We start from the raw sequence: 913,054 nt of genomic DNA, 5'->3' as shown, positions 1-913,054 counted from the left end.
GCCGTCGCGGCGGACACCCCGCCGGAGGGTGACCGCTGGTCCACCTGGGGTGACGCCGACCAGGGCCCGAAGCCGCACCCGGAGTGGCTGGTCACGGACCTGTCCGCGGTGGACCGCGAGCTGGGGGTCGTCAAGACCGGCAAGGAGGCGGACGTCTTCCTGCTGGAACGCGCGATGCCCGGCACCGACCGGTCGTGCCTGCTGGCCGCGAAGCGGTACCGCAGCAACGACCACCGGCTGTTCCACCGGGACGCGGGCTACCTCGAAGGCAGGCGCATGCGGCGGTCGCGCGAGATGCGCGCGATGGCGAACCGCAGCGCGTTCGGCCGCAACCTCATCGCCGAGCGGTGGGCGGTGGCCGAGTTCGCCGCGCTGGCGACGCTGTGGCAGCGCGGCGCGCCCGTGCCGTACCCGGTGCAGCGCGACGGCACCGAGCTGCTGCTGGAGTTCGTCGGCACGGACGGCGCCGCGGCGCCCCGGCTGGCGCAGCTGCGGCCGGAGCCCGAGGAGCTGCTGGGCCTGTGGCGGCAGCTGGTGGACGCGTTGAGCGTGATGGCGTCCGCCGGGCTGGCGCACGGCGACCTGTCGGCGTTCAACCTCATGGTGCACGACGGCCGGCTGGTCGTGATCGACCTGCCGCAGGTCGTGGACCTGGCGGCGAACCCGCGCGGGCCCGAGTTCCTGGAGCGGGACGTCCGCAACGTGGCCGGCTGGTTCACCGCGCGCGGCCTGCCGCCGGAGCTGGCGGAGCCGCGCGAGGCCACCGAGATGCTGCTGGACGTGGCCGGCCTGCGCTGACCGGCGGGTCGTGGACGAGCTCCGGGCCGGTGCCGGCCCGGAGCTCGCACCTACGGGAGGTCGAACGCGCGGGGCGGTCACCGCGCCGATCGCCGTTGCTCCGTTCAGTTGGTGGGTGCTCCGTCGACCCGACCGGGTGACAATCGCGGCGCACCCCCTCCCAAGTGCTCTTTTGCGCTTCACGGTGATCGTCGGCGGGGCACTCGGGATCAGCCGGCCCACCACCCGTGTGCGCGAGAACACCGCCGGGATGACGAACCACGGCCCGTGATCAGCTAGACTGAGTGGTGCACCGCCCGGTGGCGCCACAGAGCGCCCCAGGCCGCCAGAGTGGCCGGTGGTGCTTCCCAACCACTATCGGCGCGATCCGCGCGCCGGGCCCGTCCCCGCGATCGCGCCTGCTCAAGCAGAGCAATCCTCGAGACGTGCCGTGTCCCGGAGGTTTGTTTTGCCGACAATGTCCCAAGGCCGTTCCGAGCGCCCGCAGTTCCGCAAGCCCCGCAGCAACAGGCGCCCTGGCCAGGGCAACCGTCGTCCCGCTCCCGCCGTGGAGCAGGCGACCACCATTCCCGAACACGTCGAGAGCACCGTGCCCGAGGGCCCGCTGCCCTCGTTCGCCGAGCTGGGCCTGTCCGACGAGCTGCTCCGCGCGCTCGAGCAGGCCGGCATCACCGAGCCGTTCCCGATCCAGGCCGCCACGCTGCCCGACGCCATGGCCGGCCGCGACATCCTCGGCCGCGGCCAGACGGGCTCCGGCAAGACGCTGGCGTTCGGCCTGGCGCTGCTGTCCCGCCTGACCGGTGGCCGGGCCAAGCCGCTCAAGCCGCGCGCGCTCGTGCTCGTGCCCACCCGTGAGCTGGCGATGCAGGTCGAGGAAGCCCTCAGCCCGTTCGCCCGGTCGCTGGGCCTGTGGTGCCGCACGGTCGTCGGCGGCACGTCGTTCCCGCGCCAGGTCGACGCGCTGCGCCGCGGCGTCGACCTGCTGATCGCCACGCCCGGTCGGCTGTCCGACCACGTGCGGCAGGGCACGGCCGACCTGTCCGAGGTCATGTTCACCGCGCTGGACGAGGCCGACCAGATGGCGGACATGGGCTTCATGCCCCAGGTCCGGGCCATCCTCGACCTCACCCCGCAGAACGGCCAGCGCCTGCTGTTCTCCGCGACGCTGGACGGCGACGTGGACAAGCTGGTCCGCCAGTACCTGCACGACCCGGTCGTCCACTCGGTCTCGCCGCCCACCGGCAGCGTCACCACCATGGACCACCACCTGCTGTTCGTGTCCGCCGAGGACAAGCAGAACGTGGTCACCGAGGTCGCCGCGCGCGAGGGCCGCACGATCATGTTCGTGCGCACCAAGCACCACGTGGACCGGTTGGCCAAGAAGCTGCGGTCGATGGGCGTGCACGCGGGCGCGTTGCACGGCGGCAAGGCGCAGAGCGCGCGCACGCGCGTCCTGACCCAGTTCCGCGAGGGCACCATGCCGGTGCTGATCGCCACCGACGTGGCGGCGCGCGGCATCCACGTGGACGACGTGAGCCTCGTGGTGCACGTCGACCCGCCGGCCGACCCGAAGGACTACCTGCACCGCGCCGGCCGCACGGCGCGCGCCGGGCAGTCCGGCACGGTCGTCACCCTGGTCACGCACGACCAGCGGCGCACCGTGCAGGGCCTGACCGCGCGGGCGGGCGTCCGACCGACCTCGACCAAGGTCCGTCCCGGTGACGAGGAGCTGGTCCGCATCACGGGCGCTCGCGTGCCGAGCGGCATCCCGGTGGTCGAGCCGGAGGTCCCCGTGCGCGCTCGTCGCGGCGGTGGCGGTGGGCCTCGTCGCAGTGGCGGCGCCGGGGGTGGCTTCGGCGGGTTCCGCGGTGGCCGGTCCGACCGCGACCGGAGCGGCTCCGGCCGTCCGCGCCGGGTGGCGCAGCACTAGTTCTCCGATGTGACAACGGCACCCCGTCCGGTTGGGCGGGGTGCCGTTGTCGTGCGCGGGTCAGTGCAGGCCGTTGGACACCTGGCGGACGGTCTTGTGGGGGAAGCGCTTGCGGACGTGGGCCTCGGCGGGGGAGCCGGGGACCACGTAGACCGGTTCTTCCTTGTCCTGCAGGGGTTTGACGACGTCGGCGAGGAAGGCCCTGCGGTCGTCCAGGAACGGCCCGATGACGTCCTCCCCCGCCGGGCACGCGGCCATGCAGTAGGCCGCCTTGTAGTTCGGGCGGAACGCCAGGCTCTGCCACATCGACGCGGACTCCGACGGTGACACGCGGCGGCGGTAGTCCTCGCGGTCGGTGCTGTCGGCGACGTTCTCCACCCAGTCGGTGAAGCCGCTCATGAACTCGCGGTAGTTGTGGGTGTAGCAGTCGAGGACGTTGAAGGCGCCGTCCTTGGAGATCGCGCCGACCGGGCACGCCGCCACGCACAGCTTGCACTCCAGGCACGGGTTGAAGTCGAGCGGCGTCGAGTGCTCGTCCACCTCGAAGTCCACCACGACGGTGCCGAGGAGGACGAAGTTGCCGAACTTCGGGTGGATCAGGTTGCGGTGGATGCCGATCCGACCCAGCCCGGCCGCCTGGGCGACGAGCTTGTGCGAGATCACCCAGCCGCGACCGGGGAAGTCGTCCATCTCCTGGGGGAAGGCGGAGGCCGGGTGCACGGCCCGGTGGCCGGCTTGCTGGAGCGCCTTGGCGAGCCGGTGACCGACCGCGTCGGCGTCGTCCAGGGTGTGGTGGAACTCGGTGTTGGCGATGCTGCGCAGGGGGCTGCGGACGTTGTCGCGGTTCATCCGGACGCAGAACGCGATGTAGGTGCGGGCGTTGGGCAGGGCCGTTCGGGCGTGGTCGCGGTCGACGGCCAGCTCGGGGAGGTCCACGGGGACGAAACCGACGTCGTCGGCGCCGGCTCGCCGGGCCAGGTCGCGCAGCCAGGCGGTGGTCGGCGGTGGTGTCGGGGTGCCGGGGTTGGCCCGGACTCGGCGCGCGGTCGGGTGGTCTTCGATTCGCATGACTGCCCCTTGGCTGAGTTTCTATCGTGAACTTAGCGTGGCTGGGTTTCGATTGACAACCCTGCGGTAGGGTCGGGGTATGGGAGTCGTCATCGAGAACGACCGGTGCTCGATCGCGCGGGCGCTGGTGCTGCTCGGGGAGCGGTGGTCGTTGCAGATCGTGCGGGACGTCTCGAACGGGGTGCGGCGGTTCGAGGAGCTGCGGGAGCACCTGGGGGTGGCGCGGAACGTGCTCAGCAGTCGGCTGTCGTCGTTGGTGGACGCCGGGCTGCTGGAGCGGGTGGCCTACCGGGAGTTCGGGGCGCGGCAGCGGTACGAGTACGCGTTGACGGCCGCGGGGCGTGAGCTGTGGCCGGTGTTGATGGCGTTGATGGCGTGGGGTGACCGGCACCTGGCCGACGGGCCGCCTCCGGTGGAGCCGGAGCACGTGGGGTGCGGGGGGAAGGTGTCGCTGGTGCCGGTGTGCGAGCACGGGCACGTGGTGGAGGCGGGCCGTGAGCTCGGGCTTCGGCTCGGCGGGGGTGGCGTGGGGAGTTGAGACCCCGGACGGTCCGGTGCCGGCACTCGATCGGGGGAAGCGTGCAACCCCTGACAACCCGAACCGCATTTCTCACGTTAGCCGGAGAAAACGGCCGGCCCGGCGGCGAGGAGGCGTGGGCGCGGACAGCGGGGAGCGGGTGGCGGGGCCGTCACGGGGGCGACGTGGCCCGGTCGGAACCGGGTGGCGCGCTCACGACGGGGCGGTACGGGACGGGCAGCCGGAGCGGGCTGGGTGGCCCGCGATAGCGGGACGGTGCGGCCAGGGCGGGATGGTGATGGCGCGGTCGTGGCGGGAGCGGTGGCGGGTGGTCAGGTGATGAGGGCGTCGGCGCGGGTGGTGCGCATGTGGAGGACGTGGCGGCCCTCGCGGCGGGTGGTGATCAGGCGGGCGGCGCGCAGGACGGCGATGTGTTGGGAGACCGCGCCGGCGGTGACGCCCAGGGCGGTGGCCAGGTCGGTGGTGCTCTTCGGGGCCTCGAGCAGGATCAGCAGGTGCGCGCGGGTGCGGCCGATCAGGGCGGCCAGGTCCTTCGGGGTGTCGCGGTCCTCCCAGAGGGTGCCGATGCCGCGCGCCGGGTAGCGCAGGACGCCTTGGCCCACCGGGTCCAGGGCGATCCAGGCCTTCGGCCAGCAGAAGACGCTGGGGCACAGCACCAGGCCGTGCTCGGTCAGGTCGACCCGGTGTTCGGGCTTGCGGTGCAGGATCAGTTCGCCGTCGGACCAGGTGACCTCCGGGTGGAGGTCGTGGAGGACGGCTTCGACGCCCTTGTCGGCCAGGGTGGCGGCGCGGGTGGCGATGTCGGCTTCCAGGACCGCCGTGATGCGCTGCCAGTGGGGTGCGATGAGCCGGTCGTGGCAGTGGCGCAGGGTGGTCGCTTCCGGTTCCGGGACGTGGCGCAGTTCGGTGTCCAGGTCGGGCATGCGGGCGTCCGGCACGGGCATCAGGTCGGCGGGTTTCACCCGGCCGTCGAGCCGGTCCAGCAAGCGGTCCAGGTCGGGGATGTCGGCGAGGCGTTCCCGGGCCCAGCGCACCCAGGGCAGGTGGACGGCGTGGGCGCCGGGGGTGCGCAGGCCGTCGACGGCCATCACGGTCTCGAACACCGGCGAGTAGGCGAACCTCAGCCTGGCCAGTCCCACTCCGGCGAGCCGCACCCACACCGCCACGACGTCCTCCCGCGACCATTGTCCCATCCGGACTGCGGCGCCCCCCACCTCCCACGGGCGTCTTCCCCACCTCCCGCGGTGGCCTGCCCCACCTCTCGCGGCGGCCTGCCCCACCTCGCATGGCCGGGTTGGCACCAGTGATCCCGGGCGGGCGCCCGACCAGGCTTTGCGGCATGACGAAGACCTGGCACCGGCCCACCCTGTGGTTGGCCGTGGTGATGGCGGTGGGCGCGGTGGGGTGCGCGGTGGCGATGGTGCTCGACGGGAGGGTGCTCCAGGGATCACCGTTGTGGGCCAAGCCGTTCAAGTTCGCCGTGTCGTTGGCGGTCTACTCGGCGACGCTGTCGTGGATGCTCTCCCTGCCGCACCGGGCGCGGCGGTGGACGTCGGGGGCGGCGACGGTGATCGCGGTGATCATGTTCGTGGAGGTCGGGCTCATCGCCTTGCAGGCCGGGCGGGGCATGTTCACGCACTACAACAGCTCCGACGACCCGTTGAACCGGTTCGTGCAGCTCACGTTCGGCACGGCGATCCCGGCGATGTTCCTGACCAACGTGGTGCTGGCGCTGGTGCTGTCGTTCCAGCGGTTCGCGCGGCCGGACGTGCGGTTGGCCGTGCGCAGCGGGCTCTGGCTGGCGATCCTGGGCATGGCGTCGGGGTACCTGATGGTGGGGCCGCACGAGCGCGTCCCGGCGGTGGACGCCGGTGGCCGCGAGGTGGAGCTGGTGGGCGGGCACAGCGTCGGCGTGGCCGACGGCGGCCCGGGGCTGCCGCTCACGGGCTGGAGCACGACCGGCGGTGACCTGCGGGTGCCGCACTTCTTCGGGATGCACGGGTTGCAGGTGATGGTGCTGCTGGTGCTGGGCCTGGCGGCGTCGGGCCTGGCGGAACGGGTGCGCACCCGGGTGGTGGCGGTGGCCGCGCTGGGCTGCACCGGGCTGTTCGCGCTGCTGGTCTGGCAGGCGTTGCGCGGTGAGCCGCTGGTCCACCCCGGCGGCACGACGTGGGCGGCCCTGGGTGGGCTGGTGGTGGTCGTGGCCGCCGGGGTGGGCTTGGCGCTCAGGAGCGGAAGGGCAGTTCCGCCGCCAGCGCGGCAACCGGTCCCACAACGATGATCGCGGGCGGGCGGATGCCGTGCTCGGCGATGTCGTCGGCGAGGGACGCGAGCGTGGACCGCACGACCTTCTGCGTGCGGGTGCTGCCCTCCTGGATCACCGAGACCGCGGTGTCGCCCGGCCGGCCCGTCATGAGTGCTTGCGCGAACGCCGCCGCCCGCTCCACACCCATGAGGATCACGACCGTGCCGGACAGCCGGGCCAACGCCGACCAGTCGACCAGGGATCGCTCGTCGTCGGGTGCGACGTGCCCGGACACGACCACGACCTCGTGCGCGACGCCCCGGTGCGTCACCGGCACGTCGGCCAGGGCCGGCACGCCGAAAGCGCTGGTCACGCCGGGTACCACGGTGACGGGCACGCCTGCCTCGGCGCACGCGATGAGCTCCTCGAAGCCGCGCCCGAACACGTACGGGTCGCCGCCCTTGAGGCGGACCACGAACCGGCCGGCCTTGGCGTGGTCGACCAGCGTGGTGTTGATGAAGTCCTGCGTCGCGGCGCGCCCGTAGGGGATCTTGGCCGCGTCCACGACCTCGACGTGCGGTGGCAGCTCGTCCAGCAGCTCGCGCGGCGCGAGCCGGTCGGCGACCACGACGTCGGCCCTGGCCAGGAGCCTGCGGCCGCGCACGGTGATGAGGTCGGGGTCGCCGGGTCCGCCGCCGACGAGGGCGACGCCGGCGGGCTGGTCGTGGTGGTCGGCGATCGAGCCGTCGCGCAGCGCGGTGAGCAGGCCGTCGCGGACGCCCGCGGAGCGGCGGTGCAGGCCGCCGGCGAGGACGCCGACGAGCAGGCCGTCGTGCTCGCCGACCGCCGGTGTCACGGCGGTGCCCTTCACGGCCACGTCGGCGCGCACGCAGAACACGCGGCGTTCTTCGGCGTCGGCGGTGATGCGGGCGTTGACCTCGGGTGACGACGTGCAGGCCAGCACGTACCAGGCGCCGTCGAGGTCGCCGTCGGCGTACTCGCGGGCGTGCCAGACGGCTTCGCCGCCGTCGACGATGCCCTGGACCGCCGGGGTCACGTCGGGGGAGATGACCTCCACCCTGGCGCCCGCCGCGACGAGCCTGGGCAGCCTGCGCTGGGCGACCGTGCCGCCGCCCACGACGACGACCCGCCGGCCGGTCAGGTCCAGGCCCACGAGGTAGTGCTGTTCACCGTGCATGGGTAGAAGCATCCACACCAGGCATGTCCTGTCCAACCCGGGTGCTTCACATCACGAGAACCTCGAAGGTGGTGGCGAGGCCGCCGCCCGACCGGAGGCCCGCCCGTTCGGCCTCGCGGCGCAGGAACGGCTCCGGTTCGGCCATCTCGCCGCTCAACGCCGCCAGGTACGCGCGGTGCTCGCGCAGGGACGCCACGCCGAGTGCGAACGTGTCGGTGATGTCGACGGCGTGCCCGGCCCGGGGTGAGCCGCTGACCGCGACGAACCGGACGCCGTTCCAGGGTTCCAGGTCCAGGTCGCGGAACACCCACCGGTTGGCGGCGTCGCGGACGGCGTCGATGACGGCCTGGCCGACGACCCGGTGGTCGGCCATGTTGAGGAACCCGCCGGGGAACGTGTCGTGGTGGTTGCCGGTGATGACGACGTCGGGTCGGTGCCGGCGGATGGCGGCGGCGATGTCGCGGCGCAGCGGCAGGCCGGGTTCGACCACGCCGTCGGCGTGGTCGAGGAACTCGACGTGGTCCACGCCCACGACGGCGGCGGCCGCGACCTGTTCGCGGACCCGCAGCGGACCGGCTCGGTCGGGTGGCAGGGTGTCGATGCCGGCTTCACCGCGGGTGGCCAGGACGTAGGCGACGTGCTTGCCCTGGGCGGTCCAGCGGGCGATCGCGCCGGACGCGCCGTACTCCAGGTCGTCGGGGTGGGCGACGACGGCGAGCGCCCGTTCCCAGTCTTCCGGCACCGGTTCGAGGTCGGCCATGGTGCGACGCTACCGCTGTTCGATCCAGGCGTTGGTGGCGGTGGAGCGGCAGCGGATCCTGGTCCGGCCGGTGCCGTTGCTGATGGACAGCCACGAGCTGTCGACGGTCGTGCCGTCGGCGCAGGAGGCGAGCAGGCGGAACGTGCCGCGGCCTTCGCAGCGTCCGGTCGCGGACGTGCCGTCGACCGCCGTGGAGCACGAGTGCAGTCCTTCGGCGGCGGTGGCGACGCCCGGTGCGGCGAGCAGCAGGAGCAGCATCACGAGTAGTTGGCGCATGGTGCGGATCGAACACGCCGGACGTGCCCACGGCCGGGAGGACACCCGGTCGTGGGCACGTCGCGGGTGGTTACAGCTGCGCGGTGATCACGGAGTAGTAGGAGGCGATCCGCGCGTACACGCCCGGGTAGCCCGCGAGCGCGCAGCCGCGGCCGAACGAGGTGGCGCCGATCAGCTTGCCGCCCGCGACGAGCGGGCCGCCGGAGTCGCCCTGGCAGGTGTCGGTGCCGCCCTGCGGGTAGCCGGCGCAGACCATCGAGGTCGGGCTGTAGTTGGAGTAGGCGGTGCGGCAGGTCGAGTCGGACGTGACCGGCACGGTCGCGCCGAGCAGGTACCGCGACGCCGAGCCGCCGGAGGACGTGGTGCCCCAGCCGTAGATGCGGGCGCTGGTGCCGGCCGCGTACAGGGCGGTGTCGCTCGGGGTGGCCAGCGGCAGGTAGGTGGAGTTGATGTTGGTGCCGAGGGTCAGCACGGCGACGTCGTAGCCGGAGCTGGCGGTCCGGTAGCTGGGGTGGACCCAGATCCGGCTCACCGTGGCCACGGTGCCGGCCGTGCTCTGCTTGTCGTCGCGGCCGTGCACCACGCGGGTGCTCGACGCGCTGCGGCCGCTGACGCAGTGCGCGGCCGTGACGACCTTGTTGGCCTTGACGAGCGTGCCGCCGCAGAACTGGCCGCCGGTGCTGGTGGCCAGGTACACCACCCACGGGTAGGTGCTGGTGGACACGCGGGAGCCGCCGACGATGAACGGCGACACGCCGGTGTCGGACGAGGTCTCGGCCGAGGCGGGCGCGGTGGTCATGAGACCGACCGCGGCCACGGTCGCGGCCAGGACGGTGAACAGGCGACGCAGGGTTTTCGCCATGTCGATCCTTCCGGTGCAGGGGCGCCCGGTGCGGGCGCTCCTCCAGCTAGGACCAAGACGACGGAAGCGACAACCGCCTTTCGACGGTCCGTCGGAACTTCACAGTTGACGAGCGACTCCGGTCACGCGGACGACATCCGCGCGAATCGGCCCGGAAACAACCGGCCCGGCACCGGCCTCGACGAAGGCCACGGCCGCGCCCTCCTCGGCCAGCCGGACCGCGCCGTCGGCGGCGACCCGCGTGCCCGGCCGCAGCAGGTGCCGCACCTGGTCCACGCACTCGGCGCGGCCGACCACGACCGACGCGCGCCTCAGCTCGGCCTCGGCGCGCGGCGTGCGCTCGTCCGCGTCACCCGGTCCGAGGCCGACCAGCGCGAGCCGGCCGCGGGGCAGGACGCGGGCGGCGGCGACGGTCACGCCGGCGCCCTTCACCTTCTCCGCCGCGATCTCCACCCGTCCTCCGGCGGACAGCTCCATCGCGCCGCGCAGCGCCGCCGCCTCGGCCACGCTGGGGATGTCGATGGCCAGCTCCGCCGGGTTCGGCACGGGGATCACGGCCAGTTCCTCGCCGGGGTAGGCGAGCAGCGGCGCGGTGGTCGAGTCGTGCCAGAAGCCCCAGTCCTCCAGCGCGTCGGCGATGCCCTGTTCGGCGACCTTGCGGTCGAGCGTGGCGAACGCGCGGACGGCGCGCAGGTCGAGCCCGCGCTTCTCCTCCAGTTGCGCCAGCGCGGCCGACACCGCCGAGGCCGGCACGCCGGTGCTCGACCCGACGCCCACGACGAGCGTGCGCGGCACGACCCGCACCACGCGGTCGTCGGCCGGTCCTTTGGGCACGCGGTCGTCCACGAGCACGGTCCACGCGGTCTCGTGGCCGGATCCGACGACGTTGTCCGGCAGCGCGGGCAGGGGGAAGCCGAGCGGGTTGGCCAGCAGCACGGGCTCGCCGAGCCGGATCGCCTCGCCGCACGCGGCCAGGTCGCCCTCGACCGTGGCGTCCAGCAGCTCGACGAGTTCGTCGAGCGGTGAGCCGGCCGACGCGGACGTGGTCACGGCGTGGGCGCCGAGCACGTCGGCGACCCGTTCGGCCAGGGTGTCCGCGCCGCCGAGCAGCGCCACGGCGAAGCCGCCGTCGACGCACACCACGCCGGGGTCGGCCCGTTCGTCGCGCAGCAGCGGCGCGACCAGCCGCACGGTCGGTTCCGTGCCGAGGAAGAGCACCGCGGAGCCCAGCCGGGGCCACAGGGCGCGCAGCGCGGGTCCGATCGGTCCGTCGGGCACGACCGCGTCGGGGCCGAGGAAGCCGGCCAGTTCGACCGCGGCGCGTCGGTTGCGCTCGCCGGCGGCGAACACGCCGATCACGCCTTCTTCACCCCCCACAGCACGGTCACCGGGTTGGTGGCGAGCAGCGTGCCGCCGGTGAGCCGCGCGGCGGACACCTGGCTGCCCTCGACCTCGTACCCGGCTTCCAGCAGGGCGTCCCGGGCGGGCAGCACGCGGTCCAGGTCGGGGGTCGCCACGACGACCCGCCGCGCGCCGGAGCGCACGCTCTGCCGCACCACGTCCGCGCCGCCGCCGCCGACGAACACCGCGTCGGGTCGGGGCAGTTCGCCCGCCTGGCCCAGTTCGGCCTCGACCACGCGCACGTCCACGCCGTGCGCGGAGGCGTTGGCGATGATGCGCACGCACTGGACCGGGTCGCGTTCCACCGCGACGACGGCCGCGCCGAGCCGGGCGCACTCGACGCCGATCGCGCCGGGTCCCGCGCCGACGTCCCAGACCAGCACGCCGGGGCGCGGCGCGAGCCGGGCCAGCACGAGTGCCCGCACCTCGGCGACGGCGGTCATGCCGTCGCGCTGGGCGAAGTCGCCGTCGGGCAGGGCCCAGCCCTCGCCGGTCGGCGCGAAGGTCTGCTCGGCCAGGCACAGGACCGCGCCGGGCTCGGTCCACCGGCGCGTGACCGCGTCCGCCGGGTCCACAGTGGACAGTCCGGCGGCCGAGGCGACCACCAGGGATCGCCGCCACCCGGCCAGGTCCCGGGCCAGTTCGGCCGGGTCGGCGCCGGAGACGACGACGGCGGGCCGGGCCCGGCACACGTTCACCGCGTGCCGCAGGCCCAACGCCCCGGCGTCCACCACGGTGACGTCGTCCCAGGACCGACCGGCCTGCTCGACGAAGCGGTGCAGCGCGACGACGTCCATGTCAGTTCACGCGCTTGTTCTTCTTGGCCCGCGTCCCGGACGGCTTGCGGGGTGTCGTGCTCGCCCGCACGGTGGTGGGAGTGCGCTTCGCGGCGGCGGCCACCACGGGCTTGGTCTTCGGCTTGGCCTCGTCGTCCGCCGGCTGCTCGGCCCCCTCCGGCAGGTCCTGGTCCGTGACGAGGTGGAGCATCGGCTCGCCGACCGGTTCGGGCTTCGGTCGGGCCGCCGAGCGCTTGGTGCGCGCCGTTTCCTGCCAGTCGTGCACGGCCGACCACGCCGCCGCCGACGGCGACTCGCCCGGCTTCGCCGCCGGCCTGCCCGCCCGCTTGGCCCACTTCGACGGCCGGGCGCGGCGCACCGGCTCGTCGCCCTCGACCACGGCGACGCGGCGGCGGGACGCGGGCGGCGCGAGCACCTCGCCGACCAGGAACAGCGTGGTGCGGTAGAGCTTGTGCTCCTTCACGCACGCCTCCAGCTCGCCCACGGTGGTCTGCGCGACCGTCTCGTCGGGCAGGGAAACCTTGTACGCCACCACGACCGGGGTGTCGTCGGCGTAACCGCCCGCGCGCAGCCGTTCGACCAGCAGGCCGGCCCGGGCGCCGGACGCGGAGATCGCCATCGTGGTGCCGTGCGCGGCGAACTCCTCGACGTGCTCGGCGCTCTCCGGGCCGACCAGCAGCAACGACTGGGCGACGTCCGAAGTGGTCAGCTCGCGGCCGACCGCCGCCGCCGCGGCGGACACCTGTGACACGCCCGGCACGACGTCGGTCTCCAAGCCGAGGCGGCGGCACGCGTCCTGCTGGTCGCGCAACCCGCCCCACAGCGACGGGTCGCCCGCGTGCAGCCGCACGACCTTGAGCTTGCCCACCGACGCGCGCCGGTACACCTCGACCACGTCGGCGTCGGTGACGCGGGAGAAGTCGACCAGTTCGGCGTCGGGGCGGGCGTGCTCGCGCACGCACTCGACCTCGATCACGCTCGGGGCCCACAGCACGACGTCGGCCTCGGCTATCCGCTTCGCGCCGCGCACGGTGATGAGATCGGCGGCACCGGGACCGGCGCCCACGAAGGAGACCCGACCAGTCATCACAACTGCTCCCCACGACGTGTTCGGCTTGGTGGGCAAGGACCGTACCGCGCGAGCGCGATCCACTAACGAGTGGCCTCGGAGCGCACGGACTCGCTCGCGCAGGCCCGGACGAACCGCGTCACGGCCTCCGGCGCGGACGCCGGGTGCGTGTGCAGGTACGACGCGTGCACCCGGCCGAGGACGAATCCCTCGGCCACCGGGCGCAGGTCGTGGCCGCGCCACCGCCAGGCCGGTTTCACGCCGTGCGGCACGCTCAGCGCGGTGCGGTGGAACTCGTGCCCGGTGATCCGGGAGCCCGCGCGGGCCAGCACCGAGTCCTGCGGCGCGACGGCGTCGCGGTAGCCGAGGGTGAGCCGGGGTGTCATCGCGCCTTCGGCGTCGATCACGCCGCACATGGGCGCGCCGTCGAGGGAGTTCGCCAGGTACAGCAGGCCGCCGCACTCGGCGTGCACGGGCCCGCCGCCGCGGGCCAGTGCGGCGACGGCGGCGCGCAGCCCCTCGTTGGCGGACAGCTCGGCGGCGTGCTGCTCGGGAAACCCGCCGGGCAGCACGAGTCCCGCCGTGCCGTCGGGCAGGGTCTCGTCGCGCAGCGGGTCGACCACGACGACGTCCGCGCCCGCCGCGGCGAGCAACTCGACCTGCTCGGCGTAGCCGAACGTGAACGCCGCGCCGCCCGCGACCGCGATCGTGGGCGTGCCGGCGACCGGTTCGACCTCGGCGCGCGGGTCCCACGTGGGCACGGCCATCGCGGGCGCCTCGGCGGCGAGGCGGCGCACGGCGTCCAGGTCGACGTGGCGTGCGACGGCGTCGGCGATGGCGGACACGGCGGCGGTGGCGGCCGGTCCGTGCTCGGCGGCGGTGACCAGGCCGAGGTGCCGGGACGGCAGGGCGAACCGGTCGTCGCGCGGCAGCACGCCGAGCACTTCCAGGCCGACCTCGGCGCACGCGCCGCGCAGCACGTGCTCGTGCCGCGCGGAGCCGACCTGGTTGAGCACCACGCCGCCGAGCCGCACGGTCGGGTCGTAGCCCCGGAAGCCGTGCAGCAGGGCGGCGAGGCTGCGGCTCTGACCCCGCGCGTCGACCACGAACAGCACGGGCGCGGACAGCAGCTTGGCGACGTGCGCGGTGGACCCGACGCCCTCGGTGTCCACCCGCCCGTCGAACAGGCCCATCACGCCTTCCACCACGGCCAGGTCGCAGCCGCGGGCGCCGTGCGCGAACAGCGACGCCACCCGGTGCTCGCCGACCATGACCGGGTCGAGGTTGCGGCCCGGTCGGCCGGTGGCCACCGAGTGGTAGCCGGGGTCGATGTAGTCCGGGCCGACCTTGAACGGCGCGACCCGGTCGCCCGCGCGCCGCAGCGCCGCCATCAGGCCGGTGGCCACGGTGGTCTTGCCGCTGCCCGAGGCGGGTGCGGCGACCACCAGCCGGTTCACCACTCGATCCCCTTCTGCCCCTTCTGGCCCGCGTCCATGGGGTGCTTGACCTTGGTCATCTCCACGACCAGGTCGGCGGCGTCGACGAGCTTGTCGGGCGCGTACCGGCCGGTGATGACGACGTGCTGGTGCCCGGGCCGGCCGGTCAGCGCCTCGACCACCTCGTCCACGTCGATCCAGCCCCAGTGCATCGGGTAGGTGAACTCGTCGAGCACGTACAGGCCGTGCCGCCCGGCGGCCAGCCGGCGGCGGATCTCCTGCCAGCCCTCGCGGGCGGCGGCGGCGTGGTCGTCCTCGGTGCCCTGCTTGCGGGTCCAGGACCAGCCCTCGCCCATCTTGTGCCACTCGACCGGTCCGCCTTCGCCGGTCTGCTCGTGCAGCCGGCCGAGCGCGCGGAACGCCGACTCCTCGCCGACCTTCCACTTGGCCGACTTCACGAACTGGAAGACGCCGATGGACCAGCCCTGGTTCCAGCCGCGCAGCGCGAGGCCGAACGCGGCGGTGGACTTGCCCTTCATCTCGCCGGTGTGCAGCACGACCAGCGGCCGGTTGCGGCGCTGGCGGGTGCTCAGGCCGTCGTCGGGGACGACGGAAGGTCGACCTTGGGGCATCTCGGCGCTCCTACGCGGCTCGGGCCGCGCGCACGACGCCGGCCACCTGGTCTGCGGACAGTTCCTCAAGGCGCACGCACGCCGCGTCCAGCGCGCCCGCGACCCGTGCGGCCAGGCCGAGCCGGACCGGGCCGTGCTCGCAGTCGACCACGACCGACGCCACCCGGTCGGCGGCCAGCAGGCCGGCGGCCCGCAGCGCGTCGCGCAGGGGGTCGCCGCCCGTGCCGGCGGCCGTGGCGCGGCCGTCGGTGAGCAGTACGAGCAGCGGTCGGCGGCGCGGGTCGCGGACCCGTTCGGCGGCCAGCACCCGGTGGGCGCGCAGCAGGCCGTCGGCCAGCGGCGTGCGGCCGCCGGTGCGCAGGGAGCGCAGCCGGGCCGCCGCGGCGTCCACCGAGTTCGTCGGCGGCAGGGCGACCTGCGCCTCACGGCCGCGGAACGTGACCACGCCGACCTTGTCCCGCCGCTGGTAGGCGTCGCGGAGCAGGGAGACCACGGCGCCGCTGACCGCGGACATCCGCTGCCGGGCGGCCATCGAGCCGGACGCGTCGACCACGAACAGCACGAGGTTGCCCTCCTTGCCCTCCCGCACGGAGAGCCGCAGGTCCTCGCCGCGCAACCGCAGGCCGGGACCGCTGCGCCCCCGGGCGGCCTGGTGCGGCGCCGCGGCGGCGAGCGTGCCGACGAGGTGCAGCCCCGATCCATCCGCAGTGGACGGTCGGACCACCCGCCCGGTGCGGGCACGGGCCCGGGAGCGCTTGCCCGGCGCGCCTTCGCCGACCCCCGGCACCTGCAACAACCGGGCGCGGAACGCGGGGGCGGGGGCGGGGGCCGGCGCGGGCGGGCGCTCGGCCGCACCGCCGCCGGCACCCGCACCGGAATCGTCCGGAGTGGACTCCGATGGCTCGTCGGGCAGCGACGAGCCGCCGCCGTCGTCGTCCGGGCCCTCGGGCTCGCCGTCCTGCGCGGCTTCGGCGCCCTGGCGGAGGGCGTCGTCCAGCTGCTCCTCCTCCAGGCCGGGCTCGTCGAACGGGTCGCGGCGCTTGCGGTGCGGCAACGCCAGCCGCACGGCCGCCTCCACGTCCTCCTCGGCCACCTCGACGGCTCCGCGCCAGGCGGCGTGCGCGGTCGCCGTGCGGGCCACCACGAGGTCCGCGCGCATCCCGTCCACCTCGAACGCGGCGCAGATCGCGGCGATGCGGCGCAGCTCGGCGTCCGGCAGCACGACGTCCGCGAGCCGCTCGCGCGCGGCCACGATCCGCCGGGCCAGCTCCCGGTCCGCCTCGGCCCACCGGGCGGCGAACCCCTCGGGGTCCGCTTCGTAGGCCAACCGCCGCCGCACGACCTCGGTCCGCGTCGGCACGTCCCGCGACGCGCGCACCGCGACCGTGAGGCCGAAGCGGTCCAGCAGCTGTGGCCGCAACTCGCCCTCCTCCGGGTTCATGGTGCCCACCAGGAGGAACGACGCGGCGTGCGAGACGGATACGCCTTCGCGCTCGACGTGCGCGCGGCCCATGGCGGCGGCGTCGAGCAGCAGGTCCACGAGGTGGTCGTGCAGGAGGTTCACCTCGTCCACGTACAGCACGCCCCGGTGGGCGGCGGCCAGCAGACCCGGCTGGTAGGCGCGCACCCCCTCGGTCAAGGCGCGTTCCAGGTCGAGCGAGCCGATCAGCCGGTCCTCCGTCGCGCCGACCGGCAGCTCGACCAGGCGCGCGGGGCGGCGTTCGGCGACGTCGCCGTGCGGCCCGTCCGGGCAGTCGGTCGGCACGGCCGGGTCGCAGCCGAACCGGCAGCCGGGCACCACGTCCAACGCGGGGAGCAGCGCGGCGAGCGCGCGGACCACGGTCGACTTCGCGGTGCCCTTCTCCCCTCGCACGAGCACCCCGCCGATACCGGGGTGCACGGCGTTGAGCAGCAGGGCCGTGCGGAGGTCGTCGTGGCCGACGACAGCGGAAAAGGGGAAACGCGCGCCCATGCGGCGGTGTCCTTCCTCGGGTGTCCACGCCCGTGTCCGGTCGATGAGTCGGGGGTCGAGTTCCTGACTCCCGGCTCCTCGGTCCGGTCACAGTGGCGGGACCGTGCCGGATTCGCACCGGCTTCCTCGCGCACCCCTCTGCAGCCTGGGCATCGTCGCACCTCGAGCCGGCAGGTCCAAGCTCCGGGCGGGCGAGGACGATCACACCGGCGGCGTGGCCGCCCACCCGGCGGTCAGCACGTCCCGCGCGAGCGACAGCACGCCGGCGCGCACGCGGGGCACGCCCAGGCCGCACTCGTGGACCAGGTGGCGCAGCACGTCGGCGCGGAGCTGGGCCAGCAGGGCGTGGGCCAGGTACTCGGCGTCCGCACCCGGCCTCACCTGGGCGATCAAGGCGACCAGGCGCTGGTGGGTGAGGTCGGAGCCCGAGTCGCAGGCGATGCTGCGCGAGGACACCCGTTCCAGCGCGGTCACCAGGGGCAGCGCGGCCAGCACGTGGTCAAACAGGGTGGCCACGAACGTGATCACCCTTTCCTGCGCCGGGACGTCCGACGCTTCCAGCAGCGCCGCGGACTCGGCACGCCAGGTCTGCGACGTCTCGTCCACGACGGCCCGCACGAGCCCGTCGCGGTCGCCGAACCGGCGGAACACCGTGCCCTTGCCCACCCCCGCGGCGGCGGCCACGTCCTCCATGGAGAACCCGTCGGGGCCGTGGTCGGCGATCAGGCGCGCGGCGGTGGCCAGGATCGCGGCGCGGTTGCGCTCGGCGTCCTTCCGCATCGCCGTCCTCCCGGAGCTTGACAAAAGTGGACCGGCGGTCCGTATCGTAGCGGACATGAAGCGGACCGGCGGTCCGCTTGAGCTCACGGGAGGCGTTGTGCGAGCGGTGCGGTTCCACGGGTTCGGTCCGGCGGACGTGCTCGGCGTCGAGGAGGTGCCCGAGCCGGTCCCGGGCCCGGGCCAGGTGCTGGTCCGCGTCACGGCGATCGGCGTGAACTACGGCGAGACGCTCATCCGGTCGGGCAAGGCCACGGAGGTCGTGCCCTGGTACGACCTGGCGCCCGGCGCGCTCGGCGGCGAGGTGGTCGGCGTGACCGAGGACGGCAGGCGGCTGATCGGGTTCGCCCTGGGCGAGGGCTACGCGGAGCTGGCCGTGCTGCCCGAGGACGCCGTCGAGGTGCCCGACGACCTGTCCGACCACGAGGCGCTGGCGCTGTACCTCCAGGGCGCGACGGCCATCGCGGCGGTGGACGCGGTCCGGCTCGCCGCGGGCGAACGGGCGCTGGTCGAGGCGGCGGCCGGTGGTGTCGGCAGCCTGCTCGTGCAGGTCGCGGCACGGGCGGGCGCGACCGTCGTGGCCGCCGCACGGGGTGAGCGGAAGCTGGCGCTGGCCCGGGACCTGGGCGCGCACGAGGTGGTCGACTACGGCGAGCCGGACTGGCCGGCCCTGGTCGAGCCGGTCGACGTGGCGTTCTCCTCGGTCGGCGGCGCGGCCGGCCGGCAGTCGTTCGAGCTGTTGCGGGACGGCGTCGGCCGGATGGCCGTGTTCGGCTTCGCGAGCGGCGAGCCGCTGGACGTGACGGCGGCCGACGTGTTCCGCAAGGGCGTCGCGCTGGTCGGGTTCGGCATCCCCATCACCCCGGCCAACGTGCGGCGGGCGTTCACGTCCGGGCTGCGCCCGGTGCTGGGCGAGGCGCTACCGCTGGCCGACGCCGCCCGCGCCCACGAACTGCTGGAAGGCCGCGCCACCACCGGCAAGGTCGTCCTGGTCCCCTAGCTCGACCACCACGCTCACCGGCGCGCGGAACGACAGCAGCCCCAGCATCGGCGGCCGGTCCGCCGAGGCCAGGCGCAGGCGCGGGAACCGCCGCGCGGTCTCCCGCAGCACCACCTCCGCCTCCAACCGGGCCAGCCCCGCGCCGAGGCAGAAGTGCCGGCCGAAGCCGAACGCCAGGTGCCTGCGGGCGTGCGGCCGGGCCGGGCAGAACCGCTCGGGCTCGGCGAACACGGCCGGGTCCGAGCCGCTGCCCGCCAGCATCAGCAGCAGCGGCGCGCCCGCCGGGACCGCCACCCCGGAGAGCGTGACCGGCTCGGCGGCGACCCGCCGCCACGTGCTCACCGGCGGGTCCCGCCGCAGCACCTCCTCGACGCACCCGGCGGCCACGCCCGGCTCGCCCAGCCGCGACCACAGCCCGTCCTCGCGCAGCACCGCGTGGAACGCCGCGCACAGCAGTTGCGTCGTCGTCTCCTGCCCCGCGATGAGCAGGAAGTAGCACAGCCCCGCCGCGTCCCGGATCGGCACGTCCTGCGCGCGCAACGCCGCGAACAGGTCGTCGCCGCCCGGGTCGGCGGCCTTGATCCGGGCCGTCAGCCACTGGTGGAACGCGGCGGCGGGCCGCGCCAGCTCGTGCTGCCGCTCCGGCGTGACGTCACCCCAGAACAGCTCCAACGACGCCGTGCTCCACGCCTTGAGCGCGTCGACGTCCACGTCCCGGATGCCCATGACCTCCAGCAGCACGGTCGCGGGCAGGTCGCGGGCCAGCGCCGGGTGCAGGTCGACCCGCCCGCTCAGCCGGTCCAGCCGCTCCGCCGCCAGCTCGGCGATCCGCGGCCCCACCGCCGCCACCCGCGCCGGGGTGAGGAACCGGGCCACCAGCCGCCGCAGGTCGGCGTGCGTCGCGGTGCCGTTGTTGGCCAGCGTCGGCGGCAGCGAGAACCCGGCGCGGGCCAGCACCCGCAGCACCGGCCGCGGGATCGGCACCACCGCGGTCAACGCGTTGTCCGGGTGGAAGCGGCGCGGATCGGCCAGCACCGCGCGCACGTCGTCGTAGCGGCTGACCAGCCACATTCCGGTGCGCTCGTCGCGGTGGACCGGCGCGTCCTCCCGCAACGAGCGCAGGTCGGCAGGCTCCGGCTGGAAGAGGTCCACGCCGGCACGGTAGCCGCCGGATGCGACACTGCCGGCGTGAGTGTGCGCACAGGTGACTCGGTGTTCGACTGGATCGACACGCGTGCCGAAGCCCGCGCGAAGGCGGGCCTGGCCCGCCGGGTCCGACCCCGACCGGCCGACTCGACCGACCTCGACCTGGCGTCGAACGACTACCTCGGCCTGGCCCGCGACAAGCGGGTGACGGGCGCCGCCGCCGCGGCCTCGCTGCGCTGGGGCGCGGGCTCCACCGGGTCGCGGCTGGTCACCGGCTCCACCGAGCTGCACACCGAGCTGGAGTACGAACTCGCGAACTTCTGCGGCGCGCAGTCCGCGCTGGTGTTCTCCTCCGGCTACGCGGCGAACCTGGGCGCGCTGACCGCGTTGTCCGGTCCCGGCACGGCGATCGTGGCCGACCAGCACATCCACGCGTCCCTGATCGACGGCACCCGGCTGTCCAAGGCGGACGTCGTGGTCGCCGGGCACTGCGACGTCGGCCAGGTCACCCACGCCCTGGCCACCCGCGGCAAGCGGCGGGCGCTCGTGGTGACCGACTCGGTGTTCTCCGTGGACGGCGACCTCGCGCCGCTGGCCGAGCTGGCCGCCGCCTGCCGCGAGCACGACGCGGCACTGGTAGTGGACGACGCGCACGGCCTCGGCGTGATCGGCGAGGGCGGGCGCGGCGCGGTGCACGCGGCCGGGCTGGCCAAGGCGCCCGACGTGGTGACCACCGTGACGCTGTCGAAGTCGCTGGGCGCCCAGGGCGGCGCGGTGCTCGGGCCGAGCCGGGTGATCAAGCACCTGGTGGACACCGCGCGCACGTTCATCTTCGACACCGGGCTCGCGCCGGCCAGCGCGGCGGCGGCGCTGGCCGCGCTGAAGGTGCTGCGCGAGGAGCCGGACCGGCCGGCGCGGGCCCTCGACGTCGCCCAGGACCTGGCGTTCCGGCTGAAGGAGAAGGGGCTGCGGGTCAGCTCGCCCACCGCGGCCGTCGTGTCCGTGCAGGCGCCGTCGCCCGAGGCGGCGTTCGACTGGGCCGAGGCGTGCCGGGCGCAGGGCGTGGTCGTCGGCTGCTTCCGGCCACCGTCGGTGCCCGACCGGATCTCCCGGCTGCGCCTCACCGCCCGCGCCGACCTGTCCGAGGGCGACGTCGAGCGGGCCGTGCGGGTGATCACGGAGACCGGCGCATCCGCAGGTGCGGTATCCCGTCCTCGATGAACTCCGCGCCCTGCGGCTCGAACCCGAACGACGCGTAGAAGTCCGCCACGTAGGTCTGCGCGTCCAGCACGCACGCCACCGGCCCCACCTCGGCGAGCGCCGCCTCCACCAACCGGCGGCTGTACCCGCGGCCCCGGGCGGCGCGGGCCGTGCAGACCCGGCCGATGCGGAACGTGCCGCCGGGCTCCTCCAGCAGCCTCAGGTAGGCCTGCGGGCCGGGTGAGTCGTCGGCCTCCAGCCAGAAGTGCCGGGTGCCCGGCTCCAGGTCACGCCCGTCCAGCTCCGGGTAGACGCAGTTCTGCTCCACCACGAACACGTCGGAGCGCAGCTTGAGCACGGCGTAGAGCTGGTCGGGCGTCAGGTCGGCCGACCACTGCCGGCGCAAGGTCGCCGGGTACGGGTGTGAGCGCACCCCACTGTGGTACCACAGTCTCAGATTCGGTCGGCGTACCGGCTCAGCCGCGTGTAGACGCCCGGCTGGCCGGGCCGGGCGCAGCCGCGACCGTAGGACACGACGCCGACCAGCTCGCCCGCCACCGTGAGCGGTCCGCCCGAGTCGCCCTCGCAGGCGTCCTTGCCGCCCTCCGGGTAGCCCGCGCACAGCATGCCGTCCGGCCGGTAGTCGGGCACGTCGGCGGAGCACTCGGCGTCCGACCGGATCGGCACGTCCACCTCCCGCAGCCGCCGGCTCGGCGCGTCCAGCTCGCCGGTCCGGCCCCAGCCGTGGACCCGGGCCAGCCCCGACGTGGCGGCCGCGACGCGGATCGGCCGGTACGGCAGCGCGGTGGCGAGGGTGAGGGTGGCCACGTCGTCGCCCCGGGACACCGCGGTGAACGCCGGGTGCCGCCACAGCGCGGCGACCTTCACCGCCCGGCCTTCCGCCGTGTCGAGGTCCGCGCGGCCGGCGACGACGGTCAGGTCCGCCGGGCGTCGGTCACGGGTGCCGAGCGCGCTGCGGGACAGCGTGCAGTGGGCGGCCGTGACGACCTTGTCCGGCGCGACCAGCGCTCCCCCGCAGAAGAACGTGCCGCCGTCGTACAGCGCGACCGCCCACGGCGTGGACGGCGCTTCCCGGCCGCCCACGACCGCGTCGGCGGGCAACGCGGACAGGACCAGCACGAGGACGGCGAAGATCGGCGCGCTGATGCGCATGGACCACCCCTCTACGACATGTGGTCGAACGGGCACCGACGGTAGCGGACTGCCGCAGACTGCGACAGCGGGGTATGAGATCCGGAAAATCTGTTGTTAGAGTGCTGTAGCGCCGAAGATTCAACGGCCAGTGAGGCAGATCACGAAGGTCTGTCCGGAACATGAGGGAGGTTTCCATGCACTTGGACTTCACCCAGCTGCCCGCGTTCCTGCTCGCCTGCGCGGTGGTCGTGCTGACCCCGGGCGTGGACGCCTTCCTGCTGCTGCGCACCTCGATGCGGTCCGGCACCCGCGCCGGGCTGCTCGCGCTCGCGGGCATCCACACCGCGGCCTTCGTCCAGGTCGCGCTGGTCATCTCCGGCCTGGGCGTGGTGATCGCCCGCTACCCCGCCGTGCTGACCGGGCTGCGCTGGATCGGCGCGGCGTACCTGCTCTACCTGGCCGTGACGATCACCCGCGGGTTGCTGCGGCGCGCGGACGGCGAGGTGGCGGTGGCCGCCGCGCCCCGACCGTTCCGGCAGGGGTTCCTGACCAACATCACCAACCCCAAGATGCTGCTGTTCTCGCTGGCGTTCCTGCCGCAGTTCATCGGCGCGGGCGACCCGGCGTTCCAGCTCGGGATGCTCGCCGCGGTGTTCCTCGGCCTGGCCGCGCTGTGGGAGCTGACCATCGTGGTGGCCGCCGCGCGCGTCGCCGGATCGCTGCGGCGGCCCGGCGTGACCACGGCGCTGGACGCGGTGTGCGCGGCGGTGTTCCTCACCATGTCGGTCGGGCTCGTGCTGTAGGCCGACCACGAGCCGGCGTGCGGACCCCCGCGACCCGGGGGCCCGCACGCCGCCCGGTCAGATCCGCAGCTGCGCCTCGATGTCCTCGGCGTACCGCTTGACCTCGCTGTAGACGCCGGGCTTGCCCTCACGGGCGCACCCCTCACCCCATGAGGTGATGCCGATCAGCCTCCCGCCGGCCACGTACGGACCGCCCGAGTCGCCCTGACAGGTGTCCACACCGCCCTCGGGGTAACCGGCGCAGGTCATCTCGTCCGGGTCGAACTGGGGGTAGGCGTTCTCGCAGTGCCCGTCGTCCATCACCGGCACCGTCGCGCCCATCAGGTACCGCGACGACGAGCCCTGCTCGCTGGTCCGGCCCCAGCCCAGCACCAGGCCGCTCGTGCCCGGCTCGTACAGCTCCTCGTCGGTCGCCCGGGCCAGCGGCAGCGACGTGAAGCCCACCGCGTCGCGCAACGTCAGCACGGCGACGTCCGAACCCTGGTCGGCGCTCACGTAGTCCGGGTGCACCCAGATGTCGGTGAGCCGGGCGACCACGCCCGCGGAGCTCTGGCGGTCCTCGCGCCCCAGCACCACCCGCGTGTTGCGCGGCGTCCGCATGGCCGCGCAGTGGGCGGCCGTGACCACCTTGGTCGGCGAGACCAGCGTGCCGCCGCAGAACTGGTTGCCGCTCGCGTCGGTCACGTAGACCACCCACGGGTGGTCGTCGATCGACACCCGTTCACCACCCACCACGCGCACGTCCACCGCCGTGGCGGTACCCGCGAAGACCACCATCAACGTCATCAACAACCCGGCTAGCCGCATCGGCCCCTCCTCCTGATCAAAGGCGTCAGGAGGAGGTTAGCCAGAACAGCGCAGCCCGCTGGGCCAAGCAGACTAGTCCGCCCCGGTGAACTTGTCGCGCACCCGGCCCGCCGCACCCGCCAGCACGTCACCGACCTCGTTGAACACCTTCATCAACGGGTCCTCGGACTGGGCCGCGGACTCCTTGTACGACCGGGCCGCCGACTTGATGTCCTCGGTGAACGAGCTCGTCGGCCGGTCGTCCTCGCGGCGGGCGTACGCGCCGGTCAGGATGGCCCGGTACTCCTCGCCCGCCGCCCACTTCTGCAGCTCCGCGGCGCGGACCACGGCCATCGGGTGCGTCAGCGGCCACGTGCGGATCAGCTTGAGCACGCTGTCGCGCACGTCCTCGACCTGCTCGTACTCCTTGGCCTGCTTGAGGAACTCGGCCGTGTCGACCTGGCTGAGGTCCATGCCGCCCGCCATGGCCACGTGCACGCGCAGCGCCGCCGACGGGTCCTGCACGCACAGCAGCCCTGCCCGGTCGCAGGACAGCTCGGTCTTGCGGTACCACTCGCGCAGCGCCGCGATGATCGCGGTGATCGCCCAGTAGCCGCCCGGCATCCAGCCCAGGCCGTGCTGCAACTGCATCAGCCGCTGCAGGATCGTCTGGTACAGCGCGTGCCCGGACAGCACGTGCCCCATCTCGTGCCCGATGGCGAACCGCAGGCCCTCCGCGTCCAGCAGCTCGATCAAGCCCGTCGTGAGCACGATGAACGGCTTGTCGATACCCAGCGTCAGCGCGTTGGGCACCGGGTCGCGGCGGACGAACAGCTCCGGCACCGGGTCGATGTCCAGCGTCGCCGCCGCCTCCAACCGGAGCCGGTCCAGCTCCGGGTACTGCTTCGGGCCGACCCGGATGCTCGACGCCAGGTACCCCAACCGCTCGCCGCGCTCGGTGAACGCGCCCGCCACCGCCTGCAGCACCGGGCCGATGCCCGGCACCGCGCGCAAGACCGCCAACGCCCCCCGGTCGACCGGGTGCTCGTACGCCCGCGGGCTGATGCCCGGGAACCGCACACGCGCGCTCGACCGCTCGATCTCCTCGCTGCTCATGCCCCCACAGTGCCACGACCCGAGCCTCGCCTGTCCCCGATCGAGCGAATCGGCGTGCACACTGACCGGGTGAACGCAGACGTGCTCGGCACCGACTACGAGACCCGCGCGCTGCCCCTGGGCGGCGGCGACGCCACCGCCACCCTGGTCCGGCGGCGCGCGCAGCCGGCCCTGCGCGGCGCGGTGCTGTACGTGCACGGGTTCGCGGACTACTTCTTCCAGCGGCACGTCGCCGAGCACTTCACCGCCCGTGGCTTCGACTTCTACGCCCTCGACCTGCGCGCGTACGGGCGGTCGCTGCGGCCGGGGCAGGTGGCGAACTTCGTCACCGACCTGGCCGAGCACTTCGAGGAGATCGACGCCGCGGCGCGGGTGATCCGGGAGGAGGACGGCCACCGGCACCTCGTCGTGATGGGGCACTCGACCGGTGGGCTGATCACGAGCCTGTGGGCGCACGAGCGGCGCTCGGACGACGTGCTGGACGCGTTGGTGCTCAACAGCCCGTGGCTGGACCTGGCCGAACCGTGGCTGCTGCGGACGGTCGGCACGGCGGCGATCCGCGGCATCGGCCGGGTCGCGCCGAAGCTGGTGCTCAAGCCCGGCCTGGGCCCGGTGTACGGCGAGAGCATCCACCGCGACCACCACGGCGAGTGGGACTTCGACACGACGTGGAAGCCGATCGAGGCGTTCCCGGTGCACGCGGGGTGGCTGCGCGCGGTCCGCCGCGGGCACGCCCGGCTGCACCGCGGGCTGGACGTGCGGGTGCCCGTGCTGCTGCTGCGGTCGGCCCGCAGCCACCTGCACGCGAAGCGGTGGACGCCCGAGGCGATGACCGCGGACACCGTGCTGGACGTCGAGCACATGCGGGTCTGGGGGCCGAAGATCGGCGGCCGGGTGCGGATCGTGCCGGTGGACGGCGGCATGCACGACCTGTTCCTGTCCGCCGAACCGGTGCGTCGGCGCGCGCTGGCCGAGGTGGACGAGTTCCTGGACGGGATCTGACCGCGGCGGTCACTCCGGCGGGGTGAGGCGGAGGTCCGGGTCGATCGGCGGCTCGCCGTCGAACGGGCCGTCGGGCACCGCGCCCAGGGCGTCGAGGGTGAGGCCGACCTCGCGCGCGTGCGGGTCCGTGCCGGTCGGCGGGGTGGCGAACCAGGCGTGCAGGTCCTCGGGGATCCGGTAGCGGGCGGTCAGGTCGCGGTAGAAGGCGGCGCGCTCGTCGGACTGCCCGGCCAGCTGCCGGTACTCCCGCATGGCCAGCCGCATCCGGATCCAGCGGTAGCGGTCGGTCTTGGTGGCGTCGTCCTCGGTGAACCGGGTGCGCAGCAGGCGGCCGGCCTCGGCGCCGCGCTCGGCCAGGGCGAGGATCGTCTCGGGGCGCATGAACAGGTTCGTGCCGCCCTCCAACGCGCCGACGCGGACGTGCGCGATCCGGCCCCGGTAACCCGGCAGCGCCGACTGCATGGTGTCGCGCCAGTCCAGCATCGTGTTCAGGATCGCCGAGACGAACTGCCCCGCCAGGCCGATGCCGCGCCACGGCGTGCCGGCGGTGGACGCGTCCTGCTCGGGCAGCCACACGTCCCGGTCGTCGCCGGGCGGGTAGGACTGGAGGCTGAGCCCGAACGTCGGCCAGCGCGGCAGCAGGTGGTCGAAGAAGTGGATCGGGAAGTTGCTCGTGATGCCGCCGTCGGAGAACCAGTGCACGCGCGGCTCCGGCTCGGCGCGCACCAGCGGCACCGCGGCGATCAGGCCCGGCAACGGCATGCTCATCCGCACGGCCAACGCCACCGGCAGGTTCTCCGGCAGCACGTGCACGGTCTCGTCGGGGTGCAGCGGGCAGCGGTGGGCGGTGGCGTCGTGGCCGAGCTTGTCCACTGTGCGCCGCGGCAGCACGGTGAGCAGGCACGTGCGGCAGTACAGCCACTCGGCGCGCGGTGCGGTGAACGGCAGGCGGTAGGGGCGGCCCTCGGACAGGTCCGTCGTCATCAGGACCAGGTTGGTGGTCAGGTCGCCGAACGTGAGGTCGGTCGTGCCGGACAGGTCGTCCAGCACGTCGGCGACCCAGTCGCTCAGCGGCGGCACGCCCGTCGACGCGGGCACGCCGCAGCGCCGGTCCCAGAAGTTCGGCCGGAACCCGCCGGTGCCGGGCACGAGTCCGAAGTGGATGGTGGTGGCCATCCGGTCGAGGAACCGCTTGGCACCCAGCCCGTACGTGACCGCGACCGCGCTGACCAACGCGAACCCGAGCACCAGCCACCACACCGCCGCCGTGGCCGCGCTCGCCAGGTCCGGTGCCGTCCACCGCGTGCTCAGGGCGACGGGGATCAGTGGGACCACCACCAGCAGTCCGGTGCCGACGCGGCGCAACCAGGCGTCCCGCCCCCTCGGCAGGACCTTCAGCACGATCCCGGGGACGGCGACCAGCACGACGACCGCGAGGCCGACGAGCACCCACGTCGGCGTCGAGCCCCATTCGACGGCGCGGAACCACAGGGTGGGGCCGACGAGCCACAACGCCAGTGCCAGCGCGAGGAACACCCTGGCGCGCCACCCGATCGCGCTGACGAGCGCGAACAGCAGGCAGGTGAGCGGGCTGCGGCCGGTGGAGTCGCGGCGCTGCATGGAGGCCGCCACGATCCGGTAGAGCTTGCGGGTGTGCTCGCCGGGCTGGAAGAGCTGCGCCAGCCGCCACCCCGGCGCGGCGAACCAGTCGACGACCTCCTTGAGCTTGCGGAAGCCGCCCTGGTCGCGTCCCTTCTCCGCGGCGGCGGTGAACGCGGCCCCGATCGCACCGGCCGACGCCCCGCCCAACGACCGGAACCGGTAGTGCTCGGCCAACTCCACCACGGCCCACGGGTAGACCACGCCACTGGCCGCGCCGCCCCGCATGGTCAGGTCGCAGTACCGGTTGAAGTCCTCGGCCATGGCGAACCTCCCGCCACCATGATCCCCCGCGTCCGCCCGGCGTGGCGCTAGACCAATCGGCTTCTCCCGCGTGTCGAACCTTCAGGACCCGCGTGTCGAACCTTCAGGACCCGCGTGTCGAACCTTCAGGCCCCGCGTGTCGAACCTTCAGGCCCCGCGTGTCGAACCTCCAGGACCCTTGAATTCCACGTTCACGACCCCCGCGCGGGGACCTGAACGTCGAACTCGGGGGTCCTGAGCGTTCGACACGCGGGACCTGAGCGTTCGACACGCGGGACCTGGGGGTTCGACTCACGGGGTGAGGTGGTTCGAGCGGGCGATGTGCTCGATCTCGGCCGGGGTGCCGGACATGATGGTGCGGACGTGCTCGGTGATCAGGTCGATCGGCCAGTCCCACCACCTGGCGCGCAGCAGCCGGGCCACGTCCTCGTCGCCGAACCGCCGCTTCACCGGCCGAGCGGGGTTGCCGCCCACCACCGCGTACGGCGGCACATCCGACGTCACGACCGCGCCGGTGGCGACGATCGCGCCGTCGCCGATCGTGACGCCCGGCATGACGAGCGAGTTGTAGCCGAACCAGACGTCGTTGCCGACCACCGTGTCGCCGCGCGTCCCCATGTTCGTGATCAGGTCCATCGTCCGCTCGGCCCACGTGCCGCCGAAGATCGTGAACGGGAACGTGGACACGCCGGTGGTGAGGTGGTTCGCCCCGGCCATGATGAACGTCGTGCCGGTGGCCAGCGCGCAGAACCTGCCGATCACCAGCTTCTCCGCGCCGTACCCGTAGAGCACGTTGCGCGTCTCGAACTCCAGCGCGTGCTCCGGGTCGTCGTAGTAGGTGTACTCGCCGACCTCGATCGTCGGCGACGTCACCAACGGCTTGAGCTGGACGACGCGGTCGGCGTGCGGCAGCGGGTGGAGGACGGTGGGGTCGGGGATCAACGCGGACGGCTCCTAACGCGACTTGTGTTGCGTTAGAGTGGCATATCTCGCCCACTAACGCAACTGGAGTTGCATTTGACGTCCCGACCCGGCGGTCGCTCGGCCCGCGTCCGCGAAGCCGTCCTCCACGCCGTGCACACCGAGCTGGTCGAACGCGGCTACCCCGGCCTCACGGTGGAGCAGGTCGCCGAACGCGCCGGCGTGCACAAGACCACCGTCTACCGCCGCTGGGGCACGGTCGACGTGCTCATCGCCGACGCGCTCGACCACACCCGCGAGACCGAGTGGCCCGTCCCCGACACCGGCACCGTCGAAGGCGACCTGATCGCCATCGCCACCGAGGTCGCGGACACCTTCGCCGACCCCGCCCGCCACCCCCTGCCGGTCGCGATCGTCGTCGCCGCCCTCCAGTCACCCCGCGCGCGGGAAGCGAAGCGCGCCTTCTACGCCGCCCGCCACACCGAAGCGGCCAAGGTCGTCACCCGCGCCATCGACCGCGGTGAACTGCCACCGCACACCGACCCGGTCGAGCTGATCCGCCTGACCTGCGCCCCGCTCTACTACCGGGTCTTCGTCACCGGCGAACCGGTCGACCGCACCACCGCCGAACGCGCCGCCCGCGCCGCCCTCACCGCCGCCCGCGCCGGCCTGCTCTGAGCACCGGTCGGCTCACAGGTCGTACCAGCGCAGGACCTCCGGGTCGAGCACGCGGGCCGCCAGGCCGATCCGCCGTGCCGTCGCGGTCAGCTCGGCCGCCGCGGCGGGGTTGCCGCGCGGCGGCAGGGCCGGGTCGTCCAACTGGGTCACCATGTCGTCGTGGTGGCTCGGGATCAGCAGTTCGGGCCGGGTCGCCCGCAACGCCCGCGCGGTGTAGTCGAAGACGTTGGCGTGGCCGCTCATGCCGAGCACGAGGACGTCCGGCCGCAGGCCCGCGATCTCCCGCTCGACGTAGTTGGCCGTGCCCGACAGGAACAGCACCGAGAAGCCCCGCGCGGTCACCATGTACGCCAGCGAGCCGCCTTCCACGAGGTCGCTGATGGTGGTCGGCCGGGGCGGCGGCGCGGTCAGGCTGCCCGGCGCGAAGTAGCCGTACGAGCCGAACTGGCTGTGCAGGCTGCGGAACACCTGGACGGTGAAGCCGTGGAAGTCGAGGTGCTCGCCGCCGGACGCCACGACCACGGCGTCACCCGGCACGCCCTGCGCCGTCAGCAGGTGCCGGTGGGTTTCCGTGCCGATGACCCGCGACCCGTGCTTCTCCACCACGTACGGGACCTCCAGCAGGTGGTCGTAGTGCCCGTGCGTGGCCAGCACGAGTTCCGACTTCTCGCCGAGGTGCCGGTCCACCAGGTCCTCCCGCACCGTCAACGGGTGGTCCGGGATGAACTGCCCGCCCTCGTCGAACACCGGCAACCGGCTCAGGTACGGGTCGACCAGCACCCGCCGACCGTCGACCAGCAGCTCCCACCCGGCCACGCCCAGCCAGCGCAGGCTCACCCCGCTGCGCCCCGACGCGAACGCCACCCCCGGCGACGCCGCGCCCGCCACCGCGACGGCCGCCGATCCGATCAACACCTGTCGTCTGCTCACGCACATGCCACCGACAAGATCAGCACCCGACCACACGTGTCCAAGTCCGATATCACCACGCCTGCGATATCCGAACGGCTATCCTCCCAGCTCGTGGACCTCCTGCGGCACCTGCGGTACTTCCTGGCCGTGGCCGAGGAGCTGCACTTCGGCCGGGCCGCGGCCCGCCTGCACATGTCCCAGCCACCGCTGTCGCAGAGCATCCAACGCCTGGAACGCGAGCTCGGCGTGCGCCTGTTCGACCGCGACGCCCGGCACGTCGCCCTGACCGACGCGGGACGGCAGATCCTCGCCGAGGCGCGCGCCCTGCTGTCCGGCGAGGACAGGCTGCGCGCGCTGGCCGGGCGGTTCCGGCACGGCGAGGTCGGGTCGCTGCGCGCGGGCGTGCCGCCGGACCTCGGCGGACGGGCGGTGGCCGCGCTGCTGCCCGCGTTCCGCCGCCGCAGCGCCGTCGAGCTCAAGCTGCGGGAGATCGGCACCGCCGAGCAACTGCGCGCGCTGGCCGACCGGAGCCTGGACGTCGGCGTGCTGCGGTTCCCGTTCGACGTCTCGTGGCTCACCCTCGGCCCGGTGCTGACCAGCCCGTTGGGCGTGCTGCTGCCGCGCGACCACCCGCTGACCACCGCTCCGGACGTCCGGCTGGCCGACCTGAACGGCCTGGCGCTCGTGCTGTTCCCGCGCGCCACCGCGCCCGCGTTGCACGACGAGGTGCTGACCACGTGCGCGCGGCACGGCTACACACCCGTCGAGGTCCACCAGGCGGGCAACCCGGAGTTCGCGCTGGGACTGGTCCTCGCCGGCGGTGCCGTCGCGTTGCACGACGGCGTCGCACCCCCACCGGACGCGGTCTGGCGCCCCCTGCGCGGCACGCCCCTGCTCTGGCGGACGTCGGCCGCCTGGCCGCGCGGCCGGCAGACCCCGGCCGTCACCGCCTTCGCCGACGCCGTCACGGAAGTCCTGACCGCGCAGGGGATGCGGCACGCCGAGGGCACGCTCCCGCGCTACCCCCGCCCGGCCGCGGAGTACCTGTCATGACCGCCGCACGGGTCCGCGCCGCGTTCGCCGACGCGGGCGTCACCGGGCACCTCCACGCCGTCGACCTCGACGACCCCACCCGCGACCTGTCCGTCGGCGCGGACGACCCCGTGGTCCTGGCCAGCGTCTTCAAGATCCCCTTGCTGGTCGCCCTGCACCACAGCGCACACGACCTGACCCGCCGCATCACCCTCGACCGGGACCGCAGCACCGGCCCCACCGGCATCGGGGGCATGCTCGACCCGGTCACCATGTCCCTGCGCGACCTCGCCTACCTGGCCGTCACCGTCTCCGACAACGCCGCCGCGGACGCCCTGGTCGACCTGATCGGCCTGGACGCGGTCAACGACACCCTCGACGGGCTCCACCTCCGGCACACCCTGGTCGTCCACCGGGCGAGGGACTTCATGCGCGCCCTGGCCGAGGACGCCGCCCCCGACGAACCGCCGGCCGCGTTCACCGACCCCGTCGTGCTGTCCCGGCTCCGCGCCCTGGACCCGGACCACACCAACCGCGGCACGGCGCGGGACCTGACCACCCTCCTGCGCCACGTGTGGCGGCACGACGACTGCGCCCCGATCCGCCACGCCATGGCCCGCCAGGTCTGGCCGCACCGCCTGGCGTCCGGCTTCCCGTTCGACGACGTGCGCGTGGCCGGCAAGACGGGCACCCTGCCGACCGTCCGCAACGAGATCGGCGTGGTCGAGTACCCCGACGGCGGCCGTTACGCGGTGGCCGTCTTCACCCGCAGCGCGAGCACCGCGTTCACCCTCCCGAAAGCGGACGCGGTGATCGGCACGGCCGCCAGGCTGGCGGTCGAGCACCTCAGGCTTTCCGGCCGACCCCCGCGTACGCGCTGATGTAGGCGTCGTCCGAGTCCGGCCGCCACTCGCTCAACGGCACCACACCGGGCTCCACGACCTCCAAGCCGGTGAAGAACGCCGCGATCTCCGCGCCCGTGCGCAGCACCAACGGGCTGTCCGTGCGGCGGTAGATGGCGTTGACCTGCTCGCCGCTCTCCCGGCCCTCCTGCGACACGCCGTCCCAGCTCGCGTGCGAGATCGCCACGTGGCTGCCCGGCGCGAGCACCTCCCGGTACCGGGCGATCGCCTCCTGCGGCACGTCCGAATCGGGCACGAAGTGCAGCACGGCCACCATCAGCAACCCGATCGGCCGGTCGAAGTCGAGCACGGACCGCACTTCCTCGTTGCCCAGCACCGAGTCCGGGTCGCGCAGGTCCGCCTGGATCGCGCTGGCCAGCGGGTTGTTCGCCAACAACGCCGTGCTGTGCGCGACGGCGACCGGCTCGACGTCCGCGTAGACCACCCGCGCACCCGGGTTGGTCTGCTGCGCGATCTCGTGCACGTTGCCGACCGTCGGGATGCCCGACCCCAGGTCCAGGAACTGGTCGATGCCCTGCGACAGCAGGTACCGCACGGCCCGCCGCAGGAACGACCGGTTGGCCCGCGCCGCGCCGGACATGCCGGGGAAGATCTGCTCCACCGACTTGGCCGCCTCGCGGTCGACCGCGAAGTTGTGCGACCCGCCCAGGAAGTAGTCGTACATCCGGGCCGCGCTCGGCCGGTCCAGGTCCACCGACGACGGGACCCAGCTCGCCTGCTCCATGCGCCATCTCCTCGTGAGTCGACCGCGTGATCGTGTCGGCGCCGCACACCGGGCACAACCCCCGAATGGACGCTCGCTCTGGGCGAACACCTACCGGAAACAATCCCGGGCTCATCTTGGTTGAGCCAGTCAGACTCAACTTTGGAGGGACTCATGGGCGAGACGTTGGCGCTGCCGGTGCTGCCGCTGGACGACGTGGTCGTGCTGCCGGGCATGGTCGTGCCGATCCGGATCAGCGGCTCGGACGCCACCGCCGAGGCCCGCGCCGCGATCGAAGCCGCGACGGCCGCGGGTGGTCGGCAGCAGGTCCTGCTGGTGCCCCGGCTGGACGGCAAGTACGCGAAGGTCGGCACGCTGGCGCTGATCGAGCAGGTCGGCAGGCTGTCCGGCGGCGAGCGCGCGGCCGTCGTGCGCGGCACGGAGCGGGTCCGCATCGGCACCGGCACCACGGGGCCCGGCGCGGCCCTGTGGGTCGAGGCCACCATCACCGACGAAGCACCGATCGACGACCGCACCCGCGAACTGGCCCGCGAGTACCGCGCGCTGGTCACCACGATCCTCCAGCAGCGCGGCGCGTGGCAGGTGGTCGACTCGGTCCAGCAGGTGGACGACCCGTCCGCCCTGGCCGACCTGGCCGGCTACGCCTCGTACCTCAGCGACGAGCAGAAGGTGTGGCTGCTGGAGACCAGCGACGTCACCGAGCGGCTCGGGAAGCTCCTGGAATGGGGCCGCGAGTACCTGACCGAGCTGGACGTCGCCGAGACCATCCGCAAGGACGTCAAGGAAGGTGTCGAGAAGCAGCAGCGCGAGTTCCTGCTGCGCCAGCAACTGGCCGCGATCCGCAAGGAACTGGCCGAGCTCGACGGCAAACCCGCCACCGAGGAACAGGACTACCGGGCCCGCGTCGAAGGCGCGGACCTCCCCGACAACGTCCGCGAGGCCGCCCTCGCCGAGGTCGACAAGCTGGAACGCACCGCCGAGCAGTCCCCCGAGGTCGGCTGGATCCGCACCTGGCTGGACACCGTCCTCGACATGCCGTGGAACGAGCGCACCGAGGACGCCTACGACATCGCGGGCGCCCGTGCCGTCCTCGACGCCGACCACGCCGGCCTGGACGACGTCAAGGAGCGCATCACCGAGTACCTGGCCGTGCGCCGCCGCCGCGCCGACCGCGGCCTGGGCGTCGTGGGCGGTCGCCGTTCCGGCGCGGTCCTGGCCCTCGTCGGCCCTCCCGGCGTCGGCAAGACGTCCCTGGGCGAGTCCGTCGCCCGCGCCATGGGCCGCGAGTTCGTCCGCGTCGCCCTGGGCGGCGTCCGCGACGAAGCCGAGATCCGCGGCCACCGCCGCACCTACGTCGGCGCACTCCCCGGCCGGATCGTCCGCGCCATCTCCGAAGCCGGCTCGATGAACCCGGTCGTCCTCCTCGACGAGATCGACAAGGTGGGCGCCGACTACCGCGGCGACCCCACCGCCGCCCTCCTCGAAGTCCTCGACCCGGCCCAGAACCACACGTTCCGCGACCACTACCTCGAAGTCGAGCTGGACCTCTCCGACGTCGTCTTCCTGGCCACCGCGAACGTCCTGGAATCCATCCCGGGTCCCCTGCTGGACCGCATGGAACTGGTCCGGCTCGACGGCTACACGGAGGACGAGAAGGTCACCATCGCCCGCGACCACCTCCTGCCGCGCCAGGTCGAACGAGCCGGCCTGACGCCCGACGACGTCACGATCACCGAAGCCTCCCTGCGCAAGCTGGCCGGCGAGTACACCCGCGAGGCAGGCGTCCGCCAACTGGAACGCTCCCTGGCCCGGATCCTGCGCAAGGTCACCGCCCGCGTCGCCCTCGACCACACCGCACTGCCGGTCGCCGTCGACGTCCCCGACCTCCGCACCTACCTGGGCTCGCCCAAGCACACCCCGGAGTCCGCCGAGCGCACCGCCGTCCCCGGCGTCGCGACCGGCCTGGCCGTCACCGGCGCCGGCGGCGACGTCCTCTTCGTCGAAGCGTCCCTGGCCCCCGCCGAAACCGGGGCCCCGGGCGTCACCCTGACCGGCCAACTGGGCGACGTGATGAAGGAATCGGCCCAGATCGCCCTGTCCTACCTGCGCTCCCACGACGACCGGGCCGAAGCGCTGGCCAACCGCAACGTCCACATCCACGTCCCCGCCGGCGCGGTCCCCAAGGACGGCCCCTCCGCCGGCGTCACCATGACCACGGCCCTCGCCTCCCTGCTCTCCAACCGCCCGGTCCGCTCCGACGTCGCCATGACCGGCGAAGTCTCCCTGACCGGCCGCGTCCTGCCGATCGGCGGCGTCAAGCAGAAACTCCTCGCCGCCCACCGCGCCGGCATCACCACCGTCCTCATCCCCCAACGCAACGAACCCGACCTGGACGAGGTCCCCGAGTCGGTCCGCGGCGAACTGACCATCCACCTGGTCTCCGACGTCCGACAAGTACTGGAACTGGCCCTGGAACCGACTTCCGCCGCAACCACCGCTGCCGCCTGACCACCACAACGGACCCGCAGCCGCCCACGAGGCTCGGCTCGACGTGGGTTCGGGTGCTCCGGCCCGCCTGGAGTGCCCGAACCCACGTCACATCGAGCCGAACCCGACCACCGAGCCGCACCGGACCGGACGACCTGCCCTCACCTCAGGTTGCACAAGTCCACCGGCACCCGATCCGCCGACAGACACGGCAGGTACCCCGCGTCCTTCATCCGCACCCGAGCCCCGTCGTGCTCCCGCACGTACCCCACGAACCGCCCCACCAACGACTCGCCCGCCGGCTCGGACCGCGTGTACAGGTACTCCACCGTCCAGAACGGGTAACCCGCCTCCACCCCCGCCGCCGCGTCGAACACCTTGCCGTCCAACGCCAACGCGGTCAGCGCGTTCGTCTTGCGCGCCTCCGCCACCGAAGGCGCGTCCGCATACCCGATCGCGCCCTCGACCGCGCCGACCTCCCGCACCACATCGGCGTTCTCGTCCCTCTCGCACCGGATCACCGGCGCCTCCGGAGCCCGGTCCTTCACCCGGCAGTCGTTGGACGACAACGCGCTCTCGCTCCCGCCCAGCACCCGCCGCTCGAACAGCTCCCGCGTCCCCGACTCGCCACCCCGCCCCACGATCCGGATCGGCAACGACGCCCCGCCCCGCAACTGGCTCCAATCCGTGTACGCGCCCGCGTAGATCCCGCGCAACTGCTCCACCGTGATGGCGTCGAGCCCGACCGAGCTGTGCACGACCACGTGGTAGACCACGATCGCCACCTGCTGGGCGAACACGCCCCGCACCTCCTGCTTGCCGTCGGACAACGCCACCACCGCCTCCCCCTCCTTCCCACCCGCCACCTCGCGCACGCCCTGGATGCTCCCCGTGGCGGTCGTCGTGATCTCCGCACCGGGGCACGCCCGCTCGTACTGCTCCGCGATGGCGGCCATCGTCGGCATGAACACGCTCGACCCCTCCACCCGCACCTTCCCCGTCGCGCACGCCACCGTCGCGTCCGTCGAACCGGGCGGCCACGCCAGCACCAGCACCAGGACCGCCGCCAGCAACGCGGCCAGCCCACCGGTCAGCCTGGACAGGGTGACCAGCCGCTCCGGGCGCTCGTCGTGCACGATCCCCGTGCCGCCCAGGCTCCCGACGACCTTCACGTCCTTGCCGAGCTCACCGTCCCGGTTGGTGTCCGGCTCGCGCAGCACCACCAGCAGCTTGAACTTCTGCTTGCGCCGCAGCACCAGCTTCTCCAACCGCACGCCGTGCCACACCGGCTCACCCGGCGGCTCCACGGGCACCGCCAACCCACCCCACCTGGCCACCCGCTGCGCCATCCGCTCCCGCACCGTCGGCAGCGACGCCTTCGCCGGCCCGACCTCCGCACCCGCGCCCGAGCCCGAGTCGGAGCCGAAGAACTGCAGGCTCCGCCGGATCTCGGCCTTCATCTCCTCCGAACCCGCCTCGGACACCCTCGCGTTCCAGACCACCCGGTCGCCGAAGGTGAACGTCAGCGGCTTGTCGAAGTCCTCGGCGTCGATGTCGTAGCTGCCGGTGTTGCGGACCCGGACCACCACGATGCTCATCCGGTCCAGCACCCGCACCAGCTCCCGCAGCTGCGGCGAGTTCGGCTCGGTGCCGTCGTGCAACCGCTCCGGCCCGAGCCCGATCTTGGAGTTGTAGAGCACCCGGAACCCGAGCCTCTTGCGGCGCACGAACAGCCGGTCGATGACCGGCGTCGCGAACAGCAGCCCGATCGCGAGCAGCACCGGACCGGGACCACCGAGGAAGTCCAACGCGGACCGCAGCACCTGCACACCGGATTCTCGGTCGGCGAACCGACCGAGAACCGGGGTGATCACCGGGTGTTCACGGTGACTTCATCCCGACGCCACCGCCACCCGTCGAGCGGGGTTTCAGTGACCGGCGTCGATCACCACCCGCGTCGGCGAGTCGAGCAGGAACACGCGGTGCCAGGACTCGCGCCGCATGCCGAGCCCGACCGTCAGGTTGGCCTCGAAGTCACCGGTGACGGCGACCGCTCGCACGTTCGTCAACGCGGGCGTGTCGAACTGCCGGGGACCGGTGTAGGTCGGGTTCCCGCTGTCGTCGTGCGCGGCGGCCGGCGCGAGCCGCACCTCCAGGAAGTACGCGCCGGGCAACGGGACCGGCTCGCCGGACCCGTCGTAGTGGAGCTGGTCGACGCACCGGACGAAGAACTCCGGCCGGTGCCCGGCGAGGTCGAGCACGACGCGGTCGAAGTCCACGTGCCTGCCGGTGCGGATGCCGGTCAGCACCGGCGTCTGCGTCATCGAGGACGCCGACGACGCGGCCGGGACCACGACCCCGACCGCGGCCAGGACGAACACGAGCAGGGCGAGTCTTCTGAGACGACTGTTCATGGCGGCCCTCCAAAGGGGCTTCCAGGGCTCCGGCACGTGGCTCGCGCCGGTACACCCGAACAGACGTGTCGCACGTCACACGGTTGCCTTCGGATCCGCCAGGAAGTCGTCGAGCACCACCGGCGTCAGCCCGTCGGCCTTGCACCGCTCCAGGAACGCCAGGAAGTCCTCCACGAACGTGTGCCGGAAGTGCATGAGCACGATGTCACCGGCGTTGAGCCGAGCACCCGCCTGGAACTGCACCACCCCGTCGTTGACCGCCGCCGTCCACATCACCAGCGCCGTGAACCCGCAGTCGGCCGCCGCCCGCCGCGTGGTGAGGTCGAAGTTGCCGAACGGCGGGCGGAACAGCTTCGGCCGCGCCCCGAGCCGCGTGCGGAGCAGCTCGGCGTTGCCGCAGATCTCCTGGCGCTGGAACTCGTACGGCGTGCCGGTCAGGTCCGGGTGCGTCGCCGTGTGCGCGTGCACCGGGGCCAGCCCGTCGAACCCCTTCCAGTACTCCGCGTACCCGTCCACGTGCTTGGAGTTGAGGAACAGGCTCGGCTCGACGCCGCTCTTGCGCATCAGCTCGGCCGCGGCCGGGTGCCGGACCGCGCCGTCGTCGACCGTGATGAACACGTACGGGCGGTCGGTCTCGATCCGCCGGACGACGGGCACCATCCCGTCCACGATCGGCGGCGCCTGCCGCTGGGGCGTGCCGAACGCGTAGGGCTGCTGGAACACGGGAATGGTGGTCCCGCCGGGCCCCGGCACGGCCGTGGGCGGCGCGGTGGTCGTTGTCGCCGTCGTGGTCGTCGCGGCGGCGCTCACCGGCGCCGGCGGCTCCTGCCGAGCCTCCGGCCGCGACGAACAGCCGCCCACCACCGCGACGACGGCGACCAGAACCGCCACTCCCCTGGGTCTCATCCCGGACTCCCCCTCGACCAGGCGTCACCCACTCGGGTGACGCTCGCTCGACGTGAGACGCCAGGACGATCACTCAGGTTGCTCGCACCTCCACACCGACCCACCACACCACCCCTCTGCGTTCCCCGCACGCCGGCGATAGGGTCGTCCGGGTCTGTCCCGCAAGATCACGTGTGGAGGACCCGATGAGCCTCGAACGCCCCGTAGCGCCCGACCCGTACCCGCTGCTCCCGCAGGTGGCGTCGTTCACGGTCAGCTCGACCGACGTGTCCGACGGCCAACCGCTGGCGGACGCGCACGTGTTCGAGGCGGGCAACACCTCCCCGCAGCTGAGCTGGACCGGGTTCCCGCCGGAGACCAAGAGCTTCGTGGTCACCTGCTTCGACCCGGACGCGCCCACCCCGTCGGGCTTCTGGCACTGGGTCGTCGTCAACCTCCCGGCGTCCGTGACCTCGCTCGACACCGGCGCGGGCGCGTCGGACGACACGCTGCCCGGCGGCGCGTTCCACGTCCGCAGCGACTTCGGCACCCGCGCGTTCGGCGGTGCCGCCCCGCCGCCCGGCGACCAGGTGCACCGCTACTTCTTCGTCGTGCACGCGGTGGACGTCGAAGAGCTGGACGTCGACGGTGACGCGTCCCCCGCCGTGGTGAGCTTCAACCTGGCGTTCCACACCCTGGCCCGCGCGATCATCGCCCCGACCTACGCCCACTGATGACCCCCGCACCCCACCGGGAACACCATCGGGCACGCCCTCGGGCGGACCAGCGGGAACAAGTGCCTCACCTCACGGGTTGCAGCACGACGTGAGGCACTTCGACCTGGTCATCATCGGCACCGGTTCCGGCAACTCCATCGCGGACGAGCGGTTCGCCGGCTGGAACATCGCGATCGTCGAGAAGGGCGTCTTCGGCGGCACGTGCCTGAACGTCGGGTGCATCCCCACCAAGATGTTCGTGCACACCGCCGACGTCGCCGCCGCACCCGCCTCGGGCGCGCGGCTGGGCGTGGACGCCCACCTGGACGGCGTGCGGTGGACCGACGTGCGGGACCGCATCTTCGGGCGCATCGACCCGATCTCCGCGGGTGGCCGCCACTGGCGGGCCGAGGAGAACGCCAACGTCACCGTCTACGAGGGCACGGCCCGGTTCACCGGGCCGAAGACCCTGGACACCGGCACCGGCGAGGTGATCACCGCGGACCGGTTCGTGCTGGCCGCGGGCAGCCGCCCGGTGGTCCCGGACGTGGCCGACCTCGACTCCACCGGCTACCACACCAGCGACACGATCATGCGGCTCGACGCCCTGCCCCGTCGCCTCACCATCCTGGGCAGCGGTTTCGTGGCGGCGGAGTTCGCGCACGTGTTCTCGTCGTTCGGCGTGGAGGTGACCGTCGTCGGGCGGTCCGACCTGCTGCTGCGCCACGAGGACCGCGAGGTCGCGACCCGGTTCACGCAGGTCGCGTCGGAGAAGTGGGACGTGCGGCTCAAGCGCAAGGCGGTGCGGGCCGAGCGGGTCGACGGCTTCGTGCGGCTGCACCTGGAGGGCCCGGACGGCGCGGAGGTCGTGGAGTCCGACGAGCTGCTGGTCGCGGTCGGCCGCACGCCGAACTCGGACCTGCTCGACCTGGCCGCCACCGGCGTGGACGTGCACCCCGACGGGCGCGTGGTCGTCGACTCCCATCAGCGCACGTCCGTCGAGGGCGTCTACGCGATGGGCGACGTCAGCTCCGAGTACCAGCTCAAGCACGTGGCCAACCACGAGGCGCGGGTCGTGCAGCACAACCTGCTGCACCCGGACGAGCCGATCGAGTCCGACCACCGGTTCGTCCCGGCCGCCGTGTTCTCGTCGCCGCAGATCGCCTCGGTCGGGCTGACCGAGCAGCAGGCCGTCGAGCGCGGCGTGCGGTACGTGGCCGCGTCGCAGGCCTACGCGTCGATCGCGTACGGCTGGGCGATGGAGGACGACACGGGGTTCGCGAAGGTCCTGGCGGACCCGGACACCGGCCTCATCCTCGGCGCGCACGTGATCGGGCCGCAGGCGTCGAGCGTGATCCAGCCCGTCATCCAGGCGATGAGCTTCGGCCTGGACGCCCGGACGATGGCCCGCGGCCAGTACTGGATCCACCCGGCGATGCCCGAGGTCATCGAGAACGCGCTGCTCAACCTGCCGTTGGCGCACTGAGCGGCACGCCCGTCACGGACCGATCAGCGGGAGACCCGGTCGTACCCCTCGTGCGACCGGGTCTCCCGTTCGTGTCCGTAACCGACACATCGCACGGCGAAGACGAGGCGTTATCAGCTACCGGGTCCGGCGGCGCCGGCCACCGGGCCCGGGGCACCGGCTACAGGGTCCGCGGTCGACCCGCCACCCACCCCAACGCCGTCAGCGCGACCAGCAGACCCACCAGGACCAGCATCGACAGCGTCCACGTCCCGGTCGCGCCGCGCAGCACGCCGAACGCGAACGGCCCGGCGGCCGAGATCAGGTACCCGATGCTCTGCGCCATCGCGGACAGCCGCGCGGTGTCCGCGCCGGACGACGTCCGCAGCGAGATCATGACCAGCGCGAGCGGGAACATGCCCATCCCGACGCCGATCAGCACGATCCACAGCCCGGGTGCCGCCGCGGGTGCGAGGGCCAGGCCCAGCACACCCAGCACCGACAGCACGCCCAGCGCCAGCACCAGCCACGACTGCCCGGCCCACCGCGTCGCCAGCGGCGGCACGACCAGGCTCACCGGCACGCCCAGCACCATCGTGATGGCCAGCAGCAGCCCGGCGGTCGTCCGGTCCACCCCGGAGTCGACCAGGATCTGCGGCAACCAGCCCATCACCGTGTAGGCCAGCAGCGACTGCAACCCGAAGAACACCGTGATCACCCAGGCCAGCGGGCTGCGGAGCAACGACCGGCCCGCCTTCACCGACCGCGTCACCGGCCGCGCCGACAAGCCGTGCCGCGCGCCCGCCAGCCACACCAGCAGCGCCGCCAGCGACAGGAACGCCCACGCGCCGACCGCCGGCCGCCACGACCCGAACACCGACTCCAGCCCCGGCGTGAAGGCCGCGCCGACCGCCGCCCCGGCCGCCAGCGCGGCCGTGTAGACGCCGGTCACGAGCCCCACCCGCCCCGGGAACGACTCCTTCACGACCACCGGGATCAGCACGTTGCACACCGCGATCCCGGCACACGCGACGAACGTGCCGCCGAGCACCGCCGCCGGGCCGTCCACGATCCGCAGCACCAGGCCGACCGTCAGCACCAGCAACGACAGCGCGACCGCGCGCGCCATCCCGAACCGCCGACCCAACCACGGTGCGAGGAACGCGGCGAAGCCGAAGCAGAGCGTCGGCACGGCGGTCAGCAGGCTGGTCCACGCGGTCGACACGCCCAGTGACGCGCGCACGTCGCCCAGCACGGAGGCCAGGCTCGTGACGGCCGGGCGGAGGTTCGCGGCGGCCAGCGCTACGCCGATCGCCAACAGGGTGCTGCCGACCAGGGCAACTTGGCGGTTCCGCCGCACCACACCGGCAGCAGTGCGGCCAGGATGGTCGGCGATCGTCGCATTGGCACCGCCATCGGTGGCAGTGTGGGCAGTCGACGGTGACCAGTCTGGCCGGGTCTGCTGGATTGGCACCCGGCTACTATCGCAGACATGGGATGTTCGGATGAAAGGATGACGCTGTGCCGTTGGCCACTACTCGGCGGGCCGGGCTCGTCGACCAGGTGATCGACCAGATGAGGGGGGCGATCACCGCCGGTGAATGGCCGGTCGGCCGGCGCATCCCGCCGGAGCCGGAGCTGGTCACCGCCCTGGGCGTGGGTCGCAACACCGTGCGGGAGGCGGTGCGCGCGTTGTCCCACGCCGGGCTGCTGGAGGTCCGCCAGGGCGACGGCACGTTCGTCCGCGCGACCAGCGAGCTGTCCGGCGCGGTCCGCCGGCTGTGCGGCAGCGAGCTGCGCGAGGTCCTGCAGGTGCGCCGGACGCTGGAGGTCGAGGGCGCGCGCCTGGCCGCGACCCACCGCACCGACGACGAGGTCCGCCGGCTCGAGGAGCTGCTGGCCGAGCGGGACGAGGCGCTGGCCGCCAAGGACTGGGCGCGGCTGGTCGAGCGGGACACCGCGTTCCACGTGCTGCTCGTGCAGTGCTCGCACAACACCCTGCTGGCCGAGCTGTACCAAGGGCTCACCGAAGCGGTCCGGGCCAGCATCACGGCCACGGTGGAGAACGACCACGAGGACGACCACGTGTCGCACACCGGCCTGCTCGACGCCGTGCGCGACCGCGACGCGGCCCGTGCCACCGCCGAGGCGGGCGGCTTCCTGGAGGACCTGCTGGAGCGGCACAAGGACCAGGCCTGACCGCGCGGAGTCGCACCAACCCCGCGACCGGGGCCATCACGCCGTTCCGGGTCGAGATCCCGCAGGTCGACGTCGACGACCTGCGGGCACGCCTGGCCGGCGCGCGCTGACCGACCGACGCGACCGGCGCGGGCTGGGACTACGGCGTGCCGGTGGCGCACCTGCGGGAGCTGGCCGACCACTGGCTGCACCGCTACGACTGGCGCGCCCGGGAGGCGAAGCTCGACGCCCACGGGACCTGCCGCTGACCAACGTGTCGGTCCACTGGTTCACCGGCACCGCCGGGTCGTCCGCCCGGCTGTACAAGGAAGCCGCGGCCACCTGGGGCCGGCCGCGCCCGTCGACCACGCCCACCGCCGTCGCCGTGTTCCCGCACGAGACAACGCTCCCGGTGCGGTAAGGGCTTCCACGTCGGGGCGGAGACCTCCCGCGGCGGCGGATTTCCGCAGGAGGCCTCCTGGTGAGTGGCTTGACCGGGCCGAAGCACCCGCTGCCCCCGACGACCCACACCCGATAGTCGTCGCTTTCCGGCCCGCCGCAACCACGGGATGCCCGATCGTTACCTCACGCGGTCTCCCGTTGCTCCCAACAGTCGCGCAACGCCGCCAAAGTGGCGGTCACGGCGGGACGACGACCGGCCTGCGTGCGCCACACCGCGAACACGCGACGGGTGGGCGTCGGCCGGAACGGCACCGCGCGCACGGAGTCCGGCAGCGCGCCGCGGCCGAGCCGGGGCAGCAGCGCCACCCCGATCCCCTTGCCCAGCAACGCCAACTGCGTCTCGTACTCGGCGATCCGGTACGCCAGGTCGGGTTCCATGCCCGCGCCGCGGAAGGTGTTCACCAGCCAGTCGTGGCAGATCGTGCCCTCCGGCTGGCAGATCCACCGCTCGCCCGCCAGGTCCTCCGGCACCACGTGGTCCCGGTCCGCCAGCGGGTGCGAGACCGGCAGCAGCACGTCCGCGACGTCCTCGCCGAGCCGCGCCCGCGACACCGGCTCGGGCACGGCCAGCGGCGCGTTCACCCAGTCGTGCGTGACAGCCAGGTCCAGCTCGCCGCGCGCCACCGCCTCCAGGCAGTCCGGCGGGTCGAGCTCGACCAGCCGCACGTCCAGCTGCGGGTGGCGCTCGGCCAGTCGCACCACGGTCGCGGGCAGCAGGCCGCGCGCGGCGGTGGCGAACGCGCCGACCCGCAACTGCCCGACGGCCGCGCCGCGCTGCTCCTCCAGCGCCACCTCGGCGTGCTCGACCAGCGCGAGCACCTGCTTGGCCGTGGCCGACAGCAGGTGCGCCGCGTCGGTCAGCACGACGCCGCGGCCCCGGCGTTCCAGCAGCCTCGTGCGCGTTTCGCGTTCCAGCTTGGCGATCTGCTGCGACACCGCGGACGGCGTGTAGCCCAACGCCGTGGCCGCCGCGCCGACCGAGCCGTGCTGCGCGACCGCGTGCAGGGCGCGGAGGCGTCCGAGATCCAGCATGTAGCGATCCTAAACCGAAAACTTCAGAACTCGTCGCTGGTGCTAAACGATGTTGCCGCTGAGACTCGGAGGTGTGAAACCACGCCACGTCGCGATCGCGGTGCTCGTCGCCACCATCTGGGGGGTCAACTTCGTCGTCATCAAGGTGGGGCTGCGCGATTTCCCGCCGCTGTTCTTCTCCGCGCTGCGGTTCCTCGCCGCCGCCGTGCCCGCGCTGTGGTTCGTCGGCAAGCCCAAGGTGGCGTGGAAGTGGGTCGTCGCGGTCGCGCTGGCGCTCGGCGTGGCCAAGTTCGGGTTGCTGTTCGTCGGGATGGCGGCCGGGATGCCCGCCGGGTTGTCGTCGCTGGTGCTCCAGAGCCAGGTGTTCTTCACCGTGCTGTTCGCGGCCGTGCTGCTGCGGGAACGACCGCGGGCCGTGCAGCTCGCCGGCATGGGCGTGGCGGCGGCGGGGATCGTGCTGATCGCGGTCGACTACGGCGTGGGCAGCCCGATCACGGCCTTCCTGCTGGTGGTCCTCGGCGCGGTGGCGTGGGGCCTGGCCAACGTCGCCACCCGGTACGCCCGGCCGCCGGACCCGATCAACTTCATCGTGTGGGTCAGCGCGGTCGCCGTGCTGCCGCTGTTCGCCCTGTCGCTGGTGTTCGAGGGCGCGGCCGCGGACCTGGCCGCGTTGCGCGGCCTGAGCTGGACCGGCGTCGGCTCGATCCTGTTCATCGCGTGGGTGTCCACCCTGCTCGGCTTCGGCCTGTGGAACCTGCTGCTGCGGACCTACGAGGCCGGCACCGTCGTCCCGTTCGCCCTGCTGGTCCCGGTGGCCGGGATGCTGTCCGGTTGGCTGCTGCTCGACGAGGCGATCACCACCGTGCGCCTGGGCGCCGCCGCACTGGTGATCATCGGCATGGCCGCGACCACGTTGAAGCGCCGGGAACGCCGCGTGGCAGAACCGGAGCTGGTCGGCTCAGCGGCGGCGTGACTCCGCCAACCGCTTGCGCACGCCGCGCACCATGTCGTCCTGCCCGAGCTCCTCGTAGCGCCCGATCGCGTCGAGCCACCAGCATCGCGCCGGCTCGTGGTCCCGCACCCGGCGGACCGGGATGCCGCGGGCCACCCGCGCCTCGGGCAGCCGGTCGCCGTGCTCTGAGCTCGTGCAGCACCCGGCAGTGGTCCCGGTGCCGCCGGTGGAACAGGAAGCCCGTGAGCGGGAACGCCCGGCCTCCCAACCGCCCGCATCGGTGATTGACGGCCCGCCGGCGGTGCGTTGGGCTGGAGGCCGTGGAGCACCGCGTGCTGTCGGCCAGGACGATCGTGTTCTGGGCGGTCGGGTTGGGTGGCGTGGCGGCGGGGTCCGTGGTGCTCCTGCTGGTCACGCTGGGGACCGGTGAGCCGCAGGACGGGGTTCGGCTGGACGTGGTCCGCACCGCTTCCAGCATCGTGCTCGGCACGGGCGGTGCGGCGGCGTTGCTGCTCACCGCGCGCCGCCAGCGGTACGCGGAGCTGGACCTGGTGCAGAAGGACCACGACGCGACCGAGCGCCGGGTCACCGAGCTGTACGGCAAGGCCGCCGACCAGTTGGGCAGCGACAAGGCTCCGGTGCGGCTGGCCGGGCTGTACGCGCTGGAACGGCTGGCGCAGGGCAACCCGGCGCACCGGCAGACGATCGTGCACCTGATCTGCGCCTACCTGCGGATGCCGTTCACCCCGCCACCCGAGGCGAGGGTGCGGACTCGGGTCGGGCCGCGGGACGCGCACCGGTTCCAGGAGCTGGAGGTCCGCCAGACCGCGACCGCGCTGCTGGCCACCCACCTGCGCCCGGACCGGCCCGAGGCGTTCTGGCCCGACATCTCGCTCGACCTGTCCCACGCGACGCTGGTCAAGCTGACCCTGACGCACGCCCGGATCAGGTCGGCGTCGTTCGCCGGCACCACGTTCGTCGGCGCGACGGCGTTCCGCGGCACCGCGTTCACCGGGACCGCCGACTTCCGCGACACGCGCTTCCGCGACGTGGCCGACTTCCGGCGGGTGGAGTTCGGCGACTCGGTGTTCCGCGGCGCGGAGTTCGAGGGCGGCACGGACTTCGGCGTGCGCACCGCGGCCAAGCTGGCCGGAGCCCGGACGCGGACCCGTGACGTGCGGCGGAAGTGGCCGGCGGGGTGGGTGGAGCGGGCGGCGGAGGCCGACTGGGCCGTGCTCACGGCCGTCCGCGACGCACCCTGATCCGACGGGCGACGTATCCCCCGGCACACCGCCCGCACCTTCACTGTGTGACTACCCGTGAGCGGAGGTGTGACATGTGCGCCTTCTTCCGCCTGTCCCTCCGCGGTAGCGCGGACAAGTGAGCGGACGTCCACTCGGACCACGCCGACTTCCCCACGCACGGATGCGACCGCACGGTCCTCGACGGGCCGACGCGGGCAGGTCCGCCCGGCTTGCAGGTCGAGCTGCCGCCCGCTGACCGTCGAGGAACCCGGTCGTCGACACGGCTCCCGCCCACCAGTGGCACCACCGCGCGGCTTGCCGGTCGCGCGCGCCCCGGGGTCGGAGGTCGTCAGGCGACAGGCGGAGCACCCGCCGGGGGGATCACCGGCAGTCCCGGTGGCGCACCCCGTTCCAGCAACGCCCACACCGCGTCGGTGTCGAGGTGGTCGGCGACCAGGTCGCCGAGCAGGTCGAGCTGCGCGGCCCGCCGCCCGGCGAAGTCCACGTCCGGGGCGGGGGTGAAGCCGTCCCGGCCCGCGTGGCCGGCGGCCCAGCGCAGCAGCGCGCGGCGGAAGGAGTCGTTCTCCAGCAACCCGTGCCAGTGCGTGCCGGCGACCCGGCCGCGCACCGCGCCCTCCGGCGTGCCGTCGGGCAGCGTGACCAGGCCGGACTCCGCGTTGCGGGTCACCACGCCGTGGTGGATCTCGTAACCCGTCACCGGTTCGCCGAACGCGTCGCCGGCCGGCCGGCGCAACGTCTTGTCCGGCTCGAACCGCACGTCCAGGTCGAGCAGGCCCAGCCCCGCGACCACGCCCGCGCGCGACTCCACCGCGTCCTCGATCCTCCGGCCGAGCATCTGGAACCCGCCGCAGATGCCGAGCACCGGCCCGTCGTGCGCGGCGATCGCGTCGGCCAGGCCGGTGTCGCGCAGCCACCGCAGGTCCGCCACGGTCGCCTTCGAACCCGGCACGACCACGAGGTCCGCGTCGGCCAACCGGGACGGCTCGGTCACGAACCGCACCGACACGCCCGGCTCGCACGCCAGCGCCTCCACGTCCGTGGCGTTGGAGATCCGCGGCAACCGCACCACGGCCACCCGCAGCCACTGGTCGCCGTGCGGCGGCTCCGGCCGGCCGATCACGCCGTCCGCCGCGTAGGACAGCGAGTCCTCCGCGTCCAGCCACAGCTCCTCCCGCCACGGCAGCACGCCCAGCACGGGCCGCCCGGTGAGGGCGTCGAGCTGCCGCAGGCCGGGTTCGAGCAACGCCGGGTCGCCGCGGAACTTGTTCACCACGAACCCGCCGACCAGCGCCTGGTCGGCCGGGTCGAGCAGCGCCAACGTGCCGAACAGGTGCGCGAACACCCCGCCCCGGTCGATGTCGCCGACCACCAGCACCGGCAGGTCGGCCGCCCGCGCCAGGCCCATGTTCGCGATGTCGTTCGCCCGGAGGTTGATCTCCGCGGGAGACCCGGCGCCCTCGCAGACCACCACCTCGAAGTCGTCACGCAGGCCGTCCAGGGTCTCCAGGACGGTGGCGAACAGCTCGGCCTTGCGCTCGCGGTAGGACAGCGCGGACACCTCGCCCACGGCCCGCCCGAGCACCACGACCTGCGAGCTGCGGTCACCGCCCGGCTTGAGCAGCACCGGGTTGAACCGCACGCTCGGCGCCAACCCGCACGCGGCGGCCTGCAACGCCTGCGCCCGACCGATCTCGCCGCCGTCCGGCGTCACGACCGAGTTGTTGGACATGTTCTGCGCCTTGAACGGCGCCGTCCTCACCCCGCGCCGGGTGAGCCACCTGCACAGACCCGCCGCCAGCACGCTCTTCCCGGCGTCCGAGGTCGTACCGGCCACCAGCAACGCACTGCGCACAATGTCCCCTAGCTGTCGGTCCCGGCTGACATCATCCACGGCATGGTCGACGTCCCCGCCACGGCGGTCCTGGTGCACAGCCCCTACCTCGGGCCCGCGAGCCTGCGCCCGCTCGCCGGTGCGCTGGCCGCGCTCGGCCACCCCGTCGTGCTGCTGGACCTGCGGGTCACGGTCAACGCCGCGCCCGTGCACCAGCGGCTGCTCGGCGTGTTCGCCGACGCCGTCGAGGACGCCCTGGTGGAGGGCGACCTGGTGCTCGTGGGGCACAGCGGCGCGGGACCGCTGCTGCCCGCGTTCGCCGACGCGTTGGAGACGCCCGTGCGCGGGCTGGTGTTCCTCGACGCCGACCTGCCCACCCCGGGGCGCAGCTGGCGCGACGACGCGCCCGCCGAGCGGATGGCCCACCTCAAGGCCATCTCGCGCGACGGGCTGATGCCGCGCTGGGACCTGTGGTTCGCGCCCGAGGCGCTGTCGGCGATGGTGCCCGACGTGCGGCTGCTGGAGGAGATCGTGTCGGAGGCGCCCGAGGTGCCGCTGGCGTTCCTGAAGGAGCCCCGGCCCACCGTGGCGTGGACCGGGCCGTGCGCGTACCTGAGGCTCAGCCCCTCCTACGACACCGCCGCCGCGGCGGCACGGGAGCTGGGCTGGCCGGTGGTGGAGCTGGACAGCCACCACCTGGGCGCCGTGACGTCACCCGAAGAGGTGGCCACCGCGCTGGTGCCGCTGCTCAGCAGACGGTGAGGATCTCCGCGCCGTCCGCGGTGACCACGATCGTGTGCTCGAACTGGGCGGTCCAGCTCTTGTCGCGGGTGGTGACCGTCCAACCGTCGTCCCACAGGTCGTGGTCGATGCCACCGAGGGTGATCATCGGCTCGATGGTGAACGTCATGCCCTCCTCGATGATCGTGGGCACGTGCGGCGCGTCGTAGTGCAGCACGACCAGGCCGCTGTGGAACGTGCGGCCGATGCCGTGACCGGTGAAGTCGCGGACCACTCCGTACCCGAAGCGGTTGGCGTAGGACTCGATGACGCGGCCGACCACGTTGAGCTGCCGTCCCGGCTTGACCGCCTTGATGGCGCGCATGGTGGCCTCGTGGGTGCGCTCGACCAGGAGGCGAACCTCCTCGCTCACGTCGCCCGCGAGGAACGTGGCGTTGGTGTCGCCGTGCACGCCGCCGATGTAGGCGGTCACGTCGACGTTGACGATGTCACCGTCCTCGACCACGGTCGAGTCGGGGATGCCGTGGCAGATGACCTCGTTCAGCGAGGTGCAGCAGGACTTGGGGAAACCGCGGTAGCCGAGCGTGGACGGGTACGCGCCGTTGTCGCACAGGAACTCGTGCGCGACCGCGTCGATCTCGTCGGTGGTCACCCCGGGCACGATCACCTTGCCCGCTTCCTGCAACGCCTGCGCCGCCAGTCGACCCGCGACCCGCATCGCCTCGATCACCTCGGGTGGCTGCACCCAGGGATCGGTGTTGCGCTGGGGTTCGGGCCGGTCGACGTACTCGGGGCGCTCGATGTGGGCGGGCACGGGACGGCGCGGGGACAGCACACCTGGCTGGAGGACGGCACGCACGGACATGCCCTCCAGGTTACGGCTCAGCGTGATGAGGCATGCGCCACGTGTCCCCTACGCGGTCGCTTCGCTCGTTCCGGGGGAGGCGATCGGCAGCCCCATCTCATCGGCGGCGGTGAGGAGCCGCTTGTCGTAGGCCACGAACGCGTCGAGGTCCACGCGCAGCCGCAAGGCCGACGCGAGGTGGATGGCGTCGAGGCTGCGCAACTCGGCCGACAGGGTGCCTGCCTCGCCGAGGAGGTCGAACGTCATGGGGATCATGTCGACCCCTGACAACACCCGACGTGCCTTGTCCGCCAGTCGGGTCGAGTCGCGCCGGACCGCGCGGAGCACCTCGGTGCGGGCGAGGGCGCTGCTGGCCACGGGAGCGGTGGATGACCCGAGCCAGTCGTGGAGCGCGGCGCTTTCGGCCTCGGCGCGGACGAGCTTCACCAGGGCCGACGAGTCGAAGTAGATCAAAACCGGTCCTCTCGCTGCCACTGCAGCTCTGCCGACACGTCGAGGTCCGACTGGACGGGCGGCTCGAGGAGCACGTTCCGACCGGCGTCCGCCGGGATCAGCTCACCGCTGATCCTGAGACGCTCCCGGAGGGTCACCTCCGGCGGAGGCGGACTGATCACCGCGACCGGCACACCGTGGTCCGTCACGGTGATCGACTCCCCCGCCGCGACCCGACGCAGGTACACGCTGGCGTTCTGCCGCAGCTCGCGCACACCGATCGATTCCATGTGCTACATGGTAGCACATTGCTCCGTTCAGCCCAACGCGGCCAGGAAGCGGGCCGAGGCGTCGACCGCCGGTGCCGAGCTGTTCGTGCCGAGCAGCAGGGTCGCGAAGGCCACGTCGCCGCGGTAGCCCACGAACCAGCCGTGGGAGTTCGTGCCGTCGCCGAACTGGGCCGTGCCGGTCTTCCCCCGCACGTCGCCGTAGGGCTTGAGCTGCGGCGCGGTGCCGGTCTGGACGACTTCCCGCATCATCGCCCGCAACGGCTCCAGCACGGCGGGCGCCGGCGGTGGCGGGGTGCGGTCGACCTTCGTCTCCCGGCCCTTCAGCAGCGTCGGGACCGGCATCTCGCCCGTCGCCGTCGTCGCCGCCACCACCGCCATGCCGAACGGGCTGGCCAGCAGCTTGCCCTGGCCGAAGCCGTCCTCCGCCCGCTCCACCACGTCGGTCGCGGGCGGCACGGAACCGGTGATCGTGGTGATCGCCGGGATCTCGAAGTCGACGCCCAGGCCGAACCCCTCCGCCGCCGCGGGCAGCGCGTCCGGCGCCATCCCGGCGGCGAGCTGCGCGAACGTCGTGTTGCACGAGAACGCGAACGCCGAGTGCAGCGGGATCGTGCCCTTGTCGAACTCGTGGTCGTTCGGCACGACCCGCCGCCCGTCGATGACCGCCTTGCCCGGGCACGGCAGCGGGGTGTCCGCGGTGACCTGCCCGGACGCCAGGGCCGCCGCCGCCGTCACGATCTTGAACGTGGACCCCGGCGGGTAGCGGCCGGTCAACGCCACCGCGCCCTCCGCGTCGGCCGGGCCGTTCTGCGCCACGGCCAGCACCTCGCCGGTCGACGCCTGCAACGCGACCAGCATCGCCGCCTGCGGCACGGGCTCCAGCGCGTCCTCCGCGGCCGCCTGCACGGTCCGGCTCAACGCGGTCGAGATCGCCTGCGCGGGCTCGGGCGCCTGCTCGTGCAGGGTCTCCACCTCGTCACCGGCCGCGTTCACCGTGTACACGCGCAGCCCCGCCTTGCCGGCGATCTCCTCCTCCACCGCCTCGCGCACGGCGGGCAGCACCTGGGAGCCGAACGTGCGCGACGGCGCGAGCAGGTTCGTCTGCGTCGTGAACCGCACCCCGGGCAGCTCGTAGATCACGGGCTTCACGGTCTGGTAGTCCGCGTCGCGCAGCGCCGCCACCTGGTAGACCTGCCCGGCGGGCACCTTCGACACCCCGTCCAGGATCGACGCCTGCGTGATCGCGGCGTCGATCGGGGTGAGCGCGGCGGCCAGCGCGGCGGCCACCGCGCCCACGTCGCCGGCCTCCTTGGCGTCGAGCAGGATCGACACGACCTGCTCGGGCGCGAGCAGCGGCGTGCCGTCGCGGTCCAGCACCGGCGCGAGCGCGGGCTTGACCTCGGCCACGCCCAGCGTCTGCTGCACGGCGAGCTTGGGGTGCACGACCGAAGGGGCCCAGTGCACCTTCCAGTCGTCCTCCGCGCGCCGCAGGTCGAACCTGGTCTGGTAGCTCCACGCGTGGTCGTGCCCGAGGTTCCAGTCGAGCTGCGCGGTCGCGTCGGCGTTGGACGACTCGCCCGTCGAGCGCACCTGCTCGACCCGGGCCGTCAGCCCCTCGGGCTTGAGCACCTCGCGGACCTTGCCCAGCACGTCCTTGGCGCCGCCCGGGTCGTCGGTCAGGCCGGCGGCCCCGTCGACGTCGCCCGCGGCGATCCTGGCCAGGAAGTCGCCCGCCACCTGGTCGGGCCCGGGGCGGGAGGAGAACAGGCCGCAGCCGCTGACGAGCAGCAGGACCACCCCGGGAAGAACCACCCTGGCGAGGGCCACCTTGCGCGCGATCACGGCGCCGAGTATGCCGTGCGGTCCCGACGCTCAGAACAGCACGGTGGCGTACTGGCCGACCTGGGAGAACCCGATCTTGCGGTACGCCGCCTTGGCCACGTCGTTGTAGGAGTTCACGTACAGCGACGCGGTCCGGCCCAGGCCGCGGACCAGGCGTTCGGCCACCGCCGCGGTGCCCGCCGCGCCGATGCCGCGACCCCGGCGGTCCGGCCGCACCCACACGCCCTGGATCTGGCCGACCCGCGCCGACATGGCCCCGATCTCGGCCTTGAACACCACGTCGCCGCCCTCGAACCGGGCGAACGCGCGACCGCCCGCGATCAGCTCGGCGACCCGGGCCCGGTAGGACACGCCGCCGTCCTCGGCGCACGGGTCGACGCCGACCTCCTCGATGAACATCGCGATCGCGGCGGGCAGGTACCGGTCCAGCTCATCCGGGCGCACGGGCCGGACCAGCGGGTCCAGCGGGATCGACGGGCTGCCGCCCAGCGCCATCAACGGCTGGTCGGCGCGCACCTCGCGGGCCGGGCCCCAGTCCGGGGCCAGCTCGTCCCACAGACCGAGCACCTGCTCGGCGGGTCCGACCAGCGACGAGCACATGCGGCCGCGGCGACGGGCCCGGTCGGCGAAGCCGCGCAGCGCGGTCGCGTTGCCGCGCAGCGGGATCAGGTTGGGCCCGGCGAAGCACAGCGCGTCGACCCGGCCGCCGCGCAGCGACCGGTGGTCGTACGCCCACACCTCACCGCCGAGCCGCCACGGGTCCAGGCCCGCGACCTCGACCCGGGCGGCGACCATGCAGGACGCCACCGGGTCGGCCGCCAGCACCGCGAGAACCTCGGACAGGTCCCGCTCGTCGAGCAAGCGCGCGCCAGCCAACCTCAGCACGCCGTCAAGCCTGCCAGATGGACACCGTTACCCGCGCGTCTGCCACCCGCTCAGCCGACTCCGGGGCCGTTCAGCCGACGGTGACGACGGGCTCGCCGCCCTCGACGGTCTCGCCCATGTCCTCGGCGATGCGCATGGCCTCCTCGATCAGCGTCTCCACGATCTGGTGCTCGGGCACGGTCTTGATGACCTTGCCCTTGACGAAGATCTGGCCCTTGCCGTTGCCGGACGCGACACCCAGGTCAGCTTCGCGCGCCTCACCGGGGCCGTTGACGACGCACCCCATCACGGCGACCCGCAGCGGCACCTCCATGCCCTCCAGACCGGCCGTGACCTGCTCGGCCAACGTGTAGACGTCGACCTGGGCACGCCCGCAGGACGGGCACGAGACGATCTCCAGCTTGCGCGGGCGCAGGTTGAGCGACTGCAGGATCTGGTGCCCGACCTTCACCTCCTCCACCGGCGGCGCCGACAACGACACCCGGATCGTGTCCCCGATGCCCTGCCGCAACAACGCCCCGAACGCCACCGCGGACTTGATCGTGCCCTGGAACGCCGGACCCGCCTCCGTCACACCCAGGTGCAACGGGTAGTCGCACTGCTCGGCCAACAGCTCGTAGGCCCGGATCATCACCACCGGGTCGTTGTGCTTCACGCTGATCTTCAGGTCGTGGAAGTCGTGCTCGGCGAACAACGACGCCTCCCACAACGCCGACTCCGCCAACGCCTCCGGCGTGGCCTTGCCGTACTTCGCCATCAACCGCGGGTCCAACGAGCCCGCGTTGACCCCGATCCGGATCGGCGTGTCGTGGTCCCGGGCCGCCTGCGCGATCTCCTTGACCTTGTCGTCGAACTTCTTGATGTTGCCCGGGTTCACCCGCACCGCCGCGCACCCGGCCTCGATCGCCGCGAACACGTACTTCGGCTGGAAGTGGATGTCCGCGATCACCGGGATCTGCGACTTGCGCGCGATCGCCGCCAACGCGTCCGCGTCGTCCTGCGACGGACACGCCACCCGCACGATGTCGCACCCCGCCGCCGTCAGCTCCGCGATCTGCTGCAACGTCGCGTTCACGTCCGCCGTCACGGTCGTGGTCATCGACTGCACCGACACGGGGAACTCGCTGCCGACACCGACCGACCCCACCATGAGCTGGCGGGTCTTGCGCCGCTCCGACAACACCGGAGGAGGCATCGCCGGAAGACCGAGCATGACGCCGTCACTCATGAACTGGCACCTCTCACGTTGATCACTGGAAGAGCTTGATGGGGTTGACGATGTCCGCGGTGATCGTCAGCAGCGTGACCGAACCGCCGATGAAGATCACGAAGTAGGTCAGCGGCAGCAGCCGCAGGTAGTTGACCGGCGCTCCCTCGGGCAGGCCGCGGAGCTTCCGGATCCAGTTTCGCACCCGTTCGTACAGGTTGACGGCGATGTGACCACCGTCAAGCGGCAGCAGCGGCAGGAGGTTGAACACACCCACGAAGAAGTTCAGCCCCGCCAGCATCAGCCAGAACAGCTGCCACAGGCCCCGGTCGACGGCCTCGCCGCCGAGCCTGCTCGCGCCCACCACGCTGACCGGGCTGTCGACGTCGCGCTCCCCGCCGCCGATGGCCTCGATCACGGCGGGGATCTTCTGCGGGAACCGCAGCAGGCCCTGCCAGGTGTTCTCGAACATCACGCCGGTGAACTTGGTCGCCCCGCCGACCGCGGTGAGCGCGTTGTACTCGAAGACGCGCTGCTGGACGACGCCGATCGCGCCGACCTCGGACGTGTAGCGCGTGCCGTCCTTGCGCTGCATCTCGCGCTCGACCCGGGCGACGTCGGCGGTGAGGGTCAGCTCCTCGCCGTCGCGCAGCACCCTGAACTCGGTCGGGCCGGCCTGCTCGCGCGTCTTGGTCAGCACGTCACCCCAGGTGGGGGTGGTCACGCCGGCCACGGCCACGATCTCGTCGCCGACCCGGAAGCCCGCGTCCTTGGCCGGTGCGGGCGCACCGGGCGCGCACTCGGCGTCGGTGCTGCTCTGCACGCACGGGGTCACCTCGGCGACCAGCGCGCTGTCGCGCAGGTTCGGGATGCCCATGGTGAAGGCCATGAAGTACAGGATGATGAAGCCCACGATGAAGTGGGTGATGGAGCCCGCGGAGAGCACCACCACGCGCTTCCAGGTCTTCTGCCGGTTGAACGCGCGGTGCCGGTCTTCCGGCGCGACGTCCTCCAGCGCGGTCATGCCGGTGATCTCGCAGAAGCCGCCCGCGGGGATCGCCTTGAGGCCGTACTCGGTCTCACCGCGGCGGAAGGACCAGATCTTCGGCCCGAACCCGATGAAGTACCGGGTCACCTTCATCCCGAACATCTTCGCCGTGGCCAGGTGGCCGAGCTCGTGCAGCGCGATCGAGATGCCGATGAGCAGGGCGAACAGCAGGATGCCCAGAAAAACGAGCACGTCAGTCCCTTCCAGACCCCACCGAAGTGGCCACGAGTTCCCGCGCCCGCGCCCGGGCCCATTGCTCCGCCGCGAGGACTTCGTCGACGTCGACCGGCTCGTGCGCCCAGCCGTCCGCCTCCGCGAGCACCCGTTCGACAGTGTCCACGATGGAGGTGAACGACGTGCCGCCGTCGAGGAAGACCGCGACCGCTTCCTCGTTCGCCGCGTTGTAGACCGCCGGCAGGCAGCCGCCGCCGGAGCCCGCCTGCCTGGCCAGTCGCACCGCCGGGAACGTCTCGTCGTCCAGCGGCTCGAACGTCCACGCCGTCGCGACGTCGAAAGTACACGCGGCGGCGGCGTCCGGGACGCGGTCGGGCCAGCCCAGGGCCAGGGCGATGGGCAGCTTCATGTCCGGCGGGCTGGCCTGGGCGAGCGTGGAGCCGTCGGTGAAGGTGACCATCGAGTGCACGATCGACTGGGGGTGCACGACCACGTCGATGCGGTCGTAGGGCACGCCGAACAGCAGTTGCGCCTCGATCAGCTCCAGGCCCTTGTTGACCAGGGTGGCCGAGTTGACGGTGATGACCGGGCCCATCGACCACGTGGGGTGGGCCATGGCCTCACGCGCCGTGACGCCGTCGAGCTCGGCGCGGGCGCGGCCGCGGAACGGGCCGCCGGAGGCGGTGAGGACGAGCCTGGCGACCTCGTCGGCCCGACCGCCGCGCAGGCACTGGGCCAGCGCGGAGTGCTCGGAGTCGACCGGCACGAGCTGGCCGGGCCGGGCCGCCTTGAGCACCAGCGGGCCGCCCGCGATCAGGGACTCCTTGTTCGCCAGGGCGAGCGTGGCGCCGGTCTTGAGCGCGTGCAGCGTCGGCGCCAGGCCGATGGAGCCGGTGATGCCGTTGAGCACCACGTCGGCGGGCGTGGAGTCGACCAGGTCGGTCATCGCGGTCGGGCCGGCGAGGATGCGGGGCAGCTCGAAGGCGCCCTCGGCGTAGCCGCGCTTCTGCGCCTCGGCGTAGAGGGCGAGCGTGACGTCCTCGACCGCGGTGGCGCGCGCGACGGCCACGGCCCGGACCCCGAAGTCGACCGCCTGGGAGGCGAGGGCGGCCGGGTCGGCGCCGCCCGCGGCCAGGCCGACCACGGTGAACCGGTCGCGGTTGGCGGCGATGACGTCGAGGGCCTGGGTGCCGACCGACCCGGTTGACCCGAGGACCAGGACCGTGCGTGGTGTGCTCATCACCCACCATTGTGGCCGAGCCGACCTGATAGGCCGCACAGCGGTACTTCGATAACAGAACGGTAACGGAGGCGTGGTCTCACTCGAACGTGGGCATTCCTCGATCAAGCGCCCGACGGATCCGCCCGTCGCGGCCATCAGGAAGGAGAGCCCCCGTGGGCATCTTGGGTTGGATCGTCCTCGGCCTCATCGCGGGTGCCATCGCCAAGGCCATCATGCCAGGTCGCGACCCGGGCGGCATCATCATCACGATGTTGCTCGGCATCGTCGGCGCCATCATCGGCGGTTTCGTCGGCCGCGCGATCTTCGGGACCGACATCAACACGTTCTTCGACCTGAGCACCTGGCTGCTCGCCATCCTCGGCTCGCTGATCGTCCTCGGCATCTACCGCATGGTGACCGGCAACCGGGGCAACCGCGCCCGGGCATGACGCTCGGAGCTGATGACCACTTCGGGTGTGCCCCGTCGAGACATCGACGGGGCACACCCCTTTGCACGGCCTAGTTGGCCAGGCCGGCGTCACGCGCGAGCAGGGCCGCCTGCACCCGGTTGGTGAGCCCGAGCTTGGCCAACAGCCTGCTCACGTAGGTCTTCACGGTCGCTTCGCTCATGTGCAGCGTCTGCCCCACGTCCGCGTTGGACATCCCCTGACCGAGCAGGGACAGCACCTCGACCTCGCGCTCGGTCAGCCCTTCCACCTGGCGCATGGCCTCCTGCCGGCGCGGCTGGCCGACCTGCGCCACCATGCCCACCACCCGGCTCGTCACCATGGGTGACAAATATGCCTCGCCCGAGTGAACCGCGCGCACAGCGCGCAACAACTCCTCCGGCGCCGAGTCCTTCAGCAGGAACCCGGCCGCGCCGTCGGACAGCGCCCGGACGATGTTGTCGTCCTCGCCGAACGTGGTGAGCATCACCACCCGCACGGACGGCGCCGCGGTGCGCAGCTCGCGCGCCGCGGCCAGGCCGTCCAGGCGGGGCATCCGGATGTCGAGCACGGCGACGTCCACCCGCCGTTCCAGGGCGATCCGGACGGCTTCGCGCCCGTCACCGGCCTCGGCGACCAGCTCGATGTCGTCGGCGGTGCCGAGGATGGCCTTGATGCCCGCGCGCATCAGCGGCTCGTCGTCGGCGATGAGGACCCGGATCAACGCTCACATCCCCTGCAGGTGGGTTTTCTTCTCGACGAGCTTGCCGCCCGCGAAGCAGAACCGCACGATCTTCGTCCCCCGCGAGGAGTAGGTCTGCACGTCGGCCACGCGGTACTGGCACGTCGCCCCGGCCGGTTCGGGCTCGGAGTCGGACTTGATGTCGCCCAGCGGCGGCTCGGCGCCGCCCGGCAGCTTCGCCATCACCTCGGCCTCCGGCTGCCCGACCGCCACCGAGTCGTACAGCTCCTCCGACACCACCTTGGTGATGGGCTGCGACCCTATCCACGTGTAGCCGCCGACGACCACGAGCACCACGATCCCGGCGAGCACGATGGAGCCGACGCCCGCCCACTTGCGGATCCCGGTCGGCTTGGCCGGCGCCTCCACGTCCACCGGATCGTCGGACGGCTCGTCGCCCGCCGCGGCGGTGTCCTCGTAGGGCAGCACGGCCGCGATCCGGAACCCGCCCGCCGGCAGCTCGCCGACGTGCAGCATCCCGCCCGCCAGCCGCACCCGCTCGCCGAGCCCGACCAGCCCGAACCCACCGCCGCTCGGCAGCTTCGCGCGGGGCGGGTTGTTGCGCACCTCCACCACCAGCGCGTCCGGCTCGTACTTCACCGTCACCTGCACGCTCGCGCCCGGCGCGTGCTTGTTGGCGTTGGTCAGGCCCTCCTGGGCGATGCGGTAGGCGGCGTGGCTGACCTTCACGGGCAGCGGCACGGGCTGGCCGCCGCGGACCAGGCTGACCCGCACGCCGGCCCGCCGCGCGCCGTCGACCAGCTCGTCGATCGCGTCCACCGTGCGACGCACCTGGTCCTCTTCCGGCTCCTCGTCGCGCCGGAGCACGCCGATGACGCCGCGCAGCTCCTCCATCGCGGTGAGGGCCGCGCTGCGCAGCACCCGCACCGCCTCGCGCTGGCGCTCGCCGAGGCCGGTGTCCAGGGCCAACGCGCCCGCGTGCACCGAGATGAGGCTGAGCCGGTGGCCGAGGCTGTCGTGCATGTCCTGGGCGATCCGGTTGCGCTCGCGCAGCCGCACCTGCCGCGACACCATCCGCCGCTCGCGCACCACCCGTTCCTCGCGCTCCTGCAGGGCCGCGACCAGCGCGTTGCGCTGCGCCGCGTACCGGCCGACCAGGAACGGCAGCGCCACCACCATGCAGTAGACGGTCAGCATCACCCACTGGCCGAACGGCCCCGAGAGGCCGGGCGTGGACACGCCCCACGCGAACATGTGCAGGGCGAGGGCGAGGACGGCGGTGAGCAGCGACCGCTGCCACGGTGCGATCCGGTAACCGGCGGCGTAGGACAGCATCACCACCAGCGCGATCCCGCCGTGCTCCGCGCTGAAGACGACCCACGTGGCCGTCAGCAGGGCCAGCGCCGGGAACAGCAGCCGGGTCAGGTAGATCAGCACGTACCCGGCGCCCAGGGCCATCGTCATCCAGCCGGACGCCCGCCAGTCGCCCGAGATCCAGCCGGGGAACACGTCCAGGCCGAGGAACACCAGGATGGCCAGCACCTCGCGCCCCACCCGCCACGGCGTGACCTGGCCGAGGCGTTCGGCGTGGTCGCGGAGGAACGCGGCGGGCGCCTCCCGGAGGTCCGGCAGGTCGGGCCGGAGCCGCTGAACGACAGACGTCACAGGACACCACGGTAGGAGACCTACCCTCCCGCGTGCCGCGTTCCTTGGTCTCGACCACCGCCGACGAAAGTTGACGCAGGTGACGCGCGCCGTGCCCGCCAGGCGACCACGAGCACGCCCGCGACCAGCAGGGCCGCGCTCACCGCCACCATCGCCGTGGACAGCGCGACGATCTCCGGCGACACGCCCCGGCGACCGGCCTGCGCGTAGACGAACACCGGCAGCGTGGTCGAGCCGACGCCGGTCGGGTAGCTCGACGCCACCACGTCGTCGAACGACAGCAGGAACGCGAACGCCGCGCCGGCCGCCACCGCGGGCGCCACCAGCGGCAGGCTGAGCAGCACCGTCCACGCGTTCCGGCCGGGGAAGGCGCGGCGCAGGCCGAACGCGGCGAGCGTGCCGATGACCGTGGCGACGACCGCGCTCGCCGCCGCCAGCCGCAGGCTCAGCCCGAGCGCGTCGAGCACGCGCGAGTCGCGCACCAGCTCGGCGTACCAGCGCAGCGACAGTTCCGTCACCCGGCTCAGCGACCGCGAGTCGTTGAACGACACCAGCGCGAGCCACGCGATCGGCGCGTAGAGGAACGCGAACACCAGCGCGGCGACCGCGCCCAGCGCCCACGGTCGGCGGTTCACAGCACGTCCTCCCCGCGCCGGCCGCGTGCCAGGAGCACGACCGCCACCAGGACCAGCAGCACCACCGCCATCGCCGACCCCAGCGGCCAGTTGTTGCCGCCGCGGAACTGGTCGTCGATCACGCTGCCGAACGTCGACTGGTCCACCCCGCCCAGCAGCTTCGGCGTGACGAAATCACCCGCCGACGGCACGAACACCAGCAGCGACCCGGCCAGCACGCCCGGGAACACGCCCGGCTGTTCGGTCAACCTCGTCGCCCTTCTGGGCAGTCGGGCTGCCCGGTCCGGCCTGGCGGGGTGCGGCGAACACGCGGCGAACACGCGCGAGGGCCGAGGGTGGACGCCACGGCGGTGCCGCGCACCTCACGTCCCGGGTGGCGCGGCGGTGTGGGACGATGACGCCGACAGCGAACCTGATGGGGTTGAACGTGATCGGGCAGGAAGGTCGTGCGGCTGTGTCTTCGTCCTCGGAACTGGACAAGCGTCCGTCGGTCGACCCCCACGAGGAGCCTTCGGCCGAGTGGGGTTGGCACGGCACGTTCCCCAAGGGCATCAAGATCGCGGGCTGGCTGTCCACCCTGGGCGTGTTCGCCCTGCTGATCGGCAACCACCACGGCCGCACCGAGAACATCTGGGTGATCGCCACGGGCGTCACCATGGCCGCCCTGCTGATCTGGGACCAGGTCCGCAGCCGCACCTCCTGGCGCCGCTAGGCCCTCACCGCCGCCGGGTCGTCCTGACCCCGGGATACGGCATCCGCGGCGAGGCGCCTGACCCGCTTCACGCCTCGGCGGCATCGTGCCGAGTCCTGTGCCACTCGGTACCCGTGCCACACCTCGTCGAGGCCGCGAACGAGGAGCCGACCTCCCTGACCCCGACCGACGTCGTTCAGCCGGTCCGGATCAACACCATTCGAAACTTCGGACATGGGTTGCGGCTCCTACCGGGATCCACCGCGCGACAGCCCGGTGTCACGCCACTCGTGCTCGTGTTCGCCCATGTACCGCAGTACCGCCTCCCCCTCGGCGGGCAACCGGCCCGGCCGTGCCGGGCAGTCGACGACCAGTTGGCTCAGCGCCACGGGCAACACGCCTCCGACGTACCGCCGGCCGGTGAAGACGACATCGTCGTGCTCGCGCAGCAGTCCCCGCGTCCGGCGAGCCAGTCAGGGAGCGAGCACCAGCAGGTTCGGGCCGGAAAGCTGTTCGATGAGTACCGAACGCGGTAGCGGCTGGTCCTCCACCCGGCGTGGGGTCGACTTCGTCTTCGCTCCGACCGCCGACTGTGCCGGAGCACCACCGTGCGATGGCAGCAGATCAATGACCGCGTCCACACCGCCGTCCCGTACGGGCCACTTTCCGGTCAGAAGAAAGAGGCACTACCAGGAGAGTTGTCGCCCAGAAGGAAGTTTCCAGGCACACGAAACCACTCGATCGAGGAAACTCAGCCCTCGGCGGCGAGCTGGCCGCAGGCCGCGGCGATCTCCTGGCCCCTCGTGTCACGCACCGTGCACGCGACGCCCTGGTCGTTGACCCGGCGCACGAACTCCCGCTCCACCGGCTTCGGCGACGCGTCCCACTTCGAGCCCGGCGTCGGGTTCAGCGGGATGACGTTGACGTGGACCAGTTGGCCCAGGTGGCGGCGCAGCAGCTTGCCCAGCATGTCCGCGCGCCACGGCTGGTCGTTGACGTCGCGGATCAGGGCGTACTCGATCGACACCCGGCGGCCCGTGCGGTCGGCGTAGCCGCGGGCGGCTTCCAGGACCTCGGCGACCTTCCACCGCGTGTTGACCGGCACCAGCGTGTCCCGCAGCTCGTCGTCCGGCGTGTGCAGCGACACGGCCAGCCGGACCTGGAGGTTCTCCTCGGTCAGCTTGCGGATCGCGGGCACCAGGCCCACCGTCGACACGGTCACCGAGCGCTGCGAGATCCCCAGGCCGTCCGGCGCAGGGTCGCAGATCCGGTGCACCGCCTCGACCACGCGCTTGTAGTTGGCCAGCGGCTCGCCCATGCCCATGAACACGATGTTGGACAGCCGGCCGGGACCACCGGGCAGCTCGCCGTCGCGCATGGCCACCGCGCCCCGCCGCACCTGGTCCACGATCTCCGCCGTGGACAGGTTCCGGGTCAGCCCACCCTGGCCGGTCGCGCAGAACGGGCACGCCATGCCGCAGCCCGCCTGCGACGAGATGCACAACGTCGCACGGTCGGGATAGCGCATGAGGACGCTCTCGACCAACGTGCCGTCATGGGCGCGCAGCAACGTCTTGCGGGTCGTGCCGCCGTCCGCCTCGACGCTGCGCAGCTCCGTCCACAACGGCGGCATCAGGTCGCCGACGAGGCGTTCCCGGGCCGCGGCGGGGATGTCGGTCATCGCGTCGGGGTCGACGGTCAACCGGCCGAAGTAGTGGTTCGACAACTGCGCGGCGCGGAACGGCTTCTCACCGAGCGCGGCGACCGCCTCTCGACGCTGGTCGGCGGAGAGGTCGGCGAGGTGGCGCGGCGGCAGGCCGCGCTTGGGCGCGTCGAAGACGAGGGGGAGGGCAGTCATAGCGCCCTCCAGTGTCCCACGTGCGCGGAGTGCGCAGGACCACGCAGGCTGCGACCGCCATCACCGTTGCATCGCGATAGCTTCCGATATATCGTCGACACGTCGCAACCGATCGATACAAGGAGCATGACGATGCGTTTCCACGGACACGGACACCGGCACCACGACCACCGGCTCCACCGCGAGCACGGCTTCGGCGACCCACGACGGGGGTTCGGCGGCGGCGGCTTCGACCGGGGCGGCCCGTTCCCCGGCCCGCCCCTCCCGCCCGAACCGCCCGGCTTCGGCGGTCACGGCCGGGGTCGGGGGCGCGGCGGCAGGCAGCGCAGGGGCAACGTCCGCGCGGCGGTCCTCACGCTGCTCGCCGAACGCCCCATGCACGGCTACGAGATGATCCAGGAGATCGGCCGCCGCACCGACGGCCTCTGGCGGCCCAGCCCCGGCTCGGTCTACCCGACCCTGCAACTGCTGGCCGACGAAGGCCTCGTCGCCTCCACCGAGGAGGCGGGCGGCAAGAAGCTGTTCACGCTGACCGGGACCGGTCGGGACGAGGTCGCCAAGCTCGACGGCGCGCCGCCGTGGCAGCAGGTCAACGACGACCTCGACGCGCACGCCGCGAAGCTGCGCATGGCCGCGCGCCACCTGGGCGCGGCCATGCAGCAGATGGCGCACGCGGGCACGCGCGAGCAGCAGGCCCGCGCCGTCGAAGTCCTCGGCGAGGCCCGCCGCAAGCTGTACGCGATCCTCGGCGAGCTCGACGTCGAGGAGGACGGCCCGGAGGAGTGACCTACCAGCGGTCGTGGACCAGCGGCCGGATCAGCGAGTCGTACACCGCGCGCACCTCGTCCAGCGCCTCCGCCGGCAGCGGCGCGAGGTCGGCGGCGGCCGAGTTGGCCCGCGCCTGCTCGGCGTTGCGCGCACCCGGGATGACCACGGTGACACCGGGCTGGTCCACGATCCACCGCAGCGCGAACTGCGCCATGGTGGCGCCGGCGGGCACGTGGGGCCGCAGCCGCTCCACCGCCTCCAGGCCCACCTCGAACGGCACGCCGGAGAACGTCTCGCCGACGTCGAACGCGTCACCGTTGCGGTTGTAGTTGCGGTGGTCGTCGGCCGAGAACGTGGTCGACGCCGTGTACTTGCCGGACAGCAGGCCCGAGGCGAGCGGGACGCGGGCGATGATCGCCACGCCCGCTTCCGCCGCCGCGGGCAGCACCCGCTCCAGCGGCTTGAGCCGCAGCGCGTTCAGGATGATCTGGACGCTGGCGACACCCGGCCGGGCGATCGCGGTCAGCGCCTCCTCGACGGTCTCCACGCTGACGCCGTACGCGGCGATCCGCTTGGCCTCGACCATCTCGTCGAGCGCGTCGAACACCTCGTCGGTCGAGTAGACCGGGGTCGGCGGGCAGTGCAGCTGGACCAGGTCGAGCGTGTCCACGCCGAGGTTGGCGCGCGACCGGTCGTTCCAGGCCAGGAAGTTCTCGCGGGTGTAGTTCTCCGGCACCTGGTCGACGCGGCGGCCCATCTTGGTGGCCACCGTGATGCCCGCGTCGCCGCGCTCGCGGAGGAACTCGCCGATCAGCGTCTCGCTGCGACCGTCGCCGTAGACGTCGGCGGTGTCGAAGAAGTTCACGCCGGTGTCGGCGGCCGCGTGCAGCACGGCCAGCGCGTCAGACTCCTCGACCTGGCCCCAGTCCGCGCCGAGCTGCCAGCAGCCCAGACCCACGACGCCGACCTGCCGACCCAACCTGACCGCGTTCCTGTTCTCCACGGTCCGAATCCTATGTGAGCGCTATCAGGGCAGCACGATGCCGGTGGGCTTGCGCCGCACGTGCACGCGGTAGCCGACCTCGAACGACAGGCCGGGTGTGTGTGCGATGGCCTTCTCCGCGACCCCCTCGGAGAACTCGATGCGCAACACGGCCTCCAGGTCCGCACGGCGTTCGAACCGCCACAGCGCGCGCACGCGGCGCAACGAGAACCCCTGGTCGGCGAAGAACCGCTCGACGTCCACCGGGTTGTAGCGCGGCTCGTCGGCGCACAGCCACGGCCCGTACGGCTCGGCGAGGCCGTCGAGGTCCACGATCGCCAGCGCGCCACCGGGCCGCAGCACCCGGTCCGCCTCGCGCAGGCCCGGCTCGCAGCCCGGGCCGAAGAAGTACGCCGTCCGCGCGTGCACCAGGTCCGCGGTCGCGTCACGCAGCGGCAGGCGCTGCGCGGGTCCGGCCACCGCCTCGGCGTTCGGCACGTCCGCCACCCGCGCCCGAGCCCGCTGCACCAGCGGGGGGTGCGGTTCGACGCCGATCACCGACCGCGCCTCCCGCGCGAACACCGGCAGGTGGAACCCGTCGCCGCACCCGACGTCGACCACGTCCCGCCCGGTCCAGTCGCACTGCTCCCGCAGCGCGCTCCAGATGGCGCCGTCCACGTCCTGGGCGCGGTTCTCGACCTCGTAGACCTCGGGCCAGTGCCAGATGTTCGGGCTCGGCAGGACGTCGACGGGCCGGACAGCGGCCAAAGCGGCGCGGACGAATCCCTTCACGGGACGACTCTAGAGCCGTAGCGTGATCGAATACTCGGCTCGCAGGAGGTACGTGGTGTCGATCGTCCCCAATTCTCCCGCCCTGGCCGAGCTCCACCACGGCGCGCCGTGCTGGGTCGACCTCGCGACCACGGACCTCCGGGCCACGACCGACTTCTACTCGGGGCTGTTCGGCTGGACCTTCGCCGACGCGCCGGGCAACGCGATCGCGCTGGTCGACGGCGTGCCGGTGGCCGAAGTGGTGGTCGCCGCCCAGCCGAGCGCGTGGACGCTGTACCTCAACACGCCCCACGCCCGCGCCACCGCCGAGAAGGCGTTCGCGCTGGGAGGCGAGGTGCTCGGCGAACCTTCGGACACGGTCACGGTGGTCGCCGACCCGACCGGCGCGGTGATCGGCTTCCGGCACGTTCCACCCGATTGGGTGTTCGGCACGGACGGCCACGGCGCGTACGCGTGGGCCGAGCTGAACACGCGTGACGGGCAGGTGGCGGACGAGTTCTTCGGCGAGCTGTGCGGGTATGAGATCACCCAGATCGGTGACGGTCAGGCGGTGGACTACACGCTGTGGGGCGTGCAGGGGCACACCGTGCTGGGCCGCCAGCGGATGGGCCGCGCGTTCGCGCCGGGCACCCCCGCGCACTGGATGGTGTACTTCACCGCCGCACCGGAGATCGGCACCGACTCCGCCGCCACCCGGGTGCTGGAGCTGGGCGGGCGCGTCACCGTGGAGCCGTACGACACGCCGTTCGGCCGGATCACGGTCGTCGCCGACCACACCGGCGCGGTCTTCTCCGTGATCGACCCGTCCCGGACCACCCCCCTGCCGGAGGAAGACGCCACCGAGACGCGCGTGGACGACCCGTACGACGACTAGCCGGGCACGAACACATGCAGCAGCAGCCAGGCGACCACGGCGGACGGCAGCAGCGAGTCCATCCGGTCCATCAGGCCGCCGTGACCGGGCAGCAGCGTGCCCATGTCCTTGATCCCGAGGTCGCGCTTGATCAGCGACTCGACCAGGTCGCCCGCGGTCGCGGTGACGACGAGGGCCGCGCCGAACAGCACGCCCTGCCACCAGTGGCCGTCGAGCATCAGGCCGACGGTGAGCGCGCCGCCGACCATGCCCGCCACCATCGAGCCCGCGAAACCCTCCCAGGACTTCTTCGGGCTGATGGTGGGGGCCATCGGGTGCTTGCCGAACAACACGCCGGCCACGTAGCCGCCGGTGTCGGACAGGACCACGCCGATCAGGAACGCCAGGACGCGGAACACACCGTCGTCCGGCACGACCAGCATCACCGCGAAGGCCGCGAACACGGCCACGTAGGCGACCGTGAAGATCGACGCGGTGACGTCGCGCAGGTAGCCGTCCGCGCCGTCCTTCAGCCGCCAGATCAGGCACACCAGGATCGTCACCACGAACGCGCCGAGCACGCCGCCGCGCTCGTACGGCCAGGCCAGCCACACCACGGCCTGACCGCCCAGCAGCACGGGCACCAGGCCGACGCGGATGCCCGCGCCCCGCCGCAACGCGCCCGCCAGCTCGTACGTCGACACCGCGACGGCGATCGCGACGACGCCGACGAACAGCTCGCGCACCGTCAGCAGCGCGACGAGGATGACCGCGCCCAAGCCGACGCCCACGGCGATGGCCGCGGGCAGGTTGCGCCCAGCGCGTGACGCGCCCTTCTCCGGCGCGCCCTGGTCACCGCCGCCTGACACCTGTTGTGCTCCCATCACGGCCGTCCACCGACCGAAGCGCGCGGACTGCTGACCCGACCCGTCGACCCCGACGTGATCACCTAGACCTCGAGCAGCTCGGCTTCCTTGTGCTTGACCAGCTCGTCGATCTGGGCGACGTAGCGGTGCGTGACGTTCTCCAGTTCCTTTTCGGCCCTGGTGCCCTCGTCCTCACCGACCTCGCCGTCCTTGACCAGGCGGTCCAGCTCTTCCTTGGCCTTGCGGCGGATGTTGCGGACGGACACCTTGGCGTCCTCGCCCTTGCCCTTGGCGACCTTCACCATCTCCCGGCGGCGCTCCTCGGACAGCTGGGGGATCACCACGCGGATGATCGAGCCGTCGTTGCTGGGGTTCACGCCCAGGTCGGAGTCGCGGATGGCCTTCTCGACGGCGTTGAGCTGGCTGGCGTCGTAGGGCTTGATCACCGCCATGCGCGCTTCCGGGATGGCGACGCTGGCCAACTGGTTGAGCGGGGTGGGCGAACCGTAGTACTCGACCACGATGCGGGAGAACATCGAGGGGTTGGCACGGCCGGTGCGCACCGCGGCCAGGTCCTCCTTCGCCACGGACACCGCTTTTTCCATCTTCTCCTCGGCGTCGAGGAGGGTCTCGTCGATCACGGCTGACTCCCTTGGTGTGCGCAGTTCGGCTCGAATCCCAGCAGGTCTAGAAGGACGGGCGACCACCGGGGGTGCTCACCAGCGTGCCGATCTTCTCACCACGCACGGCTCGCGCGATGTTCCCCTCGGTGAGCAGGTTGAAGACCATGATCGGCATGTTGTTGTCCATGCACAGGCTGAACGCGGTCGCGTCCGCGACGTTCAGGCCGCGTTCGAGCACTTCCCGGTGGGTGATGTTGTCGAACATCAGCGCGTCGGGGTCGATCTTGGGGTCCGCGGTGTAGACGCCGTCCACGGCCTTCGCCATCAGCACGACCTCGCACCCGATCTCCAGCGCGCGCTGCGCGGCCGTCGTGTCGGTGGAGAAGTACGGCATGCCCGCGCCGCCGCCGAAGATCACCACGCGCCCCTTGTCGAGGTGCCGCATGGCCCGGCGGGGGATGTAGGACTCGGCGATCTGGCCCATCGTGATGGCGGTCTGCACGCGGGTCTCGATGCCGTGCTCGCGCTCCAGGAAGTCCTGCAGGGCGAGGCAGTTCATGACGGTGCCGAGCATGCCCATGTAGTCGGCGCGGCTGCGGTCCATGCCGCGCTGCTGCAGCTCCGCGCCGCGGAAGAAGTTGCCGCCGCCGATGACGACCGCGACCTGGACCCCGGTCCGCACGACCGCGGCGATCTGGCGGGAGACGGTCTGCACGACGTCGGGGTCGACGCCGACACCGCCGCCGCCGAACATCTCGCCGCCCAGCTTGAGCATCACCCGGCGGTAGCCGTGGACGGGCTGCTCGTCGGCGTGATCCGCTTTCGGGTGGTCTACCTCTGCGCTCACAGGTGCTCCTCTGGACACGGCAAGGGCGGGGTCGCGACGCCTGCGCGCAACCCCGCCCTCACGCGGATCAAGCCTGGCCGACCTCGAACCGGGCGAAGCGGGTCACGGTGACCCCGGCCTCGTCCAGGACAGCCTTGACGGTCTTCTTGGACTCCGTCACGGAAGCCTGCTCCAGGAGCACGACGTCCTTGAAGAAGCCGTTCACGCGACCCTCGACGATCTTGGACAGCGCCGCTTCCGGCTTGCCCTCCTCGCGAGCGGTCTCCTCGGCGATGCGGCGCTCGTTGGCCACGACGTCCGCGGGGACCTCGTCACGGGTGAGGTAGCGGGGACGCATCGCGGCGATCTGCATCGCGGCGCCGCGGGCGGCGTCCTCGTTGTCGCCGGTGTACTCGACCACCACGCCGACGGCGGGCGGCAGGTCGGCGGCACGGCGGTGCAGGTAGGTGGTCACGGTGCCGTCGAAGACGGCGACCTTGGCCAGCTCCAGCTTCTCGCCGATCTTGGCGGAGAACTCCTGGACGACCGCGTCGACGGCCTTGCCGTCGAGGTCGGTGGCCTTGAGGACGTCGACGTCCGCCGGGCGGGTGGCCTTGGCGACCGCGACGATCCGGGAGGCCAGCTCCTGGAAGTCGGCGTTCTTGGCGACGAAGTCCGTCTCGCAGCGCAGCTCGATCATCACGCCGTCCTCGGCCACGACCAGGCCGTTGGAGGTCGTGCGCTCGGCGCGCTTGCCGACGTCCTTCGCGCCCTTGATGCGCAGGATCTCGACCGCCTTGTCGAAGTCGCCTTCGGCTTCCTCGAGCGCCTTCTTGCAGTCCATCATGCCTGCGGCGGTGAGCTCGCGCAGGCGCTTCACGTCAGCGGCGGTGTAGTTCGCCATCGTGCTGAATCCGTTCCTTCTGCGTATTCGCGCGGGTGTCTGGGCGCGTGCCGCGCCCACCCCGTCGAGGTGGGCGCGGCACGCGTCGGATCAGGACTGAGGAGCGGCCTCGGTGCCCTCGGCCGGCGCGGCGGGCGCCTCGGCGGGGGCGGCAGCGGCGGGCGCGTCGGCGCCGACCAGCAGCTCCTGCTCCCACTCGGCCAGCGGCTCGTCGGTGCCGACGCCCGGCTCGGGTTTGTCGGCGCCGTCGGCGGCCTGGGTGCGCGCGCCGGAGCGCTGCATCAGACCGGCGGCGGCGGCCTCGGCCACGACCTTGGTCAGCAGCGCGGCGGACCGGATGGCGTCGTCGTTGCCCGGGATCGGGTAGTCGACCTCGTCCGGGTCGCAGTTCGTGTCGAGGATCGCCACGATCGGGATGTTCAGCTTGCGCGCCTCGCCGACGGCGATGTGCTCCTTCTTGGTGTCCACGATCCACACGGCGCTGGGCACCTTGGACATGTCGCGGATACCGCCGAGCGTGCGCTCCAGCTTGTCCTTCTCGCGGTTCATCATCAGGATTTCCTTCTTGGTGAAACCCTGGAAACCGCCGGTCTGCTCCATCGACTCCAGCTCCTTGAGCCGCTGGAGGCGCTTGTGCACCGTGGAGAAGTTGGTGAGCATGCCGCCCAGCCAGCGCTGGTTCACGAAGGGCATGCCGACGCGGAGGGCCTCGTTGGCGATGGCCTCCTGCGCCTGCTTCTTGGTGCCGATGAACAGGATCGACCCGCCGTGCGCGACCGTTTCCTTGACGAACTCGTAAGCCCGGTCGATGTAGGTCAGCGTCTGCTGCAGGTCGATGATGTAGATGCCGTTGCGCTCGGTGAAGATGTAGCGCTTCATCTTCGGGTTCCAGCGACGGGTCTGGTGCCCGAAGTGCACGCCGCTGTCGAGCAGCTGCTTCATGGTGACGACGGCCATGGCCGGGTTCGCACCTCTTCGTTCAGGCGCGCCTGGCGGTGGGCCGGCGCGCGTTCCGGTTGATCGCGGCGGACCGGGTCGGACCGCCGCCCTGGTGCCCCTGCCGCCGTCCGAACCGGAGGCAGCTCACCTCAGGACCGCCGGACGCCGTGACTCGACCACGCCGAAACTCGGTCGGATCTGCATTGGCACGCGAAGTCGCCCCGCACTCACACGGGCCGCGGATCGAGTGTACGCCGGTGGACCGGAGAACCACGAACCGGGCCCGCGAGTTGTCCACAGGCCTCCGAGTTGTCCACAGGTAGCCCGAAGCCACTGGTAGCCACGGGTGCGCCAGGCGACCCTGGGCCCATGACTCCCACCATGCGAACACTGCTGGTCCTGGCCTTGACAGCCACCGTCACGCTACCCCTGGCCCCGCAGGTCCAGGCCTCCCGCCCACCCCGCTTCGCCTGGCCACTGGCCCCACCGCACCGGGTCGTCCGCCCGTTCGATCCCCCGGCCACCGAGTACGCCCCAGGCCACCGGGGCGTCGACCTGGCCGCCGCACCGGGCAGCCCGGTCCTGGCCGCCGCCGACGCCGTGGTCGTGCACGCCGGCCCGGTGGCCGATCGCGCGGTCGTCTCCCTGCTCCACCCGGGCGGCCTGCGCACCACCTACGAACCACTGCACCCCACCGTCCACCGCGGCCAACGCGTCCGCCGGGGCACCCCGATCGGCACCCTCGACCGGGGCCACGAGGGTTGCCCGGCCGAAGCCTGCCTGCACTGGGGCGCCTTCCGCCCCACCCCACCCCGCTCCCACACCTACCTCGACCCCCTGCACCTGCTGACCAACGGCCGAGTCCGCCTCCTCCCCCACCCCACCCGCCCCCGCCCGGCTCAACCAGCCACCCACCGCGCCCAGCCACCCACCGCGCCGAGCCGCGTGGTGCCGCCATCCGCCCCTCGCGTCGCACCATCGCGCCCGCCCGACCAACCTCCAACCACCACCTCACCAGCTTCCCGCCGCCTGCTCACCCCACCTCTTCAGCCCAGCCCGTTCACGCCCAACCGGTCACCGATGGCCTGCCACCTTCCCCAGCCGGCTCGCTTACCGACTGGCTCCCGCCGTGGCCGGCCCAGCCAGTGCCGCGACCCACTCACCGCGACTGCTCGACACCAACCCGAGCCCCGCGCACGCACGCCGCGCCACGCCGCCCGAGGCCGACCGTGCGGCCCGCCGATCTACTCGCGCGTCGAGGCGCCGACCGGGTTCCGCACTCGCCACATCCGGTCATCCACCGGGCCGGGCCCGCCAGCTCGCGGCGCGCGTCACCGGACCGTGCGGCGCCATCGTGCCGGGAGTCGACCGACGCCGGTGGCGGTCGGGGGTCAGGACTCCAGCTGCTCGTTCAACTTGGTGCGCAGCCGCAGCACCGCCCGGGTGTGCAGTTGGCACACGCGGGACTCCGTGACGCCCAGGACCTTGCCGATCTCGGCCAGCGTCAGGTTCTCGAAGTAGTACAGGGTGACCACGACGCGGTCCCGCTCGGCGAGCTGGGCGATCGCGTCGGCGAGCTGGCGGCGGCTGTCCTGGTCGACCAGGGTGGCGATCGGGTCCTCCGCGCCCTCGTCGGGCAGGGACTCGGCCAGCGACGATCCCGCGCCACCGGTGCTGCGGCCGGCGGCGATCAGCTCGTCGAGGGCGACCACGCTGGTCAGTTGGAGCTGCGCGTAGAGCTCGCGCAGCTCACCCAGGCCGATCTTCAGCTCGGCGGCGAGCTCGCGGTCCGTCGGGGTGCGCTGGAGGCGACCACCGAGGCGTTCCAGGGCGCGTTCGACGTCACGGGCGCGGCTGCGGACCGAGCGCGGCACCCAGTCCTGTGAGCGCAGGTCGTCGAGGATCGCGCCGCGGATGCGCTGCATCGCGTAGGTCTCGAACTTCAGGCCGCGCTCGGGCTCGAACTTCTCGATCGCGTCGACCAGGCCGAAGATGCCCGACTGGATCAGGTCGGCCACGTCGACGTGCGCGGGCAGGCCGGTGCCGACCCGGCCGGCGACGTACTTGACCAGCGGCGCGTAGTGCAGCACCAGGCGGTCGCGCAGGGCTTGCCGGCGGGATTCGCCGTAGGTGTGCCACAGCGCGATGATCCCGGCTTCCACGTCATCGGCGGTGCGCGATTCGGATGCGGCGTGCGCCGGTCTGCCCGGCACCGCGGGCAGGGCGTGCCCGTTCGTGCGCAGCGGCTCGTCGTCGACGTGGTGACCGTTCGTCCCGGTCGGGGTGCGCGCCGCCGACGACGTCCCGACGTGCGCGGCGGAGGGAGAGGTCACGGTTGCGGTCCGCGAACCTCCCCCTGCGACGTCAGGAGCGGGGGTGGGTTCGGTCATGGATCGCCTTCAGCCGTTCGACGGTGACGTGTGTGTAGAGCTGAGTCGTTGCGAGCGTAGCGTGACCAAGAAGCTCTTGGACGGTGCGCAGGTCCGCTCCCCCTTCCAGCAGGTGCGTGGCCGCGGAGTGGCGCAGGCCGTGGGGCCCGGTGTCGGCCGTGCCGGGAACCGCACCCACTACATCGTGGACAACTCGCCTGGCGGTACGCGGGTCGAGCCGACCGCCTCGCGCACCGAGCAGCAGCGCGCGTGGTGAACGGTCGGTGACCAGGGCGGATCGGCCGTGCTCCACCCAGCGCCGTACTGCCCGTTCGGCCGGAACGCCGAACGGCACGGTGCGTTCGCGACTGCCCTTGCCCAGAACCCGAATCACCCTTTGGGAGTAGTCCACGTCGTCGAGGTCGAGACCGCACAACTCGGCGACCCGGACACCTGTTGCGTACAGCAACTCCACCACGGCTCGGTCACGCAGCGCAACCGGATCGCCCTGTTCCGCGCCTACTCCGGCAACTGCCATGGCGGCGTCGGCCTGCTCCGGCCGCAACACGGCGGGAAGCGTCCGATGGGGTCGGGGTGCGGAGAGCCGCGGGCCGGGATCGGCGGCGAGCAGACCGTCGCGGGCGGCCCAGGCGGTGAACGTGCGGGCGGACGCGGCGCGCCTGGCCATCGTCGTCCGGCTCGCGCCGGCGGAGTGCTGGGAAGCCAGCCACGACCGCAGCCCGGCCAGGTCGATCGCTTCCACGGTGGCGTTGTCGGGCGTGTCCCCGGCTAAGTGGACCAGCAGGGCGACCACGTCGCCGAGGTACGCGCGCACCGTGTGCGGCGAGAGGCCGCGTTCCATCGCGAGGTGGCGCTCGTAGCGGTCCAGAGCCGTCGCGACGTCCCCGGGCAGCGCGCGACGCAGGCGAACCAGGTCGACACGACGTGTCCGAGCGGGCGGCGGCGGGGACATAGCCCCTGACGCTGCGCCCTCGAGCGCTCTTGGTCAAGTATCGCCACGCCAACTCCCGTCCTGGGAGCGCTTCCAACCGCTTTCCGTGCGCTCGGCGAGACTGGCCAGTTCCAGTTGGGGCAACAAAGCGCGCACCCGAGCCAGTTCCACTCCGGACTCCACGGAGATCGCCTCCGGGCTGTGCCCGAACGTCAGCCCGAGCGCTTCGAAGACCCGCATCGCGTCACCCTGCGGCGGTCCGGTGTCGGTGTTCCTGGTGGCCTCGACCAGGTCGACGCCGAGCCGCCCGGTCGACTCGATGATCTCGGCGGCGCTGGTCAGCGGCAGCGCGACCCCGGCTCGCAGCAGTTCGTTGCAGCCGGACGAGCTGATCGACGTGATCGGTCCGGGGACGGCCATGAGCACGCGACCGAGCGCCGTCGTGGACGCCGCCGTGTTCTTCGCACCACTGCGCCGCCCGGCTTCCACCACCACCGTGCCCTCGGCCAGAGCGGCGATGAGGCGGTTCCGCGTCAGGAACCGATGACGTGCGGGCGTGTGCGTCGGCGGGTACTCGCTCACCACCAGGCCTTGGCTCGGGATGCGGTCCAGCAGGGCGCGGTGGGCCGCGGGGTACGCGACGTCGATGCCGCAGGCCAGCACGGCGATCGTCAGGCCGCCCGCCACGATCGCGCCCCGGTGGGCGGCACCGTCGATACCGAGGGCGGCACCGGACACCACCGTGACCCCGGCCTCGGCCAACCCGAACCCGAACTCGCCCGCGACGTGCTGCCCGTACCCGGAAGCCGCCCGACTGCCCACCACCGCGACCGCGCGTTCGGTGATCGCGGCCAGACTGGCGTCGCCGCGGACCCACAGCGCCAACGGCTCCACCCCACAGCGCAGCCCGTTGGCGGCGGCGATGGCCAAGGCGTTGAAGGGCCAGCGGGGCCACTCGTCGTCTTCGGGGATCAGCAGACGCCCACCGATCTCCGCCGCCGCCTCCAGGTCCTGCTCGGCCTGGTCCAACGCCCGCCGCGCCGACGTCTGGCTGTCGACCCCGGGAGGCACCTCACCGGCCCGGACCATCTCCGCCGCCCGCACCGGACCGACCTCCGCGACGAACCGCGCCAACGCCGCCGCCGGCGGTTCCGCCACCCGCGACAGGTAGGCACGCGCCAACCGGACCTCGTCATCGCTCACGACCACCGCCACCACTCGTCCCGACCGGGGCGGGCCGCCGGATCCGCCTTGGTTCCGGGAGGGCCGGGCTCGAGATCTCCCCGCACTGCGGAGGACGGGGAGCAGGACGAGTCGAAGGACGGCGGCGATGCGGGGGGCCGTGAGGTGGAGGGTGGCCGGCCGGGAGCTGAGGCGGTGCAGGGTGGCGACGGGGGAAGCGATGTGGTGGAGGTGGGCGCCGGGGCGGTGGAGGCGGTGGAGGCGGTGGCGAGGATCGGGGGTGCTGCGGTGGAGGCCGGAGGGGTCGAGGTCCGACTGGGAGGTGAGGCGAGGGCGCGGCTGGTGCGGGCAGGTGGGGTTGAGTGCTGAGAGGTGGTGGGTGGGGTGAGGGGTCGGGGTGGTGAGGTCGGTTCGGTGGTCATGACTTCCTGCGCTCTCGGAATTCCAGGGCGGCGGCCACGTGGTCGGCGGTCGGGCGGTCGGCTTCGGCCAGGTCGGCCAGGGTCCAGGCGACGCGGAGGCAGCGGTCGGCGCCGCGGCCGGTCAGGGCGCCCGTGGTCAGGGCTCGGTCCAGGACGGCGGTGACCGGGCGGGGCAGGGCGTACTCGCGGCGCAGGGCCGGGCCCGGAACCTCGGCGTTGGTCAGCCAGCCGTGGGCGGACCAGCGTTCGGTGGCCCTGGTGCGGGCTTTGTGGACCCGTTCGCGGACGGTGGCGGTCGGTTCCGGTGGGGAGACCTCGATGCCGCTCATGGCGGTGAGGGGCCGCATCACGACGCGCAGGTCCACCCGGTCCAGCAGGGGGCCGGAGAGCTTGCTCTGGTAGCGCCTGCGGGCCGCGGGGAGGCAGACGCAGTCGATGTCCTTCGGCGGCGCGCACGGGCACGGGTTGGTCGCCAGCACGAGCTGGAACCGGGCCGGGTAGCGGACGATGCCGTCCCGCCGGGCCAACCGGACCTCGCCCTCCTCCAGCGCGGTGCGCAGTGCCTCCAGCTTGGCCGCGCCGAACTCCCTCGCCTCGTCCAGGAACAGCACGCCCCGGTGGGCTCGGCTCATCGCGCCGGGTTTCGCCATGCCGGTGCCGCCGCCGATCAGCGCCGCGGTGGACGTCGAGTGGTGCAGCGAGATGAACGGGGGCGTGGTGACCAGCGGGGACTCCGGGGTCAGCAACCCGGCGACGGAGTGCACCGCCGTCACGCCCAGCGCCTCCTCCTGCGACAACGGCGGCAGCAGGCCAGCCAGGCGTTGGGCCAGCATCGTCTTGCCCGTCCCCGGCGGGCCGGTGAGCAGGATGTGGTGCCCGCCCGCCGCGGCGACCTCCAGGGCCCACCTCGCCTCCGGCTGGCCGATGACGTCCGCCAGGTCCGGGCCGTCCCGTGGCGGGGCCGGGGCGGGCGGGGTGGTGCGGTGGAGGCCGTGCTCGCCGGTCAGCCACGACAGGACCTCGGTCAGGGTCGCGGCCCCGCGCACCGTCATGCCCTCGACCAGCGCGGCTTCGCGGAGCACGTCCGCCGGGACGACCGCCTCGGTCAGGCCCGCCCGCCGCGCCGCCAGCAACGCCGGCAGCACACCCCGGACGGCACGCACCCGGCCGTCGAGGGCCAACTCGCCCAGCAGGACCGTGCCGGCCAGGCGCTCACCGGGGATCGTCTTCGCCGCGGCCAGCACGGCGCACGCGATGGCCAGGTCGTAGCCGGAACCGTTCTTCGGCAGCGTGGCCGGCGACAGGCCGAGCGTCACGCGCTGGGACGGCCAGTCGTGCCCGCTGTTGCGCACGGCCGCCTTCACCCGGTCCTTCGACTCGTGCAGCGCGGCGTCCGGCAGGCCCAGGAGCTGCGTCTTCACCGTCCCGACGCCGACATCGGCCTCGATCTCCACCGGAACGCCGTCCACCCCGGACAACGCCACCGACCACGTCCGCGCGAGCGCCATCACACGCCCCGCAGGTGGTGCAGCCGGACCCTGCCCTCGGGCGGCCACTCGATCGCGATCACGTCGAACCGGATCTCCACCCGGCCGACCCGGTGGGCGCTCAGCCAGCGCAACGCCGCCCGGCGGACCCGCTCCAGCTGCTCCGGCGTCACGGCCTCCAGCGGCGTGCCCCGCGAGGTGCCCGAACGGCACTTCACCTCGACCACCACCAGCCGCGCGCCGTCGGTCGCCACGACGTCCAACTCGCCGTCGTCGCACCGCCAGTTGCGCGCCAGGATCGACAACCCCTGGTGCTCCAGGTAACGGCACGCCGCGTCCTCGCCGCGCCGGCCCAACTCGGTCGCCGTGCTCATGTCCCGCTCCTCCGCGTTCGGTCCTGGTGTCGACCTTGCCGAGCGGGAGGGGGGCCGGCGACGGGGAGTTCGCCGGCTGTGGACAACTTCAGGGGCTGTGGACAGCGCGCGGAGAATCGTCGGTATCGCGTGCTATGGGCGAAAGACGCAAAGGGGCCCGCCCCCTTCGGGCGGGCCCCTGCGACTTTGCGGGTGTCAGGAGTTGAACGGACCGTCCTCGGGCAGCCTCAGCTCGGGTTTGTCCAGCTCCTCGACGTTGACGTCCTTGAAGGTGATCACCCGGACGTTCTTCACGAACCGGGCGGGGCGGTACATGTCCCACACCCACGCGTCGGACATCCGCACCTCGAAGTAGACCTCGCCGTCCGCGTTGCGGACCTGCACGTCCACCGAGTTGGCCAGGTAGAACCGCCGCTCGGTCTCCACGACGAACGAGAACTGGCTGACGATGTCGCGGTACTCCTTGTACAGCGACAGCTCCATCTCGGTCTCGTACTTCTCGAGATCCTCTGCACTCATTACGCCTCCGCGCGGGTAATCATCGAATCCGCGCCCCTCCTCGTCGCGAGCCTGCCACCGCTGGTCTGCGGGGTTGTCCCATTCTGGACCACGGCGGCGGCGACCACGCCGCGCGCCACCCGGTGCGGCGGTTCCAGCCCGTGCCGTTGCGCCGCGGCGGCCACGTTCGCATACGACCAGCGGTGTTGCGCACTCGGGCCGTGCTCCGCCAGCGCCGCCGCGTGCTCGGGGGTGCTGTAGCCCTTGTGCACGTCGAACCCGTAGACGGGCAGTTCCTCGTGCAACCCGGCCATGATCCGGTCCCGCGTGACCTTGGCCAGCACGGACGCCGCCGCGACGCACGCGGCCACCCGGTCGCCCTTGACCACCGGCATGTTCGGCGCGGTGAGACCCGGCACCGGGAAGCCGTCCGTCAAGACGTACCCAGGATGTGCACCCAATCGTGCGACGGCGCGCCGCATGCCCTCGATGTTCGCCACGTGCACGCCGATCAGGTCGACCTCGGCGGCCGGGACCACGATCACCGCGTAGTCCCGCGCCCGCTTGAGCACCAGGTCGTACATCCGGTCCCGCGCGGCGGCGGTGAGCAGCTTCGAGTCGGTGAGCCCGTCGAACTTCGCCGCGTCACCCGGCTTGAGCACGCACGACGCCACCACCAGCGGCCCCGCGCACGCGCCCCGACCGGCCTCGTCCACGCCGGCCACCGGGCCGAACCCGCGCCGGTCCAGCGCGGCCTCGAACGCCCAGATGCCCGCGGTCTGCCGAACCTGGACACGAGGCGGCTTGCGGATCACCTGTCGACCTTATCCCAGCCGCGAACCCCGGAACCGCGCCCTCACCCGCTTGCCCAGCAGCAGCACGGGCCACGCCGCGGCGAGACCGGCACCGGCCGGCAGGGCGTCCTGCCACGCGGGCGCGCCGATGGCCACGGCCTGCGGGTTGTGGTCCCCGATGCCCTGCCAGCGCGACGGCGGCAGCACGATCAGCCTGGCCTTGCCCACCACGTTGTCCACCGGCACGAGACCGCCCTCGCGGCCGTCGCCCTGGCACCGCGAGTCGCACGAGTCGTTGCGGTTGTCACCCAGCACGAACAGGTAGCCCTCGGGGATCTTCAGCTCGCCGAACGACTCCTGCACGGTGCTGCGGCCCGGCGCCCAGTACACGTACGGCTCGTCCAGCGGCTTGCCGTCGACCAGCACCCGGTTGCGGTCGTCGCAGCACTGCACGGTCTGCCCGCCGACCGCGATGACCCGCTTGACGAAGTCCTCCTCGTTCGCCGAGGGGAACCCCAGCAGCGAACCGAGCCCCTGCACCGCCTTGACCACCGGGTTCGTCGGCTCGGCGGCGACGAAGTCCTGGTTGATCCAGCTGTCCGGGCCGTGGAAGACCACCACGTCACCGGGCTCGGGCTCGGTGAAGTCGTAGGTCAGCTTGTCGACCAGCACCCGGTCGCCGAAGCAGCTGCCGGAGCAGCCGTGCAGCGTCTGCTCCATCGACTCCGACGGGATCATGTAGACCTTCGCCAGGAACGACTGGATCAGCACCGCGAGCACCACCGCGACACCGATCAGGATCGGCAGCTCTTTCCAGAACGAACCCTTGCGCTTGGTCGTCTTGCGCGCACGGGCACGCCACTGCTCGACCTTCTCCTCGTGCTCCGGGTCCCCCTCGTCGGAGGACCCGCGCGACGATGCGACGTCTACCACCCGGTCAGCGTACCGATCAGGGCTGTGAGGCCCTGGTCAACCGCCTCCGGACCTTGCGGCCGAAGAACACCAGCGGCCACGCCGCGGCCAGGCCGGCGCCCGCCGGGATGGCGCCCTGCCACGCGGGCGCGCCCAGCGCGACGGCCTGCGGGTTGTGGTCCCCGATGCCCTGCCAGCGCGACGGCGGCAGCACGATGACCCGGGCCTTGCCGATGACGTTCTCCTCGGGCACGGTGCCCGCCAGGCCGCCACCGCCCTGCTTGCGCGAGTCGGTGGAGTTGGTGCGGTTGTCGCCCATCACCCAGAGGTGGCCCTCGGGGACCTTGACCGGCTCGAACGGGTCGTGGTTCTCCGGCGAGGTGCCCGGCTGCCAGTAGATGTACGGCTCGTCCAGCGGCTTGCCGTCGACCTTCACGCGGTGCTGCTCGTCACAGCACTCGACGGTCTGCCCGCCGACCGCGATGACCCGCTTGACGAAGTCCCGCTCGTCCGGCGGCGCGAGCCCGACCAGCGAGGCGACCGACTGGATGCCCGCCACGATCGGGTTGTCCGACCGGTTCGACGTGAAGTCGTTGTTGCCCCAGGTCTCGGGGCCGCGGAAGACCACGACCTCGCCCGGCTCGATGTCGGTGAAGTCGTAGACCAGCTTGTCGACCAGCACGCGGTCGTTGTTGCACCCCGGGCAGCCGTGGAGGGTCTCCTCCATCGACTGCGACGGGATCACGTACACCCGCGCGAGGAACGTCTGGATCAGGATGGTGAGGACCAGGGCCGTGGCCCCGAGCACGAGCAACTCGCGCCAGAGCGGGGGCTTCTTCTTGTCCTTCTTCGACCTGCCACCCGCAGCCGAGTCCGGAGTGGACTCGACTGCGGGATCCTGACCGTCTTCGTCAGCGGAGCGGTGCACGGGATCTGCCACGTGGGCAGGCTACTGCTTCCGCGTGTGCCCGGCGTCAGGAGGCCGGCTTGGCCTCGCGCTTCTCCTTGATCTTCGCGGCCTTGCCGCGCAGGTCGCGGAGGTAGTACAGCTTCGCCCGGCGGACGTCACCGCGGGAGGCGACCTCGATCTCGGCGATGTTCGGGGAGTGCACCGGGAAGGTGCGCTCGACGCCGACACCGAACGAGACCTTGCGGACGGTGAAGGTCTCACGGATCCCGCCGCCCTGGCGGCGGATCACGACGCCCTGGAACACCTGGACCCGCTCGCGGGAGCCCTCGATGACGCGGACGTGGACCTTCAGCGTGTCGCCCGGCCGGAAGCTGGGGATGTCGGAGCGCAGCGACTGGGCGTCAAGAGCGTCCAGGGTGTTCATCGGTGGTCCGTCCTCGTCCTCACGTGTATTGCGTACTCCCCCAGGGCGCGGAACATCTCAAGTTACACACGCGCACGGGGGCGGGCCTAGCGCACGCCGGATGAGTTGAACCGGGTGCAGCAACCTGTCCAGTGTGCCAGACGAGGGGCGGCGGGGAGAAATCGCCCCTAGTCGAGCCCGTCCAGCAGCTTGCGGTCGTGCTTGTCGAGCGCCCCCTCGGGCAGCGCGTCGAGCAGGTCGGGGCGGCGCTCGCGGGTTCGGCGCAGCGACTGGTCGCGCCGCCACCGGTCGATCGCCTTGTGGTTGCCCGAGCGCAGCACGTCGGGCACGGCCAGCTCGCGCCACACCTCGGGCCGGGTGTAGCTGGGGCCCTCCAGCAGGCCGTCGGAGAACGAGTCCTCGGCGGCCGACTTCGGGTTGCCGAGCACGCCGGGCAGTAGCCGGACCACGGCCTCGACCACGACCAGCACCGCCACCTCGCCACCGACGAGCACGTAGTCGCCGATGGAGACCTCGTCCACGCGCATCCGGCGCGACGCGTCGTCCACCACCCGCTGGTCGATGCCCTCGTACCGGCCGCAGGCGAACACCAGGTGCTCCTCGGCGGCCAGGTCGTGCGCCACCCGCTGGGTGAACGGCCGGCCGGCGGGCGTGGGCACGATCAGACGGGTGGCCGGGGTGCAGACCGCGTCCAGCGCCTCGCCCCACACCTGGGGCTTCATCACCATGCCGGGTCCACCGCCGTACGGGCTGTCGTCCACGGCCTTGTGCACGTCGTGCGTCCAGTCGCGCAGGTCGTGCACGCCGACGCTGATCAGACCCTTGTCGATCGCCTTGCCCAGCAGGGCGGCGCGGAGCGGGTCCAGGTACTCCGGGAAGATCGTGACGACGTCAATCCGCATCGAGCAGGCCCTCGGGCGGGTCCAGCACCACGCGCTTGCCCGCGATGTCCACCGTCGGCACGATCTCGCGCACGAACGGCACGAGGGTCTCGTCACCGTTCTCGCGCTTGACCACCAGCAGCTCGCCGCCCGGCCCGTGCACGACCTCCAGCACGGTGCCGACCCTGGTGCCGTCCACCAGCTCGGCGGTCAGCCCTTCGAGCTCGTGGTCGTAGAACTCGTCCGGGTCGCCGGTCGGCGGCAGGTCCTCGGTGCTGCCGAGCAGCACCGTGCCCCGCAACGTCTCGGCGACGTCGCGCGTCAGCACTTCCTCGAAACGCACCAGCAGCCGCCCGGAGTGGTTCCGGGCGGCTGCGACGGTGAGGTTGCGGGACGTGCCGTCGCGCAGCTTGGCGGCCAACACCGAGCCCTTCGCGAACCGGGTCTCGGGCGAATCCGTGCGCACGTCGACGGCGAGCTCGCCGCTGATCCCGTGCGCCTTGGCCACTCGGCCGACGACGACGTCCATGTGCGCGTTCAGCGGTCGGTGTCGACCACGTCGACGCGCACGCCACGACCACCGATACCGGCCATCACGGTGCGCAGGGCGGTCGCGGTGCGACCGCTGCGGCCGATCACCTTGCCGAGGTCGTCCGGGTGGACGTGGACCTCCAGCGTGCGACCGCGGCGGGTCGTGACCAGGTTCACCCGGACGTCGTCCGGGTGGTCGACGATGCCCCGAACGAGGTGTTCGAGGGCGTCAGCCAACAAGCTCACGCCTCGTCCTTGGCAGCCTCGGGAGCGGCCTCGGCGTCGGCCTTCTTGGCGTCGTCCTTCTTCGCCGACTTCTTCTTCGGCGTGGTCGCCTCGGTGGACGGCGCGTCGCCCGCGGCGGCCAGCGCGGCGGCGAACAGGTCCGCCTTGCTCGGCTTGGGCTCCTTGACCTTCAGCGTGCCCTCGGCGCCCGGCAGGCCCTTGAACTTCTGCCAGTCACCGGTGATCTCCAGCAGGCGCTGGACCGACTCGGTCGGCTGCGCGCCGACGCCCAGCCAGTACTGCGCGCGGTCGCTGTCCACCGCGATGAACGACGGCTCTTCCTTCGGGTGGTACTTGCCGATCGTCTCGATGGCCTTGCCGTTGCGGCGGGTGCGGGCATCGGCGACGACGATCCGGTAGTACGGCTGACGGATCTTGCCAAGCCGCTGAAGCTTGATCTTGACGGCCACGGGTGTGGGTGCTCCTCGTGCTCTCGTGTGCTCAGGTGCGGGCAGTCCTCACCCGAGTGGGGCACGGGTGGTGAAAGCCCAGGTGTCTGGGGCGCCATGGCACGGTGAGAGGGACCGACCTCGGCGAACAACCAACCATTCTGCCAGACCGGTCTACCGGACCACGAATCGGGCCACGGGGACGCCCGCCGCCTCCAGCGCGGCGCGGACCTCGCGCGCGTGCTCGACCGCGCCGGGGGTGTCGCCGTGCAGGCAGACGGAGTCGACCTCGGCCTCCAGCACGGTGCCGTCGGCGGCGACGAGCTCACCGCGTTCGGCGAGCCTGAGCACCTGCGCGAGCACGGCGTCCGTGCCGGTCAGGACGGCGCCGGGCGCGGTGCGCGGCACGAGCGTGCCCTGCGGGGTGTACGCGCGGTCGGCGAACGCCTCCCGCACCGGGCGCAGGCCCGCCCGTTCGGCGTGGTCGAGCAGGCGCGAGCCGGGCAGGCCGAGGACGGGCAGGTCGCCGAACGCCCGCACGCCGTCCACCACGGCCTGCGCCTGCCGGTCGTGGTGGACGGTGGCGTTGTAGAGCGCGCCGTGCGGCTTCACGTACTCGACCCGCGTCCCGGCGGCCTTGGCGCACGCGTCCAGCGCACCGATCTGGTAGAGCACCTCGTCGGCCAGCTCGGCGGGGTCCGCGTCGATGAACCGGCGGCCGAAGCCCGCCAGGTCCCGGTAGGACACCTGGGCGCCCACCGCGACGCCCGCGGCGGCGGCCTGGCGGCACACCCGGCGCATGGTCGACGGGTCACCCGCGTGGAAGCCGCAGGCCACGTTGGCGCTGGTCACGATGCCGAGCAGGGATTCGTCGTCACCCAGTCGCCAGATGCCGAAGCCCTCGCCGAGGTCGCTGTTGAGATCGATCGCGCGGGCGGTCACGCGGGCATCACCCCGATCGAGACGAGCAGGAGGGTCAGGCCGGGCAGGAAGTTGTTGATGACGTGCGCCACCACGCTCGCGGTGAGCCTGCGCGTGATGAGGCGGGCGATGCCGATGGGCAGCGCGATGACGATGAGCAACGACGTCCGCAGCGGTTCGAGGTGGCTGGCCGCGAAGATCAGCGTGGTCAGCACGAACGCCGCCCACCGGCTCCAGCGCTGCCGCTCGATCGCGCCCCACAGCAGGCCGCGGTAGATGACCTCCTCGCACACCGGGCCGAGGAAGCACACGTAGACGAACATCGCGACGGCCGCGGCGACGGGCAGCCCCGCGCCGTCCACGAGCTCGCCGATCGCGGAGGTGGCGTTGCTGTCGCCGACGACGCGCGACCAGATCACCGCGGCCACGTAGGTGAGCACCAGGCCGAGCGCGCCCAGCTTGAGGCCGATCTTGACGTCCGCCCAGTCCCAGGCCAGCCGCAGGTCCCGGAACGGGCCGTTGCCGCGCAGGTAGGTGATGGTGACGGCGACCGCCGCGGCCAGGACCGTCGGGACCATCGAGCCGACCAGGACGAACGTGACCGAGGTGGCGATGTCCGTGCCGGACGTGCGGGCCACCGCGGTGATGAACACCGCGGTGAGGATGAAGACGGCTTCCACCAGCAGGAACGCGCCGAAGCCCCAGCGCTGCCCGGCGTGCACCGCTTCCGGCTCCCGTCCGACCGCGCGGACGCTGGCGATCAGGCTCGGCGGAGGTTCATCCGGTCGTGTCACAGCCATCCACCCTAGTCAGCCGATGTACAGGTAGACGGCGGGCAGCAGGTTGTTCGTGGCGTGCGCCACCACGCTGGAGGCCACCCGGCCGGTGATCATGCGGGCCGCGCCGATGGCGAGCCCCTGGGCGAACAGGCTCAGCATGCGCCAGCTCTCCTCGTGCAGGAACGCGAAGACGACGGCGGTGAGGGCCAGGATCGCGAGCTTGGGGATGCGGTAGTGCGCCAACGCCTGCCACAGGGCACCCCGGGTGAGCAGCTCCTCGGTCAGCGGCGCGCCGAGGAACACGAACAGCGCCGCCGCGGCCAGCCAGATCGTGCGGCCGCCGGAGAGCGCTTCGATCTCGTCCAGCGACCCGGACCGGTCCGGGTTGATGCTCAGCAGCAGCGCGCCCAGCAGCCAGGCGGCCAGCAGCGCCGCGCCGCCGGCGGCCAGGCCGACCTTCAGGTCCCGGGCGGTCGGCCACAGGCCGAAGTCCCTGCCCGGCCCGTCGCCCCGGTACCACGAGATGACGACCGGGCCGAGGCCGAGCAGGACGTTGGGCAGGAAGACCAGCAGCAGGAGCGGGCCGAGCACCGGCGGGTCGGTGATGTCGACCTCGGCGAAGCGGTCGGCCGTGGCGGCGGTGAAACCCAGGATCGCCAGGTGGTAGCCGCCCAGGCCGGTGAAGAACGCCAGGAAGCCCCAGTGCGCCCGGCCGGTGTCCCGGTCCTGCTGTTCCTCCACTCGTCCGAACGTAGTGGTCCGGTGGGGCGGAGTGCTGCCCGAGGCCGTTCAAGATCACCCTGACGGCCGCAGAACTCACTTCGGGTGGCGGAAGAACTCCACGTCAGACGCTCCGATCGAGGATTTCCCACCACCACCGCGGTCAGGCGTGGATGCGGCCGCGCAGCATGACCAGCCTGGGGTGGCGCAGTGCCTCCAGGTCCTCGCGGGGATCCCCGTCGTAGACCACGACGTCGGCCGCCGCGCCCTCGGTGAGCGAGGGGAAACCCAACCACTCGCGCGCGGCCCACGAGGCGGCGCCCAGTGCCTGGATCGGGGTCATGCCGACGCCGTGCAGCGCCTTGATCTCGTCCACGATCCGGCCGTGCCGGATGCCGCCGCCCGCGTCGGTGCCCGCGAACACCGGCACGCCCGCCTCGACGGCCTTGGCGATGGTCGCGGTGTTGCGCGCGTACAGGTCCCGCATGTGGCTCTGGTAGCCCGGGTACTTGTCCGCGCCCGCCGCGATGGCCGGGAAGTTCTCGATGTTGATCAACGTCGGCACGAGCGCGGTCCCGTTGCGGGCCATCTGCGCGATCGTGTCGTCGGTCAGGCCGGTGCCGTGCTCGATGCAGTCGATGCCCGCGTTGAGCAGGGCGGGCAGGGCGTCCTCGCCGAAGACGTGCGCCGTGACCCTGGCCTTGCCCTCGTGGGCGACCTTGATCGCCTCGGTGAGCACGTCCTCGGTCCACAGCGGCGCGAGGTCGCCGGTGCCGCGGTCGATCCAGTCGCCGACCAGCTTCACCCAGCCGTCGCCGTTCTCCACCTGCTCGGCCACCGCGGCAGGCAGGTCGGCCGGGTCCTCGACCTCCACGCCCAGGTACTTGATGTAGCGCTTGGGCCGGGCCAGGTGCCTGCCCGCGCGGATGAGCCGCGGCAGGTCCAGGCGCTCCTGCAACGGGCGCGTGTCCAGCGGCGAGCCGCAGTCGCGGATCAGCAGCGCGCCCGCCCGCCGGTCGGCGAGCGCCTGCTCCACCGCCTCGGGCAGGTCGACCGCGCCCTGGGCGCCCAGGCCGACGTGGCAGTGCGCGTCGACCAGGCCGGGCACCAGGTAGCCGCCGGTGCTGACGGTGGTCGCACCGGGCACCGGGTTCGTGCGGATGCGCCCGTTGACCACCCACACGTCCCGCGGGTCGCCGCCCTCGGGGAGGACGACGCCCCGCAGGTGCAGGCCGCTCACTTGTCGAACTTCAGCTTCGACGGGTCGAAGCCGGGCGGGAGCTGGTCGAAGCCGCCCAGCCCCGGCGGCAGCGCGGGGCCGCCGCCCTGGGTCGGCATGCCGGGCATCCCGGGGGGCAGCATGCCGGGCATGCCGGGGAACCCGCCGCGCACCTTCGGCGGCGTGGGGCCGCGGCCCTTGCCCTTCTTGCCCTTCTTCCCCTTGCCCTTGCGGTTGTTCTTGCCGCCCGCACCGGGCAGGCCGAACCGGCCGGCCATCTGGCTCATCATCTTGCGGGCTTCGAAGAAGCGGTTGACCAGGTCGTTCACGTCGCTGACCCGGACGCCCGAACCGTTGGCGATGCGCAGCCGGCGCGAGGCGTTGATGATCTTCGGGTCGTCGCGCTCGGCCGGGGTCATGCCGCGGATGATCGCCTGCACCCGGTCCAGGTGCTTCTCGTCGAGGTTGGCCAGTTGGTCCTTCATCTGGCCCGCGCCGGGCAGCATGCCCAGCAGGTTCGCGATGGGCCCCATCTTGCGCAGGGCCAGCATCTGCTCCAGGAAGTCCTCCAGCGTGAGCTGGCCGGAGCCCATCTTGACCGCGGCGGCCTCGGCCTGCTCGGCGTCGAACGCCTGCTCCGCCTGCTCGATCAGGGTGAGCATGTCGCCCATGCCCAGGATCCGGCTCGCCATCCGGTCCGGGTGGAAGACGTCGAAGTCCTCCAGCTTCTCCCCGTTCGAGGCGAACAGGATGGGCTGCCCGGTGATCTCGCGGACGCTGAGCGCCGCGCCACCGCGGGCGTCGCCGTCGAGCTTGGTGAGCACCACGCCCGTGAAGCCGACGCCGTCGCGGAACGCCGTGGCGGTGTTCACCGCGTCCTGGCCGATCATCGCGTCGACCACGAACAGCACTTCATCGGGGCGGATCGCGGTCCTGATGTCCACGGCCTGGCGCATCATCTCCTCGTCGACGCCGAGGCGGCCCGCGGTGTCGACCACGACGATGTCGTGCTGCGCCCGCTTGGCCTCCTCGATGCCCTTGCGGGCCACGTCGACCGGGTCGCCGACGCCGTTGCCCGGCTCGGGGGCGAACACGGGCACGCCCGCGCGCTCGCCGACCACCTGGAGCTGGGTCACCGCGTTGGGGCGCTGGAGGTCGCACGCCACCAGCATCGGGGTGTGGCCCTGGCCCTTGAGCCACTTGGCGAGCTTGCCCGCCAGGGTGGTCTTACCGGCGCCCTGGAGACCCGCGAGCATGATCACGCTCGGCGGGTTCTTGGCCAGGTTGAGCCTGCGGGTCTCCCCGCCGAGGATGCCGACCAGCTCCTCGTTGACGATCTTGACGACCTGCTGGGCCGGGTTCAGCGCCTGGCTGACCTCGGCGCCCTTGGCGCGCTCCTTGACCTTCGCGATGAACGTGCGCACCACGGGCAGCGCGACGTCGGCCTCCAGCAGCGCGACCCGGATCTCGCGCGCGGTCGCGTCGATGTCGGCCTCGGACAGCCGCCCCTTGCCCCGCAGGTTCTGCAGGACCGAGGTGAGCCGGTCGGAAAGGGTGTTGAACACGATGCCGCCAGACCTCGCACGTCGTCGGTGGGTTCCTCGCACTCAGGGTAGCCGTTCACGCCGGCGTCACCGACAGGCGCAGGTGGTCACGCCGGGTCAGCAGGGTCAGGCCCTGCCAGCCGCGCGGCGGCACGCCCGCGGCGAACCGGGGCCGCAGCCTGCCCGCGCGGCGCACGTGCCGGGCGAACGAGCGCGACCGGATCAGCCGGCCCCGCTCGACCTGGCCGGACAGCGCCTCCTCGGGGCTCGCGTCCAGCCACAGGAAGTGCCTCGGCCGGTTGGTGAGCACGCCGACGGCGACCAGGCCGGCGCGGGTCGTCGGCCTGGTCGACGGTTCGTGCACCAGCAGCAGTCCGCCGGCGGTGGCCGCGAACCAGACGATGCGCAACCGGTGCACGAGGTGCACCAGCGGGCGGTAGAACCGGTACGGCAGGGCTTCGGGGACCAGCGCGCGGAGCCTGGTCCGCACCTGGTCGGAGTCCAGCACGACGGCGGGCGCGCCATCGGTGTCGGCGGCGGCGAGCAGCGTCGACTTACCCGCTCCCGGCAGTCCGGCCAGCACGACCAGCGAGCGCGGCCTCACGGCGACAGCGGTCATCGCATCCATACTAAAGAGACGTTTCGGACGTCCACGAGTTCCGCCGTGATCGGGGGCGGCCCGACCCCTCGACAGGCCGCTCCCGACCACGTGGTGGCGCGTCCCCCGCCCGTGCACCCGGCGGTCCCCCCGCGCCACGGGAGAAGCTTCTCCCGGCACGGGGGTCCTCCGGCAGCGTGAGCCCCCTTGGTCGGTTGTGCGTAGACCTACGCAACCTCAGCGCGCGGCCAGCAGCACGGCCCGTTCGATCTTGCGGCGCCGGTCGGCGTCCACGCCGGTCGGCACGGTGATGGCGAACGAGTCGACCACCGTGGAGCCCAGCGTGGACACCCGCGCCCACACGATGTCCACACCGGACTGCTCCAACGCGTCCGCGACGTGGTGGAGCAGTCCGATCCGGTCCGCCGCCCGCAGTTCCAGCACCACCGCGCCGGTCGACTCGTCGTCGAACCAGAGCACCTTCGGCGGCGGCGGGTCCAGCGGCGGGCCGCCGTAGTCGCGCTCCTTCGCGGCGAGCTTGTCGGCCAGCGCGAGGGAGCCGTCCAGCGCCCGGCTGAGCTGTTCGCGCAACAGGGTCACGTCCGGCAGCGAGCCGAACCGGGGTGACACGGTGAACACGTCGACCGCCGCGGCCCCGGAAGACGCATCGCCGTGGGAACGCAGCGTCGCGGCGTGCACCTCCAGGGAGTTGAGCGCGAGCACGCCCGCGGCCCGGGAGAGCGTGCCCGGCCGGTCGGGCGCCACCACCGTGACGGTGGCCGCGTGGTCGCCCGGGTCGATCAGCACGTCCGGCTTGCCGCTGTCCAGCACGGCCCGCGCCAGGTCCTGCTGGCGCTGGTCCAACGGCTCCGGTTCCGGCAGCGGGTCGCCCGCCATCGCCGTGCGGCAGCGCGCGACCAGGTCGCTGACCAGCGAGGCCTTCCAGTCCGACCACACGCCCGGTCCGGTGGCCACGGCGTCGGCCTCGGCCAGCGCGTGGAGCAGCTCCAGCAGCACCGGGTCGCCGCCGAGGGTGTCCACCACGCGGCGCACGGTGGCCTCGTCCTCCACGTCGCGGCGGGTCGCCGTGTGCGGGAGCAGGAGGTGGTGGCGCACCAGGGCGGTGAGCGTGACCACGTCCTGCGGCCACAGGCCGAGCCGTTCGGCGATCTGCGTGGTGAGCGCCGCGCCGACCTCGGAGTGGTCGGCCTGCCTGCCCTTGCCGATGTCGTGCACCAGCGTGCCGAGCAGCAGCAGGTCCGGCCGGGACACCCTGGTGACCAGGCGGGCCGCGTGCGCGGTGGCCTGCACCAGGTGCCGGTCCACGGTCCAGGTGTGCGCGGCGTCGCGGGGAGGCAGGTCGCGCACCGCGCCCCACTCGGGGAAGAGCCTGCCCCACAGGCCGGTGCGGTCCAGCGCCTCGACCACGTCGATCAGGCCCGTGCCGGTGCCCAGCAGGGCCAGCAGCTCCTCGCGCGCCTCCCGGGGCCACGGCTGGCGCAGCTCCGGGGCCGAGTCGGCGAGCTTGGCCAACGTGCCCGGCGCGATCGGGTGCTTGCTGCGGGCGGCGGCCGTGGCCACGCGGAGCAGCAGCGCCGGGTCGCGGCTGGGCACGGCGTCACGCGCCAGCGCCACCTCCGAGCCGTGCAGCACGACGCCCTCGTCCAGCGGACGTCGGGCCGGTGCGCGCCGGAGCGGGGAACGGGCGAACACGCCCAGTCCGCGCTTGGGCACCGCGGCGCGCGCCGTGCGCATGGCCACGTCCACGGCGTAGACGATCGTGCGTGCCGCCGACGACATCGAACGGGCCAGCGCGAAGCGGTCCTGCAGGCCCAACGCGGTCGCGACCTCGTCGCCGTCCTGCGCGCGGAGCACGTCACGCGGCTTGCGCGCCACCCGCCGCAGCTCGGTGCGCACGTCCAGCAGCAGCTTGCGCGCCTCGTTGACCTCGGCGGACGGCCGGTCGGTCAGCTGCGCCGCGCTCAACGCGTCGAGCAGCGTGACGTCGCGCAGCCCGCCCCGGCCGTGCTTGAGGTCGGGTTCCACGCGGTGCGCGATCTCGCCGCTGCGCGCCCAGCGGCGCGACGCCGACTCGGCCATCTCGTCCAGCCGGGTGCGCACCCCGCTGCGCCACGCCTGCCGGGCGCTGTCGGTCAGCCGCCCGCTGATCTCCTGGTCGCCCGCGATGTGGCGGATGTCCAGCAGCCCCAGCGCGGTGCGCAGGTCACCGGCGGCGACGCGCAGCGCCTCGCCGACCGTGCGCACCGAGTGGTCCAGGCCGATGCCGGAGTTCCACAGCGGGTACCAGAGCTTCTCGGCGATCCCGTCCACGCCCTTGTGCCCGTTGTGCACCAGGAGCAGGTCGAGATCCGAATAGGGCACCAGCTCGCGCCTGCCCAAACCCCCCACGGCGACCAGCGCGACCCCGCTGCCCGGTCCGCCGACGCCCGCCTGCGAGGCGTGCGCGGTGAGCCAGAACTCGTGCAGGTCCACCAGCGCCTCGCGCAGCGACTCCCCCGTCAAACGGCGCCGACCTGGCGCGAGCAGCCGATCGCGTGCTCGCACCAGGTCGTCAGCCGTGACGACGGCCGTCTCGGTGTTGTCCATCCGGCCGTCTCCCCTGCCTACTCCGGACCCCTATAGGGCATCCGAGCCGCGCTCCCCGGTGCGGACCCGGATGACCGTGTCGACCGGCGTCACCCAGACCTTCCCGTCACCGATCTTGCCGGTGCGCGCGGCCTCCACGACGGCGTCGAGGACCTTCTCCACGGCGGCGTCGTCGATCAGGACCTCGATGCGCAGCTTGGGCACGAAGTCCACGGCGTACTCGGCGCCGCGGTAGACCTCGGTGTGGCCCTTCTGCCTGCCGTACCCCTGGACCTCGCTGACGGTCATGCCCAGCACGCCCAACTGCTCCAGGGACGCCTTCACGTCGTCCAGGGTGAAGGGCTTGATGATCGCGGTGACCAACTTCATGACTTGTTGCTCCCCTCGAGGACCGCAGTGGCGCCGGCGGCGACACTGGGCTTGCTGCCGCTACGGGTGCCGATGCCGCTGCCGAACTCGTACGCGGTCTCCGCGTGCTCGGCCTCGTCGATGCCACCGACCTCGGCCTCCTCGTCGGCGCGGAAGCCGACGGTGAGCTTGACCAGGTAGCCCAGGACCAGGCTGAGCACGAAGGAGTACACGAGCACGGCGAGCGCGCCCACGACCTGCCGCCACAGCTGGTCCACGCCGCCACCGTAGAAGAGGCCGTCGATGCCCGCCGGGGCGGAGGAGCTGGCGAAGAAGCCGATCAGGATGGTGCCGGACAGACCGCCGACCAGGTGCACGCCGACCACGTCGAGCGAGTCGTCGAAGCCGAAGCGGTACTTCAGGCTCACCGCCAGGGCGCACAGGGCGCCGGTGATCGCGCCGATCGCGATGGCGCCCACCGGGGTGACCGAGGAGCAGGCCGGGGTGATGGCGACCAGGCCCGCGACGATGCCGGACGCGGCGCCGAGGGTGGTGGCGTTGCCGTCGCGGACGCGTTCCACGAGCAGCCAGCCGAGCATCGCGGCGGAGGTGGCGACCAGGGTGTTGACGAAGGCGACGCCCGCGGTGCCGTTGGCGGCGACCGCCGAGCCCGCGTTGAAGCCGAACCAGCCGAACCACAGCAGGCCCGCGCCCAGCACGACCAGCGGCAGGCTGTGCGGCTTCATCCGGTCCTTCGGCCAACCGACGCGCTTGCCGAGGACCAGCGCCAGCGCGAGACCCGCCGCACCGGCGTTGATGTGGACCGCCGTGCCGCCCGCGAAGTCGATGGCCATCAGCTTGTTGGCGATCCAGCCGCCCGGGTCGACCACGTTGCCGTCGGCGTCCTTGCCGTCGAAGTCGAACACCCAGTGCGCGACCGGGAAGTAGACCAGCAGCGACCACAGGGCGGCGAACAGCAGCCACGGCCCGAAGCGGGCGCGGTCGGCGATCGCGCCGGAGATCAGCGCCACCGTGATGATGGCGAACATCGCCTGGAACCCGACGAACACGGTCGTCGGGATGGTCCCGAACGCCGACTCCTTGCCGAGCAGGCCGTCCAGGCCGAAGAACTCGAACGGCTTGCCGAGCAGGCCCGCGCCCACGTCGGTGCCGAACGCCGTGGAATAGCCGACCAACACCCAGAGCACACCGACCACGGCGATTGCGCCCAGGCTCATCATCATCATGTTGAGCACACTCTTCGACCGGACCATGCCCCCGTAGAAGAAGGCAAGTCCCGGCGTCATCAACAGCACCAGTGCGGCACTGGTGAGCACCCAGGCGGTGTCCCCTGTATCCACGTCGACCTCCACTGCACGTCGGTTGCAGGGAGCATCGGTATGGCCTGTTTCGCGCGATTGCGCCCGAGGTTTCGCGCAGGTGAACTGTCCGGCCCCTGGTGTTACGGGCGCGTTTCGCGGGCTTGAAGCGGGCCGTTCCGCCCGCGATCAGTCCGCGTCACCGCGGAATTCGCGGTGACGGACCGTGCGAGCCGAACTCGCCTTCGCGGTGGTTCGTGTGATCCCGCGCAGGCCCCGGCGACGCTCGGTCACCGGCTGTCGGACGCGGGCCGGGCCGCCCCACCCCGTGGTCGGGGGACGGCCCGGCTCCAGGGTTACCTCAGCCAACCCGGGATGGCCTGGGTCGGCCCCGCCGGCCGCGGTGCGGCGTCCGGGGACGCGACCGACTGCGGCGCGGGCTCGACCGCCGCGCAGCGCGCTCCGGGACGCGGCGTCTTCAGGTTGATCAGGTAGTCGTCCGTCGCGCCGCGGGTGCAGTCGCTGCGGTCGTAGACGCCGTGGCCCCAGCCCTCGTAGGTCAGCAGGACCGTGGTGTCGCGGCTCTGCCGGTGGGCGTTGACCGCCCACTCGTACCCGGTGGCGGGGTCGTGCAGCGCGTTCAGCATCAGGATCTTCGGCGCGTCCTCGATCTCCAGCCGGTGCTGCGGGTTGTTCACCCGCTCGGGCAGGCCGACGCAGCCCGCCATCGCGGTGTGCCCGAGCGCCGAGCCGCGCATGTGCGGCGCGAGCTGCCGCGCCCGGTCGACCAGGGCGGAGAACTGGCGGTGGTCCTTGACGCGGATCGCCCAGTCCTGGCAGAACACGGCCGGGAACGGGTTGCGCGCGGTCTCCTCGGCGGCGAAGGACTTCGCGGGCGTGCCCGCGCCGAGCTCGACCAGGAAGTCGGAGAGCTGCTGCCACTCCGGCCCGTAGAACGCGCCGAACGCGACGCCGATGACGTCGTCGGCGGTCACTTGGCGGGTCGGGTCGAACGGGTCGGTGATCTCGCCCCGGTCCGCGCGGGCCAGCAGGTCGTCCCAGGCCTTGGCCACGTCCTGGCCGTGCAGCGCGCACGACTCGGTGCGGTCGCACCACTTCACGAACTCGCGGAACGAGTCCTCGGCGGTCTCGGCCTCGGTCTCGGTGAACCGCCACGTGCCCAGGCTGTGGTCCATGTTCGAGTCGATCACCATGGCGCGGATGTGGCGGCCGAACCGCTCGGCGTACTGCTGGCCGATGAGCGTGCCGTAGGACAGGCCGTAGTAGTTGATCTTGCGCTCGCCGAGGGCCTTGCGCAGCGCGTCGACGTCCCTGATGACCGCGCCGGTGTCGGCGTGGTCGTAGATCGGGCCGCTGTGCTCGCGGCAGTCGGCGGCCAGCTCGCGGTTGTACGCGGCGAGCGCGTCGAACTCCCGCTGGTCGGTCGGGTGGACCGACGGCTGGGCGCGCAGCACCTCGACCGAGCACCGGACGGGTTGGCTGCGGGCGACGCCACGCGGGTCGAACCCGATGATGTCGAAGCGCTGCCGCACCTCGGGGCTGAAGTAGCCGTCCGCCCCCAGGGCGAAGTTCACGCCGGAGCCGCCCGGACCACCCGGGTTGACGACCATGACCCCGATCCGCTCGGCCGGGTCGGTGGCCTTGCGGCGGGCCACGGCGAGGTCGAACCGCTCGCCGCGCGGGTTCGCCCAGTCGATCGGCAGGCTCAGCGTGCCGCACTCCACCTCGGCCAGTTCCGGGCACGGCCGCCAGTCGATCCGACCCGCCCCCAGCGCCTCCGGCTCCGTCTCGGCCGACGCCACCGACGTCGTGCCCGCTGCGAGCGCCAGCGCGGTCGCCACACCGCCGAGCGCCCTCATGATCGGTCGCACAGGTTCCTCCCTAGTTCCTGTTCACCCAATCGGGTTTCCGCAGGCTTCCAGGGCGGTCGAACGCGCCACAACCGACTGAAGTCGCACCTGTGATCAGCCCAAGGGCTGACAACCTCGCCGCCCGGTCAACGCACGTCCTGGTAGCGCTCGGTGATCACCCTGAGGCCGTCCGGGGTCAAGCCACCGAACAGCCGCAGCCGTGCCATCCCGCCGTCCGGGTAGATGTCGAGCCGCGCGTGCGTGGCCTCGGGGACGTGCTCGAGTCGGAAGCGGTGGCGGGTGTCGGGCTGCAACCGGGTGCGCGGCAGCACGTCGAACTCCGCACCCGTCCGCGCGTCACGGCCCCGCACGGACGCCCAGCCCGGCGCGTTGCCCTTGAAGTGGCTGGTGTCCAGCTCGGCCAGCCGGATGACGCCCGGCGCGGCCAGCTCCACCTCGACCCAGTCGTTGCCGTCGTCACGGCGGCGCGCGGTCTCCCAACCCTCGCCCATCACGGTCGCCTGGCCGGGCGCGATGAGGTTGCCCGGCGCGCCGTAGAACATGTCGCTGCACCCGGTGACCCGCGCGCCGTGCTCCAGCGCGGCCAGGTCCAGCGCGTCCGGCAGGATCAGGTCGGGGTCGGCGACCGGGCTCCCGTGCACCCGCAGCCTGGCCACCCCGCCGTCCGGGTAGATGGTCAGCCGCACGTGCGTGTAGCGGCGGCGCGCGGACACCGCGAAGTAGTGCTTGCGGTCGCCGCCCAGCGGCGACTTGGGCACCACGGTCTCCCAGCCGGACAGCTCGTCGGGCGCCGGGTGACCCGACGCGGAGGTCGCCTCGACCGAGGCGAACGGCGGGAAGTTGCCGGTGAAGAACGCGGTGTCGACCACGACACCGTCGATCACGCCGGCCATGCCCAGCCGGACGACCGCCCGGTCCTCGCCGCTCTCCCGCCTGCGGCGCGTCTCCCAGCCGTCGTAGACCTGGCCCTTGTGCCCGAACGTGTAGGTCCGGAACCCCGGCTCGGGCCTGCGGATCAGGTTCTCGCGCTCGGCGAACGACTCGTCGTTGGCCCACACCACGCTGCCGCCCACCGTCCGGCACGCCAGGTCGGGCAGTCGGGTCCAGCCGGGGACTTCCGTCATGCGTCTCCTCTGTCCTGGTTCCGGGTCAGCAACCGGCCGCGCGGCCGGCCGTCGACGGGCCGACCGCGCAGCCACGTCTGCCGCACCACGCCCGCCAGCGGCCGGCCGTGGTACGGCGTCACGGGGTTGCGGTGGCGCAGCGCGGCGCGGTCGACCACGAACGCCTCGTCCGGGGCGAAGACGCAGAAGTCGGCGTCCGCGCCCGGCGCGATGCGGCCCTTCGCGGTCAGGCCGACCAGGTCGGCCGGGTTGGCCGCCATCCACCGGACCACGTCGGTCAGCGCGTGGCCGCGCTGCCTGGCCTGCGTCCACACCGCGGGCAGGCCGAGCTGGAGGCTCGCGATGCCGCCCCACGCGGTGGCGAAGTCGCCCCGCTTCAGCTCCGGGGTGCACGGCGAGTGGTCGGTGACGACGAGGTCGATCAGGCCCTCGCGCAACGCGTGCCAGAGCTGCTCGCGGTTGGCCGCGTCGCGGATCGGGGGGCAGCACTTGAACTCCGTCGCCGTGTCGCCGATCTCCTCCGCCACGAACGTCAGGTAGTGCGGGCACGTCTCGGCGGTCACCCGCAGCCCCAGCTCCTTGGCGGTGCGCACCTGCCGCAGGGCCTCTCCGCTGGACAGGTGCAGCACGTGCAGCCTGGCCCCGGTCTCGTTGGCCAGGTCCACCACGGTGGTGACGGCGTGCGTCTCGGCGCGGTGCGGCCGGGAGTCGAGGAACGCGCGGTAGCCGGGGCCGGGCTCGGTGACCTCGTGCGGGTCCTCCGCGTGCACGATCGTCAGCGCGTCACGGGACCGCAGCCTGCTCAGCGCGGTCCGCAGCTCGTCCTCGGTGACGTGCGGGAACTCGTCCACGCCCGAGTGGACCAGGAAGCACTTGAAGCCGAACACGCCCGCGTCGTGCAGCGCCTCCAGGTCGTCCGGGTTGGTCGGCACGATGCCGCCCCAGAAGCCGACGTCGACGTGCACGCGACCGCGGGCCGCGTCCTGCTTGGCCCGCAACGCCTCGACCGTGGTCGTGGGCGGCAGGCTGTTGAGCGGCATGTCGACGATCGTGGTGACGCCACCGGCAGCCGCCGCCCCGGTGGCGGTCTCGAAGCCCTCCCACTCGTCCCGGCCCGGGTCGTTGACGTGGACGTGCGTGTCGACCAGGCCGGGGAGCAGGACCTCGTCGTCGGCGAGCACCACGACCGTCTCCGCGTCCAGGTGGTCGGCGACGGCGACGATCCGGCCGTCCGCGACGCCGACGTCGGCGCGGCGTTCACCGTCGGGCGTGACGACTCGGGCAGCGCGCAGCACCAGCTCCATGCCGGTCACTCTCCCAGCCGGTCGACGGCGATGCGACCGCCCGGACGGCGCAGGGGCAGCGGCGTCGCGGCCGAGGTCGGCGTGCGCGGGCAGCTCTCGGATGGTGGCGCGAGACTTGTTGACAGGCTCGGAGGGCACTCGTACCGTCCCTCCTTGCGGAAATGGGATTCCGCGATACAGAAAAGGGAGCCTCGGTGCCCGATCTGGAAGGGTTCAACTCCGCGCCCCCGGCCGAGCTCCGGCCCCTGCTCACCGCATGCCTCGCCGTGCCCCGCTGGGTCGACGCGCTGCTGGCCGGCCGGCCCTACGCCGACGTGGACGAGCTGCTCGCCGCCTCCGACCGCCACGCCGAGCTGACCGACGACGAGGTGCGCGCCGCCATCGCGGGCCACCCCCGCATCGGCGAGCGGGCCGCGGGCAGCGGGGTGTCGGCGAAGTGGTCGGCCGACGAGCAGTCCGGTGTCGACACGTCGCTCGCCGACCGGCTGCACGCCGCCAACGCCGCCTACGAGGACCGGTTCGGGCACATCTACCTGGTGTGCGCGACGGGGATGAGCGGCGAGCGGGTGCTGGCCGACGTCACGTCCCGGATGGCCAACCCGCCGGACGTGGAGCTGCGCGTGGTCAACCGGGAGCTGGCCGGGATCGCGGCGCTGAGGTTGAGGAAGGTGCTGGCATGACGACGCTGTCCACCCACGTGCTGGACGCCGAGGCGGGCCGCCCGCGCGTCGCCGTCCCGGTCCGGTTGGAGCGCGACGGCGAGGTGCTGGCCGAGGGCGTCACCGACGACGACGGCCGGCTGCGGTTCGCGCGGGACCTGGCGCCCGGCGTGCACCGGCTGGTGTTCGAGGTCGACACGCCGTTCTACCCGGAGGTCACCGTCGCGTTCCGGGTCACCGGCGACCCGCCGCACCTGCACGTGCCGATCCTGCTGAGCCCGTTCGCGTTCACGACCTACCGAGGGAGCTGACCGATGGCCATCGTCCTGGGGCCCAACCAGTACGGGAAGGCGGAGAACCGCCTCGTCACCGTCACCCGCGACGGCGCCGTGCACGCGATCAAGGACCTCACGGTCAGCACCTCGTTGCGCGGCGACCTGGCGGACACCCACCTGACCGGCGACAACTCGAAGGTGCTGGCGACCGACACGCAGAAGAACACCGTGTACGCGTTCGCCAAGCAGGCGCCGGTCGGCGAGATCGAGGACTTCGCGCTGCGACTGGGCCGCCACTTCGTCTCGACGCAGGAGGCGATCACGGGCGCGCGAGTGCTCGTCGACGAGCACTCCTGGCAGCGGATCGAGGGCCACGACCACTCGTTCGTCCAGGGGGGCAACGAGAAGCGCACGACCGCCGTGACGGTCGACGGTGAACGCGCGTGGGTGGTGTCGGGCGTGCAGGACGTGGTCGTGCTCAAGTCGACGGGTTCGGAGTTCCACGGCTTCCCGCGCGACGAGTACACGACGCTGCAGGAGACCGACGACCGCATCCTGGCCACGTCGGTCACGGCGCGGTGGCGCTACCAGGGCTCCGACATCGACTGGGCGGCGAGCTTCACCGAGATCCGGCGGCTGCTGCTGGCGACGTTCGCGGCCAAGCACAGCCTGTCGTTGCAGCAGACCCTGTACGCGATGGGCGAGGCGGTGCTGCGGGCCCGGCCGGAGGTGGCGGAGGTGCGGCTGTCGATGCCGAACAAGCACCACTTCGCGGTGGACCTGTCGCCGTTCGGGCTGGAGAACGACAACGAGGTGTTCTACGCCGCCGACCGGCCGTACGGGCTGATCGAGGGCTCCGTGCTGCGCGACGACGCGGAGGACGCCGGTTCCGCCTGGTACTCGCTGCCGACGTTCTGAGCGGTCACTTCTTGTGCAGCGCCATGCGTTGCAGCCGCCACGCGTGGAACAGGTCGGCCTCCTCGTACCAGTCCACGATCGTCGGCCGGCGGGCGGTGAACATGAACTCCAGCAGGATCTCCCGGTACGTCGTCAGCGGCACGCCCACGCCCGGCGGGAAGTCGGTGTACGTCTCGTCCACGTACGGCGCGTCCGGCTCGCCCTTCGGCCAGCCGGTGAACTCGTCGTCCACGTAGTTGAGGTAGCCCCACCGGCCGCGCACGGCGAGCACGAGGTTGTGGTCGCTCTCCCCTTCCGCGTCGGGCGCGCGGGCGAAGTGCTCCAGCATCCCGTCATTGCACTCGGGCCGCGCCAAGGCGGCGATGAGCACGTCCACGTCCGCCGCGCACGCCACCACCTGGTAGCGGAACTCGGCCCGCTCCAAGTCCGGCAGCCCGGTCCACAACCCGGCCCGCATGGTCATGAACACACACTGGCCGGTGCCGCCGGTTTCGGCCTTTCGCTGATCCGAGAATCACCCCATCAAGCGATGCCAAGATCACTCTCTTCTGGCTAGAGCCCGCAATTCGGTCACGGTGAGTCCCGTCGCACGGCCGATTTCATCCTCGTCCAGGGCACCGCAGTCCAAGGCGCGCAGGAACGACATCGACAACGCCTGGGCCGTCGCGGGCTCGTCCAGCACGGAACCGCCCGCCCGCGACGCGTACGCCCGCAGCCGGCGGGCGTCGGCCTCCACGCCTTCGAGGTGGAACGCGTGCACGGCCGCGTACCGCGTCACGAGCTGCGCCGGGTGCAGGTCCCAGCCCTGGTGGAAGCCGTGCGCCAACGACCGCCGCACCAGCCGGTAGTGCGTGCGCCAACCCCCGTGCACGTCCTCGCCCACCGGCAGCACGTTCGTGGAACCGTCGGACAGCGCGACGCCCGTGCCCGCCGCGGACACCTGCATGACGTTGCGGGCGAAGTCGCACGCGCCGTGCGCGAGGTGCTGGTGCGCCGCGCCCAGGCCGCAGCCCGCCGTGTAGTCGTACGTGCCGAAGTGCAGCCCCGTCACCCGGCCGCGGCCCGCCTCGATGAACCGCGGCAGCGCCAGCCTGCCCTCGGTGTCCACGATCGACCGCGTCGTCTCCACCTGGATCTCGAACCGCAGCGGCAGCCCGAACAGGTCCAGCACGTCACCCAGCACCTCGACCTGCGCGACCGACGTGACCTTCGGGAACGTGATCACGAAACCCCCGGGCGCCCCGCCCAGCGCGGTGAGGAACACGTCCAGCGTCCGGATGCCGCGCTCCCGCAGGGCCCTGGTGTCGAACGACTTCATCCGCAGCCCGAACCGCGGCGGTGCGGTGCCGTCGCGCAGCCAGTCCCGCACCACCAGCGCGGTGCGTTCGGCGTCACCGTCCTCCTCCGCGTCGGACCGGACGCCGTAGCCGTCCTCGAAGTCGATCCGCAGGTCCTCCACGGGTTCGGCGGCCAGCTTCGCCCGCACCCGCTCGTCCACGGCCCGCGCGACCTCCGGCGCGAGGCCGAGCACGTCACCCAGGCCGTCCGGCGCGTGCTCGGCCAGTGCCGCAAGCGCTTGCGCGCCCCACGCGGCGGGCGTGGACGCGCTCACGCGGTCGGCCGGCACGTAGCACGTGTGCACGGGCTGGCGGCCCTCCGGCGCGCGCAGCTCCACATCGGACAGCCGCGCGGTGACCGCCCGCACCGCCTCGGCCGACAACGACGTCCGCGGCACGTCAGCCGATCCGCTCGTAGGCGGGCAGGGTCAGGAAGTCCACGAACTCGTCGGCGAGCGCGACCTGCTCGAACAGCTCCACGGCCAGGTCCAGGTGCTCGCCGTCCAGCTCCTCCCGCACCTGCGCCAGCACTCCGCGCACCAGTTCGGCGGTGACCGGCGTGCCATCCTCCAGCACGACGCCGTTGTGCACCCACTGCCACAGCTGCGACCGGGAGATCTCGGCGGTCGCGGCGTCCTCCATCAGGTTGTGGATGGCCGCCGCGCCGTTGCCTCCCAACCACGACAGCAGGTACCGCACGCCGACGTCCACCGCCGACTCCACACCCGCCCGGGTCGCGCCGCCGCCCGCCGACGTGAAGTCCAGCAACTGCTCCGCCGTGACGGACACCTCCGGCCGCAACTCGTCGAGCTGGTTGGGCTTGTCCCAGAGCTTCTGGTCGAAGATCTCGGCGCACACCGGCACCAGGTCCGGGTGTGCCACCCAGGAGCCGTCGAAGCCGTCGCCCGCCTCGCGGCGCTTGTCGTCACGCACCTTCGCCAGCGCGTTGCGGGTCACCTCGGGGTCGCGCCGGTTGGGGATGAACGCGGCCATGCCGCCGATCGCGAACGCGCCGCGCTTGTGGCACGTGCGCACCAAGAGCTCGGTGTAGGCGCGCATGAACGGCACGGTCATCGTGATGGCGTTGCGGTCGGGCAGCACGGCGTCCGGACCCGCGTCGCGGAAGTACTTGATGATGCTGAACAGGTAGTCCCAGCGGCCCGCGTTCAGGCCGGACGCGTGGTCGCGCAGCTCGTAGAGGATCTCGTCCATCTCGAACGCGGCCGGGATCGTCTCGATCAGCACCGTCGCGCGGATCGTGCCGTGCGGCACGCCGAGCCGTTGCTGCGCCGCGGTGAAGACGTCGTTCCAGAGCCGCGCTTCGAGGTGGCTCTCCATCTTCGGCAGGTAGTAGTAGGGCCGGCCCAGCTCGGCGTTGTGGAAGAAGTGCAGGCCGAAGTCGACCAACGCGCCCACGGCGGGCTTGCCGTCGATCTCGAGGTGCCGCTCGGGCAGGTGCCAGCCGCGCGGCCGGACCACGATCGCCGGGCGGGCCACGTCGTCGCGCAGGGCGTAGCGCTTGCCCTCCGGGGAGGTGTGCTCGATCGTGCCGCGGGCCGCGTCATAGAGGTTGACCTGACCGGAGACGACGTTGCGCCAGTGCGGGGTGTTGGCGTCCTCCAGGTCGGCCAGCCACACCTTCGCGCCCGAGTTCAGCGCGTTGATCGTCATCTTGCGCTCGGTGGGCCCGGTGATCTCCACCCGCCGGTCGCGCAGCGGCTCGGGCGCTTCGGCGACCCGCCAGTCGCCGTCGCGCACCGCTCGCGTCCCGGGCAGGAAGCCGAGCGGGCGGCGGTGCGCGCGTCGGGCGACCAGGTCGTCCCGGGTGGCGGCGAAGTCGCGGTGCAGGCCCGCCACGAACTCCAGCGCGTCCGGCGTGAGGATCTCGTCGCCGCGTTCCACTTCGCCCCCGAGGACGCGAACACCGGACATGGAAGCCCACCTCGTTCCGAGTCGGTTTTCTACTTCGCGGACTATAGTTTTCACCAGACGGAACGGCAACGAAGGAGTGGTGTCGGTGGCACGGGAGTCCACGGGCGGCGTCCAGTCGCTCCAACGCGCCTTCGACCTGCTCGAACGCCTGGCCGACGCGGGTGGCGAGGCGAGCCTGTCCGAGCTGGCCGCCGTCTCCGGGCTGCCGCTGCCGACCATCCACCGGCTGATCCGCACCCTCGTCACGCTGGGGTACGTGCGGCAGAACAGCAACCGCCGCTACACGCTCGGGTCCCGGCTGATCCGGCTCGGCGAGAGCGCGTCGCGGCAGTTCGGCACGTGGGCGCGACCGTTCCTGGCGCGGTTGGTGGACCAGGTGGAGGAGACCGCGAACCTGGCCGTGCTGGACGGTGACGAGGTGGTGTACGTGGCGCAGGTGCCGTCACGGCACTCGATGCGGATGTTCACCGAGGTGGGTCGCCGGCTGCTGCCGCACGGCACGGGCGTGGGCAAGGCGATGCTGTCCCAGCTGCCGCGCGACGAGGTGCGCGCCCTGCTGGCCCGCACGGGCATGCCCGCCTACACCCCGAACACCATCACCGACCCGGACGAGTTCGTGGCGTCACTGGACCGGATCGCCGAGCGGGGTTACGCCCTCGACGAGAGCGAGCAGGAGCTGGGCGTCCGCTGCGTCGCCGTGCCGCTGCACGGCGCGCCGACCCTGGCCGCCATCTCCGTGTCGGGCCCGGACAGCCGCCTGACCACGGACTCGCTGTCCCGCATCGTCCCCGCCGTCCTCGCCACCGCCACCCGCCTCACCACCTCCACCCCCGCGTGAGTCGAACGCTCAGGTCCCGCGTGTCGAACGCTCAGGACCCCCGAGTTCCACGTCCAGGTCACACGAGTGCGTACCTGAGCGTTGAATTCGGGGGTCCTGAAGGTTCGACTCTCGGGACCTGAGCGTTCGACTCTCGGGTCAGGAGAGGAGGGCGTCGACGAAGGCGGTCGGTTCGAAGGGGGCCAGGTGGTCGGCGCCCTCGCCCAGGCCGACCAGCTTCACGGGGACGCCCAGCTCGCGTTGGACCTGGAACACGATGCCGCCCTTGGCGGTGCCGTCCAGCTTGGTCAGCACGATGCCGGTCACGTCGACGACCTCGGCGAACACCCGCGCCTGGGTCAGGCCGTTCTGCCCGGTGGTGGCGTCGAGCACGAGGAGCACCTCGTCCACCTCCGCCTGCTTCTCCACCACGCGCTTGACCTTGCCCAGCTCGTCCATCAGGCCGGTCTTGGTGTGCAGCCGGCCCGCGGTGTCGATCAGCACGGTGTCCACGCCGGCCGCGACGCCCTGCTTCACCGCCTCGAACGCCACCGACGCCGGGTCGGCGCCCTCGGCACCGCGCACGGTCGACGCGCCGACCCGCGAGCCCCACGTCTCCAACTGGTCGGCCGCCGCCGCGCGGAACGTGTCCGCCGCACCCAGCAGCACGGTCCGGCCGTCGGCCACCAGCACGCGCGCCAGCTTGCCCGTCGTCGTGGTCTTGCCGACGCCGTTCACCCCGACCACCAGCACGACGGCCGGCTTCACGCCGCCGGAGCCGTTGACGTGCGGCAGCGCGTTCACCGCGCGGGCCATCTCCGGGTGCAGCGCGTCGACCAGCACGTCCCGCAGCAACGCCCGCGCGTCGTCGGACGTGCGCACACCGCGCGCCACGATCTGCTCCCGCAGCGCCGCGACGATCTGGTCCGTGATCGCCGCACCCAGGTCGGCCATCAGCAACGTGTCCTCGATGTCGGTCCACGAGTCCTCGTCGAGGTCACCCGCGCCGAGCAGCCCCAGCAGGCCCTGCCCGAACGTCGAGCGCGACCGCGACAGCCGCCCGCGCAGCCGCTCCAACCGCCCGGAGGTCGGCTCGATCTCCTCGATCTCGGAGGCTTCCTCGGGCAGGTCGACCTCGACGAACCCGCGCTTGACCGAGTCGCGCGGCACGGCCGCGTCGTCGCCGACGCCCGGCTGCCCGTCGACCTCGGTGCGGTCCGCGACCGGGTGCTCGACGGGTTCGACCGGCGCCGGAGCGGGTGACGCCCCGGCGCGCTCCACCGGCTCGGCCGGTCTGGTCGGTTCGGCCACCGGCGGCGCGGGCGCGTTGAACGTGATCGCACCACCGGCCTGGTACCCCTTGGCGGGCTTGTCCTGCTCGGGCTCGGTGAGGCTGATCCGCCGGCGTCGCGCCAGCACGACGCCCGTCACGAGGGCGACCGCGAGCAGTGCCGCGACGACGACGATGATCCAGATCAGGGACGTGGTGGACACGGCGCAATCCTCGCACGCCACCCAATGTTGACGATCGACGAACCAGATTGATTTCCGGCAACTTTCCAACGAACACTCTTGCGCAGGCGTTCAGTGTGGAATAGACCACAGGGCGTGAGGGTGATCGGGCTCATCTCCGGCACGTCGATGGACGCCATCGACGTGGCCGTGGCCGACCTGTCCATCGACGGCCGGACCGTCGTGCTGACCCCCGTGGAGCACGCCGAGCACCCGTTCCCCGAGGACCTGCGCAGGCCACCGACCAGCGCGGCCGAGCTGTGCGCGCTCGACACCCGGCTCGGCCGGGCGTTCGCCGAGGTCGCCTCCCGCTACCGGGGTGACCTGGTCTCGTCGCTCGGCCAGACCGTGCACCACTGGGTCGAGGACGGCCGCTGCTTGGGCACGCTCCAGCTCGGCCAGCCCGCGTGGATAGCCGAAGCCACCGGCCTGCCGGTGGTGGCCGACCTGCGGGTCCGCGACGTCGCCGCGGGTGGTCACGGCGCGCCGCTGGCGAGCACGCTGGACGCCCTCTGGCTGGCCGACTTCGACGGACCGGCCACCGCGCTGAACATCGGCGGCATCGCCAACGTCACCAAGGTCTCACCCGGAGGTGTGGTCGCCTACGACACCGGACCGGGCAACGCGCTCATGGACGCCGCGATGACCGTGCTGTCCGGCGGGCTGCGCAACCAGGACACCGACGGCGAGTTCGCCCGCCGCGGCCGGGTGCGCGCGGACCTGCTCGACCGCCTGCTGGCCGACCCGTACTACGCGCTGCCCGCACCGAAGTCCACCGGCAAGGAGCACTTCAACAGCGCCTACCTGGACCGCGTCACCGAGGGCCTCACGATGCCCGCCGAAGACCTGCTGGCCACGCTCACCGAGCTGACCGCGCGCACGATCGCCGCCGAGTGCGAGGGCACCGTGATCGGCTCGGGCGGCGGCATGCGCAACCCCGCGCTGGTCGAATCGCTGAGCCGCCGCGTGGACCTGCGCACCAGCGACGAACTGGGACTGCCCGCCGCGGGCAAGGAGGCGTACCTCGCCGCCCTGCTGGGCTTCCTGACCTGGCACGGCCTGCCCGCGAACGTGCCGTCCGCCACCGGTGCCGCCGGTCCGCGCCCGCTGGGGTCGATCACCCCCGGCCGCTACCCGCTGCGCCTGCCCGAGCCCGTGATCACCGCCGTGACGGGATTGACGATCGGCCGCCGTGAGAGGCAGTCAGGCCAACGGTGCCGGGAAGATGGGAGAGGCCATGCGCGCACTTGACGTCGGCATCATCGTGCTGTTCCTGGTGGGCATGCCGCTGCTGGGCGTGTGGATCGCCGGGCGGCAGCGCTCCGCCACCGACTACTTCGTCAGCGAGCGCCGCATCTCGTGGTGGGTCGTGTGCGTGTCCGTGGTGTCGGCGGAGACGTCCACGCTCACCGTGCTGAGCGTGCCGACGGTCGCCTACCTGGGCACGATGACGTTCCTGTCGCTGGCCATCGGCTACCTGATCGGCCGGATCGTGGTGTCGTTCGTGCTGCTGCCGAAGTACATCGCGGGCGAGCTGATCACCGCGTACGGGTTCCTCGGCAAGCGGTTCGGGCGCAACATCCGGAGCACGGCGTCGGTGACGTTCCTCGTCACGCGGCTGCTCGCGGACGGCCTGCGGCTGTTCGCCACCGCCATCCCGATCAAGGTCGTGCTCGTCGCGTACGGCGTGGACGTGTCGTACTGGGTGATCGTGGCGGCGCTGGGCGTCGCGATGGTCGTCTACAGCTTCCTCGGCGGCGTGCGGGCCGTGGTGTGGGTCGACGCGATCCAGATGCTCTGGTACGTCGTCGGCGCGTTCGCGGTGATCCTGGTGCTCAACGGCAAGCTGCCCGACGGGTGGTTCGCGGGTGCCGCCGAGGCGGGCAAGTTCCAGGTCCTCGACTTCAGCGCCAGCCCGCTCACCTCGCCGTACGCGATCGTCGTCGCGTTCGTCGGCGGCGCGGTGCTGTCCATGGCCTCGCACGGCGCGGACCAGTTGATCGTGCAGCGGCTGATGGCCACGAAGGACGTGCGCTCGGCGCAGAAGGCGCTGATCGCCAGCGGTGTGGTGGTGTTCCTCCAGTTCGCGCTGTTCCTGTTCATCGGCGTGATGCTGTGGGCGTTCTACGAGGCGGCCAACCCGGTCAAGGACCTCGGGCTCAACAACAACGACGAGCTGTTCGCCAACTTCATCGTCAACGACATGCCGTCCGGGCTGTCCGGGTTCGTGATCGCGGGCATCCTGGCGGCGGCGCTGTCGTCGTCGTTGGGCGCGCTGGCGTCCTCGACCGTCACGGACGTCGTGCAGCGCGTGGTGCGGCGGCCGATGAGCGAGGCCGAGGTGTTCAAGCAGGGTCGGATCTGGACGGTGGTGTGGGCCGGCCTGCTGATCGTGTGCGCCGGGCTGTTCGCCACGCTGACCCGGCGCGGCAACCCGATCGTCGAGCAGGGCCTGTCGATCGCCGGGTTCACCTACGGCGCGCTGCTCGGCGCGTTCCTGCTCGGCCTGGTGTTCCGCAAGGCCAAGGAACTCGACGCGATCGTGGCGTTCGCCGTCACGGTGGTCGTGATGGCCTTCGTGATCCTGGGCGTGAAGTTCGTCGGTCCGGACGCGAGCCTGGCGATCGACTTCTCACCGGCCGCGCCGGCCCAGAAGATCGTGTCCCTGGCCTACCCGTGGTACACGGTGCTGGGTGTGGTGGTCACGCTGGTCGTCGGCGGGTTGATGTCGTTGCGGCACAAGGGCTACCAGCCGCCGGACGTGCAGGACGACGCGGTGTCGGCCAAGGCGGCGTAACGCGGTCAGGCGGCGTTGGCGCGGTAGGCCACCAGTTCGAGGTGGAGCCGGAAGCCGAGCCGGTCGAAGAGCCGTTGGGAGGAGCGGTTGCCGGCCAGTATCGCGGCGGCGGCCTGGGGTCGTGCCCCGGACTTCTCGGCGAGCTTCCAGACCAGCTCGGTGACCAGCGCCCCGCCGACGCCCTGCCCCCGCACGTCCGGTTCCACGGCCACGAAGTCGAGGTAGAACTCGCCCGGTTCGGCCTTGCCCGAGGCGTAGCCGAGGACCCGGTCGCCGTCCATGGCGACCACCACGGTGTGGTCCCGGCTGCCGTCCACGAGCCTGCGCCCGGACAGGTGGGTCTTGGGGAAGCACCGCTCGTGCAGCACGGCCACCGCCTCGTGCACGGCCGGGTCGGTCGGCAGGACCCGCATCTCGCGGGCCGGCCCGGTCCGGGGGCAGCTCGCCTCGCGCAGCAGCAGGCCGCGCAGGCCGTCGCCGTCGAGGACGTGGATGCCGCACGCGCGTGCGGCGGCGAAGCGGTGCCGTTCGGCGAACGCGGCCAGCCGCCGGTGCCCGGTGTGGCCCAGCAGCTCGCGGTCGGTGACGCCGTCGAGCAGCGGCGCCGCGGCGGCGTAGAGGGCGTCGGCGGTCTGGTCCCAGATCCGGCTGCCCGCCGGGTGGTTGACCGGCACGTCGACGAACGGACCGTGCAGGTAGGCGCGGTGGGACTCGGGGTCGACCTCGACGCTGAGCGCGCCGCAGACCCAACCCGAGTCGTCGGTGGCGACCAGCGTGCACGAGGCCCAGTCGGGCTCGAACTCGGCCAGCTCCGCGGAGATGTCACCGAGCGTCTCGCCGAGGTAGCCGATGTGGTGCGCGTCGTCGGCCTGCAGCCGCAGCACCAACGCGAGCACGGCGTCCAGGTCGTCCTGGGCGGCGGGACGGATGTCGTACATGTCTGGAATGGTCGCCCGCGAGGTCGGTGAACGCGAGGGAGTTTTCGGTGGCGGCCGGACGGGACGTGCGTGGACCGCCGCCCACGCGCGGACTGCCCGTGGCGCGCTCCGCTCTGGGCGAACGTCCGCGTCGCGCTCGACGGCCCGCCGAAGCGCACCGGATGGCGCTGGCACCGCGCTCCCCCGGACTCCTAGCGTCGGGGGCATGACGGACGACGTCCTGGACATCCCCTTCGCCGACGCCTTCGCGTTCGACCCGTCGCCCACGTGGGCGCGGCTGAGGGAGGAGCGGCCGGTGGTCCGGGTCCGCACGCTCGCGGGCGCGCAGGTGTGGTTGGTCACGCGCTACGACGACGTGAAGCTGGTGCTGGCCGACCCCCGGTTCTCCCGGGCGGGCGTGGTGGCGGCGGGCGCGCCGCGCGTCGGCGTGTCCCGGCCGCTGCCCGGCACCCTGCCGACCACCGACCCGCCCGAGCACACCCGGCTGCGCAAGCTGGTGTCCGGCGCGTTCTCGCACCGGCGGATCTCGGCAACCCGGCCGTGGGTGCGGGAGCTGTGCGAGCGGTTGGCGGACGACGTGGTGGACGGCGCGGACCTGCGGCAGGTGTACGCGCTGCCGCTGCCGATCCAGGTCATCTGCACGCTGCTGGGCGTGCCGTACGACGACCGCGAGCGGTTCCGCGAGTGGGTCGAGCTCGCCTACAGCCTGGAGATGTCCGAGCAGCCGCGCGTCGAGGCGGCGATGGCGAGCCTGCTGGAGTACATGGGCGGGCTGGTCGCGGCGAAGCGGCGCGACCCGCGGCCCGGCGACCTGCTCGACGAGCTGTGCGCGACGCCGCTGACGCACGACGAGCTGGTCGCGTTCGCGTTGAACCTGCTGGTCGCGGGGCACGAGACGTCGGCCAACCAGATCACCAGCTTCGTCGCCACCCTGCTGCGCGAGCGGTCGCAGTGGGACCGCCTGGTGGGTGATCGGTCACTGCTGCCCGGCGCGGTGGAGGAGCTGATGCGGTTCACAAGGCTCAGCGAGGTCGGGCAGCTGCGGGTGGCGCTGGAGGACGTCGAGGTGGCGGGTGTCGTCGTCCGGGCGGGCGAGGGTGTGATGGCCGCCATAGGCTCGGCCAACCGCGACCCGCGCGCGTTCGAGTCGCCGGACTCGTTGGACCTCGCGCGCACGCCCAACCAGCACCTCGCGCTCGGCATCGGGCCGCACTTCTGCCTCGGGGCCCAGTTGGCGCGCATCGAGTTGCAGGAGGCGCTGGGCGTGCTGCTGGCGCGGTTCCCCCGGCTGCGGGCGGCGCGTCCGGTCGAGGAGCTGGCCTGGCGGAGGGTCCTGGTCAGCGGTTTGGCCGAGTTGCCGGTCAGCCTCGGATGACCGACATCTCTTGCCGCGCGTTTCGCGTTGGGGAACCCTGGGAGGGTGAGCGAGGAAACGATCCAACTCGAACTCAACGACAGCGGGGTGGCGGTAGACCTACCGATGCCTGCCAACCAGCGGGACCAGGTGCAGGAGGTCCCCTATCGGCCGGTCGAGTTCCGTGACGACGACCTGCCCAACGCGTTGGAGCGCGCAGCCTCCTGGCTGCGGCAGACGCAGGAGTGGCTCGGTGAAGCGGTCGACGTGATCGCGGTCCACCTGGACTACGACGACACCAAGGGTTCGCCGTATTACGCCCTGAAGCTGCTGTGCAATGAGGAGGACCTGGCGGGCGTTCCGCGCGTGGTGCGCGAGCACGATCGCACTACCGACGAGTAACGTACGCTGGGGTTCATGCCAGATCGCGTGTACCCGCCGGTGATCGCCGCGGCCAAGCTGATGTTCCGCGTGCTCGACATGCGGATCACCGTGGAGGGCGCGGAGCACGTGCCGACCACCGGCGGGGCCGTGCTGGCCTCGAACCACGTCTCCTACCTCGATTTCATCTTCGCCGGTTACGGCGCGCTGCCCGCGCGCAGGCTGGTCCGGTTCATGGCCAAGCACGAGGTGTTCCGGCACCGCGTGTCCGGCCCGCTCATGCGCGGGATGCACCACATCCCGGTGGACCGGGCCGCCGGGCAGGCGTCCTACCAGCAGGCCCTGGACGCGCTGCGGTCCGGGGAGGTCGTCGGGATCTTCCCGGAGGCCACGATCAGCCGGTCGTTCACGGTCAAGGACGTGAAGAGCGGTGCCGTGCGGCTGGCCGCCGAGGCCGGCGTGCCGCTGCTGCCGACCGCGGTGTGGGGCACGCAACGGCTGTGGACGAAGGGCAGGCCGAAGTCGCTGACCCAGCGCCACGTGCCGATCACGATCATCGTCGGCGAGCCGATCGAGCCGACCACGGACGCCGCGCTGCGCGAGCGGATGCAGGAGCTGCTGGACGACGCCCAGGCCCGGTACCCGGAGTCGGGCGAGGGCCGGTGGTGGCAACCGGCGCACCTGGGCGGCACCGCGCCCACGCCGGAGGAGGCCAAGCGCCTCGACGACCGCTGAGGTCCTAGGCGGACGGCTCCGGGTCGCCGCCGGTCTCGGGAACGGCCGGGGCGGCGGCGGCCGGGGCGGGCACGGCGGCCTTGGCGCGCTTCGGCTTGTCCTCGCCGCGCAGTCGCTGCGAGATCACCTGGCTGATGCCGTCACCCCGCATCGACACGCCGTACAGCGCGTCCGCGATCTCCATGGTCGGCTTCTGGTGCGTGATGATCAGCAGCTGCGAGTGCTCCCGCAACTGCTCGAACAGGCCGATGAGCCGGTGCAGGTTGGTGTCGTCCAACGCCGCCTCGACCTCGTCCATCACGTAGAACGGCGACGGGCGGGCGCGGAAGATGGCGACCAGCATGGCCACGGCGGCCAGGGACTTCTCGCCACCGGACAGCAACGACAGCCGCTTGACCTTCTTGCCCGGCGGCCGGGCCTCCAACTCGATGCCGGTGGTCAGCATGTCGTCCGGCTCGGTCAGCACGAGCCGCCCCTCGCCACCGGGGAACAGCACCTTGAACACGACCTCGAACTCGCGGGCGACGTCCTCGTAGGCCGACGTGAAGACCTCCAGGATCTTGTCGTCGACCTCCTTCACCACGGTCAGCAGGTCGCGCCGGGTCGCCTTGATGTCCTCCAGCTGGTTGGACAGGAACTTGTACCGCTCCTCCAGCGCCGCGAACTCCTCCAGCGCCAGCGGGTTGACCTTCCCCAGCAGCGACAGGTCCCGCTCGGCCCGCTTGGCCCGCCGCGCCTGCGTGTCCCGGTCGTAGGGCATCGGCTGCGGCGCCGTCACCGGCTCGCCGCGCTCCTTGGCCGCCTCGTACTCGGCGACCTCCTGCGGCGACGGCGGGATGAACACGTCCGGGCCGTACTCGGCGACCAGGTCCTCCAGGCCGATGCCGAACTCCTCGGCGACCTTGGTCTCCAGCTGCTCGATGCGCATCCGCTGCTCGGCCCGCAGCACCTCGTCGCGGTGCACGGCGTCGGTCAGCTTCTCCAGCTCCACCGACATCTCGCGGACCAGGTTGCGCACCTGCGCCAGGAACGTCTCGCGCTGCGACTTCCGCTCCTGCGCCGCGTCGCGCTCGCGTGCCGCCCGCGCCAACGACGCGGCGATCCTCTCCAGCGCGAGCTCACCGCCGCGCACCACGGCCTTCGCCACGACGGCACCGCGGGCACGGGCCGCGTGCGCGCGCTGCGCACGTTCCCGCGCCTCGCGCTCGGCCCGCGCCGCCCGCCGCAACCCCTCCGCCTTGCCCTGCAACGCGCGGGCCCGTTCCTCGGCGGTCCGCAGCGCCAGCCGGGCGTCCACCTCGCCCTGCCGGGCGGCGGCCAGCTCGGCGGCCATCTCGTCGCGGTGCGCGGTGTCCGGCTCGTCGTCCAGCGGCTGCTCCTGCGCCACCAGCAGGCGTTCTTCCAGCTCGGCCAGCTTGAGCAGGTTCTCCTCGCGGGCCGCCTCGACCTTCTCCCGCTGCGCCCGCGCCCGGTCCACCTCGGCCTCGGCCGAGCGCACCGCCGCGGCCAGCCGGTTGAGCCGTTCCGACGACCGGGCGCGCCGCACCTTGGCCTCGTTGAGCTGCTCCTTCACCGCGGCGACCTCGGCCCGCCGCGCCTGCTGCTCGGCCCGTGCGCCTTCGAGAGCCGCCGCGGACCGCTCCAGCGCGCGCTCCGCCAGCGCCAGTTCCTCCGACGCCTCGTCCACCGCGGCCTGGACCTCGATCACGCTCTGGCTGCGCCCGGACCCGCCGACCGCCCAGTCCGCGCCCAGCACGTCGCCGTCGCGGGTCACCGCGCGCACCGACGGGTGCTCGTCCACCAGGCTCCGCGCGGTGGCCAGCGAGTCCACCACGACGACCGCGTCCAACGCCCGGTGCAGCGCGGGCCGCAGCGGCTCCGGCGCCTGCACCAGGTCCACGGCCCAGCGCGCGTCCGCCGGCAGCGACGGCCACCCGGACCGGTCGACGGTCACCGGCGCGCCGCCCACCAGCACGCCCGCCCGGCCGGTGTCCTGCTCCTTCAACAGCTCCAGCGCCGCGACCGCGTCCGCGCCCGACGCCACCGCGACCGCGTCCGCGATCGGGCCCAGGGCCGCCGCCAGCGCGACCTCCGCGCCCGGCTCCACGGTCAGCAACGCGGCCACCGAACCCAGCAGCCCCGGCAACCTCGACGCCAGCAACGCGCCCGCGCCGTCCTTGCGGGTCAAGCCCAACGACAGCGCGTCGACCCGCGCCTTCCACGACGCGATGTCGCGCTCGGCCGTCCGCTCGGCCTTGACCAGCTCCTCGACCCGGCGGCGCGCGGCGTCGTCCGCCTCGACGGCCAGCCGGTGCCGCTCGTCCAGCCCGACGTCGTCCTCGTCCTCGGTCCCGGTCACCTCACGGGCCTCGGCCAGCTCCTGCTGCACGACCTCGGACCGCTCGACCGCCTCGGCCAGCGCGACCGACATCCGCTCGATCTCCTCGGCGGTCGCGCTCGTCTTCGACCGCAGCGCCTCCACCTGGCCGGACAGCCGGGCCAGTCCCTCGCGCCGGTCGGCGATCGCCCGCACCGCGGCCAGGTGCGCCTTCTCCGCCGCGGACACCATGCGCTCCAGCTCGGCGCGGGTCTCCACGGCCTCGGCCAGCCCGACGCGCGCCTCGGTCACGCCGTCCTGGAGCTCCTGCTCCAGCATCGCGGTCTGCTCGGCCTCGGCCTCCAGCTCGTCGGGGTCACGGCCGCCGCGCGGCGCGTCCACCGCCGCCGACAGGTGCCGCTCCCGTTCCACGGCCAACCGGACCGTGCCGCGCAGCCGCTCCTCCAGCGCCGACAGCCGGTACCAGGTGTCCTGGGCCTGCTGGAGCTTCGGCGCGTCCGCCGCGACCTGGTCCTCCAGCTCGTTCTGCTGCACCTGCGCCTGCTGCAGCGACTTCTCCACCTCGGCGCGGCGGGCGCGGGCGGCGGCCTCGTCCTGCTCCTCGCGCGCCAACGCCTCGCGCTGCGTCACCAGGTCGTCGGCCAGCAGGCGCATCCGGGCGTCGCGCAGCTCGGACTGCACCACCTGCGCGCGCCGGGCGATCTCGGCCTGCTTGCCCAGCGGCTTGAGCTGGCGGCGCAGCTCGGCGGTGAGGTCGGTGAGGCGGGTCAGGTTCGCCTGCATCGCCTCCAGCTTCCGCAGCGCCTTCTCCTTGCGCTTGCGGTGCTTGAGGACGCCCGCGGCCTCCTCGACGAACGCGCGCCGCTCCTCGGGCTTGGACTCCAGGATCGCGGCGAGCTGGCCCTGGCCCACGATCACGTGCATCTCGCGGCCGATGCCGGAGTCGCTGAGCAGCTCCTGGATGTCCATCAGCCGGCACGAGTTGCCGTTGATCTCGTACTCGGTGGCGCCCTCGCGGAACATCCGGCGGGTGATCGACACCTCGACGTAGTCGATCGGCAGCGCGCCGTCGGAGTTGTCGATGGTCAGCGTCACCTCGGCGCGGCCCAGCGGCGCGCGGCCGGAGGTGCCGGCGAAGATGACGTCCTCCATCTTGCCGCCGCGCAGGTCCTTCGCACCCTGCGTGCCCATCACCCAGCGCAGCGCGTCGAGCACGTTCGACTTGCCGGACCCGTTCGGACCGACGACGCACGTGATGCCCGGCTCGAAGCGCAGCGTGGTAGCCGAGGCGAAGGACTTGAAGCCCTTCAGCGTCAGGCTCTTGAGGTGCACGCCGGGCAGCGTACCCGTGCGGTCCCCGCACCCGTCGTCGGCACGCTGACCAGCGCGATCACGGCCGCACCGAGACCAGGACCGTCATGTCGACCACGACGTCGAGCCGTTCGATGTCCTCCACCGGGAACGACGTGGAGCCGGGGATGCGCTCGTCCGCCGCGTGGTCGGTGCCCCACCAGCCGCCGACCTCGGTCCGCCCGGCCCGGTCGTGGACGATCAGCTTGCACCTCGTGCCCCTCGGCACGTTCTCCGTGCTCACCCACAGCTCGGTGCCCCACGACCTGCGGACCAGGTCCGCGCTGGCCACCACGCCGGACGACGCGTCGGCGGCGTGCCACGTCACGGCGTCGTCGGGGACCAGGTGCGGCACGACCACCGCGCCCAGCGCCACGAGCACGACCAGCACACCGGCACCGAGCAGGACCGGCCACCTCCGTCGGCGGGTCGGCACCGGCTCGGGCACGGGCTCCGGCGCGGGTGGCAGCGGCCGCAGGTCGGGGTCGGGCGCGGGGTCGTCGAACGGCAGCTCCAGGTCCGACAGCCGCACCTGGCCCAGCAGCCCGGGCAGCGGCGCCAACCGCACCATCTCCCGCCGGCAGGCGGCGCACCCGTCGACGTGCCGCTCGAACGACGACCGCTCCGCCGGGTCGAGCGAACCGAGCAGGTAGGCGCCGAGCGCCACGGTCCGGCCACAACTCATGACTGCGTGACCCCCCGCTCCTCCAACGCGTCGCGCAGCGCGCGCAGGGCGTAGAAGCAGCGCGACTTGACCGTGCCGGGCGGGATGCCCAGCACCACCGCCGCCTCCGCCACCGAACGCCGCCGGTAGTACAGCTCGACCACCACGTTGCGGTGGTCGGCGCTCAACGCGCGCAACGCCTCCGCGACCTGCCAGCTCTGCAGGACGTGCTCGACCTCGTCGGCCACCGGGGGCAGGTCGCCCGGTTCGATCGGCACCTCGCTGTTGCGGCCGCCGCGCTTGCGGAAGCCGGAGATGACCAGGTTCCGGGCCACGGTGTAGAGCCACGGCCCCGCGTCGGCGGGGGTCAGCTCGTCGACGTGCCGCCAGGCCCGCAGCAGCGTCTCCTGGACGACGTCCTCGGCCTGCTGGTGGTCACCGCCGACCATGCGCAGGACGTAGCCGTGCAGCGGGCCGCGCCAACGGCCGTACAGCTGCCTGACGACATCTTCGCCACGGTCCACATCGATGTACTACGCCACCGGGCCACTCGGCGTTCAACGCTCCACGAAACCGGTGAGACCGCCGCGCGCCTCCGACCAGCGCTCCACGATCGAGTCCACCTGACCGGGGGTGTCACCCGAACGCAGCGCAGTCAGCAGGGCGCGGCACGAGGATTCCGGACCTTCGGCGTTCACCTCGACCCGACCGTCACGCAGGTTGGACGCCGAACCGACAAGGCCCAGCTCAAGTGCCCTGGCTCGGGTCCACCACCGAAAACCGACACCCTGCACGCGCCCCCGCACCCAGGCGGTCAGGCGCACGGCCCGCTCTACTCCAGCCACAAGAGCCATCCTGTCATTTCACCCATTAGTGGTACGGTGCGCGACCGTGACAGCACGGCGCGGTAACCGATCCGTGATCGGCGCACTCGTCGGCCTGCTCCTCGGCGCGGCCGGTGCGACCGGCGTCGCCTTCGCCAACCCGGAGCAGCTCGCCCCGTTCGTCGGGGAAAGCGCAGCACAGCGCGCCGGTTCCGACAACACCGGCGTCGGCGGGGTCGGGGGCGTGGGCGGGCCGGCGCAGAGCCGTGCGCCGGAGGTCGTGCCGACCACCGCGGAGACGTCACCGTCCAGCCGGACCACCACCGCGACGACGACCACCACCGGCGAGACCACCACGACGACGGAGACGACGACCACGACGACGTCCGAGCCGTCCCCCGTCACCACGACGACCACCACGCCCGCCGACCTGCCGCAGGCGGAGCAGGTCGTCGCCCTGGTGAACGAGGCCCGCGACCTCGCCGGCTGCAAGCCGCTCAAGGTGGACGAACGGGTGCTCAGGGCCGCGCAGGGCCACAGCACCGACATGGCGCAGCGCGACTACTTCTCGCACACCACGCCGGAGGGCGTCGACTTCGCGCAGCGCATGCGCACCGCGGGCTACCCGAACCCCGGCGGGGAGAACATCGCCATGGGCCAGCGCTCCGCCGAGCAGGTCATGAAGGCCTGGATGAACTCCGACGGGCACCGCCGCAACATCCTGAACTGCGGGTTCACCACCATCGGCGTGGGCCTGGACACCCGCGGCTGGTACTGGACCCAGAACTTCGGCTGGTAGAGCAGACGTCCGACAGACCTTGGGAGAACCGTTGTACGAGACCCCGGAGCCCGAGCGCACCCGCCCGCGCGTGTCGCCCCACGTGCTGCTGGCCGCGTCCGGTGTCGCCGTGTCGACGATCTTCGCCACCATCGCGTCCCTGGCGGGCGCGTCACCGGACGCCGCACCGGCCAACCAGCTGCCGCGCGAGGACGTCGTGTCCCGCAGCACCCTCACCACGGCCCCGCGCACGTCGTCGTCCTCCTCGGTCAGCCTGACCACCACCGCGGAGTCGACCACCACGACGACCGAGGCCACCACGACCACCACCACCTCGCGCCGCACCCGCGTGACCACGGTGACCAGGCCGGACGGCACCACCACGACCACCGTGGTGGACGAGCCGGGGCCGCAGCCCCAGCCGACGACCACCACTGCGCCGCCGGTGATCACGACCACGGTCCAGACGACGACCACCACGCAGCCGCCGACGACCACCGCGGCTCCGACGACCACCACGACGACGGCCGCCGCGACCACGCCGTAACGAGATCATCGGCCGCAGGTGACGGTCCTCCACACCATCGGGTGGAGGACCGCGGCAACGATGCGGCCCGCGACCGGATCCGCCGATAACCCGAACACTGACCATCCGTCCGGATCCCCCACAGGGAGATGGTGTGTTCGAGGAAGATCGACAAGCGCCGCCGAAGAAGAAGCTCTCCTCGGTGGCGCTGCTCGCCGCGGGCGGCGCGGCCGTCGCCACCGTGATCGCCACCCTCGCGTCGGTGCTGGCCGGCGGCGGGTCCACGGCCGCGCCACCGCCCGAGCCGCCGGCCGACGTGCTGACCACGGCGAACACGCCGGCGACCGCCGCGCCGGGCGCGGGCACGGCCACGCTGGTGGTCACGGTGTCCAAGCGCGGGGGCGCGCAGCAGCCGCGCGAGGAGGAGGGCTCGAAGCCGGACGAGCGGTCCGGCCCGACGCCGGAGTCCGTCGCCGCGACGTCGCCGTCCGAGCCGCGGCTCACCAGCCAGCCGCCGAGCAACCCGCCGTCGTCCTTCAGCCCGCCGTCACCCTCGTCCTCCGCGTCCTCGACCACCACCACCGCGCCGACGACCGAGGACGACGAGGGGACGCCGTAGCTACCAGACGTCGCCGTCGCGCCAGTCACAGGTGAGGTCGCCCGCCAGGTCGAGCGGCACGACCGGCAGGACGAAGATCCCGTCGTCCTCCTCCTCGGTGCGCTCGACCCCGGCGGGCGTCATCGCGAACGTCCGCCCGCGCCACCGCTGCCACCCCCGCGCCGCGTAGAACGCCAGGGCGTCCTCCGACGCGCTGAGGGCACCGAGGGGGTACGCGCCGCGCACCACGTCCTCCAAAGCCGCCATCACGGCCCCGCCGACCCCTTGGCGCCGGCGGTCCGCCCGCACCGCGACGCCTTCCACGTACCCGGCCCGCAGCGCGCGCCCGTCGTGCACCAACCGCCGCTGCACGACCGCGCCGTGGCCGATCAGCTCGTCGCCGTCCCACACCAGCGCGTGCACGCCGCCGAGGCTGTGCTCCCAGTCCTCCTCGCCGAAGTCGCCGTCGAACGCCTCGTCCACCAGCTCGCGGACGACGACGAGCGTCGCCTCGGGCAGTTGCCAGGTGTGCAGCACGGATACGGGTGGCACGCCTCACACCCTATGCCGTCACACCTCACGCCCCCGTCCCGCTCCTCTCATGACGAAAGGACTCCGGACATGGCAGAGCACATCGTGGTGGTCGGTGCGGGTTACGCGGGCTTGGCCGCGGCCAAGCTGGCGGCGAAGTGGACCGACTCCCGGGTCACCCTGGTCAACGCGCGGGACCGGTTCGTGGAGCGGGTCCTGCTGCACCAGCTCGCGGTCGGGCAGCGGATGCGCGACGTCCCCCTCGCCGACGTCCTCAAGGGCACCGGCGTCGAGCTGGTCGTCGACCGGGTGACCGAGATCGACCCGGAGGCGCGCGAGGTCGGGCTCACCGACGGCGCGCTGGCCTACGACCGGCTGATCTACGCCCTGGGCAGCTACTCGGACCTGAGCGGCGTCCCGGGCGCGACCGGGCACGCCCACACCGTCTCGACCCGCGAGGACGCCGAGGAGCTGGCCGTGGCGCTCGAGGGCGCCCGCGCGGTCGCCGTGGTGGGAGGTGGGTTGACGGGCATCGAGGCCGCCTCGGAGCTGGCCGAGTCGCGCCCGGACCTGGAGGTGCTGCTGGTCACCGGTGGCGGGTTCGGCGACGACCTGTCGGACAAGGGCAGGCGGCACCTGCGCGGGGTGTTCGACCGGCTCGGCGTCCGGGTGCGCGACCACGCGCACGTCACCGGGGTCCGCGCCGACGGCCTGGTGCTCGACGACGGCGAGCTGGTCGGCGCCGACACGGTCGTGTGGACGGCCGGGTTCGCCGTGCCGGACCTGGCGGCGCGGGCCGGGTTCGCGGTGGACGGCCGCGGCCGCATGCTGGTCGACCAGACGTTGACGTCGATCTCGCACCCGGAGGTGCAGGGCATCGGCGACGCCGCCGCGATGAAGCGCCACGACGGCCTCGAACTGCGCATGGCGTGCGCGACCGGCCTGCCCACGACGCAGCAGGCCGTGCGGGCGCTGGCGAAGCGCGTGGGCGGCGGGGAGCCCGCCGACCGGCTCGACTTCCGCTACCACGTCCGGTGCGTCAGCCTCGGCCGCCGGGACGGCCTGATCCAGTTCGTGGACGCCGACGACACCCCGAAGGAGCGCGTGCTGACCGGCCGGGTGGCGGCGGTGGCCAAGGAGCTCGTGGTGCGCGGCGCGTTGCTGTTCCAGAGCCACCCCACCATGCCGGCGGGGTGAGCGGCCGGTGGGCCGGTTCGGGCCCGGCTAGGGCTCGAACCGGTAGCCCATGCCGGGCTCCGTCACCAGGTGCCGCGGGCGCGAGGGCTCCGGTTCCAGCTTGCGGCGCAACTGGGCCAGGTAGACGCGCAGGTAGTGGGTCTCCTTCGCGTAGGCCGGGCCCCACACCTCCTGCAGGAGCTGCTTCTGCGCGACCAACCGGCCCCGGTTGCGGGCCAGGATCTCCAGCAGGCCCCACTCGGTCGGCGTCAGGTGCACCTCGACGCCGTCGCGGCGCACCTTCCGCGCCGCCAGGTCCACCGTGAACGACGCCGTCTCCACGACCGCGTCCTCACCCTCGGCCAGCGCCGAGCGCCGCACCGCCGCCCGCAACCGCGCCAGCAGCTCGTCCATCCCGAACGGCTTGGTCACGTAGTCGTCGGCACCCGCGTCCAGCGCCTCAACCTTGTCGGCCGAGTCGACCCGGGCGGACAGCACGATGATCGGCACGGTCGTCCAGCCGCGCAGCCCCGCGATCACCTCGGTGCCGTCCACGTCCGGCAGCCCCAGGTCGAGCACCACCACGTCCGGCCTGCCCTCGGCCGCCGCCTTGAGGGCCTCCGTGCCGTCGTGGGCGGTCAGGACCGAGTAGCCGCGGGCCGACAGGTTGATCCGCAACGCCCGCACGATCTGCGGCTCGTCATCGACCACCAGCACTTTTGTCACGCTCAGACACTACGCCCGGACCCGGCCGCGCGGCCCCGCCCGACTACTTTCGGCGAAGTCCCTGACGAAGCCTTGATGCGCGCCTGTTCACCCTTTATGCCGTTTTGACGCTTCCTTCTCCGCATCGGTGCGGAAAGGGTGAGTACATCCGGGTGCGAATGAAACCGTTCTCTGGACAGCAGTACTGCGAAAGTGCGAATGTCCTGTCCGAATTTGGACACGTGCTCACTCACGGTGAGCCACGAGGAGGTCTGATGACCACCAGTGTGACTAATCAGGACGCGTTACAACTCGTGGTCGCCGTGCACCGGCTGATCCGCAGCCTGCGCCAGTCCGCGTCGGTCCGGCGCCTGCAACCCACGCAGTTGCTGGTGCTCGCGGAACTCGCGTCACAAGGGCCGATGCGGATCGGCGAGATCGCGGTGCGGGCGCTGTGCTCGCAGCCCACGGCGACCACGGTGGTGACCGGTTTGGAATCCTCGGGCCTGGTGCGCCGCGAATCCGATCCGGCCGACGGGCGGGCCACCATCGTGGAGCTGACCGGTCTCGGGCGGGACACCATCCTGTCCCTCGCGCACGGCGAGGCGGAGTTGTTGTCCGAACGGATTTCCCGGCTCGAACCGGAGGAACGCGACGCGCTGAGATCGGTCACGCCGCTGTTGCGCAGGCTCGCCGACCCGGCGCGGTGAGCGTCAACCCCTCGGTCGCGGTTGGCAGCGCGGGCACGAGTAGGACGAGCGGTTCATGAACGGCTCGCGCCTGACCGCCGTCCCGCACCGCCGGCACGGCTCGTTCTCCCGCCCGTAGACGGCCAGGGACCGGTCGAAGTAGCCCGACTGGCCGTTCACGTTCACGTACAGCGCGTCGAACGACGTGCCGCCCTCGCCCAGCGCCTCCTGCATCACCTGCGTGGCGTGCGCGAGCAGCTCGGCGGCCTTCGCCCTGGTCAGCTTGTCCGCGGGCCGCACCCCGTGCAGCCTGGCCCGCCACAGCGCCTCGTCGGCGTAGATGTTGCCCACCCCGGAGACCAGCGTCTGGTCGAGCAACGCGCGCTTGATCTCCGTGCGCCGCCTGCGCAGGGCCGCGACCGCCGCGTCCGGGTCGAACGCCGGGTCCATCGGGTCGCGCGCGATGTGCGCCACCGGCTGGGGCAACCGGGTGCCGTCCACCTCGACGATCTCCGCCAGCGCCAGCCCGCCGAACGTGCGCTGGTCGACGAAGCGCAGCTCCGGGCCGCCGTCGGCGAACCGGACCCGCACCCGCAGGTGCTTCTCGTCCGGCGCGCCGACCGGCTGGACCAGCATCTGACCGGACATGCCGAGGTGCGCGAGCATGGCGTCGCCGCCCGACAGGTCGACCCACAGGTACTTGCCGCGACGGCGCGCGGCCTCCAGGCGCCGGCCGGTCAGGCGCACGGCGAAATCCGCCGCACCGGGCAGGTGGCGGCGGATCGCACGGGGGTGCAGGACTTCGACCGCGTCGACGGTCCTGCCCGCGACGTGCTCGTGCAGACCTCGGCGTACGACCTCGACCTCGGGCAGCTCGGGCACGGGTGGGCGGTCAGTCCTCGGTGTTGTCGCGCTCGGCGGCAGCCGCGGCGGCCTCGGCCTGCTCCAGCTCTTCGAGCATCTCGTACGCGGCGGCCTGGGGCTTGGTCGGCTTGAGCATCCAGCCGCCCGCCTGGGCGGTGTCGCGCACGAGTACGAGGCCCTGGATGCCGCCGTTGCGGCTCGCGTTCAGCGGGCGGGACGGACGCGCGTGGCGCGCGCGCCGGGTCCGGACGTTCGTGGCATACATTTCGGCGTCAGTCTTCCTGGGTAGGTGCAGCCTGAGGTGAAGCCTGGGGTGATGCCTGCGCGGCCGAGCCGGGTGCGTGGCCGTTCCCGGACGCGCCGGTCTCCTGCTCGGCGCGGACCCGTTCGTGCAGCACGCGGTAGGCGGCCTCGGCCGCCTTCTGCTCGGCTTCCTTCTTCGTGCGCCCGTCGCCGGTGCCGTGGGCCTGGCCACCGACGAGCACCGTGGCGGTGAACTCCTTGCGGTGGTCCGGGCCCTGGTCGTCCACCCGGTACTCGGGGACGCCCAGCCCCGCGGACGCGGTCAGCTCCTGGAGACTCGTCTTCCAGTCCAGTCCAGCACCTCGCAGCGGCGCTTCGGCCAACAGCGGGTCGAACAGGTGGTGAACGAGTTGACGCGCGGTGTCTATGCCGAACTGCAGGTAGACCGCGCCGATGACGGCTTCGAGGCCGTCGGCGAGGATGCTCGCCTTGTCCCTGCCCCCGGTCAGCTCCTCGCCGCGACCGAGCAGGAGGTGCCCGCCGAGGCCGTCGTCGCCGAGCCCCCGGGCCACGCCCGCGAGGGCGTGCATGTTGACCACGCTCGCGCGCAGCTTGGCGAGCTGCCCCTCGGGCAGCTCGGGGTGCGTGCGGTACAGGTGGTCGGTGACGACCAGCCCGAGCACCGCGTCACCGAGGAACTCCAGTCGCTCGTTCGGCGGCAGGCCGCCGTTCTCGTACGCGTACGACCGGTGCGTCAGCGCGAGCGTCAGCAGCTCGGCGTCCAGTGGGACGCCGAGCGCTTCGAGCAACGGGGCGCGGTCGGCGGACCGACCGCGCGACGACCTACCCCCCACGATTCGCCGCTACCTTCGCCAGAGGGGTGATCAGGCCGGCTGGACGACCTGGCGGCCGTCGTACTGGCCACAGGCCGGGCAGGCGACGTGCTGCGGCTTCGGCTGGCGGCAGGCCTTGTTCTGGCAGGCCACCAGGTGCACGGCAGCGGTCTTCCACTGAGCGCGGCGCGAGCGCGTGTTCGAGCGCGACATCTTCCGCTTCGGGACGGCCACGACTAGTTCTCCTCTGGATTGTCACGATTCCCGTCGAACCGCTCCTGGAGAGCAGCCCACCGGGGGTCAATCGTCTCATGCCCGTGGTCGGGGCCGAGATCAGCCAGCTTGCCGCCGCAGTCGACGCACAGCCCGAGGCAGTCCGGCGAGCACAGCGGCACCTGTGGCAGCGCGAGCACGATGGCGTCGCGCACCACGGGTTCGAGGTCGATCAGGTCGTCGTGCAGACGGCTGATCTCATCCTCTTCGGTGGTCTCGTCGGTGGTGCTGTCCGGGTACGCGTACAGCTCGGTCAGCTCCACCTCGACCTCCGCGGACAGCGGCTCCAGGCAGCGCGAGCACTCGCCTTCGACCACCGTCGCGGCCGTGCCCGTCACGAGCACGCCTTCGACCACCGACTCCAGCAGGAGGTCGAGTTCGACGTTGCCCCCCGCCGGCACCGCGATCACACCGAGGAGGCCGACGCCCTCCGCGGGCACCGTCCGGCGCACACCGCGGCTGGAGCCCGCACGACGCCCGAGGTCCCTGGTGTCGATGACCCAGGGCCCGGTCGCTGTGGGACGCGCGGAGGCGTGACGATGCTCAGACATGATGTTTGGTGTTGCCGTCGGGGACTTACCACGACCAGCCGGTCAAGGGTACGGGACAACGGGCGTCCGCGTGAAATCGGCTGGTCGGGGCCTCGTCCGGTCGGGTTACTCGTGATAGTCGAACGGCGCCGCCGCGCTGGCGACGGCCGGCCCGCGCAGGTGCGAGCGCCCCTTGCCGACGCTGCGCAGCGTGTGCGCGAGCAGGTCCTCGAAGTCGGCCAGCTTGCCGTCCACGTACGCGTCGCACTCGCTGCGCAGCCGGATGGCCTCCGTCTGCGCCGCCTCCAGCACGCGCGCCGCCTCGGCGTGCGCGGCCTGCACCACCTCGGTGCCGTCGACCAGGCGCGCCTGCTCCGCCCGGCCCTCCTCGATCGCGCGCTCGTAGTTGGCCCGCCCGGCCTGGACCATCCGGTCGGCCTCGGCGTGCGCCCGACCCACCAGGTCCTCGTACTCCTGGCGGCCGGCCGCGACGGTCCGCTGCGCCTGGTCCTCGGCCTCGGCGAGGGTCCGCTCGGCCCGCGCCCGCGCCTCGGACAGCATCCGCTCGGCCTCGTGCTGCGCCTCGGCGACCATCCGCTCGGCGTCCGACCGGGCCTTGCTCACCGCCTGGTCCGCGTCGTGCTGCGCCTTGCCGACCAGCTCGTCGCGGTGGTCGAGCACGTCCTGGGCGTCGTCCAGCTCCGCCGGGATCGCGTCGCGCACGTCGTCGAGGAGTTCGAGCACGTCGCCGCGCGGCACGACGCACCCGGAGGTCATCGGCACGCCACGCGCTTCCTCGACGATCGTGACCAGCTCGTCGAGGGCCTCGAACACCCGGTACACGTCACACTCCTCGCGCCCACAGCAGTACCCGTCCTAGTGTGCCCTGCCGATCTCGTCGCCGCCGGGAGATCGGCAGGGCGTGTCCGGCTAACGGGTGATGTCACCAGGACGCAGCTCGCGCAGTGGTCGGCCGTGGGAAGTACGGCTCCGGGGTGGCGTTGCCGGTCGCCACCCGCCGCGCGCCGCGCGTGGAGACGCCGGGCGCCTTGACCGTGCACTCCCTGCAGGAGCCGGTCGAGCAGGCCGGGAGGACGCCCTCGCGGTCGTCGGAGGTCCGGTTGTCCCGCGGGCACGGGTGCGGACCGCCCCGCCGGACCGGGCGCGCGGTGTCCGCCCCCTGGCTCGGCGGAACGGACGGGGCCACGCACCTTCACGGTGCGCGATGTGATCTCGCTCATGCCGGTGAACGCTCACCACACCGGGCGACCACAGTCCATCCGGAAGTTGACCGGGCGTGACGGCTCAGCGACCCTCGGCGAGCCGCGCGGCGAGCCGGTCCTTGATCGACGGCGGCAGCAGGCTGGTCACGTCGCCGCCGTAGGTGGCCACGTCCTTGACCAGGGAGCTGGCCAGGAAGCTGTAGATCGGGTTGGTCGGCATGAACAGCGTCTCGACCCCGGTGAGCTGGTGGTTCATCTGCGCCATCTGCAGCTCGTAGTCGTAGTCGCTGACCGCGCGCAGGCCCTTGACGATGGCCTTGATGTCGTTCTCCAGGCAGTAGTCGACCAGGAGGCCGTGCCAGGCGTCGACGCGGACGTTCGGCCACTGCGCGGTGACCTCGCGCAGCATCTCCGTGCGCTCCTCGACGGAGAACAGGGTCTTCTTGTTCTTGTTGATGAGCACGGCGACGACGACCTCGTCGAAGAGCTTCGCCGCTCTGCCGATGATGTCCAGGTGTCCGTTGGTGGCCGGGTCGTAGGAGCCGGGGCACACGGCACGCGTCATGGTTTCGGACGGTAGCACCCGATCGGACGCATCCACTCAGGTGCGTGGTCGGCATCACCCGGAGGCGTCAACGTGTTCGGCCCAATGCAGCGCCGTGTCGCCGTATCGCTTGCTGCGCAACGATTCCACGGCAGGTGGCCAGATCGGTTCAGCGCTGCGCGCGTCGCGTTCCACCACGACCAGCGACCCCGGTTTCGTCCAACCGTTCGTGACCAGCGACGCGAGCACCCGGTTGAGCTGATCGTCACCCACCGCGTACGGCGGATCGGCGAACACGACGTCGCACGCCACGTCCGCCGCGCCGCCCACCACCGACTCCGCGGTGCGGTTGAGCACCGTCGCCCCGGGCAGCGCGACCACCTTGGCGTTGCTCTTCAAGACTTCGGCAGCCCGCTTGTCCGACTCCACGAACGTGGCCCGCGCCGCACCCCGCGACATCGCCTCGAACCCCAGCGCGCCCGACCCCGCGTAGAGGTCCAGCACCACCGCGCCGTCGAGGTCGACCAACGTCTCCAACGAGCTGAACAACGCCTCGCGGACCCGGTCGGAAGTAGGGCGGGTGCCGCGCGGCGGCACCTGCAATCGGCGGCCACCCGCGACACCCGAGACAATCCTGGTCACCCGGTCATCGTCCCACCGAGAGCGCCTGCCACCACCCGTCGACCGCCGGCGGCCGCGCCACGTCGATCCGCTCACCGGGCCGCGGCACCGCCAACGGCACCTCGTGCGCCTCCGCCTCGCGCCACACCCGCTCCACCGGCTCGGACCAGTCGTGGAACGCCAGGTTGAAGGTCGCCCAGTGCACGGGCACCAGCAGCCCGCCGCGCACGTCCCGGTGCGCCGCGACACCCTCCTCGGGCGTCATGTGGATGTCCGGCCACCCCGGCCCGTACGCCCCGATCTGGATCAACGAGGCGTCGAACGGCCCGTGCTCCTCGCCGATCCGCTTGTACCCGTCGAAGTAACCGGTGTCACCGCTGTAGTAGACCCGGTGCTCCGGCCCCTTCAGCACCCACGACGCCCACAGCGTCGTGTCGCGCTGGAACCCCCGCCCGGAGAAGTGCTGCGCCGCCGTCGCCACCAACGTGACGCCGGCCACCTCGTGCGACTCGTCCCAGTCCAGCTCCACGATCCGCTCCTCGGGCACCCACCACTTCCGCAGGTGCGCCCCGATCCCCAGCGGCACCACGAACACCGCGTCCGTGTCGCGCGTCAGCGCCCGCACCGTCGGCAGGTCCAGGTGGTCGTAGTGGTCGTGCGAGATCACCACCGCGTCCACCGCCCCGACCTCGTGCAACGCGTGCGGCACGGGGTGCAGCCGCCGCGGACCGACCACAGGGGACGGTGAGCACCGGTCGCTCCACACGGGGTCGATCAACACCCGCGCCCCGTCGATCTCGACCAACGTCGACGCGTGCCCGTACCAAGTGATGTGCAACCCGTCCGACGACGCCCCCACCACGGGCGGCACCAACGGCACCTCACCCACCGGCCGCCGCTGCTGCCCGCCGAAGAACATCTCCCGCACGGTCCCCGCAGCCCCGTCGGGCATGGTCCGCGTCGACGCCGCGTTGTGGAACTTCCCCTCGCGGTACCGCGGCGACCTCCGCACCCGCTCACCGTCCGGCTTCCCCCCGAACGCCAACGGCACATCCCGCGCCGCCCACGCGACAGCACCGGCCGTGAGGGCGAACAACGCAGCGGCAACCTTCTTCATGCCACCCCAACGCCACCCCGGACGACCCGGTTCCCCCAACCGCCGGATGTGGCCACAACCACTCGACCCCTCACCCCACCAGCACCACCACCAGCCCACAAGGCTCGATGTGACACGGGTACGGGTGCTTCAGCCCGCCTGAAGCACCCGTGAGGGGCCCATGTCACATCGAGCCGGACCGGACCTCCGAGCCGCCCCTACCCCAGCCCGGACCCACCCCCACTCCCCGTCACTCCAGCACGATCAGCAGATCCCCACCCTCGACCTGCTGCACCCCGCGCACCGCCAGCCGCTTCACCCGCCCGGCCTTGGGCGCGGTGATCGCCGCCTCCATCTTCATCGCCTCGATGGTCGCGATCGTCTGCCCGACCTCGACCACGTCGTCCTCCGCCACGCTCGGCGTGACGACCCCCGCGAACGGCGCCGCGACGTGACCGGGGTTGCCCCGATCCGCCTTCTCCGCCACGGGCACCTCGGCCGCGATCGACCGGTCACGCACCTGGATCGGCCGCAGCTGCCCGTTCAACGTCGCCATCACCGTGCGGATGCCGCGCTCGTCGGCCTCGCCGATGGCCTCCAACCCGATCAGCAACCGCACGCCGGGCTCCAGGTCGACCTGGTACTCCTCGCCGGGCTTGAGCCCGTAGAAGAAGTCCTTGCTGCCCAGCACGCTGGTGTCGCCGTATGCCTCGCGGTGCGCCAGGTACTCCTTGGTCGGCGCGGGGAACAGCAACCGGTTCAACGTGGCGCGCCGGTCGGTCTCCAGCCCCTTCACGTCGTCCTCGGTCAGCTCCGCCACGCCCTTGGGCGCGGCCCGGCCCTGCAACGCCTTGCTCCGGAACGGCTCCGGCCACCCGCCGGGCGGGTCGCCCAGCTCGCCGTGCAGGAAGCCGATCACCGACGCCGGGATGTCGAACCGGCCGGGGTCCGCCTCGAACTCCTCCGGCTTCACGCCCGCGCCGACGAGGTGCAGCGCGAGGTCGCCCACGACCTTGGACGACGGCGTCACCTTCACCAGCCGGCCGAGCATCCGGTCGGCCGCCGCGTACATGGCCTCGATCTCCTCGAACTTCTGCCCGAGCCCGAGCGCGACCGCCTGCGTGCGCAGGTTCGACAGCTGCCCGCCGGGGATCTCGTGCGAGTACACCCGGCCCGTCGGCCCGGGGATGCCCGACTCGAACGGCGCGTAGACCTTGCGCACCGACTCCCAGTAGGGCTCCAGGTCGCACACCGCCCGCAGGTCGAGCCCCGTGGCGTGCTCCGTGTAGTCGGTCGCCGCCACGATCGCCGACAGCGGCGGCTGCGAGGTCGTGCCCGCCATGGACGCCACCGCGCCGTCCACCGCGTCCACACCGGACTGGATGGCCGCCAGGTACGTCGCCAGCTGCCCGCCCGCCGTGTCGTGCGTGTGCAGGTGCACCGGCAGGTCGAACTCCTTGCGCAGCGCCGTCACCAACCGCGCCGCCGCCGGCGGGCGCAGCAGGCCGGCCATGTCCTTGATGGCCAGCACGTGCGCGCCCGCGCCGACGATCTGCTCGGCCAGCTTCAGGTAGTAGTCCAGCGTGTAGAGCCGCTCGTCCGGGTTCGACAGGTCGGACGTGTAGCAGAGGCACACCTCGGCCAGGGCCGTGCCGGTCTCCCGCACCGCCTCGATCGCCGGGCGCATCTGCTCGACGTCGTTCAACGCGTCGAAGATCCGGAAGACGTCGATGCCGGTCTTCGTCGCTTCCTCGACGAACGCGCTGGTCACCGCCTCGGGGTACGGGGTGTAGCCCACCGTGTTGCGGCCGCGCAGCAGCATCTGCAGGGTGATGTTCGGCACCGCTTCCCGCAGGGCGGCGAGCCGTTCCCACGGGTCCTCGGCCAGGAACCGCAGCGCCACGTCGTACGTCGCGCCGCCCCACGCCTCCAGCGACAGCAGTTGCGGCGTCATCCGCGCCACGTGCGGCGCGACGGCCAGCAGGTCCTTCGTCCGCACGCGCGTCGCCAGCAGCGACTGGTGGGCGTCGCGGAACGTGGTGTCCGTGACGGCCAGCGCCTTGCTCTCGCGCAGCCACCGGGCGAAGCCCTCGGGCCCCAGCTCCACCAGCTTCTGCTTCGACCCGGCCGGCGGTTCGGCGTTCAGGTCGACCACCGGCAGCTTGACCCTGGGGTCCACGACGGACGGGCGGGGGCCGTTCGGCTTGTTCACCGTGACGTCGGCCAGGTAGGTGAGCATGCGCGTGCCGCGGTCGGCGGAGTGCCGCGCGGTCAGCAGGTGGGGGCGCTTCTCGATGAACGACGTCGTGACGCGGCCCTCGTAGAAGTCCGGGTCGTCCAGCACCGCCTGGATGAACGGGATGTTCGTGGACACGCCCCGGATGCGGAACTCCGCCACCGCGCGCCGCGCCCGCGCCACCGCCGCGCCGAACGTCCGGCCGCGGCAGCTCAGCTTGACCAGCATGGAGTCGAAGTGCGCGCCGATGACGGTGCCCGCGCCGGTCGTGCCGCCGTCCAGCCGGATGCCCGAGCCGCCCGGCGAGCGGTAGGCGCTGATCATGCCGGTGTCGGGGCGGAAGCCGTTGGCGGGGTCCTCGGTCGTGATGCGGCACTGCAGGGCCGCGCCGCGCAGCTGCACGGTCTCCTGGCTCAGGCCGAGGTCGTCCAGGGTCTCGCCGCTCGCGATGCGCATCTGCGACTGCACCAGGTCCACGTCGGTGACCTCTTCGGTGACCGTGTGCTCGACCTGGATGCGGGGGTTCATCTCGATGAAGACGTAGTTGCCGTTCGGGTCGAGCAGGAACTCGACGGTGCCGGCGTTGCGGTAGCCGATGTGCCGGGCGAACCGCACCGCGTCGGCGCAGATCCGGTCGCGCAGCTCGGGCGCGAGGTTCGGCGCGGGCGCGATCTCGATGACCTTCTGGTGGCGCCGCTGCACCGAGCAGTCGCGCTCGAACAGGTGCATCACGTTGCCCTCGCCGTCGGCGAGGATCTGCACCTCGATGTGCCGCGGTTCGACCACGGCCTGCTCCAGGAACACGGTCGGGTCGCCGAAGGCCGACTCGGCCTCGCGTGACGCGGCTTCCAGCGCCTCCCGCAGCGCACCCGGTTCCTCTACGCGCCGCATGCCGCGCCCACCACCGCCGGCGACGGCCTTCACGAACACCGGGAACGCGATGTCCTCGGCCGCGCGCACGAGGGCGTCGATGTCGCTGGACGGCTCGCTCGACTTCAGCACCGGGAGGCCGGCCTCGCGCGCCGCGGCGATGGCGCGCGCCTTGTTGCCGGTCAGCTCGAGCACGTCCGACGGAGGCCCGACGAACGTGATGCCCGCCTCCGCGCACGCCCGCGCGAGCTCGGGGTTCTCCGACAGGAAGCCGTAGCCGGGGTAGACCGCGTCCGCGCCCGCCTTGCGGGCCGCTTTGATGATCTCCTCGACGGACAGGTAGGCCCGGACGGGGTGGCCGGGCTCACCGATCTCGTACGACTCGTCGGCCTTCAGGCGGTGCAGGGAGTTGCGGTCCTCATGGGGGAAGACGGCAACCGTGCCGGCGCCCAGCTCGTAGGCAGCGCGAAAGGCCCGGATCGCGATCTCGCCGCGGTTGGCGACAAGAACCTTGCGGAACATGCGGCGTTCCCTCCCGGTTACTCGGCGAGTCCCGCCCCAGCCGGGGCGGGACTCGATGAATCAAGGCACGCTACCGTGCGCTTCCCGCCCCTCGGGAGTTCCATCTCACGTGACGGACGTCATCGTGATCGTTCACTCATCCGGTCAAGGCGGGCGCGACCTGGGATCACGCTCCGGGATTCTCCCTTGTGAACCGGTCGAGCGCAGCCCCCGACCGGCGCGGCGCGGCGAGCGCGGGCCCGCGCGGCCCTTGGCGCACGGCCTGCCGGGCGCCCCTCACCCCACACGGTGGATCACCGACTCGTCACGGTGCGTTCGCTGCATCGGGTGACTGCACCGGGCGACTTCTCGGTAGGGTTGGCCCATGGCCGGGGCTGAAGGGACTGGGCAGCCTGCTGCCCGCACCCATTTCGACGTCGTACTGCGCGGGTACAACCAGCGCCAGGTGAACGAACGGGTGACGCGACTCGAGTTCGACCTGAAGAACTCGAACCGGGCCCGGGAGGCCGCATCGGCGCAGGTCGCGGAGTTGAGCAAGCTGCTCGGGTCCACCCGGGCCGAGCTCGACAAGGTCAAGTCCCAGCTCGGCAAGCTGGCCACCAGCCCGGCCAGCGCGTCCAACGTCACCGAGCGCGTGCGCGTGATGATGACGTTGGCGGAGGAGGAGATCGCCGACATCCGCAAGGCCGCGCTGGACCAGGCGAACGCGACCCGCGCCGAGGCCGAGCGGGCGGCGGCCGAGGGCAAGGCGGCGCACCAGCGGGCGATGGGCGAGCTGGAGGAGCGGCGCCGGCAGTTGGAGGCGGCCCACCAGCAGCGGACGACGGAGCTGGAGCGGCAGTACGACGAGCGGCGCGCCGAGCTCGAGCGCTCGCACGAGGAGCTGCGGGCCAAGCTGACCGCCGAGCACGAGGCGCTGATGGCCGAGACCCGCGCCGACCGGGAGAAGCTGACCGCGGAGTTCGAGGCGAAGACCGCGGAGCTGGAGGCGAAGCGGGTCGAGCTGGAGCAGAAGTACAAGGGCTACCACGACGACCTCGACAAGGAGTACGACGAGCTGCGCACCACGCTCCGCAAGGAGCACGAGGTGCACGTGGTCGAGGCCAAGGCCGAGGCCGCGAAGCTGCTCGAAGCCGCCCGGACCGAGGCGGCGGAGCTGCGCGCGGACACCGAGAAGCAGGTCGCCGAGCTGGAGTCCGAGGCGCTGGCCAAGGCCGAGCAGACGATCAGCGAGGCCACCGCGCGGGCCGAGCAGACCATCGCCGAGGCCGACGCCCGCGCCGAGAAGACCGTCACCGAAGCGGACGCGCACGCCGACCGCCGCACCACGGCGGCCGACGAGAAGCTGGCCGAGCTGCACCGCGTGCACCGCGCGTTGAGCGAGCAGTTCGCCGCCGCCCAGGAAGCGGTGTCCCGCGCGGTGGCGACCCTCGCCCCGCTGGACGACGAGGCCACCGCCGACAAGGCAGCCGAGGACGAGGCAACCGACGCCGAACCCTCCCCCGCCGCCGGGACCCCGGCCGCTGCCGACGCCCCCACGACACCGGCCACCGCCAAGCCCGCGCCCGCGAAACCGGCGGCCAAACCGGCCACCAAGCCCGCCCCGGCGAAGGCCAAGGCCGTCGACCCGTCCGAGCAGCCGACCGCCCAGCTACCGGTCCCGAAGGGCAGGCAGTCCAAGTAGCCGGCCGGTCCGGGCGGCGCCGGCTACTGGGGCAGCTGGTCGGCCGGCACGACCTCGGCCTGCGCGGGCACGGTGATCGCGACCGGCTCGCCCCACGCGCGGAACCGGGTCGTGGACCGCTTGACGACCTTGCCGTCCAGCTCGAACCGGTACTCCGCCTGCACGGGCGCGCTCGTGCCGTCCACCCACACCGCCGCCGAGATCTTCACCCCGTACTCGGCGAGCTGGGTGTGCTGCAACTGGATGTCCTTGTCCTCGATGACCTTGGCCATCTTCAGCGCGTCCACCACCAGGTCGAACCGCGTCACCGGCACCCCGTCGAGCTGCTCGGCCGACTTGCCCAGGATCAACGCCGCCCGCGGCTGCACGTAGTCCAGCTCCGCGCCGACCGTCGCGCTCGGCCCGAAGCCGCGCAGCAGCGCGGCCACCTCGCCGCCGCCGTCCGCCGGGTAGAAGCCCCACTTCTTGCCCGCGGGCATCGGCGCGCCTTCGACCTGCACGTACGTGCCGTCGCGGACGACCACCAGCGCGATCTTCTTCGGCTGCCCGCCGGTGGACACGTCCATCGTCATCGACCCGGTCACACCGTCGCCGTCCTGCCGCACCACGCCGTCCACGACGTTGCGGACCTCGGTCGACTGCCCGTCGGAGGCGAACCCCTCGGTGTGGAACGCCGCCGTGCCCAGCTCCGCCCGCCGCTGCTCGATGCGCTCGGCGAGCACCGCCAGATCGCCCTTGGGCAGCGACGACGTGGTGGGAGCCGGATCACCGGCGGGCGCGGCCGTGCACGCGGCGAGCAGCAGCGGAACCAGGGCGATCGGCAATCGGCGCACAAGCCAGGGTAACCGGGTGCCGGCTACGCCTTCTCCAGGTACTCCGCGCGCTCCTCGTCCAGCAGCCCGGCCACCAGCCCGGCCAGCCCCGGGTGCCCGGTCAGCTCCGGGTCCGCCTCCACGACCTCCTGCGCCACCACCCGCGCCTCGGCGATCACGTCCTCGTCGCGCAGCAGCGACAACATCCTCAACCCCGACCGCGTGCCCGACTGCGCCGCGCCCAGGATGTCGCCCTCGCGCCGCAGCTCCAGGTCCAGCTGGGCCAGCTCGAAGCCGTCCAGGGTGGACTCGACGGCCCGCAGCCGCTCCATCGTCGACGTGCCGTCGGGCATCTCGGTCACCAGCAGGCACAGCCCCGGCGCGCTGCCCCGGCCGACCCGGCCGCGCAACTGGTGCAGCTGGCTCACCCCGAAGCGGTCCGCGTCCATGATCACCATGACCGTGGCGTTGGGCACGTTCACGCCCACCTCGACCACGGTCGTGGCCACGAGCACCTGCACCTCGTTGGCCGCGAACGCCCGCATCACCGCGTCCTTGTCGTCCGGCGCCATCCGGCCGTGCAGGACGTCGATCCGCAACCCGCGCAACGGCCCCTCGGCCAACCGGTTCGCCACGTCCACCACCGCCAGCGGCGGCCTGCGGTCCGCACCGTCGCCCTTGCCCGAGTCCTCCTTCGGCGGCGTGTCGGCGTCGTCCTCCGCCGCCCCGTCGCCGATGCGCGGGCACACCACGTACACCTGGTGCCCCTTGCCGACCTCCTCGTGGATCCGCTGCCACGCCCGGTCGAGCCACCCCGGCTTGGACGCCACCGGCACCACGGACGTGCTGATCGGCGAACGGCCCCCGGGCAGCTCGCGCAACGCGGACACCTCGAGGTCGCCGTACACCGTCATCGCCACCGTGCGCGGGATCGGCGTGGCCGTCATCACCAGCACGTGCGGCGTCGACCCACCCGCGCGCCCGCTCAACGCGGCCCGCTGCTCCACGCCGAACCGGTGCTGCTCGTCCACCACGACCAGCCCCAGGTCGGCGAACTCCACCTTGTCCTGGATCAACGCGTGCGTGCCGACCACGATCCCGGCCTCACCGGACACGATCTCCAACAACGCCCGCTTCCGCGCCGCCGCGCCCATCGACCCGGTCAGCAGCGTCACCCGCGTGGCGTGCTCCGCCCCACCCAGCTCCCCGGCCTGCCCGAGATCACCCAACAACTCCCGCAACGACCGCGCGTGCTGCGCCGCCAGCACCTCGGTCGGCGCGAGCATCGCCGCCTGCCGCCCCGCGTCCACGACCTGCAACATCGCCCGCAACGCGACCATCGTCTTGCCCGAACCGACTTCCCCCTGGAGCAGCCGGTTCATCGGGTGCTCGCCGGACAGGTCGCGGGCGATCTGCTCGCCCACCTCGCGCTGGCCCGCCGTCAGCTCGAACGGCAGCCGCGCGTCGAACGCGTCGCGCACCAGGCCGTCCCGGGGCGGGCACGCGGGCGCGGGGCGGGCGGTGGCGGAGCGGCGGCGCTGGGCCAGCGCCAGCTGCACGGCCATGGCCTCGTCCCACTTCAACCGCTGCTGCGCGACCGCGATCGCCGCCCAGCCGTCCGGCCGGTGGATGTCGCGCAACGCCTTCTCCAAGCCGACCAGACCCCGTTCGGCGCGCAACGACCCCGGCAGCGGGTCCTCGGCCACGCCGTCCCACACCGCGAGCACCTGCTCGACGCAGTTGGACACGTTCCACGACTGGATGCCCTGCGCCGCCGGGTACACCGGGATGAGCGCGCCCGCGAAGTCCGCCGCCGCGGCGCCCTCGCCGTCGAGCACCTGGTAGTCGGGGTGGGCGAGCTGGAGCTTGCCGTTGAACATGCCGACCTTGCCCGCGAACATCGCCTCACGGCCGGGCAGCAGCTCCCGCTCGACCTTGCGCGACCCGCGCCCGAAGAACACCAGGTGCAGGTCGCTGCTGCCGTCGGTGATCACGGCCTCCAGCAGCTCGCCGCTGCGCGACTTCATCCGCCGCTGCCGCGCGCTCTTCACCCGCGCCTGCACGGTGACGTGCTCACCCAGCTCCAGCCCGGCGATCTCGGTCAGCTTGCCGCGCTCGTCGTAGCGGCGCGGGTAGTGGCGCAGCAGCTCGCCGACGGTGGTCAGGCCGAGACCGGCCTCCAGCGCGTCGGCGCTCTTCTTGCCGAGCACCGACACCAGCTTCTCGTCGAAGGTCGTCATCCCGGCCCATTCAACTACTCGACACCGACAACCAGCAGGGCGTCGCGCTGCCCGCCCGGGTAGGCGGCCAGCTCCACCTCGGGGTGCGCGACGCGCAGGTGATCCTCCAGCACCCGCTCGACCCCGTCCGGGGCAGCCCGGCCCAGCAGCACGGTGACCAGCTCACCGCCGCTGGCGAGCATCCGGTCGACGAGCCGGCACGCCACCGCGCCCACGTCCGCGCCACCGGGCTCGATGACCACGACCTCGCCGTCCACCATGCCGAGCAGGTCGCCGGGACGGCACCGGCCGACCCAGGTGATCGCCTCCCGGTCCGACACGGCCACCTCACCGCGCCGGGTCGCCGCCGCGGCCTCGGCCATCGCGACCACGTCGTCACCCGCGCGCCGGGACGGCGAGTGCACGGCCAGCGCGGCCAGCGCCTGCACCGGGGAGAACGTCGGCACGACCACGACGTCCTGACCCGCGGCGACGGCTTGCGCGACGGCGTCGTCCAGCGGCTCGCGCCAGGTCGGGTCGCCCGGCAGCACGGTCACCTGCCGCGCCCGCGTGCTCACCACCACGGCCAGCAGGTCGGCCGCCGTCACCCGCTCGCCCGGCTCGAACACCACCGCGCCCTCGGACCGGAACAGCTCGGCCACGCCCTCGCCCTCGACCAGCACGACGATGGCCCGGTCGCGCACGAACCGGGGCGCCTGGGCGGCGATCTGGTCGGCGAACCGGGCGACCGTGACGCGGTGCGGCCGGCCCGCCCGGATGCCCGCCTCGACCGCCGCGCCGATGTCGTTGCAGTGCACGTGCACGGTCCACAGGCCCGCGCCGTCGCCGACCACGGACACGCAGTCGCCGATGGCCATCAGCTCGTCCTTGAGCACGTCCACGTCCGGCGAGCCGTCCAGCAGGTACATGACCTCGTACTCGAACTCCGACGACCCGGCCTCGCGGGCGGTGGTGAGCGAGTCGCGCGGCACGGTGCGGACCGCCGCGACCTCCTCGACCGCCCGTCCGGTGATCACCGCCGCCAACGTGTCCAGCAGCACGACCAGTCCGCGCCCGCCCGCGTCGACCACACCGGCCCGGGCCAGCACGGCCAGGTGGCGGGGCGTGTCGGCCAGCGCCTCGGCCCCGGCCTTCGCCGCGACCGTGACGACCTCGTCCAGCTCGTCGGACGGGCAGTCGCGGGCCGCCTCGGCCGCCGCGCGCAGCACGGACAGCACCGTGCCGGGCACCGGCTCCGACACCGCGGCGGTGGCCAGTTCGTCGGCGCGCCACAACGCCCGCCGCAGCGACGCGCCGGTCGCCGTGGAGGCGCCGTGCGCCGCCTCCGCCAGGCCGCGCAGCACCTGGGAGAGGATCACCCCGGAGTTGCCGCGCGCACCCGCCAGCGCGCCGCGCGCGAGCGCGCCCAACGCCGCCCCGACGGTGTCCACGGGTGTCCTGAGCAGCGCGTCCAGCGCCGAGCGCATCGTCTGGAGGAGGTTGGTCCCGGTGTCGCCGTCGGGCACGGGGAACACGTTGATGCGGTCGATGTCCTCGCGGTTCGCGTCCAGGGACCGGACACAGGCGTCCGCCCACTGGCGCACCGCGACCGCATCGAGAGCCTGCATGCCGGCGAGGGTATTCGACCCGGTTTGGTGGCCGAACGCGCCACCGGCTACCCTGTCCAGGTTGCCATGCCCGGCTGAGGCTTGTGCACGCTTGCGCGCCCGCCGGGGCGTGAGTACCGCTGAAGAAACCTTAAGGAGTGGCTGACGTGGCTGCCGTGTGCGACGTCTGTGGCAAGGGGCCGGGCTTCGGCAAGTCGGTCTCGCACTCCCACCGGCGCACCAACCGCCGGTGGAACCCGAACATTCAGACCGTGCGCGCGAAGGTTTCCTCTTCGACGCGGCAGCGGCTGAACGTGTGCACCTCGTGCCTGAAGGCGGGCAAGGTGGTGCGCGGCTGATAGCCCCGCGCCTGAGCTTGTCGAAAGGCCCCCGGGACTCGTCCCGGGGGCCTTTCGGCGTCTGGATCTCGTGCGGCCGGCCGTTCGCAGCGCGACCGGAGGTGACTAGGGCAGCTTCCAGTCGATCGGCTCGGCGCCCTGCTTCACCAGCAGCTCGTTGGCCTTGCTGAACGGCCGGGAGCCGAAGAAGCCGCCCGCCGCGGACAGCGGGCTCGGGTGGACCGACTCGACGCAGCGGTCGGCGCCCAGCAGCGGCTTGAGGGCGCGCGCCTGGCTGCCCCACAGGATCGCGACCAGCGGCGCGTCCCGCTCGGCCAGCGCCTTGATCGCCTGCTCGGTCACCGGCTCCCAGCCCTTGTTGCGGTGGGAGTTCGACTTGCCCGGCTGGACCGTCAGCGCGCGGTTGAGCAGCAGCACGCCCCGTTCGGTCCACGGGGTCAGGTCGCCGGTGGACGGCTTGGGGTGCCCGAGGTCGGACGCGTACTCGGTGTAGATGTTGACGAGGCTCTTCGGGATCGGCCGCGTCTCCGGCGAGACGGAGAAGCTCAACCCGACCGCGTGCCCCGGCGTGGGGTAGGGGTCCTGGCCGACGATCAGCACCCGGACCGAGTGGAACGGCTGCTGGAACGCCCGCAGCACGTTCTCCCCGGCGGGCAGGTAGGTGCGCCCGGCGGCGACCTCCGCCCGCAGGAACTCGCCCATCGCGGCGATGCGATCGGCCACGGGCGCGAGTGCCGCGGCCCAGCCGGCTTCCATGATCTCCTCAAGCGGACGTGCCACGGCGGGACCCTACCTCAGTCCAGTCGCCGCAGTTCCTTGCGGTACAGCAAGATGTTGTTCACGTACTTGTCCACCGCGAACTGCCACGCGCCGTCCGGCACGACGTAGCCCTCGCGCACGCGGGCGGGCACGCCGAGCGCCATCGACCGCGCCGGCACGTGCCCCTCGAACGACACCACCGCGCCCGCGCCGACGATCGCGCCGGTCTCGACCACGGACCCGTTGAGCACCACCGATCCCGAGGCGATCAGGCACCGGTCGGCGATGGTCGCGCCCTCGATGTGCACGTTGTGCCCGACGACGCATTCCGCGCCGATGAGCGTCGGGTGCACCTCGGTGCAGTGCACGACCGTGCCGTCCTGGATCGACGTCCGCTCGCCGACCTCGATGCGCCCGTAGTCGCCGCGCAGCACGGCCTGCGGCCACACCGAGGCGTGCGCGTCGATCCGCACGTCGCCGATCACCGTCGCGTCGGGGTGCACGTAGGCGTCCGGGTGGATCACCGGCTCGAAGTCGCCCAACGCGTAGATCGCCACCGCGGTCCCTCCCGGCCTCAGAGATCCTTCGCGAAGCAAAGGCTTTCCGGATGATGCCGGTAGACGCCGAAGTTGTCGATGCGCGCGTATCCATTGGACCGGTAGAGCCCGATGGCCTCCGGTTGGCGCAACCCGGTCTCCAGCACCATCCGCTTGCGCCCGGCCGCGCGCGCCGCCGTCTCCAGCGACGCCAGCACGACCCGCGCGAGCCCGCCGCCGCGCATGGCCTCCACCACGTACATGCGCTTGATCTCGGCGTCGCCGGGGCGCAACGAGTGCTCGGCCACGTCGTGGGCGCGCCACCCGCCGCACGCCACGGGACCGCCGTCGACGTAGCCGACCACGAAGTGCCCCAGCGGCGCGGCGAACTCCGCCGGGTCGACCGGCGTGACGTCGACCTCGCCGTAGCGGTCCACGTAGACCTGCTGGAGGTCGGCGATCAGCTTCACCGAGTCTGGATGGTCATACGCGAGCGTGCATAGTTCCACACTCCCCAGGCTACCTACCGCCAGTGCTCCCAGCCAGGGGGTTTCTCGTACGCGCGCCCGTCGACGGTCACACCGCTGCCGTGCCGGACCGTGCCGATGGTGCGCCACCCCTCGGGCACGGCCCCCGGCTCCGGGAACGTGGCCGCCAGCGCGTGGTCCTCGCCACCGGTCAGCGCCCAGTGCCGGGCGTCCGCACCGAGCGCCGCGGCCACGTCGATCAGCCGCGGGTGCACCTCCAGCAGCTCGGTGCGGATGTCGATGCCGATGCCGGACTCGTCCGCGATGTGGCCGAGGTCGGCCAGCAGGCCGTCCGACACGTCGATCATCGCCGTGGCGCCCGCCGCCGCGGCTTGCGGCCCGGCGGCGTAAGGGGGTTCGGGGTTCCGCTGCGCGCCGACGACCGCCACCGGCGACCGGAAACCGCGCTGCAGCACGGCCAGTCCGCCCGCTGCCCAGCCGAGCCGGCCGCACACCGCGACGACATCACCCACTTGAGCACCTGAACGGGTGATGGGCTCCAGTCCGCCCATGTCCCCCATGGCCGTAACGGAGATCACCAGTGTCGCGGACGACACCATGTCGCCACCCACCACGCCGGCCCCCGCGACGGTCGCCTCCTGCCACAGCCCGGCGGTGATCCCCTCGACCACGGCGGAGGGGGTGTCGGACGGGCACGCGAGGCCGATCAGCAGGGCCGTCGGCATCGCGCCCATGGCCACCACGTCGGCCAGGTTCACGGCCGCCGCCTTGCGCCCCACCTGCTCGGGAGACGACCAGTCGAGTCTGAAGTGGACACCCTCGACCAGCACGTCGGTGGACACCACCACGCGACCGTCGGGCGCCGCGACGACAGCCGCGTCGTCACCCGGCCCGAGCAGGGTGGTGGGCGGCTGCGTCCGACCTGCCGTCACCCGGCGGATGAGACCGAACTCACCCACCTCAGCGACCGTGTCCGCGTTGCGCGGCGGCTCCGGACGCAAGATTGCCTCCCGTTCTGAGCATTCGGAACCCCAACTGGGGTACGTTGCTGTGCACGTTCCTACCCCGACCTAACCTGTCGCGACGAAGGGGCACGCCGTGGTGCACGCATACATCCTCATCCAGACCGAGGTCGGGAAGGCAGCCGCCGTTGCGGCGGAGATCTCCGGCATCCCCGGTGTGGCCACCGCGGAGGACGTCACCGGCCCGTACGACGTCATCGTCCGCGCCGAGGCCGACACCGTCGACCAGTTGGGCCAACTCGTGGTCGCCCGCATCCAGAACGTCGAGGGCATCACCCGAACGCTGACCTGCCCGGTGGTCCACCTGTAGGTCCGTGCTGTCATAACGGGGTGGCACCGCAACCGTCACCCGCCCCGCCGCTGCCCCGACCGCTGCTGATCGTGGCCGTCGGGCTCACCGCGCTGCTCGTGGCGGGCGTGGTGGCCGCGGGTCTGCTCGCCGGCGGCGAGGAACCGCCGGCCGCCGACACCCGGCCCGTGGCGCTCGTGCCGGTGCCCGCGCCGGAGGCCGGGTCGGACGAGTGCGGGGCGCTGCTGGGCGGGCTGCCCGCGCAACTGGTGTCCAACGGCTCCCCGTTGCCGCGCCGCGAGCTCGCCGCGCCCGCTCCCGCCGGGGCGGTGGCGTGGAGCGACGGGCTGCGCGAACCCGTCGTGCTGCGGTGCGGGCTGGACCGTCCGCGTGACCTCACCCCGACCTCCCAGCTGCGGGTGATCTCGGACGTGCAGTGGCTGGAGGTGTCCGAGGGCGGTTCGGCCACCTGGTACGTGGTGGACCGGCCGGTGTACGTGGCGCTGACCGTGCCGTCGGACGCGGGCACGGGGCCCCTGCAGGACGTCTCCGCCGCGGTGCGGGACAGGCTCGCCAAGGGCCCCGTGGACACCACGGGCTAGGTCGGCGCAGGTCGGATCAGCGCAGGCCCGTGCCGCGGGCCAGCGCGGTCTCGATCAGCGTGGTCAGCAGCGCCGGGTAGGCCACGCCCGTCTCGGCCCACATCCGCGGGTACATCGAGATCGGCGTGAAGCCGGGCATCGTGTTGACCTCGTTGACCACGAGCTCGTCGTAGTCGGTGACGAAGAAGTCGACCCGGGCCAGGCCCTGGCAGTCCAGCGCGCGGAACGCGGCGACGGCCATCTCGCGCAGGTCGCGCGTGACGTGCTCGTCCAGCTTGGCGGGGATGTCGAACTCGCAGACGTCGTCGAGGTACTTGGCGTCGAAGTCGTACCAGTCGACCTCGCCGCCGACGATGCGCAGCTCGGCGGGCAGCGACGCCTCCACGCGGCCGTCGGGGAACTCCAGCACGCCGCACTCGACCTCGCGGCCGGAGACGGCGGCCTCGACGATGACCTTCGGGTCGGTCTTGCGGGCCAACGCGATCGCGCTGTCCAGGTGGGCCCAGTCCACGACCTTCGAGATGCCCACGGACGAGCCGGCGCGGGCGGGCTTGACGAAGACGGGCAGCCCCAGGCGTTCCCGGTCGGCCTCGGTCAGCGTCTCCTGGTCGCGCCGCAGCACGGCGAACTCGCCGACCGGCAGGCCCGCGCCCTGGAGCAGGCGCTTGGTGAACTCCTTGTCCATGGCCACCGCGCTGGCCAGCACGCCCGGTCCCACGTACGGGATGTCGGCGAGCTCCAGCAGGCCCTGGATGGTGCCGTCCTCGCCCCACGCGCCGTGCAGCACGGGGAACACGACCTCCACGTCGGCCAGCACCTCGGTGGGTGCCACCGGCACCAGTTCGTTGCCGGACACCGGGACCAGCGCGTTGACGGTGGGCAGCTGCCGGTCCCGCACTTCGAGCGCCTTGGTGTCGTCGGCGCCGATCACCCACGCGCCCGTTTCCGTGATGCCCACCGGCACGACGTCGAACCGGTCCCGGTCCAGGTGGGGCAGGACACTGCCGGCGGACAGGCAGGAGACCATGTGCTCGCTGCTGCGCCCGCCGAACACCACGGCGACCTTGGTCTTGCGCTGTGTCATGGCTCGGACCCTACCCGGATGGCGTAACCCCTCGTCCCGAGCGTTGAACTCGGGGGTCCCGAGCGTTCGACACTCGGGACCTGAGCGTTCGACACTCGGGACCTGAGCGTTCGACACACGCGAGTGTCGAACGCCCGGGCGGGGGAGTTCGACGGTCAGGACGGGTGGAGGAGGCGCAGCAGGGTGGGGATGGCGGCGGTCAGCTGGTCACGCGAGCAGGCGCTGTAGCCGATCGCGGCGCCGTGCACCTTCGGCCGGCCGGCGTGGTGGCGGGCCAGGCCGTCCAGGCGCAGCCCGAGGTCGAGCGCCTCGGCCAGCACGTCCCGCTCCGCCTGCGCGGACGGCAGCGGCACGACGATGTGCGCGCCCGCGTCGTCGCCGAGCACCGGGATGCCCGCCTCGCCGAACGCCGCCGACAGCAGGGCGCGGCGCTCCGACAGCTCACGCCGCAGCTTGCGCAGGTGCCGGCCGAGGTCGCCGTTGCGCGCCAGCTCCACCAGCACCCGCTGCCCCGCCGCGGACGGGCTGGTGCCGGTCCGGTCGCGGTGCGCCATCACCTCCGCCGCGATCGGCTCGGGCGCGACCATCCACCCCGCGCCGAGCGTCGGCGTGAGGATCTTGCTCGTGGTGCCCAGGTGCACCACCACGTCCGGCGCCAACGCCGCCAGCAACGGCAGCGGCGCGACGTCGTACCGCAGCTCGCCGTCGTAGTCGTCCTCGACGACCAGCCACCCCTCCGCGCGCGCCCGCTCCACCAGCGCCACCCGCCGCGCCGCCGACATCCGCCCGCCCATCGGGTACTGGTGCGCCGGCGAGCAGTACACCCCGCGCACGCCCGGCGGCACGGCCTCCACCAGCAGCCCCTCGGCGTCCACGGGCGCCTGCACGACCTTCACCCCGGCCGACCGCAACGCCCACACCGCCCGCTGGTACCCCGGCTCCTCCACCGCCACGGCGTCACCGGGCCGCAGCACGGCCGACCCCAGCTCCACCAACGCCGCCGTCGTCCCCCCGGTCGCCAGCACCAGCTCCTCGCGCAACCCGCCCCGCACCGCCAGCCCGCGGTGCCGCAACAGGTGCTCGGCCACCACCGCCCGGTACTCCGGCAACCCGCCCCGGGCCGGCCGGAACATCGGCTGCACGTCCGCCGCCGCGCGCCACGCCCGCCGCCACGCCGCCCGGTCCAACCCCTCGGCCCACGGCGCGCCGGGCGCGAGGTCCACCACGTCCACCGGCGTCACGGGAGCCGCCGCACGCCGGGTCCGCGCCTTCAACGCACCCGGAGGGGTCGTCGTCACGTACGTCCCGGAACCGTGCCGTCCCGCGATCCAGCCCTCGGCGTGCAGCTGCTCGTATGCTGCCGCTGTCACGGTCCGGCTCACGCCGAGCCGTTCGGCCAGCGCCCGGGTCGAGGGCAGCCGGTCACCGCTGCGCAGCCGGCCGTCGGCCGCCGCCGCGCGCAGGGCGTCCGCGAGCTGCACGGCCAGCGGTTCGGCCGACTCGCGGTCCAACACCACCGCCAACGCCGTCTCCGCCACAAGTGGCCTCCTCAAATCACCGAGAATTGGCACTTGAAGAAGGCCACTTTACCGGACAGGCTCGGCCCATGACGCTGTCACCGACGGACCGCAGCACCATCAAGCGGGGCCGCAACCGGGCCGTGACCGAACGCGAGGCGCTGCACGCGGTCCTCGACGCCGCCCTCGTCTGCCACCTGGCGGTCGTCGTGGACGGCGCGCCGCTCGTGCTGCCCACGGGCTACGGGCGCGACGGCGACACGCTCTACCTGCACGGCTCCACCGGCGCGCGCAGCCTCCGCGAAGCCGCGACCGGCGTGCCCGTGTGCGTCGGCGTCACGCTCGTGGACGGCGTCGTCTACGCCCGCTCGGTGTTCGACCACTCGATGAACTACCGCGCCGCCGTCATCCACGGCACCGCCGTCCCCGTCACCGACCCCGACGCCAAGCGGCACGCCCTGCGCGTGCTCACCGAGCACATCGCGCCCGGCTCGTGGGACTACGCCCGACCGCCCACGCCCAAGGAGCTGGCCGCCACCGCCGTGCTCTCCCTCGACCTCGCCGAGGCGTCGGTGAAGATCCGCAGCGGCCCGCCCGGCGACGAGCCCGAGGACGTCGAGGCCAACGCGAAGTGGGCGGGCGTGCTGCCCCTGCGCACGGTGTGGGGCGAGCCCGAGCCGGACCCGGCGCTGGTCGGCGACTGGGACGTGCCGCCGCACGTCACCGCGCGGACGTAGTCCCGGACAGCGGGTCGAACCGCACCGGCCGCACGGTGCGCCCGCCGTCGCGGAACACGTGGATCGTGACGGCGGGATCGCTCCCGTCGTTGCGCACCTGGTGGGCGTAGCCCGGCCCGAACACCCGCGACTGCCCCGCCACGAGGTGGTGCAGCACCTGGGTCGGGCCGGGCGCGACGACCTCGGTCAGCGAGCCGCTGACCACGGTGAACGCGCCGCTGGTCACGCCGTGGTCGTGCAGGTCGGCGTGCTGGCCGGGCAACCAGCTCATCAGCCACACCTCCTGCTCGGGCGTGGCGTCGACCAGCGCGGCGAAGCGGGTCTCGGGGTCGTAGCGGAGCAGGTGTGCCCAGCGCTCACGCCGTGCCGCCGTGTCGAGCGCGATCCGCACCGGGTGCAGCGCGGCGTGCGACTGGGGCAGGGCGATGGTGTTCTCCGGAACGGCGAACATGGTTCCTTCTCGGGACTCGGTGAGTGGCGGGCCTCAGGGGCCCGCGGGACGCGAGACGATCACCGGGAAGGACAGAGCGCGCTGGCGACCAGGCGGAGGTCGATGTGACCCCGCCCGTCGGTCATGGCGCGAAAAGACATGGTGACGAGGGTGGCAGCCGGTTCGCCGCCACGCAACCCCTCCCACGCAGTGGACCCGTCAGAGTGACCGGAGCACGTCCTCGACCAGGTCGGCGGTGTCCTCGCACCCCGCGGACAGCCGCACCAGGCCCTCGGGCACCGGGTCGCCCCACTGCGCCCGCCGGTCCAGGCTGGTGTGCAGGCCGCCGAAGCTCGTGCTCGCGAACACCAACGTCGACCGGTCCAGGAACGACGCCACCGCGTCCGCGTCCGCCAACTCGAACGTCAGCACCCCGCCGAACCGCCGCATCTGCTTCGCCGCGACCTCGTGCGCGGGGTCCTCCGGCGCGCCCGGCCACCGCAGCCCGGTCACCGCCGGGTGGTCCTTCAGCACCTCGTACAACGCCGCCGCGTTCGCCGCCTGCCGGCTCAGCCGCAGGTCCAGCGTGCCCAGCCCGCGGTGCGCCAACCACGCCTCGAACGGGCCGGGGATCGCCCCGCCGGTGGTCCGCGCGGCCCGCACCCGTTCCGCCAGGTCCGCGTCCGCCGTCGTCACGTGCCCCAGCAGCACGTCGCTGTGCCCGGCCACGGCCTTCGTGTCGCTGCTCACGACCACGTCCGCGCCCAGCGCCAGCGGCTGCTGCCCCAACGGCGTCGCGGTCGTGTTGTCCACCGCGACCAACGCACCCGCCGCGTGCGCCGCCGACACCAGCGCCGTGATGTCGCACACGTCGAGGCCCGGGTTGGACGGCGACTCCAGCAGCACCAGCCGCACGCCCTCGAACGACGGGTACGGCCCGGCCGTCGGCGTCTCCACCACCTCCACCGGCATCTGGGCGACCAGCGTGCGGGTCAGGTAGTAGCCGTCGCCCGGCAGCACCACCACGTCACCGGGCTCGAGCACCACCCGCAGGAACGTCGAGATCGCCGCCATGCCGGACGGGAACAGCACGGCCGTGCCGCCGTCCAGCTCGCCCAGCGCCGACTCCAACGCCCGCCACGTCGGGTTGTGCGCCCGCCCGTAGGTGTCCGCGCCACCCAGGTGGTACGCCGAGGCGAACACCGGCCCCGCCAGGAACGGCTCACCGGGCACCGCGCCCGTCGTGTGCACGACGCGCGTGCCGTCACCCCACGTCACTGCCGTTCCGCCTTCCGCTCGCGCCCGAGCAGCGCCGCCGTCAGCACGCGCGGGTCCAACCCTTCGTGGCACACCTGGTGCACGCCGTCGGTGATCGGCACGTCCACCCCGACGCGCGCCGCCAGCTCGCGGATCGACGAGCACGACTTCACGCCCTCGGCGACCTGCCCGTGCGCGGCCTCCTGCGCCTGCGCCAACGACTCACCGCGCCCCAACCGCTCGCCGAACGACCGGTTGCGCGACAACGGCGAAGCGCACGTGGCCACCAGGTCGCCCAACCCGGCCAACCCGGCGAACGTCAACGGGTCCGCGCCCAGCGCCGCGCCCAGCCGCGCCGTCTCCGCGAGCCCCCGCGTGATGATCGAGGCCATCGTGTTGTCCCCGAACCCCATGCCCGCCGCCATGCCGCACGCCAGCGCGATCACGTTCTTGCACGCGCCACCCAGCTCGCAGCCCACCACGTCGACGTTCGTGTACGGCCGGAAGTACGAGTTCGAGCACGCGTGCTGCAACTCCACCGCCCGGTCGTGGTCGGTGCACGCGATGACCGTCGCGGTCGGCTGCTCGGCCGCGATCTCCTTGGCCAGGTTCGGCCCGGACACCACCGCGACCTGGTCCTCCGGCACCCCGGCGACCTCGCGGACCACCTCGCTCATCCGCTTCAACGTGCCCAGCTCCACGCCCTTGGCCAGGCTGACCAGCGTCGCGCCCGACGGCAACCACGGCCGCCACCCGGCCAGGTTCTCCCGCAACGTCTGGCTGGGCACCGCCAGCACCACGGCCTGCGCGCCGGCCAACGCCTTCTCCGCGTCGGACGTGGCGGTCAGGTTCGCGGGCAGCGCCACGCCCGGCAGGTAGTCGGCGTTGACCCGGTCCGCCGAGATGGCGTCGGCCACGTCGGCACGCCGCGCCCACAGCACCACGTCCGTGCCGGAGTCGGCGAGCACCTTGGCGAAAGCGGTGCCCCACGACCCGGCGCCCAGCACCGCGACCCGGTCCACGTCAGGCCTTCTTCGTGTAGAAGCCGTCGGGCGCCTGCTCCTCGCGGATGTCCGCGAGCAGGTCCTTGACCTCGTTCATCAGCACGTCGGTCACCTCGCGCAGCAACGCCAGGCTCTGCGGCTTGTCCCGGTAGGCGCCCAGGTCGACCGGCGGACCGACCTTCGTCACCACGGTCTTGCGCGGGAACGGCCGGAACTTCTTCCGGTAGTGGTCGTAGAGGTCCCGCGTCCCCCACCGCGCCGCCGGCAGCACCGGCACGTCGTGCTCCAGCGCGAGCCGGGCCACGCCGGTGCGCGAGGCCATCGGCCAGCCGTCCGGGTCGCGGGTGATCGTGCCCTCGGGGTAGATGATGACCACGAGCCCCTTCTCCAAGGCCTCGTGCGCCGCGCGCAGGCTCTGCTGGGCGTCCGCGGTGCCGCGGTAGACGGGGATCTGCCGGGCGCCCTTCACCACCGTGCCGACGAACGGGACGTTCCACAGGCTGTGCTTGGCGAGGAAGTGCGGCACACGCCCTTGCTTGTGCGTGAAGACGGCGTCGTAGACGGGGTCCAGGTGCGACACGTGGTTCATCACGATGAGCGCCCCACCGGTCCTGGGCACCCTCTCTCCCCCGTCGTTGCGCCGCCGCGCCATCACCGCGGTGGCGGGGTAGAAGACCGCCGCGGCGAGCCCGACCCAGAAGCCGCCCTTCTCCTTGGCCACGTGCACTCCCTCTTCGTCGTGGACCTGGAGTCTTCCTCGGAGCCCCTGGCCAGGTCCAGCCGGCATCCGGGAGTATGGCGGGGTGGGAGCCGACGTGGACCTGGTGGTGCCGGTCAAGACGCTGGAGCGGGCCAAGTCACGCCTGGTGGGCGCCCGCCTGGACCGCCCCGCGCTGGCCCTGGCGTTCGCCTTGGACACCATCTCCGCCGCGTTGCCGGCCGTCCGCCACGTGCTGGCCATCACCGACGACCCGGCCGTCATCGCGGAACTCCGCACCCTCGGCGTCGAGTCCGCCCCGGGCCCCGAGGGCCTCAACGAGTCCCTCCGCTTCGGCTTCGGCCTCCTCCGCGCCCGCGACCCGGACTCCGTCGTGGGCGCCCTCCAAGCCGACCTGCCCGCACTGCGCACGGCGGACCTGGTGGCGGCGTTGGCCACCGCCCGGGTCCGCTCGTTCTGCCCGGACCGCCAGGGCACGGGCACCACGCTCCTGCTCTCCGCCCCGGGCGGCGACCTCGCCCCCGCCTTCGGCCCCGGCTCCGCGGCGGCTCACACCGCCTCCGGAGCCGCCCCCCTGCTGGGCCCCTGGCCGACCCTGCGCCACGACGTCGACACCGCCGACGACCTCCGCCTGGCCGCGGACCTGGGCCTGGGCCCTCGCACCGCCGCCACCGCGGCCCCCGTCGCCGGCTGACCGGCTCTCAGCAACAGGCCTGCCCCGGCACGCACCTGCCGACCAACATCGGGCACGCGAACCCGTAATCGGGATCCGGCGCCAGCGGCAACCTCCGCCGCGGGCTCTCCACCGGCCGGTACGACGCTCCCACCGGCCCCGTCGTCAGCGTCACCTTGGTGTGCGACGCCTGCGCCTCGTACGCCGCCGCCGTGAGCTTCACCACTTCCACCCCGCGGGAGAGGTCCGCCACGAACACGCGCCCCCGGTGCCAGTACGGCGCGAACGACACCGCGCCCTCGGGCCGCCAGTACGCCACCTGGATCGGGTTCGCCGGGTCGCTGATGTCCAGGAACCGCGTCCCCTGCTCGTACCAGGAGTACGCCACGATCCGCTCGTGCACGTCGAAGTAGTGCGCCGAGCAGAACGTGTCCGGCCCCGGCAGCGTGCCCTCCTGGTCGTCCGGCGACCACACGCCCACCGTCCTCAGGTGGAACGGCCGCTCGGGCGTCGCCCGCCACGACTCGCCACCCGTCGAGCCCTCCAGCGACGAGATCACGAACCGCCCCTGGTCCTCGCACGTCGCCGACCCGAACGCCTCCTCGGTGTGCAGCAGCAAGCTGCCCGCCGGGTGCTCCCGCGACGGCTTGGGCCCGTCCTTCAGGGTCCGCCCGACCGGTCGGAACGAGTTGTGCGAGAACGACGTCGGCATGTCCAGCTTCGGCGCCGCGCCACCCGCGTACGGGACCGGGTCCACCGGTGTCGCCTCGCGCACCCGCCCGCTCAACGGATCGCGGTGCCAACCGCGCGTGTGGTAGCCGCGAGTGCCGCCCGTTCCGGCCACCCACGCCACACCCGCCGCGTCCACCTGGACGTCGTGCGTCATGTGCGTCTCGCCCTGGTTGCGGTTGAGGTCCACGTACGTGCTCAGAGTCTTCGGGTTGCGCGGGTCGCGGATGTCGGTGACGAACACCTTGCCCGAACGCCGGTAGGTGTCCGGGTCGGTGGACGGCGTGCCGTCGTAGCCGGTCGTCCACAGGTACGTGCAGTCGTTGACGCACGACGTGATGTGGCCCGTGCCCATCGGCGCGAAACTCAGCAGCTCCAGCCGGGCCGGGTCCACCGCCGACACGAAGTACACACCCGTCGGCCGGTCCGCGCCCGCCTGGCGGCCGAACGCGCTGCGCTCCCGCGCCAGGAACACCAGCTTGCGGTTCGGGTCGACGGTGACGTCCTCGTTCTCCCAGAACCGCTGCTCGGGGTCGTCACCCGGCAGCGCCAGCTCATGCTTGGTCAGGTGGTCGAGCAGCCTCGGCCGGTCGACGTCGGTCACGTCGTAGGTCTTCAGCCCGAACGTGCCGCTGAGGAACATCACGTCGCGGTGCCGGTACTGCATGAAGTTGATGGAGACGGCTCCCTCGGTCTCCGGGATCGCCGCGCGCAGCTCCACGTTCTTCGCCGCCGCCTGCGGCCCTCCCCCCTGCCCGGCGACCGCCTCCGCGCCCGGAACCGCCTGAGCGGACGCCGTCCCCTGGCCCGCGGTGACCACACCGCCGACCAGCAACGCGGTCAACACCCCTGCCACAACCCTCATGCCGACTCCTTCCGGTGATGGGTCCGATGCGGAGCGTCGCAGCGCCACCCGACCGCCCACCACCCGCCAATCGGCTAGCTTTGGCCCGTGACCGAACACCCGCGCGAGCAGGCGACGGTGAGCGCGCATCACCCGGACGGCTCAGCGACCGTGCTGCGCGACGACGGCGTGCTGGTCGACGTGCCCGCCGCGGCCGTCGCCGAGGGCGGCTGGCGCTCGCTGCGCCCCGGCCAGCGGGTCACCCTCGTGCGGGATGCCGCCGGTGACGTCCGAGGCGTCCTGCGCCCGGTGTGACGCGGAGTTCACTTCCTGGTCGGCTCCGCTCAGCGCGCTGTCGCCCATATTGGGGAACAATGCTGATCGTGAGCACGGACAACACTCCCGAGCAGCCCGCGCCCAAGCGACGGACGAGGACGCCGCGGGCCACCCCGGCGGCGAGCACCCCCCGGCGCGGACCGCGCCCGGCCATCCGCCGCGGCAGCACCCGTGCCACGCCGCTGCAGGACGTCGAGGCGCCGACGCGGTCGTTCCCCGGCTCACCGCCCGCCGTCACCGCCACCGAGGCGCAGGCCGACCTGCCCGACGACCGGTACTTCAACCGGGAGCTGTCCTGGTTGGACTTCAACGCCCGGGTGCTCGCGCTGGCCGAGGACGCCTCCCAGCCGCTGCTGGAGCGGGCGAAGTTCCTGGCCATCTTCGCCTCGAACCTCGACGAGTTCTACATGGTGCGCGTCGCCGGCCTGAAGCGCCGCGACGAGACGGGCCTGTCGGTGCGCAGCGCGGACGGCCTGACCCCGCGCGAGCAGCTGTCCAACATCTCCAAGCGCACCCAGGAGCTGGTCGAGCAGCACGCCAGGGCGTTCCTCGACCACATCCAGCCGGAGCTCGAGAAGCACAGCATCAGCATCGTCAACTGGGCGCAGTTGACCGACTTCGAGAAGCTGCGGCTGTCGAACTACTTCACCGACCAGGTGTTCCCGGTGCTCACGCCGCTGGCCGTGGACGCCGCGCACCCATTCCCCTACATCTCCGGCCTGTCGCTGAACCTGGCCGTCACCGTCCGCGACCCGGAAGGCGGCGCGGAGCGGTTCGCGCGCATCAAGGTGCCGGACAACGTGCCGCGCCTGGTCCGCGTGGAGAGCGACCGGACCAGCCCGACGGCGACGTTCCTCCCCCTGGAGGAGCTCATCGCGGCGCACCTGGGCGAGCTGTTCGCGGGCATGCAGGTGATCGAGTGCCACGCGTTCCGGGTCACCCGCAACGCCGACCTGGAGGTCGAGGAGGACCAGGACGAGGACCTGCTCAAGTCGTTGGAGCGGGAGCTGGCGCGCCGCCGGTTCGGGCCGCCGGTGCGGCTGGAGATCGCCGACGACATGACCGAGCACATGCTGGAACGGCTGCTGCGCGAGCTGGAGGTCGACCCGCACGACGTCGTCCAGGTGCCCGGCCTGCTCGACCTCTCGTGCCTGTGGCAGCTCTACAGCGTGGACCGCAAGCAGCTCAAGGACGCCCCGTTCGTCCCCGCGACGCACTCGGCGTTCGGCGAGCGGGAGACGCCGAAGAGCATCTTCGCCACCCTGCGCGAGGGCGACGTGCTCGTGCACCACCCGTACGACTCGTTCTCCACGTCCGTGCAGCGGTTCATCGAGCAGGCCGCGGCCGACCCGCGCGTGCTGGCCATCAAGCAGACCCTGTACCGGACCTCCGGCGACTCCCCGATCGTGGACGCGCTGATCGACGCGGCCGAGGCGGGCAAGCAGGTCGTGGCGCTGGTCGAGATCAAGGCGAGGTTCGACGAGCAGGCGAACATCAAGTGGGCTCGCGCGCTGGAGAAGGCCGGCGTGCACGTCGTCTACGGCCTGATGGGGCTCAAGACGCACTGCAAGACGGCGTTGGTCGTCCGCCAGGAGGGCTCGCGGATCCAGCGCTACTGCCACATCGGCACCGGCAACTACAACCCGAAGACGGCCCGGCTGTACGAGGACATCGGCATCCTCACCGCCGAGCCGACCATCGGCGCGGACCTCACCGACCTGTTCAACGTGCTGACCGGGTACGCCCGGCAGGACCACTACCGCAGCCTGCTCGTCGCGCCCTACGGCGTGCGGCGGGGGATCGTGGAGCGCATCGAGCGGGAGATCGAGCACGCCCGCGCCGGTGCGCCCGCCGGGGTGCGCATCAAGGTGAACTCGCTGGTGGACGAGCAGGTCATCGACTCGCTGTACCGGGCGTCCCAGGCCGGCGTGCGGGTGGACGTGGTCGTGCGGGGTGTGTGCGCGCTCAAGCCGGGTATCAAGGGCTTGTCGGAGAACATCCACGTCCGGTCCATCCTCGGCCGGTTCCTGGAGCACTCGCGGGTGTTCCACTTCGTCGGCTGCGGCGAGCACTGGATCGGCAGCGCAGACATGATGCACCGCAACCTGGACCGGCGGGTGGAGGTTCAGGTCCGGGTGACCGACCCGAAGCTCACCGCGCAGCTGGACGCGATGATGGACTCGGCGCTGGAGCCGACCACGCGGTGCTGGGTGCTGCAACCGGACGGCGAGTGGGAGGCGTCGCCGGCGGACGGCACCAGGGTGCGCGACCACCAGACCGAGATGCTGCGCAACCACCGCGCGCTGGGGTGACGCGGGTGATCCGGGCAGCAGGCGCCGTGCTGTGGCGCGAGGGTTCCGTGGCGGTCGTGCACCGGCCGCGTTACGACGACTGGTCGTTGCCCAAGGGCAAGCTGGACGACGGCGAGACCGTGCCCGCGGCGGCGGTGCGGGAGGTGCTGGAGGAGACCGGGTTCCGGGCCGTCCTCGGCCGCTACCTGTGCCAGGTGTCGTACCGGGCTTTCGGCAGGCCGAAGGTCGTGGACTACTTCAGCGCGCGGGTCGAGTCGGGCGCGTTCGCGCCGAACGACGAGGTGGACGAGCTGCGGTGGGTGCCGGTCGCCGAGGCGTCCGCGCTGGTGACGTCGGACACCGACCGCTCGGTGCTGGCGGCGTTCGCGGCGGAGCCCGCGGACCTGGCGACGCTGCTGCTGGTGCGGCACGCGAAGGCGGGCAAGCGGGACAACTGGCCGGGTGACGACGACCTGCGGCCGTTGAGCTCGGCGGGGTGGCGGCAGGCGGGCGGGCTGCGGTCGATGCTGCCGCTGTGGGGTCCGACGCGGGTGCACTCCGCGCCGCGCGTGCGGTGCGTGGAGACCGTCCAGGGGGTGGCGGAGGACCTGGGCGTGGGCGTGCTGCTGGAGCCGCGGCTGTCCGAGGAGGGGTACTGGCCGGACCGCGAGGCCGGGTTGGTGCGGCTGCTGGAGATCGCGGACGGGGCGGGCACGCCCGTCGTGTGCAGCCAGGGCGGCGTGATCCCGGACATCGTGGCCACCCTCGCCGACCTGGGCGGCGTGTCGTTGAGCGGCACGCCGTGCAAGAAGGGCAGCGCGTGGCTGCTGGCGTTCCGCCGGGCCGAGCCGGGCTGGTCCACTTCGGACTCGCACACCTCCTGGCCGCGGCTGGTCTCGGCGCACTACTTCCCCACCGCCCTGCCGAAGCCCACCACGTGACCTGAATCGGCCACTCGGGTCACGTCCGGCGTCCGTTCGGGCACGGTCGGTTCCCGGTTTCTCCCGGTTCCAACCGCGTCCTGAGCGTTGGGTCCGGGGGTCCTGGGCGGAGGACTCCCGCTTCGGGGTTCCGGAGGGCTCAGAGCCGCTGTAAGGGGCCGGAGCGGTGTGGCGGGGGTAGAGAGCGCTCAGGGCCCGGTGCGCGTCCGCACCGGGCCCTGAGCGTGTGTTGCGTGCCTGGCCGGTGATCACCCGGCCCGGCTTCACTTCTTCTTGGCCGGGGCCTTCTTGGCCGCGGGCTTCGCGGCGGCGGCCGTGGTGGCCTTCGCCGTCGTCGCCTTCGGCGTGGTGGCCGCCTTCTTGGCCGCCGCCGGCTTGGCCGCCGTGGTCGCCTTGGCCGCGGTCGACTTCGCGGCGGTGGCCTTGGTCGCGGCGCTCTTGGCGGGCGCGGCCTTGGTGGCGGTGGCGGCGGGCTTCGCGGCCGCGGCGGTCCGGCGGGTCGCCGGCGCCTTCGTGGCCGCCGCTGCGGCACGCGTCGCGGTGCCGGTGCTGCGCGTCGCGCGCGCGGTGGTGGCGCGCGCGGTGGTGGCGCGGGTCGCCGGCGCCTTCGTCGCGGCGGCCGGCTTGGCCGCCGCGGCTGCGGCGGGCTTGGCGGCCGTGACGCGCGGCAGCTTCTTCGTGCCGCTGATGACGTCCTTGAACGTCGAACCCGCGCGGAACGCGGGAACGTTGGTCTTCTTGACCTTCACGGTCTCACCGGTGCGCGGGTTGCGAGCGGTGCGGGCCGCACGGGCACGCTTCTCGAAGACACCGAAGCCGGTGATGTTGACCTTCTCGCCCTTGTGGACGCTGCGGACGATGACGTCGACGAGCCCGTCGACAGCGGCAGCGGCGTTCTTCTTGTCGCCAAGGCGCTCGGCGAGCGCCTCGATGAGCTGGGCCTTGTTCACCTTCAGTCCCTCCCAGGACGCTCACGGCCCTAGTCGGGCCGACTGATTGCCCACGGTAAGCCCATATGCAAGGAAATACCAATCGCCACGCCAGATTTCTTGTTGTGGCGTGGGCAATTACGACCTGTCGAGGGACACCCCGGCGGCCCGGGGAGGGATCGAAGGGGCCGGATTCCCGCTGTTGGGGAGGGAATCCGACCCCTTCGGCGTCACCTCGCGGGCAGCGGATCGGTAGTCGGCAACCAACCCTGCCTGCGCTGCTCGAACTCGGTGATGTCATCGGCGTGCCGCAGGGTCAGGGCGATGTCGTCCAATCCCTCCAGCAGCCGCCAGCGGGTGTACTCGTCGATGGTGAAGGGGGCGGTGAAGTCCTTCGCCACAACCGTGTTCGCGGTCAGGTCGACGGTCACCTCGGTGCCGGGCTCGTTCTCCAGCAGCTTCCACAGCAATTCGACATCGGACTGCTCGCACTGGGCGGCCACGAGGCCCTGCTTGCCCGCGTTGCCCCGGAAGATGTCGGCGAACCGGGAGGAGATGACCACCCGGAAGCCGTAATCCATGAGCGCCCAGACGGCGTGCTCCCGGGACGACCCGGTGCCGAAATCGGGCCCGGCGACGAGCACGCTGCCGGCCCGGAACGGCTCCTGGTTCAGCACGAACTGCTCGTCACCGCGCCAGGCGGCGAACAGGCCGTCCTCGAAGCCCGTGCGGGTCACGCGCTTGAGGTAGACGGCCGGGATGATCTGGTCGGTGTCCACGTTGGACCTGCGCAGCGGAACGCCGACCCCGGTGTGCGTGGTGAACGCTTCCATGTTCGTAGAACCTCTCAGACCAGGTCGGCGGGCGACGACAGGGTGCCGCGCACGGCGGTGGCGGCGGCCACGAGTGGCGAGACCAGGTGGGTGCGCCCACCCTTGCCCTGCCTGCCCTCGAAGTTGCGGTTGGAGGTCGACGCGCTGCGCTCGCCCGGCTTGAGCTGGTCCGGGTTCATGCCCAGGCACATCGAGCACCCGGCCTGGCGCCACTCCGCGCCGGCCGCCAGGAACACCTCGTGCAGACCTTCGGACTCGGCCTGCGCGCGCACCCGCATGGACCCGGGCACGACGAGCATCCGCACGCCGTCGGCCACCTTGTGGCCGCGCAGGACGTCGGCCGCCGCGCGCAGGTCCTCGATGCGGCCGTTGGTGCACGAGCCGAGGAACACCGTGTCGACGTGGATGTCGCGCAGCGGGGTGCCCGGCTCCAACCCCATGTAGGTCAGCGCCTTCTCCGCGGCCACGCGCTCGTTCTCGTCGACGATGGCCTCGGGGTCGGGCACGGTCGCGCTCAGCGGCAGGCCCTGGCCGGGGTTGGTGCCCCAGGTGACGAACGGGGTGAGCTCGTCGGCGTCGAGGCGGACCTCGGCGTCGAACTCGGCGTCGTCGTCGGTGCGCAGGGTCTTCCAGTACTCCACCGCGGCGTCCCAGTCCGCGCCGGACGGGGCGTGCGGGCGGCCCTGGATGTAGTCGAACGTGACCTGGTCCGGCGCGATCATGCCCGCGCGGGCGCCCGCCTCGATCGACATGTTGCACACGGTCATGCGGGCTTCCATGGACAGCGCCTCGATCGCGCTGCCCCGGTACTCCAGGACGTAGCCCTGGCCGCCGCCGGTGCCGATCTTCGCGATCACCGCGAGGATGATGTCCTTCGCCGTGACGCCGGGCCTGAGCTCGCCGTCGACCGTGATGGCCATGGTCTTGAACGGCCGCAGCGGCAGCGTCTGGGTGGCCATCACGTGCTCGACCTCGGACGTGCCGATGCCGAACGCCAGCGCGCCGAACGCGCCGTGCGTGGACGTGTGGCTGTCACCGCAGACGACGGTCATGCCGGGCTGGGTCAGGCCCAGCTGCGGGCCCACCACGTGGACGATGCCCTGCTCGGCGTCGCCCATCGGGTGCAGCCGCACGCCGAACTCCGCGCAGTTCTTGCGCAGCGTCTCGACCTGGGTCCGCGAGACCGGGTCGGCGATGGGGAGCTCGATGTCGACCGTCGGGACGTTGTGGTCCTCGGTGGCGATCGTGAGGTCCGGTCGGCGGATCCGCCGACCGGCGAGGCGCAGGCCGTCGAACGCCTGCGGGCTGGTCACTTCGTGCAGCAGGTGGAGGTCGATGTAGAGCAGGTCCGGCTCCGCGCCACTGCCGTGGCGCACGACGTGTGCTTCCCACACCTTCTCCGCGAGCGTGCGGCTCATCGCAACTCTCCCAAGATCTGGACAGTCGATAGATCTGGACTTCCCAGACAGTGGGAAGTTAGTATCGGCTTGTGGGACAGCATAGCGGGATCGGCGTGCTGGACAAGGCAGTGGCTGTCTTGAACGCCGTCGCAAAGGATCCGTGTGGGCTCGCCGAGTTGTGCAACCGGACGGGCTTGCCGAGGGCTACCGCGCACCGGTTGGCGGTCGGGCTCGAGGTGCACCGGTTGCTGCGACGGGGTTCCGACGGCCGCTGGCGTCCGGGCGCGGCACTGGCGGAGTTGGCGGGCGGGGCCACCGACCCGCTGCTCGACGCGGCGTCCTCGGTGTTGCCGAGGTTGCGCGACATCACGGGCGAGAGCGTCCAGTTGTACCGGCGGGACGGGATGCAGCGGATCTGCGTGTCCTCGGCCGAACCGCCGAGTGGTTTGCGCGACACCGTGCCGATCGGCGCGCGTTTGCCGATGACCGCCGGTTCGGGCGCGAAGGTATTGGCGGCGTGGGCGGATCCGGGCACTCAACGTTCCGTTCTGGCCGACGCGGTTTACGGCGAGCGCACATTGTTGGAAGTGCGCCGGCGCGGCTGGGCGCAATCGGTAGCGGAACGCGAACCGGGCGTAGCTTCGGTTTCCGCCCCGGTGCGCGACAGCACGGGTTCCGTCGTGGCCGCCGTCTCCGTTTCGGGCCCGATCGACCGCATGGGCCGCCGCCCGGGCGCCCGCTGGGCCGCCGACCTCCTCGCCGCCGCCGAAGCCCTCCAATCCCGCCTCTGAGAGCCCTGGTCACCGCTACCGGCCTGACCAGCCCTTGCTCGACCCTGGGCAGGCCCCCGCCTTCAACAATCCGGCGGGGGCCTGCCCACTCTCGTCGCTGCCCGGCCGCGCCGGGGGTGCAGGGGGCGAAGCCCTCCTGCGCGGGGTCCGGGGGTCGCACCCCCGGTGTAAATGCGAAAGATCCCCGTTTCGCGTAAGCGAAACGGGGATCTCCCGATCTGTAGCCCCGATGGGATTCGAACCCACGCTACCGCCTTGAGAGGGCGGCGTCCTAGGCCGCTAGACGACGGGGCCAGGATCTTACCGGCGATATTTACTTTATCATGTCTTGCTGTCCTGCGTTGCCCGGGTAGTCTAGCACATCTTTCTTTCCACCCGTGCAGCTGGGGTACCAGGACTCGAACCTAGACTAACTGAACCAGAATCAGTCGTGCTGCCAATTACACCATACCCCATTGGGTTCCCGGCCCGACTCCCCCCGGTCTTGCTCGGTGGGGGCCACTCCGTTCCGCCGGAAGGAATACTAGACCACGGGCCCGGCGGAACGGAAATCGGGGTCACGCCGAGGCGTGCGACAGCTCGCAGACCAGGAGTTCCGGCAGCTCAGCGAGGCTGCTGATGGCGGAGATGCCCGCGGGCAGCCCACCCTCGCGCGGGCCCTGGCGGTTCAGCCACACGCCCTTCATCCCCGCGTCGCGCGCGCCGATCGCGTCGGCGTGCAGGCGGTCGCCGATGTGGACCGTGTCGCCCAACTCCACGCCGAGGTCGGCGCACGCGGTGTCGAAGATCACCCGGTCCGGCTTGGCCGCACCGACCTCACCCGCGATCAGGACCGTGTCGAAGTACTGGGCCAGTCCCAGCGTGGCGATCTTCACGCGCTGGTGCCGCCCTGAGGCGTTGCTCACGGCCGCCATGGGCAGACCGGTGGCCCGCAGCCACTCCAGGCACGGCACCACGTCCGGGAACAGCCGCCAGCCGGACGCGAGGACCTCCTGCCGGTGCAGTTCCCGGCGGGTCGCCTCCTCCTCGTCCAGCTCCTCGCCCAGCGCCGCGAAGAACGCGCGGGTGCGGATGTTGCGCATGGTCTCGTACTCGAGCTCGCCCGCGAGCAGGCGTTCGCAGTGCTCATCGGTGATGCGCTGCCACAGCGGCCACGCGTCGGCGTTGCCGACCATCGCGGCCAGGGCGGCCCGGGACGAGGTGCTGTAGTCGACGAGGGTGTCGTCCACGTCGAGGCACACGGCCCGGATCTCGCCGGTTCTCCGAGGGGTGAAGGTCGGGGCTGCGGTTGTCACCCCGTGAGGCTAGGTGCGGTCGACCCCCGTCCGACTCGACCAGAGAGGTGATATCTAGGGGTTCTTGCACGGTCAAGCACCGCTGAACCGCCCGAAGGAACCAGTCAGATTGCCCCGAGCGCGCGGCGCAATCGCCCGATCGAGCGACTCCGACCCAGTAGTTCCATGGATTCGTACAGTGGCGGCGAGACGGTACGGCCCGTCACGGCGACCCGCACCGGCGCGTAGGCCGTGCGCGGCCTGAGGCCCAATCCGTCCACAAGAGACGTTTTCAGCGCGCCCTCGATCGCGGCGGCCGTCCACTCGGGAAGCGGCTCCAGAGCCGCCACCGCCGCCTCCAGCACGGGGCGCGCGTCCTCGCCGAGCACCGCCGCCACGGCGTCCGCCTCGGGCGCGAAGTCCGGCTCCGGCACGAACAGGAACCGGACCATCCCGGACGCTTCGGACAGCACCACGAGCCGCTCCTGCACCAGCGGCGCGACGCCGGAGAGCACGGCCACCTGCTCCGGACTCGGGTCGGCCGGCAGCACGCCGTCCTTCACCAGGTGGGGCAGCACGCGGTCGACGAAGTCCTCGACGGGCAGGGCGCGCAGGTGCGCGGCGTTGATCGCCTCGGCCTTCTTCAGGTCGAAGCGGGCCGGGTTGGCGCTGACCCGCTCCAGCTCGAACGCCTCGACCAGTTCGGCGACGGAGAGGACGTCGCGGTCGTCGGCGGTGGACCAGCCGAGCAGCGCCAGGTAGTTCAGCAGGCCCTCGGGCACGAAACCGCGGTCGCGGTAGTGGAACAGGTCCGACCGCGGGTCGCGCTTGGAGAGCTTCCGGTTGCCCTCGCCCAGCACGGTCGGCAGGTGGCCGAACCGGGGCACGGACGACGTCACGCCGATCCGCGCCAACGCCCGGTGCAGCGCGATCTGGCGCGGCGTCGACGGGAGCAGGTCCTCGCCGCGCAGCACGTGCGTGATGCCCATCAGGGCGTCGTCCACCGGGCTCACGAACGGGCGGAGCGGGTCGCCGTTGGCGCGCACCAGCACCGGGTCGGGCGTGCTGCCCGCCTGGAACGTGACCTCGCCGCGCACCAGGTCGACCCACGTGATGTCCTCGTCGGGCATCTTCAGGCGCAGCACCGGTTCCCGGCCCTCGGCGCGCAACGCGGACCGCTGCTCCCCGGTGAGGCCGCGGTCGTGGCCGTCGTAGCCGAGCTTGGGGTCCTGGCCCGCGGCCTCGCGGCGCGCCTGCGCCTCCTCGGCGGTGGAGAACGACTCGTACAGCTCGCCCGCCTCGAGCAGGCGCCGGGCGATGTCGTCGTAGAGGTGGCGGCGCAGGCTCTGCCGGTACGGCGCGTGCGGCCCGCCGACCTCCGGGCCCTCGTCCCAGTCCAGCCCGAGCCACCGCAGGGCCGCCGGCAGTCGGAGGTACGACTCCTCGGAGTCGCGGGCCGCGTCGGTGTCCTCGATCCGGAAGACCACGGTGCCACCGGCGTGGCGGGCGTAGGCCCAGTTGAACAGGGCGGTGCGGACGAGACCCACGTGCGGCGTGCCGGTGGGCGAGGGGCTGAAGCGGACGCGGACCGCCGCGTCGGCTCCGGTGGGCGGAGCTGCTGGTGCGCTCATGACCCGATCAGCGTATCCGGCTTGACCGGGGCCGCACTTCGGAGCATCCTGACCTTATTCAACTGGCGTTGAAAAGTGAGGGGTGGATCATGGAGAGGACCGGTGTCGCGGTCGTCGGAGGCGGACCGGCGGGCATGGTGGCCGCGTTGCTGCTGGCCAGGGCCGGTGTCGAGGTGACAGTGCTGGAGAAGCACGGCGACTTCCTGCGCGACTTCCGCGGTGACACGGTGCACGCGTCGACGTTGACGCTGCTGGACGAGCTCGGCCTCGGTCCGTCGTTCGCCGAGGTGCCGCACCAGCTCGTGGACAGGGTGCAGGTGCTGCTGGACAGCGGCCCGCAGACGATGGGCGACCTCACCCGGCTCCCCGGACCGCACAAGCACATCGCGTTCGTGCCCCAGTGGGACTTCCTGGACCTGCTCGCCGACGCGGGCAAGCGCGAGCCGACGTTCACGCTGCGGATGAACACCGAGTTCACCGGGCTCGTCAAGGACGGCGGCAAGGTGACCGGCGTCCGCTACCGCACGCCCGACGGCGGGACCGGCGAGCTGGCGGCCGACCTGGTCATCGCGGCCGACGGGCGACGTTCGCTCGTGCGGGAGCAGCTCGGGCTGCCGGTGCACGAGTTCGGCGCCCCGATGGACGTGTGGTGGTTCCGGCTGCCGCGCGACCCCGGCGAGCTCAGCGGCGCCACCGGGCGGTTCACGCAGGGCCAGGCGATGGTGCTCATCCCCCGCGGCGACTACTTCCAGTGCGCGTACCTCATCCGCAAGGGCACCGACGAGCTGCTGCGGGCGGAGGGGATCGCCGCGTTCCGGCAGCGGGTGGTGGAGCTGGTGCCGTGGCTGGCGGAGCGGATGGAGACCGTCGAGTCGCTGGACGACGTGAAGCTGCTGGACGTCAAGCTCGACCGCCTGCGGCGCTGGCACGTCGACGGCGCGCTGTGCATCGGTGACGCGGCGCACGCCATGTCGCCCATCGGCGGCGTCGGCATCAACCTGGCGGTGCAGGACGCGGTCGCCGCCGCGGCGCTCGTCGCCGCACCGCTGCGCCGCGGCCGGCCGGGCCCGGACGTGCTGGCGAAGGTGCGGCGCAGGCGGTGGCTGCCCACGGCGGTGACCCAGGCCGTCCAGCGGCGGATCCAGGACTCGTTCCTCAAGCCGACGCTCACCGGCTCGGCGAGCGCCGCGCCGGGGCGTCCGCCGCTGCCGGTCCGGCTGATGGCGCGGTTCCCGTGGCTGCAAGGGGTGCCCGCGTACCTGGTCGCCATCGGCCTGCGGCCCGAGCACGCGCCGGAGTTCGCCCGGCGCGCGCCCGAGCGGATCGAGCGGAGTTGAGGCTCAGCGGTTGGCGACCGTGTTCGTCAGCGTGCCCAGGCCCTCGACGGTCACCGAGACGGTCTGCCCGGCGGTCAGCGGGCCGACGCCCGCCGGGGTGCCGGTGAGGATCACGTCGAGCGGTCGCAGGGTCATCACCGAGGAGATGTACTCGATCAGCTCGGGGATGCCGTGCAGCAGCAGCGAGGTGCGCGAGTCCTGCTTGACCTCGCCGTCCACCTCGGTGCGGATGGCCACGTCGGACGGGTCGAACTCGGTCTCCACCCAGGGGCCGAGCGGGCAGAACGTGTCGAAGCCCTTGGCCCGCGTCCACTGGCCGTCGCTCTTCTGCAGGTCGCGCGCGGTGACGTCGTTGGCGATCGTGTAGCCGAGGATGGACTGGCGGGCGCGGGACGCGGGGATGTCCCGACCGCCGACGCCGACGACGACGGCCAGCTCGCCCTCGAAGTCCACCCGCTCCGACACGGCGGGCAGCTTGATGTCGGCGTTCGGACCGATCACGGCGGTGTTGGGCTTGAGGAACATCAGCGGTTCCGCGGGCACCTCGTTGCCGAACTCGGCCGCGTGCTCGGCGTAGTTGCGGCCGATGGCCACGATCTTCGGCGGCAGGAACGGCGCCAGCAGGCGGACGTCGGCCAGCGGCCGGCGGCGGCCGGTGAACGTCGGGTTGGCGAACGGGTCGTCGGCGATCTCGACCGCGGTGAGGTCGTCGCCTTCGCCTTCGATCGCGGCGAAGGCCAGGCCGTCGGGTTGGGCGATTCGGGCAATGCGCACGGCAATCACCCTAACCGGCGGCTGGAAACGCCACCGTGCGTGCCTAGCGTCATAGGGATGCGAACCCTGCTGATCGTGCTGACCCTGCTCGTCGCCGCGGCCGCGCGGGCCGCGGCCACCCCGGAAGAGGTCGGTGCCGCGCTGCCGACCCCGCTCGAAGCCGGCACCAGCCTGTACCCGTCGTCCGGCGGACGCTGCGCCAACGGCTTCAACGCCCGCGGCCACCTCATCGTGCCGACCTCCTGCGGGGCGCTCGGCACGGTGGTCCGCGGGCCCGACCTGGTCGAGATAGGCCCGATCGTGGCGGTCCGGTCGACCTACTCGATCGTCCGGATCACCAACACCGCCGCGTGGGTCCAGCGGCCCACCATCGCCGGGCGGTCCGGCACCATCACCGGCTCGGCCGAGACGCCCGTCGGCGGCCAGGTGTGCGCGGCGGGCCGCACCACCGGGTTGCGGTGCGGCACCGTGCAGGCGAAGAACGTGACCGTGAACTACCCGGGCGGCATCGTCCACGGCCTCACCCGGACCAGCGTGTGCACCGAACCCGGCGACCAGTGGGCCCCGGTCTTCACCGGGTCCCAGGCCCAGGGGCACTCGCTCGGCGGCAGCGGCAACTGCTCCACCGGCGGCGCGTCCTACTTCGAGCCGCTCAACCGCATCCTGGCCGGTGAGGGGCTCACGCTGGTGACGGGCTGACCCGCATCGCCTTGTGCACCAGCGCGTCGCACAGGGCGAGCCAACTGGCCTCGACGATGTTGCCGTGCACGCCCACGGTGGTCCACTCGCGCTCGCCGTCGGTGGACTCCACGAGCACGCGGGTGACGGCGTCGGTGCCGTGCTGATCGGTCAGGATGCGCACCTTGTAGTCGTTCAGCTCCACCGCGTCCAACCACGACAGGTGGGGCAGGAGCGCCTTGCGCAACGCGGCGTCCAGCGCGTGCACCGGGCCGTTGCCCTCGGCGGTGGCGATGACCCGCTCACCGGCCACGTGCACCTTCACCGTGGCCTCGGACACGATCGCGCCGTCCTGGTGGTGGTCGAGCACCACGCGGTACGACTCGAGCGCGAACGGCGGCGCGTCCAGGTCGGACATCTCCGCCCGGAGCAGCAGCTCCAGGGAGGCGTCGGCGGCCTCGAACGACCAGCCGCCCGCCTCCAGGTCCTTCACCTTGCGCACCACGGTGGTGAGCGCGTCGGGCCGGCGGGTCAGGTCGATCCCGAACTCACGTCCCTTGAGTTCGAGACTGGCCCGACCCGCCATCTCGGTGACCAGCACCCGCATGTCGTTGCCGACGGTGTCCGGGTCGATGTGGTTGTACAACTCCGGATCCACCTTGATCGCGCTCGCGTGCAGCCCCGCCTTGTGGGCGAAGGCCGACGACCCGACGTAGGCCTGGTGGGTGTCGGGTGCGATGTTCGCGATCTCGGCCAGCGCATGGGAGACCCGGGTGAGCTCGGCCAGCGATTCGGTGGGTAGCACCCGCAGGCCGAGTTTGGTCACGAGGTTCCCGACGACGGCGAACAGGTCCGCGTTGCCCGCTCGCTCGCCGTAGCCGTTCGCGGTGCACTGGACGTGGGTCGCCCCCGCCTGCACCGCGGCGATGGTGTTGGCCACCGCGCAGGACGTGTCGTCCTGGCAGTGGATGCCGACCCGGAAGCCCGTGCGGGCGACCACGTCGGCGACGGTCTCGGCCAGGCCCAGGGGCAGCTGGCCGCCGTTGGTGTCGCACAGCACGACGACGTCCGCGCCACCCTCCACTGCGGACTCCAGCACGCGCAGCGCGGTGTCGGGGTCGAAGGCGAAGCCGTCGAAGAAGTGCTCGGCGTCGAGGAACACCCGGCGGCCCTCGCCGACCAGGTGCGCGACGGTGTCGCGGACCATCGCGCAGTTCTCCGCCACGTCCGTGCGCAGCGCCCGTTCGATGTGCCTGCGGTCGGACTTCGCGACCAGCGTCACGACCGGCGTCTGCGCCTCCAGCAGGGCCCTGACCTGCGCGTCCTCGTGCACCTTGACGCCCGCCTTGCGGGTCGAGCCGAACGCGACGAGCTGCGCGTGCTTGAGCGCGAGCTCCCCCGCGGCCGCCCTGGCGAAGAACTCGGTGTCCTTCGGCATGGCGCCCGGCCAGCCACCCTCGATGAAACCGACGCCGAGCGAGTCGAGCAGGCGGGCCACGGCCAGCTTGTCGTTGACCGAGTAGGAGATGCCCTCGCGCTGGGCACCGTCCCGCAAGGTCGTGTCGAAGACGTGGAATGAATCGCCGAGGGGGGTCACGATGGGGCTCCTGTGAGTCTAGGAAAACAAAAAGACCCCCCGCAGGATGCGAGAGGTCGGCGCGCCGGGTGCTTCGAGGCAGCACTACCCGGCGCGCTGGGAAATAATGATCACGGTGTGGAGAGCCACGTCCGCGATGGTGCCACAACCCGTCCGCGGATACCAAGCCGCGGACGGGTCGTCCCACACTATGGGTGGAAGCTATCGGCCAAGAACCTGGCGAACGCCTCGATGGCGGCCGGGTTGCGCGGGCTCTCCACCAGGGCCGCGTAGGGCAGCACGAAGAACCGCCCGTGCCGGATGGCGGGCACGTCGGCCAGCGGCGGGTAGGACTCCAGGAACGCCCGCTTCTCGTCCGGGGTGGTCGCCTCGCCGTCGGCGTAGTCGTTGATCAGCACCACGTCCGGGGCGCGGTCCACGACGGCCTCCCAGCCGACCGTGGTCCAGCTGTCGTCGAGGTCGCCGAAGATGTTGTCACCGCCCGCCTTGCCGATGATGTCGTGCGGCGCGGCGTTGCGGCCCGAGGTGAACGGCTGGTCGAGCCCGCTGTCGTAGAGGAACACCTTCGGGCGGTTCTGCTTGACGAGCTTCGCGGCGTTGGAGACCTGCTCCTGGTAGCCCGCGATCAGCTCCTCGGCCTTCGCCTCCACGCCGAACACGCGGCCCAGGTTGCGCAGGTCGGTGTAGAGGGCGTCCAGCGGCGGCATGATGCCGCGCTGCCTGCCCACGCCGTTCCGGCACGCCTCGGTGAGCTGGTAGGTGGCGATGCCGAGGTCGTCGAGGGCGTCCGGGGTGAAGCCGGTGGCCTCGGAGAAGCCGTAGTTCCAGCCCGCGAACACGAGGTCCGCCTTCGCGCCCTGGACGAGCTCCTTGGTGATCTGCTCGCCGAGGTTCGGCACGCGGTCGAAGTCGGCCTTCCAGGGCGAGGAGGCGACGTCACCGGCCTGGCCGCCGCCGATGACGTACCCGGCCATCCGGTCACCGAGGCCGAGCGCGAACATGATCTCGGCGATGCCGGTGTCGTTGGTGACCACACGGGACGGTTTCGCGTACGCGACCTGCTGCCCGCAGTTCGTGACGGTGACCGTCTCGGTGGCGGCGGCGGGCGCGATCCGCGCACCGCAGCCCGTGGTGAGGGCGATCAGGGCGAGGGCGACGAGCTTCTTCACGCGGTGGACTCCCTGTGGTCGAACAGCAGTTGGGGCACGCCGCTGGTGGGGTGGCGCACGACGTGGGCGCGGACGTCGAACACCTCGTGCAGCACCTCGGGGGTGAGCACCTCCTCCGGCGTGCCGCTGCGCACCACCCGACCACCGTCGAGCACGTGCAGGCGGTCGCAGTAGGCGGCGGCGAGGTTGAGGTCGTGCAGGACCGCGAGGACGGTCACGCCCAGGCCGCGGACCAGCGAGAGGACCGCGAGCTGGTGGCTGATGTCGAGGTGGTTGGTCGGCTCGTCCAGCACGAGCACCCGCGGCTGCTGGGCCAGGGCGCGGGCGATCAGGACGCGCTGCCGCTCGCCGCCGGAGAGGGTCAGGAAGCCGCGGTGGGCGAGGTGGGCGGCGTCCACTCGCGACAGGGCCCCGGCGACCACCTCGGCGTCGTGCCCGGGGGTCGTCCGGTGCGGGAGGCGTCCCATCGCGACGACCTCGGTGACGGTGAAGTCGAACTCGACGTGGCTGTCCTGGGTGAGCGCGGCCAGGTGCTCGGCGGTGTCGCGGACCTTGCCCGCCGCGACGTCCCGGCCGCCGAGCAGGACCACTCCCCCGGACGGCCTCAGCGCCCGGTACACGCAGCGCAGCGTGGTCGACTTGCCGCTGCCGTTCGGGCCGACGATGCCGTGCACCTCGTGGTCGCGCGCGTGCAGGTCGATGCCGCGCAGGATGCCGTCGACGGTGACGCCTTCGAGTCGCACGTCCATCAGCGACCGCCGAACACGTAGCCGCGGCGGCGCATCAGCAGGACGAAGCACGGCACGCCCAGCGCGGCCGTGATGACGCCCAGCGGCAGCTCCTCGGGGGCGGCGAGCAGGCGTGCGGCGACGTCCACCCAGATCAGGAAGCACGCGCCCGCGAGCGGGGCCACGCCGAGCACCTTGCGGTGGTCGGCGCCGACCGTGAGGCGGACCAGGTGCGGCAGCATCAGGCCGACGAACCCGACCGCGCCGCTGACCGCGACCAGCACGCCGGTCATGGCGGCCGTGACGGCGAACAGCGCCTTGCGGGTGCGGGAGACGTCGATGCCGAGGGTGGTGGCCGTCTCGTCGCCCATGGACAGCGCGTTGAGGTGCTTGGCGCGGGTCAGCAGGTAGGCGGTGCCCGCCGCGGTGACGGCGGCGGCGATCGGCAGCGACGTCCACGTGACGCCGCCGAGGCTGCCGAGCAGCCAGAACATCGCGGCGCGGGCCGCCTCGCCGCGTGGCGACTGGAACACCAGCAGCATGGCGACGGCGGAGAAGCCGTAGGCCATGGCCGTGCCGGTGAGGACCAGGCGCAGCGGGGTGAGGTCACGGCCCGTGACGACGTAGACCAGGGCCATGGCGGCCAGGGCGGCGATGAAGGCGGCCGTGGACAGCGCGTAGATGCCCAGGGAGGCGAACAGGCCGGTGGTCACGACGGCGGTGGCGCCGACGCTCGCGCCGGAGGAGATGCCCAGCACGTACGGGTCGGCGAGGGCGTTGCGGACCATGGCCTGGATGGCGACGCCGACCACGGACAGGCCCGCGCCGACCACGGCGGCGAGCAGGACGCGGGGCAGGCGGATGTCCCACACGATCCGGTAGGGGCCCGCCTCGGCGGCGTCGACCGTGCCGCCGGTGAGGGCCGCGGCGAGGAAGCGCAGGACGTCGTCGAACGGGATGCGCACCGGTCCGAGCGCGACGCCGGCGACGACCGAGGCGGCGAGCACGGCGGCGAGGGCCAGGCACAGGCCCGCGGTGGGCGGGCGGCGGAGGGCCTGGGCACGCGCCTGGCTGCTGGTGGGGGTCACCGGTCGCCTTCCGGACGGGTGGCCCGGACCGGCCACCCGCACCCGCACGCGGCAGGCCGGCGCACCCGTCCCGCAGACCACGGCAGGAGGTGGAGCTTCTTCCCACCGCCCACGGGTGATCGGGCTCGCCGAGCGTGCTGCTCGGCCTACCGTTGCGGGTCAGCGCCGGACTTCGACCGGACTTCCCCCACGGGCGGCTCCGGCGACCTTACGGCTCGCGACACGGTCAGGGCCACCACGACACCGCCGTGGTGGCCCCAATCACCATCCCGAGAGTCGAACACTCAGGTCCCGAGTGTCGAACGCTCAGGTCCCGAGTGTCGAACGCTCAGGTCCCGAGTGTCGAACGCTCGCGTCCCCCGAGTTCAACGCTCAGGTTCGGCCGGCCGGGACCTGAGCGTTGAACTCAGGGGTCCTGAGCGTTCGACACTCGGGTCCTCGAGGTTCGACACTCGCGGTTAGGCGGTGCGGACGTTGGAGGAGACGAGGGCCGCCAGGCGGTCGCCCACGGCGTAGGTCGCGCCCGGCGACGAGTGGTCGCGGGTGGCCAGGTCGAACGCCACCGACGCCTCGATCCGCCGAGCCGCCTCGGACTCGCCCAGGTGGTCGAGCATGAGGGCGACGGACAGCACCGCCGCGGTCGGGTCGGCGATGCCCTGGCCCGCGATGTCCGGCGCGCTGCCGTGCACCGGCTCGAACATGCTCGGGTTGCGCCGCGTCACGTCCAGGTTGCCCGACGCCGCCAGCCCGATGCCGCCGGTCACGGCCGCCGCCAGGTCGGTCAGGATGTCGCCGAACAGGTTGTCCGTCACGATCACGTCGTACCGGCCCGGGTCGGTGACCAGGTGGATCGTCGCCGCGTCGACGTGCTGGTACGCCACCGTCACGTCCGGGTGCTGCAACGACACCTCCTCCACCACCCGCGACCACAACGACCCGGCGTGCGTGAGCACGTTGGTCTTGTGCACGAGCGTGAGGTGCTTGCGCGGCCGGTTCGCGGCACGGGCGAACGCGTCGCGCACCACCCGCTCCACGCCGAACGAGGTGTTGATCGACACCTCGGTCGCGATCTCGTGCGGCGTGTCCTTGCGCAGGAGCCCGCCGTTGCCCGCGTACAGGCCTTCCGTGCCCTCCCGCACCACCACCATGTCGATCTCCGGCGGGTCGGCGATCGGGCTGCGCACACCGGGGTACAGCCGGGCCGGGCGCAGGTTCACGTGGTGGTCGAGCTCGAACCGGAGCCGCAGCAGCAGGCCACGCTCCAGGATTCCGCTCGGCACCGACGGGTCGCCCACGGCGCCGAGCAGGATCGCGTCGTGCTGGCGGAGTTCCCCGAGCACGGACTCCGGCAGCAACTCACCTGTGGCGTGCCAGCGCGCCGCGCCGAGGTCGTAGCGGGTGATCTCAGCCGCTGGAACGACCTCACCGAGCACCTTCAGTGCCTCGGCGACGACCTCGGGCCCGATCCCGTCTCCTGGGATCACTGCGAGCCGCATCCACACACCTCCCAGGTATCAGTCCCATTGCACGGGACTAGTTTCCTTTGCGAAAGGCTACCGGTCCGAAGCGGTGAAACCGCACTCGGAACACCCCTCCGTGGCCATATCTCCCGGACTGCGGGACACCCGAACGGTTCAGTGCCCCCGTTCGGGCGTCACCCGATGCGCGTAAACGGCTCTGGCCGGCCGGGGCAGTCCCCGACCGGCCAGAGCGGTGCAACGACGATCAGGCCACTACGCGCGCGGCCGGGCTCGTCCGCGGGGCCTTCACCTTGACCACGTCCGCCTTGTCACCGGTGGCGTTGTGGTGGTGCAGGACCAGCAGGCTGTTCGCGCCGTCGGCCGCGGCCGCCGCCGCGTCGTGGTTGACGACCAGGGCGGTCGCCGGGCGGGCCTGGTAGGACAGCGCCGGGTCACCGCCGCCCTGCACCCACACGCCCGGCTTGAGCGGGTCGAACGACAGCGCGTCCGGGATCGAGTCGATCAGGCCGTTGGACGTGCCCGGTGCGACGTAGAACCCGGCCACACCGACCTGGTAGGAGATCCGCGAGGTGTCCGCCGACGGGTCGATGCCGAGCGCCGACAGCAGCACCGGCAGGACCACCACGTTCGTGTCGAACACGTTCGTGTCGACGTCGCCGAACTGGCCGTTGACGCCCTGCAGGTCGACCGTGGCGCCGGTGCTCAGGTCCACCGTGGCCGCGACCAGCAGGTCGGTGTCGGTCAGCTTGGTCGCGTAGACCTCGTAGTCGAACGCGCCGTCACCGTTGGTGTCGATGTCGATGAACGGGATGGTGTTGCTGCCCAGGTTGTACCAGTTGCCCCAGGTCGCGACACCGAACGCGAGCATCGCGTCCTGCGGGTTGCCCTGCGCCTTGGCCAGCGGAGCGGTCGAGGCCGCGCCGACGTAGCGCAGGTCGCCGCCCTTGGCGGTGTTGTTCAGCACGCAGTTCGTGGTGACGTTGCGGCGGCACTCGGGCAGCCGCGGCGAGGACGCCTGCAGCTCCAGCACGCTCACCAGGGACTGGTAGGCGCCCTGGTTGACGGCCCGGCCGGTCAGGTTCAGCACGCCCTGGCCCTTGCCGTTGATCCGCACGTTGCCCGCGACGTTGATGTCGGCCACCGGCTTCGGCGCCGAGTACACCGGCACCCGCAGGGCCACCGGCGAGCCGGACTTGGGCGTGAGCACGACCCGGCCCGACGCATCGGCCAGGTACTGGCGCGGCACGTCGAGGTGGTTGGCCTCGACGGTCGGGTCGACCGTCTTGCGCAGCGCCTTCGGGTCATCGATCTTCAGCGTCACGGCGACCCGGGCGATGCCGCGCGGGCTGAGCCGCACGGTGCTCGTGGACAGCTCGTAGCGCACGCCCGGGATCTGCGTCAGCGCCTCGTAGCCCACCGCGTAGTCCACCCACTTGGTGGACTTGTTGACCACCTTGATGGTCTTGGTGAGGCTGACCGGACCGGACACCTCGACCGTGCCGAACGACGCGGACACGGCGCCCGGGTCGTCCTGCACGTAGGCGAGGACCTGGTTCTCGACCGCGGCCTTGCCGTCGACGCGGCCGGCGCCGACGCGGTTGGGCGCGTAGGTCTTGCCGTCGGCCTTCACGTCGTGGCCCGCGGTGTTCATGACCGCGGCCTTGACCTCTTCCGGCGTCCAGTCCGGGTGGACCTGGCGCACCAGCGCCGCGATGCCGGTGATGTGCGGCGCGGCCATCGAGGTGCCCGAGTTGACCATCGTCTTGTTGCCGGAGCCGACCAGCGCGGAGGCGATGGTGTCACCGGGCGCCGCCACGTCCGGCTTCACGACCGGGCCGCGCACGCCGCGCGAGGTGAACGAGCTCGGGGTGTCGCTGATCGACTGGTCGTACGTGGCCAGCGAGGTGCGCAGGTCGCCCGACTGGCGGACGGTCAGCGTGCCCGCGGCCAGCGCCGGGCGCAGCGCGGCGGTGGCGGAACCGGTCAGCTGGAACACCGGGATCGCCGCGTTGCCGGAGATGCCCGCGTTGAAGTGCTCCAGGTTCGAGGTGAACAGCGCGCCGACGGCGCCCGCGGCGGTGGCGTTGTTGGTCCGGCCGACCGAGCCGCAGCGACGCGTGGCGTCGTTGTCGTCCCACTCCAGCCACACCGTCTTGCCCGCGACCGCGGCCTTGTCCGCGGCCGAGAACGGCAGGCAGCCGTCCTTGTTGGCCGCGTCGCTCATCGCCACGACCGGCGCGGTGAGCTCCAGGCCCTCGTAGTCGAACGCCACGCTGTACTGGCCGGGCTTCTTGCCGGCCGCGCCACCGGGCGCGGTGACCTCGACCGCGTCGCGCAGCACGTACGCGTCACGGGTGCTGGCCACGGTCAGCGCCTCGGGGGTGCTGCCCGGCGAGCCGCCGATGTCGTACAGGTCGCCGCCGTTGCCCGCGGAGAACACCGTGAGCACGCCGGAGGCGTTCAGCTTGCGCACGAACAGGCTGTCGGGGTCGTCCGGGGCGCCGTAGTCGGAGCCGAGCGACAGGTTGACCACGTCGAGGTGGTCGGAGAAGTCGCCGTCACCGTCGGGGTCGAGCGCCCAGTCCAGCGCCTGCGCGGTGACGTTGGTCGAACCGTCGCAGCCGAACACCTTGAGCGCGTACAGCAGCGCCTTCGGCGCGGTGCCGGGGCCGATGCGCATCGCGTCCAGCGCCTCGGGGGTGAGCTTGGTGTAGTCGCCCTTGAAGGTGGAGCCGTCGGCGTTGACGCCGAAGCCCGCCGCGGTGCCGGCGACGTGCGAGCCGTGGCCGTTGCAGTCGAGCGGGTTCGGGTCCGGCTTCGGGGTGTTGATCGCCGGGTCGTCGCTCTCGCCGTCGTAGGCGTTGCCGACGAAGTCGTAGCCGCCGACCACCTTGGCGGTCGGGAAGTACGAGGCGTCGACCTTGGTCTCGTCGATCGCCTTGAACGCCTCGATGGTGCCGGGGCCCGCGAAGTCGCTGTGGGTGTAGTCGATGCCCGTGTCGATGATGCCGATGCGGGTGTCGTCACCGAGCTTGCCGTACTGCTGCCACGCCTTGAGCGTGTTGGTCAGCTGCACGGCGGTGGAGTTCTGGCGCGACTTCGGCACCACGGTGCGCACGGACTTCACGTCCGCGCGCTGGGCCAGCTCGCGCACCTTGGCGGCGTCGGCCTGGACGACCACGCCGGGCACGCCGTTGGCGGTCCGGAACAGCTCCTTGGTGGCGGAGTCCTTGCCCTTCAAGGCGCCCACGACCTGGTCGGTGATCCGACCGGCGTCGTTCTTCGTCGCCCTGGCGGCGTCCTTGGCCTGCTGCTTGGTCGCGCCCTGGCCGGTCTTCTCGGCGAACGTGTCGACGGCCGGCTTGGCCTCGAGCTCCACGAACGCGGTGACCCTGCCCTGGGCGGCCGACAGCCGGTCGGACACCTTCAACTGCAACTTGCCCGCATCCAGCCCGCGCGCGTTCGCGACGGACGGCGCCAGTGGATCTTCCGCGGCCAGCGCGGTACCGGCGGTGGACCCGGCGACGAGTATCGCGGCCAGCACCGGTACGGCAGATCTGGCGACAACGCGAGATCGGCTCACAACGTGCCCCAAGCGAGGTCGGATACGACCGGGCAGGCAGCGTCGTCCAGTGAGGGAAGGGAACTGCCCGCGTGGTGCCGTGCCCTCTACGGCACCGGGTCAACCTCGTGGGAGGGAACCTAATCGCTAGGTCGAGCTGATCAGTTAACCCATACGAGTGATGGCACCCACAGTTTTGACGACTAACGGTTAACTGTGACACCGCCGAGACCTGCGGCGATAGACAACGACAGGTCCCGGCGGCGTTACTCCGTTACGGCGACGCTTCGGTCAGTCGAAGTTGACCGAGCGCACCGTGCGCGCGCCCACGGCCGCGCCGATCGGGTCGAGCACCGCGGTGTCCACCGGGCGGTCGACGCGCAGCAGCATGAACGCGTCCGCGCCGTCCTTGGTCTGGCTGATCTGGGCGGCCTCGACGTTCACGCCCGCTTCGCCGAGCAGCGTGCCGACGGTGCCCATGACGCCCGGCCGGTCCGGGTACTCCAGCAGCAGCACGTTGCCCTCCGCGCGCAGGTCGAAGCCCCGGCCGTTGATGCCGACCAGCTTCTCGACCTGGTCCAGGCCCGTGAGCGTGCCGGACACCGTGATGACCGCGCCGTCGGCCTGCACCGCGCGCACCGTGACCAGGCTGCGGTGGTTGGCGCTCTCCGGCTCCTTGGCCAGGTCGACGCTCACGCCGAGCGACGCCGCCAGCGCCGGGGCGTTGACGAAGGTGACCTGCTCCTCGACCACGCTGGAGAACACGCCGCGCAGCGCGGCCAGCGGCAGCACCGAGACGTCCTCGTTGGACAGCTCGCCGCGCACCTCGAGGGTGACCGACGTCGGCGCCTTCGCGCTCAGGGCGGCGACGACCGCGCCCAGCTTCTGCACCAGCGGCAGGTACGGGCGGACCTCCTCGCCGACCACGCCGCCGCCCTGCACGTTCACCGCGTCCGGCACGAAGTCGCCCGCCAGGGCCAGCAGCACCGACTTGGCCACGTCCGTGCCCGCCCGGTCCTGCGCCTCGGTGGTCGACGCGCCCAGGTGCGGCGTCACCACGACGTTCGGCAACCCGAACAGCGGGCTCTCGGTGGTGGGCTCGGTGGAGAACACGTCGATGCCCGCGCCGCCGACCTGGCCCTCCTTCACGGCCTCGGCCAGCGCCTCCTCGTCGACCAGGCCGCCGCGGGCGGCGTTGACGATGATCACGCCGCGCTTGGCCTTGGCCAGCTGCTCGGCGCCGATCAGGCCCTTGGTCTCCGGCGTCTTCGGCAGGTGGATCGAGATGAAGTCGGCGCGCTCCAGCAGCTCCTCCAGCGTCACCAGCTCGATGCCGAGCTGCGCGGCGCGGGCGGCGCTGACGTACGGGTCGTAGGCGATGAGCGTGGTGCCGAAGGCGGCGATGCGCGCCGCGAACAGCTGGCCGATCTTGCCCAGGCCGACCACGCCGACCGTCTTGCCCTGCACCTCGACGCCGTTGAACTTGCTGCGCTTCCACTCGTGGTTCTGCAGCGTGGCGTGCGCGGCCGGGATCTGGCGCGCGGTGGCCAGCAGCAGGGCAACCGCGTGCTCGGCGGCGCTGACGATGTTCGAGGTGGGCGCGTTGACCACCATCACCCCGCGCTCGGTGGCGGCGGGCACCTCGACGTTGTCGAGCCCGACGCCCGCGCGGGCGACGACCTTGAGCTTGGTGGTGGCCTTGAAGACCTCGGCGTCCACCTTGGTGGCGGAGCGGACCAGGAGGGCGTCGGCGTCGGCGACGGCTTCGAGCAGCGCGGGACGGTCGGTGCCGTCGACGTGGCGCACCTCGATGCCATCACCGAAGACGTCGAGAACGGACGGTGCGAGCTTCTCGGCGATGAGGACAACGGGCTTGGTCACGGACGTCGCTCCCGGTGGTGTGAACGGGTGGGGAGCGCGGGGCCGTCGAGCAGGTCGTCACCCGCGCCGGCCGGCCACGGCAATGTGTCCGGGTTGTTAACGAGCATAGTCAGCGCCCACCCGGCGCTCATCACCCGGGTGCCCCGTTTCACCTGCTGGAACCCGGTACGCGCGTCCCACATGGACCCCGTCGGCGCGGCGGTGGTCACCAGGGTTCGTCGAACTCGCCGTCCTTCACGCCGAGGATGAACGCCTCCCACTCGGCGGGGGTGAAGACCAGGACCGGGCCGTCCGGGTGGGCCGAGTTCCGCATCGCCGTGTACGTCACGCCGTCGGTGTGCTCGACGAACGCGATCTCGACGTGCTCCTCCTCGTCCTCGGCGCCCTCGTCGCTGCGGATCCACTCGGCTCCGCTGAGGTCGAGGTTGCCCCGGACGTGGGCCTTGTCGTCGTAGATCGGCGCGCTGTCGGTCATGGGGCCTAGGTATACCGGGGCCCGCGGTCGAAACCGCGGGCCCCGGTGAAAAAACCGCTGATCTTACGCCGTTTCGGTGATGGGGCGGTCGACCCAGGACATGAGGCCGCGCAGCTTCTTGCCGACCTCCTCGATCGGGTGCTGCTCGCCCTCCTGCTGCAACTTCTTGTAGTTGCCGCGGCCGGCGTCGTCCTCGTTCACCCACTCGGTGGCGAACGTGCCGTCCTGGATCTCGCCCAGGATCTTGCGCATCTCCTCCTTGACGGCGGGCGTCACCACGCGCGGGCCGCGGGTGAGGTCGCCGTACTCGGCGGTGTCGGAGATCGAGTAGCGCATGCGGGCGATGCCGCCCTCGTACATGAGGTCCACGATGAGCTTGAGCTCGTGCAGGCACTCGAAGTAGGCGACCTCGGGCGCGTAACCGGCCTCGGTCAGCACCTCGAAACCGGCCTGCACCAGCGCGGAAGCGCCACCGCAGAGCACCGCCTGCTCACCGAACAGGTCGGTCTCCGTCTCCTCCTTGAACGTGGTCTTGATGACGCCCGCGCGCGTGCCGCCGATGCCCTTGGCGTAGGACAGCGCCAGCGCCTGCGCGTTGCCGGAGGCGTCCTGCTCGACCGCGATCAGCGCGGGCACGCCCTTGCCGTCGACGAACTGGCGGCGCACCAGGTGGCCGGGGCCCTTCGGCGCGACCATCGCGACATCCACATTGGACGGCACGGTGATCAGGCCGTAGCGGATGTTGAAGCCGTGGCCGAAGAAGACGGCGTCACCGTCGTTCAGGTTCGGGGCGATGTCGTTGGCGTAGATGTGCCGCTGCGCGGTGTCCGGCGCCAGGATCATGATCAGGTCGGCCTCGGCCGCCGCCTCGGCGTTGGACAGGACCCGCAGGCCCTCCTCCTCCGCCTTGGCCGCGGACTTGGAACCCTCGCGGAGGCCGATCCGGACGTCGACGCCGGAGTCGCGCAGGCTCAGCGCGTGCGCGTGGCCCTGGCTGCCGTAGCCGATGACCGCGACCTTGCGCCCCTGGATGATGCTCAGGTCGGCATCGTCGTCGTAGAAGATCTCGACGCTCACTGGTGGTACTTCCTTCCTCGGAACTGGAAAATCAGCGCACCGCGGTCGCGGTGATGGAGCGGGCGCCACGGCCGATGGCGACCATGCCGGACTGGACGATCTCGCGGAGCCCGTAGGGCTCCAGCATCCGCAGCAGCGCGTCGAGCTTCTCAGACGTGCCGGTGGCCTCGACGGTGACCGCCTCCGGGGAGACGTCGACGACCTTCGCGCGGAACAGCTGCACCGTCTCGAGCACCTGGCTGCGCACCGTGGCGTCGGCGCGCACCTTGACGAGCAGGAGCTGGCGCTGGACGGACGCGGCCGGCTCCAGCTCGACGATCTTGATGACGTTGATGAGCTTGTTGAGCTGCTTGGTGACCTGCTCCAGCGGCAGCTCCTCGACCGAGACGACGATGGTCATCCGGGAGATGTCCGGGTGCTCGGTGCGGCCGACGGCCAGCGACTCGATGTTGAAGCCGCGGCGCGAGAACAGGCCCGCCACACGCGCGAGGACACCGGGCTTGTCCTCGACCAGAACGCTCAGGGTGTGCCTAGTCATCTCGTCACTCGTCCTCGTCGAACAGCGGGCGGATGCCGCGCGCGGCCATGATCTCGCTGTTGCCGGTGCCGGCGGCCACCATGGGCCACACCTGGGCGTCCTTGCCGACCACGAAGTCGATGACGACCGGCCGGTCGTTGATCTCCATGGCCTGCTGGATCACCGCGTCGACCTCCTCGCGCGACTCCGCGCGCAGGCCGGCGCAGCCCATCGCCTCGGCGAGCAGCTTGAAGTCGGGGATGCGGTGCTTGTGCGTGCCCAGGTCGGTGCTGGAGTAGCGCTCGCCGTAGAACAGGGTCTGCCACTGGCGGACCATGCCCAGGTTGCCGTTGTTGATGACGGCGACCTTGATCGGGATGCCCTCGATGGCGCAGGTGGCCAGCTCCTGGTTGGTCATCTGGAAGCAGCCGTCGCCGTCGATCGCCCAGACCTGGACGTCCGGCACGCCGGCCTTCGCGCCCATCGCGGCGGGCACCGCGTAGCCCATCGTGCCCAGGCCGCCGGAGTTGATCCACGTGCGCGGGCGCTCGTACTTGACGAACTGCGCGGCCCACATCTGGTGCTGGCCGACGCCCGCGGTGAACAGGGTGTCCGGCGGGGTCAGCGCGCCGATCCGCTCGATCACGTACTGCGGCGACAGCGTGCCGTCCTCGGGCCAGTCGTAGCCCAGCGGGAACGTCTCGCGCAGCGCGTTGAGCTGGTCCCACCAGGGCGCGAGGTCGACCGTGCGGGACGTGTTCTCCTTCTCCGCGCGCACCGCCTCGACCAGCTCGCTGATGATCTCCTTGCAGTCGCCCACGATCGGCACGTCCGCGCGGCGGTTCTTGGAGATCTCCGCCGGGTCGATGTCGGCGTGCACGACCTGCGCGTCCGGCGCGAACGTGGACAGCTGGCCGGTGACCCGGTCGTCGAACCGCGCGCCCAGCGCGATCAGCAGGTCCGACTTCTGCATCGCGGCGACCGCCGACACCGTGCCGTGCATGCCCGGCATGCCCAGGTGCAGGGGGTGCGAGTCGGGGAACGCGCCGCGCGCCATCAGCGTGGTCACCACCGGGATGCCGGTGGACTCGGCCAGCTCCAGCAGCTCGGCCGACGCCTCGGCCTTGATCACGCCGCCGCCGACGTAGAGGACCGGGCGACGGGCCGCGGCGATCAGCTTCGCGGCCTCGCGCACCTGCTTGCCGTGCGGCCGGGTCGTCGGCCGGTAACCGGGCAGGCGCAGCTCCGGCGGCCAGGAGAACGAGGTCATCTCCTGCAGCACGTCCTTGGGGATGTCCACCAGGACGGGGCCGGGTCGGCCGGTGGCGGCCAGGTGGAACGCCTCGGCGATCGCGCGCGGGATGTCCGCGGCGTCGGTGATGAGGAAGTTGTGCTTGGTGATCGGCATGGTGATGCCGCAGATGTCGGCTTCCTGGAACGCGTCGGTGCCGATCAGCGGACGGGACTGCTGACCGGTGATGGCGACCACCGGGACGGAGTCCATGTTGGCGTCCGCGAGGGGCGTGACGAGGTTCGTGGCGCCGGGACCGGAGGTCGCCATGCAGACGCCGACCTTGCCGGTGGCCTGGGCGTACCCGGTGGCGGCGTGGCCCGCGCCCTGCTCGTGGCGGACCAGGATGTGACGCACCTTGGTGGAGTCGAGGAGGGGGTCGTAGGCAGGCAGGATCGTGCCGCCGGGAATGCCGAAGACCACCTCGCAGCCCACTGCCTCCAGCGAGCGGACGAGGGACTGGGCACCGGTCACGCGGATGGGAGCGCCGCTCGGCGGGGCCGGTTTCGGCCGCGGTCCAGGGCGGGGCGACGACGACTCTCCGGGAGCCGGTCGCGAGGTTGCGCTGGTCATCTGTCTGCCTCGTGGGTAAGGAGAATGCACGGTCCGGGCACGAAAAAACCCTCGCCAACCCGAACGGGTCGCACGAGGGTCGCGCGTCGACGCAAGCTCGAATGCCTAGGCGTCGACGCGCCTGGGAAGTACGAGAACGAGGTTGCGCTGCATGGCGCTGACGTTAACCGTCAAGCGGGCGGAGCGTCAACTGTGCGGGACGGCACTCCCGGATGGTGGAAGCCCCCACGTGCGTGGACGCGGGCCGGCGTCACCCGCTCGGACGAGGTCGGACCGGGAGTGACAGCATCTCGGACCGTGCCGAAAGTCGTGTTCCGCATCCCCACCCCGGCCCTGTTCGCCGCCCTGGCCGCCGCCGTCTGCGCGACGCCCGTCGCCTGGGCCGCACCCGGCTTGCAGGCCATCTACCTGCTGCCGGCCGCGTTCGCGTGGTGGGTGCTGCGCAACCGGACGACCGTGGACGGCGAGCGCATCGTGGCGCGCGGCACGTTCGGCGGGCGGGTCGTGCCGTGGTCGGACGTGAAGGCGATCAAGGTGGTCCCGAAGGGGTGGTTGTCGGCGGTGCTGACCGACGACTCGCTGGTGCGGCTGCCCGCCGTCCGCGCCGCGCACCTGCCGATGTTGTCGCAGGTCAGCGGTGGTCGGGTGGCCGATCCGACGGCGGTTTCCGCGACTGCGGAGGCCGAGGAGGAGCCGGCCGGGCCTGACCGGGACGAAACGCCGCCGCCCGTAAAGTCCGAGGAGTGAGTTCTCGCACACAGTGGGTGCCCGCGGTCAGCCTGGCGCTGTCGGTGGCGGGCCTCGCGGTCTCGGCCTACCTCACCGTCGCGCACTTCAGCGCGGGCGCGCTGCTGTGCGCCGAGGGCGAGGTGATCGACTGCGGCACGGTCACCACCAGCGAGCAGTCCGAGCTGCTCGGCGTCCCGGTCGCGGTGCTCGGCCTCGCGTTCTTCGCGTTCCTGACCGTCGCGTGCCTGCCGTTCGCGTGGCGCAGCCCGGCGCTGCACTGGGCGCGGCTGGCGTCGGTCGGCGTGGGCGTGCTGTTCGTGGTGTACCTGGTGGCGGCCGAGTTCCTGCTGATCGGGAAGATCTGCCTGTGGTGCACGGCTGTGCACGTCATCACGCTCGCGCTGGCCGCCGTGCTGGTCACCGGGGCGTTGCGGCGGAGTAACCTCTGAGGCACCGCACCGCCCTTCCCGCGCCCTCACCCCCGCGCGCGCCGCTCGCGAATCTCTTTTAGGCAAAGACTTCTGGAGGAGCCGTGCCACCGCTCCGTTCCCGCACCACCACCCACGGCCGCAACGCCGCGGGCGCACGCGCGCTGTGGCGCGCGACCGGCATGACCGACAGCGACTTCGGCAAGCCGATCGTGGCCATCGCCAACTCCTACACGCAGTTCGTGCCGGGGCACGTGCACCTGCGCGACCTCGGGGACATCGTGGCCGAGGCGGTCCGCGAGGCGGGCGGGGTGCCGCGCGAGTTCCACACGATCGCGGTGGACGACGGCATCGCGATGGGACACGGCGGGATGCTCTACTCGCTGCCCTCGCGCGAGATCATCGCCGACTCGGTCGAGTACATGGTCAACGCGCACCAGGCCGACGCGATCGTGTGCATCTCCAACTGCGACAAGATCACGCCGGGCATGCTCAACGCGGCGATGCGGCTCAACATCCCGGTCGTGTTCGTCTCGGGCGGGCCGATGGAGGCGGGCAAGGCGGTCGTGGTGGACGGCGTCGCCGTCGCGCCGACCGACCTGATCACCGCGATCTCGGCGTCCGCCTCGCCGGAGGTGGACGAGGCCGGGTTGGCCGAGGTCGAGCGGTCGGCGTGCCCGACCTGCGGCTCGTGCTCGGGCATGTTCACCGCGAACTCGATGAACTGCCTCACCGAGGCGCTGGGCCTCGCGCTGCCGGGCAACGGCTCCACGCTGGCCACGCACGCCGCGCGCCGGGAGCTGTTCGCCGAGGCCGGCCGGACCGTCGTGGACCTGTGCGAGCGGTACTACGAGCAGGACGACGAGTCGGTGCTGCCGCGCTCGATCGCGAACCGCAAGGCGTTCGAGAACGCCATGGCGCTGGACATGGCGATGGGCGGCTCCACGAACACCGTGCTGCACATCCTCGCCGCCGCGCAGGAGGGCGAGATCGACTTCACGCTGGCCGACATCGACGCGCTGAGCCGCCGGGTGCCGTGCCTGGCGAAGGTGTCGCCCAACTCGGACTACCACATGGAGGACGTGCACCGGGCCGGCGGCATCCCGGCGCTGCTGGGCGAGCTGTGGCGGGCCGGGCTGCTCAACGAGGACGTGCACACCGTGCACAGCCCGGACATCGCGTCGTGGCTCGGCGAGTGGGACGTGCGCGCCCCGTCGCCGTCCCGGCGGGCCGTCGAGCTGTTCCACGCGGCCCCGGGCGGTGTGCGCACGACCGAGGCGTTCTCCACCTCCAACCGGTGGTCGAAGCTGGACACGGACGCGGCGGGCGGTTGCATCCGCGACGTCGAGCACGCGTACACCAAGGACGGCGGGCTGGCCGTGCTGCGCGGCAACCTGGCCGAGCGCGGCGCGGTGATCAAGGCGGCGGGCGTCGACGAGGACCTGTGGCGCTTCGAGGGCCCGGCGCGGGTGGTGGAGTCCCAGGAGGAGGCCGTCTCGGCGATCCTGAAGAAGGAGATCCAGCCGGGTGACGTCCTCGTGGTCCGCTACGAGGGGCCCGCGGGCGGGCCGGGCATGCAGGAGATGCTGCACCCGACCGCGTTCCTCAAGGGCGCGGGCCTGGGCAAGAAGTGCGCGCTGATCACCGACGGGCGGTTCTCCGGCGGCACGTCGGGGCTGTCCATCGGCCACGTCTCGCCGGAGGCGGCGGGCGGCGGCGTGATCGGCCTGGTCCAGGACGGCGACCGGATCCTGATCGACGTCCACGAGCGGCGGCTGGAACTGCTGGTCGACGAGACCGTGCTGGCCGAGCGGCGGGCCAAGGTGGAGGCGTCGGAGCGGCCGTGGCAACCGGTCGACCGGGTCCGCCCGGTGACGGCGGCGCTGCGCGCCTACGCCCGGATGGCGACCGACGCGTCCACGGGCGCGGTGCGGGACGTGGACAAGCGGTAGCACGGCGGGAACCGGCCGACGGCTGCCGTCGGCCGGTTCCCGCTGTTCAGGGGCTCAACCGGACACCAACGCCAGGACCAGGGCGGCGAGGAACACCGCCCAGCCGGCCAGCGGTCCGACGGCGGGGCGGCGCGCCCTGCCGACGAGCACCCCGCCCACGACGAGCCCGGCCAGCAGCCCCACCGGCGGCAGGAGCGAGCGCGCGGTGAGGCCGACGGGGAAGGCGATCAGGTAGACGACCGGCACCCCGACCACCACGAGCGCGAGCTGCGCACCCGCCGCCACGACCCGCTGGTTCACGACACCTCCGGTCGGCCGTCACGGCGGAGCACCCGGGTGAGCAGGTCGTCGTTCAACCGCTGCGACGCGTGGACGGCGGGTTCGCCGAAGAAGCACAGGCTCCGCTCCCACGGGTGGCCGAACACGCCGAACGACAGGTCCTTGGCCACGAAGGTCGTGTAGTCCCCGTTCGGGATGAGCGTGACGTCCCACCCGTCCAGGTCGGTCACGTCCACCACCCGGTGTGGTCGGTAGAGCACCGACGGGTGCACCCAGTCGTGCGCCACCACGGACTCCCAGTACTCGGTGCACTCACGCAGCACGTCGCACACGAGCTGGGCCAGCGGTTGAGCGGACTCGCCGAACGCGTCGTACAGCGGCGCGAGGTCCCACGTCACCGACGGCGCGGGCTCGCGGATCGCCGGGTAGTCCTCCGGGCGCACGCCGAACCGGAAGCCGAACTCCTCGACGAAGTCGGCCCGGAGCAGCTCCTGGAACCCGCGGTCCAGCTCGACCCAGGCGTCTTCCTCCACGGCCGGCACGCTAGTGCGCGACCCGCCGGGGGTCATCCGGGATCACCGGAAGACGTAGAGGGTGGCCGCGGTGGCGCCGGCCGCGATCACCAGGCACAGGAAGCCGGACAGCAGCGGGTGGCGGAACCAGCTCCGGTTGTAGTCGAGGGCGGCCCGGCCGGGTCCCGCGAACAGGGCCGCGAACGCCATCGCCGCGTACGCCACCTCCAGCTCGACGCCGTTGGGCGCGAAGAAACCGCCCCGGTACTTCAGCGCGATGACGTTCGCCATGACGCCGAGCACGCCGGCCGCCGCCAGCGGCGTGAACAGGCCCAGGACCAGCAGCGCGCCGCCGCCCAGCTCGGTCACGCCGGTGACCCACGCCAGGATGCGCGCCTCGCGGAACCCGGCGTTCTGCAGGTACTGGGCGAACCCGTCGATGCCCGGCCCGCCGAACAGGCCGAACACCTTCTGCAGCCCGTGCACGACGAACGCGCCGCCGAGCGCCAGCCGCAGCACGAGCAGGCCGATGTCGGCGCCGGCGGTCCAGCCGAACGGCCTGCGCTCGTCGTCGTCCTCGAACGTGTCGTGGTGGGAGGCGGGCTTGTCGTCCAGGTCCGCGATCGGCGTGTAGCCCGAGGTGTCGAACGCCGAGGTGTCCTTGCCGAACGCGCCGCCCTCGATCGTGCGCGTGCCGTCGTCGAAGTGGTGAACTCCTCCGCCCGCGCCGCTCGTCGAGTAGAACCCGTCGTCGGAGTAGCCGCCCGATGCCCTCGAACGGTCGTCGTGAGTAGCCACGCACCCGCACGTTAGGAGGTTCGGACGACCTCCGCGAGCGTCCGTTTCGCCGCCCGAGTTCACCCGAACGGGCTAATAATCGCCCCTGACCAGGTTCCGGGGCTCCTCGCCGCGGGCGAACCGGGCGACCTCCGCGGCCACCACGTCGTACGCGCGCTCGGCGTGACCCGTGCAGCTGCCGGCCACGTGCGGGGTGAGGAACAGGCCCGGCGCGGTCCACAGTGGATGGTCCGACGGCAGCGGCTCCGGCTCGGTCACGTCCAGCGCCGCGCGCAGCCGCCCCGACGTCAGCTCGGCCAGCAGCGCGTCGGTGTCGACCACCGCGCCGCGCGCCGCGTTGACCAGGATCGCGCCGTCCTTCATCCGGGCCAGGAACTCCGCGTCCACCATCCCGGTGGTCTCCTCGGTCAGCGGCACCACGACCAGCACCGCGTCGAACCCGCCGAGCAGCTCGGGCAGCTCGTCCACGCCGTGCACGCCGGGCCGGGCCGTGCGGCCGACCAGGGTCGCGGTCGCGTCGAACGGCTCGAGCCTGCGCCGGAACTGCTCGCCCAGGTCGCCCGCGCCGACCACGAGCACCTTCTTGCCCTGCACCGTGTCGGTGAGGTGGTAGTCCCACCGGCGTTCCCGCCGGGCCCGCTCGAACACCGGGAAGTCGCGGTAGATCGCGAGCAGCGCGCCGATCGCCCACTCGGCCGTGCTGCCGCCGTGCGCGCCGCGGCACGTCGACAGCATCACCCCTTCGGGTACGACGCCGATGAACCGCTCGGCGCCCGCCGACAGCAACTGCACCAGCTTCAGCGACGGCAACCGGTCGAACACGTCCCGAGGGTCCGTGCCCAGCAGGAACTTCGGTACCAGGACCTCCGCGTCCGCCGCCTCGGCGGGCAGCGGCCGCCCCGGTTCGTAGCGGACGGGTCGCACACCCTCCACCTCGGACAGGACGCGGACACCCAGCTCGTCGGGGACCAGAACGGTGAGGCTCACGGGTCCGCACGTTACGGCACACTGGCCGCCATGCGGGAGCACGACGTCTTCTCCGCCGACGGGACGCGGATCAGGTTGTGGCGCACCGACGCCGACGGACCGGACGTGCTGCTCAGCCCCGGGCTCGGCGCGGTGCCCGAGCTGTGGCCGGACCTGCCGTCGGCCCGCGTGCACAGCTGGCACCACCGCGGCACGCTGGACTCCGACCGGCCCGCCGACCCGGCCCGCGTCGAGCCGGCCGACCACGTCGCCGACGCGCTGGCCGTGCTGGACGACGGCGGCGTCGAGCGGTGCGTGGTGGTGGGCTGGTCGATGGGCGTCACGGTGGCCGCCGAGCTGGCGTTGCGCCACCCCGACCGGGTCAGCGGCCTGATGCTGGTCACGGGTGCGCCGGGGGACGCGTTCGCGGGCGCGCTGGGCTTCCCCGGCGTGCCGGCGCCGGTGCGGCGGCTGATCGGCGTGGGCGGGGTGACGGCGTTGAAGGCGGCCGGGCCGCTGCTGGACGCCGTGCTGCACCGCGTGCCGGTGCCGGACGTCGGCGGGGTGCTCGGCTCGCTGCGCCGCTGCCTGCGGCACGACTGGGGCTGGTACTTCACGCTCGCGCTGGCCCTGGGCCGCGCGCCCCGGCTCGACCTGGCCGGCGTGACGTGCCCCACCACCGTGCTCGCGGGCCGCTACGACTTCCTCGCCCGCTCGGACGACGTGCTGGGCCCGGTCGCGGCGCTGCCGCAGGCCAGGGTGCGGGTGCTGCCGAACACGCACTTCCTGCCGTTGGAGGACCCGAGGGTGGTGGTCGAGGAGCTGGAGCTGCTGCTCGACCGCGCGGACGCCGTGCGCCGGGCCGTGCACGAGGACGTGGAAGGGCCGCTCACCCCGCGTTCACGGCCGCGCGCCTAACCTGGAACCCGTGTCACGACTGCGTGGAGTGCTGATCGGCTCGGCCCTCGGCCTGCTGGCCGCGGGCTGCGCGAGCTTCCCCGAGCAGCCGCCACCGGCCGGGTGGAGCGCGGCCCAGCAGCTGACCCCGCAGGCCGGGCCGGTGCCCGAGCTGCCCGGTGAGCTGCCCAAGGGCCCCGCGCAGGGCCAGCAGCCCGGCCAGCAGCCGACGCCCGTGCCGCCGCCGCAGGGCTGCAAGGACTTCAACCCGGCCGTGGTCGGCACGTGCCTGAACCCGATCTCCGGCGTGGCGCTGACCGACGTCAACCAGACCACCGGCGCGGTGACGGCGCTGGCCACCGAGCGCGCCACCGGGCGGTTGCTGCGGGTGACCAAGGACGTCGACCCGGTCGAGGTGGCGAAGTTCGACGTCGACCCCGCCGGTGACGGCGGGCTCACCGGGCTGACCCTGTCGCCGACCTACGCCGAGGACCAGTTGGTCTTCGTGTACGTGACCACGGCGACGGACAACCGGGTGCTGCGGCTCGCGCCGGGTGACGTGCCGAAGCCGGTGCTCACCGGCATCCCGAAGGGCCCGACCGGCAACCGGGGCGTGCTGGCGTACGACCGCACCGGCGCGCTGCTGGTGGCCACCGGTGACGGCGGCAACCCGGCCGCGGCGGCCGACCAGGGCTCGTTGGCCGGGAAGGTGCTGCGGATCGACGCCAACGGCCAGCCGGCGCCGGGCAACCCCGCGGCGGGCTCGCGGGTGCTGGCGAGCGGCCTGAAGTCGCCCGCCGGGTTGTGCGTGTCCGGCGACGGCGCGAAGACGTGGGTGACGGACGCGGGCGCGACCACCGACCTGCTGTACCGGGTGGAGGCGGGCAAGGCGCTGGGCGATCCGGCCTGGTCGTGGCCCGAGCGGCCGGGTGTGGCGGGCTGCGCGTCGTTCTCGAACCAGGTGATGGTGGCCACGAGCGCCACCCCCGGCGTGCTCAACCTGCCGATGAACCCGGACGGCAGCTTCACCGGCAAGCCCGAGGCGGGCATGACCGGCGAGGAGGGCTTCGGCCGGATCGGCCCGCTGGTGATGCTGGACGACACGACCGCGCTGGCCGGCACGGTGAACAAGGACCCGGGCGGCGCGCCGGTGTCCAGCGACGACCGCGTGGTGATCATCGTGCGCGACGCGGGCAACGTGGGCGGCAAGGACTGACCGGTTGACGGCCGTGCGACTCTTTGTGTCAAGGGGATGACACAAAGGGGGCGGTGTCGTGGCGACGGTGCTCGGGTGGGGCTTGGCCGGTCTCGTCGTGCTGGCCGTGCTGTGGCCGACCGCGGCCTCCGGGCGGCGGTTCCTGCGGCGCTGGGGCGTGCCGGAGCCGGATGACGCGCAGGTCGCCCGCGCGGTCGGGTACCTGCGGGACCGGCGGTTGCTCTACCCGGTGCTGTTCCTGCTCGTGCCGGTCGCGGCCCGCGCGCTCGACGTCGCGCGCGACGGCTCCCCCGCGCTGCACCACCTCGCGGCGCTGCTCCTCGCGTTGGCCGTGGCCGAGGCCGCGGCGGCGCTGCGTCCCGCGCGCGGCACGCGGACCGCGACCCTGACCCGCCGGCACTGGCGCGACCTGGTGCCGGCCGGGGCGCTCGGGGCCCTGCTGGCACTGGGCGGGGTGGCCGCCGCGCTGGCCGCCGCGGGTCTGGCCGCCCAACCGTGGGCGGCACGGGTCGCCGCCGCCGTACCGGACGGCGGGGTGTGGCGCTCGCCGGACGGCCGGGTGGTGGCGACCGTGTCGGAGCAGCACTACGCGCAGGTGCACCGGCCGGTGAGCCTGCTCGTCCTGGTCGGCGTGGCGGCCGGCCTGGTCGCCGTGCTGGGCGTGGTGCGGCTCGCGGTGCGCCGCCGGTCGGTGCCCGACCCGCCGGTGGACCTCGCGCTGCGCCGGCGCAGCGCCCGGGTCGCGGTGGGCATCGGCCTCGCCTGGATGGCGTCGATGGTGCTGGTGGCGAACAACCGGCTCGCGTTCCTGCGCGCCGTCGACCTCCCGTGGGCCGCGTCGCCGCCGGTGCCGCCGTGGCTGGAGCACACCTCGACCGCCGGGTTCGTCGGGCTCGTGGCGCTCCTCGTGGGCGCGGTCGGCTGGGTGCTGGTGGCGAACCCGCCCCGCCGGTGGTCGGCCGCGTGACCCGGGTCCTGGTCGACCCCGACAGCGGCGTGGCCCCGTGGCGCCAGGTGCGGGACCAGCTCGTGCACCTGATCCGGGTCGGCGAGCTGGCGGTCGGCGCGCCGCTGCCGTCGATCCGGCAGCTCGCGCGGGACCTGGGGTTGTCCGTGGGCACGGTGGCGCGGGTGTACCGCGAGCTGGAAGCCGCCGGGGTGCTGCGCACGGCCCGCCGCAACGGCACGGTCGTCGCGGCGGTGCCCAGCGGCGGCGGGAGCGCCGCCACCGCGCTCGCCGAGGCCGCCGCCGGGTACGTCGCGTCCGCCAGGGCGCTCGGCGCCGACCCGCACGACGCCGTGCAGGCCGTGCTGCGCGCCTACCGCGACGAGGAGCCGGCGGTGCGGTAGATGGCGTCCGCCACCTGCGCGTACAAGCCCTTCGGGTGGTCGCGGAACAGCGGTTCGGTGCCGAACAGGACCGCCCGCGCGCCCCGCGGCGACGTGCCCGCCACGACCGCCGCCTGCCCGACCGCCTCCGCGCCGCCGCCGGTCCCGTCGGGGCGGGTCGACCAGTGCCCGGCGACCAGGCCCTGGTAGCGCTGCCGCGCCGTCACGCCCGGCCCGAGGTCGGTGAACCAGTACGGCGCGTACACGAACGAGTGGTCGACCACACCCGCCTCGTCCACCACCGACACGACGCCGTTCGCGTCCTCCCGGCCCGCCACCGCGCGCACCGGCAGCAGCCCGGTGTCGGCGTTGAACCGCGCGCCCGTCGCGCCGCGCGTCACCACGCCGCCGCGCGCCAGGAACGCGTCCACCCCGGCCCTGGCCGGCGCGCCGAGCTGGTCGTAGCGCAGCCCCGACGACACCAGCAGCACGTCCACCTCGGCCAGGTCGAACCCGGCGTCCACCGTTGCCGTCGACACCGGCCGCACGTCGAAACCCATGTCCCGCAACGCCTTCAGCTCGTCCGCCGCGACCGCGCCCGCCACCGTCGGCCGCCGCAGCGGCACGCCGCCCGGCTTCGCCGCGGTGAACCGCGCCCCGTACCGGTCCGCCACCTCCTCGGCCGCCGAGCGCGCCGACGCGGGCGCCACGATCGTGCCGTCGTCCTGCCTGCGCAGCTCGACGCCCCGGGCGAGCAGGTCGTTCACCGCCGCCGCGTCCTTGCCGTCGGCTAGCACGAGCGCCAGGTCGCTGCCCACCGGCGCGTCCAGCGACCCGGTGGGCGACGCCGCCGCCACGGCACGCCCGCGCACGTCCACCCGCCCGTGCCGCACCACGTCCACCGAAGCGCCCCACAGCAGCCGGTGGCTCCAGCCGCTGATGTCGTACATGACCGGCACCCGGTCGGAGATGTCCCGGCCCGCCTCCAGCATCACGTTCGCCAGGGCCCGCTTCGGCTGGTGCATGTCCACCACGTACGACCCGGCCGGGTACGCGCGGCCACCCAGCGCGAACGCCCGGTCGGCCCGCTTCACCCGCACGTCGTGCGCCACCAGGTGGTCGACCAGCCGCGCGGCGGCCTGCCCGGACCGCTGCCCGTCACCCACCGGTATGACGTAGGCGCGCGGGAACTCGGTGGTGTAGCGGTCCTCGGGGCCGAAGCCCGGCACGAAGCCGTCCGGCACGAACCGCTGCGGCTCGCCCGCGAGGCCCCGGCGGAACATCTCGATCTGGTTGTCCACCATCGCGGCCCGGTGCTCGTCCACGTACGCGAGCGCGCTGCGGATCGTCGCCTCGACCACGTCGGTGTTGATCGCCGAACGCCGCCGCAACTCCGTCACCGGCTGTGTCGTGTAGTCGCCCCGGTTCACGCGCATGGGGATCTCGATCGTGTAGGACACCGCGCCGTGGTACATCGAGTACTGGGCGGTGTAGATCGGCGCCCAGCCGTCCCACACGCCCGGCTCGTAGTCGCGGAACGGGATCTCCGGCGTGGCCGCCTCCGGGTGGCCGAGCCCCCGCACGGCCTCCTCCATCCGCAGGCCGCCCGCGTAGCCGTGCTCGACGTAGAGGTCGAAGTCGTAGTTCTGGCCGTGCGGCGGGGTGGTCGGCTCGATCAGCGTGTTGGCCACGTACCCGTGCTCGTCGAGCACCAGCAGCGGCTGGGTGCGCCGGACCACGTCCCGCATCGCCCGCGACTCCGGCTGCGACGAGGTGACGAAGTCGCGGTTGAGGTCGAACCCGGCCGCGTTGGCGCGGGTGCCGGCCACCCGCCCGTCCGGGTTCGCGGTCAGGTTCACGTACACCCGGTGCCGGCGCAGGAAGTCCCGCGCGCCCGGGTCGAAGGCCAGGTCCTCGATCACGCGCAACGCGCCGTCGGTGCCCTCCCACTCGTCGCCGTGGATGTTGGCGTTGATCCACACCGGCGCCTTGTAGCCGCTGCGCAGGAACACGTCCCGGGCGGCGGAGACCGGGTCGTTCTCGATCTCGTCCCGCCACGCCTCCTGCCTGCGGGTCTCGGCCGGGCTCTCCGGCGCGGTGAGCGTGACCAGGTAGAGGTCGCGGCCCGCCGTGGAGCGGCCGACGACCTCGACCGACACCCGGTCGCTGCGCCGTTGCAGGTCGTTCAGGCGCGGCGCGAGCGCGTGGTAGGGCGCGAGGCCGAGCTTGATCGCCCGGTCGGACGGGTCCTCCGGGTAGGCGCGCAGCACGGTGCGACGCGGGTAGCCGGGGTTGGCGTCGGGCCAGTTGTCGCCGCGCGCCGCGGTGGCCAGGGGCGGCGGGTCGACGGCCGCGATCTGGTTGCGCTCCGGGCCGTTGCCCGGCTCGTGCGCCCGGCCGACCGCGGGCGCGGCGGTCGCGGGGGTGGTCATCGTGGCCAACAACAACACCGTGAGCGTCAACCAGCGCACCGGGCCCCCCAGGGGTGATCGCCGAAGAACTCCTCCACCCTGACTAGTGGGTGCGGGCGATCCCGGTCAACCGGTCGAACGGCTGGTCAGGACGTCATCCCGAACCCAGGCACACGAACGGGCGACGCAGCGGGTCCACCGCGACCGCCTCGGCCAACGCCACGGCGGGCGACGCGCCGCCCGCGAGGTTGCGGTGGAAGTCGGCCATCGCCGCAGCCGACGGCTCGTCGCCCACCCGGCTGGACGCGGCGATCACCGTCCGCGCGCCGCCGGCCAGCAGCGCGCCCGCGAACCCCAGCGGCTCGTCACCGGGTCGCACCCGGTTGAGCGCCAGTTCGCACGCGGCCAGCACGACCCGGTGCGGTGGCCGGCGCACCCGGCCGACCTCGTGCGCGAACATCGCGCCGTCCACCAGCTCCAGCCGGGAGAACAGCGCGTTCTCCGGCTCGTGCTCGCCGTGCGCGGCGATGTGCGCCAGCTCCACCCCGTCCAACGCCTCCAGCACCGCGCCGACCTTGGCCTCGCCCACACCGAGCAGCTTCGCGTCGCCGTGGTAGCCCGCGAGCCGGTCGATCTCGCCCTGCGCGGCCTGCAACCCCGGGCCGCGCACCAGCAGCACGCCGTCGACCCCGTCGCGTTCCCGCCCGATCGCCGACACCCAGGCGGTGGCCGACGGCACCGCCGTCGTGGGCCGGTTCGCGCAGGTCGGCAGCACACCCCACGGCACCACGTACAGCGCGCCGGTCGGCACCACGACCAGCGAACGGTCGCCGATCATCGGGGCCAGCGGGCGCAGCAGCAACCGGTCCAGCTTCTCCGCCTCGCGGCGGGCGGACGCCGAGATGACCCCCGACAGCGCGGGCGGCAGGTGGTCGGGCGCGAGCGCGTTCAGGTCGGCGTGCAGCCGGCGGGCACCCTCGGTGGCCTCGCTCGCCGAGCCGAGGCGCACCATGCGCACCCGGTCGCCCGCGAACACCACGGCGATCAGCTCGTCACCGGACACGGCGAAGCTCACCAGCGCGCGGCCGGCCAGCCTGGCCAGCACCTCGTCCGGCGTGACGACCGGGCGCGGGGTGCCCCACGGGCTGGCGCTCCAGCCCATCCGCGTCGCGGCGCGCTGGCTCGCCTTGAGCCGCGACTCCAGCTCCCCGGTCGGCAGCCCGTCGAGCCGGGCCCGCAGCAGCGCGCGGCTCAACGTGCGCACCTCGGCGATCCGCTCGCCCAGCTCCGAGTCCACAGCGGACTCCGCCGGGTCGTACCGGTACAACTGGGCCCTCGTGCGCTCCAGCCAGGTGAACAGCCGCTTGGCGTTGGCCGCCGAGTCACGGCCGTCCAGCACCAGCCGCACGGCGAGTTCGCCCAGCTCACGGCCGTGCACGGCGGTGCCGGACACCAGTTCCAGCCCGCCGAGCCGGTCCCGCATCCGGCCGAGCTCGGCGAGGCCCGCCTTCGCCTGCGCCAACGCCACCCGCTGGTTGCCGCGGGCCAGCGCCAGCTCCGCCCGGCACAGCCGCAGCAGCATCCGGTGGTCGATCGGGGCGATCCGGCGCGACTTGGGCACGGACCGCAGCAGCTCCGCGCCGCGGTCCGGGTCGCCGCGGCGGATCTCCAGCCGGGCGGCCAGGACCAGCGCGAACGCGGCCTGGTCCAGCAGCTTCAGCCCGGCCAGCTCGGCGGCCAGCTCGACCGCGCGCCGCACCACCGCGGCGATCGGCCGCCGGGAGTCGAGCACGCGCACCGCGTCCACCCGCAGCGCGATCAGCCCCGCCACCGCCGCCCACGCCGGGCTGCCTCGCCGCACCAGCTTGCGCTGCGCCGAGGTCGCCATCCGCCGGGCCAGCGAGAGGTCGCCGTCCTGCAACGCGGCCGCCGCGCGGAACAGCTCGGCCTCGGCGACGTCCTGCCCGATGCGCTGGCGGCGCAGCTCCGGCAGCACCTCGTCCAGCAGCCGGCCCGCCTCGTCGGCCAGGCCGACGCTGATCATCGCCTCGGCCTGGTCGATGCGCAGCCGCAGCAGCAGACCGGGTTCGAGGTCCTGGAACGCCCGGTTGGCCTCGTGGTAGTGGCGCAGGGCGGCCGGGATGTCGCCCGCCCGCTGCACCGCGTTGCCCAGCGCGTGCTTGGCGATCGCGGCGCGCAGCGGCAGGTCGTGGGCGTCGGCCAGCTCGACCGCGCGGTTCAGGTCGCGCACGGCCTTGTCCTGGCGGTGCACCTCGCCGTACGCGTTGCCCCGGTTGGACAGGGCCAGCGCGAGCAGGTCGACGGCTTCGGGGTCGGCGTGCGCGGGCAGCCGCCGCTCGCTGCGCTCGATCTCCCGGTCCAGTTGGGCGATGCCCTCGTCGATGCGGCCGACCCGGCACAGCAGGGCGGCGCGGTTGAGGTTGACCAGGGTGGACAGGTGGGCCCGCAGCGCCTCGTCGCGCAGGCCGGCGAGCTCGGCGTCGACGCCCGCGAGCTGGGTGAGGCCGTCGTCCACCTTGCCGGTCTCGGCGAGGCAGAACGCCAGCGTGTTGCGCAGCCGGGTGCGGACCTCGAGCCGTTCCTGCGGGTTGATGCCCGGGGTCTCCAGCAGCGCCAGGCCCCGGCGCATCAGCCGGATCGCGGCCGGGTGGCGGTCGGCGGTGGCCGCGTCGCGGGCGCTGCGGTGCAACTGCCGGGCCAGTCTGACCGCGTGATCCGGTCCGGCGGGACCACGCGTTTCGCCAGGCACGCTCATATGAGATCACAAGCGGAAGCGAAATGCCGCCGACCCGGGGGCCGGCGGCATTCGGCGTGACGTCACCGTGATTATCGGCGACCGTATTACTTCGTCTGGGTGACGGCGACCGGCTCGTCCGTGGTCGGCTTGTACGGGCCGCCGTTCGTCTCCGGGTCGCTGGTCGGCTTGTAGGGGCCGCCCATCGGCTTCAGCAGCCGCTCCACCTCGGGGTCGTCGGTGGTCGGCTTGTACGGGCCGCCGGTCGGCTCCACCCCGCCGAGGTCGACCAGGTCGGTGCTGGTCTGGCCGGTGTCGACGATGTCGTCGGCGACCGTGCCGTCGACGGTGCCGAACCGGGTGCCGAGCTTCGGGTCAGTGCGGGTCATGGCGTTGCCTCCCCTACAACGGGCCCCCTGAACGGGGCATTCGGGTGGTGGTCCAAGTCGCTTCGGTGGCCCCCCGGCCCTACCGAACGGCCCAAGCCTGACACAGATGGACGTACGTGGGGAGGAGTAAATTTACCCAGAGCTACGAAGGGGCTGGTCGCAGGCTTCGCTGACCAGCGCGGGAGGCGCGCTCCCGGAAGTGTTACCACTCGAATGGGCGAACGTGTTAACAGGCTGGAGGCACTCCGGGTCCGCAATAGGGCCGGTTCGCGCGGTCCGCCCGACGTGGAATCACCGCCCGACCATTTCCCGTTCGGCCACGGCCCGTCCCGAATTGGTGACCAACGGTGTCCGAAAGGGACCGGTCGGGAATGGACCGCACGCCCGGGGACGCACCGCCCGGGGAACGCCGGTGGGGCGGCACCGGCACGCGGCACCGCCCCACCGTCGAACGACCGCTACGAGCAGCGGGCGATGATCAGCTCGCGCACGCGCTTCGCGTCCGCCTGACCCTGCGTCGCCTTCATCACCGCGCCGACGATCGCGCCCGCCGCCGCCACCTTGCCGTCGCGGATCTTCGCCGCCACGTCCGGCTGCGCCGCCAGCGCCTCGTCCACCGCCTTCTCCAGCGCGGAGTCGTCCGAGACGACCTTCAACCCCCGCGCCTCGACCACGGCCTCCGGCTCGCCCTCGCCCTCCAGCACGCCGGTGACGACCTCGCGGGCGAGCTTGTTGGTCAGCTCACCGGCGTTCACCAGCGCGATGACCCGCGCGATCTGCGCCGGCGTGATGCCGAGCTCGGCCAGCTCGACACCGCGGGAGTTGGCCTCCTTGGTCAGGTACGCCACCCACCACGACCGGGCCTCGGCGGGCGTCGCGCCCGCGTCCACCGTGGCCGCCACCAGGTCCACCGCACCCGCGTTCACCAGGTCGCGCAGCTCGGCGTCGGTCAGCGACCACTCCTGCTGCACCCGCTTGCGGCGCTCCCACGGCAGCTCCGGCAGCGTGCCGCGCAGCTCCTCGACCCACTCGCGCGACGGCGCGATCGGGACCAGGTCGGGCTCCGGGAAGTACCGGTAATCCTCTGCGGTCTCCTTCGTCCGGCCCGACGAGGTGGACCCCGTCGACTCGTCGAAGTGCCGCGTCTCCTGCGTGATCGACCCGCCCGCCGCCAGCAGCGCCGCCTGGCGGGTCATCTCGAACCGCACCGCCCGCTCGACGCTGCGCAGCGAGTTCACGTTCTTGGTCTCGGTGCGCGTGCCGAACTCCGCCGCGCCCTTCGCCATCAGCGACACGTTCGCGTCGCAGCGCAGCGAACCCTGGTCCATCCGCACGTCCGACACGTCGAGCGCCTTCAGCAGGTCCCGCAGCGCCGTCACGTACGCCCGCGCCACCTCGGGCGCCCGCTCACCGGTGCCCGTGATCGGCTTGGTGACGATCTCGATCAGCGGCACGCCCGCGCGGTTGTAGTCCAGCAGCGAGTGCTCCGCGCCGTGGATGCGGCCGGTCGAGCCGCCGACGTGCAGCGACTTGCCGGTGTCCTCCTCCATGTGCGCGCGCTCGATCTCGACCCGGAACAGCGAGCCGTCGTCCAGCGTCACGTCGAGGAAGCCGTTGAACGCGATCGGCTCGTCGTACTGCGAGGTCTGGAAGTTCTTCGGCATGTCCGGGTAGAAGTAGTTCTTCCGGGCGAACCGGCACCACTCGGCGATCTCGCAGTTGAGCGCCAACCCGATCCGGATCGCCGACTCCACCGCCTTGCCGTTCACCGCGGGCAGCGCGCCCGGCATGCCCAGGCAGACCGGGCAGACCTGCGTGTTCGGCTCGCCGCCGAAGACGTTCGCGCACCCGCAGAACATCTTGGTGTTGGTGTGCAGCTCGACGTGCACCTCCAACCCCAGCACCGGGTCGAAGCGCTCGATGACCTCGGCGTAGTCCATCAGCTCGTGCACCGACGTCATGCCTTCCCGTCCTTCCGCAGACCCCGCACGGCCAGCGCCGCGCCGGTGATCGCCACCAGGGTGCTCGCCGCCGCGTTGACCAGGGCGAGCTTGTCCTTCTTCCCGCGAGCCGACTTCAACGTGGAGAACGCGCTGGTGGCCGCACCCGCGGCCCCGACCAGCGCGAGGACCGTCCGCGCCTTCCCCATCGGGCCGTTCTTCACCGGGAAGCACCCGCCAACTGCGGCACGCCGCTGATCACCGGCGCGCCCAGGGCGGCGTCGCGCGCCACCTCGTACGCCGCCGCCACCCGGTACATCCGGTGGTCCTGCAACGCGGGCGCCATGATCTGCAGACCCACGGGCAGGCCGTCCTCGTCGGACAGTCCGCTCGGCACGCTCATCGCGGCGTTGCCGGCCAGATTGGCCGGGATCGTGCACAGGTCGGCCTTGTACATCGCGATCGGGTCGTCCGTGCGCTCGCCGATCCGGAACGCCGTGGTCGGCGTGGTCGGCGAGACCAGCACGTCCACGGTCGCGAACGCGGCCTCGAACTCCCGGCTGATCAGCGTGCGCACCTTCTGCGCCGAGCCGTAGTACGCGTCGTAGTAGCCCGACGACAGCGCGTACGTGCCGATCATGATCCGGCGCTTGACCTCGGGGCCGAAACCGGCCTCGCGGGTCAGCGACATGACCTCCTCGGCGCTGCGGGTGCCGTCGTCGCCCACCCGGATGCCGTAGCGCATCGCGTCGAACCGGGCCAGGTTGGACGACGCCTCGCTCGGCGCGATCAGGTAGTACGCGGGCAGCGCGTAGTCGAAGCTCGGGCACGACACCTCGACGACCTCCGCGCCCAGCTGCTTGAGCTGCGCCACGGCCGCCTCGAAGCTGCGCAGCACGCCCGGCTGGTAGCCCTCGCCGCTGAACTGCGTGACCACGCCGACCCGCACGCCCGACAGGTCGCCGTTCGCGCCCTCGCGCGCCGCCGCCACCACGGGCGGGACCGGCGCGTTGATCGAGGTCGAGTCCATCGGGTCGTACCCGGCGATGACCTCGTGCAGCAGGGCCGCGTCCAGCACGGTCCGCGCGCACGGGCCCGCCTGGTCCAGCGACGACGAGAACGCCACCAGGCCGTACCGCGACACACCGCCGTAGGTCGGCTTCACGCCGACCGTGCCGGTGACCGCGCCGGGCTGGCGGATCGAGCCGCCGGTGTCCGTGCCGATCGACAGCGGCGCCTCGAACGCGGCCAGCGCCGCCGCCGAGCCACCACCCGAACCACCGGGGATGCGGTCCAGGTCCCACGGGTTGCGGGTCGGGCCGTACGCCGAGTTCTCGGTGGAGGAGCCCATCGCGAACTCGTCCATGTTGGTCTTGCCGAGGATCACCACGCCGGCTTCCTTCAGCCGGCGCGTGACCGTCGCGTCGTAGGGCGGGATCCAGCCCTCGAGGATCTTCGAGCCGACCGTGGTCGGCACGCCCTCGGTGGTGAGCACGTCCTTGAGCGCGATCGGCACGCCGGCCAGCGGGCCCACGTGGGCGCCGGCGGCGATGTCGTCGTCCACCCTGCGGGCCGCCTCCAGGGCGCCCTCGGTGTCGACGTGCAGGAACGCGTTGACCGCGCCGTCGACCTCGCCGATCCGGTCGAGGTGGGCCTGCGCGACCTCCACCGCGGAGACCTCGCGGTTCGCGATCTTGGCCGCCAGCTCGGCGGCGGTGTCGCGGATCAGGTCGGTCATGCTTCCTCCCCCAGGATGCGGGGCACGCGGAAGCGGCCGTCCTCGGCGGCGGGGGCGCCCGCGAGCGCCTGCTGCTGACCGAGGCTGGGACGCACCACGTCCTCGCGGAACACGTTGGTCAGCGGAACGGCGTGCGAAGTGGGCGGGATGTCCGCGGTGGCGATGTCGCCCACCGTGGCCACCGACTGCAGGATCACGTCCAACTGGCCGGCGAACAGGTCCAGCTCGTCGTCGGTGACGGCGAGCCTCGCCAAGCGGGCCAGGTGCGCGACCTCGTCGCGGGAGATGCTGGGCACCTCGTCAACCCCCGTGGGTCGGTTTTCGGATTTTGGACCTGCCGAGTCTATTGGCTGGTCAGGCCGACCTCCGACCGGGTTACCCGCGCTCGCGCGCGTGGGTGCGCGATTTTACCCGCGCGCAACGCGGCCGGTGGGTCGGAAAGCGAAGCTGCGTCTGCGAGAATCATCGACCGGCGAGTTTCCACCCCGCCGCTCCACCACAGCCTTTGGAGGCGTGCACCGTGTCCTTCCTGATCCGGGTCCAGCTCCCGGACCGTCCCGGCACCCTGGGCGCGGTCGCCTCCGCGCTCGGAGAGATCGGGGCCGACATCCTCAGCGTGGACGTGGTGGAGCGCGGGGCCGGCCTGGCCATCGACGACCTGGTGGTCGAGCTGCCCTCGGGGCGGCTGCCGGACGTGCTGATCACGGCCGCCGAGTCCATCGAGGGCGTCGAGGTGGACGCGGTCCGGCCGTACGCCGGCGTGCTGGACACCCACCGCGAGCTGGAGCTGGTGGAGGAGGTCGCCGAGGAGCCCGCGCACGGGCTCGCGGTGTTCACCGAGGGCGTGCCGAAGATCATCCGTGCCGGGTGGGCGGTGGTCGTGTCGTGGGACGGCAGCACCGTGCACCGCCTGACCTCGTCCTCGGCCGCGCCCGAGACCAAGCTCCAGACCCCGCCGTGGCTGCCGCTGGCCCGTGCCACCGTGCTGGACGGTGAGGACTCCTGGGTGCCCGAGACCTGGCAGGAGCTGGGCACCGAACTGGCCGCCACCCCGCTCGGCAAGCCGGACCGGGTCCTGCTGGTGGGCCGTCCGGGCGGCCCGATGTTCCGCGCCGCCGAGGTCGCCCGCCTGGCCCACCTGGCCGGCATCGTCTCCGTCGTCCTCCCCGACTGACCCGAGAGTCCTGGGTTCGCGCCGCGGGAGTCCCACGTTCGCGCACCTGAGCGTACGACTCGGGCATACCGGCGGGTATGCCCGAGCGTTGAACTCAGGGGTCCTGAACGTAGGACTCTAGTCAAGTTGTGACTTCAGCACACTCCGGCATCAGAGCCGTTCCCGCAGTTCAGAACCGGTACCGCGCACGTCGTTACCCTCGGTCGGGACTGGCTTTGCCCGGCACAGATGCTACCGAATGCGGGTCGGACTGCTGGTGTCAGCCGTGAGTTCCGGTCCTGTTGGGCAGCGGCTGTGTCGTCGAGTCCGAAGACGAGGACTGGGCTGGAGGTCATCCCTCCAGCCCGGATCCGCCCTTACGGTCAGTGCCGCTCAACCATTGCGTCGAGTACTTCTGAAGCGCTGTCGACCAGGACCTCGAGCGCGGGCTCGGCGAGGATGATCTCTAGTGCGCCGTCGGCGAAGGTCAACACCGCATCGTCGCCGACGAGTTGACACGTGACGGATCCGGAGGATCCGATGCGTGCCTTGGTGACGATGTGGGCACCGATGGAAATCTGAACTTCGTCGTCCTGCATTGCGTTGACACATCTCCCTGTGAGTTGACTTGTTGGGTTGGGTCCACAGGCGCAGCCAGAGCTGGCCTCCCGTGGCTGACAGCGGTGAACCACTCACGGCAAGTTCGGCCCGAGTCGAGAGACGCCCGCTGCGACATCTCGTAACCGCCGGGCCGTTGCGTCGTCCACCCCGACGACCGGTGCAAGAGCGCGGTTGAGTGCACGGTCGGCGGCATGATGGTTGCCGAGAAGTCGGTGTGCGCGGCTGAGCAGGGCGTGGGCCTGAGCCGCAGACACGACGTGGCCCAACTGCCTGTACGTGGTGGCCGCGCGCGTCAGGTGTTTGACGGCTGCGTCGCACCGATCGACCTCGATCATCAGGCCGCCCAGCTCATTCAGCATGCGGGCGAACCCAACGCTGTCATCGCACAGGCCGTATGTCTCCAAGGCCTCGTCCAGGCAGCCGATCACTCTGTGCATGCGCCCCTCGGCGCGGTACGTCGCGGCCAAGTCCAACAGTGCCGAGGCGATCGCATCAGGATCGTTGTCCTGAAGGCGGTGAACAGCGAGTTCGAACATCCCTTGGGCCGCGGCGAGCCGGTACAGTCCGCGGTGCCGCAACACGCCAGCGCCCAGCCGACAGGCTCGAGCCACCAGCAGCGACGTGGGCAGCACCGAGGCCACGAAGACACCGCACTCGTGCAGGCGCCGCAGCACGAGTTCGTCGACCTCGGCGGGAACCAGCGGCCAGAGTTCCACCAGCAGTTCGCACGCGTGCTCCGCACGCCCTTCCAGAGCCTGGGCGTGCACGAGGTCCAACAACTGCGTGGGTTCGTTGGCGATCCACTCGGGCAGACGTCGCGTGTTCCGGATGTCACGCAGCAGGTCGGCTACCGTGTGCTGCACGCTTCGCATCGTCATCCACACCCAGGTTCTGGTTGGATCGCACAACTTCGAACAAGTCGTCGAACTGCATCGGAGTGAGGGCCTTCAAGGCACCCGCGATGAACACCGGTCCGGGATTCAGCTCACCTGAGAGCACGCGTGCGACGGTTGACCGGTTGATCTCCATCTTCTTCGAAAGCGAGTAGTCCGATGGAAAACCTGCGAGCTTGACTGCTTTGGTAAAGACGTCATTCTTGAGTCGAACGGTGAACGGCATCGCTACCTCGCACAGTCACTGGGCGACAGCCCACGGTCGGCCTGATACACAACGTCAACCAATCTTCGGCCCTTTCCCTCTCGCCAACCGTGGAGCCAGCCGCGAACTCGGCTGCGGCAGCAACAGCAACTCCTGGACCACCTCGGCAAGCGCACCGGCGTACTCCCAGGTGATCGCATGCTCGCCGTCCAGTCGGAGCCCCAACGCATCGCCCGAGTCCTTGATTCGGATCGCGTCCGTCCACCCGGCCGGCCACTTCCGGAAGCCGTCAATCTGGCTACGACCCGGCTCGATCGGCAGGAAACGCCATCCGCCGTGGCGCAGATCCAACAAATGCTGTAGTTCTGGGTATGCGGCTACGATGGCCGCGTCAATATCACCAGGCACGATCAGGTTCACGATGTCCTCCATCGGTTTCCTGATGGTGCCGACCATGTTGCACCGGCTGACTACACAGCCGATCCGGTCGGCGGTGGGCAGCGAGAGTTTTCCTCGATCAAACCGTCGCGCCGCAATACACCGAATAGGACATCGAAGGTCCCGTACAGCGGCAGGTAAGCAGACAGTCTGACGCTGGCGCGGCGTTAACGTCACAGACGTCGGTCGAGAACGTGGGTGGCACCCCACGACAGCTTGAGCGAGAACCACGCTGGGACGCTCTCACGCCCCAGAGGTCAATCGTTCACAACGTGTGAACGTACTCCAAGCCTGTTCCCCAACGACCTTAGTTCCCATGACTGCCGGTCGGCGCGGTGATCCAACGTCATCAGCAGCTCGCGGGCCACGGGGTCGTGCCGGATGCGCTGAGGCGCGATCCGGTCGGCGGTGTCGAGGTGCCGCAAGGCGGCGGGATCCCGCGCGCCCCCTGCTTGGGCATAGGCGCGGGCCAGGTCGAAGTGCAGAGCCGCGCGCCGGTCCGCGGCGGCCAGGTCATCCGCGTAGCCGGGAGTGCTCTCGATCCGTTCGGCCTCAGCCGGACCGTCACCCGACTCGACCGCCACCGAGAGCTTCCACGCGCGGACGTTTCCTGGACCAAAGCTGAACCACAGGGTGTTGCGCTCACCGGTGCGCTCCGCCAACGCGGCAGCCTCTGCCAAGTGCGCGGACGCATCGTCCAGCCGCCCGGACTTCGCGGACATCTGCGCCACGGACAAGTGCAGCATGCCCGCAGCTTCTGCGGTAGCGGTGTCTGGTGTGGTCGGATCCGCGACGTCGACCAACTCATCCAACGCCGCCTCGGCAACCCGCTGCGCACGGTTCCTGGCACCCAACCGGCTCAGAGCACCGGTGCTCGTCATCGCGGTGAACCCCATCAGAGCTGGGGAATTGAGCCGCCGAGCCACCTCCTCGGCGCGTCCGGCTGCCGTCACCGCCAAGTCCATGTTGCCGAGACTGCGCGCAACCCCGCACGCCGCCAGACACGCTTCCGCGAGCGCTGCTTGCGCTGTTCGTCGATCAGCGCCAGTGGCGGTGACTGCGTGTACGTGCAAGTCGGTGAGCAGCGCACCAAGGCCGCGTCCGGCAGCGGCGTATCGACTGTGCGCGGTGTGCTCGTTGGCTTGCCCGGCCCAGGCCACGAGTTCGCGCAGCGGGCGAGCAGGCACATCCGGCACATCGTCCAGCGTGGCGTCGTAGAGGGCCACCGAGATGGAAGGCAACGTGGCCAGGGCCTCGGCGCTGGCACGATCCCTCGGCAAGTAGGGCTGTCCGGTGAGGTCTGCGACGGAGCAGCTCAGTGCTTGGGCGATGTCCTCCAGCAGCCCGCGCCGCTCGAACTGACGTTGTCCGTTCTCGAGCATGGACAGGTAGCTCTTGCTGATCCCGACGTGTCCGGCGACGACTTCGAGCGAAAGGCCGCGCCGCCTCCGGATCATCCGAGCGCGCGCACCGATCTCGACCGGACTGGGCTCCAGCCACCGACGGTTCATTTCGTCCATCTGGTGCACCTCCCTGCTGCTCCGAGAGTAGTCAGGTCGCGTCGTCGCACAGTCTTGGCATCACCACGGTACGCCGGACCTCGGTGCCGAGCTGATGGTCGGTCGACCTCTCACCAGGGACCAAGCGTCATCAACCAGTAGGGCAGGCCACCAACGATCAACCCGAGAACGCTGCCTGCGGTGATCTGCGCCGTGGTGTGATCTCCGAGTTCGACTCGGGACCAGCCGACCAGCACCACCGCAACGGCGACGAGCGCGAGCCAGGGGCCGTAGGCGACGGTGAGGATCACGGCAGATCCGGCGGCGACAGCGGCGTGCATGGAGATCTTCCACCCTCGGGTGCCGTTGACCGGCAGGGCGAAGGTGATGGCGACGCTGGCCACCAGCGTCGCGAACATCGCCAGCGCGAGAGCGAGCATCTGATTCGGAGCACTGCCGAGCACGAGGATGGCGATACCGAGGCCGAGCGAGGCGATGCAGGCGATGAACGGGACGACCCGGCCTTCACGGTTCGTGACGTGGTGGCTGTCCCACTTGCCGCGCCGTGCCCCTCGGACGATGACGATCATGGGGATGACCGAGCCAGTGATGCCAACGATCAGACCCCACAGCAGGGCACCGGTCACGCTGCCGGTGGCGTGCCAGCCGATCGCCAGGGGCAGGCCGAGCACCCACACCCAGGGTGCGAGTACCTCGGTGGCAAGTCGAGCCATTCGCCGGGAGGCGGTCGTGCCGGTGCTGTCAGTGGGCGTGGTCATGCTGGCTCCGGAACTCCTTGACGGTGTCGGCGACGATAGGCGAGTCGGCGAAGGCGTCGGCGATGAGGACGAGTTGGGCGACGTCGTCGGCTTCTCCGATCACGACGGGCATGGCGGTGATCGGTGGCAGGTCTCGACGCTTGGCTTCAAGGGCCACGGCGATCGTCGCGGCTTCGGCGACGGCCCGTGCTTCGGGTTCTGGCAGGCCGAGTCGTGCGGCCTGCTTCCCGGCATTGGTTGCGACCTGCGGGTCGAGGTAGGCGTGCAATGGCCCGATCAGGATGTCGCGCATCTCGGTGACGCGGATGCGCAGCCGGTCTCCACGTCTGTGGCTCGGGCTGTAGACGAGTTCGGGCGCTACCGACGTCAGCTCCGCCCAGAGTGGCTGCAATCGTGCGTGGAACCTCCGTGCCTCCCAGCGAGCACCCAGGGGTGGAACCAGGACACCCGCCATCAACAACGTGATCGCGGAGGTCACGAGCACCGTCGACTCGCTCCAGCCGTTGGCGTCCGGTTCCACTGGCACGCCGAACGCTGCGACGATTCCGAAGCCGATCCTGTGCACCACGTAGAGCAGTCCGCCGACGCTTCCCGCACCGAGCAGGCGGAGACCGACGCGGAGGTGGCGCCGGTCGATGTGACGGGCAAAGCGGGACATCAGTAGAACGTCGAGCATCGCCCAGGCGAAGTAGGCGGAGTAGACGGCGAGGTACGGGGCGACCCACCGCTGGTTGCCGTAAGCGGAGTGGACCTCGGTCAACCCCGCCTGCCACGGGCCGAGCAGGTAGAAGGTGGTCAGCGCGACGAGGGCAACCGCCAGGACGACCCGGCGACGGCGGGCTTTGGCGGCAACTCGTTCGGGGGCAGCGGTGAGGTGCAGGCAGAACATCTTGAGGTAGAACGCGGCGCCCAGGACGGCAACGTGCTGTACGAGCTGGAGCGGCAGCATGGCGAGGACTGGGTGCCACGTTCGGCCGACGACGTTCAAGTACCCGACAAGCATGCCCACGTCCAGGAGTAAGAGCGCCATGCACATGGCGCGGACTCCTGCGTTGCGGGTCTGCCGGTAGGAGGACGCCCAGAACCCGAGGGCGGTCGTCACCACGAGGACAACCGGTATGACGAAGCTAAGCACCACTCACCCCTCGAGGATCGAGCCGTAGCGCTCGATGGTGTCGGTCAACGGGCCGTCTTCTTGGCGTTCGCCTTGTTGCGCACGTAGAGGGCCGAGCCTGCGTTCGAACTCGTAGGCGAACGTCTCGGCTGCCTTCTCCTTGGCGTCGTCGTAGGTGCTGCGAAGCAGCGTGCGGACGTCTGAGTCGGCGTTCGGCGTGACGTGTCGGCACAACAGGTGGCCGACCTCGTGCAGGATCGAGTGCCGTTGGTGGCTCTCGGTCGTGTCCGTTCGGTACAGCACGTGCACGCGGGACGCAGTCGCGATGCACAAGGCCGCGGGCAACGCCTCGCCGAGCTGCCGAGCCTCGACGGCGGTCTGCGGCGGATAGGGCGCCAAGTGCACCGGAAGTCCGACGATCTCGGACACCTCTGCCACCAGGGCATCGAGGTCGAACGGGTCGGTGATCGGCAGGTTCCGAGCGATCCGGACGACCTCGCGGGGCTTTAACACGGGTCGACGGGATCGGGCGGCCCGTCTCCTGCGGAACACGGCTCGCAGCCGATGGACAGGCCCTCTTGGCTCACGACTGCGGTGTGTCGCGCACATGGTTCTGGTTCTTCTCCCACTCCGCCACCTGATCCACCACACCGGCTATCAGCGCGAGGCCGGCCTGGGTCAGGCCGTCGACACGGCGCATCAGCACGCGGGCCTGCGCCTCCTGAGTCGGGATCGCCAGGTCGCCTTCGCCCGACTTCGGAAGCGTTCCGAGTTGGGCTTCGGTGTCCCAGTACACGTCCGCGTCGAGGAAGTAAGCCGGTCGGTAGCCGAAGAACTCCGCGATGGCCTTGAGGTGGCTCACCCGTGGGTCGACCGCCTTGGACACCTGGCGGAGGTTCCACACGTGCGTCTGTGACATCTCCACGCCACGAGCGGTGCACCAGTCCGCGACCTCTTGGTTGCTGTACGGCCGACCGAGCCGCTTGCTGCCTGCCGGCACAGGCTTGCGGTGACGGTCGAACAGCGCTTCCAGGATCTCGGCCACGCTCGGCATGGTCCGGCGGTCATCCTGCGACATCGCACCCCCAAATCTTCACGAGCGTGAAGATACACGCGGAGTTCTTCATTCTGGTTGACGAATCCCCCTGATTCGACCCTATGCTCGGGCTTGATCGCAACGCCTGTGACCAAGGATCTTCACACAGGTGAAGATCCTGACCGATGGGAGGCGGTTGTCCATCAGCGCCCAATCCGCAAAATCGCGGCTTCGAAGCAGAGTGTTACACGTCGTGTGCTTAGCGTGGCGCAGATCGCACATCGCGATGTTGTCGAAGTGGCTCGCGAGCTTAGGCAGCGCCCGGACGTCGTCCGGGCTGCCAAGCCATGTCCCGAGTACGGCTGGTCGTCGAGGGGGCGGCCAACTTGATGTCGAAGACCACCACCACTCCCGCCGCGACCTCGGTCCCGGTGGACGACCTGGCAGCCCAGATCGACTGGTTGCGCTGGGTGGAAGACCAGCTCGATGAGCTGAAGAGGGTTCGAGCCGACCTGCACCGCGCGATCAAGGATCGGCTCGGTGACATGGAGGTCGGCACGGTGAACGGGATACCGGCCGTCACCTACCGCCGAGCACTACGGGTCACGTTGAGCCCGCGCCTCGTCCGCGAGCTCCACCCCGAGGTCGTGCGCAGGTGCGAGGAGATCAGCGAGGTCCGGACCTTTCTCCTGGTAGACGCGGCATGAGCGGTGCAACGCGGTCCGACCGGTCTCGGGGGGCCGGCCGGACCCGTTCCCGCCGCCGCGATCCGCAGGCGGTCGGGGATCTGACCTCCGAGATCACGAAGCACCTGGTCGGGCTGCCGCTGGACTACGGCGGCACCGTCGACCGCATCTCCGCCCTGCTTGACGCCGAGCCGCGCACAGCCGAGCACCTCGCCGCCGTGGTTGGGGTGATCGTGCAGGACGCGATGGGCGATCCGTTCCGCGAGACCAACGCCAACCGCTGGCGCGAGCACCTGCCGTCGTGGCTTCGGCCGCCGATGGTCGGCGCGACCGTGCGGCGCCTGCTGTCGGCGGGGCTGCTCGTCGGCACCGGGCGGTACGTGCGCTCCACCGACGCCCGTGGGGGCAACGGCAACAAGATGATGCCGGTCTACTCGCTCAATCTCACGGTGCTCATCGAGCACCAGGCCACTGTGCCCGATCAGGCCGCGACCGCCTGACCCACCACCAGTTGCCGTGCACTGACGCGCGGCCATGTCGTGCTGTCCACAAGACACGTTCGTTCTGTTGGGGGATGACTTTCCGTGGCGCGTGATCACGCCCGTCTGTACGTGCACATCTGGACCGACCCGGACTTCATCGAACTGTCCGCCGTCGCCAAGCTGATCTACCTCCAGTTGTTCTCGCAGCCCAAGCTGGCCTACTCCGGGGTGCTCGACCTGGCGGCCAAGCGGTGGGCGCGGGCGCACCCGGACCTGGACCTGGCGGCCGTGCGGTCGGCACTGGCCGAGCTGGATGCCGCGCGGTTCATCGTGGTCGACCAGGAGACCGAAGAAGTCCTCGTCCGGTCGTTCATCCGCCGTGACGAGCTGTGGAAGCAGCCCAACGTCCTGCGCGGGGCGCTGCGGGTGGCGTTCGAGATCGTCTCGCCGATCCTGCGCGTCGCGCTGGCCCGCGAGCTGCGCCGCCTGCCGGTGGAGGTGACCGGTCCGGCCCCGCTGGTGGCGGCCGACGAGTTGGAGGCCGGGGCGCGGGAGCTGCCCGCGTCGGTGATGGCCGCGATGGACACCCGCACGGCCCGCAAGCCGGCCACCGGCCGCGCGCCCCGCCGGGAACCGGTCGCGGACACCACGGCGAACTCCTCGGCGAACCCTTCCGGCACCCCTTCGGCGATGGGCCTGGGAGAAGGGAGTGGGGAGCGGGAGACCGGAGTAAGCCCTCTTGCGTTGAGAGATCAGAAAGTGGGTGACCCCGCGCGCACCAGCGCCCATCCCCGCCCGCGTGAGGACGAGCCCGCGGGCACCGACGCCCAGGACGCAGGGACGGAGTCCGGCTCGGCTCGGCAGGCTCGGCGCGCGGAGGCCGAGCGGCTGGTGACGGTGCACTGCCCCGCCCAGCCCCAGCGGGTGGTGGCGGCGTTGCGCGGGCAGGTGATCGGCCTGTTGCGCGAGGGCATCGAGCCCGCCGTGATCGCGGCGGGGCTGCGGGTGTGGGCGGGCAAGAGCCTGCCTCCGAGGTGGCTGCCCGAGCTGGTGGGCGAGCTGATGCGTGCCCGCCGGGTGCCCGGTGACACCGCGTCACGCCACCGGGAGCTGGCCCGTGAGTTGGCGACGGCGCAGACGTTCGAGCAGATCCGCGCCGATGCGGTGGCTGAGGATGACTGCTCGCCGCTGGGCCTGGCCGTGCGCGGGGAGCTGCCCGCGCACGCCGACGCCGCCACCCTGCAGCGGCTGCTCGACCAGGCGTTGGCCGCGACGGTCGGCACCGACACGGGCCAGTGCGCTGAGGAGGAGCACGTGGTCGGGGTGGCCGCGTGACCACCCGCCCTGCCCTGACCCGTTCGGAGGTCCGCGCGCTGCTGTGGCACTACCGCATCGCCGGGGAAGGCCAACCGATCGCCGAGGAGGTGGTGACCGCCTGGTGGCGGGAGCTGCGCGCCCACACGGCCGCGCAGTGCCACGCCGCGCTGGCCTCGATCAACCCGCAGCGGGTCCGCCACACCACCCCGGCCGAGGTGGCGACGCTCGCCGCGTCCGCCCCGGTCGACGGCGCGCCCAGCACCGCCCGCCCGCCGCTGCCCCGCACCCCGTCCGACGTGGCGCGGGAGCGGGCTCGGTTCGCCAAGGCGGGGCAGCGTGGCATCCGCGCCGTGTACGCGGCGATGGGCTGGCAACGGCACCCGGACACCGACCTCGCGGGGACGGTGGTCTGCCCGTTCTGCCGCGCCCAGACCGGCCAGGTGTGCCGGCCGCTGGTGCGCACCCGCGACGGCAAGCGCGAACAGCGTGACCCGATCACTCGGATGCACCCTTCCCGTCTCGCCAAGGCCCGCGCCGACAAGGCCGCGGGCACGACCACCCGCGGCGGGGCGAACCCGCCTGCGTCGCAAGGAGTCTCCGCATGATCGCCGCACTCGACCATGACGACCACGACCCGCACGGCGTCGCCTACGACGGGGTTGTCCCCAGGTTCGTCCACAACGGGGACAACCCCGGCCAGGAGGAGCCGCCCGCTCCGCCGACGCGGGACCAGGCCGCCGCCGCGCGCCTGGCGTGGGAGGTCGCCGTCGACCAGCTCGTGAGACCCGGCCTGTTCGTGCTGCACCGGCAGGACGACGGCCAGGAGGTGGCCGAGGTGCTGCCGCTGCTCGCCCAGGTCCACGAGGCCGTGACACCGGGCAGCAAGCGGGCGGGCGCGACCGGCAAGCTCGGCAGCCGGCCCCCGGCGAGCCTGGGCGCGCTGGAGCTGCTGGCCGAGATCCGCCACGAGGTCCGCCGCGCGTGCGTCGGCCACCGCCACCCCTACCGCACCACCAGCCTGTTGGAGGTCGTGCAGACCTGGGGTGAGCACGCCGAGGACTGGCAGCACTCCGAACCGGACTACGTGCTGTGGGCGGCCGACATCGCGAACGGCTGGGTGCGCTCGGCGCGGCTGCTGCTGGACCCGGTGCCGCGCTACCCGTTGCGCGGGCGCGCGTGCCCGGCCTGCGGGGTCGCCACGGTGCAGGTGTGGTCCGACGAGGAGATGGACTTCCTGCGCCGTCCGGCGTTGAGCATCGACGCCGAGGAGGTGGAGGCGGTGTGCGCCGGGTGCGGGCAGCGCTGGCCGTTGGACGTGTGGGCGCAGCTCGCCCAGACCCTGGACGAGCAGCTCCGCCAGGAGACCTTGGCGTGACCGGTGTCACGTGCTGGTGACGTCTGATCGGTTGACCTTCAATGGCTTCAGCGCGCATGATGGTCGGACTGGGTACACGTGTGCCCAAAAGTTTCCGTCGACGGCCCGCCCTGCACCTCGTGCGCGGCGGGTCTTTCGGCATCTCCGGGCGTCGACGGCGCCCACACCCACAGACCGGGCGTCGAGCCCTCGCGGTCGCTCCCCTCGACCGCGAGTGCTCCGCCCACCCACGTTCAGAACGGCGGTTCGGTCTCGCCGTTGCGGCGTTCGGTGATTGCCGCGCCGGGGACCAGCTGCCGCACCGGGATGGAGCCGAAGCCGAACCACGGCACGGCGAACTCCACCAGCCCGAGCCACCCACCGCGAACGCTGCGCACCCAGGCGTGCAGCTCACCCTGCACGGTGCCCGACACGGTCAGCCCCCGGTTGCGCACCTGGGCGGCGGGCGGCTTCTCCGGGCGCACCTCGTCCCGGTGGGCGTGGGCCAGGTCCACCCACACCGGCCGTGCGGGCCGGTAGGCGCGCAGCAGCTCCGGGTTGTCCTGGGCAGCCTGGTCGAACACGGGTTCGATACTGCATCCGGGTGGCCGGCAAGGGCAAACCGCCACGGTGCCCGTGAGGCTGGTACCGGCCCGTACAGCCGGTGCAACCCCCTGCCGTGCAGCCCGTGAGAGCCGCTGTCCGGCCCTGTGAGCCGTTCTCCGGGGCCGGACAAGCAAGAGGGGTGCCGGTGTGGTCACCGGCACCCCTCAACTCAGGTGGTCAACGCGCCAAGGTCAGAGCCCTGGGAACTGGCCGTGATGGTGCTCCAGGTAGCCGGTATCCGGCAGGTCGTCGGGAGCGTCCGAGTCCCCGTTGCGCCACCAGGACACTGCCCGGTCGGTCACCGCCCGGTCGCGTTCCTCCTCGGTGTCGAAGGCGGACACCTCCATGTCGCCCTCCTCGTAGATGACCAGCGCCCAGACCCGCGCCTCCTCGTTCGAGTAGAGGCCGATCATCGTCAACGGCCACCGGCCCAGGTCGAACCCGTGTGCACCCCACAGCAGGGGCACGGTCCAGCCGAACTCGCGTACCGCGTAGGTCCAGTCGTCGCCGTCGTAGAAGTCGGCGTCCTTCACCGGCAGCTTCGGCAGTTCGACCGAGTCCACGTCGAGCTTCGCCATGATCAGACCTCCCAGCCGAACAGGGTCGTGGCCACGTGCATGACCGCGTCGTGGTGCCTGCCGTTGCGCACCCGGTAGGGCGTGACGGCGATCCACTCGTTGCCCTCGAACCCGAAGTAGGTCTCGCCGATCGGGTCGTCCGCGTCGAGTCCGGCGGCCACGACCGCCCGGTCCTCCTCGCTGTCGGGAGCCAGGGTGCGCAGGGTCGTGATCACCTCGGCGCGAAGGTGGGAACGCCACGCGCTGTCGGCCAGGGTGTCGACGTACTGGCTGTGCCGGTCCTCATCGAGCAGCCCGACCACGCGTAGGCGTTCCAACTCCTTGGTCAGTCGGTCCAACGCGCTGTTGTCGGCATCGTCGCCGGGCAGCGGCCGGCACACCGGCAGGCCGATGCCGCGTGCGCCGTCGCGGTCGTCGCGCAGGTGGACGAACACCTTCGCGCCGAACGTCTCGATCAGGTACTGCTGGTTGACCACGTCGAGGTCGCTGCCGTGGGAGTCGGAGTAGCGCACCGGCAGTTCCACCAGGTCCGCTGTCCAGTCCACCGTGCGCAGGTCGTCGTAGTCGACCGTGTCGCCGTGGTCGGCGGTGACGTGCTCGCCCAGCCCTTCGCGCAGGCGCAGGAAGCGGCAGCCGTGCAGCCGCAGTACCAGGAACTCCGCGTGCAACATGCGGTCGTCGTGCTCGTGCCCGGCGTGGGCGGGGTTGACCGGTTCGGTCATCGTGTCGTGCCTTTCTGGAAGGGCCGCTCCCGGTGTTGCCACACCGGGGCGGCGGTGATCAGAACTCAGCCGTCCAGCCCGTTGACCACGGCCCACATGGGCGCGTACTCGGGCAGGTCGCGCAGCGGCGAGACGAAGTCCCGCCATCGGGTCAGGGCCTCGTGCCCGTAGGAGGTGAGCACCGGGCACCCGGTCCGCTCGTCGGTGACCACGTAGCCGTTGGCGCGGGCGACGTTCAGGACGTCGGGGTTCGCGACGCGGTGGATCGCCTCGGTCCAGCCGTAGCCCACCGACAGCGCGTGCAGTGCGCGCATCTCCGGTGCGGCCTCGGACAGGTGCTCGTGCCACGTGGCGGCCTGTGGGCTCGGTCGCGTGGCAAAGCCGGTCAGCGTCTTGGCGAACTCCTCGCGCGCGGTCTCCAGCGCGCCGTGCGCCAGGAGCGCCGCGTGCTCGTCGGGGTTGCTAGTGTGCGGCGTGTCGGGACTCATCTTGACCTTTCTGGGGTTCCGACAGCGCGCCCCTGGGATGGTGTTGCCACACCGTTTGACCAGGGGCGTCGCTGCATCCAGGGATGTTCAGTCGCAGGCGACCGGCAGGTACGGCCGGAAGCGCCGGCCCAGCAGTCGGCCCAGCCAGCGCCGGTAGACCCGCACCTCCGCCGACCGGCCGCCGCGTGCGCGTTCCTCGGCCTCGGTGCACAGGAAGACCGCGCCGCCGCCGAACCTCCGGTCCGCCGGGTCGGTCGGGCTTGACCAGTTGTACTGGGCCACCAGGTCTTCCAACTCCACGCGCAGCCGCGCGCACCACTTCGGGTCGCGCAGGTGGGCGTCGACCATGCCGTACACCTCGAAGTCGATGTTGTCGCCGGACCGGGTCCGGTACACCCACGCGTTGATGCCGAACGGCCGATCCGGGTCCAGCGGCGCGTGCGTCACGCCGTACTCGCGCTCCAGGTCCAGCACGATCCGTCGGGCCAGCTCCACCGCGCGCTCGATACCCGCGGTGCGGGCCACCCGTGCGCCGTGCCTGCGCCCGACCGGAATGTGCCGCTCTGTCCGGGGCTCGCGGTATTCAAGTTCCAATCCCATTGACATTCCCTTTCTGGTGTCGCCTGTCCGGGTGTTGCCACACCCGAACAGGGCTATTCTGCACAATTGCAGTCCTCTTATGGCCGGACAATGAAGCCCGAAAAGACCACCCGAATGGAGCAGCATTCCACCGCCGGATGCTGTGAATGACTCCGAGGAATCCGCGCTCCGTCTGCGGATGCGATCCAATGACGCGACACCGCCTTACTGCTGGCGACGTTCTCGCAGGTGGAACGGCTGTGCTCGACACGGTTGGGGACGGTGCGGCAGGATGATCGACGTCCCTAGGGTTTGGGTGACGTCAGATCCGACGAGGACGGGAAGGGTTCGCGGACACCGTTCGCGGACCCTTTTCCCATCTCGCGGAGCCACGCCGAAGATCATCCGGCAATGCGTTAGGCCGATCGTTGTCACTTTGTCCGGAGATTCCCCGGAGAGCTTGAAAGGGGTTGTGTCACCGGTAATGTCTGGGATGTCACCCAAACAACCGCCAAGCACCCGTCAGTGAGTGCTGGCCGTTTCCTAGGGAATCCTCATGACCGAACCGAACACCCCTGCCGTGACCTCTGCCCCGGTGGAGACTCCGCAGGAACCCGTCAAGCCCGCACCGGCCAAGGCACCGGCCAAGCCCGCACCCGCCAAGGCAGAGGGCAAGGCACCGGCCAAGACCACCAAGGCACCCGCCAAGGCCGCACCCGAGGGTGAGGCCAAGCCCGCCAAGGCCAAGGCACCGGCCAAGGTGGAGGAGCCGGCTCCGGTCCGGCCAGACCGGGACGCCTGGACGGTGCTGGCGACGGCCAACAACAGCTCCCGGACCGTGACCGAGCTGCTGAAGAAAGCCAAGGTGTCCGGGTGGAATGTGACCCGTCAGCCGATGGCCGCTCTTGTGCCCTCCGGGAAGTGCACCGAGTGTGACCAGCCGGTGGGTAAGAAGCACACCGCCGGGTGCCTCATGCTGGCCGAGCTGCCCAGTGAGAAGGGCTTGGTGGAGGCCGATCACACCACCGTGCCGGTGGAGGCTCCGGGGGTGTGGTCCCTGGTGAGGACCGATCCGGAGGCCGAGTTTGGGTTCCGGCACCTGGGGACCACCACCCGTGAGGCCAACCCGGTCCCGGTGGAAATCCGGGCCGCCATCCTGTCCGAGATCCAGAAGTCCGTTCCCGGTGCCAAGACCGGTCCGGCCGGTCCGCTGTGGGATGAGACGGCGGCGTTCGCGACCGTGCGCGTGCCCGAGCTGGTGTCCGTGGGCAAGGTGGACAAGGTGGAGATGAGGGCCGTTCTGGTCAACTCCCTGGTGGGTAAGTCCGTGGTCCGGGTGATGCCGGTGCACACCGGCACCAACACCGTGTTGCCGGTGACCCTGCCGAAGCTGCCGGACCGGGTGGAGCTGACCCCGGACAATGACCAGGATGCCCGGACCACCGAGGCCAGTGAAGCCCTGGACCTGTTCCACCGGTTCACCGAGGAGTTCAGCCAGGTGGCCAACCGGCTGCTCCGCAAGAAGATGACCGCCAAGGAGTTCGAGACGTTCGCGGACACGGTGCTCAAGGACAAGCCGATGCCATCCGGGGGTGCTGCCCCGTACCGGGCCTATGAGGTCCGCACCGGGGCTGTGGGTGCCCTGTTCAGGGGTGAGGTGGACCTCACCGAGAAGGTCAAGAACACCCGATGGGCCGCACTGCTGGCCGTGACCTGCTGGGCACAGAACCTCAAGCCCGCCAAGGTGGCCGGTGACCGGGGCTTGCAGGACCGGGCCTACTCCGCCGTGTTCCCCGCCCGAGAGAGCCTGAACACCGCCCAGACCGCCCTGAACCTCCTGCTGGAAGGGGCCTGATCATGGATCCGGATGAGTTGCTGAGGGAGATCCGGGAGAGCTTCAACCAGCACTCCCAGTGCAACCCGGTGGACCTGGACCGGTTGGCCCAGGTCTGGGAAGACCTGGACACCTGGTTGGTCCGGGGAGGCTTCCCGCCCGCCCCCTGGCACCGGAGCTGACCTCACCCCTACCAACTGCCCCCGGCATCCCGATGCCGGGGGCAGTCCCGTGCACGGAGGTCGACGCCGTTGCCTGCCCGTGCCTCCCGCCCCTGCACCCGCCCCGGTTGCCCGAACCGCACCACCACCGGGGGCATGTGCCCCGACTGCCGCACCCGTGCCCGCCGTGCCCACGGCACGAGCGCCCAGCGCGGCTACACCGCCGGACACCGGTCCCGCTTCCGTCCGGGAGTGCTCTCCCGCCCCGATGACCGGGTGTGCCGCTGCAACCTCACCGACTGCCCCGACCATCCGGGGGTCAGCTGTAGCTCACCGTCCACTGTGGCCGACCACTGGCCGCTGACACGGCGCGAACTGGTAGCCGCTGGGCTTGACCCTGACCACCCGGACCGGGGAAGGGGTCTGTGTGGACCGTGCCATGCCCGGATCACCGCCAGGGACCACCGCACCCGAGGAGGGTGGAACAGCCCGTGAGCCGCCCGCCCGCGCGCGCCGAGCGCGGCCCTGCGCGACACCGGCCGCCCACCCCAGGGGGGTGACCCTTGAGCCACGCGGAAGGGCACAAGCCACTGAGGCCCGATTCCGTCCCGCCAGGTTTCCGGCAACGCCGAACCCACGTCCGCCGACCAGTGCCCGAGGACAGCGAAGCCGGGCGCGAACTGGCCGCCGTGCTGGAGCGACTGGCGCTCGCGGCCGACCAGGTTCACGCCTGGGTGGACGAGCACGAATCCCTTGTGCGCCAAGCCTACGAACTGGGCGCGACGCAACACGGGATCGCCCCGCATGCCCAGGTCGCGCAGTCCACGGTGAGCCGGATGCTCTCCCGCGACACCACACCCTGAACCACCCCGTCCGGTGATGCACCGTGCATCACCGATGCGCCACGCATCACGACTACCGGAGGTGCGCCGTACCCATCGTTGTCGACGGGATCACCCCGTCCGAGCAGATCCGCGCCGAACTCGCGGCCGAGGGGAAACCGGTTTTGCTCGGCTTCAGCCGGGGCAAGGACAGCCTTGCCGCGTGGCTGGCGATGCGGGAAGCCGGTATCGAGGTGGTGCCCTACCACTTGTACCTGGTGCCGGGTCTGCGGTTCATCGAGGACTCGTTGAAGTTCTACGAGGACTTCTTCGGCACGCCCATCCTGAACCTGCCGCACTCGACGCTGTTTCGTTGGCTCAACACGCTGATGTTCCAGCCCCCGGAGCGCGCGGCGGTCATCGAGGCCGCCCAGCTCCCGGAACCGACGTATGAGGAGCTGGCCGATCTCATCCGCACAGACGTCGACCTGCCCGCGGCCTGGAACGCCGACGGCGTGCGCGCGGCCGACTCGCCGAACCGGCGGATGGCGATGGTCACCCACGGGCCGAAGCGGGAGCACCTGCGCAAGGTCAGCATCGTGTGGGACTGGCGCATCGCCGACGTGCGCGAAGCCCTCGCGCGCCACAACTGCCCGCTGCCCCCGGAGTACGAGTGGTTCGGACGCAGCTTCGACGGGCTGGACTTCCGGTTCCTCGACCCGATCCGGCGCCACGCCCCGGACGACTACGAGCGGATCTTGTCCTGGTTCCCGCTCGCCGACCTGGAGGTGTTCCGCCGTGACCTCGCCCGCTGACCCCAACGCCGACCTCCTGGCCCAACTCCAGGCCACCGCCGCCATCGGCGGGCCGACCTCGAACGCCGACCTGCTGGCCCAGCTCAACGCCGACCCCGAACCCGACCCGCTGACAGATGTCACCTACACCGGCGACCTGGCCACCGACTCCACCGCGGAACTCGACGCCCTGGCCCGCGGCTTCCGGGAGCGCACCGCGCGGGAGGACGAGCGGTTCCGCCTCGCCACGGACTCGGAGTTCTGGTTCGTCCTGTGCTTCAAGTCGCGCGAGGAGAAGGACGCCTTCCTGTTCGCCGCGCGGCTGCTCCACCTCGGGGACAAGTACCTCGACGGCCGCGCCGCCGCGGCGACGCTGGGCGTCGACCTGCCCGAACCTGACACCGGAGAGGAGGAGTAACGATCATGCGAGGCCGACTTGGCCGCCTCGTCGCAGGTGCCCGCCGTGCGCTGTCCCGGCGCGCGGCCAGCCCGTCCCGAGGTCGCAGCTCCGGTAGCTGACGACTATGCAGGCATGTACTGAGAGTTACGGCGGATAACGCAAGTGACGGTTGATCAACCTCAACCAAGTCCTCTTCAACTCGTGAAGTTGGTAAGGTTGGAATGCTCGATCGTCGAGCATCGTGGTGTGAGGCCGGGTGGCGCACCTCGCGATGCGCCACCCGATCGTGCTACTTGAACAGGTCGATGATCGGGCCGATCAACGCTACGACCTGCACAAGGACACCCAGAAGGGCGTTGGCCTGGTCGGAGCGCCAACTCCGATCAGGCTTACGTTCGCGCTCTGGGCCGTCGCCCGTCTCGCGATCTTCTTGGGCCAATCTGCGCCTCCGTTCGATCACCTCGTGACGAGGTGAGCCAGCTTGCCCGGCTCACGTGTTGCCGGTAAGCCCGGAGGCACTGCTGATCCTACGGAGGCCGTTTAGAGGCGCCTCCTCCTGAAGAGACTGTGTCGCCGCTCCGCCTCCCATTGTTGCGGACGAAACCGGCAAAATCAGGAGTGTCACGGGGCGGGCACTCAGAGTGCCGGTACGCCACAACGGGTGATTCGGGAACTATCGCAGCAGTTCAGAGCCTTATGATCATCGCGGCGCACAGGGTACGAGAGGCTCGAAGATGTACTTCCGTGTCGTCACGGAACAAGGCTTCCACCCGAAAGGTCCAGCCGCCGGGAGATGACTCCGTCGTAGAACTTCACCTCCACGGTTCACCATCCGGCTGGTCGAAGCCGCCGGCAGGAGGTGCCCTGATGGGAAAAAGGGGGCCAGCCGCTAAGCCGACCCAGCTTCGCGTCCTGCATGGCGACCGAACCGATCGGATCAACGACCGGGAACCGGTACCGCCCGTGGGTGTGATCGTGTGCCCAGACTGGGCCTCGGACGGTGCGCGGGAGATCTGGGCGCGGCTCGCGCCCGAGCTGGAGAAGCGCAAGGTGCTGACCACGTGGGATGTGGACGCCTTCCTGATCCTGTGCGAGGCGCTGGCTCGCTACCGCAACGCCACTGCCCTGGTGAACGGCTCCGCGCTGCTGGTGCAGGGCGGCTCGGGCCTGATGAAGAACCCGGCGTTGCAGGTGCAGGCCGAGGCCGAACGCACGTTCCTGACCTACGCCGCCCGGTTCGGGCTGACGCCGTCGGACCGCCAGTCCATCAAGGTGGAGGTGGGCGGCGACCAGGACCACCAGGGCGGACCGGGCCGCCTCCTCAGCTAAGCCCCGCGCTAACCCGGCGCGCACCAAGACCGGCTCGCGCACCGACACCGCTACGCCCCGAACAACCACGAAGACCACCAATCGCGGGGCGCGGTTGCCGGTGTGCGGGCGCACCTTCGACGGCCACACCTGTCGCAAGCGCGGTGATCACCTCTGCAAGCCCCGCGCCGACCACGCGCAGGCGTTCGCGGAGGAGATCTGCGTCCACACCAAGGACCGGTGGGCGCGGCGGCCGTTCATCCTCGCCGACTGGCAGCGCGACGACATCGTGCGTCCGCTGTTCGGCGAGGTCCGCTGGGACGACGAAGCCGAGTGCTATGTCCGCCGGTTCCGGATCGCGTGGATCGAGCTGGCCCGCAAGAACGGCAAGTCCGAGCTGCTGGCCTTCGTCGCCCTGTACTTGCTGGTCGGGGATGGCGTGGAGTCGGCCGAGGTCTACGGCTGCGCCCGCGACACCGACCAGGCCAAGCTGGTGTTCAACGTCGCCGCGCGCATGGTCCGGCTGTCCCCGGTGCTGTCCAAGCGGCTGCGGGTCATCGAGCACTCGGCGCGCATCGTGGACGAGAAGACCAACTCCGTCTACGCCGTGGTGCCCGCCGACGCGCTGGGCAATCTGGGTTCCAACCCGAGCTGCGTCATCTTCGATGAGGTCCTGACCCAGCCCAACGGCGACTTCTGGAACGCCATGCGCACCGGCATGGGCACGAGGCTGGAGCCGTTGCTGATCGCGGCCACGACCGCGGGCAACGATCCCGCCTCCTTCGCCAAGGGTGAGCACGACGAGTTCGTCAAGATCGCCGAGGACCCGGCGCGGGCGCCGCACCGGTTCGTCTACCTGCGCAACACCCCCGCCGACGCCGACCCGTGGGACGAGGCGAACTGGTACCACGCCAACCCGGCCCTGGGGGACTTCCTCAGCCTGGCCGCGCTGCGGGAAGAAGCACTCGAAGCCCGCAACGACCCGCTCAAGGAGAACGCCTTCCGGCAGTTCCGCCTCAACCAGTGGGTCAACCAGGCGTCGCGGTGGATGCCGATGCACCTGTACGCGGCGTGCACCGGCAGCACCCGCGACGAACCCGCACAGCTGCGCCGGGAGCTGGCCCGCCGGCCCGCCTGGGGCGGGCTGGACCTGGCCTCGAAGCTCGACCTGACCGCGTGGTGCCTGGTCGTGCCGGACGGCATCGACGGCCACCCTTCCGCGCTGTGGCGGTTCTGGCTGCCCGAAGCCGGTGTGACGTTCCTGGACGAACGCACCGACGGCCGCGTGTCGAGATGGGTCGACCAGGGCTGGATCACCGTCACCGACGGTGAGGTCATCGACTACGACAAGGTCGAAGCCGACATCGTCGCCGACACCGGCCTGCTGCGCGTCGCGGACATCTCCTACGACGAGTGGTCCGGCGAACCGGTCCGCCAACGCCTGGAGAAGCGCACGGGCGTGCCCATGTTCCCGGTCGCCCAGACCTACAAGGGCATGACGGCCGGGATGACCGAACTCATGGCCCTGACCCGCTCACGCGGCTGGTCCCACCACGGCAACCCCGTCGCCGAGTTCTGCTTCGACTCCGTCGAGGTCCGCCACCCGCCCGGTGAACCCGACCTCATCCGCCCGGACAAGCCTGAGCGCGGCAAGACCGGCAAGCGCATCGACGCCGTGCCCACGGCCGCGATGGCCGTGGGCGGCTGGAAGCTGCGCGGCTCCAAGCCCAAGAAGTCGAGTCGCATGGTGGTGATGGGCTGACCTTGATCTCCACGAAGAACACCCTCACCCCCACCCGGTGGGTAGCCCGGTTGGCGCGGCTGCACAACGCCCAGCTCCCCGAGCTGGAGTTGCTGGACTCCTACTACGAGGGCGAACAGTCCCTCAGCTACATGCACCCGGAGCTGATCCGCCGCCTGGACGGCCGCGTCCGCCAGGTAGTGATCAACTGGGCACAGCTCGTCGTGGACTCCTTGGACGAGCGCCTGGACCTGACCGGGTTCCGACTCGGCGGCCAACAGGCCGCCGACGCCGACCTGTGGCGCATCTGGCAGGCCAACAGGCTGGACCTGCACGCCGAGCAGGCCCACGTCGACGCGTTGGCCCTGGGCCGTGCGTTCGCGATCGTGGGTACCGACGAGGACCGGCCGAACACCCCGCTGGTCACCGTCGAGTCGCCGTTGGACGTGCACGTCGACCTGGACCCGCGCACCCGCCGCGTGCGCGCCGCGCTCAAACGGCAATTCAGCGACGATGCCGAGGACGGCTCCACCGAAGCGTGGGCCACGCTCTACCTGCCTGATGAGACGATCTGGTACTCGTCGGAGGACGGCGGCGGTACCTGGACCGAGGATCAGCGCGACGAGCACGGCATGGGCGCGGTGCCGGTGGTGCCGATCGTCAACCGGCCGCGCACCCGACGCCGCCGCTCTGCTCCGCCGCGGCTCGGGCGCTCGGAGCTGGCGGCCGTGCTGCCGCTGTCGGACGCCGCGTCGAAGATCGCCACGGACATGATGATCTCGGCGGAGTTCCACGCGATGCCGCGCCGCTACGCGTTGGGCTTCGACAAAGAGGACTTCGTGGACGCCAACGGCCGGCCGCTGTCGCCGTGGGAGGCGGTGGCCGGTGTCCTGTGGGCCTCGCCCAAGAGCCCGAAGGACGACGGCGTCTCGGTCGGTCAGTTCCCCGAAGCCGACCTCGCGAACTTCCACGCCACCCTCAACGCCCTGGCGCGCCTCGTCGCCAGCCTCACGGGGTTGCCGCCGCACTTCCTCGGCTACGCCACCGAGAACCCCGCCTCGGCGGACGGCATCCGCTCCTCGGAGTCCCGGCACATCAAGCGGGCCGAACGGCGTCAACGCAGCTTCGGTGACGGCTGGGAGGAGGTCATGCGCACGGTGCTGCGGGTGCGTGACGGGCGGGTGCCGGACGAGGCGCTGCGCATGGAAGCGCAGTGGGTGGACGCGGCCACGCCGACGTTCGCCGCGCAGGCCGATGGGGTGGTGAAGCTGTTCTCGGCGGACCGGTTGCTGCCGCGTCGCGCGTCACGTCGCGCTCTCGGCTACTCCGACACCCAGATCCGGGAGATGGAGGCCGAGGACGCCGAGGCGTACTCGCGCGCCGTGGGCGACCAGGCCGAGGACTTCGGTCCCAAGCCGCTGCCCGTCCCGTTCGACCAAGCCGACGACGAACCCGACGAGCCAGGGTTCGGGCGGGTGCCCGCGCCGCGCCGCCGCGCCCCGGTCCAACTAGGCCCGGCCGCGACCGTGCCGCCGCTGGCGGTGCAGTTCCGGGAACCCGCGCTCGCCGGGAGGTGACCGCCCTGAGTGCTCCTGCGGAAACGTCGATCGGCACCGAAGCCGACTACTACCGGGCCCAGCAGCGCATCGTCCGCGCGGCCGTCGACCAGGCCCAGACCGCTTGGCGACAGCTCGATCCCCGAACCCCGTCCGTCTCCTGGGTGGAGGAGGTCCGGCCGCAGGTCGTGACGGCGGTGGAGCAGGCACAGCAGGAGTCGGCGGCGCTGGCGCCGCTCTACCTCGCGGGCACGCTGCTGGCCGCGGGCGCGGTGTCGGCTCCGCTCGCGCTGCTGGCGGCGTCGGCGTTCGTCGGCCTGGCAGCCAACGGCCTGGTGCTGTCGGCGTTGATGGACTTCGCGTTCGGCTACTACCGCCGCGCCCGCGCCGCCGACGTGCCCGAGACCGACGCCCGCGCCCTCGGCTTGGCCAAGCTGCTGACCTACGTGGCCACCGAGACCAACGACACCGCCCGCCTCGCCGTGCACGTCGGGTCGGTGGTCGAACCGGAGATCGCCGGGTACGAGCGGGTGGTGACGTTGCCCGCGTGCGGGCGTTGCATCCTGCTGTCGGGCCGGTTGTACCGGTACTCGACCGGGTTCCTGCGGCACCCGCGCTGCGACTGCTCCATGCGCCCGGTCACCAGCGAGCAGTGGCGCGAGGGCGGCAACTCCCGCAGCCCTCGCGCCCTGTTCGACGGCATGACCCGCGCCCAGCAGGACAAGGCATTCGGCAAGGGCGAGGCCGCAGCGATCCGGGCCGGTGCCGACATCGGCCGCGTGGTCAACGCCCGCCGGGCCGGTCAGGTGTACGTCGCCGGCGGGTACGAGTTCACCCGCGAGGCGATCACCAGCCGGGGCATCGGGTGGCAGCTCGGCGGCCTGGCCAAGCGCGGCGGCCGGTACCGCCGAAGCCAGGTTTCCCGACCGACCGCCGCCCAGCTCGTCAACGCGGCGGGCGCAGACCAGCAGGAGCTGATCCGGCAGCTGCGCCGATTCGGATACCTACGCGACTTGCGCCAGTGAACAGTGACGGAAGTGGATGTCGCTTTCGAAGTGCCGTTGCCCGATCGCGTTGTCCGACACTCCAACGAGATGGCCAGCGTTGGCCTGGTCTATCACACCGCGCTCGGAGGCGGAGTCGATCAGAAATACCGGATCGTGGTAAGGCCCGTGCTGTGGGAGAAGATCGCGGACGTTTGGATCGGGCCAAAAACCTTCACGTCCTTCCGCATCGCCTCCAACCGAATCGTCTTCCGCCCCCTCACATCGATCTCCACGCTGATCGGCACGGTGTCGTTGTTGGACACCTTGACAGGTTCCGGGTTATTGGTCGGGTCATCGTCCGAGTCGGTGACGCAGATTTCGGTGACGAGTCGCTCGCTGTCCTGTATCACCTGTCCGGTCTCGACATGAACCAGCCGCGCGCTGATGAACGAGCAGACCGGCGTCACGGCGGTCAGGCCTCCTCGGACGTTCGCGTCGACGATGTACGTTTGATTTCCTGTCAGCGGGACGTCCATGACGCCCACCCAGCTGGTGCCCACGTTCACCTCCGAAGAGGGCATGGTGACGACTTGAAGGGTCCTCGACACGGGAGAGGATGCACCTGTGTCGCTCTTGGCGTACACCGTTGCCGTGCCAAGCACAAGAACGGCAGCGCTGACCACAGCCACGAATGCAAAACTTCGCTTCATCGATGCCCCCTCCTAATGGGGTTTCTCAAAGGTTTCCACAGCGCTTGCGGCGACCATCTTGGTGGCGTCACAAAGCAGCCCGACGACATGCTTCCCTGGCGTCGCCATAAATCACGTCGCCTTCGGTCAGGATGTCCCAGCATCGATACGTGAGTCCGACTTCGCCGTAACTGCAGCCGTCCCATATGGCGTAGGTGATCGGGTAGCCCAAGGACCGGAGGTAATTCTCGCAGTCGATGGCTGTCGCCTGTGCGGTACCGGTGGACAGCAGAGTTGCACCAGCGGCGAAGAACGCGGCAGCGGTTGCGGCCAGCGCGCGCGAAATAGATTTCACGTTGCCTCCATCTCCTCAGGATGATCTCGGGATTCGATCATCTTTCGATGACGATCGAGCGCAGAGCACGCCGGACACAACTATCGACCATCTCTCGGCGAAAATCGTCGGCAGTCACCTCAAAGTGTCCGACCGACTCTTTCGGACTCCAGCATTTGGCAGCGGACGGTCACCATTGGACGGTCGTCGACACCGTGAAGGGTGTAGCACTGCGACCGTCGAGCGGTATCCGCATTCCAAGTGACATTGACTCGACTCACACGAAAGGGGGTTTCCGCCCTGTCCGACAACCCGACCACCCCACCCACCGAACCGCCCGCCCAGCCACCCACCAGCCCGCCACCGACCCCCGAACCACCCGCCCCGACCCCACCCGCCGAGGGCACCGGCAAGGCCGCCGAACCGGACTACCGGGCGTTGTACGCGGAGATCCGCACCAAGCTGACTCACGCAGAGCAGACCGCACGGGAGCACAAGGCCAAGGCGTCCAAGCTGGACGAGATCGAGGCCGCGAACAAGACCGACGCGGAGAAGGCCGCCGAGCGCGCCACCGCCGCCGAAGCCCAGCTCGCCGCGCTGCGCCGCGTGGCGGTGGACGCGGAGATCCGCGCCGCCGCCTCCGGCTGGGCCGACCCCACCGACGCGCCGCGCTACCTGGACGACCGGGACCGCTACCTGTCCGAGGACGGCACGCTCGACACCGCCGCCATCGCCGCCGACCTCGCCGCGGTGCTCACCGCGCGCCCGCACCTGGCCCGCGTCGACGGGCCGCGCCGCCCCGCCCCGGACCCCTCGCAGGGCCAGCGGCAGGGCGGGCCGTCCGGTGTCGCCGAGCAGATCCGCGAGGCCGAGTCGCGCGGTGACTGGGCCACCGCGATCAGCCTGAAGAACCGGATCGTCGCCGAGCAGGCACGCGCAGCGGCACCCCGAACCCCCTGACACGTAAGGAGAATCCTTGCCCGGTATCGCCGCTATCGCCAACACCTACAACAGCCCCAACTACGTCGGCGAACTGTTCGGCCTCACCCCGACCGACACGCCGTTCCTGTCCGCGATCGGCGGTCTGACCGGCGGGCGGCGCGCGAACGCCGTGGTCCACACCTGGACCGTGTACGACCTGCGCCCGCCGGACCCCAACCGCCAGCGCCTGGAGGGCGCGGACGCCCCGCCCGCCGAGACCCGCGTGAGGGGGCAGGACCGCAACGTCCTGGAGATCCACCAGGAGACCGTGGGCGTCACCTACACCCGGCAGTCCACGCAGGACATGTTCGCCGGGACCGGCGCGGCCAACCCGAACGCCGCCGCCATCGGCGGCACCAACGCCGTCCCGAACGAGATGGACTGGCAGACCCGCCAGGCGCTCGTGCAGATCGCCCGCGACGTCGAGTTGACGTTCCTGGTCGGCCGCTACCAGGAGCCCACCGACAGCTCCACGGTGCGCAGGACCAGGGGCATCCTGGAGGCCACCCGCACCAACGTGATCACCAACGCCACCCCGACGCCCCTCACCGAGCGCATGGTGATCGACCTGTTGCAGAAGGTGTGGGAGAACGGCGGCATCCAGGTGTCGGAGACGGCCACGCTGATGTGCAACGCCTGGCAGAAGCGGCAGCTCACCGACGAGTTCGTCATCAAGAAGAACTACCGCGAGGAGACCCGCAACGTCGGCGGTGTCGCGGTGACCACGATCGAGACCGACTTCGGCCGGTTGTCGATCATGCTCAACCGGTACATGCCGACCGACACGGTCCAGGTAGTCAGCCTCGACCAGTGCGCGCCGGTGCTGCTGGAGAAGCCGGGGCAGGGGTTCCTGTTCTCGGAGCCGCTGGCCAAGACCGGCAGTTCCGATCGGGCGCAGATCTACGGCGAGATCTCCTTGGAGTACGGGCCGGAGATCGCGCACGGCAAGATCACCGGTCTGACCACCGGCCCGACCGGGGGTGGTGCGTGAAGTTCACCAGCACCCGCTACAAGCAGCTCGTGATCCACGACCTGGGCGTCACCTTCACCGACGGCGAGGCCGAGGTGACCGACAAGGCAGTGATCGAGGCCCTGCGCGGGCTGCCCGCCGAGTTGGGCGTCCGTGCGGCGGGTGGACGTCCGCCCAAGGACCCGACGCAGGACTGAACCCGGTGCGTGAGGTGGTGATTGGGCGCGGTGCGGGGCTCGGGCGGTTTGCCGTGAGCCCGCACCGCGCGACCGGACCGGCGCGGGCGCTGGCTGCTTAACGCCTCGGCGTCGAGACTGGCCAGGACCGGACGGCCCCCCGTCGCGTCCGTGCCGCAGACACCAACACGACAAGTGACGGATACACCGCGCGAACGTGATCAAACGTCCTGCGGCTCGACCTCGACCGGTGAGGGCTGGGGCGTCGTGGTCGTCACGGCGGCCACGGCCTGGGCGACGTCGGGGTACAGGTCGAACACCTCGTCCAGATTGGTGACCTGGATCGGGCGCAGCACTTCCCGGTGACCGGCGGCCAGCACGAACCGCACCCCGCACCGGTCGGCGTGCGCGGCGGCCTCTATCAGCAGCGCCAGGCCACTGGACCCCATGAACGTCACCCCGGTCAGGTCGATCACCACCTGCTCGGGGGCGCTGTCCAGCCAGATCAGCAGCTCGGCCCGCACCGTGTCCAGGGCGGTCATGTCCAGCTCGCCCACCACCCGCAGCACCGGCACGCCGTCCACCGTGACGGCCTGCGCCGAGGCCGCCGCCGCGCTGTCCTCGCCCATCCGCTCAACACCCCTTGCATTCCCCGTCACCAGGCGTCGTGGGCTGCGGTTCCAACCCCGAGCAGGTCAGGTCGACCACCGAGAACGGTAGTCGCGGCCCGCCGCCCGCACAGCGCCTGTGCCCCTGATGGAGCGGCACCGATCAGTGCAGCTCACACGGTGTGACCGGGAGGTGGGAACATGGCCGCTGCCGACCTGGCCACCGTCGTCGACGTGCAGTCCCGCGCCGAGGCACAGCTGACCCCGGAGCAGCAGGCCCGCGCGGCGGTGCTGGTCGGCGACGCCTCGGCGATCATCCGCGCCCGCGTGCCGGACCTGTCCGACCCGCCGCCCGCGACCGCGCCCGGTGTGATCGCCACGGCGGTGCTGCGGGCGTTGGCGTCACCGCCGGACGGCAACAAGTCCGAGACGGTGGGCGGGCACTCGCGCACGGCCGCGCACGAGGGCGGCGGGCTCTACCTCACCGACGACGAGTTGGACCTGCTCCGGCCACCCGCTCCCGCGCCGCGCGGCGCGTTCTCCATCTGGACCGCCTGACCTCGGGGGAAACGGGCACCGGGGGTCGGGGGGCGTCCCCCGGTGCCTGCCCCTCTATCGCCGCGCGCTTACCCGGCGAAACAGAATCACCACCCGATCACCCATTCGCCCTACTCCGAAGGGAGCAGCGCCGTTCAGCTACCTCACCGCTTCCTCGTCGTCACCCCCACACCGGTCACCGACGAGTACGACAACCCCACCCCGGACCTCGACTACGGGCCGGACGCCCCGCGTCGCGTGATGTGGGGCCTGCTCCAGCCGGTCACCTCGGCCGAACCCGCCGAACCCGGCCGCCGCCCCGTGACCACGGCGTGGCGGCTGTTCGGCATCGAGCGTCTGGTCGCCCGCGAGCGCATCGAGTGGCGCGAGCGGGTGTTGGAGGTCGACGGCGAACCCGACTGCTGGGAACCCCGGTTCGGCCACGTCCACTACGAGACCCGACTCCGACACGTGGAGGGCTGAAGATGGACGCATTCCACGGCTTCCGCCTCGACCGGGACGGCGTGCGCCAGTTGCTGAACTCGGACGGCTTCCGGGACGTGGTGCAGGCCGCGGCCGATCAGGTCGGCACGGCGGCACGCGGCGCCGGTCACCGCGTCACCAGCGGCGAGCCGCTGCCGGTCGAGGTCTTCGACGATCCCCGCCGCGACCGGGTGGGCGTCACCGTCGCGGTGCGACATCCCGCCGGGGTCGGCATGGAGGCGCGTTACGGCCTGCTCAAACGCGCGGCCGAAGCCGCAGGGCTGGAAGTCGACGGCCTGGACGCGGACAGGCAGCCGTGACGCTGCCGGTCCCCGTCGACGTGGCCGAACTGGTCGTCCGCGCACTCAGGCCGCAGCTGGCCGCCCGACCCGAACCAGTGCTCGCGGGCATCAAGGTGTCCACCCAGGTGGGCACCGGCCCGGACGGCGGTCCGCCGTCGTTGCCGTGGCTGCTGGTCGCCGAGGACGGCCACACCTGGCAGTGGCCCGCGCTTCAGCGCGTAGTGATCCGGCTGACCTGCTGGCACCGCTCCGAGCACGCCGCCAAGGCCGCCGTGGGCCTGGCGCTGGCGCAGCTGTGCGCCCCGCGACCGGCACCCGGCCTGACCGGCGGCGAACCCGTCACCGGCCCACTCGCAGGGCTCGACCCGCACACCGACCGCCCCTTGGCCACCGCCGCCGTCGCGGTGCGCGCCCGCTCCACCGTCCGCTGAACCCTCGTACCCGTCTCGGGAGGCTGCCCGCCTCCAAGCACCACCAGGAGAGCAGCCCTCCCGCGTTCCTCCTGGAGGTCGTCCGCTTGGCCCCGAGTCCCACCCTCGTCCGCGTCCCCGGCACCGGGGAACTCTCCCTCGCCCCACCGGGCACACCCGAACCACCCGACCCCGGCACGCCCCTGCCTGCCGCGTGGAGCGGGCTGGGCCTGTCGACCGAGGACGGGGTGACCATCCGCCGCGCGGTGGAGAAGTCCGGCACCACGCACTGGCAGCAGGTCACCCCCGCGCGCTACATCTACACCAGCCAGGAGTTCGGCGTCTCCAGCGTCTTCCAGGAGACCAAGGGCATCGTGCTGGGCGCGTACTTCGGCGGGATGGTGTTCGCCGAGACCTCCGCCGGGTCGAAGAAGTACCGCGCCGAGATCAGCAGCGTGCCCAAGGGTGACGAACGCGCCCTGTGCGTGGACTGGGTCGACCAGATCTCCGCCACCGAGATCTACCACCACCGGCTCTACGTCCCGCGCGCCGAGGTCTCCGAAACCCAGGACGCCCAGTGGACCCGAACCCAGGAAGCCCGCTGGGGCCTGACCTTCGCCGCACTCGCCCCCGCTACCGGCACCACGCTGGCCGTGTGGCTCACCGACGACCCCGCCGTCCTGCTCGCCCCGCCCAGCGGCGGCGGCACGCTCGCCATCGAGGAGAACACGAAGTGAGCCGATCCCAGCGCCGCGAGGCCACCAACCGCCCAGCCGCGCGCAGCGAGCACGCGGTGATGTGGCGCGGCAAGCGCTTCACCCTGCCGTCCGCCTCGGAGTTCCCGTTGGCCGCGATCGAGGCCGAGGAGGAGGGCAAGGTCCTGCTGTCGCTGCGGCTGATCCTCGGTGACGAGCAGTACACGACGTGGCGCGGCCTGGCGACCACCGCCGCCGACGCGGAGCACTTCTCGCAGACGATCATGCGGGAGCTGGGGCGGGGAAACCCCTGATCGTCGCCCGCCTCCTGGCGGACGACACCACCGCCCACGCCCTCGAAGTCGACTTCCTGCGGCTGGGCCTGGACCTGTTGGACCTCTACCGGGGCCGGTTGTCGTTCCGGCGGGTGTGCGCCGTGGTCGCGCACCTCCCGGACGACGCCGCCGTGTGGCGCGCGACCGGACCCGACGCCGGATGGACCCGGCCCGAAGTCCTGCTCGCCGCACTCGAACGCCGCGTGACCCTGCTGTGGGCCACCGTCGCCACCGCCCTGGGCGGCAAGGTCACCGACGCCGACATCGCCGCGCCGTTGGACCTCGGCGACACCGCCCCTCCCGCACCGGCAGGGGGTGAACCCCAGGCCGAGACGAAGTCACTGCGCGAGATCGCGTTCTGGATGCGGGGAGCGTGAGCGCTCCTGGCAACCGTCGGCCACGCCTACCTCACCATCCTGCCCAGCCTCCAGGGCCTCGGGCGGCACGTCCGCGAGCAGATCAACCAGGCCCAGCGCGGCGCACCCGACATCACCCTGGGCGCGCAGATCCAGACCGCGCTGGTGCGCGCCCAGCTCGCAGAGCTGGCCCGCGCGGGCGACCGGACCGCGATGCGGCTGCTGGCCGAACTGGACTCCGCACCGGCCCGTGACGAGTTCGCCGACCTCAAGCGCCGGTTGTCCGGGCACACCGTCACCGTCCGCACGGTCCTGGACCGCAGCGTGGGCGCGAGCGTGCGTGGGCTGGCCCAGTTGGATCGGGGCGTCACCGGGCTGACGGGCAGCGTCACCGCCCACACCGCCACCGTGGGCGCGGCGACGCTGAAGTACGCCGCGCTGGCCGGTGGCATCGCCCAGGTACTCGGGCTGATGGGCGGGCTGGGCGCGGCGGCGGGGACCGCGGCCGGTTCGCTGCTGATCGTCCCGGCGGTCGGCATCGCCGCCGCCGCCGTGGGCGCGCTGCGCCTGGGCGTCGACGGTCTCAACGACGCCCTCAGCGCGGAGACGCCCGCCGAGTACGCCAAGGCGGTCAAGGACTTCCCGCCCGCAATGCGGGAGACCACCGACGCCGTCCGCGCCCTGCGCCCCCAGCTCGACGGCCTCAAGCTCGACGTCCAGGCGGCGCTGTTCGCCGGACTCGGCAGCGAAGTCGAACGCCTGGGGGACCGGTACCTGCCGGTCCTGCGTGACGGTCTGGTCGGCATCGCCGAGGGCTACAACCAGGCCGCCCGGCAGGCGGCGGGGTTCGCGGGCGAGGCGCGCACGGTCGATGACGTCCGGCTGATTCTGGACAACACCGGCCAATCCGTCCGCGCGCTGGCGGGCGGTGTGGCGCCGCTGCTGCGCGCCATCCGCGACATCGCCGCCGTGGGCTCGGACTTCCTGCCCGGCTTCGCCTCCGGGCTCGGGGAGAGCACGCAGCGGTTCGCGCAGTTCATCGCCACCGCCCGCGAGACCGGGCAGCTACGCGAGTGGCTGTCCGCCGGCCTGTCCGCGCTGGGCGACCTGGCGAACATCCTGGGCAACCTGGCCCGGATCGTGTTCACGATCCTGTCGGCCGCCAACACCCAGGGCGCGGGCCTGCTGACCACCCTGCACGCGCTGACCGACGGGATGTTGGCCTACCTCCGCTCGGCGGAGGGCGCACGCGCGCTCAACCAGATCTTCAGCGGGCTGGGCGCGGTGGCCTCGGCGCTGCTGCCCCTGCTCACCGAACTCGCACGCGTGGCCGGAGCGGTCCTCGCCCCGGCCGTCGCCCAGCTCGGGCCGATGGTCGCCGCTGGGCTGGGCGTGCTCGTGGGCGCGGTCGAGCCCGCGGGCCGCGTCCTGGCCTCCCTCGCACCCCTGGCCGGGGTCGCGGCCCAGGCGCTGGCGTCGCTGCTGGTCCCGGCGGTCGAGCTGCTGGCCGGTGTCACCGCCGAGCTGGCCCCTGCGGTCTCGCTGCTGGTCGGCGAACTCGTCGGCGGCGCGCTGGCCGACGGGGTGCGCACGCTGGCCCCGGCCCTGATCGGCTTGGCACGCGCCGCCGCACCGCTGATTGTCCAACTCGGCCAGTTGCTCGTGCAGGCCGTGAACATCGCCGCCCCGGCGCTCGCGAATCTGCTTCGCGTTCTGACGCCGATCGCGGCGCAGATCGGCGGCGCGCTGCTCACGGCCTTGGCGGCGGTACTGCCGCTGGTCGGCCAACTGGCCGACGTCTGGGCTCAAGTCCTGCTCGCCGGGCTCACGGCGGCGCTGCCCGTGCTGCCGGTGATCGTCTCGACGGTCCAGCGACTGGCCGAGGTCCTGTCGGTCGGGCTCGCCGCAGCAACGCCGACTCTGGTCCAGATTGGACAGTTGCTCGGCGAGACGCTGGCCGTTGGGCTGCAAGGACTGCTGCCGCTGTTGCCGCCGCTTGTCGAGGGCCTGTTGCGGATCACGACCGAAGGTCTGCTCCCGCTGACGCCGGTCCTGCTCCAGCTCGTCTCGGAGCTGCTGCCGCCGCTGCTCCAGCTCGTCGCGCTCCTGGTGCCGGTGATCGTGCAGGCCACCGGGGTGCTCGCGACCTGGACGGCCATGTTCGCCGCCGTCGCCGCCGAGGTCACGTCCAAGCTGATCCCGACCCTGCGGTTCTTGATCGACAACGTCGTCGCGCCGATCTTCGCGCGCATCGTGGACACCGTCTCGGGCGCGCTCACGTTCCTCCAGGGCCTGTTGGACCTGGTCATGGGCGTGATCACCGGCGACTGGTCGCGGGCCTGGTCGGGCGTGCGGGACATCGTCACGAGAGCCTGGCAGGCCATCCGCAACGGCGTCGACCTCGCCACGGGCGGCCTGGTCTCGTTCGTCGCGGGCATCCCCTCGCGGCTGCTCGGCGCGCTCGGCGACCTCGGATCACTGCTGGTCGAGGCCGGAAAGAACCTGATCCGGGGCCTGCTGCGCGGCATCGAGTCCATGATCAACTCGCTGCGCGACAAGCTCGGGCAGGTGACCAACCTCCTGCCGAACTGGAAGGGACCGCCCGAACGTGACCGCGTCCTGCTGCGCGGCAACGGCCGGTTGATCATGCGCGGTCTGCTCTCCGGGTTCGAGGCCGAGGAACCCGCCGTCCGGGCCTACCTGTCCGACCTGACGGCCAGCATCCCACGCATGGCCACGCCCGAAGACGCACGCGGTCGGACCGCACCGGATCGGGTGATCATTCGCAGCACCAACGCTTCCGAGGCCGCCGGGACGGCACCGCCGGACCTGGGCGAACTGGTGGACGCCGTGCGGGAGCTGGCCGCGCGGCCGGTGGTGGTGCAGGTCGGCGCAACCGAGATCGCCCGCGCCACCGCAGACGGCGAACGCATCCTGTCCAGGAGGTGAGCGCCCATGCGTTCACTGTGGATCGGCCCGCCCGGTGCGCTGCGGGAAATCCCCGACACCGCAACGGAGTTCGACCGTTCCGTCGCGCTCGGGGTGCAGGAGTTCTCCTCGCTGGCGGGCGGGGTGACCACCACCCGGTTGGCCACCCCGCCCCGCCGCCTGTCCCTGTCCTGGTCGGTGCTGCTGACCGAGCATGCCCGCTGGCTCGACGCCCTGGCCCGCCGCGCCCACGGCCCCGGCCCGCTGGCCGTGCTCGACCCTGCCAGCGACAACCTGTTGGAGGCCGGTCAATCCCTCGGGCGCACACCGCGCCGGATTCAGCTGGTCGGGTGGGGCACTCTGGCCGAACGTGCGGACGGCGTACTCACCATCACCGCCACCCAGGCCAACAGCAGCCAGCTCTACTACACGCCGCCGTACTGGCTGGGGTGGCCGGTACTGCCCGATGTGCCGGTCTCGTTCACCAGCCACCTGACCCGCTCCCTGGAAGGCTCGGTGTGCCGGTTGGAGTTCTGGGACGCAGGCGGGGTGTTCGTCGGCTCCGCCGAACCGGCCGCACCGGTCCTGACCGCCGTCCCACCCGCCGAGGCCGCGTTCGTCCTGCCCAAGGTCGACCTGCCCGCCCTCACTACGCCCACCGCAGTAGGCGGCGCCCTGCTGCGCCTCGGCGAACCCGTCACCGCCGCCGAACCCATCCCGGTCGGCGACGGCTGCCCGGCCATGACCATCACCGCCTACGCCGACCGCCCGCGGCTCCCACACCGAGACCTGTCGATGACCCTCGTAGAGGTGCGGCGTGCTCAGAGCTGAGCCACCCGCCCGAATCACGAATTCTTCCCTCGGCCACTGAACGAGCGGCGCATCGCACGCGACCTTCCGGCCGCTCGGACATACCCCGTCAATGCCCTGATGATTGCGGGACGTTCCGAAGGTGACGATCCACGCAACGCAATGACCAGGGCTAATACAGGCACGCTGGCCGTCGCAACGGCCAGTAACAACACTACGATCCCCACCGGCAATCCCTCCATGAACCGATTTTGCGTCCATCGAGGGCTGTTGTGTCAGATTTATACCTCAATCAGCCGAAATTAGACGAGTTGCCACCTCATCGGCGTAACGGAAGTCGTCTAATCGCCGTGAACGGCTTGGTAGGTGCACCGTGCTCGAAGCTGACCCCGCGCTCACTGCCGCGCTCGGCGAACCCGAACGGGTCCACACCAGCCTCACGCGCCTGGGCGGCAAGGACCTCACCGAGCAGGTCACCTCCTGGTCGCTGGATCGCGCCTACGACTCCGACCTGCCCGCCCCGATGCGCGCCACCAACGGCAGTGCGTCGGCCGAACTGCGCCTCACGCTCACCGGCACCGGGGAGCAGACCGCCGCCCAGCTCTACAGCCCCTACGCCCCACACACCACCGCCGACATCGCCCGACCCCGCCAATCGGTCCTGCACGGCTGGGGCCTGGCCGACGACGCCCTACCCGCGTTCCGCGGCCTGGTCCGCGACCGCGTCGCCGACTCCGCCACCGGCCGGGTCGAGCTGTCGGCGCTGGACGGCGCAGAGCGGCTGCGCGGCGCGGCCCGCCTTCCGGCGGCGGTGTCGGTCAACACCGTCCCGATCGCGTCGGGCACGTGGGTGGTGGACAACCTGTTGCGGGACGCGGGCATCCACACCGCCCCGCCTCCACGCACGGAGTGCATCCTCTACGCCTCGATGCACGGCGGCATCGCGCCCGATGTGGGCTTCTACCGCACCCACTCGGGTTCGATCGGCTACACCCGCAGCCGCGCGCCGTGGGAGATGGCCGCGCTGCCGGGCTCGACCACGACGAGCTTCACCGTCCGCTGGGATCCGCGCACCCGGACCACCGTTCCCGGCCGGTCGCTGTTCGTGGAGTGCTGGGTGGACACCAGCACCATCGGCCCCGACACCGGGGCGGTCGCGCTGTCGTGCTTCTACCAGGCAGACGGCGCGACCAACTCCGTCGAGTTCGGCGTGAACTTCAGATCCGACCCGCAAACCGCCTCCGCCAGCTCGGACGGGCAGCTCGCCAGCCAGTTGTTCCTCACCCCGCTGCCGGTCGGACGCTGGCACCTCGGCTGTTTCTGGACGTTCAACGGCACCCAGCCTTCAGCGCGGATCTTCATGTCCGGGCCGGACGGCTACTACAACGAGTTCAACCCCGGCACGCTGGGCGGAATGCCCGCCGGAGGCACCCAGCTCAACTACATCGCCCTGACCTCCGGCCTGCCGGTCGAAGCCGTCCAGGTCTCGCTGACGCTGACCCAGCCCACCCGCGCCGACTTCGAGGGACCGACCTGGCAGCGCGGCGCGGTGCTGGACAACCTCACCAGCACCCTGACCGCGATCCCGCCCACCCAGGGCTCGGCGTGGGAGGTGATCAGCGCCGTGGCCCGCGCCGAGCAGGCCACCGCCTCGTTCGACGAACACGGCATCTTCCGCTACCGCAACAACACCCGCTTCACCTCGCCTGGAACCCCTGTGCTCACCGCGACCAGCGCACGGGAGATCGCGGGCCTGCGGGTGACGGAAGCGATCGACTCCGTCCGCAACGTCATCGACGTCCCGTACTCCGTCTACACGATCGGCTCCACGCGGGAGCGGTTCACCGAGACCACCCGACGCAGCATCCCCGCCTTCTCCACCCTGACCCTGACCTACGACTACGACGTCACCGAATACGACTCCCCACCCCCCATCGCCTACGTCGCCACCACGCCCGCCTCCACCTCGCGGGTGCGCTGGTCGACGGCCAGCGACGGCAGCACCGGGGTCCACGGGCGGGTGGAATCCACCACCGAACGCGACGGCGCGACCCTGCGCGTCACCTTCCGCAACACCGGACCGAGCACCGTCTACATGCTCACCACGGGCAACGTCCCATCGCTGTCGATCTACTCCGTCGAACTGGCCGTTAACGGACCGTCCCGCAAGCTGCTGCGGCGCATCGACACCACGAGCGTCACCCGCTACGGCGCGCAGGTCTACCAGGTACCGCCCACGCCGTGGTTGCAGACCTCGGCCGCGGCCTCGGCGGTCGCGTCCTACCTGCTCGCCGTCGCCGCCTCCCCGCTGCCCGTGCTCGGGGACGTGGAGATCCTGCCCGACCCGCGCATCCAGCTCGGCGACCTCGTCCGCATCACCGACACCGTCGGCGCGGCCCTGACCACCCCTGCGTGGGTGGTCGGCATCCGCACCAGCGGCGACGACCAAGGCCGCGTCCGTCAGGTGCTCACTCTGCGCGCCACCTTCAGCCCCGGACCACCCACCGACGCCAACCTGTACCCCGACCCGCCTATCGACCCGGATGCCCGCGTCGTCCTCGCCCGCGAGGGCGTGCGCGTTCCATAGACTTCTGGCCGCGCAGAGAGTCGCCGCTCAATTGCGGAGGCGACGTCGAGTTGTCGCGATTGGCGTCCACAGGGGTCAGCTCCAACGACATGGCGACGCGGCGACCGGCTCTGAACTCAGCGCGAACTTGCGTTGACTGCCGAGCCCGCTCGTAGGTCCTCAGCACCATCCACGCGATCAAGACCAGCGCCGTCAACAAGACGACAAGCACCAGTACAACCCACGGACCCACGACACACTCCAGCTCCGGCTATCAGGTCGAGCGCCCGACTGCCCGCTGGCCGTCGTGCGTGGTCATGCCGTGTCAGTTCCGCCTCTGTCGTCCGGCTCGATTGACCCAGCCACTGGCCAACGGAACGACAGCTCACAAGTCCAACGCACCTGGTATGGAGGTGCGCCCGCCCGGCAAAGGAACTGACCTGCGAAGCGTAGCAGCGGGTTAGGCGCACCGCGCCAAGACGTACCAGAGCCATGCGGCTCCGACATCTATGCCGTGCGATGAGCAAAGCCTTGTATCACTCGCTGAAGGGCGGATTCCTGGACCTGTCGTTCCTGCCCAACTTCGGCGTAGCCGGAGCGCTGGTGCTGATCATCGGCTACCTGCTCTCGGCCAATCACCGGCTCATGACTGCCAACCGGTCCGACCGCGCCGAGTACCTGGCGGCGCTCGCAGCACGCGAGACCGCGCACGCCGCCGAGATCACCGCCATGCGCACCGCCCACGCGGCCGAACTGGCCGCCCTGCGGACTCGTATCGGCAAGCTCGAACGCCGCCTCGCCGGACTCGAAGGCGAACTCGACGCCGAACGCGACCGCCGCCGCCGCGCCGAGGACGAAGCCGCCGTCGCCCGACGCGGCGAACTCCCACCCACCTGACCCATCCACCCCTGCGAGCCGACACCGCCCGGTGCTCGGCCGCTTTGCCACGCCCGAAAACCGGAAGGAACACGTGGACTACGGCATCGACATCAGCTCCTGGCAGGGCTCCTCGATCGGCTGGCCCGCCGTCAAGGGCAACAACATCTCGTTCGCCTCGGTGAAGGTCACCGAGGCCACCGGCTACGTCAACCCGCACGTCACCGCCCAGGTCGACGGCGCCCGCTCCGTCGGCATCCACGCGGGCGGCTACCACTACGCCCATCCCGGCGACGTCGCCGGACAGGTCCGGCACTTCGTCGCCAACCTCAACGCCCGCGGGCTGCTCGGCTCCGGGTCGCTGTGGCCGATGCTCGACATGGAGCACCACACCTTCATCGGCGACCCCAACGGGTTCATCGCGGAGTTCATCCGCGAGTTCCGCGCCCAGAGCGGGCGGCGTGAGCTGCTGGTGTACGCCAACCAGCACTGGTTCACCCGCCGCCTGCGCCCCGACGAGTGGGCCGACGACGGCGTGATCCTGTGGTGCGCCCAGTACAACAGCAACCCCGGACACGTCGACTACAGCCACCCCCGCCTGGCGATCCACCAGCACTCCCAGGAGGGCATCGTCCCCGGCTTCACCGGGTTCGTGGACCGCAACGCCACCATCGGCGACTGGCGCGTCGGCTCGTTCGTCCTCGACGGCGCACCCGCCCCGGCACCGCAACCCTCGCCCGCCCCAGCGCCCTCGGGCTGGGTGCCCTACGTCATCCAGCCCGGCGACACCCTGTCCGGCATCGCCGCCCGCACCGGCACCACCGTCGCCGAGCTGGCCTCCCGCAACGGCATCGCCGACCCGGACCGGATCTATGCGGGCAAGACCATCCTGATCCCCGGCGGTGCTGGTGGGGGCAGTGGTGGTGAGCGTTACCAGATCCGGCCCGGCGACACCCTGTCCGCGCTGGCCGTGCGCTGGGGAACCACCGTCGCGGCCATCGCCGCCAGGAACGGCATCACCAACCCGGACTACATCCGCACCGGGGACTGGCTGACCCGCCCATGACCCACGAGCCCGCCGCCGGGATCGAACCCGGCGGGGGCTCGCTCGTGCTCTCCCTCGCCCTGCTGCTCTGGCTACTCGGCAAAGCCTGTGTGCGCTTCGTCCTGTGGTTCGAGCGGCACGAGGGCAACCAACCCAACCGCACCCAGGAGGAACACTTCGTGACCGATCCCCGCCCCCGCCCGCTGCGCGTCGCGGGCTCCATCGTCGGCGGCCTCACCGCCCTGGTCACCGGCCTGGTCGGCTCCGGCCTGCTCACCCCCGGCCAGGGCGACGGCATCACCGGCCTGATCACCGCCGCCCTCGTACTGCTCGGCACCTTCGGCGTCGTCGTCAGCACCGAACACCGCGTCACCCCGCTGGTCGACCCGCGCGACACCGACGGCCGCCCCCTGGCCCCCACCGACGACACCGACTGACGAGGAGCGCTCCACCACGACCACGACCACCAGGCGCAGGCCCGAACGGCTGATCACTCAGAACTCGGGCCTGCGCGGTCACGGCATCTTCAACTTCACCCTGCCCGCCCTGGCCGGACGCCTCCCGGACGGCCGGACCTACCTCACCTGTCCGGCCGTCGGGGTGTGCGCGCCGCCGCATCGGCGAACGCACCTTCCGTGAGTGGCAGGCAGCCAAACAGCACCGAGGCCGGGACATCACGCGCGGCCAATCACACCGTTGACCCGCCCCTCACCCCAGCCAGGGAGGGAAACCCGTGTCCGAACCTCTCAGCCCCGAGCAGGCACCCGCCAAGGTGACTACCCAGGGTCCGCCGTCCCCCGAGGTACCGACCGCCGGCCGCGCGGCGCTCCTCGGTCCGGCCGAACTGGCGGCGGCGCGTGCCGCAGCCGCAGCCGCCCCGCCGCTGTCCACTCGACAGCGCGACGTCCTGGCCGGAATCTTCGGTCCACACCTGCGGGAACTGCACCACCAGCGCGCGCACGTCTGAACGACCGTGGCCCGGACCCCACCGGGGCCCGGGCCACGTCTGTATGTCGCGGGCCGTCAGCCCGTCTGCCCCATGTCCGGCACCTCGGGCCGGTCGGTCAGCCAGACCATCCGGATGGCGTCGGGGTCGAATCCCGGTCCCTTCCTGGTCGACCGGCACAACCGGGGCCGCACGATCGTCCGCAGCACTTCACGCTGCTGCACGATCGACAACCGCGCCCACGCCTCCCGCGCACCGGGACCGACGAGCCCGGCCACCGTCGGAGCGATCGTGACCTGCCGTGCACGGCTCTCCGCCGCCTCGATCTTCGGCAGGAGCTTCGCCTCGATCCGCGCCAACCGCTCCGGCGACAACTCGCCCTCGGCCGCCTTGTCGGTGAACCCGTCCAACCGGGCCCGCAACTCCCTGGCCTCGGTCAACGCCCTGGTCGCATCCTCCATCGCGTCGACCTCCACCCGGAACAGCTCCTCCGCGTCCGGGCGTTCCAGCCGGGTCAGGACCGCCTCGATCACGAACGCCTCGGTGCGCTCCTTCTGCCTGCTCACGTGCCCTCCTTGCACACAACGGTAGAAACGGCGGGTGACCGGCCGCCCGTTCTTGGTTGTGTCGAACACGACGCCGTAGACCGGCACGTTGCACACGTCGCACAGCATCACCCCCGACAGCACGTGCTTGACCCGGTCGCCGTCCTTCTTCCCTGCCCTGGTCGGATCGCCCAGCATGGCCGCGAGCCGGTAGTGCTGCGCCGGGGTGATGACGCCCGTCCAGGTTCCCTTGCCGATGATCTCGCCCTGGTACAGGCGCAACCCTGCCAACGCGGGATTGGACGCCACCGCCCGCACCTTCGCCCCCGACCAGCGGCCGGGGAACACGTGCGCGTACCGGCCCTCCCGCAACCAGCGGGCCACAGTCTGTGGCGACTCCTTCTCCTTCAACCACACCAGCGCCTGCACCGCCGCGTCCACCTGCTCGGGTGACAACTTCGCGGTCAGCCTCGCCCACGACTCCGCATCGCGGGACAGCTGGTACAGCTTCTCCACGTGCAGCGAGATCCACTTCAGTTCGTGCGGGCACGAGATCTCCCGACGGTTGAAGTCGTTGGCGATCACCGTCCCGTTCTCGCCCCCGAGCAGACGCTGCACCGCCTCCTTCGCCACCGGACCCTGCACCGGGTCGCGCTCGATCCTGACGATCTCGCCCGTCCGCTCGTCGTAGACCTTGCGGTGCCCGTACCAGTCGTTGCCGTGGTGCAACCCCGCGAAGGCCCGCGACTCGACACCACGACGCACCCGTTTACGGAGCTTCTCCGTTTCCTTCTCCGCGTCCACCGCGTCCTCGGCGGTGTCCATACGGTCGTCCGGATCGTTCATGTCGTAGATGCGCTCGTCGTAGGCGAAATAGCCGCCCACCTCGATCAGGATCGAACGGAGTTGGACGAACACGTCCAACTCGCGGGTGGCCCGTGAACTCTCCCACGTCCACAACAGATTCGCCTCACCCGTCACGAGCAGACGAAGCGCCTCCTTGTATTCCTGCCGCTCCGCCCGCGCGTACCGCGACGCCGACATGTGGTTGTCCACCAGTACGGCCACCACCACGATGTTGTGCTGCTTGAAGAACCTGTGACCCACGGCGACCTGCGACTTCACCGACACCGCACGACCCCTGCGATCCTTCGAAGCCCGCGCGTAGATGATTCCCCGCAACGGCGGCAGCTCGCCCGCGACCGAGCGCGAAACCCGCCTGTTCAATGCCTTCGTCACAGCCAACCCCCCGACGTCACAATGAACGCAGCGCACACAAGAACCGCTGGCGCGCCCATTCCGATCCTAGACGAGACGCTCACAAAAAGCGGCGAGTTCGCCTGCGATTTGAAAGGGTCGCGTTGCGTCCAGGCGGACATGTTGCGACCAAGGGTGCAGCATGTCCGCCTGGACAGTGACGTCCGACGTGGTGCAACAGGCGCACTACCATGTGTAAGTAACTTGACCATGGCAATGCAACCTAAGTGGCAAAATCACTCTCGCGGCGCGAACGTACGACTCACGGAACCTGAGTGTTCGACTCACGCGGCGAGCCGGGGTTTCACTCCTTGCGGCCGGTGGCGGCGATGGTCACGCCCAGGCCGATCATGGTCAGGCCGCCGGCGCCGCCCACCACGGCCAGGCGGCGGGGCGAACGGGCGAACCAGGAGCGGGCGGTGGCGGCGACCAGGCCCCAGACGCTGTCCGACGCGAGCGCGATGAGGTTGAACACCAGGCCCAGCAGGAGCATCTGGGCGGCCACGTGACCCTGCGCGCGGTCCACGAACTGCGGCAGCACGGCGGCGAAGAACACGATCGTCTTGGGGTTCGCCACCCCGACCGCGAAGCCCTCCCACAACGTGCGCAGCCCGCCGTGCGCCGGTCCGCCCGCGGTGAACGACGCGTGCAGCGACCCGCGCTGCCGCACGGCCTTCACCCCCAGGTACACCAGGTACGCCGCCCCGACCAGCTTCACCGTCGTGAACACGATCGCCGAACGCTCCACCACCGCCCCGACGCCGAACGCGACGGCCACGACGAGGGTGTACGCGCCGAGGGTGTTGCCCAGCACCGTGATCAGCGCGGCCCGACGACCCTGCGCCAACGCACGTCCCACGACGAACAGCACGCTGGGCCCGGGGATGACGATCAACAGGAACGACATGGCCGCGAAGGCGAGGAGCCGGTCGGTGGACACCATGGCGCAACGAAACCACGCCCGGCACCCGCGCTACCAGTGCTTTTCCCGCTTCAGCGGGCGAGGCGGACCAGGTGCGCGTTGTCGACCGCGGCGGTGCCGTCACGGGCGGTGAGCGTGTCCTCCAGGCCGATCCGCGCGTCCAGGCCGCGTGACACGGCGTAGTCCAGCACCGGCCACGCGCTGTCGTCCTCGCCGTGCAGCAGGATCGGCTCCCCCAGCGGCACCAGCAGGTCCAGCAGCCGTCCCGCGTCCCGCTCGGTCTTCCCCGGCTGGACCTCGGCCAGCACCCGGACCGTCCCGTCGGGCACGCCGACGTCCAGCAACGTCCGCGCCGCCTCGACGTGGAACACGCCCAGCTCGATCCCGATGCCCGCGTCGCGCAACGCGGCCGCGACGCCGAGCCAGCCGTCCTCGTGCACGTTGACCGACGCGAAGTCGGGGCGTCCGGCGGCCAGCCCCGCCCACCCGCGCACCAGCTCCGCCCGCCGCACGGGGTCCGGCACGATCCAGGCACCGGTCGTCACACCGATCTCCGCCCGCGGCACCGCGGCCCGCACCACCGACACCGAGGTCGCGACCTCGGGCCCGGCCAGCACCTCCAGCCCCACCACGTCCCGCGGGTGCAGGTGGAACGACGTGACGCCCAGCTCGGCGCACGCGGAAGCGTCGACCGCCAGCTCCTGCGGGGTGATCGGCACACTAGGGTGGCTGCCCGGCTCACGGGCACCGTTCAGACAAGCCTGGAGCACGAAAGCCACCGAACCACAAGGTGTTGGATACCGCCATGCCGACGCTGACCCCAGCCCTGCTGCGCCACCACGCGGGCGCCAAGTCGTACTGGCGCGGGCTGACCTACCGGGACTCCGTGGTCGAGTTGGCCGTCCGGTCGCGGCACGTGGAAGGTGTCGTGGTCGGCGCGGCCGAGTACCGGGTGACGTTGGAGTGGGAGGACACCCGCCTGGTCGGGGCGTGCACGTGCCCGTACGGGTCGCAGGGGTTCTTCTGCAAGCACTGCGTCGCGGTCGGATTGGTGCTGCTGGAGCGCGACCTGACCGTGCCGCCGCCGGACGCGGAGGACGAGGAGCTGCGCCTGAGGCTCGCCGAACTGGACCACGCGACCCTGGTGGAGCTGCTCTACGACCGGGCGGCACGGGACCGTTCGCTGCGTGACGAGGTCATGCGAGTTCGAGGCTGAACCCGAGCGCGGTGATGTCCACGCCGGGCACGGGCCGCCAGTCGCGGTCGGGCTGCCGCCGGAACCCGAGCCGCTGGTAGAGCCGGTGCGCCGGGGTCATCTGCTCGGAACTGCTCATCACCAACCTGCGCGCCCCGAGCTCCCGCGCCCGCACGATCACCGCGCGCACCAACGCCTCCCCCACCCCCCGGCCGCGGGCGGACGGGCTCACCGCGAGCATCCGGAACTCCACCTCGCCGTCCTTGCTGACCTCGGCGTACGGGGTGCCGGGCCGGACCACGGTGACGGTGCCGAGCACGGTGTTCTCGGCGTCCACCGCGACCAACAACTCCGCCTCCCGCGCCCGGGTCCGCGCGTCAACGAGCGTGTCGGCGTACCCGCCGGTGTGGCTGTCGATGTGCCGGTCGGCCTGGTAGGCGGCAACAGTGATCGCCCCCGCTGTCGCCCACTCGTCTTCCCTGGCGGGCCTCACCACGATGTCGGCCATCTGCGTTCCCCTCTGCGTCAGCGGACCGTCCTCGATTGTCGTCCAGCCAACTGCGCCGGCGGGCGTTCGATCAAGTTCCGGGCGGGGGGTGGGGCGGGTGGTGGGCTGAGCTGCGGCCCGGTTGGCAGGGGCCGGTCGGCAGAGCCGGCCTTGAGCCGGACTCGCCGCCCGGCCCGCCGAACATCCCTCGCCCACCCGCCATTCCGCCTGCTCCCCCTACCGAACGTCCTCACCCGGCCTGCCCGATCTCGCTTCCCTGCCTGCCGGTTCCCCTCACCTGCCTGCCGGTTCCCTCACCTGCCCGCCAACTCCCCTGCCTCGGAATCCCCTGGACGGCCTCCCGAATGCTCCCCCGCCCGGCCTCCCGTCCACCCGCAAGACTGCGGGCGCGATGATGTGGGTCATGAGCCTTCCCGGTGCGATCGAACTACCCGACGGCGCTCTCGTCCGCGGTCGCGGCCTGCGAAACCCGACCCCCGAGGGCACCCCCGACTACGGGCTGTACCTCGGTTCCCCCCGGATGCGACGGTCCGTGATGGCACGTCCGGACGCCCCCTCGTGGCCGCACGAGTGGCTCGAGTGGCCGGACTTCCGGCTGCCCAAGTCGCCCGAACAGGCCGTGACGCTGATCCGCGACCTGCACGCACGGGCCGCTGCGGGTGAGGCGGTCGAGGTGGCGTGCGGCGGCGGCATCGGACGAACCGGCACCGTGATCGCTTGCCTGGCCGTGCTGGCGGGTGTCCCCTCGGGCGAGGCCGTGGCTTGGGTGCGAGCCAACTTCAACCGGCGCGCGGTGGAGACGCCGTGGCAGAAGCGCTGGGTCGCGCGCTTCCCTCACGTGACGTCAGCGCGTTAGCCGTTCACCCGCGGATGCCGGCGGATGCCGGCGGGCATCGGTGCCGGTGAGGGTGAGGCTGACGCGGTGGAGTGTGACGGATGCTCCGGTGGTGGCGACGGGAAGCCGCAGCGTTCCCGATGGCGGCATCCGGTTGCCGGATGGCGGCATCCGGTTGCCGATGGCGGCCCGTGGCTGGTGGGCACCGTGGCTGATGGCGGCGCGGCTGACGGGCGGCGGGGTTGCCGATGGCGGGATGCGGACCGGTTCACTCGCGTCGGGCCGGCGGAGCGCCGGACCTGTGGGAGTGGGGGTGTGAGGTGATGGGAGTGGGGTTGGTTGGCGGCCTCGTTGTTTCAACCGACGTTCGAGGGGGTGAATAACAGCGTTTCAAGTTGGTCACCCGATCAGGTTCACCCGGTCGTGGTGGCGGTAGTCGGAGGAAGTGCTGGTCAGGGGGTGGTTGGTGGGGTCGGGTCTTCGGAAGTGGTGGCTACCCTGGTGGCGGCTTCGGGGCCTTCGGCCAGGAGGAGGCGGAAGCCGGCTTCGTTCAGGACCGGGACCTTCAGTTGCAGTGCCTTGTCGGCTTTGGAGCCCGGGGATTCGCCCACGACGACGAAGGCCGTCTTCTTCGACACCGAGCCGGCCGCCTTGCCGCCGCGCGACAGGATCGCTTCCTTGGCCTCGTCACGCGAGAACGTCTCCAGCGAACCCGTCACCACGATCGACAACCCCTCGAGGTTGCGGGGGATTGACGTGTCGCGCTCCTCCGCCGTGCGGACGCCGGCGGCTCGCCACTTGCGCACGACCTCCTGACGCCACGGTGTCTCGACCCACTCGCGCACGGCCGCGGCGATGGTCGGGCCCACGCCCTCGGCGGCGGCCAGCTCCTCCTCGGTGGCCGAGACGATGCGCTCGAGGGAGCCGAACTCCTGGGCCAGGGCGCGGGCCGCCGTGGGGCCCACGTGACGGATCGAGAGGGCGACCAGGACTCTCCACAGTGGACGCTCTTTGACCGTTTCCAGGTTGTCCAGCAACTTGAGCGCGTTCGCGGTCAGGTCGCCGTCCTTGGTGCGGAACAGGTCGATCTCCGCCAGTCTGTCCGCGTCCAACGCGAACAGGTCGCCCTCGTCGCCGTACACCGCGGACTCGACCAGGGCCGCCGCCGCCTCGAAGCCGAGCACCTCGATGTCCAGCGCCGAGCGCGACGCCAGGTACGCCAGCCGCTCCCGCAACTGCCCCGGGCACCCCGCCGCGTTGGGGCACCGGATGTCCACGTCGCCCTCCTTCATCGGGCGCAACGCGTGACCGCACTCCGGGCACGTCAACGGCATCTCGAACTCGTACGCGCCGTCGGGCCGCGCGTCGATCACGGGCCCGAGCACCTCGGGGATCACGTCACCGGCCTTGCGGATCACGATGCGGTCGCCGATGAGCACGCCCTTGCGCTTGACCTCGCTCGCGTTGTGCAACGTGGCCCGCGCGACCGTGGACCCGGCGACCTTCACCGGCTCCATCACGGCGAACGGCGTCACGCGGCCGGTGCGGCCGACGTGGACCTTGATGTCCAGCAACGTGGTGGTGGCCTCCTCCGGCGGGTACTTGAACGCGATCGCCCACCGCGGTGCGCGGGACGTGCTGCCCAGGCGCCGTTGCAGCGACACCTCGTCGACCTTGATGACGACGCCGTCGATCTCGTGCACGGCGTCGTGCCGGTGCGCGCCCCAGTGCGAGACGTGCTCGCCGACCTCCTCGACCGCGCTCAGCACGACCGTGTGCGACGACACCGGCAGCCCCCACGCGCGCAGCGCCTCGTAGGCCTCGGACTGCCTGGTCGGCTCGAACCCCTCCCGCTTGCCCAGCCCGTGGCAGATCATCCGCAGCCGGCGGGACGCGGTGACCTTCGGGTCCTTCTGCCGCAACGACCCGGCGGCGGTGTTGCGGGGGTTCGCGAACGGCGGTCTGCCCGCTTCCACGAGCCGCGCGTTGAGCTCCAGGAAGTCCTCCACCGCGAAGAACACCTCGCCGCGCACCTCGACCAGCGCCGGCACGGGGTGGGCGTCGGTGCCGGTCAGCGTCTCCGGCACGTCTGGCAGGGTGCGCACGTTGAGCGTGACGTCCTCGCCGGTCCGCCCGTCGCCGCGGGTCAGCGCCCGGACCAGCCGGCCGTGCTCGTAGAGCAGGTTGACGGCCAGCCCGTCGATCTTGAGCTCGCACAGGAAGTGCGCGTCCTCCCCGACTTCCTTGCGCACCCGCTCGAACCAGCCCGCCAGCTCGTCCCGGGAGAACACGTTGTCCAGGCTGAGCATCCGCTCCAGGTGGTCGACGGCCTTGAACTCGGTCGAGAACGTGCCGCCGACGAGCTGGGTGGGCGAGTCGGGCGTGGCGAGGCCGGGGTGCTCCCGCTCCAGCGCCTCCAGCTCCCGGAGCAACGCGTCGAACTCACCGTCACTGACCGTCGGCGAGTCGAGGACGTAGTAGCGGAACTGGTGCCCGCGCACCACCTCGGCCAGCGCGGCGTGCCGCTCGCGCACGGCGGCGGGCACGTCCTCGACGCCCTCGGCGGGGGCCTGGGTGGGGTTCAACGGGTCGTCGCTGGTCACGGCATGACTGTAACCAGCGGGTCCGACAATTTCAGGACTGATCCTCACCTATCGCGCGAACCAGGTCGCGCAGTTCCAGCAGGCCGATCGTGCCCTCCGGTTCGGCGGACGCGGTTTCCACCCGGCCGAGTCGTTCACCCGCCAGGCGCTCACCGAGCGTGACGTCCAGGGGCAGGAACGTCATGGTCTGCCGGGCCGCGGGTTCCAGGTTCGCGAACTCGGGGTGGTAGACGGCGACGTCCACCAGCCCGTCCGAGACCTGGGCGACCACGCGCACGTCGGCGAGGCGGATGCGGCGGGGTCCGAGGTTGACGGTGACCTGGGTGGGGTCGGGCACGGCGGGCACGGAGTCGTGGTACTCCCAGATCATGTCCTCGGATGGCGCGGCCTCGATCCACGCGTCGGTGTAGGGCCGCAGCTTCGGGTCCTCGCGGCTGGTGATCACCAGGGCGTAGATGGCGCGGTGGCCGCGTTCGAGGGAGAACTCCAGGTCGGGGTGCATGGCGGCGACCATCGCGCCGAGCTCGCCCTCCACCCGGTACGGCTCGCCGTCGCCCAGCGCCGCGCTGACGTGCGGCAGCAGCTCGAACCACGCCTGCCAGAACGCGACGGCGGCCTCGTCCGGGTTGGGCAGGTGGACGGGTTCGGGCTCGGGTTCGGTGCGTCGGCGAAACCAGCTCATGGCTCCATTGAACTACGCCGGGTGGCCACCGCGAGGAGTTCCGCGGCAGGTCCGACGAGCTTGCGGCCGGCGGGCCACACGGCGCGGAGGACGCGGCGCAGGTCGAGGTCGACGGGCACCTCGACCAGGCGTCCTTCGGCGAGGTCGACGGCCACCGCGAGCACGCTGAGCACCGCGGGGGCGACGCCGGCGACGACCGCGCCGCGCACGGCCGTGGTGGAGCCGAGTTCCAGCGCGGGCGGGCAGGCGTCGGGCAGTGCCCGGTCGAGGGTGTCGCGGGTGCCGGAGCCGCGTTCCCGCATGACGAGCGGTGTCGCGGCCAGCTCGGGCGGGGTGAGCGGTCGGCGTCGGCGGGACCACGGGTGTCCCGGGGCGACGACGAGCGCGAGCCGGTCCGCGGCCGCTCCGCGGGACGAGAGCCCTGGTGGCGGGGGTCCTGGGGCTTCGACGAAGCCGATGTCGACGGCGCCGTCGCGGACGAGCGCCCCGACCGTTTCCGAGTTCGTCACGCGCAGGCCCACGCGCAGGTCGGGCCGGGTGCGGCGCAGTTCGCCGATCCAGCCCGGCGCGAGGTGTTCGGCGACGGTCATGCTGGCGGCGACCCGCAGCTCGGCTTCCTGCGCCGACCGCAGTGCGCGGGCGCCCTCGACCAGGCCGGCGACCTCGTTGAGCACGCGCCGCGCCCGCTCGGTCACGACCACGCCGGCGGGTGTGAGCACGGAGCCGCGCCGGCCCCGGTCGACCAGCACGACGCCGAGCCTGCGTTCCAGTGTGGACAGCCGCTTGCTCGCGGACGGCTGCGCGACGCCGAGTGCCGCGGCGGCCCGGCCGAGGCTGCCCAGCTCCCCGACCAGCACCAGCAGGCGCAGCGACTCGAGGTCCGGGGTCATAGCTCCAGGGTATGACCCCAGACCTGATGGCCGCCTACCGGAAGCGCGCGCGGGCGCGGAGGGTGGACGGTGTGCTGATCGTCGCGTTGGTCCTGGGTGTGGTGGTGGGTGGACGCCTGCCGGACCTGACCGGCGTCACGCGTCGGCTCTTGCGCACCGGAGTGGTCCTGCTGGGACTGCAACTGTCCGTTGCGCGACTCCTCGGTCTGGGACCGGGCGTCCTGCTCGCGGTGTTGGTCACGGTCTCGGTCACGTTCTTCGGCACGCTGTGGCTCGGCCGCCTGCTGCGCCTGCCGCGCGGTTTGTGCGTGCTGGTGGCCAGCGGGTTCTCGATCTGCGGCGCGTCGGCCATCGCGGCCGTCGAGGGCCGGGTGGACCGGGAGGACGAGCACGTGGCCACGAGCGTCGCGCTCGTCACGCTCTACGGCACGCTGGCGATGGTCGCGTTGCCGCTGGTGAACGCGTCGCCGCAGTGGATCGGGCTGAGCGTGCACGAGGTCGCGCAGGTGGCCGCCGCCGCACCGGCCGGCGGGCTGGCGACGGCCATGGCGGTGAAGCTGGGCCGGGTGGCGCTGCTGGCCCCGATCGTGGCCGGATTGGGCGGGCGGGGTGCGCCGCCGGTGCCCGCGTTCCTGCTGGGTTTCCTGGTGTTGATGCTGGTCAGCCCGCTGGTGCCGGCCGTCGTGCTGGACGTGGCCACGACGGCGACGACGGTCGTGCTGGCCGCCGCGCTGTTCGGCCTGGGCACGTCGGTACGCCCCATGGCGCTGCTGCGGACCAGCCCCGGGGCGCTCCTCCTGGGGCTGCTCTCCACGCTGCTGGTGTGCGGGACGGGTTACCTGTCGCTGCGGGTGGTGTGAGCGCGGAGCAGGTCGGCGTTCAGGCGGGCGATCGTGGTCAGCGGGATGCCCTTGGGGCACGCGGCCGTGCACTCGCCGGTGTTGGTGCAGCCGCCGAAGCCCGCCGCGTCGTGCTCGGCGACCATGTCCCGCGCCCGCGAGTACCGCTCCGGCTGCCCCTGCGGCAGCACGCCCAGGTGCGTGGTCTTCGCCGCGGTGAACAGCATCGCCGACCCGTTGGGGCACGCGGCCACGCACGCGCCGCAGCCGATGCACGCCGCCGCTTCGAACGCCGTGTCGGCGTCCGGTTTGGGCACGGGTGTCGCGTGCGCGTCCGGCGCGGACCCCGTCGGCACGCTGATGTACCCGCCCGCCGCCACGATCCGGTCGAGCGCCGACCGGTCCACCACCAGGTCCCGCACCACCGGGAACGGCTCGGCGCGCCACGGCTCCACGGTCACCACGTCGCCGTCGCGGAAGTGCCGCAGGTGCAGTTGGCACGCCGTGGTGGCCTTCTCCGGCCCGTGCGCCATCCCGTTGATCATCATCCCGCACATGCCGCAGATGCCCTCGCGGCAGTCGTGGTCGAACGCCACCGGCTCCTGCCCGGCGGTGATCAACCGCTCGTTGAGCACGTCGAGCGCCTCCAGGAACGACATGTCCGGCGACAGGTCGTCCACCGGGTACTCGACCAGCCGCCCGGTGGCGCCGCTCTGCCGCCAGATCCGCAGGGTCAGTTTCACCGGTAGCTCCGGGTGCTCGGCGTGACGTGTTCGAAGACCAGTTCTTCCTTGTGCAGCACGGGCGGTCGGCCCACGCCCGTGTACTCCCAGGCCGCGACGTAGGAGTAGTCGGCGTCGTTCCGCAACGCCTCGCCGTCCGGTGTCCGGCTCTCCGACCGGAAGTGGCCGCCGCACGACTCGGCGCGGTGCAGGGCGTCGACGCACATCAGCTCGGCCAGCTCGAGGAAGTCGGCGACCCGGCCGGCCTTCTCCAGCTCCTGGTTCAACCGCTCGCCGGTGCCGGGCACCCGCACCCGCTGCCAGAACTCCTCGCGAAGCTCCGGGATGCGCTCCAACGCCTTGCGCAACCCGGCCTCGTCGCGCTCCATGCCGCACTCGTCCCACATCAGCCGGCCCAGCTCGCGGTGGAACGACTCGACCGTGCGGTCGCCGTTCACGGCCAGCAGCGTCTTCACCCGGCCGCGCACCTCGGACATCGTGTCCGCCACGACCGGGTGGTGGTCGTCGACCGGCTCGAACGGCGCGTCGGCCAGGTAGTCCCCGATCACGCCCGGCAGCACGAAGTAGCCGTCCGCCAGGCCCTGCATCAACGCCGACGCGCCGAGCCGGTTCGCGCCGTGGTCGGAGAAGTTCGCCTCGCCGATCACGTACAGGCCGGGAATGGTGGACCGCAGGTCGTAGTCCACCCACAGCCCGCCCATGGTGTAGTGCACGGCCGGGTAGATGCGCATCGGCGTCTTGTAGGGGTCGTCGCCGGTGATGCGCTGGTACATCTCGAACAGGTTCCCGTAGCGCTGTTCGACGGCGAGCGCGCCGAGGCGTTCGATGGCGTCGGCGAAGTCCAGGTACACGCCGCGCTTCTCGTCGGAAATGTTCTTCGCCGCGCGGGACGCGATGTCGCGCGGCACGAGGTTGCCGAAGCTCGGGTACATGCGCTCCAGGAAGTAGTCCCGGTCGGCCTCGGGGATGTCGTTGGCCGCACGGGTGTCGTGCGGGTCGCGCGGCACCCACACGCGGCCGTCGTTGCGCAGCGACTCGCTCATCAGGGTGAGCTTGGACTGGTGGTCGCCGCTGATCGGGATGCACGTCGGGTGGATCTGGGTGAAGCACGGGTTCGCGAACAGCGCGCCCCGCCGGTGGGCCCGCCAGATCGCGGTGGCGTTGCAGCCCTTGGCGTTGGTGGACAGGTGGAACACGTTGCCGTACCCGCCGGTCGCGAGCACCACGGCGTCCGCGTAGTGGGTGGACACCGCGCCGCTGACCAGGTCGCGCACGACGATCCCGCGCGCCCGGCCGTCCACCACGACCAGGTCGAGCATCTCGGTGCGCGGGTGCACCTCGACGCGGCCGGCCGCGACCTGGCGTTCCAGCGCCTGGTAGGCGCCCAGCAGGAGCTGCTGCCCGGTCTGGCCGCGGGCGTAGAACGTGCGCGAGACCTGCGCGCCGCCGAACGAGCGGGTGTCCAGCAGGCCGCCGTACTCGCGGGCGAACGGCACGCCCTGCGCCACGCACTGGTCGATGATCTCGACGCTGATCTGCGCCAACCGGTGCACGTTCGACTCGCGGGCGCGGAAGTCGCCGCCCTTCACGGTGTCGTGGAACAGGCGGTGCACGCTGTCGCCGTCGTTGCGGTAGTTCTTGGCCGCGTTGATGCCGCCCTGCGCGGCGATGCTGTGCGCGCGGCGCGGGCTGTCCTGGTAGCAGAACGACGTGACCCGGTAGCCGAGCTCGGCGAGCGTCGCCGCCGCCGAGCCGCCGGCGAGGCCGGTGCCGACCACGATCACGCTGCGGCTGCGCCGGTTCGCGGGGTTGACCAGGCGGGCGGAGAACCGGCGCCGGTCCCAGCGGGTCTCGATCGGGCCGGACGGCACGCGCTGGTCGGCGATCGGGGAACCTTCTGTGTAGAGCATGTCAGCTCACCCATCCGGTGAAGACGGCGAAGGGAACGGAGAGGAACCCGGCGCAGATCACCACGGCGACGCCGAGGCCGATCACGCGCGAGGTGGTGACGCCGAGGGTCTGGGTGGCGCTCCACACCCCGTGGCGGATGTGGAAGCCGAGGGCGAGCACGGCGACGGTGTAGGCCAGCACCACGTACCAGTGCTGGAAGTCGGCGACCACGTTCGCGTGGATCTCGCCGGGCACGCCGTTCGGGTTGAGCCACCCGGCGGTGAGGTCGAGCAGGTGGTAGACCACGAACAGGGCGATGATCACGCCGCCCCAGCGCATCGTGCGGGCCGCGTAGCCGCCCTGGACGCGTCGCCGGTGCTCGTACCGGCCCTTGGCCCTGCGTGCCTTCGCGGTCAGCTGGTAGGCGGCGAGGAAGTGCAGCGCCACGCAGGCGAGCAGCGCTATCCGGGTGGGCCACACCAGGCCGATCTCGCGCAGCCGGCGGCCGTAGCCGTCGATCGCGTCCGCGCCGGAGAAGACGGTCAGGTTGCCGAGCATGTGCACGACGACGTACAGCAGCAGTCCGGCGCCGGTGACCGCCATGACGGCTTTCTTGCCGACGGTGGTGCGGTAGAGCCCGATCGTGTCCACGTCGCTGACGCTAGGAACGGGCGTGACGAGTCGTCCAATACATCGTGAGCTGCTTGACGATAGCCTGGGGCTATGACGCTGCAGCAGCTCGCATACTTCCTGGCAGTGGCCCGGACGCGGCACTTCACCCGCGCCGCCGCCGAGGTGCGTGTGGCGCAGCCCTCACTGTCCAAGCAGATCCACGCGTTGGAGAAGGAGCTGGGGGCGGAGCTGTTCAGCCGGGCCCGCGGCAACGTGGCGCTGACCCCGGCGGGTGAGGCGCTGGTGCCGGTGGCCGCGCGGATCCTGTCCGACGTGGACACGGCCCGGCTGGAGGTGGCCGAGCTGGTGGGGCTGCGGCGGGGGCGGGTGCGGGTGGGCGCGACGCCGAGCCTGTGCGGCAGCCTGTTCGCGGACGTGATCAAGCGGTACCACGACACCTACCCCGGCATCCAGGTGTCGGTGACCGAGGGCGGGTCGCGCGACCTCGTGGCGGCGTTGGAGGCGGGGCAGCTCGACCTGGCGCTGGTGATCGTGTCGCCCGCGGACGCCGACCGGGCGTTGACGGTGGTGCCGGTGCTGCGGGAGGAGCTGGTGGTGGCGTCGGCGGCACCGCTGGGCGTGCCCCGGATGCGGTTGACGGACCTGCGCGATCACCCGTTGGTGATGTTCCGGCCGGGGTACGACCTGCGGGAGACGACGTTGGCGGCGTGCCGGCAGGCCGGGTTCGAGCCGCGGTTCGCGGTGGAGGGCGGCGAGATGGACGCCGTGCTGCGGTTCGTGGAGGTCGGGTTGGGCGTGGCGATCGTGCCCAGCACGGTGCTGGCCGCGCGGTCGCTGCACGGGACGCCGTTGACGCCCGCCACCACCCGGACCGTGGCGCTGGCGCACCGGACGGACGTGGCGCCGACGTCGGCGGGGCGGGCGTTCCAGAGCGTGCTGCTGGCGTTCCTGCGCGGCGCGGAAATGCCTTCGGGGGTTCACCTGGTCGGGCCGTAGGGTGCTGTGCCGTGCTGATCCGACGCGAGACCGCCGCCGACACCCAGGTCATCCACGACGTGACGGAGGCCGCGTTCGCCGCCAGACCGGGCGGTGAAGCGCGGCTGGTGGGCGAACTGCGGGCCGATCCGGGCTGGATCCCGGCCCTGTCGCTGGTGGCCGAGGTGGACGGCGTGGTGGTCGGGCACGTCGTGTGCACGCGTGGCGCGGTCGGTGACGCGCCGGCGCTCGGCCTCGGCCCGCTCAGCGTGCTGCCGTCCCACCAGCGCTCGGGCGTCGGCAAAGCCCTGATGCACACCGTGCTGGGTGCGGCGGACGCCCTCGACGAACCGCTGGTGATCCTGCTGGGCGACCCGGCCTACTACTCCCGCTTCGGCTTCGTGCCGGCGTCGACCTACGGCATCACCCCGCCGGACCCGGGCTGGACCCCCTACTTCCAGGCCCGCGCCCTGTCCACCCACACGCCCGCCCTCACCGGCCCGTTCACCTACGCCGCGCCCTTCAACGCGCTCTGAGCCCCGCCGTCACCAGCCCTCGGGCGGCTCCACGAACGCCTTGCCCACGTCCCGGGTCAGCGCCAGCGCCCGCCGCGCCCAGGTCGCGCTCGCGCCGGCCATGCCGCACGTCGGCGTCGGCACCGCGTGCGTGCCCAGGATCGACCGAGGGAAGCCGAGCCGGTCCACCAGGTCCAGTGCGGGCTTGGCCAGCGACTTCAGGCTCTGCGGCGTGCCGGGGTCGGTGCTCGGGGCCAGGCCGAGGAACAGCTGGGTCTTCTCCTCCCACGCCTCGCCGAGCTCGTCCCACATCGTGTCGTCGAGGATGGTGAGGTCGAACGAGACGGCCCGCGCGCCGGCCCGGCGGATCAGCGCGACGGGCGGGGCGGGCGCGCAGCAGTGCACGACCACGTCCGCGTCGAGGCCGTCGATCACCGCCTGGAGCACGGCACGCGCCTCCGGCTCGGGGACGGCGGGGACCGTGCCCAGCTTGGACGGCGTGGGCAGCAGGCCCTTGAGCACGGCGGGCAGCGCGGGTTCGTCCAGCTGCACGAGTACTCGCGCGCCGGTGCGCTTGGCGACCTCGGCGACGTGCCGGTTGAGCCCTTCGACCAGCGATTGGGTGAACTCGCGCAGCGCGCCCTTGTCGGTGAGCACGCGGTGGCCGCGCAGCAGCTCGACGCTCGCGGTGAGCGTCCACGGCCCGGCGGCCTGCACCTTGACCACCGGTGGCGGCGCGGGGTCCGCGGCCTCCTCGAAGGCGTCGAGGTCGCGGCGCACCAGGTCCACCGCGCGCCGGTGGTCCCTACCGGGGTGCGCGGTGGTCCGCCAGCCGGACGGGACCACCTCGACGGGCAGGTCGACCAGCAGCGCGGCGGTGCGGCCGATCATGTCCGCGCCGACGCCCCGGGCGGGCAGTTCGGGCAGGTGGGGCAGGTCGGGGAGTTCGCCGAGAACGATCCTGGCGGCCTCCAGCGGGTCGGTTCCGGGTAGCGAGCCGATGCCGGTCGCGGCACCGGCGGTCCAGGGGAGGGCATCCACCCGCACAGTCTCCCACCGCCGCCGCCGGACCGTTCGAGCGCGAAAAGGTCTAGACCCATTGACGAAGTGGTCTAGGCCACCTACGGTCACCTTGTCGGTGCCGACAGTGGTCGAGGGCACCGCCACGACGTGGTGTGGGGGCGTGCCGCGCCCCACGCTCCCGCACCACTCCCACCCCGTTCCCCCCTGCACGGGAGTAGGTTCCGATGTCCTCGAAGCGCAAGAGCCTGGCCGCGTTGGCGGCGGGCGTCACCGCGGTCCTGACCGCCGGTCTGCTGCTGGCCGCCCCCGCGGGCGCCGCGCCGACCCCGACGGCCGTGTTCAGCCAGGACTCCACCTGGAGCTCCGGCTACCAGGGCAAGTTCACCGTCACGGCCGGGTCGAGCGCCGTGTCCGGCTGGAAGGTCGAGTTCGACCTGCCCGCCGGCAGCACGCCCGGTTCGTACTGGGACGCCACGCTGAGCAGCAGCGGCTCGCACCACACCTTCACCAACCGCGAGTACAACGGGAGCCTGGCGGCCGGCGCGTCCACGTCGTTCGGGTTCCTGGTGAACGGCACGGGCGTGCCCGCCAACTGCAAGCTCAACGGCCAGCCGTGCACCGGCGGCACGACGACCACCACCACCTCCACCACCACGTCCACCACGACCACGACTTCGGACCAGCCACCGCTGCCCGGCAGCCTGAAGTCCGCGCCGTACGTGGACATCACGATGCCGACGCCGTCGCTGGAGTCGGTCGCCCGGGCCACCGGCCAGAAGGTGTTCACGCTGGCGTTCGCGCTCGCGGACAGCAGCGGCTGCAACCCGTCGTGGGGCGGCACCATCCCGTTGCACGACAGCCGGATCATCAACGACGTCCGGGCGCTGAAGGCGCTGGGCGGTGACGTGATCGTGGCGACCGGCGGCGCGGCCGGACCGTACCTGGAGTACTCGTGCTCCACCGCCGACGCCCTGCTGGCCGCGTACAAGAAGGTCCTCGACGCCGTCGGCAGCAACCACCTGGACGTGGACGTCGAAGCCTCCATCCCGCACGACATGGTGAACACCGCGTTGAAGCGCCTGCAGACCGAGCGCGGCACGTCGATCAGCTACACGATGCGCGTGCAGGGCGACGACTACGGCATGGACCCCTACTCGGTGCAGATCCTGCAGAACGCCGCCGCCAAGGGCCTCACCGTGCTCGTCAACCCCATGACCATGGAGTTCGGCTCGTCCCGCGCCGACTGGGGCGACGCCGTCATCGCCGCCGCCGAGAGCAGCCTGCGCCAGATGAAGCAGATCTGGCCCGCCAAGTCGGACGCGGAGCTGAAGCGTCTGCTCGGCGTCACCCCGATGATCGGCCGCAACTTCAACGGCAAGGTCTTCACCCAAGCCCACGCCCGCAAGCTCGTGACGTGGGCCAACACGAACCGCATCGGCCTGCTGGGCTTCTGGTCGGTGGGCCGCGACAACGGCGGCTGCCCCGGTGGCGGGATCTCGCCGACGTGCAGCAGCATCAGCCAGTCGCAGTACGAGTTCACGAACATCTTCAAAGGCTTCACAGCCTGACCTGCACAAACGCTAGTTATTGATCTTGTCAGGCCGTCATCAGGCCGTCCGGGGTTCACTGGCCCGCTGCGGACGGAACACCCGATCCACCGCCGACCAAGCACGACCGTAGCTCGACGGCAGGAGATGGGTGTACGTCCGCAGCCTCGACCGCAGGCGCACAACTCGTTTCCCAACCCCAGATGCATTGAGATGAAAATCATTCAAAAGCCTGTCGATACGCCTCGAGCAAATCGAGGTCTAGACCTTTTGCATCGACTGCATAGCTACCGAAGTACTCGCGAATCACTTCCTCTCGCACATCTGGATCAGCCCCGGCCATAAGCAGATAAGTCAATTGCAGGAGACAGATACCTACGCTTACCTTCCTATGCCTAACAGGAAGCTCCGGCGGCTGCAGATGCGAATCAAAGATGGGAAAAAGTTTCTCGACGAACGGTAGAATTTTGCTGCCGTCGCGCTCGAAAGCCGCATCGAGGTCCCCGACGGTTCGAATTCCGAAGTGCGACACCAGTGGGGCGAGCTGCTGCATCGCATACTTCGGATCTACGAACATTTCGGACGAACCAAGAAATTCTGCAAGTTTCACATCCAGGTGAATCGCCATCGGCGACCGCTCAAGAAAAGTCATAAGCGTTGCCTGATTCAGCACCAAGTCGGAACTCGAATCAGGAATAGAATCGCTTACCGCATGCTCGTAGGAAGCGATATGGTCGCGAAGTGACTGGAACTCACTGTCAGCGATCTCCAGCAAGCCAGCAAGCCTAGAGAACCTTCGTTTCACCTCTGACGGCAACTGGAAAGTCGACTTGTAACCTAAGTCATGCTCAATCTCGGCCCATGCATGCTGCAATATTGAGCGAACTTGGACTTCAAACTTTATACCGCCGTACCGGGCATACTCTGCCAACCCCCTTCGCGCTTGATTCAACTGGAGAATATAGTGTAGCGAGAGATAGCCGAAACGGTCGGAGTCCAGTACCAGGCGCTTATCGATCGAATTATCCTCATCGATAGTGAACTCGCCTTGCAATATACTGCCAACCACATCCACTTCATCGGCGAAGTTAGTTATCACTCGCACACCCAAGAAATCCGTCAGCGATAGATAATCGGAATACTTTTGTGGATTGTTCGACATCTTACGATCAGCGCTAGACTTTTCCTTCACGCGAAAAGTGATATTGTGCGCACGAATGCCTCTCTCAACCAGAAGTGCACCAATTAGACGGGTGGCAACTTGGCCAAGTTCCTCAAGTCTACCCTTATTCTCATCATAACCGGAGCGACTACCGCGACCCTCTGCCATAGTCCAACACTAGCCGATACACCGACCAACGGCTTGAAAATAATTTACCAATCCGGATCGGTAGCGTGGACGACGCCCACAGCTGCGCATCGAACCAGACTGGTTCCGATCACCTGCGCTCAGCACAGGCTAACCGGGTCATGCAATTTGAGACGTTCCCACCCGCTGCGGACGGAACACCCGATCCACCGCCGACCGAGCACGTCCGTAGCTCGACGGCAGCAGATGGGTGTACGTCCGCAGCGTGAACCCCGGATCGGCGTGACCCAGGAACTCCGCCAGCTCCTTGATCGAGACGCCTTGGCCGAGCAGCGTCGAGGCGTAGAAGTGCCTCAGCGCGTGCATCCCGTCCCCCTTGGTCGTGTAGGTCAGCCCGGCCCACTTGAAGGCCGGCTTCCAGACCACCTCGTTGAACGCGCTCCCCGAGTACGGGACACCTTGGTTGCCCACCATCAGCAGCCGGACCGTCACCGGTCGCCCGGACGGTTGGAGCCACGGCAGGGTAACGGCTACGGGCTCGAAGTTCTGCGCGTAGGAGTCCAGGCCCTCCAGGACGCCACTCGACAGAGGGACCACCCGCGTCTTGTCGCCCTTCGGCGGCGCGAAGACCAACTGCTTATCAATCACTCTGATCTGTCGGGTGACGTTGATCAGCATGTCGTCACGGTTCACGTCGTCCATCGAGAACCCGAGGATTTCGCCCTGCCGCATCCCACAGCCCGCGCCGAGCTGGGCAGTCGGCTTGAACCGCGCCGGTAGGGCGAGCTGGACCGCCCGAAGCCTGGCTTCCGGCCACGGGACGATCTTGCGCGTGCTGGGCTTGGGCTTCTTGACGCTCTGCGCCTTGCACGGGTTGACCCGGATCTTCCGGTCCTCGACGGCCGCGTTGAGGATGGACGACAGGATGTCGAAGTACACCGCCTGGGTAGACACCTCCAGGTTGCGTTCCCGCAGCCAGGCGAGCCAGTTACGGACCACTTCGGAGTTGACCGAGCCGACGTTGCGCGTCTCGAAGAACGGGTAGAGCTGGCTCTTGAGCCGACTCCGCAGCGTCTGCTGGGTGGCAGCGTCCTGCGACTGGCCCTTGAGCCAGTTCTCGGCGTAGGTCTTGAAGTTGACCTTCCCCGCGTCCTGGTCGATGTAGGTGCCCGACAAGACGTCGTGCTGCATCTTGGTCAGGAACGCCTGCGCCTTGCGGAGCTGCTTGTCCGGGAACGACTCCGACTTCTCGTTGCCGTCCGGGTCGTAGTACCGGACCTTGTACCGGTCGCCCTTACCCCACCGCTCCGGGTCGCGTTCCTTGGTCCGACTGCCCTTGGCGTCGAGTACTGGTGCGCCGTTCTCGTCGCGCTTGACGCGCATCCATCGATCTTGGATGTGACCTGCCATGTCGCCTTCCTCCTAGGCCGCAGCCGGGTCGGTTTCCTGCTCGTCCAGCCAGTCCCGGACGTCCTCCGGGCGGTAGCGGACGTGCTTGCCGAGGCGCACGAACCGAGGGCCGTAGCCCTTGTGCCGCCACTGGCGCAACGTGGTCTCCGGAAGGCCCAGGAAGTCCGCGAGGTCGGTCGGCTTCCAGAGCACTTCGATGACGATGTGACGCGGTCGATCGGACATGACTCCCCCAATTCCCCCTGGTCAGGCGGCTATGGACCCAGTTGCCGAAACATCTGCGCCGGGTGGCGAGCCCGAAGCGGCCAACATCGCGCGGTCGTACTCGGCCTTCCACCGGGTCCGCTCCGCGATGGCGTGCATGAGCTGGTGTGCCCGTGGTGGCACGTTCGGGTCGCCGGGCCGGACCTTGTGCCAGACGAGCTGGAAGGTGTCGGGTTCCGGCTTCTCGATCCCGACGGCCTTGAGCGCATCCAGGACGAACCGCTTCCGGTCGGCCCGGTGGTCGGCCAGCGTCTTGCCCGACCACTTCCGCGATACCAGCACCCGCCGACCAGGCAGGCCGAGCGTGGTCCGCCGATGTGCCCGCCCCTTGCAGTGGCCCGGAGTGGTCCGGGAGCCGACGCCGCGCGGTTGGACGCCGTAGAGGAGCCAGACCGGGCAGCGGTCCGAGCACGGCGTCACGGCCAGCTCGTCCGCCAAGCGGTCCGCGTGCCGTCGTTGCCGTTCGGTGGTCTGCTCGACCACTTCACCAATGGACTTGGTGAGGTACTTGGTCAGGTAGCCGATGTGGCGTCCGGCCTCTTCCGAGCCGCCCAGGATGCCCTTGGAGTGCACCTGGCGGCCGAAGGTCACCACGTGAGCCGGTTCGTCCACGGCCTCGAGCGCGTCCGCCCAGGCCGTCAGCGGCTGCCGGGTGTCCGGCTCGACGAACGCTTCCGCCCGCGCGTCCCAGACCGGCAGATGGTCACCGCCGTAGACCCGTTCGTCATGGTTGGGCCACCACACCTGGTGATATGTAGCCGCCGTGACCAAGCGGATGGTCTCGTGCGGGATTGAACCGCGGATTGCCGCATGGAGGTGTGGCGCCGCTCGACGCTGTGGTTCGACAGTGGCGAAATACTGCACATCCCAGCCGACGACCCGCCGCAGGTTCTGCCACCACCGGTCCACCAGCGACGCGAAGTGCACCGCGTCCCGAGCCGCCCGCCGGTAGTCGTAGGTGTCCGGGTCGACCGGTGTTCCGTCGTCGCGCACCCGTCCGTAGGTGTCGAGGGTGAGCGTGACGAACATCGAGGGTCGGAACCCTCCCGCGTACTCCCGGCCCACCGTGTGCTTCTCCACGCGCCGCCGAGGCAGGTTCGGTGCGTCCTGCCGGCGCTTGGTCGACCGCTTCACCGGCCGCCTGCCCGGTGCGTCAGGGGAGGGGAAGCGGCCCCGGACGCCGAGTTGCCGAAGTTCCGCGTCGACGCTGTGGATCTCCTCCCGCAGCTCGTCCGCGTCACCGGCCGTCCCGGCGTTGACCGCCTCCCGGTACGCCTTGACCAGGTCGGCCCGGAACGTCAACAAGCCCTTCTGGTCCTCGGAGGGTGGCTCGGGGGTGAAGTCGGGCTCCTCAGCCATGTGCCAGCCCTCACGGCACTGGACCATCCGGAGCGCCTTGGCCTTCCGGGCACACGGCGCACAGACGCTCTCGACCGTCGACCCACAGGGCACCGCGACGTAGCGCACTTCGTAGGTCGCCCGGTCCTCGACCTCCATCGTGAACGGCCGCACGCACACGCCGTACTTCTCGGCCGCAGCCTTGGCGACGTCCAGTGCGATGGGTTGACGCATCCGCTCAGCGCGAGTCTCACCGCTCATGCCGCCGTCCTCCCCTCGTTGCCATTGGGCCTGGTCGGGAAGTCGTGCACCTCCGCGTCAGCCAGGAACACGCTTAGTTCGACCAGGTCGGCGTCAGTGACGTGGAAGGCCCGAGCCCGTTCCGGCTCCCGCTGCCCGTCCTCTTTGACCCATGCGACACCGGGCGTGTTCTCGCTGATCTCGTGAGCCGCCGCGCCGCGCTGCCTGACACCGTCACCAAGCACCATGTCGACCTGCTGTGGCTCGTCCAGGCGCAGGGCAACACGGGTGCTGAACAGGTGTCGGAAGGAGACGACTTCCTTGCGCGGGTCTTGCACCAGGCCCACGACCGCGTAGCCAGGCGCACGCCCCTGGGAGGTAATCGTCTGGATAGCCCGCACCGCTCGTTCCCGGAGCTGCTTGTCCGGCTGGTAGGCGATCAGGTCCGCCAGCTCGTCCACCACCAGGACCGTGAACGGCTCACCGGTCGACCGCGCCCACAGCCGCCGCACACCCCGGTACCGCGTCGCCCGCTCCTTGACCTCAGCGGCGATTTCCTCAAGCAGCGCAACGGCTTCCGACCCGTTGTCGTACACGACACGATCGAAGGCATCGGGGCACTGCCCGAGTTCCATCCCGCCCTTCGGATCGATCCCGACCAGCCGCACCAGGCCCGCACGGACGGCCGGGGCGAGCTGCCACACCAGCGACCACAACACCGAGCCCTTGCCCGCACCGGGCACGCCGACCACGAGCACCTGAGCCCCGAGCAGCCGCAGCCGCCACGGCTTGCCGGTTTCCGTCCGGCCGACGACCACCCGCTTGAGATCCACCTCGGCATCAGTCAGCGCTGGGACGGCCAGGGGACGCAGCAGCGGGTCACGGTGGACGAAGTCCAGCTCGATCACCCGAGGCCGCAGCACCCGCACTCGACACGAGCGAGCGCCGAACGAGTGCGCCAGGCCGTCCCGCCGCAGCTCCCATGCCTCCGGCGACTGGGCAGGCACCATCCGCACACGGACGCGATCCCGCCAGCCCTCAGAGCGGACCCGGCGCAGCTTCGGCCGGTACTCACGGCCACGGTCCCGCTTGGCGAGGTCCGACAGCCGCATCGCCGAGCGCCACTTCGGCACGTACACCGTCAACCGGCTCCACTCGGTGACCAGCCGGTACCAGCCGTGCCGCAGGAACGACGCATGATCCAGGCCAGCCCAGATGAGCAACGCCGCGACCAGCGACAACAGGGCCAGCACGAGCGGCGAGAGCCCGAACCGCCACCAGCACCAGGCCGCCGACACTGGCACCAGCGTGACCACCGGGTACCGAACCACAATGAGCACCAGGCGCACGACGCCAACCACGACCAGCCACACGGCGACCACCAGCAAGGCCAGCCACTTCGCCTTACCGGGCACCAACGCCCACCACGGCACCCGAGGCCGGACACCCTCGAACGGAGCCGGGTCCACCCACTTGCCGCCCATCACGCACGCCCCACCGGGGCGAAGATCAGCGGCAGCCACCCCAGGCACGAGCAGCAGACGAGCTGGTTGGGCGCATAGACTCCGAACCGCTTGCACGCCCCGCAGGGGCGACCGTTGGACAGCTTCCACACAGACGGGGCACCGCGCCGACTTGACGCGGACACCCCACGTACCGATAGCCTTGACATGACCGGAACCCCTTGTGTGTCAACAAAAGCGCGCGAGAAGACCGGTCGATGCGTCGTCGGTGAACTGCTCCAGGCCCGCCAAGACTTGAGGTCCGTTCACCGACGACCACGACCGACAGGTCAGTGATCGTCTTCAGTTGTCACCCGACCGTGTGGGCGGACACCGCCGCATCCGATGCCCGCCCACACCACCGGCTATCTAGTAGTCGAGCGGGTCAGGCATCCAGCGCAACCAGGCCGCGAGGCCGCCGAGGGTGATCCGAAACCGCGTCTCCTGACGGCCCTCCCCGCCGTTCTCCCGCCACTCCTGCGCCGTGGCCTGACCAGCCGCAACCAAGTCCAGGCAGGCCAGCCGCACCATGGCCTCATCCGCACCAGCCGCCGTCACCAGGTCCTCAACCGTCCACGCCCGCGATGGGACGAGCACCAGCGCATCCGCCACCCGGTACAGCACCGGGAACGAGTAGCCCGCCAGCTCACCACGCGCCCGGTCCTCGTCCGACAGGCGCGATCCCATCACCGGGGCCAGACGGGGATGACGCCACATGTCCGCATCTCGCAACCAATCGTGCGCCACGACCGGCCCGCCCCAGTAGGCGAGCCCTTCGGCCGATAGCCGATGCCGCTTCACGGACAGCGCTCCCTGCAACGTCTCCTGGTCGACGGTCACGTGGCCCAGCTCCACCAGGTCGTTGCAGATGTGGCGCACCACCGAGTACGGCACATCCGCGGACCGCGCCAAGGACCGCAACGACCAGTCCTCGTGCGGGTAGCCGACGAGCTGGCGCATCACCGCCTCGAACATGAACGGCGTGTACCCAGCCCCGGACAACTCGGCCAACGGCAACCCTCCCCGCACCACATGTGCCAGACCCGCACCGTCACCACTGGACCGACGACGAGTCCGCTCCACAGCCTGATCAACGCTCATCCGACTCAACCCCCTCAGCCTTGGCACGCTCGCGCTTGGCCCAATACAGCGCCTCGTGGTGGTGACCTCGATCAACTTCCGCGACCCGCGCGTACACATCGGCCGACCGCAGGTAGAACTCCCGCCACACGTCCGGCGGTGCGTCGGGACTGGGCATGAGATGCGTCAACGCCTCGTGGGCGTCCTTGAGTGACGTCACCGTGTACGCCGACGCCCACGGGTCAGGCTTGGTCTTCGCCACGACCGCTCACCCCCTCGACCGGCACGTGCAGGCGATGACCACCGGCCTGCCGATCGCCGCCGGCAACCCGCTCGTTGACGTCGGCCTGGTGGTCGAACGTCTCGGCCGCGTGCAGCGCCGCCGCCTTGGCCCACCACGGCGTGCTCTCCAACGCCGCGAGCTGCCGCCACAACCACGCCACCCGCCGATAGGTCGGCGCGATCCGAGCCGCAGCCGCCGGATCATCGGCAGCGACGTACCGGTTCGCCTCATGCGCCTCCGTGTAGGCCCGGTACGCCGCCTGCCACTGCACGGTCAGTTGCTGAAGATCCGACACGGCTCATGCCGCCTTGGCCTCAGCGCTGCCACCGCTCGCCTTGCCACCGGCCGGAGCCGAGCCAGCCGCCTTACCCACCGCCCGGAACCCGGTCGCCCGGAACAGGAACGACTGGTACTTGAACTCCCCGTTGCCCGCCACGCGCGGCTCAGCCGTCAGCCCCTCCAACTCCACCGGCCGCATCCCCGGCAACACCTCACCCGTGGTCGGCACCGGCTGAACGTCCGCCAGCAACGTGATCTCGAAGCTCTTGCGCTTGGCGTTGGGCTCGTGCGGGTCGGTGACCGTGACCTTCCACTGCCGTTTACCGGTCGCCTCGTCCACCCGCTGACGCACCGGCCGACCGGCCGCCCTCTCGTCACGGGTCTGGTACTCCGTGTCCGGCATGACCTCCCCGACCATCACCAGGCCCTGAGGGAACGCGTCATCGAACGCGACGGGGAACCGGTACCCCTTGCTGATCGCCATCGGCTTCACTCCTCTGACTGGTGCCGCTGTGTCGCGGCTTGCCCATTCAGATTCGTTGGCCAATGGTCCCGTCCCAGGTCCGCAGCGGTCTCACCTGCCGCGCCCAGGCCGCGTGTCGATCTCAACGAGTCTCGTCTTGGTCTCGTCTGAGTGCTAGCCTCGGCCTACCGGCATCACGTGGGGGGAGACCACATGGCCACAGAGTCCACTCTCTTGAGAGTCCTGCTCAGGCAACGCCACATGCAGGGCTACCGCACCTTCTGCAAGGAGTACGACCGCGTCGCCAAGCAACTCGACACCGACCTGATCGGCCGCTACCCCAGTAAGGCCCAGTTCTACCGCTGGCTCTCCGGCGACCTACTCGGCCTGCCCTACGCCGACCACTGCCGCATCCTCGAAAAGATGTTCCCCGGCTGGACCGCCGAACAACTCCTCACCCCACACGAGGGCGACACGGACAGCCTCATCACCCCACCCCAACGAACCGCGGCCACCACCCACCCCGTACCGCGCCCGGTCCAGATGCCCCAACAGGCCCGCCTGGCCGACGTCACCGCCGTCTACCCCAGCCGCACCGAGTTCCTGCACAACGTCACCCCACGCGACCTCTTCGAAGGCGCGAAGACCATCGACATCGCAGGCCTGTCCCTCAACGTCCTGTGCCAGCAGTACTCCGACAAAGCCCTACTCGACTCCATCGAAACCGGCACCACCATCAAGGCCCTCTTCCTCGACCCCAACGGCCACAACATCACCGCCCGCGAACACGAAGAGGGCCTACCCGAAGGCCACCTCTCCATGCTCACCCGCCTCAACATCGAAGCCCTACGCCGAGTCGGAGCCAAAGTCTCGCCCCACGCACGCGGCCAGCTCCACATCCGCGTCTACGACGAACCACTCCGCTACAACATCCTCATCACCGACCAGACCAAGTGCGTGGTCCAGCCCTACTTGCCCGACGCCCGAGGAGTTGAATCCCCTACCCTCGTGATCGAGAAGGACGACGCAGTACCGGGATTGTTTGCCACCTTCTCTCAAGTGTTCGACTCAATGTGGGAGCGCGCCGAGGAGGGCTCATGAAGCGATCATTAGACCAATTGGCCGAAATTGCACGAGAAGCTATCAGAATAGGATCTAACACGATCAAAAACACGCGCCCAGAATCTGTAACGCAAAAGAGTGACCGAGACAGCTTTACCGACGTAGACCTTAAGATCGAACGTAGCATACGTAACTACCTATCCGAAATTACACCAGAAATCCGATTCGCTGGTGAAGAGGAGGGAGAAGTCGGCGAACAGCGTTCCGGTAGATTCATGTGGACGCTGGACCCTATCGACGGGACCGCAAATTTCGTGCACGGCATCCCTCTATGTGCCGTACAGATCGCCCTCATGCATAACGGCGAGGCGCTTGTCGCAGCAATCGAATTGCCTTACATGGGAATGCACTATTGGGCCGCCAAAGAACACGGGGCGTACGCGAACGAAAGTCGCATCCAATGCAGCACGACCGACGATCTCTCTAAATCGATAGTGTCAATTGGCGATTACGCTACTGGAGAGCATGCAGAACAAAAAAACCTATACCGCATCTCGAAAACAGCGGCACTAGCTAACCGCGTGGAACGTATACGGATGTTTGGGTCGGCCGCTCACGACCTCGCGTGGGTTGCAGAAGGCCGGATTGACGCAGCGGTAATCATGTCAAACAAAGTACACGATATAGCTGGCGGCGTGCTTATCGCCAGAGAAGCAGGTGCATGCGTCACCGACACCAAAGGAAGTAGTCATACACCTGAGTCGCTCGATACAGTCGCCTCGTCACCAAGGATTCTTAACGATCTCCTCAATCTCCTTTAGGGCTGCAAGTTTAGCTTCCACACAGGACTAAATGATCACATGCAGACCTCTCACTATCTGCTCGATCGATGTAGCAACACTCAGTGCATCAACGTCAGATAACGGCCTGACTTGCCCAGGGTTCACTGGGTCTGCGTCGCAACTGTGAACAATCTGGTTCCTCCGACCGACCGCCACACTAAGCGCAGATTTCATGGACTCAGCGTTCTGACCGAAAGCTAGAGTCCAGACTTTCCGAACGCCTACCATCGCAAACGCTTTGCCGATGTCATCAGGCTTCTGAAAGGTTTCTTTACCGAGCCGCTCAGCAACGTGCACACGTGCGCGCAACTCGAGATCGGTCGGAGTCGGTGCACCAATCATGTCGCTCACCGCGCCGAAATGCAAACCAATCTGTGTAGCGCTACCCGCTTGACGTCGCCCGGACAAAATGTCCACCGCATAATCGAGCACTACGCCATGGACATAAGCATCAATCGCCGCTACTGATTGCACAAGGCCAGCTCGGAACATATCCGTAGCATCCACACCGCCTACGGTTATTCCAACTAAAGACTGGCCTAAGCCCACCAACTCTCGTGCTCTACCGATATTTGTCTCGAATTGCTGGAGACGGTGGCCACTCACCCTTATTTCCCATCATGCGTCAGTTTACTAATCTTGGTTGCCAACTCTTCAAAGGTGCGGCGGAAGTTGGCGATGCTTGCTTGAGTGTTCCCCCACAAACGTCCTTGCCTTCCCACGTCTTCTTGCGTGAGGGTGAAAACAGGCTTCCGCGTTCGCTGCGAGTGTGCGATAAGCGTGTTAAAGTCCGAAATCTCCGCGAGCACATAGTGACTGTCCATACCCGCATCCGTATAGGTAGCGGCGTCAAGCATAATCCCGGCCCTACTGAGCGCGGGGGCAAGTGTTTGAACAACCGCTGCGTTCAGCTTATTGAAATAATCCTGAAAAGCTCGAGTGGGTTTCCCGCTCTTCAAACGAAAGCGTTGTACGAGCACTCCAAGAAACTTCAAGTCCGGAGCCGGGAACGGGTAATCCGCTTCGGTAAGAACCTCAAGCTTCGCAGCCCTATTTGCCCACTCGGTCCAGCGAGGCACGACACGTGACAGCGAATCCACGGCCATCACAGAGAACACGTCAGGGCTACAGGGAACTAGGAAGTAGTCAGCGGTGGCGACTAGGTTTTGATTGATCGCACCCAACCCAGGGCTTAGATCGAGTAGAATCACGTCCGCATCGTATTTCTCTGCAGTGATTCGAAAGAGGTGCGCAAAACTTCCAGGAAGATTACGAAGACCTTGAAGAGATTCAGACAACTGCTGGGCAATGCCGAGAGAGGTTTCATCCTCAGCCAGAGCAACATGTCCAGGGATCAGGAATAGACCGTCACGATTCGGAACTTCCACACAGTCGACTGCCCGAAGCGGCACCGGCCTTGATTTGAATGCAGGCTCCAATGCCTCCTTCAAGTTCCGTCCCGGGTTTTCCCGGTAGAAATCTTCCAAAGCATCTTCACCGCTCAGATCCAGAACCATGCCAGTAAGGTTGCACTGAGGATCTGCATCAACCATAATCACGCGCTTGCCTTGCTCGGCAAGCATCCATCCAAGATTGAAGCAAGTCGTGGTTTTACTTACGCCACCCTTGTTATTGAACAACGCAATTTTAATTGCCACGACTCACCATTCCATCCAATAATGCTGATAAGGCTTATTGCTATGCATGATATTCGCCTTGCAGTGGGAAAACGTTACAGTCCCACCTAGGCCAATCGGGTGAAGATCACGTGGACGAGGGCGTCTGCAGGGTTACGGCGCACTGCCGAATCTAGCTCTATGGGATCAAGGCGCGCCGCTTGCGGCGGCGCGCGGTACGGGTCGACGCACGTTGGCACCGACTCCCCGCATCCCGGCACGCCGGGCTCCCGCTTCGCTCCGCCCGTCGGCCGTGCGCGGAGTCGGTGCACGTGGTCGAGTGGCGGCGCGCCATGACGGACGCCAGGACGATGAGCTCCCAGCGGCACCGGTCGGGACGATCGCGCGGTCACGGGGCTTGGTCGAGCTGGGCACGGCGATCGGCTGCCGCGACGGCTTCGCCGTCTTGCCATCGAGAAAGTCGACCGGCGACGAGGGCCAGGACCACGGAAGCGCAAACGGGCGTCACCTCGGCTGGCCATGGTGAGGCTCAGTCGGGGTGACGCCCGTTGGTCGCTGATCAACTATCAGGCCGTCTGTGGGCCGTGGGACGTTGAGGAAGGTCGAAACGCGACAGAACGCAACCGGACACGTCCGGCCAGGTCAGAGGCGAACTAGAGCGCTTCGCCGCAGGTCCGGTCAGGACAGGTGGGAGAACACGAACATCTTCAAGGGCTTCACGGCCTAGCTGTGCGGAGTGCAGAGCGCTTCCCCGTGCGGCTGGGTGTCTAGACACCCAGCAGGATCAGGACGCCGATCAGGATCAGCACGACCGGGAGCACCACGTGGCCCCAGCGGGTCAGGGCGTGGGCGATGGCGGGGCGGGTCGCGAAGTAGCGGCCCGCTCCGCACCACACCGCCACCAGGACGAGGAAGACGATCACGTACCCGGTGATGCCGGTGGTGGCGAAGACCGGGACGTAGACGCCGATGTTGTCGCCGCCGTTGGCGAACGTCACGGCGGCCACGCCGAGCGCGCCCGTGGCCACCGGCGACGGGTCGTCACCCCCGCGCCACGCCTGCCACGCCGCCTTCACGCCCAGCGCCAGCGGGAGGAGGCCGAGCCACGGGAGCACCGACGGCGGCAGCAGGGTCGCGCCGAGGGCGGCGGCGACGGCGACCGCCAGGATGCCGGCGAAGCCCAGGTACTGGCCCAGCACGACCCGCCACGGGGGTACGCCCCGCGCGAAGAACAACGCCAGCAGCACGATGTCGTCCACGTTCGTCACCGCGAACAGCCCGACCGCACGGATGATGTCCAGCACCCGCGAACCTTAAGGTGCAGGCATGAACGGACCCGCGGAGATGCTCGCCAACGACGCCGCGTCGACCGCGCTCGGCATCCGGGCGCTCGAGCTCGGCGACGGCACGGCCAAGCTGGTCATGACCGTCACCGACCGGATGGTCAACGGCCACGGCATCGGGCACGGCGGGTACGTGTTCCTGCTCGCCGACACCGCCTTCGCCTGCGCGTGCAACCGCCACGGCTCGGTGACCGTGGCGGCGCAGGCGGAGATCGACTTCATCGCCCCCGTGCACGAGGGGGACGAGCTGGTGGCCGAGGCGGTGGAGCGGGCGCGGTTCGGGCGCAGCGGGATCTACGACATCACCGTGCGCCGGGGCGAGGAGGTGGTGGCCGAGTTCCGCGGCCGGAGCCGGACCCTCAGGCCGAACGGCGCAGACCCAGCACCTGGAGGGTGATGAACCCCAGCACCGCGACCGCCTGGGCGACGATCAGGAGAACACCCAGGCCGGTCACCGGGAACCACCCGGCGAACGCGGTGAGGAAGCTGTCCAGCACCCACACCGAATTGCCGATCACCACGACCGCGACCAGCGGTCGGATGGGCCGCAGACCCAAGAGGAAAACGCCCACGCCGTAGGCGACGAGGAATGCGCCGAGCCCGACCACGAGACCGCGCGGCAATCCGGTCGGGAGGTCGAGGAGCAGGGCCAGCAGGCCCAGCCCGCCCGAGGCTACACCGTCGAGCTTGAGGGCGAAGCGGAGCAGACCGTCATTGCGAACCTGAGTTGTCGTCATGGCTCGGAAGCTAGGGCGGCCGGCACTGCCGGCGGAACGCCGAACACTGCCAACGCCTGCCAGTCACGACGCCGCGACCTGCGCGGACAAGTCCTCGGCCACCAGCTTCGCCCCCGCGTTCTGCCAGTTGTGCAGGGTCCGCTCCGGCACCTGGTTGACGAACCACGCCAGCGCCCGCCGCGCGTCCGGGTCGAGGTCCTCGCGCTTGGTCCGCCTGCTGTACGGCCGGATGCCCACCACGTAGTAGAAGTACAGCGCGTTGTAGTGCCGCCATTCGTCGCTGGTGCCGAAATCGCCGTCCCGCGGTTTGAGCCGGGAAATGCTCTCCAGCAACAACGACTTCAGCTCGGCCGCGCGTTCCAGCGGTTGGTCGGACGCGCCCCGCGCGGCGAGCCGGGCGTCGATCACCGGCAATTCCGTCAACGGGCTCGCGACCAACTTCCCCAGGTCGCCGTAATGGCTCAACGCCCGCCGGGTCAGCTTCACGAACTCGGCCTGGTCGAGCGGGGCGCGGCGGGGCAGCGCCTCGACCGCGTCACGCAGCTCAGCCCGTTCCGCCGCCACCTCGGGCACCGCGACCCGGTCCACCAGCAGCGCCAGCGGGTTGGCCAGCACCTGCACCGCGATGGCGGCGGCGACCGTGCCGTACAGCAGCGGCACCAGCCGGTCGTCCAGGAACAACGCCACCTGCCCGCCGAACACCGCCGCCAGCCCGGCCGACGTGAGCAGCGAGCGCACCATGTCCGCGCGGATCGCCTCACCCTCGTCGAACGCGTCCGCCACCGCCACGACCAGGCCGAACACGAGCAGGTCGAACCCGGCCGACGCGATCACCAGCGGCTCGGGCAGCACGTCGACCAGCAGCAACGCGCAGCTCAGCCCGAACAGGACCGTCGCGGCCCCCAGCAACGCCCGCCGCACGCGCAGGCAGAGCACCAGCGCCGCCGCCAACGGGACCAGCACCACCACGGGCGCGAAGTAGGCCGCCACCAGCAACGGCAGCGCGCTGTAGCGCCACCACCGGTCGTAGCGCACGGGCAGCCAGCACACCACCACCCCGGTCCACGCCACCGCGGGCACCGCCATCGCCATCGCCGGCAGCGGCAGGACGATCACCAGGGCGTACGCGACCAACCCGACCGACGCGCGCTGGAGCAAGCGCTTGCGGGGGTCGCGCACGAGCAGGTACAACCCCAGCCACCAGGCCAGGCCGAACGTCACCACCGATACCGCGATCACCCGGAAATCCTACGGTTGCCCGTACTGGGACGATGTGATCCATGCCGCTCGAGCTGACGCTCCGCAAGGCCGCCGAAGAGGTCGAACGCGGTGACCTGGCCAGTGTCCTGCGGGCCCGGCAGCGCCTGGTAAGGCTGGTCGCCAGCTACCCCGACCGGCTCGACCTGCGCGAGCGCCTCGCCGAGGTGTACCGGGTGCTCGGCGACGCGGCGCAGGCCGGGCGGTGGACCTACCTGTCCGGGTCGCGCGACGAGGCGGAGGTGGCGGCGTTCGAGCGCGCCTACCGCACGCCGCTGGCGCGGCTGGAGGCGATGAACTGGGTCAGCGGTGAGGCGGGTGCGCCGACCCGCACCGCGCGGGAACGGCTGGTGGCGTTGCGGGAGGCGGCCAACGACCAGCTGCGAGCCGAGCTGTCGGTGGCCGACGACCGCGACTCGTCGTGGCGCGCCAACGCGCTGGTCCTGGTGGGCCTGGTCGTCGTCCTGCTGTGCTTCGTGGTCGGCGCGGTGACGCTCGTCATGTGGGCCTACAGGTGGTTCGCCGGGTGAGCGCATGCTGGGTGCATGACCCCCGACGTCGCCGCCGCCGCTGACCGCATCCGCCCGCACGCCCGCCGCACCCCGTTGTGGCGCACGGAGGTCGACGGCAGGCCGATCGCGTTCAAGCTGGAGCACCTCCAGCTCACCGGCTCGTTCAAGCTGCGCGGCGCGCTGAACACCCTCATCGCCGCCGGGTCACCGGACCGCGTGGTCACCGCGTCGGGCGGCAACCACGGCCTCGGCGTGGCGAAGGCCGCCCACCTGCTCGGGCTGCACGCCACCGTGTTCGTGCCGGTGAGCGCGCCCGAGGGCAAGGTGCGCCGGATCGAGGCGGCGGGCGCGAAGCTCATCCGGCACGGCGACACGTACGCCGAGGCGGTGCTGGCCGCCCGCGAGACGCCCGGCTGCTACGTCGAGGCCTACGATGATCTGCCCGTCGTCGCAGGTCAGGGCACGGTCGCGAGCGAGATCGTCGAGGACGCGCCGGACGTGGACGCCATCGCCGTCGCGGTCGGCGGCGGCGGGCTGGCCGCGGGCACGGCGCTGGCCTCCGGTCGGCTCACGGTCGCGGTGGAGCCGGAGCGGTGCTGCGCCCTGCACCACGCGCTGGCGGCGGGCGAGCCGGTCGACGCCGAGGTGGACTCGGTCGCCGCGTCGGCGTTGGGCGCCACGCGCGTGGGCGACGTGCCGTTCGGCATCCTCAGCACGCACCCGGTGACGTCCGTGCTCGTGTCCGAGGCCGAGATCCTGGCCGCCCGGGACCGGCTGTGGGAGGAGTTCCGGCTGGCCGTGGAACCGGCCGCGGCCGTCCCGTTCGCCGCGTGGCTCGCCGGTCGGGTCCCGGGCGAGCCGGCCTGCGTCGTCCTGTGCGGCGCGAACACCGACTGGACGCCGTAGGGGCCCGTCCGGGTCGAGGCCGACCCCCCCGATCGGCCGGCCCGTGCCCCGTTGCGCGACGACCCGGTCCGGGACGAGCGCTCCCGGACCGGCGCGCCCCACCCGCTGCTTACAACGCGCTGGTCCGACCGTTCAGCGGCACTCGATCACCCGCTCGGCCGAGCCCCGGTCCGCCCCGATCCGCGCCGCCCCGGTCCGGCGACACGCGGCCTTGCGACGCGCCCGCCTGCGACGGCACCTCGACCTCCAGGGCGAGCGCCGGGTCGAGCCGCTCCACCCGTTCCACCATGGTCTCCACCTGCGAGATCAGCTCGGCCCACTCGGGCCGGTGCAGCCGCTCCCGGACCACCCAGCGCAGCGTGCGGACCTCCGCGCGCAGCCGTTCGAACTGCTCCGCGTCGAGACGTTGCGCGGACGGGTGGTCGAGCTTGCTCGAAAGCACCCTCACCCGGGTCCCGATGTCCACCAGCGACCTCCGGCGTCGTGCGTTGTCATACGGCACGCACGCAGTGTCGCAGGCGACACCGACAAAACACCAAGCCGGACCTCAACGAGTCGTGCTGATCGTCGCGCTGGCGAGCACCAGGTCGCCCGCCGCCGCGTCCTCCCGGTAGACCGCGACCGCCTGACCAGGGGCGACGCCGCTCAACGGCTCGCGGAGGCGCACCAACAGCTCGCCGTCGACGACTTCGGCCACCGCAGGCGCCAACCCGCCGTGCGCGCGCACCTGCGCCACGCACTCCACCGGGCCGTCGAACGCCACCCGCGTCACGGGCCGCCGGGCGACGATCTCGGTGACCTTCAGCTTCTCCGCCGCGCCGACCCGGACCGTGCCGCTCACCGGCTCCAGCGACAGCACGTACCGGGGTCGGCCGTCGGGCGCGGGCGCGTCGATGCCCAGGCCCTTGCGCTGGCCGACGGTGAACTCGTGCACGCCCACGTGCCGCCCGAGCACCGCGCCGGTCTCGTCGTCCACCAGCACGCCGGGCTGCTCGCCCAGCTTGCGGGTCAGGAAGCCGCGGGTGTCGCCGTCGGGGATGAAGCAGATGTCGTGGCTGTCGGGCTTCGCGGCGACCTGGAGCCCGCGCTCGGCGGCCTCGGCCCGGACCTGCGCCTTGGTCGAGTCGCCCAGCGGGAACATCGCGTGGGCCAGCTGCTCGTGCGTCAACGACGCCAGCACGTAGGACTGGTCCTTGCCGTCGTCGGCCGAGCGGCGGAGCTGCGGCACACCGTCCACAGTGGCCAGTCGGGCGTAGTGGCCGGTGCACACCGCGTCGAAGCCGAGCCCGATCGCCTTGTCCAGCAACGCCTCGAACTTGATCTTCTCGTTGCACCGCAGGCACGGGTTGGGCGTGCGGCCGGCCGCGTACTCGGCCACGAACTCGTCCACGACCTCCTCGGTGAACCGCTCCGCGAAGTCCCAGACGTAGAACGGGATGCCGAGCACGTCCGCCGCGCGCCGCGCGTCCCGGGCGTCCTCGATCGTGCAGCAGCCACGCGCGCCGGTGCGCAACGTGCCGGGCTTGGCCGACAGCGCCAGGTGCACGCCGGTCACCTCGTGGCCCGCCGCCACCGCCCGCGCCGCAGCCACGGCGGAATCCACCCCGCCGCTCATCGCCGCCAGCACCCGCATGCCCGTCACACCTCCGCCGTCGCCTGGCCCGCAAGCCGCTTCAACCCCGCGATGCCCGCCGTGCGGGCGCGTTCGACCACCGGGCCGATCACCTCGGCCAGTTCCCGCACGTCGGCCGCCGTGGAGGTGTGGCCCAGGGAGAACCGCAGCGAGCCGCGCGCCGACACCGGGTCCACGCCCATGGCCAGCAGCACGTGGCTGGGCTGCGCCACGCCCGCCGTGCAGGCCGAGCCGGTGGAGCACTCGATGCCCTTGGCGTCCAGCAGCATCAGCAGGCTGTCGCCCTCGCAACCGGGGAACGTCAGGTGCGCGTTGCCGGGCAGCCGGTGCGCCGGGTCGCCGTTCACCGCCACGTCCGGCACGACCCGCCGCACGGACTCGACCAGCTCGTCGCGCAGCGCGGCCACCGCGGCGGCCGTCTCGGCGCGGTGGTCCACCGCGTGCCGCACCGCCACCGCGAGGGCGGCGATCGACGGCACGTCCAGCGTGCCGGACCGCACTTCCCGCTCCTGGCCGCCGCCGTGCAGCACGGGCGTCGTGGCCACGTCACGGCCCAGCAGCAGCACGCCAACGCCGTACGGCCCGCCGATCTTGTGCCCGGTGAGGGTCAGCGCCGACGCGCCGGACTCGGCGAAGTCGACCGGCACCGAGCCGACGGCCTGCACCGCGTCGGTGTGGAACGGCACCGCCCGCTCGGCCGCCAGCGCGGCCAGCTCGCGCACCGGGTTGATCGTGCCGACCTCGTTGTTCGCCCACATCGCGGTGACCAGGGCGACGTCGTCGTCCAACGCGTCGCGCAGCACCTCGGGCCGGATCCGGCCGAGCCCGTCGGGCGGGAGCCAGGTGACCTCGGCGCCCTCGTGCTCGACCAGCCACTGCACCGCGTCCAGCACGGCGTGGTGCTCCACCGACGAGGCCACCACGCGCCGGCGGCGGGACGTGCGGCGGGACCAGTACACGCCCTTGACCGCGAGGTTGTCGCTCTCCGTGCCGCCGCTGGTGAAGATCACCTCGGAGGGTCGCGCGCCGAGGGCGTCCGCGATGTCCTCCCGCGCCTCCTCGACCAGCCGCCGGGCCCGCCGGCCCGAGGTGTGCAACGACGAGGCGTTGCCCGTGGTGGACAACGCCCGAGTCATCGCCTCGATCGCCTCGGGGAGCATGGGGGTCGTGGCGGCGTGGTCGAAGTAGGCCATCAGCTTTCCAGGGTAGCCCGGCCCAGCCGTCCGGCGAGCACCGCACCGAGCACCGCGACCCCCGCCATCAGCAGGTCGAACGGCACGACGGCGGCCGTCGGGGCGGCGGCCGAGGCGAACGTGGTGACGAGCACACCACCCAGGCCGACCAGCAGCGCCGAGCCGAGCATGTCCGAGATCTGCAGGGCGGAGGAGTTGAACCCCCGGTCGACCTCGGACGACGCGCCGAGGGTGAGCACGCTCAAGCTCGACATGGCCATCCCCATCCCGGCTCCGGCGACCGCCCAGAGGACCGGTGTGGCCCACGCCGGACCCCACGACGGTGCGATGAGCGTCACCCCGGAGATACCCGCGGCGTTGAGCACGAACCCCCAGCGCACCAGCTTCGCGCGCGGGATGTCCGGCTTGCGGGACTGCCACCACGCGGCGGCGGACCAGCCCAACGCGCTCAGCGTGAGCGGGATGCCCGCGGCGATGGCCGAGTAGCCGTGCACGGAGGTCAGCGTCAGCGGGATGAACGCCTCGGCGGCGAAGAACGAGCCCGCCAGCAGCGCGCGGGCCAGGATCGTGGTCGGCAGGCCGGGACGCGCGGTGAGCGTGCCCCGGGGCAGCAGCACGCGCAGCGAGGGCACCAGCGCGACCAACCCGGCCACCCCGATCAGCAGGTTCACCCCGCGCGGGTGCTGCGCGGCCCAGCTCAGCGCCGCGACGCCGAACCCGGCGCCGAGCGCGGCCATCGGCAACCCGCGCCGGGTGTTCCGGTCGGGCGTGTGCGGCGGCAGGTTCCGCAGCACGGGCACCAGCAGCAGCACGCCGAGCAGCACGAACGGGGCGAGCCCGAGGAACACCCAGCGCCAGCTCAGCGCCTCGGTCAGCCACCCGGCCAGCGCCGGGCCGACCAACGACGGCACCACCCACGCCGAGGCGAGCAGCCCGAACACCGCGGGCCGGTCCCGCTCGGGGTAGACCAGGCCGATCAGCACGTACACCGCGACGACCTGCGCGCCGCCGCCGATGCCCTGCAGCACGCGGCCCAGGAGCAGCAGGGACATGTCCTGCGCCACCCCGGCGACGATCAGCCCGACCAGGAACAGCGCGGGCCCGACCAACAACGACGGCCGCGGCCCGCGCAGGTCGCTGAGCCGGCCGGACAGCACCGTGGCGACCACGCTCGCGGCCAGGAACGCCAGGAACGGCCACGCGTACAGGTCGTTGCCGTCGAGGTCGGCGACCATGCGCGGCATCGCCGTGCTGACGCCCATGTTCTCGAACGCGAGCAACGTGACGAGCAGGATGATCCCGACCGTCGGGCCCCGCCGTTCAGGTGTCCAGAGGCTGCTCTTGGCGGGCGTACCGGTCGTCGTCGTCACGGGTCAATGGTTCAACCTCCACCGGGGTCGAGGTCAAGGCAATATGACGCAGTTCAGACCGGGTTTCCCCGGTGCGCGGACGCCCGTCGGCGGCACCGCGGGCGGGTTGCTCCGACGGGTGAATCGCGGGACGGCGCGTATCCCGACCGGCCCGCCGCGATCCCTCCTGCCGGGTGGCACCACCGCCACCGCTGCCATCCGACTCATGGGGGGGGACCATGCGACGCACCGTCCTGCTCGCCTTGCTCACCTGCGCGCTCACCGCGCTCCCGATCGCCCCGGCCACCGCCGCGGCGACGGACGAACCGGCCGACCGCCTCGTCCCGCTGGCGGGGCTGACCTTCGTCGGCGGCACCGACGTCGAGTTCGCCCGCGGCGCGGAGACCGGCGACTTCGTCCTGCGCCAGTGGGGTGAGGACGGCGTCAACGCGCCCGTGGTGCCGCGGGGCGTGACGAGCCTGCTCGACGCCTACCTGAAGATCACCCCGGTGGACCTGCCCGTGCCCGCGGCACTGCTGGACACCGCCGACACCGCCCCGCCCGGCCTGGCCGAGCGGCGGGTGGTCGACGATCCGGTCACCGCGACCGACCTGGCCGTCCCCGAGGGCGCCGCGGCGGTCCGGGCCGCCTGCTGGAAGGACCACTTCGCCACCCCCACGTGGTCGGAGAGCTACCAGGGCATGGCACCCCGGGAGTACCGGTCGACCGACTACGGCGGCAGGTTCCGCTTCGCGGGGAGCGCCATCCTGAACTGCACGCCCAAGGGCTCCCCGTCCGACCTGTGGGCCAAGCACCGCATGTACCGCAGCAACGCGGCGGGCATCACCGGCATCCGGCTGGTCAACACCGCCGTCCCGCCCGGAGGGTGGAACGACGAGGTGATCCAGGGGTTCCTCGCGGGCCGCTTCTTCACCGTCCGCTACAACGACGGGTGGAACTCCTCGCCCAACTGCACGTGCCAGTACCACCGCCAAGGCGTCTTCACCGACCACCACCCGTGACGGCGACCGGCTGGTGTGGTGCGAACGACCCACGGCACAGCGCCTGGCACGGGTGTCGACTTCCGGTGATCAACCCGCGCCACAAGGAGACACCCGTGCGCCAACGCGCCATCACCGCCCTCGCCTCGCTGCTGCTCGCCCTCGGCGGCCTCGCCGTCACCGCGGGTCCGGCGTCGGCCGAGAGCTACGGCTACATCACCTGGACCAACAACTGCGGCAAGCCGTGGCTGTACTCGATCATCCATGCCGGCGGGTCGAAGGCGGGCACGCTCGTGGTGCAGGAGAGCGACGTCGCCGTCGGCGGGAAGCGCAGCCAGCGGGTCCAGTCCGGCTACACCTACAACGTGACCAGGAGCGGTGGCTGGGGCAAGGTCACCATCTACAACATCTCCGGGAAGGTCCACTCCGCGGCGGTGACGGCCTGCTGAGCGCGGGCTAGGCGACCCGGGTGGCGTGCGGGCGCGGCGAGGGCACCTCGACCGACCCGTACGCCACCCGCTCCGCTTCCCGCTGCACCAGCGCCGCCAGCTCGCGGCGCGTCCCCGCCCGGCCGGGCGCGACCTCGTCCAGCACGTGCACCTCCACCACGAGCCCGCGCGAGCGCAGCACCCGCCGCATCGAGTCGACCAGCGTGTCGGAGCCCACGAACGCGGGCCGGGTCGTCGTCGCGGACCCCTGCCGGTACCGCAACACCACGGGTCGCACGGGCACACCCGCGTCCAGTGCGGACTGGAACAACGCGGGCCGGTAACGCCCGGACGCCACGCCGCACCAGGTCGTACCCTCCGCGTGGATGCCGACCGCCGCGCCGTCCCGCAACGCCTGCGCCAGCTCGGCGACCGTGCCGGGCAGCAGCGACAGCCGCTCCCGGTCCAGGTACACCGTGCGGGCGGCGGTGATCAGCCGACCGAGCACCGGCCAGTCCCGGATGTCCCGCTTGGCCACCATCCGGATGGGCTGCACCGCGTCGATGGCCAGCTCGTCCAGCCACGACACGTGGTTGGACACCACCAGCACGCCACGTCCCGGGTTGTCCTGGAACACCGGCCCCACCACCCGCAGCCGCACGCCGAACGCGCCCAGCAGCGCCCGGAACCAGCGCCGCAGCACCACCGACCGGGCCCGTCCCCGCACGCACAGCACGGCGAGGACCACGAGCACCCCGCACAGCATGACGGCCGACGCCGCCACCACCCGCCACGCCACCCGGACCGCGCCCACGGAGGCCGTCGAGTGGTCCACGCACCCGTCGCCGCACGGGGACACGGGCATCCACGCGTGCTTGCTCACGCCGTCTCCCCGAGGAAGAACTTCAGGTACCGCTGGTCCACGCGGTCCATCCCGAGCAGCACGGGCAGGTCCGCCACCCCGAAGTCGGCGTCCAGCGCGGGCCGGCCGCACACCCACGCGCCCAACCGCAGGTAGCCCTTCAGCAGCGGCGGCAGGACCGTCCTGTCCGGCCGCGGCACCGGGTCCACGTCCCACGGCGTCAACGGCGTGACGCGGTACTCCTCGGGCGCGTGGTGCTTGGCCCGCACGACGTCCCACACCCCCGCCGCGAACGACCCGCCGTCGTGCAGCGGCACGGACGCGCAGCCGATCAGCCACGAGTGGCCGGACAGCAGCATGTACCGGGCGATCCCGGCCCACACCAACGACACCACGGCACCGTTGCGGTGGTCGGGGTGCACGCACGAGCGGCCGGTCTCCACCAGCGACGGGCGCAGCGCGTCGAGCGCGGACAGGTCGAACTCACCGTCGGAGTACAGCCCGCCCGCCTCGGCGGCGCGCTCGGGCGGCAGCATCCGGTAGGTGCCGACGATGTCGCCGGTCCGGTCGTCGCGCACGACGAGGTGGTCGCAGAACTCGTCGAAGCGGTCGACGTCGTGCCCCGGCACGGAGGTGTGCAGCACGGCGCCCATCTCGGTGGCGAAGACCTGGTGCCGCAGCCGCTGCGCGGCCACGACCTCGTCGCTGTCGCGCGCGACCAGCAGGGAGTAGCGCGGCGCGTCGGAAGCGGCGTCACCGGTGCTGACAAGCAGTTGCGGCTGCGTCATGGGTCTGGTCTACCGACCGGTTGGCGACCGGGAGCAGGTCGTTCCGGTGACGCCTCGGTGGCAGGTCGGTTAAACCCGGGTGAGACCCCCGGCAGCACGAGGGCCGCCCCGCGTGACGCGGGACGGCCCTGGTGCGAACCGCGCAGGTCAGCCCTTGCGCTTGGTGACCTCGTCGGTCAGCTGCGGCGCGACCGCGAACAGGTCGCCCACCACGCCGAAGTCGGCGATCTCGAAGATCGGCGCCTCCGGGTCCTTGTTGACCGCGACGATCGTCTTGGACGTCTGCATGCCCGCCCGGTGCTGGATCGCGCCCGAGATGCCCAGCGCGACGTAGAGCTGCGGCGAGACCGTCTTGCCGGTCTGGCCGACCTGGAACTGGTGCGGGTAGTAGCCGGAGTCCACCGCGGCACGGGACGCGCCCACCGCCGCGCCGAGGCTGTCGGCCAGCTTCTCGACGACCTCGAAGCTCTCCGCGCTGCCCACGCCACGACCACCGGACACGACGACCGAGGCCTCGGTCAGCTCCGGGCGGTCGCCGCCGACGATCGGCTCGCGGCCGGTCACCCTGGTGACCAGCGCCGGGTTCGCGGCGGGCAGCTCCACGGCCTGCTCGACCGCGTCCGCCGGTGCCTCGGACGCCTCGACGCCACCGGGCCGCACGGCGATGACCGGCACGCCCTGCGTGACCTTGGACTTCACCACGTACGCGCCACCGAAGATCGACTGCGTGGCGACGCCCTCGCCGTCGAGGTCGACGGCGTCGTAGAGCAGGCCGGAGCCCAGGCGCACGGCCAACCGGCCCGCGACCTCCTTGCCCTCCAACGTCGCCGAGACCAGCACGGCGGCGGGCGACGCGGTGCCCGCGATGGTGGCCAGCGCGTCCACCTTCGGCGTGACCAGGTGGTTCACGGCGTCGTCCGACTCCACCGCGTACACCTTCGTCGCGCCGTAGCGACCCAGGGACTCCCTCACCTTGCCCGCGGTGCCGGGCGATCCGACCACCACCGCGGCCGGCTCGCCGAGACGGCGCGCGGCGGATAGAAGCTCATAGGTGACCTTCTTGACCTCGCCGTCGACGTGGTCGACGAGGACGAGTACCTCAGACATTGAACTCCTCGCCTTCAGATGAGCTTCTGGCCGACCAGGTACTCGGCGATCTTCGAACCGCCGTCACCCGAGTCCTCGACACGCTGACCGGCGCCGCGCGGCGGCTTGGGGGCCGACTCCAGGACCTGCGACCACGAGGCGCCGAGGCCGACCTCGCCCGCGTCCAGCCCGAGGTCGGCGACCGTGAGGGTGCTGACCGGCTTCTTCTTGGCCGCCATGATGCCCTTGAACGACGGGTACCGCGGCTCGTTGATCTTCTCGTTCACGCTGACGACCGCGGGCAGGCTCGCCTCGAGGTGCGCGACGCCCTCGTCGGTCTCGCGCTCGGCCTTGACCGTGCCGCCCTCGACGGAGAGCTTGCGCACCTGCGTCACCTGCGGCAGGCCGAGCAGCTCGGCCAGCATGGCGGGCACCGCGCCCGCGCGGCCGTCGGTGGCCTCGTTGCCGGCGATCACCAGGTCGAAGCCCTCGATGGTGCCGATGGCCTTGGCCAGCACCTTGGCGGTGGTGAGCGCGTCGGAACCGTGCAGGGCCTCGTCGGAGACGTGCACGGCCTTGTCCGCGCCCATGGACAGCGCCTTGCGGATCGCGTCGGTCGCGCGGTCGGGACCCATCGCGACGACGGTCACCTCGCCGCCGTGCGCTTCCTGGAGCAGCAGCGCCTCTTCCACGGCGCGCTCGTTGATCTCGTCGAGCACGGCGTCCGCGGAGTCGCGGTCGAGGGTGTGGTCGGCGTCGGCGAGCTTGCGCTCGGACCAGGTGTCGGGCACCTGCTTGACCAGGACGACAATGTTCATGGGTCCTCTTCGACCTCCTGCGGACGGGCGGCGACGTGGGTGGGCGACGGTGGTTGCCCCCGGTCGCCGGATTGCTCGTGACCCTGCCATGTCATCGCCGCATTGGCATGGTGGTGTCGGCCACCCAAATGTTACCCACCGGTAGCAGAGGTGCAAACGGCAGCAAGCACCCGCGACGGGTGATGATGCTCACTGGCGCGTTTCAGGCCATTCGGACAATGTCGCGAGACCGCACGTCGGCGTTACAGGCCCTCCCCCTACTGGGCTAGGTTCGACCGCATGCCACGGCGAGTAGCGATTGTCACGGACTCCACCGCATGCCTGCCGGCGCAGTTGACCGAGAAGCTCGGCGTGACCGTCGCGCAGATCCAGGTGCGCATCGGCGACTTCGTGGACGACGAGGTGCGCGTGCCGGTGCCGAAGCTCGTGGACGCCCTGCGCGACCAGCTGGACGTGACCACCGCGCCGCCGGACCCGGGCGCGTTCTTCTGGTCGTACGCCGACGCGGCGGCCGCGGGCGCGTCGGCGATCGTGTCGCTGCACGTGTCGACCGGGCTCTCGCGGACGGTGGAGGCGGCCCGGCAGGCCGCCGCGCAGTCCGCGGTGCCGGTGCACGTGGTCGACACGCAGACGTGCGGCATGAGCCTCGGGTACGCGGTCGTGGCCGCCGCCACCGTGGCCGCCGCGGGCGGTGACGTGAACCGCGTGCTGTCGGCCGCGCAGCACACCGTGCGGCGCAGCAGCGAACTGCTGTACGTCGACACGCTGGAGTACCTGCAGCGCGGCGGGCGGATCGGCCGGGCCGCCGCCCTGCTCGGCTCGGCGCTGTCGATGAAGCCGCTGCTGACCGTGATCGACGGGCGGATCGCGCCGCTGGACAAGGCCCTCGGGGCGGAACGGGCGATGCGCAAGCTCGTCGACATCGCGGTCAAGCGGGCGGGCCGGGAGCCCGTGGACATCGCGGTCGAGCACTTCGACGCCGCCGATCGCGCGGAGACCGTGCTGGAGCAGTTGCGGGCGAAGCTGCCGAACGTGCGGCGGTTCCTGGTGACACAGGTCAGTTCCGCGATCGGCGCGCACGTCGGCCCGGGGGCGTTGGGCGTGACCGTTTCGCCGGTTTAGGAACTCCTTGCGGGGTTTGAACGTTGGCCCGGTAGGGAAGGTGGTGCACATGGCAAATCTGTTCAGCAAGCTCGCCGCGTTCGCCCGCAGTCCGCAGGGCCGCCGGGTCACCGAGCAGGTCAAGCAGGCTGCACGCGATCCCCGCAACAAGGCCAAGGCCCAGCAACTGATGCGCAAGTTCCGCAAGCGCTGACCGCGCTGACGTTCAGCGGCCCGCCACGGGGTGGATCCCCGGCGGGCCGCCTCGAACGCGCGTGCCGCCGCCGGTGACCGGTTCGGCTTCGGGCTGTCCCGGTGTCGGCTCGGGCTGGACCGCTTCCGGCTCGTGCCCGGCCGGTTCTTCCTGCGGCAAGGCCGATCCGGTCGGGTTCACGGGCTCGGCGGGCTCTTCACCCGCGGCCGGGTTTTCGGTTCCGGCGGCCTCCGCTGCCGGTGCGCCGGTGTTCGCACCCCCAGCCACCACGGCGAGCGGCTTCGGTGGAACCGGGCCCTCGGCGATCGCCCCGGCCGCGTCCGCCTCCCCCGCCGGTTCGACGAGCGTCGGGGCGGGGCGGACGACGTGCATGCGGCGCACCGCGTCCTGGCGCACCGGCAGCACCGCGCTCGGCTTCGGGTCCGGCACGACGACCAGGTTCGGGCGGGCCGGGCGCTGGGTCGGCAGCGCGGGCGGCAGGCCCATCACCGGATTGCGGTGGATCGGCTTGGTCGCGTAGTCCTCCGGCGGGAACCTGGGCTCGAACCGGGGCGGCGGAGCCGGGGCCGGTTCAGGTCGGGGATCGGGTGGTGGTTCCCGGCGCAGCATGACCGCCGTCAGCACGCAGCCCGCGGCGAACGACAACGCGCACATCCCGAACACGAACGCCACCCCGGACATCACGCACCCTTCACTTCACCGGCGGGCCGTCGGTGGCCGGCTCGCCGTACCCGGTGGGAAACCCGCCCTCCGGCGCGACCGTCGGCCGAACCGGCACCTTCGTCGGGCGCGTGACCACCGACGCGCCCATGCCCTCCGCGCCCGGTGACGCGCAGCCCGACACCGCCGCCAGCCCCACCACCACCGACAACGCGAGCCGCACCGCCATCAGGCACCGACCCGGTCGTCGGCGTCCACCCGCTCGGCGCCCACCCGCTCGACGCGCACCTGCTCGACGCCGACCGGCTCGCCCTCCACCCGCTCGACGCCCGCGGGTCCGGCGCCCGCCGGGTCGGCGCTCGCCTGCTCGACGGTCGTCTGCTCCGGGATCAGGGTGGGCACGCGGTCGGCCGCCGAGTCCAGCGCGATGCGGGCCGACGCGAGCTGCGCGGCCACCGAGTGCCGCAGTTCCCGCAGGTCGTCGGCCTGCTGCTGGATCTGTTCGATCCGCCGCCGCGCCTCGCGGGCGGCGAGCTTGATCAGGAACGCGGCCCGCGCCTTCGCCAGCTCCTCCTGCTCGGCGAAGTGCTGCTCGGCCTCGTGCCGCCTCCGGTTCATGGTCAGCTCGAAGAAGTTCTGCGCCTTGGCGCGCTTCGCGTCGGAGTCGGCCTCCAGTCGCGCGCACCGCTCGGCGGCCTCCCGGATGACCCGGTCCGCCTCCTGCTCCGCCTGCGCCACCAGGGCGGCGCACTCGGCCTCGACCTGCTCGCCCCGGGCCCGCAGGTGCGCCTCCACCTCGACCTGCCGGCGCTCCAGGTCGACCTCGCGCTGGTCCAGCTCGGCGGCACGGCGGTTGGCCGCCTCCCGCTGGTCGGCCGCGCGCGCGTCGTTCTCGGCCCGGTGCGCGGCCAGCTCCTCCTCCACCTGGCGACGCCGCTCGGCCAGCTCCGCCTCGGTGCGCTCGCGCAACGCCGTGACGTCGTGCTCGGCGCGCAACCGCAGGTCGTTCGCCTCGTCCTCGGCCAGCGTCAGCATCCGGTGCAGGCGCTCGGACGCACCGGAGGTCGAGGCGGGCGACATCTCCATCCGCTCGACGCGGGCACGCGCCTCGTCCAGGTCGCGCCTGGTCATCTCCAGCAGCTTGCGGAGGTCGGCGGCCTGGGCCAGCGCCTCGGCGCGGTCGAGGGACATGTACTTGAGCTGCTCGTCCAGGTTCTCCAGGTGCTCGATCACCTGACGGCGGTGGAAACCCCGGTAGACGACGTCGAAACCCGCGTGCAGCGGAACAATCTCCGGCTCTTTCGCACCCATGGCGGCCCCGCTCGTTCGAAGATTGGCCGAGGATGCCGAGCGTAAGGCACCCGACGGGCCCGTGACCACCCACGACTACCCTGGTGAAACGCGATCGATGCATTGCCCTGGCAGGGCAAACACGTTCAGGGAAGATCCCCGCAACACAGGTGTAGGTCACCCGATGGTGTCATTTTCCGGGGACGCGCACGCCTTTCGACAATGCCGTCGGCAACAAATACCTTCAATCGAGTGGCTGTGTATTCACACGAACCAGTGACCCTCCGACGGCCGGTCGATGGCTACCCGTGAGTAACGAGCAACTAGGCTGACCGCGTGACCGTCGAGCCGCTGCCCCTCACCGGTGAGCGCACCGTGCCCGGGATCGCCGAGGAGAACTACTGGTTCCGGCGGCACGAGGCGGCCTACCTGGACCTGGTCCACCACTGCGCCGGCGCGGTGGTGCTGGAGGCGGGCTGCGGCGAGGGCTACGGGGCGGCGCTGATCGCCGGGCACGCCGCGCGGGTCGTCGCGCTCGACTACGACGAGGCGACCTCGGCGCACGCAAGCCGCGCGTACCCGGAACTGGCGGTGCTGCGCGGCAACCTGGCCTCGCTGCCCCTGCGCGACCGGAGCGTGGACGTGGTGGCGAACCTCCAGGTCATCGAGCACCTCTGGGACCAGGAGGGCTTCCTGGCCGAGTGCGCGCGGGTGCTGCGGCCCGGCGGGCGGCTGCTGGTCACCACACCGAACCGGATCACCTTCTCCCCCGGCCGCGACACGCCCCTCAACCCGTTCCACACCCGCGAGCTGGCGCCCGCCGAGCTGCACGACCTGCTGGTCGGCGCGGGCCTGCTGGTCGAGCTGCTGGCCGGCCTGCGGCACGGTCCGGCGCTGCGGGGGTTGGACGAGCGGTTCGGCGGGTCGATCATCGACGCGCAGGTGGCCGTGGTGGTGGACGGCGGCGAGTGGCCCGACGACCTGCTGACCGCCGTGGCGTCGGTGCGCAGCGAGGACTTCGAGATCACCACCGACGACCTGGACGCGAGCCTGGACCTGGTGGCCGTGGCGGTGCGCCCGTGACGAACGAGGGGACGTTCTGCCTGGTCCTGCACAGCCACCTGCCGTGGCTGGCGCACCACGGCGCCTGGCCGGTCGGCGAGGAGTGGCTGTACCAGGCGTGGGCGCACTCGTACCTGCCGGTGGTCGACCTGCTGGAGCGGTTCGCCGCCGAAGGTCGCGAGGACGTGCTCACGCTGGGCGTCACGCCGATCCTGGCCGCCCAGCTCGACGACCCGTACAGCCTGCGCGGCCTGCACGACTGGCTGGGCAACTGGCAGTTGCGGGCGCACAGCGCGTCGTTCCGCCTGCCCGACCTCGCCGCCCGGGAGCACCGCGCGTCGGCGTGGTCGCTGGACCGGTTCGAGACCCGGTGGCGGCACGGGTTCTCGCCCGTCCTGCGGTCCCTTGTGGACTCCCGGACCGTGGAGCTGCTCGGCGGACCGGCCGCGCACCCGTTCCAGCCGCTGCTCCACCCGCGGCTGCGGGCGTTCTCGCTGCGCGCCGGGCTGGACGACACCGCGTTGCGGATCGGCTCGACGCCCGCGGGCATCTGGGCCCCCGAGTGCGCGTACGCGCCGGGCATGGAGCACGACTACGCGCGGGCCGGCGTGCGGCGGTTCCTGGTGGACGGGCCGTCGCTGCGCGGCGACACCGCAGCGGGCCGGCCGGTCGGCACGTCGGACGTGGTGGCCTTCGGGCGTGACCTGGAGGTGTCGTACCGGGTCTGGTCGCCCAAGGTCGGCTACCCCGGCGACCCCGCGTACCGGGACTTCCACACCTACGACCACCCCAGCGGCCTCAAGCCCTCCCGGGTGACCGGCAAGAAGGTCGAGCCGGCCGACAAGCGGCCCTACGACCCGGACCTGGCGGCCGACGCGGTCCGGCGGCACGCGGCGGACTTCGTCGACACCGTGGTGCGGCGGCTGCGGGCGTTGAAGGAGCAGCACGGCAAGCCGTCTCTCGTGGTCGCCGCGTACGACACCGAGCTGTACGGGCACTGGTGGCACGAGGGCCCGGCGTGGTTGGAAGCGGTGCTGCGCCTGCTGCCCGGGGCGGGGGTGCGGGTGACGACGCTGCGCGGCGCGGTCGAGGCCGGGCACGTGGGCGCGCCGGTCGACGTGCCGCCGTCCTCGTGGGGCTCGGGCAAGGACTGGCAGGTGTGGAACGGCCCGCGGGTGGCCGACATCGTGCAGGGCAACGCGGAGGTGCAGCGGGAGCTGCTCGCGCTGGACGTGTCCGGCGCGGTGCGCGACCCGGTCGCCGACCAGGCCGTGCGCGAGGCGTTGCTGGCGCTGTCCAGCGACTGGGCGTTCATGGTCACCAAGGACTCGGCCGCCGACTACGCCCGCTACCGCGCCGAGGTGCACGCGGACCGGTTCCGCGAGCTCGTCGCGCTGCGCCGGGCCGGGCGCGGGCACGACCGGGCGGCCGAACTGCGCCTGGTCGACGGTCCGTTCGGCCGGCTCGACGCCCGGGGGCTGGCTAGTTGACGCCGCCGCCGGAGAAGTCGCTGCCGTGTTCGCGGCGCGTGATGCCCGCCGAGCCCGGGTTGTCGATCCGGGCCTGCACGACGGGGTCCGCCTGGGAGCGTCCCCTCGTGTCGGCCGGTCGTTCGAGGCCGGCGCGCTTGGCGCGGGCCCTCCGGTCGACCGCGAACCCGACCGCGAGCACCACCGCGACGAACAGGACCGCCCAGACCCAAGGCTGCATGACCGCTCCCCCACTTCCCCCGTGTGATCCCAGGGTAGCGGTGCCGAGATGCGAGGATGGCCCATGCGCGTGCTGATGTTGTCCTGGGAGTACCCGCCGGTCGTCGTCGGCGGGTTGGGCCGGCACGTGCACGCGCTGGCCGCGCACCTGGCGGCGCGGGGCCACGACGTGGTCGTGCTGTGCCGCCAGCCCGCGGGAACGGACGCGATCACGCACCCGACGACGGACACCGAGGTCGACGGCGTGCGGCTGATCCGAGTGGCCGAGGACCCGACGCACCTGGTGTTCGAACGCGACCTCGTGGCGTGGACGCTGGCGATGGGCCACGCGATGACGCGGGCCGGTTCGGCGTTGCTGAGGGACTGGCGGCCCGACGTCGTGCACGCGCACGACTGGCTCGTCACCCACCCCGCGATCGCGCTGGCCGAGCAGTGCGGCGCGCCGCTGGTGGCGACCGTGCACGCGACCGAGGCCGGGCGGCACAGCGGGTGGCTGTCGCAGACGCTGAACCAGCAGGTGCACTCGGTCGAGTGGTGGCTGGCGAACCGGGCGGACGCGCTGATCACGTGCTCGTCGGCGATGCGGCGGGAGGTGGCGCACCTGTTCGAGGTGGAGCCGTCCACCGTGACGGTGCTGCACAACGGCATCGAGCCGCGCCGGTGGCGGGTCCGCTCGTCCGACGTGGCCGCCGCGCGGGCCGCGCACAGCCCGACGGGCGCGCCCTTGCTGCTGTTCTTCGGGCGGCTGGAGTGGGAGAAGGGCGTGCAGGACCTGATCGCCGCCCTGCCCCGGATCCGGCGCGCCCACCCCGGCACGCGGCTGGTGGTGGCCGGCACGGGCACGCACCGGGACTGGCTGGTCGACCAGGCGCGCAAGCACAAGGTGCGCCGGGCGGTGGACTTCGCGGGCCACCTGTCGGACCGCGCGCTGGCGGCGACGTTGGCGGCGGCGGACGCGGTCGTGCTGCCGAGCCGGTACGAGCCGTTCGGCATCGTGGCGCTGGAAGCGGCGGCCGCCGGCACCCCGCTGGTCGCGTCCACCGCGGGCGGGCTGGGCGAGGTGGTGCTGGACGGCGTCACGGGCCTGTCCTTCACCCCCGGCGACGTCGAGGCGCTGACCGGCGCGGTCCGCTCCGTCCTCGACGACCGCCCCGCCGCCGCGCGCCGCGCCCGCGCCGCGAAGTCCCGACTGGCCACCGACTTCGACTGGGCCACGATCGCCGAGGACACCGCCGGGGTCTACCGCTCGGCGACCGTGCGCGACCACCCGCCACTGGGCCGTCCCAAGATCCCGACCGGCAACGCGTTCCTCTAGGCCGTCCGCTCCGCTGCGGCGAGCAGGTCCGCGGACAGCCCGGGGGACGGCCGCAGCCGTGCCCGCTCAGAGGGTCAGCACCAGCTTGCCGGTGGTCCGGTTGGCCTCACCGACCTCGTGGGCCTGCACGGCGTCCGCCAAGGGGAACGTCCCGGCGACGACCGCCCGCAGCTCGCCGCGCTCCACCAGCCCGGCCAGGTGCTCCAGCGCGGCGTGGTCCGGCACCACGGACACGGTCGTGGCGCGCACGCCCAGCGGCTCGGCCTTGGCGATGAGCTCGGGCAGCCGGCCGGGGTCGGGCAGGCCCACGTACACCCCGCCCGGCTTGAGCACCCGCATCGACCGCTCCTCGTACTCACCGCCGACCAGGTCGACCACCACGTCCACGGGGGCCAGCTCGCCGAAGTCCCGCGTCCGGTAGTCGACCAGCTCGTCGGCACCCAGCTCGCGCAGCAGGTCGTGCTTGGCCGCGCTCGCCGTGCCGATCACGTGCGCACCGAGCGACTTCGCCACCTGCACCGCGATGTGCCCGACACCGCCGGCGGCGGCGTGGACCAGCACCCGGTCGCCCGGCTCGACGCGGGCGGCCTCGGTGAGGACCTGCCACGCGGTGAGCGCGGCCAGCGGCAGCGCGGCGGCGTGCACGTGGTCGACGTCGGCGGGCTTGCGGGCGAAGTGGCGGGCGGGCGCGGCGACGTACTCGGCGTACGCGCCGGCCTGGCGCGGCAGGTGGGGCATCCCGAACACCTCGTCGCCGACCCGGAACCGGTTCTCCCCCGCCGGCACGGACGCCACCACACCGGACACGTCCCAGCCGGGCACCCACGGCGTGGTGAACCAGAAGCCGTGACGCCGCACCAGCCAGTCGAACGCGTTCACGCCCGCCGCGCGCACCTCGACCACGATCTCGTCGTGCGCCGGCTCGGGCCGGGCGACCTCTCGGACCTGCATGACCTCCGGCTCGCCGAAGCCCTCGACCACAACCGCTCGCATCTCGTTCGTCATGGTCGAAAGGATCATCCACAATGGTACCCGTTGTGAAGAAGGCACCTTCAAGGTATATAGGTACCTCATGTATACCGTCACTGACCTGCGTTCCCACGGCGGTGCGGACGCCTACCTCCGCAACTGCGCGTCGCGGGCCGTGCTCGACCTGCTGGCCAACAAGTGGGTGTGCCTGGTCGTCGGCGCGCTGCGGCCCGGCACCATGCGCTTCGGCGAGCTGCGCCGCCGCCTCGACGGCATCACCCAGAAGATGCTCACGCAGACCCTGCGCGACCTGGAACGCGCGGGTCTCGTGCACCGCGCCGTCTACCCGAGCGTGCCACCGCGGGTCGAGTACAGCCTCACCCCGCTGGGCGAGGACGTCGGCGGCCTGATGGACGCGATCAGGGCCTGGTCGGAGCACCACATCGACGACATCCGCGCCGCGCAGGAGCAGTACGACCGCAAGGCGGGCGAGGAGCTGCAACCGGTCTAGGAACCGTTGCGGGACCGCTCCAGCGCCTCCTGCGCCTTGCGGGCCATGTCGGCGACGGCGGCGCGGCGCTCGGCGTCGGCCTCGTAGTCGGCGCGGCGGTCCTTGACGACCCGCGCCGGCAGGCCGACCGCGATCTTGAAGTCCGGCACGTCGCCGCGCACCACCGCGTGCGCGCCGATCACGCACCCGCGCCCGATCCGCGTGCCGCGGGTCACCGTGACCTTCGTGCCGAGCCAGCAGTCCGGGCCGATCCGCACCGGCGACTTCACGATGCCCTGGTCCTTGATCGGCAGCGTGACGTCCGCCGTCACGTGGTCGAAGTCGCAGACGTAGACCCAGTCGGCGATCAGCGTGGCCGCGCCGATCTCCACGTCCAGGTAGCAGTTCACCGTGTTGTCCTTGCCGAACACGGCCTTGTCCCCGATCCGCAGCGAGCCCTCGTGGCAGCGGATGGCGTTGCCGTCACCGATGTGCACCCAACGCCCGATCTCCAACCGGCCGTACCCGGGGCGGCAGTGCAGCTCGACCTTCTTGCCCAGGAACACCATGCCGCGCAGCACCACGTGCGGGTTCGCGATCCGGAACTTCAGCAGCCGCCAGTACCGCACCAGGTACCAGGGCGTGTACGCGCGGTGGCGGAGGACCCAGCGCAGCGAGGCGAGCGTGAGGAACCTGGCCTGCGCCGGGTCGCGACGCGACCGGCGCCACCTCGTCCACACCGGGGCACCCCACATGCTCGTCACGAACGGCACTCTAACTCGACCCACCGACCAGTAGAGTTCCACGTCGCCGAGCGCACGACGGGGGGAACCGCTTGCCGCGGAACCGGGTTCGACGACGGCCGGGCGACCGGCGGAGGCTGAGCCGGCTCAGGCCGCCGCCGCACCGCGCACGCGTGCCCGAACCACCGCCGCGCGGTCGGTCGTGGAGCTGGTTCGAGCTGGCCGGGCTGCTGCTCACCGGCATCCCGATCGCCGTGGTGGTGCTGAAGACGCTGCTGTTCGCCGACTTCAACCTCCAGGTCATCCGGGTCGTGGCCCGCGGCATCGACTTCGCCGCGGTCGCGCTCAGCACCTTCGGCCCGACGTTCCTGATGCTGCCGGCGTTCGCGCTCGTCGGGCTGTACGCCGTGGTGCCCGAGACCCGCAAGGGCCGCGTCACCCGGGGCGCGCTGTTCGTCGCGGTCGTCCTGTCCTGCGCCCTGCTCCCCCTGGGCTGGGCGGCGATGACGCTGCTCGGGCTGGTGGGCACCGCGGCGCAGCTGTGGCGGCCGGGGCGGAAGGACGTCGACAACCGCCGCGTGGAGACGGCCATGCTGGTCGTCGCGCTGGTCGTGAGCACGCTCGTGTCCAACTTGTACGCGATGACGTTCTGGTTGCCGACGGAGGTGGTGGAGCGGACCGACGGCACGCGGCTGGTGGGGTACGTGGTCGAGTCCGGCGACCACGACCTGACGTTCATCCACCACGACACCCGCCGGCCGGAGATCCTGCGGCAGGACTCGATCCGCGACCGGGCGCTGTGCTCGCTGGTCGAGGAGGACCTGTTCCGCCGCACGGCGCTGACCCCGGCCTACAAGCTGGCACTGGACCGCGGGCCCAACCCGCCGCTGCTGCCGCTGTGCCGACCGTGATCCAGGATGGTGCCGTGACGACACCGCTGATCATCGACACCGACCCGGGCGTGGACGACGCGTTCGCCCTCGCCCTCGCCGCCGCCAGCCCCGAGGTCGAGCTGATCGGGGTGACCACGGTCTTCGGCAACGTCTCGCTGGAGAACACCACCCGCAACGCCCTGCGGCTGCTGGCGCTGCTCGACCGCGACGACGTGCCGGTGGGCGTGGGCGCGTCCCGGCCGTTGGTCCACCCCCACCCGCACCTGTCCAGCGCGCACGGTTCCGACGGTCTCTCCGGCTTCGCCCACACGCTGCCCGAGCCGACCCGGGACGTGGACGGGCGGGACGCCGTCACGCTGATGCGCGACCTGCTCGAACGAGCCGACCGCCCCGTCACGATCGTCCCCATCGGCCCGCTCACCAACGTCGCGCTGCTGCTCGCCGCCCACCCCGGCCTCAAGCCGAAGATCGGCAGGCTCGTCGTCATGGGCGGCGGCGTGAACGGGGGCAACGTCACGGCCACGGCCGAGTTCAACGTCTGGAGCGACCCCGAGGCCGCCCGCCGCGTGCTGGTCGAGGAGGACGTGCCGACGACCCTGGTGCCGATGGACCTGACCCGCCGGTGCGCGGTGAGCGCCGAGTGGCTGGACGCGCTGGCGCGGACGTCCGGGGCCGCCGCCACGCTGACCGGCCTCACCCCGGACTACCTGGCGACCTACCGCAGGTTCCTCGGCTGGGACGGCATGGCCGTGCACGACGCGGTCGCGGTGGCCGAGGCGGTCCGGCCGGGCATCCTCGCCGCGACGCCCTTCCCGGTGGACGTCGACTGCTCGTCCGGCCCGAACCGGGGCGCGCTCGTGGTCGACCAGCGGCTGGAGGTCGACGCGCCCAAGACCCTGGACATCGCGGTGGACGCCGACCTCGACGGCCTGCGCGCGTTCCTGTTCGAGAGGCTGGCGGGACTGGCGGGCTAGGTGCGCTCGGCGTGCGCCAGCAGGTAGACCGGGCGGCGGCCGATGCGGGTCAGGGCGACGGTCGCCTCGGTGGAGCCGGTCAGCTTCAGCTTCGGCCGCAGCGCGTTCGGGTCCACGTCCAGGCCGCGCACCAGGATCTCCAGCCGGCCCACGTCGTGCGAGCGCAGCACGGACCGCAACGCCTTCTCGCTGTAGTGCCCGTGCTCCACCACCCGGAACGCCCGCACGCCCGGCGGCGGGGTCGGTCCGGTCAGGTAGGCGATCCGCTCGTCGAGCTGCGCCAGGCCGTGCCGGGCCGCGTAGTGCCGCACCAGCCCGGCCCGCACCACCGCGCCGTCCGGGTCGACCAACCACTCGTCCGGCTCGCGCACACCGCAGTCGTCCGGCTCGGCGGAGGTGACGGTCCACGCCGGACCGTCCGACCGCAGCACGGTCGCCCGCCGCGCCACGCCGGGTGTGGCCAGGCCGCGCGTCCACAGGCACGCCTCGCGCACCTGCCCGTCCAGCGACACCAGCTCGACCTCGTCGGCCCACGGCGCGACCGCGAAGTCCACGCCCGGAGCGCACTTCACCGCCAGGTCCCGGTCGGCGTAGGTCGCCGCCAGCTCGTCCAGCGGCGGCGCGAAGTCCGACGGGTGCCACGTGCGCCGCCCGCTCGCGTCCCGCCGGGCCGGGTCGGCGAGCACCGCCGTGCCCCGCGACACCGGCCGCAGCGCGTCGGCCCGCACGAGCGGCACCCCGTCACCCAGGTTGTGCCGCGCCATCGCCAGCCGCACCGGGTCCAGGTCCGACCCGATCGAGCCCTCGGGCAACGCCGCCAGGTCCGCCCCGATGGAGCACGTCACGTCGTGCGCGGGCCCGTGGAACCGGCGCGCCCGGTGCGCCGCGACCGGGTGCGCGGTGGCCTGCTGCACCGCGTCGGAGGTGAACAGCCCGTCGGCGAAACGGACCTTCCCCACCGCCTTGCGCCGCAGCAACACCGTCTCCAGCACGGCCGCGAAGCGCGTCGGCGAGACCTGCTTCGCCCGCTGCACGTCCGACAGCCGCGACGCGGGCGTCAGCGGCAGGTCGGCCAGCGCGGACAACGCGGCGCACCCGGCATCCGACCGCAGGTACGCCACGTCGTCGAGGCTGAACGCGTAAGCCACTAGACCGGCTTGCGGCCCGTCACGGAGACGTTGTAGAACACCTCGCGCGGCAGCACCTTGGCCAGCACGTTCTCGTCCACCCAGGACAGCCGCTGCCAGGTCCGGTAGGCGAACATCGCCCAGCCGAAGCCCAGCTTCTCCCGCGGCACGGCGGCCTCGAACGTGCGCACCGGCCAGCCGAACAACGCCGCCGACAGCTCCTCGGTCACCGCGCGCACGTCGACCGCGCCCGCGCCGCGCGCGGTCCGCTCCAGGTCCGACGGGTCGAACGTGTGCAGGTCCACCACCGCTTCCAGCGCCGCGGCCCGCGAGGACTCGTCCAGCTCCTCCTGCGGCCGGCGCCAGTCGTTCAGCGGGCCCAGCCTGGTGACGTTCGTGGTCAGCCACCAGGTGAGCTGCCCGAGCTTGCGGGCGTAGAAGTTGCCCACGTTCGTCGGGTCGCCCGCGAAGACGAACTTCCCGCCCGGCTTGAGCACCCGCAGCACCTCGCGCATCGCGGCGGGCACGTCCGGGATGTGGTGCAGCACCGCGTGCCCCACCACCAGGTCGAACGTGTCGTCGTCGTACGGGATGCGCTCGGCGTCGGCGACCCGGCCGTCGACCGGCAGCTCGAGCTGCTTCGCGTTGCGCAGCGCCACCTCGACCATGCCCGGCGACAGGTCGGTCACCGACCCGCGCTCGACCACGTCGCCCTGCATCAGGTTGAGCAGGAAGAACCCGGTGCCGCAGCCCAGCTCCAACGCGTGCCCGTACGGCCCGGTGTCGCCCGCGACCGCCCGGAACCGGTCCCTGGCGTAGGTGATGCAGCGCTCGTCGTACGAGATCGACCACTTCTCGTCGTACGTGCCGGCTTCCCAGTCGTGGTAGAGCACGTTCGCGAGCTTGGGGTCGGAGTACGCCGCCTCGATCTCCTCGGCGGTGGCGTGCGGGTTGGGCTTCGGATCAACGGCCACTGAACTTCGCCTTCCCCGGGCCGTTCTCGATGAACGACGCCATGCCGGTCTTCTGGTCCTCGGTGGCGAACATCGCGGCGAAGAGCTGGCTCTCCAGCTTCAGCCCGCTGCCCAGGTCGGTGTCCAGCCCGCCGTCGATCGCGGCCTTCGCGGCGGCGTAGGCGCGCACCGGGCCGTTGACGAACTGCCCGGCCCACCGCTTGGCCGCCTCGTAGACGTCGTCCGGGGCCACGACCTCGTCCACCATCCCGATCCGCAGCGCCTCCTCGGCGCCGACGAACCGGCCGGTGTAGATCAGGTCCTTGGCGCGCGACGGCCCGATCAGCCGCGGCAGGCGCTGCGTGCCACCCATGCCGGGGATGACGCCGAGCAGGATCTCCGGCTGGCCGACCTTGGCGTTGTCGCCCGCGATGCGCCGGTCCGCGCACAGGGCCAGCTCGAACCCGCCGCCCAGGGCGTAGCCGGTGATCGCCGCCACGGTCGGCTTGGGGATCTCCTCGACCGCGCGCAACGCCGAGGTGAACGCGCCCGCGCGGGCCGCCATCTCGGCGTAGGACAGCTCGGCCATCTCCTTGATGTCCGCACCCGCCGCGAACACCTTCGGACCGCCGTACACGATCACCGAGTAGACGTCGGCCCGGTCGGCCGCCTCCAGCGCGGCGGACCGGATCTCCTCCTGGACCTGCCGGTTGAGCGCGTTCATCGGCGGGCGGTCCAACCGGATGGTGCCGATCCCGTCCTCGACTTCGAGCCTCACGAACTCAGCCACAGGTCCTCCTCGACCTCCGTCGGTGCGCCTCGCAGGTTACCCCTCGGTAGTTTTGCGCCGGGCGAAGTACCGGTCACCCGACCGCTGGAGTTCCAGCGGCTGGTCGAAGGTCTTCGACAGGTTCTCCTCGGTCAGCACGTCGTCCAGGAGGCCCTGCGCCACGATGCCGCCGTCACGCAGCAGCAGCGCGTGCGTGAAGCCGGGCGGGATCTCCTCCACGTGGTGCGTGACCAGCACCGTCGCCGGCGCGTCCGGGTCCATCGCGAGCTCCGACAGCCGGGCCACCAGGTCCTCGCGGCCACCCAGGTCCAGGCCGGCCGCGGGCTCGTCGAGCAGCAGCACCTCGGGATCGGTCATCAACGCCCGGGAGATCAGCGTGCGCTTGCGCTCGCCCTCGGACAACGTGCCGTAGGTGCGGTCGGCCAGGTGCTCGATGCCCATCGCGGCCAGCAGCTCCCGGGCGCGGCCGGTGTCGAGCTTGTCGTACTCCTCGCGCCACCGGCCCAGCACCGCGTACCCGGCGCTGACCACCAGGTCGACCACCTTCTCGTCGGGCGGGATGCGCCCGTTCAACGCCGACGAGGACAACCCGATCCGGGGCCTGAGCTCGGCCATGTCGGTCCGGCCGATCCGCTCGCCGAGCAGGTGCACCTTGCCCTTGGTCGGGTGCAGCTCCGCGCCGGCCAGCCTCAGCAGCGTGGTCTTGCCCGCCCCGTTCGGGCCGAGCACGACCCAGCGCTCGTCCAGCTCCACGCTCCAGTCGACGTCGCCGACCAGCGTGGTCTTGCCACGTCGAACCGAAACACCCTGCATGTGGATGACCAGATCTTCGTTTTCCACGCCTGCCCTCGCCCCGTCGATGCACCGCCACCACCATTGTTCTGCACCCCGTCCCGCCCGCGATCCGGTGGGGGGAGGTACGGGCGGGTCGGTGAACCTCAGCGCGCTCATGCCCACACGGGGCGTGTCTGCTGGAAAGATCGGGGACATGGCTGCCGACTCGATCCTGCTCGCGGGCCGACCGTTCCCCCTCGGGGCGCACCCCGAGGCCGGAGGTGTGCGCTTCGCGGTCTCGGCGCCGCCCGCGCACGCCGTGGAAGTGTGCCTGATCAGCGAAGACGGCACGGAGGAGCGGGTGGAGCTGACCGAGCGCACGTTCGGCGTGTGGCACGGGCTGATCTCCGGCGTCACGCCCGGCCAGCGCTACGGCTACCGCGTGCACGGCCCGTACGACCCGTCCCGGGGCCTGCGGTGCAACCCGGCGAAGCTGTTGGTCGACCCGTATGCGACGCGGATCACGGGCGCGTTGACCGACCTCGACGCGGCGCTCGGCTACGTGGACGACCCGATGCTCGGCGGGCCGTCCCCGGTCGACTCGCTGGGCAGCGTGCCGCTGTCCGTGGTCACCTCGCCCGGCGGGCCCGACACGGGCGTGAAGCCCGAGGTGCCGTTCGAGGAGGCGGTGGTCTACGAGCTGCACGTGCGCGGGTTCACCCGGCAGCACCCGGCCGTGCCCGAGCACCAGCGCGGCACCTACCTCGGGCTCGCGCACCCGGCCGTGCTGGAGCACCTGACCCGGCTCGGCGTGACGACGGTGGAGCTGCTGCCCGTGCACGCTTTCGTGGACGAGCCGTCGTTGATCCGGGCCGGCAGGCACAACTACTGGGGCTACTCGCCGCTGAGCTACTTCGCGCCGCACCCCGCCTACGCCAGCGAGCCGGGCCGGGAGGTGGAGGAGTTCCGCACGATGGTGGCCGCGCTGCACAACGCGGACATCGAAGTGATCATCGACGTGGTGTTCAACCACACCTGCGAGGGCGGGCCGGAGGGCCCCACGCTGTCGTACCGGGGCTTCGACGCGCCCGGCTACTACCTGCACATCGACGGCGGAGGCACGCTCGACATCACCGGCTGCGGCAACACCACCGAAGCCGGGTCGCCGCAGTTCGTGCGGCTGGTCACGGACTCGCTGCGCTACTGGGCCACCGAGATGGGCGTGGACGGGTTCCGGTTCGACCTCGCGTCCACGCTGGGCCGGCCCGGCGGCGGCCGGTTCGACCGGGCGTCGGCGATGCTGACCGCGATCACCCAGGACCCGGTGCTGTCGCGGTGCAAGCTCATCGCCGAGCCGTGGGACGCCACCGGCGACGGCTACCGGGTCGGCGACTTCGGCGTGCAGTGGGCGGAGTGGAACGGCCGGTACCGCGACACCGTGCGCGACTTCTGGCGCGGCATGACCAGCGTGCGCGACCTGGCGTACCGGCTGTCCGGGTCGTCCGACCTGTACGCCGACGACCTGCGGCGACCGTGGCAGTCGGTCAACTTCGTCACCGCGCACGACGGGTTCACGCTGCGCGACCTCGTCTCCTACAACGAGAAGCACAACCTGGCCAACGGCGAGGACAACCGGGACGGTACCAACGACAACCGGTCGTGGAACTGCGGTGCGGAGGGCGAGACCGACGACCCCGAGGTGCTCGCGCTGCGCGCCCGGCAGGCGCGCAACCTGTTCGCCACCCTGATGCTGTCCACGGGCACGCCGATGCTCACCGCGGGTGACGAGCAGTGGCGCACCCAGGGCGGCAACAACAACGCGTACTGCCTGGACGACGAGACGTCGTGGGTGGACTGGGAGCTCGGCGCCGAGGGTGAGGCGATGCTGGCGTTCGCCCGGCGCGTGATCGCGGTGCGGCGCGCGTCACCGGCGTTGCGGCAGCCGCAGTTCTTCGACGGCCGCACCACGTCGTCCGGCGCGCCGGACCTGGTGTGGTTCCGGCCGGACGGCGAGGAGATGGCCGAGACGGACTGGTTCGACGACGGCAGGCGGTTCCTCGGCATGTGGATCGACGGGTCGAACAGCCTGTCCCGCACGCGTGACGGCGAGCTGGTGTCGGACGACTCGTGGCTGCTGCTCGTGCAGGCGGGGGCTGACCCGATCGAGGTCACCCTGCCGGGGCCCGAGTACGGCGGGCGGTACGAGCCGACGATCGACTCGACCGCGGCCGACGGCTCGCCGGTGCTCGCGGAGAGCCTCGCGGCGGGCGCGACCGTCGTGCTGGAGGGCCGCTCGCTGCTGCTGCTCCGCGTGCCCAACTGACGTGCCCCGGTGCCCGACAGTCTCCGGGTCCGAGGCAATCCTGCCTGGTGGGAGGCCCGGACGCGGGTCACCGATCCGTGGCACGATGCGGGCGTGGCCCGCCCGTTGCTGACCTGGTGCGACCGCACGATCGACCTCCTGCTGGTGGCGTCGTGCGGGTGTAGCCGGACGCGACGCGGCCGGTCCCGCTCCCGCGGCTGACCCCGCGTCGCGTCTTGATCGCTACCCCGCCCGACCTCGTAGCCATCAGGAGCGACTTCCGTGACCGCGACGATCGCGCGCGCCGACCTGCACCCGAAGCTGGACGTGCGGTTCCTGCGCGACATCATCCACCCCGAACGCGACCTCTGGACGCCGCGCGAGCTGCGCGAGCTGACCTCCACCGTCGCCTCCGAGCTGACCACCCCGTTGCTGGACGTCCTGCGGTTCGACCCGGACCGGCGCTGGTGGGCGCGGCTCGGGCTGACCGAGGGCGTCGAGCTGTGGTTGCTGAGCTGGCTGCCGGGCCAGGGCACCGAGCCGCACGACCACGGCGGCGCGGCGGGCTCGTTCACCGTGCTGACCGGTGAGCTGTCGGAGGACTACCGCTACCCCGGTGGGCCGGTCCGCAGCGCGCTGCGACCCGTGGGCAGCGCTTTGGGGTTCGGCGCCGGACGGGCGCACCGGATGGTCAACCGCGGCACCGTGGGTGCGGCGAGCGTGCACGCCTACTCGCCGCCGCTGGTGCCGACCCGGGAATATCCGAGCCTCGCCGACATCCCGCCGGAGATCCAGCCGTTGCCCGCCCAGCGGCTGCCGTTGGAGCAGCTGCGCGTTCTGGCCGACCAGGAGGGCCCGTGAGTGCCGAGGAGCTGTTGGAGGAGGCGCGGCGGTCGTTGCGCCGCGTGACGCCGGAGGAGCTGGCCGGGCTGTCGGACGTGCTGGTGGTCGACATCCGGCCGCACCACAACCGCGCGGAGGAGGGCGAGGTGCCCGGGTCGATCCCGGTGGAGCGCATCGTGCTGGAGTGGCGGCTGGACCCGGACGGCGAGCACCGCATCCCCGGCTTCACCGCCGACACGACCGTGGTCGTGCTGTGCAACGAGGGCTACGCCTCCAGCCTGGCCGCGCGCGACCTGCAACGCGTGGGTCTGCCCCGGGCGACCGACCTGGTCGGCGGCTTCCGCGCCTACGCCGCCTCGGGCCTGCCCGTGCGCCCCGGCGCCACCCAAGCCGTGACCTGAGCGTTGAACTCGGGGTACCTGAGCGTTCGACACTCGGTACCTGAGCGTTCGACACTCGCGTGTGTCGAACGCTCAAGTCCCGAGTGTCGAACGTTCGGGACCCGTGAGTTCGACGTTCGGGAACCGCGGGGGTGGCGGTAGCGTCTCGGGATCGTGTGGAAAGTGCTGACCGGGTCGGCCCTGGTCGTCCTCGTGGTCTGGCGGCCGGGCGTCGCGTCGTTCGGTGGCGCCGCGTTCGGGACGTGGGCCGCGCACGCGGTGCTGCAGCTCGGGTTGCTGGCGGGCGCGCTGGTGTTCCGGGTGCGCGTGTCGCTGGTCGAGATCGGGGTCGGCGGCGAGGTGCGCACGTGGACGAAGCCGCACCTGCGCGTGGTGTGGCGGACGATCCCGCTGCTGCTGTCCCTCGGTCTCACGTCGGTCAAGGCGCCGGTCCGGCGTCGGCTGGCGCTGACCGGCCTCACGTCCGCGGTGCTGACCGCGGCGCTGCTGGCGGTGGTCTGGCTCGGCGCGCTGGCCTGGTCGGACACCGACCGGCCGTTCCTGCGCGGTGTCGCGGTCGCGGGCACGGCGGTGCTGCTCAACGGCCTGTGGCCGCGCCGCGGCGCGGGCACCACGTCACCGGGCTGGTTCCTGTTCGCCCTGCCCCGCCTGACCGGCCGCACGGCCGCCGAGTACGAGGCGACGCCCCTGGTCAACGAGGTCAGCGACGCCCTGGAGACCGGTGACCTCGACCGGGCCGAGGCCATCGCCGACGAGCTGGTCGCCCGCCACCCCACGCTGCTGGTCGCCATCGGCGCGCGCACCGCCGTGCTGACCATGCGCGCGAAGTACGGCGAGGCGCTGCACGCGGTCAGCAACCTGATGGGCCGCACGGACCTGGAGCAGCGGGACATGGCGTTCGTGCTCGCCGCGATGGCGAGCTCCACCGCCAACGCCGTCGAAGGCGGCCAACTGCCCGCGGACGTCGGCGTGCCCGCGGCCAAGCGCGCGGCGGACGGCGCGATGCGGTTCGGCTACCCGCGCTACCGCTGCACGGGCACGTTGGCGCAGCTCGCCCTGATTGAGGACGACCACGCCGGCGCCCTCGCCCTGGCCCGGCAGGCCAAGGCGACCAGCGAGTCCGCGCTGGCCCGTGCCGACGCGCTGGCCACGATCGCCCGCGCCCAGATGGCCGCCGGCGACAACGCGGCGGCCCGCGTCACGCTCGTCGAGGCGCAGCGACTCGCCGGCTGGATGCCCCGCGTCGCGGAGACCACCGCCCGCCTCGACATCTCCTGAGCGCTACGCCGGCATGGTCGGCATGCCGTCGGGCGGCACGGGCAGGCCGCACGTGGGCACCGCCTCGCCCACGACCTTCAGCCACCCCTGCACCTCGCCGCGCAGCTTGCCCGGGTCCGGGGCCACGGCACCGGGCACGACCTTGCTCAACACGCTGAACAGCCCGGCGAACACCGCCATGGCCTGGGACAGGCACAGCTCCGGCCCGTGGAACCGGGACTGCGCCGGAGCCGTCATCGGCGGCGTGGGCAGGCACTTCGACGCCGTCATCGCCACCAGCACCCGGAGCGTGTCGCCCAGCGGCACGGCCGCCTTGTCCGGTGTGGGCGGGTTCGCGGCCAACGGCTCGATGACCTTCTTCAGCGTGTCCGCGAGCTGCGTCACCAGTCCCGCGCACGCGGCGGGAGGTTCCGCCGACTGCCGTCGCGCCGACGCGGCCGGGGTGACGGCCACGGCGAGCAGGACGGCGAGCACCGTGCCGATCGTCGCGATTTTCCTCACGCCGCAAGGGTAAGCGCGAACCCGCCGCCACCTCGCGGCGAAGCAGGCCGGTTCACCCGACCGTAGAAATCCCGTGCGGAAGCGTGAAAACCACCGGGACCAGATGACCGCCGGTCACACCGACGGTCATCTGATCGGGCGATGTCACCTCGCCAGCACGACCCGGCCGAGTTCCGCCGGTGACGCGAGCAGGTCGTGCCGCGGCAGCACGCGCACGGTGTAGCCGACCGCGCCCGCGTGCGGCAGCGGCACCTCGATCTCGTAGTTGCCGTTGCCCGCGTAACGCATGCCGTGCGTGACCACGTCGTACAGCTCGTCGGAGTCGCCGACCCGGCCGAGCGCCACCTGCACGTCCACTTCGGACGGTTCCAGGCCGGCCAGCTCGATCCGGGCCCGCACGCCGACCGGCGCGCCGAGCTGCGGCGTGGCCGACCCGTTCAGCGACATCTCCGAGTCCAGCACCCGCACCCGCGTCCACGACGCCCGCAGGCGCTGCCGGTACGCGGCCAGCTCCTTCGCGCCGCGGAACCCCTCGCCGACCACCGAGCCGGCCGACGACGCGGCGGGCGCGTACAGCTTCTCCACGTACTCGCGCACCATCCGGGACGCCTGCACGGCCGGGCCGAGCGACGCCAGCGTGTGCCGCACCATGGCCAGCCAGCGGGTCGGCACGCCGTCCTCGCCCCGGTCGTAGAACAGCGGCGCGACCTGGCTGCCGAGCAGGTCGTAGAGCGCGGCGGCCTCCAGGTCGTCGCGCCGGGTCGGGTCGGTGACGCCGTCGGCGGTCGGGATGGCCCAGCCGTTGCTGCCGTCGTACAGCTCGTCCCACCAGCCGTCGCGGATCGACAGGTTCAGCCCGCCGTTGAGCGCGGACTTCATGCCGGACGTGCCGCAGGCCTCCAGCGGGCGCATCGGGTTGTTCAGCCACACGTCGCAGCCCCAGTACAGGTACCGGGCCATGGACATGTCGTAGTCGGGCAGGAACACGATCCGGTGCCGCACGCCCGCGTCGTCGGCGAACCGCACGATCTGCTGGATCAACGCCTTGCCGCCGTCGTCGGCCGGGTGCGACTTGCCCGCCACGACGAGCTGCACGGGCCGTTCGGGGTGCAGCAGCAGGGCGCGCAGCCGGTCCGCGTCGCGCAGCATCAGCGTCAGCCGCTTGTAGGTCGGCACGCGGCGGGCGAAGCCGACGGTCAGCACGTCCGGGTCGAACACCGAGTCGGTCCAGCCCAGCTCCAGCGCCGACGCGCCGCGCTGCAACCAGGACGCGCGGGTGCGGCGGCGGACCTCGTGCACGAGCTTGCCGCGCAGGTCGTTGCGCAGCTCCCACAGCCGCTGGTCGGTGACGGGCTCGAACCCGCGCAGGCCGACGCCGGAGTCCTCCGCGTCGCCGACCAGGCGGCTCATCTCGGTGGCCGCCCAGGTGGGGCCGTGCACGCCGTTGGTGACCGAGCCGATCGGCACCTCCGAGGCGTCGAAGCCCGGCCACAGGCCGCGGAACATGTCGCGGCTGACGGTGCCGTGCAGCTTGGAGACGCCGTTCGCGCGCTGGGCGAGCCGCAGACCCATGTGCGCCATGTTGAACAGGCCGGGGTTGTCCTCGGCGCCCAGCGCGAGGATGCGCTGGGTGTTCACGCCCGGCAGCAGGGACTCCGAGCCGAAGTAGTGCTGCACGAGGTCGACGGGGAACCGGTCGATGCCCGCCGGGACGGGCGTGTGCGTGGTGAACACGGTGCCCGCGCGGACCGCGGCCAGCGCCTGGTCGAAGTCCAGGCCCTCGCCCGTGACCAGCTCGCGGATGCGCTCCAGGCCCAGGAAGCCCGCGTGGCCCTCGTTGGTGTGGAACACCTCGGGCGAGGGGTGGCCGGTCAGCTCGCAGTACGTGCGCACGGCCCGGACGCCGCCGACGCCCGCCAGGATCTCCTGCCGGATGCGGTGGTCCTGGTCGCCGCCGTAGAGGCGGTCGGTGACGCCGCGCAGGTCGTCGTCGTTCTCCTCCACGTCGGAGTCGAGCAGCAGCAACGGGATGCGGCCGACCTGGGCCTTCCACACCTTGGCGCGCAGCACCCGGTCGCCGGGCATGGCGACGTGCACCAGGATCGGCGCGCCGGAGGGCTCGGTGAGCAGCTCCAGCGGCAGGCCGCGCGGGTCGAGCACCGGGTAGTGCTCGATCTGCCAGCCGTCCAGCGACAGCGCCTGGCGGAAGTAGCCGGACCGGTAGAGCAGGCCGACGGCGATCAGCGGCACGCCGAGGTCGGAGGCGGCCTTGAGGTGGTCGCCCGCCAGCACGCCGAGGCCGCCGGAGTAGTTCGGCAGGGCCTCGGTGACGCCGAACTCCATCGAGAAGTAGGCGATCGCGTTCGGCAGCGGGTGCGGGTCGTGCCGGCCGTGCTCGCGGCGCTGCGCGATCTCGTCCTGGCGGCGCTGGAACCAGCGCGGCCCGGTGGTGTAGCGGTGCAGGTCGTCGGCCAGGGCGCGGGCGTGGGCGAGGAACTGCTCGTCGCGGGAGAGGGCTTCGAGGCGGTCGGGCGCGACCACGGACAGCAGGCGCAACGGGTCGCCGCTCTCGGCCCACAGCTCGGGGTCGACCGACGCGAACAGGTCCTGGGTGGGCTGGTGCCACGTCCAGCGCAGGTTCGTGGCGAGGGTGCCCAGGGCCGCCAACGGCTCGGGCAGACTGGCTCGGACGGTGAACCGGCGAAGTGCTCGCATGGCGTCGGACCTTATCCCCCATCCAGCGGTGCGGAGCAACGGTCACCCGAACCGATGCAGGGACCGATACAGCTCCACCAGGCCAAACGGTGCGCTGCAAGTTATTTCGCGCACACCGCGCAAGTGGTGACGCGGTCACGGCGGTGATCGATCCGGCTTGCTCCGAACGGCGGCTCGGCCGCGGCCCGGACAGCCGGCGGCCCGCCTCGTCCGCGGCGGCGACGGCTCCCGGACACCGTTCGAGTGATCACTGGACCGATCGTGTGATCACGTTACGCCCGATGGAGGACGGCGTGGCGTCGGCGCCGACACGAGATTGTGATCTTCCATGGCGAATCGGAACCACCGTCAAGTGTGCAATCCAACCAGAAGGGGTAGGAACAGCAGGTACGGGTCCCGGTGGCGGTTGGTCCGATCGCTGCGGGCAGACTTGCACGCGCAAGCGTCACACCAGGTGAGAGGGGCGCTGCCGATGAGCGGACGACTCGGAATCGACGATGTCTCCCCGACCGTGAGCGGCGGTCGCTACCCGGCGAAGGCCGTGGTCGGCGAACACGTCCCGGTCGAGGCCACGGTGTGGCGCGAGGGCCACGACGCCGTGGCCGCCACGGTGGCGTGGCGGGGGCCGAACGACCGGGTCGCCAGACAGACGCGGATGGTGCCGCAGGGTGTCGGCCTGGACCGCTGGGCCGCCACGATCGTGCCGGACGCCGAGGGCGCGTGGACGTTCCGCGTGGACGCCTGGAGCGACCCGTGGGCCACCTGGCAGCACGCCGTCGAGGTCAAGATCGCCGCCGGGCAGAGCGCCCACGAGCTGGAGAACGACCTGGAGACCGGCGCGCGCCTGCTCGACCGCGTCAGCCGCCGCCCCGACCGGCGCCGGGAGAAGCCGCTGCTGGTCAACGCGGCCACCGCGCTGCGCGACGAGCACCGGCCCCTCGCCGAGCGGGTCGCACCCGCCCTGGCGGGCGACGTCCGCCAGGTCATGCACGACCACCCGGTCCGCGAGCTCGTCACCAAGGGCAAGCCGCAGAAGGTGTGGGTCGACCGCAAGCGGGCGGCGTTCGGGTCCTGGTACGAGTTCTTCCCCCGCAGCACGGGCGGCGTGGACGAGTCGGGCGTCCCGGTGCACGGCACGTTCGTGACCGCCGCCAAGGAGCTGGACCGCATCGCGGCCATGGGCTTCGACGTCGCCTACCTGCCCCCGATCCACCCGATCGGGCGGGTGAACCGCAAGGGCCCGAACAACACGCTCACCGCCACCGAGGACGACCCGGGCTCGACCTGGGCCATCGGCGCGGACGAGGGCGGGCACGACGCGATCCACCCCGAGCTGGGCACGATCGAGGACTTCGACGCGTTCGTGGCCCGCGCCCGCGAGCTGAACATCGAGGTGGCGCTGGACCTGGCGCTGCAGTGCGCCCCCGACCACCCGTGGGTGCTGAAGAACCCCGAGTGGTTCACCACCCGGCCGGACGGCTCGATCGCCTACGCGGAGAACCCGCCGAAGAAGTACCAGGACATCTACCCGGTCAACTTCGACAACGACCCGCAGGGCATCTACAACGAGGTGCTGCGCGTCGTGCTGCACTGGGTCGACCACGGGGTGCGGATCTTCCGGGTCGACAACCCGCACACCAAGCCGCCGGACTTCTGGGCGTGGCTGATCTGGGCGGTCAAGGACCGGCACCCGGACGTGCTGTTCCTGTCCGAGGCGTTCACCCGCCCGGCCCGCCTGTACGGCCTGGCCAAGCTCGGCTTCACGCAGAGCTACACCTACTTCACCTGGCGCACGACCAAGGAGGAGCTGACCGAGTTCGGCGACGAGCTGGTCGAGCACTGGGACGAAGCGCGGCCCAACCTGTTCGTCAACACCCCGGACATCCTGCACGAATCGCTGCAGCACGGCGGTCCGGGCATGTTCGCGCTGCGCGCGGCGCTGGCGGCGACGATGGCGCCGACCTGGGGTGTGTACTCGGGCTACGAGCTGTTCGAGCACGAGGCCGTCCGACCGGGCAGCGAGGAGTACCTGAACTCGGAGAAGTACCAGCTCCGCCCCCGCGACTACGCGGCGGCGGTGGCCGAGGGACGGTCGCTGGAACCGTGGTTGCGCAAGCTGAACGCGATCCGCCGGGCGCACCCGGCGTTGCAGCAGATGCGAACACTCCGGTTCCACCACGTCGACAACCCCGCGTTGATCGCCTACTCCAAGCAGGACCCCGGCACCGGCGACACGGTCGTCGTCGTGGTCAACCTGGACCCGCACAACGCGCAGGACGGCACCGTCTGGCTGGACCTGCCCGCGCTCGGCGCCGACTGGCACGAGCGGCTGATCGCCCACGACGAGGTCTCCGGTGAGACCTGGGACTGGGGCCAGGCCAACTACGTCCGCCTGGAACCCTGGCGCGCCCCGGCGCACATCGTGGGCGTGCAGCGCAGGTTCTCCTAAGCGGGTCCAGCAGCCAGTCGAAGAACCCAGCCCGGTCCCCTTTACCGAGTCCCCGTGCCCGCCGAAGAGCACGAGGGACGATCGAACGCACCCCCAATGAGGTGGGACGAGGTGGAGCACACATGCAAGAAGAGGCCCGACCCGACGCCGCGCTGGTAGGCCTGGAGAACGTGCCGCACACCGGCGAGGCCATCGGCGCCGACGGCCTGCTGGTGGAGCCGCAGGCCGAGGACTTCCGGTCGGCCAAGCTGGTGCCGCGGGACCCGAGCTGGTTCAAGGGCGCGGTGTTCTACGAGGTGCTGGTGCGCGCGTTCAGCGACTCCAACGGTGACGGCACCGGCGACCTGCGGGGGCTCGCGTCCCGGTTGGACTACCTGGAGTGGCTCGGCGTCGACTGCCTGTGGCTGCCGCCGTTCTACGCCTCGCCGCTGCGCGACGGCGGGTACGACATCTCCGACTTCCGCGCGGTGCTGCCGGAGTTCGGTTCGGTCGAGGACTTCGTGTACCTGCTGGACGAGGCGCACCGCCGCGGCATCCGGGTGATCACCGACCTGGTGCTCAACCACACCAGCGACGCCCACCCGTGGTTCCAGCAGTCCCGGACGGACCCCGACGGCCCGTACGGCGACTACTACGTCTGGAGCGACGACGACTCGAAGTACGCCGACGCGCGGATCATCTTCGTCGACACCGAGTCGTCCAACTGGACCTACGACCCGGTGCGCGGCCAGTTCTACTGGCACCGGTTCTTCTCCCACCAGCCGGACCTGAACTACGAGAACCCGCACGTCCAGGAGGCCATGCTGGACACCCTGCGGTTCTGGCTCGACCTGGGCATCGACGGGTTCCGGCTCGACGCCGTGCCGTACCTGTTCGAGCAGGAGGGCACGAACTGCGAGAACCTGCCGCGCACGCACGACTTCCTCAAGCGCTGCCGCAAGGTCGTGGACGACGAGTACCCCGGCCGGGTGCTGCTGGCCGAGGCCAACCAGTGGCCGTCGGACGTGGTCGAGTACTTCGGCGACCCCGACGTCGGCGGCGACGAGTGCCACATGGCGTTCCACTTCCCGCTGATGCCGCGCATCTTCATGGCCGTGCGGCGCGAGTCGCGGTTCCCGATCTCGGAGATCCTGGCGCAGACGCCGGAGATCCCGTCGGGCGCGCAGTGGGGCATCTTCCTGCGCAACCACGACGAGTTGACGCTGGAGATGGTCACCGACGAAGAGCGCGACTACATGTACGCGGAGTACGCCAAGGACCCGCGGATGAAGGCGAACATCGGCATCCGGCGACGCCTGGCCCCGCTGCTGGAGAACGACCGCAACCAGCAGGAGCTGTTCACCGCGATGCTGCTGTCGCTGCCCGGCTCGCCCGTCCTCTACTACGGTGACGAGATCGGCATGGGCGACAACATCTGGCTGGGCGACCGCGACGCGGTGCGCACGCCCATGCAGTGGACCCCGGACCGCAACGCGGGGTTCTCCAGCTGCGACCCGGGCCGGATCTACCTGCCGGTGATCATGGACCCGGTGTACGGCTACCAGGGCCTCAACGTCGAGGCACAGTTGAACAACCAGTCGTCGCTGCTGCACTGGACGCGGCGGATGATCGAGGTGCGCAAGCAGCACCACGCGTTCGCGGAGGGCGACTTCACCGACCTGGGCGGCTCGAACCCGAGCGTGCTGGCCTACCGGCGGCGGTGGCGGCGGCCCGACGGACACGAGGACGTCGTGCTGTGCGTGAACAACCTGTCGCGGTTCCCGCAGCCGGTCGAACTCGATCTGTCGGAGCACCACGGCAGCAGGCCGGTGGAGCTGACCGGCGGCGTGGTCTTCCCCACCGTGGGCGACCTGCCCTACCTGCTGACCCTGCCCGGTCACGGCTTCTACTGGTTCCAGCTCGTGGAAGCCGGCGACGACAGCGAGCCGAGGTGATGGACGTGACCCGACCGCACGACCTGGTCGACGAGGTGATGACCGCGCTGCCCGGGTGGCTGCCCGCGCAGCGGTGGTTCGGCGGCAAGGACCGCCCGGTCACCTCCATCCGCCCGCTGCGCACGACGGTGCTGCGGGCCGAGGAGCCGGTGCTGGTGCACCTCGTGGTGGAGGTGGCGCAGCCGGACCGGCGCGAGCCGTACCAGCTGCTGGTCACCGACCACGCGGAGAACCACGACGCCACGCAGGTGCCGGAGCTGACCGGCGCGCTGCTCGACCTGATCGCGGAGGGCGCCGAGGTCGACGGCCTGCGGTTCGCGCACGAGCCGGACGTGGAACTGCAGACCGGGCTGCGCGGCCGGCCGATCACGTCCGAGCAGTCCAACACCTCGATCGTGTTCGGCAGCCAGTACATCCTCAAGCTGTTCCGCAAGCTGACCTACGGCGAGAACCCGGACCTGGTGCTGCACCGGGCGTTGCGTCAGGTCGGGTGCGAGCACATCGCCCAGCCGCTCGGGTCGATCACCGGCCGGCTGGACGGCCAGACCACGACCGTCGGCATGTTGCAGCAGTTCATGCCGGACGCGGTGGACGGCTGGGCGATGGCGACGACCAGCGTGCGGGACCTGATGGCCGAGGCCGACCTGCACGCCGACGAGGTGGGCGGCGACTTCGCGGGCGAGGCGCAGCGGCTCGGCCAGGCGGTGGCCAGCGTGCACGCGGACCTGGAACGCGCGTTGGGCACGCAGCACGCGGACGCCGAGGACATCGACCGGACCGTCCGGGCGATGATCGCGCGGCTGGACTCGGTGGTCGCCGCGGTGCCGGAGCTGCGGCCGTACGTGCCCGCGCTGCGGGAGGCGTTCGAGCAGGCCAGGGACACCCCGGACGCGGTGGCGGTGCAGCACATCCACGGCGACCTGCACCTGGGCCAGGTGCTGCGGACCGTGCAGGGGTGGCTGCTGATCGACTTCGAGGGCGAGCCGGGCTCGCCGATCGCCGAGCGGACCGCGCTGCGCTCGCCGTTGCGCGACGTGGCCGGGATGCTGCGATCCTTCGACTACGCGGCGCACCAGCTCCTGGTCGGCCAGCCGGAGGACCACCAGCTGACCGTGCGGGCGCTGGAGTGGGCGCGGCGCAACCGCGCGGCGTTCACCGAGGGCTACGCGGAGGCGGCGTCGGACTCGGTCGGCGACCCCCGCAAGCGGGGCTACCTGCTGCGGGCGTTCGAGCTGGACAAGGCCGTGTACGAGGTCGCGTACGAGCACGCGAACAGGCCGGAGTGGTTGACGGTCCCGTTGTCGTCGATCGCGCGGATCACTGGAGAGGGAGCGGTGCAGTCATGATCTCGCCCGAGGACGTCGACCGGCTGCTGGCCGGGGCGCACCACGACCCGCACTCGGTGCTCGGCGTGCACCACGTCCCCGAGGGCGTCGTCGCGCGGGCGCTGCGGCCGGGTGCGACCGCGGTGGCGGTGATCGCGAACGACAAGCGCTTCGAGCTGGACCGGGTCACCGACGGGCTGTTCGCGGGCGACCTGCCCGAGCACCCGGGCGGCAACTACCGCCTGGAGGTCGAGTACGGCGACCACGTCGTCGAGGTGGACGACCCGTACCGCTGGTTGCCGACCGTCGGCGAGCTGGACCTGCACCTGATCGGCGAGGGGCGGCACGAGCGGCTGTGGGACGTGCTGGGGGCGCGGGTGCGCACCTACGACACGCCCGACGGCCCGATCTCGGGCGTCTCGTTCGCCGTGTGGGCCCCGACCGCGCGCGGTGTGCGGGTGTGCGGCGACTTCGACGGCTGGGACGGGCGCGCGAACCCGATGCGGTCGCTGGGCTCGTCCGGCGTGTGGGAGATCTTCATCCCCGGCATCCCGGAGGGCACCCGGTACAAGTTCCGCGTCCTCGGCCGCGACGGCGGGTGGCACGAGAAGGCGGACCCGATGGCGTTCGCCACCGAGACGCCGCCGCAGACCGCGTCGGTGGTCACCCGGTCCACGCACGAGTGGGGTGACGAGGCGTGGCGGGCCAAGCGCGACGCCACCCAGTGGATCAACGCGCCGATGAGCGTGTACGAGGTGCACCTGGGCTCGTGGAAGCCCGGCCTGGGGTACCGGGAGCTGGCCACGGAGCTGGCCGACTACGTGGTGGGCGCCGGGTTCACGCACGTGGAGCTGATGCCGGTGGCCGAGCACCCGTTCGGCGGGTCGTGGGGCTACCAGGTGACGTCGTACTACGCGCCGACGTCGCGGTTCGGGTCGCCGGACGACTTCCGGCACTTCGTGGACGTGCTGCACCAGCGCGGCGTCGGCGTGATCATGGACTGGGTGCCCGCGCACTTCCCGAAGGACTCGTGGGCGTTGGCGCGGTTCGACGGCAGCGCCCTGTACGAGCACGAGGACCCGCGCCGGGGCGAGCACCCCGACTGGGGCACGCTGGTGTTCGACTTCGGGCGCAACGAGGTGCGCAACTTCCTCGTCGCCAACGCCCTGTACTGGATCGAGGAGTTCCACATCGACGGCCTGCGGGTCGACGCGGTGGCCTCGATGCTGTACCTGGACTACTCCCGGCAGGAGGGGCAGTGGCTGCCCAACCAGTACGGCGGCCGGGAGAACCTGGACGCGGTGCGGTTCCTGCAGGAGCTGAACGCGACCGTCTACAAGCGCCACCCCGGTGTGGTGATGGTGGCCGAGGAGTCGACGGCGTGGCCGGGCGTGACGAGGCCGACGCACCTGGGCGGCCTCGGGTTCGGGTTCAAGTGGAACATGGGCTGGATGCACGACACGCTGCACTACCTGTCGCGCGAACCCGTCCACCGGTCGTTCCACCACAACGAGATCACGTTCTCGCTGGTGTACGCCTGGAGCGAGAACTTCGTGCTGCCGCTGTCGCACGACGAGGTCGTGCACGGCAAGGGGTCGTTGTGGCAGCGGATGCCGGGTGACGACTGGAACAAGGCGGCCGGGCTGCGGTCGTTGCTGGCGTTCATGTGGGCGCACCCGGGCAAGCAGCTGCTGTTCATGGGCGGCGAGTTCGGGCAGCGGGAGGAGTGGTCGGAGGGCCGGTCGCTGGACTGGCACCTGCTGGAGTCGCCGTTGCACAGCGGTCTGCACCGGCTGATCGCCGACCTGAACCGCGTCTACACGGCCTCGCCCGCGTTGTACAGCGCGGACAACCGGCCCGAGGGGTTCTCGTGGGTCGACGCGAACGACTCGGCGGGCAACGTGCTGAGCTTCCTGCGGATCGGCGAGGACGGCTCGGTGCTGGCGTGCGTGGCCAACTTCGCCGGCATGCCGCACCACGACTACCGGGTGGGGCTGCCGGTGGCGGGCCGGTGGCGCGAGGTGGTGAACACGGACTCGGAGGTCTACGGCGGCTCCGGCGTCGGCAACCTCGGCGTCGTGGAGGCGGAGGAGCGCCCGTGGCACGGCCGCCCGGCTTCGGCGGTGCTGCAACTGCCGCCGGCGGGAGTGCTCTGGCTGGCCCCGGAGAACCAACCGACCGCGGCCACCGTGACCAGGGCGGACGCGGCGGAGATCCAGGGCGGCCGGGTCGACGACGACGACCTCGACCCCACCCCGGACCGCACGGCGCTCGACAACACCTGAGCGCTCGGCGCACGGGGACGGGATCGACCACGGCCGCCCCGCCGGACAGGCTCCGCAGGGGTCCTCGCCCAGGGGACCCCTGCTTCCACCCTGCCACAGGGGTACGACAATCCCGGGTGCTCGCGCGGGTCCGGAGGCGTTCCCGGCAGGTCATGGCGAGTACGGGTGGACCGCGACCTTCTCGGGTTCGAGGTGGACCTCGACCCACGAGCCGGCGACGCAGTCGGGCAGGGCGTCGACTCGACCGAGGTCGATCACCGAGTCGGCCACCTCCAGGTGCGCGTACGCCGGCACCGACGACGTGAGGCCCAGCCGGCCGCGGAAGAAGGCCCCGCGCTCGTCCTGGCCCAGGTGCGGTGCCTCGTCGTCGACCCGGCGGCAGTCGAGTCCCCACCGGAACTCCTCGTCCAGCTCCCACTCGACGTGGTGCGCGCCCGATGTCGCCTCCTGGTCTCCGCACCAGCGGGCCGTCACCGTCCCGACCGAGGTCCGCACCTCGACCAGCGCGGCACCGCTCGGCGACCTGGTGACCTTCTCCACGTGAACCAGCACGGGACCATCATCGCGCACCGGGCGTCGGTCGCCCCCGTCCGTGCGGGGCCCGAACCGGGCGGCGGAGAACGCCGTCGGCGGACGGGTGGGGCTGCCATGCTGAGCCCCATGGCGGACGAGGTGTGGGCGGTCGGCGAGGCGTACGAGGCTTACGTCGGGCGTTGGAGCGCGCCGGTCGCGCGGCGGTTCCTCCGGTTGCTGGGTCTGCCGGCGGGACGGCGGTGGTTGGACGTCGGGTGCGGCACCGGGGCGTTGACGGCGGCGGTGCTGGAGGGTGCGGCACCCGCGGAGGTGGTCGGGGTCGATCCGTCCGAGGGGTTCCTGGCCACGGCGAAGCACCGGGTCGCCGATCCGCGGGCCGCGTTCCAGGTCGGTGACGCGCGTGACCTGCCGCTGCCCGACCACGCCTACGACGCGGTGGTCAGCGGGCTGGCGTTGAACTTCGTGCCCGACCCGGTCCGGGCGCTGGCCGAGTTCACCAGGGTCGCCGTGCCCGGTGGTGTGGTGGCCGCCTACGTGTGGGACTACGCCGAGGGCATGGCGATCACCCGGCTCTTCTGGGACGCCGCCACCCTCCTCGACCCCGCGGCGACCGCCCTGCACGAGGGCAGGCGCTTCGCCCTCTGCCGACCCGAGCCGCTGCGCGAGCTGTGGACCGGCGCCGGGCTGACCGGGGTCCGCGTCGAAGCGCTGGAGGTGCCGACGACCTTCGCCGACTTCGACGACTACTGGCGACCGTTCCTCGGCGGTCAGGGGCCGGCGCCCGGCTACGCCGCGTCCCTGCCCGAGGACCGCCGCCGCGCCTTGCGCGACCTGCTCCGCACCCGCCTGCCCACCCAACCGAACGGCTCGATCCGGCTCACCGCGCGGGCGTGGGTGGTCCGCGGCGTCACGGCCCCGGCGTGAACCCCGGCAGCAGGTCGGGCAGGCGCGCGGCCCCGCGTTCGGTGACGAGGAGTTCCCTGGTGCCGTCCTGACGGCGGACCAGGTCGTCGGCCACGAACGCGTCCAGCACGAGCCGGCCCAGGTCGCCGCCCAGGTGCGGGACGCGGTGCGTGCGGTCCAGGCACGCCGACGCCAGGCGGCGACGTGGCGCGACGGCCCGCGCGTCGACGCCCAGGCGGTGCAACGCGGTCAGGTCGTCGCCCAGCACGAGCTCGCCCGTGCGGCCGTCGGGCGGGTGCAGGGCTCCCGCCGAGACCAGCGTGGTGAGCACCGAGATCCCCAGCCGGCCGGCCGCGTGGTCGTAGCAGGTGTGCGCGACGTCCACCGGTGACGACGCGCGCCGCGGCGCGGTGAGGTCGTCGTGGTGGGCGTACCGGGCTATGGCGGTGAGCACGTCGGCGATGTCGGCGCGGGCGACCTGGTAGACGGCGTGCCGGCCGGTGTGCTCGACCGTGACGAGGCCGGCGGCGCGCAGGCGGGCCAGGTGGTTGCCCAGGCGTGGCGGCGTGACGCCCATGGCGTCGGCGAGTTGCACCATCGTGTGGGGACCCTCGGCGGCGAGCAGTTGCAGCGCGGTGAGCCGGACCGGGTCGGCCAGCTCGCGGGCCAGCGCGACGACCGACGCCTGCACGGCGTTGCCGGAATCCACCCATCCCGCCATGCCCGCAAGATACACGGCTCCCTGAACTGTGATTGCGGCACCACGCCGCACGGGTTACGGTCACATACACCGTTCATCAATCTGTGAAGGGTGAGTGCCGATGGGGTTGCGCGTGCTGCTGTGGGGACGCGGCGTCTCGGCGCTCGGCGACGGCCTCTGGTTCACCACCTGGGCGTTGTTCTTCACCCGCGTGCTCGGCCTGCCGCTGGTCACGGTGGGTGTGGGCATGGCGGTGGCCGGTGCGGCGGGACTGATCGCGGCGGTGCCGCTCGGCGCGGCGGCGGACCGCTTCGACCCGCGGCTGGTGCTGGCCGCGATCACCGTCGTGCGGGCTTGCGCCATGGCGTCCTACCTCGCGGTGGACGGCACGTGGTCGTTCCTCGCCGCGACGGTGGCGTTCACCGCGCCCGCCAACGGCGGCAACGCGGTCCGCACGGCCCTGATCACCGGTCTGGTGGCCGACCAGGCGGCCAGGGTGCGCGCGCTCGCGCAGCAGCGGGTGGCGCAGCACGTCGGTTACGCGGTCGGCGCCGGGCTGGGCGCGCTGGTCCTCACCGCCGACGACCCCTCGACCTACGCGCTCGCCATCACCGGCAACGCCATCACGTTCGGCGTGCTCGCCGTGACGGCGCTGGCCGTGCGCGAGCCGGCACCGGTCGAGGGCACGCCACGCGCGCGTGCCGTGCTGGCCGACCGCCCCTACCTGGCCGTCGTCGCCGTCACGTCGGTCCTGTCGCTGTGCTGGGCGATGCTGTCGACCGGCCTGCCGCTGTGGCTGTCGCGGTCCACGGACCTGCCGCTCGCGCTGAGCGGCGTGGTGGTGGTCGTCAGCTCGGTCGGCATCGCGGTGTTCCAGGTGCCGTTCGCGCGGTTCGCCCGCACCCCGGACCAGGCCGCGCGGACGGCGGTGCGGTCCGGGATCGCCCTCGCCGCGAGCTGCGCGCTGCTCGCCACGACCGTCGGCGGTTCGGGCGCGCCGGTCGTGGCGGTCGTGGTGGCCGCGGCGGCGCTGCACGTGGTCGGCGAACTCGGTTACGTGGCCGCCAACTGGGGGTTGTCGGTCGGCCTCATGCGGGACGAGTCCCGTGGCGCGTACCAGGGGGTGAACGAGGCCGCCACGGCGACCGTGCAGCTGTTCGGGCCCGCCGTCTTCACGTTCGCGCTCGGCGGTTTCGGCGCGGGCGGCTGGCTGGCCGCCGGCGCGATCTTCCTGGTCGCGGTCGCGCCCGTGCCCGCGTTGACCAGGTGGGCCACCCGCACGCGCGAACCCGCGATGCCGTCGAACACCACCCCGTAGGGGTTGGCGGCAGGCACAATGACCCCATGCGGCTCGTTTCGGCTCGGCTGGTCCTGCTGGCGGCGGTCATGGTCACGGCCAGTGCCTGCGCCCAGGTCATCCCCGGCACACCCGTGGCGGGCGAAGCCGTCACCAAGGGCACGGTCGACCCGGGCTTCATCCGGGGCACCGACGGCGGCCCGATCGACCAGCTCGCGGCCACCGCCGTCACCGACATCGACACGTTCTGGCAGGAGGCGTTCCCGGACGCCTTCGACAAGCCGTGGGAGCCGATCGAGGGCGGCATCTACTCGGTCGACACCAGCGACCCGTCCGCCAAGCCACCGCCGTGCACGGAGAAGGCCGCCGACGTCGAGGGCAACGCGTTCTACTGCCCCAGCGCCGACGCCATCGCCTGGGACCGCGCCGCGCTGCTGCCCGTGCTCAAGGACCGGTTCGGCGACGCGGCCGTGGTGATCGTGCTGGCGCACGAGATGGGCCACGCCGTGCAGAACCGGATGGGCATCACCCCGGAGGCCGAGCGGCGCGAGCCGCAGCGGTTCCCCACCATCCTGACCGAGGCGATGGCCGACTGCTTCGCGGGCGCGTTCGTCAAGTGGGTCAACGACGGCAAGTCCGAGCACCTCGACATCGGCTCGGACACGCTCGACTCGGCGCTCGGCGCGCTGATCACGTTCCGCGACCCGGTCGGCACCTCGCCCAGCGACCGGTCCGCGCACGGCAACGCGTTCGACCGGGTGTCCGCGTTCCAGGACGGCTACCAGCAGGGCACCGGGTTCTGCGGCGCCATGTCGATCGACAACCGGGTCTTCACCCAGCAGGCGTTCACCTCCGTGGACGACCGCGACCGCGGCGGCAACCTGCCGTTCGACGAGATGCTGGAGAACGTCACCCCCGACCTGAACCTGTACTACAAGGCGCTGGTCGAGCAGGCGGGCTCGAAGTGGACCGACCCGAAGGCCACGCCCACCCAGGAGGAGCCGGACTGCTCCGGCGACCAGGGGCCGGTCGCGTACTGCCCGGACGACAAGGCGGTGGAGTTCGAGGTCGAGTCGGACCTGCCCGAGCTGCACGCCGAGATCGGCGACTACGCCACGGGCGTGCTGCTGGCCAGCCGGTACGGGATGGCCGCGATGGCGGCGGTCGGGGTGGACCTCGACGGTGAGCGTGCCGCGGCCGGCGCGTTGTGCCTGGCCGGCGCGTACACGCGGGAGGTGTTCACCCGGCAGCAGGGGTTCGGCCTGTCCCCCGGCGACCTCGACGAGGCGGTGCAGGTGCTGCTCGCCTACGACTACGCGGCCCGGGACGCGACCGGGTCCACGGCGCTCGAACCGGGGTTCAAGCGGGTCGAGGTGTTCCGCGGCGGTGTGTTCGAGGGCACCGAAGCCTGCGGTTTGGCGTAGCCGCGCGAGCCGGCCAAGTAGGGTTCGGGCTCGGATCGGCACGACCGGGATGGGGCTTGGGCATGGCTCGACGGGCTTGGGTTGCTGCGACGCTCGCCGCCGCGGTGGTGTTGACGGGGTGCACCCGGACGGTGAGCGGGGTGGGCCGGTCGGAGCGGCCCGACGTCACCAAGGTGGCCGGGCTGGAGATCACCACGGGTGAGAGCGGCCCGAAACCGGGCGTGCCCGACGCGGACCTCCAGGTGGAGAACGGCGACGGCGGCGAGATGGACCGGTTGGCCATCAACACGCTGGCCGACGTCGAGGAGTACTGGGCCGAGCAGCTGCCCGCCCGGTTCGACAAGGAGTTCGAACCGGTCAAGCGCCTGGTGTCCTACGACTCCAACGGCAAGGGCGTCGACATCTGCCGCACCAACACCGCGGGCGTGGCGAACGCGTTCTACTGCTCGTTGGACGACTCGATCGCGTGGGACCGCGGCGAGCTGCTGCCGATGCTGGACGACGCGTTCGGGCCGATGTCGGTGGTGACCGTGCTGGCGCACGAGATGGGTCACGCGATCCAGTACAAGCTCGGCGACATCGGCGGCATCAACCAGGCCACCCCGTCGATCATCAAGGAGCAGCAGGCCGACTGCTACGCGGGCAACTTCTTCCGCTGGGTCGCCGAGGGCAAGTCCAAGCACTTCCGCATCTCGACCGGACCCGGGTTGAACCAGGTGCTGGCGACGATGTTCTTCATCCGCGACGCGGCCGGCACGTCGGCCGACAAGCAGGGCGCGCACGGCAGCGCGTTCGACCGGGTGGCGGCGTTCCAGTTCGGCTTCGCCGGCGACCCGTCGCGGTGCGCGGAGATCGACGAGGCCGAGATCAAGGCGCGGATCACGCAGCAGAAGTTCGACTCGGACGACAAGGACACCGGCCAGGGCAAGGGCAACCTGAAGGTCGACGACGAGCGCTCGCTCCAACTGCTGGAGGAGTCGCTGCGGGCCGCGTTCAAGGACGCCGCCGCCACCCCGCCGACCCTGTCCACCGACTCGGACCAGGCCTGCGCCGACGGCGGCGACACCTCCCCCGCCGCGTACTGCCCGGCCACGAACTCGATCTCCATCGACCTGCCGGACCTGGTGAAGATCGGCACGCCGCCGAAGCGCGGGCAGAAGGGCGGGATCGGCGACTTCGCCGCGTTCGCCGAGATCGCGTCGCGGTTCGCGCTGTCCATCCAGAAGGCGACCGGGTACGGGCTGGAGGGCCCGGCGGCGGGGTTGCGCACGGCGTGCCTGACCGGGGCCTGGGCGGGGACGACGACCCAGAACGGGGCCAAGCTGCGCCTGTCCTCTGGTGACCTGGACGAGGCCGTGGCCGAACTGCTGGCGGACAAGAGCCTGATCGCGGCGGACGTCAACGGCACCGTCGTGCCCTCCGGCTTCGCCCGCGTGGAAGCGTTCCGCGACGGCTTCTACCAGGGCGCGGGTCTGTGCACCCGGAAGTACGCCGGCTGAGCCGGGGTCAGGCCGATCTCGGAGGCTTCCGCGGGTTGACGGACCAGGAGATCACAAGCGTCTCCTCTCCCGGTCCTCCCCGGAACACGAACAGGGGCCCCGGTGAAGGGGCCCCTGTCGTCGGCGCGGGCGCGGGCTATCACGGGCAGGGTCAGAACAGGGCGCTGGCCAGGTTGCGACGAGCCTTGGCGACCCGGTCGTCGTCCGGCGGGAAGAGGTCGAACAGGCCCACCAGGTGTTCGCGGACCCGGTCGCGGTCGTCGCCGAAGACGCGGCGGATCGTGTCGACCAGGCGCTTGAACGACTGCTCGACGTCGTTCGTCGCCAGCTCCAGGTCCGCGGCGGCGAGCTGGGCGTCCACGTCGTCGGGGTTGGCGTCGGCCTTGGCGATGGCGTCCGCGGGCACGGCTTCGGCGCGGGCCGTGAACCGGACCTGGGCCAGGGCCGCCTTCGCCTCGGCGTTGGCCGGTTCGGCGGCCAGGATCGCCTCGTAGGCGGCCTCGGCGGCGGCGAAGTCACCCTGCTCGAACGCCTCCTCGGCGGCCGTGAAGCGGGGGTCCTCCGGTTCCGCGGCGGGTTCGTCGCCGGTGGCGGCGCGGCCCGCTTCGGCGGCCTTGATGCCCGGCAGGCGGTCGCGCAGGGCGTCCAGCAGGCGGGTGATCCACTGGCCGAACTCGGCTTCCGGCAGCGGGCCGGCGAACGCGTCGATCGGCTGGCCGCCGGCGATGGCGACGACGGTCGGCACGGATTGCACGCCGAACACCTGGCCGACGCGCGGGCTGGCGTCCAGGTCGACCCTGGCCAGCAGCCAGGTGCCGCCGCCGGCCCTGGCGGCGCGTTCCAGCACCGGCGAGAGCTGGCCCGCCTCGGGGCTCCACGACGCGGTCAGCTCGACCACGACCGGAACGTCCAGGGAACGCTCGACCACCGACTGGAACGTCGCCTCGGTGACGTCCAGCACCCACGGGCTCGGACCGGCGTCCGAGCCGCCGCCGGAACCGGAGCCCGGCGACGGGGGTGGGGTGGCGGCGCGCTGCCTCGCGGCGTCGGCTCGGGCCTTCAGCGCGCCGAGGTCGACCGCCCCGGACAACGCGGCGGACAGTGCGGCGGTCTTTCGGGGGTCTGGCCTTGTCACGCCTTCCATCCTGGCACGAGTCCGGCGGCTAGCCGCGCGCGGCTAGCCGAGGAGTTGCGCGACCGGGTCGATCGCCATCGGGTTGGTCCGCATGGCCTCGTTCAGATGCCCCAGGCGGAGCGCGATCGGGGTCATCAGCTCGGCGAAGCGGGCGGTGCCTGCCGCGCCGAGAACATCCCACGGACGGGTGGCCGCCTCGTCGGTGCGGCGTTCGACGTCCTCGCGCAGCGCCCGGCCGGCCGGGGTGAGCCCGCCGTCGAACAACCCGCGCTCGACGAGGGCCGCTTCGGCTTCCCGCCACTCCTCCTCCGACCAGCCACGCGCGGTGCGCATGTACGCCGGGTCGAGGTCCTTGTCGGCGCTGAACAGCACCAACGTCTCGCACGGCCCGAGGTCGGCGGCCACCAGCGCGGCGATGTGGCCGTCACCGCGCGACTCGCGCAACGTCGTGCACGCCTGCCACAGGGCGAGGTGCGGCTCGTCGGGCACGGGCAGCACCCGGTTCGCCGCGCCCAGCACCCGTCCGGCGAGCGGCACCGCCTCGGCCGCCTCGCGGGCCAGCTCGGCGGCCTCGGCGACGTCCAGGCTCTCCAGCATCCGGCGCAGGGCCCGGTCGACGCCCTCCAGCCGTGCTCCGAGGAACCGGGCGGGGCTCGCCACGTCCCACGCGTCGGGCAGCGCGCGGGCCACCATGCGCGGGTGGAAGCTGAAGAACGCGGCGGTCACCACCTCCGGCGACGCCGCGCCCAGCGGGGCCGCGCGCTGGCCGAAGTACCCCATCCAGCCGCCCTTGCAGCCCAGTGCGTCGGTGACCGCCCGCGACTCCGGCGAGAAGTACGTGACGTCGTGGTACGTCTCGAAGCGCACCCACAGGTCTCGAGGCTCCATGAGCGTCAATTTAGTAGGACGTCCTACTAAATGTCTTCCCCGAGGTGCTGCTCGAGCCGCTCCACCTTGGCCCTGAGCTGACCCGTCCAGCCCGGCCGGATGTCCCCCTTGAGCACCAGGCTGACCCGCGGCGCGGTGGCCTGCACGGCCTCCGTCGCCTTCTTCACCACCGCCATCACCTCGTCCCACTCGCCTTCGACCAGCGTGAACATGGCGTTGGTCTCGTTGGGCAGGCCGGACTCGCGGACCACCCGCACGGCCTGGGCGACCGCCTCGGCCACCCCGTCGGACTCCCCGCCGAGCGGGCTGACACTGAACGCGACGAGCACTACTGCCTCCTGGTCGGGGTACCCACTGGTAGCTTCGGCGCATGACGTCCCAGCCGCTGCCGTTCGACCCCATCGCGCGCGCCGCCGAGCTGTGGGAGAAGCGGATCGGACCGTCGACGGCGATGGCGGCGGTCACCAGCGTCATGCGAGTACAGCAGATCATCCAGTCCGCCGTGGACGCCGCCCTCAAGCCGCACGGGCTGACGTTCGCGCGGTTCGAGGCGCTGGTGCTGCTGACGTTCGCCCGCACGGGCAGCCTGCCGATGCGGGTCATGGGCGAACGCCTCCAGCTGCACCCGACCAGCGTCACGAACATCGTGGACCGGTTGGAAGCCGACGGACTCGTGCGCCGCAACCCCCACCCCACCGACCGGCGCACCACGCTCGTGGAGATCACCGAGGCCGGGCACGCCCGGCGTGAGGCGGCCACCGAGGCCGTGACGAGCGTCGAGTTCGGCCTGCGCGGGCTGACCGACCGGCAGACCGAGCAGCTGACCGACCTGCTGGCGAAGGTCCGCCGCGCGGTCGGCGACTTCGAGGACTGAATTCGGTCGACAGGCCGCCACCGATCCGGCCACGCTGCACGGCGTGCGGGAGATCAGGGCCCTGGTGACGGTCGGCGGCCGGTACGTGGGCGAGGCCGAGCCGTTCACCGTCGACAGCCCGTGGTGGAACGACGTCGAGCCGGTGACCGCGCGCCTGGACGAGCTGCTCGGCGTGACGACGAGCGTGTTGCGGCTGGTCGGGACCACGACGCCGGCGACGCGTGACGGCGTGGTGACGTACCAGGTGGAGGCCGACCGGGTGCCCGTGCGCGGGCTGTCGGCCGGTTCGACGCCGCAGGAGTTCCCCGACCACCCGCTGCGGCTGCCGTGGGCGCGTCCGGGCGGGCCGGCGGCGTTGGTGGCGTGGGCGCGGCGGCACGTCGACGTGACCGGGCCGGCCGTGCAGGTGAAGACGTGGAACCTGTCGTGCCTGTACCGGCTGCCCACGGCGGACGGGACCGCGTGGGCGAAGGCGACGCCGCCGTTCATGGCGGACGAGGCCGAGGTGATCGGGCTGGTGGCGTCGGTCGACCCGACGTTGGCGCCGACGCTGATCGCGGCCGAGCCCGGTCGGGTGCTGCTCGCGGAGGCACCGGGGGTGGACTGCTGGCGTCCCGGCGCGGACGTCGTGGCGCGGATCGTGCCGCGGTGGGTGGCGGTGCAGGCGGCGTTGGCCGGTCCGCCGCGGTTGCGGGTGCGCGGGGTGCGGGTGCCGGACTTCGGGTTGCCGGAGACGCTGCTGCACGGCGACTTCCACCCGGGCAACTGGCGTTCCGGCGGGGTGGTGCTGGACTGGGGTGACGCGCACTGGGGTCACCCGGCGCTGGACGCGGCGCGGCTGGTCGGGTTCGTCGCGCCGGAGTTCCGGCCGTCGATCGAGCGCGCGTGGATCGACGCGTGGTTGCGCCACTTCCCGTCGAGCGACCCGGCGAGCGCGCTGCGGCACGCCCGTCCGGCGTCACACCTCGTCGGCGCGTTGGTGTACCAGGAGTTCCTGGACAACATCGAGCCGAGCGAACGCGTCTACCACCTCGGTGACCCGGAGGCGGAGTTGGAGCGCGCTCAGTCGTTGGCGGTCTGACCCTCGACCTCGTCGAGGCGACCGGTCTTGTTGGCCCAGCGCTCGAAGACGACGGTGCCGAACGGCGGGATGCTCGCGACCAGGCCGAGGACGAGCGTCCGGCGGTCCCAGCGGTGCGCCAGCATCAACGTCACCAGCACGTAGCCGACGAAGATCGCGCCGTGCACGGGGCCGAAGATCTTCACGCCGATCTCGTTCTCCACGACGACGTACTTGAAGAACATGCCGATCAACAGACCGGCCCACGACACCGCCTCGGCCAGGGCGAGCAGGCGGAACCGACCAACAGCGCTGCTGAACATGCCTCCATTGTGCTTCGTGACCGCCCTCACCCCCTCCCCACCCCTCGCGAGTCGAACACTCGGGTCCCGAGTGTCGAACGCTCAGGACCGGCGTGTCGAACGCTCAGGTCCCGAGTGTCGAACGCTCAGGACCCCCGAGTTCTACGTTCAGGAACCGATGGCCGGCTGTCCCGGTGACCTGAGCGTTGAATTCAGGGGTCCTGAGCGTTCGACACTCGGGGCCTGGAGGTTCGACTCGCGGGTTAGTCGTCCCAGCGGAAGATGCGGGCGGCGATGAAGCCCACGACGAGGGTGAAGGCGATCAGGACGGCGGAGGGCAGCAGGAGGGCTTCCACGCCCTTGCCCCGCACCAGCACGTCCAGCATGCCGTCGTTCATGTGGCGCAACGGGAAGATGTTCGACACGGTCTGCAGCCACGCGGGCGCGTTCTCCACCGGGAAGAACGTGCCCGACAGGAACGCCATCGGCATGATCACGATGTTCGCCGCGCCCGACGCCGCCTCCTCCGTCTTGCAGAACGCGCCCACCAGCATCCCGACCGCGAAGAACGCCGTCGTGCCCAGCACCAGCAACGGCAGCGCCAGGTACCACTGACCGGTCAGCTTCAACCCGAACACCGGCAGCAGCGCCACCGCCACGAACACGACACCCTGCGCCACCGCCGTGCCGATGCTCACCAGCACCCGGGACGTGAGCACGGTCGTCGTGCTCACCGGCGCCAGCCGGATCCGCCGCAGCACCTGCTTCTTGCGCCACGACACCATCGTCAGCGCCGAGCCGAACACGCCGGAGATCGAGATCGCCCACGACAGGATGCCCGGCGTCAGGTACTGGATCGGCTTGAGCGACGCGTCCTCGACCGACTGCGCGTCCAGCGTGAACCGCGGCGGCACGTCCGCCGCACCGAGGTTGATCTTGTCGACCACGCCGGACACGATGCCCAGCACGGTGCCCGCCGCGACCTGGTCGCTGGCCGCGTAGATCAGCTCGACCCGATCACCCGACACCACCACGGCCGCGGGCAGGTCGCCGTCGTCGACCTTCTGCCGCGCGGTCACGACGTCACCGTGCTTCTCCAGCTCGATCGCGCCGGTCTGCTCCAACGCCGTCAGCACGGGCCCGTCACCCACCGCCGCGACCTTGGTCTTGTCGCTGCCCGAGTCACCGAGCAGCAGCCCGAACACGACCAGGAACATCAACGGGAACAGGAAGACGAAGAACAACGTCATCCTGTCCCGCAGGAACCCCTTGACCATGGCCGCCGACAAGCTCCGGAACGCGGTCATGCGCGGTACTCCCGTCCGGTCAGGTCGAGGAAGACGTCCTCCAACGTGGCCGTGCGCACCTGCAACCCGTCCAGCGTGCCGCGTTCGGCGAGCGCCGACAGCACCGGCGCGGGCTTGCGGGTGGAGATGGTCAACGACACCTCGTCCTCGTGCGCGTCCTCGACCCCGGTGATGCCCCGCGCCGCTTCACGCGTCAGCAACCCCTTCTGCAGCACCACGTGCGTGGGCGCGTCCAGACCGCGCACCAGCGTCGCGGGCGCGTCCATGGCGAGGATCCGACCCCGGTCCATGATCGCCACGCGGTCGCACAGGATCTCGGCCTCGTCGAGGTAGTGCGTCGTGTAGACGATGGTCTTGCCCCTGGCCTGGATCGCCCGCAGCACGTCCCACAGGTTGCGCCGGGCCTGCGGGTCCAGCGCGGCGGTCGGCTCGTCCAGGAAGACGAGGTCCGGGTCGTGGACGAGGGCGCACGCGATCGACAGCCGCTGCCGCTGGCCGCCGGAGAGCTTGTTCTCCTGCACGTCGGCCTTGTCGGTCAGGCCGACGAGCTCCAGCATCTCGTCGGCCTTGCGCCGGGTCACGCCGTACAGCGAGCCGAACGTCTGCAGCTGCTCGCGCGCGGTCAGCTTCTCGAAGAAGCTCGACGCCTGGAGCTGCACGCCGATGCGCGGCAGCAGCTTGGGGTTGCGCGGCCACGGCTGCTCGCCCAGCAGCGTCACCCGGCCGCCGTCGGCCTGGCGCAGGCCCTCGACGATCTCCAGCGTGGTGGTCTTGCCCGCGCCGTTCGGCCCCAGGATGCCGAAGAACTCCCCCTCGGCGACGGTGAACGAAACGCCGTCCACCGCCTTCAGCTCGCCGTAGCTCTTCCTGATGTCGGCTACCACGACGGCCGGTATGCGTGCCCCAGTCATGGCTGGACGGTAAGCGGTCACGGGGGCCGGTGACGGCACTTCGAACGGTTCGCGACAGAAGTAAGGGACGATCGAGACTTTCGACTGACCTGCTGGTGGCTGTGCGCGCGGAGCCGATTACGAGACGTGCTCACCTGTGCCGGCGGAGGGTGGTGCGGCCGTCGGCCCGGTCGCCCAGGTCGCCTCGGCGGGGTCGTCGGTCAGCGCGTGGTCGAGGTGCGCGCCGTCGAGGTCGCCGAGGTTCAGGTACGCCCTGTCCCAGGGCCGCGAGTCGACCTGGAGCGCACGCACGTACTGGAGCCTGGTCGGGTCCGCGCCCGCCGCGGTGATCGTGAGGTCGCGGCCGCCCTCCAGGTGGACCACCGCCCGGGCGAACCTCGGCGCGTTCAGCACGAAGTCGCCCGTGCCGGGCATCACCGGGTACAGGCCGAGGGCGCTGAACACGTACCAGGCCGACATCTGCCCGAGGTCGTCGTTGCCGGTCACGCCGTTGGGCGCGTCGACGAACAACGTCTGCGCCGCCCGCACCACCGCCGACGTCTTCCACGGCTGCCCCACCAGCGCGTACATCCACGGCACGTGCAGGTCCGGCTCGTTGTTCGGGTTGTAGCGGTACTGGTTGTAGTAGTTGTAGGGCCCGACGACCCACTTCTCGCGCGCGGCCCGCGCCGGGTCGGCCACCACGTCCGGGTAGGCGAAGAAGTCGTCCAGCCGGCGCAGTGCCGCGTCCCGGCCGCCGAGCAGCGCCACCAGACCGGGCACGTCCTGCTGCGCCAACCACTGGTACTGCCACGCCGTGCCCTCGTGGAAGCCGTCGGGGCCCTGCGGGGTGAACGGCGCCAGCCACCGGCCGCCGCTCACCTTCGGCCGGGGGAAGCCGGTGAACCCGCGGTCGGACACCGACGCGTCCCACAGCACCCGGTAGTTCAGGCCGCGGCGGCGCAGGACCTCGGCGTCGTCCTCGTGCCCCAGTTCGCCGGCCATGATCCGCAGCGCGGCGTCGGCCAGCGCGTACTCCAGCGTCGCCGACGCGCCGTGGTGCGGGTCGACGTCCTGCCCCTTCTTGCGGAAGCCCTTGTCGTACTGCACGAAACCGTCGCGGAGGTAGGACGGGTTGCCCGCCCGGCCCTCGAACGGCGACGACGTCGGCGGCACGCCGGTCGCGTTCTGCCACAACGCCTCGTAGGCCTGCTCCTCGAAGCCCGCCAGCGCGCCGAACCGCCACAGGTCGACCAGGAACGGCGTGACCGGGTCGCCGGTCATCGTGTTGGTCTCCTGGTTGGCGTACGCCCAGCGGGGCAGCCACCCGCCCTGCTCGTGGATCGCCAGCACCGACCGCGCGATGTCCTTCGCCCGTGACGGTCGCAGCAGCGCCAGCAGCTGGTTGTGCGCCCGGTAGGTGTCCCACAGGGAGTAGAACTCGTGGTAGGTCCAGCCGTCGGCGGTGTGCACCCGGTCGTCGAACCCGCGGTACCGGCCGTCCACGTCGTTGCCCGTCAACGGTTGCAGCAGCACGTGGTACAGCGCGGTGTAGAAGACCGCGCGGTCCTCGCCCTCCGCGGACGTCTCCACGCACGACAGCTCACGCCGCCAGGCCTCCTGGGCCTCGGCCCGCAAGGAGTCGAACGACTTCCCCCGCGCCTCACCGAGGTTCTTCGTCGCACCGTCCGCGTCCACGTGCGAGATCGCGGTCGCCGCGGTCACCGGGCCGTCCTCGAACGCCACCCACTGGCCCCGCAGCCCCGCGCCGCCCTCCGCGCCACCCCAGTTGCCGGTCCGGCGGAACGGCCGGTCGAACGTCGTGGTGAAGTACGTCGTGTACGGCTTGCCGCCGCAGAACGCCTGGGCCACCACGGTCCCGGCCAGGGTCCGGTCGTCCACCACCCGCACGCTGCTCGCGAACACCGGCTCGCCGTCGTTCGCCTGACCCACGTTCACGAGCACGTACGGCGTCACGCCGGCCGGGAACGAGAACCGCTCCACGCCCGCGCGGGTCGTCGCCGTCGACTCCACCGTGATGCCGGACGCCAGCCGCACGCGGTAGTAGCCGGGCTTGCCGACCTCGCCGTCGTGCGTGTACGCCGAGCCGTACGCGCGGTGGTCGAACGTGCGCGGCAGGCCCGCGGTCGGCAGGACCGACACCAGCCCGCCCTGCTCCGAGCACCCCGCGCCGGACAGGAAGAAGTGCCCGAAACCGCGGATCACCGGGTCGTCGTAGCGGTACCCGGCGTAGTGCGAGCCGATCGGGCTCGAGTGGGCCATGCCGAACGGCATCGACGCACCGGGGAACGTGTTCCCGTCGTCCTTCGTGCCGATGAACGTGTTCACCGACTCCACCGGGTCAACCGTCACCCGTTCCACCCTAGGGTCAGCCGACCGCGATGGCGAACACGTGGAACCTCCCGCCGGACAGGTCGAGCAGCCCGCGCCGGACAGGTGGGTGAGGCTGAAGTCCCGGACGCGGTGGGTCCTCGCAGGCGTGGCCGCCGTGCTGCCGGGTCACCGTGTCCGGGCTCCACCGCACATGCCGAACGGCACGTCCGCGCCGGAGAAGTTGTTGCCCGCGCCGCCGCCCGTGCCGCGGTCCGGGCCACCCGGCCGGGTGCCGACGAACGGGTTCACCCACTCGGCCAGGTCGTCCACCTGTGCCGCCCCTGCCGCCGGGTGGACCACCGCCGGTGCCGCCGAGAGCGCTACCACCGCTGCGCGGGCAGGCGTTGTCCGCACCGGTCGCCTCCCGGTGACAACGCTGTCCACGAACGATTCGTAGTCGCCTGCTCGCGGAGAGTACGGGTCCGGCGTCAACCCCGTAACCGGGCCGTCCGGTGCCGGACCGGTCGGACCGTTGACATCCGTGCACACGCGGTGTGTGATTCGCGCACTATGACAACGTTGTCCCCGAACGGCGCGGCAGGCGCCCGCAAGGTGCGGCGTGCCACGATGAACGACGTGGCACGGCTGGCGGGCGTCAGCATCAAGACCGTCTCGCGCGTGGTGAACGACGAGGCGGGGGTGCACCCGGCGACCGCCGAGCGGGTGCTCGCGGCGATCGACCAGCTCGGCTTCCGGCGCAACCTCAGCGCCCGCAACCTGCGCCGCGGCTCGTCCACGGGAACCGTCGGGCTGGTGCTGGAGGACGTCGGCAACCCGTTCTACTCGGGCGTGACGCGGGCGGTCGAGGAGGTCGCGCGGCTGCGCGGCCGCCAGGTGATCACCGGCTCGTCCGACGAGGACCCGGCGCGCGAGCGCGAGCTGTCGCTGGAGTTCTGCTCGCGGCGGGTGGACGGCCTGCTGATCGTGCCCGCCGGGCTGCAGCACGGGTACCTGGTGCCGGAGATGCGCGCGGGCACGCCGGTGGTGTTCCTGGACCGGCCGGCCGGTGACGTCGTGGCCGACACCGTGCTGGTGGACAACATCGGCGGGACCGCCGAGGCGGTCGCGCACCTGGCGTCGTTCGGGCACCGGCGGATCGCGTTCCTGGGCGACGCGCCCGACATCTTCACCGCCAACGAGCGCCTGCGCGGCTACCGCGAGGGCTGCGTCCGGGCCGGCATCGGCTACCACGAGTCGCTGGTGGTCATGGGCCCGCACGACGAGGAATCCGTGCGCAAGGCGTTGCAGGGCCTGCGGAACGCCGCCGACCCGGCGACCGCCGTGGTGACGGGCAACAACCGGATCACCGTGCACGCCGTGCGCGCGTTGGCGGGCAGCACCTCGCGGCCCGCGCTCGTGGGCTTCGACGACTTCGAGCTGGCCGACCTGCTGTCCCCGCCGGTGACCGTGATCGCGCACGACGCGAGCGCGCTCGGCAAGGCAGCGGCGGACCTGCTCTTCGCCCGCCTGGACGGTGACGGCTCCCCACCGCGCCGCGTCGTCCTGCCGGTCCGCTTGGTGGCCCGTGGATCAGGAGAGGTACCCGCATGAGCTCCGACACCCAGCCCGTCGCGCTGGAGGCCAACCAGCCCCGGCAGTTCTACCGGGGCGGTGCGGCCATCGCGGCGTTCCGGAGCCGGGACGACGCCGACGCCGGGCCCGAGGACTGGGTGGGGTCGACCACCGCGCAGTTCGGCAAGGACGAGGCCGGGCTGACGCGGTTGCCGGACGGGCGGTGGTTGCGCGACGCGGTGGCGGCCGACCCGACGTCCTGGCTGGGCGCGGCGCACGCGGCGGAGTTCGGCGCCGACACGGCGCTGCTGGTGAAGCTGCTCGACGCCGGTCAGCGGCTGCCGGTGCACTGCCACCCGTCCGACGCGTTCGCCTCCGCCCACCTGGGCTGCCGGCACGGCAAGACCGAGGCGTGGATCGTGATCGGCACGTCCGGGCCCGACCCCACGGTCTACCTCGGGTTCCGCGACGACGTGCCCGCCGCCGTCGCCGCCGGGTGGGTGTCCACCCAGGACTCGGCCGCCATGCTCGACGCGCTGAACCCGGTGAAGGTCTCGCCCGGTGACACGGTGTTCGTGCCCGCCGGCGTGCCGCACGCGATCGGCGAGGGCGTGTTCATCGTGGAACTCCAGCAGCCCACGGACTTCTCCGTCACGCTGGAGTGGCAGGGCTTCCTGGCCGACCCCGAGGCCGGGCACCTCGGCCTGGGCTACGACAAGGCGTTGGAGTGCCTGGAGCGCCGCGCCCAGTCCCCCGCCGACCTGGTCCGCCGCACGCGGGCGCTCACCGGGCGGTCGGTGGGGATGTTCGACGCCCGGGCCGACCCGTTCTTCCGCGCCGACCGGCTGCACGTCTCCGGCTCGGCGGCGCTGGAGCCCTCGTTCGGCGTGTTCGTGGTGCTGGAGGGCGCCGGCACACTCGGACCCGTCGCGGTGCACCGGGGCAGCACGGTGGTCGTGCCGCACGCGGCGGGCGAGGTCGAGGTGACCGGCGACGTGGTCGCCATCCGGTGCAGGCCGCCGTCGGTGCCGAGGAGCTGAGGAATGGACCTGCCGTTGCCCGACTCGAAGTGGTCGGCACGCGACCCGGCGCGGTGCCGCGTCGTTGCGGGCAGCTCCGGTACCGGCAAGTCGACGCTGCTCGTCTGTGCCGAGTGAGGAGCGCACGGCAGGTCCGGTCATCGTGCCCGCGGCGGTCGTGCTACGACTTCCGGCGCTGGTCGTGTCGCTGGGCAACAGCCCCGTGGCCTTGCTCGTCCTCATCGGCGCGCTGTGCCCCTCCGCCATCGTCGCCGTGGTCCGAACCGTCGTGCGGACCGCGCCGAAGCTGTCCGCCGACCAGGTCCGCGCGTGGGCCGACCCGGTGGCGCCGGTCAAGGGGAAAGGCGGCGGGCAAGAGGAGCACCGGGCACGGCGCGACCGACCTGACCCGCCGACGGCACCGGAGGAACGCCTTCCCGGGAAGACCCCGGGCGAGCGAGCTGATCAGAGGTACTTGTTCGCCAGCTCCGAGTACTCCTTCTCCAGGTCGTCGGCCAGGTAGGCGACGTAGGCCCACGGCACCTCGTGCACGTGGTCGCGCATGCCGAGCAGGTGGCGCTTGGCCCGCGGCGCGTCGTCGGCCAGGGCGAACGCCGCCGCGAACAGGTTGTGGGCCTGGAGGGCGCGCGGGTGCGGCTTGCTCGGGGTCGAGTCCCACTTGTCGGCCGCCGTGGCGATCTCCTCCCGGTGCCGGGTGAAGTAGCGCATCTTCAGCGTGGCGATCTTCAACGCCGACCGCGACTGCACGGCGTCCTCGAACTGCTCCAGGAAGATCTCGAAGTGCGCCAGCGGAAGCATGGCCACCACCGGGTCGCCCGGCGGCGCGGCGTCGACGCTGCCCTGCGCGAACGCCATCATCTCCTCGGCCGAACCGCCCCACTTCGACGCCAGGATCTGCAACCGGGTCCAGTGCGCCGGGTACAGCGTCGCGCACCGCGCCACGATCTCCCGCCACACCTCGTCCTTCTGGTCGCGGTCGACCTGCAACCCGAGGCCCGCGGTCTGCAGCTGCGCCCACGGCACCGCGTCGCGGGGCAGGAGCTTCGCGGCCTCGTGCAGCGGACCGACAGCCTTGCGCAGGGTGCCGAAGAAGACCTTGAACCGGTCCTTGCCGACGCTGTCGGCCCGGCCCGAGCCGCGGATCGCCCACGCCTCCCGGATGAACGCCGTGCCGGCCAGCAGCCACAGGTCCGGGTCGGTGTTGTTCTTGGCCAGCTCCAGCAGCTCGTCGGCGTGGCCGATGGCGTGCTCGCCGAGCACCTCGGCCCGCAGCGCCCGCACCTCCGGGTCGTCACGGCACTCCGCGAGCACCGTGGTCGCCGCCCTCAGGTGGCCCGCGTCCATCTCCTCCGCCGCGATGTCCAGGATCGCGTCGTCGTAGGTGTGGTCCCGCACCACTTCACGGGCGAGCGCGGCAGGCCGCTTCCTCCGGAAAATCCCCACTCCAGCGACCTTACTTTCCTCCGAGCCCGAGTGGCTTAAGTCTTTCGTAGAGCCGAACAGGGCCTTTCTGCGGTTGTCCCCCAGAGTACGTGCGCGGTCGACTGGTGGCTTCGACGGAGGGGAACCCGGGAGCGGGAGAACCACCGCGGCCGTGGTCGCGGCCCTGGTCGGCTCGGTGCTGCCGACGTACGCGCGGGCCGGAACCGGGGACGAACCATCACCTGGTCCGCGTGCGCGAGCACGAGGGACTGGAGTGCGGCACGTTCCAGGCGCCGTTCGACCGGCGCGCCCCGCACGACGGCCGCGAGATCACCATCGCGGTGAGCAGGCTGAAGCCGCGCACCGGCCGGGCCAAGGGGGTCGTGCTCACCGATGCGGGCGGTCCGGGCGCGCCGGGGCGCCCGTTCCCGCTGATCTACACCGGCCGGGCCGAACTCGGCGTGGTCCCGTCACGCGACCTGGCCTGCCCGGGCACGCCCCTGCCCGACCCGACCACAGCCACCACCGCCTCCACCGCGCCGCTGGTCGGCCGCTCTGACGCGGGTCCGGTCGGCGGCTAGATCCCCCCGGCCTGCCGACGGCGGGCCGCGTACACCCCGGCCTCGGTCCGGCGGTCGAAGCCGAGCTTGTGCAACAGCGTGGAGACGTAGTTCTTGACCGTCTTCTCGGCCAGGAACAGCCGGTTCGCGATCTGCCGGTTGGTCAGGCCCTCGGCGATCAGGTCGAGGATCCGCCGCTCCTGCGGGCTCAACGACGCGTAGCGCGGGTCCTCGACCGGTCCGCCGCGCAGCCGTTGCAGCACGGTCGCGGTGACGCCGGAGTGCAGCAGCGATCCGCCCGCGGCCAGCGTGCGGATCGCGGACACCAGGTCGTTGCCGGACACCTGCTTGAGCATGTACCCGGCCGCGCCCGCCATGATCGCCCCGAACAGCGCCTCGTCGTCGGAGTACGAGGTCAGCATCAGGCACGCGGGCGGCGGCTGGACCGTCGACCGGATCTCCCGGCACACGGTCACGCCGTCGCCGTCGGGCAGCCGCACGTCGATCACGGCGACGTCGGGCCGGTGGAACGCGGCGGCGGACACCGCCGCGGCGGCGCTCTCCGCCTCGCCGACGACCTCGATGTCCGACTCGACCGCCAGCAGCTGCTGCAGACCCCGACGCACGATCTCGTGGTCGTCCACCAGAAGCACCGAGATGGACATGGACCCCTCCCCTACACCGTTACCAACGGGACGGACCACGTCAGCGTCACACCCCGGCCCTCGGCCGACTCGACCTCGCAGGAACCGTCCCACCTCGCGGCACGTGCCGCCATGTTCACCAGGCCGCCGGTGTGCCTGCCGCGGCCGGACGGCAGGCCGTCGCCGTCGTCGCGCACGACCAGCCGCAACGTGGTCGCCGCCCGGTCGACCACCACCTCGACCTCGACCTTCGTCGCCGCCGCGTGCCGGGCTGCGTTCGCCAGCGCCTCGCGCAGCGTGGCCAGCAGGTCCGGCCGCACGTGGTCGGGCACGACCGAGTCGATCGGGCCGTCCAGGGAGAGCGACGGCTCGAAGCCGAGCAGCCGCGTCGACTCCTGCACCACCTTCATCAGCTGGGCGCGCAGGTCGGCCGCGCCCGCGGGCGGCTCCTGCAACGAGAAGATGGTGCGCCGGATCTCCCGGATCGTCTGGTCGACCTCGGTGACGAAGTCCGCCAGCCGCTGCGCCACCATCGGCTGCTCCACCAGCCCGTTCATGCTCTGCAACCCCAGGCCGAGCCCGAACAACCGCTGCACCACCAGGTCGTGCAGGTCGCGGGCGATGCGGTCGCGGTCCTCCAGCACGGCCAACCGCCGTCCCGCCCCGGTGGCCCGGGTGAACTCCAGGATCAGCGCCGCCTGCCGGGCGAACGACTCGACCAGCGCCACGTCCGAGGCGTCGAACGCCCGCTGCTCCCGCGCCCGCGCCACCATCAGCACGCCGAGCACCCGCTGTCCGGCGGCGAGCGGCACGAACACCACCGGGCCGATCCGGGTCTGGCCGGGCAGCCCGTCGAGCACCTTGGCCTTGCCGGTGTCGAACACCTCCCGGGCCGGGCCGCCCTCACCGGCCGCGCTGAACCCGCGCACCTCGCCGTCCACCACCCGCACGGCCAGCTCACCCTGCACGTCGGGCAGCGCGAGCAGCGCGTTCACGCCGTCGGCGGCCAGTCGGGCGCGCACCGCGACCAGGCGCAGCGCGTCCCGGTCCGGGGTGCCGGTGAGCAGGGCGTTCGTCACCTCGTTGGACGCGCGCAGCCACACCTCGCGCTGCTGGGACTGCGCGTAGAGCCGGGCGTTCTCGATCGCGATGCCCGCCGCCGCGGCCACCGCGGTCACCACCTCGCGGTCGGCACGGGTGAAGTCGGAGCCGTCGGCCTTGTCGCTGAGGTAGAGGTTGCCGAACACCGAGCCGCGCACGTGCACCGGCACGCCCAGGAAACCGGGCCCGGTCGGGTCGAACGCCGGCGGGTCGAACGCGGTCGCCTCCGCGCCGGGCGCGTCGAGGTCGGTGTCGTGGTGGCCGTCGTCGTGGGTGAACTCCAGCAGCTGCCGGTTCGGCCCGATCACGGCCAGCGCGCCGTACCGCGCGCCGACCAGGCCGCACGAAGACTCCACGGTCCGGCGCAGCACGTCGGGCAGCGACAGGTCGCTGGCCAGCGACACGACCGCGCCGAGCAGCCGGTGCAGCCGCTCCTGCGAGCCGACGGCCTCGGCGGTGCGGTCGGTCAACTCGCGCAGCAGGCCGTCGAGCCGCGTCGCGGCGTTCGCATCCGGGGATCCGGCCACCCGAGACCACCCTGAAGAGTCGGAGGCATCGAGGTTAACGCGTCCGCCTAGGGGATGCGACGACCGGACAGCAGCTCCAGGTCGACCACCAGGAAGTGGTCGCCGCCGCCGTACCCGCGCGAGGCCAGCGGCAGCCGGTGCAGCTCGGCCAGCCGCTCGCGCTCCTCGACCTCGGTGACGTGCCCGACGGCCATCACCGACCAGCCGCGGGACAGGTCGGGTGCGATGTCGTCGATCTGGAACGCCACGATCGTGTCGCGGGCGACGAGCGTGGCGCTGCCGTCCGGCACGCGCAGCACGACGCACTCGCCGTCGAGCGCGAACACCACCGGGTGCACCACGGGCAGCGCCTTGTCGGTGTAGACCAGGCGGCCGATGGCGGCCTTGCCGAGCAGCTTCAGGCATTCCTCGCGGGACAGGACCTGAAGCCCAGCGGAGTCGTACATCGCACCTCTTCGTCGTCCCCCAGTCGCCGGAATAACGTTCGGCTCTGTGATCGTCGTTGCCTAGAGTCGGAAGTCCCGGCTTCGACCTACCACCCGGATGGGGGATTTTCCGATGCGTCCGCTCGACGTGCCCGTGTTCCTGCGCCGCCTGGGCGTGGCCGACGCCGAACCACCCGGGGTGGCCGCGCTGACCCGGCTGCACCGGGCGTTCGTCGAACGGGTGCCGTACGAGACCGTCGAGGTCCAGCTGGGCCGGTTGACCTCGATCGACCCGCTCGACTCGGTGGCCAGGGTGCTCGCGGGCGGCGGCGGGTACTGCTTCCACCTCAACGCGGCGTTCGGCGAGCTGCTGCGGGCGCTCGGCTACCGCGTGACCCGGCACCCGGGCGGCGTGCAGACGTCCGGGGACGTCGAGCCGGCCATCACCCGCAACCACCTCGCACTCACCGTGCACGACCTGCCCGACTCCGACGACACCTGGTTGGTCGACGTCGGCCTGGGTGACGGCCTGCACTCGCCGTTGCCGCTGCGTGCGGGCGTCCACCACCAGGGCCCGTTCACGTTCGAACTCGCGCCCTCCGCGGCCGCGCCGGGGGCGTGGCAGCTCCGGCACGACCCGCGCGGCAGCTTCTTCGCCATGCACTTCGCGCCGGACGCGGTCGGCATGGACCACTTCGCCGACCGGCACGTGCACCTGTCCACGTCACCCTCGTCGGGGTTCGTGCGCACGTTCAGCGCGCTGCGGGTCGACGGGCGCGGCTGGGACGTGCTGCGGGCGCTGACCCTCACCCGCGTCGAGGACGCGACCACCAGGACCCTGCTGGACGACCGGGCCGACTGGTTCACCGCCCTGGCCGACGTCTACGGGCTGGTCGTCGCCGAAAACGACCGCGACCCGTTGTGGCGCAAGGCGGTGTCCCAGCACGAGGCGCACCTGGCCGCGCGGTCATAGCCGGTCACCGGAACGCGCCCGGCCCGCCGTCGAAGTGCGGCACGAACCCGCGGTAGACCTGCCGGGCGTGCCGCTGCAGCGCCAGGTCCAGCATCTCGCCGCCGATGTCGTCGGGCAGCTGGATTCGGTGGCCGAACGCGGTCATCGGGACGCTGCGGTAGGTGGCGAGGAACGTCCGCGGCTCGTGCGGCGTGAGGTGCAGCCACAGCGACGGCTTCGGCTTGTCGTCGTAGGACAGCGCCACCGCGGCCAGCTCGTACCAGGGCACCGCCCACGAGCCGTTCTTCTCCGCCCAGCGCAGGCCCTGCGGCTCGACCACGAGCCGGCGCGGCCGGGACTTGCGCCGCCAGACACCGCCGCCGATCAGGCCACCGAGGGCGACCAGCGGTCCGACGAACATCGCCGCCAGGTGCCCGTCGCCGTAGGCCAGGAACATCAGCAGCACGCCGAGCGCGGTGAAACCGAGCTGGACCGCCAGCCCCGCGCCCCGCTCGGTCCGGTTGCCGAAGGGAATCTCGATCTCGTTCACGACAACCCCACCGTGAAGCCCTCGTCCTGGACACCCCGGTACAGGTGCGGGGCGAAGCCCAGCACCGCCCGCTCGACCACCGGGACCAGCGCCGCCGCGTCACCCAGCGGGAGCCGGTAGGCGCCGTCCTCGCGGGCCAGGTGCGCCATGTCGGCGTGCCGCGACCGGAACCCGTGCCCGTCGGCGGGCAGCAGGTCCAACCGGACCATGGTCTTGCGCAGCACCGCGTCGGCCGGGTGCACGACCCGTTCCCGCGTCCGCGAGATGCGCACCGCGCCCAGCTCGTGCCACGCCACCGCCCACGGCGCGCCGGCGGGGTCGTCCCACCGCACGCCGGGTGCCTCGAACACGAGCTTGCGCGGCCGCGAGATCCTCTTCCGGTTCAGCACCGCGCCCAGCGCGATGCCGGTGAACGCGAGCCCGATGACCAGCGCGATCGTGCCGCCCACCCCCTCGCCGTCGGCGTACGCGCCGACCGCGCCCACGAGCGCCACCACGCCGAGCACACCGGCCACCGTCCCGCCGATGACCACCCGGCGGGTGTCCCTGGTGCCGATGTCCACCACCACCGGCGTCGTCATACCCCCACCCCCTCGACCAGTCGATCAGCCGCAGCGTAGGGGTCCAGCTCACCCGCCACGACCCGTTTGGCCAGGGTTTCGAGCGCGGACGCGCCGCGCAAGCCGCCGATCCGGGAACGCAGCCGCTCCAGCGCGATGGCCTCGATCTCGCCCGCGGCCCTGGTCGCGCGACGTCGGTCCAGCTCACCGCGTCCGACGAGCCACGCGCGGTGTTCGTCGATCGCGTCCACGACGTCGTCCAGCCCTTCGGCGCGTGACGCGACGGTCTTCACCACGGGCGGCCGCCACGACGCGCCCTCGCGCTCGCGGCGGCCGAGGGAGATCACGTGCTTGAGGTCACGGGCGGTCCGGTCGGCGCCGTCCCGGTCGGCTTTGTTGACCACGAACACGTCGGCGATCTCCAGGATGCCCGCCTTGGCGGCCTGGATGCCGTCGCCCATGCCGGGCGCGAGCAGCACGACCGTGGTGTCGGCCAGCGACACGACCTCGACCTCGGACTGGCCCACGCCGACCGTCTCGACCAGCACGACGTCGCAGCCCGCCGCGTCGAGCACGCGCAGCGCCTGCGGCGTCGCCCAGGACAGCCCTCCCAGGTGGCCGCGGGTGGCCATGGACCGGATGAACACGCCGGGGTCGGTGGCGTGCTCGCCCATCCGCACCCGGTCGCCGAGCAGCGCGCCGCCGGAGAACGGCGACGACGGGTCCACGGCCAGCACCCCGACCCGCTTGCCACGCCTGCGGTAGGCCGTGACCAGGGCGGACGTGGACGTGGACTTGCCCACCCCCGGCGCGCCGGTCAAGCCGATGACCTGCGCGTTCCCGCAGAACGGGGCCAGTGCGCCCGCCACCTCGCGCAGCTGCGGGCCGGCGTCCTCCACCAGCGAGATCAGCCGGGCGACCGCGCGCGGTTGTCCCTCGCGCGCGCGGTCGACCAGCTCGGCTACGTCAACGGTGCGGGTCACACCGCTAGACCTTAGGCACGCGGACGATCAGGGCGTCGCCCTGACCACCACCGCCGCACAGCGCGGCCGCGCCCACGCCGCCACCGCGGCGCTTGAGCTCCAGCGCCAGGTGCAGCGCGATGCGGGCACCCGACATGCCAATCGGGTGGCCCAGCGCGATGGCGCCGCCGTTGACGTTGACCTTGTCCTCGGACAGGCCGAGCTCGCGCATGGAGACGATGCCGACCGCGGCGAACGCCTCGTTGATCTCGACCAGGTCCAGGTCGGACGGGTCGATGCCCTCCTTGGCGCACGCGGCCCTGATCGCGTTCGAGGGCTGCTGGTGCAGGCCGGCGTCCGGCCCGGCGACGACGCCGTGCGCGCCGATCTCGGCCAGCCAGGTCAGGCCCAGCTCCTCGGCCTTGGCCTTGCTCATCACGACCACGGCCGCCGCGCCGTCGGAGATCTGCGACGCCGAGCCGGCGGTGATGGTGCCGTCGGGCGCGAACGCGGGGCGCAGCTTGGCCAGCGCCTCGGCGGTGGTGTCGCCGCGCACGCCCTCGTCCTCGGCGAACAGGACCGGGTCGCCCTTGCGCTGCGGGATCGACACCGGGGCGATCTCCTCGGCGAAGACGCCGTTGCCGGCGGCCTTGGCGGCCCGCTGGTGCGACCGGGCGGAGAACTCGTCCTGCTCCTCGCGGGTCAGGCCGTGCCGGGAGTTGAACTTCTCCGTGGACATGCCCATCGCGACCTGGTCGAACGCGCAGAACAGGCCGTCGTGCGACATGTGGTCGAGCATCGTGACGTCGCCGAACTTGAAGCCGCCGCGGGACTTCTGCAGCAGGTGGGGCGCCTGGGTCATGGACTCCTGGCCGCCCGCCACCACGATGTCGAACTCGCCGGCGCGGATGAGCTGGTCGGCCAGCGCGATGGCGTCGATGCCGGACAGGCACACCTTGTTGATGGTCAGCGCGGGCACGGTCATGGGGATGCCCGCGTTCACCGCCGCCTGGCGCGCCGGGATCTGGCCCGCGCCCGCGGTGAGCACCTGGCCCATGATCACGTACTGCACCTGCTCGGGCGCGACACCGGCCCGCTCCAGGGCCGCGGAGATCGCGACGCCGCCGAGCTGGGCGCCGGAGAAGTCCTTCAACGATCCGAGCAGTCGCCCCATCGGGGTACGGGCCCCGGCGACGATGACGGAACCGGACACAGCAGCCTCCACAGCGGGTGTAAGCGGTTGTTAACACGCCACGATACCCAGGGTTACCACGGAGTAGCCCTGTGAGGCGTCGCACAGGCGGACCTGCACCGATTCGGCCACTAGCCTCCGTGCCCATGGAAGAACTCCGCGGTCTCGTCACCGCCATCGACCACGTCGGCATCGCCGTGCCGGACCTCGACGCCGCGATCGCGTTCCACCGCGAGCACTTCGGCCTGGAGGTCGCGCACGAGGAGGTCAACGAGGAGCAGGGCGTCCGCGAGGCGATGCTGCGCGCGCCGGGCGACGACGGCACGGGCACCGCCGTGCAGCTGCTCGCGCCGTTGACGCCGGAGTCCACCATCGCGAAGTTCATCGGCCGGTCCGGGCCGGGGCTGCAGCAGCTGGCCTACCGGGTGTCCGATGTGGACGCGGCGGCGGACGCGCTGCGCGCCAAGGGCCTGCGGCTGCTGTACGAGGCGGCGCGGCGCGGCACGTCCGACAGCCGGGTCAACTTCGTGCACCCCAAGGACGCGGGCGGCGTGCTCGTGGAACTCGTGGAGCCCGCCGCCGGCCACTAGGGCCGCCCGGGATCAGGGCGAGCCCAGGTCGTCCCAGACGAACCCGGCGGCGGTCTGGTGACCCCACCACACGGTGGACTTGGAGGCGACGAACGCCTCCACGGCCCGGGTCCCGTTGACGTTCTTGTACGTGATCGCCGTCGGCGGGGTGTCCGGGAACACCACGTTCTGGCCGGCCAGGTCCCACTCGAACCCGTTCCACCACAGCAGGTGCGGCGCGGAGGCGCCCAAGTCGCCCTGCGGGTGGCTGGAGAAGTGCACGAAGAGCATCTGCGGGTTGTTGCCGTCTTTGTAGGTGACGCAATCACCCAGGCGTGAGGCGGCGATGGTATCGGTTCCGTCGAGCGCCGAACTCCAGTGCATCGGCGTCCCGTCGTCGGTTTGCGGCGTGCCGAAATAGGCGTGCACCGGATCCCCGACCTGCGCGTCGATCACGGCGAAGCAGTAGACGCGCTGGGGGTCGGCGCCCTCCTTGTAGGTGAGGGCGCTGAGGTGACCGTACTCGTCCACGTCGGCCATCGGGTCGGCGAGCGGCCCGGCCGCCGGCGCGCCGGGCTGCACGCCGGCCCAGCGGCCCACGCCGTCGAGGTAGCGGTAGAGCCCGAGCGTGTTGTCGTCGAGCCTCACGAAGGCGTAGACGCCGGCCGCGTTCGCGCCGTCCTGGAAGGCGACGGCGGCCGGCGGACCTGCGACCGACTTCACCACCATGCCCGGGGGTCGGCCCAGGGCATCCCAGCTCCACTCGTAGCCGTCGTGGCGGGCGGCGTAGAGGTGGCCGTTCTTCCCGCGCACGAAGACGTAGATCTGCCTGCCGGCGTCGGCGTCCACGTAGGTGACGGCCGCCGGTGAGCCCGTGGCGAGCCCGACCCCGGCAGGTTGTCCCATGTCCACCCACGACCAGGACGACCCGGTCTGGTGTGCCCGGTAGAGGTGGCCGTCCGCCGCGGTGGCGAAGAGGCGGACGCGGTGGACCGGCCCGTCCGGGTAGGCGATGGCGGAGACCTTGTGCGCGATCTTGGTGGCGGTGGGCGCGCCCACCGGGATCCACGCCCAGCTCTGCTCGATCCGCCGGAGCGCGTACACCTTGCCGTCCGGGTAGGAGCGGCCGAACACGTACGTGAATTGCGGTTGCTGTGGATCGTGCCGGTAGGTGACCGCAGCAAGGCGGCCTTGGATTTTCACCATGCCCGTGACCTCTCCCCGCGCCGCGCGATGTCCGCGTCGAATCGACTGCGTTTCGTCGTACCACGATCGGTGAATGGATCGAAGCGACGCTGACGCCGATTCACGCGGCAGGTCCAATGACTGGCCACCGATGGCTCACCACACCGCAATTCTGCGAAAGCGGGACCGCATTTCTGCGCGCGAACTCGCGTCAAGGCCGTTCCAGGGCGGCGGCCACGAACGACAACTCCAGGTCCATCCGATCGTCGTCCGGCGCGTGCCTGGCCACCGAGTGCCGGTAGCTGACCGCGAGCGCGAGCAGCGCGGACGCGCTGTCGACGTCCTTCGCGGCCACCGCCGCCCCGCCCGCGGCCAGGATGACGTTGCGGATCTGCCGAGCCACCGACCGGTAGCGCTCGTGCAGCGCGTCGCGGACCGCCTTGTGCGTGTCGGCCTCGCGCCACAGCAGGTGGCTGAGCAGGGGTGACGCGTCGAGCCGGGCGTCCAGCGCGGCGACGAGCCGGCGCAGGCTCTCCGCGATGTCGCCGACGACCACGACGCGGTGCGCGTCGACGGTGCCGTCCGGCAGCCGCTGCACGAGGGCCGCCAGCAGGTCGGCCTTGCGGCGGAAGTAGTAGTGCACGAGCCCCTTGGGCACCTCGGCCCGTTCGGCGATGCGCGAGGTCGGCGTCGCGTCGAAACCCGACTCGGCGAACAACTCCTCGGCCGCTCGCAGGATCCGCTCCCGGGCCGACGAGTCCTCAACCACTGCGTTGCCCCTCCGGTCGGGCCCACGGCGGCTGCCGTGGGCCCGGTTGTCGTCGCTCTCAGGCGGTGCCGGCGATCCGGTGGCCGTGGGCGGCATTGGCCAGCGGGAGCGCCATGGCGCCCGCGGCGACCGTCAGCACGCCGCCGATCCACGAGATCCACGCCGCGCCCGCGAGGTCGCTGTAGCCCATCACCCACGGCGAGATGAACAGCAGTGCGCCCAGGACCATCTGGAACCACTCGCCGTAGACCATCCCGGGCATCGCGAGCGACGCGAGGCCGTCGATGGCGATCAGTGCGCCGAGCACGATCATCGTCCACATGGCCCCGGTGGTCGTCTCCACCACCAGGGGCGACAGCAGCACCAGGACGCCGATGACGACCTCGGCCCAGTCCTGCCACCTGGTCCACGCCTTCGTCATGACCCGTACCTCCGTCCTCCTCGATCGGACACCTCCGATGGTCCGCTTGGTTGGCCGCCCGGTCAAGAAGGACCGATCGGGGGAAAAGCCAGTGCAGTGGCTCACAGCTCGCGTTCTGAATCGGTTACCCGTGGGTAACCTCCGGCAACCTGCGTGGACCTCTAGAGCCCGCCACATCGACCATCCCGAAGCCCCCATTGGGAGGGAACGCCGTGCAGAAGATCCTCGACGCGATCCTCGCGGACGAACTGGACGCGATCGGATCGCTGGACGTACCGGAGAGCTACCGGGGCGTGACCGTGCACGCCGACGAGGTCAAGATGTTCGAGGGCTTGGCCACCAAGGACAAGGACCCGCGCAAGTCACTGCACGTCGACGAGATCGCCACGCCCGAGCTCGCCCCGGGTGAGGCGCTGGTCGCCGTGATGGCCAGCGCCATCAACTACAACACGGTGTGGACCTCGATCTTCGAGCCGCTGCCCACGTTCGCGTTCCTCAAGAAGTACGGCGGCCGGCACGACCAGCCGTTCCACGTGGTGGGCTCCGACCTGGCGGGCGTGGTGCTGCGCACCGGCCCCGGCGTGAACACCTGGAAGCCCGGCGACCGGGTCGTGGCGCACTGCCTCGACGTGCAGCTGGAGCACCCGGACGGGCACAGCGACACCATGCTCGACCCCGAGCAGCGCATCTGGGGCTTCGAGACCAACTACGGCGGCCTCGCCGAGATCGCCCTGGTCAAGGCCAACCAGCTGATGCCGATGCCCGCCCACCTGACGTGGGAGGAAGCGGCGTCACCCGGCCTGGTGAACTCCACCGCCTACCGGCAGCTCGTGTCGACCAACGGCGCGAACCTGAAGCAGGGCGACACCGTGCTGATCTGGGGCGCGTCCGGCGGCCTCGGCTCCTACGCGACCCAGTTCGCGCTCAACGGCGGCGCCACCCCGGTGTGCGTGGTGTCGTCCCCGGAGAAGGCCGAGATCTGCCGGCGCATGGGCGCGGAGCTGATCATCGACCGCAGTGCCGAGGGCTTCAGGTTCTGGAAGGACGAGCACGAGCAGGACGTCGGCGAGTGGAAGCGGCTCGGCGCGAAGATCCGTGAGCTGACCGGCGGCGACGACCCGGACATCGTGTTCGAGCACCCGGGCCGGGAGACGTTCGGCGCGTCGGTGTACGTGGCGCGCAAGGGCGGCACGATCGTGACGTGCGCGTCCACCAGCGGGTACATGCACCAGTACGACAACCGCTACCTGTGGATGCACCTGAAGCGGATCGTCGGCTCGCACTTCGCGAACTACCGGGAGGCCTGGGAGGCCAACCGGTTGGTCGCCAAGGGGAAGATCCACCCGACACTGTCCAAGGTGTACTCCATGGAGGAGACCGGGCAGGCCGCGCACGACGTGCACCGCAACGCCCACCAGGGCAAGGTCGGCGTGCTGACGCTGGCGCCGGAGGCGGGCCTGGGCGTGCGCGACCACGAGCTGCGGGCCGCCCACCTGGACGCGATCAACCGTTTCCGGGGCGTCTAAAGCGAAATCACCCCCGATGTGCGGCGCTCGGGTGACCGCCGCACATCGGGAGCGGGTAGCGTGAGCGGCATGGGCCTCGCCGACGACCGTGACCTCGTCCCCCTGGGATCCGGCTTCGACATCGTCAAGCGCGGGTACGACCGCGCCCAGGTCGAGGACCACCTGGAACGCCTCGACTCCGACCTGCGCCTGCTCGCGGCCGACCGGGACGCGGCGGTGTCGCAGACCAACGACCTGGCCCGGCAGCTCGAGGCGGCCCGGTCGGAGATCGCGGAGCTGCGCGGCCAGGTGGAGCGGCTGTCGCTGCCGCCGACCACGCTGGAGGGGCTGAGCGAGCGGTTGCAGCGGATGCTGCGGCTCGCGCAGGACGAGGCCAACGAGATCAAGGCGCGGGCCGAGGCCGAGGGCGGGCACATCCGCGCCAAGGCCGAGGCCGACGCGGGGGTGCTGCGCACCCGGTACGAGAAGCTGATCGCCGAGCTCGACCAGCGGCGCGCCGACATGGAGGCCGAGCACCGGGGCGTGCTGGAGACGGCACGGGCCGAGGCCGACCGGATCGTGGGCGAGGCGCGGGCCGAGGCGACCCGGTTGGACGAGGAGTCGCTGCAGCGCCGGACCACGGTCGAGGAGGACTTCGAGATCGCGATGGCGGCCCGGCGGGTCGAGTCGATGAAGACGCTGGCCGAGCAGGAGGCGTCGTCGAAGGCCGAGGCCGAGCGCCGGGTGCGGGAGGCGACCGAGGAAGCCGCGCGGGTGCGCGCCCAGATCGCGCAGGAGCAGGCCGCGTCGAGCGCCGAGGCGCAGCGCCTGGTGCGCGAGGCGACGGAGGAGGCCAACCGCCGTCGGCACGACTCGATCAGCGAGGCCACCGCGCGCGTGCAGGAGGCGACCGACGAGGCGAACCGCCGGGTCCGGGAGGCGACGGAAGAAGCGAACCGCCGCGTCACCCAGGCCACCCAGAAGGTGGACGCCCTGCGCCAACTCCGCAACCGCCTGTCCCAGCAACTGCACGCCGTGAGCTCCGCCCTGCACGACGTCACCCCTCTGCTGGACCCCCTGGACGAGGAACGCCCCGCCCCCACCCCGGCCGCCGCCCCCACCCCGGCCCCGACCCCGGCCGCCGCTCCGACCTCCGGCACGGGCTCGGGCGTGAGCCCCGCCAAGCCGACCTCCACCCCGGCTCCCCCCGCGGACACCTCCAAGCCGGGCCCCGACGGCCCCACCCAGAAGATCGCGCGCCCCAAACCCCAACCAACCAAGCGCTGACCCGAGAGTCGAACGCTCAGGTCCCGAGTGTCGAACGCTCAGGACCCCTGAGTTCAACGCTCAGGACGACGCCGTCACACCCCGACGCGCCGTCGCCAGTCGAGAACGGCGGCGGCGAACGCGTCCGGTGCCTCCAGCGGCGTCAGGTGTCCGACACCCGGCAGCTCGACGTACTCGCCGTGCCGCAGCATCGCGACCAACTCCCGTGCCGACGTCGGCGGCGTGAGCGCGTCGTGCGCCCCGACCAGCACCAACGCCGGCACGTCCACCGCGGCCAGCACGTCCGTCGAGTCCGGCCGCACGGCCATCGCCCGCTGCGCCCACACCACTTCCGCCGGGTCCTGGTCGAGGATCAGCTCACGCACCCGCCCGGTCACGGCCTCGCCCGCGTCAGGCCCGAGCAGCCCGCCCACGACCGCGTCCGGCACCCAGCCGAGCCCTTCCGCCTCGACCCGCGCCGCCATCGCCAGCCGGTTGGCCCGCGCCTCGTCGGTGTCCGCGCCGGCACGCGTGTCGGCCAGCACGAGCCCCGCCACGCGGGACGGGTCACGCCGCAGCACGGCCATCGCCACGTACCCGCCCATCGAGCACCCGCCGAGCACCGCCCGCTCGATCCCGCGTTCGTCGAGCAACCGCAGCACGTCGTCCGCAACAGCCACCAGATCGGGTGAACGCCGGCCGCCTCGCTGGTCGGGCGTGATCGGTTTCAGCAGGTCACGCACCCCGTCCCACATCCGGGAGTCGAACGGGAAGGCGTGCAGCAGGACGAGCGGAGCGGATTCCATACCCGGAATTGTCGGACCCCCTCGCCAGCTTCGTCATATGACTCCCACCCAGGAACCGGACGAGCCGCGCACCGACGGTTCAGCGCCGTCCTGGCGGCGTCAGGAGGTCACGGTGGTCGCCTGATACCGCTCGTGGGGGCCGGACCAGGTGCGCGGCAACGGCGTGGGCACCTCGGGCACGGCCGCGGACACGATCGCGTCCAGCACCTCTTCGGTGTGCCCGACCATGAGGTGCTTGGCGCCGGGGAAGTCGACCACGTCCGCGGTCGGGATGTCCGCGCCGAACCGCCGCCTGGCCTCGGCCGGTGGCAGGTAGGTGTCGAACTCGGGCACCAGGCACACCACCGGCTTGCCCGACCGGGCCCACGTCCGCAAGTGCTCGGCCTTGCTCCACCGCAGAGGAGGTGAGATCAACACAGCACCCTCGACCACCGGCTCGCACCCGTGCATCAGGGCGAGGTCGGTGCCGAACGACCAGCCGACAAGCCACACGGAGGGCAATCCCCGTTCGGCCGCGAACGCCAGGGCCGCCGCGACATCCAGCCGCTCGCCCACGGCGTGGTCGAACGCGCCCTCACTGCACCCGGCCGCACTGCGCGTGCCCCGGGTGTTGAACCGCAGCACCGCCAGACCGGCCAACGCGGGCAACCGCCAAGCCGCCTTGCGGTAGAGGTGGGAGTCCATCATCCCGCCGTGCGTCGGCAACGGGTGCAACAACACCAGCGTGGCCGAGGGCTCGCGGTCGACCGGCAGGGCCAACTCACCGACCAGCGCCAGCCCGTCAGCGGTCCGCAACGTGACCGCCTCGCGCCGGGCCGGCAACACGGTGTTGGCCTTGATCAGCACCTCGCCCTCCACCCCGACATCGTCCCACCGACCAACCGACGACCCGCCGAACCCTCCCGGTTGACCATCGGCAGGGCGGGACAGGCGACAGGGCGACCTGCGTCGGGCTGAGCACGGTCGGGGCCGAACCGAGGGCAGTCGGGGCCGGCGATCGGGTACGGAGCGTCACCAGCGGCGGCTGGTGGGGCCGCGGCGGGTTCGGGACGACCAGCAGCCCTGGTGCCAGTGGCGGCGGTCTTCGACGGAGCCGTAGTCGGCGGCGGGCCAGGCGACGATGTGCGGGGTGCCGGGGCGGATCTCGTGGTCGCAGCCCGGGCACCGGTAGGTCTTGGTGGTGGCGTTGCCGGACACGGTGCGCACCAGCCACTCGCCGTCCGGGGCGCTCTCGGCCCGTGCCCAGCCGTGCCCACCGACGGGTGAGGGCTCGGGTGGGCGTTGCGGGCGGTTACGGCGTGGCACGAGGAACGAGGGTATCCGGGCTCGCCCCGGGTGATGGCTTACGGTCCACTGGGTGAGCAAGTGGCAACGGGTCGTATTAACCCTTCTCCTGGCGGTCGAAGTGGCCGTGACGCTGATGCCGGTGGTGCGCGGCCTCCTGGTCGAGCCGCCGACCGCCAACGTCATGCCTGGTCACGAGGCACGGTCGGTCGTGGTGGAGCCGGATGTGCCGGTCAACCAGCCGCGAGGGCTGCGGCAGGGCGTGCTGCTCGGCACCACGATGTTGATGCTGGTCACCGCGCTGTCGGCGTTGCTGCCGGTGTGGCTGCGGCCGAGTTCGCGGATGTGGGTGGCCACGTTCACCGGCACGCACCTGGCCGCCGCCGGCCTCGGCTGGGTGCACAGCCTGCCGTTGCTGACGCTGCTCGCCGCGGTGTCCGCTGTTGGGGTGCCCTTGCTGGTGCTGTCCCCGCCGCGCCGGGGACAATGAGCGACGTGCCAACCTACGAATTCCGCTGCAAGGCGTGCGGCTCGACCTTCGACGTGAAGCGGTCGATGGACGAAGCCTCCGCGCCCGCGCCGTGCCCGAACGGCCACGACGACACCGTGAAGCTGCTCTCCATGGCCGGGCTGAGCGGCAAAGCCGACGCGCCCGCAGGTGGTGGCGGCGGGTGCTGCGGCGGCGGGTGCTGCAGCTGACCCACCCCGCGCTCAGCCGTTGGGCTCCTTCGCCAGCAGCACCTCGGCGACCTTCTTGCCCTGGTCGCAGATGGCGCCGTACCGGGCGGACCCGTCGATCACGATGATCCCGAGCCCGCCCCCGGCGTAGTCCATCACCAGCACGCACGACGGCTGCACGGACGTGTCCGTGGTCCGGTCGAAGTAGGTGACCTTCCGGTCGCCGAGGTCGAACTCGCCGTTGCTCTGCTCCAGCGTGATCGCGCGCCCCTCGCGGAACCGCAGCGTCACGCCGACGTCGAGCGAGCCGACGGAGGTCTGCCACTTGCACGACTGGTCGAACGCGTCGTCGTAGCCGGTCTCCGTCGGCTTGGCGCTCTTGTCCGGCACGTCGTAGGGCAGGTCCTTCCACCCCATCAACGCGCAGATGTCCTCGACGTCGCCGGTGGGCTCGTCGGACGGGTCCGCGGACCCCGTCGGGGTGGGCTTGGCCGACGTGAACGGCGGGTCGACGTCGAGCACCTGCTCCGCCACCGGGGTGCCGTTGACCGTGTACGCGCAGGCGCTCGTCAGACCGAACGCCGCCACCAGGAGCGAGATCACCACACGCCGCATGGTGACCACGATGCCAAACGCCGACAACCGCCACGTCATCAGCCCGGGCAACGGGCCCCTCAGACCTCGTAGTCGCGGAACCCCTTGCCGGTCTTGCGACCCAGCCGCCCGGCCTTCACGAGGTGCTCCAGCAGCGGCGCGGGAGCGAAACCGGCTTCGCGGAACTCCAGGTACAGGGTCCGCTCGATGGCCAGCGACACGTCCAGCCCCACCACGTCCAGCAGCTCGAACGGCCCCATCGGCAACGAGCAGCCGACCTTCATCGCGTTGTCGATGTCGTCGGCCGACGCGTAGTGCGCCTCCAGCATCTTCACCGCGTCGTTGAGGTACGGGAACAGCAGCGCGTTGACGATGAACCCGGCCCGGTCGCCGCAGTGCACCGGCACCTTGCCCAGGTCCAGGCACACCCGGCGCGCGGTGGCCACGACGTCGGCGGACGTCGAGATGGTCTCCACGACCTCGACCAGCTTCATCACCTGCGCGGGGTTGAAGAAGTGCAGGCCGACGACGTCGCCGGGCCGCGCGGTCGCGGCGGCGCACTCGATGACCGGCAGCGAGGACGTGGTGGTCGCGAGCACCGCGCCCGGCTTGCACACCTCGTCCAGCGCCTGGAACACCGCCTTCTTGATCGGCAGCTCCTCGGCGACCGCCTCGACCACGAGGTCGCAGTCGGCCAGGTCCGCGAAGTCGACCACCGGCGTGACGCGGGCCAGCGTGGCGTCCCGGTCCTCCGCCGACAGCTTGCCCCGCGAGACGGCCTTCTCCAGCGACCTGCGCACCTTGCCGACGGCCGCGGCGGCCTTGTCCTCCGACCGCGCCCGCAGCACCACGTCGTAGCCGCGCTTGGCGAACACCTCCACGATGCCCGTGGCCATGGTCCCGGTGCCGATCACGCCGACCCGCTGGACCTCGCGCGCGACGTCGCCCTCCGCGGCGGCGACCGGGGTCAGCACGTCCGGCACGACGACCGGCGAGTCCGGCCCGTCGTAGGTGTAGAAGCCGCGCCCGCTCTTGCGGCCCAGCAACCCGGCCGTGATCATCTGCTTCAACAGCGGCGCCGGCGCGTGCAGCCGGTTGCGGGACTGGTGGTACATCGTGTCCAGGATCTCGTAGGCCGTGTCCAGCCCGATGAGGTCCAGCACGGCCAACGGCCCCATCGGGTAGCCGCACCCGTACCGCATGGCCGCGTCGAGGTCTTCCCTTGTCGCGTAACGGGACTCGTACATCCGCACCGCGTGGTTGAGGTACCCGAACAGCAGTGCGTTCGCGATGAACCCGGCCCGGTCGCCGATCACGACCGGCGTCTTGCCCAGCCCCTCGGCGAACGCGACCACGTCGGTCACCACGTCCGGCTCGGTGACGACCGTGCGGATCACCTCGACCAGCTTCAGCACCGGCGCCGGGTTGAAGAAGTGCAACCCGACGACCTTGCCGGGCCGTCCGGTGTGGACACCGATCTCGGTGATCGACAACGACGACGTGTTCGACGCGAACACCGTGTCGGGCCCGCAGATCCGGTCCAGCTCGGCGAACACGGCCGCCTTCAGCTCGATCCGCTCCGGCACCGCCTCGACGACCAGGTCCACCCCGGCCAACGCGTCCAGCGACGTGGCGTAGGAGATGCGGCCCAACGTGGCGTCACGCTCGGCCGCCGACAACTTGCCGCCCGCCACCGCGCGGTCCGTGGAGTGGTCCAGGTGACCGCGGCCGCGGGCCAGGCCCGCTTCGTCCACGTCCACCGCCACCACAGTGATGCCGGTCCTGGCGAGGACTTCGGCGATACCGGCGCCCATCGTGCCGAGACCGACGATGCCGACCGTGTTGAACTGCCGCGTCACTGTGTACCTCCCACTCAACGGAGTGGCTACCGGACGGTAACTTGACCGCGACTATCCCACGACCGTCACGCCTCGTACGCGTGAGCTTCACCATCGGTATCGAGCAAGTGATCGTTCCAGGCTCAGTCGCCGAACCGACGCGCGGCCAGCTCCTCCACGCGCCGCACGGCCTCCGCCGCGTCGGCGCCCGACGCCACCACCTCGACCCGCGCACCGCCGGGCGCGCCCAGGCCCATCAACGCCAGCACGCTCTTGGCGTCCGCCGACTCGCCGCCGAACCGCACGACCACCGACGCGTCCAACGGGTCCAGCGCCCGCGCCACCAACGCCGCCGGCCGGGCGTGCAGCCCCGCCGAGTTCGTCAGCTCCACCTCGGCCCGCACCGCGTCCCCGTCGACCACCGACACCGGCGACACGACCCCGGTGGCAGCCGCCGCCACCTCCGCCAGCCCGGCACCGCCCTGCGCCCGGACGGCCGCCGCCACCGCGCCCTCCACCAACGGCGCGTCCACCACCACGACGGACCCCTCGGCCTCCTCCGCGGCCATGTCCGCCACCATCTTCGCGCTGCCGAGGTCGAACAGGACGACCACGCCCGACCCGGAATCGGCCCGCGTGATCGCCTCGCCCACGGCCACGTAGTCCGTGCCCAACCCGCCCGACCCGTCACCGCCGGACGGCACGATCCGCACCGACGGCGCCATCTGCCCGGCCACCTCGGCGACCCCCTCGGCCAACCGCCTGCTGTGCGACACCACCACGAGGCCGATCACCGCGCCCTCCCCGCCAACGCCCGCAGCACCAACGCCGTCGACCGCGCACCCGGGTCGAGGTGCCCCGCGCTGCGCTCACCCAGGTACGACGCACGTCCCTTCCGCGCCACCATGGGCACGGTCGAGTCGGCACCCATCTCGGCCGCGTCCGCCGCCGCCCCGAGGACTTCCGCCACCCCACCACCACCAGCCGCCACGGACTCCGCGGCCGCCACCGCCGGCGTGAGCGCGTCCACCATCGTCTTGTCCCCCAACGACGCCTTCCCCCGCGCCACGACCCCGTCCAACGCGGCGCGCAACGCCGCCGCGACCGCCGCGCCGTCCACCGAGGCGACGTCACCCACCGATGTCGCCGCGCGCAGGAACGCCGTCCCGAACAGCGGGCCGGCCGCACCACCCACCGTCGAGATCAACGTCGTGGCCGCCAACCGCAACACCCCGCCCGGCGAGGACGGCACTTCGTCCAACTTGGACACCAACGCCGTGAAGCCGCGCGCCAGGTTCTCGCCGTGGTCGCCGTCGCCGATCTCCCGGTCGAGCCGGATCAGCTCCTCGCGGTGCTCGACCACGACCGCCGCCACCGCGCGCACCGCCTCCGCGACCGCCTCCGCCGTGCACGCCATCAGACGCCCCACCGCAGCGCCGGGGTGTGCACGGGCGCGTCCCACAGCTCGACCATCTCGTCGTCCAGCTTCAGCACCGTCAGGCTCATGCCCTGCATCTCCAGACTCGTGATGTACGGCCCCACCAACCGCCGTTCGACGACGATCCCCCGTTCCGCCAACAGCCGTTCCGCGATCCCGTGCGCCAAGTACAGCTCGATCAACGGCGTCCCGCCCATCGAGTTGGTGAACAGCAGCACCCGATCGCCCTCGCCGAACGGCAGGTCCTCCAGCACGGGGTCGAGCAGGGACCGCACCATCTCGTCGGCCGACCCGACCGCCACCCGCCGCCGCCCCGGCTCGCCGTGGATGCCGATCCCCAGTTCCATCTCGTCGTCCGCCAACGTGAACGACGGCTCCCCCGCGTGCGGGACCGTGCAGGCGGTCAACGCCAACCCCATCGACCTCACCCGCGACACCACCCGCCGCGCCAACGCCTCGCACCCGTCCAGGTCGACACCGCGTTCGGCCGCCGCCCCGACGATCTTCTCCAGCAGCACCGTGCCGCCGACACCGCGCCGCCCCGCCGTGTAGAGCGAGTCCTTCACCGCGACGTCGTCGTCGATCACGACGGTCCGCACGTCCACACCGTCCGCCAGTTCACCCGCGGTCTCGAAGTTCAGCACGTCACCCGTGTAATTCTTCACGATCAACAACGCGCCCGCCCCGCCATCGGTCCGCGCCACCGCCGCTGCCACCTGATCGGGTGTGGGTGACGTGAACACGGCACCGGGACAGGCCGCGTCGAGCATCCCCCGCCCGACGAACCCGCCGTGCAGCGGCTCGTGCCCCGACCCACCACCCGAGATCACGGCGACCTTCCGCGGCACCGGCGCGTCCGCCCGCACCACCACCGCGGGGTCGTACTGGACGTCCAGCAGGTCCGCGTGCGCGAGCGCCATGCCGCGCAACGCGTCGACCACCACGGTCGCCGGATCGTTGATGATCTTCTTCACGGGTGGACCTCCCGATCGACGCTGATCACCCCATTACTACTCCACCGCGAGCGGCCCCGAAAGCGGAAGCTACGGTGAGGCGACCCTAAGAACAGCAGGTCAGTGACCTGGAGTAGTGGAGGAACACCGGAGTGTCGAACACCACGCCATGGGCGAGACCGTGATCGAGCAGCGCCCGGAACGCGTCGTCGCCCACGGCGGCATCACCAGCCTCAACCCGGAGACCATCGCCGAGCTCCAACCCGACCTGATCATCGGCTCACAACTGCGCGCCGAACAGCAGCACCCCAAGCTGTCGGCCATCCGAGACGGGCAAGCGCCCGACCGTCACCATGCTCCGCTTCATGCCGGGCAAGATCAGGCTCTACGCCAAGAAGAGCTTCATCGGCACGATCCTCATCGACGCCGGCATCCCCGACCCCCGGCCGGCCGGGCGGACGACCTGGCCGTCGAGGTGGGCACCGAGCAGATCACCCGAGCCGACGGCGACTGGATCCCGATCGGCACCTACGGCGACCAGACCAAGGCCGCCCAGCGACAAGTCCTGGCCGGCCCACTCTGGCAACCCTGAACGCCGTCAAGTCCAGCCACGCCAAGGCCGTCAGCGACGAAACCCGGTTCCCGGGCCTGGGCGTCCTCGCCGCCCCGTCCCTGAACGTTCGACACGCGGGGCCTGAGCGTTCGACACGCGAGACCTGGGCGTTCGACACGCGGGGGTCAGCGGCCGTAGAGGAGGCGGACCAGGCGGACCACGTGGCGGATCGTGCGGGACCCGCGGTCGTACGTCATCGGGTTCAGCAGAGCCCCGAACCGCTTCCGCGTCACCGCGTGGGCGTAGGTGAACTCCCGCAACCCGTCCTCACCGTGGATGCGCCCGAACCCCGAGTCCCCGACCCCGCCGAACGGCAACCCGGGCACCGACGCGAACGCCAGCACCGCGTTGACCGACACCATCCCGCACCGCAGCTCGTCCGCCAGTTCCTCACCCCGGTTGCGCGAGAACACCGAAGCGCCCAACCCGTACGCCGACGAGTTCGCCCGCCGGACCGCCTCGTCCGCGTCCGCCACCCGCGTCACGACCAACGTGGGCCCGAACGTCTCCTCCGTCACCGCCGTGGAGTCGTCCGGCACGTCCACCAGCACCACGGGCTCCACGTAGGGCGGCCGGATCGACTCCAGCCCGCCGACCACCGCCCGCCCGCCGCGCTCCAGCGCGTCGGCCACGTGCGACTGGATCACGTCCACCTGCCCGGGCATGGTGATCGGCCCGAAGTGGGCGTCCGCCTCACCACCGGGCCGCAACTTCTTCGCCTTCTCCACCACCAGCGCGACGAACTCCTCGTACACGGCGTCCGCGACGTAGACCCGCTCCACCCCGGCGCACGTCTGCCCGGAGTTGAAGATCCCGCCCCACACCGCGCCCTCGGCCGCGGCCCGCACGTCGGCGTCCTCGGCCACGATCAGCGGGTCCTTGCCGCCGCACTCCACCAGCACCGGTGTCAACGACGCGGCGCACGCCGCCATCACCTTCTTGCCCGTCGCGGTCGACCCGGTGAACGCGACCTTGTCCACCCCGGCCGCGCACAGCGCGGCCCCGGTCTCGCCGAACCCCGTCACCACCTGGAACACCGGGAACTCCGGCACGACGTCGGCGAACGTCGCGGCCAGGAACTCACCGACACCCGGCGTGAACTCCGACGGCTTGAACACCACCGCGTTGCCCGCCGCCAACGCGTACGCGATGGACCCCATCGGCGTGAACGCCGGGTAGTTCCACGGCCCGATCACGCCCACCACGCCCAGCGGCCGGTACTCCAGGGTCGCCGCGTGGTTGTACATCAACATCCCGGGCGCGACCTTGCGCTTGCCCAGCACCTTCGGCGCGCGCCGGGCGGCCCAGTGCAGGTGGTCGATGACCAGCGCCACCTCGGTCCGCGCGTCGTCGGCGGACTTCCCCGTCTCCGAGCTGATCAGCACCTGGAGCTCGTCCAGCCGCTTCACCAGCGCCTTGCGCCACGCGTCCAGCCGCGCCCGCCTGCCGTCGAAGCCCAACCCGGCCCAGAACGCGGCGGCGTCACGCGCCACGCGCACGGCTTCCCGCACGTCCTCCGCGGAGGCGATCACGTGGTGCGCGACGACCTCACCCGTGCGGGGGTCGAGCGACGCGAACCGCCGCTGCCCGTCGTCGACCCGCGCAGGAGTGGTGGGAGCGGTCTGCGTCATCGGGCCCTCCAAGCACAAGCACGAACGCGGGGGTGTTACCGGACAGTAACGGGTAACAGCGGGTGATGCCAGCCCCCGTTCAGCCCTTCGGGATCTTGCCGACGACCGTCTTGGCGAACGCCACGGCCGTCGCGCAGCGGTCGAACTCGGACGCCTTGGGCCCGGCCGACTTGACCTCGACGATCTCGCCGTCGTTGTCCGAGCCGGCCAGCTGCACCCACTTGACCTCGCACGACGGGAAAGCCGTGCTGCTGGACACCTGGTAGCCGACCACGCCGCCGCCCAGGTCGACCTCGGTCTGCTTCTCCTCGAACTCGCGGTCGTCGGGGATGAACGTCTCGCGGAACGCCAGCGTCAGCTCGCGGTCCTTGCCGACCCAGGCGCAGTTGTGCAACCCGTACGGGTACAGACGGTAATCACCGCCCGCCGCCGCGTCGATCGCCGCCTTGTCCGGCAGGGTGCACGGGTCGAGCGTGATGAGCGAGCCCTTGGCGGGCGTCCGGGTCGCCGCGCGGTCCTTGATCTGCCGGATGACCGACTCGGCCACCTCCCGGCCGGGCGCGCAGGCGTCGCCGTCCTCGTAGCCGATCTGCACGGTGATGCCCAGGCCGGGCTCTTCCTGCGTGATCACGGACACGAAGCAGGCGCTGTTCTCCAGCACCTGCTCGTAGCTGCGCAGGCCGGCGAGCTGCTTGTCCGCGTTCTTCAGCTCGGTGGTCATGGTCTGGCCGATCTCGACCGTGACGGCCAGGTCCTTGCCGTTCTTGTCCTTCATGAAGTTGGAGCACCGGCTGTACCCGCTGCGCGACCGGTCACCGGGCGTGCCGAACCGCTTCAGCACGTCCTCGTCGAGCAGCTCGCACGGGTCGGTCAGCCGCAGCTTGTCCGGCGCGAACGCCGGGTCGACGGGCTCGCCGTCGGCGGGCGGTGGCGGCTGCTCGCTCGACCCGCTCGGGTCGGAGACGTTCTCGGCGTTGGCCGGGATGGTGGTGCGCGGGAACCTCTGCTTGGCCAGATCCGCCCCGGCACAGCCGGCCAGCAGCAGGATCAAGCTCAACACGGCGACGAGACGGGGCACGAGGTGCACGGTAGCGACCGGGTGCTCCATTCGTGGCACGAACCCTGTGTCCGTCCTCACTACGGCCTTCGGGAACGATTCAGAACATCAACGCGCTGAATGAGGTGTTCGCACCGAACCGACGAGAGGATCACCGAATGCGCGCCCGCGTCCGACGCGCCGTCCGCTGGCTCGACACCTGGACGGTCGAGGCCTTCAACCCGGTCTACCCGCGCCGATAGCCGGCTCGACCGGGCTGTCAGCCGCCCGTCCCCGACGACTCCCCGGCCCGACCGGCGCCGGCGGCGCTCTCGTCGGGCACGACGACCGGCCGCAGGGTCGCCCACGCGGCGAACACCGCCGACAGCGCGAGCATGCCCACCCCGGTCCACAGGTTGATGTTGAGCCCGTCCGCTCTGGCCAGGTCGGCCTCGTCGGTGAAGCCGAGTCCGACCACCAACAGCACCACCCCGTAGATCGCGAACAACATCGCGATCACCAGTCGCAGGTCGAACAGACCGGCCTTGCGCGCCACGACGACCTCCCTCAGCCGAAGATGATGTTGAGCACGGCGGTCAGCGCCAGCACGCCGATGCCGAGCAGCAGCGGCGACCGGTACCACCCGGCGTCCTCACCCGTCTTGGAGTGCCTGCGGTCCTCCTTGGGCGTCAGGCTGTAGACCAGCCCGACCAGCCGCTCCTGCGGCACCGGCCGGGTGAACACCGTGACCACCACGCTCACCACGATGTCCACCGCGAACGCCACGCCGGCGCCCACGAAGCTCGCGCCCTGGCCGGGCAGGTCCACCACGCCGGTCTCGGCGAGCACGAACACAGCCACCGCGCCGAGCGTGCCCGCCACCAGGCCGGCCCAGCCCGCCGCCGCCGACATCCGCTTCCAGAACATGGCCAGGATGAACGTGGCGAACAGCGGCGCGTTGAAGAACGAGAACAGCGCCTGGATGTAGTCCATGATGTTGCCGTAGCCGGCCGCCAGGAACGCCGTGCCGATGGCGACCACCGTGCCGCCGATCGTGGCCAGCCGACCGACCCGCAGGTAGTACTCGTCCGGGCGGTCCTTGCGCACGTAGTCCTGCCACAGGTCGTACGTGAACACCGTGTTGAACGACGACACGTTCGCCGCCACGCCGGCCATGAACGACGCCAGCAGACCCGTGATCGCGATCCCCAGCATGCCGTTGGGCAGCAGCTCGCCGATCAGCGCGGGCAGCGCGTTGTTGTACACCACGCCGCTGCTGTCGTCACCGGCCTTGAGCGCCACCATCTCCGGCACGACCAGCGCCGCGATGATGCCCGGGATGATGATCACGAACGGGATCAGCATCTTCGGGTACGCGCCGATGATCGGCGTGCGCCGCGCGGCCGACATGCTCTTGGCCGACAACGCGCGCTGCACCTCGGCGAAGTTCGTCGTCCAGTACCCGAACGACAGCACGAAGCCGAGCCCGAACACGATGCCGATCACGCTGAGCACCGGGTTCTGGATGCCGGTCAGCTCGGTCGCGGGCCAGGCGGACAGCTGCTCCGCGCCGCCGGGGCCGCCGGTGACCTTGTCGACCAGGCCCTGCCACCCGCCGACCTTGTGCAGGCCGACGATCGTCAGCGGCAGCAGCGCGGCGACGATCACGAAGAACTGGAGCACCTCGTTGTAGATGGCGGCGGACAGGCCGCCCAGCGCGGTGTAGGTCAGCACGATCGCCGCCGCGATCACCACCGACAGCGGGATGGGCCAGCCGAGCATCAGGTTCAGCAGGAACGCCAGCGCGTACAGGTTCACGCCCGCGATCAGGACCTGCGCGACGGCGAAGCTGATCGCGTTGACCAGGTGCGCGCCCTTGCCGAAGCGGCGGCGCAGGAACTCGGGGACGCTGCGGACCTTCGAGCCGTAGTAGAACGGCATCATCACCAGGCCGAGGAACACCATGGCCGGGATCGCGCCGATCCAGTAGTAGTGCACCGTCGCCATGCCGTACTGCGCGCCGTTGGCCGCCATGCCGAGCAGCTCGATCGCGCCGAGGTTCGCGGAGATGAACGCGAGGCCGGTCACCCACGCGGGCAGCGAGCGGCCGGAGAGCAGGAAGTCGAGGCTGGACGAGACGGACCGGCGGGCCAGGAAGCCGATGCCGAGGACGAACGCGAAGTAGACCGCCAGCAGGGTGTAGTCCAACGGACCGGCATCCAGCCTGAGATCCACCTGGGCCAGTACGGGCACCTCCGCCCACCTCCCTGATCGAACAACCCCGAACACCATCGCGCACTAACGCACAGCCGATCAAGCTGACGGTAGTGCACGTCGGCGCGCTCCGCCGGTTTGAACTACCCCGGGCTAAACCTGAGGTGAGCGCGTCAGCGGGTGAGCACGAACGGCGTCTCGGCGTACACGGGACCGGAGGTGGCGCCGATGGTGAACTGCGTGCCGGGCGCGGAATCCCGGAACGACTCGGGGACCCGGACCGGCACCCCGGCGAACCGCCCGACCGCGTCCGCGGTCACGTCGCCGACGGGCTGCCCGTGGAAGGTGAACACCACCCGACCGTGTGCGGGGAACCCGTCACCACCGAGCCGGACTTCGCCTCCGGCCGGGCCGGCGACGGGGAGCGCCGCGAGCTGCGCGGCGGGAGAGGGCGCGGCGGTCGAGTTCGACACCGCGACGACGGGCGGCGGCGGCAACGCGGATCCCTGCGCCGCGCACCCCGCCACCACCAGCAGGACCAACGAGACCAGGACGGGTGGACCGGATCTTCGTCTTCGGGGTCTTCGCACCGCACGCCTCCAGGCCCGTTTTCGGGGGAAGTCAGCGTATATCGCGGAATCCGACCTGCCACGCACCCGAACGGCTTACCGCCGACCCGGGAAGTGCGGACGACGACACGCGCCGGCCGGTCACACCGCGTCCCCGCCGCCCGGCTCCGGTCGCCCTTCGGCCACACCGCCGACCGACTCCAGCCGCGTGGTCAACCCGGCCACCTCCGGCGACCCCAGCGCGCGGTAGTGGCCCACCGCCGCGCTCCACCGGGCGACCGCCACGTCGACCGCGCCGCGCGCGTGCGCCAGGTCGCCCAGCCGGCGCAACGCCTCGGCTTCCTCGAAGGTGCTGCCGCACGCCCGGCTCGCGTCGAGCGCCGCGAGGTGCTGCGCCTCGGCCGCGGCCGCGTCACCCCGCCGCGCGGCGAGGACTCCACCCAGGTTGTAGGCCTCGGCGAGGTCGAGGTGCAGCCCCAGTTCGGCGAACGTCGTGACCGCCCGGCCGAGGTCGGCCGAGGCCTCGTCCAACGCGCCCGCCGCCTCGTGCGTCTTGGCCCTGCTGCGCCACGCGATGGCGGCGTTGCGACGCGCGCCGACCTCCAGGTAGTAGTCCAGCGCCGACTTGTTCAGGCGCAGCGCTTCCGCCAGGTCTCCGGACCTGCGCGCGAGGACCGCGCGGTTCGCGACCGCGTTGCTCCACCCGTGCCGGTCGCCGAGCTCCTCGAACAGGCGCTGCGCGGTCTCGTACTGCACCGCGGCGAGGTCCGGCCGGCCGGTCTCCAGCAGTGCACGCCCCAGGTCGTTGCGGATGCGCGCCTCGGCGTGCCGGTCGCCCAGCCGCAGGCACGCGGCCAGCGCCGACCGGTGGCAGGCCAGCCAGCCGTCCCACTGCTTGGTGAGGAAGAAGTAGCCGCGCATCGTGTAAGCCAACTGCCAGCGCCGCGCGTCGAGCTCCGGCTCGTCCCTGCCGCACAGGCCGACGGCGTCGCGCCAGTGCCGGTGCAACCACGCCAGGGCGGAGTCGTAGTCGGCGAACTCCTCCGCACCGGCCGGGTCACCGGCCAGTGGTAATCGGAACCGGTTGGGCGTGACCAGCGCGTCGGCCCGCGCGGCGGTGTGCAGCACGTGGTCGAACAGCCGCACCCCGGCCGCGGACCGCTCCGCCTCTCCGTCGGCCAGTTCGACGGCGAAGAGGCGGAGCAGGTCGTGCGCGGCGAACCGGCCGCGGACGGGCTCGGTGAGCAGGTGCGCACCGACCAGCGCACGCAGCAACCGCACCGCGCGAGCCACCGGCACCGCGCACAGGGCGGCGAACGCGGGTGCGTCCACCACTCCCGTCGGGTGCACGCCGAACAGCCGGAACGCGCGGGCGGCCTCCTCCGGCAAGCGGTCCACGGACCACGACAGCACCGGTCGGATGGAGGAGCGGACGTCACCGCCGACCTCCAGGACGTCCAACCGGTCGCCCGCGCGGCGCAGCTCCGCGACCAGTTCCGCCAGGGGCGCGGTCGGCCGTGATCGGGCCAGTTGCGCGACGATCCGCAACGCCAGCGGCAGCCCGCCGCAGAGCGCCACCAGCTCCCGCGCGGCCGGCTCCCGGTCCACCCGGTCCCCCAGCGCGTCACGCAGCAGAGCCAGCCCCTGAGCGTGGTCGAGCAGGTCCAGGTCGAGCACCTCGACCCCCTCGTGCACCGCCAGACCGGGCAGCACGGCCCGGCTCGTCACCAGCACGGTGCCGGCGCCCGGCAGCAACGGGCGCACCTGGTCCTCGGACGCGGCGTTGTCCAGCACCACCAGGACCCGCCGGCCGTGCAGCAGGCTGCGGTAGCGCCCCTCGCGCTCGTAGCGGGTCGGGGGCACGTCGGCGTCGGGCACACCGAGGTCGCGCAGGAAGGCGCCGAGCACCTCGTCCGGCGTCAACGGCCGATCCGGCCCGTGCCCGCGCAGGTCGACCCACAGCTGGCCGTCGGGGAAGTCCGGGATGTTCGCGTGCGCCCACGCCAGGACCAGCGCGCTCTTGCCGACTCCGCCCGGCCCGCTCACCACCACCGGCACCGACCGCGCCCGGTCGTCCAGCCAGGCGAGCTCCGCTTCACGGCCGGTCAACCGGCGCGGACCGGCGGGCAGCTGGCGCGGCACGACCACCGCCGGCGCCGGCGCGTGGATGTGCACCGGCCCCTCGATGCGACCGGCCTGCACCGCCACCGAGACCGGGGCCGACACGGCGTTACGGACCTCGTCGCCCACTGGCGGCCCTCCCCGCGGCCTGGATGAACCCCGCCAGTCGCTCGAAGTCCCCTTCCCGCTGCAAGTGGTGCCGTTTGGTGCCCCGGAGAAGCCGCGGGATGGCTTCGTCGTTGGTCTCGTGCTCGTAGAGCTTGAGCACGAGCACCTTCGGGTCGTCGTTCTGCCGCTTCACGTCCAGGTGCAGGACCGAGTCGATCTCCCGGTTCGCCCAGTCCGAGGAGTTCAGGTTCGCGCTCGCGCACAGGAGCAGGAACCGGCTGCTCATCAGCCCCTTCTCGATCGCCTTGCGGGTCGAGTCACCCGGCTGCAACTCGGCGTCGTCGTACCAGGACCTGAGGCCGTAGTCCTCCCACAGCCGGTCCTTGATCTCGCTGACGACCTCCTTGTCCAGGCTCGAGTGGCACAGGTACACGTCGAACTGGTATTCGGGCGGCACCTCGCCCACCACGCTCTTCAACGACCGGAGCAGCTCGCCGCGCTGGTCCAGGGAGAGCTGGTCGACGCCCTTGGCCCCGATCCGCAGCACCATGATCGGTTCCGCCGCGCGCTTGTAGGTGCTCGGCGGCGCGTCGAAGAGCTCGGGCACGTCGACCCACAGCAGCGGGCTCCGGGAGCCGTCCAACTTCGCGACGACGGGCGTCGAGGACGTGACGCTGCCCGACACCAGGACGAACAGGCCGTGTTCCGGGTCTTCCTTGCTCATCGCGCGCACCACTTGGCCGTTGTCGAGGGTGAAGCCCCCGGGGGCGACCGTGACCAGCTCCGTGTGCGGCAGCAGCTCGCGGACGGCGGCCTCCCAGGGCTTGCGATCGGTGACCCGCGCGAAGCCCTGCGAGGACGGGATGTTGAGCGGACCGAGGAGGTACGGCGTGGCCTGGACGGTGTGCTGGAGCACGCGATCGAGGATGAACAGGTCGTACTGCCGCCTCGCCTCCTTGCCCGCGTCCGTGTCGGACAGCTTGTCGGTGACCTCGTCGCTGATGAACGACAGCAGCGCCACGTCGGTCCTGGCGATGAGGTCCGCGGTCCGGTTGCGCTTCAACGCGGTCGCCAGCTCGCCGACGACCTCGCCCGCGCGGTGCACGTTGTTCGCCTCGGCCGTGCCGCCGAACCCCTTGCCCTCCAGGTTGTAGACACCGACCTCGCCGCGCAGGATGACGAACATCGACTCGCCGGGTTCCCCGACGCGGCAGATCACCTCGCCGGGCCTGCGCTCGACCAGGTGCCCGAGCTTCAGCATCTCGGTCAGCTCGTCCGCCCGGAGCAGTTCGAGGAAGCTGCGATTGGCGCCGGTGCCGGACTTCAGCATTCGCGAGGCGTGCTCGAGCGCGGCGGTGACGTTGCGGTCCTGCGGGTTGATCTGGGAGATCCTCTTCGCGTAATAGAGGGCGTCCCACCCGTTCTCCGACTGCAGTGCCCTCCTCAACGACGCGTAGTCGTCGTCCTCCGGATTACCCCATTCGGACTGCACACCGTCGAAGGACAGCAAGTAGAGCAATTTCTCTTCGCCACGATTCACCAGCAACCGTTGGTGGTGGATGGTGACTTCCGAGGCGATCGACGCGGAGGCGATCGCACGGCGGAAGGCGTCGGACACGACGATGCCGTCACCGGTGGCCTGCCGGACCAGCCACCCGGCGAAGTTGATGCCGGACCCGACCACCTGCGTGCGCCCGTCGGCCCCGACCAGGCTGCGGACCGGGCCGACGTGGCCGGTGACGCGGAGCTGCACCGACTCGTCCCGCGCCCAGGCGCACAACTCCGCCATGAGGTGCACGGCGTGCACCAGCCAGTCGTCCCCGAAGAAGATGACGTGGCCACCGTCGCCACCCGAGGACCAGATGACCTGCCCGGGCTCGCGGCGTTCGATCGCGTCGCCGACGATCCGGTTGATCTCCGCGACCCGGTGGAACTGGAGGTCGTCCTCCGCGGCGGAATGGCCGAGGATGTCGCACGACACGACGGCGACTTCCGTCAGCACACTCACGGCGACCTCTGCCACGGACGCTCCTCCTTCTCCGCGTGGCGACCGCTCGAATGGAGCAGTGCGACGGCGCAAAAATGCGGAAACGCCTGATGGGCGTTCAGATCACATTACCCACCGGCGGCGACGCGGTGGCGGAATGGGTTCAGAAGAGGCGGAACTCGTCGGATTCGATGCCGCGCAGCGCGTCGTAGTCCAGCACGACGCAGCGGATGCCGCGGTCCTCGGCGAGGGTGCGGGCCTGGGGCTTGATCTGCTGCGCGGCGAACACGCCCCGCACCGGGGCGAGCAGCGGGTCGCGGTTGAGCAGTTCGAGGTAGCGGGTCAGCTGTTCGACGCCGTCGATCTCGCCCCGGCGCTTGATCTCGACCGCCACCGAGCGGCCGGACGCGTCGCGGCACATCAGGTCGACCGGGCCGATCGGGGTCGGGAACTCGCGGCGGACCAGGGTCCAGCCCTCGCCGAGCGTGGTCACGTGCTCGGCCAGCAGCTTCTGCAGGTCGGCCTCGACGCCGTCCTTGACCAGGCCGGGTTCCGGGCCGAGCTCGTGCTTGGAGTCGTGCAGCACCTCGGCCAGCGTGATGATCAGCTTCTCGCCCGCCTTGTTCTGCACCACCCACAGGTCGGGGTCCTCGATCAGCCAGCACGGCGGGCTCATCCAGTTCAGCGGCTTGTACGCGCGGTCGTCGGAGTGGATCGACACCGAGCCGTCCGCCTTGATCAACAACAGCCTCTGCGCCATCGGCAGATGAGCGGTGAGGCGTCCGACGTAGTCGACCTGGCAGCGAGCGATGACGAGGCGCACGGCCGACAGGCTACGGGGTGCGCGCCCCGTCCCACCGGCAGGTACCGTCGGCCGACGTGTCACCGCTGCGGCAGCTCCTGCGCACCAAGCCCGTCGACCTGATCACCGGGGAGAGCGCGCACACGCCGTTGCGGCGCAGCCTCGGGCTGTTGCCGCTGGTCTCCCTCTCCGTCGGCGCGACGCTGGGCACGGGGATCTTCGTCGTGCTCGGCCAGGCCGCGCCGGTGGCCGGTCCGGCGGTCGCCGTGTCGTTCGCGGTGGCGGCGCTGGCGGCGTTGTTCTCCGCGCTGTCGTACGCCGAGCTGGCGGGCGCGGTGCCGGTGTCCGGGTCGGCCTACTCCTACACCTACGCCACGCTCGGCGAGCTGGTCGCGTGGGTCTGCGGGTGGTGCCTGCTGCTGGAGTACGGCGTGTCGGTGGCGGCGGTCGCGGTCGGCTGGAGCGGGTACCTCAACGCGTTCCTCGACGCGACGCTCGGGTTCCAGCTGCCCGCCGCGCTGTCCGGCGACGTGGTCAACCTGCCCGCGGCGGTGGTCGTGCTGCTGGCCACGGCCGTGCTGCTGGGCGGGGTGAAGGAGAGCGCGGCGGTCACCACCGCGACCACGCTGCTCAAGGTGGCGGTGCTGGCGTTCTTCGTCGTGGTGGCGGTGTTCGGGTTCCGGAGCTCGAACCTGGCGCCGTTCGCCCCGGCCGGCATCGCGGGCGTCACGGGCGCGGCGTCGCTGGTGTTCTTCTCGTTCATCGGGTTCGACGCGGCGTCCACGGCCGGTGAGGAGGCGCGCGACCCGCAGCGGGACCTGCCGCGGGCGATCGTGATCTCGCTGGCCGTCGTCACGGTCGTGTACGTGCTGGTGGCGTTCACCGCCGTGGGCGCGGTCGGGGTGGACGCGCTGGCCGGGTCCGACGCCTCGCTGGCCACCGTGCTGGAGCGGGTCACCGGGGCGGGCTGGCCCGCGACCGTGCTGTCGGCGGGCGCGGTGATCGCGATCGCGTCCGTGGTGCTGACCGTCCTCTACGGACAGACCCGGGTGCTGGTGGCCATGGCGCGGGACGGCCTGGTGCCGCGCGTGTTCGCCCGGGTCGGCGCGAAGCGGGTGCCGACGGTGAACACGGTGCTGGTGGGCTCGGTGGTCGCGGTGCTGGCCGCGCTGGTGCCGCTCGGGCAGTTGGCCGAGGCGACGAGCATCGGCACGTTGGTGGCGTTCAGCCTGGTCAACGTGGGTGTGCTGGTGCTGCGGCGGACCCGGCCGGACCTGCCGCGCGGCTTCCGCACGCCGTGGGTCCCGGTGGTGCCGCTGCTGGGCCTGGGCATGTGCGCGCTGCTGGTGGCGGGTCTGGCGCCCGCCACGTGGCTGGCCTTCGGCGTCTGGTCGGCCGCGGGTCTGGTGGTGTACTTCGCGTACGGGCGACGCCGGTCGGAACTCGCCCGGCATTCGGCACAGGGAGAGTGAACGTGGAAACCCTCGGATCGCGTGAGGTGTACGCGAACCAGTGGATGGTGGTCCGGGAGGACGCCATCGGGCGTGCGGACGGGACCACCGGGATCTACGGCGTGGTCGACAAGCCGGACTTCGCGCTGGTGATCCCCATGGACGGCGAGCGGCTGCGGCTGGTCGAGCAGTTCCGCTACCCGCTGGGGATGCGGCGCTGGGAGTTCCCGCAGGGCACCGCGCCCGAACGCGCGGACGCCGACCCGCTGGTGCTGGCCGAGCGCGAGCTGCGGGAGGAGACGGGGCTGCGGGCGGGCAAGCTGGTGCTGCTCGGGATGCTGGACGTCGCACCGGGCATGTCCAGCCAGCGCGGCCGGGTGTTCCTGGCCACCGACCTGCGGGAGGGCTTCCACGAGCGGGAGCACGAGGAGCAGGACATGCGCTCGGCGTGGTTCCCGCGCGCCGAGTTCGAGGCGATGATCGCGCGCGGTGAGATCACCGACGCGCAGTCGATCGCCGCCTACACGCTGCTCCTGCTGCACGAGCACGCGCAACCGTGACCGCCGGGATCGCGGAGGTGACCTCCGCCGAGCCGCCGGCGTGCGCGGAGGCGTTGACCGACCTGCCGGCCGACGCGGTCGAGGACGGCGCTTCGGTGGGCTTCGTCAAGCCGCTGTCCCGGGTGCGGGTGCTCACGTGGTGGCGGGCCCGGGCCGCGCCGGTGGCGGCCGGGTGGTGGGCACCGTGCAGGTGCGGTTCACCGACGCGCCCGACGGCACGCACCGCGCCGAGGTGGCCAAGCTGATCGTGCACCGCGACGCCCGCGGCACCGGGCTGGGCCTGCTACATGCAGGTCGGGTAGCCGGTCACCTCCCGCGCCGCCCGTGCGTCGGGTGGGCAGACGCCCCGTCTGCTCACCCGGAGGTGCCATGTCCACCGCTTACGTCGTCGTCGCCGCGCTCGCCGTGCTGGCCAACGCCGGCATCGCCGTCGCCGACCTGGTGAAGGCGGATTTCGTGCTGGCCAACTCGGCCGCGGTGCGCGTGCCGCCGTCGTGGCTGCCCGTGCTGGGTGCGGTGAAGGGCGCGGGCGCGGTCGGCCTGCTGCTCGGCCTGCTCGGCGTGCCCGTGGTCGGCACGGCGGCGGCGATCGGGCTGGTGGCGTTCTTCGTGGGCGCGCTGGCCGCCCACGCGCGGGCCGGTGTGTGGCACAACATCGCCGTGCCCGCCGCGTTCCTCGCCCTGCCCGCCACCGCCCTGGCCCTCGACCTCGCGCGATGACCCGTCAGGCGACGACCCCGACGACGTCCGGTGCTCAGCGGCTCCCCTTCCGGGTCAGTCGGTCCAGGCGGGTGGGCGCTTCTCCAGGAACGACGACATGCCCTCCTTGGCCGCCGGGGTCTGGGAGGCCGCCGCCATCACCTCCAGCGCGATGGCGTAGGCGTCGGACTCCGGTCGGTCGAGCTGGGCGTAGATCGTCTGCTTGCCCAGTGCCTTGCTGGCCCGGCTGCCGCGGGTGGCGCGGCGCAGCAGGTCGTCCACGGCCTCGTCCAGCCCGGCGAGCGGCACGACCCGGTTCACCAGGCCCCACTGCTCGGCGGTGCGCGCGTCCACGGTGTCGCCGGTCAGCGCCATCTCCATCAACCGCTTGCGGCCGATGGTCCGGGCCACCGGCACGGCCGGGGTGTGGCAGAACCAGCCGCCCTTGCCGCCGGGCAGCGCGAACCCGGCCTCCTCGGCGGCCACGGCCAGGTCGCACGAGGCCACCAGCTGGCAGCCCGCCGCGGTGGCCAGGCCGTGCACGCGGGCGATCACCACCTGCGGCACGGACTCGATCGTGCGCATGAGCTCCGTGCACAGCGCCAACAGGTCGCGCACGCCGTCCAGGTCGCGGGCGGCCACGTCGGCGAAGTCGTGGCCCGCGGAGAACACCGGTCCCTCGCCCGCGAGCACCACGCCCACCGCGTCCGACGCGGCCACCTCGCGGAACGCGGTCAACAGCTCCGCCAGGTGCTCGGCGGACAGGGAGTTGCGCCGGGAGGCGCGGTCCATGGTGATCCGCACGACGTCATCCGTGCGGTCGACGCGGATGTGCTGGTATTCGGCCATGTTGCGACGGTAACGGGCCGTGCAACCGCGTGCCGGGGGACCACCGTCCAGGGGGCATGGGACCTCGTCTGTTACCGGCGGTCGTGGGAGCGCTGCTGCTCGCGGGCTGCGCCTCGAGAGCCGCACCCGTCTTCCCGGTCGATCCCGGGTACCCCGGCACCTACACGCAGACCGCCACGCCCGCACCGCCCACCCCGCCGCCGACCGACTTCCCGGTGCACGCCGTGCCCCGCCCGATCGTGCTCTTCGCGCCGAAGCTGGTGACCGTGGAGTGGGTCGGCTCGGAGGAGGAGAAGCTGAGCCAGGGCCACGGCTACCGGTTCACCGGTGTCGAGCCGCCGACACCCGGTCCGACGTCCGTCGTGCTGCCCGACGGGCCGGCGACGTTCCCGCTGATCGACGCGCGCGACGCCCTGGCCGCCATGTCGGCCGGCGCTCGCGAGGGCGACCCGGTGGAGATCGTGGGCGCCGAACCCGGTACGGCGACCTTCACCACCGACCGCGGCCCGCTCGACCTGCCCGCGTGGCTGTTCCGGTCCTCGTTCGGCAGCCGGCTCGCGTGGCCCGCGATGACGCCCGACGCGTTCTGGAAGCAGGGCGCGGAGCACGTCGGCACGCACCACGCGAAGACGTCGGACGGTGTCCGGCTGGAGGTCGAACTCGGTGCGCCCGAGACGCCCTGCCGGGGGCAGGAGCCGTCCACCAAGGAGCCCGTGGTGACCGAGACCGAGACGGCCGTGGTGGTCGGGGTGCGGACGATCGGGGTCGTCGGCGAGTGCGCCCGCACCGCGGTGTACCGGCCCCGGTACTACCCCGTGACGCTGGCCGAGCCGCTGGGCGCGCGGGTCTTGGTGTTCGAGGGCGACAACAGCATCATCCCGGTGACGGAGGGCTGACCGGCGTCACGACGCGGCGGGCACGCGGACGGCGCGGCGGTAGGCGTCCGGCGTCACGCCCAGCTCGGCGTGCTGCCGCGGCCGACCCACCGCCCAGTCCACTGTGGACGCGACGCCCGCGCGGTCGGGGCGCGGCGGCAGCGGCGGGTCGACGTACCGGCGCCGGCCGCCCTCCCGGATCGGCGGCACCACCTCGTCGTCGGTGAACAGCACGTCCCGCGGCACACGGGCGCGGGGTGCGGTGACTCCCCGCGCGTCGAGCAACCGCCAGTGCGCGGTCGCCGCACGGCCGTCCGGCACCCCCGCCGCCGGCGTGAACCCGCCCGAGCACAACGCCGTCATCGCCGTCGATCGATTCGCAGCGCGGCTTCGGCGACCCGTTTCGGGCGAGGCCGACCCGCGAGCGCGGCTGACCGCGCGGCATCACCGGGATCGTGTCCACCGACGACGGGGTCTAGAGACCGTTCCCCTCGCGCACGACGGTCACGATCTCGTCCATGATCTGCGTCAGCTCGTAGTCCTTGGGCGTGAACACCCGGGCCACGCCGCGTTCCCGCAGCTTGTCGGCGTCGTCGGGTGGGACGATGCCCCCGACGACGACCGGCACGTCACCCGCGCCGGCCGCGCGCAGGCCGTCGACCACCGCGGGCACGACCTCCAGGTGCGAGCCGGACAGGATCGACAGGCCCACCACGTGCACGTCCTCCTGCACGGCGGCGGCCACGATCTGCGCGGGCGTGAGCCGGATGCCCTGGTAGACGACCTCGAAGCCGACGTCGCGGGCCCGCACGGCGACCTGCTCGGCGCCGTTGGAGTGACCGTCGAGGCCCGGCTTGCCCACCAGGATGCGCAGCCGCTCGCCGAGCTCCTCGCCGGTCGCCCGCACCCGCTCGCGCACGCGGGCGATCCCGGTGCCCGCCTCACCGGACGCCGACGCCGCCGACACCCCGGTCGGCGCGCGGTACTCGCCGAACGTCTCGCGCAGCGCCTGCGACCACTCGCCGGTCGTCACGCCGGCCTTGGCGCACGCGATCGTCACCTCGACCAGGTTCCGGTCCGTCTTCGCCGCCGCCCGCAGTTCGTCCAGAGCGGACTCGGCCAGGGCGTCGTCGCGCGAGGACCGCCACGCCCGGATCGCCTCGACCGCGTGCTGCTCCACGACCGGGTCGATCTGCTCGATCGCGTTCGCGCCCTCGGCCTGCAACGGTGACGGCTCGGTGGTGTCGAACCTGTTCACGCCGACCACGACGTCCTCGCCGGACTCGACCCGCCTGCGGCGCTCGGCCAGCGACGACACCAGCGCCGACTTCATGTACCCGGACTCGACCGCCGCGACCGCGCCACCCATCGCCTGCACGCGGTCGATCTCGGCCCGCGCGCCCTCGACGATCTCGTCCACCTTCGCCCGCACGACGTGCGAGCCCTCGAAGAGGTCCTCGTACTCCAGCAGGTCCGTCTCGTAGGCCAGCACCTGCTGCATGCGCAGCGCCCACTGCTGGTCCCACGGCCGGGGCAGGCCGAGCGCCTCGTTCCACGCGGGGAGCTGGATCGCCCGCGCCCGCGCGTCCCGCGACAGCGTCACGGCCAGCATCTCCAGCACGATCCGCTGCACGTTGTTCTCCGGCTGCGCCTCGGTCAGCCCGAGCGAGTTCACCTGCACCCCGTACCGGAAGCGGCGGTGCTTGGGGTCGGCGATGCCGTACCGGTCGCGGGTGATCTCGTCCCAGAGCCGGACGAACGCCCGCATCTTGCACATCTCCTCGACGAACCGCACGCCGGCGTTGACGAAGAAGGAGATGCGCGCGACGACCTCGCCGCGCCGCTCCTCGGGCACCTGGCCGGAGTCGAACACCGAGTCGAGCACCGCGATGGCGGTGGACAGCGAGTAGGCGACCTCCTGCACGGGCGTCGCGCCCGCCTCCTGCAGGTGGTACGAGCAGATGTTGATCGGGTTCCACTTCGGCACGTTCGACACGGTCCACGCGACCATGTCCGTGATCAGGCGCAGGCTCGGTCCGGGCGGGAACACGTACGTGCCGCGGGACAGGTACTCCTTGATGATGTCGTTCTGCGTGGTGCCCGCGAGGGTGGCGCGGTCCGCGCCCTGCTCGTCGGCCACGCTCACGTACAGCGCGAGCAGCCACATGGCCGTCGCGTTGATGGTCATCGAGGTGTTCGCCCCGGCCAGCGGGATGCCGTCGAACAGCTGCCGCATGTCACCGATGTGGCTGATCGGCACGCCGACCTTGCCCACCTCGCCCTTGGCCAGCTCGTCGTCCGGGTCGTACCCGGTCTGCGTGGGCAGGTCGAACGCCACGGACAGGCCCGTCTGCCCCTTGGCCAGGTTGCGCCGGTACAGCGCGTTGGAGGCTGCGGCGCTGGAGTGGCCGGCGTAGGTCCGCATCACCCACGGGCGGTCGCGCTCTCGGTCGGCCGGGTACGGCACGGCAACCTCCTGTGTCGAATCGCGCCGCCTCCGGCGTCACGGGCGGTGGTCCTCCGTAGCGTACTGACGGGTAACAAGGTCCGCAGGTGCCGTTGCTCACTGAATCGTGACTGCGGGAAGATGGGCGGCGTGACCGCGCTCACCACGTTCCTGCTCATGGTGATCGTCTTCGGGCTGCTCGGCCTGGTGCTGTTCTGGGCCTTCGGGATCGACCGGCGCGCCGTGCCCGACTACACCGGCGACGACTTCGGCCTGCTCACCGAGGTCTCCGCCGTGCCGACCCCCGAGGCCGCCGACGTGCTCGCCCGGCGCCTGCGCGCGGCGCGCATCAAGGTGACCGTCGTGCGCCGGGGCGGGCTCCACCGGCTCATGGTCTTCCCCGCCGACGCGCCCGACGCCAAGCTGCTGCTGCGGGCGGAGCACTCCTGACCGGTCGACCGGTCAGGAGTGCTCCGCCCGTCGACCTCCAGCAGCCGTCGGCTGGCGTCACCTCCGTCCACGAGGTGCGCGGCGGCGGCTGGGAGGCCGACGCGGGCGCGGCGACCGCGACGACCGCCATCGCCCCCGGCACCAGGGCCGGCCAGGCCGACCGCGCGGCAACGCCGCGACGCCGAACCCACCCTGGGAAGACCGCGGCCCACGCGGTGTCCGGTGAACGCCCGACACCCGGCCCCGCGCACGACGGAGCCCGCCCCCGGTGGCGGGGGCGGGCTCCTCCGACGCCGCACGGGTCAGGCGGTGACGCGCTCCACGGTCGCGCCGAGCTTGCGCAGGTTCTCCACGAACCCCGGGTAGCCGCGCTCGATGTGGAAGATCTCGTAGACCTCGGTCGCGCCGTCCGCGCACAGCCCGGCCAGCACCAGCCCCGCGCCCGCGCGGATGTCCGACGCCCACACCGGCGCGCTGGACAGCCGGTCCACGCCCCGCACCACCGCGTGGTGGCCGTCGGTGCGCGCGTCCGCGCCCAGCCGCACCATCTCCTCGATGAACCGGAACCGCGCCTCGAACAGGTTCTCGGTGATCATCGACGTGCCGTCGGACACGGCCGACAGCGCGATCGCGAACGGCTGGAGGTCGGTGGCGAAACCGGGGTACGGCAGCGTCACGAAGTCCACCGAGCGGGGCCGGTCGGTCTGCACCACGCGGAAGCCGTCGTCGAGCGTGGTCACGTCCGCGCCCGCCATCCGCAGCTTCTCCAGCACCAGGTCGAGGTGGTGCGGGTCCACGCCGCGCACGGTGATGTCACCGCGGGTCATGGCGGCGGCGAACGCCCACGTGGCGCCGACGATCCGGTCGCCGATCACCCGGTGCTCGGTCGGTCGCAGCGACTCCACGCCGTGCACGGTGAGCGTGGACGTGCCCGCGCCCTCGATCTTCGCGCCCATCTGCTGGAGCATCACGCAGATGTCCACGATCTCCGGCTCGCGGGCGGCGTTGTCGATGACCGTGGTGCCGTTGGCCAGCACCGCCGCCATCAGGATGTTCTCCGTCGCGCCCACGCTGGGGAAGTCCAGCCAGATCTGCGCGCCGTGCAGGCCCTCGGCCTCGGCGATCACGCAGCCGTGCTCGATCTCGCTGTGCGCGCCGAGCTTGCGCAGGCCGTTCTGGTGCATGTCCAGCGGCCGGTTGCCGATCGCGTCACCACCGGGCAGGGCGACGACCGCGCGCTTGCACCGGCCCACCAGGGGACCGAGCACGCACACCGACGCGCGCAGCTTGCCCATCGCCTCGGAGTCGGCGCGGTGGTTGAGCTCCTCCGGCGTGGTGATCGTGACCACCGAGCCGTCGAGCAGGACCTCGCAGCCCAGGCTGCGCAGGACGTCCGCCATCAGCGGCACGTCCAGGATCTCCGGGCAGTTGGTGATGGTGGTGGTGCCCTCGGCCAGCAGCGCCGCCGCCATCAGCTTCAGCACGCTGTTCTTCGCGCCCACGACGGCCACCTCGCCGACCAGCCGCGCACCGCCCTGAACCCGGAAGTGCTCACTCACGTAAGGAACTCCTTGCTCGTTGTGCCGCAATCCTACGTACGGTCTGAATCGTGCCCGTCCGTGGTGGCCCGCCGCGGTGTCTACAGTGCTTCGCATGGCCGTGCACCTGACGAAGATCTACACCCGCGTCGGCGACGACGGGACCACCGGCCTCGGCGACTTCTCCCGGGTGCCCAAGACCTCGCCCCGCATCACGGCGTACGCCGACGTGGACGAGACGAACTCCGCGCTCGGCGTGGCCCTGGCGCTCGGCGCGCTGGAGAGCGACGTCGCCGAGGTGGTGCGGCAGGTCCAGAACGACCTGTTCGACGTCGGCGCGGACCTGTGCACGCCGGTCGCACCCGACCCCAAGTACCCGCCGCTGCGGATCACCCAGGCCTACGTGGACCGGTTGGAGTCGTGGTGCGACGCGTTCAACTCCCGGTTGGGCAAGCTGGAGTCGTTCATCCTCAACGGTGGCACACCCGGTGCGGCCCTGCTGCACCAGGCCCGCACCACGGCCCGCCGCGCGGAGCGGTCGGCGTGGGCGTTGATCGAGGTCGAGGCCGACCGGACGAACGCGCTGACCGCCAAGTACCTGAACCGGCTGTCGGACCTGCTGTTCATCCTGGCGCGGGTGGCGAACCCGGACGGCGACGTGCTCTGGCAGCCGGGGGCCAACGCCTGACCGACGTGGTGGCACTTCCTGATTGTGAACCGTACACTTCACAATCAGGAAGTCCACGGCCACGGACGTCGCCCATGACCACGTACGTCCTCGTCCACGGCGCGTGGCACGGAGGTTGGGCCTGGGAGCGGGTCACCCCGCTGCTCACCGCGACCGGCGCGCACGTCGTCGCACCGGATCTCACGCACGACCGCGACGTCGGCCTGGCCGACCACGTGGCCGAGGTGGTGGCCGCGGTCGACGCCGTCGCCGACCCGGACCTGGTGCTGGTCGGGCACAGCTACGCGGGCCTGGTGGTGCGCGCGGCGGCCGACCGGCGGCCCGACCGGGTCGCCCACCTCGTGCTGGTGGACGGCTGGGCGGGCCCGGACGGCTCCAGCCTGGCCGACCTGGCGCCGGACTGGTTCACCGAGCGGGTCACCGCCGCCGCCGGCCCCGACGGCCTGGTCCCGCCGCCACCGCCGGCGTCGTACGGCGTCACCGACCCCGGCGACGCCGACTGGCTCGGCCGCCGCCTGCGCACCCACCCGCTGCGGACGTTCACCGAACCGACCCGCCTCACCGGCGCGGTCGACCGCGTCCCCGGCACCGGCGTGCACTGCCTGCCGGAGGCGTTCCCGTTCGCCCGGTTCGCCACCGACCTCGGCTACCGGACCGTGCCGCTCGAGGCGGCGCACGACGTGCCGCTGACCGATCCGCGGGCCGTCGCGGACGTGCTGCTCGCGGTCGGGAGCCGGGAGGCGCCGACCCTAGGATGAGCGGGTGGACCAGCGGACGTACAACCAGTACTGCGCCACCGCGCGCACGCTCGACCTCGTCGGCGAACGTTGGACCCTGCTGCTCGTCCGCGAACTGCTCACCGGGCCCAAGCGGTTCGGCGACCTCCGCAAGAGCCTGCGCGGCCTGGGCACCGGCCTGCTCGCCGCCCGGATGAAGCACTTGGAGCGGGAAGGCCTCGCGCACAAGGTCACGCTCCCGCCGCCCGCCCGCACCCCCGCCTACGCCCTCACCGAGGCCGGCCGGGAACTCGGCCCCGCCGTGCTCGCCCTGGCCCGGTGGGGCACCAAGTGGGCCATGGGCGGACGGCGGGAGGGCGAGGCGTTCCACCCCGGCTGGGCGGTGCTGGCGATGGAGGCGTTCTTCGACCCCGACGCCGCGGCGGGCGTGCGCGCGGTGTACGAGTTCCGGGTCGGCGACGAGGTGTTCCACGTGCGCGTCGCCGACGGCGCGGTCGACGCGGACCACGGGCCCGCCCACCAGCCCGACGCGGTCGTCGAGACGACCGAGGACGTGTTCGCCGACCTGGCCGACGGTCGGTCGAGCCTGGCCGACAGGATCGCGTCCGGCGATGCCACCGCGTCCGGCGACCGGGGGGCGCTGCGCCTGCTCGGCACCCTGTTCCGGCGGCCACGACCGGCGTCACGGCACCGTCAGGACGCGTAGACCACCTTCTCCGCGCCGATGCGCCGGATCCGCTCGGCGCCCCACACGCCCAACGCGGCGAGCGCCTGGTTGAGCGAGCGGCCCTCGTCGGTCAGCGCGTACTCGACCCTGGGCGGCACCTCCGGGAACACCTCGCGGTGCACGAGGCCGTCCTCCTCCAGCTCGCGCAGTTGCTGGACCAGCATCTTCTCGCTCACGCCCGGCAGGCCTCGGCGCAGTTGGGCGAACCGCCGCACGCCGTGCTCGGCCAGCTCCCACAGGATGAGCGACTTCCACTTCCCCGACACCACGTCCATCGCCGCGTCGATGCCGCAGAAGTAGGGACCACGTCGAGCCGCCATCGCCCCTCCCCGGGTGCTTACCGAAAGGTTGGTACTGCACTAATCAGTCCGTACTGGTACGACAGTACCGTTCCGGGTGACGATCATGGCATGACGAACACGAAGGTCACCGTCCTCGGACTCGGCGCGATGGGCGCCGCACTCGCCACGGCCCTGGTGCGGGCCGGGCACCCCACCACCGTCTGGAACCGCTCACCCGGCAAGGCCGACGCCCTGGTCGCCCTGGGCGCGACCGCCGCCACCACCCCGCGCGACGCCGTGCTCGCCTCCGAGGTGGTCGTCGCCTGCCTGTTCGACGCCGCGTCCGTGCACGAGGTGCTGGACCCGGTCGCCGACCTGCTCGCGGGCCGGGCGCTGGTCAACGTCACCACGACCTCACCCGACCAGTCCCGCGGGATCGCCGCGTGGGCGGCGGAGCACGGCGTCGTGTACCTCGACGGCGGCATCATGGCCGTGCCGCACATGATCGGGCAGCCCGGCTCGTCGGTCCTCTACAGCGGCTCCCGGACGGCGTTCGAGCGGTACCGCCCGCTGCTCGACCTCTGGGGCGAGAGCGCGTACTTCGGCGAGGACGCGGGCGTGGCGTCGCTGTACGACCTGGCCCTGCTGGCGGGCATGTACGTGATGTTCGCCGGGTTCCTGCACGGCGCGGCGATGGTCGCGGGCGCGGGCGTGTCGGCGACCGAGTTCGCCGAACGGGCCGCGCCGTGGCTGTCCGCGATGACGGGCGGGTTCGCCGGGTTCGCCGCGGTGGTGGACGGCGGCGACTATGCCGCACCGGGGCAGCAGAGCCTGGAGTTCTCCGACCTGGGCGACATGGTCGCCGCCGGCGCCGCGCAGGGCATCTCCACCGAGGTGGTCGACGTGGTGCAGGCCCTGATCCGGCGGCAGGTCGAGGCCGGGCACGGCAAGGAGGGCTTCGCCCGGATCTACGAGAGCATCAGGAACCCGGTCTGACCTCGGCGACGTTCCCCGGCGGCTAGGACGCCCAGGGGATGGACCGGCCCGGGGGCGCCGACTCCAACCAGGAGAGGAATCCGGTCAGCGCGTCCGGGCCCATCGCGATCTCGACCTCGCCCTTGCTGCCGCGGCACCGGAGCACCACCGCACCCGTGGGCATGGCGTACGCCTCCGGCGCGGTGGGCTCGCGGCGGTCGTCGATCTCGAAACCCTCGCGGGAGATGACCATGTCCGGGCCGGTGCGCAGGCTCAGCACGCGGAACCAGGTGAACTCGTCACCCCGGTAGTGCCCGACGCCCAGGTGCCAACCCCGGCCGGAGTCCTCGATCCGCGACCTCAGCGCGACGTGCACACCGCCCGCGCGCAACAGCCGGACGCGGCGCCACGCGAAGTACGCGAGGACGACCACCGCACCGAACAGGACCACCCCTACCAGTTCGGCGATCCCCACGGCGTTCGTCCGCTCGTCCGCGTCAGGCCGAGTGTCCGGCGGCGCGAAGCCGCGCGATGGCCCGTGCCCGCTGCACGTCGTCGGCGTTCTGCGCCTCCGCGCGGGCCTGTTCGACGTCGATCTCGTGGGAGAGCTCCGCGTCCTCGGCGAGGATGCTCACGCCCTCACCGGTCACGGAGAGGAACCCGCCGTGCACGGCCGCAGTGACGAGGTCGTTGTCCGTGGTGCGGATCCGGACCACACCGCCCTCGACCAACTGCCCGAGCACCGGCTCGTGGCCGGGCAGGATGCCGATCTCGCCTTCGAGCGTCTGCGCGACCACCGAGGTGGCCGTACCGGACCACAGGCGGCGTTCCACGGCGACCAACTGGACGGTCATCTCGGCCACGCGCATCTCCCTGAGTCGACTGGAGTCCACCGCAGTCTAAACGGTGACCGGAACACCCCGCCGCACCAGCCACCCCCAGTCGCCCCGACCGCCGTCCCGCACCACCCCCGAGCCCGTCCCCGACCGGGGCGGTGCGCCTTCCGCCGAGTGGGAGACTGGGCCCGTGCCCACCCCGAAGTCGCTGCTGGAGCGGGCGTTCTCGCTGCTGTCCGTGTTCTCGGTGCAACGACCGGCCGTCACGCTGTCCGAGCTGAGCCGCCACTCCGGCCTGCCGCTGAGCACCACGCACCGCCTGGTGGCGTCCCTGGTCGAGCTGCGCGCCCTGGACCGCACCGCCGACGGCCGCTACCGCGTGGGGCTGAGGCTGCTGGAGCTGGGCGCGCTGTCGCCCGGCAGCCTGGACCTGCGCGACCGGGCCCTGCCGTTCCTGGAGGACCTGTACGAGGTCACGCGGCACAACGTGCAGTTGGCCGTGCGGGACGGCGCGGAGGTCGTGTACGTGGAGCGGATCTCGGCGCGGGACGCGGTGAACGTGGTCACCCGCGTCGGGAGCCGGATGCCGTTGCACTGCACGGGCGTCGGCCTGGTGCTGCTGGCCGCCGCGCCGGTCGCCGTGCAGGAGTCGGTGCTGGCCGCCCCGCTCAAGCGGTACACGCCCAGGACGATCGTGTCCGCGCCGGAGCTGCGGGAGGCGCTGGCCCGCGTGCGCCGCGACGGTTACGCCATCAGCGACCGGCAGATCGAGATGATCACCTACTCGGTCGCCGCGCCGGTGCGCGACCAGGACGGCGAGGTGGTGGGCGCGGTGTCCGTCGTCGTGCCCACGGGCACCCGCACCGACACCGTCGTCCCCGCCGTGCGCACGTGCGGCCTGGCCATCTCCCGGGCCCTCGGCTGGGCAACGCCGTGAATGCCCGAAGGGCCGTCCCCCACCAGGGGAACGGCCCTTCGGCAGCAGGTCCGACTTACTTGCCGGCGAGCTTCTTGGCGTTGGCCTCGACGTCGTCCAACCCGCCGCAGGAGAAGAACGCCTGCTCCGGGTAGTGGTCGAACTCGCCCTTGCACACGCGGTCGAACGCCTCGATCGTGTCCTTGATCGGCACGAAGGAGCCCGGCTGGCCGGTGAACTTCTCGGCCACGATGAAGTTCTGGCCGAGGAAGCGCTCCAGGCGACGGGCGCGGCCGACGAGGACCTTGTCCTCCTCGGAGAGCTCGTCCATGCCGAGGATGGCGATGATGTCCTGCAGCTCCTTGTACTTCTGCAGGATCCGCTTGACCTCCTGCGCCACCCGGTAGTGCTCCTCGCCGACGATCGACGGCTCGAGGATCCGGGAGGACGAGGACAGCGGGTCCACCGCCGGGTAGATGCCCTTCTGGGAGATCGGACGGGAGAGCTCCGTCGTCGCGTCCAGGTGGGCGAACGTGGTGGCCGGCGCGGGGTCGGTGTAGTCGTCCGCGGGCACGTAGATGGCCTGCAGCGAGGTGATCGACTTGCCGCGCGTCGAGGTGATGCGCTCCTGGAGCTCACCCATCTCGTCCGCAAGCGTCGGCTGGTAACCCACGGCGGACGGCATGCGGCCCAGCAGGGTCGACACCTCCGAGCCGGCCTGGGTGAACCGGAAGATGTTGTCGATGAACAGCAGCACGTCCTGGTTCTGCACGTCGCGGAAGTACTCCGCCATCGTCAGCGCCGAGAGCGCGACGCGCATGCGCGTGCCGGGCGGCTCGTCCATCTGACCGAACACCAGGGCGGTGTCGCCGAGCACACCCATCTCCTCCATCTCGAGGAGGAGGTCGGTGCCCTCACGGGTGCGCTCACCGACGCCGGCGAACACCGACGTGCCGGAGAACTCGCGGGCGATACGGGTGATCATCTCCTGGATGAGCACCGTCTTGCCCACGCCCGCGCCGCCGAACAGGCCGATCTTGCCGCCCTTGACGTACGGGGTCAGCAGGTCGATGACCTTGATGCCCGTTTCCAGGATCTCGGTCTTGCCCTCGAGCTGGTCGAACGACGGCGCCTTGCGGTGGATGCCCCACTGCTCGCCGTCGCGGCCGAGGCCGGGCTCGTCCAGGCAGTCGCCCAGCGCGTTGAAGACGTGGCCCTTGACGACGTCGCCGACGGGCACGCTGATCGCCCGACCGGTGTCGGTCACCGCCGCGCCGCGGACCAGGCCGTCGGTCGGCTGCATCGAGATGGTGCGGACCAGGTTGTCACCCAGGTGCTGGGCGACCTCCAGGGTCAGCGTCTTGGCGACCGCCTCGTAGGTGATCTCCACGCTCAGGGCGTTGAACAGCTCCGGCACCGCGTCACGCGGGAACTCCACGTCGACGACGGCACCGATCACCCGGACCACACGGCCGGTGCGGGTGGTGGTGGCAGTAGCACTCATGTCACTCATCACTTCCTGCGCCACCGGTAAGCGCGGAGGCGCCACCGACGATCTCGCTGATCTCCTGGGTGATCTGGGCCTGGCGGGCCGCGTTCGCCTGGCGGCTGAGGTTGCGGACCAGCTCGGTGGCGTTGTCCGTCGCCGCCTTCATCGCGGTCCGCCGCGCCGCCGACTCCGAAGCCGCCGCGTCCAGCAGTGCCGAGAAGAGCCGGGTCTTGACGTACTTGGGCAGCAGCGCGCCCAGCAGCGTCTCCGCACTCGGCTCGAACGAGTACACCGACTGGAGCTTCTGCGGCTCCGGGTCGAAGTCGACGACCATCGGCGCGATCCGCTTGGCGACCGGCGTCTGGCTCAGCATCGACTTGAACTCGGTGTAGACCACGTGCAGCTCGTCCACGCCGAGCACGCCGTCGGGACCGGGCCGGTCGCCCTCGTCGTCGCTGCCCGCGACGAACGCCTTGACCAGCGCGTCACCGGCCTCGACCGCGTTGACGTAGTGCGGCAGCTGCGAGAAGCCGGTCCACTCGCCCGCGATCTCCCGCCGGCGGAACCGGTAGTAGCCCACGCCCTTGCGGCCGATGACGTAGAGCACGGGCTCCTTGCCCTCGGACCGCAGCAGGGAGAACAGCTCCTCCGCGGCACGCAGCACGTTGGCGTTGTACCCGCCGCACATGCCCTTGTCGCTGGTGACGACGAGGACCGCGGCGCGGCGCGGGTTCTTGCGCTCGGTCAGCAGCGGGTGGTCGAGGTTCGCCGACGCCGTCGCCAGCGAGGAGAGCACGTTGGTGATCTCCTCCGCGTAGGGCTTCGACGCCGCGACCCGCGTCTGCGCCTTGGCCAGACGCGACGTGGCGATGAGCTCGTACGCCTTGGTGATCTTCTTGGTCGAGTTGACCGAGCGGATCCGCTGGCGCAGCTCTCGGATCTGTGCCGCCATGCCTACGTCACTTCTCGGTCGGAGCGGGCCGGTTGACCTTCACCGACTCCTGCCCGACCTTGTCGGCGTCCATCGCGTCGGCGGGCGCCTCGTTGACCACGGTGGTCGCGCCGCCGGATGCGGTGAACTGCTGCTTGAACGCGTTGACGGCGTCCACGATGCCCTTCTCCGCGTCGTCCGACAACTTCTTGGACTCGCGGATGTCGGACAGGATCACCTCGTGGCTGCGCCGCACGTGGTCCAGGAACTCCGACTCGAAGCGGCGGACGTCGCCCACCGGGATGTCGTCGTAGTGCCCGTTCGTGCCGAGGTAGATGGAGACGACCTGCTCCTCCATCGGCACCGGCGAGTACTGGCCCTGCTTGAGCAGCTCGACCAGGCGGGCGCCGCGGTCCAGCTGGGCGCGCGAGGCGGCGTCGAGGTCCGAGGCGAAGGCGGAGAACGCCTCCAGCTCGCGGAACTGCGACAGGTCCAGGCGCAGCGAGCCGGCGACCGTCTTCATCGCCTTGGTCTGCGCGGCGCCACCGACGCGGGAGACCGAGATACCCACGTTGACGGCCGGGCGCACACCGGCGTTGAACAGGTCGGACTCGAGGAAGCACTGGCCGTCGGTGATCGAGATGACGTTGGTCGGGATGTACGCCGACACGTCGTTCGCCTTGGTCTCGATGATCGGCAGGCCGGTCATCGAGCCGCCGCCCATCTCGTCGGACAGCTTCGCGCAGCGCTCCAGCAGGCGCGAGTGCAAGTAGAAGACGTCGCCCGGGTACGCCTCGCGGCCCGGCGGGCGGCGCAGCAGCAGCGAGATGGCGCGGTACGCCTCCGCCTGCTTGGTCAGGTCGTCGAAGATGATCAGGACGTGCTTGCCCTGGTACATCCAGTGCTGGCCGATGGCCGAGCCGGTGTAGGGCGCGAGCCACTTGAAGCCGGCCGAGTCGGACGCGGGGGCGGCGACGATGGTGGTGTACTCCAGCGCGCCCGCCTCCTCCAGCGCGGCCTTGACGCCCGCGATGGTGGAGCCCTTCTGGCCGATGGCGACGTAGACGCAGCGGACCTGCTGCGTCGGGTCACCCGACTCCCAGGCCTTCTTCTGGTTGATGATCGTGTCGATGCAGACCGCGGTCTTGCCGGTCTTGCGGTCGCCGATGATCAGCTGGCGCTGGCCGCGGCCGATGGGGGTCATCGAGTCGATGGCCTTGATGCCGGTCTGCATCGGCTCGCTCACGGGCTGCCGCTGCAGCACGGTCGCGGCCTGCAGCTCCAGCGCGCGGTTGTCGTCGGCCACGATGTCGCCGAGGCCGTCGATCGGCTGGCCGAGCGGGTTCACCACGCGGCCGAGGAAGCCGTCGCCCACCGGCACGGAGAGCACCTGGCCGGTCCGCTTGACCTCCTGGCCTTCTTCGATCTTGTCGAAGTCGCCCAGGATGACCGCGCCGATCTGGCGGACTTCCAGGTTCAGGGCCACGCCGAGCACGCCGCCGGGGAACTCCAGCAGCTCGTTGGTCATGGTGCCGGGCAGACCCTCGACGATGGCGATGCCGTCGTAGGTCTCCGCGACGACGCCGACCTCTTCCCGGCTGACTTCCGGGGAGTAGGTCGAGACGTACTTCTCGATCGCACTGCGGATCTCGTCCGACGAGATCGTCAGCTCCGCCATGTCGTTCCTGCTCTCACTTCGTTTTCGGGAAAGGGGCTTGTGGGCCGCGGTTCCGGTTCGGTCAGCCGGCGAGGTCGCGGCGCAGGGACGCCAACCGACCCGCCACGCTTCCGTCGATGACTTCGTCGCCGATCTTGATCAGCAGGCCGCCGCGCAGCGTCGGGTCGACCTCCACGTGCAGCGCGATCGGCCGGGAGTAGATCCGGGTCAGCGTGGCCTCGAGGCGCTCCTGCTGCGCCGCGTCGAGCTCGACGGCGGAACGGACGTAGGCGACGGAACGTTCCCGGCGCTTGGCCGCGAGCGACGCGAGTTCGCCCAGGCCGTTGACGACGCCCTGGCCCCGGGGCTCGCGGACGAGCTGGTCCACCAGGGTCTTGGTGGTCCCGTCGACCTTGCCCGCCACGAGGCTGTCGACCAGCGCGACCTTGCCCGCGGGCTCGGCCGCCGGGTCGGACAGCGCCAGCTCCAGCTCGTGGTTGCCCGCGATGATGCGGCCGAGCCGGAACAGCTCGTCCTCGACGGAGTCGAGCTTGCCGTCCCTCTCCGCCCGCACCAGCAGCGTGGTGCGGGCCAGCGACTCGATGCCGTCGACCAGCTCGCGCGGGCTGGACCAGCGCGCGGTGACGACCGTGGCCAGCACCTGCACCGTCACGTCGCCGACCTTGCCGGCGAGCAGACCGTGCAGCAGCTGTTCCCGGGACGCGGGGTCCGAGGAGTTGTCGGCCAGCGCCCGACGCAGCGCGGGCTGCGCCGACAGCAGGCTGACGACCGCGAACAGCTCCTCGCCCAGCTTGCCCAGGGACTCGCTGGCGGTGGGGCCGGTCGTGCCGTCCACGACCTCGAGCAACCGCAGCTCGGCGGCGGCCAGGGCGTCACGGCTAGCGGCGTGCAGCGTCATCGGCGTTCCCTCACTTGGCGGCCGGAGCCGACGTGCCGTCGAGCTCGGAGAGGAACCGGTCGACGGTGCCCCGACGGCGCACCTCGTCCTCCAGCGACTCGCCGACGACCCGGTCAGCCAGGTCGATGGCCAGTCGGCCCAACTCGCCGCGCAGCTCCGCGACGATCTGCGCGCGCTGCGTCTCGAGCTGGGTCTGCCCCTGCGCGACGATCCGCGCGGACTCCTCCTGCGCCTTGGCGCGCAGCTCGCTGATGATCTGCTCGCCCTCGATGCGGGCGTCGTCGCGGATGCGGGCCGCCTCGGCACGTGCCTCGGCGAGCTGGGCCTTGTACTGCTCCAGCGTGGCCTGCGCCTGCGCCTGCGCCTGCTCGGCCTTCTCGATCCCGCCCTCGATCTTGGCGGCGCGTTCCGCGTAGACCGCCTCGAACTTCGGCGAGACGAACTTCTTGATGACGAACAAGAGCAGCAGGAACGCGATCAGGCCGATGATGATCTCGGAAGTGTGCGGGAGAACCGGGTTGATCGGTTCTCCCTCCGCCGCCGCCACGATGAGGGTTTTCATCACAAACCTCTCTTATGCGATGAACGGGTGCTCAGGCTGCCGACGCGAGGAAGTACACGACGAAGCCGAGCAGCGCGAGGACCTCGACGATGGCGAAGGTCGTCCAGGCGAGGCTCAGCAGGACGCCGCGGGCCTCGGGCTGGCGGGCGGTGCCGCTGATGACCGAGGAGAAGATCAGACCCACGCCGATGCCCGGGCCGATGGCCGCGAGGCCGTAGCCGATCGCGGCAAGACCCGCGTTGGTCACACCGGAGGCGGCTTCCTGAGCAAGAACGATGGATGCGCTCACTTGTGCTGTTCCCTTTCCAACTCGGTCCGCGAAAGGCATCGCGGATCGGAGGCTTGAGTGTTTTTCAGTGCTCTTCCGCCAGCGCGGCGCCGATGTAGTTGGCGCTCAGCAGGGCGAAGATGTAGGCCTGAAGGACCATGATCAGCGCTTCCAGGAACGTCAGCGCGATGGCGAAGAGGAAGGCAATCGGGGCCACCACGACCGTGATGCCGCCGTTGAGCAGCAGGAACTCACCCGCGAGGGTGAACACCAGCAGCAGGAGGTGACCCGCGAACATCGCCGCGAAGACCCGGATGGCGAGCGTGAGCGGGTTCAGGACGAACTTCTGGAAGAACTCGATCGGGATCAGCAGGATGAGCACGAACCAGGGCGCGCCGGGCGGCATGGTGGCGTGCTTCAGGTAGCCGACGAAACCGTGGCGCTTGAACCCCACGAAGTGGTAAACCGGGTAGATGACCAAGACCGAGACGGCGAGCGGGAAGCCGATGTGCGCCATCGTGGGGAACTGGACGAACGGGACGAGCCCGAACAGGTTGTTCACCAGGATGAACGTGAAGACGGTCAGGATCAGCGGAACGAAGGGCTTGAAGTCCTTGCCGCCGATCTGCTCCCGCGCGATCGAGTTGCGCCCGATGTCGTAGGCCGACTCGGCGAGGAACTGGAACTTACCCGGGACGAGCTTCATGTTTCGGGTCGCCAGGATGAAGAACGCCCCGATGATGAGGACCGACAGGACCAGCAGCACCATCGGCTTGTCGACCGAGCCGAAGATCGCCGGGGGGAAGAAGTCCTTCACACCGGGTGCGACGAACTCGCCACCCGAGGCCAGCACCAACGTGGTCACTGTGTTCCTTCCGGTTCTCCCGGCCGGCGTTCACTCCGCCGGGGGAATCGTCACGATCGGGACTTAACGTACCTTACGGACCGCAAGCGCCCGCGAGAGGCACCCCACCTACCTGGGTGTCCCGTCCTGCGCGCACCGTACCAGCCGGTAGATCAGGTGTTCCCAGGGGTCGGGATGACGATCTGACTGCGACTGCGCTTGGAGGCGCGCACCTCCATGGCGGTGGCGACCAGGATGGTCGCGGCCATGGTCAACGCGAGCGCGTTGGTGTGCAGCACGGGGAACTGGCGCACGAGCAGCATCACCGCGATCAGCAGGATGAGCTTGCCCAGGAACCCGGCGAACGCCGCCACCATGATCACCTGCAGCGGCATCGCGGCGGTGCGGTGCATGAGCAGCAGCGTCCCGGCCGACGACAGGCACGCGATGGCGCCACCGATCAGGGCCGCGACCAGCCCGGGGACGCCGGCCAGCACGGTCCACAGGATCGCGCCCGCGACCACGGTCCCGAGTGCCGCCCACAACGCGCTGCGGTACATCTCACCCGCGAGTCGCCGCACGACGGCCTCGTGCGTCCACTCCGTCTTCTCCGGAGAGCTCATGTCACCCCCAAACGGTCGGGCACTGTCCACCCTTCGGGACCGAGTGTAAAGAGGTCTTGATGCTCACCCCACCATCGGGGGTCAAGTGCGGCGCACTTCGCGAAGTCTGGGTATCGCGGAGACCAACAGCGCGAGAACGAGTCCGATCGCCAGGCACCAGACCACGACCACGACGTCGAACAGCGTCAGCGCCACCGCGCCGAAGGCCAGCACACCGGCCCACAAGTAGATCAACAGCACCGCGCGGCGCTGGGAGTGGCCGATCTCCAGCAGCCGGTGGTGCAGGTGCATCTTGTCCGCGGAGAACGGGCTCTCGCCCCGCCTGGTCCGCCGCACCACGGCCATCAGCAGGTCCAGCATCGGCACGAACAGCACCGCGGCCACCACGACCAGCGGCGAGAGCAGGCCGAGGACGTCGGTGGCCCGCACCGACTCGTAGTTGATCTTGCCGGAGGCCGAGATCGTGGCCGCCGCGAGCATCAGCCCGATCAGCATCGACCCGGAGTCGCCCATGAAGATCCGCGCCGGGTTGAAGTTGTGCGGCAGGAAGCCCAGGCACGCGCCCGCCAGCGTGGCCGCGATCAGCGCGGGCGGGTACGCGCCGACGTCGCCGCCGTTGTTGGCCAGCAGCCCGATGGAGAACACGCAGGTGGCGGCGGCGGCGATGAGCCCGATGCCCGCCGCGAGGCCGTCCAGGCCGTCCACGAAGTTCATCGCGTTGACCATGGTCACGGCCAGCAGCACGCTCAGGATCGCGCCCTGGTTCTGGTCCAGCGAGAGCAGCGAGCCGGTGCCCTCGCCGTCGTCGCCCCACGGCACCCAGAACAGCAGCCACTGCAGGCCGAACAGCACCAGGATGCCCGCCGCGGTGACCTGCCCCGCGAGTTTCGTCAGGGAGTCCAGTTCGAACCGGTCGTCCAGCACGCCCACGAGGACGATCACGCCGCCGCCCACGATCACCGCGTACGGGTCGTAGGAGAAGTCGAACGCCGAGCGCAGCACCGGTAGCTGGTGCGCCAGCAGCATGCCGCCGAGCACCCCGCCGTACATGGCGAGGCCGCCCATCCGCGGCATGGGTTGGACGTGCACGTCCCGTTGCCGGGGGTAGGCGACCGCGCCGATCCGGAACGCCAACGCGCGCACCAGGCCGACGAGCAGGAACGTCACGACCGCGGCGGTCAGCGCGACGAGCAGGTACTCCCGGACGGGGAGGACGTTGGACACGGCAGGCAACTGGCCCACGGCAGGCTAGCCCCTCGGCGATGGGGTGTCGGGTGGACGTTGAACGGGTGGTTCGTGCGACGGGACCACCACGCTACTCCGACCGGCAAGATCCACTAGCGCGCGACCTCGACTTCGACGCCCAGCGCCTCGGACACCTCGGCCACCGGCACCGCGCCCTCGCGCAGCACCACGGCGTCCGGACCGGTCAGGTCGACGATGGTGGAGGCGGTGTTGTCGGCCGCCGGGCCGCCGTCCAGGTAGACGCCGACCTCCTCGCCGAGCTGGTCCCAGGCCTCCTGGGCGGTGCCGGCGGGTGCGAACCCGGACTTGTTGGCGCTGGAGACCGCCATCGGGCCGACGTCGCGCAGCAGCTCCAGGGCGACGGGGTGCAGCGGCATCCGCAGCATCACGGTGCCGCGCGTGTGACCGAGATCCCAGGCCAGCGACGGCGCGTGGTGGAGCACCAGGGACAGCCCGCCGGGCCAGAACGCCTCGATGAGCGCCCGCGCCTGCCGGGGGACGCCGAGGACCAGGCCGTCGATCGTGGTCCACGACCCCACCAGCACCGGGACGGGCATGTCCGGTCCGCGGCCCTTGGCTTCGAGCAGGGCGCGCACGGCGGACGCGTCGAACGCGTCGCAGCCGATGCCGTAGACCGTGTCGGTGGGGAGGACGACCAGGCGACCGGACCGGACCGCACCCGCGGCGGCGGCGAGCCCTGCCTCCCGATCCGCCGGAACGCCACAATCGTAGATTGTGCTCACCCCGCTGATCCAAGCACAGCGCGGAAAGCCGCAGCGGTGGAGGTCACACCCGACCGCGGCCGACCGCGGCCCCCGCGTCCACCGACCACTGGCGCTTCCGGTGCGCGACCACGAAGCCGAAGACCAGTGCCCCGCCGACCAGCACGCCGGCCGCGGTGACCGCCGGGTCGCCGATCGCGCCGCCGACGAACGGCAGCACCAGCACCGCGAGCCCGACCACCGACGCCGTGACCACGTCGGGCTCCACCCAGCGCCACCGCCGCGCGCCGTCCAGGCGTCGACGCAGGTCGGCGGCGAACCCGAGCAGCTCGGGGTGCGGGCTGAGCGCTTCGATCCCGTCGGCCAGGGCGCGGCACTCCGCCCACTGGCGGGCGTCGGCGACGACGAGCGCGCCGGCCTCGGTGACGACGCGCACCTCAGCCGTGCGGGCCGCGAGCGCGATGGCCAGGTGGGTGCGCAGGACGTCGTCCGCCCGGGGCGCGCCGCCGCGCTCCAGTTCGCCGCGCACCACCGCGGCGGCCCGGTGCGCCTCGTCGTCGCGGCCCGCGTTCAACGCCGACAGCACCGCGGTCAGCGCCCGGGCCAGGCGCACGCGGTCGGGGTCCGCGAATTCGGTGAGGTCGACGTGCACGATGCGGGCCAGCAGCCATTCCCGCAGCTCGCTCCACTCGTTCGGGCCATTGACAGCCATCGCGGGTTCTCCGATTTACTCGGCGGAGCGTTGACCTCCAGATTATCCCGATGGCGAGGCGTCCGGTGAATCCCAGGAACCCGATCGGCGCCGTTCCGCTGGCGCTGTGCTGCGCCGCCGCGTACGTCGCGGTGGCGGGTGCGGCGGGGTACCTCGCGCTGGGCGGGCGGACGCCCGCGCCGACCGCGGCGGCGGCCGTCACGCCGCCGGTGATCACCACGACCACCGGCACCGCCACGCCGTCCGTTCCGCCGGCACCGCCCGCCCCGGCGGCGACCACCACCACGACGACCGCCACCACCGCACTGCCCGCGGACCTGCGGCGCGTGGAGGCGCCCGGCGGCCTCACGACCGCGATCCCGGCCGGGTGGGCGGTCACCGCGGGCACGGTGGCGACGACCCTCGTGGCGACCGACCCGGCGAACCCGCGCCGCGAGGTGCGGCTCGGCGGAGCGCCCGTCACCGACGCGACGGTGTCCCTGCTGGACCGGATCACGGCCGCCGCGGTCGACCGGGAACGGCAGCCCGGGCACACCAGGTTGGCGTTGACCGGTGACCGGATCCGCGATTTCCCGGCGGTGCGGTGGGATTTCGAACAGGTGGCGGACGGGGTGACCGAACGGGCCGCCGTGGCCTACTGGGAAACGGGCGGCATCGAATACGTGGTGTACGCGTCGGGCCCGGTCGGAGAATGGCCGCAAACGCGTGCGAGGTTGGCCGCGCTGGTCACCCACGCGCGCCCGTGAAAGCGTTGACCGCGCTGCGCGAACCGGCTCGGGAATCGCCCGACCGGCGAATGCGGAACGCCCGGCTCAGACCCGGCGGGCGGTGGCGAAGCGGGGGCGCCAGGCCAGGTCGCGGTGGTCGGCGACGTCGGTCAGGACGCGGCGGGTGGACAGCAGCGCGGGCACGATGCTGCCGTGGCTGTCGTCGTGCTCGATCGCCACGTGCCCGCCGGGCTTGAGCAGCCGCGCGGCCACCGCCACCACGTGCCGGATCACCTCCAGCCCGTCCGCACCGCCGAACACGGCGTGCCGCGGGTCGTGCTCGGCGACCTCGGGCTGCACCTCGGTCCCGTCCGGCACGTACGGCGGGTTGCACAGCACCAGGTCGACCTGACCGTCCAGGTCCGCCAGCACGTCCGGCGCCGTCACGTCGCCCGCGTGCAGCGTGATCGGCGTGTCACCGGCCGCCGCGCGGGCCTCCGCGTTGCGCCGGGCCCAGGCCAGCGCCGAGGGATCGCGCTCGACCGCGTGCACGGTCGCGCGCGGCAGCCGGTGCGCCGCCGCCAGGGCCAGCGCGCCGGACCCCGTGCACAGGTCGACCACGACGGGGTCCGCCGACTCCACAGTGGACAGACCCCACTCCAGCACCAGCTCCGTCTCCGGGCGCGGGATGAACACGCCCGGACCCACTTCCAGGTCCACCCCGCCCAGGTGCGCCCGCCCGGTGATGTGCTGCAACGGCACGCGGGTCGCGCGCTGGCGCACGACCTTGTGCAGCGCCTCCACCACCGGCGGGTCGACCAGCGGGATCAGCGCCAACCGGGACCGCTCGACGCCGAGCACGTGCGCGGCCAGCAGCTCGGCGTCCACGCGGGCACTGTCGACACCCGCCGCGGCCAGCAGGCGTTCCGCTTCGATGATGGCCAGCCGCAACGGGTGTCGGGTCATGGGATCAGGGTAGGGGGATCAGAAGTTGATCATGTGGCCGGCCAGGCCGTGGACCGCTTCCTTGACCGCCTCGCTCAACGTCGGGTGCGCGTGCACGTTGCGCGCCACCTCGTGCACGGTCAGGTCCCACTGCTGGGCCAGCGTCAGCTCCGGCAGCAGCTCGGTCACGTCCGGCCCGATCATGTGCGCGCCGAGCAGCTCGCCGTACTTGGCGTCGCTGATCAGCTTGACGAAGCCGTTCGGGTCCGCGAGGCCGTGCGCCTTGCCGTTCGCGGTGAACGGGAACTTCGCCACCTGGACGTCGAAGCCCTTCTCCCGGGCCTGCGCCTCGGTCCAGCCGAACGACGCGATCTGCGGCTGGCAGAACGTCGCGCGCGGGATCATCGGGAAGTCCAGCTCCATGGTCTCCGCGCCCGCGATGGTCTCGGCCGCGACGATGCCCATGGACTCGGCCGCGTGCGCCAGCATCAGCTTCGCGGTCACGTCGCCGATCGCGAAGATGTGCGGGACGGTGGTGCGGCCCCGGTTGTCGACGGCGATGGCGCCGCGCTCGGTCAGCCCGACCCCGGTGTTCTCCAGGCCGTAGCCCTCCACCCGCGGCTGGAAGCCGATCGCCTGCATGACCTTGTCGGCCTCCAGGACCTCCTGCTGCCCGTCCTTCGACACGGTGACGCGGACCTTCTCGCCACTGTCGTCGATGGACTCGACGCGGGTGGACGTGCGGACGTCGATGCCCATGCGCTTGTAGCGCTTGGCCAGCTCGGCCGACACCTCGGCGTCCTCCAGCGGCACCACCCGGTCGAGGAACTCGACGATGGTGACCTTCACGCCGTAGTTGTGCAGCACGTAGCCGAACTCGACGCCGATGGCACCCGCGCCCGCGATGACGATGCTGCCGGGCAGCTCCTTGGACAGGATCTGCTCCTCGTAGGTCACCACCCGGTCGGACAGCTCGGTGCCCGGCAGGAGTCGGGTCTTCGCGCCCGCGGCGATGATGGCGTGGTCGAACGTGACCGTCTCGCCGTTCACCTCGATGGTGTTGGCGTCCCGGAACGTGCCGTAGCCGTTGTACTCGGTGATGCCGTTCTTCTTCATCAGGAAGTGCACGCCCTTGACGCGCCCGTCCGCGACCTTGCGGCTGCGCTCGAAGGCGACGCCGTAGTCGAACTTCACCGTGCCGTCGACCTGGATGCCGTAGGTCTTCTGCTCGTGGGTGAACAGGTGCGCGAGCTCCGCGTTGCGCAGGAGCGCCTTCGACGGGATGCAGCCCACGTTCAGGCACACCCCGCCCCAGTAACGCTCCTCGATGACCGCCGTCTTCAGCCCCAGCTGGGCCGCCCGGATCGCGGCGACGTACCCGCCTGGCCCCGCACCGAGGACCACGACGTCAAAGTGTGCGCTCATGACCGACACATTAGGTGCCCAGTTGGTCCGACAAGAACTCAACGGTCCGACGCCACGCGTCGGCCCGGGCGGCGGCCGTGGCGGCGGGTGTGCCGCCCATCGAGAACGTCACGCCCGGCCCGGGCACGACCGCCTGCGTCGTCGGGCGGTGCGGCGGCCCGGCGATCAGGTGTCCTGCCTCGGGGTACACCACCCGTTCGTGCCGGTGCCCGTGCCCGAGCTCCGTCAGCCGGCGCCACGCGACGTCGCTCAGCTCCGCGGCCGGCCACGACTCGTCCCGGCCGGGTGAGAGCAGCAACACACCGCCCGCGATCCGCTCGACCGGGATCTCGGTGTCCTCCGGGATGCCGTCGGAGAAGTCGAACGCCGACGTCAGCGCCACCGGCTCGCCCGACACCACCCGCCGGCGCAGCCCGTCGGGGATCGAGTACGGCAGGTACGGCAGCGGCCTGCCCTGCCACGTCCACGACGCGCCCTCGTGCTCCAGCTTCCGCAACAACCGAGTGCCGGGTCCGATGCACTGCGTCACCACGCCGCTGCCCGCCACGCTCACCACGGCCTTGACCTGCGGGAACAGCGACCCGGCCAGCAACGCCAGCTCCCCGCCGCGCGACCCGCCGACCAGGCCGACGGCCCCCGCCCGCTCACCCAGCCACGCCACCGCGGTCCCGACGTACTCCAAGGGGACCTCGACCAGGTCGTCCGGCACACCGGGCACGCCGAAGTAGGCCAGCGCCAACGCCGCGAACCCGTGCCCGGCGAGCAGCGCCGCGTCCAGCTCGTGCAGCCCGCCCTCGGAGCCGCCCAGCACGAGCACACCGGGGTGCGCTTCACCGTCGTCGGGCTCGAACAGCACGCCGACCAGGCCGTTCTCGCGCACCTCGGTCCGCCGCACCCCGTCGGGCACGGTCAGCCGGTCCAGCTCCACCTTGCCGACCCCGACGACCTCGAGCAACGTCGGACCCGCCGGCTCACCCGTCCGGGTCATCGACCAGAACAACCCCATCGGGTCGACGCCCGAGTAGCCGCCCTCGACGGGCGCGTGCCGGGTCAGGTCCACCACGCCGCGCTCGTCGGCCAGGAAGACCGCGGCGGACGACCAGTCGCCCGTCGACGCGGACACCACCACCCGCTCGTCCGGCGGTAGGTCGACCACCCGCACGTCCAGCACGGCGTCGAGGGGGACGCGCCGCGGGGTCACCAGGATTTCCGCCATCGCGCGCCCCCTCGTCCTCGCCTCACCCGCCGGCGAGCCGCTCCGCGCGGTCGGCCGACGCCAGGGCGTCGAGCAGCGCGTCCAGGTCGCCGTCGAGAACCTGATCCAGGTTATGGGCTTTGTACCCAACCCGGTGGTCGGAGATGCGCGATTCCGGGAAGTTGTAGGTCCGGACCCGCTCGGAGCGGTCCACCGTGCGGATCTGCGAGCGCCGGGCGTCCGACGCCTCCTGCTGCTGCTTCTCCTCGGCCAACGCGGTCAGCCGGGCCTGCAGCACCTGCATGGCGCGGGCCTTGTTCTGCAGCTGGCTGCGCTCGTTCTGGCAGGAGACCACGATGCCGGTCGGCAGGTGCGTGATGCGCACGGCCGAGTCGGTCGTGTTGACGCTCTGCCCACCCTTGCCCGACGAGCGGAACACGTCCACCCGCAGGTCGTTCTCGTCGATCTCGACCTCGACCTCGTCGAGCTCGGGGAACACCAGGACGCCGGCGGCGGAGGTGTGGATGCGGCCCTGCGACTCGGTCACCGGGACCCGCTGCACGCGGTGCACGCCACCCTCGTACTTCAGCCGCGACCACACGCCCTCCGGCGTGTCCGCACGGCTCTTGATGGCCACCGTGACGTCCTTGAAGCCGCCCAGGTCGGAGTCCGTGCCGTCGAGCACTTCGGCTTTCCACCCGTGGCGTTCGGCGTACCGCAGGTACATGCGCAGCAGGTCGCCCGCGAACAGCGCCGACTCCTCGCCGCCCTCACCGGACTTGATCTCCAGCACGACGTCCGCACCGTCGTGCGGGTCGCGCGGCAGGAGCAGCTCGGTCAGCTTCGACTCGAGCACCGGGACGGCCTTGCCCAGCTCCTCGGCCTCCTCGGCGAACACCGGGTCCTCGGCGGCCAGCTCGCGGGCGGTCTCCAGGTCGGACCTCGCCTGCTCCAGCTCGCGGGCCGCCTTCACGATCGGGGTCAGCTCGGCGTAGCGCTTGCCGAGCTTGCGCGCGCCCGCCTGGTCGGCGTGCACCGAGGGGTCGGCGAGCTTGGCTTCCAGCTCGGCGTGCTCGGCCAGCAGGGCGTCCAGCGTCACGATCTTGCTCCGGTCTCAGCGTCTGGCGAGAGGTGCTTCGGGGTGTGGAGACGACAACGGCGCCCACCCGCGCACTCGGGGTGGACGCCGTTCTGGCAGCTACTTGGCGCGCTTGCCGTAGCGGGCCTCGAAGCGCGCGACCCGGCCACCGGTGTCGAGGATCTTCTGCTTGCCCGTGTAGAACGGGTGGCAGTTGGCGCAGATCTCGACGTGGATGGCGCCGGACGTCTTGGTGCTGCGGGTGGTGAAGGTGTTGCCGCAACCGCAGGTGACCTCGGTCGTCACGTACTCGGGGTGAATGCCGGTCTTCAACGTCTTGTCCCTTTCCTAAGTGGCCGCCGGGTCCTCGTTGGGGTTCTTCGAGGTGAACCGGAGCCGGACTCGACCCGACAGTGTGCCAGATCGGCTGTCACCGGCTGCAACGCCAGGGCTGCCACGCTTGTTCCCGGTGGGGAGCGTCACAACCGTTCGCCGATGGTGGTCGACCATTCGGCGCACGAGGTAACCGCTGAACTACAGAGAGCAGCAAACGTCGTTGCGCGGACGCCACACTGGCCGGGTGTTGTGCACTGTCGGGCGTCCCCTGCCGCTGGCCACGTGGCTGGCCGTGCCCCTCCTGTTCAGCATCGCCGTCCTGGGTCTCACCGGAGTGGGTGGCCTGCTGCTGGGTGCGCCGGGCTCCCTCACCCTGTCGAGCCCCGTGTTCGGCGCGGGCGTCGCCGTCGGCGTCGCGACGTCGAGCTCCGTGCTGTGGACCGCCCGGTGGCAGCGCGCGTGGCTGCGCTGGCCGTACCTGGTCGCCGTGCTGACCCTGGGCGTGCTGCTGCACGGCGTGCGCGTGCCCGTGGTGGCCGTGGTCGGCGTCGGCGTGCCGGTCACCGTGCTGCTGGTCACCGGGTACTTCCTCGAACGCCGCCGCACCGCCGCGCTGGCCGAGGCCGGCCTGGCGTCGGCCGCCCCGCCCTGCTGATCCCCGGAACGCCCGAAGGCCCGCCCGGCGCGGTGCGCGCCGGACGGGCCCGTGGGTCGCACGCGGTCAGTCGTTGTCCGCGCCCGGGGTGGTCTTGGCCACCTGCATCAGGAACTCGATGTTCGTGCGGCTCTTGCGCAGGCGGTCCAGCAGCAGGTCGATGGCCTGCTGGCTGTCCAGGGCGTGCAGCACCCGGCGCAGCTTGTGCATGACCGCCAGCTCGTCCGGCGAGAGCAGCAGGTCTTCCTTGCGGGTGCCGGACGAGTCGACGTCCACCGCCGGGAAGGTCCGCTTGTCCGCGATCTTCCGGTCGAGCTTGAGCTCGGCGTTGCCGGTGCCCTTGAACTCCTCGAAGATCACGCTGTCGCCCGCGGACCCGGTCTCGACCAGGGCCGTCGCGATGACGGTCAGCGAGCCGCCGCCCTCGATGTTGCGGGCCGCGCCCAGGAACCGCTTGGGCGGGTACAGCGCGGTCGAGTCGACACCACCGGACAGGATCCGGCCGCTCGCGGGGGCCGCGAGGTTGTAGGCCCGGCCCAGGCGGGTGATCGAGTCCAGCAGCACGACCACGTCGTGACCCATTTCGACCAGGCGCTTCGCCCGCTCGATGGCCAGCTCCGAGATCGTGGTGTGGTCCGACGGCGGCCGGTCGAAGGTGGAGGCGATGACCTCGCCCTTCACCGACCGCTGCATGTCGGTGACCTCTTCGGGGCGCTCGTCCACCAGCACCACCATCAGGTGGCACTCGGGGTTGTTCTTCGTGATCGCGTTGGCGATCGACTGGAGCACCGAGGTCTTGCCCGCCTTCGGCGGCGACACGACGAGGGCGCGCTGGCCCTTGCCGATCGGCATCACCAGGTCGATGACGCGCGTGGTGAGGATGTGCGGTTCCGTCTCGAGGCGCAGGCGCTCGTTCGGGTACAGCGGCGTCAGCTTGGTGAAGTCCGGCCGGTTGCGGGACTCCTCCGGGTCGAGGCCGTTGATCTTGTCCACCCGCACCAGGGGGTTGAACTTCTGGCGCTGCTGCTCGCCGTCGCGCGGCTGCCGCACGGCGCCGATCAGGGCGTCGCCGCGGCGCAGCCCGTACTTGCGGACCAGCGACAACGACACGTACACGTCGTTCGGCCCGGCCAGGTAGCCCGAGGTGCGGACGAACGCGTAGTTCTCCAGCACGTCGAGGATGCCCGCCACGGGCAGCAGGACGTCGTCCTCGCGCACCTCGGTGTCGGTGGCGGGACCGCCGTCCTCGCCGCGGCCACCGCGACGGCGGCGGTCGCGGAAGCGACGACCGCGCCGGCCGCCGTCCTCGTCGCCGTCGTCCGGGCCGCTCTGCTGGCGGTTGCGGTTCTGGTCGCGGTCACGGCCACCCCGGTCGCCGCGGTCGTCCCGGCCACCCCGGTCCTGCCGGTCGCCGCGGTTGCCCCGCTCGCCCCGGTCCTGGCGCTGTTCGCGCTGCTCCGAGCGGTCGGACCGGTCACCCCGGTCGGACCGGTCGCCGCGCTCGGACCGGTCGCCCCGGTCCTGGCGCTCGGTGCGGTCCTGGCGCTCGGTGCGCTCGGCGCGCTCCGGACGCTCGGCCTGCTGGCGGTCGCCCTGGACGCGCTCGGCCTGCGGCGCGTCCGCGGCCGGCGCCTCGGGGCTGCCCGCGGGACGGTTGGCGGAACGGCGGCGGCGGTTGCCGCGCCGGCCACCCTCCTCGTCGGCGGGGCGGTCGGTCACGTCGAGCTGCTGCTGGGTGGGCTTGTCCACCGCGGCGGGCGCCTCGACGGCCTTCTCCACCGCGGGTGCCTTCCCGGCGGCCGCCTTCGGGGCCTCGGCCTTCTTCTCGGCCTTGGGCGGCGTCGCGGCACTGCCCCGACCGGAGGTGCCGCCCTGCCGCTCCTTGATGGCGGCGATCAGGTCGCCCTTGCGGAGGCCGGCCGTGCCGGTGATGCCCAGCTGACCTGCGAGTTCACGGAGTTCGGCCAGCACCATTCCAGAGAGGCCCGCGCGCTTGCGCGGCGTGGCGCTGCCGTTCGAAGGGGTGGTCAGAGCGTTCTCCTCGGCTCCGGAACTGGCAGCGGGGTTGGGAGCAGCAGGAGCTTGGCTGCTCAGTACATCGGTGTTGGTCACACATGTCCTTCCTGACCGGAGCGCGCCTCCTACGCGATCCAGCGGACCTGCCGTCCGACGGAATGCGGCGCGGCAGTTTCGTCCCGGTTCAGGCGGACCTGGCGACGGCGCGGAACGCGCACGAAAGCGGAGTCCTCCGGTGCGGGACTTCGGTCACACGGCGAGCGGGTGCCTTCCAGCGTCGGCCCCGTCCATACGGCACAGAGCCAAGTCACTGGAGGAATGCGATCCGGAACGAACGTCCGGGCACCACACCGGCGCCCGTGCGCGCGGTGACTGATGGCCCCGAGGGTAGACGCCGGTCCGGCCGGGTGCAACAACCGGGGTGCGGCGCGTCGCGTCACTCAGCCGAGTGGCGCAACCCGGACCCCGCCCAGGTCGACCGGCACCGAACGGGTCTCGAACCCGGCCGTGTCCACCCGGGGCGGGACCACCCCGTCCGGTGGCAGGGCCAGGACCGTGGGTCCCGCCCCGGACACCGCGGCCGCCACCCCCGCCTCCCGCAACGACCGCACCAGGCGGGTCGTCGCAGGCCACGCGGGTTCCCGGTACGGCTCGTGCAGCCGGTCGTCCAGCGCGTCGAGCAGCAGCGAGGGGTCCTTCGCGAGGGCGTGCACGGCCAGCGCGGACCGGCCCGCGGCGAACGCGGCGTCCTCGTGCGGCACCTTCGACGGCAGCAGGCCCCGGGTGGTGTGCGTGGACGACTCCTCCGCCGGCACCAGCACGACCGGCGTCACGCCGGGGTGCGGCTCCACGCGGACCGCGCGGTAGCGGTCACCGTGCGTCCACGCGATCGCCACGCCGCCGAACATGGCCGCCGCCGCGTTGTCGGCGTGGCCCTCGAACTCCGCGGCGAGTTGCAACGCGCTCGTGTCCGACTCGCGACCCGCGAGGGCGAACCCGGCCGCCACGCCCGCCACGACCGCCGCCGCCGACGAGCCGAGGCCCCGGGCGTGCGGGATGGCGTTGCGGCACGTCAGCCGCAGCCCCGGCACCTCGACCCCGACCAGCTCGCAGGCCGCCCGGAACGCCCGCACGACCAGGTGGCGCTCGTCGGTCGGCACGTCGCCGGCGCCCTCGCCGGACACCTCCACCGCCAGCCCGCCGCCGGTCACGGCGAACTCCAGCTCGTCGTGCAGGGCCAGCGCCATGCCCAGCGCGTCGAACCCCGAGCCGAGGTTCGCGGTGGACGCGGGGACGGTGACGCGGAGCGCGCGGACGGCCGGGGCCGTCACGCCAGCTCCAGGGCGGTCGCGACGGCGCCGGGGTCCACCGGCACCGGCTCCACCCGGGGCATGCCCAGCAGGGCCGTGTCGGGGTCCTTCAGGCCGTGGCCGGTGACCGTGCAGACGACCGTGGAGCCCTTGGGCAGCCGGCCGTCGGCGGCCGTGGCCAGCAGGCCCGCCACGCTGGTCGCGGACGCGGGCTCGACGAAGATGCCCTCGGTCGAGGCCAGCAGCCGGTAGGCCTCCAGGATCTTCTCGTCCGTGACCGCCTCGAACAGGCCGCCGGACTCCTCCTTGGCGGCCACCGCGCCGGTCCACGACGCCGGGCTGCCCACCCGGATGGCGGTCGCGATGGTCTCCGGGTTCGCCACCGGCTCGCCCAGCACCAGCGGCGCGGAGCCCGCGGCCTGGAAGCCGAACATGCGCGGCGTCGAGGCCGTCACGCCGTCGGCGTGGTAGTCCGAGTAACCGCGCCAGTACGCGGTGATGTTGCCCGCGTTGCCGACCGGCAGGCAGTGGACGTCGGGCGCGCGGCCCAGCACGTCGCAGATCTCCCACGCGGCGGTCTTCTGGCCGATCAGCCGCACCGGGTTGACCGAGTTCACCAGCGTGATCGGGTACTCGGTCGACGTCTTGGAGGCCAGCTCCAGGCAGTCGTCGAAGTTGCCGTCGATCTGGAGGATCTTCGCGCCGTGCGCCACCGCCTGGGCGAGCTTGCCCAGCGCGATCTTGCCGCGCGGGACGAGCACCGCGGCGGTGAGGCCCGCCTTGGCCGCGTACGCCGCCGCGCTGGCCGACGTGTTGCCGGTCGACGCGCAGATCACCGCGCGGATGCCGCTGGCCAGCGCGTGCGTCATGGCCACGGTCATGCCGCGGTCCTTGAACGAGCCGGTCGGGTTCGCACCCTCGACCTTGACGTAGACCTGGCAGCCGGTGAGCTCCGACAGGTGCTCGGCGGCCACCAGGGGCGTGCCGCCTTCGTGGAGGGTGACGACCTCGGCGCCCTCGGGGAGGTGGATCCGGTCCGCGTAGGCGTGGATGATGCCGGGCCACCCCGGCCGCACTGTCGTTCGGTTGTCGGCTCCGCCGACGGTCGCTTGCGGCGTCAACTCTCTTCGCCTTCCACCCTCATCACGCTGACCACTTCCCGAACCACGGGCAGCCCGCCGATTTTGTCGACGGTCGACCGCAGCGCCGCGTCGGTCGCGGCGTGGGTGACGATCACCAGGCTGGCGTCGTCGACCCGGCCCTCCTGCCGCACCGCCGCGATGCTCACGTCGTGCTCCGCGAACACCGCCGCGACCTGCGACAACACGCCCGCCCGGTCGGCGACGTCGAGGCTGATGTGATACCGCGTGGGCGTCTGGCCCATCGGCCGCACGGGCAGGCCGGCGTAGGCCGACTCGCGCGGGCCGCGGCCGCGGTGCGTCCGGTTGCGCGCCACGGCGACGAGGTCGCCGAGCACCGCGCTGGCCGTCGGCGCGCCACCCGCGCCCTGGCCGTAGAACATCATCTCGCCGGCCGCGTCGGCCTCCACGAACACCGCGTTGAACGCGCCGTGCACGCTCGCCAGCGGGTGGGAGGTCGGGATCATCGCCGGGTGCACCCGCACGGAGATGCCCTCGCCGTCGTCGTGCGTGACCCGCTCGCAGATGGCCAGCAGCTTCACCGTGCGGCCCAGCGCCTTGGCGGCGGCGATGTCGGCGGCGCTGACCGACGCGATGCCCTCGCGGTGCACGTCGGCGGCCGTGACGCGGCTGTGGAAGGCCAGCGACGCGAGGATGGCGGCCTTGGACGCGGCGTCGAACCCGTCGACGTCCGCGGTCGGGTCGGCCTCGGCGTACCCGAGCCGGGTCGCCTCCTCCAGGGTCTCGGCGTAGCTCGCCCCGGTGGAGTCCATGCCCGAGAGGATGAAGTTCGTGGTGCCGTTGACGATGCCCATCACCCTGGTGATGCGGTCACCGGCCAGCGACTCGCGCAGCGGCCGCAGCAGCGGGATCGCGCCCGCGACCGCGGCCTCGAAGTACAGGTCCGCGCCGGAGCCGTCGGCGGCCTCGAACAGCTCGGCCGAGTGCTCGGCCAGCAGCGCCTTGTTCGCGGTCACCACGGACTTGCCCGCGCGCAGCGCCGAGAGCAGCAGCGCGCGGGCGGGCTCGATGCCGCCGATGACCTCCACGACCACGTCCACGTCGTCGGTCGTGACCAGGGCCTCGGCGTCGGTCGTGAGCAGCTCGGCCGGCACCTCGCGGTGCTTGTTCGGCTTGCGCACGGCGATGCCGGCCAGCTCGACCGGCGCGCCGACGCGTGCGGTCAGGTCGGCCGCCTGGTCGATGAGCAGCCGGACCACCTCGGTGCCGACGGTGCCGCAGCCCAGCAACGCGACCCGGATCGGTTTGCCCTCGTGGCTTGCCACTTCTCATACCTCCAGGCGGAACAGGTCTTCCTCGGTCTCCCGGCGCAGCAGCAACCGGGCCTGGCCGTCCACGACCGCGGTGAGCGCGGGCCGGGGGAGTCGGTTGTAGCCGCTGGCCATCGAGTAGCAGTACGCGCCGGTGGCGGCGACCGCGATCAGGTCGCCGGGCGCGAGGTCGTCGGGCAGCCAGCAGTCGCGCACGACCACGTCGCCGGACTCGCAGTGCTTGCCCACGACCCGGCACAGCACGGGCCGCGCGTCCTCGCCCGCGGCGCGCGAGACCAGCTTGCAGTCGTAGACCGCGTCGTAGAGCGCGGTGCGGATGTTGTCGCTCATGCCGCCGTCCACGCTGACGTACCGGCGGACCACGCCCGCGTCGAGCTGGACGTCCTTGATGGTGCCCACCTCGTACAGCGTCACCGTGCCGGGGCCGACGATGGCGCGGCCCGGCTCGACCGCGATCTTCGGCGCGGGCAGCTCGGCGTGCTCGCACTCCTTGGCCACGATGTTCTGCAACTGACGGGCCAGCTCCGCGGGCGGCGGCGGGTCGTCGTCGGGGGTGTAGGCGATGCCGAGGCCGCCGCCGAGGTCCACCGTCGTGACGTGATCGAGGATCGCGTCACCGTGCTCGTCGCGCAGCTCGGCGAGCAGCCCGATGACCCGGCGCGCGGCGACCTCGAACCCGCTGGCGTCGAAGATCTGCGAGCCGATGTGGCTGTGCAGGCCGATCAGCCGCAGGCCTTCGGACTTCAGCACCCGGCGGGCCGCCTCGGCCGCGTCGCCGGAGGACAGCGAGAAGCCGAACTTCTGGTCCTCGTGCGCGGTGGCGATGAACTCGTGCGTGTGCGCCTCGACGCCGACCGTCACCCGGATCATCACCGGCTGCACCCGGCCGCGCTCGCGGGCCACCTGGTCGAGCCGGGCGATCTCGTAGAACGAGTCCAGCACGACCGCGCCGACACCGGCCTCGACCGCGGCGGTCAGCTCGGCCACGGACTTGTTGTTGCCGTGCAGCGCGATGCGCTCGGGCGGGAACTCCGCGCGCAGCGCCACGGCCAGCTCGCCGCCGCTGGCCACGTCGATGCTCAGGCCCTCCTCGGCGACCCACCGGGCCACCGCGACGGACAGGAACGCCTTGGACGCGTAGTGGACCCGGGTCGGGTCGCCGAACGCCTCGGCGTGCTCGCGGCAGCGGGCGCGGAAGTCGGCCTCGTCCATCACGAACAGCGGGGTGCCGTGGTCCTGGGCGAGCTGCCGCACGTCCACGCCGGCGAACCGCACCGCGCCGTCGTCGCCGCGCTCGGCGTTGCGCGGCCAGACCTGCGGGTGCAGCGCGTCCAGGTCCCGTGCGGACGAGGGCCGGTTGCCGGCGGTGTTGGCGGGGACGAGGACGTCGGCGTGCCGGGGACCGGCCGGGTGCGCGCGCATCACATGCGCTCCGGCGCGGTCACGCCCAGCAGCGCGAGGCCGTTGGCGAACACCTGGCGCGTCGCCGTGCACAGGCTCAACCGGGCCCGCTGGACCTCGGTCGCCTCGTCGTCGCCGCGCGGCAGCACGCGGCACTCGGGGGTGTCGTAGAACCGGTGCAAGGTGCCTGCCAACTCCTCCAGGTATCGCGCGATGCGGTGCGGTTCGCGCAGCTCACCGGCGGTGGCGACGACGCGCGGGAACTCGCCGACGGTGCGGATCAGGTCGCCCTCGCGGTCGTGCCGCAGCAGCTCGAAGGACTCGTTCCCGGTCATGCCCAGGTCGGCCGCGTTGCGCAGCACCGAGCAGATCCGCGAGTGCGCGTACTGCACGTAGAAGACCGGGTTGTCGTTGCTGCGCTTGCGCAGCAGGTCCAGGTCGATGTCGAGGGACGAGTCGACCGACGACCGGCTCATGGCGTACCGGGCGGCGTCCACGCCGACCGCGTCCACCAGGTCCTGCATGGTGATCACGGTGCCCGCGCGCTTGCTCATCCGCACCGGCTTGCCCTCGCTGACCAGGTTCACCATCTGCCCGATCAGCACCTCCACCGACGCCGGGTCGTCGCCCAGCGCCGAGGCGGCGGCCTTGAGCCTGCCGATGTAGCCGTGGTGGTCCGCGCCGAGCATGTAGATGCACAGGTCGAAGCCGCGCGACCGCTTGTCCACCAGGTACGCGATGTCACCGGCGATGTACGCCGGGTCACCGTCGCTCTTGATGACCACGCGGTCCTTGTCGTCGCCGAACTCGGTGGACCGCAGCCACCACGCGCCGTTCTCGAAGTACAGCGCACCGGAGCCCTTGAGCTGCTCGACGGCCTTCGTGACCGCGCCCGACCTGTGCAGCGAGTCCTCGTGGAAGAAGACGTCGAAGTCGGTGCCGAAGTCGTGCAGGTCCTTCTTGATCTCCTCGAACATGAGGTTCACGCCGATGCGGCGGAACACCTCGTGCGAGTCCTCGCCGGTCAGCGCGCCGGGCTCCTGCCGGAGCACCTCGGCGGCGATGTCGCCGATGTAGCCGCCCGCGTAGCCGTCCTCCGGCGCGGGCTCGCCCTTCGCGGCGGCGATCAGGGACCGGACGAACCGGTCGATCTGCGCGCCCGCGTCGTTGAAGTAGTACTCGCGGGTGACCTCGCCGCCGTTGGCGGTGAGGATGCGGCCCAGCGCATCGCCGACCGCGGCCCAGCGGGTGCCGCCCAGGTGGATGGGGCCGGTCGGGTTCGCCGAGACGAACTCCAGGTTGATCCGGGTGCCGGCGAGCTGGTCGCCGCGGCCGTAGGCCTCGCCCGCCGCGAGCACGTCGCGCACGATCGCGCCCTGCGCGTCCGCGGCGAGCCGCAGGTTCAGGAAGCCCGGGCCTGCGACCTCGACCGACGAGATGGCGTCGGTGCCGGTCAGCGCGTCGGCCAGCCAGCCGGCCAGGTCGCGGGACGTCACGCCGACCTTCTTGGCGGTCTGCAGGGCCAGGTTCGTGGCGTAGTCGCCGTGCTCGGGGTTGCGGGGGCGCTCGATCGTGACCGCCGTGGGCAGGGCGGCGGGGTCGAGGCCGCGGGCGGACAGCACGTCCACGGCCGTCGCACGGACCAGTTCAGCGAGCGCAGCGGGAGTCACCCGGCAAGTCTAGGGAAGCGTTCCCGCTGGTCTCGACCGGGATGGGCGTCCCGCGCAGTGGGATCGACCACGGGCCGTGACCACCCGCTGTGACGGGCAGTTGACGGTGATCAGACACAGTATCCCTACACTGGCCCGCGGCATGGGCGTATGACGGAACTGAGGCGGACATGACCAGCGGCAAGAAGACGAAGGCCGCGCGCTCCAGCGTTGCGGCGGCGCGCTCCTCGGTGGTGGCCAAGAAGCCGAAGCCATGGGGCACCATCCTCGCGGTGGTGGCCGTGCTGGCCCTGGCCGGCACCGTGTTCGGCTACGCGTTCTCGCAGATCTCCGAGCAGAACGCGAAGGAAGAGGCGCTCGCCGAGTGGACGCCGTCCGAGGAGAACAAGGACCCCTCGGACAAGATCGCGGGCGTGGTGAAGGTCGACTACGAGGCGAGCAAGCACGTCGACGCCACGCAGCGGGTCGCCTACGACCAGTCGCCGCCCTTCGGCGGTCCGCACGACAACGTGTGGGCCGACTGCACCGGCACGGTGTACGACAAGGCCGTCCGCAGCGAGAACATGGTCCACCCGCTCGAGCACGGCGCCGTGTGGATCACGTACAACCCGGACCAGGTCAGCGGTGAGGCGCTGGACAAGCTGAAGGCGCGCGCCGACGGCCAGCCGTTCACCATGCTGTCGCCGTACCCCGGCTTGGACAAGCCGATCTCGTTGCAGTCGTGGGGCCACCAGCTCAAGCTGGACAGCGCCGACGACGAGCGCATCGACCAGTTCATCCAGTCGCTGCGGCGCAACCAGTACACCTACCCGGAGGTGGGCGCCTCCTGCGAGTCGCCGACCTTCGACGTCGCCAACCCGCCCGCGTTCGTGGCCGAGGCGCCGGGCCCCGACGCCGTCCCGATGAGCGGTGGCACCGACGCGGCCACGCAGGAGAGCGGCACCCCGTCCGCCTCCGACGCGCCGGCCGCCAGCTCCACGCCGGGCAGCTGACCGTGGTCGACGCCGAGCAGGAGGAGGTCGCCCCCACCCGCGGGGTGACCGCGACCAGGGCCGTCGTCGTGACGGTGGCCGTCCTGGCCGTCCTCCTGCTCGGCGCCGCCATCGGCCTGCTGATCAAGCTGCCGGGCGCGGACCACAGCGCCACGCCCCCGCGCGACTCCGTGGACGTCGGGTTCACGCAGGACATGTCGGCGCACCACCTCCAGGGCGTGCAGATGGCCAACATCGCCCGCGACCGGACCGCCGACCCGGCCATCCAGCAGCTCGCGTTCGACATCTCGTCCACGCAGCTCGAGCAGGTCGGCCGGATGAAGGGCTGGCTGTTCCTCTGGGGCTACCCGGAGCAGTCGCCCGACGGCAGGCACATGTGGTGGATGACCTCCTCCACCCACGGCCACTCCGGGGCCGGGTCCGCCGACTCGGGCGCGATGCCCGGCATGGCCACGCCGCAGGAGATCGCGAAGCTGCGGACGTTGAGCGGCGTCGAGTTCGACGTGTACTTCCTCCAGCTGATGCTGCGCCACCACCAGGGCGGTGCGCCGATGGCCGACTACGCGGCCACGCACGCCGGCCAGGGCGTCGTGCGCACGCTCGCGGACAACATGCTCAAGTCGCAGACCGGCGAGAGCACGTACATGCAGCAGCTCATCACCGAGCGCGGAGCCGCTCCCCTGCCGAGCTGACCGGGCGCGGGCGTTTCACGTCACCCGATCGGGGCTACCCACCGGTAGTAACGTGAATCACGCCCGCGCGGCCGCCGTCGACCCGCGGGCGACCGAGCCCGCCGCCTGCGGAGCAGCGGCGATCCAGCACGGAGGCCGCGCAGTGGGTCCCGATCGGCACGTCGACGAGCGCACCGCCCGCAAGGTCGCCGAACAGGCCCGCGAGACCCGGTGGCGCCACCCGAGCTTCGGCCGCGAGCTCTTCCTCGGCCACTTCCGCCTCGACCTCATCCACCCGCACCCCAGCGGCTCGGCCGAGGACCGGGAGCGCGGTGAGACGTTCCTCGCCGCGCTGCGCGAGTTCTGCGAGCACACGGTGGACGGCGCGGTCATCGAGCGGGACGCCCGCATCCCCGACCACGTGCTCACCGAGCTCAAGCAGCTCGGCGCGTTCGGCATGAAGATCAAGCGCGAGTACGGCGGCCTCGGGCTGTCCCAGGTGTACTACAACCGGGCGTTGATGATGGTCGGCTCGGCCAGCCCGGCGCTGGGCGCGATGCTCTCCGCGCACCAGTCGATCGGCGTGCCGCAGCCGCTGGCGCTGTTCGGCACGCCGGAGCAGCGGCGGGAGTACCTGCCGCGCTGCGCGACCGGTGCGATCAGCGCGTTCCTGCTCACCGAGCCGGACGTGGGCAGCGACCCGGCCCGCCTGGGCACCACGGCCACGCCCACCGACGACGGCTACGTGCTCGACGGCGTGAAGCTGTGGACGACGAACGGCGTGGTGGCCGACCTGCTGGTGGTGATGGCGCAGGTGCCGGGCAGGGGCATCAGCGCGTTCGTGGTCGAGGGCGACTCGCCCGGCATCACGGTGGAGAGCCGCAACGAGTTCATGGGCCTGCGCGGCCTGGAGAACGGCGTCACCCGGTTCCACCAGGTCCACGTGCCGAAGGCGAACCTGATCGGCCGGGAGGGCGCGGGGCTGAAGATCGCGCTCACCACCCTCAACACCGGCCGGCTGTCGTTGCCCGCCCTGTGCGCCGGGGCGGCGAAGTGGAGCCTGAAGATCGCCCGCGAGTGGTCGGCCGAACGCGTGCAGTGGGGCCTGCCGATCGGGAAGCACGAGGCCGTCGCGGGCAAGGTCGCCTACATCGCGGCCACCGCCTACGCCCTGGAGGCCGTGGTCGACCTGGCGAGCGAGCTGGCCGACGCGGGCGGGCACGACATCCGCATCGAGGCGGCGCTGGCGAAGCTGTACGGCTCGGAGATGGCCTGGCTGGTCGCGGACGAGCTGGTCCAGCTCCGCGGCGGTCGCGGCTACGAGACCGCGGCGTCCATGGCGGCCCGCGGCGAGCGCGGCGTGCCGGCCGAGCAGATGCTGCGCGACCTGCGGATCAACCGGATCTTCGAGGGCTCGACCGAGATCATGCACCTGCTGATCGCGCGGGAGGCGGTGGACGCCCACCTGGCCGTCGCCGGTGACTTCATCGACCCGGAGGCCGACGCGAAGCGCAAGGCCCAGGCGCTGGCCAGGGCGGGCGGGTTCTACGCGAAGTGGCTGCCGACGCTGGTCGTCGGCAAGGGCCAGGTGCCGCGCGCGTACGCCGAGTTCGGGCCGTTGGCCGGGCACCTGCGGTTCGTCGAGCGGGCGAGCCGCAGGCTGGCCAGGCAGACGTTCTACGCGATGTCGCGCTGGCAGGGCCGGCTGGAGCGCAAGCAGCGGTTCCTGGCGCGGGTCGTGGACATCGGCGCGGAGCTGTTCGCGATCAGCGCGGCGTGCGTGAAGGCGGCGGCGGACGGCGACCGGGCGGTGGAGCTCGCGGACGCGTTCGCGGCGCAGGCCAGGGTGCGGGTGGACGAGCTGTTCGACCGGCTGTGGCGCAACTCGGACGACTCGGACGCGGCGTTGGCGCGGCACGTCCTGGACGGCCGGTTCACGTGGCTCGAAGAAGGGGTGGTGGACCCGTCCAGCCCGGGGCCGTGGATCGCGGACTCGACGCACCGGGCGTCCACCGCGCCGGACGTGCACCGCAAGACGCCGTGACGGTGTCCCCGCCGGGGGAGGTGTTGTACACGGGGCAGGTGTTGGCGGGCGCGGCACCTGCCCCGTGGCACGGTCGAAAGGGGACCACGTCCCCCGTACTCCCCTTTCGACTCCCCTTCTAACAACGGAAGGAACAACACCCTCCAGGAGGAGGTAACCGTGACGCTACGTCATTACCGGCCAGTTGGAACCTACGACTTTTGAGTGAATCACCCAGGTGAGGGACGCTCGACTACTCTCGGAGAGTGACTGACCTCCGACGGTCGAACACCAAGTCGCGCGCCGACCGCAACCCCACCTCGATCGCGCCGCTGAGCACCGCGCCGTCACCCAGCTCCCCCGCCACGATCCGCGGCACGAGCGGCGTCATCCGCCGCAACGCGGCTTCCATCGGCTCCTGCAGCAGGTCGGTGTTGCTGCCGACGCCGCCGCCGAGCACCACCAGCTCCGGGTCGACCACCGCGACCACCGACGCCACCACGAACGCCAGCCGCTCCGCCTCGTCGCGCACCGCCGACAGCGCCCGCCCGTCACCCGCCTTCGCCGCCGCGAACACCTCCCGCGCCGACCGCGCCGACAGGCCGCGCTGCTTCGCCAGCGCCACCACGGACCCCGCCGCCGCCGCGGCCTCCACCTGGCCGCGCTGCCGACCGTCCTCTTCGGACTGACCGCTGAACGGCAGGTAACCGACCTCGCCCGCGGCGCCGTGCGCGCCGCGGAACAGCCGGCCGTCCACCACGATCCCCATGCCGATCCCGGTGCCGACGGTGAGGCACACGAACACCTCCGCGCCCCGCGCCACGCCGTGCGCCTGCTCGCCGACGGCGGCCAGGTTCGCGTCGTTCTCCACCACCAGGCCCGGACCCAGCTCGGCCTCCAGGTCGTCGAGCAGGCCGGGCCGCTCCCAGCCGGGCAGGTTCGGCGCGTGGTGCAGCGTCCGGCCGCGCGGGTCGGGCACACCGGGTGTGCCGACCACCTTCACCACCGGGTCGGCCAGCGCCAGCCCGGCCTCGGCCACCGTGCGCTCGGCCAGCTCCCGCACCGTGCGGACCAGCGCCGTCGCCGAACGGCACCGGTTGCGCTCGTCCACCCGCGCGATCACCGCACCGGCCAGGTCCGCCACCGCCACCCGGATGCGCTGCCTGCCGATGTCCACCCCGAGCACGTGCCCCGCCGCCGGGTTCGGCTCGTAGACCACCGCCGACCGGCCCGGACCCGCCGACGTGCGGCCGATCGGGCGCACCAGGCCGTGCTGCTCCAGGTCGACCAGCGCCTGGCCCACGGTCGGCTTGGACAGGCCGGTGTCCTTGGCGATCTGCGGCCTGGTCGCCGGGCCGCCCGCGCGCAGCCGGTCGAGCACCGCGCGCTGGTTGAGCACGCGCATGCCCGCGGGGGTGCCCACCGGGGGCGGGTTACGGGCCGTCACAGCGAGTGAGTGTAGATCGGGTGGAGCAGCACCCGGACAGGCTTGCGGACAAGATGGGTGACCTCTCTTGACAACGATGTCACCGGCCCCTTTGCTTCGCTAAGGATCCGGTCGGTTCGGGTGAAAGGCGTGCAATGGGGCACAAACGCGGCAGAAGATCGCTGGTGGTCGTCTCGACCATCGCACTGGCGGTGGGGAGCGTGGGAGGCTGGTCCTCCGCGACCGCCGCACCGGGGGAGCCAACCGTGAGCGAGACGCTCTTCGCCACCTCGTTCGAGGACGGGCAGCCGCAACCCACGTGGGCGAGCACGGTCGAAACGGGCCCGGACGGCACGCCGAAGACCTCGGGCGTCGACGGCTCGGACTCCAGCGGCATCCCCGGCAACGTCACCGACCGCGTGGTCGACGTGGCCGCCAACTCGGAGAACTCCGGCGCGGGCGAGGTCAAGGAGAACCTGGTCGACGGCAGCGTGACGTCGAAGTGGCTCACCTTCACGCCGACCGGCTGGGCCCGGTTCACCTTCGCCGAGCCCGTCGCGGTGAGGCGGTACGCGCTGTCCTCGGCCAACGACGCACCCGAGCGCGACCCGAAGGACTGGACGCTGCGGGGCTCCAACGACGGCACGACGTGGACGCCGTTGGACGCCCGCACCGGTGAGGCGTTCGCCGAGCGGTTCCAGACCAGGACCTACGACATCGCCAACACCGCGGCGTTCAAGCACTACCAGCTCGACATCTCCGCGACCGCGGGCGGCGTGAACCTCATCCAGCTGGCCGAGGTGCAGTTCTCCGACGGCTCCGCGACCCCGCCGGCGAAGAACATGCGCACCACCGTGGGCAAGGGCGCCACCGGCGGGTACAACGCCAAGTCCGGCGCCGGGTTCACCGGCCTGAAGGCGTTGCGGTACCAGGGGACGCACGTCGCCGAGGGCCGCGGCTACTCGTACAACAAGGTCTTCGACGTCGACATCCCGGTGACCGCGACCACCGAGCTGTCCTACCTGATCTTCCCGTCGTTCACCACCGACGACCTGAACTACCCGGCCACGTACGTGTCGCTGGACCTCGCGTTCGCCGACGGCACCTACCTCAGCGACCTCGGCGCGCGCGACCAGCACGGGTTCGAGCTGTCGCCGCGCGGCCAGGGCGCGGCCAAGTCGCTCTACACCAACCAGTGGAACCGGGTCGCGTCGGCGATCGGCGAGGTCGCCGCCGGCAAGACGATCAAGCGCGTCCTCGTGGGGTACGACAACCCGAAGGGCCCGGCCGGGTTCAACGGCTGGGTGGACGACATCGCGGTGAAGTCGGCGCCGGTCGTCGTCGAGCGGCCGCGCCCGTCGGACTGGGTGCTGACCACCCGCGGCACGAACTCCAGCGGCTCGTTCTCGCGGGGCAACAACTTCCCGGCCACCGCGGTGCCGCACGGCTTCAACTTCTGGTCGCCCATGACCAACGCGGGCTCGATCAGCTGGCTCTACGAGTACGCCAAGACCAACAACCGGGACAACCTGCCCACGTTGCAGGCGTTCACCGCGAGCCACGAGCCCAGCCCCTGGATGGGTGACCGGCAGACGTTCCAGGTGATGCCGTCCACCGGCGCGCCCACCGCCGACCGCGCGGCGCGCGCGCTGCCGTTCAAGCACGAGAACGAGACCGCGAAGGCGCACTACTACGGCGTGCGGTTCGAGAACGGGATGCGCACCGAGATCACGCCGACCGACCACGCCGCGCTGTTCCGCTTCACGTTCGTGGACGACACCTCGAACCTGGTGTTCGACAACGTGAACAACAGCGGCGGGCTCACGCTCGACCCGGCGACCGGCGTGGTGACGGGCTTCTCCGACGTCAAGAGCGGGCTGTCCACCGGCGCGACGCGGCTGTTCGTGTACGGCGTGGTGGACAAGCCGGTCGTCGCCAGCGGTCGGCTCACCGGCGCGGGCCGCGACGACGTGGCCGGCTTCTTCCGGTTCGACACCTCGGGCGACAAGACCGTGACGATGAAGATCGCCACGTCGCTGCTGGGCGTCGAGCAGGCCAAGCGGAACCTGGAGCTGGAGGTGTCCGCTTCGGACACGTTCGAGTCGGTGCGCGACCGGGCGCAGCAGGCGTGGGACCGCGTGCTGGGCATGGTCGAGGTGGAAGGCGCGTCGGAGGACCAGCTCACCACGCTGTACTCCAACCTCTACCGGCTCTACCTCTACCCGAACTCGGGCTTCGAGAACACCGGCACCGCCGACGCGCCGAAGTACCGGTACGCCTCGCCGGTGCAGGCCGCCGGGCCGTCCACGCCCACGCAGACCGGCGCGAAGGTGCTGGACGGCAAGATCTACGTCAACAACGGGTTCTGGGACACCTACCGGACCACCTGGCCCGCCTACAGCCTGCTGACGCCCCGGCGCGCGGCCGAGCTGGCGGACGGGTTCGTGCAGCAGTACCGCGACGGCGGGTGGATCTCGCGCTGGTCGTCGCCCGGCTACGCGAACCTGATGACCGGCACCAGCTCCGACGTGGCGTTCGCGGACGCGTTCGTCAAGGGCGTGCCGCTGCCCGACGCCAAGGCGGCCTACGAGGCGGCGGTGAAGAACGCGACCGTCGCCCCGCCGAACGCGGGCGTCGGCCGCAAGGGCCTGGACACCTCGATCTTCACCGGCTACACGTCCACCGCCACCGGCGAGGGCATGTCGTGGGCGATCGAGGGCTACGTCAACGACTACGGCATCGCGAACATGGCGCGCGAGCTGCACGAGCGGACCGGGGACGCGCAGTACCTGGCGTCGGCCGAGTACTTCGCCAACCGGGCGCGGAACTACGTCCACATGTTCGACCCGTCGACCGGCTTCTTCCAGGGCCGCAACCCCGACGGCACGTGGCGCGTGCCCACCGACGAGTACGACCCGCGCGAGTGGGGCCACGACTACACCGAGACCGACGGCTGGAACATGGCGTTCTCGGTGCCGCACGACGGGCAGGGCCTGGCCAACCTGTACGGCGGCCGGGACGGCTTGGCGCAGAAGCTGGACGAGTTCTTCGCCACGCCGGAGACGGCGAAGTTCCCCGGCTCCTACGGCGGCGTGATCCACGAGATGACCGAGGCGCGCGACGTGCGGATGGGTCAGCTCGGGCACTCCAACCAGGTGTCGCACCACATCACCTACATGTACGACTACGCCGGCCAGCCGTGGAAGACGCAGGAGAAGGTGCGCGAGATCCTGTCCCGGCTGTACCTGGGCAGCGAGATCGGCCAGGGCTACCCCGGTGACGAGGACAACGGCGAGCAGTCGGCGTGGTGGCTGTTCAGCGCCATGGGCTTCTACCCGCTGCAGATGGGCAACGACTCGTACGCGATCGGGTCGCCGCTGTTCAAGAAGCTGACCGTGCACCTGGAGAACGGGCGTGATCTGGTGATCAACGCGCCCGCCAACTCAGCGCGGGACATCTACGTGCAATCGTTGAAGGTCAACGGCAAGACGTGGGACAAGGCGTACCTGCCGCACGCGGAGATCGCTTCGGGTGGTGTGCTGGACTTCGGGATGGGGTCGTCGCCGTCGCGCTGGGCCACGGGTGCGGACGCCGCGCCGCCGTCGTTGACCGAGGGCACCGCGGCACCCGCCCCGCTGCGGGACGTGACGCTGCTCGGGACCGTGACCGGTGCTCCGGCGTCGGTGGTGGACAACACCTCGCAGACGTCCGGCGAGCTGTCGTGGATGCAGGTCGACCTGCCGTCGAAGCAGGAGAGCGCTTCGTTCTACACGGTGACGTCGGGCAAGGCGGGCGGCGACCCGTCGTCGTGGGTGCTGAAGGGCTCGTACGACGGCCGGACGTGGTCCACCGTGGACGAGCGGTCCGGCGAGGTGTTCCCGTGGCGGCAGCAGACGCGGGCGTTCAAGATCGCCCGGCCGGGGCACTACCAGCACTACCGGCTGGAGTTCCCGGGCAGCGTGACGGTCGCCGAGGTCGAGCTGCTGGCCGAGCCGTTCGCGGCGTGCACCGCCACGGTGACCGGTGAGCACGCCGGGGCGTTGCGCGTGCAGTCGGGCGTGACGTGCGTGGACGGCGCCACGGTGACCGGCCCGGTGACCGTGGCGGCGGGCGCGTCGCTGTACGTGTTCGGCGGGAGGATCGACGGTCCGGTGAACGCGACGGGCGCGGCGGCGGTCGTGCTGGTGGAGACGACCGTGGGCGGTCCGGTGAACGTGACCGGCACGTCCGGCGAGCTGTCGCTGGAACGGGTGAACGTCGGCGGGCCCGTGCGGCTGGTCGACAACAAGGGCGGCACGCGCGTCGCCGGCAACACCGTCAGCGGGCCGATGTCCTGCACGGGCAGCGACCCGGCGCCGGTGAACAGCGGGTGGGCGAACTCGGCGAGCGGGCCCAAGACGGGTCAGTGCGCCAAGCTGTAGGGCTCTCGGGTCACCAGGAGATTTCGCGGCACCTCTGCGCGGAATCTCCTGGTTCGACCTGGAGCGTGGCGTGCTCGATGTGGTAGCGCTCGGCCAGCAGCGCCTGGGCGGCGCGCAGCACCTCCGCCGGGTCCACGTGGTCGCGGGTGGTGAGGTGCGCGGAGGCCACCTCCATGCCCGAGGTGAGCGTCCAGACGTGCAGGTCGTGCGCCTCGGCCACGCCCGGCAGCCGGCCGAGGTCCGCCTTCATCGCGGCGACGTCCAGGCGTTCCGGGGCGTGCTGGAAGAGGATGCGCAGCGCGCTCGCGGCCAGCTTGTACGTGCGGGGCAGGACGAACAGGCCGATCGCGACACCCGTGATGGGGTCGGCGTAGCGCCAGCCGAAGAGCAGCGTGACGGCGCCGCTGATCAGCACGCCGACCGATCCGATCAGGTCGGCGAGGACCTCCAGGTACGCGCCGCGGACGTTGATGCTGTCCTTCGCGCCGTCCCGGAGCAGGGCGAACGAGACCAGGTTGGCCGCGAGGCCCGCGGTGGCGGCCAGCACGACCGGGAGGCCGGGGACCTCCGGCGGGTTGCCGAACCGGCCCACGGCCTCGTACACGACGTAACCGGCCACGCCGAAGAGCAGCACGGCGTTGGCCAGGGCGGCCAGCACCTCGGCGCGGTAGAGGCCGAACGTGCGGCTGCCGCCCGTGCGGGCGCGGCGGGCCAGCATGATGGCGGCCAGCGCCATGCCGACGCCCAGGACGTCGGTGAGCATGTGGGCGGCGTCGGAGATCAGCGCCAGCGAGCCGGTGGCCACGCCGACGACGAACTCCAGCGCCATGAACGCGGCACCGATGGCGAAGGCGATCCACAGCCGACCGAGGTGCTTGGCGCTCCCCGACGACACACCGTGGCCGTGTCCGTGACCCATGAGCGAAACATATAGTCACATGCGCATGAGTACAACTCGAGTGTCGGGGTCGCCACACCCGTCCCGAGGCGCGGAACCGGGGGCGCGGTGCCTGACGGGTACCACCGATCCGCCCCCGTTCACCGCCACTTGCCGTCGACGGCGTCCTCGATGTGGCGCGCGACCAGGTCCGGGTGCGTCCGCGGCGCCCAGTGCCCCGCGTCGATCGCGCTCCGGGTGAGCGCCTCTACCCACGGCTCGGCCGCCTCCAGGTGCTCCCGCACCACGTACGGGTCCTTCGTCAACTCGATCTGGTGAACCCTGACGACGACCTGCCGCGGCTTCCACCCACGTCCCATGTTGGCCCGGTACAAGCCGAGCCCGTTGACCAACTCCCGCCGCCCCGCCTTCAACCACCTGCGGACCGCGGGCACCCGCCACACCGTCTCCGCCACACCGGGCACCCTGAACCCCGCGATGTACCAGGACCTCCCCAACACCTTCATCACCGTCACCGGCCGCCGGCGGTTGCGCCCGACCCAGTCGGCGAGGTGCCCCAGATCCGGCCCGGAGACACTGGTGAACGACCGGAACAACCCGGGCCTGGCCACCACCGCCGCCCACCCCTGCACCGACCCCCAGTCGTGCCCGACGAGGTGCACCGGCCCACCAACCCCCTCCGCCACCGCCGCCAGGTCCCCCACCAACCGCTCCATCCGGTAACCGCGACTCCCGCCCGCGACGGGAGCCTCCGACCCACCAGCCCCCCTTACGTCGTACCGAACCACCCAGAACCGCTCCGCCAACCTCCGGGCTACCCCGTCCCACACCCGCGAGGTGTCCGGGAACCCGTGCGCCAACACCACGGGCACCGCCCCGACCACCCCGCCCTCCACCACCCGAATTCGCAGGTCATCGCCCTGCACCACCCGCTCGGTCCACGTCTGCACAACCCAAGAGGGTAGGGGGTGAAAACCCCGTGCGGCCGTGCGCTAAGCTTCCACCCGTAGCTGCGGCCCCCGTAGCTCAGGGGATAGAGCACCGCCCTCCGGAGGCGGGTGCGCAGGTTCGAATCCTGCCGGGGGCACCACCACGAAAAGGCCCTTGACCAGCGAGTACGCCGGTCAAGGGCCTTTGTTGTCTGTCCAACTGGGACCGGCCGTCGGCGGCCGGTTGTGCCGCAGTTTCAGCAATTCGGCCGGTGGCCCAGGGCAGCCTCTACACCCCTCCAGATCGTCACCGACTCCCTTCCAGGGCTGAGGGCTCGGTGGCCTCGGCCGCGACGATGTCGAGTTGGGCCTTGAGCCGACCACGGCCGTGTGTCAGGCGCTTGCTCTCGCCTGCACGGACGCCAACAGGACAGGCACTGCCATTGATTCGTGAATCGCGAATCACTACTTTATGCGACATGTCGTTGGCCGAGTGCCCGCCAGAGCGCAGGGCGTCGCTCCTACTGTTCGGGAACCGGCACAAGTTGGAGCTCATGGCGGCTTTCGCACAGGCCGAGGACGGGAGGGTGAACCTGTCAGACCTGGCGCATGAGCAGGGAGTGCCGGCAAGCGTGTACTACGCCCCAGTGAACGATTTGCTCCGTGCGGGCCTTGTGGAGAAACTTCCCCGGCAGTTGCCTGAGCGCCGTAGGTGGTACCGGCGGAGCGACAGCTCGGTGTGGCCGTGCGTACGAGCACTGGCCGTGGAACTCTCGACGATCGAGGTGAAGGCGTCATGAGCCCGACCGCGTTGGCCGCGCTGGCTCGGGCCGCCCAGGACACGGTGGCGCACAGCGAGGCCGGCGGGCCGACCGCTGGAACCACGCCTGTCCGGATGTTCGGCTCGACCGCGGCAGTGAACTACCAATTGATCAACGCGGAGGTCAGGCGGCGCGATGGCCGGCGGGCAGTTCCCGCACCCGGCCAGGACGTGCTCGATGTGCTCATGGGACTGCCGGTCGGCTTGCCGGTGCCGGCCGACTCGTTGACCGACCGAGAGCGCAGGCTACTCGGCCGCGCACCTCAGGGTGCGGTGGATCGTGATGGCGAGCATGTTGTTCGACGGGCCGTAGCGCCGCTGACGGCACGGTTCGCGGTCGTCACCGCGCGCGACTGGAAGATCGGGCTCAAGCGGGCGGACAGGTTCGCGCCGTTCTGCGAACGCGCGGTTTTGCTGCCGGCGTTGCCGCAGGATGCTGATGATCTATTTGTGCGCGCGTCGTTCAGTGGTTGCGGGGTCTGCGTGTTCAGCGGCAAGCAGCTCGACATGGTGGTCGAGCCGCGCCGGTACGTTCGGCGTCGGCACACGCCTGCGCAGTGGTGGTTCGCCGAGGAGGTCTTCGCCCAGCTCAGTGAGTCGGAGCCTGCCTCGTCCATGACGTGACTGGCCACGAGGGCAGACCTGCCCACGCCTTGAGCGGCCCAGGTGCCTCGAACGCCCCTTCCTGTTCAATGCGCACGTTCAGGACGTCGCAGTAGGCGACCGCTTCCACGGAGCGTTGCTGCCACCAATCCGCTCGCTCCGCCAGCGTCCGCTGCTGGTGCATCTCGGAGATCCACGAGTTCCAGGTGTGGACACCGTGGGCGTGCGCTGCGGCGGAGTGGTCGCGGGAGAGGAAGGTGTCCAACGCCCGGCCGTTGCACGAGGGGCAGAAGCACTTCGGCGGCTCGGCGTTGGCGAACCGCTCAGCGAGGACGCTTCCCTTGTAGAAGGACATCAGCCCGGGAACGAGAACGCTGGGAGAGTAGTCCTTCTTGCTGGAAATGGGCATCTGACCGAACGGCACGACATGCCGACGGCTGCCACCAGTGCCGATCGAAGCCACGAACGCCCCGTGGGTCATGGCATCGAACGCGTTGAGGTCGGTGCGAGCGACGCCGATGTACGGCGCCTCGGAGACCAACCGGCGGAGGTTCGCCACACCGGACTTGTAGCGCCCCATCGGGTCGAACTGGCCGCCGAGGAAGACGAGCTTGGGAACCACTAGTTGACGAGAGATGGCGAGCAGCTGGGGGAAGTGCTCCTTGTTGAACCACGCGATGTCCAACGGCATGGCCAGGATGACATCGTCACGGTCCAGATCTGCCACGAGGTCGGCCGCCTTCTTCAACGGATCGGCGTTCCCGGCAGGGAGAAACCCGGTGGGTGTGATGGCGGCCGTCGCACCGGCGTCGCGCTGGCCGTCCAGAGCCATGTCGAGCGTCATGTCGAACAGTCCGTCACCGTCTTGCAGGACGAACGGAGCGTCGGTGGTCGCGGCGGCCAGCCGGTACCCTTCCGGGTCGATCAGACGAGAACCCGCGTGGCCGCGCCGGCTCAGAACCTTGACCCCGGTGGCCGCCTCGGCACCGCTCAGCATCAGTCCACTGGATGCAGTGGGGAGCAGGTCGACCAGTTGCCTTCCAGCGTCCCAGCTCGCGTGCACGAGGACCCGGTCGGTGAGCGCGCCGACTGGTCCAGGAGGAGCTGAGGGCTTGGGCTGTAGGCCGAGCGCGTGCAGCGCTTGGGCACGAGCTGCTTCCACGTCGGTGGGAGGGCGCGGAGCGGGCAGGTTGGATGGCGGGGACGTGTCCGTCATATCGAAACCTCGACTGCTGAAGCGGGAACCGGATGCTCGGACTCACCGGTCGCTGCGGACGACCGGTCGCCGAGGTACAACGTCGTGAACTCCGCGGGCTCAAGACGTGCCCGCCTGGCGAGGTCGTCGACCTCATGTCCCTCACCGAGGTACTGGTCGATCACCGACCGGACCGCGGAGGGCTGCTCAGGGTTCAGTCGGCCGGGCTCGCTCGTCCGGTAGCCGAGGCTCGTCATTTCGACTGCGAGCGTGCGGTACTGCCAGTCACTGAGCTCGCCAAGGGTGTGCGCTCGGCGCAGCAACGCCCACATCGAGACACCCCACTGCGCCTTCAGCTCGAGCAGGCAACGCAGGTCCACAGTGCCCGCGAAGTCCCTGCGGATGTCCTCGGCCGGCATCAGGAACTCGGCGGCGAACTGGTTGGCCTGCTTCTCCTGCTGTGGGTGCGGAAGGGTGTGCATCACCATGTGACCCAACTCGTGGGCGGTCGTGAAGCGGTCCCGGTCGCCGGGGGTGCCGTCGTTGAGCAGCACAAGCGGGTCTTCACCCGGCGTGCACACGCTGACCGCGTCCACCGGCACGCTCTCGTTGCCGGAGTCGAGGGGAACCGGAGCCACGAGCGCGCGGCGCAGCACCAGCCCGCCGGTCGACTCGACCACACCGATCACGGAGCCAAGCGGGCCACTGGGAAGACCCCAGTCCGCGCGAACCTTGCGTGCGGCGTCCGCACCGGTGAAGTAGTCGTCGACTTCGAGGCGCGGGAGGCTCAGGTCGACCCTTCTCGGTGCACCGTCGAGCAATCCCCGCAGCTGGATACGGGATAGGTTGAGGACCGCGTGGATCCGCCGCAGGTCAGGCGCCGCTGCCGCCTGTTTCTTGCGGTGGTGTACCAAGCCGGGGCCTGCTCCGACTTCGGTCTCGCTCATGACCAGCAGGTCGACGGGGTAGGCGAGAGCACGCGCATACAACTCCAGTCGCTCGCCGGTGACCGCTAGCCGCCCCGACTCCGCACGGCTCACGTATGCCTGGCTCACTTTCGAGGTGGGCCCGTCCAGCGCCTTCATCGCCTTCGCGACGTCATCCTGCTTCAGCCCACGCGACTCGCGCGCCAAGATCAGCATTCGCGGCGCTGCGCTGGTGGACTGGCCTGTCACGAGAACCCCCTGGGAATACCTCAGCAGAACACCTCGAAATATACCACTCCTGATACACCACCCGCGACCTTGCGAACTGACCTATGACGACCGGGCGGCCATGTTGAGCGTCGGTGTCACAACGGATGCGGATCGAACAGCCGTCGAGCCCGCCGAGGGCGATCAGGTCTCTGCACCGGCAAGCGTCATGGCGAGGATCAGGCTCAACGCTGAGCTGTCAGCGGCAGGAGGGGGAAGCGGTGCCAAGGAGGCACCGAGCCGAAGCGCACGGCTCGGGAGTTGCCAGACCCGGATGTGAAGGTGAGCGCCACAACCAGACCGATGGTCGAAGTGATGAGCTCGAACGACGCGATCGTGGGCGCTCCCGCCCTGGCGAGGTGATGTGGGCCAGGGCCGGGAGCCACGAAGCAGCTCTCGCTGACCAGACGTCAGGGTGGAAGCCGCTGGTCAACCGTAAGCAGGTGTGCGTGGTGGCCTGCCGAGGGCACAAGCACAACAAGGCCCGCTGAACAGCACGAGTGCTGCTCAGCGGGCCTTGTTGTGTCGGCAGTCCCGAATGCGTTCAGCCCGGGAACATCGTCAAGGCCGGGTCGACGCTGATCGCGACCAACTGGTCGAGGGTCAGTGGCGGCTGTGGGGTGGTGGAGGCGTTGCCCGATTTGCCGGTGGTGTCGACGTTCTCCGACTGGACGAGGAGGCGGGTGCCGTCGGTGCGGTGGACCAGGACTTGGTTCATGGTGATGCCGTTGCCCATGTCCGCCGTCTGCTTGATGACCTCCTCACCCTTGGGGCCGGTTTCGGCCACGCAGGAGAGCCGGGTTCCCAGGCCCGGGTAGTCGCACATGGGGCCCAGGCCGTCGTACCAGGTGGGCGACATGAGGAAGAAGATGTTCCCGGTCCCGTCCGCCGCGGTCGTGGTGGCCCAGGCTTCGAAGGTGGCCGCGGTGTCGCAGATGGACAGTTCGGCGGTCGGGTCGGTCGGGTTCACCTGGTGGAAGTCGAGCGGCCCGTGCGGGGTGCCCGCGGGGTAGTCGCCGGCGGGGTTGGCCGACAGGTCCAGGTCCGGCCGTTGGGCCTTGACCGCGTTCGTCGCCGCCAGGGTCAGCCTTGCGGCGGCTTCGGCCGCGGACTCCAGTCGGCCCCCGCACTGGGGTGGTGGCACCTTGTCGTCGACGGTGATGACCGATGGCGTGGACACCTTCGAGCCGGCCGGAGTGGTCGGGGACGGCGACACCGCGGACGTGGTGCCCGACGAGCCCCCGACCGGCGCGGCCCCGCCGCTGCCGCCGGTCAGCGTGTACGCGACGGCACCGGTCAGCGCTACGACGGCCACACCGGCGGCCACCGCCGGGTTCGCCACGCGGCGGAGCCGGACCGCGCGGCGCCCGCGGACGATGACCGCGTCCACGTCGACCGTGGACGGCGGCACTTCCCCGATCGCGTCGTCGAACAGGTGCTTGTCCATCAGTACCCCTCCCTGGACGTCTGCGCGGCGCTGGTGCGCAACGTGTCGAGCCCCCGCGCGGTCTGGCTCTTCACGGTGCCCACCGAGCAGCCGAGGATCTCGGCGGTCTCCTCCACCGAGAGGTCGAGGTACAGCCGCAGCACGACGGCGGCCCGCCGCCTCGGCGGGAGGTCGTCGAGCAGGTCGAGCAGCTGGGAACGGCTGACCACGGCGAACTCGGCCGCCGTGGGCAGCTCCGGCAGCTCCTCCACGGACTGCTCGCGCCGCCACGGCCTGCGCTTCTCGTCCAGCCAGGTGCGCAGCAGCGCCTTGCGGACGTACGCGTCGATACCGGCCGTCGCCCCGACCCTCGACCAGTGCCGGTACAGCTTGCCGATGGTGATCGACACGAGGTCGTCCGCCGTGTGCCAGTCCCGGCACAGGAGGTACGCGGTGCGCCGCATGGACTCCATCCGAGCCGTCACGTACTCGCGGTACGCGTTCTCCTCGGACCGTTTCACCTCGGTGACCTCCTGCGTCGTGCTCCTGCCCAACCCGCGCCGTCCTCGGACCGAATCACCTGGGTGCCTTCCTGTGTCGTACCCCTACCCCACCCAGAACGCGCTCCGTGGGCCGCGAGGTTGCCCGAGGAGGAAAAGTCCTGCGGCGCACGCACGTCGCGCTCGTGGTCCACCGCCGCTCGGCCGACTGGAGCCAGTCGCTCCGAATCACCACCTCGGCACGCACCGCGGTCCTACACTCCGCCTCAGCATTGTCACGCACCGTGATGACAGGTGGTCTGGAATGGATCAGGGCATCCTCGATCCGGATGGCGCCCGGGAGCGGTTGGCCGCGTGGAAGGGCCGGTTCGACAAGCTGGCCGCCGACACCCGGGTGATGAGCGAGCGGTTGCAGGGCATCCGGGTCACGGCCGGTGATCCCGGCGGGCTGGCCGAGGTCACGGTGGACTCCACCGGGGCGATGGTGGACCTGCGGTTGACGGACCGGATCGGGCGGGTCGCGCCGGCGGTCGTCGCACGGGCGATCCTGGCCACCCTCGGTGACGCCAAGAGCCAGGTGGCCGACCGGACCCAGGAGATCATCGCCGAGACGATGGGTCCCGACTCGGCTGCGGGCAAGGCGATGGCGGACAACGTCGGGCGGCACCTGCGCGGTGGCCCCGCCCCGCAACGCCGTGCACCGGCCGGCGAGGACGACGACGATTACGGCGGCCACTCCTACCTCCAGGACCGGTGACCCGTGGCCGCCGGGTACGACGTCGACGTCGAGCAGATCCGCGCCCACGCCGCCCACGTCGAGGCGGTCCTGGCGCGGTTCGAGGCGGTGAAGGCCGCCAGTGCGCACATCGCACGGGACGACCAGGCGTACGGGAAGCTGTGCGGCTGGATCTCCGGGATCCTCGAAGGCCGCCACACCCGGCAGGACGAGTTGGTCGCCGGCGTGGAGAACAACCTCCGGCTGGTCGTGGCGCAGTTGCGCGCCACCGCGGAGACCTACCAGGTCGTCGACGAGGACAACGCCCACCGCGTCCGGTCGGCGGGAGGGGAGGCGCGATGACCGGGAAGTCCTTGGTCGCCCCGGAGCGGTCGTCCCGGGAGGCGTGGACCGGGTCCAGCCTCGCGGAGAGCATCGAGGGCCTGGTCGACGCGATCAAGAGCGAGGGCTGGGTCGACGACGCGCTGGCGGGCGCGACGCTGGGTGTCGAAGTTGCCGCCACGGTCCTGGACCCGCTCAGCGCGTTGCTGGCCAACGGGCTCGGCTGGGCCGTGGAGTACTTCGAGCCGCTGCGCGAGATGCTGGACGAGCTGACCGGCAAGCCGGACGTCATCAGGGCCCACGCGGCGACGTGGGGCAACATGGCCACCGAGCTGTCGGCCATGGCCGCCGACCTGAAGACACACCTGGACAACGACCTGCCGTCCTGGACCGGGGACGCGGCGGACTCCTACCAGGGCCTGATGGTCCACAACGTGGACGCCATCGGCGGGCTCGGCGCCACCGCCGCGGCCTTGGCGGCGGCCACCGAAGGCGCGGGCGGGCTGGTCGAGCTCACCCGCGAGGTGGTGCGCGACCTCATCGCCGACCTGGTCGCGCGGGTGATCGTGTGGGTGGCCGAGGCCCTCCTGGTGTTCACCATCCCGATGATCGTGCCGCAGATCGTGGCGGCGATCGTCAAGTGGGCCGGTCGCATCCTCACCTACACGGGCGCCTTGGTCACCAGCCTCACCAACCTCACCAAGCTCCTCGACGACTAGGGCGGCCATGACCCCCAAACCCAAGTCACCCGGCTCGGGCAGACCCGGTGACGGTGGCGACGGCAAGCCGTCGCAGGTGTACGGCAGCACCGACGCGAGCAAGGGCGTGTCCAGCGCGCACGAGGCCATCTCCGCGGCCAGGCGGGCGGGCGAGCCCACCGACCCGGGCTCGACGTCGACCCCCACCCCGGTCGACCCGACCGTGCCCGGTCCGGCGGGCAAGATCGCGCTCCGGCCGCCGAGCGACCGCCACCAGCTCAACCGGGTCAGCCCGAAGAGCCCGGCGAAGGCCGAGAACACGATCATCCTGCCGGAGACGAGGGACGCCGTGCGGCAGGACATCGCGGACATCCAGGCGGGCAACGCGCGCTGGGACCCGGACACGAACAGCTACGTCACCGACAGCGGGCGGCGCTACAAGGTGGAGTCCAACGGGACCGTCTTCCCGGTCGACGGACCGGGCTTCGTCGCGTTGAACCGGTCGGAGTACAAGGCCCTGCAAGCGCTGATCAGGCACAATGGCGACGTCGAGGCCGCGATGGCGAGCGTCGCCCGTGACCCGTCGATCCCTCCCGGGTCCTTCGGCAAGGCCCGTGACGTGTACTCGCACTACAGGAAGTAGACCAGGGACATGCTCAGCTACAGCTTCCTGCTGGACCGGCTGCCCGATCCGGGTGACCTGCGCCGCGCCGTCTCCGAGGTGTTCGCGGTGGACCCGGGGGGTGTGCACGTCGGCCGGCTGTACGAGGACGCCGGGGGTCCGCCGGCCACCGTCAGCTGCACGTACCTCGACCTCGACGGCGGGGAGTTCCCCTGGCGCGTGGACATCGGCGCCGACGACACGGTGACCGGGCCGGGTGAGGCGCAAGCCGCGGCGGCGCTGTGCCACCGGTTCGGCCTGCGCGCCCTGCTGCCCGGTGACGAGGCGTCGGACGAGTGGTGGCGCCTGGTGACGGCCGAGGAGGACCGCCTGGTCGCCGTCGACCTCGACCAGCTCGACGAGGACCGCTACGTGCTGACCGGGCGGAGCCGTCCCTGATCCGACCGGGACCGATCCGGTCGGCACGGTGGCGGCGCGGTGCGGTCGGCGGGTTCACCGGCGTCGGGCGGCGAGCCGGATCCCCTCGGCACGGGCGATCGCGTCGTCCACACCGCCGACGCCCTCCACGCGGTCGGCGGCGTCCTCCAGCAGCTGCGCCGCGTACTCCGCCAGGTCGGCCGCCGCGGCGGTGAACCCGGCGTCCACCAGCCGGGCCACCTCGTCCAGCGCCCTCCCGACGTGGTGGAAGTACTGGTCCGCGGCGCCGAGGCTGACGTGGTCGGGCACGTCGATGGCGAACTCCAGCCGCTCCCGCGGCCCACGACCGTCGAACGCGCGGTCGGGGTCCGCGCCGGCGGCCACGTCGAGCCGGGCGCGCAACACCTCGTCGGCCTTCGCCGCGGCCACCAGCTGGTCCACCAACCACTCCGGGTCGCGGTCGAGCAAGAACGACCGCAACCGCTTCTCCGCCAACGGCCCGCTGCGAGGCCGCGCGGTCCGCTCGCCCCTGTCCGCCTGCTCCAGCCAGGCCAGTGCCACCGCGACGCAGTGCTTGCAGAACCGGACGTCGTGCGGGCAGGAACACCGCCCGCGCAGGCCGCTGCGGGTGACGTCCAGCCGCACGCGGTAGGCGTGCGTGCCCTCGACCGTCGCGCTCACCGCCGTGCCGTCCACGCTCATCCGCCGCACGTGCCCCGCGCCGAAGTACTTCTTGCCCCGCTCGAACGACTTCGGGTCGGCCAGTCCGCGGACCACGTCGACGTTCACCTCCACCGCGGCCATGGTCGACATCCTGGCGCAGCCGGGGAAGGGCGGAGAGGCGCACCCGCTCCCGGCGGCGCGGCCCGTCGGCACTGCGTCGCCCCGGGTGGAGCGGGTGCGCCCCTCCTGTGGCGGAACCGGGATTCAGGGGAGGCTCCCGGTTCCGCGGTCCGCGCGGCTGGGTGGTCAGGCCTCGTTCGCCACCGGGACGGCCGGGGCGGCCGGGCTGGTGGTGGTGCGGGGGCGCAGGCCGAACCAGACGAACAGGATGCTGACGAACGTGACGATGACGTTGACGACCAGCGCCAGGTGGATGCCCGTCAGCTCGGACGCCTGGCTCGCGGCGATGGCGCTCAGGATCGGGATGCCGATGGTGATGCCGACCTGCTGGGTCATCGACGTGAGGCCGGTCGCGAGGCCCTGCTCGTCGTCCGGCAGGCCGGACGTGCCCGTGACGGTGTAGGCCACGATCGACGAGACGTGCCCGAAGAAGCTGATGAACAGCGCCGGGACCAGGATGGCCAGGCCCCACGTCTCCGCGCCGGTGAAGATCAGCGGCACGGTGGACAGGCCCTGCACGGCCATGCCGCCCGCCAGCACCTTGCGGTAGCCGTGGCGGCCGATGAGGCGGCCCGCCAGCGGACCGGCGAACACCGCGGCCAGGCCGGGCACGCCGAAGATCAGGCCGGTCACGAACGGGTTGAGGTCCAGCACGTTCTGCAGGTACAGCGTCATCATGAAGATCATCGCCGTCTCCATGGAGAAGACGATGAGGCCGCCGTAGTTGCCCCACTTGACGTTCGGGCGGCGCAGCGTGCGGACCGGGGTGAGCGGGGCGGAGACCTTCATCTCGATCACCCAGAACGCGGCCAGCAGCACGACGCCGACGACGGCCGCGAGGATGCTCTGCTCGATGATCGCGTAGACGACGGCCAGCAGGCCACCGGTCACGGTGATCGCGCCGGGCACGTCCAGCTTGACCCGCTCGGGCACGCGGCTCTCGGTGATCACGAACGGCGTGCAGGCCAGGATCAGCGCGGTCACCGGGATGTTGATGAGGAACGCGGCGCGCCAGCTGAGCAGGCTGACCAGGGTGCCGCCGACCAGCGCGCCGATGGTGAAGCCGCCGGAGAGCAGCGCGCCGTTGAGGCCGAGCGCGCGGTCGCGGACCTTGCCCTCCGCGAACGTGGTGGTGAGCAGGGACAGCGCCGCGGGCAACGCCATGGCGGTGGCCAGGCCCTGCAACGCGCGGCCGGACAGCAGCATCTCGGGGCTGTTGGCCAGGCCGCCGACCAGGGACGCGATCGTCAGCACGACCATGCTGAGCATGAACAGCCTGCGGCGGCCGAACAGGTCGGCGAACCGGCCGAACAGCAGGGCGAAGCCCGCCGACGGCAGGGCGTAGGCGGCGGTGATCCACGGGAACTCGGCCACCTCCATCCCGACGCCCGCGCCGGTCTCCGGCAACGCGACGTTCAAGATCGAGAAGTCGACGGACACCATGAACCCGGCGCCGAGCAGGATCAGCAGGATCAACCGCTGCTTACCGCTGAAACGGGGCGGCGAAGTTGTGTCGGCAGTCAAGGGACAATCCTTTTCTCTCGGTGAACCCGTTGAGGTGAACTATCGACACGTCGCCGGACTGACCGGTGTCCTTTCGACGACGTCTTTCCGGAGCACTGGCCCCGCCGAGGAGAGGTCATCGCCCACCCCGCACCGAGCGGATGAATTCCGAGCTAGTGCGAATCGGGTGCCGCGCCCTCGGCGATGCGCTTGACCGTGGCCAATCGCCGATCCCAGTCGGACGCGAGCGTGGTCATCCAGCGGGCCGTCTCGTCCAACGCCGCCGGCCGGACGGCGTAGCGCACCTCGCGCCCGACCCGGTTGCCGGAGACGAGGCCGGCGGCGTCCAGCACCGCGAGGTGCTTGACGACCGCCTGCCGCGAGACCGGCAGCCGCTCGGCGAGCGTCGTCGCGGTCACCTCGCCCTGGGCGGCGAGGAGGTCGAGCAGTTGACGCCGCGTCGGGTCGGCCAGCGCGGCGAGGACGTCGCCGACCGGCTCGACCGTCCCGCGGCGCTCGTCGGTCACACCGACGTTTGTTCAACGCGCCCCTTGAGCATGTCGAACACCTGGGGCCAGCCTTCGGTGTTGAACCGCACGGCGCTCTCGCGCAGCTCCTCGGTGGTGCTCAGGGCGGAGAACCCGCTCTCCACCACGCGCAGGCGGGTCTTGCCGTCCTCCGCGGTCAGCGTGAACTCCACCAGCGTGCTGTTGTCCTCGCGCAGCCCCTCGCCGGGGAACGCGCTGGCCCAGCGGTACGCCACGTAGGTCGGCGGCTCGACCTTCTCCACCCGGACCGCGACCTCGCCCAGGTTGGGGTTCTTCGCGATCAACGACGCGCCCTCCGTGGCCACCGTGCCGGCCACGCTCGCCTCGTCGGCGACCCAGAAGCCCGGCGTGGCCACGAGGGACCACACCCGCTCCAGGGGCGCCTCGATCAAGGTGTCGCGCTCGATCCGATCTTCACTCACCAGGGTCTCCCTACCGGGGTGAGGCGCAACCAGGTGGTTGCGCCAGCCACGTACAAGTGCAACCCTATAGTTGCACGAAGCCGCCGAGACCCGCAACCGCAGAGTTGCACGCCAGCTCGTGCGACCGACCGCGCCCCGGCGGCGCGCGGTGGTTGCCCGCTGTCCATTTCCGGCAATTCCGGGTGCTTTTCCGACCGATTCTCTGCGGGATTCACCGAGGGGTAAGAGAGCAGGATCGAAGAGATCGCCCGGCAACTCGCGGTCTAGCATGAATTGAGTAGCGCATTGCCGGGGGGCGCGCCACCGCAGCACGGCCTAGACCGTTGGCGGGCGCCATTTCGAAATATGTCCGGAGCGATATCAACGCACCGCCATCCCGTGATCCACTCTTCAGGAAGGCACGGAACATGACCACGGACAAAGACCGCGCGGCCACGTCCGGCCCGACGTCGGAAGGCACGACGTCGGACGTCCCGGGCGATGCCGAACTCGCCCGTTCGCTGGACGGCGACTTCCGCAGCGAGCACATCACCGTGAACGGCCTGCGCCTGCACCACGTGGCGGGCGGCAGCGGCCGGCCGCTGATCCTCCTGCCCGGCTTCCCGCAGACCTGGTGGGAGTTCCGCAAGGTCATGCCCGCCCTCGCCGCCGCGGGCCGCCGGGTGATCGCGGTGGACCTGCCCGGCATGGGCGGCTCGGACAAGCCCGCCACCGGCTACGACAAGAAGACGATCGCCAAGGTGATCCACGACTTCGCCCGGGCGCTCGGCCACGACCAGGTCGACGTCGCCGGCCACGACATCGGCTCGATCGTCGCGTTCAGCCTCGCGGTCAACCACCCGGAGCTCGTCCGCAAGGTCGCGCTGCTGGACGTGGTCCACCCGGACGAGTCGATGTACCAGATCCGCATGCTGCCGACGCCCGGCTTCCCCTTCCACCCCTGGTGGTTCGCCTTCAACCAGGTGCCGGACCTGCCCGAGAAGCTGCTCGCCGGCCGCACCCGCCACCTGGTCGACTGGATGTTCGACAGCTTCCTGGTCGACCGCGACGCCGTCGACGACTTCGACCGGGCCGTGTTCGCCCAGCGCCTCGACTCACCCGAGGCGATCTTCGGCGCCAAGGCCTACTACGCGACGTTCGGCCAGGACATCGAGGACCTCAAGACCTACGGCAAGGTGACCGCGCCGGTGCTCGGCCTGGTCTCCAACCTCGGCGACGGCCTGTTCGCCGCGCAGATGCAGGCCACGCTGCCCGGCCAGGCCACCGACGTCAAGGTCGTCGTGGTGCCGGAGGCGGGCCACTACTTCCTCGAGGAAGCGCCCCGGTTCGTGGTCGACCAGTTCACCCACTTCTTCGACTGATCACCCGGCACGACGCCGAACCCCACCCGGCCTCGGCCGGCAGACACGTTACGGAGCAGTGCATGCACACCACCACCGCACCTTCGCGGGAAGAGCTGATCGGCCGGGCCACCGAACTCGTGCCCATGCTGAGCAAGAACGCCTTGTGGCAGGAGGAGAACCGCACCCTGCACCAGGACACGATCGACGCCCTGACCGGGTCCGGGCTGCTGCGGCTGACCCTCCCGGCCCGGTACGGCGGGTACGAGGCCGACACCACCACGGTGGTCGACGTGCTGTCGGAGCTGGCGCTGGGCGACGGCGCGGCCAGCTGGGTCGGCACGGTGTGGACCATCAGCACCTGGCTGACCGGCCTGTTCCCGGACCACGTCCAGGACGAGGTCTTCGGCTCGGGCGACGTCCGGATCAGCGGCACCTTCGCGCCCAGCGCGGTCGGCGTGCCGACGGCGGGCGGGATCGTGCTCAACGGCAGGTGGGGCTTCAACTCCGCCGCGCCGCAGAGCACCTGGAACGCCCACGCCGCCGTCCGCGTGGTCGAGGGGCGGCAGCCGGAGCCGATCGTGGTCCTGGTGCCCATGTCGGACCTGGAGGTCGTCGACGACTGGCACGCGTCGGGCATGCGCGGCAGCGGCAGCGTCACCACCGTCGCCAAGGACGTCTTCGTGCCGGACGCGCGCGTGCTGCCGATGATGCCGGTGCTGCTGGAGGGACGGCACAGCTCGGAGCTGAACGCGAAGTCGCCGCTGTGGCAGATCCCGTTCCTGCCGTGGGCGAGCGCCGTGACGACGGGGACGCACCACGGCCTGGCGCGCGCCGCGTACGCGGCCTTCATGGAGCGCCTGCCCACCCGCAAGATCACCTACACCGACTACGAGCACCAGTCCCACGCCCCGCTCACGCACCTGCAGGTCGCCGACGCCACGGCGCGCATCGACGAGGCGGGCTTCCACGCCCACCGCGTGGCGTCCTTGGTGGACCGCAAGGTCGGCGAGCCGTGGTCGGTGCTCGAGCGCGTCAGCGCCCGCCTCGACCTCGGGCTCACCGTGCAGCGGGCCCGCGAGGCGATCGACGTCCTGGCCAACGCCAGCGGCGCGTCGTCGGTGCTGAGCACCGTGCCGATCCAGCGCATCGCGCGCGACAGCCAGACCATCGCCATGCACGCCTACCACCACGCGGACACGAACCTGGAGCTGTACGGCCGGGTCGTCTGCGGCCTGGAGCCCAACACCCAGTTCCTGTGATGCCGGTGGAGCTCCCTGCCGCGCCGCCGCGCCGCAGGGAGCTCCGTCGCATTTCCGCCAATTCACGCTCTGCCGGTTCGACCGAGCGTGACCACCACACTCCTATTCGTGACGACGCTCGGCGATATTCGCGCGCCACTGGACTGGGAAATAGGAAATTGCACAGCGCGCAAATCACTCCGCGAGTCCCCGACATGCAGCAAGGCAAGGTGAGAGAAGTAATCGGGTGGACCCGGGGTGATGCTCGGTATTGAAGAACGCTGTCGCAATCGAGCGCAATAAGAAAGGCCACCACATGATCACGCTGGATACCGTGACCCTGGAGATCGAGGGGCCCACGGCCACGATCCACCTGAATCGGCCGGACAAGAAGAACGCGATGAACCCGCAGATGCACCGGGACATGAACGCGGCCTTGGACGCCATCGAGGACGCCGGCACCGTGAAGGCGGTCGTCATCACCGGCAGCGGCGACAGCTTCAGCGCCGGCATGGACCTGGAGGAGTGCTTCCTGCAGCCGTTCGACGACCCGCAGCTGTTCTACAAGACGAACCTGGTGGCGCTGCGCTGGTTCCAGCGCCTGAAGGCCTTCCCCGCCGTGACCATCGCCAAGGTCAACGGCTTCGCCTTCGGCGGCGGCTTCCTGGTGGCCGGCCTGTGCGACCTCGCGGTCACCGACGAGGCCGCGCTGTTCGGCCTGTCGGAGATCAACTTCGGCATCTTCCCGGCGGGCGGCGCCACCTGGGCGGCCACCCACAACCTGCCGCGCAAGAAGGCGCTGTACTACATCCTCACCGGCGACACGATGACCGGCGCGCAGGCCGCCGAGCACGGCCTGGTGAACTTCGCCGTGCCCGCCGACCAGCTCGACGCGGTGACGGACAAGGTGGTCCGCAAGATCGTCAAGAAGAACCCGGTGACGCTGACGCTGGCCAAGCAGGTCTACGAGCGCACCACCCAGCTCGACCTGCCCGCCGCGATCGACTACGACCAGGCGAAGCTGTGGGAGCTGTCCCGCCTGAGCGGCAACGAGTGGATCACCGTGGCGCTCAAGCAGTTCGAGAAGCGCGCCTACCAGCCGGGTCTGTCCACCTACCACCGGCCGGCCGAGGTGAGAGCATGACCATCGCGGGCCCGGACGTCGAAATACCGCGGACGTCGATCACGTCGTTCGTCCTGCGGCACGCGCACGAACACGGTTCCCGGATCGCGACGACCGACGTCTCGCGCGGCACGTCCTACACGTTCGCGGAACTGGCGTCGCAGATCCGGCGCGGTGCCCGCGGCCTGCGGGAGCTGGGGTTGCGGACGGGCGACGTGCTCGCCGTCCTGGCCCCGAACGTGCCGGAGTACCCGATCGCCTACCACGCCGCCGCGCTGGCCGGTGGCACCGTGGTCGCCCTCAACCCGCTCGACACGTCCGACGACCTGGTCGACCGCCTGGAGGAGGCGGGTGCCCGGTTCCTGGTGACCGTGCCGCACGAGATGCCGAAGGTGCGCGCCTTCCTCGACCGCACGGACGTCGAGCAGGTCGTCGTCCTGGGCGAGGCGGACGGCGCGACACCGTTCGCCGCGCTGGTGGCCCACGACGAGATCGTGGAGACCGCGCTCGACCCGTCCGAGGACGTGGTGACCGTGCTGCACTCCAGCGGCAGCACCGGTCTGCCGAAGGGCGTGCTGCTGACGCACCGCAACATGATCGCGAAGGCGCTGCTCACCAGCCTGGTCGCGCCGACCGGTCCGGGCGAGCGGGCGCTGGCGATGCCGCCGTTCCACCACGCGTTCGGGCTGTCCATGATGATGAACGCGAGCCTGCACCAGGGCACCACGCTCGTCACCATGGAGCGGTTCGACCCGGAGGCGTTCCTCAGTGCGATCGAGGAGCACCGCATCACGCGCCTTTACATCGTGCCGACGATCGCCGTGCTACTGGCGAAGAGCCCGCTGGTCGACCGGTACGACCTGTCTTCGTTGCGGTCGATCGTCTCCGGTGGCGCGTCGCTCGACCCGCGGATCGCCCGGCTGGTGCGGGAGCGGATCGGCTGCGACATCGGCCAGGGCTACGGCCTGACGGAGGCGATGGTCTCGTTCATGCAGTCGCCGGACACCACCACGGGGTCCGTCGGCCGCACCGCGCCCGGCGTCGAGTGCAAGATCGTGGACACCGACAGCGGGGCCGAGTTGGGTCGCGGCGAGCACGGCGAGGTCCTGATCCGCGGGCCGCACGTGATGAAGGGCTACCTGAACGCGCCCGAGGCCACCCGGCGGGTGCTGGAGCCGGACGGGTTCCTGCACACCGGGGACCTCGGCTACGTCGACGACGACGGCGAGCTGTTCATCGTCGACCGCATCAAGGAGCTCATCAAGTACAAGGGCCAGCAGGTGTCGCCGGTCGAGCTGGAGGCGATCCTGATGCGGCACCCCAAGATCGCGGACGCGGCCGTCATCGGCGTCCCCGACGAGGAGTCGAGCGAGATCCCCAAGGGGTTCATCGTGACCGCCGAGGTCGTCACGGCCCAGGAGATCATGGACTGGGTGGCCGAGCGCGTCGCGCCGTACAAGAAGATCCGCCAGATCGAGTTCATCGACAAGATCCCGCGCACGCCGGTCGGCAAGATCGAACGGCGAACGCTCAGCGCGCGTGCGCTGGCGGCAACCGGCTGAGCGCCGCACGGGGAACGACGGGGGTCGGCTGTGGTCCGGGCGGTGCTTCCGCGCCGTTCTCGGGGGGATTTCCGCTGATACCGCGCCCCAGCGCCGAGTCGGCGAGCGCGCGGGTATCCGCAAGACTTCACGCACGCGGGCGCACCGCGTCCCGGGTCCGATGTGGACCCAGGGGGGAAATCCACCACTGCACGCAGTGCCCCCGGCAGCGCGGAACGCGCGCCGGAGATGGCGCAGGACCAGGGCCGGGGTTCGGCGGCTCGCGGTCCGACCGGGCGTGGTGCGGCTGGATACGGGTCGATCCAGCCGCCCCGCCACCCCGGCGGGACTACTCCCCCGTCGCCCGCCGGATCAGGGCGGTGGAGTAGGCGACGATCCAGGCGACCCACAGCAGCCAGCCGGTGAGGCCGAGCAGTCCGAGCGGGCCGGCGTGCCGCACGATCCACGGGGTCAGGGTGGCCGAGGAGAACAGCAGGGCGGCCGAGAGCAGGCCGAGCCCGGCGTGCCACCGGGCGATCAGGCCGGCGTGCCGCCCGGCGAGGGACAGGCCGAGCAGGGCCAGGGCGAGGAAGACGCCGTTCAGGGTGAACAGGGCGTCGTGGAGGGGCCACAGCACGCCGGTGGGGTCGTCGACGAGGGCCAGGCGGAGGGCTGTCACGCCGGCGAAGGCGCCGTTCTGCAGCAGCACGCCCGCGAAGCCGACGAGGGACCAGGCCGCGCCGCGGTCGCGGTCGGACCGCCACAGCGCCGCGACGGCACCGGCCGCGAAGACGGTGGACAGGACCCAGGCGGCCGGGGTGAGGGCGGACGTGAGGCCGACGACGGCGCGGTTGGCCGAGAAGTAGGCGACGGCGTCGGCGGTGTCGGCGCCGGTCGGGGGCAGGCCGGTGGGCACCACGATGACGTTGGCCAGCACGATCAGGGTGGCGAAGCCGAGGCCGGCGAAGCCCGCGACCCGGACGAACGGGCCGGCCGGCGTATTGGCTTTAGTGGGCATAAAATGAATATAGTCAGCATCAAGGGGTAGCCGGATGGACAAGCGTCGCTACGACTCGTTGCGGCGGGTGGCCCAGGCGCGGGAGACGCGGGCGGAGATCGCACGCGCGGCGCGCCGGCTCTTCGTCGCCCGCGGTTGGGCGGCCACCACCGTGCGCGCGGTGGCCGAGGAGGCGCAGGTCTCGGTCCCGACGGTGTACGCGGCGTACGGGGACAAGGCGGGCCTGGTGCGTGCCATCGCCGACGCCACCGCTCTCTCCGCCGACGTGGCGGGGATGCTGGCCGAACTGGAGGACGACGCCGCCGGCCCACCCCGCCAACTGGCCGCGATGGCCGCTTACGACCGTCGGTTGTTCGAGCGGTCGGGGGACGTGATCGCGCTGGTGCGCGAAGCGGGCCGCACCGACCCGGCACTGGCCGCCGCCTACGTCGAGGGCCGGCGCCGCGGCGACGACACCCGCGTCCAGGTGTTCTCCTCCTGGCCGGACGGCACACTGCGCCCTGGACTGGACGTGCGGACGGCCGTCGACGTCTACGCGGCCCTGTGCAACGTCGACGTCTACACCACCCTGACCGTCGAACGCTCCTGGCCCGCGGACCGGGTGGAGCGGTGGTGGTCCGACACCCTGGCCCGCGAACTGCTGGCGTGACGGCCGGGGAGGGTGGCGGCGGCGCGGGTCCCGCGGCGGGTCACCCGGTGCGGCGCACCCGCACCGGCCGCCCGCGCAGGATCACGGCGATCGGGTGCGCGAGCTGGTCCAGGTCGGTCCTCGGGTCCTCGGCGTAGACCACCGCGTCGGCGGGCGCGCCCGGTTCCAGGCCCGGCAGCCCCAGGTACGCGCGGGCGTCCCAGGAGGCGGCGGCGAGGGCGTCGTGCGGGCGCATCCCGGCGCCGGCCAGCGCGCGCACCTCGTCGAGGATCCGGCCGTGCGGCACCGAGTCCGTGCCCGCCAGCACCCGGACGCCCGCCTCGGCCGCCGCGGCGACGAGGTGGGGGTGGGCTCGCGCGCCGCGCACGTACCACCGCTTGGCGGGGCTGTCGGGGCGGCTGCGCACCTCGGGCAACGACTGCCGCATGACGGACAGGGTCGGCGTCAGGGCGGTGCCCTGCTCGGCCATCCGCGCCAGCAACCCGGGGTCCATCGACATCCCGTGCTCCACCGAGTCGGCCCCGGCCAGCACGGCGACCTCGCCGCCCGCCGCCTGCTGCGTGTGCACGGCGACCCGGCCGCCCACCGCGTGCACCGCCTCCACCACGGCGGTCATCACGTCCAGCGGAACGGGTTCGCCGTTCGACCGCCAGTCGCCGATGACCTTCGCCCAGCCGGTGCGCGCCGCCTGCGCCGCGGCGATCGAGGGCAGCTCGGCGTGGTCGGCGCGCCGTCCCCAGCCGTCGAAGAACTGGCCGTGCTGCGCCAACCAGGGACCGGCGTGCCACGCGCGGGGCGTCTCCGGGTCCACCCCGAACCACGGCGGCGGCTCGTCGGCCAGGCCGGGCGCGCGGATCACCGTCACGCCGGCGTCCACGTGCTGCCGGAGGTGGTCGCGCAGCACCCCGTGGTCGAGCCGGTCGCCGGGTGCCTCCGCGCCGGGGTGCGTGTGCGCGTCCACCAACCCGGGCAGCAGCCAGCCCTCGGCGACCAGGTCGGCGTTCGGCACGGGTCCGGTGGTCCACCGGTCGCCGTCGGCGCAGAGGTCCACGTGCTCGCCGTGCGGCAGGGCACGACCTCGAATCCGGATCACCGGTCCACTTCTACACCCCTCGGCACGCCGGAGCCTCGATCCTCCGGTGACGGGCGTGCGGTTCGACGGGCGCAGCCGGCCGAGACGGGCGGGGCGAACGGGCTTGTGGCCGTCATGCGACTGCGGTAGAGGTTGACATCAGTGTCAGGTTCGAGTCGCGGCGGGGTGGGTCATGCGGATCGGTGAGCTGGCCGAGCGCACCGGGGTCAGCGTGCGGTCGTTGCGGTACTACGAGCAGCAGGGGCTGTTGGCGTCCGACCGCACCACCGGCGGCCACCGCGAGTACCCGGAGCGCGCGGTGGACCGGGTCATCCGCATCCAGGAGCTCTTCGCCGCCGGGCTCAACAGCAAGAAGATCGCGGCGATGCTGCCGTGCATGCGGGACGTGGACGGCGGGCCGTCCGAGATCGCCACGCCCCGGCTGGTGGACGACCTGACCGCCGAACGGGCGCGCATCGACCGGCTGATCACCGACCTGGTGCGGTCGCGGGACGTGCTGGACGAGGTGATCGACGCGGCGTCGGGGCGGCGGTGACGGCTACCCGGCCAGGGCCCACCCGTTGCGGTTGCGGGTCCTGCGGCTGTGCGCCCGGCAGGAGCTGACCGACGAGCGGTTGGCGCAACGCCTGGGCCGCTACCCCGGCACCGTGCCGTACCGCGTGCGCCAACTGGCGGCGGCCGGCTCCCTGGAACCGGGTGAGGTGCGCACCGGTCCCAGCGGTGCCTCGGAGAAGCCCCACCGCTCGACGGTGTCTCGTGGTGGCCGGACGGCCCGCTGGTCGGGACGGCCGGCGGCACCGCGCCGTGGGAGGGCGTTCCAGGAGGACCGGCGGAGCCCGTCGGCGCCGTGCCGGAGGAGTACGTGGCCACCGACGACCAACGCCGCCACCTGCCGCCGCACGGAGGGATCGTCGTCGTCCACCGGATGGAGGACTGGCGCGGCCGGCTCCGGCGGCGGTGCCGCCGGCCGGCCGGCACCATCGGTGGGGTGGCGGAGGTCGATCGGATCGCCGACGAGTTGCACCGGGCCGTGACGGCGCGGTTCCCCGTGGTGGCCACGCTGCTCGGGGTGCCCGGCTACGACGACCGGCTCACGGACTACTCGGAGGAGGGCGACGAGCGGTTCGCCGAGGAGCTGCGGGACATCGCCGCGCGGGCCGAAGCCGTCGATCCGGGGCCGTTGGCGGTGACCGACCGGGTGACCCGGACCATGATCGGGCAGCAGGCGTCCGCGTTGCGGGACCAGGTGGCGCAGCGGTGGGTGGAGTTCACCGTCAGCGACCTCATCCTGACGCCGGTGCCGATCCTGCTGCACGCGCTGGCCGACGCGCGGTTGGACACCGGGCAGCGGCGCGCCGACCACGAGCGCCGGTTGGCCGCGATGCCCGCGTTCTTCGACACCCTCGCGCGACGGCACCGGGACGGCATCCGCGCGGGGCGGCGGCCGGTGGCCAGGTTGGTGCGGCAGGCCATCGCCCAGCTCGACGCCAACGCCCACCTGCCCGGCGTGCGCGAGTACCGGGACGCGCTGGCCGCCGACGTGCTGCCGCACGGGCGTGACGACGACCGGGCCGGCGTGTGCCACCTGCCCGGCGGCGAGGAGCTGTACGCGGCGGCGGCCCGGCGCCACACCACCACCGACCTGACCCCCGACCGGTTGCACGACATGGGGTTGGAGGTGCTGGACGGCCTCGCCGAGGAGTACGCGGTGCTGGGCCGGGAGGTGTTCGGCACGTCCGACGTCCACGAGGTGTTCGCCGGGTTGCGCGACGTCCCGAAGTGGCGCGGCGCGGACGAGATGCTCACCGCCGCCCGCGCCGCCGTGCGCCGCGCCGAGGCCGCCGCGCCGGCGTGGTTCCGCGCCGTGCCGGCCGAGCGGTGCGCGGTGCGCCCCTACCCGGAGGGCACACCGGCCACGACTCCCCCGTCGTACCTGGCGGGCACCGTCGACGGGTCGCGGCCGGGCACCTACTCGGTGAACCCGGCCCAGCTCGACGGCAGGCACACGGCCGAAGCGCCGGCGTTCCACGAGACCGTGCCGGGGCACCACTTCGACGGCGCACGGCGGATGGCGCGCACCGACCTGTCGGTGTGGCGGCGCACCGCGGGCGTCAGCGCGTTCGCCGAGGGCTGGGCGCTGTACGCCGAGCGCCTCGCCGACGAGATGGGCTTGTACTCCGACGCGCTGTCGCGGCTGGGCATGCTCACGTTCGACTCGATGCGCGCCGGGCGGCTCGTGGTGGACACCGGGTTGCACGCGTTCGGCTGGACCAGGGACCGCGCCGTGGAGTTCCTGCGCGCCACCACGCCGATGGCCGAGCACCTCGTCCAGTCCGAAGTGGACCGCTACCTGGCCGACCCCGGTCAAGCCCTGGCGTACATGGTCGGCCGGTTGGAGGTCCAGCGGTTGCGGCGCGACGCCGAACGACGCCTGGGTGGCGCGTTCGACGTCCGCGACTTCCACGAGGTCGTGCTGTCCGAGGCCCGCGTGCCGCTGTCCACGTTGGCCGACCTCGTCCGGTCCTGGGTTCAGTCGTCGACCCGGCGCCGGTAGAGCGCGGTGGCCAGGGTGAACGACGCCAGGAGCAGACCCGCGGACCACGCCAGCGCGATCCCGCCCCGGTCGCCGATCGGGGTGCCGGTGAGCAGGCCGCGCACGGTCTCGATGATCGGCGTGATCGGCTGGTGCTCGCTGACGCCCCGCAGGAACGCCGGCATCGTGTCCGTGGGCACGAAAGCGCTGCTCAGGTACGGCAGGAACAGCATGAGGAAGCTCATCGCGCTGGCCGACTCGACCGACTTCGCCACCGCGCCCAACCCCGCCGCCAGCCAGGACAGCGCCAGCACGTAGAGCAGCAGCAACCCGGCCGCGGCGAGCCACTCCAGCGGCGTCGCGGACGGCCGGAAGCCCATCGCGACCGCCGCGCCGACCACCACGGTGGTGGACAGGGCGTTGCGCGCGATGCTGGCCGTGACGTGCCCGGTCAGCACGGCGGAGCTGCGGATCGGCATGGACCGCAGCCGGTCGATCATGCCGCTGTTCATGTCGTCGGCCACGGACATCGCGGTGGACGCCGCGCCGTACCCGGTGCACAGCAGGATGATGCCGGGCACGACGTAGTTGATGTACCCGGTGCCGGTGTTGATCGCGCCGCCGAAGACGTACACGAACAACGCCATCATCAACAGCGGCAGGACGATCGACATGATCAGCGTGTCGGCGTTGCGCCGGCTCAGCCGGATGCTGCGGCCGATCATGGTCATCGAGTCGGCGATGGCGTGGCTCATGCCGGCACTCCTTCACGGGCGGTCAGGGCGAGGAAGACGTCGTCGAGGGTCGGGCGGTGCGAGGAGACCTGGGCGGGCACGACGGCGGCGGCGCGCAGGTCGTCCAGCACGGTGTGCAGGTGCCTGGCGGAGCCGTCGGACGGGACGCTGAGCACCAGCCGCTCGTGGTCGGTGAAGCCGCCGAGCAGCGCGGCCGCGTGGTCGAGCGCGGCGGCGGAGGTGAAGCGCAGGTCGAGCCGGTCGCCGCCGACCCGGGCCTTGAGGTCGTCCGCGGTGCCGTGGGCGGCGACCTTCCCCTTGTCCACCACCATGATCCGGTCGGCGAGGCGGTCGGCCTCCTCCAGGTACTGCGTGGTGAGGAAGATCGTGGTGCCGGTGCGGACGAGGTCGCGGATGGCGTCCCACATGGTCGTGCGGCTGGCCGGGTCGAGCCCGGTCGTGGGCTCGTCCAGGAAGATCACCCTCGGTGTGGCGACCAGGCTCATGGCCAGGTCGAGCCGCCGGCGCATGCCGCCCGAGTAGGTCTTGACCCGGCGGTCGGCGGCGGCGACGAGGTCGAACCGCTCCAGCAGCTCGGCGGCACGGGCCTTGGCGCCCGCCCGGCCCAGGTGCATGAGCCTGCCGACCACGACCAGGTTCTCCCGGCCGGTCTGCTCGGCGTCCACGGCCGCGTACTGGCCGGTCAGGCTGATCACCCGGCGGACCTCGGCCGGTTCGCGCGCGACGTCGAACCCGGCCACCCGCAGCCGGCCGGCGTCCGGGCGCGACAGCGTGGACAGGATCCGGATGGTGGTCGTCTTGCCCGCGCCGTTGGGACCGAGCAACGCGAAGACCGACCCCTCGGCGACCTCCAGGTCTATCCCGTCCAGCACCACGTTCGACCCGTACGCCTTGCGCAGGCCGGTCACCTCGACGATCTTCACCGCTCCCCCTTATGTGTATGGAGTACGCGAAAGAGCGTAGCTGATACGCAGTTAGTCGCGGTAGCCCTAGACTCGACCCCGCGGTCCGAGGAGAGGGTGGAGATGACGGACGAGACCGGCCTGCCGGCGGAGATCGCGCTGCTCTGGGGGTTGCGCGAGGCGCCGCGGCGCGGCCGAAAACCGTCCCTGACGGTGCAGGACGTCACGCGGGCGGCGATCGAGGTCGCCGACGCCGAGGGGCTCGGCGCGGTGTCGATGGCCCGGGTCGCCCAGCAGCTGGGCAACTCCACGATGGCGCTCTACCGGTACGTGGAGAGCAAGGAGTCGCTGCTCAAGCTGATGGCCGACGCCGCGCTGGACGAACCGCCGGTGCTGCCCGCGGACGGCGACTGGCGGACCGGGCTCACCACGTGGACGACGTGCGTGCTGGAGTCGCTGCGCAAGCACCCCTGGTACTCGCGGATCCCGCTGCACGGCCCACCGGCCGGGCCGCGCAACCTCGCCTGGTTCGACAGCGGGCTCAGCGCGCTCGCCGGCACGCCGCTGGAGGAGGGCGAGAAGGTCGGCGTCGTGATGGGGCTGATCACCCTCGTGCACGGCCAACTGCGCTTCAGCGTGGAGCTGGCGGAAGGCTTCCAGGACAACCCGGAGGCGTTCGGCCGCACGTACTCGCACGCGTTGAAGACCGTGGTCGACCCGCGCCGGATGCCGGCGCTGAGCCGGGTCGTCGCCGCCGGCGTGTTCGACCACGACGAGCTCTACGACGAGAGCGACGTGGACGAGGAGTTCACCTTCGGCCTGAACCTGTACCTCGACGGCGTGGCCGCCTACCTGGCCCGCCGGGCGTGATGGGTGCTGCGGGGCCGGTCGGGGCCCCGCAGCACCGCGCGATCACCGCCGGGCGACGTCGGCCCGAGCCACCCGCTGCCGCACGGGTGCGTCGGCCGACATGACCGCGAGGCCCGCCGTGATCAGGACCAGGTTCTTGACCACGAACTCACCGGTCATGGTCAGCAGCAGCGGGTTGCCCGTCTGGAACGCGACGGACGGCTGCACCACCAGCGTCGAGAACGTCCCGGCCAGGTGGAGCACGACCAGCAGCGCCACCCAGCGCAACCGGAACCCCACCACCAGGGCGATGCCCAACACCACTTCCACCAGGCCGAGCGCGACCACGAAGGCGCCCGGGTGGAGCCACGGAACGGTCCGCGCGACGAGGTCGGCGACCGGCGTCGTGCCGGTCACCTTGAGCGCGCCGAACCACACGAAGACCACGCCGAGCGAGCCCCGCAGCAGGGGGATGCTCAGCGTCCGCAAGGCGTTCACGGGCGCATCCAGGCGGGACGGGAACTCCGTCATCCACATCACTTCCTTCGCGTGCGGGACCACGTCGACCCGCCTGCGGGAGGAAGGCCCGTGCCGCGGTCCACACTGACCGGAACAGTTCTGGGAGCGCTCCCAGAACTGTAACGGTAAGGAAACGCGCTGTGAAGTGTTGATTCCACGCCGTCCCGGATGGCGGACTGCCCGGTCGGCCTAGTCGTACCACTCGACGGGGTCGTGGAACCCGCCCGCCGGCATCGGGTCGCCGAAGAACGGACCGGTGCCCGCGACCGCGCCGGCGGCCCGCCACCACTCGACCTGCTCGCGCGTCTCCAGCCCGTCCACCAGCACCCGCGCGCCCGCCCGGCGGACGACCGCCACCAGGTCGACCAGGAAGTCGGCGTCACCGCGGGCTTGCCGCGCGACGAGCCGCCGCGCCACCCGCACCGACCTGATCGGCAGCTCGGCGGCCACCGCGAGGTCGTCCGGCCCGAGCCCGAAGTCGTCCAACGACGTGCCGACGCCCAACTCGGCCAGCACGGTCAGGTTGTCCACCGCGTCGGACTCGGCGAGCGCCGCCACCGGCACCCCGATCGTCAACCGCGACGCGGGCAGCCCCGTGTCACCCAATACCCGGCGCACCCGCCGGACCAGGTCCCCGTCCCGCGACTGGTGCCTGGTCAGCCCGACGTGCAGCGGCACGGTGGACCCGGAGCCCTGGCCCCACCACCGCACCTGGCCGCACGCGGTGGCGAGCTGCCACTCGCCCAGCGGCAGGATCAGACCCGTCCGCTCGGCCAGCGCCGCGCACGTGGCGTGGTCCAGCCGGTCGTCCCCGCGGTCCCAGCACAGCGTCGCCGCCACGCCCACCAGCGCCCGGTCGGCCAGCGACACCACCGGGTGGTAGCGCACGTCGACCTCGCCCTGCTCCCACGCACCCGGCATGGCGACGGCCAGCGCGTCGACCCGCCGCTCCTGCGCGTCCTGCCCCTCGTGGAACAACGCCCACTGGCCGCGCCCGCCCGCCTTCGCCCGCCGCAACGCCTGCTCGGCGGCCCGCATCACGTCCGCGGGTGCCCAGTCCGGCGGCGGTCGCCGCACCACGCCGACGCTGACCGAGACGGCCAGGCCGACGTCGTCGAAGTAGACCGGCTCGGCCAGCTCGCGGTTGAGCTCGGCCACCGTGGTCGCCACGTCCGGCGTGGTGGCGGTGTTCTCGACCAGGACGGCGAACTCGTCGCCGTCGAACCGGGCGATCATCGCCTTCTCCCGCGCCAGCACGGCCCTCAACCGCTGCGAGACGTGCACCAGCAGCCGTTCGCCGGTGGGCCGGCCGAGGCTGTTGCACACCACGCCGAACGCGTCGACGTCGAGGTGGAACAGGCTGATCCCGCGCACCGGGTCCGCCCGGCGCAGCGCGCTCTCCAGGTAGGTGGTGAAGTACTGGCGGTTCGGCAGCCCGGTCGACACGTCGTGCAGCGCCTGCCGGTTCAGCTCGGCTTGGAGCAGCATCAGCTCGGTGCCGTCCTCGACCACCGCGACGAAGTGGCCCGGCTGGTCGTCCGCGCCGCGCAGCAGCGACACGGTCAGCGAGATCCGGGCGACGTCACCGTCCTTGCGCAGCAACCGCTGCGGCTGCCGGACCCGTTCCTGCTCACCCTTGAGCAGCGCGCCCATCGCCTCGCCGAGGACCCGGACCGACGCCGGGTGCACGAGGTCGAGCAGGGCGAAGCCGGTCAGCTCCTCGGTCGTGTAGCCGAGGATGTCACCGATCGCCGCGTTGGCCCGCACGATCCGCCCGGCCGGGTCGACGACCAGGATGCCACTGGTCGACGACGTGGCGACCTCCTCGAACCGGGCTTCGCTCTCCCGCAGGTTCCACTGCGCGTCCCGGACGGCCTTGAGCAGCGACAGCTGCATCGACTCCTGCTGCTCGAACACCGCGCGCCTGCTCGCCGCCAGGAACCCCGACGACAACGCGCCCAGCACGGCCACGATCGGCTGCGCGTAACGCGCCACGGGTTGGAACTCGGTCAGTCCGAGCAGGCCTTTGCCGAGCACGTCGAGGGTGACGCGCAAGCCGTCCTCGCTGACGTACCCGAGCGCGACGAGCTGTTCGCCGATCCGCTCGGCCGGCCGGGGCGGTGTCGAACCGGGAGAGGCTTCCGCGTGCACCGCCGCGCACAGGTCGTCCAGGCGGTCGCGCATTTCGCGGTCGAGTTCGTCCCTGCTCAGCGCGACGACCACAGCGCCGCTGAGCAGGTACGACCACTTCCGCGCGAGGAGTTCCCGGCCACGTTCGGGTGGCGAGGCGGCCCCTTGCCTCTGACTGGGGATCGACATTCCCGTTGCCCTGTTGTGATATCGAGGATTCGCGGCAGTTTACCTACCCCCCACCGGCCGACACTCGACCGGAAGTGTGAACCGCGCGCACCCTCCGTGACTTTTCGCCGGAATTCAGCGCTTTCGGCCGACTCCGGCGTAGACCAGCATGTTCATGTCCGGTTGCGTGGCGATGTCACCGGGACCGCCGGGCCGCCATTCACCACACCCGACCAGGCCCGGATCGACCAGGTCGAATCCGTCGAACATCCGGGTGATCTCGGCGTGGGAACGGAGGTTCACCTGATCCGGGCTGTTGCTCTGCTTGATCGCGTCGGTGGCGTCGGCGAGGTTCTCGCCCTGGTTGTCGCCGGTCGCGTGGGTGACCGCCAGGTAGCTGCCGGGCGCGAGCGCGTCGCGGTACCGGGCGACCAGGGCGCGCGGGTCGGCGTCGTCGGGCACCCAGTGCAGCATGAGCAGCATGAGCAACCCGATCGGCTGGTCGAAGTCGAGCAGCCGGTGGGCCGCGTCGCTGTTCAGGATCATGTCGGGTTCGCGCATGTCGGCCTGCACGACCGCCGCGTCGTCGTTGCCCAGCAGCATCAGCTCGCTGTGCGCCACGGCCACCGGGTCGCGGTCGACGTACAGCACGCGGGCACCGGGCGCGGCGGTCTGGGCGACCTCGTGCACGTTGCCGACGGTCGGGATGCCGGAACCGATGTCGAGGAACTGCCGGACGCCCCGGTCCACCATGAACCGCACGACGCGGCCGAGGAACGCCCGGTTGACGCGGGCGGCGTTGCGCAGGCCGGGCATCATGGACTCGATCCGCTCGCCCAGCGCGCGGTCGACGGCGAAGTTGTGCGCGCCGCCCAGCATGTAGTCGTAGGTCCGGGCCACGCTCGGCACGGAGATGTCCACGCCGGATGGAATCCATTCGCTCTGCACCATGATTGCGGACACCTCTTCACTCGCGGGGCGGCGAGAGTACCGAATGGAGGAGACCGGCACGCGTTACCCCATCAGTGTGACACCAACCCACCCGAACGGGCACTATCAGCTTCCACCGAACGGGTCCTATTGTGGGCCGTCACTTTCGGCGTAGACAGGAGCGGGCATGGCTGTCCCGGTGGCCCCCGGCCGCCTGCCATTCCTCGGCCACTCACTGGCGATGATCCGCCGCCGACACGAGTTCACCGCATCACTGCGCGATCACGGCGATGTGGTGCGGGTCGACCTCGGCCCGATGACCACATTTTTCGTGACCACTCCTCGACTTGTGCACCAGGTGCTGGTCACGGACGGTCCGCGGTTCCGCAAAGGCGCGATGTTCGACAAGTTCCGGCCGTACGTCGGCAATGGCCTGGTGCTGTCCGACGGTGCTTTCCACCTGCGGCAGCGGCGGATGGTCCAGCCGGCGTTCCACCGCGACCGGATCGCCCGCTACACGACCACGATGGCGCGGGCGGCGACCGCCCTGGCCGAGTCGTGGACGCCCGGCGAGGTGCGGGTGGTCGAGGACGACATGCAGGGCCTGGCCGTCACGGTCGTCGGCGAGGCGTTGTTCTCCACCGGGCTCGGGCAGCGGGCGGTCGCCGAGGTGCGGCGGTCCGTGTTCGTGATCATCAAGCAGGGCATGGTGCGCGCGTTGTCGCCGTCGTTCGCGGAGCGGCTGCCGCTGCCGGGCAACCGGGAGTTCGACCGGGCCATCGGGCGGATGCGCGCGATCGTGCTCGACGTGATCGGGAGCAGGCGGGCCGAGGGCGTCACCGACCACGGTGACCTGCTGTCGACGTTGCTGCGGGCGCAGGACGAGTCCGGTGACGGCATGACCGACCAGCAGACCTACGACGAGGTGCTGACCCTGCTCACCGCGGGCATCGAGACCACGGCGCTGGCGCTGGCGTGGGCGTTCCACGAGGTGTCGCGGCACCCGGAGGTCGAACGCCGGTTGGTCGCCGAGCTCGACGAGGTGCTGGGCGGGCGGCCGGTGACCTTCGCCGACCTGCCGCGGCTGACCTACACGGCGGCCGTCGTGCACGAGGTGCTGCGGATGTACCCGGTGTGGATCCTGATGCGGCGGGCGGTCGAGCCGGTCGACCTCGACGGGGTGCGGTTACCCGCGGGCGCCGAGGTGATCGTGAGCCCGCACGCCCTGCACCACGACCCGGCGTCCTTCCCCGACCCGCACCGGTTCGACCCCGACCGGTGGCTGTCCCCCTCCCACGCCGTGCCCCGCGGCGCGTACATCCCGTTCGCGGCGGGCGTCCGCCAGTGCGTGGGCAACGCGTTCGCGCAGGCGGAAGTCGTGATCACGCTCGCCACCGTGCTCTCCCGGTGGCGGCTCGTCCCGGTGCCCGGCAAGCCCGTGCGCACCAAGTTCACCTCCGCCGCCTACCCCAGCGGTCTGCTGATGACGGCGGTGCCCCGTTGAGCCCCACTACCCGGAGGTTGTCGGATCGTGCGTTGGTCGCGTTTACGGTTGTCCGCGGTCGCCCTGCTCACCGCGGCGGCCGGCCTGCTGCCCGCCGCGCCGGCGAGCGCCGCGCCGGTCACGTGTGAGGACCTGACCGTTCCCGTGCCGGTGCTCGGCACGGCGCACCACGTGCACGGCAGGCTGTGCACGCCGGCGAGCGCGTCCACCGTGCAGGTGCTGATCCCCGGCGGCACGTACAACAGCGCCTACTGGGACATCTCGTACTCGCCGGACACCCGGTCGTACCGGCAGGCGATGAACCGGGCCGGGATCGCGACGCTGGCCGTGGACCGGCTCGGCACCGGCCGCAGCTCGCGGCCGCTGAGCGCGCTCGTGACGGCGTCGACGCAGGCGCACGCCGTGCACCAGGTGGTGCGGGCGGTGCGGCCGCGGTTCGAGAAGGTGGTCGTCGGGGGTCACTCGATCGGGTCGGCCATGGCGATGATCGAGGCCGGGACGTACCACGACGTGGACGGCGTGCTGGTCACCGGATTCACGCACCGGATGAACCTCGTCACCGTGGTGCCGGCGCTGGCGGGCATGATCCCGGCGGTGCTGGACCCGCAGCTGCACCGGTCCGGGCTGGACCTGGGCTACCTGACCACCGCGCCCGGCCGCCGCTACGACTCGTTCCACGCGCCCGGCCCGCGGGTGCCGGACGCGATCGGGTTCGACGAGGCCACGAAGGACGTGTTCGCGGTGTCCGAGGCGGTGGACACGATCACGTTGCACAACGTGGTCATCCCGTTCACCCGGTTGATCGACGTGCCGGTGCTGGTCGTGGTCGGCGCGGGCGACACCCACTTCTGCGGCCAACCGCTGGGCAGCGACTGCTCCTCGGCGGACGCCCTGCGCGCCTCCGAGGCCCCGTTCTTCTCACCGTCGGCCCGCCTGGGGTCCTACGTGCTGCCCGACTACGGCCACTCGATCAACTACGCCCCCAACGCCTCCTCCTACCACCGAGCCGTCACCACCTGGACCGCCACCCTCTGACCCGGGAGTCCCCCGTCCAGGACCCCTGGGTGCGACGCTCGGACCGATCGCCCGGTCCGCCGAGCGTGGACTCACGCGCTCCGGACGCAGGACTCCCGCGGTCAGGTGGGGATGGGGGTGAGGCGGTAGGAGGCGGCGGTGGTGGTCGGGACCTCGTGGTGGACGGTCGCGACGCGGGTGGTGCAGGTGGTGTCGGCGAACAGTTCCAGCGCGGAGCCGTCGCCGAAGCCCCGGGCGGCGGAACGGGCGGTCGGGAAGCCCGGGTCGGCCACGGGGTGGCAGCCGTAGGTCGGCGGCACGGGTGCCGGTGGCGGCGAGAAGTGCGCAACGTCGTCGGTTCACGGGGGTCCCCCTTGGATCGCGTGCACCCCGGGGAACCGCAACCGGCACGGGTGCGGCAAGCGGGAGGACCGAGGGGATCGGTGCGGAGCGGTCAGCTCGCGCGGACTCGCGGGTACGCCTGCGCTCACTTGTCGCCGAGGGACTCCAAGACCTGTTTCAACGTGTCCGCCAGGGCCGTCCGCTCCGCCGTCGACAACGCGCCGAGCAGGCGGTCCTCGGTGGCGAGGTGGTCGGGCAGCACCCGGTCGACCAGGTCGAGCCCGCCGTCGGTGAGGGCGACGACGACGCCGCGACCGTCGTGCTCGTTCGGGGTCCGCACGACCAGGCCGCGTGCTTCGAGCCGGTCGAGCCGCTGGGTGACGGCCCCGGACGTGACCATCGAGGCGCGCATGAGCTCGGTCGGGGTCAGCCGGTGCGGCGGGGCGCTGCGGCGCAGGGTGGCCAGGACGTCGAACGACGCCCGGTCCAGGCCGTGCGCGGCGAAGGTCTTGCCCAGCTCGCCGTCGACCAGGCGGGCGAGGCGGCTGAGCCGGCCGATCACCGCCATCGGCGAGACGTCGAGGTCGGGGCGCTGCGCGTGCCACTGGCTGACGACGAGGTCGACGTGGTCTGCCACCGAACCAGCTTAGCGGTGAGCCAAGTCACGCCACAGATAGCTTAGCGATGAGATAGTTTGTCTTAGTGCTAAGCAAATGGGTGACCGCGCTCGCCCCCGCCGTGTGGGGCACGACGTACTACGTCACCACCGAGTACCTGCCGCCGGACCGGCCCCTGCTCGCCGGGCTGCTGCGGGCGTTGCCGGCCGGGTTGGTGCTGGTGGCGGTCACGCGGCGGTTGCCGGAGGGCGACTGGTGGTGGCGCTCGCTGGTGCTGGGCACGCTGAACATCGGCGTGTTCCTGCCGTTGCTGTTCCTGGCCGCCTACCGGCTCCCGGGCGGGGTGGCGGCGACCGTCGGCGCCGTGCAGCCGTTGATCGTGGCCGGGCTGGCGGTGGTGCTGCTGGGGCAGCGGATGACGACGCGGACGGCGCTCGCCGGGATCGCGGGAGTGGTGGGCGTGGCGCTGCTGGTGCTGCGGGCGGACGCGCGGCTGGACCTGGTCGGGGTGGCGGCGGCGCTCGGTGGCGCGGTCGCGATGGCCGCCGGCGTCGTGCTGGGCAAGCGGTGGGCGTCGCCCGCCCCGCTGCCGGCCCTGACCGGGTGGCAACTCGTGGCCGGCGGTCTCGTGCTGCTGCCGGTGACGTTCCTGGTCGAAGGGGCGCCGCCGGCGATGACCGCGGCCAACGTCGGCGGGTTCGCCTACCTGGGGATCATCGGCGGCGCGGTGGCGTACGCGCTGTGGTTCCGGGGGATCCGGGTGCTCGCCGCCACGCAGGTCACGTTCCTCGGTTTGCTGAGCCCCGTGGTCGCGACGGCGGTCGGGTGGCTCGTGCTCGACCAGGGCCTGAGCGCGTCGCAGGTCTTCGGTGCGGTGGTCGTGCTCGCGGCGCTGGTCGTGGCCCAGGGGAATCCGGCCCGGAGCGATCCGGCACAGAGGGTCGAGCAGGACGAGAAGGTCGAGCAGGAGGGGGGAAGCGGTGCGGATCACCGTGTTCGGAGCGTTCGGTAGCGTCGGTCGGCGCGTGGTGGAGGAGGCACGGCGGCGCGGGCACGAGGTCACGCCCGTCAGCCGGAAGCCCGCGGCCGGCGCCGAGGTCGGGGACGCGCGGGTGGTCGCGGACGTCGTGCGGCTCAGCGCCGATTCCGACCTGGTGATCAGCGCCACCCGGCCGGTCGACGGGCAGGAGGACCAACTGGTCGAGGCGGCCCGGGCGCTGCTCGCCGGCGTGACGCGGACCGGGGCGCGGTTGGTGCTGGTGGGAGGGGCCGCCACGCTCGTGACCCCCGAGGGGCACACCGTGGAGCAGGCACCCGGCTTCCCGGACGAGCTCAAGCCCATCGCCCGGGCGTGCGCCGAGCAGTTGGCGGTGTGCCTGGCCGACCGCGCGGCGGACTGGACCTACCTCAGCCCGCCGTCGCTGCTGGAGCCCGGTGAGCGGACCGGCGTGTTCCGGGTCGGCCGGGACGAGCAGGTCGGGTCGACCATCTCGGTCGAGGACCTGGCGGTGGCCCTGCTGGACGAGGCCGAGACGCCCCGGCACCGAGGTGTCCGGTTCACGGTGGGGTACTGAAAGAATCTTCCGGCCGTGATGTCGAGAACCCGTCCTCGGCTCCGTCCCCGCGGTGGAAGTGCGACCAGAATGGGACGCACCGCAGCACCGAGGAGAACCACCATGGCCAAGTACCTGCTGCTCAAGCACTACCGCGGCGCTCCGGCGGCGGTCAACGACGTGCCCATGGACCAGTGGACGCCGGAGGAGATCACGGCCCACGTCCAGTACATGAACGACTTCGCGCGTCGGCTGGAGGAGACGGGCGAGTTCGTGGACGGCCAGGCGCTCGCCCCGCAGGGGACGTTCGTCCGGTACGACGGCGAGGGCCGCCCGCCGGTCACCGACGGGCCGTTCGCCGAGACCAAGGACCTCATCGCGGGCTGGATGGTGATCGACGTGGACAGCTACGAGCGGGCGGTGGAACTGGCGGGCGAGCTGTCCGCGGCACCCGGTGCGGGCGGGCGGCCGATCCACGAGTGGCTGGAGCTGCGCCCGTTCCTGACGTCGTCGCACACCATCGCGGACTGACGCCGGACGATGGACGAACTCCTGCTCCGCGGCCTCACGCCGAGCGTGCTCACGATCCTCGTCCGCCGCGGGGCCGACTTCGCGGCGGCCGAGGACGCGGTGCAGGACGCGCTGGTCGAGGCGGTCCGGGTGTGGCCGGACGACCCGCCGCGCGACCCCAAGGGCTGGCTGGTCACCGTGGCCTGGCGCCGGTTCCTCGACGCGACCCGGGCGGACGCCGCGCGTCGGCGCCGCGAGGAGGTCGTGGACGGGGAACCGGAGCCGGGGCCCGCGGCGGCGGTGGACGACACGCTCCAGCTCTACTTCCTGTGCGCCCACCCGTCGCTGACGCCGTCGTCGGCGGTCGCGCTCACGCTGCGCGCCGTCGGCGGCCTGACCACGCGGCAGATCGCGCAGGCGTACCTGGTGCCGGAGACGACCATGGCGCAGCGGATCAGCCGGGCGAAGCGGACGGTGTCGACCGTCCGCTTCGACCAACCCGGTGACGTCGCCACCGTGCTGAGGGTGCTGTACCTGGTGTTCAACGAGGGGTACTCCGGGGACGTCGACCTCGTGGTGGAGGCCATCCGGCTCACCCGGCAGCTCGCGGCGTCGATCGACCACCCGGAGGTGGCCGGGTTGCTGGCGCTGATGCTGCTGCACCACGCCCGGCGGGCGGCCCGGACCACGCCGGACGGGAGCCTGGTGCCGCTCGCCGAGCAGGACCGGGGACTGTGGGACACCCGGTTGATCGCCGAGGGCGTCGCCGTCCTCCAGGCGGCCCTGGCCCGGGACCGGCTGGGCGAGTTCCAGGCACAGGCCGCCATCGCCGCGCTGCACGCCGACGCGCCGCGGGCGGAGGAGACCGACTGGGTGCAGGGCGTGGAGTGGTACGACGAGCTGGTGGGGCTGACCGACAGCCCGGTCGTGCGGCTCAACCGGGCGGTCGCGGTCGGCGAGGCGGACGGCCCGCGGGCCGGGTTGGCGGCGCTCGCCGGGGTGGACGACGCGCTGCCCCGGTACGCGGCGGTGGAGGCGCACCTGCGGGAGCGCGACGGTGACCTGGCCGCGGCGGCGCGGCTGTACGTCGAGGCGGCGCGCAAGGCGGTCGACCTGGCCGAGCACGCCCACCTCACCAAGCAGGCGGCCCGGCTGAACGGGCTGCTCAGGGGCCCGCGGAACGCGGCGGAGCCCTCCCCCTGACGGGGAAGGGCTCCGGGTCGGCGGATGTCGGTCAGGTCAGTTCGGCGCAGGTCTTCGCGTCCGGGTCGGCTGCGGCCTTCGGGACCCAGCGGACGTTGGCGAACGAGGCCTGGAACGCGCCCTCGGTGTAGACCAGGAACGGCGTGTTGACGTTCTCCAGGTCGAGGCCGCCCTGGGCGAAGCAGGAGATCGGGATCTTCACCGTGGACTTCACGCCGGTGGGCAGGCCGGTGAACACGGTGGTCGCGTTGACCTCGGCGAAGCACGGGTACTGGCAGTGCGTGCTGACGACCGTCCGGGCGGCCGGCGCCTGGTGCACGATCACGTCGAACACCAGCGCGGCGTCGGCGTTGAGGTAGCCGCGCAGGTCGCTGCCGCCCGCCGGGTCCTGCACGTAGACCTGGCCCGGACCCGTGCCGGTCCACGTCGTCTTCATCGCGTCACCCTGGACGTTCACGTCGGCCGGGACGACGGTGATGGAGCTGTGCGCGGCCTCGCCGTCCGGGCCGAGCTCGGTCCCGCCCCAGTTGTCGGGCGAGCCGATGTAGCTGCGGTAGGGGGCGACGTCCGTGCGGACGTGCAGCTCCAGGTCCTCGGTCGCCGTGCCGCCGCCACCGCTGCCGGAGCAGCCGAACTCGGGCGAGGTCTCGTCCAGCCGGCCGACGTTGCCGGTCTGGTGCGAGCGCAGGCCGTAGCCCGGCTTGAACAGCGGGTCGTCGCCCGCGTCCAGCGGGGTCTGGCAGGCGCTGCGCGGCCACGAGAACGACAGCTCCCCGGTGTAGCCGGGGTAGGTGTGCCGGCCGCGGACCAGCAGGTCGGCGACGCCGCCGCCCTCGGTGCCGGGCAGCCACGCCGCCACGAACGCGTCGGAGCGGTTCAGCTCCTTGTTGACGTGCAGCGGGCGGCCGGAGACGTAGACCGTGACGACCGGCGTGCCCTTGCCGCTGACCTTGTCCAGGACGGCGAGGTCGTTCGGGTAGAGCTTGGCGGCCTCCAGGGAGCGCTTGCCGATGTCGCCGACGCCCTCGGCGTACGGGGTCTCGCCGATCACCGCGATCACCGCGTCGAAGCCCGCCGGGTCGACGTCGCCGGTCTCGCTGAACACCACGTTCCGCTCGCCGAGCGCTTCCTTGAGACCGCCGAGCACGGTGGTGCCGTGGGGGAAGTCGGCGTTGGTGTTGCCGGTGCCCTGCCAGGTCAGGGTCCAGCCGCCGGTCTGGTTCTGCATGCTGTCCGCGCTCTTGCCCACGACGAGCACCTTCGACCTCGGGCTCAGCGGCAGCACGCGGCGGTCGTTCTTGAGCAGGACCTGGCTCTTGCGGACCGCCTCACGGGCCAGCTTGCGAGCCTCGAGGGCGTCGGCGGAACCGGCGTGGTCGCGCCGGGACGGCTTCTCGCCGTCGAGGACGCCGGAGCGGAGCTTGACGCGCAGGATGCGGGTCACGGCGTCGTCGATCCGGGCCAGGGGGATCTCGCCGCTCTCGACCTGGGCGATCGTGTTGGCGATGAACGCCTTCCACTCGTTGGGCACCATCACGACGTCGATGCCCGCGTTGATCGCCTGCGGGCAGGACGAGTTGGTGCAGCCGGCGACCTGGCCGATGCCGTTCCAGTCCGAGACGACCAGGCCGTCGAAGCCCATCTTGCCCTTGAGGATGTCGTTCACCGCGAGCTTGCTGCCGTGCAGCTTGCCCTCGTCGATGCCCAGGTCGGCGTTCGTCCAGCTGTTGAACGACACCATCACGGTCTGGGCCCCCGCGGCGAGCGCGCCGTAGTAGCCCTGGCCGTGCACGTTGATCATCTCGGCCTCGGAGGCCGGGTTGACGCCCTGGTCCTTGCCGCCGGTCGTGCCGCCGTCACCGATGAAGTGCTTGGCGGTGGCGAGCACGCCGACCCGGCTGCGGCTGTTGCCCTGGAGCCCCCGGGTGGCCTCGTAGCCGTAGGCGCGGGTGATCCGCGGGTCCTCGGAGAAGCCCTCGTAGGTGCGGCCCCACCGGTCGTCCAGGGGCACCGCGAGCGTCGGCGCGAACGCCCAGTCCTGGCCGGTGGCGCGGATCTGCTCGGCGGTCGCCTTGCCGATGTCCCGGATCAGGCACGGGTCGTGCGCCGCGCCGAGGCCGATGTTGTGCGGGAAGACCGTGGCGCCGTAGACGTTGTTGTTGCCGTGCACGGCGTCGATGCCCCAGATGGCGGGGATGCCCGTGCGGCTGGCCTTGGACGCGTCCCAGTAGGCGTCGGCCAGGGCGAGCCACGCCTCGGGCGCGGCGTGCTTGTCCCGGTTCGGCCACGAGCCGCCGCCGTTGAGCACCGAGCCGATGCCGTACTCGCGCACCTCGTCCGGGGTGATCGCGCCGATCTCCGGCTGGGTCATCTGGCCGACCTTCTCGGCCAGCGTCATGCCCGCGAGGAGGTCCCGGACGCGCCGCTCGTCGGCGGGCTTGGACTTGACGCGGCTCTCCACCCTCGGCCACTCGGCCAGCTCGGGGAGCACCTTCTCGATCCGGGCGCAGCCGTGCTCGGTGCGCGGCTCGCCGACGACCGGACGGCGCGACTCCGGGGAGGCGCTGGCGCCTCCGGTGATGAGACCGGCGGCGAGGACCGCGGCCAGCGCGGCGCTCAGGTGTCTGCGGGACATCGGCGGTTCCGTTCGTTCGACGGCTGTGTCGCGCCCGATCCTGGTGACCGGCCGGTTCGCGGTCAAGACCACCGTGGGAGCGCTTCCTCGCAGGTCGCAGTTCCGGTTGTCGATCGGTTTCCCGGTACGCGGAGGTGAAACTTTTTCTGGTAACAGTGTGTGCACAACCACTTACTTGACGCGAGAGTAGGTAGTGGGTCAGACTCCTCCGGGTCAGTTGGTCCACTCAGGACTTACGCCGCCAAGTCCTTGCCACGCTGGGAACAAAAGCCATGTCCTTGAGGTCTCCCCTGTCCCGTCGCGCCCTGGTCCTGGCCGCGACGGTTGCCCTCACCACGTCCGGCGCGGTCGCACAAGCCGCGGAGAACCCCTACGAGAGGGGGCCGGCACCGTCCACTTCGAGCATCGAGGCCACCCGCGGGCCGTTCGCCACCAGCCAGACGACCGTGTCCTCGCTGAGCGTGCGCGGCTTCGGCGGCGGCACGATCCACTACCCGACCAGCACCGCCGAGGGCACGTTCGGCGCGGTCGCCGTCTCACCCGGTTACACGGCCACGCAGTCCAGCCTGTCCTGGCTCGGGCCGCGCCTGGCCTCGCAGGGCTTCGTCATCTTCATCATCGACACGAACTCCCGCTACGACCAGCCCTCCTCGCGCGGTGACCAACTGCTGGCCGCGCTGGACTACCTCACCACGAGCAGCACCGTGCGCAGCCGCATCGACGCCTCGCGACTGGGCGTGATGGGGCACTCGATGGGCGGCGGTGGCGCGCTGGAGGCCACCAAGGACCGGCCGAGCCTGCAGGCCTCCATCCCGCTCACCGCGTGGAACACCACCAAGACGTGGTCGACCGTGCGGACGCCGACCCTGGTCGTCGGCGCGGAGAACGACTCGGTCGCGTCCGTCAGGTCGCACTCCGAGCCGTTCTACACCGGCCTGCCGTCCACCCTGGACAAGGCGTACCTGGAACTGGGGGGCGCGAGCCACTTCGCGCCGAACAGCCCGAACACCACGATCGCGAAGTACAGCATCGCGTGGCTCAAGCGGTTCATCGACGACGACACCCGCTACGAGCAGTTCCTGTGCCCGGCGCCGCGCGATGCGGCGATCTCCGAGTACCGGGACACCTGCCCGCACTCCTCCTGATGTGCCCGGTGGGGCGGTTCCCGCTGTTCAGCAGCGTGAACCGCCCCGCCGGAAAGCGCTTGCCAGGTGCCTGCGGGGTGCGCTACCGTCGAGCCTGGGAACGTTCCCAGAGACGGGTCGTCCCGCAACGCACGGCGGCGGCGTTGTCGGGTCCGAGGGGCCGCCGCCGGTGTGGCTGGACGCGGGGTGAGAGCGCTCTCCCCCACGCCCTGGAGGTCTCAACGACGAGGCCGACCTCGCCGGCGGCGGCCCTTTGGCGTACCGGGAGGCAACACTTCCACGCCCGGTGGGCACGAGTGGTGCATGACGACCGATGACCCCGACGACCGCACCCTGTGGTCACAGGCCGCGGCGGGGAGCGGACCGGCTTTCGGCGTGCTGTTCGACCGGCACGCCAAGGCGGTCTACAACCACTGCTTCCGGCTGACCGCGTCGTGGGCGGCCGCCGAGGACCACCTGCAGAACACGTTCCTGGTGGCCTGGCGCAAGCGGGACCGGCTGCGGCTGGAGCACGACTCCGCCCTGCCGTGGCTGCTGGCCGTGGCCACGAACGTGGTGCGCAGCGACCGGCGCACGGTGGCGCGCCGGCTGCGCCTGTTCCGCAAGGCGCCGGTGGAGGCCCCGGTCCCCGACCACGCCGACCAGGTGGCCGAGCGGGTCGACGACCAGCGGCGGATGGCCCGACTCCTGGCCGCCGTGGCGGAACTGCCGCGCAACGAACGGGAAGCGCTCGCGCTGTGCGTGTGGTCCGGCGTGTCGTACGCCGACGCCGCCGGCGTGCTCGGCATCGCCGAGGTGAGCGTCCGGGCCCGGGTCAGCAAGGCGAAGGCCCGGCTGACCCGCAGGCTGGGCGCGGCACCGGTCGTCGCAGCTCCCGCGCTCACCCTGGAGGACCGATGAACCACGCACCGCCCCCGACCCGGGACGTTCCGCCGCGCAGCCGGGCCCGGATCCGCGCGCGGCTGGAGGACGAGGTCACCGGCGGTCGCCGTGCCGTCCGGTTCGCGCCCCTGATCACCGCCGGTGTCGCGGTGGCGGCCGTCGTCGCGCTGGTCGCGGTCGTCACACCGCGGCAGCAGGGCGGTGACGACGTGGCGGTTGGCCCGACCGTCGTGCCGACCACGACGTCCTCCGCTCCGGCCGCCACGCCGGTGGTGGCCGGGCTCGCGCCGGAGCGGATCGCCGAGATCGAGCAGGGCTGCGCGGACAGCGCGGGCGTCAGGAGCGAGCCCGTGCTGCACCAGTACCTGACCGACGAGATCGGCACGTTCGCGCTGCTCTACTCCGAGCACGACGTGCTGAGCTGCACGGTCGACGGCCCCACCATGCCTTACAACTCGGCGATGGCCAGTGGCCTCCGCACGGGGTGGCTGCCCGGCGAGTTCGCCGCGGACGAGATGAGCTCGGCCTCCGGCGGTGACGGCGGCAAGCCCGAGTACGCGGGCCGGCCCGGGTACGACCAGGCGGTCGGCCGCGTGACGTCGAAGGTGGCCAGGGTGACCTTCGGGCGCAACGGGCAGGAGGTCGACGCGACGATCGCCAACGGCACGTTCGTGGCCCGGATCGCGCACCCGTCGGACTGGCGGGTCCCGGCCGGGTGGGAGCAGTACGGCTACGTGCGGGCGTTCGACGCGCAGGGCGCACTGCTCGGCGAGTGGGGTGCCGGGTGGGACCGGACCAAGTGCTGGGTGGACCCGGACGGGCGGATCGTCGTCGGCGCCCGCGACCGCGACCCGGCGACGTGCGCGCCGGCCGTGGCCTGGGAGTAGTCGCCGGCGGGGTGTGTCGCGCTACGCCTGCGACACACCCCGGTACGGCAGGGTCTGGCTGTAGACGATGTTCGTGGTGGTGCTGCCGAAGCCGGTGAGGTCGTTGACGACCTGCTCCAGGTGCGGCATGGACGTGGCGGCGACCTTGAGCGTGTAGCAGTCGTCGCCGGTGGTGCGCAGGCACTCCAGGATCTCGGGGCGGTCGGCCAGCAGGGCGTGCAGCGGCTCGTGCCGGTTGCCCGGGTACTTCAGGCGGACGACCGCGAGCACCGCGTAGCCGACCTTGCCCAGGTCCACCTCGGCCCGGTAGCCGGTGATCACGCCGGCGGACTCCAGCCGGCGGACGCGTTCGGTGGTGGCCGAGGCGCTGAGGTTCACCCGGCGGCCCAGCTCGCTGAGCGCGATCCGGCCGTCCCGTTGCAGCTCGGCGAGGATGGCCCAGTCGGTCGGGTCGAGGTTCCCGGTCATCCCGGCAACTTACCGTGGATTTCGCGGTGAATCGGCGTCGAGACAGGACGACGTCTCTTCAGGATCGGTGCCGCGCCGCCTAGCGTTGAGGCCGTGCAGATCGGTGTGAACGTCCCGAACTTCGGTCCGGGCACCTCTCCGGACGTGCTGCGGGACTGGGCGCGGACGGTCGAGGGCCTGGGCTTCGACCTGTTGATGGTGTCCGACCACGTGGCCGTGACGCCGGACGTGGCCGAGCAGTACCCGGCCCCGTTCTACGAGCCGTTCACCGCGCTGGCGTGGCTGGCGGGGGTGACGTCGCGGATCCGGCTCGGCACCACCGTGGTGGTGCTGCCGTACCGGCACCCGTTGCTCGTGGCGCGGATGGCGGCGAACGTCGCCGACCTGTCCGGCGGGCGGTTCGTGCTCGGCGTCGGGGTGGGGTGGGCGCGGCAGGAGTACGCGGCGCTGGGCGTGCCGTTCGGCGAACGCGGCCGGTTGACCGACGAGGGGCTGCGGGTCGTGCGGGCGGCGTGGCGCGCGGAGTCGGACTACCGGGCCGGGCGGATCCCGATCTGGGTCGGCGGGCACTCCGACGCGGCGTTGCGGCGGGCCGTGCGGCTCGGGGACGCGTGGCACAGCCTGCGGCTCACGCCCGAGGGGTTCCGCGAAGCGTTGGGGCGCTTGGAGGTCATCGCGGAGGGGGAGGGGAAACCGTTGCCCGCGTTGACCCCTCGCATCCTCCTGCACATCACGTCCGAGGAGCTGGGGCCGGGACGGCGGTTGGGCGAGGGGACGGTGGCGCAGGTCGTGGGTGACCTGGCGGAGCTGCGGTCGCTGGGCGCCGAGGCCGTGGTGCTGGACCCGTTCGTCGGCGATCCACAGGAGACCGTCCACCCCGAGGTCGCATGGCAGGCGTTGGCCACCGTGCGGAAGGAGTTCCGATGAGCTTGCACAGGGCGATCGAGCTGGCGGCGGAGGCGCGTGCGGCGGGCAACCCGCCGTTCGGGTCGCTGTTGGTGGGGCCGGACGGCGCGGTGCTGGCGGAGGAGCGCAACACCAGCGTGACGGACGACGACATCACCGCGCACCCGGAGCTGAAGCTGGCGCGGTGGGCGGCGCGGTCGCTCGCGCCGGAGGTGGCGGCCGGGACGACGATGTACACGAGCTGCCAGCCGTGCGGGATGTGCACGGGTGCGATCGAGCGGTCCGGGTTGGGCCGGGTGGTGTTCGCGCTGTCGACCGAGCAGCTCAACGCGTTGAAGCCGGGTGGGGGTTTCCCGGCCGTGCCGCAGGAGGGGCCGGCGTTGCTGGAGGAGGCGAGCGCGCCGGTGGCGGGGTACTACCGGCCCTGAGCGTTGAACTCGGGGGTCCTGAACGCAGGACTCTCGGGGCCTGGGCGTTCGACACGCGCGACCTGGGCGTTCGACACGCGGGACCCGGGCGTTCGACACGCGGGGGGCCCGGGGTGGGTGCGAGGGGCCGGGGGTGCGGGCGCGCCGTGGGGTTCACAGATTGTGCGCGGTTCGCTACCTTGGGATCTGGGAGCGCTCCCAGCCCTGTACCTCAACGTGGAGGACACACACATGAGTTCCCGACGCGGTCTCCGCTCGGTCATCGGCGTCTTCACCTCCGTCCTGGCGGTCCTGGCCGCCGGTCTCGTGGCCCTGCTCGGCACCTCCGGCGTGGCGAGCGCGCACGGTTCGGTCACCGACCCGCCTTCGCGCAACTACGGCTGCTGGCAGCGCTGGGGCAGCGACCACCTGAACCCGAACATGGGCCAGACGGACCCGATGTGCGCCCAGGCCTGGAAGGCCGACCCGAACGCGATGTGGAACTGGAACGGCCTGTACCGCAACAACGTCGGCGGCAACCACCAGGGCGCCCTGCCGAACGGCCAGCTGTGCAGCGGTGGCCTGGCCGAGAGCGGTCGGTACCGGGCGCTGGACACGGTCGGCGCGTGGAACACCACCACCAAGCCGCGCCAGTTCACCCTGACCATCACGGACCAGGCCAAGCACGGCGCGGACTACCTCCGCGTCTACATCACCCGCCAGGGCGTCAACACGGCGACCACGCCGCTGCGCTGGAGCGACCTGGAGCTGGTCACCTCGACCGGCCGCTACGGCACCACGGGCCTCTACCAGGCGCAGGTGAACGCGGGCAGCCGCACCGGCCGCCACGTGGTCTTCACGATCTGGCAGGCCAGCCACATGGACCAGGCGTACTACCTGTGCAGTGACGTCACCTTCCAGTAAGGGCCCGACGGCGGTCACCCCGTGACGCCATAGGCCGGAACGAGCACACGGGCGGCGGCCTCCGCGCCCGTGTGCTCGTCCGTGTCACGCCAGGTTCGTGGTGGCCCAGAACGCTTCGCCGGCACCGGTGACGTCGGCGGCGGTCGCGCTGTGCGGCAGGAACGCCGACTCACCGCCGCGCAGCGCGACCTCCTCGCCGTCACGGCCCACCACGACGGAACCGCTGGTGCACAACAGGAGTTGCGGACCACCACCGGGCAGCACGGCACCCGGCCGCACGGCGTGCAGGCGGAACTCCGGCTCCGGCGTCCGGTAAGTCCTCAGTGGACCGTCACCGTCGCCGTCCAGCACGACCGCGGGCCCGGGGTCGCGCTCCACCAACGACAGCACCGCGTCCACGTCCACCGGCTTGGTGGTCAAGCCCGCGCGGAGCACGTTGTCGGAGTTCGCCATCAGCTCGACGCCCGTGCCGCGCAGGTGCGCGTGCAGGACACCCGCGCCGACGTACACGGCCTGCCCCGGCCGCAGCCGCACGGCGTCGAGCAGCAACGCCGCCACCACGCCCGCGTCCGTCGGGTAGACCGCGGCCAGCTCCACGACGTGCGCGAGCGCGGGCACCCGTGACGCCGCGTCGACGACTTCGGCGACCAACGCCCCGTCGGCGTGGCGCAGAGCCCAGCTCAACGCGCTCCACGTGTCGCCGACCGAGAGCGCGGCCCGCACCTCCCCCAACGACGGCACGTCCAGCGCGTCCAGCAACGCCACGGTGTCCGCCGGCCGGCGGAAGCCGGACAGGGTCTCGAACCCGGTCAGCGCGACCAGGACCTCCGGCTTGGGCCGGTCGTCGCGGTAGCCGCGCTCGGCGAACCCGACCACGGCCTGCTCCCGGTTCGGGTGCACCTGCAGCGACAGCGGCGCGTCCACGGCCAGCACCTTGAGCAGGAACGGCAGCCGCGGGCCGAACGCGGCCAGGCTGTCCGGTCCGAGCAGCCCGGCCGGGTCGGCCGCCAGGTAGGCGTCCAGCGGCACGTCGCAGTCGGCCAGCCGGGACGGGTCGTCGGGGTGCGCGCCGACCCACAGCTCGGCCTGCGGCACGGCGCTCGGCGCCGGCTCGCCGCGCATCCGCGCCAACGCGGTCCGCGAACCCCAGTGGTACTCCCGGACGGTGGTGTCCAGCTTGCGCACGGCGATCCTCAGATTCCCACGGGCACGGACGGGACGCGGTCGTCCGCGAGCAGCGCCGCGGCCCCGATCAGTCCCGAGTCGACGCCCAACGTCGCCGGGCACACCTCGACCCGGCGCATGAACTCCAGCCCCGCGTAGTCCCCGAGCGGGCCGGTGACGGCGGGTTCGAGCAGGTCCCACGCCTGCGCCACGCCGCCGCCGATCACCACGCGGTCGATCTCGCACAACGCGGAGGCGACCGTGATGACCCGGGCGACCGCCGCGCCGGACCGCCGGAACGCCGCCCGCGCGGTCGGGTCGCCCGCCCGGGCCGAGGCGGCCAGCGCGACGCCGTCCGCCGTGCCGCCGAGCGGCTGCCAGCCCTGGGCCGACGCCCACCGCACCATCGACGGGCCGCTGGCGATGGCCTCGGAGCAGCCGTTCGCGCCGCAGCCGCACAGCGGGCCGGCCGGGTCGACCACGAAGTGCCCGACGTGGCCCGCGTTGCCGGTGGTGCCGAAGTGCGGCCGGCCGGCGAAGACGAACCCGCCGCCGATGCCGGTCGACACGACCATGCCGAGCAGGCACTCGCTGCCCCGGCCGTTGCCGTGGTGGTACTCGGCCAGCGCCATGCACAGCGCGTCGCCGCCGAGCCGGACCGGCAGGCCGGGCAGCAGCTCGCCGACCCGCGCGGTGATCGGGAAGTCGCGCCAGCCGGGGATGTTGACCGGGCTGATGGTGCCGGTGCGCAGGTCCATCGGTGCGGCGGAGGCGATGCCCGCGCCCAGCACGGTCCGGCCCGCGGCGGCGGTCAGCAGGTCGTCGAGGACGCCCGCGAGGCCCGCCCAGACGGTGTCCGCGTCACCGGCGGGCGTCGGCGTGGTGCGGCGGGCCAGGACGGTGCCGTCGGACCCGACCAGCGCCGCGGCGAGCTTGGTGCCGCCGATGTCGATGGCGACCGCGACCGGGTCGAGCGCTTGCCCCATGGGGCTTAGTTAAGCGGTTAAGCAAAGTTTCGTCAAGAGGCGTTGACACGCCGAACCAGCCGGGATGAACCGGTTCACCGCCACCGGGTCAGTCAGTCCAGCCGTAGACCCCGAACGGGACGCCCTCGGCGTAGCCGGCGAGACCGGCGGCCGGGTAGTCGATGAGGTCGTCCGGCAGCGCGTCGAGGTCGAACCAGCCGAGCCCGGAGCACTTGTCCGGCTCGCGGTTCACCGGCTCCCCCGTCCAGGCCCGCGCCTCGAAGAACAGGCCGAGGCGCGGCTCCAGGCCGGTGCGCCGGGCGTGCACCGTGTGCACGAGGCGCAGGTCGGCGGGGTCCAGGACCACGCCGACCTCCTCCTCGGCCTCGCGGACGGCCGCGGCCAGGACCGACTCGCCGGCGTCCAGCTTCCCCGACGGCAGGTGCCAGCGGCCGTCGAAGAGCGGGTTCGCGTCCCGCCGCCGCGACAGCAGCACGCGGCCGTCGCGGACCAGCAGGACGTGGACGTCGATCAGGTGGCGGTCCGGCATCGGGGGCCCGCCGTCACAGGTGGCGTTCGATCTCGGCCAGCTCGTCGTCGTCGAACGCCAGGTTCGCCGTCGCGGCCACGTTGTCCTCCAGCTGCTTCACGCTCGACGCCCCGATCAGCGCGGACGTGACGTTGCGCAGCACCCACGCGATGGCCAGCTGCGCCAGCGTCTGCCCGCGCCGCTTCGCGAGGTCGTTCAACGCCCGCACCTTGGCCAGCGTCGCCTCGTCCAGGTTGGACGCCGACAGGAACGGCGACGCGCCCGCCGCCCGCGACCCCTCCGGCACGCCGTCGAGGTACCGGTCGGTCAGCACGCCCTGCGCCAGCGGCGAGAACGCGATGCTGCCCGCGCCGACCTCGGCCAGCACGTCCAGCAGGCCGTCCTCGACCCACCGGTTGAGCATCGAGTACGACGGCTGGTGGATCAGCAGCGGCGTGCCCAGCGAGTCCAGCACCCGGGCGGCTTCGGCGGTCTGCTCGGCCGAGTAGTTCGAGATGCCGACGTACAGCGCCTTGCCGGAGCGGACCACGTGGTCCAGCGCGCCCATCGTCTCCTCGATGGGCGTGTCCGGGTCGGGCCGGTGGTGGTAGTAGATGTCCACGTGGTCCAGGCCCAGCCGCTCCAGCGACCGGTCCAGCGAGCCGACCAGGTACTTGCGCGAGCCCCACTCGCCGTACGGGCCGTCGAACATGTGGTAGCCGGCCTTGGTCGACACCAGGATCTCGTCCCGGTACGGCCGGAAGTCCCGGGCGAACAGCCGGCCGAAGTTCTCCTCGGCGCTGCCGGGCGGCGGCCCGTAGTTGTTGGCCAGGTCGAAGTGCGTGACGCCCAGGTCGAACGCCCGGCGCAGGATGGCACCCTGGCCGTCCAGGTGCTTGTCGTGGCCGAAGTTGTGCCACAGGCCCAACGACACGGCGGGCAGCTTGAGCCCGCTGCGGCCGGATCGGCGGTAGGGCATGGCGTCGTACCGCGACTCGGCGGCGTGGTGGGTCATGGGAATCCTCTTATCGGGTGCTCTCCCGCGCGATGAGCGTGGGCTTGGGCGACCAGCGCTCGGCGACCTCGGCGCCTTCGATCAGCTCCAGCACCGACTCGGCGACGGTGACGCCGAACTGGTGCACGTCCACGCTCATCGTGGTCAACGCGGGTGACGCGAGCCGGCACAGCGACGAGTCGTCCCACGCGACCAGGCTGAGCCGGTCGGGCACGGCGACGCCGAGCTCCTTGGCGACGCTGAGGCCCGCGACGGCCATCACGTCGTTGTCGTAGAGGATCGCGGTGGGCGGCTCGGGCGCGGCGAGCAGCGCGGTGGTGAGCTTCGCCCCCGACTCCTCGGAGTAGTCGCCCTCCACCACGACGGGCTCGACGCCCGCCTCGGCGCAGCCTTCGAGCAGGGCCGCCGTGCGCGCCCTGGTGTGCAGCAGGGTGTCCGGGCCGCTGACCCGGGCGATGCGGCGGTGGCCCAGGTCGAGCAGGTACGCCAGCGCCTCGCGCACCGGGCCCGCGTCGTCGGTGCGCACCGCGGGCACGGCCAGCTCGTCCGGCTCGCCCACGTACAGCGCGGGCAGGCCCATCTCGCGCAGCACGGCCGGCCGGTGGTCGTCCACGGTGCGGTTGACCACCACGACCGCGTCGACCACACCGCCCGCCGCCCACCTGCGGTAGGCGGCGATCTCGGCGTCCTCGGTGCCCACGATGTGCAGCAGCACGGACCGGTCGTCCTCGGCCAACCGTTCCTCGATGCCCGCGATGAACTCCATGAAGAACGGCTCCGCGCCCAGCAGCCGCGCGGGGCGGGCCAGGACGAGGCCGACGGAACCGGGCGAGCCGGTGGTCATGCCCGCACCGCGCACAGGGCGTTGGCCGAGCGCAGCACCAGCGGACCGGTCAGGGCCGACGGGTCGGCCGGCTCGGTCGCGGTCCGGACCAGGAACGAGTGCTTCCCACCGGCGGGGAGCGTGACCAGCGCGTCGTCCACGACGGCGTCCTCGGCGACCCGGTCGGCCAGCACGGCGACGTCACGGGCGAAGGAGGTCGCGGTGACGTCCACCCGGTAGCCGCCGGCCACCCGCGTCACCTCGGCGGTGAGCGGGGCCGGGTCGTAGGCCAGCTCCAGGTCCTCGCGGAACAGGTGCGCGGTGCGCGCGTCGGCCGTGCTCACCACCAGCACCTCCCCCTTCGGGTCGCCCGGCGTGACGAGTTCGGCCGCCAGGTCGAGCCGCGCCACCGACCTGGCAGGCACGTCGAGCGGGAGTTTAACCGCCGCGAGCACGTCGCCCGCGAACGTCTGGCGCTCCAGCACGACGTCGCTGGTCCACACCTCGTCGGTGTCGTTGACGGCGATCAGGGCGTCCTCGCCGTCGCGCGGCTGCACGGTGAGCAGGCGCGGCGCGAAGGCGTGCTTGAGCGCGTAGTACAGCGGCTTGGGCCGCTCGTCGCCGTCGATCGCGGCCCACGACGTGACCGGCCAGCAGTCGTTGAGCTGCCACACCAGCGCGCCCGCCGTGCGGGGCCAGTGCGAGCGGAAGTGCTCGACGCCGAACGCGACCGCGCGGGCCTGGTTGAGCTGGGTGGCCCAGTGCCAGTCCTCGAACGCCGCCGGCGCGGGCAGGTGCGGCGCGAGGCCGCGGTCGAGCTTGCCGTTGCCGTCCTCGGCCTTCTGGTGCAGCAGGAACGCGGGCGAGGTCGGCGTCATCGGCTCGTCGTGCACCCACTTGGTGAGCGTGGCCCAGGTCGGCGGGCCCTGGAAGCCGAACTCCGAGCAGAACCGGGGCGTGGAGTCGCGGTAGTGGGTGTAGTCGATCCGGTTCCAGACCTCCCACTCGTGGCGCGTGCCGTGGGTGTCCTCGTTCGGGTGCAGGTCGCCGGGGCTGTACGGGCTGCCGGGCGAGTAGTGCCGGGTCGGGTCGAGCTCGGCGACGATCGCGGGCAGCAGCTCGGTGTAGTAGCGCAGGCCCCAGGACCGGCCCTGGAGCTGCTCGGCCCAGCCCCAGTCGGCGAAGCCCCACAGGTTCTCGTTGTTGCCGTTCCACAGCGCCAGGGAGGCGTGCGAGGTCAGCCGGGCGACGTTCTCGCGCGCCTCGGCCTCGACCTCCTCCCACAGCGGCGACTCCTCGGCGTACGCGGCGCAGGCGAACAGGAAGTCCTGCCAGACCAGCACGCCGCGCTCGTCGCAGACGTCGTAGAAGTCCTCGGTCTCGTAGATGCCACCGCCCCAGATGCGGAGCATGTTCATGTTGGCCTCGACGGCCTGGTCGACCCGGCGGACGAGGCGCTCGCGCGTGACGCGGGTGAGGAAGTGGTCGTCCGGGATCCAGTTGGCGCCCTTGGCGAACAGCGGCTTGCCGTTGACCACGAACGTGAACGGCGTGCCGACCTCGTCGGGCGTCGTGTCGACGGTGATCGTGCGGAAACCGATGCGACGATCGACGCGGTCCACGTCCCGCTCCCCGGACCGGAGCACGACGGCCAGGTCGTAGAGGGGGTGGTCGCCGTAGCCCACGGGCCACCACAGGTCCACGTCCGGCACCTCGACGGTCACCACGGCGGAGTCGCCCTCGACCCGGACCCGCTGCGCCACGCCGGCCACGGTCGCCACGACGGCCAGGTCGGCGTCCCGGGCGCGGTCGACCTCCACGTGCACCTCGACCCGGCCGGTGCCGTTCCCGTCCACCGTGACCAGGGGGCGGACCCCCGCCAGGCGCGCCTCGGTCCAGCGCTCCAGCCGCACCGGCTTCCAGATGCCGGCGGTCTGGAGGTCGGGGCCCCAGTCCCAGCCGAACGAGCAGGCCATCTTGCGCACCGCGTTCATCGGGTGCGGGTAGGCGCGGTCGCGCCACCCGAGCGCTTCCTCCTGCTGCTCGGCGTAGGCCAGCGCGGAGTGGAAGGTGACGACGAGGTCGTTCGGGCCGTCCTTCAGGTGCTCGCGCACGTCGAAGCGGTACGAGCGGAACATGTTCGCCGTGCGGCCGAGGACGTGGCCGTTGAGCTCGACCACGGCGACGGTGTCGAGGCCGTCGAACGCGAGCTCGACCTTCTCGCCCGCCTTCGCCGCCTCCGCCTCGAAGGTCAGCGCGTAGCGCCAGTCGGCGCGGTGCATCCAGGCCAGCTCGGCCTCGTTGGTGTCCAGGTACGGCTCACCGATCAAGCCCGCCGCGAGGAGGTCGAGGTGCGTGCTGCCGGGCACGGCCGCGGGCACCGAGCGGTCGGCGACGACCGCCGGGATCGGCCCGCCCACCGCGCTCAGGCGCCACCCGTCGTGCAAGGTCGTGCGAATCATCGTTCCTCTTTTCCCGGCGGCGGCGGTGGGTTTCTGCCGTGTGACATCCAAGGTATGGCGATTCTTACGCCAGCAACTAAAGTAAGTCAACGAGGATCACCACCAGAGAGGAAGACCACAAGTGGCAGACGTGACGCACCTGCGGGCGGCGGGTGTGAGCCTGGTGCTCGACTTCTCCGGGGGCACCCTGCCGAGGGTGCGCCACTGGGGCGCCGACCTCGGCGAACTCGGCCCGGCAGAGCTGGACGCGGTGCTGCTGGCGCAAGCACCTCACCCGATCGGGTTCTCGGTGGACGGTCCGGTGGACGTGGCCGTGCTGCCCGAGCAGTGCGCGGGCTGGCTGGGCACCCCGGGCATCGTCGGCAACCGGGCCGGGCGCGACTTCTCGACCGCGTTCCGCGTGGTGTCGGTGGACGGTCCGGTCGTCCGCGCGGTGGACGAGGTCGCCGGGCTCGGGCTGGACCTGGTCGTCGAGCTGACGCCGTCCGGGCTCGTGCGGCAGCGGGCCACCCTGACCAACACCGGGTCGACGGACTTCTCCGTGGACGCGGTCACCCTGACCCTGCCGGTGCCGCCGCAGGCCGTCGAGATCCTCGACTTCACCGGGCGGTGGGCGCGCGAGCGCAGCCCCCAGCGCACGCAGTGGACGCACGGCCTGCGGGTGCGCGAGAACCGGACCGGCCGGACCGGGTACGACTCGGCGTACCTGTTCGCCGCGGGCACGGCCGGGTTCGGCAACCGGTCGGGCGAGATCTGGGCCGTGCACACGGCCTGGTCGGGCAACCACCGCACGTTCGCCGAGAAGACCTACCACCCGGTGTCGCTGCTGGGCTCCGGCGAGCTGCTGCTGTCCGGCGAGGTCGTGCTCGGGCCGGGCGGGTCGTACACCTCGCCGTGGCAGTACGCCTCGTACGGGCACGGGTTGGACGAGGTGTCCGCGCGGTTCCACCGGCACCTGCGCGCCCGCCCGCACCACCCGACGTCACCGCGGCCGGTCGTGGTGAACACGTGGGAGGCCGTGTACTTCGACCACGACCTGGACCGGCTCAAGGCGCTGGCGGACGCCGCCGCGGCGGTCGGCGCGGAGCGGTTCGTGCTGGACGACGGCTGGTTCGGGTCGCGGCGCGACGACAAGCGCGGCCTGGGCGACTGGTACGTGTCCGACGAGGCGTGGCCGGACGGGCTGGGCCCGCTGACCGACCACGTGACCGGACTCGGCCTCCAGTTCGGCATCTGGGTCGAGCCGGAGATGGTCAACCCGGACTCGGAGCTGGCGCGGGCGCACCCGGACTGGCTGATGGCGGCGGGCGACCGGCTGCCGCGGCCGGCGCGGTCCCAGCAGGTGCTCGACCTGGCGCGACCCGAGGCGTTCGCTTACATCCTGGAACGGCTCGACGCGCTGCTGACCGAGTACCCGGTGTCCTACCTGAAGTGGGACCACAACCGCGACCTGGTGGACGCCGGGCACCGGCCGACGGGACGCGCGGGCGTGCACGGCCAGACGCTGGCCGTCTACCGGCTGCTGGACGAGCTGCGGCGGCGCCACCCCGGCGTGGAGATCGAGTCGTGCTCGTCCGGTGGCGCGCGGGTGGACCTGGAGGTCCTGGAGCGCACCGACCGGGTGTGGGTGTCGGACTGCATCGACGCGCTGGAGCGGCAGTCGACGCAGCGGTGGACGAACGCGCTGATCCCGCTGGAGCTGATGGGCACGCACGTGGGCGCGGGCACGTCGCACACGACGCACCGGCAGCACCCGATCGACTTCCGGGCGGGGACGGCGCTGTTCGGGCACTTCGGCATCGAGTGGGACCTGACGGCGGCGTCCGAGGCCGACCTGGAGCGGCTGCGGTCGTGGGTGGCGCTCTACAAGGAGCTGCGACCGTTGCTGCACACCGGCGTGGCGGTCCACGGCGACCACCCGGACCCGGCGATCCAGGTGCACGGGGTGGTCGCGGAGGACGGGGCGGACGCCGTGTTCGCCATCGTCGCGGTGGCCACGTCCCAGCTCTACCCGCCGGGGCCGGTGCGACTGCCGGGCCTGCCCGACGAGCGGACCTACCACGTGCGCCCCCTCGCGCCCGGTGACGTGCCGGACGGCAACGCCGACAACTGGGGCGTGCGCCTGCCGTGGTGGCGGGACGGCGTGACGCTGCCGGGCCGGGTGCTGACCACGGCGGGTGTGCAGGCCCCCGTACTGCACCCGGAGCGATTGGTGCTGCTGCGCGCGACGGCCGTCTGACCGGATTCGACTCGCCATTCCACCCGAGTGCCGCACGCCCGAGGCGTGCGGCACTCGTTTGCCGAACCCGTTCGCCCGAATTCTGCGGTCCCCCGCCCGATCACCGCTGCCAGCATGGACCGGTGGGACAAAAGGGGGTATGCCGGTCGTGGGTGGGCACATCGTTTGTTCGATCGCGGAATTGGACGCGGTGGGCGACGCGCTGGAACTCGATTTGCGCCGATTTCCCTTCACCATGGGGCACGGCGGCGCGACCATCGAGGAACGCGTAGCGCTGGTCGAAGCGGTGCACCGGGACCTGGCGGCACGGGACCTGGTGCGCGGCGCCGAGTTCGCGCCCGCCCTGGTCGAGCGGCTCCGGCTGTTCGCCGAGGCGCCGCTGGGCATCGCGCTGGTCGGCACCGTCCGGGACGCCCCGCTGGTCGCGCGCGCGGCGTCCGACGGGCGGGACGGAGTCCTTGCGGTGCAACGAGGTGACGTCATCGCATTCCACCGGCACTCGTCGGACACCGTCGTGCGGGCCCTGGTCGACCTGTTGCCGGACCTGCGCCCCGGTCCCGGCTCGTCGGTCGTCGTGACCGCGCCACCGCCGCGCCGGCCCGACGAGGACTTCTCCCAGTTCCGGTTCACCTCGGGCGTGCGACCGGCGGCCACCGCCGGGTCCGCGGCGGCGGAGATGATGCGGCGACCCCGCACCGGCGCGGGCCACTTCAGCGCCACCACGCTCAACGGGCACCGGGAAGTAGAATCGGGTGCGTTCACCTACCTCGACACCGAGGCCGGCCGGTACGCCATTCTGCCGGGCGTCGATTCAGACGGTCGGCCGAATGCCACGTGCACTCCCGTTGACCACCGGTACCTGGAACGCCGGCTCCGGGCTCTCATTAACCTTACCGAGTGAATTCGACCGGGAAATCGCGCGGATTCGGCGCGGAAGCGGTACAGATCAACCCTGCCGGAGCACGCCACGTGGGGCATCACCAGGAGGAGTGATCACCATGGACGCGATCGTCGCCGGGATCAGCGGCATGGGCACCGCGGTCGCCGACTTCGGCGCCGCGGTCGGGGCCGGCTTCGTCGTCAGCGCGAAGGGCGGCGCGGCGCTCATCGAGGCGATCGACCGCATCCAGGCGCAGTCGGAGCGGGCCATCCAGACCGCCGACCGCCTCGCCCAGGAGCCACCGCTGGGCACGACACCGGCCGCGCGGGTCTACAAGCCGTTCCTGGCGACCATCGCCTCCGACCCCGACCAGGGGTTCGTGCCCGCGCTGCGCCGGTTCACCACCGACCTGGCACTGCTGCGCGACCAGGTCGTGCAGGCGATGGACCTCTACCGCACCACCGACCAGGGCGCCGAGCACGGCGTCACCGACGCCGGCGGACCGATCCTCTCCGCCTGACCGCGAGGAAGTGGCCGTGGACTCCCGGATAGCCGTGATCGGCCTGGCCGCGGCGGCGTTCTTCGCCGTCACGGCGTGCGCCACCATCGAGGGCAAGCCGTCGCCGAACGCGGGCGCGGGAACCCCACCGTCGACCTCGACGGGGACCACCCCGGCCGGCGCACCGGCCGCACTGGACGACGCGGACCCGTGCGGCCTGGTCACCGCCGAGGACGTCGAGCGGGCCCTGGGCGCGCTCGACGGGGAACCCCGGCGCAACGACCTGGGCACCGCCCGGAGCTGCGAGTACGAGGTGGACAAGCGGCTGCTGGTCGTCGACATCCGCACCAACGTGGGGCTGACCGGGGTGAACGCCACCGGTCCGGTGACCGACCTGACCATCGGCGGCCACCCGGTGAAGGCGTGGGTCAGCCAGGGCGGCACCTGCTTCGTCGTCCTCGGGGTGACCGAGTCGTCCCGGGTGGACATCACGGCGCAGCCCAAGACCGGCACGCAGGAGTGCGGACCGGCGCAGCGGCTCGCCGAACTGGTGGAGCCGAAGCTGCCGTGACCGTCCGGGGAGGGACAGCGATGAACGAGGGAGCACCCGGAAGACCGTCCGTCTACGACGAGTACGACCTCGCGCCCCACGCCAAGGTGGCCACCGGCAAGGAAGTGCGGGAGCAGGTCGAGCGGGAGTACGAGCGCTTCGGGCCGTTCGGCCCGTACGTGGCCCACCTGCTCGGCGGCGGGAAGGTGGACGACCTGCTCGACGCCCAGGCCGCCCAGCTCAAAGGACAGGTGATGACGCGCACCGCGCCGCCGGAGCCCGGTGTCGACTACCTCGGCATCTCCCACCGCGAGCTGCACGAGGGAGTGCACGTCGGCGGCGATCCCGGGCGCGTCGGCGAGCACGGCGACCTGTGGACCTCGCTGGGCAACGAGCTGGTCGAGTTCAACGACGCCATCGCGAAGGCGATCGCCGACAGCGAGCCGGACTGGACCGGCAAGGCCGGTGACCGGGCGCGGCGGGCGATGGCCGACCTGGCGCGCAAGGCCGGTGAGACGGCGGTCGCGGCGCAGATGGCGGGCACGCTGTTCGCGCAGCAGTCGAGGGCGCTGGCCACCGCCAGGGCGACCGTGCCGCCACCGCCCGACGAGCCGTTCGACGTGGCGGCGGCGAACCGGCGGCTGATGACCATCACCGACCCGGTCGCGCTGGCGACCCAGGCGGCGGCGGACCGCGCCGAGTTCGCCCGGCAGCAGGAGGAGCACCGGCAGGCGGCGCGGGCGGTGGAGGTGTACGACCGGACTGTGGCGCAAACGGCCGCCGCCCAGCCCGCGTTCGCGCCACCTCCGGCCGCCCCGCCGCGCGGTGAGCCGTCGCCGGGCCGGCCGCCCGCTGGGGTGCCGGGCACACGCGCGGCCGTGCCGCCGCCACCGGCGGTCGGTGACGCGACCGGTGTCGCCGCCACGGGATCGGACCCCGGTGCCGCGAGTCCCGCGGGTGGGACGACCAACCCCAGCGGCAACGGTTCGAGCCCGCTCACGCCGGGTGGCCGGGACGGTCTCCCGGGCGGTCCGGCGGGCGGGGCCGGCCCCGGAGGTCCGGCGGCGGTGGGCATGACGGGTGTTCCGGGGAGTCGACCGGGCACGGGACGCGGTGGGGCGGGCACGGGACGGGGCGGGCCGAGTGGCGGCGCAGGTGTCGGCGGGCGGGTGCCCGGCGGCGGGTTGCCGGGTGGGCCGGGAACGGGCGTGCGGGGGCCTGGTGGTGGCGGGTTGCCCGGAGGGCCCGGAACGGGCGTGCGCGGGCCCGGTGGCGCGGCCGGTGGCACGCACGGCGAAGCGGGCGGGCGAGGTGGTCGACCCGGAGGTGCGGGCTTGGTCGGCGGGCCGGCAGCCGGGCCGGCCGCCGGCCGCGGCGAGGAGGACTCCGAGCACCAGACGCCGTCCTACCTGCTCGAACCCGATCCCGAAGCCCTGTTCGGCAGCGGGGAGGCGACCGCACCGCCGGTGATCGGCGACTGGTCGGAGGCCGACTGACCCCCGTGCCGCCCCGACGGGGGAACAACGGTCTGGTAGCGCTCCCAGAACGTGCGCTACGGTCGGCGCACGGAAGTGTCGGTCCCGGTCGTGAGCGTCACCGGGGCGAGGACCGACCGGAACGCCGGCGGCGCGCCCTCCCGCCCTGACCGACCGGGGAACGACCCAGTGAACCCTCGCACCACGCTGGCCGCCGTCGCGGTCCTGCTCTCGACCGTCGCCTGCGGCGGACCCGCCGAGAGCCCGGCCGCCCCGACCTCCGGCGGTTCGGCGCTCCCCACCACCGCGCCCGCGGTCGGGCCGTCGCGGGGCGGCCCGCTGGACGGCCTGGACCCGTGCGGCCTGCTCACCAAGGCGGAGGCCGAGCAGATCACCGGGGCGCAGACCGCCGAGCCGGTGGTGGAGCAGCTCGGCGCGGCGCGGGTGTGCACCTTCTCGCCGGAGCAGGCGCTGCTCGGCGTCGGCATCCGGACCACGTCCGGCCTGGACCAGGTCCAGTCCAACGGCAACGTGGTGCGGGAGCTGGTGGTCGGCCGGCACCAGGCCAAGCAGTCCGTGGGCGCGACCGGCAGCTGCGGGATCTTCCTCGGCGTCACGGCGTCGTCCCGGGTCGACGTGGTGCTGAACTCGGGCAGCCCGACCGAGGACCCGTGCCCGTTGGCCATGCGGGTCGCCGAACTGGTCGAGCCCCGGCTGCCCTGACGCCGGTCAGGAGCCCAGCCGCACGACCACCGCCGAAGGCGTGCCGCCGCTGTGGGTGGCACGCAGCACCCCGCGTTCCGCGTGCCACTCGAAGGCCCACTCCGGCGACACCACCGGGAACACCGGCGACACCACGACGCCCCGGCCGCGCAGGTGCGGCACGGGCAGCTCGACGTCCGGCGGGGCGTCGGGCAGCCGCCACGCGGTCACGTAGCTGTTCGCCGCCGCACGCAACCCCTGCGCCACCCACGGACCGGTGCGGTCGGTCAGGCCCAGCGGCCAGAACGGGACCGAGGCGGCGATCTCCGGCCGCAGTCCCTTGTGGACGGTCACCGCCTCGCGGACCAGAGCGCGTCGCCCGTCGTCCATCAGGTCCACCCGCCCCGCCAGGTAAAGCCGGCCCAGCACGCCGGTGGCCAGCGTGAACGCCGCCTCCGCGGGCGTCATCCCCGGCTGCGCGCAGGCCCAGTTCCCGGCCTGCTCCGGCAGCACGGACGCGGGCGCGGCGGCGGCGATCGGCGGGTACAGCAACGGGTTCTGCTGGTCCGAGGTGGACTGGACGTGCAACCGCGACAGCATCGCGTAGTCCATCCGCATGGCCCCGGACGCGCAGTTCTCCAGCAGCAGCCCGGGGTGCCGGGCCAGCAGCGCGTCCAACCAGGCCAGGTGCGCCCGGTTGTGCCGGAGCAGACCGTCACCGGGCGCCACCCCACCGACGTCGGTGCCCGCGCCGGGCATGATGTTGTAGTCCAGCTTGATGTAGCCGATGCCGAACTCCTCGACCAGCCGGTCGACCACCTCGTCCACGTGCCGCACCGCCGCCGGGTGCCGGAAGTCGAGGTGGAACCGGCCGTGCTCGCCCACCCGCGCGCCCTGGCGCTGGAAGAAGGCCTCGTCCGGCAACGACCGGGCCATCGCCGACCGCACGCCGACGACCTCGGGCTCCAACCAGATGCCGGGCACCATCCCGCGCGCCCGGACGTGGTCGGCGACCTCGCCGAACCCGCCGGGGAACCGGGTCCGCGACGGCCGCCACTCGCCGACGCTGTCCCACCACCCGCCGTCCTCGTCGTACCAGCCGGCGTCGACGCAGAAGTAGTCCGCGCCCACCGAGGCCGCCGCGTCGATCAGCGGCAGCAGCTTCTCCGTGGTCGGGTCGCCCATGAGGGTGTTCATGTAGTCGTTGAAGACCACCGGCAGCTCGGGCGCGCGCCGGTTGCGCAACGTCGCCCGCCGCTGCCGGGTCAACGCGCCGATCGCCTCGTCCACGCCGCCGGCGGCGATCGCCACCGACACGGGCACGGTGGTGAAGCCGTCGTCCTCGGACACCACGCGGCCCCACTGGTGCTCACCGTCGCTCGGCCCCAGCAGCGCCAGGTACGCGCCGGCGACGGTCTCCCCCACCTCGAAGTGCCACGCGCCGTTGTGCTCGATCTGCCACGCGAGCGCCCAGCTGTCGTCCCGCGCCACCAGCACGCCGGTGGGCAGGTGCTCGCCGGTGGACCACGAGCTGCGCGACGTCAGCGCGAACCGGCTGCGCGACGCGTGGTCGTGCACGGTCGGGTCCATCGCCACCAGGCCGGCCTCGCGCAGCGGCGTGCGGTGCCAGCGCGACTCGGCGACCCAGTCGGAGTCGGCGTGCACCAGGTCCACCTCGTCCACCGAACGGCCCGAGTCCACCAGGAACGCCCCGGTGGACAGCGACGTCACGGCCTGGAGCTGGACCGGCTCGCCCTCCACCGCCACCTCGGTCCACGTCCGCACCGCGGGCACGCCGGCGACGCCCTGGAACACCGACGTCACCACCAGCCCGCTCACCGGGTCGTGCTGCACGACCCGCAGCTCGTCCGCGGACGCGCTGTGCGAGCGGTAGCGCAGGCGCGCTCCGATCGTGGTGTCGGCGTAGCGGTGGCTGCCGGGGAACCGACCGTGCCCGATGGCCTGGACCTCGACCAGCGGCACGCCGACCCCCTCGACCGGCCCGTCGGGGCGCAGCGAGAGCAGGCTCACCGGCCGGTCGTCGCCGTGCGTGAGCAGCAGCCTGATCGCGCCGGTGGACCAGGTGACCGTCATGTGGCGACTTCCTCCCACGCACCGGTGTTGTGGTCGAACGCGGCGGCGGCCCCGGCGCGTGCCACGTCGGCCGGGTCGATCTCCACGGCCCGGCCGCGCGCCTCCGGGTTCGGCGCGGCGGAGGCCAGGATCCTGGTGTACGGGTGCTGCGGGTTGAGGATGACCTCGTCGGCCGGTCCCCGTTCGACCACCCGCCCCTTGTAGAGCACGAGGATGTCGTCGGAGAAGTGCCGGGCGGTGGCCAGGTCGTGCGTGATGTAGAGGACGGCCAGGTCCTCCTCGCGCTGCAACCGGGCCATCAGGTTCAGCACGCCCAGCCGGATGGAGACGTCCAGCATCGACACCGGCTCGTCGGCCACCACGACCTTCGCGCCCGGCGCCAGGGCCCGCGCGATGGCCACGCGCTGCCGCTGGCCGCCGGACAACTCGTGCGGCCTGCGGCCGGCGATGTCGCGGCCGGGCAGGGACACGCGTTCCAGCAGCTGCACGACGTCCTCCCAGCCGTGCGGCTTGCCGTGCAGCTTCAACGGCCGGACGAGGTGGTGCTCGATGGTGTGGAACGGGTTCAACGAAGCGAACGGGTCCTGGAACACCATCTGCACGTTGTCCCGGTACTCCCGCTCGGGCACCTTCGCGCCGTCCGGGCCGGTGAGCCTGATCGCGCCGCCGCTGGGCTTCTCCAGCCGGGCGATCATGCGGGCGATGGTGGACTTGCCGGAGCCGGACTCGCCGACCAGCGCGACCGTGCGGCCGGGCGTGAGGGTGAACGAGACGTTGTCCACCGCGCGCAGCCGGACCCGGCGCAGGCCGACCCGGACGTGGAAGTCCTTGACCAGGTCGCGAGCTTCCAACGTGGTCATCGGACGCCTCCGGACGGGGTGGGCTCGCCGGACTCGCGGACCGGCGTGAGCTGCTCGCCTGAGCGGACGAACGAGCCGCGGTCGCCGGTCAGGCTGGGGAACGAGTCGAGGAGCCGGCGGGTGTAGGGGTGCTCGGGGTTGTCGAACATGTCCTGGGCGGCGCGGTACTCGACCACCTCGCCCTCCTTCATCACCGCGATGCGGTCGGCGAGTTCGAGCAGCAGCGGCAGGTCGTGGGTGATGAACAGGACGGCGAAGCCGATCTCGTCGCGCAGTCGCAGGATCTCCCGCAGGATGCCCCGCTGCACGACCACGTCCAGCGCGGTCGTCGGCTCGTCCATGATCATGACCTGGGGGTCGAGCAGGAGCGCCATGGCGATCATCACGCGCTGCCGCATGCCGCCGGACAGCTCGTGCGGGAAGGAGCCGAGCCGCCGCACGTCCACGCCGACCAGTTCGAGCACCTCCTCGCACTTGGCCCTGCGCTGCGCCTTCGTCATCCCCGGGCGGTGCGTGGTGAGCACGTCGTCCAGCTGCGCCCGGATCGAGATGACCGGGTTGAGCGCGTTCATCGCGCCCTGGAACACCATCGACAGCTTCGACCAGCGGAACGCCCGCAGCTCGCCCGGCGTCAGCGCCAGCACGTCCACGTCGCCGCCCTCGCGGTCTTGGCCGGAACGATCATGAAACGTGACCGAGCCGGTGGTCACCTCGGCGGGCGGGCGGTGCAGCCGGTTGATCGCGTAGGCCAGGGTCGTCTTGCCGCAGCCGGACTCGCCCGCCAGGCCCAGGATCTCGCCCCGGCGCAGGGTGATCGACACGTCCTTGACCGCGTGCACCGGCTTGTCCACCTGGTAGACGACGGACAGGTCGTTCACGGTGAGCACGACGTCGTCGTCCGCGGGTGGCACGGGCGCGGGCGTGCGCACGGCTTCCGCCGTCGCGCGGCGGGGGATGTCGCGCAGCTTGGGGTTGATGATCTCGTCGATGCTGAAGTTGACCAGCGCGAGGCCGCAGCCGAACAGGGCGATGATCAGGCCGGGCGGCACGAACCACCACCACGCCTCGCGTTGCAGCGCGAAGCCGTTCTGCGCGTAGTAGAGCATCGTGCCGAGCGTGGACGAGTTGGACGCGCCCAGGCCGAGGAACGACAGGCCCGCCTCGCTGAGGATCGCGTAGATCACCGAGAACACGAACTGCGAGGCCAGCAGCGGCAGCAGGTTCGGCAGGATCTCGACGGTGATGACGCGCCACGGCTTCTCGCCGGACACCTTGGCCGCGGCCACGTAGTCGCGGTTGCGCAGCGACAGGGTCTGGGCGCGCAGCACCCGGGCCGACGCCGCCCACCCGGTGATCGCCAGCACCACCGCGATCGTCCACGTGCCGCGCTGGTCGGCCGGCACGAACGCGGAGATGACGATCACCAGCGGCAGCCCTGGGATCACCAGCATCACGTTGGAGAACAGCGAGAAGGCCTCGTCGACGATCCCGCCGACGTAGGCGCCGACGATGCCGAACAACGCCGACAGGGCGGTCGCCATCACGCCGACCATCAGGCCGATGTAGAGCGAGCCGCGGGTGGCGTGGGCGAGCTGCGGCACGATGTCCTGGCCGGTCTGCGTGGTGCCGAGCCAGAACTCTCCGCCCGGCGCGGTCAGACCCATGTCGCGGATCGCGTTCGGGTCGCCGACCAGCAGCGGGCCGATCAGGCCGAGGAACGAGATCAGCCCGATCAGCACCAGGCCGACGCCGAGCTTGGGCGACCAGCGCGGCAGCATCGACCGCCAGCCGGCCCGCCCGCGCGGAGCATCGACGGTGACAGCACTGAGATTCGTCACGGTGTCCGTTCCCCTTCTCAGCCGCTGACGCGGGTGCGCGGGTCGATGACGGCGTAGAGCAGGTCGACCACGAGGTTCGCGCCGAGCACGGCGACCGTGATGACCAGGAAGATGCCCTGCATGAGGGCGTAGTCGTTGTTCTGCACGGCCTGCAGGAGCTTCGACCCGATGCCCGGGTAGGAGAACACCTGCTCGGTGATGATCGAGCCGGCCACCACGAAGCCGAGCGAGATGGCGAACCCGGCCACGGACGGCAGCACGGCGTTGCGCGCCGCGTACCTGATCATGATCCGGGAGTCGCGCAGGCCCTTGGCCTTGGCGGTGAGCACGTAGTCCTCGGCCGTGGCCGAGACCATCATGTTGCGCATGCCCAGCAGCCAGCCGCCGACCGAGGAGATCACGATGGTCAGCGCGGGCAGCGTGCCGTAGTAGATCGCCGAGCCGATGAACTCGGCGTTCCAGCCGGGCGAGAGGATCACGTCGTAGCCGCCCTGCAGCGGGAACCAGCCCCACGCCGAGGACAGCAGGGCGACCAGGATCAGCGCCAGCCAAAAGTACGGCACGGCGGCGAGCACGGTGGTGGCGGGCACCAGGCTGTCCAGCCAGGTGCCGCGCCGCCAACCGACGAACGTGCCCAGGACGATGCCGAACGCGAACGACAGGAACGTCGCGATGCCGACGAGCATCAGGGTCCAGGGCAGGGCCTCCGAGATGATCCGGGACACCGGCGCCGGGAACGCGCTCACCGAGATGCCCAGATCACCCCGGACCATGTTGCCCAGGTAGGACAGGTACTGCTGGAAGAGCGACTCGCCGCTGTTCGTGCCGAGCAGCAGCTCGTACGCTCTGCGGGCCGACGGGTCCACGGTTCCGCCGCGTTGCGCGAGCTTCGCCATGAGGATGTCCACCGGGTTGCCCGGCATGAGCCTCGGGATGAAGAAGTTCAGCGTCAGCGCCGCCCAGAGGGCGACCACGTAGAACGCGAACTTTCGGGCGTAGTACCTCATCGGTCCGCCTATCGCCTCACTCAGTCGTTCACTGGCCGGCCGGCTTGAGCTTCAGGTAGATCTCGGAGTGCTCGGGGCGCGCCCAGACGGCCGGGAACGAGTAGAGGTCGTCCTTGGTGGGCCAGCCGGTGAACTTCTTGGCGTTGTACTCGCTGGTGGTGCCGCCGGTCAGGACCGGGATGTAGGGCAGCGACTTCTCGATCTCGGTCTGGATGGTGTCGAAGTGCGGCTGGCGGGCGGCGTCGTCCTCGGGGTCGATGCCCTTCAGCGCGGCGAGCGCGGCGTCCACCGCGGGGTTGGAGAACCGGGAGAAGTTCGGGTTGGCCGTCTCGCCGACCTTCGCCGTGGTGGCGGTGCTGAAGAAGTAGGACGCGTTGTAGAACGGGTCGGGCGCCGGGCCCTGGTGCAGCGAGTCGATCAGCAGCTCGAAGTTGCCGCGGCCACGCGCGTCGGACCACTCGTTCCAGGACACCTGCTGCGCGGTCACCTTGATGCCGACCTTCTGCAGCTGCTGGGACATGGTGTCGACGGCGGTGATGTAGTCGGTCCAGCCGGCGACGACCTTGAGGGTCATGGCCAGCGGCTTGCCGTCCTTGGCGTAGATGCCGTCGCCGCCCTTGGCGTAGCCGGCGCTCTCCAGCAGCTGCGTGGCCTTGGCCTCGTCGGGCTGCATCGGCGCGGTCTTCTCCTGCAGCTCGCCGGAGATCTGGTCCTTGTCCCGCTCGAGGAGCGCGGCGCCGGGCGAGACCTCGCTCGCGGTGTTCTCGAAGGCCAGCGAGTTGATCTGGGTGCGGTTGACCGCGTAGTAGATCGCCTTGCGGACGGCGACGTCGGTCTGCGGCCCCTGGCAGCCCAGGGCGGCGTTGGAGCAGGTGAACAGGGCCACCTGGTTCATCGGGATGGTGATGGCCTTGTAGCCGGGGTAGTTCTTCTCGACGTTGGCGATGTCCGGGACGGGGCCGGTCTGCCAGTCGATCTGGCCCTGCTTCAGCGCGGCCTCACCGGACTGGTTGCCCGACAGCGCGAGGTAGCGGATCTTCTTCAGGGCGGGCTCGCCGGAGTGGTAGGCCGGGTTCGACTTGAGCGTGAACGCCTGGGCCTTGAACTCGTCGAGCATGAACGGGCCGGTGCCGACCGGCTCCTTGACGACGTCGGTCGCCGGGGTCGCGATGTCCTTCCACTTGTGCTGGGGGACCATCCAGATCCGGCCGAGGACCTGCGGGCCGTCCATGAAGGACGGCTCGGTGAACTTGATCGTCACGTGGGTGTCGTCCACGGCGGTCGCGACGCCCTTGTAGCCGGTGCTGTTCATGGTCGCGTTCTTGCTGACCATGTCGAGGGTGAAGACGACGTCCTCGGCGGTGAACTCCTGCCCGTCGCTCCACTTCGCGTCGTCACGCAGCTCGACGTCGAGCTGGGTGCCGTCGGCGTTCCACTTGAAGCTCTTGCCCAGGCGGGGTCGGGGCTCCACGTCGCGGATGTTGTTGAAGAAGAACAACGGCTCGAAGATCGTGCCCGGGCCCTCGAGCATCGTGGGCGAGTACGGGTTGAAGTTCAGCTGCCAGTCACCGGACTGGCCGGTGTAGACGACCAGGGTGTCCTTGTTCGCGTCACCCGACGAACTCGATCCGCCGCACGCCGTCGCCAGCAGGGCGACCGCGGCCAGACCGGCCGCCGCAGTGCGCGCCCGTGAGGAGCGCCTTGCCTTCAGGAACATCGTCGATTCCTCTCGTGGCCCGAGACCGGCCGCGGTCCCGCGTTGAGGCAGATTGTTAAGTCATCGAAGAAACGAAGTCAACACCTCTGCGTCATCTGCGGGTCAAGTTGCTATCCTTCGGCCGACGAATGAACTAAGGCGAACGCGGGGGACCACGTGAGCGGACCGGCGCGGGCGACGCAACACGCGAGCAGCAAGGCCGCCGTGCTGGACGTGATCCGCGCGGCCGGCACGATCAGCCGGGTCGGCCTGATCAACGCCACCGGCTTCACCGGCGCCACGATCTCGACCGTCGTCCGCAGGCTCATCGACGAGGGCCTGGTCGTCGAGACCGGGCGCGCCGAGTCCACCGGTGGCAAGCGGCGGGTGCTGCTCCAGCTCAACCACTCCTCCCGCTACGCCGTGGGCGTCCACCTCGACCACGCCGGCATCACCTACGTGTTGACCAACCTCGGCGGATCGGTGGTCGCGCGCATTTCGAGGGCGGGCGCGGGCGCGGCCGAGCCCCGCACCGTCGTGACGCGGATGGCCGCCGAGGTCAAGGGCCTGATCGACGGCGTCGGCGTCGACCACAACCGGGTGCTCGGCCTGGGCCTGGTCTCCCCCGGACCGCTCAGCTCGGACACCGGCATGGGCCTGACCCCGCCGTCCATGCGCAAGTGGGAGGACTTCCCGCTCGACCAGGAACTGGAGCGGGCCACGAGCCTGCCGGTGGTGCTGGACAACGACGCCACCGCGGCGGCGCTGGGCGAGCACTGGTCGGGCGGCATCGGCGGCACGGCCATCTCGGCGGCGCTCTACATGGGTACGGGCATCGGTGCGGGCCTGGTCATCAACGGCATCACCTACCGCGGCAGCAGCGGCAACGCCGGGGAGATCGGGCACATCTGCGTGGACGCCGACGGGCCGGAGTGCTGGTGCGGCGCGCGCGGGTGCGTGGAGGCGCTGGCCGGGCCCGCGGCCGTGGTCGCGGCGGCCCGCGCGGACGCCGACCTGGCCGGCGCGGCCGGGCTGACCGGACGGGCGCGGTCGGTGTCGTCGGACTTCGCCGCGGTGAGCCGGGCGGCGCGGCGGGGCGAACCGGCCGCGTCGGCGATCCTGGAGCGGTCGGCCCGCTACATCGCGGTGGCGGCGCGGACGTTGGCCAACATCATGGACCTGGAGGTCCTGGTGCTCACCGGGCCGAGCTTCGCCATCGCGGGGTCGGTGTACCTGCCCGTGGTGCGCGACGAGCTGAACCGCACCTTCTTCTCGCGCGCGGCGCACGGGGTGGACGTGCGCCTGTCCCGCTCGGCCGCCACGGCGTCCGCGATCGGCGGTGCCGCTCTCGTGCTGCAATCCGAGCTCGTGCCGCTGCACGAGGGCCTGCGGCTGCCGGAGAACCTGGCCGACTCGGAGCCCGCCGCCCTGCCCGCGTCGGGGGAGTGAGCCGACGGCCCGCGGGCTGCGCGCGTCAGCGGCGGGCGGCCCAGAGCAGGCCGCGTTCGACCAGCGTGCGGACCGGCGGCAGGTCGAGGTCGGCCGGGTGGTGGCCGATCGTGCAGGCGAAGACCCGGCCCGCGCCCCAGCGGCGGGTCCACACGGCGGGCACGGTCAGCGGGGCGTGCCACGGGTCGGCGGCGGCGAACGTGGTGGTCGCGTGCACGTCGTTCAGGCCGTCGGTGAGGACCCAGTACTGCTCGGTCCGCAGGTCGAACCCCTCGATGCCCGCCACGATCGAGTGAGTCGAGGTGATGTCCACTCGGTGGTCCACGAAATCACCTGGATGAGCGACGAACTGCCCACCGACCAACTGCATGTAGCCACGGGAGTGGCGGAAGGCGTCCACCAGGCCGCCGTGCCACCCGGCCAACCCCGTCCCACCCCGGACCGCCGCGTCCAGGCACGCGAACCGGTCGTCGGTCAGCTCGCCGTCGCTCCAGCACTGGACGACCAGGTCGTAGGAGCCGAGGCGTTCGTCGTACACGTCCAGCGAGTCCGACACGTCCACCGCGAACCCCGACGACCGCAGGAACGGCAGGAACGAGTCGGTCACCACCACCGGCGAGTGCCCCGGCCAACCACCGCGAACCACGAGTGCCTTCACGGGGTGGAACCCTAGGCCGTCCCGACCCGGCCCGGGTCAGGCACGGACGACGAGGCCGACCAGTTGGTTGACCAGGCCTTCGGTCAGCCCCTCCCGCACGAGTTCGCCCGCCGGCGGCCCGCCCAGCTCGCGCATCACCCGGGCCACCGCGTCGGTCGGGTTCGCGTGCGGCCACAGGCCGGCCGTCATGACCAGCACCGAGGTGGCGAAGTGGTGCGCGGCGGCCTCGCCCAGGACCGGCACCCGGGCCCGCACGAGGTTCGCCAGCCGGGCCTGGTGCTCGTTCGCCCGGCGCTTGACCACGCGCGCGAAGTCCACCGGGATGTTCCGCTCCAGCACGCCCGCCATGCCGCTGATCAACTCGCACAGCAACGGCCGGCCCGACAACGTCGCCGCCACCACCCGCGCGACCGCCTCGGCCCCGCCGACCGACCCATCCGGGCCCAGCGACCCGAGCGACTCCTCCACCTCGTCCAGCCACGCACCCAGTTCCCGGTCGAGCACCTCGAGGAAGATCGCCTCGCGGCTGTCGAAGTACCGCAGCACGTTCGACTTCGCGAGCCCCACCCGGTCGCTCAGCTCGCGCAGGCTGATCTGGGCGACCGGCCGCTCCCGCAGCATCGCGCAGGCCGTGTCGAGGATCGCGCGCCGCCGCTGCTCCACCTGCTCGGGCCGCCTCGCGCGCTGGAACTCCACCGCCGCAGGCTAACAGCCCACCGGTCTGTTGGACGTCACGCGCTTGACCGGCCGCTCCCGGGGTAGCTCGCTGGGGTGCAGACGTTCCTGCCCCGCGCCACCTTCGCCGCCAGCGCCGCCACCCTCGACTCGCGGCGGCTCGGCAAGCAGCGCGTGGAGACCTTGCAGATCCTGCGCGCCCTGGTTTGGCCCGACTACGGCTGGAAGCGGCACCCGGCGGTGCTGATGTGGCGCGGGTTCACGCCCGCGCTGGTCGCCTACGGCGTGGCCGTGTGCGACGAGTGGCGACGCCGGGGCCACCGCGACGGGCTGCGCGCCACCCTGCTCGACTTCACCGGCGGCGACGAGCCGTCGTGGTCGTGGTGCCTGGCCGAAGGCCTCCTGCCGCCCTGGCTGGGCGACGACGACCTGCACCTCAGCCACCGGTCCGCCCTCCTGCGCAAGGACCCCGACCACTACCGCCCGCTGTTCCCCGACGTCCCCGACGACCTCGACTACTTCTGGCCGGGGCCCGTGCTGCCCCTGGACCTGCCCGACACCGACGGCCTGGTCGCGTGCCGGGTCGACCGCCCTCCCCTGCCCGACGACGTCGACTTCCACGGGCCGCCACCGCCGCTCGACCACCGGCCCGGACCGTCGGTCGCCCGCGCGCCCACCGAGGCCGACCTGGCGGCCATGCGCGCCGAGGCGGCCGACCCGCACCGGGTCCGCTTCTTCCGCCGCGGCCAGCGCCTACCCGCTCCGACCAGCAGGTTCACCCTCCGGGTCGAACTCGGCGAAAAAACTTCCGCGGCCGTGTCGATCCGGCCGGGTCCCCGTTCGTCGTCCCAGTGAGACCACCGAGATGGGGAGCCCGAGATGACCACCACGACCGACACCCGCCGCGCCGCCGCCCACCCCGCCACCGCCGCCGCCGCCGCCAAGCGCAACGACCTGGTGCTCGCCGCGTTCCGCGTCGTCGTCTCCTTCCTGTTCGGCCTGCACGGCCTCCAGGGCCTCGGCTTCCTCGGCGGCGTCGACGGCCAGGGCGGCGCGGTCGCGTTCGGCTCCTGGCCGGGCTGGTACGGCAGCGTCATCGAACTGGTCGGCGCGGTCCTGGTGCTGACCGGGCTGGCCGCGCGGCCGGCGGCGTTCGTGCTCTCCGGCGTGATGGCCTACGCCTACTTCACCGTCCACCAGCCGGAAGCGCTGCTGCCGATGCACAACATGGGCGAGCTGGCCGCCGTCTACAGCTGGGTCTTCCTGCTGCTGGCCGTCCTGGGCCCCGGTGCCTTCACGGTCCAGCGCGCGCTGCGCCGCTGACACCCCCGCATCACGCCCGAAGGGCGCGCCTCCCACCCGGAGGCGCGCCCTTCGACGTGTTCAGGTCGGGCGCACCTGGGCACCCTGCGGTCATGGCCGAGACCCCCATCAAGTACCCAGGGTTGACCGACGACGTCCGTCCCACCCCCGACCACGGTGAGGAGACCTACCGCGGCACGGGACGGCTCACCGACAAGAAAGCCGTGATCACCGGCGGCGACTCCGGCATCGGGCGGGCCGTCGCGCTGGCCTTCGCGCGCGAGGGCGCCGACGTGCTGATCTCCTACCTGCCCGCCGAGGAGAAGGACGCCCGCGACACCGCGCGGCTCGTGGAGGAGGCCGGCCGCAAGGCGGTCACCGTCCCGGGCGACCTCGTCGAGGAGGCGCAGTGCTCGGCGGTCGTGGCGCGGGCGGTCGAGGAGTTCGGCCGGATCGACGTCCTGGTCAGCAACGCCGCCTACCAGATGGCGCAGGAGGGCGGCCTGCTCGACATCACCACCGAGCAGTTCGACCGCGTCATGAAGACGAACGTGTACGCGATGTTCTGGCTGTGCAAGGCCGCCGTGCCGCACATGCCCGAGGGCTCCTCGATCATCACCACGTCGTCCATCCAGGGCTTCCAGCCCTCCTTCCAGCTCCTCGACTACGCCACCACCAAGGCGGCGATCGTGAACTTCACCAAGGGCCTGGCGCAGAACCTGGTCGACCGGAAGGTCCGGGTGAACTCGGTCGCCCCCGGTCCGGTGTGGACGCCGCTCATCCCGGCCACCATGCCGCCGGAGAAGGTGGAGGACTTCGGCGAGCAGTCGCCGATGGGCCGCGCCGGGCAGCCCGCGGAGCTGGCGCCGCTGTACGTCTTCCTCGCCTCGGCCGACTCCAGCTACATCACCGGCGAGGTCATCGGAGTCACCGGCGGCTCACCCATCACCTAGAACCGCTGGTCAGGGGCTCGCGAAAAAATCTTGGAAAAACCTCGTCGCACGTGTCGATCCACGCCCCCGCTCGATCGTCGCGTCAGTAGCGGCCAGGATGTACCGGCCGACGAACGGACAGGGGAGAACGACATGCGTTTCATGGTGATCGTGAAGGCGACCGAGGACACCGAGGCCGGGGCTCAGCCGAGCGCGGAGATGCTCAACGAGATGGCCGCGTTCAACGAGGAGCTGGTCAAGGCGGGCGTGATGCTGGCGGGCGAAGGCCTGCACCCCAGCTCGAAGGGCGCGCGGGTCTACTTCTCCGGCGACAAGCGCACCGTGGTCGACGGCCCGTTCACCGAGACCAAGGAGCTGATCGCGGGCTTCTGGCTGATCGAGGTCAAGTCGCTGGAGGAAGCGGTCGAGTGGGTGAAGCGGGTGCCGAACCCGACCGGCGAGGAGTCGCAGATCGAGATCCGGCAGGTCTTCACCGAGGACGACTTCGTCAACGCCTCCGAGGAGCTGAAGGACCGCGAGCGCGAGCTGCGTGCCGAGCAGGAGGCACGCGCCTCGCAGGGCTGAGGGGCCGCCGTGCCGCTTGCCGACGCGCATCGGTAGCTGATCTGATCCCGGGTCGTGGTGGCTACCGATGCGCGTCGCGCGGTCGAGGCGGTGTGGCGGATCGAGTCCGCGCGCCTGATCGCCGGGCTCGCCCGGATGGTGCGCGACGTCGGCCTGGCCGAGGAGCTGGCCCAGGACGCCCTGGTCACGGCCTTGGAGCAGTGGCCGGAGCAGGGCGTGCCGCGCAACCCGGGCGCGTGGCTGATGACGGCGGCGAAGAACCGGGCCGTCGACCGGATCCGGCGCGAGCGCAACTACCAGCGCAAGCTGGAGCAGGTCGGGCGCGACACCGCGTTCGACCACGAGCCGGACGCCGGTGCCAAGGTCGGTGAGATCGACGACGACCTGCTGCGGCTGGTGTTCACCGCCTGCCACCCCGTGCTCTCGACGGAGGCGCAGGTCGCGTTGACGCTGCGCATGCTCGGCGGCCTGACCACCGACGAGATCGCCCGCGCGTTCCTCGTGCCCGAGGCGACCGTGGCGCAGCGGATCGTGCGGGCGAAGAAGACCCTGGCCAAGGCCGGTGTCCCGTTCGAGGTCCCGGCGGAGGACGAGCGGGACGCCCGGCTGGCGTCCGTGCTCGGCGTGATCTACCTGATCTTCAACGAGGGCTACTCGGCCACCGCGGGCGACGACTGGATGCGCCCGGCGCTGTGCGAGGACGCGGTGCGGCTGGCCCGCGTGCTGGCCGGTCTCATGCCGCGCGAGCCCGAGGTGCACGGTCTGGTGGCGCTGCTGGAGATCCAGGCGTCCCGGACCAAGGCCCGCGTCGGGCCGGACGGCGAACCCGTGCTGCTGCCGGCGCAGAACCGGGCGCGCTGGGACCAGCTGCTGATCCGCCGCGGCCTGGCGGCGTTGGCGAGGGCGGAGTCGCTGGGCGGCGCGGGCGGGCCGTACGCGTTGCAGGCCGCCATCGCCGCGTGCCACGCGCGGGCACGCGTGCCGGAGGACACCGACTGGACCCGCATCGCCGGGCTGTACGAGGCGTTGTCGCTGGTCGCGCCGTCACCGATCGTGGAGCTGAACCACGCGGTGGCGATCGGGATGGCGTTCGGCCCGGAGGTCGGGCTGGAGCTGGTGGACGAGCTGCTGGACGAGCCCGCGCTGAAGGGTTACCACCTGCTGCCGAGCGTGCGCGGCGACCTGCTGGTCAAGCTGGGCAGGCACGCCGAGGCCCGGGTGGAGTTCGAGCGGGCGGCCGGGCTCACCCGCAACGAGCGGGAGCGCAAGCTGCTGCTCGACCGCGCCGCGTCCTGCTGACGCCCGCGGCACGGCGTCACCCGCGGTCGAGGCGGACCCGCACCGCGACGGCCGCGCACAGCACCACGGCGACACCGCCGAGCACGGTCGGCCAGGTCAGCCGCTCGCGCAGCAGCAGCGCCGCCCAGCCGATGCCCAGCACCGGCTGGACCAGCTGCACCTGGCTGACCCGCGCCATCGGGCCGATCGCCAGGCCGCGGTACCAGGCGAAGAAGCCGAGGAACATGCTCACCACGGCCAGGTAGCCGAACGCCGCCCACTGCGTCGCGGTCCCCGCGGGCGGTCGCTGGACGGCCGAGACGACCGCCAGGGTGATCATCACCGGCGAGGACAGCACCAGCGCCCACGACACCGTCTGCCACGAGCCGAGCTCACGGGCCAGCAGCCCGCCTTCCGCGTAGCCGACCGCCGCCGTGGCCACCGCGCCGAACAGCAGCACGTCCGACCAGCTCGGCGGCCCGAACCCGCCGCCGGACGACGACGCGAACGCCAACGCCGCCACCACACCCGCCACCACCGTGCCCCAGAACAGCGACGGCGGCCGTTCCTGGCCGCGCACCACGGCCATGACGGCCGTCGCGGCGGGCAGCAACGCGATCACCACGGCGCTGTGCGCGGCCGACGCGGTCGTGAGCGCGAACGAGGTCAGCAGCGGGAAGCCCGCCACCACCCCGCCGGCGACCACGGCCAACCGCGCCCACTGCGCACCGGTCGGCAGGCGCTGCCCGGTGACGGTGAGCGCGACCGCGGCGAGCAGGGCGGCGACGACCGCGCGTCCCGCGCCGATGAACAGCGGCGACAGGCCCGCGACGGCGACCCGGGTGAACGGCACGGTGAACGAGAACGCCACCACGCCGAGCAGGCCCCATCCCAAGCCGGCTCGCGCGGGCGATAGCACCGGCGGCGGGGGAACAGTAACGCTATCGTTGGCTGTCATGTCCGACGATAGCAGCGCGCGCATCGTGGCCGGTCTGCGCGCCTGGATCGCGCAAGCGCCGCCGGGCACGCGGGTGCCGTCCAACCGGGCGCTGACGGCCCAGTACGGCGCGAGCCCGGTGACGGTCCAGAAGGCGATGCACGTGCTGGCCGCGCAGGGGCTCGTCGAGTCCCGGCCCGGTGTCGGCACGTTCGTCCGGACCGTGCGGACCGTGCGGCCGCCGGACTACGGCTGGCAGACCGGTGCGCTGCGCTCACCGCGAGCGCCCCTGCCCGTCCTGGCCACGCCCCTGCGCGGCCAGTCGCCGGACGCGATCGGCCTGCACTCCGGCTACCCGGACCGCGAGCTGCTCCCCGAACGGCTCGTGCGCGCCGCGCTCGCCCGGGCCGCCCGGGCCGACGCGGCGCTGACCCGCTCGGACACCGCCGGCCTGCCGGAGCTGCGGGCGTGGTTCGCGGGCGAGCTCGGCCGGGCCACGCCGGCCGGCGTCACCCCGCCCGCGCCGCGCGACGTGGTGGTCCTGCCGGGCAGCCAGAGCGGCCTCAGCTCGACGTTCCGCGCGCTGGTCGGCTTCGGCCGGCCGCTGCTGGTCGAGTCGCCGACCTACTGGGGCGCGATCCTGGCCGCGGCCCAGGCCGGCGTGCGGCTGGTCCCGGTGCCGAGCGGGGCGGCCGGCCCGGACCCGGACGAGCTGGCGCGGGCGTTCGAGGAGACCGGGGCGCGCGCGTTCTACGCGCAGCCGAACTACGCCAACCCCACCGGGGCGCAGTGGTCACCCGAACTGGTCGGGCAGGTCCTGGACGTCGTCCGCGCGCACGGCGCGTTCCTGGTGGAGGACGACTGGGCGCACGACTTCGGCATCGACACCACCGCGCGGCCCGTCGCGGCGCACGACGACGAGGGCCACGTCGTCTACCTGCGCTCGTTGACGAAGAGCGTGTCACCGGCCGTGCGGGTCGCCGCCGTCATCGCCCGCGGCCCGGCGCGCGACCGCGTCCTGGCCGACCGGGGCGCGGAGTCGATGTACGTCGCGGGCGTGCTCCAGGCCGCCGCGCTCGACGTCGTCACGCAACCCGGGTGGCGCGCCCACCTGCGGGCGCTGCGCCACCACCTGCGAGCCCGGCGCGACCTGCTGGCCGCCTGCCTGGCCGAGCACGTGCCGGACGCGCACCTGGAGCACGTGCCGCCCGGCGGGCTGAACCTGTGGGCCCGGCTGCCCGACGCGACCGACCGGGACCGGCTGGTGCGCGACTGCGAGGCCGAGGGCGTGGTGATCGCACCCGGCGCGGAGTGGTTCCCGGCCGAACCCCCCGGCTCGTTCATCCGCCTCAACTACTCCGGCCCCGACCCGGCCCGCTTCCCCGACGCCGCCCGGGTCATCGGCCGGGCACTGGCCCGCGCGGCGCGGCGGTGAGGTCAGGCCTCGGCTCCCCGGCGTCACCCGCCTACCGCCGCCCAGTCCCCGCACGACCGAGGCCGGACGTGCGCGCCGGTCTCGTCGGGTGACCGGGCGCCGGAGTGGACGGTCGTGGTGCGGCCGGAACGCGGTGGTTCCGCCATTCGCGGGCACGTCTGGGAAGGTGGACCCGGGGGGGGTGGCCGCATGAGCGATCGCACGACGTTGTCGCACCACAGGGGGTTCGTCCGGTTCTGGGCCGCGGACACGGTGTCCTTGGCCGGCACGCACGTCACCGCGTTGGCGCTCAAGGCCGTAGCGGTGTTGACGCTCGGCGCGACCGCCGTCGGGACCGGCATGCTCGAAGCCGCGCGCTGGCTGCCCTACCTGCTGTTCGGGCTGGTCGCGGGCGCGTTGGTGGACCGCCGCCGCAGGCTGCCGGTGCTGGTCGGCGCGGACGTGGCCCGCGCCGTCGTGCTGGCGCTGGTCCCGCTGACCGCGTCCACCGGCACGCTCACCATGCCGCTGCTGCTCGCGCTGGTGCTGGTGTTCGGGACGTTGTCGCTGTTCCACGACGCGGCGCACCAGTCGTTCCTGCCGGTGCTCGTGCCCGTCGAGCGCCTCACCGACGCCAACGCCCGGCTGGAGCAGACCCGGGCCGCCGCGCAGGGTCTGGGGCCACTGGCGGGCGGCGCGCTGGTCAAGGTCATCGGCGGACCGCTCGCCGTGCTCGTCGACGCCGTCTCGTACCTGGTCTCCGGTCTGGTGCTGGTCACCCTGCGCCGAGCGGAACGGCCGGTCGAGCCGCCGCCGAAGCGCGACCTGCGCGGTGAGGTGCGCGAAGGGCTGCGGTGGGTCTACCGGCACGAGGTGCTGCGGCCGCTGGCGTTCGCGTCGCACGCGTGGTTCCTGTTCACGTCCATGGTGATCGGCATCTACAGCGTGCTGGTGCTCGACGAGCTGGGGTTCGACGCGTTCCTGTTCGGCGTGACGTTCGCCGCCGGCGGGCTGGGCGGGCTGCTCGGCGCGTCGCTGTCCGGTCCGGCGGGACGGCGGTTCGGCGTCGGCCCGGTGATCGTGGCGGCCCGCTGGCTGACGCCGGTGGGCTACGCGCTGGTACCCCTGGCCACGTCCGGCACGGGCGGCTTCGTGCTGCTGTGCGCGGCGCAGTTCGTGTTCTACCTGTCGGCCACCCTGGACGGACCGGTGGAGATGGGCTACCGGCAGTCGATCACGCCCGACCGGCTCCTGGGCCGGATGAACGCCACCATGCGGTCGGTGAACCGGGGCATGATCGTGTTCGGCGCGCTGCTCGGCGGCGCGCTGGCCGACCGGCTCGGCTCCCGGACCGCGCTGTGGCTCGCCGTGGCGGGGCTGGTCGGCCAAGCGGCCTGGATCAGCACCACCGCCGTGCGCAAGGCCAGGTTGTAGCGCCGTGGAACTGCGCCGCGCCCGGCCCGCCGACCTCGACCAGGTCGCCGCACTCGACGACTCGTTCACCACCGACACCGTGCTGGACGTCGTCGTCACGGCCGACGGCTTCGCCCTGCGCCCGGCGGAGGTCGACCCGCCGTTGCACAAGGTCTTCCCACCCGACGACGACCCCGGTGGCACGGTGTTCGTCGCCGCCGACGGCCCACGCGTGCGCGGGTTCGTCGCCGTCGAGCCGGAGGACTGGCACCGGCGGCTGGTGATCGCGCGGATCACCGTCGCGCCGGGACACCGCGGGCGCGGCATCGGCCGGGCCCTGCTCGACCACGCCTGCGCGCACGGCCGCGAGCACGGCGCGTCGACCGCGTGGCTGGAGACGTCGTCGGTGAACGTGCCGGCAGTGCGCGCCTACGAGCGGGCCGGGTTCACGTTGTGCGGCCTGGACACCACGTTCTACCGGGGCACGCCCGCAGCCGGCGAGGTCGCCCTGTTCTTCGCCCGGGACCTCCAGCAGCCGTGACCCCTAGCAGTAGGTCGCGGCCGGCAGGTCGCCCGCCAGGTACGCGTCCGGCGGCACGCCCATCGTGGCCCGGAACTCGCGGCTCAGGTGCGCCTGGTCGTAGTAGCCGAGCTCGGCCGCCAGCCGCGCCCACCCGCCGCGCCGGCCCCGCGCCACCACCCGGCGCACCCGGTCCACCCGGGCGAACTGCTTGGGCGACAACCCGACCGCCCGGGTGAACACCGTGCGCAGGTGCCGTTCGCTGACCGCGAGCGCCCGTGCCGTCTCCGCCACGCCGTGCGCGCGCAACAGCCGTGCCGCCGCGTGCACCAGGTCCGACCGCTTCGGATCGACCGCCGCGACCCGGCGCAGCAACGCCGACCGCAACGCGGCCTCGTCCCCCACCGGACGGCCCCACACCTCGCCCAGCGGCACGACCCGGTCGACCAGCTCGTCCACCGGCACGTCCAGCACCGCCCGGGCCCGGCCCGGTGCCAGCCGCACGACGGTGCGCCGCGCGTCGCCGCCCACGCGGTAGCGGGCCCGGTCGCGCGGGCCGACCACGTACGCGCCCTCCGAGGCGCTGCACAGCACCAACGTGGTGGCCGTGTCCGGCGCGTGCACGACCGTGCCGCCCGCCTCGAACGACTGGACGCCGATCCCGGACCCACGGCCGCAGACGGTGTTCCACGTCCGGCACAACCGCCGGAACGTCCAAGACCTTCCCGCGGCGCCCGGCCCAGACTCGTCCCATGTTGCTGATCACGGGTGCCACCGGCACCACCGGCCGCGAAGTCGTCCGACTCCTCACCGACCGGGGTGTCGCGTTCCGCGCGATGTCCCGCACGCCGACGGGCGACCAGGTGCGCGGCGACCACGCCGACCCGGCGTCCCTCGACCGGGCGGTGGACGGCGTGGACGCGGTGTTCCTGCTCGGTCCGGGTACCGCCGACCTGCCCGCCTACGACCTCGCAGTGCTGGACGCGGCGAAGCGCGCGGGGGTCGCGAAGGTCGTGAAGCTGTCCGCGATCCCGGTCGGCCCGGTCGCCGGGTGGCACCGGCCCGGCGAGGAGGCGGCCCGCGCGTTCCCGGCGTGGACGTTGTTGCGCCCGAGCCTGTTCGCGTCGAACTCGGCGCAGTGGGCGCCGCTGATCGCCGCGGGGGAGCCGATCCCGAACCCGATGGGCGACACGCGGCTCGGCGTGGTGGACCCGCGCGACCTGGCCGAGGTGGCGGTGCGGGCGCTGCTCGACGACCACGGCGGCCGCACGTACGCGCTCACCGGCCCGGAACTGCTGAACGTGCCCGAGCAGGTGGCCGTGCCGGCCGACGTCCTCGGCCGCGAACTGTCCACTGTGGACGTCCCCCTGGAGTCGCTGCCCCCGGAGTACGCGGAGGGCGTGCGGGCGGTGCGCGAAGGCGACGGCTCGCTGCTGTCCGACGCCGTGGCGCAGGTGCTGGGTCGCCCCGCCCGCTCGTACGCCACCTGGGCGCGGGAGTGCTTCCCGTCCCCCTAGCCCGACGCGCCCAGGCGCCGGATGCCCTCGCGGGCGATGTCGGTGCGCGAACGGACGCCGAGCTTGGCGAGCACGTGCGACACGTGCGTGGCCACCGTGCGGCCGGACAGGAACAGCCGTTCCCCGATCTGGCGGTTCGACAGCCCGGCCACCACCAGCTCGGTGACCTTCAGCTCCATCGGGGTCAGGCTCTCCCACCCGTGCGTGGCCCGCCGGTGCTTGGCGTGCGGGCCGCGCCGGATGCCGTGCCCGCGCAGCCGGGCCAGCAGGCGGGTCGAGTCCCAGTCCGCGCCGAGTTCCGCGTGCACGTCCACGGCGTGGCTCAACGCCGCCCGCGCCGACGTCCGGTCGCCCGCCGCGGCGAACAGCTCGGCCGCCGCCGACAGCGCCTTGGCCCGGAACAGCGGCCGGCCCGCCACCCGGTACTCCTCGGCCGCGTGCAGCAGCCCGACCGGGTCGGCCGACACCAGCGCCCGGCAGCACGCGGCCGACGCCCGCCGGTGCGGCACGTCCAGCTCCGCCGCCAGCGCCTCGGCGTGCGCGACCGCGTCGGCGGCGTCCTCACCCAGCTCCACGGCCAGCCGCACGAAGTCGGGCAGCAGGTCCTCCACGCAGTCCCACCCGCCCAGCACAGACCACGCCTCGCGCACCCGCCCGGCCTGCTCCAGCGACAGGCTCACGGCCAGCGCCAGCGGCCCGATCACGTGTCCCTCCAGCCCCGTGCCGGCCGCGTCCAGGTGCTGCCGCGCGCCCGCCGCGTCACCCCGGTGCAGGTGGATCAACGCGGCCACGCCGTGGTCGCACCGGGACACCATCGGGTGCTTCAGGTCGTCGGCCAGCAGGTCGACGTCGACCAGCGCCTCGTCCCACCGGCCGGCGTCGAGCAGCAACTGGCCCAGCGCGCTCTGCGCCTGCCCGAGCCGCACGAGGTTGCCGACCTGGTCGGCCGCGTGCCGCACCACCTGCGCGGACGCGATGGCCTCCGGGCCGCGGTCCAGCTCGCCCAGCGTCACGGCCTGGTTGATCTGGAGCAGCAGCCGCAGGTCCGACGTCGCCGGCTCGCCCATGGCCACCGCCAGCGCCCGGTCGAACAGCGGCAGCGCCTCGGCCATCCGGCCCCGCGCCATCGCCACGATCGTGCGCACGTGCAGCGCCCAGCTCGTGGCCCACCGGTCGCCGCCGACCAGCGCGGCCTGCGCGAGCCGTTCGGCGTCGTCCAGCTCGCCGAGGTCCCAGTGCGCGCGGGCGGCCACGACCAGCAGCCGCGCCCGGTCCGACGGCGTGACGTCCGGTGCCGCGAGCGCGCGCCCCACCTCCACCAGCGTCTCCGCCGAGCGCCCGGTCATGCTGCGGCACTGCGCCAACGTCCAGTGCAGGTCGACCAGCGTGCCGTGCTCCAGCCCGGCCAGCGCGACGGCCTCCGCGCCGTGGTGGTCGCCCAGCCGGAACCTCGCCTCGGCCAGGTGCGCGAGCAGCACCCCGCGCCGGGCACCCGCGTTCGGCGCGACCACGACCCGGCCGAACAGGTCCACCGCGGCCTCCGGCGCGTGCGCGACGAGCATCGAGCCGTGCCGGACGAGCCAGTCCGCGACCCAGTCGGGCATCCGGTCGTCGGCGGCGAGGAGCTGCCGCGTCACCCGGTCCACGCCCGCGCCCGTGTCGGCCAGCGCCCGCGCCGCTTCGGCGTGCCACGCGGCCCGTGCCGCCTCGGGCACCTCGTCGTACAGCGCGGTGCGCACCAGGGGGTGCCGGAACGACAGGCCGGCCGTGCCGTCCACCAGCACGCCCGCCACGGTCGCCTCCTGCAACGCGGGCAGCAGCTCCACCACGCGCCTGCCCAGCACGGCGGCCAGGTCGGCGACCGGGAAGTCCACCCCGAGCAGCGCGGCGGCCACCAGCACGCGCCGGACGTCCGCGCCGAGGAACCCGATCCGGTCCGCGATGGCGGCCGAGAGCGACGGCGGCACGCCCGCGTCGACCAACCGGGCCACCCCGGCGTCGACCTCGACCGCCGAGCCGCGCACCAGCGCCTCGACCAGCTCGACCAGGTAGAGCGGGTTGCCGCCGGCGTCCTCGGCCAGCCGCGACAGCGCCTCGTCGGGCGTGCCGCCGACCAGCCGCCCGGTCAGCTCCACCACGGCGGCCGGCGGCAGGCGCGGCACCGGCAGCCGGGGCACGTCCACGCGCAGCACGGCCAGGTCGTCCCGGCGCGGCAACGGCCGCAGCACGCCGACCAGCAGCAGCGGCAGTTGCGGCACGAGCCCCGCCAGCCGCCGCCACACCGCGACGCTGGCCTCGTCCGCCCACTGGAGGTCGTCCAGCACCAGCACCACGGGCCCGATCGCGCACAGGTCGTCCACGCGCGCCAGCAGGCGTTCGGCGGTGGCGCCCGCGCTCTCCGACCGGGCCACGGCGAGCGCGTCCAGCAGGGGTAACAGCGGGAGGGGCCGGCCGAGTTCGTCGCCCGCACCACGGCACACCCGGAACCCGCGTGCCGCGGCGGCGTCGCACGCCGCGCGGACCAGCGCCGTCTTGCCGATCCCCGGCTCGCCCTCGACGAGCAGCGCGGCGCCCCGCCCCTGGGACAGGTCGTCCACCAGCGCCAGGAGGCGGCCCAGCTCACGCTCGCGACCGGCGAGACGCACTGTGACGGCGCGCACACCGTGAGAATACGTTGCTAACTCCGCGTTAACAAGATGTTACATTGCGTGGCAATTTACTTGGTCGTCAAACCAGTTATCCAATTGTTCACGATGATTCCGCCCCGTTTCCGTCCGAGTACTGCCAGGGTAATCGCCGGAATTCCCCCGACCCCTTCCCTGGAGAACGCATGCGCATCGCCCGAGTGCTCGTCGCCGCCCTGCTCGTCGCCGTCTTCACGACTGCGGCACAGGTCTCAACCAGCCCGTTCGGTGGGATGCCCTACAACTGACCGGCGGTATTCCAACCCCATTGGACGACATTCCAACCGAGGTGGGTGAATAGCGGCGAATAGGGCTCGTCCGGGCCGCGAAGTCCGGACGAGCCCGTCGTCGGGCACCGCAGATTCGTTCTTCTCACACCCTGGCCGGCCCCAGTACGCTGCGGAAGCGTGGCACCGGCCCCGACCCGAGGAGCCGCGCGCGTGGTGCGCTGCGGCGCGGTCGGGCTGTCCACCGGGCTGCTGGCCGTGCTCGCCCACGCGAGCGGAGGCGGCCACCTGCCGTCCCTGCCGCACGTGCTGGTGTTCGCGCTGGCCATCGCGTGGACGTGCGTGCCGCTGACCGACCGGCAGCTCGGGTTCGCCGAGCTCCTCGGCCTCGTCGGCGTCGTGCAGGTGGCCGCGCACGTCTTCCTCGGCGCGCTGTCGCGACACCCGCGCGACGTGCTGCCGTCGCCCTCGATGCTGCTGACCCACCTCGTCGCCACGGCGATCGTCGTCGCCGCCCTGACGGGCTTCGAGCAGGCGGTGTTCCGGCTGGCCGCCGCCGTGGCGGCCGTGCTGCCCCGCCCGCTGAGCCCGCCGCCCGCGTTCGCGCCGCTGCGCATCCCGATCGCCGCCCACCCGCGGCAGTCGTTCTCGGAGGTGCTGCGCCGCCGCACGCTGCCCCGCCGAGGTCCGCCCCGCTCCTAGGTATGCGCAGGTCCCCACCACCGTCCCGACCCCGGGACCGGTGGCATCACCCCATACCCGGGAGTTCTCGCCATGACCGAGTCCTGGCGCGGCCTCGTGCTGCGCTTCCACTTCTACGCGGGCGTGCTCGTCGGCCCGTTCGTGCTCATCGCCGCCCTCACCGGCGTGCTCTACGCCGCGACACCGCAGTTGGAGTCGTGGCTCTACTCCGACCAGCTGCGCGTGCCCGCGTCCACGTCGACCGTGCCGCTGTCGGAGCAGGTCAAGGCCGCGATGGCGGTGCGGCCGGACGCCGACCTGGTCGCCATCCGGCCCGCGCCCGAGCCGGGCGCGACCACCCGCGTGCTGTTCGCCGGTGACGGCGACGCGCGCCCGACCGTGTTCGTCAACCCGGCCGACGGCGCCGTGGTCGGCGAGCTGATGACCTACGGCACCAGCGGCGTGCTGCCGTTGCGCACCACGATCGACCAGGTCCACCGCAACCTCCTGCTCGGTGAACCCGGCCGGCTCTACAGCGAGCTGGCGGCGTCCTGGCTGTGGGTGGTGGCGCTGGGCGGCGTGGTCCTGTGGTTCACCCGCCGCCGCGCCCAGCGCACGAAGCCGACCACCCGCAAGCACGCGACCGTCGGCCTGTCCGTGCTGGTGGGCGCGCTGTTCCTGTCCGCGACCGGGCTGACCTGGTCCGCGTACGCGGGCGAGAACGTGGCCGACCTGCGGCAGGCGCTGAACTGGACCACGCCCGCGCTGGCGGGCGGCGGCGACCACGCCGGGCACGACATGTCCGACCCCATCCCGCCGTCGCCGGGCCAGGTGGACTCCGTGCTGGCCACGGCCCGCGCGGCGGGCATCGACGCCGGGCTGATCGAGATCACCGTGCCGCCCATGGCGGGCATGGCGTGGAACGTCACCGAGATCGACCGCTCGTGGCCCACGCAGGTGGACGCGGTCGCCGTCAACGGCGGTGAGGTGGTCGACCAGGTGCGGTTCGCCGACTACCCGGTGGCGGCCAAGCTGACCCGGTGGGGCATCGACCTGCACATGGGCGTGCTGTTCGGCTGGCCCAACCAGCTCCTGCTGCTGGCCGTCGGGCTCGGCCTGGTGGCGCTGGTCGGGCTCGGCTACCGGATCTGGTGGCTGCGCCGGCCCACGCGCGGCTTCGGCCGGCCCGTGCCGCGTGGCCAGTGGCGCAAGGTGCCGCGGGCGCAGCTCGTCGCCGTGCTCGTGGTCGCGGCGGCGGTCGGCTGGTTCATCCCGCTGTTCGGGCTGAGCCTGCTCGCGTTCCTGGTGGTCGACGCCGTGCTGAGCGCCCGGTCCCGGCGGCGGAAGGCCGACGGGGTCGAGTCCGCGCCGGTCGCCGGGTAAACGGCACGACGGCCGGACCGGGTGCGGGTCAGCCTCGGCCATGCGCTTCGGTTGACGCCCCTACCGCCCCCGGCCCGGCCGCTCGCCCGCCTCGCGGTGGGCTGGGCGGTCCTGGCCGACACCGTGCCGATCTACCCGCTGTACGCGTTGCTGTTCGTGTCCACCGGGCTGTCGGACGTCGAGGTCTCCGCCCTGTTCGCGATCCGGTCCGCGGTCGCGGTGGTGGCGGAGATCCCGTTCGGCGCGTTCGCGGACCGGTTCTCGCGCAAGTGGTCCGTCGTCGGGGCCGGCGTGTGCCAGGCGGCCGGGTACGCCCCGTGGACCTCGCTGCCCGGCTTCACCGGCTTCGCGGTGGGGTTCGTGCTGTGGGGCGTCGGCGGCGCGATGTCGTCCGGCGCGGTGGAAGCCCTGCTGCACGACGGGTCGGCGCCGCACCGCACTTCGGGCGGGTGCTCGGTCGCGTCACGGCGGTCGGCCTGCCGGCCCGGATCCGTGTCGATCTTCCGGACCCGGATGCCCGCGTACGTCTATTTGACGACGGACGGCGCGTTGCCGCGCACGCCACCGGGCAGCGGCATCGACACGCGGGACGAGGTCTCCCAACCCCACCCGAGAGTCGAACACTCAGGTCCCGAGTGTCGAACCTCCAGGACCCCTGAGTTCTACGTTCAGGACAGGGCCGCTCGTCTTGAACGTTGAATTCAGGGGTCCTGAGCGTTCGACACTCGGGACCTGAGTGTTCGACTCACGGGGTGGGGAGGGTGGTGGTTTCGAGGTAGGTGGGGAGGTCGGTGGGGAGGGGGCGGTCGGCGCGGACGGCGGTCGCGGCGGCGACGGCGGCGGCGAGGGCGGCGCGGAACGGGAGGGAGCCCGTGCTCACGCGGCGGACGCCCAGGGCACGCAGGGTGCGCAGGGGCAGGTCGGGCAGGGTGTTCAGCGGAACGGAGAGCGCGGCGACGGTGGCGGCGATCTCGTGCTCGTCACGCAACCCCGGGACGAACACGCCGTCCGCACCGGCGTCCGCGTAGGTCCGGGCCCGCCGCAGGGTCGAGCCCTGGTCGACCGACAGCCAGTGCGTGTCCACCCGGGCGTTGACGAACAGGCCCGGCGCGGCCTCCTTGAACGCCCGCACGATCCCGGCGTGCTCCGACGGGTCCGCGAGCCCCGCGCCACGCCCGTCCTCCACGTTGACCCCCGCCACGCCCAGCTCCCACAGCTCCGCCGCCAGCTCGCGCACGTCACCGCCGAACCCGGCCTCCACGTCCACCGTCACGGGCACGGGCAGCCGCACGAGCAGCCGCGCCAACGCCAGCGTCTCCGCCCGCGCCACCCCCGCCGCGTCCGGCAGCCCGTGCGCCACCGCCACGCCCAGGCTCGTCGTCCCCACCGCCGCGAACCCCGCCCGCGCGAACGCCGCCGCCGACGCGAAGTCCCACGCGTTCGGCAGCACCAGCAGCTCGTCGTGCAGCCGGTGGAACGCCCGCGAGCCCTCCACCAGCGCCGACGCGTGCGCACGCCCGGGGCACGCGTGCCGTCCCGCCCCGAACCACGCGTCACGCAGTTCCACCTCCACCACCGACCCGTCCGGCGCGACCCGCCGCGTCACGGGCACCGGCGGCTCCACCCCCGCGAGCAACGCCCGCGTCGCCGCCGAAGCCTGCACCAGCACCCCGATCCGCCCGGCCGTCTCCTCGTCCCACGCCCCGCCGCACACCTCGACCAGCCGCCCGACCGCCGCGTCGGCCTCCGCCGGCACCGGGACGTGCGGCTGGTAGCACGACGCCACCAGGGCCACGTCCGCCGCGACCGACCGGGGCAGCCCCATCGCCTCCGCCAGCACCGCCACCGGCTCACCCGCCCGCCGCAACGACCCGGGCGCCACGCCACCCAGCACCCGCTCCGCCACCGCCCGCCGCCGCACGTGGTCCGCACCTTCGCTGAACCGCGCCACCGACGCCCGCAGCCACGCCACCCCGACCGCCGCCGCGGGCACGGGCGGAACCACATACGACGAATCCGTGAGCACGTCCATGGCGTGACCGTAGGACGCCATCACTTCGGCCACCGCCGAACCGTCACGGGCGCACAATGGGCCCCATGGCAGCGGACCAACTCGCCACCCTGGCGGCCTTGCTGGCCGACCGCACGCGGGCCCGCTTCCTGCTCGCGCTGATGGACGGCCGGGCGTGGACGGCGGGTGAACTGGCCGAAGCCGCCGACGTCACCGCGTCCACGACCAGCGAGCACCTGAGCCGCCTCAGCGAAGCCGGACTCCTGGTCGAACGCCGACAGGGCCGCCACCGCTACGTCCAACTGGCCGGCCCGGAGCAGGCTCGCCTGCTCGAAGAGCTGCTCGCCTACCTCGGCCCCGCGGACCCGCCGCGGCGCACCCTGCGCGCCTCCACCGCCGACCAGGCGCTGCGCCGGGGCCGGACGTGCTACGACCACCTGGCCGGCCGCCTCGGCGTCGCCATCACCGACGCCATGACCACCCGCGGCCTGCTCACGGCCGACCTCGCCGTCACCGACGACGGCCTCGCCTGGCTCGGGCGCGAGCTCGCGTTCACCCCGCCGGCCAGCCGCCGCCCGCTGGCCAAGGCCTGCCTGGACTGGACCGAGCGCCGCTCCCACCTGGCGGGCACGGCGGGCGCGCACCTGCACGCCCACTTCCACGAGCGCGGCTGGGTGCGCCGGGTCGGCACGGGCCGCGCCGTGCGCCTCACCCCGACCGGCGAGACGGCCCTGCACGACCTGCTGGGCGTGCGGCCACCCGACTGACCGGTCCCCTGTGGACACCGGTCGTGCGGTCCGGCTAGCGCGTCAGCCAGCCCGGCAGCCACGACGCGTTGCCCGCGGGCAGCACGTCGACCACGACGCAGGTGATGTTGTCCGGGCCGCCGCGCGCGTTGGCCGCCTCGATCAACGACCGCACGGTGTCGTCGCCGTCGGCGGTGGCGGTCAGCAGCTCGGCGATCTCCGCCGCGCCTACCACGTCCGACAGCCCGTCCGAGCAGATCAGGTACCGGTCGCCCACCTCGACCTCGGCGAAGAACAGGTCCGGGTCGTGCGCGCTGCCCGCCTGCAACGCGCGCATGAGCATGGACCGGCCGGGGTGCTCGGCGGCCTGCTCGGCGGCCATCCGGCCGTCGTCCACCAGCGCCTGCACCATGGTGTGGTCGCGGGTGATCTGGCTCAGCTCGCCCTCGCGGACCAGGTAGCAGCGCGAGTCGCCGATGTGCCCGACCGCGAACCTCTCGCCGTCCCACAGCAGCGCGGTGAGCGTGGTGCCCATCCCGCGCATGTCGAAGTTCTCCTCGGCCAGGTCGGTCAGCCGGATGGCGATCTCCCGGGTCGCGCCGGCCAGTTCGCCGAGGGGGTCGTCGGCCTCGACGTCGAGGTCGGCCAGCACCGCCACCGCGATCGAACTCGCCACTTCGCCGAACGCGTGCCCGCCCATGCCGTCGGCGACGGCGAACAGGCGTTCGCTGAAGTACACGGAGTCCTCGTTCGCTTCACGGCGCAGGCCGGGGTCGGTGCCGACGGCGTACCGGAGCGCATACATGCCGCACAGTGAATCACCCGCACGAGTGCCCGTGAGCAGGGCATGTCCAATCCGGTCAGCGTGGACGGCCGTAGAACTCGCTCAGGAGGAGCATCGCGGCCCCCGCCGCGACCACGTCATCACCCAACGGGGTGATCGACACGTCCACCGGCAGCCACTCGTCCTTGGGCAGCCTGGCCCGCACGCCGTCGAGGTAGGCGGCGGGTTCGGCGAGCACCGCGCGCCCGGCCAGCACCACGTGGTCGATGTCGAGCAGCTGCACGAGGTCGGCCACCGCCACCCCCACGACGGACGTCGCCTCGACCAGGTCGCCGCGGGCGGCGGCGAGGTTGTGCAGCGCTTCGATGCACCCGCTGCGCCCGCAGACGCACGGCGGGCCGTCCAGTTGGAGGGTGGTGTGCCCGTACTCGCCCGCGTTCGTGCGCACGCCCCGGTGCACGCGGCCGTCGAGCAGCATGCCGATGCCCAGCCCGGTGCCGACGAGCACCAGCACCGCGTCGCGCAGCTCCTCCCCGCGCCGCCACGCCTCGGCCACGACCGCCGTGTTGGTGTCCTTGTCGAGCACGACGGGCAGGCCCAGCCGCTGCTCGGCCAACGCGCGCAGCGGCACGTCGTGCCAGGCCGTCAGGCCGGTCGGGTAGTGCACCACGCCCGTGCGGTGGTCCAGCGGTCCGACGAACCCGATGCCGACCCCGAGCAGCCGCTCGCTGCGGATCCGGTCCTCGCGCAGGCCGTCGACCAGCCGGTTCAGCTCCGCCACGAACGTCGGCGGGTCGAAGTCGCGCGGCAGCGGTGCGACCGCGCGGTCCAGCACCGTGCCCGCGAGGTCGGTGAGCACGACCCTCAGCTCGTCCCGCTCGACCTGCGCGCCGAGCGCGAGCCGGGAGTCGGCGACCAGCTTGAGCAGGGTGCGCGGCTTGCCGACACCGACGTTGCGGGTGCCGGACTCGACCAGCAGGCCGTCGTCGATGAGCCTGCTGACCACCTTGGACACCGCCTGCGGGGTCAGCCCGCTGCGGTCGGCCAGCTCCACCCTGGTGACCGCGCCGGAGCGGGCCAGCCCGAGCACCACCGCGTCGTTGTACCCCCGCAGGAAGCGCAAGTTGGCCACGCGTCCATCATCGCACCTGGCGCTTTACTACACGGTGTTGCTTTAATCGGCGCATGCCTCTCCGCACCGGACTCCTCGGCTACGGCATCGCCGGCCGGGTGTTCCACGCACCGCTGATCGCGGCGACGCCCGGCCTGGAGCTGACCGCCGTCGTCACCGCCGACCCGACCCGCCGGGCGCACGCCCAGGCCACCTACCCCGGCGTGCGGCTGCCGCGGGCGGTCGAGGAGCTCTTCGGGCTCGACCTGGACGTGGTCGTCGTCGCCACCCCGAACCGCACGCACGTGCCGCTGGCGCTGGCCGCGATCGAGGCGGGCATGGCGGTCGTGGTGGACAAGCCGTTCGCGCCGTCGTCGGCCGACGCCCGCCGGGTGCTCCAGGCGGCGAAGGACCGCGACGTGCCGGTGACGGTGTTCCAGAACCGGCGGTGGGACGGCGACTTCCGCACGGTCCGGTCGCTGCTGGCCGACGGCGCGCTGGGCGACGTGACGCGGTTCGAGTCGCGGTTCGAGCGGTGGGTGCCGGAGGTCTGGGACAACTGGCGCGAGTTCGGCGCGCCCGAGGAGGCGGGCGGGCTGCTCTACGACCTCGGCGCGCACCTGGTCGACCAGGCGTTGGAGCTGTTCGGGCCGGTCGCGACCGTGTACGCGGAGCTGGACCGGCGGCGGCCGGGCGTCGAGGTGGACGACGACGTCTTCGTGGCGCTGACGCACGCCGGCGGGGTCCGTTCACACCTTTGGGCGAGTTCCACCGCCTCGCACCACGGGCCGCGGCTGCGCGTGCTGGGCTCGACCGGCGCATACGTCTCGCACGGTCTGGACCGGCAGGAGGAGGCCCTGGCCGCAGGCAAGCCATTTGAAGATTTGTCGACAAATGGCCGGTTGGGGTTGCCGGACGACGCCGAGGAAGTCGTGGGTCTGCCCGGTGCGTACTCGGAGTTCTACCGGCTGCTCGTCACCGCCCTGACCGAGGGCGGCCCCCTGCCGGTCGAGCCGGAGTCGGCCGTGCGTGCGCTGGAAGTGATCGAGGCGGCGTTCACCTCCGCCCGGACCGGACAGGTGGTGTCGCTGTGAGCTTGCTGGAGACGTTGGCCGAGCAGGAGTCCCGGCTGGTGTTCACGTCGTTCGACAACGAGGTGGCGCTGGCGCTGGGCGCGTTCCTGCTGGAGGCGGCCCGCGCGCAGGCGCTGCCCGTGACGATCTCGGTGCGGCGGGGGCAGCAGCGGCTGTTCCACGCCGCGCTGCCGGGCACGTCGGCGGACAACGACGAGTGGATCGACCGCAAGAGCCGCGTCGTGGACCGGTACGGGCAGAGCTCCTACCGGGTCGGCGAGAGCTTCCGGGCGAGCGGCAAGACGTTCGAGACCGACTCCCGCCTGGACCCCGACCGCTACGCCGCGCACGGCGGCGTGTTCCCCGTGATCGTCGCCGGTGTCGGCGTGGTGGGCACCGTCGGCGTCTCCGGCCTGCCGCAGGCCGACGACCACGCGTTCGTGGTGGCGCAGGTCGAGAAGTTCCTCGCGACCACCTAGTAGGGCTTTGTTAGGTCGAGTGATGGGATGTGTGGGCGGTGTGGTTTCCTGCGGTGGTGACGCCGGAGGAGATGGCCGAGGTGCGGCCGGTCATCGAAGGGTTCGCCGCGGAGGTGTTCGGCGGGTTCGCCCGGCGTGACCAGCGCGGCAAGGGTGAGCTGTATCTGCGTGGGCTGCTGTTGGACGGCAGGCGCAAGTCGATGCAGCCCATGGCCGAGCGCCTCGGTGTGGACCATCAGCAGTTGCAGCAGTTCGTCACCACCTCGACCTGGGACCACGTCGAGGTCCGGCGCAGGTTGGCGGTGTGGGCGGCGGGGTTCGTCGACCCGGACGCGTTGGCCGTGGACGACACCGGGTTCCCCAAGGACGGGACCTCCTCGCCCGGGGTGGCGCGGATGTACTGCGGGGCGTTGGGCAAGCGGGGCAACTGCCAGGTCGGGGTCAGCGTGCACGCGGTCACCGACTGGACCTCGGCCGCGGTGGACTGGCGGCTGTTCCTGCCCGAGTCCTGGGACGACACCAAGGCCGACGACGAGCGGACAGCCGCGGAGATCGCCCGCAAGCGGGCCCGCTGCGCGATCCCCGACCAAGTGCGGCACCGGGAGAAGTGGCGCCTGGCCCTGGACATGATCGACGAGCTGCTGGACTGGGGCATGCCGCGGCGGCCGGTGGTGGCCGACTCGGCCTACGGCGACAACACCGCCTTCCGCCAGGGGCTGACCGACCGCGGTCTGACCTACGCGGTGGCGGTCTCGGCCTCCACCAGCCTGCATCCCGGCTCGACGGCCCCGGTCCCGCCGAGCTGGTCGGGCATCGGCCGCCCGCCGACGAAGACGACCTACCCGGACAAGCCCGTCACCGCCAAGACCCTGGTCACCGAAGCCGGGCGTTCGGCGGGGCGGTTCGTGGTCTGGCGCCACGGCTCCCGCAGGAGCGCGGGCAACCCGACCGCGACCATGCGCTCCCGCTTCCTTGCGCTGCGGGTGCGCCCGGCCAACCGCAACATCCCCCGCGCCCCCGACGGCAGCCTGCCCGAATGCTGGCTACTGGCTGAATGGCCCACCGGAGAACCCGAACCCACCGACTACTGGCTGTCCACCCTGCCCGTCGACATCCGCCTGCGCGACCTAGTCAAGCTGGCCAAAATGCGCTGGCGCATCGAACACGACTACCGCGAACTCAAGGACGGCCTCGGCCTGGACCACTTCGAGGGCCGCTCCTGGATCGGCTGGCACCGCCACGTCACGCTGGCCTCGGTCGCGCAGGCAATCTGCACCCGGCTGCGCCGCACCCCAAAAGCCCCTGCGCAGGTCTGACCCTCTACGCCGTCCTGCGCGAACTCCAAGCCTTACTCGCGGCCTGGACAGGCGTCTGCCACACCTGCCGACAACCCGTCCAGGCCACGACCACACCACAGCAACCGCAGGTCAACAGCACCTAACAAAGCCCTACTAGACCGCGGGCGCGCCGGCCGCCGCCCGGCCGCCGCGCCCTTCCCCACCCGACGGCCCGTCCTGCCCCCGGACGGGCCGTCGGCGTCCGCGCCGCGAGTCGCCGGTGGCCCACGCCACCCGTTCCCGGCCGCACGGGCGGTCACATCCGGCGCGCGCCGAACGTCAACGCGGTGACAACGGCGACATCCCGGAAGGACAGGTCCCCGATGACCACCACGCACGACGCCCGCCAGTCGCGACTGCCCGACCCCGCCGGGCTCGTCCCCGAACTGGCGCAGATCGCCGGAGCCCTGTTCCAGGCCGTCGGCAACGGCTCCATCCCGCGGACCACCATCGGCCTGGTGCACCTGCGGGCCGGCCAGCTCGTCGGCAACACCTACCTGACCACGTTGCACACCGGCAACCTGCGCGGGGCCGGCGAGACGGAGGACCGCATCACGGCCGTCGCGTCCTGGCGGGACGCGCCCCACTTCACCCCGGCCGAACGGGCGGCGCTCGCGCTCGTCGAAGCCGTCCTCACCCCCAACCCGCACGGCGAGCGCGTCACCGACGAACTGTACGCCGAAGCGTCCGCCCACTACGACGACAAGGCGCTGACCACGCTCACCTTGGCGATCGGGCAGGTCTGCCTGTTCATCCCCGTCGCGCTCATCGGCAAGCCGCTGCCCGGTGTCGCGCCGGCGGAGCAGTGGCGGGCCTGACCGCCGAGCGGTGAGGGCGCCGGGCGGTCGGCGCCCTCACCAGGTCGGCCCGGTGTCAGCAGAACACCTCGTTCATCAACTCCTCGTAGCCCGCGATGGGGCCCGGGTCCGGGGCGAACGTCACGGACATCGTCAGGCGGGTCTTCGTGTCCGGCGTGCTCATCATGAGGCTGGCGTAGCCGGGGATGCCGCCGCTGTGGCCCCGGATCGTGACGCCGCACGGCAGCTGCTCCGACGTGATGCCCAGTCCGTAGCCGCCGCTGAACGGCAGCGTCGCGGTCAGCTCGGCCTGCTGCGCCGGCCGGAGCAGGCGCCCGTCCAGCAACGCGTCCGCGAACCGGTCCAGGTCCGCCGTCGTGGAGATCATCTCGCCCGCCGCGTACGCGGCCGACGGGTTGAACTCGGTGATGTCCACGACCTCGCCGCCCGCGCGGATGTAGCCGTGCGCGTGCGGGCCGGGGACGTCGGTGCGGGTGCCCGGCACGGACGTGGACCGCAGGCCGAGCGGGCGCAGGACGCGCTGACCGACGGCCACCTCGTACGGCTTGCCGGTGACCCGCTCCACCAGCATCCCGGCCACGACGTAGTTCGTGTTCGAGTAGTTCCACCGCGTGCCGGGCTCGAAGTCGAGCGGCCGTGCCGTGGCCATCGCCACCAGCTCGGCGGGCGTCCACGTCTTGTACCGGAACTCCAGCAGGCCGTCCGGGTCGAGCGGGAGGGCGGACGTGTAGTTGAACAGCCCGCTGGTGTGCTGCAGCACCTGGCGCACGGTGATCCGGTCGCCGTCGGGCAGCAGGCCGGGCAGGTAGCGCGCCACCGGCGCGTCCAGCTCGACCTTCCCCTCGCCGACGAGCTGGAGCACGACGGTCGAGACGAACGTCTTGGTGATGCTGCCGATCCGGAACCGGCCGTCGGTCGGCACGGGCCGCGGCGAGTCGACGCGCGCCGTGCCGCTGCGCGCGGTGAACTCGCGCCGCCCGTCGTTGACCCGGAGCTGGACCCCCTGCGCCCCCGTGCGCGCCATCTCGTCCAACGCCCGCTGGACGACCTGCCGGTCGATCCGGCCGGCCGCGTCGACCGACGGCTCCGCCACCGCCGTGCCGGCGACGCCGACGAGCGCCAGCCCCGCGACGGCCGCTAACGCGATTCCCCTCTTGCCCCTCACAGTGGTCCTCCTCGTTCGTGCCGAGACCCCCTCGACGGGTCCGAGTCTGGCCGCCCGGCGGAGCGCGCACGTCGGACCCTGGTCTGGGAGGGGATCAGACTTTAGGCTCGTCCACCCCTAGTGGTCCCTGGTCTTCGGAACCGGTTCCGAAGGGTTTGCCACTACTCCGTTCGAGTGACGACAATGGTCTAGACCTTGACCGTGAAGTGGTCTGAACCACATGGTGGCGTCAACCCTGCACTCCTTTCCTGACAAGGAGCACGATGTCCAAGATCCGATGGCATGTCACAGCGTTGTTCGTGGCGGTCGCCACGTTGGTGGTGGGGCTGGTCGTCGCGCCCGCGGCCAGCGGTGCGGGCGGCGTCTCGGCCACCTTCAGCAAGGGCTCGGACTGGGGCACCGGCTACGAGGGCAAGTACACGATCAAGAACGGCGGCACGGCCGCCCTCACGTCCTGGACCGTCGAGTTCGACCTGCCCGCCGGCCACAAGGTCAGCTCCCTCTGGGACGGCTCGTACACGACCAGCGGCCAGCACGTGACCGTGAAGAACACGTGGAACGGCAACGTGGGCGTGGGTGCGTCGGTGAGCTTCGGCTTCAACGTGACGTACTCCGGCGCGTTCAGCGGCCCGGCCAACTGCAAGCTGAACGGCGCGTCGTGTGACGCCGGTGGGACGACCACCACCACGACGACCACCACGACCACGACGACGACCAGCACCACGACGTCGACGACCACGACGACCACGACCTCGAACCCGCCGGTCGGCTCGCGGAAGAACCTGGGCTACTTCACCCAGTGGGGCGTCTACGGCCGCCAGTACTTCGTGAAGAACATCCACACCTCCGGCTCGGCCGCGAAGCTGACGCACATCAACTACGCGTTCGGCAACGTGCAGAACGGCCAGTGCACCATCGGTGACGCCTACGCCGACTACGACATGGCCTACACCGCGGCGAACTCCGTCGACGGCGTGGCGGACACCTGGGACACGGGCGCGCTGCGCGGCTCGTTCAACCAGCTGCGCAAGCTGAAGAAGATGTACCCGCACATCAAGGTGCTGTGGTCGTTCGGCGGGTGGACCTGGTCCGGTGGCTTCGGCCAGGCGGCGCAGAACCCGGCCGCGTTCGCCGAGTCCTGCTACAAGCTGGTCGAGGACCCGCGCTGGGCGGACGTGTTCGACGGCATCGACATCGACTGGGAGTACCCGAACGCCTGCGGCCTGACCTGCGACACCAGCGGCTTCGGCTCGTTCAAGACGCTGTCGCAGGCGCTGCGCACCCGGTTCGGCGCCAACTACCTGGTCACGGCCGCCATCACGGCGGACGGCTCGGACGGTGGCAAGATCGACGCGGCCGACTACGGCGGCGCGGCGCAGTACCTCGACTGGTACAACGTCATGACCTACGACTACTTCGGCGCGTGGGCCGCGAAGGGCCCGACGGCCCCGCACTCGCCGCTGACGTCGTGGTCGGGCATCCCGACCGCCGGCTTCAACTCCGACGCGGCGATCCAGAAGCTGAAGGGCAAGGGCGTGCCCGCCGCCAAGCTGCTGCTGGGCATCGGCTTCTACGGCCGCGGCTGGACCGGCGTGACCCAGTCGGCCCCGGGCGGCACGGCGACCGGCGCGGCGCCGGGCACCTACGAGGCGGGCATCGAGGACTACAAGGTCCTCAAGACCAAGTGCCCGGCCACCGGCACCATCGCTGGCACGGCGTACGCGCACTGCGGCAGCGAGTGGTGGAGCTACGACACCCCGGCCACCATCGGCGGCAAGATGGGCTACGCCAAGACCCAGGGCCTGGGCGGCGCGTTCTTCTGGGCGCTCGACGGTGACACCGCCAACGGCGAGCTCATCACCGCGATGGGCAACGGCCTGAAGTAAGCACCCTGCACCGAAGGGCCCTGCGGGCGTCTCCCCCGCAGGGCCCTTCGCGCTTCCCACCCGCGTGTCGAACGCCCAGGACCCGCGAGTCGAACGCCCAGGACCCATGAGTTCAACGCTCAGGACGGTCGCGCTGCCGAGGAGGCACCACGCGACCGAGCGGTCGCGTACAGTGATCACCCCTCGCCGGAACGGTTCGAGAGGGTTACGCGACGTCATGACCAACGCGCGGACGAACAAGCACGACGTCTTCGTCAGCTACAGCCGCAAAGACCGGAGCCAGGTCCGGCAGGTCGTCGCCGACCTGCGTGCGAGCGGGCTGGTGGTCTGGCTGGACGAGGCCGAAGTCGGATTCGGCGACCACGTCCGCCGGAAGGTCTTCGACGGCATCACGGCCAGCTCCGTGGTGCTGGCCTTCACCTCCCGCAACTCGCTCACGTCGCAGTTCGTGCTCAACGAGCTCGACGCGGCGATGTGGCGCGAGATGGATGAGAAGCGCGTCGTGGTGGTGCCCGTGCTCCTGGGGCGGATCGACCACGAGGAACTGCCCCAGGACCTCCGCGGGAAGAACTTCGTCGACCTGCGCCACAACTTCGCCCGCAGGTGGGAGGCCGAGCGGTCGAGGCTGATCGGCGACCTCACCGCCCTCGTGCGCGGCGAGGCGACGGAAGGCGGCGCCGTCGTCCTGCGTGCGGGCGACCCGCTGATCCGCTTCTTCGCCAGGTACCACTACCGGCACACCAAGGACTCGCGCGACCCCGTCCCGGCGGCCCGGATGGTCGAAGTCGCCCAGAGCTTCGTCTCCGCCATCGTCTCGGAGTGGCGGGACGAGGACGAACGGCTGTCCAGGTCAGGTTCCGAGGACCGGCTCTTCTTCAACGTGCAGCGCTTCTTGAACCGCTACGGCGAGTTCGCCCTGCAGCAGATGACGCTGTACTACTTCGACCACGGGCCGACCAACTTCGCCGAGCCGTTCACGGAGGAGGAGTTCGAGGATCTCGCGGACCACCTCATGGTGCTGATGGCCGTGTGCACCCCGCGCCCGGCCGACGCACCCGACGACCCGCGCCACGTGCTGGTCCGCCTCCAGGGTGGTGTCATCACGCTAGCCTCGGTCGGGCAGGACGACCCGAGCGCCTCGGACCCGTGGCCCTCGACCGGGCGCGACGCGAGCGCGGAGGACCCGCGCGCGTGAGCTCGCGAGTCCTCCGCTTGACGGGCGGCTGGGCTAGACGGTCAGGCTCCACGAGTCGATGCGGCCCGTGTCGGCCGAGTACACGTCCTGCACGCGCAGTTGCCACGTGCCGTTGCGCGCCTCGGACGACACGTTCGCCGTGTACGTCGTGTCGATGTTGTCGCCCGAGTCGTTGTTCGACGCCTTCAGGCGGTACGCCGTGCCGTCCGGCGCGACCAGGTCGATCACCAGGTCACCCCTGTAGGTGTGCACGATGTGCACCTCCACCTGCGACGACGCCGAAGCGTTGCCCTCGCAGCCGGCGATGGTGACGGCGCTGGTGACCGCGGCACCGTTGTCCGGGATGGCCACGTCGGTGTCGTTGGTCTGCTTCGCGCAGCCCACCGGCGGGTTGCCGCCGCCGCCGTACGGGTTGGCCGCCTTCTTCGCCGCGTACATCAGCATCGGCTTCGTCTTCGGCCAGAACGTCGACGCCTGGCACGAGAACGCCGGGAAGAACCCGGAGCACGTGCCCGAGGACGGCCCGATCTCCCACACGAACGACGCCACGCCGAGGTCGTCGTACACCCAGTCGTCCGTCGCGCCGGCCGCGTTGTAGAGCACCTCGCCGGGCTGCCCGTACTGCCACCCACCGGCCAGCGACGCCATGTCCCGCGCCATGCCCCGCAGCGCCGCGTCGTTGCCCGTCTTGTACGACGTGGTCCAGCCCCACGGGAACAGCACCAGGTTCGAGTAGCTGTGCATGGAGATCACGACACCGGTCGTGTCGGCGGGCGCGGCGTCGGTGACACCGGTGCCGCGGCGGTCGCGGTAGAGGTTGCGCCACAGCGCCTGCAACGCCTTGGTCTCCACCTCGGAGTTCGCCGACGGCCCCTTGTACGTCTGGTCGCACGGGTTGGAGGACGTGCCCGCGCCGCCCCAGTGCGAGTCGGTGTTGCGGTTGAGGTCGATGCCGACCTGCGACGACGACGTGCCCGAGCAGTTCGACCCGTTCGTGGTGTTGGCGTTCTTGCGCTGGTAGCGCGGCGAGTTGCCGCCCTGCTGCACGATGTTCACGCCGTCGGGGTTGGCGATCGGCACGACCCACACCTCGGTGGTGTCCAGCAGCGCCGTGACCTCGGCGTCGACCCCGTACCCGGTGGTCAGGTGGTCGATCCACTTCCACGCCGTGTCACCGGTGGTGAGCTCGCGGGCGTGCAGCTGGCCCATGACGAAGAACCGGGGCTTCGGCGCGGACGTGTTCAGCGCGCAGTCGCCCGCGTTCTTCTTGGTGATGCAGATGGCGCGCAGGTCGTACCCGCCCGCGCCCTGGGTCTTCTTCCAGGAGTCGCCGTAGTCGACCAGCGTGGTCAGCGCGGGGTACTGCTGCCCGACCAGGTCCAGGTGCGCCCAGTGGGCGTTGATGGTGCGGTAGCCGCCGTAGTAGGTCTCGTTGATGTCGGCCGCTTCGAACGTCGGCGACTGCGACTTCTTGGCGGGCGGCTGCCACTCGGGGGCGGGCAGCACCTCGTCGATCACGGCGCTGAACCCGGCCTGCTCCAGGCCGGCGCCGGTGGTCGCGTCGCCGAGCACGAACAGGTAGTCGCCGTCGCGGTCCTCGAGCACGTCGAAGCCGCGCCCGAGCAGGTTCTGGGCGGCGGCGCCGAGCGGCGCGTGGACCTTGTAGACGTAGGTGGGCCCGGCTTGGACGGCGGCCACCTCGGGTGCGGGTCCGGCGGTGCCGGGGGTGCCCCCGGTGACCACCGCGGCCGCCGCGACACCGGCTACGGCCAGTGTCAGCAGTGAACGTCTGGTCGACTTCACGGTTGTTCCTCCTAGGCAGGGTTGAGCTGGAGGATGGGGGACGAACCGCCTCCTTGCACACCCGCCATCCGGCCATTCCTGCCCGTGGCGGCACGGGGTTTTGACAGATGCCGGTGAGGTACCCGGCGCTTGGTCCGGATGGAGGAGGAGTCGTGACGGACGAAGAACTAGTCGCACGAATCACCCAGCTGGTGGAGGAAGAGCACCGGTTGGAGGGATCAGGCGTCGGCGCCGGCCTGAGCGAGGGCGACGCACGCCGGCTGCGTGACCTCGAAGTCGCCCTGGACCAGACGTGGGACCTCTTGCGCCAGCGCCGCGCCCGCCGTGCGGCCGGCATGGACCCGGACGCCGCCGAGCCCCGCGACCCGGGCACGGTCGAGAACTACCGGCAGTAGTTTCCGGTCCCCGGCGGTTGACTCGGACCTTGGGGCAGCCCGCAGGGTCGTCGCCGTGGAGGATGTGGCGGTGGCACGGCTACTGGGGATCGGCGAGTTCGCCCGCCGCTCGCGGCTGTCGGTGAAGGCGCTGCGGCTGTACGAGCGCCAAGGCCTGCTGCGGCCGGCCGTGGTCGACGCGGGCAACGGCTACCGGCGTTACCGCGAGGACCAGTTGGCCACGGCCCGCTTGGTCGCGCTGCTGCGCCGGCTGGACATGCCGCTGTCGGTCGTGGCCCGGATCGTGGCCGCGCCGCCGGACGAGCGGGCCGAGCTGCTGGGCGGGTACTGGGCCGGGGTCGAGCACCGGATGGCCGTGCAGCGCGGCCTGGCCGCCCACCTCCGCGTCGTGTTGTCCGGAGGGAAGGGGTTGGTCGAGATGTACGACGTCAAGCAGCGGGAAGTACCCGAACAGGTGGTGCTGACCGAGCAGCGGCACTTGCTGCAGCCGGCGCTCGTGGAGTGGATCGACGGTTCCATGGGCCGGCTGATGAGGGCCGCGGAGGCGCACGGCGGCGTGTCCGACGCGCCGTTCATCGTCTACCACGGCGAGGTGAACGAGGACAGCGACGGGCCGGTCGAGGCGTGCGTGCCGATCGGGGTGGCCGAGCCGCCGAGCGGGGTGGCGGCGCGGGTGGAGCCGGCGCACCGGGAGGCGTACGTGCGGCTGACGAAGGCGCAGGTGGCGTTCCCGCAGATCCTGTCGGCATACGACGCCGTGGCCGTGTGGATCAAGGACAACGGGCACGCCGTCCACGACGCGCCGCGCGAGGTCTACTTCGCCGACTTCGCCGCGGCCGGGCCGGACGACGAGGTCTGCGACATCGCGTTCCCCATGCGGTAGGCGGGCTGTCCCGGTCGGGTGAGGGGACACGGCTGACGGGCGGTTGCCCGTTCGGCACGGCGTGGCCGCGGTGGCAGTTGCACGCATGCAGCCACCGTGGCAACGCTGCACGTTGATCGGCTTCGCCGCGGATGTGCCTGGGCGTGGGCACGTCCGTGGCCCGGCCGAGGTGGGCAGCCGGTCGGGCGGGTCGGGCAGTCCGGCGGATCGGGCGAGGGCGAGCGGGCGGGCGGGATGGAAGCGGCACGAACAGCCGTTGTGCGCTCGGAAGCGGTCCGACCCGATCGGGCGTGCATGGTTGCGATTCTCGGCGCCTCCGCGCAGGTCGCGCCCCTTCGCGCGGAGGTGGCACGCCGTAGGGCATCGTCGCGAATCCGGGCCCGGGGCGGCGTGGCGCGGGGCCGTCCCGGCTCAGACGAGCCGGGCGAGGCGGTGGTCCAGGGCGGTGTGGCGTCGGCCCGCGCCGACGGTGCGGACCGCCTGGCCGATCGCCTTGCGGGAGCCGACCAGCACGACCAGCTTCTTGGCCCGCGTCACCGCCGTGTAGAGCAGGTTCCGCTGCAACATCATCCACGCGCTCGTCGTGATTGGGATGACCACGCACGGGTACTCACTGCCCTGTGAGCGGTGAATCGTCATGGCGTAGGCGTGGGTCAGCTCGTCCAACTCGCCGAACTCGTAGTCCACGTCCTCTTCCTCGTCGGTCCGAACGGTCAGCTTCTGCTCCACGGCGTCAATCGCCGTGACGATCCCGAGCGTCCCGTTGAACACGTTCTTGTCGTAGTTGTTGCGCATCTGGGTGACCTTGTCCCCCACCCGGAACACCCGGCCGCCGAACCGGCGCTCCGGCAAGTCCGGTGTGGACGGTGTCAACGCCTCCTGCAGCAACGCGTTCAGCCCGCCCGCGCCCGCCGCGCCCCGGTGCATCGGCGCGAGCACCTGCACGTCCGTGCGCGGCTTCAGCCCGAACTTGCGCGGGATTCGGTTGGCGACGACGTCGACCACGAGCGACGCCGCCTCCTCGGCCTCCTCCACCGGGAACAGGAAGAAGTCCGGCATCCCCTGCACGACGGGGTAGTCGCCGTTGTTGATCCGGTGCGCGTTGGTCACCACGCCGGACTGCTGCGCCTGCCGGAAGATGTGCGTGAGCCGGACGTTCGGGATGGGGCTGTCGGCGGACAGCACGTCCCGCAGCACCTCGCCCGCGCCCACGGACGGCAACTGGTCCACGTCGCCGACCAGCAGCAGGTGCGCACCCGGCGCGACCGCCTTGACCAGCTTGTTCGCCAGCAGCAGGTCCAGCATCGACGCCTCGTCCACGACCACGAGGTCCGCGTCGAGCGGCCGGTCGCGGTCGTACGCGGCGTCACCGCCGGGCTTGAGCTCCAGCAGCCGGTGCACGGTGCGCGCCTCGTGCCCGGTGAGCTCGGTCAACCGCTTGGCCGCGCGGCCGGTCGGCGCGGCCAGCACGACCTTCGCGCCCTTGGCGACGGCCAGCTTCACGATCGACCGCACGGTGAAGCTCTTGCCGCACCCCGGACCACCCGTCAGCACGGCCACCTTGCGGGTCAGGGCGAGCCGGACCGCGTCACGCTGCTTGTCCTCCAGCGACGCCCCGAGCCACCCGAACGCGCGCTCCCAGTCGACGGTCCGGAACGCCGGCATCCGCTCCTCGTCGGTCTTCAGCAGCCGCAGCAGCTGGTTGGCCAGCGAGATCTCGGCCCGGTGGAACGCGACCAGGTAGATGCCCGGTTCGCCGTCCGGCATCACCTCGCGGACCACGCCCTCCTCGGCGACCAGCTCGGCCAGGCACTCGATCACCAGGCCCGCGTCCACCTGGAGGATCTTGATCGCGGCGCCGATCAGCTCGTTCTCCGGCAGGTAGCAGTTGCCGTCGTTGGTGGCCTCGGACAGCGTGAACTGGAGCCCGGCCTTGACCCGCTGCGGGCTGTCGTGCGGGATGCCGACGGCCTTGGCGATCTGGTCGGCGGTGCGGAACCCGATGCCCCACACGTCGTTGGCCAGCCGGTAGGGCTCCTCGCGGACGACGTCGATCGCCTTGTCCTGGTACTGCTTGTAGATCCGCACGGCCAACGACGTCGACACGCCGACGCCCTGGAGGAAGACCATGACCTCCTTGATGGCCTTCTGCTCCTCCCACGCGGCGGCGATCAGCTTGGTGCGCTTCGGGCCGAGCTTGGGCACCTCGATCAGGCGTTGCGGCTCGTGCTCGATGACGTCCAGCGCGTCCACGCCGAAGTGGGTGACGATCCGGTCGGCCAGCACCGGCCCGATCCCCTTGATCAGGCCGGAGCCGAGGTAGCGGCGGATGCCCTGGATCGTGGCGGGCAGCACGGTCGTGTAGTCGTCGACGTGGAACTGCTTGCCGTACTGCGGGTGGGAGCCCCAGCGCCCGCGCATCCGGATCGACTCGCCCGGCTGCGCGCCGAGCAGCGACCCGACCACGGTGACCAGGTCGCCGCCGCGGCCGGGGTCGACGCGCGCGACGGTGTAGCCGGTCTCCTCGTTGGCGAACGTGATCCGCTCCAGCACCGCTTCCAGGACCGCATCAGCCACGCGGTCACCCTAGGACGTGGCACGGGCCCCCGGCGGTCAGGGCCACCGGACAGCGCGCCCGCCGAACGCGCCCACGACCACGCCGCGGTCGTCGACGTCCAGGGCGAACCCGTGGGTGCCGGGCGGCACCGGCGGCAACGTCACCCCCGCCCGCCGGTGCCGGGCGGGGTCCACGGCGGGTGCGCAGGGTCCACGGGCCGAGCCGCCACCGGCCGGCCGCCCGGTCCGGCGGCGCCCGCTCGGCGGACGACCGTCGTGCCCGGTCCGAAGCTCTTCACGGCCCCATGACGTGCGTGCGCGAGGGCCGGTTGCGGGTGGTGGGGGTCTGCACAGGACGTTCACAACTCGCGCCGGTCACCTCCACGGCTCCGACATAGAGTCGGCCGCATGACACGCCGCGTTCTGGTGGTCGAGGACGACCTGACCATCGCCGGGTCCGTGGCCGCGCGGCTGCGGGCCGAGGGGTTCGAGGTGGACTTGGCGCACGACGGCCCGTCGGCCGTCACCCGGGCCCGGGACGTCCGGCCCGACCTGGTCGTGCTGGACGTGATGCTGCCGGGGTTCGACGGGTTGGAGGTGTGCCGGCGGATCCAGGCCGAGCGGCCGGTGCCGGTGCTCATGCTGACCGCCCGCGGCGACGAGACGGACCTGCTGGTCGGGCTCGCCGTCGGCGCGGACGACTACCTGACCAAGCCGTTCTCGATCCGCGAGCTGGCCGCGCGGGTGCACGCGCTGTTGCGGCGGGTGGAGCGGGCGGCGTCGGCGGCGGCGGCGCGGATCACCGTGGCGGACCTGGAGATCGACCTGGCCGAGCGGCGGGTGGTGCGCGGCGGGGAGGAGGCGCACCTGACGCCGACCGAGTTCGAGCTGCTGGTGCACCTCGCCGAACGGCCGCGGGCCGTGCAGTCGCGGGAGCGCTTGCTCAGCGAGGTGTGGGGGTGGGCCGACGGCACGGGGACGCGGACGGTGGACAGCCACATCAAGGCGTTGCGGCGGAAGCTGGGCACCGACCTGATCCGGACCGTGCACGGGATCGGCTACGCGTTGGAGGTGCCGCGATGAGCTTGCGGTCGGCGGTCGAGACGACCCTGGAGTGGCTGCCGCGCCCGCTGGACCCGGTGCGGTCGATCAAGCTGAAGCTGGGGATCCTGCTGGTGTCGGCGGCGGCGGCCGGGTTCACGTACTTCCGGCTGCGGATCGGGTGGCTCGCGCCGGGCACGACGTACGGCGCGATCGCGATCATGCTGGTGACGTCGCAGGTGATGGCGCACGGGATGACCAGGCCGTTGCGGGACATGACGGCGGCCGTGCGGGCGATGCGCGCCGGTGACTACAGCAGGCGGGTGCGCGCCACGGCGCGGGACGAGGTCGGCGAGCTGGCGAGCGCGTTCAACCAGATGGCGGCGGACCTCGGTGCGGCGGACCAGCAGCGGCGGGAGCTGATCGCGAACGTCTCGCACGAGCTGCGCACGCCCATCACGGCCCTGCAGAACGTGCTGGAGAACGTGGTGGACGGGGTCGCGCGGCCCGACGCCGCGACGATGCGGACGGCGTTGGCGCAGACCGAGCGGCTCGGCCGGCTGGTGACGGAGTTGCTCGACCTGTCCCGCATCGACGCCGGCGCGCACCGGCTCGACCTGGCGGAGTTCCCGCTGGAGCCGCTGCTGGCGGAGGTCGTGGCGGAAGCCTCGGTGGCCGCCCGGGAGGTGCGGTTCACCGTGGCCGTCGCACCGCCCGCGGCGACGGTGTACGCGGACGAGGCGCGGCTGGCGCAGGTGGTGGCGAACCTGCTGGACAACGCGGTGCGGCACGGTCCGGCCGGCGGTGAGGTGCGGATCTCCGCGTCGGTCGGGGCCGAGCTGGTGCTGGAGGTCGCGGACGACGGGCCGGGCATCGCGCCGCAGGACCGGGAACGGGTCTTCGAGCGGTTCACGCGGGGCGAGCGGGCCGGTGACGGTGGCACGGGCCTGGGCCTGAACATCGCCCGCTGGGTCGTCGACCTGCACGGCGGCACGATCGCGGTGGTCGACGGCCCGGGCTGCCGGATCCGCGCCACCCTGCCGGCCACCTGCCCCACACCCGCCGGCGCCGGCTGACCGGCACTGCTCCGGCTCGACCGACCGACCTGACCGAACCGGCCTGATCGAACCGGCCCGACCGAACCGACCGAACCGATCGACCTGACCGCGCCACCCGCCGCCGAGGCAGAGCGGGCGATGGCGCGCGCCCTGGAGGCGACATCCATGACCCCCAACCGCGTACTGCTCGCCGGTGCCACCGGAGGGCTCGGGGCGGCCGTGCTGCTCCCCCTCGACGAACCCGGCCTCGGCTGGGCCCTCACCGCGATCCTCGTCTTCGCCCTGCTGCGCAAGGTCCGGCCGGGCTGGGCCCTGCTCTCCGTCGCCCTGTTCGCGGTCGGCGCGTTCGTCGCCGCCGAGTGGCTGTTCACGCTCTGCGCCATCGCCGGCTGCGCCGCGGGGTCGCTCGCGTTCACCGACGGCCGGACGGGGCGCGGTCTCGTGTTCGGCGCGGCGGCGGTGCCCGTGGCGGCGGTCCGGTCCCTGCCCTGGCTCGCCCGCGGCGTCAAGGAGAACGGCGCACCGCCCCTGGCCCGGTCGATCCTGGTGACCGCCGGCCTGCTGCTGGTGTTCGTCCCCCTCCTCGCCGGGGCCGACGCCGCGTTCGCCGACCTCCTCGGCTCGATCGCCCCCGCCCAGTCCTCCGGCCAACCGGTCGTGCTGTTCCTGACCGTCGGCCTGGGCACGATCGGCGCGGCCTACCTGCGGATCTCACCGCCGGTCCTGGACCAGGCACCCGTCCTGCCCCGAACGGTCGCGCGGCGGGAGTGGGTGCTGCCGGTGGGCGCGCTGGTGCTGCTGTTCGCCACCTTCGTCGCCGTGCAGGTAACCACGCTGTTCGGGGGCGACGAGCACGTCCTCGTCACCCCGGACCTGACCTACGCCGACTACGCCCGCACCGGCTTCTGGCAACTGCTCGCCGTCACCGTGCTGACCCTGGGGGTGATCGCGGTCGTCGCCCGGTTGGCCCGGCTCGACTCGCCGACCGACCGGAAGTGGCTGCGCGGCCTGCTCGGCGCGCTCAGCGTGCTCACCCTGGTGATCGTCGCCTCCGCCCTCGCCCGCATGTGGCTCTACCAGCAAGCCTACGGCTTCACCGTGCTCCGGGTCCTGGTCTCGGCCTGCGAGCTGTGGCTGGGCGTCGTCTACCTGCTGGTGCTGGCGGCGGGCGTGCGGCTGGAGGGCAGGTGGTTGGCCCGCGCCGTCGTGGGCACGGGGTTCGCCGCGCTGGTCGCGCTCGGCGCGCTCAACCCGGAGCGGTTCATCGCCGAGCGCAACGTCGACCGCCACCAGGCCACCGGGAAGGTCGACGTCCGGTACCTGGCCCGGCTCTCCGACGACGTGGTGCCCGCGCTCGCCGGGCTGCCGGAGGACCTGCGCGCCTGCGTCCTGGAGTACCGCCGCGTGGGCGCCGACGACTGGCGTTCCTGGAACCTCGCCCGGCAGCAGGCCCGGGAGGCGCTGCCGCGGCTCACGCAGGGCGACTGTGAGCGGTGACGTGGTCGGCGACCAGGAGCGCCACCGCGCGGGCGTGCGTGACCGGGGCCCAGTGGCCCGCGTCGATCACCCGTCGCCGCACGTCCGACGCCCACCGCTCGACGTCCTCGGTCACGCCGGCGGTGACGTACCGGTCGCGCGCGGGCTGCACGAGCTGCACCGGCACGTCGGTCCGCCGCACGCGCGGCGACCGCAGCCGGGGCACGAAGTTCGCCCGGTACAGCGCGATGCCCTGCACGCCGTCCCGCACGACGGTCGGCGCGACGCCCTCCACCCGGCGCACGACCGCCGCCCAGCGGGGCCCGATCACGTGCCGCCACAGCAGCGGCGCGACGAACGGCAGGTGGAACAGCGCGATGTACCAGGAGTTCAGCAACTGCCTGAGGTGCCGGGTGGTCGGCTTGCGGCGCATCCAGTGGCCGACGTGGTCCAGGCACGGCCCGGAGATCGAGGTGTACGAGGCGATCGGCGCGTCCGGCGTGGTGACCGCCTCCCACGCCTGGATCGAGCCCCAGTCGTGCGCGACGACGTGCACCGGCGCGTCCGGGCTGACCGCCGCGATCACCGCGAACAGGTCGCGCGCCAGCACCGGCAGCCGGTAGGCGGCCAGCCCGCGCGGGGCGGACGACTCCCCCGCGCCGCGCACGTCGTAGGTGACGACGTGGAACTCGTCGGCCAGCAGCGGCACGACTTCGTCCCACACGCGGTGCGTGTCGGGGTAGCCGTGCACCAGGACGATGGTCGGCGCGGACCGGTCGCCGTGCTCGAACACGGCCAGCCGCGCACCCTCGGACTCCACGCGCACGTTGCCTCCGAGCACTTCCTACGCCGGCGCGGCTTGGTAAAAGCTACGCCACCGTAGCAATATGGTCCGGTGAGCACAACGCGTCGCAAGTACGCACCGCGGCTGCCACCCGGTCAGCGGCGCGACCAGCTGCTGGACGGCGCGCTCGACCTGCTCGCCGAGGGCGGTTTCGACGCGGTGACCATGGAGGCCGTGGCCCGGCGGTCGGGCGTGACGAAGCCCGTGGTGTACGAGCTGTGGGCGAACCGGGCCGAGGTGGTCGCCGCGCTGCTGCGCCGCGAGGCCGACCGGGCGACCGGGCAGGTGCTGGGCGCGCTGCCGACCACCGACTTCGGCGACCGCTCGCCGGAAGACGTCTACACCGACACCGTGCGCGCGTTCGTCAACGCCGTCGTGGCGTCACCGGAGCGCTGGCGGCTCGTGCTGCTGCCGCCCGAGGGCACGCCGGTGGAGTTCCGGCAGCAGGTGGAGCTGGTGCGGTCCCGGGTGCTGGCGCAGGTCAACGTGCTGGCCGAACTGGGGTTGAAGGCGCTGGGCACCACCGGGCTGGACGCGGAGCTGCTGGGTCACACCATGCTCGCGCTGGCCGAGATGGCAGGCCGGCTGGCCATCACCGACCCCGGGCGGTTCACGCCGGACCGGCTGGTGGGGTTCGTCGCCCGGGTCGCCCACCTGCTGCCGAAGGGGTAGCCGACGCCCGGCTGTGGGAAATCTCCCAATCGACCCGGACGCGGTTCGAACGCGCCTGAACCACTCCGTCGGCGGGTACGGCTCCGAGGACGTACCCGCGCAGAGGAGGTGCCCTAACCGTGCTCGCAGCCGTGGTCACGTTCGCCGGCTCGCTCTTGGTAGCACTGCTCGCCGTCACGCTCGTCCACCGGGTGGTCCGCCGCCTCGGTCGCCGTTCGGCGTTGTCCGCCGGGCTGGCGCGGCACGCGCACAAGCCCGCGCTCGCGGTGGCGGTGCTGATCGCGGCACAGGTGTCGCTCGGGGTGGCGGCGCACGGCGACTGGCGGCCGGTGGCCCTGCACGTGACGGGGATAGCGCTCATCCTCGCCGGCGCGTGGCTGCTCGCCTCGCTGCTGGTGGTGATCGAGGACGCGACCCTGGCGCGCATCCGGGTCGACGTGTCCGACAACCGGCACGCCCGCCGCGTGCACACCCAGATCACGCTGGTCCGCCGCGTCACCGTGGTCGTGGTGAGCGTGCTCGCGGCGGCCGCGGTGCTGATGACGTTCCCCGGCGCGCGGGCCGCCGGCACCTCGATACTGGCCTCCGCCGGTGTCATCGGCGCCATCGCCGCGCTGGCGGCGCAGTCGCTGCTGGGCAACGTGTTCGCGGGCGTGCAGATCGCGTTCAGCGACGCGTTGCGGCTCGATGACGTGGTGGTCGTGGACGGCCAGTGGGGCCGCGTCGAGGACATCACGCTCACGTACGTGGTGGTGCACCTGTGGGACGACCGGCGGTTGATCCTGCCCACCGCCTACTTCCTCAAGACACCGTTCGAGAACTGGACCCGCACCCAGTCGGCGCTGCTGGGCACGGTGGAGCTGGACCTCGACTGGACCGTGCCGGTGGAGGACCTGCGGCACGAGCTGCGGCACGCGCTGGAGTCCAGCGACCTGTGGGACGGCCGGGTGTGCGTGCTCCAGGTGACCGGCGCGGTCGGGTCGTTCGTGCGGGTCCGCGCGCTGGTCAGCGCGTCGGACGCGGGCCGGTTGTGGGACCTGCGGTGCGCGGCGCGCGAGCACCTGGTCGGCTGGCTGCGGTCGCGGCACCCCGGCGCGTTGCCGCAGGTGCGGGTGCGTGAGCTGCCCCGGGCCGCGGCGGCGGCGCCGAAGGCGGCGACGAACGGGTCGTCCGACAACCGGGTGTTCGGCGAGAGCGCGGACGGCGAGGAGCGCGTGCAGGCGTTCAGCGGGCCGGACCAGACCGTGCAACCGCGCTGACCCCGGCTTCCGTCCTGGTGGCAGGATCGATCGAGGGAGGGCTCATGCGCGGGTCGGTGGTGACGGCGGTGGCGGGTCTGGTGCTGGTCGGCTGCGCGCAGCGGCCGACGGACACCGGCACGATCGGCACCCCGCCTGTGATCACCTCGGTCACCGTGTCGTCGATGCCCGTGCCGCCGGACAAGCTGAGCCCCCGGGGCAGGACCGCGCTGGACCGCGCCGAGCGCGACGGCGTGCGGTCGATCGGGTTGACCGTGTCCACCGAACCTGGCAGGGCCGACGAGGTGGCCGCGACCATGGACCGGCTCGGCGCGACCGTGGAGACCACCGACGCCGGCATCGGCTACGTCCGCGTCACGGTCCCGGTCGAGCTCGTCGCGAAGGTGACGGCGGTCGAGGGGATCAGCCGCGTCGACGTCGACGAGCCGCTGGGCAACGGCGACCCGACGCCCTGACCGCTCACCACGTCGCGGCCCGCTCCCGGCGGGCCCGCGCCGCGGCGGGAGCGCGGAACGACTCAGGGCCACCCCCGCACGCGGCGGGGATGGCCCTGAGGGTCTTTCGCGGGTGGCGTCAGGCCACGTTCTTCAGGATCACCGCGCCGCGGCCGACGATCGCGCCGTCCGAGGTCTGCACGGTCAGCTCACCGCGCAGCACCCGGCCCGCACCGGCCTGGCCACCGGCGGTGACCGTGGCCGGCACGGTCCACGTCTCGCCCGCGGTCCGCTCCGAGTCGGTGTCGGTCACCGCGACCGAACCCAGGCCCGCGGCGGTGAACAGGTCGATGTAGTCGTACTCCGTGGTGCCCGCGGGCACCTCGTAGCCGTCGACCTGCACCCGCCACGCGCCCGCGGCCGGGTTGGTGATCGTCACCGACTCCTCCGAGTCGCCGTCCGCCGCCTGACCGGCCAGCACGCACGTGCCGGTGGTGCAGTTGTAGACGAACAGGTCCAGGTCGGCCGACACGTCGCTGGTCCGGCCGATCGTCGCGCGCAGCGACGCCGAGCCCGGGGCCACGGTCAGGTCGTAGAGCTGGACCGCCGCGTCGGCGATGGTCGGCCGGTCGATCCGGGCGCTGGCCAGCGGACCGCCGACGAGCTTGCCGGTGAACGCGGCCAGCGAGTTGGTCACCGAGTACTCGCGGCTGATCGGCGTGCCGATCGCGGCCGACTCGACGGTGTCCGGGTTCGGGCTGATCGTCGTGCCCAGCACGGACGCGGTCACCGAGTACGGCGCGGCGTCGGCGTCGGACGTGCGCCGGGCCTCGACCACGATCTCCCACACGCCCGGCAGCGGGTTGCTGACCGTGCGGCTGGTCGGCGAGCCGCCGGCGCAGCCGGCACCCGCGTCGGGGTTGTAGCAGTTGGTCGACGACGTGGTGTCGAACGGCACGCCGTACGGGTCGTAGCGCAGGAACCGGACCTGGCCCTTGCCGGCCTCCGTGCCGCCCGCCGCCATGTCGACCTTCAGCGCGCTCGTGCCCGCGGGCACGTTGACGAAGAAGCTCTTCGACTGGTTGCGGCCGATCGTGCCGGTCTTGGTCACCGCGTACTTGCCCGCCGCGGTGAACTCGTCCGCCGCGAACACCGTGTTCAGGGTGAACACGTCGATGCCGCGGGTGCCCGGGTTGTCCAGCCGCAGCACGGCCGAGTGCGCGCCCGCCTTGGCCGGCTTGACCTTCACGTCGAACTTCACCGGCGTGTTCAGCGGCAGGCTGACCAGGGACTTCGACGAGAAGGTGCCGTCGTTGCCCTGCCAGTTCACCAGGAACTGCTGGTTGCGGTTCGGGCCCGTGGTGCGGGTCAGGGTGTAGGTGCGGGTGTACTCCTTGCCCGCGACGACGCCCTCGCGGTCGTGGATGCCGACGCCCGTGTTCGGGGTGGCCAGCAGGCCCGACAGCGCGGTGTTCACGGTCACCGAGGTGCTGACCGCCTGCGTCTCCGGGTGGGCGTTGAGCTGCTCCCACGCGCGCTTGGTGTCGAGCAGACCCGCGCCCTGCTCGTACGCCTGGAGGGTGGAGACCCACTTGGCGCCGGACTGGATCGCGTTGCGCAGCGCCGCGACGGGCGGGCGCTCGCCGTTGTGCTCGGCCTTGTACGCGCTGATCAGCAGCGCGGCGGCGCCGGTCGCCTGGGGCGCGGCCATCGACGTGCCGTTGAACATGGCGTAGCCCGCGGGCAGCTCGTAGGTGCCGGCCACCGGGCCGGGGACCTGCCACTGCGGCACGGTGGAGATCGCCGAGCCGGGCGCGACGATGTTCGGCTTGAAGCCGCCGTCCTCACGCGGACCGCGCGACGAGAAGCCGTGCAGGCCTTCCCTCTGCTTGGTCACCGAGCCGTAGTTGGACAGCCAGGTGTCGGCGGTGATGTACGAGCCGACACTCATCGCGTCCGTGGACACCGACGGGTCGCCGACGGTGTTCGCGCCCGCGCCGCTGTTGCCCGCGGAGATGAACACCTGCACGTTGTACTCGGCGATGGTGCGGTTGTAGAGCTCGGCGCGCGCGTTGTTGCCGTCGTTGAGCGCCGGCAGGCCGCCGATGGAGATGTTGACGACGTCCGCGCCGTTGCGCGCCGCGTACAGCAGGCCGTCGATCAGGCCGCTGTTGGTGCACGACGGGGTGGAGAGGCAGACCTTGACCGCCATCAGCTTCGCGCCGGGGGCCGCGCCGACCATCTTGCCGCCGAACATCTTGTTCGCCGCGGTGATGCCCGCGACGTGCGAGCCGTGGGCCGCGGCGGAGATGCCGAGGTTGACCCACGCCGTGCCGGTCGCGTCGTAGTTCGACTTGTCGGTCTGCACCACGAACGCCACGGTGTCCAGCACCGGCGTGGCCGGGTTGTCCACGCCGAAGTGGCCGACGTCCTTCTTGTACTTGTAGTCGATCATCGCGGTCTGGTCGGTGAAGTCACCGTCGCCGTCGGTGTCGACCCGGACTTCCTTGGTCGTGATGTCCTGCAGCACGCCGAAGGAGTCGGTGCGGTCGCCGTCGCGGTTGATGTCGCCGCCGGTCTCGCTGTTGGCCGCGGCCAGGTCGCCCGCGGTCTCGCGGAACGTGCCGAAGCTGAACGGGCCGCCGGTGGCGGGCGCGGTGTAGGTCGCGCCGCCCGCGGTGAACCTGCCGTTGTAGCGGCCGGAGACCTGGAGCCAGGTGCCGTCGCCGGAGTTGGTGGCGTTGGCGTTGTACCAGTCGACGATCTTGCGCTCACCGGTCGTGGTGGTCGCGAGCGCCGGGTGGTCCAGGTCGATGCCGGAGTCCATGATGGCGATCGTCGTGCCCCGGCCGTCCCACTTGGGGTGCTGGTCGGTGAAGTGCGCCGCCTTGGTGTCCTGCGTCGGCATGTACGGGTTCTTCTTGGGCGTCTTCGCGCCCGGCGCCGGCTGCGGCAGCGGCGACGTCGCGCCGTCGGGGCGCGGGTTGTCCAGGACGACCAGGCCGTCGACGTCCACCGAGTTCACCGAGGCGAGCTTGGCGGCCTTCTCGGCCTTGTCCCGGGGCACCGAGACCTTGAGGTAGTCGACATCGCGTTCGGTGGACTCGACCACGCCGCCCAGGGCCTTGAGGTCGTTGGCGGCGGAGTCCAGCTTGCCCTCTTCGGCGGCGACCAGGAGCGTGACGTTCGCCTGACCGGCCTGCTCGGCCTCGGCGATGCGCTCCCGGTCCTGCTTGTCGAGCTGCTTGTCGGCCGGCGCGGGCGCGGATGGCGCCTCCTGCGCGACGGCCGACCCGGCGGCGAAGCCGAACCCAGTGGTGCCCAGCACGGCGGCCAGCAAGGCCGCACTGGTGCGGTGTCTCCACCGACTTCCTGAGTTGATCACGGCGCAAACCCTTCGTGGGGAAAGATTGGCGCAAGCACATCTCCCCGGCACCCGGGTAACAATCGGACGTTCAGCCCAATAGAAAAGTCCACATTGGACTGAACGGGCTATTGCGCGAACACGCGAGAAGTGCCGCACAACACCGGAACGAGTGCGACACCTCCAGTCAAGAGCCGACCGGTCGGAATGTCAAACACTGTCAACGGTGAACCGTTCGAGGGGGCGGCGAATCCGTAACAAATCGCACATCAACGCGATGGCGGGCACACTGGTCGACATCGTGGACGCCACACCGATCGACCGGATAGCCGACGAGCTCTACGCCCTGCCGCCGGCGGAGTTCGTCGCGGCCCGCGACGCCCACGCCCGGCTGGCCGCCGACCGCGGCGACAAGGCGCTGGCCAAGCAGGTCTCAGCGCTGCGCAAGCCCACCTCGTCGGCGTGGGCGCTGAACCGGCTGGCCCGGGAGGACGCGGCCGACCTGGCCGAGGCGCTCGCTCTGGGTGACGAGCTGCGCGCCGCGCAGGAAGAGCTGCGGGGCGGGGCGTTGCGGCAGTTGAGCGCGCGGCGGCGGGCCGTTCTGAGCGCGTTGGTCCGGCGGGTGGAGGTCCTGGCGAGCCACGCCGGGCAGCCGCTCGGGCCCGACGCCGTGCAACAGGTGCGCACCACGTTGACCGCGGCGCTGGCCGACGCCGTCCTCGGCGCGCGGATCAGGGCCGGGCGGCTGGTCAAGCCGGTCGAGCAGTCCGGCTTCGGCCCGTTGAGCGAGACCGCGACGCCGGTGCGCGACGACCTGGCGCCACGCCGGGAGCAGCGGCGGGAACGGCAGCTCGCCCGGGCGCGGGACGAGATCAGCGGTGCGCAGGACGACGTGCGGAAGGCGGACGCCGCCGTCGCGGAGGCCGAGCAGGCCCTGGCCGAGCGCGAGGGGCACACCGCCGCGTTGCAGGCCGAGCTGCGGCGGGCGCAGCAGGCCGAGCAGGAGGCGTCGACCAGGCTGGTGAAGGCCGAGCGCCGCGCCGAGACCGCCCGGGACAAGCTCGCGAGCGCCGAGGAGCGGATGACCGAGCTGCGCGGCGACGCCTGATCCGCGCTCGCGGCACGGGCCGCCGACCACGGAGCGTGACTCGCGACACCCTGCCGCACCCGGGGGAACACCCGCCGGTCACCACCCGTTCTACTGCTGGTCGGCACGTGGACGCCGCACCGGACGTCAGGCCCGCGGGGCACCTCCCCCAGGCCCGCGCGGCACCTCTCCCCGAGACGTTGCAGGTGCGCCCACGCACGCCCGACCACCGCCGGCCGAACGGTTCCCCCACCGCGCGGCCGGCGGCCTTTCCGTCGGCGATAACCGCAGCTCAGACGTGGTACTGGTCGTGTCGGGCGTAGAACTCGGCCCACTCCTGCGGGCTGAGCTCCCGCCCTGAATCCGCGATCTCGGCCAGTTCCCGGAAGAACTTCTCCCGCGGCGGGGCGGGGGCGAACAGGATCAACATCGAGGCGGGTTCGTCGGCGTCGTTCCGGAAAGCGTGCACACCGCCTTCCGGGACGTACAGGAAATCACCCGGCGTGCCCGTTACCCACTTGTCACCGTCGTAGAGCCGAACCGCTCCGGAGATGACGTAGAACGACTCGGAGAAGGTCCGGTGGAAGTGCGGCTTCGGCCCGCCCGCGTGCGGCCCCATCCGCCAGTCGAACAGCCCGAACCGCCCGCGCGTGACGTCGCCGGGCGCGACCAGCCGGTTGCGCACCACCGGCCGCTCGATGGTCTCCACCTCGGCCACCGGCCGCCACACCCCGCCGACCTCGCCGCCGTCCCCCGTGTACGACACCGCGCACCAACTCCCCTAAAGTGAGTTTTCTTCAACTCTCGTCCGCCGCCGGAGTTCGATCTAGACTCGCCCGATGGCAGATGCGGATGTCATCGTCGTCGGTGCCGGCCTGGCGGGCCTGGTCGCCACCGCCGAACTGGTCGACGCCGGGCGCAAGGTCATCCTCCTCGACCAGGAGCCGGAGGCCTCCCTCGGCGGTCAGGCGTTCTGGTCGTTCGGCGGGTTGTTCCTGGTCGACAGCCCGGAGCAGCGGCGGCTGAAGGTCAAGGACTCGGCGGAGCTGGCCCTGCAGGACTGGCTGGGCTCGGCCGCGTTCGACCGGGACGCCGACCACTGGCCGCGTCGGTGGGCCGAGGCGTACGTGCACTTCGCGGCCGGCGAGAAGCGGTCGTGGCTGCACGCGATGGGCGTGCGCTGGTTCCCGCTCGTGCAGTGGGCCGAGCGCGGCGGGTACCTCGCCGACGGCCACGGCAACTCCGTGCCGCGCTTCCACGTCACCTGGGGCACCGGGCCGGGCATCGTCGCGCCGTTCGAGCGGCGGGTGCGCGAGGGCGTGGCGCGCGGGCTCGTGCAGCTCAAGTTCCGGCACCGGGTGACCGGGCTGACCACCACCGGCGGCGTGGTCGACGGCGTGCGCGGCGAGGTGCTGGAGGTCAGCGCGGCAGGCCGGGGCGAGCCGAGCTCGCGGGCGGTGTCCGGCGGGTTCGAGCTGCGCGCGCAGGCCGTCGTCGTCACCTCCGGCGGCATCGGGGCCAACCACGGGATGGTGCGCCGCAACTGGCCGGCCCGCCTGGGCACGCCGCCCGAGCACATGCTGTCGGGCGTGCCCGACCACGTGGACGGCGAGATGCTCAAGGTCGTGCAGGACACCGGCGGCGAGATCATCAACGAGGACCGGATGTGGCACTACCCCGAGGGCATCGCCAACTACGCCCCGGTGTGGAGCAGGCACGGCATCCGCATCCTGCCCGGTCCGTCGTCGCTGTGGCTGGACGCGACCGGCTCGCGGCTGCCGATCCCGCTGTTCCCCGGGTTCGACGCGCTGGGCGCGTTGGAGCACATCGTGAAGACCGGGCACGGCTACTCGTGGTTCGTGCTGAACTCCAGGATCATCGGCAAGGAGTTCGCGCTGTCCGGGTCGGAGCAGAACCCCGACCTGACCGGCAAGGACGTGCGGGCCGTGCTGAAGCGGGCGATGCCGGGCGCGGTCGCGCCGGTCGAGGAGTTCGCCAAGCGGTCCGAGGAGTTCATCTTCGGCCGCACGCCGGAGGAGCTGGCGGCCGGGATGAACCAGCTCACCGGCACGTCGTTGATCGACGCGGCGGCGTTGCGGCGCACGATCGTCGAGCGCGACCGGCAGGTGGTGTCGGGGCTGGGCAAGGACATGCAGATCAACGCCATGCGCGAGGCGCGCAAGTTCATCACCGACAAGCTGATCCGCGTGGTCGAGCCGCACCCGTTGCTGGACCCGAAGGCCGGGCCGCTGATCGCCGTGCGCCTGTCCGTGCTGACCCGCAAGACGTTGGGCGGCCTGCACACCGACCTGTCCGCCCGCGTGCTGAAGGGTGACGGCACTCCGTTGGACGGCGTGTACGCGGCCGGTGAGGCGTCCGGTTTCGGCGGCGGCGGCGTCCACGGCTACCGCGCGCTGGAGGGCACGTTCCTTGGCGGGTGCCTGTTCTCCGGCCGGGTGGCGGGCCGAGCGGCGGCCGAGGCCACCGCCTGACCCGGACGCCAGCTGATCGCCCTCGCCTATACGAGCTCCAACGCTCATACATACAGACAAGATCGAACAGGGGTTCGAAGGGCACCATCCCGATAAATGCGGACGTCACGACATCGTGAACCAGAAGGTTACGACATTCGTGTGATCACCAAGCGCTCTAACGAAGCCAAACCCTCCTTCGTGTCACGCATGCCCTAGATTGGCACTCTGCGTCACACGATGAGGGGGTTTGATGGCGCACGCTCCGTTAGTCACTCCAAGGAGTGGCCAGAAGCTGATTCGCGTCACCTCCTCCGATGCAGAGGAAAGCTCACATTCCTGCGGCATCTACCTCCAGTGGAAGGTCCGACCCAACGTTCAACCACGCTCTAATCGACCTGGGGTCCGCCAACCCAAGAGCGCACTTCTCGCCATAGCTGACGCCATAAGCGAAGTGCACAGGCGTGAGGAGAGAGGCGCCAGCCTGGACGACGCCATCCAAGCGGCCAAGCACTGGTTCGACGCGCTGCACCCCGGAGTCGCCGCTTTCGCATCCAATGGCCTTGAGCAATACTTCGAGTTCCACGAGTCGAGAGAAGAAGTAACCGGCGAGTTACGTTTCATCGGCAACTGGACCACAATTCCTCATTCTGAGGAAGACACACTGCAGTTGGCCGCATGGGGCCCTCTGTACGAATCTGGAACGGGCATTCGCGAGATCCGACGCCTTCGGTATGGGCGCGCTCGCGACGGGGCATCGTCATGGTCCGACATAGCCGCGCGTGTCGCGGCCGACGCAACCGGACATCAGGAAGTCAACGGTGTCAACGTCGTTGAAGTCGGGCTGCTCGACGGTAGCAGCTACGTGATCATCGCCGACGAAACGCCGCAAACAGCCAAAGAACGATTCGATCAGCGCGGCAAGGCCGCCGCCAATAAAGCCGTGACCGGGACGACCGTGCGTCCTGGCCCGACCTGTGCACGGTGCAAGATCGTCTCGTCCTGCACCGCTTTGATCAAGCTCGACAGCGCAATGCAGCAGTCGGGCCCTGGACCGCACACTCGCTCAGTTTCCGCGAACGACCTGGCGCGGTACGAGGATTGCCCGGCGCGGTGGCACCTGGAGTCGGAGAACCTGCCAGTCGAACCGGAACACGGAGAAGCCAAGCTCCGCGGCCTGGCGGTCCAATCCTGGCTCCGCATCGCCCACAATAGGATGTTGAAGTGTACCTCTGCCGACATCCCTTCACCTGATGCGGACCATTTGGGCCTGGCAGAAGGATTTATCGACCGCGACGCCTACCGGCTGGCGTTCCCTTACCTACAGCAACACATCGCCGCATGCCCACTGCCGAACCGCATTTCGGACGTCATCTCGGTCGGACGCGACGCGCACGGATACGACTCGGTTACCGATGTCGTGCTCATCGCGAGACCGAACATGATGCTGCTCGATGACGGCAAATTGATCTTGCACGAGACGAAGACCAGCCAACGGCCGCTTCCCGCCGATGCCGATGAAGCCCGAGGCCAACACCTCGCTGTTGCCTTTGACCTGGTCATACTGGATGCCGGCCTCATCGCCCACTATTCAGCCGACTTGGGTCAGGTCAACCTGGAGGTGCTCACGCCAACCGGTGCGAAGACGTTCAAGTACCGGACGGACGATTCAGCACTCATGGCGATGGCCAAAGCGCGGATACGAAACCTCGGACGCACATGGTCGAACGACACGGACTGGCGCACTGCTCCTAGTCCTCAGTGTGGCTGGTGTCCGGTACGGCGGTGGTGCCCGGACGGAAAAACCCACGACGATATCGATCGTTGATCGACCGTCGATCGCTAACACACTACTACGACCCCGAAACACCTCAGTCGACAGGAGTCTTTTCATGGATCAGCGCGAACCTCAGCGCCCCAAGCCGGTTTCGATTCCCCGTCGCAGCACTGTCCCTCCCGTGTCTGCCCAGGTTCGACCTAGGCCCGGATTCAGTGAGCACTTACCAAACAGAGGTCTGCCTGATGCCACCTACCACTTCGATACCGGCGTGCTGTACGCCGTTGCACGTGACGAGACGATCTGCCACCACTTCAAAACTCACTACGCAGAGCGAATGCATACGACCGACCTGATCGTGCAAGAAGTGAGAGACAGGACCGCCAGCAATGGCGACTACACTAAACAACTCGTTAAAAATGCCGCTACAGACACTCTGCGGCGACTCATCGCCACTGCTGACGTCCAGGTCGATGTGACATTGCAGGACGATGAGGACGAAGTACTGTTCGATCGGATCGTGCTCCACCTGCGTGAACTGGAACAACGCAGAAATAAGAACAACGAGCGATCAACATCTGCCGAAAAGCACGTCGGCGAGGCATCCGCCATAGTATGTTCTGTCCGTGAGAGGAACAGCGGCAACAAGGTCGTGCTGTTGACCAATGACGGCGACGCAAGCGTCGCAGCCAAAACCCAAGGAGTCGACTCTCGTCATTTCGGTCACGCGCTCGTTGAACTCGTCTGCAACCGCCGCATCACTTCCGAAAAGGCGTGGCGCACCTTTGGCAGTGCCAACAAGATTACCGCAGTACCAAGCGCGGTGACGCCGAATTCTGTGGAAGAGTTCACTTGCGGCGACACGGACGGCGCCTGCATCACTTGCGACAAGCGCGCTACACTGCTTTCGTCGAAACTTTAACGGACGAGGTCGGGCATCCAACCTTGCGCATCGAGTTCCCGTTCGACTTCATGGACGTCGCGCCGGCCTAGGACATCCGCCACCACAGAACCGGACACCAATCCGTGCCGGTACGCGTCCAAGGCAAGTGACAGCATCCAGGGAGACGCTCCCTCTTCGTGCTGATGCGCACAGGCATCGTCCCAAGCCGGGGCCATACCAGCCGACGCCATGAGATCTCGTACAAGTTCCGTGGCACCTAGACCCTGCGCGAGTCGCCCTCGGTCAATCTCCATTACCTCGGAGACGGCGCGTTGCGCTGCGGTCCTACTGATACCGAAGTGGATCATCAACTTGGCCAGTGCGATCTCTTCACTCAGGTGTCGGTTAGCCTGCCAGAATCGCTGGATGGCCACGTCAGGCGCAAGGAAGTAGCGCGCGAAGTACTCGGCCCGAATTTCCGGCTCCGACCTGCCGTTGACACCGTCAACCTCGTCCACGATAATTGGCTGCTCATCCCTGAAGATTACGTGCGCAAGCTCATGAGCAAGCGTGTATCGCTGCCGGGTCCACCAGTCCCTGCTGTTCACGAGTACGACGCCACACCACCCTGATCCGATGGCATCGCCGCTACCGGCGACGTCATGGACCGTCATGCCGTGGACGTGATCGGGCAGATCTACGACGAAGACCGGAACACCCAGGGACTCGATCAGCGCCGTTAGGTCGTCCACCGGCGCATCGTCATCAATGCGAAGGATGGCTCGCATCGCCTCGGCAGTTAGCCGGGCCGCTTTCCTCAGATGCCTATCCTTGACCTGAGCGCGAAGTGCTGTTTGGCCGCGCTCGAAGCGCGGAGCGGCATCGGACGGATACCACGAGGTCAACAACCGCAGATGTTCGATCAGTTTTTGGGCACGCCAGACTGCGGGCTTGACCGGAGCCGCCGGTTGGACCAGGCCCGCGCGAAGTGCGACGGCCAGGTTTCGATCGGGCGGTGCCGCACCGGTGAGAACGGTCAACGGCACCTGCGCGTGCACTGCCAGTCGCGCCAGTTCGATCTTCTCAGCCGCCCTCCGACCTTCGATCACATCAGCTAGCCAACCCTGGCCGACACCCAAACCGAGGCTGCGATATATCTGATCCAACGTGAGCGGACTACCATTTAATGCAACTAACAGACGCTCACCCCGTAACGGCATTTCGCCCATTCCTGTCACGACTCCCCCGGTCGATTGTCAAACCAAAGGTTACCGCAGGGCACCGACAGACACTCAGACTCGCAGCTAGCGTCACACGGGTGGGCTAACGAAAGGTCGAATATATGAGCAATGCTCAATTATTGCGCAATTTGCGAACGAGACGACTACACCTTAGTCAACGTTGTAGCCATCGTACGAGACCCCGAAGTCCAGTCCGACGATCCCACCCAGCAGGACACGGGCAGGTCTCAGGCCAGATCAGCACGACCGCCCCACGGGGCGACGTACGACAACTTAGAGTGACCCTCGACGGCTCCATGGGTTGACACTCGTCAACCCATGGAGCTAAGTTTGAGGCATCCCAACAACCAACGATGGGGAGGGTGGTTGCGCAAAGAGGTACGCAAACTCCTCGAGGAGCTTGAACGTCAGGGCTTCACGTACCGGGTGACCAGCAAGCAGCATTACATGGTCTTCCGGCCCAGCGGTCAGTGGGCTGCCACGATCGCCGGGACCGCGAGCGACAGCAGGTCCCTGGCTAACGCCATATCCGAGCTCCGGAACGCCGGCTTCGTGTGGCGGCGTTGATCGACTCCACCTTGTCAGGTCGCCCTGGACCGGTTGCCGCCGGTCCGGGGCCTTCCCCCCTCATCGTACAACCTTGGAGGAGGCTGGTGAACACCTTCACCGTAAAGATCGACCTCGACGCGCCTGAACCGACATCCGACCAAGTCGATGTGCTTATGGACCTGTTTGAGGAGTACCACTGCACCTGGGGTATGTCCCACGACAGACTACGAGCACAACTCACCATCCCTGGTGCGACCTTCCTCCAAGCAGCACACTTGGCGGGCCTCGTCGTGGGCGAAGCGGTGGAACGCGCCGGGTACGGCTCGCCGCCCGTAGTCGCCATCACCGTCATGACCGAAGCCGAGTTCGAACGCCGAGAGGCCGAACACGACATCCCGGACCTGCTGTCCACGGAGGAGGTGGCCATACGACTTGGCATCAGCAGGCAAGCAGTAGTCAAACGAGCCGCGAAGCTGGGCGGGAAGAAGGTCGGGGATCGAGCTTGGGTCTTCGACGCAGCGGTGATCGACGAGCTGATCGAGGAGAACGGCTGAGGTCGCAGTCGTCGCCGTGATCGCCATGCCGTGCGATCGGCCGTGGGCACGTCCACCGTTTCAACGGCCGATCGCCCCCCGCATGCCCAGTTCGTGGTGCCTCGTGTTTCACGGGGCGGTGCAGGCGGTCACGTCCAGCTTGCGGGCCAGGTCGTCGGCGTCGGGCAGGCGCAGGTCGCGGTAGAGCCGGAGGGCGGCCAGCCAGTGCGGGCGGGCGGCGGCCTGGCCCTCCGACTGCTCCAGCACGTCGCCGATCGCCCGGTGGCACAGGGCCTCCTGGTAGCGGTCGCCCAGGCGGGCCGCCAGCGCCAGACCCGCGCGGTACGACTCCAGGGCCTCGTCGGCGCGGCCCAGTTGCTGCGACGCGGCACCGACGGTGTGCAACGTGGCCGTGTGCGCCTTCGACGGCGCGGACGGGAACAAGCCCAACGCCTCCGTCGCGTGCCGCAACGCCTCCTCCGGCTGGTGCTTGCGCAGCAGCACGTTCGCCAGGTTGTTCTGGATGCTGGCCTGCGACCGGTTGTCCCCGACCTCCCGCGCCACCTCCAGCGCCTCCAGGATCGTCTCCTGCGCGCGGTCCAGCTGGTCGTCCGCCATCAGGCAGTACCCGAGGTTCGCCAACGCCGCCAGCTCCAGGTGCCGGTCACCGTCGGCCAGCGACGCCGCCCGCGTGCACGCCTCGACCGCCTCGTCGATCCGCCCCATGTCGGCCAGTGTCGACCCCAGCCGCAGCAGGAACGTCGCCTCGGCGTGCCGGTCGCCCAACGACCGCGCCGCCGCCAACCCGATGCGGCACAGCGCCAGCCGGTCCAGCCGGTTGCCCCGGCGGAAGTGGAACGCGTCCAGGCACAGCGCCAACTGCCAGGTCCGCTCCCGCTGCCCGCCGTTGACCGCGATGTCCAGGGCCAGCCCGAGGTTCGCCTCCTCCAGCGTGAACCAGTCCAGCGCCGCCGCGTGCGACGACAGCTCCGGGAACGACGCCGGCCGGTGCTCGGCCGGCCCGAACGGCCGCACGTGGTCCGACAGGTGCGCCCGCGCCCGGTCCGCCACGTGCAGGTAGTAGTCCAGCAGCCGGTTGGTCGCCACCTGGTTGTCCACCTCGGACTCGGTGGCCGCCAGGTGGTGCGTGAACAGCCGCACCAGGTCGTGCCGCGAGTACCGGTCCGGGGTCGACTCGTGCAGCAGGTTCGCGTACGCCAACGTCCGCAGGTGGGTGCGCGCGCTGACCACGTTGATGTCCAGCAACGCCGCCGCCGTGTAGCTGTCCAGGTCCGTCCCGGGGTGCAGGCCCAGCCGCCGGAACAGCCGCGCCGCGCCCTCCGGCAGTTCCCGGTAGCTCACCGCCAGCGCCGCGTGCACCCCCCGCCCCGCCTCCGGCAACGACAGCGCCGCCAGCCGCCCCTGCTCGTCGCGCAGTTCGTCGACCAGCGACTGGACCGTCCACCGCGGCCGGGACGCCAATCGCGCGCCGGCGATCCGCAGCGCCAGCGGCAGCCGGTCGCAGAGCTCCACCAGCTCGGCCACCGCGTCCGGCTCCTGCTCGACCCGCTGGCGTCCCAGCAACGCCGTCAGCAGGTCCTCGGCGCTCGACTCCGGCAACGTCGGCACGTGCAGCGACGACGCGCCCTCCGTCACCACGAGGTCGTCCAGCCGGTGCCTGCTGGTCACCAGCACCAGGCACCGCGGCGAGCCGGGCAGCAGCGACCGGACCTGCTCGGCCGACCGGGCGTTGTCCAGGAACACCAGCACCCGGCGACCGGCCAGCAGCGACCGGTATTGCGCGGCCTGGCCCTCCAGGTCCACCGCGATCTGCGAGTCGGTCAGGCCCAGCGCCCGCAGGAACCCGATCAACGCCGTGCGCGGGTCCAGCGGCTCGGTCTCGTCGAACCCGCGCAGGTTCACGAACAACTGCCCGTCCGGGAAGTCGCCCGCCACACCGTGCGCCCACCGCAGCGCCAACGCCGTCTTGCCCACCCCGGCGGGACCCACCAGCAGACCGATGGCCGAGTCCTGCCCGATCAACGCCGCGCCGAGGTCGGACAGCTCCTCCTCGCGCCCGACGAACCCGCGGTGCTCGCGCGGCAACTGCGCGGGCGCGCGGTCCACCGGCGGGGCCGGCGCGGTGTCGCCCGCCAGCACGGTCCGGTAGGCCTCGCGCAGCTCCGGCCCGGGGTCCACGCCCAGCTCGTCGGCCAACCGCTCCCGCGTCCGGTGGTACAGCGCCAGCGCCTCGGCCTGCCGCCCGGTCCGGTGCAGCGCCAGCACGAGCCGCGACACCAGCGCCTCCCGCAACGGGTTGGCGTCCACCGCGTCGCGGAGCCCGGACACCGCCTCGGCCGCCCGGTCCGTGCGCGTCAGCCGGGTCGCGAGCTCCTGCACGGCCACCAGCCGCAGCTCCTCCAGCCGCGCCGACACCGCCTCCCGCAACTGGTCGCCCGGCACGTCGGCGAGCAGCGGGCCGCGCCACAGCGCCAACGCCTCCCGCAGCAGCCGCACCGCGTCGTCGTCCGCCGCCTCCCGCGCGCCGGCCAGCAGGTCCTCGAACCGGAACACGTCGACGGCCGCGCGTTCGCCGGTCAGCACGTAGCCGGGGGCGCGGGTGACGAGCGCGACACCGCCGGAGAGCACCTTGCGCAGTTGGGCGATATGTCCTTGGAGGGCGGCTTTGGCCTGCGGCGGCGGTGAGCCGTCCCACACCAAATCCAGCAGGCGGTCGCCGGACACCACGCGGTTCAGCTCGAGCGCGAGTGCCGCGAGCACCGTCCGCCGCTTGGCCGCGCCCAGCCGAACGGCGTCCCCACCTGCGGAAACCAGCTCGACGGGGCCAAGCAGGTTCACCCGCATCCGCAAGCCCTTTCGGCGTTGTCACCGTGCAGTCGAAGAGTTTCCCACAGTCGTCACGACGCTCTGGCGGGCCGCGTTGGGCGCGCGTTGGCCGGGCGTTGGAGCGCACCGGGATGGTGGGTTTCGTCCAGCAGGCTGCCTTCGCGAGGGATACCGATGTACATCGCCGAAACCGGGGATGAAGTGGCCCCGCCCCAGGAGGTCCCGACCGTCAACGGTCAGGTCGTGGCGCTCCGGGAGACCGTGAACTCCGGCCGGGTGTCGCTCGATCCCGCCACCGGCGAGGAACTGCGCAAGATGCTCCTGGAGCAGATGGACCAGGTCGACTCGTGGCTGGAGCGCGCCGGCCGGCTGGCCCGTCCCGCGCCCATCGGCCGCAACCCCGTCGGCGACCGGCTGGCGCAGAAGTTCGAGGCGCGCGCGGACGGCGACCCGCGGTCGTTCGTGGCCGTGATGACGGCCTACCGCGAGGTGCTGCAGCAGACGCACGACTCGGTGCAGAACGCGATCCGCAACTTCACCGCGGTCGACGAAGAGAGCAGCGTCGAGCTGCGCAAGCTGAGCGGGAACTGAGGGGGCTGGCGACGATGGTGGAGCGCGCGGAGACGGAACAGCAGCTCAAGCGGTTGATCCGGGAAGAGCGTGAGATCGACCTGGTCCTCACCGACACCCAGAACTGGGCGTCGCGCTCGCACCGCGAGCTGTACGAGGCGGTGCACCACAACAACGACCCGGGCCAGACGGGCGAGATCGGCGCGGAGTGGGGCCAGTTCGGCACCGAGCTGACCGAGGCCGCCCGGCTGATCAACGAACGGGTCGCGCTGACCGAGTCCGGCTGGACGGGCGACGCGGCGGACGCGGCGCGGCTCGCGATCAAGGGCCTGGCCGACTGGGTCACGCACACCGCCGAGACCGCGGTCGAGGTCGGCAAGCGGGTGCAGGACGAGAGCCAGATCATGGAGAACGCGCGGGCGAGCATGCCCGAGCCGGTCGAGTTCAACTGGGACCAGGCCACCGGCGTGTTCACCGCGGGCGGCATCCAGGGCCTGGCCAGCTCGGCGGCCGACGTGCAGGCGGCCAACGACCACGCGCGGGCGCTGCACGAGCACGCCGTGACCGTCATGAGCACGATGGAGCGGGAGTCGCAGGCGGTCGACCAGACCACGCCGCAGTTCAGCGCGCCGTTCAACCCGGTCACCGGCCGCACCGAGGAGCCGCAGGTCGCGATGCTGCGGTCCGCGTCGACCGCCACGCTGGCGGGCGCGGGCGTGGACGCCCTGGGCAGCTCGGGCGGCGCCACGGCCCCGTCGGCGTACACGGCGACGACAGCGGCCCAGCCGATGCAGGCCGCACGGGCGGTCGAGGCGCCGCAGGCCTACCAGCCGACGCAGCAGACGTCGGCCACGCAGCCGTCCGGCTACTCGGCCCCGGCCGCGTCCTACCCGTCGGCCCCCGGGTCGTACACCGGCCCGGCCGGGTACGGCAGCGGCACGGCCCCGCAGCCGGTGTACCGCCCCGAGGGCACGACGGCCGCCGCCGCGGCGGCCCAGGTGCCGGTGGCGAACCCGTACACGCCGCCGTCGGGCACCAACCCCGGCCACACCTACACCCCGCCGGCCAACACCGGCTACACCCCGCCCGGCGGCAGCGGTTACGTGCCGCCGTACCAGCCGGCCAACCCCAACGCGGTGCCCCGCCAGGGCGGCGGCACCCTGCCGCCCGGCGTGAAGCCGCCGACCTACGTCCCGGCCGGCAGCCCCGGCACGCCTCCGCTGCCCGGTGGCGGCGGCACGGGTGGCGGCGGTGGCGGTGGCGGTGGCGGCGTGCCCGGTGCGCGCATCCCCGGCGGCGGCATGCCCCCCGGCGGCTTCGGCGGCGGTGCCGGTGGTTTCGGCGGCGGCGCGGGCGGTTTCGGCCCGACCGGGTCCGGTGGCGCCGGCGGTGCGGGCGGCTCGCTGGCCGCGGGCGGGTCGACGGGCGCGCTCGGCGGTCAGGGGCCGCGCGGCCCGATGCCGGTCGGCGGGTTCGGGCCCGGCGGCGCGGCGGCGGCGTCCCCGATGGCGGGTGGCGCGCCGATGGGCGGCGCCCCGGCGGGCGGCCAGCAGGGCGAGGACAAGGAGCACCGGGCCGCGGCGTACATCCGCGGTGAGGACATCTTCGAGGTGCCCGGCGAGAACCTGCCCCCGTCGGTCATCGGCGGCTCGAAGCCCAAGAAGAAGGGCGACCAGTCGTGATCGAGCCCGAGTTCCTGCTCACCCCGCGTGAGCTGGACGTGCTGTGGCAGCACCTGGACCTCGGCCGGTTGCCGTACCCGCTGGACGTGCCGAGCCTGGGTGACACCGAGGAGGAGCGCAAGCGCTTGCGGGAGGAGGTGCTCGCCGCGTACGGCGAGCCCGCCCCCCGGCTGGTGGAGCTGCTGCGGCTGCTCGGCGACCACGAGGTGGCCGTGGACGCGGTCGCGCACGCCGACCGGGCGGTGCGCGCGGTGGCCGTGTCCGACGGCAACCGCGCGGCGATGGCGGTGATCGACAGCGGCTCGATCGGCGTGCTGGAGATCCGGCCGACCGCGTTGGCCCGGTCGATCGTGGAGGTGCTGCCGGCCGGGTCCGCCGGGCCGGGCAGCGCGTTGTCGCTGCGGCTGGAGGCCCTGACCTCGGCCGTCGCGATGCAGGACGAGCAGTCCGACGACGAGGACGACGACCCGTGGGGCGGCGGCGGCGAGCTGGACGAGCGCGAGGCGCTGCAGAAGGCCGGGCTCTCGCGCGAGGACGCGACCGCGGTGAGCGAGCTGGCGGCGAGCCGGATCGCGGGCGGCCAGTTCGGCGTCACGGTGGGCGGCGGCTACCGGCGTGACCGGGCGGGTGCGCTGATCACCTGGTTCGACACCCCGCAGGGCCGCTACCTGATGGTCAACGAGAACGGCTGGCTGAGCCTCGCGCCGACCGACAACGACCGCATCGCCACCCGCATCGCCTCCGTCCTGTCCACCGTCGCCTGACCGACCCCCGTTCCGAACGCAGGACCCTCGCGCGAGGGTCCTGCGTTCGGAACGCGGGAGTCCTCCGTTCGGAGCACCCGAGTCGAACGCTCAGGACGCCGACCGGAACCGCTCCACCAGCCGCGAGTAGCTGTCGTCGCCGTGCCCGGCCTCCACCGCCGCCCGGACCAGCTCCGACGTGTACGAGGGCAGCCCCGCGTCGATCCCCCGCTCCCGGCTCTCCCGAACCAGGTCGTCCACGGCCGGCAGGTGGTGCTTCAACGCGCCGAACGGCACCGCGTGCTCGCCCCGGTCCACCTCCTCCGCCAACGACGGCAGGTAGCCGAGCAGCCCGGTCAACGACGCCGACGCCGCCTCCACGAACCGCTTCACCTCCACGCCCTGGCTCGACAACAACGCCGCCGCGTGCAGGAACCCGTTGAGCGTGCCCCACATGGTGCCGTTCATCGCCATCCCGAACAACGCCGGTACGCCCGCGTCATCCCCCAGAAAAGTCGCACGCCCGCCCAACAACAACAGCACTCCGCGGTGGTCGTTGAAAGCGGCTTCGTCACCGCCGTAGAACACCACCGAATCGGGATGCCCGATTGCCGGCGCGATGGTCATGATCTGCCCGTGCACGTACCGCGCACCCCGTGCCGCGACCCACGCCGAGAGTCCGCGCGCCTCGCTGGACGTCCCGTCGGTCAGGTTCACCACCACCCGCCCCGCCAGCGACCCGGCCGACGCCAGGACAGCCCGCGCCGCCTCGTTGCCCTTGACGTTCACCACCACGAGGTCAGCGCCCGCCACGGCGTCCTCCACCGACGACGAGCCCACCGCACCCCTGGCGACGAGGGCCTCCGCCCTGCCCGGCGTGCGGTTCCACACCGCGGTCCGCTGCCCGCCCGCGAGGAACGCCGCGGCCAGCGCGCTCCCCATCTCCCCCAGTCCCAGCACAGTCACTGCCATGGCCGCGACGCTAGGACCTCGGCCTTACTGGAGGTCAAGCGGCGCCGAAGATCACGGCCCGCTGAAGACCCGGGTTGATCGTCTTGCCGCAACGCGGTCGGTGGCCAGTAAGCTGACCGGGACCAGTGGTCCCGTATTCCTCCATTCGAGTGACAAATGGTCGGGAAATGCGCGCAGAGTAACCCGTGACGATTGGCCCGCAGAGCTGAATGACGATGGCAGACGCAGCGAGACCAGGTGACGAACCCGCTCAACCGCGGGAGGCCTTCGCACGTCGGTGGGCCGCCGCCATCGCACCGGGAACCCCGCCCGACGACCCGCTGGAGCACGTGCTCGCCGGGCTCGTCGACGACCTGCGCGCCGCCGTCCGCCCCGACGGGTCCGCCGAACGGGCCCGCCACGTCGGCCGGAGCCTGGTCGAGCACGACCTGGTGACGCCCGAGGCGCTGGAGCGCACGCTCGCGTTCGTCGGCGAGCACCTGGCCACCGACGCGCCCCCGCGCCTGATGTCCGCGCTGGGCGCGCTCGCCGCCGGGTTCACCGAAGCGCTGTGCCGCCGCACGCTGGACGAGCAGCAGCACAACCACGAGCTGAGCACCACCCGCTCGACGGAATCCGCGGTCCGGGCGGGCGAGGCGAAGTTCCGCGCGGTCTTCCAGACCTCCGCGCTGGCCATCGCGGTCTCCGGCATCGACGGCGTGATCCTCGACTGCAACGACGCGATGCTCGCCATGCTGGACCGCACCGCCGAGGAGCTGGTCGGGTCGGTCGGCCGCGACCTGGTTCACCCGGACGAGCGGGACCGCATCTCCCGGGTCGCGCGGCAGTTGCACGCCGGCCGCGAGCACGTCCGCGTGGAGACCCGGCTCGTGCGCGCCGACGGCGAGCTGGTCAACGTGCTCATCGCCCTGGCCCTGCTGCGCGACGACGACGGCGAGCCCGAGTTCTACGTGACCATGATCGAGAGCTTGGACGAGGTGCGCGCGCTGCAGTCCCAACTGGTGCGGCAGAGCCTGCACGACGTGCAGACCGGCCTGCCGAACCGGGCGCAGTTCGTCGGCTGGTTGGAGAGCGCGGTCGGCACCCGCGGCCCCACGACGCTCGCGCTGGTCGTGTTCGACCTCGATGGCTTCCGGGTCGTCAACGACGCCTACGGGCACGACGTCGGCAACGACATCCTCACCGCCGTCGCCGGTCACCTGCGGTCGGTCTTCGACGGGGTCGGGCAGCTCGCCCGGATCGGGCCGGACGAGTTCGGCGTGCTGATCCGCGACCCGCTGGACGTGGCGACCGTGGTGGCGCTCGCCGAGTCGGCCGTGGAGCTGTTCGCCGAACCCGTCTGGGTGGGTGACGACGGCGTCGGCGTGACGGCCAGCGTCGGGATCGTGGTGCGGCCGGCCCGGGGCGCGGACGCGGCCGAGCTGCTGCGGTGCGTCGACCTGACCGTGCGGTGGGCCAAGGACGACGGCAAGGCGCAGTGGGCGCTCTACGACGCCACGCGCGACCAGCGCGAACGCGCCCGGATGCGGTTGGCGGCGTCCATCGCGGGCGGCCTGGAGCAGGGTGAGTTCCGGGTCGACTACGAGCCGGTGCACGCGCTGGCGGACGGGTCGCTGCTGGCCGTCGAGGCGCGGTTGCGGTGGGACCACCCGACCGAGGGCGTGCTCGACCCGCAGGAGCTGGTGTCGCTGTCGACGTGCACCGGGATGGCGGCGCGGCTGGGCAAGTGGGCCATCGCGCAGGCGTGCGCCGACGCGGGCGAGTGGCACGCGGAGTTCGGCGACGCCGCGCCCGTGCTGAGCATGGACCTGACCGCGCGGCAGTGCCAGGAGCCGGAGCTGGTGGCGACCGTGCGCGGCGCGCTGCGGGAGAGCGGCCTGCCGGCGCGGCTGCTGCAGTTCGAGCTGAGCGAGCAGTTACCCGCGTTGATCAACGACGACCAGGTGGACGAGCTGACCTACCTCGCCGAGCACGGCGTGCGGTTGGTGCTCGACCAGGTCGGCGGTGGCAACGTACCGGTGGACCGGTTGCGCCGGCTGCCGCTGACCGCGGTGAAGTTCCAGGGTTCCCCGGTGTACGGGCTGGCCGAGGGCGCGAGCCGGCTCGAGGAGAGCGCGGCCGTGGCGCTGCTCACGTGGTCGCGCACGGTGGGCCTGCCGATGTTCGCGGCGGGCGTGCGCACGGAGTTCGAGGCGCGGCGGCTGGCGGAGCTGGGCGTGACGGGCGCGCAGGGCCCGCTGTTCGGTTCGGCGCTGCTGACCGCCGACGAGGTCCGCGGCATTCTTGGCAAGTCCTGATCGGCCGCTCAGCCTGGGCACAGGCTCCGGGTCGACGCTGGAGCCATGACGACACAGGAGTTCCCCGCCACGAGCGGGTCGGTGGAGCAGCGGGCGCCGTTCTGGCGACGTCGGACGGGCGCGGTGGTGACCTCGGCGGCGCTGGCGGCCGCGGTGTTCGGCGGTGTCACCGGCGGGGTGGTTGGCGCGCTGAACGCGCCGTCGGCCGCGGTGGCGCAGGCGAGCGGCCCGGTGGCGGTGAACGCCTCGACCACCCAGGACGTCTCGGCGGTCGCGGCCCGGGTGCTGCCCAGCGTGGTGCAGGTGAACGTGGTGACGGCGCAGGGGCAGGGGCTCGGCTCCGGGGTCGTGCTGACCGCGGACGGGCGGATCCTGACCAACGACCACGTGGTGTCCGGCGCGCGGCAGGTGACCGTGACGTTGAGCGACGGCCGCACGGTGGACGCCTCGGTGGTGGGCACGGACCCGTCCAGCGACCTGGCGGTCGTGCAGGCGGCCGGGGTGAGCGGGCTGACGCCCGCGACGTTCGGCGACTCCGACCAGGTGAAGATCGGTGACCAGGTCGTCGCGATCGGCTCGCCGGAAGGGTTGCGGGGCACCGTGACGTCGGGCATCGTCAGCGCCCTGGACCGCACGGTGACCGTGCCGGGCACGACGACCGGCCGCCGCGGCTCGTCGGTCAGCTACCAGGCGATCCAGACCGACGCGTCGATCAACCCGGGCAACTCGGGCGGGCCGCTGGTGAACCCGGCCGGCCAGGTCGTCGGCATCAACTCGGCCATCTACTCGCCCGCGTCGGCCGGCGGCGAGGCGGGCAGCGTCGGCATCGGCTTCGCCATCCCCTCGAACCAGGTCCAGCAGATCGTGAACCGGTTGTCGTGACTGCTTGGATCACAGGAGTGGACGTCGAACTCGTGGTGGTCGCGGAATCGGACAAAGCGGTGCTGGCGAACCTGGTGCAGCTCTACCAGCACGACTTCTCCGAGATCCGCGACCTGCCCCTGACCAGGCACGGCACGTTCACCTACGCCTACCTGGACCACTACTTCACCGAGCCGGCGCGCGAGGCCTACTTCATCGAGGTGGGCGGCGAGCTCGCCGGGTTCGCCCTGGCCCGCGCGGACGTGGACAAGGACGGCTCGTGGAACGTCGCCGAGTTCTTCGTCGCCCGCGGCCACCGGCGTCGGGGCGTGGCCCGTGCGGCGGCGCGGTCGCTGTTCGCCCGTCACCCCGGCACGTGGACGCTCACCTTCGACCACGCCAACGTGGGCGCGGCGGCGCTGTGGCGGCAGGTCGCCGCCTCGGTCGCGGACGGCCCGGTCACCGAGGTCGACAGGACCGACCCGGTGCCGGCGACGCGGCTGCGGTTCCGGGTGGCGTGACCGACGGCCGCACCACCCGGAACGCGTCGGCTCAGCCCACCCACTCCGGCCGCAACGGCATGTGCGACGTGGTGCCGTCCAGCTTCACGCCCAGCACCTGGTGCAACTGGATGTTGTTGCGCTCGAAGCCCAACCGGGACGCGGCCAGGTACAGCCGCCACACCCGCGCCCGCCCGAGGCCGACCTCGGTCACCGCGTCGTCCCAGTGCTTCTCCAGGTTCTCGCACCACGCAGCCAACGTCATGGCGTAGTGCTCGCGCAGGTTCTCCTCGTGCCGCACCTCGAACCCGGTGTCGTGCATCAACGACACCAGGTGCCCCGGCCCCACCAGCTCACCGTCCGGGAACACGTACCGGTTGATGAACCCGCCGGTCCGCGCGGGCTGCTTGTTGTCCGGTCGGGTGATGCAGTGGTTGAGCACCCGCCCGCCGGGCTTGAGCTTGCCGTACAGCGACCGGAAGTACGCGGGCAGCTTGGCCTTGCCGATGTGCTCGGTCAGGCCGATCGAGCTGACCGCGTCGAACCCGGTCTCCCGCACGTCCCGGTAGTCGAGGTAGCGCACCTCGGCCAGGTCGGACAGCCCGGCCTCCACGATCGCCTTCTGCGCCCACTCCGCCTGGTTGCGCGACAACGTCACGCCGAGCGCCTTGACGCCGTACTCGCGCGCGGCGTGCATGACCATCCCGCCCCACCCGCAGCCGACGTCCAGCAACCGCATCCCCGGCTTGAGCCCGAGCTTGCGCGCCACCAGGTCGTGCTTGGCGAACTGCGCCTGCTCCAAGGTGGACTCGGCGGTCGGGTACACGGCGCACGTGTACGCCATGGACGGGCCCAGGACCCACTCGTAGAACGTGTTCGACACGTCGTAGTGGTGCGCGATCGCCTCGCGGTCGCGCGCCTTGGAGTGGCGCAGGCCGCGCAACCGGCGCTCCTGCGGCGGCACCTCGATCTTCGTGCCCAACCTGGTGCGCCCGAGCGTCGCCAGCAGTTCCAGCCGCTCGCCCCAGGGCACCTCGCGCAACGAGATCTCGGACAGCTGCTTCAGCGCGCCGTACACGTCACCGATGATCTCCAGGTGTCCGGTCACGTACGCGCGCGCCAAACCCAGTTCACCCGGCGCCGATGCCAGGTACGACAACGCCTCCGGTGTGCGCACCTCGATGCTCACACCCGCGTCGGCCGGCCCCGCGTGGCTGCCGTCGTACGCGCTGAACCGCACGGACGCGCCGCCTCCGACCGCCCGCTGGAACACCTCCGCCAACCGCATGACCCCGGCTCCCTTCACCTACGGAGAACACACTTGGCGTACAAATCGGGCAGCCTGCCCGCCGGGTCGTACCGCTCCTTCAAATCCCGGTACGTCGGGCCGTTGTAGTTGTCCCAGAACTCCTCCTCGCCGTAGTAGGAGTCGGAGTACAGCGACTTGTGCCCGCCCAGCTCGGTGACCTTGTCCTCGATCAACCGGTTGCGGCTGCCCAGCTCCTCGTCGGGCCGCAGCGACACCGTCGACCAGAAGCCGACGTTGACGTACAGCACGTCCGGGTCCATCGGGTACAGCGGCCAGCCGGCGCTCTGCCCGTCCTCCCGGCTCCGCAACCGCACCGGGCACAGCCACACCGGGCTGATGCCGATCTCGCGGTGGAAGAAGTCCAGGAACTCGGCGAGCCGGTCCACCGGGATCTCCACGTCCTGGATCACCGGCTCCTGCACCGCCTTGCTCAACCGGTCCGACAGCTTGTGCCGCCGGTCCCACGCCACCACCTTGCGGTACACGTCGGACCGCAGGTACCGCTTGGGCACGAGCCGCCGCACGACCGGGTGCTGCACGCCGAACGCGCGCGAGCACCAGAACCAGTCGGTGTCCCACCGCCACAGGTAGTCCCGCACGGTCAGGTAGTCGACGCTGCGCCGCTGGATCGAGCGGTAGTAGATGTCGTTGCCGGTGTAGTCCGAGGTGAACGGCGCGGTGTCGGCCCAGGTCGCCAGCGTCAGGTACTGCTCGCGGCCGGTGAACACCGTCCCGTCCACGAAGTCGACCGGTTCGCCCTGGTAGGAACCGTCCGCGCAGACCTGCGAGATGACTCGCGCGCACTCGGCCGCGTCGGCGAACGGCACGTGTCGCAGTCGGACGTACGGTTTGACCGGTTCGAGCTCGATGTCCAACCGGAGCGCGTAGCCCAACGTGCCGTAGGAGTTCGGGAAACCGCGGAACAGGTCGTCGCCCGGCTTCACCACGACCACCTCGCCGTCGCCGGTCATCACCTCCAGCTCGCGCACCGACTCGTGCGGCAGGCCGTTGCGGAACGAGCTGGATTCGATGCCCAGGCCCGCCACCGCGCCGCCCAGCGTGATCGTCTTGAGCTGCGGCACGACCAGCGGCATGAGGCCGTGCGGCAGGGTGGCGTCCACCAGGCGCTCGTAGGTCGTCATGCCCTGGACCTGCGCGGTCCGGGCTCCGGCGTCCACCGACAGGACCCGGTCGAACCGGGCCACGTCCAGCCCGCCGGCCTGGTCGGCGCGGAACCGGAACAGGTTCGACGTCGACTTGGCCAGGCGCACCGGCGCACCGGCCGGGATCGCCTCGTACTGGCCGCGCAACGCGGCCACCGCCCGCTCGTGGTCGGACTCCCGTGCGTGATCGCTCACCGCACCGACGTTAGGCCGCCGGAGCTTGATCAGCACCCCCAAATTTGACCCGACCGCAAGTTACCGACGGGTAGTACTCTAGGAGGTTATGACCCACGCCACTCATGAGGTGACCAACCAGGTCCCGCCGCTGGCCGGCCACGACGTCGCCGCGGACCCGGCGCTGCTGGACGGCCTGCGGCGGGGCGGCGCGGAGTGGGCCGAGCCCGAGGTGCGGGAACTCGGCGTCCTCGCGGGCACGCCGCACGTCCAGGACCTGGGACGCTTGGCGAACGCGCACCCGCCCGTGCTGCACACCCACGACCGGTACGGGCACCGGGTCGACGAGGTCGAGTTCCACCCGGCCTGGCACGAGCTCATGACGACCGCGGTGTCGCACGGGCTGCACGCCGCGCCGTGGCGGGACGACCGGCCCGGCGCGCACGTCGCCCGCGCGGCCAAGTTCTACGTGTGGAGCCAGGCCGAGGCGGGTCACGGCTGCCCGATCTCGATGACGTACGCGGCCGTGCCCGCTCTGCGCCGGACGCCCGCTCTGGCCGCGCGGTACGAACCGCTGCTGGCGTCACGGGAGTACGACTTCGGGCTGCGCGCGCCGTCGGCCAAGCGCGGGTTGATCGCGGGCATGTCGATGACCGAGAAGCAGGGCGGCTCGGACGTGCGGGCGAACACCACGCGGGCCGTGCCGGTCGCCGACCACTACGTGCTGACCGGGCACAAGTGGTTCACCTCCGCGCCCATGTCGGACCTGTTCCTGACGCTGGCGCAGGCGCCGGGCGGTCTGTCGTGCTTCGTGCTGCCGCGCGTGCTGCCCGACGGCACGCGCAACGCGATGTTCCTGCAGCGGCTCAAGGACAAGCTCGGCAACAAGTCGAACGCGTCCGCGGAGCTGGAGTACGACGGCGCGGTCGGCTGGCTGGTCGGCGAGGAGGGGCAGGGCGTGCGGACCATCATCGAGATGGTCAACATGACCCGGCTGGACTGCGTGCTCGGCTCGGCGTCCGGGATGCGGCTCGGGCTGACCCAGGCCACGCACCACGCGGCGCACCGCAAGGCGTTCGGCGCGTACCTGGTCGACCAGCCCGCGATGCGCAACGTGCTGGCGGACCTCGCGGTGGAGTCCGAGGCGGCGACCACGGTGGCGTTGTGGCTGGCCGGCAACCGGAGCAGGCTCGGGCTGGCGGTGAGCAAGTACTGGGTGTGCAAGCGGGCGCCGGCGCACGCCGCCGAGGCGTTGGAGTGCCTGGGTGGCAACGGGTACATCGAGGACTCGGGGATGCCCCGGCTGTTCCGCGAGTCGCCGCTGATGTCCATCTGGGAGGGATCGGGGAACGTGGCGGCGCTGGACGCGTTGCGCGCTCTCGGGCGTTCACCGGAGGCGGTGGCGGAGTTCTTCGGCGAGCTGGACGCGGCGCGGGGCGCGGACCGGCGGCTGGACGCGGCGGTCGACGGGATCAAGGCGGAGCTGACCGACGTGACCGACCTGGAGGTGCGGGCGCGCAGGCTGGTTGAGCGCATGGCGTTGGCGCTGCAGGGGGCGTTGCTGGTGCGGTACGGGCACCCGGCGGTGGCGGACGCGTTCTGCGCGTCGCGGCTGTCGGGCGACTGGGGCGTGGCGTTCGGCACGCTGCCGCGCGGGGTGGACTTCGGTGCGATCGTGGAGCGGGGGTTGCCGAAGCCGTGAGCGCCGTGCGGGTGGAGCGGTCGGGACCGGTGTTCACCGTGCTGCTGAACCGGCCGGCCGTGCGCAACGCGGTGGACGGGCCGACCGCGCACACGTTGACCGAGGTGTTCCGCGAGTTCGACGAGGACCCGACGGCGGCGGTGGCCGTGCTGCACGGCGAGGGCGGCACGTTCTGCTCGGGTGCGGACCTGAAGGCGTTGGGGACCCCGCGCAGCAACGACCCCGCGTCACCGTCCGGTCCGATGGGTCCGACGCGCCTCCGGCTTTCCAAGCCCGTGATCGCCGCGGTGTCCGGTCACGCGGTCGCGGGCGGCCTGGAGCTGGCGCTGTGGTGCGACTTGCGGGTGGCGGACTCGGACGCGGTGTTCGGGGTGTTCTGCCGGCGGTGGGGCGTGCCGCTGATCGACGGCGGGACGGTGCGCCTGCCGCGGTTGATCGGGACGTCCCGCGCCATGGACCTGATCCTGACCGGCCGCCCGGTCCTGGCCGACGAAGCCCTGGCCATCGGCCTGGCCAACCGCGTCGTGCCGCCGGGCACCTCGCGTTCCGCCGCCGAGTCCCTGGCCCTGGAACTGGCCGCGTTCCCCCAGCTGTGCCTGCGCCACGACCGCCTCTCCGTCCTGGAGCAGGAGTCCCTGCCGGAGTCCGACGCCCTGGCCAACGAACTGCGCCACGGCGAGATCTCCCTGACCGAGGTCGAACAAGGCCTCCGCCGCTTCCACTCCACCCCCGGCCGCCACCACCGCCCCTAATCCCCCCGCGAGTGTCGAACACTCAGGTCCCGAGTGTCGAACGCTCAGGACCCCCGAGTTCTACGTTCGGAACGGCCGGCCACTGACCTGAACGTTGAATTCGGGGGTCCTGGAGGTTCGACACTCGGGACCTGGAGGTTCGACACTCGCGTGGGGGTTAGGAGAGGCCCAGGTCGCGGGCGATCAGCATCTTCTGGACCTCGCTGGTGCCCTCGCCGATCTCCAGGATCTTGGCGTCACGGTAGAAGCGGCCCACCGGGTACTCGTTCATGAAGCCGTAGCCACCGAAGATCTGCGTCGCGTCCCGGGCGTTGTCCATCGCCGCCTCCGACGACACGAGCTTGGCGATCGCCGCCTCACGCTTGAACGGCTCGCCGCGCAGCATCTTCGCCGCCGCCTGGTAGTACGCCAGCCGCGACGTGTGCGTCCGCGCCTCCATCTCGGCGATCTTGAACTGGATCGCCTGGTACTCGCCGATCTTGTGCCCGAACGCTTCGCGCTCCCCGGCGTACCGCAGGCACTCGTCCACGCACCCCTGCGCCAACCCGACGCCGATGGCCGCGATCGCCACCCGCCCCTCGTCCAACGTCTGCAGGAACTGCGCGTACCCGCGCCCCCGCTCGCCGACCAGGTTCGCGGCGGGCACCCGGCAGTCCTGGAACGACAGCTCGCGCGTGTCCGACGCGTTCCACCCGACCTTGGAGTACTTGCGCGACACGGTGAACCCCGGCGTGCCCGAGGGCACGATGATCGCCGAGATCTCCGGCTTGCCGTTCTCCCGCCGCCCGGTCACCGCCGCCACCGTCACCAGCCCGGTGATGTCGGTCCCCGAGTTGGTGATGAACGCCTTGGTGCCGTTGAGCACCCACTCGTCGCCGTCGAGCTTCGCCGTGGTGCGCAACGCACCCGCGTCCGACCCGCCACCCGGCTCGGTCAGCCCGAACGCCCCCAGCACCTCACCGGTGCACAGCCGCGGCAACCAGGACGCCTTCTGCTCCGCCGAACCGAACCGGAACAACGGCATCGAGCCCAGCGACACGCCCGCCTCCAGCGTGATCGCCACCGACGAGTCGACCCGCGCCAGCTCCTCCAACGCCAGGCACAGCGCGAAGTAGTCGCCGCCCATCCCGCCGAACTCCTCCGGGAACGGCAGCCCGAACAGGCCCATCCGCCCCATCTTGGCGACGATCTCGTACGGGAACTCCTCCCGCTCGTAGAACCCGCCGATCACGGGTGCGACCTCGTCGCGCGCGAACTCCTCGACGGTCTTGCGCAGCGCCTCGTATTCCTCGTCAAGGCGGAAGTCCAGCATCGCTCACTCCTCGTGGGGCACGACGACGGCCAGGGGTTGGTCCAGCGCGACCTGTTGGCCCGCCTGGACGTGCACTTCGGTGAGCACGCCGGCCACGGGTGACGTGACGGTGTGCTCCATCTTCATCGCTTCGACCACGAACAGCGCCTGCCCGGCGGTCACGTGCTCGCCTCGGGCGACCCGCGCCACGAGCACCGTGCCGGGCATGGGGCTGGTCACCGGGCCACCGCCCGCGACGGTCCCCGAGGCGGCGACCTCGGACGGCCGGGTCTCGGTCAACGCCCACGCGTGTCCGTCGCGGCCGAGCCACAGCACGTCCCCGTCCCGGGCCATCGCGTAGGGCCGCCCGTCGACGGACAACCGGTCGCCGTCGATCGACACCGCGTGCCGCACCGGCTCACCGTCCGCGACAGCCACTTCGTCGCCGCGCACGCGCACCTCGACGCCGTCGATCAGCCACCGGGTCCACGCGTGCTCCCCGACCCGCCAGCCGTCCGACCGCGCCCACGGGTCGTCACCGCCGCTCGACGAGAGCTGCCGCTCCAGGGCCGCGGCGGCCAGCACCTCGTCCGGCCGCTCCACGGCCACCAGCGAGTCGAGCTTGCGCTCCACCAACCCGGTGTCCAACGCACCCGCCCGCACGTCCGGGTCGGCCAACAACGCCCGCAGGAACGGCACGTTCGTCGTCACGCCCAGCAGCACGAACCGCCCCAGCGCGGCGTGCAGCCGGCGCAGCGCCTCCGCCCGCGTCGCACCGTGCGCGATCACCTTCGCCAGCATCGGGTCGTAGTCGCTGCCCACCGCCAGCCCGACCCGCAACGCCGAGTCCACCCGCACGTCGGACGGCTCGTCCAGCGCGAGCACCGTCCCACCGGTCGGCAGGAACCCGCGCGCCGGGTCCTCGGCGTACACGCGGGCCTCCACCGCGTGCCCGGAGAGCTCCACCGACGTGAACCCCAGCCGCTCGCCCGCCGCCACCCGCAACTGCTGCTCCACCAGGTCCACGCCCGTGACCAGCTCGGTCACCGGGTGCTCCACCTGGAGCCGCGTGTTCATCTCCATGAAGTAGTAGTCACCGGACGCGCCGTCCACGATGAACTCGACCGTGCCCGCGCCGACGTACCCCACGGACCGGGCCGCCTCCACCGCCGCACGCCCCATCGCCGCGCGGACCTCGGGCGTCAGCAACGGCGACGGCGCCTCCTCGATGATCTTCTGGTGCCGCCGCTGCAAGCTGCACTCGCGCTCGCCGAGGTGCACCACGCCGCCGTGCGCGTCGGCCAGCACCTGGATCTCGACGTGCCGCGGGTTGCCGATGAACCGCTCGATCAGCAACGCGTCGTCGCCGAACGACCCGCGCGCCTCCCGCCGCGCCGACTCGATCGCGTCCCGCAGCCCGTCGGCCGCGTCCACCAGCCGCATGCCCTTGCCGCCACCGCCCGCCGACGGCTTGAGCAGCACCGGGAACCCGATCTCGGCCGCCGCCCCCACCAGGTCGTCGTCGGTCATCCCGACCTCGGTCCGCCCCGGCACCACCGGCACGCCCGCCGCCGCCACGGTCAGCTTGGCGCGGATCTTGTCGCCCATGGCCTCGATCGCCTCGGCCGGCGGCCCGATGAACACCAGCCCGGCCTTCTCGCACGCCCGCGCGAACTCCGCGTTCTCGGCGAGGAACCCGTACCCGGGGTGCACGGCCCGCGCGCCCGTGGACAGCGCGGCCTCGACGATCCGCTCCACCGACAGGTAGCTCTCCCGCGCCGCCGCGGGCCCGATCCGCACCGCCTCGTCGGCCAGCCGCACGTGCAGCGCGTCCGCGTCCGCGTCGCTGTGGACCGCCACCGACCGGATGCCGAACCGCCGCAACGCGCGGATCACCCGCACCGCGATCTCGCCGCGGTTGGCGATCAGGACTGTGTCGAACATGCTCATCACATCCGGAAGACGCCGTAGGAAACCGGCTCGATCGGGGCGTTCGCCGCCGTGGACAACGCCAGGCCCAGCACCATCCGCGTGTCGAGGGGGTCGATCACGCCGTCGTCCCACAGCCGTGCCGTGGAGTAGTACGGGTTGCCCTGGTCCTCGTACTGCTGCCGGATCGGCGCCTTGAACGCCTCTTCCTCCTCGGCCGACCACGCGTCACCGAGCTGGTCGCGCCGCACGGTCGCCAGCACGGAGGCCGCCTGCTCGCCGCCCATCACCGAGATCCGGGCGTTGGGCCACATCCACAGGAACCGGGGCGAGTAGGCCCGCCCGCACATCGAGTAGTTGCCCGCGCCGAACGACCCGCCGATGACCACGGTGAACTTCGGCACCCGCGCGCAGGCCACCGCCGTGACCATCTTCGCGCCGTGCTTGGCGATGCCCGCCGCCTCGTACTCGCGGCCCACCATGAACCCGCTGATGTTCTGCAGGAACACCAGCGGCACGGACCGCTGGTCGCACAGCTGGATGAAGTGCGCGCCCTTCAGCGCCGACTCGCCGAACAGCACGCCGTTGTTGGCCACGATGCCGACCGGGTGGCCGTGGATGCGCGCGAACCCGGTGACCAGCGTCGCGCCGTACTCCTTCTTGAACTCCTGGAACCGGCTGCCGTCCACGACCCGGGCGATCACCTCGCGCACGTCGTACGGCGTGCGGCTGTCGGTCGGCACGACCCCGTACAGCTCGGCGGGGTCGACGGCGGGCTCGACGGTCGGCTCGACCTGCCACGGCCGCGGCGCGCGCGGACCCAGCGTGCTGACGATCGAGCGCACGATCCGCAGCGCGTGCTCGTCGTTCTCGGCGAGGTGGTCGGTGACGCCGGACGTGCGCGAGTGCAGCTCGCCGCCGCCCAGCTCCTCGGCCGTGACGACCTCGCCGGTCGCGGCCTTCACCAGCGGCGGGCCGCCGAGGAAGATCGTGCCCTGACCGCGCACGATCACGGCTTCGTCGGACATCGCGGGCACGTACGCGCCGCCCGCCGTGCACGAGCCGAGCACGGCGGCGACCTGCGGGATGCCCCTGGCGGACATGGTGGCCTGGTTGAAGAAGATCCGGCCGAAGTGCTCGCGGTCCGGGAACACCTCGTCCTGCCGGGGCAGGAACGCGCCGCCGGAGTCCACCAGGTAGACGCACGGCAGGTTGTTCTGCAACGCCACCTCTTGGGCGCGCAGGTGCTTCTTCACCGTCATCGGGTAGTAGGTACCGCCCTTGACGGTGGCGTCGTTGGCGACGACCACGACCTCGCGGCCGGACACGCGGCCGACGCCGGTGATGACGCCGGCGGCGGGCGCCTCGTCGCCGTACATGCCGTTCGCGGCCAGCGGCGAGAGCTCCAGGAACGGCGAGCCGGGGTCGAGCAGCGCGTCGACCCGGTCGCGGGGCAGCAGCTTGCCGCGCTCGACGTGCCGCGTGCGCGCCTTCTCCGGACCGCCGAGGGCGGCGTGGCGGAGCTTGGCGCGCAGGTCGTGCACGAGCCGCGCGTGTTCGTCGTGGTAGCGCCGGAAGGCGTCGGCCGACTTGTCGGCCGTGCTGCGCAGCACCGGGGCGTCCATCGGGCTCCTCGCGGTTAGCCGTCGTTAACCTGAGGAGATGTTAGCGCTTGTTAACGCCGACCCACAAGCGGGAGGGGGCCGCGGTCGCGACCCCCTCCGGGTGGTGCTCGGTGACGTCAGCCGGTGACGGCGGTCAGCTGCGGCAGGTAGCCGAGGCGCTGGCCGTTGCGGTTGGGGTGGTAGGACTCCTCCACCGGCCACGACAGGCTGTTCAGCCACCAGTCCGACGAGCAGATCTCGTGCCCGGTGAACGCCGTGCGCACGTCGCGGTAGGCGAACGACCTCGCGCCCGCGCGGGCGGAGATGACCTGGTGCAGGGTGTCGGCGGCCGAGTTGATCGCCGCGCGCTTGGTGTCGCTGAGGCCGACCGAGCAGCTGCCCGGCACCTTGTAGAGGCGCGGGTAGCCGAGCACGACGACCGTCGCGGACGGCGCGCGGGTGCGGATCTGCGCGTAGACGTTGTCGAGCAGGCCCGGCAGGGTGCCGGTGGCGTAGGCCTTGGCCTGGTTGACCCGGTTCACGCAGGTCGAGTCGGAGCCGAAGGTGCAGGTGCTGATCACGTCGGTGAAGCCGGCGTCGTTCCCACCGATCGAGATGCTGACCAGGGAGGTCGACGTGGACAGCGCGCCGACCTGGTTGGCGAGCACGTCGCCGGTCTTGGCACCGGAGCAGGCCACGAACTTGAACGACGCGGGCGCGTGCGACGCGGCCCAGAGGGCCGGGTAGCTGTACTGGCTGCGCTTGCAGCTGCCGGAGTCGCTGTAGTACGAGCCGGTTCCCGTCCCGGACGAGTAGGAGTCGCCGAGCGCGACGTAGTTGGCGGCGGCGGCTTCGGCCGGCACGACGAGCGCCAGCGCGGCCGCTATCGCCAGCGCGGCGCTGGACAGGGTTCGGACAAGGCGCATCGGAGCCTCCCGGAGGGAAACAACGCAGGGTGTGATGCGGAGCACAACAACAGTTACCAGCAAGTAGTCCTATATAAAAAGAGTGGGTCAAGAGTTAACTACGCGTTTCGGCGGCCGGGCGGTGATCGGCGCGCGACGCGCGGGTTAACGCCCGTTTACGTGGACTGGGCTGGGCGTTTAAGATGAGCGGCGTGTCAGCCGAGCCCGCGAAGCAAACCCGCCGCGACCAGATCCTGGCCGCCGCCGCCGAACTGTTCGCCCGGCACGGCTTCCACGGCGTCGGCATCGACGACATCGGCGCCGCGGTGGGGATTTCCGGACCGGCGCTGTACCGGCACTTCCGCAGCAAGGACGCGATGCTGGGCGAGATGCTGACGTCCATCAGCGAGCGGTTGCTGGACGGCGGGCTGAACCGCGTGGCGGCGTCCGGCGACCCTGCGCACGCGCTGCGGGAATTGATCCGGTGGCACGTCGACTTCGCGTTGGACGACCCGGCGTTGATCACCGTGCAGATTCGAAACCTGGCGAACCTGACCGATCCGGACCGGCGGCGGGTGCGCGCGTTGCAGCGGCGTTATGTCGAGGTGTGGGTGGAGACGATCCGCAAGACGTCACCCGAGGTGGACGAGCCGACCGCCCGCGCCGCGGCGCACGCCGTCTTCGGGCTGATCAACTCCACGCCGCACAGCGCGCACCTGGACCGCGAGCAGATGGCGGCGTTGCTGTCGCAGATGGCGCTGGCGTCGTTGTCGGGGGCGCTGCCCGTCCGGCCGTGAACGTCCTGGTCGCGTGTTCCGAGCGTTGAACTCAGGGGTCCTGAGCGTTCGACTCTCGGGTCCTGAGCGTTCGACTCTCGCGTACGCTGGGCTGCCGATGGGTGACGTGGCGGTGAACACCACCGGGGGGTGGCCGGGGCTCCGGTTGCTCGCCCGCCTGCCCGCCTGGTTCCGGTTCGTGCTGGTGGCGCTGGCCGTGTTCGTGTGCGGCGTGATCGCGTCCCGGCCGGCGGGCGCGACCGACACCTCGCCGCTCAGCGGTGACGTCGCGGTGGCCGCGCGGGCCGTCGAGGCGATGGCGAACCCGTCGACGGCCAACCCGCTGATCGGGTTCCCCGCCGACTTCGACCAGGTGGCCAACCGCAGGCCGATCGCGGTCACGCAGGCGGACGGGACCGTGCGGGCCATCGACCCGAACGGCGGGTGCTCGGGACCCGCGGGCGACACCGAGTGGGACTTCGGCAGCGGCTGCAAGGCGCACGACCTGGGCTACGACCTGCTGCGCTACGCCGAGCACAAGGGCCGCCCGCTCGGCCAGGACGCCCGCAAGGCGCTCGACGCCCGCCTCGCCCTCGACATGCACGCCCGGTGCGACGTCAACCCGCGCGGCCACGCCACCCGGTGCCACGCCACCGCCCAGCTCTACGCGGCGGGCCTGGAGTTCAACTCGTGGCGGCAGCGCTGGGGTCCGCCCGGGCACGAACCCGTGCTCGCCTGGGGCTTCGGCAGCGCCGTCGTGGTGTTCCTCCTGCTGGCCCGCCTGCCCCGGCGCCACGACCGGGACGAGCCCGCCGACGCGCCCGCACCACGGGCCACGAACGACCGCTACGCGACGTTCCTGCGGCTGGGCGCGTTGGGCCTGGTGGTCGTCGGCCAGTCCGTGATCACGGTCCTGCACTGGGCGGGTGTGAGCGCGACCTGGCTGTGGCTGCTCACCTGGGCGTTGCAGGCCATCCCGGTCTTCTACTTCGCGGGCGGGCACGCCAACCTGATCGGCTGGCACGCCGTGCAGGCCGAGCACGGCGGCTACGGCCGCTACCTGGCCGGGCGCATCTCCTGGCTGCTGCGCCCCGTGCTGGCGTTCGTGCTGGCCTGGCTGGTCCTGCCGCTGCCGCTGGAACTGCTCGACGTCGACAAGTCGCGCGTGGAGATGTTCGGCAGGCTGATCGCGCACCCGCTGTGGTTCCTCGGCCTGTACCTGGTCGCGGTCGCGGCCACCCCGGTCATGGCCTGGCTGCACCGCCACGCCCGGCTGGCCACGCCGGTCGCCCTGGTCGCCGCGATGATCGCGGTCGACCTGGCCCGCATCGGCTTCGCCTGGCGCACCGGCGGCTACCTCAACCTCGTGCTGGGCGCGTTGCTGCTGCAACAGCTCGGCTTCCACTACGCCGACGGCAGCCTGCACCGCGTGTCACGCCGGGTGCTCGGCGTCCTCGCGCTCGCCGCCGTGCCCGCCCTGCTCGCGCTGATCACGTTCGGCGGCTACCCCCGCACGATGATGCCGCTGCCGGGCGAGGGCAGCTCGAACCTCAGCCCGCCCACGGTGTGCCTGCTCGTGCTCGGCCTGGCCCAGATCAGCCTCGTGCTGCTGCTCAAGCCCCGCGTCGAGGCCTGGCTCGCGGGCGGGCACCCGTGGCGGGTGGTCGAGTTCGCCCGCACCACGCCGATGACGGTCTACCTCGGCTACCTGACCGTGCTGGCGGCCGTCGTCGGCGTCCTCGGCCTGCTGGACTCCCCGGCCGCGTTCGACTGGGTCGCCACCAAGCCGCGCTGGCTGGCCGTGCTGGTGCTGCTGCTCCTGCCGCTGCTGCTGGTGTTCCACCGCTTCGAGCGCAACGCCGCGCTCAGCCCGTGCCGCACCCGCGAGACCCACCGCACCCGGCTCGCGGTCACGCTCGGCGCGGGGTACGGCGTGCTGGGCGTGCTCGGGTTCGTCGTCACCGGCTTCGCGGGCGCGGCGGGCACGCTGGTCGTGTTCAAGGTCGACCCGCTGCAGAACCTCATCCACCTGCTGCTGGGCTGGTACCTGCTGCACACCGCGCACGCCGGCACGTGCCACGGCCGCCGCCCCTGGCTGCTCACCGCGCTGGCCTGCGTGCCGCCGCTGCTGGTGCTCGAACCGACCGGCGCGATGGTCGTCCTGCACGGCGCGACGATCGTCGCCGCCCTGGCCGCGGCGGTGCCGAAGCAGCAGCAGGCACACCCCGGTGAACACCGGCAGCCACGTCCCGCGCTCCAGCACCCATAGCGCGTCCGACGGCGGCGTGTGCAGGCCGCGCAACGGCCCGAACACCGCGCCGGCCAGCGTCACCGCCAGCAACGCGCTCTGGTGCACCAGGAAGATCGGCAACGCCCGCGCGTTGAGCGCACGCGCCCGAAACGTCGGTCGCACCAGCAGCACGAGCCCCACCTGGGCCATCGCCAGCGCCAGCGCGGCGGCCGACGGCGGCGACAGGTTCGACGCCGCGGCGCCCGGCACGCCCACCGCGCTCGCCGGGTAGCCCGCGTTCAGCAACAGCGCGAACGCCGCCCCGCCCGCCACCAGCAGCCCCGCGCCGCACGACCGGCTCAGCCCGCGTTGGGCGACGATCACCCCCACCTGCCACGGTGCCCACCACACCGCGACCACGTTCACCCAGCCGACGTCCAGCGCCACCAGCGCGATCGGGACCACCACACCCCACCACCGCAACCGCCGGAACAGCGGCGTGCACGCCAGCAGCACGACGTACACGCCGAGGAACCACAGCGGCGTGACGACGAGGTACCCGGCCGTCCACACGGTCTGCTGCGGCGACCCGCGCAACGACAGTCCGAACAGGACAGCCCCCCACGCGCCGAGCAGCACGGCCACCGGCAGCACCAGCCCGCGCGCCCGCGACCACCACGGCACGGCCGACCGCGCCGCGCCGAACCCGCCGACGAAGAAGAACAAGCCCAGCGTCTGGAGCACCCAGGTCAGCGGTGCCAGCTCCGGCACCCACCGCAGCGGGCTGTCCACCACCAGCCCGTCCCCGGTCAGCACCACGGCCGTGACCAGCCAGTGCCCCAGCACCACCCCGACGATGGCGATCGCGCGCGTCGCGTCGACCACCGGGTCCCGTTGCGTCATGGCGCCTCCCCCACCGCGATCCGGGACAGGGCGCGCAGCGACGGCGTGCCCTCCCGGAAGTACTCGTCGTGCCTGATGTCACCCGCGTCGAACACCCGTGCGCCGAACGCCGGGTCGACCGGGTCGGGCCCGTGCCCCAGGTCGCCCAGCCGCACCGAGGGCACCCACCGCGTCCAGTCCCGGCCGCCCCGCGCCGCCCACACCCGCGCACCGGACGTCACCGCGTCGACCCGCACACCGGGCGACCCGAGGAACACCACGTCGGCCGCGGGCGGCTGGGCCAGCCCGCACACGACCGACCCGTAGCTGTGGCACATCAGGTGCACGTGTCCCGGCAGCGTCCGCACGTACCCGTCCAGCGCGACCGCGCCCGCCCGCGCCAACCGGCCGCCGGCCGCGTCCACCCCCAGCCCGGACGGCGTCCGGTACCCCAGCCACGCGACCACCGCGACGTCGTCCCGCCCGACGGACGCGTGCAGCGCGCGGGCCATCCGCCCGACCGTGGCGTCGAACCGCTCATCATCCACATCGGACCCCGGCACGACCACCGCGACGTGGGCGGCACGCGCCAGGTCGCCGTGCACCTCGACCCGGGGCGTGCACGGCGGCGGCTCGCCACCGGGCGTGACCAGCACCAGCAGCGCGGCCACCAACGCGATCTTCTTCGGCATGGCGCCGAAGCTAGGAAGACCACGGCACCCGGATCGTCACCCCGAGGTGCCGTTCCCCGGGCCCTACCCCGGTACCACCAGGCCCGACTCGTAGGCCGCGATCACGGCCTGCGCCCGGTCGCGGAGGCCGAGCTTCATCAGCACCCGGCTGACGTGCGTCTTCACCGTCTGCTCGGCCAGCACCAGGTGCGCGGCGATCTCGCCGTTCGACAGGCCCTGCGCGATCAGCCGCAGCACCTCGGTCTCCCGCTCGGTCAACGCGCCCAGCGCGGCGGGCTTCACCACCCGCACGGGCTGCGCCTTCACGAAGTCCTCGATGAGCCGCTTGGTCACCGACGGCGCCAGCAGCGCGTCACCGCGCGCCACCACCCGCACCGCCGCCAGCAGCTCGCTCGCGGGCGCGTGCTTGAGCAGGAACCCGCTCGCACCGGCCCGCAGCGCCTCGTACACGTAGTCGTCCAGGTCGAACGTGGTCAGCACGAGCACCTTGACCGGGTCGTCGGCGAGCAGCCGGGTGGCGGTCAGCCCGTCCATCTCCGGCATCCGCACGTCCATCAGCACCACGTCCGGCCGCAACCGGCGCACCTCGCCGACGGCGGCGACGCCGTCACCGGCCGACCCGACCACCGTGATGTCGTCCTGGGCGTCCAGCAGCGCGGAGAACCCCTCCCGCACCATCTCCTGGTCGTCCGCCACCAGCACCCGGATCACGGCTCGCCCACCGGAATCGTCGCGAGCACCTCGAACCCCCCGTCCGCGGTCGGCTCGGCGGTCAGCGCACCGCCGTGCACCGCCACCCGTTCCGCCATGCCCCTGAGCCCGTGCCCGCCGCCACCGCCCCGCGACGGCCCGCCGGCCGTGTTCCGCACGACGACCCGCAGCCGGTCGCCCACCAGGTCGACGGCGACCGTCGTGGCCGAGCCCGGCGCGTGGCGGCCCGCGTTGGTCAACGCCTCCTGCACGATCCGGTACGCGGTCAGCCCGACCGCGGCCGGCACCTCGGCGTCGGTCACGGACGCGTCCGCGTGCAGCGACCGGATGTCGGCCAACCCGGGCTGCGGCGCCCGGTCGACCCGCTGGTCGTCGGTCCGCAGCACGCCCAGCAGTTGCTGCATGTCGGTGATCGCGGCCCGTGCCGCCGCGCCCAGCTCGGCGAACTCGCGCTTGCCCGCCTCGGGCAGGTCGGCGATCCGGTAGGGCGCGGTCTCGCACCGCACCACCACCAGCGACATGTGGTGCGCGACCACGTCGTGCATCTCGCGGGCGATCCGGGCGCGTTCGACCAGCGCCGCCTTCTCGTCCCGCTCCTCGTGGAACCGCTGCTCGGCCCGCCCGCGCGCGCCCACCGCGTAGCCGAGCAGGATCAGCGGGAGCAGGATGGCGGTGGTCTGCAGCGCGTCGGTGGGGTGACCCAGCGCGAACACCACGCCGGAGGTGATCAACGCCACGAGCAGCACGACCCGGCCGCGGTGCGCGGTCGCCACGGCCAGCAGCACCGCCACGTACCACCACCACTGCCAACTGCCCAGCACGGACGGTTCGGAGGGCATCAGCAGCTTCATCGCCACCAGGCCGGCCGTGGCCACCCGCCACGCCAGGAGGGTGGAGTGCAGGGTCAGCGCGGTGCTGCCGGCGATGATGGCGAACAGCAGCGGCCACCAGCCGTCCGGGTCCTCGTTCGAGACGTAGGCCGAGCTCACGACGATCGCGATGACCAGCCCGTAGAGCAGCACCAGCACCATCAGCGGCAGGCGGAAGCGCAAGCCGTCGAAGACCCGCGTGCGGTCGCGGAACAGCACGACCTGGAGGAGGGTGCGGATCACGGCCCCGATGCTAGGCGGCAGGCCGCGCCCGCACATGCCCCCGCGGAGTGTCATACCCCGGTAGCACGCGCGCAGCCGTACCCACATCGGGCGGGCTCACACCTGGCGGGCCCATACCGGACGGGCCACGCCCCGGACAAGGCGTTGCGGCGGGCGAACACCACCGGGTAGGCAATATGCAGAGCTGTGCGCCCCTACTCCGTGTTGGAAGATGGCTGAATGCACCCGCAGCAAGATCCGGATCGCTGGTCGCGGCTCCAGGCCGTGGCCGGCGAGGCCCTGACCGCGGCCAAGGTCGGGGAGGACGCGGTCGCGGTCGACCTCGTCACCGGGTACCTCAGCGGCTCGCCCGAGGGCAACGAGGAGATCCGGGAGCTGGTCCTCCTGCTGTTCTCCGAGTGCAGCGACATGGTCGCCGCGCTGGGCTCGGGCGGTGCGACACCGGTCAAGATGCAGGTCTTCGACGAGGACGGGCAGGAGGTGCCGATCGACGACGCCGACCCGCCCGTGCGCACCGCGATCCGCACGCTGCTCGCCGAGGTGCACGGCGACCAGGAGGCCGCCGCCGAGCAGATCGAGATCGCGCTGGCCAACGGGCAGCCGCAGGAGCTGGCCACGGTGGTGCTCCAGGCGCTGCGGTGGACGGTGAAGCTGGCCGTGGAGTGCGGCATGCGGGACCTGCCCGTGTCGCCCTGGATCGCCACCGCGCTGGACGAATAGTCCTGTTCGCCCGGTTCCCCCGCGGCCCCGGGCCGGGAAAACCGTCAACAGCCTTGCCTTTTGATTTGGTCTAGACCATTCTCCGAGGTGGGCGCGATTCACCCTGCCGATCCCGCCGAGGAGGACTCCTCATGTCACGACGAACGAGCGCGCTGCTCGCAGCAGGCGCACTCGCCATCGGATCACTGGTCGTGGGCCCGGTCGCGCAAGCGGCGCCGGGCGTCACCGCCACGTTCGCCAAGACCCAGGACTGGGGCAGCGGCTTCGAGGCCAAGTTCACCGTCGCGAACGGCGGCCCGTCCGCCATCAACTCGTGGCGGGTCGAGTTCGACCTCCCCGCGGGCACCTCGCTCGGGTCGTACTGGGACGCGCTTGTCACCCGATCGGGTGATCATTACGTGGCGACGAACCGCGAGTACAACGGCGCCGTCGCCGTCGGCGCGTCGGCCGGCTTCGGCTTCGTCGGCACCGGGTCCGGCGCGCCGCTCAACTGCACCGTCAACGGAGCTCCCTGCACCGGTGGCGGCGGCGGTGACACGGTCGCGCCGAGCGCGCCCGGCTCCCTGCGCGTCACCGGCACCACCAGCAACACCGTCTCGCTGGCGTGGACCGCGTCGACCGACAACGTCGGCGTGACCGCGTACGACGTGTACCGGGGCAGCGCGGTCGCCACCACGGTCAGCGGCACCACCGCCACCGTGAGCGGCCTGAACGCCTCCACGGCGTACACCTTCACGGTCCGGGCCCGCGACGCCGCGGCGAACACCTCCGGCCCGTCCAACCAGGTCTTCGCGACCACCCAGCCCGGCACCAACCCGACCGGCGGTCGCGGCGCGCCGTACCTGTTCCTGGGCTGGGGCAACCCGCCCGCGCCGGCCACGATCATGAGCACGACCGGCGTCAAGTGGTTCACCATGGCGTTCGTGCTGTCGTCGGGCGGCTGCAACCCCGCGTGGGACGGCAACCGGCCCCTGACCGGCGGCATCGACGCGCAGGCCATCCAGCAGATCCGCGCGGCGGGCGGTGACGTCGTGCCGTCGTTCGGCGGGTGGAGCGGCAACAAGCTCGGCCCGAACTGCTCGACCCCGCAGGCCCTGGCCGGCGCGTACCAGCAGGTCATCAACGCCTACGGGCTCAAGGCCATCGACATCGACATCGAGAACACCGACGAGTTCGAGAACGCCGCCGTGCAGGACCGCATCCTGGAGGCGCTCAAGATCGTCAAGGCGAACAACCCGGGCATCCAGACCATCGTCACCTTCGGCACCACGACCACCGGCCCGAACTCGTGGGGCAACCGGCTGATCGAGCGGGCCGCGGCGATCGGCGCGGGCGTCGACGTGTTCACGATCATGCCGTTCGACTTCGGCAGCTCGAACATCGGCGCGGACACGATCAACGCCACCACCGCGTTGAAGGACAAGCTGAAGACCACGTTCGGGTGGTCGGACGCGGAGGCGTTCCGGCACACCGGCATCTCGGGCATGAACGGCCTGTCCGACCAGCGCGAGGTGACGACGCCCCAGACGTGGACGCAGCTGCGCGACTGGGCGAAGTCCAACGGGCTGGGCCGGTTCTCGTTCTGGGCGGTCAACCGCGACCGCGGCGGGTGCGACGGCCAGGTGTCGTCCACCTGCAGCGGCGTCCCCCAGGCCGACTGGGAGTTCACCCGCATCACGGCCGGGTTCTAGCCGGTCTCCAGCAGTTCCGAGACGAGCTTCGACACCTGGTCGACCTCGATGAGGAACGCGTCGTGGCCGTAGGGCGAGGTCACCACGCGCAGGTCGCCGGCGCCGGGCACGGCGTCGGCGATCTCCGCCTGCTGCCGCAGCGGGTACAGGCGGTCGGAGTCGATCCCGGCCACCACCGCGCGCGCCGTGACGCGGCGCAGCGCGGCCCGCACCCCGCCCCGACCGCGACCCACGTCGTGGCTGTTCATGGCCTCGGTGAGGGTGACGTAGCTGGCCGGGTCGAACCGGCGCACCAGCTTGGCCGCGTGGTGGTCCAGGTACGACTCCACCTGGTACCGGCCGTCCGGGTGCACCTCGCGGCCGAACCGGGCGGCCAGCTCCGGCTCGCTGCGGTAGCTGATGTGCGCGATCCGGCGCGCCACGCCGAGGCCGCCGACCGGGTCGAGCCGGATGGCGTGCAGCTGGGCGGACGCCAGCGCGATGTGCTCGGCCGTGGACGCCGCCGGCGCGGCCAGCACGAGCAGCGACCGCACGCGGTCCGGCTCGGACACCGCCCACTCCAACGCCCGCATCCCGCCCATGGAGCCGCCGAGCACGGCGGCCCACGCGTCGACGCCCAGCGCGTCGGCCAGCAGCACCTCGGCCGCCACCTGGTCGCGCACCGTGACGCGGGGGAACCGCGATCCCCACGGCCGGCCGTCCGGCGCGGTCGCCCACGGGCCCGTGGTGCCCTGGCAACCGCCCAGGACGTTCGGCGCGACCACGAACCAGCGCTCGGGGTCCAGCGCGCGCCCCGGCCCGACCAGCCCGTCCCACCAGCCCGGCGTGGGGTGGCCCGGTCCGGCGGGTCCCGCCACGTGGCTGTCGCCGGTCAGCGCGTGCAGCACCAGCACGGCGTTCGAGCGGTCGGCGTTCAGCTCGCCCCAGGTCTCGTACGCGATCGACAGCGGCAGGCCCGGCAGGGCGCCGCGCAACCACCGCCGTCGACCGTTCGGGTCCCCCTCCCGCCACCCGCCGGCGGTGGGAGGGGTCTTCCCGGAGGTGGTCTCGGGGCTCACAGCACCGACTTGGCGGCCCGGAAGCCCGACTCCAGGTCGGCCTTGAGGTCCTCCACGCCCTCGATGCCGACCGACAGCCGCACCAACCCCGGCGTGACGCCGGAGATCACCTGCTGCTCGGGCGTGAGCTGGCTGTGCGTGGTGCTGGCCGGGTGCACGATGAGGCTGCGCACGTCGCCGATGTTCACCAGCTGGCTGAACAGCTCCACGCCGTCCACGAACGCCCGGCCCGCCGCCACGCCGCCGCGCAGCTCGAACGACACGACGCCACCCGCGCCCGTCGGCAGGTACTTCTGCGCCAGGTCGTGCCAGGGGCTCGACGGCAGGCCCGCGTAGTGCACCTTCTCCACCTCGTCGCGCGCCTCGAGCCACCGGGCCAGCTCCAGCGCGTTCGCCGAGTGCTTGTCGATGCGCAACGACAGCGTCTCGATGCCCTGGAGGATCAGGAAGCTGGTCAGCGGCGCGATGGCGGCGCCGGTGTCGCGCAGGCCCTGCACCCGCAGCTTCGCGGCGAACGCGCCGTGCCCGAGCGCGGGCCAGTACCGCAACCCGTGGTAGCTGGGGTCGGGCTCGGTGAAGTCCGGGAACTTCGCCGCGTCGGAGTACTCGAACGTGCCGCCGTCCACCACGACGCCCGCGACCGCGGTGCCGTGCCCGCCCAGGTACTTCGTGGCCGAGTGCACCACGATGTCCGCGCCGTGCTCGATCGGCCGCACCAGGTACGGCGTGGGCACGGTGTTGTCCACGACCAGCGGCACGCCCGCCGCGTGCGCCACCTCGGCGACCGCCGCGATGTCCAGCACGTTGCTGCGCGGGTTGGCCAGCGACTCGGCGAAGAACAGCTTGGTGTTCGGCCGCACGGCGGCGCGCCACGCGTCCAGGTCGTCCGGGTCGTCCACGAACGACACCTCGATGCCCAGCTTCGGCAGCGTGTAGTGGAACAGGTTGTACGTGCCGCCGTAGAGCGACGCGCTGGACACCAGGTGGTCGCCCGCGCGGGCCAGGTTGAGCACGGTGGCGGTCTCGGCGGCCTGCCCGGACGCGAACGCCACCGCCGCCACGCCGCCCTCCAGCGCGGCGACCCGCTGCTCCAGGACGTCCTGGGTGGGGTTGTTGATGCGGGTGTAGATGTTGCCCGGCTCGGCGAGGCTGAACAGCGCCTCGCCGTGCGCCGAGTCGCGGAACACGAACGAGGTGGTCTGGTAGATCGGGGTGGCACGCGCGCCGGTCGCGGGGTCGGGCGCGGCGCCGGAGTGGACCTGCTTGGTGTCGAAGGACCAGGACATGGGGGCGGACTCCTGTCTCGTGTGCGGGCACGCCGAGGACACCGGGCGTGCTCGGTTCGCGGGCTCGATCAGCCGCGGTGACAGGCCATGCCGGTGACGCGCACGTAGTCCACGTGCCGACGGGTCACGAGCGGGATCATGGTGCAGAACGTAGCGGTGCGTGACGGGCCGCGACAGGGCGTCCACGTCCTGGGACGCTTAGGGTTCGGGACATGCGCACCGCACTCATCGGCTACGGGCTCGGCGGAGCCGCCTTCCACGCGCCGTTCCTGTCCACCACGCCCGGCTTGGCGCTGACCGCCGTCGTCACGTCGAACCCCGAGCGGCGGGCCGAGGTGGCGTCCCGCTACCCGTCGGCCGAGTTGATCGGGTCCGTGGACGAGGTGTGGCGGCGGGCCGACGAGTTCGACCTTGTCGTGGTGACCACGCCGAACCGGTTCCACGCCGCGCACGCGCGGGCGGCGTTGGAGCACGGGCTGAACGCCGTGGTGGACAAGCCGTTCGCGCCGTCCGCGCGCGAGGCGCGGGAGTTGGCGGAGCTGGCGGCGTCACGGGGGCTGCTGCTGGCGCCGTTCCACAACCGGCGCTGGGACGGTGACTTCCGGACCGCGGCGCGGCTGGTCGGCGAGGGCGCGCTGGGGCGGGTGCACCGGTTCGAGTCGCGGTTCGAGCGGTGGCGGCCGGAGGTGAAGGAGGGCTGGAAGGAGTCCGGCGACCCGGCCGACCTGGGCAGCATCGTGTTCGACCTGGGCACGCACCTGGTGGACCAGGCGGTGGCGTTGTTCGGGCGGCCGACGAGCGTGTACGCGGAGGTGCGGACGCTGCGGGCGGGTGCGCGCGCGCACGACGACGCGTTCCTCGCGCTGACCCACCCGTCCGGCGCGGTGTCGCACCTGTGGGCGTCGGCGCTGGCGGCGTCGCCGGGGCCGAGGTTCCGGGTGCTGGGCGACCGGTCGGCGTACGTGAAGCACGGGATGGACCCGCAGGAGGAGGCGTTGAAGGCGGGCGAGGTGCCCGGCGGTCCGGGGTGGGGCGAGGAGCCGGAGGAGCGGTGGGGCGTCCTCGGGACGGAGCCGGTGCGCACGTCACCGGGGTCCTACCAGGACTTCTACGCGGCCGTCGCGGCCGGCCAGGCGCCCGTTCCGGTGGCGGACGCGGTGACCGGGCTGGAGGTGGTCGAGGCGGCGTTCGCGTCGGCGCGGACCGGGAGCGTCGTGCCGCTCGGCTGAACCGACGCACCGGACCGCGGTCGCCGCCGACGACCGCGAGTGTCGAACGCTCAGGCCCACCGTGTCGTACGTCCAGGACCCCTGAGTTCAACGCTCAGAACACCGCTCGCCGTCCTGAGCGTTGAATTCAGGGGTCCTGAGCGTTCGACACGCGGGTCCTGAGCGTTCGACTCACGAGGGGGTGCGGCGGAGGGTTTCGCCGATGGCGAGGAGCGAGAGGGCGCTGATCAGGGCGCCGACGATGAGGTAGAGCGAGATCGGCCACGAGTCGTGGGTCGGCGTCACGCCCAGCAGCCAGGTGGCGACGACCGGCGAGAGACCACCGCCCAGCACGGCCCCGAGCTGGTAGCTCAACGACACGCCGCTGTACCGGACGCGCGTGCCGAACAGCTCGGCGTAGTAAGCGGGCATCGGCCCGAACACCGCCGCGGACCCGGCGAACGCCACCACCATCGCCAGCACCACCAACCCCGGTGACCGCGTCTCCAGCAGCCAGAACAGCGGGAACGCGAACACGCCCAGGAACGCGGCCCCGCCCAGCATCACGGGCAACCGCCCCACCCGGTCCGACAGCCGCGCGAACACCAGGATCGCCACCGCCTGCGCGAACGCCCCGATCAGCCCGGCGCTCAACAACGTCCCCCGCGCCATCCCGAGCTGGCGCGTCCCGTACGACACCGCGAACGTCGCCACCACGAAGATGAACATGTTGAACCCGAGGTTCACCCCCGCGCCCAGCAGCACCTTCCGCCACGACTGCCGCAGCACCACCGCCACCGGCAGCCGCACGGCCCCCGCCGTCTCCCGCACCTCGCGGAACACCGGGCTCTCCTCCACCGACAGCCGCACGTACAGCCCGACACCCACCAGCACCAGGCTGAGCAGGAACGGCACCCGCCAGCCCCAGCTCAGGAACGCGTCGCCGGACACCGCGGTCGACGCCGCCATGGCCCCGTTGGCCAGCAGCAACCCGATCGGCGAACCCAGGAACGTCCAGCTCCCGTACCAGCCGGTCCGCCCCGGCGGCGCGTGCTCGACCGCCATCAACGTCGCGCCACCCTGCTCGCCGCCGAGGAAGAACCCCTGCACCACCCGCAGCAGCACCAGCAGCAACGGCGCGGCGAGCCCGATCGAGGAGTACGTCGGCAGCAGCCCGATCGCCGCCGTGCACAACCCGGTCACCGTCAACGTCAGCACGAGCATCGACCGCCGCCCGACGCGGTCGCCGAAGTGGCCGATCACCACCCCGCCCAGCGGCCGGGCCAGGAAACCCGCGCCGAACGTGGCGAACGCCAGCAGCGTGCCGATGCGCGGGTCGAAGGAGGGGAAGAACAGCTTGTCGAACACCAGCGCCGACGCGGTGCCGTAGAGCAGGAAGTCGTACAGCTCCACCGCGTTCCCGGCCGAACTCGCGAGCGCCACCCTGCGCACCTCGGAAGCCATCTGCCCACCCTGGCCCGCACCGCCGCACAGCCCAGCGCGAGAGTGATCCACCTCACATCGAAGATCCGCAGCGTCGGCGGTCCCGCGGGCACCGCCGGGCCACCGCGCAGGAAACCACACGATCCGGTGAGTTCGCTGGAGGCGGCGGTGCGCGGCGGTCAGTCTGGTCGCATGGCACCACTCCCCTTGTTCGCGGCCATGGCCGCACTGATCCCCGCGTTCACCGCACCGGAGTCGAGCTTCGTGCTCAGCGTGCAGCGCGGCGAGGCGTTCCAACTCTCGAACCTGACGTGCGAACCCGCGGGCGGCCTGCACCCCAGAGCCGACCAGGCCTGCCTCGCACTGTCCGATGTGGACGGGCAGATCGACGGCCTGTCCACCGGGCAGGCGCTGTGCACGATGGAGTTCGACCCCGTGCGGGTGAAGGCGTCCGGCACGTGGCGCGGCGAGACCCGGTCGTTCGAGGCGGAGTACCCGAACCCGTGCGTGATGCTGGCCGAGACCGGCCCGGTGTTCGACCTCTGACGACGCCGCGAGGCGCTCGTGGAAGGGCCCGCGACACCGCCGCCGAAGTCGGGGCCCTCCCACGAGACCGCGAAGGTCCTCGGACCTCTCAGGGGACCGTAGGGACTGCCCTCCAGAACCGTCAACACTCTTCACATCCGTGAAAACCAGCGGTAACAGGAACCTGACTAGGCCATCACCGCCACCACCCCGGCAGTGAGCCATCCGAGTGATCGGAGCTCTGCTCACACCACGCACCGTCTCAGGGAGACCGCTCTATCCTCCGCGCGAACGCTGGGGGGAAGACGTATGGGTGATTTCCTGCTTTACACGGTCGGGGTGCCGGTGACGTTCCTGGCGCTGGTGCTCGGCATGGCGCTGGCCGCGCGACGCATCCTCGGGCTCCACGTCGGCCTGATCCGCACCGCGCTCGCGTGCATGGTCGGGCTGACGTCCAGCGAGGCGGCGTTGAGCGCCATGCCCGGCCCGGAGACCACGCCCGCGCTGGCGACCGTGCAGATCGGCGTCGCGCTGCTGCTGATGATCGGCGTGCTCACGTTCGCCGAGATCGTGGTCCCGACCGGTTCGGTCCCGCCGCCCACCGAGTGGTGGCGCGCGCTGCGCGGGCGGATCTCGCGCACCCGCCGCTACTCCCGGATCACCGCCATCGCGTTCCGCCACGGCCTCGGCCCGTACCTGCGCGGCCGGGAGCGCACCGACACCCGCCTGGCGCGGTCGTTGCGGCTGGCGCTGGAGGAGGGCGGCGTCACGTTCGTCAAGCTGGGCCAGGTGCTGTCCACCCGGCCCGACCTGCTGCCGCCGGACGTGGTGGACGAGCTGACGCTGTTGCAGGACAACGTGCCCGCCGCGCCGTGGCCGGCCGTGCGCGAGGTGCTGGTCGCCGAACTGGGGCAGCCGCCCGAGGACGTGTTCGCCGAGTTCGACGAGCGGCCGATCGCCGCCGCGTCCGTCGCGCAGGTGCACCGGGCACGGCTGAGGTCCGGCGAGGACGTCGTGGTGAAGGTGCAGCGGCCAGTCGTGCGGCGGGTGGCCGAGGGGGACCTCGACATCGTGCACCGGCTCGCGTCGACGCTGCACGACCGGACGCGCTGGGGCAAGGCGATCGGCGTGCGCGACCTGGCCGCCGGGTTCTCCGCCGCGCTGCGCGAGGAGCTGGACTTCCGGGTCGAGGCGCGCAACCTCGCGGCCGTGCGGGCGGCGTCGGACGGGACCGGCGTGGTGCTGCCGGCCGTGCACGAAGGGCTGTGCACGGCACGCGTGCTGGTCATGCAGCGGCTGGACGGCGTGCCGGTGCGGTCGGCGTCGCTGGAGTCGGTGGACCGGGACGCGCTGGCCCGCGCGCTGCTCGACGCGCTGCTGCGCCAGGTGCTCGTCGACGGCGTCTTCCACGCCGACCCGCACCCCGGCAACATCATGCTGCTGGGTGACGGCAGGCTCGGCATGCTCGACTTCGGCTCGGTGGGCCGGATCGACGCGCAGCTGCGGTCGGCGCTGGGCAAGCTGCTGCTGGCCGTCGACCACGGCGACCCGGCGGGGCTGCGCGACGCGTTGCTGGAACTGGTGGCCAGGCCGGACGAGATCGACGAGCAGCACCTGGAGCGCGCGCTCGGGCAGTTCATGGCACGACACCTGAGCACCGGGATGCGGCCGGACGTGGAGATGTTCGGCGACCTGTTCAAGCTGGTCTACCGGCACGGGCTGAGCATCCCGCCGGAGATCGCGGCGGTGTTCCGGGCGCTGGCCACGGTGGAGGGCACGCTGGGCGCGCTGTCACCGGGGTTCAACATCGTGGTCGAGTCGCGGTCGTTCGCGGACAAGCAGTTCAGCGAGCACCTGTCGCCGGAGTCGCTGCGGCGCACGGTGGCCGAGGAGCTGCACGCGGTGCTGCCCATGCTGCGGCGGCTGCCCCGGCGGGTGGACCGCATCTCCAGCGCGTTGGAGCAGGGGCGGCTGGGGTTGGGCGTGCGGCTGTTCGCGGACGAGCGCGACCGGCGGTTCATCGTCTCGCTGCTGCACCAGGTGATGCTGACCGTGCTCGGTGCGACGGCGGGCGTGATGGCGGTGCTGCTGCTGGGCGCGGACGGCGGGCCGGAGGTCGGTCCGGACCTCTCGCTGTTCCAGGTGTTCGGCTACAACCTGCTGGTCATCAGCGTGCTGCTGGGGTTGCGGGTGGTGGTGACGATCTTCCGACCCCGTGGTTGACGCCGTTGGTTTGCGGTGCAAATCTGACTGCGTGGCAGACCTGCTGGGTGACCTGGCCGCCCTGCGCCGCCGGGCGCGGGCGGACCGGCACGCCTACGCGTTCCCGCTGCTGTTCTTCGGCGTGGCGTCGTTCCTGGCGCTGCCGCTGCACGTGCCGCCGGAGGAGCCGACGTGGGCCTTCGCCGTGCGCCATCCCGTGCTGTTGGGCGCGTACTGGCTGGTCGTGCTGGTGGCGGGCGGTCTGGCGACGGTGTGGTGGTACCGGCGGCGCGGCGCGCGGGTGGGCATCGAGACGTCCACGCGGGGCTACCTCGGCGCGTCGGCGATCGGGCTGAGCGGCCCGGTGGTCGGGGTGGCGCTGGACGCCCTGCCGTTCCGGTTCCACTCGGGCACGGCCGTCGGGCTGATCGTGCTGGCGGTGGCGACCGCGCTGTGGCACCGGGGCGCGCCGCGCGTGGCGACCTTGCCGGCGGCGGTGCTGGGCACGGCCGTGCTCCAGCACGACCAGCCGGCGATCGCGCCGTTCATCGCGATCGGCCTCGGCCTGGTGGTGCTGGCCGCTCTGGAGCGCAGCACCCGGTTCACCACCGCCACCGCGGCGTACCTCGTGGCGCTGTGCGTGTCGGCCGCCTTCACACCGCTCGCGGTCCCGCACCCCACCGCCTGGACGACCGGCAGCGTGGTCGTGCTGCCCGGCTTGGTGCTCCTCGTCGGCGGGCTGGCGGGCCTGCGCCGTGGCTGAGCACCCGACCGCGTCGCTGGACGACGTGGTCCACCAGAAGCACCGGCTGGGCATCCTGACCGTGGCCGCCGAGGCGAAGCGGGTCGAGTTCGGCTACCTGCGGTCCACCCTGGAGCTGACGGCGGGCAACCTGTCGCGGCACATCGCGGTGCTGGCGCGGGCCGGCCTGGTCGCGGTGGAGAAGGGGTACGACGGCAAGCGGCCCCGGACGTGGGTCGACGTCACGCCGGCCGGGCGGGCGGCGCTGGCGGCGGAGATGGCGGCGTTGCGGGCCTTGGTGGAGCGGCACGTAGCCTCGCCGTCATGAGCATCCACGACATCCCGCTGCGCACGCTGTCCGGTGAGCCGTCGAGCCTGGGGGCGTTGGCGGGCAAGGCGCTGCTGGTGGTGAACGTCGCTTCGAAGTGCGGCCTGACGCCGCAGTACGAGGGCCTGGAGCGGCTGCAGGAGCGTTACGGGGCGCAGGGGTTCTCGGTGGTCGGGTTCCCGTGCAACCAGTTCGCGGGGCAGGAGCCGGGCACGGCGGAGGAGATCGCGACGTTCTGCTCCACCACCTACGGCGTGACGTTCCCCCTGTTCGAGAAGATCGACGTCAACGGCCCGTCCCGGCACCCGCTCTACGCCGAGCTGACGGCGTTCGCGGACGCCGACGGCGCGGCGGGCGACGTCCAGTGGAACTTCGAGAAGTTCCTGCTGTCCCCGTCCGGCACCATCACCGCCCGCTTCCGCCCGCGCACCGAACCGGAGGACGAGACCGTCGTGAAGGCGATCGAGTCGGTCCTGCCGTAGTCGCCCGAGCGCGGGAGGCGGCGGAACAGCCACCTCCCGCGCTCCGGGTCAGCACTCGATGACGTTGACGGCCAGGCCGCCGCGCGCGGTCTCCTTGTACTTCACCTTCATTCCTCCGACGGACTGACCTGGAATAACACGCTGTATCCGGTCGCCAGGCCGTCCATAGGCCGTCAGAAGCGATAAGCTACATGCGTGACGGTTCACAGACCTCAACTATCAGATCGACAGGAAACATCCACCCGAAAGTATCTCGGAAGAGTTTCCGTCACCATCGACGACCTCGACGCTTTAGTGAAAATGCTCTCGCACGACAACGAATCAAAAGTCACTATAGAATTTTCAGGCGGACATATAGACGAAGCGGCCGACATGAAGATCCTCAATGATGCGGAATTAAGTGAGATACGAGTAAAGGCCACCTCGGTCGAAGTTGTACTGTCTTCATATCAAGCAGTAGCCATAGGACGAGAAGACATCTGCGAGGCAATTAACAACCAATGGGCGCGAATGCGCAAAACAAGCGAAAAGCCCAGACTTCGGACGCACTATGGAGAGAAGTCGTCACAGGTATTCTCGCTACTGATGCTAGCTACAGTCACCCTCAGTCTAGGCGCCACCATCCTTCAATCCGCAGGACTGCGCGTACCCGACATAATCGGCTGGGGAAACGCCCCGCTCTCCGTGAAGTGGCCACTTTCAATTGCTTTTGTACTGACAGCAATATTCATGGTGCGCAGCGAATTTCGCGCTCCATGGACCTATGCAGTTATCAAACCATGGACCCTTGAAGACGAGCGATCCGAAGGGCCAGCAAATCAGCGAAATAAGATCGCGATAGCGGTCGCCACAACAAGTATCGTAGTGGCAACAGCAACGGCCATACTTGTAAAAATCATCTGATACAGAAAACTTCCTCCTCCTTAACCGCGAACCAAGACGAACGGTCAATTATTTGCCGCGCACGGTCGTTGCTCGACGGCAGCAGGTGCGTGTAGACGCGCATCGTGAAGGCCGGGTCAGCGTGGCCCAGCCACTCGGCGAGCGCCTTGATTGACTCGCCGCCGTCGAGCAGGACCGAGGCGAAGAAGTGCCGCAGCGCGTGCATGCCGTCCTGCCGCTTGGTCCGTCCCATGCCCGCCTTGTCGAGCGCAGGCCGCCACACCAGCCGGTTGAAATCGGACCGGTAGACCGCTCCCCCAACGTCCGTGGACAGGATCAGCCGTACGGTCTCAGGCGGGCCGTCCGGCTCCTTCCACGGCAGCGTGACCGTCACCGGTTCGATGAGCCGGATGTGGGCGTCGATATCTCGCAGGACCGACTGAGCCAGTGGTAACGAGCGCTCCTTGCCACCCTTCGGCGGTGCGAACACCAAGCGGTTGTCGACCACGGTCACCTGACGGACGACGTGAAGCATGTTCGCCTCACGGTCGATGTCCGTGTCGGAGAGCCCGAACACCTCGCCCTGACGGAGCCCACAGCCCGCCCCGAGTGTGACAGCCAACCGGTACCGCTTCGGTAGTGCCGCCTGGACCGCTGCGACCTTCTCCGGAGTCCACGGAACGATCTTCCGCTTGTCCGGCTGTGGCCGAGGCACGCTCTTGACCTTGCACGGGTTGGAGCCGATCCGCCTGTCATCCACGGCCGCGTCGAGGATGGCTGACAAGTGCACGAAGCACACCGATCGGGTGCTGTTGGCGATCTTCTTGGAGGTCAGCCAGGCCAGCCAGTCACGAATGTGGCGAGGCAGCAAAGCGCCCAGCTCGACCTCACCGAGCTTCGGGTAGATCAGGCTGTCGAGCCGGCTCCGCACCGAGGCCCGCGTCCCACCGGAGAACGCCATCCCGCGAAACCACTCGTCCCCGTACGCCCGCAGCGTGATCTTGCCTGCGTTCGGGTCGCGGTAATCACCGGAATGCTTGGCCGACTCCACGTCCCGCAGGAAGTCTTCCGCCGCCTTCTTGGCACGATCCGGGAAGCTCTTGCTCTTCTCGTTCCCCTCCGGGTCGAGGTAGCGCACCCGATAGCGCAGGCCCTGACCGTGTAGCGACGTCTTGACCCGCTTGACCTCCTTGGTCGCCGGGTCGCGGACGTCCTTCCACCAGCGATCTTGAACGTGTCCCACGACAGCCCCCCTACGCCGCTTGCTCGTTCAGGCCGTCAACCCACGCCCTCACCTGGTCAGGCACGTAACGCAGGTACCTCCCGATCTTCCGGACCGGCGGACCTTCTCCCCGCCACTTCCACTGGTAGAGCGTCTTCACCGGCACCCCGAGGTAGGCGGACACGTCATCCACACCCCAGAGCCGATCAATCCCCCGCATGTCAGTCATGGCGTTCCCCCTGGTCAAGCCGCTACCGGTGAAGTTGCTGAAAGGTTTGGCTCCGGTGGTCGTAGGTGGACGAGGACGGCTTGTGCCTGCTGGTACTCGGCTTGCCAGGCCAAACGCTGGGCGATCATGTGCATGAGCAGTTCAGCCCGTGATGGCGCGTGCGGGTCACCAGGTCGGACCGGACCCCACTGGAGGCGGGTCCGGTCGGAGTCCGGCTTGGCGATGCCCGCAGCGGCCAAGGCTTCACGGACGAACGTGGCCCGATCCGCCTTGTGCTCGGCCAGCGTCTTGCCCGACCAGCGACGCGAGACCAGAACACGGCGACCAGGAAGGCCGAGGGTGTCTCGGCGGTGTGCCTTGCCCTTGCAGTGGCCAGGGGTGGTCTTGGACGTGACGCCCTTGGGTTGGACGCCGTAGAGCAGCCAGACCGCGCAGCGCTCCGAGCACGGCGTGACGGCCAGCTCCGCCGCCAGGCGATCGGCGTGGTCGGCCAGGCCCGGTGAGGCGTCCTGCTCGACCACTTCGGTGACGGACTTGGTGAGGTACTTGGTCAGGTAGCCGATGTGCCGTCCGGACTCCTCCGTGCCGCCGAGGATGCCCTTGGAGTGGACCTGGCGGCCGAACTCGACCACGTGGGCCGGGGTGTCGAGGTTCGCGACGGCGTCGGCCCAGGCGGTCAACGGCTGCTCGGTGTCAGGGTCCACGAAGCCCTTGGTCCGCATGTCCCAGACCGGCAGCCGGTCGCCGCCATAGATCATCCGGTCGTGCTGGGGCCACCAGACCTGCAAGTACGTGGCTGCCGTGACCTGCCGGACGACCTTGTGTGGGATCGAGCCGCGCACGGCGAAGTGCACGTGAGGCGCGATCCGGCGTTGTGGTTCGACCGTGCCGAAGTACTGGACGTCCCAGCCGACGACCCGGCGGAGGTTCTGCCACCACCGGTCGACCAGGGAGGCGAAGTGCACCGCGTCCCGAGCGGCCCGCCGGTAGTCGTAGGTGTCCGGGGCGACCGGGGCACCGTCCGGCCCGACCTTGCCGTAGCTGTCGAGGGTGAGCGTGATGAACGTCGACGGCCGGTACTTGCCCGCGAACTCCCGCCCCACGGTGCGCTTGGCGACCTTCCGGCGAGGCAGGTTCGGCGCGTTCTGCCTGCGCCGGGTGGAGCGCGTGGGCGCCGGTCGACCGGACCGCTCGACGTTGGGGAGGTTCCCGCGGACTCCCTCACGCTTCAGGTCCGCGTCCGCCTCCCGGATGCCCTCGCGCAGGTCTTCCACCTGGTCAATCGCTCCCTCAGCCACAGCACGGCGGTACTCGGCCGTCAGGTCCGAGCGGTAGGTAACCAGCTCGACCTGGTCGACCGTGGGTGCGTGACGTTCGGCCACGGGCTCGTGGTCGAGGTGCCAGCCCTCACGGCACTGGGCCATGCGGGAGCGGCGGTTGCGTTCGGCGCAGGCCGGGCACTTGGATTCCTGGGTGGAGTTGCAGCGGATGCCGACGATCCGCACCTCTCCGGTGTCCAGGTCCACGACCTCCCGCAGCACGGGCCGGGTGCAGACGCCGTGTTGTTCGGCCGCCGCCTTGACCACGTCGAGGGACAGCGGCAGCCGGGCGCGTTCGGCCGAGGTCATGCCCGCCACGTCGAGCGGCACCGCAGGGACAACAGGGGTGGTCATGCCGCAGCACCTCCGGTCGCGTCGCCATCGGGTCGGGTCGGGAACTCGTGCACGGTCGCGTCGGCCAGGTAGACGCCCAGCTCGACCAAGTCCGCGTCGGTGACGTGGAAGGCCCGCACGCGCTCCGGCTCACCACGCCCATCGGTCTTCACCCAGGCCACGCCGGGTGTCTGCTCGCTGATCTCGTGAGCCGCAGCGCCACGGGCACGGGCACCGTCGCCAAGGACCATGTCCACCTGCGCCGACTCGTCCAGGCGCAGCGCCACGCGGGTGCCGAACAGGTGCCGGAACCCCACGACCTCCTTGCGCGGATCCTGCACCAAGCCCAGGACGCAGAAGCCCGGCGCACGGCCCTGTGAGGTGATGGTCTGGATGGCGCGGGTGGCCCGCTCCCGCAAGCCCTTGTCCGGCTGGTAGGCGATCAGGTCCGCCAGCTCGTCGACCACCAGCACCGTGAACGGCTCACCGTTCGAACGCGCCCACAGCCGGCGGACACCCCGGTACCGCGCCGCTCGTTCCTTGACCTCCGCCGCCAGCTCTTCCAGCAGCTCGACCGCCTCACGGCCGTTGTCGAACACCAGCCGGGTGAACGCGTCCGAGCACTGCCCCAGCTCCATACCGCCCTTGGGATCGATCCCCACCAGACGCACGAGACCGGCACGCACCGCTGGCGCGAGGTGCCAGATGATCGACCACAGCACCGATCCTTTGCCCGCGCCTTGCACGCCGACGCCGAGGATTTGGTTGCCCTGCAAGCGAATCCGCCACGGTTTGCCCGTCTCCGTGCGCCCGACCACTACCCGCTTGAGGTCGACCGCGTCAGCGTCGTCGGCCAGGGATGGCACCGGCAGCGACCGCGCCAACGGGTCGGAGTGGATGAAGTCGAGTTCGATCATCTTCGGCCGCAGCACCCGCACCCGGCACGACTGCGCCCCGAACGAGTGCGCCAGGCCGTCACGGCGCAGCTCCCACGCCTCCAGTGCCTGCGCCGGGATCATCCGCACCCGGACCCGATCCCGCCAACCCTCGGACCGGATGCGCCGCAGCTTCGGCCGGTACTCACGTCCCCGGTTGTCCTTGGCCAGCTCAGCCAGGCGCATCGTGGTGCGCCAGCGCGGCACGTACACCGTCGCCCGCCGGTACTCGGTGACCAGCCGGAACCACACGTGCCGCAGGAACGACGCCCGATGCAGGCCAGCCCAGACCGTGAGCCCCGCCGTCAGGCTCAGCAAGGCCAGGACCAGCGGCGACAGCCCGAACGACAGCCAGCACCAGGCCGCCGTCAACGGCACCAGCGTGACCACCGGGTACCGGACCACGACGAGCACCAGGCGCACGACACCGACCAGGAGCAGCCACACCAGCGCGACGACGAACGCCAACCACTTCAACTTGCCCGGCACCAACGCCCACCACGGCACCCGAGGCCGAGCACCCTCGAACGGAGCCGGATCAACCCAGCGCGCCATCAGACCACACCCCTGGCCGGGGCGAAGATCAGCGCGAGCCACCCCAGACAGGCGCAGCAGGCGAGCTGTCCGGGCGCGAACACACCGAACCGCTTGCACCGCTGGCACTTCGAACCGTTGGACAGCTTCCACCTTGACGGGGTGACGGCCCGACTTGACGCACGTCCCCCGCGACGAGATACCCTTGACATGACTGGAATCCCCTGTGTGTCAACAAAAGTGCATGGCGAAGCCAGTCGGGTGAGTCGCAGGGGGACAGCCGGAGCCCGCCAAGACTTGGACTGTCTCCCCGCGACCACACCGACCAGCCGCGAACTGTTCAGTTGTCACGCACCCACAGGCACGGTCACTCCTCGCTGACGTCGACCACGAACAGGTCTTCGAACGCCATCGGCGAAAGCGCCTTCAGCGCACCAGCTATGAACCCCGGCCCCGGCATCAACTCACCGGTCCGCACGCGCTTCACCGTCGACCGGTTGAGCCCCATGGCCTTGGCCAACGCGTAATCGGATCGGAACCCCGCCAACGTCATGGCGCGCCCAAAGGAGTTGGCCCGTAAGAAGACCGCGTACTTCGGCCTGGCCCCGGCGGCGGCCGTCATCGCGGGCGACTCCCCGGCCCCGACTCCCCGAAGAACGTGGCGTCCGACAGCACCGTGCCGCCTCCCGGCATCAACAGGTGGTTCGGGGACGGGTCGAGCACCCCGGCGAGGAAGTACGAGGCCCTGCCCAGCTCGGTCAGGAAGGTCGCCAACCTCGCCCGCCCGTCCTCGTCCTCCGGCAGCCCCAGCACGACCTCACCGGGGTCCATCACCAGCCGCAGCCCGTACCAGTCCGTACCCGGCTTGGTGACCACCTCCGGCCTGGCGTTCGGGCCGGGCGTCAACAGTCCTTCAATCTCCACGATGTGCCCTCTCAGGCCGCAACCGGCGGAGCGCCCGCCGACGAGTCCGACTTGCCGTTGCCCCGACGCCCCTTGGCCGCGTCCTGCGGTGACAGCATCTCCTCGGCCCAGATCGTGTAGTTGACCCAGCCGTCCCGGACGTACGGCGACACCTTCAACCCCGTGAAGACGGCCGGTCGGAACGGCGTACCGGGCAGCACCTCCGGCGGAACCGGCTGGTACTCCGACGCGATCTTGACCACCGCCCCGGTGTTCTTGCCCCGCGCCGACGGGTCCGTGCCCTGCACCGTCCACACCGGCAGGCCCGTCACCTTGTCGTTGGCCGGGCGAGGTGCCTTGCCCTCGTTGAACTCCTGCGCCCGCTCCACCTTCAGCACGAAGAACCCTTGCGGGAACAGCTCGTCGAAGGTGATCGGGAACCTGTGACCAGCAGGAATAGCCATCGTTAGACCTTTCTCGATCTTCCGTAGGGCTCCTTGACCGGAGCCGATCAGCTCACCTAGTCCTCTAGACAAGTTCACCGTAGCTAGTCGTCTAGAGGAGTTCAACCACTCCGCCCTTCTCTTCGCTTTTGCAACGAGCTCACTTGGCCGGGACGTCGTACTCCAGCACGAACGACGTGGCCACCTTGACCGTGTCGCAGACCTCCACCGCACGACCCTTGGTGTCGAACGCCGTACGGACCAACGTCAACACCGGCGACCCCGACCCGATCTCCAACGTCTTGCGCTCATCCGGCGTAGGCATCCGCGCCGACACCTCTTCGGTGAACCGCGCCAGCTCGTGCCCAGCCTCCTCGATCCGCGCATAGATTCCACCGGGCCCGGTGTTCACCTCCGCGATGGCCGTCCCCTTGGCGATCGACTCCGGGATGTACGACGTGGCCACCTCCACCGGCCGCCCATCCGCCAGGTACCGCCGCGACCGAACGATCACCCGTTCCCGCGGCTTCAACCCCAACCGCTCCGCCACCTCAGCCGACGCAGGCTCGTTCGTGACCCGGATCTGGTCGACCCCCGGCACGTGCCCAGCCGCCTCGGCCTCAGCCAGGAAGGCCGACTTCCCCTCCTGTCGATGCCGCCGCGCGAACCGGTCCGACGCCAGTCGACGCACCGGCGGAGCCGACCGCACGAAGACGCCTTTACCGTGCTGCGCCACCACCAGGCCCTCGGTTCGCAGCTCCTTGATGGCCTCACGAACCGTCATCCGAGCCACGCCGTAGTGGTCGATCATCGCGGCTTCAGACGGCAACTGCTCGCCAGGAGCGAGGCGACCGCGCTCGATGTGCCGGCGCAGGATGTCGGCGATCTGCCGATACGGCGGACGATCCACCGTTCTGTCTATAGTCCCTAGATCGAGCATGGTCTCCAACTCCTACAGACGACTAGACGTGCATATCGTCCCACAGTGGGACAGTGAGGCGAAAGCGGGGAAATGGCAGACACGCCGCGCCATTCGGTCAGCGTCGCCGGAATCGTGGTCAACGATTCAGGTCGAGTGCTCGTCATCCGCCGCAGGGACAACGACCGCTGGGAGCCACCCGGCGGAGTCCTGGAGATGGCCGAGACGTTCGAGGAAGGCGTCAGGCGGGAGGTGCTGGAGGAGACCGGCATGTCGGTGCAGGTCCAACGGCTCACCGGCGTCTACAAGAACATGCAGCGCGGCATCGTCGCCCTGGTCTACCGCTGCACACCGCTGAACGAGCCGGCCTCCGCAAGCGCTGAAGCGGTCGAGGTCCGTTGGATGACGCTGGACGAAGTCCGCGAAGCAATGTCACCGGCGTACGCAGTACGAGTCACCGATGCGTTCGAGCCCGAATTGCACACCCGCGCTCACGACGGCGTGAACCTCCTGCCGTAGTCGCTGCTGAATTCTGCTGTATGGGATCAAGGCGCGCCGCCTGCGGCGGCGCGCGGCAAGGTCCGACGCACGTTGGCACCGACTCCCCGCATCCCGGCACGACAGGCTCCCGCTCCGCTCCGCCCGTCGGCCGTGCGCGGAGTCGGTGCACGTGGTCGGGAGGCGGCGCGCCAGCCGGAGGGGACGACAGCTCCCAGCCGCAGCAGTCGGGACGATCGCGCGGTCACGCGGCTTGGTCAGGCTGGGCACGGCGATCGACTGCCGCAGCGGCTTCGCCGCCTTGCCAACGAGAAGTCCTTGCGCGGCAACGAGGATCAGGCCCAAGACGCGCAAACGGGCTCCACCCCGCGCTACCGAGGTGAAGCCCGTCAGATGCGGCTCAAGATCAGGCCGTCTCCAGGCCGTGAGACGTCAGGCAGTGGCGAGAACCACCGAGGAACGATGGAAGCCATCCGCCCTGGTCAGAGCGCGGATATCAGCACTCGATGACGTTCACGGCCAAGCCGCCGCGCGCGGTCTCCTTGTACTTCACCTTCATGTCCTTGCCCGTCTCACGCATGGTCTTGATGACCTTGTCCAGGGACACGAAGTGCGAACCGTCCCCCCGCAACGCCATCCGCGCCGCCGTGATCGCCTTGATGGACGCCAACGCGTTGCGCTCGATGCACGGGATCTGCACCAGCCCGCCGATCGGGTCGCACGTCAGCCCCAGGTTGTGCTCCATGGCGATCTCGGCCGCGTTCTCGACCTGCTCCGGCGTCCCGCCCAGCACCTCGGCCAACCCGCCGGCCGCCATCGAGCACGCCGAGCCGACCTCGCCCTGGCACCCGACCTCCGCGCCGGAGATGGACGCGTTCTCCTTGAACAGCACGCCGACCGCGCCCGCGGTCAGCAGGAAGCGCACCACGCCGTCGGCGGACGCACCCGGCACGAACCGGGTGTAGTAGTGCAGCACCGCGGGCACGATGCCGGCCGCGCCGTTGGTCGGGGCGGTCACCACGCGGCCGCCGGCGGCGTTCTCCTCGTTCACCGCCAGCGCGAACAACGTCACCCAGTCCATCACCCGCAACGGGTCGGTGGCGTAGTGCTCGGCGGTCATCCGCCGGCGCATCTCGGCCGCCCGCCGGCGCACCTTCAAGCCGCCGGGCAGCACGCCGGTCTCCGTGCAGCCGCGCTCGACGCACTCCTGCATCACGTCCCAGATGTGCAGCAGCCCCGACCGCACCGACGCCTCGTCCCGCCACGACAGCTCGTTGGCCAGCATGACCTCGCTGATCGACAGCCCGGTCTCCCGGCACCGCGCCAGCAGCTCGTCACCGCTGCGGAACGGGTGCGCGACCGGCGTCTCGTCCGGCTTGATCCGGTCGGTCCCGGTGGCCGTCTCGTCCACCACGAACCCGCCGCCGACCGAGTAGTACACCGCCGAGTCGACCACGGTGTCACCCGAGTGGGCGGTGAAGCTCATCCCGTTCGGGTGCAACGGCAACGACTTGCGCCGGTGCATCACCAGGTCGGTGTCCTCGGTGAACGCGATCTCCCGCACGCCGGCCAGCCGCAGCCGCCCGGTGGACCGGATCTCCGCCACCCGCCGCTCGGCCTCGACCGGGTCGACCGCCTCCGGCCGACAGCCCTCCAGGCCGAGCAGGACCGCCTTCGGGCTCCCGTGCCCGTGCCCGGTCGCGCCGAGCGACCCGAACAGCTCCACGTGCACCCGGTCGACCGAGCCCAGCGCGGGCCGCAGCCGCTCGGTGAACAGCATCGCCGCGCGCATCGGGCCGACGGTGTGCGAGCTCGACGGCCCGATCCCCACGGAGAACAGGTCGAACACGCTGATCGCCATGGCGTCAGTCCCCGGTCAGTTCCGCGTACTTCGCCGCGGTCAGCAGCCCCGTCGCGTCGGTCACCGCCACCTTGAACAGCCACCCGCCGCCGTACGGGTCGTTGTTGATCAACGACGGGTCGGCCACGGCCGCCGGGTTGACCTCGACCACCTCACCGCTGACCGGCGCGTACAGGTCGCTGACCGACTTGGTCGACTCCAGCTCGCCGCACACCTGGCCGGAGGTCACCGCGGTGCCGACCTCGGGCAGCTCGACGAACACGATGTCGCCCAACGAGTCCGCCGCGTACGAGGTGATGCCGACCGCCACGGGCTCTTGGGTACCCGGCGCCCAGTCCACCCATTCGTGCTCGGGCGTGTACAGCAGGTTGTCCGGAAAAGTCACGACAGCGCTCCCTAGGACGGCAAGGTCTTCGACCCCACTCTGTCCTGGGACCTGAGAGCTTCACCGACGCCGCAGCGTCGGCTTGCACCGTGGGTGCGCCGGACGTGCGCGCTTTCCAGAGTCGCCTCACCCGAGCGGTTCTCGCTGCCTGAGAGTGTGCGGGGTGCTTGCTCCTTCGGCGCCCCGGCACGATCACCGAGGTCTCTCCCGCGCGGGTTCCGGCGCTCACGACGCGCCGCGGCCGATGTTCAGTTGGTCGCCCGAACGCTAGGTGCCGACGCCGACGGGTGTCAACGCGCCCCCTGACTTGTTCCGCCCGCACAACCACGCACGGCCGTGTTGGTGGGGTCGACACGATGACACCGAAAACGCTGTACCGGACCTTGGGTGTAACAACGGCCGAAGGAGCCCACCGTGCGGATCGCAGTTCCCCGCGAGATCAAGAACCACGAGTACCGCGTCGCGCTGACCCCGGCGGGCGCCCACGAGCTGACCCAGCGCGGCCACGACGTGGTCGTGGAGACCGGCGCGGGCCTCGGTTCGGCGATCACCGACGAGGAGTACCTGGCCGCCGGCGCGAAGGTGCTGGCCACCGCGGACGACGTGTGGGCCGAGGGCGACCTGGTGCTCAAGGTGAAGGAGCCCATCGCGGAGGAGTACCCGCGGCTGCGCAAGGGCCAGGTCCTGTTCACCTACCTGCACCTGGCCGCCGACCGGCCGCTGACGCAGGCGCTGCTGGACTCCGGCACCACCGCCATCGCCTACGAGACCGTGCAGACCCCGAACGGCGCGCTGCCGCTGCTGGCGCCCATGTCGGAGGTGGCGGGCAGGCTCGCACCGCAGGTGGGCGCGTTCTCGCTGATGAAGCCCTCCGGTGGGCGCGGCGTGCTGCCCGGCGGCGTGCCCGGCGTGCACCCGGCGCGCGTGGTCGTCATCGGCGGCGGCGTGGCGGGCCTGAACGCGGCGGCCATCGCCGTCGGCATGGGCGCGGACGTGGAGATCCTGGACACCAACGTGGACCGGCTGCGCCACATCGACGCCCTCTACCAGGGCAGGCTGCGCACCGTGACGTCCAACCGGTTCTCCGTCGAGCAGGCCGTGCGCGAGGCCGACCTGGTCATCGGCGCGGTGCTGGTGCCCGGCGCGAAGGCGCCGAAGCTGGTGAGCAACGAGCTGGTGGCGGACATGAAGCCCGGCTCGGTGCTGGTGGACATCGCGATCGACCAGGGCGGCTGCTTCGCCGACTCGCGGCCCACCACGCACGCCGACCCGACCTACCAGGTGCACGACGCGGTCTTCTACTGCGTGGCGAACATGCCCGGCGCGGTGCCGCGCACGTCGACCTACGCGCTGACCAACGTGACGCTGCCGTACGCCGTGGCGCTGGCGGACCACGGCTGGGAGGCGGCCCTGCGCGGTGACGCGTCGCTGGCGCTCGGCCTGAACGCGCACGAGGGCCTGCTCACCAACCTGCCGGTGGCCCAGGCGCACGGGATGACCCACACGCCGCTGGACGTCTGAGCACCCACCTGCCGCGAAGGGCCCCGCTCACAGCACGTGAGCGGGGCCCTTCGGCAAGAAAGACGGCCCGCTCAACCAGCCTGGGGGTCACTGGGAGCGGGCCGCGTCACCAATCCTAGCCGGGAACAGGGGTCCGTGCCCAGCGACCCCACCGATCCGGCCCACAGTTCGCCCGGCGGTGGCAACGCGCCGTGCCCGCGCTCAAGCGATCGAGTGAACTTGGGTGATAACGGGTAAGTCACGACGACCCCTCGACCGATGGACAGGGCAGGAACTCCGCAGCTACGGAGCGGGGTCGTCCGCTCGCGCGGCGTCGTGCCGCGCCATCGCCGATCGGAGCGCACATGGCTGAACCCGAGGGCTGGATCGACTGCCACGACCCGTTCGGGCGAGACCGGTCGATGACCGTGCTCGTCGAGGACGACCGGGTTCTGCTGGTCGCGCCGCCCGGCGAGTCCGCTGTGATGTCCGTCACCCAGACGCGCAGGCTGCACCGCCTGCTCGACCAAGCCGCCGGCCGGATGTGACCCGCGTGGACGAGGTGCTGCGGGCCGCCGTGCTGCGCCGGCTGGCGCTGCTGGACGAGGCCGCCGAGAGCGGCGAGGCGGACGCGCTCGTGCCGCTCGCGCGCTCCGAGATCCACCGCCTGGCCGACGGGTGGCGGCTGCTGCTGACCGTGCACCAACCGGATCCGGACGGCCGCTGCGGCGCGTGCCCCGGCATTCTGCGGCACAAGAAGTGGCCGTGCCAGGTGTGGACGATGGCGCACCAGCACCTCATCGGCGACGGCCTGCCGCACCGCGAACGCCGCCGCCCGCTGCGCACGCTGCGCCGCACGGCCGAGGTCGAGACCACCGCGGAGATACCGAGGGTGGCCTCGAAACCGCGACACGCCCTCCCCGAGTGACCCTCCTAGGGCAGGATGACGCCCGGTAGGAGTACTCGGGAGGGACGCGTGCACGACGGCAGTGGCCGCATCGTGGTGCAGAACTTGACCAAGCAGTTCGGTCCGGTCGCAGCGGTGCAGAACCTCAGCTTCACGGTGGAACCCGGTTCGGTGACCGGCTTCCTCGGCCCCAACGGGGCAGGCAAGACGACGACGCTGCGCATGCTGCTCGGCCTGGTGACCCCGACCGCGGGCATCGGGTTGATCAACGGCAGGCCGTTCGGCCAACTGGGCAACCCGGGCCGGGTGGTGGGCGCGGTGCTGGAGGCGCAGGGCTTCCACCCCAAGCGGACCGCCCGCGACCACCTGCGGGTCTACGCCGCCGCGATCGGCGTGCCGGACTCGCGGGCCGACCAGGTGCTCGGGCTCGTCGGCCTCGCCGCGGCGGGCGACCGCAAGGCGGGCGGGTACTCGCTGGGCATGAAGCAGCGGCTGGCCCTGGCCACCGCGCTGCTCGGCGACCCGCAGATCCTGGTGCTGGACGAGCCGGCCAACGGGCTGGACCCGGAGGGCATCGCGTGGCTGCGGACGTTCCTGCAGTCCTACGCGCGCAGCGGCCGGACCGTGCTGATCTCCAGCCACCTGCTGGCCGAGGTCGAGCAGACGGTCGACCAGGTGGTCATCATCAGCCGCGGCCAGACCATGTACTACGGTCCGCTGGACCACCTGCGCAGCCGGCAGCAGGGCCGGGTGCTCGTGCAGCCGTCGGACGTCGGCGCGCTGGTCGGCGCGCTGCGCGAGGACGGCGTCACCGCGATCGAGCAGCTGCCCGACGGCCGCATCGCGGTCGGCGGCGTGGATGCCAAGCAGGTCGCCGACACCGCGTTGAAGGCGGGCGTGTCGATCTACGGCCTCCAGGAGGAGAAAGCCGACCTGGAACGGCTGTTCTTCCAGCTCACCAACGGCCAGTACGCCGCACCGGGCCAGTACGCGCAGCCGGTCGCGTACCAGCAGCCGGGCTACCAGGCGCCGCCGCAGGGCTACCAGCAGCAGCCGCCGCCGCCCGGCTACCAGCAGCAGTACCAGCAACCCCCACCCGGCTACCAGCAGCCACCACCGGGTTACCAGCAGGACAACCCGTACGGTCCGCAGCACGGCCAGGGCGGCCTCGGGGGCGGTGCGTGATGGGCAACCTGATCAAGTCAGAGTTCCGCAAGACCACCACCACGGGCCTGTGGTGGGGCCTGATGATCCCGACCGTGCTGCTCGCGTTCGGCTGGGCGCTGGGCACCGGCGCCATCTTCAAGTCCGTCTCGGACTTCATGGGCAGCTCCGACGCCGAGGACCTGGCCGCGATCCTCAACGTCGACCCGTCGCAGTGGCAGATGTCGGTGTTCGGGATCGCCCGCAGCATCAACGTGGCCACGATCTTCCCGATGATCTTCGGCGGCCTGGCGATCGCGAACGAGATCAACCGCAAGACGATCACCACCACGTTCCTGACCGCGCCGAACCGGGTCTCCTCGCTGGCCGCCAAAATGATCGTCTACGTCCTCTGGGGCGCGATCTTCGGCGTCGCGATCGTGGCGTCGGTGAGCCTCGGCATCGCGCTGACCTCGAACTCCAGCATGCTGCCCGACGCGGGCGGGTGGCTCGCGCTGGCCGGTGTCGGCGTGCTGTCCTCGATCCTGATGACGATGTTCGGCGTCGGTGTCGGCGCGCTGATGACCAGCGTCGTGGGCACCACCGTGGTGCTGCTGCTCTACATGCTGATCGTGGAGAACGGCATCCAGCTCGTGCTGGCGTCGCAGGGCCTGCCGGAGATCATCGGCTTCCTGCCCAACGGCGCGGTGAACGGCCTGACCGGCTCGGTGGCGTCGTCGCTGTTCCTGGCCAACGCGGGCGTCGTGCCGGAAGACCTGGTGGAGGGGCTGCGGGCCATCGCGGGCGCGCTGGGCGCGTTCGACTGGTGGTTGAGCGGTCTGATCTTCCTGGTCTGGACGGCGCTGTTCTTCCTCGGCGGCTGGGCGGCCACGCAGCGCAAGGACATCACCTGATCGGAGTGACCTTGATCGAATGACGGAGGCCGTCCCGAAGTTCGGGGCGGCCTTCGTCACGTCCGCGGGTGCCGACGCTGTCGGTGGTCCGACCTATGTTGGAACCCGTGACTTCTTCCGACGGCTGGATCCGCAGGCTCGCCAGGGCGTGCTGGCAGCACCGCGCGCTCGTGGTGCTGTCGGTGCTCGCCGCCGTCGTGGGCGTGGGGTTGCAGGCCGTCGGCCCGCTGCTGATCAAGGTCGCGGTGGACGACGCCGTGTCCGGTCGGACCGACCGGTTGACGTGGCTCGCGATCATCCTGGTCGGCCTGGAGCTGCTGACCTTCGGCACCGCGTTCGTGCGCCGCTACCTGGGCGGGCGGCTGGCCGTGGACGTGCAGCACGACCTGCGGCAGGCCGTGTTCGGCGCGGTGCAGCGGCTGGACGGGCCGAAGCAGGACGCGCTGCGCACCGGCCAGGTGGTGTCCCGCTCGATCACCGACCTGCAACTGGTCAACAGCCTGCTGTCGATGACGCCGCTGGCGCTCGGCACGGTCGTGTTCGCGGTGGCGGCCATCGTGGCGATGTTCTGGCTGTCGCCGCTGCTGACCGTGATCGCGCTGGTGATCGTGCCCGCCGTCGGCGTGGTCGCGGCGCGCAGCAGGCTGACGCTGTTCCCGGCCACCTGGTCGGCGCAGCAGCGCGCGGCCGACGTGGCGCAGCAGGTCGAGGAGACCGTCACCGGCGTGCGCGTGGTCAAGGGCTTCGGCCAGGAGGTGCGCGAGGTCGCCCGCCTGGAGTCGCGCGCCCGGCTGCTGTTCGGCGAGCGCATGCGCGCCGCCCGGCTGACCGCCCGGCCGTCCGCGACGTTGACCGCGCTGCCCTACCTGGGCCAGGTGGCGGTGCTGGCGCTGGGCGGCTGGCTGGCGCTGCGCGGCGAGATCGGCCTGGGCACGTTCCTGGCGTTCGCGACCTACGTGGCCACGCTGGTCGGCCCGACCCGGCTGCTGGCGAGCCTGATGGTGACCGCCCAGTTGGCCCGCGCGGGCGTGGAGCGGGTGTACGAGCTGGTCGACTCGCAGCCGTCGGTGGTGGACGGCGACCGGGACGTGCCCGCCGGTTCGATCGCGGTGGAGCTGCGGGACGTGACGTTCGGCTACACGCGCAGCGAACCGGTGCTGTCCGACGTGTCGCTGCGGGTCGAGCCGGGCGAGACGCTGGCGATCGTCGGCACCGCGGGCTCGGGCAAGTCCACCGTGTCCCTCCTGCTGCCGCGGTTCTACGACGTGCACGAGGGCGCGGTGTCCGTGGGCGGCGTGGACGTCCGCGAGCTGCGGCTGTCCTCGCTGCGCCGGACCGTCGGCACGGTGTTCGAGGAGGCGTTCCTGTTCTCCGACACGGTCCGGGCGAACATCGCCTACGGCCTGCCGGACGCCTCCGACGAGCAGGTGCGCGCGGCGGCGCGGGCGGCCGAGGCGCACGAGTTCATCGAAGCGCTGCCCCACGGCTACGACACCGTCGTCGGCGAGCGCGGCCTGACCCTGTCCGGCGGTCAGCGCCAACGCGTGGCCCTGGCCCGCGCCCTGCTCTCCGACCCGCGCGTGCTGGTCCTGGACGACGCGACCTCGGCCGTGGACAACGCCACCGAGGCCGCGATCCACCGCACGCTGGCCGCCGTGACGGCCGAGCGCACCACGTTGCTCATCGCGCACCGGCGGTCGTCGCTGGCGCTGGCCGACCGCATCGCCGTGCTCGACGCGGGCCGGGTGGTCGACATCGGCACGCACGCCGAGCTGCACCACCGCTGCCGGCTCTACCGCGACCTGCTCGCGGGCCCGGGCGAGGCCATCGAGCAGGTGGACGCCCGCGCCGACGCCCGCCTGGAACCGGGCCCGGACGGCTGGACCCCGGACCTGTGGCCCGAGTCGGACGAGGACGAGCTGGCCGTGCGCGCGGCGAACCGCGCCGTGGGCACCGCCAAGCTGTCCCGGGGCGGCGGCGGTACGTCCGCGCTGCTGGGCGGCACCCCGCCCACCCCCGAGCTGATGGCCCGCGTCCACGCCCTGCCACCGGCCCGGGACGTGCCCACCCTGGACGGCGAGGACCCGCGCGCCCCCGACCCGGGCTTCCGGCTGCGCACCCTGCTCCGCCCGGTCCGCTGGGCGATGGTCGGCGTCGCCGGCCTGCTGCTCGTCGACACCGCGCTGGCGGTCGCCTCGCCGAACCTCGTGCGCCTGGGCATCGACCGGGGCGTCATGGGCGGCCAGGGCGAGTGGCTGTGGATCGCCGCGGCGATCAGCTTCACCCTCGTCGTCCTCGGCTGGCTGTCCGCCGCCGCCGGCACCGTCGTGACGTCCCGCGTCGGCGAGCGCCTGCTCTACCTGCTGCGCGTGCGCAGCTACGCCCACCTGCAACGACTCGGCCTGGACTACTACGAGCGCGAGATGGCCGGCCGGATCATGACCCGGATGACCACCGACGTGGACGCCCTGTCCAGCTTCCTGCAGACGGGCCTGACCACGTTCGCGATCAGCGTCCTGACCGTTGTCGGCATCGCGGTGGCCCTGGTGGTCACCGACCCGGGCCTGGCGCTGGTGGCGCTGGCCGTGCTGCCGATCCTGCTCGTCGCGACCGTGATCTTCCAACGCGTCTCCTCCGCGGCCTACGCGGAAGCCCGCGAACGGGTCAGCGCCGTCAACGCCGACCTGCAGGAGAACGTCTCGGGCCTGCGCGTCTCCCAGGCCTACACGCGGGAGGCGCGCTCGGCGGAGGCCTTCGCCGAGCGCAGCGACGCCTACCGCCGTTCCCGGATCCGGGCCCAGCGCTACATCGCCACCTACTTCCCGTTCCTGGCCCTGCTCTCGGGCGTGGCGCAGGCCGCGATCCTCGTGGTCGGCGCGTACCGGGTCGCGGACGGCACCCTGTCCCCCGGCGTGCTGCTTGCGTTCGTGCTCTACCTGGGCCTGTTCTTCTCGCCGCTGTACCAGCTGTCCGGCGTCTTCGACGGCTACCAGCAGGCCAGGGTGGGCCTGAGCCGCATCGGCGACCTGCTGCGCACGCCGACCACCGTCCCACCGGCCGCCGACCCCGTGCCCGTCACCCACCTGCGCGGCGAGGTGGAGCTGCGCGACGTCTCGTTCACCTACCAGGGCACCACCCAACCGGCCGTCGAGGGCATCTCCCTGCACGTCTCCCCGGGTGAAACCGTCGCCTTCGTCGGCGCCACGGGCGCGGGCAAGTCCACCCTGGTCAAGCTGGTGGCGAGGTTCTACGACGCCACCGAGGGCACGGTCCTGGTCGACGGCGTCGACATCCGCGACTACGACCTCTCGGACCTGCGCCAACGCCTCGGCATCGTCCCCCAGGAAGCCCACCTGTTCGGCGGCGACATCGCCGAGAACGTCGCCTACGGCAAACCGGACGCCACCCGCGCCGAGATCGAAACAGCGGTCCGCGCCGTGGGCGCCCTGCCCGTCGTCGCCTCACTGCCCAAGGCGTTCCACCAACAAGTGGGCGAACGCGGCCAAGGCCTCTCCGCCGGCCAACGGCAACTGGTCGCCCTGGCCCGCGCCGAACTGGTCCAACCGACCATCCTCCTGCTGGACGAAGCCACCGCCGCCCTGGACCCGGCCACCGAATCCGCCGTCCTGACCGCCGGCGACCACCTGGCCGGCTCCCGCACCACCTTCGTCGTCGCCCACCGCCTCGCCACCGCCGCCCGCGCCGACCGGATCATCGTCCTGTCCGAGGGCCGCATCGTCGAACAAGGCACCCACGCCGACCTCCTGCGGGCCGACGGCCCCTACGCCCACCTCTGGTCCCAGGGCCGGACGACCACCGACCACGTCCCCCCGACCCCCGCCAACGTCCCCTGACGGACCCGGCACATCCCCGCCGAGGCCCGATTCGACCGGGGTTCGAGCGCTTCAGGCCGGTCGACGCGGCCCACCCGGACCGACGAGCCCTTCGGGAGGCCGCAGCCGAGTGGTTCCCCCGCACGTGCCCGCCCCGCGACCGGTGAACGGCCACGGGGCGGGCGGCGGAACCGGGACCGGGCCCGGAGCTCAGGCGAGCAGCTCGTCCAGCTGCTCGTACCCCTCGACCACCCCGGTCTCCATGCCGCTGGCCATCGCCGCGTCCCGGACCTCGGTCGTCTCGAACACGCTGAGCACGTCGAGCCGCGTCCGCCCACCCCCGAGGTCGGTGAACGTCACCGTCTCCAGGGACACGCCGTCCGGGAACCCCTCGAAGGTGAACGTCTGCACGATCCGCTCGTTCGGCCGCACCTCGTGGAACGACCCGTAGAACCGGTACTGCTCGTCACCGCGCACGTGCGTGTACCGGTAGCCCCCACCGGTCGTCGCGTCCCACCGGTCCACCAGCATGGTCAGCGAGCGCGGGCCCAGCCACTTCGCCACCAGCTCGGGCTCGACGTGCGCCCGGAACACCGCGTCGACCGGCGCGTCGAACTCGCGCGTGATGCGGATCGTGGGCAGGGCCGGGTCGGCGCTGATCGTGGTCTCGGGGTGCGTGGTCGTGCTCATGATGCTTCTCCTTCTGCTCGGGTCTGCTCGGGCGCCTGCGCCATCTCGGCGAGCACGGCGTCCAGTCGCTGGTAGCGCTGCTCGGCTTCCTGCCGGTAGCGCTCGATCCACTTCGTCATCAGGTCGAACACCTCCGCCTCGAGGTGGACGGGCCGTCGTTGCGCCTGCTTGCGGCGGCTGACGAGCCCGGCGTCCTCGAGCACCTTGAGGTGCTTCGACACGGCCTGCACGGTCACGGAGTACGGCTCGGCCAACTCGTTGACGGTCGCGTCGGCCACCGCCAGCCGCGCCACCATGTCGCGCCGGATCGGGTCGGCCAGGGCCGAGAACACCCGCGACAACTGGTCGTCCACCACCATCTCCTTACTCAACCTTTCGGTTGAACACACAGTACGAAGCCCCGCCCTCCATGTCAACCAGGAAGTTGAACACGCAGGTCAGAGGCACACCAACGACCACGCTTCAGCCTGTTGAACACCTCACACCGCGCCCACCCGCGGCGTGCGCAGAACTACTCCCAGTCGAAGCACCGCCGGAGGTGTGACGGGCCTAACCTCAAGTGATGCCCAAGCACCCATAACACCGGCCGATGACCTGACCGATTCTGTGAGAGAACACTCGGTGCGCTGCCCCTCCTGTGTGTGAACTGCACCAGACGGGGGACTAGCCTGACCATGAGTGAGTCATTACCAAGAGCGAGATGGATAGAGGCGAGCGCCAGCCGTGTCCAGCAGCAGTCCTGCTTCTCAGTTCGGCCCCAATGAGTGGCTGGTCGAGGAGATGTACGAGCAGTTCCTCGCCGATCCGTCGTCCGTGGACCCGGCCTGGCACGACTTCTTCGCCGACTACAAGTCGACGCAGCGGTCGGGCAACGGGGCGGCGACGACAGCGGAGAACGGCACCACGACCGCCACCAAGACCGCTCCGGCCCAGTCCGCGCCGACCGCCACACCCGCGACCCAGCAGGCCGCGCAGGGCCGGCAGTCGCAGCAGACGCCGACGCAGCAGCCGAAGAGCCAGGCCGCCGCGACGAGCCGACCGGCCCAGAAGCCCGCGGCCAAGCCCGCACCCGCCCAGGCCGCCAAGGCCGCGCCGGTGCAGCCGGCCCAGGGCGAGGAGCAGAAGCAGCTGCGCGGCGCCGCCGCCGCCATCGCGAAGAACATGGAGCTCTCGCTCACCGTTCCGACCGCGACGAGCGTGCGCGCCGTGCCCGCCAAGCTGCTGGCCGACAACCGCATCGTGATCAACAACCACCTCAAGCGCACCCGCGGTGGGAAGGTCTCCTTCACCCACCTCATCGGGTACGCGGTGGTGCGGGCGCTCAAGGCGTACCCGAACATGAACCGGCACTTCGCCGAGGTCGACGGCAAGCCGTTCGTGGTCACGCCCGAGCACGTGAACTTCGGCCTGGCGATCGACCTGCCCGGCAAGGACGGCTCCCGCTCGCTGGTCGTGGCCTCGATCAAGGGCTGCGAGAACATGACGTTCACGCAGTTCTGGCAGGCCTACGAGGACCTGATCCGCAAGGCGCGGACCGGCTCGCTGACCGCCGAGGACTTCTCCGGCACCACCATCTCGCTGACCAACCCGGGCACGATCGGCACCAACCACTCGGTGCCGCGCCTGACCGCGGGCCAGGGCGCGATCATCGGCGTCGGCGCGATGGAGTACCCGGCGCACTTCCAGGGCACCAGCGAGCAGGCCCTGACCGACATGGGCGTCAGCAAGATCATCACGCTGACCTCCACCTACGACCACCGCATCATCCAGGGCGCGGAGTCGGGCGAGTTCCTCAAGCGGATCCACCAGCTCCTCCTCGGCGAGGACGGCTTCTACGACGACGTGTTCACGTCGCTGCGGCTGCCGTACGAGCCGATCCGCTGGGTCGCCGACATCCCCGAGGGCGCGGTCGACAAGACCGCCCGCGTCATCGAGCTGATCGACGCGTTCCGCACCCGCGGCCACCTGATGGCCGACACGGACCCGCTGAACTACCGCCAGCGCAGCCACCAGGACCTCGACGTCCTGTCGCACGGCCTGACCCTGTGGGACCTGGACCGGGAGTTCCCGGTCGGCGGGTTCGCGGGCCAGGAGCGGATGAGGTTGCGCGACATCCTGGGCGTGCTGCGCAACTCGTACTGCCGCACGGTCGGCGTCGAGTACATGCACATCCTCGACCCGGAGGAGCGCCTCTGGATCCAGGAGCGCGTCGAGGTGCCGCACGAGAAGCCGCCGGCCACCGTGCAGAAGTACATCCTGTCGAAGCTCAACGCCGCCGAGGCGTTCGAGACCTTCCTGCAGACGAAGTACGTCGGCCAGAAGCGGTTCTCGCTCGAAGGCGGCGAGACGGTCATCCCGCTGCTGGACGCGGTGCTGGACAAGGCCGCCGAGCACGAGATCGACGAGGTCGTCATCGGCATGCCGCACCGCGGCCGGCTGAACGTGCTGGCGAACATCGTCGGCAAGCCGATCTCGCAGATCTTCCGCGAGTTCGAGGGCAACCTCGACCCCGGCCAGGCGCACGGCTCCGGTGACGTGAAGTACCACCTGGGCGCGGAGGGCAAGTACTTCCGGATGTTCGGCGACGGCGAGACGAAGGTGTCGCTGACCGCGAACCCGTCGCACCTGGAAGCCGTCGACCCGGTGCTCGAGGGCATCGTCCGGGCCAAGCAGGACATGCTGGACAAGGGCGGCGAGGGCTTCACCGTGCTGCCGGTCGCGCTGCACGGCGACGCCGCGTTCGCGGGCCAGGGCGTGGTCGCCGAGACGTTGAACCTGGCGCTGGTGCGCGGCTACCGCACCGGCGGCACGGTGCACGTCGTGGTGAACAACCAGGTCGGCTTCACCACCGCGCCCGAGCACTCGCGCTCGTCGAAGTACTCGACCGACGTGGCGAAGATGATCGGCGCGCCGGTGTTCCACGTCAACGGCGACGACCCGGAGGCGTGCTACTGGGTCGCCAAGCTCGCGGTGGACTACCGGCAGGCGTTCAACAAGGACGTCGTGATCGACATGGTCTGCTACCGCCGCCGCGGCCACAACGAGGGTGACGACCCCTCGATGACGCAGCCGGCGATGTACGACGTGATCGACACCAAGCGCTCGGTGCGCAAGACCTACACCGAGGCCCTGATCGGTCGCGGCGACATCTCCGTCGAAGAGGCCGAGAAGGCGCTGCAGGACTTCTCCTCGCAGCTGGAGCACGTGTTCAACGAGGTCCGGGAGCTGGAGAAGCACCCGATCAAGACCTCGCCGTCGATCGAGGAGGAGCAGCAGGTCCCGACCAAGCTGCCCACCGGGGTCGACCGGTCGGTGATCGAGAAGATCGCCGACGCGCACGTGAACCTGCCCGAGGGCTTCACCCCGCACCCGCGGGTGAAGCCGGTGCTGGAGCGGCGCAGCAAGATGGCCCGCGAGGGCGGCATCGACTGGGCGTTCGCCGAGCTGCTGGCGTTCGGGTCGCTGGTGCTGGAGGGCCGCACGGTCCGCCTGGCGGGCCAGGACTCGCGGCGCGGCACGTTCGTGCAGCGGCACGCCACGCTGGTGGACCGCAAGCGGTCCGAGGAGTACACCCCGCTGCAGAACCTGGCCGAGAACCAGGGCAAGTTCATGGTGTACGACTCGGTGCTGTCGGAGTTCGCGGCGCTGGGCTTCGAGTACGGCTACTCCGTGGCCAACCCGGACGCGCTGGTGCTGTGGGAGGCGCAGTTCGGCGACTTCGTCAACGGCGCGCAGCCGATCATCGACGAGTTCATCTCGTCCGGTGAGGCGAAGTGGGGCCAGGTGTCCGACGTCGTGCTGCTGCTGCCGCACGGCCACGAGGGCCAGGGCCCGGACCACACGTCCGGCCGGATCGAGCGGTTCCTCCAGCTGTGCGCGGAGGGCTCGATGACGATCGCGGTGCCGTCGACGCCGGCGAACTACTTCCACCTGCTGCGGCGGCACGCGCTGGACGGCGTGAACCGGCCGCTGGTGGTGTTCACCCCGAAGTCGATGCTGCGCCTGAAGGCCGCGACCAGCCCGGTCGAGGCGTTCGTGGAGGACAAGTTCCAGTCGGTGATCGACGACCCGAGCGGCGTCGAGCCGAGCGCGGTGCGCAAGGTCCTGCTGTGCAGCGGCAAGATCTACTACGAGCTGCTGGCCGAGCAGGAGAAGCGGGGCGTGAAGGACGTCGCGGTCGTGCGGGTCGAGCAGCTGTACCCGGTGCCGGCGCGCAAGCTGACCGAGGCGCTGGACCGCTACCCGAACGCCACCGAGGTCCGCTGGGTCCAGGAGGAGCCGGCGAACCAGGGCGCGTGGCCGTTCTTCGGGTTGGCGCTGCCGGAGCTGCTGCCGGAGCGGTTCGCGGTCAAGCGCGTGTCGCGCCGCCCGATGGCCGCGCCGTCGGCGGGCTCGTCCAAGGTGCACGAGGTCGAGCAGCGCGAGCTGATCGCGAAGGCGTTCGAGTAGGGATCTGATCGTTCGCGCCGAGCCGTCGAGACTCCCGGGTCTCGGCGGCTCGGCCGTTCTCGTTGGAGGAGATCGTGTACTTCACCGACCGTGGGATCGAGGAGCTGGAGTCCCGGCGGGGCGAGGAGGAGGTGACGTTCGCGTGGCTGGCGGACAAGCTGCGCGCGTTCGTCGACCTGAACCCCGACTTCGAGACGGCCGTCGAGCGCCTGGCCACCTACCTGGCACGGGACGACGAGGACTTCGAGGACTGACCCCGGGCCGAGAACCAGGTCCGGTCGGGGGTGAGCCAGGTGTCGCGCACGAGCCCGGCGGCGTCGAGCGCGGCGTCCAGGTCGTCTCCGGACAGGCGGCGGGCCGTGAACGGGTGGGACCAGGTGCGGTCGTCGGCGCGGTAGTCGACGGTCGCGCTGAGCAGGTCGCCGTCACGCCGGACGTCCCGCAACGAGCTGTGCACCGGACCGATGGTCCCACCCTGCCCGTCGGCCGCCGTGTCGAACCAGGACGGCGGGTGCCACTGGACGACGAGGCGGCCGTCGTCGCGCAGGTGGCGTGCCGCCGAGGCGAGCAACGCGTGCCGCTCATCGTCGGACGGCGTGTTGACCAGGTGGGCGGCCAACAGCACACCACCGAACCGCCGCCCCAACCACAGGTCCCCGATCCGCCCCCGAACCGCCTCCACCCCGTTCAGGTGGGCCAACATCTCGGCCGACTCGTCCACCCCGACCACGGGGTGCCCGAGCTCCACGAGCCGGTGCGCCACCCTCCCGGTCCCACACCCGAGATCGAGCACGTCCGCCCCGTCCGGCAACACACCGTGCACCACCTCTGCCTCGCCCAGGGGCGGCAGGAGCGCATAGACCTCGACAGGGCTGCCGTCCGGGGCAGTGGTCACGGCTCGCCTCCTTCGGTCAACCAAGTCGCAGGGCGGCGGTCGACTCGATCAGGCCTGAGCGCTCCAACTGACCCAGCACGTCATCGATCGTTTCAGGCGGGTTGACCCGCTCGTCGACGATCTGCTGGACACAGGAGTAGACGACCCGGTCGTTGATGCCGATCAGGTCGAGCACGAAGTCGTCCGGGCTCTTGGCCTCGACGTCCCACTGCCCGAGGTAGTCGGGTGGGAAGTCGGACAGGTTGGCGGTCACGATCACCTGCGCGCCGACTTTGATGGCCGCGGCGAGCACGTGCCGGTCATCCGGGTCCGGCAGGGCCAAGCCGTCGATGAGGGGCTCGTACCCCTCCACGAGGCAGTCGGCCACGGAACCGTTGATCAGTTCACGCAGCCGACGTCGCTTGTCCTCCGGGATTCCCCGCTTCTCCGCGAGGCTCCGATCGACCTCATCGAGTATCCGCTCGGTCCACTTCGCCTGCACCAATCGCGCACGCGCCACCCTGATGAGCAGGTTGCGCAGGGTGTTGCCGTACAAGGCACAGGCGTCGTACACCACGACGAAGGCCATTCAGTCCGTTCCCAACTCCTGGTCCAGCCGCGTCAACTCGTCCACCACCTGCTTGCGGGCGAGGTCGTCGCGACGCATGTAGTCCATCAGCGCGTCGAACCGGACGCGCCGGTGCCTGCCCACGAGCCGGTACTCGATCTCACCGCGTTCGAGCAGTCCGATCAGGTACGGACGGGAGACGTTCAGCAACTCCGCCGCCTGTTGGGTGGTCAACTCGGCGTTGACCGGCATGATTTGGACGCCTTGGCCGTTCGCCATGGCGGCGAGGATGTGGGCGAACAGCTCGACCGCCTGCCGCGGCACGACCAGCGCCTCGCCGGGGCCACCTTCCACGAGGATTTCCAGCTCGTCGGACCGTGCTCCGGCGGATGCGAGGTAGTCCTTCACTCGACGCAGGGCGCGAGCCGCAACCTCGGCGTCGACCACGCCGGGCGCCACCTTGGCCCCTTCCGCTTTCGTCGCCATGCACATCACCTCTATCCGAAGTATCCGCAACAGACGAAGCGGACGCAATAGAGATGTGCTCGATTCCGCCGGATGGGTGGGGCCGTGGGCGAATCACCCACGGCCCGTCGACCGACCTACCAGGCGTACGCCTCCGGCGCGGGGTGGGAGCCGTTCGGGCCGGGGGCCGGGAAGAGGTCGTCCAGCTTGGCCAGGACGTCGGCGTCCAGGGCGATCTCGGTGGAGCGCAGGGAGCCGTCCAGCTGCTCGACGGTGCGCGGTCCGATGATCGGTGCCGTCACGCCCTCCTGGTGCAGCAGCCACGCCACGCCGACGTGCGCCGGGTCCTCGCCCAGGTCCGCCGCCAGCTTCTCGTAGGCCTCGATCGCGTCCCCGTGCTTCTCCAGCGCCTGGAGGCTGCGGCCGGACGTGCCGCGGGAGCCGCCGCCTTCCCGCTGCTTGCGCAGCACGCCGCCCAGGACGCCGCCGCCCAGCGGCGACCACGGGATCACGCCGAGGCCGTAGTGCCGGGCCGCGGGCAGGACTTCCAGCTCCGCGAACCGGTTGACCAGGTTGTAGATCGACTGCTCGCTGACCAGCCCGAGGAAGTGCCGCGACCGCGCCGCCTCCTGCGCCTGCGCGATGTGCCACCCGGCGAAGTTGGACGACCCGAAGTAGATCACCTTCCCCTGCTGCCGCAGCACGGAGAACGCTTCCCAGATCTCGTCCCACGGGGTGTCGCGGTCCACGTGGTGCATCTGGAGCAGGTCGATGTGATCGGTCTGCAACCGCCGCAGCGACGCGTCCGCGGCCCGCCGGATGTGCAGGGCGGACAGCCGCTTCTCGTTCGGCCAGTCCCCCATGTCGCCGTACAGCTTGGTGGCGATCACGGTCCGGTCCCGCCGCCCGCCGCCCTGGGCGAACCACCGGCCGATGATGTTCTCGGTGATGCCCTCACCGCGCTGCCACCCGTAGACGTCGGCGGTGTCGAAGAAGTTGATGCCGTGCTCGTGCGCCCGGTCCATGATCGTGTGGCTGTCGGCCTCGGACGTCTCCGGGCCGAAGTTCATCGTGCCGAGGCACAGGCGGGACACGGACAGGCCGGAACGGCCGAGCTGGGTGTACTCCATGGGGCCAGCCTGCCCGAAGCAGATCGCCACGACCACCCGGCGGTCGGCGCGTACCGGCAAAAGGCGCATTCCACCGCGAACCGCTCCGCGACGACGGTGACCCGTGCTTGTATGCGGCGGTACCCGCTCGCGCGGGTGGCGAGGGCTGGGGGGCCTGCATGGGGGGAACGGAGTCCGACCGCGTCGTGCCACAGGACGGCATCGTCATGCCGCACGCCGTGCTGCTGCTGCTCGCCGCGATCGCCGCCGCCGTCGTCGCCCAGGGCGGCTACTACCTGCCCGGACGCCTCTTCTCCGGCGCGCTCGCCGCAGCCGCCCTCGTCCTGGCCCTGCGCGACCGCCCCTCGCGTCCCGGTCCGCTCCCGGTGGCCTGCGCCGGGCTCGCCGCGTGGGCGGTCCTGCGCGCGCTGCTGAACGGCCAGGTCATCGACGCCCTGCCGACGGTCGCGGCCGTCGGTTGCCTGGCCGCGGCGGCGTTCGCGGCCGGTCGGGCCGATGCCCGGCAGCGGGAGCTGTGCGCGTCGGCGCTCGTCGGCGTGGGCGTGCTGGTCGCGCTGTCCGGCTGGGCGGCCGTGGTGTGGCGGATCCCGTCGTGGTCCGTGATCGCCGATGGCCTCACGCGCGCCGCGTCGACGCTGACCTACCCGAACGCCGCCGCCGCGCTGCTCGCCGCGTCGGCGGTGCTGGCGCTCGCCCTGCACACCGCCCACCCGCACTCGGTGGTGTCGGCCTGCTCGGCGTACGCGCTGGTCGTCGGGGTCGGCGCGACGTTGAGCCGCGCCGGTCTGCTCGCGCTGCTGGCCGGACTGGTGGCGCTGGCGGTGTTCAACGGCGTCCGGACCACGCTGCGGCACACCGGTCCACCCGCGCTGGGCGCGTTGATCGCCCTGGCCGCGCTGGCGCCGTCGTTCCCGGTCGCCGAGCCGGCCAACGCGGGCCTCGCGGTGCTCGGGCTCGTCGCCGGGGCGGCCGTCACCGCCGGGCTGGACCGCGCCCGACCGACGCTCCGGCTGGTGGGCGTCACGGCCGGGTTCGTCGCCGCGGTGCTCGTGGCGCTCCTGGTCCTCGACCTGGACCGGCTGCTCGCGGGCAGGCTCTCGACCGGTTCGCCGGACCGCGGCGGAGCGACCGGGGCGGCACTGGACCTGGTGGCCGCGCGCCCGTGGACGGGTGTCGGACCGGGCAACGGGTGGTTCGCGTTCACCGGGCCCGACGGCGGGTCCCGCGTGATGCGGTACGTGCACGACGAGTACCTCCAGGTGCTGGTCGAACTGGGCGCGATCGGCCTCGGCCTGGTGGTGCTCGTGCTGGTGGCGCTGGCCGTCGTGGTGCGGCGCGGCCGCGCCGGGGCGCTGTGGGCGGGCTGCGCCGCCGCGCTGGTGGCGCTGCTCGTGCACAGCGGCTTCGACTTCCTGTGGCACCTGCCCGTGATCGTGCTGACGGCCGGCCTGCTCACCGGGCTGGCCTCCGCCGAACCCACCGCCCGCGCACCCGTGCGGGCGGCAACCCCAACCGCAGAGGAGAAACCGTGAGAATCCCCCGGATCCGGAACGCGCGCCCGGCCAAGGCCGCGGCCGTGCTGGCCGTCGTCGCGGGCGCGATCTTCGCGTCCGTGCTGCCGTCGAGCGCCGACGTGAGCGCGCAGTCCCCGTCGCAGACGGGCATCCGCGTCCAGTCACCCGCTGAACGACTGGCTCGCGGCGCGGCCCTGAGAGTCGAGCTGACGATCGTCTGCCCGGCGGGCTGGAGCAACTACGCCAACGTCCGCGTCACGCAGCGGGTCGGCCCCGGCATCGCGAGCGGCAGCGGGTACACCCCGATCACGTGCACGGGCGGGTTGCAGACCCTGACGGTGTCGGTGCACGCCGAGGAGCACCCGTTCCGGGTGGGCACGGCGTACGCGTCCGCCTACACCAGCACCGGTTCCGGCCAGGTCTCCGACGAGCGCGAGATCGCGATCGTCAGGTCGTGACGTGACGGTGGTGGGGCGCGCCGACCGGGTGCGCCCCACCACCGGTCCGGGCCAGGTAGGCCGTGGTCGAGGACTCCAGCGCGCGCACGCACGCGGCGATCACGGGGTGCTCGGCGGCACCTCGGCGGTAGGCGATGCGGGTGCGGCGGTGGACGTCCAGGGGGACGAGGCGGACGTCGGCCGGTGGGTGGGTCGCGCCGAGCTCCGGCACGAGCGCGACGCCCTGACCCGCGGCGACGAGGGCGAGCACGGCGGTGAAGTCGTCGGCGTGGTGCCGGACCCCGGCCGTGAAACCGGCCGCCTGGCAGACCCGCATCGCCACCGTGTGGCAGAGCGTGCCGGGTGTGCCGACGATCCAATCCGCGTCGCGGGTGCTCGCGATCGTCCCCTCCGGCCGTTCGGCGGGCACGGCGAGGAACACCTTCTCGTCCAGCAGCGGCACCGAGTCGACGCCGGGGTCGGGTTCGACGGGCGCGATGTCGTAGTCGTGCCAGAGCGCCACGTCCAGCCGCCCGTCCCGCAGCGCGTCCGGCATGTCGACCGGGTCCAGCTCGGTGACCATGAGGTCGAGGCCGGGGTGGTCGCGGCCCAGCGCGACCAGCGCGGCGGGCAGCAGGATCGGCACGGCGCTCGGGAACGCGCCGATCCGCACGGCGCCGGACAGGCCGGTGCGGGCGGCGGCGAGGGTGGCGGAGGCGGCTTCCAGGGCGGCCAGGATCGTCTCGGTGTGACCGACCAGCGCGGTGGCGGCGGGGGTGAGGGTGACGCTGCGGCCGGTGTGCTCGAGCAGCGGGACGCCCGCTTCCCGTTGCAGGGCGGCGAGCTGCTGGGACACCGCCGACGGCGTGTAGGCGTGGGCCTGGGCGACGGCCGCGATCGTGCCCAGGCGGGCCAGGTCGCGCAGGAGCCGGAGGCGGCGGACATCGAGCATCAGTTCAGCTTACGGTCGGGTTGAGGAACGCGAACTGGTCCTTCACGGTTCGGGCGGGCACCGTGGTGCCCATGACGCTCACCGGCCTGTACGTCCCCTTGATCACGCCGTTCGACCGGTCCGGGGCCGTGGCCCTCGACGCGCTGGAGGCGCTCGCCCAGCAGGCGTTGGACGACGGCGCGCGCGGCCTGGTGGCGTTGGGCACGACCGGCGAGCCGTCTTCGCTCAGCGCCGACGAGCAGCAGGCCGTGTTGGGCGTGGTGCGCCGGGTCTGCCGTGAGCGTCGCGCGCCGCTGGTCGTCGGTGCGAACACAGCTGCAAGCTTGCAGATGTTGTGCAGCCATGCAGAGGTGACCGCAGCGCTGACGGTGGTGCCGTCGTTCGTCCGGCCCGGCGAGGCGGGTGCGGTGGCCCACCTGACCCGGTTGGCGGCGGACAGCCCGGTGCCGTTGGTCGTCTACGACATCCCGTACCGCACGGGCCAGTACCTGTCCGCGGCGGCGTTGCGGCGACTGGCGGAGGTGCCGGGCATCGTCGGGCTGAAGTACGCGGCGGGCGGCATCAACGCCGACACGGTCGAGCTGTTCGCCGACCTGCCCGACCTGGCGATCCTCGGCGGGGACGACACGTTCATCTCGCCGCTGCTGGCGCTCGGCGCGCACGGCGGCATCCTGGCGTCGGCGCACATCGCGACCGGCGAGTTCGTCCGGTTGATCGACGCCTGGCACGCCGGTGACGTGGCCGCGGCACGTGACCTGGGTGGGCGGCTCGGCCGGGTGTCGGCGGCGCTGTTCGCCGAGCCGAACCCGACCGTGATCAAGGCCGTGCTGCACGCGCAGGGGCGCATCCCGACCCCGGACGTCCGCCTGCCGCTGCTGGCCGCTCACCCGGACAGCGCGTCGGCCGCCCTCACCGCTGTCGAAGGCCTGCTCGCCACACCGCGTGCGTGAGCGGGACACCCGGCCGGTACGCGAGGTGCGTGGTCGAGGGCGCGTCGAGGACGTGGACGTCGGCGCGGGCACCCGGTGACAGGTGGCCCACGTCGGTGCGCTGGAGCGCCTTCGCCCCGTTCAAGGTGGCGGCGGTGACGGCTTCCTCGACGGTCATGCGCATCTGGAGCACCGCGGTGGTGATGCAGTAAGCCATGGACGTGGTGTACGAGCTGCCCGGGTTGCAGTTGCCGGCCAACGCCACCGTCGCGCCCGCGTCCAGCAACTCCCGGGCGGGCGGCAGGGACTGGCGGGTCGACAGGTCGCACGCCGGCAGCAGGGTGGCGACGGTGGACGAGTGCGCCAACGCGTCGACGTCGGCGGCCGAGAGGTACGTGCAGTGGTCGACGCTGGCCGCGCCCAGCTCCACCGCCAGCCGCACGCCCGGACCTTCGCCGAGCTGATTGCCGTGCACCCGCAGGCCCAGACCCTTGGCCCGCGCCGCTTCCAGCACGGCCCTCGACTGGTCCGCGTCGAACGCGCCCCGCTCGCAGAACACGTCCGCCCACCGCACGTGCGGCGCGACCGCGTCCAGCATCTCGCCGATCACCAGCGCCACGTACTCGTCCGCGTCAGCGCCCGGCGGCACCAGATGTGCACCCAAGAAGGTGACCTCGTCGACGTCCGCCGCCGCGATCCGCGCCGATCGCACCTCGTCCGCGACGGTCAGCCCGTAGCCGGTCTTGGTCTCGACCGTGGTGGTCCCCTGCGCCACGGCTTCGGCGACGAGCCGCCGGAGGTTCGCCGTCAACTCCTGGTCCGACGCCGACCGCGTGGCGTCGACCGTGACCGCGATCCCGCCGGCCGCGTACGCCTGACCGGCCATGCGGGCTTCGAACTCGGCCGTCCGGTCGCCCGCGAAGACCAGGTGCGTGTGGCTGTCCACCCACCCGGGCAGGACCGCCCGTCCCGCCACGTCCACGCGCTTGTCGGCGGCCGGTGCGGCGGACGCGGGCCCGACCCACTCCACGCGGTCGGTGAAGACCAGCGCGGCGTCGGTGAGGCGACCCAGTTCCGGGTCGTTCGTGGTCAGCTCACCGATGTTGGTGACGAGTGTGCTGGTCACGAACGCACGAACCGCTGCCAAGCGGAGACCGGGAACGCCAGGACACCGGCCCGAGGGTTCTTCGAGTCCCGAACACCCGCCACCGGGCCGGCGAACGCCACCTCGACGCAGTTGTCCTGCCCGCCGGCGCCGCTGCGACTGCCCTTCCGCCACACCGCGTCGGTGAAGTTACCGGTAGACAAGGGATGGCTCCTCATTCGTACTCGGCGATGATCTGCTCGATCAAGGCAACCGAGTCCCCCGGACCGAGCGCTCGTTCAAGCAGGTGGTCGAAGAGCAGCTTAGCCCGCCGCACCTCGCCGGGTTCCTCGATGTGGATGGACCCTATGCCGTATCCCACGTAGAGCATGGTCCGGTCCTCGGGGTCGGGGAAATCCAGCAAGGCGAAGGCACCACCTTGCCCACCGTGCGCGCCGATGGTCCTCGGCAGGACGTGCAGGGTGACTGTGCTCAACTCGGCCATCATGACGAGGTGCTCCAGCTGGTCGCGCATGACCCCCGCACCGCCGATCGTCTGCCGGAGGGCGGACTCGTCGATCAGAGCGAGCAGGTCCAGCGGCTGCGTGTCGTCGGTCAGGCGGCGCTGGCGGATCAACCGGACCTGGGCTTCAGTGCCTTGCTCGACCCGGTTCAAGGTGCCTGACTCGAAAATCGCCTTCATGTACGGCTGGGTTTGCAGCAGACCGGGTATGTAGATCAGCGCTAGCTCGCGGACCTCCCTCGCCTCGGTTTCCAGGTCGACGTAGCCCATGGCGCGCATGCCGAACTTCATCCACCACTCCGGCTTCAGCGCGTCGCGGACGTCATCGACGAGGTTCGGGTCGTACTGGTCGTAGACGTCCATCATCGAGCGCGCCAGGTGGACGTCGAGCCGTGTCTCGCCCGCCTCCAGCCGGTAGAGGCTATTGCGGTGCTTGTCCAGCGCGATGGCGGCGTCCTCGATGGTCATGCCCGCCGCCTCGCGCATCCGGCGCAAGCGGCGGGCCAACTTCCTGCGGCGAAAGGTCGGGCGTGCAGACATGCGGCCATGATGGTGTCCGGGACTGACAACCCTGGGATTCCCATCACTCGATCAGTCGATCGCCTCGACCAAGAGCCTTGACACGTCACCTAGCTGCTCGTGCACGCCATCGCGGGCTACGACCCTCCCCCCTACTACTACGGCAGCGACGTCCGAAGCGGTGGCAGACATGATCAACTGCTCCGGGGCGGTGCCGGCGGTGCGGATGGAGTTCACCCGAACGGCTACCAGGTCGGCCGGGGCACCGGCCTCGATCCGGCCGGCCTCGGGCCAGCCGATGGCGGCGTGGTTCGTCAGTGCCGCGACGAGGTCCGCCGGTGCGAAACGGCCGCGTTCACCCGTGCGCAGGCGTTCGTTGTGCTCCAACGCCCGCGCCTCCGCCAACGGATCGATGACCGCGTGCTGGTCGCTGCCCAGCGACAACGGCGACCCGGCGTCGGCCAGCTCCCGGGCGGGACCGATGCCGTCCGCCAGATCGGCCTCGGTCGTGGGGCAGAAGCACACGCCGGTGCGCGTCGAGCCGAGCAGGCTGATGTCCCTTGTGGACAAGTGCGTCCCGTGCACGGCGGTCGTGCGCGGCGTGAGGGCACCGGCCTCGGCCAGCAGCTCGGTCGGCGTCAAGCCGTACGCCTGGAGGCACGCTTCGTTCTCAGCCGGTTGCTCCGACAGGTGTACGTGCAGCGGCCGATCGGGGAACGCGCCCGCTACCAGCGACAATGTTTCACGTGGCACAGCGCGGACCGAGTGGATCGCCGCACCGATCTTGGTGTTGTCGTCACCGCGCAGCTCAGCGACCCGGTCGAGCCACCGGTCCCCGGTCCCGTCGGAGAACCGCTCCTGCACACCGCGCACCGGCTGCCCGATCCCACCCGCCAGGTAGCAAGCGTCCAACAGGGTGAGCCTGATCCCGGCGTCGCGCGCGGCCTGCCGCAGCGCCTCCGCCATCTCGTTCCCGCCGTGGTGCAGGTAGTGGAACTCCCCCACCGCCGTCACGCCGGCCACGGCCATCTCCGCGTACACCGCCCGGGCCAGCTTCAGGTACGACTCCGGCGTCAACCGCTCCGCCACCGCGTACATCCGGTCCCGCCACGTCCAGAACGTGCCGCCGTCACCGTGCGTGCGCCCGCGCAACGCCCGGTGGAACGCGTGCGAGTGCGCGTTGGCGAAGCCCGGGAACACCAAGCCGTACAACCGTTCCACGCCGAGCGGAATGGTGTCCACACCGGACACCGACGCGATGCGCCCACCGTCCACGCGCACCAGCACCCGCGACGCGATCCCGTCCGGCAACCACGCCCGCTCGCACCAGAAGCTCTTCATCGCGCCAGGTGCTCCAACGTCGTCGCCAACGCCACCACGCCCGCCGCGCAGTCGTCCGCCTCGGCGAACTCCTCCGGCGCGTGGCTGATCCCGGTCGGGTTGCGCACGAACAACATCGCCGTCGGCACGTGCGACGACAGGATCCCCGCGTCGTGGCCGGCCCCGGTGGGCAACGCGGGCGTGTCACCGCCGAGGGCGTCCCGGATGCGTGCCATGAGACCGGGGTCGAAGTGCACGGTCCCGCCCCAGCTCTCCTCGGTCACGCGCACCTCGCAGCCCTCGTCCGCCGCCGCCGAACGCGCCGCGTCGGTGATCTCCGCGACCACCTCGCGGGTGCGCGGCTCGTCGTCGGCCCGCGCGTCCAGCCACACGTCGACCGACGACGCGATCACGTTGGTGCCGCCGGGGTTCGGCACGATCCGCCCGACCGTGGCCCGCGCGCCCGACGTCGCCGCACGACGAGCGGCCAGCACCAGGGCGGCGGCGGGCAGCATCGGGTCGCGCCGGTCCTCGATCAGCGTCGCGCCGGCGTGGTTGCCCTCGCCCGTGAACGTGTACCGCCACCGGCCGTGCGCCAGGATCGATCCGGCCAGCCCCACCGGCACGTCCAGCCCGCGCCCCTGCTCGACGTGCAGCTCCACGAACGCCCCGACGGACGCCAGCGCCCGGTCGTCACGCCCCATCCGCAACGGGTCGAACCCGGCCGCGTGGGCGGCCTCGCCGAACGTGACGCCGTCCGCGTCCACCAGCCTGCACGCGGCTTCCGCCGTGATCGCGCCCGTCATCAGGCGCGACCCGAGGCACGCGACGCCGAAGCGCCCGCCCTCCTCCTCCACGAACACGACGATCGCCAACGGCTTCGACGGCGTGAACCCGCGGGCCCGCAGCAGGTCGACGGCCTGCAACGCCGACACGACGCCCAGCGGCCCGTCGAACGCCCCGCCGCCGGGCACCGAGTCGAGGTGGCTGCCGGTGATCACCGCGTCCGGTCCGGGTTCGCCCCACCAGGCCCAGAGGTTGCCGTTGCGGTCGGGCCGCACGTCCAGCCCGCGCCGCTCGGCCTCCGCCACGAACCACGCCCGCAGCTCCAGCTCGACGGGGTCGAAGCCGTGCCGCGAGTAGCCGCCGCGCCGCCCGTCACGTCCGACGTCGGCGATGTCCGCGAGGTCAGTCATCAGCGCTCATCGGGATCGGCACGTTCTTCTCCGCCGCGACGTCGACCGCGCGCTGGTAGCCGGCGTCCACGTGCCGGATCACGCCCATGGCCGGGTCGTTGGTCAGCACCCGCTCGATCTTCCGCGCGGCCAGCGGCGTGCCATCCGCGACGGTCACCTGACCGGCGTGGATGGACCGGCCGATGCCGACGCCGCCGCCGTGGTGCAGCGACACCCAGGTGGCCCCGGAAGCGGTGTTGACCAGGGCGTTGAGCAGCGGCCAGTCGGCGATCGCGTCCGAGCCGTCGGCCATCGCCTCGGTCTCCCGGTACGGCGAGGCGACCGAGCCGCAGTCCAGGTGGTCGCGGCCGATGACGATCGGCGCGGACAGCTCCCCCGAGGCCACCATCTCGTTGAACTTCAGCCCGGCGAGGTGGCGCTCGCCGTAGCCGAGCCAGCAGATCCGCGCGGGCAGGCCCTGGAACTCGACCCGTTCGCCCGCCATCCTGATCCAGCGGGCGAGCTGCTCGTTCTCCGGGAACAGCTCCAGGATCGCCCGGTCGGTCTTGGCGATGTCCGCCGGGTCACCGGACAGCGCGGCCCAGCGGAACGGGCCCTTGCCCTCGCAGAACAGCGGCCGGATGTAGGCGGGCACGAAGCCGGGGAAGTCGAACGCCCGCTCGCAGCCGCCCGCCTTGGCCTCGCCGCGGATCGAGTTGCCGTAGTCGAACACCTCCGCGCCGCGGTCCAGGAAGCCCACCATCGCCTCGACGTGGTCGGCCATCGACTCGCGGGCGCGGTCGGTGAACTCGTCGGGTTTCTTGGCCGCGTAGTCGGGCCAGTCCTCCACCGCCACGCCCTTCGGGCAGTACGCCAGCGGGTCGTGCGCGGAGGTCTGGTCGGTCACGATGTCCACCGGCACGTCCCGGCGCAGCAGCTCGGGCAGCACCTCGGCGGCGTTGCCGATCAGGCCGACCGACAGCGCCCGGCCCTCGGACTTGGCGGCCAGCACGCGGGCGATGGCGTCGTCGACGTCGTCGGCGATCTCGTCCAGGTAGCGGGTCTCCACGCGGCGGCGAGCGCGCTGCGGGTCGACCTCGATGCAGAGGGCCACACCCTCGTTCATGGTGACGGCGAGCGGCTGCGCACCACCCATGCCGCCGAGGCCCGCGGTGACGGTGAGCGTGCCGCGCAGCGTGCCGTTGAACCGCTTGTCGGCCACGGCGGCGAACGTCTCGTAGGTGCCCTGGAGGATGCCCTGGGTGCCGATGTAGATCCACGAACCGGCCGTCATCTGGCCGTACATGGTCAGGCCCTCGGCCTCCAGCCGGCGGAACTCGGGCCAGTTCGCCCAGTCCGGCACCAGGTTCGAGTTGGCGATGAGCACGCGCGGTGCCCACTCATGGGTGCGCATCACGCCGACCGGGCGGCCGGACTGCACCAGCAGGGTCTCGTCGTCGGCGAGGTTCGCCAGCTCGCGGCTGATGGCGTGGAAGCTCGGCCAGTCGCGCGCGGCCTTGCCGGTGCCGCCGTAGACCACCAGGTCCTCGGGGCGCTCGGCCACGTCGGGGTCGAGGTTGTTGTGGAACATCCGCAACGCGGCCTCGGTCGGCCAGCTGCGGGCGGTCAGCTCGGTTCCTCGGGCGGCGCGCACCATCAGAGTGCTCCCTTCCGGATCAGGTCTTCGGCGGCGGCGATCTCGGGCGCGAGGTGGCGGTCCGGGCCGGGACCCGGGACGTGCTCGCGCAGCTTCGCCACGGCCGCCGCGGTCGCGGGGGCGGGGTTGAGCGGTTTGCGCAGGTCGAGCGCGCGTGCGGCGGTCAGGAACTCGATCGCGAGGACCCGCCGCAGGCCGTCCACGGCCTGGCGGAGCTTGCGCGCGGCGGACCAGCCCATGGAGACGTGGTCCTCCTGCATCGCGCTGCTGGGGATCGAGTCGACCGACGCGGGCACGGCCAGCCGCTTGAGCTCGCTGACGATCGCGGCCTGCGTGTACTGGGCGATCATGTGGCCGGAGTCCACGCCCGGGTCGTGCGCCAGGAACGGCGGCAGGCCGTGCGACCGGTTCACGTCCAGCATCCGGTCGGTGCGGCGCTCGGCGATGCTCGCCACGTCCGCGGTCGGGATGGCCAGGAAGTCCAGCACGTAGGCGATCGGCGCGCCGTGGAAGTTGCCGTTGGACTCGACCCGGCCGTCGGCCAGCACCACCGGGTTGTCGATGGACGACGCGAGCTCGCGGTCGGCGACGGTCGCGGCGTGGGCGACGGTGTCCCGGGCCGCGCCGTGGACCTGCGGCGAGCAGCGCAACGAGTAGGCGTCCTGCACGCGCGTGCAGTCCGGGCCGCGGTGGCTGTCCATGATCTCGGAGCCGCGCAGGATCTCCGCCATGCGCCGCGCGGACCGCCCCTGGCCGGGGTGCGGGCGCAGCGCCTGGAGGTCGGCGGCGAACACGCGGTCCGTGCCGAGGAGGGCTTCCACGCTCATCGCGGCGGTCAGGTCGGCGACGTCGAGCAGGTAGCCCAGGTCCTCGATCGCCAGCACCAGCATGCCGAGCATGCCGTCCGTGCCGTTGATCAGCGCCAGGCCCTCCTTCTCGGCCAGGCGGACGGGCTCGATGCCCGCCGCGGCGAGGGCCGTCGCGGCCGAAACCAGGGTGCCGTCGGCGTCGCGGACGTCACCCTCGCCGGTGAGGGCCAGGGCGGCGGCGGACAGCGGCGCGAGGTCGCCGGAGCAGCCGAGCGAGCCGAACTCGTGCACGACCGGGGTGATGCCGGCGTTGAGCATCGCGGCCATCGCCTCGGCGGTCTTCAGCCGGACACCGGTGTGGCCGCTGGTCAGCGTCTTGAGGCGGAGCAGGACCAGGGCGCGCACGACCTCGCGCTCGACCTCGGGGCCGGAGCCCGCCGCGTGCGAGCGGACCAGGGACTGCTGGAGGGCGGCACGGCGGTCCGGCGGGATGTGCCGGACCGCCAGCGCGCCGAAGCCGGTGGACACGCCGTAGGTCGGCTGCTCGGCGGTGGCCAGGCGCTCGATGTACGCGCGGGCGGTGGTGACCGCCTCGCGGGCCGCCTCCGTGATCTCCACGCGCGCGTCGCCCCGGGCCACGGCGTGGACGTCCTCGCGGGTCAGGGGTTTCGGACCCAGCTGCACGGGTTGCTGCATGTGCCCATCTCAACCCGGTGGCGGCATCGGCACGACCCGACATCCGCCGATCGTGTCTGGTATCCGAGACGGTGCGGGTCGGCGTTATTCGGTCTCCACCCGTTCAGGTACGGCGGTAGCGTCACGGGAACCACCAGGGGGGTGACGATGAGTGTTCGCGTGCAGAACCTGACCAGGACGTTCCGCAAGGGCAAGGGGTGGCGGCCCAAGGGCGAGGAGGTGACCGCGCTCGCCGGGATCACGTTGGACGTGCCGGAGAACGAGGTCCACGGCCTGCTCGGCCCGAACGGGGCGGGCAAGACCACGCTGTGCAAGATCCTGTCCACGATCCTGCTGCCCACCTCCGGCACCGCCGAGGTGCTCGGCCACGACGTCGTGGCGGGCGCGGCCGAGATCCGGTCCCGGATCGGCATCGTGTTCGGCGGCGAGCGCGGCCTGTACGGCAAGCTCACCGCGCGGCAGACGCTGCGCTACTGGGCCGCGCTCTACAAGATCCCCGACGCGCGGGCCGCGGTCCGCGCCGACGAGCTGCTCGACCGCCTCGGCCTCGCCGACAAGGCCGACGACCTCGTGGAGACGTTCTCCCGGGGCATGAAGCAGCGCGTGCACCTCGCGCGCGGCCTGATCGGCGACCCGAGGCTGGTCCTGTTCGACGAGCCCACCACCGGCATGGACCCGGTGGCCGCGCACGACTTCCGCGAGCTCATCGGCGAGCTGCGCGACGAGGGCCGCACCATCCTCATCACCACCCACGACATGGACGAGGCCGAGGAGGTCTGCGACCGCGTCACGCTGATCGACAAGGGCCGGGTGCTGGCCACCGAGTCGCCGCGCGGCCTGGCCGAGATGTCCGGCCTGCACCGCTGGGTCGAGGCCGAGACGACGCTGGACGTCACCGGCATCCCCGGCGTCGTCGACACCGAGACCCGCAACGGCGTGCTGCGGGTCAAGACGACCGACGACCGGGCGGCGCGCGCGGTGCTGGACTTCCTGCTGGACCGCGGCGTGCGCTCGGTGCACGCCGTGCCGCCCCGGCTGGAGGACGTCTACCTCGACCTCATCGGCCGCCGCGGGATGGAGGTGTAGGGCGTGCGCCTCTTCCTGTCCGGGGTCCGCACGCAGTTCTGGCTGCTCCGCAGGCAGCCCGACGAGCTGCTGACGCTGTGCACGATCCCGTTCACCGTGGTCATGATGCTGTCGATCGTGCTGCACGCGGCCCGGCCCGACCTGGTCGCCAACGCGTTCCTCGCACCCACGTTGATCGGGCTGTGGGGCTTCGCCACGGGGCTGGCGACGACCGTGCTCGTCGGCGAGCGCTGGGCTTCGACGCTGGAGCTGGGCATGGCCGCGCCCGGTGCCGTGCACTCGGTCTACCTGGGCCGGATCTCGGCGGTGATGGTGCTGGGCGTCGTCCCGCTCGGCGAGACCTGGCTGCTGGGCGAGCTCCTGTTCGGCGTGACGCCGGTCGTGCACCACGCGTGGGTGTTCTGGACGGCCATGGCGGCGTCGGTGTTCGCGATGGTCGGCACGAGCCTGCTGCTGGCGGCGTCCATGCTGCTGTCCAGGAACAGCAACAGCTACCTGAACTTCCTCAGCTTCCCGATCTACCTGCTGTCCGGTGTGATGGTGCCCGTGCAGTACCTGCCGGAGCCGCTGCAACCGCTGTCGCACGCGATCTTCCTGTCCTGGTCCGCGGACCTGATGCGGGACGCCCTGGCCGCCGGGCCCGTCGCCGACGTCGGGTGGCGGCTGCTGGCGATCGTCGGGCTGGGCGTCGTCGCGCTGGTCGCCGGGCGCGTGCTGCTGGCGGCGACCCTGCGCCGGGCGCGCGAGCTGGGGGTGGTGACGTATGCGTGACCAGCTCCGGGTGCTCAAGCACGGCCTGATCGCCTCGTGGATCATGTTCTCGGCGTTCCAGACGTGGAAGACGTGGACGTTCATGTGGCTGTCCCGGCTGCTGATCCAGGCGTGCTTCTACGCGCTGATCGGTCGGATGCTCGGGTCTCAGCAGCAGGTCGACTACCTGCTCATCGGCAACCTGGTCGCGATCATGGCCATCGACGCGACCGTGGTCATCCTGCTGACCGTCGGCGAACGGCACTCGGGCACGTTGTCGCTGATGGTCGCCGCGCCGGCCTCCCACCTCACCGTGTACCTGGGACGGGGGCTGGTGAACCTCGGCTCGGGCGTGGCGGCGTCCACCACCGCGTTCGTCGTGCTGCCGCCGCTGTTCGGGGTGCGGCTGCCGTGGCCGGAGGCGGGCCTGGTGCCGTTGATGATCTTCGTGGTGGGGTTGTCGTGCTACTGCTACGGCACGTGCGTGGCGTCGTTCGTGCTCGGGTTCCCGTCGGCGCGGTGGCTCGCGCTGAACCTCAGCTACCTGGTGCTGATGACGTTCTGCGGGGTGAACGTGCCGACGTCGTTCTGGCCGGACTGGCTGCGCGCGGTCACGTCCGTGCTGCCGATGACGCACGGGCTGGCCGCGATCCGGGCGTTCATCGCGGAGGGACCGGCGACGACCGTGCTCGCGCAGCTCGGGCTGGAGGTGTGCGTCGGGGCGGTGTGGTTCGCGGTGGCGGCGGTGAGCTTCGACCGCATGGTCCGGCGGGGGCGGCGGGACGGCACGATCGAGTTCGGCGGCTGACGTGGTGGGCGCTCCGCGCACGGGAGCGCCCACCACGTCAGGCACTCAGCGCGTGCCGATCCAGGCCACGTCCGGGTTGATGTCCACCGCCAGCGCCGCCGCCACCGCGGTCAACACCTCGACCGACGCGTGCTCGGTCTCCAGGCCGGGCGGCACGGGCCCCTTGCCGGGGTCGTACTCGCTCGGCTTCACCCGGACCTGGAGGTTCGGCGCGAGCTGGACGGCGAGCAGGCCGAACCCGTCGGCGGAGTAGTGGGCGGGCTTGCCGTCCACCGTGGTGGGGGTGGAGTTCGCCGGGGCCTCGGCGGTGCGCAGCAGTTCCACGGCGTACCGGACGTTGTCGACGTCGCTCGTGCCGGCGATCGCCCAGTCGGTCGCGCTCGACCCCGTCACCTCGACGTACGGGTACTCGTTCAGCGAGAACGGGATGCGCATCGACGCGGTGTCCGCCGTGACGGAGTCGGCGATCCGCCGCACCTCCGCCCGGACGTCCACGCCGGTCACGTTCTCCAGGCCGATGCTGAGCACGCGCCCCGGGGCGACGTTCCAGTACAGGTTGTCGCCGAACCAGGCCGCCGGCGCGCCGCCGACCGTCGTGCGGTCGCCGACCGGCGCGTTCTCGACCTTGGGACCCACGTCGCCGGCGATGCTCGTCAGGACGCCGAAGCGGACCAGCGGCGAGCCCGGATCGGTGGCACCGGGCGCGTAGAGGCGGGACGTGCCCCACGGGCCGATGACGCGTCCCCGTTCGGCGTAGCCGTCGAGCATCACCGCGGGCCGGTAGTCCAGGGCCCGGGTGGGCACGTCGGCGACCGGCACGGGCGTGGGCTCCGCCGTGGTGCTGAGCTGCTGGGCGGGCGGGGCCTGGCCGACGGTCGACCCGGGCACGGTGGCCACCACCAGCGCGGCCGCGGCGGCGACCGTGCCGGCGGCGGTGAGCGCCACGAGCATCGGCTTGCGCGCCCGGCGCGGCCGGTGCAGGGCGGCGAGCACCGGCCCGGGCGGCGGCGTGCGCTCGGCCCGGTGGTGCAGGGCGTCGGTGATCAGGGTCTCGGTGGTGTCGTTCACAGCGACTGCCTCACGCGTTCGTCGGCGCGCAGCACTGCCAGCGCGCGGGAGATGTGACTGCGGACCGTGACCTGGGCGCAGCCCAGGACGGCGGCGATCTCGGCGTCGTCGTAGCCCTCGTAGTAGCGGAGGACGACGGCGGCCTTCTGCTTGCGCGGGAGCCGGTCGATGCGCTGGAGCATCGACGCCCGCTCGTCGTAGTGCCCGGTAGGGTCGGGTGCGGGCGGGTCCACGCCCAGCAGGGGTATGTGCGCCTTCAGGCGGCGGCGCCAACCGAGGTACTCGTTGGTCACCATCCGCTTGAGGTACGCGACCGGTGCGTCGAGGGCGGCGATGCGGGTCCAGCGCTGTTGGGCGCGGAGCAGGCTCTCCTGGACGATGTCCTGGGCGAGGTGCGGATCGCCCGTCAACACGGTGGCGTACCGCAGCAGCGGGGTGACCTGCCGGGTGGCGAAGTCCTCGAAGCTGTCGGTCATACCCCTCCAATGCGCCCTGCCGGGGTTTTGTTGAGAATGGGTTCCGTGGGAGGCAGCAGCGACGTGCCGGCGTTGCGCCGGGGGCTCGCGGTGCTGCGGCTGCTGGCGAGCAGACCCGGCCCGCTGTCGGCGGCGGCGGTGGCGCGGGAGCTGTCCCTGCCCAGGTCGACGACCTACCACCTGCTGGCCGAGCTGACCGCGGCCGGGTTCGCCACCCACTTCCCCGAGGAGCGACGGTACGGGCTCGGCGTGGCCGCGTTCGAGCTCGGGTCGGCCTACCTGCGGCACGACCCGCTGGAGCGGCTCGCGCGGCCCGTGCTGCGGCGGTTGGTGGACGCGGTCGGGCGGACCGCGCACCTCGGCGTGCTGCACGGGTCGGAGGCGTTGTACCTGGTGCGGGAGCAACCCCGGCAGCCGACCACGATCGTGTCGGACGTGGGGGTGCGGCTGCCCGCGCACCTGACCGCGTCGGGGCGGGCGGTGCTGGGCCGGTTGCCCGCGGCGCAGGTCAGGGCGCTGTTCCCGGGTCCGTTCGTGGACCGGACGGGGCGGGGGCCGCGGAACCTGCCCGCGTTGCGGCGGTTGTTGGCCGTGGAGCGGCGGCGGGGCTGGGCGGTGGAGGACGGCTACGTGACGGCGGGGTTCGCTTCGGTCGCGGCCCCCGTGTTCGACCACGGCGAGCGGCCGATCGCGGCGATCACGGTCACGTTCCGGCACGTGTGCGAGGTGGAGTGCGGCCAGACGTGGCCGGAGCTGGCGGCCGAGGCGCTGCGGGCGGCGGAGGAACTCACCACCCGCATCGGCGGCCGTCCCTGAGGGCCGGCCCCGTGTCGCTCATCCGAGTTGCGTCCGCCCGCTCTCTTCGATGCGACTGTTCAAAAAATGCCCATGTTCATCTTCACTGAACATGGGCAAATACTGAACGCATCGCCAGCTCGGCACAAGTTGTCCGGTTCCACCGCCCCCGCAGCACGGCGCCCCGCCGGCCGGGGCCGACGGGGCGCGTGAGACGCGATCGGGCTACAGCTTGACGTCCTTCAGGAAGTCGGCGGCGACGTTGGCGATGGTCTCCTTGTCCACGTCGACGCGCTTGACCAGGTCGGCCAGCTTCTCCGTGGTCAGGGCGGCGGAGACCTTGTTCAGGGCGTCCTTGCCCTTGGCGTCGACGGCGTCCGAGCGCAGCAGCGGGACGATGTTCTGGGCCGGGTACATGACCTTCGGGTCGTCCAGCTCCACGAAGTCGTTCGCCTTGATGTCGGCGGACGTGGTGTAGAGGTTGATGACCTGGACGGTGCCGTTCTTCAGCGCGTCGACCGTGATGGGACCGCCCGCGTCGGTGGTCTTGATCTCGGTGAACGTGACCCCGTACAGCTCGTTGATCTTGGCCTCCCAGCGCTGCGCCCACTCGCCGGCGGCGCCGAGGGTGTACTTGCCGGAGCCGAGGTCGGCGATGGACTTCACGCCGCCGTCCGCGGTGGCCTTGGTGACGACCAGGACGTCCTTGTCCTCCGCGTCGGACTTCTCCAGCACCTCGAGGCCGGACGGGGTCTTGGCCTTCAGCGCCGTGTAGACCTCCTCCGCCTCGGTGGTGGCGTTGGTCTTGTCGAAGTAGTTGAGCAGGTTGCCCGTGTACTCCGGCACGACGCCGAGCGACTTGTCCTGCAACGCCTTCACGACCAGTTCGCGTGCGCCGATGCCGGACTTCACCGTCACCTTGGCGCCGGTCGCCTGCAACGCGCCGGCGTAGATCTCGGCCAGGATCTTGTTCTCGGTGAAGTCGGCCGAACCGACCACGACCTCACCCGACGCGGCCTGCTGGCCGCTCCCGCCCAGGTCCTCTTTGGACCCGCACGCGGAGACGACCAGGGCGGTCGCCGCGACGACGACGGCCAACGTGCGCTTCATGCCGTACTTCCTCCGGATTCGACGGGCGCCGGTTCGGTCCGACGCCTCTTGGACCGCGTCGTGCCCGACAGCCGCAGGCCCGCCGGCACGACGAGCCTGCCGACGACCGCGAGCACCACGTCCAGCACGACCGCGAGCAGCGCGATCAGGATCGCCCCGCCCACGAACTGCCCGTAGTCGAGCACGCGCAGGCCGTCCAACAGGGGACGCCCCAACGTCTCGACACCCACGTACGCCGCCACGGACGCGGTCGCCACCACCTGCAGCATGGCGTTGCGCAGGCCGCCGACGAGCAGCGGCATGGCGTTGGGCACCTCGACCTGCCACAGCCGCTGCGCGCCGGTCATGCCCATGCCGCCGGCGGCGTCCACGACCCCGCGGTCCACGTCCTGGATGCCCGCGTAGGTGCCGGCCAGGATCGGCGGCACGGCCAGCACCACGAGACCGATGAGCACACCGGCCGTGCCGCCGCCCGCGACCAGGTACAGGAACGTGACCAGGCCCAACGTGGGCAGCGCGCGCAACGCGTTGCTGCCGCCCACCAGCACGAGACCGCCGCGCCCGGTGTGCCCGACGAACAGGCCGAGCGGCACGGCGATCAGGGCGGCGCCGAGCACCGCGCCCAGGCAGTAGAGCAGGTGGACGCCGATCCGCACCGGGATCGACTTGCCGCCCGACCAGTTGGCCGGGTCGACCAGCCACGCGAACGCGTCGGCGAAGATCACGGCTTGCCCCCCGCCCTCGCCCACGGCGTCAGCCGGTCGCGCAGCAGCACCAGCAGCAGGTCGACGACCAGCGCGAGCACGAGCGTCAGCACGATGCCGACGATGATCGGCGCGAGGTACCGCTGCCGGAACCCGTCGGTGAACAACGTGCCCAGGCCGCCCGTGCCGATCAACGCGCCCACGCTGACCAGGCTGATGTTGCTGACCGAGCCGACCCGCACCCCGGCCGCCAGCACGGGCACGGACAGCGGCAGCTCCACGGTCAGGAACCGGCGCAGCGGCCGGAAGCCCATGGCGGTGGCGGCGGCGGTGACGTGCGCGGGCACGGCGGCCAGCGCCTCGGCGACCGGGCGGACCAGCAGCGCGGTGGTGTAGACGGTCAGCGCGATGATCACGTTCAACGGGTCGAGCACCTGCGTGCCGATGACCGCGGGGATGATCGCGAACAGCGCCAGCGACGGGATCGTGTAGACCACGTTGGACAGCGCGACCAGCGTCGCGTTGACCCGGCGGAACCGGTGGCACAGCAGCCCCAGGACGATCGCCAGGACGATCGACACGACCAGCGGCACGAGCGACAGGTAGACGTGGTCGAGCAGCATGTCCAGCAGCGCCGCCCTGGTGCCGGCGTCACCGAGGTACTTCGGGATGTCACCCACGGCGGCTCTCGATCACGTCCAGCACCTGCCGAACGGTCAGGACGCCGGCCAGTCGCCCTTCGGCGTCGACGGCCACGCCGAGGCCGGACGGCGACGACAGGGCGGCGTCGAGCGCACCCCGGATCGGCGCGCCCACCTCGTAGAGCGAACCGCCCGGCACGACCGACGAGTCCGGTGCGATCCAACCCTGAGGTCGCCCGTCGGCGTCCACGACGAGTCGCCAGTCCGAAGAGGACTCGGGTGCGGCACCCGCTGGAACGGTCGGCGCGTCGGAGACCTCGACGCCGGAGGCGTCCAGAAAGGACAGCCTGCGGTAGCCCCGGTCCTTGCCCACGAAGCTCGCCACGAAGTCGTCGGCGGGGCGGGTCAGCAGCTCGGCCGGTGGCGCGTACTGGGCCAGGTGGCCGCCGGTCCGCATCACCGCGACCTTCTCGCCGATGCGGATGGCCTCGTCGATGTCGTGCGTGACGAACACGATGGTCTTGTCCAGCTCGGCCTGCAGCCGCAGCAGCTCGTCCTGCAAGCCCTCGCGCACGACCGGGTCGACGGCGCTGAACGGCTCGTCCATCAACAGCACCGGCGGGTCCGCGGCCAACGCCCGCGCCACGCCGACGCGCTGCTGCTGGCCGCCGGACAGTTGCACGGGGTAGCGGCGGCCGAGCTCGGCGGGCAGGCCGACCAGCTCCAGCAGCTCGGCGGCGCGTGCCCTGGCCGCGCGGCGCGTCCAGCCGGTGAGCAGCGGCACGGTGGCCACGTTGTCCAGCACGGTCCGGTGCGGGAACAGGCCCGCCTGCTGGATCACGTACCCGATCCCGCGCCGCAGTGTGGGCGGATCCACACCGAGCACGTCCCTGCCGTCCACCAGGACGGTGCCGGAGGTGGGGTCGATCATCCGGTTCACCATGCGCAGGGACGTGGTCTTGCCGCAACCGGACGGTCCGACGAAGACGGTGATCGTGCCCGCCTCCACCACCAGGTCCAGGCCGTTCACCGCGGTGGTCCCGTCGTCGAACCGCTTGGTCACGTCGCGGAACTCGATCACCCGTGGTCCTCCTGCCGTTGGGCATCAAGCGTCGAACGACCCTAGCCCGTCAGTCCGACCGCGGCACGGCGTTTCAGCATCCGGTCAGTAGGCTGCACCGGTTGTGGCGACCGAACTGGTGCGAGCACTCCTCGCCGAACGCGGCCCGCACGCCCGCAAGCTGCGGCGCGTGCTCGACCTGCTCGCGACCGACTGGCACACCCTGGCCGAGTTGGTTCGGCTTCCCGCCGTGCCCCGGCGCACCGTCCAGGAGGTGCTGACCGCGGTCGGCGACGACCTGGAAGCGAAGGGCGACCGGTTCCGGCTCGCGCCCGCCAGGGCCGCCGACTACGCGGGGTTCCGCGCGGGTGACGAGCTGCCGGACCCGGTGGACGCGCTGGTGTCGCGGCACACCGCCCAGCTTCGGTCCGTGCTGGCCGACATCGCCGGCGTGCCGGCGCCGCTGGCCGCGCTGGACCACGTGCAGGCCACGGCGGAAACGGCGCTGAAGCGCGCGCTGTGGCTGGACACGACGTACGACCTGGCCGGCCGCACGCTGCTGTGCCTGGGCGACCACGACCTGACGTCGCTCGCCGTGTGCGCGGTGAACCCGGAGGTCGAGGTCGTCGTGGTGGACGTCGACGACCGGCTGCTGGAGCACATCGCGCGGCGCGCCGCCGAACGCGGGTGGCCGGTGCGGACGATCCACGCGGACTTCCGGTTCGGCCTGCCGCCCGCCGTGCTGGAGTCGGCGGACCTGGTGTTCAGCGACCCGCCGTACACGCCGGAGGGCATGGGGCTGTTCGCCGGGCGGGCCGTGGAGTGCCTGGCCGACCCGGGCCGCGGGCGGGTGCTGCTCGCGTACGGTTTCAGCGACCGGACACCCGCGCTGGGGTTGAAGGTGCAGCAGGAGTTGCAGCGGCTCGGGTTGGTGTTCGAGGCGATCCTGCCCGCGTTCCACCGGTTCGACGGCGCGCAGGCCATCGGCAGCGCGGCCGACCTGTACGTGTGCCGGCCCACGTCCCGCCGTTCGGCGTCACCCGCTTCCGCGAAGACGGCCATCTACACGCACGGTCCGCAGTCGGTGGAGGCGACCGGCCCCGGTTCGACGGCGTTGGCCGCGCTGGTCGACCTCGCGCCGCGGCCGGAGTCCTCGCCGCCGCCGAAGCCGCGCGCGCCGGGGTGGGCCGAGCCGATCGGCAAGGGCGCGGCGTCGTTGGCGGTGGACCTGTCCGGTGACCCCGGGCCGTGGCTGCTGCGGACGTTGCTCGCGTGCTCGCCCGGCCGGATGGCGGCGCTCGTGCCGAACAACCACCCGAACGTGGCGTCCGCCGCCGGCCAGCAGGAGCTGACGTCGTTGGTGGGCACCAGGTTCGCGCTGCGGTTCCTGCGGTCCACTCCGGACGGCAAGCACTGCGTCGTCGTCGCGGACCAGGTGTTGGCCGGCACCTTGGACGTCGGTGGGCTGGCCGTGCGCGAGGTGCTGATGCGGGCCCACGGCAAGCTGGGCAACGTGTGGCGGGAGGCGTTGATCACGGCCACGCGCGGCGCGATGACCAAGCGGGAGGCGCGGGAGCGGATCGGCGAGCACGACGACCTGGAGCTGCGGTTGATCGACCTGCCGCGGCACCGGATCGCGGAGCTGCTGCCGCTCATCCGCGAGTCGGCGTCCCACTAGCCGGCCGGGATTCGGCGAACGCCCACGTCGAGGGCGCCTCCGGCGGTAGTTTCCCGATCGAACCCGGAGGCGCGCATGAGTCATCCCCACCCCGGCCCGCAGCCGGGTCCGCAGCAGTTCCCCGGCCCACCCCCACCCCCTCCGCCGGGCCAGGGCCCGTACCAGGGCCGGCCACCGCATCCGGGTCAGGCACCGTTCCCGGGTCAGCCGCCCCACGGCGGGCCGCCGTTCCCCGGGCAGCCGCCGTTCCCCGGGCAGCTCCGGCCGCCGCGCCCGCCCGGCAAGGCGGTGCCGGTGGTCGCCGGGCTGCTGTACCTGCCTGGCGTGCTGCTGTCCCTGGTCGGGTCGATCGGGCTGGCGAGCCGGTCGGGGTTCGCGCTGGACCTGTGGGGCGCGATCCTGATGCCGCCGTTCCCGCGCTCTTACGGCAGCTTCGACGTGGCCGCGACCGTCTCGTTCGTGCTGCCGGTGCTCGCGCTCGTCCTCGCCGTGCTGCTGATGGCGCGGGTGCCGGGCGTGCGCTGGGGGTTGGTGGCGATCTCGGTGCTGGCCGCGGTGCACTTCGGTCTCCTCCTCACCGACGTCGTGTCGGCCCTCCCGCCCGCCGTCGGGATCATGCCCGCGATCGCGCTGGTGCTGTGGCTGGCCGCGGGCCTGGTCGCAACGGTGCCGCCGGTGGGGCGCGCGATGCGCGGGGCCAGGCCGACGACGCCGCCGAACCCGGCGGCCGGACCTCCGATGGGCGGGCCGCCGCCCGGCGCCCCCGGCCCGCAGGGGCAGTGGGGCTGACTCACCCACCGAGGCGCGTGATGGTCCCGAGCATGTCACGCGCCTTGCCGAACAACGCCTTCAGCGCCGCCAGGATCCGCACCATCACCTGCCCGAGGTCGGCCAGCCGCCGGGTGATCCGGTCGAGCACCACCCCGCCGCGCCCGACCGCCCACGCCGCGAACTCGGCCAGGGAGGCGTCGGCCGTCAGCTCCGCCGCCGCGAGCGCCACGGTGGCGTGACCCAGCACCTCCCGCACGAACAGCGCGACCACGTCGCGGAACACCCCGTGGACCGCGGCGGTGATCGCGCGCACCTCGGCCACGTGCGACGCCACGGCTGCGCACGACCGGCTCATCGCCGCGATCTCCCCGGTCAGCCACCCGCCGGACCGCCGCCGCGCCATGCCGTCCAACGTCGTCGCCACCTGCCGCCAGGTGGCGACCGCGTCCTCGAACCGCTCGCCGTGGCCCGCCAGCCAGTCCAGCGGCTCCCGCAGCACGCCCACCTGCTCGACCAGCCACCCCAGCCCGGCCACGTCGAGCAGCACCAACGGGTCGACGTCCGCCGGGGGCACGCCGAGGTCGGCTTCGAGCGTGTCGGACTCCAGCACGGGAAAACCGGTCACGAAGGCGTCGTCCCCGGCTCGTCGTCGGGCGCGCGCAAGCTCCGGGGCAGCGGCGGCTCGTCGGGCGCCGGCACGGTCTCCGAGCCGGTCAGGAACTCCAGCGCCGCCGTGCCGCCGACCGCCGCCGCGACCTGCCGCGCGGCCTGCTCCTGCGCCCGCCGCACGGTCTCCAGCACGACCTCGCCGAGCCGCGCGGGCGTGCACTCGCCGGCGGCGGGCGAGAACTCGATGTGCCGCAACGACCCGTTCGGCGCGACCGTCGCGGTCACCACGCCGTCCGCCGACCGCTGCGTGGCCTGCGCGCGCCCGATCCGGTCCCGCAGCTCACGGGACCGCTCGGCCAGCTCCCGGGCCCTGGCTTCGAGGTCGGCGATCATCCGCTGCGGGTTCGTGGCGTCCATCGGGACGCCAGTATCGCCGATCAACCGGCGCGCGGGATGTGCAACGGGCCAAGTGCCAGCACCGCGCGGAACTCCTTGGGCGGCACCGGGCGCGAGAACAGCCAGCCCTGGTAGGTGTCCACGCCGATGCCGCGCAGCACGTGGAACTGGGTCGCGGTCTCCACGCCCTCGGCCACGCACTTGCGGTCCATCGCGCGGGCCATGTCGACCACGGCCTTCGCCACCGCGAAGTCCGACGAGTCGCTGCCCACGCCGGAGACGAACCGCCGGTCGACCTTGATGATCTGCGCGGGCAGGTCCTTCAGCCGCGCCAACGACGAGTAGCCGGTGCCGAAGTCGTCCACGGCGAACCGGATGCCGCGCTCCACCAGCTCACCCATGGCCTGGCGCACCCGGGACGGCAGGTCGACCAGCGCGGTCTCGACCAGCTCCAGCACCACCCGGTCCCACGGGATGCCCGCCTCGGCGATGGCGTCGGCCACGATGTCCGCGAACTCCGGGTCACCCGGCACGAGACCGGCCAGGTTCACCGCCACCGACACCGGCTTGCCACCCGGCTCGGGCCAGGTCGAAGCCTCCTTCAGAGCGGTCCGCAGCACCCACCGGTCCAGCTCGCGCAGCAGGTCGCCCTGCTCGGCCACGGGCAGGAAGATGTCCGGCGGCAGCAGCCCGCGGTCCGGGTGCGGCCACCGCACCAGCGCCTCCGCGGTCTGCACCGCGCCGTCCACGCCGACCACCGGCTGGAAGTGCAGCGCCAGGCCGTCGTGCTGCAACGCCTCGCGCAGCTGGCCCTCCAGGTGCACTTGGCGGTCGGCCGAGGCGATCAGCGCCGCGCTGGCCAGCGACACCCGGCCCGCGCCGGCCCGCTTGGCCTCGAACATCGCCGCGTCGGCGAAGCGCAGCAGGTCGTTGCCGGTGGCGCGGGACCCGTTCGGCACGGCCGCGCCGATCGACGCCGACACCCGGACCAGCTGCCCGTGCACCGGGACGGCCGTGCGCAGCAGCCCGGCGACCTTCGTGGCCAGCGCGTCCACACCGCCGACCCGGTCCAGGTCCTCGCAGATGATCACGTACTCGTCGCCGGACAGGCGGGCCGCCGTGCAGCCCTCGGGCAGGCCGTCCTCCAACCGCCGCGCCAACGCCACCAGCAGCTCGTCGCCCGCGTCGTGGCCGAGCGAGTCGTTGACCCGCTTGAAGTTGTCGATGTCGCAGAACAGCACCGCGACCCCGGACCGGGCGGGCGACTCCAGCAGCTCGCCCAGCATCTCCTTGACCAGCGCCCGGTTCGGCAGGCCGGTCAGCTCGTCGTGCGTGGCCTGGTGCCGCAACGCCTCGGCCGTGCGACGGCGCTCGGTGATGTCCTGGAACACGATCAGCCAGAACCGGCGGCCGTCGTCCTGCACGGACAGCGCGATGTGCAGCTCGCAGTACACCTGCACGCCGTCGGGGCGGACCAGGACGCGCTGCGGGATCTTGTGCGTGCGCTCGGCGTCCGGCGCGGACATCTCGTCGATGGACGGCAGGCCGCCGCTGGTGTCGTCCGGGTGGGTGAGCGCGCTCGCGGTCATGCCGCGCAGTTGCTCCAGGTCCATGCCGAGCAGGTCGCACAGCGCGTCGTTGGCGTCGACCAGCCGCTCGCCCTCGTCGAACAGGCCGATGCCGACCGGCGTGAGCGACACCAGGTCCGCGAAGCGCTGGCTCGACCGCTTCATCCGCGTCTCGGCGGCCCGCTGCTCGGTGATGTCCTGGGCCGTGCCGACCGCGAGCGGCAAGGCGTCCGGGCCCTTGACCACCACGCCGTAGCAGCGGAACACGCGCTGCCGGCCGTCCCGGCGCACGATCCGGTGCTCGAGCTGGATCGGCACCTCCTCGGTGGCCAACTGCTGCCACAGGTCGTCCACCCAACCCCGGTCGTCGGGGTGCACCAGGTCGAGGTAGGTCTGGTAGCGGGTGCGCTCGTCGAGCGGCACGCCGAACAGCTCGTGCAGCATGTCCGACCACACCACGTCGCCGGTCCGCAGGTCCCACTCCCACACGCCGAGCTGCGCGGCCTTCTGCGCGTCGGCCAACCGGCGCCGGTCGTCGCGGAGCTGGCGCTCCAGCGCGCGGGCCTCGGTGACGTCCTGGACGGTGCCGTGCAGCGTGCTGACCTTGCCGCCGTCGAACTCGGCCCGCGCCCGGCACACGTACACGCGGTCGCCGTCCTCGTTGCGCACCTCGGCTTCGACCGTGCTGCCGTCCTGCGCCCGCTGCATCAGGCCTTCCAGCGCGGCCCGGTCGTCGGGGTGCACGGCCAGCAGCTGGTCGTTGGGGTCGACGCCGAGCTCGTCGTACATCTCCAGCAGCACCTCGCTGCGGTGCACGGCGCCGGACTCGACGTCGAAGCTCCAACTGCCCATGCGGGCGATGCGCTGGGCCTCCAGCAGCCGGACGCGCTCGGTCTCCAGGGCGCGGTCGGACCGCCACTGGTCGGTGATGTCGCGGATGTAGCCGGTGATGAACTGCGTCCGGCCGTCGGACCTGACCTTCGCCTCGGCGACGCCGCGGATCCAGCGCTGCTCGCCGCCGGGCAGGATGATCCGGTAGACGATGTCGATCGGGTTGCCGTCGAGCTCGCGGTTGGCCCAGTAGCGGGCGACCATCTCGTAGTCGTCGGGGTGCACGACGTCCAGCACTGCCTGCGCGCCGGGCACCACGTCGCCGGGCCGCACACCCATCATCTCGTAGTGCGACTCGGACCAGACCGTCACGCCGGTGTCCGGGTCGTACTCCCACGAGCCGATCTGCGCGACCCGCTGCACGGTCCGCAGCCTGCGCTGCTCGTCGCGCAGGTCCTCGGCGGCCTGCGCGAGGTCGGAGACGTCGACCAGCAGCACGGCGTGCAGTCCGGTGCCGGGCACCTGGGTGCGCACCACGCGGACCGGCAGGAGCGAGCCGTCGGCCCGGTGCAGCCGCAGGTCGTCGGGGCCGCCGAGCAGCAGCTCGCCCAGGGACCGGCCGACCAGGTCGTCCGCGGACCGAGCCCCGGTGAGCGCCACCGCGGCGGCGCCGGCCCGCATGACCACGCCCTTGAGGTCGCACAGCAGCGTGGGCGCCTCGGGCAGGGCGATGCCGTCCAGCGTCACGTCGCCGTTCTCCGGGCGTGCTGGGTCGAGCACCACCGGAGCGCGTCCAACCCGCTTGGGCACGGTCCCACCTTCCCGTGTCTACGGCAGGGATGACCGGCCCGACCGCACCCAAAGACGGCGTCCCTCTCCACGGGCAATATTCACCCGAGGAGAGGGACGGTAGCGCTTCGGAGCGTCATCGCCCACCCCTCAACGGGCTAACGAAACAACTCGTTAGCGGTTTCGATGCCCGTTGACGGGTACGGACGGATGCGGCCGGAGCTCTCCCAACTCCGACTTGGGGTCAGGCTACTCCGTCTTCGGCCGCTGCCAAGGCCACGGCCGCGGCCACTTCCGGGCCGACCCGCGGGTCCAGGGCGCTGGGCACGATCCGGTCCGCCGAGAGGTCGTCGGCGGCGACCGCGGCGATGGCGTCCGCGGCGGCGAGCTTCATGCCCTCGGTGATCCTCTTCGCGCCCGCGTCCAGCGCGCCGCGGAAGATGCCGGGGAACGCGAGGACGTTGTTGATCTGGTTCGGGAAGTCGCTGCGCCCGGTGGCGACGACGGCGGCGTGCCGGCGGGCCACGTCCGGGTGCACCTCGGGGTCGGGGTTGGACAGGGCGAACACGATCGAGTCGTCGGCCATGCTCGCGATCAGGTCCTCGGGCACCTTCGACGAGGAGACGCCGACGAACACGTCCGCGCCGCGCAGCGCCTCGGCGATGCCGCCGCGCAGGCCGCTGGCGTTGGTGACCTCGGCCAGCTCCGCCTTCACCGGGTTCAGCCCGTCCCGGCCGACGTGCACGATGCCGCGGGAGTCGACCACGGTGACCTCGCCGATGCCGGCGGCCAGCAGGATCCTCGCGCACGCCACACCGGCCGCGCCCGCGCCGGAGATGACCGCGCGCTGGTTCGCCACGTCCTTGCCCAGCACGGTGTTCGCGCCGCGCAGGGCGGCCAGCACCACGACCGCGGTGCCGTGCTGGTCGTCGTGCATGACCGGCACGTCCAGCGCCTCGATGAGCCGGGCCTCCAGCTCGAAGCAGCGCGGCGCGGCGACGTCCTCCAGGTTGACCGCGCCGAACGACGGGCGCAGCCGGACCAGGGTCTCCACGATCTCGTCCACGTCCGTGGTGTCCAGCACCAGCGGGATGGAGTCGAGACCGCCGAAGGTCTTGAACAGCGCGGCCTTGCCCTCCATCACCGGCAGCGACGCGCTCGGGCCGATGTCGCCCAGGCCGAGCACGGCGGTGCCGTCGCTGACCACGGCGACCAGGCGGTGCGCCCAGGTGTACCTGGCGGCCAGGGCCGGGTCGTCCGCGATGGCCCGGCTGACCCGGGCCACGCCCGGCGTGTAGGCGATGGAGAGCGCGCGCGGGTCGGCCAGCGACGCGGTCGCGCCCACGGCCAGCTTTCCGCCTTCGTGTGCGCGGAAGATTTCCTCGTCGCTCAATTCGGTGGTCACTGGGTCGTTGACTGCGGTCACGGAAGTCCTCCTGCGGTGCGCGATACCTGCGGCGCACCGGGACCGGCGTTGTCACGCGGGTCGACGGGGCCTGTCTGCGGAGTCGTCCACGCGGTCGGCGGGGCGGCTCTCGGGGGCGGTGTGCGGGCAAGCATGGCAGCGTCGCCGGGCGCTGTCTGCGGCGGGGATCACACTTTTTCCGCAGGTCAGAGGTAGTGCCACAGAACGTACGTCCGGTTTTCTGCACCGACCGGTCAGTTTCCGCAGGCAGGATCGGTCAAGAGCCGGCGGGTCTTAGGGTGTGCCCCATGCAGGTGCGTGAGTTGAAAATTTCCGGCGCTTTCGAGTTCACCCCTTCGGTGTTCCCCGATGATCGCGGCTTGTTCGTCGCGCCGTACCAGGAGGCGGTGTTCACGGCGGCCGTGGGGCACCCGCTGAGGGTCGCCCAGACCAACCACAGCGAGTCCAGGCGGGGTGTGGTGCGGGGCATCCACTACGCCGACACGCCGCCGGGGCAGGCGAAGTACGTGCACTGCCCGCGCGGCCGCATGCTGGACGTCGTGGTGGACCTGCGCGTCGGCTCGCCCACGTTCGGCGAGTGGGACGCGGTGGAGCTGTCGGCGGGGGTGTTCAACTCCGTGTACCTGCCCGAGGGGGTGGGGCACGCCCTGATGGCGCTGGAGGACGGCACGGTCGCCTCGTACCTGTGCTCGGAGGGGTTCAACCCGACCGCCGAGCACGCCGTCCACCCGTTGTCGATGGACCTGCCGTGGCCGGCGGGCATCACGCCGCTGCTGTCGCCGAAGGACGCCGCCGCGCCGTCGTTCGACCAGGCGCGGGACGCCGGGCTGCTGCCCTCGTACGACGAGTGCGTGGCCTGGTACTCGAAGCTGAGCCACTGAGCCGACCGCGGTCAGCCCCCCGGGGCCGACCGCCCCAGCACCCTCGGCCGCGGCCAGAGCCGCGCGCGCACCACCCCCAGCACCTCGGCCGCGCCCAGCGCGCGCGAGTCGGTGGAGGCGAACGGGTTGTCGCCCTCCACGTGCCAGCCGCCGCCGTCGGGTCGGACGGCCCGCTTCACCGACAGCTGCCCGGGCCGCGCCGCCCACCTGACCAGCACGAGATCACCCGGGCGTGCCGGTTTCCCGAAGCGGACCAGGACCACGTCCCCCGTCCGCAGGGTCGGGACCATCGAGGGTCCGACCACCCGAACCAGCGGCAACGGGTTGGCTTCCGGCCGTGCCAACGATCACCTCCACCTGCTCGCGCCGAGGCCCCGGAGTAGGGTTCGTCACGTCGGAGCATCCACTGTCAGGGAGGAAAGATGCGACTTCTGTCGCGCATCCGTTCACTCCGCCGCCCGCTCCTGGAGGCCACCGCGCACTGCGACCTCCCGTGCGGTGTTTACGACCCGGCCCAGGCCCGGATCGAGGCCGAGTCGGTCAAGGCGATTCAGGAGAAGTACCAGGCGAACGAGGACCCCGAGTTCCGCGCCCGCGCCATCCTGATCAAGGAGCAGCGCAGCGAGCTCGTCAAGCACCACCTGTGGGTGCTGTGGACCGACTACTTCAAGCCGCCGCACTTCGAGAAGTACCCGGAGCTGCACGACTTGTTCAACCGGGCCACCAAGGCGGCCGGCGCGTCCGGCGCGAAGGGTTCCATGGACCCCGCCAAGGGCCAGGAGCTGCTCGACCTGATCGCCCAGATCGACAAGATCTTCTGGGAGACCAAGGCCGCGGCCTGATCACCTGCTCCAACGCGGCGCCGGCCGGTGGGCATTCCCACCGGCCGGCGCCGTCGCACGTCACCCCGATCCGGGCTCAGTCCCGCACGCAGTCGAACGTCCGGCGCCGGCCCGGAATGGGCCGACCGTGCGCGGAGCGTTGCCGGAACGAGCGGTTCATCCGACGGATCCTCACCAAGCGCGGTACCCGCGTCACCCGACCGGGGACGGGCTCGCCCCGCCGTGGCGCCGCCGACCGACCGGCCCGGGTCGCGCGGGCGCGGCCCGGCGCCGCTGCGTTCGGGGTGCCACCGGCCGCCGGCCCGGCGCCGTCCGTAAGCTGCGAGCCGTGACCTCACACGTCTACCTGCTCCGGCACGGGCAAACCGAGTGGTCCGAGAGCGGGCGGCACACCGGCGCGACCGACGTGCCCCTGACCGACGCCGGGGTGCAGCAGGCCCGGCGGGCGGGTGCGGTGCTGGCGCGGTTGCGGGCCACGGACCGGCCGGCGGCGCTGGTGCTGTCGAGCCCGCGGCAGCGCGCCTGGCGCACGGCCGAGCTGGCCGGGCTGCACGACGCCGAGCGCACCGAGGACCTCGCCGAGTGGGACTACGGCGCCTACGAGGGCCTGACGACGCCGCAGATCCGGGAGACCGACCCGGGCTGGACCGTCTGGACCCACGCCGTGCCCGACGGTGAGACGCACGACCAGGTGCACGCGCGCGCCACCAAGGTGCTGGAGCGGGTCCGGCAGGCGTTGGCCGGCGGTGACGTGGTGCTGGTCGGGCACGGGCACTTCAGCCGCGTGCTCATCGCCACCTGGCTCGGCCTGCCGCCGAGCGAGGGTGTCCACTTCGGACTGGACCCGGCCGGCACGACGGTGCTCGGCGACGAGCGCGGCGACCCGCAGGTGCGCCGGTTGAACGTGCCCGCCTGGGAGGTCGACGTTGACTGATCCGCGCATCCGCCGCGTCCGCCCGGAGGACGTGCCCGCCGTCGTCGGTCTGGTCGAGGAGCTGGCCGAGTACGAACGCGCCCGGCACGAGTGCCGGCTGACCGCCGAGCAGCTGCACGACGCGCTGTTCCGCCCCTCGCCCGCCCTGTTCGGCCACGTGGCCGAAGTGGACGGTCGGGTCGTCGGCATGGCCTTGTGGTTCCTCAACTTCTCCACGTGGCGCGGCACGCACGGCATCTACCTGGAGGACCTGTACGTCCAGCCGGCGCAGCGCAAGAGCGGTCTCGGCCGGGCGCTGCTGAAGGCGCTGGCGGACGAGTGCGCGGCCCGCGGCTACGCGCGGTTGGAGTGGTGGGTGCTCGACTGGAACGCCCCCGCGATCGGCTTCTACAAGTCGCTGGGCGCGGTCCCGATGGACGAGTGGACCGTCTTCCGCCTCACCGACGACGCGCTCACCGGACTGGCACGGGGCGACTGACGGCGACCTGCCGGATCAGCCCCACCCACCAGACGAACGTGAACGCGATCACGGTCGGGTTCTTCACGAACAGCAGCACGGCCAGGTAGGCCTGCCGGGCCGACTCGGGCAGCAGCCCGCCGACCACCTGCTCCGCGACGACGTCGAACACCAGGAACGCCACCGCGAGCAGCACGCACTGCCACACCAGGCTCGGCCAGTGCCGCGTCGCGAACGCGCGCGCGTCCGCCCACCGCAAGCGTTCGCCCCGGGTCGCCAACCGCCAGATCACGACCACCAGCAGCACGCGCGCGGCCATCACCACGACCTCCGACGCGAACGCCACCCCGCTCGGCACGTGGTCGCCCCGGTTCACCACCACGAGCCGCTGCACGGACGCGACCAGCGACAACCCGACGACCACCGCCCAGTGCCGCAGGTAGAACCGCGCCGCCCACCGCGGCACCTCCAGCGCGAGCCCGAACTCCGACATGAACGCCCCTCACTCGCCAAGTATTTTAGTTCAGTGTACTGAAATATTTGGCTCGGTAAAGTGACGGCATGGACGGACGGGACTTCGGGCGTGAGCTGAGCACGGCGGTGGTCGCGTTCCACGAGGCGGTGGGCGCGCGGCTGGGCGTGACGGCCGTGGACCAGCGCGCGCTCGCCCTCATCGCCGGCAAGGGCCCGCTCACGGCGGGCGAGCTGGCCAAGGAGATCAACCTGACGCCCGGCGCCGTCACCGGCGTCGCGGACCGCCTCGAACGGGCGGGCCTGGTGCGGCGCGAACCCGACCCCGGCGACCGCAGGCGCGTGGTCATCACCGCCATCCCCGGCGCGTTCGGCCGGGTGTTCGCCGGCCTGAGCGCGGCCATGGACGAGCTGAGCGCGCGCTACACCCCGGAGGAGCAGCAGGTCATCGGCGACTGGGTGGTCCGCACGATCGCCGTGCTCAAGGAGCAGACCCGGCTGCTCAACGGGCCGCCCGGTCGCGCGTGATCCGGGACGAGCCCGATCCGGGACACCCCTGCACCCGGGGCCGACTCAGCGGTTCGACCGCTTCACGCCGACCGCGCCGTAGGTCACGGCCTCCGCCCCGGTCTCCGGCTCGCCCTCGCCACGCCACTTCGTCGCCAGCACCAGCCCCGGCTCGAGCAGGTCGAACCCGTCGAGCATCGCCTCGACGTCGACCTTGGACCGCGCCACGATCGGCGAGTCGGTCTCCGCGGCCACCTCGACCACCTTGCGCACCAGCTCCGGCTGCTCGTCCGCGGTCAGGTGGCTGAGCACCAGGTAGCTGCCGTCGGGCAGCGCGTCGCGGTAGCGGCCGACCAACTCGGCCGGGCGGTCGTCGTCGGCCAGGTACGGCAGGATCGCCACCATCAGCAGCGCGACCGGCCGGCTCAGGTCGAGCAGGGCGCGGACCTCGGGCGCGTCCAGCACGGCCGCCACGTCCCGGATGTCGGCCTCGGCGATGGCGGCGGACTCGTTGTCGCGCAGCATGGTGCGGCTGTGCGCGACGGTGGCGGGCTCGTTGTCCACGTACACCACGCGGCACGTCGGGTCGGCCCGCTGCGCGACCTCGTGCACGTTGCCCGCGGTCGGGATGCCGGAGCCGAGGTCGAGGAACTGGCGGATGCCCTGCGCCACGCACAGCCGCACGGCCCGGCGCAGGAACGAGCGGGTGTGCTGGACCATCGCGGCGGTCGGGATCTCGCTCATGGAGCGGTCGGCGAACTCGCGGTCGACGGCGAAGTTGTGCGCGCCGCCCAGGTAGTAGTCGTACAGCCGGGCCACGTTGGGGCGCTCGACATCACCGTTGGTCGACACCCACCTCGGGGGGTTCTGCACTGCGCACCTCACCCTGACTGCACCCGGAGCGGCGTGAACGCCTGCCAGACCGTATCTGGCTACTCCGTTCGTGTCCATCCGCCATCTGTGAACACGCAGGGTGATTGTGACTGGTGGGTGACCCGATCGCACGGCGTGGTGCCCCGGCCGAAGGGGCGGCGCGCAGGGGAAGGGAGTCCAGCCCCTTCGGCCGGGGAATTCGGTCACACTCCGGCGTAGGAGCGGATCCAGTCGCGGTAGCGGGTGACGGCGGTGTAGTTCGACCGCGACGAGCGGTCGCTGGTGGAGGCCACGCCGACCTGGTAGCGGCGGCCGTCGACCGGGCTGGTGGCGAACATCGGGCCACCCGAGTCGCCGCCCGCGGCGATGCCGTCGATCCGGCTCACCGAGATCGCGATGCCACCCCGGTAGTCACGCCCGTTGACCGAGGTCACCCGGGTGTTGGCGTACTTGAGGTAGCGGGCCTGGCAGTTGATCTCGGGCTGGTTGGTGCACGTGGCGCCCCAGCCGTAGAGCTGCACGGTCTGGCCGACCTGCACGGCGGTGGTGGTGCCCAGCGGCGCGTACGTGGCCGCGACCGACCGGTCCAGCCGCGCCAGCGCGAGGTCCACCGACGGGTGCTGGATGATCTGGGTGGCGGTGGCCATGGTGCCGCCGCTGGTCTGGTCGAGGCTGCCGATGCGGAACGTGTAGGTGCCCGAGCTCGCCACGCAGTGCTGGGCGGTCAGGACCCACGTGGGCGCGATGATCGTGGCCGAGCAGTTCTGCTGGCCGTTGCGGAACAGGCGGGCCGCCCAGGGGGCGTCGGTCGCCGTGCCGCCGCCGATGATGTACGGCTGGACACCACCGGTGTCCTGGGCCGACGCGGTCGGCGCGAGCGTGGTCAGCGCGAACGCGGACAGCAGTGCGGTAGTGGCTCCGACCACCGCGGACAGGGCGCGATTGAGTCGCATGGAGTTGTCACCTCAACGAACGCAGGGAGTGGTGAATTCACCACGCACAGCGTCACCTGTTCCGGTGACGGCGACCACCCGCCGTTAGTCGGCGAGCACCCAGACGATGGTCGGCGGCCGATTGGCCCTCAACGACCCGGATGCCCTATGCGTCCGCTTCGTCCTCATCCACGCCGAGGGCCCACCGGCGCACCGGGTTGGTGAACAGCAGCACGAGCGTGATCACGACGTACCCGCCGAGCAGCGCCCCCCACAGCTGCCGGCCGGACGGCCCGTACATGTACCAGGCGACTCCCAGCAGGAGGAGCTGCACGACGATGGCGGGCGTGCGCCCCCAGTGCCTGCCGAGCACGAGGCCGGCCCCGGCGGCGAGCACGCCGGCCGACAGCACCGCGAAGTAGGCGGCCTCGCCGAGCACCTCGCCGGACTCGTCCGCGCTGAACGACCGCACCACCAGCGCGACCGCGAAGGCCAGCCCGGCCAGGCCCTGCAACGCGGTCAGCGCGCCCGCGGCCCGGACCGCCGGGGGGACCTTGCTCTGGGTCGACACGCTGGACCTTTCCTCACCGTGAGTACTCGTCACGCATCGTAGGCCACCCGGTTGGCGTGTCCCGTTCGACCGCCCCAGGAGCGATGATCACAGCAGTCTCTTCGGCGAGCCGGCGGTCGGGTCGGGGTGCACTTGTCGCGAGACGCAGGACGACGCGGAAACGCGACACGGAAAGGAGACATCGGCCACTTTCGTGCGCGTCTGACCCGCCTACCGGGTGACACGCAACCTGTCCGAGGTCACGCGCTGTCTTACTCTGCAAGGGTGCGCGCACTTCTGGTGGTCAACCCGCAGGCAACGGCAACCACGCCTGCCGGTCGGGACGTGCTCGCGCACGCACTGGCCAGCGATGTGAAGCTCGACATCGTCGAGACGGACTACCGCGGCCACGCGGCGGACGCCGCCGCGCAGGCCGTCGTGGACGGCTACGACCTGGTCGTGGCCCACGGCGGCGACGGCACGGTGAACGAGGTGGTCAACGGCGTGCTGCGCGAGGGCGCGCGGCCCGGCCTGCCCATGCTCGGCGTCGTGCCCGGCGGGTCGGCGAACGTGTTCGCGGGCGCGCTCGGCCTGCCCCGCGACCCCGTCGAGGCGACCTACCGGCTGCTGCAGGCCATCGAGCACGGCACCAGCCGCAAGGTCAGCGTCGGTCACGTCGCGGCCACCGGCGCGGGGCTCGACCACGACCGCTGGTTCACCTTCAACGCGGGCGTCGGCTGGGACGCCGACGTGGTCGCGGCCGTGGAGCAGCAACGCGCGAAGGGCCGCCAGGCGTCACCCGCCCTCTACGCGCGCACCGCGCTGACCAGCTACTTCACCCAGCGGAGGCAGCCGCCGACGCTCACCGTGCACATCCCGGACGAGCCGCCGTTCGAGGACGTCCGGCTGGCGTTCATCTCCAACACCGACCCGTGGACCTACCTCGGCGACAAGGCGATCCGGCTCAACCCGAGCACGTCGTTCGACGGCGGTCTCGGCCTGTTCGCGCTGCACGGGATGGGATTGCCCACGGTTCTTCGCTATGTCGCGCATCTCTTGGCCACGGATGGGAACCCCAAAGGCGGGAACCTGCTCCGGCGCGACGACGTCGAGTTCGTCCGGGTGACGAGTCCGGAAGCCGTCAACCTGCAGGTGGACGGCGACTTGCTCGGCGCGTGCACCGAGGTGGAGTTCACCGGCGTGCCGGGCGCGCTGACGGTCGCCGTGTGACCGTGGTGTGACCGCCCCGGTACCGATCCGCGATGTTGTGACCTGCTGTGACACCGCGGCGAGAACGCCACGTGAACTCAGTCGATCTTTCGGGTGAGTTCACTCACCGGGTTGGGGCTAAACCCTTGACATCCCGGCCGTTCGTGAAAGCATTCACAAGCACCCCAAAACCGACCGCTGACGAGTGGCGCGCCTTCGCGCGCGCCTAGCTGAGGAGTAGTTCCAATGGACTGGCGCCACCGCGCGATCTGCCGCGACGAGGACCCCGAGCTGTTCTTCCCCGTGGGGAACAGCGGTCCTGCGCTCCTGCAGATCGCCGAGGCGAAGACCGTCTGCCGCCGTTGCCCCGTCGTCGCCGACTGCCTCTCGTGGGCGTTGGAGAGCGGCCAGGACGCCGGCGTGTGGGGCGGGATGAGCGAAGACGAGCGTCGCGCCCTCAAGCGCCGCAACGCTCGCACCCGGGCTCGCAGCAACGCCTGAGCCGCATCCGTCAAGCAGACGAAGGGCCCGACACCGTGCCAGGTGTCGGGCCCTTCGCTTTGTGTTGCACACCCTCCCGCATGACCACGTGACTCCGCTGAGGTAGGTCGTCACGTGTGCACGGGGAGCAGTCTAACGCCGTGCCCTGAGCGGTACGCGCAGGACCGCCTCTGTACCGCCTCGGGGCCGCCGCCGCAAGCTCAACGAGCCCCTGAGTTCGGATTCCACCAGCGTCCTGACGATCTGCAGGCCGAGCCGGTCGGTGCGCTCCAGCGAGAAGCCCTGGGGCAGGCCGCGGCCGTCGTCGGAGATCACCACGTCCAGCCACTTCGCCGAGCGCTCGGCGTGCACGACGACCTCGCCGCGCTGGCCCGCCGCGTACGCGTGCTCGAACGCGTTCTGCACGAGCTCGGTCAGCACCATCACCAACGGGGTCGCCAGCTCCGCCGGGACGATGCCGAACGGGCCCTCCCGGCGCACCACCACCTGCGACTCGGTGGCGGCCACGTCCGACATCATCGGGATGACCTTGTCCACCACGTCGTCCAGGTCCACCCGCTCGTCCACCGACATGGACAGCGTCTCGTGCACCAGGGCGATGGACGTGACGCGGCGCACCGACTCGGCCAGCGCCTCGCGCGCCTCCTCGCTGCTGGTCCGCCTGCTCTGCAGGCGCAGCAGCGCGGCCACCGTCTGGAGGTTGTTCTTCACCCGGTGGTGGATCTCGCGGATCGTCGCGTCCTTCGACATCAGGGCGCGGTCGCGGCGGCGGACCTCGGTGACGTCGCGGCACAGCACCAGCGCGCCCGCCGCGCTGCCCCGCGGGCGCAGCGGCAGGGCCCGGAACAGCACCGCCGCGCCGCGGCGCGACTCGGCCTCGATGCGCATCGACGGCTGGCCGTCCAGGGCGGCCCGGATGCGCTGCGCCACCTCGGTGGCGTCGAACGGGTCGCCGATCAGGGACCGGGTCAGCGGGGCCAGGTGCACGCCGACCAGGTCGGACGCGTGGCCCATGCGGTGGTAGGCGCTCAGCGCGTTGGGGCTGGCGAACACCACCGCGCCCGACGCGTCCAGCCGGATCAGGCCGTCACCGACGCGGGGGCTGGTGTGCACGTCCGGGGACGGCTCGGTGGTCGGGAACGTGCCGTCGGAGATCATCTGGCACAGGTCGGCGGCGCTGCCCAGGTAGGAGATCTCCAGCGGGCTCGGCACGCGCGGCACGGCCAGGTTCGTGTTGCGGCTGAGCACCCCGATGACCTCACCGTCCCGCTTGACCGGGATGGCCTCGCGGCGCACCGGCACGCCCAGGTGCCAGCGCGGGTCCTCCTCGCGGCAGATCCGGGCCTCGGTCATGGCGCGACGCAGCTGGGGGTGCTCCTCGACGTCCACCATGCTGCCGACGACGTCCTCGGGGTGCGCGGTGGGCGCGGTCGTCGGCCGGGCCTGGGCGACGCACAGGAACGTGGTGTCGTCCAGCGGCACCCACATCAGGAAGTCGGCGAAGCTGAGGTCGGACAGCAGCTGCCACTCGGCGACCACCAGTTGCAGGTGGTCGACGGCGCCGCCGGAGAGCTTGGTGTGCTCGGCCAGGAGGTCGGTGAGCGTGGACAGCTACTCCACCACCGCGATGAGGTCGCCCTCCTGGACCACGTCACCGGGGGCCACGGCGATGCGGGTGATCCGGCCGGCTCCCTCGGGGAGGACCGGGATCTCCATCTTCATGCTCTCCAGCACCACGACGGTGGTCTCGTGCGTGACCTCGTCACCCTCTTTGACGGCGATCTGGGCCACGTTCGCCACGATCTCGGCCCGGATTTCCTCGGCCATGGTCCTCCTTAGTCCGCGTCCATCCAACCACGATTCAGACCCGGTGCCGTGCCGAGGTGACCGCGTGACACACTGGGGTGAGGTAGTTCGAGCACTAGGAGAACCCCATGTCGAAGCGTGCCCGCAAGCGCCGCGACCGCAAGAAGGGCGGCGCCAACCACGGGAAGCGCCCCAACGCCTGACGGACGTCATGCGTGCGACGGCCCCGGAGCACCCGCTCCGGGGCCGTCGACTTTCAGGGGTTCATCTCTGGGGTACCCCGAAGGCACCCCGGTCGCTCAGCTGGTCGACTTCTCGGTCCTGGTGACCGTCGTGGTGACCTCGACCTCGACCGTCGTCTGCTCCGCGGTCTGGTAGAGCCGGGCGCGCAGCCGCCGCCGCAGCTCCTCGGGCGCGTGCTCGCCGCCGCACTTGCGGGCCAGCAGCGCCTTCAGGTGCTCCTCGATGCCGTACTGCTCCAGGCACGGGTGGCACTCCTCCAGGTGGGTCTGGAGCAGTTCCTTGCGCTTCTCGTCGCACTCGTGGTCGAGGAACAGGTAGACCTCGGACAGGACCTCGGAGCAGTCCGTCTCGTGCGGTTCGCCGCAGCTCATCAGCCCGCCACCTCCTGGTGACCGTCGCGGATGATGCCGCGCTCGCGCGCGGTGTCCGCCAACTGGTCGCGAAGCTGCCTGCGGCCCCGGTGCAACCGGGACATCACGGTGCCGATGGGGGTGCCCATGATGTCTGCGATCTCCTTGTAGGCGAAGCCCTCCACGTCCGCGAGGTACACCGCGATCCGGAACTCCTCCGGCAGTCGCTGCAAGGCTTCCTTGACGTCTGAGTCCGGCAGCCGGTCCATCGCCTCGACCTCCGCCGACCGCAGCCCGGTCGACGTGTGGCTCTCCGCCTGCGCCAACTGCCAGTCGGTGATCTCGTCCGTCGGCTGCTGGATCGGCTGGCGCTGCTTCTTGCGGTAGCCGTTGATGTAGGTGTTGGTGAGGATGCGGTACAGCCAGGCCTTGAGGTTCGTGCCCTGCGAGAAGGACGCGAAGGCGGCATAGGCCTTGAGGTAGGTCTCCTGGACCAGGTCCTCGGCGTCGGCCGGGTTGCGGGTCATCCGCAGGGCCGCCGAGTACAACTGGTCGAGCATCGGCATCGCGTCGCGTTCGAACCTGGCGGCGCGCTCGGCCGTTGTCTCGTCAGTCGGCGTGTCCTGCGTTCGCGTGGCTGGCACCGCGCTCCCTTCCCACCGGCTGGTCGGCGCGGTGGCCGGAACTGTCTGGGACGCAGTCGAGGATACGCGGCGGTCACCCGGACGGCAGTGGGCCGACCCACGCGGTGGGCGTGCCCTGACCTGCCGGCCGACCTGCTGGTCCATCACCTCGGTAGCCACGCTCGCACCAACGCGACGGTCGCGCCGGGCATTCCCTGCACTATCGTGCGCGATCATGGCCGGACGTGGGACGCCCGCCACCGCGTTGCTGGACAAGCAGAAGGTGGCCCACACGCTGCACGCGTACGAGCACGACCCCCGCCACGAGTCGTACGGGCTGGAGGCTGCGGAGGCCTTGGGCGTGCCGCCCGAACGCGTGTTCAAGACGCTGGTCGCCGAGGTGGACGGCAAGCTGGCCGTCGGCGTGGTCCCGGTCACCGGGCAGCTCGACCTGAAGGCGCTGGCCGCCGCCGTGGGCGGGAAGAAGGCGAAGATGGCCGACGTCGCGGCCGCCGAGCGCGCCACCGGGTACGTGGCGGGCGGCATCTCGCCGCTGGGGCAGCGCAAGCGGCTGCCGCTGGCGCTGGACGCGTCGGCGGAGGGCTTCGACACCATCTTCTGCTCGGCCGGGCGGCGCGGGCTGGAGGTCGAGATCGCGCCGGGTGACCTGGTCCGGTTGGCGCAGGCGGTCGTCGCGCCGATCTCGGCCTGACGCGGCCGGGTCGTCGTGCCGGACCCGCCCGATCAGACCTCGAGCGGGCGCAGCACGCGGTCCAGCCACTCGCCCACGGTCCGGCCCACCGCGGCCACGTCGGCCTTGAGGTTGTGGTCGCCGGGCAGCAGCACGACGTCGCGGTGGTGCGCGGCCGCCGGCCGGCCGAACGGGTCGTTCTCGCCCTGCACCACCAGGGTGGCCACCTCGACGCCGTCCAGCTCGGGCATCCGGGACTTCTCCGGCTTGCCCGGCGGGTGCACCGGGAACGCCAGGCACACCACCGCCACGGCCTGGCCCTCCGACGACGTGCGGCACGCCACCCGCGCGCCCGACGACCGGCCGCCGAACACCAGCGGCAGGTCGTCGAACCAGCTCGTGCCCAGGTCGTCCGCCACCGCGAGCCACGCCGCGTCGAGCTGCTTGGCGGGTGCGGGCGCGCGGCGGCCGGCCACCCGGTACGGCTGCTCCACCAGCGCCACGTGCACGCCGACGCCCACCGCCGCGCGGGTCGCCGCCACCAGGTCGGGCGCGGCGATCCCGCCGCCCGCGCCGTGCCCGAGCAGCAGCGCCGCCCGGCTCTCCGACGCGCAGTGCAGCTCGGCCCGCGCGGGACCGTACGGGGTGTCGACCACCCGCGAGGTCATGTCAGCTCGAACAAGGTGGGCTCCGGCTTCTCGGACTCCCCCAGCGCGACCGCGTCCATCAGCGACGGGTCGTTGTTCTTGATGCTGTTCACCTTCATCGACACCGGGCGCAGCTCCAGCGCGTCGACCAGCGCCGGGTCGGGCCGGAGCAGGTCCTCGGGGTCGGCGTTGTCCGGGTCGAGCCACGCCGCCCAGCGGTCCTTCGGCAGCACCAGCGGCATCCGGTGGTGCACGGCGGTCATCTCGCCGATCGCGTCCGTGGTGAGCACGGCGCACGTGATGATCGGCTTGCGCTCGTCGCCCTCCTGCTGCCACCACACCGACCAGATGCCCGCCAGGGCGAGGCTGGAGTCGTCACCGGGGTTGATGAAGTACGGCTGCTTGCGGCCCTCGCCGGGCTGCCACTCGTACCAGCCGGCGGCCGGGACGATGCACCGGCGCTTGGCCGCCGAGTCGCGGTAGGCGGGCTTGTCCAGCACGCTCTCCGCCCGCGCGTTGATCATCTTCGCGGCGCCGGAGAGGTCCTTGGCCCAGTGCGGCACCAGACCCCAGCGCATCACGCGGACGCTGCGCTCGGTCGTGTCCGGGTCGGGGTTGCCCTCGTCGTCACGCGGGTGCCGCTCCACCACGGCGAGCACCTGCTTGGTCGGCGCGACGTTGTAGTCCGGGCCCGGCGCGGCGCCCCCGGTCCCGTCGACCGCGTCGAACTCCGCCGCGAGCAGCGCCGGGTTCTTCGTGGACGCGTACCTGCCGCACACACCGACCACCCTCTCCGCGGATCACCGTCCGGGCCATCGTCGCACGTCGGAAAGCCCGGTGCGAGCTGTCGGTGACCCGATGCGGAATCATCGGGGCATGACTCAGCAGTGGTCCGCTCCCACCGCCGACGGCCCGGTCGACGCGACGGTACCCGTGCCCGGTTCCAAGTCCATCACCAACCGCGCGCTCGTGCTCGCCGCGCTGGCCGACCGCGCGTCCGCGCTGCACGCCCCGCTGCGCAGCCGCGACACGAACCTGATGGTCGCCGCGCTGCGGTCGCTCGGCGTCGACGTGGTCGACGGCCCGGACGGGTCCTGGCTGGTCACGCCGCACGAGCTGCGCGGCCCGGCGCAGGTCGACTGCGGGCTGGCGGGCACCGTGATGCGGTTCCTGCCGCCCGCCGCCGCGCTCGCGGTCGGTGACATCACCTTCGACGGCGACCCGCACGCGCGGACCCGGCCGATGACCACGATCCTGGCCGCGCTGCGGGCGCTGGGCGCGGACGTGGCGGGCGACGCGCTGCCGTTCTCGCTGCACGGCAAGGGCGGCGTGCCGGGCGGCGAGGTCACCATCGACGCGTCGGCGTCGTCCCAGTTCGTGTCCGGGCTGCTGCTGTCGGGCGCGCGGTACGAGAGCGGCGTGACCGTGCGGCACGGTGCCGGCGCCTCCGGGGGGAAGCCGGTGCCCTCGCTGCCCCACATCGAGATGACCGTGGCGATGCTGCGCGAGGCGGGTGTCGTGGTGGACGACTCCGCGCCGGACGAGTGGCGGGTCGAGCCCGGTCCGATCCGGGGCCGGGACTGGTACGTGGAGCCGGACCTGTCCAACGCCACGCCGTTCCTGGCGGCGGCGGCCGTGACCGGCGGCCGGGTGACGATCCCGGGCTGGCCCGCGAGCACGACCCAGCCGGGCGGTGCGGCACGGGACCTGTTCGAGCGGATGGGCTGCGAGGTCGAGCTGACCGACGCGGGCCTCGTGCTGCGCGGCCCGGACCGGCTGACCGGGATCGACGTGGACCTGCGTGACGAGAGCGAGCTGACGCCGACCGTGGCGGCCCTGGCGGCGCTCGCCGACGGTCCGACCCACATCCGCGGTGTGGCGCACATCCGCGGCCACGAGACGGACCGGCTCGCCGCGCTCGTCACCGAGATCAACCGGCTGGGCGGCGACGCGACCGAGACCGAGGACGGCCTGGTCGTCGAGCCCCGGCCGCTGCACGGCGGCGTGTGGCAGGCCTACGCCGACCACCGGATGGCCACCGCGGGCGCGATCATCGGCCTGGTGGTCGGCGGCGTGTCGGTGGACGACATCGGGTCGACCACCAAGACGATCCCGGACTTCCCGGGCATGTGGGCGGCCATGCTGTCGCTGCCGGGGGCGCGCTGACGTGGCACGCGGCGACTGGCGGCGGTTGGACGAGTCCGACGTGCGGGTGCGGCCGGGCAAGGGGACCCGGCCGCGCAGCAAGCGCAGGCCGGAGCACGCGGACGCGGTGCCCGCCATGGTCGTCGGGGTGGACCGGGGGCGGTGGACGTGCGCGGTGGAGGACGACCCGGCGCGGTTGGTCGTCGCCATGCGGGCGCGGGAGCTGGGCCGCACACCGGTGGTCGTCGGCGACCAGGTGGGGTTGGTGGGCGACACGTCCGGTCAGCCGGACACGTTGGCGCGGATCGTCCGGGTGGAGGAGCGGCGCAGCGTGCTGCGGCGCACGGCGGACGACACGGACCCGTTCGAGCGGGTGGTGGTGGCCAACGCGGGGCAGTTGGTGATCGTGTCGGCGTTGGCGGACCCGCAGCCGCGCCGGGGTTTCATCGACCGCTGCCTGGTGGCGGCGTACGCGGGCGGGCTGGAACCGCTGCTGTGCCTGACCAAGTCGGACCTCGCGCCGCCGGACGAGCTGCTGGCCGCCTACGCCGAGCTGGACCTGCCGGTGGTCGTGACGCGGTCCGACCAGGACCCGCAGGAGCTGCGGGCCCGGTTGGTGGACCGGCTGTCGGCGCTGATCGGGCACTCCGGCGTGGGCAAGTCGACGCTGGTGAACAAGCTGGTGCCGGACGCGCACCGGGCGGTGGGCGTGGTGAGCGGCGTCGGCAAGGGCCGGCACACGTCGACGCAGACCGTCGCCCTGCCGCTGCCCGAGGGCGGCTGGGCGGTGGACACGCCCGGCATCCGCTCGTTCGGCCTGGCGCACATCACCCCGGACGACATCGTCGCCGCGTTCCCGGACATGAAGGCGATGGCCGAGGAGTGCCCGTCGGGCTGCGGCCACCTGGGCGCGCCCGAGGACCCGGACTGCATGCTGGACGACCTCGTCCGCACGGGTGAGGCCTCCCCCGGCCGCCTGGCCTCCCTGCGCCGCCTTCTGGCCTCCCGCAGCAAACTGGAGGAATACGACTAACCGCGCGAGTCGTACGTCCAGGTCCCGCGTGTCGTACGTTCAGGACCCCTGAATTCAACGCTCAGGACGCGCGCGTGCCGCGCTCGGCCACGCACCGCAGTCGATCACGCACCGTCACACGCACAGCGGAGCGTCACGATCAACGCGGCCGGGTGGGTAAGCTCCCGCCGTTTCGTTGACCGGATCGGGTGGCGACGTGACCGCGTCCATGGGCCCGTCCCGGGTCGCGGTAGTACGGTCCCCAGCCGTGGCGAAGGTGACTGGCATCGGCGGCGTGTTCCTGCGCGCCCGCAACCCCGAGCGGATGGCCGAGTGGTACCGCCGGCACCTCGGCGTGCCGATGAGCGACGGCGGTGCCATCACGTTCCACTGGGACGCGGCCGAGACGACGACGTTCGCCCTGTTCGCCAACGACACGGACTACTTCGGCGAACCGGGTCAACGCGCGATGATCAACCTCAGGGTGGACGACCTGGCCGAGCTGCTGGCGCAGCTGCGCAGCCGGGGCGTCGAGGTGCTGCCGCAGACCGAGGACTCCGAGTTCGGCCGGTTCGGGTGGTGCGTCGACCCCGAGGGCAACCGCATCGAGCTCTGGCAGCCCGCGGCGGGCATGTAACGCAACCGACCTCGGCGGACGACTGACTGGCATCATCCCGGCGTTCGGCGACCCGCGTGAACGCCACTGCGGCGGCCCACGGCGGAAAGGCCCTCGATGCCCGCTCCGGAACAGCTCACCTTCGAAGAAGTCCGCGCCCGGGCGTACGCCGTCCACGACGGGTACCGGCGGGTCCAGCAGGACCAGGCCGGTCGGCCCTGGACCGTCGCCGAGACCGTGCTCGGCTTCGTCGGTGACGTGGGCGACCTGGCCAAGCTGGTGATGGCCGAGCAAGGGCTCAGGTCCGCCGACACCGACGTCCGCGAGCGCGTCGAGCACGAGCTCTCGGATTGCCTGTGGTCGGTGATCGTGCTGGCCCGGCTGCTCGACGTCGACCTGGAACGCGCCTTCGTGCGCACGATGCGGGAACTCGCGGCGAAGGTGGCGGCCGAGCGATGATCCAGGACCTGTGGATCGGTGTGGTCGGCGGGATATTATCCGCCGCCGCCGTCGCGCTGCTCGTGCGCTGGAACAGGCGGCTCATCGTCCCCATGCGCGGTTCGCGGCACCGCCGGAACCTGGCGGTGCGCATGACGAGGGCGGGGCTGTCCAACTTCTACGCCTCCCGCGCCGACTACGGTCGCTACCGCAACGCGGCCCGGCTCTCGGACTACCTCGCCTTCGCCAGGAACCGGGTGCTCATCTCGGCGTACTGGATGGCGCAGGGCGCCGAGATGGAAGGCGTCGTGGACGAGATCGAGCTGCTGGTGCGCGGCCCGAACAAGATCTCGTTCGACATCGCCATCGTCGACCCGACGGCCGACTACGTCGACGCCCTGGCCCGTCACTTGAACGTGGAGCGCGAGTACCTGGTCTCCCGGGTGCAGGGGACGCTGTCCAGCCTGTGGGCGTTGCGGGCGAAACTCGCCCCCGACGAGCGCCAGCGCTTCCGGGTGCTGGTCCACCGGACGGTACCGATGGCATCGCTGATCGCGCTCGACCCCGACTCCGACTCCGGCCGGGTGCAGATCGACATCAAGCCCTACCGCGCGGCCAGGCAGGACTCCGTCTCGTTCGAGTTCGCGGGCAAGGGGAGCAAGGTGTACGACCTCCTCCGCCTCTCGACCGAGCGCTTGATCAGCGACGCGGTGGAGTTCGACCCGACCGTGCACAGGGTCACCGCCGCCTCGCTGGACGCCGCCGCGGAGCCCCGCGGAGTGGCCCGGCCGGAGCGGTGACGATGACCGGGCACACGTCGACCGGGGACGGCCTGCCGACCCGGGTCTCCTTCAACTTCCTCGACCGGTGCAACCTGGCCTGCCGGTTCTGCTACCTGCCGTTCGACGGGCGTGCGTCGGCCTACGACACGTGGCTCGACGTCGTGGGGAGGCTCGTGGAGCTGGGAGCCGAGTCGATCACCTTCGGGGGCGGCGACCCGTTCCGGTACCGCAGGTTCCCCGAACTGCTCGGCCACGTGCGCGCCGAACTGCCCCAGATCACGTTCGTCCAAGTCGACACCAACGCGCTGGGCTGGGCCGAGCGGTCGCTGGCCGACATCGCCGCGACAGTCGACCTGGTCGGCCTTCCCGTGGACGGCAGCACGGACGCGGTGCACACCCGGATGAGGGACCGCGCCGGGCACCTGGACCGCGTGCTGCACGTGGTCGAACGCCTCCAGGGACAGGTGCCGATAAAGATCAACACGGTGGTGTCGAGGGTGAACGCGGGCGACCTGGTCCAGCTCGGCCGACTCCTCTCCCGGTACCGCATCGCGATCTGGTCCCTGTACGAGTTCTGGCCCGTGGGTCCGATCGCGGTGCGCAACAAACCGGGCTTCCAGCTGGGCGCGGACGAGTTCGCCGCGGCGGTCGACCGGGTCGTGTCGTCCTGCCCCGACCTGCCGGTCGAGGTGAACGCGGCGGCGGCGCGGTCGAAGAGCTACTTCTTCACCAGTCAGACGGGGCGCGCCTACGCCGTGGACGGCGCCGACCCGAACGCCTACGTCGAACTCGGCTCGGTCCACGACGAAGACATCGTGCGGAAGTGGCTCGACCACGCCGACCCCACCTCGAACGCCCACCGCGTGCGGGAGCGCAGGCGGCGCAGCACCCCGTGCTGAACCACCCCGGCTCGAACCACCCCGACTACATCAGCTCCAGCAGGAACGGCAGCTCCTGCGGCGCGTACCAGGCCAGCTCGTGGTCCTCCGCACCGCCCAGCGCGAACTCCGCGTCCGGGTCACCCAGGTCCGCCGCGTCGATCACGTCCGCCGCCGCCCGCACGTCGTCCTCGGCCTCCGACGTGTCCAGGTGGATCGCCGCGACCGCCTTCAGCGGCACCGGCCCGGACAGCTTCACCACCGAGAAGTCGAGGTCCGGCCGCAGCTTGACGTCCTCCACGTCCGCCGACACCACCGCGCGCCGCGGCACGGCCTTCTCGTCACCCGCGATCAACCGCAGCGAACCGCGTGCCGCGTCGAGCATGGCCGAGTACTCCAGCTCCTCCGTGTCACCGGTCGCGTAGGACTCGCGCAGCGCGGGCGTCAGCGCGAACGCCGTCCCGCCCACCGCGACGAACTCGCCGTGCTCCACCAGGTCGCGCAACATCGCGACGGTTGCCGGGAGGTACACCCTCATGCGGACACCGTTCCCATCAGTTCCTCCACCGACTCCTCGACCATCGCCGCCAGCACGTCCACATCGGACATCGCGTCGCGGTCGGCGTTCAGCCCGAAGTACACGCCACCGTCATAAGACGTCACGCCGATCGACAGCGCCTGGTTTTTCGCCAAGGGCACAACCGGGAACATCTCGGTCATCCTCGCCCCCGCCGCGTACAGCGGCACCTGGGGACCGGGCACGTTCGTCACGACCACGTTGAACAACCGCCGCGAGAACGACGACGCCGCCCGCGCGCCGAGCGCGTGCAGGGTCGGCGGCGCGAAGCCCGAGAACCGCACCAACGTCTGCGCCGCCACCGACTGCCCCGACTCCTGGTGCGCGCGCATCGCGTGCGACACGTGGTGCAGCCGCACGACCGGGTTCGGCTCCCCCACCGGCAGGTCCACCAGGTACGCCGACACCTGCGTCTCGTCGTCGCGCACCGACATCGGCGCCATCGCCCGGATCGTGGTGCCCGCCGACACGACCTCGCCGCGCGACAGCAGCCAGTTCCGCAGCGCCCCGGACAGCACCGCCAGCACCCCGTCGTTCACCGTGCCGCCGTGCGCCCGCCGGATCGCCCGGAACACGTCCAGCCGGGCGCGCGCCACCGCGAACCGCCGCTGCGGCGAGATCCGCACGTTCAACGGGCTGCCGGGCGCGGGCGTCGCGGCGGTGCGCACCGCCGAGGCCAGCCCGCCGAACACCCCGGCGACCTTGCGCACGGTGGCGACCGTGTCCATCGCGGCCGAGCGGGCGTTCTCCACCACCTCACCGGGCCGCTGCACGGCCTCCGCGACCGCGTCGGCCACCAGTTGCAGCCCGCTCGGCGCCGGCGACGGCATCCACAGCGACTCCACCGGCGGCCGGGGCGTGGCCGACGAGTCCAGCATCACCTGCCCGATCTCCGGCGCGCCCACGCCGTCCACCATCGCCTGGTGCGTCTTGGTGATCACCGCGATCCGGTTCCGGGCCAGGCCCTCCACCAGGTAGACCTCCCACAGCGGGCGGGTGTGGTCCAGCGGGCGCGACATCAGCCGGGCCACCAGGTCGTGCAGCTGCTGGTCGCTGCCCGGCTTCGGCAACGCCGACCGCCGCACGTGGTAGGTGACGTCGAAGTCCGCGTCGTCCACCCACACCGGCCGCGCGAGCCGCCCGGGCACGTGCACGACCTTCTGCCGGTACCGGGGCACCAACGACAGCCGCTGTTCCACCAGGTCGACCAGGCGGTCGTAGTCGAAGCCCGTGCGCGGCCGCCGGAACACCGCCACCCCGCCGACGTGCATCGGCGTCGTGGAGTCCTCCAGGTACAGGAACGAGGCGTCCAGCGCGGACAGGCGGTCGGGCATGCGGTCCAGGCTAGTCGGTGCAGTCGCGCACCAACCGGTGCACGGCGCTGACCTCGGCTTCGTCCCGCTCGTGCCGGGCCAGCCTGATCGCCGCGGCGGCCGGCATCGCCCGCCGCGCCTCGGCCCGCACCGAGCCGTCGACCCCGGACAGGAACCCGCGCACCATCCGGGACCGGGCGAGCCGCTTGAACGGCCGCAGCGGCGCCACCGCGATCGCCAGCCAGCTCAGCGCCACGTCGACCTTCCGGTCGCCCTTGCGCGCGCTGCCCCAGTCGACCACGACCGCGCCCTCCGGCCCCATCACCACGTTGCCGGGGTGCAGGTCCAGGTGCAGCAGGTCGCCGTCGCCGTGCAGGAACTCCGGCGCCGGCACCGCGTCCAGCTTGCGGTGCAGCTCGGCCAGCTCACGGCCCAGCGCGCCCGCCCGCCACGGCTTGGCGTCCAGCTCCTGCGACATGCGCGGGCCCGGGACGTACTCCATCACCAGGTCGGTGCCCGAGGCGTCCGCCACCCTGGGCACCGGTACGCCGTGCCGGCGCAGGTAGCGCATCAGCTCGGCCTCGGGGCCCGGGTCGCGGCCCGTGCGGCTGCGCTTGACCAGCAGGCCGTCGGGACGCAGGTAGACGTCCGCCTCCCGGCCGCTGGCCAGCAGACGATGCGCCTCGTCGCGCGGTGTCATGTGACGATCATCATGATTGACAGCGAAGAAACAAGCCCCAAACGGGTAGAGGACACTTGCTCCGTGGATGTGTCACCCAAGGACAAGTTCGTCACCGTGTACGGCCGCAAGCCCGTGCTGGAGGCGTTGGACGACCCGCGGCTCGAGGTCGACAAGGTCGTGCTCGCCGACACCGCCCGGGGTGCGGCCGCCCGGGAGATCCTGGACGCGGCCGGTCGGCGCGGTGTCGCGGTGCAGCGGGCGTCGGCGCAGCGGGTCAAGGTGCTGGCCGGGAACGGCAAGCAGGACCAGGGCGTGCTGGCGGACGTGGTCGCGCCCCGGATGCGGCCGCTGGAGCCGGGGCTGCGCGACCGGCCGCGGCACGTGCTCGTGCTGGACGGGATCACCACCCCGGCGAACGTCGGCATGATCCTGCGCACGGCGACGGCGGCGGGGATGGACGGCATCGTGGTGCCGCGGCGGGGTGTGGCGTCGATCGACCCCATGGTGGTGAAGGCTTCGGCGGGGGTGGCGTTCCGGGCGCCGGTGCTGCGGTGCGGGACGGCGGCGGAGGCCGTGGCGGCGTTGCGGGGCGCGGGGTACCCGGTCTTCGCGCTCGACGCCCAGGCCCGGTCGACGGTGTACTCGGCGGACCTGCCGGCGCGGGCGGCGTTCGTGCTGGGCAGTGAGACGGCCGGGATCTCGGACGACGTGCGGCCGCACGTGACCGGGTGGTTGTCGATCCCGATGGCGGCGGGGGTGGAGTCGTTGAACGTGGCCAGCGCGGCGGCCGTGCTGTGCTTCGAGGTCGTGCGCCGCCGGGAGTCGTGACGAGGTCTCCCCGGGTTGGCGGGTTGGCGCAGCGCGGGTGCCGGAGGGCCGTCGGACACCCGCGCTGCCTAACCCGGCTGATCGGTGGCTCACCACAGCCACCCGACGCGGTACCCGTCGGGCCGTCCCGATCAGCCCTCGGCGTCCCGCACCCGGGCCCCTCGTACAGCGCCGGGCGCGGAACAGCAGCACGCGGTCGTGCCGTTCATCGTGTGGGATTCTTCGGTAGCGCACAGAACGTACGAGCGGGGCCGAGTGACCGGCAATGCACCGCGCAGGTGTATTCGCCGTGGCCGTTCGTGACGGGTTAACCCCGCAGGGGGACCTGGAGCAGCGTTTCCAACTCCTCGAGCGTGGCGTGCACGGACTGGTGGTGCACGCCGACCATTCCGGCGGCCGCCGCGCCCCGGACGTTGACCGCGAGGTCGTCCACGAAGACGCACTCGTGCGTCGGCAGGCCGAGGCGTTCGGCGGCGAGCAGGTAGACGCGGCGGTCGGGTTTCGCCATGCCGACCTCGCCGGAGGTGATGACGACGTCGAACAGGTCCTCCCAGCCCGCCGGCGGTCGCCACAGGAAGTCGGCGTTGGACAGCATCGCGGTGAGGATGCCCTGGTGACGGGCTTGGCGCGTGGCGGCGAGCAGGGGCGGTTCGGTGGCCGTGTGGTCGTCGCCGAGGTCGGTCAGGACACCGCCGAAGTCGAGAACGAGTCCCCGCACCGTGCCTCCATCGGGTGATCTTGGTACGAAACCCCGGCCGTCCGCCCTCGGTTCAGCATGCCACCTCGACTGCGCACCCTGTCGGCCACGAAGCCCGCGGCCGCCGGCCCCACCACCGCACCGTCGGCTCCCCCACCGCCGGCCTGCGCGCCGCTGGACGCCCGCCACTTCCTGTTCCCGCTGGTGGAGGCGCTGAGCGGCCGCCGCCCACCACGGCAACTGTCGGCCACGTTCGCGCCCCGCGCCCTGACCACCGTGACCGAAGCCGCCGCCCCGACCCGAGCCCGCCTCGGCCGCTACCGGCTCTGCCACGTGTCGCCGGATGCTGCGGAACTGGCGGGAACCCTCCACATGCCGACCAAGGTCCGGGCATTCGCCGCCCGCGTAGAACGCCGGGGCTCCCGTTGGCACTGCACCGAGTTCCACCTGCTCCCCTGACCGCCACGAGGGCGGGGCCGCCACCACCGCCGGCCCCGCCCCGCCCCGGCCGAACACGATCGGGTGAGATCGCCCCGAAAATGTACGGAAACACTGTTCCCGTACCTCGGTTGATCGAGACAGCCGCCCGCAACCACCACCGAACCCACTGCCCACCACAGACCGCCGCCACCCACCACCACGGCCACCACCGCCGTCGGCCGACCGCCACCTCCCGCGGCTCACCGCCCGCAGTCGCCGACCGGCGGGCAGCGGAGCGGTCGGGTAGCGCAGGCAGCAGGTGGGAGTGGGAGGCGGAGTGGAGGGAAGGGACGGGCAGGAGCCGGCGGGGTGGGGACGTTGCCGGGGTGGGGTGAACGCGAGAGCGGGCCGCCGACGGTGGTCGGCGGCCCGCTCTCGGGTGTGGCTTGTCGTGCGGTCGGCCCGGGTTACTGGCGGGGGCCCTTGCGCTGGCCCTTGGCCTGGGCGCGGGCGGCGGCGCGGCGTTCCTTGCGGGTGCCGCCCGCTTGGTTGCCGCCCTGCTGGGCGGTGTTGCCGGTGGTTTCGGCGTCACCGCTCTCGGACGGGCCCGTGTAGGTCAGGCCCTGCTGGGCGCGGCCGTCCAGGCCCTTGCCGCGCAGGGCGGGCGGGATGGCGTTGCCGCTCTGCAGTTGGGCCAGGGCCGGACCCGCGGGGGCCTGGTTGGCGTCCGCCTGCTGCTGGGCGGCGGCAGCGGCGGCGGCGCGGGCGCGGGCGCGGCTGCCGGCCAGCGGGCCGCCGTTGGCCAGGGAGACCTGGACCGGCGGCTCGGCGGCGGGCTCGGGTTCGGCGGCTTCGACCTGCAGGTTGAACAGGAAGCCGACCGTCTCCTCCTTCAGCGCCTCGAGCATGCCGTTGAACATGTCGAAGCCCTCCCGCTGGTACTCGATCAGCGGGTCGCGCTGGGCCATCGCCCGCAGGCCGATGCCCTCCTTCAGGTAGTCCATCTCGTACAGGTGCTCGCGCCACTTCCGGTCGAGCACGGAGAGCAGGACGCGGCGCTCCAGCTCGCGCATCGCGCCCGGGCCCACCCGGCCGTCGATGTCCGCCTCACGCGCCTCGTACGCGGCCAGGGCGTCGGCTTCCAGCTTCGCCTTCAGCGACTCCCGGCTGATGTCGTCGTCCTCTTCGAGGACCTTCTTCGGGTCGAGCGTGATCGGGTACAGCGTCTTGAGCGCCGTCCACAGCTGGTCGAGGTCCCAGTCCTCGGCGTAGCCGTCGGCCGTCGCGCCGTCGACGTACGCGCCGACCACGCTGGTGATCATGTGCTCGACCTGCTCGCGCAGGTCCTCGCCGTCGAGGACGCGGCGGCGCTCGGCGTAGATGACCTTGCGCTGCTCGTTCATGACCTCGTCGTACTTGAGGACGTTCTTGCGGATCTCGAAGTTCTGCTGCTCGACCTGCGTCTGCGCGCTGCGGATGGCCCGGGTGACCATCTTGTGCTCGATCGGCACGTCGTCCGGCACCTTCAGCCGGGTCATGACCGTCTCGACCATCGCCGCGTTGAAGCGGCGCATCAGCTCGTCCTTCAACGACAGGTAGAACCGCGACTCGCCGGGGTCGCCCTGACGGCCGGAACGACCGCGCAGCTGGTTGTCGATGCGCCGCGACTCGTGCCGCTCGGTGCCCAGCACGTACAGGCCGCCGGCCTCGCGGACCTCCTCGGCCTCGGCCTTGACCTCGGCGGTGATCTCCTCGATCAGCTTCGCCCAGGCGGCCTCGTACTCCTCCGGGTTCTCCACCGGGTCGAGGCCGCGTTCCCGCAGCTCGTGGTCGGTGATGATGTCCGGGTTGCCGCCCAGCACGATGTCCGTGCCGCGGCCGGCCATGTTCGTGGCGACGGTGACGGCGCCCTTGCGGCCCGCCTTGGCGATGATCAACGCCTCGCGCTCGTGGTGCTTGGCGTTGAGCACCTCGTGCGGGATGCCCTTGCGGACCAGCAGCTTCGACAGGTACTCGGAGCGCTCGACGCTCGTCGTGCCGACCAGCACCGGCTGGCCCTTCGCGTGCCGCTCGGCGATGTCCTCGGCGACCGCCTCGAACTTCGCCTCCTCGGTCTTGTAGACCAGGTCGGACTCGTCCTTGCGCTGCATCGGGCGGTTCGTCGGGATCGGCACCACGCCGAGCTTGTAGGTCTGGTGGAACTCCGCCGCCTCGGTCTCGGCGGTACCGGTCATGCCGCCGAGCTTCTGGTACAGCCGGAAGTAGTTCTGGAGGGTGATCGTGGCGAGCGTCTGGTTCTCCGCCTTGATCTCGACGCCTTCCTTGGCCTCGATCGCCTGGTGCATGCCCTCGTTGTAGCGACGGCCGGCCAGCACGCGGCCGGTGAACTCGTCGACGATCATGACCTCACCGTTGCGGACGATGTAGTCCTTGTCCTTGGTGAAGAGCTCCTTGGCCTTGATCGCGTTCTGGAAGTAGCCGACCAGCGGGGTGTTGGTCGAGTCGTACAGGTTGTCGATGCCGAGCTGGTCCTCGACGTACTGCACGCCCGCCTCGGTGACGCCGACCGTGCGCTTGCGCTCGTCGACCTCGTAGTGGGTGTCGCGGCGCATCTTCGTGGCCAGCCGGGCGAACTCGACGTACCAGCGCGAGGACTGGTCGGCCGGGCCGGAGATGATCAGCGGCGTGCGGGCCTCGTCGATGAGGATCGAGTCGACCTCGTCGACCAGGGCGAAGAAGTGGCCGCGCTGGACCATCTCGTCCCGGCTCCACGCCATGTTGTCGCGCAGGTAGTCGAAGCCGAACTCGTTGTTCGTGCCGTAGGTGATGTCGGCGTTGTAGGCGACGCGGCGCTGCTCGGGCGTCATCTCCGACAGGATCGCGCCGACGGTCAGGCCGAGGAAGCGGTGGATGCGGCCCATCCACTCCGCGTCGCGCTTGGCCAGGTAGTCGTTGGTCGTGACGACGTGCACGCCCTCGCCCGCGATCGCGTTCAGGTAGGCGGGCAGCACCGAGGTCAGCGTCTTGCCCTCACCGGTGCGCATCTCGGCGATCTGACCGAGGTGCAGCGCGGCGCCGCCCATGAGCTGGACGTCGAAGTGGCGTTGGCCCAGGGTGCGCTTGGCGCCTTCGCGGACCACCGCGAAGGCCTCGGGCAGCAGTTCGTCCAGGGACTCGCCGTCGGCGTAGCGCTTGCGGAACTCCGCGGTCTTCGCGCGCAGCTCCGCATCGGAGAGGTCGACGACGTCGTCTTCGAGGTTGTTGATGTGCGCTGCGATGTTGCGCAGGCGCTTGAGCATCTTGCCCTCGCCAGCGCGGAGCAGTCGGGACAGCACCATCCGGGTCGACCTCATTACCTCATCGCGACGCGCCCGGGGGACGGGCGCCTTCCACCGGGGCTCACCACGGCCATGGCGAGCCTTCACCACCCGCCATCGTAGGCAAGTCGTGAAGGTGTGTGCACAGACACAGGTAGGAAGCACTCCGGGAGACGCCCCCGGGCCAGTCGGATCCGGCCGCCCGGAACGCGCGCAAGATCGCGTTCCGTGACCGGTGGCCGGGCCCGCCACCCGGTTGGACGCACCGGCGGCCGTGCCCGGGACGCGCGCGCCAAGATCGAGTCATTCATCGGATTGAGAGAGAAATCCCACGTCGACGGGCCTCGGAGGCCTTCGACACACGTCGAATAGCCGTCACGTGGCCGGTTCGCCGGGTCACGGGGATTGTCAGTGGCACATTTTCCGGCGCGTGCGCCGTTCGATCTTCGAATTGCCGGTCCGGCGGTGCGGCCCCCGGCGTGCGAGGACGCCGGGGGCCGCGCGAAGTCGAGTGAGGGGAGAGTGGTCAGGTGGCGCTCAGGCCAACCTGATCACGCCGTAGTCGAACCCCTTCCGGCGGTACACGACGCTCGGTCGGCCGCTGTCGGCGTCGGAGAACAGGTAGAAGTCGTGGCCGACCAGTTCCATCTCGTAGAGGGCCTGGTCGACGGTCATCGGCTTGGCCGTGTGCTCTTTCTCGCGCACGATCTGGCCGGGCAGGTTGTCCTCGATGCCGTCTTCCCAGCGCTGCGCGGGCACTTCCGCCATGCCCTCGTGCGCGGGTTCCGGCTCGGCCGCCTCGAGCACGGCGGTGTGGCCGAGCCACATGCCCTGCGCCTGACCGCCGTCGCTGTCGGGGCGGAGGGGGAGCGACTCCCCGAGTCCGCTGGTCGCCTCGGCGACCGATGTCGGGCCGCGTCGCCCGTGGTGCACGCGCCTGCGGTCATGCGAGCGCCGCAGCCGGTTCTCGAGCTTGCTCACCGCGGAGTCCAGGGCGGCGTAGAAGTCGCCCGCACATGCTTCGGAACGAACCACCGGACCGCGTCCCTTGCCGGTGATCTCGACCCGCTGGCAGTTCTTCGACTGCCTGCGGTTCGGTTCGTGGAAAAGCTCCACGTCGAAGCGGATGACCTTGCGGTCGTAACGCTCAAGCCTGGCCAGCTTTTCGGCGACGTGCACCCTGTAGTGATCGGGCACCTCGACGTTGCGGCCCTTAACGACGATGTCCATACACGACCTCCCTCGCTTTGCTGCGAGCAATGGCTTCGGATCGCTTGGGCGCCGGATCCGCGATCACCGTCGCGGACTTTGTCGCTGAGGGTGGCCCCTCAGGTCCCCACCGGCGCCAGGGTCATGGGCTGTTCGCCTCCTCCCCGCGTGCCGGGAACGCTGATAGCGGTGCACGTTAGCCCGGTATTCGCCGCTGCGACAGCCCCCGGGGCGGGGGAACTCCAAGATTTTCTTGTCGTAACGCAGAGCGACGAAAAACTGGTATCCGTGACGCGCCACGCGGGCGCGTTCGACCGCCACGCCGGCGCCCGCTCACCCGAACGGCCGAGGTGGACACGGGCACCCGTCGGCAGAGTGGTTGCGTCGAACGGCCTCTGCGCGGGCGTCATATCCGGCCAACGGGCGAGCCTCCCGAGAGGTTCCCGGTCGGATTCACCCGTGTGGGTGGGTTCTGCGTGCGGTCGTCAGCGTGAGGACAGCGGATACCCCGATTCCGGCCGCTTTCAACACCGAAGCGCAGGCGTTCGCCGTCGAACCCGTCGTCACCACGTCATCCAGCAGGACGACCGATGTGCCCGGTGGTGGCAGGCACCGCGGCACGAGCCGCACGCGGCCCGCCAGGTTCGCCCGGCGGGCCGCCGCGTCCAGCCGGACCGAATCGCGAACGCCCCTCGTGAACTCGAGCGCCGGCGCGACGGAGGAACCGGACGCCCGTGCCATTCTCAGCACGTGGGAACCGCCGCGGGCTCGCGCGGCCGACGCGCGCGACGGCGCGGGCACCACCCACGGACCGGGCCCCACGCCGGGCAACTGCGGCAGGGCGGCGGCGACCAGCGCACCGAACACGGCCGCCAGCTCACGCCGCCCGCGCTCCTTGAACGCGAGCACCAGCTCACGCGCCGCGCCCGCGTACGCGGCCAGCGCGAACACCGGCGGACCGGTGCCGGGCACCCGCTCCGGTGGCCCGAACAGCGCCAGGCACCGACCGCACAGGCGCACGCCCCACGTGCCGCAGCCGGGACAGCGGGGCGGGAACAGCAGGTTGATCAGCATGGCCACGACGATGCCGGCGGCCACCGACGATCCGGGCCCTTCCGCCGAGGTGCGCGGCCTCCACGACCGGGTGAAGATGGGACGACCCCGTCGGCTCCCGTCAGCCCGGGTAGAAGGCCTGGGTGCCCTTCTCCACCTTCGTCGTCGACGCACGCCACACGTCACCCACGTCGTTCGCGCTCCACAACCCGCTCTGGTCCACCGCCAGCACGTTGCGGCCCGGCGCCGCGGTCACCGACGTCACCGGCACCGTCAGGTTCGACGTGTTGTACCGCTCCACCCGCACGCCGTCGATGTTCACCTTGGCGATCGGGTACGCCGCCAGCGACGTGCTCACCACCAGCACGTCCTGCGCCAGCCAGTCCAGCGCCAACGCGCTGGTGCCCAGCACGGACGGCTGCAGGTGGCGCGGCGACCGCAGCGACACCGCCGAGTCCTGGTCGCGCACCACCGCCGCCACCACGAGCTTGCCGTCGACCACGGCCGCCACCCTGGTGCCGTCGCGCGACAGCCGCAGCTCGCTGATCCCGCCCAGCTCGGTGAGCTCGGAGGCGTTGACCGCGTTGGCCGTCCACCCGTTGTCGGTCCGGATCACGCGGACCACCTTGGTGCCGTCGGCGACCGTCCACACCTCGGTGCTCGGTTCGCCGCGACCGCCGCTGAGCAGCCACGTCGGCCGGGTCATCGCGGACGCGCGCAGGTCGACCTCGGCCAGCGGCTCCGACACCGGCCCCACCCGCAGCCGCACCGAGCCGTCCCCGACCCGGCTGACCGCCGCCAGCCGGCTGCCGTCCATCGACTGCCCCGCGTTGATCACCTCGTAGTCGCCCGCGCCGGCGGGGCCGGGCACCGGGTCGCCGGTGATCTGCTTGATCCGCCCGTTGCCGACGAGCATCCCGGTGAGGTCGGCGTTCGGCGTGGTCAGCTCCTCTCCGGTCTGCACGTCGGCGGGCCGCCACTCGCGCTGATCGGGGTTGATCGACTGGCCCTCGACGAGCACCCGGATGCGGCTGCTGGACACGCCCGCCAGCGACTTCACCACCTGCGCCACGATCTGCTTGCCGCCCTGCACGGTGAGGTCGCCGACCTTGGTCAGGTCGACCTCCAGCGCGCCGTCGTCGGCCTCGGAGGTGTTCTTGCGCTGCGCGGCGCCGTTCGGGATGGCCGTCCTCAGCGCGCCCCGCATGCCCACCGCGGGGCCCTTGAGCAGCAGGCTCGTCACCCGGCTCGGGATCGACGTGGACGGCGCGATCACCACCCACCGGGGGTCGGGCACGAGCACGGTGAAGTCGGCGTTGTAGAAGAACAGCGTCACGCGCCGGTAGTTCTGCTGGAACCCGCCCAGGGGCACGTAGATGCCGTCCGGCGGCGCGGAGATGCGCCACTGGTCCTCGGCGTCGCGCTCGATCCCGATCGGCGTGTCCAGCGGGCCGATGAGCTGGATGAACGAGTTGTCCTCCAGCTGGAGCCTGCCGACGTTGCGGCCCTGGAGCAGCACGACCCGGTGCCGGTCGTCGGTGGTGACGCCCGGCGTGGGCACCGTGTTGAACGTGGTGTCGATGATCGTCGGCGTGCCCTTGGTGTTCCACGCCTTCTTCGCGTCCTCGGTCAGGTACGCCTTGGCCGCCGCGTAGTCGCCCTCCGGGTTGGCCGAGGCGTTGACGAACTCCCGGACCAGCGTCAACGGGTCGATGTCCTTGACCGGTTCGGGTGCGGCGGCCTCGCTGGCGTTGCCCGCGGACGGGTTGACCGCGATGGGCGAGGTCTCGGTGGGGATCGCCGCGCATCCCGCGGCCACGAGCACGGCCAGGAGCACGGCCGGCAGCCTCACCGGACCTCCTCGCGTTCGCCGGTGACCGGCTGGGCGGGCTGCCACGTGAACTCCTCCTCCGTCAGCTCGACCTCCTCCGCCGGCTCGGGCGCGTCCGGCTCGGGTTCGACCACGGGTGGCAGGTCGGGCGGTTCCAGCGGCAGTGGGCTTGAGGTCAGCTCGTGGCCGAGCCGGCACGGGATGGTGAGCCGGAACACCGCGCCGTGGCCGCGTTCGCCCCACGCCTCCAGCCAGCCGCCGTGCAGCCGCGCGTCCTCCAGGCTGATCGACAGGCCGAGGCCGGTGCCGCCGGTGCGGCGGTTGCGGGACGGGTCGGCGCGCCAGAACCGGTTGAACACCAGGTCGGCCTCGCCGGGGCGCAGGCCGACGCCGCGGTCCCGGACGGTCACCGCGACCGCCTCGCCGTCGCCGCGCAGCGTCAGCTCGACCGGCATGCCCTCGCCGTGGTCGATGGCGTTGGCCAGCAGGTTGCGCAGGATCCGCTCGACGCGGCGGGAGTCCAGCTCGGCGGTGACCTCGTGGTCGGGCAGGTCCAGCACGATCGTGGTGTCGCTGCTGTTGGCGATGGCGCGCACCGCGTCGTGGGCCCGCCGGGCCAGCACGCGGATGTCGACCAGCTCGGCGGCCAACTCCTCCACGCCCGCGTCCAGCCGGGAGATCTCCAGCAGGTCGCCCAGCAGCGACTCGAACCGGTCCAGCTCGTCGACCAGCAGCTCGGTGGACCGGGCGAGGCCGCCGGGGAACTGCTCGCGCGAGGCGTGCAGCACGTCCGCGGCCATCCGCACGGTCGTCAGCGGCGTGCGCAGCTCGTGCGACACGTCGGAGGTGAACCGGCGCTGGAGCTGGCCGAACTCCTCGAGCTGGTGGATCTGCCGCTGGATGCTCGCGGCCATCTCGTTGTACGACTCGGCCAGCCGCGCCACGTCGTCCTCGCCGACCACGGGCATGCGCTCGTCGAGGCTGCCGTCGGCGAACCGCTCGGCGATCTCCGCGGCCTGCCGCACCGGCCGCACGACCTGCCGGGTGACCAGGTTCGCGATCAGCGCGAGCAGCAGGAGCAGCACCACGCCGCCGACGACCAGGGTGCTCTGCACGACGTCGGCGGTGGCCTGCTCGCTGGTCAGCGGGAACAGCAGGTACAGGTGCATGGCGCGGGCGGAGCTGTTCACCGGCTTGCCCACGACCAGCAGCGTGGTGGGTCCGGTCTCCCGCTCCACGGTGGTGATCTGGTAGCCGGCGCTGCCCCGTTCGAGCATCTTGAACAGCCCGTCGGGCACGTCCTCGTACTGGCCGACGGCGACCGGCAGGCCGTCGGAGCCCGTGCCGACGGGGTCGCGGAGCACCGGCTCGAACGCACCCGCGCCGGAACTGGTCGGGTCGAGGTCCACCCCGGACGTGTTGATCTTGTTCAGGGCGGTGGTGAACCGGGTCTTCACGCTGTCCGGGCCGGGGTTGAGGCCGGCGAGGTCGGGCTGGATCGCCGCCGCGCTCGCCTCGGTCTGCCGGACCGCCGCCTCGATCTTGGTCTCCAGCAGCTGACCGGTGATCTGCACCTGGAGCACCATGCCGAGCACGAACACCACGGCCGACGACAGCGCCAGCGTGCTGACCACGACCCGCAGCTGCAGCGAGCGCCGCCACAGCTCGCCGAACGCGACCGCCTGCCGACGAGCGCGTTCGACCCCGCGGCGCAGCTCGCGCACCGCGGGGTCGAACCACCGCGAAGTCATCTCCGGTGGACCCCGATCACGGAGGGCCGGCCTTGTACCCGACGCCGCGCACGGTCAGCACCACCTCGGGGTGCTCCGGGTCGCGCTCGACCTTGGAGCGCAGCCGCTGCACGTGGACGTTCACCAGCCGGGTGTCCGCCGCGTGCCGGTAGCCCCACACCTGCTCCAGCAGCACCTCGCGGGTGAACACCTGGCGCGGCTTGCGGGCCAGCGCCACGAGCAGGTCGAACTCCAGCGGCGTGAGCTGGATCGGCTTGCCCTCGCGCAGCACCTCGTGCCCCGGCACGTCGATGGTCAGGTCGCCGATCTGCAGCACCTCGGCGGGCTCGGCCTCGGTGCGCCGCAGGCGGGCCCGGATGCGGGCCACCAGTTCCTTCGGCTTGAACGGCTTGACCACGTAGTCGTCCGCGCCGGACTCCAGGCCCAGCACGACGTCCACCGTGTCACTCTTCGCGGTCAGCATCACGATCGGGACGCCGGACTCGGACCTGATGGCCTTGCAGACGTCGATGCCGTTCATGCCGGGCAGCATCAGGTCCAGCAGCACCAGGTCGGGCTTCAGCTCGCGCAGCGCGGGCAGCGCGCGGGCGCCGTCGGCCACCACAGCGGTGTCGAAGCCCTCGCCCCGCAGCACGATGGTCAGCATCTCCGCCAGAGCGGGGTCGTCGTCCACGACGAGCACGCGTGCCTTCATACCCAACATCGTCCCACTAGTGGCCGGCAGTCCACGCACCACCCAGCGGTCATCGCTGCTGGTCGTCGTGCGCGTCCACTCCGTAGCCAGTCTCTGCCGCCGATCCACGTGCCCACCTCGTCCCGCCGAAACGCGAATCCTCAGCGACTCATCGGCACGGCGGTGACGTTTTGTTACTTTCTTACACTAATGGGTGAACCACCGGTCGAGGATCGCGTCGACGCGCAGGTCAGCGGTGCCGTCCAGCACCTCCCACGGCGAGAGCCACCCGGCGGCGGCCAACCCGTCGTAGACGGCGGCGCACCGCGTCTGCAGCCCGCCGTCCGACTCGTACAGGTCCCGGCCCCTGGCCTCTTCCGCCTCGCGGTGGGCCGCGCGGCCGGCCGCGACGTCCGCGGGCACGCGCAGCAGCAGTTGGAGGTCGGGGATCGGCAAACCGAAGCGGTCCACCTCCAGCGACCGGACCCACTCGACGAACCCACCGTCGGCACCTTGGCGCAGCCGAGCGGCTCCGTAGGCCGCGTTCGAGGCCGTGTAGCGGTCGAGCAGCACGACGTCGTACCGCGCCAGGTCGGCCCGGATGCGGTCGGCCGCGCCACGCCGGTCCAGCGCGTAGAGCACCGACATGCCGTGCACCGAATCCGTCAGGTCGCCCAACCTGCCGTGCAGCGCGTCCCGCACCAGGTCGGCGTGCACGTCCTCGTCGTAGCGCGGGAACGCGCCGGTGGCGACCTTCGCCCCACGCGCGTCCAGCGCGTCGGTCAACGCCTTGGCCAGGGTTCGCTTGCCGGCGCCGTCCAGGCCCTCGATCACGACGAGTTTTCCCACGGAGACCACCCTAAGGGGCACCTCCTGCTCACGATCGGCGGCATGACATCGCCCAGTCGGGTGACAGTAGATCCTTTGCGTCACCAGATTGAGTGACTACGGTGAACCCCATTTCCGGTTGCGCGAAAGGGTGGTGCCGCGGTGACCGCGGATTCCGGGCACGCCAGACCGGTTGACGAGCAGGCCGCCCACCCACCCGGGAGCCTGCCCACGAGCCTCACCGAGACCCTGCGGTACGGGCCGTTCCACCGCGCCCTGCACGACGCCATCGCGCACCGCGGCCTGTCCCTCGCCCGGCTGCGGGCGCACCTGGAGCAGCTCGGCGTCCAGGTCGGGCAGTCCACCCTGAGCTACTGGCAGCGCGGCCTGCGGCACCCCGAAGTGCCCCGCGCCATCGCCACCGTGCGCGCGCTGGAGACCGTGCTGAAGCTGCCGGCGGAGTCGTTGGTGGCGCTGGTCGGGAACCGGCCGCAGCCCCGGCTGACCAGGCCGAGCGGCTGGGTGTCGCCGGTGCCGGTGCTCTCGGGGTTCGAGGCGGTCAGCGACGTCGGCGCGAACACCGACATCGAGGTGCTGTCCGTGCACGACACGGTGCTCATCGGGCCGGAACGGGAGCAGCGGTCGATCAGCACCCGGCTGGTGGTGCGGGCGACGAAGGCCGGGCCGGACCGGTACCTGGCCGTGCACCAGGGCGACGAGGGGTGCCTGATCGACAACGCGCTCGTGCGGCCCGGAGAGGGGTGCCGGCTGGGGCGGCTGCGCCGGCAGCTCGCCACCCGCGGCCTGGCGTTCGAGCTGCTGTTCGACCGCAGGCTCGCCCAGGGCGAGGAGCACGTGTTCAGCTTCACCGTGGTGGACGACACCGGCGGGCCGACACCGGGCCACCGGCGGGCGTTCCGCGAACCGTGCCGCGGCTACCTGCTGCAACTGGCCTTCAACCGCCGCGCCCTGCCCGCGCGGTGCACCAAGCAGTTCCGGGTGGACGCCGACGCCGTGCCGGTGGACCTGGAGGAGCTGGTGTGCGGGCTGGGCGGGTTCGCCAGCGCGTACTTCGAGGACGTCGGCCCCGGCGTGGCCGGGATCAGCGTCGAGTGGACCTGACGGAACGGCCGGGCCGCTGAGGCGACCCGGCCGTTCACACCACCAACGTCAGTAGCGGTAGTGCTCGGGCTTGTACGGGCCCTCGACGTCGACGTCGATGTACTCGGCCTGGTCCTTGGTCAGCTTGGTGAGCTTGCCGCCCAGCGCCTCCAGGTGGATGCGCGCGACCTTCTCGTCCAGCTTCTTGGGCAGGCGGTACACCTCCTTGTCGTACTCCTGGAACTTGGTGAACAGCTCGACCTGCGCGATCACCTGGTTGGAGAACGAGTTGGACATGACGAAGCTGGGGTGGCCGGTGGCGTTGCCCAGGTTGAGCAGGCGGCCCTCGGACAGCACCAGGATCGAGTGGCCGTCGGGGAACACCCACTCGTCGACCTGCGGCTTGATGTTGACCCGCCGGATGCCGGGGAAGCGGGCCAGGCCGGCCATGTCGATCTCGTTGTCGAAGTGGCCGATGTTGCCCACGATCGCCTGGTGCTTCATGGCCGCCATGTGCTCGATGCGCACGACGTCCTTGTTGCCGGTCGTGGTGATGACGATGTCGGCCTTGCCGATCACGTCTTCGAGGGTCTGCACCTCGTAGCCGTCCATCGCGGCCTGCAGGGCGCAGATCGGGTCGATCTCGGTGACGATGATGCGGGCGCCCTGGCCGCGCAGCGAGTCCGCCGCGCCCTTGCCGACGTCACCGTAACCGCAGATCACGGCCACCTTGCCGCCCATGAGCACGTCGGTGCCGCGGTTGATGCCGTCGATCAGCGAGTGCCGGATGCCGTAGCGGTTGTCGAACTTCGACTTGGTCACCGCGTCGTTGACGTTGATCGCCGGGAACAGCAGCTCACCGGCCGCGGCCAGCTGGTACAGCCGCATGACGCCGGTGGTGGTCTCCTCGGTGACGCCGCGGATGCCCTCGGCGATCTTGGTCCACTTCCCGTTGTCGGCCGCGATCGACTTGCGCAGCGTCTCCAGGATCAGGACCCACTCCTCGGGGTCGTCGGCCTCGGGCTGCGGGACGACGCCGGCCTTCTCGTACTGCACGCCCTTGTGGACCAGCAGCGTCGCGTCGCCGCCGTCGTCCAGGATCATGTTCGGGCCGCCGCCGTCGGGCCAGGTCAGCATGGACTCGGCGGTCCACCAGTACTCCTCCAGCGTCTCGCCCTTCCAGGCGAAGCACGGGATGCCCTTGGGCTCCTCGGGGGTGCCGTGCGGGCCGACCACGACCGCGGCGGCGGCGTGGTCCTGGGTGGAGAAGATGTTGCAGGACGCCCAGCGGACCTCGGCGCCCAGGGCGACCAGGGTCTCGATCAGGACGGCCGTCTGCACGGTCATGTGCAGTGAGCCGGAGATCCGCGCGCCCTTGAGCGGGTAGACCTCCGAGTACTCGCGGCGCAGCGCCATCAGTCCGGGCATCTCGTGCTCGGCCAGCCGGATCTCTTTGCGGCCGAACTCGGCCAGGGAGAGGTCCGCCACGGCGAAGTCGATGCCGTTGCGGGTCTGGAGCCTCTCGGCGGTCATCGCGGGTTCCTCCATTGTCGGGTAGACCGAGCCGACACTACCGCCCGCCACGCCGGGCCACGGAGGTCGGCGGCTTCTGCGCACCAATGGACCAGAGTATGGCCAAGCGGAAGTGATGTTCGCGGGAGGATTTGTGCTGATTCCCGGCCCCGACACACGGGTGGTGGAACTGCGGGTGCACGGTGTCCAGGGCACCACCCCGCAGTCGCTGGTCGACGCGGTGGCGGCGGTGGACGTGGCGGGCGACGGGCTCGGCCGCGTCGTGCGCCCGGCCGACCGGCTGCGCAGACCGGCGCCCGGCCCGGTGTTGCAGGCCGCGGGACGCCCCGTGACCAGGGTCGTCGAGGGATACGTGTGGGGCGCGATGACGTCCGGCGGGTGGGCCAAGGCGACGTGGGCGCTGCTGTTCCCGTTCTCCCTCGCGAACGTGGCGCACTGGATGCTGCCGCCCGTGCCGGACCGGTCGGCGCCCGCGCACCTGCTCGGGATCGCCCTTCGGGCGTTGCTTCGGTTGGCCGCACTGCTGCTGACCGTGTTGCTCGTCGCCCAGCTCGAGGTGATCAGCCTCGACCTGGTGGCCGCGCAGTGCCTCGCGCCCGGCTCCCCGTGCCTGTGGGGCCCCTCGTGGCTGAACACGACGCCGTGGGTGCGCGCCGTCGTCGGGCTGGCGCCGATCGCGCTGGCCGTGCTGGTGCTGCACCGCATGTCCAGTGTGGATTGGCGGATCGAGCGCAAGGAGGTGCCCGCCGCCGAGGGCGGGCGGTCCGGGCTGCCCGGCGCGCACGTGGCCACCGACCCCGACACGCCCGCGTTGCGCGTGCTGCACGTCGTGGCCGGCCTGGGCGCGGCCGTGGTGGTGGCGCTGGGCGGACCGGCCGGTCCGGTGCTCGCGCCCGGCTGGCACGGCGTCGCGATCACGGCGTGCTGGTCGGTGGGTCTCGCGCTGCTCGCGGTGTCGGCGCTGGGCGCGATGCTGCTGGACGACCCGACGGGCGGCGCGCCGCACCGGGGCGGCCGGTGGCTGCGGGCCGTGCTGGGCCGCCGGCCGCGGCGCGTGCTCCAGGCCGTGGCGTGGACGTCGTTGCCGGTCACGGCCGGTCTGCTGGTCCGGCTGCCGCCGTCGCTGCCGGGCGCGGACCTGGCCGTGCAGATGGTCGCGGCGCTGGTCGCGCTGGTGTGCGTGATGATCGCGGTGCTGCTCGTGCCGGCGGCGCTGCTGGCCCGGCGCACCTGGTCGGCGCAGCCCCGTGAGCTGCGGCCCTGGGCCGGCGGGTGGATGGCCGCGCCAGTGGTGGCGACGTCCGCGCTGCTCGGCGGCGGGTTCGGCGCGGGCGTGGCGCTGACCCTGCAGCGGGCGCTCGGGCACGGCGACCTGCCCGACGGGTACGACTACCTCGCGCTGCTGTGGGGCGTGGCCGGCGTGCTGGCGTTCCTCGCCGGGGTGGCGATGGCGGCGGCCACCGGGATGATGCGGTGGAGCTCCCTCCGGCGGGACAAGGAGTGGGCCCGGGAGGCGACCCTGCTGCACGCGGGACGCGCACGTGACGCGAAGCGCGCGGCGCGGGCGTGGTGGTGGGCGCGGTGGCAGCGGCGGCACAGCCACCACGTGGTGCTGATCCTGTCGTCGGTCCTGGCGGTCGGCGCGGTCCCGGCGGCGCTGCTGAGGCTGCGGGAGGTCGTCCCGCCGACGTGGACGCGGCCGATCGTCGCGTTCGGCGTGGTCGTGCTCGCCGCCCTGGCGTTGTCGCTGCTCCGGGCGGTGTACCTGGCGGCACGGCGGCCGGACAAGGCGCGGCAGGTGGGCGTGCTCGCGGACCTGGCCGCGTTCTGGCCCCGCGAGGCGCACCCCGTGGTGCCGCCCTGCTACGCGTTGAAGGTGGTGCCGGAGCTGGTGGCGCGGGTGCGGGAGCACCTGGCCGACCCCGGCACGCGGGTGGTCCTCGCCGGGCACAGCCAGGGCAGCCTGCTCGCGGCGGTGGCGGCGGCCCGGCTGCTGGAGGAGCTGCCACCGCACCAGGCCGAACGGGTCGGCCTGGTCACCGCCGGGTCGCAGCTCCAGTGGGCGTACCCGCGGGCGTTCCCCGCGGTGGTGCCGCACGGCTCGCTGGCGACGTTGGCCGGCGGGCTGGCCGGGCGGTGGCGTGCCCTGTGCCGCGGCACGGACGCGCTGGGCGGCGCGGTGATGACGTGGAACCGGCAGGTGTTCGACGGGATGCTGCTCGGCGCCGGGTTCCGGCCCGACGGCACGTCCGGTGCGCTGCCGCCCGCGCTGCGCGGCCCCACGGGCGCGCTCGTGCTCGGCGGCGACCACTGGCTGCCCGACCCGCAGCGGGGACCGTTCCCGGGCCGGCGGTGGGCACCGGGCGTGAACCGGCACGCGGACTACACCTCCGACCCCGAGTGGGACCGGGCGATCGCCATCGCGGCCGGGCTGGACACCCCGGAGCCGCCCGCGCCCGCCGCACCGCCGGTGCTGCCGACCGCGCGGCAGGCGCCCGTCAGCTCACCCGAAACGACGTGAGGAGCCGGTCGGCCGCGTCCGTGCGGCCGTCCTCGGCGAGCAGGCCGGCGGGCGCCAGCACGTAGTGCCGGTCGACCGCGATGGCGGCCGTGCGCAGGACCGGGCGCAGGACGGGGTCGGCGCGCAGCACCCGTTCGATGCCCTCGGTGGACGGCGCGTGCCGGAACACGCCACCGGACAGCACGAGCAGGCCCGCGCCCTGCGGCCCCAGCCGGCCGTCGACCAGCCGGAGGTGGCGGCGGACGGCCAGCACGGCGGCGAGCGCGGCCAGCCGGTGGTCCACCGCCGGGTCGTCGGGCAGCCACGTCACGTCGGCCGCGCGGGCGGCGGCTTCCCCTCGCAGCACCGCTGCTTCGTCCTTGTCGATCAGCTTCTCCGCGAGCGCCTCGGCCACCACGCCCGGCGCGGACCAGCGCAGGCCCAGGTCGCCCTCGACGGTGCGGCGGTCCGGCGGCAGCGCGACCGTCCGCTCCGGACCTTCCACTGTGGACACCGCGGAGTAGACGTCGGTGGTGGCGCCGCCGACGTCCACGACGAGCACCGCGCCTTCCCGGTCCTGCGCGGCCAGCCGGGACACGCCGCGCAGCACGGCGTCCGGCGTGACGGCCCGCACCAGCCCGCGGAACCGCCGGCCGCGCGACAGGCCCTTGCCGCCGATGACGTGCCGCAGGAACACGTCGCGGATCGCCGCGCGCGCCGGCCCCGGTGCGAGCTCACCCACGTCGGGCAGGACGTTCGCGGTGCGCACCACCGTCCGGCCGGCCAGCAGTTCCGCCGCCTCCGGCTGGGCGTCGGCGTTGCCGGCGAGCACGATCGGAACCGCCACGCGGCTCACCCTGCGGGCGTTGTGCAGCAGGACCGATGCGTCGCCGCCGTCCGTGCCGCCGACCAGCAGCACCAGGTCCGGCGCGGCCGCGCGCAACGCCCGGACGCCCGCGCCGTCCAGCGGGCCGGCGGACACGTGCACCACCTTCGCGCCCGCCGACAACGCCACCCGGTACCCGGCCTCGGCGCTGACCAGCCGCTCCTGCCCCACCACCGCGAGCCGCAGCCCGCCACCGGCCGACGAGCAGGCGAGCGTGCGCTCGGCCGTGCCGCCGAGGGCACTGGTCACCGCGTCGATGCCTTGAAGCACCTCCGGCGGGGTAGTCGTGTGCTGTGCGGTGCCGAGCAGCTCACCGGCGTGCGACACGAGGGCGCCCTTGGTCCACGTCGAACCGATGTCCAGGCAGAGCACGGTCATGCGCGAAAACTACCGGTGCCGCCGAATGTCGGTGCACACCTTTAGTCTGAACGGACCAGCAGCAGACACAGGAGGCGAAGCCGTGCCGGGCAACGGGCTGTGGCGCACGAAGTCGATCGAGCAGTCCATCGCGGACACCGACGAGCCGGACACCAGACTCCGCAAGGACCTCACCGCGTGGGACCTGACGGTGTTCGGTGTCGCGGTCGTGATCGGCGCGGGCATCTTCACCCTCACCGCGTCCACCGCGGGCAACCTCGCCGGGCCGTCGGTGTCGCTGGCGTTCGTGCTGGCGGCGGTGGCGTGCGCGCTGGCCGCGTTGTGCTACGCGGAGTTCGCGTCGACCGTGCCGGTGGCGGGCAGCGCGTACACGTTCTCGTACGCGACGTTCGGCGAGTTCATGGCGTGGATCATCGGCTGGGACCTGGTGCTGGAGTTCGCGGTCGGCGCGGCGGCGGTGGCCAAGGGCTGGTCGCTGTACCTGCAGACGGTGCTGGGGCAGCTCGGCGTGACGGTGAAGACGACCGCTTCCGTCGGTGGCGTGGACGTCGACTGGGGCTCGTTGCTGCTGATCGGAGCGCTGACGGCGTTGCTGGTGCTGGGCACGAAGCTGTCGTCGCGGGTGAGCGCGGTGATCACGGCGGTGAAGGTGGCCGTGGTGCTGCTCGTGATCGTGCTCGGCATCGGGTACGTCAACACGGCGAACTACAGCCCGTACATCCCGCCCGCCCAGTCCGGCGGCACGGCCGGGACCGGGTTGGAGCAGTCGCTGTTCTCGCTGCTCACCGGGTTCTCGGGGAGCACGTACGGCGTGCTGGGGCTGTTGGCGGCGGCGTCGCTGGTGTTCTTCGCGTTCATCGGGTTCGACGTGGTCGCGACGACCGCCGAGGAGACGCGGAACCCGCAGCGCGCCGTGCCGCGGGGCATCCTGGGTTCGCTGGCGATCGTGACGGTGCTGTACGTGGCGGTGTCGCTGGTGATCACCGGGATGCTGCCGTACGACCAGCTCAAGACCCAGCCCGACGGCACGCGGGCGACGCTGGCGACGGCGTTCTCGGTGAACGGGGTGGACTGGGCGGCCACGGTGATCTCGGTGGGCGCGCTGGCCGGCCTGACCACCGTGGTGATGGTGCTGATGCTGGGCCAGTCGCGGGTGCTGTTCGCGATGTCGCGCGACGGCCTGCTGCCGCGCGGCCTGGCGCGGACGGGCAAGCGCGGCACGCCGGTGCGGATCACGTTGATCATCGGCGTGCTGGTCGCCGTGGCCGCCGGCTTCTTCCCGGCGGGCAAGCTGGAGGAGATGGTGAACGTGGGCACGCTGTTCGCGTTCATCCTGGTCTCCGCCGGTGTCCTGGTGCTCCGCAAGACCCGCCCGGACCTGCCTCGGGGCTTCCGCGTGCCGCTGGTGCCCGTCGTCCCGGTGCTGGCGATCCTGGCGTGCCTGTGGCTGATGCTGAACCTGACCGCGCTGACCTGGGTGCGGTTCCTGGCGTGGATGGCCCTGGGCGTCGTCGTGTACTTCGCCTACAGCCGCCGGCACTCCCTACTGGGCCGCAAGGGCACCACCGCCGTGCCCGTGGTGAAGCACGACGAGATCCCGTGACGTCGCCCAGTCGAGTGATCTCTCAGATCGTCTCAACCAAAACGCCGTTTCCCTTCACCTGAAACGTCGGTTGAAACAACGAGGCCGCCAACCAACCGCCCTCTCCGCCCAACCCCCTCCGCCACCGCTTCCGGCTCCGGCCCCGGCTCCGCCGGCGGCGGCGGCGGAGGGGGAACGGCCCACGGGAACGCTCTGAGCAACATCTCACCGCCGGGCAGCTCGCCGCACACGTCCCAGCCCCCGGGACCACTACCCCGCCACCCAGCCCGAAAGCTGCGCGAAGCCGAGCGGATCCGAGCAGGGCAGCGGAGCGGGTGACCGAACGCTGTCGAGGCGCTCCCCGACCTGCTCACGCGGATCGGTGGCCCCGGAGCGTCGCTCGTCACCGGAGCCGCCGTCGCCGGTGCCGCAGCCGCAGTGGCTGAAGCGAGCAGTGGCGGCGGGAGTGGCGTGGGCCCGGCGGGGGTTCACCGGGTGCTCTCGGCGCGCGTCCGGTACGCGGCTGGCGCGGGCGGCCGGTCGGCTGAACGAGAAAGGGCGACGAGCGCCGCATGCAGCAGCTCGTCGCCCTTGCCCACAGCGGGCGGCTCGGGAACGGCGAACGGGCGTTCGCCGGCCGAGCCGAGGGGTTATGACTGGGCGGTCAGTGACCGGTCCAGGTCGGGTTCCAGGTAGATCAGGCGGGCGGAGGGGACCTTGTTGCGGACCCGTTGTTCGGCGGCGTCGATGGCGGCGGCCACCTCGTCGATCGGCAGGCCCGGGTTGAGCGCGATCTTGGCGGCGACCAGCATCTCGTCCGGCCCGATGTACTGGGTCCGGATGTGGATGACGCGCTGGACCTTGCCCGCCGCCAGCTCGTCCACGATCACGTCGAGCTCGGCGGGGCTCGCGCCCTCGCCGATCAGCAGCGACTTCATCTCCACGATCAAGATCACCGCGATCACGCCGAGCAGCACGCCGATGCAGATGGTGCCGATGGCGTCCCACACCGGGTCACCGGTCAACGTCGACAGACCCACGCCCATCAGCGCCAGGACCAGGCCGAACAGCGCGCCCGCGTCCTCCAGCAGCACGACGGGCAGTTCCGGCACCTTCGACTGCCGGATGAACTGCCACCACGTGGCGTCGCCCTTGATCGCCTTCGACTCCACGATCGCGGTGCGGAAGCTGTAGGTCTCCAGGCCGATGGCGACGACCAGGATGATCACCGCGACGATCGGGCTGCTCAGCTCCTCGTGCGACTCCAGCTTGTGGATGCCCTCGTACAGGGCGAACACCGAGCCGAGGCTGAACAGCATCAACGCCACGATGAACGAGTAGAAGTACCGGTCCCGGCCGAACCCGAACGGGTGGTTCAGGGTGGCCTTGCGCCGGGCGGTCTTCTGCCCGAGCAGCAGCAAGCCCTGGTTGGACGTGTCCGCCACCGAGTGCACCGACTCGGCGAGCATGGACGACGATCCGGTGATCAGGAAGCCGACGAACTTCGCCGCGGCGATCCCGGCGTTGGCCACCAGTGCGGCGATGATCGCCTTGGTCCCGCCCCCTGCTGACACGGTTGCTCCCTAAGCGCCCAGGTCCGATTTGTCGGTGTGACCCTACTCAACGCCGGGGGTTGCCCGGAAAAGCTGGGTGTCAACCTCGGCCGTGACGGTCACCTCGGGATCACGGGCGGGCAGCCACACGGACTGGCCGCGTGCCAGTTCGACGGTGTCGTCGCCGCACGTCAGCCGGGCCCGGCCGCGGGTGCAGAGCAGGATCTGCGGTCCGCTGTGGTCGACCCGGACGGGCGTCGACGGGCCGACCTCGATCCGGGACAGCTCGAACTCCGGGCACGGCGTCCGGTAGGACCACAGGCCGGGCGCGGTCTCCTCGCCGGTCTGCACGGGCATGTCGCCGCAGCCGAAGTCGAGCACGCGCAGCAGTTCGGGCACGTCCACGTGCTTCGGCGTCAACCCGCAGCGCAGCACGTTGTCGGAGTTGGCGAGGATCTCCACGCCGGTGCCGTGCAGGTAGGCGTGCAGGTTGCCGGCGGGCAGGTAGATCGCCTCGCCGGGCCGCAGCACGAGCCGGTTGAGCAGCAGCGCGGCCAGCACGCCCGCGTCACCGGGGTAGGCCTCGCCGAGTTCGAGGATCGTGCGGCACTCCAGGTCGAACTCGCCGTGTTCCTTCACGTGCAGCACGCAGGCGTCCAGCACCTGCGGCAGGAGCATGTCCAGCGCGGTCTGCGGCAGGGTGATGAGGGTGGTGAACAGGGCGCGCAGGCCACCGGCGTCGGGCTGGGCGGCCAGCAGTTCGACGTAGGGTGCGAAGTCGGGCACGTCCAGCGACCGCAGCAGCGCCACGGTGCGGGCGGGGTCGCGGAACCCGGCCAGGGCGTGGAACTCGGTCAGCGCGCAGACCAGCTCGGGCTTCGCGGACGGGTCCTTGTAGTTGCGGATCGGCGAGTCCATCGGGACGCCGGCGGCGTCCTCGGCGGCGAAGCCGTTCGCCGCCTGCTCGGCCGACGGGTGCGCCTGCAGGCTGAGCGGCTCGTCCGCGGCGAGGACCTTGAGCAGGAACGGCAGCCTGCTGCCCCACCGGTCGGCGTGGCGGGCGCCGAGCTGGCCGTCGGGGTCGTCGGCGAGCAGGTCGAGCAGCGAGTGCGGTTCGCCGTCGGGTCCCGCGATCCGGGACGGGTCGCCGGGGTGGGCGCCCATCCACAGCTCGGCTTCGGGGTGCGGTGTCGGCACCTCCCGGCCGAGCAGCTCGGCGATGGCGGTGCGCGATCCCCACGCGTACGTGCGCACCGTGTTGTGCAGCAGATCCACAGTCATCCCCTCATACGGCCGGCGCGTACAGCCCGGGCCCGCCCAGCGTTCCGGCCGCCAGGCCCAGGTACAGCGCGGCCAGCTCGAACCGCAGGGCGAGCAGCGCGGCGCACACGGCCTCGCCGCCGCCGACCTCCTCGGCCGGTTCGAGCACGTCGGCTCCGGACAAGGTCTCCATCGCGACCCGCCGGGTGAAGTCGGCCTGCGGGTCTTGCCGCACGGCGACCAGCAGCACGCGGACGAGGCCGTCGTGCTCGTCGTCCGGGTCGGCGAACAGGTCGGCGCCGGACGTGCCGCGCACGGCCCTGCGGTGCAGGACCGACCGGGTCAGCGCCTGAGGATAGCCGGCCACGTCGCTCACCACGCCCGCGTAGGTCGCGAGCACGCCCGCGCCGTGGGCGGCGACGGCGGTCGCCAGGTCGTCCAGGCCCCACAGCAGCGGGGTCCGGTCGGCGATGCGCAGCGCGAGGGTCTTGGCGGGGTTGACGAACGACTCGTGCACGGGGTGGCAGCGCTCGGCCTCGCGGTCCAGTTCGTCCGCGATGGCCTGCACGTCGGCGCTGAGCAGCCCCAAGGCCTTCAGCGCGACGGTCCAGGCGGCGAAACCGCGGGCGAAGCCGAAGCCCTGCGGCACGGGCACGCGCGGTGGGATGAGCAGCGCGTGCTGTGCGGCGGACGCGGCGACGGGGCCGTCCGGTTCGGCGGTGAGCAGCACGCGCGCGCCGCGCCGGGCGGCCCGGTCGACCGCTTCCGCCATCCGCACGTCGCCGGGGTCTTCGGTGTGCGCGAGGACCACGTCGAGGGCGCCGACCCAGGTCGGGACGTCGTCGGCGACCACGACCGGCACGGGGCAGCGCGGCCCGAGCAGGGCGGTCACCACGCCGGCGATCGAGCCGCCCACACCGGGGCGGGTGACGAGCACCAGCGCGCGGGGTCGTTCGGCGAAGACCCGGTCGACGCCGAGTTCGTCGGCCGCCTCGGCGGTCGCCCGGACCTGCGCGCCGGCACGTGCGGCGGCGCGCAGGAGGCCTTCCCGGTCGGCGTCGGTGAGCCGGGACTGGTCGTCGAGGAGGCTGTCGTCAAGCACCCGTGCTCACCCGGCCGTCGGCTCGACAGCCTCGTCCAGCAGCAGCACGGGGATGCCGTCCCGGACCGGGAACGACCGGCCGCACGAGGTGCAGGTCAGGTAGTCCGCGAGCGGGTCGGACGCGGTGCCGACCTTCAGCGGCGCGTGCTCGGGGCACGGACAGGCCAGGATTTCCAGCAACTGCGCGTCCAGTCGGACTGCCACGGCGCTCATCCCCTCACGATCGCCAGCACCTCGTCGCGCAGCGCCGCGACGGAGGCCGCGTCGGCGGCTTCGACGTTGAGCCGGAGCAGCGGCTCGGTGTTGGACGCGCGGAGGTTGAACCAGGAGCCGTCCGGCAGGTTCACCGTGAGGCCGTCGAGCTCGTCGAGCTCGACGCCGTCGCGGCCGCCGAACTCGGCCTTGATCGCGGCCAGCCTGCCCTGCTGGTCGTCCACCGTGGAGTTGATCTCGCCGGATGCCGCGTAGCGGGCGTAGTCGCTGGTCAGGGCGGACAGCGGGCCGTCCTGCTCGCCGAGGGCGGCCAGCACGTGCAGCGCGGCCAGCATGCCGGTGTCGGCGCGCCAGAAGTCGCGGAAGTAGTAGTGGGCGGAGTGCTCGCCGCCGAAGATGGCGCCGGTCTTGGCCATCTCCTCCTTGATGAAGGAGTGGCCGACGCGGGTGCGGACCGGCACGCCGCCGTGCTCGCGGACGATCTCCGGCACGGCGTGCGAGGTGATCAGGTTGTGGATGATCGTGCCGCCGGGGTCCTTGGCCAGTTCGCGCACCGCGACCAGGGCGGTGATGGCGGACGGGGACACCGGTTCGCCGCGCTCGTCGACCACGAAGCAGCGGTCGGCGTCGCCGTCGAACGCGACGCCCGCGTCCGCGCCTTCTTCCTGGACGCGTTTCTGCAGGTCGACGATGTTGGCGGGGTCGAGCGGGTTGGCTTCGTGGTTGGGGAAGTTGCCGTCGAGCTCGAAGTACATGGGCACGATGTCGATGGGCAGGCCCTCGAACACCTTGGGCACGGTGTGGCCGCCCATGCCGTTGCCCGCGTCGACGACGACCTTCAACGGCCGGCTGCCGCTGAGGTCGACCAGTTCGCGCAGGTAGGCGGCGTAGTCGGTGAGCATGTCCTGCTCGGTGACCTTGCCCTTGGTGACGCCTTCGGCGTCCGGGACGCCGTTCTCGGCGTCCTCGCGGATCCGGGCGAGGCCGGTGTCCTGGCCGACCGGCGCGGCGCCCGGGCGGCACAGCTTGATGCCGTTGTACTTGGCCGGGTTGTGGCTGGCGGTGAACATCGCGCCGGGCAGGTCGAGCTTGCCGGAGGCGAAGTACAGCATGTCGGTGCTGGCCAGGCCGATGCTGACCACGTCGACGCCCTGGGCGGTGACGCCCTCGGCGAACGCCGCGGCCAGGCCGGGCGACGAGTCGCGCATGTCGTGACCGATCACCACGGCCGGTCCGCCGACCAGGCGGGCGAACGCCGCGCCGAAGTCGCGCACGACGTCGGCGTCGAGCTGTTCACCGACGACACCGCGGATGTCGTAAGCCTTGACGATGCCGGACAGATCGCGCACGGCCACACTCCCAAGTTGGCTCTTGACACTGCCTCGGGAAGCCTACCGGCGCGCGCGTCGTCGCCGTATCCGGTCGCTGAGTCTTCGTTCAGTCTTCGTTCGGATCGGGCAGAACGCGCAGGTGGCCGCGTCGGATGGTGCCCGCGGGGAGCTCCGGGAGTTCGACCTGCGGTGTGGCCCGGCCGGCTTCGCGGACGGCTTCGGCGAGGGCGGTGAGGTCGTCCACGGTGGGTTCGGGGGCGCGGAACTCGCCCTGGTGCCGGACGACCTCCCAGCCGCGTGGCGCGGTGAGGCGCAGGGCGTGCTCTTCGCAGAGGTCGTAGGAGTGCGGTTCGGAGTAGGTCGCGAGGGGTCCGACGACCGCGGTGGAGTCCGCATAGGCGTACGTGAGCGTGGCGACTGCCGGGTTCGCGCACCCGGTTCGCGAGCACCGTCTCACGCTCCGCACGGCGGGGACGATATCGCGTCCCGCGCGGCGTGTGTTGGATTACCTCCGGCGCGGCGTTGGCGGTGGTGGTCGGGTTGGGCGAGTTGCCTGGTCGCGGAGGTCCGGTTGGACGCGGCCGGGCGGTGGACAACTACCCTCTACCTCGTGGTGATGGCTCGGGGTTCACGGCGGCAGGGCGCTGGGCGGCGGCGCAACCGCGACCGGCACGGTCGAGGGCTGCGCGGTCCCCTCTACCCGGCCACGTTGCCGGCGGCGCGCAGCCGGGCGGAGCGGTTCGACGCGCTGGTGCTGGAGGCGTTGGAGCCGATCGAGGCGCGGTGGCGGACGGAGCTGACGCAGCTGGACGTCGCGGTGGACGACGTGCCGGACGTGCAGTCGGGTGATGACGGCGACGTGGTGGAGGACGGCAACGTGCCGTTGGCGCGGCTCGTGCCGGCCGGGGCCGATCGACGTGCGCGGATCGTGCTGTACCGGCGTCCGCTGGAGGCGCGGGCCAAGGACGGTGCCGACCTGTCGGACCTGGTGCACGACGTGCTGGTCGAGCAGGTGGCGAACTACCTGGGGCTGGACCCGGACGTGATCGACGGCGACTGACGCGAGCGTTGAACTCGGGGTACCCGGGCGTTCGACACGGTGGTCCTGGGCGTTCGACTCTCGCGAGAGTCGAACGTTCGGGTCCCGTGAGTCGAACGCTCGGGTACCCCGAGTTCGACGCTCAGGGACGCCGGCGGGTGGGGATGGCGGTCAGGAGGGTGAAGAGCGCGGCGGCGGCTTGGAGCATCAGGAGCAGTTCGCGCAGGGTGGACGAGGCTTCCACGCGCACCTCCGAGGCCGTGGTGGGCACCGTCACGCCGACCAGGTGACCCCAGGCCCGCACGATCGTCGTCTCGCGGCCGTTGACCCACGCCCGCCAGCCGGGTTCCTCCTCGGCGGCCAGCACGAGCAGCCGCCCTTCGGGCCCCTCGGACACCTGGACGCCCACGTCCGGCGGCGCGGCTTCGACCGGGGCGATGCCGGGCGCGCCCAGCTCCACGGGAGGGTTGCCGCCGGTGCGGGCCCGCCGCGCCAGCTCCGGTGACAGCAGCACGGCGTTCCCCGCCGCCAGCTGCACCCGCAGCACGGGCCGCCCGTCCGACATCGCCGGCGTCACGGCCACCAGCTCGCCCACGGCGTCACGCACGCGCTGCGCCGTCGCCAGGTCCGGGACGACCACGAACGCCACCCCGGACGCCGCCGCCTGCGCCAACGCGACCCGCGCGGCGTCCGGCGACCCGCCGGTCAGCTCACGCGACCACCGCTCCAGCCGCGTGGTCGCCGTCACGACGGGCACGAGGTCGTCGTCGCCGAACGCGGGCATCCGCCCGGCCACCAGCCGCGGCGGCGTGCCCAGCACCAGCACCGACCGCCCGGTGCGGGGCAGCTCCTGCGCCAACGTCGACGGCAGCCGCGCCCCGTCCGCGGTCAACGCGCCGCCCGACCCCAGGCCGACGAACCCGGCGCACGCCAACCCGACCACCGTCAGCACGCCGACCACCGACACGACGCGCCGCACCGGCGCGGTGCCCGCGTCCCGCCGGAACGCCGCCAGCACCACCCACAGCAGCCCCCACCCGACCAGCAGCAACGGCCCGCCGGTCCACCCGGGCGTCGCGTCGCCGCCGGGCAGGGGAGCCACCGGCACGGTCCGCAGCACGATCACCGCGAACCCGCCGAGGACCACCACCGCCGCACCGGCCAGCATCGACCGCGACGGTCGCAGCAGTGCCGCGAGCAGCGCGAACCCCACCACCGCGAACCCGACGAACGGCACCGCGCCCGTGCCGCCGGGCCGCAGCGACAGCAGGTCGACCAGCCCCACGGCGGGCGACTCGACGAACGCGCCGACGCCGTGCAGCACGACGGCGGGGTGTTGCAGCACCACCGCCGGCCACGGCAGCAGCAGCGCCATGGGCAGGAGCACGATCATGAACAGCGACGCCACCCGCCGTCGCCCGTCGCCGTGCCGCCCCGGCACGACCACGAACCCGGCCAGCGCGGCGAACGCCACGAGCCCGTGCACGAGCGGCGAGAACGCGCCCACGGCCGCCAGCGCCAGCGCCGTGCCCGACGCCACCGGCAGCCACGACGCACCCGACCCGCCCCGCAGCGCGGACGCCACCCCGGCGAACACCACCGGCGCGAGCAGGTGCACCACGACGACGTCCAGCCGGCCCTGGCTCACGGCCGCCGTCGCCGCCGGCAGCAACGCGTACGCCGCCGCCACGAGGGCCCGCACGGGCCGCCGCACGGGCATCCGCCGGGACGCCGCGTAGGCCAGCAGCCCGGCCAGCGGCGCGTCGCCGAGGAACAGCAGCGCCACCAGCGTCGCCGGTGAGCCGACCAGCACGCCGAGCGTCCCCAGCACGGCCAGCGCCGCCGGCGCGGGCGCGGTCGTGCCGCCGGCCACCGGGTGCCACGCCGCCAGGTAGGACGACCAGGTGTCCGCGAGGTCGCCGACGGGCAGCAGCCGCCCGCCGCTCAGGTCGAGCCCGATCCGCCCGGCGTTGGCCAGGACACCGACCACGGCCAGCCCCACGACCAGCAGCAACGGCGGCCCGAGCACCAGCGACCAGAGCACCCGCGCCCGGTCGACCTCCACGAACACCACGCCCGGCGCGCCCGTGCCACGAGGCACCGGCGACGGCCGCGGCCTGGGTGACGGCCGGGCACCGGCCGGCGACGCCTCCACCGGCACGGTCACCGCGGGCCGGCGCAGCCCGCCCGTCGCCCGCACGGGGCGCCGCCGGGACAGCACGCCTGCCGGCAGCGCGGCCGGGCCGACCACCGGACGCTCCACTTCGGACGGAAGCGACCACGCGCGCGGCCGGGCGTCGTCCTCCGGCAACCGGCCCAGCGCCAGGTCCGCCTCGACGCGCCGGCGGACCAGCGCGGCCGACGCGGCGCGGATCGCGTTGCGCGACCGCGTGATCCGACTCGTGAACAACCCTCGCACCACGCCGTGCGCGGTCCGCTCGGCCCGTCCGGCCAGCAGCCGGGCCCGTCCGCTCAGCAGGTACCGCAGCGCGCCCAGCTCGGCGTGCGCGTCGGAGAACCGGCGCAGCAGCAGGAAACCGAGGGCGCGCAGGAGCGCGAGCACGGCGATCCGGGGCAGCCCCAGGGCGAACGACAGCGTGCCGCAGTTGACCAGGAACGTGCGCAACCCGTGCGCCCGGTCCACGCCGCGCAACGCCGGCCCGGGTCGGGCCGCCGCCGCGTCCAGCCGCCGGGTGCCGCGGCCCGCCGCGCGGGCGTGCCGCATCCGCGCCACCGGCACGGACAGCACCAGGTGCCCGGCGAGGTTGGCGCGCCAGCCGAAGTCGATGTCGTCGCGCAGCAAGGGCATCGTGCGGTCGTAGCCGCCGAGGGATTCCCACGCCGTGCGGCGGATCAGCGACCCGGCCGACGGCACCGCCAGCGCCTCGGTGCTCTGCCGGAACGACCCGGCCAGCTCGACCCGGCCCATGCCGGTCTGCCGGTGACCGGACGCGTCGGTCGACAGGCCCGCCTCCACCACCAGTCGCGGGTCGGTCCAGTCCAGGGCCAGCGGCCCGAGGACGGCCGCGGACGGCGACACCTCGGCCGCGGTCAGCAGAGCGGACAGGCAGTCCGGTTCGGGCGCGCAGTCGTCGTGCAGCAGCCACAGCCACGCGCCCGGATCGCCCCACCGCCGCACGGCGTGCTCGACGGCGGCGTGGACGGCCGCACCGAAACCGGTGCCGCGCGGCAGCGTCAGCACCCCGTCGATCACCCGATCGGGGCCGGTGGAGGCTTCGGTCAGCAGCTTCGCCGTACCGTCCAGGGAACCCGTGTCGACCGCGATCACGTGCCGCGGGCGCGGCTGCTGGCGGCGCAGCGCCGACAGCGCCGTGCCCAGCCACCGGTCGCCGTCGTGGCACACCAGCACCGCCAGCACGGGCGCGGTGCGCAGCCGCGGAGTGGCCCCGCTCGTCAAGTGCCGCTCCTAGGTCGCTCCGACTACGCCGTGGGACGACCACGGTAAGCCAGAGCGCGCGCGCAAGCGATCACCCGGCGGGATCCGATCACACCGCGCGCTTTTTGAGCTTCCTCCGCTCACGCTCGGACAGCCCGCCCCAAATGCCGAAGCGCTCGTCGTGCTGCAGGGCGTACTCCAGGCATTCGGAGCGCACCTCGCAGCCGAGGCAGATCCGCTTGGCCTCCCTGGTCGAGCCGCCCTTCTCCGGGAAGAACGCCTCGGGGTCGGTCTGCGCGCACAGGGCGCGCTCCTGCCAGTCCTGCTCATCGGCCGCGTCGAACAGGTCGAGTACGACCGGCTCCGGTGCCGGGACGTCCCCGTCCACGATGCGACCCCCGTCGAATTCCTGCATAGTCCGCCTCCTCGCCTTCCGCTCTCCCCGGTTGGCGGACACCACTCGCCGTCCCCACAACGACGAATGACACCGATGTGATTACACCTGTGTCACAACACGCGGTCAAGCGGAGTCCACAGGACGGGGGATATTCGCGCGGATGGCCTGAAAAGCCTTGACTGGCAGCACAGACGGTGATTGGGACGGCGCGCGGAGCGACCGCGGCTGCGCGGATGGCCCATCGGCCGGGGTGTGGAGCACCGGACCGGGAAGGCCACACTGGAGGGGTGAAGCGATCCGCGGTGCGTCCGAGCCCACTGTTCCTCAGCCTGCTCGCGGTGACGGTGGCAGGCGCCGTGCTGACCCTGTTCGAGGACTCCACGGCCGCGCTCACCGCGGGCACCGTGCTGTTCGTGCTCGGCGGCTGGGCGGTTTCGCTGTGCCTGCACGAGTTCGGTCACGCGATCGTGGCCTACCGGGGCGGCGACTACGCCGTGCAGGCCAAGGGGTACCTCACCCTGGACATCCGCCGCTACACCGACCCGGTGTTCAGCATCGTGCTGCCGCTGGTGCTCCTGGCGTTCGGCGGCATCCCGCTGCCCGGCGGCGCGGTGTGGATCAACCACCACGTGTTGCGCAACAAGCGGGTCGAGTCGATGGTGTCGCTGGCCGGTCCGCTGAGCAACCTGGTGCTGGGCGTGCTGCTGTCGCTGTCGGTGATCCTTTTCACGCCGCCGGTGGGTTTGGCCGCCGCTTTGTCGTATTTGGCGGCCGTGCAGATCCTCGCGTTCGTGCTCAACATCCTGCCGATCCCCGGCCTGGACGGCTGGGGCGCGATCGAGCCGTACATGTCGTACTCGGCGCGGCAGTTCGGCGCGAAGGCCCGCATGTGGGCGCCGTTCGTGCTCTTCGCGGTGCTGATCGGGTTCCCGACCATCGGTCGGTTGTTCTTCGAGGCCGGGTACACCGTGTTCGAGTCGATCGGCGGCGACCGGTTCCTGGCGGCCCTCGGGCAGGGCACCTTCCTGTTCTGGCGCTGACCCCCGGGTGGGAGGATGGCGACTCGTGAAGGTCGTCGTACTGGTTGGCGGGGTTGGCGGGGCGCGGTTCCTGGTCGGGCTGAAGAGCCTGCTGGCCGGTCCGGAGCACGAGATCACCGCCGTGGTGAACACGGGTGACGACGTGTGGATGCACGGGTTGCGGATCTGCCCCGACCTGGACACCTGCATGTACACCCTCGGTGGCGGGATCGACTCCGAGCGCGGGTGGGGGCGCGCCGGCGAGACGTGGTCGGTCAAGGAGGAGCTGACCGCCTACGGCGCCGACCCGACGTGGTTCGGGCTGGGCGACCGGGACGTGGCCACGCACCTGGTGCGGACCCGGATGCTGCGCGCGGGCTACCCGCTGTCGGCGGTGACGGAGGCGCTGTGCCACCGGTGGGAGCCGGGTGTGCGGCTGCTGCCGATGTCGGACGACCGGGTCGAGACGCACGTGGTCGTGACGACGGACGAGGGAGAGAAGGCGATCCACTTCCAGGAGTGGTGGGTCAAGCACCGGGCCGGGCTGCCCGCGCGGTCGTTCGCGTCGGTCGGGGTGGAGACGGCGACGCCCGCCCCCGGTGTGCTGGACGCCCTGCGCGACGCCGACGCGGTGCTGATCGCGCCGTCGAACCCGGTGGTGAGCGTGAACACGATCCTCGGCGTGCCGGGGGTGCGCGACGCGCTGCGCAAGACCGAGGCGGGTGTGGTGGGGCTGTCGCCGATCATCGGCAACAAACCGCTGCGCGGGATGGCGGACGCGTGCCTGTCGGCGATCGGCGTGGAGACCTCCGCCGAGGCCGTCGGGCGGTACTACGGGTCGCGCAAGACCACCGACAAGGGCGTGCTGGACGGTTGGCTCGTGCACACCGGCGACCGGTCGGACGTGCCGGGCGTGGCGGTGCGCGCGGTGCCGCTGCTGATGTCCGATGTGGACGCGACGGCGGCGATGGCGCGGGCGGCGCTGGAACTGGCCGGTGTCGACGTTGGCTGACCACGCGGCGGGTGCGCCGATCACGCTGCTGCCGGTGACCGGGTTGCCGGAGTTCCGGCCCGGTGACGACCTGGCGTCCGCCATCGCCGAGGCCGCACCCTGGTTGGCCGACGGCGACGTGGTCGTGGTGACGTCGAAGGTGCTGTCCAAAGTGGAAGGTCGGCTGGTGGCGGTGCCGGCCGACCCCGAGGCGCGTGACGCCGTGCGGCGGGAGTGGGTCGAGGCGGAGTCGGTGCGCGTGCTGGCCCGGCGCGGGCGGACGTTGATCACCGAGAACAAGCTGGGGATCGTGCAGGCGGCGTCCGGTGTGGACGCGTCCAACGTGAACGGTGACGAGATCGCGCTGCTGCCCGTGGACCCCGACTCCTCGGCGGCGGCCCTGCGGGCGGCGTTGGCGTCCCGGCTGGGTGTGTCGGTGGCGGTCGTGGTGACCGACACGATGGGCCGGGCGTGGCGGGTCGGTCAGACGGACGCGGCGATCGGGTCGTCCGGGCTGGCCGTGCTGCACCGGTACGCGGGGTCGGCGGACCGGCACGGCAACCCGTTGGTGGTGACCGAGGTCGCGGTGGCCGACGAGATCGCGGCGGCGGCCGACCTGGTGAAGGGCAAGCTGGGCGCGGTGCCGGTGGCGGTGGTGCGCGGGCTGACCGTGGTCGACGACGGGTCCTCGGCGCGTGACCTGGCCCGGCCGGTGGCGGACGACCTGTTCCGGCTGGGCACGGCCGAGGCGGTGGCGCAGGGGCGGGCCGAGGCGGTGTTGTTGCGCCGGTCGGTGCGGTCGTTCTCGGCGTCGCCGGTGTCGGTGGAGGCCGTGCGGCGCGCGGTGGCGGCGGCGTTGACGGCGCCCGCGCCGCACCACACGCGGCCGGTGCGGTTCGTGCGGTTGACCGCGCTGCGGGCGGCGTTGCTCGACGCGATGGCCGAGCGGTGGCGGGCGGACCTGCGGGGTGACGGGTTGCCGGAGGAGCGGGTCGAGGCGCGGGTGGCGCGGGGTGACATCCTGCGTGCCGCGCCGGAGGTCGTCGTGCCGTTCCTGGTGCGGGCGGGGGCGCACTCGTACCCGGACGAGCGGCGTGCGGCGGCGGAGCGGACGATGTTCACGGTCGCCGGTGGTGCGGCCGTGCAGGGGCTGCTGGTGGCGTTGGCCGCCGAGGGGCTCGGGTCGTGCTGGGTGTCGTCCACGATCTTCTGCGCGGACGTGGTGCGTGACGTGCTGGGCGTGCCGGACGACTGGGAGCCGTTGGGCGCGGTGGCGATCGGGCACCCGGAGGCGGAGCTGACGCCGCGGCCGCTGCCGGAGTCGGACGAGAGGTTCCTGGAGCGGTGAACCCGTCGTTGCACGCGGACGCGGTGGCGACGTTGGGCGCTTGGCGTCCCGCGGACCGGACGCAGGAGTCGTTGCGGCAGGCGTACCTGGGGTTCCTGGCGGCCCGGGAGGACGCGTGCCTGCGGTCGTGCGAGCCGGGTCACATCACGGCGTCGGCGCTGGTGGTGGACGCGTCCGGGGAGCGGGTGCTGCTGACCCTGCACCCGCGGGTGGGTCGGTGGTTGCAGCTGGGCGGGCACTGCGAGGCGTCGGACACGACGCTGGCGGGCGCGGCGCTGCGTGAGGCGAGGGAGGAGTCCGGGATCGCCGACCTGCGGATCTCGCCGGAACCGGTGCACCTGGACGTGCACCCGATCACGTGCTCGCTGGGCAAGCCGACCCGTCACTTCGACGTCCGCTTCCTGGTCCGCGCCCCGCTCGACGCCAGCCCCCTCCGCAGCGCCGAATCCCTCGACCTGGCCTGGTGGCCCGCCACCGCCCTCCCCCCGGACACCGACGACCTGCACCCCCTCCTCACCGCCGCGCGGGTCCACCTCTGAAAACGCGCGTGTCGAACGCTCAGGTCCCGAGAGTCGAACGCCCAGGACCCCTGAATTCACCACTCAGGTACCCCGCGGGGCGTCGTGAGCGTGGAACTCGGGGTACGCGAACGTAGGACTCCCGGGGCCTGGACGTACGACTCACGGGGTCCGGGGGTTCGACACGCGCGGGGGTCAGGAGTCGCCGTTGAGGCGTCGGGAGAGGCCCGGGGGGTGCGGGGGCTGGCCGCCGGAGAGGCGCTGGGACAGCGACGGGCGGGCGGTCGGGACCTGCTGGACGGTCGGGACCGGGCCCGGTGCCACGCGGAGCTCGGGCTCCGGTTCCGGGGCGGGCGGCGGGGGTGGGGCCGGTTGACCTGCGGCGACGTGCGCGGCCAGCACCATGGTCGAGTCCGGGTCGCCGCCACGCGGGTCGACCGCGTTGACCATCGCGCGCGGGATCTGCTGGGTCGCCGACGAGTCCATGGGCGACGTCATGTTGTCCGGCGTCACGACGTGGATGCCACGTGCACGAGCACGGGCCAGCGCCGCGTCGGCCCGAGCGCGGGGGTCCATCCGGATCTCTCCTGCGTTGCCTTGGGCCGGCTGGGGGACGCCGGCGTGCCGATCGGTGACGCTCGTCGACACGGACCACCGCCCGTGCCGCCGGAGTGCTCATGCCAGAGTATTCGCAAACTACGGGTGGAAGTAAGCCGAGGAGGAAAAACGGCATGTCGGAGCTGCACGGGGCCGAGGCAGTGGTTCTGGTCGGGGGCAAGGGAACCCGGCTGCGACCACTGACACTGTCCGCGCCCAAGCCCATGCTGCCGACCGCCGGGGTGCCGTTCCTCACCCACTTGCTGTCGCGGATCCGGGAAGCCGGCATGACGCACGTCGTGCTCGGCACGTCGTACAAGGCCGAGGTCTTCCAGGAGCACTTCGGCGACGGCTCGGCGCTCGGCCTCGAGCTGGAGTACGTGGTCGAGGACGTGCCGCTGGACACGGCGGGCGCGATCCGCAACGTCGCCCACAAGCTGCGGGAACGCGACGTCGTGGTGTTCAACGGCGACATCCTGTCGGGCGTCGACCTGCGTGCCGTGGTCGACACGCACCGCAAGAACGAGGCGGACGTGACGCTGCACCTGGTCCGGGTGGACGACCCGCGCCGGTTCGGCTGCGTGCCGACCGACGACGACGGTCGCGTCACGGCGTTCCTGGAGAAGACCGAGAACCCGCCGACGGACCAGATCAACGCGGGCTGCTACGTGTTCCGGCGCGAGGTGATCGAGGCCATCCCCGCCGGTCGGCCGGTGTCGGTGGAGCGGGAGACGTTCCCCGGGCTGCTGGCGTCGGGTGCGCGGGTGCAGGGGTACGTGGACGCGTCGTACTGGCTGGACCTGGGCACGCCGGCCGCGTTCGTGCAGGGCTCGGCGGACCTCGTGCGCGGCATCGCGCCGACGGCCGCGCTGGCGCTGCGGGGTGACGCGGTCGTGCTCGACGGCGCGGAGGTGGACGAGGACGCCGTGGTCACGGGCGGTGCGACGATCGGGGCGAACTGCACGGTCGCGGCCGGCGCGGTCGTGGACGGCTCGGTGCTGTTCGACGGCGCGGTGGTCGGCGAGGGTGCGCGCGTGGAGCGCAGCGTGCTCGGCGCGAACTCGCTGGTCCAGGCCGGTGCGGTCGTGTCGGACGCGGTGATCGGGGACAACGCGGTCGTCGGGGCCCGGTGCGAGCTGGTCAACGGTGCCCGCGTGTGGCCGGGTGTCGTGCTGCCCGAGGGTGGTGTGCGGTTCTCCGCCGATGTGTGATGGTCAGTGATGCCGTCTAGGACGTGGACGCCGACGTTCCCGCTGGACCTCGGCGCGCTGCTGATGCCGTTGCGGCGGGGCGCGGGCGACCCCACGTTCCGCGCGGGGCCCGACGGGGTGTGGCTGGCCGCCAACACCCCGGCGGGCCCGGCCACCCTGCGCGTCCGCCGCACCGACGTGGTGGAGGCGGACGCGTGGGGTGACGGCGCGCAGTGGTTGCTGGACGGCCTGCCGGCGTTGCTGGGCGCGGCGGACGACGACTCGGCGTTCGAGTGCCACCACCCGTTGGTCGAGCAGACGCGGCGGCGACGTCCCGGCATCCGGCTCGGCACGACGGGCCGCGTGTGGGACGTGCTGCTGCCCGCGATCCTGGAGCAGAAGGTGACGGGCGTGGAGGCGTTCCGGTCGTACCGGGAGCTGACGCGCCGGTTCGGCACGCCCGCACCGGGACCGGCCGACCTGTTCGTCCCGCCGACGCCGCGCGCGGTCCTGGGGATCACGGACTGGGAGTGGCACCGGGCGGGCGTGGACGGCGGCCGCCGCCGCGCCCTGATCGCCGCGGCCCAGGTGGCGCACCGGCTGGAACGGGCGTGCGAGCTGGGCGGCCAGGAGGGCCGCGACCTGCTGCGGAAGGTGCCGGGCATCGGCGTCTGGACGGCCGCGGAGGTCGCGCAACGGGCGTGGGGCGACCCGGACGCGGTCAGCTTCGGCGACTACCACCTGGCCGGCATCGTCGGCTGGGCACTGGTCGGCGAGGCCGTGGACGACGACCGCATGGCCGAACTCCTGGCCCCCTACACCCCGCAACGCCACCGCGCCGTCCGCTACATCCTCGCCTCAGGCGTCACGAAGCCCCGCCGAGGTCCCCGCTTCTCCCCCCGCGACTACCGCGCGATGTGACCTCAATCGGTGAAGAAAAGGGCGTTCTTCAAGGCGACGAGCAAAGCCTCATCACCACTGGCCATAAACTCGACGTCCACCTTATCGGGAAGTCGCAAGAAATTCTGGTGCACATCTTCCGGAGCCACAGTCTCCCGGTATAGCCGTGATATGCACCGGTTGAGCGCCATCGATCTCGGCCTGGCAATCGGCGCTGCCACCACGGCTTCCCTGAGCAGCGGAACCGTAGCGACTTCGTCGGCGGCCAGTGCGTTGAACAGCAACGTCGAGTAAGCTGTACCAGCCCGGAAGGCCTCGTTCCGGAGGGCCGACAGAGTGGTCACGTAGGCGGCGAACCGCTCGGCCGGGTTGGAAGATACGAGTACGACGAGCAATAGCCGCGCCAAGGAATGGAATTCGCCTTGGTGCGGCACGAATGAATTCACCGCGGACCCCATGTTGGCCATGAGGGGTTCGAGGGTGTGCAGCGCATGTCCGCCGGACCACGTCGGGCGGAAGGTCTCCCAGCGGCGGAAATCGTCGAGCAAAGGTGGCAGGATCGCGCCCTGCGTGTCGGGGCCGAGGTCGGACAACCACGCCATGTCGACCGGCAGCGGTGACCGGTCCTTTCGCAGGACGACGGCGAGGGTCGCCTGACCGTTCACCCGAAGGCGCTCGATGTCGAGCACGTCGGTCAGCCTCACGGATTCCTCACCGCCGAGCTGCGACTGCCACAACAACACCAGCGCGTGCCACTCGGTTGGGCGCAGGTCGTCCTCCGCCAGCCGCCCGCGCACCACGACGGCGAGGGTGACCAGGTTCGCCGTGCAGGCCGCGATACGACGGGCGACCGGTAGGGGGCGCGGGACGTAGTCGGGGTGCCCGGTGCCCGGCGGGCGGTGCTGGACCGTGTCCACCAGGTCGGTGAACAGCCCGTACAGGGCCGTGCGGTCGGCTGCGGGAGTGTCGTCGAACAGCTCGCGCAGGAACGAGACCACCGGGGCGCGCGTGGCCAGCGGGGCGAAGGACAGCACCGGTTCCAGCCAGCCCGTGTCGATCTCCTGACGCCCGTAGCGCGGCCTGGTCACGTGGGCGAGCACGTCCAGCGACACCCGGTGGACGAGCCGGGCGACCAGGTACTCGCCGAACGTCGCGTGCAGGAACTCGTAGGTCCGCGACACCTGGTCGTCGTGCGCGGCACGGGCGGCGTGGACGAAGAAGAACCGGCCCACGGCGAGCTGGGCCGAGCTGAGGCGCAGCTTGTCCCGGACACCGCGGGCGCCGGGGTTCAGCAGGGCGTTCAGGTCGCTGTCCAGCTCGGTCTCGTCGATCCACTGGACGCCCCGGTTGAACATCGCGAACGCGACGACCGACAGCCGGACCAGCTCCTCCTCCACGGCCCGGTCGACCTGGTCGTCCAACGCGTCGCGGAGGCTCTTGTCGACCTCGCGGCGGGCGAACCTGGTCAGCAGCCGCTCGTACAGGCGGGCCTTGGCGAGTTCCGCGCCCTCGGCCTCCAGCGCGTTGCCCTCGGCGTTGTAGAGGGCCAGCATGAACAGCAGCAACGGCTGGCCGGCGAGGTCCGCAAACCGCAGCGCGACCTCGGGTGACAGGGTCGCCGACGGGTTGGCGGTGTTCCACACGTCCAGCCAGCGGCGGACCTGGTCGTCGGCGAACGGCTCCAGCTTCAGCACCACGGTCGACCCGGCGAGCCGGGCGCGGTTCGCCACCGCGACGCGGGTGGTCACCACGAAGATCACCGCTCGGCCCTGGGCCGCTTCACGCTGCTGGAACTCGCGCACGCGCGCCAGGTAGTCCGACTTGCTCGTGCCGGTGGCCTGGAGCAGCTCGTCGAAGCCGTCCAGCAGCACCACCGGGATCGCCGGACCCGCCGAACGGACCAGGTCCGGCCAGGTCAGCCGCTCCCCCGTCGCGTGGGTGACGGCGGCCTCGACCTGGTCCTGCAACGTCGTGTCGGTGGCCACGTCCCGCAGCACGACCCGGATCGGCAGGAAATCCTCGGCCGGCAGCTGCGCGGCCAGCATCTTGGTCAACAACGACTTGCCCGCACCCGGCTGCCCCAGCACGACCAGCGGCGCGGTGGTCGCCCTCGAGGACGTGAAGTAGCCCGCCAGGTAGTCGTCCAGGTCGGCGCGGACCGGCACCCCGGACCACCAGCCGTCCTGGCTGACGTCGTCACCCTGGTCGGCCTTCGCGACCATGAACCGCGGCGCCACGTACGCCTGCCGCAGCGCGGGCAGCACCAGCCCGGACGACACCTCGCCCGCGACGACGGGGCGGTCCAGCTCCGCGCGGTAGCTCCGGGCCAGGGCGGCACGGCGGTCGTCGGGCGGTTGAGCGCCTGCGAGCCGCCGCAGCAGCCCGCGCATGTCCTCCAGGGCGGTGCGGACCTCGGCGCGGGTCGCCGCGTGCTCGATCCCGGAGGTCCACACCGCGAACTCGGGGCAGTCGACCGCCAGTTGCCGGTACCGCGCGCGGTAGAGGCTCACGGCACGGACCGGCACGTCCTGAGCGGCCGCGACGAACCGTTGGCGTTCGTCCGGCGGCAGGTCGTCCCAGGCGTCGAAGCCGGCCAGGAAGGCGACCACCTCGCCGGCCGTGAAGCGGTAGAACGCCGTGATGTCGCCGATCACCGCGTCCGGCGGCAGTTCGGCGCTCGGCACGGGGACCGTGGTGTTCGACAGCAGCTCGACGAGGTCCACCGCGCGCTTCGAGCCGGACCACGTCCCGCCGGTCAGGACGACCTGCTCACCCTTGGTGATCCTGAGCCGGAACGGCAGCCCAGCCTCGTCCAGCGCCTCGAAGAACGAGGTGACCACGAGGATGCTGTGGGCGGCCTCGAGTAATCGGGTGCGGTCGACGCGGTGCAGCCCGGTGACGCGGTCGCGCAGCGACGACAGCAGGTGCTTGCCCACCCGGACGACCTCGGTGCGCGCGTCGAGCAGGTCGATGCCGCCCGTGGCCAGCACCGTCGCCGCGGAGACGCGGTCCAGCAGCTTCACGAGACCGGTGTCGCCGCCGAGCAGCTTCACCGCGTCGCCGTAGGAGAAGGAGCGGCGCATCGGGACATCATCCACGGCGACCGGCCGCGGGAAGGCGCAGTTATCGGGTCATCAGGCGGAGTCGCAGGGACAGGCCCGCGCGCACGGCCAGCATCAGCGGTGCCCACAGCGGGCCGCGGTGGCGGTCGGAGAGGTAGCGGTAGGCGCTGGAGTGGTGGGCGGCGAGCATGCGCTTGGAGGCGCGCTGGGTCGAGTGGCCGCCGATGTGCACGACCTCGGCCTCCGGCACGTAGACGTTCAGCCAGCCCGCGCGGCCCAGGCGGTCGCCCAGGTCGACGTCCTCGAAGTACATGAAGTAGCGGGGGTCGAAGCCGTCGACCGAGTCGAACGCCTCGCGGCGCATCAGCAGGCACGAGCCGGACAGCCAGCCGGCCGTGCGCTCCTCCGGCGCGGCCGCGGCCTGGCGGTACTCGCGCGACCACGGGTTCGACGGCCACACGACCGCGAACAGCGCGTGGCCCACACCCCGTCCCAACGACGGCAGCAGCCGGGCCGACGGGTACACCGCACCGGACGGTTCGCGGATCAGGGGGCCGAACGCGCCGCCGCGCGGCCACCGCTTGGCGGCCTCCAGCAGCTTGTCCAGGCTGCCCACGCCCCACGACAGGTCCGGGTTGGCGATCACCACCCAGCCGACCGAGTCGGGCAGCGACGCGACGCCGCGGTTCGCGCCGGCGCCGTAGCCGAGGTTGCCGCCGGTCGGCAGGAACGTCACGTGCGGGTGCTCGGCGGCGGCGCGTTCGGGCACGCCGTCGGTGGACCCGTTGTCCGCCAGCACCACCGACACCGGCCGGGTGGTCGCGGCGGACAGCGTGGACAGGAAGGTGTCCAGGGTCTCGCCGGGCGAGTAGGTGACGGTCACCACCGCCAGCTCGTCTCCGTAACGCGTCACGCCGGCCACCCTAGTGGTGACGCGCGGGCCGCACGAAGGCGTGTCCCCCGCCGGGTCTTCAGCGCTGCCGGTGCGAACGGGCCGCGCGCTCGTAGGCCAGCCGGTGCCGTGCCGCCGACGTGGACCAGGAGAAGTCCTTCGCCCGCACGAGCGCCGCCGCGGCCAGCGCCGCTCGCCGGGCCGGGTCGTCCAGCAGCTCGGTCAGGGCCGCCGCGATGTCACCCGCGCCCACGCCGCAGTACGCCACCGCGTCGCCGCCGACCTCGGGCAGGCTCAGCCGCCGGGTCGTGAGCACGGCCGCGCCGCAGGCCATCGCCTCGAGCACCGGCAGCCCGAACCCCTCGCCGAGCGACGGGTACGCCACCAGCTCCGCGCCGCCGAGGAACCCGGCCAGCGACGGGAACGGCAGGTAGCCGGCCCGGATCACGCGCACCCGGTGCGGCACGGCGTCCAGGGCGCGTTCCACCTGGCTGTCCCAGCCGGGCTGGCCCGCGAGCACGAGCGCGGGCGGGTTCGGCCGGTCGCGGCACGCCTGCGCGAACCCGCGGATCAGCGCCGGCACGTTCTTGCGCGGCTCCAACGCGCCCAGGAACGCCACGTACGGCGCGTCGCCGAGCGACAGCATCCGCCGCACCTCGGCCACGTCCTCGGGCTTGGGCGGGTGGAACCGCTCGGTCTCCACGCCGTGCTGGGCGATGTGCAGCAACCGCCGGTCCGCGCCCGCGACCCGGGCCAGTTCGTCGGCGGTCGCCCGCGACGGCACCACGCACAGCGCGGCCCGCCGCAGCGAAGCCCTGGTCCAAGCGCGGAAGAAGCGCGCCTTCACCGACGAGTGCAGCACCGCGTCGGTGAAGAACGTCGCGTCGTGCAGCGTCACGACGGACGCCGCGCGGTTGGCCAGCGGCACGGTGTAGTGCGGCGAGTGCACGACCGCCACGCCGAGCCGGGCGGCCAGCCGGGGCAGGGTCGTCTGCTCCCACGTCAACCGGGCGGTCCGGGTGGCCACCGCGTCCGTCGCCGGGATGACCCGCGATCGGGGGGCCAGGGTCGTGTAGAGCGCGGCGTCACGGGGTTGGCACACCACGCTGAGCCGTGCGCCGTCCGCGTCCAGCGCGGCCACCAGGGAGTCCACGTACCGCCCGACGCCACCTCGGTCGGTCGGGACGGCGGTGGCGTCGATCAGCACGCTGGGTTCGACGGGTGACACGCGCAGAAGGGTACGGCGGGCGACCCCGGGGTAGACCGGAAATGGCGCAAACTGTGCGTCAGCGAACCAGTCCCAGGTGGATGCCCCAGACCGCCCGCGCGGCGTTCTCCCAGGTGAACGCCTCGGCCCTGAGCCGGCCAGCCGCGACGAGCCGATCAACCAGTGACGAATCGGACAGCATCGGGCGCAGCCCGGCGACCAGCGCCGCACGATCACCGCGGGCCACGACCACCCCCGCGCCACCGGCCACCTCGACCAGCGCCGGCGCGTCGGAGTGCACGACCGGCACGCCCGCCGCCATCGCCTCCACCACCGGCAGCCCGAACCCCTCGGCCAGGCTCGGCGCGGCCAGCACCGCCGCGCGCCGCAGCACGAACGCCAGCTGCGCGTCGCTCAACCGCCCCATCAAGCGGACGTGGGGCGCGCGCAGGTCGACCCCGCCCCAGCCCTGCGGCCCGACCACGACCAGCGGCACGTCCAGCTCCGCCGTAGCGGACACCAGCAGGTCGAACCCCTTGCGCGGCTCGACGGTCCCGATCGCGAGGACGTACCGGGGCGGCACGTCCACCGGCTCCTCCGCCGGGAACACCGTGACGCCGTTCCCCACCACGTGGACGGGCGCGGGTCCGGGCGCGTACCGCCGCAGCTCCTCGGCGACGACCGCCGTCGGCACCACGACCGCGCCCGCACGCGCCGTCGCACGGCTGATCACGCGCTGGTGCCACGCCACCCCGCGCGGGGTCAACGTCGACGGGTGCGTCCACGGCACGGTGTCGTGCACGGTCACCACCACGCGCCCGCGCGGCGGCGCGAACGGCGTGAACGCGTGCACCGAGTCCCCGCCCGGCCAGTACGGCACGCCCCGCTCCCACGCCGCGATCAGCGCACGTCGGGGCAGGGGCAGCACGCGCGGCCCGCGCACACCGGGGACCACGGCCGCCGACACGTCGGCGTGCCTGCTCACCGCCCCGGTCACGGTCCACCCGGCGGGCGCGGTGGCGGCCAGCGCGGCGGCCAGCTCGCGCGTGTACCGGCCGGTACCGCCGGGCACCGGCGCCAGCAACTGCTCGGTCAGCACAACGAGGTCGGGCACGTCGCGTACCGTCTCACGCCGTGTCGATCCCCAGCACGACGGTGGTCGTGGTGACGTGGCGGGGCCGGGAGCACATCACCGCGTGCCTCGACGCCCTCGCCCGCCAGCGTCCACACCGGACACTCGTGGTCGACAACGCCTCCGACGACGGCACGGCCGGGCTGATCGCCGCGCACCCCAGCCGCCCCGAGGTGCTGCGCCTGCCGGTCAACCGCGGGTACGCGGGCGGTCTCGCGGCGGCGTTGCCGACGATCACCACCCGGTACGTGGCCTGGCTCAACGACGACGCGGTGCCCGACGACGGCTGGCTCGCCGCCCTCGAAGACGCCCTGGACGCCACGCCCGACGCCGCCGCCGCGACCCCGTCGATGCTGCTGGCCGACGGCTCGACCCAGTCGGTCGGCGTCCGGCTGACCGCCGACGGGCACGGCGCCGACCTGGTCCTGGCCGGCCGGGAGGTGTTCGGCTTCTGCGGCGGCGCGGCGCTGCTGCGCCGGGACGCGGTGGAGCGCGTGGGCGGCGTGCCGGCAGCGTTCTTCTGCTACTACGAGGACACCGACACGGCCTGGCGGCTGCGGCTGGCCGGGTACCGGGTGCTGTCCGTCGGCCCGGCCCGGGTGCACCACCGGCACGGCGCGAGCACCAACCCCGGCTCCCGCCCGTTCCACCGCTGGAACGAACGCAACCGCCTGCTGACGCTGCTGCGCTGCGCGCCCGCGGGCACGGCCGTGCGCGAGTTGGTGCGGTTCGCCGCCATCACCGCCCTGCTGCCGCTGCGCCGCGCCACCCCGGACGCGGCCAACTTCCACGTGCCGCTGCGCGTGCGCGTGCTGCTGGAGGTGCTGGTCAGGCTGCCGGTGACGGTGGCGCAGCGGTGGCGGATCGGCCGACGTGCGACGGTGGACCGGCGCGCGGTGTGGCGGGAGTGGGCCGGCCGTTAGGCGGCGCCGGGTGGCCGGGCGGGCGTTGATCCGGGTGGCGGGACGTCGACCCGGCGGGTGTCGGCGAGCCCGGCGCGGAGGCGTAGGACACCTTGACCGCACGCTGCGGAGCGTGATGAGGCAGAGTTAGCCCGTGGAGCAAGGGACCCTGCCTGACGTCTCGGTGGTCGTGGTCAACTACCGCGGCGCCGACGACACCATCACCTGCCTGCGCGCGTTGTTCGGCGACCTCGACTACCCGGCGGAGAAACTCCAGGTCATCGTGGTCGACAACGCCTCGGGCGACGGCGGCGCGGACCGCATCCGCGCCGCGTCGCCGAACGCCGAGGTGGTCGAGTCGCCGGCGAACCTGGGCTTCGCCGGCGGGTGCAACCTCGGCGTCCGCTCGGCCCGCGGGTCGGTGGTCGCGTTCCTCAACAACGACGCCAGGCCCCACCCGGGGTGGCTGCGCGAGGCGGTGGCGGTGCTGCGCGCCGAGCCCTCCGTCGGCGCGGTGGCCAGCAAGGTGCTCGACTGGGACGGCCGCGAGATCGACTTCGTGGACGCCGGCCTCACGTGGTTCGGCATGGGCTACAAGCGGCACGCCGGCCAACCCGACGACGGCTCCCACGACGTGCCGCGCGACGTGCTGTTCGGCACCGGCTCGGCGCTGGTCGTGCGGACCGGGGTGTTCCGCGAGCTCGGCGGGTTCGACGAGCGGTTCTTCATGTTCTACGAGGACGTCGACCTCGGCTGGCGGATGAACCTGCGCGGCTGGCGCGTCCGGTACGCGCCCACGTCCCTGACCTACCACAAGCACCACGCCTCGATGTCCACTGTGGACAGCAGCCGTGAGCTGTACCTGCTGGAGCGCAACGCCCTCGCCGCGCTCTACAAGAACTTCTCCGACGAGACCCTGGCCAAGGCGCTGCCCGCCGCGCTGGCCCTGGTCGTCCGCCGGGCCACCGCGCGCGGCGAGATCGACGCCACCCAGCTGGAGATCACCCGCCGCCCGGACGACCCCGCCGACGACCGCGCGCCCGTGCCGGTGTCGCGGCAGGCGCTGGCCGGGTTCCTCGCGATCGACCAGTTCGTCGAGCTGCTGCCGTCGCTGGCCGAGTCGCGCCAGGTCGAGCAGGCCGCGCGCCGCGTGTCCGACGCCGACCTGGTGCCGTTGATGCGCAAGGCCATGGAACCCGCCTACCCGCTGCCCCGCTACCTGGCCGCGCACGACGTGCTGGTCGAGGTGTTCGGGCTGGAGCAGGTCTTCGGCCGGCCGCGCCGGGTCCTGGTGATCACCGGCGACGCGATCACCGAGAAGATGGCCGGACCCGCGATCCGGGCCTGGAACATGGCCGACGTGCTGTCCGGCGAGCACGAGGTCCGACTGGTCACGATCAACCCGCTGTGCGCGCCGCCCGAGGCGTCGTTCCCGGTGCTGAAGGTGGCCCGGCGCGACCTGGGCGCGCAGGTCGAGTGGGCCGACGTGGTCGTGCTCCAGGGACACGCGCTGGAGTTCGTGCCCGAGCTGAAGAAGGCGACTTCCACCAAGGTCGTCGTCTGCGACATCTACGACCCGATGCACCTGGAACTGCTCGAACAGGGCAAGGACGCCACCGACGAGCAGCGCGAGCTGGACCTGGTCGGCGTCACCAAGGTGATCAACGACCAGTTGGCGCGCGGCGACTTCTTCCTGTGCGCGTCGGAGCGGCAGCGGCACTTCTGGCTCGGCCACCTGACCGCGTTGGGCCGGCTCACGCCCTCCCTGTACGACAACGACCCGACCGTGCGGTCGCTGCTGGCCGAGGTGCCGTTCGGGCTGCCCGGCAAACCGCCGCAGCGCACCGGGCCCGGCCTGCGCTCCACGCTGGGGATCGGCGAGTCGGACAAGGTCGTGCTGTGGGCGGGCGGCGTCTACAGCTGGTTCGACCCGCTGACCCTGCTGCACGCGGTGGATCGACTGCGCACCCGCCGCTCGGACGCGCGGCTGGTGTTCCTGGGCATGAAGCACCCCAACCCCGAGGTGCCGGACATGGACATCGCCGGGCAGACCCGCGCGCTGGCCAAGCGGCTGGACCTCGTGGACTCGCACGTCTTCTTCAACGAGACCTGGGTGCCCTACCACGACCGGCAGAACTGGCTGCTCGACGCGAACGCGGGCGTGACCACGCACTACGAGCACGTGGAGACGACGTTCGCGTTCCGGACCCGGGTGCTGGACTACCTGTGGGCCGGGCTGCCGATCGTGACCACGGACGGCGACTCGTTCGCCGACCTGGTGCGGCGCGAGGACCTGGGCGTCGTGGTGCCGTCGGAGGACCCGGACGCGCTGGCCGACGCGCTGGAGAAGGTCCTGTACGACACCGCTTTCGCCGCCGGGTGCGTGGAGCGGATCGCGGTCGTGCGGGAGCGGTTCACCTGGGAGAACGTGCTGGCGCCGCTCACCGAGTTCTGCCGCAACCCCCGACCGGCCGCCGACCGGCTGCCCGGCTCGGCGCTCATGGTGCGCAACCGGCCGCTCGGGCGCATGGAGAAGGTGCAGCGGGACGTCGCGCTGGTCAAGGAGTACATGACCGCCGGCGGCGCGGGCGAGGTGGCCCGCCGGGCGACCGGGCGCGTGCTGAAGAAGCTGCGCCGTGGCTAGGCCGTTGCGGGTGCTGATCGACGGCACCCCCCTGCTCGGGCAGCGGACCGGGATCGGCCGGTACACGGCGGCGCTGGCCGAGGAGCTGGCGTCGATGCTGGACGAGGTCGACGTGCGCGCGGTCGCGTTCACGCTGCGCGGGTGGCGGGCGCTGCGGACCGTGCTGCCGCACGACGTCGTGGCGCGCGGGCTGCCGGTGTCGGCGCGGCTGCTGCGGCAGTTCTGGCTGCGGATGCCGTTCCCGCCGGTGGAGTTCCTGGCCGGGCCCACCGACGTCATGCACGCGACCAACTTCGTCCTGCCGCCGGTGCTGCGGGCGGGTGGCGTGACGACCATCCACGACCTGGCGTTCCTCGACACACCCGGCGACCTGCCCCCGTCCGACCGGCGGCTGCCGGAGCTGGTGCACAAGTCGGCCACGCGGGCGGACGTGGTGTGCACGCCGACCCGCGCGGTGGCCGAGGTCGTGATGGAACGGCTCGGCGTGCCCGAGTCGAAGATCGTCGTGACGCCGCTGGGGGTCGACCCGGCGTGGTTCGCGGCCCGGCCGCCGTCGCCCGCGCTGCGGTCCCGGCTGGGGTTGCCGTCGGAGTACTTGCTGTTCGTGGGCGCGGGTGGGCCGCGCAAGGGGTTGGGCACGCTGGTGACGGCCCACGCGGCGCGGCCGTCGTTGCCACCGCTGGTGCTGGCGGGGCCGCACGCGGCCGGCTCGGACGACCGGGTGCTGCGGACCGGGTACCTGAACGACGTGGACCTGAGGAGTGTCGTGGCGGGCGCGGCGGCGTTGGTGCTGCCGTCGCGCGACGAGGGGTTCGGGCTGCCCGTGCTGGAGGCGCTGGCGTGCAACGTGCCGGTGGTGTGCACGGACGTGGCGGCGTTGCGCGAGGTCGCCGGCGGGTACGCGGCGCACGTGCCGGTCGGTGACGTGGAGGCGCTCGCGTCGGCCATGGTGGAAGCCGTGGAAGCACCGCCCACGCCCGCCGACCAGGTGGCACGGCGGACGCACGCGGCGGAGTTCACGTGGCGGCGGACGGCCGAGCGGACCCTGACGGCCTACCGGCGTGCCGCGGGGCAGTGACAGGAGCTGAGCCTCGCCGCGCCGCGAGCGACCGGCGTCCACCGCCGGCCGGTGTCGTGGCAGTCGTCGCAGTCGAAGCCGGACGGGTCGAGGACCTTCAGCTCGCGCTTCACCGCGTCCAGTAGGCGGTCCGCGCCGTTGGCGGTGAGGCCGAGGACCACTTGGCCCGGGGGTGGGCCCACGGAGAGGCACACGGTGCCGGTTTCGTCGTCCACCCACGCGCGCAACGGCGTGTCACCCCGGACATAGGCCACCTGAACAGCCACGACACCCTCCTCGATCGAGTGGAAACTGTTCTGCTAGGTTGCTTCCCGCTTCGCCGAGAAGCAAGTTTGTCGGGAACATTGTTCCTTTTTCCACCCGATCGAGGTACCGATGGCATCGACCGCGAAACAGCGCCGCCTCGCCCGCCGCCTGCGCCACCTGCGCACCCAGGCGGGCAAGACCATCGAGGACGCGGCGGTCGAACTCGGCTGCAAGCACCCCAAGATCAGCAAGATCGAGAACAACCAGGCCGGGATCAAACCCGAAGAGGTCCGCGCCCTGTGCCGGCTCTACGGGGCGAGCGACCACACCACCGAGAGCATGGTGACCCTGGCCCGCAACGCGAAGGCACGCGGCTGGTACTTGAGCTACCACGGCGTGGCCAATCCCGAGAACATCGACTTCGCCGAGCTGGAGACCGACTCGGTCAGCGTCTCGAACTTCCAGATCGACCTGGTTCCCGGTCTGCTCCAGACGCCCGATTACGCCCGCGCCGTGATCCGGACCGGTCTGCCGCCGATCGCCGAAGACCTGATCGAGCACCGGGTCGAACTCCGCATCGCCCGACAACAGCGCGTGCTGACCGGCGACCTGTCGGTGTGGGCGGTCATCACCGAAGCGGCGATCCTCCGGGCCATGGGCGGCCGGGACGTGCATGTCGCCCAGCTCTCGCGGTTGCTGGAGCTCGCCGCGCTCCCGAACGTCCAGCTCCAGATCATCCCCACCCGCGCCGGCGAGCACGTGTCGATGGGTGTGCCGTTCTCCTGCTTCACGTTCGACGACGGGTTCGGCGCGGTCGCTGTGGACCACCTCACCGGCACCTTGTTCTTGGAGGAAGAACCTGATGTTGAGCGGTATAGGCTGGCCTTCCTGCACCTGTGCAGCGCAGCGCTGAGCCCGCAGGACACGCTGGCCCTGCTGCGCAAGTACATCAAGGAGGAGCACAGCGAATGGGAGCGGCGGACCTGACTTTCGGAGCCTGGCACAAGTCCAGCCACAGCGGTGCGAATTCGGACTGCGTCGAGGTCGCCCACAGCCGAGCCGTCGTCGGCATCAGGGACAGCAAGTCCCCGGACACCGGAACCCTGACCGTCCCCCGCGCCACCTGGGCGGCGTTCCTCGCGGGCCTGCGGCCGTGATCCAGCCGTTCCTGGCGCTGGTTCTGGGGTTGGGCGGTCTCGTCGTCGCGCTCGTCGGCTACCTCGGCCGCACCGAACGGTTGCCCCGCAACCGCTTCGTCGGCCTGCGCACCCCCGCGACCATGCGCAGCGAAGAGGCGTTCCGGGTCGCCAACAGGGCGGCGGGCCCGCCGACGATCATCGGTGGGGCCGTCGGCGTGGCCGGAGCGGTCGTGGCGTGGTTCGCGCCGAACGACGGCACCCTGCTCGCGGCGGTCCTGGTCACCTCGATCGGCATGGTGCCGCCGATGGTCGTCGGCGTGCTGCGCGGGATCGGCGCGGCGAAGCAGGAGAGCTGACTACGAGTGCCCGGGTTGCCGGTCGACCTGGGCGGGCTTGAGGACGCTCCACGAGATCTGCCGTGAACCGGTCACGGCACAGACGCGACGCAGGAACCGCTGCCGCTCGCCTTCGTGGCGAGGCGCGGTCGCTTCAGGGGATCGCCCGATCGCGGACATGGCGGAAAGGCTCTCGCACTGTTCGATCGCAAAACCAGTGCGACAAACCTACTCCACCCCAACGGCGCAACCGACCCCTCAGGTGGTCACTCAGCGCGTCCACTGCGATGATGCCGGCCATGAGCTTCACGGCTGTGTGGCCGATCAACGACGAGCACGACGCCGACGCCGCCGACGAGATGACGGTCGGTGAGCCGGAGGACGTCGACACCCTCCTGCGCCGCCTGGCCGAGCCCGGCGCGGGCCCGGCCGTGATCGAGCACCAGGACCGCGAGGTGATCACCGACACCGAGGGTCTGCTCGGCGCGCCGGGGGCGACCGAGATCCCGGACCACGACGTCGCCGCGGCCGTCCACCAGGGCTACGGCTACCTCACCTACGCCGACCCGGACCACGACTACTCGACCCTGCGGGGCGACCCGGCGTCCCCCGAGTACCGCTCCGAGTACGTCGACTACCCCGCCGGCGCGGGCGTGCCGGTGGACGTCCTGGCGGCCGCGCTGAAGGAGTTCCTGTCCACCGCCGCGCGCCCGACGGGCGTCACCTGGCAGGCCGCCTAACCCACCGGCACCGGGTGGGACACCCAGACGTTCGGCTCGACGTACACGGCTACGTTCTGCGACGTCGACACGTGCACGGGGGCGAGCGCGCCGGGGACGACCACCGGCCCGTCCCGGTCGAACGGCAACCCGGTCCACTCCCGCCACCGGGCCACCGTCGCCTGCACGGTGGACGAGCACCACGCGACGCCCTCGACGCGTCCCCCCGCCCGCACGTGCGTCCGCAACCAGCGGTCCGCGGGCAACCCGTCCGCCCGCGTCCGCGCCGCGTACTCGTCCATCGGCACCTCGGGCTCCACCGCCTTGTCCGGCGGCCTGAGCGGCACCAGGAGCCCGCCCAGCCCAGCCGCTCCGACCGCGGAGCGCATCGCCCCCAGCACCGCGCCGGACAACCCGCGCCCCAGGTAACCGGGGTCCACGGCGATCTCCAGCGCGCACGCGGTGTCCGCCTCGACGTGGTCCATCGCGTCCTCGGCAGCCCACACCGCCACCTGGTCCCACCCGCCGTCGGGCAACCGGGGTCGCGAGTCCCGGTCGGCCCGGTAACCGACCATGATCCCGCGCGCCACGGGCCGGTCGCCGTCCAGCAGCGCCACCACCAGGTGCGGCCACCGTTCGGCGACCCGCCGGCCGCGCACGAGCAGCGACGCCAGGTTGCCGCGCGTGAACCGGGGCGAGTCGGGCGGGTAGGGGATCCCGTAGACCGCCTCGGCCAGGTCGGGCCGCGCGGCGAGGGTGGTCACGCGCATCTCCGCATCCTCCCGCGCGGACAGGGCGACGGCTCCCGCACGAGCGGTGCGGTCCCGCTCGTCGCGGATCCGGTGGGCGGGGTCAGGGGACGGCGTTGGTGGCGATGGCGGCGGACAGGGCGTCGCGCCAGTCGCGCAGGGGGGTGAGGCCCGCGTCGGTCCAGGACCTGGTGGAGAGGACCGAGTAGGCCGGGCGGGGGGCTGGGCGGGGGTACTCGGCGGTGGAGCACGGGTGGACGCGGGTCGGGTCCAGGCCCAGTTCGGTGAAGATGGCGCGGGCGAAGCCGCACCAGGTGGTTTCACCGGCGCCGGTGGCGTGGAGCACGCGGGGCGGCGTGTTGCCCGTGGCGACGAGGGTGGCGAGTTCCAGCAGGCCGGTGGCCAGGTCGAGGGACCAGGTCGGTGAGCCGACCTGGTCGTCCACAACGGACAGGGTGTCGTTGGTCTTCGCCAGTCGGGCCATGGTCTTGACGAAGTTGTCGCCGTGTCGGCCGTAGACCCAGGCGGTGCGGACGACCCAGGAGCGGTCCCAAGTGGACAGCACCCGGTGTTCGCCGTCGAGCTTGGTGCGGCCGTAGGCGGACTTCGGGCCGGTTTCGTCGGTCGGCTCGTAGGGGCGGGTGCCGTCGCCCGGGAAGACGTAGTCGGTGGAGACGTGGAGCAGGGGGACGTTGTGCTCCCGGCAGCTCTTCGCCAGGTTGCCGGGACCGGTGGCGTTGACGGCGCAGGCGCGGTCGACGTCGGTCTCGGCGGCGTCGACCGCCGTGTAGGCGGCGGCGTTGACGACGACCGGGCGGTAGCCGGCGTCGCGGGCCGTGGCGGCGAAGACGGCGACGGCGTCGGTCACGGCGGGTGCGTCGGTCAGGTCCAGTTCGGCCGAGGACGGGGCGTGCACGAGGCCGTCCTCGGGGGCGGCGGCGACGAGGTCGCGGCCCAGTTGGCCGCGACCACCGGGGACGAGCAGGGCGAGTGCCATCAGCCGGCCAGGGCCGCGCGCTGCTTCAGCGGCTCCCACCACGAGCGGTTGTCGCGGTACCACTGGACGGTGGCGGCGAGGCCCTCGGCGAAGTCCACGCGAGGGGCGTAGCCGAGTTCGGTGCCGATCTTGGTGATGTCGACCGAGTAGCGGCGGTCGTGGCCCTTGCGGTCGGTGACCGGCTCGACGAACGAGTCCCAGTCACGGCCCGTGGCCGCCAGCAGGCGCTCGGTGAGCTCGCGGTTGGTCAGCTCGGTGCCGCCGCCGATGTTGTAGATCTCGCCACCGCGGCCGCCTTCGAGGACCAGCTGGATGCCGCGGCAGTGGTCGTCCACGTGCAGCCAGTCGCGGACGTTGAGGCCGTCGCCGTAGAGCGGCACCTTCCGGCCGTCGATCAGGTTGGTGACGAACAGCGGGATGACCTTCTCGGGGAACTGGTACGGACCGTAGTTGTTCGAGCACCGCGTGATGCACACCGGCAGGCCGTGGGTGCGGAAGAACGAGCGCGCCAGCAGGTCCGACGACGCCTTGGACGCCGAGTAGGGCGAGTTGGGCTCCAGGATGTGGTCCTCGGTCCACGAGCCCTCGTCGATGGTGCCGTAGACCTCGTCGGTGGAGACGTGCACGAACTTGGCCACGCCCGCCTCCAGCGCGCCCTGCAGCAGCGTCTGGGTGCCCAGCACGTTGGTCAGCACGAAGTCGGCCGAACCGGAGATCGAGCGGTCCACATGCGACTCGGCGGCGAAGTGCACGACCACGTCCGTGCGGCTCATCAGGTCGGTGACCAGCTCGCGGTCGCAGATGTCGCCCCGGACGAAGGTCAGCCGCGGGCTGTCGGCGACCGGGGCCAGGTTGGCCTCGTTGCCGGCGTAGGTGAGCTTGTCCAGCACCACCACCTCCGCGTCGGCGAAGGCCGGGTAGGCGCCGCCCACCATCTCCCGCACGTAGTGGGAGCCGATGAACCCGGCCCCACCCGTCACCAGAACCCGCATGCTCAGTGCCCTCCCGAAGCCGGCTGCTCACCGCAGTCTGTCACGAGGCCCTTCTCTGCAACCCACCCAGTTGTTACAGCGTCTCCCGTATAAGAGGAATGTCCGGCGCGGTTCAGCCCCGCGCCACTAATCTCGTCAGGCACGCCTGAGCGCACGGGGGAGGCAGGCAGTGGGCTCCAGTCCGCCCGAAACAGCCGGCGGTTCGGCTGCTCTTCGTGTCCTCGCGCTCACGGGGCGTTCAGTCCTGGCCCTGGTGTCGGCGGCTGTGCTCGTCGTCACGTGGTACGGCTGGTACTACTTCAGCGACATCGACGAGAACATCACGACCACCGACGTCATCGCGTCCTCCGTCACCGAGGACGAGGACGGCGTGCCGCGCAAGCCGCTCGACGGCGCGGTCGACATCCTGCTGGTCGGCGTCGACAGCCGCACCGACGCGCAGGGCAACCCGCTGTCCGACGAGGTGTTGGCGCTGCTCAACGGCGGTGTGGCGGACGGAACGCAGAACACCGACACGATGATCCTGGTGCACATCCCCCAGGACGGCACGCGCGCGGTGGCCATCTCGTTCCCGCGTGACGCGTACGTGGAGATCGCCGACGGGTTCGGCACGCACAAGCTCAACTCGGCGCTGGCCAGGCAGAAGAACGACACGGCGCAGCGGCTGCGCGAGCAGGGCGTCACCAGCGAGGCGCGCATCGAGCAGGAGTCGACGCTGGCCGGCCGCAAGACGTTGATCAAGACGATCGAGGGGCTGACCGGCGGTTCGCTCACCGTCGACCGGTACGCCGAGGTCAACCTGGCCAGCTTCTACGAGGTCACGAAGGCGCTGGGCGGCGTCGAGGTGTGCCTGAACGAGGCCACCAGCGACCGCGACTCGGGCGCGGACTTCCCGGCCGGGCGGCAGGTCGTCGAGGGCGCCAAGGCGCTCTCGTTCGTGCGCCAGCGCGGCGGGCTGCCCGGCGGCGACCTGGACCGGATCGTGCGGCAGCAGGTGTTCATCGGCGCGCTGGCCCGCAAGGTGCTGTCCACCGGCACCCTGACCGACTTCGACAAGCTGGACCAGCTCGTGACGGCGGTGAAGAAGTCCGTCGTGCTCAGCGAGGGCTGGAACATCACCGAGTTCGCCACCCAGATGCAGGGGCTGGTCGGCGGCAACATCCAGTTCCGCACGATTCCGGTGGGCGACCCGATGGACACGTGGAGCGACGGCAACGTGCTGCCGGTCGACCCGGCGCGGGTGCGGCAGTTCATCAAGGGCCTCGCGACCGACAACAACCCGTCGAAGGCGCCCGTCACGACCACGACGCCTCCCGGTCCGCCTGCCTCCGCGATCACCGTGCACGTCTACAACGCCGCCGGGGTGAACCGGTTGGCGGCCAGCGTGCTGGACATGTTGGCGGAGAAGGGCTTCCGCCGCGGCCAGGCGGAGTCCGGGGCTTACGCCGACACGACCACCGTGCGGCACGCGCCGGGCGAACGGGCGAGCGCCGACAAGGTGATCTCCGCCCTGGGCGGTAACGCCGAGGCCGTCGAAGACGACTCCGTGCCCAGGGGGCAGGTTCTGGTGTACGCCGGCGCCGACTACGCGCCGCCGGACCAGTCCGACCCGGCGTCCGTGGACGGCACCGCAACGGAGCTCGCACCCACGACCAGCTCCACCCCACCGATCACCGCCGACGGTGTGGTCTGCGTCAACTGAACGACCCACCTCCTGGTGAACCCGGACGTCCGACCGGCCGAAGGTGGTTAGCCTGATCGGACACCCCATTCACAGGAGGACCCGGTGCAGGCTGCGGTGATCGCCGGACGCGTGCTCGTGGCGCTGCTGTCCGCGGCCGTGCTCGTGGCCGCCGGGTACGGCTGGTCGACGTTGCAGCGCGTGCAGGAGAGCGTGAACACGACCGACGTGCTGGCCGTGCTGTCGGACGTGCCCAACGCACCGCCCGCGAACGACGGCGCGACCGACATCCTGCTGGTCGGCAGCGACAGCCGCACCGACGCCCAGGGCGTGCCGCTGCCCGACCACGTGCTGCGGGAGCTGCGCACCGAGGCGACGGACACGCTCAACACGGACACGATCATCGTGATGCGGGTGCCGCACGACGGCAGCAAGGCGCACGCCGTGTCCATCCCCCGCGACACGTACGTGCCGATCCCGGACGTCGGCGAGGAGAAGATCAATTCGGCGTACGGGCTGACCAAGTTCTTCACCATGGAACGCCTGGCCGCGCAGGGCGTGCACGACCTGACCGAGCGGTCCAAGGCGGGCGACCAGGCCGGGCGGCGGGCGTTGGTGCAGGTGGTGCAGGAGCTGACCGGCGTGCGGGTCGACCACTACGCCGAGATCAACCTGTACGGGTTCTACCTGCTCACCGAGGTGATCGGGGGCGTGGACGTGTGCCTGAAGCAGGCCACGTCGGACCCGGACTCGGGCGCGGACTTCCGGGCGGGAGTGCAGACGATCTCCGGCGGTGACGCGCTGGCGTTCGTGCGGCAGCGCAAGGGCATCCCGAACGGCGACCTGGGCCGGATCACGCGGCAGCAGGTGTTCATGTCGGCGGCGATGTCGAAGCTGCTGTCGGCGGGCACGCTGGCCGACCCGGCGCGGCTGTCCGGGCTGCTGGACGCGGTGAGCAAGTCGATCGTGGTGGACCAGAACCTGGACCTGGCCACGTTCGCGGGGCAGGCGCGGGGGCTGGCGGGTGGCAACGTCGAGTTCGCGACCATCCCGGTGACCGGGGTCGGTGCGCGCAACGAGCGCGGCCAGAGCATCGTGACGGTGGACCCCGCGCAGGTGAAGTCGTTCGTGGCCGAGCTGCTGGGCGAGAAGGACCCGGCACCGACCACGACTCCCCCGACCGCCGCGTCGCCCACCCAGCGCTTCGCGGCGGACCGCCTGGTGGGCATGGACGGCGCGCGCCACCGTGCCGCGCAGGCCGGGCCGCCCTGCGTCGACTGACCGATTCGTTCAAGACGAGCCCCGGCGACGGGTGCCACCATCGTCGGCATGGATCTCGCCCGCGCTCTTTCCTTCCTGGACACGCACGCACGGCTGTTGGAACGACGGCTGGCCCGGTTGTGGCTCGCGCCGAACGTCGCCGGGGCGTGCGCGGTGGTGGACGTGCTCGCGGGGTACCGCAACGCGGACGGCGGGGTGGGGCACGCGCTGGAACCGGACGTGCGCGCGCCGGGCAGCCAGCCGTTGGCCGTGGACTTCGCGCTGGGTGTGCTGACGCAGGTGCTGGACTCGCCGGTGGGGGACGACCCGGTCGTGCGGCGGAAGGTGGCGGGGTTCGCCGAGGGCTTGGTGCCGTACCTCGAATCGGTGACGTCACCGGGGGGTGGGCTGCCGATCGTGCTGCCCGACGTCGCCGACCACGCCCGTGCCGACCACTGGGGTGACGGCCGGTTCCCGCCCGGGCTCAACCCGACCGCGGGGATCGTGGCGGCGCTGCGCGCGGCCGGCGTGGCGGGGTCGTGGCTCGACGCGGCCGACGCGTTCTGCCGGGCGCGGATCTCGTCGCTGTCGGGTGGGGTGGACGCGCACACGGCGCTCAACGTGCTCCGGTTCCTGGCCACCACGCCGGACCGCGAGTGGGCCGCCCGACACGCTCCGGAGGTGTCGGACCTGACCCTGTTCCACCTCTACCCGGGTGACGGCTACGGCCTGACCCCGCTCGACTTCGCCCCGCTGCCCACCGACCCGCTCCGCGCCCTGTTCCCGGCCGACGCCGTCACCGCCCACCTGGCCGCGCTCTCCGCCGCCCAGCTCGACGACGGCGGCTGGCCCGTCCCCTGGACCCCGCCGGGCCCCGCCGCCCTGCTGGAGTGGCGCGGCGTCGTCACCACCGCCGCCCTCCGCCTCCTCACCACCAACCCGTGAGTCGAACGCTCAGGTCCCGTGAGTCGAACGCTCAGGTCCCGAGTGTCGAACGCTCAGGTACCCCGAGTTCAACGCTCAGGACGGCCGGGCGGGTCCTGAGCGTTGAATTCAGAGGGTCTGGGAGTTCGACACTCGGGACCTGGAGGTTCGACACTCGGGACCTGGAGGTTCGACACTCGGGGCCTGGGGGTTCGACACGCGAGTGGGTTGGTGGGGAGGGGGGAGCCGGGGCGTGGCAAGGTTGGTGCATGACCGTCACGGATGCCCTGTTCGCGCCCCTGTTCGCGGCGAACCCCGGCCGTCCCCTGATCACGCACTACGACGACGCGGCGGGCACGAGGGTCGAGCTGTCCCGCGCCACGATCCGGAACTGGGCGGCCAAGACGGCGAACTGGCTGCGTGACGAGCACGACGTCGAGCCCGGCGACCCGGTGGCCGTGCTGCTGCCCGCGCACTGGCAGACGGCCGGCGTGCTGCTGGGTGCGTGGTGGTGCGGCGCGGCCGTCACGGACGACCCGAACGGCGCGAAGGTCGCCGTGGTGGCACCCGGCGGCGAAGCGCCCGGAGCCCTGGTGACGGCCGTGGCGTCGTTGCACCCCATGGGGCTGGGCAGCGGCGCGCCCGTGGACTACAACGACGACGTGCGCGTGTTCGGTGACGACTTCGCGCCTTGGGAGCCGGTTCCCGGCGACACCCCGGCCCTGCTCCGCTCCACTGTGGACGAAGTGGTGGAGGAAGCGCACCAGCGGGCCGCCACCCTGGGCATCACCACGACGTCCCGCGTGCTGTCCACTGTGGAGTGGGGCCTGCCGGACGGTCTGCTGAACGGTTTCCTGGCCGTGCTGGCGGGCGGCGGTTCGCTGGTGCAGTGCAGCAACGCCGCACCGGACCTGCTGGCCGCGCGCCGCGCCGGCGAGCAGACGACCCTGGACCTCGTCGGCTGACGTCAGGCGGGCTGCTCGACCTTCCGCCCCTTCGCCAACCGCGCCACGGACAACGACCCGCCGTTGAACCCGAGCGCCAGCGCGGCCACGCCGAGCACGAGGACGAACTCGTAGCCGCCCTGGCCGAGCAACCCGTTCGGCAGGTGCACGAGGATCAGCGCGCCGAGCATGTCCACCGCCAGCAGCACGCCGACCACCGGCATCGCCACGCCCAGGATCAGCAGCGCGCCGCCCGCGAGTTCGACGATCGCGGCGAACCAGGCGGACAGCGTCGGCAGCGGCACGCCCATTCCCGCGAACGCGGTGGCGGTGCCGTCGAGACCCCACTCGGTGACCTTCTGCCAGCCGTGGGCCAGGAACACGACCCCCACGCCGATCCGGCCGATGAGCGCTGCCACGTCCTTGAGCATTGCGTTTCCCTTCTGGTCGACGGTCGAACGCACCCGACGTTATATGAACTTTCAACCAGTTCCGGCCGGGCGAACGGTGTTGACAGCGACTCGACAGGGGCATAGAAAACCAATCAGTTAGATAACCAAGAGGTTAGGTACAGATGGCCGACGACCCTCTCAGCACCACCTTCGCGGCCCTCGCCGACCCGACGCGGCGGGCCATCCTCGCGCGGCTGGCCGACGGCGCGGCGACCGTGAAGGAGCTGTCCGAGCCGTTCGCGATGAGCGGGCCGGCGGTCTCCAAGCACCTGCGCGTGCTCGAACGGGCGGGGCTCATCACCCGCGGCCGGGACGCGCAGTGGCGACCGTGCACGCTCGACGCGACGCCGTTGCGCGAGGTCACCGAGTGGGCCGACGGGTTCCGCCGGTTCTGGGACGACAGCTACCGCCGCCTGGACACCTACCTCGAACGGCTGAAGGAGCAGGAAGATGACCACTGACACCACCACGTCGTGGACCACGCCGTCCCCGGTGGGGGTAGCCGTCACCAGGACGTTCGACGCGCCGCAGAAGCTGGTGTTCGAGGCGTTCACCAAGCCGGAGCACGTCGTGCACTGGATGCTCGGGCCCGACGGCTGGACCATGCCCGTGTGCGAGATCGACCTGCGGCCGGGCGGGCTGTGGCACATGGTGTGGCGGCGGGCCGACGGCAGCGAGATGGCGATGACCGGCGAGTACCGGGAGGTCACACCGTGGTCGAGGACCGTGCAGACCGAGTCGTGGGGTCCGGGGTGGCCCTCGACGGTGAACACCACCGAGTTCATCGCGGACGGTGACCGCACGACGGTCGTGCAGACGATGGAGTACCCGTCGCAGGCCGACCGCGACCGGGCCCTGGCGACCGGGATGAAGGACGGGGCCGACACCAGCTACGAGCGGTTGGCCGATTACCTGGCGACCGCGGTCTGACGCTGCGCGTCCGTTCGGCGGCAACGGGAGCCGATCGGGTTTGGGTTTCACGCGATGGGGTTACTGAGCGGTTGACCTTCGTCGCGGGACCGTGAACCGGATCGGTGGACATGCTGAGTTCGTACCTGGAGCCCGTTCGGACGGGCTTCGCGGCGTTCGTGGGCGTCGGCGCGCTGGTCCTGCTGCCGTTGGTCGCGTTGCACTACTACCGGTTCGGCCGGGTGGAGCCGCGACGGGCGCTCGTGCTGTACGGGCTGCTCGCGTACGGGCTGGTGGCCATGGCGGTGATCTTCCTGCCGTTCCCCTCCGCACTGGAGTGCACCGGTGAGGACATGCTGTCCACCACGCCGTTCCAGTGGGTGACGGACATGCGCAACAACCTGTCAGCCACCGGGCGTTCGGGGGTCGAGGCCGTCGTCACGTCCACCGTCTTCCTCCAGCAGGCGTTGAACGTCGCGCTCTTCGTGCCGCTGGGCGTGGTGCTGCGCAAGTCCTACGGCCGCGGCCCGTTCACGGTGATCGCCGTGGGTCTCGGCATCTCGCTGGCGGTCGAGGTGGTGCAGTACACCGGCAACCTCGGCGCGTTCCCCTGCCCGTACCGCATCGCGGACGTGGACGACCTGATCTCCAACACCGCCGGTTCGCTGCTGGGCTGGATGATCGCGCCGGTGGCCCTGGTCGTCCCGACCGTGCCGCACCCCGACGCCTCCACCGCCCCACCCGACACGGTGACCGTGCCACGCAGGCTGCTGGGCCTGGCGATGGACGTGACCGCCCTGATCGTGCTGACGCACCTGGTGTTCCGGGACAACCCGTGGTGGCTGCTCGCCCTGACCTTCACGATCCGCGTCGTGCTGCCGTCGTCGACCGGCCGGACCCCCGGCGGCTGGCTGCTGCACTACGGCCTGCGCCGTGCGGACGGCACCCGGGCCAATCCCCTGCGGATCACCCTCCGCGAACTGCTGGGCGTCACGGGCCTGATCACCTACACCGCCCTGGCGCCGTCGAGCTGGTGGTTCGCCCTGGACCTGGCCGTGCTGGCGGTGTTCGTCCTGGGCGCGTTCGCCCTCCCGGTCTTCCGCCGCGACCAGCGGGGCCTGCCGGACCTGGCCGCCGGAACCCGCGCCGTTCCGACGGCCGACCACTCCCGCACGACTCCGCTCGCGCCCGTTCCGTGATTCGGGAGGCCCCTCCGCGAATTCCGGGTCAGAAGCAGATACCGGTGTAGGCGAGGGCCGAAGCGAGGATGTAACCATCACCGAAGTGGGTGTTGTACTGGTCGTAGAGGTTGCCGTAGTACCAGTTGCCCGACGGGTTGGGCACGTTGAACTTGTCGCCGACCAACGCGTACGCCTTGACCGATCCCCCGGCGGAGTAGCGCAGGGTCGCGTTGCTGGTCAGCACGTACTGCCGGGTGCACTGGACGCCCACGTCACCGGCGGTCGCCTCGACCGGGGCGGCGGTCGCGACGCTGCCGGACGCGGTGAGGCCGGCACCCAGCGCGAGTGCCACGACAGCGGTCCTGGTCCTGTTCATGAGCCCTGCTTCCTTCTCGCGATGATTCGCCGTGCGAACGGGACGCAACGCTAGGGGCAGGAAACGCGGGAACACACTCGACCATCAGAGTAACGCGCCGCTACCAACCGTCATAACGCATCGAAAACCGTGCGGACAGCCGTAGACACGACAAAGGTGGCCTGATCACCGGGATCAGGCCACCTCGGGTCGTGGGTGCCGCTCAGCCGTTCAGCAGCGAGCGCGACATGACGACGCGCTGGATCTGGTTGGTGCCCTCGTAGATCTGGGTGATCTTGGCGTCCCGCATCATGCGCTCCACCGGGAAGTCGCGGGTGTAGCCCGCGCCGCCGAACAGCTGCACGGCGTCCGTCGTGACCTCCATCGCCACGTCCGACGCGAAGCACTTGGCCGCCGCGGTGATGAAGCCGATGTTCGGCTCGCCCCGCTCGGCCTTCGCGGCGGCCACGTAGACCATGTGGCGGGCCGCTTCGATCTTCATGGCCATGTCGGCCAACATGAACTGGACGCCCTGGAACTCGGAGATCGACTTGCCGAACTGCTTGCGGTCCTTGACGTAGGCGACGGCGGCTTCCAGGGCGCCCTGGGCGATGCCCACGGCCTGCGCACCGATCGTCGGCCGGGTGTGGTCCAGCGTCCGCAGCGCGGTCTTCAGGCCGGTGCCCGGTTCGCCGATGATGCGGTCCGCCGGGATCGTGCAGTTCTCGAAGTGGATCTCCCGCGTGGGCGAGCCCTTGATGCCCAGCTTGCGCTCCTTCGAGCCCACGACGAAGCCCGGGTCGTCCTTGTGCACGACGAACGCGGAGATGCCCTGCGACTTCTTCGGCGCGTCCGGGTCGGTCACGGCCATGACCGTGTACCAGGTCGACTCGCCCGCGTTGGTGATCCAGCACTTGGTGCCGTTCAGCACCCAGTGGTCGCCGTCGAGGCGGGCACGGGTGCGCATCGACGCGGTGTCCGAGCCGGCCTCGCGCTCCGACAACGCGTAGGACGCCATCGCCTCGCCCGACGCGATGGACGGCAGCACCTGCTGCTTCAGCGACTCCGACGCCGACAGCAGGATCGGCATCGTGCCCAGCTTGTTCACCGCCGGGATGAGGGACGACGACGCGCAGACCCGCGCCACCTCTTCGATGACGATGCACGTGGCCACCGAGTCGGCACCCTGGCCGTCGTAGGCCTCCGGCACGTGCACGGCCGCGAAACCGGACTTGACCAGCGCGTTCAACGCCTCGACCGGGAAGCGCTCCTGCTCGTCCACCTCGGCCGCGTGCGGTGCGATCTCCTTGTCGGCCAGCGACCGCACCGCCTCGCGCAGCGCCTCGTGCTCCTCGGCGAGCTGGTAGGTACCGAAGCTCGGGTCCACGTTAAGTTACCTCCCGGTAGGGCGTCCTACCCGGATGTTAGCGCGCGTTCACTCAGTTCGCCGCTGTGCCGTCGGCAACAGCCCGTAGTGCCGCGTCCTTCTCCAGCACCAGCTCGGCGAGGGACACCTGGAAGGCCTCCATGCGCTTGCGCAGCTCCGCGTCCGCCGCCGCCAGGATCCGCACGGCCAGCAGCCCCGCGTTGCGCGCGCCGCCCACCGACACCGTCGCCACCGGCACGCCCGCCGGCATCTGCACGATCGACAGCAGCGAGTCCATCCCGTCCAGGTACTTCAACGGCACCGGCACGCCGATCACCGGCAACGGCGTCGCGGACGCCACCATGCCCGGCAGGTGGGCGGCGCCGCCCGCCCCGGCGATGATCACCTGCACACCGCGCGACGCGGCCGTGGCGGCGTAGTCCAGCATCCGCTGCGGCGTGCGGTGCGCCGAGTACACGCCGACCTCGTAGGTCACGCCGAACTCGGCCAGCGCCTCGGCCGCGGCCTTCATCACCGGCCAGTCCGAGTCACTGCCCATGATCACGCCGACCTGCGTCACTGCTGCCCTCCGTGGATGTCGTACCCGTCCAGCCACACGCCGTCGGACAGCCAGTGCGCCGCGAGCCCCGCCCGCCGCCGCACCTCGTCCATCCGCTCGCCGAACAGCGTCACGTGGCCGATCTTGCGCCCCGGCCGCTCCGCCTTGCCGTACAGGTGCACGTGCGCGTCGGGGAACCGGGCGAACAGGTGGTGCAGCCGCTCGTCCGGCCCCATCCCGGGCGGCGCGGACGCGCCCAGGACGTTCGCCATGACGACGGCGGGCGCGACCAGGTCCGTCGCGCCGAGCGGGTAGTCCAGCACGGCCCGCAGGTGCTGCTCGAACTGCGAGGTCCGGGCGCCCTCGATGGTCCAGTGGCCGGAGTTGTGCGGCCGCATGGCCAGCTCGTTGACGACCAGCCCGCCCTCGGTCTCGAACAGCTCGACGGCCAGCAGCCCGACCACGCCCAGCTCGGCGGCGATGCCCAGCGCGAGCTCCTGCGCCTGCTCGGCGAGCGCGGGGTCGACGTCCGGCGCGGGCGCCAGCACCTCGACGCAGATGCCCTCCTGCTGCACGGTCTGCACCAGCGGCCACGCCGCGCCCTGGCCGAACGGCGAGCGCGCCACCAGCGCGGACAGCTCCCGGCGCATCGGCACGCACTGCTCGACCATCAACGGCGTGCCGGCGGCCAGCAGCTCGGGCACGACCCGCTGCGCGCTCTGCGGCGTGTTCAGCATCCACACGCCACGGCCGTCGTAACCGCCGCGCACCGCCTTCAACACGCACGGCCAGCCGTGTTCCGCACCGAAGTTCAGCACGTCGGCGGCGTCCCGGACGGCGGTGAACGGCGGCACGGGCGCGCCCAGCGCCGCCAGCCGCTCCCGCATCACCAGCTTGTCCTGCGCGTGCAGCAGGGCGTCCGGCCCGGGGAACACCTTCACACCCTCGGCGACGAGCGCGTGCAGGTGCTCCTGCGGCACGTGCTCGTGGTCGAACGTGACGACGTCGCACGACTTGGCGAACGCGCGCAGCGCGTCGAGGTCGGTGTGCTTGCCCAGCTCCACGTCCCGCGCGACCTGCGCGGCGGGGTCGGAGTCCGACTCGGCGAGCACCCGCAGCGACTGGCCCAGCGGGATGGCGGCCTGGTGCGTCATGCGGGCGAGCTGGCCGCCGCCGATCATGCCGACGACGGGGAGACGAGTTCGGGAGTCCACGGTTCGGTGATTCTACGTGCACAAACGCGATGGTCCGGACCCGGCTGTGCGGGAAGTCTCGCGCGCGCTCGAAGCGCGCGAGACCCCCCTCAGCAGGGCTGCCGCGGTGCGAAGGCGACAAGCCCGGTCCCGTCCACCCGGATCAGACCCGACGGGCCCGGCGCACCCACGTGAACGCGAGTGCGAACAACGCCGCGGCGAGGGCGGTGAAGATCGCGGACTCGAACAGCTGGAACGGCACGAGCCGGTCCTCCGGGTGGTAGTCGGTGAAGAGCAGCACGTTCTTCTCCTGGACGCACCGGGTGTAGTCGAGGTTGTCCGCGAGGTCCGAGCACTCCGCCGGGAACGGGACCTCGTTGCCGTCCGCGTCGGAGAAACCGCTGTCCACCGTCAACGCGCCGCTGTCCACCAGGGACCAGCTCTGCGCGTAGGTGGGGTCGTACGGCTCCACCACGCGCAGCGGCTCCTGGAAGTGCGGCCGCCACAGGCCCGACACCACGACGCGCACCGCGATGAACGACACGAGGGTCAGGCCCATCGACAGCACCGTGCGCCGGGTCACCGCGCTGATCGCCAGCCCGAGCCCGAAGCCGAACGCCGCGTAGGAGAACTGGAGCAGCGGCGCGGTCTCGTACACCGGCATCTCGAACGGCCTCAGCGGCGAGTACTCGCTCATGGCGGTGTTCGTGCTGACGACCATCGTTCGCACGGCGAGTCCGACGCCGGCGGCGGCGGCCACGGCGGGCACGCCGAGCGCCAGCACCTTGCCCGCCAACCAGCGGGTCGGGCTGACGTCCTGGCTCCACACCATCAGGTGCGTGCGCTGCTCGTACTCGCGCGACAGCAGCGGCGCGGCCCAGAACACCGCGACGGCCAGGCCGAACGCCACCGGCGCGAGCATCAGCGACTGCCCGAGGCCGACGAAGCGCCACCGCCCGACCATGTGGCTGGTGTCTCCGGTCGCGCCGACGTACCACGCCAGGCCGAGGGCCAGCAGGATCGCCGCGGCGGACGCGCCGAGCAGGCAGACGATCGCCCACCGGTGCTGCCGCCAGGTCAGCCACGCCAGGTCGCCCCAGCCGACGCGGGTGCGTTCGACCACGGGCGCGGCGGTCGTGGTGCCGGTCATGCGCCCGCCTCCTTCCGGGTGGCTTCCTCTCGGGTGGCTTCCTCTCGGGTGGCTTCGAGCTGCGCGAGCACGTAGTCCTCCAAGGTCGGCGGCCGCTCCACCCACGGTCCGGCCACCACCGGTCGGGGCTGCCCCTCGGGCAGCTCGACCAGGAACGTCGACTGGCCGGCGCTGTGCCGCGCCTGGACGACCTCGCCGAGCGCGGGCGGCACGTCCGAGCGCGGGCCGGTGTAGCCGACGTGCCGGGCGAGCAGCTCGTCCAGGTCGCCGCCCGCGAGCAGCCGGCCGTGCGCGAGCAGCAGCAGGTGGTCCGCCACGCCGGACAGCTCAGACACCACGTGCGTGGACAGCAGCACGGTCATGCCGGTCGCGGCGACCTCGCCCAGCAGCTCGGCGGTCACCTCGCGGCGGGCCAGCGGGTCGAGGTTGGCCAGCGGCTCGTCCAGCATGAGCACGTCCGGCCGCGAGCCGACGGCCAGGGCGAACGCCACCTGCGCCTGCCCGCCGCCGGACAGCTTGCCGCACGCCCGGTCCAGCGGGACTTCGAAGCGAGCGAGCCAGCGACGGGCCCGCTCCTCGTCCCAGACGACGTTGAGCCGCGCGCCGAGCCGCAGCATGTCGGCCGCCGTGAAGTGCCGGTAGACCGGCTTCTCCTGCGGCACGAACGCCACCCGGCCCACCGCGCCCGCCGACCCCTCATCGGCGTCGAGGAGGCCGGCCAGGACACTCATCAACGTCGTCTTGCCCGCGCCGTTCGCGCCGACCAGAGCCGCCACCCTCCCCTTGGGCAGCTCGAACGTGCACTCGCGCAACGCCCACTTGGCGCGGTAGCGCTTCCCCAGCCCTCGCGCGCGCACCGCGACCGCTCCGACAGCAGTGCTCATCGGACCGCCACCCCCTCCCCTTCGGCGAGGACGGAACGCACCAGGGCGTCGACGTCCTCGCTGTCCAACCCGGCCGCACGCGCTTCGGCGACCCACCCGACCAGCCGCGCGCGCAGCGCGGCCATCACCTCCGGGTCGGCCGAGCCGAGACCGGACCTGACGAACGTGCCCGAGCCCTGGCGTGCCTCGACCAGGCCGGACAGCTCCAGCTCGCGATAGGCCTTGAGCACCGTGTTCGCGTTCACACCACTCCTCGCGACGACGTCGCGGACGGTCGGCAGCCGGTCTCCCGGCCGCAGCCAGCCCAGGCGCAACGCCTCCCGCACCTGGCGCACGAGCTGGAGGTAGGCGGGGAGGCCGCTGGACCGGTCGATGCGGAACTCCACCCGGCGCCTCCAAATTGTGTTACTCAACTAAGACACTGCAACACAGTCCAGCAACGACCGGAGGTTGTCAAGCCGCCACGACCCGACCGCCCACGAACGGTGATCACCCCACCGGCAGTCATGCCGCGCACGGTGGGGTGCCGCCACCTCCCGCGTCCGTGACGGGTCCGCCGGCACCGGCGACCGGACCGGGTCGTTTCCCGCCACAATGGCCGTCCTCGACGATCGCGAATCCGTTCCGGCGCTTCTACTGGGAGCGCTCGTGAAAACCCACCCGAAAGGAAAGCGAATGACATTCGGACGAATTCTCGCCGCTGTCGTCGTGGCCGCGTCAGCCCTGCTCATCGCGCCGACGTCCAACGCCGACGCCCCCGAGGCGCAGCAGGAGGAATGGGTGATCGAAAGCATCACCCGGCCGGGCGATGTGTGGGACCAGACCAACTGGTCCTGGGACCCGATGTTCCCGGTCATCGCCCACCCGTACCACGGCGAGGACAACCAGAAGTGGTACATCGGCGATGACGGCACGATCAGGAACAAGAAGTACGGGTGGTGCGTGACCGAGATCGACGGCAAGCTGGCGGGCCGCGACTGCGACGGCTCCGAGAGCCAGCGGTGGGTGGGCCGGTCCTACGACGGCTACCACTCGTGGCTGTTCGAGTCAGGGTCGTCCGGCCGGTGCGTCACGCACAACGGCGAGTACGCGGAACTGATCCTCACGTCGTGCGACCCCGGGCGGACCGACCAGCGCTGGAACATCCACCACTGACAGGTGAGGAGCCCGGCGCGCTGGGGAGGCAGGCGCCGGGCTCCTCGTGGGGGAGGGGAGTCCCGGTTGCCGGCCGCCGGACAGGGGTGCGGCGGCCGATCGGTCGGGGCGGGGGCGTCAGCGGCCGAGACCGGCCACCAGCGCCAGGGCTTCCTCGCAGGTCGGGGGCAGTTCCTCGAGCCGGACGCGGACCGGGCCGGTCGGCGCCACGTGCGGGTCCACGGCCAGCCGGTCCGCGGTGAGCACGCGCAGGTTCGCCACGGCCCGCGTCAGGTGCCGGTCGCGGCGCAGCAGCACGCACGCCACCGACGTCCCGACCGAGGCCACCGTCTCGCCGGCGTCGAACACCTCCTTCAGCGCGTCGGCCAGCAAGGTCATCGCCACCACGCGCGACCACCCGGACGTGCGGGTCAGGTCCAGCGCCACGAGGACCAGCACGTGGTCCTGGCGACCGGCGGCCCGCGCCTCGGCGTACACCTCGCGCAACCGCGTGTTCAGGTACGCCGACGTGGCCAGGCCGGTCAGCGGGTCGTCCGCGGCGCAGCTCGCCGCGCGCCTGCTCATCACGTCGGCCCAGCCCAGCGCGGTGGACCGCAGCATCCGGGCCGGGATCGCGTCCACGCTCGGCGACACGATCCCGGTTGACCCGGGCGGCGCCCCCAGCACCGCGTGCAACGCGGCCAGGTCGAGCAGCGTCTCGGCCAGGCCCGCGCCCGACTCGGCCCGCGCGGCGCCGAGCCGGTGCAACTCCGCGCACGCGTCGCCGCCGTCCAGCACGGCCCGGCACACCTCGTCCACCTCTGCCAACGGCCAGTCCGCCGGGAACGCCCAGCCCGCGGCCATCGTGGCGGTGCGCCACCTCGACCGCAGTGCCCGCGACCCTTCAGCGCCGGAACGCCGTGTGACCGCTTCCCGAACACCCACCCGGATGCCTCCTCGACGTCGTTTCCGCCTACGAGACGTGCCTGGAAGTCATCCATGACGGCATTAAGTCCACCCTGTCGGGGGGTTCGGGGTGACGGTGTGCGACCTGGTGCGTCACACTGGCGCCGCGCGAGGAGGGAAGACAACGTGGCGACCGTTCCTGCCGAAGTCCAGGGACCGAGCGACGCGGAGCTGATCGACTCCGTGCGCGGCGGGGACATCGACGCCTACGGGCAGCTCTACGAGCGGCACGTGACCGCCGCGCACAACCTGGCCCGCCAGCTCGCGAGGTCGTCCGCCGAAGCCGACGACCTGGTCGCGGACGCCTTCGCCAAGGTCCTCGACGCGCTGCGGGCGGGTCGCGGGCCCGACTCGGCGTTCCGGGCCTACCTGCTCACCGCGCTGCGCCACACCGCCTACGACAAGACGCGCCGCGACCGCAGGCTGGAGCTGGCCGACGACGTGGCCGAGGTCGCGCCCGAGGCGACCAGCGTGCCGTTCTCCGACACCGCGGTGGCCGGGCTGGAGCGGTCGATGGCGGCCAAGGCGTTCGCCCGGCTGCCCGAGCGCTGGCAGACCGTGCTGTGGCACACCGAGATCGAGGGCCAGTCGCCCGCCGAGGTCGCGCCGCTGCTGGGCCTGACCGCCAACGGCGTGTCCGCGCTGGCCTACCGCGCCCGTGAAGGGCTCAAGCAGGCCTACCTCCAGGTCCACCTGGCCGAGACGCAGGCCGAGCGCTGCCGCGCCACCGTCGACAAGCTCGGCGCCTGGACCCGGGGCGGGCTGTCCAAGCGGGAGACCACGCAGGTCGAGGCTCACCTGGACGAGTGCACCGGTTGCCGCGCGCTGGCCGCCGAGCTGGCCGACGTCAACGGCGCGCTGCGCGGGATCATCGCGCCCCTGGTGCTCGGCGTCGGCGCGTCCGGCTACCTGGCCGCCGCGGGCGCGGGCACGGCGAAGGCCGCCGCGGTCGCCGCCGCGGGTGCGGGAGGGGCCGCCGGTGCCGCGGCCTCCGCACCGCGCCAGTTCCTGGGTGCCGCCGTCTCGGCCGCCGCCCTGGTGGTCGCGGTCGCGATCGGCCTGGCGGCGGGTGACGAGCAGGAGGTGCCCGCCGCGCGGGCCGCGCCGGTGCCCACCACGCAGCCCGCCCAGCCGCCGGTGGAGGACCCGCCACCGCCGGTGCCCGTGCCGTCACCCGAGCCCTCGCCGCAACCCACGCCGCAACCCACGCCGGAACCCACCGCAGAACCCGCGCCCGCGCCCGAGCCCGCGCCTGAACCCGCACCCGCGCCTGAACCGGCACCGGAGCCGCAGCCCGAGCCGCAGCCCGCGCCGGCGAACCTCGTGCCGGTGGTGCCCAGCGGCTTCGCCCTGACCCCCGGTGACGACCCGGTCGACCTGCCGATCACCGTGCGCAACTCCGGCGAGACCGCGTCGGAGCCGGCCGGCGCCGCGCTGGTCCTGCCGCCCGGCGTCCGGTCCGCCGGTCCCGCCGCGGCGTTCGCGGGCGGCCGACTGCTCCGGCTCGACGGCGCGGCCGACCAGACCGTGGCCTGCCCGGCCGGGACCGGCGCGGTGACGTGCGCCACCACGCAGGGCATCGCACCCGGCGGCACGGCGACGTTCGTCTTCCGGGTGCAGGCCGACCACACCGCGACGACCGGCCGGATCACCGGCACGGTCAACGCGGGCGCGGCGGTGAGCGTGGCCATCGCGGTCGACGTCGAGGTGCGCCCGGTGCACGACGACCTGGAACTGCTGGTCCACCGCAGGCAGCACGGGTTCTGGGACCCGAGGCTCGACATCAAGGCCACCAACGCCGGCGGCCGGCCGGGTGACCTGCGGCTGGTCGTGGAGTCGGACCGGCACATCACGCTGGTCGCGCTGTGGCCCGGCTGCGAGCGGTCGTGGCACCGGGTGGTGTGCGAGGTGCCGCTGGAGCGCGGCGAGTCGTTCCGGCTCTCGGTCTGGGCCGTCGGCGCGCCGCACCGCGAAGGCGTGGTGCGGGTCTCGGCGACCCTCGGCACCGCGTCCGAGAGCGTCGAGGTGCCGATCTCGACCCGCCCCGGCGGCGGTGACCACGACGACGCCGAACCCCCGGTCGTGACGACGACCCCCTCGCCGACGCCGACCACCACCCGTTCGACGTCGTCGACGACCACCACCGCGCCGACCTCGCCCACGACGACGGCGCCCACCACCACGACGGCACCCACGAGCACCTCGTCGTCGGAGCCGACCACGACGACCCCGACCACGACGGAACCGACGACCGGGCCGACCACCACGACGGCCCCGACCACGCCGCCCGCGCGCGGCGAACCGTGCCACCCCAGGCCGCCCTGGCTGCCACCCGTCGTCGGTGACCTGCTGCCGGGCCGTTGCGACACCCCTTCGTGATCGTTCGGTGACGCGCTCGGTAACCTGCCCCGGTGCTGCCACTAGTGCGCAGGGTTCTGGCCCTCCTGCCGGAACCGGTGCGGTTCCTGATCAACAAGCACCGCGAGCTGATCCGCTTCGCCGTCGTCGGCGGCACGACGTTCCTGATCGACAACGGCGTCTGGTACGCGTTGAAGCTGACCGTGCTGCAGGACAAGGTGGTCACGGCCAAGGCCATCGCGGTGCTGGTCGCGGTCATCTCGTCCTACGTGCTCAGCCGCGAGTGGTCGTTCCACACCCGGGGCGGGCGTGAGCGGCACCACGAGGCGGCGCTGTTCTTCCTCGTGAGCGGCCTCGGCATCGGGGTGAACCTGGCCCCGCTGTACGTGTCGCGGCACGTGTTCGACCTGCACTCGGAGATCGCGGACTTCGTCGCCGGTTCGGTGATCGGCATGCTCCTGGCCACGGGTTTCAAGTTCTGGGCGATGCGGAAGTTCGTCTTCCCCCAGGCCGACGCGCGCCCGTCGGTGCAGCCGCTGCACGTCGTCCCGGAGCAGCGCGAAGTCGCCTGAACAGGGCTTTCACCCGGGCTTTCCGTAGACTGCCGGGGTGTCCGTCGTCGAAAGCGTCGTCCTGCGCCTGCCCGAACCGCTGCGCTCGCTGGCCCTCAAGCACCGGGAGCTGCTGAAGTTCGCGGTGGTCGGCGGCACGTGCTTCGTCATCGACACGGTCATCTTCCTCGTCCTCAAGACGACCGTGCTGAGCGAGAAGCCGGTCACCGCGAAGATCGTGGCGACGCTGGTGGCGACGATCGTGTCGTACGTGCTCAACCGCGAGTGGTCGTTCAAGACCAGGGGCGGGCGGGAGAGGCACCACGAGGCCGCGCTGTTCTTCCTGGTCAACGGCATCGGCATCGCGCTCAACTCGCTGCCGCTGTGGGTGTCGCGGTACCTGCTGCACTTCCAGGAGCCGCACGTGACCAGGCTCGGCGAAGAGGTCGCCGACTTCGTCAGCGCGCAGATCATCGGCACCCTGATCGCCATGGCGTTCCGCTGGTGGGGCTACAAGAAGTGGGTCTTCCCCACCGCCGACTTCCGCCCGCGCCGCGTGACCAGGGCCTACGACCGCGAGGACGAGGCACCCGGCGACGCCTGACCGACCGCCACGACCAGGGCCGTCGCCGGTGACGCGTCCCGTCGCCACACCAGCTCCAGGGGCGGCGCGGGACGGCGGTCCGCGAACGGGACCATGACCGCGTCCGCGGGCAGGTGGTCGCCCAGGGTGCGGGCCACCAACTGGTAGTTCTCGCCGCCCGCCAGCTCGTCGAACCGGCGCCAGCCGGGCAACCGGGTGTCCTCGACCTCCGGCACGTGCCCCAGCGCGGACAGCAGCACCGCGCGGTAGCCCGGCAGGTGCCGCCGGGACAGCAGCAGGCGGCTGCCCTTCAGGTCCTCCGGGGTGACGGACTCCCGGCCGGCCAGGGGGTGGGCCGAGCCGACGACCACGACCAGCTCCTCCCGGTGCAACGGCGCCCGCGCGAACTCGGGGCGCGGTGGCACGCTCCGCGACACGACCAGGTCGAGCCGCTTGGCGAGCAGCCCGTCGACCAGTTCCGGCGACCACGCCTCGATCTGGTCGACGATCAGGTCGGGGTGGCGCTCGCGGACGGCCCCGACGAGCCGCGGCACGGCCTCGAACGCGGCACTGGTGACGAAGCCGAGCCGGACGGTGCCGAACTCACCGCGCCCGGCGGCCCTGGTCAGCGCGGCCAGCCGGTCGGCCTCGTCCAGGATGCGGCGCGCGGACGCCACGAAGACGCGCCCCGCTTCGGTGAGACCGGTCGGGCGGCGGGTGAACAGGGTGACGCCGAGGGCGCGTTCGAGGTCACCGACCTGACGGCTGAGCGCGGGCTGCGCGACGTGCAACCGGTCGGCGGCGCGCCGGAAACCGCCCTCGTCGGCGACCGCCACCGCGTAGCGCATCAACCGCAGGTCGATCGACATGCCGCCGAGCGTATGTCGGCAGAGCGAAGCGGTATTGGCGATCGGGCGGGCCCGTTGCCGAGACTCCAGGTCCGGGTGATCGTCTCAGGAGGGGGGTTCTCGCGATGATGCGCAGGCGTGACGTAATGGCGGCGGCCGTGGGGCTCGGGGTGGCGGCGTTGCTGCCGGGCACGGCGGCGGCCGGGCCGTTCCCGACCGAGTTCGCGCTGCCGGACGGGTTCATGCCGGAGGGCATCGCGATCGGCGCGTGGCCGACGGCCTACTTCGGCTCGCGCGCCGACGGTGCCGTGCACCAGGTCGAGCTGGCGACCGGGCGCGGTCGGCTGCTCAGCCCGGGTTCGGGCACGCCGTCGCTGGGCATCAAGGTCGACTCGGCGCGGCGACGGCTCTTCGTGGCCGGCGGGACGGGCGGCGGCGTCCGCGTGCTCGACGCCTTCTCCGGCCGGGTGCTGAGGAGCTACCGGTTGTTGGAGGGCGAGTCGTTCGTCAACGACCTGGTGATCACCCGGGACGCGGTGTGGCTCACCGACTCCGACGAGCCGACGCTGCACCGGCTGCCCCTCGGGCCGCGCGGCGAGCTGCCCCACCCCGACCGGATCACCCGCGTCCCGCTGACCGGGGACATGGTCGACCTCCCGGACGTGGCCAACGCCAACGGCATCGTCACCACCCCGGACGGCGCGGCGCTGCTGATCGGGCAGACGTCGACCGGGCGGCTGTTCCGGGTCGAGCCGGCCACCGGCGTGACCGAGGAGGTCGACCTCGGCGGCGAGCTGCTGCCCCGCAACGACGGCCTGCTGCGCGAGGGTCGCCACCTGTACGTGGTGCAGAACCGGGTCAACCTGTTCACCAAGCTGGAGCTGAGCCCGGACGCGCGCCGTGCCGCGGTGGTGGCCCGGGTGTCGGACCCGCGGTTCGACGTGCCCGCCACCGTCGCCGCCTGGGGCAACCGCTTCTACCTGGTCAACGGCCGGTTCAGCACCACGCCCACGCCGACGACCACCTACGACGCGATCGCGCTGGAGAAGTTCTGATCAGCGGTTCTCGGCGAGCACCCGCAGGGCCGCGTCGTGCAGGTGCCCGTTGGTGGACAGCACGGTGCCACCGTCGAACCGCTCCACGCCGCCGAGGTCGCTGAACCGGCCGCCCGCCTCCCGCACGAGCACCTGGAACGGCGCGACGTCCCAGGGGTTCACGATCGGCTCCGCGGCCACGTCGATCGCGCCCTCCGCGACCAGGCAGTGCTGCCAGAAGTCGCCGAACGCCCGGTTCTCCCAGCACGCGTCGACCAGCGCCAGGTACGCCTCGCGCGAGTGGTGCTCGACCCAGGTGCCCAGGTGCGTGGTGGACGAATAGGCGTCGGCCAGGTCCCGCACGCCCGACACGGAGATCGCCCGCTCCCCCGACGCGTCCGAGGTGTGCGCGCCGCCGCCCGCCGCCGCCCACCAGCGACGGCCCAACGCGGGCGCGCTCACCACGCCGACCACCGGCACGCCGTCCTCGACCAGCGCGATCAGCGTCGCCCACACCGGCACGCCGCGCAGGAAGTTCTTCGTGCCGTCGATCGGGTCGAGCACCCACGCCCGGCCGTCACCCGCCGTGCCGCCGCGCTCCTCGCCCGCGACCTGGTCGTCCGGCGCCTCGACCGCGAGCACCGCGCGGATCGCGTCCTCGACCGCCACGTCCGCGTCCGTCACCGGCGTGCGGTCCGGCTTGCGCTCCACCACGAGGTCGCGGGCGCGGAACCGGGCGGTGGTGATCGCGTCGGCCTCGTCCGCCAAGCGGAGGGCCAGGGACAGATCTGCGCGAAGGTCGGACACGCACGGGATCGTGCCACGCCTACGCTGGGTGGTGTGAGCGTGGTCTTGTTGGCCGAGGACGACCCGGCGATCGCCGAACCGCTGTCCCGCGCGTTGCAGCGGGAGGGCTACACGGTGCGGGTCGTCGCCGACGGTCCGGGTGCGTTGACCGCCGCCGAGCACAGCGGCGTCGACCTGCTCGTGCTCGACCTCGGCCTGCCCGGGATGGACGGGTTGGAGGTGTGCCGCCGGCTGCGCGCGGCCGGGCGCGGCCTGCCCGTGCTGATGCTCACCGCGCGGTCCGACGAGGTGGACTTCGTCGTCGGCCTGGACGCGGGCGCGGACGACTACGTGGCCAAGCCGTTCCGGCTGGCCGAGCTGATGGCCCGCATCCGCGCCCTGCTGCGCCGCCGCGCGCCCGGCACGCTGGAGGTCAACGGCGTGCGGATGGACCTGGCCGCCCGCCGCGTCACCGTGGACGGGCTGGAGGTGCAGTTGGCGAACAAGGAGTTCGAGCTGCTGCGCGTGCTGATCCAACGCGCGGGCCAGGTGGTGCACCGCGACGAGATCCTGTCCGAGGTCTGGAACGACCCGGAGCTCAAGAGCAGCAAGACCCTCGACATGCACATGTCGTGGCTGCGCCGCAAGCTCGGCGACGTGCGGTCGGTGGAGCGCCGCATCGCGACCGTGCGCGGTGTCGGCTTCCGCTTCAACACCGCGGACTGATGCGCAGCCGGATCCTGCGGGCCATCCTGCTCGCCGTCGCCGTCACCGGGTTCGCCCTGGGCCTGCCGCTGGGCTACACGGCGCTGCGGCTGGTGGAGGACGGCGCGCGCACCGACCTGGCCGCGCGGGCCCAGCGGATCGCCGCGTCCATCGACGACCAGATCGCGAACGGCCGGGAGATCGACCTCGGGCCGGTGGAGGTCGGCGTGCCCGAGGGCGGGCACCTGCTGGTGACCACGCCCGCCGGCCGGCACGAGTTCGGCCGCACGCCCGGACCGGACCCGTTGTCGGTGGAGGTGCCGATCGCGCAGCGGGGCACGGTGCGGCTGGAGCTGTCGTCCGGCCCGATGCACACCGCGCAGTACCAGGTGGCGGCGCTGGTGGTGCTGCTGGTCGTGCTGTCGGTGAGCACCGGCACGGTGGTGGCCACGGTGACCGCGCGCAAGCTGGCCCAGCCGCTGCGGCACGTGGCGGCGCGCGCGGCCCGGTTGGGCGCGGGCGACTTCCGGCGCGACGACCGGCGGCACGGCGTGCCGGAGCTGGACCTGGTGGCCGAGGCGCTGGACCGGTCCGCGGGCGCGCTGGCCGAGCTCGTGCAGCGGGAGCGGGAACTGGTCGGCGACGTGTCGCACCAGTTGCGCAGCAGGCTCACCGCGCTGCAACTGCGGCTGGAGGCGCTGTCGGTGCACCCGGACGCGGACACGGCGACCGAGGCGCGGGCCGCGCTGGAACAGGCCGAGCGGCTGGCCGAGGTGCTCAACGAGATGCTGGCCGCGGCACGGGCCGCCCGCGCGGTGGGCGCGGAACCGCTCGACCTCGGCACCGAGCTGACGGCCATCGCCGAGGAGTGGCGCGAGCCGTTGCGCCAGGCCGGGCGCGCGTTGCGGGTGCGGGTGCCGGACGGTCTGCTGGCCCGGGCCACGCCCGCGCGGCTGCGCGAAGCGATCGGCGTGCTGCTGGACAACGCGCTGCGGCACGGCGAAGGTCAGGTCGTCGTCTCCGCGCGCCGCGACGACGGCACGGTGGTCGTCGAGGTCGCCGACGGTGGCGCGGGCGTGCCGGACGAGTTGGCGCACCACATCTTCGAACGCGGTGTGTCCGGCGGCGGGTCGACCGGGGTGGGCCTCGCGCTGGCGCGGGCACTGGTCGACGCCGACGGCGGGCGGCTGGAGCTGTCCACCGCCCGGCCGGCGACGTTCGCGCTGTTCCTGCCCGTGCCGAAGGCCGCGGACGTGGTCGGCGTGACCTGGCGGACCGACCTCACGCCTCGGTAGGCGCGGCGGGCTCCGGTGCCGACGACGTCCCGGCGGTCGCGGGCTGGGGCAGCACGCCGACCGCACCCCGCACGACCTGGGCCCACACCAGCCGGCCGAACAGGTAGTGGCACGCGACGTCCTCGCTGGTGAACGCCGCCCAGTCGTACCGGTTGCCCTGCTCGCGCCAGAACACCTCGACGCCCTCTTCGGTCGGCACCAGGCACCACCGGTTGTCGGCCTCCGCACCGATCGACACGACCTCCGCGGGCACGCCGACCGCCAGCAGCCAACCCTGGATCGACTCCGCGTTCATGCCACCTCCTCCAGGTAGCCCAGCGCGACCAGGTCGGCGACCGGGTAGGTGGCCCGGAAGCGGGCACCGCCGCCGGGCTGGCCGAACCACTCGGCGGACAGGGTGAACCACACCGGCAGCACCTTGGCGACCCGGTAGCGGTGGTAGCCCGAGTCCACCAGGGCGGGCGGCAGCGACCGTTCCGCGTAGGGGGTGCCGTGCTCGGACAGCACCCGGCCCTCGGGCCCGCCGAACCGGTCCAGTTCCACGCCGACCGCGAGGACGCCGGGTTGGCCCGCCTCGTAGCCGCCCTCGGGGAACAGCTCGCCGGGCGGCCAGGCGTACTCGGGCGGGTCGGCGCGGACCAGGAACCGGCGGTCCCAGTCGCGCTCGTGCAGGCCCGCCAACGGGTCGTAGCCGACCAGCAGCACGGGATCGGGGGCGGTGCCGGGCGTGAGGACCAGGCGCGGCCGGTTGACCGCGGGCACCGGGTCGGTCGACACGGGCGCGGTCGGCTCCGCGCCGGAGAGCCGCGACCGCATCGCGTCCCGGCTCACGGCGCGCAGGTCCAGGCCGTACTGGGCGGAGGCGTCGACCAGGTCGCCGTCCGGGTGGCCCTGCGGCTCGAAGCGCAGCCCGGCGGCGAACGTCTCGTCCGCCGACGGCGGCGGCAGTTGCCGAGCGGGCCGCGCGCTGGGCGGCGGGAGCGTGCCGCCGGGGAACATGTGCAGCAGGAACACCGCCGCCGCTTCGGTGGTCGGCTGCGCGGCCTGGGCGGCGCGCACCGGCGGGGCGGGCGGGGGGTCGTCCGGCCGGTCGGGCAGGACCGCGGCCGGGGAGCCCGGCGGGAGCGGAGGGGCGAACGTGTCGCGACCGCCGACCGGGATCGGGACGATCGCGAACGCGAGGTCGCCCTCCTTGACCCGCTGCCCGACGGCTTCCAGGGCGTCCTTGACCTCCTGCCGGACGTCCTTGACCTCGGCCTTGGCCTGGACCTCGCCCTTCGGCTGGGCGTCCGCCTTCGCGGCGGCTTCACCCTTGCCCTGAGCGCCTTGCCCCTGGTTCTGGTTCTGGTTCTGCGCCGACTGCCCCTGGCTCTGGCTCTGGCCTTGGCCCGACTGGGCCTGGCCGCCTTGGGCTTGGGCGGCACGCGCTTCGGCCTTCGGCGCGGCCTGCGCACCGGCCTGCTGACCCGGTGCCTGGTTGGTCGCGTTCGCGGCCGGGCTCTGCGTGCCGGCCGCTGCCGCCGCGGCGGCCGGAGCCGACGCCGGCGCGCCGCCACCGGCGGCCGGGCCGCCGAACGACGGCCCCTGCGGCGCGGCCTGGTTCGCGGCGGGCGTCGCCGGTTGGGCGGGCGCGTGCGGCGCTTCGGCCTGCGGCAGCAGCGGGCGGTCCAGGACCGCCGCGGACGACTGGTGCACCGTGCCCTCGGTGCGGGTGACGGCGTCCGCGACCGGGTTGGCCGCGCCGACCACGGGGTTCACCGCGTTGTCGACCAGGTTGCCCAGCCCGGGCGCGGAACCTGGCCGGCCGGGGGCGTTGTCGTGGCCGGGGGCCGCGATGTCGGCCACGCCGTGCGCCGCGCCCTGGACGGTGCGGCCGACCGTGTCGTCCACCGCGCCGCCGACGTGCCGGACGGCCTCGCCGGTCCTGTCCAGCGCCGGTTCCACCACGGCCGCGACCGGCGGGGCCACCTTCTCGACCACGTCCAGGACCGGCTCGGCCACCACGCCGACCGTGTCCGTCACCGCGCCGAGCAGGCCGCCGACCAGGCCGGGGGCCTGACCGGAGCCCGGAGTCGCACCCGCACCACCGGGGGCCGGGCCGCTGCCCGCTCCGGCCGGTGCCGGAACGGTGCCCTCCGACCTGCCGGTCAGCAGGGGGTCGACGAGACCAGGCAGCACACCACCGCTCTGGCCGCCGCCGGGCAGCAGACCGCCGAGCGGAGCACCGCCCTGGCCGCCACCGGGCAGCAAGCCGCCGAGCAGACCACCGCTCTGCCCGCCACCGCCTTGTCCGCCACCGCCGTGTCCGCCACCGGGCGGGTTGCCGCCCGACGGCTGACCGGAACCGCCGCCGTGACCCGGACCCGCGTCGCCGGGCGCGTGCGCGCCGGGATTGGCGTCGACCGGAGGCTGGTGCCCGCCGACCAGTACGCCGCTGTCCAGCCGCACGGCGCTGGTCAGCGTGGTGGTCAGGTGGGCGACGTTCGCCGCCGCGCCGCGCACCGCCGTCTCCAGACCCAGCAACGCCGTCGGGTGCCCGGCGTTGGCCGCCTGCTGCGCCGCGTCGTTGTTCTTCGCCAGGTTCACCAGCTCGCGCACCAGCTCGACCTTGGCCGCGCCGACCTGCTCGGCCGCGTGGTCCAACCGGTCGGCCGCCGCGTGGCAGCCGCGCAGCACGGCGTTCAGCGTGCCGTCGGGCGCGGTGAACCTGTTCCAGTGGCCGCGCGCCGCGTCACCGGTCGACCCGGTCATCACGGCCAGCGCCTTGCCCGCCGAACCGTCGGACTCGCCCGCCAGCGTGGACAGCTTCGCGCCCGCCTCGCGCCACGCGGTGGCGGACGCGCGCAGCTTGTCCTCGTCGGCCTGGGGCCACGAGACCCCGGCCTTGGCGGCGACGTCGGCCAGCTCGGCCGGCAGCTCGATCCCCATCACGGCCCCCTGAGTCAGATCGCGCCGAGCGCGTTGCGGTTGCCCTCTTCGACCTCGCCGTACGTGCGTGCCGTCTCGGCGAAGCGCTCGCCGACGCCACCGAACCCGGCGCTCAGCCCGGTCAACCCGCTCAACGCCGCACCGGACGGCTGCACGTGGCTCGCGGCGAAGCTCTGCCCGATCGCGTCGGTGCCCCAGCAGTCGCCGAGCGAGTCCAGCACGCCACCCAGCTCGCCCGCGATCTTCCCGGCGCGCTCGGCGAACGCGGTGAAGTCGGCGGCCCCCTCGGCGAGGCGGGCGAGGTCGGTCCGGAAGCCGGTCATCTCGTTCTCCTCGCGGTCGGGCCCGGGCTCGGGATGCCGGCGGCATCGGCGTCGAGCCAGTCGCGCTGTTCGAAGTCCTCGTCGTCGACCGGCGCACGCCGGTGAGCCGGTCCCGGCGGCCGCACCCCCTCGGCGCCGATCTCGTCCGGCCGGAGGTCGGCCGTGCCGCGCAGCAGCGCTTCGGGGTCCGTGCCGGCGGGCAGCACCGGGCTCAACGTCCGGTAGGCGTCCTCCGCGGCCCTCGCCACCGCTTCCCGCGCGGTGCGCACGATCAGCTCGGCGAGCTGCGCCGGCCGCAACCGGTACGCGCCGTCGGCCAGCTCCAGGTCGGTGAGCGCGCCCTTGGCGTCGACCACGGCCGTCACCGCACCGTCGGGGCTGGTCGCCGACCCGGAGATCCGGGCCAGGTCCCGCTGCACGGACGCGAGCTGGTCGCGGCTGCGCCGGTAGTCGGCGAGCAGCTCGTCCACCTGGGCGCGGTGATCGGTCGTCACGGCCACCTCCGGTCATCGCCGTCGCCGGGCATGGTCGTCGGTCGCGCGTTGGACGTTACGACCCCGGTGCCGGTTCCCGCCCGTTCCAGGGAAATCCCGGTGTGCACGGCGCGGTGCACCGTTCGGGCCAACGCCGACCCGATCACCGACCGCGGCCCGCCGTACGGCTCGACCGGACCGTCCGCTGGGCACAGCAGCACGACCGCGTCGGTGACCGTCCCGGTGCCCGGCACGCCCGCCTCGCCCAGCGCCTGCGCCTTGGCCTCCGCGACCGTCGCCACCGCGTTGACCAAGGCCGCGTCCGCCAACCGCACCGGCAGCACGCACACCGCGTTGATCGTGCCCACTTCGGGCAGCCACTCGGCGGGCGGCCCGGCGGCCCACGTCGGGTGCGCGCCGATCCCGGTCGTCACCCACGACCGCACGCCGCCGTCGGTCTCCACCACCACGTCCCGCACGTCCACGGCGGTGAGCAGCCCGGTGCCGGGCCCGCGCAACCCGAGGTCCGCCGCGATCTCGGCGACGTGCACGCCCGGGTCGGTGCGCGCGTAGTCCTTGGGCACGGTGGCGTTCAGCGCCCAGTGCCGGACCCCGAGGCCGCCGCCGTGCGGACCGGACGAGATCGCCAGCAGGGGTTCCGGCAACCGCCACACCAGGACGCCGGGGTGCCGCTCGATCACGGCGCGGGCCGCACGAGCACCCGGTGCCCCACCGGCGTGCCGCGGCACAGGTCCGCCCGCACCGCTACCCCCGCAGCGCCCGGACCACCCGCGACGGGCTCGGCCGGCCCAGCCGCTGCGCCATCCACGCGCTGGTGTCGGCGAGCTTGTCCAGGTCGACGCCGTGCTCGACGCCCAGCCCGTCCAGCATCCACACCAGGTCCTCGGTGGCCAGGTTGCCCGTCGCGGACTCCGCGTACGGGCAGCCGCCCAGCCCGCCCGCCGACGAGTCGATCGTGCGCACGCCCGACTGCATCGCGGCCAACGTGTTCGCCAACGCCTGCCCGTACGTGTCGTGGAAGTGCACGGCGAGCCGGTCCACGCCGTCGAACCCGGCCAGCAGCGCGGTCACCTGACCCGGCGTGGCCACACCGATCGTGTCGCCGAGCGACAACTGGTCGCAGCCCATGTCCAGCAGCCGCTTGCCGACGCCGACGACCTGCTCGCGCGGCACCGCGCCCTCCCACGGGTCGCCGAAGCACATCGACACGTACCCGCGCACCGCCAGCCCCTCGGCCTTGGCCTTGGCCACGACCGGGTCGAACATGGCGAACTGCTCGTCCAGCGACCGGTTCAGGTTGCGCCGGGCGAAGGTCTCGGTGGCGCTGGCGAAGATGGCGACGTGCTCGACGCCCGCCCGCAGCGCCCGGTCCAGCCCGCGCTCGTTGGGCACCAGCACCGGGTAGCTCACGCCGGGCCGCCGCACCAGGCCGGCCAGCAGCTCCTCGGCGTCGGCCAACTGCGGCACCCACTCGGGGTGCACGAAGCTCGTGGCCTCCAGCACCGTGCCGCCCGCGTCGGCCAGCCGGTCCAGGAACTCGAGCTTCGTGCCGACCGGCACGACCTCCGACTCGTTCTGCAACCCGTCCCGCGGTCCGACCTCCCAGATCGTCACGCGGTCCGGCAGACCTCCCGCGCCCACCGTGTCCGGCAGGCCGACTTCACGCGCGCCCATCTGCGACCCTGTCCTCCGGCCGGTGGTCGTCGGCCGGGTTGTCGTTGATCTCCCGGTACAGCATCGAGTGCACCTGCTCCACCCGCCCGATGTCGTCGAACTCCAACGGCTCGTCGGACGCCGACTCGATGATCAGCGTGCCGCAGCCGAGCACCCGGTCCAGCAGGGAGTGCTCGAAGCGGACGCTGTCGATGCGGCCGAGCGGGATGTCCAAGCCGGTCCGCCTGACGACGCCGATCCGGTACATCACGCGCTCGGTGGTGATGATGAAGTGCGTGGTGCGCCAGCGGACCACCGGCGCCAACGCCAGCCACGCGACCAGCACCAGCACCACCGCGGCGAGCACCGCCCACGCGACCGACGCCCAGCTCAGCTCCGCCGCCCGCACCGCGAGGTAGCCGCCACCGCCGACCGCGACGACGAGCACGAGCACCGGGACGACCAGCGTCTTCCAGTGCGGGTGCTGGTGGATCACGACGTGCTCGCCGGTGCTGAGCAGGTCGTCCGGGTAGGCCACGACGGTCCCCTTCGGTGGCTCGGCTCGCCTCCACGTGCGGCTCGAGCCTCACCGTACCCGCAGGTGCACCACGTCCCCGGCGGAAACGGAGTGGTCGGCGCCCGCGTCGTCGCGCACCACCAGGGTGCCGTCGGTCTCCAGGTAGGTGGCCGTGCCGAGCAGCGCCTCACCCCGGGCCAGCTCGACCCGCACCGGGCGGCCGAGCGTCACGCAGTGCCGGCGGTACTCCTCGCGCAACGACGGCTCGTCGCCGCCCGCCCGCCGCCACTGCTCCTCCAGCGCGGCCAGCTCGCGCAGCAGCGCGACCGCCACCTCGGTGCGGTCCAGCGGACCGGCGTGGTCCTCCAGGCTGGTCGGCACGAGGCCGCCCGCGCCGGGCTCGACGTCGGCGGGCAGCTCCGCCACGTTGAGCCCGATGCCCAGCACCACGGCGTGCCCCTCGCCCGCGATGATCTCGGCCAGCACGCCCGCCGCCTTGGCGTCACCGACGAGCAGGTCGTTCGGCCACTTCAAGGACGCCTCGACGCCGACGCCGCGCGCCGTGCGGACCAGGGCCACGCCGGCGAGCAGCGTCAACCACGGCAACCGGGCCGGCGGCACGCCCGTCGGGCGGAACAGCACGCTCAGGTAGACACCCCCGGCGGGCGACGTCCAGCCCCGGCCGCGCCGCCCCTGGCCCGCGGTCTGCCGTTCGGCGACGAGCACGGTCCGGTCGTGCGCGCCCCGGCTCGCCGCGGCACGCAGGTCGGCGTTCGTGGAGCCGGTCTCGGCGACCACGTCGACGGTGGCGTAGCGGCCGGAGAGGGCGGAGCGGAGGGCGGCGGCATCCAGGGTCACGGCTCGAAGGGTAGAAGCGACCCGCCCCACCCGCTGTGTCGGAGCGGTGTGGATGGTGGGGCGGATCGCCGTGATCAAGCCTGCAACCTCCACCGCGCTGGAGGTCAACTCCTCGTCCAGTGACCTGGACTACTACCCCCGACCGGGTCGTGGCGGTCTGGTTAAGCTGCCGCGCTATGAGCAGTGCGACCGCCCCCATCGGCGAGGAGCCGGACGTCCACACCACGGCCGGGAAGCTGGCCGACCTGTACCGGCGCAACGAGGAGGCCGTGCACGCCGGCTCGGCGCGCATGGTGGAGAAGCAGCACGCCAAGGGCAAGAAGACCGCCCGCGAGCGCATCGAGATGCTGCTCGACCCCGGCTCGTTCGTCGAGCTGGACGAGTTGGCGCGCCACCGCTCGACCAACTTCGGGCAGGAGCGCAACCGGCCCTACGGCGACGGCGTGGTGACCGGCTACGGCACCGTCGACGGCCGCCCGGTGTGCGTGTTCAGCCAGGACGTCACCGTGTTCGGCGGGTCCCTCGGCGAGGTCTACGGCGAGAAGATCGTCAAGGTCATGGACCTGGCGATCAAGACCGGCCGGCCGATCGTCGGCATCAACGAGGGCGGCGGCGCGCGCATCCAGGAAGGCGTCGTCTCGCTCGGCCTCTACGGCGAGATCTTCCGCCGCAACGTGGCCGCGTCCGGCGTCGTGCCGCAGATCTCGCTGATCATGGGCGCGAACGCGGGCGGCCACGTCTACTCGCCCGCGCTGACCGACTTCGTCGTCATGGTCGACCAGACCTCGCACATGTTCATCACCGGCCCGGACGTGATCAAGACCGTCACCGGCGAGGACGTCGGCTTCGAGGAGCTGGGCGGCGGGCGCACGCACAACACCAAGTCGGGCAACGCGCACTACCTCGGCGACAACGAGGAGGACGCCATCGCCTACGTCAAGGAGCTGCTGTCCTACCTGCCCGCCAACAACATGTCCGAGCCGCCGGTCTTCGACGCGCCGGACGACGTGGTGCACGGCTCGGTCGAGGACTCGGTCACCGACTCCGACCGCGAGCTCGACACCCTCATCCCGGACTCGGCGAACCAGCCCTACGACATGCACGAGGTCATCACCCGCGTGCTCGACGAGGGCGAGTTCCTGGAGGTCCAGCCGCTGTTCGCGCCGAACATCCTGGTCGGCTTCGGCCGGGTGGACGGCCACTCGGTCGGCGTGGTGGCCAACCAGCCCACCCAGTTCGCGGGCTGCCTGGACATCGACGCCTCGGAGAAGGCGGCGCGGTTCGTGCGGACCTGCGACGCCTTCAACATCCCGGTGCTGACGTTCGTGGACGTGCCCGGCTTCCTGCCCGGCACCGACCAGGAGTGGAACGGCATCATCCGGCGCGGCGCGAAGCTGATCTACGCCTACGCCGAGGCGACCGTGCCGCTGGTCACCGTGATCACCCGCAAGGCCTACGGCGGCGCGTACGACGTGATGGGGTCCAAGCACCTGGGCGCGGACATCAACCTGGCGTGGCCGACGGCGCAGATCGCGGTCATGGGCGCACAGGGCGCGGCGAACATCGTGCACCGCAAGGCGTTGGCCAACGCCGTCGCTTCGGGCGAGGACGTCGACGCGCTTCGGGCCCGTTTGCAGCAAGAGTACGAAGACACCCTCTGCAACCCTTACGTGGCGGCCGAACGCGGCTATGTTGACAGTGTGATCCCTCCCTCTTTCACGCGATCGCACGTCGCCAGGGCGTTGGCGATGCTGCGCGACAAGCGCGAGGCGCTGCCGCCCAAGAAGCACGGGAACATCCCGCTGTGAGCGCGGCACCGCACCTCCGGGTGGTGCGCGGCAACCCGGACGACGTCGAGTTGGCCGCCGTGACGGCGGTCGTGGTCGGCCTCGCCTCGGCCGGCGGCCCCACCGCGGACGAACCGCGCCGTTCCGCGTGGTCGGACAAGTCCAGGCAGGTCCGGCGCCCGCTCCCGCACGGCCCCGGTGCCTGGCGGTCCTCCGCCCTGCCGCACTGAATCGCCGCTGCTCCGCGGACGGCGGGCCCGAGCGCCTGGAAGTCGGTCGTTCGCGCCCTGATCCCCGACGATCGACAAGCGTGATCGCCGGGGAATGAGGACGCGAACGACCGACGCGCTCTCGCGGCCCGATCTCAGCAGTCGACGCGGCGGGAGTTGACGCGCACGCCGTCGACGAGCACGGAGACCACGCGGCACCGCGTGCCGTCCGGGACGTGCACCCGCACCCGCATCACCACGGCCTCGACGCCGACCCGGGCCTCCAGCACCTCGACGCCCTCCGCCGCCACCGCCGACGGCACCGCGTCGAGCCGCGGCAGGGTCCGCGCGATCGACGTCACCTCGCCCATCACCCGGTACTCGACCCGGTCGCTGCCGTTCGCGAACGGCCAGAACGGCACGCCGTACCCGACCGGGTCCGTGGACACGACCCGAGCCGTCAGGACCAGGACCAGGACGGCCGGCACCACCAAGAGCCACCGGTACCGGCCCCGACCCCGGTCGATCCGGCGGACCACCAGAGCCAAACGCTGCACCACCCCGAGGGTGCCGAACGCCGTCACAGCGCGCATCGGTAGTTCTACGCAACGACGGCACGACGGGGTCCCGAAGCGCCGTGAGCAGGCGTTACCGGTTCGGGACCGCGCACCGGCCCCGAAGCGCGCACGCCCGGCCGCCACCCGTCCGGCCGCCACCCGCCCGGGCGCGCGCCCTAAGCTGCACGCCGTGCGCTTCGTCCTCGCCTCCCAGTCCCCCGCTCGCCTGGCCGTGCTGCGCGCCGCCGGGGTCGAGCCCGTCGTCCGCGTCTCCGGCGTCGACGAGGACGCGCTGGCCGCCTCCCTCGCCGACCCGACGCCCGAGGAGCTGGTCACCGCCCTGGCGACGGCGAAGGCCGAGGCGATCGCCCGGGACGAGGACGAGGACGCGGTGGTGGTCGGCTGCGACTCGATGCTGCGCACCGCCGACGGCGAGGTGCACGGCAAGCCCGGCACGGTCGAGGTGGCGCGCGAGCGGTGGAAGAAGATGGCCGGCACGACCGGCGCCCTGCTGACCGGGCACGCCGTGCTGCTGGTGCGCGGCGGGCGGGTCGTGGCGCGTGCCGTCGGGCACGAGTCGACGCTGGTCCGGTTCGGCCGGCCGACCGACGGGGAGCTGGAGGCGTACCTGGCCACCGGTGAGCCGCTGCACGTCGCCGGCGCGTTCACGCTCGACGGCCTGGGCGGCTGGTTCGTGGACGGCATCGACGGCGACCCGTCCAGCGTCATCGGCATCAGCCTGCCGCTCACGCGGAAGCTGCTGCGCCAACTGGACGTCCCGGTGTCCGACATCTGGTAGCGGTTGTCACATTTCCCCTGATCCGGGAAGCTCGTCGAAGGGCTTTCGCGTTGGGGGAGCTGTGGGTGAACTGCTGACGCGCCGCCGTCACATCGACTTCGGGCGCAGGACGAACACGGGCTGTCGCGGCTGACGCCGCCCCCGTCGTCCACCCCTGCGCACCCAACCCGGAGCAGTCGTGTCGTTCGTCCGCAGTTATACGAAGCCGAAGGTGTTCGGCATCACCGTGCTCGCCGCCCTGGTCCTGGGCGCGCTGGCCGGGTACGTCGCCAAGAGCGCCGACCAGGCGTGGCTGACCACCACCCTGGGCCACATCGGCGACGTCTTCACCAGCCTCCTGCAGTTCACCGTCATCCCCCTGGTGTTCACCGCCATCGTGGTCGGCATCACGAGCCTGCGCCGCCTCGGCACGAACCGCGCCGCCCGGTTGGGCGGGAAGACGCTGCTGTGGTTCGCCATCACCTCCCTGATCGCCGTGCTCATCGGCCTCGCCATCGCGTTGGTCTTCAAGCCGGGCTCGGGCGTGCGGGTCGAGCCGTCCGCGGCGGCGGTGGAGAAGCTCGCCGCCCGTGACCAGGGCTCGTGGAGCACCCTGCTGGAAACACTGATCCCGTCCAACCTGTTCAGCGCCTTCACCGAGGGCGAGGTGCTGCAGGTCGTGTTCATCTCGGTGCTGGTCGGCTTCGCCGCGTACGCGCTGGGCGAGAAGGCGCAGCCGTTCGTCACGCTGACCCGGTCGGTGTTCGACCTGATCCAGAAGGTCGTCGGCTGGATCGTGCTGCTGGCCCCGATCGGCGTGTTCGGCCTGATCGGCACCGCGTTCGCGACGTACGGCAACTCGTTCGTGCGGCCGCTGTTCTCGCTGATCGCGTCGGTGTACGGCGGGTCGCTGCTGGTGCTGTTCGTGGTCTACCCGCTGCTGCTGCGGTTCGTCGGGCGGGTGTCGCCGGTGACGTTCTTCGCCAAGGCGTGGACCGCCATCCAGTTCGCGTTCGTGTCCCGTTCGTCGGGCGCGACGCTGCCGCTGAGCAGGCAGACCGCCGCGAACCTCGGCGTGGACGACGACTACGCGTCGTTCGCCGTGCCGCTGGGCACGACCACGAAGATGGACGGTTGCGCGGCCGTGTACCCGGCCATCGCCACGGTGTTCATCGCGAACCTGTTCGGCGTGCAGCTGGGCGTGTGGCAGTACGTGGCGATCATCGCGGTCGCCGTGTTCGGCGCGCTGGCCACCGCCGGCACCACCGGCTGGTTCACCATGCTGACGCTGACCCTGGGCGCGGTGAACATGCCGCCGGAGGTCATCGCCACCGGTGTCGCCGTCGTCTACGCGATCGACCCGATCCTGGACATGGTCCGCACGGCCACCAACGTGACCGGCCAGATCACCGTCCCGGTCCTGGTCGCCCGCTCCGAGGGCCTGCTGGACGACGAGGTCCTGAACTCGCCGAGCGAGCCCCCGCTCCTCACGGGCCCCCGCCCCACCCCCGTCCCCGCCTGACGCGAACGGAGAACTCGGGGGTCCTGAACGTAGGACTCTCGGGACCTGAGCGTTCGACTCACGCGAGAGTCGAACGCTCAGGTCCCGAGTGTCGAACGTCCAGGACCCCCGAGTTCTACGCTCAGGACGGGGTCGGGCCGCATTGGCGCAGGTCGGACGGGTCCGGGGTGACGGTCGGCCAGCCGGGCAGCGACTCCGGCGCGCGGACCACCGGCGTGCAGCCCAGCTCGCCGCCACCACCAGCCGGTGAGAACACCTGGGCGAACCAGCGCGAGCAGTCCACCCCCGCCTGGCACACCCGCTGCACGGCCACCACGTCCGCGACCGCGTCCTTGTTCACGTCGTGCAGCGCCATGTACGCCCCGCTGGCCACGTACGGCACCTGCGCCCGCGTCCACGCCCCGGACCGGCGCACCAGCACCTCCCCCAGCACCTCGCCGCGGACCTCGCCCCGCACCAGGCACACCGCGACCTCGGCGGCGTCCACGCACTGCAACGACGAAGCGTCGATCCGCGCCCCCGAAGACGCGATGGTCAACTCGAAGATGTTCGGCCCCGAAGCGCCGCTGGTCCGGATCCGGCCCGCGCCCTCGCCGACGACCAATTCCACTGAATCGACACCGACCTCCTGCTTCACCACCGAACGGCACGCCGTCACACCGCAGCGCAATTCGTCCTGCGGCGTCACGGCGCCGGCGTCGGACGCCGGAGGAGGGCGCAGTGACCAGGCGATGACCAGGCCCGCGATAGTGATGAGGACAGCTGCGCAAGCTGTCAGAAGCGCGGCGACGGGCGGGCGTGTCACGATTCCCGATTGTTCCACCCAAGCGTGAGCTGTCTCTCGGTCACCGGGTACTGACGGGTCACTAAACTCCCCGACCATTGCCGCTCCAAGTCCCAGCGTTGCCAGGAGGTAGGACGTCGTGTCGCTGCGCAAGGTCCTCGTCGCCAACCGCGGTGAGATCGCCGTCCGGGTCATCCGTGCCTGCCGAGACGCCGGTCTGGCCAGCGTCGCCGTGTACGCCGACCCGGACCGGGACGCCCCGTTCGTCCGGTTGGCGGACGAGGCGTTCGCCCTGGGCGGCAGCACGCCCGGGGACAGCTACCTGTCCATCGACAAGATCCTCGACGTGGCCAAGCGCGCGGGCGCGGACTCGGTGCACCCCGGCTACGGCTTCCTGTCCGAGAACGCCGACTTCGCGCAGGCCGTGCTGGACGCCGGCCTGATCTGGGTCGGGCCGACCCCGCAGGCCATCCGCGACCTCGGCGACAAGGTGACCGCGCGGCACATCGCGATGCGCGCGGGCGCGCCGCTGGTGCCCGGCACCAAGGACCCGGTGGCAGGCCCGGACGAGGTCATCGCGTTCGCGCGCGAGCACGGGCTGCCGGTCGCCATCAAGGCGGCGTTCGGCGGCGGCGGACGCGGGCTCAAGGTGGCCCGCACGATGGAGGAGATCCCCGAGCTGTTCGACAGCGCGGTGCGCGAGGCCGTCACGGCGTTCGGCCGCGGCGAGTGCTTCGTCGAGCGCTACCTGGACAAGCCGCGGCACGTCGAGGCGCAGGTGCTGGCCGACCAGCACGGCAACGTCATCGTCGTCGGCACGCGCGACTGCTCGTTGCAGCGCCGCCACCAGAAGCTGGTCGAGGAGGCGCCCGCGCCGTTCCTGACCGACGAGCAGCGCGCCGAGATCCACCGCTCCGCGCGCGCCATCTGCAAGGAGGCCGGCTACCACGGCGCCGGCACGGTCGAGTACCTGGTCGCGGTGGACGGCACGATCTCGTTCCTCGAGGTCAACACCCGCCTGCAGGTCGAGCACCCGGTCAGCGAGGAGACCGCGGGCATCGACCTGGTGCGCGAGCAGTTCCGCATCGCCGCCGGCGAGGAACTGCGGTTCACCGAGGACCCGACCCCGCGCGGTCACTCGATCGAGTTCCGCATCAACGGCGAGGACGCGGGCCGCAACTTCCTGCCCGCGCCGGGCGCCGTCACCACGTTCACCGCGCCGTCCGGCCCCGGTGTCCGGGTCGACGCGGGCGTGGAGAGCGGCACGGTCATCGGCGGCCAGTTCGACTCGCTGCTGGCCAAGCTCATCGTCACCGGCGAGGACCGCACGCAGGCCCTGGAGCGGGCACGGCGCGCGCTGGACGAGATGGTCGTGGAGGGCATGGCGACAGTGCTGCCGTTCCACCGCGCGATCGTCCGCGACCCGGCGTTCGTGGGCACCGAGGACGGCTTCACCGTGCACACCCGGTGGATCGAGACCGAGTTCGACAACACCATCGCGCCGTTCACCGACGGCGCGGAGGCCGAGGAGGCCGAGGCGCGCCAGACCCTGGTGGTCGAGGTCGGCGGACGTCGTCTCGAGGTGTCGCTGCCCGGTGACCTGGCGATCGGTGGCGGCGGTGGCGGCGGCGCGGCGGCCAAGGTGGGCGCGAAGGCCAAGCCCCGCAAGCGCGGCGGCGGCAAGGGCGGCGCGGCGGTCTCCGGCGACGCGGTGGCGGCACCCATGCAGGGCACGATCGTCAAGGTCGCGGTCGAGGACGGGCAGCAGGTCGAGGCGGGCGAGCTGATCGTCGTGCTGGAGGCCATGAAGATGGAGAACCCGGTCACCGCGCACAAGTCGGGCGTGGTCACCGGCCTGTCCGCCGAGCCCGGCGCCACGGTCACCCAGGGCACGGTGATCTGCGAGATCAAGGAATAGGCTCACCCGTGTGAGCGAGCGGGACATCCGGATCGGCGACGCGGAGCGTGAGCACGCGCTCGAACTGCTCGGCACGCACCTCGGCGAGGGGCGGTTGAGCGTGGACGAGTTCGGCGAGCGCTCCGCCCGCGTCGCCACCGCGAAGACCCGCGGCGACCTGTACGGGTTGTTCGCCGACCTGCCCGCGCCCCGGCCGCGGTTCGCGCGGGTCGAGCCGCCCGTGCCCGCGCCCGCCCGGCGCGCGTGGCCGGTCGAGTTCCGGGTCGGCAGCGCGGCCGTCACGGCGGTCGCGATCGTCAGCGTGGTGTTGTTCTTCCTGGCCAAGACGCCGTTGGTGTTCCTGCTCATCCCCGCCGTGATGCTGCTCATCGGCCGGATGGGCAGGCGGTGAGCGCGCCGTCGCTGCTGCTGCTCGACCTGGACGGCGTGCTGCGGCGGTTCCCCCCGGACGCGCCGATCGAGGACCGGTTCGGCCTGCCGCGCGGCACGTTGGCGCGGGTGTCGTTCGCCCTGGCCGGTCCCGCGACCGCCGGGCGGGCCACCGACGAGGAGTGGCGCGCGGCCGTGCGGGAGCGGTTGGTCGACGAACGGCTGCTGCCACCGCGACGGGCGGCGGACGCGGTGGCGGCCTGGACCCGCACCGGCGAGGTGATCGACGGGGCACTGGACCTCGTGCGGCGGGTGCGCGAGCGGTGCCGGGTGGCGCTGCTGTCCAACGCGACCGACCGGCTGCCCCGCGACCTGGTCGCGCTGGGGCTGGACCGGGAGGTGGACGCGGTCGTGACGTCCGCGCGGCTCGGCGTGGCCAAGCCCGCGCCCGAGGCGTTCCGGCGCGCGTTGCGGGTGCTCCAGCACTCCCCGTCGGGCACGTTGTTCTGCGACGACCACGCGGTGAACGCGGAGGCTGCGCGGACGGTCGGCATCGACGCCGTGCACACGCCGGACCTCCCCTCGTTGCACGAGGCGCTGTCGTCACGGGGTCTGCTGGACGACGGTCCCGGCGCCGGCCCGGCCGACTCGCCCGGCCCGTTGTTGCTGGTCCTGCACGACCGCGACGACGCCTCGGAGGCCGCGCGCGAGCTGGCCGACGCCGGGTGGTCGCCGTGCGCCGTGCACAAGGACGTGCTGGCCGGCGAGGACGACCTCGAAGACGCCGACTGGGTGGTGGAACTGGCCACCGGTCCCGACGACCAGCCCGCCTCCGCCCACCGCGGCCTGCTGGAAGCGCTGGCCCGGCGCTACGACGGGTTCGTCACGGACTAGTCCCCCGCGCGAGGTCGCGTCGGCAGGTCGAGGCACATCCGCGGCGATGACGCTCTACCATCGTCGCGGAATCAGGCTCGACCTGCCGACTTCCGGGCGACCACGCCCGTCCGAGCGGAGCGGGGACCACCCGGCATGGAGGCCGTCGAGATCAACGCGGGTGAGTTCTACCTGCGCCAACTCCGCGCCGACGACCGGATCGACGACCGGGTGGCGCTGGTGGCGGGCGGCCTGTTCCCCGACCTCGACGCGGCCGGCGCGCACATCGCCGAACGCGCCGACCGGTGGCACGCCGAAGAGTCCTGCTCGTGGGCCGTGTGCGACCAGCTCACCGGGACGGCAGTCGGCGAGGTCTCGCTGACCCGCGCCGGTGAGCTCGACTGCTGGATCACGCCCGACCTGCGCGGCCGGGGCATCGCGACCCACGCGACCGCCGCCGTGCTGCGGTTCGGCTTCGGGTTCCTCGACCTGCCGCTGATCACCGCCAGACCCCCGGACGACGCGGCCCGGCGCGTCGCGGCGAAGTGCGGCTTCACCGCCGGGGGTCCACTTGGCGTGTGGACACGGCTACGGTAGGTCATCATGAGGGGTGCTCGGGTGCTCACCGCCACGCTCTGCGCGTTGGCGATGGCCTCCTGCACGCCCGTTCCGCAGAAGAAGGCCGACGGCCGGGTCGACGAACCGCTGCCGGCCGTGACGACCACCGTGCCGTCGTTGCCGCCGAGGCCCCGTGAGCTGCGGTTGGACGACGTCGACCCGTGCGCGGTGCTCTCGCCCGAGCAGCGCCTCGCGCTGAGCTTGGACAACCCGCCGAGCGCATACGTGGAAACGGGGTTCGGCAACGCGAAGGCGTGCACCATGCGCAGCAACATCAGCGGGAACGTCGTGCGGCTCGCGCTCGTCACAGTGGAGGGCGTCGGCGTGTGGCTCAGCGAGAACGCCCAGGTCCACGCCGAGCAGACGACGGTGGCCGGTTTCCCGGGGCTGACCGTGCGGACGCCCGGCATGGACAACGTGTGCAACGTCGAAGTGGACGTCGCCGAGGGGCAGTTCCTCGACGTGATGTTCCGCGACGGCGGTAACGAAACAGCGGTCAAGCAAGACACCCTGTGCCAAGGGGCGCAACGGGCGGCAGAGGCGGCGGTAGCCGGTTTGCTGCAACGGCGCTGATCCACGCGGGCGATGTCGGGTCCACCTACTCCCCGCTGTCGGACCGTGTGGCTAGAGTGACCTTGCGCGAGAACCGGACGACGCGTGACGGTGAACGAGGAAGGGCGGGAGGGTCCATGGCGTCGGAAGACCACGGCCACGGCGCCGACACGGGCTCACCACCGCCCCTGTCGCACACGTTGAACGTCGAGCGCGAGGCGATCCCGAGCCTGCGCAGCGCGTTCGCGGGCGCCTTGAGCAAGCTGGACAAGCAGATCGAGCTGGCCATCACCGAGGTCAGGGTGCGCCCGTGGGCGGGTGACCCGGTGAGCCAGGACGCCGCGGAGCGGTTCAACGAGCGGTCGCTCGAATCGGGCGACTCGGCCCTGATCGCGTTGGAGAACTACCAGCGGCAGCTCAAGTCGGCCATGGACGCGCTCACCCTGGTCGAGCAGCAGTACCAGTCCATCGAAGAAGACAACACCGGGTTGATGGGACAGCAGGGCGGCCGCTGAGCGCCCGGCGCAGGCAAGGGGAAGTTCATGCCCGATGGACACCGCTGGAGCGGGTACAGCCACGAAGAGCTGTACGAGCAGATCAACGCGGGGCCGGGGCCCAAGGCCTCGCACGCCTCGATGGAGCGGTGGCAGGGCGTCTCCGCCGCGTTGACCGAGATCAACGCGGACCTGCACGCCGGCGTGCTGCGTTCCGGGGCGACCTGGGAGGGCGCGGCGGCGGACAAGGCGCGGATGGGCATCAACCCGCTGGCCGCGTGGGCGGACGACGCCCGCGCCGGCGCGGAGGTCATGCGCCGCTCGGCCGAGCGGCAGGCCGACCACATCGCCAAGGCGCGCTCGGACATGCCGCCGCCGGTGAAGGTGACCGCGGAGGAGCCGAACCTGCTCGTCACCGCGTTGACCAACCTGGTGGGCGGGCAGACGGACTACGAGGTGCAGGAGCAGGCGAAGAACGCGGCGGAGCAGCGCGCGCGTGAGGTCATGACGACCTACGCCTCCAGCACGTTCTCGAACACCAGCACGTTGGCGCAGTTCCACCAGCCGCCGCAGCTCGTGATCGGCGGGCCCGACGCGGTGCGCAACGACTCGGCGGGCGTGTCGGCTCCGGGATGGGGTTACGGCGGTCCGCGCGGTGGGCGTGGCGGCGGTCGTGGTGGGTGGCGTGGCGGCCGCGGTGGCCGTGGCGGGTACCAGGGTCCGCGTCCGGTGGCGCAGCCGTCGTACGGCGGCGGGTCCACGGGCACGTCGTGGACCGGGACGTCCGGGACGACCAGGGCTTCGACGGCCGCTCTGCCGGCGTCCGCCTCGGGTTCGGCCCCGGTGGTGTACGGGCCGGGTGGGGTGATCGGCGGTCAGCAGGGCAAGGACCGCAAGTCCACCGACACGACCAACGAGCAGCAGCACGCCGGCGGCTCCGGTCCGGGTGCGGGCGGCGGTGGCGGCGCGGGTTCGCATGCCGGTACCGGTGCGGGTGCGGGTGCCAACCAGCTGCTCCCGGGCGCGAACGGATCGCTGCCCGTGCCCAGCGGCACGACGACGACCAGTTCGGCGGAGTTCGGCGCGTTCGCGACGGCCAACGCGCAGCACGCGGCGACGACGGCTCCCGGGTCGCCGGGCGCGATGCCGGGCGCCGGTGGCCAGGTGGGCGGCAACGACACCGTGCACAAGCGCAGCACGCCCGCGCCCGCGCAGCCCGTGTTCGACCCGTTCGGCGGTCTGGGCGGCCCGCGTGGCGCGGAAGAGGAAGAAGACGCCACGCACGACGCCGCCGACTACCTCCGGCAGACGGATGACATCTACGGCCTCGGCGGGATCATCTCGCCTCCGGTGATCGGGGAGAGCACCACCCGCTGATGACGACGTTCGGCTTGGACTTGGGCAGCAACGACCTGCGTGAACCCGTGACGATCTCGGCCCTGGAGTTCGACGTGCTCTGGGAGCACCTGCGGCTGGAGACCATGCCGCTGGTGCTGAAGGTGCCGTCACCGGGCAAGACGCACGCCGAACGCGCCGAGCTGGAGCGGCGGGCGTGGGCGGAGCTGGACCGGCGCGGCCTGGGCCGCCCGGTGTCGCTGGACCCGATGCTGGAAGACCTGCTGCACCTGCTGAACCGCCCGCAGCACGAGGTGGACGGCCGCCTGTGGCTGGGCCACAGCGTTCGCGTCCTGGCCGCCGCCAAGGGGCAGTCGGCCGTCCTCGCGGTCCTCGCCCACGACCAGCTGACCCTCCGCCCGGCCTCGGCCGAGGGCCTGCCCCGGGAAGCCCTCTCCGTCCTCCCGCCGCTCCCGGCCGGCCCGGGCCACTCGGTCACCCTGCCCAGCGCCGACCTGGACGCCGCCGCCGCGACCGCCAAGACCCCCGACGAGCTCCACCAGGCCCTCGTCTCGCGGGGCATCCGGGACGAGGACGCCCGCACGTTGGCCGACATGTTCCGCGACGCCGACCACCGCGGCCAGTTCGGCGCCGCGAGCCGCGACAAGTGGGGCAAGCGCGTCCGCCAGGACCGCGTCGTCTCGTTCTTCGACACCCCCCGGGGCCGCTACCTCCAGCTTCGCCGCGCCACCCCGGGCCAACAACCGTGGAGCACCGTCTCCCCCGTCGACGCCCGCCGCCTGACCCAACACCTGACCGACCTCACCACCCCCTCGTGAGTCGAACCCTCAGGTCCCGAGTGTCGAACGCTCAGGACCCCTGAGTTCAACGCTCAGGTCGCCTCGCATCCCACGGTCGGGTGAACCGTGTACGGATCGAGGGGTCTTCTCACTCGGTTATGCATGATCGAACTGCCTCCCGGCCTCCACGGGGCCTACCCACGCACCCACCTGCACGACCACCTCGGCGGCAAGAAGCTGCGCAACGCCATCGCCGAAGGTCGTCTGATCAGCTACTGCCGCACGGTCGTCATCCAGCGTGAACGGATGGCGAGCCTGCACACGCGGGCCGCCGCCGCGTTGCTCATGGCAGGGCACGGCGCCGCGCTGACCAACCACACCGCCGTGTGGCTGCACGGCGGCACGGCGGCGGAGACGAACCGCGTCCACCTGATGATGGGCTACGAGCGCAAGCTCCGACCGCGCCCGGACGTCGCGGTGCACTACGACAGCTACGACCCCGCGGACGTCGTGGAAGTCGACGGTCTGCGCACCATGGCGCTCGACTACGCCCTCGCCGACCTGCTCTGCCGGGGCCGCCACCGCTCCACGGCCCTCGCCTGCGCGGATCAGGTACTCGGCGCTCTACCGCCGTCGCGACGTGCGGCGTTCAAAGCCGATCTCGCCGTGCGCATCGCGGCTCGCCGGGATCACCGCGGTAGGCGCCAGGGCGTGTTCCTGCTGGACCTGGCCACGGGTCTGCCCGAGTCACCGCCGGAGAGCACGCTCCTGCTGATGATCGCCGAAGCGGGCTTTCCGCTGCCCGAGCCGCAGTACTCGATCCGCGACCTGGACGACCGCGAGGTCTGGCGGCTCGACTTCGCCTGGCCGGACGCGCGCGTGGCCGTGGAGTACGACGGTTACGCGGCGCACGTCGACAGGGCCGAGGCCGATCGGGCCCGTGACGAGGACTTGCGGCGGCGTGGCTGGAAGGTGCTCCGCGCCGACGTCTCGGACCTGCGCAACCCCGTTCGCCTGTTCCAGGAGCTCAGCGTGAGCCTCAGCGGACCTGCGCGGAGGGCCCGCGCGTTCCGAACGTAGAACTCGGGGGACCTGAGCGTTCGACACTCGGGACCTGAGCGTTCGACACGCAGGTCCCGAGTGTTCGACACTCGGGACCTGGAGGTTCGACTCTCGCGAGTGGTTAGGGGCCGATGCCTTGGCAGGGGCGGGTGCGCAGGTCGGCGACGTAGTCGTCCGGGGCGCCGGCGGCTTCGGCGGCGTCGGCGACGACGCCGATGTAGCGGGCCGAGGGAAGACCGCCCTCGTAGGCGTCCAGGACGTAGAGCCAGGCGGTCACCGAGCCTTCCAGGGTTTGGACGCGGAGGCGGATCTTCTTGTACAGACCGAGGGCGCCTTCCCAGCGGTCGAGGCGGGACTCGTCACGCGGGCTCACGTCGTAGAGCACGCAGAACACCTGCGAGTCGGGGTCCTCGACGATGGTGGCGAGCGCGCCCTCCCAGCCCAGGTCCTCGCCACCGAACGTCAGACGCCATCCGGCGAGCCACCCGGTCCCCGCCATCGGGGAGTAGGGGGCTCGCTCCATCATCTGGTTCGGGTCCATGTTGGACCCGTACGCGGCATAGAGCGGCACGACGACAGCCTAGCGACCTCGCGATCACCGCGAAGGACCAGAAGACCGGACGACACACCCCGACACCCGACCGCGTACGGTTACCAGCGGCTGCAACCGGCGCAAACAGCGCCGAAGACCACGAGGAGGACGTGTCGTGACCCGCATCGTCATCATGGGCGGTGGCCCCGCAGGTTACGAGGCGGCACTGGTCGCGGCCCAGCACGGGGCCGACGTGACCATCGTGGAACGCGAGGGCCTCGGCGGCGCCTGCGTGCTCTACGACTGCGTGCCGTCCAAGACGTTCATCGCCTCCGCCGGGGGCCGCAGCGCCTTCCGCAACGCCGGTGAGCTGGGCATTCGCACGAACAACGCCGAAGCCGCGGTCGAACTGCCGGTCGTGCACGGACGGGTGAAGGGCCTGGCGCTCGCCCAGTCCGCCGACGTCCGCGCCCGCCTCCAGCGCGAGGGCGTGCGGATCATCAACGGCATCGGCAAGTTCTGCGACAACGCCAAGGGCCTCGCCCAGCACGAGGTCGTCGCCCTCACCGAGGACGGCGGCAAGGAAGTCCTCCCCGCCGACGTGGTGCTGATCGCGACCGGTGCGACCCCGCGCGTGTTGCCCGGCGCCGAGCCCGACGGCAAGCGCATCCTGACCTGGCGGCAGATCTACGACCTCCCCGAGCTGCCCGAGCACCTGGCCGTCATCGGATCGGGTGTCACCGGTGTGGAGTTCGCCTCCGCCTACACCGAACTGGGCGTGAAGGTGACCATGGTCTCCAGCCGCGACCGGGTGCTCCCGCACGAGGACGCCGACGCGGCCGTGGTGCTGGAGGACGTGTTCGCCGAACGCGGCACCGCCGTGGTCAAGCACGCCCGCGCCGACCGGGTCGAGAACGTCGGCGACGGCGTCCTGATTCACCTGGAAGACGGTCGCACGATCGAGGCCAGCCACGCCCTGATGACGGTCGGCTCGGTCCCGAACACCGCCGACATCGGCCTGGACAAGATCGGCATCGAGCTGGGCCGCGGCGGCTACATCCCGGTCGACCGGGTGTCGCGCACCAACGTCGCCGGCGTCTACGCGGCGGGCGACTGCACGGGCCTGCTGCTCCTGGCCAGCGTCGCCGCCATGCAGGGCCGCATCGCCATGTGGCACGCGCTGGGCCAGGGCGTGAGCCCGATCCGGCTCAAGACGGTCGCCGCGAACGTGTTCACCAACCCGGAGATCGCCTCCGTCGGCATCAGCCAGCAGGCGATCGACTCCGGCGAGGTGCCCGCCCGCACGATCATGCTGCCGCTGGCCACCAACCCGCGGGCCAAGATGGAAGGCCTGCGCCGCGGCTTCGTCAAGCTCTTCTGCCGACCCGCCACCGGCGTGGTCATCGGCGGCGTGGTCGTCGCCCCGAACGCCAGCGAGCTGATCCTCTCGATCACCCTCGCCGTGCAGAACCAGCTCACGGTCGACGACCTGGCGACCACCTTCTCCGTCTACCCGTCGCTGACCGGCTCGATCACCGAAGCCGGCCGCCAGCTCATGCGCCACGACGACCTCGACTGACGAGCCGGAGAACCGGAACAGGGGGCGTCGCACGCGGGCGACGCCCCCGCAAGCACTACTCCACCCAGTCGAACGTCCTGGTCACGGCCTTCTTCCACTGCGCGTACGTGCGGTCCCGCGCCTCCTCGTCCATCTCCGGGTCCCACTGCTTGTCCTGCGCCCAGTTCTGCCGGATGTCGTCCTCCGACTCCCAGAACCCGACCGCCAGCCCCGCCGCGTACGCCGCGCCCAGCGCCGTCGTCTCGTTGACCACGGGCCGGATCACGGGCACGCCCAGGATGTCCGCCTGGAACTGCATCAGCAGCTCGTTCACGACCATGCCGCCGTCGACCTTCAACGCCGTCAGCGGCACGCCCGAGTCGGCGTTCATCGCGTCGATCACCTCACGGGTCTGGAACGCCGTCGCCTCCAGCACCGCGCGGGCCAGGTGGCCCTTGTTCACGAACCGGGTCAGCCCGACGATCGCGCCACGCGCGTCCGACCGCCAGTACGGCGCGAACAGCCCGGAGAACGCGGGCACGAAGTACGCGCCGCCGTTGTCCTCCACCGTCCGCGCGTGCTGCTCGATCTCGGCGGCCGACGAGATCATGCCGAGGTTGTCGCGCAGCCACTGCACCAACGACCCCGTCACCGCGATCGAGCCCTCCAGCGCGTACACCGGGTCCTGCGAGCCGATCTTGTAGCAGACGGTCGTGAGCAGGCCGTTCTCGCTCATCACCTTGTCCGTGCCGGTGTTGAGCAGCACGAAGTTGCCGGTGCCGTAGGTGTTCTTGGCCTCGCCCGGCGACAGGCACGCCTGCCCGAACGTCGCCGCCTGCTGGTCGCCGAGGATGCCCGCGATCGGCACGCCGGCCAGCGCGCCGCGTTCCCGCACCTTGCCGTACTCCTCCGACGACGACCGGATCTCCGGCAGCATCGACAGCGGCACGCCCATGTCCGCCGCGATGCCCTCGTCCCACTGCAAGGTGCCCAGGTCCATCAGCAACGTGCGGGACGCGTTCGTCGGGTCGGTGACGTGCACGCCACCGTTCACCCCGCCGGTCATGTTCCACAGCACCCAGGTGTCCATGTTGCCGAACAGCAGGTCACCGGCCTCGGCCCGGTCCCGCGCGCCTTCGACGTTGTCCAGGATCCAGCGGATCTTCGGCCCGGAGAAGTACGTCGCCAGCGGCAACCCGGTCTTGTCCCGGTACCGCTCCTGCCCACCGCCCAGCGCCGCCAGGTCCTGGCAGATGCGGTCGGTCCGGGTGTCCTGCCAGACGATGGCGTTGTAGACCGGCTGCCCGGTCGTCCGGTCCCACACGAGAGCGGTCTCGCGCTGGTTCGTGATCCCCACCGCGGCGATGTCGGCGGTGGTCAGGTCCGCCTTGGCCAACGCACCCGCCGCGACCTGCCGGGTGTTGGTCCAGATCTCGTTCGCGTCGTGCTCGACCCACCCGGCCCGGGGGAAGATCTGCTCGTGCTCCTTCTGGTCGACGGAGACCACGCGGCCCGAGTGGTCGAAGATCATGCACCGGGTCGACGTCGTGCCCTGGTCGATCGCGGCCACGTACTTCGTCATGCGCTGGAGTCCTTTCAGACCGGGAGAACGAGGTACAGGAGACCGGCGAGCAGGCCGCCGAGCAGCGGTCCGACCACCGGCACCCAGGCGTAGCCCCACTCGGCGCTGCCCTTGTCGCGGATGGGCAGGATCGCGTAGGCGATGCGCGGCGCGAGGTCGCGGGCGGGGTTGATGGCGTAACCCGTGGGTCCACCGAGCGAGGCACCGATGCCGATGACGACGAACGCGACGCCCGCGTAGCCGAGCGCGGAGTTGCCCAGCTGGGGCACGCCGTCCGCCGCCTCCTTCGCGGCCGGGCTCAGCAGGACCCACGCGACCAGCACGAACGTGCCGATCACCTCGGTGACGACGTTCCAGCCGGCCTTGGGGATGGTCGGGCCGGTGCAGAAGATGCCGCGCGTGCCCGCCGGGTCGTCGTGGGCGTCGAACTGCGCCTTGTAGGTCAACCAGGCCAGCACCGCTCCCAGGAACGCACCGACCATCTGACCGGCGAAGTAGACGGGCACCTGGTCCCACGGGGTCTTGTCCGCGACCGCCAGGCCCAACGTCACCGCGGGGTTGAGGTGAGCGCCGCTCGGCGCGGCGATGCTGGCGCCCGCGAAGACCGCGAAACCCCAGCCGATGTTGATCAGGAGCCACCCGCCGGTGTTGCCCAGCGTGTCCTTCAGGACGACGTTGGCGACGACACCCGCACCCAGCAGGATCAGGATCGCGGTGCCCAGCGTTTCCCACACGAAGATCGAGCCACTGCTCACTCGCCGACCTCCTCGCCTTGACAGGGGGGAGCGCGATCCGGGTTCGGCGGCGCTGCCCACCCCACAATGGACGTTGACGCTAGTTCCGCGCTGATCGGTTGTCCACGGGTGGCGTACCAGCGGGTAACGTGGTCGAGTCAGACCTGGTCCGCGAGCATCAGGGAGGCGTCAGTGGTCATGCGCGAGCAGTACCCCGCCACCGCAGGCCGGCTGGGACCGCAGGAGCGCTCCCGGTCCTGGGAACGGCTCGGCGCCGAGACGTTCGACCTGGTGATCATCGGTGGTGGCGTCGTCGGCGTGGGCGCCGCGCTCGACGCCGCGACCCGGGGACTGCGGGTGGCGCTGGTCGAGGCGCGCGACCTGGCGTCGGGCACCTCCAGCCGGTCCTCGAAGCTGTTCCACGGCGGCCTGCGCTACCTGGAACAACTGGAGTTCGGCCTGGTCCGCGAGGCACTGCGGGAACGCGAACTCATGCTGACCCGCCTGGCACCGCACCTGGTCAAACCGGTGTCGTTCCTGTACCCCCTGACCCACCGGGGCTGGGAGCGCCCGTACACCGCCGCCGGCCTGCTCATGTACGACACGATGGGCGGCGCGCGTTCCGTGCCGGGCCAGAAGCACCTGACCAAGGCAGGCGCCCTCCGCCTCGTCCCCGCGCTCAAGCCCACCGCGCTCGTCGGCGGCATCCGGTACTACGACGCCCAGGCCGACGACGCCCGGCACACCATGATGGTCGGCCGGACCGCGGCCCACTACGGCGCGGTCGTCCGCACCTCCACGCAGGTCGTCGGCTTCCTCCGGGAGGCCGACCGCGTCTCCGGCGTCCGGGTCCGCGACGTCGAGGACGGCCGCGAGACCGCCGTCCGCGCCCACGCCGTGATCAACGCGACCGGCGTCTGGACCGACGAGCTGCAACGCCTGTCCGGCAGCCGGGGCCGCTTCCGCGTCCGCGCGTCCAAGGGCGTCCACATCGTCGTCCCCCGCGACCGGATCGTTTCCGAATCGGGCCTGATCCTGCGCACGGAGAAGTCGGTCCTGTTCGTCATCCCCTGGCGGAATCACTGGATCGTGGGAACCACCGACACGGACTGGAACCTCGACCTGGCCCACCCCGCCGCCACCCGGTCGGACATCGACTACATCCTCGACCACGTCAACGAAGTGCTCGCCACCCCGCTGACCCACGACGACATCGAAGGCGTCTACGCGGGCCTGCGCCCCCTGCTGGCCGGCGAGAGCGAATCCACCTCGAAGCTCTCCCGCGAGCACGCCGTCGCCCGCGTCGCACCGGGCCTGGTCGCCATCGCCGGCGGCAAGTACACCACCTACCGCGTCATGGGCGCGGACGCCGTGGACGCCGCCGCCGTCGACCTGCCGGGCCGGATCCAGCCGTCCATCACCGACAAGGTCCCCCTGGTCGGGGCCGACGGCTACCACGCCCTGGTCAACCAGGCCGACCAGCTGGCCACCCGCTACGGCCTGCACCCGTACCGCGTCCGCCACCTGCTGGACCGCTACGGCTCGCTCGTCCACGAGGTCCTGGGGACGGCGAACGCGGAACTGCTGAAGCCGGTGCCGGGCGCGCCGGACTACCTCCAGGTCGAAGTGGTCTACGCGGCTTCGCACGAAGGCGCGCTCCACCTCGAGGACGTCCTGACCCGCCGCACCAGGATCTCGATCGAGTACCCGCACCGGGGCGTGGAGTGCGCCCTGCCGGTCGCCCGCCTGATGGCCGGCGTCCACGGCTGGGACGACGCCATGATCAGCCACGAGGTCGAGGTCTACACGGCCCGCGTCGACGCCGAACGGGCCTCCCAGGCTGAGCCGGACGACCAGGCCGCCGACGCCGTCCGCTCCTCGGCGCCGGAGGCCCGCCCGGAGATCGTCGAACCGGTCAGCTGACCCCGGCCCTCACGCCAGCGCGGCCAGCGCCGCGTGCACCATCACCCGCACGCCCACCAGCAACGCCCGCTCGTCCAGGTCGAACCCGGGCTGGTGCAGGTCCTTCTGCTTGCCCACGCCGTCCCAGACGCCCAACCGGGCGAACGACCCGGGCACGTGCTCCAGGTACCACCCGAAGTCCTCACCACCGGACGACTGCTCGGTACCGGCCAGCGCGTCCTCGCCCAACGCCGCCTCGACCCCGGCCCGCAGCAGCATGGTGCTCTCCCGGTCGTTCACCACGGGCGGCACCCCCCGCCGGTGGTGCAGGTCGAACCCGACACCGGTCGGCGCCAGCAACGCCCCGACCAGCTCCTTGATCAACGGCTCCAGCTCGGCCCAGATGTCCCGGTCACCGGTCCGCAGCGTCCCGCGCAGCACGCCGTCCTGCGGCACCGCGTTCGGCGCCTCACCGGCGTGCACGGCACCCCACACCAGCACCGTCCCCGACCTGGGGTCCACCCGCCGCGACAGCAACCCCGGCAACCCGGTGATCACGGTCCCCAGCGCGTGCACCAGGTCCGCGGTCAGGTGCGGTCGGGACGTGTGCCCGCCGGGCGAGGTCAGCCGCAGCTCCAGCATGTCGCTGGCCGACGTGATCGCACCGATCCGCGTGCCGATCCGCCCGACCTCCAGCCGCGGGTCGCAGTGCAGGCCGAAGATGCGCTCCACGCCGTCCAGGCCACCGGCCGCCAGCACGTCCAGCGCACCGCCGGGCATGACCTCCTCGGCGGGCTGGAACACCAGCCGCACCCGCCCGGGCAGCTCGGTCGCCGACGCCAGCGCCAGCGCCGCGCCCAGCAGCACGGTGGTGTGCGCGTCGTGCCCGCACGCGTGCGCCACGCCGTCCACAGTGGACGAGTACGGCGCGCCGGTGTTCTCCGGCAGCGGCAGCGCGTCGATGTCCGCCCGCAGCGCCACGCACCGCGGCCCCGAGCCGACGTCGCACACCAGGCCGGTCCCGCCGGGCAGGACGCGCGGCTTGAGCCCCGCCGAGCGCAGCACGTCGGCGATCAGCTCGGTCGTCGCGTACTCGTGCCGCGACAGCTCGGGGTGCGCGTGGATGTGCCGACGCCACGCCACGACCTCGGAGGCGTTGGCCGCCAGCCAGTCGTCCAGCCACGAGGGTCCGCGCCCCTCACCGGGATCATCCACAGGGGCAATGCTGACCCCACGGTCGGTCAACAGCACCTCGGCACCCTCCTCCGGCAGACGCGAGTCCAGGACCGTCATGCCACACCCGCCAGCAGTCGAGAACGCTGCGCACCGTCGGTGGCAGCGGAAATTGTGGTCCAGGCGAGGGCGAGCGCCCCGTCGAGCACAGCTCGGTCGGCCGAAGCCGAGGCACAGGCGGTCGCGAACTCGAGTTGGTGGTTCACCGCGTCTCCGCAGTCGATGGCGATGGTCGGGTGGATGGCCGGCAGCGCACGGGTGATGTTGCCCATGTCGGTGCTGCCGATCTTCTCCTTGAGCTCCTCCTCGGGGCTCAATGGATGCCGGCCCAGCTCGACCGCGGCCCGCCGGTAGGCGTCCGCGAGCCAGGGGTCCGGGCTGAGCTCGGCGTACACCGGCGAGACCTTCACGACCTCGTGGGTGCAGCCGGTGGCGACGGCGCCCGCCTCGAAGCAGCGGTTGATCCGCTCTTCGAGCCGGCGCAGCGACTCCAGGTCGTCGGCGCGCAGGTCGAACATGGCCGACGTGCGCGCGGGCACGATGTTGGGCACCGCGCCACCGCGCGTGACGATGCCGCTGACCATCTGGCCGGGTTCCAGGTGCTGGCGGGCGAGCCCGATGGCGACCTGCGCGACGGTGATGGCGTCGGCGGCGTTCACACCCAGGTGCGGCGCGGCGGCGGCGTGCGACGGCTTGCCGGTGTAGTGGACCTCGACGTCGGTGATGGCCAGCGAACGGGCCGCGACGGCCTCGTAGGGGGCCGGGTGCACCATCATCGAGAACGCCACGTCGTCGAATACCCCGCGTTCGAGCATCAGCACCTTACCGCCGCCGACCTCTTCGGCCGGCGTGCCGATCACCCGGACGGTGAGGCCGAGCTCGTCCGCCACGTCACGCAGCGCGAGGGCCGCCCCGGTGGACGCGGCGGCGATGACGTTGTGCCCGCACGCGTGGCCGATCTCGGGCAGCGCGTCGTACTCCGCGCACAGCCCCAGCACCAGCTCGCCGGAGCCGAACGAGGCCGTGAACGCCGTCTCCAGGTCCGCGACACCGCGCTCGACCTCAAAGCCCTCGGCGGCGAGCAGGTCGGCGACCTTCGCCGCGCTGCGGTGCTCGGCGAACGCCTGCTCCGGCTCCGCGTGGATGCTGCGGGAGAGGTCGACCAGCGCAGTCGAGTACCGCTCGACGGCCGAGCGCGTGCTCATCTTGAAGTCGGTACCCATTTGCGTCCATCCTGCATCACGGTCCGGCGGGCGCGTCGCACCCCTGGTTGATCAACCGGCAACCGGTCGCGGGGGTGCGCCAAGCGGTGCTCGATGTTCGGTCAGACCGATCACGCCGCGCACGGCCCGCGCCTCCGCGCAGGTCATGCTAGAAGGCGACCGCATGCCGCCCCGGTCTTCCCACCCAGTGGGAATCAGCCGGACTTGCGCCCGGCCTTCCACTTCGACCACCGCTTCTTGTTGCGCCAGTAAACGAGGGCGAACAGCAGCACCGCGATACCACCGATCCACAACTTCCTGCGGGTATCGGCGCTCGACGAGGGTGCGGGCTGCTCCTGCGGTGCGTTGATGTCCGGGCCGGGCGGCACCGTGCCCTCGGGCTGGATCGTGCCACCGGGCGCGAGCGTCTCGGTGGGCTGAACGGCCGCGAGGTGCGGCGATGTCGTCACGGCGGCCCCTGTGCCCGGCACGGTGAACACACCGGCCAGCACGAACAGGCACACCGCGAGCACAGATCGCCACATGGTCGCCAAGCCTAGCTATCGCCTTTCGTGGATACCACTGTCAGTGGTCATCCAACCCGGTATCCGTTCACGTGCCGTGAGCGAGCGTCACGTGTGCTGCCGGAACGCCGCCAGGATCCGCTCGGCGGCCAACGTGGCCGTCAGCCGACCGTCCCGCACCTGCCGCTCCACCTCGGGCACCACCGACCGCACCGCCGGCGCGGCCCGCAGGCCCGCCAGCACCTGGTCGTGCACCATCGCCCAGGTCCAGTCGACCTGCTGCCGACGCCGCCGCTCGGCCAGCTCACCGGCCGCCTCCAGCGCCTCCCGGTGCCGCACGACCTGCTGCCACACGGCGTCGAGGCCCGACCCGTCCAGCCCGCTGCACGTCAGCACGGGCGGGTGCCACACCGCGTCCGGCGGGCGCAGCAGCCGCAACGCGCCCGCCAGCTCCCGCGCCGCCTTGCGGGCGTCCAGCTCGTGCGGGCCGTCGGCCTTGTTGACCGCGATGACGTCGGCCAGCTCCAGCACGCCCTTCTTGATGCCCTGGAGCTGGTCGCCGGTGCGCGCCAGGGTCAGGAACAGCGAGCAGTCCGTCATGTTCGCCACCGCGACCTCGGACTGGCCCACGCCGACGGTCTCCACCAGCACCACGTCGTAGCCCGCGGCCTCGACCAGCACGATCGACTCGCGGGTGGCCTTGGCCACGCCGCCCAGCGTGCCGGACGTCGGCGACGGCCGGATGAACGCCGCCGGGTCGACCGCGAGCCGGGCCATCCGGGTCTTGTCGCCCAGGATCGAGCCGCCCGTGCGGGTGGACGACGGGTCGACCGCCAGCACCGCCACCCGGTGCCCGCGCTCGGTCAGCATCGAGCCGAACGCGTCGATGAACGTGGACTTGCCGACACCGGGCACGCCGGTGACGCCGACCCGGTGCGCGCCACCCGAGTGCGGCAGGAGCTCGACCAGCAGCTCCTGCGCCGACGCGCGGTGGTCCGGGCGCGTCGACTCGACCAGCGTGATGGCCCGCGCGAGCGTGCCGCGGTTGCCGGCGAGCACGCCCTTGGCGTACTCGCCGACGTCGACCGGCCTAGCCATCTCGTCCCGGCAGGTCGTCGTCCGCGGCACCGTCCGCGGCACCGTGGCCGAGCTGCTCGGACAGCTTGCGCAGCAGGTCGCCCGCCGCGTCCGCGATGACCGTGCCGGGCGGGAAGATCGCCGCCGCGCCGGCTTCGCGCAACGCGTCGAAGTCCTGCGGCGGGATCACGCCACCCACCACGATCATGATGTCGTCGCGCCCCATCCCGGCCAGCGCCGAGCGCAGCGCGGGCACGAGCGTGAGGTGGCCCGCCGCGAGCGACGACACCCCGACGATGTGCACGTCGGCCTCGACGGCCTGGCGCGCGACCTCGTCCGGGGTCTGGAACAGCGGGCCGACGTCCACGTCGAAGCCGAGGTCCGCGAACGCGGTCGCGATCACCTTCTGGCCGCGGTCGTGCCCGTCCTGGCCCATCTTGGCGACCAGGATGCGCGGCCGACGCCCTTCCTCCTCGGCGAACGCCTCCACGACCGCACGGGTCTGCTCGACGTTCGACACGGACCCCGCCTCCTCCCGGTACACGCCGGTGATCGTGCGGATCTGCGCCGAGTGCCTGCCCCACACCTTGCCCAGCGCCTCGGAGATCTCGCCGACGGTCGCCTTGGCCCGCGCCGCGTCGATGGCCAGCTCCAGCAGGTTGCCGTCGGTACCGGCCGCCCGCGTCAACGCCTCCAGCGTGCGCTCCACGGCCGCCGGGTCGCGTTCCTCCCGCAACCGGACCAGCTTCGCGAGCTGCTGCGCGCGCACCCCGGCGTTGTCGACCTTCAGCACGTCGATCTTCTCGTCGACCTCGACCTGGTACTTGTTCACGCCGATCACGGGCTGCCGACCGGAGTCGATCCGCGCCTGGGTCCGCGCCGCCGCCTCCTCGATGCGCATCTTCGGGATGCCCGCGTCGATCGCCCGCGCCATCCCGCCCGCGGCCTCGACCTCGGTGATGTGCGACCACGCGCGGTGCGCCAGGTCGTGCGTGAGGCGTTCGACGAACGCGCTGCCACCCCACGGGTCGATCACCCGCGTGGTGCCCGACTCCTGTTGCAGCAGCAGCTGGGTGTTGCGGGCGATGCGCGCGGAGAAGTCCGTGGGCAGCGCCAGCGCCTCGTCCAACGCGTTGGTGTGCAACGACTGCGTGTGCCCCTGGGTGGCGGCCATCGCCTCGACGCACGTGCGGGCGACGTTGTTGAACACGTCCTGCGCGGTGAGCGACCAGCCGGACGTCTGGCAGTGCGTGCGCAGCGACAACGACTTGGGGTTCCGCGCGCCGAAGTCCTTCACCAGCTTCGCCCAGAGCAGCCGCGCGGCCCGCATCTTGGCGACTTCCATGAAGAAGTTCATGCCGATCGCCCAGAAGAACGACAGCCGCGGCGCGAACGCGTCGACGTCCAGCCCCGCGTCCCGGCCCGCCCGCAGGTACTCCACGCCGTCCGCGAGCGTGTAGGCCAGCTCCAGGTCGGCCGTCGCGCCGGCTTCCTGCATGTGGTAGCCGGAGATGGAGATGGAGTTGAACTTCGGCATCCGCCGCGAGGTGTAGGCGAAGATGTCGGAGATGATCCGCATCGACGGCTGCGGCGGGTAGATGTAGGTGTTGCGGACCATGAACTCCTTGAGGATGTCGTTCTGGATGGTCCCGGCGAGCTGCTCGGGCGCCACCCCCTGTTCCTCGGCCGCCACCACGTACAGCGCCAGGACCGGCAGCACCGCGCCGTTCATGGTCATCGACACGCTCATCCGGTCCAACGGGATGCCGTCGAAGAGCCGGCGCATGTCGTAGATCGAGTCGATGGCCACGCCCGCCATGCCGACGTCACCCGCCACCCGCGGGTGGTCGGAGTCGTAGCCGCGGTGGGTGGCCAGGTCGAACGCGACCGAGAGGCCCTTCTGCCCGGCCGCGAGGTTGCGGCGGTAGAAGGCGTTGGACTCCTCGGCGGTGGAGAACCCGGCGTACTGCCGGATGGTCCACGGCTGGTTGACGTACATGGTCGGGTACGGGCCGCGCAGGAACGGCGCGATGCCCGGGTAGGTGCCCAGGAAGTCGAGGCCCTCGGTGTCGGCGGCCGTGTAGACGGGTTTGACGCCGATGCCCTCGGGCGTCTCCCACGTCAACGCGTCCACGCCCTTGCCGGTCGCCTCCTGCACCGCGGCCTGCCACCGCGCGGCGTCGCCGGCGGTGGTGGGCTCGCCCAGGTCGACGTCGGCGAAGTTGGGGATCATCGCTGGACTCCAAGCGCGTCGAACGTGTGCTCCAGCACCTCTAGCGCCGGGCAGCCGGTGAACACGTACTCGTCGATCTCCGCTTCGGACGCCTTGCCGGCCAGCAGCACCCGCTCCGCACCGGCCTCGCGCAGCGCCCGGGCGACCGGCACGGCCAGTTCGGCGTAGCCGCTCTCGCTGCCGCACAGGCACGCGATCCGCGCGCCGCTCTCGCGGAACTTCGCGACCACGTCGGCCGGGGTCGTGGTCGGACCGGCGTTCGGCGTCTCGATGCCGCCCGCCTGGAACAGGTTCGCCGCGAACGTGGCCCGCGCCGTGTGCGCGGCGACCGGGCCCAGCGTGGCCAGGAAGACCCTGGGCCGCTCGGGCGCGGCGTCGGCCGCGTCCCGCAACGCCTCGAAGTCCTGCGCGTACCGGATCCGCGGCAATCCGCCGCCGGGCTCCCGGGGCGCGGGCTCGCGCACCACCGGCGGCTCGCCCAGGTCCGGGAACTCGCTGACGCCGGTGATCGCGTCGGTCCGGTCGGCCAGGTTGCGCCGCCGCTGCTCCCAGGTCGCCGCGATCCGGTCGCCGACCAGGTCGAACGCCTTCGGCAGCCCGCCCGCGGCCTCGATCTCCCGGAACCACGCCCACGCCGCGTGCGCGAGGTCGTCGGTGAGCCGCTCCACGTACCAGGAGCCACCCGCCGGGTCGATCACGCCGGCCAGCTTCGACTCCTCCAGCAGCAACGACTGTGTGTTGCGGGCGATGCGCCGGGAGAAGTCGTCGGACGAGCCGATCGCGTGGTCGAACGGCAGCACGGTGACGGCGTCCGCGCCGCCCAGGCCCGCGCCGAAGCACGCCACGGTGGTGCGCAGCATGTTCACCCACGGGTCGCGGCGGGTCATCATCGCGGGCGACGTGACCGCGTGCTGGAGCTGCGGGCTCGGCGCGCCCGCGACTTCGGTGACCCGGGCCCAGAGTCGTCTGGCGGCGCGGAACTTGGCGATGGTGAGGAACTGGTCGGCGGTCGCCGCGTACCGGAACTCCAGCAGCCGCACGGCGTGCGCGACGTCCAGCCCGGCCCCGGTCAGGTGCCGCAGGTACGCCACCCCGGCCGCGAGGGACGCGCCGAGCTCCTGCGCGTCCGAGCCGCCGGCCTCGTGGAACGGCAGGCCGTCCACGACGACCAGCCGCAGCTCGGGGAACTCGCGGGTCTTGGCGATCAGGTCGGTCAACGCCCGCAGGTCGGCGGGCTGCCCCGTGCGCGCTTGGACGCCCAACGGGTCCGCGCCCACGTTGCCCCGGACCTGGCTCGGCAGCACCGGCCGCCGGTCCCACACCCGCAGCACCGCCCGGCCCGCTTCGAGGAAGTCCGCGCCCGCGTCCACGACGACCGGCGCGAGGTCCAGGTGGACGTCGGCCAGCACGTCGTCGTACGAGGCCGGGTCGAGTCCCTTGAGCCACAGCGACGTGACGCCGTTCTCCAGGTCGGCCACGACCGCCTCGCGGTCGGCGACCCGGTGCTGCTGGCGGACGTCCCACCCGTCGACCGCGCCCTGCGGCCGTCCGCCGCGGGTGAACGGGGCCAGGCCGGGGAAACCGGCGTCCGGCACCCGGTCAGCCGCGGTGTACAGCGGCTGGACGTCGATGCCGTCGTAGGTGGTGGTGATCAGCGACCCGAAGTCCGCGCCCGACTTGCGCAGCACGCCCTGGACCAGGTCCAGCCACTGCTCGCGGTCAGGGGTGGGGAACTCGGCGGCCAGCGCCAACTCGCCTGACGGCTCCATCATGCTCCGCAGTGTTACTCACCAGTAGTACGACGGCTATGTGAGGTTCACCGCCGTGAACGATGCAGACGCCAGTCTTCCACGCTGGTGAATGATGGCGCAGTGGAATCGGAGCGACTGATCGCCGGCCGCTACCGCCTGCGGCACGTCCTGGGGCGTGGCTCGATGGGCACCGTCTGGGCCGCGCACGACGAGGTGCTGCGGCGGGACGTCGCGGTGAAGGAAATCCTGCACCCGTCCGGCACGCCGGACGACGAGGCCGAGGTGCTCCGCGAGCGCACGCTGCGCGAGGCCCGGTCGGCGGCGGCGCTCGCGCACCCGAACCTGGTCACGCTGTACGACGTGGTGCAGGCCGACGGCGACCCGTACGTGGTGATGGAGCTCGTGCCGTCGGAGTCGCTGGCGGAAGTGGTGCGGCAGCGCGGCCCGCTGACCGACGTGCAGGGCGCGGTCGTGGCGGACGCGGTGGCGGCGGCGCTGGGGGCCGCGCACCGGGCCGGGATCACGCACCGGGACGTGAAGCCGGGCAACGTGCTGGTCGCGGACGACGGCCGGGTGAAGCTGACCGACTTCGGCATCGCGCGCAACGTCGCCGAGGCCACGCTGACCAGCCGCGGGATCACGCTGGGCACGCCCGCGTTCATCGCGCCGGAGGTGGCGGCGGGCGGTGCGGTGTCCCCCGCGGCGGACCAGTGGTCGTTGGGCGCGACGCTGTTCGCGGCGATGACCGGGCAGCAGCCGTACGAGGGCGCGAACGTGCTGCAGACGATCAACCAGGTGGTGCACGGCGACGTGCCGTCGGCGGCGGACTGCGGCGCGTTGGCCGACGTGGTCGCGGGGCTGATGGTGAAGGAGCCGGGCGAGCGGATCGCGTTGGCGGAGGTGCGGCGGCTGGTGCGGCCGCTGCTGCCCGAGCCGGGCACCGACGTGTTCCCGGCGACGTCGGTGACCCGCCCGGTGGTGGAGATCGTGCGGCCGGCGTTGGCCAAGCCGCCGATCTCGCCGGACACCCCGCTGGCCGCCGACCCCGGCCCGCTGCCGTTCATGGTCGCGCCGCGGGAGCCCGTGACGCGGGAGCTGACCCGGCGGCCGGGGTTGGCGGTGCTGGTGGCGTTGTCGGCGGCAGTGCTGTTCGCGATCGGCGGCGTGTCCGGCTTCGCGCTGACCAGGACGGTGGCCGGCGCGCCGCTGCTGCCGCCACCGACCCAGAGCGCCCCGTCGCCGCCCGCGATCACCGAGACGCCGTCGCTGCTGCCGACCACCGCGGCGGCCGCGGCGGCGAAGGGCGAGCAGGGCGCGGAGTTCACCATCGAGGTGGGACCGGACTGGACGAGCTTCCTGGAGCAGCGCGCCAACGACGGGCTCGGTCCCAGCACGGTGGTGCACCTGGTCGCGCCCAACGGGTGGTACGAGGTGACCGTGCAGCGGTTCCCGGACTACTACGAGCAGAACCGGATCAAGGACTACCTGCGACTGGTGCGGTCGCGGTGGGCGGAGGACCAGTACTTCGGCGAGGCCCTGGAACCGACCGACGCGCTGCCACCGGGCGGCCCGGAGCCGGCCGTCCAGTACAGCTACCGGACCGTGGAACGGGCCACCCCACTGGCCCGCGGCACCGTCCCCCCGGGTCCCGACCTGCGCCGCAGCCGCTACTCCCGGGTCCTGCCGCGCGGCAACGACCTGTGGGTGGTGGAGGTCGTCGTGCCGACGGAACAGGAGGAAACCGGCCGGAGCCGCCTGTTCGACACCATCGCGCCCACGTTCAGGGTGAGCGGTTAGCCAGGGCTTCGCGCACCTCGTGCCACAGGTCCCGGGCTGCTCTCATCCGAGCAGCACTGCGGGCAACGCCACCGGACGGCCATTAGGCTCGCGGCCGTGACCGGTATCAGTGAGCAGACCACGCCCGAGGCCCTGGCCACCGACGCGGCCAAGGCGTTGGCCGAGCGGACCGGGGTGGACAGGCACGACATCGCCGTCGTCCTCGGGTCCGGGTGGCGACCCGCCGCCGACCTCATCGGCGAGGCTTCCGCCGAGGTGCCCATGGGCGAGCTGCCCGGGTTCGAGGCGCCCACCGCCGTCGGGCACGGCGGCACGGTGCGGTCGGTGCGCGTCGGCGACAAGAACGTGCTGGTCATGCTCGGCCGGACGCACGGGTACGAGGGCAAGGGCGTGGCCAAGGTCGTGCACGGCGTCCGCACGGCGGCGGCGGCCGGCGTGCGCGCGGTCGTGCTGACCAACGCGGCGGGCGGGCTGCGGCAGGGCATGGCGGTCGGCCAGCCGGTGCTGATCAGCGACCACCTGAACCTGACCGCGTCGTCGCCGCTGGTCGGCGCGCGGTTCGTGGACCTCACCGACCTGTACTCGCCGCGGCTGCGCGACCTCGCGCGGGAGATCGACCCGTCGTTGGAGGAGGGCGTCTACGCGGGGTTGCCCGGACCGCACTTCGAGACGCCCGCCGAGATCCGGATGCTGCGCACGATGGGCGCGGACCTGGTCGGCATGTCGACCGTGCTGGAGGCCATCGCGGCCCGCGCGGAGGGCGTCGAGGTGTTCGGACTGTCCCTGGTGACCAACCTGGCCGCGGGCATCACCGGCGAGCCGCTCAACCACGAAGAGGTGCTGGAAGCGGGCCAGGCGGCGGCCAGCCGGATGGGCGCGCTGCTGCGCGACCTGGTGTCCCGGGCCGAGCTGGTGACGCGGGCATGACCCTCGCCCCGGCCCTGCGCGACGCCGCGTTCCGCTGGATCGCCGACGACCCCGACCCCGACACCCGGTTGGAGTTGCAGACCGTGGTGGCGCGGGCCATGGGCGGCGACACCGCCGCGGCCGACGAGCTGGCGGACCGGATGGCCGGGCCGCTGACCTTCGGCACGGCGGGGCTGCGCGGTCCCGTGCGGGCCGGGCCGAACGGCATGAACCGGGCCGTGGTCATCCGCACCACGGCCGGGCTCGCCGCGTGGCTCAAGGCGAACGGGCACGTCGGCACGGTGTTCGTCGGCCGGGACGCGCGGCACGGGTCGGAGGGCTTCGCGGCCGCCGCGGCCGGCGTGCTGGCGGCCGCCGGCTTCACCGTGCGGGTGCTGCCGGGCCCGCTGCCGACACCGGTGCTGGCGTTCCTGGTCAAGCGGCACGGCGCGGTGGCGGGCGTGCAGATCACCGCCTCGCACAACCCGCCCGCCGACAACGGCTACAAGCTGTACCTGGCGGGCGGCGGGCAGATCGTGCCGCCGGAGGACCGCGAGATCGAGGCGGCGATCCGGGGCGTGCCGGCGGCCGTGTCGGTGCCGTCGTCCGACGACCACCTGCCGGTGTCGGACGCCGAGGTGGACGAGTACCTGCGACGGGTCGCGTCACTGCCCCGCGGCACGGCCCGCGACCTGCGCGTGGCGCTGACGCCGATGCACGGCGTCGGCGGGGCGACGGCGGTCGAGGCGTTGCGCCGGGCCGGGTTCACCGACGTGCGGGTGGTGCGCGAGCAGGCCGTGCCGGACCCGGCGTTCCCGACCGTGGCGTTCCCGAACCCGGAGGAGCCGGGCGCGGCGGACCGGTTGCTGGCGCTGGCGGCGGCCGAGGACGCCGACCTGGCCATCGCGCTGGACCCCGACGCGGACCGGTGCGCGTTGGGCGTGCGGGAGCGGGACGGGTCGTGGCGGATGCTGCGCGGCGACGAGACCGGCGTGCTGCTGGGTTCGCTCGTGCTGTCCACCACGGACAGCCCCGACCCGTTGGTGGCGACCACGATCGTGTCGTCGTCGTTGCTGAGGTCGATCGCGGCGGCGCACGGCGCGCGTTACGCGGAGACGTTGACCGGGTTCAAGTGGCTGGTGCGGGCGGGCGAGGGGTTGGTGTTCGCCTACGAGGAGGCGCTGGGCAACTGCGTCGACCCGGCGGCCGTCAACGACAAGGACGGCATCTCGGCGGCCGTGGTGGCGTGCGACCTGGCGGCCGGGCTGAAGGCCTCGGGCCGCACGCTGCTGGACGCGCTGGACCAGCTCGCGCTCGACCACGGGCTGCACCTGACCGACCAGGTGTCGCTGCGGTTCACCGACCTGAGCCGGATCGGAGCGCTGATGGCGCGGTTGCGCGCCCAGCCGCCGGAGGGCTTCGCGTTCGAGGACCTGCTGCCCGGTGCCGACGTGGTGCGGCTCACCCGGGACGGCGTGCGGGTGGTCGTGCGGCCCTCCGGGACCGAGCCGAAGCTGAAGGCGTACCTGGAGGTCGTGGAACCGGTGCCGGACGACCTGCCGTCCGCCCGGGACCGGGCCGGGACCCGGTTGGCCGAGCTGCGCGCGCAGGTGTCCGAGCTGCTCAGCTGACGGTCGCGGCGCCGACGGTCACGACGCCAGCGCGAGCAGCAGGCACAGCACGGCGACGACGAGCGAACCGCCGACCACCAGGTACGGGCGCCGGGTCGGCGGGCTCACCGGGCGCGGGCGGTGCTGCGTGACGGCGGCCACGGAGATGCGGCCGGAGATGTAGCTGGTCGTGCACAGCGCGACGCCGGTCGCGAGGATCATCGTGTTGACGTCCCACGGGCTGTGGTCGACCCCCGGCCACAGGGCGATGAAGACGAGCGGCAGGCCGATCAGCCCGACCCCGATGCCGACACCCGCGCCCCAGGTGATCCGCCGGTTCCGCTTCATCGTGGCGATGCTGCGAGTTTCCATGACTCCCTCCCGTGTCACTACTACTGAGGACGCGCGACGGCCCCGCGGGTTCCCGCGCGCCCCTTGTAGATCTTGCTACACGAGCGGTTGCCGTGCCGTGCCGTTCGCGGCAACCTGGGCCGCGTGCCCCGCCTGCTGATCGTGCACCACACGCCGTCACCCGCCATGCAGGAGCTGTTCGAGGCGGTGCTGGGGGGTGCGACCGACCCGGACATCGAAGGCGTCGAGGTGGTGCGGCGGCCCGCGTTGTCCGCGACCGCGTCCGACGTGCTCGAAGCCGACGGCTACCTGCTCGGCACGCCCGCCAACATCGGCTACATCAGCGGCGCGCTGAAGCACTTCTTCGACACCGTCTACTACCCCTGCCTGGACGCCACGCGCGGTCGGCCGTTCGGGGCGTACGTGCACGGCAACCTGGGCACGGAGGGCGCGGTGAAGGCGTTGCGGGACATCACGGGCGGGTTGGGGTGGCGGGCCGTGGTGGAGACGGTGGCGCTGTCCGGCGCGCCGGACGGTGACGCCCGCGCCCGGTGCCGGGAACTGGGCGCCACCGTCGCGGCCACGTTGACGCTCTAACGGCCGAGCGAGGGCATCACCTCGGCCGGGTAGCGGGTGCCGGCCACCGCGTCGGGCGGCACGGCCGCGGCGATGCGGGCCAGCTGGGCCTCGGTCAGCTCCAGGTCCGCCGCGGCGGCGTTCTCCTCCAGGTACTTCACCCGCTTGGTGCCCGGGATCGGCACCGCGCCCCGGTGGTGCACCCACGCCAGCGCGATCTGCCCCGGCGTCACGTCGTGCTCGCGCGCCACCTCGCGCAGCGACTCGACCAGCGCCAGGTTGCGGGCCAGGTTCTCCTCGGCGAACCGCGGCTGGCCGACCAGCCGGAAGTCACCGGCCGCGAAGTCGTCCTTCGAGGTGTACCGGCCGGTGAGGAAACCGCGGCCCAGCGGTGAGTACGCGACGATGCCGATGCCCAGTTCGCGGCACGTCGGCACGACCTCGTCCTCGATGTCGCGCGACCACAGCGACCACTCGGTCTGCACGGCCGCCACCGGGTGCACGGCGTGCGCCCGCCGGATCGTCTCCGCGCCCGCCTCGGACAGGCCGATGTGGCGCACCTTGCCCTCGGCGACCAGCTCGGCCATCGCGCCGACGGTCTCCTCGATCGGCACCTTCGGGTCGACCCGGTGCTGGTAGTACAGGTCGATGTGGTCGGTGCGCAGGCGGCGCAACGACGCCTCCGCGGCCTGCTTCACGTAGGCCGGGTCGCCGCGCAGCCCCCACTCGGACCGGGGCGCGCCGGGGTCGCGGACGATGGCGAACTTCGTCGCCAGCACGACCTCGTCCCGGCGGCCCTCGACGGCCCGGCCGACCAGCTCCTCGTTGGTGAACGGCCCGTACATGTCGGCCGTGTCGAGGAACCGGACGCCCAGGTCCAGCGCGCGGTGGATGGTGGCGGTGGAGCCGGCCTCGTCGCCCGGGCCGTAGAAGTCGCTCATGCCCATGCAGCCCAAGCCCTGCGCGCTGACCTCCAACGCGCCCAACCAGCGGTTCTCCACGGTCTTCCCCCTACCTGTTCGAGAGCTTCAGGAACTCCGCCGGGTACCGCTCGCCCGCGACGGCCGGCGCGGCGGCCTCGATCGCGCGGAGCTCCTCGGCGCCGAGCTCCAGGTCGGCGGCGGCGACGTTCTCCTCCAGGTACCTCACCCGCTTGGTGCCCGGGATCGGCACGACGTCCTCGCCCTGGTGGTGCACCCACGCCAGGGCGAGCTGACCGGGCGTGACGCCGCGATCGGCGGCCAGCGCGCGCAGCGCGTCCACGATCGCCGTGTTGCGGGCGAAGTTCTCCTCGGCGAACCGGGGCATGGTGCGACGCGCGTCGTCCTCGCCCAGGTCGGCGACGGACGTGAGGCGGCCGGTCAGGAAGCCGCGGCCGAGCGGCGAGAACGGCACGATGCCGATGCCCAGCTCGCGGCACGTCGGCGCGATCTCCGCCTCGATGTCGCGCGTCCACAGCGACCACTCGCTCTGCAGGGCGGCGATCGGGTGCACGGCGTGCGCCCGCCGGATCGTCTCCGCGCCCGCCTCGGACAGGCCGATGTACCGGACCTTGCCCTCGGCGACCAGCTCGGCCATCGCGCCCACGGTCTCCTCGATCGGCACGTCCGGGTCGACGCGGTGCTGGTAGTAGAGGTCGATGTGATCGGTGCGCAGGCGGCGCAACGACGCCTCCGCGGCCTGCTTCACGTAGGCCGCGTCGCCGCGCGGCCTGCGGTCGGGGTCGGCGAGCCCGAACTTGGTCGCGAGCACGACCTCGTCGCGGCGGCCCTCGACCGCCCGGCCCACCAGCTCCTCGTTCGCGCCCACGCCGCTCGCGTCGGCCGTGCCCGGACGGGTGACGCCGCCGTAGACGTCCGCGGTGTCCAGGAGCGTGACGCCCAGGTCGAGCGCCCGGTGGATGGTGGCGATCGACTCGGCCTCGTCCCCGACGCCGTAGGACTGGCTCATGCCCATGCAGCCCAGGCCCTGTGCGCCGACCCGCAGCTCCCCCAACGATCTCACGCGGTGATCCCCTCGATGAACGTGTGCTCGATCTGCTCGTAGTGCGTGATCTTGTAGTCGAGCACCTCCAGGCACGACTGGAGCTCGGCGATGCGCGCGCGGACGGAGGCGCGGTGCTCGAACAGCATCTGCTTGCGCCTGCCCGCGGTGGCCGCGCCGCGGTGCCGGAGCTGCGCGTACTCGCGCATCATGCGAATGGGCATGCCGGTGGTGCGCAGGCGGGTCAGGAACACGAGCCAGCCCAGGTCGTCGTCGCTGTAGTTGCGCCGCCCGCCGGAGTCCCGGGCGGGCGGGTCGACCAGGCCGATCCGTTCGTAGTAGCGCAGGGTGTCGATCGACAACCCGCTGCGCTCGGCCGCTTGGGCGATCGAGTAAGTCACGGTGTCGACGGTAGGAGCTGGAGTGCGCTCCAGGTCAACCCGATTCGGCGCATCCGGTGAGGTCGTCACGCGATCCGCCGGGCGTGAGGGCCGCGCTAGTCGTCCTTGGGCATGCTCCAGGCCTCCAGGTGGGCTGCCATGCCGGCGACGTCGATCTGCTCCCGGCCCAGCGCGCGCACGAGGTCGAGCGCCTCGTCCTCCTCCGCGTCGATCCACCAGCCGTTGATGTCGCACAACGTCACGGCGGCGACCCAGCCCAGCCGCCAGTTGCCCTCGGCCAACGGGCGCGTGCGGACGATGGAGTCGAGCAACGCGGAAGCTTTCAGCCAGAGCGTGTCGTAGGCCTCGACTCCCAGCACGGTGGCCCTGGGGCGATGGGCTGCGGAGTCGAGGAGACCTAAGTCGCGCACGACCAGATCCCCGCCGGTGACGGCGGTCGCCAGCACGAGCAAGTCGCCGGCGTCGAGGTAGTTGACCACTGCTTGACGCGCTCCCTGTCCTGCGGGGCGGGGACTCCGGCGCGGCCACGCCGCATCCGGGACGTCTCCGGCGCCACCACCCACCCCCTCAGGTCCGTTTCGCCTCCCCGCCCGACCGGCGGCGAGGATGGTGTCGGCCGCGTTGTGCACCGAAGCGCAACCCGGACGCAGCCCGATCTTCAACGGCGCACCATACCGGTGCGCTCCGGACCATCGTGGACGTTCACAGAGGTAAGCCCGTGAACGACCGGGCGTGCGGCGGTTGAGCTGCATGGATGGATCGTATCGAACATGTGTTCGAACGGCGAGGGCACGGCGGTGCGATCACCCGAAGGTGTCGGGGTGTGGGCGGGGAGTAGTCGACCGGTCGCACAGGGGTGCGGGATCCCGCAACCGGGAGGGGTCGGCGGTCAGGCGGAGCCGAGGCGGTCGAGCAGGCCCCGGTACTTGGGGAGCACGCGTCCGAGGACCTCGGACAGCTGCTCCTCCTTCTGCAATCTGGCCCACCGCTCGGCCAACGCCAAGCGCACGACCTCCTGCTTCGAACGGCCCTCGGCGGCGGCGAGTTCGTCGAGCCGCCGGTTCTCCTCGTCGCTCAGACGCAGAGTCATCGCCATGGGAAATGACGGTACCAACTTGATACCACTATGACCAGACCGCGAATTATAACAGCGTTGCGATACGATGCCCCGGTGCCACGACCGAAGACACACGACGACGCGCTCCGCGGCCGGCTGCTCGAGCGGGCGGGTGAACTGCTGTCCACCGAAGGCCCCGGCGCTCTGAGCTTGCGCAGGCTCGCGGCGGATGTCAACACCTCGACCACCGCCGTGTACTCGCTGTTCGGCGGCAAGCCCGCGCTGCTGAACGCCGTGTACGAGGAGGCGTTCCGCCGATTCGGTGAACGCATCGCGAGCGTGCCGCAGACCGACGACCCGGTGGAGGACCTCGTCCAGATCGGCCTGGCCTACCGGGCCAGCGCCCTGGCCGACCCCCAGTTCTACCTGGTGATGTTCAGCAAGGTCGTGCCGAACTTCGAGCCGTCCGACGAGACGAAGGAGGCCGCCGTGCAGACGTTCCTGCCGGTGGTGCGGGACGTCGGGCGGGCCGTGGAGTCCGGGTTGTTCGCGTCGGAGCCGCCGGAGCGGATCGCGCTGGCGATGTGGGGCATGGTGCACGGCCTGGTGAGCCTCGAGCTCAACGGCAACCTGCCACCGGGCGTGGAGATCGCTCCCGTCTACGAGCGCGCGCTGCGTGCGCACGCGGACGGTTGGCGCGTGACGTGAAAAAGGTGGGGCCCGGGGAGGTGGCCGCCGCGAAACCTCCCCGGACCCCGTGGACTGCCCCTTGTCAGGACAGTCCGCTGGTGAGCGCCTTGATCAGCTCGCCGTCGGCGGTGTCGCCGTCGAGCGACCAGATCATCGCGCCGCCAAGGCGCCGTTCGGCCACGTAGCGCCCCTTGCGCTTCATCTCGACCGGGTCGTCCCAGGTCCAGAACGTGGTGCCGTCGAACAACCACGCGTGCCCGGCCTTGGCATCCCGGTGCACGGTGAACTTCCCCAGTTGGGCCTTGAGGATCCGGTAGTCCTCGTACCCGGCCTCGTAGGTCGCGGGCGCGGGGCCGGTGGCGGGCTGGAACAGGCCGTTGCCCTCGTTGCGGACGCCGGTCCAGCCGCGGCTGTAGAACGGCACGCCCAGCACGACCTTGCTCTTCGGCGCGCCGTTGCGCAGGTAGTGGTCGATCGCGACCTGCGAGCTGAACGGCGGCGTCGTCGGGTCCGCGGCGGGCGTGCGGATCGAGGACTGCTGGTTGGTCAGCGGCTCCCACGCGCCGTGGTAGTCGTAGCCCTGGATCGTGGCGAAGGTCAGCAGGTCGAAGACCTTCTTCACCTCGAAGCCGCGGTCGACCTGCGCGGGGTTCGCGGGCAGGAACGCGGTCAGGTCGTAGCGCTCGCCGGTGCGCCAGGTCAGCTTGCCGAGCTGCTTGCGGTACTCCACCAGCAGGGCGGTGAAGTTCCGCTTGTCCTCGGGGCGGACGACGTTGCCGGGCGCGGCCTCGGACGACGGCCACTCCCAGTCGAGGTCGACGCCGTCGAACACGCCGGCCGCCGCGCCGGGGGCGGCGTCGGGCAGGTTGCCCTTGAGCCACATGTCCAGGCACGACGCCACGTGCGCGGCGCGCGACTCGGGCGTGAGGGCGGCGTTGGAGAAGTACTTCGAACCGGTCCAGCCGCCGAGCGAGATGTTGATCCGCAGCTTCGGGTACTTCGCCTTGAGCTGCTTGAGCTGGTTCAGGTTGCCCGACAGGGGCTGGCCCGCGACGTCCGCGACGCCGTTGACGCTCTGCTCGGCGCTGAACGGCCGCTGGTAGTCCGCCCACGGGTCGGCGCTGACGCACTTGCCGGACTCGTCGAGGAAGCCGAAGGCGTAGTTGAGGTGGGTGAGCCGCGGCGCGGTGCCGTTGGCGACCAGGTCGCGCACCAGGAAGTTGCGGTCGTAGCCGCTCCACTGGGTGTAGTAGCCGACGACGCGCTCGGACCTGCCGTGGCCGCCGTGGCCGCCGCGTTCGTCGTGCTCGCCGTGCGCGACCGCCTGCGGGGCCAGCGACACGGTCATCGCGGTGGCCAGGAGGGCGGGGAGCACCCATCTCCTGCTCGACATGCTTCTCCTCGCGAACTTCGGCTGTGGTCTGGACCACGGTAGTGATGAGGTCTAGACCACTGCTACGTCCGTTCGGCCGAATCCGGTAACACGAATTCCCCTCGCGTTTTGTGCAAATTCTTGCATGTGCGCGGTGGGTGGTGATCGCGCTAGCTTCGGCGCTGTTCAAGTTTGAGTAACCGGTGAGGGGGATGTTCGTGACGATCCTGGTGACGGGGGCGACCGGCACGATCGGAGGCGCGGTCGTGCGGCAGTTGGCGGCGGCGGGGGTGCCGGTGCGGGCGTTGACGCGCAACCCGGCGCGGGCCGTGCTGCCCGACGGCGTGGAGGTGGTGGGAGGTGACCTGACGCGGCCGGACGAGCTGCCGCTGACGGGTGTGACGGCGGTGTTCCTGCTGGCCGCGATCGAGTCGCCGGACGCGGTGGCGCACGCGCGGGCGTTCCTGGCGAACGCGCCCGACCTGCGGCGGGTGGTGTACCTGTCGAGCAGCGCGGTGACCGTGCGGCGGCCGGGGAGCTACGAGCTGCACCACGACGTGGAGCGGGTGATCGAGGCGTCCGGGGTGGAGTGGACGCACGTGCGGCCGGGTGAGTTCATGGCCAACAAGCTGATCTGGGCGCGCAGCATCAAGGAGGAGGGCGTGGTGCGGGCGCCGTTCCCGGAGTCGGTGGGCGCACCGGTGCACGAGGACGACGTGGCCGAGGTCGCGGTGCGGGCGTTGCTGCGCGAGGGGCATGCCGGGCGGGCGTACACGTTGAGCGGGCCGGAGGCGTTGACGCACGTCGAGCAGGTGGCCGCCATCGCCCGGGGCCTGGGCCGCCCGATCCGGTTCGAGCGCCTGACCTACGGCCAGGCCCGCGCCACCCTGATCCGCGACGAGGGCCTGCCCTACGACGTGGCCGAGTACCTGCTCGGGTACATGGCCCAGCACGCCGAGGAACCGGCCGCCGTGACGCCCGACTTCACCGCCGTGACGGGCCACCCGGGCCGCACCCTGTCCACCTGGGCCGCCACCCTGACCTAACCCGAGTGTCGAACGCTCAGGTCCCGCGTGTCGAACACTCGCGTCCACCGTGTCCCACGTTCAGGACCCCCGAATTCAACGCTCAGGACGGCGGTTGGTGACCTGGACGTTGAATTCGGGGTACGCGAAGGTTCGACACTCGGACCTGAGCGTTCGACTCACGGGGCCTGAGTGTTCGACACTCGGGACCTGAGCGTTCGACACTCGGGACCTGAGCGTTCGACACTCGCGGGGTTAGTGGACGGCGCCGTACTGGCGGTCGCCGGCGTCGCCCAGGCCGGGGACGATGAAGCCCGAGTCGTTCAGGCGTTCGTCGATGCTGGCGGTGATCAGGCGGACGGGCAGGCCGGAGTCCTCCAGGTGCTTGATGCCCTCGGGGGCCGCCAGGGCGCAGATGGCCGTCACGTCGGTCGCGCCGCGGTCGGTCAGCAGGCGGATCGTGTACGCCATCGAACCGCCGGTGGCGAGCATCGGGTCCAGCACGAACACCGGCCGGCCGGCGAGCGAGTCGGGCAGCGACTCCATGTACGGCGTCGGCTGGAGCGTCTCCTCGTCCCGGGCCAGGCCCACGAAGCCCATCTGCGCGTCCGGGATCAACTTGTGCGCCTGGTCGGCCATGCCGAGACCGGCCCGCAGGACCGGCACGAGCAGCGGCGGGTTCGCCAGGCGGTACCCGGTGGTGCGGGCGACGGGCGTGTGCACCCGCTCCTCGGCCACGGGCAGGTCGCGCGTGGCCTCGTACACCAGCATCACGGTCAGCTCGTGCAGCGCGGCGCGGAACGCCGCGTTGTCCGTGCGGGCGTCACGCATGGTGGTCAGCCGCGCCCTGGCCAGTGGGTGATCGACAACGAGGACGTCCATGGTCGAACAGTATGTGGTAGCCCCGGCCGACGCCCGGTGGCTCCGGGGTTGACGACGTGCCGCCGGGGGTAACGAAGTGACATGGCCGACCACGTGCGGATCGGGGTGTTGGGGGCGGCGCGGATCGTGCCGGCTGCGTTGGTGAAGCCGGGGCGGTCGGTGGCGTCGGTCGAGGTGGCGGCGGTGGCGGCGCGGGATGCGGAGCGCGCGCGGCAGTTCGCCGACCGGTTCGGGATCGCCAAGGTGCACGAGAGCTACGAAGAGCTGTTGGACGACCCCAACGTGGACGCGGTCTACAACCCGTTGCCCAACGGGTTGCACGGGAAGTGGACGCTGGCGGCGTTGGCGGCGGGGAAGCACGTGTTGTGCGAGAAGCCGTTCGCGGCCAACGCCGACGAAGCGGCAGCCGTGGCGGAGGCGGCGAAGGGCAGCGGGTTGGTGGTGATGGAGGCGTTCCACTACCGCTACCACCCGTTGGCGTTGCGGTTGCCGGAAGTGGTCGCGGAGCTGGGCGAGCTGAGGCACGTCGAGGCGCGGTTGGCGTTCCCGCTGCCGAGGTTCTCCGACATCCGGTACTCGCTGGAGCTCGCCGGTGGGGCGTTGATGGACGCGGGCTGTTACGCGGTGAACATGGTGCGCTACCTCGGTGGCGAGCCGGAGGTGAAGTCGGCGCGGGCGTTGCTGAAGGGCGACGGCGTCGACCGGGCGATGCGGGCGGAGCTGAAGTTCCCGGCCGGGCACACCGGGACCGTGGTGGCGTCGATGTGGTCGCGGTCGTTGCTGAGGCTGTCGGCGAAGGTGTTGGGTGCCAACGGTGAACTGCGCGTGTTCAACCCGTTCGCCCCCCAGTTGGGGCACCGGCTCGCGGTGAAGCTGAACGGCCACCGGCGGGTCGAGCGGTTCGACCGGCGGCCGTCCTACGAGTACCAGTTGGAGGCGTTCGCCGACGCCGTGCTGCACGGCAGGCCGTTCCCGACGACGGCGGACGACGCGGTGGCCACGATGCGGGTCGTCGACGACATCTACCGCGCCGCCGGGTTGCCGGTGCGTCAACCGACCTGACGCAACTGCCACAGCGCCTCAGCCAGGTCGATCACCGTGCGGAAGTGCTCGACCAGACCGTCGAAGTCGGGCTGCGGCAGGTCGGCGCCCCCGAGTCCGACGATCGAGACGGTCATCGTCCAGTCGGCGGCAGCGCCGCTGATCTCCCAGCTCTTCTCCACGCCGGAACGGTGGCGTCTTGCGCCGCGGTCCCGCAACGCTCCCCTTCGGGTGACACGGCTTTCGTGCCCCGGTGGCAAGGCGGAACAGTCGCGCCATGACACGCAAGGGGGCATCCGTCCGGCAGCGGCGGGTATCGACGGAACTGCGCGCGTTGCGCTTGGCCAGGGGCCTGAGCTGCGCGGACGTGGCCAACGCGATCGGCTGCTCGGAGAGCAAGATCAGCCGGATGGAGACGGGCAACCGGGGGCTGCGCGCCGACGAGGTCGCGGCCATCCTCGGCTACCTGCGCGCGCCGGCCGCTCTGCGGCAAGAACTGGTCGACCTCGTGCGCGCCGGCGAACACCGGAACTGGCACGCCATCCACGGCAAGCTGCCCGGCAACTGGAAGGACCTCATCGGCTTCGAAGCGGAGGCCACCGCCCTCTACAACTACGAGCCCCTGCTGATCCCCGGCCTCGCCCAGACCCCCGACTACGCCCGCGCCATCATCCGCGGTGGCGGCGGCAGTCTGTCCGACGCCGAGTTGGACGCGCTGGTCGCCACCCGGATGGGCCGGCAGGTGATCCTCGGCCGGGCGGTGGTGCACCTGCTGATGGACGAGGCGGTGCTCCGGCGACCGCTGGGTGACCCCGGCATGATGCGCTCCCAGCTCCAGCACCTGATGGTGATGGGCAGCCGGGCCAACGTCACGGTCCGGGTGGTGCCCTTCGACAGCGTCGCCCACCCCGGCCTGGAAGGTCCCTTCCTGCGGCTGGAGTTCACCGATCAGCCGAGCCTGGTCTACGTCGAGAGCCGCCACACGAGCACGTTCTTGGAGGAAGCCCGGTACATCGACTCGGCTAGGCTTGCCTGGCAGACGCTGTGTGCCATGGCGCTCCCTCCCGAGGAATCGCTCGGGTTGATCGCCAAGCTCATCGGCAAGTCGACGTGATGCGGGGAGTGCACTCGATGGACCTCACCAACGTCCGGTGGCGCAAGAGCAGTCGCAGCAGCAGCCAGGCCAACTGCGTCGAGGTCGCCCGCGTCGACGACCGCACCGCCGTCCGCGACTCGAAGAACCCCGACGGGCCCGTCCTCCTCGTCGGCAAGGTCGACTGGTCGGTCTTCGCACGGTGATGCTCGACGTGGTCGTGCGCCGAACCGCACCATCCGGTGGCGCGGACTCCTAGACTCACCCGGGTGAGCGACGAGCTGGTCCCGGACCCCCGTCAGATGCGCGCCTCGGACGCCGACCGCGAGAAGGTCGCCCAGGTGCTCCAACAGGCACACGGCGAAGGCCGGCTCGACCTGCACGAGCTGGACGAACGCCTGGCGGCGGTGTACGCGGCCAAGACCTACGGCGAGCTGGTGCCGCTGACCGCCGACCTCGGCGTGCCCGCGCCGTCGGTGATGCCCGTGCCGCTGCAGCACCACGCCCCGGCCTCGCGCATCGGCGGCACGCCGGGCTCCGGTGTGTCGTTCGCGTTCTGGTCGGGCGTGGAGCGGCGGGGTGAGTGGGTCGTGCCGCCGACGCACACGGCGGTCGCCGTCATGGGCGGTGTCGAGCTGGACCTGACGCGGGCCAACTTCGCGCAGGGCCAGACGACGATCAACGCCTACGCGTTGATGGGCGCGGTGGAGATCATCGTGCCGGAGGACGTCACCGTGCAGGTGTCCGGTTTCGGCTTCATGGGCGCGTTCGAGGACGCCACCCACAAGGGCGCGCCGACGATCCCCGGCGGGCCGGTCGTGAAGATCACCGGGTTCGCGATGATGGGCGCGGTCGAGGTGCGGCGGCCCAAGAAGAAGAAGCTCAAGGGTCGCGCCCACGACGAGCTGGAGGGCTGAGCGCACCGGAACGGCGGCGCGGTGCGCGCCGCGCCGCCGTCGACCGCTACCCCACCGCTAGCCCGCGGTCCACCAGTACTGGTGCTGGACGTCCCGGCAGTCCCACATCTGCACGATGTTGCCCCGACCGTGGTCGTAGATGTCCACGCACAGGCTCGGGCTGCTCACCGAGCGCAGCCGGAAGCCGCTCTGGTGCCAGTCACGCGTGAACTCCTGCGTCGAGGTCGAGTCGCAGCGGTACTGGACGAGCTGCACGCCGCGGCCCTTGTACGCGTCGAGGCACATGCCGGTGTTGGAGTACGGGCGCAGCCGCACCCCGCCGTGGTAGCCGCTGTCGATCAGCCAGTCCTGGTTGCTCCAGCCGTTGCACCACCACATCTGGACCTGCGGGCCACCACCCGCGTTGTAGACGTCGAGGCACTTGCCGTCGGCCTCCGGCGCCTGGCTGATGATGGCGGCGCCGACGTCCTCCCGCTCCTGCGCCGCCGCCTCCGCCGTCCCCCCGAACGCCGCGATGCCGAGCAGCGCGGCCAACACCACCCCGGTGAACCGTCCTGACACGATCCTGCCCCCCTCCGGTTGTCGACGGGGCCCAGGGAACCACCGGGGCCTCACGATCGGCTCACACCCGCTCCCACCCCCGGTGAGCGGCCGAACCCGTACCGGCGAACGGCCGCACCACCCCGCTCCCGGTCAACTAGGACGGCCGTCCCACTCCGCCTAGACTCGGCGACATGGCTGTTCCCTCGACATCGCCGTCGCTGCCCCCGGCGCTCGCGGACGCCGTCCGCGACGACGCGTCGCTGCGCCGGTTCCTGCACGGACTGCCCGGTGTGGACCAGGTCGGCGTCGAACAGCGCGCGGCCGGTCTGGGCACCCGCAGCATCAAGAAGGCCGGCAAGATGTGGGCCATCGACACCGCCATCTCCATGGTCGACCTGACCACGTTGGAGGGCGCGGACACCCACGGCAAGGTGCGGTCGCTGGCGGCGAAGGCGCGCAGACCCGACCCGGACAACCCGGACGTGCCGCAGGTCGCCGCCGTCTGCGTGTACCCGGACATGGTCGAGACGGCCGTGCGGGAGCTGCGGGGCACCGGCATCGACGTCGCCAGCGTCGCGACCGCGTTCCCGTCGGGCAGGTCGAGCCTGAAGGTGAAGCTCGAGGACACCGCCTACGCCGTCGACGCGGGCGCCACCGAGATCGACATGGTGATCGACCGGGGCGCGTTCCTGTCCGGCCGGTACGGCCAGGTGTTCGACGAGATCGCGCAGGTCAAGCACGCCTGCGGGGACGCGCACCTCAAGGTCATCCTGGAGACCGGCGAGCTCGCCACCTACGACAACGTGCGCCGCGCGTCCTGGATCGGCCTGCTCGCGGGCGGCGACTTCATCAAGACGTCCACCGGCAAGGTCTCCCCCGCCGCGACGCTGCCCGTCACGCACGTGATGCTGCAGGCCGTCCGCGACTGGCACACCCAGACGGGTGAGCTGCGGGGCGTGAAGCCCGCCGGTGGCATCCGCACGACCAAGGACGCGATCAAGTACCTGGTCGCGGTGCACGAGGTCGCGGGACCGGAGTGGCTGACCCCGACCCTGTTCCGCTTCGGTGCCTCCACGCTGCTCAACGACCTGCTGATGCAGCGGCGCACCCAGTTGGCCGGCCACTACAGCGGCCCCGATTACGTGACGGTGGACTGACCATGTGGGAATACGCGCCCGCGCCCGAGTCGCGGGACATCGCGAACCTCAAGCCGAACTACCGGATGTTCGTCGACGGCCAGTTCGTCGAGGGCGGCGGTGAGCCGTTGAAGACCGTCAACCCCGGCACGGAGGAGGTGCTGGCCGAGGTCTCCACGGCCGCGCCCGCCGACGTCGACAAGGCGGTGAAGGCGGCACGCCGCGCCTACGAGCGCGTGTGGGGCCGGATGCCCGGCTCCGAGCGCGCCAAGTACATCTTCCGCATCGCCCGCCTGATCCAGGAGCGGTCGCGGGAGCTCGCGGTGCTGGAGTCGTTGGACAACGGCAAGCCGATCAAGGAATCGCGGGACGTGGACGTGCCCACGGCCGCCGCGCACTTCTTCTACCACGCGGGTTGGGCGGACAAGCTCGCCTACGCGGGCCACGGCCCGGACCCGCGTCCGCTGGGCGTGGCGGGCCAGGTCATCCCGTGGAACTTCCCGCTGCTGATGGCGGCGTGGAAGATCGCGCCCGCGCTGGCGACCGGCAACACGGTGGTGCTCAAGCCCGCCGAGACGACGCCGCTGACCGCGCTGGTGCTGGCGGAGATCATCCAGCAGGCCGACCTGCCGCCCGGTGTGGTGAACATCCTGCCCGGTGCGGGTGACGTGGGCGCGGCCGTCGTGGCGCACCCGGACGTGGACAAGGTCGCGTTCACCGGGTCCACCGAGGTCGGCAAGATCATCCAGCGGCAGCTCGCGGGCACCGGCCGCCGGCTCAGCCTGGAGCTGGGCGGCAAGGCGGCGAACATCGTGTTCGACGACGCGCCGCTGGACCAGGCCGTCGAGGGCATCGTGAACGGCATCTTCTTCAACCAGGGTCACGTGTGCTGCGCGGGTTCGCGGCTGCTGGTGCAGGAGTCGGTGGCCGAGGAGCTGCTGGAGAAGCTGCACGTGCGCGTGTCCACGCTGCGCGTCGGCGACCCGCTGGACAAGAACACCGACGTCGGCGCGATCAACTCGCGCGAGCAGCTCACGAAGATCCAGGAGCTGGTCGAGTCGGGCGACGCCGAGGGCGCGGAGCGCTGGACGTCCGCGTGCCCGTTGCCGGACAAGGGTTTCTACTTCGCGCCGACGGTGTTCTCGAACGTGTCGCAGGCGATGCGGATCGCGCGCGAGGAGATCTTCGGGCCGGTGCTGTCGGTGCTGACGTTCCGCACGCCGGACGAGGCCGTGGCCAAGGCGAACAACACGCCGTACGGGCTGTCGGCCGGCGTGTGGACCGAGAAGGGGTCCCGCATCCTGTGGGCGGCGCAGAAGATGCGCGCCGGCGTGGTGTGGGCCAACACGTTCAACCGCTTCGACCCGACCGCCCCGTTCGGCGGCTACCAGGAGTCGGGCTTCGGCCGCGAGGGCGGTCGCACCGGGCTGGAGGCCTACCTCGATGTCTGAGAACCGGATTTCCCTCGGCCGGGCCGAGAATCGGGTCGCGGTCGCGAAGACGTACAAGCTCTACATCGGCGGGGCGTTCCCGCGCTCGGAGTCGGGCCGGTCCTACCCGGTGGTCGACCACAAGGGCGCGTTCCTGGCCAACGCGGCGCAGGGGTCGCGCAAGGACGCGCGGGACGCGGTCGCGGCGGCGCGCAAGGCGTTCCCCGGCTGGTCGGGCGCCACGGCGTACAACCGGGGGCAGGTGCTGTTCCGGGTGGCCGAGGTGCTGGAGGGGCGGCGCGAGCAGTTCACCGCCGAGGTCGCGGCCTGCGAGGGCGTCGCGGTGAAGAAGGCGCAGTCGCTGGTGGACGCGGCGATCGACCGGTGGGTCTGGTACGCGGGGTGGACCGACAAGGTGGCCACGGTGCTGGGCGCGTCGAACCCGGTGGCCGGGCCGTACTTCTCGTTCTCCGTGCCGGAGCCGACCGGTGTGGTGGCGGTGCTCGCGCCGCAGCAGTCGTCGCTGCTGGGGTTGATCAGCGCGGTGGCGCCGGTGATCGCGACCGGCAACACGGCGGTGGTCGTGACGTCGCAGGACCGGCCGCTGCCCGCGGTGACGCTGGCGGAGGTGCTGGCGACGTCCGACGTGCCCGGTGGCGTGGTGAACGTGCTCACCGGGCGGACCGCCGAGATCGCGCCCTGGCTGGCGTCGCACGCGGACGTGAACGCGTTGGACCTGACGGGTGCGCCGGAGTCGACGCGGGCCGACCTGGAGCGCGCGGCGGCGGGGACGGTGAAGCGGGTGCTGCGGGCCCGTCCGTCGGAGGACTTCACCCGCGAGCCGGACCTGGCGCGGCTCCGGGCGTTCCTGGAGACGAAGACGGTCTGGCACCCGATCGGGGTCTAGCGGCGGCAGCCGAACCAGCTGTAGGCGAGCAGGCCGGCGCCACCGAGCACCACCGCGGTGATCGTGGCCGAGGTGGTGCCGGTCGGCTGCACCGGCCACGTCAGCAGGCGGCTGAGCCAGTGGTCGTCGCCGGCTGGCACGACCAGCGTGACGCCGCTCCAGCCGATCGGCAGCGCCCAGGCGGCGCGGGCACCGAGGAGCACCGCGCCGAGCGCGGCCAGACCACCCAGGCCGAGGACGTCTCGCAGCACGTAGGCGTCCGGGGCGATCGGGTCGGCGACCAAGCCGACGGCGAGCAGCAGCGCGGCGACGACCGCGCCGCCGAGCAGCAGGTGCGCCGCCCGGCGGGGCGGCCAGCCGAACGCGGCGGTGCGGTCGAGCGCCAGGTCGTGCCCGCCGAGGCCCGTGGCGACGGCGGCCACCCCCAGGGCCGCGCCGAACGCGGCGAGCTGCGGGCTGCCGCCCGGCTGGGCGAGCAGGGCCGCCGCCGCCACGCCGACCACCACCGCTCCCGCCGCCGCCGGCACCTGGCGCGCCCTGGCGTGCAGGAGCAGCCACCGCGTCACGTCGTGCCCCCGGTGAGGGTGGTCAGGGCGTCACCCGAGCACGCGGCCTGCACCTCGCGGGCCGACTGCACCCGGGCCGCCTGGACGTCCTCCGGCAACGCCCGGAGCCGGTCCCACCCCTGCGCGGTCAAGGCGTCGATCTCCTCGCCCAACCACAGGCGGAACGTGGGCAGCGGTTCCACCCGGCCGGTCAGCCACGCCGTCATCACCGTGCGCGCCGCCACCTCGCGGCTCACGTCGCGCGGGATGCGGTCGGCGTAGCAGGTCCGCGTGCCGGCACCGGCGACCAGGTACGCCGTCAACTGCTCGGCCGTCGGAGCCTCCCGCCGGAAGTAGGTGAAGTCGTCCAGGTTCACCCACACGGCCTCGGTCGGCTCCGGGCCGCGTTCGGGGTTGCCCCGCACCGCCGCGGCGACCTCGCGGACCGACGTCGGTGGTGCGGGCAGCTTCCCCAGCAGCCGCAGCGCCTCCCGTGCCGGCCCGGCCAACGTCGCCCGCTCGTGCTCGTGCGCCCTGGTCAGGCACAACCCCTCCGCGCACAGCAGCTCCGCCGCCGCGTCGTCCCGCGTCACGGCGGTCGCGGGCATCAGGGGCAGCGCGACCGCGCCAGCCACCAGCACCGGCAGCAACCCCGGCCACCGCCGCCGCGACGCCACCAGCAGGAACCCGGTCGCCGCCACGCCGGCGAACCACACGAGCTGCGCCGCGCTCACCGACGCCCGCACCGACGAGTACACGCTCACCGGCATCGGCAGTGACGGCAGCAGCAGCGCCCAACGGGAGACGTCGGCACCCGTCGGCCCCAGCCCGAGCGTCATCAGCGCCAACCCGCCCGCGGCCAGCAGCGGCGGCGTCAGCGGTGACGGCACGAGCCGGCCCAGCCCCATGCCCAGCGCCCCGGCGCCCACCAGGGCGACCACGCCGACCAGCGTGGCCGGCAGCCAGCCGAGGTGGAAGTAGTCGGTCGACGACGCGACCTGCACCCCGCCCACCACGAGCACCACCGCGTACGCCCCGGCCAGCGACGCCGCCAGCGCGCCGACCGTCACCCCCACCCGCTGGGCCCGGGGCCGCGGCGTGGAGCCGAACAGCTCCTCCACCCCGGACCGCCGGTCGCGCAGGCCCTGCAGCGCACCGCCGCCCAGCGCCAGCGGCCAGGCGATCATCAGCATGAACCTGACCCACTCGGCCAACGTCGTCCACTGCCGCGTCCACGCCGCGCTGTTCTTCGTCGACGGGCCCCAGCTCAGCATCCCCACCACGACGAGCACCACCAGCGCGCCCACGACCAGCGCCGCGGTCCGCCTGAGCTCGATCCGGAAGACCCTCACCACTCACCCGCCCCACCGAGCAGGGCCGAGTAGCCCCGCTCCAACGGGCTGTCGCCGACGTCGTCCGGACCGCCCGCAGCGGCCAGGTCGTCGGGCGTGCCCTGGAACACCAGCCTGCCCTTGTTGACCAGCACCACGTCCGTGCACGCCGCCGCGACGTCCTCGACCAGGTGCGTGGACACCACCACGCACGTGTCCACGCCCAGCTCGACCAGCAGCTCCCGGAACCGGACCCGCTGGCCGGGGTCCAGCCCCGCCGTGGGCTCGTCCAGCAGCAGCAGCTCGGGATCGTTGACGATCGCCTGCGCGATGCCCGCCCGCCGCACCATGCCGCCGGACAGCGACTTCATCCGCGAGTCGGCGCGGTCGGCCAGCCCGACCCGTTCCACGGCCCGCTGCACCGCGCCGGGCACGTCCCGCTTGGGCATCTCCTTCAGCCACGCGACGTACTCGACGAACTCGCGCACCGTGAACCGCTTGTAGTAGCCGAAGTCCTGCGGCAGGTAGCCCAGCGACCGCCGCACCCGGCGCAGGTCCAGCCGCCCGGACACCGGCGAGCCCAGCACCGACAACGTCCCGGACGCGGGCCGCAGCACGGTCGCCAGCGACCGGATCAGCGTGGTCTTGCCCGCGCCGTTCGGCCCGAGCAGCCCGTGCACCCCGGTGCCGAGCCGCAGGTCCAACCCGTCCACCGCCACCGTCCGACCCGCGCGCACGCGCAGGTCCCGCGCCTCGACCTGCCAGGCGTACCCCGTCGGCGCGACCTCCGCCGCGCTCACCCCACGTGCCATCGGATTCCCCTCCATCACAGGCGCGCGTAAGCCGCGGACCTGAAGACCACGGCGGCGGCACCCCCGACGAGCACCGCCGCCCAGACCGGCGCCGCGCCCGGCGCGAGCACACCGGGCACACCGCCGACGACCACCGCCGGTCCGACCACGAGCACCGCCCAGCACGCGACGGCGACGACGGCGGCCCGGCGCACCCCGACCACGCCGCCCAGCGCCAGCGTCACCGAGGTGACGGCCAGGCACGGCAGCAGCCAGTACGCGGGCGAAGCGCCGGTCAGCACACCGCCGAGCAGCAACCCCGGCAGCACCACCACCAGCACCGCGAGCGTGCGGCGCAGGACGAGTTGCAGCCCGGCCCGCGCGGTGGACACCACCAGCTCGTGAGCCGGGTCCATGCCGCGCGACCAGGCCGCGACCACACCCAGGACCGGCACGATCGGCGCGACCAGCAGCACGGCGGACGACGTCGAGCGGTCGGACAGCAGGCCGTCCACCGACAGCGCGAGCAGCACCACGAACGCCGTCATGGCCAGCCACGGCAGGAACGACGGCGTCGCCCACCGCGCGAACGCGCGTCGTCGGCGAGCGGGCGTCCCGGTCGGCTCCAACCCGGCCCACACGGCCGTCGTCAACGCGGTGACCCGCGGCGGAGCCACGTCGGCCAGCCGCAACCGGCACGTCTCGCACGTCTCCAGGTGCGCCTCGACCGCCCACAGCACGTCGGCGGGCAGGTCGTCGCCCGACGCGTACCGGGCGATCGAGTCGGCCGTCGGGTGCTCGCTCATGACAGTGCCTCCCGCATCGCGATCCGGGCCCGCCGGGCGCGGGTCTTGACGGTGCCCTCGGGCACCCCGAGCAGCACGGCGGTCTCCCGCACGGTCAACCCGTCGAGCACCATCGCCTGCAACACCTGCCGCAGCTCGGGGGCCAGGTCGCGCAGCGCACCGCCGACGTCGTCGCTCAACGCGCCCGCCAGCACCTCGTCCTCGGCGGCGGGCGCGGCCTCGACCGCCGGCAGCGGCCGGGCGTCGTGCGCGCGCCGGCGGAACGCGTCGACCAGCCGCCGCGCCGCGATGGTCCACAGCCACCCGACGGCCGTGCCGTCGACCGCCGCGCCCGCGAACGACCCCGCCGCCCGCCACACCGCCAGGTACGTCTCCTGCATGACCTCGGCGACGACCTGCTCGTCGGCGCACCGGCGGCGCAGGCGCACGGCCAGCCACGGCGACGTGCGGCGGTAGAGCTCCTCGAAGGCCGCGCGGTCGCCGCGGGCCACCGCGCGGACCAGCTGCTCCTCGTTCACACCCGGCAAGACGGTGCGGGGCCGGGAAAGGTTCTCACCGGGGAGTGATCCGGGTCACATCAGTACCAGGTGTCGTCTTTGGCGGCGGCGTCCACGTCGGCTTCGGCGGTGGCCCGGTGCACCACGGCCGCGAGCGCTTCCTCCAGCTCCCGCTGGACGTCGCCGGGCTCGTCGGTCTCCACGGCGAGCGTCACCCGGCTGCGGCCCGCGCCGTCCTCGACGACCGTCAGCTCACCCCGGTAGCGGCCTTCCGCCCAGGTCACGCGCCGGCGGTCGTGGTCGATGCCCGGGGTCGAGCCGGACAGGCCGGGCAGGTGCTGGGGCAGGCTCCCGGGGCGCGCCAGGAACTCGAACAGCTCCCGTGCGTCCATCTCGACCGGCGCCCGGTGCTCGTAGCTGGTCATGGCCACGGGTACCCGGTCGGGGCGGGCTCAAGACGCCGTCGGACAGGTCGCGCGGCGCGTCGTTCGATCGGGTGAGGCTCTGCTCGCGCGCCCATGGGTCACCCGCGGCGGTCGCGCAGCCGGGACAGGGTCAGGGCGGTCGCGCCGGCGAGGAGCAGGAGGCCGCCCAGGGCCAGAGTGCCGCGGATCGGGGTACCGGTGGCGGCCAGTTCGTCGTCACCGGGGTGGACGACCGCCGGGTGGCTCGTGGTCCCGCCGGTCGAGCTCGCGGTGGTGGTGGGCGCGGCAGTGGTCGTGGTCGGGCCGCCGGTTGTGGTGGTGGGTTGGGTCGTGGTCGGGCTGCCGGTTGTGGTGGTCGGTCCGGTCGTGGTGGTGGTGGTGGTCGTCGGTGTGGTGGTGGTTGTGGTGGTGGTGCAGGTGACGACGTTGTCGAAAGGCGCGTAGTGGATCTCGCCGCCGCTGCCGCCGGTCTCGCCGCCGTGCACGAGCGACTTGACCACCACAGCGCCCTCGATGTTGGCCGCGCTCAGGTCAACCAGGGTCGCGTGGGGCGCGTAGATCGTGCCCCACACGGTGGGCGAGTTCTCCGGCAGCGTGATCGTGCCCGAGGTGGTGAAGTTCCACAGGACGTGCCGCGAGGGCTCGTTGCCCTGCCAGCTCACGTTCGGCACGTCCCAGGTGTAGTCGCCTGCCACGTCGACGTTGATGACCAACCACGCCTGGTCGCTCGGCTGGAGGTAGCCGTTGCGCGGGTTGATGTTGTCCAGCGCGGTCATCTGGGCGGGCGTCAGGGTCAGCACGTTCTGCCCCGGCTGGAGTCCGATGGTGGCGTTCGGGTCGGTGCCGTTCCACGGGTTCTGCCCGTTCTGGTCGGTCAGCGCCACGGTCGACGGGCACGTGGCCATCTCCGCGTTGAGCGACCGGTACGTCGTGAACAACGACGCGAAGTCGAAGCCGCTCGCGCCGGCGACGGACTCGGCGGTCTGCGCGGTCTGGATCGAGACGCCCGGCGTGCTGCCCGGCGCCGCGCCGTCGGGCTCGACCCACGTCACGCCGCCGGACGGGTGGACGTCGGACTGGCTGAGGTCGCCGATCTTGGCGTAGGAGTTGTTGAGCACGCTGAGCGTGCCCGTGCTGCCCGCGAAGTCGATCGCGCCACCGACGACGAAGCTGGTCGGCCGCGTGTCACCGGGCAGCACGTAGGTGCCGGCGTGGTTCAGCCCCGCGTTGTACTGGCGGAACCGGACGTCGCCGCCGACCGCGACCGGACCCTCGGTCTCGTTCTCGTACAGCGCGGCGTCGCCTTCGACCAGCACGAGGAACCCGTGGCTCGGGTCCAGGTACACGTCGTCCGGCGCGACCGGCCGCACGGGGTTCACCGACATCGCCAACCGCGCCGGGGCACCGGACGCCCACCCGATCGCGAGGACGGCGACGACGACCGCCAGCCCGGCGGCTCCGATGCGGCTGATCTGCATGTCCGGCTCCCGTGGAGGTCGACACCCTCCACGCAGCCAACGTCACCTCGCCGACTTCAGCCCGCCGACGCCCGCACTTTTCACCCACGGGAGTGATCACCGCGCGAGTCCTGCGTCCGGAACGCGAGAGTCCGACGTCCAGCACACCCGAGTCCAACGCTCAGGGCGCTAGTTCGTGCACCAGCCCAGCCGGCCGTCGGTCGTCACCAACGGCTCGCAGTGGCCGAGCCGGCTGCGGTGCTCCAGGGCCGTGGCGACCTGGTCCAGCATCTCGTCCAGGCTGGTCCACTCCGGCTTGAGCATCTCGCCCGCCTCGCGGTCCCACTCGACCACGCAACCCGACAGCACGCCCGGCCGCAGGTCGACCGCCAACGCGTCACCGCACCCGTCGAACGCGATCGGCAGCCACATCGGGTGGAAGCCCTTCGTGGGCGTGCCCGCCTCCGTGCCCAGGTCCGCGGGCCAGAACCGCTCCTTCAGCCGCCACGACCGCAGCGCGTTGGACGGCCCGAGCGGCGTGTAGAACGGCGGCAGCACCTCGGCGAACGCCAAGTCGGCCGTCCCGCCGCACACGGCCCACCACGCGCGCAGCTCGGCGGGCGGCTCCAGTCCGGTGGCAACCGCCAGCGCCTCGACCGCGGCGCTGTCCTCAGGGGGCACGAACGCCGATCCGGTCGAGGGGGCGTGGTCCTCGAGCCACGCCACAATCCGTTCCCAATGGCGTAAAACACCCACACACCCATGATCAGGTAGCGCAACCGCCCGTGGTACCGCTCATCGGGGCAGGATCTGGCCGAACGCCGCGCACCCCACCGGCGGATGGGGCAGGATCGCGGTCGCACGGCACCAAAAGGGGGACGAGGGTGGAACGGGGTTTCGGCGTCGACACCGCGGCGCTGTCGGCGTACGGCAGCACCGCGACGGGTCTGGCGAGCGAGGTCGGCGACGTCGGCACGGCCACGCTGGCGGGCACCCCGTCGGCCGCGGGCGGTTTCGGCGCGATCGGCGACGAGGTCGGCCTCGGCGCGGCCTTCCAGAGCGCGGCACAGGCCCAAGTGGACGGTGTGGCCGCGGCCTCGGCGGCGCTGTCGGCGTTCGCCGCGGAGGTCGCCAAGACCGGCCAGGCCTACACCGAGCAGGAGGCGCGCACGGGCGCCGACCTCAACCGGGCGGCGCAGGTCTGACGTGGACGTCGGCGGCTTCCTGGCGGCCCTGGTCCAGCCGATGAAGGACCACCTGGCCAAGCTCGAGGGCGACACCAGCGGCGCGACGGCCGCGGCGGACTCGTTCGGGCGGGCGTCCTCGGCGTTGACCGAGCTGGACGGCAGGCACACGAGCGCGGCGAACGCGGCGTTGAGCGGCTGGTACGGCGAGAAGGCGAACGCGTTCCAGTCGCGCGTCGCGGCGTTCTCCGGTGGCGTGGGCACGTTGGCGCGCAACGCGACCACCGCGCAGCAGGCGACGACCACCGCGGTGGACGCGGTGAACGCGGGCAAGACCGCGATCCAGGGCTTGATCGACGAGTTCACCGGCTGGGCGTGGCCCCGGTTGGCGGCGGCGGTGGCGGCCGGGCTGTTCGGCGGCGTCGGCGCGGTGCTCGCGGTGGCGGCGGAGGTGACCGCGAAGGCCCGCGAGTACGAGGGCCGGACGGCGCAGGAGCTGGAGGAGGTCCGCACCGCGCTGACCGACGTGGTCGCGCAATTGCGGGGGTTGACGAAGCCGGACTTCACCGGGATCGGCGACCCGTTGGGCGTCGAGAGCGGTGGCACCACGTCCACGTCGTCGGCGGGTGACAGCGGCGGGTCGTCGGGTTCATCGGGTTCTTCGGGCAGCGGCGGAAGCGGCGGCGGCGGAAGCGGTGGAGGCAGCGGCGGCGGCAGCGGTGGAGGTGGAGGTGGAGGTGGAGGTGGCGGCGGTGGAGGCGGTCCGATCGGGCCGCGGCTGCCGGTGGCCATCCCGCCCCAGCCCGGCACCGGTGTCGGCGTGAACCTGCCCGACGGCAGCTCCGCCGAAGCACCCAACGAGACCGCCGCGCGTGCCGTGCGCAACGCGTTGTCCGCTCTGGGCACCCCGTACGTCTGGGGCGGCGCGAACCCGCCCCAGGGCACGGACTGCAGCGGCCTGACCCAGTGGGCGTACGGCGGCGCGGGCTTCGACATCCCCCGGCCCGCGTCGTCGCAGGCCATGGGCGCGTCCGTGCCGGCCGACCAACTGCTGCCCGGCGACCTCGTCGTCTGGGACGGCCACGTGGCCATGGTCATCGGCAACGGGCAGATGGTCGAGGCGGGCGACCCGGTGCAGGTCAACCCCATCCGCACGAGCAACAGCGGCATGGGTTTCATGGGCTTCTACCGACCGACGGGCTGAGGACGTGGACGAGACGCAACGGGCGGCCGAGCGGGTCGCCGACACCGAGCGGCGGGTGTCCGAGCACGTCGCGCGCACCGGCCCGGTGCTCGGCCGGGCGTCGTCACCGGACGGTGCGGTCACGGTCGTGGCGGCGCCCGGCGGACCGCCGCGGGACGTGCGGGTCTCACCGTCGGCGCTGACCATGGGTCCGAGGGCGTTGGCGGACGAGATCCTGCGCGTGTCGGCGCGGGCGTCCCGGGACGCGGCCACGCGCCTGCACCGGAGCCTGGAACGGGTGGCCGACCCGGCGACGTTGCGGGCGTTGACCGAGATCGGGTTCGAACGCGGTCCGGACGACGACGACGTCGACGGCTCCTACCTGAGGGGTTCGCGATGACACATGCGCGGGAGCAGCGGCTCGCGGCGGCCGAAGGCCTGACCGAAGTGCTGGCCCGCACCACCGGCAGCGCCGAGCACCCGACCCGCCTGGCCCGCGCCACGGCGACCGCGACGGGTGAGCTCAAGGCGCTCGACCTGCACCCGAACGCTCTGGCACAGGGGCCGGAGGCCGTCGGCAGGCTAGTGGTGGAGACGGCGCGGTTGGCGACCGACGCGGCCGTGCAGCGCAGCTACAACGAGCTGGCCAAGTCGTTGGGCGACGGCCTGGCGATGGCGGTGGAGGCGTTCGCCGGCCCGCCGCCCCGGAGAGTCGCCCCGGAACCGCTGGTCACACCCCCCGCGGTGGAGCAGCAGAGGGCGTCGGGGTCGGCACGCCCGCCCTGGGCCGGGCAGGTGCGGGGCAGGCCCGCGCCCCGGCCCCGGCCGGAGGAAACGGACGACGACGACTACTTCGCGGACCCTTTCCGTGGTCAACGGCAGTAGCACCTGATCGACCCCGTACTCTTGCCCCCGCATCGCAAAGGGGCATGGCGTGACCGGGAGGTCGGATGGCACAGGACATCGTCCCGATCGAGCTGGGGCTCACCCAGGGTGATGTGGTCACCCTGTGGGCCCCGCGCTGGCGGGAAGAGGGCGAGGAGTGGGAAGCCTTCCTCGGCCACGAGGAGGACCTGTACGCGTTCCCCGATGCCGCGCACTTGGCGGCGTTCGTGCGCAAGGCCGAAGAGCACGACCTGACCGACCACCCGGCGTGGCACGTGGTGCCCGCGCTGTCGGTCGGTGAGCTGTCGCCCGACGACAACCACCAGTTCGACCTGGTCGGCGTGCCCGAGCTGGTCGCCGAGGAGCCCGACACGTGGGTCATCGGCGAGCTGGCCGACGTGATCTCGATCGTGCGGTCGCTGGCGGACGTGTGCGACCTGGAGAAGGTGCACGAGATCCTGGACTCGGCGGAGGGCTTCGCGCTGCTGCCGCAGGGCACGCTGCCGTTCACCGGCCGCGAGGGCCAGGCGCTGTGGACCGAGATCTCCGAGGTCGTCGCGGAGAAGTGGGACGAGGTGCTGGACGCGATCGACGAGGTCGTGACCACGCCGGAGGTCGACGAGACCGCGCTCAAGGCCGCGCAGGACGAGCTGGCCGAGTTCGAGGAGGCCAACGCCGCCGCGGCGGCGGCCTCGGCGGACGAGGAGGAAGAGGACGGCGACGAGCCGGTCGGCTTCTGGGGCGAGGTCGGGATCGACCCGATCAAGATCATCAGCGGCGCGGGCGAGTACTACACGCTGCGCTGCTACCTGGACGACCAGCCGGTGTTCCTCGGCCGCAAGGGCAAGATCGACGTGTTCACGTCGCCGCGCGCGCTGGCCCGCTTCATCGTGGAGGCCGACGACAACGACCTGGCCGAGGTCTCGACCTGGGGCGAGCTCGTCACCAAGGCGACCGGCGGCGACCTCGAGGTCGAGGTCGACCCGGACAACGTCTACGTGCTCACCGGCCTGGACGAGGACATCCTCGACGGCCCGGACGCGATCGACCCCACGCAGCTCGACCTGGTGGTCGAACTGCTGGAGGACGCGGGCGAGTGGGCGGGCGACGACACCGTGAAGGTGGCGCTGAACCAGTCCGAGCGGCTGGGGTGGCTGGTGTCGTACGTGCTCAAGCCGGACCCGACGCGGTTGGCGCCCAGCGCGCCGTTCGACGACGAGCAGGTGGCGTGGCGGACGCTGGTGGCGGCGTTCGAGGACCGGCTCAAGGTGCACTAGGGCGTCAGGCGCACCAAGCAGCGGCGGAGGCCGCGGGCAACCATCGGAGCCCGCGGCCTCCGCTCTTGGTGCGGCTACTCCTGGTCGAGAGCGGCGTAGGCCGGCTCGATGACGTCCTGGATGAGCGCGCGGCGCTCGTCGTGGGTGATGAAGGCGGCCTTCGCGGCGTTGACGGTGAACTTGCGCAGGTCGTCCCAGCCGAAGCCGAAGTTCTCCACCACGGTGGCGAACTCGCCGGTCATCGACACCATGCTCATCAGCCGGTTGTCGGTGTTCACGGTGACCCGGAAGCCCAGGTCGGCCAGCCGCTTGATCGGGTGCTCGGCCAGCGACGCCACCGCGCCGGTGTGCACGTTCGACGTCGGGCACATCTCCAGCGCGATCCGCCGGTCGCGCACGTACGCGGCCAGGTGGCCGACCTCGTCGCCCTTGATGTCCTCGGCCAGCCGCACGCCGTGGCCCAGCCGCTCGGCGCCCGCGAGCTGCACGGCCTCCCAGGCCGACTCCGGGCCCGCCGCCTCGGCGGCGTGGATGGTGAAGTGCGCGTTCTGCTGCCGCAGGTACTCGAACGCGGACAGCTCCTTGCTCGGCGGGAACCCGGCCTCGGGGCCCGCGATGTCGAAGCCGACCACGCCCGCGTCGCGGTAGCGGACCACCAGGTCGGCGATGCGCTGCCAGCCGTCGTTCTGGCGCATCGCGCACAGCAGCGTGCCGACCTTGATGCGGCCGCCGGACGCGGCCTCGCCCTGGCGGAAGCCCTCCTGCACCGCCTCGACCGCCTGCTCCATGCTCAGGCCCTTGTCGGTGAACAGCTCGGGGGCGTAGCGGATCTCGGCGTACACGACGCCGTCCGCGGCGAGGTCCTGCACGGCTTCCGACGCGACGCGCACCAGCGCCGCCTCGTCCTGCATGACGCCGCACGTGTGCGCGAAGCCCTCCAGGTAGCGGACCAGCGAGCCGGAGTTGGCGTTGTCGCGGAACCACTCGCCCAGCGCGACCGGGTCGGTGGTGGGCAGCCCCTGGTGGCCGCAGGCGTCGGCGAGTTCGATCACGGTCTGCGGCCGGAGGCCACCGTCGAGGTGGTCGTGCAGGAGGACCTTCGGCGCGCGGCGAAGGTTCTCCGGGGTAAGCGGGGTCGACATGGGCGTCACCGTATACCGGTGACGTGCCGTGTCGTTCCGACCTGCGATGATCATGATCCGCTATGATCACCCCTAGGTCACCGGGTGTGTTCAGAACCACTCGGTCGAGTGGCGCTTTGGCCGACCGGAAGCCGTTGTGCAGTCGTGATGCAGAACTTTCCGCTACTGGTCGCCGGACTTTAGTCACTCACACGGCGGATGCTCACGGGGTGCAGTCATAGGCGCGCCGGCGGTTACGTTGGGGTAGGGTCGGTGATCGTCACTCCAACGGAGTACACGCAAGGTCGATCCAGGCGGTCCCGGTCGGGGGGCGCTACTGCCCACCGCCCCAACCTGGTTAGGCTCCCGGAGGTCTCCCCTCCCCTGGACGAAGGCACCCGAGCCGTGAACGAGAACAACAACTCCACGATGTCCTTCGATCGGATGCGCAACATGCTCACGCGCGCCGCGGAGATCCGTGAGAGCGAACAGCAGCAGATCTTCGACGCACTGGACGAGATCCACGCGCGGATGTCCCCGCTCGAATCGCTGGGTTCCGTTCGCAAGCGCCTGTCCGAGCTGCCCGACCGGACCGAGGTCAGCGTGCTGGCCGAGCGGCTGGACGAGGCGCTGGCCAGGCTGGAGGCGCAGGACAACGCGGTGCAGAGCATCGGCCGGGCCGTCGAGGGCCTGGTCGACAAGCTCGCCAAGCCGTTCGCGCAGCTCGACGGTCGGCTCGACGGGGTGGCGGGCCGGTTCGAGGGTGTCGCCGGGCGGATGGACGGCTTGGAGGACAAGCTCGCCCACATCCACAAGCGGCTGGACGACCTCGACGGCCACCTGGACAAGCAGGACGGCAAGGTCGACCAGGTGCCGGGCGCGGTGACCGGGCCGCTGCGCGAGCGGATCGAGGCGCTGGAGGCCGCGCTGCGCGGCCGGCTGGACGAGGTCGACGAGGGCGTGCACGAGCACCTCGACGGCACCCGCGAGGCGTTGCAGCGGTCCGTCACGGAGTCCGCGGGCAGCCTGAACGTCAGGCTGGACGAGACCCGCGACAACATCAACAGCACGCGCGACGGGCTGCACGCGGGCCTCACCGAGACGCGCGAGTCGTTGACGGCATCGTTGGCGGACACGCGGAGCACGTTGACGGGCAAGCTCGACGAGGCGCGCGAGGCGCTGCACGCGGCGTTGGACGAGACCCGCGACCAGGTCGACTCGACCGACCGGCTGGAGGCGCTGGCCCAGCGCCTGGAGCAGGTCACGTCGCGCCTGGACACGATGGCGACCCGGCTCGACTCGGTCGAGGACGACTTCGCGGCACGGCTCGGCGAGCTGTCCGGCGTGGTGGAGCAGGGCATCGCCAAGGTCGAGGGCACGCTGTCGACGCGGCCGGACGCGGAGTCCCTGGCCGGCCTGGTGCGCAAGAGCAACCAGGAGTCGGAGCTGCGCATCGGCGGCCAGTTGGACGAGGCCATGGCCACGTTCGCGGAGCTGATCCTCGGCGGCGGCTCCCCCACCCCGCCCCCGCCGCCCACCGCCCTGCCCCGGCCGCAGCGGCGGACCCGGAAGAACGGTCCCAAGCCCGGCGACAACCGGAACGTGGACGACGACGACTTGACGGCTGAGGGCGCCTGAGCGCTGGTGTGGAGAAGGCCCGGGCCGCGGTTGCGGCCCGGGCCTTCTCCGTTGGTGGTCCGATCCTTCGCACACGCCGGGCTCCGCAGGCACCTCCGCCCTGGAGTGGGGTCGTCTCCGCCTTCGGCCCGCCGGTACGGACGTTCGAGGTCACACCGTGTCGTGCGACGTGGTCCGCTGACCGCTCGCCGCATCGCGTTGTCACCGGTGCGGGTGGCGGTGACCAGGGCACCGCCGGTTTCAGCCGCGGACGGTGTCGAGGACCAGCGGGGTGGTCGGTGGCGGGGTGTCCCCGATCGCGTAGCCGGTGCCGAGCGCTTCCAGGGCGGCGGGGATGGCGTCCGGGGTGTCGGTGTGCAGTTCGAGCAGTGGTTGGCCCTCGGTGACGCGGTCGCCCGGTTTGGCCAGGCAGAGGATGCCCGCGCCCGGTTGGACCGGGTCCTCCTTGCGGGCGCGGCCGGCGCCCAGGCGCCAGGCGGCGACGCCCACCGCGTAGGCGTCGAGGGTGGTCAGGTAGCCGTCGGCCGGGGCGGTGACGGTGTGCTTGTGCTCGGCGGTCGGGAGGGGGGCGTCGGGGTCGCCGCCCTGGGCGCGGATCATGCGGGCCCAGGTCTCGTAAGCCTCACCGGAGGCCAGGACCTCACGGGGAGAGGCGTCGACGCCGGCGCGGGACAGCATCTCCTCGGCCAGCGCGACGGTCAGGTCGACGATGTCCGAGGGGCCGTTGCCCCGCAGCACTTCGACCGACTCGGCGACTTCCACGGCGTTGCCGACGGCGTGGCCCAGCGGGACGGACATGTCGGTGAGGAGCGCGGAGATGCGCAGGCCGTGGTCGACGCCGATGGAGACGAGGGCTTCGGCGAGGGCGCGGGCTTGGTCGAGGGACTTCATGAAGGCGCCCGAGCCGACCTTGACGTCCAGCACGAGGGCTTCCGCGCCTTCGGCGATCTTCTTCGACATGATCGACGAGGCGATCAGGGGGATCGACTCGACGGTGCTGGTGACGTCGCGCAGCGCGTAGAGCTTCTTGTCGGCGGGGGCGAGGCCGGAGGTGGCGGCGCAGATGACGGCGCCCACCGAGCGGAGCTGCGAGGTCACCTCGTCCACGGAGAGCTGAGCCCGCCAGCCGGGGATGGACTCCAGCTTGTCCAGCGTGCCGCCGGTGTGGCCGAGGCCGCGGCCGGAGAGCTGCGGCACGGCGGCACCGCAGGCGGCGACCAGCGGCGCGAGGGGCAGGGTGATCTTGTCGCCGACCCCGCCCGTGGAGTGCTTGTCCACGGTGGGGCGGCCGACGTCCAGGGTCAGCTTCTCGCCCGAGTCGACCATGGCGCGGGTCCAGCGGGCCGTTTCGGCGGCGTCCATGCCGTTCAGGTAGATCGCCATGGCCAGCGCGGACATCTGCTCGTCGGCGACGACGCCGCGGGTGTAGGCGTCCACCACCCAGTCGATCTGGGCGTCGGTCAGGCGGTGGCCGTCGCGCTTGGCCCGGATCACGTCCACTGCGGTGTGGGTCATGGCAGGTCCTCCGGGCCGAACGCGTCGGGCAGCACCCTGCTCATCGGGAGGATGCCGGACGGGGTGTCGATCAGGCACGACGCGCCGCCCAGCTCGTGGATCACCTGGCGGCACCGGCCGCACGGCATCAGCAGCTCACCCGCGCCGCTGCGGCAGGCGAGGGCGACGAGCCTGCCCCCGCCGGTCAGGGTGAACTGGCCGGCGAGGGTGCACTCGGCGCACAGGCCGACGCCGTAGGCGGCGTTCTCCACGTTGCAGCCGACGACGATCCGACCGTCGTCGCACACGGCCGCCGCACCCACCTGGAGCCCGGAGTACGGGCAGTAGGCGGAGTGGGCGGCTTCGACGGCACGGGCGCGGAGCAGCTCCCAGTCGATGTCAACCACGGCGGTACACCACGCCGTCCGCGGCGGGCATTCGCAGGCGTTGCGATGCGACGGCCAGCACGACCAGCGTCACCAGGTGCGGCGCGTACGTGGTCAGCTCGCTGGGGACCTCGTCCACCGAGTAGTAGACGGCGTAGAGCAGGCCGGCGGCCAGGATGCCGAACGCGGCGGCGAACCAGCGGCGGCGGACGAGCTGCCAGATCACGATCACGACGAGCAGCAGCACGGCGCCGTAGACCAGGGCGAGGAACGTCTTGCCGCCCGAGCGGAGCTGGAGGCCGTCGGCGTAGCCGAACAGGGCCGCGCCGCCGAGCAGGCCGCCGGGGCGCCAGTTGCCGAAGATCATGGCGGCCAGGCCGATGAAGCCGCGGCCGTTGGTCTGGCCCTCCAGGTAGCCCGGCTGGCCCGGGTTGAGCACGAGGGCCGCGCCGCCGATGCCGGCAAGGGCGCCCGAGGAGATCACCGCGACGTACTTGTAGAGGTAGACGTTGACGCCGAGGGATTCGGCGGCGACCGGGTTCTCGCCGCACGACCGCAGCCGCAGGCCGAACCGGGTCCGCCAGAGCACCAGGTAGCTGCCGATCACCAGCAGGATGGCGATCATGGTCAGCGGCGAGACGCCGGTGATCAGGCCGCGCAGGATGCCGGCGACGTCGGACAGGCCCACCCGCTGCTGCGCTTCGAGCTCACCGAGCCAGTCCGAGAGGCCGGACGCGGAGTAGGTGTCGAACTTCGGCACGGCGGGTGACTCGCGCGGGTTGCTCGACAGCGGGAAGAAGATCAGCGTCGACAGGTACTTGGTCAGGCCCGCGCCGAGCAGGTTGATCGCGACGCCGGAGACGATGTGGTTCACGCCGAACGTCACCGTCGCGATGGCGTGGAGCAGGCCGCCCAGCGCGCCGAACACGGCCGCCGAGACCAGCGCCGCCCACGGGCCCCACTGGTAGCCGGCCCACGCCGCACCCCACGTGCCCATGATCATCATGCCTTCGAGGCCGATGTTCACCACGCCCGCGCGTTCCGCCCAGAGACCGCCGAGGGCGGCCAGCAGGATCGGCAGCGCCAGCCGCACGGCGGTCTGGATGGTGCCGGTGGACGTCAGCTGGGGGACGTCGGTCAGGTACGACGTGGTCGACAGCAGCACGACCGCGCCGGCCACGCCCAACGCGCCGACGGCCCAACCGGGGATCCGACGCGCCTTGCGGGGCGGCGGAACGGTGGTGGGGGCCTCGGACGGGTTCATCAAGGAAGTACTCATGCCGCATCCACCGTTCCGAGCTGCCGGCCGACCTGCCGCTGCTGGGCGGCCAGTTCGAACCGGCGGACCACCTCGTAGGCAACGACGACCGAGAGCACGATCGCGCCCTGCATGATCGTCACGATCTCCCGGGGCACGCCGACGTTGTCCAGGGCGAGACCCGACTTGTCCAGGAACGCCCACAGCAGCGCGCCGAACGCGATGCCGCCCGGGTGGTTGCGCCCGAGCAGCGCGATCGCGATGCCGGAGAAGCCGATGCCGGCCGGGAAGTTCAGGTTGTAGGTGTGGTCGCGGCCCAGGATCTCCGGCATGGAGACCAGGCCCGCGATGCCGCCGGAGAGCAGCATGGCGATCAGCACCATCTTCTTGGCGTTTACGCCACCCGCGGCGGCGGCCGTGGACGACTCGCCGGACGCGCGCAGCTCGAAGCCGAAGCGGGTGCGGTTCATCATCACCCAGTAGCCGATGCCCAGCAGCGCGGCCAGGAACACCAGGCCGAACACCGTGCCGGACGAGCCGAGCGGGATGCCGGGCACCCAGCCGCTCTCCGGGATCTCCGGCGTGCGGATGTTGTTGCCGCGCAGCTCGCCGAACACGTCCGCGCCGATCAGGTACGCGGCCAGGCCGAGCGCCAGGCCGTTCATCATGATCGTGGAGATGACCTCGTTGACGCCGCGCGTCACCTTGAGGATCGCCGGGATCGCGGCCCACAGCGCACCCGCCACGGCGGCGGTCAGGATGATCACCAGGGCGTGCAGGCCGGGCGGCAGGGCGATCGAGCCGCCGACCACGGCCGCGACGACCGCCGCGACCCGGTACTGGCCCTCGACGCCGATGTTGAACAGGTTCATCTGGAACCCGATCGCCACCGCCAGCGCCGCGATGTAGTAGGTGCCGGTGCTGTTGATGATGTCGACGGCGGTGGTGCCCTCGCCGACCTGCGACAGCATCACCCCGAACGCCCGCAGCGGGTTCGCGCCGGACACCACCAGCGCGATGCCGCACAGCAGGGCGGAGAACAGGATCGCCAGGACCGGCGGCAGCAGCTTGCCGCGCAAGATTCCCATTACTCGCCTTCCGATTCCGACGCGTGCTCGGCGCTCGTGACGCCGGTCATCGCACTGCCGAGGTCTTCCGGGGTGACCGTGGCCGGGTCGGCGTCCGCGACCAGCCGGCCGCGCAGCATCACCCGGATGGTGTCGGACAGGCCGATCAGCTCGTCCAGGTCCGCCGAGATCAGCAGCACGGCCAGGCCGCGGGCGCGGGCGTTGCGGATCTCGTCCCAGATCAGCGCCTGAGCGCCGACGTCCACGCCGCGGGTCGGGTGCGACGCGATGAGCAGCACGGGGTCGCCGGAGAGCTCCCGGCCGACCACGAGCTTCTGCTGGTTGCCGCCGGACAGCGCGACCGCGGCCACGTCGATGCCGGGTGTGCGCACGTCGAAGTCCTCGACGATGCGCTTGGTGTCCTGCTTCGCGCCCGGCAGGTCGAGCCACTGGCCCTTCGCCACCGGGCGGCGGGTCTGGTGGCCGAGGATGCGGTTGGCCCACAGCGGCTGCGTGAGCAGCAGGCCCTGGCGGTGCCGGTCCTCGGGGATGTAGCCGATGCCCGCTTCGCGGCGGGCCAGCGTGCCGAGCTTGGTGAGGTCGCGGTCGACGAGCAGCACTCGCCCGTGGTGCGCCTTGCGCATGCCCATGATCGTCTCGACCAGCTCGGTCTGACCGTTGCCCTCGACGCCCGCGATGCCGACGATCTCGCCCGCGCGCACGACCAGGTCGATGTCGTCGAGCACGGGCCGGGTGCCCTCCGCGGCGACCAGCCCCAGGTTCTCCACGCTGAGCACGACGCGGTCGGTCACGGTGGACTCACGCGTCTCCGGGCTGGGCAGCTCGCTGCCGACCATCATCTCGGCGAGCTGGCGGGAGCTGACCGCCTTCGGGTCGGCGGTGCCCACGGTGGTGCCGCGGCGGATGATCGTGACGGAGTCCGCGATCGCGCGCACCTCGTCGAGCTTGTGCGAGATGAACAGGAACGTGAAGCCCTGCTGCTGCATCCCGCGCAGGGTGGCGAACAGCTCGTCGACCTCCTGCGGCACGAGCACGGCGGTCGGCTCGTCCAGGATGATCACCTTGGCGCCCCGGTAGAGCACCTTGAGGATCTCGACCCGCTGCCGGTCGGCCACGCCGAGTCGTTCGACCAGCACGCCGGGGTCGACGTTCAGGCCGGTGGCGTCGGCCAGCTCCAGGATGCGCTTGCGCGCCCGGCCGCCGATGCCGTGCAGCGACTCCGCGCCGAGCACGACGTTCTCCTGCACGGTCAGGTTGTCGGCGAGCATGAAGTGCTGGTGCACCATGCCGATGCCGGCCTTGATCGCGTCGGCGGGCGTGCGGAACCGGACCTGCCGGCCCGCCACCTCGATGGTGCCCTCGTCGGGCTGCTGCATCCCGTAGAGGATCTTCATCAGGGTGGACTTGCCCGCGCCGTTCTCACCGCACAGCGCGTGCACCTCGCCGACCTGCACGCTCAGGTGCACGTCGCTGTTGGCGACGACACCCGGGAAGCGCTTGGTGATGCCCGACAGGACGACGGCAGGGGTCGTAGCGTTCATGGAAGCTCCGTCTGATCTCCGGCTGCGCCGGGGCTAACCACGCACTGGGCCCCGCGAGGGTGCTCGCAGGGCCCAGTGCGCCGGAGGCCGGATGGGGTTACGGCGTGGACTCGACCGAGATCTTGCCCTCGATGATCTGGGCCTTGTAGCCCTCGAGGACCGCCTTCAGGTTGTCGTCGATCTTGCCGCCCGAGGTGGAGAAGCCGACGCCGTCCACGGACAGGTCGAACACCTTCGGCAGGCTCGCCAGGTCGTTCTTGGCGACCGCCTTGACGAAGTCGTACACCGCGACGTCGACCCGCTTGAGCATGGACGAGACGATGACGTCCTTGCTCTCCTCGACCGTCTTCTGGTTGTACTGGTCGGAGTCGACGCCGATGGCCAGCGCGTTGCCGGACTTCGCGGCCGAGAACACGCCCTTGCCCGAGGCGCCCGCGGCGTGGTAGAGCACGTCGGCGCCGGCCTCGATCTGGCCGGTCGCGGCCTCCTGGCCCTTGGCCGGGTCCTGGAAACCGGTGAAGTCGCCCGCCGGGGTCAGGTACTTCTTCTCGATCTTGATGTCCGGGGCGGCGGTCTTGGCGCCCTGGGCGAAGCCCGCGTCGAACTTCTGGATCAGCGGGATCTCCACACCGCCGACGAAGCCGATGTGGCAGGACTTCGACTTGTAGGCGGCGATGACGCCGGCCAGGAAGGAACCCTGCTCCTCGGCGAACAGCAGCGGCGTGACGTTCGCCGCGCCCTCGACCGCGCCGTCCACGATGGCGAACTTGACGTTCGGGAACTCCGGCGCGACGACCTTCAGCGACTCGGCGTAGGCGAAGCCGACACCGATGATCGGGTTGTAGCCCTCGCTCGCGAGCTGGCGCAGCCGGGTCTGCTTGGCGTCCTCCGGCTCGTTCGGCGCGGCGGTCAGCTCCTTGACCTCCGCGATGCCGAAGTCGGCCTTGGCCTTGTCCAGCCCCGCCGCGGCGGAGTCGTTGAACGAGGCGTCGCCGCGGCCGCCGATGTCGTAGGCCAGACCCACCTTCAGGGCGCTGCCGTCGACCTTCTCGCTCGACGCGGCGCTGCTGGACGTCGCGGTGGCGGCAGGCGGCTTGTCGGCCAGCTTGCAGCCCTCGGCGGTGTTGGTGGACCCGGACCCGGTGTTGTTCCCACCGGTGTCCTTGGCACACGCGGCCATCGTGAGAACGCTGGTCAGCGCGATCGCGGCCACCGCGAGGCCACGCATTCGACGACGCACGGCTCGTCTCCCTCCCTGCTCGTCTAGGAGCAGACAAATCCCGACGGCGGGCCGTCGGGGCTTCCGAGTGGCGAACCGTACCCCGTAGTAATGACACCCGCGCACGTACCGGTCCGCACGTGACCTAATCGTTGGTGCCATCGGGCGACTCCGCCACTCGTAGTGATCTGGTGACTTCCCGGTGTCGTAGCCGGTTACTCACCGTCAAGGCGCGGATCGGGTGACGTGGCGGACGGGCGCGACGGGGTTCGGGGGCCCGCAGGGTGACCCGTTGGTGGGGCGTTGGGGCGGCGTTGGCGGGCTCGGGTGCACTCCAACCTGCACCGATATCCCCCCTAGGAGGTTGACCTTGGACCCCCAGCAGTGGCTCGACAACTTCGAGGCAAAGCTGGCCGATCTCCAGCGGAAGTCGGCCGACCTCCAGGAGAACTTCCAGAACTCGCAGGCCACGGCGTCCAGCCCGGACGGCGCGGTGACCATCACCGTCGGCCCGAACGGCGGCCTGCTCAACATCCAGCTCGGCCACCGGGCGACCGAGCTCGGCTCCGCCCGCCTCACCGCCGTGATCATGCAGACGGCCAAGGTCGCGCAGAAGCAGGCCGCGCAGCAGGTGATGGCCGCGTTCGAGCCGCTCGGCGAGGGCACCGAGGCCATGCGCATGGTCAGCGACGCCATCCCGGACGACGAGGTCGAGGACGACGGGTCCGACTACGCCGAGCCGGAGTACGCCGAGCCGGAACCCGAGCCCACCCGGCCGGCGCCCGCCCCGGTCCAGCCGGGCTGGCAGGCGCAGGCCGCCCAGCCGCAGCCGCCGTCGCGCCCGGCGCGCCCCTCGCGCCCTGCCGACGACGAGGACGACGACAACCAGCCCTGGTGACGAGGAGACCCTGACCGATGACCGCCCCCGACACCCCGATCGCCTCGCCTCCGGGCATGGAGATCACCGAGCAGAACAAGTTCAAGGGCTCCCTGTTCATCTCGGCGTGGGACGAGATGATCACCACGATCGGCAAGGACGCGGAGACCGAGACCGAGAAGGCGCTGGACATCACGTTCGCCGCGATCGGCACGGCGTCGTCGATGGCCATGCTGGCGGTCGACCCGTTCGGCACGATCCTCGGCGCGGGCATCGGCTGGCTGATCGAGCACGTGTCGTTCCTCAAGGAACCGCTCGACCAGCTGATGGGCGACCCGGACGAGATCAACGCCAACGTCGAGGCGACCAAGAAGCAGGCCGCCGAACTGCGCGTGCTGGCCGAGGACCACCGGCGCGAGCTGGGCGCGGTCGACGGGTGGACCGGCGCGTCGGCCGAGGCGTTCCAGAAGAACATGGAGGCGATGGGCCAGGAGCTGGACGCGCTGGCCAACGCCGTCGAGCAGAAGGCCAAGATCGTCGCGATCTGCGGCGTGCTGGTGTCGGTGCTGCGCGACATCGTGCGCGACCTGATCGCCCAGCTGCTCGGGTCGCTGCTGGCGGGCGCGCTGATCGCCGCCGCCACCGCGGTCATCACGTTCGGCGCGTCGATCGCGGCCTACATCGGCTTCGCGGTCGGCAAGGCCGTGGCGCTGGGCGTGAACATCGCGTCCCGGATCGCCCGGCTGACCGCGGCGCTGGGCAGGCAGATGGGCCGGATCAAGAACCTCGACGAGATCACCGAGAACGTCGGCAAGGGCTGGAACCGGTTCGAGAACATCGCCGACGTGGCCGAGGTCGGCTACGAGTCGTGGAAGGCGCAGAAGGGCGTCGACCGCGAGATCGACAAGGCGCTGGCCAAGGACGTGCAGGACGACAAGGTCACCGACGCCAACAAGAAGGCCGAGGAGGCCAACGAGAAGTACAGCAAGGCCAAGGAGCAGGAGGCCGCGGCCGCCGAGGAGGCCAAGAAGGCCAACGAGGCGCTGAACGCCACCACCGAGAAGGCCGCCGCCGCCAACGCGAAGGTCAGCTCGGCCATCGACGAGGCCAACGCCGCCGCCGCGCGCGGCGACCAGGCGGGCTACGACGCCGCGATGGCGAAGTACGAGTCGGCGAAGGGCGAGGCGGACTCGTTGCGCGCGGAGGCCGCGAAGGCCGCCGAGGTCGCCGCGAAGGAGAGCCGTGACGTCGCCGACGCAGCCAAGGCGAGCAACGCGGCGTTGAACGACGCCAAGCCCGCCGACGAGGCCGCGAAGGCCGCGTACGAGGAGTACAAGCGCAACAACCCCGGGCAGGACGACCCGGCGCGCGCGGCCGCCGAGAGCGACCTGACGGCCAAGAACGACGCGGCGAAGGCGGCGAACGCCAAGTACGAGCAGGCGAACGTGGACTTCGCGGCGGCCAACGCGGCGGCGGCCGAGGCCAACGCCAAGGCGTTCGCGTCCGGCAGCGAGGCCGACATCAAGGCCGCCGAGGAGGCGTCGCGCAAGGCCGAGCAGGCGGGCACGACCGCCGAGCGGGCGGCGAACGACGCCAAGGCGGCGGGCGAGGCGGCGAAGTCGAGCTACGAGTCGTTCCAGTCGCAGCAGTCGCAGCCCGCGCCGAACGGGTCGTCGTCCAGTTCCGTCCAGGTCTAGTCCTAGAGCACCGGAGAACCAGCCATGGCACGCGGTGGCGGCGTCGACACGAACACGACCCCGGGTCCCTCGGGCAACCCGTCGTCGCCACCACCGCCCGCGCCACCGCCGTCACCGGGCGGGCCGACCGGCAACTCCGGCTTCGGCATGAGCGAGTCGTCCATGGAGGGCGCGCAGAAGCGCGCCGGTGACCTCCAGTCCCGGCTGGCGGCGATCTCCAGCGGGTTGCAGGGGCTCAAGCTCGCGCCGAACGCGCTGGGCCCGATCGGCATCGTCGCCGTGCCCGCGTTGAACAGCTCCAACGACGCGTCGGTGAAGCAGGCGAACAACGCCTCGACCGCGATGGGCAACGTCCAGTCGGGGTTGAAGGCCACGCTGCAGACGCACGTGCAGAACGACCAGTTCAGCCGCGACCAGTTCACCAAGATCGACCCGAACTCGAACGCCCAGCGCCCACCGGGCTCCCCCGGCAACGGACCGCTCGGGGTGAAGGGGCCGGGCGGGCCGTCCGTGACGCCGGTCCGGGACCTGCCCGGTGGCACCGGTCCCAACGGGTCGGGCGGGGTCAAGGGGCCCGGTGGGCCGTCCGTCGCGCCGATCAAGAACGTGCCCGGTGCGACCGGGCCGAACGGCTCCGGTGGGGTCAAGGGGGCCGGTGGGCCGTCCGTCGCGCCGGTGAAGAACCTGCCCGGCGCGACCGGGCCGAGCGGGTCCGGTGGGGTCAAGGGCCCCGGTGGGCCGTCCGTGACGCCGGTCAAGAACCTGCCCGGCGCGCCCGGCGTGACACCACCCGGCGGATCGCGCGGGACCGGTGGGCCGTCGGTCACGCCGGTCAAGAACCTCCCCGGCGCGCCCGGCGTGACACCACCCGGCGGGTCCCGTGGGACCGGTGGGCCGTCGGTCACGCCGGTCAAGAACCTCCCCGGCGCGCCCGGCGTGACACCACCCGGCGGATCGCGTGGCACCGGTGGGCCGTCGGTGGGGCCGATCGCGGGCATCCCGGGTGCGTCCGGCGTGAACACGCCGGGTGGGTCGAAGTCGCCCGGTGGTCCGTCGGTGGGCTCGGTCCCCGGCACGTCGCCGGGCGGGCCGTCGGTCAAGGGCGGTCCGACGCCGGGCGTCGGGCCGGTGACCGGTGCGACCACTCCGGGTGGGAGCACGGCGGCCCGCGGCCTCACGGGCGTGCCGTCCGGGGTGCCGACCTCGACCCCTCCGCCGATGACCGGCGCGCCGATGGCTCCCGGCAGCGCGCCGGGTGCCGCGGGCGCGGCCGACCGTTCGAGCAAGTTCACCGGCGGTCCCGGCAAGGGCGTCTTCGACGCGCCCAAGCCACCCACGGGTGACGGCACCATCACCAAGCCCCCGGCCGGTTCCCCGTCGACGCCACCCGCCGCGCCGAAGCCGACCACCGGCGCACCCAACGTCCCGACCGCGAGCGCCCCGACCGTCACCTCGCCGCCCGCGAGCGGCCCCAGCACCGCCACCGCCCCGCCGTCGACGGGCCCGAAGGCCGCACCGGGCGTGACGCCGCCGGTGGGTGCTCCGACCGTGCCGCCGATGGCCGGCGCGCCGATGGCCCCGGGTGCTTCGCCCGGTGCGGCCGGCGGGTCCGACCGTTCGAGCAGGTTCACCGGCGGCCCGGGCAAGGGCGTCTTCGACGCACCCAAGCCACCCACGGGTGACGGCACCATCACCAAGGCACCGACCACCTCCCCCTCCACGCCACCGCCCGCGCCGAAGCCCACCACCAACACGCCCGTCGCCGGCCCGACGCCCAGCGCACCGCCCCTCAGCACGCCTCCCCCCGCAACCACCACTCCCGCACCCACGTCTCCGGCACCCACGACTCCGGCACCCGCCGCGGCCGGCCCGAAGCCCCCGGCCGGCTCACCGCCTCCGGTGAGCGCTCCGGTCGTGCCCCCGGTGGCCGCACCGCCCGCCGCCGGCGCTCCGGCCGGGAGCCCGTCCACGGACCGTTCGAGCAAGTTCACCGGTGGCCCGGACAAGGGCGCCTTCGACGCACCCAAGCCACCCACGGGCGACGGCACCATCACCAAGGCACCGACCACCTCCCCCTCCACGCCACCGCCCGCGCCGAAGCCCACCATCACCACACCACCGCCCCTGACCACCCCACCCGCGCCCGACGCCGCCAAGCCCCCGGCCACGCCGACGACGGTCACCCCACCCCCGGCCACCCCCAGCCCGGTCGCCCCACCGCCCGCCGCCACCACCCCCGCACCACCGACCAGCAAGCCGACCATCACCCCGCCCCCGGCGACGCCGACCATCACCCCACCCCCGGTGGCCCCGAACGTCTCCGCGCCACCGGTTGCACCCGCGCCACCGGTCACGCCTCCGACGGCTCCCACACCGTCGCCCGCCCCGGTCACCACCCGACCGGCGCCGCCGCTCGCGGACACCACACCCCCACCTGCCCCCGTCACACCCCCGGCCGCCACCCCACCGGCCCCCGTCACCACACGACCCGCACCGCCACTCGCCGACACCACACCGCCGGCCCCCACGCAGCCGGCCCCCGTCACCACACGACCCGCACCACCGCTCGCGGACACCACGCCGCCGAGCAGCCCCACCACGCCCACGAGCCGGTCGGCCCCCTCCACCGACACCACCCAGCCGCCGGCCAACGTGCCCGCGCCGCCTCCACCCCCACCACCACCGGGCCAGGGCAACCAGGTGCCGCCGCCCCCGCCGCCCCCGCCCGGCTTCAACAACCAGGCCCCGCCACCTCCGCCCCCGCCACCCGGCTTCAACAACCAAGCGCCGCCGCCCCCGCCACCGCCGGGTGCGGGAGTCCAGGCACCCCCGCCGCCGCCCGGGTTCGGTGTCCAGCCGCCACCCCCGCCGCCGGTGTTCGGCGCGGTCATCCCCCCGCCGCCCGGCATGGTCCCCGCGCAGCCGAACGCGCCCACCGCACCGGCGGGCCCGTTCTCGGTGCGGCGCGACAACGCCCTCAAGGCCGGCATCCTCGACAACCTGCCGGCCGACATCACGCCCGCGCCGATGACCATCGCGGACGTCCAGGTCGACATCGGCCAGATCCAAGCCGGTTTCGACGCGTTGTTCGCCACCCTGAACGCCGACCACGGCGTCACCAAGACGCCCACCGTCGACCCCAACCTGATCGTCCAGTTCGACCAGCACACCTTCGCCAAGCACTTCGCCGTCCAACAAGAGCTGGACGCGGCGCTGAAGACGGACAACCGCGGTGAGTCCGACGTCACGGTCGACCAGCTCAACAACCAGGGCATCGCCAACCCGCGCCAGGTCCGCGACGAGATCCTCTCGCCCGACTTCATGCACCGCCTCAGCACCAACGACCCGGCCACCGTCGCCCGCCTCGACACCCTGCTCGACCAGGTCGTCCAGGCCAAGATCGGCCCGAACGGCAACCTCGGCACCGAGCGGGCCAAGTTGGTCGAGAGCACGCTCACCAACCCGGCGCGCGCGATCAACGGTCAGATCCTGCTCAACACCGACCACCTCGGCGGCCTCACCACCGACCAGAGCCGCAAGGCCGACGCGATCCGCCACCTGCTCACCCACGAGTTCATGCACCTGAACTCCGTGGGCAGCGACGTCACGTTCGCCCACCGCGACGGGCAGGGCGGCGTCTACAAGAAGGACGTCAACCCCGACGAGGCCATGACCGAGATCCTGGCCCGCAGCATCACCGACGCGCTGTCCGACCGCGACGGCAAGCCCAGCCAGTACAACCAGTTCCCCGACACCGGCGCCAACCGCTACCAGGACAACGTCAACGACCTGAACAAGGAGCTCAACAAGAACAGCAAGTGGGTCAAGTTCGACGCCGACAGCGCCTTCCAGACCATGGTCGACGAGTACTTCGGCACCCCCCGGCCGGACAACCCGTCGGTCACGCGAGCCGCCCCACCGCCCGACGTCCCCGCGCCGTCCAACGTCCCCACGCCGGACGGCGTCATCACACCGGACGTCGTCCCCCCGGCGGGAACCACCAAGGACGTCGCCGCCGACGAGTCCTGGCGGCACAGCACCGCGTCCACGTCGGACTGGTCCGCGCCGAAGAACCCGCAGCCCTCGGCGCTGTGGGACCCGGTGCGCGACAAGGCACCCGTGCGCACGGTGGACACCGAAGTCGCCGACGTGCAGCGGTCGAGCACGCCGGGCACCGTCAACTCCATCACCGGCCTCGTCCGGCACGACGTGCGCCGGATGGAGGTCGCCCCCGGCAAGTGGGTCAAGGAGTACACCCTCAAGGTCCACCTCAAGCCCGGTGACGGCATCACCGGGTCCGATGTGGACGGCGTGCGGACGAAGACCGCCGAGGGCGTCGACCGGTTGCTGAACCAGGGCTACCGGCTGCCCTCCGGTGACCAGTTCCACGCCAGGGTGGAGTTCGTCACCGACCCCGCGCAGGCGCACACCACGATCGACGTGACGAAGTCGACCGACGCCGACCAGCTCAACTGGGGCACGCAGACCTCGTCGAACGTGCTCGCCCACGAGGTCGCGCACTACTTCGGCCTGCCGGACGAGTACAAGGACGCGGCCGGCCCGGACGCCCGCATCTTCAACAGCGACGGCAAGCCGCTGCCGCCCGGGCACACCCCGTCCAACCTCGTGGTGAACGACGACGGCCTGATGGGCACGGGCGTGCACGGCGACCCGACGATCAAGCCGCGGCACCTGTGGCAGATCGAGCGCACCACCGACAGCCAGGTGATGGTGCCCGACGCGAGCCACGCCACCCTGCACGACCCGGACTCGCCCCGCCAGACCCCACCGCCGCGCCCGCCCGAGTTCGGCACGCAGCCGGACACCCACCCGTCGGCCCGGACCGACACGCGGAGCGACGCCCGGACCACCGTCCGCTCGGTCGGTCCGCCCGCTCCTCCGCCGCCGCCCCCGCCGCCGGGGTCGACCTTCACGCAGCAGACGGCACCCCCGCCACCACCGCCACCGCCGGGCACCACGACCAGCGCCGCGACACCGGGCACGACCACCGGACCGGCCGCACCGCCGCCGCCCGGCGCGCCCCCGGTGCAGGTGAACGCACCCGCCACCCCGGCGCAGCCGTTCGCGGACGTCAGGGACACCACCCTGACCGACGGCATCCTCGACCTCCTGCCCGCCGACATCCCCCCGGCGACGCTGGAGATCGCGGGCGTCCCGGTCGACATCGGCCAGATCCGGGCCGGTTTCGACGCGCTGTTCGGCACCCTCGACACCAACCACGGCATCACCACCACGCCGAACGTGAACCCCGACCTGGTCGTGCAGCTCGACGAGCAGACGTTCGCCAAGCACTTCGCGCTCCAGCAGGAGCTGGACACGGCACTGGAGACCGACACCCAAGGCGACGTCGACGCGCGCCAGGTCCGCGACGAGATCCTGTCCCCGGACTTCCTGCGCCGGCTCAACGACGGCGACCTCGCCACCGCCGACCGCCTCGACGCCCTGCTGGACCAGGTCGTGCGGGCCAAGGTCGGCCCGAACGGCGACGTCGACGCGACCCGGCAGGCGTTGATCGACAGCACCCTCACCAACCCCGCCCGGGCCATCAACGGACACGTGCTGCTCAACACCAACCACCTCGACGGCCTCACCACCGACCCCGCCCGCAAAGCCGACGCCATCCGCCACCTGCTCACCCACGAGTTCATGCACGTCCACTCCGTGGGCAGCGACCGGACCTTCGCACACCAAGAGGGCAAGGGCGGCCTCTACAACCGCAACATCAACCCCGACGAAGCCATGACCGAGCTCCTGGCCCGCCGGATCACCGACGCCCTCGCCCGGCGCGACGGCCGAACCCCGCAGTACAACCAGTTCCCCGACGGCACCGTCCGCTACCAGAACAACATCGACCTGCTCAACCGCGAGTTCAACCGCAAACCCACGTCCTGGAACAACTTCAACCCCACCACCTCGTTCCAGACCATGCTGGACGAGTACTTCACCGGACCCCCACGACCCGACAACCCGACCACCCGAACCGCACCGCCGACCACACCCGGCACCCGGCCGGCGCCCCCACGGCCGACCATCTCCGCGCCGATCCCGATGGTCACCCTGACCGCCCCGGCCAACGCCAACGCCGCCCCGGCACCCGCACCCGCACCCGCCCCGAACCCCGCGCCCAACCCGGCACCGGGCCCCGTGCTCGCGACGCGGAACCTGCCGGACTTCTTCCAGCAGGGCAAGGCGCTCGGCACGATCGCACCCACCGACGTGCGGGGCGCGCAGCACGTCACCGCCGCCATGAGCGGCATCACGCCGGGGGACGCCAAGGTCATCGAGAGCGCGCTGGAGAACGACTTCGAGTCGTTCCTCGGGCAGGGCCGCGACTTCCAGGTCAAGATCGACGGCACCTGGTACGAGGCCAACGTCCGCGCCACGATGCACCCGCCCTCCGACGTCGCCGCCGTCACGAGCACGCCGTCCACCACCACCAAGGTGGACATGACGGCCCAGTCCGGCACGGCCACGGGCACCGCCACCAACCTCACCACCGCCAACGACGTCGGCCTCGCGGCGGCGGCCAGCGCGGGCGTCGGCCCGTACGGCTCCCTCGCGGGCAAGGTGCAGCTCGCCACCCCCGCCACCACGCTGAACACGTCCTCCGGCACGGTGGACCAGCGGATCATCCGCGGCGGCGAGAGCTCCACGAACGTCGACGTGCCGGTCTCGTTCGAGATCACGCTGACCGCCGCCAACGGCACCGCGCGACCCACCCAGGTGGTCAACGGCGGCATCACGCTCGCCGTGCCGAACGACCTGGAGACCATCGCGAGCTCCGGCAACGCCCAACCGGCCGCGGCGCTGCCGCCGGGCTGGGGCGCGAAGCTGGAGCACCCGGCGCCCGAGGCGGTCACCGACTTCGACGCGAAGCAGGCGTTCGCCGACGTCGCCGCGAAGATGCACCCGTCGATCACCAGGATCGGCGCGCCGGGCCGCACCGCGTTGCAGGACTTCCTCAACCCCACCACCGTGCGCGACAACCTGGGCGCGATGCTGGGCGGCTGGGTCACCTCGCCGGACCTGATCAGCCCGCACGGCAGCAAGGCCAACGCCGTGCAGATGAAGGCCACCCTGCTGACCGCCGAGCTGGTCGGCACCGCCAACGCGGGCCAGCTGCGGCTGCACGAGTCGCAGTCGACCGGCAGCACCCTGTCCACCACCACGAAGGCCGGCTTCGACATCGCGGCCGGTGTCGGCGGCGGCATGGGCCTGCCGAACGTGATCGGCGGCGCGGCGGGCGTCACCGGCGGCTACTCGGCCCGCACCGTCGAGACGTCGAACTCGGGCACCACCTCCAGCACCCGCACCGGCATCCAGCTCAAGGGTGACGTGGGCCTGTACAAGGTGACCGCGAACGTCCACATCCGCACGCCGAACGGCGCGGACGTCGTCATGCCGGTCACCACCTACATGCGGGTCGGCCTGCCCGAAGCGGCGGCGTTGACCCTGCCGGTGCCGCCGGGCACCGACGCCGGGCTGACCAAGCCGGGCACGGCGGGCACCAAGTACCTCCCGCCCTACCTGGCCGCGGACCTGGCGGCGGGCAACGTCAAGGTCGGCGAGTTCGGGCCGGGCGCGCAGGTGCAGGCGCAGGTCCAGGCCACGTTGCGTGACCTGCCGGGCTTCGCGAAGTTCCTGCCCGGCTGGAACGCCCCGGACGCCGGCGCGCGCAAGGGCCAGGGCCTGGCCGACGTCGCCGAGGCCATGGCCAACCAGCGCAAGCTCGACGCGGAGCTGTCGCCGACCGCGTTGAAGACCAAGATGGACAGCCTGCTCGGCCAGGGCGTGCAGGTGCAGCTCAAGAGGCGCGGCCTGAGCACCAACGACTACGTCAACATCACCGTCCGCGCCCGGCCGGCCAACACCAGCCACCTCGGTCAGGTCGACGCGCGCAACGTGCGCGGTTCGGCGAACACCGCACCGAAGCTGGACAGCACGACCGCCACGCAGAAGTCGGTCAACGTCGGCGTCGAGGGCAAGGTCACCTTCCCCGTCAAGACCGGGAACGCCTCGCTCACGCCGACGCCCCAGTTCGGCGCGAAGTACACCTACGGGTGGGGCAGCAAGAACACCGGCGGCGCGACGGTGACCAGCACCGGCCTGAACGTCGGCAGCCCGAACGCCCAGGTCTTCTCGCAGGACCTGGAGTTCGACGTCGAGATCACCACGTTCAGCCGCAACCGGGCATGGGTCAAGCGGGTCACGCCCGGCTCGCCGTTCCTGCAGGTGCCCGAGCCGAAGCTGGTCGCCAAGACCGGCGGTCCCAACCCGCCCGGCGTGGCGAACCTGGACCAGATCCGCGGTCCGGTGCACCTGTGGGTGTCGGACAGCTCGTCGCTGGACAACGACCCGTCGGGCTTCCGGCCCGGCACGCCGGTCGCCACCAGGCTGGACCAGCCGCCGACGATCAAGCAGCTGCTCAACCCGCCGACGCCCCGACCGCCCGCGCCGGACTTCCTGCACGTCGAAGCGGTGGTCAACACCGAGACCGTGCGCGACCAGGCGATCGAGGCGCTGAACCGGGCGGCGAAGGGCGACTCGTCGCTGACCGTGCCCGGCACGGAGGCGCGCAACCAGATCGACAAGCTGTTCAGCCCGGAGAGCATCAAGGCGAACCTGCGCAAGCTGACCGAGACCGGCATGCAGGAGAACGGCCTGAAGTACGGCCGCCGGGTCACCGACCGCTCCGGCGCCATCGGCATGGCGATCGAGCTGGGCAACCCGAAGCTGGTGTCGATCTCGGACGACACCGGCACCGAGAACGCGGTCACCGGCGGCTACAAGGCGGGTGACGCGAAGACCAGCAGCCACACCGTCGACCTGACCGGCGGCGTCAACGTGCCCGTGAAGCCGAACGTGGCGCCGCCGCCCGCGGGCCAGCCGAAACCGGCGTCGGGCTCGGGCGGCGTGGCCGTGGCGGGCAAGGTGACGCCGTTCTCGTCGTCGAAGACGAGCGCGACCGAGGTCACCGGCAGCGTCGACCGCAACTTCGTCACCCCGCCGAGCGCGCGGACCGTGCTGATCCAGCTCGACGCGGACGTGACGCTGGTCGGGGAGAGCCGGTCGGGCAACGTCGTCTACGGCGGCACCCCGCGGGTGGAGGGCGCGAAGGTCACCCTGCCCGGTGGCGTGTTCGTGCGGGTCAGCGAGGACGTGGCGCGGGAGCTGGGCGTGCTGCCGAACGTGCAGCCGAAGACGCCGCCGCCCGCGTTCGGCACGATGACGCCGCCCGCGACGCTCACCCCGGACCACCCGAGCTCGCTCGGCCTGAGCACGCTGGACACCGCACCGGACCTGTCCGGCGTGGTCTCGGGGTTGATCAAGGACTTGAACGAGCAGACGGGCGGCCGGTTCAAGAGCGACCTGGTGCCGGACTCGGTGCTCAAGGACTCGATGAACAACTTCCAGCGGCTGGTCGACTTCACGTCGCCGACGAGCGTCAAGGCGATGATCGACAGCGCGCTGGACGGCGGCGTGCCGCTGCTGCTGCACCAGCCGGGCACGTTCGGCAAGGACACCTACCAGGTCACGCTCAAGGCGCGGATCACGGACCCGCCGAGCTTCGCCGGCGTCGTGAACGACGGCGTCGACATGGAGCACACGATCGCGGGCGGGCGGAAGGTCACCGACGGGCAGGGCCGGGCCACCGGGTGGGGCGTGGGCCTCAAGTCACCGGGCCTGGCGCAGCCGGGCAGCGCGAACCCGAACGTCTCCGGCGGCGTCGGCGTGATCGCGGCGGCGAACGTCGGCCAGCAGCACAGCAGCACCGTCACCAAGGCCACCACGGTGCAGTTCGGCCACCTGCACGCGGCCGGCGGCCCGGCGGCGAAGTACACCGTGCCGATCGAGTTCGAGCTGGTGGTGGAGAAGGGCGACCAGGTCGTCACCCGCGCCACCGGCCAACCGCAGGACATCGGCGTGCGGCTGCACGCGGACAACCAGAAGGTGTTCACCCCGGCCGCCACGCCGCCCGCCGGCTACTCGTCCACCACGACCGCGCAGCCGGCCGCGCAGGGCACGCCGCAGGCGGCGACGACCTGGCAGCGGAGCGGCACCCCGTCCGCGCTGCCGGGCAAGGCCTCGGTGGAGAACCTGCGCGGTGCGCGGGACCTGCGCGCGGCGGCGATCCAGGCGTTGACGGCGGCGGGCGCGAACCAGGGCATCACCGGCAAGGGCACGGGTTCGCTGAACACCCTGCTGTCCACGCTGAGCTCGGAGAACCTCCAGGCCGCCCTGCCGGGGATGCTGGACGGGCCGCTGGACGTGCCCGGCCTGCACGAGGCCGCGTTGACGTTCGGGCAGCACGCCGACGTGAAGGTGTACGCCAAGCTGGTCAACCCGCGCCTGGGCGGGTTGAGCGACGGCGTGAACCTGGAGAACCCGAAGTCGTCGGTCAGCACGACCTCCGGTGAGGCCAAGCACAGCGAGACGGGTGACGTGTCGGCGGGCTGGGCGACCGGCAGCGCCGCGGTCGAGCGGAACCAGGACCCGAAGGACACGGCCGGCTTCACCACCGGCGGCGTCGAGACCCGGCACGCCGCCGAGGACGCCGAGGCGCTGTCCGGCGGCGCGACCCACAACAAGGTCAACAACCTCAAGCCGCAGGGCCGCACCGGCCTGGTCGAGTTCGACGTCGAGTACCGCGTGGTCGCCACGATCGGCGGCCGGACCGGCGTGGTCGACCTGGCCGTGCCCGGCTCGGCGTCGGTGCGCATGCCGTCGCCGGAGGCGGAGGCCGTGCTGGGTCGTGACCTGGGCGCCGAGCTGAGCGACGCGCAGACCGCGGTCAAGGACACGGCGAAGGCGTGGCGTGACGCCGAGCTCGAGGTCGACCGGGCGCGGCACGACGCGCAGACCGTGATCAACCGGGTGGCCGCCGAGGTCGCCCGGCTCCAGCGGGACCTGACCGAGTCGCAGGGGCGGCACAACGACGCGATCGGCGACTTCACCGCGAAGAACGGCACCGTGCCCGCCCTGGAGCAGGCCGTCCGGGACGCGCGGACCCTGCGGGACGACGCCGCCGGCGTGGTCGCGGACCTGCGCGAGCAGGCCGCTCGGCTCGACGCGGCCCACCAGGCCGCCCGGGACGCCCTGGGCGACGCCGACGCCGACGTGCGGGCCACCGCGCGTGACCTGGCGGCGGCGAACCTGGAGGTCGAGGCGGCGCAAACCAGGCTGGACGACGCGCAGGCGGCGCTGGACGTCGCCCAGGGCAACCTCGACACCTACCTGGACAACCGGGCCGAGGACGCACCGCCGATCGCCACCGACCAGGCGGTCAAGGACCTGGTCGGCGAGGTCGACAACGCCCGTGCCGCGCGTGACGCCCGGGAGGCGGAGGTCGGCACGGCGACCGAGGTCGCCGACCGGGCGCGGGCCGAGCACGGGAAGGCGGTCGGGACGCAGGCGGACCTCCAGCGGAAGGCCGATGACGCGGGCCGCGCCGCGAGCCGGGCCCAGAGCGACCTGGACGTGGCCGACGGCAACCTGGACACCCTCCAGGGCCGGCTGGACAACGCCGGCACCGCGCTGGACAACGGCCGCGACGCCGCCGCCCGCGCGGGGACCGCGCGTGACGCCGCCCAGCGGGCGCACCAGCAGGTCGAGCAGACCATCGCGGCCCTGGAAGCCGAGATCACCGCGGCCGAGGTCACCCTGGACAACCGCCGCACCGCCGCCGACGCACTCCAGCGCGACTGGTGGAACGCCCGCATCGAAGTCGACCAACGAATCGCCGACTTCAACCGGCAGAACACCCCGACCACGACCCCACCGGCCGACCCGGGCACCACCACCACTTCCGCGACCACCGGCACGACCACCACGACGTCCACGACCACCGGCGCCCAACCGACCACCACCCGCACCCGCCCGGCGCCACCCCAGGCACCACCGCCGGCCACCACCACCACCCCGGCACCGCCCCAACCCGCGCCAATCCCACCCACCACGGGCGGACCGTCCACTCCGAACACCCCGATCGTGCCGCCACCCCACGTCCCGGCCCCGCCGCGGGTGGCCCCGACGCTGGTCGACGAAGCGTTCCAGCACCTCCGCTTCACCGCGAACGACCTCCTGCCCACCGCGCCACCACCGGCCCCGGGCGGTCTGTTCGCGGCGGTCGCGCAGGTCGCCAACATCCCGCCGGTGAACCTCCGCCACGAAGTGGTGACCGCCGCCACCGGCCTCCCCGAGCACGTGGCCGAGTTCACCGCCACCCACCCGATGCGCCGCACCCACCTGTACGGCGCGCTGGTGGAGAACCTGAACTGGTCGCTCCAGGACCCGGCGGAGAACGCCCGGGCCGGCAACGCCCGCGACCTCGCCGGCCGGCTCATCGCCACCCGCCTGGGGGTGAACCTCGTCATCCACCTGCCCGGCGTGCCCCAACCGCTGCGACTGCCGCCGTTCACCGGTCCGGTCCAGCCCGAGGTGCACGTCGACCTGGCCGTCGTGCACGGGGTGGCCACCTACCGACCGCGCTGAACGAGGTCCCCAGTGGACGGTGCCGGTCACCCGTCGGAGTGACCGGCACCGCACAGCCGGACGCGTCACCCGGTGAGGAGAATCGATCCAGTGACCGCCTGGTGTCTCGTCGCTCACAGACGGGTCGGGCTGTTGGGTCGGGTGGCTCGAGCGGGTCTAGCATCCGGAGGTCAAGGTCCGAGTACGCACGTACCGGAGACCAGTCCACCACTGACGCTGGAGGCCGTTGCGCATGGCCGGCACCACCGCACCCGAGCGGGCGGGCACCTCTAAAGGGGGCGGAACGCTCTACCGCGGCGACCTGGGGATGTGGTCCTGGGTCGCCCACCGCATCACCGGTGTGTTGACGTTCTTCTTCCTGTTCGCGCACGTCCTGGACACCGCACTGGTGCGGGTGTCGCCGGACGCGTACGACAAGGTCATCGAGACCTACAAGAACCCGATCGTCAACCTGTTCGAGGTCGGCCTGGTCGGCGCGGTCCTCTACCACGCGCTCAACGGCATCCGGGTGATGCTCGTCGACTTCTGGGAGAAGGGCGCGCGCTACCAGAAGCAGATGCTGTGGGCGGTGCTCGTCGTCTGGGTGCTGGTGATGATCCCCGGCACCTACTACATGCTGGTCCGCACGGTTACCGACCTGCTCGGTGGGGGTCACTGATCATGAGCGAACTGACCCTGGCCAAGCCGCGCGCACCGCGCCGCCCCGCCGCCCGCCGCAGCAACTTCGAGCTCTACAGCTGGCTGTTCATGCGCATCTCGGGCGTCGCCCTGGTGGTGCTGGTGCTCGGACACCTGTTCATCATGAACATCCTCGACGGCGGCGTGCACCGCATCAACTTCGGATTCGTCGCGGGCCGGTGGGCCTCGCCGTTCTGGCAGTTCTGGGACCTGGCGATGCTGTGGCTGGCCCAGATCCACGGCGGCAACGGCCTGCGCACCGTGATCAACGACTACGCCCGCAAGGACGCGACCCGGTTCTGGCTCAAGGTGCTGCTCTACGTCTCGATGGTGCTGATCATCGCCCTCGGCACGTACGTGATCTTCACCTTCGACCCGAACATCACCGACTGACCCGCCGCGGGGAGTACTCAAGCCATGCAGTTCCACAAGTACGACGTCGTCATCATCGGCGCGGGTGGCGCCGGGATGCGCGCGGCGATCGAGTCCGGCCAGCGCGCCCGCACGGCCGTGCTCACCAAGCTCTACCCCACGCGTTCCCACACGGGCGCCGCGCAGGGCGGCATGTGCGCCGCGCTGGCGAACGTCGAGGAGGACAACTGGGAGTGGCACACCTTCGACACGATCAAGGGCGGTGACTACCTGGTCGACCAGGACGCCGCCGAGATCATGGCGAAGGAGGCCATCGACGCGGTCCTCGACCTGGAGAAGATGGGCCTGCCGTTCAACCGCACGCCCGAGGGCAAGATCGACCAGCGGCGGTTCGGCGGCCACACCCGCAACCACGGCGAGGCGGCCGTGCGCCGGGCGTGCTACGCGGCCGACCGCACCGGCCACATGATCCTGCAGACGCTGTACCAGAACTGCGTCAAGCACGGCATCGAGTTCTTCAACGAGTTCTACGTCCTCGACATCTGCCTGACCGAGACCGAGGACGGCCCGGTCTGCACCGGCGCGGTGGCCTACGAGCTGGCGACCGGCGAGATCCACGTGTTCCAGGCCAAGTCCGTGGTGTTCGCCACCGGCGGCTTCGGCAAGGTCTTCAAGACCACGTCCAACGCGCACACGCTGACCGGCGACGGCATGGGCATCGTGTTCCGCAAGGGCCTGCCGCTGGAGGACATGGAATTCTACCAGTTCCACCCGACCGGTCTCGCGGGCCTGGGCATCCTGCTCACCGAGGGCGCGCGCGGCGAGGGCGCGATCCTGCGCAACGCGTCCGGCGAGCGGTTCATGGAGCGCTACGCCCCCACGATCAAGGACCTCGCGCCGCGCGACATCGTCGCCCGCTCGATGGCCCTGGAGGTGCTGGAGGGCCGCGGCGCGGGCCCGAACAAGGACTACGTCCTGCTCGACTGCACCCACCTGGGCGCCGAGGTGCTGGAGACGAAGCTCCCCGACATCACCGAGTTCGCCCGCACGTACCTCGCGGTCGACCCGGTGAAGGAGCCGGTGCCGGTCTACCCGACCGCGCACTACGCGATGGGCGGCATCCCCACCAACGTGCACGGCGAGGTGCTGCGGGACAACGACAACGTCCTGCCCGGCCTGTACGCCGCCGGTGAGTGCGCGTGCGTGTCCGTGCACGGCGCCAACCGGCTCGGCACCAACTCGCTGCTCGACATCAACGTGTTCGGCCGGCGCGCGGGCATCGCCGCCGCCGAGTACGCGCTGTCGCACGAGCACGTGGAGCTGCCGGAGAACCCGGCCGCGGCCGTCGAGGCGCAGGTGGCGCTGGTGCTGTCCGAGCACGGCCAGGAGCGCGTGGCGGACATCCGCACCGAGCTGCAGGCCACGATGGACGCCAACGCGTCGGTGTACCGCACCGAGGACACGCTCAAGCAGGCGCTGCACGACGTGCAGGCGTTGAAGGAGCGGTACTCGCGGATCACCGTGCAGGACAAGGGGAAGCGGTTCAACACCGACCTCCTGGAAGCGGTCGAGCTGGGCTTCCTCCTGGAGCTGGCCGAGGTTCTGGTCGTGGGCGCGCTGGCGCGCAAGGAGTCCCGCGGCGGTCACGCGCGCGAGGACTACCCGAACCGCGACGACACGAACTTCATGCGCCACAGCATGTACTACAAGCAGGGCGACGGCTTGCTGGCCGACATCCGGCTCGACTACAAGCCCGTGACGTTCACCCGGTACCAGCCGATGGAGCGCAAGTACTGATGACCGCTACCGCTGAAGTGTCCACCGGCTCGCGCGGGAACCAGCCCCCCGTGCCGGACGGCGCGATCACCGTCACCCTGAAGGTGCGCCGGTTCAACCCGGAGTTCGACGACGAGCCGCGCTGGGACTCGTTCGAGATCCCGGCCCTGCCGTCGGACCGCGTGCTGAACCTGCTGCACTACGTGAAGTGGTACATCGACGGGACGCTGACGTTCCGCCGGTCGTGCGCGCACGGCATCTGCGGCTCGGACGCCATGCGCATCAACGGCGTGAACCGGCTGGCGTGCAAGGTGCTGCTGAAGGACCTGCTGGCGAGCGGCGGCAAGCCGACCACGATCACCATCGAGCCCATCAAGGGGCTGCCGGTCCACAAGGACCTGCTGGTCGACATGGAGCCGTTCTTCGAGGCGTTCAAGGCGGTCAAGCCGTACCTCATCACGTACGGCAACGAGCCGACGCGCGAGCGGGTCCAGTCCATCGCCGACCGCGAGCGGTTCGACGACACCACCAAGTGCATCCTGTGCGCGGCGTGCACCACGTCGTGCCCGGTGTACTGGACCGAGGGGTCCTACTTCGGCCCGGCGGCGATCGTGAACGCGCACCGGTTCATCTTCGACAGCCGTGACGAGGGCGCCGAGGAGCGGCTGGACATCCTGAACGACGTGGACGGCGTGTGGCGCTGCCGGACGACGTTCAACTGCACCGACGCCTGCCCCCGCGGCATCCAGGTCACCAAGGCCATCCAGGAAGTCAAGCGCGCCCTCCTCTTCAAGCGCACCTAACCCGAGAGTCGAACGCTCAGGCCTCGAGTGTCGAACGCTCAGGTACCCCGAATTCAACACTCAGGACGCGTGGGCAAGCCGGCCACGCGTCCTGAGTGTTGAACTCACCGGTCGTGAGCGTTCGACACTCGCGCTCTGGGCGTTCGACACTCGCGCGCTGGGCGTTCGACACTCGGGCGCTGGGCGTTCGACACTCGCGGGGGTCAGGGCTGTTGGCGGGCGGCGCGGGCGGCTTTGGCGCGGCGGCTGCGCAGGTACATCAGCAGGGCGAGGACGAGGCCCAGGCCGGCGACGGCGGTGATGGGGCCGCCCACGTTGCCGAACGCCGTCTGCATGGCCGACGGCTCAGTGCCGTCCGGCGTGGAGTTGGCCACCTCGCCGACACCGGCGCCGGTCGGCGTCGGCCGCGGCTCGGTGGTCTTCTTCTTCACCTGCGGCGCGCCCTCGACCAGGCGGCCGACCGGGTTGCCGGACGCGGCCGGCTCCAGGGCGAAGCCGTAGTCGAGCAGGCGGGCCGCCTGGTCGGTCATCCTGATCGGCTGCTGCCGGCCCCGCAGCAGCACGACGACGAGCCGCTTGCCGTTGCGCTCGGCCGCGCCGACGTACGTGTGCTGGGCGTCGTCGGTGAACCCCGACTTCCCGCCCAACGCGCCCTGGTACGTGGTCAGCAGCCGGTTGTCGTTCACCACCGGCACGGTCCCGTTGCCGTTCGCCGCCGGGAAGTCGATCCGCTGCGTCATCACGGCCTTGACGAAGTCCGGGTACTCCATCGCCTCGCGGTAGATCAACGCCACGTCGTACGCCGACGTCGACGTGCCCGGCGCGTCCAGCCCGGACGGCGTCACGGCCCGCGTGTCCAGCGCACCCAGCTCGGCCGCCAGGGCGTTCATCTTCCGGATCGCGGACGGCACCCCGCCCAGCCGACGGGCCAGCGCGTGCGCCACGTCGTTGCCCGACGCCATCACCAGCGCCTGGAGCATCTGCTCGACGCTGTACTCGGCGCCGTTGCGCAGCCCGACGCACGTGCACTCCTGCGCCAGGTCCTCCGGGGTCGCCACCACGGTGGCGTTGAGCGGCAGCTCCTTGGCGACCACCATCGCCAGCAGCACCTTGATCACCGACGCGGGCCGCTGCCGGCCGTGCGGGTCGAGGGCCGCCAGCACGGCCCCGGTGCCCATGTCGGCGAGCAGCCAGCTCTCGGCGGTGATGCCCTCCGGCGGCACAGGCGCGTTCGGCGGCAGCACGAGACCGCACTCGCCGAGGCGCTGTCCCCCGATCGGGCTCTCGGGTACCTCGATCGGCGGCGGGGGCTTCTCACCCGGAGCCACCTGTTCGGACGTGTCGACCGGCGGGGGCGGCGACACCTTGTTCTCACAGGCCGGCTGGGCCGCCGCGAGCGGTGCGGCCACGACCGACGCGCCGGCCATCAGCGCGCAAGCAGCCAGGACCAGGGCAACGGGCCGTCGGAACGCGGAGGAACGCACCCGACCAGGCTAGCCACCCCGGATGAGTGACCTGCACCCGCCACGTCCGATACTGCTCCGGTGAAGCTCTCCCGCGGCATGTCCGTCTTCCTGCTTGCCTTCGGGGTGTGGTCCTGGGTGATCTGGCCGACCTTCCTGCGCAACTTCTGGAAGGACCCCCGTTCGTGGGACGGCGGCCCGACCGCGTTCTTCACCGTGCACCTGCTGCTGGTTGTCGCGTCGCTCACATTCGGCACGGTCATCGGCGTGCTGGGCGTGCGCGGGCTGCGTGCGGCCAGGAGCGGCAAGACCGACTGACACCCACCACACCTGGAGGCTCCGCCGTGGAGTTCGTGCGCCTACTGCTGGTGTTCCTGCACCTGCTCGGCATGGGCATGCTGATCGCGATGTTCTTCGTCCAGCGCCGGTCGGGGACCGACGCGCCGCTGAACAAGGGCTGGCTGCACGGCAGCGCGTTGCAGCTGCTGACCGGTGTGGCGCTGATGGGCCTGGCCCCGCTGACCGACCAGGACTACAACGACATCAAGATCGGCGTGAAGCTGCTGGTCCTGGTCGTCATCGCGGCCCTGGTCGCGGTCAACCTGAAGAAGAGGCCCGCCGCCTGGCTCACGCCGGTGCTGGCCGGCCTGGTCGTGCTGAACGTCGGCCTCGCCGTCTTCTGGACCTGAGCCACCCGGCCTCACCGCCGCCGGAACAACGCACCCAGCAGCAGCCCCGCGCCGACCAACCCCGCGGCGGTGCGGGGGCTGGGGCCTTGGCGCACCTCCACCACCGGCCGGATCACGGCGGGCGGTGGTGGCGCGGGCGGGTCGCGCAGCAGGTTCTCCCGCGCGGTGGCCGTCCAGGCGGTGATGAACAGCAGCGACTGGGCCACCAGGTTCGCGAAGAACAGCACACCGATGATCGGGCCGAACGCCGCGCCGGCCGGTGACGACGTGACGGTGCTCAGGTAGAGCGTCCCGCCCTGCTTGAGCACCTCGAACACGATCGCCGCGGCGGCCGCGCCCTTGGCCGCGCTGCGCAGGCTGAACGGCTTGCGCGGCAGCTTGGCCAGCACCCACAGGAACACCAGCCAGTTCGCCACCAGGCCGAGCACGATGGTGCCGATCTTGAGCAGCGCCTCGGCCCACCCGACGCCGTCGAGGCCGACCCACCGCAGCACCAGCTCGGCCAGCCCGCTGCCCGCCGCCGTCAGGCCGAACGACACCACCAGCGCCGCACCCAAGCTGACCAGGGCCAACAAGTCCTTCAGCACCGTCTTGACGAACGGCAGGTCCTGCTTGGGGTGCCCCCACTGCGCGGTCAGCGCGTCACGCAGGTTGCTCACCCACCCGTAGCCGGAGTAGACGGCGGCCAGCAGGCCGAGCACGCCGACCGTGCCCTTGGACTTGATGGCCTCGGCCACCACCTCGTTGATGGTCTCGCCGAGCGCGCCCGGCACCGCTTCGGTGATGGAGGCCTTCAGCTCGTCCAGCAGCTCGGGCTGCGAGGCCAGCACGAAACCGGCGACCGCGAAGCCGATCATCAGCATGGGCACCAGCGACAGCACGCTGAAGTACGTCACGGCCGCCGCGTAGTGCGCCCCGTACTGCTCGCTGTACCGCTGGGCGGCGCGGAACAGGTGGTCCAGCCACGGCCGTTCCCGGCGCATCCGATCGAGCTTCGACTCCGCCCCACCCGTCTGCGCCCCACCCGTTTCCGCCACACGGAAAAGCTAGTGCGCCGGGTGATCAGCCGCCAATCGGGAGGAAGCCGATCCGGTCGTAGGTCCGCGCCAGCGTCTTCCCGGCCACCTCGCGCGCCCGTTCCGCGCCGCGCGCCAGCACCTTGTCCAGCTCGGCGGAGTCGTCCAGGTACTCGGCCACCCGCGCCCGCACCGGCGTGACGAACTCGGTGAACACCTCGCCGAGGTCCTTCTTCAGGTCCCCGTAGCCCTTGCCGTCGTAGTCGGCGACCAGGGAGTCGATCGAGCGCCCGGTCAACGCCGAGTAGATCACCAGCAGGTTGCTCACGCCCGCCTTGTGCTCGGGGTCGTACACGATCTCGCGGCCGGTGTCGGTGACCGCGGACCGGATCTTCTTGGCCGACCGCTTCGGGTCCTCCAGCAGCTCCACCACGCCCGCCGGCACGGACTTCGACATCTTCGACGTCGGGTCCTGCAGGTCGTAGATCTTGGCGGTGTCCTTGACGATGTGGGGCTCGGGCAGCCGGAACGTCTTGCCGTAGCGGGTGTTGAACCGCTGCGCCAGGTCGCGGGTCAGCTCCAGGTGCTGCCGCTGGTCCTCGCCGACCGGCACGTAGTGCGCCTGGTACAGCAGGATGTCCGCGGCCTGCAGGATCGGGTAGGTGAACAGGCCGACGCCGACCCCCGCGGTCGTCTGGTTGCCGGCCCCGCCGTCGGTCTGCCGCGCGGACTTGTCCTTGAACTGCGTCATCCGGCTGGCCTCGCCGAACCCGGTCAGGCACTGGAGGACCCAGCCGAGCTGGGCGTGCTCGGGCACGTGCGACTGCACGAACAGCGTGGACCGGTCGGGGTCGACGCCGAGCGCGAGCAGCTGCGCGGCGGACACCCTGGTGTTGTGCCGCAGCACCTTGGGGTCCTGCTCGACGGTGATCGCGTGCAGGTCGGCGATGAAGTAGAACGCGTCGTGCGCGTCCTGCAACGCCACCCACTGCCGCAACGCGCCCAGGTAGTTGCCCAGGTGGAACGAGCCGGCGGTCGACTGGATGCCGGACAGCACGCGGGGGCGGCTCACCGGAGCCGGGTTCTGGGCGATCTCAGCGGAGTTTTCGACGGCCACGGGGAGGATTCTCCCAGGCCGATCAGACCCCGGTGGTGGCGGGCCGCACCTCGGCCGCGCCGTCGCCGCCGGCGGTCACCTGGGGGACGACGGGCTGGTTCGCCGCCGTGCGCACCACCGCGGTCCGACGCCGCCGGACCAGGCCGAACACCAGGCCGATCGCGCCGAACGCGACCGCGACGAGGCCGACCGGCGCCTCGAGGGAGACCGGAGCCGCCACCGCGCCGTCGGCCGCCACCGCGACACCCTCGACGACCAGGGAAGACGCCGCGCCCAGGACCAGACCCAGGACCGCACCGCGACCGCGCACCGCCCAGCCTCCTCACCAACACCGTGCCACCCCACCGGGGAGTGAACCTTGTTGACGGACGGCCGCGAACCTACCGAAGCTGTTGGGCTGGCATGCCCGGTTCGGGTAAACGCGACCGGCGGCAGACTAACCACCTCCGCGTTCACCCCTCCCCGCAGGGGGTTACCTCACGGCGTCGACTCGGCCATATGTCGTAGTGCGCTGCCGCGCCGGGCGGCCCGCCAAGGCGGCCGTGGCGTGCAACTGCTCGGCCGTGCGGGCGGAGCCGTGCTCGGAGCCCGCCATGCGGCTGATGGTCTCCTCCATCAGCGTGCCGCCCAGGTCGTTGGCGCCGCCGCGGAGCACCTCGGCGGTGCCCTCGTCGCCCAGCTTGACCCACGAGCACTGGACGTTGTCCACGCGGCCGTGCAAGGCGAGCCGGGCGAACGCGTGCACGGCCCGGTTGTCGCGCCGCGTCGGGCCGGGGCGCGCGACGCCCGCCAGGTAGATCGGCGCGTTGCGGTGCACGAACGGCAGGCCCACGAACTCGGTGAGGCCACCGGTGCGGTCCTGGAGGGCCGCCAGGGCGCGGAAGTGGCCGAGCCAGTGGCCGGGGTGGTCGACGTGGCCGTACATCATCGTGGACGAGGAGCGGATGCCCACCTCGTGCGCGGTGGCGACCACGTCCAGCCAGGTGGCGGCGGGCAGCTTGCCCTTGGTCAGCACCCAGCGCACGTCGTCGTCCAGGATCTCGGCGGCGGTGCCCGGGATGGTGTCCAGGCCCGCGTCACGCAGCTCGGTCAGCCACTCGCGCACGCTCACGCCCGCCTTGGCCGCCGCGCTGACGACCTCCATCGGGCTGAACGCGTGCACGTGCATGCCCGGCACCCTGGCCTTGATCGCGCGCACGACGTCGGCGTAGTAGGTGACCGGCAGCTTCGGGTCGATGCCGCCCTGCATGCACACCTCGGTGGCGCCCGCGTCCCACGCCTCCTGGGCGCGGTCGGCGACCTCGGCCACGGACAGCCGGAACGCGTCGGCGTCGCGCTCCCGCTGGGCGAACGCGCAGAACCGGCAGCCGACGTAGCAGACGTTCGAGAAGTTGATGTTGCGGTTGACCACGTAGGTGACGTCGTCGCCGACCACCTCGGCGCGCAGCTCGTCGGCGAGCCTGGCCATGGTCTCCAGCGCCGCGCCGTCGGCCGTGAGCAGCGCCATGGAGGCGTCCGTGTCGTCCAGCAGCTTCTCGGGGCTGTCGGCGGCCAACCTCAGGGCGCGCGCGGTGTCCTCCGGGAGCCGTTCGACGGCCTTGGGGACGCTCAACGACGCCCAGTCGCCGTAGACGCTGTCGAAGTCGCCGCGCCGGTCCCCGGTGCGACCCTCGGTGTCGATGGCGGTGTTCAGGTCGGCCCGGCCGTAGGTGTCGAGGCCGCCGTCGGGCTCCTGCCACTCGCGGCCGACGACCGGCGCGCCCGGCTCGGCCAGGCCGTCCGGGCGCGCCAGCGCGGACACGTGCGCGGTGAGGCGGGTGTCGACCCACTGCCCGGCGGGCGCGGTCACGTAGCGCGGGTAGACGGCCAGGCGCTCCGCCAGCTCGAACCCGGCGGCGCGGGTGTGCTCGGCCAGCACGTCGACCTGCGGCCACGGCCGTTCGGGGTTGACGTGGTCCGGCGTCACGGGCGACACGCCGCCCCAGTCGTCGATGCCGGCGCGCAGCATCAGCCCGAACTCCCCGCCGACCAGGTTCGGCGGCGCCTGCACGCTCGTGGACGACGGCATGACCAGCCGCGCCACCGCGATCGTGGCGGCCAGCTCGTGCAGGTCGGCGTCGGGCATGCCGCGCATCGCGGTGTCCGGCTTGGCCCGGAAGTTCTGGATGATCACTTCCTGGATGTGCCCGTACTGGCGCGCGACGCCGCGCATGGCCAGCAGGGACTCGGCGCGCTCGGTGATCGTCTCGCCGATGCCGATCAGCACGCCGGTGGTGAACGGCACGTTCACCCGGCCCGCGTCGGTGAGCACCCGCAGGCGGACCGCGGGCTCCTTGTCGGGGCTGCCGTAGTGCGGGCCGCCCTTCTGCGACCACAGCCGCTCGGCCGTGGTCTCCAGCATCATCCCCATGCTGGCCGCCACCGGCCGCAGCCGCTGCAGCTCCTCCCAGCTCAGCACGCCGGGGTTGAGGTGCGGCAGCAGGCCGGTCTCCTCCAGCACGGCGATCGCGCCGGCCCGCACGTAGTCCAGCGTGGACGAGTAGCCGCGCGCCTCCAGCCACTCCCGCGCCTGCGGCCACCGCTCCTCGGGCCGGTCGCCGAGCGTGAACAGGGCTTCCTTGCAGCCGTGCGCGGCGGCCCGGCGGGCGATGTCGAGCACCTCGTCCCGCTCCAGGAACGCGGCGGGCAGCTTGTGCGGGACCGTGGCGAACGTGCAGTAGTGGCAGCGGTCGCGGCACAGGCGGGTCAGCGGGATGAACGCGTTGCGGCTGTAGGTGACGACGCCCGGCCGCCCCTCCGCCAGCAGGTGGGCGTCCCGGACCCGGCCCGCCGCGTCCAGCAACGCCTCCAGGTCGTCACCGCGGGCGTGCAGCAGCACGGCGGCTTCGGTGGCGTCGAGCACCGCGCCGTCGGCGGCACGGCGCAACGCGCGTCGCATCGCCGACGCGCTGGGCGTCGGTTCCGGCGGGGTGATCGAGATGTCCACGGCCACGACAACGACATTAGGTGTGGAAAATTCCTGATCACGCCCAGTGTGACGTCCGACACGAAGCGCAGCGGGCTGCGGGTTCGGGGGTGGCGGACCGGTCAGCGGATCACCGGACCGGCGACCTGCCCGCGACGAGCAGTTCGGTGTTGCGGTCGGTCGGGGCGCCGACGGCGTTCGCGTTCGCGTGCGGGTCGTTGAACGCGAACTCGCGGGCCAGCGACGCCAGGCCGCGCGGCGAGAAGTCGTCGTAGTCGGCCCGGTAGGGCGCGTCGCCCTCGACCAATGTCGTGAACAGCGACAACGTGCCGTCGCCGTTGTCCGCGAGCTCGATGATGCGGGCGTGCTGCGGGTGGTCGACGTGCGCGGCGGTGTTGATCTCCCAGAACGCCCGGTCGCCCGTGCCGTGCGGGACGATCCGGTTCTCGTGGGTGTGGCCGTTGACCCAGGCGACGACGTTCGGGAACCGGCCGAGGAGGTCCACCAGCGCCTTGCCGTCCAGGCGGGGGTCGAGCGGGCGGCGGCGGTCGGGCAGGACGTTGCCCATGGTCCAGCTGGTGTGGTGGCTGAACAGGACGAACAGCTCATCGGTGACGTTCTGGCGGTGCGGGAAGCCGAACGCGTCGTAGTAGCGGGAGCTGCCGCGCTTGAGCGTGCGCTCCAGCCAGAGGTACTGGTGCAGGCCGATCGAGCCGTCGGAGAAGCCGCCGGTGGTCGTGGTGTCGAGGCTGATGCCGGTGACGCCGGGCGCGATCGGGAACGCGTAGAAGACGTCCACGCCGTCGGCGTTGTCGTCGGTGAAGCCGTGGCCGTGCGGCCCGGGGCCGGTGTGGCGCGGGTCGAGGTGGGCCCGGACGAACTCGGCCGTGGTGAACGGGCGGCGACGGGCGTCCGGGGTGACCGTGCGGACCAGCCCTCCTTCGGCGACGACGGCCGCCGCGTCCAGCACGTGCGCCGGGTCGGTCATGGCCCGGGCGAGGCGGGCTGCTTGGGCGTCCGAGAAGCCCATGATCTTCCGGTTCGAGGTGTAGAGGCCGTCGATCAGCGGCAGGCCGTCGGGCAGGGTGCCGACCACGCTGTCGTCGTGGTTGCCGAACGTGCAGTACCAGGGGACGCGCAGGCCGGGGCTGTCGAACGGGCGGATGGCGGCGTCGAGCAGGCCGGGCAGGTGCGGGAAGCCCTTGGCCTTGTAGTCGTCGACGAGGGTGGAGTGCGGGTTCCAGTAGGCCTTGACGCCGGAGTCCTGCACGCCTTCGTAGCGGGTCGGGTCGCCGGTGTTGGCGGTGATCCGGCCACCGTTGAGGACGGTGAGGAACCAGTCGAGCTCGACGAGCTCGTGGTTGTCGGTGTTGTCGCCCGTGGTCATCATGAAGTCGATCGGGCGATTGGTGAACGGTCCGTTGCGGATCTCGTCGATCTTGCGGACGAGGGCGGCGGACGTGTGCTGGGCGAGCGTTTCGTGGGCGCGGAAGGCGCCGGCGCCCATCAGCGGGTGGGTGTACTCGAAGCGGGCGGGACTCTGCGCGTCGACCATGTGCATGTCGGTGAACTGCACGAAGCAGGCCAACGACGTGCGCCGGTCGGCCCGTCCGGCGCCGGGCGCGGCGAGGTCGGACCGCACCACCACCGGCCACCCGGGCCCCGCCTGCAACCGCCGGTAGCCGGTCGCGCCGACCGCCGCGGCCGTGACGTCCAACGTCGTGCCGGTGGTGGCCGCCCAGGCGGGCCCGCCCCACGCCAGCACCGCACCCGCCGCACCCGTCGCCTGCAAGAAACGCCGCCGGCTGATCCCCATCGCACGCTCCCGGTGTCTCGGTGAGGTGAAAAGTTCTCACGAACCGGGGAGCGCGTCACGACCTCGGGGTGAAGTGCGGCCGAACGAGCGAAGTCGATCGTCGGGTAAACCGATTCCGTTGCGGCACAACGACTGGCGACCGGTGGCCCACCGGGACGTGCGCCGCGAGCGGCTCGGGTTCACCCCGTGGGCCAGTCGAACGTCACCGTGACCGGCGCGTGGTCGGACCAGCGCTCGGCGTAGGTGGCCGCCCGCTCGACCACGGCGGACGTGGCGGTGGCGGCCAGGGCGCGCGTCGCGACCTGGTAGTCGATCCGCCAGCCCGAGTCGTTGTCGAACGCCTTGCCGCGGTAGGACCACCAGGTGTACGGGCCCGCCACGTCCGGGTGGAGGGAGCGGACCACGTCGACGTACTCCGCCTCACCGAAGACGCGGTCCATCCACGCGCGTTCCTCCGGCAGGAAGCCCGACGACTTCTGGTTCGTCCTCCACGCCTTCAGGTCCTCCGGCCGGTGGGCGATGTTCCAGTCACCGCAGACCAGGACCTCGCGCCCGTCGGCAGCCGCCTTGTCCCGCAACTCCACCAGGTACGGCAGGAACGCGGCCGTGAACCGGTCCTTCTCGTCCTGCCGCGGCGTGTCGACGTCACCGCTCGGCAGGTACAGCGACGCCACCACCACGTCGGCCAGCTCGACCTCGACGTAGCGCCCGGAGTGCTCGAACTCGGCCACCCCGAACCCGATCCGCACGGCCTGCGGCGCCTCGCGCGTCAGCACGGCGACCCCGTTGCGCCCCTTGGCCTCCGAGTGCGCGTGCGCCACGTGCCACCCCTGCGGCGAGCGCACCTCGTCGGGCAGCTGACCCGGCTCGGCCCGCACCTCCTGCAGGCACACCACGTCCGCCGACGTCGCGGCCAGCCACTCCAGGTAGCCCTTCTTCGCGGCGGCGCGCAGCCCGTTGACGTTGATCGTGGAGACAGTCAGCACCGCAGCAGCCTAACGGCGGTCGGCGACGGCCCAGCCGTACGGGTAATCCGCGCCGCACCCCGTGCAGGACGCGGCCAACCCGAGCATCAGCACCAACGGGCTGCTGCCCTCCGGCGAGGGCACGCCCGCCACCTCCTGCCCGTCCACCAGCGCGCGCAGTCCCGGCCACTCCGGTTCGCACGCGCACGTCACCACATCACGCCGCGACGACCGCCACTTGAAGAACATCCGCCCATCAGATCACGAGCAGCTGCTGTCCGACGTCGGCGTCACGAACTCGTCCTTCACCCAGCGCCCGTCCGCCAGCAACCGGAAGCCGTTCTCGACCCGGGTCTCCGCCCGCACCACCGCGTCGCGCCGCATGGTCGCCACGATCGGCTGCGTGTCGGCGGGCCCGGAGCGCACGTTGAGGATGTCCGCGATCACGGTCACCCGGCACTCGCGGGCGGCGGCCTCCTCCACCCCGAGCTTCTGGCCGTCGTTGGCGACGTACATCAACCCGGCCGCCGCGAGCACACCCACGACGACCACGCCGCGCACCGGAATCCCGAGCATCACGCCTCCCGACACCTGTCCCGAAGTGCAGATATAGCGCGTCGGGCGGGCCCGTGAGGCGGTCCGGGCCACAATCCACCCCACCGGGGAACCGGACGGGTGACACCGCTACGGAAACGGATCAGGGGACCGCCCGGAGGCAGTCCCCTGATCGCGCGAGTCGGAGGGCAGGCGTCAGCCGGCCATCTTCTTCTGCAGGTTCTCGTCCAGCGTGCCGAGGAAGTCCTCGGTGGTCAGCCACTCCTGGTCCTTGCTCACCAGCACGGCCAGGTCCTTGGTCATCCGGCCGCTCTCGACGGTCTCCACGATGACCTGCTCCAGCGTCTCCGCGAAGCCGGTCACCTCCGGCGTGCCGTCCAGCTTGCCGCGGTGCTTCAGGCCACCGGTCCACGCGAAGATCGACGCGATCGGGTTGGTGGAGGTCGGCTTGCCCGCCTGGTGCTGCCGGTAGTGCCGGGTCACGGTGCCGTGCGCGGCCTCCGCCTCGACGGTCTTGCCGTCCGGCGTCATCAGCACCGACGTCATCAGGCCCAGCGAGCCGAAGCCCTGCGCGACCGTGTCGGACTGCACGTCACCGTCGTAGTTCTTGCACGCCCAGACGTAGCCGCCCTCCCACTTCATCGCGGCGGCGACCATGTCGTCGATCAGGCGGTGCTCGTAGGTCAGGCCCGCGGCGTCGAACTGCGCCTTGAACTCCTCCTCGAACACCTTCTGGAAGATGTCCTTGAACGCACCGTCGTACGCCTTGAGGATGGTGTTCTTGGTCGACATGTAGACCGGGTAGTTCCGCTGCAACCCGTAGGAGAACGAGGCGCGCGCGAAGTCCTCGATGGACTTGTTGAAGTTGTACATGCCCATGGCCACGCCGCCGTCGGCGCCGTAGTTGGCCACCACGTGCTTGATCGGCTCGGAGCCGTCCTCGGGCGTGAACGTGATGGTCAGCTCGCCCGCGCCGGGGACCTTGAAGTTGGTCGCCTTGTACTGGTCGCCGTGGGCGTGGCGGCCGATGATGATCGGCTTCGTCCAGCCCGGCACCAGCCGCGGGATGTTCGAGATGATGATCGGCTCGCGGAACACCACGCCGCCGAGGATGTTGCGGATCGTGCCGTTCGGCGAGACCCACATCTTCTTCAGGCCGAACTCCTCCACCCGCGCCTCGTCGGGCGTGATGGTGGCGCACTTGACACCGACGCCGTGCTTCTTGATGGCGTGCGCGGCGTCGATCGTGACCTGGTCGTCGGTGGCGTCCCGGTACTCGATGCCCAGGTCGTAGTACTCGAGGTTGACGTCCAGGTACGGGTGGATCAGCTTGTCCTTGATGAACTGCCAGATGATCCGCGTCATCTCGTCGCCGTCGAGTTCGACGACGGTCCCCTGAACCTTGATCTTGCCCATACTCAGGGCGCTCCTCTCGCGACAATGCAAGCAAGACAAGCGTACTGCTATGTCGGTTCGCTTGCCTCCACCAGGGCGGAAAAAGGGAACGGCGTCACATCCGGGCCGACGCCGCGACCGCCGGTGGCACGGGTTCTCCGGCCCCATACAACCAGCCGCGCCGCCGGGCCGCCGCACGGGGACCGCCGACCGGAGCGGATCGAACACGCGTTCGCGGGTTACGCCCGCCAACGGCGTCCGCCCCGCTAACCTCGCACCCGTACGAGTGATCAAGGGGGCAGCGTTGTCGACGGGTCCGACCCACGCCATGAGCGGTCTGCTCGCCTGGGCGGCGGTGACCGCGACAGCCGAGAACCACCCCATCGGCCAGCTCACGCCGCAGAGCTGGGCGGTCGGCGCGGTGCTCGCCACCGGCGCCGCCCTGCTGCCCGACCTCGACCACCCGTCGTCGACGATCTCGCGCACGTTCGGGCCGGTCAGCGCGGGCGCGTCGGCGCTGATCAACACGGTCAGCTCGTTCGTCTACCGCACCACCCGCACCCGCAAGGACTCCAACCGCGACGGCGGGCACCGCGGCCTCACGCACACGCTGGTGTTCGCGCTGGCCGCCGCCGTCGGCACGACCGCCGTGGTGCAGCAGTCGCAGAAGTGGGCCCTGCCCGCGCTGATGTTCGTGTTCGCGGGCCTGGCCGTGCGCGGGATCATGAACGACTGGTGCCCGCAGAAGGACGCGCTGCTGATCACCGGCGTGTCGGCCGCCATCACGGTCGCCTGCGTGGCCTGGACCGCGCAGACACCGGCCAGCGCGGCGGCGTGCGGCGTGGCGGTCGGGGTGGGGTGCTTCGCCCACTACCTGGGCGACGCGATCACCGAGCAGGGCTGCCCGATCCTGTGGCCGATCCCGCTGATGGGCAAGACCTGGTTCCCGGTCGCGCCGCCGAAGCTGCTGCGGATGAAGACCGGCGGCACGGTCGAGATGGCGATCGTCGGCCCGCTCATCACGATCCTGAGCATCTGGCTGTCCGCCGCCGCCCTGCAGCAGGCGGGCGCGCTCCCGTTCCTCGAAAGTTTCGACCTGCTACCCATCTGAGTTTCAGATAACGGCCATTCGGCGGCTACCACCACATCACCCGATCGGACTAGCCTCCAGCGAAATCCTGTCCCGCGCCGACCGCGTCGAGGAGGACTTCGTGCCCCACCCCACGCACGACAACGTCGTCGAGGTCGCCGGATGACCACCTGGCTCGGCCTCAACGCCGGTCACGAGGACCGCGCGACCGCGGACAAGGTCGCGGTGTCGCTGTACGAAACGCTGCTGTTCCACGCGCAGCTCGTGTGCGTGCACGAGGTGGAGGGCCGGCACGCGCTGTCGTTCCGGCTCACCGACGAGCCGTCCGAGAACACCGTGTCGACGCTGATCGAACGCGGCTACGGCGTGGCGGTGCACAACGGCTCGCTGCAACGGCTCGCCGGACCCGAGGAGCTGACCAGGGGCGCGCTGCGGGCGGCGCTGGCACACCGCGACCGGCGGGAGGGCCGGGCGCTGCGGTTCCCCGGCCAGCGCACGCTGCGCGGCCGTTACGGCGTCTCGGACATCATCGCGTTCAGCGCGATCGAGGAGGTCCTGCCGCACGGCACGAAGAGCGTGGACGCGCGCGGCGACCTGCAACCGACGTTCCTCAACGGCCGGCTGGTGCTCAACTGCGACTAGGACCGGCCCGTTCAGCCCGGGTGGGCGCCGACGGTGTCCTTGATCTGCGCGCCGAGGTCGTCCGCGCTGCGCGCGCAGTGGGCGCAGCAGAAGAACCGGCCCTGCACCTCGACGCCGTGCCCGAGGATGCGGCAGTCGCAGTGCTCGCAGCGCGGCGCGAGGCGTTGGACCGCGCACTCGAAGCTGTCGAAGGTGTGCACGCCACCGCCGACCGTGCGGACCTCGAAGGCCATCCAGTAGTCGTTGCCGCACACGTCGCAAGTCGCCATGGCCGAAGGGTGCGCCCGTCCGCGGGCACCGGCAACTCGACCCCGCGCGGCGGCACGGGATCGGCCGAGCGGACCAGGCCGGACTCGAACCGGCGTCCTCCCTCCCGGGGGGAGGGCGCGTCAACCACTGCGCTACATGGTCCCGAGCCGGGCCGGATTCGAACCGGCGTCCTCCCTCCCGGGGGGAGGGCGCGACAACCACTGCGCTACCGGGCTCCTGCCCAACACTAACCATGACCACGGCCCCGGAGACAGGGCCGCTAAGGTCTGCCCTCGTGCGCGGAGTCGACTACTACGAACTCCTCGGGGTCGGCCGCTACGCGTCCGAGGCGGAGATCAAGTCCGCTTACCGCTCCCTGGCCAAGGTGATGCACCCCGACGCGGGCGGGTCCTCCGGCACCTTCCGCATGCTGCAAGAGGCATATGACACCCTGCGGGACCCCGTCCGCCGGCGTGACTACGACCGCGGCCAGACGTTCACCCGTCCGGGGGCGCGGCCGACGTCCCCGACCCGACCGCCGCGCTCCGGCCGGACCGGTCGGTTGCGCAACTTCGGCGAAGATCCCGACTTCGTACCCCCGAAGCCCGTGGTGGACCTCGGCGGGCTCGCGTGGTGGCACCTGGTCGACGTCGGTCAGCGCGTGCGGTACGTCCCGGCCGCCGGTCCCGGCCACGCGCCTGCGCTGGCGGCCGTGTGCGGCTGGTTCTTCCTCCTGCTGCCGGTGGTGCTGGTCGACTTCACGCCGCTCTCGCTGGGCGTCTGGCTGGTGCTGGTGGCCGCGGCGGCGACGGCGGCGTTCCGGTTGGTGCGGCGCTACCTCGCCGCGATCCGGGCCGACCGCGCGTTCACGCTGGACCACGACACGTCGGTGGTGCACGGGACCACCGACGACCGCGCCTGCGAGCGGCTCACCGCCGACCTCCTCAGCCAGTACCTGACCCGGCTGCCCGGCGCGCGCGTCTTCCACGGCCTGGCCTGGCCCGGCTCGGTGTTCGCCGACGTCGACCACGCCGTGCTGTGCGGGCGCAGGCTCGTGCTGATCGAGTCGAAGTCCTGGCTGCCGGGGCACTACGAGGCCGAGGACGACGGCACGGTGTGGCGCAACGGCCACCCGTTCCGGGGCGGCGGCATGCGGATGCCGCGCAGCCTCGCGGTGTACCGGAAGCTGTTGCCCTGGCTGGACATCCGGACCGCGCTGCTGGTCTACCCCAGCCGCGAGGGCGCGGTGACCACCGAGGAACCGGCGGACGCCATCGTGCCGCCGATGACGCCCGCCCAGTTCGTCGAGGAGATCGGCGACTGGCTGGCCGAGGACCCGGCCACGGTGGACCGGGAGGCGTTGCGCCTGCTGATCGGCCAGGTCGTGCCGATCGTGCGCGACCAGTAGGCGGAACCAGCAGGCGGAATCAGTAGACGGACATCTCCCACAGCGAGTAGCCGTACGGCGTGGCGCGCTGGAACGCGTACAGCTTCACGTAGCGCGCGCTCGTGTCGAGCACGATCTCGTCGGTGCCGCCGTCGGCCGCGTAGTCGGCGTGCACGGTGGTCCAGGTCGTGCCGTCGGTGGAGGTCTGGAGCTGGTACTGCCGGGCGTGCGCGGCCTCCCAGTCGAGCCGGACGCGGCGGACCGGCTTCGTCGAGCCGAGGTCGACCCACAGCGAGTGCTGGTCGGTGAACGCGCTGCTCCAGCGGGTGGCCGGATTGCCGTCGAACGCGTGGGACGACGGGTGGGCGGCGCTCTCGGTCGCGGTGGACCAGGACGGGCGGCCGAGGGCCAGGTTGCCGCCACCGCCGGTGAGCTGCCCCTGGTTCACCGCGCGCGGTGAGGCGTAGGTGGCACGGACGGCGCTGTCGGGGTTGAGCTGCTTGTCGTCGAAGAACTCCGGCCACGCCATGAAGTACGCCCACTCGGGTTGGGACGCCAGCTCACCGGGTGACGGGACCCTGCCGACCTCGGCCAGCGCCAGCGGCTTGCCCTGCGCCAGCGACCTGAGGGTGTCGTAGTAGGTGGCGGACGGCCAGAAGCTGTTCCAGGCGTCGAGCGACACGACGTCGGTGTAAGCCGGGCCCGGGTAGTAGGCGGCGATGCCGGCCGGGTCGAGGTCCTTGACGTTCCAGACCCACGCCATGCCGGTCAGGCCGCGGGTCCGCACGAGGTGGTCGTGGGTGAGCTGGTAGAGGCGGCGGCTGCCGTTCGCGCCCGGCCGGCCACCCCACCAGGACCAGCCGTCGTTCATCTCGTGCAGCGGGCGGAACAGCGGTTGGACGCCGGCGTCCAGGAGTTGGCGCAGGAACGGCACGACCTCGTCCAGGCGCGCCTTCCAGGCGTTGTTGAGGGCTGTGCCGTCGGTGACGAGTTGGGACCACTGGGCGTCGGTGAGGTCGTCGTTGACGCCCGCGTCCCAGCCGCAGGAGGTGGGGCGGGTCGGCGGGCAGACGTGCCAGGTGAGGGTGACGAGCGAGCCGTTGCGCCACTCGGTCTTGGCCTGGTCGACCATCGTCTGCCGGTGGGCGACGTCGTCCTGGGCGAAGAGGAAGTCACCGCCCCACAAACCGGGGTAGACGCCGGTGATCGCGTGGACCTTGGCGGTGTGGCGGGCGGGGTCGGAGTTGGGCTCTTTGTTGTGCATCCCGGTGACCGTGCGGGTGCCGGTGATGCGCTTCAGGTAGTCGACCACGGGGATCGGCGGCGGCGCGGCGGCGGCCGCGGGTGGGACCAGGGTCGTGAGGAGTAGGGCTACCAGCGTCATCGCTGTGCGCACTGCGTCCTGCCTCTCGCCAGGTGGCGGCCTTTTGAGTGCTGGTGGAGCGTGGCGGCGGATGCGGTGGACGGTAGCGATTAACCGGTTAAGCAGTCAACCGGAAGCTACCGGAGAGATCTTCCGAGCTCTGGACGAGCAGGGCTCGCCGAGTGAGGTCCGGGGGTCCGGTGCGAGGATGGGCGCATGCCGAGGAAGCTCCGCCTGACCGGTGACCCCGCCGCCGACAAGTTGCTGAGCGAGGATCCGTTCGCCCTGCTCACGGGATTGCTGCTGGACCAGCAGTTCCCCATGGAGCACGCCTTCGCCGGACCGCGGAAGATCGCGGATCGGATGGCGGGGTTCAGCATCGAGAAGATCGCGCGGACCGACGTGGACGAGTTCGTGGAGCTGTGCGTCCAGCCGCCCGCCATCCACCGGTACGGCGGGTCGATGGCGCGGCGCGTGCACGCGTTGGCCCTGCACGTCATCGAGCACTACGACGGCAAGGCGGCGAACATCTGGAAGGCCGGCAAGCCGGACGGCAGGGAAGTGCTCAAGCGGGTGAAGGCGTTGCCCGGGTTCGGTGACCAGAAGGCGCGGATCTTCGTCGCGTTGCTCGGCAAGCAGCTCGGGGTGACGCCGGACGGGTGGCGGGAGGCCGCGGGTGCGTACGGGGAGGAAGGGTCGCGGCGGTCGATCGCGGACGTGACGAGCGCGGAGACGTTGGCCGAGGTCCGGGCGTTCAAGAAGGCGGCGAAGGCGGCGGTCAAGGAGGGCGGCGGCGCGGCCGCCGGGGGTTAGAGTCCCGGCGTGCAGTTGCCGGGTCTCACCCATCTCACGCCGTTGGGCCAGGGCGGTTTCGCCACGGTCTACCGCGCCCGCCAGGTCCAGCTGGACCGCGAGGTCGCGGTCAAGGTCGACAACCGGGTGCTGCGGACCGAACGGGACCGGCGGCGGTTCCTGCGCGAGGCGCACGCGGCGGCGCGGCTGTCCGGGCACCCGCACGTGGTGTCGGTGCACGACGCGAACTTCACCCCGCAGGGCACGCCCTACCTGGTCATGGAACTGTGCACGGGCGGGTCGCTGGCCGACGTGGTCCGGCGTGACGGGCCCCTGCCCGCGGCACGGGTGCGCGAGCTGGGCGTCCAACTGGCGGACGCGTTGGCGGCGGCCCACGCGGAAGGCGTGCTGCACCGCGACATCAAGCCGGGCAACATCCTGCTCGACCGCTACGGCACGGTGAAGCTGGCCGACTTCGGGCTGGCGGCGCTGCTGGACGCCGAGGGGTCCAGCACGGTCACGAGGGACGCGTTGAGCCCCGGCTACGCGCCGCCCGAGGCGTTCGCGATGGCCCAGCCGACGGCGGCGGCGGACGTGTACGCGTTGGCGGCCACGCTGTACGACCTGCTCGCGGGCAAGCCGCCGCGGCCGGTGCCCTGGCCGGTCGAGTCGTTCGACCACCTCGGCGAGGTGCTGCGGTCACCGGTGCCGCGGGTCCCGGGCGTGCCGCCGGACCTGCACGACACGCTGGTGCGGGCGTTGGACCCCGACGCCACCCGGCGGACGCCCACCGCGGCCCGGTTGCGGGACGAGCTCAGCCAGGTGCCGCGGCAGGTGCCGGGCCACGAGCACCGGTACTACAACGCCTCCTACACGCCCCCGCCCACCAAGAAGCCGTGGGCGCTGGTGGGCGGTGCGGCGGTGCTGGCGGTGGTCGTCGCGGCCGGCACCTGGTGGTGGGCGACGCGCACCCAGGACGCCGTGGGCAGTCCCGGGACCGCCACGACCACCACCAGCGCGCAGGAGACCGCCCCACCGCCCCGGCTCGACCGGTGCGGGACGGGTTTCTGCGTCGCGGAACCCACCTGCTACCACGGCATCAACAACTTCGGTGGTCAGGCGGCGACCGCCCGCCGTGCCGGGGACTGCTCGGTCGAGCACTTCTGGGAGGCGTTCGGCGGCGGCTGGCTCTCCGGGGCCATGCCCCAGGTCACCAGTGACGCCCTCGTGCAGGCCCCCGAGGTCGCCGACGTGTGCACGGCCGAGGCCATGGAGGCCAACACCCGCCCGACCGTGGACACGTCGACGTGGAGGATCACCGCCGTCGCGTTCGCCGACGGCGACCGGAACTACTTCCACTGCCTGGCGGCGGAACCCGGCGCGGGCGAGGTCACCACCAGCGCGTTCGGCGGCTCCTGAGCGGGGCGCGGCTTGAGCGCGAAGATCAGCACCACCAGCGCGACCAGGGCGAGCGACGCGGCGATCGGCGCGAGCGGGAGCAGGCCGAACCAGCTGATCACCAGGCCGCCGACGACGCCGGACAGGCCGACGCCGAGGTAGATCGCCGACGCGTTGAGCGACAGCAGCAGGCCGCTGTCGGCGGGCGCGAGCTCGATCAGCCAGCTCTGGATGGGCGGGTTGGCCGACCACGTGAGCGCGCCCCAGACGAACAGCGCGACACCGGCCGAGACGGGGGTGGTCGTGGTGAGCGGCAGCGTCGCCAGCACGACGGTGAAGCAGCCGAACAGCACGACGAGCAGCTTGCGGGTGTCGAACCGGTCGGTGAGGCGACCGGCGCCCCAGTTGCCCAGCACGGAACCCAGGCCGTAGGCGCCGAGCAGGACGCCGATCGCGGCGCCTTCGACGTGCGCGGTCTCGGTCAGCAGCGGCGCGATGTAGTTGAAGACGCTGAACACGGCCAGGCACGCGAGCACGGTCAGGCCGAGGACCATCAGCACGCGCCGGTCGGCGGCCGGGGCGAAGCGCTGCCGGAGGCCGACGGCGGGCGGGGCGTCGACGCGGGGCAGCCACAGGCGGACCGCGACGGCGGCGACCGCGGAGACGGCGGCGATGAGGGCGAACACGCCCTGGTAACCGAGGGGCCCGCCGAGCAGGTTGCCCGCCGGCACGCCCAGGACCAGGGAGAACGTCAGGCCGCCGAACACCAGGGCGACGGCTCGGCCGCGGTGGCGCGGCGGGGACAGGACGGTGGCGACCAAGGTTGCCGCCGGCGTGTAGACGGCTGCTCCGAGCGCGCTGACGATGCGTGCGACGAGGAGCAGCGGGTAGTTGGGCGCGAGCGCGGCGAGCAGGTTGCCGAGGGCGGCGACGACGAGGGCCGCGACGAGGAGCGTGCGGCGTTCCCACCGGCCGGTGAGGGCGGCGAGGATCGGTGACGAGATCGCGTAGGCGATGGCGAACGCGGTGAGCAGCTGCCCGGCGGTGGCGTGCGAGACGTGCAGTTCCTCGCTCACGGCGGGCAGCACGCCGGAGACGATGTACCCGCTCGTGCCGATGGCGAACGCGCCGGCGGCGAGCAGGTAGGTGCGTGCCGACATGTGTGCCCCCCAGTCGAGATTGGTTCGACGTCGACCGTACTACGTCAGTCATCGAAGTTTGATACATCTCGTAGTATGGGCGTCATGACCACGTTGCTCGCCCACCCGGAGCGGGACGAGATCCGGATCGCGTCGGTGCTGCACGCGCTGGCCGACCCGGTCCGGCTCCGGATCGTGCGCGCGTTGGCGGAGCACGAGGAGGGCCTCTCGTGCGGCGTGCTGCCGCTGGGCGTCACGGCGTCCACGCTGACGCACCACGTGCGGACGTTGCGGGAGGCGGGTGTGGTGCGCGTTCGGCCGCAGGGGACGTCGCGGATCAGTGCGTTGCGGAGGGATGACTTGGACGCGTTGTTCCCGGGATTGCTGGACGGCGTGCTGGCGGCGAAGCGGTGAGCGACGCCAACGACTGGGAGTGGGTCCGCGTGCTCGCGCAGGGTCGCGTGTACGACGAGGACCGGACGGCGGTGAACCGGCTGGCGTGGGCGGCGGTGGCCCTGGCCGCGTCGCACGGCGCGGAGCGCAACGGCGTGCGGAGGGCACGGGCGGTCGCCGATCGGTTCGCGTTGAGGGCCCGGGTGGTGCGGTCGCTGGGCGCCTGGGCGGTGGACCCGGACGCCTTGCTGGCCGAGGTGCTGGACGAGTCGGACCTGCCCGAGCGGTACCGGAAACCGGTCGCACGGGCAGTGGAGTCCGTTGTGCCGCAAGTGCGGGACGAGGTCTTGCGGGAACGGGCCGGGAGGTGGGTCGAGGGTCGGGCATGAGCGCGATCCCGACCGGTGGCGCCGGACCGCAAATGGGTTGCGGCGGTTCCTAGGGTGAACAGACGTGCGCGCTTACGTCTCGCTAGCGCTGGCCGGATTCCGCAGGTACTCCACCTACCGACAGGCGATGGTCGCCGGAATGGCGACGAACGTCGCCTTCGGCCTGCTCAGGCTGGCCGTGCTGGTCGCGGCCGTGGGGCAGGGCCCGATCGCGGGCTACGACGTCGCCGCGACCGCCACCTACGTCTGGCTCGGACAAGGGCTCATGGCCGTTGTCGTGCTCTGGGGCGACAAGCAGTTGGCCGAACGGGTGCGCAGCGGGGACGTCGTGGTCGACCTCTACCGGCCTTGGCACCTCCAGATGGCGTTGTTCGCCGAGGACGTGGGACGCGCCGGCTATGCCGTGGTGGTGCGGCTGGCTCCCCCGGTCGCGTTCGGCGCGTTGCTCTTCCCCTTCCGCTGGCCCTCGATCGGCACCGTTCCGGTGTTCGCGGTCAGCGTGGCGCTCGCGTTGGCGGTGAGCTTCGGCATGAGGTTCCTGCTCAACGCGACCACGTTCTGGCTCTTGGACAACCGCGGTGTCCAAGCGCTCTACACGGCGCTCACGTGGCTGTTCTGCGGCTTGGCCGTGCCGCTGTCGTTCTTCCCCGACTGGGCGCTGCCAATCGTGTGGTCGACCCCGTTCGCGGCCATGCTGCAAGCGCCCGTCGACGTCTTCCTCGAACGCGGATCGCCGTGGCCGTTCCTGGCGGGGCAGGCGTTCTGGGCGGTCGCCGTGCTGGTCGCGGGGCACCTCGTGCTGAACCGCGCGGTGCGCAAGGTGGTGGTCCAGGGTGGCTGAGAGCGTCTACCTGAAACTCGTGGGCGCGAGGTTGCGCGGCCAGATGTCCTACCGGGCCTCGTTCGTGCTGCAGTGCGTCGCGCAGGCCGTCAACCAGCTCGCCGAGCTGGCGATCATCCTGGTGCTGTTCAACCGGGTCAGCGCGCTGGGCGGGTTCTCGGTCCGCGAGGTCGTGCTGATGTACGCGATCGCGGGCACGGCGTTCGGGATCGCGGACATGGTGGCCGGGCAGCTGGACGAGCTGCCGACCTACATCCGCACGGGCACGTTCGACGTGCTCCTGCTGCGGCCACTGGGGACGTTGGCCCAGATGATGGCGTCCGACCTGCACCTGCGGAAGGTGGGCCGGATCGTCGCCGGGCTCGGCGCGATGGCGTACGCGTTGAGCCACAACGACATCGCGTGGTCGGCGGGCACCATCGCCCTCGTCGTGGTGGCACCCATCGGCGGTGCGGTGATCTTCTCGTCCATCTGGGTGGCGGCCAACGCGGTGTGCTTCTGGGTGGTGGACGGCCAGGAACTGGCCAACACGGTCACCTACGGCAGCAACGCGTTCACGTCCTACCCCGCCACGGTGTACGGGCCGTGGCTGCGGCGGTTCTTCGCGTTCGTCATCCCCGGCGCGTTCGTCGCCTACTACCCCAGCCTCGCGCTGCTGGACCGGCCGGACCCGCTGGGCGGTCCCGCGTTCCTGGGGTGGGTCTCACCGCTCGTCGCCGCCGCGGCGGCCGTCGTCGCCGGCCTGGTCTGGCGCACGGCCGTGCGGCACTACCGAGGGACCGGATCATGATCGAGGTGCGCGACCTGCGGCGCGAGTTCACCGTGACGACCAAGGTGGGGCGGTTCCGCCGGGAACGCCGGGTCGTGCGGGCCGTCGACGACGTGGCGTTCGACGTGGCGGCGGGTGAGGCGGTCGGCTACGTCGGGCCCAACGGCGCGGGCAAGTCGACCACCATCAAGATGCTCACCGGGATCCTCGTGCCGACGTCCGGGCACGTGCGGGTGTGCGGGGTGGAGCCCTCCCGCGGCCGGCGGGACCTGGCGCGGCGGATCGGCGTGGTGTTCGGGCAGCGCAGCCAGCTCTGGTGGGACCTGCCGCTGCGGGACAGCTTCGAGCTGCTGCGGGCGATCTACCGGGTGCCGGGGGGCGACTACGCGAGCCGGTTGCGCGAGTGCGTCGAGCTGCTGGAGCTGGGCGCTTTCCTGGACACGCCGGTCCGGCAGCTGTCACTGGGGCAGCGGATGCGCGGCGAGGTCACGGCGTCCCTGTTGCACGGGCCGGAGCTGCTGGTGCTGGACGAGCCGACGATCGGGCTGGACCTGGAGTCCAAGGAACGGCTGCGGGAGTTCCTGGCCGACCTGAACGCGCAGCGCGGCACCACGCTCCTGCTCACCACGCACGACTTGGACGACATCGAGCGGCTGTGCCCCCGGTTGGTGGTGATCGACCGCGGCACGGTGCTCGCGGATGGGCCGCTGGAGGCGTTGCGCGCGGAGGTCGCGCCGGAGCGGGTGCTGGTGGTCGACCTGGAAAAACCGGCGGAACTGGCCGGGTTGCCCGGCGTCACGTCGAGCCGCGCGGAGCTGAACGGGTTGCGACACCACCTCACGTTCAGCCGGGCCGACACGACCGCCGCGGCGCTGATCTCCGCCGTGGCCGCCAGGGCGGAGGTGCACGACCTGGTGGTTGTCGAGCCGGAAATCGACGACGTGGTGCGTCGGCTGTACGCGCGTCGGTAGAGTCGGACGAAACGGTCAACGTAGAACGGGAGCACCTCATGCGCGCAGGTCGTCCGGTAGCCACCCTCCTGCTGGCGATGGGGCTCGCTGCGGCGGTCTCCGGCTGCGAGGCCGTGCAGCAGGCCTCGGACACGGCCAACCAGGTCGGCCAGGCCGCGGACAAGGCGCAGCTGTGCATCGAAGCGCTGAAGCTGGCGGGCTTCACGCCCGACGCGACCGACCCCCAGAAGGCGCTGGAGGAGACCCAGAAGAAGGCCGAGGAGCTGAACGCGCTGGCCGCGAAGGCCGGCGACACCACGCTCCAGGACGCCATCACCGGGGTCTCGGACACCATGAGCAAGGTGACGCTGGAGGACCTGAACCCGGCCAACATCGCGACCTGGTCGCAGGAGAAGCTGGACCAGGTGGCCAAGCTGTCCAACGCCTGCGCCTGAGCGGAAATGCCAGGCTGTCGGTACCTTCGGAACAGTCCTACGCTGTGACGCACCGGAGGTGTTGCAGATGCACGCGACAGTAGGCGACCGGTTGCACATCCACAGCCGCGCGGTGGGTCTCGACGAGACGGTCGGCGAGATCCTCGAAGTGCGCGGCCCGGAAGGTGCGCCCCCGTATCGGGTCCGCTTCTCCGACGGCCACGAAGGGCTGGTCTACCCCGGCCCCGACAGCCTGGTCGAGCCGCGGGCCTCCGAGTCACCCAGGATCAAGGACTCGACCTCGGCGCGGTAGAGCAGCGCCGGGTCGACCCCCATCGGCCCGAACTGGCCCGAGACCTCCAGGCTGAGCACGCCGTGCAGCCTGGTGAACGCACGCATGGCGGTGAGCAGCACGGCGGGGGGCACGTTCCCCTCGCCGCGCGAGCCCGCCCAGGCCACGAGCTGGTCGTCCAGCGTGGACGGCCCGGCCGCGGCCCCGTCCTCGTGCGGCAGGACGCCGAGCAGCGCGCTCATGGTGCGATGCGCGAGCAGCACCGTGTCCTCCGGCGCGTGGTACCCCGGCAGCGGCGTGCCGAACAGCAGCAGGTAGCGGTGCGGCTCGGTGACGGCCCACGTCCGGAACGCCCCCGCGAACGCACGCACCCGATCGGGTGGTGACGCGTCGGTCGACGCCGCCACCGCCGCCTCCACCGCGACCGCCAGGTCGTGCCACGCGTCGCGGATCAGGTCGTTGAGCAGCTCGTCGCGCCCCTTGAAGTACCGGTAGAGCGCGGGACCCGTCACGCCCATGCGCTTGGCGATGGCGTTGACCGAGATCCCGGCGATCCCCTGGTCCGCCAACTGCTCCAGCGCGATGCGCTTGGCCTCCGACTTCGTCTCCTCGCGGTACCGCTCCCGGCGGACGTTGACCATCGGCTGACCCTCCTGTTGACAACCGCACTCTAACTTGTGTTAGAACTTCTAACAACAGTGAGGGCTTGATACGAGGGGGCGTCATGACGGTGGTCGTGCTGGGTGCGGGACGGGGCATCGGCGGTGAGATCGCCCGCCTGCTGGTGGCGGACGGCCGGGAGGTCCGTGCTGTCACACGTTCAGGTGGTGTTCCGGCAGGTGCGCGGGACGTGCGCGCCGACCTGATGGACCGCGACGCCACGATCAAGGCGGTCGAGGGCGCGTCCCTGGTCCACCTGGCGGCGAACGTCCTGTACTCCGACTGGACCGCGATGCTGCCGACGATGGTGGAGAACACCATCGCCGCGGCCGAGGCCGCGGGGGCGAAGATCGTCTACACCGACAACCTCTACGCGTACGGGCCGGTGTCGGGGCCGCTGCGGGAGGACACGCCGGAACGGCCCGCGGGCCCGAAGGAACGGCTGCGCAGCGAGCTGGGCAAGCGCTTGCGGGCGGCATCGGTGCCGGTGACGACGTGCCGTTCGTCGGACTACTACGGTCCGGGCGGCACGGGCTCGCTGCCCGGCGAGCTGGTGGTCAAGCCGATGGCGGCGGGCAGGGGCGCGATGTGGTTCTGGCCGCTGGACCTGCCGCACACGTTCGCCCACCTGTCCGACACGGCCCGGGCGACGATCGTGCTGGGCGACGACGAGCGGGCCGACGGGAAGGTCTGGCACACGCCCGCGGCCGAGACGGTGACCGTGCGCGAGTTCATCGCCCTGACCGGCCGGGTGCTCGGCAACACCCGCGGGCCGCTGCGGCTGCCCGCGTTCTCGGTCCAGGTCGGCGCGCTGTTCGACAAGCGGCTGAAGGGCTCGGCCGAGATGGACCACCAGCGGACCGCGCCGTGGGTGGTGGACCACTCCGCGTTCGAGGCCACGTTCGGGCCGTTCGCCGTCACGCCGCACGAGCAGGCGATCGAGGAGACCGCGCGCTGGTACCGCCGGTGAGCGGAACGGCAACCCGGGAGCGGTGTCAGCCCAGGACGGCGGTGATCAGCTCGTCGGCCAGGGCGGGCGTGGCGGCGGCGATGCCGGACCAGCGGCGGGACAGGTCCAGGTCGAAGGACAGCGGCCGGCCGCGCAGGTCCAGCAGCGCTCCCCCGGCTGCGGGCACCGTGACGAGCGCGGCGATCAGGTCCATCAGCCGGTGGGTGTCCGAGCCGGGGTCGGCGAACCCGTCCACCGCGCCCTCGGCCACCAGCACCGCCTCCAGGCACGTGGTGGCGAGGATGCGGACCCGCTCGGCCTGGTCCACCACGCGCATCCAGGCGTCCTCGGTGCCGCGCTTGGGCCGCATCATGCACAGCGACGCGCCCTTGAGCCGCGTGCGGCCGCTGGTGCGGTAGGGCGTGGGCCGACCCGCGTGGGCCGACCAGGCCCGGCCCGTGTCGAACCACACCGTGAGGGCTTCCACCGGCTGGTCGTCGAGCACGAGAGCACCCGCGAAGCACGAGAGCGGCACGCCCATGGCGGCGTTCGCGGAACCGTCCACCGGGTCGATCACGAGGGTGGCGGCCGACCCGTGGTCGAGGAACCCGGCCTCCTCGGACAGCAGGTTCGCCCCCGCCGCCGCGGCGGCCTCGGCGATCGCGGCCTCCACGATCGCGTCGACCCGCATGGTGGGCGTGCCGTCCGCGCCGTCGGCGACCTCCTCGCGCAACTGCGCGCGGCTGAACTCGCGCCGGGCCCGGCCGTAGGCGGCCGACGCGGCGACCGCGGTGGCGGCGAGCGCCGGGTGCACGTCGGCGGGCAGGTTCGGTGCGGGCACGGGCCAGGAGTCCATGCCCCCAACATGCCACGGGAGGGCCGCCGGTGGCGGCCCTCCCGTGGGGTGCGGCTCAGATCAGGCCCAGCGCCTTGACCGCGTCGCGCTCCTCGACCAGCTCGGCCACGGAGGCGTCGATGCGGGCGCGGGAGAACTCGTCGATCTCCAGGCCCTGCACGATCGAGTACTCGCCGTCGGTCACGGTGACCGGGAAGGACGAGATCAGGCCCTCCGGCACGCCGTAGGAGCCGTCCGACGGGATCGCCATCGACACCCAGTCACCCTCGGCGGTGCCGTTGACCCAGTCGTGCACGTGGTCGATGGCCGCGTTCGCCGCCGACGCCGCCGAGGACGCGCCGCGCGCCTCGATGATCGCCGCGCCGCGCTTGGCCACGGTCGGGATGAACTCGTTCTCCAGCCAGGCCTGGTCGTTCACGGCCTGCGCCGCGTTCTGGCCCTTGACCTCGGCGTGGAACAGGTCCGGGTACTGGGTGGCCGAGTGGTTGCCCCAGATGGTGAGCTTCTTGATGTCGGTGACCGACACCCCGAGCTTCTTCGCCAGCTGCGACAGCGCCCGGTTGTGGTCCAGGCGGGTCATCGCGGTGAACCGCTCGGCGGGCACGTCGGGCGCGTGCTGCTGGGCGATCAGGGCGTTGGTGTTGGCCGGGTTGCCGACGACCAGCACGCGCACGTCGTCCGCCGCGCCCGCGTTGATCGCCTCACCCTGCGGCTTGAAGATGCCGCCGTTGGCCTCCAGCAGGTCACCGCGCTCCATCCCCTTCGTGCGCGGGCGGGCGCCGACCAGCAGCGCCACGTTGACGCCGTCGAAGGCGGTCTTGGCGTCGTCGGTGATGTCGATGCCGGACAGCAGCGGGAACGCGCAGTCGTCCAGCTCCATCGCGGTGCCCTCGGCGGCCTTGACGGCCTGCGGGATCTCCAGCAGGCGCAGGCGCACCGGGACGTCGGGGCCCAGGAGGTGGCCGGAGGCGATGCGGAACAGCAGTGCGTAGCCGATCTGGCCGGCCGCACCGGTGACGGTGACGTTCACGGGCGTGCGGGTCATGTGCCTTCCCGAATGTTGTGGCTTCAGTCCTCGGGCACGACCACTAGGCAGGCTGACGACCTGTCAGCGGCGGTCTCTACTCCGGGACCGCGCACCGGGCGGTTTGCCCGGCAGGTCGGAGGTTACCAACTGCGCAACGATGACAAAGTGTGACAGTGGACATCATCGGCGAGGACTACTCCGACGCGGTCGTGCGCGGGCAGCGGTGGGAGGGCAGGTCGTTCGTCCGGTGCGACTTCACCGAGGCCGACCTGCGCGACCTGGTGACGTCGGGCTGCACGTTCACCGAGTGCGCGTTCGACCGCACCGACCTGGGCGGGTCCGCGCACAACGCCACCGCCTTCCGCTCCTGCCGGTTCACCGGGGCCGTGCTGAACTCGACGGAGTTCACCTCGTGCTCGTGGCTCGGGTCGACGTTCGCGGACTGCGCGCTGCGACCGATCACGCTGACCGAGACCGATCTCACCCTGGTCGGGCTGGCCGGCGCCGTGCTGCGGAAGGCGTCGCTGCGCGGGCTGCGGCTGCGCGAGGCGACCCTCTCCGACGCCGACCTGCGCGACGTGGACCTGCGTGACGCCGACCTGACCGGCGCGCGGCTGCTCGGGTGCCGGTTGGAGGGCGCGGACCTGCGCGGCGCGCGCCTGGACGCCGACGGGCTCGTCCAGGCCACCCTGCGCGGGGCACGGGTGGACCCGGACACGGCCGTCGCCTTCGCCGCGGCGCACGGGCTGCGCGTCGGCTAGTGGCCCGGGGGCTCCTGGCCCGCGACCTCGACCAGCACGCCGTCGGCGATCATGTCGTCGATCGTCTTCGGCATCAGGTACGCGGTGCCGCCGCCCGGCTGCTCGAACCACGGCACGGCCACCCCGGTCAGCACCTCGACGGGTCGGCGCAGCCGGTACACGTGGTACGGGCGGTTGATCCACGACGGCACCAGCGAGCGCTGCGCGAACGGGGTGCCCGCCGCGTAGACGAGGTTGCCCTCGCCCTCGCCGAAGCGGTCCACCTCCATGCCGGCGGGCAGCTCGACCATCTTCTTGTGCCGGAACAGGGTGAGCGGCGGCTCGCCGTTCATCGGGCTGATCGGCCACGACCGCTGCGGCTTGGGCTCCTGGGTGGACGTCGTGACGCCCGAGGGCTGCGGCTGGGGTTGCGCGGCGACGGGGGCCGGCGGTTCGACCGGCGGGCGCTGCGGCGGCGCGGGGCGGCGCGGCGGCTCCTCGCGGAAGCCGTTGTTCATCGGCGGGCGGGGACGCTGCGGCGGCGGTGGCGGCGGCATCGGGGCCGGGCGCGGTACGCGCCGGTTGGTCAGCACCAGCTTGCCGACCAGGTACGCGGCGGCGTCCTCCAGCCGGTCGAAGCGGATCGGGTTGGTCGGGCCGTGGTCGAACCACGACACCTCCCAGTCCGGGCCCTCGGTGCGCAGCAGCCAGGTGCGGTCGGCGGGCTCGCCGAACCGGTAGGCGACGGGCGGGACGTCGAGCTCGTCCAGCGCGCGGCGGAGGGCGCCCAGCTCGCGCTCCTCGTCCGGCGTGACCTGGCGGGGCTCGACCGGCTGCGGCGGCTGGACCGGCGGGGGCGGCGCCAGGGGCGGTGGGGGCGGCGCGGCCGGGCTCACGTCGTCGAACGGCTGCACGGCCTCGGCGAACTGGGTGGCCTGGTCCGCGAACGGCGGCGGTACCTGCTCCACGAACTGCTGCGGCTCGGCGGGCTCGTCGCGGTGGTCGCCGTCGGGGTGGCCGTGGTCCTGGTCGTGGTCCTGGTCGTGGTGCTCGGGGCGGTCGTGCGCGGACCGCTGGTGCTCGGCGTGGTCGGTGTGGTCGCGGTGCTCGGCGTGCTCGCCGTGGTCGTCGAAGCGGGAGTCCGGCTCGTCGGCGCGGTCCTGCTCGGCGAACAACGGCTCGTCCGACCCGGTGAACGCCCGCTCGTCGTGGTCGCCGAACCGCGCGTCCTCGTGGGCGTCGAACGGCTCGTCGTCGCGCTCCGGCGTGAAGAGCCTGGCCTGGTCGACCTCGAACTCCGCGGTGACCTCGGCTTCGTCGGCGGTGCCGGCGGCGTGCCGCGACTCGACCTCGCGGGCCTGCTCGGCGGCGGGCTGCGGTTCGGGCTCGGGTTCGGGCTCGGGTTCGGGCTCGACAGGCTGCTCGTGCTCCCCGTGCTGGTCGTGTTCCGCGTGCGGGTGCTCGTCGTGCTGGTGCGGCTGCCGCGCTGCGCCGACCGGCCCGACATCGGCCGTCTCCTGCGCGCGCTCGGGCTCCGACTCCTCGTCGGTGAACGGGTTCCAGGTCTGGGTGTCGTTCAGCTCGCGCTCGTACGCCGCCGGCGCGAACAGGTCCATCCCGTCCACGTAGGACTCGCGGCGGTACCGCTCGTCGATGACCGGCCCGTCCTCCTCGAACCGCACCCGGTACGGCGGGCCTTCCTGCGCGTACTCGATGACGTCCGGCTTCAGCTCGGTGAGGTTCGCGGTCTCCTCGACGTCCGCCGGCGCGCCCGGCTCCTCGGCCGGCCGCGGCTCGTCGGCCGGCAGCTCGGGCAGCGGCGCGGCCACGGTCGCGCCCACCTCGGCGGGCGGCTCGACCGGCGCGGGCGGCGGTTCGGCGACCGGCAGCCCGGTGCCCTGCGGCGCGGCGGGGGCACCCAGGTTCGCCGCGGCGGCGACCCGCGCCTCCTCGGTCACCTCGGGCAGCACGAAGTCCAGCGCCTTGGCCCGCTCCACCAGCTCGGGCTCCGGCGGCACGCCGTAGGCGCGCAGGTAGTAGCCGACGGCGGCGGGCCAGATCCACTGCCCGTCCGTCTGGAACCCGACCGGCACCACGGCCGGCGCGTCCGGGTTGAGCACGTCCGCGTCGAACCCGCGCCCGATCACCGCGACCGGCGCCCGGTCCAGGTAGCTCAGCAGCAGGTCGTGGTCGGCCTCGGCGACCGGCGGCCGGTTCACCGACGGCCGACCGCCGGGGCCCGCGCCGTCGAACACGCGGGCCGTGCGGAACGCGCGCGACGGCTGCGGCGGGTCGGCCGGCGGGGGCGGCGGTGCCTGCTGGAGGCGGCGGCGCAGCCAGTCCGGCACGTTGTCGTCCGTGCGCGGGAAGAACCGCATCTCGTCCAGGTACGCCTGCGGCGGCGGTGGCGTGGTCCAGGACGGCTCGGCGCGGTCGAAGTCCAGGTTGTAGCTGGACGGGTGGTCGAGCTGGTAGCGGGCGTTGGACCAGCTGCCCCGACCGTCCCGGTACATGCCCGCGCGCAGCCGCGAGAACAGACCGGCCACCTCCTGGGGCGGCGACCAGGCGCGCAGGGCGCCATCCGCGGTGCGCACCTCGGCGGCCAGCTCGAAGTACCGGCCGGTCGCGCGGTACTCCGCGGTCACGTGCCGCCACTCCTCCGGCGCGGCCCGCATCAGCGTCAGGCCGATCTGCTTGACCAGCGCATCCTGCTCGGTCGGGTTCAGCGGCTTCAGCTCGGACACGTGCATCATCTTCCCCCGCGACTCCCCGTGCCCGCACGGGACCCCGCTGAGCCGAACGGAGTAATGACGCCGCGCGACCGTGCCTAGACGCCCGGTTGCGGCCGCGGTGCGGTCGCCGCGGGCACCTCGACCAGGCTCCCGTCGGCCAGCAGGTCCCGCACCGAGGTCGCCAGGAAGTAGCCCGTGCCGCCGCCCGCCTGCCCGAACCACGGCACCGCGACGCCCCTGAGCGCGGGCACCGGCTTCTGCACCCGGTACACGTGGTAGCGGCGGTTCAGCCAATCCGGTGGCAACGACCGGTGCCCGAACAGGGTGTTGGCCGCGTAGACGAGGTTGCCCGACTCCGCGCCGAACCGGTCCAGCTCGGTCCCGGGCGGGACCACCACGTTCTCGCGGTCGCGGAACAGCGACAGGGGCGGCTCGTCGGGCAGCGGCTGGATGTCCGCGACCGGCAGCACCAGCGCGCCCGTGTCCGCCGCCGCGCGCGTCCGGTCCAGGTCGACCCGCCACAGCAGCTCGGCCAGCAGCACCTTCGCCGCGTCCACCGCGTGCTCGTAGACCCGCGGCCGACCGTGCGGGCCGCGGCTCGCGTCCCAGAACTGGACCTGCCAGCCCGACGGGCCGGGCACGGGCTCGATCACGAACGCGTCCGGCTTCGGCTCCACGATCCCGTACTCGGACTCGGCCACCCCGAAGTGGTCCAGCCGCTCCTTGAGGTGGTCGAGCGCGCGCTGGTCCACCTCGGTGATCACGCGCGGCCGGTGCTCGGGCAGCGGCGCGCCCTCGACCTGCCCGGTCGCGACGGCCGCGGCCGCCCGCTCCGCCTCGGGGTCGACCGGCGGCACGGTGTAGCCGTTGTCCCGGATGTGCTGCACGAGCTGCGGCACGGGCGGCAGGTGGTGGTTGCGCAGGTAGTGCGCCACCCCGCCGGGCCACACCCACGTGCCGTCGGTGTGGAAGGACAGCGGCACGGACGGCGTGGCGCCCGGGTCGAGCGCGTCCGGGCCGTAGGAGCGGGCGGCCAGCACGACCGGCGCGTTCTCCAGGTAGGCCAGCACGTCGTCCCGCTCCTGCGGGTGCACGGCGGGCCGGTCGTGCACCCGCGGGTCCGGCCCGTCGAACAGCGGCGCGGCGATCACCGGGCGGTGCGCCGGGCCCAGACCCGCCCGTTCCCGCAGCCACGCCGGGATCGCGTCGTCGTCACGCGGGTAGAGCTCCAGCTCCTCGGCGCAGTGCTGCGGCGCGGGCGGCTGGGTCCAGTCCGGCTCGGCGTCCCGGTCGAACTCCGCCGAGTACGTGTCGGGGTGCACCAGGTGGAACTTCAGCGTGAACCACGTGCCGTGGCCCGGCCGGGCCATGCCGTCGCGCAGCTGCACGAAGAACGGCAGCGCCTCCGGCGGCAGCTCCCAGTCGAACGACGAGCCGTACATCGTCAGCCCGGAGACCTGCGTCTCCAGGTGGCGGCCCACCATCCGGAAGTCGACGAAGAGCTGCTCCCAGTCGCCGGGCAGGCGCTGCACCAGCAGGGTGGTGACGGAGCCGAGGATCGCGTTCTGGTCCTCGACGTCCAGCTGCGGCGCGGTCATGCGTTCTGCTCCTCGGTCGTCTCGCTCGCCTCGACCAGCTTGGCGCGCAGCCAGTCGGGGATGAAGGCCTCGTCGCGCGGGAAGACCTGGAGGTCACGGGCGAAGTCCGCGGCGGGCACGGGCGGGTCGAACTGCGGGTCGTGGTCGAAGTTGTAGGTGATGTCGATGCGGACCGGGGCGTTCACCACGCACCGCGCCGAGAACCACGTGCCGCGACCGGGCTGGTAGAGCACCTGCCGCATCTCCTGGAACGCGGCGTTCAGCCCTTCCGGCGGCATCACCTCGGGGGTGCCGCGGTCGGGCATGTAGACCTTCAGCGTCGCGTCCTGCACCGCCACGGTCATCCGCACCAGCAGGTCGATCCGCCGGAAGCCGTCCGGAGCAGCGTCCAGCAGCATGCCGCCGATGTGCTGGAGCAGCTCGTCGTGGCGCTGCTCAGAAGTCGGCCGGCCAGAGGGCTGCGTTGTGCTCATTCGGGTAGCTCCTGACGTAGATCCCGGTCGTGCCGTCGGCGAGCGTCACACGCCACCGCGTCTGGTAGGTGTGCGGGTGGCGTTGCAGCGGGTCGCGCAGGGCGAACGTGTCGATCATCTCGACCGTACCGCCGGACTTCATGAACCTCGCGCGGTCCCGCTCCATCCGGTGCCACGTCTCGGCGGTCACGAACGCCGGGCGCTCGTTGCCCTGGTTCTGGTCGCGCTGCTGGCTCGACTGGTTGGCCGCCTCACCGGGCCCGCCGGTCTCGTTGCCCTGGTGGTGGCCGCCGTCGGACAGCTTCCTGCCGTCCGAGTCGACCTCGCCGTGGTTGCCGACCTCGAGCTGCGCGCTGCCGTCGCGCCGGATCGCGCCACCGGACCTCAGGTCCGGCCGACCGGTCGTGGCGACCGTCTCGCCGTCGCCGTTGGTGCGACCGCGCCACGCGTCGTTGTCGGCGACCAGCACCGCGTTGGGCAGCGGGTTGTTCAGGTCCGGGCTGAACGGCCGGAACGTGTGCACGTGCGAGGCCGCGCCGTCCGGGCCGGTCTGGACCGTGCCGTAGCCCTGCTTCTTGTGGTCGTCCAGCACGAACCGGGTGTCCGGCGGCAGGTCGGCGCGGGCCGCGAACGGGTCGGCGTTGCCGAACGGCCGGGCGACGGCGGCGTGCTGCTCCGGCGTCCAGCCGCTGGTGTCGCCGCTGACGACCCGCACCGAGTAGACGTACCCGTCATCGGTCTTGGTGCGCTGCATGGCCAGCTCGACCTCGCCGTTGGCGGGCGTCGGCCAGGTCTGCGTCGGGTTCTGGGCCTTGCCGAGGCCGTAGAAGCCGTCGGACGTCACCCGCGCGGTCACCGGGGCCTGGGCGATCTCGGCGTTGACCCGGCTGCGCTGGCCCGAGTGGGTGTCCTCGAACACGACGTGGCCCGACTCGTCGGTGAGGAACCGGCCGCGGCGCTGGCCGTGCTCGTCGGTGACCAGGTACTCGGTGCTGGGGTCGTGCACCTGGCCGGGCCGGCTGAACGGCTCGCCCTGCTTGAGGCCGGCGACCGGTTCCTGCCTGGTCGTGGTCGGCTCGACGCGCTCGACGGCGTGCTGCGGGTGGCCGCTCGCGTCGGTGGTGAACTCCTGGTGCAGGGGGCCGCGGTCGATGTTGTAGTTCGTGCCCTGCGAGGTGTGCTGGACCTCGGGGTTGCGCACGTCGGTGGACAGGTAGTCCGGCGCGGCCACCCACCTCGGCTTGCCGTCGGCGTCGGTCTGCACCGTGCCGCGGTACGTGCCGTCGGTGTCGTGGACCTCCATCCGGGTGTTCGGCGGGAGGTCGGTGCGGGCGGTGAACGCCTGGTCCGGTCGCGGTGCGAGCGGGTGGTCGCGGTCGATCACCTGCCGGCCGTCGGCGGGCTCGGGGACCGGCTCGATGATCACCGCGCGGTCGACGGTGACGACCCGGTCGCCGATCTTGATCGTGTCCTGCGTCGTCTGCCGGGTGCCGTCGGCGTTGGCCACGAAGACGTCGTGCCGGTGGCCGAGCTCGACGCGGTAGTGCGCGTTCGGCGCGGGGTGGCGGACCTCGGGGTTGTCGCCGAGGCGGGTGTTGGGCGCGATGGCGTCGACGTGGACCTTGCCGTCGGCGTCCACGTGCACGACGGTGCGGACCTGGCCGTCCTCGCCGCGGACCGTGATCCGGGTGTCGCGGGGCAGGTCCTGGCCGCTGTGGAAGAACGACTGGTCGTCGCGGAGCCGGACGTGCTGCTCGTGCGTCGTCTCCGGAGCGGTCCACGGTTGCTGGACCTGCGGCTCGATGTCGAGGCGGCCGCGGTGCTCCTGGCCGTCGGTCGCGAAGTCGCCCCTCGGTTCGTGGCCGGGCGGCATGCCGTTCTCGCCCACCGGGGCGTGCGTGCCGTCCGGTTCGAACGCGTGCCAGCCGCCGTCCGGCGGGAGCTTCGGGCCGCCGGACTCGGCGGGCGAGCTGCTGTAGACGTTGCCGTCGCGGTCCGACCAGGCCAGGTTGTCGGGCGCGATCACGCGCTGGCCCGTCTCCCGGGCGACGTGCGCGGCCAGGCTGTTCTCGCCACCCGCGCCCGCGTCGCAGCCGACGAACATGATCGTGCGGTCGGCGAGGTCGGGGTGGTGGGTGATCAGCTCGACCAGCTCGGCGCGGGTGTAGTGCGTGCCGCCGATGCGGACGCCGTCGCCGTCGGTGTGGATGTCCAGGACGACGTGGTCGGCGTTGGCCGGGATGCGGCTCGACAGGTCGCGCAGCCGGTCCTCGGTGTGCAGCGCCACGCCCGAGTCGGTGACCTGGCTGTTGCGGATCGCCTGGTCGACGCGCTGCGACACCTCGCCGATCGGGATCGGGCCCTGGTGGGCGACCGGGCCGAGATCGGGGTTCGGGGTGAGGGTCGCGGGCGGGTCGGCGGGGGTGTGGTCGTCGAACGCGCCGTTCTGCGCTTCGGCGACGGTGACCGGGTCGGGCGTGCGGACGTTGCCGTCGCCGTCGAACGTGCCGAAGTCGGGCGGCAGCACGCGGCCGTCGGCCGGCGGCACGTCGACCTCGTGCAGCACGCCCAGGTCGATCAGGCGCTGGACGCTCATCTTGCCCGTGTTGGGGTCCGCGAGGGCCGCGTCGAGGACCGGCTGGAGCTGCCGCGCGCCGCCGTTCTGGTCGAACGCGGGGGCGACCGGGGCAAGCTCGACGGTGAGCGGGGCGTCCAGGACGTAGACGTGGTAGCCCTTGCCGAGGCTGTCCGGCATGATCGCGCGCTCGCCGAACCCGTACGCCTGGCCGTCCGGGCGCAACGGGGACAGGAAGTCGCCGTTGGGGCTGCCGAACCGGTCCAGCACGGTGCCCGCCGGGAGCTCCACCACGACCCGCGGACCGTCCGCGCCCTGGTTCGGCGGCCAGTCGATGCTGCCGTCGGGCTTGGAGTGGGCGTCGCGGAACGACTGGTAGTCGCCGTACGGGCCGTAGGGCTGGTAGGTCGGCTCGATCAGGGCGGCGGCGCGCTGGTCGTACGTGCCGACGGACTGGTCGGTGGGGCCGGTGCTCTCGTGCACGGAGACGTAGTCGCCGTCGTGCGAGAAGCCGGGCACCACGCCCGCGGGCTGGTTCCAGACGTTCTTGTGGGGGAACGGGTCCGCGTCGGCCGTGGTGCCGGTGTCGGGGGTGGTGCCGGTGTCGGGGGTGGTGCCGGTGTCGGGGGTGGTGCCGGTGTCGGGGGTGGTGCCGGTGTCGGGGGTGGTGTCGGCCGGCCATTCGTGGCTGGAGGCGGGCGAGTGCTCGTCACCGGCCTCACCGACGAGGTCGGTCGGCGTCTCGGTGGTCGTGGGGCCGTCGGAGCCGTCCGTCGCCGGCGTCGCATCGGTCGGCGTGCTGTCGGTCGGCGTCGCATCGGCCGGCGTGCTGTCGGTGGGCGTGCTGTCGGTGGGCGTGCTGTCGGTGGGCGTGCTGTCGGTGGGCGTGCTGTCTGTCCTGGGCACGTCGGCGGACGGCGTCGGCCCGTCCCCACCGCGAGCGGCCGGCGCGGGTCCGTCGGTGCGGATCGGCGCCGTGGCCGGTGACGCGGCCGGACGTGCCGCGGGTTCCGGCGCACGCGTCGGTGCCGAAGCCTCCGGCCGTGCCGGCGAGGCGGGTGGGGGACCGGCGGGCGCGGGGCCTCCGGGCTGCGGCCCGAACCCTCCCGGCTGCGGCCCGAACCCACCGGGCTGCGGCGACGGCACCTGCGCCGGCGGCGCGGTGGTCGCGGGACCACGCTGTTCGGGCATCGTCACGGGACCGGTGGCGGGCAACGACTCGACCGGCATCCCGGTCAGCGAACTGGCGGTCACGGCATCGTGCCCACGCGTGCCCTGATCCCGGCTGGGCGACGAAGAGGGCGAAGCAGAGGGCTCGGGCGCGAACCCACCGGCGATCGGGCCGGCAGGCCCCCGCCCACCGCCCGACCCACCAGCCGCACCGCCCATCGGAGCCCCGGCCCCGGCCATCCCGGCCCCAGCACCAGGCACCGGACCACCCGCCGGCGCGGAGCCAGGCGCAGAACCAGGTGCGGAACCGGGCACAGCACCAGCAGAAGCCGGACCGGCCGGCGCGGGACCGGCCGGAGGAGAACCGGGCGTCGGCCCACCGGGCGTGGCACCGCCCGGCACCGAACCACCCGGCACCGAACCACCCGGCGTCGAGCCACCCGTCGCGGCCCCACCGGGTACAGCTCCACCGAGCGGCACCCCACCAGCGATCACACCACCGGCAACCGGCCCACCAGGCGTCGCCCCACCAACCGGCGCACCACCCGGGACGGGCCCACCGGCAGTCGTCCCACCAGGAACCGGCCCGCCAGTCGTCGCCCCACCGGGCACAGCTCCACCCGGCACAGCTCCACCCGGCAGCGCTCCACCCGGCAGCGCTCCACCCGGAGTAGCTCCCCCGGGCAGGTGCCCGCCGGGAACCGCACCACCAGGCGTCGATCCGCCGGGCACCGCGCCACCGGGCGTCGGCCCACCAGGCACTGCACCACCAGGCGTCGAACCGCCCGGAACCGCACCACCGGGCGTCGAACCGAGAGGCGAGCCACCCGGCGTCGGCCCGCCCGGAGTGGCCCCGCTGAACGCGGAACCCCCCGGCACAGCCCCACCCGCGGCGGCACCACCGGGCATCACCGGGGACATGCCACCCGGCCGGACGCCCGGAGCGGCCGAGCCGCCGCCCTGAGGAGCCGAACCAGGCGTAGCACCCAAGCCGGTCGGCGCGGCACCAGCCGGACCGGGCGTGAACGCCGGACCGGCGGCCGGCACCCGCGCGGCGGAACCGCCCGGAGCCGGAGCCCCAGCGGGAACCGCGCCGGTCGGTGCCGGACCGCTGGGTGCGGGACCACTCGGAGCCGTGCCCAACCGGCTGCCGATGGACGGCCCGGTCCCACCGCCCCCCGGTGACGTCGGCACCGAAGCACCGCTGCGCCCACCAGGCGTCACACCGGGCGTCCCACCGGGCGTCCCACCGAACGTGGAAGGTGCCGGCGAGCCACCGGGCGACGAATCCCCGCCGACCGAAGGCGGCGCGCCCACCCTCGGCCCCGGAGCGGGAGGCGCGGCCACCGACGAAGCCGCCGTCGTCCCCGCCGGAGGCCGGTTCAGGCCGTCACGGCTCACCGGCGGGCCGGCGGGCGAAGCAGCACCGGGAACGCCGCCCGGCGTCGGCCCGAGGGTGGGCGGCGCACCGGGCGTCCCCGCCGGATCCACGCGCGGCGGGTCGACGGAGATGCCGTCCTTCGCGCCGCCGATCCCGCCGGACACCGCGCCGGCCGACGCGCCCATCAGCACGTCCCGCGCCGAGATGTCCTGCCCCATCACGGCCGCCGTGCCCACCGTGGACACCGCGCCCTCGACCGCACCCCGCGTCGCGCCGACGGCCACCTGCCCCGCCAGCCCGCCGCCCTCGAACTTCAGCCCACCCGACACGCCGCCGACCAGGCCCGACACCGCACCCGAGACCGCCGCCTCGGTCGTCTTGCCCCAGTCCCACGACTCGCGGTCGCCGCGCGCCACCTGCACCGCCTGGATGGCCGCGTCGATGCCGACCGAGATCGCGACCTCCCTGAGGATCGCGATGATCAACTGCCGGAAGGTGAACTGCACGATCAACCGGGTCGCCTGCTGCGCGATCGGGATGCCCGCCGTCGTCGCGCCGAACGTGCCGAACGCCGCGGCGATCAGCGCGGCGATCTCGATCGCCAGCGCGATCAGCGACGCGATGATCGACAGCTTGGTGTACTCCACCTCCAGCGCGGTGTTGTCGCAGCTCTCCGCCAACTGCTCGCAGATCTTCTGCAGCTTCGGCAGGTAGGAGTCGTCACCGGCGGCGAACTTCTTCCAGTACTCCTCGAACGCCTTGACGGCCTCGCCGGTCTGGCTCGCGCACACGGTGGACGCCGCGCCGTTGCCCTCGTCGATGACCGACTTCACGCCCTGCGCGGCCGTGCGGTAGGCGTCGGCCATCCGCCGCAACGCCGTCTCGTCACCCTCCGGCCAGCTCTGCCCGACCACGATCGGGAAGAGCCAGGTGACCTCGCTCGGGATCTCGATGCCCACCGCAGTGCCCCTCAGTAAGTCCGGGAGATCCCGGTCGCGTTGCCCTGGTCGGAACCCTCGTAGGCATCGGCGGTCTGGTCCACGCCGGTGCGGATGTCGGCCAGGGCCTGGGCGAGGTTGCCGAAGGCCTCCAACGTCGCCTGGGAGTTGGGCACGTACTGCTTGGCGAAGGCCTGCCCGGACTCGTCACCGCCCCAGCACTGCCCCTCGGCCTGTAACGCCGAGTTCAACGCCTGGAGCACGCCGCCCAGCGAATCACCGGCCGCGCCGAACTGGCCCGCGCCCCTGCGCAGGCCGGACACGCTGACATCGAACCCGCTCACCAGCCACTCCTGTCCATGATGCTGTCGCCGTCGTCATCGTCGGGGGGCGGCGCGGGCCGGCGCGGCTGCGACGGCTGGGGCACCGCGGGCGGCTGGGGGATGAGGTCGGCCAACGACGGCACGCCGGGCAGCATCTCCGACAGGTCGATGCTCGCGCCCTGCTGCGCGGGGGCCAGCACCTCGTTCAACTCGGTCCGCGCCCGGGCGACGGCCTGCTGCACGGTCTCGGTGGCCAGTCGCGCGAGCTTGTCCGGCGTGGTGCGCTCGAAGGCGTTGGCGGAGAACTCCAGGGACGTCAACGCGCCGGCCGAGTCGACGGTGGCGCGGACGGCACCGTCCTTGGACACCGCGGTGGCCGTGATCGCCATGGCCCGCGCCTGCGTCTCGTGCAGTTCGGCGGTCTTCTTCTTCAGCTCGGCGAGGAGGGAGTCGACCTGCTCGCGCATGGCCGCGTTCCGCGCCTCCAACTCGGCCCGTCGTCCTGTCGGATCGGTCACAGCGGTCCCCTCGTGAGCGCTCTCCAGAGGTGCTGACGCTAACCGAGGCCGGTGGGTTCCCACCGAAATTCGGCACCACGTTGTCGGTGCGTCCGGGCAGAGTGTCACCGTGCTCCGTCCGTACCGGGAACTCGCCGCGATCCCCCACCTGCCGTGGCTGCTGCTGTGGTCCATGATCGGCCGCATCCACCTGCCCGGAACACCGCTGGCCGTGTCGTTCCTGATAGCCGGGTGGACCGGGTCGTACGCGGCGGCGGGCGTGGTCGGCGGCGCGTTGACGTTGGGCATGGGCGTGGCGGGGCCGCTTCGCGGTCGGGCGGCGGACCGGAGCCCGGCCGGGCGGTTGCTGCTGGTCACGTCGGCCGGTTACGCCGCGGGGATCGCGGTCCTCGGGCTGCTGCCGGCCGTGCTGCCCGGGGCGGCGTGGCCGTCCGCGGTGGCGGTGGCGTTCCTGACCGGGCTGTCCACGCCGCCGGTGACGGCGATGAGCCGGGCGAGCTTCCCGCGCCTGGCGACGGGGCCGGCGCAGTCGGCGGTGTTCACCGTCGAGGCGTCCATGCAGGAGGTCATGTACGTGGTCGGGCCCGCGCTGGCGGCGACCGTGGTGGCGGTGTGGAACGCGCAGGTCGCGCTGTGGTTGTGCGGCGCGCTGGCGGTGCTCGGGGCGTTGGGCTTCGGCGGGGCGTTGCGCCGGGCGGGGATCGACCAGCCGGTGGCCCGGACGGCGGAGGTCGGTGGGCGGACGCTGCTGCGGGACGGCACGCTGGTGCTGGCGCTGCTGACCGCGCTGTTCATGGTGGCGTCGCTGGTGTCCATCGACATGGTGATCATCGCCTGGGCGCGGGACCTGGGCAGACCGGCGATGGCCGGTGTGCTGACGGCCGTGTGGGGCATCGGGTCGGTGGTCGGCGGGTTGATCGCGGGCGGGCTCGCCGGGCAGGCGCGGTTCACCCGGCGGATGCTGTTGATGGCGCTGGGTGTCGCGCCGCTCGTGCTGGTGCTGCCGCCGGTGATGGACCCGTCGTCGGCGTGGCTGATCGGCCTGGTGCTGGGGGTGGGCGGGATGGCGATCGCTCCCGCCATCGCGGCCAACAACCAGCGGATCAGCGGGCTCGCGCCGGACGACCGCAAGGCCGAGGCGTTCGGCTGGATGGGCACGTTCACCACGGCGGGCTCGGCGTTGGCGCTGCCGGTGGCCGGGTCGCTGCTGGACCACTTCGGGCCGGCCGCCGCGGCCGGGGCCAGCGCGGTGGCGGCGCTGCTCGGCGCGGCGCTGGCGAGTCGGACGCGCGAGCGGAGGGCAGTGCCCGTTGGGTGACCGGGTTCGGGTGGTCGGGGCGCTGCTCGCGTTCGTGGGCGGGGCTTTCCTGGCCGTTCAGGGGCGGTTGAACGGCGAGCTGGGGCACGTGTTCGGTGACGGGTTCCTGGCCGCGCTGGTGTCGTTCGGCGGCGGGTTGCTGCTGTTGCTGCTCGGCGTGCCGACGACGGCCGCCGGTCGGGCCGGGTTGGCGCGGCTGCGGTCGTCGCTGCGGGACGGGCGGATCCGCTGGTGGCAGTGCGTCGGCGGGGCGTGTGGCGCGTTCTTCGTGTCCACGCAGGGGTTGACGGTCGCGGCGCTGGGCGTGGCCGTGTTCACCGTGGCGGCGGTGGGCGCGCAGGCGGTGAGCAGCCTGCTGGTGGACCGGGCGGGGATCGGGCCGGCCGGGCGGGTGCCGTTGACCGGGCCGCGGGTGGCCGGTGCGGCGCTGGCCGTGGTGGCGGTCGCGGTGGCGGTGGCGGACGAGGCCGGCGAGGCGTCCGCGTTGTGGTTGGCGCTGCTGCCCGCGTTGGCCGGGCTCGGGCTGGGCTGGCAGCAGGCGGTCAACGGGCTGGTGCGCGAGGCGGCGCAGAGCACGCGCGTGACCACGTTGCTCAACTTCGCCACCGGGACGGTGGTGCTGCTCGTCGTGTGCGCGGTCGACGTGGCGGTGCGCGGGCTGCCCGCGGCCGCGCCGAGCGAGCCGTGGTTCTACGCGGGCGGTGCGCTCGGGGTCTGCACCATCGCCTCGGCCGTGCTGGCCGTGCGGTGGCTGGGTGTCCTGCTGGTCGGGCTGTGCCAGGTCGCCGGGCAGCTCGTCGGCGCGCTCGCGGTGGACGTCATCGCTCCCGCCGCAGGTGAGCAGGTGTCCGTGCTGGCGCTGGTCGGCACGGCGTTGACGCTGCTCGCGGTGGTGGTCGCCGCAGTGCCCGGTCGGCGGTGATGAGAGGATGAGGCACGTGACTGCGACGATCCTCAACGGCAGGGCCACCCGGGACGCGATCTTCGAAGACCTGCGGGCGCGGGTCGGCGCGTTGCGCGAGCGGGGGGTGACGCCGGGGCTGGCCACCGTGCTGGTCGGTGACGACCCGGGCTCGCACTCGTACGTGCGGGGCAAGCACCTGGCGTGCGAGAAGGTCGGCATCACCTCGATCCGCCGCGACCTGCCCGCGGACACCACGCAGGCCCAGCTCGAAGAGGTCATCGACGAGCTGAACGCCGACCCGGCGTGCACCGCTTACATCGTGCAGCTCCCGCTGCCCAAGCACCTGGACCCGAACCCGATTCTGGAGCGCATCGACCCGCGCAAGGACGGCGACGGCCTGCACCCCGTGAACCTGGGCAAGCTGGTGCTCGGCGACGAGGCGCCGCTGCCCGCCACCCCGCGCGGCGTGGTCGAGCTGCTGCGGCGTTACGACGTGCCGCTGTCGGGCGCGAACGTCACCGTCGTGGGTCGTGGCGTGACGGTCGGCAGGCCGATCGGGCTGCTGCTGACCAGGCGTTCGGAGAACGCCACCGTGACGTTGTGCCACACCGGCACGAAGGACCTGGCCGCCGAGGTGCGGCGGGCGGACATCGTGGTCGCGGGCGCGGGCAGCCCCGGCCTGATCACCGCCGACATGGTCAAGCCCGGTGCCGCCGTGGTCGACGTCGGCATCACCCGCACCGAAGCCGGCCTGGTGGGCGACGTTCACCCGTCCGTGGCCGAGGTGGCGGGTTTCCTCGCCCCGATCCCGGGTGGCGCGGGCCCGATGACCATTGCCATGCTGCTGACCAACACGGTCGAGGCAGCCGAGCGCACGGCCTGAGGCGGAAGCGGTGGAGTTGTTGCCGGAACAGCGCTGGCGGTCCGCGGCGGGCAAGCACCTGCCGTTCGCGCTGGTGCTCGTGGTGGCCGGGCTCGGTCTGCTCCGGATCGTGCAGTACCACTGGCGGCAGGGCGCGGTCCTGATCGGCCTCGCCCTGCTCATCGCCGCGCTGCTGCGCGTCCTGGTGACCGACGAGCAGGCCGGGCTGATCGCCATCCGGGGCCGCAGCGTCGACGCGTTGCTCTACTCGGGCCTGGGCGTCGCCGTGATCTTCGTGGCCATGACCATCATCGGTGGCCCCCTGGACCGCTGACCAGCGTCCGCTCGACCAGTTCCGTGATCACCTCGCCCATCTGGTCCTCGGGCAGCACGTCGGGCAGGGTCAACCGCTCCACCATCAGGCCGCTCATCGCCAGGTAGAGCGACACCACCGTGGTGCGGTCGCCGGGCAGGCCCGCGTCCAGGTGGAAGCGGACGTTCTGCTCCAGGTTCTCGCTGATCGTCCTGGTCAGCGCCGCCTGCAACTCCGGCCGCCTGGTGGCCTCCAGCCGCAGCTCCAACAACGCCAGGTACCCCGTCCGGTCCACCTGGAGCCGCTCGAGCAACTCCTGGAGCAACCGCACCACGAGGCTCTTGTCGGGCGGCCCCGCCATCGTCTCCGCCAACCGCTGGGCGTCGGGCGAGAGGCGCACGTGGATGTGCTCCCCGACCTGTCGCAACAGGTCGTCCCGGTTGGCGAAGTAGTTCGACGCGGTGCCGTTGGGCACCCCCGCCTCCTGGTCGACGGCGCGGAACGTCAACCCTCGCGCACCCTCCCGCGCCAGCACCTCGATAGCCGCGTTGACCAACGCCGTACGCCTGTTCGGGTTACGCACAAGATCCCTCCTTGACAACCACTCCAGCCATAGTACTACAGTCGGAGTGGTAACCGACACCCCCGAAGGAGCCCGACCATGCGAACCCTGACCTACTTCATCGCGACCTCGCTCGACGGCTTCATCGCCGACCCGAAGGGCGGCTTCGGCGACTTCCTCTTCGAAGGCGACCACATGACCGCCCTCTTCGAGGAGTACCCCGACACCCTGCCCGCCCAGGCCCGCGAGGCGATGGGCATCGACGCCCCGAACAAGACCTTCGACACGATCCTCATGGGCCGCGCCACCTACCAAGTCCCGGGCGGACTACCGAGCCCTTATCCCCACCTGCGCCAATACGTCGTCTCCACCAGGCTGACCACCACCCCGCCCGACGTCGAAGTGATCGCCGAAAGCCCCTTGGCCAGGGTCCGCGAGCTCAAAGAAGAGCCAGGCCTGGGCATCTGGCTGTGCGGCGGCGGACGACTCGCCGCCACCCTTCTACCCGAGATCGACGAACTAGTCCTGAAGATCCACCCGATCGTGCTAGGCAAGGGCATCCCCCTCTTCGCCGGCGACACCCCCACCACCCACTTCGCCAAGGCCACCACCAGAACCTTCGACACCGGCGTCATCTTCGCCACCTACACCAAATCCGACACCTGACCCACCGATCCCCCAACCCCGCAACGAACCCGCCACCAACCCGCAAAGCCCGATTCGACATGGGTTCGGGTGTCATAGGCCGGACGAAGCCGCGCAGGCCTGGCGGGCGCTTCATCCGCCAGGCCTGCCCGGCTTCGGCCGGCCCGGGTGCCCGTAAACGAGAGGGACTCTGCCGCCGGGAACAACGCACGACAACCGCAGTGACCGGAGGTGACGAGCGGCGGCGATTGAGAGGACCAACGGCGGGCAGCGGGTCGACGAGAGCCGTGCGGCACGGGGAAGCGGTGGCGGCGGGGCGCGTACGACACCACTTCACGCGATCCGGTTAAGCACAATCAGGCAGCACAATCCGGGTGCGGCGACACCCCGGATCCAACAATGACCCGCTTTCAGCGAAAATCCCGGGATCGGGACGGGATTCGCAGGTCCAACTGCTGCAACCGTTCCGCGCGAACGCTGATCACACCTTCCGCGGCCTCCACCACCCCCCTGATCAACAACGCCGGGCTGGTCCGCGCGACCTTGCGGTACCGCGCCCACAAGCCGGTGGTGCAGACGACGTTGACCATCCCGGTCTCGTCCTCGATGTTGAGGAACGTGACCCCGCCGGCGGTACCAGGGCGCTGGCGGTGGGTCACCGCGCCGCCGATCAGCACCCTGGTGCCGTCGGGCACCTCGGCCAACGCCGCGGTCGGCAACGCGCCGAGGGAGGTCAGCCGTTCGCGGACGAACTCGGTCGGGAAGCTGTCCGGGGACAGCCCCATCGCCCACACGTCCGCCACCGCCAGTTCGACCTCGTCCATCCCCGGCAGGGCGGGTGCCTCGGTGCCGACCACGGTGCCGGGCAGGCGGTCGGGTCGGATCCTCGCCACGGCTCCCGCCGACCACAGCGCCGCCCGCCGGTCCAGCCCGAAGCACCCGAACGCGCCGGCCGTCGCCATGGCCTCCACCTGCGCGGTGGTCAGGCGGACCCGCGCGCCGAAGTCCGCCATGTCCCGGAACGGGCCACCGCCCGACTCCCGGTGCGCGACGACCTCTTCGGCGACCTGCTGCCCGATGGTCCGGATGCCGCCCAACCCGATGCGCACGGCCTGCTCGCCGTCCACCAGTTCGAGGGTGGCGTGCGCGAGGCTGGAGTTCACGTCGGGCCCGAGCACCCGCACACCGTGCCGCCGGGCGTCCGCGACCAGCGACTGCGGCGAGTAGAAGCCCATGGGCTGGGCCCGCAGCAGCGCCGCGCAGAACGCGGCCGGGTGGTACAGCTTGAACCACGCGCTGACGAACACGAGGTGCGCGAAGCTGAGCGCGTGGCTTTCCGGGAAGCCGAAGTTGGCGAACGCCAACAACTTCGCGTAGATGCTCTCGGCCAGCTCGGGACCGATGCCGTTGGCCTTCGCGCCCTCGTAGAAGCGCTCCCGGAGGCGTTCCATGCGGTGCGTCGAGCGTTTCGCGCCCATGGCGCGCCGCAGCTCGTCGGCCTCGGCGGGGCTGAAGTCGGCCACGTCGACGGCGATCTGCATGAGCTGCTCCTGGAACAGCGGCACGCCGAGGGTCTTCTTGAGCGCGCTCTCCAGCAGGGGGTGGTCGTAGTCCCACTGCTCCTTGCCGTTGCGGCGACGGATGTAGGGGTGCACCGAGCCGCCCTGGATCGGGCCGGGCCGGATCAGGGCGACCTCCACCACCAGGTCGTAGAACGTGCGGGGCTTGAGCCGGGGCAGGGTCGCCATCTGGGCGCGGCTCTCCACCTGGAACACGCCCACAGAGTCGGCGCGCTGCAGCATCTCGTAGACGCGCTGGTCCTCCAGGTCGAGGTCGCCGATGTCCACCTCGACGCCCTCGTGCTCGCGCACCAGGTCGATGGCGTAGTGCAACGCCGACAGCATGCCCAGCCCGAGCAGGTCGAACTTGACCAACCCGATGGACGCGCAGTCGTCCTTGTCCCACTGCAGCACCGTGCGGTCGGTCATCCGGCCCTTCTCCACCGGGCACACCTCGCTGACCGGGCGGTCGCAGATGACCATGCCACCGGAGTGGATGCCGAGGTGCCGGGGGAAGTTCTCCAGCTCGGCGGCCAGCTCCAGCACCGGACCGGGGATGCCGCTCTCCTCCACCGTCGACCGCAGCGGCCCCCAGCGGTCGATCTGCTTGCTCCACGCGTCCTGCTGGCCGGGCGAGTAGCCGAGCGCCCGCGCCACGTCCCGGATCGCCGACCGGCCGCGGTAGCTGATGACGTTGGCGACCTGCGCGGCGTGCCGTCGCCCGTACTTGCGGTAGACGTACTGGATGGCCTCCTCGCGGCGGTCGGACTCGATGTCGAGGTCGATGTCGGGCGGTCCGTCGCGGGCCGGCGCCAGGAACCGCTCGAAGAGCAGGTCGAAGCGGACCGCGTCGACGTTGGTGATGCCCAGGGCGTAGCAGACCGCGGAGTTCGCGGCCGAGCCCCGGCCCTGGCAGAGGATGCCGTTGCGCCGGCAGAACGAGACGATGTCGTGCACGACGAGGAAGTAGCCGGGGAAGTTCAGCTCCTGGATGATCTTCAGCTCGTGCTCGACCTGCCGGTACGCCCTGGGGTTCTCGCCGATCGACCGGTACCGGCGGGCCGCGCCCTCGTAGGTCAGCTCGCGCAGGTAGCTGTTCTCGTCGTGCCCCGGCGGCACGTCGAACGGCGGCAGTTGCGGTGCGATCAGCCTGAGGTCGAACTGGCACTGCAGGCCGAGCACGGCCGAGCGGTGCACCGCGCCGGGGAACCGGGCGAACCGCCGGGCCATCTCCTCCCCCGACCGCAGGCACGCCGTGCGGCCGGGCGGCAACCAGCCCGCCATCTCGTCCAGGCTGCGCCGCGCCCGCACCGCCGCCATCGCCGCCGCCAACCGGCCGCGCGCGGGCACGGCGTAGTGCGCGGCGTTCGTCGCCACGGTCGGCAGCCCCAGGTCGTGCGCCATGCCCCACAGCAGGTCGTTGCGCGGGCCGTCCTCGGGGTAGCCGTGGTCGGTCAGCTCCACGAACACCCGGTCCGCCCCGTACAGGTCGACCAGCCGGCGCAGCTGCGCGAACGCCGCTTCCGGCCCTTCCCGCGCCAACGCCCGGCGCACCGCGCCCTTGCGGCAGCCGGTGAGCACGACGCAGTCGTCCCGGGTGTCCGCGACGACCTCCTCCAGCCGGTACGCGGGCCGCCCCTTCTCGCTGCCGTCCGCGAGCTGGCCGGTGGTGATCGTGCGGCACAACGCGTGGTAGCCGTCGCGGTTGGTGGCCAGCAGGAGCAGGTGCTCGCCTTCCGGGTCGGGCACGCCGTTCTGCGGCGCGGACAGCCCGAGGCTCAGCTCCGTGCCGAACACCGTGCGCACGCCGAGCTCCTTGGCGGCCTCGGCGAACCGCACCACGCCGTACATGCCGTCGTGGTCGGTCAGCGCCAACCCGTCCAAGCCGAGCTGCTGCGCCGCCTCCACCAGCTCCTCGGGGTGGCTCGCGCCGTCGAGGAAGCTGAAGTTGGAGTGGCAGTGCAGCTCGACGTACGGCACGCGGGCGCGGGTCGAGCCGAGCTCGTCCACCTTGACCGAGAAGTCGGGCGGCGCTTCGTAGCGCTCACGGCGGTGCGTCCACGCGGGGCTGTCACCGCCGTCGGGGGCCGGTGGTTTCCCCGACAGCGCGCGTTCCAGCTCCGACCACCGGACCGGTGGGTTGTTCCAGCCCATCAGCGCAAGTCGTCGGGTGCTCGGCGGGGTGCCGGGATCAGCAGCTCCGGGACGGGTGGCGGCAGGTGCGCCGGGAGCCGGCCGAAGTCCACCGCGTAGGCCGGTCCGCCGCACCGGTCCGGCACGTCGCGCTGCTCCGGCACGGCGCAGGCGTCCAGCCACCCGGCCGGCCCACGGCGATCCCGCGCGTGGCGCCCCTGCTCGGGAAAGTCACCGCTCATCAGTCGTACACCCCTTCCACCGCCCACTTGCCACCCGCCCGGATCAGCAGGAACGCCTGCTCCTCGCCGTCCGCGGCGGTTCCCAGCACTTGCAGCCGGGCGCCGCGCATCGCGTTCTCCGCGTCCCACCAGCGCTCGTCCACCGGCCACGGCCCCGACCACGCCACGACCTGCCGCACCCGGCCGCCGTGCACGATCCGGTGCGGCCGCACGACCAGCTCGGCGTAGCCGGTGACCACGACGTCCGCGCCCGAGGAGTCGAGCAGCGCGACCGGTTCGGGTTCGGCGAACACCGTCGCGGGTGACGGCGCGGGCAGCTGCCCCGGCCACGGCTGGTCCGGGTCCGCCGCCGGGGTGCGTTCGTCGCCCCACGGCACCAGCCGCACCCGTTCGACCGGTCCGCGTCCACCGCCGAGCACGGGCGTGAGCACGGCGTCCGGCCCGAGCAGGCCTTGGACGTGCACCATCGCGCGCGCCGCGCGGTCGGCCGCCTCACCCTGGTCCTGGCCCGCACCCGGCCACAGGCCGAGCTGGAGCGCGGTGGCGTCGACCACCTCTTCGGGGTCGAGCCGGAGTCGGTGGACGCCGGCGGTGAGCCGGGCACGGGTGAGCCAGCCGTCGAGCTGCCAGCGGACGCGGTCCGCGATGCCCTGCGGGGTGAGCGGCTCGGCGCAGCGCCACACCCGGTGCAGCTCCTCGCCGTTCTCGGTGGTGGCGCGGATGCCCAGGCGGGTGCAGGCCAGGCCGCGGTCGGCGAGGCCCGCGTGCAGGCGTTCGGCGAGGCCCTTGGCCGCGAACGCCGCCGCGTCGACCCGGTCGATCGGCGGGTCGAGGTCGCGGGTGACCGACAGCTCGGGTGACGGGCGGCGGCGCGACCGGGGACGTTCCTCCAGCCCGGCGGCCAGCCGGTGGGCCAGCACGGCGGCGCGGCCGAAGCGGGTGGCGACGTCCCGCTCGGGCACGGCGGCGAACGCGCCGAGGGTGCGCAGGCCGAGGCGGCGCAGCAGGTCGACCAGCTCGGCGCGGTCCTGGCGGCGTTCGGCGGGTTGGTCGAGCTCGTGGATGCCCAGCGGTGCGAGGAACTCGCGGGTCCGGTCGGCCGGCACGATCAGGCCGCGGTGCGCGGCCAGGGTCGCCGCGAACAGCCCGTCGCCGAACCCGACCTGCGCCTCGACCCCGGCGTGGACCGCGATGTGGTCGACCAGGCGCTCGGCCGCTGCCTCGGCGGACTTGAAGTACCCGACGGGCCCTTGGGCCGCGACGACCACGAGCCCCGGCCGGACCACCTCGATGCCGGGCGCGAGCTCCTCCACCGCCGCCGCGACCGGTTCGAAGAGCCGGGCGTCGCGCACTTCGTCGTACTCGAAGACGGCCAGCTCGGGACACTGCCCCTGCGCCGCCCGCCGCCTCATCCCGCGCCGCACCCCTTCGGCTCGGGCGACCGCCGAGCAGGCGACGACTTCATTCGCCCGGACGACGGCGGCGGGCAGGTGCGGCGGCAACGAGGCCTCGGCGGCGGCCGCCGCCACCGGCCAGTCGGGGCACCAGACGGCAAGCGTGTACAGGGGGTTCACCTTCTTCCGGGGGACGTCCACGGCTCACCCCGCCTCGACGGGGGTCGGGAACGCCAGGCAGGTGGCGGAGGGCATGGGCGAGTCGGCGGGCGGACCGGCGGGCACGCCGCTCGGCGGGCCGACCGCCGACCGGTCGACCGCGGACAGATCAGCGCTCACCGGACGACGGGCCGGCAGACCGGCGCTCAGCGCACCTGCGGTCGACAGGCCGGCAGCAGGGACATCGGTGCTCGGTGAACCGGCGGACGGTGGGTGGGTCGACGGGGCGGCGGGGGACCGAGGTGGGTCGGTGCTCGGGACGGGGGCCAGAGTCGGGCGTCGGGACGGCACGTCGGTGTTCCCTGGCAGCACCACGGTGGTTCGGCGTGGCCTGGCGGCGGCTCCTCGGCCGGTGGCCTGCACGGTGACGGTGTGGGAGGTCAGCAGGCCGTGGCCGGCGGACAGGCCCGTCCACCGACCGGAGGTTGCCGTCAGCTCCACGTCCGAGCCGGGCCACGGCACGGTGAACGGCAGCAGGACCGCCTTGCGGTGGCGGGCCCTGGCGGAGAGCTTGCGCGAGGTCGCCGGGGTGACCGGGGTGGCGAGGGCCACCAGGTCGAAGCCGTCCAGCAGGGCGGCCACGGTCTTCTCGACCTCGCCCTGGTCCCGGCCAGGTCGGGGGACCAGGGCGAGTCGATGGACGGCCACGCCCAACTCGGCCGCCGCGAGTGCCCCACACCCCGGCAGGCCGACCACGGCCGCCCAGCACCCTTCTCCTGTCGCCGCGGCCATCAGCGCGAGCAGCAACGATGTCGACCCGCGCACCGACACCGTGCTGCCCCGCCGCAGGCCGCCCCACGGGAGGAGCCCTGCCAGTTCCCCGCGAACCGGCAGGGTCCGAGCCGGTGCCGTGGTCAGCTCGCCCGCCGCGCCTACCCCGAGCGCGGTCAGCGTCGCCGTTGCCGACCTGGACACCCGCCCTCCTCCCACTGATCCGCGCGCACCCCTGTGCGCGGATCGCCGTGGGAAGTTCGGCGACCTGCCTGTCGAACACTTGTTCGAACGACACGGTGATCTTATCGCGAAGCGACCACCCGCTGTCAATGCCGACCGCGTCCCCGATCGGGTGGCCGGCAGACTGCTCCGCGCGCACCGACCGCACCACGGGGGGAACCGTGAACGCACCGCAGCACCCGCAACACCCGCAGCAACCCCAGCACCGGCCCCAGCAGCAGCCACCGCCCGGCCACCAGCCCGGCTACGGCCCACCCCCCGGCTTCCCGCAGCCGCCCGCCGGCTACGGCCCGCCGCGCAAGAAGCGCACCGGCCTGGTCGTCGGCATCGTCATCGGCGTCGTCGCGCTCGTCCTGGCCGGCGTGGTCGGCTCGATGTACCTCGACTACATCGACGAGCCCGGCGGCGGCCCCGGCGCGGAGCCCATCGCCCAGTGCGTGCTCAGCGACGCCCTGAAAGCCCAGGCGCACGTGAGCAGCTTCCGCCTCATCCAGGCACCGACCGACGCCGAGAAGGGCATGAAGCAGACCCACTGCGCGTGGGAGCAGACCAAGGGCAGGGACGGCCGCGACACGCGCCGCCTCAGCTTCCTCGTCTACGACTTCACCACGTTCTCCGACAAGCAGGACCGCAACCTCGACCAGGCCCACGACAACTACACGAGCTTCATGTCGTACGGCACCGGCGACCAGGCCAAGACGCTCGACCTCGGCGACGAGTCGATGGTCTTCATCCCGTCCTCGCCGACCGACCTCACCGAGGTGAAGCTGCTGGTCCGCAAGGGCACCGTGGTGTGGAACATCAGCTACATGGGCCACGACAAGGGCTTCTTCACCGACTCCGGCTTCCCGCTCGAGGACGCCGAGGCGGTGGCCGTCGAAGCGGCCGGGGAACTGATCTCGAAGTAACGCCGAGGGGGCTCCTCGCACCCGGCGAAGAGCCCCCTCGACCAACCAGCGCCTAGTGCGCGAAGTGCCGCGTGCCGGTCAGGTACACGGTCACGCCGGCCGCCTCCGCCGCCGCGATCACCTCCGCGTCACGCACCGACCCGCCGGGCTGCACGACCGCGCGCACGCCGGCCTCCAGCAGCACCTCCAGCCCGTCCGGGAACGGGAAGAACGCGTCCGACGCGGCCACCGAACCCCGCGCCCGGTCACCGGCCCGCGCCACCGCCAGCCGAGCCGCGTCGACCCGGTTGACCTGGCCCATGCCGGCGCCGACGGTCGCACCGCCGGACGCGAGCAGGATCGCGTTCGACTTCACCGCCCGGCACGCCCGCCACACGAACGCCAGGTCGGCCAGGCCCTCCTCGTCCAACGGCGTGCCGCACGCCAACGTCCACTTGGCCGGGTCGTCGCCCTCGGCCTCGATCGTGTCCGCCGTCTGCACCAACAACCCGCCCGACACCGCGCGCATCTCCACGCCACCGCGCTCGGGCGCCGGCGCGACCAGGATGCGGATGTTCTTCTTGCGCGTGAGCACGTCCACCGCGCCGTCGGCGTACGAGGGCGCGATGATCACCTCGGTGAAGATCTCCGCGACCTGCTCCGCCAGCTCCACGGTCACCTCGCGGTTCACCGCGATCACGCCGCCGAACGCGCTCACCGGGTCGCACGCGTGCGCGTTGCGGTGCGCCTCGGCGATCGCGCCCGGACCGTCCACCCGGGACACCGCGATGCCGCACGGGTTGGCGTGCTTGATGATCGCCACGCACGGCAGCTCGTGGTCCCACGCCGCGCGCCACGCCGCGTCGGCGTCCACGAAGTTGTTGTAGGACATCTCCTTGCCGTGCAGCTGCTCGGCCGTCGCCAGCCCGGAACACCCGTCGCCCTGCGTGTACAGCGCGGCCCGCTGGTGCGGGTTCTCGCCGTAGCGCAGCACCTGCTTGCGGTTCCACGTCGCGCCGACCCAGCCGGGGAAGCCGGAGTTCTCGTCGTCCGGGGCGACGACGCTGCCCAGCCACGACGCCACGGCCACGTCGTACGACGCGGTGTGCCGGAACGCCTCCACGGCCAGCCGCTGCCGCTCGGCCTGCGTGAACCCGCCGGCCTCGACCTGCTCCAGCACCCACGGGTACCGCGACGGGTCCACCACCACGGCGACGCCGGCGTGGTTCTTCGCCGACGCGCGCACCATGGCCGGCCCGCCGATGTCGATCTGCTCGACGCACTCGTCGGCCGACGCGCCCGACGCCACGGTCTGGCTGAACGGGTACAGGTTCACCACCAGCAGGTCGAACGGCTCGATGCCCAGCTCGCGCAGCTTCGCCACGTGCGCTTCGCGGCGGGTGTCGGCGAGCAGCCCCGCGTGCACGCCGGGGTGCAGCGTCTTCACCCGGCCGTCCAGCACCTCCGGGAACCCGGTGACCTGCTCGACCGGCGTCACCGGCACGCCCGCGTCGGCCAGCGCGCGCGCCGTGCCGCCGGTCGAGACGATCTCGACTCCGGCCGCGTGCAGGCCGGTGGCCAGTTCCAGCAGCCCCGACTTGTCGGAAACCCCGATCAGGGCCCGGCGAACCGGTCGCCTCTCGGCAGGAGTGGTCACGGGATGCTCACCTTTCGTCCGTTCACGGTGCAGCCCTCGCGGGCCAGGCGGGCGACCACGTCGACGAGCAGCCGCCGCTCCACCACCTTGATGCGCTCGTGCAGGCTTTCGACGTCGTCGTCATCGGCGACGACGACCGCCTCCTGGGCCAGGATCGGCCCGGTGTCCACCCCGCCGTCCACGAGGTGCACGGTCGCGCCGGTCACCTTCACGCCGTAGTCGACGGCGTCGCGGACGCCGTGCGCGCCGGGGAAGGCGGGCAGCAGCGCGGGGTGGGTGTTGACCATCCGGCCGCCGAAGCGGGCCAGGAAGGCGGGTCCGAGGATCTTCATGAACCCGGCGGAGACCACCAGGTCGGGCTCGTGCGCCCCGACGGCGTCGGCCAGCGCGGCGTCCCACGCGTCGCGGTCGGCGTGGTCGCGCAGCTTCACCGCGAAGGTGGGGACGTCGGCGCGCTCGGCGCGGCTGAGGCCTTCGATGCCGTCGCGGTCCGCGCCGACGGCGACCACCTCGACCGGGTATCCGGGGTCGGCCGCCGCGTCCAGCAACGCCTGCATCAGCGTGCCGGAACCGGAGACGAGGACGACGACCCTGGCGGGGACGGGAAGCCGGAGTGTGGTCGCGGCGCTCAGCGTGCTCTCCTTGCTGGGGACTGTCACAGCAGCTCAAGAGCAGCCTAGGCGTTGCCTAACGGGGCTTGTCGGCCAGGTCCTCCGGCTCGGCGTCCTCGGCCTCGTCCGAGTCCTCGGGGCCGGGGTCCCCGTCGGAGTCGGGGTCGGAGTCGTCGGAGTCGTCGAGGTCGGGGTCGGCGTCCTCGGCCAACTCCTCGTCGAGGTCGTCGTACTCGTCGAGGTCGTGGTCGAACTCCTCGCCGTCCTCGATCCCGTCGTCCTCTTCCTCGTCGAACTCCTCTTCGACTTCTTCGGCGTCCTCGTCGTACTCGGCTTCCTCGTCGTAGTCCTCGTAGTCCTCTTCGTCGTGGTCCGCTTCGTCCACGACGACCTCCGGTTCCGGCTCGGGTTCCACCACGCGCGGCGGCCGCGGTCCGGCGAACCAGGCCACCACCGCGCCCGGCGCGGTCACCCAGCCGAACGCGAGCACGGCCAGCAGCCCGGCCGGGACGGTGACCGGGTCGAACGCACCGCCGCCCAGCGCACCACCCGCCACCGCCGCCAGCACCAGCGCGCCGACGCCCACCGTGACCGCCGCGACCAGCACCGCGCGCACCCGCGCCCGGGGCGTCTCGGCCGCGTCCCGCAGCGAGAACCCGACCAGCACGCCGACCACCCCCGGCAGCACGAGCACCAGCGGCAGGTAGGCCGCCTGCTCCTCCGGCAACGCGGCCAGCAGCGGCACGGCGGGCACCGGGCCGCCGACGAACTCCAGCGGGGTCACCACCACCGAGCCGATCGAGAACCCCGAGCCCACCACGTACGACAGCGCGCCGACCACCGCGTTCGGCAGGTACGCCAGGCACAGCAGCCAGATGCCCAGGCCGGTGCCGATCGTCCCGCCGGTCTGGTCGAACAACGACGCCGTGGTGGACCACGAGAACACGAGCCCCAGCGCCAGCACCAGGGCGCCCGCCGCCACCAGCGCGAACAGCGCCGACGCGCCCGCGCGCAACCCGCGCCGCGCCACCGGGTCGACCCGCTCGAACACGACCTCGACCAGGCCGCAGCGCTGCGCGACACCCGCGACCGCCGCCACCCCGGACACCACCGCGCACCCGAAGAACGCCACCGCGGGCGTCGCCCGGACCGGCCCCTCGTCACCCATCAGGAACGCGATCAGGCTGCCCACCACGGCGTGCGCGCCGGCGATGCTGAACACCACCGACCGCGCCTGCAACGGCTCGAACAGCCCCAACCGGTCCGCCGCGGCCGCGGCCGCCCGGTACACCAGCAGCATCACCAGCGCGGTCGGCAGCAGCGGCAGCAGGCCGAGCTGCCCGCCGTCGAAGCGCAGCGGCACGTGGTGGGCGACCAGCCAGCCCGGCGCGGCGGCGGTGAGCACGCCGGTCGTGGAGAAGGATGCGTGCGCGGCCGTCGAGGAGACCAGCGCGAGCAGCGCCGCCACCCCGGCGTAGCCGATGACCACCGAACCGGCGGCGGTCATCGTGAGCACGCGCAGCCGTTCGGCGCGGGAGAACTCGGGCGGTCGGACGGAGTCCGTCACGACACCGTGCGAGGTCGTTTGCTGCACCGACATCCTCCCACTGTCCCAGTAGCGGTGAGCCGTTCGGGCGAGGCTCGCCGGACACGCGAAGAGGGGTGGCGCCGGACCACCGGCGCCACCCCTCCCGAGACGTGCTCAGCCCTGCTGCGGGCCGCCGAACCCGCCGGGCGGCGTGCCCTGGCCCGGCTGCTGGCCGGGCTGCTGGCCGGGCTGGCCGAACTGCCCCGGCTGCGGCATGTAGGACGTCGGCTGCGGCTGGTTGGGCTGCTGGCCCTGCGGCGGCGGCGGGGCCTGCTGGCCGAACTGGCCGGACGGCGGGCCGAACTGCTGCGGCTGCTGACCCTGCTGCGGGAACGCGCCCGAGTGCGGGTTCCAGCCACCCGGCTGGCCGTAGACGTTCGCGGTCTTCGGCTGGAGCTTCACGATGCCGGTCTCCAGCAGCAGGCTCAGCACGACCGCCGCGGTCAGCAGCAGCGACACGATCAGCAGCACGATCTGCATGCCCTGGACGTCGGCCTCGGTGGTGATCAGGCCCTGGAGCAGCCCCAGCGTGGGGATCAGCGCGAACGGCACGGCGGCGTACAGCAGGCCCTTGGGCGCCTGCGGCAGCACCGAGAGACCGGCGAGCGTGCCCGCGGCGTACAGGTACTCCGAGGACGGCACGTCGTCGGCGAACGCGAGCAGGAACGCGATCAGCGCCAGACCGGCCGCCACCAGCGGGAGGATGAGGTTCAGGTTCACACCCACCGCCGGCTGCGCCGGACCCGGCGGCTGCTGAGGGGCGCCGTACGGCTGGGACATGATGCGGTCTCCTCCACCTGCGGGACTGATCTCGGGTCGACAGAACGCTAGCCGATGCGCACTCTCCGACGACGACCGGACTCCCGTGGTTCCCCCCAATGTGCGCATTGACTGGTCCGGAAGCGCACAGAGGGCCACCTCCCGGTGGAGGCGGCCCTCGGCGCTTTGCCCGAACGGCTCAACGTCAGCCGATCGTCTGCATGATCTCCCGCATGATGGCGGCCGTCTCGCTCGGCGTCTTGCCGACCTTGACGCCCGCCGCCTCCAGGGCTTCCTTCTTCGCCTGCGCGGTGCCGGCCGAGCCGGACACGATCGCGCCCGCGTGGCCCATCGTCTTGCCCTCGGGCGCGGTGAAGCCCGCCACGTAGCCGACGACCGGCTTGGTGACGTTGTCCTTGATGTAGGCCGCGGCCCGCTCCTCGGCGTCGCCGCCGATCTCGCCGATCATCACGATCGCCGCGGTGTCCGGGTCGGCCTCGAAGGCCGCCAGCGCGTCGATGTGGGTGGTGCCGATGATCGGGTCGCCGCCGATGCCGATGGCGGTGGAGAAGCCGAAGTCGCGCAGCTCGTACATCATCTGGTAGGTCAGCGTGCCCGACTTGGACACCAGGCCGATCTTGCCCGCGCCGGAGATGTTGGCCGGGATGATGCCGGCGTTGGACTGCCCGGGGCTGATCAGACCGGGGCAGTTCGGCCCGATGATCCGGGTCTTGTTGCCGGTCGCCACGGCGTGCGCCCAGAACGCGGCGGTGTCGTGCACCGGGATGCCCTCGGTGATCACGACGGCCAGGCCGATGCCCGCGTCGATCGCCTCGATCACGGCCGCCTTGGCGAACGCCGGCGGCACGAAGATCACGGTGACGTCGGCGCCGGTGGCCTCCATGGCCTCGGCCACGGTGCCGAACACCGGCAGCACGGTGCCGTCGAAGTCGACCTTCTCGCCGGCCTTGCGCGGGTTCACGCCACCGACGATGGTCGTGCCGGAGGCCAGCATCCGCTTGGTGTGCTTGGTGCCCTCGGCACCGGTCATGCCCTGGACGATGACCTTGCTGTCCTTGGTGATGAAGATAGCCATCGTCAGACCCCCGCAGCCGCGAGCTCGGCGGCCTTGTCGGCCGCGTTGTCCATAGTGTCCACCACGGTGACCAGCGGGTGGTTGGCCTCGGCGAGGATCCGGCGGCCCTCCTCCACGTTGTTGCCGTCGAGGCGGACCACGAGCGGCTTGGAGGCCTCGTCGCCCAGGATGCCCAGCGCGGCCACGATGCCGTTGGCGACCGCGTCGCACGCGGTGATGCCGCCGAAGACGTTCACGAAGACCGAACGCACGTCGGGGTCGTGCAGGATGATGTCCAGGCCGTTGGCCATGACCTCGGCCGACGCGCCGCCGCCGATGTCGAGGAAGTTCGCGGGCTTGACGCCGTTGTGCTTCTCACCGGCGTACGCCACCACGTCGAGCGTGGACATCACGAGACCGGCGCCGTTGCCGATGATGCCGACCTGGCCGTCCAGCTTGACGTAGTTGAGGCCCTTGGCCTTGGCCTTGGCCTCCAGCGGGTCCTCGGCCTGCTTGTCCACCAGCTCCTCGTGGGCGGGGTGGCGGAACGAGGCGTTCTCGTCGAGGGTGACCTTGCCGTCGAGCGCGACGATCCTGCCCTCGGGGTCGCGGACCAGCGGGTTGACCTCGACCAGCGTGGCGTCCTCGGAGACGAAGGTCTCCCAGAGCTTCACGATGACGTCGGCGACCTGGTCGGCCACCTCGGCCGGGAACTTCGCGGCGGCCACGATCTCGTCGGCCTTGGCGCGGTCGACGCCCTTGATCGCGTCCACGGGCACCTTGGCCAGGGCCTCGGGCTTGGTCGCGGCGACCTCTTCGATGTCCATGCCGCCCTCGACGCTGGCCATGGCCAGGAAGGTGCGGTTGGCGCGGTCGAGGAGGAAGGAGAAGTAGTACTCCTCGGCGATGTCGGACGCCGGGGTCACCAGCACGCGGTGCACGATGTGACCCTTGATGTCCAAACCGAGGATCGCCTCCGCCTTGGCCTCGGTCTCGTCCGGGTTCTCGGCGAGCTTGACGCCACCCGCCTTGCCACGGCCGCCGGTCTTGACCTGGGCCTTGACCACGACGGTCTGCCCGAAGCGCTCGGCGATGGCCTTGGCCTCGGCGGGGGTGGTCGCCACGTCGCCCGGAAGTACCGGGACGTCGTGGGCGGCGAAGAGGTCCTTCGCCTGGTACTCGTACAGGTCCACTCGGGTCTCCTGCGACGTCGGTGTCGGACACCGCGTCATGTCGTGCGGTCCTCTGAGGTCCGGCGCTCCAGGCTGGAGCCTGGTGCCCACACGTACCAGGCATCACCTGGAACGCCGGCACAGCCGTGGGGGGACCGGCTCGACGCGGCTTCGCAAGACACTATCGACCAGGCCGGACTCCACCGCACCCCACGCCCGTGAAGTCCGTCATAGAGGTGGTGAGGTCGATCACCACGCGCCGGCGGGACCGGCCGGCGGGTGACCGATTCAGCGGGCCGTCCGCAGCGCGCCCGCGACGATGAACGCGACGGTCGCGGCGGCGGCCAGCCAGAGCCCCGGCCCGGGTGCGGCCTCGGCGGCGCGGGCGGCGGTGAGCGGGTACTCCCAGGCGCGGACGGCCGTCACGACCGCCGCGCCGAGCAGCAGCGCCGCGCCCCGACCGGGCCGCGCCTTGAGCGCGACCACCCCGGCGACCACCACCGCGAGCAACGCCACCAGGAGGCCGGAGGAGCCGACCCGCAGCCCGAACGCCCCGATCGGCACGTAGTCCGGCGCCCGCAGCACGGGCAGGGCGAACGCGCCGAGCGCGAGCAGCACCGCGATCAGGGTGGCGGCGACCAGCGGCAGCGCGGGCTCGGTCGGGCTCGTGCCCACCTCGTCCCGCTCGACCGCGCCGGCCAGGGCGGCGGTGGCGGCGGCAGCCGCGGCGGCGACGACCGCGCCCGCGGTGAACCACACGCCGACGCCGGGCTGCACGACGTCGACCTTGGTCGCGGTGAAGACGGCGTCCAGCGCGACGGCGGCCGCCAGCGCGACGGTGGCGGTGACGACGGTGAACGCGGGCCGGACGGCGGCCTTGACCGGCAGCGCGGCGGCCAGCACGCCGGTGGCGATGGCGGCGGGCCACAGCAGGCGCGCCGCGTAGTCGGCCGGCGGCGGGAAGCCGTCGGGCAGGACCAGGTGGTCGGTGGACGCGCCGACGGCCGCGGCCGCGGCGGCGACCAGGCCGAGCACGGCCGCGATGACGTGCAGCCGGCGCGCGCCCGGCAGCGCGACGGCGTGCTCCTCGACGTCCTCGTCCTTGACGGCGCGCTGCGGCCAGGCGAGCGCGACGGCGGCGGCCAGGGCCAGGAACGGGCCGACCGCCGGGCCGACGCCGTCGACGACGAAGCCGGTGACGACGGGCGGCAGGGCGACGGCGAGCACGACGGCCGCGAGGCCGACCAACCCGCCCTTGCGCGCCTCGTGGGTGGTGGCGCTGGCGGCGAGGACGGCGAGCGCGGGCGCGGCCAGGGTGAGCACGAGGCCACCGAGCATGGGCAGCGTCGGCGAGTCGAACGTGCCGCGCGCGGGGATGAGCGCGTCGGTCGAGGTGAACGGGGCGGTGAACAGGCCGAGACCCGCGAGGGTGCCGGCCGTGGCGGGCAGCACGAAGCTCGCCCGCTCGCTGCGCACGTCCGGTTCCGCGCCGAGGGTGGCCAGCACTCCCGCGACGACCAGCAGGACGTGCCCGGCGAGCAGCAGCCACAGGCCCGCCGCCGGGGCGGGGGGCTCCAGGCTGGTCAGCCGGAACAGCTCGGGCCGGGCCGCGTCCACCGGGTCGACCAGCAGGTGCAGGTCGTCGAGCAGGCGGCCGACGGCGAACACGGCCGGCGCGACCAGGGCCGCGGCGGCGGTGAGCACCTGGCCGCGGACCAGGAACAGCGCGGCCAGGGCCGTGGGCAGCAGGGCAAGCGGCGCGAGCAGCGGCCAGGAGGTGAACGCGGGCGGCGCGGAGCCGTCGACCACGCCGACAGCCGGGGCCACCGCGGTGAGCAGCGCGCCCGCCGCGGCCACCCCCACCGCCGTCCGGAGTCTCGCGGGGGCCGTGGAGACCGGTTCAGCGGTTCGGATCACCGGTCGGACGCTAGCAAAACCGGGCGGGTGGCGACGGACGGCCGGCGGCGGTTGTGGACATCGACCGTCGGGTACTCGCAGTTGGTGGGGGCATCACTTACTTTCAGCCCTATGGGTGACGCGGTGCGGCGTCTCGTGGGGTCGTGGGCGGACCGCGTCGGCGCCGGCGTGGACACCGGGCGGGCCGTCGCGGGCGAGGCACTGGGGCTCGCGGGCGGTGTGCTGCGGGCCGCCGCTTCACCCGGAGGGGTGCGCGGCGTCGCCGTCGAAGCCGCCTGGCTGGCCGCGCGCACCGTGCTCTACCCGTGGGGCGTCCTGGAAGAACAGGTGAAGCCGGACGGCCACTTCCGCGCCTACCGCACCGACCACCTGCCGCCCCGGCAGCGCGGCCTGGTGGTTTCGTCCATGGAAGCGGCGGGCACCCCGATCGTGCTGGTGCACGGCATCGGGGACAACCGGTCCGCCTTCGCGGTGCTTTCGGGGGCGCTGCGGAGGCGTGGCTTCGGCGTGGTGCACGCCGTGAACTACAGCGTGTTGACCGCGTTGACGGGGGACGTCCGGCGGTCGGCGGCGCTGCTCGGGGAGCACGTCGAGCGGATCTGCGCGGAGACCGGGTCCGACCGGGTGCACGTGGTGGGGCACTCGCTGGGCGGGCTGATCGCGCGCTATTACGTGCAGCGCCTGGACGGCGACGCCCGCGTCCGCACGCTCGTGACGCTGGGGACCCCGCACCTGGGCACGATGACCGCCTACCTGGTGCCCACCCCGCTGACCAGGCAGTTGAGGCCCGGATCGGACCTGCTGTCCGAATTGGCCGAACCGTCCCGCCCGTGCCGGACGAGGTTCGTCGTGGTCTGGAGCGAGATGGACCAGGTGGTCGTGCCCCAGCGGAACGCCCGGTTGGAGCACCCCTCGTTGGTCGTCGAAGAGCACCGGATACGTGATTCAGGTCACCTTTCACTACCGGTCGACACGCGCACGCTTCACCTCATTGTGAGCGCCCTCACACGTTCGGACGACAACCTGGATCACCCCATCGTGCCTGGACCCGCCGTGTTTGCCGCCGGCGATTATGACCCTGCGTGACGACTCATACGCGGGGATGTCCCACTGACCGCTAAACGGTCATGTTCAGGTTCGGGGATTGCCCTTAGGGGCTCCGCGCCGTTATCTTCCCCCGGTCCGTTGTCACGGTCTGGTCACAACCAGGACGACGAGTCGGTACCCCGACCGGCTCAACCGGGATCCCCCGCCCGGCAGTCCGACCGGACTCCCCGAAGACGGAAGGCCAGGTTTTGTCTCAACACCGCTCCCCCGGCGGCCATACGAGTTCTGCTGTGCTCGAAGAAGCGGTAGACCGCGCTTCGACGCGCACGGTGAGCACGCACCGGCTCCCGCCCCCGCCCTCGGCGCTGCGCGGACGGATCGTGGTCGCCGCGGTCGCCGTCGGCGCCTTCGCCGCCGCCGGCGCGGGGCAGACGCTCCACGCGCTCGGCTCCGACTCGCCGTCCCAGGCCGACGAGGTCACCCCGCTCGCGAACGCCGCCGCCGACGGCGCCGCCGCGTTCGGCGTCGGTGGCACCGGCCCCGCGTCCCCGCAGGTCCTGCCCGTCGCCAAGACGGTCGACCCCGCGGCCGAGGCGCAGAAGCTCGTCAAGAGCCAGCACATCACCGAGACCCGCGAGGCCGAAGAGGCCGAGGCGCGTCGCCCCAAGTTCGCCCGCCCCGCCGCGGGTGACTTCACGTCCGGCTACGGCGGTCGCTGGGGCGAGATGCACTACGGCATCGACATCGCGGGCCCCATCGGCACGCCGATCCTGTCCGCCGCGGATGGTGTCGTGATCGAGGCCGGTCCCGCAAGCGGTTTTGGCCTGTGGGTCAAGGTCGAGCACGCCGACGGCTCCGTGACCGTCTACGGCCACGTGGACACCTACTCGGTGCGCAAGGGCCAGCGGGTCATGGCGGGCGAGCAGATCGCGCGCATGGGCAACCGCGGCTTCTCCACCGGCCCGCACCTGCACTTCGAGGTGTGGAACCCGGACGGCAAGAAGATCAACCCGCTGACCTGGCTGAACTCCAAGGGCATCAGCGTCTGAGCCGATCCGGCTCGTCACCGGCGCACAGTGGAGGGGCCGGGCTGCTGAGCAGCCCGGCCCCTCCACTGTGCGGAACTCCCCCGCGTGGAACCGCCCCCTGAGGTGATCCCCTCTCGCGGTCACCGCCCCGACACGGCTCCCGCACCTGCTGCACCCCCGTGCAGCCCCCCGCTGCCGTCAAGCGGGTCCCTCCGACCGGCTCACCCCGAACGACCCGGCCCTCCCGCTCGTGACACCTCTAGAGACGCACGGGCCCGATTCGGGTTGCGCGGGAATTTCGCCACGTTCAGGTGAACACCGGACGACCCCCTGGGGGGTCGACCGGCCACCTGTGCACACGTAAGACGGCGAACTACGGCTGAGCGCGCCTCAGAGCTTCACGAGGGGTACGCCGCCGATGAGCATCAGCCGCACCGTCCCCGCGCCGCCGAAGTCGATCGTGGCGGTCGCACGGGGCCCTGAGCCGTCCACGGCCACCACGCGGCCGAGCCCGTACTTGTCGTGGCTCACCCGGTCACCCACGTCCAGCTTCAGCGCGGGCGTGTCCTTCCAGCCCGCGTTCGTCGGCGCCGGGCGGGACGGGCCCGAACCGCGGCTCCACGACGTCGGCGCGGACGGCGCGGTGCGCTTGGGCTCCAGCCGCCGCCAGTCGAGCAGGTCGGCCGGGATCTCGTCGAGGAACCGCGACGCCGGGTTCGCCGACGGCTGGCCCCACGCCGAGCGCACCAGCGCCCGCGACAGGTAGAGCCGCTTCTGGGCGCGCGTGATGCCCACGTACGCCAGGCGGCGCTCCTCGGCCAGCTCCGTCGGGTCGCCCAGGGCCCGCATGTGCGGGAAGACGCCGTCCTCCCAGCCGGTGCAGAACACCACCGGGTACTCCAGGCCCTTGGCGGTGTGCAGCGTCATCAGCGTGACCACGCCGTCGGACTCCGCGTCCGGCACCGAGTCGGCGTCCGCGACCAGCGACACCCGCTCCAGGAACGCGGCCAGCGAGCCCTCGGCGGGCAGGCCCTCCGAATCGGCTACCGCCTCGTCGGGCGCGGGGGCCGCCGTGCCCAGGTCGGTGAACTCGCGGGCCACGGTGACCAGCTCGTTCAGGTTCTCGACCCGGGTGTGGTCCTGCGGGTCCTCGCTGGCCTCCAGCTCGGCCCGGTAGGCGGTCTGCTCCAGCACCGCTTCGAGGATGTCGGCCACGTCGTCGCCGCGCTCGACCAGCCGCCCCAGCTCGTCCATCATCTCGACGAACCCGGCGATCGCGTTGCGCGAGCGCGGGTTGAGCAGCGGCACCTTGCCGGTGACCGCGTCGCGCAGCGCCGCCGCGAAGCCGATCCGCTCGCGCTCGGCGTACATCGACACGCACGCCTCGGCGCGCTCGCCGATGCCGCGCTTGGGCACGTTGAGGATGCGCCGCAGCGACACCGTGTCGTCGGGGTTGGACAGCGCCCGCAGGTAGGCCAGGGCGTCGCGCACCTCGCGCCGCTCGTAGAACCGGACGCCGCCGACCACCCGGTAGGGCAGGCCGAGGCGGATGAAGATCTCCTCGAACACGCGCGACTGGTTGTTGGTGCGGTAGAACACGGCGATCTCGCCGTTGTTCGCCTCGCCCGTGTCGACCAGGCGGTCGATCTCGTTGGCGACGAACTGCGCCTCGTCGTGCTCGTTGTCCGCGACGTAGCCGACGATCTTCTCGCCGTCGCCCAGGTCGCTCCACAGCCGCTTGTCCCGGCGGTTCGGGTTGCGCGAGATGACCGCGTTGGCCGCGGTCAGGATGGTCTGGGTGGACCGGTAGTTCTGCTCCAGCAGGATCGTGGTGGCCTGCGGGTAGTCGCGCTCGAACTCCACGATGTTGCGGATCGTCGCGCCGCGGAAGGCGTAGATCGACTGGTCGGCGTCGCCCACCACGCACAGCTCGCCCGGCGGCACGCCGTCCGCGCCGGTCCCGATCAGCTCGCGGACCAGCGTGTACTGGGCGTGGTTGGTGTCCTGGTACTCGTCGACCAGCACGTGCCGGAACCGGCGGTGGTAGTGCTCGGCCACGTCCGGGTGGTTCTGCAGCAGCTCGACGGTCCGCATGATCAGGTCGTCGAAGTCCAGCGAGTTCGAGTCGCCGAGCCGGCGCTGGTAGCTCTCGTAGACCTCGGCGACGCGGCGCTCCAGGTCGTTGGTCGCGCGCTCCTTGGCGGTGGCGGCGTCGACCAGCTCGTTCTTCAGGTTCGAGATGTGGATCGCCAGCGTGCGGGCCGGGTAGCGCTTGGGGTCCAGGTCGAGGTCGCGCGCCACCAGCGTGATGAGCCGGCGGGTGTCGTCGGAGTCGTAGATGGAGAAGTTCGACGACATGCCGAGCGTCTTGGCCTCGCGGCGCATGACCCGCACGCACATCGAGTGGAACGTGGACACCCACATCGAGCGGGCCCGCGCGCCGACCAGGTCGGCCACGCGCTCCTTCATCTCGGCGGCGGCCTTGTTGGTGAAGGTGATCGCCATGACCTCACCGGGGTGCACGTCGCGCTCGGCGAGCAGGTAGGCGATCCGACGGGTGAGCACGCGCGTCTTGCCCGAGCCCGCACCCGCGACGACCAGCAGCGGGGCGCCCGAGTGCTCGACGGCCCGACGCTGGGACGGGTTGAGGTCTTCGAGCAGCCGCGCGGACCGGGAGGCAGGGGGACTTGCAGGCAAGTCGAACAAGGCGCTCATCGCCTGTCCACGTTACCGGGTACCACCGACAGCCCGTGGCTGTGGCATGATGAGCGGGTGCGCATGGCCCACTTCGAGTTTTTTTACGGGAACCGGACTCCGGCTCCCGTGGACCGCTAGCGCCGACAAGCCACCACGAAGCCCCGGAGTCCTCGGACCCCGGGGCTTCGCTGCTGCCAGGGCTGGGACTCCAACCAGAGTCGAGAGGTCGTCACGATGAACAGCACCGAAACCGCCCCGGGGATCGAGACCGACGCGGAGACCGACACCAACCCGGACATCGACGCGCTGCGCGCGGAGATCGACCACCTGGACGCGGAGCTGCTGCGGCTGGTCAAGCGGCGGGTCGAGGTCTCCAAGATCATCGGTGCGGCGCGGATGGCCGCCGGCGGCACGCGGATCGTGCACAACCGGGAGATCGACGTGATCAACCGGTACAAGGAGCTCGGCCCGGACGGCCGCGACCTGGCCATGATCCTGCTCAAGCTGGGCCGCGGCCACCTCGGCAGGTGAGCCCGGCGGCGGTCAACCGCCGGCGAACTGCCAGCCGGTCAGCGCGGCCTTGGCCTCGGCCAGGTCCGCGCCGACCAGCTGGGTGTCGTCCGGGACGTAGGCCAGCGGGTCGTCCAGCAGTTCCAGGCCGAGCAGTCCCTCCACCAGGGCGTGCAGGCACAGGGCCGCGTAGCCGCGCAGGTAGCCGCCCTCCTGGGTGAGCACGGTCGGCAGGCCGAGGCCGGAGACCGCCCGACCGATGTCGCGGTAGCCGCCGGCGGTGAGGTTGTGCCTGCCGTTCGGGTCGAACGCCGACCCGTCGAAGCCCGACGCGCAGACCAGGAAGTCCGCGCCGAACTCGGCCAGCGCCGGGAACGCGATCTCGGCCAGCGCCCGCCGGTACGCCTCGTCGCCCGCGCCCAGGGACAGCTCGACGTTGATGTTCGAGGTCCCCGACTCGGCGGGCGCGCCGGTCTGCGGGTGGTTCCCGGCCCACGGCCCGTGCCGCATGTGCACGGACACCGTGAGCACGTCGGGGGTGTCGCGGAACACCTCCTGCGTGCCGTTGCCGTGGTGGACGTCCCAGTCCAGGACGGCGACCCGGCGGCCCGCCCGCCGGGCCGTCTCGGCGACCAGCGCGGCGTTGTTGACCAGGCAGTACCCGTCCGCAGCGGTCGGCTGGGCGTGGTGGCCGGGCGGGCGGACCAGGGCGTACGCCAGGCGCGTGCGACCGGCCGCGACCGCCTCGTAGGCCGCCAGCGAGGTGCCGGCGGCGGCGCGGATCGCGTCCCACGAGCCGGGGCCGACGACGGTGTTCACCTCGACGGCGGTGCGCTGCCGGCACGCGGCGCGCAGCTCGGCCAGGTAGGACGGCGCGTGGACGCGGGCCAGCTCCTCGTCGTCGGCGAACCGGCCGGTCGACCACGACAGGTGCGGCGCGACCGGGCCGTGGCGCAGCGCGTGCCGGAACGTGCGCAGCCGGGCCGCGTTCTCCGGGTGCGGTTCGGGCGCGTCGAGCCACTCCCACCGGCCGGGCAGCTCCCACAGCCCCTCGCCGGTGTCGTGCTCGAGGCAGGCGTCGTGCCAGAAGACATCCACCCCCGGGAGATATCAGGGCGATCACGGATGGTCCAGCGGGTTTGGCCGCGGGCACACTGGTGCCATGGTCATCGGTCTCATCACGGGCCTCATCGCGATCCTGGGTGTGCTCGCCGCGCTGGCGCACGACGGGTACCTCGCGATGCTCGGTTCCGCCGCCAAGTCCAAGCGCGCCGCGGGCGCGCCCATCGCCCAGTACGTGCGCAGCCGGTGGACCCTCGCCGGGGTGACGACGATCATCGCGCTCGTCGGCCTGCTGATCACGTCGGGCGAGGGCGTCTCGGGCGACATCATCGGCGCGCTCATCGCGGGCGGCGCCGGCCTGGCCGCCACCAACGCGCTCCAGGGCACGAGGAAGAAGCTGAACAGCGGCAGCTAGAAGGTTCACTCTTACGTGTGTCGATCAGCCCCACAAGGCTGATCTGCGCAGCTCTACGTGCACCCTGCACCTACCCTGAGGTGGCGGCGGGGTCCTCGGCGTCCCACCCCCAATTCCCCGCGCCACCGGGAAACCCACCAGGTGAGTCCGACCCATCAGGGTGAAGAACCGCGAGGGCCGTCAGGTCTGGGGGCGGGAGGGGTCTGCACAGCATGGACATCGGGGAACCGGAACGGTCGGGTCGGCATCGGCTGGAGGACGGGGCGGCGATCTGGCTGCCCATGGGCGGGGAGCTGGACCACACACCGCTCGGGCGCGCGCCGGCGCCACCTCCACCACCTCCGCCCGACCCGCTGGTGGACACCGACGCGATGGGGCTGGGCAAGTTCAACATCGGGCTCGTGCCCGCGTCCGTGACGCCGCCCCGGACCTGGCGGTTCGCCGCCTGGTTCGCCGTGCTGTCCTCGGCGGGCGTGCTGGTCGGCCTGGCCGTCGCCGCGGCGAGCCTGGTCGGCACGAACGGCCCGACGGAGCGCATCGGGCTGCCCGGCTACCCGACCGACGTGCCGCTGCTGAGCGGCTTCCCCACCACCCCGCCCGCGCCGCCGCCGCCGACACCGCGCCGCGAGCCCGCCGAGGCCGTGGCGAACGGCCTGGTGGCCGCGAGCGGTGAGCGCGCCGCGCCCGGCTCCGCGGCGGACCGCACCGGGGACGCCCCGGTCCCGCAGACGTCCGCGCACGTCACCACCGTGCCCGCGGACGCGCGGCCGATCGTGGACCCGGAGACCATCGCGGAGAACACCGAGCTGTTCTACGAAGGGGTCGCGGCCGACTCCGGCAGCGCGCTGGCGCTGGTGTCGGACACGTTCCGGCTGGCCGGCGAGGTGCTGCTGGCCGAGGAGTTCGGCGACGTGTCGCTGATCGAGGTGCGGGAGATCACCGTGGACCCGACCCGGGGCATCACGGTGAGCACGCTGGAGGTGACCCGCAAGGACGGGTCGCGGAGCACGGAGAGGCGCGAGCTGGTGTTCACCACCGGCGGCGTGCCGCTGATCGATGGCGAACGGCGCGCCTCCGGGGCCTGAACCCGCACCCCGGGTGGGTGTCGTTCCGTAGTCCTTCGCCCGTTCGAGCGACGGGTTTCGACCACTGGCCGCCACGAACGAGTGAAGTCCCTCGCTGAGCTGGCTTCCCGCCGGTCCACCACGGTACGAGTTTCGGCGACGACACGACCGAGGGAGTCGCCAGTGCAGCGCCCTACGACGAGCGGTCGCAGGCACAACCGCGCGGGTTCGGTCACGGTGGCGGAGCTGATCCGCAAGCAGCCCGCGCCGGCGCGGGTCCGGCACCGCGAGCAGGCCGCCGGCCACGGCCCGGCCACCGACCGGCCGGCGCCGAACGACCCGGTGCCGAACGACCCGGCGCCGCCCGCCGGACGCCCCACCCGCGCGGCGAAGCTCGCCGGCGTGGCCACCGGGGTGGTCGTGCTGCTGGCCTCGATCGCGGCCGCCTCGGTGCTGGCCGCCAAGCGGGCCGACGGTCCCGAGCCGCCGCGGGTGGAGCCGCCCGGGTCGATCACCGGCTCGTCCGCGCTGCGACCCGACCTGCTCTCGGCCGAGCTGGGGGGCGGGCGGCCCGCACGCGTCCCGGTGGCGGCCCGGCAGGCCGCGTCGAACGACGTGTCGCTGGAATCACCCGTGATGGTGCCGCCGCCCCGGGTGAGCGTGGGGCCGCAGCCGCAGGTCGACATCGTGCGGCGGTTCTTCGAGCTGCTGCCCGCCAAGCCCGCGGAGGCGTCCCGGATGCTGTCGCCGGAGCTGCTCGGCGGCAGCGCGCGGGACTTCGCGGAGTCGTGGGGTCACGTGCAGGCGATCACGATCGAGTCGACCGCGCTGCGGCCGGACGGCGGGGTGCTGGCGGTGGTGTCGATGCAGGAGCGCACCGGTCGCTGGCTGCGCGTCGAGCAGCTTTTCCGGTTGACCGACACGAGCGTCCCGCGCATCGTGGCCACCGAGATCCTGTCGGCGCAGCGACGCTGACTCTCCGTAGTGATCACGCGCGAACTGTTCACCCAGCGTTCAGAAGACCCCTGATTCCGTAGGAAACTTCACTCAAAGGGGTTACGTAGACGGTCACGATTCGGTATCCATGGTCCCGGTCAGTAGCGCACTGCACTCCCGGGAAAGGTGTCCATCGGTGTCGAACGACGACAAACGCCGTCGGCAGGATGGCTCGACAGCCAAGCTGTCGGTGGCCGACCTGCTCGCCAGGCGCGAGGCGGAGACGCAGCCGATCCCGCGGATCACCTCCGACGGAGCCGCGGACCGGATCACCCCCGCCGCGGTCGGCACCCGGGCGACCGGGCGGGCCACCGAGCACGCCGACGACGAGGAGACCGTGCGCTTCCCGGCGGCCGCGCTCGCGGCGGCCGCGACGAACCTCTCGGGCCGCGAGCTGCACGTCACCGAGTTGCTGCGCCGCGAGGGGCGCGCCGGTGAGGAGGAGCGCGGCGGCGGGTTCTCCGTGCCGAAGCTCGTCGCGATGGCCAGCGGCGGCGTGGTGCTCGCCGGCACCGTCGCGTTCACCGCGACCAACCTGATGTCGTCCCCGGACGAGCGCCCGCTGGCGGAGGTGCGCTTCGACGCCCGCCCGGCGGCCCGCGCCACCAACACCCTCACCAAGGACCTCGCCGCCGCGGCGGCCCAGCAGCAGGGACAGCCGGCGCAGGCCGAGACCACCACCACGACGCCCGAGCAGGCGCCGGAGACGACGACCCAGCGCGCTCCGCGGCCCGTCACGCAGCAGCAGCAGACCACCACCACGGCCCAGCAGCAGGCGCAGACGCAGACCCCGTCGAGCACGACGACGCAGCCGCCGAGCTCCAGCAGCGAGCAGACGACGACCCCGCCGCCGAGCACGACCACCACGACGCCACCGCCGCCGAGCAGCAGCTCGCAGCCGTCTTCGTCCTCCACGCCGTCGTCCACCACGCCGCCGCCCTCGTCCACGCCGAGCACCCCGCCGTCCGACGACGGCTCGGGCCTGGGCCTGGACCTCGACCTGGGCGGGATCCTGAACCCCATCGGCGGGTTCGACTTCTTCGCCCCGGCCGGCTGACCTCCGCACCGGCGTTCCCCCACCCCACCGCCCGGCGTGCCCGAGCGGTGGGTCCGTGTTGTCCGTCCCGGCCGAGCGGATCATCCGAACGAGTGACGTACCGAGCAGTTAGCCCGTTCGGCCGCAAAACTGGCGATCTTCGTGCGAACGGGTGTCCTTACGCGCCGGTATCCGGTATCCCTTCCCGGTCACCCCTCGACTCACGTGACCTGCGCAACGGCTCGAAAGCCGTAGTCACGGCCGGGGTAGGCTCTGCGGGCGAGCGGTGGCCTAGCCTGTTCCGCGCACCGATCCGCACGACGAGGAGCCCGAGCGTGAGACCTGCAGCCCTTGCCGCGGTCACGCAGCGCCCCAGCGAGGTGGAACGGTGAGCAACGACGGTCGCGTCATCGCCGAGCGCTACCGGTTCCTGGACCGGATCGGCAGCGGCGCGATGGGCGTCGTGTGGCGGGCCCAGGACGAGCGCCTCGGCCGGATCGTGGCGATCAAGCAGCTGCTGCTGGCCCCGAGCCTCGACGAGCGCGAGCAGGACGAGGCGATCCAGCGCGCCATGCGCGAGGGCCGCATCGCCGCCAAGCTGCACCACCCCAACGCCATCGCCGTCTACGACGTGGTGGAGGAGAACGGCGCTCCGTGCCTGGTCATGGAGTACCTGCCGTCCTACAGCCTGGCCGACACGATGGCCGAGCACGGCCCGCTGGACCCGGTCGAGGTGGCCCAGATCGGCATGCAGGCCGCCGCCGCGCTGGCCGCCGCGCACGCCGCCGGGATCGTGCACCGCGACGTCAAGCCCGGCAACGTGCTGCTGGCCGACAACGGCCTGGTCAAGATCACCGACTTCGGCATCTCGCGGGCCAGCGACGACGTCACGGTCACCAAGACCGGCCTGATCGCGGGCACCCCGGCCTACCTGGCCCCGGAGATCGCGCGCGGCCAGGACCCGACGCCCGCCTCGGACGTGTTCTCGCTCGGCTCGACGCTGTACGCGGCGGCCGAGGGCGAGCCGCCGTTCGGGCTGTCGGAGAACACCCTGGGCGTGCTGCACGCCGTCGCGGCGGGCCGGATCAACCCGCCGACGGTCGACCACCCGCTGACCGACGTGCTGCTGCGGCTGCTCAACTACGACCCGGCCGACCGGCCGACCATGGCGCAGGCCCGCGACATGCTCAGCGCGGTCGCGCACGGCCGCAACCCCAGCCTGACCGGCCTGCTGCCGGCCAGCTCGCCGGGGTTCGCGCCGGTGCCCGCGGGAGCCACGGCGGTGCTGGACGCCGACCGCACCCGCGTGGTGCGACCCGGTCCGCGGTCGACGGGCGGCTCCACGCCGGTCGCCGCGCCACCGCCGCCGCAGCGGTCCAACAACCGCCCGCTGGTGATCGCCGCGGTGGTGCTCGCGATCGTGCTGCTGCTGGGCACGCTGGCGGTCGCGCTGGACTGGTTCGGCCGGAAGGACCCGGTCACGCCGCCCGTGGGCGGGACGAGCTCGTCGTCGGCCACGCCGACCACCACGACCACGACGCAGGCCCCCACGACGACCGTGGAGACGCAGACGGTCACGGTCGAGCAGACCACGACGACCGAGCCGACCACCACCACGACCACGACGACGACCACTCCACCACCCCCGACGACCACCACCGCACCGCCGCCGAGTTCGGTGAAGCCGACCACGACCACCACCACGACGACCACGACACCCCCCACTGTGGGACCGGGCGGATCGTGAACCTCGTAAGGTGGTGCCGAACCCGTTCGGGTGACGCAACGTTCTTGTCCTAGTGGCGTCTGGTCGTTCGCCACTGAATGAAGCCCTAGCAGCTACTGGGAGCACGCCGTGAGCGACGATGGCCGCCTGGTTGCCGGCCGCTACCGACTTGGCCGGCGGATCGGCAGCGGTGCGATGGGCATCGTCTGGCAGGCGCACGACGAGCGACTGCACCGCACGGTCGCGGTCAAGCAGCTCCTGCTCCAGCCCGGCTTGGCCGAGTCCGACACGGACGAGGCCAAGCGCCGCGCGATGCGCGAGGGCCGGATCGCCGCCCGCCTCCAGCACCCGCACGCGATCGCGGTCTACGACGTGGCGGAGGACGACGGCCAGCCCTGGCTGGTGATGGAGTACCTGCCGTCCAAGAGCCTGTCCACGGCCCTGTCCGAGCGGGGCACGCTGCCGCCGCGCGACGTGGCGTCGATCGGCTCGCAGGTCGCCTCCGCGCTGGCCGCCGCGCACAACGCCGGGATCGTGCACCGCGACATCAAGCCGGGCAACATCCTGCTCGGCAACGACGGCACGGTGAAGATCACCGACTTCGGCATCTCGCGGGCCACCGGCGACGTCACGGTCACCGCGACCGGGATGCTCGCGGGCACGCCCGCCTACCTCGCGCCCGAGGTGGCCAAGGGCTACGACCCGGGCCCGCCGTCGGACGTGTTCTCGCTGGGCTCGACGCTGTACGCGGCGATCGAGGGCGCACCGCCGTTCGGCTTGAACGAGAACACCATCGCGCTGCTGCACCAGGTCGCGTCGGGCAAGGTGGTCCCGCCGAAGCAGGCCGGTCCGCTGACCGCGCTGCTGATGCGCCTGCTGCGCGCCGAGCCGGAGGACCGGCCCACCATGGCCGAGGCCCGCGAGGCGCTGGCCGCGGTGGCGGCGGGTCGGGCCGCGCCGGAGTTCCCGGTGGCGCTGCCGCAGACGCACCCGCCGTCGTGGCAGGGCGCGCCCGTGCAGGCCCAGCCGACCCGGGCGCCGGCCCCGGCGGCCCAGCAGGCCGCGCCGAGCACACCGCCGCACTCCGCGACCAGGGTGGCTCCCGCGCCGACCCCGCCGGCGACGCCGCCGCGCCAGGCGGGGCCCAACCCGCCGCCGGCCCGCCCGTTCGGCGCGTCGAGACCGGCGGGCGGTCCGATGAGGAGCAAGCGGTCCGCCGTGGTCACCGCGCTGGCCATCGCGGCCGCGGCGGTCGTCGGCATCCTGCTGGCCAGCGTGCTGTCCAGCGGTGACGACACCCCCGATGACCTGGCCACCCCGCCCGCGTCGAGCACGGCGGTGGAAGCGGGCGGCGAGGCGTCGGTGACGCCGTCGAAGAAGCCGGTCGAACCGCCGGTCAAGGTCACCACGCCGCCGACGGTCCAGCAGCAGCAACAGGCGATCCGCGACTACTTCGCGTCGATGCCCGAGGACGTCGACGGCGGGTTCAGCCGGCTGAGCGCGAAGATGAAGGGCACCTCCGGCGGGATCGACTCCTACCGCGCCTGGTGGGACAAGGTGAAGTCGGTCAGCCTCGACGAGATGAAGGACAACTCGTCCTACGCGTTCGAGGTCGTCCTGACCTACACCATGAAGGACGGTTCGGTCAGCCGGGAGCGCAAGCTGGTCGCCCTGGAGTGGCAGGGCGAGTACCTGCTCATCGACAAGGAAGACCCGATGGGCAAGGCCTGACCTAGCGGGTCGAGGCCTTGAGGGCGTCCAGCAGGCTCGCCACGGCGGGTGAGCGGACGCCGTCCTCCCGGATCGCCGCGCAGATGGTCCTGGTCGGCTCGGGGTGGCGCAGCTTGCGGACCACCACCCCGGGGTGCACGACGCCCAGGCTGAGCTTGGGCACGATGGTCACGCCGAGCCCGGTCGCGACGAAACCCTGCGCGGTCGGGTAGTCGTCGGCCTCGACCACGACGTTGGGCGCGAACCCGGCGCCCGCGCACGCGTCCAGCACGATGTCGCGGCACGGCCCGGGTGGCGCCACGGCGTCCACCCACTGCTCGTCCGCCAGGTCGGCGAGGTCGACCACGCGCTTGCGGGTCAGCTCGTGCCCGCGCGGCAGTACGGCCAGGTACGGGTCGTCGAGCAGGTGCACGAGGTGCACGCCGCGCGGGGTCCCGCTCTCCCGGTGGTGCACGACGATGGCGACGTCGGCGCGCCCGGCCTCGACCTCGACCATCGGGTCGTCCGGCTCGGTCAGCTTGAGGTCGAGCCGGACGTCGGCGTGCGCGGCCCGGAACAGGGCCACGGCGGGCGGCACGAGGGCCGCGCCCGCGGTGGCGAAGTAGCGCACCCGCAGCCGCCCGGTGCGGCCCGCGCGCAGGTCGGCCAGGGCCGCCTCGGCCTCGACCAGCCGATCGGTGATGAGGGCGGCGTGCTCGGTGAGGAGCTTGCCCGCCACGGTGGGCCGCACGCCGCGCCCGACCCGGTCCAGCAGGGGCAGGCCCGCCTGCTTCTCCAGCGCCGAGACCTGCTGGCTGACGGCCGAGGGCGTGTACCCGAGGTTGACCGCCGCGGCGGTGATGGAGCCGGTGGTGACCACGGCCCGGAGCACCTGCATGCGTCGCACGTCCAACATGACCCAACCGTACAGCGCTGCTTAAGAATCGTGCAGTTCTATTCACTTGTGCTGATACTTCGTGCTCGCGCAGAGTATGGCCGTGAACAAGCCTGGCACGCTGATCAGGATGGGTGTCCTGGCCCTGCTCTGGGGCTCCAGCTTCCTGTGGATCAAGATCGCCCTGACCGGGCTCTCGCCGGTCCAGATCACGCTCACCCGCACGGTGCTCGGCGCGGCGGTGCTGGTCGCGCTGGTCTACTGGAACAAGCAGCGGCTGCCGCGCGATCGGACGTCGTGGCTGCACCTGGGCTTCGCGGCGGTGTTCGGCAGCGTGGTGCCGTTCGCGCTGTTCGCGCTGGGCGAGCAGACGGTGGACTCGGGCGTGGCGGGCGTGCTGAACGCCACCACGCCGCTGTGGGCGCTGGGCATCGGACTGGCCCTGGGCACCGAGCGGCAGCGCAACCCGGCCCGGTTCGCGGGTCTCGGGCTCGGCTTCGCGGGCGTGCTGCTCATCTTCGCGCCGTGGCAGAAGGCCGGGCTGGCGAGCTGGGGCGCGCTGGCGTGCCTGGCCGCCGCGGCGTCCTACGCGATCAGCTACGCCTACATCGGCCGCAAGGTGTCCGGGCGCGGCCTGACCCCGATGCAGATCTCCTCGACGCAGCTCGTGGCCGCGGCGGGCATGACGGCCGCCGTGGTGCCGGTGGCCGGGTTGCAGCCGGTGCACCTGTCCTGGCAGCCGCTGGTGGCGGTGGCGATCCTGGGCGTGTTCGGGACGGGGGTGGCGTTCGTGCTGAACTACCGCGTCATCGAGGACGAGGGCGCGACGAACGCCACGATGGTCGGTTACCTGCTGCCCGTGGTGTCGGTGCTGCTGGGCGCCCTGTTCCTCGGCGAGGCGCTCAACCTCCGGGTCGTGCTGGGCATGGTCGTGGTGCTCGTCGGCGTCGCACTGACCCGCAAGCAGCCCGCGACGGCGATCGTGCCGGTGGCCGAGCCGGTCGTCGGACCCGCCGCCGAGCCGGTGGCCGCGAAGATGACTACGCTCAAGTGACCTGCGATAACGCAGTGTTACCCATCGGTACGGTGTGCTCCGCGGCCAACTGAGACGACCGTCCTGGGCAAACGGGTGGACTTGAGACACAGGTCTCCCCCGATCGCGTGGTGTTCACGCGAACCACGTCCCGATTCGCCCTCTCGGACGTCTCCTCACATGAGAGGGACGACCGCGGAAGGGAACCCACAGGCATGAGCAACGACAGCATCACCATCACGACGACGTTCCACCTCCTCGTCCCGGGCGTGGCCCCGGCACCGGTGGAGGCCGAGCTCCACTACGAACCGGAGGACCCGTACGCGGTAGCCGTGCTGTTCCACACCGGCCAGGGCAAGGTCGAGTGGATCTTCGCCCGCGACCTGCTCGCGGACGGCCTGCTGACCTCGTCCGGCGAGGGCGACATCCTCGTCCGGCCGGCCGCCGACGACCCGGAGCGCGTACTGGTGGAGCTGAACGCGCCCACCGGCTTCGCCATCCTGTCCGCCGACGCCGAGGACATCGCCGAGTTCCTGGACCTCACCTACGACGTGGTCCAGCCCGGCGAGGAGGACCTGTGGATCGACTTCGACCGCGAACTGGCCAAGCTGGTCTCGACCAACTGACCACTCCGACCCACGCCATCGCCTAACCTGCTGGCGTGGCGGAGTCCGGGGGGACAGGGGCGGGAGCGGGGACGGTCGGCGGCCGGTACGCGCTGGTCGAGCGGGTCGGCAGCGGCGCGATGGGTGTCGTCTGGCGGGCGCGGGACGAGCTGCTGGACCGCGAGGTCGCGGTGAAGCAGCTCCGGTGGCCCGACCTGGCGGCCGACGCGGCCGAGGTGGCCAGGGCGCGGGCCATGCGCGAGGCGCGCAACGCGGCGCGGTTGCAGCACCCCGACGCGATCTCCGTGTTCGACGTGGTGGTCGAGGACGACCGGCCGTGGCTGGTCATGGAGTACCTGCCCGCGCACAGCCTGGCCGGGTTGCTCGCCGAGCGGGGCGGGCTGGACCCGGACGAGGTGGCCCGGATCGGCGGCCGGGTGGCGTCCGCGCTGGCCGCGGCGCACGCGGCGGGCATCGTGCACCGGGACGTGAAGCCGTCCAACGTGCTCATCGGGCACGACGGCAGGGTCAAGCTGACCGACTTCGGGATCTCGCGGGCCGCGGGGGACGGCACGCTGACCGACAGCGGCATGATCACCGGCACCCCGGCGTTCCTGGCGCCCGAGGTGGCGCGTGGCGAGCAGCCGTCGCCCGCGTCGGACGTGTTCTCGCTGGGTGCGACGTTGTACGCGGCGATCGAGGGTCAGTCGCCGCACGGGGTGAGCGACAACAGCTTCGGGCTGCTGTACCGGGCCGCGGCGGGGCGGATCGAGCCGCCCAGGCGCTCCGGGGCGTTGACGGGTGTGCTGATGAGGTTGCTCGCGTCCGATCCCGCGGAACGGCCCACGGCGGCGGAGGCGGGCGTGTTGCTGACCGGTCCGGAGCGGACCGGGCTCCAGCCGCGAGGCGCGAAGCGGGCCGGTGCGGAGACGGTCGCGGTCCGGAAGCCTGGCGTCGACCGCGCCGAGTCAGGGCGTGCAGGGGCAGGGCGTGCCGAGTCGGAGCGGGTCACTCCCGAGCCGGTCGAGCCGGAGCCCGCCGAGGCAGAGCCCGTCGAGCCGGAGCCGGCCGGGCCCGAGCCGGCCGAATCGGAGTCCGGGCGGGAGCCGGGGCGGGCCGAGGCGGGGCCGGGCGACGGCGAGCTGCCCGGTGCGGGAGCGGGTGAGCCCGGGGCGGGCCGGCAGCGGAGGAAGTGGCCGGCGCCGGTGGTGGCGACGATCGTGCTGCTGCTCGGCGCGGGAGCGGTGGCGGTGGCGGCGCTCCAGCCCTGGTCGTCCGGGGAGGCCGGCCCGACCACGTCGCCGTCCCTGGGCCTCGCGGCGGGCGACGCGGCCGAACTCGTGCGCAGGCACTACGAGGCGCTGCCCGAGGACCCCGCGGCGGCCTACGCGAACCTGGCCGCGTCGTTCCAGCGGCCGTTCGAGGAGTACCAGGCGTTCTGGAGCCAGTACGACGACGTGGGCGTCGACGGCATCGAGGTCGTCGAGGTCGCCTCGGCCAGGTACGCCGTGCGGGTCCGGGTGAACTTCTCGCACGAGGGCACCGCGTCGCACGGGCGGTACGAGCTCGGCGTGTGGCCGGACGGGGGCAGGTTGCAGATCTTCTCGTCCCAGCAGCTGGAGTAGGCCCCGGCGCCCGACGTCAGACCAGCCGGCGGTCCGACGCCCAGCGCGACAGCTCGTACCGGTTCGACAGCTGGGTCTTGCGCAGCACGCTCGACACGTGCGTCTCGACCGTCTTCACCGAGATGAACAGCTCCGACGCGATCTCCTTGTACGCGTACCCGCGCGCCAGCAGCCTCAGCACGTCCCGCTCGCGCGGGGTCAGCAGGTCCAGCTCGGGGTCGCTGATCGGGGCCGCGCCCGGCCGGTCGGCGAACGCGTCCAGCACGAACCCGGCCAGCCGCGGGCTGAACACCGCGTCGCCCTCCGAGACGCGCACGACCGCGCGCACCAGCTCCTGGCTGGAGATGGTCTTCGTCACGTACCCGCGCGCGCCGGCGCGGATGACCGCGATGACGTCCTCGGCCGCGTCCGACACCGACAGCGCCAGGAACACCACCTCGGGCAGCGCGGTGCGCACCTGCCGCAGCACCTCGGCGCCACCGCCGTCGGGCATGTGCACGTCCAGCAGCACCACGTCCGGGCGGTGGTGCCCGATGCCCGCCACCGCCTCGCCGACCGAACCGGCCTCGCCGACGACCTCGATCTCGTCGGTGATCGAGTCCAGCTCGGCCCGCACCCCGGCGCGGAACAACGCGTGGTCGTCCACCAGGAACACCCGAACGGTCATGTCCTGGCCCCCGTCTCTCTCTTGTCTGCGGTCTTCCTCGGCATCATCAGCTGCACCTCCGTGCCCTCACCCACCCGGGTGCGGATCCGGACTTCGCCGCCGTGCCGGTCCATCCTCCCCCCGATCGAGTCCGCGAGGCCATGCCGGTCCTCCGGCACGGTCTTCGGGTCGAAGCCCTTGCCCCGGTCGCGGACGAACACGGTGACGCGTTCCGGCTCGACCTCGCCGTACACGCTGACCTCGGCCACGCCCGCGTGCTTGGCCGCGTTGACCATCGCCTCGCGGGCGGCCTGCACCAGCGCGTACAGGTTGGGGTCGAGGTGGCAGTCGCCGACGACGACCTGCTGCACGGCCAGCGCGAAGCTGTCCTCCACCTCGCCCGCCGCCTTGGCGATGGCGGCGGACATGGTGGTCGGCTGGTCGTTGTCCTCCACGACCCGCCCGTACAGCCACTCGCGCAGCTGCCGCTCCTGGCCGCGGGCCAGGCGCTTGACCTCGCGCGGCTGCTCGGCCTGCTTCTGGATCAGGGCGAGCGTTTGCAGCACGGAGTCGTGCAGGTGGGCGGCGATCTCGGCGCGCTCCTCGGTGCGGATGCGGACCCGGCGCTCCTCGCCCAGGTCGTTGATCAACTTGATCCACAGCGGCACGGTGAGCACCGCCACCCCGCCCAGGGTGGCCACCACGGCCAGCAGCGCGAACCGGAGCTGGTCGACGCCGTAGCTGTTGACCAGCAGCACGCCGATGCCGATGGCGACCAGCGCCACGCCCGCCAGGACCCGCACGATCGTGCTGCGGCCCGTGCCGCCGAGGATCCCGGACTTCGCACCGTCACGCCACCGGCGGCGTTGCGCCTCGTCGGCCTCCCGCCACACCACGGCCGCGCCGACGAGGGCGACGGCCAGCGGTCCGGCGATCCAGCCGCTGAGCGGGCCGGAGAACAGGCCGGCGAGCACGGCCGCGCCGATGCCCAGGGCGACCAGTCCCAGCGCCTGCTGGCGTTCCCTCGGGTTCGGCGCCTCCTCCGGCTCGCCGGCGGACCGCTGGGGCACGAACAGCCACAGCAGGCCGTACGCAATCACGCCGACGCCGTTGAGCGCGGTCAGCGCGGCGAACGCCGCCCGCACCCAGAACACCTCGATGCCGAGGTGGTCGGCGACACCGCCGGCCACGCCCGCGACCACCCGGCCGGTCCGCCTGCGGCGCACCGGCTCGACGGCGGTCTTCGTCTCCACGCTCACCCTTCGATGGTCACACGCGGGTCCGGGCCGGTCATCAGGGTTCCACCCGATGCCCGGTTCAGGGTGGGTCCCCGATGTGCGCGGGCCGGTCGGGGACGCAAGCTTGTCGTCGTGAGCGGGAGCATCAGCGCAGCCAGCGTCGAAGAGACGCTGAAGGACTTCTGGGCCACGCGGCCCAGGCGGCCCCACGACGGTCGCAAGATCGCCGGAGTCGCCGCCGGTATCGCCCAGCGGTACCAGATCGACCCGGTGATCGTCCGGGTGGCGTTCGTGGCCATGGCGCTGTGCAACGGCGCCGGGGTGCTCATCTACCTGCTCGGCTGGTTGTTGCTGGCGCAGGCGGACGACGAGGTGTCGGCGGCGGAAGCGCTGCTCGGGCGGGGGCGCAGCTCGACGCCGACGGCGTTGACGGTGCTGCTCGGGCTCGCCGTGGTGCCGGCGACCGGGTTCTTCGTGGACGGCGGTTTCACCATGGTCGGCGGCGTGCTGCTGTCCGTGGGCGCCATCTACCTGCTGCACCGCGGTCGCGGGCAGCTCAACCGGCCGGAGCCGGCGGTGGCCTTCGGTGCCGGGGCGTACGGCGCGGAGCAGGGAGTCGGTGTCGGTGACGGTTCGGGGGGCAAGGTGTCGACGGAGGAGCAGACGACCGAGCGCGTGACGCCGCCGGCGTGGGACCCGCTGGGCGCGGCCCCGTTCGCGTGGGACCTGCCCGAGCCGGGTCGTCCGCCGGAGCCGGTGGCGGCGTCGCCCGCGCCGGTGGTGGCGCGGCGGCCCGGGTCGCGGGTCGGGCTGGCGACGTTCGGTGCGTCGCTGGTGGTGCTGGCGGGGTCGCTGGTGGCGTCGTCGTACTCCGACTGGTTCCACGCCCAGCACGTGCTGGGGCTGCTGGTGGCCGTGCTGGGCGCGGGGATGGTGCTCGGCTCGTTGCGCGGCAACGGCGGGCGCGGGCTGATCTGGCTCGTGGTGCCGCTGTCGGTGGTGGGCGTGGTGCTGACGTCGGTGGACTTCGACGTGGACGCGAAGCAGATGGGCAGCACGCGGGACAAGCCGGCCGCGGTGGCCGACGTGAAGGACCGGTACACGGCGAGCGTCGGCGAGGTCGAGCTCGACCTGACCGCGTTGCCGAACAGCGGGTCGGTGACCACGGCGGTCGAGGTCGGGTTGGGCAGCGCGCGGGTCAGGGTGCCCGCGGACGCGGACGTGACGGTGAACTGCCGGACCGACCTGGGTTCGGTGCGCTGCCTGGGCCGCGAGTCCGACGGTGAGGGCAGGCACGAGGAGGTCACCGACCACGGGACCGACGGGCCCGGCGGGTTGGAGGTCGTGCTGGACGTGCGCACGGATCTCGGAGAGGTGGAGGTGAGTCGTGGCTGACCAGGATTCGGTCGAGAAGCGCGGGGTCGACGTGGTGGGGCTGGTGTTCGGGGTCGCGGCCCTGGTCGCGGCCGCCTACATGCTCTCCGACGGTGCGTCGTGGCCCGACTTCCTCGACCTGAGGTGGGCGTTGGCCGGAGGGGCGATGGTGATCGGGTTGGGGTTGCTGGCGGGGTCGGCTCGGCGGAGGAGGTAAGCCGGAGGGGGAAGGAATCGGGGAAGTCGGGGGAAGCGGAAAGGGCCCGTCCTGGGGAGGACGGGCCCTTTGCGCTACTCCCACTCGATGGTGCCCGGCGGCTTGCTCGTCACGTCCAGGACCACGCGGTTGACCTCGGCCACCTCGTTGGTGATGCGGGTGGAGATGCGCTCCAGCACGTCGTACGGCAGGCGGGTCCAGTCCGCGGTCATGGCGTCCTCGCTGGACACCGGGCGCAACACGATCGGGTGACCGTAGGTGCGGCCGTCACCCTGCACGCCCACGCTGCGCACGTCCGCGAGCAGGACCACCGGGCACTGCCAGATCTGGCGGTCGAGGCCCGCGGCGGTCAGCTCCTCGCGGGCGATCGCGTCGGCCTTGCGCAGGACGTCCAGGCGTTCCCCGGTGACCTCGCCGATGATCCGGATGCCCAGGCCGGGGCCGGGGAACGGCTGGCGCTGCACGATCGTCTCCGGCAGGCCCAGCTCGGTGCCGACCCGGCGGACCTCGTCCTTGAACAGCGCGCGGAGCGGCTCGACCAGGGAGAACTGGAGGTCGTCGGGCAGCCCGCCGACGTTGTGGTGGCTCTTGATGTTCGCCGCGCCCGCGCCGCCGCCGGACTCGACCACGTCCGGGTAGAGCGTGCCCTGGACGAGGAACCCGTAGTCACCCTCGGCCTTGAGGTCGCGTTCGGCCTGCTCGAAGACGCGGATGAACTCCCGGCCGATGATCTTGCGCTTCTGCTCCGGGTCGGTGACGCCCTTCAGCGCGTCGAGGAACCGCTCGCGGGCGTCGACGGTGATCAGGTTGACGCCGGTCGCGGCCACGAAGTCGCGCTCGACCTGCGCCCGCTCCCCCGCGCGCAGCAGGCCGTGGTCGACGAAGACGCAGGTCAGGCGGTCACCGATGGCGCGCTGGACGAGCGCGGCCGCCACCGCCGAGTCGACGCCGCCGGACAGGCCGCAGATCGCCTTGCCGTCGCCGACCTGCTCGCGGATCCGCGCCACCTGCTCGTCCACGATCGAGGACGTCGTCCACTGCGGCCGGATGCCCGCGATCTCGTGCAGGAACCGGCGCAGCACCTCCTGGCCGTGCGGCGAGTGGCCGACCTCGGGGTGGTACTGGACGCCGGCGAAGCGGCGCTCGGTGTCCTCGAACGCGGCCACCGGCGCGCCTTCGCTGGTCGCGGTGACCGTGAAGCCCTCGGGTGCCTTGGTGACGCAGTCACCGTGGCTCATCCACACCGGGTGGTTGGCGGGCAGCTCCTCGTGCAGGAGGCCACCGGCCTGCCGGACGCCCAGCTCGGTGCGGCCGTACTCGCGGGTGCCGGTGTGCTCGACCGTGCCGCCGAGTGCGCCCGCCATGGCCTGGAAGCCGTAGCAGATGCCGAACACCGGGACGTTCACCTCGAACAGCTTCGGGTCGACCTGCGGCGCGCCCGGCTCGTAGACGCTCGACGGGCCGCCGGACAGCACGATCGCGGCCGGGTCCCGTTCCAGCAGCTCCGCCACGGGTGTGGTGTGCGGGACGACTTCCGAGTAGACCTGCGCCTCCCGGACTCGCCGGGCGATCAGCTGCGCGTACTGCGCGCCGAAGTCGACTACCAGCACAGGGCGGTTGCTGCTCTCGGCCACTGGGGAAAAACCTCTCGTCTGGCGGATCCGCGCAGGTGAAGGATGTCATGCATGCGGGAGGAAGTGCTCACCGGAGGCGGGCTCAACGAAGTCGTGCGGGTGGGGTCGACGGTCCTGCGGCCGGTCGGGCCGTGGACGCCCAACGTGCACCGGCTGCTGGAACACCTTGCCCCGCTTGGCCTTTCGCCGGTGGCGCACGGGGTCGAGGAGTCGGGTGGGCGGCGGCGGGAGGTGCTGTCGTACCTGGAGGGTGAGGTCGGCCACCCGCCGTTGGGCGCGGGGTTGCGGTCGGACGAGGTGCTGGTGGCGGTGGCGCGGATGGTGCGGCGGTTGCACGACGCGTCGGTGGGGTTGGTGGAGGGCGAGGGGGCGCTGTTGGAGGGGTGGCAGTTTCCGGCGATGTCACCTGTTGAGGTGATCTGCCACAACGACCTGGCGCCGTACAACATGGTGTTCCGGGATGGGGCGCCGGTCGGGGTGTTCGACTTCGACGGCGCCCGGCCGGGGCCGCGGTGGTGGGACGTGGCGTACACGGCGTATTGCCTGGTGCCGTTCTCGCCGGAGTTCGGCGAGGTCGCGGACCAGCGGCGGCGGGCGGGGTTGTTCTGCGAGGCGTACGGGTTGCCGGTGAGCGGGATGGGGCGGCGGGTGTTGGCGCGGTTGGCCGACATGGTGGGCATGATCCGGGAGCGGCCCGAGTTCTGGCGGCAGCGGGAAGAGGGGCACGAGCAGTACTACCTGGGGCACGCCGAGTACGTGCGGGAGCATTTCTCGGAAATGTAGTGCGTTGTCCCTGCTCGGCTTCGATTGAGACGGGTCGAGTGGTTTCGGGTCCGTCGAGGGCCGGTGGCGCGTTGTGGGCTTGGTGGCTCGGGCCTACGGTGGCGACATGGACGCGTTTACGCCTCAGCCACGGCCCTGTTGGATTGCTGGACGCGCTGAGCAGGGCGTTTCAGCCATTGCGGTGCACCACCCGTTCGACGGGACGGAGGTGGCGTCGGTGGCGGTGCCCGGGCCGGAGCAGGTGGAGCGGGCCGTGGCGGCGGCGGCGGGGGTGGCCAAGGAGTTCAGGCGGACGCCGGCGCACGTCCGGGCGAAGGCGTTGCTCCAGGTGTCCGAAGCCTTGGTGGAGCGGGCCGAGGAGATCGCGGAGACGATCACGGCCGAGAACGGGAAGCCGCTGAAGTGGGCCGAGATCGAGGTGCGGCGGGCGGTGAGCACGTTCCGGTTCGCGGCGGAGGAGGCGCGGCGGTTCAGCGGGGACCTGCAGCGGCTGGACACCGATGCGGGTGGTGAGGGGCGGATGGCGGTGGTGCGACGGGTGCCGCGGGGGCCCGTGCTGGCGGTCGCGCCGTTCAACTTCCCGTTGAACCTGGTGGCGCACAAGGTGGCGCCCGCGTTGGCGGTCGGGGCTCCGGTGATCGTGAAGCCGGCTTCGGCGACACCGTTGTCGGCGTTGTTGTTGGGTGAGTTGTTGGCGGAGACGGATTTGCCCGAAGGGGCGTTCTCCGTGTTGCCCGTGCGCGGGTCGGACATGAAGAGCCTCGTGACGGACGAGCGGTTGCCGGTCATCTCGTTCACCGGGTCGACGGGTGTCGGGTGGTCGATGATGGATTCGGCGCCGCGCAAGCACGTGGTGATGGAGTTGGGGTCCAACTCGGCGGCGATCGTGTGCCCGGATTGGACCGACCTGGATTTCGCGGCGGAGCGGATCGCGACGTTCGGCAATTACCAGGGTGGTCAGTCGTGCATCGCGGTGCAGCGGGTGTTGGTGCACCGCGACGTGGCCGGGGAGTTCGTGCCGAAGTTGGTCGAGGCGGTCCGGGGGTTGAAGACGGGTGACCCGCACGACCCGGAGGTCGAGGTGGGTCCGTTGATCGACGAGGACAACGCCCGGCGGGTCGAGGAGTGGGTCGCGGAGGCCCTGACCGGCGGGGCGGTGCTGCACGTCGGCGGTGGGCGGTCGGGGACGTCGGTGGAGCCCACCGTGGTGCAGGACGTGCCCGTGGAGGCCCGGTTGTGGCACCAGGAGGTGTTCGGGCCGGTGTTGGCGGTGGCCGTGGTGGACTCGGTGGACGAGGCGTTCGAGCAGGCCAACGCGACGGACTACGGGTTGCAGGCGGGCGTGTTCACCAAGGACGTGACGGTGGCGTTCGCGGCGGCGGCGGAACTGGAGGTCGGTGGGGTGATCATCGGCGACGTGCCGTCCTACCGGGCCGACCAGATGCCGTACGGCGGGGTGAAGGGGTCGGGCACCGGGCGCGAGGGCGTGCGGTCGGCGATGGAGGACTTCACCGAAGAGCGCACGATGGTGCTCACCGGCATCACTCTCTGAGCGCCCCCTTCGCCAACGTCAGCAGGCCGTTGACCAGGTCGTCGGTGTGGGTGCCCGTGGCCAGGGCGCGCAGCTTGAGGCCCATGACCATGCCGACGACGGCGCCGGCCACCTGGTCGGCGTCCTTGACGCCGATCGAGGCCAGGACGGTCTCGGCGAGCTTGTCGTAGGCGGCGAAGCACTCGGCGGCGGCGGCGCGCAGCTCCGGGTCGCGGCCGGCGTGCAGGTACAGCTCGTAGGGCGCGATGCGCTCGCTGTCGGTGCCGGTGGCCTCGGCGACCTGGCCCACGATGTCGACGACCTGGGCCAGGTCGGTGCAGGCGGCCTCGTTCCGGCCGGCGAGGTCGCCGAAGCGCTTCGTCTCCTCGGTGACGAAGTGGCGCAGGCTCTCCCGCAGCAGGTCCTGCTGGGTGGCGAAGTGGTAGGTGACGGAGCCGAGCGAGACGCCCGCCTCCTGCGCGATGCGCCGGTTGGTCACGCCCGCGACACCGTCGTCGCCGATGATCCGCAGCACGGCCGCGATGATCCGCTGCCTCGTCCCGGCCGGTTTCGTCATGTCGTCCATTCTCCGCCATGGGACGGATCACCGGATCCGCGATACTGTTCGTTCGAACGAACAGTATCGGGAGGACGCATGCGGGTCTCGGGATCGACCGTGTTGGTGACCGGCGCGACGGGCGGGATCGGGCGGTCGATCGCCCGCGTCCTGGCCGGCCGTGGCGCGGAGGTGGTGGTGACCGGGCGGAAGGTCGCCGAGGTGGAGCGGCTCGCGCGGGAGGTCGGCGGGCGCGCGGTGGTGGCCGACCTGGCCGACGCGGACGACGTCGGGCGGTTGGTGGCCGAGGTCGGCGCGGTGGACGTGCTGGTCGCCAACGCGGCACTGCCGGCCGGCGGGGCGTTGGCGGACTTCACCGCCGAGCAGGTCAAGCGGGCGCTGGCGGTGAACCTGGAGGCCCCCGTCGAGCTGGCCCGCGCGTTGGTGCCGTCGATGGTCGCGGCCCGGCGGGGTCACGTGGTGCTCATCGGGTCGTTGGCGGGCAAGGTGGCGTCGGCGCACAGCTCTCTCTACAACGCGACGAAGTTCGGGCTGCGCGGCTTCGCGCTGGGGCTGCGGGAGGACCTGCGCGGCAGCGGGGTCGGCGTGTCGATCGTGCAGCCCGGGTTCGTGCGCGACGCGGGGATGTTCGCCGACACGGGAGCGAAGCCGCCGGCGGGGCTGCGGACCGTGTCGCCGGAGCAGGTCGCGGCCGGGGTGGTGAGGGCGATCGAGGAGAACCGGGCCGAGGTGAACGTGGCACCGGCCGAGCTGCGGGTGCTGAGCGCGGTGGGCGGGGCGTTCCCGGCGCTGTCGTCCGGGTTGCAGCGCCGGATGTCGAACGACGAGCTGATGCGGCGGATGAGCGCGGCGAACCGGGGCAAGCGGTGACGGCCGCCGCGATACCGCACCCCAAGTGGCGGGTGCCGTTCCTGGGTGACGTGCTGGGCACCAACCGGCACACGCCGGTGCAGGACACCATGCGGCTGGGGCGCGAGCTGGGGCCGATCTTCACCCGGCGGTTCCTGGACCAGGAGATCGTCTTCGTCGGTGGCGCCCGGCTGGCCGCGGAGCTGGCCGACGAGTCGCGCTTCGCGAAGCACCTGGCGCTGGGCGTGGAGGCGTTGCGGGACGTCGGCGGCGACGGGCTGTTCACCGCCTACAACGACGAGCCGAACTGGAAGGCGGCGCACGACGTGCTGCTGCCCGCGTTCACGCAGAGCGCCATGCGCGCCTACCACCCGACGATGGTCGACGTCACGGCCCAGCTCGTCGAGGAGTGGGACCGGGGTGGCGTGGTCGACGTCTCCGGCGACATGACGAAGCTGACCCTGGAGACGATCGGGCGGGTCGGGTTCGGGTACTCGTTCGAGTCCTTCTCGCGCACGGACACTCACCCGTTCGTGAAGGCGATGATCGGGTCGTTGCGGTACGCGCAGCGCAAGAACTTCGTGATCCCCGTGCTGCGCAGGCTGTTCGGGCGCGAGGCGGAGGAGCGCTACCAACGCGACCTCGCGTACCTGGCGCAGGTGGTGGACGAGGTGGTCCGGTCGCGGCGGGGGTCGGGCGGGTCGGACCTGCTGGGGCTGATGCTGTCGTCCGGCGAGCTGGACGAGGTGAACATCCGCAACCAGGTGATCACGTTCCTGGTGGCGGGGCACGAGACGACGTCCGGCGCGCTGTCGTTCGCGCTGCACTACCTGTCGCGGCACCCCGAGGTGGCCGAGCGGGCCCGCGCGGAGGTCGAGGCGGTGTGGGGTGCGGCGGACGTGCCGGAGTTCGAGCAGGTGACGAAGCTGCGGTACGTGCGGCGGGTGCTGGACGAGGCGTTGCGGCTGTGGCCGACCGCGCCGGGGTTCGCGCGGGAGGCGAGGACCGACACCGTGCTGGGCGGGCGGTACCCGATGCGGGCGGGCCAGTGGGCGCTGGTGCTGCTGCCGCTGGTGCACCGCGACCCGGAGGTGTGGGACTCGCCGGAGGCGTTCGACCCGGACCGGTTCACGCCCGCGCGGGTGAAGGCGCGGCCCGCGCACGTCTACAAGCCGTTCGGGACGGGGGAACGGGCGTGCATCGGGCGGCAGTTCGCCGTGCACGAGGCGACGTTGGCCCTGGGCACGCTGCTGCGCCGGTACGACCTGGTGGCGACGGGCGACTACGAGCTGCGGGTGGCGGAGATGCTGACGTTGAAGCCGGACGGGTTCACGGTGACGCCTCGGCGGCGGTGAAGCCCTTGGCGCGGTGGAGGGCTCGCGCGAGGTCGGTCCCGGTGGCGGCGGTGTGACCGTCGGGGCGGACCAGCGCGTCGCCCTCGACCGTGAAGCCGGGGCCGTAGCGGCGGCTGCCGGGGCGGAGCTCGCCGTCGCCGTTGGTGGTCAGCGGCGAGTCGCGGTAGGCGAAGGGCTCGAAGAGCCTGCCGGAGTCGATCTCGTGGGTGAGGCCGTGCTCCAGGACGTGGCGGCGGTGGGCGCGTTCGGCCTCGGTCCGGGGGACGAGGAAGCGCATGGTGGCGTCGGTGACGCGCAGGTTCTCGTCGGCGGCGGCCGCGCGTTCGTGGTGGTAGGAGTCGAGGAGGTGGGGCCCCGCTTCCCCGGCGCGGTCGAGGGCGACCTTCCACGCGGCGTTGTCGGCGTCGCAGATGCCGGAGTTGAGGCCGCGGGCGCCGAACGGGCTCATGACGTGGGCGGCGTCGCCCGCCAGCAGGACGTTGCCGACGCGGAAGCGGGCGGCTCGGCGCTGGTGGAAGCGGTAGGTGGACTGCCAGAGGACCTCGTGCGGGCGGTCGCCCGTGACGGCGCGGACGTGGTCGGGGGTGAGGGTGAAGTCCGCGGGGACCTGCCAGTCGATGCGGTGCACGCCGCCCGGTTGGGGGTGCACGAGGACCTGGCGGCCGGGGTTGGCCGGCGGGTCGAAGTAGAAGCGGCGCTCGGGCTCGGGGTGGCCCAGGTCGACGCGGACGTCGGCGATGACGAACCGGTCGTCGTAGGAGTGCCCCTCGAACGGGATGCCGAGCAGGTGCCGGACGGTGGAGTGCGCGCCGTCGGCCGCGATGCAGTGCGTGCCCTCGAACGTTCCGGATCGCGTGTGCAGCACGACGTGGCCGGACTGCTGCCGCACGCGTTCGACCCGGTGGCCGAAGCGGACGTCGGTCAGCGGCTCGGCGGCGGCCTTGGCGTGCAGGATGCGTTCGACGGTGGTCTGGGGCGTGTTGACGAACGGCGGGAAGCCGTCGGTGCGCGGCAGGTCGACGGTGAGCACCTCGCGGTCCCGGAAGTAGGTCCGGCCGCGGTACCAGGTGACGCCGGCGTCCACGACGGCCTGGCCGACGCCGACGCGGTCGAGGACGTCGAGCACGTCCCGGTGGACGCAGAGCGACCGGCTGCCGATCGCCAGGTGACGTTCTTCGGCCTCCAGCACGACCGTCGGCACGCCCGCGCGGGCCAGCAGGAGCGCGGCGGTCAACCCCACCGGGCCCGCGCCCACGACCAGCACGGGTGCCGTCATCGCCGGTCCCGGCTCATTGCAGCGCCGCCCACACCTCGCGGTCCCGGTCGGCGGTCCAGATCCGGGGCCACGCCACGCCGTCGCACTCGTCCCAGTACCGCTGCACGTTGAACGGCAGGCAGTGCTCGAAGATCGGCCACCGCCCGTAGCGCGGAGCCAGGGCGGCGCGCGCCGACTCGAACGCGTCCTTCACCGTGCCGCCGCTGACGTGCGCGGTCCCGACCGTGCGGCGCAGCTCGTCCAGGAAGTGCCGCGACTGCGCGATGGCCGCGTCCACCTCGGTCCGGTCGCGGGCGGGCGCGCCGCGGCCGCCGACGAGCTGCTCCGCGCCCAGCGCGGCCACCCGGTCCAACGTCGACGTGGCCCACTCGTCGTGGAACGCGTCACCGGTGTAGAGGGCGGCCTGGGACTCGACCAGGTCGCCCGCGAACAGGATCCGCTGGTGCGGCAGCCACACCACGATGTCGCCCGCCGTGTGCCCGCGACCGCAGAACCGCAGCTCCACCTCGCCCCGATCACCGCCGAGCGGGATGGTCAGGCGGTCGGAGAACGTCACGGTGGGCCAGGTGAGGCCGGGGATGCCCGCGGGTTCCTCGAACAGCCGGGGCATGCGGCCGTACTCGCTGAGCCAGTCCTCCCGGCCGCGTTCGGCGATCAACGCCCTGGTCGTGTCGTGGGTGATGACCTCGGCCGCGTCGAACGCGCTCGCGCCGAGCGTGCGGACCGCGTGGTAGTGGGTGAGCACCAGGTGGCGCACGGGCTTGTCGGTGTGCTCGCGCAGCAGGCCGAGCCAGCGCCGGGCGGCCTTCGGCGTGGCCCGCGCCTCGATGCAGACCAGGAAGTCCTCGCCCTCGATCGCCCCGACGTTCGGGTCGCCTTCGGCGGTCAGGGCGTAGACGCCGTCGGCGAGTTCGACGAACCGCTCGTCCTTCGGGTCGAGGTCGGCGCTGGACGCGAACGGCTTCGGTGCCACACACCCCACCATAGGGCGATCAGGTCGACTTGACCTCCACGATCGGCAACCGCAGGGCGCCCGGCGCCGCGGCGGGCACGGCGGGGTGGCGCGGCGGCACCGGCGCGATCCGCCGGTAGCCCTCCGACTGGTCCGGGCGCCGGTCCGGCTCACCCTTGTTCGGCCACACCGAGAACGCCCGCTCGGCCTGCGCGGTGATGGTGAGCGACGGGTTCACGCCCAGGTTCGCCGAGATCGCCGCCCCGTCCACCACGGACAGGCCCGGGTAGCCGTGGACCCGGTGGTAGGGGTCGATGACGCCGGTGGCCGGGTCCGAACCGATCGGGCAGCCGCCGATGAAGTGCGCGGTCAGCGGGATGTTGAACAGCTCGCCCCACGTGCCGCCGGGGATGCCGTCGATGTGCTCGGCGGCCAGCAGGTTCGCCCGGTGCCCGGCTTCGATGAACGTCGGGTTCGGTTGGCCGTGCCCCTGCTTCGAGGTGAGCTTGCGCCGGAACAGGCCCTTCTTGGTGAAGGTGGTGATGGAGTTGTCCAGGCTCTGCATCACCAGCAGGATCACGGTCCGCTCGCTCCACCGGTGCACCGACATGAGCCGGGCCAGCCGCAGCGGGTGCCGCACCGCCTGGGCCAGGAACTGCAGCACGCGCGGGGTGGCCTTCGCGCCGTCCGTGGCCAACGTCTGGAGCAGCCCCATGGCGTTGCTGCCCTTGCCGTAGCGCACCGGCTCGATGTGGGTCTGCTCGTCCGGGTGGATGGACGACGTGATCGCCACGCCCTGGCTGAAGTTGCGCTCCTCGTCCACGGTGAAGCGGGCCGCGCCGATGATCGACTCGGAGTTCGTCCTGGTCAGCTCGCCGAGCCTGGGCGAGAGCTTCGGCAGCGCGCCCTCGGCCCGCATCCGGTGCAGCAGCTGCTGGGTGCCCCACGTGCCGGCGGCCAGCACGACCTGGCCCGCGGTGATCGTGCGCCTGCCCCGGCGCAGCTTGCCGCCGGTGCGCCGGGTGCCGACCGCCCACGTGCCGTCCGGCGCCTGCCGCAGGTCCGTCACGGTGGTCAGCGGCAGCACCTGCGCGCCGTTGCGCTCGGCCAGGTAGAGGTAGTTCTTGACCAGCGTGTTCTTCGCGCCGACCCGGCAGCCGGACATGCACGCGCCGCATTGCGTGCAGCCGGTCCGGCTCGGGCCCGCGCCGCCGAAGTACGGGTCCTCGGCGGGCACGCCCGGTTCGCCGAAGAACACGCCGACCGGCGTCGGGTGGTAGGTGTCGGCGACGCCCATGTCCTCGGCGACGCGTTGCATCACCACGTCCGACGGCGTGGTGGTCGGGTTCTCCACCACGCCCAGCATCCGGCTCGCCTGGTCGTAGAACGGGGCGAGCTCGGCCTCCCAGTCGGTGATGTGCGCCCACTGCCGGTCCGCGTAGAACGGCTTGAGCGGCCGGTACAGGGTGTTGGCGTACACCAGCGACCCGCCGCCGACGCCCGACCCGGCGAGGATCATCACGCTGCGCAGGGCGTGGATGCGCTGGATGCCGTAGCAGCCGAGCGCGGGCGCCCACAGGTAGCGCCGCAGGTCCCAGGACGTCTCGGCGAACTCGTCGTCGGCGAACCGGCGGCCGGCCTCGACCACCGCCACCCGGTAGCCCTTCTCGGTGAGGCGGAGGGCGGCGACGCTGCCGCCGAAGCCCGAGCCCACCACGACGACGTCGTAGTCGGTGTTGTTACCGGCGAGTTCACCCATGGCACAGGAGGTTAGGCGTAACTTCCGGTAACAGGCTAGTGCTCGATCGGTTCAGGCATCCGCGGGCGCGAAAAAGCCCCCGCCTGGAGCAGGGGCTTCTCCGCGCGTCGTGGTCAGCCGCGGATGGTCAGGCCGACCTTCTGGAACTCCTTGAGGTCCGAGTAGCCGGTCTTCGCCATCGCCCGGCGCAGCGAACCGAACAGGTTCGTCACGCCCCGCGGGTCCACCGACGGGCCGAACAGCAGCTTGCGCAGGTCGACCACCTGGTCCACACCGGTCGACACGTGGCTGCGCGGCACCGACGGGTGCGCCGACGCCGCCGTCCAGTACAGGCCCTGGCCCGGCGCCTCGGACGCCGCCGCCAGCGGCTCGCCCAGCATCACCGCGTCCGCGCCGCACGCGATCGACTTGGCGATGTCACCGCTGGTCAGCGCACCACCGTCGGCGATCACGTGCACGTACCGGCCACCGGTCTCGTCCAGGTAGTCCCGGCGGGCCGCGGCCGCGTCGGCGATGGCCGTGGCCATCGGCACGCCGATGCCGAGCACGGCGTCCGTCGTGGTCACGCCCGGCGTGTAGCCGTAGCCGACGATCACGCCCGCCGCGCCCGTGCGCATCAGGTGCATCGCGGTGCGGTAGTCGCCGACACCGCCCGCGATCACCGGGATGTCGAGGTCCGCGATGAACGACTTCAGGTTCAGCGGCTCACCGTCGCGCGAGACGTGCTCGGCCGAGATGATCGTGCCCTGCACGACCAGGATCTCCACGCCGGCCGCCAGCAGGTCCGGGGTCAGCTCGGCCGCCCGCTGCGGGCTGACCCGCACCGCGACCGTGACGCCCGACTCGCGCACCTGCTTGACGGCCTCGGCGATCAGGTCCATCCGCACCGGCGCGGCGTGCAGCTCCTGGAGCACCTTCACCGGCGCGGCCGGGTCGTCGGTGTCCTCCACCGCCTGCACCAGCCGGAAGAGCGCCTCTTCCACGTCGCCGTGCCGCGCCCACAGCCCTTCGGCGTTGAGCACGCCCAGACCGCCGAGCTCGCCGATCGCGACCGCCGTGCCCGGCGACACGATCGCGTCCGTCGGGTGGGTGATCAGCGGGATCTCGAACCGGTAGGCGTCGATCTGCCAGGCCGTCGAGACGTCCTTGGAGGACCGGGTCCTGCGGGACGGGATGATTTCGAGGTCGTCCAGCTCGTAGGCCCGCCTCGCGGTCCGGCCCATGCCGATCTCGACCAGATCGCGCACCTTTGTCGTCCTTCCGTGGGGCTGATGATCCTGGGGAAGCCAGCGGAACCTGGGAACACTAGCCCAAGGCGGCCCGGTTCAGCGGGTCGTGTAGTTCGGGGCTTCGACGGTCATGGTGATGTCGTGCGGGTGGCTCTCCTTGAGCCCGGCCGCCGTGATCCGCACCAGCTGCTTGAGCTGCAGGTCCGAAACCGTCTTGGAGCCGGTGTAGCCCATGGCCGCGCGCAGGCCGCCCACCAGCTGGTGCACGACCGTGGACAGCGGACCGCGGAACGGCGTGCGGCCCTCGATGCCCTCGGGCACCAGCTTGTCCTCCGACAGCACGTCGTCCTGGAAGTAGCGGTCCTTGGAGTACGACTTGCCCTCGCCGCGGCCCTGGAGCGCGGCCAGCGAGCCCATGCCCCGGTAGGTCTTGAACTGCTTGCCGTTGACCAGCACCAGCTCACCCGGCGCCTCGGCCGTGCCCGCGAGCAGGCTGCCCAGCATGACCGCGCTCGCGCCCGCCGCGATGGCCTTGGCGATGTCACCGGAGTACTGGATGCCGCCGTCGCCGATCACCGGCACGCCCGCCGGCGCGCACGCCAGGCTCGCCTCGTAGATCGCGGTGATCTGCGGCACACCGACGCCCGCGACCACGCGCGTCGTGCAGATCGAGCCGGGACCGACACCGACCTTCACGCCGTCCGCACCCGCGTCCACCAGCGCCTGGGCGCCCGCGCGGGTGGCCACGTTGCCGCCGACCACGTCGACGTCCTCGCCCAGCTCCTTCTTCACGCGCGCGACCATCTCCAGCACGTTGCGCTGGTGGCCGTGCGCCGTGTCGACCATGATCACGTCGACGCCCGCCTCGGCCAGCGCCATGGCCCGCGCGAAGCTGTCCTCGCCGACGCCGATCGCGGCCGCGCACAGCAGCCGGCCGTCCGGGTCCTTCGAGGCGTTC

At 72.0% G+C, this 913,054-nt stretch carries 888 protein-coding genes, 5 tRNA genes, 6 pseudogenes and 2 riboswitches (2 of these 901 only partly in view); of the genes and pseudogenes, 388 read left to right on the top strand and 511 right to left on the bottom strand.

Features of this window, described 5'->3' with window-relative positions; all coding sequences use genetic code 11:
• On the top strand, positions 1–798 hold the 3' portion of the coding sequence (locus FHX81_RS29100) for a serine protein kinase RIO (protein WP_141981245.1). The gene continues 180 nt to the left of window position 1, outside the view; the window shows 798 of its 978 coding nt (coding positions 181–978); its start codon lies off the left edge, out of view; the stop codon is at positions 796–798.
• A gap of 457 nt (positions 799–1,255) precedes the next feature.
• Positions 1,256–2,728 (top strand): DEAD/DEAH box helicase, encoded by a 1,473-nt coding sequence (locus FHX81_RS29095; protein WP_246108020.1) that lies wholly within the window; start codon positions 1,256–1,258, stop codon positions 2,726–2,728.
• Between the two features lie 60 nt (positions 2,729–2,788).
• On the opposite strand, the gene FHX81_RS29090 is transcribed toward FHX81_RS29095, so the two are convergent.
• Positions 2,789–3,796 (bottom strand): epoxyqueuosine reductase, encoded by a 1,008-nt coding sequence (locus tag FHX81_RS29090; RefSeq protein WP_141981241.1) that lies wholly within the window; start codon positions 3,794–3,796, stop codon positions 2,789–2,791.
• Positions 3,797–3,875: 79 nt separating this feature from the next.
• On the opposite strand from FHX81_RS29090, the gene FHX81_RS29085 reads away from it, so the two are divergent.
• Complete coding sequence (locus FHX81_RS29085; protein ID WP_141981239.1) at positions 3,876–4,334, top strand: winged helix-turn-helix transcriptional regulator; 459 nt, start codon at positions 3,876–3,878, stop codon at positions 4,332–4,334.
• A gap of 311 nt (positions 4,335–4,645) precedes the next feature.
• Here the strand turns inward: FHX81_RS29085 and FHX81_RS29080 are convergent, their stop codons facing one another.
• Positions 4,646–5,500, bottom strand: a complete 855-nt coding sequence (locus FHX81_RS29080) for an ArsR/SmtB family transcription factor (protein ID WP_246108019.1) — start codon at positions 5,498–5,500, stop codon at positions 4,646–4,648.
• A gap of 173 nt (positions 5,501–5,673) precedes the next feature.
• Between FHX81_RS29080 and FHX81_RS29075 the strand changes: the two genes are divergently transcribed.
• Entirely contained in the window at positions 5,674–6,615 is a 942-nt protein-coding gene (locus FHX81_RS29075) for a hypothetical protein (protein ID WP_211363593.1), read from the top strand.
• On the opposite strand, the gene cobA is transcribed toward FHX81_RS29075, so the two are convergent.
• The 11 genes from cobA to FHX81_RS29020 all read right to left on the bottom strand — a co-directional run bounded on the left by cobA (position 6,560) and on the right by FHX81_RS29020 (position 17,762).
• Complete coding sequence (cobA, locus tag FHX81_RS29070) at positions 6,560–7,777, bottom strand: uroporphyrinogen-III C-methyltransferase (RefSeq protein WP_141981235.1); 1,218 nt, start codon at positions 7,775–7,777, stop codon at positions 6,560–6,562. The genes FHX81_RS29075 and cobA overlap by 56 nt on opposite strands.
• Before the next feature lie 46 nt (positions 7,778–7,823).
• On the bottom strand, positions 7,824–8,537 hold the full coding sequence (locus FHX81_RS29065; RefSeq protein WP_141981233.1) for a PIG-L deacetylase family protein: 714 nt from the start codon (positions 8,535–8,537) through the stop codon (positions 7,824–7,826).
• A gap of 9 nt (positions 8,538–8,546) precedes the next feature.
• Positions 8,547–8,813, bottom strand: a complete 267-nt coding sequence (locus tag FHX81_RS29060; RefSeq protein ID WP_141981231.1) for a hypothetical protein — start codon at positions 8,811–8,813, stop codon at positions 8,547–8,549.
• A 70-nt stretch (positions 8,814–8,883) separates the two neighbouring features.
• A complete protein-coding gene (locus tag FHX81_RS29055) occupies positions 8,884–9,675 on the bottom strand; it encodes a S1 family peptidase (RefSeq protein WP_141981229.1) in 792 nt (263 codons plus the stop codon).
• A 99-nt stretch (positions 9,676–9,774) separates the two neighbouring features.
• Positions 9,775–11,034, bottom strand: a complete 1,260-nt coding sequence (locus FHX81_RS29050; protein WP_141981227.1) for a cobalamin biosynthesis protein — start codon at positions 11,032–11,034, stop codon at positions 9,775–9,777.
• Positions 11,031–11,873: a bifunctional cobalt-precorrin-7 (C(5))-methyltransferase/cobalt-precorrin-6B (C(15))-methyltransferase gene (locus FHX81_RS29045; RefSeq protein ID WP_141981225.1), complete on the bottom strand. Its 843-nt coding sequence runs from the start codon at positions 11,871–11,873 to the stop codon at positions 11,031–11,033. The genes FHX81_RS29050 and FHX81_RS29045 overlap by 4 nt, the downstream gene beginning before the upstream one ends.
• Before the next feature lies 1 nt (position 11,874).
• Positions 11,875–12,960 carry a cobalt-precorrin-4/precorrin-4 C(11)-methyltransferase gene (locus FHX81_RS29040; protein ID WP_141981223.1) on the bottom strand — a complete coding sequence of 362 codons (1,086 nt, stop codon included), beginning with the start codon at positions 12,958–12,960 and terminating at the stop codon, positions 11,875–11,877.
• Between the two features lie 65 nt (positions 12,961–13,025).
• Positions 13,026–14,399 carry a cobyrinic acid a,c-diamide synthase CobB gene (locus FHX81_RS29035; protein ID WP_141981221.1) on the bottom strand — a complete coding sequence of 458 codons (1,374 nt, stop codon included), beginning with the start codon at positions 14,397–14,399 and terminating at the stop codon, positions 13,026–13,028.
• A complete protein-coding gene (gene cobO, locus FHX81_RS29030; protein WP_141981219.1) occupies positions 14,396–15,010 on the bottom strand; it encodes a cob(I)yrinic acid a,c-diamide adenosyltransferase in 615 nt (204 codons plus the stop codon). The genes FHX81_RS29035 and cobO overlap by 4 nt, the downstream gene beginning before the upstream one ends.
• 10 nt (positions 15,011–15,020) lie before the next feature.
• On the bottom strand, positions 15,021–16,982 hold the full coding sequence (locus FHX81_RS29025) for a putative cobaltochelatase (RefSeq protein WP_141981217.1): 1,962 nt from the start codon (positions 16,980–16,982) through the stop codon (positions 15,021–15,023).
• Between the two features lie 57 nt (positions 16,983–17,039).
• Positions 17,040–17,110: riboswitch (cobalamin riboswitch) on the bottom strand.
• A 73-nt stretch (positions 17,111–17,183) separates the two neighbouring features.
• Complete coding sequence (locus FHX81_RS29020; RefSeq protein ID WP_170232210.1) at positions 17,184–17,762, bottom strand: TetR/AcrR family transcriptional regulator; 579 nt, start codon at positions 17,760–17,762, stop codon at positions 17,184–17,186.
• 97 nt (positions 17,763–17,859) lie between these two features.
• Here FHX81_RS29020 and FHX81_RS29015 point away from each other — a divergent pair, with 97 nt between their 5' ends.
• Complete coding sequence (locus FHX81_RS29015) at positions 17,860–18,759, top strand: quinone oxidoreductase family protein (RefSeq protein WP_211363592.1); 900 nt, start codon at positions 17,860–17,862, stop codon at positions 18,757–18,759.
• On the opposite strand, the gene FHX81_RS29010 is transcribed toward FHX81_RS29015, so the two are convergent.
• Positions 18,679–19,911 (bottom strand): cytochrome P450, encoded by a 1,233-nt coding sequence (locus FHX81_RS29010; RefSeq protein ID WP_211363591.1) that lies wholly within the window; start codon positions 19,909–19,911, stop codon positions 18,679–18,681. The genes FHX81_RS29015 and FHX81_RS29010 overlap by 81 nt on opposite strands.
• A gap of 36 nt (positions 19,912–19,947) precedes the next feature.
• Between FHX81_RS29010 and FHX81_RS29005 the strand changes: the two genes are divergently transcribed.
• On the top strand, positions 19,948–21,126 hold the full coding sequence (locus FHX81_RS29005) for an 8-amino-7-oxononanoate synthase (protein WP_170232209.1): 1,179 nt from the start codon (positions 19,948–19,950) through the stop codon (positions 21,124–21,126).
• Here the strand turns inward: FHX81_RS29005 and FHX81_RS29000 are convergent.
• Together FHX81_RS29000 and FHX81_RS28995 are read right to left on the bottom strand one after the other, a co-directional pair.
• The gene (locus tag FHX81_RS29000) at positions 21,080–21,538 is read right to left on the bottom strand and encodes a GNAT family N-acetyltransferase (RefSeq protein WP_141981211.1); all 459 of its coding nucleotides are present in this window, start codon (positions 21,536–21,538) and stop codon (positions 21,080–21,082) included. The two genes, FHX81_RS29005 and FHX81_RS29000, sit on opposite strands and share 47 nt — an antisense overlap.
• 20 nt (positions 21,539–21,558) lie before the next feature.
• Entirely contained in the window at positions 21,559–22,278 is a 720-nt protein-coding gene (locus tag FHX81_RS28995; RefSeq protein ID WP_141981209.1) for a serine protease, read from the bottom strand.
• A gap of 176 nt (positions 22,279–22,454) precedes the next feature.
• Between FHX81_RS28995 and FHX81_RS28990 the strand changes: the two genes are divergently transcribed.
• Positions 22,455–23,063: a LysE family translocator gene (locus FHX81_RS28990; protein ID WP_141981207.1), complete on the top strand. Its 609-nt coding sequence runs from the start codon at positions 22,455–22,457 to the stop codon at positions 23,061–23,063.
• Between the two features lie 57 nt (positions 23,064–23,120).
• On the opposite strand, the gene FHX81_RS28985 is transcribed toward FHX81_RS28990, so the two are convergent.
• Both FHX81_RS28985 and FHX81_RS28980 read right to left on the bottom strand, forming a co-directional pair.
• Complete coding sequence (locus tag FHX81_RS28985) at positions 23,121–23,870, bottom strand: S1 family peptidase (RefSeq protein ID WP_141981205.1); 750 nt, start codon at positions 23,868–23,870, stop codon at positions 23,121–23,123.
• 72 nt (positions 23,871–23,942) lie between these two features.
• The gene (locus tag FHX81_RS28980) at positions 23,943–24,965 is read right to left on the bottom strand and encodes a M48 family metallopeptidase (RefSeq protein WP_141981203.1); all 1,023 of its coding nucleotides are present in this window, start codon (positions 24,963–24,965) and stop codon (positions 23,943–23,945) included.
• Positions 24,966–25,034: 69 nt separating this feature from the next.
• Here FHX81_RS28980 and FHX81_RS28975 point away from each other — a divergent pair, with 69 nt between their 5' ends.
• Positions 25,035–25,967 carry an alpha/beta hydrolase gene (locus FHX81_RS28975; RefSeq protein WP_141981202.1) on the top strand — a complete coding sequence of 311 codons (933 nt, stop codon included), beginning with the start codon at positions 25,035–25,037 and terminating at the stop codon, positions 25,965–25,967.
• 9 nt (positions 25,968–25,976) lie between these two features.
• Here the strand turns inward: FHX81_RS28975 and FHX81_RS28970 are convergent, their stop codons facing one another.
• Both FHX81_RS28970 and FHX81_RS28965 read right to left on the bottom strand, forming a co-directional pair.
• Positions 25,977–27,890 (bottom strand): patatin-like phospholipase domain-containing protein, encoded by a 1,914-nt coding sequence (locus tag FHX81_RS28970; RefSeq protein ID WP_141981200.1) that lies wholly within the window; start codon positions 27,888–27,890, stop codon positions 25,977–25,979.
• A gap of 291 nt (positions 27,891–28,181) precedes the next feature.
• Complete coding sequence (locus tag FHX81_RS28965) at positions 28,182–28,832, bottom strand: CatB-related O-acetyltransferase (protein ID WP_141981198.1); 651 nt, start codon at positions 28,830–28,832, stop codon at positions 28,182–28,184.
• A gap of 75 nt (positions 28,833–28,907) precedes the next feature.
• On the opposite strand from FHX81_RS28965, the gene FHX81_RS28960 reads away from it, so the two are divergent.
• A complete protein-coding gene (locus tag FHX81_RS28960) occupies positions 28,908–29,489 on the top strand; it encodes a TetR/AcrR family transcriptional regulator (protein WP_141981196.1) in 582 nt (193 codons plus the stop codon).
• Positions 29,490–29,501: 12 nt separating this feature from the next.
• On the opposite strand, the gene FHX81_RS28955 is transcribed toward FHX81_RS28960, so the two are convergent.
• The gene (locus FHX81_RS28955; protein ID WP_170232208.1) at positions 29,502–30,419 is read right to left on the bottom strand and encodes an MBL fold metallo-hydrolase; all 918 of its coding nucleotides are present in this window, start codon (positions 30,417–30,419) and stop codon (positions 29,502–29,504) included.
• Positions 30,420–30,512: 93 nt separating this feature from the next.
• Between FHX81_RS28955 and FHX81_RS28950 the strand changes: the two genes are divergently transcribed.
• Together FHX81_RS28950 and FHX81_RS28945 are read left to right on the top strand one after the other, a co-directional pair.
• A complete protein-coding gene (locus tag FHX81_RS28950; RefSeq protein WP_141981193.1) occupies positions 30,513–31,454 on the top strand; it encodes a LysR family transcriptional regulator in 942 nt (313 codons plus the stop codon).
• The gene (locus tag FHX81_RS28945; protein WP_141981192.1) at positions 31,451–32,314 is read left to right on the top strand and encodes a serine hydrolase; all 864 of its coding nucleotides are present in this window, start codon (positions 31,451–31,453) and stop codon (positions 32,312–32,314) included. Before FHX81_RS28950 ends, FHX81_RS28945 begins: the two co-directional genes overlap by 4 nt.
• On the opposite strand, the gene FHX81_RS28940 is transcribed toward FHX81_RS28945, so the two are convergent.
• Entirely contained in the window at positions 32,280–33,080 is an 801-nt protein-coding gene (locus tag FHX81_RS28940; RefSeq protein WP_141981190.1) for an SAM-dependent methyltransferase, read from the bottom strand. The two genes, FHX81_RS28945 and FHX81_RS28940, sit on opposite strands and share 35 nt — an antisense overlap.
• 153 nt (positions 33,081–33,233) lie before the next feature.
• Between FHX81_RS28940 and lon the strand changes: the two genes are divergently transcribed.
• Positions 33,234–35,588: an endopeptidase La gene (gene lon / locus FHX81_RS28935; protein ID WP_141981188.1), complete on the top strand. Its 2,355-nt coding sequence runs from the start codon at positions 33,234–33,236 to the stop codon at positions 35,586–35,588.
• 140 nt (positions 35,589–35,728) lie between these two features.
• On the opposite strand, the gene FHX81_RS28930 is transcribed toward lon, so the two are convergent.
• The 3 genes from FHX81_RS28930 to FHX81_RS28920 form a co-directional block, all read right to left on the bottom strand.
• The gene (locus tag FHX81_RS28930) at positions 35,729–37,396 is read right to left on the bottom strand and encodes a PstS family phosphate ABC transporter substrate-binding protein (protein ID WP_246108018.1); all 1,668 of its coding nucleotides are present in this window, start codon (positions 37,394–37,396) and stop codon (positions 35,729–35,731) included.
• A gap of 99 nt (positions 37,397–37,495) precedes the next feature.
• Positions 37,496–37,981, bottom strand: coding sequence for an AMIN-like domain-containing (lipo)protein (locus FHX81_RS28925; RefSeq protein WP_141981186.1), 486 nt, complete (start codon positions 37,979–37,981; stop codon positions 37,496–37,498).
• A 75-nt stretch (positions 37,982–38,056) separates the two neighbouring features.
• Positions 38,057–38,887: a polysaccharide deacetylase family protein gene (locus FHX81_RS28920; RefSeq protein WP_141981184.1), complete on the bottom strand. Its 831-nt coding sequence runs from the start codon at positions 38,885–38,887 to the stop codon at positions 38,057–38,059.
• Between the two features lie 185 nt (positions 38,888–39,072).
• On the opposite strand from FHX81_RS28920, the gene FHX81_RS28915 reads away from it, so the two are divergent.
• The gene (locus FHX81_RS28915; RefSeq protein ID WP_141981182.1) at positions 39,073–39,600 is read left to right on the top strand and encodes a YbhB/YbcL family Raf kinase inhibitor-like protein; all 528 of its coding nucleotides are present in this window, start codon (positions 39,073–39,075) and stop codon (positions 39,598–39,600) included.
• Positions 39,601–39,691: 91 nt separating this feature from the next.
• Positions 39,692–41,068, top strand: coding sequence for a mycothione reductase (locus tag FHX81_RS28910; RefSeq protein ID WP_141981180.1), 1,377 nt, complete (start codon positions 39,692–39,694; stop codon positions 41,066–41,068).
• A 160-nt stretch (positions 41,069–41,228) separates the two neighbouring features.
• Here FHX81_RS28910 and FHX81_RS28905 read toward each other — a convergent pair whose 3' ends face one another.
• A complete protein-coding gene (locus FHX81_RS28905) occupies positions 41,229–42,410 on the bottom strand; it encodes an MFS transporter (RefSeq protein WP_246108017.1) in 1,182 nt (393 codons plus the stop codon).
• Positions 42,411–42,568: 158 nt separating this feature from the next.
• Between FHX81_RS28905 and FHX81_RS28900 the strand changes: the two genes are divergently transcribed.
• The 3 genes and pseudogenes from FHX81_RS28900 (at position 42,569) to FHX81_RS40820 (ending at position 43,646) form a co-directional block, all read left to right on the top strand.
• Complete coding sequence (locus FHX81_RS28900; protein WP_141981178.1) at positions 42,569–43,246, top strand: FadR/GntR family transcriptional regulator; 678 nt, start codon at positions 42,569–42,571, stop codon at positions 43,244–43,246.
• A gap of 134 nt (positions 43,247–43,380) precedes the next feature.
• Positions 43,381–43,494, top strand: a pseudogene (locus FHX81_RS42210) (epoxide hydrolase N-terminal domain-containing protein); the annotation flags it as partial.
• Between the two features lie 5 nt (positions 43,495–43,499).
• On the top strand, positions 43,500–43,646 hold the full coding sequence (locus tag FHX81_RS40820; RefSeq protein ID WP_170232207.1) for a hypothetical protein: 147 nt from the start codon (positions 43,500–43,502) through the stop codon (positions 43,644–43,646).
• 164 nt (positions 43,647–43,810) lie between these two features.
• On the opposite strand, the gene FHX81_RS28890 is transcribed toward FHX81_RS40820, so the two are convergent.
• On the bottom strand, positions 43,811–44,719 hold the full coding sequence (locus FHX81_RS28890; protein ID WP_141981176.1) for a LysR family transcriptional regulator: 909 nt from the start codon (positions 44,717–44,719) through the stop codon (positions 43,811–43,813).
• 73 nt (positions 44,720–44,792) lie between these two features.
• Between FHX81_RS28890 and FHX81_RS28885 the strand changes: the two genes are divergently transcribed.
• Positions 44,793–45,692 carry an EamA family transporter gene (locus FHX81_RS28885; RefSeq protein ID WP_141981174.1) on the top strand — a complete coding sequence of 300 codons (900 nt, stop codon included), beginning with the start codon at positions 44,793–44,795 and terminating at the stop codon, positions 45,690–45,692.
• On the opposite strand, the gene FHX81_RS40815 is transcribed toward FHX81_RS28885, so the two are convergent.
• On the bottom strand, positions 45,678–45,827 hold the full coding sequence (locus FHX81_RS40815) for a hypothetical protein (protein WP_170232206.1): 150 nt from the start codon (positions 45,825–45,827) through the stop codon (positions 45,678–45,680). The two genes, FHX81_RS28885 and FHX81_RS40815, sit on opposite strands and share 15 nt — an antisense overlap.
• A gap of 164 nt (positions 45,828–45,991) precedes the next feature.
• On the opposite strand from FHX81_RS40815, the gene FHX81_RS28880 reads away from it, so the two are divergent.
• Positions 45,992–46,933, top strand: a complete 942-nt coding sequence (locus FHX81_RS28880) for a pentapeptide repeat-containing protein (protein ID WP_246108015.1) — start codon at positions 45,992–45,994, stop codon at positions 46,931–46,933.
• 331 nt (positions 46,934–47,264) lie between these two features.
• On the opposite strand, the gene FHX81_RS28875 is transcribed toward FHX81_RS28880, so the two are convergent.
• On the bottom strand, positions 47,265–48,788 hold the full coding sequence (locus FHX81_RS28875; protein WP_141981172.1) for a cobyric acid synthase: 1,524 nt from the start codon (positions 48,786–48,788) through the stop codon (positions 47,265–47,267).
• Positions 48,789–48,830: 42 nt separating this feature from the next.
• On the opposite strand from FHX81_RS28875, the gene FHX81_RS28870 reads away from it, so the two are divergent.
• Positions 48,831–49,529, top strand: a complete 699-nt coding sequence (locus tag FHX81_RS28870; protein WP_141981170.1) for an alpha/beta fold hydrolase — start codon at positions 48,831–48,833, stop codon at positions 49,527–49,529.
• Here the strand turns inward: FHX81_RS28870 and map are convergent.
• The 8 genes from map to dxr all read right to left on the bottom strand — a co-directional run bounded on the left by map (position 49,516) and on the right by dxr (position 57,491).
• The gene (gene map, locus FHX81_RS28865) at positions 49,516–50,373 is read right to left on the bottom strand and encodes a type I methionyl aminopeptidase (RefSeq protein ID WP_141981168.1); all 858 of its coding nucleotides are present in this window, start codon (positions 50,371–50,373) and stop codon (positions 49,516–49,518) included. The genes FHX81_RS28870 and map overlap by 14 nt on opposite strands.
• Before the next feature lie 48 nt (positions 50,374–50,421).
• Complete coding sequence (locus FHX81_RS28860) at positions 50,422–50,826, bottom strand: type II toxin-antitoxin system VapC family toxin (RefSeq protein ID WP_141981167.1); 405 nt, start codon at positions 50,824–50,826, stop codon at positions 50,422–50,424.
• Entirely contained in the window at positions 50,823–51,095 is a 273-nt protein-coding gene (locus FHX81_RS28855) for a type II toxin-antitoxin system Phd/YefM family antitoxin (RefSeq protein ID WP_141981165.1), read from the bottom strand. Before FHX81_RS28855 ends, FHX81_RS28860 begins: the two co-directional genes overlap by 4 nt.
• A 27-nt stretch (positions 51,096–51,122) precedes the next feature.
• Positions 51,123–52,937: a penicillin-binding transpeptidase domain-containing protein gene (locus FHX81_RS28850; protein ID WP_141981164.1), complete on the bottom strand. Its 1,815-nt coding sequence runs from the start codon at positions 52,935–52,937 to the stop codon at positions 51,123–51,125.
• Positions 52,938–52,967: 30 nt separating this feature from the next.
• On the bottom strand, positions 52,968–53,822 hold the full coding sequence (locus FHX81_RS28845; RefSeq protein WP_170232205.1) for a GNAT family N-acetyltransferase: 855 nt from the start codon (positions 53,820–53,822) through the stop codon (positions 52,968–52,970).
• A 70-nt stretch (positions 53,823–53,892) separates the two neighbouring features.
• A complete protein-coding gene (gene ispG / locus FHX81_RS28840) occupies positions 53,893–55,050 on the bottom strand; it encodes a flavodoxin-dependent (E)-4-hydroxy-3-methylbut-2-enyl-diphosphate synthase (protein ID WP_141981162.1) in 1,158 nt (385 codons plus the stop codon).
• 22 nt (positions 55,051–55,072) lie between these two features.
• Positions 55,073–56,269: a M50 family metallopeptidase gene (locus FHX81_RS28835; protein WP_141981161.1), complete on the bottom strand. Its 1,197-nt coding sequence runs from the start codon at positions 56,267–56,269 to the stop codon at positions 55,073–55,075.
• 1 nt (position 56,270) lies between these two features.
• Positions 56,271–57,491: a 1-deoxy-D-xylulose-5-phosphate reductoisomerase gene (gene dxr, locus FHX81_RS28830; protein ID WP_141981160.1), complete on the bottom strand. Its 1,221-nt coding sequence runs from the start codon at positions 57,489–57,491 to the stop codon at positions 56,271–56,273.
• Positions 57,492–57,646: 155 nt separating this feature from the next.
• Between dxr and FHX81_RS28825 the strand changes: the two genes are divergently transcribed.
• Complete coding sequence (locus FHX81_RS28825; protein ID WP_141981159.1) at positions 57,647–57,922, top strand: GlsB/YeaQ/YmgE family stress response membrane protein; 276 nt, start codon at positions 57,647–57,649, stop codon at positions 57,920–57,922.
• A 70-nt stretch (positions 57,923–57,992) separates the two neighbouring features.
• On the opposite strand, the gene FHX81_RS28820 is transcribed toward FHX81_RS28825, so the two are convergent.
• From FHX81_RS28820 to FHX81_RS28805, 4 genes are read right to left on the bottom strand one after another with little or no spacing between them, the layout of a single operon-like run.
• Positions 57,993–58,643: a response regulator gene (locus tag FHX81_RS28820; protein WP_141981158.1), complete on the bottom strand. Its 651-nt coding sequence runs from the start codon at positions 58,641–58,643 to the stop codon at positions 57,993–57,995.
• A gap of 3 nt (positions 58,644–58,646) precedes the next feature.
• On the bottom strand, positions 58,647–60,287 hold the full coding sequence (locus FHX81_RS28815) for a sensor histidine kinase (RefSeq protein ID WP_141981157.1): 1,641 nt from the start codon (positions 60,285–60,287) through the stop codon (positions 58,647–58,649).
• Positions 60,288–60,307: 20 nt separating this feature from the next.
• The gene (locus FHX81_RS28810) at positions 60,308–60,922 is read right to left on the bottom strand and encodes an ABC transporter permease (protein WP_141981156.1); all 615 of its coding nucleotides are present in this window, start codon (positions 60,920–60,922) and stop codon (positions 60,308–60,310) included.
• Positions 60,919–61,170 carry a hypothetical protein gene (locus FHX81_RS28805; RefSeq protein WP_246108014.1) on the bottom strand — a complete coding sequence of 84 codons (252 nt, stop codon included), beginning with the start codon at positions 61,168–61,170 and terminating at the stop codon, positions 60,919–60,921. Before FHX81_RS28805 ends, FHX81_RS28810 begins: the two co-directional genes overlap by 4 nt.
• A gap of 206 nt (positions 61,171–61,376) precedes the next feature.
• On the opposite strand from FHX81_RS28805, the gene FHX81_RS28800 reads away from it, so the two are divergent.
• Positions 61,377–61,634 (top strand): DUF2631 domain-containing protein, encoded by a 258-nt coding sequence (locus FHX81_RS28800; RefSeq protein ID WP_246108013.1) that lies wholly within the window; start codon positions 61,377–61,379, stop codon positions 61,632–61,634.
• Between the two features lie 113 nt (positions 61,635–61,747).
• On the top strand, positions 61,748–62,149 hold the full coding sequence (locus FHX81_RS41400) for a hypothetical protein (protein ID WP_141981155.1): 402 nt from the start codon (positions 61,748–61,750) through the stop codon (positions 62,147–62,149).
• A 215-nt stretch (positions 62,150–62,364) separates the two neighbouring features.
• On the opposite strand, the gene rlmN is transcribed toward FHX81_RS41400, so the two are convergent.
• On the bottom strand, positions 62,365–63,471 hold the full coding sequence (rlmN, locus tag FHX81_RS28790) for a dual-specificity RNA methyltransferase RlmN (protein WP_141981154.1): 1,107 nt from the start codon (positions 63,469–63,471) through the stop codon (positions 62,365–62,367).
• Positions 63,472–63,603: 132 nt separating this feature from the next.
• Between rlmN and FHX81_RS28785 the strand changes: the two genes are divergently transcribed.
• Positions 63,604–64,257: a PadR family transcriptional regulator gene (locus FHX81_RS28785; RefSeq protein WP_141981153.1), complete on the top strand. Its 654-nt coding sequence runs from the start codon at positions 63,604–63,606 to the stop codon at positions 64,255–64,257.
• A gap of 1 nt (position 64,258) precedes the next feature.
• Here the strand turns inward: FHX81_RS28785 and FHX81_RS28780 are convergent, their stop codons facing one another.
• Both FHX81_RS28780 and FHX81_RS28775 read right to left on the bottom strand, forming a co-directional pair.
• Entirely contained in the window at positions 64,259–65,242 is a 984-nt protein-coding gene (locus FHX81_RS28780) for an aldo/keto reductase (protein ID WP_141981152.1), read from the bottom strand.
• Positions 65,243–65,266: 24 nt separating this feature from the next.
• The gene (locus tag FHX81_RS28775) at positions 65,267–66,013 is read right to left on the bottom strand and encodes a class I SAM-dependent methyltransferase (protein WP_141981151.1); all 747 of its coding nucleotides are present in this window, start codon (positions 66,011–66,013) and stop codon (positions 65,267–65,269) included.
• A 55-nt stretch (positions 66,014–66,068) separates the two neighbouring features.
• Between FHX81_RS28775 and FHX81_RS28770 the strand changes: the two genes are divergently transcribed.
• A complete protein-coding gene (locus FHX81_RS28770) occupies positions 66,069–66,887 on the top strand; it encodes a VOC family protein (protein WP_141981150.1) in 819 nt (272 codons plus the stop codon).
• Here the strand turns inward: FHX81_RS28770 and FHX81_RS28765 are convergent.
• The 5 genes from FHX81_RS28765 to rpsB form a co-directional block, all read right to left on the bottom strand.
• Positions 66,884–67,750 (bottom strand): phosphatidate cytidylyltransferase, encoded by an 867-nt coding sequence (locus FHX81_RS28765; protein ID WP_141981149.1) that lies wholly within the window; start codon positions 67,748–67,750, stop codon positions 66,884–66,886. The two genes, FHX81_RS28770 and FHX81_RS28765, sit on opposite strands and share 4 nt — an antisense overlap.
• 65 nt (positions 67,751–67,815) lie before the next feature.
• Positions 67,816–68,373, bottom strand: a complete 558-nt coding sequence (gene frr / locus FHX81_RS28760; RefSeq protein ID WP_141981148.1) for a ribosome recycling factor — start codon at positions 68,371–68,373, stop codon at positions 67,816–67,818.
• 46 nt (positions 68,374–68,419) lie between these two features.
• The gene (pyrH, locus tag FHX81_RS28755; RefSeq protein ID WP_141984185.1) at positions 68,420–69,130 is read right to left on the bottom strand and encodes a UMP kinase; all 711 of its coding nucleotides are present in this window, start codon (positions 69,128–69,130) and stop codon (positions 68,420–68,422) included.
• Between the two features lie 139 nt (positions 69,131–69,269).
• Positions 69,270–70,085, bottom strand: a complete 816-nt coding sequence (gene tsf / locus FHX81_RS28750; RefSeq protein WP_141981147.1) for a translation elongation factor Ts — start codon at positions 70,083–70,085, stop codon at positions 69,270–69,272.
• Positions 70,086–70,175: 90 nt separating this feature from the next.
• The gene (rpsB, locus tag FHX81_RS28745; protein ID WP_141981146.1) at positions 70,176–71,042 is read right to left on the bottom strand and encodes a 30S ribosomal protein S2; all 867 of its coding nucleotides are present in this window, start codon (positions 71,040–71,042) and stop codon (positions 70,176–70,178) included.
• A gap of 351 nt (positions 71,043–71,393) precedes the next feature.
• Here rpsB and FHX81_RS28740 point away from each other — a divergent pair.
• Positions 71,394–71,759, top strand: a pseudogene (locus FHX81_RS28740) (M23 family metallopeptidase); the annotation flags it as partial.
• Between the two features lie 656 nt (positions 71,760–72,415).
• On the opposite strand, the gene FHX81_RS28735 reads toward FHX81_RS28740, so the two are convergent.
• The 26 genes from FHX81_RS28735 to allB form a co-directional block, all read right to left on the bottom strand.
• On the bottom strand, positions 72,416–73,414 hold the full coding sequence (locus tag FHX81_RS28735) for a FliA/WhiG family RNA polymerase sigma factor (protein WP_170232202.1): 999 nt from the start codon (positions 73,412–73,414) through the stop codon (positions 72,416–72,418).
• Positions 73,389–74,366 carry a tyrosine recombinase XerC gene (locus tag FHX81_RS28730; protein WP_211363590.1) on the bottom strand — a complete coding sequence of 326 codons (978 nt, stop codon included), beginning with the start codon at positions 74,364–74,366 and terminating at the stop codon, positions 73,389–73,391. The genes FHX81_RS28735 and FHX81_RS28730 overlap by 26 nt, the downstream gene beginning before the upstream one ends.
• A gap of 33 nt (positions 74,367–74,399) precedes the next feature.
• Complete coding sequence (gene dprA, locus FHX81_RS28725; RefSeq protein ID WP_141981145.1) at positions 74,400–75,548, bottom strand: DNA-processing protein DprA; 1,149 nt, start codon at positions 75,546–75,548, stop codon at positions 74,400–74,402.
• Positions 75,549–75,945: 397 nt separating this feature from the next.
• The gene (locus FHX81_RS28720; RefSeq protein ID WP_141981144.1) at positions 75,946–77,457 is read right to left on the bottom strand and encodes a YifB family Mg chelatase-like AAA ATPase; all 1,512 of its coding nucleotides are present in this window, start codon (positions 77,455–77,457) and stop codon (positions 75,946–75,948) included.
• The gene (locus tag FHX81_RS28715) at positions 77,457–77,810 is read right to left on the bottom strand and encodes a YraN family protein (RefSeq protein ID WP_141981143.1); all 354 of its coding nucleotides are present in this window, start codon (positions 77,808–77,810) and stop codon (positions 77,457–77,459) included. The genes FHX81_RS28720 and FHX81_RS28715 overlap by 1 nt, the downstream gene beginning before the upstream one ends.
• A 195-nt stretch (positions 77,811–78,005) precedes the next feature.
• Positions 78,006–78,329, bottom strand: a complete 324-nt coding sequence (locus FHX81_RS28710) for a DUF2469 domain-containing protein (protein WP_033431454.1) — start codon at positions 78,327–78,329, stop codon at positions 78,006–78,008.
• The gene (locus FHX81_RS28705) at positions 78,329–79,123 is read right to left on the bottom strand and encodes a ribonuclease HII (RefSeq protein ID WP_141981142.1); all 795 of its coding nucleotides are present in this window, start codon (positions 79,121–79,123) and stop codon (positions 78,329–78,331) included. Before FHX81_RS28705 ends, FHX81_RS28710 begins: the two co-directional genes overlap by 1 nt.
• A 9-nt stretch (positions 79,124–79,132) precedes the next feature.
• The gene (gene lepB / locus FHX81_RS28700; RefSeq protein WP_141981141.1) at positions 79,133–80,035 is read right to left on the bottom strand and encodes a signal peptidase I; all 903 of its coding nucleotides are present in this window, start codon (positions 80,033–80,035) and stop codon (positions 79,133–79,135) included.
• Between the two features lie 16 nt (positions 80,036–80,051).
• Positions 80,052–80,954 (bottom strand): signal peptidase I, encoded by a 903-nt coding sequence (gene lepB / locus FHX81_RS28695; protein ID WP_141981140.1) that lies wholly within the window; start codon positions 80,952–80,954, stop codon positions 80,052–80,054.
• A gap of 34 nt (positions 80,955–80,988) precedes the next feature.
• The gene (gene rplS, locus FHX81_RS28690) at positions 80,989–81,348 is read right to left on the bottom strand and encodes a 50S ribosomal protein L19 (protein WP_073896548.1); all 360 of its coding nucleotides are present in this window, start codon (positions 81,346–81,348) and stop codon (positions 80,989–80,991) included.
• Positions 81,349–81,515: 167 nt separating this feature from the next.
• Positions 81,516–82,250: a tRNA (guanosine(37)-N1)-methyltransferase TrmD gene (trmD, locus tag FHX81_RS28685; RefSeq protein ID WP_141981139.1), complete on the bottom strand. Its 735-nt coding sequence runs from the start codon at positions 82,248–82,250 to the stop codon at positions 81,516–81,518.
• A complete protein-coding gene (gene rimM / locus FHX81_RS28680; protein WP_141981138.1) occupies positions 82,240–82,758 on the bottom strand; it encodes a ribosome maturation factor RimM in 519 nt (172 codons plus the stop codon). The genes trmD and rimM overlap by 11 nt, the downstream gene beginning before the upstream one ends.
• Before the next feature lie 8 nt (positions 82,759–82,766).
• On the bottom strand, positions 82,767–83,006 hold the full coding sequence (locus FHX81_RS28675; RefSeq protein ID WP_015104447.1) for an RNA-binding protein: 240 nt from the start codon (positions 83,004–83,006) through the stop codon (positions 82,767–82,769).
• Positions 83,003–83,455, bottom strand: a complete 453-nt coding sequence (rpsP, locus tag FHX81_RS28670; RefSeq protein ID WP_141981137.1) for a 30S ribosomal protein S16 — start codon at positions 83,453–83,455, stop codon at positions 83,003–83,005. Before rpsP ends, FHX81_RS28675 begins: the two co-directional genes overlap by 4 nt.
• A gap of 153 nt (positions 83,456–83,608) precedes the next feature.
• A complete protein-coding gene (locus FHX81_RS28665; protein ID WP_211363589.1) occupies positions 83,609–84,376 on the bottom strand; it encodes a LamB/YcsF family protein in 768 nt (255 codons plus the stop codon).
• A complete protein-coding gene (locus FHX81_RS28660; RefSeq protein WP_141981136.1) occupies positions 84,373–85,155 on the bottom strand; it encodes a CPBP family intramembrane glutamic endopeptidase in 783 nt (260 codons plus the stop codon). Before FHX81_RS28660 ends, FHX81_RS28665 begins: the two co-directional genes overlap by 4 nt.
• A 9-nt stretch (positions 85,156–85,164) precedes the next feature.
• Positions 85,165–85,875 (bottom strand): CPBP family intramembrane glutamic endopeptidase, encoded by a 711-nt coding sequence (locus FHX81_RS28655; protein WP_141981135.1) that lies wholly within the window; start codon positions 85,873–85,875, stop codon positions 85,165–85,167.
• 142 nt (positions 85,876–86,017) lie between these two features.
• On the bottom strand, positions 86,018–87,094 hold the full coding sequence (locus FHX81_RS28650) for an amidohydrolase family protein (RefSeq protein ID WP_211363588.1): 1,077 nt from the start codon (positions 87,092–87,094) through the stop codon (positions 86,018–86,020).
• Positions 87,091–88,638 carry a signal recognition particle protein gene (gene ffh, locus FHX81_RS28645; RefSeq protein WP_141981134.1) on the bottom strand — a complete coding sequence of 516 codons (1,548 nt, stop codon included), beginning with the start codon at positions 88,636–88,638 and terminating at the stop codon, positions 87,091–87,093. The genes FHX81_RS28650 and ffh overlap by 4 nt, the downstream gene beginning before the upstream one ends.
• 55 nt (positions 88,639–88,693) lie before the next feature.
• Positions 88,694–89,236, bottom strand: coding sequence for an AAA family ATPase (locus tag FHX81_RS28640; RefSeq protein ID WP_246108012.1), 543 nt, complete (start codon positions 89,234–89,236; stop codon positions 88,694–88,696).
• 216 nt (positions 89,237–89,452) lie between these two features.
• The gene (locus FHX81_RS28635) at positions 89,453–91,822 is read right to left on the bottom strand and encodes a [protein-PII] uridylyltransferase (protein ID WP_141981132.1); all 2,370 of its coding nucleotides are present in this window, start codon (positions 91,820–91,822) and stop codon (positions 89,453–89,455) included.
• 30 nt (positions 91,823–91,852) lie between these two features.
• Entirely contained in the window at positions 91,853–92,191 is a 339-nt protein-coding gene (locus tag FHX81_RS28630) for a P-II family nitrogen regulator (RefSeq protein WP_123745943.1), read from the bottom strand.
• On the bottom strand, positions 92,188–93,531 hold the full coding sequence (locus FHX81_RS28625; protein ID WP_141981131.1) for an ammonium transporter: 1,344 nt from the start codon (positions 93,529–93,531) through the stop codon (positions 92,188–92,190). Before FHX81_RS28625 ends, FHX81_RS28630 begins: the two co-directional genes overlap by 4 nt.
• A gap of 314 nt (positions 93,532–93,845) precedes the next feature.
• A complete protein-coding gene (locus FHX81_RS28620; RefSeq protein WP_141981130.1) occupies positions 93,846–95,381 on the bottom strand; it encodes an alpha/beta hydrolase in 1,536 nt (511 codons plus the stop codon).
• 125 nt (positions 95,382–95,506) lie between these two features.
• Positions 95,507–96,505: an allantoicase gene (alc, locus tag FHX81_RS28615; RefSeq protein ID WP_141981129.1), complete on the bottom strand. Its 999-nt coding sequence runs from the start codon at positions 96,503–96,505 to the stop codon at positions 95,507–95,509.
• Complete coding sequence (gene allB, locus FHX81_RS28610) at positions 96,502–97,809, bottom strand: allantoinase AllB (RefSeq protein WP_141981128.1); 1,308 nt, start codon at positions 97,807–97,809, stop codon at positions 96,502–96,504. Before allB ends, alc begins: the two co-directional genes overlap by 4 nt.
• A gap of 194 nt (positions 97,810–98,003) precedes the next feature.
• Between allB and uraD the strand changes: the two genes are divergently transcribed.
• The 3 genes from uraD to pucL are packed head-to-tail and all read left to right on the top strand — an operon-like array spanning position 98,004 to position 99,661.
• A complete protein-coding gene (gene uraD, locus FHX81_RS28605; RefSeq protein ID WP_246108011.1) occupies positions 98,004–98,489 on the top strand; it encodes a 2-oxo-4-hydroxy-4-carboxy-5-ureidoimidazoline decarboxylase in 486 nt (161 codons plus the stop codon).
• Positions 98,486–98,779 carry a hydroxyisourate hydrolase gene (locus FHX81_RS28600; protein ID WP_141981126.1) on the top strand — a complete coding sequence of 98 codons (294 nt, stop codon included), beginning with the start codon at positions 98,486–98,488 and terminating at the stop codon, positions 98,777–98,779. Before uraD ends, FHX81_RS28600 begins: the two co-directional genes overlap by 4 nt.
• A 3-nt stretch (positions 98,780–98,782) precedes the next feature.
• Positions 98,783–99,661, top strand: a complete 879-nt coding sequence (pucL, locus tag FHX81_RS28595; protein ID WP_141981125.1) for a factor-independent urate hydroxylase — start codon at positions 98,783–98,785, stop codon at positions 99,659–99,661.
• Positions 99,662–99,665: 4 nt separating this feature from the next.
• Here pucL and FHX81_RS28590 read toward each other — a convergent pair whose 3' ends face one another.
• From FHX81_RS28590 to aceB, 3 genes are all read right to left on the bottom strand, one after another.
• Positions 99,666–100,124 carry an Imm1 family immunity protein gene (locus FHX81_RS28590; protein ID WP_141981124.1) on the bottom strand — a complete coding sequence of 153 codons (459 nt, stop codon included), beginning with the start codon at positions 100,122–100,124 and terminating at the stop codon, positions 99,666–99,668.
• Between the two features lie 75 nt (positions 100,125–100,199).
• Entirely contained in the window at positions 100,200–101,396 is a 1,197-nt protein-coding gene (locus tag FHX81_RS28585; protein ID WP_141981123.1) for a DUF6986 family protein, read from the bottom strand.
• 1 nt (position 101,397) lies between these two features.
• On the bottom strand, positions 101,398–102,930 hold the full coding sequence (gene aceB / locus FHX81_RS28580; RefSeq protein WP_141981122.1) for a malate synthase A: 1,533 nt from the start codon (positions 102,928–102,930) through the stop codon (positions 101,398–101,400).
• A gap of 85 nt (positions 102,931–103,015) precedes the next feature.
• Between aceB and FHX81_RS28575 the strand changes: the two genes are divergently transcribed.
• Positions 103,016–103,768, top strand: a complete 753-nt coding sequence (locus FHX81_RS28575) for an IclR family transcriptional regulator (protein WP_141981121.1) — start codon at positions 103,016–103,018, stop codon at positions 103,766–103,768.
• A 138-nt stretch (positions 103,769–103,906) separates the two neighbouring features.
• Here FHX81_RS28575 and ftsY read toward each other — a convergent pair whose 3' ends face one another.
• Positions 103,907–105,241 carry a signal recognition particle-docking protein FtsY gene (gene ftsY, locus FHX81_RS28570; RefSeq protein ID WP_141981120.1) on the bottom strand — a complete coding sequence of 445 codons (1,335 nt, stop codon included), beginning with the start codon at positions 105,239–105,241 and terminating at the stop codon, positions 103,907–103,909.
• 114 nt (positions 105,242–105,355) lie between these two features.
• On the opposite strand from ftsY, the gene FHX81_RS28565 reads away from it, so the two are divergent.
• Both FHX81_RS28565 and FHX81_RS28560 read left to right on the top strand, forming a co-directional pair.
• Complete coding sequence (locus FHX81_RS28565; protein WP_141981119.1) at positions 105,356–106,510, top strand: anhydro-N-acetylmuramic acid kinase; 1,155 nt, start codon at positions 105,356–105,358, stop codon at positions 106,508–106,510.
• The gene (locus FHX81_RS28560) at positions 106,497–108,056 is read left to right on the top strand and encodes a sodium:solute symporter (protein WP_141981118.1); all 1,560 of its coding nucleotides are present in this window, start codon (positions 106,497–106,499) and stop codon (positions 108,054–108,056) included. Before FHX81_RS28565 ends, FHX81_RS28560 begins: the two co-directional genes overlap by 14 nt.
• A gap of 5 nt (positions 108,057–108,061) precedes the next feature.
• Here the strand turns inward: FHX81_RS28560 and FHX81_RS28555 are convergent, their stop codons facing one another.
• The gene (locus FHX81_RS28555; protein ID WP_141981117.1) at positions 108,062–108,994 is read right to left on the bottom strand and encodes a GNAT family N-acetyltransferase; all 933 of its coding nucleotides are present in this window, start codon (positions 108,992–108,994) and stop codon (positions 108,062–108,064) included.
• A 205-nt stretch (positions 108,995–109,199) separates the two neighbouring features.
• Between FHX81_RS28555 and FHX81_RS28550 the strand changes: the two genes are divergently transcribed.
• The 3 genes from FHX81_RS28550 to FHX81_RS28540 are packed head-to-tail and all read left to right on the top strand — an operon-like array spanning position 109,200 to position 111,464.
• A complete protein-coding gene (locus FHX81_RS28550; protein ID WP_141981116.1) occupies positions 109,200–110,369 on the top strand; it encodes a cytochrome P450 in 1,170 nt (389 codons plus the stop codon).
• A 45-nt stretch (positions 110,370–110,414) separates the two neighbouring features.
• Positions 110,415–110,750: a hypothetical protein gene (locus tag FHX81_RS28545; RefSeq protein ID WP_141981115.1), complete on the top strand. Its 336-nt coding sequence runs from the start codon at positions 110,415–110,417 to the stop codon at positions 110,748–110,750.
• Positions 110,751–110,765: 15 nt separating this feature from the next.
• Entirely contained in the window at positions 110,766–111,464 is a 699-nt protein-coding gene (locus FHX81_RS28540; RefSeq protein WP_141981114.1) for a lysophospholipid acyltransferase family protein, read from the top strand.
• A gap of 4 nt (positions 111,465–111,468) precedes the next feature.
• On the opposite strand, the gene smc is transcribed toward FHX81_RS28540, so the two are convergent.
• The 4 genes from smc to FHX81_RS28520 are packed head-to-tail and all read right to left on the bottom strand — an operon-like array spanning position 111,469 to position 116,670.
• Positions 111,469–115,134 (bottom strand): chromosome segregation protein SMC, encoded by a 3,666-nt coding sequence (gene smc / locus FHX81_RS28535; RefSeq protein WP_141981113.1) that lies wholly within the window; start codon positions 115,132–115,134, stop codon positions 111,469–111,471.
• Positions 115,135–115,192: 58 nt separating this feature from the next.
• Positions 115,193–115,837: an anti-sigma factor family protein gene (locus tag FHX81_RS28530; RefSeq protein ID WP_141981112.1), complete on the bottom strand. Its 645-nt coding sequence runs from the start codon at positions 115,835–115,837 to the stop codon at positions 115,193–115,195.
• Positions 115,834–116,340, bottom strand: coding sequence for a sigma-70 family RNA polymerase sigma factor (locus tag FHX81_RS28525; protein WP_141981111.1), 507 nt, complete (start codon positions 116,338–116,340; stop codon positions 115,834–115,836). The genes FHX81_RS28530 and FHX81_RS28525 overlap by 4 nt, the downstream gene beginning before the upstream one ends.
• A 33-nt stretch (positions 116,341–116,373) precedes the next feature.
• Positions 116,374–116,670, bottom strand: coding sequence for an acylphosphatase (locus tag FHX81_RS28520; protein ID WP_141981110.1), 297 nt, complete (start codon positions 116,668–116,670; stop codon positions 116,374–116,376).
• A gap of 64 nt (positions 116,671–116,734) precedes the next feature.
• Here FHX81_RS28520 and FHX81_RS28515 point away from each other — a divergent pair, with 64 nt between their 5' ends.
• From FHX81_RS28515 to FHX81_RS28505, 3 genes are all read left to right on the top strand, one after another.
• Entirely contained in the window at positions 116,735–117,439 is a 705-nt protein-coding gene (locus tag FHX81_RS28515; protein ID WP_246108010.1) for a CAP domain-containing protein, read from the top strand.
• A gap of 31 nt (positions 117,440–117,470) precedes the next feature.
• Complete coding sequence (locus tag FHX81_RS28510) at positions 117,471–117,965, top strand: hypothetical protein (RefSeq protein ID WP_141981108.1); 495 nt, start codon at positions 117,471–117,473, stop codon at positions 117,963–117,965.
• A 133-nt stretch (positions 117,966–118,098) separates the two neighbouring features.
• Positions 118,099–118,563, top strand: a complete 465-nt coding sequence (locus tag FHX81_RS28505; protein WP_141981107.1) for a hypothetical protein — start codon at positions 118,099–118,101, stop codon at positions 118,561–118,563.
• Here FHX81_RS28505 and FHX81_RS28500 read toward each other — a convergent pair whose 3' ends face one another.
• On the bottom strand, positions 118,564–119,094 hold the full coding sequence (locus FHX81_RS28500; protein WP_211363587.1) for a GNAT family N-acetyltransferase: 531 nt from the start codon (positions 119,092–119,094) through the stop codon (positions 118,564–118,566).
• Positions 119,095–119,163: 69 nt separating this feature from the next.
• Between FHX81_RS28500 and FHX81_RS28495 the strand changes: the two genes are divergently transcribed.
• Entirely contained in the window at positions 119,164–120,270 is a 1,107-nt protein-coding gene (locus FHX81_RS28495) for an NAD(P)/FAD-dependent oxidoreductase (RefSeq protein WP_141981106.1), read from the top strand.
• A gap of 27 nt (positions 120,271–120,297) precedes the next feature.
• Here the strand turns inward: FHX81_RS28495 and FHX81_RS28490 are convergent, their stop codons facing one another.
• A complete protein-coding gene (locus FHX81_RS28490) occupies positions 120,298–120,975 on the bottom strand; it encodes a response regulator (protein WP_170232200.1) in 678 nt (225 codons plus the stop codon).
• Positions 120,976–121,229: 254 nt separating this feature from the next.
• On the opposite strand from FHX81_RS28490, the gene FHX81_RS28485 reads away from it, so the two are divergent.
• Complete coding sequence (locus tag FHX81_RS28485; RefSeq protein ID WP_123745920.1) at positions 121,230–121,664, top strand: MarR family winged helix-turn-helix transcriptional regulator; 435 nt, start codon at positions 121,230–121,232, stop codon at positions 121,662–121,664.
• 3 nt (positions 121,665–121,667) lie between these two features.
• Here FHX81_RS28485 and mutM read toward each other — a convergent pair whose 3' ends face one another.
• The 11 genes from mutM to FHX81_RS28430 all read right to left on the bottom strand — a co-directional run bounded on the left by mutM (position 121,668) and on the right by FHX81_RS28430 (position 131,498).
• Complete coding sequence (mutM, locus tag FHX81_RS28480; RefSeq protein WP_141981104.1) at positions 121,668–122,525, bottom strand: bifunctional DNA-formamidopyrimidine glycosylase/DNA-(apurinic or apyrimidinic site) lyase; 858 nt, start codon at positions 122,523–122,525, stop codon at positions 121,668–121,670.
• Between the two features lie 10 nt (positions 122,526–122,535).
• The gene (locus FHX81_RS28475) at positions 122,536–122,772 is read right to left on the bottom strand and encodes a hypothetical protein (protein ID WP_141981103.1); all 237 of its coding nucleotides are present in this window, start codon (positions 122,770–122,772) and stop codon (positions 122,536–122,538) included.
• A gap of 7 nt (positions 122,773–122,779) precedes the next feature.
• Positions 122,780–123,604: a ribonuclease III gene (rnc, locus tag FHX81_RS28470; protein ID WP_141981102.1), complete on the bottom strand. Its 825-nt coding sequence runs from the start codon at positions 123,602–123,604 to the stop codon at positions 122,780–122,782.
• A gap of 30 nt (positions 123,605–123,634) precedes the next feature.
• Complete coding sequence (gene rpmF / locus FHX81_RS28465; protein ID WP_073896635.1) at positions 123,635–123,817, bottom strand: 50S ribosomal protein L32; 183 nt, start codon at positions 123,815–123,817, stop codon at positions 123,635–123,637.
• Between the two features lie 2 nt (positions 123,818–123,819).
• Positions 123,820–124,407 carry a YceD family protein gene (locus FHX81_RS28460; protein ID WP_141981101.1) on the bottom strand — a complete coding sequence of 196 codons (588 nt, stop codon included), beginning with the start codon at positions 124,405–124,407 and terminating at the stop codon, positions 123,820–123,822.
• Between the two features lie 105 nt (positions 124,408–124,512).
• A complete protein-coding gene (locus tag FHX81_RS28455; protein ID WP_141981100.1) occupies positions 124,513–125,229 on the bottom strand; it encodes an SPFH domain-containing protein in 717 nt (238 codons plus the stop codon).
• A 100-nt stretch (positions 125,230–125,329) separates the two neighbouring features.
• Positions 125,330–125,593, bottom strand: coding sequence for a ribonuclease domain-containing protein (locus tag FHX81_RS43045; protein WP_141981099.1), 264 nt, complete (start codon positions 125,591–125,593; stop codon positions 125,330–125,332).
• A gap of 98 nt (positions 125,594–125,691) precedes the next feature.
• Positions 125,692–126,174 carry a pantetheine-phosphate adenylyltransferase gene (coaD, locus tag FHX81_RS28445; RefSeq protein WP_141981098.1) on the bottom strand — a complete coding sequence of 161 codons (483 nt, stop codon included), beginning with the start codon at positions 126,172–126,174 and terminating at the stop codon, positions 125,692–125,694.
• 54 nt (positions 126,175–126,228) lie between these two features.
• Positions 126,229–126,795, bottom strand: coding sequence for a 16S rRNA (guanine(966)-N(2))-methyltransferase RsmD (gene rsmD, locus FHX81_RS28440; RefSeq protein WP_141981097.1), 567 nt, complete (start codon positions 126,793–126,795; stop codon positions 126,229–126,231).
• Between the two features lie 4 nt (positions 126,796–126,799).
• The gene (locus tag FHX81_RS28435; RefSeq protein ID WP_141981096.1) at positions 126,800–127,891 is read right to left on the bottom strand and encodes an MBL fold metallo-hydrolase; all 1,092 of its coding nucleotides are present in this window, start codon (positions 127,889–127,891) and stop codon (positions 126,800–126,802) included.
• Between the two features lie 229 nt (positions 127,892–128,120).
• The gene (locus FHX81_RS28430; RefSeq protein WP_141981095.1) at positions 128,121–131,498 is read right to left on the bottom strand and encodes a pyruvate carboxylase; all 3,378 of its coding nucleotides are present in this window, start codon (positions 131,496–131,498) and stop codon (positions 128,121–128,123) included.
• 457 nt (positions 131,499–131,955) lie between these two features.
• On the opposite strand from FHX81_RS28430, the gene FHX81_RS28425 reads away from it, so the two are divergent.
• Complete coding sequence (locus FHX81_RS28425) at positions 131,956–133,182, top strand: coiled-coil domain-containing protein (RefSeq protein ID WP_246108009.1); 1,227 nt, start codon at positions 131,956–131,958, stop codon at positions 133,180–133,182.
• Positions 133,183–133,205: 23 nt separating this feature from the next.
• Here FHX81_RS28425 and FHX81_RS28420 read toward each other — a convergent pair whose 3' ends face one another.
• The 3 genes from FHX81_RS28420 to FHX81_RS28410 are packed head-to-tail and all read right to left on the bottom strand — an operon-like array spanning position 133,206 to position 137,841.
• Positions 133,206–134,015, bottom strand: coding sequence for a hypothetical protein (locus FHX81_RS28420; RefSeq protein WP_141981094.1), 810 nt, complete (start codon positions 134,013–134,015; stop codon positions 133,206–133,208).
• 23 nt (positions 134,016–134,038) lie between these two features.
• Positions 134,039–136,234 (bottom strand): ATP-dependent DNA helicase RecG, encoded by a 2,196-nt coding sequence (gene recG, locus FHX81_RS28415; RefSeq protein ID WP_141981093.1) that lies wholly within the window; start codon positions 136,232–136,234, stop codon positions 134,039–134,041.
• Between the two features lie 14 nt (positions 136,235–136,248).
• Entirely contained in the window at positions 136,249–137,841 is a 1,593-nt protein-coding gene (locus tag FHX81_RS28410; protein ID WP_141981092.1) for a DAK2 domain-containing protein, read from the bottom strand.
• 146 nt (positions 137,842–137,987) lie between these two features.
• On the opposite strand from FHX81_RS28410, the gene rpmB reads away from it, so the two are divergent.
• Positions 137,988–138,179 carry a 50S ribosomal protein L28 gene (gene rpmB / locus FHX81_RS28405; RefSeq protein ID WP_073891577.1) on the top strand — a complete coding sequence of 64 codons (192 nt, stop codon included), beginning with the start codon at positions 137,988–137,990 and terminating at the stop codon, positions 138,177–138,179.
• 105 nt (positions 138,180–138,284) lie between these two features.
• Here rpmB and FHX81_RS28400 read toward each other — a convergent pair whose 3' ends face one another.
• The 4 genes from FHX81_RS28400 to FHX81_RS28385 are packed head-to-tail and all read right to left on the bottom strand — an operon-like array spanning position 138,285 to position 140,963.
• The gene (locus FHX81_RS28400; protein ID WP_170232199.1) at positions 138,285–138,959 is read right to left on the bottom strand and encodes a uracil-DNA glycosylase; all 675 of its coding nucleotides are present in this window, start codon (positions 138,957–138,959) and stop codon (positions 138,285–138,287) included.
• Positions 138,960–138,973: 14 nt separating this feature from the next.
• Positions 138,974–139,495: a gamma carbonic anhydrase family protein gene (locus FHX81_RS28395; RefSeq protein ID WP_141981091.1), complete on the bottom strand. Its 522-nt coding sequence runs from the start codon at positions 139,493–139,495 to the stop codon at positions 138,974–138,976.
• Positions 139,496–139,512: 17 nt separating this feature from the next.
• Positions 139,513–139,983, bottom strand: a complete 471-nt coding sequence (locus FHX81_RS28390) for a GNAT family N-acetyltransferase (protein WP_141981090.1) — start codon at positions 139,981–139,983, stop codon at positions 139,513–139,515.
• Between the two features lie 14 nt (positions 139,984–139,997).
• Positions 139,998–140,963 carry a thiamine-phosphate kinase gene (locus FHX81_RS28385; RefSeq protein ID WP_141981089.1) on the bottom strand — a complete coding sequence of 322 codons (966 nt, stop codon included), beginning with the start codon at positions 140,961–140,963 and terminating at the stop codon, positions 139,998–140,000.
• A 97-nt stretch (positions 140,964–141,060) separates the two neighbouring features.
• Here FHX81_RS28385 and FHX81_RS28380 point away from each other — a divergent pair, with 97 nt between their 5' ends.
• The gene (locus FHX81_RS28380) at positions 141,061–141,294 is read left to right on the top strand and encodes an Lrp/AsnC family transcriptional regulator (RefSeq protein ID WP_015104517.1); all 234 of its coding nucleotides are present in this window, start codon (positions 141,061–141,063) and stop codon (positions 141,292–141,294) included.
• Positions 141,295–141,314: 20 nt separating this feature from the next.
• Positions 141,315–141,875, top strand: coding sequence for a DUF3515 domain-containing protein (locus FHX81_RS28375; protein WP_141981088.1), 561 nt, complete (start codon positions 141,315–141,317; stop codon positions 141,873–141,875).
• Positions 141,876–141,891: 16 nt separating this feature from the next.
• Here FHX81_RS28375 and FHX81_RS28370 read toward each other — a convergent pair whose 3' ends face one another.
• Both FHX81_RS28370 and pdxR read right to left on the bottom strand, forming a co-directional pair.
• Entirely contained in the window at positions 141,892–142,959 is a 1,068-nt protein-coding gene (locus FHX81_RS28370) for a D-alanine--D-alanine ligase family protein (protein WP_141981087.1), read from the bottom strand.
• Positions 142,960–143,114: 155 nt separating this feature from the next.
• Entirely contained in the window at positions 143,115–144,497 is a 1,383-nt protein-coding gene (gene pdxR / locus FHX81_RS28365) for a MocR-like pyridoxine biosynthesis transcription factor PdxR (protein ID WP_141981086.1), read from the bottom strand.
• Between the two features lie 68 nt (positions 144,498–144,565).
• On the opposite strand from pdxR, the gene FHX81_RS28360 reads away from it, so the two are divergent.
• Entirely contained in the window at positions 144,566–145,213 is a 648-nt protein-coding gene (locus FHX81_RS28360) for a pyridoxamine 5'-phosphate oxidase family protein (protein WP_141981085.1), read from the top strand.
• On the opposite strand, the gene FHX81_RS28355 is transcribed toward FHX81_RS28360, so the two are convergent.
• The 4 genes from FHX81_RS28355 to FHX81_RS28340 all read right to left on the bottom strand — a co-directional run bounded on the left by FHX81_RS28355 (position 145,197) and on the right by FHX81_RS28340 (position 148,625).
• Positions 145,197–145,664 carry a cysteine dioxygenase gene (locus tag FHX81_RS28355; protein WP_141981084.1) on the bottom strand — a complete coding sequence of 156 codons (468 nt, stop codon included), beginning with the start codon at positions 145,662–145,664 and terminating at the stop codon, positions 145,197–145,199. The two genes, FHX81_RS28360 and FHX81_RS28355, sit on opposite strands and share 17 nt — an antisense overlap.
• Before the next feature lie 198 nt (positions 145,665–145,862).
• The gene (locus tag FHX81_RS28350; RefSeq protein WP_141981083.1) at positions 145,863–146,921 is read right to left on the bottom strand and encodes a cystathionine gamma-lyase; all 1,059 of its coding nucleotides are present in this window, start codon (positions 146,919–146,921) and stop codon (positions 145,863–145,865) included.
• A complete protein-coding gene (locus FHX81_RS28345) occupies positions 146,918–147,922 on the bottom strand; it encodes an NAD(P)H-dependent glycerol-3-phosphate dehydrogenase (protein WP_141981082.1) in 1,005 nt (334 codons plus the stop codon). The genes FHX81_RS28350 and FHX81_RS28345 overlap by 4 nt, the downstream gene beginning before the upstream one ends.
• A 1-nt stretch (position 147,923) precedes the next feature.
• Entirely contained in the window at positions 147,924–148,625 is a 702-nt protein-coding gene (locus FHX81_RS28340) for a lysophospholipid acyltransferase family protein (protein WP_141981081.1), read from the bottom strand.
• A gap of 82 nt (positions 148,626–148,707) precedes the next feature.
• Here FHX81_RS28340 and cofC point away from each other — a divergent pair, with 82 nt between their 5' ends.
• The gene (cofC, locus tag FHX81_RS28335; RefSeq protein WP_141981080.1) at positions 148,708–149,316 is read left to right on the top strand and encodes a 2-phospho-L-lactate guanylyltransferase; all 609 of its coding nucleotides are present in this window, start codon (positions 148,708–148,710) and stop codon (positions 149,314–149,316) included.
• Positions 149,317–149,323: 7 nt separating this feature from the next.
• On the opposite strand, the gene FHX81_RS28330 is transcribed toward cofC, so the two are convergent.
• A complete protein-coding gene (locus tag FHX81_RS28330) occupies positions 149,324–150,889 on the bottom strand; it encodes an LVIVD repeat-containing protein (protein WP_141981079.1) in 1,566 nt (521 codons plus the stop codon).
• Between the two features lie 87 nt (positions 150,890–150,976).
• On the opposite strand from FHX81_RS28330, the gene FHX81_RS28325 reads away from it, so the two are divergent.
• From FHX81_RS28325 to FHX81_RS28315, 3 genes are all read left to right on the top strand, one after another.
• Positions 150,977–151,183, top strand: a complete 207-nt coding sequence (locus FHX81_RS28325) for a hypothetical protein (protein ID WP_141981078.1) — start codon at positions 150,977–150,979, stop codon at positions 151,181–151,183.
• A gap of 68 nt (positions 151,184–151,251) precedes the next feature.
• Complete coding sequence (locus FHX81_RS28320) at positions 151,252–153,516, top strand: RNA degradosome polyphosphate kinase (protein WP_425473850.1); 2,265 nt, start codon at positions 151,252–151,254, stop codon at positions 153,514–153,516.
• An 8-nt stretch (positions 153,517–153,524) separates the two neighbouring features.
• Positions 153,525–154,436: an NUDIX hydrolase gene (locus FHX81_RS28315; RefSeq protein ID WP_425473893.1), complete on the top strand. Its 912-nt coding sequence runs from the start codon at positions 153,525–153,527 to the stop codon at positions 154,434–154,436.
• A 263-nt stretch (positions 154,437–154,699) separates the two neighbouring features.
• Here FHX81_RS28315 and FHX81_RS28310 read toward each other — a convergent pair whose 3' ends face one another.
• The 3 genes from FHX81_RS28310 to leuC form a co-directional block, all read right to left on the bottom strand.
• Positions 154,700–155,386, bottom strand: coding sequence for an HU family DNA-binding protein (locus FHX81_RS28310; protein WP_141981075.1), 687 nt, complete (start codon positions 155,384–155,386; stop codon positions 154,700–154,702).
• Between the two features lie 209 nt (positions 155,387–155,595).
• Positions 155,596–156,198: a 3-isopropylmalate dehydratase small subunit gene (gene leuD / locus FHX81_RS28305; protein WP_141981074.1), complete on the bottom strand. Its 603-nt coding sequence runs from the start codon at positions 156,196–156,198 to the stop codon at positions 155,596–155,598.
• 14 nt (positions 156,199–156,212) lie between these two features.
• A complete protein-coding gene (leuC, locus tag FHX81_RS28300; RefSeq protein ID WP_141981073.1) occupies positions 156,213–157,616 on the bottom strand; it encodes a 3-isopropylmalate dehydratase large subunit in 1,404 nt (467 codons plus the stop codon).
• A gap of 71 nt (positions 157,617–157,687) precedes the next feature.
• Between leuC and FHX81_RS28295 the strand changes: the two genes are divergently transcribed.
• Complete coding sequence (locus FHX81_RS28295) at positions 157,688–158,389, top strand: IclR family transcriptional regulator (protein WP_053723084.1); 702 nt, start codon at positions 157,688–157,690, stop codon at positions 158,387–158,389.
• A 221-nt stretch (positions 158,390–158,610) separates the two neighbouring features.
• Here FHX81_RS28295 and FHX81_RS28290 read toward each other — a convergent pair.
• The 4 genes from FHX81_RS28290 to gltX all read right to left on the bottom strand — a co-directional run bounded on the left by FHX81_RS28290 (position 158,611) and on the right by gltX (position 161,294).
• Positions 158,611–158,683, bottom strand: a tRNA-Glu gene (locus tag FHX81_RS28290).
• A gap of 89 nt (positions 158,684–158,772) precedes the next feature.
• Positions 158,773–158,844 (bottom strand) — tRNA-Gln (locus FHX81_RS28285).
• Between the two features lie 102 nt (positions 158,845–158,946).
• On the bottom strand, positions 158,947–159,684 hold the full coding sequence (locus tag FHX81_RS28280; protein WP_246108008.1) for an HAD family hydrolase: 738 nt from the start codon (positions 159,682–159,684) through the stop codon (positions 158,947–158,949).
• Between the two features lie 104 nt (positions 159,685–159,788).
• A complete protein-coding gene (gltX, locus tag FHX81_RS28275; RefSeq protein ID WP_141981072.1) occupies positions 159,789–161,294 on the bottom strand; it encodes a glutamate--tRNA ligase in 1,506 nt (501 codons plus the stop codon).
• An 86-nt stretch (positions 161,295–161,380) separates the two neighbouring features.
• On the opposite strand from gltX, the gene FHX81_RS28270 reads away from it, so the two are divergent.
• Entirely contained in the window at positions 161,381–162,631 is a 1,251-nt protein-coding gene (locus tag FHX81_RS28270) for an FAD-dependent oxidoreductase (protein ID WP_246108301.1), read from the top strand.
• Between the two features lie 3 nt (positions 162,632–162,634).
• On the opposite strand, the gene FHX81_RS28265 is transcribed toward FHX81_RS28270, so the two are convergent.
• Complete coding sequence (locus FHX81_RS28265; protein ID WP_141981070.1) at positions 162,635–163,405, bottom strand: fumarylacetoacetate hydrolase family protein; 771 nt, start codon at positions 163,403–163,405, stop codon at positions 162,635–162,637.
• 57 nt (positions 163,406–163,462) lie between these two features.
• Here FHX81_RS28265 and FHX81_RS28260 point away from each other — a divergent pair, with 57 nt between their 5' ends.
• Positions 163,463–164,104, top strand: coding sequence for a S1 family peptidase (locus tag FHX81_RS28260; RefSeq protein WP_141981069.1), 642 nt, complete (start codon positions 163,463–163,465; stop codon positions 164,102–164,104).
• On the opposite strand, the gene cimA is transcribed toward FHX81_RS28260, so the two are convergent.
• The 11 genes from cimA to FHX81_RS28205 form a co-directional block, all read right to left on the bottom strand.
• Positions 164,085–165,680 carry a citramalate synthase gene (gene cimA / locus FHX81_RS28255; RefSeq protein WP_141981068.1) on the bottom strand — a complete coding sequence of 532 codons (1,596 nt, stop codon included), beginning with the start codon at positions 165,678–165,680 and terminating at the stop codon, positions 164,085–164,087. The two genes, FHX81_RS28260 and cimA, sit on opposite strands and share 20 nt — an antisense overlap.
• A 188-nt stretch (positions 165,681–165,868) precedes the next feature.
• Positions 165,869–166,849: an ABC transporter substrate-binding protein gene (locus FHX81_RS28250; RefSeq protein ID WP_141981067.1), complete on the bottom strand. Its 981-nt coding sequence runs from the start codon at positions 166,847–166,849 to the stop codon at positions 165,869–165,871.
• The gene (locus tag FHX81_RS28245) at positions 166,846–167,598 is read right to left on the bottom strand and encodes an ABC transporter ATP-binding protein (protein WP_141981066.1); all 753 of its coding nucleotides are present in this window, start codon (positions 167,596–167,598) and stop codon (positions 166,846–166,848) included. Before FHX81_RS28245 ends, FHX81_RS28250 begins: the two co-directional genes overlap by 4 nt.
• Entirely contained in the window at positions 167,598–168,665 is a 1,068-nt protein-coding gene (locus FHX81_RS28240; RefSeq protein WP_170232197.1) for a FecCD family ABC transporter permease, read from the bottom strand. The genes FHX81_RS28245 and FHX81_RS28240 overlap by 1 nt, the downstream gene beginning before the upstream one ends.
• Positions 168,666–169,123: 458 nt before the next feature.
• Positions 169,124–170,161, bottom strand: a complete 1,038-nt coding sequence (locus tag FHX81_RS28235; RefSeq protein WP_073891631.1) for a 3-isopropylmalate dehydrogenase — start codon at positions 170,159–170,161, stop codon at positions 169,124–169,126.
• Between the two features lie 229 nt (positions 170,162–170,390).
• Positions 170,391–173,729 (bottom strand): S8 family peptidase, encoded by a 3,339-nt coding sequence (locus tag FHX81_RS28230; RefSeq protein WP_141981065.1) that lies wholly within the window; start codon positions 173,727–173,729, stop codon positions 170,391–170,393.
• A 270-nt stretch (positions 173,730–173,999) separates the two neighbouring features.
• Entirely contained in the window at positions 174,000–175,589 is a 1,590-nt protein-coding gene (serA, locus tag FHX81_RS28225; protein WP_141981064.1) for a phosphoglycerate dehydrogenase, read from the bottom strand.
• Positions 175,590–175,794: 205 nt separating this feature from the next.
• Positions 175,795–176,064 carry a DUF397 domain-containing protein gene (locus FHX81_RS28220; RefSeq protein WP_073891637.1) on the bottom strand — a complete coding sequence of 90 codons (270 nt, stop codon included), beginning with the start codon at positions 176,062–176,064 and terminating at the stop codon, positions 175,795–175,797.
• Between the two features lie 63 nt (positions 176,065–176,127).
• The gene (gene ilvC, locus FHX81_RS28215; RefSeq protein ID WP_141981063.1) at positions 176,128–177,141 is read right to left on the bottom strand and encodes a ketol-acid reductoisomerase; all 1,014 of its coding nucleotides are present in this window, start codon (positions 177,139–177,141) and stop codon (positions 176,128–176,130) included.
• Positions 177,142–177,172: 31 nt separating this feature from the next.
• Positions 177,173–177,679: an acetolactate synthase small subunit gene (gene ilvN, locus FHX81_RS28210; protein WP_077009444.1), complete on the bottom strand. Its 507-nt coding sequence runs from the start codon at positions 177,677–177,679 to the stop codon at positions 177,173–177,175.
• A 4-nt stretch (positions 177,680–177,683) separates the two neighbouring features.
• Positions 177,684–179,522, bottom strand: coding sequence for an acetolactate synthase large subunit (locus tag FHX81_RS28205; protein WP_425473849.1), 1,839 nt, complete (start codon positions 179,520–179,522; stop codon positions 177,684–177,686).
• A gap of 297 nt (positions 179,523–179,819) precedes the next feature.
• On the opposite strand from FHX81_RS28205, the gene FHX81_RS40805 reads away from it, so the two are divergent.
• From FHX81_RS40805 to ilvD, 3 genes are all read left to right on the top strand, one after another.
• Positions 179,820–180,269 carry a PH domain-containing protein gene (locus FHX81_RS40805; RefSeq protein WP_170232196.1) on the top strand — a complete coding sequence of 150 codons (450 nt, stop codon included), beginning with the start codon at positions 179,820–179,822 and terminating at the stop codon, positions 180,267–180,269.
• Positions 180,266–180,700 (top strand): vitamin K epoxide reductase family protein, encoded by a 435-nt coding sequence (locus FHX81_RS28195; RefSeq protein ID WP_141981061.1) that lies wholly within the window; start codon positions 180,266–180,268, stop codon positions 180,698–180,700. Before FHX81_RS40805 ends, FHX81_RS28195 begins: the two co-directional genes overlap by 4 nt.
• An 83-nt stretch (positions 180,701–180,783) precedes the next feature.
• Entirely contained in the window at positions 180,784–182,631 is a 1,848-nt protein-coding gene (gene ilvD, locus FHX81_RS28190; RefSeq protein ID WP_141981060.1) for a dihydroxy-acid dehydratase, read from the top strand.
• A gap of 54 nt (positions 182,632–182,685) precedes the next feature.
• Here the strand turns inward: ilvD and FHX81_RS28185 are convergent, their stop codons facing one another.
• The 4 genes from FHX81_RS28185 to FHX81_RS28170 all read right to left on the bottom strand — a co-directional run bounded on the left by FHX81_RS28185 (position 182,686) and on the right by FHX81_RS28170 (position 185,207).
• Positions 182,686–182,931: a hypothetical protein gene (locus tag FHX81_RS28185; protein ID WP_141981059.1), complete on the bottom strand. Its 246-nt coding sequence runs from the start codon at positions 182,929–182,931 to the stop codon at positions 182,686–182,688.
• Positions 182,928–183,443, bottom strand: a complete 516-nt coding sequence (locus tag FHX81_RS28180; protein WP_170232195.1) for a DUF2716 domain-containing protein — start codon at positions 183,441–183,443, stop codon at positions 182,928–182,930. The genes FHX81_RS28185 and FHX81_RS28180 overlap by 4 nt, the downstream gene beginning before the upstream one ends.
• 42 nt (positions 183,444–183,485) lie before the next feature.
• Positions 183,486–184,220, bottom strand: a complete 735-nt coding sequence (locus FHX81_RS28175) for a DoxX family protein (RefSeq protein WP_141981057.1) — start codon at positions 184,218–184,220, stop codon at positions 183,486–183,488.
• A 72-nt stretch (positions 184,221–184,292) separates the two neighbouring features.
• Positions 184,293–185,207, bottom strand: a complete 915-nt coding sequence (locus tag FHX81_RS28170; protein ID WP_141981056.1) for a 2-hydroxyacid dehydrogenase — start codon at positions 185,205–185,207, stop codon at positions 184,293–184,295.
• 30 nt (positions 185,208–185,237) lie between these two features.
• Between FHX81_RS28170 and FHX81_RS28165 the strand changes: the two genes are divergently transcribed.
• The 4 genes from FHX81_RS28165 to FHX81_RS28150 are packed head-to-tail and all read left to right on the top strand — an operon-like array spanning position 185,238 to position 188,649.
• Positions 185,238–186,104, top strand: coding sequence for an alpha/beta fold hydrolase (locus tag FHX81_RS28165; RefSeq protein ID WP_141981055.1), 867 nt, complete (start codon positions 185,238–185,240; stop codon positions 186,102–186,104).
• Positions 186,105–186,114: 10 nt separating this feature from the next.
• Positions 186,115–187,299, top strand: a complete 1,185-nt coding sequence (locus FHX81_RS28160) for a PQQ-dependent sugar dehydrogenase (protein WP_141981054.1) — start codon at positions 186,115–186,117, stop codon at positions 187,297–187,299.
• A 58-nt stretch (positions 187,300–187,357) separates the two neighbouring features.
• Positions 187,358–188,266, top strand: a complete 909-nt coding sequence (locus FHX81_RS28155; protein WP_141981053.1) for a hypothetical protein — start codon at positions 187,358–187,360, stop codon at positions 188,264–188,266.
• Positions 188,263–188,649, top strand: a complete 387-nt coding sequence (locus FHX81_RS28150) for a GntR family transcriptional regulator (protein ID WP_141981052.1) — start codon at positions 188,263–188,265, stop codon at positions 188,647–188,649. Before FHX81_RS28155 ends, FHX81_RS28150 begins: the two co-directional genes overlap by 4 nt.
• Here the strand turns inward: FHX81_RS28150 and FHX81_RS28145 are convergent.
• From FHX81_RS28145 to gatC, 7 genes are all read right to left on the bottom strand, one after another.
• Positions 188,619–191,090 carry a M14 family zinc carboxypeptidase gene (locus FHX81_RS28145; RefSeq protein WP_425473848.1) on the bottom strand — a complete coding sequence of 824 codons (2,472 nt, stop codon included), beginning with the start codon at positions 191,088–191,090 and terminating at the stop codon, positions 188,619–188,621. The genes FHX81_RS28150 and FHX81_RS28145 overlap by 31 nt on opposite strands.
• A 103-nt stretch (positions 191,091–191,193) precedes the next feature.
• The gene (locus FHX81_RS28140; RefSeq protein ID WP_342787234.1) at positions 191,194–193,749 is read right to left on the bottom strand and encodes a CHAT domain-containing protein; all 2,556 of its coding nucleotides are present in this window, start codon (positions 193,747–193,749) and stop codon (positions 191,194–191,196) included.
• A 152-nt stretch (positions 193,750–193,901) separates the two neighbouring features.
• Complete coding sequence (locus FHX81_RS28135) at positions 193,902–194,183, bottom strand: hypothetical protein (protein ID WP_141981050.1); 282 nt, start codon at positions 194,181–194,183, stop codon at positions 193,902–193,904.
• Positions 194,184–194,641: 458 nt separating this feature from the next.
• Positions 194,642–196,144 carry an Asp-tRNA(Asn)/Glu-tRNA(Gln) amidotransferase subunit GatB gene (gene gatB / locus FHX81_RS28130; protein WP_141981049.1) on the bottom strand — a complete coding sequence of 501 codons (1,503 nt, stop codon included), beginning with the start codon at positions 196,142–196,144 and terminating at the stop codon, positions 194,642–194,644.
• Complete coding sequence (locus FHX81_RS28125; RefSeq protein ID WP_246108006.1) at positions 196,141–196,347, bottom strand: hypothetical protein; 207 nt, start codon at positions 196,345–196,347, stop codon at positions 196,141–196,143. Before FHX81_RS28125 ends, gatB begins: the two co-directional genes overlap by 4 nt.
• The gene (gene gatA, locus FHX81_RS28120; protein WP_141981047.1) at positions 196,344–197,861 is read right to left on the bottom strand and encodes an Asp-tRNA(Asn)/Glu-tRNA(Gln) amidotransferase subunit GatA; all 1,518 of its coding nucleotides are present in this window, start codon (positions 197,859–197,861) and stop codon (positions 196,344–196,346) included. Before gatA ends, FHX81_RS28125 begins: the two co-directional genes overlap by 4 nt.
• On the bottom strand, positions 197,858–198,157 hold the full coding sequence (gene gatC / locus FHX81_RS28115) for an Asp-tRNA(Asn)/Glu-tRNA(Gln) amidotransferase subunit GatC (protein ID WP_015104569.1): 300 nt from the start codon (positions 198,155–198,157) through the stop codon (positions 197,858–197,860). The genes gatA and gatC overlap by 4 nt, the downstream gene beginning before the upstream one ends.
• A 224-nt stretch (positions 198,158–198,381) precedes the next feature.
• Here gatC and FHX81_RS28110 point away from each other — a divergent pair, with 224 nt between their 5' ends.
• The gene (locus FHX81_RS28110; RefSeq protein ID WP_141981046.1) at positions 198,382–199,035 is read left to right on the top strand and encodes an ACT domain-containing protein; all 654 of its coding nucleotides are present in this window, start codon (positions 198,382–198,384) and stop codon (positions 199,033–199,035) included.
• 362 nt (positions 199,036–199,397) lie between these two features.
• Here the strand turns inward: FHX81_RS28110 and FHX81_RS28105 are convergent, their stop codons facing one another.
• From FHX81_RS28105 to FHX81_RS28065, 9 genes are all read right to left on the bottom strand, one after another.
• Positions 199,398–199,613 carry a hypothetical protein gene (locus FHX81_RS28105; RefSeq protein WP_141981045.1) on the bottom strand — a complete coding sequence of 72 codons (216 nt, stop codon included), beginning with the start codon at positions 199,611–199,613 and terminating at the stop codon, positions 199,398–199,400.
• 93 nt (positions 199,614–199,706) lie between these two features.
• Positions 199,707–200,498 carry a tetratricopeptide repeat protein gene (locus tag FHX81_RS28100; RefSeq protein WP_141981044.1) on the bottom strand — a complete coding sequence of 264 codons (792 nt, stop codon included), beginning with the start codon at positions 200,496–200,498 and terminating at the stop codon, positions 199,707–199,709.
• Positions 200,467–200,754 carry a transcriptional regulator gene (locus FHX81_RS28095; RefSeq protein ID WP_141981043.1) on the bottom strand — a complete coding sequence of 96 codons (288 nt, stop codon included), beginning with the start codon at positions 200,752–200,754 and terminating at the stop codon, positions 200,467–200,469. The genes FHX81_RS28100 and FHX81_RS28095 overlap by 32 nt, the downstream gene beginning before the upstream one ends.
• A 54-nt stretch (positions 200,755–200,808) precedes the next feature.
• On the bottom strand, positions 200,809–201,189 hold the full coding sequence (locus FHX81_RS28090) for a hypothetical protein (RefSeq protein ID WP_246108005.1): 381 nt from the start codon (positions 201,187–201,189) through the stop codon (positions 200,809–200,811).
• Between the two features lie 239 nt (positions 201,190–201,428).
• The gene (locus FHX81_RS28085) at positions 201,429–202,691 is read right to left on the bottom strand and encodes a helix-turn-helix domain-containing protein (RefSeq protein WP_141981042.1); all 1,263 of its coding nucleotides are present in this window, start codon (positions 202,689–202,691) and stop codon (positions 201,429–201,431) included.
• Positions 202,692–202,801: 110 nt separating this feature from the next.
• Positions 202,802–203,449, bottom strand: coding sequence for a phosphatase PAP2 family protein (locus FHX81_RS28080; protein WP_141981041.1), 648 nt, complete (start codon positions 203,447–203,449; stop codon positions 202,802–202,804).
• Positions 203,433–204,584, bottom strand: a complete 1,152-nt coding sequence (locus FHX81_RS28075) for an MAB_1171c family putative transporter (protein ID WP_141981040.1) — start codon at positions 204,582–204,584, stop codon at positions 203,433–203,435. Before FHX81_RS28075 ends, FHX81_RS28080 begins: the two co-directional genes overlap by 17 nt.
• 3 nt (positions 204,585–204,587) lie before the next feature.
• Positions 204,588–204,992 carry an ImmA/IrrE family metallo-endopeptidase gene (locus FHX81_RS28070; protein ID WP_211363585.1) on the bottom strand — a complete coding sequence of 135 codons (405 nt, stop codon included), beginning with the start codon at positions 204,990–204,992 and terminating at the stop codon, positions 204,588–204,590.
• Positions 204,993–205,146: 154 nt separating this feature from the next.
• The gene (locus FHX81_RS28065) at positions 205,147–205,608 is read right to left on the bottom strand and encodes a hypothetical protein (RefSeq protein ID WP_141981038.1); all 462 of its coding nucleotides are present in this window, start codon (positions 205,606–205,608) and stop codon (positions 205,147–205,149) included.
• 338 nt (positions 205,609–205,946) lie between these two features.
• Between FHX81_RS28065 and FHX81_RS28060 the strand changes: the two genes are divergently transcribed.
• The 5 genes from FHX81_RS28060 to FHX81_RS28040 all read left to right on the top strand — a co-directional run bounded on the left by FHX81_RS28060 (position 205,947) and on the right by FHX81_RS28040 (position 209,459).
• Entirely contained in the window at positions 205,947–206,306 is a 360-nt protein-coding gene (locus FHX81_RS28060; protein ID WP_141981037.1) for a hypothetical protein, read from the top strand.
• Positions 206,303–206,785: a hypothetical protein gene (locus FHX81_RS28055; protein WP_141981036.1), complete on the top strand. Its 483-nt coding sequence runs from the start codon at positions 206,303–206,305 to the stop codon at positions 206,783–206,785. Before FHX81_RS28060 ends, FHX81_RS28055 begins: the two co-directional genes overlap by 4 nt.
• 84 nt (positions 206,786–206,869) lie before the next feature.
• A complete protein-coding gene (locus FHX81_RS28050; RefSeq protein WP_141981035.1) occupies positions 206,870–208,102 on the top strand; it encodes a hypothetical protein in 1,233 nt (410 codons plus the stop codon).
• On the top strand, positions 208,099–208,689 hold the full coding sequence (locus FHX81_RS28045; RefSeq protein ID WP_141981034.1) for a zinc finger domain-containing protein: 591 nt from the start codon (positions 208,099–208,101) through the stop codon (positions 208,687–208,689). The genes FHX81_RS28050 and FHX81_RS28045 overlap by 4 nt, the downstream gene beginning before the upstream one ends.
• Positions 208,686–209,459, top strand: coding sequence for a DUF7341 domain-containing protein (locus tag FHX81_RS28040; protein WP_141981033.1), 774 nt, complete (start codon positions 208,686–208,688; stop codon positions 209,457–209,459). Before FHX81_RS28045 ends, FHX81_RS28040 begins: the two co-directional genes overlap by 4 nt.
• 233 nt (positions 209,460–209,692) lie before the next feature.
• On the opposite strand, the gene FHX81_RS28035 is transcribed toward FHX81_RS28040, so the two are convergent.
• The 5 genes from FHX81_RS28035 to FHX81_RS28015 form a co-directional block, all read right to left on the bottom strand.
• Entirely contained in the window at positions 209,693–210,022 is a 330-nt protein-coding gene (locus tag FHX81_RS28035; protein WP_141981032.1) for a hypothetical protein, read from the bottom strand.
• A 213-nt stretch (positions 210,023–210,235) separates the two neighbouring features.
• Positions 210,236–210,622: a hypothetical protein gene (locus tag FHX81_RS28030; RefSeq protein ID WP_141981031.1), complete on the bottom strand. Its 387-nt coding sequence runs from the start codon at positions 210,620–210,622 to the stop codon at positions 210,236–210,238.
• 2 nt (positions 210,623–210,624) lie between these two features.
• Positions 210,625–211,344 carry a hypothetical protein gene (locus FHX81_RS28025; RefSeq protein WP_141981030.1) on the bottom strand — a complete coding sequence of 240 codons (720 nt, stop codon included), beginning with the start codon at positions 211,342–211,344 and terminating at the stop codon, positions 210,625–210,627.
• Between the two features lie 65 nt (positions 211,345–211,409).
• Entirely contained in the window at positions 211,410–211,832 is a 423-nt protein-coding gene (locus FHX81_RS28020) for a hypothetical protein (RefSeq protein ID WP_141981029.1), read from the bottom strand.
• A gap of 87 nt (positions 211,833–211,919) precedes the next feature.
• On the bottom strand, positions 211,920–212,357 hold the full coding sequence (locus FHX81_RS28015; protein ID WP_141981028.1) for a hypothetical protein: 438 nt from the start codon (positions 212,355–212,357) through the stop codon (positions 211,920–211,922).
• A 649-nt stretch (positions 212,358–213,006) separates the two neighbouring features.
• Between FHX81_RS28015 and FHX81_RS28010 the strand changes: the two genes are divergently transcribed.
• The 10 genes from FHX81_RS28010 to FHX81_RS27960 all read left to right on the top strand — a co-directional run bounded on the left by FHX81_RS28010 (position 213,007) and on the right by FHX81_RS27960 (position 222,051).
• A complete protein-coding gene (locus FHX81_RS28010; RefSeq protein ID WP_141981027.1) occupies positions 213,007–214,266 on the top strand; it encodes a DUF932 domain-containing protein in 1,260 nt (419 codons plus the stop codon).
• Positions 214,267–214,268: 2 nt separating this feature from the next.
• Complete coding sequence (locus FHX81_RS40800; RefSeq protein ID WP_170232193.1) at positions 214,269–214,427, top strand: hypothetical protein; 159 nt, start codon at positions 214,269–214,271, stop codon at positions 214,425–214,427.
• Positions 214,428–215,056: 629 nt separating this feature from the next.
• Positions 215,057–215,269 carry a hypothetical protein gene (locus FHX81_RS27995; protein WP_141981025.1) on the top strand — a complete coding sequence of 71 codons (213 nt, stop codon included), beginning with the start codon at positions 215,057–215,059 and terminating at the stop codon, positions 215,267–215,269.
• A 143-nt stretch (positions 215,270–215,412) separates the two neighbouring features.
• Entirely contained in the window at positions 215,413–216,042 is a 630-nt protein-coding gene (locus FHX81_RS27990; RefSeq protein ID WP_211363584.1) for an adenine nucleotide alpha hydrolase family protein, read from the top strand.
• Entirely contained in the window at positions 216,026–216,439 is a 414-nt protein-coding gene (locus tag FHX81_RS27985) for a hypothetical protein (RefSeq protein ID WP_141981024.1), read from the top strand. Before FHX81_RS27990 ends, FHX81_RS27985 begins: the two co-directional genes overlap by 17 nt.
• Before the next feature lie 238 nt (positions 216,440–216,677).
• Positions 216,678–216,896 (top strand): hypothetical protein, encoded by a 219-nt coding sequence (locus FHX81_RS27980; protein WP_141981023.1) that lies wholly within the window; start codon positions 216,678–216,680, stop codon positions 216,894–216,896.
• Between the two features lie 500 nt (positions 216,897–217,396).
• Positions 217,397–217,750 carry a phage terminase small subunit P27 family gene (locus tag FHX81_RS27975; RefSeq protein ID WP_246108004.1) on the top strand — a complete coding sequence of 118 codons (354 nt, stop codon included), beginning with the start codon at positions 217,397–217,399 and terminating at the stop codon, positions 217,748–217,750.
• A gap of 100 nt (positions 217,751–217,850) precedes the next feature.
• Positions 217,851–219,491, top strand: a complete 1,641-nt coding sequence (locus FHX81_RS27970) for a terminase large subunit (protein ID WP_141981021.1) — start codon at positions 217,851–217,853, stop codon at positions 219,489–219,491.
• A gap of 2 nt (positions 219,492–219,493) precedes the next feature.
• Positions 219,494–221,047 (top strand): phage portal protein, encoded by a 1,554-nt coding sequence (locus FHX81_RS27965; protein WP_246108003.1) that lies wholly within the window; start codon positions 219,494–219,496, stop codon positions 221,045–221,047.
• Positions 221,044–222,051: a hypothetical protein gene (locus FHX81_RS27960; RefSeq protein ID WP_141981020.1), complete on the top strand. Its 1,008-nt coding sequence runs from the start codon at positions 221,044–221,046 to the stop codon at positions 222,049–222,051. The genes FHX81_RS27965 and FHX81_RS27960 overlap by 4 nt, the downstream gene beginning before the upstream one ends.
• A gap of 119 nt (positions 222,052–222,170) precedes the next feature.
• Here the strand turns inward: FHX81_RS27960 and FHX81_RS27955 are convergent, their stop codons facing one another.
• A complete protein-coding gene (locus FHX81_RS27955) occupies positions 222,171–222,722 on the bottom strand; it encodes a hypothetical protein (RefSeq protein WP_141981019.1) in 552 nt (183 codons plus the stop codon).
• 67 nt (positions 222,723–222,789) lie between these two features.
• Positions 222,790–223,056 (bottom strand): hypothetical protein, encoded by a 267-nt coding sequence (locus tag FHX81_RS27950; protein ID WP_141981018.1) that lies wholly within the window; start codon positions 223,054–223,056, stop codon positions 222,790–222,792.
• 240 nt (positions 223,057–223,296) lie between these two features.
• Between FHX81_RS27950 and FHX81_RS41395 the strand changes: the two genes are divergently transcribed.
• From FHX81_RS41395 to FHX81_RS27935, 3 genes are read left to right on the top strand one after another with little or no spacing between them, the layout of a single operon-like run.
• Positions 223,297–223,995: a hypothetical protein gene (locus FHX81_RS41395; RefSeq protein ID WP_211363583.1), complete on the top strand. Its 699-nt coding sequence runs from the start codon at positions 223,297–223,299 to the stop codon at positions 223,993–223,995.
• 16 nt (positions 223,996–224,011) lie between these two features.
• Positions 224,012–225,007 (top strand): SU10 major capsid protein, encoded by a 996-nt coding sequence (locus tag FHX81_RS27940; RefSeq protein ID WP_141981017.1) that lies wholly within the window; start codon positions 224,012–224,014, stop codon positions 225,005–225,007.
• Positions 225,004–225,183 carry a hypothetical protein gene (locus tag FHX81_RS27935; RefSeq protein WP_141981016.1) on the top strand — a complete coding sequence of 60 codons (180 nt, stop codon included), beginning with the start codon at positions 225,004–225,006 and terminating at the stop codon, positions 225,181–225,183. The genes FHX81_RS27940 and FHX81_RS27935 overlap by 4 nt, the downstream gene beginning before the upstream one ends.
• Positions 225,184–225,383: 200 nt before the next feature.
• Here FHX81_RS27935 and FHX81_RS27930 read toward each other — a convergent pair whose 3' ends face one another.
• Complete coding sequence (locus FHX81_RS27930) at positions 225,384–225,791, bottom strand: STAS domain-containing protein (RefSeq protein WP_141981015.1); 408 nt, start codon at positions 225,789–225,791, stop codon at positions 225,384–225,386.
• Between the two features lie 180 nt (positions 225,792–225,971).
• On the opposite strand from FHX81_RS27930, the gene FHX81_RS27925 reads away from it, so the two are divergent.
• From FHX81_RS27925 to FHX81_RS27860, 15 genes and pseudogenes are all read left to right on the top strand, one after another.
• Positions 225,972–226,328, top strand: a complete 357-nt coding sequence (locus tag FHX81_RS27925; protein WP_141981014.1) for a hypothetical protein — start codon at positions 225,972–225,974, stop codon at positions 226,326–226,328.
• Positions 226,329–226,568: 240 nt separating this feature from the next.
• Positions 226,569–226,790, top strand: a complete 222-nt coding sequence (locus tag FHX81_RS27920; RefSeq protein ID WP_141981013.1) for a hypothetical protein — start codon at positions 226,569–226,571, stop codon at positions 226,788–226,790.
• A 2-nt stretch (positions 226,791–226,792) separates the two neighbouring features.
• Positions 226,793–227,110: a hypothetical protein gene (locus tag FHX81_RS27915; RefSeq protein WP_141981012.1), complete on the top strand. Its 318-nt coding sequence runs from the start codon at positions 226,793–226,795 to the stop codon at positions 227,108–227,110.
• Positions 227,107–227,523 carry a hypothetical protein gene (locus FHX81_RS27910; RefSeq protein WP_141981011.1) on the top strand — a complete coding sequence of 139 codons (417 nt, stop codon included), beginning with the start codon at positions 227,107–227,109 and terminating at the stop codon, positions 227,521–227,523. Before FHX81_RS27915 ends, FHX81_RS27910 begins: the two co-directional genes overlap by 4 nt.
• A gap of 86 nt (positions 227,524–227,609) precedes the next feature.
• Positions 227,610–228,239, top strand: a complete 630-nt coding sequence (locus tag FHX81_RS27905) for a phage tail tube protein (protein WP_141981010.1) — start codon at positions 227,610–227,612, stop codon at positions 228,237–228,239.
• Positions 228,236–228,511: a hypothetical protein gene (locus FHX81_RS27900; protein WP_170232192.1), complete on the top strand. Its 276-nt coding sequence runs from the start codon at positions 228,236–228,238 to the stop codon at positions 228,509–228,511. Before FHX81_RS27905 ends, FHX81_RS27900 begins: the two co-directional genes overlap by 4 nt.
• A 77-nt stretch (positions 228,512–228,588) precedes the next feature.
• Entirely contained in the window at positions 228,589–228,909 is a 321-nt protein-coding gene (locus tag FHX81_RS41390) for a hypothetical protein (protein WP_211363582.1), read from the top strand.
• A 144-nt stretch (positions 228,910–229,053) separates the two neighbouring features.
• A complete protein-coding gene (locus FHX81_RS27890; protein ID WP_141981009.1) occupies positions 229,054–231,837 on the top strand; it encodes a phage tail protein in 2,784 nt (927 codons plus the stop codon).
• A gap of 6 nt (positions 231,838–231,843) precedes the next feature.
• The gene (locus tag FHX81_RS27885) at positions 231,844–232,647 is read left to right on the top strand and encodes a hypothetical protein (RefSeq protein WP_141981008.1); all 804 of its coding nucleotides are present in this window, start codon (positions 231,844–231,846) and stop codon (positions 232,645–232,647) included.
• A 352-nt stretch (positions 232,648–232,999) separates the two neighbouring features.
• On the top strand, positions 233,000–235,213 hold the full coding sequence (locus FHX81_RS27880) for a hypothetical protein (RefSeq protein WP_141981007.1): 2,214 nt from the start codon (positions 233,000–233,002) through the stop codon (positions 235,211–235,213).
• A gap of 498 nt (positions 235,214–235,711) precedes the next feature.
• Positions 235,712–236,089 (top strand): hypothetical protein, encoded by a 378-nt coding sequence (locus FHX81_RS27875; protein ID WP_141981006.1) that lies wholly within the window; start codon positions 235,712–235,714, stop codon positions 236,087–236,089.
• A 73-nt stretch (positions 236,090–236,162) separates the two neighbouring features.
• Positions 236,163–237,134, top strand: a complete 972-nt coding sequence (locus tag FHX81_RS27870) for a GH25 family lysozyme (protein WP_141981005.1) — start codon at positions 236,163–236,165, stop codon at positions 237,132–237,134.
• A complete protein-coding gene (locus FHX81_RS42200) occupies positions 237,131–237,550 on the top strand; it encodes a hypothetical protein (RefSeq protein ID WP_246108002.1) in 420 nt (139 codons plus the stop codon). Before FHX81_RS27870 ends, FHX81_RS42200 begins: the two co-directional genes overlap by 4 nt.
• A 49-nt stretch (positions 237,551–237,599) precedes the next feature.
• Positions 237,600–237,722: pseudogene (locus FHX81_RS42665) on the top strand (GP88 family protein); the annotation flags it as partial.
• Positions 237,723–237,846: 124 nt separating this feature from the next.
• On the top strand, positions 237,847–238,080 hold the full coding sequence (locus tag FHX81_RS27860) for a hypothetical protein (protein ID WP_141981004.1): 234 nt from the start codon (positions 237,847–237,849) through the stop codon (positions 238,078–238,080).
• Between the two features lie 56 nt (positions 238,081–238,136).
• Here FHX81_RS27860 and FHX81_RS27855 read toward each other — a convergent pair whose 3' ends face one another.
• From FHX81_RS27855 to FHX81_RS27845, 3 genes are all read right to left on the bottom strand, one after another.
• Positions 238,137–239,843 carry a recombinase family protein gene (locus FHX81_RS27855; RefSeq protein WP_170232191.1) on the bottom strand — a complete coding sequence of 569 codons (1,707 nt, stop codon included), beginning with the start codon at positions 239,841–239,843 and terminating at the stop codon, positions 238,137–238,139.
• Between the two features lie 322 nt (positions 239,844–240,165).
• A complete protein-coding gene (locus FHX81_RS27850; RefSeq protein ID WP_141981002.1) occupies positions 240,166–240,804 on the bottom strand; it encodes a LysE family translocator in 639 nt (212 codons plus the stop codon).
• Between the two features lie 50 nt (positions 240,805–240,854).
• Positions 240,855–241,553 carry a 3-keto-5-aminohexanoate cleavage protein gene (locus tag FHX81_RS27845; RefSeq protein WP_141984168.1) on the bottom strand — a complete coding sequence of 233 codons (699 nt, stop codon included), beginning with the start codon at positions 241,551–241,553 and terminating at the stop codon, positions 240,855–240,857.
• Positions 241,554–241,588: 35 nt separating this feature from the next.
• On the opposite strand from FHX81_RS27845, the gene FHX81_RS27840 reads away from it, so the two are divergent.
• Complete coding sequence (locus tag FHX81_RS27840; RefSeq protein ID WP_141981001.1) at positions 241,589–241,999, top strand: SWIM zinc finger family protein; 411 nt, start codon at positions 241,589–241,591, stop codon at positions 241,997–241,999.
• Here FHX81_RS27840 and FHX81_RS27835 read toward each other — a convergent pair.
• Positions 241,980–242,486: a GNAT family N-acetyltransferase gene (locus FHX81_RS27835; protein WP_141981000.1), complete on the bottom strand. Its 507-nt coding sequence runs from the start codon at positions 242,484–242,486 to the stop codon at positions 241,980–241,982. The genes FHX81_RS27840 and FHX81_RS27835 overlap by 20 nt on opposite strands.
• A 403-nt stretch (positions 242,487–242,889) precedes the next feature.
• Here FHX81_RS27835 and FHX81_RS27830 point away from each other — a divergent pair, with 403 nt between their 5' ends.
• Positions 242,890–243,342 (top strand): protein-tyrosine phosphatase family protein, encoded by a 453-nt coding sequence (locus FHX81_RS27830; RefSeq protein WP_425473847.1) that lies wholly within the window; start codon positions 242,890–242,892, stop codon positions 243,340–243,342.
• A 431-nt stretch (positions 243,343–243,773) separates the two neighbouring features.
• Here the strand turns inward: FHX81_RS27830 and ligA are convergent, their stop codons facing one another.
• From ligA to FHX81_RS27815, 3 genes are read right to left on the bottom strand one after another with little or no spacing between them, the layout of a single operon-like run.
• Entirely contained in the window at positions 243,774–245,924 is a 2,151-nt protein-coding gene (gene ligA / locus FHX81_RS27825) for an NAD-dependent DNA ligase LigA (RefSeq protein ID WP_246107999.1), read from the bottom strand.
• Positions 245,925–245,955: 31 nt separating this feature from the next.
• Positions 245,956–246,606, bottom strand: a complete 651-nt coding sequence (locus FHX81_RS27820) for a hypothetical protein (protein WP_141980999.1) — start codon at positions 246,604–246,606, stop codon at positions 245,956–245,958.
• Positions 246,603–247,496 carry a LysR substrate-binding domain-containing protein gene (locus FHX81_RS27815; RefSeq protein ID WP_141980998.1) on the bottom strand — a complete coding sequence of 298 codons (894 nt, stop codon included), beginning with the start codon at positions 247,494–247,496 and terminating at the stop codon, positions 246,603–246,605. The genes FHX81_RS27820 and FHX81_RS27815 overlap by 4 nt, the downstream gene beginning before the upstream one ends.
• An 11-nt stretch (positions 247,497–247,507) precedes the next feature.
• Between FHX81_RS27815 and FHX81_RS27810 the strand changes: the two genes are divergently transcribed.
• Positions 247,508–248,356, top strand: coding sequence for a YeiH family protein (locus tag FHX81_RS27810; protein ID WP_141980997.1), 849 nt, complete (start codon positions 247,508–247,510; stop codon positions 248,354–248,356).
• Here FHX81_RS27810 and FHX81_RS27805 read toward each other — a convergent pair.
• From FHX81_RS27805 to FHX81_RS27795, 3 genes are read right to left on the bottom strand one after another with little or no spacing between them, the layout of a single operon-like run.
• Positions 248,332–249,078, bottom strand: a complete 747-nt coding sequence (locus tag FHX81_RS27805) for a succinate dehydrogenase/fumarate reductase iron-sulfur subunit (RefSeq protein WP_141980996.1) — start codon at positions 249,076–249,078, stop codon at positions 248,332–248,334. The genes FHX81_RS27810 and FHX81_RS27805 overlap by 25 nt on opposite strands.
• Positions 249,075–250,988: a fumarate reductase/succinate dehydrogenase flavoprotein subunit gene (locus FHX81_RS27800; RefSeq protein WP_141980995.1), complete on the bottom strand. Its 1,914-nt coding sequence runs from the start codon at positions 250,986–250,988 to the stop codon at positions 249,075–249,077. Before FHX81_RS27800 ends, FHX81_RS27805 begins: the two co-directional genes overlap by 4 nt.
• A gap of 1 nt (position 250,989) precedes the next feature.
• Positions 250,990–251,619: a succinate dehydrogenase cytochrome b subunit gene (locus FHX81_RS27795; protein WP_246107998.1), complete on the bottom strand. Its 630-nt coding sequence runs from the start codon at positions 251,617–251,619 to the stop codon at positions 250,990–250,992.
• A gap of 72 nt (positions 251,620–251,691) precedes the next feature.
• On the opposite strand from FHX81_RS27795, the gene FHX81_RS27790 reads away from it, so the two are divergent.
• Both FHX81_RS27790 and FHX81_RS27785 read left to right on the top strand, forming a co-directional pair.
• On the top strand, positions 251,692–252,597 hold the full coding sequence (locus FHX81_RS27790) for a LysR family transcriptional regulator (RefSeq protein ID WP_141980993.1): 906 nt from the start codon (positions 251,692–251,694) through the stop codon (positions 252,595–252,597).
• Between the two features lie 11 nt (positions 252,598–252,608).
• The gene (locus tag FHX81_RS27785) at positions 252,609–253,112 is read left to right on the top strand and encodes a GNAT family N-acetyltransferase (protein WP_141980992.1); all 504 of its coding nucleotides are present in this window, start codon (positions 252,609–252,611) and stop codon (positions 253,110–253,112) included.
• Between the two features lie 9 nt (positions 253,113–253,121).
• Here the strand turns inward: FHX81_RS27785 and FHX81_RS27780 are convergent, their stop codons facing one another.
• The gene (locus FHX81_RS27780) at positions 253,122–254,132 is read right to left on the bottom strand and encodes a methionine synthase (RefSeq protein WP_141980991.1); all 1,011 of its coding nucleotides are present in this window, start codon (positions 254,130–254,132) and stop codon (positions 253,122–253,124) included.
• Between the two features lie 206 nt (positions 254,133–254,338).
• On the opposite strand from FHX81_RS27780, the gene FHX81_RS27775 reads away from it, so the two are divergent.
• Entirely contained in the window at positions 254,339–255,682 is a 1,344-nt protein-coding gene (locus FHX81_RS27775) for a glycoside hydrolase family 18 protein (RefSeq protein ID WP_141980990.1), read from the top strand.
• 199 nt (positions 255,683–255,881) lie between these two features.
• Here FHX81_RS27775 and FHX81_RS27770 read toward each other — a convergent pair whose 3' ends face one another.
• From FHX81_RS27770 to FHX81_RS27730, 9 genes are all read right to left on the bottom strand, one after another.
• Positions 255,882–256,991, bottom strand: a complete 1,110-nt coding sequence (locus FHX81_RS27770) for a GTP pyrophosphokinase (RefSeq protein ID WP_141980989.1) — start codon at positions 256,989–256,991, stop codon at positions 255,882–255,884.
• A gap of 138 nt (positions 256,992–257,129) precedes the next feature.
• Positions 257,130–258,353 (bottom strand): tyrosine-type recombinase/integrase, encoded by a 1,224-nt coding sequence (locus FHX81_RS27765; protein ID WP_246107997.1) that lies wholly within the window; start codon positions 258,351–258,353, stop codon positions 257,130–257,132.
• 39 nt (positions 258,354–258,392) lie between these two features.
• Positions 258,393–258,605, bottom strand: a complete 213-nt coding sequence (locus FHX81_RS27760; protein ID WP_141980987.1) for a helix-turn-helix transcriptional regulator — start codon at positions 258,603–258,605, stop codon at positions 258,393–258,395.
• 21 nt (positions 258,606–258,626) lie between these two features.
• Entirely contained in the window at positions 258,627–260,243 is a 1,617-nt protein-coding gene (locus FHX81_RS27755; RefSeq protein WP_141980986.1) for a replication initiator, read from the bottom strand.
• On the bottom strand, positions 260,240–261,706 hold the full coding sequence (locus tag FHX81_RS27750; protein WP_141984165.1) for an FtsK/SpoIIIE domain-containing protein: 1,467 nt from the start codon (positions 261,704–261,706) through the stop codon (positions 260,240–260,242). Before FHX81_RS27750 ends, FHX81_RS27755 begins: the two co-directional genes overlap by 4 nt.
• A 387-nt stretch (positions 261,707–262,093) precedes the next feature.
• Positions 262,094–262,699, bottom strand: coding sequence for a hypothetical protein (locus FHX81_RS27745; RefSeq protein ID WP_141980985.1), 606 nt, complete (start codon positions 262,697–262,699; stop codon positions 262,094–262,096).
• A gap of 115 nt (positions 262,700–262,814) precedes the next feature.
• On the bottom strand, positions 262,815–263,066 hold the full coding sequence (locus tag FHX81_RS27740) for an AMED_5909 family protein (RefSeq protein WP_141980984.1): 252 nt from the start codon (positions 263,064–263,066) through the stop codon (positions 262,815–262,817).
• On the bottom strand, positions 263,047–263,382 hold the full coding sequence (locus FHX81_RS27735; RefSeq protein WP_141980983.1) for a hypothetical protein: 336 nt from the start codon (positions 263,380–263,382) through the stop codon (positions 263,047–263,049). Before FHX81_RS27735 ends, FHX81_RS27740 begins: the two co-directional genes overlap by 20 nt.
• A 3-nt stretch (positions 263,383–263,385) precedes the next feature.
• A complete protein-coding gene (locus FHX81_RS27730; RefSeq protein ID WP_141980982.1) occupies positions 263,386–263,850 on the bottom strand; it encodes a hypothetical protein in 465 nt (154 codons plus the stop codon).
• 192 nt (positions 263,851–264,042) lie between these two features.
• On the opposite strand from FHX81_RS27730, the gene FHX81_RS27725 reads away from it, so the two are divergent.
• Both FHX81_RS27725 and FHX81_RS27720 read left to right on the top strand, forming a co-directional pair.
• Positions 264,043–264,930 (top strand): DUF5919 domain-containing protein, encoded by an 888-nt coding sequence (locus tag FHX81_RS27725; protein ID WP_141980981.1) that lies wholly within the window; start codon positions 264,043–264,045, stop codon positions 264,928–264,930.
• Positions 264,927–265,712: an inositol monophosphatase family protein gene (locus FHX81_RS27720; RefSeq protein WP_141980980.1), complete on the top strand. Its 786-nt coding sequence runs from the start codon at positions 264,927–264,929 to the stop codon at positions 265,710–265,712. The genes FHX81_RS27725 and FHX81_RS27720 overlap by 4 nt, the downstream gene beginning before the upstream one ends.
• 27 nt (positions 265,713–265,739) lie before the next feature.
• Here the strand turns inward: FHX81_RS27720 and FHX81_RS27715 are convergent, their stop codons facing one another.
• The 3 genes from FHX81_RS27715 to FHX81_RS27705 all read right to left on the bottom strand — a co-directional run bounded on the left by FHX81_RS27715 (position 265,740) and on the right by FHX81_RS27705 (position 268,674).
• Positions 265,740–266,240 (bottom strand): hypothetical protein, encoded by a 501-nt coding sequence (locus tag FHX81_RS27715; RefSeq protein WP_141980979.1) that lies wholly within the window; start codon positions 266,238–266,240, stop codon positions 265,740–265,742.
• A 101-nt stretch (positions 266,241–266,341) separates the two neighbouring features.
• Entirely contained in the window at positions 266,342–267,391 is a 1,050-nt protein-coding gene (locus FHX81_RS27710) for a ParA family protein (protein ID WP_141980978.1), read from the bottom strand.
• 746 nt (positions 267,392–268,137) lie between these two features.
• Positions 268,138–268,674: a cadmium resistance transporter gene (locus FHX81_RS27705; RefSeq protein WP_141980977.1), complete on the bottom strand. Its 537-nt coding sequence runs from the start codon at positions 268,672–268,674 to the stop codon at positions 268,138–268,140.
• A 22-nt stretch (positions 268,675–268,696) separates the two neighbouring features.
• Here FHX81_RS27705 and paaI point away from each other — a divergent pair, with 22 nt between their 5' ends.
• Positions 268,697–269,110 carry a hydroxyphenylacetyl-CoA thioesterase PaaI gene (gene paaI, locus FHX81_RS27700; RefSeq protein WP_141980976.1) on the top strand — a complete coding sequence of 138 codons (414 nt, stop codon included), beginning with the start codon at positions 268,697–268,699 and terminating at the stop codon, positions 269,108–269,110.
• Here paaI and FHX81_RS27695 read toward each other — a convergent pair.
• Together FHX81_RS27695 and FHX81_RS27690 are read right to left on the bottom strand one after the other, a co-directional pair.
• Positions 269,073–269,450: a hypothetical protein gene (locus tag FHX81_RS27695; protein ID WP_141980975.1), complete on the bottom strand. Its 378-nt coding sequence runs from the start codon at positions 269,448–269,450 to the stop codon at positions 269,073–269,075. The genes paaI and FHX81_RS27695 overlap by 38 nt on opposite strands.
• Before the next feature lie 63 nt (positions 269,451–269,513).
• Positions 269,514–270,689: a hypothetical protein gene (locus FHX81_RS27690; RefSeq protein ID WP_141980974.1), complete on the bottom strand. Its 1,176-nt coding sequence runs from the start codon at positions 270,687–270,689 to the stop codon at positions 269,514–269,516.
• Between the two features lie 41 nt (positions 270,690–270,730).
• Here FHX81_RS27690 and FHX81_RS27685 point away from each other — a divergent pair, with 41 nt between their 5' ends.
• On the top strand, positions 270,731–271,237 hold the full coding sequence (locus tag FHX81_RS27685) for a DUF6584 family protein (RefSeq protein ID WP_141980973.1): 507 nt from the start codon (positions 270,731–270,733) through the stop codon (positions 271,235–271,237).
• A gap of 15 nt (positions 271,238–271,252) precedes the next feature.
• Positions 271,253–272,125: a serine/threonine dehydratase gene (locus FHX81_RS27680; RefSeq protein WP_141980972.1), complete on the top strand. Its 873-nt coding sequence runs from the start codon at positions 271,253–271,255 to the stop codon at positions 272,123–272,125.
• 109 nt (positions 272,126–272,234) lie between these two features.
• On the opposite strand, the gene FHX81_RS27675 is transcribed toward FHX81_RS27680, so the two are convergent.
• The 4 genes from FHX81_RS27675 to FHX81_RS27660 all read right to left on the bottom strand — a co-directional run bounded on the left by FHX81_RS27675 (position 272,235) and on the right by FHX81_RS27660 (position 276,321).
• Positions 272,235–272,573: a hypothetical protein gene (locus tag FHX81_RS27675; protein ID WP_141980971.1), complete on the bottom strand. Its 339-nt coding sequence runs from the start codon at positions 272,571–272,573 to the stop codon at positions 272,235–272,237.
• 99 nt (positions 272,574–272,672) lie between these two features.
• Positions 272,673–273,758, bottom strand: a complete 1,086-nt coding sequence (gene mnmA / locus FHX81_RS27670) for a tRNA 2-thiouridine(34) synthase MnmA (protein WP_141980970.1) — start codon at positions 273,756–273,758, stop codon at positions 272,673–272,675.
• 5 nt (positions 273,759–273,763) lie between these two features.
• On the bottom strand, positions 273,764–274,951 hold the full coding sequence (locus FHX81_RS27665) for a cysteine desulfurase family protein (RefSeq protein WP_141980969.1): 1,188 nt from the start codon (positions 274,949–274,951) through the stop codon (positions 273,764–273,766).
• Positions 274,951–276,321: an MFS transporter gene (locus FHX81_RS27660; protein WP_141980968.1), complete on the bottom strand. Its 1,371-nt coding sequence runs from the start codon at positions 276,319–276,321 to the stop codon at positions 274,951–274,953. The genes FHX81_RS27665 and FHX81_RS27660 overlap by 1 nt, the downstream gene beginning before the upstream one ends.
• Before the next feature lie 218 nt (positions 276,322–276,539).
• On the opposite strand from FHX81_RS27660, the gene FHX81_RS27655 reads away from it, so the two are divergent.
• Positions 276,540–277,322 (top strand): hypothetical protein, encoded by a 783-nt coding sequence (locus tag FHX81_RS27655; RefSeq protein WP_141980967.1) that lies wholly within the window; start codon positions 276,540–276,542, stop codon positions 277,320–277,322.
• Positions 277,323–277,417: 95 nt separating this feature from the next.
• A complete protein-coding gene (locus tag FHX81_RS27650) occupies positions 277,418–277,750 on the top strand; it encodes a hypothetical protein (protein WP_141980966.1) in 333 nt (110 codons plus the stop codon).
• 7 nt (positions 277,751–277,757) lie between these two features.
• On the opposite strand, the gene FHX81_RS27645 is transcribed toward FHX81_RS27650, so the two are convergent.
• The 4 genes from FHX81_RS27645 to FHX81_RS27630 all read right to left on the bottom strand — a co-directional run bounded on the left by FHX81_RS27645 (position 277,758) and on the right by FHX81_RS27630 (position 281,283).
• On the bottom strand, positions 277,758–278,612 hold the full coding sequence (locus FHX81_RS27645) for a lysophospholipid acyltransferase family protein (protein WP_246107996.1): 855 nt from the start codon (positions 278,610–278,612) through the stop codon (positions 277,758–277,760).
• Positions 278,609–279,379 carry a GNAT family N-acetyltransferase gene (locus FHX81_RS27640; RefSeq protein ID WP_141980965.1) on the bottom strand — a complete coding sequence of 257 codons (771 nt, stop codon included), beginning with the start codon at positions 279,377–279,379 and terminating at the stop codon, positions 278,609–278,611. Before FHX81_RS27640 ends, FHX81_RS27645 begins: the two co-directional genes overlap by 4 nt.
• Before the next feature lie 147 nt (positions 279,380–279,526).
• Positions 279,527–280,486, bottom strand: a complete 960-nt coding sequence (locus FHX81_RS27635) for an electron transfer flavoprotein subunit alpha/FixB family protein (RefSeq protein WP_141980964.1) — start codon at positions 280,484–280,486, stop codon at positions 279,527–279,529.
• A 14-nt stretch (positions 280,487–280,500) separates the two neighbouring features.
• Positions 280,501–281,283 carry an electron transfer flavoprotein subunit beta/FixA family protein gene (locus tag FHX81_RS27630; RefSeq protein WP_141980963.1) on the bottom strand — a complete coding sequence of 261 codons (783 nt, stop codon included), beginning with the start codon at positions 281,281–281,283 and terminating at the stop codon, positions 280,501–280,503.
• A 279-nt stretch (positions 281,284–281,562) separates the two neighbouring features.
• Between FHX81_RS27630 and FHX81_RS27625 the strand changes: the two genes are divergently transcribed.
• Positions 281,563–282,405 (top strand): DegV family protein, encoded by an 843-nt coding sequence (locus tag FHX81_RS27625; RefSeq protein ID WP_141980962.1) that lies wholly within the window; start codon positions 281,563–281,565, stop codon positions 282,403–282,405.
• A 49-nt stretch (positions 282,406–282,454) separates the two neighbouring features.
• Entirely contained in the window at positions 282,455–282,598 is a 144-nt protein-coding gene (locus FHX81_RS40790) for a hypothetical protein (protein WP_170232190.1), read from the top strand.
• Between the two features lie 12 nt (positions 282,599–282,610).
• On the opposite strand, the gene FHX81_RS27620 is transcribed toward FHX81_RS40790, so the two are convergent.
• From FHX81_RS27620 to FHX81_RS27610, 3 genes are read right to left on the bottom strand one after another with little or no spacing between them, the layout of a single operon-like run.
• Complete coding sequence (locus FHX81_RS27620) at positions 282,611–283,279, bottom strand: hypothetical protein (protein ID WP_141980961.1); 669 nt, start codon at positions 283,277–283,279, stop codon at positions 282,611–282,613.
• A gap of 10 nt (positions 283,280–283,289) precedes the next feature.
• Positions 283,290–283,487, bottom strand: coding sequence for a hypothetical protein (locus FHX81_RS27615; protein ID WP_141980960.1), 198 nt, complete (start codon positions 283,485–283,487; stop codon positions 283,290–283,292).
• Positions 283,487–284,569 (bottom strand): coiled-coil domain-containing protein, encoded by a 1,083-nt coding sequence (locus FHX81_RS27610; RefSeq protein WP_141980959.1) that lies wholly within the window; start codon positions 284,567–284,569, stop codon positions 283,487–283,489. The genes FHX81_RS27615 and FHX81_RS27610 overlap by 1 nt, the downstream gene beginning before the upstream one ends.
• Before the next feature lie 315 nt (positions 284,570–284,884).
• Here FHX81_RS27610 and FHX81_RS27605 point away from each other — a divergent pair, with 315 nt between their 5' ends.
• On the top strand, positions 284,885–285,631 hold the full coding sequence (locus FHX81_RS27605) for a class I SAM-dependent methyltransferase (RefSeq protein WP_141980958.1): 747 nt from the start codon (positions 284,885–284,887) through the stop codon (positions 285,629–285,631).
• On the top strand, positions 285,628–287,100 hold the full coding sequence (locus FHX81_RS27600) for a 1,4-alpha-glucan branching protein domain-containing protein (protein ID WP_141980957.1): 1,473 nt from the start codon (positions 285,628–285,630) through the stop codon (positions 287,098–287,100). The genes FHX81_RS27605 and FHX81_RS27600 overlap by 4 nt, the downstream gene beginning before the upstream one ends.
• On the opposite strand, the gene FHX81_RS27595 is transcribed toward FHX81_RS27600, so the two are convergent.
• Positions 287,093–287,320, bottom strand: a complete 228-nt coding sequence (locus tag FHX81_RS27595; protein WP_141980956.1) for a hypothetical protein — start codon at positions 287,318–287,320, stop codon at positions 287,093–287,095. The two genes, FHX81_RS27600 and FHX81_RS27595, sit on opposite strands and share 8 nt — an antisense overlap.
• 63 nt (positions 287,321–287,383) lie before the next feature.
• Between FHX81_RS27595 and FHX81_RS27590 the strand changes: the two genes are divergently transcribed.
• Positions 287,384–288,634 carry a glycosyltransferase family 4 protein gene (locus tag FHX81_RS27590; RefSeq protein WP_141980955.1) on the top strand — a complete coding sequence of 417 codons (1,251 nt, stop codon included), beginning with the start codon at positions 287,384–287,386 and terminating at the stop codon, positions 288,632–288,634.
• Positions 288,635–288,700: 66 nt separating this feature from the next.
• On the opposite strand, the gene FHX81_RS27585 is transcribed toward FHX81_RS27590, so the two are convergent.
• Positions 288,701–289,639, bottom strand: coding sequence for an NADP-dependent oxidoreductase (locus FHX81_RS27585; RefSeq protein WP_246107995.1), 939 nt, complete (start codon positions 289,637–289,639; stop codon positions 288,701–288,703).
• Between the two features lie 67 nt (positions 289,640–289,706).
• Here FHX81_RS27585 and FHX81_RS27580 point away from each other — a divergent pair, with 67 nt between their 5' ends.
• On the top strand, positions 289,707–290,114 hold the full coding sequence (locus FHX81_RS27580) for a winged helix-turn-helix transcriptional regulator (RefSeq protein WP_141980954.1): 408 nt from the start codon (positions 289,707–289,709) through the stop codon (positions 290,112–290,114).
• Here FHX81_RS27580 and FHX81_RS27575 read toward each other — a convergent pair.
• A complete protein-coding gene (locus tag FHX81_RS27575; RefSeq protein ID WP_141980953.1) occupies positions 290,111–290,857 on the bottom strand; it encodes an acyltransferase in 747 nt (248 codons plus the stop codon). The two genes, FHX81_RS27580 and FHX81_RS27575, sit on opposite strands and share 4 nt — an antisense overlap.
• A 152-nt stretch (positions 290,858–291,009) precedes the next feature.
• Here FHX81_RS27575 and FHX81_RS27570 point away from each other — a divergent pair, with 152 nt between their 5' ends.
• Positions 291,010–291,747 (top strand): hypothetical protein, encoded by a 738-nt coding sequence (locus tag FHX81_RS27570; protein ID WP_141980952.1) that lies wholly within the window; start codon positions 291,010–291,012, stop codon positions 291,745–291,747.
• A 14-nt stretch (positions 291,748–291,761) separates the two neighbouring features.
• Positions 291,762–292,703 (top strand): nucleoside hydrolase, encoded by a 942-nt coding sequence (locus FHX81_RS27565; RefSeq protein ID WP_141980951.1) that lies wholly within the window; start codon positions 291,762–291,764, stop codon positions 292,701–292,703.
• Here the strand turns inward: FHX81_RS27565 and FHX81_RS27560 are convergent.
• Genes FHX81_RS27560 through FHX81_RS27545 form a run of 4 tightly spaced genes read right to left on the bottom strand, consistent with a single transcriptional unit; the run spans position 292,700 to position 296,386 of the window.
• Positions 292,700–293,851 (bottom strand): THUMP-like domain-containing protein, encoded by a 1,152-nt coding sequence (locus tag FHX81_RS27560; RefSeq protein ID WP_141980950.1) that lies wholly within the window; start codon positions 293,849–293,851, stop codon positions 292,700–292,702. The two genes, FHX81_RS27565 and FHX81_RS27560, sit on opposite strands and share 4 nt — an antisense overlap.
• Complete coding sequence (locus tag FHX81_RS27555) at positions 293,851–294,804, bottom strand: class I SAM-dependent methyltransferase (protein ID WP_141980949.1); 954 nt, start codon at positions 294,802–294,804, stop codon at positions 293,851–293,853. The genes FHX81_RS27560 and FHX81_RS27555 overlap by 1 nt, the downstream gene beginning before the upstream one ends.
• On the bottom strand, positions 294,794–295,573 hold the full coding sequence (locus tag FHX81_RS27550) for an enoyl-CoA hydratase/isomerase family protein (protein ID WP_141980948.1): 780 nt from the start codon (positions 295,571–295,573) through the stop codon (positions 294,794–294,796). The genes FHX81_RS27555 and FHX81_RS27550 overlap by 11 nt, the downstream gene beginning before the upstream one ends.
• A 36-nt stretch (positions 295,574–295,609) precedes the next feature.
• Positions 295,610–296,386: an ABC transporter ATP-binding protein gene (locus FHX81_RS27545; RefSeq protein WP_211363855.1), complete on the bottom strand. Its 777-nt coding sequence runs from the start codon at positions 296,384–296,386 to the stop codon at positions 295,610–295,612.
• A 175-nt stretch (positions 296,387–296,561) separates the two neighbouring features.
• Here FHX81_RS27545 and glgX point away from each other — a divergent pair, with 175 nt between their 5' ends.
• The 4 genes from glgX to FHX81_RS27525 all read left to right on the top strand — a co-directional run bounded on the left by glgX (position 296,562) and on the right by FHX81_RS27525 (position 301,171).
• On the top strand, positions 296,562–298,670 hold the full coding sequence (glgX, locus tag FHX81_RS27540) for a glycogen debranching protein GlgX (RefSeq protein ID WP_141980946.1): 2,109 nt from the start codon (positions 296,562–296,564) through the stop codon (positions 298,668–298,670).
• A gap of 261 nt (positions 298,671–298,931) precedes the next feature.
• On the top strand, positions 298,932–299,510 hold the full coding sequence (locus FHX81_RS27535; protein WP_141980945.1) for a cysteine dioxygenase: 579 nt from the start codon (positions 298,932–298,934) through the stop codon (positions 299,508–299,510).
• Entirely contained in the window at positions 299,507–299,893 is a 387-nt protein-coding gene (locus FHX81_RS27530) for a rhodanese-like domain-containing protein (protein ID WP_141980944.1), read from the top strand. The genes FHX81_RS27535 and FHX81_RS27530 overlap by 4 nt, the downstream gene beginning before the upstream one ends.
• 153 nt (positions 299,894–300,046) lie before the next feature.
• Complete coding sequence (locus FHX81_RS27525; protein ID WP_141980943.1) at positions 300,047–301,171, top strand: hypothetical protein; 1,125 nt, start codon at positions 300,047–300,049, stop codon at positions 301,169–301,171.
• A gap of 3 nt (positions 301,172–301,174) precedes the next feature.
• On the opposite strand, the gene FHX81_RS27520 is transcribed toward FHX81_RS27525, so the two are convergent.
• Together FHX81_RS27520 and glgP are read right to left on the bottom strand one after the other, a co-directional pair.
• Positions 301,175–301,672, bottom strand: a complete 498-nt coding sequence (locus FHX81_RS27520) for a hypothetical protein (RefSeq protein WP_141980942.1) — start codon at positions 301,670–301,672, stop codon at positions 301,175–301,177.
• A 144-nt stretch (positions 301,673–301,816) separates the two neighbouring features.
• The gene (gene glgP, locus FHX81_RS27515; protein ID WP_141980941.1) at positions 301,817–304,387 is read right to left on the bottom strand and encodes an alpha-glucan family phosphorylase; all 2,571 of its coding nucleotides are present in this window, start codon (positions 304,385–304,387) and stop codon (positions 301,817–301,819) included.
• Positions 304,388–304,859: 472 nt separating this feature from the next.
• On the opposite strand from glgP, the gene FHX81_RS27510 reads away from it, so the two are divergent.
• The 4 genes from FHX81_RS27510 to glgB all read left to right on the top strand — a co-directional run bounded on the left by FHX81_RS27510 (position 304,860) and on the right by glgB (position 312,380).
• Positions 304,860–306,836, top strand: coding sequence for an alpha-1,4-glucan--maltose-1-phosphate maltosyltransferase (locus FHX81_RS27510; RefSeq protein WP_141980940.1), 1,977 nt, complete (start codon positions 304,860–304,862; stop codon positions 306,834–306,836).
• Positions 306,837–306,958: 122 nt separating this feature from the next.
• Positions 306,959–308,770, top strand: a complete 1,812-nt coding sequence (treS, locus tag FHX81_RS27505) for a maltose alpha-D-glucosyltransferase (protein WP_141980939.1) — start codon at positions 306,959–306,961, stop codon at positions 308,768–308,770.
• 5 nt (positions 308,771–308,775) lie between these two features.
• The gene (locus FHX81_RS27500) at positions 308,776–310,116 is read left to right on the top strand and encodes a maltokinase N-terminal cap-like domain-containing protein (RefSeq protein ID WP_141980938.1); all 1,341 of its coding nucleotides are present in this window, start codon (positions 308,776–308,778) and stop codon (positions 310,114–310,116) included.
• Positions 310,113–312,380, top strand: coding sequence for a 1,4-alpha-glucan branching protein GlgB (glgB, locus tag FHX81_RS27495; RefSeq protein WP_141980937.1), 2,268 nt, complete (start codon positions 310,113–310,115; stop codon positions 312,378–312,380). The genes FHX81_RS27500 and glgB overlap by 4 nt, the downstream gene beginning before the upstream one ends.
• Before the next feature lie 150 nt (positions 312,381–312,530).
• Here the strand turns inward: glgB and FHX81_RS27490 are convergent, their stop codons facing one another.
• Entirely contained in the window at positions 312,531–312,932 is a 402-nt protein-coding gene (locus FHX81_RS27490) for a hypothetical protein (RefSeq protein WP_141980936.1), read from the bottom strand.
• Between the two features lie 108 nt (positions 312,933–313,040).
• On the opposite strand from FHX81_RS27490, the gene FHX81_RS27485 reads away from it, so the two are divergent.
• Positions 313,041–313,838 carry a class I SAM-dependent methyltransferase gene (locus FHX81_RS27485; RefSeq protein WP_141980935.1) on the top strand — a complete coding sequence of 266 codons (798 nt, stop codon included), beginning with the start codon at positions 313,041–313,043 and terminating at the stop codon, positions 313,836–313,838.
• Here FHX81_RS27485 and FHX81_RS27480 read toward each other — a convergent pair.
• The gene (locus tag FHX81_RS27480) at positions 313,822–314,538 is read right to left on the bottom strand and encodes an ArsR/SmtB family transcription factor (RefSeq protein WP_141980934.1); all 717 of its coding nucleotides are present in this window, start codon (positions 314,536–314,538) and stop codon (positions 313,822–313,824) included. The two genes, FHX81_RS27485 and FHX81_RS27480, sit on opposite strands and share 17 nt — an antisense overlap.
• A gap of 100 nt (positions 314,539–314,638) precedes the next feature.
• Between FHX81_RS27480 and FHX81_RS27475 the strand changes: the two genes are divergently transcribed.
• The 3 genes from FHX81_RS27475 (at position 314,639) to FHX81_RS27465 (ending at position 318,737) form a co-directional block, all read left to right on the top strand.
• Positions 314,639–315,835 (top strand): MFS transporter, encoded by a 1,197-nt coding sequence (locus tag FHX81_RS27475; protein WP_141980933.1) that lies wholly within the window; start codon positions 314,639–314,641, stop codon positions 315,833–315,835.
• Between the two features lie 26 nt (positions 315,836–315,861).
• The gene (locus FHX81_RS27470) at positions 315,862–317,238 is read left to right on the top strand and encodes a neutral zinc metallopeptidase (protein ID WP_141980932.1); all 1,377 of its coding nucleotides are present in this window, start codon (positions 315,862–315,864) and stop codon (positions 317,236–317,238) included.
• Between the two features lie 62 nt (positions 317,239–317,300).
• Complete coding sequence (locus tag FHX81_RS27465) at positions 317,301–318,737, top strand: neutral zinc metallopeptidase (RefSeq protein WP_141980931.1); 1,437 nt, start codon at positions 317,301–317,303, stop codon at positions 318,735–318,737.
• 151 nt (positions 318,738–318,888) lie between these two features.
• Here the strand turns inward: FHX81_RS27465 and FHX81_RS27460 are convergent, their stop codons facing one another.
• Genes FHX81_RS27460 through FHX81_RS27450 form a run of 3 tightly spaced genes read right to left on the bottom strand, consistent with a single transcriptional unit; the run spans position 318,889 to position 321,089 of the window.
• Positions 318,889–319,872 carry a tetratricopeptide repeat protein gene (locus FHX81_RS27460; protein ID WP_425473846.1) on the bottom strand — a complete coding sequence of 328 codons (984 nt, stop codon included), beginning with the start codon at positions 319,870–319,872 and terminating at the stop codon, positions 318,889–318,891.
• A gap of 42 nt (positions 319,873–319,914) precedes the next feature.
• On the bottom strand, positions 319,915–320,760 hold the full coding sequence (locus tag FHX81_RS27455; protein ID WP_141980929.1) for an SCO6745 family protein: 846 nt from the start codon (positions 320,758–320,760) through the stop codon (positions 319,915–319,917).
• A 26-nt stretch (positions 320,761–320,786) separates the two neighbouring features.
• Positions 320,787–321,089 carry an MTH1187 family thiamine-binding protein gene (locus tag FHX81_RS27450; RefSeq protein ID WP_141980928.1) on the bottom strand — a complete coding sequence of 101 codons (303 nt, stop codon included), beginning with the start codon at positions 321,087–321,089 and terminating at the stop codon, positions 320,787–320,789.
• Between the two features lie 41 nt (positions 321,090–321,130).
• Between FHX81_RS27450 and FHX81_RS27445 the strand changes: the two genes are divergently transcribed.
• Together FHX81_RS27445 and FHX81_RS27440 are read left to right on the top strand one after the other, a co-directional pair.
• Positions 321,131–321,634 (top strand): MarR family winged helix-turn-helix transcriptional regulator, encoded by a 504-nt coding sequence (locus FHX81_RS27445; protein ID WP_077009514.1) that lies wholly within the window; start codon positions 321,131–321,133, stop codon positions 321,632–321,634.
• Positions 321,635–321,677: 43 nt separating this feature from the next.
• Positions 321,678–322,715, top strand: coding sequence for an aminoglycoside phosphotransferase family protein (locus tag FHX81_RS27440; RefSeq protein ID WP_211363579.1), 1,038 nt, complete (start codon positions 321,678–321,680; stop codon positions 322,713–322,715).
• Here the strand turns inward: FHX81_RS27440 and FHX81_RS27435 are convergent.
• From FHX81_RS27435 to FHX81_RS40785, 5 genes are all read right to left on the bottom strand, one after another.
• Positions 322,697–323,017, bottom strand: a complete 321-nt coding sequence (locus FHX81_RS27435; protein WP_141980927.1) for a DUF3817 domain-containing protein — start codon at positions 323,015–323,017, stop codon at positions 322,697–322,699. The genes FHX81_RS27440 and FHX81_RS27435 overlap by 19 nt on opposite strands.
• Before the next feature lie 242 nt (positions 323,018–323,259).
• The gene (locus FHX81_RS27430; protein WP_141980926.1) at positions 323,260–324,303 is read right to left on the bottom strand and encodes an ABC transporter permease; all 1,044 of its coding nucleotides are present in this window, start codon (positions 324,301–324,303) and stop codon (positions 323,260–323,262) included.
• Positions 324,300–325,214, bottom strand: coding sequence for an ABC transporter ATP-binding protein (locus FHX81_RS27425; protein WP_141980925.1), 915 nt, complete (start codon positions 325,212–325,214; stop codon positions 324,300–324,302). Before FHX81_RS27425 ends, FHX81_RS27430 begins: the two co-directional genes overlap by 4 nt.
• A gap of 117 nt (positions 325,215–325,331) precedes the next feature.
• Positions 325,332–327,566 (bottom strand): GH92 family glycosyl hydrolase, encoded by a 2,235-nt coding sequence (locus tag FHX81_RS27420; protein ID WP_246107994.1) that lies wholly within the window; start codon positions 327,564–327,566, stop codon positions 325,332–325,334.
• Between the two features lie 147 nt (positions 327,567–327,713).
• A complete protein-coding gene (locus FHX81_RS40785) occupies positions 327,714–327,941 on the bottom strand; it encodes a hypothetical protein (protein WP_170231859.1) in 228 nt (75 codons plus the stop codon).
• Between the two features lie 213 nt (positions 327,942–328,154).
• Here FHX81_RS40785 and FHX81_RS27415 point away from each other — a divergent pair, with 213 nt between their 5' ends.
• From FHX81_RS27415 to FHX81_RS27405, 3 genes are all read left to right on the top strand, one after another.
• Positions 328,155–329,138, top strand: coding sequence for a LacI family DNA-binding transcriptional regulator (locus FHX81_RS27415; protein WP_141980923.1), 984 nt, complete (start codon positions 328,155–328,157; stop codon positions 329,136–329,138).
• A complete protein-coding gene (locus tag FHX81_RS27410) occupies positions 329,135–330,139 on the top strand; it encodes a class I mannose-6-phosphate isomerase (RefSeq protein WP_141980922.1) in 1,005 nt (334 codons plus the stop codon). The genes FHX81_RS27415 and FHX81_RS27410 overlap by 4 nt, the downstream gene beginning before the upstream one ends.
• A gap of 106 nt (positions 330,140–330,245) precedes the next feature.
• Positions 330,246–330,641, top strand: coding sequence for a hypothetical protein (locus FHX81_RS27405; RefSeq protein ID WP_141980921.1), 396 nt, complete (start codon positions 330,246–330,248; stop codon positions 330,639–330,641).
• Here the strand turns inward: FHX81_RS27405 and FHX81_RS27400 are convergent.
• Positions 330,584–331,582: a hypothetical protein gene (locus FHX81_RS27400; RefSeq protein WP_246107993.1), complete on the bottom strand. Its 999-nt coding sequence runs from the start codon at positions 331,580–331,582 to the stop codon at positions 330,584–330,586. The two genes, FHX81_RS27405 and FHX81_RS27400, sit on opposite strands and share 58 nt — an antisense overlap.
• Positions 331,583–331,812: 230 nt before the next feature.
• Between FHX81_RS27400 and FHX81_RS27395 the strand changes: the two genes are divergently transcribed.
• Positions 331,813–332,142 (top strand): hypothetical protein, encoded by a 330-nt coding sequence (locus FHX81_RS27395; protein ID WP_141980920.1) that lies wholly within the window; start codon positions 331,813–331,815, stop codon positions 332,140–332,142.
• Here the strand turns inward: FHX81_RS27395 and FHX81_RS27390 are convergent.
• The 3 genes from FHX81_RS27390 to FHX81_RS27380 are packed head-to-tail and all read right to left on the bottom strand — an operon-like array spanning position 332,139 to position 334,839.
• Positions 332,139–332,786 (bottom strand): response regulator, encoded by a 648-nt coding sequence (locus FHX81_RS27390; protein ID WP_141980919.1) that lies wholly within the window; start codon positions 332,784–332,786, stop codon positions 332,139–332,141. The two genes, FHX81_RS27395 and FHX81_RS27390, sit on opposite strands and share 4 nt — an antisense overlap.
• An 11-nt stretch (positions 332,787–332,797) precedes the next feature.
• Positions 332,798–334,393 carry a sensor histidine kinase gene (locus FHX81_RS27385; RefSeq protein ID WP_141980918.1) on the bottom strand — a complete coding sequence of 532 codons (1,596 nt, stop codon included), beginning with the start codon at positions 334,391–334,393 and terminating at the stop codon, positions 332,798–332,800.
• Positions 334,394–334,440: 47 nt separating this feature from the next.
• Complete coding sequence (locus FHX81_RS27380; RefSeq protein WP_141980917.1) at positions 334,441–334,839, bottom strand: pyridoxamine 5'-phosphate oxidase family protein; 399 nt, start codon at positions 334,837–334,839, stop codon at positions 334,441–334,443.
• A 112-nt stretch (positions 334,840–334,951) separates the two neighbouring features.
• On the opposite strand from FHX81_RS27380, the gene FHX81_RS27375 reads away from it, so the two are divergent.
• Complete coding sequence (locus FHX81_RS27375) at positions 334,952–335,791, top strand: arylamine N-acetyltransferase family protein (protein WP_246107992.1); 840 nt, start codon at positions 334,952–334,954, stop codon at positions 335,789–335,791.
• A 4-nt stretch (positions 335,792–335,795) separates the two neighbouring features.
• On the opposite strand, the gene FHX81_RS27370 is transcribed toward FHX81_RS27375, so the two are convergent.
• Genes FHX81_RS27370 through FHX81_RS27355 form a run of 4 tightly spaced genes read right to left on the bottom strand, consistent with a single transcriptional unit; the run spans position 335,796 to position 339,055 of the window.
• The gene (locus tag FHX81_RS27370; RefSeq protein WP_141980915.1) at positions 335,796–336,320 is read right to left on the bottom strand and encodes a hypothetical protein; all 525 of its coding nucleotides are present in this window, start codon (positions 336,318–336,320) and stop codon (positions 335,796–335,798) included.
• Positions 336,317–336,901 (bottom strand): hypothetical protein, encoded by a 585-nt coding sequence (locus FHX81_RS27365; protein ID WP_141980914.1) that lies wholly within the window; start codon positions 336,899–336,901, stop codon positions 336,317–336,319. The genes FHX81_RS27370 and FHX81_RS27365 overlap by 4 nt, the downstream gene beginning before the upstream one ends.
• Entirely contained in the window at positions 336,898–337,863 is a 966-nt protein-coding gene (gene meaB / locus FHX81_RS27360; protein ID WP_141980913.1) for a methylmalonyl Co-A mutase-associated GTPase MeaB, read from the bottom strand. Before meaB (FHX81_RS27360) ends, FHX81_RS27365 begins: the two co-directional genes overlap by 4 nt.
• Positions 337,864–337,867: 4 nt before the next feature.
• Positions 337,868–339,055 (bottom strand): acetyl-CoA C-acetyltransferase, encoded by a 1,188-nt coding sequence (locus FHX81_RS27355; protein WP_141980912.1) that lies wholly within the window; start codon positions 339,053–339,055, stop codon positions 337,868–337,870.
• A gap of 125 nt (positions 339,056–339,180) precedes the next feature.
• Here FHX81_RS27355 and mce point away from each other — a divergent pair, with 125 nt between their 5' ends.
• On the top strand, positions 339,181–339,624 hold the full coding sequence (mce, locus tag FHX81_RS27350; RefSeq protein WP_141980911.1) for a methylmalonyl-CoA epimerase: 444 nt from the start codon (positions 339,181–339,183) through the stop codon (positions 339,622–339,624).
• 12 nt (positions 339,625–339,636) lie between these two features.
• Here the strand turns inward: mce and FHX81_RS27345 are convergent, their stop codons facing one another.
• The 3 genes from FHX81_RS27345 to FHX81_RS27335 all read right to left on the bottom strand — a co-directional run bounded on the left by FHX81_RS27345 (position 339,637) and on the right by FHX81_RS27335 (position 341,978).
• Positions 339,637–340,809, bottom strand: a complete 1,173-nt coding sequence (locus FHX81_RS27345; RefSeq protein ID WP_141980910.1) for a PLL family lectin — start codon at positions 340,807–340,809, stop codon at positions 339,637–339,639.
• A 190-nt stretch (positions 340,810–340,999) separates the two neighbouring features.
• Positions 341,000–341,557 carry a TetR/AcrR family transcriptional regulator gene (locus FHX81_RS27340; RefSeq protein WP_141980909.1) on the bottom strand — a complete coding sequence of 186 codons (558 nt, stop codon included), beginning with the start codon at positions 341,555–341,557 and terminating at the stop codon, positions 341,000–341,002.
• A 58-nt stretch (positions 341,558–341,615) separates the two neighbouring features.
• Positions 341,616–341,978, bottom strand: coding sequence for an SPW repeat protein (locus tag FHX81_RS27335; RefSeq protein ID WP_141980908.1), 363 nt, complete (start codon positions 341,976–341,978; stop codon positions 341,616–341,618).
• A gap of 212 nt (positions 341,979–342,190) precedes the next feature.
• On the opposite strand from FHX81_RS27335, the gene ccrA reads away from it, so the two are divergent.
• Both ccrA and FHX81_RS27325 read left to right on the top strand, forming a co-directional pair.
• Positions 342,191–343,504, top strand: a complete 1,314-nt coding sequence (ccrA, locus tag FHX81_RS27330; RefSeq protein ID WP_141980907.1) for a crotonyl-CoA carboxylase/reductase — start codon at positions 342,191–342,193, stop codon at positions 343,502–343,504.
• A gap of 69 nt (positions 343,505–343,573) precedes the next feature.
• Complete coding sequence (locus FHX81_RS27325) at positions 343,574–344,770, top strand: coiled-coil domain-containing protein (protein ID WP_141980906.1); 1,197 nt, start codon at positions 343,574–343,576, stop codon at positions 344,768–344,770.
• A 74-nt stretch (positions 344,771–344,844) separates the two neighbouring features.
• On the opposite strand, the gene FHX81_RS27320 is transcribed toward FHX81_RS27325, so the two are convergent.
• The 3 genes from FHX81_RS27320 to FHX81_RS27310 all read right to left on the bottom strand — a co-directional run bounded on the left by FHX81_RS27320 (position 344,845) and on the right by FHX81_RS27310 (position 346,860).
• Positions 344,845–345,555 carry an alpha/beta fold hydrolase gene (locus FHX81_RS27320; RefSeq protein ID WP_141980905.1) on the bottom strand — a complete coding sequence of 237 codons (711 nt, stop codon included), beginning with the start codon at positions 345,553–345,555 and terminating at the stop codon, positions 344,845–344,847.
• Between the two features lie 99 nt (positions 345,556–345,654).
• Entirely contained in the window at positions 345,655–346,413 is a 759-nt protein-coding gene (locus FHX81_RS27315; protein WP_246107991.1) for an alpha/beta hydrolase, read from the bottom strand.
• A 153-nt stretch (positions 346,414–346,566) separates the two neighbouring features.
• The gene (locus tag FHX81_RS27310; RefSeq protein WP_141980904.1) at positions 346,567–346,860 is read right to left on the bottom strand and encodes a hypothetical protein; all 294 of its coding nucleotides are present in this window, start codon (positions 346,858–346,860) and stop codon (positions 346,567–346,569) included.
• Positions 346,861–346,912: 52 nt separating this feature from the next.
• On the opposite strand from FHX81_RS27310, the gene FHX81_RS27305 reads away from it, so the two are divergent.
• Together FHX81_RS27305 and FHX81_RS27300 are read left to right on the top strand one after the other, a co-directional pair.
• Positions 346,913–347,329, top strand: a complete 417-nt coding sequence (locus tag FHX81_RS27305) for a hypothetical protein (RefSeq protein WP_141980903.1) — start codon at positions 346,913–346,915, stop codon at positions 347,327–347,329.
• 5 nt (positions 347,330–347,334) lie between these two features.
• A complete protein-coding gene (locus FHX81_RS27300; protein WP_063797900.1) occupies positions 347,335–347,538 on the top strand; it encodes an FmdB family zinc ribbon protein in 204 nt (67 codons plus the stop codon).
• Positions 347,539–347,550: 12 nt separating this feature from the next.
• On the opposite strand, the gene FHX81_RS27295 is transcribed toward FHX81_RS27300, so the two are convergent.
• The 5 genes from FHX81_RS27295 to dhaK all read right to left on the bottom strand — a co-directional run bounded on the left by FHX81_RS27295 (position 347,551) and on the right by dhaK (position 352,361).
• Positions 347,551–348,132, bottom strand: coding sequence for a DUF3558 family protein (locus FHX81_RS27295; protein ID WP_141980902.1), 582 nt, complete (start codon positions 348,130–348,132; stop codon positions 347,551–347,553).
• Between the two features lie 59 nt (positions 348,133–348,191).
• Complete coding sequence (locus tag FHX81_RS27290; RefSeq protein WP_141980901.1) at positions 348,192–349,970, bottom strand: 3-hydroxyacyl-CoA dehydrogenase family protein; 1,779 nt, start codon at positions 349,968–349,970, stop codon at positions 348,192–348,194.
• Between the two features lie 122 nt (positions 349,971–350,092).
• Entirely contained in the window at positions 350,093–350,743 is a 651-nt protein-coding gene (gene dhaM, locus FHX81_RS27285) for a dihydroxyacetone kinase phosphoryl donor subunit DhaM (RefSeq protein ID WP_141980900.1), read from the bottom strand.
• A complete protein-coding gene (gene dhaL, locus FHX81_RS27280) occupies positions 350,740–351,366 on the bottom strand; it encodes a dihydroxyacetone kinase subunit DhaL (RefSeq protein WP_141980899.1) in 627 nt (208 codons plus the stop codon). The genes dhaM and dhaL overlap by 4 nt, the downstream gene beginning before the upstream one ends.
• Complete coding sequence (gene dhaK, locus FHX81_RS27275; protein WP_141980898.1) at positions 351,366–352,361, bottom strand: dihydroxyacetone kinase subunit DhaK; 996 nt, start codon at positions 352,359–352,361, stop codon at positions 351,366–351,368. The genes dhaL and dhaK overlap by 1 nt, the downstream gene beginning before the upstream one ends.
• Before the next feature lie 148 nt (positions 352,362–352,509).
• Here dhaK and FHX81_RS27270 point away from each other — a divergent pair, with 148 nt between their 5' ends.
• Positions 352,510–352,932 carry a hypothetical protein gene (locus FHX81_RS27270; RefSeq protein WP_141980897.1) on the top strand — a complete coding sequence of 141 codons (423 nt, stop codon included), beginning with the start codon at positions 352,510–352,512 and terminating at the stop codon, positions 352,930–352,932.
• Between the two features lie 146 nt (positions 352,933–353,078).
• Here the strand turns inward: FHX81_RS27270 and FHX81_RS27265 are convergent, their stop codons facing one another.
• From FHX81_RS27265 to nucS, 8 genes are all read right to left on the bottom strand, one after another.
• Positions 353,079–354,584: an aldehyde dehydrogenase family protein gene (locus tag FHX81_RS27265; protein WP_141980896.1), complete on the bottom strand. Its 1,506-nt coding sequence runs from the start codon at positions 354,582–354,584 to the stop codon at positions 353,079–353,081.
• A gap of 79 nt (positions 354,585–354,663) precedes the next feature.
• Positions 354,664–355,662, bottom strand: a complete 999-nt coding sequence (locus FHX81_RS27260; RefSeq protein ID WP_141980895.1) for a DUF3558 domain-containing protein — start codon at positions 355,660–355,662, stop codon at positions 354,664–354,666.
• Between the two features lie 238 nt (positions 355,663–355,900).
• Positions 355,901–356,176, bottom strand: coding sequence for a hypothetical protein (locus FHX81_RS27255; protein WP_141980894.1), 276 nt, complete (start codon positions 356,174–356,176; stop codon positions 355,901–355,903).
• An 11-nt stretch (positions 356,177–356,187) separates the two neighbouring features.
• The gene (locus FHX81_RS27250) at positions 356,188–357,873 is read right to left on the bottom strand and encodes a sodium:solute symporter family protein (RefSeq protein WP_141980893.1); all 1,686 of its coding nucleotides are present in this window, start codon (positions 357,871–357,873) and stop codon (positions 356,188–356,190) included.
• Between the two features lie 134 nt (positions 357,874–358,007).
• The gene (locus tag FHX81_RS27245) at positions 358,008–358,376 is read right to left on the bottom strand and encodes a hypothetical protein (protein WP_141980892.1); all 369 of its coding nucleotides are present in this window, start codon (positions 358,374–358,376) and stop codon (positions 358,008–358,010) included.
• A gap of 168 nt (positions 358,377–358,544) precedes the next feature.
• Positions 358,545–360,629 carry a tetratricopeptide repeat protein gene (locus tag FHX81_RS27240; RefSeq protein WP_170232188.1) on the bottom strand — a complete coding sequence of 695 codons (2,085 nt, stop codon included), beginning with the start codon at positions 360,627–360,629 and terminating at the stop codon, positions 358,545–358,547.
• A 4-nt stretch (positions 360,630–360,633) separates the two neighbouring features.
• Positions 360,634–362,655, bottom strand: coding sequence for a TIR domain-containing protein (locus tag FHX81_RS27235; protein WP_141980890.1), 2,022 nt, complete (start codon positions 362,653–362,655; stop codon positions 360,634–360,636).
• A gap of 127 nt (positions 362,656–362,782) precedes the next feature.
• The gene (nucS, locus tag FHX81_RS27230) at positions 362,783–363,442 is read right to left on the bottom strand and encodes an endonuclease NucS (RefSeq protein WP_141980889.1); all 660 of its coding nucleotides are present in this window, start codon (positions 363,440–363,442) and stop codon (positions 362,783–362,785) included.
• Positions 363,443–363,498: 56 nt separating this feature from the next.
• Between nucS and FHX81_RS27225 the strand changes: the two genes are divergently transcribed.
• From FHX81_RS27225 to FHX81_RS27215, 4 genes are all read left to right on the top strand, one after another.
• Entirely contained in the window at positions 363,499–364,893 is a 1,395-nt protein-coding gene (locus FHX81_RS27225) for an amino acid permease (RefSeq protein ID WP_141980888.1), read from the top strand.
• Between the two features lie 2 nt (positions 364,894–364,895).
• Positions 364,896–365,432, top strand: a complete 537-nt coding sequence (locus FHX81_RS27220) for an NUDIX domain-containing protein (protein ID WP_211363578.1) — start codon at positions 364,896–364,898, stop codon at positions 365,430–365,432.
• Entirely contained in the window at positions 365,429–365,677 is a 249-nt protein-coding gene (locus FHX81_RS40780) for a hypothetical protein (RefSeq protein ID WP_170231858.1), read from the top strand. The genes FHX81_RS27220 and FHX81_RS40780 overlap by 4 nt, the downstream gene beginning before the upstream one ends.
• Before the next feature lie 124 nt (positions 365,678–365,801).
• Complete coding sequence (locus FHX81_RS27215) at positions 365,802–366,152, top strand: DoxX family protein (protein WP_141980887.1); 351 nt, start codon at positions 365,802–365,804, stop codon at positions 366,150–366,152.
• A gap of 54 nt (positions 366,153–366,206) precedes the next feature.
• Here the strand turns inward: FHX81_RS27215 and FHX81_RS27210 are convergent, their stop codons facing one another.
• Positions 366,207–366,980: an enoyl-CoA hydratase-related protein gene (locus tag FHX81_RS27210; RefSeq protein WP_141980886.1), complete on the bottom strand. Its 774-nt coding sequence runs from the start codon at positions 366,978–366,980 to the stop codon at positions 366,207–366,209.
• A 56-nt stretch (positions 366,981–367,036) separates the two neighbouring features.
• Between FHX81_RS27210 and FHX81_RS27205 the strand changes: the two genes are divergently transcribed.
• On the top strand, positions 367,037–367,876 hold the full coding sequence (locus FHX81_RS27205) for a hypothetical protein (protein WP_141980885.1): 840 nt from the start codon (positions 367,037–367,039) through the stop codon (positions 367,874–367,876).
• Positions 367,877–367,882: 6 nt separating this feature from the next.
• Here FHX81_RS27205 and FHX81_RS27200 read toward each other — a convergent pair whose 3' ends face one another.
• Positions 367,883–368,218, bottom strand: a complete 336-nt coding sequence (locus FHX81_RS27200; protein WP_141980884.1) for a helix-turn-helix domain-containing protein — start codon at positions 368,216–368,218, stop codon at positions 367,883–367,885.
• A gap of 112 nt (positions 368,219–368,330) precedes the next feature.
• A complete protein-coding gene (locus tag FHX81_RS27195; RefSeq protein WP_141980883.1) occupies positions 368,331–370,322 on the bottom strand; it encodes a protein meaA in 1,992 nt (663 codons plus the stop codon).
• 120 nt (positions 370,323–370,442) lie between these two features.
• On the opposite strand from FHX81_RS27195, the gene FHX81_RS27190 reads away from it, so the two are divergent.
• Positions 370,443–370,751 carry a hypothetical protein gene (locus FHX81_RS27190; protein WP_141980882.1) on the top strand — a complete coding sequence of 103 codons (309 nt, stop codon included), beginning with the start codon at positions 370,443–370,445 and terminating at the stop codon, positions 370,749–370,751.
• Positions 370,752–371,053: 302 nt separating this feature from the next.
• Here the strand turns inward: FHX81_RS27190 and murA are convergent, their stop codons facing one another.
• Positions 371,054–372,310, bottom strand: coding sequence for a UDP-N-acetylglucosamine 1-carboxyvinyltransferase (gene murA / locus FHX81_RS27185; RefSeq protein WP_141980881.1), 1,257 nt, complete (start codon positions 372,308–372,310; stop codon positions 371,054–371,056).
• Positions 372,311–372,404: 94 nt separating this feature from the next.
• On the opposite strand from murA, the gene FHX81_RS27180 reads away from it, so the two are divergent.
• The 3 genes from FHX81_RS27180 to FHX81_RS27170 all read left to right on the top strand — a co-directional run bounded on the left by FHX81_RS27180 (position 372,405) and on the right by FHX81_RS27170 (position 374,420).
• Positions 372,405–372,977 (top strand): cob(I)yrinic acid a,c-diamide adenosyltransferase, encoded by a 573-nt coding sequence (locus FHX81_RS27180; protein WP_141980880.1) that lies wholly within the window; start codon positions 372,405–372,407, stop codon positions 372,975–372,977.
• A gap of 74 nt (positions 372,978–373,051) precedes the next feature.
• Entirely contained in the window at positions 373,052–373,735 is a 684-nt protein-coding gene (locus FHX81_RS27175; RefSeq protein ID WP_141980879.1) for an alpha/beta fold hydrolase, read from the top strand.
• Positions 373,736–373,739: 4 nt separating this feature from the next.
• Entirely contained in the window at positions 373,740–374,420 is a 681-nt protein-coding gene (locus FHX81_RS27170) for a winged helix-turn-helix transcriptional regulator (protein WP_141980878.1), read from the top strand.
• Here FHX81_RS27170 and FHX81_RS27165 read toward each other — a convergent pair.
• Complete coding sequence (locus FHX81_RS27165; RefSeq protein WP_141980877.1) at positions 374,408–374,761, bottom strand: winged helix-turn-helix transcriptional regulator; 354 nt, start codon at positions 374,759–374,761, stop codon at positions 374,408–374,410. The two genes, FHX81_RS27170 and FHX81_RS27165, sit on opposite strands and share 13 nt — an antisense overlap.
• A 90-nt stretch (positions 374,762–374,851) precedes the next feature.
• On the opposite strand from FHX81_RS27165, the gene FHX81_RS27160 reads away from it, so the two are divergent.
• Complete coding sequence (locus FHX81_RS27160; RefSeq protein WP_141980876.1) at positions 374,852–375,718, top strand: NAD(P)-dependent oxidoreductase; 867 nt, start codon at positions 374,852–374,854, stop codon at positions 375,716–375,718.
• A gap of 22 nt (positions 375,719–375,740) precedes the next feature.
• On the opposite strand, the gene FHX81_RS27155 is transcribed toward FHX81_RS27160, so the two are convergent.
• Positions 375,741–376,172: a DUF2550 domain-containing protein gene (locus tag FHX81_RS27155; protein WP_141980875.1), complete on the bottom strand. Its 432-nt coding sequence runs from the start codon at positions 376,170–376,172 to the stop codon at positions 375,741–375,743.
• 22 nt (positions 376,173–376,194) lie between these two features.
• Positions 376,195–376,560, bottom strand: coding sequence for a F0F1 ATP synthase subunit epsilon (locus FHX81_RS27150; RefSeq protein ID WP_141980874.1), 366 nt, complete (start codon positions 376,558–376,560; stop codon positions 376,195–376,197).
• A 163-nt stretch (positions 376,561–376,723) separates the two neighbouring features.
• Between FHX81_RS27150 and FHX81_RS27145 the strand changes: the two genes are divergently transcribed.
• Positions 376,724–377,470, top strand: a complete 747-nt coding sequence (locus FHX81_RS27145) for an IclR family transcriptional regulator (RefSeq protein WP_246107990.1) — start codon at positions 376,724–376,726, stop codon at positions 377,468–377,470.
• Positions 377,471–377,525: 55 nt separating this feature from the next.
• Here the strand turns inward: FHX81_RS27145 and atpD are convergent, their stop codons facing one another.
• The 11 genes from atpD to FHX81_RS27090 all read right to left on the bottom strand — a co-directional run bounded on the left by atpD (position 377,526) and on the right by FHX81_RS27090 (position 387,421).
• Positions 377,526–378,962, bottom strand: coding sequence for a F0F1 ATP synthase subunit beta (atpD, locus tag FHX81_RS27140; protein ID WP_211363577.1), 1,437 nt, complete (start codon positions 378,960–378,962; stop codon positions 377,526–377,528).
• Positions 378,955–379,890, bottom strand: coding sequence for a F0F1 ATP synthase subunit gamma (locus FHX81_RS27135; protein ID WP_141980872.1), 936 nt, complete (start codon positions 379,888–379,890; stop codon positions 378,955–378,957). Before FHX81_RS27135 ends, atpD begins: the two co-directional genes overlap by 8 nt.
• A gap of 7 nt (positions 379,891–379,897) precedes the next feature.
• On the bottom strand, positions 379,898–381,547 hold the full coding sequence (gene atpA, locus FHX81_RS27130; RefSeq protein ID WP_141980871.1) for a F0F1 ATP synthase subunit alpha: 1,650 nt from the start codon (positions 381,545–381,547) through the stop codon (positions 379,898–379,900).
• A 61-nt stretch (positions 381,548–381,608) separates the two neighbouring features.
• Positions 381,609–382,445 (bottom strand): F0F1 ATP synthase subunit delta, encoded by an 837-nt coding sequence (locus FHX81_RS27125; RefSeq protein WP_141980870.1) that lies wholly within the window; start codon positions 382,443–382,445, stop codon positions 381,609–381,611.
• A gap of 10 nt (positions 382,446–382,455) precedes the next feature.
• The gene (locus FHX81_RS27120) at positions 382,456–383,007 is read right to left on the bottom strand and encodes a F0F1 ATP synthase subunit B (RefSeq protein WP_141980869.1); all 552 of its coding nucleotides are present in this window, start codon (positions 383,005–383,007) and stop codon (positions 382,456–382,458) included.
• 31 nt (positions 383,008–383,038) lie between these two features.
• On the bottom strand, positions 383,039–383,284 hold the full coding sequence (locus FHX81_RS27115; protein WP_121231937.1) for an ATP synthase subunit c family protein: 246 nt from the start codon (positions 383,282–383,284) through the stop codon (positions 383,039–383,041).
• A gap of 76 nt (positions 383,285–383,360) precedes the next feature.
• Positions 383,361–384,140: a F0F1 ATP synthase subunit A gene (atpB, locus tag FHX81_RS27110; RefSeq protein WP_141980868.1), complete on the bottom strand. Its 780-nt coding sequence runs from the start codon at positions 384,138–384,140 to the stop codon at positions 383,361–383,363.
• 152 nt (positions 384,141–384,292) lie between these two features.
• A complete protein-coding gene (locus FHX81_RS27105) occupies positions 384,293–384,742 on the bottom strand; it encodes a Cg1360 family ATP-synthase-associated protein (protein WP_141980867.1) in 450 nt (149 codons plus the stop codon).
• Positions 384,743–384,823: 81 nt separating this feature from the next.
• Positions 384,824–385,984: a glycosyltransferase family 4 protein gene (locus FHX81_RS27100; RefSeq protein WP_141980866.1), complete on the bottom strand. Its 1,161-nt coding sequence runs from the start codon at positions 385,982–385,984 to the stop codon at positions 384,824–384,826.
• A 95-nt stretch (positions 385,985–386,079) separates the two neighbouring features.
• Positions 386,080–386,730 (bottom strand): L-threonylcarbamoyladenylate synthase, encoded by a 651-nt coding sequence (locus FHX81_RS27095; protein ID WP_141980865.1) that lies wholly within the window; start codon positions 386,728–386,730, stop codon positions 386,080–386,082.
• Between the two features lie 43 nt (positions 386,731–386,773).
• Complete coding sequence (locus tag FHX81_RS27090; RefSeq protein WP_141980864.1) at positions 386,774–387,421, bottom strand: hypothetical protein; 648 nt, start codon at positions 387,419–387,421, stop codon at positions 386,774–386,776.
• A gap of 65 nt (positions 387,422–387,486) precedes the next feature.
• Here FHX81_RS27090 and FHX81_RS27085 point away from each other — a divergent pair, with 65 nt between their 5' ends.
• A complete protein-coding gene (locus FHX81_RS27085; RefSeq protein ID WP_141980863.1) occupies positions 387,487–388,167 on the top strand; it encodes a hypothetical protein in 681 nt (226 codons plus the stop codon).
• Between the two features lie 66 nt (positions 388,168–388,233).
• On the opposite strand, the gene prmC is transcribed toward FHX81_RS27085, so the two are convergent.
• From prmC to rpmE, 5 genes are all read right to left on the bottom strand, one after another.
• Positions 388,234–389,094, bottom strand: a complete 861-nt coding sequence (gene prmC / locus FHX81_RS27080) for a peptide chain release factor N(5)-glutamine methyltransferase (RefSeq protein ID WP_141980862.1) — start codon at positions 389,092–389,094, stop codon at positions 388,234–388,236.
• 18 nt (positions 389,095–389,112) lie between these two features.
• Positions 389,113–390,498, bottom strand: coding sequence for a dihydrolipoyl dehydrogenase (gene lpdA, locus FHX81_RS27075; protein ID WP_141980861.1), 1,386 nt, complete (start codon positions 390,496–390,498; stop codon positions 389,113–389,115).
• 10 nt (positions 390,499–390,508) lie between these two features.
• Complete coding sequence (locus FHX81_RS27070; RefSeq protein WP_141980860.1) at positions 390,509–391,714, bottom strand: acyl-CoA thioester hydrolase/BAAT C-terminal domain-containing protein; 1,206 nt, start codon at positions 391,712–391,714, stop codon at positions 390,509–390,511.
• A 22-nt stretch (positions 391,715–391,736) separates the two neighbouring features.
• Entirely contained in the window at positions 391,737–392,792 is a 1,056-nt protein-coding gene (prfA, locus tag FHX81_RS27065) for a peptide chain release factor 1 (RefSeq protein ID WP_246107989.1), read from the bottom strand.
• A 99-nt stretch (positions 392,793–392,891) separates the two neighbouring features.
• A complete protein-coding gene (gene rpmE, locus FHX81_RS27060; protein WP_106613749.1) occupies positions 392,892–393,104 on the bottom strand; it encodes a 50S ribosomal protein L31 in 213 nt (70 codons plus the stop codon).
• Between the two features lie 247 nt (positions 393,105–393,351).
• On the opposite strand from rpmE, the gene FHX81_RS27055 reads away from it, so the two are divergent.
• A complete protein-coding gene (locus FHX81_RS27055; RefSeq protein WP_141980858.1) occupies positions 393,352–393,762 on the top strand; it encodes a hypothetical protein in 411 nt (136 codons plus the stop codon).
• 66 nt (positions 393,763–393,828) lie between these two features.
• Here FHX81_RS27055 and rho read toward each other — a convergent pair whose 3' ends face one another.
• The 6 genes from rho to argS form a co-directional block, all read right to left on the bottom strand.
• Positions 393,829–395,874, bottom strand: coding sequence for a transcription termination factor Rho (gene rho, locus FHX81_RS27050; RefSeq protein ID WP_141980857.1), 2,046 nt, complete (start codon positions 395,872–395,874; stop codon positions 393,829–393,831).
• A gap of 344 nt (positions 395,875–396,218) precedes the next feature.
• Complete coding sequence (gene thrB, locus FHX81_RS27045; RefSeq protein WP_141980856.1) at positions 396,219–397,109, bottom strand: homoserine kinase; 891 nt, start codon at positions 397,107–397,109, stop codon at positions 396,219–396,221.
• Positions 397,106–398,164: a threonine synthase gene (gene thrC / locus FHX81_RS27040; RefSeq protein WP_141980855.1), complete on the bottom strand. Its 1,059-nt coding sequence runs from the start codon at positions 398,162–398,164 to the stop codon at positions 397,106–397,108. The genes thrB and thrC overlap by 4 nt, the downstream gene beginning before the upstream one ends.
• Before the next feature lie 41 nt (positions 398,165–398,205).
• Positions 398,206–399,513, bottom strand: coding sequence for a homoserine dehydrogenase (locus tag FHX81_RS27035; RefSeq protein WP_141980854.1), 1,308 nt, complete (start codon positions 399,511–399,513; stop codon positions 398,206–398,208).
• A gap of 3 nt (positions 399,514–399,516) precedes the next feature.
• Positions 399,517–400,941, bottom strand: a complete 1,425-nt coding sequence (lysA, locus tag FHX81_RS27030) for a diaminopimelate decarboxylase (RefSeq protein WP_141980853.1) — start codon at positions 400,939–400,941, stop codon at positions 399,517–399,519.
• Positions 400,941–402,590 carry an arginine--tRNA ligase gene (gene argS / locus FHX81_RS27025; protein WP_141980852.1) on the bottom strand — a complete coding sequence of 550 codons (1,650 nt, stop codon included), beginning with the start codon at positions 402,588–402,590 and terminating at the stop codon, positions 400,941–400,943. Before argS ends, lysA begins: the two co-directional genes overlap by 1 nt.
• A 170-nt stretch (positions 402,591–402,760) precedes the next feature.
• On the opposite strand from argS, the gene FHX81_RS27020 reads away from it, so the two are divergent.
• From FHX81_RS27020 to FHX81_RS27010, 3 genes are all read left to right on the top strand, one after another.
• A complete protein-coding gene (locus tag FHX81_RS27020) occupies positions 402,761–403,582 on the top strand; it encodes a thioredoxin-like domain-containing protein (protein ID WP_141980851.1) in 822 nt (273 codons plus the stop codon).
• Positions 403,583–403,584: 2 nt separating this feature from the next.
• Positions 403,585–404,274: a DUF305 domain-containing protein gene (locus FHX81_RS27015; RefSeq protein ID WP_141980850.1), complete on the top strand. Its 690-nt coding sequence runs from the start codon at positions 403,585–403,587 to the stop codon at positions 404,272–404,274.
• 142 nt (positions 404,275–404,416) lie between these two features.
• Positions 404,417–406,297 carry an acyl-CoA dehydrogenase family protein gene (locus FHX81_RS27010; protein ID WP_141980849.1) on the top strand — a complete coding sequence of 627 codons (1,881 nt, stop codon included), beginning with the start codon at positions 404,417–404,419 and terminating at the stop codon, positions 406,295–406,297.
• Between the two features lie 232 nt (positions 406,298–406,529).
• Here the strand turns inward: FHX81_RS27010 and FHX81_RS27005 are convergent, their stop codons facing one another.
• On the bottom strand, positions 406,530–407,681 hold the full coding sequence (locus FHX81_RS27005; RefSeq protein WP_141984157.1) for an ROK family transcriptional regulator: 1,152 nt from the start codon (positions 407,679–407,681) through the stop codon (positions 406,530–406,532).
• A gap of 176 nt (positions 407,682–407,857) precedes the next feature.
• Between FHX81_RS27005 and FHX81_RS27000 the strand changes: the two genes are divergently transcribed.
• A complete protein-coding gene (locus FHX81_RS27000) occupies positions 407,858–412,123 on the top strand; it encodes a GH92 family glycosyl hydrolase (protein WP_141980848.1) in 4,266 nt (1,421 codons plus the stop codon).
• A gap of 10 nt (positions 412,124–412,133) precedes the next feature.
• Here FHX81_RS27000 and FHX81_RS26995 read toward each other — a convergent pair whose 3' ends face one another.
• Complete coding sequence (locus FHX81_RS26995; protein ID WP_141980847.1) at positions 412,134–413,042, bottom strand: cation diffusion facilitator family transporter; 909 nt, start codon at positions 413,040–413,042, stop codon at positions 412,134–412,136.
• Positions 413,043–413,161: 119 nt separating this feature from the next.
• A complete protein-coding gene (locus tag FHX81_RS26990) occupies positions 413,162–413,971 on the bottom strand; it encodes an alpha/beta fold hydrolase (protein ID WP_141980846.1) in 810 nt (269 codons plus the stop codon).
• A gap of 65 nt (positions 413,972–414,036) precedes the next feature.
• Here FHX81_RS26990 and FHX81_RS26985 point away from each other — a divergent pair.
• Positions 414,037–414,111: transfer RNA gene (locus FHX81_RS26985), tRNA-Arg, on the top strand.
• A 635-nt stretch (positions 414,112–414,746) separates the two neighbouring features.
• On the top strand, positions 414,747–415,394 hold the full coding sequence (locus tag FHX81_RS26980; protein ID WP_141980845.1) for a hypothetical protein: 648 nt from the start codon (positions 414,747–414,749) through the stop codon (positions 415,392–415,394).
• Here the strand turns inward: FHX81_RS26980 and FHX81_RS26975 are convergent.
• From FHX81_RS26975 to FHX81_RS26960, 4 genes are all read right to left on the bottom strand, one after another.
• Positions 415,360–416,370 carry a hypothetical protein gene (locus FHX81_RS26975; RefSeq protein ID WP_141980844.1) on the bottom strand — a complete coding sequence of 337 codons (1,011 nt, stop codon included), beginning with the start codon at positions 416,368–416,370 and terminating at the stop codon, positions 415,360–415,362. The genes FHX81_RS26980 and FHX81_RS26975 overlap by 35 nt on opposite strands.
• A 215-nt stretch (positions 416,371–416,585) precedes the next feature.
• Positions 416,586–417,743: an ImmA/IrrE family metallo-endopeptidase gene (locus tag FHX81_RS26970; protein WP_211363575.1), complete on the bottom strand. Its 1,158-nt coding sequence runs from the start codon at positions 417,741–417,743 to the stop codon at positions 416,586–416,588.
• Positions 417,744–418,305: 562 nt separating this feature from the next.
• Complete coding sequence (locus FHX81_RS26965; RefSeq protein WP_141980843.1) at positions 418,306–419,208, bottom strand: hypothetical protein; 903 nt, start codon at positions 419,206–419,208, stop codon at positions 418,306–418,308.
• Entirely contained in the window at positions 419,208–419,708 is a 501-nt protein-coding gene (locus FHX81_RS26960) for a SigE family RNA polymerase sigma factor (RefSeq protein WP_141980842.1), read from the bottom strand. The genes FHX81_RS26965 and FHX81_RS26960 overlap by 1 nt, the downstream gene beginning before the upstream one ends.
• A gap of 283 nt (positions 419,709–419,991) precedes the next feature.
• On the opposite strand from FHX81_RS26960, the gene FHX81_RS26955 reads away from it, so the two are divergent.
• Genes FHX81_RS26955 through FHX81_RS26935 form a run of 5 tightly spaced genes read left to right on the top strand, consistent with a single transcriptional unit; the run spans position 419,992 to position 422,502 of the window.
• Positions 419,992–420,444: a YbaB/EbfC family nucleoid-associated protein gene (locus FHX81_RS26955; protein WP_141980841.1), complete on the top strand. Its 453-nt coding sequence runs from the start codon at positions 419,992–419,994 to the stop codon at positions 420,442–420,444.
• Positions 420,445–420,447: 3 nt separating this feature from the next.
• Positions 420,448–420,765: a type VII secretion target gene (locus FHX81_RS26950; protein ID WP_141980840.1), complete on the top strand. Its 318-nt coding sequence runs from the start codon at positions 420,448–420,450 to the stop codon at positions 420,763–420,765.
• Entirely contained in the window at positions 420,762–421,463 is a 702-nt protein-coding gene (locus FHX81_RS26945; RefSeq protein WP_141980839.1) for a WXG100 family type VII secretion target, read from the top strand. Before FHX81_RS26950 ends, FHX81_RS26945 begins: the two co-directional genes overlap by 4 nt.
• A 7-nt stretch (positions 421,464–421,470) precedes the next feature.
• On the top strand, positions 421,471–422,085 hold the full coding sequence (locus tag FHX81_RS26940) for a ubiquitin-associated domain-containing protein (RefSeq protein ID WP_141980838.1): 615 nt from the start codon (positions 421,471–421,473) through the stop codon (positions 422,083–422,085).
• Positions 422,086–422,094: 9 nt separating this feature from the next.
• On the top strand, positions 422,095–422,502 hold the full coding sequence (locus FHX81_RS26935; RefSeq protein ID WP_141980837.1) for a hypothetical protein: 408 nt from the start codon (positions 422,095–422,097) through the stop codon (positions 422,500–422,502).
• Positions 422,503–422,556: 54 nt separating this feature from the next.
• On the opposite strand, the gene FHX81_RS26930 is transcribed toward FHX81_RS26935, so the two are convergent.
• The 4 genes from FHX81_RS26930 to FHX81_RS26915 form a co-directional block, all read right to left on the bottom strand.
• Positions 422,557–423,285, bottom strand: coding sequence for an SWIM zinc finger family protein (locus tag FHX81_RS26930; protein WP_170232186.1), 729 nt, complete (start codon positions 423,283–423,285; stop codon positions 422,557–422,559).
• Between the two features lie 165 nt (positions 423,286–423,450).
• Positions 423,451–424,800: an MFS transporter gene (locus FHX81_RS26925; RefSeq protein ID WP_211363574.1), complete on the bottom strand. Its 1,350-nt coding sequence runs from the start codon at positions 424,798–424,800 to the stop codon at positions 423,451–423,453.
• 200 nt (positions 424,801–425,000) lie between these two features.
• Complete coding sequence (locus FHX81_RS26920; protein WP_141980835.1) at positions 425,001–425,354, bottom strand: ArsR/SmtB family transcription factor; 354 nt, start codon at positions 425,352–425,354, stop codon at positions 425,001–425,003.
• Complete coding sequence (locus tag FHX81_RS26915; RefSeq protein ID WP_141980834.1) at positions 425,351–425,797, bottom strand: SRPBCC domain-containing protein; 447 nt, start codon at positions 425,795–425,797, stop codon at positions 425,351–425,353. Before FHX81_RS26915 ends, FHX81_RS26920 begins: the two co-directional genes overlap by 4 nt.
• A gap of 407 nt (positions 425,798–426,204) precedes the next feature.
• Between FHX81_RS26915 and FHX81_RS26910 the strand changes: the two genes are divergently transcribed.
• The 4 genes from FHX81_RS26910 (at position 426,205) to FHX81_RS26895 (ending at position 431,063) form a co-directional block, all read left to right on the top strand.
• Positions 426,205–427,158 carry an alpha/beta fold hydrolase gene (locus tag FHX81_RS26910; protein ID WP_141980833.1) on the top strand — a complete coding sequence of 318 codons (954 nt, stop codon included), beginning with the start codon at positions 426,205–426,207 and terminating at the stop codon, positions 427,156–427,158.
• A gap of 62 nt (positions 427,159–427,220) precedes the next feature.
• On the top strand, positions 427,221–428,399 hold the full coding sequence (locus FHX81_RS26905; RefSeq protein WP_141980832.1) for an acyl-CoA dehydrogenase family protein: 1,179 nt from the start codon (positions 427,221–427,223) through the stop codon (positions 428,397–428,399).
• 295 nt (positions 428,400–428,694) lie between these two features.
• On the top strand, positions 428,695–429,522 hold the full coding sequence (locus FHX81_RS26900) for a p-hydroxycinnamoyl CoA hydratase/lyase (protein WP_141980831.1): 828 nt from the start codon (positions 428,695–428,697) through the stop codon (positions 429,520–429,522).
• Complete coding sequence (locus FHX81_RS26895; protein WP_141980830.1) at positions 429,519–431,063, top strand: AMP-binding protein; 1,545 nt, start codon at positions 429,519–429,521, stop codon at positions 431,061–431,063. Before FHX81_RS26900 ends, FHX81_RS26895 begins: the two co-directional genes overlap by 4 nt.
• Before the next feature lie 328 nt (positions 431,064–431,391).
• Here FHX81_RS26895 and FHX81_RS26890 read toward each other — a convergent pair whose 3' ends face one another.
• Positions 431,392–432,060, bottom strand: coding sequence for a hypothetical protein (locus FHX81_RS26890; protein ID WP_141980829.1), 669 nt, complete (start codon positions 432,058–432,060; stop codon positions 431,392–431,394).
• Positions 432,061–432,094: 34 nt separating this feature from the next.
• Here FHX81_RS26890 and FHX81_RS26885 point away from each other — a divergent pair, with 34 nt between their 5' ends.
• Positions 432,095–432,709, top strand: coding sequence for a TetR/AcrR family transcriptional regulator (locus FHX81_RS26885; RefSeq protein WP_141980828.1), 615 nt, complete (start codon positions 432,095–432,097; stop codon positions 432,707–432,709).
• Between the two features lie 40 nt (positions 432,710–432,749).
• On the opposite strand, the gene FHX81_RS26880 is transcribed toward FHX81_RS26885, so the two are convergent.
• Complete coding sequence (locus tag FHX81_RS26880) at positions 432,750–433,802, bottom strand: amidohydrolase family protein (RefSeq protein WP_211363573.1); 1,053 nt, start codon at positions 433,800–433,802, stop codon at positions 432,750–432,752.
• 172 nt (positions 433,803–433,974) lie between these two features.
• Between FHX81_RS26880 and FHX81_RS26875 the strand changes: the two genes are divergently transcribed.
• On the top strand, positions 433,975–434,337 hold the full coding sequence (locus FHX81_RS26875; protein ID WP_141980827.1) for a MerR family transcriptional regulator: 363 nt from the start codon (positions 433,975–433,977) through the stop codon (positions 434,335–434,337).
• Between the two features lie 327 nt (positions 434,338–434,664).
• The gene (locus FHX81_RS26870) at positions 434,665–436,356 is read left to right on the top strand and encodes a DUF885 domain-containing protein (protein WP_211363572.1); all 1,692 of its coding nucleotides are present in this window, start codon (positions 434,665–434,667) and stop codon (positions 436,354–436,356) included.
• Here the strand turns inward: FHX81_RS26870 and FHX81_RS26865 are convergent.
• Positions 436,332–437,090 carry an ABC transporter permease gene (locus tag FHX81_RS26865; RefSeq protein WP_141980826.1) on the bottom strand — a complete coding sequence of 253 codons (759 nt, stop codon included), beginning with the start codon at positions 437,088–437,090 and terminating at the stop codon, positions 436,332–436,334. The genes FHX81_RS26870 and FHX81_RS26865 overlap by 25 nt on opposite strands.
• Positions 437,087–438,007 carry an ATP-binding cassette domain-containing protein gene (locus tag FHX81_RS26860; protein WP_211363852.1) on the bottom strand — a complete coding sequence of 307 codons (921 nt, stop codon included), beginning with the start codon at positions 438,005–438,007 and terminating at the stop codon, positions 437,087–437,089. Before FHX81_RS26860 ends, FHX81_RS26865 begins: the two co-directional genes overlap by 4 nt.
• Positions 438,008–438,115: 108 nt before the next feature.
• Here FHX81_RS26860 and FHX81_RS26855 point away from each other — a divergent pair, with 108 nt between their 5' ends.
• Complete coding sequence (locus tag FHX81_RS26855; protein WP_141980824.1) at positions 438,116–438,862, top strand: TetR/AcrR family transcriptional regulator; 747 nt, start codon at positions 438,116–438,118, stop codon at positions 438,860–438,862.
• Between the two features lie 42 nt (positions 438,863–438,904).
• Here FHX81_RS26855 and FHX81_RS26850 read toward each other — a convergent pair whose 3' ends face one another.
• From FHX81_RS26850 to FHX81_RS26840, 3 genes are all read right to left on the bottom strand, one after another.
• A complete protein-coding gene (locus tag FHX81_RS26850) occupies positions 438,905–439,372 on the bottom strand; it encodes a DUF417 family protein (protein WP_170232185.1) in 468 nt (155 codons plus the stop codon).
• Positions 439,373–439,549: 177 nt separating this feature from the next.
• A complete protein-coding gene (locus FHX81_RS26845; RefSeq protein WP_141980822.1) occupies positions 439,550–441,679 on the bottom strand; it encodes a putative bifunctional diguanylate cyclase/phosphodiesterase in 2,130 nt (709 codons plus the stop codon).
• A gap of 114 nt (positions 441,680–441,793) precedes the next feature.
• Complete coding sequence (locus FHX81_RS26840) at positions 441,794–442,609, bottom strand: SAM-dependent methyltransferase (RefSeq protein ID WP_141980821.1); 816 nt, start codon at positions 442,607–442,609, stop codon at positions 441,794–441,796.
• A 166-nt stretch (positions 442,610–442,775) separates the two neighbouring features.
• Between FHX81_RS26840 and FHX81_RS26835 the strand changes: the two genes are divergently transcribed.
• Complete coding sequence (locus FHX81_RS26835) at positions 442,776–444,092, top strand: cytochrome P450 (RefSeq protein ID WP_141980820.1); 1,317 nt, start codon at positions 442,776–442,778, stop codon at positions 444,090–444,092.
• Positions 444,093–444,140: 48 nt separating this feature from the next.
• A complete protein-coding gene (locus FHX81_RS26830; RefSeq protein ID WP_246107987.1) occupies positions 444,141–445,127 on the top strand; it encodes an alpha/beta hydrolase in 987 nt (328 codons plus the stop codon).
• Between the two features lie 101 nt (positions 445,128–445,228).
• Here FHX81_RS26830 and FHX81_RS26825 read toward each other — a convergent pair whose 3' ends face one another.
• A complete protein-coding gene (locus FHX81_RS26825) occupies positions 445,229–445,426 on the bottom strand; it encodes a hypothetical protein (protein WP_141980818.1) in 198 nt (65 codons plus the stop codon).
• A gap of 167 nt (positions 445,427–445,593) precedes the next feature.
• Complete coding sequence (locus tag FHX81_RS26820; RefSeq protein WP_141980817.1) at positions 445,594–446,085, bottom strand: MarR family winged helix-turn-helix transcriptional regulator; 492 nt, start codon at positions 446,083–446,085, stop codon at positions 445,594–445,596.
• 80 nt (positions 446,086–446,165) lie between these two features.
• On the opposite strand from FHX81_RS26820, the gene FHX81_RS26815 reads away from it, so the two are divergent.
• The 4 genes from FHX81_RS26815 (at position 446,166) to FHX81_RS26800 (ending at position 449,331) form a co-directional block, all read left to right on the top strand.
• Positions 446,166–447,077 (top strand): EamA family transporter, encoded by a 912-nt coding sequence (locus FHX81_RS26815; protein ID WP_425473845.1) that lies wholly within the window; start codon positions 446,166–446,168, stop codon positions 447,075–447,077.
• Positions 447,046–447,639 (top strand): NAD(P)-dependent oxidoreductase, encoded by a 594-nt coding sequence (locus FHX81_RS26810; protein WP_141980815.1) that lies wholly within the window; start codon positions 447,046–447,048, stop codon positions 447,637–447,639. The genes FHX81_RS26815 and FHX81_RS26810 overlap by 32 nt, the downstream gene beginning before the upstream one ends.
• A 102-nt stretch (positions 447,640–447,741) precedes the next feature.
• Positions 447,742–448,149 (top strand): YciI family protein, encoded by a 408-nt coding sequence (locus FHX81_RS26805; RefSeq protein WP_141980814.1) that lies wholly within the window; start codon positions 447,742–447,744, stop codon positions 448,147–448,149.
• 9 nt (positions 448,150–448,158) lie between these two features.
• Positions 448,159–449,331: an RNA polymerase sigma factor gene (locus FHX81_RS26800; protein WP_141980813.1), complete on the top strand. Its 1,173-nt coding sequence runs from the start codon at positions 448,159–448,161 to the stop codon at positions 449,329–449,331.
• Positions 449,332–449,362: 31 nt separating this feature from the next.
• Here FHX81_RS26800 and FHX81_RS26795 read toward each other — a convergent pair whose 3' ends face one another.
• On the bottom strand, positions 449,363–451,966 hold the full coding sequence (locus tag FHX81_RS26795) for a glycoside hydrolase family 3 protein (RefSeq protein WP_141980812.1): 2,604 nt from the start codon (positions 451,964–451,966) through the stop codon (positions 449,363–449,365).
• A 272-nt stretch (positions 451,967–452,238) separates the two neighbouring features.
• Here FHX81_RS26795 and bdeA point away from each other — a divergent pair, with 272 nt between their 5' ends.
• The 3 genes from bdeA to FHX81_RS26780 all read left to right on the top strand — a co-directional run bounded on the left by bdeA (position 452,239) and on the right by FHX81_RS26780 (position 454,880).
• A complete protein-coding gene (gene bdeA, locus FHX81_RS26790; protein ID WP_141980811.1) occupies positions 452,239–453,111 on the top strand; it encodes a bis(hydroxyethyl) terephthalate hydrolase in 873 nt (290 codons plus the stop codon).
• A gap of 303 nt (positions 453,112–453,414) precedes the next feature.
• A complete protein-coding gene (locus tag FHX81_RS26785) occupies positions 453,415–454,011 on the top strand; it encodes an RNA polymerase sigma factor (protein WP_141980810.1) in 597 nt (198 codons plus the stop codon).
• Entirely contained in the window at positions 454,008–454,880 is an 873-nt protein-coding gene (locus FHX81_RS26780; protein ID WP_141980809.1) for a hypothetical protein, read from the top strand. Before FHX81_RS26785 ends, FHX81_RS26780 begins: the two co-directional genes overlap by 4 nt.
• A gap of 21 nt (positions 454,881–454,901) precedes the next feature.
• Here FHX81_RS26780 and FHX81_RS26775 read toward each other — a convergent pair whose 3' ends face one another.
• Entirely contained in the window at positions 454,902–455,348 is a 447-nt protein-coding gene (locus FHX81_RS26775) for an Lrp/AsnC family transcriptional regulator (RefSeq protein ID WP_141980808.1), read from the bottom strand.
• 93 nt (positions 455,349–455,441) lie between these two features.
• Between FHX81_RS26775 and FHX81_RS26770 the strand changes: the two genes are divergently transcribed.
• From FHX81_RS26770 to FHX81_RS26760, 3 genes are all read left to right on the top strand, one after another.
• Positions 455,442–456,275 (top strand): LLM class flavin-dependent oxidoreductase, encoded by an 834-nt coding sequence (locus tag FHX81_RS26770; RefSeq protein ID WP_141980807.1) that lies wholly within the window; start codon positions 455,442–455,444, stop codon positions 456,273–456,275.
• Positions 456,272–456,682 (top strand): nucleoside deaminase, encoded by a 411-nt coding sequence (locus tag FHX81_RS26765; RefSeq protein WP_246107986.1) that lies wholly within the window; start codon positions 456,272–456,274, stop codon positions 456,680–456,682. The genes FHX81_RS26770 and FHX81_RS26765 overlap by 4 nt, the downstream gene beginning before the upstream one ends.
• 231 nt (positions 456,683–456,913) lie before the next feature.
• Positions 456,914–457,585 (top strand): lytic polysaccharide monooxygenase auxiliary activity family 9 protein, encoded by a 672-nt coding sequence (locus FHX81_RS26760; protein ID WP_141980805.1) that lies wholly within the window; start codon positions 456,914–456,916, stop codon positions 457,583–457,585.
• Between the two features lie 84 nt (positions 457,586–457,669).
• On the opposite strand, the gene manA (FHX81_RS26755) is transcribed toward FHX81_RS26760, so the two are convergent.
• From manA (FHX81_RS26755) to FHX81_RS26730, 6 genes are all read right to left on the bottom strand, one after another.
• Entirely contained in the window at positions 457,670–458,770 is a 1,101-nt protein-coding gene (manA, locus tag FHX81_RS26755) for a mannose-6-phosphate isomerase, class I (RefSeq protein WP_141980804.1), read from the bottom strand.
• 8 nt (positions 458,771–458,778) lie between these two features.
• Positions 458,779–459,735, bottom strand: coding sequence for an ROK family protein (locus FHX81_RS26750; protein ID WP_141980803.1), 957 nt, complete (start codon positions 459,733–459,735; stop codon positions 458,779–458,781).
• Positions 459,736–459,823: 88 nt separating this feature from the next.
• Entirely contained in the window at positions 459,824–460,264 is a 441-nt protein-coding gene (locus FHX81_RS26745) for an NUDIX hydrolase (protein ID WP_141980802.1), read from the bottom strand.
• A gap of 13 nt (positions 460,265–460,277) precedes the next feature.
• Positions 460,278–461,258 (bottom strand): L-glyceraldehyde 3-phosphate reductase, encoded by a 981-nt coding sequence (gene mgrA / locus FHX81_RS26740; RefSeq protein WP_141980801.1) that lies wholly within the window; start codon positions 461,256–461,258, stop codon positions 460,278–460,280.
• A 10-nt stretch (positions 461,259–461,268) separates the two neighbouring features.
• Entirely contained in the window at positions 461,269–462,102 is an 834-nt protein-coding gene (locus FHX81_RS26735; protein ID WP_141980800.1) for a LacI family DNA-binding transcriptional regulator, read from the bottom strand.
• Complete coding sequence (locus tag FHX81_RS26730; RefSeq protein WP_141980799.1) at positions 462,099–464,543, bottom strand: glycoside hydrolase family 2 protein; 2,445 nt, start codon at positions 464,541–464,543, stop codon at positions 462,099–462,101. The genes FHX81_RS26735 and FHX81_RS26730 overlap by 4 nt, the downstream gene beginning before the upstream one ends.
• 121 nt (positions 464,544–464,664) lie before the next feature.
• Between FHX81_RS26730 and FHX81_RS26725 the strand changes: the two genes are divergently transcribed.
• The 6 genes from FHX81_RS26725 (at position 464,665) to FHX81_RS26700 (ending at position 470,909) form a co-directional block, all read left to right on the top strand.
• Positions 464,665–466,782 (top strand): alpha-galactosidase, encoded by a 2,118-nt coding sequence (locus FHX81_RS26725; protein ID WP_141980798.1) that lies wholly within the window; start codon positions 464,665–464,667, stop codon positions 466,780–466,782.
• A gap of 148 nt (positions 466,783–466,930) precedes the next feature.
• The gene (locus FHX81_RS26720) at positions 466,931–467,683 is read left to right on the top strand and encodes an ESX secretion-associated protein EspG (protein WP_170232184.1); all 753 of its coding nucleotides are present in this window, start codon (positions 466,931–466,933) and stop codon (positions 467,681–467,683) included.
• A gap of 97 nt (positions 467,684–467,780) precedes the next feature.
• Entirely contained in the window at positions 467,781–468,182 is a 402-nt protein-coding gene (locus tag FHX81_RS26715; RefSeq protein ID WP_141980796.1) for a hypothetical protein, read from the top strand.
• A gap of 16 nt (positions 468,183–468,198) precedes the next feature.
• On the top strand, positions 468,199–468,732 hold the full coding sequence (locus FHX81_RS26710) for a DUF3558 family protein (RefSeq protein ID WP_170232183.1): 534 nt from the start codon (positions 468,199–468,201) through the stop codon (positions 468,730–468,732).
• Positions 468,733–468,752: 20 nt separating this feature from the next.
• On the top strand, positions 468,753–470,207 hold the full coding sequence (locus FHX81_RS26705; RefSeq protein WP_141980794.1) for a PPE domain-containing protein: 1,455 nt from the start codon (positions 468,753–468,755) through the stop codon (positions 470,205–470,207).
• 168 nt (positions 470,208–470,375) lie between these two features.
• Entirely contained in the window at positions 470,376–470,909 is a 534-nt protein-coding gene (locus FHX81_RS26700) for a DUF3558 domain-containing protein (RefSeq protein WP_170232182.1), read from the top strand.
• A gap of 6 nt (positions 470,910–470,915) precedes the next feature.
• Here the strand turns inward: FHX81_RS26700 and FHX81_RS26695 are convergent, their stop codons facing one another.
• The 5 genes from FHX81_RS26695 to FHX81_RS26675 are packed head-to-tail and all read right to left on the bottom strand — an operon-like array spanning position 470,916 to position 478,404.
• A complete protein-coding gene (locus FHX81_RS26695; RefSeq protein WP_141980792.1) occupies positions 470,916–472,982 on the bottom strand; it encodes a glycoside hydrolase family 36 protein in 2,067 nt (688 codons plus the stop codon).
• Positions 472,979–473,842 (bottom strand): ABC transporter ATP-binding protein, encoded by an 864-nt coding sequence (locus FHX81_RS26690; RefSeq protein ID WP_141980791.1) that lies wholly within the window; start codon positions 473,840–473,842, stop codon positions 472,979–472,981. The genes FHX81_RS26695 and FHX81_RS26690 overlap by 4 nt, the downstream gene beginning before the upstream one ends.
• Entirely contained in the window at positions 473,839–475,680 is a 1,842-nt protein-coding gene (locus tag FHX81_RS26685; protein WP_246107985.1) for a dipeptide/oligopeptide/nickel ABC transporter permease/ATP-binding protein, read from the bottom strand. The genes FHX81_RS26690 and FHX81_RS26685 overlap by 4 nt, the downstream gene beginning before the upstream one ends.
• 17 nt (positions 475,681–475,697) lie before the next feature.
• Positions 475,698–476,687 carry an ABC transporter permease gene (locus tag FHX81_RS26680; RefSeq protein ID WP_141980790.1) on the bottom strand — a complete coding sequence of 330 codons (990 nt, stop codon included), beginning with the start codon at positions 476,685–476,687 and terminating at the stop codon, positions 475,698–475,700.
• A gap of 28 nt (positions 476,688–476,715) precedes the next feature.
• Positions 476,716–478,404 carry an ABC transporter substrate-binding protein gene (locus FHX81_RS26675; protein ID WP_141980789.1) on the bottom strand — a complete coding sequence of 563 codons (1,689 nt, stop codon included), beginning with the start codon at positions 478,402–478,404 and terminating at the stop codon, positions 476,716–476,718.
• 156 nt (positions 478,405–478,560) lie between these two features.
• On the opposite strand from FHX81_RS26675, the gene FHX81_RS26670 reads away from it, so the two are divergent.
• Complete coding sequence (locus tag FHX81_RS26670) at positions 478,561–479,832, top strand: ROK family transcriptional regulator (RefSeq protein ID WP_141980788.1); 1,272 nt, start codon at positions 478,561–478,563, stop codon at positions 479,830–479,832.
• Between the two features lie 25 nt (positions 479,833–479,857).
• Here the strand turns inward: FHX81_RS26670 and FHX81_RS26665 are convergent, their stop codons facing one another.
• Both FHX81_RS26665 and FHX81_RS26660 read right to left on the bottom strand, forming a co-directional pair.
• On the bottom strand, positions 479,858–480,490 hold the full coding sequence (locus FHX81_RS26665; protein WP_211363571.1) for a ThuA domain-containing protein: 633 nt from the start codon (positions 480,488–480,490) through the stop codon (positions 479,858–479,860).
• A 36-nt stretch (positions 480,491–480,526) separates the two neighbouring features.
• Entirely contained in the window at positions 480,527–481,186 is a 660-nt protein-coding gene (locus FHX81_RS26660; protein WP_141980787.1) for a TetR/AcrR family transcriptional regulator, read from the bottom strand.
• A gap of 75 nt (positions 481,187–481,261) precedes the next feature.
• On the opposite strand from FHX81_RS26660, the gene FHX81_RS40775 reads away from it, so the two are divergent.
• The 5 genes from FHX81_RS40775 (at position 481,262) to FHX81_RS26635 (ending at position 485,283) form a co-directional block, all read left to right on the top strand.
• Positions 481,262–482,020 (top strand): MSMEG_6728 family protein, encoded by a 759-nt coding sequence (locus tag FHX81_RS40775; RefSeq protein WP_170232181.1) that lies wholly within the window; start codon positions 481,262–481,264, stop codon positions 482,018–482,020.
• A 24-nt stretch (positions 482,021–482,044) separates the two neighbouring features.
• Positions 482,045–482,488: a DoxX family protein gene (locus tag FHX81_RS26650; RefSeq protein ID WP_141980786.1), complete on the top strand. Its 444-nt coding sequence runs from the start codon at positions 482,045–482,047 to the stop codon at positions 482,486–482,488.
• 92 nt (positions 482,489–482,580) lie between these two features.
• The gene (locus tag FHX81_RS26645; protein WP_141980785.1) at positions 482,581–483,420 is read left to right on the top strand and encodes an SDR family oxidoreductase; all 840 of its coding nucleotides are present in this window, start codon (positions 482,581–482,583) and stop codon (positions 483,418–483,420) included.
• Positions 483,421–483,552: 132 nt separating this feature from the next.
• Positions 483,553–483,984 carry a YciI family protein gene (locus FHX81_RS26640; RefSeq protein WP_141980784.1) on the top strand — a complete coding sequence of 144 codons (432 nt, stop codon included), beginning with the start codon at positions 483,553–483,555 and terminating at the stop codon, positions 483,982–483,984.
• Positions 483,985–484,038: 54 nt separating this feature from the next.
• Complete coding sequence (locus FHX81_RS26635) at positions 484,039–485,283, top strand: RNA polymerase sigma factor (RefSeq protein ID WP_141980783.1); 1,245 nt, start codon at positions 484,039–484,041, stop codon at positions 485,281–485,283.
• 16 nt (positions 485,284–485,299) lie between these two features.
• Here FHX81_RS26635 and FHX81_RS26630 read toward each other — a convergent pair whose 3' ends face one another.
• Positions 485,300–486,157: a DMT family transporter gene (locus FHX81_RS26630; RefSeq protein ID WP_246107984.1), complete on the bottom strand. Its 858-nt coding sequence runs from the start codon at positions 486,155–486,157 to the stop codon at positions 485,300–485,302.
• Positions 486,158–486,218: 61 nt separating this feature from the next.
• On the opposite strand from FHX81_RS26630, the gene FHX81_RS26625 reads away from it, so the two are divergent.
• From FHX81_RS26625 to FHX81_RS26615, 3 genes are all read left to right on the top strand, one after another.
• Entirely contained in the window at positions 486,219–487,634 is a 1,416-nt protein-coding gene (locus FHX81_RS26625) for an aminotransferase-like domain-containing protein (RefSeq protein WP_141980781.1), read from the top strand.
• Between the two features lie 189 nt (positions 487,635–487,823).
• Positions 487,824–489,047 carry an MFS transporter gene (locus FHX81_RS26620; RefSeq protein ID WP_141980780.1) on the top strand — a complete coding sequence of 408 codons (1,224 nt, stop codon included), beginning with the start codon at positions 487,824–487,826 and terminating at the stop codon, positions 489,045–489,047.
• Between the two features lie 4 nt (positions 489,048–489,051).
• Positions 489,052–489,567: a GNAT family N-acetyltransferase gene (locus FHX81_RS26615; protein ID WP_141980779.1), complete on the top strand. Its 516-nt coding sequence runs from the start codon at positions 489,052–489,054 to the stop codon at positions 489,565–489,567.
• A 3-nt stretch (positions 489,568–489,570) separates the two neighbouring features.
• Here the strand turns inward: FHX81_RS26615 and FHX81_RS26610 are convergent, their stop codons facing one another.
• Positions 489,571–490,248, bottom strand: coding sequence for a helix-turn-helix domain-containing protein (locus tag FHX81_RS26610; RefSeq protein WP_141980778.1), 678 nt, complete (start codon positions 490,246–490,248; stop codon positions 489,571–489,573).
• A 50-nt stretch (positions 490,249–490,298) separates the two neighbouring features.
• Here FHX81_RS26610 and FHX81_RS26605 point away from each other — a divergent pair, with 50 nt between their 5' ends.
• Complete coding sequence (locus FHX81_RS26605) at positions 490,299–491,063, top strand: NAD(P)H-binding protein (protein ID WP_141980777.1); 765 nt, start codon at positions 490,299–490,301, stop codon at positions 491,061–491,063.
• Here the strand turns inward: FHX81_RS26605 and FHX81_RS26600 are convergent.
• Positions 491,060–493,723, bottom strand: coding sequence for a helix-turn-helix transcriptional regulator (locus FHX81_RS26600; RefSeq protein WP_141980776.1), 2,664 nt, complete (start codon positions 493,721–493,723; stop codon positions 491,060–491,062). The genes FHX81_RS26605 and FHX81_RS26600 overlap by 4 nt on opposite strands.
• Positions 493,724–494,154: 431 nt before the next feature.
• On the opposite strand from FHX81_RS26600, the gene FHX81_RS26595 reads away from it, so the two are divergent.
• The 3 genes from FHX81_RS26595 (at position 494,155) to FHX81_RS41385 (ending at position 496,737) form a co-directional block, all read left to right on the top strand.
• Positions 494,155–494,676 (top strand): hypothetical protein, encoded by a 522-nt coding sequence (locus tag FHX81_RS26595; RefSeq protein ID WP_141980775.1) that lies wholly within the window; start codon positions 494,155–494,157, stop codon positions 494,674–494,676.
• Between the two features lie 72 nt (positions 494,677–494,748).
• On the top strand, positions 494,749–496,038 hold the full coding sequence (locus FHX81_RS26590; RefSeq protein ID WP_141980774.1) for a PepSY-associated TM helix domain-containing protein: 1,290 nt from the start codon (positions 494,749–494,751) through the stop codon (positions 496,036–496,038).
• A 51-nt stretch (positions 496,039–496,089) separates the two neighbouring features.
• A complete protein-coding gene (locus tag FHX81_RS41385) occupies positions 496,090–496,737 on the top strand; it encodes an MFS transporter (RefSeq protein ID WP_211363908.1) in 648 nt (215 codons plus the stop codon).
• Positions 496,738–496,783: 46 nt separating this feature from the next.
• Here FHX81_RS41385 and FHX81_RS26580 read toward each other — a convergent pair whose 3' ends face one another.
• On the bottom strand, positions 496,784–498,103 hold the full coding sequence (locus FHX81_RS26580) for an isocitrate lyase/PEP mutase family protein (RefSeq protein ID WP_246107983.1): 1,320 nt from the start codon (positions 498,101–498,103) through the stop codon (positions 496,784–496,786).
• 32 nt (positions 498,104–498,135) lie between these two features.
• Here FHX81_RS26580 and FHX81_RS26575 point away from each other — a divergent pair, with 32 nt between their 5' ends.
• The gene (locus tag FHX81_RS26575) at positions 498,136–498,816 is read left to right on the top strand and encodes an ArsR/SmtB family transcription factor (RefSeq protein ID WP_211363569.1); all 681 of its coding nucleotides are present in this window, start codon (positions 498,136–498,138) and stop codon (positions 498,814–498,816) included.
• 34 nt (positions 498,817–498,850) lie between these two features.
• Here the strand turns inward: FHX81_RS26575 and FHX81_RS26570 are convergent, their stop codons facing one another.
• A complete protein-coding gene (locus tag FHX81_RS26570) occupies positions 498,851–499,600 on the bottom strand; it encodes a PP2C family protein-serine/threonine phosphatase (protein WP_141980772.1) in 750 nt (249 codons plus the stop codon).
• Between the two features lie 55 nt (positions 499,601–499,655).
• Positions 499,656–500,711 carry an ROK family transcriptional regulator gene (locus FHX81_RS26565; protein WP_141980771.1) on the bottom strand — a complete coding sequence of 352 codons (1,056 nt, stop codon included), beginning with the start codon at positions 500,709–500,711 and terminating at the stop codon, positions 499,656–499,658.
• A gap of 53 nt (positions 500,712–500,764) precedes the next feature.
• Between FHX81_RS26565 and FHX81_RS26560 the strand changes: the two genes are divergently transcribed.
• From FHX81_RS26560 to FHX81_RS26545, 4 genes are all read left to right on the top strand, one after another.
• The gene (locus FHX81_RS26560) at positions 500,765–501,784 is read left to right on the top strand and encodes a Gfo/Idh/MocA family protein (protein ID WP_141980770.1); all 1,020 of its coding nucleotides are present in this window, start codon (positions 500,765–500,767) and stop codon (positions 501,782–501,784) included.
• Positions 501,781–502,242 (top strand): heme-degrading domain-containing protein, encoded by a 462-nt coding sequence (locus tag FHX81_RS26555; RefSeq protein ID WP_141980769.1) that lies wholly within the window; start codon positions 501,781–501,783, stop codon positions 502,240–502,242. Before FHX81_RS26560 ends, FHX81_RS26555 begins: the two co-directional genes overlap by 4 nt.
• Before the next feature lie 56 nt (positions 502,243–502,298).
• Positions 502,299–503,558, top strand: a complete 1,260-nt coding sequence (locus FHX81_RS26550; RefSeq protein WP_425473873.1) for an IS701 family transposase — start codon at positions 502,299–502,301, stop codon at positions 503,556–503,558.
• A 344-nt stretch (positions 503,559–503,902) separates the two neighbouring features.
• Entirely contained in the window at positions 503,903–504,397 is a 495-nt protein-coding gene (locus FHX81_RS26545; RefSeq protein ID WP_141980768.1) for a carboxymuconolactone decarboxylase family protein, read from the top strand.
• Between the two features lie 55 nt (positions 504,398–504,452).
• On the opposite strand, the gene FHX81_RS26540 is transcribed toward FHX81_RS26545, so the two are convergent.
• Positions 504,453–505,562, bottom strand: coding sequence for a serine hydrolase domain-containing protein (locus FHX81_RS26540; protein WP_141980767.1), 1,110 nt, complete (start codon positions 505,560–505,562; stop codon positions 504,453–504,455).
• A gap of 263 nt (positions 505,563–505,825) precedes the next feature.
• Between FHX81_RS26540 and FHX81_RS26535 the strand changes: the two genes are divergently transcribed.
• Entirely contained in the window at positions 505,826–507,448 is a 1,623-nt protein-coding gene (locus FHX81_RS26535) for a glycosyl hydrolase family 18 protein (protein WP_141980766.1), read from the top strand.
• 217 nt (positions 507,449–507,665) lie between these two features.
• Positions 507,666–508,643, top strand: a complete 978-nt coding sequence (locus FHX81_RS26530) for a toll/interleukin-1 receptor domain-containing protein (RefSeq protein ID WP_170232180.1) — start codon at positions 507,666–507,668, stop codon at positions 508,641–508,643.
• A 33-nt stretch (positions 508,644–508,676) separates the two neighbouring features.
• On the opposite strand, the gene FHX81_RS26525 is transcribed toward FHX81_RS26530, so the two are convergent.
• Positions 508,677–510,446: a M14 family zinc carboxypeptidase gene (locus tag FHX81_RS26525; RefSeq protein ID WP_246107982.1), complete on the bottom strand. Its 1,770-nt coding sequence runs from the start codon at positions 510,444–510,446 to the stop codon at positions 508,677–508,679.
• A 152-nt stretch (positions 510,447–510,598) separates the two neighbouring features.
• Between FHX81_RS26525 and FHX81_RS26520 the strand changes: the two genes are divergently transcribed.
• Positions 510,599–510,841 carry a DUF2630 family protein gene (locus FHX81_RS26520; RefSeq protein ID WP_141980764.1) on the top strand — a complete coding sequence of 81 codons (243 nt, stop codon included), beginning with the start codon at positions 510,599–510,601 and terminating at the stop codon, positions 510,839–510,841.
• A 70-nt stretch (positions 510,842–510,911) separates the two neighbouring features.
• Positions 510,912–511,724, top strand: a complete 813-nt coding sequence (locus tag FHX81_RS42660) for a MerR family transcriptional regulator (protein ID WP_281291754.1) — start codon at positions 510,912–510,914, stop codon at positions 511,722–511,724.
• A 411-nt stretch (positions 511,725–512,135) separates the two neighbouring features.
• Here the strand turns inward: FHX81_RS42660 and recD2 are convergent, their stop codons facing one another.
• Positions 512,136–514,301, bottom strand: a complete 2,166-nt coding sequence (gene recD2 / locus FHX81_RS26510; protein ID WP_141980762.1) for an SF1B family DNA helicase RecD2 — start codon at positions 514,299–514,301, stop codon at positions 512,136–512,138.
• A 36-nt stretch (positions 514,302–514,337) separates the two neighbouring features.
• Complete coding sequence (locus FHX81_RS40770; protein ID WP_170232179.1) at positions 514,338–514,475, bottom strand: hypothetical protein; 138 nt, start codon at positions 514,473–514,475, stop codon at positions 514,338–514,340.
• 213 nt (positions 514,476–514,688) lie between these two features.
• Here FHX81_RS40770 and FHX81_RS26505 point away from each other — a divergent pair, with 213 nt between their 5' ends.
• The 3 genes from FHX81_RS26505 (at position 514,689) to FHX81_RS26495 (ending at position 517,876) form a co-directional block, all read left to right on the top strand.
• Positions 514,689–515,363, top strand: a complete 675-nt coding sequence (locus tag FHX81_RS26505) for a response regulator transcription factor (protein WP_141980761.1) — start codon at positions 514,689–514,691, stop codon at positions 515,361–515,363.
• Positions 515,360–516,397 (top strand): sensor histidine kinase, encoded by a 1,038-nt coding sequence (locus FHX81_RS26500; RefSeq protein ID WP_141980760.1) that lies wholly within the window; start codon positions 515,360–515,362, stop codon positions 516,395–516,397. The genes FHX81_RS26505 and FHX81_RS26500 overlap by 4 nt, the downstream gene beginning before the upstream one ends.
• 147 nt (positions 516,398–516,544) lie before the next feature.
• Positions 516,545–517,876 (top strand): DUF4153 domain-containing protein, encoded by a 1,332-nt coding sequence (locus FHX81_RS26495; RefSeq protein ID WP_211363567.1) that lies wholly within the window; start codon positions 516,545–516,547, stop codon positions 517,874–517,876.
• Here FHX81_RS26495 and FHX81_RS26490 read toward each other — a convergent pair.
• On the bottom strand, positions 517,851–518,681 hold the full coding sequence (locus FHX81_RS26490) for an alpha/beta fold hydrolase (RefSeq protein ID WP_170232178.1): 831 nt from the start codon (positions 518,679–518,681) through the stop codon (positions 517,851–517,853). The two genes, FHX81_RS26495 and FHX81_RS26490, sit on opposite strands and share 26 nt — an antisense overlap.
• A 69-nt stretch (positions 518,682–518,750) precedes the next feature.
• Between FHX81_RS26490 and FHX81_RS26485 the strand changes: the two genes are divergently transcribed.
• The 3 genes from FHX81_RS26485 to FHX81_RS26475 all read left to right on the top strand — a co-directional run bounded on the left by FHX81_RS26485 (position 518,751) and on the right by FHX81_RS26475 (position 521,085).
• A complete protein-coding gene (locus tag FHX81_RS26485; RefSeq protein WP_141980758.1) occupies positions 518,751–519,371 on the top strand; it encodes a TetR/AcrR family transcriptional regulator in 621 nt (206 codons plus the stop codon).
• 119 nt (positions 519,372–519,490) lie between these two features.
• Positions 519,491–520,630 (top strand): mechanosensitive ion channel family protein, encoded by a 1,140-nt coding sequence (locus tag FHX81_RS26480; protein ID WP_141980757.1) that lies wholly within the window; start codon positions 519,491–519,493, stop codon positions 520,628–520,630.
• Between the two features lie 44 nt (positions 520,631–520,674).
• Complete coding sequence (locus FHX81_RS26475; RefSeq protein ID WP_141980756.1) at positions 520,675–521,085, top strand: hypothetical protein; 411 nt, start codon at positions 520,675–520,677, stop codon at positions 521,083–521,085.
• A gap of 118 nt (positions 521,086–521,203) precedes the next feature.
• Here the strand turns inward: FHX81_RS26475 and FHX81_RS26470 are convergent, their stop codons facing one another.
• The gene (locus tag FHX81_RS26470; protein WP_141980755.1) at positions 521,204–524,449 is read right to left on the bottom strand and encodes a S8 family serine peptidase; all 3,246 of its coding nucleotides are present in this window, start codon (positions 524,447–524,449) and stop codon (positions 521,204–521,206) included.
• 256 nt (positions 524,450–524,705) lie between these two features.
• On the opposite strand from FHX81_RS26470, the gene FHX81_RS26465 reads away from it, so the two are divergent.
• Complete coding sequence (locus tag FHX81_RS26465; RefSeq protein ID WP_141980754.1) at positions 524,706–525,536, top strand: hypothetical protein; 831 nt, start codon at positions 524,706–524,708, stop codon at positions 525,534–525,536.
• A 271-nt stretch (positions 525,537–525,807) separates the two neighbouring features.
• Here FHX81_RS26465 and FHX81_RS26460 read toward each other — a convergent pair whose 3' ends face one another.
• The gene (locus FHX81_RS26460; protein ID WP_246107980.1) at positions 525,808–526,281 is read right to left on the bottom strand and encodes a cupin domain-containing protein; all 474 of its coding nucleotides are present in this window, start codon (positions 526,279–526,281) and stop codon (positions 525,808–525,810) included.
• Between the two features lie 73 nt (positions 526,282–526,354).
• Here FHX81_RS26460 and FHX81_RS26455 point away from each other — a divergent pair, with 73 nt between their 5' ends.
• From FHX81_RS26455 to FHX81_RS26445, 3 genes are all read left to right on the top strand, one after another.
• The gene (locus tag FHX81_RS26455) at positions 526,355–528,007 is read left to right on the top strand and encodes an FAD-binding dehydrogenase (protein WP_141980753.1); all 1,653 of its coding nucleotides are present in this window, start codon (positions 526,355–526,357) and stop codon (positions 528,005–528,007) included.
• A gap of 433 nt (positions 528,008–528,440) precedes the next feature.
• On the top strand, positions 528,441–529,814 hold the full coding sequence (locus FHX81_RS26450; RefSeq protein WP_170232177.1) for a PD-(D/E)XK nuclease family protein: 1,374 nt from the start codon (positions 528,441–528,443) through the stop codon (positions 529,812–529,814).
• 220 nt (positions 529,815–530,034) lie between these two features.
• Entirely contained in the window at positions 530,035–530,685 is a 651-nt protein-coding gene (locus FHX81_RS26445) for a hypothetical protein (RefSeq protein ID WP_141980751.1), read from the top strand.
• Here FHX81_RS26445 and FHX81_RS26440 read toward each other — a convergent pair.
• On the bottom strand, positions 530,682–531,812 hold the full coding sequence (locus tag FHX81_RS26440; protein ID WP_170232176.1) for an ImmA/IrrE family metallo-endopeptidase: 1,131 nt from the start codon (positions 531,810–531,812) through the stop codon (positions 530,682–530,684). The two genes, FHX81_RS26445 and FHX81_RS26440, sit on opposite strands and share 4 nt — an antisense overlap.
• Before the next feature lie 728 nt (positions 531,813–532,540).
• Here FHX81_RS26440 and FHX81_RS26435 point away from each other — a divergent pair.
• Positions 532,541–532,990, top strand: coding sequence for a helix-turn-helix transcriptional regulator (locus FHX81_RS26435; RefSeq protein WP_141980749.1), 450 nt, complete (start codon positions 532,541–532,543; stop codon positions 532,988–532,990).
• Positions 532,991–533,098: 108 nt separating this feature from the next.
• Here FHX81_RS26435 and FHX81_RS26430 read toward each other — a convergent pair whose 3' ends face one another.
• The gene (locus FHX81_RS26430; RefSeq protein WP_141980748.1) at positions 533,099–535,834 is read right to left on the bottom strand and encodes an AfsR/SARP family transcriptional regulator; all 2,736 of its coding nucleotides are present in this window, start codon (positions 535,832–535,834) and stop codon (positions 533,099–533,101) included.
• A 156-nt stretch (positions 535,835–535,990) separates the two neighbouring features.
• Between FHX81_RS26430 and FHX81_RS26425 the strand changes: the two genes are divergently transcribed.
• The 3 genes from FHX81_RS26425 to FHX81_RS26415 are packed head-to-tail and all read left to right on the top strand — an operon-like array spanning position 535,991 to position 538,832.
• Positions 535,991–536,407, top strand: coding sequence for a hypothetical protein (locus FHX81_RS26425; protein ID WP_141980747.1), 417 nt, complete (start codon positions 535,991–535,993; stop codon positions 536,405–536,407).
• 14 nt (positions 536,408–536,421) lie between these two features.
• The gene (locus tag FHX81_RS42655; protein WP_141980746.1) at positions 536,422–538,068 is read left to right on the top strand and encodes a PPE domain-containing protein; all 1,647 of its coding nucleotides are present in this window, start codon (positions 536,422–536,424) and stop codon (positions 538,066–538,068) included.
• Complete coding sequence (locus tag FHX81_RS26415; protein ID WP_141980745.1) at positions 538,065–538,832, top strand: ESX secretion-associated protein EspG; 768 nt, start codon at positions 538,065–538,067, stop codon at positions 538,830–538,832. Before FHX81_RS42655 ends, FHX81_RS26415 begins: the two co-directional genes overlap by 4 nt.
• Before the next feature lie 90 nt (positions 538,833–538,922).
• Here the strand turns inward: FHX81_RS26415 and FHX81_RS26410 are convergent.
• Positions 538,923–539,789: pseudogene (locus FHX81_RS26410) on the bottom strand (NAD(P)-dependent oxidoreductase); the annotation flags it as partial.
• Positions 539,790–539,998: 209 nt separating this feature from the next.
• On the opposite strand from FHX81_RS26410, the gene FHX81_RS26405 reads away from it, so the two are divergent.
• The 3 genes from FHX81_RS26405 to FHX81_RS26395 are packed head-to-tail and all read left to right on the top strand — an operon-like array spanning position 539,999 to position 543,462.
• On the top strand, positions 539,999–542,080 hold the full coding sequence (locus FHX81_RS26405; protein ID WP_170232175.1) for a putative bifunctional diguanylate cyclase/phosphodiesterase: 2,082 nt from the start codon (positions 539,999–540,001) through the stop codon (positions 542,078–542,080).
• Positions 542,081–542,125: 45 nt separating this feature from the next.
• Positions 542,126–542,962, top strand: a complete 837-nt coding sequence (locus tag FHX81_RS26400) for a S1C family serine protease (protein ID WP_141980742.1) — start codon at positions 542,126–542,128, stop codon at positions 542,960–542,962.
• Positions 542,959–543,462, top strand: coding sequence for a GNAT family N-acetyltransferase (locus FHX81_RS26395; protein WP_246107979.1), 504 nt, complete (start codon positions 542,959–542,961; stop codon positions 543,460–543,462). The genes FHX81_RS26400 and FHX81_RS26395 overlap by 4 nt, the downstream gene beginning before the upstream one ends.
• A 31-nt stretch (positions 543,463–543,493) precedes the next feature.
• Here the strand turns inward: FHX81_RS26395 and FHX81_RS26390 are convergent, their stop codons facing one another.
• Together FHX81_RS26390 and FHX81_RS26385 are read right to left on the bottom strand one after the other, a co-directional pair.
• Positions 543,494–544,729, bottom strand: a complete 1,236-nt coding sequence (locus tag FHX81_RS26390) for a class I SAM-dependent methyltransferase (protein ID WP_141980741.1) — start codon at positions 544,727–544,729, stop codon at positions 543,494–543,496.
• Between the two features lie 14 nt (positions 544,730–544,743).
• Positions 544,744–546,108: an FAD-binding oxidoreductase gene (locus FHX81_RS26385; protein ID WP_141980740.1), complete on the bottom strand. Its 1,365-nt coding sequence runs from the start codon at positions 546,106–546,108 to the stop codon at positions 544,744–544,746.
• 88 nt (positions 546,109–546,196) lie between these two features.
• Here FHX81_RS26385 and FHX81_RS26380 point away from each other — a divergent pair, with 88 nt between their 5' ends.
• The gene (locus tag FHX81_RS26380) at positions 546,197–547,789 is read left to right on the top strand and encodes an acyl-CoA dehydrogenase family protein (protein ID WP_141980739.1); all 1,593 of its coding nucleotides are present in this window, start codon (positions 546,197–546,199) and stop codon (positions 547,787–547,789) included.
• Positions 547,786–548,541 carry a crotonase/enoyl-CoA hydratase family protein gene (locus FHX81_RS26375; RefSeq protein WP_141980738.1) on the top strand — a complete coding sequence of 252 codons (756 nt, stop codon included), beginning with the start codon at positions 547,786–547,788 and terminating at the stop codon, positions 548,539–548,541. Before FHX81_RS26380 ends, FHX81_RS26375 begins: the two co-directional genes overlap by 4 nt.
• A gap of 157 nt (positions 548,542–548,698) precedes the next feature.
• Here the strand turns inward: FHX81_RS26375 and FHX81_RS26370 are convergent, their stop codons facing one another.
• The 4 genes from FHX81_RS26370 to FHX81_RS26355 form a co-directional block, all read right to left on the bottom strand.
• Entirely contained in the window at positions 548,699–549,853 is a 1,155-nt protein-coding gene (locus tag FHX81_RS26370) for an acyl-CoA dehydrogenase family protein (protein WP_141980737.1), read from the bottom strand.
• A 3-nt stretch (positions 549,854–549,856) separates the two neighbouring features.
• A complete protein-coding gene (locus FHX81_RS26365) occupies positions 549,857–551,776 on the bottom strand; it encodes an ATP-binding protein (RefSeq protein ID WP_281291753.1) in 1,920 nt (639 codons plus the stop codon).
• 5 nt (positions 551,777–551,781) lie between these two features.
• The gene (locus FHX81_RS26360) at positions 551,782–553,386 is read right to left on the bottom strand and encodes a carboxyl transferase domain-containing protein (RefSeq protein WP_141980735.1); all 1,605 of its coding nucleotides are present in this window, start codon (positions 553,384–553,386) and stop codon (positions 551,782–551,784) included.
• A gap of 116 nt (positions 553,387–553,502) precedes the next feature.
• Entirely contained in the window at positions 553,503–554,291 is a 789-nt protein-coding gene (locus tag FHX81_RS26355; RefSeq protein WP_141980734.1) for an SGNH/GDSL hydrolase family protein, read from the bottom strand.
• Between the two features lie 182 nt (positions 554,292–554,473).
• On the opposite strand from FHX81_RS26355, the gene FHX81_RS26350 reads away from it, so the two are divergent.
• Positions 554,474–555,067 (top strand): SACE_7040 family transcriptional regulator, encoded by a 594-nt coding sequence (locus FHX81_RS26350; RefSeq protein ID WP_141980733.1) that lies wholly within the window; start codon positions 554,474–554,476, stop codon positions 555,065–555,067.
• 97 nt (positions 555,068–555,164) lie between these two features.
• On the top strand, positions 555,165–557,315 hold the full coding sequence (locus FHX81_RS26345) for a phospholipase A2 (protein WP_141980732.1): 2,151 nt from the start codon (positions 555,165–555,167) through the stop codon (positions 557,313–557,315).
• Positions 557,316–557,375: 60 nt separating this feature from the next.
• On the opposite strand, the pseudogene FHX81_RS43040 reads toward FHX81_RS26345, so the two are convergent.
• From FHX81_RS43040 to FHX81_RS26325, 4 genes and pseudogenes are all read right to left on the bottom strand, one after another.
• A pseudogene (locus FHX81_RS43040) lies at positions 557,376–558,179 on the bottom strand (acyltransferase family protein); the annotation flags it as partial.
• Entirely contained in the window at positions 558,176–558,850 is a 675-nt protein-coding gene (locus tag FHX81_RS26335) for an alpha/beta hydrolase (protein WP_141980731.1), read from the bottom strand. The gene FHX81_RS26335 and the pseudogene FHX81_RS43040, both read right to left, overlap by 4 nt.
• 63 nt (positions 558,851–558,913) lie before the next feature.
• Complete coding sequence (locus FHX81_RS26330) at positions 558,914–559,561, bottom strand: response regulator transcription factor (protein WP_141980730.1); 648 nt, start codon at positions 559,559–559,561, stop codon at positions 558,914–558,916.
• Entirely contained in the window at positions 559,558–560,673 is a 1,116-nt protein-coding gene (locus tag FHX81_RS26325; RefSeq protein ID WP_141980729.1) for a sensor histidine kinase, read from the bottom strand. The genes FHX81_RS26330 and FHX81_RS26325 overlap by 4 nt, the downstream gene beginning before the upstream one ends.
• Positions 560,674–560,892: 219 nt before the next feature.
• On the opposite strand from FHX81_RS26325, the gene FHX81_RS26320 reads away from it, so the two are divergent.
• Together FHX81_RS26320 and FHX81_RS26315 are read left to right on the top strand one after the other, a co-directional pair.
• Positions 560,893–561,393 carry a hypothetical protein gene (locus FHX81_RS26320; RefSeq protein ID WP_141980728.1) on the top strand — a complete coding sequence of 167 codons (501 nt, stop codon included), beginning with the start codon at positions 560,893–560,895 and terminating at the stop codon, positions 561,391–561,393.
• 131 nt (positions 561,394–561,524) lie between these two features.
• Positions 561,525–563,084 (top strand): cellulose binding domain-containing protein, encoded by a 1,560-nt coding sequence (locus FHX81_RS26315; RefSeq protein WP_141980727.1) that lies wholly within the window; start codon positions 561,525–561,527, stop codon positions 563,082–563,084.
• Here the strand turns inward: FHX81_RS26315 and metX are convergent.
• A complete protein-coding gene (gene metX / locus FHX81_RS26310; protein WP_141980726.1) occupies positions 563,081–564,142 on the bottom strand; it encodes a homoserine O-acetyltransferase MetX in 1,062 nt (353 codons plus the stop codon). The genes FHX81_RS26315 and metX overlap by 4 nt on opposite strands.
• Complete coding sequence (locus FHX81_RS26305; RefSeq protein WP_211363564.1) at positions 564,139–565,428, bottom strand: bifunctional o-acetylhomoserine/o-acetylserine sulfhydrylase; 1,290 nt, start codon at positions 565,426–565,428, stop codon at positions 564,139–564,141. Before FHX81_RS26305 ends, metX begins: the two co-directional genes overlap by 4 nt.
• Before the next feature lie 212 nt (positions 565,429–565,640).
• On the opposite strand from FHX81_RS26305, the gene FHX81_RS26300 reads away from it, so the two are divergent.
• Positions 565,641–566,657 (top strand): Gfo/Idh/MocA family protein, encoded by a 1,017-nt coding sequence (locus FHX81_RS26300; protein WP_141980724.1) that lies wholly within the window; start codon positions 565,641–565,643, stop codon positions 566,655–566,657.
• 171 nt (positions 566,658–566,828) lie between these two features.
• On the opposite strand, the gene FHX81_RS26295 is transcribed toward FHX81_RS26300, so the two are convergent.
• Positions 566,829–568,100, bottom strand: coding sequence for an MFS transporter (locus tag FHX81_RS26295; protein ID WP_141980723.1), 1,272 nt, complete (start codon positions 568,098–568,100; stop codon positions 566,829–566,831).
• A gap of 171 nt (positions 568,101–568,271) precedes the next feature.
• On the opposite strand from FHX81_RS26295, the gene FHX81_RS26290 reads away from it, so the two are divergent.
• The 6 genes from FHX81_RS26290 (at position 568,272) to FHX81_RS26265 (ending at position 573,261) form a co-directional block, all read left to right on the top strand.
• The gene (locus FHX81_RS26290; protein WP_141980722.1) at positions 568,272–568,625 is read left to right on the top strand and encodes an SSI family serine proteinase inhibitor; all 354 of its coding nucleotides are present in this window, start codon (positions 568,272–568,274) and stop codon (positions 568,623–568,625) included.
• A 288-nt stretch (positions 568,626–568,913) separates the two neighbouring features.
• Positions 568,914–570,827, top strand: a complete 1,914-nt coding sequence (locus tag FHX81_RS26285) for an ABC1 kinase family protein (protein ID WP_141980721.1) — start codon at positions 568,914–568,916, stop codon at positions 570,825–570,827.
• A gap of 31 nt (positions 570,828–570,858) precedes the next feature.
• Complete coding sequence (locus FHX81_RS26280; RefSeq protein ID WP_141980720.1) at positions 570,859–571,569, top strand: hypothetical protein; 711 nt, start codon at positions 570,859–570,861, stop codon at positions 571,567–571,569.
• Positions 571,562–571,876: a transcriptional regulator gene (locus FHX81_RS26275; protein ID WP_141980719.1), complete on the top strand. Its 315-nt coding sequence runs from the start codon at positions 571,562–571,564 to the stop codon at positions 571,874–571,876. The genes FHX81_RS26280 and FHX81_RS26275 overlap by 8 nt, the downstream gene beginning before the upstream one ends.
• Positions 571,873–572,358, top strand: coding sequence for a glutathione peroxidase (locus FHX81_RS26270; protein ID WP_141980717.1), 486 nt, complete (start codon positions 571,873–571,875; stop codon positions 572,356–572,358). The genes FHX81_RS26275 and FHX81_RS26270 overlap by 4 nt, the downstream gene beginning before the upstream one ends.
• Positions 572,359–572,553: 195 nt before the next feature.
• Complete coding sequence (locus FHX81_RS26265; protein WP_141980715.1) at positions 572,554–573,261, top strand: hypothetical protein; 708 nt, start codon at positions 572,554–572,556, stop codon at positions 573,259–573,261.
• On the opposite strand, the gene FHX81_RS26260 is transcribed toward FHX81_RS26265, so the two are convergent.
• The 8 genes from FHX81_RS26260 to FHX81_RS26225 all read right to left on the bottom strand — a co-directional run bounded on the left by FHX81_RS26260 (position 573,254) and on the right by FHX81_RS26225 (position 580,098).
• On the bottom strand, positions 573,254–574,483 hold the full coding sequence (locus tag FHX81_RS26260; protein ID WP_141980713.1) for a tyrosine-type recombinase/integrase: 1,230 nt from the start codon (positions 574,481–574,483) through the stop codon (positions 573,254–573,256). The genes FHX81_RS26265 and FHX81_RS26260 overlap by 8 nt on opposite strands.
• A gap of 10 nt (positions 574,484–574,493) precedes the next feature.
• Positions 574,494–574,682, bottom strand: coding sequence for a helix-turn-helix transcriptional regulator (locus tag FHX81_RS26255; RefSeq protein WP_170232468.1), 189 nt, complete (start codon positions 574,680–574,682; stop codon positions 574,494–574,496).
• Between the two features lie 23 nt (positions 574,683–574,705).
• Positions 574,706–576,364: a replication initiator gene (locus FHX81_RS26250; protein WP_141980710.1), complete on the bottom strand. Its 1,659-nt coding sequence runs from the start codon at positions 576,362–576,364 to the stop codon at positions 574,706–574,708.
• Positions 576,361–577,833, bottom strand: a complete 1,473-nt coding sequence (locus FHX81_RS26245; RefSeq protein WP_141980709.1) for an FtsK/SpoIIIE domain-containing protein — start codon at positions 577,831–577,833, stop codon at positions 576,361–576,363. Before FHX81_RS26245 ends, FHX81_RS26250 begins: the two co-directional genes overlap by 4 nt.
• Before the next feature lie 346 nt (positions 577,834–578,179).
• On the bottom strand, positions 578,180–578,434 hold the full coding sequence (locus tag FHX81_RS26240; RefSeq protein ID WP_246107978.1) for a transcriptional regulator: 255 nt from the start codon (positions 578,432–578,434) through the stop codon (positions 578,180–578,182).
• A complete protein-coding gene (locus tag FHX81_RS26235; protein ID WP_141980708.1) occupies positions 578,431–578,736 on the bottom strand; it encodes a hypothetical protein in 306 nt (101 codons plus the stop codon). Before FHX81_RS26235 ends, FHX81_RS26240 begins: the two co-directional genes overlap by 4 nt.
• An 11-nt stretch (positions 578,737–578,747) precedes the next feature.
• Positions 578,748–579,179, bottom strand: a complete 432-nt coding sequence (locus tag FHX81_RS26230; RefSeq protein WP_141980707.1) for a hypothetical protein — start codon at positions 579,177–579,179, stop codon at positions 578,748–578,750.
• A 139-nt stretch (positions 579,180–579,318) separates the two neighbouring features.
• Complete coding sequence (locus FHX81_RS26225; protein ID WP_141984145.1) at positions 579,319–580,098, bottom strand: GntR family transcriptional regulator; 780 nt, start codon at positions 580,096–580,098, stop codon at positions 579,319–579,321.
• 72 nt (positions 580,099–580,170) lie between these two features.
• On the opposite strand from FHX81_RS26225, the gene FHX81_RS26220 reads away from it, so the two are divergent.
• Positions 580,171–580,596 carry an NUDIX hydrolase gene (locus tag FHX81_RS26220; protein WP_141980706.1) on the top strand — a complete coding sequence of 142 codons (426 nt, stop codon included), beginning with the start codon at positions 580,171–580,173 and terminating at the stop codon, positions 580,594–580,596.
• A gap of 475 nt (positions 580,597–581,071) precedes the next feature.
• On the opposite strand, the gene FHX81_RS26215 is transcribed toward FHX81_RS26220, so the two are convergent.
• A complete protein-coding gene (locus FHX81_RS26215) occupies positions 581,072–582,436 on the bottom strand; it encodes an L-serine ammonia-lyase (RefSeq protein WP_141980705.1) in 1,365 nt (454 codons plus the stop codon).
• A gap of 4 nt (positions 582,437–582,440) precedes the next feature.
• The gene (gene gcvH / locus FHX81_RS26210; protein WP_211363563.1) at positions 582,441–582,821 is read right to left on the bottom strand and encodes a glycine cleavage system protein GcvH; all 381 of its coding nucleotides are present in this window, start codon (positions 582,819–582,821) and stop codon (positions 582,441–582,443) included.
• A 125-nt stretch (positions 582,822–582,946) separates the two neighbouring features.
• A riboswitch (glycine riboswitch) is annotated at positions 582,947–583,041 on the bottom strand.
• Between the two features lie 194 nt (positions 583,042–583,235).
• On the opposite strand from gcvH, the gene ald reads away from it, so the two are divergent.
• The 6 genes from ald to FHX81_RS26180 all read left to right on the top strand — a co-directional run bounded on the left by ald (position 583,236) and on the right by FHX81_RS26180 (position 591,139).
• Positions 583,236–584,342 (top strand): alanine dehydrogenase, encoded by a 1,107-nt coding sequence (gene ald, locus FHX81_RS26205; RefSeq protein ID WP_141980703.1) that lies wholly within the window; start codon positions 583,236–583,238, stop codon positions 584,340–584,342.
• Between the two features lie 344 nt (positions 584,343–584,686).
• The gene (locus tag FHX81_RS26200; RefSeq protein WP_141980702.1) at positions 584,687–584,869 is read left to right on the top strand and encodes a hypothetical protein; all 183 of its coding nucleotides are present in this window, start codon (positions 584,687–584,689) and stop codon (positions 584,867–584,869) included.
• A gap of 5 nt (positions 584,870–584,874) precedes the next feature.
• Entirely contained in the window at positions 584,875–585,249 is a 375-nt protein-coding gene (locus FHX81_RS26195; protein ID WP_141980701.1) for a hypothetical protein, read from the top strand.
• A 48-nt stretch (positions 585,250–585,297) separates the two neighbouring features.
• Complete coding sequence (locus FHX81_RS26190; protein ID WP_141980700.1) at positions 585,298–586,413, top strand: ABC transporter ATP-binding protein; 1,116 nt, start codon at positions 585,298–585,300, stop codon at positions 586,411–586,413.
• Positions 586,413–587,285, top strand: coding sequence for an ABC-2 transporter permease (locus FHX81_RS26185; RefSeq protein WP_170232174.1), 873 nt, complete (start codon positions 586,413–586,415; stop codon positions 587,283–587,285). The genes FHX81_RS26190 and FHX81_RS26185 overlap by 1 nt, the downstream gene beginning before the upstream one ends.
• A gap of 95 nt (positions 587,286–587,380) precedes the next feature.
• Positions 587,381–591,139, top strand: coding sequence for an ABC transporter ATP-binding protein (locus FHX81_RS26180; RefSeq protein WP_141980698.1), 3,759 nt, complete (start codon positions 587,381–587,383; stop codon positions 591,137–591,139).
• Between the two features lie 189 nt (positions 591,140–591,328).
• Here FHX81_RS26180 and FHX81_RS26175 read toward each other — a convergent pair whose 3' ends face one another.
• Positions 591,329–591,808 (bottom strand): SRPBCC family protein, encoded by a 480-nt coding sequence (locus tag FHX81_RS26175; RefSeq protein ID WP_141980697.1) that lies wholly within the window; start codon positions 591,806–591,808, stop codon positions 591,329–591,331.
• On the bottom strand, positions 591,805–592,167 hold the full coding sequence (locus tag FHX81_RS26170) for an ArsR/SmtB family transcription factor (RefSeq protein WP_211363851.1): 363 nt from the start codon (positions 592,165–592,167) through the stop codon (positions 591,805–591,807). Before FHX81_RS26170 ends, FHX81_RS26175 begins: the two co-directional genes overlap by 4 nt.
• A 364-nt stretch (positions 592,168–592,531) precedes the next feature.
• Here FHX81_RS26170 and FHX81_RS26165 point away from each other — a divergent pair, with 364 nt between their 5' ends.
• Both FHX81_RS26165 and FHX81_RS26160 read left to right on the top strand, forming a co-directional pair.
• Positions 592,532–596,257 (top strand): multifunctional oxoglutarate decarboxylase/oxoglutarate dehydrogenase thiamine pyrophosphate-binding subunit/dihydrolipoyllysine-residue succinyltransferase subunit, encoded by a 3,726-nt coding sequence (locus tag FHX81_RS26165; protein WP_141980695.1) that lies wholly within the window; start codon positions 592,532–592,534, stop codon positions 596,255–596,257.
• Positions 596,258–596,331: 74 nt separating this feature from the next.
• Positions 596,332–596,511 (top strand): DUF6104 family protein, encoded by a 180-nt coding sequence (locus FHX81_RS26160; RefSeq protein ID WP_073891432.1) that lies wholly within the window; start codon positions 596,332–596,334, stop codon positions 596,509–596,511.
• Here the strand turns inward: FHX81_RS26160 and FHX81_RS26155 are convergent.
• The 4 genes from FHX81_RS26155 to FHX81_RS26140 form a co-directional block, all read right to left on the bottom strand.
• Positions 596,475–597,152, bottom strand: a complete 678-nt coding sequence (locus FHX81_RS26155) for a class I SAM-dependent methyltransferase (RefSeq protein WP_141980694.1) — start codon at positions 597,150–597,152, stop codon at positions 596,475–596,477. The genes FHX81_RS26160 and FHX81_RS26155 overlap by 37 nt on opposite strands.
• Before the next feature lie 16 nt (positions 597,153–597,168).
• Positions 597,169–597,708, bottom strand: a complete 540-nt coding sequence (locus tag FHX81_RS26150; RefSeq protein WP_246107977.1) for a PIN domain-containing protein — start codon at positions 597,706–597,708, stop codon at positions 597,169–597,171.
• 12 nt (positions 597,709–597,720) lie between these two features.
• Positions 597,721–598,185, bottom strand: a complete 465-nt coding sequence (locus FHX81_RS26145) for an excisionase family DNA-binding protein (protein ID WP_141980690.1) — start codon at positions 598,183–598,185, stop codon at positions 597,721–597,723.
• Between the two features lie 116 nt (positions 598,186–598,301).
• On the bottom strand, positions 598,302–599,294 hold the full coding sequence (locus FHX81_RS26140) for an aldo/keto reductase (RefSeq protein ID WP_141980689.1): 993 nt from the start codon (positions 599,292–599,294) through the stop codon (positions 598,302–598,304).
• A gap of 158 nt (positions 599,295–599,452) precedes the next feature.
• Between FHX81_RS26140 and FHX81_RS26135 the strand changes: the two genes are divergently transcribed.
• Both FHX81_RS26135 and FHX81_RS26130 read left to right on the top strand, forming a co-directional pair.
• Entirely contained in the window at positions 599,453–600,826 is a 1,374-nt protein-coding gene (locus tag FHX81_RS26135) for an O-antigen ligase family protein (protein ID WP_141980688.1), read from the top strand.
• On the top strand, positions 600,823–601,266 hold the full coding sequence (locus FHX81_RS26130) for a hypothetical protein (protein ID WP_141980687.1): 444 nt from the start codon (positions 600,823–600,825) through the stop codon (positions 601,264–601,266). The genes FHX81_RS26135 and FHX81_RS26130 overlap by 4 nt, the downstream gene beginning before the upstream one ends.
• Here the strand turns inward: FHX81_RS26130 and FHX81_RS26125 are convergent.
• Complete coding sequence (locus FHX81_RS26125; RefSeq protein WP_141980685.1) at positions 601,256–602,197, bottom strand: LysR family transcriptional regulator; 942 nt, start codon at positions 602,195–602,197, stop codon at positions 601,256–601,258. The two genes, FHX81_RS26130 and FHX81_RS26125, sit on opposite strands and share 11 nt — an antisense overlap.
• A 71-nt stretch (positions 602,198–602,268) precedes the next feature.
• Between FHX81_RS26125 and FHX81_RS26120 the strand changes: the two genes are divergently transcribed.
• Positions 602,269–603,147 carry a dihydrodipicolinate synthase family protein gene (locus FHX81_RS26120; RefSeq protein WP_141980684.1) on the top strand — a complete coding sequence of 293 codons (879 nt, stop codon included), beginning with the start codon at positions 602,269–602,271 and terminating at the stop codon, positions 603,145–603,147.
• On the opposite strand, the gene hutI is transcribed toward FHX81_RS26120, so the two are convergent.
• From hutI to hutH, 7 genes are read right to left on the bottom strand one after another with little or no spacing between them, the layout of a single operon-like run.
• Positions 603,107–604,252 carry an imidazolonepropionase gene (hutI, locus tag FHX81_RS26115; protein WP_141980683.1) on the bottom strand — a complete coding sequence of 382 codons (1,146 nt, stop codon included), beginning with the start codon at positions 604,250–604,252 and terminating at the stop codon, positions 603,107–603,109. The two genes, FHX81_RS26120 and hutI, sit on opposite strands and share 41 nt — an antisense overlap.
• Positions 604,249–604,434, bottom strand: a complete 186-nt coding sequence (locus tag FHX81_RS26110) for a DUF397 domain-containing protein (protein WP_246107976.1) — start codon at positions 604,432–604,434, stop codon at positions 604,249–604,251. Before FHX81_RS26110 ends, hutI begins: the two co-directional genes overlap by 4 nt.
• An 11-nt stretch (positions 604,435–604,445) precedes the next feature.
• On the bottom strand, positions 604,446–605,273 hold the full coding sequence (locus tag FHX81_RS26105; protein WP_141980679.1) for a helix-turn-helix domain-containing protein: 828 nt from the start codon (positions 605,271–605,273) through the stop codon (positions 604,446–604,448).
• Positions 605,274–605,324: 51 nt separating this feature from the next.
• On the bottom strand, positions 605,325–606,593 hold the full coding sequence (locus tag FHX81_RS26100) for a formimidoylglutamate deiminase (protein WP_141980677.1): 1,269 nt from the start codon (positions 606,591–606,593) through the stop codon (positions 605,325–605,327).
• Positions 606,590–607,768 (bottom strand): allantoate amidohydrolase, encoded by a 1,179-nt coding sequence (locus FHX81_RS26095; RefSeq protein WP_141980676.1) that lies wholly within the window; start codon positions 607,766–607,768, stop codon positions 606,590–606,592. Before FHX81_RS26095 ends, FHX81_RS26100 begins: the two co-directional genes overlap by 4 nt.
• Positions 607,761–609,404, bottom strand: coding sequence for a urocanate hydratase (hutU, locus tag FHX81_RS26090; protein ID WP_141980675.1), 1,644 nt, complete (start codon positions 609,402–609,404; stop codon positions 607,761–607,763). The genes FHX81_RS26095 and hutU overlap by 8 nt, the downstream gene beginning before the upstream one ends.
• Positions 609,404–610,909 (bottom strand): histidine ammonia-lyase, encoded by a 1,506-nt coding sequence (hutH, locus tag FHX81_RS26085; RefSeq protein WP_141980674.1) that lies wholly within the window; start codon positions 610,907–610,909, stop codon positions 609,404–609,406. Before hutH ends, hutU begins: the two co-directional genes overlap by 1 nt.
• A gap of 147 nt (positions 610,910–611,056) precedes the next feature.
• On the opposite strand from hutH, the gene FHX81_RS26080 reads away from it, so the two are divergent.
• From FHX81_RS26080 to FHX81_RS26070, 3 genes are read left to right on the top strand one after another with little or no spacing between them, the layout of a single operon-like run.
• On the top strand, positions 611,057–611,995 hold the full coding sequence (locus FHX81_RS26080) for an ABC transporter ATP-binding protein (protein WP_141980672.1): 939 nt from the start codon (positions 611,057–611,059) through the stop codon (positions 611,993–611,995).
• Positions 611,996–611,998: 3 nt separating this feature from the next.
• Positions 611,999–612,766: an ABC transporter permease gene (locus FHX81_RS26075; protein ID WP_141980671.1), complete on the top strand. Its 768-nt coding sequence runs from the start codon at positions 611,999–612,001 to the stop codon at positions 612,764–612,766.
• Positions 612,759–613,553 (top strand): ABC transporter permease, encoded by a 795-nt coding sequence (locus tag FHX81_RS26070; RefSeq protein ID WP_141980670.1) that lies wholly within the window; start codon positions 612,759–612,761, stop codon positions 613,551–613,553. The genes FHX81_RS26075 and FHX81_RS26070 overlap by 8 nt, the downstream gene beginning before the upstream one ends.
• A 45-nt stretch (positions 613,554–613,598) precedes the next feature.
• Here FHX81_RS26070 and FHX81_RS26065 read toward each other — a convergent pair whose 3' ends face one another.
• On the bottom strand, positions 613,599–614,621 hold the full coding sequence (locus tag FHX81_RS26065) for a hypothetical protein (RefSeq protein WP_141980668.1): 1,023 nt from the start codon (positions 614,619–614,621) through the stop codon (positions 613,599–613,601).
• Positions 614,618–615,097 carry a SigE family RNA polymerase sigma factor gene (locus FHX81_RS26060; protein ID WP_141980666.1) on the bottom strand — a complete coding sequence of 160 codons (480 nt, stop codon included), beginning with the start codon at positions 615,095–615,097 and terminating at the stop codon, positions 614,618–614,620. The genes FHX81_RS26065 and FHX81_RS26060 overlap by 4 nt, the downstream gene beginning before the upstream one ends.
• A 45-nt stretch (positions 615,098–615,142) precedes the next feature.
• Here FHX81_RS26060 and FHX81_RS26055 point away from each other — a divergent pair, with 45 nt between their 5' ends.
• Complete coding sequence (locus tag FHX81_RS26055) at positions 615,143–615,913, top strand: IclR family transcriptional regulator (protein ID WP_141980664.1); 771 nt, start codon at positions 615,143–615,145, stop codon at positions 615,911–615,913.
• 204 nt (positions 615,914–616,117) lie between these two features.
• Here FHX81_RS26055 and FHX81_RS26050 read toward each other — a convergent pair whose 3' ends face one another.
• Genes FHX81_RS26050 through FHX81_RS26035 form a run of 4 tightly spaced genes read right to left on the bottom strand, consistent with a single transcriptional unit; the run spans position 616,118 to position 619,428 of the window.
• Positions 616,118–617,002: an ABC transporter substrate-binding protein gene (locus tag FHX81_RS26050; protein ID WP_141980663.1), complete on the bottom strand. Its 885-nt coding sequence runs from the start codon at positions 617,000–617,002 to the stop codon at positions 616,118–616,120.
• On the bottom strand, positions 616,999–617,724 hold the full coding sequence (locus FHX81_RS26045; RefSeq protein ID WP_425473892.1) for an ABC transporter permease: 726 nt from the start codon (positions 617,722–617,724) through the stop codon (positions 616,999–617,001). Before FHX81_RS26045 ends, FHX81_RS26050 begins: the two co-directional genes overlap by 4 nt.
• Positions 617,724–618,329, bottom strand: a complete 606-nt coding sequence (locus FHX81_RS26040) for an ABC transporter permease (protein ID WP_170232466.1) — start codon at positions 618,327–618,329, stop codon at positions 617,724–617,726. The genes FHX81_RS26045 and FHX81_RS26040 overlap by 1 nt, the downstream gene beginning before the upstream one ends.
• Before the next feature lie 49 nt (positions 618,330–618,378).
• On the bottom strand, positions 618,379–619,428 hold the full coding sequence (locus FHX81_RS26035) for an ABC transporter ATP-binding protein (RefSeq protein WP_141980659.1): 1,050 nt from the start codon (positions 619,426–619,428) through the stop codon (positions 618,379–618,381).
• A 103-nt stretch (positions 619,429–619,531) separates the two neighbouring features.
• Between FHX81_RS26035 and FHX81_RS26030 the strand changes: the two genes are divergently transcribed.
• Positions 619,532–621,085, top strand: a complete 1,554-nt coding sequence (locus tag FHX81_RS26030; RefSeq protein WP_141980657.1) for a bis-aminopropyl spermidine synthase family protein — start codon at positions 619,532–619,534, stop codon at positions 621,083–621,085.
• 75 nt (positions 621,086–621,160) lie between these two features.
• Entirely contained in the window at positions 621,161–621,874 is a 714-nt protein-coding gene (locus FHX81_RS26025) for a hypothetical protein (RefSeq protein WP_141980656.1), read from the top strand.
• A gap of 1 nt (position 621,875) precedes the next feature.
• On the opposite strand, the gene FHX81_RS26020 is transcribed toward FHX81_RS26025, so the two are convergent.
• From FHX81_RS26020 to FHX81_RS26005, 4 genes are all read right to left on the bottom strand, one after another.
• Positions 621,876–622,481 carry a hypothetical protein gene (locus FHX81_RS26020; RefSeq protein WP_141980655.1) on the bottom strand — a complete coding sequence of 202 codons (606 nt, stop codon included), beginning with the start codon at positions 622,479–622,481 and terminating at the stop codon, positions 621,876–621,878.
• Positions 622,478–622,882, bottom strand: a complete 405-nt coding sequence (locus FHX81_RS26015) for a YbaB/EbfC family nucleoid-associated protein (protein WP_141980653.1) — start codon at positions 622,880–622,882, stop codon at positions 622,478–622,480. Before FHX81_RS26015 ends, FHX81_RS26020 begins: the two co-directional genes overlap by 4 nt.
• A 20-nt stretch (positions 622,883–622,902) precedes the next feature.
• Positions 622,903–626,070, bottom strand: a complete 3,168-nt coding sequence (locus tag FHX81_RS26010) for a bifunctional diguanylate cyclase/phosphodiesterase (RefSeq protein WP_141980652.1) — start codon at positions 626,068–626,070, stop codon at positions 622,903–622,905.
• Between the two features lie 223 nt (positions 626,071–626,293).
• Complete coding sequence (locus FHX81_RS26005; protein ID WP_141980651.1) at positions 626,294–627,475, bottom strand: NAD(P)-dependent malic enzyme; 1,182 nt, start codon at positions 627,473–627,475, stop codon at positions 626,294–626,296.
• 287 nt (positions 627,476–627,762) lie between these two features.
• Between FHX81_RS26005 and FHX81_RS26000 the strand changes: the two genes are divergently transcribed.
• Positions 627,763–628,356 carry a dTDP-4-dehydrorhamnose 3,5-epimerase family protein gene (locus FHX81_RS26000; RefSeq protein ID WP_141980650.1) on the top strand — a complete coding sequence of 198 codons (594 nt, stop codon included), beginning with the start codon at positions 627,763–627,765 and terminating at the stop codon, positions 628,354–628,356.
• Positions 628,357–628,367: 11 nt separating this feature from the next.
• On the opposite strand, the gene FHX81_RS25995 is transcribed toward FHX81_RS26000, so the two are convergent.
• Positions 628,368–628,700, bottom strand: a complete 333-nt coding sequence (locus tag FHX81_RS25995) for a S24/S26 family peptidase (RefSeq protein WP_281291751.1) — start codon at positions 628,698–628,700, stop codon at positions 628,368–628,370.
• Positions 628,701–628,778: 78 nt separating this feature from the next.
• Between FHX81_RS25995 and sodN the strand changes: the two genes are divergently transcribed.
• The 3 genes from sodN (at position 628,779) to FHX81_RS25980 (ending at position 630,610) form a co-directional block, all read left to right on the top strand.
• Positions 628,779–629,198 carry a superoxide dismutase, Ni gene (gene sodN, locus FHX81_RS25990; RefSeq protein ID WP_073891370.1) on the top strand — a complete coding sequence of 140 codons (420 nt, stop codon included), beginning with the start codon at positions 628,779–628,781 and terminating at the stop codon, positions 629,196–629,198.
• Positions 629,199–629,526: 328 nt separating this feature from the next.
• The gene (locus FHX81_RS25985) at positions 629,527–630,132 is read left to right on the top strand and encodes a histidine phosphatase family protein (RefSeq protein ID WP_141980648.1); all 606 of its coding nucleotides are present in this window, start codon (positions 629,527–629,529) and stop codon (positions 630,130–630,132) included.
• Positions 630,125–630,610: a GNAT family N-acetyltransferase gene (locus FHX81_RS25980; RefSeq protein ID WP_141980646.1), complete on the top strand. Its 486-nt coding sequence runs from the start codon at positions 630,125–630,127 to the stop codon at positions 630,608–630,610. Before FHX81_RS25985 ends, FHX81_RS25980 begins: the two co-directional genes overlap by 8 nt.
• Here the strand turns inward: FHX81_RS25980 and FHX81_RS25975 are convergent.
• Positions 630,585–631,082: a hypothetical protein gene (locus tag FHX81_RS25975; RefSeq protein ID WP_141980645.1), complete on the bottom strand. Its 498-nt coding sequence runs from the start codon at positions 631,080–631,082 to the stop codon at positions 630,585–630,587. The genes FHX81_RS25980 and FHX81_RS25975 overlap by 26 nt on opposite strands.
• Positions 631,083–631,150: 68 nt before the next feature.
• On the opposite strand from FHX81_RS25975, the gene FHX81_RS25970 reads away from it, so the two are divergent.
• Positions 631,151–631,588 (top strand): MarR family transcriptional regulator, encoded by a 438-nt coding sequence (locus tag FHX81_RS25970; RefSeq protein ID WP_141980643.1) that lies wholly within the window; start codon positions 631,151–631,153, stop codon positions 631,586–631,588.
• 45 nt (positions 631,589–631,633) lie between these two features.
• On the opposite strand, the gene FHX81_RS25965 is transcribed toward FHX81_RS25970, so the two are convergent.
• From FHX81_RS25965 to FHX81_RS25955, 3 genes are all read right to left on the bottom strand, one after another.
• Positions 631,634–632,440, bottom strand: coding sequence for an SAM-dependent methyltransferase (locus tag FHX81_RS25965; protein ID WP_246107975.1), 807 nt, complete (start codon positions 632,438–632,440; stop codon positions 631,634–631,636).
• A 203-nt stretch (positions 632,441–632,643) separates the two neighbouring features.
• Complete coding sequence (locus FHX81_RS25960; RefSeq protein ID WP_141980640.1) at positions 632,644–633,393, bottom strand: S1 family peptidase; 750 nt, start codon at positions 633,391–633,393, stop codon at positions 632,644–632,646.
• A gap of 145 nt (positions 633,394–633,538) precedes the next feature.
• A complete protein-coding gene (locus FHX81_RS25955) occupies positions 633,539–633,943 on the bottom strand; it encodes a hypothetical protein (RefSeq protein ID WP_246107974.1) in 405 nt (134 codons plus the stop codon).
• Between the two features lie 264 nt (positions 633,944–634,207).
• Between FHX81_RS25955 and FHX81_RS25950 the strand changes: the two genes are divergently transcribed.
• Positions 634,208–635,152, top strand: a complete 945-nt coding sequence (locus FHX81_RS25950) for a diacylglycerol/lipid kinase family protein (RefSeq protein ID WP_141980638.1) — start codon at positions 634,208–634,210, stop codon at positions 635,150–635,152.
• Positions 635,153–635,377: 225 nt separating this feature from the next.
• On the top strand, positions 635,378–635,632 hold the full coding sequence (locus FHX81_RS25945; RefSeq protein WP_141980636.1) for a WhiB family transcriptional regulator: 255 nt from the start codon (positions 635,378–635,380) through the stop codon (positions 635,630–635,632).
• A gap of 132 nt (positions 635,633–635,764) precedes the next feature.
• Here FHX81_RS25945 and FHX81_RS25940 read toward each other — a convergent pair whose 3' ends face one another.
• Positions 635,765–637,243, bottom strand: a complete 1,479-nt coding sequence (locus FHX81_RS25940; protein ID WP_141980635.1) for a PAS domain-containing sensor histidine kinase — start codon at positions 637,241–637,243, stop codon at positions 635,765–635,767.
• Positions 637,244–637,459 carry a biotin/lipoyl-binding carrier protein gene (locus tag FHX81_RS25935; protein WP_141980633.1) on the bottom strand — a complete coding sequence of 72 codons (216 nt, stop codon included), beginning with the start codon at positions 637,457–637,459 and terminating at the stop codon, positions 637,244–637,246.
• Between the two features lie 107 nt (positions 637,460–637,566).
• Here FHX81_RS25935 and FHX81_RS43035 point away from each other — a divergent pair, with 107 nt between their 5' ends.
• Positions 637,567–637,641, top strand: a complete 75-nt coding sequence (locus FHX81_RS43035) for a 50S ribosomal protein bL37 (protein ID WP_096498094.1) — start codon at positions 637,567–637,569, stop codon at positions 637,639–637,641.
• Positions 637,642–637,737: 96 nt separating this feature from the next.
• Here the strand turns inward: FHX81_RS43035 and rsrA are convergent, their stop codons facing one another.
• Complete coding sequence (gene rsrA / locus FHX81_RS25925) at positions 637,738–638,052, bottom strand: mycothiol system anti-sigma-R factor (RefSeq protein ID WP_141980631.1); 315 nt, start codon at positions 638,050–638,052, stop codon at positions 637,738–637,740.
• A complete protein-coding gene (locus tag FHX81_RS25920; RefSeq protein WP_141980630.1) occupies positions 638,052–638,675 on the bottom strand; it encodes a sigma-70 family RNA polymerase sigma factor in 624 nt (207 codons plus the stop codon). The genes rsrA and FHX81_RS25920 overlap by 1 nt, the downstream gene beginning before the upstream one ends.
• Before the next feature lie 214 nt (positions 638,676–638,889).
• On the opposite strand from FHX81_RS25920, the gene ybaK reads away from it, so the two are divergent.
• A complete protein-coding gene (gene ybaK, locus FHX81_RS25915) occupies positions 638,890–639,366 on the top strand; it encodes a Cys-tRNA(Pro) deacylase (RefSeq protein WP_141980629.1) in 477 nt (158 codons plus the stop codon).
• Positions 639,367–639,398: 32 nt separating this feature from the next.
• Here ybaK and FHX81_RS25910 read toward each other — a convergent pair whose 3' ends face one another.
• Positions 639,399–640,013 (bottom strand): alpha/beta hydrolase family protein, encoded by a 615-nt coding sequence (locus tag FHX81_RS25910; RefSeq protein ID WP_141980627.1) that lies wholly within the window; start codon positions 640,011–640,013, stop codon positions 639,399–639,401.
• Complete coding sequence (locus FHX81_RS25905; protein WP_141980625.1) at positions 640,010–640,771, bottom strand: SOS response-associated peptidase; 762 nt, start codon at positions 640,769–640,771, stop codon at positions 640,010–640,012. The genes FHX81_RS25910 and FHX81_RS25905 overlap by 4 nt, the downstream gene beginning before the upstream one ends.
• Before the next feature lie 97 nt (positions 640,772–640,868).
• Here FHX81_RS25905 and aroA point away from each other — a divergent pair, with 97 nt between their 5' ends.
• The 6 genes and pseudogenes from aroA to FHX81_RS43030 all read left to right on the top strand — a co-directional run.
• On the top strand, positions 640,869–642,158 hold the full coding sequence (gene aroA, locus FHX81_RS25900) for a 3-phosphoshikimate 1-carboxyvinyltransferase (protein WP_141980624.1): 1,290 nt from the start codon (positions 640,869–640,871) through the stop codon (positions 642,156–642,158).
• A 1-nt stretch (position 642,159) separates the two neighbouring features.
• Positions 642,160–643,170, top strand: a complete 1,011-nt coding sequence (rsgA, locus tag FHX81_RS25895) for a ribosome small subunit-dependent GTPase A (protein ID WP_141980623.1) — start codon at positions 642,160–642,162, stop codon at positions 643,168–643,170.
• 247 nt (positions 643,171–643,417) lie between these two features.
• The gene (locus FHX81_RS25890) at positions 643,418–643,786 is read left to right on the top strand and encodes a VOC family protein (protein ID WP_246107973.1); all 369 of its coding nucleotides are present in this window, start codon (positions 643,418–643,420) and stop codon (positions 643,784–643,786) included.
• Positions 643,787–643,882: 96 nt separating this feature from the next.
• Positions 643,883–644,224 carry a nucleoside triphosphate pyrophosphohydrolase family protein gene (locus FHX81_RS25885; RefSeq protein WP_141980621.1) on the top strand — a complete coding sequence of 114 codons (342 nt, stop codon included), beginning with the start codon at positions 643,883–643,885 and terminating at the stop codon, positions 644,222–644,224.
• A complete protein-coding gene (locus FHX81_RS25880; RefSeq protein ID WP_141980619.1) occupies positions 644,221–645,003 on the top strand; it encodes a hypothetical protein in 783 nt (260 codons plus the stop codon). The genes FHX81_RS25885 and FHX81_RS25880 overlap by 4 nt, the downstream gene beginning before the upstream one ends.
• Positions 645,004–645,005: 2 nt before the next feature.
• Positions 645,006–645,449 (top strand): annotated as a pseudogene (locus tag FHX81_RS43030) (radical SAM protein); the annotation flags it as partial.
• Between the two features lie 460 nt (positions 645,450–645,909).
• Here the strand turns inward: FHX81_RS43030 and FHX81_RS25870 are convergent.
• From FHX81_RS25870 to FHX81_RS25860, 3 genes are read right to left on the bottom strand one after another with little or no spacing between them, the layout of a single operon-like run.
• Positions 645,910–646,401, bottom strand: coding sequence for a DUF6912 family protein (locus FHX81_RS25870; RefSeq protein WP_141980616.1), 492 nt, complete (start codon positions 646,399–646,401; stop codon positions 645,910–645,912).
• On the bottom strand, positions 646,398–647,774 hold the full coding sequence (locus FHX81_RS25865) for a WS/DGAT/MGAT family O-acyltransferase (protein WP_141980614.1): 1,377 nt from the start codon (positions 647,772–647,774) through the stop codon (positions 646,398–646,400). The genes FHX81_RS25870 and FHX81_RS25865 overlap by 4 nt, the downstream gene beginning before the upstream one ends.
• Before the next feature lie 10 nt (positions 647,775–647,784).
• Positions 647,785–648,453, bottom strand: a complete 669-nt coding sequence (locus tag FHX81_RS25860; protein WP_141980613.1) for a phosphotransferase — start codon at positions 648,451–648,453, stop codon at positions 647,785–647,787.
• Positions 648,454–648,516: 63 nt separating this feature from the next.
• Here FHX81_RS25860 and FHX81_RS25855 point away from each other — a divergent pair, with 63 nt between their 5' ends.
• Positions 648,517–649,263 carry a TrmH family RNA methyltransferase gene (locus FHX81_RS25855; protein WP_425473844.1) on the top strand — a complete coding sequence of 249 codons (747 nt, stop codon included), beginning with the start codon at positions 648,517–648,519 and terminating at the stop codon, positions 649,261–649,263.
• A 307-nt stretch (positions 649,264–649,570) separates the two neighbouring features.
• On the opposite strand, the gene FHX81_RS25850 is transcribed toward FHX81_RS25855, so the two are convergent.
• Entirely contained in the window at positions 649,571–649,981 is a 411-nt protein-coding gene (locus tag FHX81_RS25850) for an HAD-IA family hydrolase (RefSeq protein ID WP_141980611.1), read from the bottom strand.
• Between the two features lie 57 nt (positions 649,982–650,038).
• Between FHX81_RS25850 and FHX81_RS25845 the strand changes: the two genes are divergently transcribed.
• Positions 650,039–650,419, top strand: a complete 381-nt coding sequence (locus FHX81_RS25845) for an Rv3235 family protein (protein ID WP_141980610.1) — start codon at positions 650,039–650,041, stop codon at positions 650,417–650,419.
• Between the two features lie 428 nt (positions 650,420–650,847).
• Here FHX81_RS25845 and secA read toward each other — a convergent pair whose 3' ends face one another.
• The 7 genes from secA to FHX81_RS25810 form a co-directional block, all read right to left on the bottom strand.
• Positions 650,848–653,718 carry a preprotein translocase subunit SecA gene (gene secA, locus FHX81_RS25840; RefSeq protein WP_141980609.1) on the bottom strand — a complete coding sequence of 957 codons (2,871 nt, stop codon included), beginning with the start codon at positions 653,716–653,718 and terminating at the stop codon, positions 650,848–650,850.
• A 516-nt stretch (positions 653,719–654,234) separates the two neighbouring features.
• Complete coding sequence (hpf, locus tag FHX81_RS25835; protein ID WP_141980608.1) at positions 654,235–654,927, bottom strand: ribosome hibernation-promoting factor, HPF/YfiA family; 693 nt, start codon at positions 654,925–654,927, stop codon at positions 654,235–654,237.
• 432 nt (positions 654,928–655,359) lie between these two features.
• Entirely contained in the window at positions 655,360–656,004 is a 645-nt protein-coding gene (locus FHX81_RS25830; protein WP_342787230.1) for a ComF family protein, read from the bottom strand.
• 76 nt (positions 656,005–656,080) lie between these two features.
• A complete protein-coding gene (locus FHX81_RS25825; RefSeq protein ID WP_141980607.1) occupies positions 656,081–657,811 on the bottom strand; it encodes an LpqB family beta-propeller domain-containing protein in 1,731 nt (576 codons plus the stop codon).
• A complete protein-coding gene (gene mtrB, locus FHX81_RS25820; RefSeq protein ID WP_141980605.1) occupies positions 657,808–659,541 on the bottom strand; it encodes an MtrAB system histidine kinase MtrB in 1,734 nt (577 codons plus the stop codon). Before mtrB ends, FHX81_RS25825 begins: the two co-directional genes overlap by 4 nt.
• Before the next feature lie 16 nt (positions 659,542–659,557).
• Positions 659,558–660,235: an MtrAB system response regulator MtrA gene (gene mtrA / locus FHX81_RS25815; RefSeq protein WP_015104936.1), complete on the bottom strand. Its 678-nt coding sequence runs from the start codon at positions 660,233–660,235 to the stop codon at positions 659,558–659,560.
• A gap of 186 nt (positions 660,236–660,421) precedes the next feature.
• Complete coding sequence (locus FHX81_RS25810) at positions 660,422–661,063, bottom strand: dTMP kinase (RefSeq protein ID WP_141980604.1); 642 nt, start codon at positions 661,061–661,063, stop codon at positions 660,422–660,424.
• A 141-nt stretch (positions 661,064–661,204) separates the two neighbouring features.
• On the opposite strand from FHX81_RS25810, the gene FHX81_RS25805 reads away from it, so the two are divergent.
• The gene (locus tag FHX81_RS25805) at positions 661,205–662,164 is read left to right on the top strand and encodes a hypothetical protein (protein ID WP_141980603.1); all 960 of its coding nucleotides are present in this window, start codon (positions 661,205–661,207) and stop codon (positions 662,162–662,164) included.
• 48 nt (positions 662,165–662,212) lie between these two features.
• Here FHX81_RS25805 and ahcY read toward each other — a convergent pair whose 3' ends face one another.
• Positions 662,213–663,676 carry an adenosylhomocysteinase gene (gene ahcY, locus FHX81_RS25800; RefSeq protein ID WP_141980601.1) on the bottom strand — a complete coding sequence of 488 codons (1,464 nt, stop codon included), beginning with the start codon at positions 663,674–663,676 and terminating at the stop codon, positions 662,213–662,215.
• Between the two features lie 133 nt (positions 663,677–663,809).
• Here ahcY and FHX81_RS25795 point away from each other — a divergent pair, with 133 nt between their 5' ends.
• Positions 663,810–666,197: a hypothetical protein gene (locus tag FHX81_RS25795; protein ID WP_246107972.1), complete on the top strand. Its 2,388-nt coding sequence runs from the start codon at positions 663,810–663,812 to the stop codon at positions 666,195–666,197.
• Here the strand turns inward: FHX81_RS25795 and FHX81_RS25790 are convergent.
• A complete protein-coding gene (locus tag FHX81_RS25790) occupies positions 666,175–667,440 on the bottom strand; it encodes a glutamate mutase L (protein ID WP_141980599.1) in 1,266 nt (421 codons plus the stop codon). The two genes, FHX81_RS25795 and FHX81_RS25790, sit on opposite strands and share 23 nt — an antisense overlap.
• Before the next feature lie 82 nt (positions 667,441–667,522).
• On the opposite strand from FHX81_RS25790, the gene FHX81_RS25785 reads away from it, so the two are divergent.
• Complete coding sequence (locus FHX81_RS25785; RefSeq protein WP_141980598.1) at positions 667,523–669,043, top strand: amino acid permease; 1,521 nt, start codon at positions 667,523–667,525, stop codon at positions 669,041–669,043.
• A gap of 629 nt (positions 669,044–669,672) precedes the next feature.
• Here the strand turns inward: FHX81_RS25785 and FHX81_RS25780 are convergent.
• The 6 genes from FHX81_RS25780 to FHX81_RS25755 form a co-directional block, all read right to left on the bottom strand.
• Positions 669,673–670,596: a cation diffusion facilitator family transporter gene (locus tag FHX81_RS25780; RefSeq protein ID WP_141980596.1), complete on the bottom strand. Its 924-nt coding sequence runs from the start codon at positions 670,594–670,596 to the stop codon at positions 669,673–669,675.
• Positions 670,597–670,638: 42 nt separating this feature from the next.
• A complete protein-coding gene (gene manA, locus FHX81_RS25775) occupies positions 670,639–671,856 on the bottom strand; it encodes a mannose-6-phosphate isomerase, class I (protein WP_141980595.1) in 1,218 nt (405 codons plus the stop codon).
• Positions 671,857–671,860: 4 nt separating this feature from the next.
• A complete protein-coding gene (locus tag FHX81_RS25770) occupies positions 671,861–672,937 on the bottom strand; it encodes an SIS domain-containing protein (RefSeq protein ID WP_141980593.1) in 1,077 nt (358 codons plus the stop codon).
• A 6-nt stretch (positions 672,938–672,943) separates the two neighbouring features.
• Complete coding sequence (locus FHX81_RS25765) at positions 672,944–673,141, bottom strand: Trm112 family protein (RefSeq protein WP_141984139.1); 198 nt, start codon at positions 673,139–673,141, stop codon at positions 672,944–672,946.
• 5 nt (positions 673,142–673,146) lie between these two features.
• Positions 673,147–674,499, bottom strand: a complete 1,353-nt coding sequence (locus FHX81_RS25760; protein WP_141984138.1) for a phosphomannomutase/phosphoglucomutase — start codon at positions 674,497–674,499, stop codon at positions 673,147–673,149.
• A gap of 88 nt (positions 674,500–674,587) precedes the next feature.
• Entirely contained in the window at positions 674,588–674,947 is a 360-nt protein-coding gene (locus tag FHX81_RS25755; RefSeq protein ID WP_073885657.1) for a DUF3499 domain-containing protein, read from the bottom strand.
• 150 nt (positions 674,948–675,097) lie between these two features.
• On the opposite strand from FHX81_RS25755, the gene FHX81_RS25750 reads away from it, so the two are divergent.
• The gene (locus FHX81_RS25750; protein WP_141984137.1) at positions 675,098–675,541 is read left to right on the top strand and encodes a metallopeptidase family protein; all 444 of its coding nucleotides are present in this window, start codon (positions 675,098–675,100) and stop codon (positions 675,539–675,541) included.
• Positions 675,542–675,662: 121 nt separating this feature from the next.
• Here the strand turns inward: FHX81_RS25750 and FHX81_RS25745 are convergent, their stop codons facing one another.
• The gene (locus tag FHX81_RS25745; protein ID WP_141980592.1) at positions 675,663–678,938 is read right to left on the bottom strand and encodes a glycosyltransferase; all 3,276 of its coding nucleotides are present in this window, start codon (positions 678,936–678,938) and stop codon (positions 675,663–675,665) included.
• Between the two features lie 88 nt (positions 678,939–679,026).
• Positions 679,027–679,332 carry a WhiB family transcriptional regulator gene (locus FHX81_RS25740; RefSeq protein WP_053723270.1) on the bottom strand — a complete coding sequence of 102 codons (306 nt, stop codon included), beginning with the start codon at positions 679,330–679,332 and terminating at the stop codon, positions 679,027–679,029.
• A 269-nt stretch (positions 679,333–679,601) separates the two neighbouring features.
• On the opposite strand from FHX81_RS25740, the gene FHX81_RS25735 reads away from it, so the two are divergent.
• Genes FHX81_RS25735 through FHX81_RS25720 form a run of 4 tightly spaced genes read left to right on the top strand, consistent with a single transcriptional unit; the run spans position 679,602 to position 683,211 of the window.
• Entirely contained in the window at positions 679,602–680,354 is a 753-nt protein-coding gene (locus tag FHX81_RS25735; RefSeq protein ID WP_141980590.1) for a site-2 protease family protein, read from the top strand.
• Between the two features lie 25 nt (positions 680,355–680,379).
• A complete protein-coding gene (gene cofD / locus FHX81_RS25730; protein WP_141980589.1) occupies positions 680,380–681,345 on the top strand; it encodes a 2-phospho-L-lactate transferase in 966 nt (321 codons plus the stop codon).
• Complete coding sequence (locus FHX81_RS25725; RefSeq protein WP_246108299.1) at positions 681,338–682,672, top strand: coenzyme F420-0:L-glutamate ligase; 1,335 nt, start codon at positions 681,338–681,340, stop codon at positions 682,670–682,672. Before cofD ends, FHX81_RS25725 begins: the two co-directional genes overlap by 8 nt.
• Complete coding sequence (locus FHX81_RS25720) at positions 682,669–683,211, top strand: NUDIX hydrolase (protein WP_141980585.1); 543 nt, start codon at positions 682,669–682,671, stop codon at positions 683,209–683,211. The genes FHX81_RS25725 and FHX81_RS25720 overlap by 4 nt, the downstream gene beginning before the upstream one ends.
• A gap of 174 nt (positions 683,212–683,385) precedes the next feature.
• On the opposite strand, the gene FHX81_RS25715 is transcribed toward FHX81_RS25720, so the two are convergent.
• Positions 683,386–683,766 (bottom strand): hypothetical protein, encoded by a 381-nt coding sequence (locus tag FHX81_RS25715; protein WP_141980584.1) that lies wholly within the window; start codon positions 683,764–683,766, stop codon positions 683,386–683,388.
• Between the two features lie 155 nt (positions 683,767–683,921).
• Here FHX81_RS25715 and manB point away from each other — a divergent pair, with 155 nt between their 5' ends.
• On the top strand, positions 683,922–684,998 hold the full coding sequence (gene manB, locus FHX81_RS25710) for a mannose-1-phosphate guanylyltransferase (RefSeq protein ID WP_141980583.1): 1,077 nt from the start codon (positions 683,922–683,924) through the stop codon (positions 684,996–684,998).
• 9 nt (positions 684,999–685,007) lie between these two features.
• Entirely contained in the window at positions 685,008–685,898 is an 891-nt protein-coding gene (locus FHX81_RS25705) for a DNA-3-methyladenine glycosylase family protein (RefSeq protein WP_141980582.1), read from the top strand.
• A 2-nt stretch (positions 685,899–685,900) separates the two neighbouring features.
• Here the strand turns inward: FHX81_RS25705 and FHX81_RS25700 are convergent, their stop codons facing one another.
• From FHX81_RS25700 to FHX81_RS25685, 4 genes are all read right to left on the bottom strand, one after another.
• On the bottom strand, positions 685,901–688,960 hold the full coding sequence (locus tag FHX81_RS25700) for an NACHT domain-containing protein (RefSeq protein ID WP_141980581.1): 3,060 nt from the start codon (positions 688,958–688,960) through the stop codon (positions 685,901–685,903).
• 40 nt (positions 688,961–689,000) lie between these two features.
• Positions 689,001–689,852: a glycosyltransferase family 2 protein gene (locus tag FHX81_RS25695; RefSeq protein WP_141980580.1), complete on the bottom strand. Its 852-nt coding sequence runs from the start codon at positions 689,850–689,852 to the stop codon at positions 689,001–689,003.
• A 58-nt stretch (positions 689,853–689,910) separates the two neighbouring features.
• Complete coding sequence (locus FHX81_RS25690; RefSeq protein WP_141984136.1) at positions 689,911–691,038, bottom strand: glycosyltransferase family 4 protein; 1,128 nt, start codon at positions 691,036–691,038, stop codon at positions 689,911–689,913.
• Positions 691,039–691,117: 79 nt separating this feature from the next.
• Positions 691,118–692,152, bottom strand: a complete 1,035-nt coding sequence (locus FHX81_RS25685; RefSeq protein ID WP_141980579.1) for a glycosyltransferase family 4 protein — start codon at positions 692,150–692,152, stop codon at positions 691,118–691,120.
• A 26-nt stretch (positions 692,153–692,178) separates the two neighbouring features.
• Here FHX81_RS25685 and FHX81_RS25680 point away from each other — a divergent pair, with 26 nt between their 5' ends.
• From FHX81_RS25680 to FHX81_RS25670, 3 genes are all read left to right on the top strand, one after another.
• Complete coding sequence (locus tag FHX81_RS25680; RefSeq protein ID WP_246108298.1) at positions 692,179–693,093, top strand: glycosyltransferase family 2 protein; 915 nt, start codon at positions 692,179–692,181, stop codon at positions 693,091–693,093.
• Between the two features lie 133 nt (positions 693,094–693,226).
• Complete coding sequence (locus FHX81_RS25675) at positions 693,227–695,716, top strand: glycosyltransferase (protein ID WP_141980578.1); 2,490 nt, start codon at positions 693,227–693,229, stop codon at positions 695,714–695,716.
• Complete coding sequence (locus FHX81_RS25670; RefSeq protein WP_246107971.1) at positions 695,709–696,794, top strand: glycosyltransferase family 4 protein; 1,086 nt, start codon at positions 695,709–695,711, stop codon at positions 696,792–696,794. Before FHX81_RS25675 ends, FHX81_RS25670 begins: the two co-directional genes overlap by 8 nt.
• Here FHX81_RS25670 and FHX81_RS25665 read toward each other — a convergent pair.
• Positions 696,770–697,060, bottom strand: coding sequence for a hypothetical protein (locus FHX81_RS25665; protein ID WP_141980577.1), 291 nt, complete (start codon positions 697,058–697,060; stop codon positions 696,770–696,772). The genes FHX81_RS25670 and FHX81_RS25665 overlap by 25 nt on opposite strands.
• A gap of 109 nt (positions 697,061–697,169) precedes the next feature.
• On the opposite strand from FHX81_RS25665, the gene FHX81_RS25660 reads away from it, so the two are divergent.
• The 4 genes from FHX81_RS25660 to FHX81_RS25645 all read left to right on the top strand — a co-directional run bounded on the left by FHX81_RS25660 (position 697,170) and on the right by FHX81_RS25645 (position 699,254).
• Positions 697,170–698,027: a helix-turn-helix domain-containing protein gene (locus FHX81_RS25660; protein WP_141980576.1), complete on the top strand. Its 858-nt coding sequence runs from the start codon at positions 697,170–697,172 to the stop codon at positions 698,025–698,027.
• Positions 698,009–698,197 carry a DUF397 domain-containing protein gene (locus tag FHX81_RS25655; protein ID WP_141980575.1) on the top strand — a complete coding sequence of 63 codons (189 nt, stop codon included), beginning with the start codon at positions 698,009–698,011 and terminating at the stop codon, positions 698,195–698,197. Before FHX81_RS25660 ends, FHX81_RS25655 begins: the two co-directional genes overlap by 19 nt.
• Positions 698,194–698,535: an SdpI family protein gene (locus FHX81_RS25650; protein ID WP_246107970.1), complete on the top strand. Its 342-nt coding sequence runs from the start codon at positions 698,194–698,196 to the stop codon at positions 698,533–698,535. The genes FHX81_RS25655 and FHX81_RS25650 overlap by 4 nt, the downstream gene beginning before the upstream one ends.
• Before the next feature lie 278 nt (positions 698,536–698,813).
• A complete protein-coding gene (locus FHX81_RS25645) occupies positions 698,814–699,254 on the top strand; it encodes an Imm1 family immunity protein (protein WP_141980574.1) in 441 nt (146 codons plus the stop codon).
• On the opposite strand, the gene FHX81_RS25640 is transcribed toward FHX81_RS25645, so the two are convergent.
• From FHX81_RS25640 to rfbB, 3 genes are all read right to left on the bottom strand, one after another.
• A complete protein-coding gene (locus FHX81_RS25640; protein ID WP_141980573.1) occupies positions 699,251–700,003 on the bottom strand; it encodes a hypothetical protein in 753 nt (250 codons plus the stop codon). The genes FHX81_RS25645 and FHX81_RS25640 overlap by 4 nt on opposite strands.
• A gap of 82 nt (positions 700,004–700,085) precedes the next feature.
• Positions 700,086–700,979 carry a dTDP-4-dehydrorhamnose reductase gene (rfbD, locus tag FHX81_RS25635; RefSeq protein WP_141980572.1) on the bottom strand — a complete coding sequence of 298 codons (894 nt, stop codon included), beginning with the start codon at positions 700,977–700,979 and terminating at the stop codon, positions 700,086–700,088.
• Positions 700,979–701,971 carry a dTDP-glucose 4,6-dehydratase gene (rfbB, locus tag FHX81_RS25630; RefSeq protein ID WP_141980571.1) on the bottom strand — a complete coding sequence of 331 codons (993 nt, stop codon included), beginning with the start codon at positions 701,969–701,971 and terminating at the stop codon, positions 700,979–700,981. Before rfbB ends, rfbD begins: the two co-directional genes overlap by 1 nt.
• Positions 701,972–702,224: 253 nt before the next feature.
• On the opposite strand from rfbB, the gene FHX81_RS25625 reads away from it, so the two are divergent.
• The 4 genes from FHX81_RS25625 to FHX81_RS25610 all read left to right on the top strand — a co-directional run bounded on the left by FHX81_RS25625 (position 702,225) and on the right by FHX81_RS25610 (position 706,801).
• Positions 702,225–703,673 carry an LCP family protein gene (locus tag FHX81_RS25625; RefSeq protein ID WP_246107969.1) on the top strand — a complete coding sequence of 483 codons (1,449 nt, stop codon included), beginning with the start codon at positions 702,225–702,227 and terminating at the stop codon, positions 703,671–703,673.
• 84 nt (positions 703,674–703,757) lie between these two features.
• A complete protein-coding gene (locus tag FHX81_RS25620; protein WP_141980569.1) occupies positions 703,758–704,933 on the top strand; it encodes an LCP family protein in 1,176 nt (391 codons plus the stop codon).
• Positions 704,934–704,981: 48 nt separating this feature from the next.
• Entirely contained in the window at positions 704,982–705,857 is an 876-nt protein-coding gene (locus tag FHX81_RS25615; protein WP_141980568.1) for a hypothetical protein, read from the top strand.
• A gap of 248 nt (positions 705,858–706,105) precedes the next feature.
• The gene (locus tag FHX81_RS25610; RefSeq protein WP_141980567.1) at positions 706,106–706,801 is read left to right on the top strand and encodes a TIGR03089 family protein; all 696 of its coding nucleotides are present in this window, start codon (positions 706,106–706,108) and stop codon (positions 706,799–706,801) included.
• Between the two features lie 2 nt (positions 706,802–706,803).
• Here the strand turns inward: FHX81_RS25610 and FHX81_RS25605 are convergent, their stop codons facing one another.
• Positions 706,804–707,211: a DoxX family protein gene (locus FHX81_RS25605; protein ID WP_141980566.1), complete on the bottom strand. Its 408-nt coding sequence runs from the start codon at positions 707,209–707,211 to the stop codon at positions 706,804–706,806.
• A gap of 143 nt (positions 707,212–707,354) precedes the next feature.
• Here FHX81_RS25605 and FHX81_RS25600 point away from each other — a divergent pair, with 143 nt between their 5' ends.
• From FHX81_RS25600 to FHX81_RS25590, 3 genes are all read left to right on the top strand, one after another.
• Positions 707,355–707,693 (top strand): ArsR/SmtB family transcription factor, encoded by a 339-nt coding sequence (locus tag FHX81_RS25600; protein WP_141980564.1) that lies wholly within the window; start codon positions 707,355–707,357, stop codon positions 707,691–707,693.
• Positions 707,683–708,162 (top strand): SRPBCC family protein, encoded by a 480-nt coding sequence (locus FHX81_RS25595; RefSeq protein ID WP_141980563.1) that lies wholly within the window; start codon positions 707,683–707,685, stop codon positions 708,160–708,162. Before FHX81_RS25600 ends, FHX81_RS25595 begins: the two co-directional genes overlap by 11 nt.
• Positions 708,163–708,272: 110 nt before the next feature.
• A complete protein-coding gene (locus FHX81_RS25590) occupies positions 708,273–709,340 on the top strand; it encodes a VanZ family protein (protein ID WP_141980562.1) in 1,068 nt (355 codons plus the stop codon).
• Positions 709,341–709,368: 28 nt separating this feature from the next.
• Here FHX81_RS25590 and FHX81_RS25585 read toward each other — a convergent pair whose 3' ends face one another.
• From FHX81_RS25585 to FHX81_RS25555, 7 genes are all read right to left on the bottom strand, one after another.
• A complete protein-coding gene (locus FHX81_RS25585) occupies positions 709,369–709,698 on the bottom strand; it encodes a hypothetical protein (protein WP_141980560.1) in 330 nt (109 codons plus the stop codon).
• Between the two features lie 202 nt (positions 709,699–709,900).
• Positions 709,901–711,064: an acyl-CoA dehydrogenase gene (locus FHX81_RS25580; RefSeq protein WP_141980558.1), complete on the bottom strand. Its 1,164-nt coding sequence runs from the start codon at positions 711,062–711,064 to the stop codon at positions 709,901–709,903.
• A gap of 52 nt (positions 711,065–711,116) precedes the next feature.
• A complete protein-coding gene (purE, locus tag FHX81_RS25575; RefSeq protein ID WP_281291750.1) occupies positions 711,117–711,623 on the bottom strand; it encodes a 5-(carboxyamino)imidazole ribonucleotide mutase in 507 nt (168 codons plus the stop codon).
• Complete coding sequence (locus FHX81_RS25570; RefSeq protein WP_141980557.1) at positions 711,620–712,816, bottom strand: 5-(carboxyamino)imidazole ribonucleotide synthase; 1,197 nt, start codon at positions 712,814–712,816, stop codon at positions 711,620–711,622. The genes purE and FHX81_RS25570 overlap by 4 nt, the downstream gene beginning before the upstream one ends.
• A gap of 142 nt (positions 712,817–712,958) precedes the next feature.
• Positions 712,959–713,945 (bottom strand): hypothetical protein, encoded by a 987-nt coding sequence (locus FHX81_RS25565; RefSeq protein ID WP_141980556.1) that lies wholly within the window; start codon positions 713,943–713,945, stop codon positions 712,959–712,961.
• Positions 713,942–714,829 carry an ATP-binding cassette domain-containing protein gene (locus tag FHX81_RS25560; RefSeq protein WP_141980554.1) on the bottom strand — a complete coding sequence of 296 codons (888 nt, stop codon included), beginning with the start codon at positions 714,827–714,829 and terminating at the stop codon, positions 713,942–713,944. The genes FHX81_RS25565 and FHX81_RS25560 overlap by 4 nt, the downstream gene beginning before the upstream one ends.
• A complete protein-coding gene (locus tag FHX81_RS25555) occupies positions 714,826–715,215 on the bottom strand; it encodes a GntR family transcriptional regulator (protein WP_141980552.1) in 390 nt (129 codons plus the stop codon). The genes FHX81_RS25560 and FHX81_RS25555 overlap by 4 nt, the downstream gene beginning before the upstream one ends.
• Positions 715,216–715,504: 289 nt before the next feature.
• On the opposite strand from FHX81_RS25555, the gene FHX81_RS25550 reads away from it, so the two are divergent.
• Positions 715,505–715,984, top strand: coding sequence for an RICIN domain-containing protein (locus tag FHX81_RS25550; RefSeq protein ID WP_170232173.1), 480 nt, complete (start codon positions 715,505–715,507; stop codon positions 715,982–715,984).
• Positions 715,985–716,101: 117 nt separating this feature from the next.
• On the opposite strand, the gene FHX81_RS25545 is transcribed toward FHX81_RS25550, so the two are convergent.
• Complete coding sequence (locus tag FHX81_RS25545; RefSeq protein WP_246107968.1) at positions 716,102–716,827, bottom strand: GGDEF domain-containing protein; 726 nt, start codon at positions 716,825–716,827, stop codon at positions 716,102–716,104.
• A 228-nt stretch (positions 716,828–717,055) separates the two neighbouring features.
• Here FHX81_RS25545 and FHX81_RS41380 point away from each other — a divergent pair, with 228 nt between their 5' ends.
• The 3 genes from FHX81_RS41380 to FHX81_RS25525 are packed head-to-tail and all read left to right on the top strand — an operon-like array spanning position 717,056 to position 720,442.
• Complete coding sequence (locus FHX81_RS41380) at positions 717,056–719,308, top strand: sigma-70 family RNA polymerase sigma factor (protein WP_211363561.1); 2,253 nt, start codon at positions 717,056–717,058, stop codon at positions 719,306–719,308.
• A gap of 35 nt (positions 719,309–719,343) precedes the next feature.
• Complete coding sequence (locus tag FHX81_RS25530) at positions 719,344–719,859, top strand: GtrA family protein (RefSeq protein WP_170232463.1); 516 nt, start codon at positions 719,344–719,346, stop codon at positions 719,857–719,859.
• Positions 719,860–719,896: 37 nt separating this feature from the next.
• The gene (locus FHX81_RS25525; RefSeq protein ID WP_141980549.1) at positions 719,897–720,442 is read left to right on the top strand and encodes a GtrA family protein; all 546 of its coding nucleotides are present in this window, start codon (positions 719,897–719,899) and stop codon (positions 720,440–720,442) included.
• Here the strand turns inward: FHX81_RS25525 and FHX81_RS25520 are convergent.
• Positions 720,406–721,290: a LysR family transcriptional regulator gene (locus tag FHX81_RS25520; protein WP_141980547.1), complete on the bottom strand. Its 885-nt coding sequence runs from the start codon at positions 721,288–721,290 to the stop codon at positions 720,406–720,408. The two genes, FHX81_RS25525 and FHX81_RS25520, sit on opposite strands and share 37 nt — an antisense overlap.
• A gap of 104 nt (positions 721,291–721,394) precedes the next feature.
• On the opposite strand from FHX81_RS25520, the gene FHX81_RS25515 reads away from it, so the two are divergent.
• On the top strand, positions 721,395–722,324 hold the full coding sequence (locus FHX81_RS25515) for an NHL repeat-containing protein (RefSeq protein ID WP_211363560.1): 930 nt from the start codon (positions 721,395–721,397) through the stop codon (positions 722,322–722,324).
• Here the strand turns inward: FHX81_RS25515 and hisN are convergent, their stop codons facing one another.
• Positions 722,325–723,110 (bottom strand): histidinol-phosphatase, encoded by a 786-nt coding sequence (gene hisN, locus FHX81_RS25510; protein WP_141980545.1) that lies wholly within the window; start codon positions 723,108–723,110, stop codon positions 722,325–722,327.
• Between the two features lie 39 nt (positions 723,111–723,149).
• Here hisN and FHX81_RS25505 point away from each other — a divergent pair, with 39 nt between their 5' ends.
• Positions 723,150–723,815: a response regulator transcription factor gene (locus tag FHX81_RS25505; RefSeq protein ID WP_141984129.1), complete on the top strand. Its 666-nt coding sequence runs from the start codon at positions 723,150–723,152 to the stop codon at positions 723,813–723,815.
• Complete coding sequence (locus FHX81_RS25500) at positions 723,815–725,089, top strand: ATP-binding protein (RefSeq protein ID WP_141980542.1); 1,275 nt, start codon at positions 723,815–723,817, stop codon at positions 725,087–725,089. Before FHX81_RS25505 ends, FHX81_RS25500 begins: the two co-directional genes overlap by 1 nt.
• On the opposite strand, the gene FHX81_RS25495 is transcribed toward FHX81_RS25500, so the two are convergent.
• The 8 genes from FHX81_RS25495 to FHX81_RS25460 all read right to left on the bottom strand — a co-directional run bounded on the left by FHX81_RS25495 (position 725,076) and on the right by FHX81_RS25460 (position 731,862).
• Complete coding sequence (locus tag FHX81_RS25495) at positions 725,076–725,384, bottom strand: hypothetical protein (protein ID WP_141980540.1); 309 nt, start codon at positions 725,382–725,384, stop codon at positions 725,076–725,078. The genes FHX81_RS25500 and FHX81_RS25495 overlap by 14 nt on opposite strands.
• Positions 725,381–728,017: a TNT domain-containing protein gene (locus FHX81_RS25490; RefSeq protein ID WP_141980538.1), complete on the bottom strand. Its 2,637-nt coding sequence runs from the start codon at positions 728,015–728,017 to the stop codon at positions 725,381–725,383. Before FHX81_RS25490 ends, FHX81_RS25495 begins: the two co-directional genes overlap by 4 nt.
• 14 nt (positions 728,018–728,031) lie before the next feature.
• Positions 728,032–728,340: a WXG100 family type VII secretion target gene (locus FHX81_RS25485; RefSeq protein WP_141980537.1), complete on the bottom strand. Its 309-nt coding sequence runs from the start codon at positions 728,338–728,340 to the stop codon at positions 728,032–728,034.
• Positions 728,337–728,834 carry a YbaB/EbfC family nucleoid-associated protein gene (locus FHX81_RS25480; RefSeq protein ID WP_141980536.1) on the bottom strand — a complete coding sequence of 166 codons (498 nt, stop codon included), beginning with the start codon at positions 728,832–728,834 and terminating at the stop codon, positions 728,337–728,339. The genes FHX81_RS25485 and FHX81_RS25480 overlap by 4 nt, the downstream gene beginning before the upstream one ends.
• Positions 728,831–729,514 (bottom strand): adenosylcobinamide amidohydrolase, encoded by a 684-nt coding sequence (locus FHX81_RS25475; protein ID WP_141980535.1) that lies wholly within the window; start codon positions 729,512–729,514, stop codon positions 728,831–728,833. The genes FHX81_RS25480 and FHX81_RS25475 overlap by 4 nt, the downstream gene beginning before the upstream one ends.
• A gap of 64 nt (positions 729,515–729,578) precedes the next feature.
• Positions 729,579–730,508, bottom strand: coding sequence for a hydroxymethylglutaryl-CoA lyase (locus FHX81_RS25470; protein ID WP_141980533.1), 930 nt, complete (start codon positions 730,506–730,508; stop codon positions 729,579–729,581).
• A complete protein-coding gene (locus tag FHX81_RS25465) occupies positions 730,495–731,025 on the bottom strand; it encodes a PH domain-containing protein (protein ID WP_141980532.1) in 531 nt (176 codons plus the stop codon). Before FHX81_RS25465 ends, FHX81_RS25470 begins: the two co-directional genes overlap by 14 nt.
• A 48-nt stretch (positions 731,026–731,073) precedes the next feature.
• On the bottom strand, positions 731,074–731,862 hold the full coding sequence (locus FHX81_RS25460) for a biotin--[acetyl-CoA-carboxylase] ligase (RefSeq protein ID WP_141980531.1): 789 nt from the start codon (positions 731,860–731,862) through the stop codon (positions 731,074–731,076).
• A 176-nt stretch (positions 731,863–732,038) separates the two neighbouring features.
• On the opposite strand from FHX81_RS25460, the gene FHX81_RS25455 reads away from it, so the two are divergent.
• On the top strand, positions 732,039–733,670 hold the full coding sequence (locus FHX81_RS25455) for an acyl-CoA carboxylase subunit beta (protein WP_141980529.1): 1,632 nt from the start codon (positions 732,039–732,041) through the stop codon (positions 733,668–733,670).
• Positions 733,667–733,879 carry an acyl-CoA carboxylase subunit epsilon gene (locus tag FHX81_RS25450; RefSeq protein ID WP_141980528.1) on the top strand — a complete coding sequence of 71 codons (213 nt, stop codon included), beginning with the start codon at positions 733,667–733,669 and terminating at the stop codon, positions 733,877–733,879. Before FHX81_RS25455 ends, FHX81_RS25450 begins: the two co-directional genes overlap by 4 nt.
• A 134-nt stretch (positions 733,880–734,013) precedes the next feature.
• Here the strand turns inward: FHX81_RS25450 and FHX81_RS25445 are convergent, their stop codons facing one another.
• Positions 734,014–734,415, bottom strand: coding sequence for a hypothetical protein (locus FHX81_RS25445; RefSeq protein WP_211363559.1), 402 nt, complete (start codon positions 734,413–734,415; stop codon positions 734,014–734,016).
• 190 nt (positions 734,416–734,605) lie between these two features.
• Between FHX81_RS25445 and FHX81_RS25440 the strand changes: the two genes are divergently transcribed.
• Complete coding sequence (locus FHX81_RS25440) at positions 734,606–735,214, top strand: Maf family protein (RefSeq protein WP_141980525.1); 609 nt, start codon at positions 734,606–734,608, stop codon at positions 735,212–735,214.
• A gap of 178 nt (positions 735,215–735,392) precedes the next feature.
• Positions 735,393–736,715 carry a dicarboxylate/amino acid:cation symporter gene (locus FHX81_RS25435; RefSeq protein ID WP_141980523.1) on the top strand — a complete coding sequence of 441 codons (1,323 nt, stop codon included), beginning with the start codon at positions 735,393–735,395 and terminating at the stop codon, positions 736,713–736,715.
• A 121-nt stretch (positions 736,716–736,836) separates the two neighbouring features.
• Here FHX81_RS25435 and FHX81_RS25430 read toward each other — a convergent pair whose 3' ends face one another.
• On the bottom strand, positions 736,837–737,352 hold the full coding sequence (locus FHX81_RS25430; protein WP_141980522.1) for a hypothetical protein: 516 nt from the start codon (positions 737,350–737,352) through the stop codon (positions 736,837–736,839).
• A 286-nt stretch (positions 737,353–737,638) separates the two neighbouring features.
• On the opposite strand from FHX81_RS25430, the gene FHX81_RS25425 reads away from it, so the two are divergent.
• The 9 genes from FHX81_RS25425 (at position 737,639) to FHX81_RS25385 (ending at position 745,538) form a co-directional block, all read left to right on the top strand.
• Positions 737,639–739,417, top strand: a complete 1,779-nt coding sequence (locus FHX81_RS25425) for an acetyl/propionyl/methylcrotonyl-CoA carboxylase subunit alpha (RefSeq protein WP_141980521.1) — start codon at positions 737,639–737,641, stop codon at positions 739,415–739,417.
• A 10-nt stretch (positions 739,418–739,427) separates the two neighbouring features.
• The gene (locus FHX81_RS25420) at positions 739,428–739,808 is read left to right on the top strand and encodes a DUF1707 SHOCT-like domain-containing protein (RefSeq protein WP_141980520.1); all 381 of its coding nucleotides are present in this window, start codon (positions 739,428–739,430) and stop codon (positions 739,806–739,808) included.
• On the top strand, positions 739,805–740,680 hold the full coding sequence (locus FHX81_RS42170) for an HAD family hydrolase (protein ID WP_141980518.1): 876 nt from the start codon (positions 739,805–739,807) through the stop codon (positions 740,678–740,680). Before FHX81_RS25420 ends, FHX81_RS42170 begins: the two co-directional genes overlap by 4 nt.
• Before the next feature lie 135 nt (positions 740,681–740,815).
• Positions 740,816–741,256, top strand: coding sequence for a GNAT family N-acetyltransferase (locus FHX81_RS25410; RefSeq protein ID WP_141980517.1), 441 nt, complete (start codon positions 740,816–740,818; stop codon positions 741,254–741,256).
• 6 nt (positions 741,257–741,262) lie between these two features.
• The gene (locus FHX81_RS25405; protein WP_141980515.1) at positions 741,263–741,850 is read left to right on the top strand and encodes a DUF3558 domain-containing protein; all 588 of its coding nucleotides are present in this window, start codon (positions 741,263–741,265) and stop codon (positions 741,848–741,850) included.
• A 116-nt stretch (positions 741,851–741,966) separates the two neighbouring features.
• Entirely contained in the window at positions 741,967–742,344 is a 378-nt protein-coding gene (locus FHX81_RS25400; protein WP_141980513.1) for a transcriptional regulator, read from the top strand.
• A 27-nt stretch (positions 742,345–742,371) separates the two neighbouring features.
• Positions 742,372–743,700: a PPE domain-containing protein gene (locus FHX81_RS25395; protein ID WP_141980512.1), complete on the top strand. Its 1,329-nt coding sequence runs from the start codon at positions 742,372–742,374 to the stop codon at positions 743,698–743,700.
• On the top strand, positions 743,700–744,497 hold the full coding sequence (locus FHX81_RS25390; protein WP_141980510.1) for an ESX secretion-associated protein EspG: 798 nt from the start codon (positions 743,700–743,702) through the stop codon (positions 744,495–744,497). Before FHX81_RS25395 ends, FHX81_RS25390 begins: the two co-directional genes overlap by 1 nt.
• A gap of 123 nt (positions 744,498–744,620) precedes the next feature.
• Complete coding sequence (locus tag FHX81_RS25385; protein ID WP_141980508.1) at positions 744,621–745,538, top strand: endonuclease domain-containing protein; 918 nt, start codon at positions 744,621–744,623, stop codon at positions 745,536–745,538.
• A 103-nt stretch (positions 745,539–745,641) separates the two neighbouring features.
• On the opposite strand, the gene FHX81_RS25380 is transcribed toward FHX81_RS25385, so the two are convergent.
• Positions 745,642–746,091, bottom strand: coding sequence for a gamma-glutamylcyclotransferase family protein (locus FHX81_RS25380; protein ID WP_033429064.1), 450 nt, complete (start codon positions 746,089–746,091; stop codon positions 745,642–745,644).
• A 136-nt stretch (positions 746,092–746,227) separates the two neighbouring features.
• On the opposite strand from FHX81_RS25380, the gene FHX81_RS25375 reads away from it, so the two are divergent.
• Complete coding sequence (locus FHX81_RS25375) at positions 746,228–747,631, top strand: NAD(P)H-quinone dehydrogenase (RefSeq protein WP_141980507.1); 1,404 nt, start codon at positions 746,228–746,230, stop codon at positions 747,629–747,631.
• A 55-nt stretch (positions 747,632–747,686) separates the two neighbouring features.
• On the opposite strand, the gene glpK is transcribed toward FHX81_RS25375, so the two are convergent.
• Together glpK and FHX81_RS25365 are read right to left on the bottom strand one after the other, a co-directional pair.
• Complete coding sequence (gene glpK, locus FHX81_RS25370; RefSeq protein WP_141980506.1) at positions 747,687–749,192, bottom strand: glycerol kinase GlpK; 1,506 nt, start codon at positions 749,190–749,192, stop codon at positions 747,687–747,689.
• A 14-nt stretch (positions 749,193–749,206) separates the two neighbouring features.
• Complete coding sequence (locus FHX81_RS25365; protein WP_141980504.1) at positions 749,207–749,947, bottom strand: MIP/aquaporin family protein; 741 nt, start codon at positions 749,945–749,947, stop codon at positions 749,207–749,209.
• Positions 749,948–750,124: 177 nt separating this feature from the next.
• On the opposite strand from FHX81_RS25365, the gene FHX81_RS25360 reads away from it, so the two are divergent.
• Positions 750,125–751,849: a glycerol-3-phosphate dehydrogenase/oxidase gene (locus tag FHX81_RS25360; RefSeq protein WP_141980502.1), complete on the top strand. Its 1,725-nt coding sequence runs from the start codon at positions 750,125–750,127 to the stop codon at positions 751,847–751,849.
• Between the two features lie 9 nt (positions 751,850–751,858).
• On the opposite strand, the gene FHX81_RS25355 is transcribed toward FHX81_RS25360, so the two are convergent.
• From FHX81_RS25355 to FHX81_RS25330, 6 genes are all read right to left on the bottom strand, one after another.
• Positions 751,859–753,121: a M20 family metallopeptidase gene (locus FHX81_RS25355; protein ID WP_141980501.1), complete on the bottom strand. Its 1,263-nt coding sequence runs from the start codon at positions 753,119–753,121 to the stop codon at positions 751,859–751,861.
• Complete coding sequence (locus FHX81_RS25350) at positions 753,118–754,284, bottom strand: M20 family metallopeptidase (RefSeq protein WP_141980499.1); 1,167 nt, start codon at positions 754,282–754,284, stop codon at positions 753,118–753,120. The genes FHX81_RS25355 and FHX81_RS25350 overlap by 4 nt, the downstream gene beginning before the upstream one ends.
• 194 nt (positions 754,285–754,478) lie before the next feature.
• Positions 754,479–754,808, bottom strand: a complete 330-nt coding sequence (locus tag FHX81_RS25345; protein WP_141980498.1) for a superantigen-like protein SSL4 — start codon at positions 754,806–754,808, stop codon at positions 754,479–754,481.
• A gap of 87 nt (positions 754,809–754,895) precedes the next feature.
• The gene (meaB, locus tag FHX81_RS25340; RefSeq protein ID WP_141980497.1) at positions 754,896–755,885 is read right to left on the bottom strand and encodes a methylmalonyl Co-A mutase-associated GTPase MeaB; all 990 of its coding nucleotides are present in this window, start codon (positions 755,883–755,885) and stop codon (positions 754,896–754,898) included.
• Complete coding sequence (gene scpA, locus FHX81_RS25335; RefSeq protein ID WP_141980495.1) at positions 755,878–758,097, bottom strand: methylmalonyl-CoA mutase; 2,220 nt, start codon at positions 758,095–758,097, stop codon at positions 755,878–755,880. Before scpA ends, meaB (FHX81_RS25340) begins: the two co-directional genes overlap by 8 nt.
• Complete coding sequence (locus FHX81_RS25330) at positions 758,094–759,866, bottom strand: methylmalonyl-CoA mutase family protein (protein WP_141984128.1); 1,773 nt, start codon at positions 759,864–759,866, stop codon at positions 758,094–758,096. The genes scpA and FHX81_RS25330 overlap by 4 nt, the downstream gene beginning before the upstream one ends.
• Before the next feature lie 102 nt (positions 759,867–759,968).
• Here FHX81_RS25330 and FHX81_RS25325 point away from each other — a divergent pair, with 102 nt between their 5' ends.
• From FHX81_RS25325 to FHX81_RS25315, 3 genes are all read left to right on the top strand, one after another.
• A complete protein-coding gene (locus FHX81_RS25325) occupies positions 759,969–761,645 on the top strand; it encodes a serine/threonine-protein kinase (protein ID WP_141980493.1) in 1,677 nt (558 codons plus the stop codon).
• 96 nt (positions 761,646–761,741) lie between these two features.
• Positions 761,742–762,572, top strand: coding sequence for a purine-nucleoside phosphorylase (locus FHX81_RS25320; protein WP_211363558.1), 831 nt, complete (start codon positions 761,742–761,744; stop codon positions 762,570–762,572).
• Complete coding sequence (locus tag FHX81_RS25315; RefSeq protein ID WP_141980491.1) at positions 762,569–764,182, top strand: phospho-sugar mutase; 1,614 nt, start codon at positions 762,569–762,571, stop codon at positions 764,180–764,182. The genes FHX81_RS25320 and FHX81_RS25315 overlap by 4 nt, the downstream gene beginning before the upstream one ends.
• Before the next feature lie 18 nt (positions 764,183–764,200).
• On the opposite strand, the gene FHX81_RS25310 is transcribed toward FHX81_RS25315, so the two are convergent.
• A complete protein-coding gene (locus FHX81_RS25310; protein ID WP_141980490.1) occupies positions 764,201–764,533 on the bottom strand; it encodes a hypothetical protein in 333 nt (110 codons plus the stop codon).
• Positions 764,534–764,656: 123 nt separating this feature from the next.
• On the opposite strand from FHX81_RS25310, the gene FHX81_RS25305 reads away from it, so the two are divergent.
• Positions 764,657–765,109: a flavodoxin family protein gene (locus FHX81_RS25305; protein WP_141980489.1), complete on the top strand. Its 453-nt coding sequence runs from the start codon at positions 764,657–764,659 to the stop codon at positions 765,107–765,109.
• On the opposite strand, the gene FHX81_RS25300 is transcribed toward FHX81_RS25305, so the two are convergent.
• From FHX81_RS25300 to FHX81_RS25280, 5 genes are all read right to left on the bottom strand, one after another.
• Positions 765,106–766,035: an aldo/keto reductase gene (locus FHX81_RS25300; protein ID WP_141984126.1), complete on the bottom strand. Its 930-nt coding sequence runs from the start codon at positions 766,033–766,035 to the stop codon at positions 765,106–765,108. The two genes, FHX81_RS25305 and FHX81_RS25300, sit on opposite strands and share 4 nt — an antisense overlap.
• Positions 766,036–766,099: 64 nt before the next feature.
• Positions 766,100–767,044 carry an aldo/keto reductase gene (locus FHX81_RS25295; RefSeq protein WP_141984125.1) on the bottom strand — a complete coding sequence of 315 codons (945 nt, stop codon included), beginning with the start codon at positions 767,042–767,044 and terminating at the stop codon, positions 766,100–766,102.
• A 44-nt stretch (positions 767,045–767,088) separates the two neighbouring features.
• On the bottom strand, positions 767,089–767,472 hold the full coding sequence (locus tag FHX81_RS25290; protein WP_141980487.1) for a MerR family transcriptional regulator: 384 nt from the start codon (positions 767,470–767,472) through the stop codon (positions 767,089–767,091).
• 95 nt (positions 767,473–767,567) lie between these two features.
• Entirely contained in the window at positions 767,568–767,951 is a 384-nt protein-coding gene (locus FHX81_RS25285; protein WP_077009934.1) for a type II toxin-antitoxin system death-on-curing family toxin, read from the bottom strand.
• Between the two features lie 410 nt (positions 767,952–768,361).
• Positions 768,362–768,568, bottom strand: coding sequence for a type II toxin-antitoxin system VapB family antitoxin (locus tag FHX81_RS25280; protein WP_015105038.1), 207 nt, complete (start codon positions 768,566–768,568; stop codon positions 768,362–768,364).
• 75 nt (positions 768,569–768,643) lie between these two features.
• Here FHX81_RS25280 and FHX81_RS25275 point away from each other — a divergent pair, with 75 nt between their 5' ends.
• Positions 768,644–769,237 (top strand): TetR/AcrR family transcriptional regulator, encoded by a 594-nt coding sequence (locus tag FHX81_RS25275; protein WP_141980485.1) that lies wholly within the window; start codon positions 768,644–768,646, stop codon positions 769,235–769,237.
• Positions 769,238–769,301: 64 nt separating this feature from the next.
• Here the strand turns inward: FHX81_RS25275 and FHX81_RS25270 are convergent, their stop codons facing one another.
• Positions 769,302–770,612, bottom strand: coding sequence for a glycoside hydrolase family 18 protein (locus FHX81_RS25270; protein WP_141980484.1), 1,311 nt, complete (start codon positions 770,610–770,612; stop codon positions 769,302–769,304).
• A gap of 197 nt (positions 770,613–770,809) precedes the next feature.
• Here FHX81_RS25270 and FHX81_RS25265 point away from each other — a divergent pair, with 197 nt between their 5' ends.
• Positions 770,810–771,637: an NmrA family NAD(P)-binding protein gene (locus FHX81_RS25265; RefSeq protein WP_141980483.1), complete on the top strand. Its 828-nt coding sequence runs from the start codon at positions 770,810–770,812 to the stop codon at positions 771,635–771,637.
• Positions 771,638–771,871: 234 nt separating this feature from the next.
• Here the strand turns inward: FHX81_RS25265 and upp are convergent, their stop codons facing one another.
• Positions 771,872–772,498, bottom strand: a complete 627-nt coding sequence (upp, locus tag FHX81_RS25260; protein ID WP_141980482.1) for a uracil phosphoribosyltransferase — start codon at positions 772,496–772,498, stop codon at positions 771,872–771,874.
• Positions 772,499–772,579: 81 nt separating this feature from the next.
• Here upp and FHX81_RS25255 point away from each other — a divergent pair, with 81 nt between their 5' ends.
• Positions 772,580–773,560 carry a Gfo/Idh/MocA family protein gene (locus FHX81_RS25255; protein ID WP_141980481.1) on the top strand — a complete coding sequence of 327 codons (981 nt, stop codon included), beginning with the start codon at positions 772,580–772,582 and terminating at the stop codon, positions 773,558–773,560.
• Here FHX81_RS25255 and FHX81_RS40765 read toward each other — a convergent pair.
• Positions 773,548–773,721 (bottom strand): hypothetical protein, encoded by a 174-nt coding sequence (locus tag FHX81_RS40765; protein ID WP_170232172.1) that lies wholly within the window; start codon positions 773,719–773,721, stop codon positions 773,548–773,550. The two genes, FHX81_RS25255 and FHX81_RS40765, sit on opposite strands and share 13 nt — an antisense overlap.
• A gap of 95 nt (positions 773,722–773,816) precedes the next feature.
• On the opposite strand from FHX81_RS40765, the gene FHX81_RS25250 reads away from it, so the two are divergent.
• From FHX81_RS25250 to FHX81_RS25240, 3 genes are all read left to right on the top strand, one after another.
• Positions 773,817–774,653 carry a helix-turn-helix domain-containing protein gene (locus tag FHX81_RS25250; RefSeq protein WP_141980480.1) on the top strand — a complete coding sequence of 279 codons (837 nt, stop codon included), beginning with the start codon at positions 773,817–773,819 and terminating at the stop codon, positions 774,651–774,653.
• 17 nt (positions 774,654–774,670) lie between these two features.
• Positions 774,671–774,838, top strand: coding sequence for a DUF397 domain-containing protein (locus tag FHX81_RS25245; RefSeq protein ID WP_141980478.1), 168 nt, complete (start codon positions 774,671–774,673; stop codon positions 774,836–774,838).
• A 63-nt stretch (positions 774,839–774,901) separates the two neighbouring features.
• Positions 774,902–775,549, top strand: coding sequence for a DUF1707 SHOCT-like domain-containing protein (locus FHX81_RS25240; RefSeq protein ID WP_246107966.1), 648 nt, complete (start codon positions 774,902–774,904; stop codon positions 775,547–775,549).
• Between the two features lie 57 nt (positions 775,550–775,606).
• Here FHX81_RS25240 and FHX81_RS25235 read toward each other — a convergent pair whose 3' ends face one another.
• On the bottom strand, positions 775,607–776,110 hold the full coding sequence (locus FHX81_RS25235; protein WP_170232171.1) for an RICIN domain-containing protein: 504 nt from the start codon (positions 776,108–776,110) through the stop codon (positions 775,607–775,609).
• Positions 776,111–776,283: 173 nt separating this feature from the next.
• Here FHX81_RS25235 and deoC point away from each other — a divergent pair, with 173 nt between their 5' ends.
• The 3 genes from deoC to FHX81_RS25220 are packed head-to-tail and all read left to right on the top strand — an operon-like array spanning position 776,284 to position 779,565.
• Positions 776,284–777,249, top strand: a complete 966-nt coding sequence (gene deoC / locus FHX81_RS25230; protein ID WP_141980475.1) for a deoxyribose-phosphate aldolase — start codon at positions 776,284–776,286, stop codon at positions 777,247–777,249.
• On the top strand, positions 777,246–778,679 hold the full coding sequence (locus tag FHX81_RS25225) for an aldehyde dehydrogenase family protein (RefSeq protein ID WP_141984123.1): 1,434 nt from the start codon (positions 777,246–777,248) through the stop codon (positions 778,677–778,679). Before deoC ends, FHX81_RS25225 begins: the two co-directional genes overlap by 4 nt.
• Positions 778,672–779,565, top strand: coding sequence for an aldehyde dehydrogenase family protein (locus FHX81_RS25220; protein WP_141980473.1), 894 nt, complete (start codon positions 778,672–778,674; stop codon positions 779,563–779,565). The genes FHX81_RS25225 and FHX81_RS25220 overlap by 8 nt, the downstream gene beginning before the upstream one ends.
• Here the strand turns inward: FHX81_RS25220 and FHX81_RS25215 are convergent.
• The 8 genes from FHX81_RS25215 to FHX81_RS25180 all read right to left on the bottom strand — a co-directional run bounded on the left by FHX81_RS25215 (position 779,562) and on the right by FHX81_RS25180 (position 786,143).
• On the bottom strand, positions 779,562–780,131 hold the full coding sequence (locus tag FHX81_RS25215; RefSeq protein ID WP_141980471.1) for a hypothetical protein: 570 nt from the start codon (positions 780,129–780,131) through the stop codon (positions 779,562–779,564). The two genes, FHX81_RS25220 and FHX81_RS25215, sit on opposite strands and share 4 nt — an antisense overlap.
• The gene (locus FHX81_RS25210; RefSeq protein ID WP_141980469.1) at positions 780,128–781,462 is read right to left on the bottom strand and encodes a hypothetical protein; all 1,335 of its coding nucleotides are present in this window, start codon (positions 781,460–781,462) and stop codon (positions 780,128–780,130) included. The genes FHX81_RS25215 and FHX81_RS25210 overlap by 4 nt, the downstream gene beginning before the upstream one ends.
• Complete coding sequence (locus tag FHX81_RS25205) at positions 781,459–782,253, bottom strand: ABC transporter ATP-binding protein (RefSeq protein WP_141980468.1); 795 nt, start codon at positions 782,251–782,253, stop codon at positions 781,459–781,461. Before FHX81_RS25205 ends, FHX81_RS25210 begins: the two co-directional genes overlap by 4 nt.
• Positions 782,254–782,267: 14 nt before the next feature.
• The gene (locus FHX81_RS25200) at positions 782,268–783,038 is read right to left on the bottom strand and encodes a cupin domain-containing protein (protein ID WP_141980467.1); all 771 of its coding nucleotides are present in this window, start codon (positions 783,036–783,038) and stop codon (positions 782,268–782,270) included.
• Positions 783,035–783,556, bottom strand: a complete 522-nt coding sequence (locus FHX81_RS25195) for an RNA polymerase sigma factor (RefSeq protein WP_246107965.1) — start codon at positions 783,554–783,556, stop codon at positions 783,035–783,037. Before FHX81_RS25195 ends, FHX81_RS25200 begins: the two co-directional genes overlap by 4 nt.
• A 59-nt stretch (positions 783,557–783,615) precedes the next feature.
• On the bottom strand, positions 783,616–783,960 hold the full coding sequence (locus FHX81_RS25190; RefSeq protein ID WP_141980465.1) for an SRPBCC family protein: 345 nt from the start codon (positions 783,958–783,960) through the stop codon (positions 783,616–783,618).
• A 98-nt stretch (positions 783,961–784,058) separates the two neighbouring features.
• Complete coding sequence (locus tag FHX81_RS25185; RefSeq protein WP_141980463.1) at positions 784,059–785,438, bottom strand: choice-of-anchor A family protein; 1,380 nt, start codon at positions 785,436–785,438, stop codon at positions 784,059–784,061.
• Positions 785,439–785,606: 168 nt separating this feature from the next.
• Complete coding sequence (locus FHX81_RS25180; RefSeq protein WP_170232170.1) at positions 785,607–786,143, bottom strand: SMI1/KNR4 family protein; 537 nt, start codon at positions 786,141–786,143, stop codon at positions 785,607–785,609.
• 158 nt (positions 786,144–786,301) lie between these two features.
• On the opposite strand from FHX81_RS25180, the gene FHX81_RS25175 reads away from it, so the two are divergent.
• The 5 genes from FHX81_RS25175 (at position 786,302) to FHX81_RS25155 (ending at position 789,946) form a co-directional block, all read left to right on the top strand.
• Positions 786,302–786,622, top strand: a complete 321-nt coding sequence (locus tag FHX81_RS25175; protein ID WP_141980460.1) for a hypothetical protein — start codon at positions 786,302–786,304, stop codon at positions 786,620–786,622.
• Between the two features lies 1 nt (position 786,623).
• Positions 786,624–787,805: a C40 family peptidase gene (locus FHX81_RS25170; protein ID WP_141980459.1), complete on the top strand. Its 1,182-nt coding sequence runs from the start codon at positions 786,624–786,626 to the stop codon at positions 787,803–787,805.
• Between the two features lie 4 nt (positions 787,806–787,809).
• Positions 787,810–788,184, top strand: a complete 375-nt coding sequence (locus FHX81_RS25165) for a YbaB/EbfC family nucleoid-associated protein (RefSeq protein ID WP_141980457.1) — start codon at positions 787,810–787,812, stop codon at positions 788,182–788,184.
• On the top strand, positions 788,181–788,669 hold the full coding sequence (locus FHX81_RS25160; RefSeq protein WP_141980455.1) for a YbaB/EbfC family nucleoid-associated protein: 489 nt from the start codon (positions 788,181–788,183) through the stop codon (positions 788,667–788,669). The genes FHX81_RS25165 and FHX81_RS25160 overlap by 4 nt, the downstream gene beginning before the upstream one ends.
• A gap of 65 nt (positions 788,670–788,734) precedes the next feature.
• Positions 788,735–789,946, top strand: a complete 1,212-nt coding sequence (locus FHX81_RS25155; protein WP_141980454.1) for a primosomal protein — start codon at positions 788,735–788,737, stop codon at positions 789,944–789,946.
• Between the two features lie 74 nt (positions 789,947–790,020).
• On the opposite strand, the gene FHX81_RS25150 is transcribed toward FHX81_RS25155, so the two are convergent.
• A complete protein-coding gene (locus FHX81_RS25150; protein WP_141980453.1) occupies positions 790,021–791,088 on the bottom strand; it encodes an adenosine deaminase in 1,068 nt (355 codons plus the stop codon).
• A gap of 408 nt (positions 791,089–791,496) precedes the next feature.
• On the opposite strand from FHX81_RS25150, the gene FHX81_RS25145 reads away from it, so the two are divergent.
• Positions 791,497–792,705 carry a coiled-coil domain-containing protein gene (locus FHX81_RS25145; RefSeq protein WP_211363557.1) on the top strand — a complete coding sequence of 403 codons (1,209 nt, stop codon included), beginning with the start codon at positions 791,497–791,499 and terminating at the stop codon, positions 792,703–792,705.
• A gap of 240 nt (positions 792,706–792,945) precedes the next feature.
• Here the strand turns inward: FHX81_RS25145 and FHX81_RS25140 are convergent, their stop codons facing one another.
• From FHX81_RS25140 to FHX81_RS25115, 6 genes are all read right to left on the bottom strand, one after another.
• The gene (locus FHX81_RS25140; protein WP_141980451.1) at positions 792,946–794,220 is read right to left on the bottom strand and encodes a thymidine phosphorylase; all 1,275 of its coding nucleotides are present in this window, start codon (positions 794,218–794,220) and stop codon (positions 792,946–792,948) included.
• Entirely contained in the window at positions 794,217–794,606 is a 390-nt protein-coding gene (locus tag FHX81_RS25135) for a cytidine deaminase (RefSeq protein WP_141980450.1), read from the bottom strand. Before FHX81_RS25135 ends, FHX81_RS25140 begins: the two co-directional genes overlap by 4 nt.
• Positions 794,599–795,864: an ABC transporter permease gene (locus FHX81_RS25130; protein ID WP_141980449.1), complete on the bottom strand. Its 1,266-nt coding sequence runs from the start codon at positions 795,862–795,864 to the stop codon at positions 794,599–794,601. The genes FHX81_RS25135 and FHX81_RS25130 overlap by 8 nt, the downstream gene beginning before the upstream one ends.
• The gene (locus tag FHX81_RS25125; RefSeq protein WP_141980448.1) at positions 795,861–796,931 is read right to left on the bottom strand and encodes an ABC transporter permease; all 1,071 of its coding nucleotides are present in this window, start codon (positions 796,929–796,931) and stop codon (positions 795,861–795,863) included. Before FHX81_RS25125 ends, FHX81_RS25130 begins: the two co-directional genes overlap by 4 nt.
• Positions 796,931–798,472 carry an ABC transporter ATP-binding protein gene (locus FHX81_RS25120; protein WP_141980447.1) on the bottom strand — a complete coding sequence of 514 codons (1,542 nt, stop codon included), beginning with the start codon at positions 798,470–798,472 and terminating at the stop codon, positions 796,931–796,933. The genes FHX81_RS25125 and FHX81_RS25120 overlap by 1 nt, the downstream gene beginning before the upstream one ends.
• Positions 798,473–798,569: 97 nt before the next feature.
• Positions 798,570–799,700, bottom strand: coding sequence for a BMP family lipoprotein (locus FHX81_RS25115; protein ID WP_141984122.1), 1,131 nt, complete (start codon positions 799,698–799,700; stop codon positions 798,570–798,572).
• A 361-nt stretch (positions 799,701–800,061) separates the two neighbouring features.
• On the opposite strand from FHX81_RS25115, the gene FHX81_RS25110 reads away from it, so the two are divergent.
• From FHX81_RS25110 to FHX81_RS25070, 7 genes are all read left to right on the top strand, one after another.
• A complete protein-coding gene (locus FHX81_RS25110; protein ID WP_141980446.1) occupies positions 800,062–800,589 on the top strand; it encodes a YbaB/EbfC family nucleoid-associated protein in 528 nt (175 codons plus the stop codon).
• A gap of 17 nt (positions 800,590–800,606) precedes the next feature.
• On the top strand, positions 800,607–802,265 hold the full coding sequence (locus FHX81_RS25105; protein ID WP_141980445.1) for a WXG100 family type VII secretion target: 1,659 nt from the start codon (positions 800,607–800,609) through the stop codon (positions 802,263–802,265).
• Between the two features lie 24 nt (positions 802,266–802,289).
• A complete protein-coding gene (locus FHX81_RS40760; protein ID WP_170231857.1) occupies positions 802,290–814,778 on the top strand; it encodes a hypothetical protein in 12,489 nt (4,162 codons plus the stop codon).
• 232 nt (positions 814,779–815,010) lie between these two features.
• The gene (gene sdhC, locus FHX81_RS25085) at positions 815,011–815,436 is read left to right on the top strand and encodes a succinate dehydrogenase, cytochrome b556 subunit (RefSeq protein ID WP_141980444.1); all 426 of its coding nucleotides are present in this window, start codon (positions 815,011–815,013) and stop codon (positions 815,434–815,436) included.
• A gap of 2 nt (positions 815,437–815,438) precedes the next feature.
• Positions 815,439–815,849 (top strand): succinate dehydrogenase hydrophobic membrane anchor subunit, encoded by a 411-nt coding sequence (locus FHX81_RS25080; RefSeq protein ID WP_141980443.1) that lies wholly within the window; start codon positions 815,439–815,441, stop codon positions 815,847–815,849.
• Positions 815,850–815,873: 24 nt separating this feature from the next.
• The gene (gene sdhA / locus FHX81_RS25075) at positions 815,874–817,625 is read left to right on the top strand and encodes a succinate dehydrogenase flavoprotein subunit (RefSeq protein ID WP_141980442.1); all 1,752 of its coding nucleotides are present in this window, start codon (positions 815,874–815,876) and stop codon (positions 817,623–817,625) included.
• A complete protein-coding gene (locus FHX81_RS25070; RefSeq protein ID WP_141980441.1) occupies positions 817,625–818,407 on the top strand; it encodes a succinate dehydrogenase iron-sulfur subunit in 783 nt (260 codons plus the stop codon). Before sdhA ends, FHX81_RS25070 begins: the two co-directional genes overlap by 1 nt.
• 203 nt (positions 818,408–818,610) lie before the next feature.
• Here FHX81_RS25070 and FHX81_RS25065 read toward each other — a convergent pair whose 3' ends face one another.
• Positions 818,611–819,891 carry a D-alanyl-D-alanine carboxypeptidase family protein gene (locus FHX81_RS25065; protein ID WP_141980440.1) on the bottom strand — a complete coding sequence of 427 codons (1,281 nt, stop codon included), beginning with the start codon at positions 819,889–819,891 and terminating at the stop codon, positions 818,611–818,613.
• A gap of 60 nt (positions 819,892–819,951) precedes the next feature.
• Here FHX81_RS25065 and FHX81_RS25060 point away from each other — a divergent pair, with 60 nt between their 5' ends.
• A complete protein-coding gene (locus FHX81_RS25060) occupies positions 819,952–820,188 on the top strand; it encodes an SCO4848 family membrane protein (protein ID WP_141980439.1) in 237 nt (78 codons plus the stop codon).
• Positions 820,189–820,214: 26 nt separating this feature from the next.
• Entirely contained in the window at positions 820,215–820,559 is a 345-nt protein-coding gene (locus FHX81_RS25055) for a hypothetical protein (protein WP_141980438.1), read from the top strand.
• Between the two features lie 11 nt (positions 820,560–820,570).
• On the opposite strand, the gene FHX81_RS25050 is transcribed toward FHX81_RS25055, so the two are convergent.
• The 9 genes from FHX81_RS25050 to FHX81_RS25010 all read right to left on the bottom strand — a co-directional run bounded on the left by FHX81_RS25050 (position 820,571) and on the right by FHX81_RS25010 (position 830,409).
• Positions 820,571–821,542, bottom strand: coding sequence for a YhjD/YihY/BrkB family envelope integrity protein (locus tag FHX81_RS25050; protein ID WP_141984121.1), 972 nt, complete (start codon positions 821,540–821,542; stop codon positions 820,571–820,573).
• A gap of 79 nt (positions 821,543–821,621) precedes the next feature.
• Positions 821,622–822,692 carry a tryptophan--tRNA ligase gene (gene trpS, locus FHX81_RS25045; protein WP_246107964.1) on the bottom strand — a complete coding sequence of 357 codons (1,071 nt, stop codon included), beginning with the start codon at positions 822,690–822,692 and terminating at the stop codon, positions 821,622–821,624.
• A gap of 22 nt (positions 822,693–822,714) precedes the next feature.
• Positions 822,715–823,002, bottom strand: coding sequence for a hypothetical protein (locus FHX81_RS25040; RefSeq protein ID WP_141980437.1), 288 nt, complete (start codon positions 823,000–823,002; stop codon positions 822,715–822,717).
• Between the two features lie 162 nt (positions 823,003–823,164).
• A complete protein-coding gene (locus tag FHX81_RS25035; protein WP_141980436.1) occupies positions 823,165–825,684 on the bottom strand; it encodes a bifunctional FO biosynthesis protein CofGH in 2,520 nt (839 codons plus the stop codon).
• 103 nt (positions 825,685–825,787) lie between these two features.
• Complete coding sequence (locus FHX81_RS25030) at positions 825,788–827,473, bottom strand: TIGR03767 family metallophosphoesterase (RefSeq protein ID WP_141980435.1); 1,686 nt, start codon at positions 827,471–827,473, stop codon at positions 825,788–825,790.
• 179 nt (positions 827,474–827,652) lie between these two features.
• The gene (locus FHX81_RS25025) at positions 827,653–828,459 is read right to left on the bottom strand and encodes an exodeoxyribonuclease III (protein ID WP_141980434.1); all 807 of its coding nucleotides are present in this window, start codon (positions 828,457–828,459) and stop codon (positions 827,653–827,655) included.
• A gap of 9 nt (positions 828,460–828,468) precedes the next feature.
• Positions 828,469–828,687, bottom strand: a complete 219-nt coding sequence (locus FHX81_RS25020) for a hypothetical protein (protein ID WP_141980433.1) — start codon at positions 828,685–828,687, stop codon at positions 828,469–828,471.
• Positions 828,688–828,699: 12 nt separating this feature from the next.
• Complete coding sequence (locus FHX81_RS25015; RefSeq protein WP_141980432.1) at positions 828,700–829,014, bottom strand: SH3 domain-containing protein; 315 nt, start codon at positions 829,012–829,014, stop codon at positions 828,700–828,702.
• A gap of 174 nt (positions 829,015–829,188) precedes the next feature.
• Positions 829,189–830,409 (bottom strand): NADP-dependent isocitrate dehydrogenase, encoded by a 1,221-nt coding sequence (locus FHX81_RS25010; protein WP_141980431.1) that lies wholly within the window; start codon positions 830,407–830,409, stop codon positions 829,189–829,191.
• 283 nt (positions 830,410–830,692) lie between these two features.
• Between FHX81_RS25010 and FHX81_RS25005 the strand changes: the two genes are divergently transcribed.
• Together FHX81_RS25005 and FHX81_RS25000 are read left to right on the top strand one after the other, a co-directional pair.
• Positions 830,693–831,499 (top strand): metal-dependent hydrolase, encoded by an 807-nt coding sequence (locus FHX81_RS25005; protein ID WP_141984119.1) that lies wholly within the window; start codon positions 830,693–830,695, stop codon positions 831,497–831,499.
• 141 nt (positions 831,500–831,640) lie between these two features.
• Positions 831,641–832,120 carry a hypothetical protein gene (locus FHX81_RS25000; protein WP_141980430.1) on the top strand — a complete coding sequence of 160 codons (480 nt, stop codon included), beginning with the start codon at positions 831,641–831,643 and terminating at the stop codon, positions 832,118–832,120.
• An 11-nt stretch (positions 832,121–832,131) separates the two neighbouring features.
• Here the strand turns inward: FHX81_RS25000 and FHX81_RS24995 are convergent, their stop codons facing one another.
• The 3 genes from FHX81_RS24995 to FHX81_RS24985 all read right to left on the bottom strand — a co-directional run bounded on the left by FHX81_RS24995 (position 832,132) and on the right by FHX81_RS24985 (position 832,606).
• Positions 832,132–832,389, bottom strand: coding sequence for a Prokaryotic metallothionein (locus FHX81_RS24995; protein WP_141980429.1), 258 nt, complete (start codon positions 832,387–832,389; stop codon positions 832,132–832,134).
• A gap of 69 nt (positions 832,390–832,458) precedes the next feature.
• A tRNA-Pro gene (locus FHX81_RS24990) sits at positions 832,459–832,532 on the bottom strand.
• A tRNA-Pro gene (locus FHX81_RS24985) sits at positions 832,533–832,606 on the bottom strand.
• Positions 832,607–832,664: 58 nt separating this feature from the next.
• Between FHX81_RS24985 and FHX81_RS24980 the strand changes: the two genes are divergently transcribed.
• Positions 832,665–833,777, top strand: coding sequence for a J domain-containing protein (locus tag FHX81_RS24980; protein WP_141980428.1), 1,113 nt, complete (start codon positions 832,665–832,667; stop codon positions 833,775–833,777).
• A 19-nt stretch (positions 833,778–833,796) separates the two neighbouring features.
• On the opposite strand, the gene FHX81_RS24975 is transcribed toward FHX81_RS24980, so the two are convergent.
• On the bottom strand, positions 833,797–835,152 hold the full coding sequence (locus FHX81_RS24975; RefSeq protein ID WP_211363556.1) for a glycosyl hydrolase: 1,356 nt from the start codon (positions 835,150–835,152) through the stop codon (positions 833,797–833,799).
• Positions 835,153–835,335: 183 nt separating this feature from the next.
• On the opposite strand from FHX81_RS24975, the gene FHX81_RS24970 reads away from it, so the two are divergent.
• Positions 835,336–835,932 carry an HhH-GPD-type base excision DNA repair protein gene (locus tag FHX81_RS24970; RefSeq protein ID WP_141980427.1) on the top strand — a complete coding sequence of 199 codons (597 nt, stop codon included), beginning with the start codon at positions 835,336–835,338 and terminating at the stop codon, positions 835,930–835,932.
• 9 nt (positions 835,933–835,941) lie between these two features.
• On the top strand, positions 835,942–837,330 hold the full coding sequence (locus FHX81_RS24965) for a serine/threonine-protein kinase (RefSeq protein WP_141980426.1): 1,389 nt from the start codon (positions 835,942–835,944) through the stop codon (positions 837,328–837,330).
• Here the strand turns inward: FHX81_RS24965 and FHX81_RS24960 are convergent.
• Positions 837,261–838,469 carry an MFS transporter gene (locus tag FHX81_RS24960; RefSeq protein ID WP_141980425.1) on the bottom strand — a complete coding sequence of 403 codons (1,209 nt, stop codon included), beginning with the start codon at positions 838,467–838,469 and terminating at the stop codon, positions 837,261–837,263. The two genes, FHX81_RS24965 and FHX81_RS24960, sit on opposite strands and share 70 nt — an antisense overlap.
• 75 nt (positions 838,470–838,544) lie before the next feature.
• Here FHX81_RS24960 and FHX81_RS24955 point away from each other — a divergent pair, with 75 nt between their 5' ends.
• The 7 genes from FHX81_RS24955 to FHX81_RS24925 all read left to right on the top strand — a co-directional run bounded on the left by FHX81_RS24955 (position 838,545) and on the right by FHX81_RS24925 (position 842,537).
• Positions 838,545–838,862: an ArsR/SmtB family transcription factor gene (locus FHX81_RS24955; RefSeq protein ID WP_425473843.1), complete on the top strand. Its 318-nt coding sequence runs from the start codon at positions 838,545–838,547 to the stop codon at positions 838,860–838,862.
• Positions 838,859–839,230: a hypothetical protein gene (locus tag FHX81_RS24950; RefSeq protein WP_141980423.1), complete on the top strand. Its 372-nt coding sequence runs from the start codon at positions 838,859–838,861 to the stop codon at positions 839,228–839,230. The genes FHX81_RS24955 and FHX81_RS24950 overlap by 4 nt, the downstream gene beginning before the upstream one ends.
• Before the next feature lie 64 nt (positions 839,231–839,294).
• The gene (locus FHX81_RS24945) at positions 839,295–840,071 is read left to right on the top strand and encodes an ABC transporter permease (protein WP_141980422.1); all 777 of its coding nucleotides are present in this window, start codon (positions 839,295–839,297) and stop codon (positions 840,069–840,071) included.
• Positions 840,064–840,861: an ABC transporter permease gene (locus FHX81_RS24940; RefSeq protein ID WP_141980421.1), complete on the top strand. Its 798-nt coding sequence runs from the start codon at positions 840,064–840,066 to the stop codon at positions 840,859–840,861. Before FHX81_RS24945 ends, FHX81_RS24940 begins: the two co-directional genes overlap by 8 nt.
• Positions 840,858–841,811, top strand: a complete 954-nt coding sequence (locus FHX81_RS24935) for an ABC transporter ATP-binding protein (RefSeq protein ID WP_141980420.1) — start codon at positions 840,858–840,860, stop codon at positions 841,809–841,811. The genes FHX81_RS24940 and FHX81_RS24935 overlap by 4 nt, the downstream gene beginning before the upstream one ends.
• A 38-nt stretch (positions 841,812–841,849) precedes the next feature.
• Positions 841,850–842,245, top strand: a complete 396-nt coding sequence (locus tag FHX81_RS24930) for a bacteriophage spanin2 family protein (protein WP_141980419.1) — start codon at positions 841,850–841,852, stop codon at positions 842,243–842,245.
• 67 nt (positions 842,246–842,312) lie between these two features.
• Positions 842,313–842,537 carry a DUF1918 domain-containing protein gene (locus FHX81_RS24925; protein ID WP_141980418.1) on the top strand — a complete coding sequence of 75 codons (225 nt, stop codon included), beginning with the start codon at positions 842,313–842,315 and terminating at the stop codon, positions 842,535–842,537.
• Here the strand turns inward: FHX81_RS24925 and FHX81_RS24920 are convergent.
• On the bottom strand, positions 842,459–843,157 hold the full coding sequence (locus FHX81_RS24920) for a TetR/AcrR family transcriptional regulator (protein WP_141980417.1): 699 nt from the start codon (positions 843,155–843,157) through the stop codon (positions 842,459–842,461). The genes FHX81_RS24925 and FHX81_RS24920 overlap by 79 nt on opposite strands.
• A gap of 83 nt (positions 843,158–843,240) precedes the next feature.
• Here FHX81_RS24920 and FHX81_RS24915 point away from each other — a divergent pair, with 83 nt between their 5' ends.
• Positions 843,241–844,146 (top strand): NAD(P)H-binding protein, encoded by a 906-nt coding sequence (locus FHX81_RS24915; protein ID WP_141980416.1) that lies wholly within the window; start codon positions 843,241–843,243, stop codon positions 844,144–844,146.
• A gap of 25 nt (positions 844,147–844,171) precedes the next feature.
• Here FHX81_RS24915 and FHX81_RS24910 read toward each other — a convergent pair whose 3' ends face one another.
• Both FHX81_RS24910 and FHX81_RS24905 read right to left on the bottom strand, forming a co-directional pair.
• Positions 844,172–844,981: an inositol monophosphatase family protein gene (locus FHX81_RS24910; RefSeq protein WP_141980415.1), complete on the bottom strand. Its 810-nt coding sequence runs from the start codon at positions 844,979–844,981 to the stop codon at positions 844,172–844,174.
• Positions 844,982–845,036: 55 nt separating this feature from the next.
• On the bottom strand, positions 845,037–846,026 hold the full coding sequence (locus FHX81_RS24905; RefSeq protein WP_141980414.1) for a malate dehydrogenase: 990 nt from the start codon (positions 846,024–846,026) through the stop codon (positions 845,037–845,039).
• Positions 846,027–846,181: 155 nt separating this feature from the next.
• Between FHX81_RS24905 and FHX81_RS24900 the strand changes: the two genes are divergently transcribed.
• Positions 846,182–846,769, top strand: coding sequence for a pentapeptide repeat-containing protein (locus tag FHX81_RS24900; protein ID WP_141984118.1), 588 nt, complete (start codon positions 846,182–846,184; stop codon positions 846,767–846,769).
• On the opposite strand, the gene FHX81_RS24895 is transcribed toward FHX81_RS24900, so the two are convergent.
• From FHX81_RS24895 to FHX81_RS24855, 6 genes are all read right to left on the bottom strand, one after another.
• Positions 846,766–849,492, bottom strand: coding sequence for a TNT domain-containing protein (locus tag FHX81_RS24895; protein ID WP_246107963.1), 2,727 nt, complete (start codon positions 849,490–849,492; stop codon positions 846,766–846,768). The genes FHX81_RS24900 and FHX81_RS24895 overlap by 4 nt on opposite strands.
• 83 nt (positions 849,493–849,575) lie before the next feature.
• The gene (locus FHX81_RS24890; RefSeq protein WP_141980412.1) at positions 849,576–851,078 is read right to left on the bottom strand and encodes a TNT domain-containing protein; all 1,503 of its coding nucleotides are present in this window, start codon (positions 851,076–851,078) and stop codon (positions 849,576–849,578) included.
• Entirely contained in the window at positions 851,075–851,551 is a 477-nt protein-coding gene (locus FHX81_RS24885) for a hypothetical protein (RefSeq protein WP_141980411.1), read from the bottom strand. The genes FHX81_RS24890 and FHX81_RS24885 overlap by 4 nt, the downstream gene beginning before the upstream one ends.
• Positions 851,514–857,636 carry a WXG100-like domain-containing protein gene (locus FHX81_RS41365; RefSeq protein ID WP_211363555.1) on the bottom strand — a complete coding sequence of 2,041 codons (6,123 nt, stop codon included), beginning with the start codon at positions 857,634–857,636 and terminating at the stop codon, positions 851,514–851,516. The genes FHX81_RS24885 and FHX81_RS41365 overlap by 38 nt, the downstream gene beginning before the upstream one ends.
• A gap of 11 nt (positions 857,637–857,647) precedes the next feature.
• Positions 857,648–857,959, bottom strand: coding sequence for a WXG100 family type VII secretion target (locus tag FHX81_RS24860; protein ID WP_246107962.1), 312 nt, complete (start codon positions 857,957–857,959; stop codon positions 857,648–857,650).
• Positions 857,956–858,456 carry a YbaB/EbfC family nucleoid-associated protein gene (locus FHX81_RS24855; RefSeq protein WP_170232166.1) on the bottom strand — a complete coding sequence of 167 codons (501 nt, stop codon included), beginning with the start codon at positions 858,454–858,456 and terminating at the stop codon, positions 857,956–857,958. Before FHX81_RS24855 ends, FHX81_RS24860 begins: the two co-directional genes overlap by 4 nt.
• Positions 858,457–858,565: 109 nt before the next feature.
• Between FHX81_RS24855 and FHX81_RS24850 the strand changes: the two genes are divergently transcribed.
• Genes FHX81_RS24850 through FHX81_RS24835 form a run of 4 tightly spaced genes read left to right on the top strand, consistent with a single transcriptional unit; the run spans position 858,566 to position 861,874 of the window.
• Positions 858,566–859,774 (top strand): MFS transporter, encoded by a 1,209-nt coding sequence (locus FHX81_RS24850; protein WP_141980406.1) that lies wholly within the window; start codon positions 858,566–858,568, stop codon positions 859,772–859,774.
• Positions 859,767–860,696: a DMT family transporter gene (locus tag FHX81_RS24845; protein WP_141980405.1), complete on the top strand. Its 930-nt coding sequence runs from the start codon at positions 859,767–859,769 to the stop codon at positions 860,694–860,696. The genes FHX81_RS24850 and FHX81_RS24845 overlap by 8 nt, the downstream gene beginning before the upstream one ends.
• Before the next feature lie 16 nt (positions 860,697–860,712).
• Positions 860,713–861,561 (top strand): bifunctional methylenetetrahydrofolate dehydrogenase/methenyltetrahydrofolate cyclohydrolase, encoded by an 849-nt coding sequence (locus tag FHX81_RS24840; RefSeq protein WP_053721596.1) that lies wholly within the window; start codon positions 860,713–860,715, stop codon positions 861,559–861,561.
• A gap of 19 nt (positions 861,562–861,580) precedes the next feature.
• Positions 861,581–861,874, top strand: a complete 294-nt coding sequence (locus tag FHX81_RS24835; protein ID WP_211363848.1) for a DUF3017 domain-containing protein — start codon at positions 861,581–861,583, stop codon at positions 861,872–861,874.
• On the opposite strand, the gene FHX81_RS24830 is transcribed toward FHX81_RS24835, so the two are convergent.
• On the bottom strand, positions 861,849–862,436 hold the full coding sequence (locus tag FHX81_RS24830; protein ID WP_211363554.1) for a TetR/AcrR family transcriptional regulator: 588 nt from the start codon (positions 862,434–862,436) through the stop codon (positions 861,849–861,851). The two genes, FHX81_RS24835 and FHX81_RS24830, sit on opposite strands and share 26 nt — an antisense overlap.
• Before the next feature lie 78 nt (positions 862,437–862,514).
• Between FHX81_RS24830 and FHX81_RS24825 the strand changes: the two genes are divergently transcribed.
• Entirely contained in the window at positions 862,515–863,081 is a 567-nt protein-coding gene (locus FHX81_RS24825; RefSeq protein ID WP_141980402.1) for a dihydrofolate reductase family protein, read from the top strand.
• Between the two features lie 389 nt (positions 863,082–863,470).
• On the opposite strand, the gene FHX81_RS24820 is transcribed toward FHX81_RS24825, so the two are convergent.
• Genes FHX81_RS24820 through FHX81_RS24805 form a run of 4 tightly spaced genes read right to left on the bottom strand, consistent with a single transcriptional unit; the run spans position 863,471 to position 869,522 of the window.
• The gene (locus FHX81_RS24820) at positions 863,471–866,773 is read right to left on the bottom strand and encodes an error-prone DNA polymerase (protein WP_141980401.1); all 3,303 of its coding nucleotides are present in this window, start codon (positions 866,771–866,773) and stop codon (positions 863,471–863,473) included.
• Positions 866,773–866,994 (bottom strand): hypothetical protein, encoded by a 222-nt coding sequence (locus FHX81_RS24815; protein WP_141980400.1) that lies wholly within the window; start codon positions 866,992–866,994, stop codon positions 866,773–866,775. The genes FHX81_RS24820 and FHX81_RS24815 overlap by 1 nt, the downstream gene beginning before the upstream one ends.
• Positions 866,994–868,589, bottom strand: a complete 1,596-nt coding sequence (locus tag FHX81_RS24810) for a DNA polymerase Y family protein (protein ID WP_246107961.1) — start codon at positions 868,587–868,589, stop codon at positions 866,994–866,996. Before FHX81_RS24810 ends, FHX81_RS24815 begins: the two co-directional genes overlap by 1 nt.
• 3 nt (positions 868,590–868,592) lie before the next feature.
• The gene (locus FHX81_RS24805; RefSeq protein ID WP_141980399.1) at positions 868,593–869,522 is read right to left on the bottom strand and encodes a hypothetical protein; all 930 of its coding nucleotides are present in this window, start codon (positions 869,520–869,522) and stop codon (positions 868,593–868,595) included.
• A gap of 200 nt (positions 869,523–869,722) precedes the next feature.
• Between FHX81_RS24805 and FHX81_RS24800 the strand changes: the two genes are divergently transcribed.
• On the top strand, positions 869,723–870,469 hold the full coding sequence (locus FHX81_RS24800) for a hypothetical protein (RefSeq protein WP_141980398.1): 747 nt from the start codon (positions 869,723–869,725) through the stop codon (positions 870,467–870,469).
• 52 nt (positions 870,470–870,521) lie between these two features.
• On the opposite strand, the gene purH is transcribed toward FHX81_RS24800, so the two are convergent.
• From purH to FHX81_RS24765, 7 genes are all read right to left on the bottom strand, one after another.
• Entirely contained in the window at positions 870,522–872,105 is a 1,584-nt protein-coding gene (gene purH, locus FHX81_RS24795) for a bifunctional phosphoribosylaminoimidazolecarboxamide formyltransferase/IMP cyclohydrolase (protein ID WP_141980397.1), read from the bottom strand.
• Positions 872,102–872,737: a phosphoribosylglycinamide formyltransferase gene (gene purN / locus FHX81_RS24790; protein ID WP_141984115.1), complete on the bottom strand. Its 636-nt coding sequence runs from the start codon at positions 872,735–872,737 to the stop codon at positions 872,102–872,104. The genes purH and purN overlap by 4 nt, the downstream gene beginning before the upstream one ends.
• A gap of 55 nt (positions 872,738–872,792) precedes the next feature.
• Positions 872,793–874,316, bottom strand: coding sequence for a cell division protein PerM (locus FHX81_RS24785; RefSeq protein WP_141980396.1), 1,524 nt, complete (start codon positions 874,314–874,316; stop codon positions 872,793–872,795).
• Positions 874,317–874,418: 102 nt separating this feature from the next.
• Entirely contained in the window at positions 874,419–875,084 is a 666-nt protein-coding gene (locus FHX81_RS24780) for a DUF5336 domain-containing protein (RefSeq protein WP_141980395.1), read from the bottom strand.
• A 184-nt stretch (positions 875,085–875,268) separates the two neighbouring features.
• Positions 875,269–876,159, bottom strand: coding sequence for a succinate--CoA ligase subunit alpha (sucD, locus tag FHX81_RS24775; protein WP_141980394.1), 891 nt, complete (start codon positions 876,157–876,159; stop codon positions 875,269–875,271).
• 2 nt (positions 876,160–876,161) lie between these two features.
• Entirely contained in the window at positions 876,162–877,331 is a 1,170-nt protein-coding gene (gene sucC / locus FHX81_RS24770) for an ADP-forming succinate--CoA ligase subunit beta (protein ID WP_141980393.1), read from the bottom strand.
• A gap of 267 nt (positions 877,332–877,598) precedes the next feature.
• A complete protein-coding gene (locus tag FHX81_RS24765) occupies positions 877,599–879,227 on the bottom strand; it encodes a hypothetical protein (protein WP_141980392.1) in 1,629 nt (542 codons plus the stop codon).
• 111 nt (positions 879,228–879,338) lie between these two features.
• Here FHX81_RS24765 and FHX81_RS24760 point away from each other — a divergent pair, with 111 nt between their 5' ends.
• Positions 879,339–880,313, top strand: a complete 975-nt coding sequence (locus tag FHX81_RS24760) for an esterase/lipase family protein (RefSeq protein WP_141980391.1) — start codon at positions 879,339–879,341, stop codon at positions 880,311–880,313.
• A 290-nt stretch (positions 880,314–880,603) separates the two neighbouring features.
• Positions 880,604–881,323, top strand: coding sequence for a M23 family metallopeptidase (locus tag FHX81_RS24755; protein WP_246107960.1), 720 nt, complete (start codon positions 880,604–880,606; stop codon positions 881,321–881,323).
• Between the two features lie 369 nt (positions 881,324–881,692).
• On the opposite strand, the gene pcrA is transcribed toward FHX81_RS24755, so the two are convergent.
• A complete protein-coding gene (gene pcrA, locus FHX81_RS24750) occupies positions 881,693–884,017 on the bottom strand; it encodes a DNA helicase PcrA (protein WP_141980390.1) in 2,325 nt (774 codons plus the stop codon).
• A 216-nt stretch (positions 884,018–884,233) separates the two neighbouring features.
• Between pcrA and FHX81_RS24745 the strand changes: the two genes are divergently transcribed.
• Positions 884,234–884,530 (top strand): chorismate mutase, encoded by a 297-nt coding sequence (locus FHX81_RS24745; protein ID WP_141980389.1) that lies wholly within the window; start codon positions 884,234–884,236, stop codon positions 884,528–884,530.
• Between the two features lie 12 nt (positions 884,531–884,542).
• Here the strand turns inward: FHX81_RS24745 and FHX81_RS24740 are convergent, their stop codons facing one another.
• The gene (locus tag FHX81_RS24740; protein ID WP_141980388.1) at positions 884,543–885,607 is read right to left on the bottom strand and encodes an arginase family protein; all 1,065 of its coding nucleotides are present in this window, start codon (positions 885,605–885,607) and stop codon (positions 884,543–884,545) included.
• Between the two features lie 64 nt (positions 885,608–885,671).
• Between FHX81_RS24740 and FHX81_RS24735 the strand changes: the two genes are divergently transcribed.
• The 6 genes from FHX81_RS24735 (at position 885,672) to FHX81_RS24710 (ending at position 892,539) form a co-directional block, all read left to right on the top strand.
• Positions 885,672–885,986, top strand: coding sequence for a hypothetical protein (locus FHX81_RS24735; RefSeq protein ID WP_141980387.1), 315 nt, complete (start codon positions 885,672–885,674; stop codon positions 885,984–885,986).
• Between the two features lie 212 nt (positions 885,987–886,198).
• Positions 886,199–887,071, top strand: coding sequence for a hypothetical protein (locus tag FHX81_RS24730; protein WP_141980386.1), 873 nt, complete (start codon positions 886,199–886,201; stop codon positions 887,069–887,071).
• Between the two features lie 216 nt (positions 887,072–887,287).
• Positions 887,288–888,025: a hypothetical protein gene (locus FHX81_RS24725; RefSeq protein WP_141980385.1), complete on the top strand. Its 738-nt coding sequence runs from the start codon at positions 887,288–887,290 to the stop codon at positions 888,023–888,025.
• Positions 888,026–888,182: 157 nt separating this feature from the next.
• On the top strand, positions 888,183–889,103 hold the full coding sequence (locus FHX81_RS24720) for a hypothetical protein (RefSeq protein WP_141980384.1): 921 nt from the start codon (positions 888,183–888,185) through the stop codon (positions 889,101–889,103).
• A 367-nt stretch (positions 889,104–889,470) separates the two neighbouring features.
• Positions 889,471–890,829, top strand: a complete 1,359-nt coding sequence (locus tag FHX81_RS24715) for a serine/threonine-protein kinase (protein WP_141980383.1) — start codon at positions 889,471–889,473, stop codon at positions 890,827–890,829.
• A 108-nt stretch (positions 890,830–890,937) separates the two neighbouring features.
• On the top strand, positions 890,938–892,539 hold the full coding sequence (locus tag FHX81_RS24710) for a serine/threonine-protein kinase (protein ID WP_141980382.1): 1,602 nt from the start codon (positions 890,938–890,940) through the stop codon (positions 892,537–892,539).
• Between the two features lies 1 nt (position 892,540).
• Here the strand turns inward: FHX81_RS24710 and FHX81_RS24705 are convergent, their stop codons facing one another.
• Positions 892,541–893,434 carry a LysR family transcriptional regulator gene (locus FHX81_RS24705; protein ID WP_141980381.1) on the bottom strand — a complete coding sequence of 298 codons (894 nt, stop codon included), beginning with the start codon at positions 893,432–893,434 and terminating at the stop codon, positions 892,541–892,543.
• Positions 893,435–893,510: 76 nt separating this feature from the next.
• On the opposite strand from FHX81_RS24705, the gene FHX81_RS24700 reads away from it, so the two are divergent.
• From FHX81_RS24700 to FHX81_RS41360, 3 genes are all read left to right on the top strand, one after another.
• Positions 893,511–894,467: a DMT family transporter gene (locus tag FHX81_RS24700; protein ID WP_141984113.1), complete on the top strand. Its 957-nt coding sequence runs from the start codon at positions 893,511–893,513 to the stop codon at positions 894,465–894,467.
• A 194-nt stretch (positions 894,468–894,661) separates the two neighbouring features.
• The gene (locus FHX81_RS24695) at positions 894,662–895,072 is read left to right on the top strand and encodes an SsgA family sporulation/cell division regulator (RefSeq protein ID WP_053721570.1); all 411 of its coding nucleotides are present in this window, start codon (positions 894,662–894,664) and stop codon (positions 895,070–895,072) included.
• A gap of 35 nt (positions 895,073–895,107) precedes the next feature.
• Entirely contained in the window at positions 895,108–896,676 is a 1,569-nt protein-coding gene (locus FHX81_RS41360) for a serine/threonine-protein kinase (RefSeq protein ID WP_246107959.1), read from the top strand.
• Positions 896,677–896,692: 16 nt separating this feature from the next.
• Here the strand turns inward: FHX81_RS41360 and FHX81_RS24685 are convergent, their stop codons facing one another.
• A complete protein-coding gene (locus tag FHX81_RS24685; protein ID WP_053721568.1) occupies positions 896,693–897,343 on the bottom strand; it encodes a response regulator in 651 nt (216 codons plus the stop codon).
• Positions 897,340–898,581 carry an ATP-binding protein gene (locus tag FHX81_RS24680; protein ID WP_246107958.1) on the bottom strand — a complete coding sequence of 414 codons (1,242 nt, stop codon included), beginning with the start codon at positions 898,579–898,581 and terminating at the stop codon, positions 897,340–897,342. Before FHX81_RS24680 ends, FHX81_RS24685 begins: the two co-directional genes overlap by 4 nt.
• Before the next feature lie 111 nt (positions 898,582–898,692).
• Here FHX81_RS24680 and FHX81_RS24675 point away from each other — a divergent pair, with 111 nt between their 5' ends.
• On the top strand, positions 898,693–899,955 hold the full coding sequence (locus tag FHX81_RS24675; RefSeq protein ID WP_246107957.1) for a PspC domain-containing protein: 1,263 nt from the start codon (positions 898,693–898,695) through the stop codon (positions 899,953–899,955).
• Positions 899,948–900,151, top strand: coding sequence for a hypothetical protein (locus tag FHX81_RS24670; RefSeq protein ID WP_077010043.1), 204 nt, complete (start codon positions 899,948–899,950; stop codon positions 900,149–900,151). The genes FHX81_RS24675 and FHX81_RS24670 overlap by 8 nt, the downstream gene beginning before the upstream one ends.
• A 74-nt stretch (positions 900,152–900,225) precedes the next feature.
• On the opposite strand, the gene guaA is transcribed toward FHX81_RS24670, so the two are convergent.
• Positions 900,226–901,785 (bottom strand): glutamine-hydrolyzing GMP synthase, encoded by a 1,560-nt coding sequence (guaA, locus tag FHX81_RS24665; protein WP_141980379.1) that lies wholly within the window; start codon positions 901,783–901,785, stop codon positions 900,226–900,228.
• A 51-nt stretch (positions 901,786–901,836) separates the two neighbouring features.
• Between guaA and FHX81_RS24660 the strand changes: the two genes are divergently transcribed.
• Both FHX81_RS24660 and FHX81_RS24655 read left to right on the top strand, forming a co-directional pair.
• Positions 901,837–902,568 (top strand): phosphotransferase enzyme family protein, encoded by a 732-nt coding sequence (locus tag FHX81_RS24660; protein WP_211363553.1) that lies wholly within the window; start codon positions 901,837–901,839, stop codon positions 902,566–902,568.
• A gap of 106 nt (positions 902,569–902,674) precedes the next feature.
• Positions 902,675–904,120 (top strand): aldehyde dehydrogenase family protein, encoded by a 1,446-nt coding sequence (locus tag FHX81_RS24655; RefSeq protein WP_141980377.1) that lies wholly within the window; start codon positions 902,675–902,677, stop codon positions 904,118–904,120.
• Here the strand turns inward: FHX81_RS24655 and FHX81_RS24650 are convergent.
• The gene (locus FHX81_RS24650; RefSeq protein WP_141980376.1) at positions 904,110–904,676 is read right to left on the bottom strand and encodes a TetR/AcrR family transcriptional regulator; all 567 of its coding nucleotides are present in this window, start codon (positions 904,674–904,676) and stop codon (positions 904,110–904,112) included. The two genes, FHX81_RS24655 and FHX81_RS24650, sit on opposite strands and share 11 nt — an antisense overlap.
• A gap of 78 nt (positions 904,677–904,754) precedes the next feature.
• Here FHX81_RS24650 and FHX81_RS24645 point away from each other — a divergent pair, with 78 nt between their 5' ends.
• A complete protein-coding gene (locus tag FHX81_RS24645) occupies positions 904,755–905,546 on the top strand; it encodes an SDR family NAD(P)-dependent oxidoreductase (protein ID WP_141980375.1) in 792 nt (263 codons plus the stop codon).
• On the top strand, positions 905,543–906,880 hold the full coding sequence (locus FHX81_RS24640) for a cytochrome P450 (RefSeq protein ID WP_141980374.1): 1,338 nt from the start codon (positions 905,543–905,545) through the stop codon (positions 906,878–906,880). Before FHX81_RS24645 ends, FHX81_RS24640 begins: the two co-directional genes overlap by 4 nt.
• On the opposite strand, the gene FHX81_RS24635 is transcribed toward FHX81_RS24640, so the two are convergent.
• The 5 genes from FHX81_RS24635 to guaB form a co-directional block, all read right to left on the bottom strand.
• Positions 906,855–908,156: an FAD-dependent monooxygenase gene (locus FHX81_RS24635; protein ID WP_141980373.1), complete on the bottom strand. Its 1,302-nt coding sequence runs from the start codon at positions 908,154–908,156 to the stop codon at positions 906,855–906,857. The two genes, FHX81_RS24640 and FHX81_RS24635, sit on opposite strands and share 26 nt — an antisense overlap.
• Before the next feature lie 13 nt (positions 908,157–908,169).
• Entirely contained in the window at positions 908,170–909,129 is a 960-nt protein-coding gene (locus tag FHX81_RS24630; RefSeq protein WP_141980372.1) for an MBL fold metallo-hydrolase, read from the bottom strand.
• Between the two features lie 19 nt (positions 909,130–909,148).
• Complete coding sequence (locus FHX81_RS24625; RefSeq protein ID WP_141980371.1) at positions 909,149–910,867, bottom strand: FAD-dependent oxidoreductase; 1,719 nt, start codon at positions 910,865–910,867, stop codon at positions 909,149–909,151.
• A 113-nt stretch (positions 910,868–910,980) separates the two neighbouring features.
• A complete protein-coding gene (locus FHX81_RS24620) occupies positions 910,981–912,114 on the bottom strand; it encodes a GuaB3 family IMP dehydrogenase-related protein (protein WP_141980370.1) in 1,134 nt (377 codons plus the stop codon).
• A 78-nt stretch (positions 912,115–912,192) separates the two neighbouring features.
• Positions 912,193–913,054, bottom strand: partial view of an IMP dehydrogenase gene (gene guaB, locus FHX81_RS24615; protein ID WP_141980369.1) — the 3' portion only. The gene runs 650 nt beyond the window's last position; the window shows 862 of its 1,512 coding nt (coding positions 651–1,512); its start codon lies beyond the right edge, outside the window; it ends in the stop codon at positions 912,193–912,195.

Source organism: Saccharothrix saharensis, from assembly GCF_006716745.1.
Lineage (GTDB): Bacteria > Actinomycetota > Actinomycetes > Mycobacteriales > Pseudonocardiaceae > Actinosynnema > Actinosynnema saharense.
The sequence above is the reverse complement of the archived record's forward strand: the minus strand, read 5'-3'. Positions and strand labels throughout refer to the sequence as shown.

Excerpts from the sequence above, each read along its gene's own strand:
- FHX81_RS29095 (WP_246108020.1), top strand. The coding sequence starts at position 1,256 with ATGTCCCAAGGCCGTTCCGAGCGCCCGCAGTTCCGCAAGCCCCGCAGC.
- FHX81_RS29090 (WP_141981241.1), bottom strand. The coding sequence starts at position 3,796 with ATGCGAATCGAAGACCACCCGACCGCGCGCCGAGTCCGGGCCAACCCC.
- FHX81_RS29085 (WP_141981239.1), top strand. The coding sequence starts at position 3,876 with ATGGGAGTCGTCATCGAGAACGACCGGTGCTCGATCGCGCGGGCGCTG.
- FHX81_RS29075 (WP_211363593.1), top strand. The coding sequence starts at position 5,674 with ATGACGAAGACCTGGCACCGGCCCACCCTGTGGTTGGCCGTGGTGATG.
- cobA (WP_141981235.1), bottom strand. The coding sequence starts at position 7,777 with ATGCACGGTGAACAGCACTACCTCGTGGGCCTGGACCTGACCGGCCGG.
- FHX81_RS29065 (WP_141981233.1), bottom strand. The coding sequence starts at position 8,537 with ATGGCCGACCTCGAACCGGTGCCGGAAGACTGGGAACGGGCGCTCGCC.
- FHX81_RS29060 (WP_141981231.1), bottom strand. The coding sequence starts at position 8,813 with ATGCGCCAACTACTCGTGATGCTGCTCCTGCTGCTCGCCGCACCGGGC.
- FHX81_RS29055 (WP_141981229.1), bottom strand. The coding sequence starts at position 9,675 with ATGGCGAAAACCCTGCGTCGCCTGTTCACCGTCCTGGCCGCGACCGTG.
- FHX81_RS29045 (WP_141981225.1), bottom strand. The coding sequence starts at position 11,873 with ATGGACGTCGTCGCGCTGCACCGCTTCGTCGAGCAGGCCGGTCGGTCC.
- FHX81_RS29040 (WP_141981223.1), bottom strand. The coding sequence starts at position 12,960 with ATGACTGGTCGGGTCTCCTTCGTGGGCGCCGGTCCCGGTGCCGCCGAT.
- cobO (WP_141981219.1), bottom strand. The coding sequence starts at position 15,010 with ATGCCCCAAGGTCGACCTTCCGTCGTCCCCGACGACGGCCTGAGCACC.
- FHX81_RS29025 (WP_141981217.1), bottom strand. The coding sequence starts at position 16,982 with ATGGGCGCGCGTTTCCCCTTTTCCGCTGTCGTCGGCCACGACGACCTC.
- FHX81_RS29020 (WP_170232210.1), bottom strand. The coding sequence starts at position 17,762 with ATGCGGAAGGACGCCGAGCGCAACCGCGCCGCGATCCTGGCCACCGCC.
- FHX81_RS28995 (WP_141981209.1), bottom strand. The coding sequence starts at position 22,278 with ATGCGCATCAGCGCGCCGATCTTCGCCGTCCTCGTGCTGGTCCTGTCC.
- FHX81_RS28990 (WP_141981207.1), top strand. The coding sequence starts at position 22,455 with ATGCACTTGGACTTCACCCAGCTGCCCGCGTTCCTGCTCGCCTGCGCG.
- FHX81_RS28985 (WP_141981205.1), bottom strand. The coding sequence starts at position 23,870 with ATGCGGCTAGCCGGGTTGTTGATGACGTTGATGGTGGTCTTCGCGGGT.
- FHX81_RS28980 (WP_141981203.1), bottom strand. The coding sequence starts at position 24,965 with ATGAGCAGCGAGGAGATCGAGCGGTCGAGCGCGCGTGTGCGGTTCCCG.
- FHX81_RS28970 (WP_141981200.1), bottom strand. The coding sequence starts at position 27,890 with ATGGCCGAGGACTTCAACCGGTACTGCGACCTGACCATGCGGGGCGGC.
- FHX81_RS28945 (WP_141981192.1), top strand. The coding sequence starts at position 31,451 with ATGACCGCCGCACGGGTCCGCGCCGCGTTCGCCGACGCGGGCGTCACC.
- FHX81_RS28940 (WP_141981190.1), bottom strand. The coding sequence starts at position 33,080 with ATGGAGCAGGCGAGCTGGGTCCCGTCGTCGGTGGACCTGGACCGGCCG.
- lon (WP_141981188.1), top strand. The coding sequence starts at position 33,234 with ATGGGCGAGACGTTGGCGCTGCCGGTGCTGCCGCTGGACGACGTGGTC.
- FHX81_RS28925 (WP_141981186.1), bottom strand. The coding sequence starts at position 37,981 with ATGAACAGTCGTCTCAGAAGACTCGCCCTGCTCGTGTTCGTCCTGGCC.
- FHX81_RS28920 (WP_141981184.1), bottom strand. The coding sequence starts at position 38,887 with ATGAGACCCAGGGGAGTGGCGGTTCTGGTCGCCGTCGTCGCGGTGGTG.
- FHX81_RS28915 (WP_141981182.1), top strand. The coding sequence starts at position 39,073 with ATGAGCCTCGAACGCCCCGTAGCGCCCGACCCGTACCCGCTGCTCCCG.
- FHX81_RS28890 (WP_141981176.1), bottom strand. The coding sequence starts at position 44,719 with ATGCTGGATCTCGGACGCCTCCGCGCCCTGCACGCGGTCGCGCAGCAC.
- FHX81_RS28870 (WP_141981170.1), top strand. The coding sequence starts at position 48,831 with ATGGTCGACGTCCCCGCCACGGCGGTCCTGGTGCACAGCCCCTACCTC.
- map (WP_141981168.1), bottom strand. The coding sequence starts at position 50,373 with ATGTCCGTGCGTGCCGTCCTCCAGCCAGGTGTGCTGTCCCCGCGCCGT.
- FHX81_RS28855 (WP_141981165.1), bottom strand. The coding sequence starts at position 51,095 with ATGGAATCGATCGGTGTGCGCGAGCTGCGGCAGAACGCCAGCGTGTAC.
- ispG (WP_141981162.1), bottom strand. The coding sequence starts at position 55,050 with ATGAGTGACGGCGTCATGCTCGGTCTTCCGGCGATGCCTCCTCCGGTG.
- dxr (WP_141981160.1), bottom strand. The coding sequence starts at position 57,491 with ATGAGCACACCACGCACGGTCCTGGTCCTCGGGTCAACCGGGTCGGTC.
- rlmN (WP_141981154.1), bottom strand. The coding sequence starts at position 63,471 with ATGACTGCCCTCCCCCTCGTCTTCGACGCGCCCAAGCGCGGCCTGCCG.
- FHX81_RS28785 (WP_141981153.1), top strand. The coding sequence starts at position 63,604 with ATGCGTTTCCACGGACACGGACACCGGCACCACGACCACCGGCTCCAC.
- FHX81_RS28765 (WP_141981149.1), bottom strand. The coding sequence starts at position 67,750 with ATGGGAGCACAACAGGTGTCAGGCGGCGGTGACCAGGGCGCGCCGGAG.
- pyrH (WP_141984185.1), bottom strand. The coding sequence starts at position 69,130 with ATGCTCAAGCTGGGCGGCGAGATGTTCGGCGGCGGCGGTGTCGGCGTC.
- tsf (WP_141981147.1), bottom strand. The coding sequence starts at position 70,085 with ATGGCGAACTACACCGCCGCTGACGTGAAGCGCCTGCGCGAGCTCACC.
- rpsB (WP_141981146.1), bottom strand. The coding sequence starts at position 71,042 with ATGGCCGTCGTCACCATGAAGCAGCTGCTCGACAGCGGCGTGCACTTC.
- FHX81_RS28735 (WP_170232202.1), bottom strand. The coding sequence starts at position 73,414 with ATGACCGAACCCACCCCCGCTCCTGACGTCGCAGGGGGAGGTTCGCGG.
- FHX81_RS28730 (WP_211363590.1), bottom strand. The coding sequence starts at position 74,366 with ATGTCCCCGCCGCCGCCCGCTCGGACACGTCGTGTCGACCTGGTTCGC.
- FHX81_RS28720 (WP_141981144.1), bottom strand. The coding sequence starts at position 77,457 with ATGGCGCTCGCGCGGACGTGGTCGGTGGCGTTGTCCGGGGTGGACGGC.
- FHX81_RS28715 (WP_141981143.1), bottom strand. The coding sequence starts at position 77,810 with ATGAGCACGGCGACCGAGTTGGGCCGGCGCGGCGAGGACGCGGCGTGC.
- FHX81_RS28710 (WP_033431454.1), bottom strand. The coding sequence starts at position 78,329 with ATGAGTGCAGAGGATCTCGAGAAGTACGAGACCGAGATGGAGCTGTCG.
- rplS (WP_073896548.1), bottom strand. The coding sequence starts at position 81,348 with ATGAACACCCTGGACGCTCTTGACGCCCAGTCGCTGCGCTCCGACATC.
- trmD (WP_141981139.1), bottom strand. The coding sequence starts at position 82,250 with ATGCGGATTGACGTCGTCACGATCTTCCCGGAGTACCTGGACCCGCTC.
- rimM (WP_141981138.1), bottom strand. The coding sequence starts at position 82,758 with ATGGACGTCGTCGTCGGCCGAGTGGCCAAGGCGCACGGGATCAGCGGC.
- FHX81_RS28660 (WP_141981136.1), bottom strand. The coding sequence starts at position 85,155 with ATGGCTGTGACACGACCGGATGAACCTCCGCCGAGCCTGATCGCCAGC.
- FHX81_RS28640 (WP_246108012.1), bottom strand. The coding sequence starts at position 89,236 with ATGACCGCTGTCGCCGTGAGGCCGCGCTCGCTGGTCGTGCTGGCCGGA.
- FHX81_RS28635 (WP_141981132.1), bottom strand. The coding sequence starts at position 91,822 with ATGGACAACACCGAGACGGCCGTCGTCACGGCTGACGACCTGGTGCGA.
- FHX81_RS28630 (WP_123745943.1), bottom strand. The coding sequence starts at position 92,191 with ATGAAGTTGGTCACCGCGATCATCAAGCCCTTCACCCTGGACGACGTG.
- alc (WP_141981129.1), bottom strand. The coding sequence starts at position 96,505 with ATGACGGAAGTCCCCGGCTGGACCCGACTGCCCGACCTGGCGTGCCGG.
- allB (WP_141981128.1), bottom strand. The coding sequence starts at position 97,809 with ATGGAGCTGGTGCTGCGCGCTGCCCGAGTCGTCACGCCCGACGGTGAA.
- FHX81_RS28600 (WP_141981126.1), top strand. The coding sequence starts at position 98,486 with ATGACGACGCTGTCCACCCACGTGCTGGACGCCGAGGCGGGCCGCCCG.
- pucL (WP_141981125.1), top strand. The coding sequence starts at position 98,783 with ATGGCCATCGTCCTGGGGCCCAACCAGTACGGGAAGGCGGAGAACCGC.
- FHX81_RS28590 (WP_141981124.1), bottom strand. The coding sequence starts at position 100,124 with ATGACCATGCGGGCCGGGTTGTGGACCGGGCTGCCGGACTTGGAGCGG.
- aceB (WP_141981122.1), bottom strand. The coding sequence starts at position 102,930 with ATGTCCGGTGTTCGCGTCCTCGGGGGCGAAGTGGAACGCGGCGACGAG.
- FHX81_RS28560 (WP_141981118.1), top strand. The coding sequence starts at position 106,497 with ATGCGCGCACTTGACGTCGGCATCATCGTGCTGTTCCTGGTGGGCATG.
- FHX81_RS28555 (WP_141981117.1), bottom strand. The coding sequence starts at position 108,994 with ATGTACGACATCCGTCCCGCCGCCCAGGACGACCTGGACGCCGTGCTC.
- FHX81_RS28550 (WP_141981116.1), top strand. The coding sequence starts at position 109,200 with ATGACGGACGACGTCCTGGACATCCCCTTCGCCGACGCCTTCGCGTTC.
- FHX81_RS28540 (WP_141981114.1), top strand. The coding sequence starts at position 110,766 with ATGCCAGATCGCGTGTACCCGCCGGTGATCGCCGCGGCCAAGCTGATG.
- FHX81_RS28530 (WP_141981112.1), bottom strand. The coding sequence starts at position 115,837 with ATGAGTTGTGGCCGGACCGTGGCGCTCGGCGCCTACCTGCTCGGTTCG.
- FHX81_RS28520 (WP_141981110.1), bottom strand. The coding sequence starts at position 116,670 with ATGGCTCTTGTGGCTGGAGTAGAGCGGGCCGTGCGCCTGACCGCCTGG.
- FHX81_RS28495 (WP_141981106.1), top strand. The coding sequence starts at position 119,164 with ATGGCAGAGCACATCGTGGTGGTCGGTGCGGGTTACGCGGGCTTGGCC.
- FHX81_RS28485 (WP_123745920.1), top strand. The coding sequence starts at position 121,230 with ATGACCACCAGTGTGACTAATCAGGACGCGTTACAACTCGTGGTCGCC.
- FHX81_RS28475 (WP_141981103.1), bottom strand. The coding sequence starts at position 122,772 with ATGTATGCCACGAACGTCCGGACCCGGCGCGCGCGCCACGCGCGTCCG.
- FHX81_RS28460 (WP_141981101.1), bottom strand. The coding sequence starts at position 124,407 with ATGTCTGAGCATCGTCACGCCTCCGCGCGTCCCACAGCGACCGGGCCC.
- coaD (WP_141981098.1), bottom strand. The coding sequence starts at position 126,174 with ATGACGCGTGCCGTGTGCCCCGGCTCCTACGACCCGGCCACCAACGGA.
- FHX81_RS28435 (WP_141981096.1), bottom strand. The coding sequence starts at position 127,891 with ATGAAGAAGGTTGCCGCTGCGTTGTTCGCCCTCACGGCCGGTGCTGTC.
- FHX81_RS28430 (WP_141981095.1), bottom strand. The coding sequence starts at position 131,498 with ATGTTCCGCAAGGTTCTTGTCGCCAACCGCGGCGAGATCGCGATCCGG.
- recG (WP_141981093.1), bottom strand. The coding sequence starts at position 136,234 with ATGACGACCTTCGACGAGAAGCTGGTGTCGGTGCTCGGCAAGAAGAGC.
- FHX81_RS28410 (WP_141981092.1), bottom strand. The coding sequence starts at position 137,841 with ATGCAGGCTCTCGATGCGGTCGCGGTGCGCCAGTGGGCGGACGCCTGT.
- FHX81_RS28370 (WP_141981087.1), bottom strand. The coding sequence starts at position 142,959 with ATGACACAGCGCAAGACCAAGGTCGCCGTGGTGTTCGGCGGGCGCAGC.
- FHX81_RS28360 (WP_141981085.1), top strand. The coding sequence starts at position 144,566 with ATGACGCTGTCACCGACGGACCGCAGCACCATCAAGCGGGGCCGCAAC.
- FHX81_RS28355 (WP_141981084.1), bottom strand. The coding sequence starts at position 145,664 with ATGTTCGCCGTTCCGGAGAACACCATCGCCCTGCCCCAGTCGCACGCC.
- FHX81_RS28330 (WP_141981079.1), bottom strand. The coding sequence starts at position 150,889 with ATGAGGGTTGTGGCAGGGGTGTTGACCGCGTTGCTGGTCGGCGGTGTG.
- leuD (WP_141981074.1), bottom strand. The coding sequence starts at position 156,198 with ATGGAAGCGTTCACCACGCACACCGGGGTCGGCGTTCCGCTGCGCAGG.
- leuC (WP_141981073.1), bottom strand. The coding sequence starts at position 157,616 with ATGAGCCGCACGCTCGCGGAGAAGGTGTGGGAAGCACACGTCGTGCGC.
- gltX (WP_141981072.1), bottom strand. The coding sequence starts at position 161,294 with ATGAGCGCACCAGCAGCTCCGCCCACCGGAGCCGACGCGGCGGTCCGC.
- FHX81_RS28260 (WP_141981069.1), top strand. The coding sequence starts at position 163,463 with ATGCGAACCCTGCTGATCGTGCTGACCCTGCTCGTCGCCGCGGCCGCG.
- FHX81_RS28245 (WP_141981066.1), bottom strand. The coding sequence starts at position 167,598 with ATGGACGTGCGACTCGAAGGCGTCACCGTCGACGGCATCCTGCGCGGC.
- FHX81_RS28235 (WP_073891631.1), bottom strand. The coding sequence starts at position 170,161 with ATGCGGCTCGCAGTGATCCCAGGAGACGGGATCGGGCCCGAGGTCGTC.
- FHX81_RS28220 (WP_073891637.1), bottom strand. The coding sequence starts at position 176,064 with ATGACCGACAGCGCGCCGATCTACGACGACAAGGCCCACGTCCGGGGC.
- ilvN (WP_077009444.1), bottom strand. The coding sequence starts at position 177,679 with ATGACTAGGCACACCCTGAGCGTTCTGGTCGAGGACAAGCCCGGTGTC.
- FHX81_RS28205 (WP_425473849.1), bottom strand. The coding sequence starts at position 179,522 with ATGACCAGCGCAACCTCGCGACCGGCTCCCGGAGAGTCGTCGTCGCCC.
- FHX81_RS28165 (WP_141981055.1), top strand. The coding sequence starts at position 185,238 with ATGCGGGAGCACGACGTCTTCTCCGCCGACGGGACGCGGATCAGGTTG.
- FHX81_RS28135 (WP_141981050.1), bottom strand. The coding sequence starts at position 194,183 with ATGACCCGCACTGACCCGAAGCTCGGCACCCGGTTCGGCACCGTCGAC.
- gatB (WP_141981049.1), bottom strand. The coding sequence starts at position 196,144 with ATGACGTCGGTGCACGAGCTGATGGACTACGCCGAGGTCATCGAGCGC.
- gatA (WP_141981047.1), bottom strand. The coding sequence starts at position 197,861 with ATGACCGACCTGATCCGCGACACCGCCGCCGAGCTGGCGGCCAAGATC.
- FHX81_RS28105 (WP_141981045.1), bottom strand. The coding sequence starts at position 199,613 with ATGCAGGACGACGAAGTTCAGATTTCCATCGGTGCCCACATCGTCACC.
- FHX81_RS28095 (WP_141981043.1), bottom strand. The coding sequence starts at position 200,754 with ATGCCGTTCACCGTTCGACTCAAGAATGACGTCTTTACCAAAGCAGTC.
- FHX81_RS28090 (WP_246108005.1), bottom strand. The coding sequence starts at position 201,189 with ATGGTCGGCACCATCAGGAAACCGATGGAGGACATCGTGAACCTGATC.
- FHX81_RS28085 (WP_141981042.1), bottom strand. The coding sequence starts at position 202,691 with ATGGACGAAATGAACCGTCGGTGGCTGGAGCCCAGTCCGGTCGAGATC.
- FHX81_RS28080 (WP_141981041.1), bottom strand. The coding sequence starts at position 203,449 with ATGACCACGCCCACTGACAGCACCGGCACGACCGCCTCCCGGCGAATG.
- FHX81_RS28060 (WP_141981037.1), top strand. The coding sequence starts at position 205,947 with ATGTCCCGAGTACGGCTGGTCGTCGAGGGGGCGGCCAACTTGATGTCG.
- FHX81_RS28055 (WP_141981036.1), top strand. The coding sequence starts at position 206,303 with ATGAGCGGTGCAACGCGGTCCGACCGGTCTCGGGGGGCCGGCCGGACC.
- FHX81_RS28040 (WP_141981033.1), top strand. The coding sequence starts at position 208,686 with ATGATCGCCGCACTCGACCATGACGACCACGACCCGCACGGCGTCGCC.
- FHX81_RS28030 (WP_141981031.1), bottom strand. The coding sequence starts at position 210,622 with ATGGCGAAGCTCGACGTGGACTCGGTCGAACTGCCGAAGCTGCCGGTG.
- FHX81_RS28025 (WP_141981030.1), bottom strand. The coding sequence starts at position 211,344 with ATGACCGAACCGGTCAACCCCGCCCACGCCGGGCACGAGCACGACGAC.
- FHX81_RS28020 (WP_141981029.1), bottom strand. The coding sequence starts at position 211,832 with ATGAGTCCCGACACGCCGCACACTAGCAACCCCGACGAGCACGCGGCG.
- FHX81_RS40800 (WP_170232193.1), top strand. The coding sequence starts at position 214,269 with ATGGATCCGGATGAGTTGCTGAGGGAGATCCGGGAGAGCTTCAACCAG.
- FHX81_RS27955 (WP_141981019.1), bottom strand. The coding sequence starts at position 222,722 with ATGAAGCGAAGTTTTGCATTCGTGGCTGTGGTCAGCGCTGCCGTTCTT.
- FHX81_RS27930 (WP_141981015.1), bottom strand. The coding sequence starts at position 225,791 with ATGGGCGAGGACAGCGCGGCGGCGGCCTCGGCGCAGGCCGTCACGGTG.
- FHX81_RS27925 (WP_141981014.1), top strand. The coding sequence starts at position 225,972 with ATGGCCGCTGCCGACCTGGCCACCGTCGTCGACGTGCAGTCCCGCGCC.
- FHX81_RS27920 (WP_141981013.1), top strand. The coding sequence starts at position 226,569 with ATGTGGGGCCTGCTCCAGCCGGTCACCTCGGCCGAACCCGCCGAACCC.
- FHX81_RS27915 (WP_141981012.1), top strand. The coding sequence starts at position 226,793 with ATGGACGCATTCCACGGCTTCCGCCTCGACCGGGACGGCGTGCGCCAG.
- FHX81_RS27885 (WP_141981008.1), top strand. The coding sequence starts at position 231,844 with ATGCGTTCACTGTGGATCGGCCCGCCCGGTGCGCTGCGGGAAATCCCC.
- FHX81_RS27875 (WP_141981006.1), top strand. The coding sequence starts at position 235,712 with ATGAGCAAAGCCTTGTATCACTCGCTGAAGGGCGGATTCCTGGACCTG.
- FHX81_RS42200 (WP_246108002.1), top strand. The coding sequence starts at position 237,131 with ATGACCCACGAGCCCGCCGCCGGGATCGAACCCGGCGGGGGCTCGCTC.
- FHX81_RS27850 (WP_141981002.1), bottom strand. The coding sequence starts at position 240,804 with ATGGTGTCCACCGACCGGCTCCTCGCCTTCGCGGCCATGTCGTTCCTG.
- FHX81_RS27840 (WP_141981001.1), top strand. The coding sequence starts at position 241,589 with ATGCCGACGCTGACCCCAGCCCTGCTGCGCCACCACGCGGGCGCCAAG.
- FHX81_RS27835 (WP_141981000.1), bottom strand. The coding sequence starts at position 242,486 with ATGGCCGACATCGTGGTGAGGCCCGCCAGGGAAGACGAGTGGGCGACA.
- FHX81_RS27830 (WP_425473847.1), top strand. The coding sequence starts at position 242,890 with ATGAGCCTTCCCGGTGCGATCGAACTACCCGACGGCGCTCTCGTCCGC.
- FHX81_RS27820 (WP_141980999.1), bottom strand. The coding sequence starts at position 246,606 with ATGAGCTGGTTTCGCCGACGCACCGAACCCGAGCCCGAACCCGTCCAC.
- FHX81_RS27815 (WP_141980998.1), bottom strand. The coding sequence starts at position 247,496 with ATGACCCCGGACCTCGAGTCGCTGCGCCTGCTGGTGCTGGTCGGGGAG.
- FHX81_RS27810 (WP_141980997.1), top strand. The coding sequence starts at position 247,508 with ATGACCCCAGACCTGATGGCCGCCTACCGGAAGCGCGCGCGGGCGCGG.
- FHX81_RS27800 (WP_141980995.1), bottom strand. The coding sequence starts at position 250,988 with ATGCTCTACACAGAAGGTTCCCCGATCGCCGACCAGCGCGTGCCGTCC.
- FHX81_RS27790 (WP_141980993.1), top strand. The coding sequence starts at position 251,692 with ATGACGCTGCAGCAGCTCGCATACTTCCTGGCAGTGGCCCGGACGCGG.
- FHX81_RS27775 (WP_141980990.1), top strand. The coding sequence starts at position 254,339 with ATGTCCTCGAAGCGCAAGAGCCTGGCCGCGTTGGCGGCGGGCGTCACC.
- FHX81_RS27770 (WP_141980989.1), bottom strand. The coding sequence starts at position 256,991 with ATGGCAGAGGGTCGCGGTAGTCGCTCCGGTTATGATGAGAATAAGGGT.
- FHX81_RS27765 (WP_246107997.1), bottom strand. The coding sequence starts at position 258,353 with ATGCGCGTCAAGCGCGACGAGAACGGCGCACCAGTACTCGACGCCAAG.
- FHX81_RS27760 (WP_141980987.1), bottom strand. The coding sequence starts at position 258,605 with ATGTCCGATCGACCGCGTCACATCGTCATCGAAGTGCTCTGGAAGCCG.
- FHX81_RS27755 (WP_141980986.1), bottom strand. The coding sequence starts at position 260,243 with ATGAGCGGTGAGACTCGCGCTGAGCGGATGCGTCAACCCATCGCACTG.
- FHX81_RS27750 (WP_141984165.1), bottom strand. The coding sequence starts at position 261,706 with ATGGGCGGCAAGTGGGTGGACCCGGCTCCGTTCGAGGGTGTCCGGCCT.
- FHX81_RS27745 (WP_141980985.1), bottom strand. The coding sequence starts at position 262,699 with ATGTTCGAGGCGGTGATGCGCCAGCTCGTCGGCTACCCGCACGAGGAC.
- FHX81_RS27730 (WP_141980982.1), bottom strand. The coding sequence starts at position 263,850 with ATGGCGATCAGCAAGGGGTACCGGTTCCCCGTCGCGTTCGATGACGCG.
- FHX81_RS27725 (WP_141980981.1), top strand. The coding sequence starts at position 264,043 with ATGGCCACAGAGTCCACTCTCTTGAGAGTCCTGCTCAGGCAACGCCAC.
- FHX81_RS27720 (WP_141980980.1), top strand. The coding sequence starts at position 264,927 with ATGAAGCGATCATTAGACCAATTGGCCGAAATTGCACGAGAAGCTATC.
- paaI (WP_141980976.1), top strand. The coding sequence starts at position 268,697 with ATGAACGGACCCGCGGAGATGCTCGCCAACGACGCCGCGTCGACCGCG.
- FHX81_RS27695 (WP_141980975.1), bottom strand. The coding sequence starts at position 269,450 with ATGACGACAACTCAGGTTCGCAATGACGGTCTGCTCCGCTTCGCCCTC.
- FHX81_RS27685 (WP_141980973.1), top strand. The coding sequence starts at position 270,731 with ATGCCGCTCGAGCTGACGCTCCGCAAGGCCGCCGAAGAGGTCGAACGC.
- FHX81_RS27680 (WP_141980972.1), top strand. The coding sequence starts at position 271,253 with ATGACCCCCGACGTCGCCGCCGCCGCTGACCGCATCCGCCCGCACGCC.
- mnmA (WP_141980970.1), bottom strand. The coding sequence starts at position 273,758 with ATGCGGGTGCTGGCGGCGATGAGCGGCGGGGTGGATTCCGCCGTGGCT.
- FHX81_RS27665 (WP_141980969.1), bottom strand. The coding sequence starts at position 274,951 with ATGGCCTACTTCGACCACGCCGCCACGACCCCCATGCTCCCCGAGGCG.
- FHX81_RS27655 (WP_141980967.1), top strand. The coding sequence starts at position 276,540 with ATGCGACGCACCGTCCTGCTCGCCTTGCTCACCTGCGCGCTCACCGCG.
- FHX81_RS27640 (WP_141980965.1), bottom strand. The coding sequence starts at position 279,379 with ATGACGCAGCCGCAACTGCTTGTCAGCACCGGTGACGCCGCTTCCGAC.
- FHX81_RS27635 (WP_141980964.1), bottom strand. The coding sequence starts at position 280,486 with ATGTCTGAGGTACTCGTCCTCGTCGACCACGTCGACGGCGAGGTCAAG.
- FHX81_RS27630 (WP_141980963.1), bottom strand. The coding sequence starts at position 281,283 with ATGAACATTGTCGTCCTGGTCAAGCAGGTGCCCGACACCTGGTCCGAG.
- FHX81_RS27625 (WP_141980962.1), top strand. The coding sequence starts at position 281,563 with ATGCCACGGCGAGTAGCGATTGTCACGGACTCCACCGCATGCCTGCCG.
- FHX81_RS40790 (WP_170232190.1), top strand. The coding sequence starts at position 282,455 with ATGGCAAATCTGTTCAGCAAGCTCGCCGCGTTCGCCCGCAGTCCGCAG.
- FHX81_RS27620 (WP_141980961.1), bottom strand. The coding sequence starts at position 283,279 with ATGTCCGGGGTGGCGTTCGTGTTCGGGATGTGCGCGTTGTCGTTCGCC.
- FHX81_RS27615 (WP_141980960.1), bottom strand. The coding sequence starts at position 283,487 with ATGGCGGTGCGGCTCGCGTTGTCGGTGGTGGTGGGGCTGGCGGCGGTG.
- FHX81_RS27610 (WP_141980959.1), bottom strand. The coding sequence starts at position 284,569 with ATGGGTGCGAAAGAGCCGGAGATTGTTCCGCTGCACGCGGGTTTCGAC.
- FHX81_RS27595 (WP_141980956.1), bottom strand. The coding sequence starts at position 287,320 with ATGCAGCCTTGGGTCTGGGCGGTCCTGTTCGTCGCGGTGGTGCTCGCG.
- FHX81_RS27590 (WP_141980955.1), top strand. The coding sequence starts at position 287,384 with ATGCGCGTGCTGATGTTGTCCTGGGAGTACCCGCCGGTCGTCGTCGGC.
- FHX81_RS27585 (WP_246107995.1), bottom strand. The coding sequence starts at position 289,639 with ATGACGAACGAGATGCGAGCGGTTGTGGTCGAGGGCTTCGGCGAGCCG.
- FHX81_RS27580 (WP_141980954.1), top strand. The coding sequence starts at position 289,707 with ATGTATACCGTCACTGACCTGCGTTCCCACGGCGGTGCGGACGCCTAC.
- FHX81_RS27545 (WP_211363855.1), bottom strand. The coding sequence starts at position 296,386 with ATGCAGGGTGTTTCGGTTCGACGTGGCAAGACCACGCTGGTCGGCGAC.
- glgX (WP_141980946.1), top strand. The coding sequence starts at position 296,562 with ATGGCTGCCGACTCGATCCTGCTCGCGGGCCGACCGTTCCCCCTCGGG.
- glgP (WP_141980941.1), bottom strand. The coding sequence starts at position 304,387 with ATGCGAGCACTTCGCCGGTTCACCGTCCGAGCCAGTCTGCCCGAGCCG.
- FHX81_RS27510 (WP_141980940.1), top strand. The coding sequence starts at position 304,860 with ATGAGCGGACGACTCGGAATCGACGATGTCTCCCCGACCGTGAGCGGC.
- treS (WP_141980939.1), top strand. The coding sequence starts at position 306,959 with ATGCAAGAAGAGGCCCGACCCGACGCCGCGCTGGTAGGCCTGGAGAAC.
- glgB (WP_141980937.1), top strand. The coding sequence starts at position 310,113 with ATGATCTCGCCCGAGGACGTCGACCGGCTGCTGGCCGGGGCGCACCAC.
- FHX81_RS27485 (WP_141980935.1), top strand. The coding sequence starts at position 313,041 with ATGGCGGACGAGGTGTGGGCGGTCGGCGAGGCGTACGAGGCTTACGTC.
- FHX81_RS27480 (WP_141980934.1), bottom strand. The coding sequence starts at position 314,538 with ATGGCGGGATGGGTGGATTCCGGCAACGCCGTGCAGGCGTCGGTCGTC.
- FHX81_RS27475 (WP_141980933.1), top strand. The coding sequence starts at position 314,639 with ATGGGGTTGCGCGTGCTGCTGTGGGGACGCGGCGTCTCGGCGCTCGGC.
- FHX81_RS27470 (WP_141980932.1), top strand. The coding sequence starts at position 315,862 with ATGCGGCTCGTTTCGGCTCGGCTGGTCCTGCTGGCGGCGGTCATGGTC.
- FHX81_RS27465 (WP_141980931.1), top strand. The coding sequence starts at position 317,301 with ATGGCTCGACGGGCTTGGGTTGCTGCGACGCTCGCCGCCGCGGTGGTG.
- FHX81_RS27455 (WP_141980929.1), bottom strand. The coding sequence starts at position 320,760 with ATGGAGCCTCGAGACCTGTGGGTGCGCTTCGAGACGTACCACGACGTC.
- FHX81_RS27445 (WP_077009514.1), top strand. The coding sequence starts at position 321,131 with ATGACGTCCCAGCCGCTGCCGTTCGACCCCATCGCGCGCGCCGCCGAG.
- FHX81_RS27435 (WP_141980927.1), bottom strand. The coding sequence starts at position 323,017 with ATGTTCAGCAGCGCTGTTGGTCGGTTCCGCCTGCTCGCCCTGGCCGAG.
- FHX81_RS27430 (WP_141980926.1), bottom strand. The coding sequence starts at position 324,303 with ATGACCGCGTTCCGGAGCTTGTCGGCGGCCATGGTCAAGGGGTTCCTG.
- FHX81_RS27425 (WP_141980925.1), bottom strand. The coding sequence starts at position 325,214 with ATGACTGGGGCACGCATACCGGCCGTCGTGGTAGCCGACATCAGGAAG.
- FHX81_RS27415 (WP_141980923.1), top strand. The coding sequence starts at position 328,155 with ATGAACGACGTGGCACGGCTGGCGGGCGTCAGCATCAAGACCGTCTCG.
- FHX81_RS27410 (WP_141980922.1), top strand. The coding sequence starts at position 329,135 with ATGAGCTCCGACACCCAGCCCGTCGCGCTGGAGGCCAACCAGCCCCGG.
- FHX81_RS27390 (WP_141980919.1), bottom strand. The coding sequence starts at position 332,786 with ATGTCCATCTCGGTGCTTCTGGTGGACGACCACGAGATCGTGCGTCGG.
- FHX81_RS27380 (WP_141980917.1), bottom strand. The coding sequence starts at position 334,839 with ATGTACGACTCCGCTGGGCTTCAGGTCCTGTCCCGCGAGGAATGCCTG.
- FHX81_RS27375 (WP_246107992.1), top strand. The coding sequence starts at position 334,952 with ATGCGTCCGCTCGACGTGCCCGTGTTCCTGCGCCGCCTGGGCGTGGCC.
- FHX81_RS27365 (WP_141980914.1), bottom strand. The coding sequence starts at position 336,901 with ATGACGACGCCGGTGGTGGTGGACATCGGCACCAGGGACACCCGCCGG.
- mce (WP_141980911.1), top strand. The coding sequence starts at position 339,181 with ATGGAAGAACTCCGCGGTCTCGTCACCGCCATCGACCACGTCGGCATC.
- FHX81_RS27345 (WP_141980910.1), bottom strand. The coding sequence starts at position 340,809 with ATGGTGAAAATCCAAGGCCGCCTTGCTGCGGTCACCTACCGGCACGAT.
- FHX81_RS27335 (WP_141980908.1), bottom strand. The coding sequence starts at position 341,978 with ATGACGAAGGCGTGGACCAGGTGGCAGGACTGGGCCGAGGTCGTCATC.
- FHX81_RS27325 (WP_141980906.1), top strand. The coding sequence starts at position 343,574 with ATGGGCCTCGCCGACGACCGTGACCTCGTCCCCCTGGGATCCGGCTTC.
- FHX81_RS27320 (WP_141980905.1), bottom strand. The coding sequence starts at position 345,555 with ATGGAATCCGCTCCGCTCGTCCTGCTGCACGCCTTCCCGTTCGACTCC.
- FHX81_RS27295 (WP_141980902.1), bottom strand. The coding sequence starts at position 348,132 with ATGCGGCGTGTGGTGATCTCGCTCCTGGTGGCGGCGTTCGGTCTGACG.
- dhaL (WP_141980899.1), bottom strand. The coding sequence starts at position 351,366 with ATGGCGTGCACGGCGGAGGCGGTCGCGGAGGCGGTGCGCGCGGTGGCG.
- FHX81_RS27270 (WP_141980897.1), top strand. The coding sequence starts at position 352,510 with ATGGGCGAGACCGTGATCGAGCAGCGCCCGGAACGCGTCGTCGCCCAC.
- FHX81_RS27265 (WP_141980896.1), bottom strand. The coding sequence starts at position 354,584 with ATGACGCAGACCGCTCCCACCACTCCTGCGCGGGTCGACGACGGGCAG.
- FHX81_RS27215 (WP_141980887.1), top strand. The coding sequence starts at position 365,802 with ATGTCCACCGCTTACGTCGTCGTCGCCGCGCTCGCCGTGCTGGCCAAC.
- FHX81_RS27210 (WP_141980886.1), bottom strand. The coding sequence starts at position 366,980 with ATGGCCGAATACCAGCACATCCGCGTCGACCGCACGGATGACGTCGTG.
- FHX81_RS27205 (WP_141980885.1), top strand. The coding sequence starts at position 367,037 with ATGGGACCTCGTCTGTTACCGGCGGTCGTGGGAGCGCTGCTGCTCGCG.
- FHX81_RS27200 (WP_141980884.1), bottom strand. The coding sequence starts at position 368,218 with ATGACGGCGTTGTGCTCGGGCGGGTTCACGCCGGCGGCGGGGGTGCCG.
- FHX81_RS27190 (WP_141980882.1), top strand. The coding sequence starts at position 370,443 with ATGGGCGGCGTGACCGCGCTCACCACGTTCCTGCTCATGGTGATCGTC.
- FHX81_RS27180 (WP_141980880.1), top strand. The coding sequence starts at position 372,405 with ATGGCCGTGCACCTGACGAAGATCTACACCCGCGTCGGCGACGACGGG.
- FHX81_RS27175 (WP_141980879.1), top strand. The coding sequence starts at position 373,052 with ATGACCACGTACGTCCTCGTCCACGGCGCGTGGCACGGAGGTTGGGCC.
- FHX81_RS27165 (WP_141980877.1), bottom strand. The coding sequence starts at position 374,761 with ATGGCGGCTCGACGTGGTCCCTACTTCTGCGGCATCGACGCGGCGATG.
- FHX81_RS27160 (WP_141980876.1), top strand. The coding sequence starts at position 374,852 with ATGACGAACACGAAGGTCACCGTCCTCGGACTCGGCGCGATGGGCGCC.
- atpD (WP_211363577.1), bottom strand. The coding sequence starts at position 378,962 with ATGAGTGACATGAGTGCTACTGCCACCACCACCCGCACCGGCCGTGTG.
- FHX81_RS27135 (WP_141980872.1), bottom strand. The coding sequence starts at position 379,890 with ATGGCGGCACAGATCCGAGAGCTGCGCCAGCGGATCCGCTCGGTCAAC.
- atpA (WP_141980871.1), bottom strand. The coding sequence starts at position 381,547 with ATGGCGGAGCTGACGATCTCGTCGGACGAGATCCGCAGTGCGATCGAG.
- FHX81_RS27125 (WP_141980870.1), bottom strand. The coding sequence starts at position 382,445 with ATGACGCTGCACGCCGCTAGCCGTGACGCCCTGGCCGCCGCCGAGCTG.
- FHX81_RS27120 (WP_141980869.1), bottom strand. The coding sequence starts at position 383,007 with ATGAAAACCCTCATCGTGGCGGCGGCGGAGGGAGAACCGATCAACCCG.
- FHX81_RS27105 (WP_141980867.1), bottom strand. The coding sequence starts at position 384,742 with ATGAGCTCTCCGGAGAAGACGGAGTGGACGCACGAGGCCGTCGTGCGG.
- FHX81_RS27090 (WP_141980864.1), bottom strand. The coding sequence starts at position 387,421 with ATGGCTGTCAATGGCCCGAACGAGTGGAGCGAGCTGCGGGAATGGCTG.
- prmC (WP_141980862.1), bottom strand. The coding sequence starts at position 389,094 with ATGACCCGACACCCGTTGCGGCTGGCCATCATCGAAGCGGAACGCCTG.
- lpdA (WP_141980861.1), bottom strand. The coding sequence starts at position 390,498 with ATGAGCGCACACTTTGACGTCGTGGTCCTCGGTGCGGGGCCAGGCGGG.
- FHX81_RS27070 (WP_141980860.1), bottom strand. The coding sequence starts at position 391,714 with ATGGCGGAAATCCTGGTGACCCCGCGGCGCGTCCCCCTCGACGCCGTG.
- lysA (WP_141980853.1), bottom strand. The coding sequence starts at position 400,941 with ATGCGCGCGCACCCGGCCGGTCCCCGGCACGCCGACGTCCTCGTCCCC.
- FHX81_RS27020 (WP_141980851.1), top strand. The coding sequence starts at position 402,761 with ATGACCAGCGGCAAGAAGACGAAGGCCGCGCGCTCCAGCGTTGCGGCG.
- FHX81_RS27005 (WP_141984157.1), bottom strand. The coding sequence starts at position 407,681 with ATGCGCGTGCTCAACCAGCGCGCGGTGCTCGACCGGCTGCGCGCGGGC.
- FHX81_RS27000 (WP_141980848.1), top strand. The coding sequence starts at position 407,858 with ATGGGGCACAAACGCGGCAGAAGATCGCTGGTGGTCGTCTCGACCATC.
- FHX81_RS26995 (WP_141980847.1), bottom strand. The coding sequence starts at position 413,042 with ATGGGTCACGGACACGGCCACGGTGTGTCGTCGGGGAGCGCCAAGCAC.
- FHX81_RS26980 (WP_141980845.1), top strand. The coding sequence starts at position 414,747 with ATGAGCCCGACCGCGTTGGCCGCGCTGGCTCGGGCCGCCCAGGACACG.
- FHX81_RS26975 (WP_141980844.1), bottom strand. The coding sequence starts at position 416,370 with ATGCTGAGCGGTGCCGAGGCGGCCACCGGGGTCAAGGTTCTGAGCCGG.
- FHX81_RS26965 (WP_141980843.1), bottom strand. The coding sequence starts at position 419,208 with ATGGACAAGCACCTGTTCGACGACGCGATCGGGGAAGTGCCGCCGTCC.
- FHX81_RS26955 (WP_141980841.1), top strand. The coding sequence starts at position 419,992 with ATGGATCAGGGCATCCTCGATCCGGATGGCGCCCGGGAGCGGTTGGCC.
- FHX81_RS26945 (WP_141980839.1), top strand. The coding sequence starts at position 420,762 with ATGACCGGGAAGTCCTTGGTCGCCCCGGAGCGGTCGTCCCGGGAGGCG.
- FHX81_RS26940 (WP_141980838.1), top strand. The coding sequence starts at position 421,471 with ATGACCCCCAAACCCAAGTCACCCGGCTCGGGCAGACCCGGTGACGGT.
- FHX81_RS26935 (WP_141980837.1), top strand. The coding sequence starts at position 422,095 with ATGCTCAGCTACAGCTTCCTGCTGGACCGGCTGCCCGATCCGGGTGAC.
- FHX81_RS26930 (WP_170232186.1), bottom strand. The coding sequence starts at position 423,285 with ATGGCCGCGGTGGAGGTGAACGTCGACGTGGTCCGCGGACTGGCCGAC.
- FHX81_RS26910 (WP_141980833.1), top strand. The coding sequence starts at position 426,205 with ATGACCACGGACAAAGACCGCGCGGCCACGTCCGGCCCGACGTCGGAA.
- FHX81_RS26905 (WP_141980832.1), top strand. The coding sequence starts at position 427,221 with ATGCACACCACCACCGCACCTTCGCGGGAAGAGCTGATCGGCCGGGCC.
- FHX81_RS26900 (WP_141980831.1), top strand. The coding sequence starts at position 428,695 with ATGATCACGCTGGATACCGTGACCCTGGAGATCGAGGGGCCCACGGCC.
- FHX81_RS26895 (WP_141980830.1), top strand. The coding sequence starts at position 429,519 with ATGACCATCGCGGGCCCGGACGTCGAAATACCGCGGACGTCGATCACG.
- FHX81_RS26890 (WP_141980829.1), bottom strand. The coding sequence starts at position 432,060 with ATGCCCACTAAAGCCAATACGCCGGCCGGCCCGTTCGTCCGGGTCGCG.
- FHX81_RS26885 (WP_141980828.1), top strand. The coding sequence starts at position 432,095 with ATGGACAAGCGTCGCTACGACTCGTTGCGGCGGGTGGCCCAGGCGCGG.
- FHX81_RS26875 (WP_141980827.1), top strand. The coding sequence starts at position 433,975 with ATGCGGATCGGTGAGCTGGCCGAGCGCACCGGGGTCAGCGTGCGGTCG.
- FHX81_RS26865 (WP_141980826.1), bottom strand. The coding sequence starts at position 437,090 with ATGAGCCACGCCATCGCCGACTCGATGACCATGATCGGCCGCAGCATC.
- FHX81_RS26855 (WP_141980824.1), top strand. The coding sequence starts at position 438,116 with ATGACGGACGAGACCGGCCTGCCGGCGGAGATCGCGCTGCTCTGGGGG.
- FHX81_RS26850 (WP_170232185.1), bottom strand. The coding sequence starts at position 439,372 with ATGACGGAGTTCCCGTCCCGCCTGGATGCGCCCGTGAACGCCTTGCGG.
- FHX81_RS26845 (WP_141980822.1), bottom strand. The coding sequence starts at position 441,679 with ATGTCGATCCCCAGTCAGAGGCAAGGGGCCGCCTCGCCACCCGAACGT.
- FHX81_RS26840 (WP_141980821.1), bottom strand. The coding sequence starts at position 442,609 with ATGGTGCAGAGCGAATGGATTCCATCCGGCGTGGACATCTCCGTGCCG.
- FHX81_RS26835 (WP_141980820.1), top strand. The coding sequence starts at position 442,776 with ATGGCTGTCCCGGTGGCCCCCGGCCGCCTGCCATTCCTCGGCCACTCA.
- FHX81_RS26805 (WP_141980814.1), top strand. The coding sequence starts at position 447,742 with ATGGCCAAGTACCTGCTGCTCAAGCACTACCGCGGCGCTCCGGCGGCG.
- FHX81_RS26800 (WP_141980813.1), top strand. The coding sequence starts at position 448,159 with ATGGACGAACTCCTGCTCCGCGGCCTCACGCCGAGCGTGCTCACGATC.
- FHX81_RS26795 (WP_141980812.1), bottom strand. The coding sequence starts at position 451,966 with ATGTCCCGCAGACACCTGAGCGCCGCGCTGGCCGCGGTCCTCGCCGCC.
- bdeA (WP_141980811.1), top strand. The coding sequence starts at position 452,239 with ATGTCCTTGAGGTCTCCCCTGTCCCGTCGCGCCCTGGTCCTGGCCGCG.
- FHX81_RS26785 (WP_141980810.1), top strand. The coding sequence starts at position 453,415 with ATGACGACCGATGACCCCGACGACCGCACCCTGTGGTCACAGGCCGCG.
- FHX81_RS26780 (WP_141980809.1), top strand. The coding sequence starts at position 454,008 with ATGAACCACGCACCGCCCCCGACCCGGGACGTTCCGCCGCGCAGCCGG.
- FHX81_RS26775 (WP_141980808.1), bottom strand. The coding sequence starts at position 455,348 with ATGACCGGGAACCTCGACCCGACCGACTGGGCCATCCTCGCCGAGCTG.
- FHX81_RS26765 (WP_246107986.1), top strand. The coding sequence starts at position 456,272 with ATGAGCTTGCACAGGGCGATCGAGCTGGCGGCGGAGGCGCGTGCGGCG.
- FHX81_RS26760 (WP_141980805.1), top strand. The coding sequence starts at position 456,914 with ATGAGTTCCCGACGCGGTCTCCGCTCGGTCATCGGCGTCTTCACCTCC.
- FHX81_RS26750 (WP_141980803.1), bottom strand. The coding sequence starts at position 459,735 with ATGGGGCAAGCGCTCGACCCGGTCGCGGTCGCCATCGACATCGGCGGC.
- FHX81_RS26745 (WP_141980802.1), bottom strand. The coding sequence starts at position 460,264 with ATGCCGGACCGCCACCTGATCGACGTCCACGTCCTGCTGGTCCGCGAC.
- mgrA (WP_141980801.1), bottom strand. The coding sequence starts at position 461,258 with ATGACCCACCACGCCGCCGAGTCGCGGTACGACGCCATGCCCTACCGC.
- FHX81_RS26735 (WP_141980800.1), bottom strand. The coding sequence starts at position 462,102 with ATGACCACCGGCTCGCCCGGTTCCGTCGGCCTCGTCCTGGCCCGCCCC.
- FHX81_RS26730 (WP_141980799.1), bottom strand. The coding sequence starts at position 464,543 with ATGATTCGCACGACCTTGCACGACGGGTGGCGCCTGAGCGCGGTGGGC.
- FHX81_RS26715 (WP_141980796.1), top strand. The coding sequence starts at position 467,781 with ATGGACGCGATCGTCGCCGGGATCAGCGGCATGGGCACCGCGGTCGCC.
- FHX81_RS26705 (WP_141980794.1), top strand. The coding sequence starts at position 468,753 with ATGAACGAGGGAGCACCCGGAAGACCGTCCGTCTACGACGAGTACGAC.
- FHX81_RS26695 (WP_141980792.1), bottom strand. The coding sequence starts at position 472,982 with ATGACGGTCACCTGGTCCACCGGCGCGATCAGGCTGCTGCTCACGCAC.
- FHX81_RS26690 (WP_141980791.1), bottom strand. The coding sequence starts at position 473,842 with ATGACCACGTTGGAAGCTCGCGACCTGGTCAAGGACTTCCACGTCCGG.
- FHX81_RS26680 (WP_141980790.1), bottom strand. The coding sequence starts at position 476,687 with ATGAGGTACTACGCCCGAAAGTTCGCGTTCTACGTGGTCGCCCTCTGG.
- FHX81_RS26675 (WP_141980789.1), bottom strand. The coding sequence starts at position 478,404 with ATGTTCCTGAAGGCAAGGCGCTCCTCACGGGCGCGCACTGCGGCGGCC.
- FHX81_RS26650 (WP_141980786.1), top strand. The coding sequence starts at position 482,045 with ATGACCACCACGACCGACACCCGCCGCGCCGCCGCCCACCCCGCCACC.
- FHX81_RS26645 (WP_141980785.1), top strand. The coding sequence starts at position 482,581 with ATGGCCGAGACCCCCATCAAGTACCCAGGGTTGACCGACGACGTCCGT.
- FHX81_RS26640 (WP_141980784.1), top strand. The coding sequence starts at position 483,553 with ATGCGTTTCATGGTGATCGTGAAGGCGACCGAGGACACCGAGGCCGGG.
- FHX81_RS26625 (WP_141980781.1), top strand. The coding sequence starts at position 486,219 with ATGTCCGACGATAGCAGCGCGCGCATCGTGGCCGGTCTGCGCGCCTGG.
- FHX81_RS26620 (WP_141980780.1), top strand. The coding sequence starts at position 487,824 with ATGAGCGATCGCACGACGTTGTCGCACCACAGGGGGTTCGTCCGGTTC.
- FHX81_RS26605 (WP_141980777.1), top strand. The coding sequence starts at position 490,299 with ATGTTGCTGATCACGGGTGCCACCGGCACCACCGGCCGCGAAGTCGTC.
- FHX81_RS26590 (WP_141980774.1), top strand. The coding sequence starts at position 494,749 with ATGACCGAGTCCTGGCGCGGCCTCGTGCTGCGCTTCCACTTCTACGCG.
- FHX81_RS26575 (WP_211363569.1), top strand. The coding sequence starts at position 498,136 with ATGGCAGCGGACCAACTCGCCACCCTGGCGGCCTTGCTGGCCGACCGC.
- FHX81_RS26570 (WP_141980772.1), bottom strand. The coding sequence starts at position 499,600 with ATGTATGCGCTCCGGTACGCCGTCGGCACCGACCCCGGCCTGCGCCGT.
- FHX81_RS26560 (WP_141980770.1), top strand. The coding sequence starts at position 500,765 with ATGCCTCTCCGCACCGGACTCCTCGGCTACGGCATCGCCGGCCGGGTG.
- FHX81_RS26545 (WP_141980768.1), top strand. The coding sequence starts at position 503,903 with ATGACCACCACGCACGACGCCCGCCAGTCGCGACTGCCCGACCCCGCC.
- FHX81_RS26535 (WP_141980766.1), top strand. The coding sequence starts at position 505,826 with ATGTCCAAGATCCGATGGCATGTCACAGCGTTGTTCGTGGCGGTCGCC.
- FHX81_RS26530 (WP_170232180.1), top strand. The coding sequence starts at position 507,666 with ATGACCAACGCGCGGACGAACAAGCACGACGTCTTCGTCAGCTACAGC.
- FHX81_RS26505 (WP_141980761.1), top strand. The coding sequence starts at position 514,689 with ATGACACGCCGCGTTCTGGTGGTCGAGGACGACCTGACCATCGCCGGG.
- FHX81_RS26500 (WP_141980760.1), top strand. The coding sequence starts at position 515,360 with ATGAGCTTGCGGTCGGCGGTCGAGACGACCCTGGAGTGGCTGCCGCGC.
- FHX81_RS26495 (WP_211363567.1), top strand. The coding sequence starts at position 516,545 with ATGACCCCCAACCGCGTACTGCTCGCCGGTGCCACCGGAGGGCTCGGG.
- FHX81_RS26475 (WP_141980756.1), top strand. The coding sequence starts at position 520,675 with ATGCGCGGGTCGGTGGTGACGGCGGTGGCGGGTCTGGTGCTGGTCGGC.
- FHX81_RS26465 (WP_141980754.1), top strand. The coding sequence starts at position 524,706 with ATGGCGGGCACACTGGTCGACATCGTGGACGCCACACCGATCGACCGG.
- FHX81_RS26455 (WP_141980753.1), top strand. The coding sequence starts at position 526,355 with ATGGCAGATGCGGATGTCATCGTCGTCGGTGCCGGCCTGGCGGGCCTG.
- FHX81_RS26430 (WP_141980748.1), bottom strand. The coding sequence starts at position 535,834 with ATGCGGGTGAACCTGCTTGGCCCCGTCGAGCTGGTTTCCGCAGGTGGG.
- FHX81_RS26425 (WP_141980747.1), top strand. The coding sequence starts at position 535,991 with ATGTACATCGCCGAAACCGGGGATGAAGTGGCCCCGCCCCAGGAGGTC.
- FHX81_RS42655 (WP_141980746.1), top strand. The coding sequence starts at position 536,422 with ATGGTGGAGCGCGCGGAGACGGAACAGCAGCTCAAGCGGTTGATCCGG.
- FHX81_RS26405 (WP_170232175.1), top strand. The coding sequence starts at position 539,999 with ATGGCAGACGCAGCGAGACCAGGTGACGAACCCGCTCAACCGCGGGAG.
- FHX81_RS26400 (WP_141980742.1), top strand. The coding sequence starts at position 542,126 with ATGACGACACAGGAGTTCCCCGCCACGAGCGGGTCGGTGGAGCAGCGG.
- FHX81_RS26390 (WP_141980741.1), bottom strand. The coding sequence starts at position 544,729 with ATGCGGTTGGCGGAGGTGTTCCAGCGGGCGGTCGGAGGCGGCGCGTCC.
- FHX81_RS26380 (WP_141980739.1), top strand. The coding sequence starts at position 546,197 with ATGACCCACGCCACTCATGAGGTGACCAACCAGGTCCCGCCGCTGGCC.
- FHX81_RS26370 (WP_141980737.1), bottom strand. The coding sequence starts at position 549,853 with ATGCTGGACTTCCGCCTTGACGAGGAATACGAGGCGCTGCGCAAGACC.
- FHX81_RS26365 (WP_281291753.1), bottom strand. The coding sequence starts at position 551,776 with ATGTTCGACACAGTCCTGATCGCCAACCGCGGCGAGATCGCGGTGCGG.
- FHX81_RS26360 (WP_141980735.1), bottom strand. The coding sequence starts at position 553,386 with ATGGACGCCCCGGTGCTGCGCAGCACGGCCGACAAGTCGGCCGACGCC.
- FHX81_RS26355 (WP_141980734.1), bottom strand. The coding sequence starts at position 554,291 with ATGCGCCTTGTCCGAACCCTGTCCAGCGCCGCGCTGGCGATAGCGGCC.
- FHX81_RS26350 (WP_141980733.1), top strand. The coding sequence starts at position 554,474 with ATGAGCGGCGTGTCAGCCGAGCCCGCGAAGCAAACCCGCCGCGACCAG.
- FHX81_RS26345 (WP_141980732.1), top strand. The coding sequence starts at position 555,165 with ATGGGTGACGTGGCGGTGAACACCACCGGGGGGTGGCCGGGGCTCCGG.
- FHX81_RS26335 (WP_141980731.1), bottom strand. The coding sequence starts at position 558,850 with ATGCCGAAGAAGATCGCGTTGGTGGCCGCGCTGCTGGTGCTGGTCACG.
- FHX81_RS26320 (WP_141980728.1), top strand. The coding sequence starts at position 560,893 with ATGCACCCGCAGCAAGATCCGGATCGCTGGTCGCGGCTCCAGGCCGTG.
- FHX81_RS26315 (WP_141980727.1), top strand. The coding sequence starts at position 561,525 with ATGTCACGACGAACGAGCGCGCTGCTCGCAGCAGGCGCACTCGCCATC.
- FHX81_RS26305 (WP_211363564.1), bottom strand. The coding sequence starts at position 565,428 with ATGTCCTGGTCCTTCGACACCAAGCAGGTCCACTCCGGCGCCGCGCCC.
- FHX81_RS26300 (WP_141980724.1), top strand. The coding sequence starts at position 565,641 with ATGCGCACCGCACTCATCGGCTACGGGCTCGGCGGAGCCGCCTTCCAC.
- FHX81_RS26295 (WP_141980723.1), bottom strand. The coding sequence starts at position 568,100 with ATGGCTTCCGAGGTGCGCAGGGTGGCGCTCGCGAGTTCGGCCGGGAAC.
- FHX81_RS26290 (WP_141980722.1), top strand. The coding sequence starts at position 568,272 with ATGGCACCACTCCCCTTGTTCGCGGCCATGGCCGCACTGATCCCCGCG.
- FHX81_RS26285 (WP_141980721.1), top strand. The coding sequence starts at position 568,914 with ATGGGTGATTTCCTGCTTTACACGGTCGGGGTGCCGGTGACGTTCCTG.
- FHX81_RS26270 (WP_141980717.1), top strand. The coding sequence starts at position 571,873 with ATGAGCATCCACGACATCCCGCTGCGCACGCTGTCCGGTGAGCCGTCG.
- FHX81_RS26255 (WP_170232468.1), bottom strand. The coding sequence starts at position 574,682 with ATGCGGGGGATTGATCGGCTCTGGGGTGTGGATGACGTGTCCGCCTAC.
- FHX81_RS26250 (WP_141980710.1), bottom strand. The coding sequence starts at position 576,364 with ATGACCACCCCTGTTGTCCCTGCGGTGCCGCTCGACGTGGCGGGCATG.
- FHX81_RS26245 (WP_141980709.1), bottom strand. The coding sequence starts at position 577,833 with ATGGCGCGCTGGGTTGATCCGGCTCCGTTCGAGGGTGCTCGGCCTCGG.
- FHX81_RS26240 (WP_246107978.1), bottom strand. The coding sequence starts at position 578,434 with ATGACGGCCGCCGCCGGGGCCAGGCCGAAGTACGCGGTCTTCTTACGG.
- FHX81_RS26230 (WP_141980707.1), bottom strand. The coding sequence starts at position 579,179 with ATGGCTATTCCTGCTGGTCACAGGTTCCCGATCACCTTCGACGAGCTG.
- FHX81_RS26225 (WP_141984145.1), bottom strand. The coding sequence starts at position 580,098 with ATGCTCGATCTAGGGACTATAGACAGAACGGTGGATCGTCCGCCGTAT.
- FHX81_RS26220 (WP_141980706.1), top strand. The coding sequence starts at position 580,171 with ATGGCAGACACGCCGCGCCATTCGGTCAGCGTCGCCGGAATCGTGGTC.
- FHX81_RS26215 (WP_141980705.1), bottom strand. The coding sequence starts at position 582,436 with ATGGCGATCAGCGTGTTCGACCTGTTCTCCGTGGGGATCGGGCCGTCG.
- FHX81_RS26200 (WP_141980702.1), top strand. The coding sequence starts at position 584,687 with ATGGCTGAACCCGAGGGCTGGATCGACTGCCACGACCCGTTCGGGCGA.
- FHX81_RS26185 (WP_170232174.1), top strand. The coding sequence starts at position 586,413 with ATGGGCAACCTGATCAAGTCAGAGTTCCGCAAGACCACCACCACGGGC.
- FHX81_RS26180 (WP_141980698.1), top strand. The coding sequence starts at position 587,381 with ATGTTGGAACCCGTGACTTCTTCCGACGGCTGGATCCGCAGGCTCGCC.
- FHX81_RS26175 (WP_141980697.1), bottom strand. The coding sequence starts at position 591,808 with ATGAGCACGACCACGCACCCCGAGACCACGATCAGCGCCGACCCGGCC.
- FHX81_RS26170 (WP_211363851.1), bottom strand. The coding sequence starts at position 592,167 with ATGGTGGTGGACGACCAGTTGTCGCGGGTGTTCTCGGCCCTGGCCGAC.
- FHX81_RS26145 (WP_141980690.1), bottom strand. The coding sequence starts at position 598,185 with ATGGCGACGAAAGCGGAAGGGGCCAAGGTGGCGCCCGGCGTGGTCGAC.
- FHX81_RS26140 (WP_141980689.1), bottom strand. The coding sequence starts at position 599,294 with ATGGAGTACACCCAGCTCGGCCGTTCCGGCCTGTCCGTGTCCCGCCTG.
- FHX81_RS26135 (WP_141980688.1), top strand. The coding sequence starts at position 599,453 with ATGGGGGGAACGGAGTCCGACCGCGTCGTGCCACAGGACGGCATCGTC.
- FHX81_RS26125 (WP_141980685.1), bottom strand. The coding sequence starts at position 602,197 with ATGCTCGATGTCCGCCGCCTCCGGCTCCTGCGCGACCTGGCCCGCCTG.
- FHX81_RS26120 (WP_141980684.1), top strand. The coding sequence starts at position 602,269 with ATGACGCTCACCGGCCTGTACGTCCCCTTGATCACGCCGTTCGACCGG.
- FHX81_RS26105 (WP_141980679.1), bottom strand. The coding sequence starts at position 605,273 with ATGTCTGCACGCCCGACCTTTCGCCGCAGGAAGTTGGCCCGCCGCTTG.
- FHX81_RS26100 (WP_141980677.1), bottom strand. The coding sequence starts at position 606,593 with ATGAAGAGCTTCTGGTGCGAGCGGGCGTGGTTGCCGGACGGGATCGCG.
- FHX81_RS26095 (WP_141980676.1), bottom strand. The coding sequence starts at position 607,768 with ATGACTGACCTCGCGGACATCGCCGACGTCGGACGTGACGGGCGGCGC.
- hutU (WP_141980675.1), bottom strand. The coding sequence starts at position 609,404 with ATGGTGCGCGCCGCCCGAGGAACCGAGCTGACCGCCCGCAGCTGGCCG.
- hutH (WP_141980674.1), bottom strand. The coding sequence starts at position 610,909 with ATGCAGCAACCCGTGCAGCTGGGTCCGAAACCCCTGACCCGCGAGGAC.
- FHX81_RS26080 (WP_141980672.1), top strand. The coding sequence starts at position 611,057 with ATGAGTGTTCGCGTGCAGAACCTGACCAGGACGTTCCGCAAGGGCAAG.
- FHX81_RS26070 (WP_141980670.1), top strand. The coding sequence starts at position 612,759 with ATGCGTGACCAGCTCCGGGTGCTCAAGCACGGCCTGATCGCCTCGTGG.
- FHX81_RS26060 (WP_141980666.1), bottom strand. The coding sequence starts at position 615,097 with ATGACCGACAGCTTCGAGGACTTCGCCACCCGGCAGGTCACCCCGCTG.
- FHX81_RS26050 (WP_141980663.1), bottom strand. The coding sequence starts at position 617,002 with ATGAAGCGCACGTTGGCCGTCGTCGTCGCGGCGACCGCCCTGGTCGTC.
- FHX81_RS26040 (WP_170232466.1), bottom strand. The coding sequence starts at position 618,329 with ATGCTGCTCGACCACGTCTACCTGTCGCTCGTGCCGCTGGTCGTGTCG.
- FHX81_RS26025 (WP_141980656.1), top strand. The coding sequence starts at position 621,161 with ATGAGTCATCCCCACCCCGGCCCGCAGCCGGGTCCGCAGCAGTTCCCC.
- FHX81_RS26015 (WP_141980653.1), bottom strand. The coding sequence starts at position 622,882 with ATGGACGCCACGAACCCGCAGCGGATGATCGCCGACCTCGAAGCCAGG.
- FHX81_RS26000 (WP_141980650.1), top strand. The coding sequence starts at position 627,763 with ATGCAGGTGCGTGAGTTGAAAATTTCCGGCGCTTTCGAGTTCACCCCT.
- sodN (WP_073891370.1), top strand. The coding sequence starts at position 628,779 with ATGCGACTTCTGTCGCGCATCCGTTCACTCCGCCGCCCGCTCCTGGAG.
- FHX81_RS25975 (WP_141980645.1), bottom strand. The coding sequence starts at position 631,082 with ATGTCGGAGTTCGGGCTCGCGCTGGAGGTGCCGCGGTGGGCGGCGCGG.
- FHX81_RS25970 (WP_141980643.1), top strand. The coding sequence starts at position 631,151 with ATGGACGGACGGGACTTCGGGCGTGAGCTGAGCACGGCGGTGGTCGCG.
- FHX81_RS25960 (WP_141980640.1), bottom strand. The coding sequence starts at position 633,393 with ATGCGACTCAATCGCGCCCTGTCCGCGGTGGTCGGAGCCACTACCGCA.
- FHX81_RS25945 (WP_141980636.1), top strand. The coding sequence starts at position 635,378 with ATGGACTGGCGCCACCGCGCGATCTGCCGCGACGAGGACCCCGAGCTG.
- FHX81_RS25935 (WP_141980633.1), bottom strand. The coding sequence starts at position 637,459 with ATGGCCGAGGAAATCCGGGCCGAGATCGTGGCGAACGTGGCCCAGATC.
- rsrA (WP_141980631.1), bottom strand. The coding sequence starts at position 638,052 with ATGAGCTGCGGCGAACCGCACGAGACGGACTGCTCCGAGGTCCTGTCC.
- ybaK (WP_141980629.1), top strand. The coding sequence starts at position 638,890 with ATGGCCGGACGTGGGACGCCCGCCACCGCGTTGCTGGACAAGCAGAAG.
- FHX81_RS25910 (WP_141980627.1), bottom strand. The coding sequence starts at position 640,013 with ATGACCTCGCGGGTGGTCGACACCCCGTACGGTCCCGCGCGGGCCGAG.
- aroA (WP_141980624.1), top strand. The coding sequence starts at position 640,869 with ATGACTCAGCAGTGGTCCGCTCCCACCGCCGACGGCCCGGTCGACGCG.
- FHX81_RS25885 (WP_141980621.1), top strand. The coding sequence starts at position 643,883 with ATGCCCGCTCCGGAACAGCTCACCTTCGAAGAAGTCCGCGCCCGGGCG.
- FHX81_RS25880 (WP_141980619.1), top strand. The coding sequence starts at position 644,221 with ATGATCCAGGACCTGTGGATCGGTGTGGTCGGCGGGATATTATCCGCC.
- FHX81_RS25870 (WP_141980616.1), bottom strand. The coding sequence starts at position 646,401 with ATGAGGGTGTACCTCCCGGCAACCGTCGCGATGTTGCGCGACCTGGTG.
- FHX81_RS25865 (WP_141980614.1), bottom strand. The coding sequence starts at position 647,774 with ATGCCCGACCGCCTGTCCGCGCTGGACGCCTCGTTCCTGTACCTGGAG.
- FHX81_RS25860 (WP_141980613.1), bottom strand. The coding sequence starts at position 648,453 with ATGACACCGCGCGACGAGGCGCATCGTCTGCTGGCCAGCGGCCGGGAG.
- FHX81_RS25845 (WP_141980610.1), top strand. The coding sequence starts at position 650,039 with ATGCCACCTCGACTGCGCACCCTGTCGGCCACGAAGCCCGCGGCCGCC.
- secA (WP_141980609.1), bottom strand. The coding sequence starts at position 653,718 with ATGGTGCTGTCCCGACTGCTCCGCGCTGGCGAGGGCAAGATGCTCAAG.
- hpf (WP_141980608.1), bottom strand. The coding sequence starts at position 654,927 with ATGGACATCGTCGTTAAGGGCCGCAACGTCGAGGTGCCCGATCACTAC.
- mtrB (WP_141980605.1), bottom strand. The coding sequence starts at position 659,541 with ATGACTTCGCGGTGGTTCGACCCCGCGGTGCGCGAGCTGCGCCGCGGG.
- mtrA (WP_015104936.1), bottom strand. The coding sequence starts at position 660,235 with ATGAAGGCACGCGTGCTCGTCGTGGACGACGACCCCGCTCTGGCGGAG.
- ahcY (WP_141980601.1), bottom strand. The coding sequence starts at position 663,676 with ATGACCGCCGAGAGGCTCCAGACCCGCAACGGCATCGACTTCGCCGTG.
- FHX81_RS25790 (WP_141980599.1), bottom strand. The coding sequence starts at position 667,440 with ATGACCGTGCTCTGCCTGGACATCGGTTCGACGTGGACCAAGGGCGCC.
- manA (WP_141980595.1), bottom strand. The coding sequence starts at position 671,856 with ATGACTGTGGATCTGCTGCACAACACGGTGCGCACGTACGCGTGGGGA.
- FHX81_RS25750 (WP_141984137.1), top strand. The coding sequence starts at position 675,098 with ATGGCTCGGGGTTCACGGCGGCAGGGCGCTGGGCGGCGGCGCAACCGC.
- FHX81_RS25740 (WP_053723270.1), bottom strand. The coding sequence starts at position 679,332 with ATGCAGGAATTCGACGGGGGTCGCATCGTGGACGGGGACGTCCCGGCA.
- FHX81_RS25715 (WP_141980584.1), bottom strand. The coding sequence starts at position 683,766 with ATGGACCCCCGCGCTCGGGCCGACGCGGCGCTGGCCCGTGCTCGTGCA.
- manB (WP_141980583.1), top strand. The coding sequence starts at position 683,922 with ATGTCGGAGCTGCACGGGGCCGAGGCAGTGGTTCTGGTCGGGGGCAAG.
- FHX81_RS25705 (WP_141980582.1), top strand. The coding sequence starts at position 685,008 with ATGCCGTCTAGGACGTGGACGCCGACGTTCCCGCTGGACCTCGGCGCG.
- FHX81_RS25700 (WP_141980581.1), bottom strand. The coding sequence starts at position 688,960 with ATGCGCCGCTCCTTCTCCTACGGCGACGCGGTGAAGCTGCTCGGCGGC.
- FHX81_RS25660 (WP_141980576.1), top strand. The coding sequence starts at position 697,170 with ATGGCATCGACCGCGAAACAGCGCCGCCTCGCCCGCCGCCTGCGCCAC.
- FHX81_RS25655 (WP_141980575.1), top strand. The coding sequence starts at position 698,009 with ATGGGAGCGGCGGACCTGACTTTCGGAGCCTGGCACAAGTCCAGCCAC.
- FHX81_RS25645 (WP_141980574.1), top strand. The coding sequence starts at position 698,814 with ATGAGCTTCACGGCTGTGTGGCCGATCAACGACGAGCACGACGCCGAC.
- FHX81_RS25640 (WP_141980573.1), bottom strand. The coding sequence starts at position 700,003 with ATGCGCGTGACCACCCTCGCCGCGCGGCCCGACCTGGCCGAGGCGGTC.
- rfbD (WP_141980572.1), bottom strand. The coding sequence starts at position 700,979 with ATGGCACTCGCCCTGCTCGTCCCCGGTGGTCGCGGCCAACTGGGCCGC.
- rfbB (WP_141980571.1), bottom strand. The coding sequence starts at position 701,971 with ATGCGGGTTCTGGTGACGGGTGGGGCCGGGTTCATCGGCTCCCACTAC.
- FHX81_RS25615 (WP_141980568.1), top strand. The coding sequence starts at position 704,982 with ATGGATCTCGCCCGCGCTCTTTCCTTCCTGGACACGCACGCACGGCTG.
- FHX81_RS25610 (WP_141980567.1), top strand. The coding sequence starts at position 706,106 with ATGACCGTCACGGATGCCCTGTTCGCGCCCCTGTTCGCGGCGAACCCC.
- FHX81_RS25605 (WP_141980566.1), bottom strand. The coding sequence starts at position 707,211 with ATGCTCAAGGACGTGGCAGCGCTCATCGGCCGGATCGGCGTGGGGGTC.
- FHX81_RS25600 (WP_141980564.1), top strand. The coding sequence starts at position 707,355 with ATGGCCGACGACCCTCTCAGCACCACCTTCGCGGCCCTCGCCGACCCG.
- FHX81_RS25595 (WP_141980563.1), top strand. The coding sequence starts at position 707,683 with ATGACCACTGACACCACCACGTCGTGGACCACGCCGTCCCCGGTGGGG.
- FHX81_RS25590 (WP_141980562.1), top strand. The coding sequence starts at position 708,273 with ATGCTGAGTTCGTACCTGGAGCCCGTTCGGACGGGCTTCGCGGCGTTC.
- FHX81_RS25585 (WP_141980560.1), bottom strand. The coding sequence starts at position 709,698 with ATGAACAGGACCAGGACCGCTGTCGTGGCACTCGCGCTGGGTGCCGGC.
- FHX81_RS25565 (WP_141980556.1), bottom strand. The coding sequence starts at position 713,945 with ATGACCGGCACCACGACCGCCGCGCCCGTGGTCGAACGCACCCGCGTC.
- FHX81_RS25560 (WP_141980554.1), bottom strand. The coding sequence starts at position 714,829 with ATGAGCACTGCTGTCGGAGCGGTCGCGGTGCGCGCGCGAGGGCTGGGG.
- FHX81_RS25550 (WP_170232173.1), top strand. The coding sequence starts at position 715,505 with ATGACATTCGGACGAATTCTCGCCGCTGTCGTCGTGGCCGCGTCAGCC.
- FHX81_RS25545 (WP_246107968.1), bottom strand. The coding sequence starts at position 716,827 with ATGGCCGCGGGCTGGGCGTTCCCGGCGGACTGGCCGTTGGCAGAGGTG.
- FHX81_RS25520 (WP_141980547.1), bottom strand. The coding sequence starts at position 721,290 with ATGTCGATCGACCTGCGGTTGATGCGCTACGCGGTGGCGGTCGCCGAC.
- FHX81_RS25515 (WP_211363560.1), top strand. The coding sequence starts at position 721,395 with ATGATGCGCAGGCGTGACGTAATGGCGGCGGCCGTGGGGCTCGGGGTG.
- FHX81_RS25500 (WP_141980542.1), top strand. The coding sequence starts at position 723,815 with ATGCGCAGCCGGATCCTGCGGGCCATCCTGCTCGCCGTCGCCGTCACC.
- FHX81_RS25495 (WP_141980540.1), bottom strand. The coding sequence starts at position 725,384 with ATGAACGCGGAGTCGATCCAGGGTTGGCTGCTGGCGGTCGGCGTGCCC.
- FHX81_RS25490 (WP_141980538.1), bottom strand. The coding sequence starts at position 728,017 with ATGGGGATCGAGCTGCCGGCCGAGCTGGCCGACGTCGCCGCCAAGGCC.
- FHX81_RS25485 (WP_141980537.1), bottom strand. The coding sequence starts at position 728,340 with ATGACCGGCTTCCGGACCGACCTCGCCCGCCTCGCCGAGGGGGCCGCC.
- FHX81_RS25470 (WP_141980533.1), bottom strand. The coding sequence starts at position 730,508 with ATGGGCGCGCGTGAAGTCGGCCTGCCGGACACGGTGGGCGCGGGAGGT.
- FHX81_RS25455 (WP_141980529.1), top strand. The coding sequence starts at position 732,039 with ATGAGCAGTGCGACCGCCCCCATCGGCGAGGAGCCGGACGTCCACACC.
- FHX81_RS25410 (WP_141980517.1), top strand. The coding sequence starts at position 740,816 with ATGGAGGCCGTCGAGATCAACGCGGGTGAGTTCTACCTGCGCCAACTC.
- FHX81_RS25405 (WP_141980515.1), top strand. The coding sequence starts at position 741,263 with ATGAGGGGTGCTCGGGTGCTCACCGCCACGCTCTGCGCGTTGGCGATG.
- FHX81_RS25400 (WP_141980513.1), top strand. The coding sequence starts at position 741,967 with ATGGCGTCGGAAGACCACGGCCACGGCGCCGACACGGGCTCACCACCG.
- FHX81_RS25395 (WP_141980512.1), top strand. The coding sequence starts at position 742,372 with ATGCCCGATGGACACCGCTGGAGCGGGTACAGCCACGAAGAGCTGTAC.
- FHX81_RS25390 (WP_141980510.1), top strand. The coding sequence starts at position 743,700 with ATGACGACGTTCGGCTTGGACTTGGGCAGCAACGACCTGCGTGAACCC.
- FHX81_RS25385 (WP_141980508.1), top strand. The coding sequence starts at position 744,621 with ATGATCGAACTGCCTCCCGGCCTCCACGGGGCCTACCCACGCACCCAC.
- glpK (WP_141980506.1), bottom strand. The coding sequence starts at position 749,192 with ATGACGAAGTACGTGGCCGCGATCGACCAGGGCACGACGTCGACCCGG.
- FHX81_RS25360 (WP_141980502.1), top strand. The coding sequence starts at position 750,125 with ATGCGCGAGCAGTACCCCGCCACCGCAGGCCGGCTGGGACCGCAGGAG.
- FHX81_RS25355 (WP_141980501.1), bottom strand. The coding sequence starts at position 753,121 with ATGACGGTCCTGGACTCGCGTCTGCCGGAGGAGGGTGCCGAGGTGCTG.
- FHX81_RS25350 (WP_141980499.1), bottom strand. The coding sequence starts at position 754,284 with ATGGGTACCGACTTCAAGATGAGCACGCGCTCGGCCGTCGAGCGGTAC.
- FHX81_RS25345 (WP_141980498.1), bottom strand. The coding sequence starts at position 754,808 with ATGTGGCGATCTGTGCTCGCGGTGTGCCTGTTCGTGCTGGCCGGTGTG.
- meaB (WP_141980497.1), bottom strand. The coding sequence starts at position 755,885 with ATGGCTAGGCCGGTCGACGTCGGCGAGTACGCCAAGGGCGTGCTCGCC.
- scpA (WP_141980495.1), bottom strand. The coding sequence starts at position 758,097 with ATGATCCCCAACTTCGCCGACGTCGACCTGGGCGAGCCCACCACCGCC.
- FHX81_RS25330 (WP_141984128.1), bottom strand. The coding sequence starts at position 759,866 with ATGGAGCCGTCAGGCGAGTTGGCGCTGGCCGCCGAGTTCCCCACCCCT.
- FHX81_RS25315 (WP_141980491.1), top strand. The coding sequence starts at position 762,569 with ATGACCCTCGCCCCGGCCCTGCGCGACGCCGCGTTCCGCTGGATCGCC.
- FHX81_RS25310 (WP_141980490.1), bottom strand. The coding sequence starts at position 764,533 with ATGGAAACTCGCAGCATCGCCACGATGAAGCGGAACCGGCGGATCACC.
- FHX81_RS25300 (WP_141984126.1), bottom strand. The coding sequence starts at position 766,035 with ATGGGCATGAGCGACTTCTACGGCCCGGGCGACGAGGCCGGCTCCACC.
- FHX81_RS25295 (WP_141984125.1), bottom strand. The coding sequence starts at position 767,044 with ATGGGCATGAGCCAGTCCTACGGCGTCGGGGACGAGGCCGAGTCGATC.
- FHX81_RS25280 (WP_015105038.1), bottom strand. The coding sequence starts at position 768,568 with ATGGCGATGACTCTGCGTCTGAGCGACGAGGAGAACCGGCGGCTCGAC.
- FHX81_RS25270 (WP_141980484.1), bottom strand. The coding sequence starts at position 770,612 with ATGTCGAGCAGGAGATGGGTGCTCCCCGCCCTCCTGGCCACCGCGATG.
- upp (WP_141980482.1), bottom strand. The coding sequence starts at position 772,498 with ATGGACGTCCTCGTTGTCGATCACCCACTGGCCAGGGCGCGGCTGACC.
- FHX81_RS25255 (WP_141980481.1), top strand. The coding sequence starts at position 772,580 with ATGGCCGACCACGTGCGGATCGGGGTGTTGGGGGCGGCGCGGATCGTG.
- FHX81_RS25250 (WP_141980480.1), top strand. The coding sequence starts at position 773,817 with ATGACACGCAAGGGGGCATCCGTCCGGCAGCGGCGGGTATCGACGGAA.
- FHX81_RS25245 (WP_141980478.1), top strand. The coding sequence starts at position 774,671 with ATGGACCTCACCAACGTCCGGTGGCGCAAGAGCAGTCGCAGCAGCAGC.
- deoC (WP_141980475.1), top strand. The coding sequence starts at position 776,284 with ATGGCTGTTCCCTCGACATCGCCGTCGCTGCCCCCGGCGCTCGCGGAC.
- FHX81_RS25220 (WP_141980473.1), top strand. The coding sequence starts at position 778,672 with ATGTCTGAGAACCGGATTTCCCTCGGCCGGGCCGAGAATCGGGTCGCG.
- FHX81_RS25205 (WP_141980468.1), bottom strand. The coding sequence starts at position 782,253 with ATGGCACGTGGGGTGAGCGCGGCGGAGGTCGCGCCGACGGGGTACGCC.
- FHX81_RS25200 (WP_141980467.1), bottom strand. The coding sequence starts at position 783,038 with ATGAGCGAGCACCCGACGGCCGACTCGATCGCCCGGTACGCGTCGGGC.
- FHX81_RS25190 (WP_141980465.1), bottom strand. The coding sequence starts at position 783,960 with ATGACCAGCTACGAGCACCGGGCGCCGGTCGAGATGGACGCACGGGAG.
- FHX81_RS25185 (WP_141980463.1), bottom strand. The coding sequence starts at position 785,438 with ATGCAGATCAGCCGCATCGGAGCCGCCGGGCTGGCGGTCGTCGTCGCC.
- FHX81_RS25160 (WP_141980455.1), top strand. The coding sequence starts at position 788,181 with ATGACACATGCGCGGGAGCAGCGGCTCGCGGCGGCCGAAGGCCTGACC.
- FHX81_RS25155 (WP_141980454.1), top strand. The coding sequence starts at position 788,735 with ATGGCACAGGACATCGTCCCGATCGAGCTGGGGCTCACCCAGGGTGAT.
- FHX81_RS25150 (WP_141980453.1), bottom strand. The coding sequence starts at position 791,088 with ATGTCGACCCCGCTTACCCCGGAGAACCTTCGCCGCGCGCCGAAGGTC.
- FHX81_RS25145 (WP_211363557.1), top strand. The coding sequence starts at position 791,497 with ATGTCCTTCGATCGGATGCGCAACATGCTCACGCGCGCCGCGGAGATC.
- FHX81_RS25140 (WP_141980451.1), bottom strand. The coding sequence starts at position 794,220 with ATGACCCACACCGCAGTGGACGTGATCCGGGCCAAGCGCGACGGCCAC.
- FHX81_RS25130 (WP_141980449.1), bottom strand. The coding sequence starts at position 795,864 with ATGAGTACTTCCTTGATGAACCCGTCCGAGGCCCCCACCACCGTTCCG.
- FHX81_RS25125 (WP_141980448.1), bottom strand. The coding sequence starts at position 796,931 with ATGGGAATCTTGCGCGGCAAGCTGCTGCCGCCGGTCCTGGCGATCCTG.
- FHX81_RS25120 (WP_141980447.1), bottom strand. The coding sequence starts at position 798,472 with ATGAACGCTACGACCCCTGCCGTCGTCCTGTCGGGCATCACCAAGCGC.
- FHX81_RS25115 (WP_141984122.1), bottom strand. The coding sequence starts at position 799,700 with ATGCGTGGCCTCGCGGTGGCCGCGATCGCGCTGACCAGCGTTCTCACG.
- FHX81_RS25105 (WP_141980445.1), top strand. The coding sequence starts at position 800,607 with ATGACCGCCCCCGACACCCCGATCGCCTCGCCTCCGGGCATGGAGATC.
- FHX81_RS40760 (WP_170231857.1), top strand. The coding sequence starts at position 802,290 with ATGGCACGCGGTGGCGGCGTCGACACGAACACGACCCCGGGTCCCTCG.
- sdhC (WP_141980444.1), top strand. The coding sequence starts at position 815,011 with ATGGCCGGCACCACCGCACCCGAGCGGGCGGGCACCTCTAAAGGGGGC.
- FHX81_RS25080 (WP_141980443.1), top strand. The coding sequence starts at position 815,439 with ATGAGCGAACTGACCCTGGCCAAGCCGCGCGCACCGCGCCGCCCCGCC.
- sdhA (WP_141980442.1), top strand. The coding sequence starts at position 815,874 with ATGCAGTTCCACAAGTACGACGTCGTCATCATCGGCGCGGGTGGCGCC.
- FHX81_RS25070 (WP_141980441.1), top strand. The coding sequence starts at position 817,625 with ATGACCGCTACCGCTGAAGTGTCCACCGGCTCGCGCGGGAACCAGCCC.
- FHX81_RS25050 (WP_141984121.1), bottom strand. The coding sequence starts at position 821,542 with ATGCGCCGGGAACGGCCGTGGCTGGACCACCTGTTCCGCGCCGCCCAG.
- FHX81_RS25030 (WP_141980435.1), bottom strand. The coding sequence starts at position 827,473 with ATGGGGATCAGCCGGCGGCGTTTCTTGCAGGCGACGGGTGCGGCGGGT.
- FHX81_RS25020 (WP_141980433.1), bottom strand. The coding sequence starts at position 828,687 with ATGTTCTTCAAGTGGCGGTCGTCGCGGCGTGATGTGGTGACGTGCGCG.
- FHX81_RS25015 (WP_141980432.1), bottom strand. The coding sequence starts at position 829,014 with ATGCTCGGGATTCCGGTGCGCGGCGTGGTCGTCGTGGGTGTGCTCGCG.
- FHX81_RS25010 (WP_141980431.1), bottom strand. The coding sequence starts at position 830,409 with ATGGGCAAGATCAAGGTTCAGGGGACCGTCGTCGAACTCGACGGCGAC.
- FHX81_RS25000 (WP_141980430.1), top strand. The coding sequence starts at position 831,641 with ATGACCACCTGGCTCGGCCTCAACGCCGGTCACGAGGACCGCGCGACC.
- FHX81_RS24995 (WP_141980429.1), bottom strand. The coding sequence starts at position 832,389 with ATGGCGACTTGCGACGTGTGCGGCAACGACTACTGGATGGCCTTCGAG.
- FHX81_RS24970 (WP_141980427.1), top strand. The coding sequence starts at position 835,336 with ATGCCGAGGAAGCTCCGCCTGACCGGTGACCCCGCCGCCGACAAGTTG.
- FHX81_RS24960 (WP_141980425.1), bottom strand. The coding sequence starts at position 838,469 with ATGTCGGCACGCACCTACCTGCTCGCCGCCGGCGCGTTCGCCATCGGC.
- FHX81_RS24955 (WP_425473843.1), top strand. The coding sequence starts at position 838,545 with ATGGGCGTCATGACCACGTTGCTCGCCCACCCGGAGCGGGACGAGATC.
- FHX81_RS24935 (WP_141980420.1), top strand. The coding sequence starts at position 840,858 with ATGATCGAGGTGCGCGACCTGCGGCGCGAGTTCACCGTGACGACCAAG.
- FHX81_RS24930 (WP_141980419.1), top strand. The coding sequence starts at position 841,850 with ATGCGCGCAGGTCGTCCGGTAGCCACCCTCCTGCTGGCGATGGGGCTC.
- FHX81_RS24925 (WP_141980418.1), top strand. The coding sequence starts at position 842,313 with ATGCACGCGACAGTAGGCGACCGGTTGCACATCCACAGCCGCGCGGTG.
- FHX81_RS24920 (WP_141980417.1), bottom strand. The coding sequence starts at position 843,157 with ATGGTCAACGTCCGCCGGGAGCGGTACCGCGAGGAGACGAAGTCGGAG.
- FHX81_RS24915 (WP_141980416.1), top strand. The coding sequence starts at position 843,241 with ATGACGGTGGTCGTGCTGGGTGCGGGACGGGGCATCGGCGGTGAGATC.
- FHX81_RS24910 (WP_141980415.1), bottom strand. The coding sequence starts at position 844,981 with ATGGACTCCTGGCCCGTGCCCGCACCGAACCTGCCCGCCGACGTGCAC.
- FHX81_RS24905 (WP_141980414.1), bottom strand. The coding sequence starts at position 846,026 with ATGACCCGCACGCCCGTGAACGTCACCGTCACCGGTGCGGCCGGCCAG.
- FHX81_RS24890 (WP_141980412.1), bottom strand. The coding sequence starts at position 851,078 with ATGACCGCGCCGCAGCTGGACGTCGAGGACCAGAACGCGATCCTCGGC.
- FHX81_RS24885 (WP_141980411.1), bottom strand. The coding sequence starts at position 851,551 with ATGAGCACAACGCAGCCCTCTGGCCGGCCGACTTCTGAGCAGCGCCAC.
- FHX81_RS24825 (WP_141980402.1), top strand. The coding sequence starts at position 862,515 with ATGCGAACCCTGACCTACTTCATCGCGACCTCGCTCGACGGCTTCATC.
- FHX81_RS24820 (WP_141980401.1), bottom strand. The coding sequence starts at position 866,773 with ATGGGCTGGAACAACCCACCGGTCCGGTGGTCGGAGCTGGAACGCGCG.
- FHX81_RS24815 (WP_141980400.1), bottom strand. The coding sequence starts at position 866,994 with ATGAGCGGTGACTTTCCCGAGCAGGGGCGCCACGCGCGGGATCGCCGT.
- FHX81_RS24785 (WP_141980396.1), bottom strand. The coding sequence starts at position 874,316 with ATGTCGGTGCAGCAAACGACCTCGCACGGTGTCGTGACGGACTCCGTC.
- FHX81_RS24780 (WP_141980395.1), bottom strand. The coding sequence starts at position 875,084 with ATGTCCCAGCCGTACGGCGCCCCTCAGCAGCCGCCGGGTCCGGCGCAG.
- sucD (WP_141980394.1), bottom strand. The coding sequence starts at position 876,159 with ATGGCTATCTTCATCACCAAGGACAGCAAGGTCATCGTCCAGGGCATG.
- FHX81_RS24760 (WP_141980391.1), top strand. The coding sequence starts at position 879,339 with ATGGGTGACGCGGTGCGGCGTCTCGTGGGGTCGTGGGCGGACCGCGTC.
- pcrA (WP_141980390.1), bottom strand. The coding sequence starts at position 884,017 with ATGAGCGCCTTGTTCGACTTGCCTGCAAGTCCCCCTGCCTCCCGGTCC.
- FHX81_RS24745 (WP_141980389.1), top strand. The coding sequence starts at position 884,234 with ATGAACAGCACCGAAACCGCCCCGGGGATCGAGACCGACGCGGAGACC.
- FHX81_RS24735 (WP_141980387.1), top strand. The coding sequence starts at position 885,672 with ATGGTCATCGGTCTCATCACGGGCCTCATCGCGATCCTGGGTGTGCTC.
- FHX81_RS24730 (WP_141980386.1), top strand. The coding sequence starts at position 886,199 with ATGGACATCGGGGAACCGGAACGGTCGGGTCGGCATCGGCTGGAGGAC.
- FHX81_RS24705 (WP_141980381.1), bottom strand. The coding sequence starts at position 893,434 with ATGTTGGACGTGCGACGCATGCAGGTGCTCCGGGCCGTGGTCACCACC.
- FHX81_RS24700 (WP_141984113.1), top strand. The coding sequence starts at position 893,511 with ATGGCCGTGAACAAGCCTGGCACGCTGATCAGGATGGGTGTCCTGGCC.
- FHX81_RS24695 (WP_053721570.1), top strand. The coding sequence starts at position 894,662 with ATGAGCAACGACAGCATCACCATCACGACGACGTTCCACCTCCTCGTC.
- FHX81_RS24685 (WP_053721568.1), bottom strand. The coding sequence starts at position 897,343 with ATGACCGTTCGGGTGTTCCTGGTGGACGACCACGCGTTGTTCCGCGCC.
- FHX81_RS24660 (WP_211363553.1), top strand. The coding sequence starts at position 901,837 with ATGCGGGAGGAAGTGCTCACCGGAGGCGGGCTCAACGAAGTCGTGCGG.
- FHX81_RS24655 (WP_141980377.1), top strand. The coding sequence starts at position 902,675 with ATGGACGCGTTTACGCCTCAGCCACGGCCCTGTTGGATTGCTGGACGC.
- FHX81_RS24650 (WP_141980376.1), bottom strand. The coding sequence starts at position 904,676 with ATGACGAAACCGGCCGGGACGAGGCAGCGGATCATCGCGGCCGTGCTG.
- FHX81_RS24645 (WP_141980375.1), top strand. The coding sequence starts at position 904,755 with ATGCGGGTCTCGGGATCGACCGTGTTGGTGACCGGCGCGACGGGCGGG.
- FHX81_RS24635 (WP_141980373.1), bottom strand. The coding sequence starts at position 908,156 with ATGACGGCACCCGTGCTGGTCGTGGGCGCGGGCCCGGTGGGGTTGACC.
- FHX81_RS24625 (WP_141980371.1), bottom strand. The coding sequence starts at position 910,867 with ATGGGTGAACTCGCCGGTAACAACACCGACTACGACGTCGTCGTGGTG.